The sequence below is a fragment of the Pseudomonas sp. M20 genome, from assembly GCF_045037865.1.
GTDB lineage: Bacteria > Pseudomonadota > Gammaproteobacteria > Pseudomonadales > Pseudomonadaceae > Aquipseudomonas.
This window is the reverse complement of record NZ_CP173611.1, coordinates 115,344-1,038,089: the sequence shown is the minus strand read 5'-3', so window position 1 is coordinate 1,038,089 and position 922,746 is coordinate 115,344. Positions and strand designations below refer to the sequence as shown.

The 922,746-nt window shown below is 58.7% G+C and carries 806 protein-coding genes, 15 tRNA genes, 3 rRNA genes, 1 other RNA gene, 9 pseudogenes and 1 riboswitch (2 of these 835 running past the window's edge); of the genes and pseudogenes, 359 read left to right on the top strand and 475 right to left on the bottom strand.

Annotation, left to right across the window (positions count from 1 at the left end; all coding sequences use genetic code 11):
• Positions 1-55, top strand: the final stretch of a protein-coding gene (locus ACI514_RS04700; RefSeq protein WP_095120409.1) for a hypothetical protein. The gene continues 227 nt to the left of window position 1, outside the view; 55 of the gene's 282 nt are visible here — the last part of the coding sequence; its start codon lies off the left edge, out of view; its stop codon occupies positions 53-55.
• 1 nt (position 56) lies between these two features.
• On the opposite strand, the gene ACI514_RS04695 is transcribed toward ACI514_RS04700, so the two are convergent.
• The gene (locus ACI514_RS04695; RefSeq protein ID WP_160058840.1) at positions 57-620 is read right to left on the bottom strand and encodes a TetR/AcrR family transcriptional regulator; all 564 of its coding nucleotides are present in this window, start codon (positions 618-620) and stop codon (positions 57-59) included.
• Positions 621-711: 91 nt separating this feature from the next.
• On the opposite strand from ACI514_RS04695, the gene ACI514_RS04690 reads away from it, so the two are divergent.
• On the top strand, positions 712-1,440 hold the full coding sequence (locus ACI514_RS04690; RefSeq protein ID WP_160058841.1) for an SDR family oxidoreductase: 729 nt from the start codon (positions 712-714) through the stop codon (positions 1,438-1,440).
• Positions 1,441-1,475: 35 nt separating this feature from the next.
• Positions 1,476-2,072: a 2-hydroxychromene-2-carboxylate isomerase gene (locus tag ACI514_RS04685; RefSeq protein ID WP_160058842.1), complete on the top strand. Its 597-nt coding sequence runs from the start codon at positions 1,476-1,478 to the stop codon at positions 2,070-2,072.
• Between the two features lie 43 nt (positions 2,073-2,115).
• Here the strand turns inward: ACI514_RS04685 and ACI514_RS04680 are convergent, their stop codons facing one another.
• From ACI514_RS04680 to ACI514_RS04665, 4 genes are all read right to left on the bottom strand, one after another.
• A complete protein-coding gene (locus ACI514_RS04680; protein WP_160058843.1) occupies positions 2,116-3,924 on the bottom strand; it encodes an aminopeptidase P family protein in 1,809 nt (602 codons plus the stop codon).
• 56 nt (positions 3,925-3,980) lie between these two features.
• The gene (locus ACI514_RS04675; RefSeq protein WP_405123163.1) at positions 3,981-5,147 is read right to left on the bottom strand and encodes an aminotransferase class V-fold PLP-dependent enzyme; all 1,167 of its coding nucleotides are present in this window, start codon (positions 5,145-5,147) and stop codon (positions 3,981-3,983) included.
• A 204-nt stretch (positions 5,148-5,351) separates the two neighbouring features.
• Positions 5,352-5,966, bottom strand: coding sequence for a LysE family translocator (locus ACI514_RS04670; RefSeq protein WP_160058845.1), 615 nt, complete (start codon positions 5,964-5,966; stop codon positions 5,352-5,354).
• A gap of 101 nt (positions 5,967-6,067) precedes the next feature.
• Positions 6,068-6,325 carry a hypothetical protein gene (locus ACI514_RS04665; protein WP_405123162.1) on the bottom strand — a complete coding sequence of 86 codons (258 nt, stop codon included), beginning with the start codon at positions 6,323-6,325 and terminating at the stop codon, positions 6,068-6,070.
• Positions 6,326-6,714: 389 nt separating this feature from the next.
• Here ACI514_RS04665 and msuE point away from each other — a divergent pair, with 389 nt between their 5' ends.
• From msuE to ACI514_RS04645, 4 genes are read left to right on the top strand one after another with little or no spacing between them, the layout of a single operon-like run.
• Positions 6,715-7,278, top strand: coding sequence for an FMN reductase (msuE, locus tag ACI514_RS04660; protein ID WP_405123161.1), 564 nt, complete (start codon positions 6,715-6,717; stop codon positions 7,276-7,278).
• A gap of 10 nt (positions 7,279-7,288) precedes the next feature.
• On the top strand, positions 7,289-8,434 hold the full coding sequence (gene ssuD / locus ACI514_RS04655; RefSeq protein WP_160058847.1) for an FMNH2-dependent alkanesulfonate monooxygenase: 1,146 nt from the start codon (positions 7,289-7,291) through the stop codon (positions 8,432-8,434).
• Between the two features lie 36 nt (positions 8,435-8,470).
• Positions 8,471-9,658, top strand: coding sequence for an acyl-CoA dehydrogenase family protein (locus ACI514_RS04650; RefSeq protein ID WP_405123160.1), 1,188 nt, complete (start codon positions 8,471-8,473; stop codon positions 9,656-9,658).
• A gap of 36 nt (positions 9,659-9,694) precedes the next feature.
• Positions 9,695-10,798 (top strand): sigma-54-dependent Fis family transcriptional regulator, encoded by a 1,104-nt coding sequence (locus tag ACI514_RS04645; RefSeq protein ID WP_034155172.1) that lies wholly within the window; start codon positions 9,695-9,697, stop codon positions 10,796-10,798.
• Here the strand turns inward: ACI514_RS04645 and ACI514_RS04640 are convergent.
• On the bottom strand, positions 10,795-11,148 hold the full coding sequence (locus ACI514_RS04640) for an antibiotic biosynthesis monooxygenase (protein WP_034155173.1): 354 nt from the start codon (positions 11,146-11,148) through the stop codon (positions 10,795-10,797). The two genes, ACI514_RS04645 and ACI514_RS04640, sit on opposite strands and share 4 nt — an antisense overlap.
• A 93-nt stretch (positions 11,149-11,241) precedes the next feature.
• Here ACI514_RS04640 and soxR point away from each other — a divergent pair, with 93 nt between their 5' ends.
• From soxR to ACI514_RS04620, 4 genes are all read left to right on the top strand, one after another.
• A complete protein-coding gene (soxR, locus tag ACI514_RS04635; protein ID WP_160058850.1) occupies positions 11,242-11,694 on the top strand; it encodes a redox-sensitive transcriptional activator SoxR in 453 nt (150 codons plus the stop codon).
• Between the two features lie 103 nt (positions 11,695-11,797).
• Positions 11,798-12,256, top strand: coding sequence for a VOC family protein (locus tag ACI514_RS04630; RefSeq protein ID WP_405123159.1), 459 nt, complete (start codon positions 11,798-11,800; stop codon positions 12,254-12,256).
• A 248-nt stretch (positions 12,257-12,504) separates the two neighbouring features.
• The gene (locus tag ACI514_RS04625) at positions 12,505-13,380 is read left to right on the top strand and encodes an alpha/beta fold hydrolase (protein ID WP_160058852.1); all 876 of its coding nucleotides are present in this window, start codon (positions 12,505-12,507) and stop codon (positions 13,378-13,380) included.
• 63 nt (positions 13,381-13,443) lie between these two features.
• Positions 13,444-14,358: a LysR substrate-binding domain-containing protein gene (locus tag ACI514_RS04620; RefSeq protein WP_202982142.1), complete on the top strand. Its 915-nt coding sequence runs from the start codon at positions 13,444-13,446 to the stop codon at positions 14,356-14,358.
• A gap of 125 nt (positions 14,359-14,483) precedes the next feature.
• On the opposite strand, the gene leuD is transcribed toward ACI514_RS04620, so the two are convergent.
• Both leuD and leuC read right to left on the bottom strand, forming a co-directional pair.
• Complete coding sequence (leuD, locus tag ACI514_RS04615) at positions 14,484-15,098, bottom strand: 3-isopropylmalate dehydratase small subunit (protein ID WP_160058854.1); 615 nt, start codon at positions 15,096-15,098, stop codon at positions 14,484-14,486.
• A complete protein-coding gene (gene leuC, locus ACI514_RS04610) occupies positions 15,095-16,513 on the bottom strand; it encodes a 3-isopropylmalate dehydratase large subunit (RefSeq protein WP_405123158.1) in 1,419 nt (472 codons plus the stop codon). The genes leuD and leuC overlap by 4 nt, the downstream gene beginning before the upstream one ends.
• A gap of 407 nt (positions 16,514-16,920) precedes the next feature.
• Here leuC and ACI514_RS04605 point away from each other — a divergent pair, with 407 nt between their 5' ends.
• From ACI514_RS04605 to ACI514_RS04570, 8 genes are read left to right on the top strand one after another with little or no spacing between them, the layout of a single operon-like run.
• Positions 16,921-18,120, top strand: coding sequence for a PepSY domain-containing protein (locus ACI514_RS04605; protein ID WP_160058856.1), 1,200 nt, complete (start codon positions 16,921-16,923; stop codon positions 18,118-18,120).
• Positions 18,117-18,659 (top strand): thiamine pyrophosphate-binding protein, encoded by a 543-nt coding sequence (locus ACI514_RS04600; protein ID WP_405123157.1) that lies wholly within the window; start codon positions 18,117-18,119, stop codon positions 18,657-18,659. The genes ACI514_RS04605 and ACI514_RS04600 overlap by 4 nt, the downstream gene beginning before the upstream one ends.
• On the top strand, positions 18,656-18,997 hold the full coding sequence (locus tag ACI514_RS04595; protein ID WP_405123156.1) for a hypothetical protein: 342 nt from the start codon (positions 18,656-18,658) through the stop codon (positions 18,995-18,997). The genes ACI514_RS04600 and ACI514_RS04595 overlap by 4 nt, the downstream gene beginning before the upstream one ends.
• Positions 18,994-19,569 (top strand): DUF6162 family protein, encoded by a 576-nt coding sequence (locus ACI514_RS04590; RefSeq protein WP_405123155.1) that lies wholly within the window; start codon positions 18,994-18,996, stop codon positions 19,567-19,569. The genes ACI514_RS04595 and ACI514_RS04590 overlap by 4 nt, the downstream gene beginning before the upstream one ends.
• 35 nt (positions 19,570-19,604) lie before the next feature.
• Positions 19,605-20,534: a metal ABC transporter substrate-binding protein gene (locus tag ACI514_RS04585; protein ID WP_242205574.1), complete on the top strand. Its 930-nt coding sequence runs from the start codon at positions 19,605-19,607 to the stop codon at positions 20,532-20,534.
• Entirely contained in the window at positions 20,531-21,376 is an 846-nt protein-coding gene (locus ACI514_RS04580; protein WP_405123154.1) for a metal ABC transporter ATP-binding protein, read from the top strand. Before ACI514_RS04585 ends, ACI514_RS04580 begins: the two co-directional genes overlap by 4 nt.
• Positions 21,376-22,275 (top strand): metal ABC transporter permease, encoded by a 900-nt coding sequence (locus tag ACI514_RS04575; protein WP_007917717.1) that lies wholly within the window; start codon positions 21,376-21,378, stop codon positions 22,273-22,275. Before ACI514_RS04580 ends, ACI514_RS04575 begins: the two co-directional genes overlap by 1 nt.
• Positions 22,276-23,181: a metal ABC transporter substrate-binding protein gene (locus ACI514_RS04570; RefSeq protein WP_405123153.1), complete on the top strand. Its 906-nt coding sequence runs from the start codon at positions 22,276-22,278 to the stop codon at positions 23,179-23,181.
• Between the two features lie 200 nt (positions 23,182-23,381).
• Here the strand turns inward: ACI514_RS04570 and ACI514_RS04565 are convergent, their stop codons facing one another.
• The 5 genes from ACI514_RS04565 to ACI514_RS04545 all read right to left on the bottom strand — a co-directional run bounded on the left by ACI514_RS04565 (position 23,382) and on the right by ACI514_RS04545 (position 27,936).
• Positions 23,382-23,606, bottom strand: a complete 225-nt coding sequence (locus tag ACI514_RS04565) for an MbtH family protein (protein ID WP_160058863.1) — start codon at positions 23,604-23,606, stop codon at positions 23,382-23,384.
• Positions 23,607-23,688: 82 nt separating this feature from the next.
• Positions 23,689-25,101 (bottom strand): aspartate aminotransferase family protein, encoded by a 1,413-nt coding sequence (locus tag ACI514_RS04560; RefSeq protein WP_405123152.1) that lies wholly within the window; start codon positions 25,099-25,101, stop codon positions 23,689-23,691.
• Between the two features lie 142 nt (positions 25,102-25,243).
• Complete coding sequence (locus tag ACI514_RS04555; protein ID WP_160058865.1) at positions 25,244-25,729, bottom strand: GNAT family N-acetyltransferase; 486 nt, start codon at positions 25,727-25,729, stop codon at positions 25,244-25,246.
• 204 nt (positions 25,730-25,933) lie between these two features.
• On the bottom strand, positions 25,934-27,256 hold the full coding sequence (locus ACI514_RS04550; protein WP_160058866.1) for an ATP-binding protein: 1,323 nt from the start codon (positions 27,254-27,256) through the stop codon (positions 25,934-25,936).
• Positions 27,256-27,936 (bottom strand): response regulator, encoded by a 681-nt coding sequence (locus ACI514_RS04545; RefSeq protein ID WP_007908710.1) that lies wholly within the window; start codon positions 27,934-27,936, stop codon positions 27,256-27,258. Before ACI514_RS04545 ends, ACI514_RS04550 begins: the two co-directional genes overlap by 1 nt.
• A 245-nt stretch (positions 27,937-28,181) precedes the next feature.
• Here ACI514_RS04545 and ACI514_RS04540 point away from each other — a divergent pair, with 245 nt between their 5' ends.
• The 4 genes from ACI514_RS04540 (at position 28,182) to dsbG (ending at position 32,333) form a co-directional block, all read left to right on the top strand.
• Entirely contained in the window at positions 28,182-28,874 is a 693-nt protein-coding gene (locus tag ACI514_RS04540) for a hypothetical protein (RefSeq protein ID WP_405123151.1), read from the top strand.
• Positions 28,875-28,972: 98 nt separating this feature from the next.
• On the top strand, positions 28,973-30,706 hold the full coding sequence (gene dsbD, locus ACI514_RS04535; RefSeq protein WP_405123150.1) for a protein-disulfide reductase DsbD: 1,734 nt from the start codon (positions 28,973-28,975) through the stop codon (positions 30,704-30,706).
• On the top strand, positions 30,706-31,587 hold the full coding sequence (locus ACI514_RS04530) for a prolipoprotein diacylglyceryl transferase family protein (protein WP_405123149.1): 882 nt from the start codon (positions 30,706-30,708) through the stop codon (positions 31,585-31,587). The genes dsbD and ACI514_RS04530 overlap by 1 nt, the downstream gene beginning before the upstream one ends.
• The gene (gene dsbG, locus ACI514_RS04525; RefSeq protein WP_405123148.1) at positions 31,563-32,333 is read left to right on the top strand and encodes a thiol:disulfide interchange protein DsbG; all 771 of its coding nucleotides are present in this window, start codon (positions 31,563-31,565) and stop codon (positions 32,331-32,333) included. The genes ACI514_RS04530 and dsbG overlap by 25 nt, the downstream gene beginning before the upstream one ends.
• A gap of 81 nt (positions 32,334-32,414) precedes the next feature.
• Here dsbG and ACI514_RS04520 read toward each other — a convergent pair whose 3' ends face one another.
• On the bottom strand, positions 32,415-33,227 hold the full coding sequence (locus ACI514_RS04520) for an alpha/beta fold hydrolase (RefSeq protein ID WP_160058871.1): 813 nt from the start codon (positions 33,225-33,227) through the stop codon (positions 32,415-32,417).
• 182 nt (positions 33,228-33,409) lie between these two features.
• Positions 33,410-46,408: a non-ribosomal peptide synthetase gene (locus tag ACI514_RS04515; RefSeq protein ID WP_405123147.1), complete on the bottom strand. Its 12,999-nt coding sequence runs from the start codon at positions 46,406-46,408 to the stop codon at positions 33,410-33,412.
• Between the two features lie 370 nt (positions 46,409-46,778).
• Here ACI514_RS04515 and ACI514_RS04510 point away from each other — a divergent pair, with 370 nt between their 5' ends.
• A complete protein-coding gene (locus tag ACI514_RS04510) occupies positions 46,779-47,333 on the top strand; it encodes an RNA polymerase factor sigma-70 (RefSeq protein ID WP_160058873.1) in 555 nt (184 codons plus the stop codon).
• A gap of 108 nt (positions 47,334-47,441) precedes the next feature.
• Here ACI514_RS04510 and ACI514_RS04505 read toward each other — a convergent pair whose 3' ends face one another.
• From ACI514_RS04505 to ACI514_RS04495, 3 genes are all read right to left on the bottom strand, one after another.
• Positions 47,442-48,455 (bottom strand): GNAT family N-acetyltransferase, encoded by a 1,014-nt coding sequence (locus ACI514_RS04505; protein WP_160058874.1) that lies wholly within the window; start codon positions 48,453-48,455, stop codon positions 47,442-47,444.
• Positions 48,456-48,542: 87 nt separating this feature from the next.
• Positions 48,543-49,340 carry a substrate-binding periplasmic protein gene (locus tag ACI514_RS04500; protein WP_405123146.1) on the bottom strand — a complete coding sequence of 266 codons (798 nt, stop codon included), beginning with the start codon at positions 49,338-49,340 and terminating at the stop codon, positions 48,543-48,545.
• 92 nt (positions 49,341-49,432) lie between these two features.
• The gene (locus ACI514_RS04495) at positions 49,433-50,056 is read right to left on the bottom strand and encodes a TetR/AcrR family transcriptional regulator (RefSeq protein ID WP_160058875.1); all 624 of its coding nucleotides are present in this window, start codon (positions 50,054-50,056) and stop codon (positions 49,433-49,435) included.
• A 184-nt stretch (positions 50,057-50,240) separates the two neighbouring features.
• Between ACI514_RS04495 and ACI514_RS04490 the strand changes: the two genes are divergently transcribed.
• From ACI514_RS04490 to ACI514_RS04455, 8 genes are all read left to right on the top strand, one after another.
• The gene (locus ACI514_RS04490) at positions 50,241-52,025 is read left to right on the top strand and encodes an acyclic terpene utilization AtuA family protein (protein WP_160058876.1); all 1,785 of its coding nucleotides are present in this window, start codon (positions 50,241-50,243) and stop codon (positions 52,023-52,025) included.
• Positions 52,026-52,037: 12 nt separating this feature from the next.
• Positions 52,038-52,907: an SDR family oxidoreductase gene (locus ACI514_RS04485; protein ID WP_405123145.1), complete on the top strand. Its 870-nt coding sequence runs from the start codon at positions 52,038-52,040 to the stop codon at positions 52,905-52,907.
• 3 nt (positions 52,908-52,910) lie between these two features.
• Positions 52,911-54,527: a geranyl-CoA carboxylase subunit beta gene (gene atuC, locus ACI514_RS04480; protein WP_405123144.1), complete on the top strand. Its 1,617-nt coding sequence runs from the start codon at positions 52,911-52,913 to the stop codon at positions 54,525-54,527.
• Positions 54,528-54,558: 31 nt separating this feature from the next.
• Positions 54,559-55,716 carry a citronellyl-CoA dehydrogenase gene (gene atuD, locus ACI514_RS04475; protein WP_405123143.1) on the top strand — a complete coding sequence of 386 codons (1,158 nt, stop codon included), beginning with the start codon at positions 54,559-54,561 and terminating at the stop codon, positions 55,714-55,716.
• Positions 55,713-56,510: an enoyl-CoA hydratase/isomerase family protein gene (locus ACI514_RS04470; RefSeq protein WP_405123142.1), complete on the top strand. Its 798-nt coding sequence runs from the start codon at positions 55,713-55,715 to the stop codon at positions 56,508-56,510. Before atuD ends, ACI514_RS04470 begins: the two co-directional genes overlap by 4 nt.
• 118 nt (positions 56,511-56,628) lie before the next feature.
• Entirely contained in the window at positions 56,629-58,590 is a 1,962-nt protein-coding gene (locus ACI514_RS04465) for an acetyl/propionyl/methylcrotonyl-CoA carboxylase subunit alpha (RefSeq protein WP_405123141.1), read from the top strand.
• A gap of 70 nt (positions 58,591-58,660) precedes the next feature.
• Complete coding sequence (locus ACI514_RS04460) at positions 58,661-59,203, top strand: exonuclease domain-containing protein (RefSeq protein WP_405123140.1); 543 nt, start codon at positions 58,661-58,663, stop codon at positions 59,201-59,203.
• A gap of 105 nt (positions 59,204-59,308) precedes the next feature.
• Positions 59,309-59,593, top strand: coding sequence for a pyrimidine/purine nucleoside phosphorylase (locus ACI514_RS04455; RefSeq protein WP_003226701.1), 285 nt, complete (start codon positions 59,309-59,311; stop codon positions 59,591-59,593).
• A 69-nt stretch (positions 59,594-59,662) separates the two neighbouring features.
• Here the strand turns inward: ACI514_RS04455 and ACI514_RS04450 are convergent, their stop codons facing one another.
• Both ACI514_RS04450 and ACI514_RS04445 read right to left on the bottom strand, forming a co-directional pair.
• The gene (locus tag ACI514_RS04450) at positions 59,663-60,469 is read right to left on the bottom strand and encodes an MOSC domain-containing protein (RefSeq protein ID WP_405123139.1); all 807 of its coding nucleotides are present in this window, start codon (positions 60,467-60,469) and stop codon (positions 59,663-59,665) included.
• A 167-nt stretch (positions 60,470-60,636) separates the two neighbouring features.
• The gene (locus ACI514_RS04445; RefSeq protein ID WP_034155209.1) at positions 60,637-61,572 is read right to left on the bottom strand and encodes a chemotaxis protein CheV; all 936 of its coding nucleotides are present in this window, start codon (positions 61,570-61,572) and stop codon (positions 60,637-60,639) included.
• 454 nt (positions 61,573-62,026) lie between these two features.
• Between ACI514_RS04445 and ACI514_RS04440 the strand changes: the two genes are divergently transcribed.
• The 3 genes from ACI514_RS04440 (at position 62,027) to ACI514_RS04430 (ending at position 64,530) form a co-directional block, all read left to right on the top strand.
• Positions 62,027-62,494, top strand: coding sequence for a hypothetical protein (locus ACI514_RS04440; protein WP_405123138.1), 468 nt, complete (start codon positions 62,027-62,029; stop codon positions 62,492-62,494).
• Positions 62,495-62,980: 486 nt separating this feature from the next.
• Positions 62,981-63,874 (top strand): sensor histidine kinase, encoded by an 894-nt coding sequence (locus ACI514_RS04435; protein WP_160060119.1) that lies wholly within the window; start codon positions 62,981-62,983, stop codon positions 63,872-63,874.
• Positions 63,871-64,530: a response regulator transcription factor gene (locus tag ACI514_RS04430; protein ID WP_160058885.1), complete on the top strand. Its 660-nt coding sequence runs from the start codon at positions 63,871-63,873 to the stop codon at positions 64,528-64,530. Before ACI514_RS04435 ends, ACI514_RS04430 begins: the two co-directional genes overlap by 4 nt.
• On the opposite strand, the gene yegS is transcribed toward ACI514_RS04430, so the two are convergent.
• Positions 64,514-65,431: a lipid kinase YegS gene (gene yegS, locus ACI514_RS04425; protein ID WP_160058886.1), complete on the bottom strand. Its 918-nt coding sequence runs from the start codon at positions 65,429-65,431 to the stop codon at positions 64,514-64,516. The genes ACI514_RS04430 and yegS overlap by 17 nt on opposite strands.
• 313 nt (positions 65,432-65,744) lie before the next feature.
• On the opposite strand from yegS, the gene ACI514_RS04420 reads away from it, so the two are divergent.
• Positions 65,745-66,053, top strand: coding sequence for a hypothetical protein (locus ACI514_RS04420; protein WP_174244470.1), 309 nt, complete (start codon positions 65,745-65,747; stop codon positions 66,051-66,053).
• 55 nt (positions 66,054-66,108) lie between these two features.
• Here the strand turns inward: ACI514_RS04420 and glp are convergent, their stop codons facing one another.
• Positions 66,109-67,335: a gephyrin-like molybdotransferase Glp gene (gene glp / locus ACI514_RS04415; protein WP_160058887.1), complete on the bottom strand. Its 1,227-nt coding sequence runs from the start codon at positions 67,333-67,335 to the stop codon at positions 66,109-66,111.
• A complete protein-coding gene (gene moaB / locus ACI514_RS04410; RefSeq protein ID WP_007908664.1) occupies positions 67,319-67,858 on the bottom strand; it encodes a molybdenum cofactor biosynthesis protein B in 540 nt (179 codons plus the stop codon). Before moaB ends, glp begins: the two co-directional genes overlap by 17 nt.
• 81 nt (positions 67,859-67,939) lie before the next feature.
• On the opposite strand from moaB, the gene mobA reads away from it, so the two are divergent.
• Complete coding sequence (gene mobA, locus ACI514_RS04405; RefSeq protein ID WP_160058888.1) at positions 67,940-68,542, top strand: molybdenum cofactor guanylyltransferase MobA; 603 nt, start codon at positions 67,940-67,942, stop codon at positions 68,540-68,542.
• Between the two features lie 78 nt (positions 68,543-68,620).
• A complete protein-coding gene (locus ACI514_RS04400) occupies positions 68,621-68,842 on the top strand; it encodes a YgdI/YgdR family lipoprotein (RefSeq protein WP_007908660.1) in 222 nt (73 codons plus the stop codon).
• Positions 68,843-68,921: 79 nt separating this feature from the next.
• Here ACI514_RS04400 and ACI514_RS04395 read toward each other — a convergent pair whose 3' ends face one another.
• The 3 genes from ACI514_RS04395 to ACI514_RS04385 all read right to left on the bottom strand — a co-directional run bounded on the left by ACI514_RS04395 (position 68,922) and on the right by ACI514_RS04385 (position 70,549).
• Positions 68,922-69,812: a pseudouridine synthase gene (locus ACI514_RS04395; protein ID WP_160058889.1), complete on the bottom strand. Its 891-nt coding sequence runs from the start codon at positions 69,810-69,812 to the stop codon at positions 68,922-68,924.
• A gap of 70 nt (positions 69,813-69,882) precedes the next feature.
• Positions 69,883-70,200, bottom strand: coding sequence for a transcriptional regulator (locus tag ACI514_RS04390; RefSeq protein WP_123466484.1), 318 nt, complete (start codon positions 70,198-70,200; stop codon positions 69,883-69,885).
• 112 nt (positions 70,201-70,312) lie between these two features.
• Complete coding sequence (locus tag ACI514_RS04385) at positions 70,313-70,549, bottom strand: glutaredoxin family protein (RefSeq protein ID WP_160058890.1); 237 nt, start codon at positions 70,547-70,549, stop codon at positions 70,313-70,315.
• A gap of 208 nt (positions 70,550-70,757) precedes the next feature.
• Here ACI514_RS04385 and ACI514_RS04380 point away from each other — a divergent pair, with 208 nt between their 5' ends.
• On the top strand, positions 70,758-72,470 hold the full coding sequence (locus ACI514_RS04380) for a monovalent cation:proton antiporter-2 (CPA2) family protein (protein WP_160058891.1): 1,713 nt from the start codon (positions 70,758-70,760) through the stop codon (positions 72,468-72,470).
• Here ACI514_RS04380 and ACI514_RS04375 read toward each other — a convergent pair.
• Positions 72,467-73,675: an ammonium transporter gene (locus ACI514_RS04375; protein ID WP_160058892.1), complete on the bottom strand. Its 1,209-nt coding sequence runs from the start codon at positions 73,673-73,675 to the stop codon at positions 72,467-72,469. The two genes, ACI514_RS04380 and ACI514_RS04375, sit on opposite strands and share 4 nt — an antisense overlap.
• A gap of 303 nt (positions 73,676-73,978) precedes the next feature.
• Here ACI514_RS04375 and ACI514_RS04370 point away from each other — a divergent pair, with 303 nt between their 5' ends.
• The 8 genes from ACI514_RS04370 (at position 73,979) to ACI514_RS04335 (ending at position 85,343) form a co-directional block, all read left to right on the top strand.
• Positions 73,979-74,293 (top strand): YqjD family protein, encoded by a 315-nt coding sequence (locus tag ACI514_RS04370; RefSeq protein ID WP_025113166.1) that lies wholly within the window; start codon positions 73,979-73,981, stop codon positions 74,291-74,293.
• A 2-nt stretch (positions 74,294-74,295) separates the two neighbouring features.
• Positions 74,296-74,682, top strand: coding sequence for a phage holin family protein (locus ACI514_RS04365; RefSeq protein WP_016985474.1), 387 nt, complete (start codon positions 74,296-74,298; stop codon positions 74,680-74,682).
• Positions 74,679-75,017: a hypothetical protein gene (locus ACI514_RS04360; RefSeq protein ID WP_160058893.1), complete on the top strand. Its 339-nt coding sequence runs from the start codon at positions 74,679-74,681 to the stop codon at positions 75,015-75,017. Before ACI514_RS04365 ends, ACI514_RS04360 begins: the two co-directional genes overlap by 4 nt.
• A 123-nt stretch (positions 75,018-75,140) precedes the next feature.
• A complete protein-coding gene (locus tag ACI514_RS04355) occupies positions 75,141-76,304 on the top strand; it encodes an EAL domain-containing protein (protein ID WP_160058894.1) in 1,164 nt (387 codons plus the stop codon).
• Between the two features lie 76 nt (positions 76,305-76,380).
• The gene (locus ACI514_RS04350; protein ID WP_160058895.1) at positions 76,381-77,709 is read left to right on the top strand and encodes a deoxyguanosinetriphosphate triphosphohydrolase; all 1,329 of its coding nucleotides are present in this window, start codon (positions 76,381-76,383) and stop codon (positions 77,707-77,709) included.
• 361 nt (positions 77,710-78,070) lie between these two features.
• Positions 78,071-78,697, top strand: a complete 627-nt coding sequence (locus ACI514_RS04345; RefSeq protein ID WP_007908640.1) for a response regulator transcription factor — start codon at positions 78,071-78,073, stop codon at positions 78,695-78,697.
• An 8-nt stretch (positions 78,698-78,705) separates the two neighbouring features.
• Positions 78,706-82,350, top strand: coding sequence for a transporter substrate-binding domain-containing protein (locus tag ACI514_RS04340; protein WP_405123137.1), 3,645 nt, complete (start codon positions 78,706-78,708; stop codon positions 82,348-82,350).
• Positions 82,351-82,397: 47 nt separating this feature from the next.
• On the top strand, positions 82,398-85,343 hold the full coding sequence (locus tag ACI514_RS04335; protein WP_405123136.1) for an HD domain-containing phosphohydrolase: 2,946 nt from the start codon (positions 82,398-82,400) through the stop codon (positions 85,341-85,343).
• Here ACI514_RS04335 and ACI514_RS04330 read toward each other — a convergent pair whose 3' ends face one another.
• On the bottom strand, positions 85,344-85,826 hold the full coding sequence (locus ACI514_RS04330; protein WP_160058898.1) for a GAF domain-containing protein: 483 nt from the start codon (positions 85,824-85,826) through the stop codon (positions 85,344-85,346).
• Positions 85,823-86,713, bottom strand: coding sequence for an ATP-binding protein (locus ACI514_RS04325; RefSeq protein ID WP_405123135.1), 891 nt, complete (start codon positions 86,711-86,713; stop codon positions 85,823-85,825). The genes ACI514_RS04330 and ACI514_RS04325 overlap by 4 nt, the downstream gene beginning before the upstream one ends.
• A gap of 167 nt (positions 86,714-86,880) precedes the next feature.
• On the opposite strand from ACI514_RS04325, the gene ACI514_RS04320 reads away from it, so the two are divergent.
• The gene (locus tag ACI514_RS04320; protein WP_160058900.1) at positions 86,881-89,202 is read left to right on the top strand and encodes a response regulator; all 2,322 of its coding nucleotides are present in this window, start codon (positions 86,881-86,883) and stop codon (positions 89,200-89,202) included.
• Here ACI514_RS04320 and ACI514_RS04315 read toward each other — a convergent pair.
• The 3 genes from ACI514_RS04315 to msrB form a co-directional block, all read right to left on the bottom strand.
• Positions 89,186-89,647 (bottom strand): MarR family winged helix-turn-helix transcriptional regulator, encoded by a 462-nt coding sequence (locus ACI514_RS04315; RefSeq protein WP_405123134.1) that lies wholly within the window; start codon positions 89,645-89,647, stop codon positions 89,186-89,188. The two genes, ACI514_RS04320 and ACI514_RS04315, sit on opposite strands and share 17 nt — an antisense overlap.
• Complete coding sequence (locus ACI514_RS04310) at positions 89,644-90,129, bottom strand: glutathione peroxidase (RefSeq protein WP_093099714.1); 486 nt, start codon at positions 90,127-90,129, stop codon at positions 89,644-89,646. The genes ACI514_RS04315 and ACI514_RS04310 overlap by 4 nt, the downstream gene beginning before the upstream one ends.
• Positions 90,130-90,238: 109 nt before the next feature.
• Positions 90,239-90,634, bottom strand: a complete 396-nt coding sequence (msrB, locus tag ACI514_RS04305) for a peptide-methionine (R)-S-oxide reductase MsrB (RefSeq protein ID WP_160058902.1) — start codon at positions 90,632-90,634, stop codon at positions 90,239-90,241.
• Positions 90,635-90,858: 224 nt separating this feature from the next.
• Here msrB and ACI514_RS04300 point away from each other — a divergent pair, with 224 nt between their 5' ends.
• Together ACI514_RS04300 and htpX are read left to right on the top strand one after the other, a co-directional pair.
• Entirely contained in the window at positions 90,859-92,070 is a 1,212-nt protein-coding gene (locus ACI514_RS04300) for a pyridoxal phosphate-dependent aminotransferase (RefSeq protein ID WP_007908620.1), read from the top strand.
• Between the two features lie 303 nt (positions 92,071-92,373).
• A complete protein-coding gene (gene htpX, locus ACI514_RS04295; RefSeq protein ID WP_160058903.1) occupies positions 92,374-93,261 on the top strand; it encodes a protease HtpX in 888 nt (295 codons plus the stop codon).
• Positions 93,262-93,438: 177 nt separating this feature from the next.
• On the opposite strand, the gene ACI514_RS04290 is transcribed toward htpX, so the two are convergent.
• Complete coding sequence (locus ACI514_RS04290) at positions 93,439-94,086, bottom strand: thiopurine S-methyltransferase (RefSeq protein ID WP_160058904.1); 648 nt, start codon at positions 94,084-94,086, stop codon at positions 93,439-93,441.
• Positions 94,087-94,189: 103 nt separating this feature from the next.
• Between ACI514_RS04290 and ACI514_RS04285 the strand changes: the two genes are divergently transcribed.
• Positions 94,190-94,957 carry a class III extradiol ring-cleavage dioxygenase gene (locus ACI514_RS04285; protein ID WP_160058905.1) on the top strand — a complete coding sequence of 256 codons (768 nt, stop codon included), beginning with the start codon at positions 94,190-94,192 and terminating at the stop codon, positions 94,955-94,957.
• A gap of 105 nt (positions 94,958-95,062) precedes the next feature.
• On the opposite strand, the gene ACI514_RS04280 is transcribed toward ACI514_RS04285, so the two are convergent.
• Complete coding sequence (locus ACI514_RS04280; protein ID WP_008088238.1) at positions 95,063-96,736, bottom strand: DEAD/DEAH box helicase; 1,674 nt, start codon at positions 96,734-96,736, stop codon at positions 95,063-95,065.
• A 423-nt stretch (positions 96,737-97,159) separates the two neighbouring features.
• On the opposite strand from ACI514_RS04280, the gene ACI514_RS04275 reads away from it, so the two are divergent.
• The gene (locus ACI514_RS04275) at positions 97,160-97,951 is read left to right on the top strand and encodes a crotonase/enoyl-CoA hydratase family protein (RefSeq protein ID WP_160058906.1); all 792 of its coding nucleotides are present in this window, start codon (positions 97,160-97,162) and stop codon (positions 97,949-97,951) included.
• Between the two features lie 107 nt (positions 97,952-98,058).
• Here the strand turns inward: ACI514_RS04275 and ACI514_RS04270 are convergent, their stop codons facing one another.
• On the bottom strand, positions 98,059-98,814 hold the full coding sequence (locus tag ACI514_RS04270; RefSeq protein WP_160058907.1) for a spermidine synthase: 756 nt from the start codon (positions 98,812-98,814) through the stop codon (positions 98,059-98,061).
• Positions 98,815-98,964: 150 nt separating this feature from the next.
• Here ACI514_RS04270 and ACI514_RS04265 point away from each other — a divergent pair, with 150 nt between their 5' ends.
• On the top strand, positions 98,965-100,311 hold the full coding sequence (locus ACI514_RS04265) for a class II 3-deoxy-7-phosphoheptulonate synthase (RefSeq protein WP_405123133.1): 1,347 nt from the start codon (positions 98,965-98,967) through the stop codon (positions 100,309-100,311).
• A 98-nt stretch (positions 100,312-100,409) separates the two neighbouring features.
• Here the strand turns inward: ACI514_RS04265 and ACI514_RS04260 are convergent, their stop codons facing one another.
• Together ACI514_RS04260 and ACI514_RS04255 are read right to left on the bottom strand one after the other, a co-directional pair.
• Positions 100,410-101,636 (bottom strand): winged helix-turn-helix domain-containing protein, encoded by a 1,227-nt coding sequence (locus ACI514_RS04260; protein ID WP_405123132.1) that lies wholly within the window; start codon positions 101,634-101,636, stop codon positions 100,410-100,412.
• A gap of 80 nt (positions 101,637-101,716) precedes the next feature.
• Positions 101,717-101,938 carry a DUF1127 domain-containing protein gene (locus tag ACI514_RS04255; protein ID WP_007908607.1) on the bottom strand — a complete coding sequence of 74 codons (222 nt, stop codon included), beginning with the start codon at positions 101,936-101,938 and terminating at the stop codon, positions 101,717-101,719.
• Positions 101,939-102,035: 97 nt separating this feature from the next.
• Between ACI514_RS04255 and ACI514_RS04250 the strand changes: the two genes are divergently transcribed.
• Complete coding sequence (locus ACI514_RS04250) at positions 102,036-102,890, top strand: LysR substrate-binding domain-containing protein (RefSeq protein ID WP_007908606.1); 855 nt, start codon at positions 102,036-102,038, stop codon at positions 102,888-102,890.
• Here the strand turns inward: ACI514_RS04250 and ACI514_RS04245 are convergent.
• Positions 102,880-103,629, bottom strand: coding sequence for a sulfite exporter TauE/SafE family protein (locus ACI514_RS04245; RefSeq protein ID WP_160058910.1), 750 nt, complete (start codon positions 103,627-103,629; stop codon positions 102,880-102,882). The genes ACI514_RS04250 and ACI514_RS04245 overlap by 11 nt on opposite strands.
• A gap of 110 nt (positions 103,630-103,739) precedes the next feature.
• Here ACI514_RS04245 and ACI514_RS04240 point away from each other — a divergent pair, with 110 nt between their 5' ends.
• The 4 genes from ACI514_RS04240 (at position 103,740) to ACI514_RS04225 (ending at position 107,015) form a co-directional block, all read left to right on the top strand.
• Positions 103,740-104,696 (top strand): LysR family transcriptional regulator, encoded by a 957-nt coding sequence (locus tag ACI514_RS04240; RefSeq protein ID WP_405123131.1) that lies wholly within the window; start codon positions 103,740-103,742, stop codon positions 104,694-104,696.
• A 45-nt stretch (positions 104,697-104,741) separates the two neighbouring features.
• Positions 104,742-105,224: a MarR family winged helix-turn-helix transcriptional regulator gene (locus ACI514_RS04235; protein WP_160058912.1), complete on the top strand. Its 483-nt coding sequence runs from the start codon at positions 104,742-104,744 to the stop codon at positions 105,222-105,224.
• A gap of 326 nt (positions 105,225-105,550) precedes the next feature.
• On the top strand, positions 105,551-105,970 hold the full coding sequence (locus tag ACI514_RS04230; protein WP_007908600.1) for an organic hydroperoxide resistance protein: 420 nt from the start codon (positions 105,551-105,553) through the stop codon (positions 105,968-105,970).
• Between the two features lie 34 nt (positions 105,971-106,004).
• A complete protein-coding gene (locus ACI514_RS04225; RefSeq protein ID WP_405123130.1) occupies positions 106,005-107,015 on the top strand; it encodes an alpha/beta hydrolase in 1,011 nt (336 codons plus the stop codon).
• A 185-nt stretch (positions 107,016-107,200) separates the two neighbouring features.
• Here ACI514_RS04225 and ACI514_RS04220 read toward each other — a convergent pair whose 3' ends face one another.
• Positions 107,201-107,770: an elongation factor P gene (locus ACI514_RS04220; protein WP_007908599.1), complete on the bottom strand. Its 570-nt coding sequence runs from the start codon at positions 107,768-107,770 to the stop codon at positions 107,201-107,203.
• Positions 107,771-107,818: 48 nt separating this feature from the next.
• On the bottom strand, positions 107,819-108,961 hold the full coding sequence (earP, locus tag ACI514_RS04215) for an elongation factor P maturation arginine rhamnosyltransferase EarP (protein WP_160058914.1): 1,143 nt from the start codon (positions 108,959-108,961) through the stop codon (positions 107,819-107,821).
• 124 nt (positions 108,962-109,085) lie between these two features.
• Between earP and ACI514_RS04210 the strand changes: the two genes are divergently transcribed.
• Both ACI514_RS04210 and ACI514_RS04205 read left to right on the top strand, forming a co-directional pair.
• Positions 109,086-109,496, top strand: coding sequence for a hypothetical protein (locus ACI514_RS04210; RefSeq protein WP_160058915.1), 411 nt, complete (start codon positions 109,086-109,088; stop codon positions 109,494-109,496).
• 2 nt (positions 109,497-109,498) lie between these two features.
• The gene (locus ACI514_RS04205) at positions 109,499-109,981 is read left to right on the top strand and encodes a GreA/GreB family elongation factor (protein WP_160058916.1); all 483 of its coding nucleotides are present in this window, start codon (positions 109,499-109,501) and stop codon (positions 109,979-109,981) included.
• 9 nt (positions 109,982-109,990) lie between these two features.
• On the opposite strand, the gene cysB is transcribed toward ACI514_RS04205, so the two are convergent.
• The 5 genes from cysB to ACI514_RS04180 all read right to left on the bottom strand — a co-directional run bounded on the left by cysB (position 109,991) and on the right by ACI514_RS04180 (position 113,962).
• Complete coding sequence (gene cysB / locus ACI514_RS04200) at positions 109,991-110,965, bottom strand: HTH-type transcriptional regulator CysB (RefSeq protein ID WP_007908591.1); 975 nt, start codon at positions 110,963-110,965, stop codon at positions 109,991-109,993.
• Between the two features lie 113 nt (positions 110,966-111,078).
• The gene (locus ACI514_RS04195; protein WP_160058917.1) at positions 111,079-111,582 is read right to left on the bottom strand and encodes a universal stress protein; all 504 of its coding nucleotides are present in this window, start codon (positions 111,580-111,582) and stop codon (positions 111,079-111,081) included.
• Positions 111,583-111,679: 97 nt separating this feature from the next.
• On the bottom strand, positions 111,680-112,585 hold the full coding sequence (locus ACI514_RS04190; protein WP_122844743.1) for a 5'-nucleotidase: 906 nt from the start codon (positions 112,583-112,585) through the stop codon (positions 111,680-111,682).
• 22 nt (positions 112,586-112,607) lie between these two features.
• Entirely contained in the window at positions 112,608-113,579 is a 972-nt protein-coding gene (locus tag ACI514_RS04185; RefSeq protein WP_160058918.1) for a putative 2-dehydropantoate 2-reductase, read from the bottom strand.
• Complete coding sequence (locus tag ACI514_RS04180) at positions 113,576-113,962, bottom strand: co-chaperone YbbN (RefSeq protein ID WP_160058919.1); 387 nt, start codon at positions 113,960-113,962, stop codon at positions 113,576-113,578. The genes ACI514_RS04185 and ACI514_RS04180 overlap by 4 nt, the downstream gene beginning before the upstream one ends.
• Here ACI514_RS04180 and ACI514_RS04175 point away from each other — a divergent pair.
• Both ACI514_RS04175 and ACI514_RS04170 read left to right on the top strand, forming a co-directional pair.
• Positions 113,961-114,404, top strand: a complete 444-nt coding sequence (locus ACI514_RS04175) for a PilZ domain-containing protein (protein ID WP_016985504.1) — start codon at positions 113,961-113,963, stop codon at positions 114,402-114,404. The two genes, ACI514_RS04180 and ACI514_RS04175, sit on opposite strands and share 2 nt — an antisense overlap.
• 130 nt (positions 114,405-114,534) lie before the next feature.
• Positions 114,535-115,611, top strand: a complete 1,077-nt coding sequence (locus tag ACI514_RS04170; protein WP_160058920.1) for a 3-deoxy-7-phosphoheptulonate synthase — start codon at positions 114,535-114,537, stop codon at positions 115,609-115,611.
• 60 nt (positions 115,612-115,671) lie between these two features.
• On the opposite strand, the gene ACI514_RS04165 is transcribed toward ACI514_RS04170, so the two are convergent.
• Positions 115,672-115,953, bottom strand: a complete 282-nt coding sequence (locus ACI514_RS04165) for a GNAT family N-acetyltransferase (RefSeq protein ID WP_003226804.1) — start codon at positions 115,951-115,953, stop codon at positions 115,672-115,674.
• Between the two features lie 639 nt (positions 115,954-116,592).
• Here ACI514_RS04165 and oprI point away from each other — a divergent pair.
• Positions 116,593-116,844: an outer membrane lipoprotei OprI gene (oprI, locus tag ACI514_RS04160; protein WP_003199355.1), complete on the top strand. Its 252-nt coding sequence runs from the start codon at positions 116,593-116,595 to the stop codon at positions 116,842-116,844.
• A 126-nt stretch (positions 116,845-116,970) separates the two neighbouring features.
• Here oprI and ACI514_RS04155 read toward each other — a convergent pair whose 3' ends face one another.
• From ACI514_RS04155 to ACI514_RS04145, 3 genes are all read right to left on the bottom strand, one after another.
• On the bottom strand, positions 116,971-117,942 hold the full coding sequence (locus ACI514_RS04155; RefSeq protein ID WP_127929247.1) for a L,D-transpeptidase family protein: 972 nt from the start codon (positions 117,940-117,942) through the stop codon (positions 116,971-116,973).
• A 180-nt stretch (positions 117,943-118,122) separates the two neighbouring features.
• Positions 118,123-118,416: a hypothetical protein gene (locus ACI514_RS04150; protein ID WP_007908575.1), complete on the bottom strand. Its 294-nt coding sequence runs from the start codon at positions 118,414-118,416 to the stop codon at positions 118,123-118,125.
• 57 nt (positions 118,417-118,473) lie between these two features.
• On the bottom strand, positions 118,474-119,079 hold the full coding sequence (locus ACI514_RS04145) for an arylesterase (RefSeq protein ID WP_160058921.1): 606 nt from the start codon (positions 119,077-119,079) through the stop codon (positions 118,474-118,476).
• 10 nt (positions 119,080-119,089) lie between these two features.
• Between ACI514_RS04145 and ACI514_RS04140 the strand changes: the two genes are divergently transcribed.
• Genes ACI514_RS04140 through greB form a run of 3 tightly spaced genes read left to right on the top strand, consistent with a single transcriptional unit; the run spans position 119,090 to position 122,809 of the window.
• A complete protein-coding gene (locus ACI514_RS04140; protein WP_007908572.1) occupies positions 119,090-119,773 on the top strand; it encodes an ABC transporter ATP-binding protein in 684 nt (227 codons plus the stop codon).
• Positions 119,773-122,277, top strand: coding sequence for an ABC transporter permease (locus ACI514_RS04135; RefSeq protein WP_405123129.1), 2,505 nt, complete (start codon positions 119,773-119,775; stop codon positions 122,275-122,277). Before ACI514_RS04140 ends, ACI514_RS04135 begins: the two co-directional genes overlap by 1 nt.
• 34 nt (positions 122,278-122,311) lie before the next feature.
• Positions 122,312-122,809 carry a transcription elongation factor GreB gene (gene greB / locus ACI514_RS04130; RefSeq protein ID WP_016985509.1) on the top strand — a complete coding sequence of 166 codons (498 nt, stop codon included), beginning with the start codon at positions 122,312-122,314 and terminating at the stop codon, positions 122,807-122,809.
• Between the two features lie 6 nt (positions 122,810-122,815).
• Here the strand turns inward: greB and ACI514_RS04125 are convergent, their stop codons facing one another.
• From ACI514_RS04125 to ACI514_RS04115, 3 genes are all read right to left on the bottom strand, one after another.
• Positions 122,816-123,124 carry a hypothetical protein gene (locus tag ACI514_RS04125; RefSeq protein ID WP_077573983.1) on the bottom strand — a complete coding sequence of 103 codons (309 nt, stop codon included), beginning with the start codon at positions 123,122-123,124 and terminating at the stop codon, positions 122,816-122,818.
• 249 nt (positions 123,125-123,373) lie between these two features.
• Complete coding sequence (locus ACI514_RS04120; protein WP_007908568.1) at positions 123,374-123,808, bottom strand: DoxX family protein; 435 nt, start codon at positions 123,806-123,808, stop codon at positions 123,374-123,376.
• A gap of 112 nt (positions 123,809-123,920) precedes the next feature.
• Positions 123,921-125,342, bottom strand: coding sequence for a transglycosylase SLT domain-containing protein (locus ACI514_RS04115; RefSeq protein WP_160058924.1), 1,422 nt, complete (start codon positions 125,340-125,342; stop codon positions 123,921-123,923).
• Positions 125,343-125,577: 235 nt separating this feature from the next.
• On the opposite strand from ACI514_RS04115, the gene ACI514_RS04110 reads away from it, so the two are divergent.
• The 3 genes from ACI514_RS04110 (at position 125,578) to ACI514_RS04100 (ending at position 128,522) form a co-directional block, all read left to right on the top strand.
• Positions 125,578-126,384: a TatD family hydrolase gene (locus ACI514_RS04110; RefSeq protein ID WP_160058925.1), complete on the top strand. Its 807-nt coding sequence runs from the start codon at positions 125,578-125,580 to the stop codon at positions 126,382-126,384.
• A 175-nt stretch (positions 126,385-126,559) separates the two neighbouring features.
• Positions 126,560-128,041 carry a methyl-accepting chemotaxis protein gene (locus ACI514_RS04105; RefSeq protein WP_160058926.1) on the top strand — a complete coding sequence of 494 codons (1,482 nt, stop codon included), beginning with the start codon at positions 126,560-126,562 and terminating at the stop codon, positions 128,039-128,041.
• Between the two features lie 115 nt (positions 128,042-128,156).
• On the top strand, positions 128,157-128,522 hold the full coding sequence (locus ACI514_RS04100; RefSeq protein ID WP_160058927.1) for an Mpo1-like protein: 366 nt from the start codon (positions 128,157-128,159) through the stop codon (positions 128,520-128,522).
• Position 128,523: 1 nt separating this feature from the next.
• Here the strand turns inward: ACI514_RS04100 and ACI514_RS04095 are convergent, their stop codons facing one another.
• From ACI514_RS04095 to ACI514_RS04085, 3 genes are all read right to left on the bottom strand, one after another.
• Positions 128,524-129,318, bottom strand: coding sequence for an acyl-CoA thioesterase II (locus ACI514_RS04095; RefSeq protein ID WP_160058928.1), 795 nt, complete (start codon positions 129,316-129,318; stop codon positions 128,524-128,526).
• 241 nt (positions 129,319-129,559) lie between these two features.
• Positions 129,560-130,324 (bottom strand): CHAD domain-containing protein, encoded by a 765-nt coding sequence (locus tag ACI514_RS04090; RefSeq protein ID WP_405123128.1) that lies wholly within the window; start codon positions 130,322-130,324, stop codon positions 129,560-129,562.
• A gap of 79 nt (positions 130,325-130,403) precedes the next feature.
• Entirely contained in the window at positions 130,404-130,682 is a 279-nt protein-coding gene (locus tag ACI514_RS04085; RefSeq protein ID WP_007908543.1) for a hypothetical protein, read from the bottom strand.
• A gap of 216 nt (positions 130,683-130,898) precedes the next feature.
• Here ACI514_RS04085 and ACI514_RS04080 point away from each other — a divergent pair, with 216 nt between their 5' ends.
• Positions 130,899-131,939 (top strand): patatin-like phospholipase family protein, encoded by a 1,041-nt coding sequence (locus ACI514_RS04080; RefSeq protein WP_122597144.1) that lies wholly within the window; start codon positions 130,899-130,901, stop codon positions 131,937-131,939.
• Between the two features lie 83 nt (positions 131,940-132,022).
• Here the strand turns inward: ACI514_RS04080 and ACI514_RS04075 are convergent, their stop codons facing one another.
• The 6 genes from ACI514_RS04075 to kdpF form a co-directional block, all read right to left on the bottom strand.
• Positions 132,023-132,718: a response regulator gene (locus ACI514_RS04075; protein ID WP_122597145.1), complete on the bottom strand. Its 696-nt coding sequence runs from the start codon at positions 132,716-132,718 to the stop codon at positions 132,023-132,025.
• 48 nt (positions 132,719-132,766) lie between these two features.
• Positions 132,767-135,418 (bottom strand): DUF4118 domain-containing protein, encoded by a 2,652-nt coding sequence (locus ACI514_RS04070; protein ID WP_405123127.1) that lies wholly within the window; start codon positions 135,416-135,418, stop codon positions 132,767-132,769.
• A 130-nt stretch (positions 135,419-135,548) separates the two neighbouring features.
• Positions 135,549-136,094 carry a potassium-transporting ATPase subunit KdpC gene (kdpC, locus tag ACI514_RS04065; protein WP_405123126.1) on the bottom strand — a complete coding sequence of 182 codons (546 nt, stop codon included), beginning with the start codon at positions 136,092-136,094 and terminating at the stop codon, positions 135,549-135,551.
• A gap of 227 nt (positions 136,095-136,321) precedes the next feature.
• Positions 136,322-138,385: a potassium-transporting ATPase subunit KdpB gene (gene kdpB / locus ACI514_RS04060; RefSeq protein WP_405123125.1), complete on the bottom strand. Its 2,064-nt coding sequence runs from the start codon at positions 138,383-138,385 to the stop codon at positions 136,322-136,324.
• A gap of 10 nt (positions 138,386-138,395) precedes the next feature.
• A complete protein-coding gene (kdpA, locus tag ACI514_RS04055) occupies positions 138,396-140,090 on the bottom strand; it encodes a potassium-transporting ATPase subunit KdpA (protein ID WP_160058932.1) in 1,695 nt (564 codons plus the stop codon).
• An 8-nt stretch (positions 140,091-140,098) separates the two neighbouring features.
• Complete coding sequence (kdpF, locus tag ACI514_RS04050; protein WP_007963673.1) at positions 140,099-140,188, bottom strand: K(+)-transporting ATPase subunit F; 90 nt, start codon at positions 140,186-140,188, stop codon at positions 140,099-140,101.
• Between the two features lie 399 nt (positions 140,189-140,587).
• On the opposite strand from kdpF, the gene eat reads away from it, so the two are divergent.
• From eat to ACI514_RS04035, 3 genes are all read left to right on the top strand, one after another.
• Positions 140,588-141,952 (top strand): ethanolamine permease, encoded by a 1,365-nt coding sequence (gene eat / locus ACI514_RS04045; RefSeq protein WP_160058933.1) that lies wholly within the window; start codon positions 140,588-140,590, stop codon positions 141,950-141,952.
• 129 nt (positions 141,953-142,081) lie between these two features.
• On the top strand, positions 142,082-142,249 hold the full coding sequence (locus ACI514_RS04040) for a DUF2897 family protein (RefSeq protein ID WP_007908505.1): 168 nt from the start codon (positions 142,082-142,084) through the stop codon (positions 142,247-142,249).
• Between the two features lie 137 nt (positions 142,250-142,386).
• Positions 142,387-142,941 carry a TetR/AcrR family transcriptional regulator gene (locus tag ACI514_RS04035; RefSeq protein ID WP_405123124.1) on the top strand — a complete coding sequence of 185 codons (555 nt, stop codon included), beginning with the start codon at positions 142,387-142,389 and terminating at the stop codon, positions 142,939-142,941.
• Here the strand turns inward: ACI514_RS04035 and fabF (ACI514_RS04030) are convergent.
• From fabF (ACI514_RS04030) to ACI514_RS04015, 4 genes are all read right to left on the bottom strand, one after another.
• A complete protein-coding gene (gene fabF, locus ACI514_RS04030; RefSeq protein WP_160058935.1) occupies positions 142,938-144,212 on the bottom strand; it encodes a beta-ketoacyl-ACP synthase II in 1,275 nt (424 codons plus the stop codon). The two genes, ACI514_RS04035 and fabF (ACI514_RS04030), sit on opposite strands and share 4 nt — an antisense overlap.
• Positions 144,213-144,234: 22 nt before the next feature.
• Positions 144,235-145,038, bottom strand: coding sequence for an SDR family NAD(P)-dependent oxidoreductase (locus tag ACI514_RS04025; RefSeq protein ID WP_405123123.1), 804 nt, complete (start codon positions 145,036-145,038; stop codon positions 144,235-144,237).
• Between the two features lie 216 nt (positions 145,039-145,254).
• The gene (locus ACI514_RS04020; protein ID WP_405123122.1) at positions 145,255-145,590 is read right to left on the bottom strand and encodes a ComEA family DNA-binding protein; all 336 of its coding nucleotides are present in this window, start codon (positions 145,588-145,590) and stop codon (positions 145,255-145,257) included.
• Between the two features lie 110 nt (positions 145,591-145,700).
• Positions 145,701-147,695 carry a polysaccharide biosynthesis protein gene (locus tag ACI514_RS04015; protein ID WP_405124196.1) on the bottom strand — a complete coding sequence of 665 codons (1,995 nt, stop codon included), beginning with the start codon at positions 147,693-147,695 and terminating at the stop codon, positions 145,701-145,703.
• A gap of 476 nt (positions 147,696-148,171) precedes the next feature.
• On the opposite strand from ACI514_RS04015, the gene ACI514_RS04010 reads away from it, so the two are divergent.
• The 10 genes from ACI514_RS04010 (at position 148,172) to ACI514_RS03965 (ending at position 161,607) form a co-directional block, all read left to right on the top strand.
• Positions 148,172-149,083, top strand: coding sequence for a glycosyltransferase family 2 protein (locus ACI514_RS04010; protein ID WP_405123121.1), 912 nt, complete (start codon positions 148,172-148,174; stop codon positions 149,081-149,083).
• A gap of 673 nt (positions 149,084-149,756) precedes the next feature.
• Positions 149,757-150,578, top strand: a complete 822-nt coding sequence (locus ACI514_RS04005; RefSeq protein ID WP_160058938.1) for an ABC transporter permease — start codon at positions 149,757-149,759, stop codon at positions 150,576-150,578.
• Positions 150,568-151,911, top strand: a complete 1,344-nt coding sequence (locus ACI514_RS04000) for an ABC transporter ATP-binding protein (RefSeq protein WP_160058939.1) — start codon at positions 150,568-150,570, stop codon at positions 151,909-151,911. The genes ACI514_RS04005 and ACI514_RS04000 overlap by 11 nt, the downstream gene beginning before the upstream one ends.
• Positions 151,908-152,684 carry a bifunctional 2-polyprenyl-6-hydroxyphenol methylase/3-demethylubiquinol 3-O-methyltransferase UbiG gene (locus ACI514_RS03995; protein WP_160058940.1) on the top strand — a complete coding sequence of 259 codons (777 nt, stop codon included), beginning with the start codon at positions 151,908-151,910 and terminating at the stop codon, positions 152,682-152,684. The genes ACI514_RS04000 and ACI514_RS03995 overlap by 4 nt, the downstream gene beginning before the upstream one ends.
• The gene (locus ACI514_RS03990) at positions 152,681-153,769 is read left to right on the top strand and encodes a DegT/DnrJ/EryC1/StrS family aminotransferase (RefSeq protein WP_405123120.1); all 1,089 of its coding nucleotides are present in this window, start codon (positions 152,681-152,683) and stop codon (positions 153,767-153,769) included. Before ACI514_RS03995 ends, ACI514_RS03990 begins: the two co-directional genes overlap by 4 nt.
• A 10-nt stretch (positions 153,770-153,779) precedes the next feature.
• A complete protein-coding gene (locus ACI514_RS03985) occupies positions 153,780-154,466 on the top strand; it encodes a WbqC family protein (protein WP_405123119.1) in 687 nt (228 codons plus the stop codon).
• The gene (locus tag ACI514_RS03980; protein WP_202982143.1) at positions 154,459-155,394 is read left to right on the top strand and encodes a sulfotransferase; all 936 of its coding nucleotides are present in this window, start codon (positions 154,459-154,461) and stop codon (positions 155,392-155,394) included. Before ACI514_RS03985 ends, ACI514_RS03980 begins: the two co-directional genes overlap by 8 nt.
• Before the next feature lie 95 nt (positions 155,395-155,489).
• Entirely contained in the window at positions 155,490-158,405 is a 2,916-nt protein-coding gene (locus ACI514_RS03975; protein ID WP_405123118.1) for a glycosyltransferase, read from the top strand.
• Between the two features lie 165 nt (positions 158,406-158,570).
• Complete coding sequence (locus ACI514_RS03970; RefSeq protein ID WP_160058943.1) at positions 158,571-160,070, top strand: MBOAT family protein; 1,500 nt, start codon at positions 158,571-158,573, stop codon at positions 160,068-160,070.
• A 10-nt stretch (positions 160,071-160,080) separates the two neighbouring features.
• Positions 160,081-161,607 carry a hypothetical protein gene (locus ACI514_RS03965; RefSeq protein ID WP_405123117.1) on the top strand — a complete coding sequence of 509 codons (1,527 nt, stop codon included), beginning with the start codon at positions 160,081-160,083 and terminating at the stop codon, positions 161,605-161,607.
• Positions 161,608-161,850: 243 nt separating this feature from the next.
• Here the strand turns inward: ACI514_RS03965 and ACI514_RS03960 are convergent, their stop codons facing one another.
• From ACI514_RS03960 to mtnA, 19 genes are all read right to left on the bottom strand, one after another.
• Positions 161,851-163,233, bottom strand: coding sequence for an FAD/NAD(P)-binding protein (locus tag ACI514_RS03960; RefSeq protein WP_160058945.1), 1,383 nt, complete (start codon positions 163,231-163,233; stop codon positions 161,851-161,853).
• Positions 163,230-163,823: an adenylyl-sulfate kinase gene (gene cysC / locus ACI514_RS03955; protein WP_160058946.1), complete on the bottom strand. Its 594-nt coding sequence runs from the start codon at positions 163,821-163,823 to the stop codon at positions 163,230-163,232. Before cysC ends, ACI514_RS03960 begins: the two co-directional genes overlap by 4 nt.
• Before the next feature lie 120 nt (positions 163,824-163,943).
• Entirely contained in the window at positions 163,944-164,948 is a 1,005-nt protein-coding gene (locus tag ACI514_RS03950; RefSeq protein ID WP_405123116.1) for an MraY family glycosyltransferase, read from the bottom strand.
• Positions 164,945-165,904, bottom strand: coding sequence for an SDR family oxidoreductase (locus ACI514_RS03945; RefSeq protein WP_160058948.1), 960 nt, complete (start codon positions 165,902-165,904; stop codon positions 164,945-164,947). The genes ACI514_RS03950 and ACI514_RS03945 overlap by 4 nt, the downstream gene beginning before the upstream one ends.
• A complete protein-coding gene (locus ACI514_RS03940) occupies positions 165,901-166,824 on the bottom strand; it encodes a glycosyltransferase (RefSeq protein ID WP_160058949.1) in 924 nt (307 codons plus the stop codon). The genes ACI514_RS03945 and ACI514_RS03940 overlap by 4 nt, the downstream gene beginning before the upstream one ends.
• A gap of 55 nt (positions 166,825-166,879) precedes the next feature.
• Positions 166,880-167,770, bottom strand: a complete 891-nt coding sequence (gene rfbA / locus ACI514_RS03935; protein WP_160058950.1) for a glucose-1-phosphate thymidylyltransferase RfbA — start codon at positions 167,768-167,770, stop codon at positions 166,880-166,882.
• Complete coding sequence (gene rfbD / locus ACI514_RS03930; protein ID WP_160058951.1) at positions 167,767-168,660, bottom strand: dTDP-4-dehydrorhamnose reductase; 894 nt, start codon at positions 168,658-168,660, stop codon at positions 167,767-167,769. Before rfbD ends, rfbA begins: the two co-directional genes overlap by 4 nt.
• Entirely contained in the window at positions 168,657-169,733 is a 1,077-nt protein-coding gene (rfbB, locus tag ACI514_RS03925) for a dTDP-glucose 4,6-dehydratase (protein ID WP_160058952.1), read from the bottom strand. The genes rfbD and rfbB overlap by 4 nt, the downstream gene beginning before the upstream one ends.
• Before the next feature lie 221 nt (positions 169,734-169,954).
• A complete protein-coding gene (locus ACI514_RS03920; protein ID WP_160058953.1) occupies positions 169,955-170,194 on the bottom strand; it encodes a lipopolysaccharide assembly protein LapA domain-containing protein in 240 nt (79 codons plus the stop codon).
• 27 nt (positions 170,195-170,221) lie between these two features.
• A complete protein-coding gene (gene ihfB, locus ACI514_RS03915; RefSeq protein ID WP_003189779.1) occupies positions 170,222-170,518 on the bottom strand; it encodes an integration host factor subunit beta in 297 nt (98 codons plus the stop codon).
• A gap of 152 nt (positions 170,519-170,670) precedes the next feature.
• Complete coding sequence (locus ACI514_RS03910) at positions 170,671-170,949, bottom strand: hypothetical protein (RefSeq protein ID WP_160058954.1); 279 nt, start codon at positions 170,947-170,949, stop codon at positions 170,671-170,673.
• A 214-nt stretch (positions 170,950-171,163) separates the two neighbouring features.
• On the bottom strand, positions 171,164-172,846 hold the full coding sequence (gene rpsA, locus ACI514_RS03905) for a 30S ribosomal protein S1 (RefSeq protein ID WP_007908431.1): 1,683 nt from the start codon (positions 172,844-172,846) through the stop codon (positions 171,164-171,166).
• Positions 172,847-172,965: 119 nt separating this feature from the next.
• Positions 172,966-173,655, bottom strand: coding sequence for a (d)CMP kinase (gene cmk / locus ACI514_RS03900; RefSeq protein ID WP_015093983.1), 690 nt, complete (start codon positions 173,653-173,655; stop codon positions 172,966-172,968).
• The gene (locus ACI514_RS03895) at positions 173,652-175,859 is read right to left on the bottom strand and encodes a bifunctional prephenate dehydrogenase/3-phosphoshikimate 1-carboxyvinyltransferase (protein WP_405124195.1); all 2,208 of its coding nucleotides are present in this window, start codon (positions 175,857-175,859) and stop codon (positions 173,652-173,654) included. Before ACI514_RS03895 ends, cmk begins: the two co-directional genes overlap by 4 nt.
• A 28-nt stretch (positions 175,860-175,887) precedes the next feature.
• Positions 175,888-177,000, bottom strand: a complete 1,113-nt coding sequence (hisC, locus tag ACI514_RS03890; RefSeq protein WP_401047956.1) for a histidinol-phosphate transaminase — start codon at positions 176,998-177,000, stop codon at positions 175,888-175,890.
• Between the two features lie 13 nt (positions 177,001-177,013).
• Positions 177,014-178,108, bottom strand: coding sequence for a prephenate dehydratase (gene pheA / locus ACI514_RS03885; RefSeq protein WP_007908404.1), 1,095 nt, complete (start codon positions 178,106-178,108; stop codon positions 177,014-177,016).
• Positions 178,108-179,193, bottom strand: a complete 1,086-nt coding sequence (gene serC, locus ACI514_RS03880) for a 3-phosphoserine/phosphohydroxythreonine transaminase (RefSeq protein ID WP_160058957.1) — start codon at positions 179,191-179,193, stop codon at positions 178,108-178,110. The genes pheA and serC overlap by 1 nt, the downstream gene beginning before the upstream one ends.
• A 231-nt stretch (positions 179,194-179,424) precedes the next feature.
• On the bottom strand, positions 179,425-182,199 hold the full coding sequence (gyrA, locus tag ACI514_RS03875; protein ID WP_405123115.1) for a DNA gyrase subunit A: 2,775 nt from the start codon (positions 182,197-182,199) through the stop codon (positions 179,425-179,427).
• A gap of 436 nt (positions 182,200-182,635) precedes the next feature.
• Positions 182,636-183,712, bottom strand: coding sequence for an S-methyl-5-thioribose-1-phosphate isomerase (mtnA, locus tag ACI514_RS03870; RefSeq protein ID WP_405123114.1), 1,077 nt, complete (start codon positions 183,710-183,712; stop codon positions 182,636-182,638).
• 108 nt (positions 183,713-183,820) lie between these two features.
• Here mtnA and ACI514_RS03865 point away from each other — a divergent pair, with 108 nt between their 5' ends.
• The 5 genes from ACI514_RS03865 to ACI514_RS03845 all read left to right on the top strand — a co-directional run bounded on the left by ACI514_RS03865 (position 183,821) and on the right by ACI514_RS03845 (position 188,724).
• Positions 183,821-185,155, top strand: coding sequence for a TRZ/ATZ family hydrolase (locus ACI514_RS03865; protein WP_405123113.1), 1,335 nt, complete (start codon positions 183,821-183,823; stop codon positions 185,153-185,155).
• A 57-nt stretch (positions 185,156-185,212) separates the two neighbouring features.
• Positions 185,213-185,911, top strand: coding sequence for a bifunctional 2-polyprenyl-6-hydroxyphenol methylase/3-demethylubiquinol 3-O-methyltransferase UbiG (ubiG, locus tag ACI514_RS03860; protein ID WP_007908399.1), 699 nt, complete (start codon positions 185,213-185,215; stop codon positions 185,909-185,911).
• Positions 185,912-185,915: 4 nt separating this feature from the next.
• Entirely contained in the window at positions 185,916-186,587 is a 672-nt protein-coding gene (gene mupP, locus ACI514_RS03855) for an N-acetylmuramic acid 6-phosphate phosphatase MupP (RefSeq protein WP_160058960.1), read from the top strand.
• Between the two features lie 108 nt (positions 186,588-186,695).
• Entirely contained in the window at positions 186,696-187,436 is a 741-nt protein-coding gene (locus ACI514_RS03850; RefSeq protein ID WP_160058961.1) for a YciK family oxidoreductase, read from the top strand.
• A gap of 361 nt (positions 187,437-187,797) precedes the next feature.
• Positions 187,798-188,724 carry a GGDEF domain-containing protein gene (locus tag ACI514_RS03845; protein ID WP_077574025.1) on the top strand — a complete coding sequence of 309 codons (927 nt, stop codon included), beginning with the start codon at positions 187,798-187,800 and terminating at the stop codon, positions 188,722-188,724.
• A gap of 135 nt (positions 188,725-188,859) precedes the next feature.
• Here ACI514_RS03845 and ACI514_RS03840 read toward each other — a convergent pair whose 3' ends face one another.
• The 7 genes from ACI514_RS03840 to ACI514_RS03810 form a co-directional block, all read right to left on the bottom strand.
• Positions 188,860-189,621, bottom strand: coding sequence for a TenA family transcriptional regulator (locus ACI514_RS03840; RefSeq protein WP_405123112.1), 762 nt, complete (start codon positions 189,619-189,621; stop codon positions 188,860-188,862).
• A 79-nt stretch (positions 189,622-189,700) separates the two neighbouring features.
• Positions 189,701-192,160, bottom strand: coding sequence for an EAL domain-containing protein (locus ACI514_RS03835; RefSeq protein WP_160058963.1), 2,460 nt, complete (start codon positions 192,158-192,160; stop codon positions 189,701-189,703).
• A gap of 201 nt (positions 192,161-192,361) precedes the next feature.
• The gene (locus tag ACI514_RS03830; protein ID WP_405123111.1) at positions 192,362-194,188 is read right to left on the bottom strand and encodes an ABC transporter ATP-binding protein; all 1,827 of its coding nucleotides are present in this window, start codon (positions 194,186-194,188) and stop codon (positions 192,362-192,364) included.
• Complete coding sequence (locus ACI514_RS03825; protein ID WP_405124194.1) at positions 194,181-194,783, bottom strand: DsbA family protein; 603 nt, start codon at positions 194,781-194,783, stop codon at positions 194,181-194,183. Before ACI514_RS03825 ends, ACI514_RS03830 begins: the two co-directional genes overlap by 8 nt.
• Before the next feature lie 35 nt (positions 194,784-194,818).
• On the bottom strand, positions 194,819-195,760 hold the full coding sequence (locus tag ACI514_RS03820) for a rhodanese-related sulfurtransferase (RefSeq protein WP_016986971.1): 942 nt from the start codon (positions 195,758-195,760) through the stop codon (positions 194,819-194,821).
• A gap of 163 nt (positions 195,761-195,923) precedes the next feature.
• The gene (locus ACI514_RS03815; protein ID WP_160058967.1) at positions 195,924-196,229 is read right to left on the bottom strand and encodes a BolA family transcriptional regulator; all 306 of its coding nucleotides are present in this window, start codon (positions 196,227-196,229) and stop codon (positions 195,924-195,926) included.
• A gap of 12 nt (positions 196,230-196,241) precedes the next feature.
• Complete coding sequence (locus tag ACI514_RS03810; protein ID WP_016986973.1) at positions 196,242-196,763, bottom strand: DUF2059 domain-containing protein; 522 nt, start codon at positions 196,761-196,763, stop codon at positions 196,242-196,244.
• Between the two features lie 193 nt (positions 196,764-196,956).
• Here ACI514_RS03810 and ACI514_RS03805 point away from each other — a divergent pair, with 193 nt between their 5' ends.
• Positions 196,957-198,351 carry a class II fumarate hydratase gene (locus tag ACI514_RS03805; protein WP_007908383.1) on the top strand — a complete coding sequence of 465 codons (1,395 nt, stop codon included), beginning with the start codon at positions 196,957-196,959 and terminating at the stop codon, positions 198,349-198,351.
• A 104-nt stretch (positions 198,352-198,455) separates the two neighbouring features.
• Here the strand turns inward: ACI514_RS03805 and ACI514_RS03800 are convergent, their stop codons facing one another.
• Positions 198,456-199,415 carry a DMT family transporter gene (locus ACI514_RS03800; RefSeq protein ID WP_405123110.1) on the bottom strand — a complete coding sequence of 320 codons (960 nt, stop codon included), beginning with the start codon at positions 199,413-199,415 and terminating at the stop codon, positions 198,456-198,458.
• Positions 199,416-199,625: 210 nt separating this feature from the next.
• Between ACI514_RS03800 and ACI514_RS03795 the strand changes: the two genes are divergently transcribed.
• The gene (locus ACI514_RS03795) at positions 199,626-199,820 is read left to right on the top strand and encodes a DUF6316 family protein (RefSeq protein ID WP_405123109.1); all 195 of its coding nucleotides are present in this window, start codon (positions 199,626-199,628) and stop codon (positions 199,818-199,820) included.
• A 135-nt stretch (positions 199,821-199,955) separates the two neighbouring features.
• On the opposite strand, the gene ACI514_RS03790 is transcribed toward ACI514_RS03795, so the two are convergent.
• Positions 199,956-201,140, bottom strand: a complete 1,185-nt coding sequence (locus ACI514_RS03790; RefSeq protein WP_405123108.1) for a thiolase family protein — start codon at positions 201,138-201,140, stop codon at positions 199,956-199,958.
• A gap of 102 nt (positions 201,141-201,242) precedes the next feature.
• Positions 201,243-202,757 (bottom strand): polyphosphate:AMP phosphotransferase, encoded by a 1,515-nt coding sequence (gene pap / locus ACI514_RS03785; RefSeq protein WP_160058972.1) that lies wholly within the window; start codon positions 202,755-202,757, stop codon positions 201,243-201,245.
• A gap of 172 nt (positions 202,758-202,929) precedes the next feature.
• Between pap and mnmC the strand changes: the two genes are divergently transcribed.
• On the top strand, positions 202,930-204,909 hold the full coding sequence (mnmC, locus tag ACI514_RS03780; protein ID WP_405123107.1) for a bifunctional tRNA (5-methylaminomethyl-2-thiouridine)(34)-methyltransferase MnmD/FAD-dependent 5-carboxymethylaminomethyl-2-thiouridine(34) oxidoreductase MnmC: 1,980 nt from the start codon (positions 202,930-202,932) through the stop codon (positions 204,907-204,909).
• A gap of 4 nt (positions 204,910-204,913) precedes the next feature.
• Here mnmC and ACI514_RS03775 read toward each other — a convergent pair whose 3' ends face one another.
• Positions 204,914-209,737, bottom strand: a complete 4,824-nt coding sequence (locus ACI514_RS03775) for an NEL-type E3 ubiquitin ligase domain-containing protein (protein ID WP_405123106.1) — start codon at positions 209,735-209,737, stop codon at positions 204,914-204,916.
• Positions 209,738-210,011: 274 nt separating this feature from the next.
• On the opposite strand from ACI514_RS03775, the gene ACI514_RS03770 reads away from it, so the two are divergent.
• From ACI514_RS03770 to ACI514_RS03745, 6 genes are all read left to right on the top strand, one after another.
• Positions 210,012-210,998, top strand: coding sequence for a dermonecrotic toxin domain-containing protein (locus ACI514_RS03770; RefSeq protein WP_405123105.1), 987 nt, complete (start codon positions 210,012-210,014; stop codon positions 210,996-210,998).
• A gap of 18 nt (positions 210,999-211,016) precedes the next feature.
• Positions 211,017-211,745 carry a hypothetical protein gene (locus tag ACI514_RS03765; RefSeq protein ID WP_405123104.1) on the top strand — a complete coding sequence of 243 codons (729 nt, stop codon included), beginning with the start codon at positions 211,017-211,019 and terminating at the stop codon, positions 211,743-211,745.
• Between the two features lie 166 nt (positions 211,746-211,911).
• A complete protein-coding gene (locus ACI514_RS03760; RefSeq protein ID WP_405123103.1) occupies positions 211,912-213,684 on the top strand; it encodes an N-acetylglutaminylglutamine amidotransferase in 1,773 nt (590 codons plus the stop codon).
• A gap of 3 nt (positions 213,685-213,687) precedes the next feature.
• Positions 213,688-215,436 carry an N-acetylglutaminylglutamine synthetase gene (ngg, locus tag ACI514_RS03755; protein ID WP_405123102.1) on the top strand — a complete coding sequence of 583 codons (1,749 nt, stop codon included), beginning with the start codon at positions 213,688-213,690 and terminating at the stop codon, positions 215,434-215,436.
• Positions 215,437-215,611: 175 nt separating this feature from the next.
• Positions 215,612-216,802: an osmoprotectant NAGGN system M42 family peptidase gene (locus ACI514_RS03750; protein WP_077574040.1), complete on the top strand. Its 1,191-nt coding sequence runs from the start codon at positions 215,612-215,614 to the stop codon at positions 216,800-216,802.
• Between the two features lie 170 nt (positions 216,803-216,972).
• The gene (locus tag ACI514_RS03745) at positions 216,973-217,200 is read left to right on the top strand and encodes a YheU family protein (protein WP_003199186.1); all 228 of its coding nucleotides are present in this window, start codon (positions 216,973-216,975) and stop codon (positions 217,198-217,200) included.
• 5 nt (positions 217,201-217,205) lie between these two features.
• Here ACI514_RS03745 and csrA (ACI514_RS03740) read toward each other — a convergent pair whose 3' ends face one another.
• The 3 genes from csrA (ACI514_RS03740) to ACI514_RS03730 all read right to left on the bottom strand — a co-directional run bounded on the left by csrA (ACI514_RS03740) (position 217,206) and on the right by ACI514_RS03730 (position 218,738).
• Entirely contained in the window at positions 217,206-217,391 is a 186-nt protein-coding gene (csrA, locus tag ACI514_RS03740; protein WP_077574041.1) for a carbon storage regulator CsrA, read from the bottom strand.
• Positions 217,392-217,526: 135 nt separating this feature from the next.
• Positions 217,527-217,859 carry a YnfA family protein gene (locus tag ACI514_RS03735; protein ID WP_405123101.1) on the bottom strand — a complete coding sequence of 111 codons (333 nt, stop codon included), beginning with the start codon at positions 217,857-217,859 and terminating at the stop codon, positions 217,527-217,529.
• Between the two features lie 63 nt (positions 217,860-217,922).
• Complete coding sequence (locus ACI514_RS03730) at positions 217,923-218,738, bottom strand: SDR family oxidoreductase (RefSeq protein ID WP_160058978.1); 816 nt, start codon at positions 218,736-218,738, stop codon at positions 217,923-217,925.
• 323 nt (positions 218,739-219,061) lie between these two features.
• On the opposite strand from ACI514_RS03730, the gene ACI514_RS03725 reads away from it, so the two are divergent.
• Positions 219,062-219,220 (top strand): DUF3309 family protein, encoded by a 159-nt coding sequence (locus tag ACI514_RS03725; protein ID WP_169432680.1) that lies wholly within the window; start codon positions 219,062-219,064, stop codon positions 219,218-219,220.
• Positions 219,221-219,298: 78 nt separating this feature from the next.
• Here ACI514_RS03725 and ACI514_RS03720 read toward each other — a convergent pair whose 3' ends face one another.
• From ACI514_RS03720 to ACI514_RS03675, 10 genes are all read right to left on the bottom strand, one after another.
• Positions 219,299-221,392: an LTA synthase family protein gene (locus ACI514_RS03720; RefSeq protein ID WP_160058979.1), complete on the bottom strand. Its 2,094-nt coding sequence runs from the start codon at positions 221,390-221,392 to the stop codon at positions 219,299-219,301.
• A 300-nt stretch (positions 221,393-221,692) separates the two neighbouring features.
• On the bottom strand, positions 221,693-222,298 hold the full coding sequence (locus ACI514_RS03715) for an START domain-containing protein (RefSeq protein ID WP_405123100.1): 606 nt from the start codon (positions 222,296-222,298) through the stop codon (positions 221,693-221,695).
• Positions 222,299-222,339: 41 nt separating this feature from the next.
• Positions 222,340-222,594, bottom strand: a complete 255-nt coding sequence (locus ACI514_RS03710; RefSeq protein WP_007908349.1) for a YkgJ family cysteine cluster protein — start codon at positions 222,592-222,594, stop codon at positions 222,340-222,342.
• A gap of 166 nt (positions 222,595-222,760) precedes the next feature.
• A complete protein-coding gene (locus tag ACI514_RS03705) occupies positions 222,761-223,231 on the bottom strand; it encodes a translation initiation factor 2 (protein WP_160058982.1) in 471 nt (156 codons plus the stop codon).
• Between the two features lie 78 nt (positions 223,232-223,309).
• A complete protein-coding gene (locus tag ACI514_RS03700; RefSeq protein WP_007908347.1) occupies positions 223,310-224,749 on the bottom strand; it encodes a PLP-dependent aminotransferase family protein in 1,440 nt (479 codons plus the stop codon).
• A gap of 202 nt (positions 224,750-224,951) precedes the next feature.
• On the bottom strand, positions 224,952-225,764 hold the full coding sequence (locus ACI514_RS03695) for an OmpA family protein (RefSeq protein ID WP_405123099.1): 813 nt from the start codon (positions 225,762-225,764) through the stop codon (positions 224,952-224,954).
• Positions 225,761-226,117: a DUF4398 domain-containing protein gene (locus ACI514_RS03690; RefSeq protein WP_174244473.1), complete on the bottom strand. Its 357-nt coding sequence runs from the start codon at positions 226,115-226,117 to the stop codon at positions 225,761-225,763. The genes ACI514_RS03695 and ACI514_RS03690 overlap by 4 nt, the downstream gene beginning before the upstream one ends.
• Positions 226,118-226,126: 9 nt before the next feature.
• The gene (locus tag ACI514_RS03685) at positions 226,127-226,948 is read right to left on the bottom strand and encodes a substrate-binding periplasmic protein (RefSeq protein ID WP_405123098.1); all 822 of its coding nucleotides are present in this window, start codon (positions 226,946-226,948) and stop codon (positions 226,127-226,129) included.
• A gap of 80 nt (positions 226,949-227,028) precedes the next feature.
• On the bottom strand, positions 227,029-227,958 hold the full coding sequence (locus ACI514_RS03680) for an electron transfer flavoprotein subunit alpha/FixB family protein (RefSeq protein WP_127929312.1): 930 nt from the start codon (positions 227,956-227,958) through the stop codon (positions 227,029-227,031).
• Between the two features lie 2 nt (positions 227,959-227,960).
• Positions 227,961-228,710: an electron transfer flavoprotein subunit beta/FixA family protein gene (locus tag ACI514_RS03675; RefSeq protein WP_007908338.1), complete on the bottom strand. Its 750-nt coding sequence runs from the start codon at positions 228,708-228,710 to the stop codon at positions 227,961-227,963.
• A 551-nt stretch (positions 228,711-229,261) separates the two neighbouring features.
• Here ACI514_RS03675 and ACI514_RS03670 point away from each other — a divergent pair.
• Positions 229,262-230,926 carry an electron transfer flavoprotein-ubiquinone oxidoreductase gene (locus tag ACI514_RS03670; RefSeq protein ID WP_016985998.1) on the top strand — a complete coding sequence of 555 codons (1,665 nt, stop codon included), beginning with the start codon at positions 229,262-229,264 and terminating at the stop codon, positions 230,924-230,926.
• Positions 230,927-231,023: 97 nt separating this feature from the next.
• Here ACI514_RS03670 and ACI514_RS03665 read toward each other — a convergent pair whose 3' ends face one another.
• A complete protein-coding gene (locus tag ACI514_RS03665) occupies positions 231,024-231,914 on the bottom strand; it encodes an AraC family transcriptional regulator (RefSeq protein WP_160058985.1) in 891 nt (296 codons plus the stop codon).
• Positions 231,915-232,106: 192 nt separating this feature from the next.
• Between ACI514_RS03665 and ACI514_RS03660 the strand changes: the two genes are divergently transcribed.
• Positions 232,107-233,159, top strand: coding sequence for an NAD(P)-dependent alcohol dehydrogenase (locus tag ACI514_RS03660; RefSeq protein ID WP_160058986.1), 1,053 nt, complete (start codon positions 232,107-232,109; stop codon positions 233,157-233,159).
• On the opposite strand, the gene ACI514_RS03655 is transcribed toward ACI514_RS03660, so the two are convergent.
• The 10 genes from ACI514_RS03655 to ACI514_RS03610 all read right to left on the bottom strand — a co-directional run bounded on the left by ACI514_RS03655 (position 233,156) and on the right by ACI514_RS03610 (position 241,517).
• Positions 233,156-233,959, bottom strand: coding sequence for an IclR family transcriptional regulator (locus tag ACI514_RS03655; RefSeq protein WP_158960093.1), 804 nt, complete (start codon positions 233,957-233,959; stop codon positions 233,156-233,158). The two genes, ACI514_RS03660 and ACI514_RS03655, sit on opposite strands and share 4 nt — an antisense overlap.
• A 61-nt stretch (positions 233,960-234,020) precedes the next feature.
• Complete coding sequence (locus tag ACI514_RS03650) at positions 234,021-235,331, bottom strand: MFS transporter (RefSeq protein ID WP_116030469.1); 1,311 nt, start codon at positions 235,329-235,331, stop codon at positions 234,021-234,023.
• A gap of 196 nt (positions 235,332-235,527) precedes the next feature.
• On the bottom strand, positions 235,528-236,676 hold the full coding sequence (gene dgoD, locus ACI514_RS03645; RefSeq protein ID WP_007908327.1) for a galactonate dehydratase: 1,149 nt from the start codon (positions 236,674-236,676) through the stop codon (positions 235,528-235,530).
• A 46-nt stretch (positions 236,677-236,722) separates the two neighbouring features.
• Entirely contained in the window at positions 236,723-237,343 is a 621-nt protein-coding gene (locus tag ACI514_RS03640) for a 2-dehydro-3-deoxy-6-phosphogalactonate aldolase (RefSeq protein WP_405123097.1), read from the bottom strand.
• 19 nt (positions 237,344-237,362) lie between these two features.
• Positions 237,363-238,352, bottom strand: a complete 990-nt coding sequence (locus ACI514_RS03635) for a 2-dehydro-3-deoxygalactonokinase (RefSeq protein ID WP_405123096.1) — start codon at positions 238,350-238,352, stop codon at positions 237,363-237,365.
• A 105-nt stretch (positions 238,353-238,457) separates the two neighbouring features.
• Positions 238,458-238,988, bottom strand: coding sequence for a hypothetical protein (locus ACI514_RS03630; RefSeq protein WP_405123095.1), 531 nt, complete (start codon positions 238,986-238,988; stop codon positions 238,458-238,460).
• A complete protein-coding gene (locus ACI514_RS03625; protein WP_405123094.1) occupies positions 238,985-239,719 on the bottom strand; it encodes an alpha/beta hydrolase in 735 nt (244 codons plus the stop codon). Before ACI514_RS03625 ends, ACI514_RS03630 begins: the two co-directional genes overlap by 4 nt.
• A 5-nt stretch (positions 239,720-239,724) precedes the next feature.
• Complete coding sequence (locus ACI514_RS03620) at positions 239,725-240,219, bottom strand: PAAR domain-containing protein (RefSeq protein WP_016986005.1); 495 nt, start codon at positions 240,217-240,219, stop codon at positions 239,725-239,727.
• Positions 240,216-240,878 (bottom strand): hypothetical protein, encoded by a 663-nt coding sequence (locus ACI514_RS03615; RefSeq protein ID WP_405123093.1) that lies wholly within the window; start codon positions 240,876-240,878, stop codon positions 240,216-240,218. The genes ACI514_RS03620 and ACI514_RS03615 overlap by 4 nt, the downstream gene beginning before the upstream one ends.
• Positions 240,879-241,037: 159 nt before the next feature.
• On the bottom strand, positions 241,038-241,517 hold the full coding sequence (locus ACI514_RS03610; RefSeq protein ID WP_038364457.1) for a GNAT family N-acetyltransferase: 480 nt from the start codon (positions 241,515-241,517) through the stop codon (positions 241,038-241,040).
• A gap of 225 nt (positions 241,518-241,742) precedes the next feature.
• Between ACI514_RS03610 and ACI514_RS03605 the strand changes: the two genes are divergently transcribed.
• The 5 genes from ACI514_RS03605 to ACI514_RS03585 all read left to right on the top strand — a co-directional run bounded on the left by ACI514_RS03605 (position 241,743) and on the right by ACI514_RS03585 (position 244,872).
• Entirely contained in the window at positions 241,743-242,396 is a 654-nt protein-coding gene (locus tag ACI514_RS03605; RefSeq protein ID WP_405123092.1) for an HD domain-containing protein, read from the top strand.
• Between the two features lie 109 nt (positions 242,397-242,505).
• Positions 242,506-243,702 carry an MFS transporter gene (locus ACI514_RS03600; protein ID WP_160058995.1) on the top strand — a complete coding sequence of 399 codons (1,197 nt, stop codon included), beginning with the start codon at positions 242,506-242,508 and terminating at the stop codon, positions 243,700-243,702.
• 82 nt (positions 243,703-243,784) lie between these two features.
• A complete protein-coding gene (locus ACI514_RS03595; protein WP_405123091.1) occupies positions 243,785-244,126 on the top strand; it encodes a hypothetical protein in 342 nt (113 codons plus the stop codon).
• Positions 244,127-244,170: 44 nt separating this feature from the next.
• The gene (locus ACI514_RS03590; RefSeq protein WP_016986009.1) at positions 244,171-244,428 is read left to right on the top strand and encodes a hypothetical protein; all 258 of its coding nucleotides are present in this window, start codon (positions 244,171-244,173) and stop codon (positions 244,426-244,428) included.
• Between the two features lie 63 nt (positions 244,429-244,491).
• Positions 244,492-244,872 carry a Rho termination factor N-terminal domain-containing protein gene (locus ACI514_RS03585; protein WP_160058996.1) on the top strand — a complete coding sequence of 127 codons (381 nt, stop codon included), beginning with the start codon at positions 244,492-244,494 and terminating at the stop codon, positions 244,870-244,872.
• Positions 244,873-244,979: 107 nt separating this feature from the next.
• Here the strand turns inward: ACI514_RS03585 and ACI514_RS03580 are convergent, their stop codons facing one another.
• From ACI514_RS03580 to ACI514_RS03450, 27 genes are all read right to left on the bottom strand, one after another.
• Positions 244,980-245,909: a PfkB family carbohydrate kinase gene (locus ACI514_RS03580; RefSeq protein WP_405123090.1), complete on the bottom strand. Its 930-nt coding sequence runs from the start codon at positions 245,907-245,909 to the stop codon at positions 244,980-244,982.
• Entirely contained in the window at positions 245,902-247,368 is a 1,467-nt protein-coding gene (locus tag ACI514_RS03575; protein WP_405123089.1) for a purine-cytosine permease family protein, read from the bottom strand. Before ACI514_RS03575 ends, ACI514_RS03580 begins: the two co-directional genes overlap by 8 nt.
• 203 nt (positions 247,369-247,571) lie before the next feature.
• Positions 247,572-248,570: an ADP-ribosylglycohydrolase family protein gene (locus tag ACI514_RS03570; protein WP_160058998.1), complete on the bottom strand. Its 999-nt coding sequence runs from the start codon at positions 248,568-248,570 to the stop codon at positions 247,572-247,574.
• Positions 248,567-249,280 carry a GntR family transcriptional regulator gene (locus ACI514_RS03565; RefSeq protein WP_160058999.1) on the bottom strand — a complete coding sequence of 238 codons (714 nt, stop codon included), beginning with the start codon at positions 249,278-249,280 and terminating at the stop codon, positions 248,567-248,569. The genes ACI514_RS03570 and ACI514_RS03565 overlap by 4 nt, the downstream gene beginning before the upstream one ends.
• Positions 249,281-249,526: 246 nt before the next feature.
• A complete protein-coding gene (gene araH, locus ACI514_RS03560; RefSeq protein WP_026000669.1) occupies positions 249,527-250,495 on the bottom strand; it encodes an L-arabinose ABC transporter permease AraH in 969 nt (322 codons plus the stop codon).
• Positions 250,496-250,507: 12 nt separating this feature from the next.
• The gene (gene araG, locus ACI514_RS03555; protein ID WP_160059000.1) at positions 250,508-252,052 is read right to left on the bottom strand and encodes an L-arabinose ABC transporter ATP-binding protein AraG; all 1,545 of its coding nucleotides are present in this window, start codon (positions 252,050-252,052) and stop codon (positions 250,508-250,510) included.
• A gap of 53 nt (positions 252,053-252,105) precedes the next feature.
• Positions 252,106-253,110 carry a substrate-binding domain-containing protein gene (locus ACI514_RS03550; protein ID WP_077574064.1) on the bottom strand — a complete coding sequence of 335 codons (1,005 nt, stop codon included), beginning with the start codon at positions 253,108-253,110 and terminating at the stop codon, positions 252,106-252,108.
• 136 nt (positions 253,111-253,246) lie between these two features.
• Positions 253,247-254,065, bottom strand: coding sequence for an SDR family oxidoreductase (locus tag ACI514_RS03545; protein WP_160059001.1), 819 nt, complete (start codon positions 254,063-254,065; stop codon positions 253,247-253,249).
• Between the two features lie 271 nt (positions 254,066-254,336).
• Positions 254,337-255,212, bottom strand: a complete 876-nt coding sequence (locus ACI514_RS03540; protein ID WP_160059002.1) for an SMP-30/gluconolactonase/LRE family protein — start codon at positions 255,210-255,212, stop codon at positions 254,337-254,339.
• 134 nt (positions 255,213-255,346) lie between these two features.
• Complete coding sequence (locus tag ACI514_RS03535; RefSeq protein WP_127929329.1) at positions 255,347-256,063, bottom strand: FadR/GntR family transcriptional regulator; 717 nt, start codon at positions 256,061-256,063, stop codon at positions 255,347-255,349.
• A 136-nt stretch (positions 256,064-256,199) separates the two neighbouring features.
• A complete protein-coding gene (locus ACI514_RS03530; protein ID WP_160059003.1) occupies positions 256,200-256,760 on the bottom strand; it encodes a DUF1285 domain-containing protein in 561 nt (186 codons plus the stop codon).
• A 15-nt stretch (positions 256,761-256,775) separates the two neighbouring features.
• A complete protein-coding gene (locus ACI514_RS03525; protein ID WP_007908280.1) occupies positions 256,776-257,381 on the bottom strand; it encodes a DUF4823 domain-containing protein in 606 nt (201 codons plus the stop codon).
• A gap of 169 nt (positions 257,382-257,550) precedes the next feature.
• Positions 257,551-258,519 carry a GTP 3',8-cyclase MoaA gene (locus ACI514_RS03520; RefSeq protein WP_160059004.1) on the bottom strand — a complete coding sequence of 323 codons (969 nt, stop codon included), beginning with the start codon at positions 258,517-258,519 and terminating at the stop codon, positions 257,551-257,553.
• Between the two features lie 137 nt (positions 258,520-258,656).
• On the bottom strand, positions 258,657-259,295 hold the full coding sequence (locus ACI514_RS03515) for a TetR/AcrR family transcriptional regulator (protein ID WP_160059005.1): 639 nt from the start codon (positions 259,293-259,295) through the stop codon (positions 258,657-258,659).
• A 351-nt stretch (positions 259,296-259,646) separates the two neighbouring features.
• Positions 259,647-260,438 carry a TatD family hydrolase gene (locus ACI514_RS03510; protein WP_160059006.1) on the bottom strand — a complete coding sequence of 264 codons (792 nt, stop codon included), beginning with the start codon at positions 260,436-260,438 and terminating at the stop codon, positions 259,647-259,649.
• Between the two features lie 14 nt (positions 260,439-260,452).
• Positions 260,453-260,809, bottom strand: coding sequence for a PilZ domain-containing protein (locus ACI514_RS03505; protein WP_007950801.1), 357 nt, complete (start codon positions 260,807-260,809; stop codon positions 260,453-260,455).
• A gap of 42 nt (positions 260,810-260,851) precedes the next feature.
• Positions 260,852-261,835, bottom strand: a complete 984-nt coding sequence (locus ACI514_RS03500) for a DNA polymerase III subunit delta' (protein ID WP_160059007.1) — start codon at positions 261,833-261,835, stop codon at positions 260,852-260,854.
• Complete coding sequence (gene tmk, locus ACI514_RS03495) at positions 261,828-262,460, bottom strand: dTMP kinase (protein WP_007908268.1); 633 nt, start codon at positions 262,458-262,460, stop codon at positions 261,828-261,830. Before tmk ends, ACI514_RS03500 begins: the two co-directional genes overlap by 8 nt.
• 19 nt (positions 262,461-262,479) lie before the next feature.
• Positions 262,480-263,652 carry an endolytic transglycosylase MltG gene (gene mltG, locus ACI514_RS03490; RefSeq protein WP_160059008.1) on the bottom strand — a complete coding sequence of 391 codons (1,173 nt, stop codon included), beginning with the start codon at positions 263,650-263,652 and terminating at the stop codon, positions 262,480-262,482.
• Between the two features lie 3 nt (positions 263,653-263,655).
• Complete coding sequence (gene pabC / locus ACI514_RS03485) at positions 263,656-264,471, bottom strand: aminodeoxychorismate lyase (RefSeq protein ID WP_160059009.1); 816 nt, start codon at positions 264,469-264,471, stop codon at positions 263,656-263,658.
• A complete protein-coding gene (gene fabF / locus ACI514_RS03480; RefSeq protein WP_093435430.1) occupies positions 264,471-265,715 on the bottom strand; it encodes a beta-ketoacyl-ACP synthase II in 1,245 nt (414 codons plus the stop codon). The genes pabC and fabF (ACI514_RS03480) overlap by 1 nt, the downstream gene beginning before the upstream one ends.
• A 111-nt stretch (positions 265,716-265,826) precedes the next feature.
• Positions 265,827-266,063, bottom strand: a complete 237-nt coding sequence (gene acpP, locus ACI514_RS03475; RefSeq protein ID WP_003442511.1) for an acyl carrier protein — start codon at positions 266,061-266,063, stop codon at positions 265,827-265,829.
• Positions 266,064-266,259: 196 nt separating this feature from the next.
• Positions 266,260-267,003, bottom strand: coding sequence for a 3-oxoacyl-ACP reductase FabG (gene fabG, locus ACI514_RS03470; protein WP_008086267.1), 744 nt, complete (start codon positions 267,001-267,003; stop codon positions 266,260-266,262).
• Positions 267,004-267,019: 16 nt separating this feature from the next.
• Positions 267,020-267,958: an ACP S-malonyltransferase gene (fabD, locus tag ACI514_RS03465; RefSeq protein ID WP_160059010.1), complete on the bottom strand. Its 939-nt coding sequence runs from the start codon at positions 267,956-267,958 to the stop codon at positions 267,020-267,022.
• Positions 267,959-268,081: 123 nt separating this feature from the next.
• A complete protein-coding gene (gene plsX / locus ACI514_RS03460; protein ID WP_160059011.1) occupies positions 268,082-269,092 on the bottom strand; it encodes a phosphate acyltransferase PlsX in 1,011 nt (336 codons plus the stop codon).
• Between the two features lie 4 nt (positions 269,093-269,096).
• Entirely contained in the window at positions 269,097-269,279 is a 183-nt protein-coding gene (rpmF, locus tag ACI514_RS03455) for a 50S ribosomal protein L32 (protein ID WP_003179396.1), read from the bottom strand.
• A gap of 13 nt (positions 269,280-269,292) precedes the next feature.
• Entirely contained in the window at positions 269,293-269,820 is a 528-nt protein-coding gene (locus ACI514_RS03450; RefSeq protein ID WP_160059012.1) for a YceD family protein, read from the bottom strand.
• A 105-nt stretch (positions 269,821-269,925) separates the two neighbouring features.
• Between ACI514_RS03450 and ACI514_RS03445 the strand changes: the two genes are divergently transcribed.
• On the top strand, positions 269,926-270,504 hold the full coding sequence (locus ACI514_RS03445) for a nucleoside triphosphate pyrophosphatase (RefSeq protein ID WP_160059013.1): 579 nt from the start codon (positions 269,926-269,928) through the stop codon (positions 270,502-270,504).
• Positions 270,505-270,589: 85 nt separating this feature from the next.
• Here ACI514_RS03445 and sppA read toward each other — a convergent pair whose 3' ends face one another.
• Genes sppA through rluC form a run of 3 tightly spaced genes read right to left on the bottom strand, consistent with a single transcriptional unit; the run spans position 270,590 to position 273,212 of the window.
• Entirely contained in the window at positions 270,590-271,579 is a 990-nt protein-coding gene (gene sppA, locus ACI514_RS03440) for a signal peptide peptidase SppA (RefSeq protein ID WP_160059014.1), read from the bottom strand.
• A 24-nt stretch (positions 271,580-271,603) separates the two neighbouring features.
• The gene (locus ACI514_RS03435) at positions 271,604-272,266 is read right to left on the bottom strand and encodes an HAD-IA family hydrolase (protein ID WP_160059015.1); all 663 of its coding nucleotides are present in this window, start codon (positions 272,264-272,266) and stop codon (positions 271,604-271,606) included.
• Entirely contained in the window at positions 272,253-273,212 is a 960-nt protein-coding gene (gene rluC, locus ACI514_RS03430) for a 23S rRNA pseudouridine(955/2504/2580) synthase RluC (protein ID WP_405123088.1), read from the bottom strand. The genes ACI514_RS03435 and rluC overlap by 14 nt, the downstream gene beginning before the upstream one ends.
• A 699-nt stretch (positions 273,213-273,911) precedes the next feature.
• On the opposite strand from rluC, the gene rne reads away from it, so the two are divergent.
• Positions 273,912-277,157, top strand: a complete 3,246-nt coding sequence (gene rne / locus ACI514_RS03425; protein WP_160059016.1) for a ribonuclease E — start codon at positions 273,912-273,914, stop codon at positions 277,155-277,157.
• Positions 277,158-277,426: 269 nt separating this feature from the next.
• Here the strand turns inward: rne and ACI514_RS03420 are convergent, their stop codons facing one another.
• The 12 genes from ACI514_RS03420 to ACI514_RS03365 all read right to left on the bottom strand — a co-directional run bounded on the left by ACI514_RS03420 (position 277,427) and on the right by ACI514_RS03365 (position 288,955).
• Complete coding sequence (locus ACI514_RS03420; protein ID WP_405123087.1) at positions 277,427-278,023, bottom strand: NTP transferase domain-containing protein; 597 nt, start codon at positions 278,021-278,023, stop codon at positions 277,427-277,429.
• Positions 278,020-279,000 carry an XdhC family protein gene (locus tag ACI514_RS03415; protein WP_160059018.1) on the bottom strand — a complete coding sequence of 327 codons (981 nt, stop codon included), beginning with the start codon at positions 278,998-279,000 and terminating at the stop codon, positions 278,020-278,022. Before ACI514_RS03415 ends, ACI514_RS03420 begins: the two co-directional genes overlap by 4 nt.
• Entirely contained in the window at positions 279,000-281,321 is a 2,322-nt protein-coding gene (locus ACI514_RS03410) for a molybdopterin cofactor-binding domain-containing protein (protein WP_405123086.1), read from the bottom strand. The genes ACI514_RS03415 and ACI514_RS03410 overlap by 1 nt, the downstream gene beginning before the upstream one ends.
• Entirely contained in the window at positions 281,318-281,788 is a 471-nt protein-coding gene (locus ACI514_RS03405; RefSeq protein ID WP_034155364.1) for a (2Fe-2S)-binding protein, read from the bottom strand. Before ACI514_RS03405 ends, ACI514_RS03410 begins: the two co-directional genes overlap by 4 nt.
• 312 nt (positions 281,789-282,100) lie before the next feature.
• Entirely contained in the window at positions 282,101-283,120 is a 1,020-nt protein-coding gene (gene murB / locus ACI514_RS03400) for a UDP-N-acetylmuramate dehydrogenase (protein WP_160059020.1), read from the bottom strand.
• Positions 283,117-283,581 carry a low molecular weight protein-tyrosine-phosphatase gene (locus ACI514_RS03395; protein WP_160059021.1) on the bottom strand — a complete coding sequence of 155 codons (465 nt, stop codon included), beginning with the start codon at positions 283,579-283,581 and terminating at the stop codon, positions 283,117-283,119. The genes murB and ACI514_RS03395 overlap by 4 nt, the downstream gene beginning before the upstream one ends.
• The gene (gene kdsB / locus ACI514_RS03390) at positions 283,581-284,345 is read right to left on the bottom strand and encodes a 3-deoxy-manno-octulosonate cytidylyltransferase (RefSeq protein WP_160059022.1); all 765 of its coding nucleotides are present in this window, start codon (positions 284,343-284,345) and stop codon (positions 283,581-283,583) included. The genes ACI514_RS03395 and kdsB overlap by 1 nt, the downstream gene beginning before the upstream one ends.
• On the bottom strand, positions 284,342-284,527 hold the full coding sequence (locus ACI514_RS03385; RefSeq protein ID WP_003174668.1) for a Trm112 family protein: 186 nt from the start codon (positions 284,525-284,527) through the stop codon (positions 284,342-284,344). The genes kdsB and ACI514_RS03385 overlap by 4 nt, the downstream gene beginning before the upstream one ends.
• A 21-nt stretch (positions 284,528-284,548) precedes the next feature.
• Positions 284,549-285,559, bottom strand: coding sequence for a tetraacyldisaccharide 4'-kinase (gene lpxK, locus ACI514_RS03380; RefSeq protein WP_160059023.1), 1,011 nt, complete (start codon positions 285,557-285,559; stop codon positions 284,549-284,551).
• Positions 285,559-285,987 carry a biopolymer transporter ExbD gene (locus ACI514_RS03375; protein WP_007908223.1) on the bottom strand — a complete coding sequence of 143 codons (429 nt, stop codon included), beginning with the start codon at positions 285,985-285,987 and terminating at the stop codon, positions 285,559-285,561. Before ACI514_RS03375 ends, lpxK begins: the two co-directional genes overlap by 1 nt.
• Positions 285,984-286,619 carry a MotA/TolQ/ExbB proton channel family protein gene (locus tag ACI514_RS03370; protein ID WP_007908216.1) on the bottom strand — a complete coding sequence of 212 codons (636 nt, stop codon included), beginning with the start codon at positions 286,617-286,619 and terminating at the stop codon, positions 285,984-285,986. The genes ACI514_RS03375 and ACI514_RS03370 overlap by 4 nt, the downstream gene beginning before the upstream one ends.
• Positions 286,620-286,720: 101 nt before the next feature.
• Entirely contained in the window at positions 286,721-288,955 is a 2,235-nt protein-coding gene (locus ACI514_RS03365) for a DNA internalization-related competence protein ComEC/Rec2 (protein ID WP_405123085.1), read from the bottom strand.
• A 136-nt stretch (positions 288,956-289,091) separates the two neighbouring features.
• Between ACI514_RS03365 and ACI514_RS03360 the strand changes: the two genes are divergently transcribed.
• Positions 289,092-289,610 (top strand): DUF2062 domain-containing protein, encoded by a 519-nt coding sequence (locus ACI514_RS03360; RefSeq protein ID WP_007908202.1) that lies wholly within the window; start codon positions 289,092-289,094, stop codon positions 289,608-289,610.
• Between the two features lie 143 nt (positions 289,611-289,753).
• Here the strand turns inward: ACI514_RS03360 and ACI514_RS03355 are convergent, their stop codons facing one another.
• The 4 genes from ACI514_RS03355 to ACI514_RS03340 form a co-directional block, all read right to left on the bottom strand.
• Positions 289,754-290,533: an ABC transporter permease gene (locus ACI514_RS03355; RefSeq protein ID WP_008087860.1), complete on the bottom strand. Its 780-nt coding sequence runs from the start codon at positions 290,531-290,533 to the stop codon at positions 289,754-289,756.
• Entirely contained in the window at positions 290,530-291,462 is a 933-nt protein-coding gene (locus ACI514_RS03350) for an ABC transporter ATP-binding protein (RefSeq protein ID WP_405123084.1), read from the bottom strand. The genes ACI514_RS03355 and ACI514_RS03350 overlap by 4 nt, the downstream gene beginning before the upstream one ends.
• A 123-nt stretch (positions 291,463-291,585) precedes the next feature.
• Entirely contained in the window at positions 291,586-292,209 is a 624-nt protein-coding gene (locus ACI514_RS03345; protein ID WP_405123083.1) for a glutathione S-transferase family protein, read from the bottom strand.
• 43 nt (positions 292,210-292,252) lie between these two features.
• Entirely contained in the window at positions 292,253-292,912 is a 660-nt protein-coding gene (locus ACI514_RS03340) for a transglutaminase family protein (RefSeq protein WP_405123082.1), read from the bottom strand.
• A gap of 248 nt (positions 292,913-293,160) precedes the next feature.
• Between ACI514_RS03340 and ACI514_RS03335 the strand changes: the two genes are divergently transcribed.
• Entirely contained in the window at positions 293,161-295,608 is a 2,448-nt protein-coding gene (locus ACI514_RS03335) for an acyl-CoA dehydrogenase (protein WP_405123081.1), read from the top strand.
• Positions 295,609-295,682: 74 nt separating this feature from the next.
• Positions 295,683-296,090, top strand: a complete 408-nt coding sequence (locus ACI514_RS03330) for a PA2817 family protein (RefSeq protein ID WP_039760212.1) — start codon at positions 295,683-295,685, stop codon at positions 296,088-296,090.
• A 110-nt stretch (positions 296,091-296,200) separates the two neighbouring features.
• Here the strand turns inward: ACI514_RS03330 and ACI514_RS03325 are convergent, their stop codons facing one another.
• A complete protein-coding gene (locus tag ACI514_RS03325) occupies positions 296,201-297,199 on the bottom strand; it encodes a LysR family transcriptional regulator (protein ID WP_160059029.1) in 999 nt (332 codons plus the stop codon).
• Positions 297,200-297,289: 90 nt separating this feature from the next.
• Here ACI514_RS03325 and ACI514_RS03320 point away from each other — a divergent pair, with 90 nt between their 5' ends.
• From ACI514_RS03320 to ACI514_RS03310, 3 genes are all read left to right on the top strand, one after another.
• On the top strand, positions 297,290-297,916 hold the full coding sequence (locus ACI514_RS03320; RefSeq protein WP_160059030.1) for an alanyl-tRNA editing protein: 627 nt from the start codon (positions 297,290-297,292) through the stop codon (positions 297,914-297,916).
• Between the two features lie 88 nt (positions 297,917-298,004).
• Complete coding sequence (locus tag ACI514_RS03315) at positions 298,005-298,775, top strand: 2OG-Fe(II) oxygenase (protein WP_160059031.1); 771 nt, start codon at positions 298,005-298,007, stop codon at positions 298,773-298,775.
• 1 nt (position 298,776) lies between these two features.
• A complete protein-coding gene (locus tag ACI514_RS03310) occupies positions 298,777-299,415 on the top strand; it encodes a LysE family translocator (protein ID WP_160059032.1) in 639 nt (212 codons plus the stop codon).
• Positions 299,416-299,543: 128 nt separating this feature from the next.
• On the opposite strand, the gene ACI514_RS03305 is transcribed toward ACI514_RS03310, so the two are convergent.
• The 6 genes from ACI514_RS03305 to ACI514_RS03280 all read right to left on the bottom strand — a co-directional run bounded on the left by ACI514_RS03305 (position 299,544) and on the right by ACI514_RS03280 (position 300,167).
• A tRNA-Gly gene (locus ACI514_RS03305) sits at positions 299,544-299,619 on the bottom strand.
• A gap of 2 nt (positions 299,620-299,621) precedes the next feature.
• Positions 299,622-299,697 (bottom strand) — tRNA-Glu (locus ACI514_RS03300).
• Between the two features lie 57 nt (positions 299,698-299,754).
• A tRNA-Gly gene (locus ACI514_RS03295) sits at positions 299,755-299,830 on the bottom strand.
• Positions 299,831-299,833: 3 nt separating this feature from the next.
• Positions 299,834-299,909: transfer RNA gene (locus ACI514_RS03290), tRNA-Glu, on the bottom strand.
• A gap of 104 nt (positions 299,910-300,013) precedes the next feature.
• Positions 300,014-300,089, bottom strand: a tRNA-Gly gene (locus tag ACI514_RS03285).
• Positions 300,090-300,091: 2 nt separating this feature from the next.
• A tRNA-Glu gene (locus tag ACI514_RS03280) sits at positions 300,092-300,167 on the bottom strand.
• 384 nt (positions 300,168-300,551) lie between these two features.
• Between ACI514_RS03280 and ACI514_RS03275 the strand changes: the two genes are divergently transcribed.
• Positions 300,552-301,310, top strand: coding sequence for a hypothetical protein (locus ACI514_RS03275; RefSeq protein WP_174244474.1), 759 nt, complete (start codon positions 300,552-300,554; stop codon positions 301,308-301,310).
• 955 nt (positions 301,311-302,265) lie between these two features.
• On the opposite strand, the gene ACI514_RS03270 is transcribed toward ACI514_RS03275, so the two are convergent.
• The 4 genes and pseudogenes from ACI514_RS03270 to ACI514_RS03255 all read right to left on the bottom strand — a co-directional run bounded on the left by ACI514_RS03270 (position 302,266) and on the right by ACI514_RS03255 (position 306,696).
• Positions 302,266-303,129, bottom strand: a complete 864-nt coding sequence (locus ACI514_RS03270) for a methyl-accepting chemotaxis protein (protein WP_405124193.1) — start codon at positions 303,127-303,129, stop codon at positions 302,266-302,268.
• Positions 303,127-303,351, bottom strand: a pseudogene (locus ACI514_RS03265) (HAMP domain-containing protein); the annotation flags it as partial. The pseudogene ACI514_RS03265 and the gene ACI514_RS03270, both read right to left, overlap by 3 nt.
• Before the next feature lie 992 nt (positions 303,352-304,343).
• The gene (locus ACI514_RS03260) at positions 304,344-305,744 is read right to left on the bottom strand and encodes a PLP-dependent aminotransferase family protein (RefSeq protein WP_160059035.1); all 1,401 of its coding nucleotides are present in this window, start codon (positions 305,742-305,744) and stop codon (positions 304,344-304,346) included.
• 190 nt (positions 305,745-305,934) lie between these two features.
• The gene (locus ACI514_RS03255; RefSeq protein ID WP_160059036.1) at positions 305,935-306,696 is read right to left on the bottom strand and encodes an SDR family oxidoreductase; all 762 of its coding nucleotides are present in this window, start codon (positions 306,694-306,696) and stop codon (positions 305,935-305,937) included.
• Positions 306,697-306,781: 85 nt separating this feature from the next.
• Here ACI514_RS03255 and ACI514_RS03250 point away from each other — a divergent pair, with 85 nt between their 5' ends.
• The gene (locus tag ACI514_RS03250) at positions 306,782-306,937 is read left to right on the top strand and encodes a hypothetical protein (RefSeq protein WP_160059037.1); all 156 of its coding nucleotides are present in this window, start codon (positions 306,782-306,784) and stop codon (positions 306,935-306,937) included.
• Positions 306,934-307,938 (top strand): NADP-dependent oxidoreductase, encoded by a 1,005-nt coding sequence (locus ACI514_RS03245; protein ID WP_122604964.1) that lies wholly within the window; start codon positions 306,934-306,936, stop codon positions 307,936-307,938. The genes ACI514_RS03250 and ACI514_RS03245 overlap by 4 nt, the downstream gene beginning before the upstream one ends.
• A 125-nt stretch (positions 307,939-308,063) precedes the next feature.
• Here ACI514_RS03245 and pyrF read toward each other — a convergent pair whose 3' ends face one another.
• Entirely contained in the window at positions 308,064-308,762 is a 699-nt protein-coding gene (pyrF, locus tag ACI514_RS03240) for an orotidine-5'-phosphate decarboxylase (RefSeq protein ID WP_185036818.1), read from the bottom strand.
• Between the two features lie 284 nt (positions 308,763-309,046).
• On the opposite strand from pyrF, the gene ACI514_RS03235 reads away from it, so the two are divergent.
• The 3 genes from ACI514_RS03235 (at position 309,047) to ACI514_RS03225 (ending at position 311,532) form a co-directional block, all read left to right on the top strand.
• The gene (locus ACI514_RS03235) at positions 309,047-309,808 is read left to right on the top strand and encodes a response regulator (protein WP_160059040.1); all 762 of its coding nucleotides are present in this window, start codon (positions 309,047-309,049) and stop codon (positions 309,806-309,808) included.
• Positions 309,808-310,857, top strand: coding sequence for a HAMP domain-containing sensor histidine kinase (locus ACI514_RS03230; protein WP_160059041.1), 1,050 nt, complete (start codon positions 309,808-309,810; stop codon positions 310,855-310,857). The genes ACI514_RS03235 and ACI514_RS03230 overlap by 1 nt, the downstream gene beginning before the upstream one ends.
• A gap of 147 nt (positions 310,858-311,004) precedes the next feature.
• On the top strand, positions 311,005-311,532 hold the full coding sequence (locus ACI514_RS03225) for a calcium-binding protein (RefSeq protein WP_405123080.1): 528 nt from the start codon (positions 311,005-311,007) through the stop codon (positions 311,530-311,532).
• A 582-nt stretch (positions 311,533-312,114) separates the two neighbouring features.
• On the opposite strand, the gene ACI514_RS03220 is transcribed toward ACI514_RS03225, so the two are convergent.
• From ACI514_RS03220 to ACI514_RS03180, 9 genes are all read right to left on the bottom strand, one after another.
• Positions 312,115-313,167, bottom strand: a complete 1,053-nt coding sequence (locus ACI514_RS03220) for an AI-2E family transporter (protein ID WP_405123079.1) — start codon at positions 313,165-313,167, stop codon at positions 312,115-312,117.
• Positions 313,168-313,236: 69 nt separating this feature from the next.
• Entirely contained in the window at positions 313,237-314,043 is an 807-nt protein-coding gene (locus ACI514_RS03215; RefSeq protein ID WP_034155824.1) for a DUF4892 domain-containing protein, read from the bottom strand.
• Between the two features lie 115 nt (positions 314,044-314,158).
• A complete protein-coding gene (locus ACI514_RS03210) occupies positions 314,159-315,013 on the bottom strand; it encodes an alpha/beta hydrolase (RefSeq protein WP_160059045.1) in 855 nt (284 codons plus the stop codon).
• The gene (locus ACI514_RS03205; RefSeq protein ID WP_405123078.1) at positions 315,010-315,816 is read right to left on the bottom strand and encodes an alpha/beta fold hydrolase; all 807 of its coding nucleotides are present in this window, start codon (positions 315,814-315,816) and stop codon (positions 315,010-315,012) included. Before ACI514_RS03205 ends, ACI514_RS03210 begins: the two co-directional genes overlap by 4 nt.
• A 275-nt stretch (positions 315,817-316,091) precedes the next feature.
• Complete coding sequence (locus ACI514_RS03200) at positions 316,092-316,535, bottom strand: hotdog fold thioesterase (RefSeq protein WP_160059047.1); 444 nt, start codon at positions 316,533-316,535, stop codon at positions 316,092-316,094.
• A gap of 31 nt (positions 316,536-316,566) precedes the next feature.
• Positions 316,567-318,222: an AMP-binding protein gene (locus ACI514_RS03195; RefSeq protein ID WP_405123077.1), complete on the bottom strand. Its 1,656-nt coding sequence runs from the start codon at positions 318,220-318,222 to the stop codon at positions 316,567-316,569.
• Between the two features lie 210 nt (positions 318,223-318,432).
• Positions 318,433-318,885 carry a phosphohistidine phosphatase SixA gene (sixA, locus tag ACI514_RS03190; RefSeq protein WP_160059049.1) on the bottom strand — a complete coding sequence of 151 codons (453 nt, stop codon included), beginning with the start codon at positions 318,883-318,885 and terminating at the stop codon, positions 318,433-318,435.
• Positions 318,882-319,229, bottom strand: a complete 348-nt coding sequence (locus ACI514_RS03185) for a DUF4389 domain-containing protein (protein WP_405123076.1) — start codon at positions 319,227-319,229, stop codon at positions 318,882-318,884. The genes sixA and ACI514_RS03185 overlap by 4 nt, the downstream gene beginning before the upstream one ends.
• Before the next feature lie 34 nt (positions 319,230-319,263).
• The gene (locus tag ACI514_RS03180; RefSeq protein WP_077574109.1) at positions 319,264-320,289 is read right to left on the bottom strand and encodes an NAD(P)H-dependent glycerol-3-phosphate dehydrogenase; all 1,026 of its coding nucleotides are present in this window, start codon (positions 320,287-320,289) and stop codon (positions 319,264-319,266) included.
• Between the two features lie 196 nt (positions 320,290-320,485).
• On the opposite strand from ACI514_RS03180, the gene ACI514_RS03175 reads away from it, so the two are divergent.
• From ACI514_RS03175 to ACI514_RS03150, 6 genes are all read left to right on the top strand, one after another.
• Positions 320,486-322,609, top strand: a complete 2,124-nt coding sequence (locus ACI514_RS03175) for a TonB-dependent receptor plug domain-containing protein (RefSeq protein WP_405123075.1) — start codon at positions 320,486-320,488, stop codon at positions 322,607-322,609.
• 1 nt (position 322,610) lies between these two features.
• A complete protein-coding gene (locus tag ACI514_RS03170) occupies positions 322,611-323,543 on the top strand; it encodes an ABC transporter substrate-binding protein (protein WP_405123074.1) in 933 nt (310 codons plus the stop codon).
• Positions 323,540-325,444, top strand: a complete 1,905-nt coding sequence (locus tag ACI514_RS03165; protein ID WP_160059054.1) for an ATP-binding protein — start codon at positions 323,540-323,542, stop codon at positions 325,442-325,444. Before ACI514_RS03170 ends, ACI514_RS03165 begins: the two co-directional genes overlap by 4 nt.
• Before the next feature lie 247 nt (positions 325,445-325,691).
• Positions 325,692-326,207 carry a 3-hydroxyacyl-[acyl-carrier-protein] dehydratase FabA gene (fabA, locus tag ACI514_RS03160; RefSeq protein WP_003227150.1) on the top strand — a complete coding sequence of 172 codons (516 nt, stop codon included), beginning with the start codon at positions 325,692-325,694 and terminating at the stop codon, positions 326,205-326,207.
• An 11-nt stretch (positions 326,208-326,218) separates the two neighbouring features.
• Positions 326,219-327,439, top strand: a complete 1,221-nt coding sequence (gene fabB / locus ACI514_RS03155) for a beta-ketoacyl-ACP synthase I (RefSeq protein WP_008087472.1) — start codon at positions 326,219-326,221, stop codon at positions 327,437-327,439.
• Positions 327,440-327,828: 389 nt separating this feature from the next.
• Positions 327,829-328,017, top strand: a complete 189-nt coding sequence (locus tag ACI514_RS03150) for a hypothetical protein (protein ID WP_405123073.1) — start codon at positions 327,829-327,831, stop codon at positions 328,015-328,017.
• 70 nt (positions 328,018-328,087) lie between these two features.
• On the opposite strand, the gene ACI514_RS03145 is transcribed toward ACI514_RS03150, so the two are convergent.
• The 7 genes from ACI514_RS03145 to ACI514_RS03115 all read right to left on the bottom strand — a co-directional run bounded on the left by ACI514_RS03145 (position 328,088) and on the right by ACI514_RS03115 (position 336,623).
• The gene (locus ACI514_RS03145; protein WP_016987455.1) at positions 328,088-328,630 is read right to left on the bottom strand and encodes a DUF2058 domain-containing protein; all 543 of its coding nucleotides are present in this window, start codon (positions 328,628-328,630) and stop codon (positions 328,088-328,090) included.
• A gap of 25 nt (positions 328,631-328,655) precedes the next feature.
• A complete protein-coding gene (mazG, locus tag ACI514_RS03140; protein ID WP_405124192.1) occupies positions 328,656-329,489 on the bottom strand; it encodes a nucleoside triphosphate pyrophosphohydrolase in 834 nt (277 codons plus the stop codon).
• A 127-nt stretch (positions 329,490-329,616) separates the two neighbouring features.
• Positions 329,617-331,860, bottom strand: coding sequence for a GTP diphosphokinase (gene relA / locus ACI514_RS03135; protein WP_007917476.1), 2,244 nt, complete (start codon positions 331,858-331,860; stop codon positions 329,617-329,619).
• Between the two features lie 101 nt (positions 331,861-331,961).
• The gene (gene rlmD / locus ACI514_RS03130; protein ID WP_405123072.1) at positions 331,962-333,338 is read right to left on the bottom strand and encodes a 23S rRNA (uracil(1939)-C(5))-methyltransferase RlmD; all 1,377 of its coding nucleotides are present in this window, start codon (positions 333,336-333,338) and stop codon (positions 331,962-331,964) included.
• Complete coding sequence (cysM, locus tag ACI514_RS03125) at positions 333,338-334,240, bottom strand: cysteine synthase CysM (protein WP_026000780.1); 903 nt, start codon at positions 334,238-334,240, stop codon at positions 333,338-333,340. Before cysM ends, rlmD begins: the two co-directional genes overlap by 1 nt.
• Before the next feature lie 252 nt (positions 334,241-334,492).
• The gene (locus ACI514_RS03120) at positions 334,493-335,917 is read right to left on the bottom strand and encodes a histidine kinase sensor domain-containing protein (RefSeq protein WP_405123071.1); all 1,425 of its coding nucleotides are present in this window, start codon (positions 335,915-335,917) and stop codon (positions 334,493-334,495) included.
• Positions 335,904-336,623, bottom strand: coding sequence for a response regulator transcription factor (locus ACI514_RS03115; protein ID WP_405123070.1), 720 nt, complete (start codon positions 336,621-336,623; stop codon positions 335,904-335,906). Before ACI514_RS03115 ends, ACI514_RS03120 begins: the two co-directional genes overlap by 14 nt.
• Before the next feature lie 220 nt (positions 336,624-336,843).
• Here ACI514_RS03115 and ACI514_RS03110 point away from each other — a divergent pair, with 220 nt between their 5' ends.
• A complete protein-coding gene (locus ACI514_RS03110; RefSeq protein ID WP_160060126.1) occupies positions 336,844-339,597 on the top strand; it encodes a response regulator in 2,754 nt (917 codons plus the stop codon).
• An 82-nt stretch (positions 339,598-339,679) separates the two neighbouring features.
• The gene (locus ACI514_RS03105; RefSeq protein ID WP_405123069.1) at positions 339,680-340,669 is read left to right on the top strand and encodes a 2-hydroxyacid dehydrogenase; all 990 of its coding nucleotides are present in this window, start codon (positions 339,680-339,682) and stop codon (positions 340,667-340,669) included.
• Between the two features lie 12 nt (positions 340,670-340,681).
• Here ACI514_RS03105 and ACI514_RS03100 read toward each other — a convergent pair whose 3' ends face one another.
• Positions 340,682-341,134, bottom strand: coding sequence for a hypothetical protein (locus ACI514_RS03100; protein WP_160059059.1), 453 nt, complete (start codon positions 341,132-341,134; stop codon positions 340,682-340,684).
• Between the two features lie 133 nt (positions 341,135-341,267).
• On the opposite strand from ACI514_RS03100, the gene ACI514_RS03095 reads away from it, so the two are divergent.
• The gene (locus tag ACI514_RS03095; protein WP_405123068.1) at positions 341,268-341,702 is read left to right on the top strand and encodes a hypothetical protein; all 435 of its coding nucleotides are present in this window, start codon (positions 341,268-341,270) and stop codon (positions 341,700-341,702) included.
• Positions 341,702-342,106, top strand: coding sequence for an META domain-containing protein (locus ACI514_RS03090; protein WP_160060127.1), 405 nt, complete (start codon positions 341,702-341,704; stop codon positions 342,104-342,106). Before ACI514_RS03095 ends, ACI514_RS03090 begins: the two co-directional genes overlap by 1 nt.
• Positions 342,107-342,341: 235 nt before the next feature.
• On the opposite strand, the gene ACI514_RS03085 is transcribed toward ACI514_RS03090, so the two are convergent.
• Entirely contained in the window at positions 342,342-342,809 is a 468-nt protein-coding gene (locus tag ACI514_RS03085) for a TlpA disulfide reductase family protein (RefSeq protein WP_160059061.1), read from the bottom strand.
• A gap of 113 nt (positions 342,810-342,922) precedes the next feature.
• Between ACI514_RS03085 and arsC the strand changes: the two genes are divergently transcribed.
• The 3 genes from arsC to ACI514_RS03070 are packed head-to-tail and all read left to right on the top strand — an operon-like array spanning position 342,923 to position 344,297.
• Positions 342,923-343,276 carry an arsenate reductase (glutaredoxin) gene (gene arsC, locus ACI514_RS03080; protein ID WP_160059062.1) on the top strand — a complete coding sequence of 118 codons (354 nt, stop codon included), beginning with the start codon at positions 342,923-342,925 and terminating at the stop codon, positions 343,274-343,276.
• Positions 343,273-343,869 (top strand): NAD(P)H:quinone oxidoreductase, encoded by a 597-nt coding sequence (wrbA, locus tag ACI514_RS03075; protein WP_405123067.1) that lies wholly within the window; start codon positions 343,273-343,275, stop codon positions 343,867-343,869. The genes arsC and wrbA overlap by 4 nt, the downstream gene beginning before the upstream one ends.
• A gap of 2 nt (positions 343,870-343,871) precedes the next feature.
• Positions 343,872-344,297, top strand: coding sequence for a DUF2069 domain-containing protein (locus tag ACI514_RS03070; RefSeq protein ID WP_405123066.1), 426 nt, complete (start codon positions 343,872-343,874; stop codon positions 344,295-344,297).
• An 86-nt stretch (positions 344,298-344,383) separates the two neighbouring features.
• On the opposite strand, the gene ACI514_RS03065 is transcribed toward ACI514_RS03070, so the two are convergent.
• Positions 344,384-345,058 (bottom strand): DNA-3-methyladenine glycosylase I, encoded by a 675-nt coding sequence (locus tag ACI514_RS03065; RefSeq protein ID WP_160059065.1) that lies wholly within the window; start codon positions 345,056-345,058, stop codon positions 344,384-344,386.
• A gap of 134 nt (positions 345,059-345,192) precedes the next feature.
• Positions 345,193-346,017, bottom strand: a complete 825-nt coding sequence (ttcA, locus tag ACI514_RS03060; RefSeq protein ID WP_007917513.1) for a tRNA 2-thiocytidine(32) synthetase TtcA — start codon at positions 346,015-346,017, stop codon at positions 345,193-345,195.
• A gap of 289 nt (positions 346,018-346,306) precedes the next feature.
• Between ttcA and ACI514_RS03055 the strand changes: the two genes are divergently transcribed.
• Together ACI514_RS03055 and ACI514_RS03050 are read left to right on the top strand one after the other, a co-directional pair.
• Positions 346,307-346,909, top strand: a complete 603-nt coding sequence (locus tag ACI514_RS03055; RefSeq protein ID WP_102901694.1) for a Yip1 family protein — start codon at positions 346,307-346,309, stop codon at positions 346,907-346,909.
• A gap of 127 nt (positions 346,910-347,036) precedes the next feature.
• On the top strand, positions 347,037-347,531 hold the full coding sequence (locus ACI514_RS03050; RefSeq protein ID WP_405123065.1) for a SprT family zinc-dependent metalloprotease: 495 nt from the start codon (positions 347,037-347,039) through the stop codon (positions 347,529-347,531).
• 109 nt (positions 347,532-347,640) lie between these two features.
• On the opposite strand, the gene ACI514_RS03045 is transcribed toward ACI514_RS03050, so the two are convergent.
• Together ACI514_RS03045 and ACI514_RS03040 are read right to left on the bottom strand one after the other, a co-directional pair.
• Positions 347,641-348,822 (bottom strand): CaiB/BaiF CoA transferase family protein, encoded by a 1,182-nt coding sequence (locus ACI514_RS03045; RefSeq protein WP_405123064.1) that lies wholly within the window; start codon positions 348,820-348,822, stop codon positions 347,641-347,643.
• A 145-nt stretch (positions 348,823-348,967) separates the two neighbouring features.
• Positions 348,968-350,302 carry a dicarboxylate/amino acid:cation symporter gene (locus ACI514_RS03040; RefSeq protein WP_007917521.1) on the bottom strand — a complete coding sequence of 445 codons (1,335 nt, stop codon included), beginning with the start codon at positions 350,300-350,302 and terminating at the stop codon, positions 348,968-348,970.
• 350 nt (positions 350,303-350,652) lie between these two features.
• Here ACI514_RS03040 and ACI514_RS03035 point away from each other — a divergent pair, with 350 nt between their 5' ends.
• Positions 350,653-351,651, top strand: coding sequence for an AraC family transcriptional regulator (locus ACI514_RS03035; protein WP_405123063.1), 999 nt, complete (start codon positions 350,653-350,655; stop codon positions 351,649-351,651).
• A 217-nt stretch (positions 351,652-351,868) separates the two neighbouring features.
• Here ACI514_RS03035 and ACI514_RS03030 read toward each other — a convergent pair whose 3' ends face one another.
• The 3 genes from ACI514_RS03030 to ACI514_RS03020 all read right to left on the bottom strand — a co-directional run bounded on the left by ACI514_RS03030 (position 351,869) and on the right by ACI514_RS03020 (position 354,646).
• Positions 351,869-353,215 (bottom strand): ATP-binding protein, encoded by a 1,347-nt coding sequence (locus ACI514_RS03030; protein ID WP_150795128.1) that lies wholly within the window; start codon positions 353,213-353,215, stop codon positions 351,869-351,871.
• Positions 353,212-353,889 (bottom strand): response regulator transcription factor, encoded by a 678-nt coding sequence (locus ACI514_RS03025; protein WP_016987432.1) that lies wholly within the window; start codon positions 353,887-353,889, stop codon positions 353,212-353,214. The genes ACI514_RS03030 and ACI514_RS03025 overlap by 4 nt, the downstream gene beginning before the upstream one ends.
• Before the next feature lie 151 nt (positions 353,890-354,040).
• Entirely contained in the window at positions 354,041-354,646 is a 606-nt protein-coding gene (locus ACI514_RS03020; protein WP_160059070.1) for a hypothetical protein, read from the bottom strand.
• Between the two features lie 144 nt (positions 354,647-354,790).
• Between ACI514_RS03020 and ACI514_RS03015 the strand changes: the two genes are divergently transcribed.
• Positions 354,791-355,582 (top strand): dienelactone hydrolase family protein, encoded by a 792-nt coding sequence (locus ACI514_RS03015; RefSeq protein ID WP_160059071.1) that lies wholly within the window; start codon positions 354,791-354,793, stop codon positions 355,580-355,582.
• A 150-nt stretch (positions 355,583-355,732) separates the two neighbouring features.
• The gene (locus ACI514_RS03010; RefSeq protein WP_160059072.1) at positions 355,733-356,458 is read left to right on the top strand and encodes a 4'-phosphopantetheinyl transferase; all 726 of its coding nucleotides are present in this window, start codon (positions 355,733-355,735) and stop codon (positions 356,456-356,458) included.
• 117 nt (positions 356,459-356,575) lie between these two features.
• Here the strand turns inward: ACI514_RS03010 and ACI514_RS03005 are convergent, their stop codons facing one another.
• A complete protein-coding gene (locus ACI514_RS03005; protein ID WP_077574134.1) occupies positions 356,576-358,186 on the bottom strand; it encodes an ATP-binding protein in 1,611 nt (536 codons plus the stop codon).
• The gene (locus ACI514_RS03000) at positions 358,183-358,905 is read right to left on the bottom strand and encodes a response regulator (RefSeq protein WP_160059074.1); all 723 of its coding nucleotides are present in this window, start codon (positions 358,903-358,905) and stop codon (positions 358,183-358,185) included. Before ACI514_RS03000 ends, ACI514_RS03005 begins: the two co-directional genes overlap by 4 nt.
• Before the next feature lie 874 nt (positions 358,906-359,779).
• Between ACI514_RS03000 and ACI514_RS02995 the strand changes: the two genes are divergently transcribed.
• Positions 359,780-362,674, top strand: a complete 2,895-nt coding sequence (locus tag ACI514_RS02995; protein WP_405123062.1) for a ribonucleoside-diphosphate reductase subunit alpha — start codon at positions 359,780-359,782, stop codon at positions 362,672-362,674.
• Positions 362,675-363,086: 412 nt separating this feature from the next.
• Here the strand turns inward: ACI514_RS02995 and flgE are convergent, their stop codons facing one another.
• From flgE to ACI514_RS02965, 6 genes are all read right to left on the bottom strand, one after another.
• Entirely contained in the window at positions 363,087-364,430 is a 1,344-nt protein-coding gene (gene flgE / locus ACI514_RS02990; protein WP_160059076.1) for a flagellar hook protein FlgE, read from the bottom strand.
• A gap of 30 nt (positions 364,431-364,460) precedes the next feature.
• On the bottom strand, positions 364,461-365,186 hold the full coding sequence (flgD, locus tag ACI514_RS02985) for a flagellar hook assembly protein FlgD (RefSeq protein WP_405123061.1): 726 nt from the start codon (positions 365,184-365,186) through the stop codon (positions 364,461-364,463).
• 15 nt (positions 365,187-365,201) lie between these two features.
• Positions 365,202-365,645 (bottom strand): flagellar basal body rod protein FlgC, encoded by a 444-nt coding sequence (flgC, locus tag ACI514_RS02980; protein WP_003227217.1) that lies wholly within the window; start codon positions 365,643-365,645, stop codon positions 365,202-365,204.
• A 3-nt stretch (positions 365,646-365,648) separates the two neighbouring features.
• Positions 365,649-366,056, bottom strand: a complete 408-nt coding sequence (flgB, locus tag ACI514_RS02975; RefSeq protein ID WP_007917581.1) for a flagellar basal body rod protein FlgB — start codon at positions 366,054-366,056, stop codon at positions 365,649-365,651.
• Between the two features lie 371 nt (positions 366,057-366,427).
• Complete coding sequence (gene cheR, locus ACI514_RS02970) at positions 366,428-367,255, bottom strand: protein-glutamate O-methyltransferase CheR (RefSeq protein WP_160059078.1); 828 nt, start codon at positions 367,253-367,255, stop codon at positions 366,428-366,430.
• A 46-nt stretch (positions 367,256-367,301) separates the two neighbouring features.
• The gene (locus tag ACI514_RS02965) at positions 367,302-368,234 is read right to left on the bottom strand and encodes a chemotaxis protein CheV (RefSeq protein WP_007917585.1); all 933 of its coding nucleotides are present in this window, start codon (positions 368,232-368,234) and stop codon (positions 367,302-367,304) included.
• Positions 368,235-368,316: 82 nt separating this feature from the next.
• Here ACI514_RS02965 and flgA point away from each other — a divergent pair, with 82 nt between their 5' ends.
• From flgA to ACI514_RS02945, 4 genes are all read left to right on the top strand, one after another.
• Positions 368,317-369,078 carry a flagellar basal body P-ring formation chaperone FlgA gene (gene flgA, locus ACI514_RS02960; protein ID WP_160060128.1) on the top strand — a complete coding sequence of 254 codons (762 nt, stop codon included), beginning with the start codon at positions 368,317-368,319 and terminating at the stop codon, positions 369,076-369,078.
• Between the two features lie 148 nt (positions 369,079-369,226).
• The gene (gene flgM / locus ACI514_RS02955; RefSeq protein WP_077574151.1) at positions 369,227-369,553 is read left to right on the top strand and encodes a flagellar biosynthesis anti-sigma factor FlgM; all 327 of its coding nucleotides are present in this window, start codon (positions 369,227-369,229) and stop codon (positions 369,551-369,553) included.
• A 48-nt stretch (positions 369,554-369,601) separates the two neighbouring features.
• Complete coding sequence (locus tag ACI514_RS02950; RefSeq protein ID WP_160059079.1) at positions 369,602-370,069, top strand: flagella synthesis protein FlgN; 468 nt, start codon at positions 369,602-369,604, stop codon at positions 370,067-370,069.
• A gap of 88 nt (positions 370,070-370,157) precedes the next feature.
• Positions 370,158-370,904: a flagellar brake protein gene (locus ACI514_RS02945; protein WP_405123060.1), complete on the top strand. Its 747-nt coding sequence runs from the start codon at positions 370,158-370,160 to the stop codon at positions 370,902-370,904.
• A gap of 72 nt (positions 370,905-370,976) precedes the next feature.
• Here ACI514_RS02945 and ACI514_RS02940 read toward each other — a convergent pair whose 3' ends face one another.
• From ACI514_RS02940 to ACI514_RS02920, 5 genes are all read right to left on the bottom strand, one after another.
• The gene (locus tag ACI514_RS02940; protein WP_405123059.1) at positions 370,977-372,368 is read right to left on the bottom strand and encodes an MFS transporter; all 1,392 of its coding nucleotides are present in this window, start codon (positions 372,366-372,368) and stop codon (positions 370,977-370,979) included.
• Between the two features lie 69 nt (positions 372,369-372,437).
• Positions 372,438-373,679, bottom strand: a complete 1,242-nt coding sequence (locus tag ACI514_RS02935) for a glutamine synthetase family protein (protein ID WP_405124191.1) — start codon at positions 373,677-373,679, stop codon at positions 372,438-372,440.
• Positions 373,680-373,895: 216 nt separating this feature from the next.
• Positions 373,896-374,588: a sensor histidine kinase KdpD gene (locus ACI514_RS02930; protein ID WP_160059082.1), complete on the bottom strand. Its 693-nt coding sequence runs from the start codon at positions 374,586-374,588 to the stop codon at positions 373,896-373,898.
• Complete coding sequence (locus ACI514_RS02925) at positions 374,585-376,189, bottom strand: tetratricopeptide repeat-containing response regulator (protein ID WP_077574157.1); 1,605 nt, start codon at positions 376,187-376,189, stop codon at positions 374,585-374,587. The genes ACI514_RS02930 and ACI514_RS02925 overlap by 4 nt, the downstream gene beginning before the upstream one ends.
• A 381-nt stretch (positions 376,190-376,570) precedes the next feature.
• Positions 376,571-377,035 (bottom strand): hypothetical protein, encoded by a 465-nt coding sequence (locus ACI514_RS02920; protein ID WP_405123058.1) that lies wholly within the window; start codon positions 377,033-377,035, stop codon positions 376,571-376,573.
• Positions 377,036-377,185: 150 nt separating this feature from the next.
• On the opposite strand from ACI514_RS02920, the gene ACI514_RS02915 reads away from it, so the two are divergent.
• Entirely contained in the window at positions 377,186-377,749 is a 564-nt protein-coding gene (locus ACI514_RS02915) for a hypothetical protein (protein ID WP_405123057.1), read from the top strand.
• A 218-nt stretch (positions 377,750-377,967) separates the two neighbouring features.
• Here the strand turns inward: ACI514_RS02915 and rrf are convergent.
• From rrf to ACI514_RS02885, 6 genes are all read right to left on the bottom strand, one after another.
• Positions 377,968-378,083: ribosomal RNA gene (gene rrf, locus ACI514_RS02910) — 5S ribosomal RNA — on the bottom strand.
• Positions 378,084-378,239: 156 nt separating this feature from the next.
• A 23S ribosomal RNA gene (locus tag ACI514_RS02905) occupies positions 378,240-381,133 on the bottom strand.
• A 234-nt stretch (positions 381,134-381,367) separates the two neighbouring features.
• Positions 381,368-381,443, bottom strand: a tRNA-Ala gene (locus ACI514_RS02900).
• Positions 381,444-381,453: 10 nt separating this feature from the next.
• Positions 381,454-381,530, bottom strand: a tRNA-Ile gene (locus ACI514_RS02895).
• Between the two features lie 123 nt (positions 381,531-381,653).
• Positions 381,654-383,190, bottom strand: a 16S ribosomal RNA gene (locus ACI514_RS02890).
• Together the 16S, 23S and 5S rRNA genes with 2 tRNA genes alongside form the textbook arrangement of a ribosomal RNA operon.
• Before the next feature lie 675 nt (positions 383,191-383,865).
• Positions 383,866-383,942, bottom strand: a tRNA-Arg gene (locus tag ACI514_RS02885).
• A 296-nt stretch (positions 383,943-384,238) separates the two neighbouring features.
• Between ACI514_RS02885 and ACI514_RS02880 the strand changes: the two genes are divergently transcribed.
• Both ACI514_RS02880 and ACI514_RS02875 read left to right on the top strand, forming a co-directional pair.
• A complete protein-coding gene (locus ACI514_RS02880) occupies positions 384,239-384,475 on the top strand; it encodes a hypothetical protein (RefSeq protein WP_160059084.1) in 237 nt (78 codons plus the stop codon).
• 20 nt (positions 384,476-384,495) lie between these two features.
• Positions 384,496-384,675 carry a PA3371 family protein gene (locus ACI514_RS02875; RefSeq protein ID WP_160059085.1) on the top strand — a complete coding sequence of 60 codons (180 nt, stop codon included), beginning with the start codon at positions 384,496-384,498 and terminating at the stop codon, positions 384,673-384,675.
• Here ACI514_RS02875 and phnN read toward each other — a convergent pair.
• Complete coding sequence (gene phnN / locus ACI514_RS02870; protein ID WP_160059086.1) at positions 384,650-385,219, bottom strand: phosphonate metabolism protein/1,5-bisphosphokinase (PRPP-forming) PhnN; 570 nt, start codon at positions 385,217-385,219, stop codon at positions 384,650-384,652. The two genes, ACI514_RS02875 and phnN, sit on opposite strands and share 26 nt — an antisense overlap.
• Positions 385,220-385,609: 390 nt before the next feature.
• Between phnN and ACI514_RS02865 the strand changes: the two genes are divergently transcribed.
• Complete coding sequence (locus ACI514_RS02865) at positions 385,610-385,936, top strand: Arc family DNA-binding protein (protein WP_003178899.1); 327 nt, start codon at positions 385,610-385,612, stop codon at positions 385,934-385,936.
• A 114-nt stretch (positions 385,937-386,050) separates the two neighbouring features.
• Here the strand turns inward: ACI514_RS02865 and mgtE are convergent, their stop codons facing one another.
• Positions 386,051-387,493 (bottom strand): magnesium transporter, encoded by a 1,443-nt coding sequence (gene mgtE, locus ACI514_RS02860; RefSeq protein ID WP_160059087.1) that lies wholly within the window; start codon positions 387,491-387,493, stop codon positions 386,051-386,053.
• Between the two features lie 321 nt (positions 387,494-387,814).
• Between mgtE and ACI514_RS02855 the strand changes: the two genes are divergently transcribed.
• Positions 387,815-388,333, top strand: a complete 519-nt coding sequence (locus ACI514_RS02855) for a cell envelope protein SmpA (RefSeq protein ID WP_405123056.1) — start codon at positions 387,815-387,817, stop codon at positions 388,331-388,333.
• Positions 388,334-388,352: 19 nt separating this feature from the next.
• On the opposite strand, the gene ACI514_RS02850 is transcribed toward ACI514_RS02855, so the two are convergent.
• The 8 genes from ACI514_RS02850 to ltaE form a co-directional block, all read right to left on the bottom strand.
• A tRNA-Arg gene (locus ACI514_RS02850) sits at positions 388,353-388,429 on the bottom strand.
• A 72-nt stretch (positions 388,430-388,501) separates the two neighbouring features.
• Positions 388,502-388,578, bottom strand: a tRNA-Arg gene (locus ACI514_RS02845).
• Positions 388,579-388,649: 71 nt separating this feature from the next.
• A tRNA-Arg gene (locus ACI514_RS02840) sits at positions 388,650-388,726 on the bottom strand.
• A 107-nt stretch (positions 388,727-388,833) separates the two neighbouring features.
• Positions 388,834-388,924, bottom strand: a tRNA-Ser gene (locus tag ACI514_RS02835).
• A gap of 62 nt (positions 388,925-388,986) precedes the next feature.
• Entirely contained in the window at positions 388,987-389,175 is a 189-nt protein-coding gene (gene csrA / locus ACI514_RS02830) for a carbon storage regulator CsrA (RefSeq protein ID WP_002554426.1), read from the bottom strand.
• Positions 389,176-389,362: 187 nt separating this feature from the next.
• A complete protein-coding gene (locus tag ACI514_RS02825; RefSeq protein ID WP_007919332.1) occupies positions 389,363-390,604 on the bottom strand; it encodes an aspartate kinase in 1,242 nt (413 codons plus the stop codon).
• Positions 390,605-390,694: 90 nt separating this feature from the next.
• Positions 390,695-393,313 (bottom strand): alanine--tRNA ligase, encoded by a 2,619-nt coding sequence (gene alaS / locus ACI514_RS02820; protein ID WP_160059089.1) that lies wholly within the window; start codon positions 393,311-393,313, stop codon positions 390,695-390,697.
• A gap of 146 nt (positions 393,314-393,459) precedes the next feature.
• Entirely contained in the window at positions 393,460-394,464 is a 1,005-nt protein-coding gene (ltaE, locus tag ACI514_RS02815) for a low-specificity L-threonine aldolase (RefSeq protein ID WP_405123055.1), read from the bottom strand.
• 275 nt (positions 394,465-394,739) lie between these two features.
• A riboswitch (FMN riboswitch) is annotated at positions 394,740-394,910 on the top strand.
• 101 nt (positions 394,911-395,011) lie between these two features.
• Here ltaE and ACI514_RS02810 point away from each other — a divergent pair.
• On the top strand, positions 395,012-395,521 hold the full coding sequence (locus ACI514_RS02810; RefSeq protein ID WP_405123054.1) for a 6,7-dimethyl-8-ribityllumazine synthase: 510 nt from the start codon (positions 395,012-395,014) through the stop codon (positions 395,519-395,521).
• Between the two features lie 156 nt (positions 395,522-395,677).
• Here the strand turns inward: ACI514_RS02810 and astE are convergent, their stop codons facing one another.
• From astE to ACI514_RS02775, 7 genes are all read right to left on the bottom strand, one after another.
• Positions 395,678-396,688, bottom strand: coding sequence for a succinylglutamate desuccinylase (astE, locus tag ACI514_RS02805; RefSeq protein ID WP_405123053.1), 1,011 nt, complete (start codon positions 396,686-396,688; stop codon positions 395,678-395,680).
• A gap of 12 nt (positions 396,689-396,700) precedes the next feature.
• On the bottom strand, positions 396,701-396,991 hold the full coding sequence (locus ACI514_RS02800) for a topoisomerase II (protein WP_160059092.1): 291 nt from the start codon (positions 396,989-396,991) through the stop codon (positions 396,701-396,703).
• Positions 396,992-397,048: 57 nt separating this feature from the next.
• Positions 397,049-398,395, bottom strand: a complete 1,347-nt coding sequence (gene astB, locus ACI514_RS02795; protein WP_405123052.1) for an N-succinylarginine dihydrolase — start codon at positions 398,393-398,395, stop codon at positions 397,049-397,051.
• A 138-nt stretch (positions 398,396-398,533) separates the two neighbouring features.
• Complete coding sequence (astD, locus tag ACI514_RS02790) at positions 398,534-400,003, bottom strand: succinylglutamate-semialdehyde dehydrogenase (protein ID WP_405124190.1); 1,470 nt, start codon at positions 400,001-400,003, stop codon at positions 398,534-398,536.
• The gene (astA, locus tag ACI514_RS02785; protein ID WP_008077921.1) at positions 400,000-401,025 is read right to left on the bottom strand and encodes an arginine N-succinyltransferase; all 1,026 of its coding nucleotides are present in this window, start codon (positions 401,023-401,025) and stop codon (positions 400,000-400,002) included. The genes astD and astA overlap by 4 nt, the downstream gene beginning before the upstream one ends.
• Positions 401,026-401,076: 51 nt before the next feature.
• Positions 401,077-402,096 (bottom strand): arginine/ornithine succinyltransferase subunit alpha, encoded by a 1,020-nt coding sequence (gene aruF / locus ACI514_RS02780; protein ID WP_007919353.1) that lies wholly within the window; start codon positions 402,094-402,096, stop codon positions 401,077-401,079.
• Positions 402,097-402,310: 214 nt separating this feature from the next.
• Positions 402,311-403,531, bottom strand: a complete 1,221-nt coding sequence (locus tag ACI514_RS02775) for an aspartate aminotransferase family protein (protein WP_160059095.1) — start codon at positions 403,529-403,531, stop codon at positions 402,311-402,313.
• Positions 403,532-403,836: 305 nt separating this feature from the next.
• Here ACI514_RS02775 and ACI514_RS02770 point away from each other — a divergent pair, with 305 nt between their 5' ends.
• Positions 403,837-411,642 (top strand): dermonecrotic toxin domain-containing protein, encoded by a 7,806-nt coding sequence (locus tag ACI514_RS02770; protein ID WP_405123051.1) that lies wholly within the window; start codon positions 403,837-403,839, stop codon positions 411,640-411,642.
• A gap of 19 nt (positions 411,643-411,661) precedes the next feature.
• On the opposite strand, the gene argR is transcribed toward ACI514_RS02770, so the two are convergent.
• From argR to acs, 7 genes are all read right to left on the bottom strand, one after another.
• The gene (gene argR, locus ACI514_RS02765; RefSeq protein WP_174244476.1) at positions 411,662-412,654 is read right to left on the bottom strand and encodes a transcriptional regulator ArgR; all 993 of its coding nucleotides are present in this window, start codon (positions 412,652-412,654) and stop codon (positions 411,662-411,664) included.
• Positions 412,655-412,898: 244 nt separating this feature from the next.
• Positions 412,899-413,663 carry an ABC transporter ATP-binding protein gene (locus ACI514_RS02760; RefSeq protein ID WP_003227281.1) on the bottom strand — a complete coding sequence of 255 codons (765 nt, stop codon included), beginning with the start codon at positions 413,661-413,663 and terminating at the stop codon, positions 412,899-412,901.
• 27 nt (positions 413,664-413,690) lie between these two features.
• Positions 413,691-414,803 carry a M14 family metallopeptidase gene (locus ACI514_RS02755; protein ID WP_160059098.1) on the bottom strand — a complete coding sequence of 371 codons (1,113 nt, stop codon included), beginning with the start codon at positions 414,801-414,803 and terminating at the stop codon, positions 413,691-413,693.
• 1 nt (position 414,804) lies between these two features.
• Complete coding sequence (locus tag ACI514_RS02750) at positions 414,805-415,503, bottom strand: ABC transporter permease (RefSeq protein WP_405123050.1); 699 nt, start codon at positions 415,501-415,503, stop codon at positions 414,805-414,807.
• Complete coding sequence (locus ACI514_RS02745; RefSeq protein ID WP_007912702.1) at positions 415,500-416,189, bottom strand: ABC transporter permease; 690 nt, start codon at positions 416,187-416,189, stop codon at positions 415,500-415,502. Before ACI514_RS02745 ends, ACI514_RS02750 begins: the two co-directional genes overlap by 4 nt.
• A 91-nt stretch (positions 416,190-416,280) precedes the next feature.
• Positions 416,281-417,054: an ABC transporter substrate-binding protein gene (locus ACI514_RS02740; RefSeq protein ID WP_311882613.1), complete on the bottom strand. Its 774-nt coding sequence runs from the start codon at positions 417,052-417,054 to the stop codon at positions 416,281-416,283.
• A gap of 717 nt (positions 417,055-417,771) precedes the next feature.
• The gene (gene acs, locus ACI514_RS02735) at positions 417,772-419,727 is read right to left on the bottom strand and encodes an acetate--CoA ligase (RefSeq protein WP_007912698.1); all 1,956 of its coding nucleotides are present in this window, start codon (positions 419,725-419,727) and stop codon (positions 417,772-417,774) included.
• Positions 419,728-420,192: 465 nt separating this feature from the next.
• Between acs and ACI514_RS02730 the strand changes: the two genes are divergently transcribed.
• The 5 genes from ACI514_RS02730 (at position 420,193) to ACI514_RS02710 (ending at position 425,125) form a co-directional block, all read left to right on the top strand.
• Entirely contained in the window at positions 420,193-420,453 is a 261-nt protein-coding gene (locus ACI514_RS02730) for a DUF2790 domain-containing protein (protein WP_027612631.1), read from the top strand.
• Positions 420,454-420,996: 543 nt separating this feature from the next.
• Positions 420,997-422,247 carry a ribonucleotide-diphosphate reductase subunit beta gene (locus ACI514_RS02725; protein WP_405123049.1) on the top strand — a complete coding sequence of 417 codons (1,251 nt, stop codon included), beginning with the start codon at positions 420,997-420,999 and terminating at the stop codon, positions 422,245-422,247.
• Positions 422,248-422,595: 348 nt separating this feature from the next.
• Positions 422,596-423,129, top strand: a complete 534-nt coding sequence (locus ACI514_RS02720) for a Bro-N domain-containing protein (protein ID WP_405123048.1) — start codon at positions 422,596-422,598, stop codon at positions 423,127-423,129.
• Positions 423,130-423,242: 113 nt separating this feature from the next.
• Positions 423,243-423,977: an HNH endonuclease gene (locus ACI514_RS02715; RefSeq protein WP_405123047.1), complete on the top strand. Its 735-nt coding sequence runs from the start codon at positions 423,243-423,245 to the stop codon at positions 423,975-423,977.
• Between the two features lie 161 nt (positions 423,978-424,138).
• Positions 424,139-425,125: a hypothetical protein gene (locus tag ACI514_RS02710; protein ID WP_405123046.1), complete on the top strand. Its 987-nt coding sequence runs from the start codon at positions 424,139-424,141 to the stop codon at positions 425,123-425,125.
• 3 nt (positions 425,126-425,128) lie between these two features.
• Here ACI514_RS02710 and ACI514_RS02705 read toward each other — a convergent pair whose 3' ends face one another.
• The 3 genes from ACI514_RS02705 to ACI514_RS02695 form a co-directional block, all read right to left on the bottom strand.
• Positions 425,129-426,325 carry a hypothetical protein gene (locus ACI514_RS02705; RefSeq protein WP_405123045.1) on the bottom strand — a complete coding sequence of 399 codons (1,197 nt, stop codon included), beginning with the start codon at positions 426,323-426,325 and terminating at the stop codon, positions 425,129-425,131.
• Between the two features lie 125 nt (positions 426,326-426,450).
• Entirely contained in the window at positions 426,451-427,599 is a 1,149-nt protein-coding gene (locus ACI514_RS02700) for a hypothetical protein (protein ID WP_405123044.1), read from the bottom strand.
• Between the two features lie 90 nt (positions 427,600-427,689).
• Positions 427,690-428,505: a sulfite exporter TauE/SafE family protein gene (locus ACI514_RS02695; RefSeq protein ID WP_160059105.1), complete on the bottom strand. Its 816-nt coding sequence runs from the start codon at positions 428,503-428,505 to the stop codon at positions 427,690-427,692.
• Between the two features lie 112 nt (positions 428,506-428,617).
• Here ACI514_RS02695 and ACI514_RS02690 point away from each other — a divergent pair, with 112 nt between their 5' ends.
• From ACI514_RS02690 to ACI514_RS02680, 3 genes are all read left to right on the top strand, one after another.
• Positions 428,618-429,385, top strand: a complete 768-nt coding sequence (locus ACI514_RS02690; RefSeq protein WP_160059106.1) for a helix-turn-helix domain-containing protein — start codon at positions 428,618-428,620, stop codon at positions 429,383-429,385.
• 93 nt (positions 429,386-429,478) lie between these two features.
• Positions 429,479-429,796, top strand: a complete 318-nt coding sequence (locus tag ACI514_RS02685; protein ID WP_242208248.1) for an XRE family transcriptional regulator — start codon at positions 429,479-429,481, stop codon at positions 429,794-429,796.
• Between the two features lie 10 nt (positions 429,797-429,806).
• A complete protein-coding gene (locus ACI514_RS02680; RefSeq protein ID WP_405123043.1) occupies positions 429,807-430,088 on the top strand; it encodes a helix-turn-helix domain-containing protein in 282 nt (93 codons plus the stop codon).
• Between the two features lie 21 nt (positions 430,089-430,109).
• Here the strand turns inward: ACI514_RS02680 and ACI514_RS02675 are convergent, their stop codons facing one another.
• A complete protein-coding gene (locus ACI514_RS02675; RefSeq protein ID WP_405123042.1) occupies positions 430,110-431,165 on the bottom strand; it encodes an MBL fold metallo-hydrolase in 1,056 nt (351 codons plus the stop codon).
• Between the two features lie 217 nt (positions 431,166-431,382).
• On the opposite strand from ACI514_RS02675, the gene ACI514_RS02670 reads away from it, so the two are divergent.
• The 5 genes and pseudogenes from ACI514_RS02670 to ACI514_RS02650 all read left to right on the top strand — a co-directional run bounded on the left by ACI514_RS02670 (position 431,383) and on the right by ACI514_RS02650 (position 434,478).
• On the top strand, positions 431,383-431,991 hold the full coding sequence (locus tag ACI514_RS02670; protein WP_405123041.1) for a TetR/AcrR family transcriptional regulator: 609 nt from the start codon (positions 431,383-431,385) through the stop codon (positions 431,989-431,991).
• A gap of 114 nt (positions 431,992-432,105) precedes the next feature.
• Positions 432,106-432,273 (top strand): diguanylate cyclase domain-containing protein, encoded by a 168-nt coding sequence (locus ACI514_RS02665; protein ID WP_405123040.1) that lies wholly within the window; start codon positions 432,106-432,108, stop codon positions 432,271-432,273.
• A 191-nt stretch (positions 432,274-432,464) separates the two neighbouring features.
• Positions 432,465-433,238 (top strand): annotated as a pseudogene (locus ACI514_RS02660) (PAS domain-containing protein); the annotation flags it as partial.
• Positions 433,224-433,784, top strand: coding sequence for a methyl-accepting chemotaxis protein (locus ACI514_RS02655; protein ID WP_405124189.1), 561 nt, complete (start codon positions 433,224-433,226; stop codon positions 433,782-433,784). The pseudogene ACI514_RS02660 and the gene ACI514_RS02655, both read left to right, overlap by 15 nt.
• 160 nt (positions 433,785-433,944) lie before the next feature.
• Entirely contained in the window at positions 433,945-434,478 is a 534-nt protein-coding gene (locus ACI514_RS02650; protein ID WP_405123039.1) for a DUF1003 domain-containing protein, read from the top strand.
• On the opposite strand, the gene ACI514_RS02645 is transcribed toward ACI514_RS02650, so the two are convergent.
• A complete protein-coding gene (locus ACI514_RS02645) occupies positions 434,479-435,420 on the bottom strand; it encodes a LysR family transcriptional regulator (RefSeq protein WP_160059113.1) in 942 nt (313 codons plus the stop codon).
• Between the two features lie 15 nt (positions 435,421-435,435).
• Between ACI514_RS02645 and ACI514_RS02640 the strand changes: the two genes are divergently transcribed.
• The gene (locus ACI514_RS02640; RefSeq protein WP_405123038.1) at positions 435,436-436,140 is read left to right on the top strand and encodes a CTP synthase; all 705 of its coding nucleotides are present in this window, start codon (positions 435,436-435,438) and stop codon (positions 436,138-436,140) included.
• On the top strand, positions 436,140-436,445 hold the full coding sequence (locus ACI514_RS02635) for an antibiotic biosynthesis monooxygenase (RefSeq protein ID WP_160059115.1): 306 nt from the start codon (positions 436,140-436,142) through the stop codon (positions 436,443-436,445). The genes ACI514_RS02640 and ACI514_RS02635 overlap by 1 nt, the downstream gene beginning before the upstream one ends.
• A gap of 125 nt (positions 436,446-436,570) precedes the next feature.
• Here the strand turns inward: ACI514_RS02635 and ACI514_RS02630 are convergent, their stop codons facing one another.
• The gene (locus ACI514_RS02630) at positions 436,571-436,897 is read right to left on the bottom strand and encodes a DUF2025 family protein (protein WP_405123037.1); all 327 of its coding nucleotides are present in this window, start codon (positions 436,895-436,897) and stop codon (positions 436,571-436,573) included.
• 221 nt (positions 436,898-437,118) lie between these two features.
• On the opposite strand from ACI514_RS02630, the gene ACI514_RS02625 reads away from it, so the two are divergent.
• Entirely contained in the window at positions 437,119-438,246 is a 1,128-nt protein-coding gene (locus ACI514_RS02625) for a glycerophosphodiester phosphodiesterase (RefSeq protein ID WP_405123036.1), read from the top strand.
• Positions 438,247-438,408: 162 nt separating this feature from the next.
• Positions 438,409-438,714, top strand: a complete 306-nt coding sequence (locus ACI514_RS02620; RefSeq protein ID WP_007917758.1) for a PepSY domain-containing protein — start codon at positions 438,409-438,411, stop codon at positions 438,712-438,714.
• Between the two features lie 307 nt (positions 438,715-439,021).
• On the opposite strand, the gene ACI514_RS02615 is transcribed toward ACI514_RS02620, so the two are convergent.
• Both ACI514_RS02615 and ACI514_RS02610 read right to left on the bottom strand, forming a co-directional pair.
• Positions 439,022-439,468 carry a hypothetical protein gene (locus tag ACI514_RS02615; protein WP_405123035.1) on the bottom strand — a complete coding sequence of 149 codons (447 nt, stop codon included), beginning with the start codon at positions 439,466-439,468 and terminating at the stop codon, positions 439,022-439,024.
• Positions 439,469-439,578: 110 nt separating this feature from the next.
• Positions 439,579-441,201: a methyl-accepting chemotaxis protein gene (locus ACI514_RS02610; RefSeq protein WP_405123034.1), complete on the bottom strand. Its 1,623-nt coding sequence runs from the start codon at positions 441,199-441,201 to the stop codon at positions 439,579-439,581.
• A 277-nt stretch (positions 441,202-441,478) separates the two neighbouring features.
• Here ACI514_RS02610 and ACI514_RS02605 point away from each other — a divergent pair, with 277 nt between their 5' ends.
• Together ACI514_RS02605 and ACI514_RS02600 are read left to right on the top strand one after the other, a co-directional pair.
• The gene (locus ACI514_RS02605; protein WP_102900881.1) at positions 441,479-442,501 is read left to right on the top strand and encodes a transporter; all 1,023 of its coding nucleotides are present in this window, start codon (positions 441,479-441,481) and stop codon (positions 442,499-442,501) included.
• 150 nt (positions 442,502-442,651) lie between these two features.
• Positions 442,652-444,265, top strand: coding sequence for an inorganic phosphate transporter (locus ACI514_RS02600; RefSeq protein WP_077574219.1), 1,614 nt, complete (start codon positions 442,652-442,654; stop codon positions 444,263-444,265).
• 124 nt (positions 444,266-444,389) lie between these two features.
• On the opposite strand, the gene ACI514_RS02595 is transcribed toward ACI514_RS02600, so the two are convergent.
• The gene (locus ACI514_RS02595) at positions 444,390-445,286 is read right to left on the bottom strand and encodes a LysR family transcriptional regulator (RefSeq protein ID WP_273917172.1); all 897 of its coding nucleotides are present in this window, start codon (positions 445,284-445,286) and stop codon (positions 444,390-444,392) included.
• 120 nt (positions 445,287-445,406) lie between these two features.
• Here ACI514_RS02595 and ACI514_RS02590 point away from each other — a divergent pair, with 120 nt between their 5' ends.
• The gene (locus ACI514_RS02590) at positions 445,407-446,165 is read left to right on the top strand and encodes an SDR family NAD(P)-dependent oxidoreductase (protein ID WP_405123033.1); all 759 of its coding nucleotides are present in this window, start codon (positions 445,407-445,409) and stop codon (positions 446,163-446,165) included.
• A 119-nt stretch (positions 446,166-446,284) separates the two neighbouring features.
• Here ACI514_RS02590 and ACI514_RS02585 read toward each other — a convergent pair whose 3' ends face one another.
• A complete protein-coding gene (locus ACI514_RS02585; protein WP_405123032.1) occupies positions 446,285-446,722 on the bottom strand; it encodes a multidrug/biocide efflux PACE transporter in 438 nt (145 codons plus the stop codon).
• Positions 446,723-446,811: 89 nt separating this feature from the next.
• On the opposite strand from ACI514_RS02585, the gene ACI514_RS02580 reads away from it, so the two are divergent.
• Positions 446,812-447,666, top strand: coding sequence for a LysR family transcriptional regulator (locus ACI514_RS02580; protein WP_405123031.1), 855 nt, complete (start codon positions 446,812-446,814; stop codon positions 447,664-447,666).
• Positions 447,667-447,912: 246 nt separating this feature from the next.
• Here the strand turns inward: ACI514_RS02580 and ACI514_RS02575 are convergent, their stop codons facing one another.
• The 3 genes from ACI514_RS02575 to ACI514_RS02565 are packed head-to-tail and all read right to left on the bottom strand — an operon-like array spanning position 447,913 to position 449,957.
• Positions 447,913-449,154: an RNA polymerase sigma factor gene (locus ACI514_RS02575; protein WP_405123030.1), complete on the bottom strand. Its 1,242-nt coding sequence runs from the start codon at positions 449,152-449,154 to the stop codon at positions 447,913-447,915.
• Entirely contained in the window at positions 449,147-449,491 is a 345-nt protein-coding gene (locus tag ACI514_RS02570) for a YciI family protein (protein WP_405123029.1), read from the bottom strand. The genes ACI514_RS02575 and ACI514_RS02570 overlap by 8 nt, the downstream gene beginning before the upstream one ends.
• A 40-nt stretch (positions 449,492-449,531) precedes the next feature.
• Positions 449,532-449,957, bottom strand: a complete 426-nt coding sequence (locus ACI514_RS02565) for a YybH family protein (protein WP_405123028.1) — start codon at positions 449,955-449,957, stop codon at positions 449,532-449,534.
• A gap of 141 nt (positions 449,958-450,098) precedes the next feature.
• Between ACI514_RS02565 and ACI514_RS02560 the strand changes: the two genes are divergently transcribed.
• Positions 450,099-450,584 (top strand): GNAT family N-acetyltransferase, encoded by a 486-nt coding sequence (locus tag ACI514_RS02560; RefSeq protein WP_405123027.1) that lies wholly within the window; start codon positions 450,099-450,101, stop codon positions 450,582-450,584.
• 18 nt (positions 450,585-450,602) lie between these two features.
• Positions 450,603-451,208: a pyridoxamine 5'-phosphate oxidase family protein gene (locus ACI514_RS02555; RefSeq protein ID WP_405123026.1), complete on the top strand. Its 606-nt coding sequence runs from the start codon at positions 450,603-450,605 to the stop codon at positions 451,206-451,208.
• A gap of 123 nt (positions 451,209-451,331) precedes the next feature.
• Here the strand turns inward: ACI514_RS02555 and ACI514_RS02550 are convergent, their stop codons facing one another.
• The 3 genes from ACI514_RS02550 to ACI514_RS02540 all read right to left on the bottom strand — a co-directional run bounded on the left by ACI514_RS02550 (position 451,332) and on the right by ACI514_RS02540 (position 453,369).
• A complete protein-coding gene (locus tag ACI514_RS02550) occupies positions 451,332-451,820 on the bottom strand; it encodes a GNAT family N-acetyltransferase (RefSeq protein ID WP_160059130.1) in 489 nt (162 codons plus the stop codon).
• A gap of 324 nt (positions 451,821-452,144) precedes the next feature.
• On the bottom strand, positions 452,145-452,639 hold the full coding sequence (locus ACI514_RS02545; RefSeq protein ID WP_405123025.1) for a GyrI-like domain-containing protein: 495 nt from the start codon (positions 452,637-452,639) through the stop codon (positions 452,145-452,147).
• A 67-nt stretch (positions 452,640-452,706) separates the two neighbouring features.
• The gene (locus ACI514_RS02540) at positions 452,707-453,369 is read right to left on the bottom strand and encodes a LysE family translocator (protein WP_405123024.1); all 663 of its coding nucleotides are present in this window, start codon (positions 453,367-453,369) and stop codon (positions 452,707-452,709) included.
• 139 nt (positions 453,370-453,508) lie between these two features.
• On the opposite strand from ACI514_RS02540, the gene alaC reads away from it, so the two are divergent.
• The gene (alaC, locus tag ACI514_RS02535) at positions 453,509-454,726 is read left to right on the top strand and encodes an alanine transaminase (RefSeq protein ID WP_077574233.1); all 1,218 of its coding nucleotides are present in this window, start codon (positions 453,509-453,511) and stop codon (positions 454,724-454,726) included.
• Between the two features lie 176 nt (positions 454,727-454,902).
• On the opposite strand, the gene ACI514_RS02530 is transcribed toward alaC, so the two are convergent.
• Positions 454,903-456,258 (bottom strand): GntP family permease, encoded by a 1,356-nt coding sequence (locus ACI514_RS02530; RefSeq protein ID WP_008082018.1) that lies wholly within the window; start codon positions 456,256-456,258, stop codon positions 454,903-454,905.
• A gap of 82 nt (positions 456,259-456,340) precedes the next feature.
• The gene (locus ACI514_RS02525) at positions 456,341-456,874 is read right to left on the bottom strand and encodes a gluconokinase (RefSeq protein ID WP_160059133.1); all 534 of its coding nucleotides are present in this window, start codon (positions 456,872-456,874) and stop codon (positions 456,341-456,343) included.
• A 215-nt stretch (positions 456,875-457,089) separates the two neighbouring features.
• On the opposite strand from ACI514_RS02525, the gene ACI514_RS02520 reads away from it, so the two are divergent.
• Positions 457,090-458,121, top strand: coding sequence for a LacI family DNA-binding transcriptional regulator (locus ACI514_RS02520; RefSeq protein WP_405123023.1), 1,032 nt, complete (start codon positions 457,090-457,092; stop codon positions 458,119-458,121).
• A gap of 248 nt (positions 458,122-458,369) precedes the next feature.
• Here ACI514_RS02520 and ACI514_RS02515 read toward each other — a convergent pair whose 3' ends face one another.
• Positions 458,370-459,242, bottom strand: coding sequence for a LysR family transcriptional regulator (locus ACI514_RS02515; RefSeq protein ID WP_160059135.1), 873 nt, complete (start codon positions 459,240-459,242; stop codon positions 458,370-458,372).
• 123 nt (positions 459,243-459,365) lie between these two features.
• Here ACI514_RS02515 and ACI514_RS02510 point away from each other — a divergent pair, with 123 nt between their 5' ends.
• The 3 genes from ACI514_RS02510 to ACI514_RS02500 all read left to right on the top strand — a co-directional run bounded on the left by ACI514_RS02510 (position 459,366) and on the right by ACI514_RS02500 (position 462,064).
• Positions 459,366-459,806 (top strand): PACE efflux transporter, encoded by a 441-nt coding sequence (locus tag ACI514_RS02510; protein ID WP_034153370.1) that lies wholly within the window; start codon positions 459,366-459,368, stop codon positions 459,804-459,806.
• Positions 459,807-459,933: 127 nt separating this feature from the next.
• Positions 459,934-461,364 (top strand): MFS transporter, encoded by a 1,431-nt coding sequence (locus ACI514_RS02505; RefSeq protein WP_405123022.1) that lies wholly within the window; start codon positions 459,934-459,936, stop codon positions 461,362-461,364.
• Between the two features lie 154 nt (positions 461,365-461,518).
• On the top strand, positions 461,519-462,064 hold the full coding sequence (locus ACI514_RS02500; RefSeq protein WP_160060129.1) for a hypothetical protein: 546 nt from the start codon (positions 461,519-461,521) through the stop codon (positions 462,062-462,064).
• Between the two features lie 132 nt (positions 462,065-462,196).
• On the opposite strand, the pseudogene ACI514_RS02495 reads toward ACI514_RS02500, so the two are convergent.
• From ACI514_RS02495 to ACI514_RS02470, 6 genes and pseudogenes are all read right to left on the bottom strand, one after another.
• Positions 462,197-462,619, bottom strand: a pseudogene (locus ACI514_RS02495) (methyl-accepting chemotaxis protein); the annotation flags it as partial.
• 120 nt (positions 462,620-462,739) lie between these two features.
• Positions 462,740-463,516, bottom strand: a pseudogene (locus tag ACI514_RS02490) (PAS domain-containing protein); the annotation flags it as partial.
• A 567-nt stretch (positions 463,517-464,083) separates the two neighbouring features.
• Entirely contained in the window at positions 464,084-465,097 is a 1,014-nt protein-coding gene (locus tag ACI514_RS02485; protein WP_405123021.1) for an ABC transporter substrate-binding protein, read from the bottom strand.
• Positions 465,094-465,621: a sigma-70 family RNA polymerase sigma factor gene (locus tag ACI514_RS02480; RefSeq protein ID WP_160059140.1), complete on the bottom strand. Its 528-nt coding sequence runs from the start codon at positions 465,619-465,621 to the stop codon at positions 465,094-465,096. Before ACI514_RS02480 ends, ACI514_RS02485 begins: the two co-directional genes overlap by 4 nt.
• Before the next feature lie 189 nt (positions 465,622-465,810).
• Positions 465,811-466,602: a phosphate/phosphite/phosphonate ABC transporter substrate-binding protein gene (locus ACI514_RS02475; RefSeq protein WP_405123020.1), complete on the bottom strand. Its 792-nt coding sequence runs from the start codon at positions 466,600-466,602 to the stop codon at positions 465,811-465,813.
• Between the two features lie 137 nt (positions 466,603-466,739).
• Positions 466,740-467,681 carry a fatty acid desaturase gene (locus tag ACI514_RS02470; RefSeq protein ID WP_160059142.1) on the bottom strand — a complete coding sequence of 314 codons (942 nt, stop codon included), beginning with the start codon at positions 467,679-467,681 and terminating at the stop codon, positions 466,740-466,742.
• 325 nt (positions 467,682-468,006) lie between these two features.
• Between ACI514_RS02470 and ACI514_RS02465 the strand changes: the two genes are divergently transcribed.
• Positions 468,007-468,423 carry a GNAT family N-acetyltransferase gene (locus tag ACI514_RS02465; protein WP_160059143.1) on the top strand — a complete coding sequence of 139 codons (417 nt, stop codon included), beginning with the start codon at positions 468,007-468,009 and terminating at the stop codon, positions 468,421-468,423.
• A gap of 123 nt (positions 468,424-468,546) precedes the next feature.
• On the opposite strand, the gene def is transcribed toward ACI514_RS02465, so the two are convergent.
• From def to ACI514_RS02450, 3 genes are all read right to left on the bottom strand, one after another.
• Positions 468,547-469,086, bottom strand: a complete 540-nt coding sequence (gene def, locus ACI514_RS02460) for a peptide deformylase (RefSeq protein WP_405123019.1) — start codon at positions 469,084-469,086, stop codon at positions 468,547-468,549.
• A 2-nt stretch (positions 469,087-469,088) separates the two neighbouring features.
• On the bottom strand, positions 469,089-470,039 hold the full coding sequence (locus ACI514_RS02455) for a YihY/virulence factor BrkB family protein (RefSeq protein WP_077574243.1): 951 nt from the start codon (positions 470,037-470,039) through the stop codon (positions 469,089-469,091).
• Between the two features lie 164 nt (positions 470,040-470,203).
• The gene (locus tag ACI514_RS02450) at positions 470,204-470,395 is read right to left on the bottom strand and encodes a CsbD family protein (protein WP_160059145.1); all 192 of its coding nucleotides are present in this window, start codon (positions 470,393-470,395) and stop codon (positions 470,204-470,206) included.
• 197 nt (positions 470,396-470,592) lie between these two features.
• Between ACI514_RS02450 and ACI514_RS02445 the strand changes: the two genes are divergently transcribed.
• The gene (locus ACI514_RS02445; protein ID WP_007917843.1) at positions 470,593-470,970 is read left to right on the top strand and encodes a hypothetical protein; all 378 of its coding nucleotides are present in this window, start codon (positions 470,593-470,595) and stop codon (positions 470,968-470,970) included.
• Between the two features lie 255 nt (positions 470,971-471,225).
• On the opposite strand, the gene fadD1 is transcribed toward ACI514_RS02445, so the two are convergent.
• Both fadD1 and fadD2 read right to left on the bottom strand, forming a co-directional pair.
• On the bottom strand, positions 471,226-472,923 hold the full coding sequence (gene fadD1, locus ACI514_RS02440) for a long-chain-fatty-acid--CoA ligase FadD1 (RefSeq protein ID WP_405123018.1): 1,698 nt from the start codon (positions 472,921-472,923) through the stop codon (positions 471,226-471,228).
• A 347-nt stretch (positions 472,924-473,270) separates the two neighbouring features.
• Entirely contained in the window at positions 473,271-474,959 is a 1,689-nt protein-coding gene (gene fadD2 / locus ACI514_RS02435; protein ID WP_405123017.1) for a long-chain-fatty-acid--CoA ligase FadD2, read from the bottom strand.
• 199 nt (positions 474,960-475,158) lie between these two features.
• Between fadD2 and ACI514_RS02430 the strand changes: the two genes are divergently transcribed.
• Both ACI514_RS02430 and ACI514_RS02425 read left to right on the top strand, forming a co-directional pair.
• Positions 475,159-476,103: an alpha/beta hydrolase gene (locus tag ACI514_RS02430; RefSeq protein ID WP_160059148.1), complete on the top strand. Its 945-nt coding sequence runs from the start codon at positions 475,159-475,161 to the stop codon at positions 476,101-476,103.
• A gap of 42 nt (positions 476,104-476,145) precedes the next feature.
• Positions 476,146-476,616, top strand: a complete 471-nt coding sequence (locus ACI514_RS02425) for a MaoC family dehydratase (protein ID WP_160059149.1) — start codon at positions 476,146-476,148, stop codon at positions 476,614-476,616.
• A gap of 264 nt (positions 476,617-476,880) precedes the next feature.
• Here the strand turns inward: ACI514_RS02425 and ACI514_RS02420 are convergent, their stop codons facing one another.
• The gene (locus ACI514_RS02420) at positions 476,881-477,348 is read right to left on the bottom strand and encodes a PA2169 family four-helix-bundle protein (protein ID WP_405123016.1); all 468 of its coding nucleotides are present in this window, start codon (positions 477,346-477,348) and stop codon (positions 476,881-476,883) included.
• Between the two features lie 205 nt (positions 477,349-477,553).
• Here ACI514_RS02420 and ACI514_RS02415 point away from each other — a divergent pair, with 205 nt between their 5' ends.
• A complete protein-coding gene (locus ACI514_RS02415) occupies positions 477,554-477,790 on the top strand; it encodes a DUF3820 family protein (RefSeq protein WP_003227425.1) in 237 nt (78 codons plus the stop codon).
• Positions 477,791-477,820: 30 nt separating this feature from the next.
• On the top strand, positions 477,821-479,002 hold the full coding sequence (locus ACI514_RS02410) for an aminotransferase class V-fold PLP-dependent enzyme (protein ID WP_405123015.1): 1,182 nt from the start codon (positions 477,821-477,823) through the stop codon (positions 479,000-479,002).
• Here ACI514_RS02410 and ACI514_RS02405 read toward each other — a convergent pair.
• The 4 genes from ACI514_RS02405 to zwf all read right to left on the bottom strand — a co-directional run bounded on the left by ACI514_RS02405 (position 478,999) and on the right by zwf (position 482,707).
• The gene (locus tag ACI514_RS02405) at positions 478,999-479,577 is read right to left on the bottom strand and encodes a hypothetical protein (protein ID WP_405123014.1); all 579 of its coding nucleotides are present in this window, start codon (positions 479,575-479,577) and stop codon (positions 478,999-479,001) included. The two genes, ACI514_RS02410 and ACI514_RS02405, sit on opposite strands and share 4 nt — an antisense overlap.
• A gap of 280 nt (positions 479,578-479,857) precedes the next feature.
• Positions 479,858-480,523, bottom strand: a complete 666-nt coding sequence (locus tag ACI514_RS02400) for a bifunctional 4-hydroxy-2-oxoglutarate aldolase/2-dehydro-3-deoxy-phosphogluconate aldolase (RefSeq protein WP_008082815.1) — start codon at positions 480,521-480,523, stop codon at positions 479,858-479,860.
• A 17-nt stretch (positions 480,524-480,540) separates the two neighbouring features.
• Positions 480,541-481,254, bottom strand: a complete 714-nt coding sequence (pgl, locus tag ACI514_RS02395) for a 6-phosphogluconolactonase (protein ID WP_405123013.1) — start codon at positions 481,252-481,254, stop codon at positions 480,541-480,543.
• A complete protein-coding gene (gene zwf / locus ACI514_RS02390; RefSeq protein WP_007917863.1) occupies positions 481,241-482,707 on the bottom strand; it encodes a glucose-6-phosphate dehydrogenase in 1,467 nt (488 codons plus the stop codon). Before zwf ends, pgl begins: the two co-directional genes overlap by 14 nt.
• Before the next feature lie 226 nt (positions 482,708-482,933).
• Between zwf and ACI514_RS02385 the strand changes: the two genes are divergently transcribed.
• The gene (locus ACI514_RS02385) at positions 482,934-483,794 is read left to right on the top strand and encodes a MurR/RpiR family transcriptional regulator (protein ID WP_171057240.1); all 861 of its coding nucleotides are present in this window, start codon (positions 482,934-482,936) and stop codon (positions 483,792-483,794) included.
• A gap of 207 nt (positions 483,795-484,001) precedes the next feature.
• Here the strand turns inward: ACI514_RS02385 and ACI514_RS02380 are convergent, their stop codons facing one another.
• From ACI514_RS02380 to edd, 11 genes are all read right to left on the bottom strand, one after another.
• On the bottom strand, positions 484,002-484,856 hold the full coding sequence (locus ACI514_RS02380; protein ID WP_007917868.1) for a D-hexose-6-phosphate mutarotase: 855 nt from the start codon (positions 484,854-484,856) through the stop codon (positions 484,002-484,004).
• 113 nt (positions 484,857-484,969) lie between these two features.
• A complete protein-coding gene (locus ACI514_RS02375; RefSeq protein WP_007917870.1) occupies positions 484,970-486,319 on the bottom strand; it encodes a carbohydrate porin in 1,350 nt (449 codons plus the stop codon).
• Positions 486,320-486,511: 192 nt separating this feature from the next.
• A complete protein-coding gene (locus ACI514_RS02370) occupies positions 486,512-487,672 on the bottom strand; it encodes an ABC transporter ATP-binding protein (RefSeq protein ID WP_212621224.1) in 1,161 nt (386 codons plus the stop codon).
• A 2-nt stretch (positions 487,673-487,674) separates the two neighbouring features.
• A complete protein-coding gene (locus tag ACI514_RS02365; protein WP_007917872.1) occupies positions 487,675-488,520 on the bottom strand; it encodes a carbohydrate ABC transporter permease in 846 nt (281 codons plus the stop codon).
• Positions 488,513-489,421 (bottom strand): carbohydrate ABC transporter permease, encoded by a 909-nt coding sequence (locus tag ACI514_RS02360; protein WP_095048188.1) that lies wholly within the window; start codon positions 489,419-489,421, stop codon positions 488,513-488,515. The genes ACI514_RS02365 and ACI514_RS02360 overlap by 8 nt, the downstream gene beginning before the upstream one ends.
• A gap of 110 nt (positions 489,422-489,531) precedes the next feature.
• Positions 489,532-490,833 (bottom strand): ABC transporter substrate-binding protein, encoded by a 1,302-nt coding sequence (locus ACI514_RS02355; protein WP_160059154.1) that lies wholly within the window; start codon positions 490,831-490,833, stop codon positions 489,532-489,534.
• Between the two features lie 118 nt (positions 490,834-490,951).
• Positions 490,952-492,211 (bottom strand): AGE family epimerase/isomerase, encoded by a 1,260-nt coding sequence (locus ACI514_RS02350; RefSeq protein WP_160059155.1) that lies wholly within the window; start codon positions 492,209-492,211, stop codon positions 490,952-490,954.
• A 294-nt stretch (positions 492,212-492,505) separates the two neighbouring features.
• A complete protein-coding gene (locus ACI514_RS02345; protein ID WP_160059156.1) occupies positions 492,506-493,975 on the bottom strand; it encodes an ATP-binding protein in 1,470 nt (489 codons plus the stop codon).
• Complete coding sequence (locus tag ACI514_RS02340; protein WP_003227460.1) at positions 493,965-494,696, bottom strand: response regulator; 732 nt, start codon at positions 494,694-494,696, stop codon at positions 493,965-493,967. The genes ACI514_RS02345 and ACI514_RS02340 overlap by 11 nt, the downstream gene beginning before the upstream one ends.
• A 179-nt stretch (positions 494,697-494,875) precedes the next feature.
• Positions 494,876-495,835: a glucokinase gene (locus ACI514_RS02335; RefSeq protein WP_405123012.1), complete on the bottom strand. Its 960-nt coding sequence runs from the start codon at positions 495,833-495,835 to the stop codon at positions 494,876-494,878.
• Positions 495,832-497,658, bottom strand: a complete 1,827-nt coding sequence (edd, locus tag ACI514_RS02330) for a phosphogluconate dehydratase (RefSeq protein WP_095112266.1) — start codon at positions 497,656-497,658, stop codon at positions 495,832-495,834. The genes ACI514_RS02335 and edd overlap by 4 nt, the downstream gene beginning before the upstream one ends.
• Positions 497,659-497,878: 220 nt before the next feature.
• Between edd and gap the strand changes: the two genes are divergently transcribed.
• From gap to ACI514_RS02285, 9 genes and pseudogenes are all read left to right on the top strand, one after another.
• Entirely contained in the window at positions 497,879-498,880 is a 1,002-nt protein-coding gene (gap, locus tag ACI514_RS02325) for a type I glyceraldehyde-3-phosphate dehydrogenase (protein WP_077574258.1), read from the top strand.
• A 190-nt stretch (positions 498,881-499,070) separates the two neighbouring features.
• Positions 499,071-499,589, top strand: a complete 519-nt coding sequence (locus ACI514_RS02320) for an RNA polymerase sigma factor (RefSeq protein ID WP_405123011.1) — start codon at positions 499,071-499,073, stop codon at positions 499,587-499,589.
• Positions 499,590-499,714: 125 nt separating this feature from the next.
• Positions 499,715-500,680, top strand: a complete 966-nt coding sequence (locus ACI514_RS02315; protein WP_160059158.1) for a FecR domain-containing protein — start codon at positions 499,715-499,717, stop codon at positions 500,678-500,680.
• A 122-nt stretch (positions 500,681-500,802) separates the two neighbouring features.
• Positions 500,803-503,388 carry a TonB-dependent receptor gene (locus ACI514_RS02310; RefSeq protein ID WP_405123010.1) on the top strand — a complete coding sequence of 862 codons (2,586 nt, stop codon included), beginning with the start codon at positions 500,803-500,805 and terminating at the stop codon, positions 503,386-503,388.
• Between the two features lie 111 nt (positions 503,389-503,499).
• Positions 503,500-504,096, top strand: coding sequence for a biliverdin-producing heme oxygenase (locus ACI514_RS02305; protein ID WP_405123009.1), 597 nt, complete (start codon positions 503,500-503,502; stop codon positions 504,094-504,096).
• A gap of 164 nt (positions 504,097-504,260) precedes the next feature.
• The gene (locus ACI514_RS02300) at positions 504,261-504,656 is read left to right on the top strand and encodes a YbaN family protein (RefSeq protein ID WP_405123008.1); all 396 of its coding nucleotides are present in this window, start codon (positions 504,261-504,263) and stop codon (positions 504,654-504,656) included.
• Between the two features lie 243 nt (positions 504,657-504,899).
• A pseudogene (locus tag ACI514_RS02295) lies at positions 504,900-506,132 on the top strand (chemotaxis protein); the annotation flags it as partial.
• 150 nt (positions 506,133-506,282) lie between these two features.
• Entirely contained in the window at positions 506,283-507,038 is a 756-nt protein-coding gene (locus ACI514_RS02290) for a methyl-accepting chemotaxis protein (protein WP_405124188.1), read from the top strand.
• 172 nt (positions 507,039-507,210) lie between these two features.
• Entirely contained in the window at positions 507,211-508,560 is a 1,350-nt protein-coding gene (locus ACI514_RS02285) for a CoA transferase (protein ID WP_405123007.1), read from the top strand.
• 210 nt (positions 508,561-508,770) lie between these two features.
• Here the strand turns inward: ACI514_RS02285 and ACI514_RS02280 are convergent, their stop codons facing one another.
• From ACI514_RS02280 to arcD (ACI514_RS02270), 3 genes and pseudogenes are all read right to left on the bottom strand, one after another.
• A complete protein-coding gene (locus tag ACI514_RS02280) occupies positions 508,771-509,364 on the bottom strand; it encodes a DNA-3-methyladenine glycosylase family protein (RefSeq protein ID WP_405124187.1) in 594 nt (197 codons plus the stop codon).
• Positions 509,341-509,588: pseudogene (locus ACI514_RS02275) on the bottom strand (AlkA N-terminal domain-containing protein); the annotation flags it as partial. The pseudogene ACI514_RS02275 and the gene ACI514_RS02280, both read right to left, overlap by 24 nt.
• A gap of 41 nt (positions 509,589-509,629) precedes the next feature.
• Entirely contained in the window at positions 509,630-511,057 is a 1,428-nt protein-coding gene (arcD, locus tag ACI514_RS02270) for an arginine-ornithine antiporter (protein WP_405123006.1), read from the bottom strand.
• 438 nt (positions 511,058-511,495) lie between these two features.
• Here arcD (ACI514_RS02270) and arcD (ACI514_RS02265) point away from each other — a divergent pair, with 438 nt between their 5' ends.
• The 12 genes from arcD (ACI514_RS02265) (at position 511,496) to ACI514_RS02210 (ending at position 526,365) form a co-directional block, all read left to right on the top strand.
• Complete coding sequence (arcD, locus tag ACI514_RS02265; protein WP_008086807.1) at positions 511,496-512,923, top strand: arginine-ornithine antiporter; 1,428 nt, start codon at positions 511,496-511,498, stop codon at positions 512,921-512,923.
• 33 nt (positions 512,924-512,956) lie between these two features.
• Complete coding sequence (arcA, locus tag ACI514_RS02260) at positions 512,957-514,213, top strand: arginine deiminase (protein WP_160059166.1); 1,257 nt, start codon at positions 512,957-512,959, stop codon at positions 514,211-514,213.
• Between the two features lie 69 nt (positions 514,214-514,282).
• Positions 514,283-515,293 (top strand): ornithine carbamoyltransferase, encoded by a 1,011-nt coding sequence (locus ACI514_RS02255; protein ID WP_008086805.1) that lies wholly within the window; start codon positions 514,283-514,285, stop codon positions 515,291-515,293.
• A gap of 191 nt (positions 515,294-515,484) precedes the next feature.
• Entirely contained in the window at positions 515,485-516,414 is a 930-nt protein-coding gene (gene arcC, locus ACI514_RS02250; RefSeq protein ID WP_273916796.1) for a carbamate kinase, read from the top strand.
• Positions 516,415-516,476: 62 nt separating this feature from the next.
• Positions 516,477-516,839, top strand: coding sequence for a DUF5064 family protein (locus tag ACI514_RS02245; protein ID WP_007908047.1), 363 nt, complete (start codon positions 516,477-516,479; stop codon positions 516,837-516,839).
• Between the two features lie 262 nt (positions 516,840-517,101).
• Positions 517,102-518,610: a sigma-54-dependent transcriptional regulator gene (locus ACI514_RS02240; protein WP_405123005.1), complete on the top strand. Its 1,509-nt coding sequence runs from the start codon at positions 517,102-517,104 to the stop codon at positions 518,608-518,610.
• Between the two features lie 433 nt (positions 518,611-519,043).
• Positions 519,044-519,427 (top strand): glycine cleavage system protein GcvH, encoded by a 384-nt coding sequence (gene gcvH / locus ACI514_RS02235; RefSeq protein ID WP_160059168.1) that lies wholly within the window; start codon positions 519,044-519,046, stop codon positions 519,425-519,427.
• 11 nt (positions 519,428-519,438) lie between these two features.
• On the top strand, positions 519,439-522,291 hold the full coding sequence (gene gcvP / locus ACI514_RS02230) for an aminomethyl-transferring glycine dehydrogenase (RefSeq protein WP_405123004.1): 2,853 nt from the start codon (positions 519,439-519,441) through the stop codon (positions 522,289-522,291).
• Between the two features lie 203 nt (positions 522,292-522,494).
• A complete protein-coding gene (locus tag ACI514_RS02225) occupies positions 522,495-523,871 on the top strand; it encodes an L-serine ammonia-lyase (protein WP_095112277.1) in 1,377 nt (458 codons plus the stop codon).
• Positions 523,872-524,038: 167 nt separating this feature from the next.
• The gene (gene gcvT, locus ACI514_RS02220) at positions 524,039-525,163 is read left to right on the top strand and encodes a glycine cleavage system aminomethyltransferase GcvT (RefSeq protein WP_405123003.1); all 1,125 of its coding nucleotides are present in this window, start codon (positions 524,039-524,041) and stop codon (positions 525,161-525,163) included.
• A 403-nt stretch (positions 525,164-525,566) separates the two neighbouring features.
• On the top strand, positions 525,567-525,779 hold the full coding sequence (locus ACI514_RS02215) for a cold-shock protein (protein WP_003227496.1): 213 nt from the start codon (positions 525,567-525,569) through the stop codon (positions 525,777-525,779).
• 97 nt (positions 525,780-525,876) lie between these two features.
• The gene (locus tag ACI514_RS02210; protein ID WP_129395221.1) at positions 525,877-526,365 is read left to right on the top strand and encodes an RDD family protein; all 489 of its coding nucleotides are present in this window, start codon (positions 525,877-525,879) and stop codon (positions 526,363-526,365) included.
• Between the two features lie 83 nt (positions 526,366-526,448).
• On the opposite strand, the gene nadA is transcribed toward ACI514_RS02210, so the two are convergent.
• The 19 genes from nadA to ACI514_RS02115 all read right to left on the bottom strand — a co-directional run bounded on the left by nadA (position 526,449) and on the right by ACI514_RS02115 (position 541,521).
• A complete protein-coding gene (gene nadA / locus ACI514_RS02205) occupies positions 526,449-527,507 on the bottom strand; it encodes a quinolinate synthase NadA (protein ID WP_016773509.1) in 1,059 nt (352 codons plus the stop codon).
• A gap of 271 nt (positions 527,508-527,778) precedes the next feature.
• Positions 527,779-527,854, bottom strand: a tRNA-Lys gene (locus tag ACI514_RS02200).
• A gap of 62 nt (positions 527,855-527,916) precedes the next feature.
• Complete coding sequence (gene queC / locus ACI514_RS02195; RefSeq protein WP_405123002.1) at positions 527,917-528,609, bottom strand: 7-cyano-7-deazaguanine synthase QueC; 693 nt, start codon at positions 528,607-528,609, stop codon at positions 527,917-527,919.
• A 1-nt stretch (position 528,610) separates the two neighbouring features.
• Positions 528,611-529,258: a 7-carboxy-7-deazaguanine synthase QueE gene (gene queE / locus ACI514_RS02190; RefSeq protein ID WP_007912722.1), complete on the bottom strand. Its 648-nt coding sequence runs from the start codon at positions 529,256-529,258 to the stop codon at positions 528,611-528,613.
• 166 nt (positions 529,259-529,424) lie between these two features.
• Positions 529,425-530,258, bottom strand: a complete 834-nt coding sequence (ybgF, locus tag ACI514_RS02185; protein WP_077574278.1) for a tol-pal system protein YbgF — start codon at positions 530,256-530,258, stop codon at positions 529,425-529,427.
• Positions 530,259-530,264: 6 nt separating this feature from the next.
• Positions 530,265-530,762: a peptidoglycan-associated lipoprotein Pal gene (gene pal, locus ACI514_RS02180; RefSeq protein WP_003178634.1), complete on the bottom strand. Its 498-nt coding sequence runs from the start codon at positions 530,760-530,762 to the stop codon at positions 530,265-530,267.
• A 52-nt stretch (positions 530,763-530,814) separates the two neighbouring features.
• Positions 530,815-532,095, bottom strand: a complete 1,281-nt coding sequence (gene tolB / locus ACI514_RS02175) for a Tol-Pal system beta propeller repeat protein TolB (RefSeq protein WP_174244523.1) — start codon at positions 532,093-532,095, stop codon at positions 530,815-530,817.
• 17 nt (positions 532,096-532,112) lie between these two features.
• Positions 532,113-533,195 (bottom strand): cell envelope integrity protein TolA, encoded by a 1,083-nt coding sequence (gene tolA / locus ACI514_RS02170; RefSeq protein WP_016983827.1) that lies wholly within the window; start codon positions 533,193-533,195, stop codon positions 532,113-532,115.
• The gene (gene tolR, locus ACI514_RS02165; RefSeq protein ID WP_161806672.1) at positions 533,195-533,647 is read right to left on the bottom strand and encodes a protein TolR; all 453 of its coding nucleotides are present in this window, start codon (positions 533,645-533,647) and stop codon (positions 533,195-533,197) included. The genes tolA and tolR overlap by 1 nt, the downstream gene beginning before the upstream one ends.
• Positions 533,648-533,670: 23 nt before the next feature.
• A complete protein-coding gene (tolQ, locus tag ACI514_RS02160) occupies positions 533,671-534,366 on the bottom strand; it encodes a protein TolQ (RefSeq protein ID WP_008080223.1) in 696 nt (231 codons plus the stop codon).
• A complete protein-coding gene (gene ybgC, locus ACI514_RS02155) occupies positions 534,356-534,823 on the bottom strand; it encodes a tol-pal system-associated acyl-CoA thioesterase (RefSeq protein ID WP_095048214.1) in 468 nt (155 codons plus the stop codon). Before ybgC ends, tolQ begins: the two co-directional genes overlap by 11 nt.
• A gap of 127 nt (positions 534,824-534,950) precedes the next feature.
• Positions 534,951-536,012 (bottom strand): Holliday junction branch migration DNA helicase RuvB, encoded by a 1,062-nt coding sequence (gene ruvB, locus ACI514_RS02150; protein ID WP_405123001.1) that lies wholly within the window; start codon positions 536,010-536,012, stop codon positions 534,951-534,953.
• Entirely contained in the window at positions 536,013-536,621 is a 609-nt protein-coding gene (ruvA, locus tag ACI514_RS02145) for a Holliday junction branch migration protein RuvA (RefSeq protein ID WP_008080221.1), read from the bottom strand.
• 115 nt (positions 536,622-536,736) lie between these two features.
• Positions 536,737-537,264 (bottom strand): crossover junction endodeoxyribonuclease RuvC, encoded by a 528-nt coding sequence (gene ruvC / locus ACI514_RS02140; protein WP_007951206.1) that lies wholly within the window; start codon positions 537,262-537,264, stop codon positions 536,737-536,739.
• Between the two features lie 156 nt (positions 537,265-537,420).
• Positions 537,421-538,167, bottom strand: coding sequence for a YebC/PmpR family DNA-binding transcriptional regulator (locus ACI514_RS02135; protein ID WP_007912738.1), 747 nt, complete (start codon positions 538,165-538,167; stop codon positions 537,421-537,423).
• Between the two features lie 128 nt (positions 538,168-538,295).
• On the bottom strand, positions 538,296-540,071 hold the full coding sequence (aspS, locus tag ACI514_RS02130; protein ID WP_016983822.1) for an aspartate--tRNA ligase: 1,776 nt from the start codon (positions 540,069-540,071) through the stop codon (positions 538,296-538,298).
• A gap of 102 nt (positions 540,072-540,173) precedes the next feature.
• Positions 540,174-540,395 carry an FmdB family zinc ribbon protein gene (locus ACI514_RS02125; protein WP_007912741.1) on the bottom strand — a complete coding sequence of 74 codons (222 nt, stop codon included), beginning with the start codon at positions 540,393-540,395 and terminating at the stop codon, positions 540,174-540,176.
• 131 nt (positions 540,396-540,526) lie between these two features.
• On the bottom strand, positions 540,527-540,865 hold the full coding sequence (locus ACI514_RS02120; protein ID WP_160059175.1) for a ribbon-helix-helix domain-containing protein: 339 nt from the start codon (positions 540,863-540,865) through the stop codon (positions 540,527-540,529).
• A gap of 185 nt (positions 540,866-541,050) precedes the next feature.
• Entirely contained in the window at positions 541,051-541,521 is a 471-nt protein-coding gene (locus ACI514_RS02115) for a Dps family protein (protein WP_007912745.1), read from the bottom strand.
• A 312-nt stretch (positions 541,522-541,833) separates the two neighbouring features.
• Here ACI514_RS02115 and ACI514_RS02110 point away from each other — a divergent pair, with 312 nt between their 5' ends.
• The gene (locus ACI514_RS02110; RefSeq protein ID WP_007912746.1) at positions 541,834-542,436 is read left to right on the top strand and encodes a cold-shock protein; all 603 of its coding nucleotides are present in this window, start codon (positions 541,834-541,836) and stop codon (positions 542,434-542,436) included.
• Positions 542,437-542,507: 71 nt separating this feature from the next.
• Here the strand turns inward: ACI514_RS02110 and ACI514_RS02105 are convergent, their stop codons facing one another.
• Together ACI514_RS02105 and ACI514_RS02100 are read right to left on the bottom strand one after the other, a co-directional pair.
• Complete coding sequence (locus ACI514_RS02105; protein ID WP_034153424.1) at positions 542,508-542,714, bottom strand: SlyX family protein; 207 nt, start codon at positions 542,712-542,714, stop codon at positions 542,508-542,510.
• Positions 542,715-542,717: 3 nt separating this feature from the next.
• Positions 542,718-543,143 carry an HIT domain-containing protein gene (locus tag ACI514_RS02100; RefSeq protein ID WP_160060130.1) on the bottom strand — a complete coding sequence of 142 codons (426 nt, stop codon included), beginning with the start codon at positions 543,141-543,143 and terminating at the stop codon, positions 542,718-542,720.
• An 894-nt stretch (positions 543,144-544,037) separates the two neighbouring features.
• On the opposite strand from ACI514_RS02100, the gene ACI514_RS02095 reads away from it, so the two are divergent.
• Positions 544,038-545,402 carry an OprD family porin gene (locus ACI514_RS02095; protein ID WP_160059176.1) on the top strand — a complete coding sequence of 455 codons (1,365 nt, stop codon included), beginning with the start codon at positions 544,038-544,040 and terminating at the stop codon, positions 545,400-545,402.
• Positions 545,403-545,520: 118 nt separating this feature from the next.
• Here ACI514_RS02095 and ACI514_RS02090 read toward each other — a convergent pair whose 3' ends face one another.
• Positions 545,521-546,363 (bottom strand): mechanosensitive ion channel family protein, encoded by an 843-nt coding sequence (locus ACI514_RS02090; protein ID WP_034153426.1) that lies wholly within the window; start codon positions 546,361-546,363, stop codon positions 545,521-545,523.
• A gap of 181 nt (positions 546,364-546,544) precedes the next feature.
• Positions 546,545-547,030, bottom strand: coding sequence for a YajQ family cyclic di-GMP-binding protein (locus ACI514_RS02085; RefSeq protein WP_007912755.1), 486 nt, complete (start codon positions 547,028-547,030; stop codon positions 546,545-546,547).
• A 140-nt stretch (positions 547,031-547,170) separates the two neighbouring features.
• Here ACI514_RS02085 and ACI514_RS02080 point away from each other — a divergent pair, with 140 nt between their 5' ends.
• The 3 genes from ACI514_RS02080 to ACI514_RS02070 are packed head-to-tail and all read left to right on the top strand — an operon-like array spanning position 547,171 to position 550,758.
• Positions 547,171-548,088 (top strand): putative 2-dehydropantoate 2-reductase, encoded by a 918-nt coding sequence (locus ACI514_RS02080; RefSeq protein WP_160059177.1) that lies wholly within the window; start codon positions 547,171-547,173, stop codon positions 548,086-548,088.
• A 45-nt stretch (positions 548,089-548,133) separates the two neighbouring features.
• Positions 548,134-550,170, top strand: coding sequence for an ATP-binding protein (locus tag ACI514_RS02075; protein WP_405123000.1), 2,037 nt, complete (start codon positions 548,134-548,136; stop codon positions 550,168-550,170).
• 3 nt (positions 550,171-550,173) lie between these two features.
• On the top strand, positions 550,174-550,758 hold the full coding sequence (locus tag ACI514_RS02070) for a cob(I)yrinic acid a,c-diamide adenosyltransferase (RefSeq protein WP_405122999.1): 585 nt from the start codon (positions 550,174-550,176) through the stop codon (positions 550,756-550,758).
• Positions 550,759-550,871: 113 nt separating this feature from the next.
• On the opposite strand, the gene ACI514_RS02065 is transcribed toward ACI514_RS02070, so the two are convergent.
• The 4 genes from ACI514_RS02065 to secA form a co-directional block, all read right to left on the bottom strand.
• Positions 550,872-551,819: a Nudix family hydrolase gene (locus ACI514_RS02065; protein ID WP_160059180.1), complete on the bottom strand. Its 948-nt coding sequence runs from the start codon at positions 551,817-551,819 to the stop codon at positions 550,872-550,874.
• The gene (locus ACI514_RS02060) at positions 551,816-552,448 is read right to left on the bottom strand and encodes a glutathione S-transferase family protein (RefSeq protein WP_405122998.1); all 633 of its coding nucleotides are present in this window, start codon (positions 552,446-552,448) and stop codon (positions 551,816-551,818) included. Before ACI514_RS02060 ends, ACI514_RS02065 begins: the two co-directional genes overlap by 4 nt.
• A gap of 160 nt (positions 552,449-552,608) precedes the next feature.
• Entirely contained in the window at positions 552,609-553,826 is a 1,218-nt protein-coding gene (argJ, locus tag ACI514_RS02055; protein ID WP_405122997.1) for a bifunctional glutamate N-acetyltransferase/amino-acid acetyltransferase ArgJ, read from the bottom strand.
• A 122-nt stretch (positions 553,827-553,948) separates the two neighbouring features.
• The gene (secA, locus tag ACI514_RS02050; protein WP_160059183.1) at positions 553,949-556,684 is read right to left on the bottom strand and encodes a preprotein translocase subunit SecA; all 2,736 of its coding nucleotides are present in this window, start codon (positions 556,682-556,684) and stop codon (positions 553,949-553,951) included.
• A 308-nt stretch (positions 556,685-556,992) separates the two neighbouring features.
• Between secA and ACI514_RS02045 the strand changes: the two genes are divergently transcribed.
• Positions 556,993-557,448, top strand: coding sequence for a DUF721 domain-containing protein (locus ACI514_RS02045; RefSeq protein WP_160059184.1), 456 nt, complete (start codon positions 556,993-556,995; stop codon positions 557,446-557,448).
• Between the two features lie 90 nt (positions 557,449-557,538).
• Here the strand turns inward: ACI514_RS02045 and ACI514_RS02040 are convergent, their stop codons facing one another.
• Positions 557,539-559,026 carry a helicase HerA-like domain-containing protein gene (locus tag ACI514_RS02040; RefSeq protein WP_160059185.1) on the bottom strand — a complete coding sequence of 496 codons (1,488 nt, stop codon included), beginning with the start codon at positions 559,024-559,026 and terminating at the stop codon, positions 557,539-557,541.
• Positions 559,027-559,215: 189 nt separating this feature from the next.
• Between ACI514_RS02040 and ACI514_RS02035 the strand changes: the two are divergent.
• The 5 genes and pseudogenes from ACI514_RS02035 to ACI514_RS02015 form a co-directional block, all read left to right on the top strand.
• A pseudogene (locus tag ACI514_RS02035) lies at positions 559,216-560,247 on the top strand (cache domain-containing protein); the annotation flags it as partial.
• Positions 560,248-560,340: 93 nt separating this feature from the next.
• Positions 560,341-561,105, top strand: coding sequence for a methyl-accepting chemotaxis protein (locus tag ACI514_RS02030; protein WP_371043227.1), 765 nt, complete (start codon positions 560,341-560,343; stop codon positions 561,103-561,105).
• A 247-nt stretch (positions 561,106-561,352) separates the two neighbouring features.
• Complete coding sequence (locus tag ACI514_RS02025; RefSeq protein WP_405122996.1) at positions 561,353-562,465, top strand: glycosyltransferase family 4 protein; 1,113 nt, start codon at positions 561,353-561,355, stop codon at positions 562,463-562,465.
• Positions 562,458-563,234, top strand: coding sequence for a DUF2334 domain-containing protein (locus ACI514_RS02020; protein WP_405122995.1), 777 nt, complete (start codon positions 562,458-562,460; stop codon positions 563,232-563,234). Before ACI514_RS02025 ends, ACI514_RS02020 begins: the two co-directional genes overlap by 8 nt.
• Entirely contained in the window at positions 563,231-564,229 is a 999-nt protein-coding gene (locus ACI514_RS02015; protein ID WP_160059189.1) for a lysylphosphatidylglycerol synthase transmembrane domain-containing protein, read from the top strand. The genes ACI514_RS02020 and ACI514_RS02015 overlap by 4 nt, the downstream gene beginning before the upstream one ends.
• Here ACI514_RS02015 and ACI514_RS02010 read toward each other — a convergent pair.
• Complete coding sequence (locus ACI514_RS02010) at positions 564,213-564,392, bottom strand: hypothetical protein (RefSeq protein ID WP_405122994.1); 180 nt, start codon at positions 564,390-564,392, stop codon at positions 564,213-564,215. The two genes, ACI514_RS02015 and ACI514_RS02010, sit on opposite strands and share 17 nt — an antisense overlap.
• 84 nt (positions 564,393-564,476) lie before the next feature.
• Entirely contained in the window at positions 564,477-565,325 is an 849-nt protein-coding gene (gene purU, locus ACI514_RS02005) for a formyltetrahydrofolate deformylase (RefSeq protein ID WP_011335666.1), read from the bottom strand.
• Positions 565,326-565,660: 335 nt separating this feature from the next.
• Between purU and mvaT the strand changes: the two genes are divergently transcribed.
• On the top strand, positions 565,661-566,038 hold the full coding sequence (gene mvaT, locus ACI514_RS02000) for a histone-like nucleoid-structuring protein MvaT (protein ID WP_008058684.1): 378 nt from the start codon (positions 565,661-565,663) through the stop codon (positions 566,036-566,038).
• A 97-nt stretch (positions 566,039-566,135) separates the two neighbouring features.
• On the opposite strand, the gene sbcB is transcribed toward mvaT, so the two are convergent.
• Positions 566,136-567,566 (bottom strand): exodeoxyribonuclease I, encoded by a 1,431-nt coding sequence (gene sbcB, locus ACI514_RS01995; protein ID WP_160059190.1) that lies wholly within the window; start codon positions 567,564-567,566, stop codon positions 566,136-566,138.
• Positions 567,567-567,747: 181 nt separating this feature from the next.
• On the opposite strand from sbcB, the gene ACI514_RS01990 reads away from it, so the two are divergent.
• From ACI514_RS01990 to ACI514_RS01965, 6 genes are read left to right on the top strand one after another with little or no spacing between them, the layout of a single operon-like run.
• Positions 567,748-568,473: an RDD family protein gene (locus tag ACI514_RS01990; protein ID WP_405122993.1), complete on the top strand. Its 726-nt coding sequence runs from the start codon at positions 567,748-567,750 to the stop codon at positions 568,471-568,473.
• A complete protein-coding gene (locus ACI514_RS01985; protein ID WP_405122992.1) occupies positions 568,470-569,447 on the top strand; it encodes a stage II sporulation protein M in 978 nt (325 codons plus the stop codon). The genes ACI514_RS01990 and ACI514_RS01985 overlap by 4 nt, the downstream gene beginning before the upstream one ends.
• Complete coding sequence (locus tag ACI514_RS01980; protein WP_405122991.1) at positions 569,434-570,981, top strand: DUF4129 domain-containing protein; 1,548 nt, start codon at positions 569,434-569,436, stop codon at positions 570,979-570,981. The genes ACI514_RS01985 and ACI514_RS01980 overlap by 14 nt, the downstream gene beginning before the upstream one ends.
• Positions 570,982-570,992: 11 nt before the next feature.
• The gene (locus ACI514_RS01975; RefSeq protein WP_174244525.1) at positions 570,993-572,141 is read left to right on the top strand and encodes a DUF4350 domain-containing protein; all 1,149 of its coding nucleotides are present in this window, start codon (positions 570,993-570,995) and stop codon (positions 572,139-572,141) included.
• Positions 572,138-573,139, top strand: a complete 1,002-nt coding sequence (locus tag ACI514_RS01970; protein ID WP_160059195.1) for a MoxR family ATPase — start codon at positions 572,138-572,140, stop codon at positions 573,137-573,139. The genes ACI514_RS01975 and ACI514_RS01970 overlap by 4 nt, the downstream gene beginning before the upstream one ends.
• Positions 573,140-573,197: 58 nt before the next feature.
• Positions 573,198-574,529, top strand: a complete 1,332-nt coding sequence (locus tag ACI514_RS01965; RefSeq protein WP_405122990.1) for a DUF58 domain-containing protein — start codon at positions 573,198-573,200, stop codon at positions 574,527-574,529.
• Between the two features lie 52 nt (positions 574,530-574,581).
• On the opposite strand, the gene ACI514_RS01960 is transcribed toward ACI514_RS01965, so the two are convergent.
• From ACI514_RS01960 to ACI514_RS01935, 6 genes are all read right to left on the bottom strand, one after another.
• Positions 574,582-579,270 carry an Ig-like domain-containing protein gene (locus ACI514_RS01960; RefSeq protein ID WP_405122989.1) on the bottom strand — a complete coding sequence of 1,563 codons (4,689 nt, stop codon included), beginning with the start codon at positions 579,268-579,270 and terminating at the stop codon, positions 574,582-574,584.
• Entirely contained in the window at positions 579,263-583,360 is a 4,098-nt protein-coding gene (locus tag ACI514_RS01955) for a neuraminidase-like domain-containing protein (RefSeq protein ID WP_160059198.1), read from the bottom strand. The genes ACI514_RS01960 and ACI514_RS01955 overlap by 8 nt, the downstream gene beginning before the upstream one ends.
• A 30-nt stretch (positions 583,361-583,390) precedes the next feature.
• The gene (locus ACI514_RS01950; RefSeq protein ID WP_160059199.1) at positions 583,391-587,026 is read right to left on the bottom strand and encodes a Tc toxin subunit A; all 3,636 of its coding nucleotides are present in this window, start codon (positions 587,024-587,026) and stop codon (positions 583,391-583,393) included.
• A gap of 148 nt (positions 587,027-587,174) precedes the next feature.
• Positions 587,175-590,309, bottom strand: a complete 3,135-nt coding sequence (locus ACI514_RS01945; protein WP_405122988.1) for a hypothetical protein — start codon at positions 590,307-590,309, stop codon at positions 587,175-587,177.
• 583 nt (positions 590,310-590,892) lie between these two features.
• Positions 590,893-591,252, bottom strand: coding sequence for a PilZ domain-containing protein (locus ACI514_RS01940; RefSeq protein ID WP_160060131.1), 360 nt, complete (start codon positions 591,250-591,252; stop codon positions 590,893-590,895).
• Positions 591,253-591,483: 231 nt separating this feature from the next.
• Complete coding sequence (locus ACI514_RS01935) at positions 591,484-591,870, bottom strand: tol-pal system YbgF family protein (protein ID WP_160059201.1); 387 nt, start codon at positions 591,868-591,870, stop codon at positions 591,484-591,486.
• Positions 591,871-592,042: 172 nt separating this feature from the next.
• On the opposite strand from ACI514_RS01935, the gene pyk reads away from it, so the two are divergent.
• Positions 592,043-593,494, top strand: a complete 1,452-nt coding sequence (pyk, locus tag ACI514_RS01930) for a pyruvate kinase (protein ID WP_122589649.1) — start codon at positions 592,043-592,045, stop codon at positions 593,492-593,494.
• A 165-nt stretch (positions 593,495-593,659) separates the two neighbouring features.
• Here pyk and ACI514_RS01925 read toward each other — a convergent pair whose 3' ends face one another.
• From ACI514_RS01925 to ACI514_RS01915, 3 genes are read right to left on the bottom strand one after another with little or no spacing between them, the layout of a single operon-like run.
• Positions 593,660-594,409 carry an enoyl-CoA hydratase-related protein gene (locus tag ACI514_RS01925; protein ID WP_405122987.1) on the bottom strand — a complete coding sequence of 250 codons (750 nt, stop codon included), beginning with the start codon at positions 594,407-594,409 and terminating at the stop codon, positions 593,660-593,662.
• A gap of 28 nt (positions 594,410-594,437) precedes the next feature.
• Positions 594,438-595,373 carry an iron-sulfur-binding ferredoxin reductase gene (locus ACI514_RS01920; protein WP_160059203.1) on the bottom strand — a complete coding sequence of 312 codons (936 nt, stop codon included), beginning with the start codon at positions 595,371-595,373 and terminating at the stop codon, positions 594,438-594,440.
• Entirely contained in the window at positions 595,366-596,472 is a 1,107-nt protein-coding gene (locus tag ACI514_RS01915; protein WP_405122986.1) for a diguanylate cyclase domain-containing protein, read from the bottom strand. The genes ACI514_RS01920 and ACI514_RS01915 overlap by 8 nt, the downstream gene beginning before the upstream one ends.
• 634 nt (positions 596,473-597,106) lie before the next feature.
• Between ACI514_RS01915 and ACI514_RS01910 the strand changes: the two genes are divergently transcribed.
• From ACI514_RS01910 to ACI514_RS01870, 9 genes are all read left to right on the top strand, one after another.
• Positions 597,107-598,630 (top strand): fumarate hydratase, encoded by a 1,524-nt coding sequence (locus ACI514_RS01910; RefSeq protein WP_007916251.1) that lies wholly within the window; start codon positions 597,107-597,109, stop codon positions 598,628-598,630.
• A 204-nt stretch (positions 598,631-598,834) separates the two neighbouring features.
• Positions 598,835-603,355 (top strand): SpvB/TcaC N-terminal domain-containing protein, encoded by a 4,521-nt coding sequence (locus ACI514_RS01905; protein WP_405122985.1) that lies wholly within the window; start codon positions 598,835-598,837, stop codon positions 603,353-603,355.
• Positions 603,352-606,084: an RHS repeat domain-containing protein gene (locus ACI514_RS01900; protein ID WP_405122984.1), complete on the top strand. Its 2,733-nt coding sequence runs from the start codon at positions 603,352-603,354 to the stop codon at positions 606,082-606,084. Before ACI514_RS01905 ends, ACI514_RS01900 begins: the two co-directional genes overlap by 4 nt.
• Positions 606,085-606,135: 51 nt before the next feature.
• Positions 606,136-608,838, top strand: a complete 2,703-nt coding sequence (locus ACI514_RS01895; protein WP_405122983.1) for an RHS repeat domain-containing protein — start codon at positions 606,136-606,138, stop codon at positions 608,836-608,838.
• Between the two features lie 109 nt (positions 608,839-608,947).
• On the top strand, positions 608,948-610,708 hold the full coding sequence (locus ACI514_RS01890; RefSeq protein ID WP_405124186.1) for an ATP-binding protein: 1,761 nt from the start codon (positions 608,948-608,950) through the stop codon (positions 610,706-610,708).
• A complete protein-coding gene (locus ACI514_RS01885; protein ID WP_160059207.1) occupies positions 610,708-612,036 on the top strand; it encodes a sigma-54 dependent transcriptional regulator in 1,329 nt (442 codons plus the stop codon). Before ACI514_RS01890 ends, ACI514_RS01885 begins: the two co-directional genes overlap by 1 nt.
• 386 nt (positions 612,037-612,422) lie before the next feature.
• The gene (locus ACI514_RS01880; RefSeq protein WP_093430526.1) at positions 612,423-613,742 is read left to right on the top strand and encodes an MFS transporter; all 1,320 of its coding nucleotides are present in this window, start codon (positions 612,423-612,425) and stop codon (positions 613,740-613,742) included.
• Positions 613,743-614,123: 381 nt separating this feature from the next.
• Complete coding sequence (locus ACI514_RS01875) at positions 614,124-614,399, top strand: hypothetical protein (RefSeq protein ID WP_405122982.1); 276 nt, start codon at positions 614,124-614,126, stop codon at positions 614,397-614,399.
• A gap of 259 nt (positions 614,400-614,658) precedes the next feature.
• Complete coding sequence (locus ACI514_RS01870) at positions 614,659-615,288, top strand: flavin reductase family protein (RefSeq protein ID WP_397482360.1); 630 nt, start codon at positions 614,659-614,661, stop codon at positions 615,286-615,288.
• Positions 615,289-615,292: 4 nt separating this feature from the next.
• Here ACI514_RS01870 and ACI514_RS01865 read toward each other — a convergent pair whose 3' ends face one another.
• Both ACI514_RS01865 and ACI514_RS01860 read right to left on the bottom strand, forming a co-directional pair.
• The gene (locus tag ACI514_RS01865; protein ID WP_095048247.1) at positions 615,293-615,535 is read right to left on the bottom strand and encodes a hypothetical protein; all 243 of its coding nucleotides are present in this window, start codon (positions 615,533-615,535) and stop codon (positions 615,293-615,295) included.
• Between the two features lie 44 nt (positions 615,536-615,579).
• Positions 615,580-615,933, bottom strand: coding sequence for a putative quinol monooxygenase (locus ACI514_RS01860; protein ID WP_093430529.1), 354 nt, complete (start codon positions 615,931-615,933; stop codon positions 615,580-615,582).
• 397 nt (positions 615,934-616,330) lie between these two features.
• Between ACI514_RS01860 and ACI514_RS01855 the strand changes: the two genes are divergently transcribed.
• The gene (locus ACI514_RS01855; protein WP_102901084.1) at positions 616,331-617,260 is read left to right on the top strand and encodes an AraC family transcriptional regulator; all 930 of its coding nucleotides are present in this window, start codon (positions 616,331-616,333) and stop codon (positions 617,258-617,260) included.
• A gap of 309 nt (positions 617,261-617,569) precedes the next feature.
• Here ACI514_RS01855 and ACI514_RS01850 read toward each other — a convergent pair whose 3' ends face one another.
• Both ACI514_RS01850 and ACI514_RS01845 read right to left on the bottom strand, forming a co-directional pair.
• Positions 617,570-619,021: an aldehyde dehydrogenase family protein gene (locus ACI514_RS01850; RefSeq protein WP_405122981.1), complete on the bottom strand. Its 1,452-nt coding sequence runs from the start codon at positions 619,019-619,021 to the stop codon at positions 617,570-617,572.
• The gene (locus ACI514_RS01845) at positions 619,018-620,652 is read right to left on the bottom strand and encodes a 5-guanidino-2-oxopentanoate decarboxylase (protein WP_405122980.1); all 1,635 of its coding nucleotides are present in this window, start codon (positions 620,650-620,652) and stop codon (positions 619,018-619,020) included. The genes ACI514_RS01850 and ACI514_RS01845 overlap by 4 nt, the downstream gene beginning before the upstream one ends.
• A 229-nt stretch (positions 620,653-620,881) precedes the next feature.
• On the opposite strand from ACI514_RS01845, the gene ACI514_RS01840 reads away from it, so the two are divergent.
• Complete coding sequence (locus tag ACI514_RS01840; protein ID WP_160059210.1) at positions 620,882-621,763, top strand: LysR substrate-binding domain-containing protein; 882 nt, start codon at positions 620,882-620,884, stop codon at positions 621,761-621,763.
• A 196-nt stretch (positions 621,764-621,959) separates the two neighbouring features.
• On the opposite strand, the gene ACI514_RS01835 is transcribed toward ACI514_RS01840, so the two are convergent.
• Positions 621,960-622,574 (bottom strand): NAD(P)-dependent oxidoreductase, encoded by a 615-nt coding sequence (locus tag ACI514_RS01835; protein ID WP_160059211.1) that lies wholly within the window; start codon positions 622,572-622,574, stop codon positions 621,960-621,962.
• A 46-nt stretch (positions 622,575-622,620) separates the two neighbouring features.
• Complete coding sequence (locus ACI514_RS01830; RefSeq protein ID WP_405122979.1) at positions 622,621-623,499, bottom strand: MBL fold metallo-hydrolase; 879 nt, start codon at positions 623,497-623,499, stop codon at positions 622,621-622,623.
• A gap of 114 nt (positions 623,500-623,613) precedes the next feature.
• On the opposite strand from ACI514_RS01830, the gene ACI514_RS01825 reads away from it, so the two are divergent.
• On the top strand, positions 623,614-624,546 hold the full coding sequence (locus ACI514_RS01825) for a LysR family transcriptional regulator (RefSeq protein WP_160059213.1): 933 nt from the start codon (positions 623,614-623,616) through the stop codon (positions 624,544-624,546).
• Positions 624,547-624,653: 107 nt separating this feature from the next.
• Positions 624,654-624,830: a hypothetical protein gene (locus ACI514_RS01820; protein ID WP_008085463.1), complete on the top strand. Its 177-nt coding sequence runs from the start codon at positions 624,654-624,656 to the stop codon at positions 624,828-624,830.
• A 76-nt stretch (positions 624,831-624,906) separates the two neighbouring features.
• Here the strand turns inward: ACI514_RS01820 and ACI514_RS01815 are convergent, their stop codons facing one another.
• Complete coding sequence (locus ACI514_RS01815; RefSeq protein ID WP_160059214.1) at positions 624,907-625,791, bottom strand: helix-turn-helix domain-containing protein; 885 nt, start codon at positions 625,789-625,791, stop codon at positions 624,907-624,909.
• Positions 625,792-625,977: 186 nt separating this feature from the next.
• Here ACI514_RS01815 and pobA point away from each other — a divergent pair, with 186 nt between their 5' ends.
• Entirely contained in the window at positions 625,978-627,162 is a 1,185-nt protein-coding gene (pobA, locus tag ACI514_RS01810) for a 4-hydroxybenzoate 3-monooxygenase (protein WP_405124185.1), read from the top strand.
• Between the two features lie 79 nt (positions 627,163-627,241).
• On the top strand, positions 627,242-628,759 hold the full coding sequence (locus tag ACI514_RS01805; protein ID WP_405122978.1) for an MDR family MFS transporter: 1,518 nt from the start codon (positions 627,242-627,244) through the stop codon (positions 628,757-628,759).
• 85 nt (positions 628,760-628,844) lie between these two features.
• On the opposite strand, the gene ACI514_RS01800 is transcribed toward ACI514_RS01805, so the two are convergent.
• From ACI514_RS01800 to ACI514_RS01785, 4 genes are all read right to left on the bottom strand, one after another.
• Positions 628,845-629,693, bottom strand: coding sequence for a cache domain-containing protein (locus ACI514_RS01800; RefSeq protein ID WP_405122977.1), 849 nt, complete (start codon positions 629,691-629,693; stop codon positions 628,845-628,847).
• A gap of 113 nt (positions 629,694-629,806) precedes the next feature.
• Positions 629,807-630,661 carry an ATPase gene (locus tag ACI514_RS01795; RefSeq protein ID WP_093430545.1) on the bottom strand — a complete coding sequence of 285 codons (855 nt, stop codon included), beginning with the start codon at positions 630,659-630,661 and terminating at the stop codon, positions 629,807-629,809.
• A gap of 116 nt (positions 630,662-630,777) precedes the next feature.
• Complete coding sequence (locus tag ACI514_RS01790; RefSeq protein WP_160059219.1) at positions 630,778-631,770, bottom strand: NAD(P)-dependent oxidoreductase; 993 nt, start codon at positions 631,768-631,770, stop codon at positions 630,778-630,780.
• 97 nt (positions 631,771-631,867) lie between these two features.
• Complete coding sequence (locus ACI514_RS01785) at positions 631,868-632,767, bottom strand: LysR family transcriptional regulator ArgP (protein ID WP_160059220.1); 900 nt, start codon at positions 632,765-632,767, stop codon at positions 631,868-631,870.
• A 96-nt stretch (positions 632,768-632,863) separates the two neighbouring features.
• Between ACI514_RS01785 and ACI514_RS01780 the strand changes: the two genes are divergently transcribed.
• From ACI514_RS01780 to ACI514_RS01735, 10 genes are all read left to right on the top strand, one after another.
• Positions 632,864-633,265 (top strand): ACT domain-containing protein, encoded by a 402-nt coding sequence (locus ACI514_RS01780; protein WP_160059221.1) that lies wholly within the window; start codon positions 632,864-632,866, stop codon positions 633,263-633,265.
• 5 nt (positions 633,266-633,270) lie between these two features.
• Positions 633,271-633,873: a LysE/ArgO family amino acid transporter gene (locus tag ACI514_RS01775; RefSeq protein WP_077574344.1), complete on the top strand. Its 603-nt coding sequence runs from the start codon at positions 633,271-633,273 to the stop codon at positions 633,871-633,873.
• Positions 633,874-634,218: 345 nt separating this feature from the next.
• Positions 634,219-634,815 carry a superoxide dismutase gene (locus tag ACI514_RS01770; RefSeq protein WP_007918933.1) on the top strand — a complete coding sequence of 199 codons (597 nt, stop codon included), beginning with the start codon at positions 634,219-634,221 and terminating at the stop codon, positions 634,813-634,815.
• A gap of 331 nt (positions 634,816-635,146) precedes the next feature.
• Entirely contained in the window at positions 635,147-637,198 is a 2,052-nt protein-coding gene (locus tag ACI514_RS01765) for a bifunctional diguanylate cyclase/phosphodiesterase (protein ID WP_077574345.1), read from the top strand.
• A gap of 229 nt (positions 637,199-637,427) precedes the next feature.
• Positions 637,428-638,774 (top strand): imelysin family protein, encoded by a 1,347-nt coding sequence (locus tag ACI514_RS01760; protein ID WP_405122976.1) that lies wholly within the window; start codon positions 637,428-637,430, stop codon positions 638,772-638,774.
• Between the two features lie 278 nt (positions 638,775-639,052).
• The gene (locus ACI514_RS01755) at positions 639,053-640,480 is read left to right on the top strand and encodes a di-heme oxidoredictase family protein (RefSeq protein ID WP_405122975.1); all 1,428 of its coding nucleotides are present in this window, start codon (positions 639,053-639,055) and stop codon (positions 640,478-640,480) included.
• A gap of 27 nt (positions 640,481-640,507) precedes the next feature.
• Positions 640,508-641,572: an imelysin family protein gene (locus tag ACI514_RS01750; protein ID WP_405122974.1), complete on the top strand. Its 1,065-nt coding sequence runs from the start codon at positions 640,508-640,510 to the stop codon at positions 641,570-641,572.
• Positions 641,573-641,586: 14 nt separating this feature from the next.
• Positions 641,587-642,687: a DUF1513 domain-containing protein gene (locus tag ACI514_RS01745; RefSeq protein ID WP_405122973.1), complete on the top strand. Its 1,101-nt coding sequence runs from the start codon at positions 641,587-641,589 to the stop codon at positions 642,685-642,687.
• 180 nt (positions 642,688-642,867) lie between these two features.
• Positions 642,868-644,016, top strand: coding sequence for an efflux RND transporter periplasmic adaptor subunit (locus tag ACI514_RS01740; protein WP_405122972.1), 1,149 nt, complete (start codon positions 642,868-642,870; stop codon positions 644,014-644,016).
• Between the two features lie 13 nt (positions 644,017-644,029).
• Positions 644,030-647,065: a multidrug efflux RND transporter permease subunit gene (locus tag ACI514_RS01735; RefSeq protein WP_405122971.1), complete on the top strand. Its 3,036-nt coding sequence runs from the start codon at positions 644,030-644,032 to the stop codon at positions 647,063-647,065.
• A gap of 166 nt (positions 647,066-647,231) precedes the next feature.
• Here the strand turns inward: ACI514_RS01735 and ACI514_RS01730 are convergent, their stop codons facing one another.
• The 5 genes from ACI514_RS01730 to colR all read right to left on the bottom strand — a co-directional run bounded on the left by ACI514_RS01730 (position 647,232) and on the right by colR (position 650,958).
• Positions 647,232-647,459, bottom strand: coding sequence for a hypothetical protein (locus tag ACI514_RS01730; protein ID WP_016986677.1), 228 nt, complete (start codon positions 647,457-647,459; stop codon positions 647,232-647,234).
• Between the two features lie 2 nt (positions 647,460-647,461).
• Entirely contained in the window at positions 647,462-648,178 is a 717-nt protein-coding gene (locus ACI514_RS01725; RefSeq protein WP_160059227.1) for a lipopolysaccharide kinase InaA family protein, read from the bottom strand.
• Between the two features lie 4 nt (positions 648,179-648,182).
• Positions 648,183-648,851: a class I SAM-dependent methyltransferase gene (locus ACI514_RS01720; RefSeq protein WP_160059228.1), complete on the bottom strand. Its 669-nt coding sequence runs from the start codon at positions 648,849-648,851 to the stop codon at positions 648,183-648,185.
• A gap of 161 nt (positions 648,852-649,012) precedes the next feature.
• Positions 649,013-650,287: a HAMP domain-containing sensor histidine kinase gene (locus tag ACI514_RS01715; protein WP_160059229.1), complete on the bottom strand. Its 1,275-nt coding sequence runs from the start codon at positions 650,285-650,287 to the stop codon at positions 649,013-649,015.
• On the bottom strand, positions 650,287-650,958 hold the full coding sequence (gene colR, locus ACI514_RS01710) for a two-component system response regulator ColR (protein WP_160059230.1): 672 nt from the start codon (positions 650,956-650,958) through the stop codon (positions 650,287-650,289). Before colR ends, ACI514_RS01715 begins: the two co-directional genes overlap by 1 nt.
• Before the next feature lie 221 nt (positions 650,959-651,179).
• On the opposite strand from colR, the gene ACI514_RS01705 reads away from it, so the two are divergent.
• Positions 651,180-651,923: a phosphatase PAP2 family protein gene (locus tag ACI514_RS01705; RefSeq protein ID WP_405122970.1), complete on the top strand. Its 744-nt coding sequence runs from the start codon at positions 651,180-651,182 to the stop codon at positions 651,921-651,923.
• A gap of 190 nt (positions 651,924-652,113) precedes the next feature.
• Here ACI514_RS01705 and groL read toward each other — a convergent pair whose 3' ends face one another.
• From groL to ACI514_RS01685, 4 genes are all read right to left on the bottom strand, one after another.
• A complete protein-coding gene (groL, locus tag ACI514_RS01700) occupies positions 652,114-653,760 on the bottom strand; it encodes a chaperonin GroEL (RefSeq protein WP_016986670.1) in 1,647 nt (548 codons plus the stop codon).
• A gap of 50 nt (positions 653,761-653,810) precedes the next feature.
• On the bottom strand, positions 653,811-654,101 hold the full coding sequence (locus ACI514_RS01695) for a co-chaperone GroES (RefSeq protein ID WP_039758325.1): 291 nt from the start codon (positions 654,099-654,101) through the stop codon (positions 653,811-653,813).
• 248 nt (positions 654,102-654,349) lie between these two features.
• Complete coding sequence (locus ACI514_RS01690; protein WP_405122969.1) at positions 654,350-654,826, bottom strand: FxsA family protein; 477 nt, start codon at positions 654,824-654,826, stop codon at positions 654,350-654,352.
• A 65-nt stretch (positions 654,827-654,891) separates the two neighbouring features.
• Positions 654,892-655,623, bottom strand: a complete 732-nt coding sequence (locus tag ACI514_RS01685) for a HugZ family protein (protein ID WP_405122968.1) — start codon at positions 655,621-655,623, stop codon at positions 654,892-654,894.
• 163 nt (positions 655,624-655,786) lie between these two features.
• Between ACI514_RS01685 and ACI514_RS01680 the strand changes: the two genes are divergently transcribed.
• Complete coding sequence (locus tag ACI514_RS01680) at positions 655,787-656,545, top strand: SDR family oxidoreductase (protein WP_160059234.1); 759 nt, start codon at positions 655,787-655,789, stop codon at positions 656,543-656,545.
• Positions 656,546-656,677: 132 nt separating this feature from the next.
• Here ACI514_RS01680 and apbC read toward each other — a convergent pair whose 3' ends face one another.
• Positions 656,678-657,772, bottom strand: coding sequence for an iron-sulfur cluster carrier protein ApbC (gene apbC / locus ACI514_RS01675; protein WP_160059235.1), 1,095 nt, complete (start codon positions 657,770-657,772; stop codon positions 656,678-656,680).
• A gap of 155 nt (positions 657,773-657,927) precedes the next feature.
• Between apbC and metG the strand changes: the two genes are divergently transcribed.
• The 8 genes from metG to ACI514_RS01635 all read left to right on the top strand — a co-directional run bounded on the left by metG (position 657,928) and on the right by ACI514_RS01635 (position 664,936).
• A complete protein-coding gene (gene metG, locus ACI514_RS01670) occupies positions 657,928-659,979 on the top strand; it encodes a methionine--tRNA ligase (protein WP_160059236.1) in 2,052 nt (683 codons plus the stop codon).
• Between the two features lie 114 nt (positions 659,980-660,093).
• Positions 660,094-660,663: an electron transport complex protein RnfA gene (locus tag ACI514_RS01665; protein WP_160059237.1), complete on the top strand. Its 570-nt coding sequence runs from the start codon at positions 660,094-660,096 to the stop codon at positions 660,661-660,663.
• Positions 660,660-661,868, top strand: a complete 1,209-nt coding sequence (gene rsxB, locus ACI514_RS01660; RefSeq protein ID WP_160059238.1) for an electron transport complex subunit RsxB — start codon at positions 660,660-660,662, stop codon at positions 661,866-661,868. Before ACI514_RS01665 ends, rsxB begins: the two co-directional genes overlap by 4 nt.
• Positions 661,855-662,838 (top strand): RnfABCDGE type electron transport complex subunit D, encoded by a 984-nt coding sequence (locus tag ACI514_RS01655; RefSeq protein WP_160059239.1) that lies wholly within the window; start codon positions 661,855-661,857, stop codon positions 662,836-662,838. The genes rsxB and ACI514_RS01655 overlap by 14 nt, the downstream gene beginning before the upstream one ends.
• On the top strand, positions 662,835-663,440 hold the full coding sequence (locus ACI514_RS01650) for an RnfABCDGE type electron transport complex subunit G (RefSeq protein WP_160059240.1): 606 nt from the start codon (positions 662,835-662,837) through the stop codon (positions 663,438-663,440). Before ACI514_RS01655 ends, ACI514_RS01650 begins: the two co-directional genes overlap by 4 nt.
• Positions 663,437-664,018: an Rnf-Nqr domain containing protein gene (locus ACI514_RS01645; protein ID WP_160059241.1), complete on the top strand. Its 582-nt coding sequence runs from the start codon at positions 663,437-663,439 to the stop codon at positions 664,016-664,018. Before ACI514_RS01650 ends, ACI514_RS01645 begins: the two co-directional genes overlap by 4 nt.
• The gene (gene nth / locus ACI514_RS01640) at positions 664,015-664,653 is read left to right on the top strand and encodes an endonuclease III (RefSeq protein WP_160059242.1); all 639 of its coding nucleotides are present in this window, start codon (positions 664,015-664,017) and stop codon (positions 664,651-664,653) included. The genes ACI514_RS01645 and nth overlap by 4 nt, the downstream gene beginning before the upstream one ends.
• A 106-nt stretch (positions 664,654-664,759) precedes the next feature.
• On the top strand, positions 664,760-664,936 hold the full coding sequence (locus ACI514_RS01635) for a PA3496 family putative envelope integrity protein (RefSeq protein ID WP_174244477.1): 177 nt from the start codon (positions 664,760-664,762) through the stop codon (positions 664,934-664,936).
• A gap of 89 nt (positions 664,937-665,025) precedes the next feature.
• Here ACI514_RS01635 and ACI514_RS01630 read toward each other — a convergent pair whose 3' ends face one another.
• Positions 665,026-665,652 (bottom strand): response regulator transcription factor, encoded by a 627-nt coding sequence (locus ACI514_RS01630; RefSeq protein WP_007916656.1) that lies wholly within the window; start codon positions 665,650-665,652, stop codon positions 665,026-665,028.
• A 514-nt stretch (positions 665,653-666,166) separates the two neighbouring features.
• Between ACI514_RS01630 and ACI514_RS01625 the strand changes: the two genes are divergently transcribed.
• Complete coding sequence (locus tag ACI514_RS01625) at positions 666,167-666,883, top strand: hypothetical protein (protein ID WP_160059243.1); 717 nt, start codon at positions 666,167-666,169, stop codon at positions 666,881-666,883.
• Between the two features lie 133 nt (positions 666,884-667,016).
• Here ACI514_RS01625 and ACI514_RS01620 read toward each other — a convergent pair whose 3' ends face one another.
• Entirely contained in the window at positions 667,017-668,234 is a 1,218-nt protein-coding gene (locus ACI514_RS01620; RefSeq protein ID WP_405122967.1) for an argininosuccinate synthase, read from the bottom strand.
• 129 nt (positions 668,235-668,363) lie between these two features.
• Entirely contained in the window at positions 668,364-669,272 is a 909-nt protein-coding gene (locus tag ACI514_RS01615) for an OmpA family protein (protein WP_095123258.1), read from the bottom strand.
• A gap of 160 nt (positions 669,273-669,432) precedes the next feature.
• Between ACI514_RS01615 and pyrC the strand changes: the two genes are divergently transcribed.
• Positions 669,433-670,479, top strand: coding sequence for a dihydroorotase (gene pyrC, locus ACI514_RS01610; protein WP_007916661.1), 1,047 nt, complete (start codon positions 669,433-669,435; stop codon positions 670,477-670,479).
• Entirely contained in the window at positions 670,476-671,153 is a 678-nt protein-coding gene (gene rnt / locus ACI514_RS01605) for a ribonuclease T (protein WP_007916667.1), read from the top strand. The genes pyrC and rnt overlap by 4 nt, the downstream gene beginning before the upstream one ends.
• A 78-nt stretch (positions 671,154-671,231) precedes the next feature.
• Here rnt and ACI514_RS01600 read toward each other — a convergent pair whose 3' ends face one another.
• Positions 671,232-671,834, bottom strand: a complete 603-nt coding sequence (locus ACI514_RS01600) for a peroxiredoxin (protein ID WP_003227723.1) — start codon at positions 671,832-671,834, stop codon at positions 671,232-671,234.
• Positions 671,835-672,148: 314 nt separating this feature from the next.
• Between ACI514_RS01600 and ACI514_RS01595 the strand changes: the two genes are divergently transcribed.
• Positions 672,149-672,367 carry a bacterioferritin-associated ferredoxin gene (locus ACI514_RS01595; RefSeq protein ID WP_160059245.1) on the top strand — a complete coding sequence of 73 codons (219 nt, stop codon included), beginning with the start codon at positions 672,149-672,151 and terminating at the stop codon, positions 672,365-672,367.
• A gap of 200 nt (positions 672,368-672,567) precedes the next feature.
• Positions 672,568-673,041 carry a bacterioferritin gene (bfr, locus tag ACI514_RS01590; protein ID WP_007916671.1) on the top strand — a complete coding sequence of 158 codons (474 nt, stop codon included), beginning with the start codon at positions 672,568-672,570 and terminating at the stop codon, positions 673,039-673,041.
• A 188-nt stretch (positions 673,042-673,229) separates the two neighbouring features.
• On the opposite strand, the gene grxD is transcribed toward bfr, so the two are convergent.
• From grxD to ACI514_RS01575, 3 genes are all read right to left on the bottom strand, one after another.
• Positions 673,230-673,571, bottom strand: coding sequence for a Grx4 family monothiol glutaredoxin (gene grxD, locus ACI514_RS01585; RefSeq protein ID WP_007916674.1), 342 nt, complete (start codon positions 673,569-673,571; stop codon positions 673,230-673,232).
• Positions 673,572-673,668: 97 nt separating this feature from the next.
• Positions 673,669-675,774 (bottom strand): molybdopterin oxidoreductase family protein, encoded by a 2,106-nt coding sequence (locus ACI514_RS01580; protein WP_160059246.1) that lies wholly within the window; start codon positions 675,772-675,774, stop codon positions 673,669-673,671.
• 134 nt (positions 675,775-675,908) lie between these two features.
• On the bottom strand, positions 675,909-676,199 hold the full coding sequence (locus tag ACI514_RS01575; RefSeq protein ID WP_405122966.1) for a hypothetical protein: 291 nt from the start codon (positions 676,197-676,199) through the stop codon (positions 675,909-675,911).
• 404 nt (positions 676,200-676,603) lie between these two features.
• On the opposite strand from ACI514_RS01575, the gene argF reads away from it, so the two are divergent.
• Positions 676,604-677,524 (top strand): ornithine carbamoyltransferase, encoded by a 921-nt coding sequence (argF, locus tag ACI514_RS01570; RefSeq protein WP_042704963.1) that lies wholly within the window; start codon positions 676,604-676,606, stop codon positions 677,522-677,524.
• Complete coding sequence (locus tag ACI514_RS01565) at positions 677,521-678,630, top strand: ABC transporter ATP-binding protein (protein ID WP_160059247.1); 1,110 nt, start codon at positions 677,521-677,523, stop codon at positions 678,628-678,630. Before argF ends, ACI514_RS01565 begins: the two co-directional genes overlap by 4 nt.
• A 118-nt stretch (positions 678,631-678,748) precedes the next feature.
• Here ACI514_RS01565 and ACI514_RS01560 read toward each other — a convergent pair whose 3' ends face one another.
• On the bottom strand, positions 678,749-679,531 hold the full coding sequence (locus tag ACI514_RS01560) for a PhzF family phenazine biosynthesis protein (RefSeq protein WP_405122965.1): 783 nt from the start codon (positions 679,529-679,531) through the stop codon (positions 678,749-678,751).
• 95 nt (positions 679,532-679,626) lie between these two features.
• Entirely contained in the window at positions 679,627-680,097 is a 471-nt protein-coding gene (ybaK, locus tag ACI514_RS01555; RefSeq protein WP_405122964.1) for a Cys-tRNA(Pro) deacylase, read from the bottom strand.
• Positions 680,098-680,459: 362 nt separating this feature from the next.
• On the opposite strand from ybaK, the gene ACI514_RS01550 reads away from it, so the two are divergent.
• The 4 genes from ACI514_RS01550 (at position 680,460) to glpD (ending at position 685,555) form a co-directional block, all read left to right on the top strand.
• Positions 680,460-681,311, top strand: a complete 852-nt coding sequence (locus ACI514_RS01550; RefSeq protein ID WP_141128446.1) for an MIP/aquaporin family protein — start codon at positions 680,460-680,462, stop codon at positions 681,309-681,311.
• 77 nt (positions 681,312-681,388) lie between these two features.
• The gene (gene glpK, locus ACI514_RS01545; RefSeq protein WP_007916698.1) at positions 681,389-682,891 is read left to right on the top strand and encodes a glycerol kinase GlpK; all 1,503 of its coding nucleotides are present in this window, start codon (positions 681,389-681,391) and stop codon (positions 682,889-682,891) included.
• A 95-nt stretch (positions 682,892-682,986) separates the two neighbouring features.
• Entirely contained in the window at positions 682,987-683,742 is a 756-nt protein-coding gene (locus tag ACI514_RS01540; protein WP_007916700.1) for a DeoR/GlpR family transcriptional regulator, read from the top strand.
• 274 nt (positions 683,743-684,016) lie between these two features.
• Complete coding sequence (gene glpD, locus ACI514_RS01535) at positions 684,017-685,555, top strand: glycerol-3-phosphate dehydrogenase (protein ID WP_160059250.1); 1,539 nt, start codon at positions 684,017-684,019, stop codon at positions 685,553-685,555.
• 295 nt (positions 685,556-685,850) lie between these two features.
• Here glpD and ACI514_RS01530 read toward each other — a convergent pair whose 3' ends face one another.
• On the bottom strand, positions 685,851-686,738 hold the full coding sequence (locus ACI514_RS01530; protein WP_160059251.1) for a LysR family transcriptional regulator: 888 nt from the start codon (positions 686,736-686,738) through the stop codon (positions 685,851-685,853).
• 105 nt (positions 686,739-686,843) lie between these two features.
• Between ACI514_RS01530 and ACI514_RS01525 the strand changes: the two genes are divergently transcribed.
• From ACI514_RS01525 to ACI514_RS01455, 15 genes are all read left to right on the top strand, one after another.
• The gene (locus tag ACI514_RS01525; protein WP_405122963.1) at positions 686,844-688,211 is read left to right on the top strand and encodes an MFS transporter; all 1,368 of its coding nucleotides are present in this window, start codon (positions 686,844-686,846) and stop codon (positions 688,209-688,211) included.
• Positions 688,192-688,608 (top strand): DUF4440 domain-containing protein, encoded by a 417-nt coding sequence (locus ACI514_RS01520; protein WP_160059253.1) that lies wholly within the window; start codon positions 688,192-688,194, stop codon positions 688,606-688,608. The genes ACI514_RS01525 and ACI514_RS01520 overlap by 20 nt, the downstream gene beginning before the upstream one ends.
• Complete coding sequence (locus tag ACI514_RS01515) at positions 688,605-689,537, top strand: flavin reductase family protein (RefSeq protein WP_160059254.1); 933 nt, start codon at positions 688,605-688,607, stop codon at positions 689,535-689,537. Before ACI514_RS01520 ends, ACI514_RS01515 begins: the two co-directional genes overlap by 4 nt.
• A gap of 14 nt (positions 689,538-689,551) precedes the next feature.
• Positions 689,552-690,850 (top strand): Rieske 2Fe-2S domain-containing protein, encoded by a 1,299-nt coding sequence (locus ACI514_RS01510; protein WP_160059255.1) that lies wholly within the window; start codon positions 689,552-689,554, stop codon positions 690,848-690,850.
• Positions 690,831-691,316, top strand: coding sequence for an aromatic-ring-hydroxylating dioxygenase subunit beta (locus ACI514_RS01505; RefSeq protein WP_160059256.1), 486 nt, complete (start codon positions 690,831-690,833; stop codon positions 691,314-691,316). The genes ACI514_RS01510 and ACI514_RS01505 overlap by 20 nt, the downstream gene beginning before the upstream one ends.
• Positions 691,317-691,334: 18 nt before the next feature.
• Positions 691,335-693,044: an FAD-dependent oxidoreductase gene (locus tag ACI514_RS01500; RefSeq protein ID WP_405122962.1), complete on the top strand. Its 1,710-nt coding sequence runs from the start codon at positions 691,335-691,337 to the stop codon at positions 693,042-693,044.
• 30 nt (positions 693,045-693,074) lie between these two features.
• Complete coding sequence (locus ACI514_RS01495) at positions 693,075-694,403, top strand: amidase family protein (RefSeq protein ID WP_405122961.1); 1,329 nt, start codon at positions 693,075-693,077, stop codon at positions 694,401-694,403.
• A gap of 136 nt (positions 694,404-694,539) precedes the next feature.
• Positions 694,540-695,799: a tryptophan permease gene (gene mtr / locus ACI514_RS01490; RefSeq protein WP_160059259.1), complete on the top strand. Its 1,260-nt coding sequence runs from the start codon at positions 694,540-694,542 to the stop codon at positions 695,797-695,799.
• 261 nt (positions 695,800-696,060) lie between these two features.
• On the top strand, positions 696,061-696,975 hold the full coding sequence (locus tag ACI514_RS01485) for a glutamate/aspartate ABC transporter substrate-binding protein (protein WP_095112346.1): 915 nt from the start codon (positions 696,061-696,063) through the stop codon (positions 696,973-696,975).
• A 194-nt stretch (positions 696,976-697,169) separates the two neighbouring features.
• Positions 697,170-697,916 (top strand): amino acid ABC transporter permease, encoded by a 747-nt coding sequence (locus tag ACI514_RS01480; RefSeq protein WP_160059260.1) that lies wholly within the window; start codon positions 697,170-697,172, stop codon positions 697,914-697,916.
• A complete protein-coding gene (locus ACI514_RS01475; RefSeq protein WP_095190467.1) occupies positions 697,916-698,587 on the top strand; it encodes an amino acid ABC transporter permease in 672 nt (223 codons plus the stop codon). Before ACI514_RS01480 ends, ACI514_RS01475 begins: the two co-directional genes overlap by 1 nt.
• Positions 698,584-699,318 (top strand): amino acid ABC transporter ATP-binding protein, encoded by a 735-nt coding sequence (locus tag ACI514_RS01470; RefSeq protein WP_007916729.1) that lies wholly within the window; start codon positions 698,584-698,586, stop codon positions 699,316-699,318. The genes ACI514_RS01475 and ACI514_RS01470 overlap by 4 nt, the downstream gene beginning before the upstream one ends.
• Positions 699,319-699,462: 144 nt before the next feature.
• Positions 699,463-701,364, top strand: coding sequence for an ATP-binding protein (locus ACI514_RS01465; RefSeq protein ID WP_405122960.1), 1,902 nt, complete (start codon positions 699,463-699,465; stop codon positions 701,362-701,364).
• Positions 701,361-702,689 carry a sigma-54 dependent transcriptional regulator gene (locus tag ACI514_RS01460; RefSeq protein ID WP_160059262.1) on the top strand — a complete coding sequence of 443 codons (1,329 nt, stop codon included), beginning with the start codon at positions 701,361-701,363 and terminating at the stop codon, positions 702,687-702,689. The genes ACI514_RS01465 and ACI514_RS01460 overlap by 4 nt, the downstream gene beginning before the upstream one ends.
• An 11-nt stretch (positions 702,690-702,700) precedes the next feature.
• Entirely contained in the window at positions 702,701-703,039 is a 339-nt protein-coding gene (locus tag ACI514_RS01455) for a GlpM family protein (RefSeq protein WP_405122959.1), read from the top strand.
• Between the two features lie 213 nt (positions 703,040-703,252).
• Here ACI514_RS01455 and ACI514_RS01450 read toward each other — a convergent pair whose 3' ends face one another.
• A complete protein-coding gene (locus ACI514_RS01450) occupies positions 703,253-703,918 on the bottom strand; it encodes a DsbA family oxidoreductase (protein WP_160059264.1) in 666 nt (221 codons plus the stop codon).
• Between the two features lie 178 nt (positions 703,919-704,096).
• A complete protein-coding gene (locus tag ACI514_RS01445; protein WP_160059265.1) occupies positions 704,097-705,131 on the bottom strand; it encodes an alpha/beta fold hydrolase in 1,035 nt (344 codons plus the stop codon).
• Between the two features lie 214 nt (positions 705,132-705,345).
• On the opposite strand from ACI514_RS01445, the gene ACI514_RS01440 reads away from it, so the two are divergent.
• The 4 genes from ACI514_RS01440 to metR all read left to right on the top strand — a co-directional run bounded on the left by ACI514_RS01440 (position 705,346) and on the right by metR (position 715,766).
• A complete protein-coding gene (locus ACI514_RS01440) occupies positions 705,346-710,907 on the top strand; it encodes a dermonecrotic toxin domain-containing protein (RefSeq protein ID WP_405122958.1) in 5,562 nt (1,853 codons plus the stop codon).
• Positions 710,894-711,547 (top strand): hypothetical protein, encoded by a 654-nt coding sequence (locus ACI514_RS01435; RefSeq protein ID WP_160059267.1) that lies wholly within the window; start codon positions 710,894-710,896, stop codon positions 711,545-711,547. The genes ACI514_RS01440 and ACI514_RS01435 overlap by 14 nt, the downstream gene beginning before the upstream one ends.
• Positions 711,548-711,753: 206 nt before the next feature.
• The gene (locus ACI514_RS01430) at positions 711,754-714,645 is read left to right on the top strand and encodes a hypothetical protein (protein ID WP_405122957.1); all 2,892 of its coding nucleotides are present in this window, start codon (positions 711,754-711,756) and stop codon (positions 714,643-714,645) included.
• Positions 714,646-714,848: 203 nt separating this feature from the next.
• Positions 714,849-715,766, top strand: coding sequence for a transcriptional regulator MetR (gene metR, locus ACI514_RS01425; RefSeq protein ID WP_007916739.1), 918 nt, complete (start codon positions 714,849-714,851; stop codon positions 715,764-715,766).
• A gap of 94 nt (positions 715,767-715,860) precedes the next feature.
• Here metR and ACI514_RS01420 read toward each other — a convergent pair whose 3' ends face one another.
• From ACI514_RS01420 to ACI514_RS01400, 5 genes are all read right to left on the bottom strand, one after another.
• Positions 715,861-716,361, bottom strand: coding sequence for a GNAT family N-acetyltransferase (locus ACI514_RS01420; RefSeq protein WP_160059269.1), 501 nt, complete (start codon positions 716,359-716,361; stop codon positions 715,861-715,863).
• Between the two features lie 2 nt (positions 716,362-716,363).
• Positions 716,364-717,002: a LysE family translocator gene (locus ACI514_RS01415; RefSeq protein WP_405122956.1), complete on the bottom strand. Its 639-nt coding sequence runs from the start codon at positions 717,000-717,002 to the stop codon at positions 716,364-716,366.
• Between the two features lie 23 nt (positions 717,003-717,025).
• Positions 717,026-717,445, bottom strand: coding sequence for an NUDIX domain-containing protein (locus tag ACI514_RS01410; RefSeq protein ID WP_160059271.1), 420 nt, complete (start codon positions 717,443-717,445; stop codon positions 717,026-717,028).
• A gap of 68 nt (positions 717,446-717,513) precedes the next feature.
• Complete coding sequence (locus ACI514_RS01405) at positions 717,514-718,839, bottom strand: APC family permease (protein ID WP_160059272.1); 1,326 nt, start codon at positions 718,837-718,839, stop codon at positions 717,514-717,516.
• A 316-nt stretch (positions 718,840-719,155) separates the two neighbouring features.
• A complete protein-coding gene (locus ACI514_RS01400) occupies positions 719,156-719,977 on the bottom strand; it encodes a carbon-nitrogen hydrolase family protein (protein ID WP_160059273.1) in 822 nt (273 codons plus the stop codon).
• A 125-nt stretch (positions 719,978-720,102) separates the two neighbouring features.
• Between ACI514_RS01400 and ACI514_RS01395 the strand changes: the two genes are divergently transcribed.
• Together ACI514_RS01395 and ACI514_RS01390 are read left to right on the top strand one after the other, a co-directional pair.
• A complete protein-coding gene (locus tag ACI514_RS01395) occupies positions 720,103-720,903 on the top strand; it encodes a response regulator transcription factor (protein WP_405122955.1) in 801 nt (266 codons plus the stop codon).
• Positions 720,904-721,074: 171 nt separating this feature from the next.
• On the top strand, positions 721,075-722,694 hold the full coding sequence (locus tag ACI514_RS01390; protein ID WP_405122954.1) for an FMN-binding glutamate synthase family protein: 1,620 nt from the start codon (positions 721,075-721,077) through the stop codon (positions 722,692-722,694).
• Positions 722,695-722,730: 36 nt separating this feature from the next.
• Here ACI514_RS01390 and ACI514_RS01385 read toward each other — a convergent pair whose 3' ends face one another.
• The 4 genes from ACI514_RS01385 to ACI514_RS01370 form a co-directional block, all read right to left on the bottom strand.
• Complete coding sequence (locus tag ACI514_RS01385; RefSeq protein WP_160060134.1) at positions 722,731-723,093, bottom strand: polysaccharide synthesis protein GtrA; 363 nt, start codon at positions 723,091-723,093, stop codon at positions 722,731-722,733.
• Positions 723,094-723,333: 240 nt separating this feature from the next.
• Positions 723,334-726,582, bottom strand: a complete 3,249-nt coding sequence (locus ACI514_RS01380; protein WP_405122953.1) for a hypothetical protein — start codon at positions 726,580-726,582, stop codon at positions 723,334-723,336.
• Between the two features lie 411 nt (positions 726,583-726,993).
• On the bottom strand, positions 726,994-728,415 hold the full coding sequence (locus ACI514_RS01375) for an amino acid permease (protein ID WP_160059276.1): 1,422 nt from the start codon (positions 728,413-728,415) through the stop codon (positions 726,994-726,996).
• Between the two features lie 339 nt (positions 728,416-728,754).
• On the bottom strand, positions 728,755-731,880 hold the full coding sequence (locus tag ACI514_RS01370) for a dermonecrotic toxin domain-containing protein (protein ID WP_405122952.1): 3,126 nt from the start codon (positions 731,878-731,880) through the stop codon (positions 728,755-728,757).
• A gap of 291 nt (positions 731,881-732,171) precedes the next feature.
• Here ACI514_RS01370 and ACI514_RS01365 point away from each other — a divergent pair, with 291 nt between their 5' ends.
• Entirely contained in the window at positions 732,172-735,315 is a 3,144-nt protein-coding gene (locus ACI514_RS01365; protein WP_405122951.1) for a transglycosylase domain-containing protein, read from the top strand.
• Between the two features lie 192 nt (positions 735,316-735,507).
• Positions 735,508-740,628 carry a dermonecrotic toxin domain-containing protein gene (locus ACI514_RS01360; RefSeq protein WP_405122950.1) on the top strand — a complete coding sequence of 1,707 codons (5,121 nt, stop codon included), beginning with the start codon at positions 735,508-735,510 and terminating at the stop codon, positions 740,626-740,628.
• A gap of 54 nt (positions 740,629-740,682) precedes the next feature.
• Here ACI514_RS01360 and ACI514_RS01355 read toward each other — a convergent pair whose 3' ends face one another.
• From ACI514_RS01355 to ACI514_RS01330, 6 genes are all read right to left on the bottom strand, one after another.
• Complete coding sequence (locus ACI514_RS01355; RefSeq protein WP_160059280.1) at positions 740,683-741,906, bottom strand: hypothetical protein; 1,224 nt, start codon at positions 741,904-741,906, stop codon at positions 740,683-740,685.
• 39 nt (positions 741,907-741,945) lie between these two features.
• Positions 741,946-742,449: a CS1 type fimbrial major subunit gene (locus tag ACI514_RS01350; protein ID WP_405122949.1), complete on the bottom strand. Its 504-nt coding sequence runs from the start codon at positions 742,447-742,449 to the stop codon at positions 741,946-741,948.
• Between the two features lie 33 nt (positions 742,450-742,482).
• Complete coding sequence (locus ACI514_RS01345) at positions 742,483-743,226, bottom strand: molecular chaperone (RefSeq protein WP_160059282.1); 744 nt, start codon at positions 743,224-743,226, stop codon at positions 742,483-742,485.
• A gap of 43 nt (positions 743,227-743,269) precedes the next feature.
• Positions 743,270-744,481, bottom strand: a complete 1,212-nt coding sequence (locus tag ACI514_RS01340; protein ID WP_160059283.1) for a hypothetical protein — start codon at positions 744,479-744,481, stop codon at positions 743,270-743,272.
• A gap of 4 nt (positions 744,482-744,485) precedes the next feature.
• Positions 744,486-747,008, bottom strand: coding sequence for a CS1-pili formation C-terminal domain-containing protein (locus ACI514_RS01335; protein WP_160059284.1), 2,523 nt, complete (start codon positions 747,006-747,008; stop codon positions 744,486-744,488).
• 110 nt (positions 747,009-747,118) lie between these two features.
• On the bottom strand, positions 747,119-747,604 hold the full coding sequence (locus tag ACI514_RS01330; protein WP_160059285.1) for a CS1 type fimbrial major subunit: 486 nt from the start codon (positions 747,602-747,604) through the stop codon (positions 747,119-747,121).
• A 508-nt stretch (positions 747,605-748,112) separates the two neighbouring features.
• Between ACI514_RS01330 and ACI514_RS01325 the strand changes: the two genes are divergently transcribed.
• Positions 748,113-748,688: a PadR family transcriptional regulator gene (locus tag ACI514_RS01325; RefSeq protein ID WP_160059286.1), complete on the top strand. Its 576-nt coding sequence runs from the start codon at positions 748,113-748,115 to the stop codon at positions 748,686-748,688.
• A complete protein-coding gene (locus ACI514_RS01320) occupies positions 748,685-749,470 on the top strand; it encodes a siderophore-interacting protein (protein ID WP_160059287.1) in 786 nt (261 codons plus the stop codon). The genes ACI514_RS01325 and ACI514_RS01320 overlap by 4 nt, the downstream gene beginning before the upstream one ends.
• Positions 749,471-749,572: 102 nt before the next feature.
• Here the strand turns inward: ACI514_RS01320 and ACI514_RS01315 are convergent, their stop codons facing one another.
• The gene (locus ACI514_RS01315; protein WP_405122948.1) at positions 749,573-750,214 is read right to left on the bottom strand and encodes a Pr6Pr family membrane protein; all 642 of its coding nucleotides are present in this window, start codon (positions 750,212-750,214) and stop codon (positions 749,573-749,575) included.
• Between the two features lies 1 nt (position 750,215).
• Positions 750,216-750,446: a VF530 family DNA-binding protein gene (locus ACI514_RS01310; protein WP_007916799.1), complete on the bottom strand. Its 231-nt coding sequence runs from the start codon at positions 750,444-750,446 to the stop codon at positions 750,216-750,218.
• 300 nt (positions 750,447-750,746) lie between these two features.
• On the opposite strand from ACI514_RS01310, the gene ACI514_RS01305 reads away from it, so the two are divergent.
• The 10 genes from ACI514_RS01305 (at position 750,747) to cmoB (ending at position 768,796) form a co-directional block, all read left to right on the top strand.
• Positions 750,747-752,108 (top strand): carbohydrate porin, encoded by a 1,362-nt coding sequence (locus ACI514_RS01305; protein WP_405122947.1) that lies wholly within the window; start codon positions 750,747-750,749, stop codon positions 752,106-752,108.
• Between the two features lie 218 nt (positions 752,109-752,326).
• Positions 752,327-754,738 carry a glucose/quinate/shikimate family membrane-bound PQQ-dependent dehydrogenase gene (locus ACI514_RS01300; protein WP_077574400.1) on the top strand — a complete coding sequence of 804 codons (2,412 nt, stop codon included), beginning with the start codon at positions 752,327-752,329 and terminating at the stop codon, positions 754,736-754,738.
• A 544-nt stretch (positions 754,739-755,282) separates the two neighbouring features.
• Positions 755,283-755,657 (top strand): DUF6124 family protein, encoded by a 375-nt coding sequence (locus ACI514_RS01295; RefSeq protein WP_405122946.1) that lies wholly within the window; start codon positions 755,283-755,285, stop codon positions 755,655-755,657.
• A 201-nt stretch (positions 755,658-755,858) separates the two neighbouring features.
• Complete coding sequence (locus tag ACI514_RS01290; protein ID WP_405122945.1) at positions 755,859-761,591, top strand: toxin; 5,733 nt, start codon at positions 755,859-755,861, stop codon at positions 761,589-761,591.
• Positions 761,592-762,004: 413 nt separating this feature from the next.
• Positions 762,005-762,262 carry a hypothetical protein gene (locus tag ACI514_RS01285; RefSeq protein WP_405122944.1) on the top strand — a complete coding sequence of 86 codons (258 nt, stop codon included), beginning with the start codon at positions 762,005-762,007 and terminating at the stop codon, positions 762,260-762,262.
• Between the two features lie 947 nt (positions 762,263-763,209).
• Positions 763,210-765,627, top strand: a complete 2,418-nt coding sequence (gene lon, locus ACI514_RS01280) for an endopeptidase La (protein ID WP_160059294.1) — start codon at positions 763,210-763,212, stop codon at positions 765,625-765,627.
• Positions 765,628-765,898: 271 nt separating this feature from the next.
• Positions 765,899-766,291, top strand: a complete 393-nt coding sequence (locus ACI514_RS01275) for a protease inhibitor I42 family protein (RefSeq protein WP_110718906.1) — start codon at positions 765,899-765,901, stop codon at positions 766,289-766,291.
• Between the two features lie 2 nt (positions 766,292-766,293).
• Positions 766,294-766,938 (top strand): lysoplasmalogenase, encoded by a 645-nt coding sequence (locus ACI514_RS01270; protein WP_174244478.1) that lies wholly within the window; start codon positions 766,294-766,296, stop codon positions 766,936-766,938.
• A 161-nt stretch (positions 766,939-767,099) separates the two neighbouring features.
• Positions 767,100-767,843, top strand: coding sequence for a carboxy-S-adenosyl-L-methionine synthase CmoA (gene cmoA, locus ACI514_RS01265; protein WP_007916813.1), 744 nt, complete (start codon positions 767,100-767,102; stop codon positions 767,841-767,843).
• Positions 767,840-768,796: a tRNA 5-methoxyuridine(34)/uridine 5-oxyacetic acid(34) synthase CmoB gene (gene cmoB, locus ACI514_RS01260; RefSeq protein ID WP_405122943.1), complete on the top strand. Its 957-nt coding sequence runs from the start codon at positions 767,840-767,842 to the stop codon at positions 768,794-768,796. The genes cmoA and cmoB overlap by 4 nt, the downstream gene beginning before the upstream one ends.
• Before the next feature lie 177 nt (positions 768,797-768,973).
• Here the strand turns inward: cmoB and tadA are convergent, their stop codons facing one another.
• From tadA to treP, 7 genes are all read right to left on the bottom strand, one after another.
• Positions 768,974-769,474 carry a tRNA adenosine(34) deaminase TadA gene (gene tadA, locus ACI514_RS01255; RefSeq protein WP_034156281.1) on the bottom strand — a complete coding sequence of 167 codons (501 nt, stop codon included), beginning with the start codon at positions 769,472-769,474 and terminating at the stop codon, positions 768,974-768,976.
• Complete coding sequence (locus ACI514_RS01250) at positions 769,474-770,850, bottom strand: multicopper oxidase family protein (protein ID WP_405122942.1); 1,377 nt, start codon at positions 770,848-770,850, stop codon at positions 769,474-769,476. Before ACI514_RS01250 ends, tadA begins: the two co-directional genes overlap by 1 nt.
• A 116-nt stretch (positions 770,851-770,966) precedes the next feature.
• Positions 770,967-771,257: a PTS transporter subunit EIIB gene (locus ACI514_RS01245; protein WP_405122941.1), complete on the bottom strand. Its 291-nt coding sequence runs from the start codon at positions 771,255-771,257 to the stop codon at positions 770,967-770,969.
• A gap of 2 nt (positions 771,258-771,259) precedes the next feature.
• Entirely contained in the window at positions 771,260-773,788 is a 2,529-nt protein-coding gene (gene ptsP, locus ACI514_RS01240) for a phosphoenolpyruvate--protein phosphotransferase (RefSeq protein WP_405122940.1), read from the bottom strand.
• Positions 773,789-773,850: 62 nt separating this feature from the next.
• A complete protein-coding gene (locus ACI514_RS01235; RefSeq protein WP_160059299.1) occupies positions 773,851-775,074 on the bottom strand; it encodes a carbohydrate porin in 1,224 nt (407 codons plus the stop codon).
• Between the two features lie 105 nt (positions 775,075-775,179).
• On the bottom strand, positions 775,180-776,829 hold the full coding sequence (gene treC / locus ACI514_RS01230; RefSeq protein ID WP_405122939.1) for an alpha,alpha-phosphotrehalase: 1,650 nt from the start codon (positions 776,827-776,829) through the stop codon (positions 775,180-775,182).
• Between the two features lie 43 nt (positions 776,830-776,872).
• Positions 776,873-778,315 (bottom strand): PTS system trehalose-specific EIIBC component, encoded by a 1,443-nt coding sequence (treP, locus tag ACI514_RS01225; RefSeq protein ID WP_160059301.1) that lies wholly within the window; start codon positions 778,313-778,315, stop codon positions 776,873-776,875.
• Positions 778,316-778,549: 234 nt separating this feature from the next.
• Here treP and treR point away from each other — a divergent pair, with 234 nt between their 5' ends.
• Complete coding sequence (gene treR / locus ACI514_RS01220; RefSeq protein WP_160059302.1) at positions 778,550-779,254, top strand: trehalose operon repressor; 705 nt, start codon at positions 778,550-778,552, stop codon at positions 779,252-779,254.
• 102 nt (positions 779,255-779,356) lie between these two features.
• Positions 779,357-782,443, top strand: a complete 3,087-nt coding sequence (locus ACI514_RS01215) for a membrane-targeted effector domain-containing toxin (protein WP_405122938.1) — start codon at positions 779,357-779,359, stop codon at positions 782,441-782,443.
• A gap of 77 nt (positions 782,444-782,520) precedes the next feature.
• Here ACI514_RS01215 and ACI514_RS01210 read toward each other — a convergent pair whose 3' ends face one another.
• The gene (locus ACI514_RS01210; RefSeq protein WP_405122937.1) at positions 782,521-782,661 is read right to left on the bottom strand and encodes a hypothetical protein; all 141 of its coding nucleotides are present in this window, start codon (positions 782,659-782,661) and stop codon (positions 782,521-782,523) included.
• A 33-nt stretch (positions 782,662-782,694) separates the two neighbouring features.
• On the opposite strand from ACI514_RS01210, the gene ACI514_RS01205 reads away from it, so the two are divergent.
• The gene (locus ACI514_RS01205) at positions 782,695-785,832 is read left to right on the top strand and encodes a membrane-targeted effector domain-containing toxin (RefSeq protein ID WP_405122936.1); all 3,138 of its coding nucleotides are present in this window, start codon (positions 782,695-782,697) and stop codon (positions 785,830-785,832) included.
• A gap of 76 nt (positions 785,833-785,908) precedes the next feature.
• On the opposite strand, the gene guaA is transcribed toward ACI514_RS01205, so the two are convergent.
• The 4 genes from guaA to ACI514_RS01185 form a co-directional block, all read right to left on the bottom strand.
• A complete protein-coding gene (gene guaA / locus ACI514_RS01200) occupies positions 785,909-787,486 on the bottom strand; it encodes a glutamine-hydrolyzing GMP synthase (RefSeq protein ID WP_108226546.1) in 1,578 nt (525 codons plus the stop codon).
• Positions 787,487-787,585: 99 nt separating this feature from the next.
• The gene (guaB, locus tag ACI514_RS01195) at positions 787,586-789,055 is read right to left on the bottom strand and encodes an IMP dehydrogenase (protein WP_007916845.1); all 1,470 of its coding nucleotides are present in this window, start codon (positions 789,053-789,055) and stop codon (positions 787,586-787,588) included.
• Between the two features lie 116 nt (positions 789,056-789,171).
• On the bottom strand, positions 789,172-789,720 hold the full coding sequence (locus tag ACI514_RS01190; RefSeq protein WP_077574417.1) for a sugar ABC transporter ATPase: 549 nt from the start codon (positions 789,718-789,720) through the stop codon (positions 789,172-789,174).
• A 136-nt stretch (positions 789,721-789,856) separates the two neighbouring features.
• The gene (locus ACI514_RS01185; protein WP_160059306.1) at positions 789,857-790,624 is read right to left on the bottom strand and encodes a sulfite exporter TauE/SafE family protein; all 768 of its coding nucleotides are present in this window, start codon (positions 790,622-790,624) and stop codon (positions 789,857-789,859) included.
• A gap of 99 nt (positions 790,625-790,723) precedes the next feature.
• Between ACI514_RS01185 and ACI514_RS01180 the strand changes: the two genes are divergently transcribed.
• The 4 genes from ACI514_RS01180 to leuA all read left to right on the top strand — a co-directional run bounded on the left by ACI514_RS01180 (position 790,724) and on the right by leuA (position 796,090).
• Positions 790,724-791,611, top strand: a complete 888-nt coding sequence (locus ACI514_RS01180) for a LysR family transcriptional regulator (protein ID WP_405122935.1) — start codon at positions 790,724-790,726, stop codon at positions 791,609-791,611.
• Positions 791,612-791,742: 131 nt separating this feature from the next.
• The gene (xseA, locus tag ACI514_RS01175; RefSeq protein WP_016984362.1) at positions 791,743-793,122 is read left to right on the top strand and encodes an exodeoxyribonuclease VII large subunit; all 1,380 of its coding nucleotides are present in this window, start codon (positions 791,743-791,745) and stop codon (positions 793,120-793,122) included.
• Positions 793,123-793,125: 3 nt separating this feature from the next.
• Positions 793,126-793,947 carry a M23 family metallopeptidase gene (locus ACI514_RS01170; RefSeq protein WP_160059309.1) on the top strand — a complete coding sequence of 274 codons (822 nt, stop codon included), beginning with the start codon at positions 793,126-793,128 and terminating at the stop codon, positions 793,945-793,947.
• Positions 793,948-794,410: 463 nt separating this feature from the next.
• Entirely contained in the window at positions 794,411-796,090 is a 1,680-nt protein-coding gene (gene leuA, locus ACI514_RS01165) for a 2-isopropylmalate synthase (RefSeq protein ID WP_016984364.1), read from the top strand.
• A gap of 143 nt (positions 796,091-796,233) precedes the next feature.
• Here the strand turns inward: leuA and ACI514_RS01160 are convergent, their stop codons facing one another.
• The 21 genes from ACI514_RS01160 to trmJ form a co-directional block, all read right to left on the bottom strand.
• Positions 796,234-797,025 carry an amidohydrolase gene (locus ACI514_RS01160; RefSeq protein ID WP_405122934.1) on the bottom strand — a complete coding sequence of 264 codons (792 nt, stop codon included), beginning with the start codon at positions 797,023-797,025 and terminating at the stop codon, positions 796,234-796,236.
• Positions 797,013-798,161 carry a pyridoxal phosphate-dependent aminotransferase gene (locus tag ACI514_RS01155; protein ID WP_405122933.1) on the bottom strand — a complete coding sequence of 383 codons (1,149 nt, stop codon included), beginning with the start codon at positions 798,159-798,161 and terminating at the stop codon, positions 797,013-797,015. The genes ACI514_RS01160 and ACI514_RS01155 overlap by 13 nt, the downstream gene beginning before the upstream one ends.
• A 235-nt stretch (positions 798,162-798,396) precedes the next feature.
• Entirely contained in the window at positions 798,397-799,866 is a 1,470-nt protein-coding gene (gene der / locus ACI514_RS01150; RefSeq protein WP_064118932.1) for a ribosome biogenesis GTPase Der, read from the bottom strand.
• A 136-nt stretch (positions 799,867-800,002) separates the two neighbouring features.
• A complete protein-coding gene (bamB, locus tag ACI514_RS01145; RefSeq protein ID WP_016984368.1) occupies positions 800,003-801,154 on the bottom strand; it encodes an outer membrane protein assembly factor BamB in 1,152 nt (383 codons plus the stop codon).
• Positions 801,147-801,788: a tetratricopeptide repeat protein gene (locus tag ACI514_RS01140; RefSeq protein ID WP_007916865.1), complete on the bottom strand. Its 642-nt coding sequence runs from the start codon at positions 801,786-801,788 to the stop codon at positions 801,147-801,149. Before ACI514_RS01140 ends, bamB begins: the two co-directional genes overlap by 8 nt.
• A gap of 41 nt (positions 801,789-801,829) precedes the next feature.
• Entirely contained in the window at positions 801,830-803,119 is a 1,290-nt protein-coding gene (gene hisS, locus ACI514_RS01135) for a histidine--tRNA ligase (protein WP_027612134.1), read from the bottom strand.
• Positions 803,120-803,156: 37 nt separating this feature from the next.
• On the bottom strand, positions 803,157-804,266 hold the full coding sequence (gene ispG, locus ACI514_RS01130; RefSeq protein ID WP_405122932.1) for a flavodoxin-dependent (E)-4-hydroxy-3-methylbut-2-enyl-diphosphate synthase: 1,110 nt from the start codon (positions 804,264-804,266) through the stop codon (positions 803,157-803,159).
• A 3-nt stretch (positions 804,267-804,269) separates the two neighbouring features.
• Positions 804,270-805,313, bottom strand: a complete 1,044-nt coding sequence (locus tag ACI514_RS01125; RefSeq protein ID WP_160059312.1) for a RodZ family helix-turn-helix domain-containing protein — start codon at positions 805,311-805,313, stop codon at positions 804,270-804,272.
• Positions 805,313-806,071 carry a type IV pilus biogenesis/stability protein PilW gene (gene pilW / locus ACI514_RS01120; protein WP_160059313.1) on the bottom strand — a complete coding sequence of 253 codons (759 nt, stop codon included), beginning with the start codon at positions 806,069-806,071 and terminating at the stop codon, positions 805,313-805,315. Before pilW ends, ACI514_RS01125 begins: the two co-directional genes overlap by 1 nt.
• Before the next feature lie 12 nt (positions 806,072-806,083).
• Positions 806,084-807,232, bottom strand: a complete 1,149-nt coding sequence (gene rlmN / locus ACI514_RS01115; protein ID WP_077574427.1) for a 23S rRNA (adenine(2503)-C(2))-methyltransferase RlmN — start codon at positions 807,230-807,232, stop codon at positions 806,084-806,086.
• 28 nt (positions 807,233-807,260) lie between these two features.
• Positions 807,261-807,686, bottom strand: coding sequence for a nucleoside-diphosphate kinase (gene ndk, locus ACI514_RS01110; RefSeq protein WP_007916882.1), 426 nt, complete (start codon positions 807,684-807,686; stop codon positions 807,261-807,263).
• Positions 807,687-807,774: 88 nt separating this feature from the next.
• On the bottom strand, positions 807,775-807,975 hold the full coding sequence (gene iscX / locus ACI514_RS01105) for a Fe-S cluster assembly protein IscX (RefSeq protein WP_160059314.1): 201 nt from the start codon (positions 807,973-807,975) through the stop codon (positions 807,775-807,777).
• A 14-nt stretch (positions 807,976-807,989) separates the two neighbouring features.
• Positions 807,990-808,331 (bottom strand): ISC system 2Fe-2S type ferredoxin, encoded by a 342-nt coding sequence (gene fdx / locus ACI514_RS01100; protein ID WP_007916885.1) that lies wholly within the window; start codon positions 808,329-808,331, stop codon positions 807,990-807,992.
• Entirely contained in the window at positions 808,331-810,196 is a 1,866-nt protein-coding gene (gene hscA, locus ACI514_RS01095; RefSeq protein WP_405122931.1) for a Fe-S protein assembly chaperone HscA, read from the bottom strand. Before hscA ends, fdx begins: the two co-directional genes overlap by 1 nt.
• A 51-nt stretch (positions 810,197-810,247) precedes the next feature.
• A complete protein-coding gene (gene hscB, locus ACI514_RS01090) occupies positions 810,248-810,769 on the bottom strand; it encodes a co-chaperone HscB (RefSeq protein ID WP_405122930.1) in 522 nt (173 codons plus the stop codon).
• Positions 810,770-810,777: 8 nt separating this feature from the next.
• Entirely contained in the window at positions 810,778-811,101 is a 324-nt protein-coding gene (gene iscA / locus ACI514_RS01085; RefSeq protein WP_003227904.1) for an iron-sulfur cluster assembly protein IscA, read from the bottom strand.
• A gap of 34 nt (positions 811,102-811,135) precedes the next feature.
• Positions 811,136-811,522, bottom strand: a complete 387-nt coding sequence (gene iscU, locus ACI514_RS01080) for a Fe-S cluster assembly scaffold IscU (RefSeq protein ID WP_007916892.1) — start codon at positions 811,520-811,522, stop codon at positions 811,136-811,138.
• Positions 811,523-811,623: 101 nt separating this feature from the next.
• Positions 811,624-812,838 (bottom strand): IscS subfamily cysteine desulfurase, encoded by a 1,215-nt coding sequence (locus ACI514_RS01075; protein ID WP_034156255.1) that lies wholly within the window; start codon positions 812,836-812,838, stop codon positions 811,624-811,626.
• A gap of 47 nt (positions 812,839-812,885) precedes the next feature.
• Positions 812,886-813,377, bottom strand: a complete 492-nt coding sequence (gene iscR / locus ACI514_RS01070; RefSeq protein WP_003227911.1) for a Fe-S cluster assembly transcriptional regulator IscR — start codon at positions 813,375-813,377, stop codon at positions 812,886-812,888.
• A 245-nt stretch (positions 813,378-813,622) separates the two neighbouring features.
• The gene (gene cysE, locus ACI514_RS01065; RefSeq protein ID WP_007964422.1) at positions 813,623-814,399 is read right to left on the bottom strand and encodes a serine O-acetyltransferase; all 777 of its coding nucleotides are present in this window, start codon (positions 814,397-814,399) and stop codon (positions 813,623-813,625) included.
• 3 nt (positions 814,400-814,402) lie between these two features.
• Positions 814,403-815,173 carry a tRNA (cytosine(32)/uridine(32)-2'-O)-methyltransferase TrmJ gene (trmJ, locus tag ACI514_RS01060; RefSeq protein ID WP_008084663.1) on the bottom strand — a complete coding sequence of 257 codons (771 nt, stop codon included), beginning with the start codon at positions 815,171-815,173 and terminating at the stop codon, positions 814,403-814,405.
• A 145-nt stretch (positions 815,174-815,318) separates the two neighbouring features.
• On the opposite strand from trmJ, the gene suhB reads away from it, so the two are divergent.
• Positions 815,319-816,137 carry an inositol-phosphate phosphatase gene (gene suhB, locus ACI514_RS01055; protein ID WP_016984379.1) on the top strand — a complete coding sequence of 273 codons (819 nt, stop codon included), beginning with the start codon at positions 815,319-815,321 and terminating at the stop codon, positions 816,135-816,137.
• A gap of 250 nt (positions 816,138-816,387) precedes the next feature.
• Here suhB and ACI514_RS01050 read toward each other — a convergent pair whose 3' ends face one another.
• From ACI514_RS01050 to queA, 6 genes are all read right to left on the bottom strand, one after another.
• On the bottom strand, positions 816,388-816,936 hold the full coding sequence (locus ACI514_RS01050; RefSeq protein ID WP_007916907.1) for a glycine zipper 2TM domain-containing protein: 549 nt from the start codon (positions 816,934-816,936) through the stop codon (positions 816,388-816,390).
• A 121-nt stretch (positions 816,937-817,057) separates the two neighbouring features.
• On the bottom strand, positions 817,058-817,972 hold the full coding sequence (gene secF / locus ACI514_RS01045) for a protein translocase subunit SecF (protein WP_007916909.1): 915 nt from the start codon (positions 817,970-817,972) through the stop codon (positions 817,058-817,060).
• 9 nt (positions 817,973-817,981) lie between these two features.
• Positions 817,982-819,850: a protein translocase subunit SecD gene (gene secD, locus ACI514_RS01040; protein ID WP_160059316.1), complete on the bottom strand. Its 1,869-nt coding sequence runs from the start codon at positions 819,848-819,850 to the stop codon at positions 817,982-817,984.
• Positions 819,851-819,914: 64 nt separating this feature from the next.
• Positions 819,915-820,253 (bottom strand): preprotein translocase subunit YajC, encoded by a 339-nt coding sequence (gene yajC, locus ACI514_RS01035; RefSeq protein ID WP_007916913.1) that lies wholly within the window; start codon positions 820,251-820,253, stop codon positions 819,915-819,917.
• Between the two features lie 43 nt (positions 820,254-820,296).
• The gene (gene tgt / locus ACI514_RS01030; protein WP_405124184.1) at positions 820,297-821,412 is read right to left on the bottom strand and encodes a tRNA guanosine(34) transglycosylase Tgt; all 1,116 of its coding nucleotides are present in this window, start codon (positions 821,410-821,412) and stop codon (positions 820,297-820,299) included.
• 14 nt (positions 821,413-821,426) lie between these two features.
• Positions 821,427-822,491 (bottom strand): tRNA preQ1(34) S-adenosylmethionine ribosyltransferase-isomerase QueA, encoded by a 1,065-nt coding sequence (gene queA, locus ACI514_RS01025; protein ID WP_405122929.1) that lies wholly within the window; start codon positions 822,489-822,491, stop codon positions 821,427-821,429.
• A gap of 107 nt (positions 822,492-822,598) precedes the next feature.
• Between queA and ACI514_RS01020 the strand changes: the two genes are divergently transcribed.
• The 13 genes from ACI514_RS01020 (at position 822,599) to ACI514_RS00960 (ending at position 832,142) form a co-directional block, all read left to right on the top strand.
• Positions 822,599-822,683: transfer RNA gene (locus tag ACI514_RS01020), tRNA-Leu, on the top strand.
• A gap of 164 nt (positions 822,684-822,847) precedes the next feature.
• Entirely contained in the window at positions 822,848-824,089 is a 1,242-nt protein-coding gene (locus ACI514_RS01015; RefSeq protein ID WP_282354422.1) for an integrase arm-type DNA-binding domain-containing protein, read from the top strand.
• 280 nt (positions 824,090-824,369) lie between these two features.
• Positions 824,370-825,209 carry a hypothetical protein gene (locus ACI514_RS01010; protein WP_405122928.1) on the top strand — a complete coding sequence of 280 codons (840 nt, stop codon included), beginning with the start codon at positions 824,370-824,372 and terminating at the stop codon, positions 825,207-825,209.
• Between the two features lie 92 nt (positions 825,210-825,301).
• Complete coding sequence (locus tag ACI514_RS01005; RefSeq protein ID WP_405122927.1) at positions 825,302-825,622, top strand: helix-turn-helix transcriptional regulator; 321 nt, start codon at positions 825,302-825,304, stop codon at positions 825,620-825,622.
• Complete coding sequence (locus tag ACI514_RS01000) at positions 825,619-826,227, top strand: hypothetical protein (RefSeq protein ID WP_405122926.1); 609 nt, start codon at positions 825,619-825,621, stop codon at positions 826,225-826,227. Before ACI514_RS01005 ends, ACI514_RS01000 begins: the two co-directional genes overlap by 4 nt.
• Positions 826,224-826,529: a hypothetical protein gene (locus ACI514_RS00995; protein WP_405122925.1), complete on the top strand. Its 306-nt coding sequence runs from the start codon at positions 826,224-826,226 to the stop codon at positions 826,527-826,529. Before ACI514_RS01000 ends, ACI514_RS00995 begins: the two co-directional genes overlap by 4 nt.
• A 373-nt stretch (positions 826,530-826,902) precedes the next feature.
• Positions 826,903-827,061 carry a hypothetical protein gene (locus tag ACI514_RS00990; RefSeq protein ID WP_405122924.1) on the top strand — a complete coding sequence of 53 codons (159 nt, stop codon included), beginning with the start codon at positions 826,903-826,905 and terminating at the stop codon, positions 827,059-827,061.
• Positions 827,058-827,342, top strand: a complete 285-nt coding sequence (locus ACI514_RS00985; protein WP_405122923.1) for a hypothetical protein — start codon at positions 827,058-827,060, stop codon at positions 827,340-827,342. The genes ACI514_RS00990 and ACI514_RS00985 overlap by 4 nt, the downstream gene beginning before the upstream one ends.
• Positions 827,339-827,611: a DUF3077 domain-containing protein gene (locus tag ACI514_RS00980; protein WP_210701343.1), complete on the top strand. Its 273-nt coding sequence runs from the start codon at positions 827,339-827,341 to the stop codon at positions 827,609-827,611. Before ACI514_RS00985 ends, ACI514_RS00980 begins: the two co-directional genes overlap by 4 nt.
• Positions 827,608-830,514 carry a DUF927 domain-containing protein gene (locus ACI514_RS00975; protein WP_405122922.1) on the top strand — a complete coding sequence of 969 codons (2,907 nt, stop codon included), beginning with the start codon at positions 827,608-827,610 and terminating at the stop codon, positions 830,512-830,514. The genes ACI514_RS00980 and ACI514_RS00975 overlap by 4 nt, the downstream gene beginning before the upstream one ends.
• A 93-nt stretch (positions 830,515-830,607) precedes the next feature.
• Positions 830,608-831,558 (top strand): chromosome segregation protein SMC, encoded by a 951-nt coding sequence (locus ACI514_RS00970; RefSeq protein WP_405122921.1) that lies wholly within the window; start codon positions 830,608-830,610, stop codon positions 831,556-831,558.
• Positions 831,521-831,709, top strand: a complete 189-nt coding sequence (locus ACI514_RS00965) for a hypothetical protein (RefSeq protein WP_405122920.1) — start codon at positions 831,521-831,523, stop codon at positions 831,707-831,709. The genes ACI514_RS00970 and ACI514_RS00965 overlap by 38 nt, the downstream gene beginning before the upstream one ends.
• A gap of 67 nt (positions 831,710-831,776) precedes the next feature.
• A complete protein-coding gene (locus ACI514_RS00960) occupies positions 831,777-832,142 on the top strand; it encodes a histone-like nucleoid-structuring protein, MvaT/MvaU family (RefSeq protein ID WP_405122919.1) in 366 nt (121 codons plus the stop codon).
• 248 nt (positions 832,143-832,390) lie between these two features.
• On the opposite strand, the gene dsr1 is transcribed toward ACI514_RS00960, so the two are convergent.
• Positions 832,391-836,224, bottom strand: coding sequence for an anti-phage defense-associated sirtuin Dsr1 (gene dsr1 / locus ACI514_RS00955; RefSeq protein ID WP_405122918.1), 3,834 nt, complete (start codon positions 836,222-836,224; stop codon positions 832,391-832,393).
• Between the two features lie 274 nt (positions 836,225-836,498).
• Between dsr1 and ACI514_RS00950 the strand changes: the two genes are divergently transcribed.
• From ACI514_RS00950 to ACI514_RS00935, 4 genes are all read left to right on the top strand, one after another.
• Positions 836,499-837,098 carry a hypothetical protein gene (locus tag ACI514_RS00950; RefSeq protein WP_405122917.1) on the top strand — a complete coding sequence of 200 codons (600 nt, stop codon included), beginning with the start codon at positions 836,499-836,501 and terminating at the stop codon, positions 837,096-837,098.
• A 936-nt stretch (positions 837,099-838,034) separates the two neighbouring features.
• Entirely contained in the window at positions 838,035-838,739 is a 705-nt protein-coding gene (locus tag ACI514_RS00945) for a hypothetical protein (protein ID WP_405122916.1), read from the top strand.
• Between the two features lie 295 nt (positions 838,740-839,034).
• Positions 839,035-839,364 (top strand): hypothetical protein, encoded by a 330-nt coding sequence (locus tag ACI514_RS00940; protein WP_405122915.1) that lies wholly within the window; start codon positions 839,035-839,037, stop codon positions 839,362-839,364.
• 221 nt (positions 839,365-839,585) lie between these two features.
• The gene (locus ACI514_RS00935) at positions 839,586-841,340 is read left to right on the top strand and encodes an SMEK domain-containing protein (protein WP_405122914.1); all 1,755 of its coding nucleotides are present in this window, start codon (positions 839,586-839,588) and stop codon (positions 841,338-841,340) included.
• A 296-nt stretch (positions 841,341-841,636) separates the two neighbouring features.
• On the opposite strand, the gene ACI514_RS00930 is transcribed toward ACI514_RS00935, so the two are convergent.
• Complete coding sequence (locus ACI514_RS00930) at positions 841,637-841,753, bottom strand: SEC-C metal-binding domain-containing protein (protein WP_405122913.1); 117 nt, start codon at positions 841,751-841,753, stop codon at positions 841,637-841,639.
• Between ACI514_RS00930 and ACI514_RS00925 the strand changes: the two genes are divergently transcribed.
• Positions 841,741-842,891, top strand: a protein-coding gene (locus tag ACI514_RS00925) for an IS3 family transposase (protein ID WP_405122912.1) whose coding sequence is annotated in 2 segments (ribosomal slippage) — positions 841,741-841,984 and positions 841,984-842,891 — 1,152 coding nt in all. Because the reading frame shifts where the segments join, the coding sequence is not laid out codon by codon here. The two genes, ACI514_RS00930 and ACI514_RS00925, sit on opposite strands and share 13 nt — an antisense overlap.
• 76 nt (positions 842,892-842,967) lie before the next feature.
• On the opposite strand, the gene ACI514_RS00920 is transcribed toward ACI514_RS00925, so the two are convergent.
• The 3 genes from ACI514_RS00920 to ACI514_RS00910 form a co-directional block, all read right to left on the bottom strand.
• The gene (locus tag ACI514_RS00920) at positions 842,968-843,120 is read right to left on the bottom strand and encodes a hypothetical protein (RefSeq protein WP_405122911.1); all 153 of its coding nucleotides are present in this window, start codon (positions 843,118-843,120) and stop codon (positions 842,968-842,970) included.
• Between the two features lie 79 nt (positions 843,121-843,199).
• Positions 843,200-846,529, bottom strand: a complete 3,330-nt coding sequence (locus ACI514_RS00915) for a UvrD-helicase domain-containing protein (protein ID WP_405122910.1) — start codon at positions 846,527-846,529, stop codon at positions 843,200-843,202.
• Position 846,530: 1 nt separating this feature from the next.
• Positions 846,531-847,847 (bottom strand): hypothetical protein, encoded by a 1,317-nt coding sequence (locus ACI514_RS00910; protein ID WP_405122909.1) that lies wholly within the window; start codon positions 847,845-847,847, stop codon positions 846,531-846,533.
• Between the two features lie 90 nt (positions 847,848-847,937).
• Between ACI514_RS00910 and ACI514_RS00905 the strand changes: the two genes are divergently transcribed.
• Positions 847,938-848,978 carry a TauD/TfdA family dioxygenase gene (locus tag ACI514_RS00905; RefSeq protein ID WP_405122908.1) on the top strand — a complete coding sequence of 347 codons (1,041 nt, stop codon included), beginning with the start codon at positions 847,938-847,940 and terminating at the stop codon, positions 848,976-848,978.
• Positions 848,979-849,058: 80 nt separating this feature from the next.
• On the opposite strand, the gene ACI514_RS00900 is transcribed toward ACI514_RS00905, so the two are convergent.
• The 3 genes and pseudogenes from ACI514_RS00900 to ACI514_RS00890 form a co-directional block, all read right to left on the bottom strand.
• On the bottom strand, positions 849,059-850,507 hold the full coding sequence (locus tag ACI514_RS00900) for a hypothetical protein (RefSeq protein ID WP_405122907.1): 1,449 nt from the start codon (positions 850,505-850,507) through the stop codon (positions 849,059-849,061).
• A gap of 170 nt (positions 850,508-850,677) precedes the next feature.
• A pseudogene (locus tag ACI514_RS00895) lies at positions 850,678-851,004 on the bottom strand (PH domain-containing protein); the annotation flags it as partial.
• Between the two features lie 45 nt (positions 851,005-851,049).
• On the bottom strand, positions 851,050-851,796 hold the full coding sequence (locus ACI514_RS00890) for a hypothetical protein (protein WP_405122906.1): 747 nt from the start codon (positions 851,794-851,796) through the stop codon (positions 851,050-851,052).
• 125 nt (positions 851,797-851,921) lie between these two features.
• On the opposite strand from ACI514_RS00890, the gene ACI514_RS00885 reads away from it, so the two are divergent.
• The 3 genes from ACI514_RS00885 to ACI514_RS00875 all read left to right on the top strand — a co-directional run bounded on the left by ACI514_RS00885 (position 851,922) and on the right by ACI514_RS00875 (position 855,127).
• Positions 851,922-852,281 (top strand): hypothetical protein, encoded by a 360-nt coding sequence (locus ACI514_RS00885; RefSeq protein WP_405122905.1) that lies wholly within the window; start codon positions 851,922-851,924, stop codon positions 852,279-852,281.
• Between the two features lie 116 nt (positions 852,282-852,397).
• Positions 852,398-853,135: a hypothetical protein gene (locus tag ACI514_RS00880; protein WP_405122904.1), complete on the top strand. Its 738-nt coding sequence runs from the start codon at positions 852,398-852,400 to the stop codon at positions 853,133-853,135.
• 72 nt (positions 853,136-853,207) lie between these two features.
• Positions 853,208-855,127: an alkaline phosphatase D family protein gene (locus ACI514_RS00875; RefSeq protein WP_405122903.1), complete on the top strand. Its 1,920-nt coding sequence runs from the start codon at positions 853,208-853,210 to the stop codon at positions 855,125-855,127.
• Between the two features lie 122 nt (positions 855,128-855,249).
• Here the strand turns inward: ACI514_RS00875 and ACI514_RS00870 are convergent, their stop codons facing one another.
• Positions 855,250-856,422 carry an aspartate aminotransferase family protein gene (locus ACI514_RS00870; RefSeq protein WP_405122902.1) on the bottom strand — a complete coding sequence of 391 codons (1,173 nt, stop codon included), beginning with the start codon at positions 856,420-856,422 and terminating at the stop codon, positions 855,250-855,252.
• Positions 856,423-856,524: 102 nt separating this feature from the next.
• On the opposite strand from ACI514_RS00870, the gene ACI514_RS00865 reads away from it, so the two are divergent.
• The 5 genes and pseudogenes from ACI514_RS00865 (at position 856,525) to ACI514_RS00845 (ending at position 859,490) form a co-directional block, all read left to right on the top strand.
• Positions 856,525-857,430, top strand: a complete 906-nt coding sequence (locus tag ACI514_RS00865; RefSeq protein ID WP_160059331.1) for a LysR family transcriptional regulator — start codon at positions 856,525-856,527, stop codon at positions 857,428-857,430.
• A gap of 56 nt (positions 857,431-857,486) precedes the next feature.
• Entirely contained in the window at positions 857,487-857,891 is a 405-nt protein-coding gene (locus ACI514_RS00860) for a GNAT family N-acetyltransferase (protein WP_077574458.1), read from the top strand.
• Positions 857,892-857,951: 60 nt separating this feature from the next.
• A complete protein-coding gene (locus ACI514_RS00855; protein ID WP_160059333.1) occupies positions 857,952-858,467 on the top strand; it encodes a DUF6622 family protein in 516 nt (171 codons plus the stop codon).
• 39 nt (positions 858,468-858,506) lie between these two features.
• A pseudogene (locus tag ACI514_RS00850) lies at positions 858,507-858,671 on the top strand (two-component sensor histidine kinase); the annotation flags it as partial.
• A gap of 117 nt (positions 858,672-858,788) precedes the next feature.
• Positions 858,789-859,490, top strand: a complete 702-nt coding sequence (locus ACI514_RS00845) for a hypothetical protein (RefSeq protein WP_095048382.1) — start codon at positions 858,789-858,791, stop codon at positions 859,488-859,490.
• A gap of 288 nt (positions 859,491-859,778) precedes the next feature.
• Here the strand turns inward: ACI514_RS00845 and ACI514_RS00840 are convergent, their stop codons facing one another.
• The 8 genes from ACI514_RS00840 to hmpA form a co-directional block, all read right to left on the bottom strand.
• The gene (locus tag ACI514_RS00840) at positions 859,779-860,270 is read right to left on the bottom strand and encodes a RidA family protein (RefSeq protein WP_034156086.1); all 492 of its coding nucleotides are present in this window, start codon (positions 860,268-860,270) and stop codon (positions 859,779-859,781) included.
• A 388-nt stretch (positions 860,271-860,658) separates the two neighbouring features.
• Positions 860,659-861,546 (bottom strand): heme o synthase, encoded by an 888-nt coding sequence (gene cyoE, locus ACI514_RS00835; RefSeq protein ID WP_007916939.1) that lies wholly within the window; start codon positions 861,544-861,546, stop codon positions 860,659-860,661.
• Between the two features lie 11 nt (positions 861,547-861,557).
• Positions 861,558-861,893 (bottom strand): cytochrome o ubiquinol oxidase subunit IV, encoded by a 336-nt coding sequence (gene cyoD, locus ACI514_RS00830; RefSeq protein WP_007916940.1) that lies wholly within the window; start codon positions 861,891-861,893, stop codon positions 861,558-861,560.
• On the bottom strand, positions 861,893-862,516 hold the full coding sequence (gene cyoC, locus ACI514_RS00825) for a cytochrome o ubiquinol oxidase subunit III (RefSeq protein WP_016985612.1): 624 nt from the start codon (positions 862,514-862,516) through the stop codon (positions 861,893-861,895). Before cyoC ends, cyoD begins: the two co-directional genes overlap by 1 nt.
• Positions 862,517-862,519: 3 nt before the next feature.
• Complete coding sequence (cyoB, locus tag ACI514_RS00820; RefSeq protein WP_007916945.1) at positions 862,520-864,550, bottom strand: cytochrome o ubiquinol oxidase subunit I; 2,031 nt, start codon at positions 864,548-864,550, stop codon at positions 862,520-862,522.
• A 3-nt stretch (positions 864,551-864,553) separates the two neighbouring features.
• On the bottom strand, positions 864,554-865,495 hold the full coding sequence (gene cyoA, locus ACI514_RS00815) for a ubiquinol oxidase subunit II (RefSeq protein ID WP_007916947.1): 942 nt from the start codon (positions 865,493-865,495) through the stop codon (positions 864,554-864,556).
• 840 nt (positions 865,496-866,335) lie between these two features.
• Positions 866,336-866,845, bottom strand: coding sequence for a disulfide bond formation protein B (locus ACI514_RS00810; RefSeq protein WP_160059334.1), 510 nt, complete (start codon positions 866,843-866,845; stop codon positions 866,336-866,338).
• Between the two features lie 255 nt (positions 866,846-867,100).
• Complete coding sequence (hmpA, locus tag ACI514_RS00805) at positions 867,101-868,282, bottom strand: NO-inducible flavohemoprotein (protein WP_405122901.1); 1,182 nt, start codon at positions 868,280-868,282, stop codon at positions 867,101-867,103.
• A 164-nt stretch (positions 868,283-868,446) separates the two neighbouring features.
• On the opposite strand from hmpA, the gene norR reads away from it, so the two are divergent.
• The 5 genes from norR to ACI514_RS00780 all read left to right on the top strand — a co-directional run bounded on the left by norR (position 868,447) and on the right by ACI514_RS00780 (position 873,028).
• On the top strand, positions 868,447-870,006 hold the full coding sequence (norR, locus tag ACI514_RS00800) for a nitric oxide reductase transcriptional regulator NorR (RefSeq protein ID WP_160059336.1): 1,560 nt from the start codon (positions 868,447-868,449) through the stop codon (positions 870,004-870,006).
• A 326-nt stretch (positions 870,007-870,332) separates the two neighbouring features.
• Positions 870,333-871,235, top strand: coding sequence for a chemotaxis protein CheV (locus tag ACI514_RS00795; RefSeq protein WP_007916955.1), 903 nt, complete (start codon positions 870,333-870,335; stop codon positions 871,233-871,235).
• A 27-nt stretch (positions 871,236-871,262) separates the two neighbouring features.
• Complete coding sequence (locus ACI514_RS00790; protein WP_405122900.1) at positions 871,263-871,721, top strand: GNAT family N-acetyltransferase; 459 nt, start codon at positions 871,263-871,265, stop codon at positions 871,719-871,721.
• Positions 871,722-871,868: 147 nt separating this feature from the next.
• The gene (locus tag ACI514_RS00785; RefSeq protein WP_405122899.1) at positions 871,869-872,195 is read left to right on the top strand and encodes a hypothetical protein; all 327 of its coding nucleotides are present in this window, start codon (positions 871,869-871,871) and stop codon (positions 872,193-872,195) included.
• A gap of 83 nt (positions 872,196-872,278) precedes the next feature.
• A complete protein-coding gene (locus ACI514_RS00780; RefSeq protein WP_405122898.1) occupies positions 872,279-873,028 on the top strand; it encodes a YkgJ family cysteine cluster protein in 750 nt (249 codons plus the stop codon).
• Between the two features lie 104 nt (positions 873,029-873,132).
• On the opposite strand, the gene ACI514_RS00775 is transcribed toward ACI514_RS00780, so the two are convergent.
• The 4 genes from ACI514_RS00775 to ACI514_RS00760 form a co-directional block, all read right to left on the bottom strand.
• Positions 873,133-873,372, bottom strand: coding sequence for a hypothetical protein (locus ACI514_RS00775; RefSeq protein WP_405122897.1), 240 nt, complete (start codon positions 873,370-873,372; stop codon positions 873,133-873,135).
• Between the two features lie 111 nt (positions 873,373-873,483).
• Positions 873,484-873,606: a hypothetical protein gene (locus ACI514_RS00770; protein ID WP_275113757.1), complete on the bottom strand. Its 123-nt coding sequence runs from the start codon at positions 873,604-873,606 to the stop codon at positions 873,484-873,486.
• A complete protein-coding gene (locus ACI514_RS00765; RefSeq protein WP_405122896.1) occupies positions 873,603-873,788 on the bottom strand; it encodes a hypothetical protein in 186 nt (61 codons plus the stop codon). The genes ACI514_RS00770 and ACI514_RS00765 overlap by 4 nt, the downstream gene beginning before the upstream one ends.
• 229 nt (positions 873,789-874,017) lie before the next feature.
• Positions 874,018-874,380 carry a DUF6124 family protein gene (locus ACI514_RS00760; protein WP_093430677.1) on the bottom strand — a complete coding sequence of 121 codons (363 nt, stop codon included), beginning with the start codon at positions 874,378-874,380 and terminating at the stop codon, positions 874,018-874,020.
• 1,197 nt (positions 874,381-875,577) lie between these two features.
• Here ACI514_RS00760 and ACI514_RS00755 point away from each other — a divergent pair.
• The 7 genes from ACI514_RS00755 to ACI514_RS00725 all read left to right on the top strand — a co-directional run bounded on the left by ACI514_RS00755 (position 875,578) and on the right by ACI514_RS00725 (position 885,636).
• Positions 875,578-876,738, top strand: a complete 1,161-nt coding sequence (locus ACI514_RS00755) for an efflux RND transporter periplasmic adaptor subunit (RefSeq protein ID WP_405122895.1) — start codon at positions 875,578-875,580, stop codon at positions 876,736-876,738.
• Positions 876,735-879,848, top strand: a complete 3,114-nt coding sequence (locus tag ACI514_RS00750; RefSeq protein WP_160059341.1) for a multidrug efflux RND transporter permease subunit — start codon at positions 876,735-876,737, stop codon at positions 879,846-879,848. Before ACI514_RS00755 ends, ACI514_RS00750 begins: the two co-directional genes overlap by 4 nt.
• A gap of 9 nt (positions 879,849-879,857) precedes the next feature.
• A complete protein-coding gene (locus ACI514_RS00745; protein WP_007916978.1) occupies positions 879,858-880,535 on the top strand; it encodes a heavy metal response regulator transcription factor in 678 nt (225 codons plus the stop codon).
• A complete protein-coding gene (locus ACI514_RS00740) occupies positions 880,525-881,889 on the top strand; it encodes a heavy metal sensor histidine kinase (protein WP_405122894.1) in 1,365 nt (454 codons plus the stop codon). The genes ACI514_RS00745 and ACI514_RS00740 overlap by 11 nt, the downstream gene beginning before the upstream one ends.
• Before the next feature lie 296 nt (positions 881,890-882,185).
• Positions 882,186-882,407 (top strand): hypothetical protein, encoded by a 222-nt coding sequence (locus ACI514_RS00735; protein WP_053123621.1) that lies wholly within the window; start codon positions 882,186-882,188, stop codon positions 882,405-882,407.
• Positions 882,408-882,601: 194 nt separating this feature from the next.
• Positions 882,602-883,918: an OprD family porin gene (locus ACI514_RS00730; RefSeq protein ID WP_405122893.1), complete on the top strand. Its 1,317-nt coding sequence runs from the start codon at positions 882,602-882,604 to the stop codon at positions 883,916-883,918.
• Positions 883,919-884,127: 209 nt separating this feature from the next.
• On the top strand, positions 884,128-885,636 hold the full coding sequence (locus ACI514_RS00725; RefSeq protein WP_160059344.1) for a sensor domain-containing diguanylate cyclase: 1,509 nt from the start codon (positions 884,128-884,130) through the stop codon (positions 885,634-885,636).
• A gap of 178 nt (positions 885,637-885,814) precedes the next feature.
• On the opposite strand, the gene lpxC is transcribed toward ACI514_RS00725, so the two are convergent.
• The 18 genes from lpxC to rsmI all read right to left on the bottom strand — a co-directional run bounded on the left by lpxC (position 885,815) and on the right by rsmI (position 905,389).
• Positions 885,815-886,726, bottom strand: a complete 912-nt coding sequence (gene lpxC / locus ACI514_RS00720) for a UDP-3-O-acyl-N-acetylglucosamine deacetylase (protein WP_007916984.1) — start codon at positions 886,724-886,726, stop codon at positions 885,815-885,817.
• A 112-nt stretch (positions 886,727-886,838) separates the two neighbouring features.
• Positions 886,839-888,035: a cell division protein FtsZ gene (gene ftsZ, locus ACI514_RS00715; protein WP_016986475.1), complete on the bottom strand. Its 1,197-nt coding sequence runs from the start codon at positions 888,033-888,035 to the stop codon at positions 886,839-886,841.
• A 104-nt stretch (positions 888,036-888,139) separates the two neighbouring features.
• Positions 888,140-889,399 (bottom strand): cell division protein FtsA, encoded by a 1,260-nt coding sequence (ftsA, locus tag ACI514_RS00710; RefSeq protein WP_007916987.1) that lies wholly within the window; start codon positions 889,397-889,399, stop codon positions 888,140-888,142.
• Between the two features lie 15 nt (positions 889,400-889,414).
• Positions 889,415-890,281: a cell division protein FtsQ/DivIB gene (locus ACI514_RS00705; RefSeq protein ID WP_160059345.1), complete on the bottom strand. Its 867-nt coding sequence runs from the start codon at positions 890,279-890,281 to the stop codon at positions 889,415-889,417.
• A 4-nt stretch (positions 890,282-890,285) separates the two neighbouring features.
• Entirely contained in the window at positions 890,286-891,245 is a 960-nt protein-coding gene (locus tag ACI514_RS00700) for a D-alanine--D-alanine ligase (RefSeq protein ID WP_160059346.1), read from the bottom strand.
• Positions 891,242-892,702, bottom strand: a complete 1,461-nt coding sequence (gene murC, locus ACI514_RS00695; RefSeq protein ID WP_077574475.1) for a UDP-N-acetylmuramate--L-alanine ligase — start codon at positions 892,700-892,702, stop codon at positions 891,242-891,244. Before murC ends, ACI514_RS00700 begins: the two co-directional genes overlap by 4 nt.
• Positions 892,695-893,765: an undecaprenyldiphospho-muramoylpentapeptide beta-N-acetylglucosaminyltransferase gene (gene murG, locus ACI514_RS00690; protein ID WP_064392864.1), complete on the bottom strand. Its 1,071-nt coding sequence runs from the start codon at positions 893,763-893,765 to the stop codon at positions 892,695-892,697. The genes murC and murG overlap by 8 nt, the downstream gene beginning before the upstream one ends.
• Positions 893,755-894,972, bottom strand: coding sequence for a putative lipid II flippase FtsW (gene ftsW, locus ACI514_RS00685; protein WP_016987575.1), 1,218 nt, complete (start codon positions 894,970-894,972; stop codon positions 893,755-893,757). Before ftsW ends, murG begins: the two co-directional genes overlap by 11 nt.
• Positions 894,969-896,315: a UDP-N-acetylmuramoyl-L-alanine--D-glutamate ligase gene (murD, locus tag ACI514_RS00680; RefSeq protein ID WP_160059348.1), complete on the bottom strand. Its 1,347-nt coding sequence runs from the start codon at positions 896,313-896,315 to the stop codon at positions 894,969-894,971. Before murD ends, ftsW begins: the two co-directional genes overlap by 4 nt.
• 5 nt (positions 896,316-896,320) lie before the next feature.
• Positions 896,321-897,403 carry a phospho-N-acetylmuramoyl-pentapeptide-transferase gene (gene mraY, locus ACI514_RS00675; RefSeq protein WP_008082775.1) on the bottom strand — a complete coding sequence of 361 codons (1,083 nt, stop codon included), beginning with the start codon at positions 897,401-897,403 and terminating at the stop codon, positions 896,321-896,323.
• Complete coding sequence (murF, locus tag ACI514_RS00670) at positions 897,403-898,770, bottom strand: UDP-N-acetylmuramoyl-tripeptide--D-alanyl-D-alanine ligase (RefSeq protein WP_160059349.1); 1,368 nt, start codon at positions 898,768-898,770, stop codon at positions 897,403-897,405. The genes mraY and murF overlap by 1 nt, the downstream gene beginning before the upstream one ends.
• The gene (locus tag ACI514_RS00665; protein ID WP_160059350.1) at positions 898,763-900,226 is read right to left on the bottom strand and encodes a UDP-N-acetylmuramoyl-L-alanyl-D-glutamate--2,6-diaminopimelate ligase; all 1,464 of its coding nucleotides are present in this window, start codon (positions 900,224-900,226) and stop codon (positions 898,763-898,765) included. Before ACI514_RS00665 ends, murF begins: the two co-directional genes overlap by 8 nt.
• The gene (locus ACI514_RS00660; protein WP_174244529.1) at positions 900,226-901,965 is read right to left on the bottom strand and encodes a penicillin-binding protein 2; all 1,740 of its coding nucleotides are present in this window, start codon (positions 901,963-901,965) and stop codon (positions 900,226-900,228) included. The genes ACI514_RS00665 and ACI514_RS00660 overlap by 1 nt, the downstream gene beginning before the upstream one ends.
• Positions 901,965-902,258, bottom strand: a complete 294-nt coding sequence (gene ftsL / locus ACI514_RS00655) for a cell division protein FtsL (protein WP_007917008.1) — start codon at positions 902,256-902,258, stop codon at positions 901,965-901,967. The genes ACI514_RS00660 and ftsL overlap by 1 nt, the downstream gene beginning before the upstream one ends.
• Entirely contained in the window at positions 902,255-903,202 is a 948-nt protein-coding gene (rsmH, locus tag ACI514_RS00650) for a 16S rRNA (cytosine(1402)-N(4))-methyltransferase RsmH (protein WP_007917010.1), read from the bottom strand. The genes ftsL and rsmH overlap by 4 nt, the downstream gene beginning before the upstream one ends.
• Complete coding sequence (gene mraZ, locus ACI514_RS00645; RefSeq protein ID WP_090286131.1) at positions 903,199-903,654, bottom strand: division/cell wall cluster transcriptional repressor MraZ; 456 nt, start codon at positions 903,652-903,654, stop codon at positions 903,199-903,201. The genes rsmH and mraZ overlap by 4 nt, the downstream gene beginning before the upstream one ends.
• Before the next feature lie 402 nt (positions 903,655-904,056).
• An RNA gene (gene rnpB, locus ACI514_RS00640) (RNase P RNA component class A) lies at positions 904,057-904,410 on the bottom strand.
• Positions 904,411-904,483: 73 nt separating this feature from the next.
• Complete coding sequence (rsmI, locus tag ACI514_RS00635) at positions 904,484-905,389, bottom strand: 16S rRNA (cytidine(1402)-2'-O)-methyltransferase (RefSeq protein WP_160059351.1); 906 nt, start codon at positions 905,387-905,389, stop codon at positions 904,484-904,486.
• A gap of 177 nt (positions 905,390-905,566) precedes the next feature.
• Between rsmI and ACI514_RS00630 the strand changes: the two genes are divergently transcribed.
• The 4 genes from ACI514_RS00630 (at position 905,567) to ACI514_RS00615 (ending at position 909,013) form a co-directional block, all read left to right on the top strand.
• Positions 905,567-907,378, top strand: a complete 1,812-nt coding sequence (locus tag ACI514_RS00630) for a penicillin-binding protein activator (protein ID WP_016985144.1) — start codon at positions 905,567-905,569, stop codon at positions 907,376-907,378.
• Entirely contained in the window at positions 907,378-907,740 is a 363-nt protein-coding gene (locus ACI514_RS00625) for a YraN family protein (protein WP_160059352.1), read from the top strand. The genes ACI514_RS00630 and ACI514_RS00625 overlap by 1 nt, the downstream gene beginning before the upstream one ends.
• Before the next feature lie 104 nt (positions 907,741-907,844).
• Positions 907,845-908,438: a phosphoheptose isomerase gene (locus ACI514_RS00620; protein ID WP_007917022.1), complete on the top strand. Its 594-nt coding sequence runs from the start codon at positions 907,845-907,847 to the stop codon at positions 908,436-908,438.
• Complete coding sequence (locus ACI514_RS00615) at positions 908,435-909,013, top strand: BON domain-containing protein (protein WP_007917023.1); 579 nt, start codon at positions 908,435-908,437, stop codon at positions 909,011-909,013. Before ACI514_RS00620 ends, ACI514_RS00615 begins: the two co-directional genes overlap by 4 nt.
• 134 nt (positions 909,014-909,147) lie before the next feature.
• On the opposite strand, the gene ACI514_RS00610 is transcribed toward ACI514_RS00615, so the two are convergent.
• The 7 genes from ACI514_RS00610 to rplM all read right to left on the bottom strand — a co-directional run bounded on the left by ACI514_RS00610 (position 909,148) and on the right by rplM (position 914,033).
• On the bottom strand, positions 909,148-909,561 hold the full coding sequence (locus ACI514_RS00610; protein ID WP_007917024.1) for a ClpXP protease specificity-enhancing factor: 414 nt from the start codon (positions 909,559-909,561) through the stop codon (positions 909,148-909,150).
• Positions 909,562-909,577: 16 nt separating this feature from the next.
• Entirely contained in the window at positions 909,578-910,195 is a 618-nt protein-coding gene (locus tag ACI514_RS00605; RefSeq protein WP_007917025.1) for a glutathione S-transferase N-terminal domain-containing protein, read from the bottom strand.
• A gap of 145 nt (positions 910,196-910,340) precedes the next feature.
• On the bottom strand, positions 910,341-911,123 hold the full coding sequence (locus tag ACI514_RS00600; protein WP_405122892.1) for a cytochrome c1: 783 nt from the start codon (positions 911,121-911,123) through the stop codon (positions 910,341-910,343).
• Positions 911,123-912,334 (bottom strand): cytochrome bc complex cytochrome b subunit, encoded by a 1,212-nt coding sequence (locus ACI514_RS00595; RefSeq protein WP_034156481.1) that lies wholly within the window; start codon positions 912,332-912,334, stop codon positions 911,123-911,125. Before ACI514_RS00595 ends, ACI514_RS00600 begins: the two co-directional genes overlap by 1 nt.
• Positions 912,334-912,927 carry a ubiquinol-cytochrome c reductase iron-sulfur subunit gene (gene petA, locus ACI514_RS00590; protein ID WP_160059354.1) on the bottom strand — a complete coding sequence of 198 codons (594 nt, stop codon included), beginning with the start codon at positions 912,925-912,927 and terminating at the stop codon, positions 912,334-912,336. The genes ACI514_RS00595 and petA overlap by 1 nt, the downstream gene beginning before the upstream one ends.
• Positions 912,928-913,197: 270 nt before the next feature.
• Entirely contained in the window at positions 913,198-913,590 is a 393-nt protein-coding gene (rpsI, locus tag ACI514_RS00585) for a 30S ribosomal protein S9 (protein WP_008080273.1), read from the bottom strand.
• Positions 913,591-913,604: 14 nt separating this feature from the next.
• On the bottom strand, positions 913,605-914,033 hold the full coding sequence (gene rplM / locus ACI514_RS00580) for a 50S ribosomal protein L13 (RefSeq protein ID WP_007917032.1): 429 nt from the start codon (positions 914,031-914,033) through the stop codon (positions 913,605-913,607).
• A 245-nt stretch (positions 914,034-914,278) separates the two neighbouring features.
• On the opposite strand from rplM, the gene ACI514_RS00575 reads away from it, so the two are divergent.
• Positions 914,279-915,319: an NADP(H)-dependent aldo-keto reductase gene (locus tag ACI514_RS00575; RefSeq protein WP_160059355.1), complete on the top strand. Its 1,041-nt coding sequence runs from the start codon at positions 914,279-914,281 to the stop codon at positions 915,317-915,319.
• A 101-nt stretch (positions 915,320-915,420) separates the two neighbouring features.
• Here the strand turns inward: ACI514_RS00575 and ACI514_RS00570 are convergent, their stop codons facing one another.
• Positions 915,421-916,557 (bottom strand): acyl-CoA dehydrogenase family protein, encoded by a 1,137-nt coding sequence (locus ACI514_RS00570; RefSeq protein ID WP_007917034.1) that lies wholly within the window; start codon positions 916,555-916,557, stop codon positions 915,421-915,423.
• A 249-nt stretch (positions 916,558-916,806) separates the two neighbouring features.
• Between ACI514_RS00570 and ACI514_RS00565 the strand changes: the two genes are divergently transcribed.
• The gene (locus ACI514_RS00565; RefSeq protein ID WP_174823981.1) at positions 916,807-917,703 is read left to right on the top strand and encodes a GlxA family transcriptional regulator; all 897 of its coding nucleotides are present in this window, start codon (positions 916,807-916,809) and stop codon (positions 917,701-917,703) included.
• Between the two features lie 186 nt (positions 917,704-917,889).
• On the opposite strand, the gene zapE is transcribed toward ACI514_RS00565, so the two are convergent.
• The 3 genes from zapE to ACI514_RS00550 form a co-directional block, all read right to left on the bottom strand.
• Complete coding sequence (zapE, locus tag ACI514_RS00560; protein ID WP_160059358.1) at positions 917,890-918,984, bottom strand: cell division protein ZapE; 1,095 nt, start codon at positions 918,982-918,984, stop codon at positions 917,890-917,892.
• Between the two features lie 90 nt (positions 918,985-919,074).
• Positions 919,075-920,430, bottom strand: a complete 1,356-nt coding sequence (locus ACI514_RS00555) for a tryptophan--tRNA ligase (RefSeq protein WP_160059359.1) — start codon at positions 920,428-920,430, stop codon at positions 919,075-919,077.
• Between the two features lie 24 nt (positions 920,431-920,454).
• The gene (locus tag ACI514_RS00550; RefSeq protein ID WP_034156488.1) at positions 920,455-921,084 is read right to left on the bottom strand and encodes an alpha/beta hydrolase; all 630 of its coding nucleotides are present in this window, start codon (positions 921,082-921,084) and stop codon (positions 920,455-920,457) included.
• A gap of 144 nt (positions 921,085-921,228) precedes the next feature.
• Here ACI514_RS00550 and ACI514_RS00545 point away from each other — a divergent pair, with 144 nt between their 5' ends.
• Positions 921,229-921,663: a YhcB family protein gene (locus ACI514_RS00545; protein ID WP_160059360.1), complete on the top strand. Its 435-nt coding sequence runs from the start codon at positions 921,229-921,231 to the stop codon at positions 921,661-921,663.
• A gap of 226 nt (positions 921,664-921,889) precedes the next feature.
• Here ACI514_RS00545 and ACI514_RS00540 read toward each other — a convergent pair whose 3' ends face one another.
• Positions 921,890-922,627: an OmpA family protein gene (locus ACI514_RS00540; RefSeq protein ID WP_405122891.1), complete on the bottom strand. Its 738-nt coding sequence runs from the start codon at positions 922,625-922,627 to the stop codon at positions 921,890-921,892.
• A gap of 117 nt (positions 922,628-922,744) precedes the next feature.
• Positions 922,745-922,746 carry a 2-nt sliver of an MBL fold metallo-hydrolase gene (locus ACI514_RS00535; protein WP_405122890.1) on the bottom strand. It continues 643 nt past the right edge of the window, so only 2 of the gene's 645 nt are visible here; its start codon lies off the right edge, out of view; the stop codon is cut by the window's right edge — 2 of its three bases fall inside, at positions 922,745-922,746.

Genomic DNA, 922,746 nt, shown 5'->3' with positions numbered 1-922,746 from the left:
CGGTCTCAATCCTGCGGGCTACACCAGCCGCAGCATGATTGTCATCTGTAAATAGATCAGCGCTGCCCGGCAATCTGCCGGCCGATCTCTTCCTGACTGGACTTCAGCACCGCTTGCTGAACGTCCGGCGTAGCCAACATGCGCGCCACCACCAATGCGCCGACGCATTGTGACAATACCGACCACGCCAGGGCCTCGCTTTCCAGTATCTGCGCCCAACGCGCCTGAAGGCGACAAATCCACAGCTCGGCCTGTTCGCGCACCTGCACATCCGATCGGGCAATTTCTGCCCCCAGCGCCGGCAACGCGCAACCGGCCTCAGGTTGTTCTACGTGAGCCATGCTCAGATAGTGTTTGAGACAGCGCTCCAGTCGCTCACGATCCTGCGTGCCCTCGCCGCCCAATCGCTCAAGGCTTTGACCCAACTCGCGCTCGACAATGGCGGTGAACAACGCATCTTTGGACGAGAAGTGGCTGTAGAACGCCGCACCACTCAATCCGATAGCCTTCATCAAACCATCCACGCCCACCGTGGAAAACCCGGAGCGCTTTGCTGACAGCGCGCTGCTTTGCAGTAGCTTTTCCCGGGTTTCCAGCTTGTGACTGGCGGAGTAACGCATGTGTTTGCCCTCGAATCGACTGCCTTGACGTTGCCTGGATCCTAGCATAACGTTCGTTCACTTAACGATCGTTTAATAAAGGGACTCACCCATGAATAACAAGAAGGTCGTGTTGGTAGTTGGCGCTGGCGATGCCACGGGCGGAGCGATTGCCAAGCGTTTTGCCAGAGAAGGTTTCATCGCCTGCGTCACCCGGCGCAGCGCCGATAAATTGCAACCGCTGGTGGACGCGATCAAGGCTGAAGGCGGCGAAGCTCATGGCTTTGCCTGCGATGCGCGCAAGGAAGAAGATGTCATCGCGCTGATTGAAGACATTGAAACCCGCGTCGGTCCGATCGAAGCCTTTGTGTTCAATATCGGCGCCAATGTGCCGTGCAGCATCCTTGAGGAAACCGCTCGCAAATATTTCAAGATCTGGGAGATGGCCTGTTTCTCCGGTTTCCTCAATGCCCGAGAAGTGGCTAAACGCATGGTCACGCGCAATCGCGGCACGATTCTCTTCACCGGTGCCACCGCCGGACTTCGCGGCGCATCCGGATTCGCCGCTTTCGCCGGTGCCAAACACGGCATCCGCGCACTGGCGCAAAGCATGGCGCGGGAACTGGGGCCGATGAACATCCACGTCGCCCACGTAGTAGTCGACGGTGCAATCGACACCGATTTCATTCGCAACAGTTTCCCCGAGAAGTACGCCACCAAAGATCAGGATGGCATCCTCAATCCCGAGCACATCGCCGAGAACTACTGGTATCTGCACAGTCAGCCACGGGATGCCTGGACGTTCGAGCTGGATCTGCGCCCTTGGAACGAACGCTGGTAAGCCCACGCCATAACAATAAATAGAGAGAAACGATAATGACGAAAACCGTGGAGTTCTATTTCGACCTCGGCAGCCCTGCCACCTACTTGGCCTACACCCAATTACCAAAGATCTGCGCCGCGACGAACAGTGAGTTGATCTACGTTCCAATGTTGCTCGGTGGTGTATTCAAGGCAACCGGCAACGCGTCACCGGCGATGATTCCGGCGAAGGGTCGGTATATGTTTGAGGATCTGGACCGCTACGCGAAACGCTACGGGGTGCCGCTGAAATTCAATCCGCATTTCCCGATCAACACCCTGATGTTGATGCGTGCGGTTACCGGCATCCAGTTGCGTCAGCCAGAACGCTTTCAGGCGTTTATCGATTGCCTGTTCACAGCGCTATGGATTGACGGACGCAGCCTCGACGAACCCGCTACCGTCGCCACCGTGCTGAGCCAACACGGCTTCGATCCGCAGGAAGTGTTAGCGCTGACCAATGACGAATCCGTCAAAACAAAGCTCAAGGACAACACCGAAACCGCAGTTAAACGCGGCGTGTTCGGGGCACCCAGTATGTTCATCGGCAATCAACTGTTCTTCGGCCAGGATCGGCTCGACTTCGTTGAGGAGTCCTTGCGCCAAGGCTAAGCGATCATTCAGGCGCTGATAACAGCGCCTGAATTGCAACGGATCAGATGGCCGCAGTGCGGGTGTTCAGCCATTCCAGCGCAGCACCCTCAAGCAAAGGACTCAAGCGCTCACGCACTTGCGCGTGGTAGTCGTTAAACCACTGTTTATCTTCTTCCGACAGCAGGGCCGGCAGCAGGCAACGCGTGTCGATCGGGCACAGTGTCAAGGTTTCAAACTTGAGGAATTCACCGAATTCGCTGCTGCCCGCCTCGCGGTTCATCGCCAGGTTCTCGATGCGCACGCCCCAACGACCCGGACGGTAAGTGCCCGGCTCGATCGAAGTGATCATCCCCGGCTGCATGGCCGTTTGCGGTGCAGGCGCGGCCTGATACGCAATCACTTGCGGGCCTTCATGAACGTTGAGGAAATAGCCAACGCCATGACCCGTACCGTGACCGTAATCCACACTGTCGGCCCAGATCGGCGCGCGGGCAATGGCGTCGAGCAGCGGCGAGAGAATGCCTTTCGGGAACTGCGCACGCGACAGCGCAATCACGCCTTTCAACACGCGCGTGCAATCGCGCTTCTGCTCTTCGGTCGGCGTACCGACCGGCACCATCCGCGTGATGTCCGTGGTGCCGCCCAGGTATTGACCGCCCGAGTCGATCAGCAGCAAGCCATCACCCTCAATGACCGCGTGTTCTTCTTCAGTCGCGTGGTAATGCGGCATCGCGCCATTGGCGTTAAACGCAGCAATGGTGTTGAAACTCAGCGAGACATAATCCGGACGACGTTCGCGGGCAGCGGTGAGCTTTTCGTCGATGGTCAGTTCGGTAATGCGTTCGCGGCCCCAGGCCGATTCCAGCCAGGCGAAGAATTCGCACAGCGCCGCACCGTCCTGCTCCATCGCTTGGCGGATGTGCTGAGCATCGGCTTCACTTTTCTGCGACTTGGCCAACGTGGTCGGGTTCAAGCCTTCGACCAGCTTCACACCGCTGTCGAGGTTATCCAGCAAACCGCTGGTCACTCGCGCCGGGTCAACCAGCAGGCTCGCGCCACTCGGCACGGCACGCAGGGCATCTGCGACTTCGCGGTAATCGCGCAGCGTCACGCCGTCCTGCTCCAGCAAGGCGCGCAATTGAGCATCAACCTTGCTCAGCGCCACGAACAACGTGGCCTGCTGCTGATCGATCAAGGCAAACGATACAAACACCGGGTTGAACGACACATCGCCGCCGCGCAGGTTGAACAGCCAGGCAATGTCGTCGAGGGTGGCGATGAAATGCCAGTCCGCCCCGCGCTCCTGCAAGGTTTCGCGCAGTTTGGCGAGTTTCTCGCCACGGCTGACGGTCGCTTGCGGTGGCAGATGCTGATAGATCGGGGCATTCGGCAGGCTCGGGCGATCGCTCCAGACTTCCTGCAACAGATCGATGTCGGTACGCAGACGTGCACCGCGTGCTTCAAGCTTGCTGCTCAGGGTACGCGCCGAGGCCACGGCCATCACCGCACCGTCGACCGCAACTACACCACCTTCCGGTGTCTGCTCGGCGAGCCAGTCAAGCGGGCTCGGCTGACCCGGTTGCAGTTTCACCAGTTCGATGCCGCTGCCCTTGAGTTCCTTGCTCGCTTGCTCCCAATAACGGCTGTCGGCCCAGACGCCGGCGAAATCAGTGGTGACGATCAACGTCCCGACCGAACCATGGAAACCCGACAACCACTGCCGGCCCTGCCAGTAACCCGGCAGATATTCCGACAAATGCGGGTCGGCGGATGGCACCAGCAGTGCGTGAATGCCTTCGCGGCGCATCAGTTCGCGGGTGTGCGCCAGGCGCTGGGGCACCGATCCTTCGGTCGAGGTCTGGGTACTCATCATGTCTCCTGCTAATCACTTCATCGTTATTGTTCGTAGCCGTGAGGTCGGCTTGTTTAAATTCCTGTCGCCCAGAATGCCGGAGCACTGGCGCAGGCGGTCTTGATCAGTTGAACGGCTTTGTCGATATCTTCGGCGGTGGTGAAACGGCCGAGGCTCAGCCGAATGGTGCGACCGGCCAGATGCGCGTCATGCCCCAGCGCCAACAGCACGTGAGATGGCGTATTACTGGCCGAGTTGCAGGCCGAGGTCGCGGAAAAGGCGATCAAATGACTCAACGCCGCGCTGTTGAATTCGCCTTCGCTGAAGGTCAGGCTCAAGGTGTGCGGAATGCGCTGAGTGGCACAACCATTCAGGCGCACGCCCGGCAGGCTCAGCAGTTGTTCGAGCAGGCGTTCACGCAGTGCGACGATGGTTTTTTTCTCGGCATCGAATGCCTCGGCGGCCAAGGCAAATGCTGCGCCCATCCCGGCAATCTGGTGCGTCGCCAAGGTTCCGGAGCGCAAGCCACCTTCATGTCCGCCGCCGTGAATCTGCGCCTGCAAACGCTGCTGCGCCCGTGGGCCGACATACAGCGCGCCGATGCCTTTGGGGCCGTAAAGTTTGTGCGCCGAAAACGACATCAAATCCACCGGCCACTGCGCCAGATCGATGATCACTTTGCCGGCGCCCTGTGCCGCATCAACATGGAACAACGCCTCACGACTGCGCACCACTTCGCCAATCGCTTGAACATCATTGACGGTGCCCAGTTCGTTGTTGACCAACATCAGTGACACCAGAAAGGTGTCGTCGCGCATGGCTTCACTGACCGCTTGCGGCGTGATCAGGCCATCGGCGTCCGGCACCAGATAAGTCACGGCGATGCCGGCGTCCTGCAATTGGCGGGCGGTATCGAGGATGGCTTTGTGTTCGATCTGACTGGTAATGATGTGGCCGCCGGACACCCTGCGCGCCTGCGCCACGCCTTTGAGGGCGAGGTTATTGGACTCGGTGGCACCGGAGGTCCAGACAATCTGTTCGGCATTGGCGCCGACCAGATCGGCAACCTGGCGGCGGGCCTGCTCGACCGTGTGCCGGGCCTGCTGGCCGAACGCGTGGGAGCTGGAAGCCGGGTTACCAAAGTTACCGTGAAACCCCAGACACTCGATCATCACCTGGATGACCCGCTCGTCGACCGGGGTGGTGGCGGCGTAGTCGAAATACAACGGACGTGTGTTCATAAAAGACTCGCAGAGCGTGTTCCGGGATCAGGAGGCTCGTGTCTGCAAACGGTACGGCGCAGCCTTGTGAGCTGCGCGTCGGTTCGAGAGCGTCATCAATACCTGATCGGATGCCGTTAAAGAAGAACAACTTCATTCAAAGTGCGTAGGAACGCTCCTGAAGCCGAGCTTAACAGGCATCCGGCCTGCGGTTGAAGCGATGCGTCAGCTAAAGCTTTCGAGAAATAACGGGTACAGCGAAATCACCAACAGCGCCGCCATGCCCCAGTTGAACACGCGCAACCAGCGCGGATCCTTCAGCACATTGCGCAACAACGTACCGCAGGCCGCCCAGACGCCGACACTCGGCAGGTTGATGATGGCAAACACCGCAGCAATCACCACGACATTGGTGAAATAGCCCTGCATCGGTGTGTAGGTGCTAATGGCGCCGATGGCCATGATCCACGCCTTGGGATTGACCCACTGAAACGCAGCCGCGCCGAGGTAGCTGATCGGCTTCGCCTCGCCTTCGGCACTGTCACCGACAGGTCCCGAGTGAGCGATTTTCCACGCCAGATACAGCAGATATGCCGCGCCGACATAGCGCAGAACCGTGTAAAGAATCGGATAGGTCTGGAACACCGCGCCAAGGCCAAAGCCCACGGCCACGACCAGAACGAAGAAACCGCAAGTAATCCCGAGCATATGCGGGATGGTGCGGTTAAAGCCGAAATTCACCCCCGATGCCAGCAACATGGTGTTGTTCGGTCCAGGTGTAATCGAGGTGACAAGGGCAAACAGGGCAAAGCCCAACAGCAGGTCAAGCGAGAGGGTCATGGCAGGCAATCCATCAGGGTCATTCAGGTGTTGACCCTACCCCACGCCGCTCGGCAAGCCCACGGACAGTTGGGTAAAACTTCCAGCAGTACAGTTTGTTTTCAGCTAGGACGACCGTGCAGCTGTACGGCACGTTCGGCACTCATTTCAGCTTTCTTGTCGAACTGCGACTGACCGAGCAGTTGGGCTTTTTTCGCGTGGTATTCATCGAAAGACAAGCCGCTGCGATTCAGTGCTTCCATCGCCAATTCGCGAGATTCTTCATCGGTGTAAGGGCGCAGTTCCGGCGATACGTGTCCGGCACAACCGGCGAGTACGGTGACAGCGAGCAACAGGGAAACAGTCAGTAAACGATTCATGGGAGCGTCCTGGCGAGCAATGGGGAGTCGAGGGACAAAGGCTACGCCCGGGCACGCTCACGCAGAAATCAACGCTTTCAATAGTGGCTATCAGGAATTCGACACAAACCGCCGCATATCTCCTAAAGATCTATAAATATCAATTAACGTTCTTTTACGGAATAACAAACTGCCTTTATAACTCCATCCATGCGCTGAGCACTGTTGCTCCAGCAACTGTTGCTCAGCCAACACCGATTCAACAAAGCGCCCTGCTATTCACAGGGACGACCGCCACGCTAACGCTCCACGCCTTGTAAACCGGGGCTTGCAGGAATTGGTACAGCGCTTGCTCAGACCCGGTGACTCATTCACTGCTCGCTGAGCAACTGTTGAAAAAGGAACTGATCATGTCGCGTCCCCTGAAAGTCGTCGCCCTCTCCGGCGGCACCTGGCGTCCGTCCCGTACCTTGGTGCTGACCCAAGCCTTGCTCGCCGAACTGGCCGGGCACTTGAACATCGAAAGCCATTTGATCGAACTCGGTGATATCGCTCGCCCGCTCGGCGGCGCACTGTCGCGTCAGGAACTCAGTGCCGAGGTTGAAGCCGAGTTGCAGGCCATTGAGCAGGCCGATCTGCTGATCGTTGCCGCGCCGGTTTATCGCGGTTCCTACCCGGGTCTGCTCAAGCATCTGTTCGACCTGATCGACCTCAACGCCCTGATCGACACGCCGGTGCTACTCGCCGCTACCGGCGGCAGCGAACGCCATGCGCTGGTCCTTGATCATCAACTGCGGCCGCTGTTCAGCTTCTTCCAGGCCATGACCTTGCCGATCGGTGTGTACGCCACCGAAGCCGACTTCGCCGATTACCAGATCACCAGCGAACTGTTGAAGGCGCGCATCCGTCTGGCCGCCGAACGCGCCGCGCCGCTGTTCGCCACACAAATCAAACCGTTGCTGAAAATCGCCTGAGGAGTCGTTCATGGATGTTTTCTGGTTCCTGCCGACCCACGGTGATGGCCACTATCTGGGCACCACCCAAGGTGCGCGCCCGGTCACTCTCAATTATCTGAAACAGGTGGCGCAGGCCGCTGACAGTCTCGGCTACCACGGCGTGCTGATTCCCACCGGGCGCTCCTGCGAAGACTCGTGGGTGATCGCCTCGGCACTGGTGCCGTTGACCGAGCGCCTGCGTTATCTGGTGGCGATCCGTCCGGGGATCATCTCGCCGACAGTCTCGGCGCGCATGGCTGCGACGCTTGATCGGCTGTCCAACGGCCGCTTGTTGATCAACGTGGTGACCGGCGGCGATCCGGATGAAAACCGTGGCGACGGCAGTTTCCTCAGCCACGCCGAGCGCTATGAAGTCACCGATGAATTCCTGAAGATCTGGCGTCGCGTGTTGCAAGGCGAGGCGGTGGATTTCGACGGCAAACATTTGAAGGTGCAGAACGCCAAAGCGCTGTATCCGCCGGTGCAAAAACCTTATCCGCCGTTGTACTTCGGCGGCTCCTCCGATGCCGCGCATGATCTGGCCGCCGAACAGGTCGATGTCTATCTGACCTGGGGCGAACCACCCGCCGCGGTCGCGGAAAAACTCGCCGATGTGCGCGAACGAGCGGCGCGGCATGGCCGCCAGGTGAAGTTCGGTATTCGCTTGCATGTGATCGTGCGCGAGACCGCCGAAGAAGCCTGGAAAGCCGCGGACAAACTGATCGAACACATCAGCGACGAGACCATTGAGGCGGCGCAGAAATCCTTCTCGCGCTTCGACTCCGAAGGCCAGCGGCGCATGGCAGCGTTGCACGATGGCCGTCGCGACAACCTCGAAATCGCCCCCAACCTGTGGGCCGGTGTCGGTCTGGTGCGCGGCGGTGCCGGGACGGCGCTGGTCGGCGATCCGCAGCAAGTGGCGGCGCGGATCAAGGAATACGCGGATCTGGGCATCGAGAGTTTCATCTTTTCCGGTTACCCGCATCTGGAAGAGGCTTACCGCTTTGCCGAGTTGGTGTTCCCGCTGCTGCCCGAGCCTTACGCCAGTCTGGCCGGGCGTGGTGTGACCAATCTGACCGGGCCGTTTGGCGAAATGATTGCCAATGATGTGTTGCCCACAAAAGCCTCGGCGTAAACCGAACCCCGGCTGATTGAATTCAGGAGTGTTGGTGTGACCGCCAAACCGCAAAGTACTTTGTTATCCCCGCTGCAGACCGCCCGCCAACTGGCCGCCGAGTTTGCCCTGACCGCCGTCGAGCGTGATGAACGTGGTGGCACGCCGAAAGTCGAGCGCGATGCCCTGCGCGACAGCGGCCTGCTGGCCTTGAGTATTCCGACCCGCTACGGCGGCCTCGGCGCGAGCTGGAGCGAAACCCTGCAAGTCGTTCGCGAGTTCGCCAAGGTCGACAGTTCGCTCGCCCACGTGTTCGGCTTTCATCACTTGATGCTCGCCACCGTGCGCCTGTTCTCGCGGCCGGAACAATGGCAGCCGTGGTTCGAACAGACCGCGCGGCAGAACTGGTTCTGGGGCAATGCGCTCAACCCGCTCGACACCCGCACCGTGGTCAAGGATCTCGGCGGCTGGCGCGAATTTTCCGGGAAGAAAAGTTTCTGTTCCGGCGCCAGCGATTCACAAATGCTGATCGCTTCGGCGGTCGATGAAAGTGCTGGCGGCAAGTTGCTGATCGCGGCGATTCCTAGCGGACGTAGCGGCATCACCCTGCACAACGACTGGAACAACATCGGCCAGCGTCAGACCGACAGCGGCAGCGCCACGTTTGAACGGGTGCGCGTCGAAGAGTCGGAACTGCTCCTCGATCCCGGTCCGCTGAGCACGCCGTTCGCCTGCTTGCGTCCATTGATCGCGCAACTGACGTTCACGCATATGTTTCTCGGGATTGCCGAAGGCGCTTTCGCAGAGGCGCGGCAGTACACCCTCAGTGAAACCCGGCTCTGGCATAAATCCACGGCCCGCGATGTGCGCGAAGATCCCTACGTGCTCGCGCATTACGGCGAGTTCTGGGTAGCGCTGGAAGGCATTCGCCTGTTGGTCGAACGCGCGGCGGCATTGCTCGATGAGGCCTGGGCCAAAGGCGCAAATCTCAGTGCCGAAGAGCGCGGCCATGTCGCCACCGCGATTGCCACGGCAAAAGTCGCCGCCAGCCGCCAGGGTCTCGATATTTGCAGTCGTCTGTTCGAAGTGACCGGCGCGCGCTCAACCCACGCGTCCCTGCGCCTCGACCGTCACTGGCGCAATCTTCGCACGCAAACCCTGCACGACCCGCTGGATTACAAACTCCATGAGTTGGGCGACTGGGCGCTGAATCAGTCGCTGCCGGTGCCGACCTTTTATTCCTGACCTGCCTGCATTTGAACTAAAAAGAAGGACGAGCCCATGCAACTGCTGACCCTACCGCCCTCTCCCGCGCTCGCCACGTCGATCCGCGCCACCGCGCAGGTATTCGAAGACCCGAAGTCCCAGGCCCTGCTCGCGCATTTGCAACAAGTCGCGCCGAGTGAAGCGAGTGTGCTGATCATCGGCGAAACCGGGACTGGCAAAGAGCTGGTGGCGCGGCATATTCATAACCTCAGCAATCGCCGTCATCGGCCGTTTATTGCGGTCAATTGCGGGGCGTTTTCCGAATCGCTGGTAGAGGCGGAATTGTTCGGTCATGAAAAAGGTGCGTTCACCGGCGCACTGAGCGCCAAGGCCGGCTGGTTCGAGGAGGCGGACGGCGGCACGTTATTTCTCGATGAGATCGGCGATCTGCCGATGGCGATTCAGGTGAAGTTATTGCGGGTTTTGCAGGAGCGCGAAGTGGTGCGACTGGGCTCGCGCAAAAGCATTCCTATTGATGTACGAGTTCTGGCGGCGACCAACGTGCAGCTGGAAAAAGCCATCAACGCCGGCCATTTCCGCGAGGATCTGTATTACCGCCTCAACGTGGTCAATCTGGAGCTGAGCCCACTGCGCGAGCGTCCCGGCGATATCCTCCCGCTCACGCGCCATTTCATCGAAGCCTACAGTCAGCGCCTCGGTTATGGACGCGTGAGTATCAGCCCCGGCGCCGAGCACAAGCTGCGCGCTTACAGTTGGCCGGGCAATATTCGCGAACTGGAAAACGTCATCCATCACACCCTGCTGATCTGCCGCAACGGCGTGATCGAACGCGATGATTTGCGCCTGTCAAACCTGCGCATCGATCGCCCGGACGATCATCACAACAGCGCCGATGATTCACCGGAAGCGTTGCTGGAACAGGCCTTTCAAAAACTCTTCGCGCAACAGGCCGGCGCTTTGCACGAGAAAGTCGAAGACGCCCTGCTGCGCGCAGCGTATCGCTTTTGCCATTACAACCAGGTGCACACCGCAGCACTGCTCGGTCTGAGCCGCAACGTCACCCGCACGCGTTTGATCAAAATCGGCGAACTGGCGGTAAACAAGCGGCGACTCACGGAAAACCTGCAAGGCGAACGCTTGATCCAGCTGTCGATCTAGCCCACCAGGTGGCAGTGCAGCGCATCGTCGTGGCTGCGGGCGATGCTGCTCAGCACCTGGAACGAATTGAAGGTGATGGTTTTCGCCTGATGGGTATGAATCAGTTGCCAGAAATCCTGCTCGCCGCTCTCAAAGCTGCGAAATGCCGCCTCTCCCGCCTCGCGGGACTGCCATTGGAGAAAACTCAGCACGCGCCGGCCGTCATCGCTGGCCTGCACACTGGCGCTGACAAAACCCTCGTAGCGCTGAGCCAGACGCTCGGTTTGCCTCGATAGTGCGGTCACCAGCGCAGGTTGTTGGCGTGGTTCGATTTCAAATTCGATCAATTGGGTGAAACTGCGGTTGTTCATGGAATGCCCCCACTCAGCGTAAGACGAGCCTTGCGACTCGAAGACCTGCAGGGTAAAACCTCTAGTTAAGTCAAGGTCAAGAGCTGTCTTCAGATGATCAGCAAAGAAAATGTGCACAAACAGTTAACGGTTGGCGAAGTCGCAGCGCGCAGTGGCGTCGCCGTCACCGCTCTGCACTTTTATGAATCCAAAGGCCTGATCAAGAGCCAGCGCAATGCAGGCAATCAGCGACGCTATCCACGTGAAGTGCTGCGCCGGGTGGCCTTGATCAAGGTTGCGCAGCGGCTGGGGATTCCACTAGCGGAAATTGGCGAGGCGCTGAAAATCCTCCCGAATGATCGGGCGCCCAGCGCGACCGACTGGAATATCCTCTCGCAGCAATGGCGCCGCGAACTGGATGAGCGGATCGAGCAATTGACCCTACTGCGCGATCGGCTCAATGGCTGCATCGGTTGCGGCTGTTTGTCGATGGAGGCCTGCCCGCTGCGTAATCAGGGCGATGTTCTGGGTGAACAGGGACCGGGGCCGCACTTTCCCGAAGACTGACGCTCGTCGGGCAAAAATTTGCACGGCGAAGACGGTTCTATAGTGAATCTTCCACAAATCCGGTGGAGCCACATCTCATAGAACAAAAATCAGGGAGAACGTCATGAGCGTCAAACCCATTCCCGAGGGGTATCACAGCATTACCCCGTATCTCGGCATCCACAAAGCCGCCGAGGCCATCGATTTCTATAAAAAAGCCTTCGGCGCCACCGAAGTCATGCGCCTGGCCATGCCAGACGGCGGTATCGGCCACGCCGAACTGCGCATTGGTGACAGCGCGATCATGCTCGGTTCGCCATGTGATCAGGGGCCGTTGAGCAGTCCGGATCAAGCCGTGTCGGTTGGTTTGCATCTGTATGTGACCGATGTCGACAAGTCGTTTCAACGGGCGCTGGACGCGGGAGCGACGACTTTGTCCGAGGTCAAGGATCAGTTTTACGGTGATCGCAGCGGGACGTTGAAGGATCCGTACGGGCATCTGTGGTTTCTCGCCTCGCGCAAGGAGGATCTGACTGAAGAGCAGATCAAGCAGCGGGCGATGGAGATGTTTCAGCAGGGTTGAGCATTTCAGTGTCTGGACTGGCCTCTTCGCGAGCAGGCTCGCTCCCACAGGGTTTCGTTGGGTGGCATAGAGAGTGGTCACACCGAAGACTCCTGTGGGAGCGAGCCTGCTCGCGAAGGGGCCGGCACTGGCAACCCGAGTCTCATCAACACACTTCATGAACCGGCCGACCACGCTTTGCCCCTTGCCGCAAACGCCGGACGATTTCAGGATGCAGCCAACCAGAACCCTGAAAAAGGATCAGCCCGATGTTTGCCGGATTCCGCAAAGACCAGCACCACGTCAACGGCGTCGACATTGCCTACCGCCTCGGCGGCAGCGGCCCGGGCCTGTTGCTGTTGCACGGGCACCCGCAGACCCACGTGATCTGGCACAAGATTGCCGAACAACTGGCCGAACACTTCACTGTGGTCGCCGCCGACCTGCGCGGTTACGGTGACAGCAGTCGCCCGGTGGCCGATGAGTTGCACATAAATTATTCGAAACGCGAAATGGCCCGCGACAATGTCGAGCTGATGCAGTCGCTGGGCTTCGCGCAGTTTTCTATCCTCGCTCACGACCGTGGCGCACGAGTCGCCCATCGGCTGGCGCTCGACCACCCCGCCGCCGTGCAGCGCATGATGCTGCTGGACATCGCGCCGACCCTGTCGATGTACGCACAAACCAACGAAGCCTTCGCCCGCGCCTACTGGCACTGGTTCTTCCTGATCCGTCCGGCGCCACTGCCGGAAACCTTGCTCGAAGCCGATCCCGAGAGTTATCTGCGCAGCGTGATGGGCAGTCGCAGCGCCGGGCTCAAGCCGTTTACCGATGCAGCCTTCGGCGAATACCTGCGCTGCCTGCAACAACCGGGCAGCGCCCGTGGCATCTGCGAAGACTATCGCGCCAGCGCCGGCATCGATCTTGTGCACGACCGCGCCGACATCGCTGCCGGGCATCATCTGAATCTGCCACTGCGCGTGTTGTGGGGCGCCGAAGGCACGGTCGGACGCTGCTTCGATCCGCTCAAGGAGTGGCAGCAAGTGGCGACCAACGTCAGCGGCCTGGCCGTGCCCGCTGGCCATTACATTGCCGAAGAAGTCCCCGAACTGCTGCTTGGCGAAGCACTGGCCTTTTTGCGCTGAGCCGAGCCGCAAGATCTCAGTGCTATGCTGGCGGCGTCTGCCGCCGCCAGTGTTCGTTTTGACATGTCCCAGAAGAAAGACACCGTGCCCCTGCCCGAAGACCTGCGTGTGCTGCTCACCGTAATCCGCAAGAACGGCTTTGCGGCTGCAGCGGATGAACTTGGCCTGTCACCGGCCTACGTCAGCAAACGCATTCAGATTCTTGAAACCACCCTCGGCACTCGCCTGCTGCACCGCACCAGCCGGCGCGTCTCGCTCACCGAGGATGGTGAACGCGTGCAGCGCTGGGCATTGCGCATTCTCGATGATTTCCAGCAACTGCACGACGAACTGTCCGACGCCCACGACAGCCCGCGTGGGCGTTTGCACATTTGCAGCAGTTTCGGTTTCGGTCGCAATCACGTGGCCCCGGCGGTGTCGTTGCTGGCCGAACGTTATCCAGAACTGGAGATTCGCCTCGACCTGTTTGACCGGGTGGTGGACATCATCAATGAAGGCTTCGATCTGGAGATCCGTGTCGGCGACGACATTCCCGGCCAGCATATTGGTCGGCGTCTGGTCAGCAATCGGCGCGTGCTGTGCGCCGCCCCCGGTTATCTGCAACGTCGCGGCACGCCGCAAACATTGGACGACCTGCAGCAACACGATTGCCTGGTGATCAAGGAGCGCGACAACGCCTTCGGCATCTGGAATCTGGATCGCGATGGCGGGCAAGAGGGCGTGCGGGTCAGCGGCCCCTTGTCGTCAAACAACGGCGAGATTGTTTTGCAGTGGGCGCTGGACGGGCGTGGGCTTTTGTTGCGCTCGTTGTGGGATGTGAAGCCGCTGCTGGACCAAGGACGCTTGGTGCAGGTGCTGGACGATTACAGCCAGAGCGCCAATGTCTGGGCGGTGTACCCGACGCGGCTGGCGCATTCGGGGAAGTTGCGCGCGTGTGTGGAGTTTTTGCAGGCGCATTTCAAAAGCCTGTCGCTGTAACCCGAAACAACACAAAACCCTGTAGGAGTGAGCCTGCTCGCGATAGCGGTGTGTCAGACACAACAATTCTGACTGATCCGCCGCTATCGCGAGCAGGCTCACTCCTACAGGGGATCAGCGGTGGGTCAGGAGAGCCACGGGTTGTTGGCCAGGTGTTGGCGTTCGAAGGTTTTGATCTGCTCGCGCCGTTGCAGGGTGCTGCCGATGGCATCCAGTCCCAGCAGCAACGCGGTTTTACGCAGGGTATCAATCTGGAATTCGATCACCGTGCCATCCGCCAGGCCAATGTGTTGGGCCTCCAGATCAATACTGATCCGCGCCGTTTCAGCCTGACCGACAAGCTGTCCGATACGTTGCACCTGCGCTTCTTCCAGGGTGATCAACAACACCCCGTTACGCTGGCAGTTGTCGTAGAAGATCCCGGCAAAACTGCTGCCGATCAACGCGCGAATGCCCATCTGTTGCAAGCCCCAGACCGCATGTTCGCGGCTGGAACCGCAGCCAAAATTCGGCCCGACCAGCAGAAAACTTGCGCCCTGCCACGCTGGTTGGTTCAAAACGAAATCGGGGTTGGGGCTGCCATCGCGCAGAAACCTCAAATCGAAAAACAAGCCGCGATCGAGTCCATGGCGATCAATGCCTTTGAGGAACTGCTTGGGCATGATCACGTCAGTGTCGACATTGGCCGCCAATAACGGCGCGGCCTGACCGCTGACCTGGGTGAAAGGTTGCAGGCTCATGAGCGTTCTCCAAAGTGGCGGATATCAGTGAGTCGACCGCTTATCGCAGCGGCGGCGACCATCGCCGGGCTCATCAAGTGAGTGCGGGCGCCAGCGCCCTGACGGCCTTCAAAGTTGCGGTTGGTGCTCGACGCGCAACGGTCGCCGGGGGCGAGGACGTCGTCGTTCATCGCCAGGCACATCGAACAGCCGGACTGCCGCCATTCGAACCCGGCGTCGATAAAGATCTGCGCCAGCCCTTCGGCCTCGGCCTGCGCGCGAACTTCGCTGGAGCCGGGAACGATCATCGCCCGCACATGCTCTGCCACTTGCTGCCCGCGCACGACGCTGGCGGCATCACGCAGGTCTTCGATTCGCGCATTGGTGCACGAACCGATAAAGGCATGGCTGATGACGATATCGCTGAGCGCCATGCCCGCTTCCAGGCCCATATAGTTGAGGGCGCGGCGCATGTCCTGACGCAGGATCGGATCGCTGATCGCTTGCGGATCCGGGACTCGCGCACCGATCGCGGCAGCCTGATCGGGGCTGGTGCCCCAGGTGACCATCGGTTCCAGCACACTGGCATCGAGGCGAATCTCGCGGTCAAACACCGCGCCCGGATCACTGCGTAATTCGCGCCACTTCTCCACGCCCCGCTCCCACAACTCGCCTTGCGGCGCTCGCGGCTTGCCCTTGAGATAGGCGAAGACCTTTTCATCCGGCGCCATGAATGCGCCGCGCGCGCCGGCCTCGACGGCCATGTTGCAGATGGTCATGCGCGCTTCAACGCTCAAGGCATCGATGGTCGAGCCGCAGAATTCAATGGCGTACCCGCTGGCCCCGGAAGCGCCGATGCGGCCGATCAGGGCCATGATCACGTCTTTGGAGGTCAGGCCCGGCGCCAGATCGCCCTCCACGGTCACGCGCATGCTTTTCAGACGTTTGTAGACCAAGGTCTGCGAGGCCAGCAGATGCTCGATCTCGGACGTGCCGATGCCGAAACCGAAAGCGCCGAGTGCGCCATAGGTAGTGGTGTGGCTGTCGCCAGCGGCGATGACCATTCCCGGCAAAATGAACCCTTGCTCCGGGGCGATCACATGTTCGATGCCCTGACGTTTGTCGAGGATGTCCAGCAACTCGATGCCAAAGTCCCGGCAGTTCTCCGCCAGATACGACACTTGCCGCGCGCCGCCCGCATCAGGCATTGCCGCGATGCGCACAGGCGTGGTCGGGTTGACGTGATCGACCACCGCCAGCGCCGTGCCCGGCCGCCAGACCTCGCGCCCGGCCGCGCGCAAACCGCTGAAGGCCTGCGGGCTGGTGTATTCGTTGATCACCTGACGATCGATATACAGCAGGACATGGCCCTGATCGTCGAGGCAGCACACCGTGTGCGAATCGATGTGTTTGTCGTAGAGGGTTCTGGCGGTCATCAAGGCGCTCACTCAGAGAAATCAGGTGATTCCCATGATAGGCAGCGCGGGTCGGCCATCAATTGGCAGAGAGTGATGGCGTGGATCATGAATCGTGTTTGATCGGCCGGACCGCAAAATCCTGTAGGAGCTGTCGAGTGCAACGAGGCTGCGATCTTTTGATCTTGTTTTTAAAGATCAAGATCAAAAGATCGCAGCGTGCCGCAGCTCCTACAGTGGGATCTCGTCACACCCTGCGAATTGGGAAACATTTGCTTTCATATCATCTTTCGGGATTTTCCGCGCTCATCCGTCCTATATAGATGCAGGCCGTTCGCGTAGGCAAAAGCCACGTCCGGTCTTTCAGGGTCCCCGTGCTGCGAAGCCCGTAGCCACGCGCCCTTTCACCGCTATCAAGACGCGCAATCATGTCGAAGAAATCCCGCTCCAAACTGTGGTTCCTCGTTCATAGCTGGCTGGCGCTACCGATCTGGTTCTTTGTCCTGATCGTCTGCGTCACCGGCACTCTGGCGGTGGTCAGCCAGGAAATCGTCTGGCTGGCCAACCCGCAGATGCGCGCCAGCCAGCCTGCCGACGATGCGCCGCTGCTCAGCTATGACCAGGTTCTCGCCGCGATCAAGAAGGCCGAACCGCAAACGGTCGTGCAGAGCATCAGCCGCCCCGACGAATCGCATTTCGCCCTGGACGTCGAGGTCAGCTACCCCGATGGACGCGCGCAGACCGTTTATGTCAATCCGTACACCGGCGTAATTCAGGGCGGTGCACCGGACTTCAACTTCAAGGCCTTCACCCGTGCCCTGCATGGCTGGTGGCTGGTGCCGTTCACCAATGGTTACAGCTGGGGCTGGTACCTGGTGTCGTTCCTCGGTCTGCCGTTGCTGGCCTCGCTGATCACCGGACTGGTGGTCTATAAACGCTTCTGGAAGGGTTTCTTTAGCCCGACCCTGCGCTTTCGCCACGGTGCGCGGATTTTCTGGGGCGACTTCCACCGCCTGAGCGGTATCTGGTCGATCTGGTTTATTGCGGTGATCTCGGTCACCGGCACCTGGTTCCTGATCGAAGCGATGCTGTTCGATAACCACATCTCCATCTCCAGCGAGCCGATCATTCCGGCGATGGCCCGTGAAGCCGTGCCGATTTCGGCTGACGGAACACCACCGCCACGCATCAGTCTGGATCGTGCCATCGAAGTCGCCCAACAGAAAATTCCCGGCCTGGAAGTCAGCTTCGTCAGCTTGCCGGGGAACGCCTATAGCCATATGAGCCTCGGCGGCCGTGGCTGGTATCCGCTGATGTTCCAGACCGCGACGCTCAACCCGTTCAACGGGGACGTGGCGGCTTCGCGTCTGTTGTCCGATCGCACTTCGCTGGAGTTCGTCACCGAATCCATGCGTCCCCTGCATACCGGTGATTTTGGCGGGCTGTGGATCAAGCTGATCTGGTTTTTCTTCGGCCTGTTACTGAGCATGATGGTGCTCAGCGGCTTGTTGATCTGGACCAAACGCACCGCGCTGGCCACGGCCAATGCGCTCAAGCGTGAGTCGAAGAAATCCCGCGTTCAGGCGCAACCGGCCATGAACCGTGAAGCGTCGGAGGTCAACCTGTGAGCAAGTCCACTGCTGCGCCGCAACCGTCGCGCCTGAGCCTGTTCTGGTACAAATGGCGCTTTCACATCAACGTGCTGTTGCTCCTGATCCCGCTGGGCTTCATGCCCAAGTACTTCGCCGACGCCGCACTGTTTCGTGGCGACATCGGCCTCGGGGAACGGGACGTCGGCGAAGTCACCGTCGGTCCCTGGAGCCTGCGCCTGGCCGAGTTGCGCAACGAAGCGCCGCGCCTCGAAGGCCCGGCCGGCCATATGAAAGGTTTCAACGCCGCCCTCTGCGATGCCTGCATCGACCAGGTCAAGGCCACCTACCTGCGTATCGGCAAACCCCGCAGCCTGCGCGCCGCCGGGGTGATTTTCTTCGGTACGCCCTACCGTATGGGCGCGCAATTGCCAGTGCCGGAAAAAACCAAAGCCGACGCCGAACTGTGGATCACCATGGAAGGCTGGGACGGCAGCATGCATCAGGCCTCGATTCCCCTGAGTCAGGCCTCCCCCGCCACCATCGCCTGGCTGAGCAAACAAGGAGCCAAACCATGACCCGCTCTCACCGCCCTTTTCGCCTGCACCTGAGTGCTGCGCTGCTGGTGCTGAGCGCCGGCTTCAGCGCCGGCGCCCTCGCCCACAACCCGATGTGCGAATGCAAAGCCATCGATGCCGAGCAGATCAAATGCACCGGTGGCTTTTCCGACGGCAGCGGTGCGCCGGGGGTGACCCTCGATGTGATCGGCTACGACGAAACCATTCTGGTGCCGGGCAAGCTTGGCAGCGACTCGACCCTGACGTTCAAGAAACCTGGCGCCGAGTTCTATGTGCTGTTCGACGCAGGCCCAGGCCACGTGGTCGAAATCGACCAAGCGGATATCGAATCCCCATGAGTACGCCAACCACACAAATCGTGCGCCCGGCCGGTGCCGGCCATGAAACCCTCAATGTCCTGCTGTTGTGCCTGTTGATCCTCGCGGTTGCTGGTTCTGTCGTCGCGTGGCGCGGGGTTTCCCATGAACCGGAGCCCGTCGCCAGTCACCAGTTCGACGCGCGCCGCGACCTCAGCGCTGCCGAGCAAGGCATCTACGCCGACCTGCGGGTGACCTTCGACGAAATCCGCTTGCTGCGCGAAGAACAGCAAGCCCTGCCGACACCGCAAAATCTGGCCGACGAAGGCTTCGCGCCGTTTGCCCAGGACGCGAGTTCGGTCAGTCGTGGTGGTCATGCCTGGCAGCTACTGGCGAACACGGCCTATTTCGGCCATAGCCAAAGCCCGGCCATCGCCGGCTCGTTCGTCATGCTGTTGAGCAGCGATGACAAGGCCGCTGCGGACATCTGGCTCAACCGCGATGCCAGCCTGCAAGTGCCCACCGACTTGACCGAAGCCACCCTGTCCGCCGCCGGCTGGAAACAGATCGTCGCGCAATACGATGCCGGGGTTACCCGCGAACATCGCCATTGATTCCTCGCCCCCATCCGAGAGAAGACCGTTTGCCCATGTCTATTTCATCACCGCGCCGTCCATTGTTACGCTGGTTTCTGCTCGGCCTCTGTGCCTGCCTGCTGAGTCCGCTGGCCAGCGCCGATCAGGCCAAGCGCCTGCGCATCGGCATTACCTTGCACCCCTATTACAGCTATGTGGCGAACATCGTCGGCGACAAAGCCGAGGTGGTGCCGCTGATCCCGGCCGGTTTCAACCCGCATGCCTACGAGCCACGCGCCGAAGACATCAAACGCATCAGCGGCCTCGATGTGATCGTGCTCAATGGTGTCGGCCATGACGACTTCGCCGACCGCATGATCGCCGCCAGTGAAACGCCGAACATCAAAACCATCGAAGCCAACGAAAACGTGCCATTGCTGGCCGCCACCGGGGTCGCCGCACGCGGCGCCGGCAAAGTGGTCAATCCGCACACATTCCTGTCGATCAGCGCCTCCATCGCCCAGGTCAACAACATTGCCCGCGAACTGGGCAAGCTCGATCCGGACAACGCCAAGACCTATACACAGAACGCCCGCGCCTACGGCAAACGCCTGCGGCAGATGCGCGCCGATGCTCTGGCCAAGCTGACGCAGGCGCCGAACGCCGAACTGCGCGTGGCCACGGTGCACGCGGCTTACGACTATCTGCTGCGGGAGTTCGGCCTGGAAGTGACCGCTGTGGTCGAACCGGCGCACGGCATTGAGCCGAGCCCGAGTCAGTTGAAAAAGACCATCGACCAGTTGCGTGAACTGGACGTGAAAGTGATCTTTTCGGAGATGGATTTTCCCTCCACCTACGTCGAAACGATTCAGCGTGAGTCCGGCGTGAAGCTGTACCCGCTGTCGCACATTTCCTATGGCGAATACACCGCCGACAAGTACGAAAAGGAAATGACCGGCAACCTCAACACCGTAGTGCGGGCGATTCAGGAGTCTGGCGCATGACCTCCAGAGAAACGATCTCGAACGAACTCCAGTCTCCTGTGGGAGCGAGCCTGCTCGCGAAGGCGCCGGGCCAGCCAACATCTTTATCGAATGACACACCGCATTCGCGAGCAGGCTCGCTCCCACAAGGATTGGGACCGACTCTAGATTTTGCGGAAGTCTCTCTGACGCTCGGTCGCACGACAATCCTCGACAACGTCACCTTCCAGGTGCAGCCCGGCAGCGTGCATGCCCTGGTCGGCCCTAACGGTGGTGGCAAGAGTTCACTGATCAAGACCTTGCTCGGACAGATGCCACATCAGGGCCAGCTCAGTCTGCAATGGCCCGGCGAGCCCGGCACCATCGGTTATGTACCGCAGGCGCTGGAGTTCGATCGCGGCCTGCCAATGACCGTCGACGATTTCATGGCCGCCATGTGTCAACGACGCCCGGCATTCCTCGGTTTGAGCAAGCGTTACGCGGGCGCTATCGGCGAAGCGCTGGAGCGCGTCGGCATGCAGGACAAACGCAAGCGGCGCATGGGCGCGTTGTCCGGCGGTGAGCGGCAGCGCGTTCTGCTCGCACAAGGCTTGATTCCGGCGCCGCAACTGCTGGTGCTGGATGAACCGATGTCGGCCCTTGATGAAGCCGGGATTCAAGTCTTTGAACGCCTGCTCGGCGACTGGCGCGCGGCGGGCATCACGGTGCTGTGGATCGAGCACGATCTGGAAGCAGTCGGGCGTCTGGCCAGTCGCGTTACCGGCCTCAACCGCCGCGTGCTGTTCGACGCCACCCCACAACAGGCACTGACCCCGGAACGCCTGCTGACGCTGTTTTCGACCCATCCACGGAGCGCTGCCTGATGAGTTACGAAGCCTTTCGTTTGATGGTGCAGGGCTGGGCCTCGTCCGGCTATCTGCCGGAAGCGCTGGCCTACGGTTTTGTGGTCAATGCGTTGCTTGCCGGCTTGCTGATCGGCCCGGTGCTCGGCGGCCTCGGCACGCTGGTGGTGGTCAAGCGCTTCGCGTTTTTCTCCGAAGCGGTGGGCCACGCTGCGCTGACCGGTGTAGCCATCGGCATCCTGCTCGGCGAACCCTACACCGGCCCCTATGGCAGCCTGTTCGGTTACTGCCTGCTGTTCGGCATTCTGCTCAATTACCTGCGCAACCGCACCGGTCTGGCGCCGGACACCTTGATTGGCGTGTTTCTGTCGGTGTCGCTGGCACTCGGCGCGAGTCTGCTGTTGATTCTGGCGGGCAAGATCAACGTGCACATTCTCGAGAACGTGCTGTTCGGTTCAGTGCTGACGGTCAACGGTAACGATCTGGCGGTGCTGGCCATCGTCGGTTCCCTGGTCATGGCTCTGGCCCTGCCGCTATACAACCGCATCATGCTCGCCAGCTTCAATCCGCAACTGGCTGCAGTACGCGGGGTGGCGGTGAAAACCCTGGATTATCTGTTCGTGATTCTGGTGACGCTAATCACCGTGGCCGCGGTGAAAGTCATCGGTGCGATTCTGGTCGGCGCGCTGCTGGTGATTCCAGCGGCGGCGGCGCGTTTGCTCAGTCAGTCGCTCAAGGGCTTCTTCTGGTGTTCGGTGCTGATCGCCACGGTCAGCACGTTGTGCGGGATTCTTGCGCCCATCGTGTTCGATCTGCCGATTCCATCCGGCGCCGCGATCATTCTGGTCGCCGGCATTGCCTTCGCCCTCGCCGCCATTGCGCGCGGGGTTGTCCCGAGTCTGAAAGGGAATCTTGGATAAATGACTTTTTCACTGCGACAACTGACCTTGGCCATGACCCTGTGCGGTGTGGTCTGCTCGCCGTTGATGGCCGCCGAAAAAGCTAAGCCGCTGCAGGTACTGGCTTCGCTGCCGATCACCTTTGGCTTGGCGGAAGCGCTGCTCAAGGGCACTGATGTCAATCTCGAACGCGCGGCGCCAGCGAACCTGCCGGGCAGTCGTCAGAGTGCCTACTTCACAGGGCGTGGCGCTCCGGCCCTGAGCAAACTGGCAACCGGTGCCGATGCTGTCATTGGTGTGCGCTCGCTGTGGCCAGATGATCAGTTGTACCCGATCGCCCGCCGCAGCAATATCCGCATCGTTGAAGTTGATGCGGCGCGCCCGATCGACGGCGCCCTGCCGGGCATTGCCGTACAACCGGATCTGAAGGTCGACGGCTTGAACAGCCAGCCTTGGCTGGCCAGCAACAACATGGGACGCATGGCGGATGTGATGGCGGCGGATCTGGTGCGCCTGGCACCGAGCGCCAAGCCGAAAATCGAGGCCAACCTGGCGACGTTGAAGCAGCGTTTGTTGAAGCTCAGCGCGGATAGCGAAGCGCGTCTGGCCAGTGCGGACAATTTAAGCGTCATGAGCCTGAGCGATCACTTCGGTTATTTGATCGGCAGCCTCAATCTGGAGCTGATCGGCGAGGATCCGCGACCTGATACCGAGTGGACGCCAGAGGATCTGAAAAAGCTCACGGCAACGCTCAAGGACAATGATGTCGCGGTGGTGCTGCATCATCGGCAGCCATCGGACGCGGTGAAAGCGGCAATTACCGAGTCGGGCAGTCATCTGGTGGTGTTGAGCACCGATGCAGCGGATCCGGTGGCGGAGCTGGAAGGCAATGTGGATTTGCTGCTAAAGGGTTTGAGCGGGGCGTGATTCGAGTTGCACCGCGTTATCGTTCATCGCTGGCAAGCCAGCTCCCACAGGGTTCTCGGTGAACTCAGATTTTATAATCACCAAAATACCTGTGGGAGCTGGCTTGCCAGCGATGAGGCCCTAAAAGACAACACAAACTCCAGCCATAAAGAAACCCGCTGACTGTCACCAGTCCAGCGGGTTTGTTTTTGCCCGGCCGTTTATTGCACGGCGGCCTGCCCTTCCATCTTCTGGCGCAGGCTCAGCGGACGCATGTCAGTCCAGACTTCTTCGATGTAGGCCAGGCATTCCTTTTTCAGGCCGCTCTTGCCCACGGTGCGCCAGCCTTGCGGCACGGCTTTGTAGTCCGGCCAGATCGAGTATTGCTCTTCGTGGTTGACCACGACCTGAAAGAGGATGTCCTCGCGGTCGAATACTGACGTCATGCTGGTTCTCCATCGTTGTAAGGTGGGCTGCACGAGGGGTGCAGCCGGGTATGTAGAAAGAACGTTCGGCGCGGCGAAAAATTTACAGCGACGCGGTGGCGGCGGCCAAAGCGCGACCGAAGATTTCCGCAACATGGTCGATTTCAGCAGCGGTAATCACCAGCGGCGGCAGGAAACGCACCACCGCGCCATGCCGGCCGCCCAGTTCCAGAATCAACCCACGCTTGAGGCATTCGCGCTGCACCAGCGGCGCCAGTCGCGCAAACGCCGGTGGATGACCGAGCGCATCCAGTGGGCCGTTCGGCTCGACCAGCTCTACCCCGAGCATCAGCCCACGACCCCGAATATCACCCATTTGCGGGAAGTCGCGCTGCAGGATGCGCAGGTGCTCACTGAGGCGCTCGCCCATGGCAGCAGCGTGTTCGCAGACCTTGTGCTCAACCAGATAACGCATTACCGCAGAGCCTGCCGCCATCGCCATCTGATTGCCACGGAACGTGCCGGCGTGCGCGCCCGGCTGCCAGGTGTCGAGCCAGTCGCGATAGACCACCACGGCCAACGGCAGGCTGCCGCCGATGGCTTTGGACAACACCACCACATCCGGAGTGATACCGGCATGTTCGAAGGCAAACATCTTGCCGGTGCGGGCAAAACCGCTCTGAATCTCGTCGACGATCAGCGCCACACCGGCCTTCTCGGTGATCCGACGCAAGCCGCGCAACCACTCGATGTCTGCCGGAATCACCCCGCCCTCGCCCTGCACCGCTTCGACGATCACCGCCGCTGGCAATTGCACGCCAGCCTCGGGATCGTTGAGCAGGTTTTCCAAGTAACTCAGGTTAGCCTTCACGCCAGCTGCGCCACCGAGGCCGAACGGGCAACGGTAGTCATACGGGAACGGCATGAACTGCACGCCGTTGCTGAGCAAGGCGCCCAGCGGCTTTTTCGGCCCCAGGCTGCCCATCAGGCTCAATGCGCCCTGGCTCATGCCGTGATAACCCCCGGAGAACGACAGCACGGTGCTGCGTCCGGTCGCCGTGCGTACCAGTTTCAATGCCGCCTCTACGGCATCGGTGCCGGTCGGCCCGCAGAACTGGATTTTCGCTTCAGCCGCGAGGGCCGATGGCAGCAGACCGAACAGATCCTGGACGAACTGATCCTTGACCGGCGTAGTCAGGTCGAGGGTGTGCAGTGGTAATTCATCGGCCAGCACCTGCTGGATCGCTTCGATCACCACCGCGTGGTTATGCCCCAGCGCCAGCGTGCCGGCCCCGGCGAGGCAGTCGATGAAAGTACGCCCTTCAACGTCTTCGACATACAGACCTTTGGCGCGCTTCAGTGCCAATGGAATGCGTCGCGGATAGCTGCGCGCGTTGGATTCCTGCCGGGCCTGACGGGCGAGCAATGGCGATTCGTTGAACTGGTACAGCGTTTCGGCCGGCGCCGAGGTAACCCGGGCCGACGACTCTTCGATAAGGCTGGTGGCGACTGACATCTCTCGACCCCTCAATTGGCTATGGATAGTGACCAAAACAGCACACCGGACAGGTGCGCATTCCGATCGCGGGGCGCACTTGCAGGTTTTCCTGTTCTGGAAACGCTTAAGGGGCCCGAGGATTTAGCCCGTGATCGAGTTGTCAGCCCGATGCTACCAGCGACTTGTGCATGGGCAGGGTCTGCAAGCCGTTGCATTCGAGGGGCGGCGCTGACTTGTGATAGCCCAGACGCCGATAAAATGCCTGGCCGGTGTGCGTGCTGTTGAGATCAGCGTGAGAAACACCGCGAACCCGTAACCAGCCTTCCAGATCCAACATCAGCGCTCGCCCGACGCCCCGGCGAAATGACTCTGGCTGGACATAACACAGCAAAATGTCGCCGCTGGCCCGAGCCATGCCGACACCGACCGGTTTGTCCGGCAACAACGCAATGCAGAGGTAGAAGTGCGGATCGGCCAGTCGAGCACTGATGAAGTCGGCGGTTTGCAGGCCGATCCATTGGCTGACGAGTGATAGATCATTACGGTGATCGGGCGCACAACCGATGCGGATCGAACGCTCGATGATGCGGCTGATGATGCTGGCGTCGGCCAGTGTGGCCGGACGAATACAGATGGGTGCTTCCATGGCGCAGTTCCCTCAATCCATTGAGTCAAAGCTGCGATGACCTTACCCCCACGCGGGCCGGATGGCGAACGCCGAGAAGTTACATTTGATGTGTCTGGCGCGATTTCCTGTAGGAGCTGCCGAAGGCTGCGATCTTTTGATCTTGATCTTGAAAAACAGAATCAAAAGATCGCAGCCTTCGGCAGCTCCTACACTGTGCTGGGGTTAGACGGGTTGCAACGGCATGGTCAGTTCGACGCGCAGGCCATCCGGACGGCTGTCGAAATGCAGGGCACAGTCGCAACGCTGAACGATCGCCTGAACAATCGCCAGGCCGAGGCCGCAACCGGTGCTTTGGCCGTTGCGCCAGAAGCGCTGAGTCAGGTGTTGCAGATCATCCGGCGCAATCCCCGGGCCATGGTCGCGCACGACAAAACGTACGCGGTTGCCAATGGTTTCCAGACTCAGCTCGACCGCACAGTCCTCGGGGGTATGACGCAGGGCGTTGTCGAGCAGATTGCGCAGCGCCGCAATCGACAGCACGGCCGGCATCTGCAGCGCTGCAGTGGAAAGCTCGCCTGGCAGTTGCAGTTTGATGCGCAAGCGCTCGCCACCCGTGGCGTCCTGAATCGCCAGGCGTGCCACTTGCTCGGCGCTGCATTGCGAACCGTCATCGAACGACAGACTGCCCTCGACCCGCGCCAGCAACAGCAGTTGTTCGAGGGTGCGATGCAAGCGATCGGCGCCTTCCTCGGCCCGCGCCAGCGACTGATCGCGGGCGCTGCCATCGGTCATGCGCGCGACTTGCAGGTGAGTCTTGATCGCCGTCAGCGGGCTGCGCAGTTCATGCGCCGCGTCACCGGTCAGGCGCCGCTCGCGCTCGATGGTTTTGCCGATGCGTTGAAACAACTGATTTTGCGTTTCAAGCAGCGGCTTCAATTCGCTGGGGAAGGTCTGGATCTGCAGCGGCTCAAGGGAATCGGCATTGCGCCGCATCAACGCTTCACGCAGACGGTTGAGCGGCGCCAGCCCCTGGCCGATGCCCAGCCATAACAGGCACAGGCAGCCGAGCAACGCCACACCCACCGGCACCGACGCCGCCAGCAGGATCGACATGTTCAGCGCCTCGCGTTCGATCTGCCGATCAGCGGTGGTAATGCGCACATCGCCTCGGGCGAGGGTAAAGCTGCGCCACGGCGCACCGTCGATCATCTGGTCATGGAAGCCCATCTTCTCGGCTTCCAGCGCTTGTTCGGGATTGTTGTGGCTGCGCGCAAGAATTTCCCCGCGCAAGGAGCTGACCTGACAGGCCATACCACCGGGGATATTCAGTTGTTCGGCGCTGAAATGGGTGCCTTCGCCTTTGCTCGGCAGTGTCGGCAACTGTTCCAGCAGCCCGGCAACCATCCGCGCCGACGCCACCAGACGCTGGTCGAGGGAGAACATCATCTGATTGCGCAGGTCACTGAGCATCCAGGCCGCCGCCAGCGCCCAGATGAGCGCAAACGCGGCGCCGAGGGTCAGGCTCAGGCGCAGTCGCAGGCTCATCACTTGCCTTGATCTCCACCGTCAGCCGGGCCGAGGCGATAGCCCAGACCGCGCACCGTTTCGACGATGCCCTTGCCCAATTTGCTGCGCAGGTGATGGATGTGCACGTTCAACGCGTTGCTTTCCAACTCATCGTTGAAGCCGTAGACACTGTCTTTCAACTGCTCGGTGGACAGCACCCGGCCACGATTGTGCAGCAGCGCCTGCAACAGCGATTGCTCACGGCGCGACAAGTCCACCGGTTGCCCGGCCAGGGTGGTTTCGCGGCTGCTCGGATCGTAGGTCAGCGCGCCGTGCTCGATCAGGTTGACGCTGCGTCCGGCGACTCGGCGCAGCAGGGTTTGCAGACGGGCGAACAGTTCACGCAGATCGAACGGCTTGAGCAGGTAATCGTCGGCCCCGGCCTGCAAGCCATCGACACGGTCGGTCACCGAGTCGCGCGCGGTCAGGATCAGCACCGGAATTTCCAGGCCGCTCTGACGCAGTTGTTGCAACAATTTGAGGCCATCTTCGTCGGGCAGGCCGAGATCGAGCACCATCACGTCGAATTCGGCCACTTTGAGCATCGCCCGCGCCTTCGACGCAGTGTTGACGTGCTCAACGGTCAAACCCTGAGCCGTGAGACCGGCGACGATACCGCTGGCGATCAGCTCATCGTCTTCGCAAACCAGTACGTGCATGGGAACTCCGCAGGAAAAACGTCAGTGAAGCAGCCAAGGATTAAGCCGCAATTATGGCCATCATCGGTGCTTACGGGAAGCCGGCCGCAAACGCCTCGGCCGTCCCCGCGGTGCGCAAACCCAAAGCCACCCGGCGTTGAAACTTCCTCCACTAATAAAGAAACAATTCCTCCCTTGTAAGAATCCTCCGATCATTTAGTTTCTGTCCGCCAACTACATACTTTTTTTAAAGGGATTTAATAAACATGCCTCAACTAAAAAACTTCGTCGCTATCGATTGGCGCTCCGGCCCTGACCGTATTTATTTCTTTTTCAAGGACAGCGACACCTATTCCCGATTCGATCTCGGTGACAACGAAGTATCCGCCAACTATCCCGCATCGGTCGGCGCTAGCTGGGACAGCTTTGGCCCCCATGCCAAAGACTTGCGTTTCGGGCTGACAACCACTTCATTCGGCTGGAACACCTCGTCCGATGAGGATATTGCCTGGTTGTTCTTCTACCAGGGAACCACACCCATGGTGTGTAAATATAATCAGGACAAAGACAAGGTCGATGCCTTCTATAAAGTTTCCGATTCAATCTGGAAGCCAATACTGCCCTACTTCGACAAAATCATCGCCGGTACCTGGTTCCAACTAACCGGGCACCCGTTCCTGTTCAGATTCATCCTCAACGACGGGCACTATCTATCGTTTAACTACAAGGCAAAGACCCTGACTTACAAACCCTTCGGGGATTATCAACTTGGCGCGCTGAAACCGTACAAGGACCGCATCATCACGGCAGCGCAAAATGACCGGACTTTCGCCGACAGCTACTGGTACATCTTCCTGACCGATAACCAATACCTGACTTACAACATTCAGTCCGACCGTCTGGTCGCCGGACCGAAAACCATCAATGACCAGAACTGGCCCGGACTGCTGCGAGGCTGATTGGCCGAAGCCCGGAGGGCCTTGTAGGATACGGTTAATTATCGGTTAATCGCCGCTGCCCATTCTGCATCCCATCTGCACAGGGACAAGGCTCCTCCATGCGTCATTTTTTTCTTTTGTTTGCCCTACTGATTTCCAGCCTGGCACAGGCTGGAAACAATCCGTTTGAGACAAAACCGGAATTTCTGCCGGTCGACCAGGCATTCGTACTCACCTCCGAACGCCTGGAGTCCGGTGAAACCCAGCTGTTCTGGCAAATCACCGACGGCTATTACCTGTATCAGAAACGCCTGAAACTCGACGGACTGAGCGCAGCACAGCAGCCTGCGCTGCCTGAAGGCGAATCCCACAGCGACGAGTTTTTCGGTGAGCAACCGGTCTATCGCCAAGGGCTGGAAGTGAAAATCCCGGCAACCGCCACAGGCCAGATCAAAGTCAGCTATCAGGGCTGTGCCGATGCCGGCCTGTGCTACCCGCCGCAAACCCGGGTCATCGATCTGGGCGGCAAAGCCGCAGTGGCTGCAAGCGCAGAAGCACCGGATCAGGCGTTGGCCAGTAGTCTGCAACAACGGGCGCTGGGCTGGAGTCTGCTGGTGTTTTTCGGCCTCGGTCTGTTGCTGGCGTTCACCCCGTGCACCTTACCCATGCTGCCGATTCTGGCCGGCATGGTAGTCGGCAGTGGTGCCACCCCGCGTCGCGGTTTCGCGCTGGCCGGCAGTTACGTGATTTGCATGGCGCTGGTGTATGCGGCGATGGGCGTGATCGCTGCGCTGCTCGGCGCGAATCTGCAGGCGTGGTTGCAGAACCCTTGGCTGCTCGGCACGTTCGCCACAATCTTTGTGGTGCTGGCCTTGCCGATGTTCGGTTTCTTTGAACTGCAATTGCCGGTGGCCCTGCGTGATCGTCTTGAACATGCCTCGCGCAGTCGCAGCGGTGGCAGCCTGATTGGCGCCGGGGTGCTCGGTGCGTTGTCCGGTCTGCTGGTCGGGCCTTGCATGACCGCGCCGCTGGCGGGAGCGTTGCTGTATATCGCGCAGAGCGGCAACGCGCTGCACGGCGGTTTGATTCTGTTTTCGCTGGGCATCGGCATTGGTGTGCCATTGTTGTTGCTGGTGACCGTGGGCAATCGCTTCCTGCCCAAGCCCGGCGCCTGGATGAATCTGCTCAAAGGCGTGTTCGGTTTCCTCTTTCTCGCCACGGCGCTGTTGATGTTGCGTCCGGTGCTGGATGCTTCGTTGTGGCTGGGCCTGTGCGGCGCACTGCTGTTGATCGCCGCGTTCTGTGCCTGGAAACAATCCGAAGGTTTTGGCCGCGTCGCGCAGTTGTTCGGCGCCAGCTCGCTGTTGCTCGGGCTGTGGGGCAGTTTGCTGGTGATTGGTGCGGCAGGCGGCAGCGATGATCCGTATCAGCCTTTGCAGGTCTACAGCGCCGGCCGCGCCAGCGCAGCGCAGCCATCGGCTCATGACGCGTTCACCACGATCAAGGAGCCGGCGGCGCTGCAACGCGAACTCGAGGCCGCCAAAGCTCAGGGCCAGTGGGTACTGCTCGACTACTACGCCGACTGGTGTGTCTCGTGCAAAGTCATGGAGAAGCAGGTGTTCGGCAAAGACAAGGTCATGCAGGCGTTGAGTGATGTACGCCTGCTGCGCCTTGATGTCACTGCCGACAATGCCGCCAGCCGTGAATTGCTCAGCCGCTACAAAGTGCCAGGGCCACCGAGCTTTGTCTGGATCGGCACTGATGGCGAAGAACGCCGCAGCCAGCGCATCACCGGCGAAGTCGATGCCGAGACCTTCCTGCAACGCTGGGCCACCACCCGGGACGCCAATTAATGTTGACTCTCACCCTCGGCACTTTTGCCATCGCGCTTAATCACCTGCTGCTGATCAGTGCCCTGGCGCTGGCGACCTTTGTCGGTTGGCGGGTGGCCAAGCGTGGCGGCGATAACCCCGAGTCGGCATTGTTCAGTCTGTTTCTGCTGGGCATGCTCGCGGCGCGAATTGCCTTTGTGCTGCTGTACTGGTCGCACTATCGCAATGACCCGTGGCAGATCATTGATTTGCGTGACGGTGGTTTCCTCGCCTGGCCGGGTGTGATTGTGTTGCTGCTGGCGGCGCTGTATCGCGGCTGGCGTCGTCCAGGGCTGCGTCGTCCACTGGGTTTTGGCGTGGCCAGCGGCGTGGCGTTCTGGCTATTGGCGACGTTGTCGTTAAACATCTATGAACAAGGCACCCGACTTCCGGACATCTCTCTGCGCAACGCGGCCGGGGAAACCATCCAGCTCAGCCACTATCAGGGCGGCCCGCTAGTGATCAATCTGTGGGCGACCTGGTGCCCGCCGTGCCGGCGCGAGATGCCAGTCCTGGAGAATGCCCAGCAACAACGTCCGGACCTGACCTTCCTGTTCGTCAATCAGGCCGAAAGCATGCAAAGCGTGGCGACATTTCTTGAGACCCAGGGCCTGAGCCTGAACAACGTGCTGTTCGATCGCAGCGGTCGGCTAGGTCAGGCCGTGGGTTCCATGGCATTGCCGACTACGCTGTTCTACAGCCCTGACGGCAGGCTGCTGAGCAGTCACCTGGGCGAGTTATCCAACGCCAGCCTGGCGCGCGCCTTGGAAAACTTCGACACCCCAACCCCGAATTCGAACCCGGCCACTGCACCGGCCACCTCTGCAAGGAAACTGCCATGCCCCGCCTCCGCCACCTGCTGACGCTGACTCTGGGCAGCGCCTTGCTGCACTTGCCGTCGGTGCAGGCCGCTGAAGAATTGCCTGCGGCGATCAAGCAGATCGAAGCCAAAGGCGCGAAAATCGTCGGTCAGTTCGATGCCCCCGATGGTTTGCGTGGTTATGCGGCGCAGTATCAGAATCGCGGCATGGCGCTGTACCTGACCCCGGATGGCAAGCATGTCATTCTCGGCAATATGTACGACGCCGACGGCAAAGACCTGAGCAGCGAGCCGCTGCAAAAAATGGTGTATGCGCCGATGGCCAAGGAAGTCTGGGCCAAGTTCGAAGCGAGCAACTGGATTCAGGACGGCAACAAGGATGCACCGCGCACCGTGTACCTGTTCAGCGATCCGAACTGCCCTTACTGCAACATGTTCTGGGAACAGGCGCGGCCGTGGGTGAAATCCGGCAAGGTGCAATTGCGGCACATCATGGTCGGGATCATCCGCGAGGACAGCCCGGGTAAATCGGCAGCGCTGCTGGCAGCGAAAGATCCGGCCAAGGCCCTGGAAGATCACGAAAAGGCTGGCAAGGGCAGTTCGCTAAAAGCGCTGAAAAATATTCCAGCGGCTGTGCAGACCAAATTGGCGGCGAACATGCAGTTGATGGAAGACCTGGAATTGCAGGCGACGCCGGCAATCTTCTATATGGATGACAAAGGCGAGTTGCAACAGCAGCAAGGCGCGCCTTCGCCGGACAAGTTGGCGAAGATTCTCGGGCCTAAATAAGCAAAATCAAAAGATCGCAGCCTGCGGCAGCTCCTACATGGAGCGCGTTTTCTGTAGGAGCTGCCGCAGGCTGCGATCTTTTCAACGGCGGTCAGCCAGAAAGGTAAACAGCTCCTCGGTGACAAACTGCGGATTCTCCAGATTGGAGATATGCCCCGCTTCCGGCACCAGTACCCACGGGCAACCGATCAACTCCGCCATTTCCTTTGCTTCCGACGGTGGTCGCGGCTTGTCCTGGTCGCCGCACATGACCAGCGTGGTCGCCGCATTCAACTTGCCCAGACGTGGCAACAAATCATCGCGACCAAAGGTGATACGCCCCATCGGCACGATGCTTTCGCGCAGTCGATCAGACGAATACGCCGCCAGTTTCGCGCGGAAATCCTGATACAGCGCCGACTGCGGATCGATCCCCGGACGGAAGAAAATCGGCACGACGATATCCAGTAATTGCTCGGAGATTTCGCCGGTTTCTTCAATCTGTCTGAACAGCGAGAAGTAGTACTGACGAGTCGGTTCCGGCTCAACGCCGACGTAGGTGTCCATCAGCACCAGACCGTTGATCCGTTGCGGTGCCGACAAAGCCAGACGCACGCCCCACATGCCGCCAACCGACAGCCCGACGAGAGTGACCTGATCGATGTCCAGATGATCGAGCAGGGCCTGCGCCTGACGGGCGATGTCGTCCAGTGAAGTCGTGCCTTCGGGTAACCGCCCCGACTCGCCATGGCCCCACAGATCCAGTGCAATCACCCGATAGTGCGGCGACAACGCGGCAATCTGCGGCGCCCACATGGCCTGGTCCCATAGATAGCTTCCGGCCAGCAACACCGCCGGGCCTGAGCCTTGATCAATGTAATGCAGCGCTTGTCCGTCAACCGTGAAAAAAGGCATCGACCACCCCCGCGACAAAAAAAGAGAACCGGCAGACTGAGGTGCCGGTTCTTTATCGTCAACCTTGGAAATGTACATGAATGTACCGGCCTCATCGCGAGCAGGCTCACTCCTACAGGGAACGCATTCCAAAATGTAGGCCTTCGCCTGCTCGCGATGAGGCCAATGCAGGCGCTAAAGAACTAGAAGCCCTCCAGCTCCGCCATCAGATCATTCAAGCGGTCGACCTTCTCCTCGGTGATGTCACTCGCCGCCAGCCCATCGATGTACTCGGCCAATTCCTCCACCGTGCTGCACTCGAACATCGCCCGCAGCGGCACGTCACGTTGCAGGGTTTTCTGCACCCGCGAGGCGATCTGCGTGGCCAGCAACGAGTGCCCGCCCAGCTCGAAGAAGTTGTCGCGTACACCGACCGTTTCGACCTTTAGCACCTCGGCCCAAATATCAGCCAGCCTCTGTTCAAGATCATTGCGCGGGGCCAGATAATCCTGGCTCTGCAACTGGCCGATCTCCAGCGCAGGCAGGGCTTTGCGGTCGAGTTTGCCGTTGGCGTTCAGCGGCAGCTGATCGAGCCACAACCAGTGCAGCGGCACCATGTATTCCGGCAGTTCGGCGCGCAGGCGCTGTTTGATCCGCTCCAGGCGTTCACTCGGATTAAGCGCGGTGTCAGCAGCAACCAGATAACCGACCAAGTGTTTGCCGTTGACGCCTTCCTGCACACCGACCGCACCATCGCGCACTTCCGGTTGCTCATGCAGACGCGCCTCGATCTCACCCAGCTCGATGCGGTAACCGCGAATCTTCACTTGATGGTCAACCCGGCCAACGTATTCCAGCACACCGTCGCTGCGGCGCCGCGCCAGGTCACCGGTGCGATACAGACGCTCGCCCGGCGCACCGAACGGGTTCGGCACAAACACTGGCGCGGTGCGCAGCGGATCGCTGACATAACCGCGTCCGACGCCCGTACCCGCCACGCACAACTCACCCACCGCGCCCAGCGGCACCAGTTCCAGCGCGCCATCGACCAGGTACAGCAAGTTGTTGTCGGTCGGCGTACCGATCGGCAAGTAACTGCCGCGCGTCGACGCCATGTCGACGCGGAAGAACGCCACGTCATCGGAACATTCCGCCGGACCATAAGCGTTGACCAGACCGATGTCCGGGTAACGCAGCAGCCATTGGTGCGCCAGTTCCGGCGGCATCGCTTCACCGGTCGGCAGCATCCAGCGCAGGCCATCCAGACTCAGACGATCCGCGGCGAGCATGCCCTGAATCAGCGATGGCACGCTCTCCAGCACGGTGATGCCCTGCGCCTGCACATGCACCAACAAACCTTGCGGATCGTGGGCAATCGTATTCGGCACGATGTCCACGCGCGCACCGAACAACGGTGCGGCAAGGAACTGCCAGACCGAAATATCGAAGCTTTGCGAAGCGGTCTGGGCGATCACGTCGGCGTCGCTCAAATTCAAGTACGGCACCTTGCTCAACTGGTTGTTGAGCATGCCGCGCTGCTCGACCATCACGCCCTTCGGCAGGCCGGTCGAACCCGAGGTGTAGATCACGTAAGCGAGGTTGTCCGGGCCGCTGTAAATACCCAAATCCTGCGCCGACATCGCCGCCGCTTGTACCTCTTCCCACACCAGCAAGCGTGGGCGATTGGCGCAGCTGAATTCATCCAGTAGCGTCTGCGCCTGTTCAAAACATGCTTTGGAGCAGACCAGCACCGGCGTGCGGCTCAGCTCGATGATGCGTTGCAGACGCGGGCTCGGCAGGCCCGGATCCAGCGGCAGATAACCCGCGCCAGCCTTGAAGCTGCCAATGATCATGCCGAGCAGATCGAGATTACGCTCGGCGAGCAGCGCCACCGGTTGATCCATCTGCACACCGGCCGCGACCAGGGCATGACCGAGACGGTTGGCGTTGTGGTTCAGCTCGGCGTAGCTCTGTTGCTGATCAAGGCACGTCGCGGCGATACGCTGCGGATGCGCAGCGACCTGCTTTTCAAACAGCGCGACGTAGCTTTGGTCCAGCGGATAGTCGTGGGCACTCTGGTTGCAACCGTGCAGCAGGAAGTCCTGTTCTTCTGCACCCAGCAGCGGCAGATCGGCCATGTCGCCATGGAAGCCATCGACCAACGCCAGCAGCAGACGTTTGAACTCGCCGAGCATGCGCTCGATGGTCGATTCGTCGAAGTAGCGCTGGTCGTACGACAGATGCAGACCAAGGTCATCGCCCGGGTAGCACACCGCCGTCAGTGGGAAGTTGGTGTGGGTTCGGCCCGAATCCGAGGTCGCGTTCAGGCTCTGCGCGCGATCCAGCACCGAGACTTCCACCGGCGCGTTTTCAAAGACGAACAGGCTGTCGAACAGCGGCTGGCCTTTCGGCAGTTCGCTCTGTTCCTGAATGTTCACCAGCGGCAGGTATTCGTACTCGCGCAGCTGCATGTTGCTGTCGAGCAAGCCACTGAGCCACTCACGCACGCTGCTGCGCTGATCGTCCTCAGGCATTTTCACCCGCAGGGCGATGCTGTTGATGAACAGGCCGACCGTGCGCTGCATCTCCGGCATTTCCACCGGCCGCCCGGCCACGGTCACGCCGAACAGCACATCACGATCGCCGCTCATGCGGCGCAGCACCAAGGCCCACGCTGCTTGAGCAAACGTGTTGATGGTCAGTTGATGCGCCTGCGCCAGTTCCCGCAGACGCGCACCGTCCTCGACATTGAGGCGGGTGTAGCGGTCGCCGACGATCATCCCGCCGCTTTCACCGGCATGTTCGCGCAGGAACGGCCGGTCACTCGGGATCGGCGTGGTGCGCTCGAACCCTTGCAGGTTCTGCTGCCACCACTGCCGCGCTTCGGCCAGGCTCTGGCGTTGCAGCCAGCCGATGTAATCGCGATAACGCGGGGGCATGCTCAATTGTGCTTCGCGACCTTCGCCCAGAGCAGTGTAGATCTCAAAGAAGTCATTCATCAGCAACGAACGGCACCAGGCATCGATGAGGATGTGATGGTTGCTCATCATGAACCAGTAACGCGCTGCGCCAACCTTGATCAGGCGCAGGTGAAACGGCGCCTGATTGAGCAGATCGAAACCGGCCTCGCGCTCGTCTTTCAACAGCGCTTGCAGCTTCGGTTCCTGCTCGGCTTCGGCAATGGCGCTCCAGTCCAGATATTCGATTGGCGTACGACCCGGCGTATGAATCACTTGCAGCATGTCTTCGCCGACGTTCCAGCAGAACGACGCACGCAGCGCTTCGTGGCGGGCGATCACCGCTTGCCAGGCCTGGGCGAAACGCTCGGCGTCGAGTTCGCTGTTGATGCGGTAACGATCCTGCATGTAGTACAGACCGGTGCCCGGTTCGAGCAACGTGTGCAGCAACATGCCTTCCTGCATCGGCGTCAGCGGATAAACGTCTTCGATGTGTGCGGCCGGCACCGGCAAGGCATCCAGTTGCGCCTGAGTCAGTCTGGCCAGCGGGAAGTCCGACGGCGTCAGCCCACCGGCCTCGTCTTGCAGGCAATGGGCGATCAGGCTTTGCAGCTCGCCGAGGTAGGCATCGGCGAGATCGTTGATGGTTCGCGCCTCGTAACGCTCGGCGCTGAAGGTCCAGCGCAGGAGCAATTCACCGCCGTAAACCTGGCTGTCGATGCTCAACTCGTTCGGCAATGGCGCCTGCGGATCGTGGGCGGCACCGACCGCTTCATCCAGCGGACGGAACAGCGCATCGCTGCCGAAACTCTGGTCGAACTGGCCGAGGTAGTTGAAGGTGACCGGCGCGTTCGGCAGCGCGGCCATGCTGCGCTGGCTCAGGTCATCGGCGAGATAACGCAGCACGCCATAGCCGAGGCCTTTGTGCGGCACCGCGCGCAGTTGCTCCTTGATCGCCTTGATCGAAGCGCCCTGCCCCGCAGCCTCTTCGATATTGTGCGGAGTCAGGCGCAGTGGGTAAGCGCTGGTGAACCAGCCGACGGTGCGGGTCAGGTCGATCTCGTCGAACAGGGTTTCGCGGCCGTGGCCTTCCAGTTGAACCAGCGTCGACGGTTGACCGCTCCAGCGGCACAGCACGCGCGCCAGTGCGGTCAGCAGCAAGTCGTTGACCTGCGTGCGGTAAGCCGCCGGAGCCTGTTGCAGCAACTGTCTGGTGTGCTCGGCATCGAGACGCACACTAACGGTTTGTGCGTGACGATTCTGCTGGCCTCCCTGCGGATTTTCACAAGGCAGGTCGGCGTTCGGGCCGGCCAGTTGGGTCTGCCACCAGTCGAGTTCTTCGCGCAGGGATTCGCTGCCGGCATAAGCCTGCAGGCGTGCCGTCCAGTCCTTGAAAGCGCTGGTTTTCGCCGGCAGTTTCACCGCTTGTTCGGCGTCGAGTTGGCGGTACACGGTTTGCACATCGTCGAGCAAGACGCGCCACGACACACCGTCGACGACCAAGTGATGGATCGCGATAAACAGGCGTTGCTGACCTTGCGGGCCATCGACCAGCACAGCGCGGACCAACGGACCTTGTTCCAGGTCGAGGCTGCGCTGGGCATCGGCGAACAGTGCTTCACACTGGTCCATCGAGGTCACGCGCACTTGCCACAGCACGGCTGCATCGGACACCGGTTGGTGCGTGGCTTGCCACTCGCCGTTGGCCTCGGTAAAGCGCAGACGCAGGGCATCATGCTGCTCGATCACGGCCAACAGCGCCTGCTCCAGACGATGCGCTTCCAGCAGCACGGTCGGTTCCAGCAACAACGCCTGGTTCCAGTGCTGACGCGCAGGAATTTCGGTGTCGAAGAACCAATGCTGAATCGGCGTCAGCGCCGATTCGCCAACCACCAGACCTTGCTCGGCCGTCACCTGCTCGGTGCGGCTGGCCACGGCGGCGAGGGTCTGCACGGTCTGATGCTGGAACAGATCACGCGGGCTGAAATGAATGCCCTGCTGCCGTGCACGGCTGACCACTTGAATCGACAGGATCGAATCGCCGCCGAGTTCGAAGAAGTTGTCGTTGAGGCCGACCTGTTCGACGTTGAGCACTTCGCACCAGATCTGCGCCAAGGTCTGTTCCAGCTCATTACTTGGGGCAACGTAGTCCTGACGATTCAACTCAGGATCCGGCGCCGGCAAGGCGCGGCGGTCGAGTTTGCCGTTAGCGGTCAGCGGCATGCTCGCCAGCAGAATCAGGTGCGTAGGCACCATGTAATCCGGCAGTTGCGCCTTGAGGTGCGACTTGAGGGCGTCGCGCAGTTCAGCCTGATTGGCTTCGCTTTGCTCGGCGATTTCGGTGACGAGGTAACCGACCAATTGCTTGCCGCTCGGCGCGTCGAGGGCGAGCACCACGGCTTCGCGGATCGAGTCGTGATCGAGCAGGCGCGTTTCGATTTCGCCCAGCTCGATACGGAAACCACGGATCTTCACCTGATGGTCGATCCGGCCCAGGTATTCCACCAAACCATCGGCACGCTGGCGCACCAGGTCGCCGGTGCGGTACATGCGCCCGCCATCGGTGGCGAACGGGTCAGCGACAAAACGTTCGGCGGTGATGCCCGGACGATCGTGATAGGCCTGTGCCAGACCGGCGCCGCCGACGAACAACTCACCGGTCGCACCTTGCGGCACCAACGCCAGATCGGCGTCGAGAATGTACGCCACGCGCGCACCGATCACGCTGCCGATCGGCACACTGCCGGCGCCCTCTTCCAGCACCTCCGGCGCCAGACTGGCCAAGGGCATGACCACGGTTTCGGTCGGGCCGTAGGCGTTGAAGAACATCGCCGGTTTGAACGCCGCACGAACGCGCTGCAGGTGTTCACCGGTCAACGCTTCGCCGCCAGTGATGATCATCCGCACCGGGAGGATTTCGTTTTGCGTCGAGAGGAACTGCGCCAACTGGCTACCGTAGCTCGGGGTAAAACCGAGCACGTTGATTTTATGCGTGCGGATCAAACCGCAGATCTCTTCCGCGTCCCACTGACCTTGCGCACGCAACACCACCTGCGCGCCGCTGAGCAGCGGCACCAGCAGACGCTCGGTGGCGGCGTCGAAGTTGATCGAATAGAAGTGCAGTTCGCAATCGTCCGGGCGCATGCCGAAACGCTCGATCACGGCTTGGCAGTGCATGGCGATTTCGCCGTGGGAGACCACCACACCTTTCGGCTTGCCAGTCGAACCCGAGGTGTAAATCAGGTACGCCTGATGCTGCGGCAGGCTGATAAATGGCAGCTCAGTGGCCGGGTAAGCGGCGAGTGCTGCGCTGTCATCTTCCAGGCACCAACGCGTCACGCTTGGCGGCAGATCGCCGAGGGCCTGGAACATCGCGCGATCGCTGAGCAGCAAACCGATGCGGCTGTCGTCGATCATGTAATGCAGACGGTCGAGCGGGTATTCCGGGTCCAGCGGCACATACGCACCGCCAGCCTTGAGAATCGCCAGCAAGCCGATGACCATTTCCAGCGAACGCTCCAGCGCCAGACCGACGCGCACTTGCGGGCCGACGCCACGCTCACGCAAGGCCCAGGCCAAGCGATTGGCGCGGGCGTCGAGTTCGGCGTAGCTCAGGGTCTGCCCGGCGAAGGTCAGGGCCGGCGCGTCTTTGCGTGCCAGCGCCTGTTCGGCGAACAGGTGATGAATGCACTGGTCGAGACGATGCTCGCCCGGCTCGATACCGAGGCTGTCGAGCAGTTGCTGTTGCTCGGGTTGATCGAGCAGCGGCAATTCGCTGAGGCGTTGTTGTGGATCGGCGATCAACGCTTCGAGCAGGTTGCGCCAATGCTTGGCCATGCGCGCGATGGTCGGCTCGTCGAACAGATCGGTGCTGTAAGTCAGGCAGCAACCGAGGCGATGGTCGAGGTCGGTGACTTCCAGGTTGAGGTCGAACTTGGTCGCCCGCGCATCGTTGGCCAGATATTCGACGGTCATACCGGCGAGCATGCGGCTCTGCTGGAATTCCCAGCGCTGCACGTTGCACATCACCTGGAACAGCGGGTTGTACGCGGCGCTGCGTGGCGGCTGCAAGGCTTCAACCAGATAATCGAACGGCAGATCCTGATGCGACTGGCCTTCGATCACGGTGTGACGCACCTGCTCGAACAATTCGCCGACCGACATCATGCCGTCGAGCTGGCAACGCAGCACTTGGGTGTTGAGGAACGCACCGATCAGCCCTTCGCTTTCCGGGCGGATGCGGTTGGCCACCGGTGCGCCGATGCGCAGATCGGTCTGGCCGCTGTAGCGGTAAAGCAGGGTGGCGAGTGCGGCGGTCATGGTCATGAACAGGGTCAGACCGTTTTGCGCATTGAACGCACGAACCCGCGCGGCAAGATCGTCGCTCAGATCGAAACGGAACAGCTCACCCTGATGGCTTTGCACCGGCGGACGCGGGCGGTCGCCCGGCAACTCCAGCAATGGATGCTCACGACCGAGTTGCGCGGTCCAGTAGTCGAGTTGGCGCTGACGCTCGCCGGATTCCAGCCAGTTGCGCTGCCAGACGCTGTAGTCGAGGTACTGCACCGGCAGCGGCTCAAGCGGCGAATCACGGTCATCGACAAACGCTTCGTAAAGCGCACTGAGTTCGCGGGCGAAAATATCCATCGCCCAGCCTTCGGTGACGATGTGGTGCAGAGTCAGGACAAAGTAATGCTCCTGCTCGGCGGTCTTCACCAGACAGGCGCGTAGCAGCGGGCCGGTTTCCAGATCGAACGGCAGATGCGCCTCTTCGTCGGCGAATTGCTGAACCTTTTGCTCGCGCACATCGGCGGCGGACTTGGAGAAGTCCTTCCAGCCCATGCGCACACCAGTCTCGGCATGCACCTGCTGACGGGCGACGCCGTCGACGCTCGGGAATGTGGTGCGCAGGGTTTCGTGACGCAGGATCAGCGCTTGCAACGCCGACTCAAAACGCTCGACATGCAACACGCCACGCAGACGCGCCATGCCGCCGACGTTATACGCCGGGCTGTCCGGCTCCATCTGCCAGAGGAACCACATGCGCTGTTGCGAGTAGGACAACGGCACCGGTTTGCTGCGGTCAACCTTGTCGATCGGCGGCTGTTTGTTGGTGCGGCCACTGGCCTGGATCAGGCGGATCTGTTCGGCGAAATCACCGAGTTCGCTGTGCTCGAACAAGGCCCGCAACGGCAGTTCGACGTCACAGGCCTGACGGGTGCGCGAGATGATTTGCGTGGCCAGCAGCGAGTGACCACCGAGGGCGAAGAAGTCGTCGCGCAGACCGACTCGTGCCAGACCGAGCACTTCGCGCCAGATCGCGGCGATCTGTTGTTCCAGTTCACTTACCGGCTCGACGTGTTCACGCACTTGCCATTGCGGTTCGGGCAAGGCGCGGCGGTCGAGTTTGCCGCTCGGGCTCAGGGGCATTGCGTCCAGACGCATCAGTTGCGCCGGAACCATGTATTCCGGCAGCTCGGCGGCCAGCGCGGTTTTCAGGCGAGCAATTTGCTCATCCTGATCTTCGCTGGCCTCAAGGGCGGTGAAGTAGCCAATCAACTGCGCACCGGCAGCGGTTTCGCGCACCAGCACCACGGCTTGAGCGACGCCGTCCTGGGCGAGCAGACGAGCTTCGATCTCTTCCGGTTCAACGCGGAAGCCACGCAGTTTGACTTGCTGATCGAGGCGACCGAGGTATTCGATCACGCCATCAGAGGTCCAGCGCGCACGGTCACCGGTACGGTACAACCGCGCGCCCTGCTCGCCCATTGGATCGACGACAAAACGTTCTGCGGTCAACGATGGACGGCCGAGGTAGCCGCGAGCCAGACCGATACCGCTGATGCACAGTTCACCCGGCACACCGGCCGGCACTGGATTGAGATCGGCGTCAAGCACGCGGCAAATCACATTGCCCAACGGACGACCGATCGGCGAACGTTCGCCATCGGCAGAGGTGCAGTGCCAGTGGGTGACGTTGATCGCGGTTTCGGTCGGGCCGTAACGGTTGTGCAATTGCACTGCTGGTAGTTGCGCGATTACGCGATTGCGCAATTCGGCAGGCAGCGCTTCACCGCCGGAGAATACCCGGCGCAGGCTGGTGCATTCGGCGCTCAGCGGTTCGTCGATAAACAGCGAGAGCAGCGGCGGCACAAAGTGCAGGGTAGTCACGCCATAGGCTTGAACCAGTTGCGCGATGCGATGCGGATCGCGGTGTTCGCCGGGACCGGCGATCAACAGACGCGCACCGGTGATCAGCGGCCAGAAGCATTCCCACACCGACACATCGAAACTGATCGGTGCCTTTTGCATCAGCACATCGGTTTCGTTGAGCGCGTAAGCGTTCTGCATCCATTGCAGACGTTCGGCCAGCGCGGCGTGAGTGTTGCCGACGCCTTTAGGTTGGCCGGTGGAGCCCGAGGTGTAAATCACGTAGGCGAGGTTGTCGCCGTGCAGGTGCAAACCCGGCGCCTGGCTCGGCCAGTTTTCCAGGTGCAAGGCGTCCATGGCGATGACGCTGACGCCGTCGCTGGCCGGCAAACGGTCGAGCAATTCGGTCTGGGTCAGCAGCAGTTCGACACCGCTGTCGCTGAGCATGTAAGCCAGTCGATCGGCCGGGTATTCCGGGTCCAGCGGCACATAAGCGCCGCCGGCCTTGATGATCGCCAGCAGGCCAATCAACAGTTGTGGCGAACGCTCGGCGGCGATAGCCACGCAGACATCCGGGCCGACGCCTTTGTCGCGCAGATAGTGCGCGAGACGGTTGGATTGCGCGTGCAGTTCGGCGAAGTCGAGGTTGCCGCCGTCCCATACCAGCGCGGTGCGTTCCGGGGTCAGCCGCGCTTGCTCGTTGAGCAGTTCCGGCAGCCATTGTTGCGCCGGGGTGCAGGGTGCAACGCCCCAGCCTTGTTGCTGATCGTACTCGCTGGTGGTCAGCAGTTGCAGATCACCGATGGCTTGTTGCGGGTGTTCGCAGACTTCGCGCAGCAGGTTGCTGAAGTGCTCGGCAAGACGTTCGATGGTCGCGGCGTCAAACAATTCGCTGGCATAGTCGAACGACAAGGTCAGCCGGCCACTACGGTCTTCTTCGCTGTGCAGTTGCAGGTCTAACTTGGCTTCGCGGCTGTGCCACGGCAGTTCTTCGGCGAGCAGACCCGGCAGGCGCTTGAGCGCACTCAGATCGCGCTGTTGGTGGTTGAACATGACCTGGAACAGGCCTTGTTCGCGGGCTTGCGGGAAGGCCTCGAGCAGTTGTTCGAAGGGCAGATCCTGATTCGCTTGCGCACCGAGTGCAGCTTGACGGGTCTGGGCCAGCAGCTCGACAAACGACTGGCGCGAATGAATTTCTGCACGCAGCACTTGGGTGTTGATAAAGAAGCCGATCAGACCTTGGGTTTCCAGGCGTGGACGGTTGGCATTGGGCACGCCGATGCGGATATTGCGCTGACCGCTGTAACGGTGCAGCAGGCTCTGGAATGCCGAGAGCAGCAGCATGAACGGTGTCGACTCGTGAGCCTGAGCCGTGTTGCGGATCGCATCGCTGAGGCTGACACCCAGACGCACAGTGTGGCGTGCTGCGCTGCGATTTTTTTGCGCCGAACGTGGATGATCAGTGGCCAGTTCCAGCGTTGGATGTTCCTCACCCAGCTGCGCTTTCCAGTATGTCAGTTGTCGCTCGCCCTCACCCTGTGCCAACCATTGGCGCTGCCAGTTGCCGTAGTCGGCGTATTGAGTTGGCAGTGGCGCGAGGTTGGCGGTCGTCCCTTGCGAGGCTGCGGCGTAAAGGCGCGAGAATTCGTCGATCAATACGTTCAGCGACCAGCCGTCGGCGATGATGTGGTGCAGGGTCACGAGCAGTTGGTGATCTTCGTCGTCGAGACGCACCAGCGTCACCCACAGCAGCGGGCCTTTTTCCAGGTCGAACTGGGTGCGCGCTGCGTCTTCGCGGATTTGTTGAGCGCGGGCTTCGCGCTCATGCACCGGCAGGTCGCTGATGTCGATCAGTTGCAGGTTGAATTCGGCGGCGGCATCGACTTTTTGCAGAGCGACGCCGTCGCGCTCGAAGAAGCGGGTGCGCAGCGATTCGTGGCGTTCGATCAGTTGCTGGAAGCTGGCGCGCAAGGCGTCTTCATCGAGTTCGCCGCGCAAGCGCAGGCCGCCGGGAATGTTGTAGGCGCTGCTTTGCGGGTCGAGTTGCCAGGTGATCCACAAGCGGTTTTGCGCCAGCGATTGTGGCATCGGCTCGCTGCGCGATAGCGTGGTGATTGCGCCTTGGGCACTGCCGCCGTCCTGTTGCTGTTGCGCCACGGCTGCGGCGAACTCGGCCAGCGTCGGCGCTTCGAACAGCAGACGCAGGTTCAGCTCCAGACCAAGCTCTTCACGGACCCGGGCAATCACTTGGGTGGCAGCAATCGAGTTGCCGCCGAGCAGGAAGAAGTGGTCGTCGGCGTTGACCTGTTTGACGTTGAGTTGCTCGGCCCAGATCTTGCCGATCAAGGCTTCGAGTTCCGAGCCGATGGTGGTCGACTCTTGAGTTTCGGATGCAGTCGACGGGAACACCGCGTAGCTGTCGAGGCTGCCATCGGCCAGACGATTGCGGCACGCGGAGCGTTGCAATTTGCCGCTGGAGGTTTTCGGCAGCGCGCCCGGATTGAGCAGTACCACCACGCTCGGCGCTTCCTGATAAGCCTCGGCCACGGCTTGGCGAATGGCTTTGATCAGGGCTTCCGGCGGCAGGATTTTTTGCACGCTGCGGCTGATTTCCGCGGCGATGCCGATGCCCTCTTCACCCTTCTGATTGACCGCGAACGCAGCGACGCGACCCTTGCGCACCACCTCCACTTCGTTTTCGACGGTCTTCTCGATGTCCTGCGGATAGAGGTTATGCCCACGCACGATCAGCATGTCTTTCAGGCGCCCGGTGATGAACAGCTCACCGTCGCGCATGAAGCCCAGGTCACCGGTGCGCAGCCAGGTGCGGCCAGCGTGCTGAACGAAAGTCTTGGCGCTGGCTTCGGGGTTGCGCCAGTAACCGTAGGCGATGCTCGGGCCGGCAGCCCAGACTTCACCGACAGCGTTGTCGGCCAGTTCTTCGAGACTGCTCGGCTCGACGATCAGCACGGCGTGTTCCGGCTGGCTGATGCCGCAACTCATGATCGGACTGCCCTCGCCCGGCTCGGCGCGGTTTTGCGCCAGCGCCTGATCGTCCACGCGCAGTGCCGGGATGCCAGTGCCGCGCGGGGTGCCGGCGACGAATAGCGTCGCTTCGGCCAGACCGTACGAGGCCATGAAACTGGTTTCGCTGAAACCGCTCGCCGCGAACTTCTCGGCGAAGCGTTCGAGGGTGTCGAGACGGATTGGCTCGGAGCCGGAATAGGCTACACGCCAGCGGCTCAGATCCAGACGCTCAAGGGCCGATTCACTGACCCGTTCGCTGCACAAACGATAGGCAAAGTCCGGCCCGCCGCTGATGGTGCCGCCGTACTCGCTGATCGCTTCCAGCCAGCGCAACGGCCGGCCGAGGAAGTAGGCCGGCGACATGAGAATGCACGGCACGCCGCTGAAAATCGGCTGCAGCAGACCGCCGATCAGGCCCATGTCGTGATACAGCGGCAACCAGCTGACGATCACATCATCCGGATTTACATCGATGCCGAAACCGTGACGGATCAACAGTTCGTTGGCGACCAGATTGCCGTGGCTGACCTGCACGCCCTTGGGCAGTGCGGTGGAGCCGGAGGTGTATTGCAGGAACGCGATGTGATCTTGCGGCAGGCTTGGTTCAACCCAGTTTTCGGCCAGCGTTCGGTCGAGGGTGTCGACACACAGCAACGGCGGCGCGCCTTCGATCTGCTGCAAGGCGTCGCGCAGGTCGGCGCTGGTCAACAGCAGACGCGGTTCGGCGTCGGCAATGATCGACAGCAAACGCTCCTGGTGGTGGCGACGCGCGGACTCCGGCGGATAGGCCGGCACCGCGATCACGCCGGCGTACAGGCAACCAAAAAACGCCGCGACGTAATCCGGGCCACTGGGAAACAGCAGCACCGCGCGATCACCGAATTCAGTATCAGCCTGCAACGCGGCGGCGATCATGCGTGCACGTTGATCCAGCTCGCGATAACTGAGCACCACAGCCTGCTCCGGGTTTTCAGCGAGAAAACGCAAGGCCAGCCGATCCGGCGTCAGGGTCGCGCGGCGCTGGAGGGCTTGGACCAGGGTGCTGGGGAGTTCGAACGCGTCGGTCATGAGGTTTCCTGCCTGAATTCGGCTTGCTAATGGAATCGGGTTGCTGCGTCACGCCCCTCGAAGGGCATGCAGGGCGCGGTCTGTGCCGACCGCGCAAGGCATCGGAATGCTGTCTGGCCGGGACTGTGCGCCCGGAACCATTCACCAATGAGAACGGATGACGTCTTGAAATAATTAGTCGGCAGGCTCCATCGCCAATGGGGCCGGGGTGTGGCGGCGTGTCGCAGTTCTCAGAACGCACCTTTGTGGCGCATTACTTCTCTTTCTCAATTGACAATCATTATCATTCAACATAATTTGTCGCTCGATGTGTAGGACGGCCACGTCCCCCAGGCGTCCCACTAACCTATTTGGCAGCAAGGTGATTTCCATGACGGAACAAGTATCCACAAGCAAGTGCGATTCACCGCTACTTCAGGCATTCGTCGACAATCGACTGATTCTGGTCAAAATTGCAGCTCGTATTACCGGCTGTCGGTCGCGCGCCGAAGATGTGGTGCAGGATGCGTTTTTCCGACTGCAATCGGCGCCACCGATCACGTCGTCGATCAAAGCCCAACTGAGCTATCTGTTCCAGATCGTGCGCAACCTCGCCATCGATCACTACCGCAAACAGGCGCTTGAGCAGAAGTACTCCGGCCCTGAAGAGGAAGGGCTGAACGTGGTCATTCAAGGTGCTTCGCCGGAAACCTCGCACATCAACTTCTCGACCCTGGAAAACATCGCCGACGCGCTGACCGAACTGCCTAGCCGCACGCGCTATGCGTTCGAGATGTACCGCCTGCACGGCGTGCCGCAAAAGGACATCGCCAAGGAACTCGGCGTATCGCCGACCCTGGTCAACTTCATGATTCGTGATGCGCTGGTGCACTGCCGCAAGGTCTCGGGCAGTCGTCGGGATACGGTGATTGCGGGTCGTCGTTAAGACCGCGTCGCCAGATAAAAAAGATCGCAGCCTTCGGCAGCTCCTACATGGAAATGCATTCCTCTGCAGGAGCTGCCGAAGGCTGCGATCTTTTGCTTTTGAATCACCTCAGGCCAGTTTGCACCGATCAAAAAACCGCTCACGCCCCAGAATCATCAGCGCCGCGCGCTTGTGCGGGAAATCGAATTCCTTCTCGCAGTGGAAACACTGATTCTGCATATGGCCGATCATCTTCGCGTTGTCCGCCCGAGGCTCAGCGACCACACGCTGAGTGCGCGGATCATCCAGAAACAGGTAATGCACCAGCGCCGATAACCAGCTCGCCACTTTGTGCGGGCCGCGATGATTTTCCTCGCCCACCAGCATGTGAATGCCACGATCGTAATTGTCGGCATCGTAGAACGGCGCGATGCGATCTTCCTTGGCCCAATAGGCTTCGAAATAGGCAAACGGCTGATCATCGAAGCAGCCGATCAAGGTCAGCGTGTGCGGGTCGGCATCGAGCTTGCTCAAGTATTCGCGGTGCTTCTCGATGCTGCCCTCTTCCTGCCAGAAACTGGCGACGCGCGGGCTGTTCTGCCAGCGGTTGAAACGCGGCAAATCTTCTTCGATTTCGACCGTACGCAAGGAAATCCACGCACCCAGACGCGCATCGAAACGCCGATACACTTCACCGCGCGGTTTGACTGGCCGCAAGGGATGACGCTTGCCTTGGCTGATGACCATTTGCTGCGGATAACTGCCGGTCAGCGATGTGCCGAGCCAAGGTTGCGGCAGTTGCCAGAACAGCGTGCGCTCGCAGCGATACTCGCCGGCCACTTCGGTGCTCAACAACAATCCGCTGAGCAAGGCTTCGGTCGGTGGCTGATCCAATTGCCAAGTCAATTGTTGGCACGCCGGATCCCGCGCGAACAGCCAGTAACAGGCTGCCCACAGCGCCTGCCCGGGCGGCAGCGCAAAGCGCTCATCGAGCTGGATTGCCCCCTTGGCCTCTCGATCGAGGCGCAGGCGAATCAGCGGTTGTCCGTCCAGGCTCAGGCTTAGACGGCTTTCGGTGGCATCAGCGATCAGTTGACTGCCCGAAGGCAAGGCCAGGGCATTCAGGTCATTCAGATTGGACATGGGTCGGGCTCACGATAATCGTCGACAGTTCAACGATGTGACGTGAGCCGGGAAGGAAAATTTAGGCTTTACCGGGAAATCGGTGCCTCAGTGATGAGGCACCGGCACCACCGCAATCTTGTAAGGATCAAAAATCTTCAGCATTTCACCGTTGTCGCGCAAGCCCTGCAGCAGCTTCCCAAAAGCGACACCGGTAATGGGCGCTGCCGGGCGCAGGATCGCGTAGTGGTGATAGATCTGATCGATACGCTGCGACACCAGCAACTCGTCGCGCACCTTCTCGTTGCGCAGCAGGTAATCGAACAGATAGGAACGCGTCACCAGGGCAATATCGGCGCGGCCGCGCAGCACCATCAGCAGGTTGCTGTCATGGGAATAGGTCAGCGTGGCCTTGTAGTTCTGTGCGAGATATTTGGGGTCGGCGTTGAAACTGGCGAATTCGTAGTGATAACCGCTGAACAACGCCAGGCGCTTGCCAGAGAGGTCGACAAAATAGTTCTGCTGACGACCGTCTTCGCGTTGTGCGACGAAAATCTCGGCGTCCTCCAGGCCCATGTCGACATCCGTGTGCGGAATATCTTTCCAGCCCCAATCGGGATTCTCGAAAATCGCCATGTCGATCCGGCCCTGCTTGAAATCACCGAAACGCCGGGGAATCGAGGTCGGCACAAGGACGAACTGATAGTCGCTTTGCAGACGATTGAGGGCCTCGACCAACTGCGGCAGGAGGCCTGTGTCGGCGCCGTTTTCCGGGCGAATGGTGTAAGGCGGAAAATGCGCCGCGCCGACCCGAACCAGTTGCGCTGCCTGAGCGGGCAAAACCCAAAATGCAGCCAGCGCTGCGAGCAACAACCCCGCGGCCGTCCGAATTGGCGAAGACTTCAAAACACCCCACTCCCCGAAAAAATACCGATCAATGCATTCAAGCTAGGCGGTTTCGCCCAGTTAGCCAGTTTCCCGGCCGGATAGAAAGTGCTTCAACGCGCTTCGAGGACCAGAATCAGCGCCTCGTCGGCCAACTGATCGAGGCTCAAACTGCCGCCGGCACGGAACCATGTGGTCGTCCACGACAGTGCACCGGTGAGGAAACGTCGGGTAATAAATACATCGCCACGGATAAATCCGGCGTCCTTGGCTTCACCCAGCACTTGCAGCCAGATGTCCTCGTAGACATCGCGCAGCGCCAGCACTTTGGCCTGACCGTCTTCGGACAGCGAGCGCCACTCGTAGACCAGCACCGCCATGGCTTCACCGCTACCGCCCATGATCGACTGCAATTCGCAGCGGATCAGCGCCAGCACGCGCTCGCGCACATCCGCCGCGTCGGCCAGCGCCGCTCGCATCAACGCAGTGTTGTAGCGGATGGTTTCTTCCATCACTGCGCGGAGGATTTCATCCTTGCTTTTGAAGTGATGAAAAATGCTGCCCGACTGGATGCCGACGGCGCCGGCCAGGTCACGCACCGTGGTGCGTTCATAGCCTTTGTTACGGAACAGGTGAGCGGCCACTTGCAGCAATTTGCCGCGGGCGCTGTCGGGGTCGGTCAATTGGCCTTTATCAACCAAATCGCGCATGACCCTCAGGGCTTTTTGCTCGTCCACCCGTTCTCTCCTACAGTCGATCAGTCTGTTGCCCCCTGAAACCGCAGGGTTGCGCGCAATTTAAGCCGCCAGCGGCAACCAAGCAAGCGCTTGGGCAGAAGATAGTTTCAACCGTTTACAAACCAAGCGCTTGCTTGGTAGCCTCAAGACACTTCTGTCGCAGGTTGCTGAGTCGGAGATAAAAATGCCCACCACCGTTCGCATCGGATGCGCCAGTGCTTTCTGGGGAGATACGTCCACCGCCGCCGCGCAGCTGGTGGAAGGCGGCGAACTGGACTATCTGGTGTTCGACTACCTCGCCGAGATCACCATGTCGATCATGGCCGGCGCACGCATGAAGGACCCGCAGGCGGGGTTCGCCAGCGACTTCATCGAAATCCTCACCCCCCTGCTGCCACAGTTGGCCGAGCAGAACATCCGCGTGATCAGCAATGCCGGCGGCGTCAATCCGCAGGCCTGCGCCAACGCCTTGCAAGCGGCCTGTGACAAGGCCGGCATCGACCTGAAAATCGCCGTACTGCTCGGCGATGACCTGCAACCACAATTCAAACAACTTAACGGCGTCACCGAGATGTTCAGCGGCGCCCCGCTGCCAGCGATGTGCGTGTCGACCAACGCCTACCTCGGCGCGCCGGGCATTGTCGAAGCGTTGCGACTGGGTGCCGACATTGTCATCACCGGGCGCGTGGTCGACAGCGCCGTGGTCAGCGCCGCACTGGTGCACGAATTCGGCTGGTCGTGGCACGACTACGACAAACTCGCCCAGGCCGCGCTGGCCGGACACATCATCGAATGTGGCGCGCAGTGCACCGGTGGCAACTTCACCGATTGGCGCGACGTGCCGGATTACGAACACATCGGCTTTCCGATCGTTGAGGTCAGCGCCGACAGCCAATTCATCGTCAGCAAACCCGAAGGTTCAGGTGGACTGGTCACACCGCTGACCGTCGGCGAGCAGATGTTGTATGAAGTCGGCGATCCACAGGCCTATCTGTTGCCCGACGTGGTCTGTGATTTCACTCAGGTCAAACTTCAGCAACAAGGCAAAAACGCCGTGCACGTGCACGGCGCCAAAGGCCTGCCACCCAGCGACAAGTACAAGGTCAGCGCCACGTACCCGGACGGTTTTCGCTGCACCGCCAGTTGCCTGATCGCCGGTATCGATGCGGTGGACAAGGCGCGGCGGGTCAGTCAGGCAATCATCGCCAAAACGGCGGAAATGTTCAGCCAGCGCGGTTGGCCGCCCTACAGCGAAACCGACATCGAATTGCTCGGCAGCGAAGCCACCTACGGCCCCCATGGCCAGCGCCACGACAGCCGTGAAGTGGTGATCAAACTCGCCGTGCGTCACCCGAATAAACAGGCACTGGTGCTGTTCTCCCGGGAAATCGCCCAGGCCGCCACCGGCATGGCACCGGGGCTGACCGGCATCGTTGGTGGGCGACCCACGGTGTATCCGCTGATTCGTCTGTTCTCTTTTCTGATCGACAAAAGCGCTTGCTCGCTGCGCATCGACATGGCCGGTGAACGTTATCCGTGTGCCCTGCCCTCACTCAGCAGCCTCGACAGCAATGATTTACCTCTGCCCCATCAGCCGCCCAAACCACAGGGCCGCGCCGATGCCAGCGTGGCCTTGGTGAAACTGGCCGTGGCGCGCTCCGGTGACAAAGGCAACCACAGCAACATCGGCGTGCTGCCGCGCAAACCCGAATACCTGCCGTGGATCGCCGAAGCGCTGACCCCGTCCGTCATTGTCGACTGGATGAGCCATGTGCTCGATCCGATCCACGGCCGGGTCGAACGCTGGTATCTGCCCGGCACCCACAGTCTGAATTTTCTCTTGGAAAACGCTCTCGGCGGTGGTGGCGTGGCCAGTCTGCGCATTGATCCGCAAGGCAAGGCCTTCGCCCAACAACTGTTGGAAATCCAGATCCCGGTGCCGCAGAGCATCGCCGAACAGCTCGACTAGAGGATGGTTTGCATGGCTTACGCGTCGATTTTCAACGCCGATCTGTTCAGCGGCCAGACCATCATCGTCACCGGCGGCGGCAGCGGCATCGGGCGCTGCACCGCGCATGAACTGGCAGCGCTCGGCGCCAACGTGGTGCTGGTCGGGCGCAAGCCGGAAAAGCTGGAAAAGGTCGCCGCGGAAATTGCCGAGGACGGTGGCCGCGCACACTGGAAGGCCTGCGATATCCGTGATGAAGAAGCGGTGAAACAACTGGTCGTGGAGCTGATCGTCGAGCACGGGCCGATTCACGGTCTGGTCAACAATGCCGGCGGCCAGTACCCATCGCCATTGGCCTCGATCAATCAGAAAGGTTTCGAAACCGTATTGCGCACCAATCTGGTCGGCGGATTTCTGATGGCGCGGGAAGTGTTCAACCAGTCGATGAGCAAACACGGCGGCAACATCGTCAACATGCTCGCCGACATGTGGGGCGGCATGCCCGGCATGGGCCACTCCGGCGCGGCGCGTTCGGGCATGGACAATTTCACCAAGACTGCCGCGTTTGAATGGGGTTATGCCGGGGTGCGGGTCAACGCGGTGGCGCCGGGCTGGATCGCCTCCAGTGGTATGGACACCTATGAAGCTGCGTTCAAAGCGGTGATTCCAACCCTGCGCGAACATGTGCCGCTCAAGCGCATCGGCACCGAATCGGAAGTCAGCGCGGCGATCGTGTTTCTGCTCAGCCCGGCGGCGGCATTCATCAGTGGCAGCACGCTGAAAATCGATGGCGCGGCCAGCCTCGGCAGCCGTGCATGGCCACTGCACAAGGCCACTCACAGCGAGTCGTTCAACGGCTTTCACCGGGCCTACCTTCCCGATGTCCTCAAGGACAAGGAGTAAGCCATGCCGCAGATTCAGTCCCAGCTCGACCCGCACAGCGAAGCCTTCGCGCGCAACCGTGCGGCGATGCTCACGGCCATCGAGCAAGTCCAGCAACTCGAACAGAACCTGCTGAACAAAGCGGCCGACGCCAAGGCGAAATTCGATAAACGCGGGCAGTTGCTACCGCGCGAACGCCTGAACCTGTTGCTCGATCCCGGTGCACCGTTTCTCGAACTGGCCAGCCTCGCCGGCTACAAGTTGCACGACGACAAGGATGGAAGCTCGGCCGGCGGCGGACTTATTGCCGGTATCGGATACGTCTGCGGCATTCGCGCGATGGTCGTGGCGAACAACAGCGCGATCAAGGGCGGCACCATTTCGCCGAGCGGCCTGAAAAAATCCCTGCGCCTGCAACAGATCGCTCAGGAAAACAAACTGCCGGTGATCACCCTCGCCGAAAGCGGTGGCGCCAATCTCAACTACGCCGCCGAGATTTTCGTCGAAGGCGCACGCAGTTTTGCCAATCAGGCGCGGATGTCGGCAATGGGCTTGCCGCAGATCACCGTGGTGCACGGCTCGGCCACGGCGGGCGGCGCTTATCAGCCAGGGCTGTCGGATTACGTGGTGGTGGTGCGCGGCAAGGCCAAGCTGTTTCTCGCCGGTCCCCCACTGCTGAAAGCGGCCACCGGCGAAGTCGCCACCGATGAAGAACTGGGCGGTGCAGAGATGCATGCGCAGGTTGCCGGGACGGCTGAATACCTCGCGGAAAACGATGCCGACGGCGTGCGCCAGGTACGTGAAATCCTGCGCATGCTGCCTTGGAACGAGCAACTGCCGTGGCTGCCGGAGCCGCAATACAAAGAACCGCTTTACCCGATCGAAGAATTGCTCGGGCTGATCCCGGATGATCCGAAAAAACCTTATGACGTGCGCGAAATCATCGCGCGCATTGCCGATGAATCCTGCTTCGTCGAATTCAAGGGCGAGTTCGATCAACAGACCGTTTGTGGCCAGTTGAAGATTCAGGGCCGCGCCTGCGGTTTCATCGGCAACAACGGCCCGATCACCCCGAACGGTGCGAGCAAGGCCGCGCAGTTCATTCAGTTGTGCGATCAGAGCCAAACGCCGCTGCTGTTTTTCCACAACACTACCGGCTTCATGGTCGGCACCGAATCCGAGCAGCAAGGCGTGATCAAACACGGCTCGAAATTGATTCAAGCGGTAGCCAATGCACGGGGGCCTAAACTGACCATGGTCGTCGGCGGCTCCTACGGTGCCGGCAACTATGCGATGTGCGGACGCGGACTCGATCCACGCTTCATCTTCGCCTGGCCGAACAGCCGCACGGCGGTGATGGGCGGTGCGCAGGCCGGCAAAGTCTTGCGCATCGTTACCGAAGCCAAACAGTTGAAGGACGGCCTGACGCCAGACCCGAAAATGCTCGACATGCTCGAACAGGTCACCGCGCAGAAACTCGACAGCCAGTCCACCGCGCTCTACGGCAGCGCCAACCTGTGGGACGACGGGCTGATCGATCCGCGCGACACGCGCACCCTGCTCGGCTACTTGCTGGATATCTGCCACGAGGCCGACATTCGCACGCTGCAACCCAACAGCTTCGGCGTCAGCCGGTTCTGACCGCCACGGATCCTACGGAGAATAATAAAAAATGATCTTCACCCCGGAACACGAAGCCCTGCGCCGTACCGTCCGCCAATTCGTCGAGCACGAGATCAATCCGCACGTCGATGAATGGGAAAAGGCCGGACGCTTCCCGATCCACGAGATTTTCCGCCAGGCTGGCGACCTCGGTTTGCTGGGCATTTCCAAACCGGAAAAATTCGGCGGCATGGGCCTCGATTACAGCTATTCGATTGTTGCTGCCGAAGAATTCGGCACCATTCATTGCGGCGGCATTCCGATGTCGATCGGAGTGCAAACCGACATGTGCACGCCCGCCCTCGCCCGCTTCGGCTCCGATGAACTGCGCGAAGAATTCCTGCGCCCGGCAATCACCGGCGAGCAGGTCGGCTGCATCGGCGTTTCCGAAGTCGGCGCCGGATCTGATGTCGCCGGGCTGAAAACCACCGCGCGCAAGGACGGCGACGACTACGTGATCAACGGCAGCAAGATGTGGATCACCAACTCACCGAGTGCCGATTTCATTTGCTTGCTGGCCAATACCTCGGACGACAAACCGCACATCAACAAGTCGCTGATCATGGTGCCGATGAACACGCCGGGGATCAGCCTCAGCTCGCATCTGGACAAGCTCGGCATGCGCAGTTCGGAAACCGCCCAGGTGTTTTTCGACAACGTGCGCGTGCCACAGCGTAACCGCGTCGGCCACGAAGGCGCCGGGTTCATGATGCAGATGCTGCAGTTTCAGGAGGAACGCCTGTTCGGCGCGGCGAACATGATCAAAGGCCTGGAATACTGCGTCGACAGCACCATCGAGTACTGCAAGGAGCGCAAAACCTTCGGCAATGCGCTGATCGACAATCAGGTGATTCACTTTCGCCTCGCCGAATTGCAGACCGAAATCGAATGCCTGCGCGCGCTGGTCTATCAGGCCACCGAGCAATACGTGAAAGGTCAGGATGTGACACGGCTGGCGTCGATGGCCAAGCTCAAGGCCGGACGTCTGGGCCGCGAAGTCAGCGACAGCTGCCTGCAATATTGGGGCGGCATGGGCTTTATGTGGGACAACCCGGTGGCCCGCGCCTACCGCGATGTGCGGCTGGTATCGATTGGCGGTGGCGCCGACGAAATCATGCTGGGGATTATCTGCAAACTGATGGGCATCCTGCCTGGGAAAAAGAAGTGAGCGGCCTGCCGGATTGCCAGACGCTCCTGCTGGAGCTGCATGGCGGCGTGCTGCACATCACCCTCAATCGCCCCGATAGCCGCAATGCAATGAGCCTGCAAATGGTCAGCGAGTTGCGCGCGGTGCTGACGACCGTGCGCGATGACCGCACAGTGCGGGCTCTGGTGCTCAGCGGTGCCAACGGGCATTTCTGTGCTGGCGGCGATATCAAGGATATGGCCAGCGCTCGCGCTCAGGGCTCCGAGGCTTACCGCGATCTGAATCGCGCTTTCGGGGCTCTGCTGGAAGAAGCGCAGCACGCGCAGCAAGTATTGATCACGGTGCTGCAAGGCGCGGTGCTTGGCGGCGGTTTCGGACTGGCGTGTGTCAGTGATATCGCGATTGCCGACCATCAGGCGCAATTCGGTCTGCCGGAAACCAGCCTTGGTTTGTTGCCGGCGCAAATTGCGCCGTTTGTGGTGCAGCGCATCGGTCTGACCGAAACCCGAAGATTGGCGCTGACGGCTGCACGATTTGATGGGCATCAGGCACGACGTTTGGGGCTGGTGCATTTCGTCGAGCAGGATGCACAAGCGCTGGCCGAGCGGCTCGATGAGGTGTTGCAGCATGTGCTGTGCTGCGCGCCGGAGGCGAATGCGATGACCAAGAAATTGCTGTTGGCCAGTGCCGGGCAGCCTTCGAGTGATTTGCTCGATGAGGCTGCGCATTGGTTCAGCGAAGCAGTGACTGGCGACGAAGGTGTGGAGGGAACCATGGCTTTCATGCAGAAACGTAAACCTCGATGGGCCTCTTAAAAGCTTCGCGAGCAAGCTCGCTCCCACAGGTTTTGTGACCGACGCAAACCCCTTGTGGGAGCGAGCCTGCTCGCGAAGAGGCCAGCCAATCCACCGCCAAATACTCAGGAAGATCACCATGCCTGCCATCCAAAAAATCCTGATCGCCAACCGCGGTGAAATCGCTTGCCGCATCCAGCGCACCGCCCAGGCCCTCGGCTACCGAACCGTCGCCGTCTACAGCGACGCCGACGCCGATGCCCTGCACGTAAAAATGGCCGATCAAGCGGTGCGTATTGGCCCGCCGCCGGTGCAGCAGTCCTACCTGAATATCCCGGCCATTCTCGACGCCGCCCGCCGCAGTGGTGCCGACGCCATCCACCCCGGCTACGGTTTTCTCTCGGAAAACGCCGAGTTCGCCCGCGCCTGCGAGCAAGCCGGGCTGATCTTCATCGGCCCCAGCGTCGAAGCCATCGAATTGATGGGCAGCAAACGCCGCTCGAAAATCGCCATGCTCGAAGCCGGCGTACCCTGCATCGCCGGTTATCAAGGTGCCGAACAGGACGACGCCACCCTCCTGCGTGAAGCCGAGCGCATCGGCTATCCGCTGATGATCAAGGCCAGTGCCGGCGGGGGTGGGCGCGGCATGCGTCTGCTGCACAGCGCCGCTGACTTGCCGGCGCAACTGCGCACCGCTCGCTCCGAAGCACTGAACGGTTTCGGCAGCGACGAATTGATCCTCGAACAGGCCTTGATCGAACCACGGCACGTCGAAGTGCAGTTGTTTGGCGATCAGCACGGCAACCTGATCTATCTCGGCGAACGCGACTGTTCGATCCAGCGCCGCCACCAGAAAGTCATCGAAGAGGCGCCCTGCCCGGTGATGACCGCCGAACTGCGCCAAGCCATGGGTGAAGCGGCATTGAAGGCCGGGCGCACAGTGAACTATGTCGGCGCCGGCACCGTGGAGTTTCTGCTCGACGCGCGTGGGCAGTTCTACTTTCTGGAGATGAACACACGCCTGCAAGTCGAGCATCCGGTGACGGAGCTGATCACTGGACTGGATCTGGTCGCGTGGCAATTGCTGGTCGCCGAGGGACAGCCGTTGCCACTGACTCAGGACCAGGTCCAGCTCAACGGGCATGCCATGGAAGTGCGACTCTATGCCGAAGATCCAGCACAGGATTTTCTGCCGCAAACCGGCTGCATAGAAGCCTGGGAGCCAGCGCTTCAACACGGCGCACGAATCGATCATGGCTTGCTGGAAGGACAATCGATCAGCCCGTTCTACGACCCGATGCTGGGCAAACTCATCGCCTTTGGCGCCACTCGCGAAGAGGCCCGGCGCAAACTGTTGCGCGCGGTACAGGACACGGTGTTATTGGGCGTGCAAAGCAATCAACGCTTGCTGGCCAGCCTGTTGCAACATCCGCAGTTCATCAGCGGCGAATTCAGTACCGCGTTCATTGCCCGGCACTTCAGCGAACACCCTTGTTTGCACCGCTACATTCCGGATGCCGAGGAACTGGCGATCGCAACAGTGCTTTTCTATCAATCCAGCGCCCTGGCCCATCGCGCGCAGCTCACTGGCTGGCGCAACAATGCCAGTGTGCCGCTGCATTATCGGCTCGGACTTGATGATCAGAACTGGACAGCGCAACTGCTCGCGCAAGCGCAAGGCGCCTTCACCGTGCAGGTTGCCGAGCGCACGCTCGAGTTAACACTCATCGATCAGGACGCGCAGTCGCTGACACTGGAAATCGACGGTTTGCGCCAGCGTCACGCGTATCGACTGGTTAACGGGCACCTTTGGCTGTTCACCCACCCCGGCAGTCTGCGCCTGGAGGATCGAACTCACGCGGTAATCGACAGTCAGACCAGCGTCAGCTCTGGCACCCTGAAAGCGCCGATGGACGGTGCCATCGTCGACGTTCTCGTCAGCGAAGGCAGCCCGGTCAGCAAAGGTCAGTTGCTGGTGGTACTGGAGGCAATGAAAATGGAGCACCCGCTCAAGGCCGGCATCGACGGCGTGCTCACGCGGGTGCAGGTCAAGGTCGGCGATCAGGTAAAAAATCGTCAGGTTCTGTTGCAGGTCGAGTAGTCACCCACACACGCTTGCGGGTTTTGACTACGCTCTGAGTTATCAGAACGCGGAAATCAGGAACCCTGCGATGCCCCACTGGCTGGTCATAGATCTGGAAGCCACCACCGATGAGGGTGGCTGGCCGGTCACCGAAATGGAAATTATCGAGATCGGCGCCACCTTGGTCGATCGCGCCGGACGCGAGCAGGATCACTTCCAGCGCTTCGTCAAACCGACGCGGCGGCCGTTGCTGACGCCATTTTGTCGTGAACTGACGCACATCACCCAGGCCAATATCGACATGGCGCAGCCGTTGACCGAAGTCTGGCCGGCGTTCGAACGCTGGCTCGCGCAACATCAGACGCGCCTCGAAGGCTGGGCCAGTTGGGGCGATTACGACCGCAAGCAGTTGTTGCAGGAGTGGCAGCGTCTGCAAATCGACAGTGGCTTGAGCAAGGTGCCGCACATGAACCTCAAACAACGCTTCGCCAAGGCCCGACGCCTGGAGCGGCCGTTGGGCCTCAACGGTGCGCTGCAACTGGCTGGCATGCAGTTCAGTGGTCAGCAACATCGAGCGCTGGAAGATGCGCGCAACACCGCGCGGTTGTTGCCACTGGTCTTGCCACTCTAGAGTCAATTCGAGAACTCACCAGACAGAAGCCGGGCAGGTGACGGCGTTGAACGCCTTGTGCATACTGGCCCCCTCCATTTTTCAGCCCCTTTTGAGGAATCGCCCATGTTTAAAGTCAACGAGTACTTCGACGGCACCGTCAAGTCGATCGCCTTTGGCACCGCTGAAGGTCCGGCGACCATCGGCGTCATGGCCCCGGGCGAATACGAATTCGGCACCGCTCAGCGTGAAATCATGCACGTTGTATCTGGCGCACTGACCGTCAAACTGCCAGACAGCAGCGACTGGGAAACCTTCGCCGCCGGCAGCCAGTTCAACGTTCCGGCCAACAGCAAGTTCCAGCTGAAGGTGGCGGTCGACACTGCTTACCTGTGCGAATACCGCGGCTAACGCCACAGTTTCACCGCGATAAAAAATGCCCGTGTCCAAGGACACGGGCATTTTCGTTTCAGGCGTGGGTTACTCGAGGATTTCCACCGGCATGCCGACTTCGAGTCGACCATTACTGTCATTCACCAGATTCTGCCCGAACATCGCACCATCGGACTCGGCGCGATACTTCTGCAAGGTGGCCAGCGGCTCGCGATCGGCACTGCGCTCCCCGGTTTGCGGGTCGATCGTGGTGAGAATGCAACGCGAACACGGCTTGACCACGCGGAACTCGACATCGCCAATGCGAATGCGCTTCCAACTGTCTTCGGCATAGGCCTCACTGCCTACGATCACCAGGTTCGGCCGAAAACGCAACATTTCCAACGGTCGTCCAACCTTTTGCGACAGATCCTGCAGGGATGCCTCGCCGATCAACAACAAAGGAAACCCGTCGGCGAACGCGACCTGATCATCATCGTTACCATAGCCAGCCTGTGTGGTGCGGGCACGATTCAGCGGCACCTGCACCAGACGGGTCGGTTTACCGATGAAATCGCTGACCCAGCGCGCGGCCTCATCACCGGCGTCCGGTACTCGCAGGGTGTCACGCCAGATCGTCACACCGCGCAGTTCGGCGTCATTTTCCGGCAAGGCGATGTCGATGGAGGACTGTTGCGGCGCACTCAGGGTCAGACCGCCCTGCGCATTCCACAGGGCCGACAACTGACTCATCTTCGCTTCGGCGCGTTGGGTCAGGAACCGACCGCTCGCTTCGTCCACGAGCATCCAGCGTCGGTCGCCATCAAGGCCCAGCTTGTCGAGGTCGACGCGTTGCAGAACATCGACTTTGCCGGATTTCAACGGGTAACGATAAAGCGCGCTCAGACGCAGCATGGCCAGCTCCCTGGAGAATAAAAACGCCACCCTATACGAGCTTGATCAGGAATCAAAGAGCAATAACTGTAGGAGTGAGCCTGCTCGCGATAGCGGTGTGTCAGGTAATGATTCGGGGCTGACACACCGCTATCGCGAGCAGGCTCACTCCTACAATGGGTGTGTGGTCAGGCCGGAACTTCGTCAAGCATCAGACGCTGGCGCACCACGTCGACCAGTTTGTCCGGCTGGAATTTCGAGAGGAAGTTGTCGCAGCCGACCTTCTTCACCATCGAGTCGTTGAAACTGCCGGACAGCGAGGTATGCAGCACCACGTACAAGCCACGCAGACGCGGGTCATTGCGAATTTCGGTGGTCAGGCGATAGCCGTCCATTTCCGGCATTTCCGCATCGGTGAAGATCATCAGCAGCTTGTCGGTCATGTTCACGCCCGTATCGGCCCAGGCCTTGAGCATGTTCAGTGCCTTCAGACCATCGCTGGCAATGTGCATTTTCACGCCGAGCTGGCCGAGGGTGTCGCGCAATTGCGAGAGTGCCACGTTGGAGTCGTCCACCAGCAGTACTTCACGGCCACGGGCGCGTTCCAGCACGGGATCATCGAGTTTGTCGCGCGAGACCTTGGCGTTGTAAGGGACGATTTCAGCGAGCACTTTTTCGACGTCGATGATTTCCACCAGTTGATCGTCGACCTTGCTGATCGCGGTCAGATAGTGCTGACGCCCGGCGCTGGTCGGCGGCGGCAGAATGGCTTCCCAGTTCATGTTGACGATGCGGTCCACACCGCCTACGAGGAAAGCCTGTACCGAGCGATTGTATTCGGTGACGATGATCGTGCTGTTCGGCCCAGGCACCAATGGACGCATGCCGATCGCTTGCGACAGATCGATCACCGGCAAGGTCTGACCGCGCAGATTGACCACACCGCACACAAACGGATGACGCTGCGGCATCAAAGTCAGTTTCGGCAGCTGCAGGACTTCCTGGACTTTAAACACGTTAATCGCGAACAACTGGCGCCCGGCCAGTCGAAACATGAGAATTTCCAGGCGATTCTCACCCACCAGTTGCGTGCGTTGGTCTACCGTGTCGAGAATGCCGGCCATCAATGACTCCTGGGCTTGTACTGATGAATTCACTATGTGAGGTTATCGGCGGCAAATGGCGGTTCTTGATTGCCAAACCAGACCCCGTCAAAAATGCCATGATCGGGCATTGATGTCACATTAACATCATGCTTTACTGGCGCAGTGATTTTCATCTGCTACATTCTCTGCGGCGCGACCTCGGTTTGCACGGTAGGTTCCCGCGCCTAAGGGATTCCCCTAGTAACAATCAGGCCCAACCTGATATTCGCAATATCCAATAGCCATTAATGTGACGCCATTCTCATTGCATGAACGGAGTCAGGCTATTGTGTGCGATCGCAGTTCAGTGGAAACAACCCCTCTGGAACCCCTCAGCCTGTGCACCTGCACGTCTGGGCGCGATCTCCCGACGATTCATGATCGTCGTCACACACGGCATTCCCTCATCAGACATGACGTGGTGGAGATAAGCATGCCAATGGACCGCAAAGAGTGGGTACAACGCTTCCCCGAATTCCTTGTCGAGGCCGAACAACTCCTGGCCAAGTCCGAAGAATGCCTCAGCCATCTGCAACTGATCAGCAATGACAAGGACGCCATCGAGTGCATGCTCGGCACCCTCCTGAAACTCGCACGCAGGGCTGAAGCCCTGGCGCTGGAGGCGATCTCCGAGTTCTCTCTGCATATTTACAGTCTGCTCAACCTGCCCCAGGATCGTATCGATCTTCACGAGCAGGCTCTGCAAGCACTGCAGGATTGCTTCACGTTGATGGCCTGGCAGCTTGAACTGGTCGATCAGCAGACCGGGCAACTGAGTCTGGATGAAAGTGAACAGACCTCGCTGATCGAAGCCTTCGCCGTCCAGGTCGGCCAAAGCCAGCTTCAACCGCCACGGACGGGCAAAAGTTTGCCCCAATTGCCCTACTCGGGACAAGCCTGATCAGCACGCTGTATCCGCCCTGACGTTTAAAATGAATACGTTGAATGTCGTAATTGAATAGCTCATACCTGCAAGCGACAAATCCAAATAAATAATCAGCGACGACAGACACTCATGTTTTCTGCCGGCCTCAGGGTTTGCCTGTGTGTTAAGAAGCACAACTTCAGGCAACACCTACATCTATCGAACTCAATAAATCGACTTTTCCATTATGGAACTTGCGTCCAATACCACGTAATTCCTGACTCATTGGACATATATAGCGAGCGCGACCAACGGTATCTTAAGTGGTATTATGCCGCCCATTAGTTGCTTTCAAATTAATGGCACAGTGACTTCAGCGACAGCTATCCACTGATAGTTGGCAGTCAACACATTCACTGAACCGCGTTGAAATCAATAACATATTTGACAGCATTTTCAGACAGAGACCCGCCAGCCTCAGGCCGGTCTGCCCGCAGCGAACATCCATTGGCTCCATCCGTTATGTACGCCAGCCTCAAGTCAATCACTACATGGCCACCCTCCCGGGAAAATGCCCGCCGGTTCACACTCATACTGTGTGTCACCGCGACGCTCGGCAGCCTGCTGACCTACGGTCTTTCGACACCACTTAGCCTCGGACTGCTACTGCTCGACATCGCCGCTACCGCGTGTGTCTGGGTGCAATATCGACTGTCACGCAAATCGATCAAATTTCAGCCGCAAGAGCTCGCCGACCGATTGCTGGAGGTCCAGGAAAACGAGCGCCATCGCCTCAGCCGCGAATTGCACGATGATATCGGCCAGTTGCTGACGGCCGCCAAACTGCAGAGCGAGTGGCTCAAGCGACGCCTGCCGGATGACTTGCAGGAGCAATGCACAGTGTTGTGCGCCACCCTGGAAGAAACCCTCGACAAAGTGCGCGACGTTTCGGCCATTCTCAATCCACGGCAGTTGACCAGCCTTGGACTTGAAGCCAGCCTGCGTGCACATCTGCTCAAGACGTTGACCAACACCAGCGTGCACTGGAGCCTCGATTGCCAGCAGCGCCTTAACGGTATTCCGGAAGAAATGGCGGTCGCCGCCTTCCGCATCACCCAGGAGGCTGTTACCAATATCCTGCGTCACGCCCAGGCAAAAAACCTGGTGATACGCGTGCAACGTCTGCCCAAAGGGCTGACGCTGCTGATCAGCGATGACGGTCTGGGATTCGCCCCGGCGGCCAATCCGGGTCGAGAAGGACAACGAGGCATGGCCGGGATGGCCGAACGAATCGAGCAACTGGGTGGCACCCTGAACGTCATCAGCGAACCGGGCAAAGGCACTCAAATCGAAGCACTCTTCCCCTGGGCGCCTCGCGCACTCGAGCGGGCCAGTACGAATAAGGTTATGCGTTGACTTGCAACTTACTTCTGGTGGATGACCACTCGCTGATCAGGGCCGGCGTGCGCGCTCTGGTGCTGGATATTCCCGGTTACGCGGTGATTGGCGAAGCCAATGACGGTTCGCAATTGCTCGAAATGGTCGAGCAGTTGAGTCCGGATATCGTGTTGCTGGATATCTCGATGAAAGAAACCGGTGGCCTGGAAGCCCTGCAACGACTCAAGCGAGTGCGTCCGCAGAGCAAGGTACTGATCCTGTCGATGCACACCGATCCGGCGCTTATCATGCAGGCACTCGAGTCCGGCGCCCACGGCTACCTGCTCAAGGATACGACGGCTACCGAGCTTGAACATGCACTGGAAGCCTTGCGCAACAACGAGCGCTACCTGAGCCCCGCCATCGCACACACCGTGATCAATCAGGCCCTGACCCGCAATCAGAAGCAGCAGCCGGAGACCGCCGACTCGCATAATCTGACCGCCCGCCAACTGGAAATCCTGCGTTTGATCGTGCGGGGCAAATCCACCCGGGAAATCGCCAATGGCCTCGGGCTGAGCATCAAGACTGTCGAGACCCACCGCTCACAAATCATGAAGCGCCTGCAAATCTACGACGTGGCGGGCCTGGTGCTTTTCGCCGTGCGCGAACAGATCATCAGCCTGGACGACTGACCGAGCGGGCGCCGCCCAACAATGGAGAATGCTCCGGCAAGTGCACGCGCAACGCCGCCGGACGCACTTCAAATCGCATGTTGTCACCTTCCAGCGGTTCGCCATCAAGATTGATGCAGAGCCCCTCGGCCACCTTGATTTCGACCCATGGCAAACGGGTTCGAACAAACATGTTATCGATCCCGAAACCATCACTGAGCAGCGTCTTCAGCGTGCCCACCAGTTCCTGTGGCGCCGGCAGGATACTGATATCCAGCAAACCGTCATCGGCCAGTGCCTGCGGGCACAGTTCGTGGCCGCCGCCGGCCTGACGACCATTGCCGATACCCAGCGCCAACAATTCGCCACGCCAATGAAAATCCGGCCCCTGAAGTTCACCATAAGCGGCATGCAGTTCGCTGAATCGTGACAGGCCGGTGAACAGATAGGCCGCACCGCCGAGTACTTTTTTCAAATCCTCGGATGTATTGGCCGTGACTTGACTGCCGAAACCACCGGTGGCCATATTGAGGAAAATCTGTCCGCCCACTTCGCCCAGATCGATGTCGCGCGGCGGCACATCGAGCAGCTCAAGGGCTTCGGCAGGCTCCAGCGGCACGCCGGCTGCGCGGCAAAAATCATTGGCGGTGCCCAAAGGCAAAAGGACGAGACTGGCTTTGCCCGGATGCGCCGCGAGCGCTTCGGCGATGTCGCGCAACGTGCCATCTCCACCGCCGGCGATAATCTTTGTGTAACCGTCCGCTACAGCTTGCTCCACCCAACGCTGAGCGTCCCCTGCCTCCCATGTCAAGCGCACGGCCAGCTCCCAGCCTTGTTTGCGCTTGTCCTCGACGGCGGTGCGTACCGCCTCGTTGAGTGCCTGCTTGCCATGCAGAATCAACAGCGCCCGGCGTTCACTCATCACATCACTCCCTAATCGAATCGGTTCGAGACATCTTGACCACCGCCGCCCGCAAAAAAGCCGTCAGCCCCGTAATTAATTCGGCCTTCTGGCCTTGACGTCCTACACAGCGGTACTTTTTCTTACAAGACATGCGGAATCGGCTTAATTGACCCGGTTCCGACATTGGGTCACCGTGTGCTTGCAGCATCAATCTTCAATCCAACACACAGGGACGTGCATGTAATGAGTGGATACAACCCCAGGGCTCTTGCCAGTTCGAGAGCCGAAAAAGTTTGCAAGCGAACAGTTCAAACAACCGGTGGATGCTTCCATGCCCAGTCATGAAGCCAGAATGCCATTGAGCCCGGTTGCCCCTCTCGTCGAAAGTCGCGCGAATCAAAAGTCCGAATTCAAGAACAGCGCCAAAACCACTGGAGAAGTTGATATGGAACCTCGTGTTACCGAGCTGGAGACCCATCTCAAGTACCTTCGGCGGGACATGGACGAAGTCCGCAGTGATGTCAGAACAATCAAACACCGGCTTGCTTACTCAGCGGGTGCGACAGCGGTAGTGCTGGGTCTGCTGGGTTGGGTGGCCAATAGCCGATTCGACCAGCTTGTGGCACTGATCAGCAATTAATTGAATGAGTCATTGCAGGCGCCGCCAGCCGACGCCTGTATTTGCGAGACAGCGGTCAGTCCAGCAGATCACTCAGCGGAATGAAGACCACTTCGTCGCCGGCGCTCAGCGTGCGACCTTCCAACACTTCGACCAATCCATCTGCCCACGCGGCGCTACGCAGAACGCCTGAGCTCTGGTTGCGGTAAACAGTGGCCCGCCCTTGCTCCAGACGGCCGCGCAGGTACTCACGCCGATTGCCTGCCACCGGCCAGGCAAAACCCGCTGGTACGCTGAACTTAAGCGGCTCGACGTCCAGAACGCCCTGACGGCGTAATAGATATGGCCGAGTGAGTAGCGCAAAGGTCACCAGCGTCGATGCCGGATTTCCTGGCAAGCCAATGACCGGCACATTGCGGAAATGGCCAAACGTCAGCGGTTTTCCAGGTTTGATCGCCAGTTTCCAAAGGGCAAGCTCGCCCTCTTCTCGCAAGGCGACACCCAGAAAATCCGCCTCACCTACCGACACGCCACCCGTGGAAAGGATCAGATCAACATCCTGCAACTCCCCCAGACGGGCACGGGTAGTGGCCAGATTATCCGGAAGAATGCCGGCATCGATCACCTCGCAGCCCAGACGTTGCAGCCAACTGCACAGCAACACCCGATTGCTGTTGTATATCTGACCCGGCCCCAGTGCCTGGCCGGGCTCGACCAATTCATCTCCCGTGGAGATCACCGCGACGCGAACCTTGCGCACGACGTTCAACCCGGCACACCCCAACGATGCAGCCAGTCCCTGCTCTATGGGGCCCAACCGAGTCCCGGCGGGCAGGATCAGTTCACCGACAGTGGTTTCCTGACCTTGCGGGCGGATGTTCTGCCCAACCTTCAGCGGCTCGAGGAAGCGCACCGTTTCATCGGCTTGAACCTCTGCGTTTTCCTGCATTTCCACGCAATCGGCACCCGCCGGCACCGGAGCCCCTGTGAAAATCCGTGCACAGGTGCCCGGCGCCAGTGGTTCGGGGGATTGCCCGGCAAATACCTTCTGACTGACCGGCATCGGCTGGCCATCCCAATCCGTCAGGTTCAGCGCGTAACCATCCATGGCACTGTTCGGCCACGGGGGCAGATCCAGCGTCGAAATCAGATCTTCGCTCAGCACCCGCCCCTGAACCTGAGCCAGCGGCAAATATTCACGCTCGACAATGGGTGAGGCCTCGGCCATTTCGAGCAGACGCGCCAGCGCCACCTCGACCGGCATCAGTGCCCCGCTCTTGCCCGGCTTACCCACGGGATTCACAAGGTGCCGCCTGCTTCAAATGAGTGACGAAATTGCACGGGCGGTGACGAGCGTCCAACTGCTCACCCAGGATGCCATCCCAACCGGTGCGTACGGCATTGGTCGAACCCGGCAGGCAGCAAACCAGCGTGCCATTGGCCAGACCGGCCAGCGCACGGGACTGAACCGTGGAGGTGCCGATATCGGCTACCGATATCTGCCGGAACAGCTCACCAAACCCGTCGACCTGCTTGTCGAGCAAGCAGGCAACGGCCTCAGGTGTGCTGTCGCGGCCGGTGAAACCGGTACCGCCGGTGATCAAGACAACCTGCACGACATCGTCTGCAATCCAGGTGGCGACTTGCGCGCGAATTTTGTAGAGGTCATCTTTGAGCAAAACCCGCTGCGCCAAAAAATGGCCCGCAGCGGTCAAACGGTCGACGAAGACCTGACCTGAGGTGTCGGTTTCCAGTGTTCGGGTGTCACTGACAGTCAGCACCGCAATATTGAGCGGCACGAAAGGTACATCAGCCTTGGCTTTCATAGGCTCGTCCAGTTGTAGGAGAAACAGCCCGGTGTTATATCACAGCGCCTCATTTTTTCGCCGCCCCTCTGGAGAGCTGCCATGATTCTCGACACGCAACCGCCCCCTTGCTCCATTCTGCTCCTGGCAGGCGGACGCGGCCAACGCATGGGCGGCCAGGACAAAGGCTTGGTCGAGTGGCAGGGCGAGCCGTTGATTACACATTTGCAGCGCAAGGTTCGTGGGCTGACCGATGACCTGATCATCTCCTGCAACCGCAATCGCGAGCGTTACGCGCCATTCGCCGATCAATTGGTTGTCGATGACGAGGGCGATTTTCCGGGGCCATTGGCCGGCATTCGTGCGGGCCTGAAAGCTGCGCGCCATCCGCATCTGCTGGTCTTGCCCTGTGATGTTCCGCGCATTGACGCAGCGTTACTGCAAAGCATGCGTGAGACGGCCAATCAGAATCCTGAAAAACCTTTAATGTTGCGCCATGACGAGCACTGGGAACCGTTGTTATGTGTGATTCCGGTAGCCCTTCGACCCGCCTTCGAAGAGGCCTGGAACGCCGGTGAGCGCAGCCCCGGCCGGGTCATGCGCAACCTTGGCGCCACTGCCCTGCAATGCCCGGACAACGACCCGCGACTGGCCAACCTCAATACCCCCGAACTGTTAAATTCCCACAACACTGTGTCAGACTGACAGCACTCAAGGAACTCTCACGCCTTGTATACGTCTCAAGCTCAGTAACCAAAAGAATTCCCATTCGGAGACACACCCATGACTCAACGGACCCTCGCCACTTTCATGCTCGCACTGGGCCTGGCTACCCTCGCCGGTTGCTCGTCGCCTACAGTGATCACCTTGAATGACGGTCGCGAAATCCAGGCCGTCGACACCCCGAAATACGATGACGATTCGGGCTTCTACGAGTTCAAACAGCTGGACGGCAAAGAAACCCGCATCAACAAGGATCAGGTTCGTACCGTTAAAGAGCTGTAAGCTCGGGTTCGATACCGGATACAGAAAAGCCCGCATTAATGCGGGCTTTTTCATGGGCGCTCGAAAGGTGGCTTTGGCCTCACCATTGCAGCGTAATCCGACTCTCGAATTCTCGCTCCTCACCGGTCACAGGGTCGATAAACCGTAGACCTTGCGCCAGCAGCTTCAGCGGATTGGCATAGTCATCCTCGACGTCTTTCAACACCTGCGGATAAAACGGGTCGTTGCAGATACTCGCCCCCAACGCAGTCATGTGGACGCGCAACTGATGTTTCTTGCCGGTTACCGGAAACAAACCATAGCGCCACAGATCGCCATTCTTTTCCCGAACCTCCACCGCCGTTTCGGTGTTGCTGGCCCCCGCGCCTTCCTGCATGCGGAAAAACGGTTCGCCATCCACCAGACGGCTCTTGTGCACCAGCGGAAAGTTCAGACCCGGCAGCGCCGGGGCGATGGCTTCATAGCGCTTGTCGATCTGCCGCGTGGGGAACAGTGACTGATAGGCCGAACGGGTTTGCGGATTGGCCGAAAAAATAACCAGTCCCGCCGTATGCCGGTCGATGCGGTGCAGTGGCACCAGGTGAGGATTGTCCATACGTCGGATCAAACGCCGCAGTAACGTTTGTTCGACGTACTCACCTGCTGGTGTCACTGGCAGAAAATGTGGTTTGTCAGCCACTACCAGATGCTCGTCCGCATACAGAATCGACTCGACCACCGGGATCGGCTTTTCGTCCGGCACTTCGCGAAAATAGTGAATCCGCAAACCTTCCTTGTAAGCCAAATCCACCGGGATCGGCCGACCATGGCCATCCAGCACTCGCCCCCGGGCGATCCGGTCCAGCCATTGCTCGCGATCAATGGCGCTGAAATGCTCGCACAGGCAATCGAGTACGGTCAGCCATTTACCGGGCGGCAGATAAAGTGTGCTCGCCTGATTCTGCGCAGCAGAGAATGTAGATGTGGACATACGGAAATCGAACCCTCAATGCAGTGCGGCATTATCCAGCACAGAGGAAAACGAGCCTAGCGTTGAATGCTCAGGCCGGGATCGTTTTGAGCGCTGCAGCCTCAGTGAACTCCTTGAGCCAGCGCAGCACATCGACGGCCTCCCAGCGGCCCGGGTCATACAAGGCGTAAAGCAAACCCTGATAACCGACCACATCCAGTTGCTTGTGATAACCGGCACGCTGAAACAAGGCCTCGATCTCGGCAAAGCAGGTGTTGAAATGCAGCTTGTTGAAGGGCGTCTTGCCTTCCGTGACCAACCCGTCCAGGCGCAATTCGAGAACGGCCTCGCGCACCACGTCAACCGACATCCGGTTCACGCTGTTCTTCAACTGTTCGACATTGACCACGGTTCATCCCTCTGAAGCATTTACTGTATGAACATACAGTAACCGAACAATCCGCAAAATGCCAAGGAATGGATGGCAGCGGCGACCGGCGGGATTAGCCAGGAAACTTGGATTAACGCAAAAACGCCACGACTTGATCAGCGCTGAATGGCCAATCCAGTTCAGCCCCGGTGTCGATGCGACGCAATACCGGAATTCGCAGGCTATAAGCCTCGAACCACGATTCGTCATCCGCGATATCGACCAGTTCGACCAGCAAGCCATGCTCGACAAAAGGCATCAGCTCAGCCTCGGCGACTTCACACAAATGGCATCCAAGGGTGCCGAAAAGCTGACATTCAGGAGGCATGATTGCTCAACCAGAAAATGAGTGGACCTATTCTAGGCCGCAGCTGAAAACCCGTCGAGCCACCGCCGCCCAAAGGCTCAAGCGTCCCGACAAAGGTTCACAGGCAAAACCCTGACGCAAATCAGTCCGCAGAAAAACCATTTACGCGATCCTCCCGGTCTTTTTGCCTCTACGCTTGAAAAGCCTGAATCTGACATCGGAGTGTCCAGTGTTTGCCAATCTGTTGATCATCCTCGCCTCGTCTCTCGTGGTGATTGCCCTGTTCCGTCGCCTGCGCTTGCCGCCGGTTCTGGGTTATCTGTGCGTGGGACTGCTGGTCGGACCGAGTGCGTTCGACTGGGTCAACGAGAGCGAACACTTGCCCGACGTCGCGGAGTTGGGGGTGGTGTTTCTGTTGTTTTCACTGGGTCTGGAGTTCTCCCTGTCGAAGATGATCGCGCTGCGCCAAGTAGTGTTCCGTCTCGGCAGTCAGCAGGTGCTGGTCAGCACCGCGCTGCTCGGGCTGCTATTGATGCTGTTGGGCATGCCGATCACACCCGCGCTGTTGCTCGGCGCCGGGCTTTCGCTGTCATCAACGGCGATTGTGACCAAAGAGTTGGGCAGCCTTGGCGAGGTGTTCAGCAGCCACGGCCAGAATGCGGTTGGTGTTTTACTGTTTCAGGACGTGGTCGCGGTATTGCTGCTGACGTTGGTGCCCGTGTTCGCCGGCAGCAGCGAGCAAGCCTGGTACTGGGCGCTGCCACTGACGCTGGCAAAAACCGTGGTGCTGTTTGTCGGTCTGCTGCTGGCCAGTCGCTGGTTACTGCCGAGGCTGTTTCATGAAGTGGCCGCGTCACGCTCGGCAGAATTGTTCGTGCTGCTGGCGCTGGTGATTGTGCTGTTGACCGCGTGGTTGACTCACCTGCTGGGCCTGTCCCCTGCCCTCGGTGCATTTCTGGCTGGCATGTTGCTCGGTGAAAGCCACTATCGGCATCAGATCGAGGCCGACATCCGGCCATTCCGCGACATCCTGCTCGGCGTGTTTTTCGTCAGCATCGGCATGCTCATTGACCTGCAACTGTTCGTCAGTCACAGCCTGCTGATCCTCGGGCTCACCGTCGGTTTGATGGTGATCAAGGGCATCGTCGTCGCCTTGTTGGTGAAGTGGCGCGGCAGCGACAGCGAAACGGCGTGGCGCAGCGGTCTGGCATTGGCTCAAGGTGGCGAGTTCTGCTTCGCACTGATGGCGCAGATGCAGCAACACAGCATGATGCCCGAAGCATTGAGCGATCTTCTGCTCGCCGCAACGTTCTGCTCGATGCTGCTGACGCCACTGTTGCTGCGCGCAGCTCCCCGCATCGCGGCCGCCCTGCACCGCAAGCCCAATCAGGAAGCACAGATCGAGGAGATCAGCGCACTCAACGCCGACCTCAATCAGCACGTGGTGATATGTGGCTACGGCCGCGTCGGCCAATCCATCGGGCGTTTCCTGCGCAATGCCAAACAGCCTTATATCGCCTTGGACAGTGATCCGGTTCGCGTACAGGAAGCCGCCAGTGGAGAAAGTGACGTGCATTACGGCGACTCGTCACGCGCCGATCTGCTGATCGCCGTTGGCCTGCTGCGCGCCAGACTGCTGGTGGTTGCGGTGGATCAGAGTGACATTGCCCTGCGTATCCTCAAGGAAGCGCGCCGGCTCAACGCCCACGTGCCGATCCTGGTGCGCACCCGCGACGACAGCCAATGGGCCGAATTGAAAGCCGCCGGCGCCACCGAAGTGGTGCCGGAGCTGTTGGAGTCGAGCCTGATGCTCGCCGCCCACGCTTTGATCATGCTTGGCTTGCCGGCGCATCAGGTGCAGGAAAAAGTCGATCAGGTGCGCATCGACCGCTATCGCCTGCTCCACGGCTTTTATCCCGGTAGCGACGATGCCGAGACTTAGTCCTGGCTCACCGCGCCGATCTTGTGCAATGACAGGTCGGCGCCGTAAAACTCTTGTTCCTGACTCAGGCGCAGCCCGTGCAGAGCCTTGATCACGCCGTAAACGACGAAGCCACCGATCAGCGCCACCGCGACGCCGAGTGCGGTGCCGATCAACTGGCTGATCAGGCTGACGCCACCGATCCCGCCAAGCGCAGTCTGGCCGAAGATCCCGCAGGCAATCCCGCCCCAGACGCCGCACAAGCCATGCAACGGCCACACGCCCAACACATCATCGATGCGCCATTTCACCTGCGCTGCAGTAAAGCACCAGACGAACAGCGCACCGGCAATCGCGCCAGTCACCAAGGCGCCGACCGGATGCATCAGATCGGAGCCGGCACAGATTGCGACCAGACCGGCCAATGGACCGTTGTGGAGAAAGCCCGGGTCATTGCGCCCGACGAGCAGCGCTGCCATCGTGCCACCGACCATCGCCATCAGCGAATTGACCGCCACCAGACCGCTGACGCCTTGCAGTGTTTGCGCACTCATCACGTTGAAACCGAACCAGCCGACGATCAAAATCCACGAACCCAGCGCCAGAAAGGGAATGCTCGACGGTGCGAACGCCACCAGACGACCGTCGCGATATCGGCCATTACGCGGCCCCAGCAGCAATACCGCCGCCAGCGCCAGCCAACCGCCCATGGCATGCACTACAACGGAACCGGCGAAATCATGGAAAGCGGCACCAAACTGCGCCGTCAGCCACGCTTGCAGGCCGTAGTTGCCGTTCCAGATCATGCCTTCGAAAAACGGATAGATGAACGCGACAATCAGCGCCGTGGCACACAACTGCGGCACGAAACGCGCGCGTTCGGCGATGCCACCGGAAATGATCGCCGGGATCGCAGCGGCAAAGGTCAGCAGGAAGAAAAACTTCACCAGTCCATAACCGTGATCGGCGCTCAGCACCGCCGCCGGCTGCATGAACGTCACGCCATAAGAGATCCAATAGCCTATAAAGAAATAGGCCAGCGTCGAGACGGCGAAATCGCTGAGAATCTTCGACAGCGCATTGACCTGGTTTTTCTGGCGGACCGTACCGACCTCCAGAAAGGCGAAACCGGCGTGCATCGCCAGCACCATCACCGCACCGATCAGAATGAACAAGGTATTGGAGCTGTGAACCAGGGTGTCCACAGCGCTTTGCAGATTTTCCATAAGCAGGCAGACCTAAAGGCGAAAAAGGCACCAAAGCGGTTCATGCGCACATTTCATGCACCAAGTTGCGACCGCGCAGTCACGAATCCGGATGTCCGGCGAACTGCTTTGGCGCACGAGGTTGATGTCCTGACACGAACCGGGCTTGTTTGGGATAAGGTTTTTCAAGGCGCACGCCCGGCAACAGCGCACAACGCCGAGCGACGCACCACGACACAGCAAAAGTTGTACCAGTCATTTGTACTGAACCTTCGCGCAAGGCTCATACTCGAACGCTTCAGACGTCACTTACGGAGATCCACCATGGCCAGCATCAAGGCAAAGACTGCTCAAGAAATCCTCATGAACGACTTCCAGACTTTGGTCGCCGACACCGAACGCTTGCTCGAGCACACCGCCACTCTGGCCGGCGATCAGGCCGATGAGCTGCGCGAGCAGATCCACGACAGCCTGCTGCGCGCCCGCGAAACCCTGAAACTGACCGAAGACACCCTGCGTGATCGCGGTCAGGCCGCCGTGACTGCCACTGAAGATTATGTGTCGGCCAACCCTTGGCAGTCCGTCGGTATCGCTGCCGGTGTCGGCTTCCTGATCGGCCTGCTGGCTACTCGGCGCTGATTATGTCGATCGGTGAATCCGGCCCGACTGCGGGCACCGCCTCCTCCACGCGACGCCTGGGCGCCGCCGTTCTCGGTCTGCTGCACAGCCATGTCGAATTGTTCGGCATCGAATTGCAGGAGCAGAAATCACGCACCGTCAGCCTGTTGCTGTTCGCCGGCTTGGCCTTGGTCTTTGCCCTGTTATTGCTGGTGGGGTTATCGACCTTGGTGATGATCGTGTTCTGGGACACTTACCGCTTGGCCGCGATCATTGGCCTGTGCGTTTTCTATACCCTGGCCTCGATCTTCTGTGGGCTGCGCCTCAAGGCAGCAATCTTCGATGAGTCCTCGCCTTTCCACGGCACGCTCGAAGAGCTGGCCAACGACCGGGAGCGCCTGCTGCCATGAGCCTGCCTGAACTGCCACACAACAGCTCGCGTCGGGAAATGCGCAAGGCGTTGATCCGTCTGCGCATGGAAATGCATCGTCAGGAAATCCGTCATGAAGCCGGGCAAGTCCTGCAACCCCTGCACCGCATGCGCGGCATGACGCAAAACCTGCAAGGTGGCTTCGGCATCAAACACGCGCCATTGTGGGGCGTGGCCGCCGTTACGCTACTGGGTTTTATCACCGGCAAAGGCGCGAAAAGCGGCGGCGCTGGCGGATTGACTCGCTTGATCCGACTCGGCACCAGTCTCGGTCCGCTGATCAAACTGGTCATGCAGAGCTCGGCGAAACGCTAAGCAGATACATCTGGCTACATTCTTGCAATAGCGGCGGGATGAACCTCTTTATCCGGAGGTTCAATCCCGTGCGCCTACCCGGTCGGCGGGGTTCATCAGAACAAGAACCACTAAGGAGGCCCCGTGATCGACGGGCAACCGCTCGCCTGCTTTCAACCTTTTATCGATACCGCCACGGGACGCATTGCCGGCGTTGAAGCGCTGGGTCGCCTGCGCCAGGCTGACGGTCAATTGAATTCGGTCGGGCCTTTGTTCGCCGACCCGCGCACACCCGCCATAGCCCTGCGGCGCCTCGACCGGCAGATCCGCGACAACGCCTTGAGCCGCTTGCACGAAGCGCCGGCAGACTGGTTTCTCAGCCTGAACATGTCACCGCGCTGGATCAGTCGCCTGCGCGCCGATCAAGCCTTGCCCAGCCTCAAGCAATTGGCACGCTACAACATCGATCCGCAACGTATTGTTTTCGAAATCACCGAACTGGCTGGCAATGGTCAACGCCTGGCCGAAGTCGTCGCGCGCTATCGCGAGGCGGGCGCGAGAATCGCCATCGACGACTTTGGCGCCGGCTACTCGCAACTGGATCGTGTACTGGCCCTGCAACCGGACATTCTCAAACTCGATATGCGTCTGTTCCAGGCCGCGGCACTGGGTGGGCCGAGCAGTGATGTGGTCAAGGCTCTCGCACAGATGGCTGAGAAGACCGGTTGCTGGATCATTGCCGAAGGCGTCGAGACCGAAGCACAGCTGAATTTCGCCCTGGAATGCGGATCGCGCTATGTACAGGGTTTCCTGTTCGCGCGGGCACAGGAGGCGTTTTTCCCCACTGACGCGTTCGTGCAACGCTTCGCCGAACTGCGCCAGCGCTATGTCCGGCAGAAGCTCGCCGAGCGCGGGCGGCTGATGCAAATGCGCCAGCAACTCGCTGAACTGATGTCGATCCTGCAAGCCTGGGCTCAGGCACGTGCACCGTTAAGCGCATTGCCACAACTGGAGGCCTTCCCCTGGCTGCTGCGTTTCTATCAATGCGATCGCCACGGCACACAACTGACGCCCAACCTCGAATGGCGGCAGCACGGCTGGGTCGCCGACAATCGTTATCTGGGGCACAACTGGTCATGGCGTCCGTACTTCTATCATTTGCTTGCCGAAGGCTGGGAGGAGCGGCGTTTGACACTCTCCAATACCTACCGCGATGCCACCAGTAATCAATACTGCCTGACGGCCGGACAGTTTTTTGACAACGGTGAGCGTTTGCTGTTGATCGACATCGACGCGGCAGGGTTGTAGTTACGCTTGCAGGGGCGTGCGCGAACCGGGAAGCTAGGGGCCAACGCCCCCAGCCACCTGACGGAGAGAATCAGCCTTGGATTGGCAAACCCTGCTCAACCGCGAACGCCTCGGCAAGCCGCTGCACAGCCCGCAAGAACTTGGCCGCAGCCCTTTCCACAAAGACCATGACCGCATTATTTTCTCCGGTGCCTTCCGCCGCCTCGGACGCAAGACCCAGGTGCACCCGGTCACCAGCAACGACCACATTCACACACGCCTGACCCATTCGCTGGAAGTCAGTTGCGTCGGCCGTTCGCTGGGTATGCGGGTGGGCGAAACCCTGCGCAGTGCCTTGCCCGAATGGTGCGACCCGGCCGACCTCGGCATGGTCGTGCAGTCGGCGTGTCTGGCTCACGACATCGGTAATCCGCCGTTCGGCCATTCCGGTGAAGATGCCATTCGCCACTGGTTCCAGCAGGCCGCCGGGCGTGGCTGGCTGGACGGCATGAGTGAAGCCGAACGCGCTGACTTCCTCAACTTCGAAGGCAATGCCCAGGGCTTTCGCGTACTGACTCAGCTGGAGTATCACCAGTTCGACGGCGGTACACGGCTGACCTACGCCACCCTCGGCACCTACCTGAAATACCCGTGGACCGCGCGTCACGCCGACTCCCTGGGTTACAAGAAACACAAATTCGGCTGCTATCAGAGCGAACTCCCGCTGCTTGAGCAGATCGCCCACAAACTGGGCCTGCCGCAAATCGAAGACCAGCGTTGGGCGCGTCATCCGTTGGTGTATCTGATGGAGGCCGCCGACGACATCTGCTACGCGCTGATCGACCTCGAAGACGGCCTCGAAATGGAGCTACTGGAATACGCCGAAGTCGAATCCCTGCTGCTCGGGCTAGTGGGTGATGATCTGCCGGAAACCTATCGTCAGCTCGGCCCACAGGATTCGCGTCGACGCAAACTGGCGATCCTGCGCGGCAAGGCCATCGAGCATTTGACCAACGCTGCGGCGCGGGCTTTTGTCGAGCAACAAGATGCACTGCTCGCCGGCACGCTGCACGGCGATCTGGTGGAGCACATGCACGGCCCGGCCAAGCGTTGCGTGCTGAATGCCAAGGACATCGCCCGCAAGAAAATCTTTCAGGACAAACGCAAAACCCTGCATGAAATCGGCGCCTATACGACGCTGGAGATCTTGCTCAATTCGTTCTGCGGTGCCGCGCTGGAACAACACAACGGGCGTACGCCGTCGTTCAAGAGCCGGCGTATTCTCGATCTGCTGGGCAGTAACGCGCCGGATCCTCGGGGTTCGTTACACACGTCGTTTCTGCGCATGATCGATTTCATTGCCGGCATGACCGACAGCTACGCCAGCGACATGGCGCTGGAAATGACCGGCCGCTCCAGCCACTGACCCCATCGCATGCGGGCGGCGATAGTTTTGGCCACCCGCATGCAGCCCCCCATCGTCGACCCACGGATTTTTACGAGCGACTGACAGGTCTGAAAACCCACAATGACCAAGCGGCAATGAAGCAAGTTTAAACATCTACAAAAAGCCCTTTACAGCCAGTACTTGCAAATCAATCAAGTCAAACTATAAGCCTCTTCAAATTCTGCTCCTCCTTACGTCAAACCTAGTTTGAACGTAGTCCGCTTCCTTATTGGTTGTAGGATTAATCCGATAACGTGACTAGAGCCATGTCACTTCATGCGAGTGCTCATTCAACTGAGCTAAGGTGCGCGCTTTATTCGTGCTTGCATGGGATTTGATTATGAACTCCGTTTTTATTGTCGACGATCACCCGGTCATCCGTCTCGCCGTTCGAATGCTGCTGGAGCATGAAGGTTACAAGGTCGTCGGTGAAACCGATAACGGAGTCGATGCCATGCAAATGGTGCGCGAGTGCATGCCCGATCTGGTCATTCTCGATGTGAGTATTCCCAAGCTGGATGGCCTGGAAGTATTGGCCCGCTTCAACGCCATGGGCTCGCCGTTGAAAATCCTGATTCTGACGGCGCAGTGTCCGACACTGTTCGGCATTCGCTGCATGCAATCCGGCGCATCGGGTTATGTCTGCAAACAGGAGGACCTGAGTGAACTGGTCAGTGCAATCAAGGCAGTACTTTCCGGTTACAACTATTTCCCCAGCCAGGCATTGAATCCGGTTCGCAGTGACGATATCCGTTTTGCCGAACTGGAACTGTTCAAATCCGTCAATGATCGCGAGCTGATGGTTCTGCAATTGTTCGCCCAAGGCCGCACTAACAAAGAGATCGCCAAGGGCATGTTTCTAAGTAATAAAACCGTCAGCACTTATAAAAAACGACTGATGCAGAAACTCAAGGCCAAATCCCTTGTAGAACTTATCGAGATGGCCAAACGAAACGCACTCGTGTGAGAGCCCGCATGCCCAGCCGTTTGAAGGACTATCTAATTGCGTTGAGTGCAGGTCTTTACCTGAGCGCCAATGTGTTCGCCATGCCCGGCACTTCACCGGACTATGCCTTGCTCAGCAGGTCGGCAAACGAGCCGGTATCGATCACGTTCGATGAGTCCCAGCGGCACTGGATGCGTGCACGTAGCGAACTGGTTCTGGGCACCTCGGCGCCTGACTACCCGCCGTTTGACATGACGGTCAGTGGCAAGGATTACGAAGGGCTGACAGCCGACTACGCCGGACTCCTTGGCCAGGCCACCGGTCTACCTGTCCGGGTGCAGCGCTTTCCTTCCCGGGATGCGGCGATTCGGGCACTGGTCGATGGCCAGGTCGACCTGCTGGGTACCGCTAACGGGTTCGAAGCGAGCAATGCCAATCTGGCGCTGTCGACCCCCTATGCCATCGACCTGCCGGTGTTGGTCACCCGCGAAGACGAAACCCGCTCACTCACCGAAGGCCTGGCCGGGCTGCGGCTGAGCATGGTCTATCACTATTTGCCGTTACCCGAAGTCAAGGCGCTGTATCCCAAGGCGCTCATTACTTGCTACCCCTCCTACCAGAACGCGATCAACGCCGTCGCGTTTGATCAGGCCGATGTGTTTCTCGGCGATACCCTGTCGACTCATTACATGATCAACAAGGGTTACCTGAACAATGTGCGCATGGCCAATTTCGGCAAGCAGGAAGCCCAGGGGTTCAGCTTCGCCGTGCGCCGCAACAACCCACAGTTGCTCGACATCGTCGACACCGTACTCAAGGCAGTGCCTGCCAGCGAACGCGACAATATTGCCAAGCGCTGGAGCGCCGGCAGCGATCTGTTGCTCACTGACCGAAAAATGCAACTGACCCAGCGCGAAGAGGTGTGGCTCAAACAGCATCCGGTGGTCAGCGTGGTCGTGAATGAAGCGTTCGCGCCCCTGACATTCTTTGACAACGACGGCAATTTTCGCGGCATCAGTGCCGACCTGCTCGAACTGATCCGCCTACGCACCGGCCTGCGTTTCGAGATCCGGCGCAGCCGCAATGACGCGGAAATGATCCAGCAGATAGACCGCCATCAAGCCGATCTGATCGCAGCATTGTTGCCAACAGCGGAGCGCGAAAAAACCCTCAACTTCAGTCGTCCCTATCTGGAAAATTCCTACGTTCTGCTGACCCGCAAGAGTGCCGACGGCCCGACCAACCTGGGCCAGCTCAAAGACAAGCAACTGGCGATTGCCCAAGGCAATCCGATGGTCGAATACCTGCGCCGAGAGTACCCGCGCATCCAGTTGATCGAAACCGCGGACACCTTCAGCGCGGTGTCGCTGCTCGCAGAAGGGCATGTCGACGGCGCGGTGAACTCACTGGTGATTGCCAACTACTTCATTTCTTCGCGGATCTTTAATCAAGCGCTGCAGATCACCACCACCATCGGCACCGGCCAGGCGGCATTTTCGCTGGCAACCGCTCGAGACAACACCGAGCTGACGTCGATCATCAACAAAGCATTGTTGAGCATCGCCCCCGATGAGCTGGGCGTGATCAATGGCCGCTGGCGCGGTTATTCCGCGGCGTCTCAAAACATCTGGCACAACTACCAGCGCCTGTTTTATCAAGTGATCGTCGGCGCTTGCCTGCTACTGCTGCTGCTTTTGGCCTGGAACGCCTATATGCGTCACCAGATCAAACAACGCCAGGCCGCCGAGCGCGCGCTGAACGACCAGTTCGAATTCATGCGTTCACTGGTCGACGGCACGCCGCATCCGATTTATGTGCGCGACCGCCAAGGTCTGCTGCAAAGCTGCAATGAAAGCTACCTCGAAGCGTTCAATGCCAAACGCGAAGACGTCATCGGCAAAAGCGTCATCGAGGGCACCTTGAGCAACGCCTTCGAGGCTCAGGCTTTTCAGGCCGACTATCAACGCGTCGTCGCCGAAGGCACACCGATGGTCGTCGACCGGCCTTTGCACATCGGTAACCGACGTCTGACGATCTATCACTGGATACTGCCGTACCGTGACTCCAGCGGTGATGTGCAAGGCATCATCGGCGGCTGGATCGACATCAGCGACCGCCGTCAGTTGTTCGAGGAACTGCGCACGGCCAAAGAACAGGCAGATGATGCCAACCGGGCGAAAAGCACGTTTCTGGCGACCATGAGTCACGAAATCCGTACGCCAATGAATGCCGTGATCGGCATGCTCGAACTGACGCTCAAACGCATGGATCAACAACATCCGGATCGCTCATCAATCGACACGGCCTATCATTCGGCCAAGGATCTGCTGGGGTTGATCGGTGACATTCTCGATATCGCGCGGATCGAATCCGGACGCCTGAGTCTTTGCCCGGAACGGGTCAATCTGGTCGACACCGTGACGTCAGTGGCGAGGATCTTCGACGGTCTCGCGCGGCAGAAGAATCTCTCCCTGCAAGTCATCTTCAATCCGCCGGATCTGGCCGTCGATGTGTATCTGGACCCTTTGCGTTTCAAACAGGTGCTGTCGAATCTGGTCAGCAATGCGATCAAATTCACCGAACAAGGCCATGTGCGCATTACCCTCGATCTCATGAACACCGATGCGCCCGCCCGCGCCTTGCTGCAACTGACCGTGCAGGACAGCGGTGTCGGCATCAGTGCGGAGGATCAGCAACGCTTGTTCGAACCGTTTGCCCAGACCGAAAACAGCAGTCAACAAGGCAGAAGCGGTGCCGGCCTGGGGCTGGTGATCAGTCGCAACCTGTGCGAAATGATGGGTGGACAACTGCAATTAAGCAGTCAGCCGGGCATCGGTACCCAGGTCTGCCTCTCACTGGCCCTGGAAACACTGCCGATACAGGTGAATACGATCAAAAGTGAACCTGCGATCAAGACATCCTGCTCTCCCCTGCGTGTGCTGGTGGTGGATGACCACCCGGCCAATCGCTTGCTGATGTGTCAGCAACTGGAGTTTCTCGGCCATCAATTCAGCATTGCCGAGAACGGCTGCAGTGGCCTCGAACTGTGGAAGGCCGGCCATTTCGACCTGGTGATCGTCGACTGCAACATGCCGTTGATGAATGGCTACGAATTGACTCGCGCCATTCGCCAGCATGAACTTCAGACACGCTGCCCACCCTGCACCGTACTGGGCTTCACAGCCAATGCACAGCCGGAGGAAATCCAGCGCTGCAAACAGGCCGGCATGAACGATTGCCTGTTCAAGCCCTTGAGCCTGAGCCTGCTCAGCCAGTGGGTCGATGGCATCACGCCGACGTTTGCACCACCAGCCTTCAACCTGCAGAACATGAACATGCTGACCGGAGGCAACCCTGCTCAAGCTCGCCGCCTGCTGGCCGAGCTGCTCAAAAGCAGCCGCCTCGATCGTCAGGAACTGCTCGCGCTGTCGCCTGAACATGATCGCGGGGCGCTGGCGGTGGTCGCTCACAAGATCAAGGGAGCCGCGCGTATCGCTCAGGCATCACGCGTGATCGAGTGTTGCGATGCCCTTGAGCAGGCCTGCGCCGAGGTCATGTCGACAGACGAGATCGCCCGCTGTTGCGAAGCGAGCAACCGGGCGATGCTCGATCTTGAGCAAGCCTTGCAGCAACAATTGGCGGTGTCGGATCAAAGCACAATGAGCTTGCCTTAACTATGCTTGGCGCTGAGCAGTGAGTTAACCATCATGGAGAGCCAGAAATGCCCAGCCCACTGCGCCCGGAGCAACGCCGGTTTCCGCTGCACGTGCACATCAGCGTCATGTTCACCTTCCTCTTGCTGCTTACCGGGGTCGTGCTGGGACTGTTCAATTACCGCCAGACCACCCAGATCATCCTGTCGAGCAGCGAGAAGCTGTTCGAGCGGATCGAACAGGACATTCGGCTGGACATGTCCGCCACCTATCAGCCGATCCGCCACCTGCTGAGTTTGCTGGCCGAAAACCCCGCCACTCAGGCCGCTCGCCTCGAACAACGCTTGCCCTTGCTCCGACCGTTCAGCCAGTCGCTCGTCGACAACCCGAATCTGGCCTCGCTGTACCTGGGTTATGCCAATGGCGATTTTTTCATGGTGCGGCCGTTGCGCAGCGCCGCTTTGAAGACGCTGCTCAAGGCCCCGGATGCGGCGGCGTACCAGGTCTGGAGTATCGAGCACGACCCGCAGGGCGCGGCGCACTCGCAGTCACTGTTCTTCGATCAGGCACTGACGCCGATCAGCCGTCAGGACAACTCCGATGACCGCTACGATCCGCGTAGCCGCGCGTGGTTCAACGATGCTCGCCAGCAAAACGAACAAATCACCACCGAACCCTACGTGTTTTTTTCCACGCACAACGTCGGCACGACCTTGGCCCGGCGCAGCGGCGAGAACGCCGTGATCGGCGCGGACCTGACGCTGGTCGCCCTGTCGGCTGCGCTGAGCAAACATGTCGTCACAGCCTCCACCGAGATTGCCCTGTTCGATGCCGACGGCAACGCCGTGGCCTATCCCGACAGCGAGCGCCTGATCATCGACGGCAGCACGGCCTCACTGGCCAAAGCGGCGGATCTGAGTCCGGGCTTGCATGCGCTGTTGTCCGGTGCAGCCACGGGTAATCGCCTGGAAGCCGATGGTCGCCAGTGGATCGTCGCCCGCAGCAGTATTCAGGAGGGCGGCCCGAAAGGTTTGCAGTTGGCGCTGCTGGTGCCGGAAGATGAATTATTGATTGATGCCTACCGTTTACGCTGGCAAGGCGCGCTGATCACCCTCGCGACCCTGCTGTTGTGCCTGCCGCTGGGCTGGGTGATTTCGCGGATACTGGTCAAGCCGCTGCATGCGCTGGTCAAGGAAGCGGACGCGATCCGCAGTTTCGATTTCAATTTTCCGCTGGCACGTCGCTCGCCAGTGCTTGAAGTCGACCAGTTGAGCGTGTCGATGGCGCGGATGAAGGACACCCTGGCGAGCTTCTTCCGGATCACCGACACCCTCGGCGCCGAAACCCGCTTCGCCCCGCTGCTGCAACGGGTGCTGTTCGAAACGGTGCAGATCGCCCAGGCGCAGGCAGGGCTGATCTATCTGCGGGAAAGTGACAGCAGCCGCATGGAGCCTTACGGACTGGTGATCGATGGTACGTCTCAGGCCTTGGAAGCGTTCGACATTCAGGGCCACGACCTGCAACAGAACAAAGGGCCGGCATGGTTTGAACAATTGGTCGGCGCCAACAACGTGGTCAGCAACTTCGGCGTCGATCAAGCCGGGGATCTGCAGAAGGTTCTGTTGGCGATGCAATCGCCACGCATCCATCTCATCGGCATCCGCCTGCACAATCGCCACGACGAAACCATCGGTCTGCTGATTCTGCTGGTGAACGACAGTGGCACGGCAGCCGATCTGGAGAAACTGCGCCCTGATCGCATCGCGTTCCTCCAGGCTGTCTCCGGCGCGGCGGCGGTGAGCATCGAGAGCCAGCGTCTGCAAGCTCGTCAGAAGCAACTGCTCGACGCCTTTATTCAATTACTCGCCGGCGCCATCGACGCCAAGAGTCCGTATACCGGCGGGCATTGTCAGCGGGTGCCGGAGCTGACACTGATGCTTGCCCAGGCCGCGGCGGCCAGCCAGGCCCCGGCGTTCAGTGCCTACCAACCGAGCGAGGATGAATGGGAAGCCCTGCACATTGCCGCGTGGCTGCACGACTGCGGCAAGGTCACGACGCCGGAATACGTGGTCGACAAGGCCACTAAACTGGAAACCATCAATGACCGTATTCATGAAATCCGCACCCGTTTCGAAGTGCTCAAACGTGACGCCTGGATCAGCTACTGGCAGGCACGGGCCTTGGGCGGCGACGAGGGCGCACTGGCCGAGCTGCGCGACGCCACGCTGACGGCGCTGGACGATGATTTTGCGTTTGTCGCCCGCTGCAATCTGGGCAGTGAAGCGATGGCCGAAGCAGATCTGCAGCGCCTTGATCATCTGGCCAGGCGCACCTGGATGCGCACCCTGGATGACCGGCTGGGTGTGTCATGGGAGGAGAATCGGCGTCAGTCGCGCACGCCGGCACCGAGCTTGCCGGTCAGTGAAACGCTTTTGGCGGACAAGCCCGAGCACCTGCTCGAGCGCGACCCGAACGAGTTGATTCCCGAAGACAACCCGTGGGGCTTCAAGCTGGATGTGCCGCGCTACAAATACAATCGCGGCGAGCTGTACAACCTGAGTATCAGCCGCGGCACCCTGACCCGTGAAGAGCGCTATGTGATCAATCATCACATGGTGCAGACGATCATGATGCTCAGCCATCTGCCCTTCCCCGGCCACCTCGACAGCATTGCCGAGATCGCCGGCGGTCATCATGAAAAAATGGACGGCACCGGTTACCCGAAACGCCTGAAGCGTGAAGACATGAGCCTGCCGGCGCGGATGATGGCGATTGCCGATATCTTCGAAGCGCTGACCGCGGCCGACCGCCCGTACAAGAAAGCCAAAACCTTGGGTGAGGCGTTGGCGATCATGGCGACCATGTGCCGCGAGGAGCACATTGATGCACAGCTGTTTGGTTTGTTCATCAACGAAGGCGTGTACATGCAGTACGCCGTACGCTTTCTCGATCCCGGGCAGATCGACAGCGTCGATCCGGCCAGCCTGTTGCACAAGGCTGGCCTCACCGCATGATCAGCAGTCGGTCAGGCGCAGGAAAATCGCTGCCAGTTGCTCGATACCGGCTTGATCCTGCGCGGTAAAACGCGCCAGTTTCGGGCTGTCGAGGTCGAGAACACCGATCAGGCGACCCTCCTTGACCAACGGCACGACCAGCTCACTGTTCGAAGCGCTGTCGCAGGCGATATGCCCCGGGAAGGCGTGCACATCTTCAACGCGCTGGGTTTGCCGGGTAGCCGCCGCCGCGCCACACACGCCACGGCCGAACGGAATGCGCACGCAGGCGATCTGCCCCTGGAACGGGCCAAGCACCAGTTCCTCATTGCGATTGAGGTAAAAACCCGCCCAGTTCAGGTCATCGAGCTGGTTGAACAGAAACGCCGAAAACTGCGCGGCGTTAGCGATGAAGTCGCGCTCGTCCGCCAACAGCGATTCCAATTGTGCGGTCAACATGCCATAGCCTTCGAGGCCCTGGCCGCTTTGTTGCAAATCAATCATGCCTTGTGCTCCAACAATTTCAGTCCCACCCAGTAACGGGCGAATTGGTACGCGCAACGTCCGTTGCGATTACCGCGGCCGGTGGCCCAACGCACGGCAAGGATGTCCAGCTCTTCGTCGCGCTGCCAGTTCAGCCCGGCCTTGGCGGCCAATTGGCCAATCCAGTGTTCAACGACATTGAGGAAGTGTTCTTGGGTAAACGGATAGAACGACAGCCACAGACCGAAACGGTCCGACAGCGCGATCTTGTCTTCAACGGCTTCGCTGGGGTGCAGTTCGCCGTCGACGCGTTTCCAGTTTTCGTTGTCGCTTTCCTTCTCCGGCACCAGGTGACGACGATTGGAAGTGGCGTACAGCAAAACGTTGTCCGGGGCCTGCTCAAGCGAGCCGTCGAGCACGCTTTTGAGCACGCGATAATCGCCTTCACCGGATTCGAACGACAAGTCATCGCAAAACAGCACGAAACGCTGCGGCAGTTTGCCGATCTGCTCGACCACCCGCGGCAGATCCGCCAGATGGTCACGCTCGATCTCGATCAGGCGCAGGCCTGCGCCGGCGTGTTCCGCCAGCAACGCGCGCACCAGCGACGACTTGCCGGTACCACGCGAGCCCCAGAGCAATGCATGGTTGGCCGGCATGCCATCGAGAAATTGCTGGGTGTTGCGCCCCAGTTGTTCGAGCTGACGGTCAACACCGATCAGGTCGGACAGGCGCATGTCGAGGCTGACTTCCAGCGGCAACAAGTAACCGCTGCGCCCGTCGCGCTGCCAGCGTGCAGCCAGACAAGTGTTCCAGTCGATCACCGGCCGTGGTGCCGGCAACAGCGGTTCGATCCGCGCCAGAACCGACTCGGCACGTTCAAGAAAAGCATTCAATCGGGAATCCACGTCTTCTCCTCGGGCACGTTCACAGTGATGATGGCGATTGCTGCGACGACACACAGATAAAATTCAGCCTACCAAGCCTTGTTACAAGGCGATTCGGGAACCTCGGTATCCATACATGATCGACTATGCTTGAGCAGCGAAGGGAAACGGAAGTGGTTCAACACCCCATGGATATCAAATTCACCCACCGGCTGTCTTACAAGCAAGCCAGGCTTACTGTGCTGGTCGGGTTCATTCTGGGCACGCTGCTCAGCCTGCTGCAAATCGGCATCGATTATGCCAGCGAAGACGCCTCCATTAACCGTGAAATCCTGTCTTTGCTGGAAATCAGCCATAACCCGGCCTCACGGATTGCCTACAACATCGACGCCGAACTGGCGCAGGAACTGACCCTGGGCCTGTTGCGCTCACCGGCGATCATTTCGGCGCAACTGATCGACAACAACAATACGGTGCTGGCCAGCGTCAAACGCCCGGAACTGCAAAGCGGCTATCGCGTGATCAGCGACTTCCTGTTTGGCGCCAAGCGGCAGTTCGAGGATCGTCTGTATCTGGATCATCTGCCCAATGAATCGCTGGGAGTGTTGAGCCTTGAAGTCGACACCTATGCCTTTGGCAGCCGTTTCCTGCGCCGGGCCGAGGTCACCCTGCTCAATGGGTTCGCCCGCAGCCTGATTCTCACCGGCCTCCTGTTGGCGCTCTTCTACGTGATGCTGACCAAACCGTTGGTGCGGGTGATCCGCGAACTCAGCGGGCGCGACCCGCGCAGCGCCGAGCCGACCACACTGGAGTGCCCTTCCGGCCATGGTAACGATGAAATCGGCGTGCTGGTCAAAGTCGCCAATCAGCAATTCGAGAACATTGCCACCGAGATCCAGCAGCGGCGCAACGCCGAAAACCGCCTGACCGACTACCTCGGGCAACTGGAAAACATCGTCTCGGCGCGCACCGCCGAACTCAAGGCAATCAACGCGCGGCTCAGCCAGTCCAATCAGGAACTCGAAGTCGCCCGCAGCACCGCTCTGGAAATGGCCGAGGCGCGCTCGGCGTTCCTCGCCAACATGAGCCATGAGATCCGCACGCCGCTCAACGGCCTGCTGGGGATGATCGCGCTGTCGCTCGACGGTCCGTTGAATGCCGAACAGCAGCAACAACTGTCGATCGCTCACGATTCGGGCAAGGTGCTGGTCGAGTTGCTCAACGATATTCTCGACCTGTCGAAATTCGATGCCGGGCAACTGGAGCTCGAGCACATCCCGTTCGACCTCGGTTCATTGATCGAAGACACCGCCAACCTGCTGTCGCAGAATGCCGCGCCGAGCGTCGAGCTGACCTGCCTGATCGACCCGCACTTCCCGGCACTGGTACTGGGCGATCCGACCCGCGTCCGGCAGATCGTCAGCAATCTGCTGTCCAACGCACTGAAATTCACCCGCTTCGGCCGGGTAGATGTGCGCTTGTCGACCTACCAGGATGGCGTGCGCATCGAAGTCTGCGATACGGGCATCGGTATCGCCCAGGACGCGCAGTTGAAAATCTTCCAGCCGTTCACTCAAGCGGGCGCCGGCATCACTCGACAGTACGGCGGCACCGGACTGGGACTGGCGCTGACCTACAACCTCTGCGAAGCGATGCAGGGACGCCTGACCATCAGTTCCGAGACCGGGTTTGGCAGTCAGTTCTGCGCCGAGCTACCTTTGCCCTGCCATACCCGCGCGCTGGCACCTGCGCCGCTGCACGGGAAAATCCTCGCCATCACCGCCGCCAGCAGTGGCTTGGCGGAACTGCTGCAAAGCCTGCTGCCGGTGTGGGGACTGACATACGAGCAGCGCACCATCGATGACTCACTGCTGGGCCTGACGCCAGACGTGGTGATCACCGATTGTCCGGAGTGTCTGTTCGGCTTGCGCCCAACGCTCGTTGCGCCAATTTTGCTGGTGACCGCCTACGGAAGCTTTCTGCCCAGCGAAGAAGCGGCCGCGCTCGCCCCTCTGCAACAACAGGCACGGCCGTTGGCGCGCAACGCGCTCTATCAGAACCTGCGACGGACACTGCAACCGGAAATCGTCGCCATCAATGATGCGCAACTTGAAACATCCCCGACCCTAAGGCGCGGGCGGGTGCTGCTGGTCGAGGACAATCCGGTCAATCAACTGGTAGCCAAAGGCATGCTCGGCAAACTGGGCTGTGAGGTCATCGTCGCCGCCCATGGTGCCGAAGCGCTGGATCAGTTGGAGTATCACGAATTCGATCTGGTACTGATGGACTGCAACATGCCGGTGATGGACGGCTACGAAGCCAGCCGGCAGATTCGTCAGAGTGGGCGCTGGCCGAGCCTGCCCATCGTCGCTCTGACCGCCAACGCCATGTCCGAGGAACGCGAACGCTGCCGTGCGGCCGGCATGAGCGACTATCTGGCCAAGCCGTTCCGCCGTGAAGAACTCGCGGCATTGCTTGATCAGTGGATCCCGACTACGACAGCGCTTTGATCTGCCCCAACAAGTGATCGAGTCCGCTGCGCAGGTCATTGAGGCGATCCAGATCTACCCCGCTGTCGCACAGCAGTCGGGCCTTGAGCGGTCCGACCTGCTCGCGCAAGGCTTGGCCAGCCGGTGTCAGGCTCAGGTGCACTTCCCGTTCGTCACGCGTCGAACGCTGGCGCTGCACCCACTGCAATTGCTCCAGACGCTTGAGCAACGGCGTCAGCGTGCCCGAGTCCAGCGCCAGCCGTTCGCCCAAGGCCTTGACGGTCGGTTGCTCCGGCGCGGCGTCCTGCCATTCCCACAGCACCAGCATCGCCAGGTACTGCGGGTAGGTCAGACCGAGCTGATCCAGCATCGGCTTGTAGGCACGAATCACCGCCCGGGAGGCGGCGTACAGCTTGAAGCACAACTGGTTGTCGAGCTTCAACGAATCGACCGGCAGGCTGTTCATTTGAGCAGAGCTTCGATCTCGCGGCTCAGGTCCTGCGGCTTGGTCGCCGGGGCGAAGCGCTTGACCAATTGGCCGTCCTTGCCGATGAGGAATTTGGTGAAGTTCCACTTGATACCTTGAGAACCGAGTACACCCGGTGCACGTTTCTTCAACTGTACGAACAGTGGGTGAGCGCCGGCGCCGTTGACTTCGACTTTCTTGAACAGCGGGAAGCTGACACCGAAATTCAGCTCGCAGAATTCGCTGATCGCCCCTTCGTTGCCCGGCTCCTGTTTGCCAAACTGATTGCACGGAAAGCCCAAGACCACCAAGCCCTGATCCTTGTAGGTCTGCCACAGTTCCTCAAGGCCTTTGTATTGCGGGGTGAAACCGCACTTGCTCGCGGTGTTGACCACCAGAACCGCTTTGCCAGCGAAATCGGCCAGGGTCTTTTGCTCGCCTTTGATCGTGGTGCAGGGGATGTTCAGCAGGTTGTCGCTCATGGGACGGGCTCCGCAGAAAAGTCGGGAAAGGCCAAACATAGCGAGCAATTAAATTGCGTGCAATTTAATTATCGAATAACAAGGCGACCCTAAGGTCGCCCTTGATCGCTTATGCCCGCGGTTCGAGGTTCAGGCAAACCGAATTGATGCAATAACGCAGGCCTGTCGGCGGCGGGCCGTCGGGGAAGACGTGGCCCAGATGCGCATCGCAGCGGGCGCACTTCACTTCCGTGCGGATCATGCCGTGAGTGGTATCACGGATTTCGGTCATCGCGCTTTCGCCAATAGGCGCGTAGAAGCTCGGCCAGCCGCAGCCGGAATCGAATTTGGTATTGGAATCGAACAGCGGCTCATTGCAGCAGACACAGTGATAAACGCCGTCGGTTTTGGTCGCGTTGTATTTGCCGGAGAACGGTCGCTCGGTGGCACTGAGGCGGCAAACCTCGTACTGCTGCGGATCGAGCATGGCTTTCCATTCTTCCAGGGTTTTTTCCAACTTTTCCATCATCACACCTCAGCGGCTGAAAAAGCCCGATCTGTACCTTTTCCACGGATCGGGCGGCACGTATGATTGCGCCTCGTCACGCACCAGTCTGGCAGCCAGACCGGGCGCATTCAAACGGATTATGGGAGCCACGGCTCAAGACGTCCGCCTGTGTGAAAACACAGGAATCCCAGCACGGTTGTCCATTCGCCGCCTGGATCGTTCATTTTCGGGATCACATCGCCATGCAGTTCAGCAAATCGAACAAGCTCGCCAACGTCTGCTACGACATTCGCGGCCCGGTGCTCAAGCACGCCAAACGACTGGAAGAGGAAGGCCAGCGCATCCTCAAGCTGAACATCGGCAACCCGGCGCCGTTTGGTTTCGAAGCGCCGGACGAAATTCTTCAGGATGTGATCCGCAACCTGCCGACCGCGCAAGGCTACAGCGACTCCAAAGGCCTGTTCAGCGCGCGCAAAGCGGTGATGCAGTACTACCAGCAAAAGAATGTCGAAGGTGTCGGCATCGAAGACATCTACCTGGGCAACGGCGTTTCCGAGCTGATCGTGATGTCGCTGCAGGCGCTGCTCAACAACGGCGACGAAGTACTGGTGCCCGCCCCGGACTATCCGCTGTGGACCGCCGCCGTCAGCCTCGCTGGAGGTAACGCCGTGCATTACCTGTGCGACGAAGGCGCCGACTGGTTCCCGGATCTGGCCGACATCAAGGCCAAGATCACCCCGAACACCAAAGCCATGGTGATCATCAACCCGAACAACCCGACCGGCGCGGTGTATTCGAAGGAAGTGTTGCTGGGCATGCTCGAAATCGCCCGTGCGCACAACCTGGTGGTGTTCTCCGACGAGATCTACGACAAGATTCTGTACGACGATGCCGTGCACATCTGCACCGCATCGCTTGCTCCGGACTTGCTCTGCCTGACCTTTAACGGCCTGTCGAAGTCCTACCGTGTGGCGGGTTTCCGCTCCGGCTGGATCGCCATCTCCGGGCCGAAGCACAACGCGCAGAGCTACATCGAAGGCATCGACATGCTGGCCAACATGCGCCTGTGCGCCAACGTGCCGAGCCAGCACGCGATCCAGACCGCATTGGGTGGCTATCAGAGCATCAACGACCTGGTGCTGCCGCAGGGTCGCCTGCTGGAACAGCGCAACCGCACCTGGGAATTGCTCAACGACATTCCGGGCGTAAGCTGCGTCAAGCCGATGGGCGCACTGTATGCGTTCCCGAAAATCGACCCAAAGGTCTGCCCAATCCACAACGACGAGAAATTCGTTCTCGACCTGCTGCTCTCCGAGAAGCTGCTGGTGGTGCAAGGCACGGCGTTCAACTGGCCATGGCCTGACCACTTCCGCGTGGTCACCCTGCCCCGCGTCGACGATCTGGAAATGGCCATCGGCCGTATCGGCAACTTCCTCAAGTCCTACCGCCAGTAAGTGGCCAGCAGTGCGCAACGGTCATACGTTGCGCACTGTCTGATTCAGCAACACTTCTGCATTCCGCGTCCGCGCACGCCTTCTACACTTGCGATTCATACCGCTTACCTGCGTCCGGCGTAATGACGACGGGTCGCGGCAGGCTGTCATCCCGATCGTTTTCTGTCGTGGGAAATGTGCCGAGCACCGAAGAATCCGCTGTAGGACACAGTTTGAAATAGTCACTCAGTTGAATAGCCCGGTGCGGCACCTTATATACCCCGCAGTACGCTACATCTTTAGCTTGAGGAGATTTCTACAACCATGATGCGCATCCTGCTGTTTTTGGCCACTAACCTGGCGGTCGTGCTGATAGCCAGCATCACCCTGAGCCTGTTCGGCTTCAACGGGTTCATGGCGGCCAACGGGGTTGATCTCGACCTTAGTCAGCTGCTGGTTTTCTGTGCAGTCTTTGGTTTCGCCGGCTCGCTGTTCTCGCTGTTCATCTCCAAGTGGATGGCGAAAATGAGCACCGGCACCCAGATCATCAGCCAGCCACGCACCCGGCATGAGCAATGGCTGCTGCAAACCGTCGAGCAACTGTCCCGCGAAGCCGGGATCAAGATGCCCGAAGTCGGTATTTTCCCGGCCTACGAAGCAAACGCCTTCGCCACCGGCTGGAACAAGAACGACGCGCTGGTCGCGGTCAGCCAGGGCTTGCTCGAGCGCTTCTCGCCCGATGAAGTGAAAGCCGTACTGGCCCACGAAATCGGTCACGTGGCCAACGGCGACATGGTCACCCTGGCGCTGATTCAAGGCGTGGTGAACACCTTCGTGATGTTCTTTGCGCGGATCATTGGCAACTTCGTCGACAAGGTGATTTTCAAGAACGAAGAAGGCCAGGGCATCGCTTACTACGTGGCGACCATCTTCGCCGAACTGGTACTGGGCATTCTCGCCAGTGCAATCGTCATGTGGTTCTCGCGCAAGCGCGAATTCCGTGCCGACGAAGCCGGCGCCCGTCTGGCCGGCACCACCGCAATGATCGGCGCACTGCAACGCCTGCGCGCCGAACAGGGCCTGCCGGTGCACATGCCGGACACCCTGAACGCCTTTGGCATCAACGGTGGCATCAAACAGGGCTTCGCCCGCATGTTCATGAGCCACCCGCCGCTGGAAGAGCGTATCGACGCGTTGCGTCGTCGCGGTTGATCAGATTGGCGTAAAAACAAGAGGCCCGCAGTGATGCGGGCCTTTTTTGTTCCTGCCAATAATGGATTGTTGCTGATGGCCTCTTCGCGAGCAGGCTCGCTCCCACACGAGCCCTGCGAACACCCATCCAATGTGGGAGCGAGCCTGCTCGCGAAGAGGCCGGTGAAGGCGACAAAACTATCGGGAAGAAACGCGGTAAACCCGCTCCTCCAGCCGCGTCACTCCAGCCTGAAGGAACTTACCGCTCTCCCCCAGCACATCCTGCTCTTCCAACACCTGCACCTGCCAAGCACCACTCAGCAACCGTTTGACCTCATCATCCCCCACCGCAAACGGCGGCCCCGGCATCTGCGCCTGATCGTAGTCCAGCGTAATCAACAGCCCTTGCACACCCAACGGCAGAATCCGCTGAAGATGCGCCGCATAACGCTCACGCATCGGCGCTGGCAAGGCAATCAGCGCGGCGCGGTCGTACAACGCCGTGCAATCGGCCACATCGCCCGCCGTCAGCGCAAAAAAATCCCCGCACCACAACTCGATGGCATCGCTGCGATAGACCTTGAACGCGCCCTTCTCACTGATCTGTGGCTGTATCTGATGCTCACTGAAAAAGTCTTCAATAGCCTTTTCCGACAGCTCAATCCCGAGCACCTGATGACCGTGCCCTGCCAGCCACGCCAGATCCAGACTTTTCCCACACAAAGGCACGAGCACTCGCGCCGGTGCCGGGGCCGCCCAGTGCCGCTGCAGATACGGGTTCACCTCGGGCAGATGGAACCCGATCTGCCCCGAAGCCCACTTCTTGTGCCAAAACTCAGGTTGCATGCATCACTCCAAATAATTCGATCAAAAAGCGTTAAAACTTATATTAGATTTAGATCAATGATCTGAATGAAGATGAGGCCATCTTAACGCTCAGGAACCCATCATGTTTCCCAGCCTGTTTATTTCCCACGGTTCACCCATGCTGGCGCTGGAGCCCGGCGCCAGTGGCCCGGCGCTGGCGCGTCTGGCCGCCGAATTACCGAAGCCCAAAGCCATCGTCATCGTCTCCGCCCATTGGGAAAGCCACGAACTGCTGGTCAGCAGTAATGCGCAACCGGAAACCTGGCACGACTTCGGCGGCTTTCCCCGCGCGCTGTTTGAAGTGCAGTACCCGGCGCCGGGCAATCCGCAGTTGGCCGCTGAGGTGGCCGATCTGTTGAATGCCAACAACCTGCCCGCTCGCCTCGACCCGCAACGCCCGTTCGATCATGGCGTCTGGGTACCGCTGTCGTTGATGTACCCGCAAGCGGATATCCCGGTGGTGCAAATTTCTCTGCCGAGTCGTGGCGGCCCGGCGTTGCAAACCCGGGTCGGCCGAGCGCTGGCGAGTCTGCGTGACCAGGGAATTTTGCTGATCGGTTCCGGAAGCATCACCCACAACCTGCGTGAACTCGACTGGCACGCCGGCCCGGAAAGTGTCGAGCCATGGGCGCGGGATTTTCGTGACTGGGTGATTGAGAAGTTGGCGGCCGACGATGAGGCGGCGTTGCATGATTATCGCCAGCAGGCGCCGCATGCGGTGCGCAGTCATCCGAGTGATGAGCATTTGTTGCCGCTGTATTTCGCGCGGGGTGCGGGCGGTGCGTTTAGCGTTGCGCACAAAGGATTCACGATGGGTGCGTTGGGCATGGATATTTATCGTTTCGGTTGACGCCTTCGCGAGCAGGCTCGCTCCCACAAAGGCAAAAAGCAGGCAAAAAAAATCCCCGAACCAGTCGGGGATTTTTTATGTTCGATCAATCAGCCCAAGGACGGATCAATCTTCGCGGTAGCGACGCAGTTTCAGCTGCTTACCGGCAACGCGAGTGTCCTTCAGTTTGGTCAGGAGCTTGTCCAGACCATCTTCCGGCAGCTCGACGAGGCTGAAGCTGTCACGCACCTGGATGCGACCGATCGCTTCACGGGCCAGACCGCCTTCGTTGAGGATGGCGCCCAGCAGGTTTTTCGCAGCGATACCATCACGCGCGCCCAGCGCGGTACGGCAACGAGCACGGCCTTCGCCCAAAGGCATTGGTGCGCGACGCTCGCGGTCACCACGATCAGGACGATCACCGGTGCGCTCAGGACGATCGCCACGCGGTGCGTTGTTCGGCACCAGTGGACGCTCCTTCTCGATCGCAGCCAGGTTCAGCGCTTGACCGTTGGTGGCTTTGCGCAGCAGCGCAGCAGCCAGGGCACGCGGGGTGCAGCCGATGTCTGCAGTCAGACGATCGAGCAGCTCACCGTGAGTCGACTCGGCATCAGCAACCAGCGGCGACAGGCTGTTGGTCAGTTTCTTGATGCGTGCATCGAGAACAGCTTGAGCGTCCGGCAGGCGTACTTCGGCAACTTTTTGACCGGTTACACGCTCGATCACTTGCAGCATGCGGCGCTCACGTGGAGTCACCAGCAGCAGTGCACGACCTTCGCGACCAGCACGGCCAGTACGGCCGATACGGTGAACGTAGGACTCTGGGTCGTACGGCATGTCAACGTTGAACACGTGAGTGATGCGCGGAACGTCCAGACCACGGGCAGCAACGTCGGTCGCAACAACGATGTCCAGACGGCCATCTTTCAGCGAGTCGATGACGCGCTCACGCTGGTTCTGGGCGATGTCACCGTTCAGCGCTGCGGCTTTGTAGCCTTTGGCGTCGAGGGCGCTGGCCAGATCCAGGGTCGCTTGCTTGGTGCGCACGAACATGATCAGAGCGTCGAAATCTTCCACTTCCAGCAAGCTGAGAACGGCCGAAGTCTTCTGATCAGCGTGAACCAACAGGTGAGCCTGTTCGATCGCGGTAACGGTCTGGGTCTTGGTCTGGATCTTCACGTGTTGCGGATCGCGCAGGTGGCGTTCGGCAATGGCGCGGATCGACTGCGGCAGGGTAGCCGAGAACAAAACGGTCTGACGGGTCGCTGGCAGAGCCTTGAAGATGACTTCCAGGTCATCCATGAAGCCCAGTTTCAACATTTCGTCAGCTTCGTCGAGAACCAGGTGGTTCACGGTCGACAGAACTTTTTCGTCACGACGCAGGTGGTCGCACAGACGGCCCGGAGTGGCGACAACGATCTGTGCGCCATTACGGATTGCTTTCAGTTGCGGGCCCATAGGCGCGCCGCCGTAAACAGCCACAACGGTAACGCCCGGCATTTGCTTGGCGTAGGTTTCGAAAGCGGTTGCTACTTGCAGCGCCAACTCACGAGTTGGCGCCAGGATCAGGGCTTGCGGTTCGCGCTTGGCAGGATCGATGCGGTGCAGGATAGGCAGTGCGAACGCGGCTGTTTTACCGGTACCGGTTTGCGCCTGGCCAATCATGTCCTGGCCGGCCATGATGATCGGGATCGATTGCTGCTGAATCGCCGAAGGCTCTTCGTAGCCAGTCGCTGCGACGGCTGCAAGAATATTCGGGTTAAGATTAAAAGCGGCGAATCCGCCGGTTTCCTGGGTCATGGGTCTGCCTCTAAGTGCATCCGCAAAGACCCATGCTCCAAAGCTGCGCATGCCGTGTTGAGACTCAAGAGTCGCCCTGGCAGCTTTGTCGGCGGGGATTTGCGAAAACGAATGAATGAAAAAAAGAATCGTCCGGGAAGAGCCCGCAATGCGGACGTGCAGCCGAAGCTGACTTCGGGAAATTGCGCTACCTAAACGCGGCCCGGTTAAAGGCCGGCGCGCACTATACCGGATTTTGCCCAAAAAGGGAGCTTTTTTTATCGTCAAAATACCTGTGTCACCGCTGTGTAACGGGGTTTTGCGGATAATCGCGCCAAGGTCTATTTTTCAAAGGCCCGGCCCTGCGGGCGATGACGCTTAAACGATTCATCGACATGCGGCATTCCGTCGCTGCACCCGCCCTTCCTGCCCGAGGATCCAGCCATGAATCAGCTCTGCCCCGGCCGCGTCAGCCGTGAACGTCGTGGTCACGTCAACCTGATCGGCCTTGATCGAGCGGCCAAGCGCAATGCTTTCGACCTCGACCTGCTGAATGACCTGAGTTTGGCTTACGGTGAGTTCGAGGCCGACAGCGAAGCGCGGGTGGCGGTGGTGTTTGGTCACGGCGAGCACTTTACCGCTGGTCTGGATCTGGTCAGCGCCAGCGGCGCACTCGCTGAAGGCTGGCAGGTTCCGACCGGCGGTTGCGACCCATGGGGTGTTTTCGTCGGGCCACGGGTGAGCAAACCGGTGATTGTCGCCGCGCAGGGCTACTGCCTGACCATTGGCATCGAGCTGATGCTGGCGGCAGATATCAATCTCTGTGCGAGCAATACCCGCTTCGCGCAAATGGAAGTACAGCGTGGGATTTTTCCTTTTGGTGGCGCGACTTTACGTTTTCAACAGATTGCCGGTTGGGGCAATGCCATGCGCTGGTTGCTGACCGGCGATGAGTTTGATGCGCACGAGGCGTTGCATCTGGGATTGGTGCAGGAAGTCATGGCCAGTGAGGACCTGTTGCCGAGAGCGATTGAGTTGGCTGAACGGATTGCCCGGCAGGCACCGTTGGGGGTGCAGGCGACGTTGATGTCGGCGCGGCAGGCGCGGTATGAGGGTGAGACGGCGGCGACGCAAGGGCTGCCGGCGCTGGTGAAGAAGTTGCTGGCAAGTGAGGATGCCAGGGAGGGGGTGAGGTCGTTGGTGGAGCGGCGACCTGGCATTTTCAAAGGGATCTGAAATTTTCGCAGACTATCAGGCCCTCTTCGCGAGCAGGCTCGCTCCCACAGGGAAATGCATTCCAGTGTGGGAGCGAGCCTGCTCGCGAAGGGTCCATCACTGACAACTCAGGTCGCCGGGCGAATACTGTTGATCAACGACTGCAACGAATACCCCAGCCGCGGCGCCAGCGCTTCGGCCCGGGCAGTCAGTGCCTGCATGTCCAGCACCTGATCGAGATCCGCCGGGACAATCAGAATCACATTGCCCTCCTTCACCGGCAACTCCCAGTAATGCCGGTGATAGAGCCCGCGCAACAACGCTGCGCCCAACGGTTTGCCATCATCGGTAGCCCACTGATTGATCACCAGCCAGCCACCGGGATTCAGCCGCTTCTGACAGTCGCCGAGAAAACTCCACGCCAGATGCCCGACACCCGGCCCGACATCGGTATACAGGTCGACGAAAATCAGGTCCGCCGGCTCAGCGCTCGGCAGCAACTCCAGCGCATCGCCGACGCGAATGTACAGGCGTGGATCATCGTCCAGCCCAAGGTATTCGATCGCCAGACGTGGCACATCCGGACGCAGTTCAATGGCTTCGACATCTTCCAGCGACAGGAACTTGAGACAGGCCTGCGTCAGCGTACCGGCACCCAGCCCGAGAAACAGCGCACTCTCCGGCTGCTCATGGCACAACGCACCGATCAGCATCGCCCGGGTGTAATCGTATTCCAGCCAGCTCGGATCCGCGGTGAACACGCAGCTCTGCTCGATCGCATCGCCGAACTCGAGAAAGCGGTAATCAGCCACTTCCAGCACGCGAATCACGCCGAACTCATCCTGTACTTCGGCGAGCAGATGCTCGACGCGCTCCTCAGTCATTTCGTCTCCTGATGGTCACCGGGCGCGGTGACGCGATGGCACCGCTGTGGCGCCGTGGCAAAGCGGCGATTGTCGGCGATGGGGCAGGAGCAGGTCACGCACTAATTGCTGCTAACATGGCCTTCCGTGCGTAGACCCTTAGAGACCGTGATGAGCCAACCGTGGAGCCCTGACAGCTGGCGCGCCCTGCCGATCCAGCAACAACCGCAATATCCCGACGCCGCGCACCTGCGCCAGGTCGAGCAAACCCTGGCCAGTTATCCGCCGCTGGTGTTTGCCGGTGAAGCGCGCGAACTGCGTCGACAGTTTGCCGAAGTCACCCAGGGCCGCGCGTTTCTGTTGCAGGGCGGCGATTGTGCGGAAAGCTTCGCCGAGTTCTCTGCGGCAAAAATTCGCGACACGTTTAAAGTGTTGCTGCAAATGGCGATCGTCATGACCTTCGCCGCCGGTTGCCCGGTGGTCAAGGTCGGGCGCATGGCCGGTCAATTCGCCAAACCGCGTTCGGCCAATGACGAGACCATCAACGGCGTGACCCTCCCGGCTTATCGCGGCGACATCGTCAACGGCATCGGCTTCGACGAGAAAAGTCGCGTACCGGATCCGGAGCGTCTGCTGCAGTCCTATCACCAGTCCACTGCCACGCTGAACCTGCTGCGCGCCTTCGCTCAGGGCGGTTTTGCCGACCTGCATCAGGTGCACAAGTGGAACCTCGACTTCATCGCCAACTCGGCGCTGGCCGAGAAGTACAGCCACCTCGCCGACCGCATTGATGAAACCCTGGCGTTCATGCGCGCCTGCGGCATGGACAGCTCGCCACAACTGCGCGAAACCAGCTTCTTCACCGCCCACGAAGCGTTGCTGCTGAACTACGAAGAAGCCTTCGTGCGCCGCGACAGCCTGACCAACGATTACTACGATTGCTCGGCACACATGCTGTGGATCGGCGACCGTACCCGTCAGCTCGACGGCGCGCATGTTGAGTTCCTGCGTGGGGTGAACAACCCGATCGGCGTCAAGGTCGGCCCGAGCATGAACCCGGAGGATCTGATCCGCCTGATCGACATGCTCAACCCGGACAACGATCCGGGGCGCCTCAACCTGATTGCGCGGATGGGCGCAAACAAGGTCGGCGATCATTTGCCAGCGCTGATCCGCGCGGTGCAGAGTGAAGGCAAGCAAGTGCTGTGGAGCTCCGACCCGATGCACGGCAACACCATCAAGGCCAGCAGCGGCTACAAGACCCGCGACTTCGCGCAGATCCTTGGCGAGGTGAAGCAGTTCTTCCAGGTGCACGAAGCCGAAGGCAGTTATGCCGGCGGGATTCATATTGAAATGACCGGGCAGAATGTCACCGAGTGCATTGGTGGCGCGCGGCCGATTACTGAAGACGGATTGTCGGATCGCTATCACACGCATTGTGATCCACGGATGAATGCCGATCAGTCGCTGGAGTTGGCGTTCTTGATTGCTGAAACCCTCAAGCAGGTTCGCCGCTAGACCGAGTCGCCTCTTTCGCGAGCAGGCTCGCTCCCACACTGGATTTGTGTCGTATACGAAACCCATGTGGGAGCGAGCCTGCTCGCGAAGAGGCCGGCTCAGACACCGCCAACCTCTGCCAATGCCACCCGCAACCGCGCCGCACTCTCGCGCTGACAATTCAACTGCACCCGCGCAAGCCCCAACCAACCCGCCATCTGTCGCAAGTTCAGCGCCAGCGCCAACATCCCCTCCTCATCAAGTCCCTTCTCCTCTTCGTGCACCGCATGCACCGCCAACTGCCCGGCCGCTCGCTCCGCGCGCAAATCAACCCGCGCGGCAATCCGCTCGTTGTGCAAAAACGGCAACACGTAATAGCCATAAACCCGTTTGTCCTGCGGCGTGTAGATCTCCAGCCGATAGCGGAAATCGAACAACCGCTCGGTGCGGCTGCGTTCCCAGATCAACGAATCGAAGGGCGACAACAGCGCACTGGCGACAACCTTGCGCGGGACTTTCGGTTCCGGCAGGCAATAGGCGATCTGTCGCCAACCAGCGACTTCGCACCTCTGCAATTGCCCGGCTTCGACCAGTTCCGCCAGACGTGGACGCGCATCCGCCGGATTCAGACGGAAGTAATCGCGCAGGTCTTTTTCTGTGCCGACGCCCAACGCTTGCGCCGCATGCAACAACAAGCCACGTTGCGCCTCGGCTTCATCAGGCAAAGCTTGCTGCAAAATGGAAGACGGGATGACCCGCTCCGGCAAATCATACAAACGCTCGAAACCACGCCGGCCCGCCACCGTCACTTCACCCGCCGCGAATAACCATTCCAGCGCATGTTTTTCCGCACTCCAGTCCCACCACGGCCCGGCCTTGTCTTCACGGGTCGACAGACTGCCGGCCCCCAGCGCGCCCTGCTCTTCCACCGAATTCAAGACCCGACGAACCACGTCCTGCTGCTCGCGACCGAATTTGGCCAGTTGCTGATAAATATCCTCGCCTCGCCTGGCCCGCTGCATCCGCCAGCCCAGCAACGGATACATCGACAGCGGCAGCAGCGACGCTTCATGGCCCCAGTATTCGAACAACGTGCGACGTCGCCCCGAACTCCAGGCAGCCTGGTCGAGCAAGTCGGAGGAATAGGAACCGAGACGGGAAAACAGCGGCAGGTAGTGCGAACGCACCACGGCGTTGACGGAGTCGATTTGCAACAAGCCCAGCCGTTCGATCAGCCGGTTGACGTGGGCGGCCTTGACAGTCGGCGGCTGGCGCCCGTTGAAGCCTTGGGCCGCCAGCGCCAGTCGTCGCGCCTGTTTGAGGGAAAAGGATACTGTTGCGGGCATGAGCATCTCCTTGTCTGCTCGCAACCTACCTCACTGGAAGTTGGTTTGTGTAGGGCTCTGCTGATCATTTATGCAGCGGGTCATTTATGCATCGGGTCATCCCAGAACGGCCGCACGGCTTCGTGTTCAACGTCGGCACGACTGACGCCGATGTCTTTCAACGCTTCATCACTCAGACTGGCGAGCAACTCACGTTCACGGTGCAGTTCGTACCAGCGGCTAAACTTGTGCAGCAGGTCGGAAACGATATGGCCATGGCCGGAAAATTTTGATTCGTCTACATACTCTCTTTGACCTTTCATCGTGTTGCCTCCTTTTGTGGATGGCTCAAGTCTCGCGCCAGCGCTAAGATCAATCCAACGAATGTTTCTGATGGCATGCATCACGGAGATTCATCAATTGTCGGCCTACCCCAGTATCGATACCGATGTCCTGCGCACCTTCGTCGCCATCGCTGATCAGGGCGGTTTCACCCGCGCCGGTGAAATGGTCAACCGCACGCAGTCGGCGGTGAGCATGCAGATGAAGCGCCTGGAAGAAGACGTCTTGCAGCGGCAGTTGTTCGAGCGCGACGGCCGCCAGGTGCGCCTGACCGCCGAGGGCCAGGTGCTGCTCGGTTACGCGCGGCGCATCCTCAAGTTGCACAGCGAAGTGTTCAACACGCTGCGCGAGCCGCACATGGTCGGCACCGTGCGCATCGGCACGCCCGATGATTACGTGATGAGGTTTCTGCCGGGGATTCTGTCGCGGTTTGCGCAGTTCTATCCACTGATCCAGATCGAAGTGCATTGCGAGTCGACCAAACAGCTGTTGCAGCGCACTGACCTGGATTTGTCGATCGTTACCCGCGAGCCGGGTAACGAGATCGGCCAGTTACTGCGCAAAGAACGGTTTGTCTGGGCCGAGGCGCAGAATTTCAGCGCCCACGAACAGACGCCGTTGCCGCTGGCGATGTTCAACAGTGATTGTTTCTGCCGTTTGTGGGCGTGTAACGCGCTGGACGCGATGGGCCGTGAATACCGCATCGCTTACAACAGCACCAGCCTCTCGGCGCTGATGGCGGTGGTGAGCGCGGGTCTGGCGATCACCGCGCAACTGGAAAGCCTGATCACCCCGGACATGCGCATCCTTGGCGCCGCCGAAGATCTGCCGCTGTTGCCCGAGGCCAGCATCATGCTGATCCGCAACCTGAACAATCCGTCGCCGATCACTGAATGCCTGGCTGAGCACATCGTCGAAGGTTTTAAACTTTAAACGCGAGCATCACCGCGCACAGCACCAGGAAACCGCAGAACAGCCCGCGCAGGAGTTTTTCCGGCATGGCGTGGGCGACTTTCACTCCCCAACTGATGCTCGCCAGACCGCCGATCGCCAGTGGCAGACCGATCATCCAGTCGACTTCGTGGTGTACCGCGTAAGTCACCAGAGTCACGCCGGTGCTTGGCAAGGCCAAGGCCAGCGACAAGCCTTGAGCAACCACTTGCGTGGTGCCGAACAGGCTGGTCAGCACCGGCGTTGCCACCACCGCGCCGCCGACACCGAACAAACCGCCCATGGTTCCGGACGCCGCGCCAAGCACGCCGAGCCAAGGCCAGGAATAGCGCATTTCAGACGTCGCAGCGGGTGGCTTGCCGAACATCTTCAGCAGGTTGTACGCCGAGAGCACCACCAGGAACGCGACAAAGCCGATGCGCATGGTTTGCGCATCTATGCCCACTGCCCAGATCGAACCGATCCAGGCAAAGCAGAAACCCATGATCGCCAGGGGCAACGCGTGCCGCAGTTCGATGCGATTGCGCTGGTGGTAACGCCACAGCGCCAGCATCACGTTCGGTACGACCATGACCAGCGCCGTGCCTTGGGCGATCTGCTGATCGAGACCAAACCACACGCCGAGCAAAGGAATGGCGATCAAGCCGCCGCCAATACCGAATATTCCGCCGAGCGTGCCGAGGGCGGCACCGAACAGCAGGTACAACAAAAACTCAATCACAACCGAATTCCTCTTACGTCAGGCGATTCATCCTACGCAGCCATGGCTGGCGGGGAAACGCACAGCAACGCACAATGGCTATGCCGAATTCGCACAAGCGCTGAGCAGATATGAATCCCAATCAATTGACCGATCAACTCGGGCTGTTTCTCGACGTGCTGGAGAGTGGCAGTTTTTCCGCCGCCTCGCGCCGTCATCCGCTGACACCTTCCGCCGTCGCGCGACGGATCGACAGCTTGGAAAGCGCCGTCGGCAGCCAGTTATTTGTACGCAGCACCCATGCCGTACGCGCGACGCCCGCCGGTCTGGCGTTCGCCGAACGTGCCCGACGCATAGTCGCCGAGTTGCAACTGGCGCGGGCCGAAGCTGTGTCGCTGAGCAGCGCGCCGGAAGGCTTGATTCGCATCGACGCCCCCGCTGCGTTCGGACGCCGGCATCTGGCGCCGGTGATTGCCGACTTTCTCGTGCTCTACCCGGGATTGGATGTGCAGTTGCACTTGATCGACAGTTTCGTCGACATGGGCGGCTCAAACCTGGGCAAGGTTGATCTGGTGCTGCGTGCCGGGCAAATGGCTGACACGCGATTGGTAGCCACGCCCTTGGCGAACATGGTGCGCATTGCCTGCGCCAGTCCTGACTATCTCAAACGCCGGGGCGTGCCCGGCAGTCCGGCACAACTTGGTGAGCATGATGGTCTGGATTGGGAAGGCCTCGCCCCGCCCTTCGCTTGGCGCTTCGAGCACGACGGCCAGATGCACTTACACCGCCCGGCACGCATCCGCATGAGTGCCAACAATGCCGAGGCCTTGGTCTGCGGCGCCTTGGCTGGCTTGGGCATCGCGCATTTGCCGACCTGGCTGGCGAGCGAATACCTGCTACGCGGGGAACTGGTACCGCTGTTCTGCGAAAACGGCCTGCCAAGCCCGGAATCCACCGGCATTTACGCGCTGCGCATGGAGCAACAAACCAACTCGCGCAGCCGCCTGCTTCTGGAATATCTCAAGACCCGTTTCAGCCCGGTGCCTCCGTGGGATCTGGCCCTACAGAGGGACCTGGACCGACACTAGCACTGGAGAATTATCTGGCGCATTAAAGATTCGAGCGCTAGATTCATGGCCATTACCGAACAAGGCTTTGACATGACTTCCGAACGCGACAACTGCGACGACCTGCTCCTCGACAATCAGGCGTGCTTCGCCCTGCACTCCACTTCGCTGATGATGACCAAGGTCTACAAGCCACTGCTGCAAGCCTTGAACCTGACCTATCCGCAATACCTGGCAATGATGGTGCTGTGGGAAAAGGATGGCTTGACCGTCGGAGAAATCAGCACGCGACTGCTGACCGATCCCGGCTCGCTGACTCCGCTGCTCAAGCGCCTGGAAGGCGAAGGCTTACTGAGTCGCACGCGCAGCCGTGAGGATGAGCGCGTGGTGATTGTCGAGTTGACCGAGCAAGGCCGCGCGCTGAAAGAAAAAGCCCAGACGGTCCCGCAATGCATCCTCGGCGCCAGCGGCTTCTCTCTGGAACGCCTGCAGAAGCTGCAAGCAGAGTTGCAGGCACTGCGTAGTCATCTACAAGAAAGCCTTATCTAAGGCCCACCAATCCCTGTAGGAGTGAGCCTGCTCGCGATAGCGGAGTGCCAGTCAACTCAGAAGTCGACTGAACCACCGCTATCGCGAGCAGGCTCACTCCTACATTTGATCTCGTCGTCTGAAGAATATTTTTCAACGCCCGATCTCCCCGCTATCCCCTCTAAATCGCACTTTTCAGGCTGACCAGCGATTCGCCGTTTTTGCCGAAACGCAAATTCTTCAGAAATTTATCTTGCGCACAATATATTAGCGCGATACATTCACTTCGCACTTACTTAGCGCGCAAATAATTAGCGCGTACAACCACACCCAATGAGGCTCACACCATGCAAACTCTCTACACCGCAATCGCAACCTCCACTGGCGGCCGTGATGGTCGTGCGATCTCCAGCGACAACATTCTCGACGTCAAACTGGCTACCCCGAAAGAACTCGGCGGTGCCGGCGGCGCGGCGACCAACCCAGAGCAACTGTTCGCTGCTGGCTACTCGGCCTGCTTCATCGGCGCTCTGAAATTCGTCGCCAGCCAGACCAAACGCAAAATCCCTGACGACGCCTCGATCACCGCCCACGTCGGTATCGGCCAGATCCCCGGCGGCTTCGGTCTCGACATCGATCTGCACATCAGCCTGCCAGGTCTGGAACAAGCCGATGCGCAAGCGCTGGTCGACGCAGCGCACCAGGTCTGCCCGTACTCCAACGCCACCCGTGGCAACGTCGATGTGCGTCTGCACGTTACCGTCTGATCACTGACGCCCCAGGCCCGAACAGGAAATGAACATGCACACTTTCAGCAAAGTCTTGACCGGTACCCTTCTCGCCCTGTCTATCCACAGCGCTTTCGCCGGTGATGTCGAACACAACACTCAGGCATTTCTCGATGTGCTGAATGCCGGCACCGGCAAACCGATGGAACAGCTGACGCCCAAAGATGCCCGCGCCGTGCTGGTCGGTGCGCAGTCCGGGGTCAAGTTGACGCTGCCCAAAGCGGACGTCAGCGAGAAGACCATCCAGGTCGATGGCCAACCGTTGAGCCTGATCATCGTCCGGCCGGCCGGGGTCAAGGGCGAGCTGCCAGTGTTCATGTTCTTCCACGGCGGTGGCTGGGTGCTGGGCGATTTCCCGACGCACGAGCGGCTGGTGCGGGATCTGGTGGTTGGTTCGGGAGCGGCGGCGGTATTCGTCAATTACACGCCTTCCCCGGAAGTGCATTACCCGGTAGCAATCAATCAGGCCTACGCAGCGACGAAGTGGGTCGCTGAGCACGGTAAAGAGATCAATGTCGACGGCAAGCGTCTGGCTGTGGCGGGCAACAGCGTCGGCGGCAACATGGCGGCCGTGGTTGCACTGATGGCCAAAGAAAAAGGCACTCCGGCGATCAAATTCCAGGTGCTGCTGTGGCCAGTGACGGACGCCAATTTCGATACTGGCTCCTACAATCAGTACGCCGAAGGGCACTTCCTCACGCGCAACATGATGAAATGGTTCTGGGACAACTACACCACTGACGCCAAGCAGCGAAACGAGATCTACGCCTCGCCGCTGCGGGCCACCACTGCACAACTGAAGGGCCTGCCGCCCGCTCTGGTGCAGACCGCCGGCGCCGATGTGCTGCGTGATGAGGGTGAAGCTTACGCTCGCAAACTCGACGAGGCTGGTGTAGCGGTGACGTCGGTGCGTTACAACGGCATGATTCACGATTACGGCTTGCTTAACGTGGTCAGTCAGGTGCCGGCAGTGCGTTCGGCAATGCTGCAGGCATCTGAAGAACTCAAGCAACACTTGAAGTAACTACGAGCCCATTGTGGGAGCGAGCCTGCTCGCGAAAGCGGTGTGTCATCCGGTGATGTGCTGGCGGACAGAACGCATTCGCGAGCAGGCTCGCTCCCACGGGGGATAGGTGTGCAGTTCAAAACTGCAGGCACAAAAAAGCCCGACTCAATGGTCGGGCTTTTTCTTTCCGCAAAAACCGATGCTTATTTGGCACGGCCTTTGTAGGAACCGCCTTCGCGGGTGTCGATTTCGATCTTGTCACCGATTTCGATGAAGTCAGCAACTTGCAGCTCAGTACCGTTAGCCAGCTTGGCTGGCTTCATGACTTTGCCGGAAGTGTCGCCGCGAGCCGAACCTTCGGTGTAGTCAACTACGCGCACGATGGTGGTCGGCAGCTCTACGGAAACCAGACGCTCTTCGAAGAAGATCGCTTCGCAAACATCGGTCATGCCTTCTTCAACGAAAGGCAGAACAGCTTCGATGTCTTCAGCGTTCAGCTCGTACATGGTGTAGTCAGTGGTGTCCATGAACGTGTAGGTGTCGCCGCTGATGAAGGACAGGGTCGCTTCTTTGCGGTCGAGGATTACGTCGTCCAGTTTGTCATCAGCGCTGTAAACGATCTCGGTCTTGTAACCGGTCAGCAGGTTTTTCAGCTTGGTCTTCATGATCGCGCTGTTACGGCCCGATTTGGTGAATTCAGCTTTCTGAACCAGCCAAGGATCGTTCTCGAGACGGATCACGGTACCGGGTTTCAGTTCTTTACCAGTTTTCATTGCGAATATCCGAATTTGGATGGGATTTACAAAAATCTAGGCCGCGTATCATATCCAATTTAGGTAAAACTGTACCAGCGCTGCGGCAAGATCGGCCTGCAAGCCTTGTTCCAGACACCACGCTTCGGCATTTTTCTGCAGTTCTGGCCAATGATTACGGGCGGCGAGCCAGTGTTCGCCGATGGGTTGACCGGCGCTCCACGCTCGCCAGAGACCGTTCACCGCCTCGGCAGCGGCCGGTGACAGGCCTTTTGTGTAGAGCGCGAGGAAGGCGTCGAGCTTGTCCAGATGGATGTCTTCGTCCTGCTGATAGATGTGCCAGAGCATCGGCCGCCCCGCCCATTGCGCGCGGACAAACGAATCTTCACCGCGCACCGCATTGAAATCGCAGCACCAGAGCAAGTGATCATATTGATCCTGTCGGACGAACGGCAGCACTTGCACGATCAGGGATTGACGCACATGGATCGCACCAACGGTCAGCGTTTCCACACCCAGCCAGCGCGCCACATCGCCAAGAACCCGCCCTTCCGGCACTAGCAGATGGGTCGGCGCGGCGTCCGCTGCCAACACGTCCAACCAACTGGCCAGCCCGGCATTCTCGTAGGCAAATAACGAAATCAGCTGCGCCTCAGGCGCGCGATCGATGCCCAGGCCTTGCAGGAATTGTCGCTGCGCCTCGGGATCCTGTTGAAACTGGCGACGCTGCCCAAGCAATCCACGCTCACGCAGCAAACCGCCAGTACCGGGCTGGAAACCGGGGAAAAAGAAGATTTTTTGCACCGATTTGTATTTCACCGACGGCAGACCGTGGCAACCGACAACCCAGTCCTCGGCGCTGAGGTAGTCGAGGTTCATCCACAACGGCGGCTTTTCACGCTCGGCCATAGCATCCATGTAGTCACTGGGCAACTGGCAGGCAAACGCGGCGATCACCACATCCGCCGCATCTGTGTGCACCCACTCAGCCGGCCAGTGCCGCACTTCGACGCCTTGTTGCGATTGCTGTGCGGCGTTGATATCAATCACCGGGCAAATGCGTTCGAATGCGCGCAGATCATCGACCCACAATCGCACTGCCAAACCATGCTCAGCCACCAATTGCCGGGCCAGACGCCAAGTCACGCCGATGTCGCCAAAGTTGTCGACCACCGTGCAGAAAATATCCCAGCGGGGTTTCAATTCCGGCATTCAAGACTCCCGTTGGCAAAAGCAGCGATTGTCCGCATAAATGACCTCGCGCAGAAGTCCCGACGGCGATTAATCTTCGTGCGACAATCGCCACTTGCCCGCAATCACCCGCCAGGAGGCAGCCATGCCCTACCGTCCCAACCCGCGCCGTCCTTTGCCTGTTCAGCTTAGTGCGCTGCATCTGATCGGCAGCATTGCCTTGGGCATGTGGCTGGGCTTCGTCGCCATTGCGCTGACCTGCTGGCTACTGTCGCATTTCGTGTTCAAAGAACAACTGGCACCGGTTGCTCAAGCTGTGCAGCAACTGGCCAATCCGCCGGCGGCTGTTCAAGTCCAGCCGGATATTCCACCGCAGAGCCCGTTGTTCCAGCAGTACGAAGAAAACCTGCGCAAGAACGAGCAGCAGGCACGGCTGGATCAGGCGCGTGGCAGCACGCGTAATCTGTCGAATCCAAAGTGTCAGTTCTGGCTGCAACAGGATCAGACGGCTCCGAGCGAGAAAAGCCGCGCCAACGTTTTGCAATTCTGCGATTGATCATGAACAAACACACGGTTCACCAACTGATTCTCGACAAACTGCGCATCGACCTCGACATCGCCGAACGCGCTGCGCAAACCGCTTACGAAACCGCGACCCACGAAGAAAACATCGCCGAAAACAAGTACGACACGCTGGGCCTTGAGGCGTCGTATCTGGCGGCCGGACAGGCGAAACGTGTCGAGGAAATTCGTCAGTCACTGGCGTTGTGTCAGAACCTGACGCTGCGTGCCTACGATGAAAATCGTGGAATCGAGGTCGGCGCCCTGCTCGGTCTGGAGGACGAAAAGGGTCGCGAACAATGGCTGTTTCTGGCACCGGATGCGGCAGGGCTGAAAGTCGATGTGGTCGGACAGCCGATTACCGTGATCACCCCGCGCTCGCCGCTGGGCAAAGGTCTGCTGGGCAGGTGCGAAGGCGATGAGGTGGAGATTCTGGTGGCGGGCACCCGGCAACAATTTGCTGTCACCGAGGTGCTTTAAGGTAGTTGATCAGTGAACCGGCAGTTCGACGCCGTCGAACAGTTCTTCCAGTTCCTGCTTGTTGTGGCACTGAATGGCTTTGGCCATGACTTCGCGGGTCAGGTGCGGAGCGAACTTCTCGATGAAGTCGCACATGAAACCACGCAGGAAGGTGCCGCGACGGAAACCGATCTTGGTGATGCTCGATTCGAACAGCTCGCTGGCATCCAGCACCACCAGGTCGTTGTCGAGTTTGGTGTCGACCGCCATTTTAGCGACGATGCCCACACCCAGCCCCAGGCGTACGTAGGTTTTAATCACGTCGGCGTCGGCAGCGGTGAACACCACTTTCGGTGTCAGACCGCGATGACTGAAGGCTTCGTCGAGTTTCGAGCGACCGGTAAAACCAAATACGTAAGTCACGATCGGGTATTCGGCCAGTGCTTCCAGGGTCAGCTTCGGCAGCTTGGTCAGCGGGTGGCCCTGCGGCACGACTACGCAACGGTTCCAGCGATAGCACGGCATCATCACCAGGTCGCCGAACAGCTCCAGCGCTTCGGTGGCAATGGCAAAATCAACAGTGCCGTCAGCGGCCATTTCGGCGATCTGCATCGGCGAACCCTGATGCATGTGCAGCGCCACGTCCGGGTATTGCTTGATGAAATTGCTGATCACCGGTGGCAGCGCATAACGTGCCTGGGTATGGGTGGTAGCGATCGACAGGGTGCCTTTCTTCTCGTTGGAAAATTCCTGAGCGATCTGTTTGATGCTTTCGACCTTGCGCAGAATCTCACCGGCGGTGGTGATGATGCGCTCGCCGGCCGGGGTCACTCGGGTCAGGTGCTTGCCGCTGCGGGCAAACACTTCGACGCCAAGTTCGTCTTCCAGCAGGCGGATTTGTTTACTGATGCCCGGTTGCGAGGTGTAAAGGCTTTGGGCTGTAGCGGAAACGTTGAGGTCGTGGTGCGCCACTTCCCAGATGTAGCGCAGTTGTTGAAGCTTCATATGAATCCCTCAAAGCAGGTAGACGCCACGGGCATCAGCGACGGTATATAACTATATTAATGGTTTGAAGAATAAATCTAGAACTTTTTTATCAAAGCGCCATTATTCCTGCGTCAGCGATCCTCCCGCCGCCGACGCTCCACCAACGGCACCAGATAAACCGGCACCTTGGCCAATTGCAGGACCCGCGCCGCCGTGCGCCCCAACGGCGTTTCCGCGCCCACGCCGTGGCTGTGACTGCCGACGATCAGCAGATCGACAGAGAGTTTCTGCACCTGGTCGAGAATCACCTGCGACGGATCGCCCTGCAGCACGCGCACCGCGCGAATGCGCTGCAGATCCTGCGCGCCTTCATCTCCCAGTTCTTCGCGAAAACTGTCGAGCACCCGCTGCTCGATATTGGCGATGACAGTTTTCAGACCCTGGCTGTGAAATTCGTTCAATGCCTGCTCGTCGAGATAGCTCTGCAACACCGATTCGGCAAACAGCCCCATCGGCTCCACCGCGTGCACCACGTACAGATCGGCATTGAACGTTCGCGCCAACGCCAGGGCATGCTGCATCACTAACGGTGCGTACAGACCGAGGTCAGTGGCATACAGCATCGAACGAATCATATGACCTCCTCGCGTGCCAACATGGCGGAGATTTGATTCAGCTTAGCAGTGCCTTGGCGACTACGACGGGCGACGCAACGTCTTGAACCAAAGGGCTTTAGACCGACGGTTCGTTGCTGATGCCGTGCGGCACGTGGCCGGTGGCAACGACTTCGCGGGCGAGTTCGCAGTGGCCCGCCTGGTCGTCGAAAAACACGTCGGCAGCAAACGCTTCGAGAAACGCCGATTTGGTCAGGCCACCGAGGAACAGTGACTCGTCGAGACGAATGTCCCACTCGCGCAAGGTGCGGATCACCCGTTCATGGGCCGGTGCCGAACGCGCGGTGACCAGCGCCGTACGGATCGGGCAATCATCGTCGGGGAATTCCCGCTGGAGCAAATTGAGCGCCGCGAGAAAACCTTTGAACGGACCACCACGCAACGGTTCGCGCGCCGACTCGCGCTCCTTGGCCTGGAACGCCTCGAGCCCGCCGGACTGATAAACGCGCTCCGACTCATCGGAAAAAATCACCGCGTCACCGTCAAAGGCGATGCGCAATTCGTCACTGGCCGCGCGACTGGCACCACCGGACAGAATCGTCGCCGCTGCAAATCCGGCATCCAGCGCCGCGCGCACGTCTTCGGCATGGGTCGAAAGAAACAGGTCGCAGCCAAAGGCTTTCAGATACGGATACGGACTGCGCCCGCCGACAAACGCCGCGCGGGAAATCGCCAGACCGTAATGGTGAATCGAGTTGAACACGCGCAGGCCGGTGTCGGCGCTGTTGCGCGAGACCAGAATCACCTCGACCCGTGCACGGCCAAGGCGACTGTTCAGGCTCAGGAGTTTCTCCACCAGCGGGAAGGCATCACCGGGCGCAAGAATTTCGTCTTCGTGCTCGATCTGGTATTGCCGATAGGCTTCGACGCCGCTCGACAAGTAGACCTTGTGGCTCTCACTCAGGTCGAACAAGGCGCGTGACGAAATCGCCAGCACCAGTTTGTCATCGATGTTCTTCGCCATGCCTTCCCCCAAAGCGACCGGCCTAAACGTTGCGCCGGTCGATAAAACGTAAATTGCGATACAGCGCTTCGATGCGCGGCAGTTCACAGCCCGCCGCTTTCGCCACTGCCAGTGGACGAGCGTAGATCGCCTCCAGCTCCAGCGGTCGCTTATGTAAAAAGTCGTGGTGCATGCTCGGCCAGTAGTCGGGCATTTTCTCGGTCATCATAAACAGATAGTCGGCGTATCCCGGCGGCACGTCGTGGCCGCAGGCTTTGGCGCCCTGCACCACTTCGGCCATCAACGCCTGGATCAACGCACGGCTGTCGGCATCCGCCATCAGCGGCGTGGTGCTGGCGCCGAGCAACACCGAGAGTCCGTTGTAGGGAACATTCCAGATCAGTTTCTGCCAGCGCGCCTGCTGCAGATTGGGCATCGCCTGGGAATCGAGACCTGCGCTGCGGAACAGGCCGGCGCCCTCTTCGACAATGGCCATACGTGCAACGTCATCGATGGCCGGACCGCTGTGATAGCCAACATTGACTGCGCCCAAGGCTTGATGAGTGACTTGCCCTGGTCTCTCGCGGTGCACGCAGTTCAGGCACAAACCACCCAGCAGATGCAAAGAGTCGGGGAGCAGCTCACGCAGGCTGTCTTCGACGTCGAGGCCGTTTTGCAGCACCAGCACTTTCGCATCCGGTTTGGCCGCTTGAATGATAGAAGGCGCGAGGCCGGTGTTGCTGGTGGTTTTCGCCCCGACCAACAGCCAGTCGCATTTGGGCATATCCTCGGCGGCCGAATAGGCTTGCACCGGATTCAGTGTCAGCGGGCCATGCACCGCGCTGTTGATTTGCAAACCGCGTTCAGCCACCGCCGAAAACTCGCTGCGCAACAGAAAGTGCACATCGAAACCGGCACGCGCCAGCATTACGCCGTAGAAACCACCAATTGCGCCGGTGCCGATAATCCCTACGACCGGTTTATCAGAGCCCGGTTTATTCTCTGCCCCCATCATGGCAACTCCTCTGCAACTCGACCCAGTGCCTGCGCCAGCGCCGCGTTCAACGCATCGACCGTCAGGCGCGTGTGCAATGCCCCAAAGAACTCGCCGTCGCGCACCACAAACAGCGCCGGCAAATGAAAGACCTGATAGCGCTCCACCAGCCCGCCGTTGTCGCCGGCATCGATCCAGCACAGGCGATCGATGTCCAACGTCAGATCCGGCAACACTTCGCGGGCATAGCGGCAACTGGCGCAGCCGACGCTGGTGAAAATCACCAGCGAAACGCCGCTCATCGCCAATAGCCGTTGGTCGGCGTCGAAATCGGTCAGTTCGGATTCGACCACTATACTGGGGGAAACAATGTCAAATGGCCGACACAGGGAGTCTGTGCTCATGGGACGTTTCATTCCTCATCCGGACGAGGTGCCGGTTGAATTAACCTTGCTCAAGCCTGAGTGTATTTCCAGGCAACAGCTGCACACTATCAGCCTCGGCGGCATCGCTTGCAATTACCACCGAGCCTGGCGCCATGGCACGGCCCTGCAAGTGCGCATGCCGTCACTCAATGCCGACATCTGCTATCCGGGCTATGTGGCGTGGTGTCTGCGACGCAAAAAAGGCTATCTGGTGGGCATCGCGTTTACCGATGAGCAGACGCTGTTCAGTGCGCGAATGGGTGAGCAGGTGTGTCAGATAGAGCGCTATTGCCGCATGCACGACACCCACGATGACCTGCAAGAAATTCAGGCAGTGGCCCTGCAATGGGTCGAGCAACACGCCGACGAGTTCTCCCACGACAGCGTGCGCAAGGCTTTTGCGCAGCCAGCGCTGGACTAAAGCACCTTTTGCCCATTGTCGAACAGGCGCTTTACGCGCTAAGGTTCCGCTCCCCGACGCGCTTAAATCTGCTGTGCTCCGCCGCGCGGGGATCGCTGGCGGCCGGCACCCGTGACCTGACGAGTAAACGATGGCTGATTTACCGATCAACGACCTAAACGTCGCCTCTAACGAGACCCTGATCACTCCCGATCAGCTCAAGCGTGATATCCCTCTGAGCGACGCTGCCCTGCGCACCGTCACCAAGGGCCGCGAAGTCATTCGCAACATTCTTGATGGCACTGACCACCGTCTGTTCGTAGTGATCGGCCCATGCTCGATCCACGATATCAAGGCTGCCCACGAATACGCCGATCGCCTCAAGGTGCTGGCGGAGGAAGTCTCCGACACCCTGTATCTGGTCATGCGCGTGTATTTCGAGAAGCCACGCACCACCGTCGGCTGGAAAGGCCTGATCAACGATCCGTATCTGGACGACTCGTTCAAGATTCAGGACGGTCTGCACATCGGTCGTCAGTTGCTGCTGGATCTGGCCGAAAAAGGCCTGCCGACCGCGACCGAAGCCCTCGACCCGATCTCCCCGCAATATCTGCAGGACCTGATCAGCTGGTCGGCCATCGGCGCGCGTACTACCGAATCGCAGACTCACCGCGAAATGGCTTCCGGCCTGTCATCGGCCGTCGGCTTCAAGAACGGCACTGACGGTGGTCTGACTGTGGCAATCAACGCCTTGCAGTCGGTGTCCAGCCCGCACCGTTTCCTCGGTATCAACCAGGAAGGTGGCGTGTCGATCGTCACCACCAAAGGCAACGCCTACGGTCACGTGGTGCTGCGCGGTGGTAACGGCAAGCCGAACTACGATTCGGTCAGCGTTGCCCTGTGCGAACAGGCACTGGACAAGGCCAGGATCAAGCCGAACATCATGGTCGACTGCAGTCACGCCAACTCCAACAAGGATCCAGCGCTGCAACCGCTGGTGATGGAGAACGTCGCCAACCAGATCCTCGAAGGCAACCAGTCGATCATCGGCCTGATGGTCGAGAGTCATCTGAACTGGGGTTGCCAGGCCATTCCGAAAGACCTCGCCGACCTGCAATACGGCGTGTCGATCACCGATGCCTGCATCGACTGGTCTGCCACCGAGAACACCCTGCGCAGCATGCACGCCAAGCTCAAGGACGTTTTGCCGAAACGCCAGCGCGGCTGATCAGCGTCTTACAGGCATAAAAAAACGCCGGGCAATGCCCGGCGTTTTTGTGTGTGCGATTCAGATCTTGGCGGCGCGGCGCTGATGACGTTCCATGTAGCGCTCGACGTAGGAGCAGGACGGGATCACCGTGTAGCCCATTTCTTCGGCGTACTGCAACGCGCTTTCGGTCAGCGCTGCAGCAATGCCACGGCCACGCAGGGCATTGGGCACAAACGTGCGATAGATATCCAGGGTCTGTTTCCCCAGATCCATATACGTCAGGTAGGCACGATGACCGTCCACATTGGTCTCGAACTGATGACCAGCCTGGTCATGGTGGATGGACAACGCCTCGCTCATCACTACTCCTCGCGGGTCTCGAATTCTGACCCCTACCTTACCGATGTTTTTCCGGCGAAGGAACATCTACGCCACCCCGTGCCTGATGGACACCGAGAAGAGCCACACCGATCTCGCGCAACCTGGCACCTGATAAATAGTAGGCACCATTGGCAAAAATGCTCAAGGTGCGCTCGTCATCAAGCGGGTTGACGGGGTTTGCTCCAAGGGACGCAGAGGTGATTGGGGAGAAGATCTTCCCGGGCCACTCACCTGAACATTGCCGGATGTTGAGACTTAAGACGTGCAGCCTTTTTTAAAGTCACCTCAACATGGACAAAGATAAGCGAAGCAGCACGCAAAATCGGAACAAAAGTGTGGACGAATTCATATAGACAGACTTTAGCCAAGACTGCAAAAACAGCACGTGGCTACGGGAACTTTTTCTCATTAACTCGCTCAGCTCGGGGCTTGCGGCTGGGTATTTTTTAAACAGCGCAGTTAAAAGTTGCTCGAAAAAGAATCAACGCCTACAATTTTTTTTGCTTCTTGCCTTACGTCAGTTTACTTACTACAAGTAATGGGTAGTATGTACGCCGGCTATTTCCTCAATCGTGAGGAGACAGTCACTTAATTTGAAAGTCCTTGAAGGGGAACACGATGAACAACGTTCTGAAATTCTCTGCTCTGGCTCTGGCCGCAGTTCTGGCTACCGGTTGCAGCAGCGCATCGAAAGAAACCGAAGCACGTCTGACCGCTACTGAAGACGCAGCTGCTCGCTCCCAGGCTCGTGCAGACGAAGCTTACCGTAAAGCTGATGAAGCTCTGGCTGCTGCTCAAAAAGCACAACAGACTGCTGACGAAGCTAACGAGCGTGCTCTGCGCATGCTGGACAAAGCTAGCCGCAAGTAATAATCCCTCGGGATTGTTATCGAGCCGACCCGATTTATCGGGTCGGCTTTTTTATTGCCCATCGTTTTGTTCAGGCAATAAAAAACCCGCCGACGCTTCACGCATCGACGGGTTCCGGAGTACGACTTACTGCTGCAGGTCGATCGGTGTATTGGCAACAATCGGTGCCGAAGTATTCGGTGTACCGATTTCCGTTGGCAGGCCATCTTCGGCTGCGACCACATCCCGCACCACATCCCAGTTCACGCGCAGGTTACTGGTGACATCTTCACGCTTGAGCATCGCGTTGATCACTGCGGTGTGCTTGTCGACCACCGAAGGGTTGCCCTTGTCGTCGATCGGCGTGTGCGCTTCCAGATAGACCTTGCCGCCACTGCTGCCGAACTTGTAGGCATCATTGAGGATGCGCACCGACGTGCCGACCGGGACCATGCCGGCCATTTCCAGCACGTTGTTGTTGAACATGCGGAAGCAGCCGTGGCTGGTGCGCATGCCGATACCGAATTTCTTGTTCGAACCGTGGATCAGATAACCCGGCGTGCCCAGAGTGAACTTGAACGGGCCCAGCGGATTGTCCGGACCGGCCGGCACTACGTTCGGTAGCGGGTCGCCATCAGCGGCGTGTTCCGCCTTGATCGATGCGGGAGGCGTCCAGGTCGGGTTTGGCGTTTTGGCGGTGATCGAAGTGTGCGCGATCGGCGAACCCCAACCCTCACGACCAATACCCAGCGGGAACGTGTACACCACGTTGCGGCCTTTCGGGAAATAGTAGAGGCGGTACTCGGCAAGGTTGATGACGATGCCTTCACGCGGGCCCGGCGGCAGAATGAAACGGGTCGGCAAGACGATTTCGGTGCCGGCGCCCGGCAACCAGGCATCGACGCCCGGGTTGGCCGCGACCATCTCCGAGTAACCCAGATCGTACTTCGTGCCGAGATCGGCGAAGGTGTCTTCGTACTTGGCTTTGATCACCTGCACCTGACCGATGATGTCTTCACCGGGTGGTGGCAGGGGAAACTCCAATGCAGCAACGGGACCGGCCACACACAGGGCGGCAAGTGACAGGCAGCGGGTGACGGCAGGAAAGCGCGGCAACATCCGGAAAATCCTTCGCATGATCAACAAGGGTATAAGAGCGCGATTGTACACCGCACTTTGAATATTCGGGGAGCCACGCCGATGGACCGTGCTGAATGCGAAAAGATCGCAGCCTTCGGCAGCTCCTACAGGATTACGCGAACCCATGTAGGAGCTGCCGTAGGCTGCGATCTTTTGCTCTTAAAGCTCGAAACGCAGCTCCGGCCAGATCGGCGAGGTGCCGCGTTTTTGCGACTCCAGAATAGCCCGGCACAGCGAACACAGGCGCTGATCCTGAAAAACCCGACGATCCACACTCGACCAGCGCGGCTGCGCCGGCAGCAGACTGCCGCACAGGGTGCGATCGGCCGAGCCACCGAGTTCGAGTTGCCGCGTCACCAGATGCACCCGCACTTCCTGGCAGGCGAACAGATCCAGCTGCTCGTCAGGCTCGATCAGTTGGTAGGCAAACAGGGACCAGGCAGAACGCGACATCGGGGGCTCCAAATAAGGGGGCGCCACATTAGCCGAAAGCCTGCCCTTAGAAAAGCCTCATAACAGCGGTTTTAGCGTCGGCCAGACATTTTCCAGCAACTTGCTCTGAGCCCCGACTGCCGGGTGCAGACCATCGGCCTGCATCAAGTCCGGATGACCGCCGACGCCGTCGAGGAAAAACGGTACCAGCGGGATCTTTTTGTCGTCGGCGAGTTTGCCGTAGACCTCGGCAAAAGCATCGGTGTAACGCTTGCCATAATTGGGCGGCAGTTGCATGCCGAGCAACAGCACCTTGGCCCCGCTCTGACGCGAACTGTCGATCATCGAGGCAAGATTTTGTTGCAATTGAGTTGGCGGCATTCCGCGCAAGCCATCGTTGCCGCCCAGTTCGAGGATCACCAGTTCCGGCTTATGCTCTGCAAGCAGCGCGGGCAGCCGCGCCTGGCCTCCGGCACTGGTGTCGCCGCTGATCGAGGCATTGACCACTTTATCGTCGAAACCCTCCTGTTTGAGCCGTTGCTCAAGCAACGAGACCCACCCCAAGCGGGTATCCAGTCCGAAACCAGCGCTGATACTATCGCCAACGATCAGGACAGTACCCGCCGCTGCGTTCTGGGCCATGCACATCAAGGCCAGGCCAGCACTCAAAAACCACACACGCATCGGATTCTCCATGGGCGCAAGCATTCTCACCGCGAAGAACCTCAGCAAAGTGGTTCCCAGCGCGGAAGGTGAACTGACTATCCTGCACGAACTCAGCCTGGAACTGAACAAGGGCGACAGCCTCGCCATCGTCGGCGCGTCCGGTTCGGGCAAATCCACCCTCCTCGGCCTGCTCGCCGGTCTCGACCTGCCGAGCAGTGGCGAAGTCATTCTCGCCGGCCAAGGCCTGAGCAATCTCGACGAAGACCAGCGCGCACGCATTCGTGCCGAACATGTCGGTTTCGTCTTCCAGTCCTTCCAACTGCTCGACAGTCTCAATGCGCTGGAAAACGTCATGCTGCCGCTGGAGCTCGACGGCCGCAAAGATGCGCGTGAGCGTGCGACCGAACTGCTCCAGCGCGTCGGCCTCGGCCAGCGCCTGACCCATTCGCCGCGCCAGCTCTCGGGTGGCGAACAGCAGCGCGTGGCGATTGCCCGAGCGTTTGCTGCCGAGCCTGACGTGCTGTTTGCCGATGAACCCACCGGCAACCTCGACAGCCATACCGGTGAGCGCATCAGCGATTTGCTCTTCGAATTGAACAAGGAGCGCGGCACCACCCTGGTGCTGGTCACCCACGACGAACGTCTGGCCCATCGTTGCCGGCGCCTGATCCGTCTTGAAGCCGGGCTGCTGGTCGCCCCTCTGGAGCCTTGATGGCACGTTTGCCGCTGTTGCGTCTGTTCAGTCTCGCTATACGCCAGCTCCTGCGCGATGCCCGCGCCGGCGAATTGCGCGTGTTGTTCTTCGCGTTGGTCGTTGCAGTAGCGGCGAGTACCGCCATCGGCTATTTCGGCGCCCGCCTGAACGGCGCGATGATGCTGCGCGCGACTGAATTTCTCGGCGCCGATCTGGTTCTCGAAGGCAGTTCCCCGGCCCGTGAAGAACAGATCAGGAGTGGTACCGAGCTGCGCCTGAATCACGCACAAGTGGTGGAGTTCTCCAGTGTCATCGCCACCGACAACGGCATTCAGCTGTCGAGCATCAAAGCCGTCGACCGCGCCTATCCGTTGCGCGGCGAACTGAAGAGTGCGCCAGCGCCTTTCGCCACCGAAGAAACCGGCGGCGAACCGCAACCGGGCGAAGCCTGGGTCGAGGCACGCCTGCTGACCGCACTGGATCTGAAGATCGGCGACAGCATTGATGTCGGCATGAAGACATTGAAAATGACCCGTGTGCTGACCTACGAACCGGATCGCGCCGGCAACTTCTACAGCCTGACGCCCCGGGTGCTGATCAACCTCGATGACCTCGCCGCCACCGGTGTCGTGCAACCCGGCAGCCGCGTGAGTTACCGCGAACTGTGGCGCGGTGAACCGCAGGCGCTGGAAACCTATCGGCAACTGATCAAACCCGGGCTCGCCGCCAACCAGCGGATACAGGATGCCCGCGATGGCAACCGGCAGATTGGCGGTGCGCTGGGCAAGGCCGAACGTTACCTGAACATGGCCAGTCTGGTAGCGGTGTTGTTGGCCGGCGTGGCGGTGGCCTTGTCGGCCAACCGTTTCGCCAGTCGCCGCTTCGATGCCAGCGCCTTGCTACGCTGCCTCGGCCTATCGCGCCGGGAAACCATGGTGCTGTTCAGTTTGCAATTGACCGTGCTCGGCCTGCTCGCCGCACTGAGTGGTGCATTGCTCGGCTGGCTGGCGCAACTGGGCTTGTTCGCGCTGCTGCATGATTTGCTGCCAAGTGATGTGCCACCGGGCGGTCTGTTTCCAGCCATCGCCGGGATCGGCACCGGGCTGGTCGCATTGGCCGGTTTCGCCTTGCCGCCGCTGGCCGCATTGGGTCGCGTGCCGCCGCTGCGTGTGCTGCGCCGGGACATGCTGCCGATTCCGTCGAGTACGTGGATGGTTTACGGCGCCGCACTGGGTGCGCTCGGCCTGATCATGTGGCGCCTGAGCCTTGATCTGCTGCTGACATTCGCCCTGCTCGGCGGTGGCGTAGTCGCCGCACTGGTACTGGGCGGCTTGCTGTTGTTGCTGTTGCAAAGCCTGCGGCGGATGCTCGCCCGCGCTTCGCTGCCATGGCGCCTGGGCCTGGGCCAGTTGCTGCGCCATCCGCTGGCAGCGGCCGGCCAGTCGTTGGCGTTCGGTCTGATTCTGCTGTCGATGGCCCTGATCGCGTTGCTGCGCGGTGAACTGCTCGACACCTGGCAAAACCAGCTACCGAAAAACGCGCCTAACTACTTCGCGTTGAACATTTTGCCGGCAGACAAACAAGCCTTCACCGATCACCTGATCAAGGTCTCCGCACAAGCTGCGCCACTGTATCCGGTGGTGCCGGGGCGATTGATCAGCATCAACGGAGAAGCGGTGCAGCAAATCGTCAGCAAGGATTCGGCCGGCGACCGTGCGGTTCAAAGAGATTTGAGTCTGACCTGGGCTGCTGACTTACCGGCGGGCAACAAGCTCACGGCGGGTGAATGGTGGAAAGATCAGCCAACCGACGGTGTTCCCGGTGTCTCGGTGGAAGGCAAAGTCGCCGAAAGCCTAAAACTCAAACTCGGCGATCAGATGGTGTTCAACGTCGGCGGGGTCAATCGCGAGGCGAAGGTCACCAGCCTGCGCGAAATCAACTGGGACAACTTCCAGCCGAACTTCTTCATGATCTTCCAGCCCGGTACGTTGAAGGATCTGCCGGCGACTTACCTGACCAGCTTCTATCTGGCGCCAGGTCATGACCAGCAGATCGTCGAACTGTCACGCACGTTCCCGGCAGTGACCATTCTTCAGGTCGAAGCGCTGCTCGAACAACTGCGCAGCATCCTCGCCCAAGTCACCCTGGCGGTCGAATATGTGTTGTTGTTTGTGTTGGCGGCGGGCATGGCCGTACTGTTCTCCGGTTTGCAGTCGACGCTCGATGAACGTATCCGCCAAGGCGCGCTGTTGCGTGCCTTGGGTGCAGAGCGGCAGTTACTGATCAAGGCACGGCGCATCGAGTTCGGTTTGCTCGGTGCGGTCAGCGGCCTGCTTGCAGCGATCGGTTCGGAAGTGGTGAGTCTGGTGTTGTATCGCTACGCGTTCGATCTACCGTGGCACCCTCATCCGTGGTTGCTGGTGCTGCCGTTGATTGGCGCGGCGCTGATTGGTGGTGCCGGCGTGTTCGGTACGCGTCGGGCGCTCAACGCAAGTCCACTGACAGTGTTGCGTGAGGGTTGATAGACTCAAGCGGACTTAATCACAAGAAGTTGCCATGAGCCGTTATCGCCCTCCACGCCCCGCCGGCACCGCGCTGATCACCCCTGAAGGTGAAGCGCGGATGCGTGCCGAATTTCATGAGCTGTGGCATGTGCGCCGCCCGCAGGTGACGCAATCGGTCAGCGAGGCAGCGGCTCAGGGTGATCGCTCGGAAAACGCCGAATACACCTACGGCAAGAAAATGCTGCGCGAGATCGACAGTCGCGTGCGCTTTCTGACCAAACGTCTGGAAGCGTTGAAAGTCGTCAGTGAAAAACCCAGTGATCCGAACAAGGTCTACTTCGGCGCGTGGGTGACCATCGAAGACGAAGACGGCAAGCAATCGCGCTACCGCATCGTCGGTCCGGATGAACTGGATCTGAAACTTGGCCTGATCAGCATCGACTCACCACTGGCCCGCGCCTTGATCGGCAAGGCGCTGGATGCGGAAGTCAGGGTGCAGACGCCAACCGGTGAGCAGTTCGTTTACATCGTCGCTATCGACTATCCGTAAAGCGTATTAGCGGCGAGTGATCAGGCCCTGCCGCGCAACGCGGACCAGTTGCTTGATCATCTCTGGCGCATCTTCGGCAGTCGGGGCCTGAATCACCGCAAGATCAAAACTGTCAGTGGCAAAACGTGCCAGCGACTCGCCGTCTTCGACAAACTGGATGAGGAACGCGGCAGGACCGCCGCTGCGACGTGGCCAGCCATCGAGATAACGCAACAGCGTCGGCTGATGTTTGCCGCCAAGGAGAATTTTCGGGTTGCGCTGGGTGATATGTGCCGTGATCGGCGCGGGACGTGCTGGAGGGCGTAGTGCATTCATCGTGTCGTGTCTCTGCCTCAAAAGTCTGCATGGCAGGTGAGAGGCAACACCGAACCAGCGCTTTAGCGGTATTTCGAAGCCCTGTTTCGGCTTCTGACGGCAACTGTTGAAGTCACCTGGCGCCCCGCAAGTAGCTGTTTAAATCGGCGCATGGGCAACATCCTAGAGAACGTGACCGATCAGTGTCAAGAATCAGCCGCAACAAAAAAGGCCCGCACGATGCGGGCCTATTTCCTTGAGCCAGAGCGCTCAACCGGCGATGGCGCGATCCACCGAGAGCTTGCCGGCGCCTTCGATCAGCACGGCGAGACTGCCACCGAGCAGGGCCAGAGCGAACTCGTAACCGTTGTTAGCCATAAACAGACCGTTGCTGATGTGTACGGTGAAGATCGCCACCAGCGACAGGAAGGTCAGACCCAATGCTGCCGGACGTACCAGCAGGCCGATGATCAAAGCCAGGCCAGCGAAGAACTCAGTACCGCCCGCCAGGGTCGCCATCAGGTAGCCCGGGTGCAGGCCAATGCTGTCCATGTACTGAGCCGTGCCCGCCAGACCATACCCACCGAACAGACCGAAGAGTTTTTGCGAGCCGTGAGCGGCGAAGATCACGCCGACCGCAATGCGCAGAATGGTCAGACCGTAGCCGGCGCGAGTGAACAGTACTTTGTTGATCAGAGAGCTCATGGGGCATTCCTTGTTTTTGCGAGAAGTTGTGTGTGTTGGTTGGCCGCTATATTAATCAATAAATTTCATGTTAAAAGCGCAAATATTCCGCCATAACAATCAACTTATTAGATCATTTCCGTGAGACGACTTTTTGCGCCCCGGGCTCCAACGACTCCCGTTCCCGGTCGAACGCCAAGTAATACTTGTTCACGCTATTAACATAGCTGACCGGCCCCATTCCTACCTGCTCCATGGCGATGCGCTCGACCTGAAAGAACCACTGATTAGGGTTCAGCCCGCGCCGCCGGGCCTCGGCGCGCATGCCCTGCACGCGCTCGGGGCCAATGTTGTAGGCCGCCAGCGTGAAGGCCATGCGCTCGCGCTCATTGAGTTTGGGGCTGTTGAAAAACTTGCGGCGAATCATCGCCAGGTACTTGGCTCCGGCCTGCACATTCGCATCGAGATTCTGAATATTGTTCACGCCGACGCGCTGTGCAGCGGACGGAGTGATCTGCATCAGCCCGGTCGGGCCACTGCCGCTGCGGGCGTTGGGTTGCAGGCGTGATTCCTTGAACGCCAGCGCGGCCAGATTCAGCCAGTCCATGTTCTGCGCGGCAGCGTGCTTTTGCAGAGTCGGGCGCAGTTTTTCGAGACGCTGGCGATCGGCCTTAGCCAACGGATTGTGGACTTGGTACAGCCGTCGATAGATGCGCAAAAACGCAGCATCTTCGTTCGAGGGTTTCTTGTAACCGCCGAGGAAGCGGTCAATGCTTGCACGCAACATTGCGGCGTCGCGGCGCACGAACCAGTACTCCTCGCCCGGCTCGCTGATGATCAGTTGCCGGTCAAAACGCAGCTTCGGCAGGATCTTGCCCCAACGCTCGGCTATGGGTTGCTCGACGATGGTCAGGTGAAAAATCCCGCCCTGAACCATTTCCAGCACATCTTCGACCGCCAGGGTCGGATCGACCCATTCGATCTTGATCGGCGCCAGTTTGTGCAACGCCAGTTTCTGATTGAGCTGACTGACCGCCTCCCCCGCCGCACTGCCGGTGGGCAGCGCCAGTGTTTTGCCGGAGAGCTGCTCGACCTTGGTGTAGCGCCGCTCGCCCTTGATACCGACCAACACCAGCGGCACGTTGCTGGCGACCGGTTCGCTACTGGCCACGGCATAGCCAGATTGCAAATCAAGCAATTCACCCGGTGCGACCAGATCACCTTCGCCGCGCTGCAAGGCGCCGAGCAATTGATCCTTGGCTTTGGGAATGATCTTGAGGGTGATTTCCTGGCCATCGCGAGCATGGCCATTGAGGTATTGCTCGAAGGCGCGCAGGCGATGGTATTCGACGCCGATGGCTTGGCCCTGGACTTCGCCGGAGCTGTTGCGGCTCTGGTTGACCAGCACGCGCAACACACGACTGCTGCGAATCTCCGACAAGTCCCGCACCTTGGCGGCTGGTACAGCTTGCAGTGGCCCGGGCAGGCGCGCAACCGCCGTCATCGGCAGCAGCAGCGATCCACACAACAAGAGCAAAACCGAGGGACGAACCATCCACTCTCCGGAAAGAATACGGGGCGACTTCATCGTTAAAGATCGAAATCACCGTCGAAAACAGAGCGCCATGAGCGCTGGCAACGTGCGAGAGACTGGCACAGTAATGGCACTTCTACCAAACCGGTCTGCGTCGCGGCATCAACAGACAGCCATAACTCGTTGTAGTTCTTGGCTTTTCTTATGAATCTACAGCTCTGGTATGCTTTCCGGCCTTCGGCCCGAGGTAGCAACCATGCAACTCATCGATATCGGCGTCAACCTGACCAACCCCAGTTTCGCCGACAAACATCAGGCCGTGCTTGATCGCGCCTATGCCGCCGGGGTCTGCCAATTGGTGCTGACCGGCACCAGCGTCGAGGGCAGCGAACAGGCTCTGGAGCTGTGCCAGCAACTGGATGAGAGCGGTCAACGGCTGTTCGCCACCGCCGGTATTCACCCGCATTCGGCCAGTGACTGGAACGCTGACAGCGCCCGTCGTTTGCGTAGCCTATTTCAAGAAAAAAATGTAGTCGCCGTGGGTGAATGCGGACTGGATTTCAACCGTGATTTCTCGCCGCGCCCACAGCAGGAAAAAGTCCTCGAAGAACACCTGGCCATGGCCGTCGAGCTGCAACTGCCGGTGTTCCTGCACGAGCGCGATGCCAGCCAGCGCCTGCTGGAAATCCTCAAAGGCTTCCGCGATCAACTGCCCGCCGCTGTGGTGCATTGCTTCACCGGCGAGCAAAAGGCGTTGTTCAGTTACCTCGATCTGGACTTGCACATCGGCATCACCGGCTGGATCTGTGATGAGCGCCGAGGCACGCATTTGCATCCACTGGTCAAAGAGATCAAACGCGGGCGCCTGATGCTGGAAAGCGATGCACCTTATTTGCTGCCGCGCACGCTACGTCCGAAACCGAAGAACGGCCGCAATGAGCCGGCGTATCTGACTGAAGTGCTGCGCGAAGTGGCGCTGCATCGCGGTGAAACCGAGGAAGATCTGGCGGCGCACACCACCGCGTGTGCCCGCGCGTTCTACAACCTTCCCGCATTGGCGTAAGCCGCAAAAGATCGCAGCCTTCGGCAGCTCCTACAGGGCATACGCCATCCCAATGTAGGAGCTGCCGAAGGCTGCGATCTTTTGATCTCTTGACCCACATCAATTCGAGTCCTCTGCATAGCAGCACAATGCTGGCACCTTGCCAAAACTGTTTCCGCTATCAGAGAAGACCTCCATGGGTGCCTGGCTTAGCAATATCTCGCTGAAATACAAATTCTGGGCGGTCAATGCGGTCGCCTTCGTCACCACCCTGTTGCTGGTGCTGTACGCCGTGCAGCTCGAACAACAGGCGCGCAGTCACGCGTCTCAGGCCTCGGCGCAAGCCCAGGCGCAATTGCTTAAGGCCTGGCCGGCCGGGCAGCCATTGCCCAAAGCCGATCAGGTGCTGACCTTCAAACGCGGCGAAGCGCCGCGCCTGAATGATCAACCCTTGCTGGAAATCACTGAAAGCAACGGCTGGAACGAGATCAATCAGCTGCCGCTGTTCGGCGACAATCCGTTGATGGGCGCCGAAGTGTTCAGCCGCGCCGACGGTCAACAGGTCGCGGTGATTGCCTATGGCCCGAGCCTGAGTCAGGTGTTCAGCGAGCGTTTCGCCAATTACGCGGTGGCGGTGTTCATCCTGATGTTCGCCATGCTCTGTGCCTCGCAACTGTTGATCCGCTTCCTGCTCAGCCAGCTCAACACGTTGAAAGACGTAATGCTTCACGTTGAGAAAAGCGGCGATCTCTCGGCCCGTGTGCCGCTGGCCGGGAAAGACGAAGTCGGGCAGATGGCCAACGCGTTCAACGCGATGCAGGCAGGTTACCAGCGCGTTGTGACGACCGTCGCCAACACCGCGCGGCAACTGGATGTCGGCGCGGCGCGACTGGCATCGAGCATGAACGAAGTGCGCCACGGCATGCTCGGCCAGCAGAGCGAAACCGATCAGGCGGCCACGGCGATCAATGAAATGACCGCCACCGTTTATCACATCGCCCAACACGCCGGCGCCACCCGCGACCTGTCGCAGACCGCCGATGGCCTCGCCGGCAGCGGTCAGCAAGTGGTCGCGCGGGTGCAGCACTCGATTGCCGGGCTGTCCAGCGGCGTGCAGCAGACTGCCGAGATGATTCAACGACTGGCCGAGGACAGCCAGAAGATCAACGGCGTGGTCAGCGTGATTCACAGCATTGCCGAGCAGACCAATCTGCTCGCCCTGAACGCCGCCATCGAGGCCGCTCGCGCCGGTGAAATGGGCCGAGGGTTTGCCGTGGTCGCCGATGAGGTGCGCAATCTGGCGAAGCGGGTGCAGACCTCGACCGACGAGATAACTACGATGGTCTCGGCGTTGCAGGCTGGCACCCGCGACGCGGTGGACTTCATGCAGGAGAGTTCGTACAAGGCCGACGATTGCGTGCAGCAGGCGCAAGAGGCCGGGGCGGCGCTGGCGGAAATCACCGGTGCGGTGGCGCAGATGCGTGAGAGCAACACGCAGATTGCCGTGGCGGCGGAGCAGCAAAGCCAGGTCGCCGAAGAGATGAACCGGGCGGTGGTGAGTATTCGCGATGTGACCGAGAATACCGTGCAGCAAACGGTGGATTCGGCGACGACCAGTAATGAATTGGCGACGTTGGCCGGGGAACTGAGCAAGGCCATAGGTCAGTTGAAACTCTGAAGATCTTTTTTGTCCATCATCCCTATGATGCCAATAGCCAACCTTGATTCGCCGCCCTCCACGCCCGGGCCTATTCTTCAACCATGAGTTCAACATGGATCGAGGAGTAGAAAACATGGGCAAACGTCACCCCAACCTTCCCGCGTGGCAATGGCGCGCGTACCCGGGCAATCATCAGCACCCGACCAATCTGGTGTTACACCTGATTGCCGTGCCGTTGTTCATCGTCGCGTTTCTGCTGATTGTCTCCGGGGTGTTCAGCCTGAGCCTGGCCAGCGTCGCCATCGGCGTGATCGGAATCGTCGCGGCGCTGGGTTTGCAGCGTCACGGCCACAGCCTGGAGACGCAAGCCTCCGAGCCGTTCAGTGATCGTAAAGATGCGATGTCGCGGTTACTGGTCGAGCAGTTTCTGACTTTTCCGCGCTTCTTTCTCAGTGGCGGCTGGTGGCGCGCCTGGCGTGAGCGCCATCGCCGGCACTGAGTCAGGCGAAGATCGTTACCGTCTGACGACTCATCGCAATCAGCTCACCTTCCGCGCTCCACAGCTTGGCGGCGACATGGCCGTAGCCGTCGGCGGCGTACTCGATGTCGGCCAAGTATTGGCACCAGTCCAGCGTGCTCAAGTCGTGTAACGGCTGAACGAATTCGATGGTCCAGGTCAAGGTGCTGCCCGGTGCCGGCTTCTTCAGATACGGCAGCAGTGCGGGCGGCCATGCATCCACCAGGGCCAGCAGATGCGCCTCTTTGACCGGCTCTTCTTTGACATCGCCGCGTAACCGCACCCAGCCTCCCATCAAACGCGATTGATTACCGGTGAACGGCATGCCGCCGACGCTCCAGCGCATCGCCAGATGACGCATGAATTCCGGGGTCACGCCTTTGATGTAAGGCAGCTCCTGGCATTCGTCCCAGTGTTTCATTGCCGGCGCCGGATACGCTTCCACGGCGACTTCCGAGGGCCGTGAAGCACCGAAGCTGCCTTGAACGATTGTTACCACCTGACCATTCTGCATCGCCCGGCCCATGACCTGGCTGACGGCTTTGCCTTCGCGCAGCACCTCCACTTCGAAGCTCACCGGGACTTCAGGCTCGACCGGTCCGACAAAGGTGATCGCCAGCGAACGCACCGGGCGATCCGCCGGGACTTTCGCGCGCATGGCTTCGTATTGCAGCGCGGCAACCAGACCACCGAAACTGGCACGGCCCTGACCCCATTCGGCAGGAATCGTCAGTTCCGGTTGGCGGCGGACCGCATCGAGCAAATCGCTAAAGCGCATGGGGCAACCTCAGAAAACGAGAAAGGAATGCAGGGATCTTAACCAGACCTGCCGAGCGCCGCAGCGTCTATTCCGGTCAAATGGGCTGACAGAAAGGCCTTACACCCATATCAGCCACATTGAAGATCCCTTGTAGGAGTGAGCCTGCTCGCGATAGCGGTCTGACAGCCAACACAGTTGTTGAATGTCAGACCGCTATCGCGAGCAGGCTCACTCCTACAGGGGGTTGTGGTGATTCAGGTTATTTGAAGCAGGCTGAACTGAGTTTTTCCAGCACGCGATCAGCCTTGCTTTCGGCTTTGATCATGGTCGCCTGCCAAGTGGCGACGCACGGTTGAAGGTCCGCCTCCAGCTCGGCTTTCGCCAGCCACTGCCAGCAATCGTGCCAGTCACCCAGCGCGCCCTGGGCGGACTTCAATCGCGCCAGCGCCGCTTCGGGCAAGCGATCCAGTTCGGGATAGGCTTCGATGCCGTAGCGCACGCGCTTGATCAGCAAGCGCAGGCGGTGGCGGTCGTGAGCCGGATCGTGCAGCGCCTCGTCGAGTTTCTGCCATTGCTTGACGAGGCGTTTTTCGATGCGCTTGTCCAAGCCCTTGAGCAATCCCTGACGCTGGGAAGCACGCAGGAAACGCGGGAACGCGTCGAGAATCATCAGCAGCGAGGCCACTTCAGCACTCGCCGCCAGCGCCGGATAAGCCTCGGCCATCTGCGCCATGCGCCGTTGCGCAGCTTCGGGCTGATCATGCGCGAGCAGGTAAGCCGCCAGTACCTCGCGATCACGCCATGGCGTGGTCAATTGGCCGACTGCCGAAGCGGCGTCTTCCAGTTGTTCGACACCGGGCAAACCGCGCAATGGCCGCAACAGGCTGCGCAAGCGCCGCACCGTGGTGCGCAGATCATGCAGCGCCTCGGGGTCGGTACGTGCCGTCAATCGCGCCTGACAGGCCAGCAGCCGCACCTCCAGACTCAGGACATGAGCCACCAACCGATCAACCAACGCAGACATCACTTGCTCCTGATTCAAATGGCTCTGACGATCATTCTGCTGCCTAGCGAATGCAGCGTCCTTGCTTCACGTCAGCAGCTTAGCGGCCGGCGCGGGATTCGCGAATGTAGAAACGCGCCTTCTCGGCCTTCTTGCTGCAACCTTCAAAGCCCTCGAATTGTTGCTGGGTCTTGGCGGCGGTCAGCAGCGACAACGCTTTGGAATAACTGACGGTGCCGGCAAAACCTTCGGCCTTGGCCAGATCCAGTTCATGCCAGGCCGCGTCGAGCTGGCTGCCGCAGCTGTCGCGGTAAGCGGTTTTACCGGCGCAACCGGCCAATGCCAAAGCCATCAACGGCACACAGATCCAGGCTTTCATCACTCACACCTCAAAATAGGTCAACAGTCGTGCAGGTAAGACGGCTTGGCTGCGAAAAAGTGCCTCGCCGGCGGGTGAAACCGCGCAACTGAGAAGGATATAGCCGAAGGGTCATCCAGTATCGAAAAAACGACGTCACTGGCGCACTGAACGACTTCGGCGATTGAGCCGACCCGGCGATGGGTGCATTGTGCAACCTTGTCGGGAGGAAGTTTGATGAAAAAGCGTGTCGCACTGGTGCTGGGCTCCGGTGGCGCCCGGGGTTATGCCCATATCGGAGTCATTGAAGAGATCGAACGACGCGGTTACGACATCGCCTGCATTGCCGGGTGTTCGATGGGCGCGGTAGTCGGCGGGATCTACGCCGCCGGAAAACTCGACGTTTACAAAAACTGGATCGAAAGTCTCGACTATCTGGATGTGCTGCGGCTGGTGGACGTGAGTTTCCGCCTCGGCGCGATTCGCGGCGAGAAGGTCTTCGGGCAGATCCGCAAGATCGTCGGCGAAATCAACATCGAAGACTTGCGCATCCCCTACACCGCCGTTGCCGCCGACCTCACCAATCAGCAAGAGATCTGGTTTCAGGAAGGCTGCCTGCATCAGGCGATGCGCGCCTCGGCGGCGATTCCCAGCCTGTTCACGCCAGTGATGCAAGGCAATCGCATGCTGGTCGACGGCGGCATTCTCAACCCGTTGCCGATCGTGCCGGTGGTGTCGAGCCACTGTGATCTGATCATTGCGGTCAATCTCAACTCGACCAACCAGCGTCACTACAAACTGCCGGTGATCCAGCGCCCCGCCGCGTTCCGCTCACGCTTCGACAACCTGATCAGATCGCTGGGGTCGAAGATGCCGTTCCGCCGAACACAGGCCGAGCAATTGTTACGGCTCGAACAGGAAGCGCTGCGCGCCGAAGCGGCAGACATCAATCCTTGGCTTGAAGGCGCCGAGCCGGAAAGCCAGCAACCCGCAGCCGCGCCCGAGCGTGAAGGCGCGCCAAAATCGGCGACCGGTTCGTTCATCATCGATAACGTCGGGCCGGCGTCGTTGCTGGATTTGATCAACCAGAGTTTCGAGGTGATGCAGACCTCGCTGGCGCAGTACAAGATTGCCGGTTATCCGCCGGATATCCTGATCAACGTGCCGAAGCGGGTGTGCCGGTTTTTCGAGTTTTACAAGGCGCCAGAGCTGATCGCGTTGGGGCGGGAGATTGCGCGGGATACGCTGGATCGGTATGAGAGTGAGCAGCAGCAATAAAGATCAAAAGATCGCAGCCTTCGGCAGCTCCTACAGGGGAACGCATTCCTATGTAGGAGCTGCCGAAGGCTGCGATCTTTTAGCTATCCCGCAGATTCCAACAGCCGATACCCTACCCCTGCCTCTGTCACGATAAACCGCGGCCGCGTCGGATCATCCGCCAGCTTCTGGCGCAAATGCCCCACCACAATCCGCAGATAATGGCTGTCCTCGGTGTGGGTCGGCCCCCAGATATCCTTGAGCAATTGCTGCTGGGTAATCACTCGCCCCGGATGCCGCGCCAGTTGCGCCAGCACTGCGTATTCCTTACGAGTCAGCGCCACTTCGACGCCATCGAGCAACACGCGCCGATAGGCCAGATCGACCGTCAACGGGCCAAAGCTCAGCGCAGCTTGCTGGGCCTCCCCCGCCGGTGCCTGACGCAACAACGCACGCACCCGGGCGAGAAACTCCTGAATGCCGAACGGCTTGGTCACGTAGTCATTGGCGCCGCCGTCCAGCGCCTGGACTTTCTGCCCTTCGCTGGCGCGTACCGACAGCACCAGCACCGGCGTCGTTGCCCACTCGCGAAACTCGCGCAGCACTTGCTGGCCGTCCATGTCCGGCAAGCCGAGGTCGAGCACCAGCAAGTCCGGCTTGTTCAAGGCTGCCTGCGCCAGCCCCTCGGCCCCCGTGCCAGCCTCGAGCACTTTGTAGCCTTGGGAAGCGAGGCTGATGCGCAGGAACTTGCGAATCTGCGGTTCGTCGTCGATGACCAAAATGGTCGCGGTCTGGCTCATGAATTCACATCAACACAAAAGAGTGGCAAGAGAGTAGCGCAGTCGCAATCAGGCTTCATCGTCCATCCCCGGTTGCGTCTGCAACGGCAAGTGCAAGGTAATGCAGGTGCCGCGCCCGTCGATGCCGTCGGCGACACTGATCCGCCCACCGTGCGCACCGACCATGCCCTGACAGATCGCCAGCCCGAGGCCGGTGCCTTGCCCCCCGCGATCACCCCGGGCAGCGGTGTAGAACATGTCGAAAATCTTCGCCCGTTCATCCTCGGGAATCCCCGGCCCCTCGTCGCTGACCGAGAAGAAAATCTCTTGGTCATTCGCTCCCGCGCTGAGTTGCAAACGACCGTGAACGGGTGAGAACCGCGCTGCGTTTTCCATCACATTGACCAATGCCTGTTCGATCAACGCGGCATGCACGAACAACAGCGGCAACTCGCTCGGCACATCGGTGCTGACCTGCAACGGCGCGAGTACCGCGCGCAGGCGGTTGAGCGAACTGCCGATGATATCAGCCGGCGACACCCAGTCCCGCGCCAGCTTAAGCGCACCGTGGCCGAGGCGGGTCATGTCGAGCAGATTCTGGATGTAGCGATCAAGGCGCTCGGCTTCATCGCGAGTGCCTTCGAGCAGTTCATGTCGATCCTCCAGCGGGATCGCTTCGCCGAGGGCCAACAGGCTGTCGATGCTGCCGCGCATGGCGGTCAGCGGCGTGCGCAAATCGTGGGACACGGAGGCCAGCAAGGCACTGCGCAGTTGTTCGGTTTCACCATGCAGGCGCGCGGCTTCCAGGTCATCAGCCAACTGCGCGCGCGCCAGCGCCTGGGCGAGCGGCTGGCTCAACGCGGTGAGCAAGCGCCGACGCTGGCCGCTCAGAGTCTGGCCTTCCTTGGCACACACGCCGAGCAACGCCAGCGGCCCGTCCTCGACCGACAGCGGCCACCACCACCAACGCCCGAGCGGCAGCGTGCCGGTGCCCATGCCCGCCGGTTGATCGTGTTGCCAGGCCCAATCGGCAGCGGCGCGTTCGGCCTCGGTGAATTGCAGCGGGCCGCCGGTTTCGACTTTCCAGCTGCCCTGACCGTCGCGATTAAGCAGGCACAGTTGCAGATCGCTCCAGCCATTGAGGTGTTGCGCGGCGGCGCTGACGACGGCCTGGCGGTCGGTCGCGGCAGTGAGTTTGCGCGACAGGTCGAGCAGTTCGGTGGTCTCTTCCTGGGTGTCGCGCAAGGCCTGCAACTGCCGACGCTGACGCGCCGCAAGATTGCCCGTCAGTGCCGCCATCAACAGGAAAAACAGCAACGTCAGCACGTCTTCTTCGCGCTGAATGCTGAAGGAAAAATTCGGCGGAATGAACAGAAAATCGTAGGTCAGAAACGACAGCGCCGCACAGGCCAGCGCCGGGCCGAGGCTGCTGCGCACCGCCACCAGCAACACCGCCGCGAGAAACACCAGTGAGATGTTCGGCAGCGGCAATACGCTCGACACCGCCCACGCCAGCGCACTGGCCAACACCGTGGCGACCAGCGCCAGCGCATAGTCGAACCACACCAGTGTCAGCGCGTTGCGCGTGCGCGGTTGATGCTGTTCATGGTCGCTGTCGAGGACGTTGATTTCCAGCCCGTGAGCTTGACGCAACAAACGCGCCGCGAGTCCGCCGCCGAACAAACGACGGCGCAGACGTGGCCGGGACTGCCCGACCAGCACCAGACTCGCGCGGCGTTCGGTGGCATGCTGGATCAGGGTTTTTGCCACTTCACCGGCACGTAGTAGAACCACCTCGCCGCCCAGGCGCTCGGCCAGTTGCTGAGCGCTTTGCAGGCGCAGACGCGATTGCTCGTCGCGTACGGTGCCGTTGTCGACGTGCACCAGACTCCACGGCAAATGCCGGCGCTGAGCGACGCGACTGGCGTGGCGCACGAGGCGTTCGGCCTGCGCATCACCATCGACGCCGACCAGTAATCGGCCCCGTACCGCCGGGGCTGCCTGACCGAGTTGGCGATAGCCTTGGGCGAGATCATTATCGACCTGCGCGGCGGCGGTTTGCATCGCCAATTCACGCAACGCGGTGAGGTTGGTCTGGGTGAAAAACGCATCGATCGCCGCGCGCGCCTGCTCGGGTACGTAGACCTTGCCTTCGCGCAGCCGCTCAAGCAATTCGCGCGGCGGCAGGTCGATCAGCAGCAGTTCATAGGCTTCTTGCAGCACCCAGTCCGGCAGGGTTTCGCGCACTTGCACACCGGTGATGCCGCGCACTTGGTCATTCAGACTTTCGAGGTGCTGGACGTTGACTGTGGTGTAGACGTCGATGCCGGCGGCGAGCAGTTCCTGAATGTCTTGCCAGCGCTTGGCGTGACGGCTGCCGGGCGCGTTGCTGTGGGCCAGTTCATCGACCAGCACAAGCTTCGGTTTGGCTGCGAGCAAGCCGTCGAGGTCCATTTCTTCGAGCATTACGCCACGGTATTCGGAGCGCACCAGCGGTTGCTGCGGCAAGCCGCCGAGCAGTGCTTCGGTCTCAGCGCGACCGTGGGTTTCAACCACCCCGGCGAGGACTTTCACGCCTTGACGCAGTTGCGTGTGGGCGGCCTGGAGCATGGCGTAGGTTTTGCCGACACCGGGGGAGGCGCCGAGGAAAACCTTCAGGCGGCCACGGCCGTCACGGGGCAAGTCTGCTAACAGTGCGTCGGCGCGGCCGGAGTCGCTCATGCTTGATGCTCTCTCTTCATGATAGTTATGCAGTGTTCTTTCGGCCCTCTTCGCGAGCAGGCTCGCTCCCACATTTGGAACGCGTATCCCTGTGGGAGCGAGCCTGCTCGCGAATGGCCGCGCCGCCGATCTACAATTTTTCCAATGCCATGTTCAGCTCAAGCACATTCACCACCGGCGGCCCCACCAGCGGCTGTTCGATGTGCGCATCGAGCAGTTGCTGCACAGTCGATACCGGCAGATTTCGCGCCGCTGCGACACGCGCCAGTTGATAGGCAATCGCCGCCGGTGGCAAGTGTGGATCGAGGCCGCTGCCGGAGGTGGTCAGCAAGGCCAGTGGCACCGGGCCTTGCCCCGGAACCTGCAATTTGTTGGCATCGTCGATCACCCGCGTGGCGAGTGCCGGATTGCTCGGTGCCAGGTTGCTCGCGCTGCTGGAAACCGTCGCAAACGCGCCAGCGGAGGGACGTGGATGGAACCACGCATCGCCGACGAAATCCTGGGCGATCAACGACGAGCCACGGACTTTGCCGTCGGCGTCGTGCATCAGGCTGCCGTTGGCTTGAGCGGGGAATGCGACTTGCGCGACACCGGTCACCACCAGTGGATAGGCGACGCCGGTGACCAGGGTCATCAGCACCAGCAGGCTCAGGGCCGGACGTATCATTGTGGACATTTCAAAATCCTCGAATTCGTTGGGCAAACTTTGGTGGAGTGTCAGGGAGATCTTTTCCCCCTCACCCCAGCCCTCTCCCCCAAGGGGGCGAGGGGGAAAGGGAGCCGATATTTGTGCAGTTCAAACCTGAGTTCGACTCGGGATTTCAGGTCGGTACAGCTTCCGTAAACACCTCGCTCAGTCCCCTCTCCCTCTGGGAGAGTTAGGGTGAGGGGCTTTTTTCAGCCTCACACCAGATGCAGCGCCGTGAGCAGCATGTCGATCGCCTTGATCCCCACAAACGGCACCAGGATCCCGCCCAATCCATAGATCAACAGGTTGCGACGCAACAACGCCGCCGCACTCGCCGCCTGCACGCGAACCCCGCGCAGTGCCAGCGGAATCAGCACGACGATAATCAAGGCGTTGAAGACGATGGCCGAGAGAATCGCACTCTGCGGACTGGTCAACTGCATGATGTTGAGCACGCCCAGTTGCGGATAAATCGAGGCGAACAGCGCCGGCAGAATCGCGAAGTATTTGGCCACGTCGTTGGCGATGGAAAAGGTCGTCAGCGCGCCACGGGTCACCAGCAATTCCTTGCCGATCTGCACCACGTCGAGCAGCTTGGTCGGGTCGCTGTCGAGGTCGACCATGTTCGCCGCTTCGCGTGCTGCTTGCGTGCCGTCGTTCATCGCCATGCCGACGTCAGCCTGAGCCAGCGCCGGCGCGTCGTTGGCGCCATCGCCGCACATCGCGACCAGGCGACCGTCGTTTTGTTCGTGACGAATGCGTGCGAGTTTTTTCTCCGGTGTGGCTTCGGCAAGAACATCATCGACGCCCGCTTCAGCGGCGATGGCAGCGGCGGTCAGTGGGTTATCACCGGTGACCATCACGGTACGAATCCCCAGTTTGCGCAGTTCGGCGAAACGCTCGCGGATGCCTGGTTTGACCACGTCCTTGAGGTGGATCGCGCCGAGCAATTTGCCGTCGGCGCAGACCAGCAATGGCGTGCCGCCGCTCTGCGCGATCTTGTCGATTTCCCGCGACAGCGCCGGGGCCAGGTCCGAACGTTTTTGGCCGAGGAAACTCAGCAGCGAGTCCACCGCGCCTTTGCGGTAGACGCGACCCTGATAGTCGACACCGGACAAACGGGTTTCAGCGCTGAACGGCACAGCGGTCAGGGTTTCCAGCGCCGGCTCAGGTTGCGGATGCAGACCGCGCAGGTATTCAACGATGGACTTGCCTTCAGCGGTTTCATCGGCCAGCGAGGCAAACAACGCACCTTCAGCCAGCTCACGACCATTCACACCAGGCGCGGCATACACCGCGCTGCAACGACGGTTACCGAAGGTGATGGTGCCGGTCTTGTCCAGCAGCAACACATGCACGTCGCCCGCTGCTTCCACCGCACGACCGGACTTGGCGATCACGTTCAGACGCACCAGACGATCCATCCCGGCGATACCGATCGCCGACAGCAAACCGCCAATGGTGGTCGGGATCAGCGTAACCAGCAGCGCCACGAGGAACACCAGCGGCAGGCTGCCGTTGGCGAAATGGGCGAACGGCTGCAGGGTCACGACCACGAGCAAGAAGATCAGGGTCAGGCCGATCAGCAGGATATCCAGCGCCACTTCGTTCGGGGTCTTCTGGCGTTTGGCGCCTTCGACCAGCGCGATCATGCGATCGAGAGTGGACTCACCGGGGTTGGCGGTGATCTGCACCAGCAACCAGTCAGACACCAGTCGTGTGTTGCCGGTAACGGCCGAACGATCGCCGCCGGACTCACGAATCACCGGCGCCGATTCACCGGTGATCGCCGCTTCGTTGACCGCCGCGATGCCTTCGATGACTTCGCCGTCACCGGGGATCATCTCCCCGGCTTCGACGCGCACCACATCGCCTTTGCGCAGGCTCGCCGCCGGCACCACTTGAAAGCTGCCGTTGGCCAGTTTGCGCCGGGCGCTGAGGCCTTCGCTGCCAGCCTTGAGGCTGTCGGCGCGGGCCTTGCCACGACCTTCGGCCAAGGCTTCGGCGAAGTTGGCGAACAGCACGGTGAACCACAGCCACAGGGCGATTTGCGCAGCGACGAAGGTCGGCACGTCGGCGTCGGGAATGAAGCACAGCACGGTGGTGAAAATCGCCGTCAGCTCAACCACCAGCATCACTGGCGAACGTTTCAGTTGCCGAGGGTCGAGCTTGACGAAAGCTTGCAGCAGCGCCGGCCGCCACAGGGCCGAGATCGCGGTTTTCGGTGCGTCTGCCGACTTGATCGGCTCTGCAGGTTTTGCAGGAACGTGCATATTCATGATGGATTCCTTAGAAGCCCATACTTAAATGTTCGGCAATCGGGCCAAGCGCCAGAGTCGGCAGAAAGGTCAGGCCACCCACCAGCAAAATGGTCACGGTCAACAGGGTCACGAACAGCGGGCCGTGGGTCGGGAAGCTGTTCTGGCCGATCGGTGCGGTTTTCTTCATCGCCAGGCTGCCGGCCAGCGCCAGTACCGGGAGGATGTAACCAAAGCGGCCGATCAACATGCCCAGACCGAGCATCAGGTTGTGGAACGGCGTGTTCGCGCTCAGGCCACCGAACGCCGAGCCGTTGTTGGCACTGGCCGAGGTGTAGGCGTAAAGCAACTGGCTGAAACCGTGCGGGCCAGGGTTGCTGATGGTCGCCGCAGCACTGGGAACCGCGGCGGCAATCGCACCGAGCACCAACACACCAACCGGCATGACCAGCAAAGTCACCACCAGCAATTGCACCTCACGCGCCTGCAGTTTCTTGCCGAGGTATTCCGGCGTACGCCCGATCATCAGACCGGCGAGGAACACCGCGATCAGCACGTTGAGCAACATGCCGTAGAGCCCCGCGCCGACGCCGCCGAAGATCACTTCGCCAACCATCATGTTGACCAGCGCGACCATGCCGCTAAGCGGGTTGAGGCTGTCGTGCATGCCATTGACCGAGCCGTTCGAGGCGGCCGTGGTGGTCACCGACCAGAGCACGGTGGCGGTGGTGCCGAAGCGTGCTTCCTTACCTTCCAGCGGCGCGGTCTGTTCAACCGCAGCGTTGTTCAGCGTCGGGTTTGGCTGATACTCAGCCCACAGCGAAGTCGTCCCGCCGATCAGGAACAGCGCCAGCATGCAGGCGATGATCGCGCGGCTCTGACGCAGGTCCTTGACGTAGTGGCCGAAAGTGAACACCAGCGCCACCGGAATCAGAATGATCGAAGCGACTTCGAACAGGTTGCTCCACGCCGTCGGGTTCTCGAACGGATGCGCCGAGTTGACGCCGAAGAAGCCGCCACCATTGGTGCCCAATTGCTTGATCGCAATCTGACTGGCGGCCGGGCCGAGCGGGATCACTTGATCGACGCCTTGCATCGTCACCGCATTCACATATTGCGCGAAGGTTTGCGGCACGCCCTGCCAGACCAGATACAGCGCCAGCAACAGGCACAGTGGCAGCAAGCCGTAGAGGGTGGCGCGGGTCATGTCGACCCAGAAGTTGCCGAGGGTTTTCGTCGATTTGCGGCCGATGCCACGGCACAGCGCAACCAGCACGGCGAGGCCGGTGGCGGCGCTGACGAAATTCTGCACGGTGAGGCCGACCATCTGGCTCAGGTAGCTGAGGGTCGCTTCACCGCTGTAGGACTGCCAGTTGGTGTTGGTCATGAAACTGACCGCGGTGTTGAACGCTTGCGTCCATTCCTGGCCCGGCAGGTTCTGCGGGTTCAGCGGCAAGTGATCCTGAAACAACAGGATCGCGAACAGCAGCAGAAAACCGGCGAGGTTGAACGCGAGCAGCGCCAGCGTGTATTTCTGCCAGCTCTGTTCAGCTTGCGGATCGACCCCGGCGATGCGATAGCAACCGCGCTCGACCGGGCCGAGAACCGGCGTCAGCCAAGTGCGCTGACCTTCCATCACCTTGTAGTAAAAGCGCCCGAGCAGCGGCGCCGGCAGCAAGACCAGCGCAAAAAAAGCGAGGATCAGCCAATAGTCATAACTGTGCATAGCCGCTCCTAGTTCCGATCCGCGCGCAACAGCGCAACCAACAGATAAATGAACAGCCCCGCTGCCAATAGCAGTGACACCCCGTCCAGAACGCTCATGGAAGATCTCCGAGTTACGGCGTATTGCCGTGTGTGCAGGCATTGTCGGAAAGGAGGCTGTAAAGGAACGAGAGCGAGGGGTGCTGCGGGGCATAAAGAAAGCGTAAAGAGTGGGTTTATGCTGGCGTTACAGGTGGGTTTTGCGCTGTATGGGCGGGCCTCTTCGCGAGCAGGCTCGCTCCCACAATTTGAAATGCATTCCCTTGTGGGAGCGAGCCTGCTCGCGAAGACAGCATCACCGACAACATCGCACCCAACTGGCGCACAAAAAGCAGCTATCCCACTGCGAACATCCCCGATACGACAGCTTTCAACTCATTACGACTTGTTTCAGCGTACTGGCACGCCCACTGCAAACGCCCTGCCCCGAGCTTTCCAAACCGTTCAGGGAGCAAACGCATGAACACACAACTCAAACCCACACTGGGCACCTTGCACCTGTGGGGCATCGCCGTAGGGCTGGTGATTTCCGGGGAGTATTTCGGCTGGAGTTACGGCTGGGGCGTGGCCGGGACGCTGGGTTTTCTGGTGACCTCGTTCATGGTCGCGACCATGTACACCTGCTTTATCTTCAGTTTCACCGAACTCACCACCGCGATTCCCCATGCCGGCGGGCCGTTTGCCTACAGCCGTCGCGCCTTCGGTGAAAAAGGTGGATTGATTGCAGGCCTGGCGACGCTGATCGAATTCGTCTTCGCCCCACCGGCCATTGCCCTGGCAATTGGCGCCTACCTTAATGTGCAGTTTCCGGCACTCGATCCGAAACACGCGGCGGTCGGCGCCTACATCGTGTTCATGGGCCTGAACATTCTTGGCGTGAAACTGGCGGCCACGTTCGAGCTGATTGTTTGCGTGCTGGCCGTCGCCGAGTTGCTGGTGTTCATGGGGGTGGTCGCGCCCGCCTTCAGTTTCAGCAACTTCGCCCTCAATGGCTGGGCGGGGTCGGATGTGTTTGGTGCACCAGCGATTGCCGGGATGTTCGCGGCCATTCCGTTTGCCATCTGGTTCTTCCTCGCCATCGAGGGCGCGGCGATGGCTGCCGAAGAGGCCAAGGATCCGAAACGCACGATTCCCAAGGCCTACATCAGCGGTATTCTGACCCTGGTGTTGCTGGCGATGGGTGTGATGTTCTTTGCCGGCGGTGTCGGCGACTGGCGCACCCTGGCCAACATCAACGACCCGTTGCCGCAAGCGATGAAAACCGTGGTCGGCGACAACTCGGGCTGGCTGCACATGCTGGTGTGGATCGGCCTGTTCGGTCTGGTCGCCAGTTTCCACGGGATCATCCTCGGCTACTCGCGTCAGTTCTTCGCTCTGGCCCGCGCCGGTTATCTGCCTGCTTCGCTGGCGAAACTCTCGCGTTTCCAGACACCGCATCGCGCAATCATTGTCGGCGGCATCATCGGCATCGCGGCGATTTACAGCGATGGCCTGATCAACCTCGGTGGCATGACCCTCACCGCCGCGATGATCACCATGGCCGTATTCGGCGCCATCGTGATGTACATCATGAGCATGCTCAGTCTGTTCAAACTGCGTAAATCGGAACCGAATCTGGAACGCACTTTCCGCGCGCCGTGCTATCCATTGATTCCAATGATTGCATTGGTGCTGGCGGTGGTGTGTCTGGTGGCGATGGCGTGGTTCAACGCGCTGATCGGGTTGATCTTCCTCGGTTTCATGGCAGTCGGTTTCGGCTACTTCCTGCTCACCGGGCAACTGCGGGCCAACGCACCGGCCGATGCGATGCTGACGGGCAATTGAGGGATTTCGGGTGAACCGGGTGCAAGCGGCCTAGAATGGAACCACTGCGAAGTCACTTCGCTCAAATGTGGTATGCAGCGTCGCACGGCGAAATCCTCGCCCGTCGACCTGCCCTTAAGGAGAGCCGTTATGCCCTGGTATGCCTGGTTGATTCTGGTGGTTGCAATCGGCTCGATCGTCGGCGGATTAATGATGTTGCGCGACACCGCCAACAAGGTCGATCTGACCGATGAAGAACGCCGACGCGTTGCTCAGCGCAATGCTGAAGCCGACGCCAAGGACGCACAAGATCGCTGAACACAACCCCGCCTGATCGGCGGGGTTTGTGCTTTCTATAGCTTTTGGACCTATCTGCACGCTTTTAAGAAGTAGAAGTACAGTCACCATTTAATTTTCCTTGGTTAAGATGGGGACATTGTTGCGGAGAGTTCCAGATGCGTTACTCGCAGGACCATAAAGCCCAAACCCATCAGCGCATTATCAAGGAGGCTTCGGCACGCTTTCGCAAGGACGGAATCGGCGCTACGGGTCTGCAACCCCTGATGAAAGCGCTGGGTCTGACCCATGGCGGTTTCTACTCACATTTCAAGTCCAAGGACGAGTTGGTCGAGAAAGCCTTGCAAGAGGCCGGCAACCAGGTTGACGGGTTATGTGCTGAAATCTTTTCGCAGGACAATCCACTCGATGTCTTTATCGAGACATATCTGTCCGAATGGCATCAAACCTCGCCGCATGAAGGCTGCCCTTTACCGACTATTTCTTCGGAATTGGGCTTGCGCGGACAGCCGAGCAGCACCAGTGATACGGTACTCAAGGCACGCCTGGAGCAGATCGAGAACAACCTCGAAGGCGAGAACAGCGCCGATCGCGCCATTGTCATCATGTCGACACTGGTCGGCGCGCTGCTACTGTCACGCAGTGTCGCGGATGCCGGGTTTGCGCAACGCATCCTCGATGTCACCCGCGACCACCTCAAGAATCGCGACTAAACCTGCCAGCGCTTGAACAAAACGCTGGCATTGACCCCGCCAAACCCGAAACCGTTGGACAGCGCATATTCGATCGACATTGGTCGCGCTTGGCCATGGACGATGTCCACCCCTGCGCTCGCTGGATCGGGGTTGTCGAAATTCAGCGTCGGCGGCACCACCTGATCACGAATTGCCAGCAGGGTGAAGATCGCTTCAAGCCCACCGGCAGCGCCGAGCAAATGCCCCGTGGCGGACTTGGTCGAGGTCACGGCGATTTTATTTTGCGTGCCGAACAACGCTTTGATCGCCGCCAGTTCACCGAGGTCGCCCACCGGGGTCGACGTCGCGTGGGCATTGAGGTGCTGCACCTGATCCGGCTCGATACCTGCCTGCGCCAGTGCCAGCGTCATCGCCCGCCGCGCTCCACTACCATCTTCAGGCCCGGCGGTCAGGTGATAGGCGTCGGCACTCGTGCCATATCCGACCAGTTCCGCCAGCGGTGTCGCGCCACGAGCCAAGGCATGCTCGAGGGATTCAATCACCAACAGGCCCGCGCCCTCGCCCATCACGAAGCCGTCGCGCCCGCTGTCGAACGGCCGCGAGGCGCGCTGCGGGGTGTCGTTGTAACCGCTCGACAGTGCCCGCGCTGCCGCGAAACCGGCCAGACTGACGCGGTCGATGCAAGCTTCCGCACCGCCACAGACGGCAATATCCGCTTCGCCGGCGCGGATCAATCGCGCCGCATCGCCGATCGCCTGAACGCCCGCAGCGCACGCCGTCACGGGTGCGCCCAAAGGTCCCTTGAGGCTGTGTTGAATGGACACGTGCCCTGCCGCGAGATTGACCAGAAAGGAGGGAATGGTGAACGGTGACAAACGTCGAGGACCGCGACTGTCGGTGGTGCGCACGGCGTCGGCAATCGCACCGAAACCGCCGACACCGGAGCCGATGATCGTTGCGGTACGCTCCTGGCTTTTGCTCTCTGAGGGATGCCAGCCAGCCTGCTCCAGGGCCTGCCGCGCAGCCTCCATGGCGAACAGAATGAAACGGTCCATTTTCTTCTGTTCTTTGGGTGGCGTGGCGCGATCCGGATCGAAACCGGCTTCGGCGTCCTCTTCCAGCGTCGGCACCGCGCCGCCGACTCGCGTGGGCAAATCAGCAACCACTGCTTCAGGCAAGTTACGCAAACCAGAACGCCCGGCCAGCAAACGCTGCCATACGACTTCGAGATCGCTGCCCAAGGGTGAAACCAGGCCCATGCCCGTGACGACTATTCGACGCGAATCCATACTGTGCTGACCTCTGATCAATTCAATTGCCGGACTTGTAGCGTTGGGCTGCCGAGCTGCGGGAAAGGTTCGGCGCCATGACATGGCGAGCAGCAACAAAGGCGTGCCATTCGCTTGCGTCTGGCAGCGAAGGAATGGTGATCAACTCGCCCTGATCCAGGCCGGCCAGCGCCGCGTCGACCATCTCGCCCGCCTCCATGACCATTTCTGCCGGAATGCCACTGGCATCGATACCGGAACGCTCCCAGATTTCGGTGCGGGTCACACCCGGCAGCACGGCCTGGATCTGCACGCCGGTGCCTTCGAGCTCAGTGTTCAACGACTGGGTCAGGCTCAGTACATAAGCTTTGCTGGCGCTATAGGTAGCGTTGAAGCGTTCCGGAAACAGCGCCACCACCGAGGCGATATTGATGATCGTGCCACGACCGGCCTTGGCGAAACTGGCAGCAGCCGCCGATGCCAGGCGGGTGACGGCGGTGATGTTCAACTGGATCAACCGCTCCAACTGGTCCATATCGGCGTTGGCCAGTAATCCGTCCGCCGCTACACCGGCGTTATTGACCAGCAGGCTAATGCTCGAATCGCTGCGCAGACGTTGTTCGAGTTTGAGCACGTCATCCTTCTGCGTCAGATCTGCCTTGAGAACTTCAACCTGAACGCCATGGGCATCACGCAACTGGGTCGCAGCACTTTCCAGACGGTCCTTGTCACGGGCAACCAGTAGCAGATCAAAGCCACGCGCCGCGAGGCGCTGAGCGTAAATCGCACCAATACCGGACGATGCGCCAGTAACCAGAGCAGTACCTTGGGATTGTGCGGAATTCATGAGAGTGCTCCTGGAATGCTTGATGAAAGTAGTTGCCGATGAGACGTGTTGGCTCGACGGATCGGCAAATTATTATAGCCATAATTCAAACGCAATATGATAGACGTAATTTTATATTGTCCGACGAGCGCCCTCTCCACTGCTATCCGCTTGCCATGCACTGGACAAAACAAAAAGGCCGGTCAATGACCGGCCTCTTGGCATAGAACACTCAGCTTAGTTGACTTCCAGCTTGTCGCGGTTGCGATCCAGGATCGCCTTGCCAATCCCCTTCACTTCCAGCAATTCATCCACCGATGCAAAAGGCCCGTTTGTTTCACGATACGTAACAATTGCTTTAGCCTTAGCCTCACCGACTCCAGCCAGTTCCTTTTGCAGCGTCGCCGCGTCGGCATCATTGAGATCGACTTTTGCACTTTGGGACGGTGCCGCAGTATCCATCACCAAAGGCGCCTTTGGCGCCTCCGCTGGCGCAACAGGCGCGGCAATAGCGGCGATCGAGGCGCTGGTGAGGAAAGCAAAGATCAGAGAATAGAAGTAACCGGTACGCATTAGTGACGCTCCATCATCGTTTGAGAAAGCAGCTTTTCCGAAGCTGCTCTCCAAACTTAGGTCATGCTGGAGCGATGTCAAAAATGCGTGCGTTACAGGATGTGAAACAATCAGGGTTCGAGACGACGCTGCTGGTAGATCCAGTCGACGATCTCGCCGTCAGGTGTGTAGCCCGAGACGGTTTCGCGCAGGAGCTGACGTACTCGGGAATAGTCATCTTTTTCTACCGCGTGCAGCAGTTCGCTCAACTTGCCCTTCAATACATCCCAAGGCAAGTGATCTTCATTGGCCGTCATGATCATGGGGTGTGGCGTGGCGGCCACGTTATCGCCAATCAGCAGTTCCTCGTACAGCTTTTCACCGGGGCGCAGACCGGTGAACTCAATGGAAATGTCACCCTGAGGATTACGATCTGATCGAATGCTCAGGCCAGACAGATGAATCATTTTTTCTGCGAGTTCAACGATTTTGACCGGCTCGCCCATGTCCAATACGAACACATCGCCACCCTGCCCCATTGATCCAGCCTGGATGACCAATTGTGCGGCCTCCGGGATAGTCATGAAATAGCGCGTAATTTTCGGGTGGGTGACCGTCAATGGGCCGCCGGATTTGATCTGACTGTGGAATAGCGGGATAACCGAGCCAGACGAGCCCAAAACGTTGCCAAAGCGCACCATAGTGAAGCGAGTCTTGTTGACCCGAGAAACATTGGCTTTGTCGCCAAACAACACCGGGGCAACTTCACGACTCAGCGCCTGGAGAGTCATCTCTGCCAGACGCTTGGTGCTACCCATCACGTTGGTCGGACGAACCGCCTTGTCAGTTGAAATCAGAACAAAGTTCGATACACCAGACTGCAAGGCAGCTTGAGCCGTATTGAGCGTTCCAATCGCGTTATTCAGAACACCTTCGGCGATATTATGCTCGACCATCGGTACATGCTTATAAGCGGCTGCATGGTAAACGGTGTCCACCTTCCAGGTGTTCATTACATCCAGCAACTTTTCCTGATGCCGGATTGAACCGAGAATCGGCAGAAGACGAACCGGAGCCGACTCCCGTGCCCCTCTCTGTTCCAGCTCCGAGAGAATGCTGTATAGATTGAATTCGCTGTGTTCGAAGAGTAACAGCGCAGTCGGCCCCAGCGAAAAAATCTGCCGGCACAACTCTGATCCAATAGAACCCCCAGCGCCAGTAACCATGACTGTCTTGCCCTTGATACAGCGCTCCAGCAGGTCCGGCTGAGCCGGGACAGCATCGCGTCCCAGCAAATCAGCGATATCAACTTCTTGAATGTCTTCGACCTTTACCCTGCCGCTCGCCAGATCAGCGAAATTGGGAACACTGCGTATATGAAGCGGATACCCTTCAAGAAAATTCAGGATTTCCCTGCGTCGCGCTCGAGTCGATGAGGGCAGTGCCAGGAGTATCTCCTGCGCGCCCGTGACATCAATCATCTGTTGAATATGCTTGGGTTTATACACCTGAAGACCAGAAATGGATCGATCAGCGATACTGGCATCGTCATCGATAAACGCCACCGGCCGCATAACCCGACCCATCCGCAGCGCAGCGACCAATTGGTTACCCGCGACGCCTGCGCCGTAGATGGCAACTCTGGTCATTCCATCATCGCGGTTGGTAAACGGTACATGCTGGGCTGCAGTGAACCAGTCCCCCATAAAATATTGCCGCATGCAAAGACGCAGGCCACCAATTATGACCAGGCTAAGCCACCAGTAATTGAAGATAATGGACCGCGGTACTACTGCTTCATGATTGCTATACCAATAAACAACCAGAGCGAGAATCAGTGAAGACAGACTAACGGCTTTAATAATTGCAATGAGCGCGTCATTGCCAAAATAACGCATTACAGCGCGGTACATGCCAAAGCGGATGAACAGGGGAATTGCGATGAGTGGCGCGCAAGCAAAAAGCCAGAAATGGATCTTCAACGGGTTGTACATGTCGTCTATGCCCAGACGAACGATGAATGCAAGCCACAACGCGACCCATACCAGAAAGATGTCCGTGGCGACCTGAATCAAGCGCTTTCGCCGCCGAGGCAACCCCACCAGATAGGTTCTGATTCTATCCATAAATACTTCACTCACCTCAAGCTCTCCCTTAAACCCCAAATCACCGTGGTGAACTGCAAAGCATAACGCATTGACCTGAAAAAACTGAATGATCCAATCCTGCTTTTCCATTCGCCGGTAGAACGTACTCCAGCCCACATCGCCGATTCACTGGAAAATGAGTGGAATAGGAAGCGAGTGCCAAGCGAGATCATTCCTGCGCACGTAATTAACGACCTTCCGTTAGTAGAAAAAATCCCAGCAGGGGGAGATACAGCGACAATCACACCGTCGGCCTCCGGTCACAGTGATCAACACCCAGGCCAGCTACGGTGTACTGCGCCGTGTAAAACACTGATAAACCCGTTAAACTGACTCGCTTAGCCGTGATCTCATAGCCGAATTCGCCACCATGGAAAGAGCGTAAAAAACCTGTGCCCAATCCTCTCCCCTCCCACTCCGTGCCCATGAGCGAATCAGCGGCTGACTCCAAGTGCGTGGCAATTTTGCTTTGCACTTACAATGGCGGGAGCTTTCTCAAACAGCAACTGGACTCGATAGCCGCTCAGAGCCACCAGCAATGGGTTGTCTGCGCATCGGACGATGGCTCAACGGATGAAACGCTTGAAATCCTGCGACACTATCGTGAAGTTTGGGGTCACGATCGACTGCTGATCAGCCAAGGGCCGCAGCGCGGTTTTACGAACAATTTCCTGTCTGTTTTGGGCCAAGCGTCTGGGCATTTCGGATATTACGCCTTCTGTGATCAAGACGACTACTGGCATCCGACAAAGCTGCAACGAGCATTGGACTGGCTGGATCACCAGCCTGCCGCCGTGCCTGCGCTGTATTGCACACGCACTCGAATTGTTGATGAAAACGGGGATTGCGTTGGCCTTTCACCCTTGTTCAGCAAACGTCCAAGCTTCGAAAACGCATTGATGCAGAGTCTGGCCGGTGGTAACACCATGGTCATTAACCAGAGCGCCTGTTCCTTAATTGACGTGACTCCAGCCAATACACCGTTGGTATGTCATGACTGGTGGGCGTATCTGCTGATTACCGGTTGCGGCGGACATGTTTATTACGATCCAACCCCCAGCCTGGATTACCGTCAACACGCACACAATGTGATAGGCGCCAACACTTCAATGAAAAACCGCCTGTACCGTCTGAAGCGTATGTTTCAGGGGTCTTTGAAGGAATGGAACGCGAAAAACATAGCGGCACTTACACTTCTCGCCGCGCATTTGACCCCGCGCAACCTGAAAAAACTGGAGCGCTTCGAAAGTGCTCGTAGAGTCTCGCTTGGCAAGAGAGTCGGATTGATGATCTCCGGGCGTTTTTATCGACAGACTTTAATGGGTAATTTGGGCCTGGCATTGGCTGTGCTTCTTAGACGAATCTGAGTAAGCCGCTGATGCGAGCAATTAAGGACGACGGTATCCAGTCATTCCGTTTCTAATCATTACCGATTGTGCAGCCGCCAGATTTACGGCCCCGTCATGTCGTTGAGTGCTGCGCATTACGTCCATCAAGGGGACGCCACTGATAGCACTGAAGCTGCCCATCCGCCTGACAACGAGGTCTTCGCAATCCCGAAATTGAGGTGGGCCGAGGGCTACCCCGCGCGACGGCGGCAGACCCGAAAAAAGCAACATTTGAGCGCCGACTCAGCCATCACCAGCAACAAGCGTTTTTACATCCGGAATCAGTGAAAACTCACTTGCAGATTGATTGATTGATAGCTCTAAATCACCATGTCCTGTTACCCTTATTAAGCTATACCCTAGGGATTTTTCCCAATAAAATCAGATTCAACCAAGATCAGTAGGTGGCGGCCGGTTCTTACTCGTCAGGGTAGCGCTCCCAAGCATTAGGTATATTGATGAACCCATTCAAAAATCGCATTTCTGTCACCCACCGAGCGGCCACATTCGCTGCCAGCCTTGACTCCAGATCTGATCCCGCGTCCCTGCTTCTTTCGTCAACGCGCAACCCCGGTCTGAAAAAGAAACTTTGCATCCACTCTGGCACCGACGCTTCGGGCAGAGCATATCCTGATGTCGAGGTCTTCGCTTAATGCGTACTTTTCCCGCAACGCCACTTGAGATGGTTGCAAGTCTGTGGCGCCATCGCGCACTTATTCACGCGTCAGCAAAACGTGAGGTATTGGGTCGCTATCGCGGCTCCATGCTCGGCTTGCTGTGGTCATTCTTCAACCCACTGTTCATGCTTGTGGTTTATACCTTCGTCTTTAGCGTGGTATTCAAAGCTCGCTGGGGCAGCGGAGGTGGCGACTCCAAAATAGAATTCGCTCTAGTGTTATTTGCCGGTTTGATTGTATTCAACTTGTTTGCCGAGTGCGTCAATCGGGCTCCAGGACTGATCCTGTCCAATGCAAACTATGTTAAAAAAGTAATATTCCCACTGGAAATATTACCTTTCGTAGGTCTGCTTGCTGCTTTCTACCATGCGGCTATCAGCCTGGTAGTGTGGCTGGTTGCCTACACCCTGCTCATCGGCACACCTCAACTGACAACTCTTTACGTACCCTTGATTCTGATACCGTTTGCGTTATTTATCATGGGACTCTGCTGGACACTCGCTTCGTTGGGTGTATTCCTGCGCGATGTCTCTCAGTTGATCTCCGTACTGACATCGGTACTGATGTTTCTGAGTCCGATTTTTTATCCGGCCAGTGCTCTACCCGAGGAATATCAGCATGTGCTGTACTTCAATCCTCTGGTACCGATTATCGAAATGATTCGAGATGTACTCTATTGGGGCAAGACTCCCGATCTTGCGAGTCTGGCAACTTACTGGATAGCGGCCGCCACGATAGCCTGGTTAGGATTTGCTTGGTTTCAGAAGACTAGAAAGGGGTTCGCAGATGTCCTCTGATATTGCAATCAAAATAGAGAATCTAAGCAAGTGTTACCAAATTTATAACACTCCGCGAGATCGCCTCAAGCAATTTATCCTGCCCAGCTTGCAGCGAGCCACAGGATTGCAGCCCCAACAGTACTACCGAGAGTTTTGGGCATTGAGAGATATATCTTTCGAAGTCAAAAAAGGGGAAACGGTAGGTGTAATCGGTCGGAACGGGGGCGGCAAGTCAACACTGCTGCAACTTATCTGTGGGACGCTCAACCCCACCAGTGGAACAATTCAGACCAATGGGCGTATCGCCGCGCTACTTGAACTTGGCTCAGGCTTCAATCCCGAGTTCACTGGTCGTGAGAACGTATATCTGAGCTGTGCCCTGCTAGGACTTACTAAAGAAGAAACCGACGCCCGGTTTGACGATGTTGCAAGTTTTGCAGATATCGGCAGTTTTATCGAGCAACCCGTCAAGACGTACTCCAGCGGCATGTTCGTGCGACTCGCTTTCGCCGTGAATATTGTCTCCCAACCAGACATCATGATCGTAGATGAAGCACTGGCCGTTGGTGATATGAGTTTCCAGGCAAAGTGCATGACTGCATTGCGCCGTATTCAGGACAACGGGGCGACAGTCCTTTTTGTCAGTCATGACATTGGCAGCATCAGGAGCCTTTGCTCTCAGGCCGCGTATCTTGAAAAAGGCATCCTGAAGGGATTTGGTAAAGCCAGCACACTTACAGAAGATTACATCCGGGTTACACGCGAGGAGCTTAATAGCGAGGTACTCAAGTACCTCCCGGAGATCAAGCCTCCCGCGCTCAATGCGCCAGAAAACTCATCTTCTTCACCAGCAGCACTGGGTTTTAAGGAGTCGCTTGAATTCGATCGCCGCGCCGCTGAATTCCGTTATGGTGTCGGAGGTGTAAAAATCGCATACGCCGAACTGGTAGATTCATCGGATCAGCCGGTAGTGACAGCAGAGTTCAATCAAAAAGTTACAATAAAAATTTATATTGAAGCTCAGGAGCAGACGGACTGCTCGGTTAATTACTACATACAAGATGACAAAAAAATATTGATTCTGGGTGCTGCATTCAGAACAATCGGCAAACCCCTGCTTCACTGCAAACCAGGTGAAAGATACGCGATTTCGTATAGCACTCTACTGCCGTTGCAGGAAGGCAATTATAGTATCCAGATACAGATCTCAAAACCTTTGGTACTGGATCAGAGCGCAGAATTCCTGGATGTGATCGATGACGCTATCGTTTTCAATGTCCAAAGACGGTCCACGGGGCGCATATGGACGAAGGCCTACGTAGAAAACACTATCGAGGTGCAACAATTATGAGCTTTTCTGCGACTAGGTTTCTGGAGACTCTAAAGCTCTTCAATACCAAAACATACTGCCCGGTGTGTGACTCCAAAGACGCCGGCTTCAATCCTCTTTCCGATTTCTACCGCACCCATGCAGAGCAGTATGGCTACGTGCATTTCGGCAAGGGAGAAATGACTGCGCTGGATACCTATTCGTGCACCCAATGTGGCGCCTCCGACCGAGAGCGCCTATATGCATTCTGGGTAGCGAAGTACTATTCGAAGCAACGCAAAAATCTAGCGAGCAAGGCCATTCACTTCGCTCCCGAAGCCGTGCTTTCAGCCAGACTGAAGGAATCCAGAGTCTTCTCAGACTACCAAACTGCAGACTTGATGATGGAACATGTCGACCACAAGGTTGACCTACTGCACCTGCCGTTTGCAGAAGAAACGTATGATTTCTTTATTTGTAGCCATGTCCTGGAACATGTCTACGATGATCGTGCTGCAATGCGCGAACTTCTCAGAGTCTTAACGAAAACTGGCTGCGGCATATTGATGGCTCCCATCATCGTCGGGCTACCCGCAACAGTTGAAGATCCGTCCATTACCGATGAAGGTGAGCGCTGGCGTTTATTTGGACAAGATGACCATGTACGCCTCTATTCGCACAATGACTTTGTCTCACGAATAAAAGAAAGCGGCTTCAAATTGCAGCAGTATGATCAATCTTACTTTGGAGCCTCGCTCTTTAAAAAGCTTGGCCTCAAACCTTCCAGCATACTTTATGTTGTATCAAAATCATGATCCCGGTTACCCGAACTTTTCTTCCAGATCTGGATGTCTATACCGGATACCTTCAAGGCATTTGGGAGTCCGCACAACTAACGAATAACGGCCCGTTGGTTAGGCAGTTGCGCGACGAGCTGTCCAATACGCTGGGCGCTGCCAATCTGCAACTCGTCACCAACGGCACACTAGCGCTGCAGTTGGCTATCAAGGCTCTTGCGTTACAAGGCGAAATCATCACCACGCCTTACAGCTATGTTGCCACGACGAGTGCGATTCTCTGGGAAGGTTGCACACCTGTATTCGTTGACGTTGACGCCGAGTCGTTCTGCATTGATCCCGATTTGATCGAAAGCGCGATAACGGAAGACACAACGGCGATATTGGCAACCCACGTTTATGGTTACCCTTGCGATGTCGTACGCATTCAACAAATTGCCGACCGTCATAACCTGAAGGTTATCTATGACGCTGCGCACGCCTATGGCGTACGCCTGAACAACGACTCACTATTGAACCACGGTGACTGCAGTACTCTGAGCTTTCACGCCACCAAGCTTTTCCATACCGGGGAAGGTGGAGCTGTGGTTTTTCGCGACACAGACGTGGCGCATCGCGCGTTTCTTATGAGCAAGTTTGGTCATTTAGGCGAAGATGACTATATCGGTCTGGGCATCAATACGAAAATGTCCGAGCTGCACGCGGCTATGGGCCTGAGCATGCTAGGGCACGTCGATGCCATTATCGAGGCTCGCCGGCAATGCTCGGCCTGGTACGACGAGCGCCTTGCAGGCGTCAGACATCAACGACCCAAGGTAGTCGATGGGCTTGAATACAATTACGCCTACTATCCGGTAGTTTTCGATACCCATGAAGAGGCAATGGCAGTGCGAGATGCCCTGCAGAAGCAGGAAATTTTTCCACGCCGCTACTTCCATCCCTCTCTCAACACGCTACCTTTCCTGCAAGAGTCCATGCAGCGGCCTTGTCCTGTATCCGAATCACTTGCACAACGCGTATTGTCGTTGCCCTTGTATACAACGTTGACCGAGCAGGAAATAGACACTATCTGCGCCTGTATCAAGCATACGCTCGAGCCTTGAGGTGGACCGTTTGAAACTTGCGATCATGCAGCCTTATCTATTCCCATACCTGGGCTATTTCCAGCTCATGCACGCGGTAGATTCGTTCGTAGTTTACGACGACGTCAACTTCATCAAGGGTGGCTGGATCAACCGGAACAACATCCTTTGCAATGGCAACAGGCAACTGATTACCTTGCCATTGCTCGCGGCCAGCCCGAACAAGCTGATCAATCAAATTGAGATCAGCAGCCAGCACAAGATTTTGCAGAGCATCCAGCAAAACTACCGTAAGGCGCCACATTTCGAGAGCATTTACCCCTTGCTTGAGAGCATCCTCAGGTACGAATCGCGCAATCTCGCTGACTTCCTGGATTTCCAGCTACGCAGCATTTGTGCGCAACTGGATCTACGCCCGAAGTGGCACACCTCTTCGGCACTTGGGAAAAACTGTGAGCTACGAGGGCAAGACAAGGTTCTTGCCATTTGCGAAGAGCTTGGAGCTACAGAATATATCAACCTGCCGGGAGGCAAGGTACTCTATGGCCCCCAAGCTTTTGCCTCACACGGCTTGAAGCTTTCCTTCATCGAGCCGCGAGCGGTCAGTTACCAGCAGTTCGGCAACGGCTTTTTGCCAAATTTGTCCATCATTGACGTGATGATGTTCAATGACAAAGAGCAATGCGCAAAATTGCTCCAGGAGTATGACCTTGGTTGACAATAGAACGAGCAAGTTTCGCCGTAACGAGTTACTGGAAAACCTGCTCAGCGAATTGAACACAGACCTGCAGCCATCCGAGAAGGTACTGGTAAGGCAGCAAACGCCTGATCGCAATCCTTACCCTTTGATACTGGTAATGGGGCCTCTGCGTAGCGGCACCACTCTCTTCACTCAATGGCTCGCCAATACCGGTCTGGTTGCCTATCCAACCAATATCCTGTCGCGCTTCTATCAAGCGCCTATTATTGGTGCCAAAGTTCAGCTATTGCTGACTGACCCGCGTTTCGACTTCCGCGGTGAGCTCTCCGAGTTCGCTCAGCAAGCTGAATACCGTTCCGAGAACGGCAAGACCAAGGGCGCCCTCGCCCCCAATGAATTCTGGTATTTCTGGCGACGCTTCCTTGCAGATCCGGGTCGTGACATTTGGAGTGATGAAGAATTGCGGCAGAGCATGGACGTGCAGACCATGCTAAGCGAATTGTCGGGAATGACGGAAGTTTTCCAGAAACCCTTTGCAGCAAAGGGAATGCTTTTCAACTACAACATCCCTTTCCTCGATTCAGTACTGAAGAACGTACTGTTTGTGCATATCGTCAGAAATGAAGTTTCCAATGCGGAATCGGTGCTGGAAGCGCGCAAGCGGCAACTGGGAGATGAGCGCCAATGGTACTCGTTTGATATTCCGGAAAAAGAACAACTGATGCAACTGAGCCCTTTCGAGCAAGCGGTGGGCCAAGTTCGCGCAATCAATCAAGCCGTTGAGGCTGGGCTGTCAAATGTTGCAGACGCAAGAAAAATGGTTGTCCAGTACGAAGACTTCTGCAACGCACCTGAAAAGTATTTTGAAGAATTGACTTCGAAACTGAATATAACAGGCGCACAGTACACCGGCGACAAGAAATTTGAAGTAACAAGAAAGCGGTGAGTGAGAGATTCACAATAAAAATTCTGTTGTGTTTTTAAGGACTGGCGAATAGCGCCCAGACCCGCTCAAACGCACTGACAACGATGGTAAAAATTATGCTACAAGCGCCGAAAGTCTCAGTCATATTAACCTCCTTCAATCACTCAAAGTATTTGCGTGAAGCGATTGATAGCGTCCTGAATCAAACATTCAAAGACTTCGAGCTTATCATTTGGGATGATGCCTCGCAGGATGACTCGTGGGAGATCATCAACAGCTACACCGACGAGCGCATCCGGGCATTTCAGAACAGTGAGTCCAAACGAGGTGTCTACGGCATCAACAAGGCAATTTCGGAAGTTGCCAAGGGTGAGTATATTGCGATCCATCACTCCGATGATCTATGGACGTCGGACAAGCTGCAAAAGCAGGTGGACTTCCTAGATGCCCACCAAAGCATCGGCGCGGTGTTCACCAATGCACAGGCGGTTGATGAAATCGGCACCCCTCACTCTGACACCTCGCATTACTACTACTCTATATTTGATCAAGAAAATCGCTCTCGTCATCAATGGTTACGCTTGTTTTTTGAGATTGGCAATGTACTTTGCCATCCGAGCGTGCTCATTCGCCGCCAGTGCTACAGCGACTGCGGACTGTACCGGTTTGGTTTGGCGCAAATTGCCGATTTCGACATGTGGATCAGATTGTGCCTGAAACATGAAATTCACGTTTTGCGGGAAAAGCTCGTAAAATTCCGTGTTAGAGACAATGAAGCCAACTCCAGCGGAAGTCGCCCGGAAACACGTGCCCGTGTTCTATTTGAATTCAGCATGCTCCTGCCTAACTACCTTGAGATCAACGATAAAGACGATCTCATCAAAGTATTTCCTGAGGCTGAGATATTTTTTAATGAGCACGATGATTCAGTGCGTTATGCATTGGCGCGGGCAATGCTCGAGACCAGGAAGTTCGATTTTGTAGTGCCCTTCGCGCTGAACCTGATATTCGAACTGCTGAACGATCCGATCAAGAAAAACCACATATCGTTCGATGCCAGTCAATTCGTAAAGCTGACCAGCGAACTGGACCCATTGAAAGTTGTTTATTTTGACAAGCTCAATCAAGCAGCAGTTGAAACTAACACGCAACTGGCCAAACGCGATGCACAACTGTCTGAGCGTGATGCACAACTGTCGGAACGTGATGCACAACTGTCGGAACGTGATGCACAAATCCACGATCACTCTGTTGAGATAACAACGCTTAACGCACAGGCAAACGAACTTAACGCTCAGATGGCTGAGCGCGACAGGCAGATCGTTGAGCGGGACGAGAAAGTCGCAGAGCTAAATACACAGCTAATAGAACGTGATACGCAGATCACCGAACGTGACACACAAATAGCCGATCGCGAATCCACCATAAACTATCAAAACGTGCAGATAGCAGCTATCTATGCCTCTACAAGCTGGTCCGTTACCAAGCCGTTACGCGGGCTCAGCACTCTTTTGATAAGACGAAAAAAGCATGAAAGCGGGAATATTGAAATGAATCAAAATGCCAAACTTAGTCTGCTATATAGACTAATCAAACTAAGCATTACAAATCCGGCATTTGTAATCAAAAATCTTAGTTGGGCAAATGTCCGTCGACTCATGGCGGCGGTACCACGACATAACGTGGATACCGTTATCAACGTAGCGAAAGAAAAGATTGAGCAAGACAAAGTGCTGTCTCGCGTCCAGCATGCAGATGAAACATCTCATCCTGGCCTGCTCAAAGCGCAAGCACTGGAAAAATGCTACCCGGGAATCACGGCACCTGTTGGCCTGGGGAACATCCCGTTGCTGGAAGAGAAGATTTCCGCGCCCCCTTATCAAATCGATCCGTTGGCCCCCGCACGAGTGAACGTGTTGCTGCCTCAACTGGATCCGTTGATCATGTTCGGCGGCTACATTGCCTGCTTACAGTTCATCTGCAAAATCCAGGCTGAAGGTTTCAAGGTCAGAATTCTGCTTACGGAATCCGATCGCTTCGACCGTGAGGGGGTAAACGCAAAGCTCGCCTCAAACCCGGCATTGCAGCGGGCCGTTGCTGACGCAGAGGTTGAAGACATCACTCAGGGGATACACCCGACAGTAATCTCGCCCAATGACGCATTCGTGGGCTATTCGTTCTGGACCTGTATCAAAGCGCATCATCTGGCAAAAGCCATCGACAAGGAATTCATTTTCTTTCTGCAGGAGTTTGAACCGATTTTCCACTCGCACGACTCTCTTTATGCGATTGGCAGCTATGTGTACCGCTTGCCGCACAAGGTCATCTTCAACACTGATCTGCTGGCCGACTACTTCCGAAGCAAACAACTAGGGGTGTTCTCTCGCCACCAAGGTGAAGAACTGGAAAATCGTTATGTCGCTTTCCAGCACGCGCTGACACCGACCACGCCACCATCGATCGAGCAATTGGCCAAACGCGAAACCAAGCGCCTGTTGTTCTACGGACGCCCAGAAGGGCACGCTCGTCGCAACATCTTCGAGATTGGCATCCTCGGTCTCAAGGCTGCCATTGCTAATGGCGCGTTTGATAGCGATTGGGAGTTTCACGGTGTTGGTACGCTGGGTCCGGACTACGAAGTTGATCTGGGTCACGGCCGCGTGATGAAGCTGAGCGGCACGCTGCCACAAAGCGATTATGGTAAAGCGCTGGGTGAGTTTGATATTGGCTTGAGTCTGATGCTGGCACCGCATCCGAGTATTCTGCCGTTCGAAATGGCCTCTGCTGGCCAGGTGGTTGTGACCAACACCTATGAATCTCGTACAGCTGAAGTGTTGCGAGCGATATCCTCCAACATAGAACCGTGTGAAGCGGATCCATTCTCCGTTGCTGAGGCATTGGAAACCGCAGTGGCACGTGTTGGTGATAGCGAAGCTCGTATCAAAGGGACATCGTTCGACTGGGTTCGGGACTGGGAAGACTCTTTTAATCCGCAAGTCATCGAGAAGATCTCCAAGATCTTGCGGGCTTGAGCACCACGGTACCTGGTTCAGACTTTCATCTGACGTCAGTGGAGGCATTATTCACTACGATGAAAGAGATGATCCGGGTACCGCGATTGGCTTGTTTTTAAAGGTCCGGGGGTCCACAAAACCTTTTCCGGACCTTTCCTATCATTCCATTAGGCATACACCGACATGATTTTCAGCTCGTGGCAGTTCATTCTGCTTTTTCTGCCCATTTCATTTTTCGTCTATTTCTGGTTAAACGACCGACGTTTAATCGTGGCAGGAAAGGTCTGGCTGGTTGCCGTCAGCCTGTTTTTCTATGCTTACTGGGATGTTCATTACCTCCCACTCATATTGGGTTCGATTTTCCTCAACTTCGCGATAGGTACCGGCCTCGCCCAGGCACATAAAGCCTCCCTTGACGACATCAAGAAATCCCATCACGCGATTAACCGAAAGGTTGTTCTTACAACAGGGATCGTGGCTAACCTCGTGCTTTTGGGGTACTTCAAATACACCGATTTCCTTATCGACAACGTCAATGCCGTTTTCGGCACTCACTACGCTATTCAGCACATTCTGCTGCCGTTGGCGATCAGCTTCTTTACCTTTACCCAGATCGTTTACCTGGTGGACAGCTATCGGGGTGAAACCGCAGAGTACGACCTGCTCAATTACTCGCTATTCGTTACATTCTTTCCACACCTGATTGCCGGCCCGATCGTACATCACCGCCAGATCATGCCGCAGTTTGCTTCACGCTGGACCTTGGTGCGCAGGTACCCAAACATCCTCAAGGGTTTGTTTATATTTGCGATCGGGCTATTCAAAAAGGTCGTTATCGCAGACAGTTTTGCCGTCTGGGCCACTGCTGGATTCGATGGCGACCATAGCCTGGGATTCTTCGAAGCATGGGCAACCAGCCTGGCCTACACGTTCCAACTATATTTTGACTTCAGCGGCTATTGCGACATGGCCATTGGGGCATCGCTACTCTTCAACATCTGGTTGCCAATCAACTTCAACTCGCCTTACAAGGCCCTGAGCATTCAGGACTTCTGGCGGCGCTGGCACATTACGCTCAGTCACTTTCTGCGTGATTATCTTTATATCCCCTTCGGAGGTAATCGCTCTGGCGAGTTTCGTACCTACATCAATCTCTTTGCCACATTCCTGCTCGGCGGTCTCTGGCACGGTGCGACATGGATGTTTGTAATCTGGGGAGCGCTGCATGGCGCTGCTTTGGTCATTCATCGTCTATGGTCACAATTACGCCGCCCCATGTCGCCGATACTTGGCTGGTTTCTGACCTTTATGTTCGTAAACGTCACGTGGGTATTTTTCCGCGCCAAGACGATGGATGACGCCATGCGCGTACTGAGTGGAATGGTAGATGTGGGTTCGGCATTTGGAAATACCGCAGCTACGGTGCCGGTATCCGATTTGGCTTGGGGAGGCCGGCTGTCCGATGTTGCACTAAGCATCATGCCCGCAACGCTTGTTGGTCAACTGCCGATTTTCCTCGCAATTATTGTTGCATTTATAATCGTTGCGCAAAAAAACTCGCTGGAAATGGCAAACGGAATCATCGGTAAATGGAGACTGGCTTATGGTGCAGTCCTATTTTCGGTCGCCATGTGCTTCATGCTTGCAGCCACCAGCTCCGTCTTCCTTTACTTTAATTTTTGATGGCGCCAACATGAAACGTAGTGTAATCGTCTTCTTGCTGTCAATATTGCTCGTACTATTCTGTATCCCAGCAATAAACATCATTTCCGCACCCGACAAAAGTGCAATAAAACTCACGCAAAAGTCCTTCCTTTACAATATGGACTTTGTGGCCAGCTGGACTTCAAAGTTACTTTACCCATTGGGCATCAGCATAGATTCAAAGCAGGTTATTATTGGCAAAAATGATTGGCTTTTCCTTGGTGACCAATATCGCAAAACCATTTCGAATGGCAGACGCCCTGCAACAGATGCGGACGTTGCTATTGGCAAGCAAATCGCAACTTCCACAAAGAACTGGAACACCTTCCTTGAAGATAAAGGCGTAAAGTTATTCCGCATCATGATCGGGCCGGATAAGGGGAGCATTTACCCAGAACAATTACCTTCCTGGGCCAAGCCAGTACCGTTCAACCCGACAGACGCCCTTCTCGCTGAAGTCGAGCCGCAGCGTTTCATTGACCTAAGACCAGCCTTGCTGGCTGGAAAGAAAAATCACGCTGAAGACCTTTACTTTAAAACAGATACACACTGGAACGCATTCGGTGCTGGAATAGCATTTAAGGCTTTTGCCCACGAGGTTGGCAAAGCGGCCCCCGAATTGAAATGGCCATCGGAAGAAGCCTACGGAATCGCTCGAATCAAACAAATAAATGGTGGAGATCTGGCGAAGTTTCTAAGACTCTCTACTAGCCTTCCCGATAAAGAGCCGCTCCTCAATGCAGGCAACCTTCCAATAAAAACAACAAGGATTGATTACACGACTCATCAAATTCTGTTCGAGGGCGGAAACCCGGAAGTTAACGCGCCTAAAAAGCCGATTATTGTAAAATCCGAAGGAGCACTTAATAACAAAAGGGTTTTATGGCTCCGCGACTCATTCGGAACCAGTTTGGCGCCGTTGATGGCAGCCACATTTAGTGACGTTCTTCAACTTCACTGGAGTGTCGCTACAGAGCCCGGTGGAGATTTCGCCCAACTGGTCGAGGAATGGAAACCGGATTATGTTTTTTTCACGGTAGTGGAGCGTGAAGCGCAAACGCTTTGGGAAAGCGACCTGCCTGTCATTAGCGTTATCCCCAAAAACGAAAACTTCCAGATTGGCAGCATTGGTAAGCCCAGCAAGATAAATCAGCTGACAACCGGCCCTTCAGCCAATGAATTTGAAATGAAAGGAGACGACGCCTACGTCGACTTCTCATTTTCAAGTAAGGATGCACGTATTAGCGCCCAGTACCTCAACATCGATCTGACGTGTACTGACGGCTCTCCGACCGTTCCGGTGCAGTTGTTCTGGATGGAAAATGGGCAAGCCTACTACGATGAGGCGCATAGCACTCGTATTCTGCTACGAACCGGACAGTCGTTGATTAATCTGAAAACCATTCCAAAATGGCCGCAAGGAGATGACATCAAGCGTGTTCGTGTGGATGTTGAGGCGCTTAAAAATTGCACTCGCTTCACGCTCGGCAATCCAAGTTTCGGTGTGCAGGAATGACCCTCTGAGAACAGAGGAGGTGCATGGCAGCACGGTGAAGCGGTTGCCGGCCCTCCCCTGCTTGAATCATTGAGTTGAAGGCGCACGCTCATAGCTGCCTCCGCCAATGTTGAAAAAAGCCAATGGCCTACAATGCTGTTGGCTTTTTTTTAACCTGGGAAACTCGAAAACGGAGCCTACACAATGTAAAAGCCCCCAACAGTGCAAGGGTTGGGGGCTTTAGACGTGTAAAGAGGGAATTTATTAAGAAGCCTCGGTTCCATTGGTCAAAAAGCTTTTGGCGATTTTACTTGCCAGAGCCCGGGCATGCTGACGAAGCTCTGGAACTGCCGTGGCTTCCCACAAACGAGCCTTTAGCATGGGACCGACATAACTTAACCACTCCAGACTTTCCCCGGACCGATCAATCACCGCGTAGTTGCTAGCGACCTTAATGCCGAGGTGCAAATCGTCAGCGCAGATCACGGACTCATTCAACAAGTAAGAAATGAAAGGATCGGTAATTTTACCGATGTCCGTGCACGGCCCTGTGCAGTTAATGACCTGATCGAACCGACGCTCGACAATCTGATTAGTGCCTCTTAGCTTGATATGTACCGAGACGCTCTCTCCTTCGAGGTCAATCGCGACAATTCGTCCGGCGATCAAGCTTGCAGTGGACGCCGCAAGCGCTTCCTGAAAGATGCCGAAAGTCTGCGGGGCGACTCGGTGGCGGTAGACATCCCAATGCGGTTGCAAGTGGCGTAAAAAGCGTTTTCGCTCGTTAGTCGGCAGGCGTTCCCACAAAGTGGAAGTGATCGGCCTCAGCGCGGCGACAACTTCGCGCCAGTGTTCGGGGGAGCGGGCAACTTCCCGCCGAATCAGCCGAGTGTATTCGGAAACAGCGGGAGCAGCGCCAAGCAAATCATCACAAATCGTTGTCGCGAATCCTTGCGCAGGTAACCGCTCTCTATGTGCGGTCGGCAGTAACCCACGACGCGAAACCATGGTGATTTTGGCTGCCGGATGCGTCCTGCGTAGAGAGATCAACGTATCGACTGCGGTCAAACCACTTCCGATCAGCAGAACCCGGGGCGCCTCGTGGTTCACATCAGCAGCGACTGCAGACCAGGGATCTCCGACATAGGCTGCGCAGCCGTCAAGTTTTTGCAAACCCTGAGGCTTGGCGGGTGAAAAATTCCCAAAGGCCAAGACGACATGATCCGCAGCAATCCGCTCCCCCGTCTGAAGTTCTAAAACGGCTCCGGTGCCCGAGGGTTCTATCGATAGCACCTCACCTGTCAAACGCGAACACTGGACGTCAGACTCTTTTTCGGCTTGAGCGAGTAAATCACTCAGATATGCCCCGTACATTTTTCGCGAAACAAAACTTCCGGAATGCGCCTCTGGATCAAACTTTCGAAAAAACTCGAGGAACGAATCGGGATCATCAACCAGTGCAGACATATTGCCTGCGGGAACATTCAGCAAGTGATCAGGGCTGCTGGTTCCATAGGCCAACCCACGCGCCATTTTGCCTGAACGATTGATAATGGTGAGTTGGGATCCCTTGGGCGCATGCTTGAGAAACTCAATAGCCGTTACTGCGCCGCTGAAACCCGCACCGATGATGACTAATCGCTTCACTTGGCATTCCATTGTTTCAAGTAAGCCATGATGGTATCCACCCCCTCATCTATTGAATGAGTCAGGGTATCGATTTTAACCTGTGGGGAATCCGGCACTTCGTAGGGCGAGTCGATGCCAGTGAAGTTCTTGATCAGCCCCTGTCGGGCTTTACTGTAGAGGCCCTTGGGATCTCGTCGCTCGCATTCGCTCAGCGGCGTATCAAGATAGACTTCGATGAAAGACTCGTCACCAATCACACTGCGGGCAAGTGCACGATCACGATGGAATGGAGAGATGAAGGACGTGATGACAATGAGCCCGGCATCCAGGAACAGGTTGGCTACTTCCGCCACTCGCCTGATATTTTCCGTTCGATCCTGATCACCGAATCCAAGGTCTTTGCACAGACCCATTCGTACGTTATCGCCATCAAGCAAATAAGTATGGAAGCCATTCGCTATGAGTTTTTGTTCAAGCGCATCGGCCAGCGAAGACTTACCCGAACCACTAAGACCGGTCAGCCAGATCACCACGGGGCGCTGATTTTTTTGCTCGCCACGCACCCGACTGGTCGTCGAAATAGGCTGGCAAGTGAGATTATTTTGCATAATTTCTCGTCATATTGAAGTCTGACCATTTTCGAGTGCAGCACCTGACCCGCTAAGGGATGCCCGGGTCGCCTGCTTCGAGATTGTAAAACGCTCCGCTTGATGCAGATACCTTGCGATTCAGGTCTTGCCTGCACCCAAGCGGTAGGCAATATAGATCAGCGGAGCAAATGCAATAAGCAGAGCGCTTATTACGCTCAACATGCCCAACGCGACGAGCATCGATACAGGTAGCAGGAACAGCACGTTTATCATCACAATTGTGAGCGTAACTTTCATGTGACCTAACCGTCGAGCAGCATGCTGATATGCGTGCGAACTGTGTGCCTGATAAACCTTGTCACCTTTAAGCAGGCGCCGCACCAGTGTCCATGTCGCGTCCACAATAAAAACACCCAACAGGATAATCCAGCTGAACAGTAGCTCAGGCTTGCTCCACGCTGCTTGAAGAGACAATACAGCGAGGACGATACCGAGAAAGCCACTCCCCGCATCGCCCATGAAAATTTTCGCCGGGGGGAAATTCCACCATAAAAAACCTGCAACCGCTGCCGCCAGCATCAGTGGCGCCCAGATCAGTTCAACGCTCCCAAGGACGTAATAAACCAGACACATCCCCAAGCAAGCGCTGATCGCTTCGGCACTTGCCAGACCATCTATGCCGTCCATGAAGTTATAGAGGTTGAGCATCCAGACCATGTAAATCAGCGCGAGAAAGCACCCGACCCATCCGGGTTCAATGCTTATGCCCCAGAGTGGGATCGCAGGCAGTCCATTCAGCCAGTACAAAGCCCAGGCCGCGGCGACGAAATGGCCAATCAACCGCCATCTGGCAGCCACGTGCCCGTGGTCATCAACGAATCCGAGAATGGCGATCAGCAAGCCTGAACCCGATAACCCCCAGAGTGCGTCTGGACTGAGCAAATTCAAGTGGGCAAGGATTGGTACAGCAAGTAGAAAGGCGGCAACAATGGCAACGCCCCCGCCTCTTGGTGTTGGCGCAGAGTGGGAGCTGCGTTCATTGGGTATATCCATCAAGCTTTTCGCCAAAGCATATCGGCGCAGCACCAATGTCAAAATCCAAGACAATACGAATACGGCAATTAACAGCCACCAAACATTCATCTCTTTACGTTTTCCCGATAATGGTCAGCAGTCTGACGCATAGCGTCGTCAACACTGACGGGCGGCGTCCAACCCAGCAATTCTCGATTTTTACCAATGTCAATTTGCAGCGATCCGCAAAGTCGTTGGGCGAAAGCTTGCTTACCTAATGTCATCGCCGCCAGCTTCAACAGCCACGCCGGCACGGGCACAAGTCGTGCGGATCTACCCATTGCGCGGGAAAGGCGTCGGAGCAATTGCGTTGTCGACAAGTCTTCGCCATCACTGACTAAAAATGTCTGATTGGCCGCGAGGGGGTGATCAATGCATACGATGATCAAATTCACGAGATTGCCAATTGCTACAAAACTTCGCCGATTTCGGATCAATCCAAGTGGCAGAGGAATGCCCTTATCAAGCCACATCATCATGTTCTGAAAGTTGGCCTTCACGCCAGGGCCATAAACCAGGGGAGGCCGAATAATGACAACTTCCATCCCGGTTTCGGAGTGCAGTTTCTGCAACGCTTTTTCAGCTTCGTACTTGGAGATACCGTAAGGATCCACGGGATGCGGCTGGTTGTCTGCTTCATAGACGCTGGGAGCAAATGAGCCTTCACCGTTGACTTTGATTGAACTGACAAAAATAAAGCGTTTGACTCCCGATTCCGCAGCCCGCCGCGCGAGCCTCAAGGTTCCTTCAACGTTAACCTTACGGAATTCCGTCAAAGCATCTTCTGCGGTTTCATTCATGACATGCACTCGAGCTGCAGCATGAATGACCACGTGAACATCATCCAGTGCAGGCAAAAAATCCGCATTCATATCGAAGGGCTGGACGGAGCACAATCCATTTAACCGTGTGGCTCCACGCGATGCTGCGATCGGACAAAATTTCTTGTCCACCAGCAGCCTGAAAACCACAGCTTCTCCGACAAAACCGCTGGCCCCTGTCACCAATACCTTCAGGGCACTCATCGCACCTTATTCCCAATCAACGCAGTAACCCAACAAATACAAAAGAAAAAAAACTTGTCCCTAACCCGACGCCGACACCGCCAGGCACTGAATGAAAGTTTAATTAACTGCCTGCGCCGCAGTTTGAGCCACGTCATTACAAACGGGTTTTTATCCTGCTCAATCAGTTGCACAATTAATTGCACCTGATTGAACCACCAGCCGTCATGAATAGTTTTGTAACGGGCAATCAATGGTGCCAGCCCCTTATTCGCGCCTACCTGATTACGTTCATGCTGGCGATAGTCCATCGTAGGCTCAGGGTCTATGTACCAGAGAAAACCATGGCTACGGGCGAAGGAATAGCAATACCAATCGTGCAGACTGACATCTTGTAATAGACGCCAATTACGTATCATTGACACCTTCAATGAATCCGCGAGCTTTTTGCTCATTACGTAAGTACAACCAGGCCCCGCCGCCTCAAACAGAAAGTCCCACTCAACCTGAAGCTGCGCTTTATTCAGCAAATGGGTTCTTCCATCTGGCCAAAAAGCCGTGACATTACTGGAATAGGCGTCGACTTGACGACTATGGATGGCATGAGTCGCACGCTGAAGCTTGTCTACGTGCCAAATATCATCCTGATCGGCAAAGGCTACGAAATCGAATGTTTCAAACTCGACATCGCGGATGAGTCGGAAAAAATTACGAGATGCTCCACCAAAACTACCCGCTGGCGGCAAGATCCGAACCTGAGGGTGCCTGGAAGCGTAAACCGCACACCACGCTTCTGTACCGTCGGTGGAGGGGTCGATACTTATATAAACGGTTACATCAACAGCTGACTGGCGAAGAATCGAGGCCAACTGCTCCTCGATCCACTGCATGCCATTATAAGCAGCCAGCAAAACTGCAACCTTGGGATGTTTTACTGGCATGCCATTCCTGCTCGCACTGAAAAACGCTGATGTTCGACGGGATCTGGCGTTCGAATCAGTGAGAAGGTGAGTCCAGCAGTTTCTGAAGATACTGACCGTAGCCAGTCTTCTTCAGCGCATCGGCTTGCTCACCCAACTGCTCGGCAGAAATCCAACCGTTGTGGAAAGCGATCTCTTCCAGGCAAGCTACTTTCAGACCTTGACGCTGTTCGATGGTGTGCACAAAGTGACTGGCCTCGAGCAAAGAATCGTGAGTGCCCGTGTCGAGCCAAGCGAAACCACGGCCAAGCATCTCGACACTGAGAGACTTGCGCTCAAGATAAACACGATTCACGTCAGTAATTTCCAGCTCACCACGCTCGGAAGGCTTGATGTTCTTGGCTATTTCCACAACGTCGTTGTCATAGAAATAAAGACCCGTTACTGCGTAGTTGGATTTGGGTTTCAGCGGCTTCTCTTCAATGCTGAGCGCTCGGCCTGAAGCGTCGAACTCGACTACACCAAAACGCTCGGGATCAGAAACGTGATAACCAAACACGGTCGCGCCGCTCTTCTGTTCTGTAGCCGAACGCAAATTGTCCGAGAAATGTTGGCCATAGAAAATATTGTCGCCGAGGATCAGGCAGCAAGGATCCTGACCAATGAACTCTTCTCCAATAATAAAAGCCTGAGCCAGTCCATCCGGAGTAGGTTGTTCTGCATAGGTCAACTGGATGCCATACAGACTGCCATCGCCCAATAACTTGCGAAACAGCGGCAAGTCCTCAGGTGTGGAAATGATCAGAATTTCGCGCATCCCCGCCAGCATCAATACCGACAGTGGATAAAAGATCATCGGTTTGTCATAGATCGGCAGCATTTGCTTGGAAACACCAAGCGTAAGCGGGTGAAGACGAGTGCCCGAACCGCCAGCGAGAATGATGCCTTTACGATTTGTCGTGGTCATTTGTTCAGAACTTCCCTAAGCATTCGGGTTACACCACTTTGCCAATCCGGCAAGTGTAGAGAAAAATTGTCACGCAGCTTCTGAGTATTCAATCGAGAATTCAGAGGGCGGCGCGCAGGTGTCGGATAAGCGGTTGTTTCGATGGCGTTAACCGTCGCCACAGCCAACTCCTCGCCTTGGAGTTTTGCGAAGTCAATTACGTGAGTGGCATATCCATGCCAAGACACTTCACCAGCTGAGGCCAAATGATAGAGGCCAGCCAGTTCTGGACGCTTGATGATTTGCTGAATAGCCAACGCCGTAACGTCAGCGATCAGATCCGCACCTGTAGGAGCACCGATCTGATCCGCAATCACGCTCAACGTTTCGCGGTCCTTCGCCAGCCGTAGCATTGTCTTTGCGAAGTTGTTGCCGCGCGTACCGTAAACCCAGCTAGTGCGGAAGATCAGATACTTGCAACCCGACGCGATAATTGCCTGTTCGCCGGCTAACTTGCTGGAGCCATAATGATTCACCGGCGCAACAGCATCCGTCTCCTGCCATGGCGTCACGCCCTGGCCACTGAAGACGTAATCCGTTGAGTAGTGAACCAGCCAGGCACCCAATGCTGCGGCTTCTTTGGCCATAACACTACTCGCGAGGCCGTTTACGCGATCTGCCAATTCAGTATCCGACTCAGCTTTGTCAACCGCCGTATAGGCGGCAGCATTAACGATCACGTCGGGCTTTACCTGACGAATCGTTGCGCCCAAGGATTCAAGATTAGATAGATCACCGCTCAGACCATCAACGGAATGCCGATCAAGAGCGACCAGTTCTCCAAGCGGCGCCAGTGAGCGTTGCAGCTCCCAGCCCACCTGACCGTTCTTTCCTAAAAGGAGGATCTTCATGCTTTGCTCGAACGATCCGCGTAGTTCTGATCAATCCACTGCTGGTAGCTACCGCTCTTCACGTGCTCAACCCATTCAGTGTTATTCAGATACCACTCAACAGTCTTGCGAATACCAGTCTCGAAAGTCTCTTCCGGAGTCCAGCCCAGTTCTCGCTGAATCTTGCTAGCGTCGATTGCATAGCGAACGTCGTGACCAGGACGATCCTGTACATAAGTAATCAGGCTGGCATGCGGGCGGTGAGCTGAATCAGGACGCAACTCATCGAGCAACGCACAGAGGGTGTGCACCACTTCGATGTTTTGTTTTTCGTTATGACCGCCGATGTTGTAAGTCTCACCGATCACGCCTTCGGTGACGACTTTGTACAACGCGCGCGCGTGATCTTCGACATACAGCCAGTCACGTACCTGGTTGCCTTTGCCATAAACCGGCAGAGGCTTGCCTTCCAGCGCATTGAGAATGATCAGCGGGATCAGTTTCTCAGGGAAATGGCATGGGCCGTAGTTGTTCGAGCAGTTAGTCACCAAGGTAGGCAGGCCGTAAGTGCGGGCCCAGGCACGAACCAGGTGATCGGAGCTGGCCTTGCTGGCCGAGTAAGGCGAACTTGGCTGGTAAGGCGTGGTTTCGGTGAAGAGGTCTTCCGGACCTTCGAGGTCTCCGTAAACTTCGTCAGTCGAAATATGGTGAAAGCGGAAACTGGCTTTACGCGCATCATCCAGAGCGGCCCAGTAGTGGCGGGCAGCTTCAAGCAGCGTGTACGTACCGATGATATTGGTCTGGATGAACTCGGAAGGACCGGAGATCGAGCGATCAACGTGGGATTCTGCGGCCAGATGCATGATTGCATCAGGCTGGTGCTCACGCAGGACACGGTCGATCTGATCACGATCACAGATATCGACTCGTTCAAATACGTAGCGCGAATTCTGGCTGACTTCTGCCAGGGACTCCAGATTGCCGGCGTAAGTCAGCTTATCGACGTTAACGACAGCATCGGACGTGTTGGAGATGATGTGACGGATGACTGCCGAACCAATAAAGCCGGCGCCGCCGGTAACTAGAATTTTCACGCGAAACGATACCCTTGAGCTGCGGACAGCGCTGCCATGAGCGCTGTCTAATCCATGAATGCAGAAGCCACTCGCAGTTGGCATCCGTCAGAGTCAGTCTGAATTGACATGCAATAAGGCACGATCAAACAAGGGACGCATTTTACAGCTTAATGATGGTTTTACTAATGGATAAAGACAGGCAGAGGCGCAATTTCGACAGACGCCCTGCCCCTGCTGCTTCAGACCAGTCGCTTGCGAGCGGCTCTGGACGAGCGTCCCAGGAACCAGCCCAACACTGGACCAATTAACATGCCAATGAGCAACGCCAATACAACGACCAGCGAAACCGGCAACTGCGGCCCAGACAAACCTAAAAACAATAACGACACCGATTGCTGGTTCTCTAGCACAAACGCCAGAATCGCCAACACCAGGAGAAAAATAAATACACCAAGAAATATGCGCTTAAGGTTACGCATGAGTAACCCCTTGAGAAATAGCAGCTGTCAAACCCCTTCCTCCTCTTCCTCATTCACCCGATCACGCAGCTCTTTGCCCGGCTTGAAATGCGGAACGAATTTACCGTCAAGACTGACGGATTGACCGGTCTTCGGGTTACGACCAACGCGCGGCGCGCGGTAATGCAGGGAGAAGCTGCCAAACCCACGGATCTCAATGCGATCACCGGTGGCAAGGCATTGGGACATTTGCTCAAGCATGGTCTTGATGGCCAGCTCCACATCCTTGGATGAGAGCAGCCCTTGATGGGTGACAATTCGTTCGATCAACTCCGACTTCGTCATATTTTTCCCTTCTTTTTCAAGCAGCTAGATCAGCGCTTGAAAGGTTTTAGCACGCCCGGAAGATTTTGAACAGCCCAGGGATTGACATATCTTCCGCCGCATCGAAACGCCCATTTTCAGGGCATAAAACCAACAGACAGATCATCGCGTGCTCAACGACATATCACCAACATGGTTCGCGTCACATAGCCTGCCGGGTTGAAGCCAAAAGGAAACTCATCTTCATCCTTGGCATCATCTGATCGCGTGATCACTTTGTACCCTGCCCCCTTGCACTCTTTAGCTGCGCGCTTTTGACACTTCTCCCAACCAGAGCCCAACCCAGAGCAGTCGACCTCTATACCACTGACGCCGCGCACGGCATGAGTCTTGGCACTGGTGGTACAACCCGCCAAAAGCAATACAGCGATGAGGACAATAAACTTGTTCATCCACTTCCTTATGCCAGGCAGCTGCCCGACGACTACACGCTTAAGACCAAGCTTAGTCGTGAATAGGCGATTGATCCGATTAAAGAAACAGACCACCCCGGAAATGGTTTGGTTTCACGCAGCAACCGATTCACAGAAGCGAACCCGCATTTCTATAAATCACAGGCACAAAAAAGGGCGACCGAAGTCGCCCTTTTTAATGATCAAGCAGAACTTAGTTCTGTTTGGCCATTGCCTGGCGCAGCAGTGCCGCCATGGTGGTGTCGCCAGCAGGAGCTTCTTCAGCCTTCAGGCTTTGGATAGCTTCTTTCTCTTCAGCATCGTCTTTCGACTTGATGGAGAGCTGGATTACGCGGCTCTTGCGATCAACGCTGATGATCTTGGCTTCTACTTCCTGGCCTTCTTTCAGAACGTTGCGCGCGTCTTCAACGCGGTCACGGCTGATTTCGGAGGCTTTCAAAGTCGCTTCGATATCGTCGGCCAGAACGATGATGGCGCCTTTGGCGTCAACTTCTTTCACAGTACCTTTAACGATTGCGCCTTTGTCGTTCTCTTGAACGTACTCGGAGAACGGATCGCTTTCCAGTTGCTTGATACCCAGGGAGATACGCTCACGCTCTGGGTCAACCGACAGGATAACGGTGTCCAGCTCGTCGCCCTTCTTGAAACGACGTACGGCTTCTTCGCCCACTTCGTTCCAGGAGATGTCGGACAGGTGAACCAGACCGTCGATGCCGCCGTCCAGACCAATGAAGATACCGAAATCGGTGATCGACTTGATGGTGCCGGAGATTTTATCGCCCTTGTTGAACTGGCCAGAGAAATCTTCCCATGGGTTAGATTTGCACTGTTTGATGCCCAGGGAGATACGACGACGCTCTTCGTCGATGTCCAGAACCATAACTTCCACTTCGTCGCCGACTTGTACGACTTTCGAAGGGTGGATGTTCTTGTTGGTCCAGTCCATTTCCGAAACGTGTACCAGACCTTCAACGCCTTCTTCCAGCTCAGCGAAGCAGCCGTAGTCGGTCAGGTTGGTTACACGAGCGGTAACGCGAGTGCTTTCTGGGTAACGAGCTTTGATAGCAACCCATGGATCTTCGCCCAGTTGCTTCAGGCCCAGGGAAACACGGTTGCGTTCGCGATCGTATTTCAGAACCTTAACGTCGATTTCGTCACCAACGTTGACGATCTCGGAAGGATGCTTGATGCGCTTCCAAGCCATGTCGGTGATGTGCAGCAGGCCGTCCACGCCACCCAGATCGACGAATGCGCCGTAATCGGTGAGGTTTTTGACGATACCTTTGACTTGCTGGCCTTCCTGCAGGGATTCCAGCAGAGCTTCACGCTCGGCGGAGTTCTCGGCTTCCAGGACGCTGCGACGGGAAACGACAACGTTGTTGCGCTTCTGGTCCAGCTTGATGACCTTGAATTCCAGCTCTTTGCCTTCCAGGTGCGTGGTGTCGCGCACTGGACGGACGTCAACCAGGGAACCTGGCAGGAACGCACGGATGCCGTTAACGTCGACAGTGAAGCCGCCTTTAACCTTACCGTTGATAACGCCCTTGACCACTTCCTCAGCTGCGAAGGCTGCTTCCAGAACGATCCAGCACTCAGCGCGCTTGGCTTTTTCACGGGACAGCTTGGTTTCACCGAAGCCGTCTTCAACCGAATCCAGAGCAACGTGAACTTCGTCACCGACATTGATAGTCAGATCGCCAGCGTCGTTGTAGAACTGCTCAAGCGGGATGAGTGCTTCAGACTTCAGGCCAGCGTGAACGGTTACCCAGCGAGCTTGGTAATCGATATCAACGATAACACCGGTGATGATGGAGCCTGCCTGAAGGTTCAGGGTTTTTAGGCTTTCTTCAAAGAGTTCCGCAAAGCTTTCGCTCATTTTAATTCCTGTAAATGAGGGCGAAGGATACGCCCATCTCCACACCCCAGACGGTGTGGGTTAGTTTCATATAGAAGAAGCGTCGCAGGACTATGACTGGTCCCCTGCGGCCTTCTTGGTCACCCGGCGATATCGCGAATGGCGATCTCGCTCATGATGCGTTCAAGCACCTGATCGATGGACAACTCCGTGGAATCCAGTTGTATGGCGTCAGCCGCCGGCTTAAGCGGGGCTACCGCTCGCTGGGTATCACGCTCGTCGCGTGCACGGATCTCATCTAGCAGACTCGACAGACTAACACCCTCGACTTTGCCCTTCAACTGCAAATATCGACGGCGCGCTCTCTCCTCGGCACTGGCGGTCAGGAAAATTTTCAGCGGTGCATCAGGAAAAACCACCGTACCCATGTCGCGACCGTCGGCAACCAGGCCCGGCGCTTCCTGAAAAGCGCGCTGGCGCTGCAGCAGCGCCTCGCGTACGGCCGGCAGTGCGGCCACTTGCGAAGCGCCGGAACCGACGCTTTCAGTGCGGATGACGTCGCTGACTTCGTCGCCTTCCAGAATGATCCGCTGCAACTGACCGTCGGTCGCCGCAATGAATTGCACATCCAGATGAGCGGCGAGTTTTTTCAGCAGCTCTTCATTGGTCAGGTCGACACCATGATTGTGCGCCGCAAACGCCAGCAGACGATAAAGCGCACCGGAGTCCAGCAGATTCCAGCCCAGACGCTTGGCCAGAATCCCGGCTACGGTGCCTTTGCCCGAGCCGCTTGGCCCATCAATGGTGATGACCGGTGCAATGTTTTTCACGACTGAGCCTCTTGTGCCACACGAATACCGACCTGCCCGCACAGTGCGAGGAAGTTGGGGAACGACGTCGCGACGTTGGCGCAATCATGGATGCGGATCGGTGCAGTAGCGCGCAGCGACGCCACACTGAATGCCATCGCGATACGGTGATCGCCATGACCATGCACTTCGCCGCCGCCAATCTGGCCGCCGTCGATGATGATGCCGTCCGGGGTCGGCTGGCATTTGACGCCCAGCGCCAATAAACCGTCTGCCATGACCTGAATGCGATCCGATTCCTTGACCCGCAGCTCTTCGGCGCCAGTCAGCACGGTGCGCCCTTCGGCACAGGCAGCGGCGACGAACAACACCGGGAATTCGTCGATCGCCAACGGGACCAGCTCTTCCGGAATCTCGATACCTTTGAGTTTAGCTGCCCGCACGCGCAGATCAGCCACAGGCTCGCCGCCGACTTCACGCTGATTTTCCAGAGTGATATCCGCGCCCATCAGGCGCAGGATGTCGATCACGCCGGTACGGGTCGGGTTGATGCCGACGTGCTCAAGCACCAGCTCCGAGCCTTCAGCGATCGAGGCCGCGACCAGGAAGAACGCCGACGACGAGATGTCACCCGGGACTTCGATGTGAGTGGCAGTCAGTTTTCCGCCGGATTCAACCGAAGCCGTAGCGCCGTCAACGCTCACCGGGTAGCCGAAGCCGCGCAGCATGCGCTCGGTGTGATCGCGAGTCGGGGCCGGCTCGGTCACAGTGGTCTTGCCTTCAGCGTAAAGACCGGCGAGCAGCAGGCAGGATTTCACCTGAGCACTGGCCATCGGCATGGTGTAGGTCAGGCCTTTGAGTTTGTGCCCGCCACGAATGGTCATCGGTGGACGACCTTCAGCAGCGGTTTCAATCACGGCGCCCATTTCACGCAGTGGATTGGCCACGCGATTCATCGGACGCTTGGACAGCGAGGCATCGCCGGTCAAAGTGCTGTCGAAGTTCTGCGCAGCCAACAGGCCGGACAGCAGACGCATCGAGGTACCGGAGTTACCCAGATAGATCGGGCCCGGCGCCGGTTTCAGACCGTGCAGGCCGACACCGTGAATGGTTACGCGGCCGTGGTGCGGCCCTTCGATGACGACGCCCATGTCGCGGAACGCTTGCAAGGTCGCCAGAGCGTCTTCGCCCTCAAGGAAGCCTTCGACTTCGGTGACGCCTTCGGCCAGCGAACCGAGCATGATCGAACGGTGGGAAATGGATTTGTCGCCTGGTACGCGAATCCGACCGGACAGGCGGCCACCAGGTTGAGCCAGGAAGATCAGATCGTTGGAATTCATAGCGTCCACATAGGCCCTGCGGGCCAGGATTTTACTGAAATGCTCGCGGGCAACCCGGGCGCGCGTAAAGACGCCCAACAATTGGTGCCCATCCCCTGCATCGACCGCGTCGCGCAAGGCGTCGAGGTCGCTGCGAAATGTATCGAGTGTGCGCAGAACAGCCTCGCGGTTAGCGAGGAAGATGTCGTGCCACATCACCGGGTCGCTTCCGGCGATTCTTGTGAAATCGCGGAAACCGCCCGCAGCGTAACGGAAGATCTCAAGATTTTCATTGCGCTTGGCCAACGAATCAACCAGGCCGAAGGCCAGCAAATGCGGCAAATGGCTGGTCGCAGCCAGCACTTCATCGTGTCGCTCGACCTGCATGTGCTCGACGTCGGCACCCAATTCGCGCCACAGACGATCAACCACCGCCAACGCAGCCGGATCGGTTTGCTCAAGTGGCGTGAGGATAACCTTGTGGCGACGGAACAGTTCGGCGTTGGAGGCTTCCACCCCACTCTGTTCGGAACCGGCAATCGGATGACCCGGCACGAAACGCGGCGGCATCGCGCCAAACGCTTCGGTGGCTGCGCGCACCACATTGCCTTTGGCGCTGCCGACATCAGTCAGAATCGCCTGCCCCAGATCCATGCCCGCCAACCGTGCGAGCACTTTTTCCATGGCCAGGATCGGCACCGCCAGTTGAATCACGTCAGCGCCCTGGCATGCAGCCGCCAAGTCATCTTCACAACGATCGACCACACCCAACTCGACCGCGAGCTTGCGCGATTGCGGATCGAGATCGACCCCGACCACTTCGCGGCAGATGCCGCTTTCACGCAAGCCTTTGGCAAACGAACCACCGATCAACCCCAGACCGACCACCACAAGGCGCCCGATCATAGGTGCAGCAGATTGCAGTGCAGTGACATCACCCACGAGCCAGAACCTTGCGCAGCGCTTCGAGGAAGCGGCTGTTTTCCGCCGGCAGACCGATGGTCACCCGCAGGTGGTTCGGCATGCCGTAGTTAGCCACCGGACGCACAATCACGCCTTCGCGCAGCAAGCCCTGGAAAATCGGGGCCGCGACCTGAGCGAGATCGACGCAGATAAAGTTGCCTTTGGATTCGATCCAGCTCAGGCCCAACTCACGGAAACCGGCCTGCAACTGCTGCATGCCCGCCTCGTTGAGTTGACGGCTTTGCGCCAGATATTCCTCATCCTTCAGCGCCGCACAGGCTGCCGCGAGGGCGAGACTGTTGACGTTGAACGGCTGGCGAACTCGGTTCAGCACATCAGCAACAACCGGAGTCGACAGACCGTAGCCAACACGCAATGCCGCCAGACCATAGGCCTTGGAGAACGTGCGCGATACCAGCAGATTCGGGTAAGCGGCAAGGAAATCCAGACCGTCCGGCAGATCGCTGCCTTCGGCGTATTCGATGTAAGCCTCGTCCAGCACTACCAGAACGTGCTCCGGAACATCCTGAAGGAATTCGTCCAGCGCTTCAGCGCCGAACCAGGTGCCGGTCGGGTTGTTCGGGTTGGCGATGAATACCACGCGGGTGTTGGCATCGATGGCCGCGAGCATCGCCGGCAGGTCATGCCCCCAATCCTTCGCCGGGACCACTTTGGCCTGGGCGCCGACCGCTTGAGTGGCGATCGGATACACCGCGAACGCGTGCTCACTGAACACCGCATTCAGGCCCGGCGCCAGATAGGCACGCGCGACCAACTCAAGAATGTCGTTGGAGCCGTTGCCCAAGGTAACCTGGTTCAGTTCGACACGGCATTGCTCGGCCAGCAGCGATTTCAATGCGAAACCGTTGCCGTCCGGATAACGAGTCAGCTCGGCCAGCTCTTCGCGGATCGCCGCCAAGGCTTTCGGGCTGGCACCCAACGGGTTTTCGTTGCTCGCCAGCTTGACGATTTTTGCCGGATCCAGATCCAGCTCGCGCGCCAGTTCGTCCACAGGCTTGCCCGGAACGTACGGCGAAAGTTGTTGCACGCCCGGCTGTGCCAGAGCGAGGAAGTTGCCACTCATTTGCTACCACCCCTTAGAGAACTGCTTTCGGGTAGGAACCCAGCACTTTGAGTGCTACTGCTTCCTGACTGATCTTTTCCAGCACACCCTTGATCAACGGATCACGGTGGTGGCCGACGAAGTCGATGAAGAACACGTAGGTCCATTTGCCGCTGCGCGAAGGACGCGTTTCGATACGGGTCAGGTCGATCCCGTTGTCGTGGAACGGCACCAGCAGCTCGTGGAGCGCGCCGGGCTTGTTGCTCATCGACACGATGATCGAAGTCTTGTCGTCGCCGGTCGGCGGCACTTCCTGGTTACCGATCATCAGGAAGCGCGTCGAGTTGTCGGGACGGTCTTCGATCTTCTCGGCCAGACGGGTCAGGCCATACAGCCCTGCGGCCATATCGCCGGCAATCGCCGCCGAGTTCCATTCGCCTTTGACCCGCTTGGCCGCTTCGGCGTTGCTGGAAACCGCCACGCGCTCGACATTCGGGTAATGCGCGTCCAGCCACTTGCGGCACTGAGCCAGCGACTGTGCGTGGGAATAGATGCGGCTGATGCTGTCGGTCTTGGTATTTTCACCGACCAACAAGTGATGGTGAATACGCAGCTCGACTTCGCCACAGATGACCATGTCGTGTTCGAGGAAGCTGTCCAGCGTGTGGTTGACCGCGCCCTCGGTGGAGTTTTCCACCGGCACCACGCCAAAATTCACCGCACCGGCCGCCACTTCACGGAACACTTCGTCGATCGCCGCCATTGGCTTGCTGATCACCGCGTGGCCGAAGTGCTTCATGGCCGCCGCTTGAGTGAAGGTGCCTTCAGGGCCGAGGTAAGCCACTTTCAGCGGCTGCTCCAGCGCCAGGCACGACGACATGATTTCGCGGAACAAACGCGCCATCTCTTCGTTGCCCAGCGGCCCCTGATTGCGCTCCATCACGCGTTTGAGCACCTGAGCTTCGCGCTCAGGACGATAGAACACCGGCACTTCGCCTTCGGCCAGCGAGGCCATCTTTACTCGCGCGACTTCCTGGGCGCAACGCGCACGCTCACTGATCAGCTCCATGACTTTAGTGTCCAGAGCGTCAATGCGAACGCGCAGTGCCTTGAGTTCTTGCTCGGACATCAGCCGTGTTCCTTCTCGAATTCAGCCATGTACGCCACCAGCGCGTTAACCGCAGTGATGTCGACGGCGTTATAGATGGAGGCGCGCATACCGCCCACGGAGCGGTGGCCCTTCAGATTGAGCAGGCCACGCTCTTCGGCACCGACGAGGAACGGCTTGTCCAGACGATCGTCAGCCAGACGGAACGGCACGTTCATCCACGAGCGGTCCGACTTGTTGATCGGGTTGCTGTAGAGGCCGCTGGCGTCGATGAAGTCGTACAGCGTGCGCTGCTTGACGTCATTCAGCTTGGCGATCGCTTCAACGCCGCCCTGCTCTTTCAGCCACTGGAACACCAGGCCGGACAGGTACCAGGCCAGGGTCGGCGGGGTGTTGTACATCGAGCCGTTATCGGCCGCGACTTTGTAATCGAGCATGGTCGGGCACAGCGAACGCGCCTTGCCCAGCAAGTCTTCGCGGATGATGTTGACGACGATGCCGCTCGGGCCGATGTTCTTCTGCGCGCCGGCGTAGATCATGCCGAAACGCGAGATGTCGACCGGGCGCGACAGAATGTCCGAAGACATGTCAGCTACCAGCGGCACGTCGCCGGTTTCCGGGATCCACTGGAACTCCAGACCGCCGATGGTTTCGTTCGGCGCGTAGTGAACGTAAGCAGCGTCTTTCGACAGGTTCCACTCGTTCTGGCCCGGGATAGCGAAATAGTCGTAAGGCTTGGCGGTGGCGGCAACGTTGACGTGACCGTAGCGCGAGGCTTCTTCAATGGCTTTCTGCGACCAGATACCCGTATCGATGTAGTCGGCCGAGCCGCCTTCAGGCAACAGGTTCAGTGGAATCTGCGCGAATTGCTGGCTGGCACCACCTTGCAGAAACAGCACTTTGTAGTTCGACGGGATATTCAGCAGGTCACGCAGATCCTGCTCGGCCTGGGTGGCAATGGACACGAACTCATCGCTGCGATGGCTCATTTCCATGACCGACAGACCCTTGCCGTGCCAATCAAGGAGTTCACCCTGGGCACGTTGCAGGACAGCTTCAGGAAGCGCCGCAGGACCGGCGCAGAAGTTAAAGGCTCGCTTGCTCACATCCAATCTCGCTCTGATTTGGTGGTATCACGCAATAAATCACACTACCGATCAACACGGCCCTGTGGGAGCGAGCCTGCTCGCGAATGCATCACCGCGGTGTGTCAGAGGTACCGCAGCGCCTGCATTCGCGAGCAGGCTCGCTCCCACAGGGGATCTCCATGATGTCGAAATTTCATACCGGACAAATAACAAGGGGGCGAATTCTCATCCGCCCCCTCGTTTGTCCGCTTATTCTTGCGGTTCTTCGTCTGCTGCGGCGTCGAGTTGCTGGTCTTCACCGGCATCGTCGTTGACGACAGTGCCTTCGAATTCCTCGCCCTCTTCACCTTCAAGCTCTTCACCTTCGACTTCCGAAGGCTCCTGAACCCGCTCCAGCCCGACCAGGGTTTCATCCTTGGCCAGCTTGATCAGCGTCACACCCTGAGTGTTACGACCCAGGCTCGACACTTCGTCGACACGGGTACGCACCAGAGTGCCCTGATCGGAGATCAGCATGATTTCTTCGCCATCCTGCACCTGAACCGCGCCGACCAGACGGCCATTACGTTCGTTGCTGACCATGGCGATTACGCCCTGACCGCCACGTTTGTATTCAGGGAACTCGGTGATCGCCGTGCGCTTGCCGTAGCCGCGCTCGGAAGCGGTGAGGATTTCGCTGCCTTCTTCCGGAATCAGCATGGAGATCAGCTTCTGCCCTTCCGGCAGACGCATACCACGTACACCGCGGGCAGTACGGCCCATGGCGCGAACTTCGGATTCCTTGAAGCGTGTCACTTTGCCGCCGTCGGAGAACAGCATGATTTCCTGCTCGCCATCGGTAATGGCAGCGGAGATCAGGATGTCACCTTCGTCCAGCTCCAGCGCGATCAGACCGACGCTACGCTGACGGCTGAAGGCCACCAACGGAGTTTTCTTCACGGTACCGTTGGCGGTCGACATGAAGATGAACGGGGCTTTCTTGCGGTCAGCAGCCTTGATACGCGCACGACGCTCTTCGTCGGTCTCGTTGCTGTTTTCGATGTCTTCTACATCAGCCTCAACGCCTTCGGCTTCTTCTTCATCAGCCTGACGCTTCATGGCTTCGAGATCGACCGGCAGCATGGTGGTGATGTATTCGCCTTCGCTCAACGGCAACAGATTGACCAGCGGACGACCACGGGCGGCGCGGGACGCTTCCGGAATCTCGTAGGTCTTGAGCCAATACACCTTGCCCTTGCTGGAGAACAGCAGCAGCGTGGTGTGGCTGTTGGCAACCAGCAGGTGAGCGATGTAGTCCTCATCCTTGACGCCGGTGGCCGACTTGCCTTTACCGCCACGACGCTGAGCCTGGTACGCAGCCAATGGCTGGGTCTTGGCGTAGCCACCGTGGGAGATGGTCACGACGCGCTCTTCTTCCGGGATCATGTCACCCAGGGTCAGGTCGAGACGGGCATCGAGAATTTCGGTGCGACGCACGTCGCCGTATTCGGCACGAATCACTTCCAGCTCTTCGCGGATCACTTCCATCAGGCGCACAGCGCTGTTGAGGATGCGGATCAGCTCGCCGATCTGATTGAGGATTTCTTGATACTCAGCCAGCAGTTTTTCGTGTTCCAGACCGGTCAGACGGTGCAGGCGCAGTTCCAGAATGGCTTGCGCCTGCTCTGGCGACAGGAAGTACTTGCCTTCGCGCAGACCGTATTGCGGGTCGAGGTTTTCCGGACGGCACGAATCGGCACCGGCACGTTCAACCATCGCGACCACTGCCGAGGATTCCCACGGCGTGCTGATCAGCGCTTCTTTCGCTTCCGAAGGGGTCGGCGAGGCTTTGATCAGGGCAATAACCGGGTCGATGTTCGACAGGGCAACGGCCTGGCCTTCGAGAATGTGGCCACGCTCACGCGCCTTGCGCAGTTCGAACACAGTACGGCGGGTAACGACTTCGCGACGGTGACGGACGAAGGCTTCCAGCAGATCCTTGAGGTTCAGGATGCGTGGGCGGCCATCGATCAGCGCAACGATGTTGATGCCGAATACCGACTGCAGCTGGGTCTGGGCGTAGAGGTTGTTGAGGATCACCTCAGGCACCTCGCCGCGACGCAGTTCGATCACGACGCGCATACCGTCCTTGTCGGACTCGTCGCGCAGTTCGGTGATGCCTTCGAGCTTCTTCTCTTTGACCAGCTCGGCGATCTTCTCGATCAGACGTGCCTTGTTCAGCTGGTACGGCAGTTCGGTGATGACGATCTGCTGACGGCCACCGACCTTGTCGATGTCTTCAATGATCGAGCGGGCACGCATGTAAATACGCCCGCGGCCGGTGCGGTAGGCTTCGATGATGCCAGCGCGACCGTTGATGATCGCGGCGGTCGGGAAGTCCGGACCGGGGATGTATTGCATCAGCTCATCGACGGTCAGCTCAGGGTTGTCGATGAGCGCCAGGCAACCGTCGATGACTTCACCGAGGTTGTGCGGCGGAATGTTGGTCGCCATGCCCACGGCGATACCGCTGGAGCCGTTGACCAGCAGGTTGGGAATACGGGTCGGCATGACCGCCGGGATCATTTCGGTGCCGTCGTAGTTCGGCACCCAGTCCACGGTTTCCTTGTGCAGGTCAGCCAGCAGCTCGTGCGCCAGCTTGGTCATGCGTACTTCGGTGTATCGCATGGCCGCAGCGTTGTCGCCGTCGACCGAACCGAAGTTGCCCTGACCGTCTACCAGCAGGTAGCGCAGGGAGAAAGGCTGAGCCATACGAACGATGGTGTCGTACACGGCAGTGTCACCGTGCGGGTGATACTTACCGATCACGTCGCCGACAACACGGGCAGATTTCTTGTACGGCTTGTTGAAGTCGTTGCCCAGCTCGCTCATCGCGAACAGTACGCGACGGTGCACGGGCTTGAGGCCATCGCGCGCATCCGGCAGTGCACGGCCGACGATCACGCTCATCGCGTAGTCGAGGTAGGACTGTTTCAGCTCGTCTTCGATATTGACCGGGAGGATTTCTTTGGCCAGTTCGCCCATGAGAAGCCTGATTCCTTTTTCTGGTGAAACTTCGTCATATCCATGTGGGAGCAACGAAGCTCGTCGGGGCAGGCCGAGTGCCATGCGCCGACTTACGACAAATCAACAATCTGAAGAGTGGATTTGCGCAGTAAAGACAGCTCCGTGGAGCTGCCTCGGAAAACGCCGGATGTTATCACAAAGGCCGCCACGCACCTATCCCCCTGATGCGCATGGAGCATAGTTAGTTGACCGGTGACAGGCTTAACGGGGACGAGAGAGGCTCAGAGCTTCTTTGAATGCAGAAATGGGGCTCGGTTTAGCGATGTTTATTGACATTTAGGGGCACAAACACCTGTAGGAGCTGCCGAAGGCTGCGATCTTTTGATCCTGACCTGTAAAAAGCAAGATCAAAAGATCGCAGCCTTCGGCAGCTCCTACATTGAGCAGGCCAGCATCAATGCAGGCGTTTGCGGCACATCAACTGGGCCATTTTCGCGGTGTCCGGGCGCTCGACAATGCCTTTTTCGGTAACGATCGCGTCAATGAGATCCGCCGGCGTCACGTCAAACACCGGGTTGAACGCTTCAACGTCCGCACCGACCCGCTTGCCGCCGACTTCCAGCAACTCGGCACCATCACGTTCTTCGATCGGGATGTCGTCACCGCTGGCCAGATTCATGTCGATGGTCGAACTCGGCGCCACCACCATGAAACGCACGCCGTGGTGCATGGCGTTGACTGCCAGTTGATAGGTGCCGATCTTGTTTGCCACGTCACCGTTGGCGGTGATGCGATCCGCACCGACGATCACCCAGGTCACACCCTTGGTTTTCATGATGTGCGCAGCGGCGGAGTCGGCATTCAGCGTCACCGGGATACCTTCGTTGGCGAGCTCCCACGCAGTCAGGCGCGAGCCCTGCAGCCATGGACGGGTTTCGTCGGCGTAAACACGTTCGACCATGCCTTCCAGATAAGCCGCACGAATCACCCCCAGCGCCGTGCCGAAACCGCCAGTGGCCAGCGCGCCTGTATTGCAGTGGGTCAGAATCGCCTGAGCATTGCCCTGGTGCTTTCGAATCAGGTCGACGCCGAGTTGCGCCATGGTCAGGTTGGCTTCGCGGTCGCTTTCGTGAATGGCGACGGCTTCGGCCTCCAGCGCCGCCAGCGGATCGGCGTTTTCCTTCAGGCGGTCGAGGCGATCGTGCATGCGACCCAAGGCCCAGAACAGATTGACCGCTGTCGGACGAGAATCCGCCAGCAAGGCGAAATCCTCTTCCAACGCCGCGTACCAGTCACCACCTTCAGCAATCCGCGTGCGCGCCGCGAGCACGATGCCATAGGCCGCACTGATGCCGATGGCCGGTGCGCCACGCACCACCATCGAGCGAATCGCCTCAGCCACGCCGGCGGCGCTGGTGTAGGCAATCCACGTTTCTTCGAACGGCAAAATACGCTGATCCAGCAGGTGCAGCGCGCCGTCTCGCCAATCGATGGCCTTCACTTTCTCCGCAGCCAACAGTCGATCGCGCATCCCACACCCCGCACTCATGAACAAAAGCCGCCGATTATAGCGATCCCCCCGCGAAGACGCTCGGGTATACTTCGCCATCCTTTACAAAAGCACTGGAACCGACCCTCGATGCCGAAACCTGCCATTGCGCTCGACTTATTATTGCTGCCGACCTGGCTGGTACCCGTCGAACCCGCTGGCATTGTGCTCAAGGAGCATGGCCTGGGCATCCGCGACGGTCGCATCGTGTTTATCGGCCCGCGCGCCGAAGCATTGAAGTGTAACGCCACGGAAATCCGCGAACTGCCGGATGTGCTGCTCGCCCCCGGCCTGATCAACGCTCATGGTCACGCGGCGATGACACTGTTCCGTGGCCTGGCCGATGATCTGCCGCTGATGACCTGGCTGGAAAACCACATCTGGCCGGCCGAGGCCAAATGGGTCGATGAAGCTTTCGTCCGTGACGGCACCGATCTGGCCATTGCCGAGCAGATCAAGGGCGGCATCACTTGCTTCTCGGACATGTATTTCTTTCCGAAAGTCGCCAGCGAACGCGTGCATAACAGCGGCATTCGCGCGCAAATCGCGATTCCGATCCTTGATTTCCCGATTCCGGGCGCCAGCAGTGCAGATGAAGCCATTCGTCAGGGCGTCGAGTTGTTCGGCGACTTGAAGCATCACGAACGGATCAAGATCACCTTTGGCCCTCATGCACCGTACACCGTCGGCGACGAGAACCTGGAGAAAATCCGCGTGATTGCCGAGGAACTGGACGCCTCGATCCACATGCACGTTCACGAAACCGCGTTCGAAGTTCAGCAGTCACTGGAGCAGCGCGGCGAACGTCCGCTGGCGCGCCTCGGCCGCCTCGGTCTGCTCGGCCCGCGCTTCCAGGCCGTGCACATGACTCAGATCAGCGAGGATGACCTGGCGTTGCTGGTAGAAAGCAACACCAACGTGATTCATTGCCCGGAATCCAACCTGAAACTCGCCAGCGGCTTCTGCCCGGTCGAGCGTTTGTGGCAGGCTGGGGTGAATGTCGCGGTCGGCACCGATGGCGCCGCCAGCAATAACGATCTGGATCTACTCGGCGAAACCCGCACCGCCGCCCTGCTGGCCAAAGCCGTCGCCGGCTCCGCCACCGCGCTGGACGCTCATCGGGCACTGCGCATGGCCACCCTGAATGGCGCGCGCGCACTGGGGATCGAGACGCAAGTCGGTTCACTGGAAATAGGCAAAGCCGCCGACATCGTCGCTTTCGACCTGTCCGGCCTGGCGCAGCAACCGGTGTACGACCCGGTTTCGCAGCTTATCTATGCCACCGGTCGCGATTGCGTGAAACACCTGTGGGTCGCCGGCAAACAACTGCTCGACGACCGCCGCCTGACACGACTGGACGAAGAGCAACTGGGCGCCACTGCCCGGGCCTGGGGCCAGCGCATCAGCGGCCACACCGAATCGTAAACGCCCGGGCGCAAACGCCTGGGCTACAGCCTTTTTTCAAGTTTCAGAGGATTTAACATGAGCAACGTCGACCACGCCGAAATCGCCAAATTCGAAGCCCTGGCCCATCGCTGGTGGGACCGCGAAAGCGAATTCAAACCACTGCACGACATCAACCCGCTGCGGGTCAACTGGATTGACGAGCGGGTCAATCTGGCCGGCAAGAAAGTCCTCGACGTCGGTTGCGGCGGCGGCATCCTCAGCGAAGCCATGGCCCAGCGTGGCGCCACCGTAATGGGCATCGACATGGGCGAAGCGCCACTGGCAGTCGCGCAACTGCATCAGCTGGAATCCGGCGTCAGCGTCGAATACCGCCAGATCACCGCCGAAGCCCTGGCCGAAGAAATGCCCGAGCAGTTCGACGTGGTGACCTGTCTGGAAATGCTTGAGCACGTACCTGATCCATCGTCGGTGATCCGCGCCTGCTTCCGCATGGTCAAGCCCGGCGGCCAGGTGTTCTTCTCGACCATCAACCGCAACCCGAAGGCGTACCTGTTCGCCATCATCGGCGCCGAATACATCATGAAGCTGCTGCCGCGCGGCACCCATGACTTCAAGAAATTCATTCGCCCGTCCGAGCTGGGCGCCTGGAGCCGCATGGCCGGCCTGACCGTCAAGGACATCATCGGCCTGACCTACAACCCGCTGACCAAGCACTACAAACTGGCCAACGACGTTGACGTCAACTACATGATCCAGACCCTGCGCGAGGAATAAGCCGATGGCCATCAGAGCAGTTCTTTTCGACATGGACGGCACCCTGCTCGACACGGCGCCGGACTTCATCGCCATCTGTCAGGCGATGCGCGCGGATCGCGGCTTGCCGCCGATCAACGACAAGCACATCCGCGACGAGATTTCCGGCGGCGCCAAGGCCATGGTCGCGGTGACGTTCTCGATGGACCCGGAGTCGCCGGGCTTCGAAGAACTGCGTCTGGAGTTCCTCGAGCGCTATCTGGTCGGTTGCGCCGTACACAGCAAGCTGTTCGACGGCATGGGCGAACTGCTCGCCGACATCGAGAAGGCCAACCTGATCTGGGGCGTGGTGACCAACAAGCCGTTGCGCTTTGCCGAGCCGATCATGCAACAGTTGGGACTGTCCGAGCGTTCGGCGCTGCTGATCTGCCCGGATCACGTGAAAAACAGCAAGCCGGATCCGGAGCCGTTGATCCTTGCATGCAAAATGCTTGATCTGGATCCGGCGACGGTTCTGTTTGTCGGCGATGATCTGCGCGATATCGAATCGGGGCGCGATGCCGGTACGAAAACGGCGGCGGTGACATTTGGCTACATTCACCCGGACGACAACCCGCGGCATTGGGGCGCGGACGTGGTGGTGGACCATCCGTCGGAGTTGCGCAAGGTGCTCGATAGCGCGCTTTGCAGCTGCTGATCAACGTCAAAAGATCGCAGCCTGCGGCAGCTCCTCCAGAACAGTGATCATTTGTAGGAGCTGCCGCAGGCTGCGATCTTTTAGCTATTAATGGATTGTGAGGTTTTTATGTTTGATTATTCCGCTCGTCCCGAATTGCTCAAGGATCGGGTCATTCTGGTCACCGGTGCCGGTCGTGGCATTGGCGCGGCTGCGGCGAAAACCTACGCCGCCCATGGCGCTACGGTATTGCTGCTGGGCAAGACCGAGGCCAATCTGGCGCAGGTGTATGACGAGATCGAAGCTGCCGGGCATCCGCAACCGGCGGTTATTCCGTTCAACCTGGAAACCGCCCTGCCCCATCAGTACGATGAACTGGCCGCGATGATCGAGACCGAGTTCGGCCACCTCGACGGTTTGCTGCACAACGCTTCGATCATCGGCCCACGCACGCCGATCGAGCAGTTGTCCGGCGAAAACTTCATGCGCGTCATGCAGGTCAACGTCAACGCCATGTTCATGCTGACCAGCACCCTGCTGCCGCTGCTCAAGCTGTCACAAGACGCCTCGGTGGTGTTCACCTCCAGCAGCGTCGGCCGCAAGGGTCGGGCGTACTGGGGCGCCTATGGCGTGTCGAAGTTCGCCACCGAAGGCCTGATGCAAACCCTGGCCGATGAAGTTGACGGTGTGGCGCCAGTTCGCTCCAACAGCATCAACCCGGGCGGCACCCGCACCAGCATGCGCGCACAAGCCTATCCGGGCGAAAACCCGCTGAACAATCCGACACCGGAAGAAATCATGCCGGTCTACCTGTACCTGATGGGCCCGGACAGCACCGGCATCAACGGTCAGGCGTTCAACGCGCAATAACTGCCATACGTCGCATTTGTTGCCGCGGCAGATTCCTGTCGCGGCATGCATTTGCCGCCCGAGAGCGTCACAATCCAGTCAATTTTCCAGCACCCACCTCCCACCTTCAAAGCCAACCCATTGATTGCAAACGGTTTAAATAAAACCGAACCGAATGGCACGACTTTCGCTCTAATTTCCCTCAAAGCAAGCCGCGTGAAGGCAATGGGGCGAAGCCGATTTCGATAGCTGACTAATCGTCATCCGGCAGACTAGACTTACGCCAAACGTCCTACGGGACTGATGGATCAGTATGACGCGCAGCCCATAGCCGCTCTCACCCAGCCTGTAAGACGGACTTACCGCTAAGGGTTCACGCCATATGAAATCACCCTCCCAGACCAATGCAATTGACTTTGACAGTGCCAAATTGCAACGCCTGGGCTTTGGTCAACTGCCTCCCCTTCTGGAGCGACCGGCCAGCCTGGCGCAATTGCGCCAGCAAATGAGCCTGCAACTGCAGACCAGCCTTGAGCCGCAACGCATCCTCGGTCTGTTTTTCCGCGAAGTTCAGCGCCTTGTGCCGCTGGACGCGCTCAGTTACGTGCACCAGGGCAGCGATTTGCGCCTGGAGTTCGGCACCCGCGGCCACCATTCGATCAGCTATAGCCTCAGTCACGAAGGCGAGCACATGGGTGAACTGATATTCCGCCGCAATCAGCGCTTCAACGAACAGGACCAGGGCAACCTTGAATCGCTGTTGTCGTCGCTGCTGTACCCGATGCGCAATGCTTTGCTCTACCGCGCCGCCACACAGAGCGCCCTGCGTGATCCGTTGACCGGCGCCGGCAACCGTATCGCCATGGAGCAGACCTTGCAGCGCGAGATCGACATGTCGCGTCGGCATGTGCAGCCGCTCTCGGTGCTGATGCTCGACATCGATCACTTCAAACGGGTCAACGACAGCCATGGTCACAGCGCCGGCGATGACGTACTAAAAGCCATCGCCGCGACCATCAAGGCGCAACTGCGCAACGTCGACATGGTGTTTCGTTACGGTGGTGAAGAGTTTTTGGTGCTGCTGTCCAATACCAGCCGGGATGCGGCGGCAATGGTCGGCGAACGTCTGCGTTATGCGACGCAGGCAGCTGAATATTATGCGGACGGGCAGTTGATCGAATTGACTGTGAGCCTGGGATGTTCGACGTTGTTGCCGGGCGAATCGGCCGACAGCTTGCTGCGCCGCGCTGACAGTGCGTTGTATGTGGCCAAGCGTGAAGGTCGCAACCGGTTGGCGATGGCGGGCTAAGGCTTTCCAACCAACACAAAACAGTGTGGGAGCGAGCCTGCTCGCGAATGCAATCTGACATTCAACCATGAGTTGACTGACGGACCGCTTTCGCGAGCAGGCTCGCTCCCACATTGGTTTTGCGTTAAGCCGAAATCAGCTCTCGACTACGGCCCTGCGCTCTCGGTTGACCAACAAGCGTTCCGACGTCTCAAGCTGCATACAACGCTCCAGAAACAGATACATGTAGTCGTAGCTCTTGCACACAGCCTGACGCAGTTCGGTTTGCAATGCCTTGCTCGGGTTCATCCCGGCCAGGGTGCAGATGATTTCCAGCGCTTCCCAAGGGTGAGCATCGTCGTACTGGGCATGCATCTTCAACCACTTCATCGCGCGCTTGCGATCCTCTTCGGGAAACGCTGCGGCGTACACGCCGGTGGAGCAGACCAGCGCCGACCACTCCCCGGTCGCGCCTTCGATGGCATAGTTGGTAGCGGCGATGGCCACAATCAGTGAGTCGGCTGAACTGGTGTGCCAGCACCAATGACTCAAGGCATGCAGTTCCGGCGGCACTTGCTGGGCCTGAAGGTCTTCCAGACTGACGCCATGGGCACGACTCCAATGCACCCAGTAATCGGCGTGATTGAGTTCAACGCGGATATTGCGCATCAGCCAGCGCCGCGCCATGTCTTCGCCCGGGTGACGGGCAAATCTGGTTTTGGTGAGGTTCTGCGCCATGTACAACGCAAACTGCTCAACCACCGGCCAGCCCCCGATCAGGTACTGACGCATGGTTCTGGCGCTGAGTTTGTTATCACGCATGCGCAGGTAAAGTTCATGTTCGACAACCCGGCGCTTGCTCTCGCTGCAATCCTCAATGAGCTGTTGTGCCCATTCTGGATAACTTGCAGCTTCCATGAGTGGTCCGGTTCGGTTGAATGTGTCGATCACTGTTCGGCTCCTTTTGATTTGTGATTGTAAGGATCGGCGAGAGACTTCAACGGAACGTGCCAGGCGCTTTGAATAACAGCGGTTGCGGTCTGGCGGGCCGACTTTGCAAACTGTCACAGGTAAACAACTGTGGGCGTTCTATAACATAACCCTGAGCGTAATCCACACCAATCTCAAGCAACGCCTGCTCGATCTGGGTTGTTTCAACAAACTCGGCAATTGTCTGCTTACCCATGACATGCCCGATGTGATTGATCACTTCGACCATTGCGCGGTTAATCGGGTCGTCCAGCATATCCTTTACGAAACTCCCGTCGATCTTCAGGAAGTCTACAGGCAAATGTTTCAGATAAGCGAACGAAGACATTCCGGCACAAAAGTCATCTAACGAAAAGTAGCAACCTAACCCTTTGAGTTCATTAATAAATCTTATTGCGCTGCCCAGATTTGCAATTGCACTGGTTTCTGTAATTTCAAAACAAATCATTTCAGGCGGTATTGCATAGTTAACAAACTGCTCGCGCAGAAAGTGCAAAAACGCGTCATCTCCTATAGTAATGCCTGACAGATTAATCGCACACATTGCTAATGGCTCTTGATGTTCTTGCGCAATACATTGAGCAATAACCTTGAATACGTTCTGAACTACCCAACGATCCAGTTGACTCATCAAACCATAGCGCTCGGCAGCGGGAATGAAACTGTCCGGCAGGATCATCCGTCCGGCTTCATCATGCAGACGCAGCAGAATCTCGATGTGCCCACCCTTGTTGTCGCCCGGTTTGAGCGGGGCGATTTCCTGGGCGTACAGACAAAAACGGTTTTCCTCCAGCGCCATGTGCAGACGCTGTACCCAGGCCATTTCGCCAAAGCGCAGCGACAGCTCGGAATCGTCGGCGTGATAGACCTGCACACGGTTGCGGCCTTTCTCCTTGGCCATGTAACAGGCCATATCGGCCGCACGCAGTGAGGCTTCGAGGGTCGTCGGGGTTTGTGCGATATGCACCAGACCAATGCTCACAGTGGTCAGGAACGGCCGCCCCTTCCAGACAAAATGCAGATTCTGCACAGTCTGGCGCAGCGCCTCGGCAATCTTCTCCGCCGCGTCCGGTGCGCAGTTCTCCAGCAAAATTCCGAACTCATCACCCCCGAGTCGTGCCAGCGTGTCCCCCTCGCGCAACCCTGATTGCAGCAGCGTGCAAATGTGCCGCAACAACTCATCACCGGCGGCGTGACCACAGGTGTCGTTGACCAGTTTGAATTGATCGAGATCGAGGAACATCAGCGCATGCCGACCGGAATGGCGCGTGAGGTTGTGCAGTGCCTGCTCCAGGCGATATTCGAACTCGCGGCGGTTGGCCAGTCCGGTCAGCGCATCATGGGTGGCCTGCCACGACAGATTGGCGATGTATTGCCGCTCCTGAGTCATGTCGTGCAGCACCAGCACCGTACCGCTGACCTTGCCGGCATTGCGGATCGGTGCGCCGACCAGCGTCACCGACAACGTCGTGCCATCCAGGCGCTGGATCAGTTTCGAATGCTCGCTGCCGCCACTGAGCTGGCCACTGAGAATGTGCTCGATCAGCGTCAGGCCTTCGGCCTGGGCATTGTCGTCGAGCAAATTGAATAGCGCTGCCAGCGGCAGCCCGGCCGCCTGCTCGGCTTTCCAGTGGGTCATGGCTTCGGCAGCTGGGTTCATGTAATCGATGGCGCCGCTGACATCGGTGGTGATGACGCCATCACCGATCGAATGCAGCGTGACGTGCGCCCGATCTTTCTCCAGTTGCAGCGCCTCGGCAAAGGCGTGACGCTGCTTGAGCAGTTTGTGTGTGCGCCACAAGGCCAGAACGATCAACCCCAGCGCCGTGGCCAGGTTGGTGAACAGCAGCAGACGCATGATCATTCGCGAGCCTTCGCCCAAGGCATCGCTGAAAGCCTTCGCTGCTGGGGTGACGCCGTCATTGATGGCGAAAATCCGTGCCTTCCAGCGCTGGATATCAGCGCTGCTGGCGGTGTTATCTGAAATGCTGCGGTGCATCTCCTGCGCCACGTCATCCAGCTCGACCAGATAGGCGTCACCGACGGTCCAGCGATCGATGGCGGTTTCCAGATAACTGAAATGGCGGAAGTTGAGGTATAGCCAGATCAGGCTGGAGACGTCGTCCGGGTGGTTGCCGCCCTTGAGAATACCTTCGCGCGCAGCGGCCAGATCCGGCGGTTGATGATCCAGCGCCAGACGCAACTGATGCCCGCCTTGCGGCACGGCAATCGCGTTGCGGTATTTGAGCAAAATGGCCTCGTCGCGGCTATCGGCATACAGATTGAGGTAGTAGATCGCGTCTTTCTGACCCTTGGACCAGAGGCTTTCACCGGCGACGTAACCGCGAACGGCCGAGAGCACGTAAAGACTCACGCCGCCCAATAACGCTTGAAATAACACGACGGCAATAAATGGCCACACGATGCCCAACAACCGTGGCGTTCCGAGAGTCCGCTTTTGCTTCATGAGATCCCTTGCGCAAGCACTGCCAGATGAACACCGGAAAATCCTGCTCCTGACAGCTCAGCCTAGGCTAATTTTCGACAAGTCAAAGGGACAGCTATGCCGTCCTCTAGGTCGATTGTGCACATGGCTGGTCTGCTTGAGCGTTCCGGTTGAATTTACTCAATGCAATTCAAGCACTAAGCACAGAAACCGGAACGAAACTCAAGGGCGCTGGATCTGCTGCAGGTGACCATAGAGCTTGGCATACAGACCGCCATCGGCGATCAGCTGCTGGTGATCGCCGTCCTCAGCGACCTGACCGCCATCGAACACCAGCACGCGATCAGCCTGTTTCACCGCCGACAGTCGATGAGCAATGATCAGTGTGGTGCGGCCATTGAGGAAGCGCGCCATGGCCTGATGCAGGTTGTACTCGGTGGCGGCGTCGAGGGCCGAAGTGGCTTCGTCGAGGATGACGACTTTCGGCTCGGCGAGGATCATCCGGGCGATGGCCAGGCGTTGGCGTTGCCCGCCCGACAAGCGCACGCCGGAACGGCCGACAATACTGTCCAGGCCATTGGGCAAAGCACGGATGGTCGCTTCGAGCTGAGCGATTTCCAGTGCCTGCCAGCACGCTTCATCACTGCGAGTGCGGCCCATGGTCAGGTTGGCGCGCACGCTATCGTTGAACAGCGCCGGGTGTTGCAGCACCACCGCGACGTTTTCGCGAACCGTGTCGAGGCCGATCTCCTGCTGGGTCGAACCGCCGAAACGGATGGTGCCGGCCAGCGGCGTGTACAGCCCGAGGAGCAATTGCACCAAGGTACTTTTGCCACCGCCACTGGCGCCAACAATCGCGACTTTTTCACCGGGAGCAATCGACAGATTCAGTTGATCCAGCACCAGTTCATCACCGTAGCCGAAGCTCAGGCCTTGCACCTGAATGCCGACGGTGTCACGCCCCTTGAACGGATCGACACCGCCGGAATATTGCGGCTCATCGGCACGTGCCAGCAGTTCGTTGATCCGCGCCAGCGCCCCGCCCGCCGCGTAATAGGCGTATTGCAGATTGAGCAGTTGTTCGACCGGGCCGATCATGAACCACAGGTAGCTGAACACCGCGAGCATCTGGCCGATCGACAGATCGGAGAACAACACCGTGAGCATCGCCGCCGCACGGAAAATGTCGATACCGAACTGAAACAGCAGACCACTGGCGCGGTTGGAGGCGTCGGTTTTCCACTGCGAGTTGACCGCGTAATTACGCACCTCCTGCGCACGCAGGCCGAGTCGCCCGAGGAAGAAACCCTGACGGTTGCCAGCACGGATTTCCTGAATCGCATCGAGGGTTTCGCTCAACGCCTGAGTGAAGCGCGAGGTACTGTCGTTCTCGAGTTTCTTCAGGTGTTTGACGCGTTTGCCCAACTGCACCGTGGCGTAGATCACCAGCGGGTTGAACAGCAGAATCAGCAGCGCCAGCTTCCAGTGCATCCACATCAGGATGCTGGCGGTGCCGACCAGTGTGAGCATCGCCACCAGAAAACGGCTGAGGGTTTCGCCGACAAATTTGTCGAGGGTATCGAGGTCCGTGACCAGGTGCGTGGTCACCGTACCGCTACCCAGGCTTTCGTATTCGCCGAGGGAAATACGCTTGAGGCGTTCGATCAGACGCACGCGAATGCGATAGACGATGTCTTTGGCCAGCCGTGCGAACAGCCGTGACTGCAAAACGCCGAAGCTCAGTGAGCCACATCGCAACGTCAGGGTGACCAACAGCATCAGACCGATGTAACCCGCCGCCTGCTGCCACATCGTCGGCAGCACATGGTTCATCACTTTCAGTGCCGCGTCGCCGTGGCCGAGCAGGACTTCGTCCACCAGCAATGGCAACAGCAATGGGATCGGCACGCTGCACAACGTCGCCAGCACAGCCACACCGTTGGCGATCCACAGGGATTTTTTGTGAGTGAGTGCCAGTCGCCGGACTTCTGCCCAGCTCAGCCGGTCGACACGCTTTACGGCTGGCGTGTCATCGGCCGAATCAGACACAGGCCGCACGCTCCAGCCATCGACCCAGTAACGGCGACAGTTCACTGAGCGGTTGATAGCCGTTGGTCAGCAGCGCCAGTTGACCGTTGCGCTCGGCCAGCAGGGTCGGGAAACCGGCGATACCGAGATCCTGTACCCAACTGAAATCGGCCTGAGTCGCTTTGTGTTGATCGGCATGATCAAACAACGCAGCGAATTCGATACGCGGCACGCCGGCCTGCTCCGCCAACTCGACCAGCACGCTGGCCTGGGTGACATCGCGACCCTCAGCGTAAAATGCCTTTTGAATCAGTCCGACCAGTGTCCACGCGCAATCCGGCGCCAGACTGCGCGCGGTGACGATTGCGCGGCAGGCCGGCTCGGTGTCGTAGACAAACCCGTCAGGCAACGCGCCGTCAAACTTGAACGGCTGGCCGGTGGCCTCGGTGACCGCTTGCCAATGCTCAAGAATATAACGACGCGTGGTCGGCTCCAGCGCCGAACCGCTGCCGGTGCGCAAACCGCCGACCACCAAATGCAACTCGACCCCGGCTGCTTGCGCCTGCTCGACCAATGCCTTGGCCACCGGAGCAAATCCCCAGCACCACGAACACATCGGATCCATCACATAGAGCAGGCGCGCAGACATGGTTAAGCCTCGGTGGATGCTTGCTTGTAGTTGTAGCCGATCGGGTGCGGCATGTTGCGTGCCTTGGCCAGTTCGATCTGCTTCTGCCGATCGATGGCGCTGCGGCGAGTTTTCTCGCTGAGCTTGTCCCAGCAATGCGGGCAACTGATGCCGGCGACGTAATGCTCGGAGGCGCGATCTTCAACACTGACCGGTGTGCGGCAGGCATGACATTGATCGTAGTCGCCTTCGCTGAGGTCGTGACGCACGGTCACGCGGTTGTCGAACACGAAGCAGTCGCCCTGCCACTTGGTTTCTTCCTGCGGCACCTCTTCAAGGTACTTCAGGATGCCACCCTTGAGGTGGTAAACCTCTTCATAGCCTTCGCCGAGCATGTAGCTCGAGGCTTTCTCGCAGCGAATGCCACCGGTGCAGAACATCGCGACCTTCTTGTGCACGGCCGGGTCGAAATGTTCTTTGATGTAGTCAGGAAATTCACGAAAACTGGTGGTTTTCGGATCGATGGCGCCTTCGAAGGTGCCGATCGACACTTCGTAATCGTTGCGCGTGTCGATCAACAGCACTTCGGGGTCGCTGATCAGCGCGTTCCAGTCTTGCGGATCAACATAAGTACCGACCTTCTTGTTCGGGTCGACGCCTTCGACACCGAGGGTGACGATCTCTTTCTTCAGTTTGACTTTGGTGCGGTAGAACGGCTGCTCGTCGCAGTACGACTCTTTGTGATCGATGTCGATCATGCGTGGGTCGTTCTTCAGCCAGGCGAGCAGGCCGTCGATGCCTTCGCGCGTGCCCGACACCGTGCCGTTGATGCCTTCTTCGGCGATCAGCAGGGTGCCTTTGATCTGGTTGTCGACCATCGCTTGCAGCAGCGGCTCGCGCAGGTTGACGTAATCTTCGAGGGTGACGAACTTATACAGTGCCGCCACGACAATCGGTTGTGTCATGGGTATTTCTCCAGGTGGCTACCCTCGCAAAGGGTGAACCGGATTCAAAAAAAAACGCGCCGGGTGAGCGGCGCGTTGCGGATTCTAGCAAAAAAGCAGCTTCAAGCGGCGAGCTTCAAGCGACAAGCCAAGAACACTCGCCTTTAACTTGCAGCTTGCCGCTTCAAGCTTGCGGCTGCCGTCCTCCGGCACAGGTTGGCGACGCCGGGGCGGCGCCAGTCTCTGCCCATTCCTGCGGGGTGTAGGTGTGCAGCGCCAACGCATGGAATTCGCCCATCAACTCGCCGAGCGTGCCGTAGACTTTCTGGTGACGCTTGACCCGGTTCAGGCCGTCGAACTGCGCGCTGACCACCACTGCCTTGAAGTGCGTCTGTAACCCGCGACTGTGCATGTGGCTTTCATCCAGCACTTGCAGGTGCTCAGGCTGAAGCAGGCCCAGCGTCGATTCGATGCGTTGTTGCATGGTCATCACGAACTCCGCTTACTTCTTCTTGGCCGGCGCAGCAGCGCCTTTCGGGTCCAGCTCTTTGGTCATGTCGTCGAGCAACTTGTTGACGACTGGCACGGCGCTTTCCAGTTTGGCTTGGGTCATCTGGGCCGATTGCTGGGTCAGCTGCGGCATTTTTTCCAGGACTTTCTTGCCCAGTGGCGACTGGTAGAACGCGACCAGGTCTTTCAGCTCGGATTCGCTGAAGTTAGTGGTATAGAGCTTGACCATGTCAGGCTTGAGCTTGTTCCAGCCAATGGCCTGGTCCAGAGCGGCGTTGGCCTTGGCCTGGTAGGTTTCCAGCACGGCTTTCTTGGCTTCCGGGGCTTTGGTCTGTTCGAAACGCTGAGCGAACATTTGCTGCACTTGCATGTACACCGGAGTGCCCAGCTTGTCAGCGTGCGCCAGGGTCAGGAAAGCTTCAGCACTGGCGTTGTGGCTGGCGGTATCGGCAAGCACCTGGCCGCTGGCGCAAACCAGTGCAACCGCGGTGCAGATGGCACGAAGACGAGTCATCGAGTTTCCTTTTCAGCTAGGCGAGGTAAAACCCCAAGGGCGACCATTCTGCGCCTAAAAAACCTCGTCGCTCAACCCCCGAGCCTTGCCGCGCTTGATTGGCCGGGTTTTACCGGTCAACAATCGGATCGAGGGAACCACCTGGGTCCGACCGGGCCTAAACTGCGCAAACGAACCAACAGGAGTGTGCACGATGAGCCGTATCGAAACCGACAGTCTGGGCCAGATCGAAGTCCCGGACGACGCTTACTGGGGTGCTCAGACGCAACGCTCGCTGATCAACTTCGCCATTGGTCAGGAACGCATGCCGCTGCCGGTACTGCACGCCCTGGCCCTGATCAAGAAAGCCGCCGCCCGGGTCAACGACCGCAACGGCGACCTGCCCGCCGACATCGCCCGCCTGATTGAGCAGGCCGCCGACGAAGTCCTCGACGGCCAGCACGACGACCAGTTTCCACTGGTGGTGTGGCAGACCGGCAGCGGCACCCAGAGCAACATGAACGTCAACGAGGTGATTGCCGGTCGCGCCAACGAACTGGCCGGCAACCCGCGCGGCGGCAAGACGCCGGTGCACCCGAACGATCACGTCAACCGCTCGCAAAGCTCCAACGACTGTTTCCCTACCGCGATGAGCATCGCCACTGCGCAAGCGGTGCAGGAACAACTGCTGCCGGCAATTGCCGAGCTGTCCGGCGGCCTCGCCGAACTGGCGGCGCGGCACATGAAACTGGTGAAGACCGGGCGCACGCACATGATGGACGCGACGCCGATCACCTTCGGTCAGGAGCTGTCGGGTTTCATCGCGCAGCTGGATTACGCCGAGCGCGCAATCCGCGCCGCGCTGCCGGCGGTGTGTGAACTGGCTCAGGGCGGCACCGCGGTCGGTACCGGGCTGAATTCGCCACACGGTTTTGGCGAGGCGATTGCCGCAGAACTGGCGGCGCTGTCCGGCCTGCCCTTCGTCACCGCGCCGAACAAGTTCGCCGCCCTCGCCGGCCACGAACCGCTGACCAGCCTGTCGGGCGCGCTGAAAACCCTCGCCGTGGCGCTGATGAAAATCGCCAACGACCTGCGTCTGCTCGGCTCCGGGCCACGCGCAGGTTTTGCCGAAGTACGCCTGCCGGCGAATGAGCCGGGCAGTTCGATCATGCCGGGCAAGGTCAACCCGACCCAGTGCGAAGCGCTGTCGATGCTCGCCTGTCAGGTACTGGGCAATGACGTGACCATCGGCATTGCCGCCAGTCAGGGTCACTTGCAGTTGAACGTGTTCAAACCGGTGATCATCCACAACCTGCTGCAATCAATCCGCCTGCTCGCCGATGGCTGTAGCAACTTCCAGCAGCACTGCATCGCCGGGCTGGAGCCGGATGCCGAGGTCATGGCCAGACATCTGGAACGTGGGCTGATGCTCGTGACCGCGTTGAACCCGCACATCGGCTATGACAAGTCTGCGGAGATTGCCAAGAAGGCCTATAGCGAAGGACTGACCTTGCGTGAGGCGGCGTTGGCGCTGGGGTATCTGACCGATGAAGAGTTTGATGCCTGGGTGCGGCCGGAGAATATGATCGAGGCTGGCGCCAAGGGCTGAGTTTTGTAGCGTTTCTTAATAAGTCATCGCGAGCAGGCTCACTCCTACAGGGGGAATGCGTTCCAAATGTAGGAGTGAGCCTGCTCGCGATGGCCCTGACGCGGTTAGCCTGCTGCCATCTTCATCCGCCGCGCCTTCAACCCGGCAATCAACGAAGGCCCCAACGCCACCAGTGCCGACCCCAGTACCACCAGCACCGCCCCGCCATAGCCCAGCGCATTGATCTGCTCGGCACGCACATATTCGGGCCAGATCCCGGCCGCAATCGCCACGGCACCAAACGTTACCAACGGCGTAATCGCCAACGTCGCACTGACCCGCGACGCCTCCCAGTGCGCCAGCGCCTCAGCGAACGCGCCGTAGGCAATCAGCGTGTTCATGCAGCATGCCAACAGCAGCCAACCCTGCAGCGGACTCAGATTCAACGCTTCGAGCGGATGCACCCACGGCGTCAGCAACAGTGCACAGAACAGATAGATCACCATCATCACCTGCAGCGAATTCCACACCGTCAGCAATTGCTTCTGGCCCAGCGCATAGAAGGTCCACACCGTCGACGCCAGCAGCACCAGCAAAACCCCTGCGGTGTAATCCGACAGCGAGGTCAGCAGCTCGGCCAAGCGCTGATTGAAGAACAACACAAAACCGATCAATAGCGCCGCCAGACCAATGCCCTGACCGATACTGAAGCGTTCCTTGAACACAAACAGACTGGCGATCAGCAACATGATCGGGCCCATCTGCACCACCAGTTGTGCGGTGCCGGGGCTGAGCAAATTGAGACCCATCAGGTACAACACATAGTTGCCGACCAGCCCGAGCACCGCCATCAGCACCAGCCAGCCACCCTTGGGCCCGAGCACTTTACGGCTGGGCAGGCGCTTCACTGCCGCCAGATAGATGAACAGACAACCACCGGAAACCAACAGACGAAACCAGGTCACCGTCACCGGGTCCATCACCAGCAAGACTTGTTTGAGTTTGATCGGCAGGATGCCCCACAGAAACGCGGTCAGCAGCGCCAGGAACAGACCGTAGACCCAGCGACCGGATGAAATGTGCATGCGAACCTCAAAGCCTGCTGACAAGTGCGCCCATTCTAGGCGCGCGATCAGACGGGTCACAGGGACAGTTAAGGCCAGGACGCGAATAAAACTGTGCAGGTCGCAGCATTAAATTGGCGTGCCGCCGTTGATCGGCTGGACGGGCGCGTCAAGTGCTTCAGGCATAAGCTCATTGGATCCCTTCCAGCACATCAGCCAAGGAGACCGATCATGTTAGGAATGCGCGCCCGCGACGGCGCCCCCGAAATGCACTTTCGCAGCGACCGGGTGTGCCGGATCAATGGCGAACTGTTTTTCAGCACTCGGGAAAATACCCTTGAAGGGCCGTTTGAGAATGCCGAGAAGGCTGAGCAGGAAATAAAGGCTTATATCGCGCGGATGCAGCTACAGGATAACAACCGGTAAACCCGGTCGATCCCTTCGCGAGCAGGCTCGCTCCCACAGGATTGGGGTGAACATGAAAACTATGTACACCCTTAACCCATGTGGGAGCGAGCCTGCTCGCGAAAGCGGTAGATCAGACACCAAACAGGTCAGTGCTTAGCGAACCGCCTCAAACAACCCGGTAGCGCCCATCCCCCCGCCCACGCACATCGTGACAATCCCATAACGCAGATTACGCCGCTGCAACTCGCGCACCAGATGCCCGACCTGCCGCGATCCGGTCATGCCAAACGGGTGGCCAATGGAAATCGAGCCGCCGTTGACGTTGTACTTGTCGTTGTCGATCTCCAGCCGATCCCTGCTGTACAGGCACTGCGAAGCAAACGCCTCGTTCAACTCCCACAAGTCGATATCCGCCACTTGCAAACCCTTGGCCTTGAGCAGTTTCGGCACCGAGAACACTGGACCAATGCCCATCTCGTCCGGTTCACAACCGGCCACGGTGAAACCACGGAAAAACGCTTTCGGCTTGAGGCCCAGTTGCAAGGCTTTTTCCAAGCTCATCACCAGTGTCATCGAGGCACCGTCGGACAGCTGAGACGAGTTGCCCGCCGTCACCGAACCGTCCTCGGCGAATACCGGTTTTAGTCCAGCGAGGCTTTCGTAAGTGGTGTCCGGGCGGTTGCAATCGTCGCGATCCACCACGCCATCAAGAATCTGCACTTCACCGGTGTTCTTGTCCTCGACACGATACTTGACCACCATCGGCACGATTTCATCGTTGAACAGCCCGGCGGCCTGCGCCGCCGCAGTGCGAATCTGACTTTGCAGGGAGTAACGATCCTGCGCTTCACGGCTCACGCCATAACGTCGCGCGACCACTTCGGCAGTCTGGCCCATCGTGTAATAAATACCCGGCGACTGCTGCTTGAGCACAGGGTTGATCAGGTGATCGGTGTTGACGCTTTTCATCGTCAGGCTGATCGACTCGACGCCGCCGGCGACAATGATGTCGCTGCAACCCGAGGCAATCTGGTTGGCGGCAATCGCGATCGCCTGCAAGCCTGAGGAACAAAAACGGTTGAGGGTCATGCCGGCGGTGCCGGTGCCCAGACGCGAGAGCACCGCGACGTTGCGGCCGATGTTGTAACCCTGCGCGCCTTCGTTGGAGCCGGCGCCGACGATGCAATCCTCGACGCTGGCCGGGTCGATGTCGTTGCGCTCAAGCAGCGCGTTGACGCAATGAGCCGCCATGTCATCGGGACGGGTCTGGTTGAACTTACCGCGAAAGGATTTGGCCAGGCCAGTCCGCACACTGTCGACGATCACCACTTCACGCATGGCATACCTCATTGTTCTGGTCAGTTGAGAGTGGACCGAGCATAAGTCCACCGCATCAACCACCGCGACAATCATTCACCCCGCGTATGCGCGTCTATCGGCTCAGTCCTTGTGCTTCTTCGCGTGCTTGTCGGATTTCTCGAAAGCCTCTTCCAGGGCACGGTTGATCGTACGCAGCACTTTGACCCGTGCCCAGCGCTTGTCATTGGCTTCAACCAAGGTCCACGGCGCGATCTCGGAGCTGGTGCGATCGACCATATCGCCGACGGCGGCACGGTATTCATCCCACTTGTCGCGGTTGCGCCAGTCGTCCTCGGTGATCTTGAAGCGCTTGAACGGGATCTCTTCGCGTTCCTGGAAACGCTCCATCTGCGTGTCCTTGTCGATGGCCAGCCAGAACTTGACCACGATGACTCCTGCGTCGGCCAGTTGCTCTTCAAAATCGTTGATCTCGCCATAGGCGCGCAACCAGTCGGCCGGCGTGCAGAAGCCTTCGACGCGTTCGACCAGCACGCGCCCGTACCAGGAGCGGTCGAACACGGTGAACTTGCCGCGCGCCGGAATGTGCCGCCAGAAACGCCACAAGTATGGCTGCGCACGCTCCTCTTCAGTCGGCGCGGCAATCGGCACGATGTTGTATTGACGTGGATCGAGCGCCGCCGCCACCCGGCGGATCGCCCCGCCCTTGCCCGCCGCGTCGTTGCCTTCGAACACCGCCACCAACGCGTGGCGGCGCATGCGTTTGTCGCGCATCAGCCCGGACAGGCGCGCCTGCTCGGTGATCAGTTGTTCTTCGTAGTCTTTCTTCTCAAGGCGCTGGGTCAGGTCGAGACTGTCGAGCAGGTTCAACTGATCGACCGGTGTACCCAACGGCGCGGCGCTGACATCGTGCGGATGCACGTCCGCACGCTTCAGCGCATTTTGCAAACCTTCGAGGAGAATCTTGCCGACCGCCAGGCTACGGTAGTTGGCGTCAGCGCCTTCGATCACGTGCCACGGCGCGTAATCACGGCTGGTACGGCGCAGCACGCGCTCGCCGTATTTGACGAACTTGTCGTAGGTTTCTGATTGCTGCCAGTCCAGCGGGCTGATGCGCCAGCTGTGCAGCGGATCATCGGCCAGTGCTTTGAGCCGGGCCTTCATCTGTTTCTTGGACAGGTGAAACCAGAACTTGAAGATCAGCGCGCCTTCATCACAGAGCATCTTTTCCAGACGCTCGGCGCCGGCGATTGCCTGATCCAGACGCGGATCCTTGAACAAGCCATGCACCCGCCCCTGCAGCATCTGGCTATACCAATTGCCGAAGAAAATACCCATGCGCCCCTTGGCCGGGAGCATCCGCCAGTAGCGCCACGCCGGAGGCCGCGACAACTCTTCATCAGTCTGCTGATCGAAGGTGCGCACTTCGATCAGGCGCGGGTCCATCCACTCGTTGAGCAACTTGACCGTCTCGCCCTTGCCCGCACCTTCAATACCGTTGATCAAGATGATCACCGGGAAACGCTTCTGCTGCTGCAACTCGAACTGCGCTTCGAGCAAGGCTTCACGCAATGCCGGGACGGCCGCATCAAAGGTGTCTTTGTCGATGGCGTGACCGATTTCAGCGGATTCAAACATGGGACGGCTCCTTCCAGGATTCAGCAAGACTAGCGGATTGGGCATAGCAACGGCGCAGAAATTCCCGCGAGCGACGGATTGTCCGCGAGTCAGTGACCGCAAGCCTTGCCATGGATCAAGCAGCCCCTGCGCGATCGGCTAGAATGGCCGCCTTGTCGTTGCCGAGCCTGCCATGAAACCTGTATTGCCCCACGCCCAACTCGACTGGGATGACCAGGGACGCCCGCGTTCGCGGGTGTTCGATGACGTGTATTTTTCCGACCAATCAGGTCTGGATGAAACCCGTTATGTGTTCCTCGAACAAAACCGTCTGGCCGAGCGCTTTGCGGCGTTGCCGGCAAGCGGTCGGTTGGTTATTGGTGAAACCGGCTTCGGCACCGGGCTGAATTTTCTCTGTGCCTGGCAGCTGTTCGAGCAGCATGCAGTGGCCGGTGCGCGGCTGCATTTTGTCAGCGTCGAAAAATACCCGCTGAGCCCGGCCGATCTGCAACGGGCCTTGGCCTTGTGGCCGGAACTCAAGCCGTTGGCCGATCAGTTGCTGACGCACTACGTGGCAATCCATCAGGGTTTTCAGCGCATCACGTTGGCCAACGGCCGCGTGACGCTGACGCTGTTGATCGGCGATGCACTGGAGCAGCTGCCGCAGCTCGACGCGCAGATCGACGCATGGTTTCTCGACGGTTTCGCCCCGGCGAAAAACCCTGACATGTGGACCGCCGAACTGTTTGTCGAACTGGCACGGCTGGCCGCGCCCGGCTCGACTATCAGCACCTTCACCAGCACCGGTTGGGTACGGCGTTTGCTGAATGCCGCCGGGTTCAAAATGAAGCGCACGCCGGGCATCGGCCACAAGTGGGAAATCCTCCGGGGCGAATTTCTCGGCTGGCCAGCGCAGGTGTCGCCGCCTGCTGCGCAAAAGCCGTGGTTCGCGCGCCCTGCCCCGATTGTCGGTGAGCGTCGTGCGCTGGTGATCGGCGCCGGTCTGGCGGGATGTGCCACGGCGTCCAGTCTGGCCGCACGCGGCTGGCAGGTCTCGTTGCTGGAACGCCATGAAGCCGTGGCGCAAGAAGCTTCCGGCAATCCACAAGGTGTGCTGTACCTGAAGTTGTCTGCCCACGGCACGGCGCTGTCGCAACTGATCGTCAGCGGTTTCGGTTACACCCGCCGTCTGCTGGAAACCCTGCAACGCGGCACCGATTGGGACGATTGTGGTGTGCTGCAACTGGCGTTCAATGCCAAGGAAGCCGAGCGCCACGCGCAACTGGCTGAGGCCTTTCCCGAAGATCTTTTGCAATGGCTGGATCAGCCCGAGGCGCAAGCCCGCGCCGGGGTCGGCGTTAGCCATGGCGGTTTGTACTATCCCGAAGGTGGCTGGGTGCATCCGCCGGCGCTGTGTCAGGCACAAGTGGCGCAACCGAACATCGAATTGCTCAGCCACCGTGAAGTACTGGAACTGCACAAGGTTGACGATCAATGGCAAGCCTTCGACGGCGACCGTTTGATTGCCAGCGCAGCGGTCGTGGTGCTGGCCGGTGCGGCCGAAATCAAACGCTTCGCGCAAAGTGCCGAGTTGCCACTCAAGCGCATTCGCGGGCAAATCACTCGTCTCGCCGAAACCGCCGGCAGTCAGACGCTGGCCACCGTGGTCTGTGCCGAAGGCTATGTCGCCCCGGCCCGATTGGGCGAGCACACCCTCGGTGCCAGTTTCGATTTCAACAGCGATGACCTGACGCCGACCACCGCCGAACACCAAGGCAATCTGCTGATGCTCGAAGAGATCTCCAGCGACCTCGTCGAGCGCCTGAACATCCGCGAACAGGCAGTCGAAAACCTTCAGGGCCGCGCGGCTTTCCGCTGCACCAGCCCGGACTATTTGCCGATTGTCGGCCCCCTCACCGATCGCGATGCCTTCCTCGAGGCCTATGCCGTCCTGAGCAAGGATGCCCGGCAAGTGCCGGACATCGTCTGCCCGTGGCTCGACGGTCTGTACGTCAACAGTGGCCACGGTTCGCGGGGCCTGATCACCGCGCCACTGTCCGGTGAGCTGCTCGCCGCGTGGCTGGACAACGAACCGTTGCCGCTGCCCAGAAGCGTGGCCGAAGCCTGCCACCCCAACCGTTTCGCACTACGTCGGTTGATTCGCGGCAAGTAGATCTTCAGTCCAGGGACATCGCACAGATGCCCAGATTCTCCAGGCGGATGGCATCGTCGGTCAGACGCGTCAGCAGAGCGTTTTCGGCCGTCTCCCGTTCAAGTCTCACCGCTTCCATTGTGCTCAGGTAGTCCGCAGAACTGAGCGCATCGGCCTGTTCGAACACGGCATCGAGTTTTGGCGAGAACGTGCCATCAATGCCCGCAAACTGTCGGCCAAACGTGCGCTTGAGGTAATCACTCCAGAACGGCTGGCGCCGCAAGAACTTCAACCACTCGGAAGACAATTCAGCCGTTTTCACCTTGTTCGTCGCCAATTCCAGATCCTCAGCGGTCACTCCCGCCAGCATGGCAAAGCGCATGTTCCGTGGCTGGCCCGGCAAATCCAGCGTGTCGGCCAGTCCCACGCGATAGGCCAGGTTCACCTCCAGCGGGTCGGCAGTCGGCACCCTGGCGGCGTGTTCCTGAGCAATCCGGTCCAGTTGATCCAGCCGGAACAGGCCACGTCCCAGTTTCAGCAGCGGTTTGGCCGTAGTGATCCGGCCACCGGCCAGGCTGGTCACCCGATCGACTTCCACGGCGACTTCCAGATAACTGAAGTTCATTGCCGCGCTGTCCGTGCAGTTGATCGGGTTGGCGGCCAGGCTCAGTACCTGATCACACAACGGCGCATCCGCTTCGGCCGCCTCCAGCACAGCCCAGACCCGCCGTTGCATCTCACTGCGCACGCGTTGCGAATCGGCCGTACTGCCCAGTTCCGAGAGCAAGTGAAACAAGCCCTCGGCTCGCGAGTCCTCTTTGAAAGCCGTCCAGACCCTGTTACGCCGAGGCCAGTCATGGCCGACACCATCGTTGAACCAAAGCAGGCGTGCCTGTTGCTCGTCGAGCCGGGCAATGTCGTTTTCCAGATAGCCCATGCCGACACCGACGTTGCCTCGGTAAGTTTCCAGAAAGGCCTTACTGGTTTCGGACAGAGGATTGGCGCGCAGGTTGAGCGCCTGACTAAAGCGTCTCGGCGTCTTGAACAGCCAGCCCGGCAGGTCTTTAATCTGATTACTGCGCAAATCCACCCAATCCAGCGACGGTAGACGCTCCAGGCCCTTGGGCATTTCGGTAAGACCGGTTTCACGCAGCAACAAACGCCGCAAATCAAACATACGGCTCACATCCGGCGTTGCGCCCAGCAAGTTATCGTTCAAATTCAGATGCTGCAGCGTGCGCAATTGGCTGAGCTTCGCCAGCGTCTGTTCGGTCAGCCGGATCTGATTGTTTGCCAGATTCAACCGTGTGAGTCCGGGCATGTGCGACAACATCTCCGGGAGCCGTGTCAGTTTGTTTTCGTCGAGTTCAAGTGATTCGATCTGCTTGAACGCCTTGAGGAAATACGCGACATCGTCATCCTGCGCCATGTTCTTGAGCGACAACTGCTGAATGTGATCGAAGCTCAGCCCCGGTGGCAACGTCGGCAACCTGGCCACGCGCATGCCGTCCAGATTCAGCACACAGACGGACTGGCCGCTTTCGTCCTTCGCCCAAAACAGCCGGCGAAAGCTGTCCTCGATCATCTCGGCCACCGCCTTGCGACTGTGCCGCAGTTCTCGCAGATCGCCCCCGTCTGCTGTCATGGCGGCGTTGTCCTCACTCCAGGTTTTCAACGTGGCTCGCAGTTTTTTCAGGTCCTGCCTTAGCGCTTTCACTCGAACCGCTCGACTCAGCGGATCATCGCCGAAGGTGTCGATCAATTGAATCGCCTGGGTTTCGGTCAAACTCGGGTAAAGCCTTCTGACCTTGCGCAACAAGGCGCGCGGATGATTCGTCGCGGATGAAGGATCGGCTTGAAGACAAGCGTGTTCATAGTCGAGCGGCTCAGCCTTGCCGCTGATCAGGATCCGTTTGCCTGGCTCACGCCCATCCAGTCCACTGTTGAGCAGCACACGACGTAATCGCGCACTGTCCGCCGCTACAGGATCGGGGAAACCCATGGCCATTCGCTGACGCGGCGGCAGCGCTTTGAGCAGTGCGCCATACAAAGCATCCGGCCCGGCGGCAATCTTGCCGAGGGATTTGCCGTCGCCGCCCAATGCTTCATACCCAGCCGCCGATTTGACCAGCGTGCAGGTTTTCAAAGACGTCGCAGCTTCTGGACCGATGCTTTCGAGAATCGGTCCTTTGAGGGTGCGGTCTCGCAGCACCAGACGCAGTTCCGCGTCCCAGCCACTCAAGTGTGGCAACAGTTGAATCGCCAGTTTTTCGGTATCGGCATTGGCGATCTCCGGTAAATCAAAGCCTGTCAGCGCGCGATCAAGGCGTACCTCGCTATTGGCCGCCCGCACCCGCTGCGCCAGCCCCAGGTGCATCCGTCCGGCGCTGTGCAGATGCACACGCTCGACACTGGACGCCCGGTCGATCAGTGCTTGCGCCTCACGGCTGGGAACCTCGGAAAACTCACTGCGCAATGGCCTGAGGTGGTCGGCGTCGCTCTGGTCATAATCTTCGTACAGGCGCTCGAACACAGCGCGACGATCAGCCTTCAGCGCCGCCCCCAGGGTCTTTGCCAACTGTTGCGCTTCAGCGCTGCTGGCGACCTTTTCCCCCAGCAAGGCTTCGACTTCGGAGCGATACAAGCCATCGATGACCGTTTGCAGCAATCGACCGCTGGCCAATTGATCGTCCGTCACCAACACACAAGCCGAATCGTCGTGCACTGGGGTCAGTGGATAGGTCGCCTTGATTTCGCCCTCGGCATCGGTGACTTCAAGATAGCGGTCGTTCGGCCAGCCGGGTAACTTCGGCAAGCCCTGCAACTGCGCCTCCACTGGCTGGCCGGAATGGATTTCGCCGTGCTCCAGCTCGCGGATCAGTTGCCGCAACTGGCGCTCGATGCGCACACGCTCCACGGCATCGCGCAACCGCCCCGGCAGCGGCAGATTGTCATTGAAGATCCGCAGCAACTGCTCGTGCGAGGTGCCACTGAGCCGGCGGATCATATCCAGATCGGTGTCGCTGAACTCACTCAGATTCGGATCGATGCGTTTGAGGGTGTAGGCGGCACTGTTCCACTGCTCGGCATGGTCGGTCGCCAGTCGCCAGCCACCCTCGACATGCCGCTCCAACGGCGGCGCATAAGCCTGCGGGCGCTGCGGATGTTCGAGGCGCCAGCCCTCAGATGCTGAATCGTAGGTAACGGCGAAGATCCGATGGTCGACGCGACCGAGGGTCTTGGCGCCAACCTGATAGAACTCCTCCGAGTTATCGGCCATGGTCACCCCCCAAGGAAGCTGATGCTCATAACTGACCATGTCGGGTTTCCACAGCCGTGGCTTGCCGGACCGATTGAGAATGGTGGTGAATTGCCCGAAAAAATCGGGGTGTGACTTCACCAGTTTGCGGCCGAGCGTGCCGAGCACTTTTTGCCCGCCGGCAAACGCAGCCATCAGCGCGATGTTCTCCACCACACTGAGCAAGTGTGAAAGCGCTTGCTGGTGATCGCCACGGCGCCAGTCCTCGACACCTTCGTAGACCTCGCCCAGTAACTGCCCGACGGCAACGCCCATCATCAATTGCCCGAGCACCGGCACGACCAGACCGGCTACCGAAACCACACTCACCCCCAACTGGAGCATATCCAGCAAGCGTTTCTGGCGCACATCCTCATCGATATCCTCGGTCGGTACCGCCAGCTTGCGCGCATCCAGTTGCAGCTTGCCGACATGGCTTTGCACCATGAATTCAAAGAGCGGCACGCTGATCGGCAGTTGTTTGATGTGCCCCAACTCGGCGGTCTCGGCGAACGTCTTGAAGAAATCCGCCTTGTCATCCTCGTCGATGCTGTTGGCGAAATAATCCTTGTAGCGTTTCTCTTTCAACTGCCGGGTGAGGTATTGCTTGAATGCATTGAAACTGGAGTATTCGTACAGCGGACGTTCTGGCTCTGCGGCCATGTACACCAGGCACCATTCATCCGGATACAGCTCCACGGAACGGGCGGAAAACACCACGACGCCCCAGACACAGCTATCGAGGATCTCGATGCCTTGCATGATCAGCGGGCGCTTGTTGTAGTACAGCGTTTTCGCTGACACCACGCCGTCAGCATCAATCAGTGTCTGCAGCATTTGCAGGCCTGCCGGTGTGAGGTGGTTTTTCAGTACCGCCAGGTGCATGTCCAGTTGCAGCAACAACCTTTTCATTTTCGCGATATCGCGAGTCATCGAACGCGTGGCGATCACCTTGTCGTCGCTGCTGCGCAGACCAAAGACCTGCTGAAAATGCGCCTGATAGCGCTTGCCCAGATCCAGCTCCCGGCAAAACCTGGCGAAGGCAACTGGAGTCAGCCCCTCCACACCCGCCGGCGCACTGCTTATCCGCACCAGACTGCCCTCGGGAAACGAGTCTGTCGCCTCATCTTCGCTGAAGTTCTGCATGGCCGCTTGCAGCAGCGTCTGCGTCGCGTGCGGGATCGTCTGGATACCATCCTTGTCGGTCGATGTGGCCGGGCACCCGCAGTCGACGCCGGGCAGGCTCAACAGATCTTTTTCAACATCAAAGGTCAGCGACCATTTGCTTTTCAAGGCACTGCTCAGTTCGTCAATGCAGAACGCCTGCAAGGGTTTCAGCGCATCCAGATCCTTCTGCACGACAAGCTGAACCGAGTGCAGATCACGGACGGTCTGATCAAGGGCAGATAACGTCGCCGGGGTCGCTTTCAGCCAATGCGCCGGCAGGATTTTCTGCAAGGCTTCGGCGCTGTCCAGATCCCCTGTGGCGTCCAGCAACGCGCTCAAAATCGTGTTTTGCAATAGCTGTTCTTTTTTTGCTTCGGCTGACATTGGCAATAGTCCTTTATTGCGGGTTAGAACATCAACCTTAGCGCTTTCAAGCAATAACCAACAGCTCGAAGTTCTGACAAAAACCCAGCAAACCAACAACGTCTCTCATCATCAGTATAACTATGTACCACCCGCGCGCGCAGGGTGGTACATAGTTATATGCTTCAATCAAAAAATGGTTGTTTGAATAAGCCAATCAATCAACTAATGGCGTTATTCAACACTCCGGCGACGCCATAACATGAGAACTCCGATCGACGACGAGATTTGCCGCATGACTTCATTACTGGACAAACAGCCAAACACATTACCCAACGACGAAACGGTCAAGGCGCTACTCGACAAAATCAATGACTGGGACAAAGCCAAGATCCTCGAGCGTTTCATCTCCCATGGCTTACCCAACGCTGATGCCGCGAAACTGGCGGGGCTGCGCTCAACCCTGGTCAAGGCGATCCCTTATCAGAACTATTTCGAGAAAATGCTTCGCGAACTGGCAACGCCGGAAAAATTCTGCGGCCGAATGCTCAGAATTGAGTTGCAGAAGCAATACGCCAACGCATTCCGAAATCATGACACCATCACGCTCAAACCGGCGGCCACCAAGCACACAGCGGCGCTCAGCCTGAGCCTGCTGCATGCGGCGATGCTCAACTTCACCGATACCGAAACGGGTAAATATCACTTTTCCCTCGACAGTAAAACGCAACCCGACCCTCAGGATGCGCCGTTCGAACCGGCCGATCAGGCCAGCATCACTGCCCACGATTTTGCGGCGTTGAGCCGTACCCTCGACCTCGGCGGCGCCTATCAGAAACATCTCAACCTCACTTTTGAAGTGTCGAGTGTTCGACTGAGTGCGGTTAGTCTGGGCAAACTCAATATGAGACTTGCAGCCTACGAGAAATCCCTGACCAAACGCATATCCGATGAATTACTGTCTACCTTGGTGGACTTTACCAACGACAATAACGATATCGACAACGGTGCAACTTTCAATCAGGAAAAAATCCGTCTGATGTCGGTAAAACTTTTTCGCAAGTATACGATTCACGCAACACTGATCGTCTGTCGCCTAAACCCGACAGCGACACAAGACAGCTACATCCTTTATATCCCCAATGATCCAGGCCAAGGCTTTTATGAGGAAAAAGACGAAGACAACATCAGAACAAGACTGGCAACGCACATCATAGCAATGCCTTCTTTGCGCAGTTCGATTGCCTCGCACCTGAACAACATCGACCAAGATGACTTTTAAAATCGCGACCACACCAACATGTCGTTAAAAGACGATATTGCTTTCACCCCGCTGGACAAGTGCATGTTTCACTCTCTTTTCATGCATCGCCTGGACAAGCTGTTATCCGACGTCAAAGAAGTGGCCGTACCGGTGGCCAATGTCAATGAAAGTGTGCATGCCCAGCGCCGGGAAAATCATCTGCGACACAGGCGCCCGCCCCTTTCCGCCACTTTGATTTATGAGTTCAGCCGGCACTGGCGCACCACCGCAGCCGATGCCTTGCTGGGCACAGTGTTCACCGGCCTCGAAAACTGGACGAGCAGAGAAAAGCACACCGCGTTGGGGCAACTGCTGGACCTGCAAAAGTCATTGGCAGCCACCGATACACAAAGCCTCGGTGCGGATGCCAGCGGCGAATCGGCAGGGGAATACTTCAAGACATTCGAAGTGCAAGAGCATCCGCACCTGCAGCAAGGGTATCGGCTGTGGAAACGCGCATTGACCGGCTATGAAGTCCCTTCTCACGTTGCAAACCGGGTGACGGATGACGCGTACTCCGACGACGATGATCGCCGGGTGCTGAACTTCAACGGGCGTCACTACATCCAGATCGACGCAACAGTGTACGAAGTGGAACCCAACCCCTTGGCCTGGCGTATTCGCCATCCTTTGAGTCGCTCTAGCTATCAGCCAGCCGTGGTGTATTCGCCCAGTGCTGGCTGGCGTTTGCACAGTCAACAGGCTGTCCCCGCGCCCCAGCCCTGACTCGCCGTCACTCGGCAATGATTGCAAGCACGCTTTGTCGTGCTATCCGCCTTATAACTTATCGTTCTAAAACTCCACTTACCGCGGCGGGTCAGTTTCTGAGTACCCGCCCTTTTGGCGAGGTACGGCTTGACCCCTCCCCAACGGAAAAACCGGTAAGGACTTTATGTGCGGATTAGCTGGCGAGTTACGTTTTGATCAACAACCTGCAGACCTTGCAGCGATCGAGAGAATCACCCATCACCTGGCCCCTCGCGGCCCCGACGCGTGGGGCTTCCATGCCCAAGGGCCGATTGCCCTGGGCCATCGACGCCTGAAAATTATGGACCTGTCGGACGGCTCGGCGCAGCCGATGATCGATAGTGAACTGGGCCTGTCCCTGGCCTTCAATGGCGCGATCTACAACTTCCCGGAACTGCGCGCCGAACTCGAAGCGCTGGGTTACGCCTTCTATTCCGGTGGCGATACCGAAGTGCTGCTCAAGGGCTATCACGCCTGGGGCGAAGCGCTGCTGCCGAAGCTCAACGGCATGTTCGCGTTTGCCATTTGGGAACGCGACGCCCAACGCCTGTTCATCGCCCGCGACCGTCTCGGCGTGAAGCCGTTGTACCTGTCGCGCACTGGTCAGCGTTTGCGTTTTGCTTCGGCCTTGCCGGCGCTGCTCAAGGGCGGCGACATCAACCCGATCCTCGATCCGGTGGCGCTCAATCACTACCTGAACTTCCATGCCGTGGTCCCGGCGCCACGCACCCTGCTGGCCGGCATTGAAAAGCTGCCACCGGCGACCTGGATGCGCGTTGAAGTCGACGGCCGCACCGAGCAGAAAACCTGGTGGACCCTGCCTTACGGCCCGCACGAAGACGAGAAAAACCTGAAGCTGGAAGACTGGGTCGACCGCGTCCTCGACAGCACTCGCGAGGCGGTGGCGATTCGTCAACGTGCGGCGGTGGATGTTGGTGTGCTGCTGTCCGGCGGCGTCGATTCGAGCATGCTCGTTGGCCTGTTGCGTGAAGTCGGCGTGGAGAACCTGTCGACCTTCTCCATCGGTTTCCAGGATGCCGGCGGCGAACGCGGTGACGAGTTTCAGTATTCCGATCTGATCGCCAAACACTACGGCACTCAGCATCACCAATTGCGCATCGACGAAAAAGAGATCATCGAGCAGCTGCCCGCCGCGTTCCGTGCGATGAGCGAGCCGATGGTCAGCCATGACTGCATCGCTTTCTATCTGCTGTCGCGCGAAGTCGCCAAGCACTGCAAGGTGGTACAGAGCGGCCAAGGTGCCGACGAACTGTTTGCCGGTTATCACTGGTACCCGCAAGTCGATGGCGCAGCCGATCCGTATGCGGCGTATCGCAATGCGTTTTTCGATCGCAGCTATGACGACTACGCCGCCACCGTGCAACCGCAATGGTTGACTGCGCATGACGCGGCCGGTGATTTTGTGAAAGAACATTTCGCCCAGCCCGGCGCCGACGCAGCCGTCGACAAAGCCCTGCGTCTGGACAGCACGGTGATGCTGGTCGACGACCCGGTCAAACGCGTCGACAACATGACCATGGCCTGGGGTCTGGAGGCGCGTACGCCGTTTCTCGACTATCGACTGGTTGAACTGTCGGCCCGTGTCCCGGGCCAATTCAAGCTGCCGGATGGCGGTAAACAAGTGCTGAAAGAAGCTGCACGCCGAGTCATTCCGAGTGAAGTGATCGACCGCAAAAAAGGCTACTTCCCGGTGCCCGGCCTCAAGCACTTGCAGGGCGACACGTTGAACTGGGTACGCGAACTGCTGCTTGATCCGAGTCAGGATCGCGGCCTGTTCAACCCGGCCATGCTCGATAAATTGCTGACCGATCCGCAAGGCCAACTGACGCCGTTGCGCGGTTCGAAACTGTGGCAACTGGCGGCCCTGAACCTGTGGCTCAGTGAACAAGGAATCTGATCGATGAAACCCCACGCCACGGCCATCAACCAGCGGCTGCTTCGCGGTCAGGCACCGTCCTACGAACGCTTGCAGGCACGTCTGGCCGAAGACGGCAGCACGTTGGCCGCCGAGCCGATTGCGCTGCATTGCGGCTGGGGCCGGTTACTGATCGGCCACACCTTTCCTGACCCGGCATCGCTGGCGCAGGAACTGCTCAAAGAGCAGCCCGGCGAGCGCGATATCGCGCTGTACGTCGCTGCACCGCAGCAGATTCTCGGCCTGGAGCCGACGCAATTGTTTCTCGACCCGTCCGACACTTTGCGCCTGTGGTTCAGCGATTATCGTCAGGCCACCCGAGTGTTTCGCGGCTTTCGTATCCGCCGTGCACAGAGTGAGGCGGACTGGCAGGCGATCAATCTGTTGTATCAGGCACGCGGCATGTTGCCGATCGATGCCACACGGCTGACTCCGCATCACCAGGGCGGCCCGGTGTATTGGCTGGCCGAGGACGAAGACAGCGGCGCGGTGATCGGCAGTGTCATGGGCCTGAACCATCAAAAAGCCTTCAACGATCCGGAAAACGGCAGCAGCCTGTGGTGCCTGGCGGTTGATCCGCAGTGCTCGCGCCCGGGAGTCGGTGAAGTGCTGGTGCGACACTTGATCGAACACTTCATGAGTCGCGGCCTGAGCTATCTGGATCTGTCGGTGTTGCACGACAACCGCCAGGCGAAAAGTCTTTATGCCAAGCTCGGTTTTCGCAACCTGTCGACCTTCGCCATCAAGCGCAAGAACGGCATCAACCAACCGTTGTTTCTGGGCCCGGGGCCGGAGGCGCAGTTCAATCCGTATGCGCGGATCATCGTTGAAGAAGCTCATCGACGCGGCATCGACGTGCAGGTGGATGACGCCGATGCCGGGCTGTTCACCCTCAGCCACGGCGGGCGTCGCGTGCGTTGCCGCGAATCGCTGAGCGACCTGACCAGCGCGATCAGCATGAGTTTGTGTCAGGACAAAAGCCTCACGCACAAAGTGCTGAAGGGCGCCGGTCTGAACCTGCCTTCGCAGCAACTGGCCGGAAATGCCGACGATAACCTGGCCTTCCTCGACGAGCATCAGCGAGTGGTGGTCAAGCCGCTCGACGGCGAACAGGGCCAGGGCGTGGCGGTGGATCTGCAGAGCATCGAAGAGGTGCAGCAGGCCATCGAAACGGCGAAGCAATTTGATAGCCGCGTGCTGCTGGAAAGCTTCCACGAAGGGCTTGATCTGCGGATTCTGGTGATTGGCTTTGAAGTGGTCGCTGCAGCGATTCGCAAACCGGCGGAAGTGGTTGGCGATGGTCAGCATTCGGTGGGCGCGTTGATCGAAGCGCAGAGCCGCCGTCGGCAAGCGGCCACCAGCGGCGAAAGCAAGATCCCGCTGGACCACGAAACCCAGCGCACCCTGCATGCGGCCGGGTATGACTACAGCAGCATTCTGCCGGCCGGTGAACATTTGTTTGTGCGGCGCACGGCAAATTTGCACACCGGCGGCACTCTGGAAGACGTCACGGCGATTCTGCACCCGACCCTGGTCGATGCCGCCGTGCGCGCGGCGCGAGCGCTGGATATTCCGATGGTTGGCCTCGACTTGATGGTGCCAGCGGCGGATCAACCGGAGTACGTGTTTATCGAGGCCAACGAACGCGCCGGGTTGGCCAACCATGAGCCGCAACCGACGGCGGAGCGGTTTGTCGATTTGTTGTTTCCGCACAGTCAGCCGGTTGTTTCTTGAATCCGCTTTGTCTGGGCTGACGCCTTCGCGAGCAAGCTCGCTCCCACATTTGGAATGCATTCCCCTGTGGGAGCGACGGTGCGACGATTCGACCTGCTCGCGAAGAGGCCCTTAAATCCACCACCCATATTTCCTCATCGAAACCATCGGTGTGCTCAACCCATCAGGAGTTTCCATGACCACGCAAATCCCCGAACCGGATCTCAACTACCTGCAAAAAGTCCTTCTGGAAATGCTCGCCATTCCCAGTCCCACCGGGTTCACCGACACCATCGTGCGTTACGTAGCCGAGCGTCTGGAGGAACTCGGCATCCCGTTCGAAATGACCCGGCGCGGCACCATTCGCGCCACGCTCAAGGGCAAGAAAAACAGCCCCGACCGCGCCGTCTCGGCGCACCTCGATACTATCGGCGCCGCCGTCCGTGCGATCAAAGACAACGGCCGTCTGACCCTCGCCCCGGTCGGCTGCTGGTCAAGCCGTTTCGCCGAGGGCAGCCGCGTCAGCCTGTTTACCGACAACGGTGTGATTCGCGGCAGTGTCTTGCCGCTGATGGCCTCCGGGCATGCCTTCAACACTGCAGTGGACGAGATGCCCATCAGTTGGGATCACGTCGAACTGCGTCTGGACGCCTACTGTGCGACCAAGGCCGATTGCGATTCGCTGGGTATCAGCATCGGCGACGTGGTGGCGTTCGATCCGCTGCCGGAGTTTACCGAAAGCGGCCACATCAGCGCCCGCCACCTCGATGACAAGGCCGGGGTTGCGGCACTGCTGGCGGCACTCAAAGCCATCGTCGACAGCGGTCAGGAACTGATGATCGACTGCCATCCGCTGTTTACCATCACCGAAGAAACAGGCAGCGGCGCGGCGGCAGCATTGCCGTGGGACGTCAGCGAATTCGTCGGCATCGACATCGCGCCGGTCGCTCCCGGCCAGCACTCCAGCGAACACGCAGTGAGTGTGGCGATGCAGGATTCCGGCGGCCCGTACGACTATCACCTGTCGCGACATTTGCTGCGTCTGGCCGGTGAAAACGAACTGCCGGTGCGCCGCGACCTGTTCCGTTATTACTTCAGCGATGCGCATTCGGCGGTGACGGCCGGCCACGATATCCGCACCGCCCTGCTCGCCTTTGGCTGTGATGCGACCCATGGTTATGAGCGCACGCACATCGACAGCCTGGCGGCTCTGAGCCGACTGCTCGGGGCTTACATTCTGAGTCCGCCGGTGTTTGCCAGCGATGCGGCACCGGCGAATGCTTCGCTGGATCGCTTCAGTCATCAGATTGAACATGACACGCAGATGGAGAGCGATACGCGGGTGCCGTCGGTGGACAGTCTGGTGGGGCAGCGTTCCGATAGTTAAATCATCGTTGTTTGGAATACCGCTATCGCGAGCAGGCGAAGGCCTACCTTGGGAATGCGTTCCCTTGTAGGAGTGAGCCTGCTCGCGATGGCGTCAGTACAGGCAACACAAAACTGGCAGCCAACCCGCAATCGCCGTAGCATCCCGACATTGATTTGACCGAGGTGCCCATGCTCATTCCCCACGACCAACTTGAAGTCGACACCCTCACCCGCCTCATCGAAGATTTCGTCACTCGCGACGGCACCGACAATGGCGATGACACGCCACTGGAAACCCGCGTGCTGCGCGTGCGTCAGGCCTTGACCAAAGGCCAGGCGCTGATCGTCTTCGACCCGGAAAGCGAGCAGTGCCAGTTGATGCTCAAGCACGATGTGCCCAAGCATCTGTTCGATTGAAATCCTCAGCGAACTTTCTGCGTGGCCTGCTTGCGCTGAATCCGCTCATAGACCTCCGCGCGGTGCACGTTGACCTTTTGTGGCGCCTCGACGCCAAAACGCACGCTGGAGCCGTTCACTGACAGAACGCGCAAGGTGATGTCATCACCGATTGAAATCAACTCACCAACGACACGGCTGAGTACAAGCATGAGATTCGTCCTTCAGGGTTAGCGAACCCTGAAGATGCGCGGCTTGCCGCGGCTCTACAATGCATGGAGGGCAAATCAGTTTTGCCTTACAGCCATGCTCGCATCAAGCCGTCAGACGTTTCCGACAACCAACCCTCACGCCGCAGAAAATCGCGGCCCGAACAGAATCACGCTGGCGCCGATCACGCACAGTGCCACGCCGATCCAGTCCGAACCCAATGGACGCACCCGCTCGACCAGCATCAGCCAGCCAATCGACGCGACGATGTAGATCCCGCCGTACGCGGCGTAGGCGCGTCCGGCATAATTGGCTTCGACGCGAGTCAACAACAACGCGAACAAGGTCAGACTGAGCAGCGCAGGAATCACCCACAGAGCACTTTTGCCCTGGCGCAGCCACATGAAGAAGGCGAAACAACCGGCGATTTCAAACAACGCCGCGAGGAAGAACCACAAGTAATTGAGCATTGACGCGTCTCGACAGGGTGACCATTGCGGCCACCCTAACGATGCCGTCTGCAACGGGCAAGGTCAGCCGTTATTCTGTTTGGCTTTGGCGCGCATTTTTTCGGCCATGGAAGTCATCTCGTTGTAGAGCAGTTGCGGATTCTTCTGCTTGATAGCCCACGCCATGCGCCCTTGTTCGTGGGGCAGGATCATGAACTCGCCGGCCGCCACTTGCTGATAAATGTAGTCGGCGATGTCCGCCGCCGTGATCGGCGAACTTTCCAGCAACTTGCCGACCTGCGCCTTCATCGCCGGCGTCGGGCCACGGAACGAGTCGAGCAAGTTGGTCTGGAAGAATGACGGGCAAACGACATGCACGGCGACTTCCTGTTGCGCCAGTTCAATCAACAGGCTTTCCGAGAGTGCAACCACGCCGGCCTTGGCCACGTTGTAGTTGCTCATCGCCGGGCCTTGCATCAATGCGGCCATGGAGGCGATGTTGATGATCTTGCCTTTGCTTTGCTCGAGCAGCGGCAGAAACGCTTTGCAGCCCTTGACCACGCCCATCAGGTTGATCGCGATCTGCCAGTCCCAGTCTTCCAGCGACAGTTCGCTGAAGAAACCGCCGGAGGCGACACCGGCGTTGTTGACGATGATGTCGATGCCGCCGAGTTTCTCTTCGCAGGCCTGAGCGAACGCAGTGAGCTGGCTGTAATCACGCACATCGCAGCGCTGAACAAAACCGTCACCACCCGCCTCACGGACCATTTTCAAGGTTTCCTGCAGGCCGGGCTCGCTGACGTCGGACAAGGCCAGTTGCCAGCCTTGACGCGCCCAGCGCAGCGCGATTTCGCGACCCAGGCCCGAGCCCGCACCAGTGATCATCATGCGATTTTGCATAGCACACAGCCTTGTTGTTCCGGGGAAGATGCGCGGAGTGTAGCGAAGGATCGGCGCGCGCCCACGCTCCATCAAGTTGCTGAATGCAAGATCAAAAGATCGCAGCCTTCGGCAGCTCCTACTTGGAGTCGTGCAGGAGCTGTCGAGTGAAACGAGGCTGCGATCTTTTCGCTGCAAAGGAAATAATCGAGCAATCCAAATACATTAAAAAAACATTGAATTTTCTTTCACGCGCACCGGTCGGAATTTGTAAGCCGTCTGGAATTACTTAGTCTCCAGTCGCCCTTGAATACCAAGACTTCTCGAACACTATCAACAAGGAAATCGACATGGGCACAATTCTAATCATTATCCTGATCCTGTTGCTGATCGGTGGTCTGCCGGTCTTCCCGCACTCCAGAAGTTGGGGTTATGGTCCTTCGGGCATTATCGGCGTGGTGTTGGTGGTGCTGTTGGTCCTGCTGTTACTCGGTCGGATATAACGCTTCAAGCAAGCGTAAAAAAAGAGGCCCTGTTCAGGGCCTCTTTTTTATTGCGCGGATTTTACTGTAGGCGAGCGATCAATCCGGCTTGCCGTGGATGACACCGGCGGTGTTATCCATCAGGCTCTTGGTTGCCGTTTGCAGGAACGCTTCGAGTTTGAGTTTCAACTCGGCGGTACGCGGTGCATTCGGTACCACTTCGGCGTGCGGATTGGCACCCAGTTGGTACTGCCACATCTTCGGCCCCATGTCCTTGTCTCTCGGCAACACCAGAATCTGGTCAGCGGTGACGATGGCAGTGGTCTGCTCGCTGCCCGACGGCTTGATCACACCGAAACCGGTGTCGCCTTCAGGCAGGTTGAGCAAGTCACGGCCCCAGCACTGGTGACGCACTTCGCCACCGAGACGGCCCATGATGGTCGGCACGATGTCGATCTGCGTACCCACGGTGTGGTCACGGGTACCGAACTTCTCCTGAATGCCCGGCGCAATCATCAGCATCGGCACGTTGAAGCGACCCAGGTCCATTTCGGTGATCTGGCGTTCGTTGCCGAAACCGTGGTCGCCGACGATGACGAACAGCGTTTCCTTGAAGTACGGCTCTTTGCGCGCCTTCTCGAAGAACTGACCCAGCGCCCAGTCGGAGTAGCGCATGGCGGTCAAGTGTTCGTTGAGGCTGCCACGATCGGTCACGCGCTCGACCGGCAATGGCGTCGGCAAGGCGTATGGCGTGTGGTTGGACAGGGTTTGCAACAGCGCATAGAACGGCTTGCCGTTTTCGCGTGCTTTAAGCTCTTGCAGGCCACGGTCGAACATGTCCTGGTCGGACACGCCCCAAGTCGGATCGGAGAACACCGGGTTGACGAAGTCATTACGGCCAACGAAGTTGGTCATGCCCTGGTTGCTGAAGAACCCAGACTGGTTGTCCCAGGCGAAGTCGCCGTTGTAGACGTACACGTCGTCGTAATCACGGGCGCTGAGCACCTGCGGCAGGCCGGACAACTTGTGGCTGCCTTCCGGGGTCTGCATCAGGTATTCGAAACCTGGCAGGTTGGGGAAGCAGGCCATGGTCGCGAACATGCCCTGGTGAGTGTGCGTACCGTTGGAGAAGAAGCGGTCGAACAACAGGCCTTCCTTCGACAGTTTGTCCAGGTATGGCGTGATGTTGCCTGGCGCGCCCAATGCACCGACCGAGTGACCGGCCATGCTTTCCATCAGGATCACCACAACGTTCTTGATCGGCAGGGTCTTGTCGGTCGGCGGCGTGTAATCACGGCGCACGGCGGCAATATCGGCATCGACCAGTTTGTCATCCGGCAGCAGCAGCATGTCGCGCACGACTTTCTGCGCTTGCTCCTGCGGTAACGTGGCTTTCCAGATATTGTCGCGATCCTCGCCCATGCGGGACTTGGCGGCCTCGATCAGTGACAGCGTGGCATTAAGGCCGAGCTGGTTGGCGAAGTTCGAATCGGTGGTGTACACGTCACCCCAACGCATTGGCGGGCCTTGACGCAGAGTGCCACGGGCGGCAACCACGCAGATCAGCAGGCAGACCACAAATACCGCAAGACGGGTGTACCACGGCGCCACCTGACGGGTGCTGACGCTACCGCCGCTGAAAGGACCGCGCGGACGCGTGGCACGGTCGGCGCCTTTGAACGCCAGTGTCAGGATGACGGTGCCGATGACCCAAGCCAGCAGATAACGAACTACCGGGAAGCCGTACCAGAGCATGCTCATCACGGTTTTCGGGTCTTCTTTCACATACTGGAACACCAGACCGTTGAGGCGCTGGTGGAACTCGCGGTAGAAATCCATCTCCATCAGGCCGAGAAACAGCGCAATGCTCGAGGCGATCGTCAGCCACAGACGGAAGAAGCCGCGTGCGGCCATGGCGCGGGCACTGAACAGCGCCAGCACCAGCGGAATGCACACGTAAACCACCAGACGCAGGTCGAAACGCAGGCCGTTGGCGAAGGCTTCAAGGAAAGTCGAAGCCGGGGTGTCGAGGATCATCTCGCGGTTGTAGACCAGCAGCGCGAGGCGCAGCACGGAAAACATCACCATCATGACCAGCGCGCAAAGCAGCGTGTAGGCCAGATGCGATTTGACGGTCGGTTGCAGCAGGCGAGCAGAAGATCGCTGCTGATTCAGGGCGTCCGGGTTTGCCATGTCGTTTTAGGACCCATTGGAAGTTGAAGTTGCAAAAATACAGCGGCGCCATGCCCTCTATTGGTCATTCCAGACCCCGGGGCTTGCGCGGTGCGCAAATGTTGCACGATCACCCGCACCATTGCCATTGATTACTGCCCCACCGCCAGACACTTTCATTTATGGCAGCGGGCAAACAGCGCGGGCGAATTGTCAGGAACACTTTGTGAAAATTTCGTGCAACGCATATCTGGAAACACAATATAGATACAAAACAAAACGCCCCGACTTGTTCGGGGCGTTTCGCTGAACGCGGGCCGATTACTTCTCGGCGCGTTCTTTCAAAGCTTTGAGGGTGTTGAACGGAGCATCGACGACAAATTTGTTGGCAACCATTGCTGGCACGCTGCCACCTGGTTCGGTGTGCACTTGATAAGTGACTTCAACCTGGTCGCCCTTCGGTACGAACTTCCAGAAGCCTCTGACCTGCTGCACGCGGACAAAGCCTTTTTCTTCAGGAGCGTACGTCGGCAGACCTTTGAGGTTGCGGGTCAAGCTGCCGTCGGCGCCTTCGACGGTGGTGACTTCGATCACCGAGTCACGCGGGGTGACTGGCCAAGGGGTGTTGAACTGGGTGTAGGTCCAGCTCTTGTCGCCTTCGTGCTTGAGCAGTTTCTGGGTTTTGCACTCGTGAATCCAGGCGCAGGCGCCGGAGACGTCTTCCTGCAGTGCGCGCAGTTTGGCAACGGTGGTTTTCATCAGCGCAACGCCTTGGTAGGACTTGTAGTCCGAGCCCGGCACTTCACTCAGGGAAACCTTGATGCCGTCCTCGTTCTTGGCGACTTTCCAGTCTTCAGCCTGGGCGACGGACGTGGCCAGCACAGCGGTCAAACCACACAACACAGCGATACGATGCAGCGAACCCATAGTCTTATTCCTTATTGTTGAAGTTCCGTTCGTTTGACACATCACGCCGCCGTCATCTGCTCCCACCAGCCGATCAATCTGATCGCTTCTTCCGAGCTGCTGCCACAGACTTCGACATCCGCTGCGAAGCCGGAACAGACTGCCGGGCGCTCAGGGCGGCCGAAAATGCTGCACAGGTTTTCGACCGAGAGCTGCACGCAACGTTCGCCGGCAGGTTTGCCATCAGGCATGCCGGGAATCGGCGAACTGATCGATGGGGCAATGCAGCAAGCGCCACAGCCTTCACGGCATTTCATGACGAACAATTCCTCGCGACGGGCGATGTGTAAAAGGGACGCGGAACAGAGTAACCGCTAAAACGGCTGTTTCAAATTCCCGGAACCGGGGTTTTCACCGATAACTGAATGTGACTGACCAGTCTCCGACAAAGCGTCTGGTCTGCGGGTCACAGATGGTCTGGATTTACTGTTTGAATTCGAAATCCAGTGCTGCGCCTTCGACTTCGCGGCGCTCTTCGTTACGCAGCTGCAACTGCATTTCATTGCTGAGCAAGCGGCCGTTGAGCTGGAATCCGTTGTTTTTCTCGCCAAACATCTGCGGCAGGATCGGCTCGCGCTTGGGCAACTCAACCGTGCCTTTGGGCTTCAACTCCTGAACCATGTCCTTGGGCAGGCTCAGATCGAGTCTGGCCGGCGGCAATTTGGTTTTCACCACTTCGCTGGCGGGTTTTGATTTCGAGGCGACCGGCTTACGCTTCTTGATGACTTTTTGCTGGGTTTTCTTCGCCGTAGCGGCTTTCTGCACAGGTGGATTTTTTTTCGCGGGGCTCGTCGCAGCCGGTTTTTCCTGAACCGCAGCGGCCACGGCGCCAGGCGCATGACCGATCATCAGCAAACCCAACAAAACCCAAGCAGCAGGAAAAATCGCTTTCATGGACCCAACGACACTAACGGCAGAGGGCCATATGCTCGCTTGTTGGGCGCCACAAGACAAGCATCAGCCAGCGCTCGTTCAGAATCCGCCAGCAGTTTCCTGACACAGTTGCGTCGCCAGCATCCCCAGGGTCATCAGCGCCCGCTCCGCCTCGCGGTTCCACGGAATCCCGCAGTTGAGGCGGATACAGTGGTTGAACTGCTCGGTATTACTGAAGATCAGTCCCGGCGCAATGCTGATGCCCTGCTGCAACGCACGCACATGCAATTCTTGCGTATTGACCCTCCCCGGCAAGCTCACCCAAAGGATGAAACCGCCCGTGGGCCGGGTCATTTGCGTGCCTTCGGGGAAGTACTGCTGCACCGCCAACTGGAAGGCGCTGAGGTTTTTCCGGTATTCCTGGCGGATGTACCGTAAATGCCGGTCATAACCGCCGTTTTCCAGATAGGCGGCAATCGCCATTTGCGTCACGCTGCACGCCGAGTGGGTGCTGAAGGTCTGCAAGCGCTGGATTTCCTGCTGGTACTTGCCGGCGATCATCCAGCCGATGCGCACACCGGGTGACAGGGTCTTGGAGAAGCTTGAACAGTAGATCACCCGGTCCAGTCGGTCATAAGCCTTGAGCGCTTTGGTTTTGCCTTGCTCGAACATCAGTTCGCCGTAGATATCATCTTCGACAATCTGGATGTCGAAATCCGAAGCCAACCGCAGCAACTGCTTCTGCCGCTCTTCGGGCATGGTGCCGCCCAGCGGATTGCTCAGGCGCGTGGTCAGCACCAGCGCTTTGATCGACCATTGGTTGGCAGCCAGTTGCAGAGCCTCGAGGCTCATGCCGGTGGCGGGATCGCTCGGAATCTCGATAACTTTCAGGCCGAGCAGATCGGCCAGTTGCAGCAAACCGTAATAGGTTGGCGATTCGGCGGCGATCAGATCACCAGGCCGGGTCAGTACGCGCAACGACATCTGCAAGGCGTCGACACAACCGTGGGTGATCACCACTTCCGACGGATCGACCACCACACCGGCGTCGCGCATGCGGATCGCCACTTGCCGGCGCAGCGGCTCAAAACCGGGGCTGAACATGTAGCTGAAAGCACGCGGACTATGGAAGCGGGTGACCTTGGCCAGTTGCTGATGCAGTGCGCGCACCGGCAGGTAATCGACACTCGGCACGGCCGCACCCAGCGGGAACACGCCTTCGCGGCGTGATTCGACCAGAACCTGTTGAATGATGCTGCTGCGGGTGACCAGCCCTGGCCGTTCGACCCGGGCAATGTCCGGCGTCGGCGCAGTCAGCGCGGGGGTCTGATGCACGTAATAACCGGACTGCGGGCGCGCCCGAATCAAGCCCTGATCTTCGAGATTGGCGTAAGCCTGCAACACCGTCGCATGGCTGACGTTGAGCTGCGAACTCATCTTGCGCACCGAAGGCACGCGCTCCCCCGGTTGATAGACACCACGGCGGATGTCTTCGGCCAGTTGCTGAGCAATACGTTGGTAGAGCAAGAGATTGGTCATGACGCAGCACTCGATTTCACGGGCATTTTATTCTTGTGTGAAACAATACCGGAACAGTTTGGAAGTGTACTGGGACAGTTGCTACATTACTCGACCATACAGTGCGGTGTCTGCCCCTGACTGTACTGATTTGTGGGCCATTCGACAGACGTAAAAAAGCCCGGCACTGCATGACAGCCCGGGCTTTCCAGAGACGCTACCCTTAACGGGCGGCGCCGAGCTGGCCTTTTTCATCGGAGAAGACAATCTCAACCCGACGATTCTGTGCCCGTCCGCGCTCGGAAGCGTTGGCGTCCACCGGGTATTCGTCCCCGTAACCTTCGACCTGAATGCGTTTGTCGTCGATGCCCAGATCCATCAACACGTCGGCGACCGATTGCGCGCGGTCACGAGACAGCTTGAGGTTTTCCTGTTTGCCGCCGGTGCTGTCGGTGTAGCCCTCGATGCGCACCACGCGTTTCGGGTTCAGTTGCAGGAACTGCACGATTTTCAGGACGACACGGTTGGCCGAGTTTTTCAGCTCCGCTTCACCGGTATCGAACAGCACGTCGCCGAGCGTCATAACCAGACCCCGGTCAGTCTGCGTGGTGGCCAGTGCTACGATCTGTTCTTCCAGCCATTTGCCCTGTTGCTGCACGCTGAGCAACTTCGATTCACGCAAGGCCAGTTGCAAGCGCTGGCGATCCAGTTCCAGTTTCGCCGCGCGCTCTTCGTTGAGCACCTGATTGGTGTGCTCGCGGGCGATTTCGCTGTAGCGCTGGCTCAGGTAGGCGTAATGCACCACGTCCGAACCGCTGCCCCAATAGGTCGACAGGCGATCGGCACGGGCCAGCGACTCACCGGCGCGGATCACGTCTTTCGGCGCGATGCGCAGCACATTGGAGTCTTCCTTGACCTTCTGGAAATCGGCACTGGCTTCTTGCAGCGCGGATTCGCTGTGCTGGCCGGCGCAGCCGTACAGGCTGACACACCCGGCGAGGATCAGGCCGCCGAGAAGTTTCGACTTGAGGCTCATTGGGCATCTCCCAGTTGCTTGCGCAGTCGGACGATACGGGTGTTCAGCACATTCAGCTGTTCTTGACTTTTTTGCGTCAGCACTTTGGCTTCGGCCAGACGTGCATCCAGTTCAGCCTGTTCCGAACGCATGCGTGCGTTGCGGTAGGACTCGTCAGCCATGTTGCCTTTGGCGCGGTTGTATTTGGTTTCGGCCAGTTTCATTTCCGGCACTTCGTCGGCGGTGGCGCCAACAGCTTTGGCCTGGGTGATGGCTTGCTCGGTCAGGCGCATTTGTTCATTGGGTGCCGGATCGGTTGCGCAACCGGCCAGAGCCAGAACGGCCACAGCCGCGAAAAGAGGTCGAATACTCACTAAGAATCCCTACTGTTTTGGGGCACTGACAGGTGGTTGCGGCTGTTGCTGCTGCGCCTTCCAGCGCTCGATATTGCGTTGCAGCGCGGCTTCCGTCAGTCCGGACGCGGGCAATTCTGTCATCTTTTTGGCTAGCTGTCCGCGCAACCACGGATCGTTGCACGCCGAGTTATGCGAAACCGCGAGGAACAGGCCCGGGCGGTCGATGGGTTGCTCGAACGCCAGCAGATCATTGGCCATACCCAACGCCTGCGCGCCGGCCATGCCCGAGTAGCGCCCGGCGAGTACATATTCGACTTCACCGAGAAGCAATTTCTGCAGGGCCTGGGTGAGGTTGGCTGTCTTGGTCAGGGTCAGATTCTGCTCGGCGAAAGTGCCGAATGCCTGGGTGATTCGAGACTTTTCCGACAACGCGCCCGCGTGGCCGTGCAGGTCTTTGGCTTCGCTGTAGACCAGTGTCGAGCCTTTGCGTGTCCACACCAGATAGTCGTTTTGCAGCAATGGCGGATAGACGTAATCGAGGTTTTCCAGCTCAGTGAATGTCAGCGGCGCGTCGGCGAGCATGTCCATGCGCCCACTACGTACTTCGTCGAGGGCTTGCGAGCGTTTGCCGGCGTAAAGCAACTCGACCTTGATGCCGAGATCTTTGGCGACTTGTTGCAACAGGTCGGCGCTGGCGCCGATCAACTGCTTGGGATTCTGCGGGTCCTGCCACAGATACGGCGGTGCATCCGGGCTGCCGGTGACGACGAGGCGTTCGCATTTGCCGGCGGCCATCGCCAGCCCCGGCAACAGGGCCAATCCCAACAACCATCCGCAACGCAGATCCATGGCAAAACGCTCCCACTCAAATCCAAGACAAAAAAAAGCCCGACCAAAAGGTCGGGCTCTTTATAAGTGAAGCCGCTGGATTAGACCAGCTTCTCCAGCTCAGGTACTGCTTCGAACAGATCCGCCACGAGACCGTAATCGGCCACCTGGAAGATCGGCGCTTCTTCGTCCTTGTTGATCGCAACGATCACTTTGGAGTCTTTCATGCCGGCCAAGTGCTGGATCGCGCCGGAGATACCGACGGCGATGTACAGCTGTGGCGCAACGATCTTGCCGGTCTGACCGACCTGCATGTCGTTCGGTACGAAACCTGCGTCGACCGCGGCGCGCGAAGCACCGACGGCAGCGCCCAGCTTGTCGGCCAGGGCGTACAGGTGTTTGAAGTTGTCGCCGTTCTGCATGCCGCGGCCGCCGGAAACGACGATCTTGGCAGCGGTCAGTTCCGGACGGTCGGACTTGGCCAGCTCCTCGCCAACGAAGCTCGAAGTGCCCGCGTTGTGCGCAGCAGCGACGGCTTCAACAGCAGCCGAACCACCTTCAGCAGCAACCGGGTCGAAACCGGTGGCACGCACGGTGATCACTTTGATTGGCGCGGTCGACTGTACGGTAGCGATGGCGTTACCGGCGTAGATCGGACGCTTGAAAGTGTCAGCGCTTTCGACCGAGATGATCTCGGAGATCTGGTCAACGTCCAGCTGCGCAGCAACGCGCGGCAGGATGTTTTTGCCGTTGGAGGTAGCGGCAGCCAGGATGTGGCTGTAGCCAGCGCCCAGCTCTGCAACCAGAGGAGCAACGTTTTCCGGCAACTGATGCGCGTAAGCGGCATTGTCAGCGTTGAGGACTTTGCTCACGCCAGCGATTTTCGCAGCGGCTTCCGCCACGGCGCCAGCGCCCTGACCTGCAACCAGAACGTGGATGTCGCCGCCGATTTTGGCAGCAGCAGCCACGGTGTTCAGTGTGGCCGGGGCCAACACTTTATTGTCGTGTTCAGCGATTACCAAGATAGTCATGGTCAGATTACCTTCGCTTCGTTTTTCAGTTTCTCGACCAGTTCAGCCACCGACTTGACCTTGATGCCTGCGCTGCGTGCCGCCGGCGCTTCGACTTTCAGGGTCTTGTTGGTGGAGGCGGTGGAAACGCCCAAAGCGTCCGGAGTCAGCACTTCAAGAGGCTTCTTCTTGGCTTTCATGATGTTTGGCAGAGACGCATAGCGCGGCTCGTTCAAACGCAGGTCAGTGGTGACGATTGCCGGCAGTTTCAGCGAAACAGTCTGCGCGCCGCCGTCGATTTCGCGAGTCACGGCAACGCTGTCGCCAGAGACTTCGACTTTCGAGGCGAACGTGCCCTGACCGTAGCCGCTCAGTGCCGCGAGCATCTGGCCGGTCTGGTTGTTGTCGCTGTCGATGGCCTGTTTGCCGAGGATCACCAGCTGCGGCTGTTCCTTGTCGACCACAGCCTTGAGCAGCTTGGCCACGGCGAGCGAGGTCAGATCTTCAGCGGATTCGACGAGGATCGCACGGTCAGCACCCAGAGCCAGTGCGGTACGCAGCTGCTCCTGAGCGGTGGTCGGGCCGATGGAGACGACGACGATTTCAGTCGCAACACCTTTCTCTTTCAGGCGTACGGCTTCTTCCACTGCGATTTCGCAGAACGGGTTCATCGACATCTTGACGTTGGCGAGATCGACGCCGGAATTGTCCGCCTTGACGCGAACCTTGACGTTGTAATCCACAACGCGTTTGACAGCTACAAGAACCTTCATGGATTCCTCGTTACTCTCCGGTGAAAAGAAAGTCGCCTAGGCGAACCTGGCGGTTGATGCTCATCAGGCTAAAAGGGCACCTCTAAAAACGCCGACCGGGGTGCGAGGTGATTGCACGGCGTTGAGGGGTGCGACCGTTCGTCAGTGGTGACCGACAAGTCATTGATCCTCACGCGGTGTAAACTGCGCGCCAGACTGCGCTGCGCATCACCTTCTATTTGCCTGTGCCCTGTCTTTAGACGTGCTCTTGAAACCACCAGTCTGCCTACGACGAGCGCAAAACCGCCCGTATCTTGACCGGAACGCCTATTCCGGTCAATACAGCAAAATGACCATTCATAAGCCGCGCTTCTTTGATTTCTCTGGGCTGGAGCCAATTCAAACAAACGTTTGTATTGGACGCTAGGAGTGGTGTAGATATAATGCGCCGCCTAGAGAGAAAGGTCTGTTCTCCAATATTCCCCTTGACGTTAACGTAAAGGAATAGCGGATGCGACATCAAACCTCCAAATTAGAAAAAAAACTGTTGAGCCTTGAGTAGGAGATAGCCTGTGGAACGCGAATACATGGAATTCGACGTGGTCATCGTCGGTGCCGGCCCCGCTGGCCTGTCCGCCGCCTGCCGTCTGAAGCAGAAGGCCGCCGAAGCCGGTAAGGAAATCAGCGTCTGCGTGGTCGAAAAAGGCTCCGAAGTCGGCGCACATATCCTGTCCGGTGCCGTGTTCGAACCACGCGCTCTGAACGAACTGTTCCCGGACTGGAAGGAACTCGGCGCGCCGCTGAACACGCCAGTCACCCGCGACGATATTTTCGTGCTGAAAAACGCCGAAAACGCGCAGAAGATTCCAGACTTCTTTGTGCCCAAGACCATGCACAACGAAGGTAACTACATCATCTCCCTCGGCAACCTGTGCCGCTGGCTGGCTCAGCAGGCCGAGAACCTTGGCGTAGAAATCTACCCGGGGTTCGCTGCTCAGGAAGCGCTGATCGACGAGCAAGGCGTGGTGCGCGGGATCATCACCGGTGATCTGGGCGTCGACCGCGAAGGCAACCCGAAAGAAGGCCTGTACACCCCGGGCATGGAACTGCGTGGCAAATACACGCTGTTCGCCGAAGGCTGCCGTGGCCACATCGGCAAGCAACTGATCAAGCGCTACAACCTCGACAGCGATGCCGACGCCCAGCACTACGGCATCGGTCTGAAAGAAATCTGGGAAATCGATCCGGCCAAACATCAGCCAGGTCTGGTGGTGCACACCGCCGGCTGGCCGCTGGACATCATGGGCACCGAAAACACCGGCGGCTCGTTCCTTTATCACCTGGAAAACAATCAGGTGGTGGTCGGTCTGATCGTTGACCTGTCCTACAGCAACACCTACCTGTCGCCGTTCGACGAGTTCCAGCGCCTCAAGCATCACCCGGTGCTGGCTCAGTATCTGGAAGGCGGCAAGCGCATCAGCTACGGCGCCCGTGCGATCTGCAAAGGTGGCCTGAACTCGCTGCCGAAAATGGTCTTCAAGGGCGGCGCGCTGATCGGTTGCGACCTCGGCACCCTGAACTTCGCCAAGATCAAAGGCAGCCACACCGCGATGAAGTCGGGCATGCTCGCCGCTGAATCGGTGGCTGATGCACTGTTCGCGGAAAAGGACGGCACTGAAGAACTGACCACTTATGTGGACGCGTTCAAGAAGAGCTGGCTCTACGACGAACTGTTCGCCAGCCGTAACTTCGGCCCGGCGATCCACAAGTTCGGCGCCATCGTCGGCGGCGGTTTCAACTGGCTGGACCAGAACATCTTCGGCGGCAAACTGCCGTTCACCCTGCACGACACCAAGCCGGACTACGCTTGCCTCAAGCTCGCGGCCGACTGCAAGAAGATCGACTATCCGAAGCCGGACGGCAAACTCAGCTTCGACAAACTCAGCTCGGTGTTCATCTCCGGTACCAACCACGAAGAAGAACAGCCGTGCCACCTGAAGCTGACCGACCCGAGCATCCCGATCAGCAAGAACCTGCCGCTGTACGACGAACCGGCACAGCGCTACTGCCCGGCCGGCGTGTACGAAGTGATCACCAAGGAAGACGGCGAGAAGCGCTTCCAGATCAACGCCCAGAACTGCGTGCACTGCAAGACCTGTGACATCAAGGACCCTTCGCAGAACATCACTTGGGTCACGCCGGAAGGCGCTGGCGGCCCGACTTATCCGAACATGTAAGTCGAACCGCTGAACATCAAGGCTCCCGAATCGGGGGCCTTTTTGTTGCCCAAAATTCCTCTGACACCACAAAACTACTGTGGGAGTTATCATCGAATCAGGCGGCGCGCTCGTCACCCGGGCTGCGTTCGAAGTAGCGCTTATACTCGCGGCTGAACTGCGACGTACTCTGATACCCCACCCGATGCGCCACCTGCGCCACACCCAGCCCTTCCGCCACCAGCAACGTCTGCGCCTTCAATAACCGCAAACGCTTCAGATACTGCACCGGCGACAACAACGTGCTGCGTTTGAAGTGTTCATGGAATGTCGACACGCTCATATTCGCGCAACCGGCCAGCGTCTCCACGTTCAACGGCTCGGTGTAATGCGCATGCAGATGACTGATCGATGCCGCCACCCGGGCGAACTGCCCCTGCTGCTCAACCAGCGCGCGCAACACATCCGCTTGTGGCCCACGCAACGCGACGAATAACAACTCGCGCACCCGCGCCGGCCCGAGAATCTGGCATTCCAGCGGATCGTGCAGGCAACTGAGCAAACGTTCGACACAGCCACGCATATCATCGTCGAGCACCACCGAGGTCATCGACTCCGGTGTCTGTGCCGGAATATGCCGCCCCGGCGCCAGCCCCATGGCCAGCACCAGCTCACCGAGCAACACCCGATCAATCGCCACCGACACGCCGAGCAACGGCGCATCCGGCAAGGCGAAGGTCTCACATTCGAACGGCACCGGCAGCGCCTGAATCAGGTAATGCCCGGCACCGTATTCCATGGTGCGCGGCCCGAGAAACGCCAGTTTGCTGCCCTGGGCGATGATCATCAGGCTCGGCTCATAAATGTGCGGGCCACGGGCGACGTCGCAACTGGCGCGCAACACTTGCACACCGGGCAGCCCGGTCCGACTGTAACCATCGCGTAGCGCCAGCGGTTCGATCAGCGAAACCAGCCGGGCATTGGCATCAAGATGACGGGTCAATTGCATCGAATTGCTCTTCACAAAAAATCACGAAAACAAGGGATGAAAGCATCATCGCAGATCCTTTTGCCAATGCGACCGATCACCCCCGTATGCCGGAGGATTAGGCATGAGACCCGGAGGAATCGTCATGGTCGGACCGACAGTCGGCGCCCAGAATGCGCCGCCTCACTTGTTCCTGCTTTTGCGAGGTTTCACATGTACACAGCCATCGGTTATGCCGCCCAATCGGCCACCACCCCCCTCGCCCCGATGAAGTTCGAACGTCGCAGCCCGCGCGCCGACGACGTCGCCATCGAAATTCTTTACTGCGGCGTTTGCCACTCCGACATCCACCAGGCGCGCAACGAATGGGGCATCGCCGTTTACCCGCTGATGCCCGGCCATGAGATCGTCGGAAAAGTCACCGCGGTCGGTGCGAATGTCACCCAGCACAAAGTCGGCGATCTGGTCGGCGTCGGCTGCATGGTCGACTCCTGCCGCACCTGCGAAGCCTGCCAGTCGAACCTTGAGCAATATTGCCTCGAAGGCCCGACCATGACCTACGCCACCCCGGATCGTGTCGATGGTAGCAACACCATGGGCGGTTATTCGGACAGCATCGTCGTCAGCGAGCATTTCGTCGTACGCATTCCGGAAAAACTGGCGTTAGCCAGCGCCGCGCCAATCCTCTGCGCCGGTATCACCACCTACTCGCCGCTCAAGCACTACGGTGTGAAAGCGGGCGACAAAGTCGGGATTCTCGGCATGGGCGGCCTCGGCCACATGGGCATCAAATTCGCCAAGGCCATGGGCGCCGAAGTCACGCTATTCACCCGCTCGGCGAGCAAGGCTGAAGAAGGTCGCCGTCAGGGTGCCGATCACGTGATCGTTTCCACCGACGGCGAGCAGATGAAAGCCGCTGCCGGTTACTTCGACTTCCTGCTCGACACCATTCCGGTGCAGCACGATCTCAACCCGTACCTCGACACCCTGCGCTTCGACGGCGTGCACATTCTGGTCGGTCTGATCGAACCGATCGATCCACCGGTCCACGCTGGCAAACTGGTGATGAGCCGCCGCGTATTGGCCGGCTCGTTGATTGGTGGCGTTGCTGAAACCCAGGAAGTGCTGGATTTCTGCGCAGAACACAACATCACCTGCGACATCGAAATGCTCGACATCCGCCAGATCAATGAGGCTTATGCGCGCATGATCGCTGGCGACGTGAAGTACCGTTTCGTCATCGACATGGCGACCCTCAAGGTTTAAATCTTTAGACCGAGTTCCGCCGATAGCCGGGCTGTGACCCCTTTGATCAGGGGAATCAGCTCGGCCATTTTTTCCAGCGGCATGTACGGCACGGTGCTGGCGATACTGATTGCCGCCACAATGCCCTTGCTCGCATCGCGAATCGGCGCCGCCACGCAGCGGATCGACGGTTCGTTGTCCTCCAGATCGAACGCGTAGCCACCGGCGACGTATTCGGTCATGCGCTGCTCAAGCTGTTCCCACGACTGTTGGGGATGCTGCGGCCAGAACTGACTTTTCCCACCTGCCGGCAGGCTGATGTCGTACAGACGTTGCCAATCTTTCGGCGAGTCATCGAGCATCAACGCCTTACCGATACCGGTGCGTGCCAGCGGCATGCGATGGCCGACCCGCGAGCGCATTTCCGGGCCGTTGCGCCCCGGATTTTTCAGCAGATACAGCACCTCATCGCCTTCACGAATGCCTAAGTGCACAGTGTCGCCGGTCAATGCCGACAACTCGTCCAGGTAGGGTGCGGCCAAGGTCACCAGCGGCAATTCTTCGCGCGCCTGGAAACCCAGTTCGATCAGCTTCGGCCCGAGCAGATAACCGACTTGCGGCACCACGCGCAGGTAGCGCTCGTCGACCAGGCAACTGGCCAGACGATGGGTGGTGCTGCGCGTGGTGCCGATCAGCCGGGCAATCTCCTTGAGATCGCGGGCGCCGCTGGCCACCGCTTGCACCACACCCAAGCCACGTAACAGCGTCTGGGTGCCGGTGGGCGCGGCGTCCTTGGTTTTTTCCGGAGCGTCTTCCTGCATATCCAGCCTTTTACCGTTGAGCGAAGGAACGGGCGGCATTATGGTCGCCCGACGCAGACCACTACAACTCGATACGCTCGACCTTGCCGACCAGCAGCACGTAGGACAAAGCGCCGATCAGTGCGAGAACCGCGATATAGGTGATCGCCGGCGCGAAGGAATCGCCGCTGGCAAGAAAGCCGATAACGATCGGCGTGGCAATCGCCGACAGGTTGCCGATGAAGTTGAACACCCCGCCCGTCAGCCCGAGCAAACGCGCCGGCGCCAACGTCGACACCAGCGACCAGGTGATCGAGGCCAGACCGTTGCCGAAGAACGCCAGCGCCAGAAAGGCAATCACCAGGGGCGTCGACTCAACGAAGTTGGCACCGATGATCGAGGTGGAAATCAGCAGCCCGCCAATGATCGGCAACTTGCGCGCAAAGCCAACGGTGTAGCCGCGACGGATCAAGAAGTCGGAAAAGAACCCCGAACACAACACGCCAACGAACGCTGCGAGAAACGGCAGCGACGCCAACAGGCCGGACTTGATGAAGTCCATGCCGCGATACTTCACCAGATAAGTCGGGAACCACGTCAGGAAAAACCACAGCGTCGAGTTCAGGCAGAACTGGCCAAGGTAGATGCCCCACAACTTGCGTTTGGTCAGCACGATGCCCAAGTCGGTCCAGCTGAACTTGGCTTTGACCTTGGCCGACTCTTGTTGAATATCGACCAGACCACCGCCCTCGCGGATCAAGTCGATTTCCGCTTCGTTGGCGCCTTTGAAATCCCGTGGCTCGCGATACACCGCGTACCAGATCGCTGCCCAAATGATGCCCACCGCGCCGGTCGCGACAAAGACCATGTGCCAGCCGAATTCGTGTTGCAGCCAGGCCAGCACCGGGGTCAAAAATGCCAGGCCGACGAACTGACCCGAGGTGTAGAAACCGATGGCCGTGGCGCGTTCACGCTCGGGGAACCAAGTAGTGACCACGCGACTGTTGATTGGATACGCCGGGGCTTCCAGTGCACCGACCGCCATGCGCAAGACAAACAACGCGATGAAACTGGCGGCGAAACCAAGCATCACTGTGGCCAGCGACCACAGCAGCAACGCGACGCTGTAAAGAATGCGCGGCGGCACACGATCGACCAGCCAGCCGCCGGGGATCTGCATGGCGGCGTAGGTCCAGCCGAACGCAGAGAAGATCAGGCCGACGTGAATCGGATCGATGCCCAACTCACTGGTCAGCGCCGGCGCGGCAATCGACAGGTTGCTGCGGTCGAGGTAGTTGATGACCACGGTGATAAACAGCAACACCATGATGAAAAACCGCTTGCGGCTAGGCGTGACTAAAGACGCCTGCCCGGTGAGGGTTTGCGGTTGCATGAGAGATGCCTCTTCTTATGTTTATTGAGGTCATGACGCAAATCTCCCATCCATGTGGAGATTAAAACCTGTGGGAGCGACGGTGCGACGATTCGACCTGCTCGCGAAGGCGTCGGATCAGTCACATCGATGTCGGATGTGACATAGCATTCGCGAGCAGGCTCGCTCCCACAGGGGGCACAGGTGATTCAGCGACTCACCACTCGGCAAAGCTGCCATCGGCATGGCGCCAGATCGGGTTACGCCAGCGATGCCCGACTGCTGCGCGCTCGATCACGTATTCCTCGTTGATCTCGATGCCCAGACCCGGCCCGTTCGGAATCTTCACAAAACCTTTGTCGTAATCGAACACCCGTGGATCTTTCACATAGTCGAGCAAGTCGTTGCTCTCGTTGTAATGGATGCCCAGGCTCTGCTCCTGGATAAACGCGTTGTAACAAGCAGCGTCCAGTTGCAAACACGCCGCCAGCGCAATCGGCCCCAGCGGGCAGTGCAGCGCCAGTGCCACATCGTAGGCCTCGGCCATGTTGGCGATCTTGCGGGTTTCGGTGATGCCGCCCGCGTGGGAGGCATCCGGCTGGATGATGTCGACGTAACCTTCGCTCAACACGCGTTTAAAGTCCCAACGCGAGAACAGCCGCTCACCGAGGGCAATCGGCGTGCTGGTCAGCGGTGCCAGTTCTTTCAAGGCCTCGTAGTTTTCGCTGAGCACCGGCTCTTCGATAAACATCAGTTTGTACGGATCGAGCTCCTTCATCAGCACCTTGGCCATCGGCTTGTGCACGCGGCCATGGAAGTCGACACCGATGCCGACGTTCGGCCCGACCGCATCACGCACAGCGGCAACGTTGGCCAGCGCCAGATCGACTTTTTCGAAAGTATCGAGGAACTGCAACTCTTCGGTGCCGTTCATCTTTACCGCAGTGAAACCACGGCTCACCGCCTCTTTCGCCGCACGTGCGGTGTCGGCCGGACGGTCACCGCCAATCCACGAATACACGCGAATCTTGTCACGCACCTGACCGCCGAGCAGATCGCTGACCGACACCCCGAGCGCCTTGCCCTTGATGTCCCACAGCGCCTGATCGATACCGGCCAGCGCACTCATGTGAATCGCGCCGCCCCGGTAGAAGCCACCGCGATAGAGCACGGTCCAGATGTCTTCGATGTTGCGTGGGTCTTTGCCGATCAGGTAGTCGGACAATTCTTCGACGGCGGCCGCGACGGTGTGCGCGCGGCCTTCGACCACGGGTTCACCCCAACCGGTCACGCCTTCATCGGTTTCGACTTTGAGGAAACACCAGCGCGGCGGCACGATGAAGGTGGTGAGTTTGGTGATTTTCATCTTTTTGTCTCTCTTGTAGATGCAGCGCACACAGCGCCAAAAAGTCTTAGCGAAGGGCCTTCCAAGCAGCCACGTAGGCCTTGGCGTTCACCGCCACTTGCTCTGGTGTCATGCCCGGTTTGAACAAGCCGGAACCGAGGCCGAAACCTTTTACACCGGCATCGATAAACGCCTGCATGTTGTCCGGAGTGATACCGCCGACCGGCGCCAGCACCGTCCCCGCCGGCAACACCGCAAGCCAGGCTTTGACGACCGCCGGGCCCATCTGCTCGGCCGGGAACAACTTGAGAATGTCCGCGCCCTCCTCCAGCGCCGCGAAGGCTTCAGTGGGCGTGGCGACACCCGGCGATAAGTACAGCCCCGCCGCTTTTGCCGCGCGCAAGACCTTGGCGTCGCTGTGCGGCATGACGATCACTTGGCCGCCGGCTTCTTTCACCAACGCGACCTGTTCCGGGGTCAACACCGTGCCGGCACCGATCAGGCAATCGGCGGGCAGGGCCTTGCGCAGGATGCGGATACTTTCGTAAGGCGAAGGGGAATTGAGCGGTACTTCGATGACGCGAAATCCGGCCGCATACAGGACTTCTCCGACAGCGGCGGCTTCCTGCGGATGCAGGCCACGCAGAATCGCGATCAGACCGTTTTGCGCCAATGCTTGCTTGAGCATGTCAGGCCTCCAGTCAGGGTTAACGGGATGAGGAATCAATCAGTCCGGCAGCCAGCGCCAGTTGCCACAAGCCACGCTCGGTGGCCTGCTCGGCCAGCGTCACGTTGGCGAAACCACAGGCGTCGAGGGCACGGCGGTAGCGCGCACACAGTTGCGCGTTGCCGATGAGGATGATCGAAGGGAGATTCGGGTTGTCGCGGCGACGGCGTTGAGCGCTGGCCAGTGCTGCCAATTCATGGCCGATCATCAGACCGGACAAATAATCCGCCTGCGCTGTCGGGCTCAGTTCACCGGTCAGGCCCAGGGTGCGGGCACTGAACAACGTCGACAGCACGCCCAGCTCGCCGTCCGCCGACTGCGCAACCTGCACGCCCCGGTCAAACGCCAGAGCATCGAACGTCGCGCCTTGCTTCAGGGTCCGGCCGAGAATGCTGTGCTCACTGAGCACGGCGAACACTTCGCCGGTCATGAAGGTATCGAAATGAGTGATGCAGCCATCGACCACGTCGACCCATTTCGAATGACTGCCCGGTAGGCCGATCAACAGATCAGCGCCCGCCTCAACCGGCAGATTCTGCAGGACGCCAAGGACCTGGGTTTCTTCGCCGCGCATCACGTTCGGCAGACGAGAACGCTGAATCACGCCTGGCACGATATGCACCACGGTGCCGCGCAGACTGATCACTGTTTGTAGGGATTTTCCGAGATTGGCGACGTTCGCCGGCGTCTCGCAGTAGGCCGCTTCACGCCAGCCCTGCGCACTGCCGACCATGCCGCAAGCGATCACCGGCAGATCCGGCTGCGCCTCGAGCCAGTCGCCGCACGCCTCGTCGAACGCCAGTTCAAAACCATCGGCGCATTCGCGACCGTTGATGTTTCGCGGGGTCTTGGGCAACTGCATGATCCCGGACGACAGCGCGCGCTGCTCCAGCACCACACCGTCCGCCGCGAGTTTGTAAGCACGTAATGAGGTCGTCCCCCAGTCGAGCGCGATCAATTGCGCCAGCATCGCTTCACCTGTTTTGTTTTTGGCAGTGAGTGCGACGGACTATAGACCTCTCAGACGTGAAATCTCAATATGTAATTTTGCATCCCACATTATGGGATAAAGCAATCATTGCACGCGCTGCTGTTCAATGACGTGTACGAGGTCAGTTGCTGGAATCAGCATTGACTCCGAATAGTATCCCCCGAATGAGTAAGCTGAGGTAAACACTCTGCAAGAGACGGCGTTACGTTCATTTAATAATGCCAGCAGTTCTTCCGCGCTCATGAAAACATTTGAAACGCCCTCATCCTCCTTTCTCACTGCGGACAATCTAGACGTATAAATATGGTCTAAACCAGACTTATCGGCGTCAACCTCAACAAGATTACCAACAAAATAATTAGTCAATTTATCGGAGCTTTCAAATTCAAGCTCTTTATCCAGAGAGCAAAACAATGTTTCACCCAACTGCGTTTCTCCCGTCGCATCCTTAAAAAAATTCAACACATCGGTCTTCGAACTAAAGCGAACACTCCAAGACAAACTATCGCCCCCTGTAGCGACAGAAATGAATTCAATCTCGGTATCAGGAAGAATCGGCCGCTTGGCACAAGAACTACATAGAAGCATCGTCAGCACAATAAATAGTCGTATCATTTTTTCGATTCCAAATATTGAGTCACTCGCTCATAAACTATATCGCACGCAGACTTTCCACTTTGAAGTTTGGAGGCGAACAGCATACCTGCTTGCCGGTGATTCGCACTGACCGCCTCATTCATATTCGGTCCAGATGTCATGATCCAGCGCTCTCCCAAACTGGCAACAGTATCTGAATCGTCTTTTTCCTTGGGGGATGCCAATATATTTATCCAGTAATCTGCCACGGGCTTTGGCGTCGTAAAATAGATATCAGAGAACATCCATACACCTGTACCACCGCCAACAGGATCGAGTGTTACCAACATCTTGACTGTATAACCTCGTTCTTTCAAAATCGAGGTCAAATGTGCACCATTCCAACCCCCAAGGCTATGACCAACAATCACAAGATAAACCGTCTTATCACCTTTTAACGGGCGTATTACATACTTCTCGATATCCTTCTCACCGCGAACATCCTTATAGCTTATATAAGGTAAATTAACGTCGAGCTTTTGTTCCGGAGACAGTCTGTTCGACAACTGATTCCACGCATTTTGCACATTATGATGAGGAGGTTCATTCTGATAATACTCCTCTTTATCCCCAGCACCGCCAATAAAGAAAACGGCTACCTTTTTCACTTTGACAGTAACTTGCTTGACGCTCTGGTCAGTCTTGCAGGTCAACTCATGGCCAGCCACTTCAGTTTTGCAGTCTCTGAGTGCAGGATTTTCGACTTCCATTTCGATCACTCTACAAACAATTTAATAGTTTCAGCCAAGTGAGAACTCACCATATGGGTAAAGCCCTGCTCATTGGTGATGCCATGTTCTATGCGCCCATCACCTCGCTGGATCGCATACGGATGATCGGGGATAGGCTCGCCAGTCGCCTCGTTAACCACTTGCAACCTGTCCGTAAAATGCACCGGCATCGGCAACAGCCCACTAAACGCTGCCCCACCGCCGCTCTGGCCAATAATCACCGTCCCCGACCCACCGACCACGACATTGCCGTGGCCTCCGGTGCTATCGAGCGTGGCCGCGTTCAGGCCGTTGATGAATACGGTGCCGGAAACCGCTCCGGTAATCGGGCTGCCACACGCCGACTTATCGGTCATGCGCGCGGCGGCGAGGCCGTCGAAGAAGACGTTCGGCGAGCCGGAGGCAATCGGGTTGGTGCCATGGCCTGGCAATGGGCAGGCGGTCGGGTCGGTGACGCGTGCAGCGGGTTTACCACTCAATTCAAAGCTCCTTGCTTCAGGGGTTCCGGGTGCGGCTGATGAATATCGATGTCGGTCGCGGCGAAGCGCCAGCGGTTATCGACGGGGTCGAACAGGGCGTGGCAATGCTCACGGCTGTCGGGTGATGCGGCGGTTTGCAGGTGTTGCCAGGCTTCGTCGGTTTGCCAGGCCAGTTCAGCCGGCGAGGCGTCGTCGAGTTCGTTGAGCCAGGCGTTGTAGTGGCGCAGATGATTACGCTCATAAGTCGATTGCAGCAGTTCGGCCATTTGTGCGCCGAGATCGAGATAATGCTGGGCCGTCCACTGGCCGATCTCGGAATAGACGTGCCAGCCCATCGGCATCAACCCGCCGCCCCTGAGCAGCGAATGCCCGGCAGGGGCGACGAAACCACAGCAAATGTGCAGCGTCAGCCAGCCTTGATGGGCGTCGATAAACGCCGTCGGATCGAAGGTGCGCAGCGGTATCACGCGGTACTCGGCGAGCCCGGCGCTGCGGGTCATCAACTCGGCATCAAGGCGTGACACGAACGCACGAATGGCGCTGCCGCCCGTACGATTTGTCATGCACAGAATGTCGACCGGTTGGCGCTGGGGGTTGTCGCTCAAGCCTGAGTTTTTCACCAGGCCATACAGACGCATTGACGCCCGTAGTCCGCTCATCGCCGGTCACCCGTTGACGCAGCGAAGGCTCCACGGGCGTGGAGAAGTTGTGCCAGAGGCATTGCAGGTGTCGTCCGTGAGCGCGCAAAAATGGCGCGTAGAATGCCGGACTAGAGCGCTGGCGACAATCGAATTACTGCCGGATTGCCATCATCGTGTTCAACCCTCGGCAAACTCACGCAGAACCTGGCCATCCATGCGGTAGCGCACCCACTCTTCCTGAGGTTGCGCGCCGAGGGATTTATAGAATTCGATCGCCGGCGTGTTCCAGTCGAGCACGCTCCATTCGAAGCGGCCGCAGTCGTTGTCGCAGGCGATTTTCGCCAAGTGACGCAACAAGGTTTTGCCGGCACCGCCGCCGCGTTGTTCGGGGGTGATGTAGAGGTCTTCGAGGTACAGGCAGTTGCTGCCGAGCCAGGTCGAATAGCTGAAGAAGAACACCGCGAAACCGATTGGCAGACCGTCGCGCAGGCAGATCAGACCGTGAGCGGTGGCGCCTTCGCCGAACAGGCTGCGCTCGATGTCAGCGACGCTGGCGATGACCTCGTGGCGGGCCTTTTCGAAATCAGCGAGTTCAGTGATGAAGGCGAGGATTTGCGGGGCATCGCTGGGGGTCGCCGGGCGGATGTCGATCGTCATGGACGGGCCTTGTCGGAAAAGGAAAACGCCATACTAAGGCCGTGGGCGGCGCTCGTCACATGGCAAAACACACACTACCCTGCGCAATGTTGCAAACGCTGCAGTTCCCTGTTGGAGCGAGCCTGCTCGCGAAAGCGGACTGTCAGTGACATTGCGGTGACTGATACCGCCTCTTCGCGAGCAAGCTCGCTCCCACAGGGACTTCGCCAATCTGAAAGGATGCTTATGAACCTTGAGTTTTTTACACCCGTGGCGGCACTGGCAGCAGAGTTACTGCCGCACGCCCTGGAGCCGTCCGACGACGGCGCTCACGACCTCGCCCACCTGCAACGGGTCTGGCACAACGTACGCACGCTACGGAAAGAAGAAGGCGGCGATCTTGAGGTGTTGCTCGCCGCCGTGCTGCTGCACGATTGCGTGGCTGTCGAGAAGAATTCGCCACTGCGCGCGCAGGCTTCGCGGCTGGCGGCAGATAAAGCTTCGTCAGTGCTGGCCGTTCTGAACTGGCCGGAAGAAAAAATCAAGGCCGTCGCCCACGCCATCGAAGCCCATAGTTTTTCCGCCAACATCACCCCGCTCACCCTCGAAGCGAAAATCGTCCAGGACGCCGACCGCCTCGACTCACTGGGCATGCTCGGCGTCGCCCGTACGTTCTATATCGCCGGGCGTATGGGCTCGGCGTTGTACGACCCGCAGGATCCCGAAGCGAAACAGCGCGACTACGACGACAAGCGGTTTTGCCTCGATCACTTCCAGACCAAACTGCTGCACCTCGCCGACGGTTTCCAGACTGCCACCGGCCAGCGTCTGGCGCTGGTCCGTCATCATCGTCTGAAGGGTTTCATGGAGCAGTTCAAGGAAGAGATCGGTATCGCTTGAGCATTACTCCGGCGTGCAGTGATCCTGACTTCGCCAAGCTCAGACCTAAGTCGCCTGCCTGACGTGTTAAACAGACGACGCTGAATTTTTCCGCTCAAGGATTCGCGTCATGTCGCAAGCAATACCCAAGGTTTCAGGCAAGCTGTTCGGCCTGTTCTGCCTCGCCAGTTATCTGCTGTCGCTGTCTTACGGCTCGACGTTTTTATTGTCGCTGTTGATCAGTTCTCGCGGCGGCAATGAACACGATGCCGGCAGTGTGATTTCGGCGGCGATGCTCAGTACGTTTGTCGCAGTGCTGGTGTCCGGGCATCTGTCGGACTGGCTCGGCGCGGCGCGTTCGATTGCCCTGTTCGGTCTGTTGCTGGTGGCGGCAAGTCTGGGCTTTGCGCTGACGCCAGGATTTGGTCATCTGCTGTTGTTTTTCGGTTTGTTGTTGGGCTTGGGTTGGGGCGTTTTCTACACCCTGGGGCCGATCATCGTCGCGAGTCTGGTGACCCCGGCGCAGCGCGCCAAGTACTTCGCGCTGCTGTCGGGCAGCATGATGACCGGGATCGGCAGCGGCCCGTTGCTCGGACGGGCAGCCACTGCGCTGGGCTTGCCAGTGACCTCGGCGTTTTATCTGGCGGCGCTCGCAAGCCTGATCGGGGTGCTGCTGTTCTGGCGGCTCGGTTCTCGATTGAAAAGTGCGCAGGCCCCGACAGCGGCAAAAATCAGCTGGCAAGCGACCACTCAAGTGCTTGGCTCGCGCGCCCTGTTTCCGATCATCATGGTCGGCCTCGGCGGTTGCGTGTTCGGTGGCCTGTCGAGTTTCCAGACCAGTTACGCCGCTGCGCGATCGCTGGATTATTCGCTGTTCTTTCTGGGCTTCATGAGTGCGGCAATCAGCAGCCGCATGCTGATCGCTGGCTATGTGGTCAAGCGTGATCCGCTGCGCGCTTCTTGCCTGTTGTCGGGGCTGATGCTCGGCTCGATCGTGCTATTCGCGTTCGGCGTGCACAGTGGATTCACCTATCTGCTGGCGGCGTTGGTGCTCGGCGTCGGTTATGGCCTGACCTATTCGGTGATCAACGGTTTGGCGGCCAACGAAGCACCGGCCGGCACCACGTCACAGGCCTTGTTGCTGTTCAGTCTGGCGTACTTTATCGGTGTGTTTGGTTTCCCGTTGCTGGCCGGAAAAATCATCGTTGAACACGGCATGAGCACGCTGCTTTTGACGGTTTTGATCGTCGCGTTGGCCAACTGGTTGATTACCTTTGGCCGCTTGCTTTGGCGCCGACTGGTCATCAAAACCGCAGCGGTGATCTAGACCGTTCGTCGTTCATCAGGCACCAATCCGATCAGAGGGCAGACCAACGACAGGTAAGGATTCCAATCACTGGAGAAGCCCTATGATCCCGTCAAGGTTGACCGCTTTCGTATTCAGCGCCCTGCTCTGCCCTGCGGTGTTCGCCGCATCCGCCACCGCTGCGGGCACCGGCCCTACCGATCCGACCCCGCCACGCGCCCCCGCCATCAACAGTGCCCCCGGCATGAATACCGATGGCTCCGGCGTGCCTTTGATCAATCAGCCTCCCGCCACCGGCACCGATCCGCGCACGCAGGGCAGTGACCCGGGCAGGCAGGGCGGCATGAATTCCCCCGACGCCCCCGCCACGCCAGACAACGCGGGCCCCGGCGTCGGCTCGAAAACCACCACCGGTGGCTCCGGTTCCGAAGGCTCCGGTCAGTAGTTCGCCGACGCGAGCGTCCTGTTCAACCCAATGAAGAGGTAACCATGAACGTCGATAAAAACCTGGAAAAAGAAGTCCTCACCCGCCTGCTGCACGCTCATCCGAGTGGACTGGGCAAGGAGGTGCTGGACAATTACCGGGGCGAGAAGGTCGTGGCCAGCGCCCTCGCCGCTTTGCAGGATCGTGGACTGATTCACCACGGGCATGTGACCTGCAACGAGGCTGGCGAACATTCGTTGAACCTGCCGATCAAGCTCAGTGCCGCTGGCGTTGAGGCCGCGCGCAAGCTGGATCTGCAGTAATCCAGGGGCCGCTCGCTGCCGATGCGGCGGGCGGCCGGATCTGCACACAAGAGGAGAAACCCCATGCCTCGTGGAAGCAAAGACAAATACACCACCGAGCAAAAGCGCAAAGCCGAGCACATCGAAGACAGCTACGAAAAGAAAGGCCTGTCGAAAGATGACGCCGAGGCGCGGGCCTGGGCGACGGTGAACAAGCAATCGGGCGGTGGCGAAAAATCCGGCGGTTCCGGGCGCATAAAACCGGCGAGTGCCAAGGCTGAGGATCGTAAAGAGTCATCGCGGCGGGCGGTGGCCAGTCGCGAGGGGCATTCGCGTAATAGCAAAGCGTCGAAGGATACGCAGACAGTCGATAGCTTGATGAAGGAGGCCCGGGCGAAGCAGATTCCGGGGCGGTCTTCGATGCGCAAGCAGGAATTGATCGAGGCATTGCGCAAGGCCGGCTAAGTTTGTATGAGGCTAAAGGCCCCTTCGCGAGCAGGCTCGCTCCCACATTAAATTTATGTCGATCACAAATCACCTGTGGGAGCGAGCCTGCTCGCGAAAGCGGTAGATCAAGCGCCGCCGGACTCGCGGATAAACGCATCCACCTCTGCCGCCCCCGGCGAAGTAGCCGGCCCCCAGCGCGTCACTGCGATAGCCGCTGCCGCATTCGCCCGGCGAGCCGCTTCATGGGCAGACAAACCCTGCGCCAGTCCGGCAACAAACACGCCAGCATGGGCATCACCAGCGCCATTGCTGTCTACCGCTTTCACCGCAAACCCGGGCACATGCCGACGCTCATCGCGCTGATGAATCCAGCAGCCCTGCGGCCCGTCACGCACCACCATCAGCACCTCTTTGGGCAGATATTCAGCGAGTCGATCCAGCGCCACGCCAATATCTTCAGCACCGGTAAACCGCAACGCTTCAACACTGTTGCTGGTCCACACATCGATGCGCGGCAGCAACGCCTGCATCATCGGCGAGTCCGGCGACTCGACCAACGGGCCCGGATCGAACACAACATTGATCGAGCTCGGTAGTGCCAATGTCCAATCGAGCAATGCCTGCGCTTTGCCTTCGTGGAGCAGGCTGTAGCCGCTGAGATAAACGTAATCACCCGCCTCGGCCGCGACGCTGTTCAGATCTTCTTCGGTCACCTCACCTTCAGCGCCGATATAGGAAATGAAACTGCGCTCCGCCGACGCATCGGTCAGCGCCACACATAAACCGGTGTCTTTCAGTGCGGGGTCGGTGATGCCGATGTGTATCCCCTCGGTCTTCATCGCCTCACGCGCCAGATCACCGAAACGCCCAGTGCCATGGCGACCGAGATAAACCACCGGCAGGCCATTGCGCACCGCCGCCGTCATCACGTTGAAACCGCCGCCCGCTTCAAAACCGGCCGACTGCGCCAGCACGTCACCGCCAATCTGCGGCAGTTTATCCACGGCCATGACCAAGTCGATGATGACCTGGCCGGTGTGCAACATCTTAGGCATGAGCATTCTCGGTTTGCGCGGCGCGGCGATCTCTCGCTCCGCCCAGTACAAAGTAAATCCCACCAGCGACGACGAAGGTCACGATCCAGCCGAGGCCGTTGTGGCCCAGCCACGAGTCGGACAGGAAGCCCTTGAACCAGACGTTCTCGGCAGTGGTGCCGATGGTGGTGAAACTGAAGCCGAGGACGATGGCAATCGCCCACGCGCCGAATGCGCGCCACTCGATGCCGCCGCGATACCAGTAGGCACTGCTCGGGCTGACGTCGAGCAAGTCTTTTGGACTGTAGTAATGACGGTGAATCAGGTCGACGACGAAGATCCCGACCCACGCAGTGATCGGCACTGCCAGCAGGGAAATGAAGGTAATGAACGGGCCGTAGAAGCTGTCGGCGATCAGCATGAAGTAGATCGAACCGGCGAAGATCGCGACGATATCGACCACCACCGCGTAGACGCGTTTGACCTTCAGGCCGAGGGTCAGCGTGGTCAGCCCGGCGGAGTACACCGACAGGTTGTTCGACAGCAGCAAGCCACCGAACGCGGTGATCAGATACGGCACCGCCATCCAGGTTGGTAGCATGTCGCGAATTGCCACGATCGGGTCAGTCGCCGACGCCAGATCGTTGTTGCCCACCGACAGCAGCCCGCCAAGAGTGATCAGCAGCACCAGCGGAATACCCGCACCGAACGCCGCCGAAGCAACCAGACGCACAGCCTTGACGCTGCGATGCTGATAGCGCGACATGTCTGCGCCAGCGTTGGCCCAACCGATGCCGGTGCCGGCGGCCATGGTGCCAATGCCGATGATCATTGCGCTCATCGGCGCGGGCGTGGCGTTGAATACCGCGCTCCAGTCGATGGTCGCGCAGAGGAAGCCACCGACCAGAATGTTCAGCGCGCCGAACACGTAGGTCGCCCACTTCTGGATCACCAGCAAGGTCGCATGGCCGAGGCCGGATACCGACAGGGTCAGCAGAACGAAAATGGCGATGAAGATCAGCGTCAGTATCGGCGCACTTTTCGCTTCGACCGGTGAGCCGAACAGAATCGAGCACAGCGACAACAGCACGAATGCGGCAGTGGTGGTGTTGACGGTTTCCCAACCCAGGCGCGACATCAGCGAGACCAGTGTCGGGCCGATGTTACCGCGCACGCCGAAGATCGCCCGCGACAAGGTTAGGCTCGGCGCGCGGCCACGGCGACCGGCAATCGAGATGATCCCGACCACCGCAAACGAGCCGGCAGCGCCAATGATCGCGACGATGATCGCCTGCCAGATCGCCAGCCCGCGAAACGCCACCAGTGTGGCGCCCAGCGGTAGGCCGAGGATGGAAATGTTGGCGGCGAACCAGACCCAGAACAGTTGCAGCGGGTGGCCGTTGCACTCGGCTTCCGGCACCGGTTCGATGCCGCGGGTTTCCAGTTGCCCGGCGCTCTGCCCGGCGTTTGATGAACTCATGAAGATGCTCCTGTTTGCCTTTTTTGTGGTTGTGGCAATGATGCAAAACGACAAGACTTCCCGGCCGTCCTCGGCCTGTCTGCGCGATCCATTGCGGGTTGAAAATTCGAAATTTGCGGTGCGGCCTTCGCGAGCAGGCTCGCTCCCACAGGTACCGTGTAATCCCTGTGGGAGCGAGCCTGCTCGCGAAGACGTCAGCCCAATCAGCGCAAAGCCAACAGCCCCTGCACTAACGGCTCAAGCTCCAGATGATTAACGGCCTTAACCGTCTCGACCATCTCGGCAGGCCAGCTCTCAAGACCCAGGCAGGCCCCAAGCATTGCGCCAAGAATCGCCGCGATGGTGTCAGTGTCACCGCCAAGACCGGCGGCCATGCACAACGCATCAAACGCGCTCATCTCACCCACCGCGACTTGCTGCGCCAGCGCGAACGACACCACCACCGACTCCTGCGAGGCCACCGAAGTGCCGATCACGTCGTAGAGCAGATCCGCCAGCAATGCCTTGTCGCTATCGACACTGATGGTGCGCGCCCAACTGATGCGCGAGGCAATGCGCCCACCGGCCACCCAGTGCCCATGCGTTTCCGCTTGTTGAGCGATTTGCTGACCAAGGTTCAGTGCCTCGCCCAGGTCCATGCCATTGATGCCGGCAGACACCACCGCCGCCACCGCTGCCGCACTGGAAATCCCCAGCGTGGTGTTGTGCGTGACCTGGCAAGCCTGCACCACCGCCGCAATAAAGCGTTGAGGATCGGCAACATCTGCCGCGATTCCCACCGGCGTAATGCGCATCGCCGCACCGTTGGTGGTGCCATAGCGTCCGGCCTCTTCCGGCGAATGCCCGGCAAGGATCATTTCGATCGCGCGTTTGGTCGACGGCCCGAGCAAGTCCTGCGAGCCTTTGGCCTGCATCTCGGCTTCCCACTCGATCAGGCGTTGCGCGAGGATTGCCGGTTCGATGCGGCCCTTTCCTTCTACCAACAACTCGCCGACCAGAATCGCCTGTTCGGTGTCGTCGGTAATCGAGCCTTTGGGCATGTTCGCGGCGATTGGTTGCAGCGGCCCGGCGTCCTGCAAATCGGTGATCGTGCCGAAACGGGTCTTGATCGTTTCGCGGTTCAGCGATTGCGTCGGCATGCCCAGCGCATCACCGAGGGCCAGGCCATAGAAAGCGCCGAGGGCACGGTTGAACGCGGTCATTTCGATTCTCCAAATTGCAGGTGCAGACGGAAATGCACCGGGTCGAGCAAACTTTCCACCTGTTCCATGAAGCGGTTCTGCCGGTCGTAGGTGGTGCGCAGCGCTTTGAGGAATACCGTGCCTTCAGGCCGGCCAAGCAATGCGGCGTCTTCGGCATTCAGCGGTTCGGCGCCGATCCATTGATCGCCGCGCTCGCCGATGTAGCCGTAGGCGGCCAGGGTGATGGTCAGGGAATTGTCGATCAGGCCGACGCGCGGCAGGCTTTCCAGGCCGCCGGTCGCCGGCATCAAAGAGCGTTCGAGGGACACCAGCGTGCCTTCGCTGGAACGGCGGCGACGGTCGAGGGTGATGAATTGATCGGTACCAAAACGCGCCAGCAGATCGGGCCGGGTCACGGCTTCCAGACGCAACACTTCGGTATTGATCATCGCCCCGCTGTCGGCCAAGGCCTGCGCCCAGCCGCTGCGCTGGTCGAGGGCGACACCGTCGAAGGTGACGATGGAGCCGACGCCGCTTTGCGTGGCGATGTAATTGCGCCGTTTCAATTCGGCCAGCGCTTCGCGCAGCGTTCCTCGGCTGACGTTGAATTCTTGAGCCAACTGATGCTCGCCGGGCAACAGAAAGCCGTCCTCCATGAGGCCGCTTTCGATGCGCCGGACGAGCTCGTCGACCACCCGTTGTTTCTTGTCAAATCGTACCTGTCTAATCATGTACAAATTGATACCCGAAACGGGTGTGGGCGGGCAAGGAATATTTAGGGAGAGTGACGAAAGGCGGGAGAATCAAAAGCCCCTCACCCTAGCCCTCTCCCGGAGGGAGAGGGGACTGATCGAGGTGTTTATTCGAATTACATCGACCTGAAATATCAAGTCGAACTCAGGTTTGAAAAGCTAGGAGATCTGCTCCCTTTCCCCCTCTCCCTCTGGGAGAGGGCTTGGGGTGAGGGGCTCTTGATTCTAGCGTTGCTTCAGACGGTCAATCACGACGGCCAACAGAAGGATCGAACCACGGATAACGTATTGGTAGAACGTGTCGATATTCTTCAAGTTCATCGCATTCTCAATAATCGCCAGAATCAACACCCCGGCAATCACATGCCGAATCATGCCGATCCCGCCGCTCAACGACACCCCGCCCAACACACAAGCAGAGATCACCGTCAGCTCAAACCCCTGACCAATCATCGGCTGCCCCGAGGTCATCCGCGAAGCCAGAATCACCCCGGCCAGCGCACCAATCACACCATGCACGGCAAAGATAATGATCTTGGTCCGATCAACGTTCACACCTGCCAGCAATGCTGCTTCCTGGTTGCCACCGATGGCCATGGTGTTGCGCCCGTAGGTGGTGTAATTCAGCAGCCAGCCAAAAAACAGAAAGCAGACGATGGTGATCAGAATCGGCACCGGCACGCCGAACAACTGGCCGTTACCAAACACGAAGAACGATTCCTGCGACACACCCACCGCTTTGCCATTGGCAAAAATGTACGCCAGACCACGAACGATCTGCATGGTCGCCAACGTCGTGATCAAGGCATTGACGCGCAACTTGGCGATCACAATGCCGTTGATCAGCCCGACAATCAGACCCATCACCAACGCTGCACTGACACCGAGAAACACGCTGTTGGTGTCGCGCATCACCACCGCCGCAACCACTCCGGCGCAGGCAATCACCGAGCCGACCGACAGGTCGAAATGACCCGACGCCAGGCAATACAACATCGTGCACGCCGCGATGCCGGTGGTGGAAATCGCCAAGCCCAGGCCACGCATGTTCAGCGGCGAAAGGAAGTTGTCGATCAGCAGCGTACAGGCAACGAAGATGCCCACAGCCGCCAGCAACATGACCCAGTCATCAAGGAAGCGACGCATGTCCAACGGTTTGCGCTCTTTGGGCAGGGTTTCGTTTTGGGTTGTCATCATAGTCACCTCTCAGTTCGCCACGCCGTCAGCGCGGTGGCGCGGCAAAGCCAGTTGCAGCAGGTTGGATTCATTGGCCTGATCGCGGCCGATTTCGCCGCGCAGGGCGCCTTCGCAGAGCACCAGAATGCGGTCGGAAATGCCCATCACTTCCATCAGGTCGCTGGACACCACGATCACCGAAATACCCTCGGCGGCGAGGTTATGGATGATCTGGTAGATCTCAGCCTTGGCGCCGATGTCGATGCCGCGAGTCGGTTCGTCGAGCAGCAGGACTTTCATCGGCATCGACAGCCAGCGACCGAGAATGGCCTTCTGCTGATTGCCGCCGGAAAGGAACTTGATCTGCTGGCCGGCGTGTGGGGTTTTCACTTTCAGCGCTTTGATCTGTTTGTCGGCATTACCCTTTTCCCACAGACCGCGAATCAGGCAACCGAGGCCGGAGTTGGCCCCGCGCGCACTGATGTTGATGTTCTCGGCAACGCTGGCCAGCGGGATGATGCCTTCCTTCTTGCGATCCTCGGGACAGAGCAGAATCCCGGCAGCAATCGCATCGCGCGGTGAGCGCAATTTAAGTTCGTGACCACGCAGTTCCAGGCGGCCGGCGGTGTTGCGCTCAAGACCACTGAGCAGGCGAAACAGCTCGGTGCGCCCTGCCCCGACCAGTCCGAACAAACCGAGGATTTCACCTTTGTGCGCTTCGAAACTGATCGGCTCGCGCAGGCCCGGGCCGAGCAGGCCGGTGACCTTCAGCGCGACGGCGCCGCGTGGACGATGGCGATAATCGTAGATGTCCTGAATGTCGCGGCCGACCATGCAGGTCACCAGTTGATCGTGGGTCAACTGGCTCATGTCATCGAAGGTGCGCACATAGCGACCGTCCTTGAACACCGTCACCGCGTCGCAGATGCGGAACACTTCTTCCATGCGATGGGAAACATAGAGGACGACTTTGCCCTCGTCGCGCAGGCGACCGATGATCGCCATCAAGCGGTCGATCTCGCGGGCCGAGAGGCTGCTGGTCGGTTCGTCGAAAGCGATGACGTGAGCACCACGGGACAGCGCTTTGGCGATTTCCACCAGTTGCCGCTGACCGAGGGACAGGCGTCCTACCTTGGTTTGCGGGTCGATTTCGTCGGCCAGGCCTTTCAGGCAATTCAATGCTTGCTGGCGTAGCGCACCGCGATTGATCAAACCGAAACTGGCCGGCAGATGGCCGAGGAACAGGTTTTCAGCGACGGTCATTTCCGGCACCAGATGCAGCTCCTGGTGAATCACCGCGACTCCGCTACCGATGCTGTCGGCGGTCGACTTGAACGCCATGGTCTGCTCGCCGATCTGCAACTCGCCGCTGCTCGGAATGTAAGCGCCGCCGAGGATTTTCAACAGAGTAGATTTGCCGGCGCCGTTCTCGCCCATCAAGGCATGAACCTGGCCCGGATGCGCGACGAAGCTGATCGCGTCCAGCGCTTTCACACCGGGAAAGGTTTTACCAATCCCGCTGAAGCGCAGGCTGCCGCTGGCGCTGTGTTGTTGTGTCTGTACTTGCGCGTGCATAAAGCCACCTCTTCACACCAAAAAACGGCCCGGCAACCCGGGCCGTCGCGGCATCAGTTCCACAAGCCGATTTTTTCCAGCTCTTGCTTGAAGTTCTCGCGGGTGATCAGGGTGACGTCGTCCATCGCGGTATACTTCGGCGGTTCTTTGCCGGTGGTCACCCACTCGTACATCATCTCGGCAGTCTTGTAGCCTTCGATGTGCGGGCTTGGCAGCATCGAGCCGAAGAAGCCGCTGTTCGGCTTTTTCAGTTCGCCGATGGCGTCGGTGCCGTTGATGCCGATGCCGATCACGTTGGTTGCGGCAAAACCGGCCGCTTCGGTGGCGCGTACGCCGCCGAGCACAGTGTTGTCGTTCATGCCGCCGATGATCAGGTTTTTTGCCGCGCTCGGCAGTTTCACCAGCGCCGAGTTGGTCGCGTCCATGCTGCCCGGTACGTCGAGGGTTTTCAGCGCGGCGAACAGAATGTGATCCTTCGGCATGCCGGCGTCTTCGAGGGATTTCACCGAGCCGTCGGTGCGTTTCTTGCCGGTGTCGAGTTCGTTGTAGGTGTTGACCACCGCGTAGGTGTCTTTCCAGTCCCAGTTGCGTTTCTTCGCTTCGGCGACCATGGCGTTGCCCTGCTTCTGGCCGACTTCGAACGCGGCCATGCCGAGGTACGGCACGTCTTCCATGAACTTGCCGTTGGCGTCGACGAAACGGTCGTCGACGGCAATCACTTTCAGGTCATTGAGCTTGGCTTTGGCCATGATCGCCGGACCGAGCGAGACATCCGGCGGGCAGATCACGAAACCCTTGGCGCCGTTGGCGGCAAGGCTGTCGATCGCCGAGAGGGTTTTCTCGCCGTCCGGCACGGCGATCTTGATCAGTTCGAAGCCCTTGTCCTTGGCGGCTTTCTCGGCGAAGGCCCACTCGGTCTGGAACCACGGTTCTTCAGCCTGCTTGACCAGAAAGCCGATTTTCACGGTGTCGGCAGCGAGCAGCGCACTGCTCAGGCTGAACGCGGTAACCGCCAGGGCGGTACTGCACAGGGTACGAATCCCGAAACGACGTTTCATAAGCTGACTCCTTGTTATTTTTTTTGAGCAATGTTTGAAAAGCGTTAAAGCGTGTTCCTGCAAAATCTTCTGACAATAGTCATATCGTATGATGATTGGATTGCAAACGGATTTATCCGCGTGAAAGCCACTGCGCTCAGTCGTGGTACATCACCGAGCGCCCACCATCGATGGTGATGCATGAAGCATTGATGAAAGGCGCTTCATCACTTGCCAGAAATACGGCGGTCATCGCCACTTCAAGCGGCTGACCGATGCGCTTCGGCGGGTGCAGATCGAAGGCGCGCTGACGTTCGGCATGCGGATCGGCGAAACCGTTCCAGTAATCGACGTTCAATTGGGTTTCGATGTAGCCCGGGGCGATGGCGTTGACGCGGATGCCCTTCGCGGCGTACTCGATGCCGAGTGCGCGAGTAAGGCCGAGCAAACCGTGCTTGGCCACCGGGTACGGGAAGCAGCCAGGGATGATGTGACTGGAATGGGTCGATGCGATGTTGATGATGCTGCCAACGCCCTGCTCGATCATCTGCGGCAGCACCGCTTTGCAGCCGAACCAGGCGCCGTCCAGATCGATGGCGAAACAACGACGCCAGTCTTCTTCGGTCATCTCCAGCGGATCGCGGAACACGTTGACCCCGGCGCAGTTGACCAGCACGTCGATGCGTCCGTGCAGTTCAACAGCGCGTTTGGCCATGGCATGCAGATCAGACTGATGCGAGACATCGGCCTTCAGCGCCTGCACGTCATAGCCTTGCCCACGCCAGTGCGCGGCAACCTGCTCGACTTTCTCAGCCTGGATATCGCTGATCACCAGTTTCGCTTGCTGCGAGGCGAAGGCAGCGACGATGGCTTCGCCGATGCCTTGCGCAGCACCGGTCAGCAGCACGACCTTGTTTTTCAGACGCTCGCCCTCCGGCGGCGCGGGCACCGGCGGCAGGGAAAGGGGTTCAGCCATGGATCAGGACTCCTGTTTCGCAGGCACAAAAAAACCGGGCATCTGCCGATGTCCGGTCTGGAAGGCGGTTTGAACGAAACAGGCAGGCGCCGCCGACGGCATCGAGCCGTTGCGAGACGCGGACTCCACGCGGGAGTGCGATAGACATTCGCTGCATCACTTCACCTGTTTTGTTCTTTTTAAGTGTGAGTGCGTGTTACTGCTGGAGTCGACTATAAACCCGACCGCCAAATAATCTCAATATATAATTTTGCATCCCATATTATGGGATTTAATCCGCAAAGCGCGTACAGAGTTTTCCTGCGACATCCACGCGCATCGACAGTACCGCGCCATCCAATGGATGGTTGTGCGGACTCTGGGCGCTGGTGATGAACAAGGTTTTCAGGTCTTCACCGCCGAATACACAACTGGTCGGGCGGCTGACCGGCAGATCGATTCTGCGATCAACTTTGCCATCGGGCGTCAGCCGCAGCAGGCAACTGCCATCCCAGCGGGCATTCCAGATGTAGCCTTCGGCATCCATTGCTGAACCGTCCGGGCCACCCTGCTGATCGGGGCCGTACCAGACTTGTGCAGCATCGAGATTGCCGTCGGTGTGGATGAAAAAACGGTGCAGCGTGCTGTCGAGACTGTCACCGAACAGCAACGTGGTGCCGTCATCACTCCACAACAGCGTGTTGGGAATACCCAGGCCGCGCAACAACGGCGTCACACGTTTATCCGGATCGATCCGGAACAGACCACCGGAACGACGGGTGATCGGCAGATCTTCGCCCTGTTCGCCGATGTTGTTTTGCATGGTGCCGAGCCACAGACGACCTTGGCCATCGCAACGCGCTTCGTTGGGACGATTGCCGGGCTGCGGGTCGGCAACGCAGAACAGCGTCAGGCGTGGTTCGAGGCCCGGGGAGTCGAGATCGAGACGGTAGACGCCGCTGCTCAGGGTCACCAAGGCATCGCCGCTGGCGCAGGGGATGAACGCGGAGATGTGCTCGGGCATTTGCCAGATCTGTACGTTCTGGCCGATCAGGCGCAGGGCCTGTTTGCCGGCTATATCGACCCAGTACAGCGTCTGGGTTGGCGCGTCCCAGAACGGGCCTTCACCGAGTTGGGCGCGGTGTTGGGTCAGGGCGGTCCACGGCATATAACGGTCTCCATTGTTCTTGTTTTTACTGTAGGAGTGAGCCTGCTCGCGATGGCGTAGTGTCAGTTGACGTCAATGCGACTGATCTACCGCTATCGCGAGCAGGCTCACTCCTACAGGGGATTTCGGTGTATTCAGCTGGCTTTTTTGTCGGCCATGACTTTCGGGTAAAAGCGCTTTATTGCCAGATCCGCGTTGTCGATCAGGGTCATGCATGCCCACACCCCGCGCGCAGAATCGCGGGCAGCAATGGCGTCGGCCATATCTTTGTGGATTGGTAACGTGCGGCGCAGTTCATCCGGGTCGGCTGCAGAAACTTCAAATGACACTGCGAGCAATGCGCCGAGCGCAGGGACCATTTGTTCAATGAATTGATTGTGGCTGGCGGCGAGGATGCATTCGTGGAAGACCTGATCGGCGCGGTTGTAATCGATGCCGCTGTCGACCGCGCGCTCAAGGGCGTTATAGGCCAGTTGCACCGCTTCGATCTGTTCCAGGGTCGCGCGCTCGCAAGCCCAGCGCACGGCCATGGGTTCGATGGTGCGGCGCAGGTCGAGCAAGTCATCGACGAAGTTTTCCGGCAAGCCATTGCGCGACAGCCAACCGACCACTTGCGGATCGAACAGGTTCCAGCGCCGCACCGGCAATACGCGGGTGCCGACTTTCGGCCCGACTTCGAGCATGCCTTTGGCGACGAGGGTTTTGATCGCTTCGCGGATGACCGTACGGCTGACCCCGAGCTGTTCGCCCAGATCGGCCTCGACCTTGATGGTCTGCCCGGGTTTGACCTGGCCAGCGGCGATCCAGCTGCCCAGCCAGTCAACGGTCGACGCATGAAAGCTGCTGGACATGGACACCTCAAAGCGGATCGCGATGGGTGATCAAGCTAATCATCATACGATTGGGTGTCAATGACAAAAAAGATCGCAGCGTCCGGCAGCTCCTACAGGTGTACGCCATGTAGGAGCTGCCGAAGGCTGCGATCTTTCAAGGTTCTAGGCCGATGCGGAAGAACTCGCCGCCGCTCCACACACCAAGCCAGCGCTGGCCGTCGATTTCGCGGCTGACCGCCAGCTCCACCAGTTGATAGAACACATTGCGGTGGATCAGCGCTTCAAGGTTGGTACGCACATGCACGTAGGGCGCCGGCTCTTGGGTCGCCGGATCAATTTCGACGCGGATCGGATGCTCTAGCCCGGCCTCGGCGGTTTCTTCGACATTGGTGGTGAAGCGCAACAGCTGCGCCTCCCCTTCGCCTTCAACCTCGACCGCAATTGCCACAAACGGCGCATCGTCGACTTTGATCCCGACCTTCTCGACCGGGGTGATCAGAAAATAGTCATCGCCATCGCGGCGCATGATCGTCGAGAACAGCTTGACCATCGGTTTGCGCCCGATCGGCGTACCCAGGTAATACCAGGTGCCATCGCGGGCGATGCGCATGTCGATGTCGCCGCAGAAGTCCGGGTTCCACAAGTGCACCGGCGGCAAGCCTTTGGTTTTCGGGATCTGTCCCAACAGGTCATTGGCTTTTTGCGGGCCACTCATGGCGTTCTCCTTGAATTATTGGTCGCCGACTCCCAACAGACTGCGCGCGTACTGCGCCAGCGGCGGGCCGATCAGGTCTTCGGGCTTGCTGTCGTGGAACGTCAGTAAACCGCCACGACTCTTGATCCGTGCAGTATCAATCAAATACTGGGTGCTGGTCTCGATCAACATGATCTGAATCACGCCGCCGTCGATGCCGAGGCGATCGACCGCTTCTTCATCCAGCCACTCATCGGAATTGCCGATGCGGTCGTCAGCCTTGGCGAAACGCGTGTACAGCAGGTAGTGCGCACCGGCATCGCGAGCTTCGCCCATCGCCTGATCAAGGCCTTCTGGCGCACGCGCGCGGCGGACCATCGGGAAGTATTCGACGAAGCCCTTGAAGGCCTCTTCAGCCACTACGTTCGGGCGCGGGTAGGAACCACCCGGCGGCGCGAAGGCACCCTGGGCGATGTAGATAAATGAGTCCGGCTGAATGCGGAAGTTATTCACGCGGCGGCTGTCGCTGTGATCCAGCAAGCCCGCGTCGCTCATCTGATAGCGAGTGCCTTCGGCCATATCGCTGACAGTCATACAGCCGCCAAGCGCCAAAACGGCCAGCAGCAAAACCAGGCTACGCATCCTATTCCTCCAGAGGCCGGTGACGGAAAACCGGCGAATGGCCGTTGGATGCAGCTTTTGCGCCAGCTCAAGAAATTTGTTGATGGTTAAATCGTATTCGCGAGCAGGCTCGCTCCCACAGGGGAATACATCCCAAGGTGGGAGCGAGCCTGCTCGCGAAAGCGGTTGTTCAGCCGCCGATGATTTTCATGACGGTAGCGCCGCCAGAGAACGCCACTTCCTGCTTGTCCCCCAACGCCTTGACCAGCAAACGCTGGAGCGCCGGCAACGCCTGATGGCGCGGCTTGTCGAGCAGATCACCGACATAGTGGCGGTTACTCGACGACAGGCAGCCATGCAGCCAACCGGTCGACGACAAGCGCAAGCGCGAGCAGGTCCGGCAGAACGGCACGCTTTCGTTGGCGATCACACCAAAGTTGCCTAAACCGGGAATTGCGTAACGCACGGCCGTAGCGTCCACTGGTGCGTCGGTTTGCGCGTACTCATAACGCTCGCCAATCAGCGCCAGCAGCTGTTGCAGGCTGACGAACTGTTGCAGGAACGCATTATTGTCCTTGGCCAGATGGCCCATGCGCATCAACTCGATGAAGCGCAATTCGTATCCGCGTTCCAGGCAGTAATCCAGCAGCGGCATGACTTGATCAAGGTTCTGCCCGCGCAACGGCACCATGTTGACCTTGATCTTCATCCCCGCCGCTTTCGCCTGATCCATGCCGTCGAGCACAGTGGCCAGATCGCCGCCACGGGCGATGCTGCGAAAGGCGCTGGCGTCGAGGGTATCGAGGGACACGTTGATCCGGCGCAGACCCGCATCCACCAGCAGTGGGAGTTTTTTCGCCAGGAGTTGACCGTTGGTGGTCAGGCTGATGTCGTCCAGGCCCATCTTGCCGACGGCGCTCATGAACGATTCGAGTTTGGGGCTGACCAGCGGCTCGCCGCCGGTGATGCGCAGCCGTTCGATGCCGGCGGCTTCGATCAGATACGCCACGCCGCGGGCCATGGCTTCGGCCGACAGTTCATCCTGCGCAGCCACCAACCGCTTGCCGTTGGGCACGCAGTAGGTACACGCGTAATTGCAGGCTGAGGTCAGACTGATCCGCAAATTGCGAAAACGCCTGCCTTGTCGGTCAACGATCATGATCACTCCGGCGAAAGAATTTCGAGCCGCTAAAACTTGACTCACAAATCAAGTTTTAGCAAGCCCTATGCCTGAGTATATTCCTGCGGTACTGCGACATGTAGCGAAATCATGGCGCAATAAGGCAACTGAATGGTTCAGCTGCTTGGGATTTCCGGATCGCGCTTGCGCTTGTTGCCCATGCGCACGCCGATGTCCATCAGGAACTGGAAGAAACCTTCCTGATCTTCCAGCACATTGCTCCAGAACGGCGAGTGATACAGCGCCACAGCGCCGTGCACCAGCGCCCAGGCTGCGCAGTAGTGGAAGTACGGCGGCACGTCTTCGAGTTTGCCTTCGCTGATGCGGCCCTTGATCAACAAGGTCAGGCGTTCGAAGTTCGAGGCACGGATCTTGTGCAGCTCCTCGACCATCTCCGGCACCTGATTGCCCTTGACCACCTTCTCTTCGAGGCGGTCGAACAGGCGATAGCGCTGCGGGTCGCGCATGCGGAATTCGAAGTAGGCGCGGGACAGCGCTTCCTTGTCCTTGTCGACATCGGCCGAATGCAGCAGCTCGTTCAAATCGCGCTCGTAATCAAGCATCAGGCGCAGATAGATCTCGGCCTTGGATTTGAAGTGCTTGTAGATCGTGCCTTTGCCGATACCCACGGCATCAGCAATCATCTCGACGGTGACACTGTCTTCACCCTGGTCGAGGAACAGCTTGAGCGCGGTATCGAGAATTTCTTGCTCGCGGCGACGAAACTCACGGACCTTACGAGGTTCTTTGTGCATAAGAAAAGGTCTGAAGGGTCAAAATTCGAAGCCGCGTATTATGCCTAACTTGCGCAAAAATGCACGGATCATCCGACCATATCTGTGTTTCTTGTTCATTTTGAGAACGTTTTGGGCGCAATGAGAACTCAACTGAAGCGAACGTATTCCAAATTTGTTTAAAAACCCCGACCGGCTCACTGGACTGCACGCCAGACTGATCAATACTTGAACTGTCGGGCGATATCTCCCCCAAGTGTCGCGCCGATAAAGGTACCAAGGGACCGCGTGCCTTTGTTTTACTCCTAATGGTCTTAACCCGGATTCACCCCCCAGAACCCGGGTTTTTTTTGCCTGCGATTTGGCCATCGGCTACAGGGCAGATTTAACACTCGCCAGCGGGAACAGACGCTTGAAGTTCTCGGTGGTCTGCTCGGCAAAACGCTCGTAGTTTTCACCGCGCAACATCGCCAGGAATTCCGCCACCTCGCGCACGTATTGCGGCAGGTTGGGCTTGCCGCGATAGGGAATCGGCGCCAGATACGGTGAATCGGTTTCCACCAGCAGACGATCCGCCGGGACCTTGCTCGCGACATCGCGCAACGCATCGGCATTACGGAAGGTGACGATGCCCGACAGGGAAATGTAATAACCCATGTCCAGTGCAGCTTTGGCCATGTCCCAGTCTTCGGTAAAACAATGCAGCACACCGGCCTGCGGCAAGGCTGCTTCACGCAGCAGCTCAAGAGTGTCGGCGCGGGCGCCACGGGTGTGGATGATCACCGGTTTGCCAGTCTGCTGCGCCGCTTGCAGGTGCAGACGAAACGACGCCTGCTGCAGCTCAGCGGCTTCCGGTTCGTAGTGATAGTCGAGGCCGGTCTCACCGATCGCCACCACTTTCGGGTGATTGAGTTCGTGCAGCAGCCAGTCCAGCGCAGGCGCCGCGCCGGGTTGCACATCCAGCGGATGAACGCCGACCGAACAATCGACATCGTCATAACGCTCAGCCAGAGCTTTGACGTCGGCGGCGTTGTCAGCACTCACGCCGATGCACAGGAAGTGCCCTACTCCGCGCTCACGGGCCGCATCGAGTGCAGCACTCAGCGAGCCGTCGTGGGCGGCGAGGTCGAGGCGATCAAGGTGACAATGGGAATCTACGAGCATAAAAAGACGGCTACTTACATCGTATGAGTGGGACGGTCGGATTTAAGCGCTCCGGCCAGATGGGTTTCAATGCGACTGCGCGCGGTGTTGTCGCCGTCGTTGAACTGCACGCCGACACCGGCCGCGCGATTGCCTTGCGCCCCTTTCGGGGTGATCCACGCGACCTTGCCGGCCACCGGGATCTTCTCGGCCTCATCCATCAGGTTGAGCAGCATGAACACCTCGTCGCCCAACTTGTAACTTTTGTTGGTCGGGATGAACAGGCCACCGTTCTTGATGAATGGCATGTAGGCGGCGTAGAGCACCGACTTGTCCTTGATGGTCAGGGACAAAATGCCGTTGCGCGGCCCCGGGCTGACAGGTTCATTCATGTTGACCTCCACTACTGATGTTCAGAGTCTAGGTACACATTCTTATCTTTGACCAGGCAATCCCGCCCATTGCACCAACAACGCTTCCAGCAGCAAGGCCGGATTGAGGTTGGCCTTGCTCAGGACTTTCTGTCGCTGGGCGAGAATCCAGTCCTGAATCTCCAGGACTTTGCCTTGCGCACTTTTCTGCGCCAGGTACTGCACGACTTTGCGCATGTCGGTCAGACCGAGGCCGGCTTCATCCTGAGTCAATTGATAACGCAGGATCAGGCTCGACCAATCGCAGAACCAGTCGAACAGACGCAGCATCGGAATGCTTTTCCATTCCTCCGCCAGTTGCGTCGGCGATTGCTGCTGCTTGAGCAGCTTCTTCACGCCTTCGACCACTTGCGCGCGTTGTTCACGCACGCCCTGCGATTGCAGACTGACCGCCATCAGCGGCGAACCGGCGGCCAGCGTCAGCAGTTCGACACGTTCCTCTTCGGAGCAATCCGGCAACGCCTGAGCCAGCCATTGCAGACTCATCGCCTCGCCCGGCAACGGGCAGGCCTGCTGCACACAACGACTCTTGATCGTCGGCAGCAAACGGCTGGTCTGATGGCTGACCAACAGCAAAACCGTATCGCCGGACGGCTCTTCAAGGCTTTTCAGCAAGGCGTTGGCGGCGTTGATGTTCATCGACTCGACCGGCTCGATCAGCACCACTTTGCGCCCGCCCATCTGCGCAGTCTGCACCACGAAGCTGACCAGATCGCGCACCTGATCGACCTTGATTGCCTTATCGGCTTCTTCCGGTTCGAGGATGTAATTATCAGGGTGGCTGCCAGCCTTGAGCAGCAGGCAGGATTTGCACTCGCCGCAGGCTTCCGGCGTCGGCCGCTGGCACAACAGGCTGGCCATCAGGCGTTCGGCCAACGCACGTTTACCGATACCGGCCGGACCATGCAACAGATAGGCGTGCGCGTGCTGCTTACGCCCGGCCAATTGTTGCCAGAGGCTGTCCTGCCACGGGTAGGCCTCAGCCACGGGCCAGCTCCAGCAGATTAGGAATCAGGGTATCCAGCGATTGTTGAACCTTGGCCAATGGCTGACCGGCATCGATGCGCACATAGCGCGCAGGATCGGCTTCGGCACGTTTGAGGAAAGCGCTACGCACGGCCTCGAAAAACGCCCGACCTTCCAATTCAAAACGATCCAGACGACCACGGGCACTGGCGCGGGCCAGACCGATTTCCACCGGCAGATCAAAAATCAGCGTCAGGTCCGGGCGCAGATCACCTTGCACAAAGGTCTCCAGCGCGGCGATGCGCTCCAGCGACAAGCCGCGACCGCCGCCCTGATAGGCGTAAGTGGAATCGGTAAAGCGATCGCACAGGACCACCGCGCCTCGGGCCATGGCCGGGCGAATCACTTCGGCCAGATGCTGGGCACGTGCGGCGAATACCAGCAACAGCTCGGCGTCCGGATTCATGACTTCGTCGGCCGGCGCCAGCAGCACTTCGCGGATCCGCTCGGCCAGCGGCGTGCCACCAGGCTCTCGGGTCAGCACCACTTCGATACCGGCGGCGCGCAGGCGCTCGGCAAGGTATTCGCGGTTGGTGCTTTTGCCGGCGCCTTCAGGGCCTTCAAGGGTAATAAACAAGCCAGTCACAGGCAGTCCTTAATCAACGTCATTGCGTGTTTTGTGGTTCGGCTTCTGGAGTCGGCGCTGGCGCCTGTGGTGCAACTTGTGGCAACGACTCCGGCGCTGTATCCGGAGATGTTGCAGGAATCGCATCCTCGACAGCGGGAGCTGCTTCAGGCGTTGTCGCCGGCGCAGGGCTGGAGCGGTAATCCGTACGACGCTTGAGCTGATACTCACGCACCGCATTGTTATGGGCATCGAGATCGTCAGAGAACACATGACTGCCGTCACCACGCGCAACAAAGTACAGGCTGGTGCCGTCCACCGGGTTCAGTGCCGCGTGAATCGCTTCGCGGCCAACCATCGCGATCGGCGTCGGCGGCAAGCCGGGGATCACGTAAGTGTTATACGCCGTCGGCTCTTTCAGATGTGCACGGGTCAACTTGCCGGTGTAGCGATCGCCCAGACCATAGATGACGGTCGGATCGGTCTGCAACTGCATGCCCAGGGCCATGCGACGCACGAAGACACCGGCAATCTGCCCACGCTCCTGCGGCACGCCGGTTTCCTTCTCGACCAGCGACGCCATGATCAGCGCTTGATAGGGTTCGGTGTACGGCACATCGGCAGAACGACTTTCCCACTCTTTCGCCAGCACTTCATCGAGGCGATCAAAGGCTTTCTTCAGCAACTCGGCATCAGACATGCCACGCACGAAGCGGTAGGTATCGGGGAAGAACCGGCCTTCCGGAAACAGACCTTTATGGCCGATTTTGGCCATGACATCGCTGTCACTCAAACCGTTGAGGGTCTGCTCGACCTTGTCATCCTTGGCCAACGCGGCGCGCACTTGATGGAAATTCCAGCCCTCGACCAGCGTCAGGCTGTACTGCACCACTTCGCCACGCTTCCACAAGTCGATCAGACCGTTGACGGTCATACCCGGCTGCATGCGGTATTCGCCGCTGTGGATCGGTGTACCGGCGAGGTTGAAGCGCCAATAGACACGTAGCCAGAACGCGTCCTTGATGACGCCATCGGTTTCGAGGGAAAGGAACGTACGGGTCGGAGTGGAGCCTTTCGGCACATCCAGCAGTTCTTCCTGCGTGATGTTCAGAGGCTGTTCCAGTGCAGAGTGAATCTTCCAGGCGCTGGCGCCCATCAACAGCCCTGCCAGAACCAGTCCGGTTTCCAGCAGCAGCAAAAGTTTACGTCTCACAAATCAGGCATCCAGTAGGGCGCGGGCAATGGTTTGCAGTTTACGGGTGAGCGGGCCAACCGGCCAGCTCAGTGCAGCACAGGCGCGTACCGGCCAGACGCCATACACGCTGTTGCAGACAAACACTTCATCGGCCCATTGCAGCTGTTCGAGGCTGATGTCGGCGATCTGCGTGGGAATGGCCAGTGACTCGGCCTGAAACAATATTTCGGCGCGCATCACACCGGCGACGCCACAGCGCTTCAGGTCCGGTGTGATCAGCACACCGTCACGCACCAGAAACAGATTACTGAACACACCCTCGATCACTCGACCGACCTGATCAAGCATCAAGCCCTCGGCGTGCTCGCTGTCCTGCCATTCGGCACGGGCGAGAACCTGTTCAAGGCGATTGAGGTGTTTGAGTCCGGCGAGTAACGGCTGCTTGGCCAGGCGGGTGCTGCACGGGAACAGGCGAACGCCTTGTTCAGCATGCACAGCAGGATAAGCCGCTGGAGGATTGCCTTGCAGAATGCGGCGGCCCGGCGCCGTCGGGTCGGGCGCATAACCGCGCAAACCGTCGCCACGGGTGAGGATGAGCTTGAGCACGCCCTCGCCCATCGCTGCCGCATAGCTCAGCAGCTCGTGACGGATCAGCTCGATATCCGCCGCAATGGCCAGACGCGAGCAGCCATCGGCCAGGCGCGTCAGGTGTCGATCCAGCAGGATCGGCTGGCCCCTACGCACGGCGATGGTCTCGAACAGACCGTCGCCGTAAGCCAGGCCGCGATCTTTCAGCGACAGAGTGTCAGCCGGTTGACCGTCGACCCAGCTGTCCATCAGCCTGCGAACCGGCGGAACGCCAAGGTGCCGTTGGTGCCGCCAAAACCGAAGGAGTTGGACAGCACGACATCGATGTCCATGTTGCGCGCAGTGTGCGGCACGAAATCGAGATCGCAGCCTTCATCCGGCTCATCGAGGTTGATGGTCGGCGGTGCCACTTGGCTGTTGATCGCAAGAACGCTGAAGATCGCTTCAACCGCGCCCGCCGCACCTAACAGGTGACCGGTCATCGATTTGGTCGAGCTCACTGCCAGTTTGTAGGCGTGATCACCGAACACGGTCTTGATCGCATTGGCTTCGGCGAGGTCGCCGGCCGAAGTCGAAGTACCGTGAGCGTTGATGTATTGCACTTGATCGGCGTTGATCTTCGCATCGCGCAGCGCGTTGGTGATGCAGCGTGCTGCACCGGCGCCGTCGGCAGGTGGCGAGGTCATGTGGAACGCGTCGCCACTGGTGCCAAAGCCGATGAGTTCAGCATAGATGGTCGCGCCGCGCGCCTTGGCGTGTTCCAGCTCTTCGAGAACCAGTGCACCGGCACCGTCGGACAGGACGAAACCATCACGGCCCTTATCCCATGGACGGCTGGCGCGGGTCGGTTCGTCATTGCGGGTCGACAGCGCACGGGACGCGCCGAAGCCACCCATGCCCAGACCGCATGCGGCCATTTCGGCACCGCCGGCAATCATCACGTCGGCTTCGTCGTACATGATGTTGCGTGCCGCCATGCCGATGCAGTGCGTACCGGTGGTACATGCAGTGGCGATGGCGTAGTTAGGTCCCTGTGCCCCCAGGTGGATGGACAGGAAACCGGAAATCATATTGATGATCGAGCCTGGCACGAAGAATGGCGAGATTCGACGCGGGCCCGTCTCATGCAGAGTACGGCTGGTTTCTTCGATATTGGTCAGACCGCCGATCCCCGAACCCATGGCCACGCCAATGCGTTCACGGTTGGCGTCAGTGACTTCCAGACCGGCGTTGCGCACGGCTTGAAAGCCTGCGGCGAGGCCGTACTGAATGAACAGGTCGAGCTTGCGCGCTTCCTTGACCGACAGGTATTCCTCGACATTGAAGCCCTTTACCGAGCCGCCAAAGCGGGTGGAATAGGCAGAAAGGTCGGTGTGTTCGATCAGACCAATGCCACTGCGGCCAGCCAGAATGCCCTGCCAACTGCTCGGCACATCCGTGCCCAGTGGCGACAACATACCCATACCGGTGACTACGACGCGTCTACGCGACACAGCACTCTCCTTTTTCAAATGACGACGACTTTGCATCAGGCCTAAAGAAAAAACCGCACGCCATGATGGCAGTGCGGTTTTTCCATGACAGCAAACAACGATTACAAGCTATTACGCCTGATGGTTGGTAACGTAATCGATTGCAGCTTGTACAGTAGTGATCTTCTCAGCTTCTTCGTCAGGGATTTCGGTCTCGAATTCCTCTTCCAGAGCCATCACCAGCTCAACGGTGTCAAGGGAGTCGGCACCCAGGTCTTCTACGAAGGAAGCGGTGTTAACCACTTCTTCTTCTTTAACACCCAGTTGCTCGGCAACGATTTTCTTGACGCGCTCTTCGATGGTGCTCATACCTTGTTTTCACTCCTAATGGACAAATTCAGGCAGCTGGCCAGTGGGTAAGTGTATAGAAAGACTTTTCAGTTTTTCAACTGAAAGCTTCACTCCTCAAACCCTGCAGCCCTCTGCCTATAAATAGATTGCAGCTTTATAACGGATTTTAGACAGCTCGTATGACATTTTTTTGAAGCAATCCGTCACATTTTACTTACATGTACATCCCACCGTTCACCGGGATTGTAGCCCCAGTGACGTATGCCGCACCGTCGGATGCAAGAAAAGCGACCACAGACGCGATCTCTTGAGCTTGTCCCAGACGACCCAGCGGAATCTGCGTCTGCAAGGCTTCACGCTGTGCTTCAGGCAGCTCGCGCGTCATATCGGTGTCGATAAACCCTGGAGTTACCGAGTTGACCGTAATCGAACGCGAACCGACTTCACGCGCCATTGCACGGCTGAAACCTTCCAGACCGGCCTTGGCGGCTGCATAGTTTACTTGGCCTGCGTTGCCCATGGCACCCACCACCGAGCCAATACTGATAATTCGCCCCCAACGCGCCTTGGTCATGCCGCGCAGAACGCCCTTGGACAGGCGGAATAGACTGTTCAGATTGGTATCGATCACGTCGTACCACTCATCGTCTTTCATGCGCATCATCAGGTTATCGCGGGTGATGCCGGCATTATTGACCAGGATCGCCACTGGCGCACCGAACTGCTCCTGAATGCTCGCCAGTACTGCGCTGACCGATTCATCGCTGGTAACGTTCAGCTCAAGGCCAGTGCCCTGAATACCGTTTTCCTTCAGGGTTGCCGCAATGCGCTCAGCGCCCGAAGCGGAAGTCGCGGTGCCAACAACGATGGCGCCCTGACGACCCAGTTCCAGTGCGATAGCCTGGCCGATACCGCGGCTTGCACCGGTGACCAGTGCAACTTTACCTTGCAGACTCATGCAAGTTTCTCCTGATTCAGGCTTGCGCTGCACGAGCGGCAGCGAAAGCGTCTGGGGTATTGAGGTTGGATGTCGCGACGCCTTCGGCGCAACGCTTGTTCAGACCGGCCAGGACTTTGCCCGGGCCGCATTCGACCAGATTGGTCGCGCCCTTGGCGGCCAGAGTCTGTACCGACTCGACCCAGCGCACTGGCTTGTACAGTTGTTCGAGCAGGTCACGCTTGAGGGTTTCCAGATCGGCCGGCACTTGCGCGCTGACGTTCTGTACGACCGGGATCTGCGGCGCCTGCCAGTCGATGGCGGCAATGGATTCGGCGAAGCGTTCGGCTGCCGGGCGCATCAGCTCGCAGTGCGATGGCACGCTCACTGGCAACGGCATGGCGCGTTTGGCACCACGGGCCTTGCAGCCTTCAATGGCCCGCTCAACGGCTGCCTTGGCACCGGCAATCACCACCTGACCTGGCGAGTTGAAGTTGACGGCACTGACCACGTCACCTTGCGCAGCTTCAGCGCAGGCCGCCAGCACGTCAGCGTCTTCCAGACCGAGGATGGCAGCCATACCACCCTGCCCGGCCGGAACCGCTTCCTGCATCAGTTGACCACGGCGCTCAACGAGCTTCACCGCGTCAGCCAGTGTCAGGCTGCCAGCAGCGACCAACGCGCTGTATTCACCCAGGCTGTGACCGGCAACGAAAGCCGGACGCGCACCACCTTCAGACAGCCACAGACGCCACAGGGCGATCGAAGCGGTCAGAATGGCAGGTTGGGTTTTATCGGTTTGATTGAGCAGCTCTTCCGGGCCCTGCTGGGTCAGCGCCCACAGGTCATAGCCCAGAGCCTCAGAAGCTTCTTTGAACGTTTCGAGGATCGACGGATATTCCGCGCCCAGCTCGGCCAACATGCCGAGGGACTGCGAACCCTGTCCTGGAAAGACGAATGCGAGGGAAGCAGACATGTAACAAGCCCCTAATGATCTTGTCGTCGGAAAATGACGCCCCGCTGGGGGACGCAAGAAACTGACAGTTGGATGGCCCTTTGAACCGGGCGGTCACATTTAAGCATTGTCCGACGAAAACGCCTAAGACAACAAATCCTCCAGACGACCGTGGAGGCGCTCAGGCAGATTCTCCTGAATCTCGATCAGCGCCCGCTGAATCGCACTCTGAAAGCCCTGCACCCCGGCCGAACCGTGACTTTTCACGACGATGCCCTGCAAACCGAGAAAGCTCGCGCCGTTATGTCGCGCTGGCGCCAGATCCGCCTGCAAGCGCTTCATCAATGGCAGCGCCAAGGCACCGACCACACGGGAAGCGACGTTCTTTTTGAACAACGCCTCGATACGCACCGCGATCATCGTCGCCAGACCTTCGCTGGACTTGAGCAGGATGTTGCCAACGAAACCGTCACACACCACGACATCGGCCTCGCCACGATACAAACCGTCGCCTTCGATGAAGCCGATATAGTTGATACCGCGAGCAGCCTGCAACAGCGTCGCAGCGAGTTTGACCTGCTGATTGCCCTTGATGTCTTCGGTTCCGATGTTCAACAGCGCGACGCGTGGGCGATGAATACCCAGCGTCTGCGCCGCCACCGAGCCCATTACCGCAAACTGCAGCAGATGCTCGGCACTGCAATCGACGTTGGCGCCCAGATCGAGCAACTGGCAATAACCCTTCTGCGTCGGAATCGCGGCAACCATCGCCGGACGATCAATACCGGGTAACGTCTTCAGCACAAAACGCGACAGCGCCATCAGCGCACCGGTATTACCGGCACTGACACACGCCTGAGCCTTGCCGTCACGCACCAGTTCGAGAGCGACACGCATCGACGAATCCGGCTTGCCACGCAACGCCTGGGTCGGTTTTTCGTCCATGGTGATGACTTCGCTGGCCGCAACAATCGTCAGGCGCGCGCGATCGGCAGCCGATTGGCCGTTGAGCAATTCTTCAAGAAGGGAGGGTTGACCGACGAGGGTCAGGTGCAGCGAGGGCGTAGCAGACAGGCAAGCAAGGCTGGCCTGAACAATGCTGCGGGGACCGAAGTCCCCGCCCATTGCGTCAATCGCGATGACCTGAGCGGACAAGTGATTACTCGTCAGCGCCCTTGTCGATCACTTTACGGCCACGGTATACGCCTTCTGGCGATACGTGGTGACGCAGGTGAACTTCACCAGTGGTTTTTTCTACAGACAGGGTGCTAGCCTCGAGAGCGTCGTGCGAACGGCGCATGTCACGGGCAGAGCGGGATTTTTTGTTCTGCTGAACAGCCATAATTGATTAACTCCTAAACGTTTGGGTCACGCTTTAACTGCGCCAATACACTGAACGGGTTGGACCGCGTTGACTCGTCCTCGCTCGGTTCGGGCTCATCGAGACCCGCCGGCTGCTGGCATTCTTCCGGATGATGAGCAGGCACAATGGGCAAGGCGAGCAGAAGCTCCTCCTCGACCAGTGACTGCAGATCCAATGGATCTTCGCCCAGTTCCAGCACGTCATAACCTTTCGGCAACGACTGGGTATTCGCACCCTCTTTCACCACAGCATAACTGCATTCGCTGTGGATCGGCAGGGTGACCAGCTCAAGACAACGCTGGCAAACCATTTTGACCTCGGTGTCGATAAAGCTGTGAATTACCACAGATTTACGTTCATCTCGTTCAAAAACGAATTTCGCCTGCACCGTACCGACATTGTCGGAAAGCGGGTCGCAGAGTCTCTCCAAATCGGCCAGCAGCATTTCACCTTGAAGGGTGGTGCCACGATCAGCCAATTTGCGCGGGTCAACGTGAGGTGGAATCGGGTCATTCAACATAGGCGCAGCATTATAGGGATGCACCCACCCATGTCAAAGGAAATTGTGCCCTGTCCGTCACTTGCGTGCCTCCGCTAGAATTCGCATCTGCCTCAGGAGACGCGAATGCTGCCTTTATTACTCGCTTCAAGCTCGACATATCGTCGCGAATTGCTCGCCCGCCTGCACCTGCCGTTCGTCTGCAGCTCGCCGGATATCGATGAAAGCCACCGCCCAGATGAATCAGCGATCGAACTGGTCAAACGCCTCGCCGAACAAAAAGCCCGGGCATTGGCCGACAGCCACCCCGCTCATCTGATTATCGGTTCGGACCAGGTCGCCGTGCTCGGCGAGCAGATTATCGGCAAGCCGCATACTTTCGAAAAGGCTCGCGAACAATTGATGGCCGCCAGTGGCGCCAGCGTGACCTTCCTGACCGGCCTGGCCCTGCTTAACAGCAAAACCGGGCAATGCCAGGTCGACTGCGTGCCGTTCACCGTACACATGCGCACACTGGATCAGGCGCGCATAGAACGTTACTTGCGCATTGAACAACCTTACGACTGCGCAGGCAGCTTCAAGGCGGAAGGCCTTGGCGTGAGCCTGTTTCAGTCCACCCAAGGCCCTGACGCCACCAGCCTGATCGGCCTGCCACTGATTCGCCTGATCGACATGCTGCTGATCGAAGGCGTGCAGATCCCGTAAAGCAAAAGATCGCAGCCTGCGGCACCCCCTACACCGATCTGTGTAGGAGCTGCCGCAGGCTGCGATCTTTGATCTTTACAACGAATCAGCGCAACGAAGGCCCGTGGAACCCCATCCACATCGCCAACTGCTCAGCGACACTGGCACCGAGCTTCTTCGAGAAGCGATCGAACGGCGATTCCTGAACGGTGAAGTCCACCAGCTCCTTCTCGCCAATCACATCCCGCGCCACCGAACTGGCATTGCCCAGACCATCAATCAATCCCAGCGGCAGCGCCTGCTCGCCCGACCAGACCAACCCAGAGAACAGCTCTGGATGATCCTTGTCTTTCAGACGATCACCACGCCCCTGCTTGACGCTGTTGATGAACTGCTTGTGCGTCGTATCGAGCACGCTCTGCCAGAACGCTGTCTCTTCAGGCTTTTGCGGCTGGAACGGATCAAGGAACGACTTATGCTCGCCCGAGGTGTACGTACGACGCTCGACGCCAAGTTTCTCCATGGTGCCGACAAAACCGTAACCGGCCGCCGTCACACCAATCGAACCGACCAGACTCGCCTTGTCGGCGTAAATCTGATCCGCCGCACTGGCGATGTAATAAGCACCGGACGCACCCAGATCGGAAATCACCGCATACACCTTGATCTCCGGGTGCAGGCCGCGCAGACGCTTGATCTCGTCATACACATAACCCGACTGCACCGGACTGCCGCCCGGGCTGTTGATCCGCAGGATCACGCCCTTGACCTTCTTGTCCTCGAACGCCGCGCGCAGGCTGCCGACGATGTTGTCGGCGCTGGCCGGCTCTTTGTCGGCGATCATGCCGGTGACGTCGATCAGCGCGGTGTAGTTCGGTCCGCGCGCGGCGCTTTTTTCCATGTCCATCAGCGGCGTGAACAAAATCAGCGCAACAAACAGATAAACAAATGTCAGCAGCTTGAAGAAGATCCCCCAACGCCGCGAACGACGCTGCTCTTGCACACCGGCGAGCAGGGTCTTTTCCAACAGCTTCCAGCTTTTCTCGTCACCGCCGTCGGCACTTGCCTTGGCCGGTGCTTTCCATTCGTCGGTCATGCCATCCACCCCAGCAAAAACGTATTAAGCCTGCTGCCCCAGCCAGGCATGCAATTCAGAAAAACGGTCGATCGACAGACGTGGCTCGAACTGCTGCAGCGATTCGATCGATTGCGCGCCATAACTGACCGCGACCGAATCCATCCCCGCGTTACGCGCCATCAGCAGATCGAAGGACGAATCACCAACCATCAGCGCCTGCTGCGGACGCACACCACAATGCGCAAGGATCTGCTCCAGCATCAGAGGGTGCGGTTTGCTGGCAGTTTCATCGGCAGCGCGGGTGATATCGAAATAATCTTCCCAGCCATTGGCCTTGAGCACCCGATCCAGGCCGCGACGATTTTTGCCGGTGGCGACAGCGAGGTGATAGCCCTGCTCACGAAACGACGCCATCGACTCGACTACCCCTTCGAACAACGGCGAAGGCACGGCCTCTGCAGCGATGTAGTGATCGGCGTAATACTCGCGAAACAAGGTCATTTCGGCATCGCTGATCTCGGGGTACAACGTGCGAATCGCCTCGGGCAAGCCCAGACCGATAATGCCTTTGACGGCAAAATCATCACGCAACTCGAAACCGGAGCGCCCGGATGCAGAGTGCATCGCCTCGACGATCCGATGGATGGAATCGGCCAGCGTGCCGTCCCAATCGAAAATCAGCAGCTTGTAATCAGATGGGCGCACTCAATCGCTCCACGGTCTTGGCCCACATTTCATCGACCGGTGCCTGCAAGGTCAGCTTGCCACCATCGGGCAGCGGCACGGTCAGCATGTAAGCGTGCAGGAACAGGCGCTTACCGCCCAGATCACGGATTTCCTTGGTGAAATCCTCATCGCCGTACTTGCTGTCGCCAGCGATGCAATGGCCAGCATGCAAGGTGTGCACGCGAATCTGGTGGGTACGACCGGTAACCGGTCTAGCCTCGACCATGGTGGCAAAATCACCGAAACGGCGCAGCACCTTGAACATGGTCAGGGCTTCTTTGCCTTCTTCGTTGACTTCAACCATGCGCTCGCCGGAACGCAGATTGCTCTTGAGCAACGGCGCACTGACTTTCTTGATCGAGGTCGCCCAGTTGCCACGCACCAGCGCCATGTAGCGCTTGTCGACGCCATCGCCGCGCAATTGCTCGTGCAAGTGGCGCAACATGCTGCGCTTTTTCGCGATCATCAGCAGGCCGGAGGTATCACGATCGAGACGGTGTACCAATTCCAGCTCTTTGGCATCGGGACGCAACTGACGAAAGGCTTCGATCACCCCGAAGTTCAAGCCACTACCGCCGTGAACCGCAATGCCGGCGGGCTTATTGATCACGATCAGGGCTTTGTCTTCGAAGACAATCGAAGCTTCCAGGCGCTGCAACAGACCCTGTGCCAGCGGCACCGGCTCATCGCGCTCAGGCACGCGAACCGGCGGCACGCGCACGATATCGCCAGCCTGCAGCTTGTATTCGGGCTTGATCCGACCTTTGTTCACACGCACTTCGCCTTTGCGCAAAATGCGGTAAATCAAGGTCTTGGGCACGCCTTTGAGCCGAGCGAGGAGGAAATTGTCGATTCGTTGGCCGGCATACTCCGGCGAGACTTCAAGCAATTGAACGCCTGGAGTCGAAGGGGCAGTAGTTGTCATGCCGCGGATGATAACAATTTTTATGGAATTGAAGCACTTAATCATTACTGCTATAGTCGCGAACGCCGCCAAAAGCGGCCTGGACAGAGGAACCACGGTCAAAAACCGGCCCTGACCAACGCAATTCACCAGGACGCGAGGCCGTCCTACGGGGCTTTCGCTACGTAACGGTGGAGTTTGCAGTTGTAACAAGCGCAGGTGACATGAGGCCTGAATTACACCGCCGAGCGGAGTTTTTACTCGCCTGGCAGGCACACATTCAAGGCCAGTTCACAAAGTGCAGTCAGCTGCAGATGACCCCGAGCGAATGCTTCGGAAACAACGCCTGAATTAGCCATGATGCGTGACCTCCCCTTTCGGAGCTCACGGTAAATGCCAACCCGCTGCGGATTCTGCGCGCGGCAGCACCCGAATTATCAGGGATACGTGTAGGGTGGAGATGCACAACCGCTGGACTGTGTAGCAATAGGCTTTATCAAGACGCTTCATCTCGTCCACAGCCGCTGGTTGATTCCTCCTCCTGACTGAGTGCTTAAGTAGCCACAGCAAGCAGGACGCGTACGTCGCTATATCGGCCCAATTGGCCGCATATCGCTGGACACGGGAATGGCCAACCACTCCCGACGCACCTGACACCGACCGTGAGAAGTCGTGTGTGCCGAACGCCGTTTCCGGCAGCCCGGAAACCGACGGTACTACATGAAAAGAATGCTGATTAACGCAACTCAACCCGAAGAGTTGCGTGTTGCACTGGTAGATGGCCAACGCCTCTACGACCTGGACATCGAATCCGGTGCACGCGAGCAGAAGAAGGCCAACATCTATAAAGGCCGCATCACTCGCATCGAACCAAGCCTTGAGGCTGCCTTTGTCGATTTCGGCTCCGAGCGCCACGGCTTCCTGCCCCTCAAAGAAATCTCCCGCGAATACTTCAAGAAAGCTCCTGAAGGCCGCGTCAACATCAAGGACGTCCTGAGCGAAGGCCAGGAAGTCATCGTTCAGGTCGAAAAAGAAGAACGTGGCAACAAGGGCGCAGCCCTGACCACCTTCATCAGCCTGGCCGGTCGTTACCTCGTGCTGATGCCGAACAACCCGCGTGCCGGCGGCATCTCCCGTCGCATCGAAGGCGAAGAGCGCAACGAACTGCGTGAAGCGCTGAACGGCCTGGTTGCACCGGCCGACATGGGTCTGATCGTGCGCACTGCCGGCCTGGGCCGCAGCAGCGAAGAAATGCAGTGGGACCTCGACTACCTGCTGCAACTGTGGACCGCCATCAAAGAAGCCTCGCTGGATCGCTCCGCGCCTTTCCTGATCTACCAGGAAAGCAACGTGATCATCCGCGCGATCCGCGATTACCTGCGCCAGGACATCGGCGAAGTGCTGATCGACAGCGTTGAAGCCCAGGACGAAGCCCTGACCTTCATCCGCCAGGTGATGCCGCAGTACGCCAGCAAGATCAAGCTGTACGAAGACAGCGTGCCGCTGTTCAACCGTTTCCAGATCGAAAGCCAGATCGAGACCGCTTTCCAGCGCGTCGTTGAACTGCCTTCCGGCGGCTCCATCGTCATCGATCCGACCGAAGCCCTGGTGTCCATCGACATCAACTCGGCGCGCGCCACCAAAGGCAGCGACATCGAAGAAACCGCTCTGCAGACCAACCTTGAAGCCGCCGAAGAAATCGCCCGTCAGTTGCGCCTGCGCGACATCGGCGGCCTGATCGTCATCGACTTCATCGACATGACCCCTGCCAAGAACCAGCGCGCCGTGGAAGAGAAAGTCCGCGAATGCCTGGAAGCCGACCGTGCTCGCGTGCAGATCGGCCGCATCTCGCGCTTCGGCCTGCTGGAAATGTCCCGTCAGCGCCTGCGTCCGTCGCTGGGCGAAAGCAGCGGCATCGTCTGCCCGCGTTGCAACGGCACCGGCATCATCCGCGACGTTGAATCGCTGTCGCTGGCGATCCTGCGCCTGATCGAAGAAGAAGCTCTGAAAGACCGCACTGCCGAAGTGCGCGCTCAGGTGCCAATCCCGGTCGCCGCGTTCCTGCTCAACGAAAAACGCAACTCGATCACCAAGATCGAACTGCGCACCCGTGCCCGCATCATCATTCTGCCGAACGACCACCTCGAAACCCCGCATTTCGAAGTTCAGCGTCTGCGTGACGACAGCCCGGAAGCCGCGACCAACCAGTCCAGCTACGAAATCGCTGCTGCCGCTGCTGAAGTCGAAGAAGTTCAGCCAGCCGCTGCGACCCGCACCCTGGTTCGCCAGGAAGCAGCCGTTAAAACTGCACCGGCCCGTGCCAACGCTCCGGTTCCGACCGAAGCCGCCGCGCCTGCCGCTCCAGCACCGGCCCCGGTTACCGCGCCAGAGCCAAGCCTGTTCAAAGGCCTGGTGAAATCGCTGGTCAGCCTGTTCGCCACCAAAGAAGAGCCAGCCGCTCCGGTTGTGGTTGAAAAACCAGCCGCCGAACGTCCGGCCCGCAACGAAGAGCGTCGCAACGGTCGTCAGCAGAGCCGCAACCGTAACGGTCGCCGCGATGAAGAACGCAAGCCGCGCGAAGAACGTGCCCCACGTGAAGAACGTGCCCCACGTGAAGAACGTGCGCCACGCGAAGAGCGCGCGCCACGTGAAGCCCGTGAAGTCCGCGAGCCTCGTGAAGCCCGTACCGAAGCGCCAGTTGCCCGTGAAGAACGCGCTCCTCGTGCTCCGCGTGAAGAACGTGCTCCACGTGCACCGCGTGAAGACCGCAAGCCACGTGGCGAGCGTGAAGAACGTGTACGTGAACTGCGCGAGCCTCTGGACGCCACTCCAGTGGCTGAAGCTACCGCAGCCGTTGTCGCTGAAGAGCGTCCGGCCCGTCAGCCACGTGAAGAACGCGCACCGCGTCCGCCGCGTGAAGAGCGTCAGCCACGCGCCGAACAGGCCGCTGCTGCCGTCGCTGAAGAAGAAGTGAACAGCAACGAAGAGCAACTGCCGGAAGACGGTTCGGAGAACGCCGAAGGCGATCGTCCACGTCGTCGTTCGCGCGGTCAGCGTCGTCGCAGCAACCGTCGTGAGCGTCAGCGTGATGCCAACGGTAACGTGATAGAAGGTTCGGAAGAATCCGAAGCCGGCGAAAACGCTGAAGAGCCAAGCACCGCCGATCTGGCCGCAGGCCTGGCTGTTACCGCAGCCGTTGCCAGCACCGTGATCAGTGCTCCGGCGGAAGCCCAAGCCCACGAGCAAGCTGAACTCGCCACCGCCACTGTGCAGGAAACTGCTCCAGTGGAAGCGCCAGTTGTTGAAGCGACTACGCCAGTGGAAGTGATTGCTGCTCCGGAAGTCGAAGTGGCACCGGTTCAGGAAACCCTGCCTCAGGTAGAGCCAGCTCCAGCCGTGGTTGCCGAGCCGGTGGTTGAAACCGTCGCTGAAACCGTGACCGAAACCGTGCGTGAAGTTCGCGAAGAGCAGACCGCTTTCAACTGGGTCGCCGAGCCGGCTGTTGCTGAAACACCAGCGCCAGTGGTTGAGGCACCGGTTGTTGAAGCGCCAGTGTTCGAAACCCCGGTGGTTGAAGCTCCTGTGGTTGAAGAGAGCAAAGTTGCCGAGCCAGTGGTCGTTGCTGAACCAGCACCGGTTGTCGAAGCACCTGTCGTTGCCGAAGCGCCAGCTCCAGTGGTTGAAGCACCGGCTCCGGTCAGCGCCCTGACACCAAGCGGCCGCGCGCCGAACGACCCACGTGAAGTGCGTCGTCGCAAGCGTGAAGAAGAGCGTCTGCAGAAGGAAGCCGAACTGGCTGCCGCTGCTGCTCCGGTTGCTGAAGTGGTCGAGGCAGCGCCTGCCCCGGTCGCTGAAGAAGCGGTTGTCGAAGCGGTGATCGCTGAAGCACCACGCTCCGTTCAGGACGCGGTCGAGCAGCACCAGGAAGCCGAGGAAAAAGAACACGAGCCTAAACCACTCGTGTAATTTCCAAAGCCAATAAAGAGCCCCGCCCGGTGAAAACCTGGCGGGGCTTTTTTATGCCTCGATTTTTTGTGGTGGACTCTAGATCCAACCCCCTCACCCCAGCCCTCTCCCCACGGGGCGAGGGGGAAAGGGAGCCGATCTCCGTGTGCTTCAAGGCCGGAGTTCGACTCGAAGTTTCAGGTCGGTGTACCTTGAAAGAACACCTCGGTCAGTCCCCTCTCCCTCTGGGAGAGGGTTAGGGTGAGGGCTTCTAAGGATTCACACAGATCTCAAGACGAGGCAAAAACCAAAGCCTCAGGCACATCGATATCCCACAGCACACCTGGGTCATCGACGGCAATCTCCACCACCCTACCCTGCTTGAACAAAGGCCGAGCCCCACGATCGCCGCTCAACCCCTGCAACCCCAAACCAAACGACCGCCCAAACCCCACCGGATGGCCAAACTCGCCATCCTGCACCGGCACGCTCACCGCATCATCTGCAATGGCCGCGACCACCCGCTCAATCGTCGACGACAGGATAAACGGCATGTCTCCAAGCACAATCAACCAGCCATCGGCGTCCGTACAAGCGGCGACACCAGCGGCAATGCTGTCACCCATCCCGGTCGACTCGATCGAGACCACGTCACAGCCATAAGCCTGCGCCATGCGCATCGCCTGTGGCCGCGCCTCAGTCGTCACCATGACGCGCTTATCAAGACCGGCCGGCAGATTCACCAACACCTGCTCGATCACCGAACGCACCGCACCATCACGCCCGGTGCAGTCCGCCAGCAACTTGTCCTTGTCCGCACCCGCCACCTGGCGAAAGCGACTGCCCTCGCCCGCTGCCAGCACAATCACTGCAATGGATCGACTCATGCGCCCTCCAGTGTTTTCTTCTGCTTCAACTCGACACCGTTCTTGATCGCGACGATTTCTGCCAACAAGGACAAGGCAATTTCCGCCGGTGAATGACTGCCGATGTGCAGACCGATCGGCCCGTGCAGTCGATCGATCGCCTGTACCGACAAGCCTAGCTGAGCGAGATTCTCCCGACGCTTCTGACTGTTGACCCGAGAGCCGAGCGCGCCAACATAGAAGGCTGGCGAATCCAGCGCCGTGAGCAACGCCATATCATCCAGACGCGGATCATGAGTCAGCGCGACAATCGCCGTGCGCTCATCGGTCTGGATGCTCAGCACCGCGTCATCCGGCATGCCCGGGACGAAACGCCCGTGGTGCTCTTCCCAACCGTAGACAAACTCGGTACGCGGATCGCAAATCAGCACCTCGAAATCCAGCAGCCGCGCCATGTCCGCGACGTAGCGCGACAACTGTCCGGCGCCGATCAACAACAATCGCCAACGCGGGCCGTAGATGGCTCGCAGGTTTTTGCCGTCGAACGCCAGCGAATCAGACTTGCTCGCCGCCGACAGCAACACTTCACCGGTTTCAATGTTCAGCTCACGGGCGACGATCTCGTGCGCTTCACAACGCGCGAGCAATTCGGCAACCCACGCAGGATCGCCAACCCGCTCTCCGGTCAGGCGCAACGTACCGCCACAAGGCAATCCGAAGCGCGCCGCCTCCTCTCGCGTGACGCCATAAGTGATCAACTGCACCGGCGGCCCATCGCTGGCGATGCGGCCGTCGTGCAAACGGGCAATCAAGTCATCCTCGACGCACCCGCCCGACACCGAACCGATCACCACGCCATCCTCGCGCAACGCCAACATCGCGCCGGGAGCGCGAGGCGCCGTGCCCCAGGTCTGCACCACGCTGAACAGCACCACCCGCTGTCCCGCGCGGCGCCACTCAAGGACGCTGCGCAGGACGTTGAGGTCGACGCTGTCCATTACGCCTCTGCCTTCTGCCAGCCCTGCAACTGATAGCGCACCGGCAGGTTGCGAATACGCTTGCCGGTGGCGGCGAAAATCGCGTTGCACAGCGCCGGGGCAATCGGCGGTACGCCCGGTTCGCCGACACCGCCCAACGGGACGTCGCCCGGTGGCGTTACCAGATGCACGGCAACTTCCTTCGGCGCCAGCGACATGCGCGCCACTTCGTACATATGGAAGTTGTCCTGCTGGACCTTGCCGTCCTTGAAGCTGATTTCGCCCAGTACTGCGTTGCCCAAGCCCATCACGCAAGCGCCTTCGAACTGCGAGCGAATACGTTCTGGGTTGATCTGCGGCCCGCAATCCACGGCAATATCAGCCTTATGCACGATCAGCGTGCCATCGTCCTTGACCTCGACTTCGATCACCGCCGCCACATAGGTGACGAAGCTGTAATGCACCGCCAGACCGAGACCACGCCCCTTCGGCAGTTTGCGCCCCCAACCGGCAGCTTTCGCGGCGGTTTCCAGCACGGCGCGCATGCGTCCGGTATCGATCGGATAACGCTCGGGAGACTCACCGTAGTTCCACTCTTCGCTCAAGGTACGCGGGTCGATCTGCCGATCCGCACCGAGCAGTTTGATCTGGTACTTGAGCGGATCTTCGCCGGCCTTGTGCGCCAACTCATCGACGAAGCTCTGAATTGCGAAACCATGGGGAATGTTCGACACCGAGCGATACCAGCCGACTCGCGTGTGCACGGTGGCTTCGGGGTTTTCCAGGCGCACGTTAGGAATGGCGTAGGCCATGTTGGTGAAACCCATGCCCAGTTCGAACGCGGCTTCATGGTTCATCCCCGGCGCGAACAGCGCGGTGATGCTCGGTGCCACGGTGCGATGCAGCCAACCGGACGGCATGCCGTCCTTGCCCACGCCCGCCTTTAGATACTCGGCGGACACGGTGTGGAAATAGGAGTTGTGGATGTCATCTTCACGCGTCCACTGCACCCGCACTGCTTTACCGGGAAACTCCTTGGCGAGGATCGCCGCCTCAACAACGAAGTCCGGCTTGGATTTGCGCCCGAAACCGCCGCCGAGCAGTGTGACATTAAAGGTGACATTGTCGAACGGCAGACCAAGGCGCTCGCCGATTCGTTCGCGGGTAACTTGCGGCGCCTGACTTGGCGCCCATGCCTCGCAAACCCCGTCCTGGTAACGGGCGATGGCGACCATCGGTTCCATCGGCGCCTGCGCCAGATGCGGCAGATAGTAAGAAGCTTCAAGGGTGCTGGCCGCGCCACTCAACGCCTTGTCGATATCGCCAGTGTTGCGCACCACTTTGCCGGGTTTCAGCGAGGCGGCTTCGAGTTCCTTGCGATAGGCAATCGAGTCGTAACTGGCATTCGGGCCATCGTCCCACTCGATTTTCAAAGCTTCGCGGCCCTTGATCGCTGCCCAGGTATTGCTGGCCACGACAGCCACGCCGCCTAACGGCTGAAATTCCGAAGGCAGCGGACGCCCTTCAATCTGCATCACTTTGAGCACGCCGGGGACTTTCAGCGCCGCGCTGTCGTCCAGCGATTTGACCTTGCCGCCGTAAACTGCCGGGCGCGCGATGGTCGCGTACAACATGTCGTCGAAATGCACGTCAGCACCGTACACCGCACGACCATTGACGATGTCGTCACCGTCGATGGCCTTGGTGCCTTCTTTGCCAATGTAGCGAAATTCCGATGGCTGCTTGAGGCGCAGGCTGTCACGCGCCGGTACTGCCAATGCGCTGGCCGCGGCGGCGAGTTCGCCATAGCCCAGCTCACGGCCGGACGGTTTGTGAATGATTTTATGCAACTGCGCGTGACATTCGCCGACCGGCACTTTCCACTGCGCAGCGGCAGCTTGCTCGAGCATGGTCCGCGCCGCCGCGCCACAACGCCGCATCGGTTCGTACCAGTGACGCATGCTGCGCGAACCGTCGGTGTCCTGGTTGCCGAAGCGCACCTCATCACCCGGCGCCTGCTGCACTTTGACGTGCGCCCAATCGGCTTCCAGCTCATCAGCGACGACCATAGTCAGACTGGTACGCACGCCCTGGCCCATTTCCGAACGGTTGCACACCACGGTGACCGTGCCGTCAGCGGCGATGCTGACGTAGACCTTCGGATCATCGATCCAGCCATTGGGCATGCCATCGGCGCCGAACTGTTTCGGCTTGTCCTCGGCCAACGCATCCTGCCAGCCCCAGCTGGCGGCCAGCACCAGTGCACCGGTAGCGCCGACGCCTTTGAGGAAACCACGACGGCTGAGATTGCTCAGGGCGAAATCATTCGGAAGGCGACTCATGCCTTGGCCTCCTTCAAGTGAGTGGAAGCCTGACGAATAGCGGTTTTGATCCGGTTATAGGTGCCGCAACGGCAAATGTTGCCGACCATGGCTTCTTCGATCTGCTCGTCGCTCGGATTCGGGTTGGTCTTGAGCAACGCCGTGGCCGACATGATCTGCCCGCCCTGACAGAAACCGCATTGAGCCACAGCACTGTCGAGCCAGGCTTGCTGGACCACCTGCCCGACCGGGTCAGCATGAAGATTATCGATGGTAGTAACGTTCTGCCCGACCACCGAGCCAATCGGCGTGATGCAACTGCGCGCCGGCAAGCCATCGATGTGAATGGTGCAGGCGCCACACAGGCCCATGCCGCAGCCGAATTTGGTGCCGTTGTAACCAGCAACATCGCGAATAGCCCAGAGCAGCGGCATGTCTTCCGTGACATCAAGTGAATGGTCTTGGCCATTGAGTTTCAGGGTAATCATGGGCACGCCCGCATATTTTTAGTGGTTATCGGGTCGAGCAATCTGCCGCCGTTGAATCGGCGGTGGTTCACGCAGATCGACTCAGGCTAATCAGGCTCTCTTGTGCCGACGCGAACGTCTGCACCGGGCCTTTTGTGAAGCAAATGACGGTTATCGTTAGCTCGCTAAGTTAACCCAACATTAACGAAAAAGCCCTGCTGAGACAGGGCTTTTCAGTTACGAGCTTTTAGCTACAAGCTGCAAGTAAAAGCAGTAGCTGGCTCACCATCAAGATTGTAGCTTGCCGCTAAAAACTTGAAGCTCGCAGCTGCACTAATAGCGATTGGGCTCCATTTCCAGCTCGACATTGAAACGTTCGGCAATGTCTTTCTGGATGCGTTGCGCCAGATCGAGCAGTTGCAGCCCGGTTGCCGCGCCGTAGTTGACCAGCACCAACGCCTGCAATTTATGCACGCCGGCATCTGCCTCACGGAAACCTTTCCAGCCAGCGCGCTCGATCAACCAGCCCGCGGCCAGTTTCATCTGCCCGTCCGGTTGCGAGTAGGCGACCACATCCGGATGCTGCGCTTTGATCTGCGCGACGATGGCCGCCGACACCAGCGGATTCTTGAAGAAACTGCCGGCATTGCCGAGCACTGCCGGGTCCGGCAGTTTTTCACTGCGGATGCTGCAAATCGCGCGGCTGACATCGGTCGGCGTCGGCTGCTCGATACCTTGCTCGGTCAGGCGCTGGCGCACCGGGCCGTATTCCAGATGCAGATGTGCAACGCGATTGAGCGCGAAGCGCACCCGCAAAATCAGCCAACGTCCCGGCTGCTGCTTAAACAGACTGTCGCGGTAGGCAAAGTTGCATTCTTCTAGAGTGAAGTCGCGCAACTCGCCGGTCTGACGATCCAGCGCGGTGAGGCCGGCGAACACATCCTTGATCTCGACACCGTAAGCGCCAATGTTCTGCATCGGCGCAGCGCCGACAGTGCCGGGAATCAGACTGAGGTTTTCCAGTCCGGAAAAGCCCAGCGCCAGTGTGTGTTGGACAAACGGATGCCACGGCTCGCCCGCTTCAGCCTCAATCACCACGCGGTTGCCGTCATCACTGATGACGCGGATCCCGCGCGTTGCCATGCGCAGCACCAGCGCCGGAATATCAGCGGTCAGCAGCAAGTTACTGCCACCGCCAATCACCAGCAACGGCACGTCGTGCGCCGTGGCATACGCCAGCGCTTCACGGACATCGGCATCGCTGCGGGCTTCGGCGAACAGTTGCGCACGAACATCCACGCCAAAACTGTTGAACGACTTCAGGGAAACCTGCGGTTGCACCTGCAAACTCATAACCGGCCCTTCACTTCGATCAACAACTGGTCACACGCGGCTTCGATCAGATCCAGCACCTGCTCGAAACCCTGATCGCCGTCGTAATACGGATCCGGCACTTCATCGACCACACCGGCATAACGACGCAGAAACAGATCCAGCTCTGCTTTACCGGTAGACGGTTGCAATGCCTTGAGGTTGCGCAGGTTGCTGTTGTCCATCGCCAGAATCAGATCGTAACTGGCGAAATCGGCACGACTGACCTGTTGCGCGCGTTGCGCCGACAGGTCATAGCCGCGCACTTTGGCCGCAGCCTGGCTGCGTTTGTCCGGCGGGTTGCCGACGTGCCAGTCACCGGTGCCGGCGGAGGCCACTTCGACCTGATCCGCCAGCCCTTCTTCACGCAGTTTGTACCGCAACACGCCTTCAGCCGTGGGCGAACGGCAAATGTTGCCCAGGCACACAAACAGAACGCGCATCAGGCCCCCAGCAGGCGACGAACGCGCTCGAGGTCTTCAACCGTGTCGACGCCGGTTGGCGGCGCGATCAGCGCATCGGCGACATGAATCCGCACGCCGTGCCACAGGGCACGCAGTTGCTCGAGGGATTCAGTGTTTTCCAGCCAGCACGGGCCCCAGCTCACGAAGTCATGAAGGAAACCGGCGCGGTAGGCGTAAATGCCGATGTGACGACGGTATGGCACGCCTTCAGGCAATTGCTCGCGGCTCTTGGCGAACGCGTCGCGTGCCCACGGCAGCGTCGCGCGGCTGAAGGTCAGCGCCAGACCGTTGAGGTCGCTGACGACCTTGACCACGTTCGGATTGAACAAGGTTTCCACGTCCTCAATCGGCTCGGCCAGCGTGGCCATGCGCGCTTCAGTGTGGGCGGCCAGATTGGCGGCAACCTGATCGATCACGCTCGGCGGGATCAGCGGCTCGTCACCCTGCACATTGACCACTATCGCGTCGGGTTCAAGGCCCAGTTTCGCCGCGACTTCGGCCAGACGATCGGTGCCGGAATTGTGATCTTCACGGGTCAGCACGACTTCGGCGCCAAAGGCCTTGCAGGCCTCGACGATGCGCGCATCGTCAGTCGCAACCACCACGCGGGAGGCGCTGCTTTTGCTCGCCTGTTCCCAGACGTGCTGGATCATCGGCTTGCCGGCGATGTCCAGCAGCGGCTTGCCCGGCAAGCGGGTCGAGGCGAAACGCGACGGGATGACAACGGTGAAGGCGGTGGTCATTTATCCAGACGCTCGTCAGTGGTCAGGGTACGGGCTTCGCTTTCGAGCATCACCGGGATGCCGTCGCGGATCGGGTAGGCCAGGCCGGCGCCCTTGCTGATCAACTCGGTCTTGTCGGCGCTGAGCTTGAGCGGGCCTTTGCAGATCGGGCACGCGAGGATGTCGAGCAATTTGGTGTCCATGAACATTCCCTGATAAATGAGTTAAGGCAAAAGCCGATCGGGCAACAGGCGCATCAGCTGAGTGTCGAACCAGGCCATGAAGGCCGGCGACGGCACAGCATCGACCGCCAGATACCACCAATCGGCAGCAGCGAAGGCACGGCACTTCACCGCGTCCTTTTCGGTCATCACCAACGGCAATGACGGTGTGAAATTCAACGCCTGCACGCTGTATTCGGCGTGGTCGGCAAACGCATGGGGGATTGCTCGCCAGTCTAGCGCTTCGAGGGTATTGAAGAAACGTTGCGGATTGCCGATCCCGGCGACGGCGTGCACGGCCTGGCCAGCGGGAAAGTGGTCAAGGGGTTTACGCTCCCCGCTGCGCAGGTTGACCAGTGCAGTCGGTTGCAGACGGAAAGCGAAACCGTCGTCACGGTCTTCAGTCGCACCATTGAACAGCACACCATCAACACTTTGCAGACGTTCGATCGGTTCGCGCAACGGCCCGGCAGGCAGGCAACGCTTGTTGCCGAGGCCACGAGCGGCGTCGATCAGCACCAGCTCCAGATCACGCGCCAGGCGGTAATGCTGCATGCCGTCGTCGGAGAGGATCAGATCCAGCGGCTCATTGGCGAGCAAGGCTTTGACGGCGGCGCTGCGATCGGGGTCGATCATCAGCGGCACACCTGTGCGCTGGACGATCAACAACGGTTCATCACCGGCAATGTCCGCGGTTTGCTCGGCCTCAACGCGCCATGGCAGTTGCGGCGGTTTGGCACCGTAGCCACGGCTGACCACGCCGACGCGCAAACCGCTACGCCGGCAATGTTCGATCAACCACAGAATCATCGGCGTCTTGCCGGTGCCACCCACGGTGATGTTGCCGACCACGATCAACGGCACGGGCGATTGATAGATCTCACCCTCACCGCTGAGAAAGCGCTGACGCTTGTTGATCACCACACGGCGATACAACATTTCCAGCGGCCGCAGCAGCGCCAGGGCCGGGTGCCCCTGATACCACGCGGCGAGAAAGCGATCGGACAGGCTCATCAGGATTTGGGCGCCGCCTCGACCGTGGTCATGCGCAGATGGCTGAAACCGAGCTTGCCGGCCGCGTCCATGGCGGTGATCACGGATTGATGCTGAGTCTTGCCGTCAGCACTGATCGACAACGGCATGTTGGTGTCGCCGTTGGACTCTTTCTGCATGGCTTCCATCAGGGTCGCCAGATCATTTTTCGGCAGAATCTTGTTGTTCACCGAAAAAACGCCTTCGGCGCTGATAGCCACGTCGATCTGCTTGAGCTGCTGATCTTCGGCCGGTGACCCGCTGACCGCTTCCGGCAGGTCGACGCGCAACTGGGTTTCACGGGTAAACGTGGTGGTCACGACGAAAAACAGCAGCAGAATGAACACCACGTCGATCAGCGACGCGAGGTTGATATCGATGGTTTCCCGAGGCTTGCGACGGAATTTCACGCGCGGCCCTCGGCCAGGTCGACGTCACGATCGCCCTGCACCACTTCAACCAGTTTGATCGCTTCCTGTTCCATGCCCACCACCAGCTCATCGATACGGCGTTGCAGGAACCGGTGGAAGAACACCGCCGGAATACCGACCATCAGGCCTGCCGCAGTGGTGATCAATGCTTTGGAAATACCACCGGCCAATACCGAGGCGTTGGTGGTCATGCCTGAGCCAGTGAAGGCACTGAAAATGTCGATCATGCCTAACACGGTGCCCAGCAGACCGAGCAACGGCGACATGGCGGCAATCGTGCCCAGCGCATTAACGTAGCGCTCGAGTTCGTGAATGACCCGGGCGGCGGCCTCTTCAATGCACTCTTTCATGATCTCGCGACCATGCTTGGAGTTGGCCAGACCGGCAGCGAGGATTTCCCCCAGCGGCGAATTGGCGCGCAATTCCTTGAGTTTTTCTTTATTGAGCTGCTTGTCCTTGATCCAGACCCAGACCTGGCCCAGCAGATGCTCGGGGGTGACGCGACTGGCGCGCAGGGTCCACAGGCGTTCGGCGACGATCGCCATGGCCGCGATGGAGCTCAGAATGATCGGCAACATCATCCAGCCGCCGGATTTGACCAATTCCCACACAGTGACAGTCCCCTCGAAAAAGTGCGCCACTTTACCATACCGATTCACGATTAAGACCCGCCGCCCCGACGACCGTGATGTGCCATCCATGCTGGCACCGATCAACGGGCGAGCGCAGGCGTATCACGCCAGAAACGCCGCTGATGACGCATCGTCCACGGCGGTTTGAAGCGGCCCAGTTGCAGATGAATGGCGCCCTGTTCGGCGCTGTCGTAAATGCGCAGGCCTTGTTTGCGATAACGCGCCAGTACGGTCGGATGTGGATGGCCGAAAGAGTTGCCCTGTCCGCGAGAAATCAACACGGCTTCAGGTTGCAGCACCTTGAGCAGCGCCATTGACGATGAACTGCGGCTGCCATGGTGAGGCGATTGCAGCCATTGCGTCGGGACCGCCAGTGGACTGTCGAGTAATACGCGTTCGGCGTGGGTGTCGATATCGCCGGTCAGCAACAGGCGCTCGCCATTGGCCTCGATCTGCAACACGCAGGAACGCTGATTGCTGTCGCCGGCGTCCGCCCACTGCCAGAGTTGAAAACGCACGCCGTCCCACTGCCATTGCCGGCCGCTTTCGCAGGCCTCGGCGCTCAACTGCGCGGGCAGCCCCGCCGGGTCGCCGCTGATCACTTGATCGACGGTCAAACCACGAGTGATCGCCAAAGCACCGCCAGCGTGATCGGCGTCCGCATGGCTAAGCAGCATCAGATCAAGGTTTCTCACGCTGAGTTTGCGCAATGCAGGCAGCACCACCCGCTCACCGAGATCGAAATCGCCAAAGCGTGGCCCCGCGTCATACAGCAGCGCGTGATGACGCGTGCGGATCAGGATGGCCAGGCCTTGGCCGACATCGAGTTGCCAGATCTCGGCCAGCCCTTCATCCAGACGCTCGCGGGGTGGCACGACCAGCAGCAATAGCAATGGCCAGCCCAGTGCACGCATCGGCACGCCGCGCGGCAACAGCAACAACACGGCGCCGAGGCCGCCAATGGCCCAGACCCAAGTGGGTACCGAGGGTGCGATCCACGCCGGCCAATGCCCGGCAATCATTGCCAGCGCGCGAAACAGTACGTCGATCAAACCGCCGGCCAGCCACAGCAGGCCGGCGCCAACATAAGGGACAGGCAACAACACCGTCCCCAGTAGCGCTGGCGGTAACACCACCAGACTGACCCAGGGCACTGCGAGCAGATTGGCCAGCGGCCCGCTGAGACTGACCGGCAGGTTCAGTGCCAGCAAAACCGGGCACAAACCAATCGCAATCAACCATTGCGCCCGCGTCCAGGTCTGCCACCAGCGCCACGGACCCAAACGACCGCCAAAGGTGAAAATCAACACCGCCACCGCCGCAAACGACAGCCACAAACCCGGACGCAAACTGGCGAGCGGATCCAGCAACAGCACACCATTGAACGCCAGCAGCAACGGCCACCATGCCCCCAGATGGCGAAAGCGCAGGCGCCACAACAGCACCAGCCCGACCATCACGCAGGCCCGCTGCACCGGCACATCGAACCCGGCAAGCAGCCCATAACCAAACGCTGCCGCGAACGCCAGCCCACAGGCCCATGGCAGCCACGGCCAACGCAATGGCCACAGGCCAAATCGCGCCAACCCTGCGACCAGCCAATACATCACCGCCGCCAGCAAGCCGATGTGCTGACCGGAAATCACCAACAAGTGCACGGTGCCGGTGTCCTGCAAAATCTGCCAATCCTCACGACTGAGCCCGGACCCATCGCCCAACACCAACGCGGCCAGAGCACCGGTCCGACCGTGCGCATCCACTGCAAGCAGGCGCTGACGAATGCTGTCGCGCCAGGCCCAACGCGCTTCGCTCAGGCGTTGACCGTCCTTGATCGTGCCCGTCGCACCGACGCGTTGCGCCAGCAGCCAAGCCTCGTAATCGAACGCATCCGGATTGAGCAAACCAGCGGGGCGCTTGAGTTTGACTGCCAATCGCCAGCGCTCGCCACTGTTGACCGGCGGCCCGGCGTACCAGGCGAGGCGCATCAGCGATGGCAGCTTTTCATGACGCGAGCGCGCATCCGCCAACTCGAAACGCACCACACCCTCGGCGCTCTGCGGCAAGCCGGTGACCCGTCCTTCGAGCCAGCGGGTTTCGCCATCCACTTCAGTCGGCAAACGATCATTCAACGCCCACTGCGCGCTGACACAGGACCACGTAAAACCCAACAGCAAAAACGCCAACGGATAGCTGCGAAACGGCAGCAGCATCAAAGCAGCCACCGGCAGCAACAGCATCAACCAGACCGGCGGTAATGCCGGCATAAAAACCGGGGCCAGCAGACCAACTGCCAGCGCCATCATCCCTGTGCGCATAAGCCCGTCCTTGAGAGTCCCGCACTTAGGCATAGCGGGTGTCGGGCACAGGCGTCGTCAACAATTGTCACAAAGTCTGAATGGGCGCTTCGTAGAATCCAGACATACTTGCCGCCTTAACCGACCGAGAAGCCTTATGCCCCGGCGCTTATTCAAACGTTACATGCCCGACCCGACGAGCATCAGGGAACACAAATCCTTACGCTTTCTCGGCAAGTTGCTGCATGACCCGAATCTCTGGCACCTCAATCGCCACTCGGTCGCCCGGGCGATGGCGGTCGGCCTGTTTGCTGCGTTCCTGCCGATTCCGGCGCAGATGCTGGTGGCCGCCGCCCTCGCCGTCATGGTGCGGGGGAACATGCCGATTGCGGTCAGCCTGGTGTGGCTGACCAATCCGATCACCATGCCGGCGGTGTTCTTCTGTACGTATCAGGCTGGGGCGTTTTTGATGGACGTGCCTGCCCGGCATCTTCCGGATGAGCTGACCTGGGAATGGATCAGCGGCGAGTTGTCGACGTTGTGGCAGCCGTTCTTGCTCGGTTCGGTAGTGGTAGGGCTGGTGCTTGGCGCCCTCGCCTATTGCCTGGTGATGATGTATTGGCGTTGGTGGGTCGCGCGGCAATGGGCGCGGCGCAAGAAAAGCCGCATGCGCTGAATGCAAAACGGCCTCCGCAGTGGGAGGCCGTTTTGATTTGTGGCGTCTGGATTGGCCCTATCGCGAGCAGGCTCACTCCTACATTGGAATGCGTTCCCCTGTAGGAGTGAGCCTGCTCGCGATGGCCACGACTCGGTCTGGAGTCAGGTACGCATCCCGCGCCCACTCACCAGCAACCGTGCACAACCGAGATACAGCACCACCGTCGCCACCAGCATAAAGGTGATCGCAATGCCGATCTTGATATCTGACACACCGAGAATGCCGTAACGGAAGGCGTTGACCATGTGCAACACCGGGTTGGCCAGCGACACGGTTTGCCAGAATGGCGGCAGCAGCGTGATCGAATAGAACACCCCACCCAGATAGGTCAGCGGCGTCAGCACAAAGGTCGGGATGATTGAAATATCATCGAAGTTGCGCGCAAACACCGCGTTGATGAAGCCCAGCAGCGAGAAGATCGTCGCCGTCAGCACCACCACGAGAATAGTCACACCGAGGTGATGCACCTGCAGATGGGTGAAGAACAGCGACAGAATCGTCACGATCACGCCGACCATCAGGCCACGCAACACACCGCCAATGGTGAAGCCGATCAGAATCGTGTGCGGCGACACCGGCGAGACCATCAGCTCTTCGATGGAGCGCTGGAACTTGCTGCCGAAGAAACTCGAGACGACATTGCCGTAGGAGTTGGTAATCACCGACATCATGATCAGCCCCGGCACGATGTACTCCATGTAGGTGAAGCCACCCATGTCGCCGATCTGCCGGCCGATCAGGTTACCGAAGATCACAAAGTACAGAACCATAGTGATCGCTGGCGGCAGCAGGGTCTGCGGCCAGATCCGCGTGAAACGTTTGACCTCGCGGTAAACAATGGTCTGCAGCGCGACGAGGTTGGGACGGAATTCGGAACTCATACCGCCACCTTCGACAGATTTTTCTCCACCAGGGACACGAACAGCTCCTCGAGGCGATTGGTTTTGTTACGCAGGCTCAATACTTCGATGTTCTGCTGCGCCAACTGAGTGAACAACGCCGTGATGCCCATGGATTTGTCGACCTGGACTTCCAGGGTATGGCTGTCGATCAACCGCGCCGGATAGCCGAGCAATTGCGGCGTGACGCTCAAGTCGTTTTTCAGATCGAGCAAAAAGGTTTCCACGTGCAACTGGCCGAGCAATTGTTTCATGCTGGTGTTTTCGACGATGGTGCCGTGGTCGATGATGCCGATGTTGCGGCACAGCTGCTCAGCCTCTTCCAGATAGTGCGTGGTGAGGATAATGGTGATGCCTTTCTGGTTCAGCTCGGTGAGGAACGTCCACATCGAACGGCGCAGCTCGATATCGACGCCTGCGGTCGGTTCATCGAGGATCAGCAGACGTGGTTCATGGACCAGCGCACGGGCGATCATCAAACGGCGCTTCATGCCGCCGGACAACGACCGCGACGGCACGTCGCGCTTGTCCCACAGGCCCAATTGAGTGAGGTACTGCTCGGCGCGTTCCTTGGCGATTTTCGCCGGAATGCCGTAGTAACCGGCCTGGGTCACGACGATGTCGAAAGTCTTTTCGAACTGATTGAAGTTGAATTCCTGGGGCACCACGCCGATCGAGCGCTTGAGCTGCGCAGGATTCTTGTCCAGGTCATGACCGAAGATATTCACCGTACCGCTGGTCTTGTTGACCAGGGTCGAGAGAATGCCGATGGTCGTGGATTTGCCGGCACCGTTGGGGCCGAGCAAGGCGAAAAAGTCACCTTCGGCGACGTCCAGATCGATACCACTCAAGGCCTGGAACCCGTTGCCGTAGGTTTTGGTTAGCTGCCGGATGGACAGAGCGGAACTCATATCTGATTTACGCACCATTGAAGGAAAAAAGGAGACGGCGGCGAAAGATCGAACCGCAGCGCAAGTGCGCAATGGTGCTTGCCACCGCCGTACAAGTACAGTCAAGTGTGTCGATAGTAGGTATTAAGTCAACGCGGTCATGACTGCTTTCTGGTAGGCCGGACGCTGCTTCAGGCGCTCGTACCAAGCCTGCACATGCGCTTGCGGGGCGCGTTCGATGGGCATCTCGAACCAGGCATAAATGAAACTGCCGAGCGGGATATCGCCCATGCCGATGTCTTGGCCGGAAAGATACGGTTGGCTGGCCAACGCCTCTTCGGCCATGCTCAGCAACTCGCTGCATTCCTTGATCGCGGCGTTGATCGCTGGCCAGTCCTGCTTGTCCGCCGGGGTGCGCAAGACGCCCCAGAACACCGTGCGGAATGGCCCGGCAAAACTCGACGTGGTCCAGTCCATCCACTTGTCGGCGATGGCGCGGGCTTGCGGATCGGCCGGATACCAAGCGCTATCAGGCGCATGCTTGGCCAGCAGATAACGCACGATGGCGTTGGATTCCCACAGCAAGAAACCGTCGTCTTCGATCACTGGCACCCGACCGTTCGGGTTCATCGCCCGGTACTCAGGTGTGTCGACTACGCCGAATGCGCCACCGGCATCGATCGCCTCGTAAGCCAGACCGAGCTCCTCGGCGGCCCACAATGGCTTCCTGACATTCGATGAGTTTTTCCGTCCCCAGATCTTCAGCATGACCGCCTCTTTGCAAATGCGTGGGCAGGCAGCATACGCCGGATCAGACGCGGCTCAAATCACTCTGCATATCGCCCAGCAGTTGCGGCTGCTCATCAGTGAACAGATGCGGATAGCACTTTTGCAGATGTTCGAAGAAGAACGTCTCCGGTACATCGGCGAATTGTCCGTGATCGACCAGATACTCCATCAACTGTGCACCGTCGCGGTTGAACGGGTGGAAAACGCTGTCGTTGATGCCGTCGAACTCCAGTGGCGCGACGTTGAACAGCTCGCAGAGCTTCTGGTTGAACGCCGGGGTGGCTTTGACCCAGCGATCATTGAGAAAAAACTCGGTGTAGCCGTGCATGGCGAACATGTCGCTTTTCAATAACTGGAGCAGACGCGGGGTCGACAGGTGATTTTTCACATCGGCCAGGCCGATCCGCGCCGCGATTCCGCAATGCCGCGCGCAGCCCGCCAGCAGCGTGGCTTTCGGTACGCAATAACTCTCCGCCGTCGCCAATGCATAACTGCCACACAAAGTCTGCGGATCACGGCTGAAGGTGTAAGGGTTGTAGCGCACCGCCTCACGTACTGCGTAATAAAGATTGATCGCCTGCTCAAGCGGATCGCGGCTGGCGCCCCGATGCTGTTCGGCGAACTCCACCACCGCCGGGTGGTCACTATCGATGAAGCGGCCGGGGCTCAGATACTCGTGCATGACGACAATCTCCTGGGTGAGTCCCGAGTCTAGCGACAGCTTCAGCACAGAGATAACGACGTTTCGGCCAAACTTGGACGCAAAGACGCGGGATCGGCGAACGATTTCCCACACGTGTTGCCCACCGAACCTACGAAAACCATCCGGGGTTTCCCACGATTTCAATCACCTTGGTCTGACCGCCCGATTTTACAGATGCCGTCTAAGCTCTGGAGGGTCGATTTGCCTTGGTTCACGGAGGACTGAATATGCTGTTGTTGTGGATACTGGTTTTGATCGTTGGCGTGGCATATCTCGCCCACCGGCGTATTTCGCCTCTGCCCGCGTTGGGCATCGTTGCCGCCTACTTGCTGGCGATGGGTATTTTCAGTCATGCGCCGGGATGGCTGTTGCTGGTGTTCTGGGTCCTGCTGGCGGTGGTCGCTGCACCGTTGCTGCTGCCTGACCTGCGCCGCAAGCATTTCACGGCGCCGCTGTTCAACTGGTTTCAGAAAACCCTGCCGCCCATGTCGCAGACCGAACGCGACGCAATCGATGCCGGCACTGTCTGGTGGGATGGCGAGCTGTTCAGCGGCCGTCCGGACTGGGACAAACTGCTGGCCTACCCCAAGGTGCAACTGAGCGAAGAAGAACAGGCCTTCATTGATGGCCCGACTGAAGAACTCTGCGCGATGGTCACTGACTGGCAGATCGGCCAGTCGATGGACTTGCCGCCGGAAGCCTGGGCGCACATCAAGGAACACGGCTTTTTTGCCCTGATCATTCCGAAAGAATTCGGTGGTAAAGGGTTCTCTGCTTACGCTCACTCGCAAGTGGCAATGAAACTGGCCACACGCAGCGGTGACCTCGCCTCCACCGTGATGGTGCCGAACTCACTCGGCCCGGCCGAACTGCTGTTGCATTACGGCACCGACGAACAACGCAATCACTACTTGCCACGCCTGGCCCGTGGCGATGACATCCCGTGCTTCGCCCTCACCGGCCCGCTTGCGGGTTCTGATGCCGGCGCGATGCCCGACACCGGCATCATCTGCAAAGGTCAGTGGAAAGGTCAGGAAGTCATCGGACTGCGCCTGAACTGGGAAAAGCGTTACATCACTCTTGGCCCCGTGGCCACCCTGCTCGGTCTGGCGTTCAAGGCGTATGACCCGGAGCACCTGCTCGGTGACAAGGAAGACCTCGGCATCAGTCTCGCACTGATCCCGACCGATACCGCTGGCGTCGAAATCGGTCGCCGTCACCTACCGTTGGGCGCGGCTTTTATGAACGGCCCGAACTCGGGCAAGGACGTGTTCATCCCGCTGGACTTCCTCATCGGCGGTCAGGAAATGCTCGGCAAGGGCTGGATGATGCTGATGAACTGTCTGTCGGTGGGCCGTTCGATCTCGTTGCCGGCAGTCGGTACCGGGGCAGCCAAATTCACCAGTCTGGTAACTGGTCAGTACGCGCAGATTCGTGAACAGTTCAATGTACCGCTGTCGGCCTTCGAAGGTATTCAGGAAGCCATGGCGCGCATCGGCGGCAACGCGTGGATGATGGACGCGGCACGGATGCTCACCGCCAACGCAGTGGATCTCGGTGAGAAACCCTCGGTGCTTTCGGCGATCCTCAAGTACCACCTCACCGAGCGCGGCCGCGAGTGCATCAGCCACGCCATGGATGTACACGGTGGCAAGGCGATCATCATGGGCCCGAACAACTATCTCGGCCGCAGCTGGAACGGTGCGCCGATCTTCATCACCGTGGAAGGCGCGAACATCCTCTCGCGCAACCTGATGATCTTCGGTCAGGGCGCGATTCGTTGCCATCCATTTGTGCTTAAGGAAATGGCGCTGGCGGGGCGTGAGGACAAGGATCAGGCGCTGAAAGAGTTCGATGGCCTGCTGCTCAAACACATTGGTTTCGCTGTGAGCAACGCTGCCAGCACGCTGGTACTGAACTTGGGTTTCGGCCACTTCGAGCATGCGCCGGGCGACAAGATCAGTCAGGGTTACTTCCGCGCACTCAACCGTCAGGCAGCGGCGTTTGCCATGCTCGCCGACTTCAGCATGATGCTGCTCGGCGGCGAACTGAAGCGTCGCGAACGTCTGTCGGCCCGTTTGGGAGATGTGCTGAGCAACCTGTATCTGGCCTCTGCCGCGCTCAAGCGCTATCACGATCTGGATTCGCCGGCGTACATGGAGCCGCTGTTCCGATGGGCAATGGAAGAAAGTCTCGGCCAGGCGGAACGAGCAATGGATGAGTTGCTGCGCAACTTCCCCAACAAGGTGTTCGGCTGCCTGCTGCGCGTCATCGTCTTCCCGTTTGGCCGTCGTCACAAAGGCCCGTCGGACAAACTCGGAGCGGAAGTGGCTGGCGTCATTGGTCGCGCCAAGGGCGATCCGGCGCTGGAAGAACTGCTTGCCGGTTGCTATCGCCCACAGTCGGCAGACGATGCGGTCGGCGCGCTGCAACACGCCAGCGATCTGCTGAATGCTGCGCAGCCATTACACAAAAAACTGCACACTTCGCTGAAAAGCGGTCAGGTCAAACCGGTGGCGGGCGAACACGCCATCGATGCAGCACTGGAGGCCGGAGTGTTGCAACCGGTGGAAGCGCAGAGCCTGCGCGATGCCGAAGCAGCGCGACGCAAGGTGATCGACGTCGATGATTTCGACAAAGAGGAGCTGGCGCTCGCAGAGGGCAAAGTCCGCTGATCCTGACAACCATGTCCAAGAGGGCGCAGGAGCTTTATACTCCCGCGCCCGTTTTGCTCTTGAGGACTTATCTCGTGTCCAACGTCGTTGCCGATCATCTTGTTTTACTCGACCACCTGCGCAGCATCCTGGTCGCCGTAGGTGAGGCCGAACAGGTTCCCGAAGAAAGCCATGCCCTGTTCCTGGAGCGCTTCGACGAACTGCTCGCATCGCTGCCGATCGATCCGATCGAAAGCCAGTACCTGGGCCAGGACATCCTGACTCAAGTGATTAGCCGTTACCCGCAGATCGCCCACCTGATCCCGCGCGATCTGCTGTGGTTCTTCGCCGGTGACTGCCTGCACTACCTGTCCGATGAAGAGATCGACCTGTATCAGGCGCTGGAAGAGCGCCGTTACGAAGCTGAACAGAACGACGAACCGTTCGACTGGAATCAGGAAAAACAGCTGCTGGCGATGTCTGCTCAGGACAGCAAGCACTGATTTAACTGTTTGGTTGAAAATCAAAAGATCGCAGCCTTCGGCAGCTCCTACAGTGGAATCACGCAATCCCCTGTAGGAGCTGCCGAAGGCTGCGATCTTTTGCTTCTGCGTTACAGCAATCCCTCGCTTTCCGGTAATTCATACGCCATGGCTGCGTTACTCGCACTACCAGACTTGCCCGGCTTGCTCAAAGTCGGCTCTTTCTGCAGACACTCCACCAGATAGTCGATAAACACCCGCAACTTGGGAGGCAGATAGCGCGTCGGCGAATGCAGCAACCACAGTCCGCCATGGTAGGACGCCAGGAAAGTCCAGTCCGGCAGCACCTGCACAATCAACTTCTGCTCAAGTGCGTAACGGGCGGTGAAATACGGCAGGCTGCCGATGCCAATGTGCTGCAACACCGCGCCCAAGCGCACGCCCGTATGATTGGCGGCATAGCGACCACGCACCCCTACCGTCACCGCTTTGTTGCCTTTCTTGAATTTCCAGCGCGCATCGCTCGGAGTTTCCCCCAGATAAACACAGCTGTGATTGAGCAAATCATGGGGATGGGTCGGCGTGCCGTGTTCGGCCAGGTATTGCGGCGTGGCACAGAGCAGGTGGTCGATGGTCAGTAACTGCCGCCCAACCAGCCCGGCCGGGGGGCGATCGGTGATGCGAATCGCCAGATCGACATGGTCGTCGATCAAATCGACCTGACGATCTTCCAGCAGCAACTCGACATCGACCTTGGGGTAGCGCCGCAAAAATTCAGGCATATGCGGATGGATCACGAAGCGACCCACTGCTTTCGGCACGCTGACGCGCACCAGACCTTCCGCTTCATGGGTAAACTGACCACTGATTTCCATCACCGATTTGGCCGCGCTGACCATTTCCTGGCAGCGCTTGAACACCTCTTCGCCACCGTCACTCAAACGCAGCTTGCGCGTGGTGCGCTGCAACAACCGCGTGGCCAAGGCTTTTTCCAGCCGCGAAATACTGCGGCTCACCGCTGAGGGCGATGAGCCCAGTTGCCGAGCGGCTTCAGAGAAGCTGCCGGTCTCCACGACCTTGACGAAAATCGCCATTTCACCGAGCAGCGGTAGCGGCAGATTGATGCTCACAGCGCACAAGTCCTTTGATGTTTGAACGGATTATCACGTTATTGCACGATTCATATAATAAAAAAAGAAACTTTAATAAGGGCATGGAATATGACGCTTCGCCTCTTTTTCCATAGTGATGACCTCAAGGCCAATGTGGAAGTCCTCGACTGCACGCCCCAAGAGCACGAATTCGCCGTGGTATTGCGCGCCACACTGTTTCATCCGCAAGGCGGTGGCCAGCCGTGTGATACCGGCTGGATCGGCGAAAGCCAGGTAATGCGTGTGGTGCAGGAGCCAGAGCGGATCATTCATTTTGTTGACCGGCCGGTGGCGCTCGGCATGACCTGTATCCGCATCGACGAACAGCGCCGCCACTTCAACACGCGCATGCATTCAGCCGGTCACCTGATCGGGCATTTCGTTCAAGCACTGGGCTGGACGCCGATCAAGGCGCACCACTGGCCGGATGAAGGCCGAGTGCAATTCAAACCCGGCGATGCCGCGCAGGAAGTCGACGCAGAGACCGTTCAATACGGCATTGGCCAGTGGATCGAGCACGATCTGCCGCGCCTGACCTCACTGCGCGAAGGCGCGCGGGAAATCAGTTTTGGTGACCTGCCCGCCTATGGCTGCGGCGGCACCCATGTACGCAGCCTGAAGGATCTGGGCACAGTCACGATCGCGTCCCTTTCGCAGAAGAAGGGCACGCTGTCCGTCCACTACCACGTGGATTGAGCATTTCGGACGCTGCCTCACGCAACGTCCGACGCCGGGGAACCGCATTCGCAGGTTCCGTTGACTATCGATAGATGGACCTAAAAAAATGATGCTAGACGTCGAGCGTCTCGATGAGACGTGCATAAAAAAACTGGCCAACGAAGAAGTCCTCGCCATCCGCGTCAAAGGCTTTTTGCCTGAGCCACTGGCCATTCAGATTGGCGACAAGATTCTCGCTCCAGGCTTTGAGGGCTACATCAACGCACCGAGCATCGGCCGCATCGGCATGGCGTTTTACGAGGCAGAAAACCAGCCGCTGCTGATCGAGGACTACTTCGATCGCGCCACCAGCAACATCGCGGAACTGCGCAATCGCTGCGCGCCCTACCCCTCACCGATCGATACCTTGCGCTGCATGCTCGACGAATCCTGGCCGGCTGGCGCACACCTGGAAAACCTCTACGGCCGCAAAATGTATGTCGGCCTTTCGCGAGTGGTGAAACCAGGCGTGTGCTTCCTCGCCCACCACGACATCTTCGCCAAAGACGCCCCGGACAGTTTCCAGGCCCGCAGCCTGGAGGCGCAGTTCGCCTGCAACGTCTATCTGAACATGCCGACCGAGGGCGGCGCGCTGCAGATGTGGGACGACGACATCAGCCCGGATCAATTCGACGAAATGCGTGGTGACAGCTATGGCATCGAACCGGCGCTGCTCGGCCCTCCCGCCCTCGAAGTCCGGCCACAACCCGGCGATTTCATCATGTTCAATTCGCGGCGCATGCACTCGGTGACCCCGGGCGTGGCCGATCCGCGCTTGAGCCTTTCCTTTTTTGTCGGCTATCGCGGCAATGCTTCACCCCTGACGTACTGGAGCTGAGATGTATTCGAATTATCTGGGCGAGTTTCTGGCGCTGGCTACTATTCACTTTCTGGCCGTGGTTGCTCCCGGCCCGGACTTCGCGGTCACCATTCGCCAAAGCGTACGCTTCGGCCGACTGGTGGGAATCTGCACGGCGCTGGGGATCGGCGCAGGGATTTCCGTGCACGTGCTCTACACGCTGTTGGGTGTAGGGGCATTGATGCACACCACCCCGTGGTTGCTGACCGTGGCCAAAGTGGTTGGCGGTGCTTACATTCTGTATCTGGGTGTCAGCCTGCTGCGCAGCAAGCCAAAGTCAGCCATTGAAGGTGAGAAAACCAGCGAGGAACCGCTGGTTGAGCAAACCCTGTTCAAAGCGTTCAGCACCGGTTTTCTGACCAATGCGACCAACCCCAAGGCCACGCTGTTTTTCCTGGCCATTTTCACAACGATCATCAGCGCCGAAACACCTCTGCAAATCCAGGCGTTCTATGGTTTGTGGATGTGTTTTGTGAATGCGCTGTGGTTTGTCGTGGTCGCGCTGTTTTTCTCGAGCAGTCGGGTTCGAGTGCTGTTCATGCGCATGGGGCATTGGTTCGAACGCACCATGGGCGTGGTGCTGATTCTGTTTGCCGGGCGCTTGATGCTGTCTTGGTAAACAGACGGAAAACGCAAAAAGGCCCGTCGAATCGCTTCGACGGGCCTTTTTCTTCATGACCTGATGGCACAAACACAAATCACGCGCATACAAAAACGCCGCTCTGTTGAGCGGCGTTTTTGTGAATATGGAGCGGGAAACGAGACTCGAACTCGCGACCCCGACCTTGGCAAGGTCGTGCTCTACCAACTGAGCTATTCCCGCAATGGCGTCCCCTAGGGGACTCGAACCCCTGTTACCGCCGTGAAAGGGCGGTGTCCTAGGCCACTAGACGAAGGGGACACAGGCTACAACTTTCACTAATAAAAACGCCGCTCACTGAGCGGCGTCTTTAGAATTTGGAGCGGGAAACGAGACTCGAACTCGCGACCCCGACCTTGGCAAGGTCGTGCTCTACCAACTGAGCTATTCCCGCAAATGGCGTCCCCTAGGGGACTCGAACCCCTGTTACCGCCGTGAAAGGGCGGTGTCCTAGGCCACTAGACGAAGGGGACACGCTACCCGGAACACATGGTGTGTGTTTCGGTGTCCAGATCCGCATCCGAAGACTGGGTTCTGGTTTCACTCAGCACCGCCCGAAAGCAGAGCTGTTTAAAATTGGAGCGGGAAACGAGACTCGAACTCGCGACCCCGACCTTGGCAAGGTCGTGCTCTACCAACTGAGCTATTCCCGCATTGGCGTCCCCTAGGGGACTCGAACCCCTGTTACCGCCGTGAAAGGGCGGTGTCCTAGGCCACTAGACGAAGGGGACACACTACAACATTCACTCCCTGCCGCGCTTCGCTGTGTGCTTTACGCTGCAAGTGGCGCGCATTCTATGGATGGATTGAGAGGTCGTCAACCCCTTGATATAAATTTATTTAAATCAATGACTTCGACCTGCTTTACGGCGGCAATCAGGCTTTTCCGTCGCCCGACGATTGACGCCTATATTCTGCCACTCGCCAAGACGTTATAGTCCACCGCACAGTGATGGCAATCTGCACCCGCAGCGCCAGCATTCATATAAGCAGCGTGCGGCCGATACAGATTGAACCTGCCGATCCAACTCGTCGAGCGGCGCTAGGCGGCTAAATGCCCAGCCACTACACTCGCATGCGAACCCTATAAAGAGGTCTTACCGGTGACACCACTCATGATCACCCTGCTAGTCATAGCCGGGATCGCAATTCTGATCGCCATTGGCTATATGAACCATGTGGTGGAAAACAACAAACTGGAGAAGGCCCGCACCAAGGTCGAGCTTAACGACCGCCTGCGCCGCTGCGGCGAACTGACCGAGACCTTCCCGGGCCAGTTCATGACCCCGGCCCTCAAGCTGCTGCTGACCCGCCTGGAATTGAACGTCTGCCAGCGCCTGCTGAACCTGGAAAAAACCAGCGCCACCATAAAAGCGCGCATCACCGAACTAAGCGCCTTGGTCGCCCAAGGCGAATCGATCCCGGTCAACAACCCGCCGGCACCGATCCTGACCGAAGCCAAAGCCAAAGACGTGCGCTTCCTGCTTGAAGCCCTCCACGGCCAGATCACCCGCGCCGCCCACGACGGCTTCCTGCCGCCGAACGAAGCCAAGCACTGGATCCGCGAAGTCCGCCACATTCTGGTGTTGCTGCACATCGAATTCTTCAACAACCTCGGTCAACAGTCCCTGCAACAAAACCAGCCCGGCCAGGCCCGCCTCGCCTTCGAACGCGGCGTGCAATACCTGCGCAAACAGCAGGATCCGCAGATGTACGCAGAACAACTGCAATACCTGGAAAAACTGCTGGCCCGCGCCAACGCCCAGGTCATGGACAAGATTGCACCGGTTGAAGGTGAAGAGAACCAACTGACTGCCGGCCTAAAAGATGTAGAGGCCGATGCAGACTGGAAGAAGAAAGTGATCTACGACTGATCGCAGATGTAGAGAGAGAAGCCACCGAGAGGTGGCTTTTTTGTGGGTTCGCGGGAGTGAACACGATAGACACCCGATGGATGCGAGGCCGCTTTCGCGAGCAGGCTCGCTCCCACATGGTTTGAGTACATCCGGCAGAAATGGGGTCGGCTGTCAGGCAGCCTTCGCGAGCAGGCTCACTCCTACAATGGAGTTGAGTACATCTGACAGAGATTGGTCGGCTGTCAGGCCGCTTTCGCGAGCAAGCTCGCTCCCACATGGTTTGAGTATATCCGGCAGAGATGGGGTCGGCTGTCAGGCAGCCTTCGCGAGCAGGCTCGCTCCCACATGGTTTGAGTACATCCGGTAGAGATGGGGTCGGCTGTCAGGCAGCCTTCGCGAGCAGGCTCGCTCCCACATGGTTTGAGTACATCCGGTAGAGATGGGGTTGGCTGTCAGACCGCGATCGCGAGCAGGCTCACTCCTACAATGGAGTTGAGTACATCTGACAGGGATTGGTCGGCTGTCAGGCCGCCTTCGCGAGCAGGCTCGCTCCCACAGAAAAGCAAAAGCAAAACAGCGCCCACCTCGCACCGCGTCGCTTCTCACCACTCAACAGGATAAGCGTTAGCTCGGCTGCAGCTTTTGATCTGTAAGGCGACGTCGGAAGGCTGAGTGGAGGGATTGATCCGGGCGTGGGAGCGCAGCGACCGTTTGGCGCAGCCAAACACAGCGAGAGGAGGTGCAGCGAAGCAAACCGGAGGCGCTGCGCCCGGATCGATCCCGCAGCGAAGGAACCCCGAGCCCCAGCGAGCGGGCCGTACGTAGGAGCAAGCGTTTTTGGTTACTTTTGAGGCGTTTGTCAAAAGTGACCCGCCGTAAGGGCGGAACCGCCAGCCGCCCCCCCCCCAGCAACGGATATACCCCCAAAAACCCCAAGAGCCTGGCCGGCCCAAAGGCCGCCAACCCCAAAGCGTCAAAGCCGAAAATGCCCAACCATCCCGCGCAACTCACTCCCCAACTGCGCCAGCTCAACACTCGAAGCCGCATTCCCACGCATCGCGATCGACGACTGATCCGCACTCGCACGAATACTCGTCACACTGCGATTGATCTCCTCCGCGACCGAACTCTGCTCCTCGGCCGCCGCCGCAATCTGCTGATTCATCTGCTGAATCAACGACACCGCTACCGCAATACTCCCCAGCGCACTCTCGGTCTGCAAAGCATCACTCACCGCCAGCTTCACCAACTCGCCGCTGCTCTGAATCTGCTGCACCGACGCGTGCGCCGCCGAGCGCAACGCACTCACCAGCCGCTCAATTTCCTCAGTCGATTGCTGCGTACGCCGAGCCAGTGCACGCACCTCATCGGCCACCACCGCAAAGCCCCTGCCCTGCTCACCGGCCCGTGCTGCCTCGATCGCAGCATTCAGCGCCAATAGATTGGTCTGTTCAGCGACACTCTTGATCACCCCCAGCACCGTGCCGATATTCTGGATTTCAGCACTGAGGCTTTCGATGCTGGAACTGGCCGACGTCGCCGAATCAGCCAACTGCTCGATGCGCGCCATGCTCTGGCGCACCACTTGCTGACCACTCTCGACCTTGTCATCTGCCGTCTGCGCGGCCAACGCAGCCTCTTCGGCATTGCGCGCGACGTCATGCACGGTGGCGGTCATCTGGTTCATCGCCGTGGCGACCTGCTCGGTTTCCTCCTTCTGGCTACTGACCTCAAGGTTGGTCTGCTCGGTGACCGCCGACAACGATTGCGCCGAACTGGCCAATTGTTCGATCCCAGCCTGCAAGCCGCTGACAATCGTACTCAGCCCCGCCCCCATCTGTTGCATCGCCAGCATCAACTGACCGATCTCGTCACGACGGGTCACTTCCACGGTCGCACTCAAGTCGCCGGCGGCAATCTGTTGCGCGACTTGAATCACGCTGCGCAATGGCGCCACGATCAATCGGGTAATCAACCACGCCGCGAGCAAGCCGACCAACAGCGCCAGCGCCGATGAACCAATGATCAGCAGCGAGTTTTCCTTCAGTTCCGCCTGCATCGCGCCGTCTTCAGCGACATAAGCCTGATTCACCCGCTCGACCACTTGGTCGGCACGCTGGTGCAATTGCTCGTAGACGGTTTTTTCCTGCGCGAGCAATCCGGTGTATTCGGCCAGCTTGTCGTTGAAACCTGCAATATGCCCGGACACTTCATTGAGCACGGTGAGGTAACCCTCGTCCTTGACCGTGGTCTTCAGCTCTTCGGCCTGAGCCTGGGCCTGTGCGGCCTGTTCGATATTGCCCTTGCCGGCACTGTCGGCATCGCCCTTGCGGCTTTGATCCAAACGAATCCGTGCTTCGTTCATCGCTTGCAGCATCAAGCGCGAAACCTGGCTGACCTGACTGGCCTGCTCGATGAATTGCACCCCGTCCTTGCCCTCGGTGTCCTTCAAGGTATATGCACCGTCGTCGGCAAGCCCGGCTTGCAATACGTCGAGATTGTTGGCCACACTGGACACCGACCAACTGGCCATTTCCAGTGCCAGATCCTTGGCTTGAGTCAACGACACAAATTCATCGAACGCCTTGCGATAGGCTCCCAGCGACTGCTGCACATCATTCATGACCGGCCCATTCGCCGCCGACTGCGCCTTGAGCTGATCAGCCAGCGCAACCAGTTCGTCGACGCCCTTACGTAACGCATCGGCCGTCTTCGGATCGCCTCGCAAGGCATATTCCTGCTCGAGCAGACGCACCTTGAGCAGGCCACTGTTGAGCGAGGACATCTGTTTCAGCCCGTCGAAACGCTGACTGATGGTTTGCAGGGACCAGACGCCAATGGCCGCCACCAGCGCAGTCAAGAGCAAAACCAGCACAAACCCGATACCCAGTTTTTTCGCCATACCGAGGTTGGCAAAACGTCCTTGCATGGCCGAAATCATTGCGCGTAGTCCCCCTGCCATTGTCAGTAGAGCGAAGAGTCGCAACGGCCACTCACCCGCACAAGTCTCTGGCGTCGGAATAATGGCAAAAAGCTACGCCCGCGTCGTTTTCAGAACACTTGAGGTCGATCCGAACCGGTGTGGCGGAAAAACTGCCGAGCGCGTGGATCGCATGCATAGGCAACGTTGATGCGCAGCCAGTCGCCCGACTCACCACTGGGACTGAACGCGTCAGGCGCTGACAGCAACACGCCGCAGCGTTGAGCGTGTCGACGCACTCGAACCTGATCGGTCATGCGCGAGCGCGCCCAAATGAAAAGCCCACCCGCAGGTTTGCCGAACACCTCCCAATCCGCGTCCTCGAGCGCCTGCAGCGCGGCGGCGCGATCGGCATTCAAACGTTGGCGCTGACGCTGCACCAGTTTGCGGTAAGCGCCACTGCCCATCAGACTGGCCAGCACCGCTTCGGAAAACCTCGACACCCCCAAACCACTGATCATCTTGACCTGCGCCAGACGCCTGACGACTTCGCTGTCGGCGCAGACGAACCCGACCCGCAACGAGCTGCTCAGCGTCTTGGAAAAGCTGCCCACGTAAATGACGCGCCCCTCATGGTCCTGCGCCGCCAGTCGTGTGCCGTTGTCCGTATGCAAGTCCGCATAGACGTCGTCTTCAATCACGCGCAAATCGTAAGTCTTGCTCAGTTGCAGGATGCGTTGCGCAACGCTCGGCGACAGGCAAGTGCCGGTAGGATTGTGATGATGGCTGTTGATGAACAATGCGCCGGGGCGAAACTGTTGCAGCACAGCCTCCAGCGCTTCGATATCCGGCCCGTTCGGGGTACGACGCACCTCGAGCATGTGCACGCCATGCAGACGCAGTAGATCAAACAGCGGCGCGTAACCGGGCGTTTCGACCACCACGCAGTCTCCAGACTTGAACAATGTACGCACGATCAGATCCAGCGCATGGCTGGCACCGCAGGTACTCAGCAACTGCGCTTTGCGTGCCTCGATATTGAGCAGCTTCAGGCGCTTGACGATCTGCTCGCGCAACGCTGGAAGCCCAAAGGGTGTGCTGTAGTTGAACAGACTGGCCATATCGGTGCGCGCCACCTCGCGCAGCGCATAGCTGAGGTCGTCAGGCTCGCGCCAGCTTTGCGGCAGACCACCTGCACCCAGCTTCAAACCACCAGCCGTCTCGCACACTGCATCGCACCAGGCATACCGCCCTCCGAATAGCGCCAGTTCATCCTCTGCGCCCAGTGTCGACGGCGAGGCGGCGACAATGAACCCAGTGCCTTGGCATGTGCTTAGAACGCCCTGCGATACCAGCCGCTCACAGGCCTCGACCACACACGACTGGCTGAGCAGATTACCCCGGGCGATTTGCCTCACGGAGGGCAAACGAGTGGCCGGCGGTACGTCATTTTGCAGGATCCACTCCGTCAGTCCGTCAACAATCTGCTGCACGACCGGCACCATTGCCTGTCGATCAATTCTCAATTCCATGAGCAAGCAAACTCCTGTCCGTTTTGCTGGCGGCAGTAAATCACAGCCGCGCCGGACAGGCTGTGCGACAACGCCGCCAAAAGCGACCGTTCTAACCGTTTGATACACATTGTTTAAGGGGCTTCACGGAACTGACCGTGATCCACAAAAAAGCCCGCAACGAATGCGGGCTGTTCTGATTGCGCTTTGCTCAGAATGCGGTGACGCCGCCATCCACTGCCAGAGAGTGGCCTGTGGTGAAGGCGGCACCGTCGCTGCACAGGTACAACACGGCACTGGCAATTTCCTCGACCTTGCCGATGCGACCCACCGGGTGCATCGCGTTGGCGAATTCGCCTTTCTTCGGGTCAGCCTCATAAGCGCGGCGGAACATGTCGGTATCGATCACCGCCGGACACACAGCGTTGACGCGGATTTTCTTCTTCGCGTACTCAATGGCTGCCGATTTGGTCAAGCCAATCACCGCATGCTTCGACGCCGCGTAAATGCTCATCTTCGGCGCCGCGCCCAGCCCCGCCACCGAGGCAGTATTGACGATTGCCCCGCCCCCCTGCGCCAGCAACAAGGGCAGTTGATACTTCATGCACAGCCAGACGCCTTTGACGTTGACCCCCATGATCGCGTCGAACTCATCCATCGAGCCTTCAGCCAGTTTGCCTTTTTCGATTTCGATACCGGCATTATTGAAGGCGTAGTCCAGACGGCCGTAGGCATTGATCACCTCGTCCATCAGATTCTTCACTTCGCTTTCGACGGTCACGTTGCAACGCACGAAGGTCGCTTCGCCGCCAGCGGTACGAATCAGCGCGACGGTGCCCTCGCCCCCTGCTGCGTCCAGGTCGGCGACCACCACTTTCAGGCCTTCGGCGGCGAACGCCTGCGCGGTTGCACGGCCGATGCCGTTGGCCGCGCCAGTGACTACGGCAACCTGACCGGAAAACGTCATGCTCATTGTTATGTCCTCGAAGGGATAGCTGCAGGGAATTTGTAGCTTCGCAGCATAGTCATTGAGATCTGCCGCGCGTCAGCACTATCCAATGGCTGTTTATGCGCCCATGCATGGCAGTGATAAAACCGCGCTGGTGACTATCACTGCACTGGATCGGCGTGCATTCGCCGCGTCAGCCAACCTTGCGCCAATGCCGCCTAGGGTCTATCAACAAGGCTTCATTCCGTTCGAGTGCCTGCCATGACCAACCAGACCAATCGTCAGTTCCTGCTCGCCAAACGCCCGGTGGGTGCGGCCAACCGCGAGACCTTCACTTATCAGGAAGTACCGGTCGGAGAACCGGCGGCGGGCCAGATTCTGGTCAAGAACGAATACCTGTCCCTCGACCCGGCCATGCGTGGCTGGATGAACGAAGGCAAGTCCTACATCCCGCCGGTCGGTATCGGCGAAGTCATGCGTGCGCTGGGCGTGGGTAAAGTCATCGCGTCGAACAATCCGGGCTTCGCGGTCGGGGACTACGTCAACGGAGCCATTGGCGTGCAGGATTATTTCCTCGGTGAGCCAAGAGGTTTCTACAAGGTCGATCCGAAACTGGCACCGCTGCCGGTGTATTTGTCGGCACTGGGCATGACAGGCATGACCGCCTACTTCGCCCTGCTGGATGTCGGTGCACCGAAGGCCGGTGACACCGTGGTGTTGTCCGGCGCAGCCGGAGCGGTGGGCAGCATTGCCGGGCAGATCGCCAAGATCAAAGGTTGCCGTGTGGTCGGCATTGCCGGCGGCGCCGACAAGTGCAAATTCCTCATCGACGAATTGGGCTTTGACGGGGCCATCGACTACAAGTCCGAAGATGTCGTGGCAGGGCTTAAACGCGAATGTCCGAAAGGCGTGGACGTGTATTTCGACAACGTCGGCGGCGATATCCTCGATGCGGTGTTGAGCCGTTTGAACATGAAGGCGCGGGTGGTGATCTGCGGTGCGATCAGCCAGTACAACAACAAGGAAGCGGTCAAAGGCCCGGCCAACTACCTTTCGCTACTGGTCAATCGTGCGCGGATGGAAGGTTTTGTGGTGATGGATTACGCCGCGCAATACGCCAGCGCGGCGCAGGAAATGGCTGGCTGGATGGCCAAGGGGCAGCTCAAGAGCAAGGAAGATATCGTCGAAGGCCTGGAGACGTTCCCGGAGACGCTGATGAAATTGTTCAGCGGTGAGAACTTCGGCAAGTTGGTGTTGAAAGTTTAAGGCCACCACAAAACAAATGTAGGAGTGAGCCTGCTCGCGATAGCGGTGTGTCAGTCAACATTAACGTTGTTTGACACACCGCTATCGCGAGCAGGCTCACTCCTACAGGGTTTTGCAGTGTTTGCTTAGGCGATCTCGGCGACAACCGAAGCCAGCGCCTTGGCCGGATCCGCCGCCTGGCTGATCGGACGGCCGATCACCAGATAATCGGAACCGGCATCCAGCGCCTGACGCGGGGTCAGAATGCGGCGCTGATCGTCCTGCGCGCTGCCGGCCGGACGAATGCCCGGAGTCACCAGTTGCAGCGACGGATGTGCGGTTTTCAGTGCCGTGGCTTCCAGCGCCGAGCACACCAGACCGTCCATGCCAGCCTTCTCGGCCAGTGCCGCCAGACGCAGAACCTGCTCTTGCGGTTCGATATCCAGACCGATACCGGCGAGGTCTTCACGCTCCATGCTGGTCAGCACGGTCACGCCGATCAGCAGCGGTTGCGGGCCGCTGCGCTTGTCCAGCTCTTCCCGGCAAGCAGCCATCATGCGCAGGCCACCAGAGCAATGCACGTTGACCATCCACACGCCCATCTCGGCAGCAGCTTTCACGGCCATCGCTGTGGTGTTGGGAATGTCATGGAATTTCAGGTCGAGGAATACTTCAAAACCCTTGTCACGCAGGGTGCCAACGATTTCTGCGGCGCAACTGGTGAACAGTTCCTTGCCCACTTTGACCCGGCACAGTTTCGGGTCCAACTGGTCGGCCAGCTTCAGTGCGGCGTCACGGGTGGGAAAATCCAGGGCGACGATGATAGGAGTCTGGCAGGCGGACATGAATGGGCTCTCAGGCAGGTCGAAATCGGCGCGCATTGTAGCGGAACCGGCGGCGGCGCGGCACCCGATGATCGGTAAATCGTCGCGCCGACCGTGATCAGCATAGCGCTCGCCGCTATTGTGTCGACTCCGATACACAACCGACATGCCAGCAACAAGCACCCGCGCTAGCCTCGCCAGCCGCAACACGTCCTTACATCAGCACTTCCCGCTTCACGGCCGGACGCCTATGCTGAAACCACAACCTCGCAGCCCATCTTTTGTGGTTGGCGGCCTACTGGCAGATGAACAGCCTCATGCACAACACCCAAATGACCGCGACGGATGAGCCTAAAGACGACAAGCGCTGGAGCATTCGTGCGCTGATCGTCGACGATGATGTGCCGATCCGCGAGCTGATGATCGATTACCTCGCCCGTTTCAATATCCACGCCAGCGGCGTGACCGACGGTGCGGCAATGCGTCTGGCGATGCAGGCCGAACATTTCGACGTTGTCGTGCTGGACCTGATGCTGCCCGGCGAGGACGGCTTGTCGTTGTGCCGTTGGCTGCGCGCCGAATCGGACATCCCGATCCTGATGCTCACCGCCCGCTGTGAGCCGACCGACCGTATCATCGGCCTGGAACTGGGCGCCGATGACTACATGGCCAAGCCGTTTGAACCGCGCGAACTGGTCGCGCGCATACAGACCATTCTGCGTCGGGTGCGTGACGACCGTACCGAACAACGGGCGAACATCCGTTTCGACAACTGGCGCCTGAACAGCGTCCTGCGCCAGTTGATCGCCGACGATGGCTTGGTGGTGCCGCTGTCCAACGCCGAATTCCGCTTGCTGTGGGTGTTTATCGAACGTCCGCGCCGGGTGCTCAGCCGCGAACAATTGCTCGACGCGGCCCGGGGTCGCTCGATCGAAGCCTTCGACCGCAGCATCGATCTGCTGGTGTCGCGCCTGCGGCAGAAACTTGGTGACGATCCGAAAGCGCCACAGCTGATCAAAACCGTGCGCGGTGAGGGTTACCTGTTCGACGCACGAGACATCGGCTGATGCGGGCGCGCTTCGACACGCTGTTCGGGCGCCTGTTTGGTGTGCTGTTCGTGGCGATCGTCCTCGCGCACCTGCTGGCTTTCACCTGGTTCCGCCTCTACGGCCCGCCCCCGCCTCCGCCACCTCCGGAGTTCTCCCAGGGCGCCGACGGCCAACCGATGGCGCAGGACCCGCGCTACCCGCCACGGCCCCCGCGCCCATGGTTCGGTGGGCCGGTGGTGCCGCTGACCTTTCAGTTCATCACGCTGATGATCGCGGCGTGGTACGGCGCCAAACTGCTCAGTCGCCCGATCCAGCGCCTGAGCGATGCCGCCGAACGCCTCAGCGAAGACCTCGACAGCCCGCCGCTCGACGAGTCCGGCCCACGGGAAGCACGGCAAGCGGCGCACACCTTCAACCTGATGCAACGGCGCATTCGCGAACAGGTTCAACAGCGCGCGCGGATGCTCGGTGCCGTGTCCCACGACCTGCGCACACCGTTGTCACGCCTGAAACTGCGCCTGGAAAACATCAGCGATGAAAAGCTGCAAGGGCAGATGCGTCAGGATCTGGACGACATGATCGGCATGCTCGACGCCACCCTCACCTACCTGCACGAACAGCGCACCAGTGAAGCATTGCAGTTGATGGATGTGCAGGCGCTGGTCGAGTCACTGTGCGAAAACGCTCAGGACCAAGGCGCCGACGTGCAAGTCAGCGGCCATTGCGCACCGCTGCCGGTGCAGCCGATGGCGCTGCGTTCGTGCATCAACAACCTCATGGACAATGCCCTGCGTTATGCCGGTCAGGCACGCATCGAGTTGCAGGATCAGCGCGAGCAACTGCTGATCCGCGTGATCGACCACGGCCCGGGGATTGCCGAGGACAAGCGGGAAGCAGTGTTTGAGCCGTTTTATCGCCTGGAAGGTTCGCGCAATCGCAACTCCGGCGGCGTGGGTCTAGGCATGACCATTGCCCGAGAGGCGGCGCAGCGTCTGGGCGGACAGCTTAACCTCGAAGAAACCCCCGGCGGCGGCCTCACTGCCGTCATTCGCCTGCCCCGCCTCTGAGAACACCACCGCTCCCACAGGGTTCAGCGGTGTTCATTGCATCGTGTGTACCCACCGGTACAAACCCCACATACCCCCGACAACTTGCGCCCTGACGCTGCATAAGCCGGTACACCCACCGGTTTTCCAATCCAGGGAGTGAGTCCGATGATCGGTAGCGTCAGCAACTACACGAGCTATACCAGCACCAGCAGCACCTCCACGCAAAACGCGCGCAGCCAGCAACTGCAAAAAGAACTGTTTGCCAAACTCGACAGCAACGGCGACGGCGCAGTGGATCAGGACGAACTCGCCGCCAGCCTGACCCCACCCCCTCCGCCGCCACACATCAGCAGCGACGAACTGTTCAGCCAGCTCGATGCGGATGGCGATGGCAGCGTGTTCGCGACAGAACTCAGCAGCGCACTGCAAACCAGCGACAGCGCGACTTCAACCACCAGCACTGACACCAGTGCCGCGCTGCTCAAGGTTCTCGATAGCGACAGCAGCGGCGGTGTCAGCAGCGACGAGCTGAAAGCGGCTTTACAGGCAGGGCGAGAACGGCCGGATGAAGAACAGACCGCTTCGACCCAGAGCACCACTGAAGCGCTGAACCGCATGATTGCCAATTTGAGCAAGCAGTACTCGCTGGAGAAGACGGCGTCGGTGGGCAAGTATTTAAATGTGGCGACTTGAGTCGACACCATTATTTGCCGCGGAAAATCAACAGCCCCTCACCCTAGCCCTCTCCCTCTGGGAGAGGGCTAGGGTGAGGGGTTTGGGCGAGATACGCCGACGTGAAATACCGAGTTGAACGAAAATCTTGAAAAGACCACAAATCGGCTCCCTCTCCCTCGGGAGAGGGCTGGGGTGAGGGGCAGCAACAACGCAAATCAAAAGCCGCCCCCCCCCCCCCCCCCCCCGCTCTTCACCACTCAATAGGCCGAGTGTCAGCTCGCCTGCTCTTGATCTTGATCTTGATCCACGGGCGACGTCGGAAGGCTGAGTGGAGGGATTGATCCGGGCGTGGGAGCGCAGCGACCGTTTGGCGCAGCCAAACACAGCGAGAGGAGGTGCAGCGAAGCAAACCGTAGGCGCTGCGCCCGGATCGATCCCGAAGCGAAGGAACCCCGAGCCCCAGCGAGCGAGCCGCACGCAGGAGCAAGCCCTTTTGGTTACTTTTGGGGCGTTTGCCAAAAGTGACCCGCCGTAAGGGCGGAACCCTAAGCCGCCGTTACCGCAGCAACGGATATTCACCCAACCCCAAACCCAAACCTGCTACCGCCGTTCCTCAACCCGCCCCTGACTCTTGCTCCAATCCGTCAGCAAACTATAAGCCACCGCCAACAGCGTAGGCCCGATAAACAACCCGATAAACCCAAACGCAATCAACCCGCCAAACACCCCAAGCAACACAATCACCAACGGCAAATTCCCGCCGCGACTGATCAGATACGGCTTGAGCACGTTATCCACGCCACTGATGACAAATGTCCCCCAGATCCCGAGAAACACCGCCATCCCGTACTCACCCTTCCACGCCAGCCAGGCCGTCGCCGGCACCCACACCAACGGCGGCCCCATCGGAATCAGACTCAACAGAAAGGTCACGATCCCGAGCACCAACGCCCCCGGCACCCCGGCAATCAAAAACCCGATCAACGCCAGAACCGCCTGCGCCGCCGCCGTCCCGATCACCCCGTTGACCACCCGCTGCACCGTCCCCGCCACCAACTCGATGTAATACCCGGCACGATCACCAATCAAGCGCTCCAGCAGACTGTGCACAAATGCCGCCAGTCGCGGACCGTCACGATAGAAAAAGAACACAAAGACAATGCTCAGAGTCAGCTCGAGAATCCCGCCGCCAATCTGCGCACTGCGCGCCAGCAGCCAGTTACCGACCTGCCCCAGATAAGGTTTGATCGACACCATCAGTGCGGCGCCCTGCTGATCGATGCTGTTCCACAGCCCGACCAGTCGCTCGCCCACGAACGGCACAGTCACCAGCCACACCGGTGCCTCCGGCAGACCGTCGACCTGCACATCCTTGATGAACGCTGTGGCATCACGCACATGATCCCCCACGTTGAACCCCAACCAGACCAGCGGCGCGGCCACCAGCAACATCCAGCCCAGCGTCAGAATCGCCGCAGCCAGCGATTCACGACCATTTAGCCAGCGGGTCAACAGGCGCATCAGCGGCCAGCTGGCAAACGCCAGCACCGCGCCCCAGAACAGCGCCGACCAGAACGGCGCCATCACCCACAGACTGGCGCCAAATAACACCAGCAACAGGATCTGCACCAGCAGGCGATCGTTATTGAGCATTTAAGGTCTCGAAAAAGTCAGTCAGGCAAAGAGTAGGCGAACACGCCGCGCGTGCTCGCCCGAAACAGCTTAACGCAACAGATCGATGCGCAGGCCAGAGCCTTCGACACTGCCGGTTTCCATGCGTGCCGCCCGCACGCCCTGATTGATCAGCGCCTGACGCCAGGCTTCGGCCTTGGGCCCTGACACCGTCACGCGCAACGTCGTGTCGAGGTTAAGTCCACGGGAAATCAGCCGAAGCCAGGTGTCATCCGGCTCATTCACGCGATCCGGAAAATCCAGCTCACCGGTGCTTTTCAGTTGACGCAACAGGGTCGCCGAGGTCGGCAGCAGCTCACCCAGCGGTGCTACCGCCTCGAACTGTTCGACATGCAGATAGGCTTTGCGATTGCCGCGGGTGATGCTGTAAAGCGCCACCAGCGTGTTGTCACGCGGTGCCGCCAGCCTCAACAGCAGATAGGCCTGTTGCTCGTCGGCGCCATACAGTTTGGCGTTACCGAACACCTCATTGGCCCACAGACTGCTTTCGCCGCAATCACGCGCCTGACACCAGAACAGCAATTCGGCGTCCTGCTTTTGCAAGGCTTCGCGGGCGGCGGTGAAGGCTTCGGTGGCGGAATGTTCGGGCGGTAGCTCGTAAGTGACAGAGGTCGTCTGGCCACGTGCGGTGACCTGACCGTCGAAACGCAGCTGGCCACTGATCTTGCGGATCGAGCCCAGCGGATAGATCCGCTCCAGTTCAACCGGAGGGCGATAGTCGACGATCTGTGCATCGGCCAGACGCGGCACGATCTGCAGATCCTGACTGCCCGGCACATCGGCGGCGAACGAAACGGTACTGAAACAGCACAGTGCCAACAGACTGAGTGACCGCATAGTCAGGCTCATCGGATCGGCATGACTGGGTAATTCGAGGTCGCAGCGGTGTAGAAATCCATCGTGGTTGTCTCCCATTTCAACCCGACCAGCCTCGACAGTTGCCCGCAGCAAGTCAAGGAATGGCGAAGAACCGATTGAAACAGTCTGCGACAAGGTTCGCTCCGGCCTCGTCATTCAGGTGCAAATGGTGCCCGCCCGCCAACTGTTCCCGGCTAAAGGGTAGACGCTCCAGCAACTCGGGATGTTTGGCCAGCATGCCGTCCGCCGCGACCACTAAATGCGCCGGGCAACTGACCCGCAGCGCGAAAGCCATCGCCTGTTCCTGGGTCAGGCGCAGCGGCGATGGCAGGGTCAAGCGATTGTCGGTGCGCCAGGTGTAACCGCCCGGCACCGGCATCAATCCGCGCTGAGCCAGCAGTTCAGCCGCCTCACGACTGACTGCGACCAGACCTTTCATGCGCGCTTCAATGGCGCGGTCGAGGGTGTTGTAGACCGGTTTGCGTTTCTCGCGCAGATCCAGTTGCGCTTGCAGAGCCATGCCCATACGTTCAGCGGCGTTTTCGCCTTTGTCTGTAGGAGGAATCACGCCGTCGATCAGCGCCAGATGGCTGATGCGTTCCGGTAACGAACCCGCCAACACCATCGAGACAATGGCGCCCATCGAATGCCCGAGCAGGCCGAACCGCTTCCAGCCCAATTGCTCGGCGACTTGCAGCACGTCATGGGCGTAGTCCCACAGTGCATACCCGGCGCCGTTTGGTCGATGCCCTGAATGCCCGTGCCCGGCCATGTCCAAAGCAATGATGCGCAAGCCTTTGAGCTTTGGCGCCAAACGGGCAAAGCTGTTGGCGTTATCCAGCCAGCCGTGCAGGGCGATTACCGGCACACCGTCCTCGGGCCCGAACAAATGCGCGGCCAGTTCGATATGCGGCAGGCTCAGGCGCACTTCTTCGAAAGTCGGGCTCATGCGCAATCCTTGTCCTGACGGTTTTGCCAACGGATAAACAGATTCTTCAACAACCGTGCGGTGTCCTGCGGGCGCTCAAGCGGGAACATGTGCCCGCCGGGCATGCTCAATGCCTCACCCTGGGCCAGACGCGAAACGAAACGGGTGTGATGACGCATGACCACACGACTCGTATGCCCGCGCACCACCGCCAGCGGCACTTGCAATTGACCGGTGCGGCCAGGGCTGGTGTGCGGCACGCCGCGATAGATACTGATCTCGGTGGCCGGATCGAAACGCAGCCGCAGTTTGTCGCCGACCCGATGCAAACCGTGTTGCAGGTAGGCGTCGAAGCATTCCGGATCGAAACCGCGAAACAGTGTTTTGCCAGCAAAGTAGCTGCGCGCACTGTCGAGATCGGCGAATTCTTCACGCCGGCCGAGGGTGCGGCCGGCCGGGGTCAGCTTGTCGATAAAACCAAAACGCTTGGCGGCACGGATCACCCACTGATCGGTGCGGGTCAGCACGGGCGAATCAAGCATCACCACGCCGCGATACAGCTCCGGGCAACGCAAAGCTGCATGCAGGTGCAGCACGCCGCCGAAAGAATGGCCGACGCCCCACACCGGTTGATCCTGCTGCTGCAAATGGTGGATCAGCTCATCAACCAGGTTGTACCAGTTGTCGTCCGCCGGAAAACGCGGGTCATGGGCATGCTGCTCCAGATGCGCAACCCGGTACTCGGGCGCCAGCGCCGCGAACAACTTGCCATAGGTACCCGAAGGGAAGCCGTTGGCGTGGGCGAAAAAGATCGGTTGCGACATGCTGGCAAATCCATGAGCGGGAAACGTGGCGTTGATTGTCCGTAAGACCGCGCCTTACAGCAATGACCGTAACTGCCAGGAATGATGACAGTCTGGTCAGCGTGATGGTGTGTCAGGGAGATCGCGTCCCCCTCACCCCAGCTCTCTCCTCCAAGGGGGCGAGGGGGAAGGGAGCAGATTTGCATGAGTTTCAAAACCTGAGTTCGGCTCGATAACTCAGGTCGGCGCAACTCGAACATCCAGCCCGGTCAGTCCCCTCTCCCTCGGAGAGAGGGTTAGGGTGAGGGCGGCTGCTCACCCAGCGGCACGACCGCCATGGTCAACCGCGACACACAACTGGCCTTGCCTTCATCGCTGGTCAAACGGATATCCCACACATGGGTGGTGCGGCCGATGTGAATCGGCTTGGCCACTGCCGTCACCCGGCCACTGCGCAAGCCGCGCAAATGATTGGCGTTGATCTCAAGCCCCACGCAATAAAACTTGCTGGCATCGATGCACAGATAACTGGCCATCGAACCGACGCTTTCCGCCAGCACCACCGAGGCGCCACCGTGCAGCAAACCATAGGGCTGATGGGTGCGATGGTCGATGACCATGCTCGCCGTCAGCGAGTCTTCGCCGAACGCTTCGAAGCGGATGTCCAGCACTTCGCCGATGGTGTTCTTCTGGATTGCATTCAACTGCTCGATGTCGGGAGTGGTACGCCACAGGCTCATCGCAGACTTCCTTTGTTGTTTTAGTGGTCGCTCAATCCTGCCACAGCACCGCCTCGCTATGCTCGCTCCATTCTTCAAAACGCGCGCCATAGGTGTCTTCGATGACGTTGCGCTTGATCTTCAACGTCGGCGTGAGAAAGCCGTTTTCCACCGCCCAACTGTCCTTGACCACCACCAGTCGACGCAAGCGTTCGTGCTTGTCGAGCACGGCGTTGACCTCCTCCAGGAGTTTTTCCAGGCTCGAATGCAGACTCGCCCGGCCCTCCTCCTGATTGACGCTCGACAGCACGCACAACCCCAGCGGTGCGCTCAAGCCGTCACCGACCACGCAGACCTGCTCGATGCGTGAATGCACCGCCAGGCGATTTTCGATCGGTGCCGGAGCAACGTATTTGCCCTTGCTGGTCTTGAAGATCTCCTTGAGTCGACCGGTCAGGCGCAGGCGCCCTTCGGCATCCTGTTCGCCCTTGTCGCCGGTGCGCAGAAAGCCGTCCTCAGTCAGGGTCTCGGCGGTCTTCTGCGGCTCCTTGAAATAGCCGAGCATGTTTGCCTGACTGCGCACCTGCACTTCGCCCAACTCATCGATACGCACCTCCACATCCGGGCACGGCTTGCCGATCCAGCCCTGCTTGTATTGCCCCGGCAGGCAGATGTGCGAATAACCGCAGCCCTCGGTCATGCCGTAGACCTCCAGCACATCGAGGCCGAGTCTCTGATACCAGGCGAGCAATGTCTGCGGCACCGGCGCGGCGCCGGACAGCGCGACACGCAAGGCATCCAGACCCAGCCCCGCCAGCACTTTGTGCCCGACACGTTTGCCAATGAACGGCAGACCGAGGAGAAAATCCAGACGCTGCGCCGGGATCTTGCTGTACACGCCCATCTGGAATTTGGTCCAGATGCGCGGCACGCCGAACATTGCGGTTGGCCGTGCACGCTGCAGATCGGTAATGAACGTGTCGAGGCTCTCGGCGAAGAACACTGTCTGCCCGGTGTAGATCGACGCCAGTTCCACGAACATCCGCTCGGCGACGTGGCACAGCGGCAAGTACGACAGCAGCCGGTCGTTCTCGTTAAGCCCGAACAGTTGGGTGCCGCGCGTGGTAGCGAAACCGAGATTGGCAAAACTGTGCATCACGCCTTTGGGCAGGCCAGTGGTGCCGGAGGTGTAGATGATCGTTGCCAGTTGCTCGGCCGCTGGACGCGGGTCGTCCTGAATCGGTGAGCTGCGCTGCAAGTCCGCCCAGCTGAAATCGAAATCCCCAGACGGGTGCAGCGGCAGGCTGATGGTCGGCAGATCCGCCGGCACGCCTTTGGACATGCCCGGCCAATCGTCGAGTTTGCCAATGAAGGCCAGGACGCTTTCCGAGTGATTGAGCACTTGCGCGACGGAGTCGGCGGTGAGGTTGGGATACAACGGAACGGAGACGTGCCCGGCCATCCAGATCGCCAGGTCGGCAATGATCCAGTGTGCGCAGTTCTTCGAGATCAGGGCGATGTGGCTGCCTTGCGGCAACTCACGGGCGCGCAGCCAATGCGCGGCGCAGCGAGCCTGATGGCCAACGTCGGCCCAGCTCAGCGTCTCGATCTGACCGCCGCCGCTGGGCTGCACGAGGAAGCGCTGACGTGGGTGCCGGGCTTCACGTTCGTAAAACACGTCCAGCGGCAAACGGAAGGCGGCAGACATGCGACTCGCTCCTGTTTTTTGGGTCTGGAGCAAGCGTAGCCAACCAAGCAAGTGCTTGGTTGGAAAATTCACACAAATAATTTCATGGTGTACGCGGTACCTGTAGGAGTGAGCCTGCTCGCGATAGCGGTGTATCAGTCAGCATTGATGTCGACTGAAATGGCCTCATCGCGAGCAGGCTCACTCCTACAGGGGTCGGTGTTTACAACTTCAGGGATGTTTGAGGCTGTTGAGGGTCATCGAGCCGATCAACAACTCTGGGCTTTCCAGTTCAGCCAACCCGGCGGTGCTGACCTTCTCCGGCGGATAACCGGCGCCATGCTGCAGATAGCTGAGCAGATTGCCCACCAGCGGGTTGTGGCTGACCAGCAGCACATTACTCACCGACACCAGTTGATCGGTGACCTTGTCCGGATCAACCTCCGGCGTCAACCACTCGACCGTGCGGATCTCCGGTTCGAACCCCAGTGCCTCACGGACAATCTGCGCGGTCTGCTGCGCGCGCAGATAAGGGCTGGCGTAAATCGCCGTCAGCGGCTGGCCGATCAAATGCGCGGCGCTGCTCAAGGCCTCTTTTCGACCGTGCTCGGTCAGTTCCCGTTCGGAGTCGGGGCACGAGCCATAAGGCACGGCTTCACCGTGACGCAATACCCAGAGTTTCATAGCTTGGGTTCCTCATCTCGAACCGGATGCGGTGCCGGCGCGATGGCGTGTGGCGCCTCACCTTCCGGGGTACGCGGCGTTGGCCAGTCGGCGAACGGCCACGGTTTCTGGTCGCTGTGGAAACTGCCGAAGCGGCCGATCTGCGCCAGGAACTGGCTCAGGCTGTCGCCGAAGTTCATCAGGCTGCCGCTCGGGGCGCCATAGATCAAACGATAGATCAGTTGCACCAGCACCACCGCGCCGAGGATGAACTGCGCCACTTGCCAGACCAGCACGTAGACGATCATCCACAACACGCGCAGGAGGATGGATTCGTACTTGGCTTCGGTTTTCGGATCGTTCATGGCTTGCTCCCCTGTCCGTAGATAAAAGCAGGATTCAGTTGAAACCGCTGGTGGAAATAAAATCGACGTCGGTTTTCGGTTCGGCTCGCATCAGTAGACCGATCACCTGCTCCAGCGTGCGTCCCTCGAACAGGATCGCGTGCAGCCCGGCGACCAGCGGCATATACACGCCGACTTCCTGCGACTTGGCCTTAAGCACTTTCAGCGTGTTGACGCCTTCGGCAACTTCGCCAAGACGCGACACCGCTTCGTCTAGGCTCAGGCCCTGACCCAGTGCGAAACCGACTTGATAGTTGCGACTCTTCGGCGACGAACAGGTCACGATCAGATCGCCGACACCAGCCAGACCGAGGAAGGTCATGGGATTAGCGCCCTGATTCACCGCAAAGCGGGTCATCTCGGCGAGGGCGCGAGTGATCAGCATGCTCTTGGTGTTCTCGCCCATCTCCAGCGCCACCGCCATGCCAGCGATGATCGCGTAGACGTTCTTCAACGCACCGCCCAGTTCGACACCAAAACGATCGGCGCTGGCGTAAACGCGGAAAGTGCGACCGTGCAGCGCGGCTTGCACGGCTTTGCACAGTTCTTCGTCTTCGCTGGCGACCACAGTGGCCGTCAGTGCGTGCTCGGCAATTTCCCGCGCCAGGTTCGGCCCGGACAACACGCCAATGCGCGCATTCGGAGCGATCTCTTCGAGAATCTGGCTCATCAGCTTGAAAGTCTGTGCTTCGATGCCCTTGGTCAGGCTGACCAGCATCTTGCCGCTCAGGCGCTCGGCGTGGGCGGCGAGCACCGTGCGCAATGCGCTGGACGGCAGTGCGACGAAGCACAAATCACAGGCGTCGAGGGTTTCCTGCAGGTCGGTGACGGCGGTCACCCCCGGCAGAATCTTGATGCCTTTGAGATAGCGCGGATTTTCGCGATTGACCCGGATGGCCTCGGCCTGCTCGGGGTCACGCATCCACTGCCGGACTTGATGGCCGTTCTCGGCCAAAAGATTGGCCACGGCGGTACCAAAACTTCCGCCTCCCAGGACCGCAATCGGGCGCTGTTCAGTCATATGCAATCCGTTAATCCATACCAGTGGCGATGGCGGCATTATACGGGGCGGCCCGGTCGCGGCCAGCCCCAGCAACAATTACCGACACTTGTAGGAAGAAGACCAATAAAACCTAGGAAAATGCTACTAACGTGAATGGAAAAGTCACGGTGCTCGGTTAACATGCGCGCCAAATCTTTGCGATCAAGGCTGCGTCGTGTTTTTCGCTCCTCCCCCTCCCCGTTCGTCCCTTTTGCTGGCGCTGTTGTTCAGCCCGCTTGTGCTGGCGGACGACCTGTTCACGGACAACGAAGCACTGCCGCAAGTGCTGACGGCCACGCGCCTGAAGCAAACCCCGGCGGAAGTGCCAGGGAGCATGACCGTACTCGACAGCGAATTGATCAACGCCAGCGGTGCCCGCGACATCAGCGAACTGCTGCGCCTGGTGCCAGGGATGATGGTCGGCAACATCAGCGGCAATCAGGCGGCGGTCAATTATCACGGCACCAACGCCAGCGAAGCGCGGCGCATGCAGGTGCTGATCGACGGCCGTTCGGTGTATCGCGCCGGTTTGTCGACGGTGGACTGGAGCGATATTCCGGTGGCCATGGAAGACATCGAACGCATCGAGGTTTTTCGCGGGCCGAACACCGTCAGCTACGGCGCCAACGCGCTGATGGCGGTGGTCAACATCATCACTCGGAACCCGGCGGACAGCCACGGCACGCGGTTGAAGTACACCCGTGGCCAGCGCGGCATCAATGACTTTTATGCCAGCCAGGGCATCGGCTGGAATGGCGGTGATTTGCGCCTGTCGTTGTCCGGCCAGGAAGACGATGGTTTCGACAGCGATCGCAGCGGCGCCGATTACCGCGACAGCCGCCGTTTGAATCGCTTCGGTCTTGCGGTCAGCCAAACCCTCAGCGATAACCAGAGTCTCGACTGGCAGGTCAACGCGAAGGACGGGACAAACCAGCGGCCGTACACCTACCGCCCGGTGTTCTCCGGGATTACCGCCGCCGGGAACAATTCCGACGTGGTCGCCAAGGACTATGCCGGCTCGGTGCGCTGGAACCTCGACATCAACCCCGAACACAGCCTTTATATACAAGGCTCGGCGCAACACTGGGATCGTCAGCAGACCTGGCGCGCCTGCGATGCCGAGGTGTCGTTCAGCCCCGAGTTGACGCAACTGTGGCAACTCAACCCGAATTACACCGAACGCCTGGCGCGCAACATCACCCGTTTCACCGGCCCCGGCGCTGAGCCCGGTACCCCGCAGGAAATGGCCCTGGCCAATCAGGTGCTTGATCAATGGCGCAACGGCGCCAGCCGAACCCTGTGCGGCGACATCGACCAGAGTGCCCGGGAATCGCGCTACGACCTCGAATTGCAGGACACTCTCAGCCTGTCCGATAGCCTGCGCCTGGTCAGCGGCATGAACTATCGTTACGACCGCGCCGACTCCGAGACCTACTTCAACGGCACACTGGACGACACCACCTGGCGCGCCTTCGGCCAACTGGAATGGCGCGCCACCGAACACTGGCTGCTACAGGGCGGTGCGATGTTCGAAAACACGCGACTGATCGGCAGTTCGCTGACCCCGCGTTTCGCCGTCAATTACCTGATCAACCCGCGCCACGGCCTGCGTGCGGTGTATTCGGAGGCGATCCGTTCGCCGGACATGTTCGAGAACAATGTGAACTGGAGCTATCAGGTCAGCAACCTGCGCCCCTCCGCCTACGGCCAGTCTTCGGCGCGCTACTTCGTCAAGACGCGGGGGCCAGGCGATCTCGATCAGGAACACATGCGCTCACGCGAGCTGGGCTACAACGGCTATTTCGCCGAATTGGGTCTGGCTTTGGATGTGAAGCTGTTCTATGACGAGATCACCGGGATGATCAGCGAGCCGCTGCGTAACAACCAGTACATCGCCAGCAACGCCAACAGCTCACGGTTTCGCGGCACGGAAACCCAGCTCGATTGGCGCGTGAGCCTGGCCGACCGCTTGCGTTTCACCTATGCCTTCGTCGATGCCGAGGCGAGTAATCCGCTCGATCAGCAGTTCACTTCACGCAACAGCGGTTCGGCCGGCTGGCTGCGCGACTGGGGCCATGGCTGGAACAGCGCCCTCTTCTATTACGGCGACAACGCACTCAACGGCTACCGTTTCGAACGGGTCGACACGCGCATCGCCAAACGCATCCCGCTGGGCAAAGCGCAGCTGCAATTGGCCGGCGTGCTGCAGCAACGCCTCGACCATGAGCCGAGCACTTTCGTCGACAACAATTACGACGAACGCCGGGTGATGTATTTCAGCGCCGAGCTGGAGTTCTAGTATGCGCTGCCGGCAGTCACGGAAGATGCCAACCCTGGGCCACTGGCTGGCCGGGGTCTGTCTGTTTGTGACCGCGTGGCTGCACGGGGTGGCGGTGCAGGCCGCCGATATTCTGTTGACCGGAGCCGAGGAAAGTCCTGGCGTGCAAGCGTTCGTGCAGGCACTCAGCGAATTGCGCCCGACCGACAACGTACGTTTCCAGCCACTGGCCAGTCTACCGGCACCGGGCAAACTGCCCGCCAGTCTGCGCCTGATTCTGCTCGACCTACCCAGCCTCGACTGGCGTCTGCAAGAACCCCAGGGCCCGGCAACGCTGGTACTGCGCATCAGTCGTCTGCAGGCTCGCCAGCGTCTTGGCGATACGCAACCGGCGCACCTGAGTCTGCTCTGGAGTGACCCGCCGCTGAGCCGCCAGTTGCAGTTGATCCGGCGCATTCTGCCCCAAGCCCGAAGGATCGGCGTGCTGTTCGATGAGCACAGCGAATTCCTCCTCAAGGAGCTGAATCTCGCCGCCGCGCCGCTGAATCTGCAAATCGTCAGCGAGCGCTGGGACAACACCCACGACAGCCGCCCTTTGCAAACGGTGCTGAAAAACAGCGACGTACTGCTGGGGCTCGACGATCCCGATCTGTACAACCCGAAAACCGCGAAGAACCTGCTGCTCAGCAGCTACTCACGGCAAGTCGCACTGGTCGGCCCCAACGTTGCGTTTGTCCGCGCCGGTAGCCTGGCCAGCACGTACAGCGATCAGAACGACTGGCTGGCGATGCTTGATCAATTGCTCGACCACCCCTCGGCCAGTTGGCCGCGGACGCTCTACCCCACACGTTTTAAAGTCTCAAGTAATGCGCAAGTCGCTCGTTCACTCGGTATTGAACCGCTGAATGAAGCGTCTGTCGCCAGCGCACTGGCTGAAGGAGAACACCGCCCATGAGTTTCCGTCGCCGTTGGGACATCAATACACGCACCCAGCTGATCAGCCTGGGTCCGGCGCTGTTGCTGACCCTTCTGTTGATCAGCTTCTTCACCTTCGTGCGCATTCAGGATTTGCGCCAGGAGCTGAACCACACCGGCCAATTGATCGCCAACCAACTCGCGCCTGCCACCGAATACGGAGTGATTTCCGGCAACAACGAAGTGCTGGAAAGTCTGCTCAAAGCCACGCTGGCCACGCCCAATGTGCGTTTTCTTGAAGTGCAGGACAGCGCCAACCGGATTCTGGTGTACGTCGAGCAACCCGCCGCAGCGCACAGCCGACCGCATCAGGTCGAAGTGTTCCAGGCACCGGTGCGCTTGCAGCGCATCGCCCTGCACAACGATTTCTTCCAGGACGGCAAGGTCAACAATGGCGGGGCCAGCGAAGATTATCTGGGTCGGGTGATCGTCGGCCTGTCCAACGATGCCTTCAGCCAGCGCCAGCAGGAAATCCTGTTCAAGGCCGCAATCCTCGCATTGTTTGCACTGCTGTTTACCTTCGTCCTGGCGCGGCGTCTGGCCGGCAGTCTTTCTCAGCCGATCCGCGACATCGGCGATGCAGTCAAGGCGATTCAGGAAGGCGACTACAAAACGCCACTGCCCATTGTCGATGACACGGAACTGGGCGCCCTGTCACAACACATCAATAACCTCGCCGAGGCGCTGGAGCAGGCCAGCCGCGAGCAGCATCAAGCCATGGCGCAACTGATCCAGACCCGCGAAGAAGCGGAAAAGGCCAACAACGCCAAGTCCGACTTTCTGGCGATGATGAGCCATGAGCTGCGCACGCCCATGAACGGCGTGCTGGGCATGCTGCAATTGCTGGAAACCACCGAGATGACCGAGGAGCAGGTCGAGTACGCCGCCCTCGCCTCGGAGTCCACCGAACACCTGCTGAAAGTGATCAACGATATTCTCGACTTCTCGCGCATCGAACGTTCCGAGCTGGAACTGGAACACATCCCGTTCAACCTTGCCGAACTGATCGGCGCCTGCGCGCAGTCGTTCCAGCACAGCGCGGTGCAACGCGGCCTGGCTTTGAATTTGCGCATCCCGGACGACATGCGCGGTTTGCAGGTGCAGGGCGATCCGACGCGGATCCGGCAGATTCTGGTCAACCTCGTCGGCAACGCACTGAAATTCACCGAGCAAGGTCGCGTCAGCATCGAGGCGCAGTGGCAGTCGCTGGATCACGAACTGCTGTGGTTCACCTGCTCGGTGCGCGACAGCGGCATCGGTATTTCGTCCGAAAGCCTGGAGCTGATGTTCAACGCGTTCCAGCAGGCCGACAGTTCGATTTCTCGGCGCTACGGCGGCACCGGCCTCGGTCTGCCGATCGCCCGTACGCTGGCCGAACGCATGGGCGGCACCTTGCGCGCACAGAGCGAGGAAGGTCGCGGCTCGGTATTCACTCTGGAAATTCCGCTGGCACTCTATAAGCAGGCGCTGCCGCCACTGGCCGCGCCGCGTGCACTGAACGGCAAGGGCCAGGGCGAAGGGCGCAATGTCTTGCTGGTCGAAGACAATCCGGTGAACCAGACAGTTATTGAAGCGATGCTGCGCAGCTTGGGCTTTACTGTCAGTGTTGCCGCCGATGGAGCACAAGCGGTGCGCAGTGCCGAGGGCAGCGACTTTGAGGTGATTCTGATGGATTGCCGTTTGCCGATCATCGATGGCTACGAGGCTACCCGGCAGATCCGGCGGCTGCCCGGACGAAGTGAAGTGCCGATCATCGCGCTGACCGCCAACGCGTTGCAGGGCGACCGTGAAACCTGTCTGTCGGCGGGCATGAACGATTATCTGGCGAAGCCGTTCAAACGTAATGATCTGCAGCAGATTCTGCAGCGCTGGGTGTCGTAGTGTGGGCCTTTCGACCATCTGCGACTGGCGTGAAAAGCGAAAGTGCGGCAGTCTTAGGCACCCGAACGAGCCTCAAAAGGGGCTTGATTAAAAATTTCAGTGCACAAGTGTACATTCATGTCCTTGGTGCTGTGACTTTCACCACAACGCAATAGTCTATGAGTAGGCTGCCGGTTCGAGGCATGAACGCTTCGAACGGTCGGGAAGATTTGCCCCACCTGCCGCATGGGATTATTGAGGAGCTCGCATGACCAAACAAAACGCCTTTACTCGGGAAGATCTGCTGCGCTGCAGTCGCGGTGAGCTGTTCGGCCCAGGTAACGCGCAACTGCCCGCCCCGAACATGCTGATGGTTGATCGCATCACTTTGATCAGCGAAGAAGGCGGCAAGTACGGCAAAGGTGAATTGGTCGCCGAGCTGGATATCAACCCTGATCTGTGGTTCTTCGCGTGCCACTTCGAAGGCGATCCGGTAATGCCGGGCTGCCTCGGTCTGGACGCCATGTGGCAACTGGTCGGTTTCTTCCTGGGCTGGCAAGGCCTGCCGGGCCGTGGCCGTGCGCTGGGTTCGGGCGAAGTGAAGTTCTTCGGTCAGGTCCTGCCGACCGCCAAGAAAGTCACCTACAACATTCATATCAAACGCGTCCTCAAGGGCAAGCTGAACCTGGCCATTGCCGATGGTTCGGTGACTGTCGACGGTCGCGAAATCTACACCGCCGAAGGCCTTCGCGTCGGCGTGTTCACCTCCACTGACAACTTCTAAGGGTTATTCGCATGCGCCGCGTCGTTATCACTGGTCTGGGCATTGTTTCGTGCCTGGGCAATGACAAAGAGACCGTCTCCGCTAACCTGCGTGCAAGCCGCCCTGGCATCCGGTTCAACCCGGAATATGCCGAAATGGGTCTGCGTAGCCAGGTTTCCGGCTCCATCGACCTCAACCTTGAAGAGCTGATCGATCGCAAGATCTATCGCTTCGTCGGCCACGCAGCGGCTTACGCCTACCTGGCCATGAAAGACGCCATTGCTGACTCCGGCCTGACCGAAGAGCAAGTGTCCAATCCGCGTACCGGCCTGGTGGCTGGCTCGGGCGGTGCTTCCACGCTGAACCAGATGGAAGCGCTGGACATCCTGCGCGAGAAAGGCGTTAAACGCGTTGGCCCATACCGTGTAACGCGGACCATGAGCAGTACCGTTTCCGCTTGCCTGGCCACGCCATTCAAGATCAAGGGCCTGAACTACTCCATCGCTTCTGCCTGCGCCACCAGTGCTCACTGCATCGGTACCGCCATGGAACAGATCCAGATGGGCAAGCAGGACATCGTCTTCGCCGGTGGTGGTGAAGAAGAGCACTGGAGCCAGTCGTTCCTGTTCGACGCGATGGGCGCTCTGTCCAGCAAGCGTAACGACACCCCGGAACAGGCTTCCCGTGCCTACGACAAGGACCGTGACGGTTTCGTCATCGCTGGCGGTGGCGGCATGGTCGTGGTTGAAGAGCTGGAACACGCTCTGGCCCGTGGCGCGAAAATCTACGCCGAAATCGTTGGCTACGGCGCAACCTCCGACGGCTACGACATGGTTGCCCCAAGTGGCGAAGGCGCGATCCGCTGCATGCAGATGGCGATGTCCACCGTTGATACGCCAATCGACTACCTGAACACCCACGGTACTTCGACTCCGGTCGGCGACGTCGCGGAAATGAAAGGTGTGCGTGAAGTGTTCGGCGACAAGGCACCTGCAATCAGCTCGACCAAGAGCCTGTCCGGTCACTCCCTGGGCGCTGCCGGCGTTCACGAAGCGATCTACTGCATGCTGATGATGGAAGGCAACTTCATTGCCGGCTCCGCCAACATCGACGAGCTGGACCCGGAAGTGGCCGATCTGCCGGTGCTGACCAAGACCCGCGAAAACGCCACCATCAACACCGTGATGAGCAACAGCTTCGGCTTCGGCGGCACCAACGCCACGCTGGTACTGAAGCGCTGGGAAGGCAAGTAATTTCCCCCGCTTGAGCCCACACATAAAAACGCCCCGACTGGTTCGGGGCGTTTTTTTTCGCCTGCGCAAAACTCATGGCCGACACGAACTCCCTGTGTAGGAGCTGCTGCAGGCTGCGATCTTTTGATCTTGTCTTTAAAAATCACAGTCAAAAGATCGCAGCCTTCGGCAGCTCCTACAGGGGGCTACGGTGTTCTGGAGATGAAACTTCTGTCATGAAACTTACCGCCCTGCGACCGAATGTCGCGGATTACGCGGGCTGCAGCACTGTTGCAAAAAACGCAACAACACCTTGCACAAATCAGCCGTTTACTTAGCAGGCTAACAAATTCTATAACAGAGTCCTGCACACGCCTTGCTGCAGATAACTTGAGATTTGGAGCTAGCAGATGACTGTAAAAGTAACTGAACGCGACGATTCACACATGTCCCACGAAGGCGTAGCCGCCGGTATCCGCATCTGGGATGTGCATCAACAAGACTTGCTGGTCGGCATGTTCCACAACGAGATCGATGCCCACAACTACAAGGCTGAACTCGAAGTGCAAGAGCAACAACGCGAAGTCCGTTCCTCCTGATTCAACCACAGCATTGAAAACGACAAACCCCGCCATGAGCGGGGTTTGTCGTTGTTACAGCTTTATCGATTTACCACATCAGATCATCAGGGATCTGATACGCCGCGTACGGATCGTCCTCAGTGCTGACCTCTTCGGTCTGCACGTTGAGCTGGACGATGCGCTGCGGGTCGCGCTCCTGGATCTTCAGGGCCGCTTCACGCGGGATCACTTCGTAGCCGCCGGCATGGTGGACGATCGCCAGCGAACCGCTGCTGAGCTTGTTGCGCATCAGCGTGTTGACCGAGATGCGCTTGACCTTCTTGTCGTCGACGAAGTTGTAGTAGTCCTCGGTGGTCAGCTTAGGCAGACGCGAGACTTCGATCAGTTGCTTGACCTGCGCCGCACGCGCCTTGGCTTCGGCTTTCTCTTTCTGCTGACGGTTCAGCTCCTGGTCGCGCTTGACCTTCTCGGCCATGGCTTCCTGGGCAGCACGCTGCTGCGAGTCATCCAGTTCGATCTGGCCTTTGTGCGCCAGACGTTGCTGCTTCTGCTTGTCCTTGCTGACCTGCTTGGCCTGCTTTTGGTTGACCAGGCCTGCTTTGAGCAACTGGTCGCGAAGGGAAATACTCATGGGACTTACTCACTTGGGCAGTTGCTCAGCCGCAGCCGGGCACATTCTTTTCCTGACGTTTGGCTTCACCCCACAGGGCGTCCAACTCTTCGAGGGTGCAATCTTCTATGGGACGGTGGGTGTCGCGCAATGCCTGTTCGATAAATCGGAAACGTCTTTCGAACTTGCCGTTGGCGCCACGCAGGGCGGTTTCCGGATCGACCTTCAGATGCCGGGCCAGATTGACCACGGAAAACAGCAGGTCACCGATCTCGTCCGCCACGGCATCGGGGTCATTTTCCGACATGGCTTCGAGCACTTCATCGAGCTCTTCGCGCACTTTGTCGAGCACTGGCAAGGCGTCCGGCCAGTCGAAACCGACCTGACCTGCGCGCTTCTGCAACTTGGCCGAACGCGACAAGGCCGGCAGCGTTGCCGGCACGTCATCGAGCAGCGACAGTTGCTCGGGCGCTGTAGATTTCTCCGCACGTTCTTCGGCTTTGATCTCTTCCCAGCGTTGCTTGACCTGTTTTTCGCTCAAGCGCGGCACATCCAGCGGTGCGTACAGATCACCCGTTGGAAAAACGTGGGGATGGCGGCGGATCAGCTTGCGGGTAATGCTGTCGATAACGCCGGCGAATTCAAAGCGCCCTTCTTCCTTGGCCAGTTGGCTGTAATACACCACCTGGAACAGCAGATCGCCGAGCTCGCCCTGCAAATGATCGAAGTCGCCACGCTCGATGGCGTCGGCCACTTCGTAGGCTTCCTCGAGGGTGTGCGGAACGATGGTTGCGTAGGTTTGCTTGATGTCCCAAGGGCAACCGTACTGCGGATCGCGCAGACGGCTCATCAGATGGAGCAGGTCTTCAAGGCTGTAAATCATTTAGCTGTCTCACCACAAAACCACTGTGGGAGCGAGCCTGCTCGCGAAAGCGGTATGTCTGCAACAACGTTGTCGACTGACACGCCCTCTTCGCGAGCAGGCTCGCTCCCACAGAGAAACCACTTCACGGGGTACGGTTACGCCGCGTTTCAATGATGTTCGGCAACTGCGAAATCCGCCCGAGCAACCGCCCCAGCGCATCCAGACCCGGGATCTCGATCGTCAGGGACATCAGCGCGGTGTTGTCTTCCTTGTTCGAGCGGGTGTTGACCGCCAGCACGTTGATCCGCTCGTTGAGCAGCACCTGCGACACGTCACGCAGCAGACCGGAACGGTCGTAGGCGCGGATGACGATGTCGACCGGATAGGTGAGCACCGGCACCGGGCCCCAGCTGACCTGAATGATCCGCTCCGGCTCGCGCCCGCCCAGCTGCAGCACCGAGGCGCAGTCCTGACGGTGAATACTCACGCCACGGCCCTGAGTGATGTAGCCGACAATCGCATCGCCCGGCAACGGCTGGCAGCAGCCGGCCATCTGCGTCATCAGGTTGCCGACGCCCTGGATCTGAATATCGCCGCGCTTGCCCGGTTTGTAGCCGGTGGCTTTGCGCGGAATCAGCTCCAGTTGCTCGTTGCCACGTTCCGGCTCGACCAGTTGCTGCGCGAGGTTGACCAGTTGCGCCAGACGCAGGTCGCCGGCACCGAGGGCGGCGAACATGTCTTCGGCGGTTTTCATGTTGGCCTTGTCGGCCAGCTTGTCGAAATCCACCGCGGGCAGGCCGAGGCGCGTCAGTTCGCGCTCGATCAGGGTTTTACCGGCGGCAACGTTCTGGTCGCGCGCCTGCAATTTGAACCAGTGGACGATCTTCGCCCGCGCTCGCGAGGTGGTGACGTAACCGAGGTTGGAGTTCAGCCAGTCGCGGCTCGGTGTACCGTGCTTGCTGGTAATGATCTCGACCTGCTCACCGGTCTGCAGGCTGTAGTTGAGCGGCACGATGCGCCCGTTGATCTTCGCGCCACGGCAGTTGTGACCGATTTCGGTGTGCACGCGGTAAGCGAAGTCCAGCGGCGTCGCGCCTTTCGGCAAGTCGATGGCGTGACCGTCGGGAGTGAAGATGTAGACCCGATCCGGCTCGATATCGACGCGCAGCTGTTCCGCCAGACCACCGATGTCGCCCAGTTCTTCATGCCACTCGAGGACCTGACGCAGCCAGGAAATTTTCTCTTCGTAGTGGTTCGAACCGGATTTGACGTCAGTGCCCTTGTAGCGCCAGTGCGCGCAGACGCCGAGTTCGGCTTCTTCGTGCATCGAGTGCGTACGGATCTGCACCTCAAGCACTTTACCCTCAGGGCCGATCACCGCCGTGTGCAGCGAGCGGTAGCCGTTCTCTTTCGGGTTGGCGATGTAGTCGTCGAATTCTTTCGGGATGTGCCGCCACAAGGTGTGCACGATGCCCAGCGCGGTGTAGCAGTCGCGCATTTCCGGCACCAGCACGCGTACGGCGCGCACGTCGTAGATCTGGCTGAATTCCAGACCCTTGCGCTGCATTTTGCGCCAGATCGAATAGATGTGTTTGGCCCGGCCGCTGATGTCGGCGTCGACGCCGGTGGCCTGCAATTCGTCCTTGAGCTGGGTCATCACGTCGGCGATGAAACGCTCGCGATCAAGCCGTCGCTCGTGGAGCAACTTGGCAATCTGCTTGTATTGATCTGGCTCGAGATAACGGAAGGACAAATCCTCCAGTTCCCATTTGATATGACCGATGCCGAGGCGGTGCGCGAGCGGCGCATAGATGTCGAAGACTTCCCGGGCGACTCGATTACGCTTCTCGTCGTCGGCGGTTTTCACCGCACGGATGGCGCAGGTACGTTCGGCGAGCTTGATCAGCGCGACGCGCACATCGTCGACCATCGCCACGAGCATCTTGCGCAGGTTCTCCACCTGCCCTTGCGTGCCCATGACCATCGACTGGCGCGGACTGAGGCTGGCACTGATGGCCGCCATGCGCTGCACGCCGTCGATCAGTTTGGCCACCACCGGGCCGAAGCGCTGACCGACGGCCGCGAGTTCGATCTGGCCCTCGCGTACGCCGCGATACAGGACCGCTGCGACCAGCGAATCCTGATCGAGCTTGAGGTCGGCGAGAATCTCGGCGATTTCCAAACCAGTACTGAAACTGCCAGAGCCTTCGGCCCACAGATTCTTCTTGGCATTGGACTGTTGTTCAGCCTCGCGAGCGAACTCGCAGGCTTCTTTCAAGGCTTCGCGATCCAGTGCCAGATCGACACTGACCGCGTGATCGAGCCAAGCCTCGAGATTGATACTGCCGTCAGTGTTGATCGGCTGGTGTGCTCTCACCTGTACCATGTTGCTTTACCTTCCCTACGACGCAGATTCAATGCGTCAAATCGCTGACCTACAGTGTCCATTCGCGCTCGCGGGGCTAAAGCGAGCGCTGCGCGGACAGGTCAGGCGGATTCAGACGAGCCATCCTGGCTCGCTTCAAATAACGCCATGGCCTCGACATGTGCCGTCTGAGGAAACATATCGAGAATCCCGGCACGTTTTAACCGGTAGCCCTGCTTGATCAATTCGACCGTGTCGCGCGCCAGAGTTGCAGGGTTGCACGACACATACACCAACCGTCTGGCACCCAGGGTCGCCAGCTTGCGAACCACCTCGAAAGCACCGTCACGCGGTGGGTCCAAGAGTACCGCAGAAAAGCCGTTTCCGATCCACTGGGCATCGGTCAAAGGCTGGGATAAATCGGCTTGAAAAAACTTTGTGTTATGCAAATTGTTACCAGCGGCGTTGGCTTCGGCACGATCGACCATGGTCTGCACGCCTTCGACTGCCACCACTTCGCGCACGGACTTGGCCAACGGCAAAGCGAAGTTGCCCAAGCCGCAGAACAGGTCCAGCACGCGCTCGTCACTGCCCGGTTTCAACCAGTCCAGCGCCTGCGCCACCATCGCTTCGTTGACGCCGGCGTTGACCTGGATAAAGTCGCCCGGCCGGTACGCCAGATCCAGATCCCACTGTTCCAGGCGATAGCCCAGCGACTGGCTGGCATCCACCGGTTGCGGCTCGCCTTCGCCATGCAGCCACAATTGCGCCTGATGGAACTGGCAGAAGTCCTTGAGGATGGTCAGATCCGCTTCGGACAACGGCGCCATATGCCGCAGCAATACCGCCAGTGACGAGCCGCTGAACAACTCGACATGCCCCAACGCCTGCGGCTTGCTCAGCCGACGGAGCATCTCCGGCAAACGGGTCATGATCGGTTGCAAGGGCTGTACCAGCACCGGGCATTCGTTGATGGCGACGATGTCCTGACTGCCGGCGGCACGGAAACCCACTTCGAGTTTCTTCGCCTTCATGTCCCAGCGCACTGCAATCCGGGCGCGACGGCGATAGCCGAATTCCGGGCCGGTCAGCGGTGCTGCCCACTCTTCAGGTTCGACACCGGCCACACGCGACAATTGCTCGGCGAGCATGCGCTGTTTCAGGGCAAGCTGTTCGTCGTGGGGCAAATGCTGGACGCTGCAACCGCCGCAACGGCCGGCGTGCTGACACGGTGCCGGGCGGCGCAGTTCGCTGGCCTTGAACACGCGCTCGGTACGCGCCTCGACCACTTTGCCGTGGGCGCCGAGCACACGCGCTTCGACCTCTTCACCGGCAAGGGCGCCGAGGACGAACCAGGTTTTGCCTTCGAAAAACGCGATACCGCGCCCGTCATTGGCCAGGCGCTCGATGCTCAAGCGCTGCTTTTTGCCGGTCGGGATTTGCACGGCCTTGCTGCCGCCAGTGGGCTGGAAGCGCAGGCCTCTCTCGTGCTTGGCCATCAGTTGGGCGCGTCGAAAATGCCGGTCGACAGGTAACGGTCGCCACGGTCGCAGATGATCGCAACGATCACCGCGTTTTCAACTTCTTTGGACAGGCGCAGCATCGCTGCCACCGCACCACCCGAGGACACGCCGCAGAAAATGCCTTCTTCACGGGCCAGACGCCGGGTGACGTCTTCGGCCTCGCTTTGCGCCATGTCGACGATGCGATCAACACGATCAGCCTGATAAATCTTCGGCAGGTATTCCTGCGGCCAGCGGCGGATACCCGGAATGGCCGAGCCTTCCATCGGTTGCAGACCAACGATCTGCACGCTGTCGCTCTGCTCTTTCAAGTAGCGCGACACGCCCATGATGGTGCCGGTGGTGCCCATCGAACTGACGAAATGGGTGATGGTGCCCTGGGTCTGACGCCAGATTTCCGGACCGGTGGTGGTGTAGTGCGCCTCAGGATTGTCGCCATTGGCGAACTGATCGAGCACCTTGCCACGGCCTTCGGCTTCCATCCGCTGGGCGAGGTCGCGCGCGCCTTCCATGCCTTCTTCCTGGCTGACCAGAATCAGCTCGGCACCGTACGCGGTCATTGCCGCTTTGCGCTCGGCGCTGGAGTTGTCCGGCATGATCAGGATCATTTTATAACCCTTGATCGCGGCGGCCATGGCCAGCGCGATCCCGGTGTTGCCCGAGGTCGCTTCGATCAGCGTATCGCCGGCGTGGATCTGCCCGCGCAACTCGGCGCGAGTGATCATCGACAACGCCGGACGGTCCTTGACCGAACCCGCCGGGTTGTTCCCTTCGAGCTTGAGCAATAGGGTGTTGCTGGTAGCACCGGGCAGGCGCTGCAAACGCACCAGCGGAGTGTTGCCGACGCAATCGGCGATGGTTGGGTACTGCAGGGTCATGGCGTATTCGCAATCCAGACGTGCGGGGGCGCCTATCATACCGGCAAACCCGCGCAGGCCATATCACGCAAAGTGCGGTGCTTATGGCTTATGGGAATAAGGAACAATAGTCTCACCACTGGTGAGACTATTGTGTTGAGCCATTTTCATTGGTGGTGATGCGCAGAGACTCTTCGCGAGCAGGCTCGCTCCCACAGGGAGTAGTGTCATTCGCAGAATAGTGTCAGCAGTGATGACACTATTAACTGTTGATCACACAATCTGCGGCGAACCGAGTTCCAATGTGGGAGCGAGCCTGCTCGCGAAAGCGTCAGACGGCGCAACACAATCATCCGCCAGCAACCGTAAATTCAGCCGCAATCCCGCCCCGCCATTCTTCGCCCAAATACTTCCGCCCTGACGCTGCACGGCATTGCGCGCAATGCTCAGCCCCAAACCAAAACCACCGTCCCCGGGCCGCGAGCCATCCAGCCGGGTGAACGGCGAGAAGATCCGTTCCAGATCAGCTTCCGCTACGCCGCCACCCTGATCTTCCAGCCACAGGTGCCAGAAATCGCCATCGCGCCGTCCGTCAAGACGCACAATCCCACCCGCAGGCGAATGCCGAATGGCGTTGCGCAAAATGTTCTCCAGCGCCTGCGCCAGCGTATTCAGGTTGCCACGCACCCAACACGACGCCTCGACCGAACACTGCAATTGCAGACTCGGCCAGCCGCTTTCATAACAGGCGTTATCCGTGAGCATTTCCCACAGGGCCTGAATCTGGATCGCTTCCTCGGGCAGCGGCGTGCGGTCGGTATCGAGCCAGGCCAGTTGCAAGGTGTCTTCGACCAGTCTTTGCATACCGTCGACTTCGCGACCGATGCGCTCGCGCAGTTGCACCAGACCCTGTTCGCTTTCACTGGCGACACGCAAGCGGCTCAGCGGCGTGCGCAATTCGTGGGACAGATCACGCAGCAGTTGCTGTTGCAGAGCCACGGTCGATTGCAGGCGCTCGGACATCGAGTCGAACGCTCGCGCCAGCTCTCCAAGTTCATCCGGACGCTGGGTGATGCCGCTCGACAACCGCACATTCAACTGGTCGGCGCGCCAGGCGTTGGCCTGTTCGCGCAAGTTGTTCAGCGGCACTACCAGAAGACGATAGAGACCGACGCACAGCAGCAAAGTAAACAACCCCGGGATCACGCCGTTGGTGATGACGCGCCAGAACAACCGATATTTACCCGGCAGAAATCGCTCGGGCAATTCGATCACCAGGCTGCCGGCGGACGGCTCTTTAGGGAAAGGTATGCGCAGCCACGGCCGGTTCTTTTTGTGAATCGGCCAGTCGAGGCCGCGCAAGAACGTCAGGTGCTGGATTTCCTGCTCATTCAGCGGATCACTGCTCAGCGACTGCAAATTGCCACCGATGACGCCGACCCAACTGGCTTCGCGCAACTCCATGCTCTGCAACCAGTCATCGACACCGCTGCGTCCGCCGTGCTGCCACGCCTGTTCCGCTTGCGCGGCATAACGGCTGAGGGTGCCGCGCGCTTCGTCGGAGAGGAACTGGTTGCGCTCCTCCATATAACGGCCCCACGACCAGCTCAGCCAGATCATCAACAAACAGAAAGCCACCAGCAAAAACGCCAGTTTCCAGAACAGCGAATGCCGCCCCGGCAGTTCAGACCGCTTCATCAGCAGCGCTCAAGACGTAACCCTTGCCCCACACGGTGCGCACTTCACGTTCGGTGTAACCGATGGCTTTCAGTTTGCGGCGGATCTGGCTGATGTGCATGTCGAGACTGCGGTCGTGGGCCGCGTAGCCGCGCTGCAGAACGTGCTGATAAAGGAAGGCTTTGCTCAGCACTTCCTCATCATTGCGGTTGAGGGTTTCCAGCAAGCGGAATTCGCTGCGGGTCAGCCCGGCGGGTTGCTCGCGGAAAAACACATCGCACTGTTCGTCATCGAACCTCAGCGTACCGGCGGCTACGGGCATCGCAGGCTCGGCCGGGCGCCGATCCAGCGCAACCCGACGCAGGATCGCTTCGATGCGCACATGCAACTCGGCCATGCTGAAGGGTTTGGGCAAATAGTCATCGGCGCCCAGACGGAAACCGCTGATGCGATCCGCCTCGGCACCGAGGGCCGACATCAACAGCACTGGCGTCGAATGACTCTGGCGCAACTGCGTCAGCACATTCAAACCATCCATGCCCGGCAACAGAATATCCATCAGCACCACGTCGAACGGCTGGCGTTTGGCGATGCTCAGGCCTTCCTGGCCATTCTGGCACCAGGTCACCTGAAAGCCGCTGCGGCCCAGATGTTCGTGAACATAGGCGCCGAGCACCGGATCGTCTTCGATGGAAAGAATGCGTGGCTGGCCGGAAACAGGAGTCATGAGTATCTGCAAGTAATTCTCAGTTGAGAGTGATTATTCAAGATTGCCGGGGATCGGGCAACTCAAGGTTGGCCCAGCCGACAAACGAACAGCGGCGGCCCTGCCCCGACGCGAGCGCATTTTTCCGAAGATTGCCCGCGAGCAAATCGCTACACTGCGCCCATGTCGCGTGCCGGATGCACGCATGAGTCAACAGATCAGCGGGATGCAGGAGATAGGCGTGCTCAAGAAACTGGGAATCAAAGGTCGCGTGTTGTTGCTGACCTTGTTGCCGACCAGCCTGATGGCGCTGGTGCTGGGTGGTTATTTCACCTGGACGCAGCAGTCCGACTTGCAGAGCCAATTGATGCAGCGCGGCGAGATGATCGCCGAGCAACTGGCGCCGCTGGTGGCCCCCGCCATGGGTCACGGCAACAGCGATCTGCTGGAGCGCATTGCCACGCAGTCCCTTGAACAACCGGACGTGCGCGCGGTGACCTTCCTCGCCCCGGATCGCTCGCCACTGGCTCACGCCGGGCCAACCATGCTCAATCAGGCGCCCAGCGGCGACAGCGCGCATTTGCAACGGCGCAGCGGCAATGACGCGACGCGTTACCTGATGCCGGTATTCGGCAAGCATCGCAATCTCGCTGGCGAATTGATCCCGCAAGAGTCTGACCGCTTGCTCGGCTGGGTCGAGCTGGAGCTATCGCACAACGGCATGCTGCTGCGCGGTTATCGCAGCCTGTTTGCCAGCCTGCTGCTGATTGCCGCCGGTCTGGCCGGCGCGGCACTGCTGGCGTTGCGCATGGGCCGCACCATCAATCGCCCGCTGAGCCAGATCAAACAAGCCGTCGCGCAACTCAAAGACGGCCATCTGGAAACACGTTTGCCGCCGCTCGGCAGTCAGGAGCTGGATGAGCTGGCCTCGGGCATCAACCGCATGGCCGGCACCCTGCAAAACGCCCGCGAAGAACTGCAACACAGTGTCGATCAGGCCACCGAGGACGTCCGGCAGAATCTGGAAACCATCGAAATCCAGAACATCGAACTGGATCTGGCGCGCAAAGAGGCGCTGGAAGCCAGCCGGATCAAATCCGAATTCCTCGCCAACATGAGTCACGAGATCCGCACGCCACTCAACGGCATTCTCGGTTTCACCCATCTGTTGCAGAAAAGCGAACTGACCCCGCGCCAGCTCGATTACCTGGGCACCATCGAAAAATCCGCCGACAGCTTGCTGGGGATCATCAACGAAATCCTCGATTTCTCGAAAATCGAAGCCGGCAAGCTGGTGCTCGACCATATTCCGTTCAATCTGCGCGACCTGCTGCAGGACACCCTGACCATCCTCGCCCCGGCCGCGCACGCCAAGCAGTTGGAGCTGGTCAGTCTGGTCTATCGCGACACGCCGCTGTCGCTGGTCGGTGACCCGCTGCGTCTGAAGCAGATCCTCACCAACCTGGTGAGCAACGCGATCAAGTTCACCCGCGAAGGCACTATCGTCGCCAGAGCGATGCTGGAAGAAGAACACGAAGACAGTGTGCAGTTGCGAATCAGTATTCAGGACACTGGCATTGGCTTGTCCACTCAGGACGTGCGTGCACTGTTCCAGGCATTCAGTCAGGCGGACAACTCGCTGTCGCGGCAACCGGGGGGCACCGGTCTGGGGCTGGTGATTTCCAAACGCCTGATCGAACAGATGGGCGGTGAAATCGGCGTCGACAGCACGCCGGGCGAAGGCTCGGAGTTCTGGATCAGTCTGAGCCTGCCCAAGACCCGTGATGATGCCGAAGACTTGCCCTCGGCGCCGCTGCTCGGGCGCCGTGTGGCGGTACTGGAGAATCACGAACTGGCGCGCCAGGCCTTGCAGCATCAACTGGAGGACTGTGGCCTCGATGTCACGCCATTCAACACCCTCGAAACCTTGACCAACGGCGTCACCGGCGCGCACCAGACCGATCAGGCGATTGATCTGGCGGTCATCGGCATCACCAGCAACGACATGCTGCCCGAGCGTTTGAACCAGCACATCTGGGACCTCGAACACCTAGGCTGCAAAGTACTGGTGCTGTGCCCGACCACCGAACAGACACTGTTTCATCTATCGGTGCCGAACCCGCACAGCCAACTGCAAGCGAAACCGGCCTGCACGCGCAAATTGCGTCGCGCGCTGGCCGATCTGGTCAACCCGCGTCAGCCGCGCAATGAGCCGGGCGAACCGCTGTCGAGCCGTGCGCCGAAAGTGCTTTGTGTCGACGACAACCCGGCCAACCTGCTGCTGGTGCAGACCCTGCTCGAAGATATGGGCGCCAAGGTGCTCGCCGTGGAAAGCGGCTACGCGGCGGTCAAAGCCGTGCAAAGCGAATCCTTCGATCTGGTGCTGATGGACGTGCAGATGCCGGGCATGGACGGCCGCCAAAGCACCGAAACCATTCGCCAATGGGAAAGCGAACGGCATTGCACGCCGCTGCCGATCGTCGCCCTCACCGCCCACGCCATGGCCAACGAAAAACGCGCGCTGCTGCAAAGCGGTATGGACGACTACCTGACCAAACCGATCAGCGAGCGGCAACTGGCCCAGGTGGTACTGAAATGGACCGGGCTGGCATTGCGCAATCAAGCGCCGGAGCGGATCAGCGACAGTGCGGCGGGCAATAATGAACTACCGGTGCTTGATCATGAGGAAGGCTTGCGCCTGGCCGCCGGCAAGGCTGACTTGGCGGCGGACATGCTGGCCATGTTGCTCGCCTCGCTTGAAGCCGACCGCGAAGCCATTCGCACGGCGTGCGAAAACCGCGACCAGAATGCCTTGATCGAACGCGTCCATCGTCTGCACGGTGCCACCCGTTATTGCGGCGTACCGCAATTGCGCGCGGCCTGTCAGCGCAGCGAAACCCTGCTCAAGCAGGACGACCCGAAAGCCGTGGCAGCGCTGGAAGAACTGGAGCTCGCGATCAACCGCCTCGCGGCGCAAGCGAAGATCAGCGCCTGATCCACGGCAATGCCGGCCAACACCGGCAGCGCTAAAGTGAGTTCGGGTGATTCAATCCGTGTCGATGCTCCAGGAGGATTTCATGCGCACGCTCGTTTTCAGTAGCCAGACCTACGACCGCGACAGCTTCCTCGCCGCCGATTGCCCGGCGGGTGTCGAACTGCACTTTCAACCGACCCGACTCAGCCTCGATACGGCGGCGCTGGCCGACGCACATGAAGTGGTCTGCGCCTTCATCAATGACGACCTCAGCGCTCCAGTGCTCGAGCGTCTGGCCGCTGGCGGCACACGCCTGATCGCCCTGCGCTCGGCGGGTTACAACCATGTCGATCTGCCCGCCGCGAAACGCCTGGGAATGGCCGTGGTGCGCGTACCTGCCTACTCGCCGCACGCGGTGGCCGAACACGCGGTGGCGCTGATCCTCGCCCTCAACCGCCGTCTGCACCGGGCCTATAACCGCACCCGTGAGGGCGATTTCAGCCTGCATGGCCTGACCGGTTTCGACCTGGTCGGTAAAACCGTGGGGATCGTCGGCACCGGTCAGATCGGCGCGACCTTCGCGAAAATCATGCACGGTTTCGGCTGTGAACTGCTGGCCTACGATCCCTTTCCGAACCCGGATGTTCTGGCGTTGGGTGCGCGCTATCTGAGCCTGCCGGAACTGCTCGCGCAGTCGCGGATCATCAGCCTGCACTGCCCGCTCAACGAGCAGAGCAAACACTTGATCAACCGCAATTCACTGGCGCACATGCAAACCGGCGCCATGCTGATCAATACCGGTCGCGGTGGTCTGATCGACACCCCGGCCCTGATTGACGCATTGAAGGACGGCCAACTCGGTTATCTGGGTCTGGATGTCTATGAAGAAGAGGCGCAACTGTTTTTCGAGGATCGTTCCGACCTGCCCTTGCAGGACGATGTGCTGGCGCGATTGCTGACCTTTCCCAACGTGATCATTACAGCGCATCAAGCCTTTCTGACGCATGAAGCGCTGGGTGCGATTGCCGCAACCACCTTGCACAACATCGCGACCTGGGCGGCGGGAACGCCACAGAACCAGGTCGTAGACTGAGCGCTTTTCAGCTTATTTCGGGGAAAGCGAGGACGCCAGAATCAGCAATGCCAGCCAGCCGAAGCCAAAAAAGCGCTGTTTCATCGAGTGGCCGTAGCGCAGCAGGAACCAGACGAAAAACATCGGCAGCAGGAAGATCATGATCTTCAGCCAGCCTTCCACCGGACGACTGCCGTCGGCATTGGCCTGCTCAGTGGCCGGTTGCTCGGTGGGCTGCTGGCGCCGACGCCGCGCGGCGGCGGGCATGACTTTCGGCAAAGGTTGCGGCTCAGGCGCTGGAGCACTGACTTCGGGCACAGCCTTGTTACGCGGCAGACTGCCGAACGAGATTGTCGCAGCCTGAACAGGCGCGACTACGGTCTGCGCGTGTACTGCTTGCTCCGCCATTGGAGCCCCACAATGAATGCACGCATCGGCTTCGGAGCTGATGCTCTTTTTGCATTCATAACATTCGATCAGCGCCATGTTCCGTTCCTTCAGATTCGAGGCCGGCAGTTTGCCATGAGTGTCGCGGCATTTGAACCGGATCGAAGGTCGCACGCGCGCATCATTCTGCAATCAAGCCCGTGCTAGCATGTCGCGCATATTTGGAGGACCCATGGTCGAACACGATTTCCGCTACACCCTGATGAACCCGCAACACACCCTCACCGAATGCCGCGCCCTCGTTCCGGGCCGCTATCAGGTCACCGGCAATGGTGGCTCGATTCGCATCGGTGACGCCTTGTTGGTCACCCTCAAAGGCAGCAAGGACTTGTCCATGCGCCTGACCGTTGAAACCGTCCGCCACCTGATCAATCCGCCGGGCCAATGGACCGCGATGACCACAGGTCCGGTATTTGGTGAACTGGCGATCCACACCTGGCAGGTCAACTGCGACAGCTGCGCCAAAGATCTGAGCTTCGAATTCGCCGTGGATGCCAAACTCGGTAAAACCGCAGAGAAACCGGCAGCCACCGCGCGCATCGCCGAACTGGGCTGGAAAGCCGTTGGCGACAAGCACGTGTGCCCGAAATGCCAGGTGTCGGCATGATCAAACGCCTTGCCCTGACCGCGCTCGTCGGTGCCGGCCTGGTGGGTTGCGCCGCAGAGCCTGTGCAACTGCAACAGAACCGCAGCTACATTCTGGAGTGGATCGGTGAGCGGCCGCTGATGGATTACAGCCATCTGACCGTGACCCTGGGCGATGATGGCCGTGCTTACGGCAACGGTGGCTGCAACCATTGGTTCGCGCCATATACGCTGGACGGCGACAAGCTGACCTTCGGCAAGATCGGCAAGACCCGCAAACTGTGTGCGCCGGCGCTGATGGAGCAGGAGCAGCGCTTCCTGCAGGCGCTGGAGCATGTCCAGCGCTGGGACATCTCGCCGATCGAGCAGATGCGTTTCTGGCCGGCTGAAGGCAAGCCTCTGCGTTGGTGGCTGGAAGAGGGTTAAGCCTCAGGCCGCCAAAGCCCTCACCCTAGCCCTCTCCCAGAGGGAGAGGGGACTGATTGGGGGATATTGGAGAGCTACCCGACCTGAACGGCCTATGCCGAATCCATAATCGACCGAGTTCCGCTGTGGCGAATTCATAATCGACTGGATTTTTCAGGTCGATGGAGGATGCCAGACACCTCGGTCAGCCCCCTCTCCCCCCCCGGGAGAGGGCTGGGGTGAGGGGCTTTTGACGTTACTTGGTCGCCTGCAACGCCTCCAGCTTGGCCATCACCCCCGCCGCCGTCTGCTCGCCCATCAACTGCTCACGCACCTTGCCCTTGTTGTCGATGATGTACGTCACCGGCAATGCCTCACTGCGCGGCAACTCGAACAGTTCCGCCGGATCCTGCGCCAGCACGGTGAACTTGATGCCCAGCTTTTCGCTGGCATCTTTCAGCTCCACACCCTGCACATTGTCGAAGTTGACCCCGAACACGCCGACGTTCTTGCTCTTCAGCTCATCAGCCAAATGGTTGAGCTCCGGGATCTCGGTCCGGCACGGGCCGCACCATTCGGCCCAGTAGTTCAGCACCACCCATTGTTTGTCCAGACGCTCCGACGCGACCTTCTGACCGTTCTGGTCAATGCCGTAGTCGTTGCCGCAGCCCCCCAGCATCAACGCCCCGATTACCGTCAATGCCGCTGCCAATCGCCGTGTCATGTCGTGTTCCTTGTGAAAATTTGAAGGCGCCTGCGACCCATTGCCTCCGAAGGTTCTGGATTGCGCGCTGCACAGTTAGAATAGCCACCACTTTACGCCAGAAGCGACCCGCCATGACCGATCTGACGCTTTATCACAATCCGCGCTGCTCGAAATCCCGCGGCGCGCTGGAACTTCTTGAAGCCCGCGGCCTGACCCCGAACGTCGTGCGTTACCTCGAAACCCCGCTGAATGCGGCGCAAATCAAGGCCCTGCTCGGCAAGCTCGGGATCAGCGCCCGTCAGTTGCTGCGCACCGGGGAAGATGAATACAAAATGCTTCAACTGGCTGACGAAAGCCTCAGCGAAGCGCAATTGATCGACGCCATCGCCCAGCATCCAAAACTGATGGAGCGACCGATTCTCGAAGTCGGCAACAAAGCCGTCATCGGTCGTCCGCCGGAAAATATCCTGGAGTTGTTGCCGTGAGCGCGCCGTACATTCTGGTGCTGTATTACAGCCGCAACGGCTCGACCAACGAGATGGCCCGGCAGATTGCGCGCGGTGTCGAACAGGCCGGCCTTGAAGCCCGTTTGCGTACGGTGCCTGCGATTTCCACCGAATGTGAAGCCGTGGCTTCGGATATCCCGGACGAAGGCGCGCTGTACGCGAGCCTGGATGATCTGAAGAACTGCGCCGGGCTGGCCCTCGGCAGCCCGACGCGTTTCGGCAACATGGCCGCGCCGCTGAAGTACTTTCTCGATGGCACCAGCAATCTGTGGCTGACCGGCGCTCTCGTCGGTAAACCGGCCGGTGTGTTCACGTCTACCGCCAGTCTGCACGGAGGTCAGGAAACCACCTTGCTGTCGATGATGTTGCCGCTGTTGCACCACGGCATGCTGATCACCGGTCTGCCGTACAGCGAGTCGGCGCTTCTGGAAACTCAGGGTGGCGGTACGCCTTACGGTGCCAGTCATCACGCTGGGGCTGACGGCAAAAAAGGCCTCGATCAGCATGAAGTGGCGCTGTGCCGTGCGCTGGGTCTGCGCTTGGCCAGGACTGCGCAGAAACTGGAGGGCTGACAGTGGCGAAGAAGCCGAAAGTCCTGCCCTCGGTCGAATGGCTTGAGCCGCGAGTGAAGGCGATGCGGGCGCTCAGCCTGCTGAGCTTTTTTGCCCTCGCCGGTCTGCTCGCGGCCTACTACCTGCTGTTCGCCGACCTGCACGGCGCGCGACCGTGGGTGATTCTACTGGTCGAACTGATCCCGTGGGTCGTCCTTGCCCCGGCGATGATCATGGGCAGCGCCCGCGGGCATTCGTGGATGTGTTTTGTGGTGAATCTGTATTTCATCAAGGGCGCACTGGCGGCGTATGACCCGAGCCGCCAGTGGTTTGGTGTGCTGGAGATGATCGCGAGCCTGGCGGTGTTCTGCTCGGCGCTGTTGTATGTGCGGTGGCGGTATCAGTTGAATCGTAAATTGGCTGGCGAAGGCGAAATCTCCGTCGCCTGATTGAAAAGATCGCAGCCTTCGGCAGCTCCTACATTTGAAATGCGTTTCCCTGTAGGAGCTGCCGACGGCTGCGATCTTTTAGCTATTCAATGATTGACGGTGTAAGCCAGCATCATCGAAATCTGACTCATCGGCCGCCCGCCGCTCTGCTCATGCCACTGATTGAACACATCCTGCACAATGGCCAGATCGCGCAAACTGGTCGGCGCCTTGTCGACGATCTTCTGTGCATTCAGCGCCGCGACCACGTCGTAGCTCGGCACGAAGGTGTCCTTGCCGACCATGCGCAAAAAGCGTGGCGCTGATAGTCCACCCAATTGATGACCGTGCTTTTTCAGATAGGTCCACAGGCCGACGATATCGGTCACCGGCCAGTCGGCGATCAGCGCGCCAAAACTGCCCTTCTCTTTCTCGACATCGAGAATGAACTGCGCATTGCGCGGCACGCTTTTCAGTTTGCCTAGATGGCGAATGATCCGCGCGTCCTGCATCAGCCGCTCAAGGTGTTCGGCACTCATCAGCACGACTTTTTCCGGGTCGAACTTGAAGAACACTTCTTCGAAGGCCGGCCACTTGGCGTCGACCAGACTGTGCTTGAGGCCGGCGCGGAACACACGCAGGGCCATGGTCGAGAGGTAGCGGTCGTCGCTGATCTTGCGCAGTTGCGCCGGGGTCTTGGGAACGGGCAGATGGGCTTCCAGTTCAGCCGCCGAACCGAAGCGGTTCAGACAGTATTCGTGCAGCCACTTGTAATCGCGCATGCCCTCTCCTATTGAATGAAGCGAAGAAACCAATGTGGGAGCGAGCCTGCTCGCGAAGTGGGAGTCTCAGTCAACAAATCAGTTGAATGAAACACCGCTTTCGCGAGCAGGCTCGCTCCCACATTTGAAGGTGTTTACAAATTGACGACGTTAACGAAGCGCGAAGCCGCGGTCTCGTCGATTTTCAGGCTGGTGAAGTCGAACAGGTTGCGGTCGGCCAGTTGCGACGGGATCACGTTCTGCAGACTGCGGAAGATGCTTTCGGTGCGGCCCGGGGTTTTGCGTTCCCAGTCCTGCAGCATTTCCTTGACCACCTGACGCTGCAGGTTTTCCTGCGAACCGCAGAGGTTGCACGGGATGATCGGGAATTCTTTCAAATCCGAGTACGCCTGAATGTCTTTCTCGTTGCAGTACGCCAGCGGGCGGATCACCACGTTGCGGCCGTCATCGGCGCGCAGCTTCGGCGGCATGGCTTTGAGCGAACCGTTGAAGAACATGTTGAGGAAGAACGTCTCGACGATGTCGTCGCGGTGATGACCGAGGGCCATTTTGGTCGCACCGATTTCATCGGCAAAGGTGTACAGCGTGCCGCGACGCAGGCGCGAGCACAGCGAGCAAGTGGTCTTGCCTTCCGGGATCAGCTCCTTGACCACCGAGTAGGTGTCTTTTTCGACGATGTGGTACTCGACGCCCAGCTCTTTCAGGTAGGCCGGCAGCACGTGTTCGGGGAAGCCCGGTTGCTTCTGGTCCATGTTCACCGCGACGATCTCGAACTTGATCGGGGCAACCTTCTGCAGGTGCAGCAGCACGTCGAGCATGGTGTAGCTGTCCTTGCCCCCGGACAGGCAGACCATGACCTTGTCGCCATCTTCAATCATGTTGAAATCGGCGACCGCTTCGCCGGCCAGGCGGCGCAGGCGCTTTTGCAGTTTGTTCTGGTTGACCGTAAGAGTGCCCATGACGCGAAATCCGTGAGGTGTGACGAAAGGCCGGCATTTTACGCAAAAACCCCGGCGTTGTGGGCACAGGTTGTCGCGGTCAGCCGACAACGGGTTAACAGACCCCGAGGCGATTACCCGCCCTGTTTACAGCGCGATTTGCTCTAAGCCCCCAATACCTGTGCGGGTAAGACCTTTCTATACTGCGACATAAGGTCGCACACAATCTGAAGACCTGTATTTGCTCGGCCACCTTGGCCCGTAGGCGCTCCGTTGGGGGGCGATGGCAATAACAAGAGGAGTGACTGGCATGATCCATCACGTAGTGGGACTTTTTACCCACCCCGATCAGGAATGGAAGGAAATCCGTGGCGACCAAGAGGAAAGCATCAGCCACATGTACCTCACCCACACGCTGATCCTGGCGGCGATCCCCGCCATCTCGGCGTTTATCGGCACCACTCAGGTTGGCTGGGTGATCGGCAACCGCGCACCGGTGATGCTGACCTTTGAAAGCGCACTGTGGATGACGATCATGTCGTACCTGGCCATGCTCGGCGGGGTCGCGGTCATGGGTGCCTTCGTGCACTGGATGGCGCGTACCTACGACGCCAACCCGAGTCTGGCCCGTTGTGTCGCATTTGCCACTTATACTGCGACACCGCTGTTCGTCGGCGGTCTAGCGGCGCTGTATCCGCATATGTGGCTGGGGATGATCGTCGGTACGGCGGCCATCTGCTACACGGTTTATCTGTTGTATGTGGGGCTGCCGACATTCATGAATATTCCGTCGGACGAAGGTTTTCTATTCTCAAGCTCGGTGCTGGCGGTGGGTCTGGTAGTGCTGGTCGCCATCATGGCATTCACCGTGATTGTCTGGGGGCTGGGCGTCGGGCCTGTGTATACGAACTGACTCGACAGGCTGATCACAGGCCGCCGCAAGGCGGCCTTGTCGTTTCAAGGATGACCATTCGGCAGCTCGGCGATTCGCAAGTCCACAGGGTTGCGGCATACTCGACGCCTCTGGAGATCCATCAAGCATGCCCGAGCAACTCAATACCCGCGTCGAAGACTGTTACCAACTCGCTGAATCCTTTTTCAAACGTTCTTTCCCGCGCCCTGTCGTCAGCCTCAAGCTGCGCGGGCAAAAAGCCGGTGTCGCGCATCTGCACGAGAACCTGCTGCGCTTCAATCCGCAGTTGTACCGGGAAAACGCTGAACACTTCCTCAAGCAGACCGTGGCCCACGAAGTCGCGCACCTGATCGCCCATCAGCTGTTCGGCGACCGTATCCAGCCCCATGGCGAGGAATGGCAACTGATCATGCGCGGCGTTTACGAACTGCCGCCGGATCGCTGCCACACCTATGCAATCAAGCGCCGCAGCGTGACTCGCTATATCTACAAATGTCCGTGCGCGGACAGCGATTTTCCATTTTCGGCGCAGCGCCATGGTCTGGTGCGGCAGGGGCGGCGGTATTTGTGTCGCCGCTGCCGGAGTACCTTGGTGTTCAGTGGTGAGATGCGGGTGGAATAGTCAGTGTTGTGTTGCCCTGACTGGCGCCATCGCGAGCAGGCTCACTCCTACATTTGGAATGCGTTCCCCTGTAGGAGTGAGCCTGCTCGCGATGGGGCCTGTACAAGCACTAGAGAATTACCTTGGCCCGCCGCAATTCAGCAATCCGCTCAGCACTAATCCCCAACTCGGCCAACACCTGATCCGTATGCTGCCCCAACACCGCGCCAACATGCCGCGGTGCCGGCAACGCTTCGGAAAACTTCAACGGACACGCCATCTGCGTCTGCGTCGTGCCATCCCCACGCGGCACCTGCGTCACCAGTTCCCGAGCCTGCAATTGCGGATGACGCACCGCCTCCCCCAGACTCAATACCGGTTCGACACACGCATCGATCCCGGCAAACATCTCACACAGTTCGGCAAAGTCATGCTTTTCGAACTCGACCGTCAGTGCGTACTTCAACGCCCGCTGCTGTTCAGGCTTGGGCGACAAGCCCTGCGCCGCCAACTCCGGCCGCCCCAACGCCGTACACAGTTGCTGCATGAACCCGGGTTCCAGACTGCCCACCGACATCCAGCGCCCATCGCGAGAGCGGTAGTAGTCGTAAAAACTACCACCATTGAGCATCTGGTCTTCCCATTCAGGCTCTTCACCGCACGCCAGATAACCGGCACCGGCCATCGCATTCAGACTGAACGCGCAATCGGTCATGCTCACATCCAGATGCGTGCCCTGCCCGCTCTGCTGCCGCGCAATCACCGCCGCCAGCAGGCCGATCACCCCGTGCAACGAACCACCGGCGACATCCGCCACTTGCATGCCCAGCGGCAACGGCCCGCTGTCGGCGCGGCCGGTGTAACTGGAAAGCCCAGCCAGCGCCAGATAGTTAATGTCATGCCCGGCGCGATCCTTGTACGGCCCGGTCTGGCCGTAACCGGTGATCGACACGTAGATCAGCTTCGGGTTGATCGCCTTCAGCGCTTCATAGCCCAGGCCCAGACGTTCCATCACTCCAGGGCGAAACTGCTCGAGGAGAATGTCGTGATCGACCAGCAGTTGCTTGACCACTTCAAGCGCTGCGGGCTGTTTCAGGTCCAGCGCCAGGCTGCGCTTGTTGCGATTGAGGTAGGCGTGGCTGGCCGATACTCCGCCATCATGCGGCGGCAATACCCGTAGTAGATCCATGCGTGTCGGCGACTCGATGCGCAACACTTCGGCGCCCATGTCCGCCAGCAACAGCGAGGCGAACGGCCCCGGCAGCAAGGTCGAGAAATCGAGGATTTTCAGTGAGGCCAGCGGTGCAGACATGGGCGAACTCCTTAAGCGATGCACTCAGCCTAGGCAGCGATGCCACGTACAGCAATCACCGGAAATGTCAGCAGGTGTGACCGTTACGCTCAAATCGCAGGCAAGAAAAAACCCGCCGAAGCGGGTTTTTCCAGGCCAGCAGTGCTTACTTCACATTGCTTGGGGTTGGGCCTTCAGCCACACCCAGGTCATCTTCTTCACGCTCGTCGGAGATACCGCGACCGCCCGAGGCCAGCTCGGTTTGCAGCTGATCGGTATCCAGCTCCTTGACCCACTTGGCAACCACGATGGTGGCTACTGCGTTACCGACCAGGTTGGTCAGTGCGCGGGCTTCGGACATGAAGCGGTCGATACCGAGGATCAGCGCCAGACCGGCCACCGGCAGGTGACCGACCGCCGACAGGGTCGCGGCCAGCACGATGAAGCCCGAACCGGTCACACCGGCGGCGCCTTTGGAGGACAGCAGCAATACCAGCAGCAGGGTGATCTGGTGGGTGATGTCCATGTGGGTGTCAGTCGCTTGAGCGATGAACACGGCCGCCATGGTCAGGTAGATCGAAGTACCGTCGAGGTTGAACGAGTAACCGGTCGGGATCACCAGACCCACCACGGACTTCTTCGCGCCCAGACGCTCCATCTTGATCAGCATGCGTGGCAGTGCCGATTCCGACGAGGACGTGCCCAGTACGATCAACAACTCTTCACGGATGTAACGCACCAGTTTAAACACGCTGAAACCATGAGCACGGCAGATCGCACCCAGCACCACCACCACGAACAGGATGCAGGTGATGTAGAAGCAGATCATCAACTGGCCCAGTTGCACCAGCGAGCCGACGCCGTAAGCACCGATGGTGAAGGCCATCGCGCCGAAAGCACCCAGCGGCGCCAGTTTCATGATCATGTTGATGATGTTGAACATTACGTGGGCGAAGCGATCGATCATGTCCAGCAGCGGACGACCGTACGAACCCAGGCGATGCAGGGCGTAGCCGAAGATCACCGAGAACATCAGCACTTGCAGGATGTCACCGGTGGCGAACGCGCCGACGATGGTGTTCGGGATTACATTGAGGAGGAAACCGACAATGCTCTGGTCTTTACTGGCCGTCACATAGGTGGCGATTTTCGAGGCGTCGAGGGTGGTGACGTCGATGTGCATGCCGGCGCCCGGTTGCACAACGTTGACCACGATCAGACCGATCAGCAGGGCAATGGTGGAAACGATTTCGAAGTACAGCAGCGCGTAGCCGCCGGTCTTGCCTACGGATTTCATGTTCTGCATGCCGGCGATGCCGCTGACAACGGTACAGAAGATGATCGGGGCGATGACCATTTTGATCAGTTTGATGAACCCGTCACCCAGCGGCTTGAGGGCTACACCGGTCTGAGGGTAGAAGTGACCAAGCAGGATGCCGATGGCGATGGCAACGATCACCTGGAAATACAGGGATTTGTACAGTGGCTGACGAGTCGTCATTGCAGATTTCCTCAAGAGCCTCGCGTGGCAACATCCATCTGTTGACCGCGAAACCTGAATTGCGAACCCTCCTGCACTGGAGGGATTTGTTGTTGGAGCAGCGTTTTCCATGAGGAGCAACGCACGCTTCTGTGGCTTGTATCGCAAACCTCGTGCCACTTTGGTGCGATTGCCTGCAAGCCTTTTGATATCAGGGATTACAGGTTCATGGGTGTCACCATCCGGTGACTCAAGTGTGGCGGATTTCCGCCAACTCACCGCTTCTCGTCCTACAATTTGGCGGAAATCCGCCTTGTAGATGCGTCCAGCCCGCCGCTACCATCCGACGCCTGAGGAAGGATCTGCCACTTATGCGCGAACGCACCATTGCCAGTCATTTCGCCCGTGCGGCCCTCGGTGGCGCGCGCCGCCAAGGGTTCGATTACTCGGGCCTGCTGTTGCAACTGGGCATCAGCCCGGAACTGCTCGATGAGCCACGCGCGCGCATTGCCCCGGAACAATTCACCCGGTTGATTCAGGGCCTGTGGCTGGCGCTGGACGACGAATACCTGGGTTTCGGCAACGCCCCGAGCAAGCCCGGCAGTTTCGCGATGATGTGCCATGCGTCGATTCACTGCCGCAATCTGGAGAAGGCACTGCAACGCGGTTTATTGTTTTATAGCCTATTCCCCGAAGCCCCGCGCCTGAGCCTCAGTCGCGAAGACGAATGGGTGCGTTTGAGCCTCGATGATTCGCAGATGCGGGACCCGGATCACTTTCTCACCGAGAGCCTGCTGGTGATCTGGCATCGCCTCGGCAGTTGGCTGATTGGCCAGCGAATTCGCCTCGAACAGGCAACCTTCAGCTATCCGCGTCCCGATCACGGCGCCGAATACGACCTGCTGTTCCCCTGCCCGCTGACCTTCGGCACCGATCAAAGCAGCCTGTTGTTCCACAGCAGATATCTACACATGCCGCTGTTGCAGGACGAACGCACCCTCAAACATTTCCTCGAACGCTCCCCCGCCGACCTGCTCTCTCGCCCGGACGACGGCGACAGCCTGAGCAGCCGCCTGCGCCGTTTGCTCAGCCGCGACACGGCGCGCTGGCCGGATCTGGAAGCGGTCGCGGCGCATCTGCACATCAGCCCGCAGACCCTGCGTCGGCATTTGCGTGAGGAAGGCACCAGTTTTCAGGAGTTGAAGGATCAGTTGCGGCGGGATATCGCCATTTATCATTTGGGCCGGGCGGATCTGTCGCTGCAGCAGATTGCCGAGCAGTTGGGGTTTTCCGAACCGTCGGCGTTTCATCGGGCGTTCAAGAAGTGGACGGGGCTGACGCCGGGGGCTTATCGGGCGCAGGAGCAATGAGGCTATAAATCAAAAGCCCCTCACCCTGACCCTCTCCCGGAGGGAGAGGGGACTGATTGGGGGATGCTCAAGATGTACGCCGACCTGAACGTTCTCTACTGAATCCAAAATCGACTGGCTATTTCAGGTCGATGTAAAACGCCAGACACCTCGGTCGGCCCCCTCTCCCTCTGGGCGGTCCGACGTTTCGGGAGGGCTGGGGTGACGGCAATCCCGATCACACCGCAGGAAAATGAATCCTGAACGCCGCCCCGCCCATCGGCGAGTCGCCCAGCGCCAGTTTGGCGTTGTAGCTTTCAATAATGTCCTTGACCACCGCCAACCCGATCCCCTGCCCCGGATGCTGAGCATCCAGTCGTTCACCACGCTCCAGAATCCGCGCACGCTGATCCGGCGGCACGCCCGGGCCGTCATCTTCGACGCACAGTTCGATTCCGGCGAGGGTCTCGCGCACGCTGATGCGCACTTCGCCCAGACACAGTCGATAGGCGTTCTCCAGCAAGTTGCCCATCATTTCCAGCAGCGCGCCCTGCTCGATCGGCACATAACAATGCTCGGGCAAATCAAATGCCACGCGCACATGCTTGTCGCGATACACCTTGTCCAGCGTGTCGCAAAGGCTTTTGAGCACCGGTTGCAAGCGCACCTGGTGTCGCACCAGTCCGCTTTTACGCAAGCTGGCCCGTTGCAGTTGATAGCTGATCTGCTGGCTCATGCGTTCGATCTGGCTTTGCAGCACCCACGCCTGATCGCGTTCTTCCGGACGCTGGGCCATGTCTTCACTGACGCCCTGCAACACTGCCAATGGCGTTTTCAGGCTGTGCGCCAAATCATCGAGGGAATCGCGATAACGACTACGTTGCTGCCGTTCGCTGTGCAGCAAGCGGTTGAGCGAGCCGGTCAGGCGCAGCAACTCGCGCGGATGCTGCTCGGTGAGGCTTTCACGGGTGCCGCCTTCGATTTCGTCGAGTTCCTGACTGAGCCGGCGTAAGGCTTTGAGACCCCAGGTCAGGCCGATCCATAGCAGTGCCAGCAGCACCAGCAACGCTGCACCGAAGCCCAGATAGAGATTCTCGCGCAGGCCTTCGAGGGTGGTTTCGTACTCGCGCACCGGTTGCAGGGCAACAATGCTGAACGCCGCGCTTTTGCCGCCGAGCAGTTTGACTTCAACGTCATAGACGAAGAATTCCTGACCATTGCTTTCGCGGATCCGCGCGAACTCGTTACCGAGTCCGTCATAACGCGGTTTGTAGTTGATCTGCTCTTCCTGGGTGGCTTTCGAGCGCCACACCAGGTGCCCTTCGCGATCGTAGATGTAGCCGAGCAAACGGAAGTCGGTGAGGTTGAAGCGCTCGTCCGGCAACTGATTGGGCATCACCAGCCGCCCGTTTTCGATGCGCGCGGCAGAGATCAGCGTGGTGACATCGGAGGCCAGGCGCTGCTCGATCGAGTCCTGCAACGCGAGGCTGAACGCGCCTTGCATGGCCGGGAGCAAGGCGAGCATGAACAACACCGCCAACGTGGTGGCGGCGAGCATCAAGCGAACGCGAAGGGAACGAATCAAGTGCAGCGCTCATTGAACAAGTAACCGAGGCCACGCACGGTGTCGATCGGCTTGAACCCGGCCGGGCCTTCGAGTTTGCGGCGCAGACGGCCGACCAGCACTTCGATGACATTCGGATCGCGCTCGTCGTCATCCGGGTAGAGCTGCTCCATCAAGCGATCCTTGGGCACTACTTGTTGATGGTGGCGCATGAGGTATTCGAGGATGCGGTACTCGTAGGCGGTCAGCGCCAGCGGTTGCTCGTCGAGGGTCGCCTGTTTGCGATTGAGGTCGAGCAGCAGCGGCCCGGCGACGATGGTCGACTGAGTGAAACCGCTGGAGCGGCGCAGCAAGGCATTCAGACGCGCGTCGAGTTCTTCGAACTGGAACGGCTTGACCACGTAATCGTCGGCGCCGGCGGCGAGACCTTCGACCTTGTCCTGCCAGTTGCCGCGCGCGGTGAGGATCAGGATCGGGAAGGTTTTGCCGCCCGCGCGCAACTGGCGAATCAGGTCGAGACCGCCCATGCCCGGCAGGCCGAGATCGATCACCGCCAAGTCAAAGTTGAACTGTCCGGTCTGGTACAACGCCTCTTCGGCATTGGCCACGGATTCGACCACGTGACCACTTTCCGTCAGGCGGGTTTGCAGGTGATGGCGCAACAGCGCTTCATCTTCGACGACCAACAGTTTCATAACGCTCTCCCGGGTAAATCCAGAATCTCCAAAAACACACCTGTGGGAGCGAGCCTGCTCGCGAAGGCTGTGTGTCAGTCGATAAATTGATCGACTGATTCACCGCTTTCGCGAGCAGGCTCGCTCCCACATTGAACCTGCTGGCAACTCCTTAGAAATTGTAGTTAGCCGACAGGTAAGTCTGCGCGCTGCTGTTCAAATCCAGCGAACCTTGCTTGCTGCCACCGCTCTCTTTCATCTCGGTGCTGGCGTTGCTCATCAGGTAACGGTAACCGAGTTCGACCGAGGTGTTTTGCGAGACTTGCTGCAACACACCGAACTGGCCGCCGACGGCGTAACCGATGTCACTGTCGCGGCTGTAGCCTGGCGAATCCTGAGTCAGCTTGGTCAAACCAGCCGTGGCACCGCCAAACAGCTTGGTGCTGCCGCCCACCGGATAGAACAGATCGTAGCTGCCCAGCAGATTTTCCTGACGCAGTTTAATGCCATTGTGCGAGCCCGACACGTTGTCGTAGGTGGCGTAGTAGCGACCCTGGCTGTTTTGCTGACCGAGGCGAACGCCGTAGGTGTTGTTGCCGTCGATCGCGCCGGTGGCGTTCGGGTGGTCGAGGTTGTTGTTCAGTGCGTGGGACTTGTCGATCTTGTTGCTGGTCTGACCGAACGTCAGGCCGGCAAAGTTGCTGGTGTCGTCGGCCTGGGCCGCGATGCTGGAGCCTAACAGGGTAAATGCCAGCAGCAGTTTGTTAAAACGAGTCATGGGTATTTCCTCTTTCACAGTTGCTGTTTGGGTATGGCGCAAGGTTACTGACCTCCCCCTGTACCGCCCCTGAACCGTCTCTGAACCTGACCTGAACCAAATGAACTAGGCTGTTTTGACCTTTTACTGTCAGGAGACCCGACCATGCGCCTGTTCCTCGCCCTTACCTTGCTGGCTGTCAGCAGCCTTGCTCAGGCTGCGATCAAGACTGAAGAAATCCCCTATCAGAGCGCCGACGGCACGAAACTGATCGGCTACTACGCCTACGACGACGCCATCAAAGGCAAGCGTCCGGGCGTCGTCGTTGTGCACGAATGGTGGGGGCTGAACGATTACGCCAAGCGCCGCGCGCGCGATCTCGCCGGGCTCGGCTACAGCGCCCTGGCCATTGATATGTACGGCGAAGGCAAGAACACCGAGCACCCGAAAGATGCGATGGCGTTCATGCAGGCGGCGACCCAGGATGCGGCGGCTTCCAGCAAGCGCTTCGAGGCCGGGCTGAACTTGCTGAAGAAACAGCCGCAGACCGACGCCAACAAAATCGCCGCCATCGGTTACTGCTTCGGCGGTGGCGTGGTGCTCAACGCCGCGCGGCAAGGTGAGCCATTGGCGGGCGTGGTGAGTTTCCACGGTGCGCTGGCGACCAAGACCCCGGCAACGCTTGGCAGTGTGAAAGCGAAGATTCTGGTCGAGCACGGCGCGCTGGACAGCATGGTTACGGCGGATAACGTCACGGCGTTCAAGGCAGAAATGGACAAGGCCGGGGCTGACTATAAATTTGTCAGTCTGGATGGCGCCAAGCATGGCTTCACCAATCCGGATGCCGATCGCCTGAGCCATGGCGAGCACGGTGGCCCGGACATCGGGTACAACAAGGCCGCGGATGAAAAATCCTGGGCGGACATGAAAGCGTTCTTGCAGAAAATCTTTAGCTGATCAGCGACACCGCGGCGCGGCCTTCGCGAGCAGGCTCGCTCCCACACTGGATCTATGCCGCCCAGTAGATCCCCTGTGGGAGCGAGCCTGCTCGCGAAAGCTTCACCGCCGATCTCGACCTTGTCTCGACTAACCGGCAAAATGCCCGCCATGAATCTCCCCCCTACCCTTCCCGCCTGCTGCACCGCGCTCGACAGCCATTGGCCGTTGCCGACGGTATTGGCCGACACCGTGCTGCTTAGCACCCATTTCGACCCGGCCCGACTGCTTGGCGATGACTTTCAACGCAGTGCCGTCGTCGCGCCGCCGAGCATTCAACGTTCGGTAGCCAAGCGTCAGGCTGAGTTTCTAGCCGGGCGAATTTGCGCCCGGGCGGCGTTGGAGCAACTGGAAGGCAGCAGTGTTGTGCCAGCGATTGGTGAAGACCGCGCGCCGATATGGCCCGCGCATATCTGCGGCTCGATCACCCACAGCACCGGTCGTGCGGCAGCGATTGTCGCCAACAAAAGGCATTGGCGCGGTTTGGGCATGGATCTGGAAAACCTGCTCAACACCGAACGTGCCGAGCGCCTGGCCGGGGAGATTCTGACGCCACCTGAAATGCAACGCATGACGTCCGCCTCGCGCGATCAGTTGGCCTTGTGGGTGACGCTGACCTTTTCGGTGAAAGAGAGTTTGTTCAAGGCGCTGTACCCGATTGTGCAGCAGCGCTTTTATTTCGAGCACGCTGAAGTGCTGGAGTGGACTGAAGCCGGTGAAGTCCGGTTGCGCTTGTTGACGGACTTGTCCGCTGAATGGCGCAACGGTACTGAACTGGAGGCGCAGTTCGGGGTGCGGGATGGGCAGTTGTTGAGTCTGGTCAGCATTCAGGCCTGAAATCTTTCAGCGCCTGTTCAGGCCTCTTCGCGAGCAGGCTCGCTCCCACATTTTGAAATGCATTCCCCTGTGGGAGCGAGCTTGCTCGCGAAGGCGGCATCGCGGCCACCACAAGAATTACCGGCGTTCCTGATTCCTCGGCCAACTCAGGCTAAAACAAGCCCCGCCCAGACTCTTGCTCTTGCCAATGATCGCCCGGCCGTCATGCCAGTGAATGATCCGCCGCACAATCGACAGCCCCAAACCATGCCCGCCCGACGCCCGCGTACGGCTGTCATCGAGACGTAGAAACGGCGTGAAAATCCGCTCCCACGCGACCTCCGGTACACCCGGGCCGTCATCCTCGACGTCGACGCGACAGCGCAATTGCCCGACCTGATAACTCACCGTCACGTTCGAACGTGCATGGCGCATCGCGTTGCTTACCAGATTCTGCAGCGCTCGATGCAGATAACGTGGCTCAGCTTCCACCCAGGCATCATCGTTATCAGCAGCAGACAGGCACAATCCCCGCTGCACGGTGACCTCGGCGCGTAACGGCGCCAGCTCTTCAATCACCTGATTGACCAGCGCATCCAGATCGATGCGCTGGAAGGTCAGCGCCGGCGAGCCCTGCTCCAGCCGAGCATAGGTGAGCATCTCATCGACCAGCTTATCGAGGTCTTCGATGTCGTGATCCATGCCTTCGCGGTACTTCTCCAGTGCTTGCGGCGTGGTCGCCGAGCCGATCATTTCCAGACCGAAACGCAGGCGCGCCACCGGCGTGCGCAATTCATGGGACACCGCGCGCACCAGTTCGCGCTGAATCGCCAGCAACTGTTGCAAGTGCTCGGCCATGCCGTTGAACGCCGACGCCAGACGCCCCACCGAGTCGGCACCGCGCGCCGGCACACGGGTTTCCAGGCTGCCCTTGGCAATCCGCGTGGCCGCCGCTTCAAGGCCGCGCAAACGGCGTTCGAGCTGACGCACCAACAGATAAACGATGAGACCGATCAGGCTCAGACCAAGTGCCGCAATCAGCACCAGCCATTCCGGCGGGTACGGGTTCATCTGATACAGCGGGCCGATCTCCAGCACCCACGGCGTGCCGACCATGCCGGCAAACACGCGAATCGAATCGCCGCCCTTGCCCAGCGCCATCACCGTGTCGCCTTCGGCCACGCGGCGGCTCTGGTCTTCGTCCATGTCGGCGTCATTCACCGTGACCAGGCGCAGATCGAAACCGAAACCCTTCTCTTCCTTTATCTGCGCGAGACGTTTGGGCTGCTCGCCAACCGGCACGCGCACCAGTTCATCGGCGAGCAGGTAAATGGTCGCGCGGGCCAGTTGCTCGCTGATTTGCTGCACTTCCCCCACCAGCACCAACTGTTCTTTGTCGCTGACCATTCGATAGACCTTCGCCGCGTGCGGTCCGGTCTGCTCGACCAGCGCCTGACCACGCTGCACGCGGGTGCGCTGGGTCAGATCAAGGTCGGTTTCGGCAAATTTCTTCAGCGCCAGCGGAATCCCCAGTAAACGCTCCCACACCAGCAGCGCACGATGGCGCTCGGTTTCGTTCATCGGCTGCAGGTTGCCGGCCATCAGCGAGAACGTGCCGTGGGCCAGACGTTCGCGGTATTGCTCGCTGCGCACCTGATTGAGCAGGTTCAGCGCCAGCACGCCGAGCACCGCCACCAGAATGATCGCTGCGCACATGCCGCCGTAGATGCGCAGGAAGATCGAGTTCACAGCGGCAGATCTACGCAGGCTTCAGGGACGAACAGGTAGCCTTTGCTACGAATGGTCTTGATCAGGCGTGGATGGTCGGGGTCATCACCGATTTTCGGGCGAATGCGCGAAATGCGCACATCAATCGAGCGGTCCTGACCGTCGTAGCCGATGCCGCGCAGGGCGGTGAAGATTTCTTCGCGGGACAGAATGCGCCCGGCGTTTGACACCAGTAGCCATAACAGATCGAACTCGGCGCTGGTCAGTTCGATGCCATTGTCACTCAGCCACGCCTCGCGCAAGGCGTCGTCGACCACCAACGGACCAAATTGCAGACGACGGGATTTTTCGGCGACCGGTTCAGGTGTGTCGCTACGTCGCAGCAACGCTTGAATGCGCGCCAGCAACAGACGCGGGCGCACCGGTTTGCACACGTAATCGTCGGCACCGAGGTCGAGCCCCTGGATCTGATCGGCATCGTCGGTGCGCGCGGTGAGCATCAGAATCGGCCCATCGAAATGATTGCGCACCTTACGGCAAATGCTCAGGCCATCTTCGCCGGGCAGCATCAGGTCAAGGATCACCAGATCCGGCTGCTCCTTGATGATCCGTGCCGCCGCCAGCGCACCGTTGCCTTCGATGTCCACGCGCAGTCCATTGGCTTGCAGGTAATCGCGCGTCAGTTCGGCCAGTCGCTGGTCATCCTCGACGATCAATACCTGCCAGGCTTGTTGCTCCACCGGTGACCTCTGCTTTCTATTGTTATTGATAAAAGGAAGGCGATTGCCCAGACACACAATCCCCTGTAGGAGCTGTCGAGTGAAACGAGGCTGCGATCTTTTGATCTTGCTTTTCAAGATCAGGATCAAAAGATCGCAGCCTTCGGCAGCTCCTACAGGGGTACGCGATATTTAGCGTGATTCTCCCGTCCTTTTGTCATGTTTCAGGAGGATAAGAATGTCTGTGCATGGGCCGATTGTATAAACGGCGTACAGCCAGAACACAAGTCGGTAAATGCGTTCGGAGACGGCAGTTTTTTGTGATAGGGTTCGCGCCCTTAAAAATCCGCTGAAGCGTTTTTCCCGAGGATAAAACGGTGACAAACGGTCTAGCTCAGCAGGTCCGCGGCCTACACGGGAATTCCTTGTTTCTTACACAATTTACGCACAGGTTTATCCACAGGTAGTACGTTGCAACACCCCTCAAAACGCATTATCTTGTAGCACGGCGCGGAGAGAGACCCTACATATGGGGTTTTCCGCTCAAACGCCCAACCACATTTAGGGCCTGAAACTCAAGTGCTTTATTGCCAGTTTCCGGTTGAACCAAGCAAGTTTTTCAAAGCCCAAACCGCACTTGCGGATGGCACCGTTTTTTAGGTCCGAAATGACCGGAACGGTACGGGTGTTGCAGTCATTACTGTCACCCTGGAAGGTGTTTGGCTCGAGCCTTGGCTCGGCGCCGAAAACTTCGGCAAGGATGCGGCGCTACAAGCCTTTTTCCTACTGTCCCGAAGTTGTTACGCCGACGCTTGTCGGTTGCAGTGCTTCGGTACAGAACGGTGAGCACCATGACGGTGCCAAACAAACATAGAGAATGTGGAGACCACCCCCCATGCAAACCGACACAACTCGCGAGAACCCGCAGGGCACCTTGCCGCAGGCCGCTGATTCGAATTCGGATCTGGCAGCCACCGCGCCTGGTCAACTGCGCGTGATCAAGCGCAATGGCACTGTCGTTCCTTACACCGATGACAAGATCACCGTCGCTATCACCAAAGCGTTCCTCGCAGTTGAAGGCGGCACCGCTGCCGCTTCGTCGCGAATCCACGACACTGTTGCGCGCCTGACCGAACAGGTCACCGCGACCTTCAAGCGTCGCATGCCGTCGGGTGGCACCATCCACATCGAAGAAATCCAGGACCAGGTCGAACTGGCCCTGATGCGTGCCGGTGAGCAGAAAGTCGCGCGCGACTACGTGATCTACCGTGACGGTCGTTCGAAAGAGCGCGCTGCCCACGCCCCGGCCGAAGAAGCGGTCAACGCTCACCCGTCGATCCGTATCACCCGTGCTGACGGCAGCCTGGCGCCGCTGGACATGGGTCGCCTGAACACCATCGTCACCGAAGCCTGCGAAGGCCTGGAAGAAGTCGACGGCGACCTGATCCAGCGCGAAACCCTGAAAAACCTCTACGACGGCGTGGCCCTGACCGACGTCAACACTGCCCTGGTGATGACCGCTCGTACGCTGGTTGAGCGTGAGCCGAACTACTCGTTCGTGACCGCCCGCCTGCTGATGGACACCCTGCGTGCCGAAGGCCTGGGTTTCCTCGGTGTGGCCGAAAGCGCTACTCACCACGAAATGGTCGACCTGTACGCCAAGGCATTGCCGGCCTACATCGCCAAAGGTATCGAGTTCGAACTGCTGAACCCTGTGCTGGCCACCTTCGACCTGGAAAAACTGGGCAAGGCGATAAACCACGAGCGCGATCAGCAATTCACCTACCTGGGCCTGCAAACCCTGTACGACCGTTACTTCATCCACAAGGATGGTATTCGTTTCGAACTGCCGCAGATCTTCTTCATGCGCGTGGCCATGGGCCTGGCGATCGAAGAGAAGCAGAAAGAAGACCGTGCGATCGAGTTCTACAACCTGCTGTCGTCCTTCGACTACATGTCGTCGACCCCGACCCTGTTCAACGCCGGTACCCTGCGTCCACAGCTGTCGAGCTGCTACCTGACCACCGTGCCGGATGACCTGTCGGGCATCTACCACGCGATCCACGACAACGCCATGTTGTCGAAATTCGCTGGCGGTCTGGGCAACGACTGGACGCCGGTGCGTGCACTGGGTTCGTACATCAAAGGCACCAACGGCAAGTCGCAAGGCGTGGTTCCGTTCCTCAAAGTGGTGAACGACACCGCGGTAGCCGTTAACCAGGGTGGCAAGCGCAAAGGCGCTGTCTGTGCCTACCTGGAAACCTGGCACATGGACATCGAAGAGTTCATCGAACTGCGCAAGAACACCGGTGATGATCGTCGTCGTACCCACGACATGAACACAGCCAACTGGATCCCTGACCTGTTCATGAAGCGTGTCTTCGACGACGGCAAGTGGACCCTGTTCTCGCCATCCGAAGTGCCGGATCTGCACGACCTGACCGGTAAAGCCTTCGAAGAGCGCTACGAGTACTACGAAGCCCTGACCGAATACCCAGGCAAGGTCAAACTGTTCAAGACCATCCAGGCCAAAGACCTGTGGCGCAAAATGCTCTCCATGCTGTTTGAAACCGGCCACCCTTGGCTGACCTTCAAAGACCCGTGCAACCTGCGCAGCCCGCAGCAGCACGTCGGCGTGGTTCACAGCTCGAACCTGTGCACCGAGATCACCTTGAACACCAACAAGGACGAGATCGCCGTTTGCAACCTGGGCTCGATCAACCTGCCGAACCACATCGTCAACGGCAAGCTGGACACCGCCAAGCTGGAACGCACCGTGAACACCGCCGTGCGCATGCTCGATAACGTTATCGACATCAACTACTACTCGGTGCCACAAGCGAAGAACTCCAACTTCAAGCACCGTCCGGTCGGTCTGGGCATCATGGGCTTCCAGGACGCTTTGTACCTGCAGCACATTCCTTACGGTTCCGACGCTGCCGTCGAGTTCGCCGACAAGTCGATGGAAGCCGTCAGCTACTACGCGATCCAGGCGTCCTGCGACCTGGCTGACGAGCGCGGCGCGTACGAGACGTTCCAGGGTTCGCTGTGGTCCAAAGGCATCCTGCCGCTGGATTCGCAACAGATCCTGATCGAGCAACGTGGCCAGAAGTACATCGATGTCGACCTGAACGAAACCCTTGACTGGGCACCGGTTCGCGCCCGTGTTCAGAAAGGTATTCGTAACTCCAACATCATGGCCATCGCACCGACCGCGACCATCGCCAACATCACCGGCGTATCGCAGTCGATCGAACCGACCTACCAGAACCTGTATGTGAAATCGAACCTGTCGGGCGAATTCACCGTGATCAACCCGTACCTGGTTCGCGACCTCAAGGCTCGCGGTCTGTGGGACTCGGTCATGATCAACGACCTGAAGTACTACGACGGTTCGGTTCAGCAGATCGAGCGCATCCCGCAAGAACTCAAAGAGCTCTACGCGACCGCGTTCGAAGTGGACACCAAGTGGATCGTTGACGCCGCCAGCCGTCGTCAGAAGTGGATCGACCAGGCCCAGTCGCTGAACCTGTACATCGCCGGCGCATCGGGCAAGAAGCTCGACGTGACCTACCGCATGGCCTGGTACCGTGGTCTGAAAACCACTTACTACCTCCGCGCCCTGGCCGCGACCAGCACCGAGAAGTCGACCATCAACACCGGCAAGCTGAACGCTGTTTCCAGCGGTGGCAACCACGGCGACGATTCGGTTCTGGCGGCTCCTGCCGGTCCTGCTCCAGTGCCAAAGGCTTGCGCCATCGACGAGCCGGATTGCGAAGCTTGCCAATAAGCTGAGCTGAATCAGGCGTTGCGAGACGCCTGATACTCTCCTGGCAAAAGAACCCCCCGACAGACTTCTGGTTTGTCGGGGGTTTTCTTTTGGGGCAACATCAAAAGCCCCTCACCCTGGCCCTCTCCCGGAGGGAGAGGGAACTGACTGCGTGGATGTGAGAGATACGGCGACGCTGAATACCGAGTCGTATGCGATTTCAAAGCCAACACAAATCGGCCCCCTCTCCCTCGGGAGAGGGCTGGGCGGGCGGCGTTCCGATGAGGGGTAGCTACACCACAAATCCCAAGGTGCAGCGAAGCAAACCGTAGACGCTGCGCCCGGATCAGTCCCGGAGCGAACCCACAGGCCGCCAAGGCCAAAAAAAAAGCCCCTCAAAACGAGGGGCCCAAAAAACTACCACAAACCGCAATCAGGTCATCTGAATAATGGTCTGCATAATCGTGCTCTGAGTGGAGATGGTCTTGGCGTTCGCCTGATAGTTGCTCTGGCCCTTGATCAGGTCTACCAGTTCGTTAGTCAGGTTAACGTTGGACTCTTCCAGAGAGTTCGAAGCAATCGAACCCAAAGTACCGGTTTCCGGTGCGTCGTAGCCCGGGATACCCGAAGCAAAAGTCTCTTTCCAGCTGGTGCCACCGATAGCCTGCAGGCCTTGTTCGTTGGTGAAGCTGGCGAGCGCAACCTGGCCGATGGCCTTGCTCTGGTTGTTGCTGAAGTTGGCGAACAGCGTACCGGTGCCGTCGATGGTCAGGTTGGTGATCTGGCCAGTGGCGTAACCGTCCTGAGTCGGAATCGAACGCGCGGTGTCAGCGTTGTACTGAGTGGTCTTGGCCATCGAAATGGTAATACCGGCCGGGTTGGCAGCCGCACCGTTAGGCGTAAAGGTACCGTTGGTCACAGTGCCCGGCTTCCAGGTCGTCAGCTTCAAGTCGCTGCTGATGATCGGGTTCGGCGCCGGAGCTGGTAATGTGCTAGGCGTGCTGACCTGCAACAGGTTGCCAGAACTGTCGAAGGTGAGTGTCGAAGCAACCGGAGGCGTAAGCGGATCGTTTGGATTGCTACCGGTCGCATCCGGGTTTCGGCCATCAACCAGAGTGTAGACCTTCCAGGTGTTTTCGCCGGTCTTCACCATATACTGATCCATGACGTGAGAGTTGCCCTGCGTGTCATAGATCGGCGTGCTGAACGACTTGGTGTAAGTCTCGAGTTTGGTCGGATCAAACTTGCCGGCCGCCACTGTGTCGTTGATCACCGGCGCAGTCGAGTTCAAGTTGATGCTCGACGTCACCAACGAAGTCGATTTCGGCGCCAGGTTCGAAGTGTCGATTTTCAGATCGGTCAACACGCCGTTGATGATCTTGCCGTTGGCGTCCACACCGTAACCCTGCAGGCGCGAGGTGTAGTCGGTGTTGGTGATGTAACCGGCGTTGTCGACCTTGAACGTACCGGCACGGGTGTAGGACACCGAGCCGTTGTTGCTCATGGTGAAGAAGCCCGAACCGTTGATGCCCATGTCCAGCACGTTACCGGTGTTGTTGATGTCACCCTGGGTGAACTGCTGGGAAACGTTGGCCAGGCGCACGCCGTTGCCGATCACTTTGCTGCCGCTGCCCAGGCGAGTGGCCGAGTAGACGTCTTCGAATTCTGCACGGGACGATTTGAAACCGGCGGTCGCGACGTTGGCGATGTTGTTGCCGGTCACGTCCAGTTGTTTGTTGGCTGCATAGAGACCGCTAAGGCCGATATTGAAAGACATATTCCACTCCTTTGTGCCGGTTAGTCGGCTCTATATACCAATGGTTTGTACTTTGGACAGGGCAACGGTGCCCTTGCCGGACAGGTTGAGCATCAGCTCGCCGCCGGTCTGGCTGATCGTCACGCTGGTGACGGTAGCCGGCAGGTAGGTCGCCATATCGGTCGAGGTGCCATTGATCGATGCGTTGGCTTTGACGGTATAGGTGCCAGTAGCCACCAGATTGCCGTCCTTGTCCTTGCCGTCCCAAGTAAAGCTTGCGTTGCCTGCAGCGCGGCTGCCCAGATCGATGGTGCGAACCACCGCGCCGCTGCTGTCGGTGATGCTCACGGTGCCGCCGGCAATCGACGACGGAACGGTGACCGAACCGGTCATGCCTTTGCTTGGATCGTCGAGCTGAACCGAGTTGGTCTGCACGATCACATTGCGGCCCACCAGCGACGACGCCTGCAAGGCTTGCGAGGAGTTGTAGTTGCCGGCCAGCGAACTGACTGTGCTGTTCAGCGTGGTGATGCCTTCCAGGCTACTGAACTGTGCCAACTGGGCAACGAATGCGCTGTTGTCCTGCGGATCGAGCGGGTTCTGGTTTTTCAGCTGGGTGACCAGCAATTGCAGGAACGCGTCCTTGCCCAGGGCCTGGCCGCCGGTGGCGCTGTTAGTGGCCGAAGCAATGCCACCGGCGGTCGAACTGGTCTTTTTCGACGAGTTCGACAGGATGTCATTCATGCTCAAGCTGCTGGTGGTATCGGAAACACTCATGGCAGTCGCCCCTTATTACTGACCGAGGGTCAGTACCTTCTGCATCATGGTTTTGGCGGTGTTCATCATTTCGGCGTTGGTCTGGAAGGACCGGCTCGCGGAAATCATGTCAGCCATTTCTTCCACCACGTTGACGTTCGGGTAGTAGACGTAGCCTTTGGCATCGGCCGCCGGATGGTTCGGCTCGTAGCGCGCTTCGAGGTTGCTCTGGTCTTCGACCACGCCGAGCACCTGCACGCCTTGACCGGCGGCGTCCTGGCTCTGGAACAGCGAATTGCTGCCGCTGTTCTGGCCGCCCTGGAACATGGTGGCGAATACCGGGTGACGGGCGCGATAGGTCTGGTCGATGCTCGAGGAGACGGTTTCGGCGTTGGCGATGTTCGACGCCACGGTGTTCAGACGCGTGGTCTGTGCGCTCATGCCGCTGCCGGCAATGTTGAAAACGCTGGACAGGGACATGAATTACTCTCCGCGCAGGGCTGACACCAGCCCTTTGAATTTGCTGTTGAGCAGGGTGAAGCTGGCCTGGAAGCCGACGGCGTTTTCCGCGTAGTTCGACTGTTCCAGCTGGGCGTCCACGGTGTTCTGGTCGATCGAAGGTTGCATCGGCGTGCGATACATCAGCGATTCGTCGCCGTTGCCCAGACCTTCAGCTTCGATGTGACGGCTGTTGGTCATGTTCAGGGCGATGGTGCCGTTCGCGTTTTTCTGGGTCTGTGCTTCAAGCACTTTGGAGAAATCCAGATCCCGAGCCTTGTAGTTCGGGGTATCGGCGTTGGCGATGTTGTTGGCCAGCACTTCGGCACGCTGGGCGCGGAAGCCCAATGCCTTTTCGTGAATGCCGAGCGCTTTATCGAAGCTGATGCTCATGTCGGGAACCTTCAGGTGACCGGTTTTTCGTAACTGAGCTTTAGCAAGCGCCGTGCCAAACTATAAAACCCCCATAAACCGCGGCTTTGCGGGGAGTCGGCAACGCGGCAATGCCAGAAAAGCGGCAACCGGTTTCCGCCGGATGCCGCTTTTCTGCCGCTTGCCGTCCATCTCATACGCACCACGGCCCCCTGTAGGAGTGAGCCTGCTCGCGATAGCGGTGTGTCACGCACCGATGATGTTGAATGGGCTACCGCTATCGCGAGCAGGCTCACTCCTACAGGGGTTTTGTGGTGTCAGGGAGAAATTCCGCAGGCACAAAAAAACGGCAGGCCTTTGCGGTCCTGCCGTTTTTTGTGTTGCCGATGTAATCATTTCGCCTGGTAAATGATCCCCGGGCTGCACTGCACCATCTGGTAATGGTCCGGCAAACCGTTCAGCGCTTCGGAAGCGCCAAGGAACAGATAACCGCCCGGCTTCAACGTGCTGTGAATGCGCAACAGGATGTCCTTCTTCACTTCGGCAGAGAAGTAGATCAACACGTTGCGGCAGAACACGATGTCGAACTTGCCCAGCGCGGCGTAGCTGTCGAGCAGGTTGAACGAGCGAAACTCCACGCGGTTCTTGATCGGCGCCTTGATCACCCAGCGCCCCGGCCCTTTCGGGTCGAAGTAACGCTGCAGACGCTCCGGCGACAAACCGCGACCGATCGCCAAGCTGTCGTATTCGCCCGTCTTGCAGTTGTTCAGCATAAGGCCGGAAAGATCAGTGGCAACGATCTGCACACCCATCTTCAACTGGCCCAGGTTGCTGCGCTCGAACTCGTCGATCGACATCGACAGCGAGTACGGCTCCTGGCCCGACGAGCAGGCGGCCGACCAGATCCGTAGACGCTGGTTGGGGCTGGCCTTGATCGCTTCAGGCAGCACCTTGTTCTTCAAGACTTCAAACGGATAGGTGTCACGAAACCACAGGGTTTCGTTGGTCGTCATGGCATCGACCACCTGCTCGCGCAAACCGCTGCGCGGCTGGGTCTGGATGCGCTGAACCAGCTCACCCAGGGACTTGATGCCTTGCTGCTCCATCAGTTTGTTGAGACGGCTCGAGACCAGGTACTGCTTGTTTTCACCGAGCAAAATGCCACAGGCTTTTTCCAGGAAGACCCGGAACTGTTCGAAATCCAAATTACCCGTAGACAATGATGCCGCCTCTTAAATCGTGTTGACCGCCAGGAGCAAAGCGCTCCTAGCTGATATCTGCTGCTTTGATCCGGTCGACTACCCGGGATGCCAGGTCATCAGGACGGAATTTGGCCAAGAAGTCATCAGCACCGACTTTCTTGACCATCGCCTGATTGAATACCCCCGACAACGAAGTATGCAGGATGATATGAAGCTTTTGCATGCGTGCGTCGCCGCGGATTTCCGCCGTCAGGGTGTACCCGTCCATCTCCGGCATCTCGATGTCGGAAATCATCATCAGGAACTCTTCTTCCGGCTTCTTGCCCTCATCGACCAGCTTGCGCAGGTAATCCAGTGCTTGCTTGCCGTCGTTCAGCGCCACCACTTCGACACCGATCGTTTGCAGACAACGCGTGACCTGCTTGCGCGCCACCGATGAGTCATCGACCGTCAAGACACGCAACGACAGTGCCTTGGTCTGGGTCTCGACATCGACCACGCCCACCGAAATCGCTTCCGGTGTCGGCGCAACTTCCGCCAGCACTTTCTCGACGTCGATGATTTCGACTAACTGATTGTCCACCCGAGTCACAGCGGTCAGGTAATGATCGCGGCCCGTGCCCTTGGGTGGTGGATGAATCTCTTCCCAGTTCATGTTGACGATGCGCTCCACCGAGCGGACCAGGAAACCCTGGGTCTTGGTGTTGTACTCCGTGATGATCACGAACGGGTTGTTCTTGTCTTTCAACGCTCCGGAACCGGTGGCCATTGCCAGATCAAGGATCGGAATGGTCGCCCCCCGGATATTTGCCACCCCGCACACGACAGGACTGGACTTGGGCATCAACGTCAGCGACGGGCACTGCAACACTTCCCGCACCTTGAACACGTTGATTCCATAAAGCTGCTGACCGTCAAGACGGAACAACAACAGCTCCAGGCGATTCTGCCCTACCAGTTGCGTGCGCTGGTTCACCGAATCCATTACACCAGCCATGCCCAGACTCCTACACCAACGCCAAGTGTTGTTGCGACGCACATTCATTGCTAAACGGCACGGCGCTTGCTTTTTAACTCGTATGAACGCTCAAACGACATTTTTCCGACACCTGACCTCCCGCGCTCGCAAAAGCCTTTGCGCGATGTCAGCCGTCTGCTGCTTTTTCGCTGGCAACCCTGCCATTGCTGATGCGGTTACCTTGCCTGACATGCTTATCGGCGTCACTCAGGGCTTTCTTGAGTTCACCGTAGAAGACTATCTGGCTACCAGTCAAACGGAAGGCCGCTACGAAATCGAAGTTAACCAGCTCGACCCCCGTATGCGCATGCCTATGTGCGACAAGGAATTGACAGCGACTTTGGAGAGCCCGGCACGTCCGTTGGGCCGGGTTACCGTGAAGGTGCGCTGTGAAGGCGCCTCGCCCTGGACCGTGTTCGTGCCCGCTCAAGTCCGCCTGTTTCGCGAGATTGTGACCACCACCCGACCGCTGAAACGTGCAGGGATTATCGAACCGCAGGACGTGACCCTGCGTGAGCGCGACGTGAGTACGATCAACCAAGGCTTTCTGACCTCGGTAGACGAAGCGATCGGGCAGAAATTAACCCGACCAACGGTAGCCGATCAGGTCATTACCCTGGTTCATCTGGAACAGGCCGAAGTCATTCGCAAGGGCGATCAAGTGGTCATCACTGCGCGCAGCGGCACGCTCGCCGTGCGCATGCCAGGTGAAGCGCTGGCCAATGGCGGTTTGAAAGAACAGATACGCGTGAAAAACCTCAACTCGCAACGGGTCATCAAGGCGCAAGTCACCGCGCCCGGCCAAGTGGAAGTCGCGATGTAGAAAACTGGCGCTGCCCCCGGCTGTTCCCTAAACTGTGCCGCAGCAGGACACGCGCCGGCGCATGCAAGGCTCATTGTAAATGTGCCTAAAGTTTTCCAGGGGATGGCCGAAAACATGGCAAGCGTCCAAATTCCCAGAGGTTTTTATCATGGTCATCGATTTCAGCCGTTTGAACAGCTCCTCGTCACTTACGGGCAGTACACGTACCAGCAACGCCAAGGAAACCGCCGAAACCGGCACCTCCGCGCCGCTGAATACCCAGGCCGAACCGGCCAGTACCGCAAAAAGCGGGGAATCGGTACACCTCAGCAATGAGGCTCAACAGTTGCAGAAGGTCACTGACAAGCTGCGCGATCAGCCTGCTGTCGACAAAGCCCGTGTGGCCGAGTTGAAAGCCGCGATTGCCGATGGCAGCTATAAAGTCGACAGCAACCGTGTAGCCAGCAAACTGCTCAACTTCGAAGCCCAGCGCTAGGCCTTTGCCGGCGCGAGGCTTTTGGACGCTTAACACCCAAGGCCAGCCATGCACGACACTAATTTATTGCAACTGATCAACGACGACTTTGCTCCAGCTCAACAATTGCTGGAGTTGCTGCAAACCGAATCTCTCGCGTTGCACGGTCGCGACATGCCCCTGCTGGAAGAAATTCTGGCGCATAAACAGGCATTGATCATTTTGCTTGAACAGCATGGCCGCAAACGCAGCGAAATCCTCGCCAGCCTCAACTTGTCGACAGACCGCAGCGGTCTGGAGCAGCTGGCTGGCAAGTCGAGCATTGGCGACCAGTTGTTGACGCAAGGCGATGCATTGACCGATCTGATCGCTCAATGCCAGGCCGCCAACGTCAAGAACGGCCAGTCGATCCAGATCCAGCAGGCCGCCACGGCCAATCAACTGAAGATCCTTACCGGTGGTGAAGCGCCAGCGCTTTATAACGCCAGCGGTACATTTGCCAAACCCGCCGTACCGCGTCCGCTCAGCCAGGCATGAGCCGTTGATGCGCCAGCTCTATCAACCCGCGGAACATGCTGGCAAAATGCTGGCTAGTCGTCATATTTTGTCTGGAGATTGATAAACCGTGTCCAACGCCCTCAGCGCGGATGATGCTCCGCAGCCCCCTAAGGTGCTCACCACGCCACTGGAAATCTCCAGCAACCTGCGCCAGCTGCAAGAAAGCCACGATCCGCTGATCATCACTTTTCACGAGCGCAGCCAGCGCTTCCAGAGCTACCTGATCAAAGTCGACCGCGACAGCGCCTCGATCGCGCTGGATGAGATGATCCCGCGTGATGGCGAACGCTTCCTGCTGGCCGGCGAGCCGTTCAAGGTCGAAGGTTTTCATGACGGTGTGCGCATTGCCTGGGAATGCACCGGCACGCTGAACATCGAAGAATCCGAAGGTGATCGTTTCTACACCGGCGAACTGCCGACTGAAGTGGTTTACCACCAGCGCCGCAATGCCTTCCGCGCCGCGCTGAAACTGACTGATCTGGTCAGCGTTGAACTGGGCGGCGAAAAACTCAAGGCGCCGATCAACGGCAAACTGCTGGATATCTCCGCGACCGGTTGCAAGCTGCGCTTCGAAGGCGATATCACTGATCGTCTGCAATTGGGCCAGGTTTATGACCGCTTGATCGCCCCGCCGCTGTTCGGCAACCAGCCGATCTCCGTCGAACTGCGCTATCTGCACTTCGAAGAAAAACTCAACATCACCTTCGCCGGCCTGCGCTTCCACAACATCAGTGGTCAGGCAGCGCGCAACGTTGAGCGCTTCGTGTATCAGTTGCAGCGTGAAGCACGCCGTTTCGATAAAGACGATATGTGATTCGTCCGGCTAATAAAAAGGGCAGTCCTTGAGGGGACTGCCCTTTTTTATGCGCGGTGGTTTTTGTTCAGTTCAGGGTCTGCCGCCACTGAGATCGGGCGCGGGCTTGTCGGTGTCGGTGTCGGTATCCGGTTCGACCGCTGCCGCAGGCGCTGGCTGACTATCAGGTTCAGGCTCGGGATTTGCCGGGGCCTGCCCAGGATCCTGGACCATCTGCTCCTGGACCACCTGCTCGTCTACCCGAGGGTCGAGGGCGGCCACGAGCGGCGAGCTGGACATGCTGTCGGGCATGGCCACGTGATGCAGCGGCGCATCGTCGACCTGATGTAGATTGGTCACGGCTTTCGGCCGGATCCGCCACACCAGCACCAGCGCGAAGAAGCTGAAGAACGCATACAGACTCTGACTGCCAAACAGCTTCATCAGCACACCCGCGAGCAGCGGCCCAATGCTCGCGCCGACCCCGTAAGTCACCAACAGCATGGCGGTCAGCGACACACGGCGATCACCTTCCACATGGTCATTGGAGAATGCCACCGCCAGCGGGTACAGACAGAACTGCACCAGTGAACACAGGAAACCAACCCCGAACAACACTTCCAGCGGAACCTGCGGCAGCACCGCCAATGGTAACGCCGCCACCGCCAGGAACCCGGCAAAACAGCGAATCAGCAGCGCCCGGTCGTAACGATCGGACAACCAGCCCAGCGGCCACTGCACCAGCAAACCGGCGAAGATGCAGCTCCCCATGAACAGACCGACCTGCTCGGTCGACAGCCCTTGTTGCGAGGCATACAACGGCGCCAGACCATAGAACGAACCGATGATCAGACCGGCACCGAGCACCGTACTCAGCGACTGCGGCACCCGTTTGATGAAGAAGCGCGGCTCCATCGGCGCCGGATGCAGTGGCGCCGGGTGAATGCGCCGGGTCAACGTCACGGGCACCAGGCACAGGGCAAAACACAGGGCAACCAGCATCAGCAGTTCCAGACCCAGCCCGGGGTGCATGACCAGAATCAATTGACCCAGCACCAGGCCAAGGTATGACGCGATCATGTAACCGCTGAATACCAGACCTCGCTGATTGGCGTCCGCCTGTTCGTTGAGCCAGCTCTCGATCACCATGTATTGGCACATCATGCCCAGACCGACGATGGTCCGCAGCACCAGCCATGCCGGCAGCCAATCGACCAGACCATGGCCAAGCACTGCCGCCCCGACAATCCCGGCACAGGCAGAATAAGCACGAATATGCCCGACCCGGGCAATCAGTCGGTGACCGATCTTGCCGCCCAACACCAAGCCGAAATAGTTGGCGGCCATCAGCGCACCGACCCAGAGGCCGTCGACGTTGTCAGCGGCCAGACGCAAGGCCAGATAAGTGGATAGAAGGCCCGAGCCGATCAACATCATCAGCGAGGCGAAATACAGCGCTCGAAAGGATTTCCAGATTTGGCGCATCGGCGTTCCGAGCGGCTCCTTGCAGTAAATATCGGGCTACCAAAACGATAGCCCGGTGGCGACAGTTCGTCAGGCCTGGGCTGCTAGAACACGCCGTTCCCAGGGAGTGATTTCATCAAAGAAGCTGGTCAACTCCATGGTCTTCGAAGCGATGTAGCCTTCGATGAACTCCTGCCCGAACAGTTCCCTCGCCAACTGGCTACGCTTCAGACGTTCGAGCGCGGCGTGCAAGGTACACGGCAGCGAGAGGTTGTCCGGCACCTCGAACTCGCCCTGAATCGCCTCGCTCGGCTCCAGCTCATGCTCGATACCATGCAAACCGGCAGCCAGACTGGCAGCGATCGCCAGATACGGATTGGCATCGGCGCCCGGCAAACGATTTTCCACCCGACGAGCCACCGGCGAACTGGCCGGAATTCGCAGCCCGGCGGCACGGTTGTCGTGGGACCAGCACGCATTGTTCGGCGATGCATAGGGATGGCACAGGCGCTGATAGGAATTCACATTGGGTGCAAACAGTGCGGTGAAATCAGCCATGCCCGCCTGCTGACCACCGATGAAATGGCGGAACATCGCCGTCGGCTGACCGCTTTCGTCGCTGAAGACATTCTTGCCACTGCCGATGTCGACGATGCTCTGGTGAATGTGCATCGAACTGCCCGGCGTGTGTGCCAGCGGTTTAGCCATGCACACCACGGTCAGGCCATGCTTGAGCGCGACTTCCTTGAGCAGGTGTTTGAACAGGAACGTCTGGTCGGCGAGCAACAGCGGATCGCCGTGCAGCAGATTGATCTCGAACTGGCTGACACCCATCTCGTGCATGAAGGTATCGCGCGGCAGACCGAGGGCCGCCATGCATTTATAGACTTCGTTGAAGAAAGGTCGCAGACCGTTATTGGAGCTGATGCTGAACGCCGACTGGCCATCTTCGCGACGACCGTCGAGACCGACGGGAGGTCGGAACGGTTGGGTCGGATCGGTGTTCGGCGCGAAGACAAAGAATTCCAGTTCGGTCGCCACCACCGGCGCCAAGCCGCGCGCGGCATAACGGGCAATGACTTTTTTCAACTGGCCACGGGTCGACAGATTGGAGCTTTCGCCGGTCAGTTCATCGGCGTCGCAAATGGCCAGGGCACGCGCGTCGTTGCTCCACGGCAGGCGATGGATCTGGGTCGGTTCGGCGACCAGCGCCAGGTCTCCGTCATCGCCGCCATAAAACCGCGCGGCCGGGTAACCGCCCATGATGCATTGCAGCAGCACACCCCGCGCCAACTGCAAACGCCGTCCTTCGAGGAAACCCTCGGACGTCATCACTTTGCCCCGCGGTACGCCGTTCAAATCCGGCGTGACACATTCAATCTCATCAATGCCCGTCAATCGCTGCGCGAGTGAACGCTGGCCATCGGTTGTCATGACGCAATCCTTGTTATTGTGCGAGCCGCGAACGGCGACCCGTACAAAATAGGCTTCGGCTGTTCGGAATATCAAGCAGCGTCAAACAAAAAACCAGACAACGGGGATGTGCGTTCAGGGTAGGTAGAGGTTGAAGACGCCGCCGCCCAATGGCCCGCCATTGCGGATTTCGGTGCGACCTTCAACACCGTTACGCTGATGCAGCGCCGCGATGCGATTGGCGAAATACAAACCGAGCCCGGTGCTGCCACTGCTGTGGTTGATGCCCTGCACGTAATCGGCCTGGCGCTCGAGCATCTCGGCCGGGTAACCGTCGCCGTCGTCGTTGATGCTCAGCACCAATTGCCCGGCTTCGTCACTGACGGTGATCAGCAATGATTCGCGGGCATAACGAATCGCATTGTTGATGCAGTTACCGAGCACTGAGGCAATCAATTCACGGTCGAAGAAACCCAACGGACTCAGCGGATCGACCTCGTAGGTGGCGATGATCCCGCGACTGGCAAACACCTCTTGATGCGCCGCCAGTTGCGCCTCGATAAAGTCATCAAGTTCGTGATACGCCGGTTGCAGCGGCATCTGGTTGACGCCGAGCTTGTACAGCCCGAGCAACTGCACCAGCATGCCATTGAGGTGGGCGAACTCGAAGTCGATGACGCCCCGCTCCGAACCTTCGCGCTGCGCTTGCGGCAAGCGCGCCAGCCATTGGCTATGGGCCTGCATGAGCATGGCCAGCGAGTTCTTCATGTCGTGGACGGTGGAGGCGATCACCGTAGAAAAATCCAGCGCCTGCTTGTCGTTGCTCATTCGCCAAACGCCTTGCTTTTCAGCTTCTGATAACGCGCATGACGCGCGTCGGTGTCGGGCATCAGGCCAACCATTTTCAGGCAGGCCCGACATTCTTCCAGCTCCGCCGACGGCACACTGGTGTCAGTGCCGTGGAGCAGCGACTGGGCCATGTTCAGCGCGATACTGATGTTCTTCGGTTGCATCTTCAGCGCCTTGCGGAAGACCTCGCGGGCCTCCACCAGGTTGCCGGTCTTGTACACGCGCACGCCCTGACGGTTGAGATCGGCAGCGGCGTTGCTGGAGCTGAGGATAGTCGGGTCGTCGGTGAGCTTGGCGATGTCTTTCATCACCGCCGGATCATCACCGTAGATTTCCGCGCAGCTCTTGAGCATCGAGGTGCCCGCCTCGGCCTGCCCGAGCATCTGCAACTGCTTGGCGACCAACAGCGCCGCTTCCGGACTCATGAACTGTTCCATGCCGTCGAGGCGCATCAGCGCTTGTTCGGTGAGCTTGTCGGCAGTTTCGGCATCATTGAGCAGAAGACTGGTGGCTTTCATCAGACGTGCACGAATCTGCAGGCCGGGGTCGGTCGGGTTTTCTTTGGCCACCGCGCTGAGGGTGGTGTTGATTTCCAGCCGCGTGCGCGTGTCGAGACCGCGTTCGCTGCCCTTGCTGATCAGCGCGTGGGCCAGCCCGAGGTTGCTTTCCGGGTCCTTGAAGCGCGACTGTGCACCTTGCGACACCGCTTGGCGGTAAGCACGCGAGGCGGTGTCGAAATCTTCGTTGGCCATCGCCAGTTTGCCAAGCAAGGCCTGTCGGCGCACCGCCAGCGGCGAAAGACGAATGGCCTCTTCGAGCACCTGTTGCGCGCCTTTGGTATCGCCCTCCGATACCAGCACATCGGCCATACCGTCGTACAGCGACGGCATCATCGGGAACACCTTCAGCGCTTTCTCATAGACGCCTTTGGCCTGTGCAACCTGACCACGCTTGAAGAGCAACTTGCCCAATCCGGCAAATGCCCATGGCAACGGCCGGTCGGCAATGATGCTGTCGTAGAGGCGTTCCAGCGCTTCGTTCTGATTCATGTCGCGCAGCGCATCAGCGCGGTAGCGCAGGCACAGCGGCGAATAGCGAATGTCCTGCTTGCACAGGGCGATGCAAGCGTTGAGCACCTCGACCGGTTTGCCACGGTCGAGGGCCTGCAGAATCGGTTTGAGCAACGTCTTGCGCTGCTCCAGACGTTCCAGGCGCTGGGCCAGACCGGAACGGTTGAACGGCTTGGTCAGGTACGCATCCGGCTCATGCTCTAGGGCACTGAGCACCATCGCCTGACTGGTCTCGGCGGTGACCATGACAAACACTGCTTCATGGCTGATGAGCTTTTCCAGCATCAGGTCTTCGAGAACCTGCTGGCCGTTCTTCTTGCCGTCACCGAGGTGAAAATCCTGCAGGATGAAATCGTAGGACTTCTGTGCGCACATCTTCAGCGCCTGCTCACCGGTGTCGGCCGTATCGACATCCTTGACCCCAAGCTCACGCAGCATCGAACGCACGGAACTGCGGAAATCCGAGAAATCATCGACGATCAGAAAACTCTTTTGGTGATACGACAGCATCGAAGACTTCCAGGCAATTGAAGTGAGGGCAATTTCAGGCGCGCAAATGATAGCTGGCGGCCAAATGCCATCAAGCGATTTCGCGCGACTTTTAAGTCACCGAATGGGTTATCGGCCAGAAGTGCTGTTCCCTGAAGCCGGCGCTTCAAGATTCCTTGCCTAGCGATTACCCTGCGCGCCGGCATAACTTCCCACTACAAGGTTTACATCGTGCACATCAAAGGACGCTGCATCACGTCTGTCTGCGCGTTGCTGTTTATACAGCAGGCAACGGCGGCTGGAATGGATTGTACAAAAGCGGCGAATGCCGTCGAAAACACTGTTTGCGCGAACAAGTCGCTGTATGAACTGGATGCGCAGATGGGCGTGGTTTATCGGGATTTATTCAAAGCCTCTGCTTGCGCACAAGCTGAACTCAAGCGCACTCAACGGCTGTGGCTGTAAACCCGCAATGAATGCGCCGAAGATATTTCGTGCCTGAGTCAGCAGTATCGCGAGCGCCTGCAAGCGCTGCACGCGCAGTGGCAGGCGGCGGTTGCCTATCAACCGGATGACCTCGATAAACAGGCGCTGGACGATCTGCAAAAGCGCATTCAAGCCGCCAGTAAAGATGATCCAGAGTTCGCGCTGGATCGAGCGCTCGCCGCGCTCGCCGTCAAAACAACTGCCGGCGGTTTTGACGGTGAAGCAAGTGAAGAGGATTCGTCGATAACGCACTTTCCGACAGCGCAGCCCAAAGGCGTTAGCGCCAATGAATGGCGAGCGCTCACCGCTTCCCTGATCTCTGACGCTGCCGAAACCGGCCTGAGTTCTTACACCTTGCGGGATCTGGATGGCGACGGGCAACGCGATCTGATTGTAAATACTTACGCCGGGGGTACCGGCCTGTTCACCTACGTGGAAACCTGGCGTCGCGACGGAGAACGGTTCGTTAAACGTTCTGTTGAGCCTGAAAGTTCGCTGTTCTACACCAACGATCGCGGAGCCAATCAGTCAGTGGATTGGATAAACCTGCATGGCAAAACTTATGCGGCTTATCGAAACAGCGAGTACGGCGTTGATCGTGTCTACTTGCTGAACCCGCTGAAAATCAACGTTCAGGTGCCTACGGTGACGATCCGTTATCGCTATGACCTCGACGTGCCCATTCTTCAACACAAAGATGACGGCAACAGCACGTTTGAACTCGAACCCGATCTGCACCGAGCGCTCAATCTGGCAGTGGCGAAGGTAAATGAAACCGCCGTTATCCCTTCAAAAGAACCGCTCTGCCCTATTCCGGCTACCGGTGCCGTGGAAAACGATTACTACAGCTTTGGTCCGGCGCATTACAGCATTGAAAAAGTCGCCGACCTGCCGGTCTTCATTGGCAATGATTGTTACATCGGCGCCTTGATCGACTGGTTCGGCAGTTACCGCGAAAAGTATGGTTTGTTCGCGCAACTGGCATTGCGTAAACCGGACAGCGATGACGGCAGCCGTATATACGAAGTCTACGGTCGCCGACACATAACCGACGTCAGCACTTCAATGGGTGAAGTTGAGCTGAACGAAGGTTAGCCGCGCATCCTGTCTGATGTTGAAAATCAATGGTGCAGTCGCGGCTCGCCGTGGCAATTCGTCGGCTGACGTGAATGCAAAAAGCCCCGTCGCAATTTCCATTGCGACGGGGCTTTGAATTTGAACTGGATAGTCTTCCCATGCTTTATCCCGGAATTACTTTTCTGCGGGCAAAACAAAACCCCAACTGCTTTCGCAATTGGGGTTTTGGAATTTAATCTTGACGATGACCTACTCTCACATGGGGAAACCCCACACTACCATCGGCGATGCATCGTTTCACTGCTGAGTTCGGGATGGGATCAGGTGGTTCCAACGCTCTATGGTCGTCAAGAAATTCGGGTACTGAGTCGTGACCAGAGGGCCTCGCTTCAGCAAATTGGGTATGTGACAGCTTTCGGTGTTTTGTGAACATCGAACTTTCGGTTCGTTTCGTCTTCACACACCGCGATCTGGTCTCTCTCGAGTTCGCAAATTGCTTGGGTGTTATATGGTCAAGCCTCACGGGCAATTAGTATTGGTTAGCTCAACGCCTCACAGCGCTTACACACCCAACCTATCAACGTCGTAGTCTTCGACGGCCCTTCAGGGAACTCAAGGTTCCAGTGAGATCTCATCTTGAGGCAAGTTTCCCGCTTAGATGCTTTCAGCGGTTATCTTTCCCGAACATAGCTACCCGGCAATGCCACTGGCGTGACAACCGGAACACCAGAGGTTCGTCCACTCCGGTCCTCTCGTACTAGGAGCAGCCCCTCTCAAATCTCAAACGTCCACGGCAGATAGGGACCGAACTGTCTCACGACGTTCTAAACCCAGCTCGCGTACCACTTTAAATGGCGAACAGCCATACCCTTGGGACCGGCTTCAGCCCCAGGATGTGATGAGCCGACATCGAGGTGCCAAACACCGCCGTCGATATGAACTCTTGGGCGGTATCAGCCTGTTATCCCCGGAGTACCTTTTATCCGTTGAGCGATGGCCCTTCCATACAGAACCACCGGATCACTAAGACCTACTTTCGTACCTGCTCGACGTGTCTGTCTCGCAGTCAAGCGCGCTTTTGCCTTTATACTCTACGACCGATTTCCGACCGGTCTGAGCGCACCTTCGTACTCCTCCGTTACTCTTTAGGAGGAGACCGCCCCAGTCAAACTACCCACCATACACTGTCCTCGATCCGGATAACGGACCTGAGTTAGAACCTCAAAGTTGCCAGGGTGGTATTTCAAGGATGGCTCCACGCGAACTGGCGTCCACGCTTCAAAGCCTCCCACCTATCCTACACAAGCAAATTCAAAGTCCAGTGCAAAGCTATAGTAAAGGTTCACGGGGTCTTTCCGTCTAGCCGCGGATACACTGCATCTTCACAGCGATTTCAATTTCACTGAGTCTCGGGTGGAGACAGCGCCGCCATCGTTACGCCATTCGTGCAGGTCGGAACTTACCCGACAAGGAATTTCGCTACCTTAGGACCGTTATAGTTACGGCCGCCGTTTACCGGGGCTTCGATCAAGAGCTTCGCGTTAGCTAACCCCATCAATTAACCTTCCGGCACCGGGCAGGCGTCACACCCTATACGTCCACTTTCGTGTTTGCAGAGTGCTGTGTTTTTAATAAACAGTCGCAGCGGCCTGGTATCTTCGACCGGCATGAGCTTACGGAGCAAGTCCTTCACCCTCACCGGCGCACCTTCTCCCGAAGTTACGGTGCCATTTTGCCTAGTTCCTTCACCCGAGTTCTCTCAAGCGCCTTGGTATTCTCTACCCAACCACCTGTGTCGGTTTGGGGTACGGTTCCTGGTTACCTGAAGCTTAGAAGCTTTTCTTGGAAGCATGGCATCAACCACTTCGTGTTCTAAAAGAACACTCGTCATCAGCTCTCGGCCTTAAGATCCCGGATTTACCTAAGATCTCAGCCTACCACCTTAAACTTGGACAACCAACGCCAAGCTGGCCTAGCCTTCTCCGTCCCTCCATCGCAATAACCAGAAGTACAGGAATATTAACCTGTTTTCCATCGACTACGCTTTTCAGCCTCGCCTTAGGGACCGACTAACCCTGCGTCGATTAACGTTGCGCAGGAAACCTTGGTCTTTCGGCGTGGGTGTTTTTCACACCCATTGTCGTTACTCATGTCAGCATTCGCACTTCTGATACCTCCAGCAAGCTTCTCAACTCACCTTCACAGGCTTACAGAACGCTCCTCTACCGCATCATCCGAAGATGATACCCGTAGCTTCGGTGTATGGTTTGAGCCCCGTTACATCTTCCGCGCAGGCCGACTCGACTAGTGAGCTATTACGCTTTCTTTAAAGGGTGGCTGCTTCTAAGCCAACCTCCTAGCTGTCTAAGCCTTCCCACATCGTTTCCCACTTAACCATAACTTTGGGACCTTAGCTGACGGTCTGGGTTGTTTCCCTTTTCACGACGGACGTTAGCACCCGCCGTGTGTCTCCCATGCTCGGCACTTGTAGGTATTCGGAGTTTGCATCGGTTTGGTAAGTCGGGATGACCCCCTAGCCGAAACAGTGCTCTACCCCCTACAGTGATACATGAGGCGCTACCTAAATAGCTTTCGAGGAGAACCAGCTATCTCCGAGCTTGATTAGCCTTTCACTCCGATCCACAGGTCATCCGCTAACTTTTCAACGGTAGTCGGTTCGGTCCTCCAGTTAGTGTTACCCAACCTTCAACCTGCCCATGGATAGATCGCCCGGTTTCGGGTCTATTCCCAGCGACTAGACGCCCTATTAAGACTCGCTTTCGCTACGCCTCCCCTATTCGGTTAAGCTCGCCACTGAAAATAAGTCGCTGACCCATTATACAAAAGGTACGCAGTCACCCAACAAAGTGGGCTCCCACTGCTTGTACGCATACGGTTTCAGGATCTATTTCACTCCCCTCTCCGGGGTTCTTTTCGCCTTTCCCTCACGGTACTAGTTCACTATCGGTCAGTCAGTAGTATTTAGCCTTGGAGGATGGTCCCCCCATATTCAGACAAAGTTTCTCGTGCTCCGTCCTACTCGATTTCATGACTAAGAGATTTTCGCGTACAGGGCTATCACCCACTATGGCCGCACTTTCCAGAGCGTTCCGCTAATCTCAAAGCCACTTAAGGGCTAGTCCCCGTTCGCTCGCCACTACTAAGGGAATCTCGGTTGATTTCTTTTCCTCAGGGTACTTAGATGTTTCAGTTCCCCTGGTTCGCTTCTTGCACCTATGTATTCAGTACAAGATAACCATCTTATGATGGCTGGGTTCCCCCATTCAGACATCTCCGGATCAAAGTCTGTTTGCCGACTCCCCGAAGCTTTTCGCAGGCTACCACGTCTTTCATCGCCTCTGACTGCCAAGGCATCCACCGTATGCGCTTCTTCACTTGACCATATAACCCCAAGCAATCTGGTTATACTGTGAAGACGACATTCGCCGAAAATTCGAATTTCTCAACTAAGAGAACTCACAAATTTTACCTTAGCCTGATCCGTTACCAGTGAAAGTAACGTTCAGTCTATCTTTCTATCACATACCCAAATTTTTAAAGAACGATCTAATCAAAAGACTAGAAATCAATATTCTCAATGGAATACTCATTTCTAAGCTTTCAGAAGCAGTTATATGGTGGAGCCAAGCGGGATCGAACCGCTGACCTCCTGCGTGCAAGGCAGGCGCTCTCCCAGCTGAGCTATGGCCCCATAACAAAATTGGTGGGTCTGGGCAGATTCGAACTGCCGACCTCACCCTTATCAGGGGTGCGCTCTAACCAACTGAGCTACAGACCCAATTTCGAGCGCGCAACTGTTAGCTTGGAGCTATCAGCTTGGAGCTTAAAGCTGCTTCTATCGTCTTCTTCAATGAATCAAGCAATTCGTGTGGGAACTTATGGAGCAGCTGATGTCGTCGATTAAGGAGGTGATCCAGCCGCAGGTTCCCCTACGGCTACCTTGTTACGACTTCACCCCAGTCATGAATCACACCGTGGTAACCGTCCTCCCGAAGGTTAGACTAGCTACTTCTGGTGCAACCCACTCCCATGGTGTGACGGGCGGTGTGTACAAGGCCCGGGAACGTATTCACCGTGACATTCTGATTCACGATTACTAGCGATTCCGACTTCACGCAGTCGAGTTGCAGACTGCGATCCGGACTACGATCGGTTTTATGGGATTAGCTCCACCTCGCGGCTTGGCAACCCTTTGTACCGACCATTGTAGCACGTGTGTAGCCCAGGCCGTAAGGGCCATGATGACTTGACGTCATCCCCACCTTCCTCCGGTTTGTCACCGGCAGTCTCCTTAGAGTGCCCACCATAACGTGCTGGTAACTAAGGACAAGGGTTGCGCTCGTTACGGGACTTAACCCAACATCTCACGACACGAGCTGACGACAGCCATGCAGCACCTGTCTCAATGCTCCCGAAGGCACCAATCCATCTCTGGAAAGTTCATTGGATGTCAAGGCCTGGTAAGGTTCTTCGCGTTGCTTCGAATTAAACCACATGCTCCACCGCTTGTGCGGGCCCCCGTCAATTCATTTGAGTTTTAACCTTGCGGCCGTACTCCCCAGGCGGTCAACTTAATGCGTTAGCTGCGCCACTAAGACCTCAAGGCTCCCAACGGCTAGTTGACATCGTTTACGGCGTGGACTACCAGGGTATCTAATCCTGTTTGCTCCCCACGCTTTCGCACCTCAGTGTCAGTATCAGTCCAGGTGGTCGCCTTCGCCACTGGTGTTCCTTCCTATATCTACGCATTTCACCGCTACACAGGAAATTCCACCACCCTCTACCATACTCTAGCTCGACAGTTTTGAATGCAGTTCCCAGGTTGAGCCCGGGGATTTCACATCCAACTTAACGAACCACCTACGCGCGCTTTACGCCCAGTAATTCCGATTAACGCTTGCACCCTCTGTATTACCGCGGCTGCTGGCACAGAGTTAGCCGGTGCTTATTCTGTCGGTAACGTCAAAATTGCAGAGTATTAATCTACAACCCTTCCTCCCAACTTAAAGTGCTTTACAATCCGAAGACCTTCTTCACACACGCGGCATGGCTGGATCAGGCTTTCGCCCATTGTCCAATATTCCCCACTGCTGCCTCCCGTAGGAGTCTGGACCGTGTCTCAGTTCCAGTGTGACTGATCATCCTCTCAGACCAGTTACGGATCGTCGCCTTGGTGAGCCATTACCTCACCAACTAGCTAATCCGACCTAGGCTCATCTGATAGCGCAAGGCCCGAAGGTCCCCTGCTTTCTCCCGTAGGACGTATGCGGTATTAGCGTTCCTTTCGAAACGTTGTCCCCCACTACCAGGCAGATTCCTAGGCATTACTCACCCGTCCGCCGCTGAATCCAGGAGCAAGCTCCTCTCATCCGCTCGACTTGCATGTGTTAGGCCTGCCGCCAGCGTTCAATCTGAGCCATGATCAAACTCTTCAGTTCAAACATCTTTGGGTTTTTAAGAAACCCTAAACTTGGCTCAGCAATCGTTGGTTACATCTTTGATTTCTCGCGGAGTAACTTGTGATGCTGATAATCTTGTTGACTATCAGTCTGACTCCACAAGCACCCACACGAATTGCTTGATTCAGTTGTTAAAGAGCGGTTGGTTAAGATCTTTCGTCTCAACCGAGGCGCGCATTCTACAGCAGCCTCATTTGCTGTCAAGTGATTATTTTCAGAAGTTTTCGAAGATTTCTTCAACAACTTCAACCACTTGCGCCTCCGATCTCTCGTCAGCGGGAGGCGAATTCTACAGCGTTACACGCTGCTGTCAACACCTCTTTTTCAACTTCCTTTTGACTTCGATTAACTGAAGCAACCTGCCGCCGAAACCTACATAACTCATTGATTCTCAAGGAGTTTTCCGTTTCGACTGCGCCGGAAGTGGGGCGAATTATAGACATCTGAAATCTGCCGTCAACTGTTAATTGCGCTTTTCTATCGATCCGTTGAAAAAGCCTTCTATATAGAGGCGCTTACGCATGCCTGATTCAAAATCAAGGAGACAGCCCCTCTACCAGCAAGCGTAGGCAAGGACCGTTGGCGCATATAACAAAGCCAGGGCATTGGGCATTGGATTAGCGAACAGCAAGGGAGAGGAGGTTCAACAATAGATGGTGTCCCAGGGCAGGTTCGAACTGCCAACCTTCCCCTTAGGAGGGGGATGCTCTATCCAATTGAGCTACTGAGACACACGTTTTGTCGCAGCAGACGCTGCATGACGGACGGCGTGCATGTTAACCACCGAACCTCGATTTGTCATGTCGTCCGTAGGGCTTTTTAAGTGTAGGCAGGCGACCTGCAATGTTGCGGGAAAAATTACCGTGCATTTTGCACGCTGCCTAAAAAGCCATCAGTGCAGATTGCAACCTGCACAATTCGAAAAAACCGCTCAAATGATTGTTTTTAAAGGACTTAACAGAGGTTAGACTGTTGGCACGACGTCTGCTTTGTCTGTTCTTATAGAAGAACATTCGGAGCTACGCCCATGAACAGCACTCTTTTGCTTGCAAACGCAATTGCTCTGGCAGTCTTGGCGAGCTTCCACTTTATACCCGCAAGCGAGTCGCCGGAGCCATTAGCCCAGCGCATGCCGCATTACTTGCAGGTACAAAGAGCCCCACAACTGGCGGTACTGAGCGATCAGGGCACCTCCACCCCTCAGGCCGTCAGTATCTCTGAGCAGGTGCGACCAGCACTGAGCTCCGAACATCTGGTTTTTTGAAATATCTTCAGGAGTACAACATGTCCAAGTCAGCTGCGGGGTTTCTGATCCTCGCCCTTTTGAGTGGCGCTGTGCATTTATCGCTGTTCGAGGGCGCTGAAATCACCCTGCCCCTGATTGGCTGCGCCGTTTTTGCCGTGCTATTTGTGCTGGCACTGGCAGCAGGACGAAAGATCAAATTTGATCCGGTTTTACGTTGAGCTTGATCAGACGCAAGAGATCATTGACAGCGTCCGCCAACTCCCCGGAATTGTCGATAAGATGTACAGGCCCATCACTTGACCTCCTATCCTTGAACAACGCATTGCGAGCCAGTCTTGCGTCAATTTGCTCAAGCATTTCCCTACCACGCTTGAGCAGACGCTCTCGCAGCACTTCATCCCTGACCGTCAGCAACACCGGTAACAGCGCTGGATAGCATTCCATTGCTTGACGCAGATTGGCCCGAGAGCCATTGACCAGCACATGCTGTCCAGCACTGAGCCGTTGATCCATTTCGACTGGAATCCCGTAGGCAAGGCCATTGGCACGCCAAGCCAACGAGAAGTCACCAGCGCGCTCGCGTCGCTCGAACTCCTCCGGTGTCACTCCAATGGCGTCCTCCCCTACCGATTCAGCGGATCGCGTTATCACCCGGCGCATCACCTCGCAGTTCAACGCACGTAATGGCACCCGCGCAGCCTCAATCAAACTGTCCTTTCCCGAACCGGACGGCCCCATCAAATAAATTAGCTTGCCACCCATCCTGAAAACGTCCTCCGGCAGGTGTCTGCCACTAGTAAATCGGCAATTTGCCACTATCCTGTACAGGTAAGGAACCAGGATTTAGAACCCGCATAGGATGCACGTTCTGATGGCTTCGGACATCAATAGATGTGTATCAGGAGGCGGACCAGGTTGCGGACAGAGGTGAAGATTTCAAACCAGTCCGCATTTCTGATAATTGGTGCTGGCATTACGCCTTTACCCAGCTCAATATTTGTCACAGAATTGACGCCAATGATCTGGCAATTTTGAGGCATGATGCGGGCCTCTTAACAATTCAGGTTGAACCATTTGGCGCGGATGCTTGTCCTACCACACATCCTGCGGCCAATCCCGAGAACCGCTCCCCTGAACTAACCGGTTAAATATATGCGCCCATTGAAACAGGCAATTTATTCCAGCCGTACGGCTGACAAGTTCGTCGTACGTCTGCCAGACGGAATGCGGGAACGCATTGCCGAGGTGGCTCGCAATCATCATCGCAGCATGAACTCCGAAATCATTGCGCGCCTTGAGCAGAGTCTTATTCAGGAAGGTGCGCTGGGCGAAGAGCTGAGCATGCGCCTGGATAGCCCGGAGCTGTCGTTGCATGAGCGTGAGCTGTTGCAGCGTTTCCGCCAGCTGTCTCACCGTCAGCAGAATGCCTTGGTGTCCTTGATTGCCCACGACGCAGAAATGGCAGCAGACGCGTCCTGAGCCATACCGAACATCTCAAGCCAGCTTAATTGCTGGCTTTTTTTTGCGCGAAATTTGAGTTTTTGCAGACACAAAAAAGCCCGCCAATTTGGCGGGCTGTTTCGAAGCAGCAATTTAGAGCAGGAAGATTGTCGCCAACCCCAGGAAAATGAAGAAGCCACCGCTGTCGGTCATCGCGGTAATCATCACACTCGCGCCCATCGCCGGGTCGCGCCCCATTTTCGCCAGGGTCATCGGGATCAATACCCCCATCAGGGCGGCCAGCAGCAGGTTGAGCGTCATTGCCGCGGTCATTACCACGCCCAACGACCAACTGCCATAGAGCAGGTAGGCAACCACTCCGATCACACCACCCCAAACCAAACCATTGATCAAGCCTACCGCCAGCTCCTTGCGCATCAGTCGCGAAGTGTTGCCGGTGCTCACCTGGTCCAGCGCCATCGCGCGAACGATCATGGTGATCGTCTGATTGCCGGAGTTACCCCCAATACCCGCCACAATCGGCATCAGCGCCGCGAGCGCTACCAGCTTCTCGATCGAACCTTCGAACAAGCCGATCACACGGGATGCGATGAACGCGGTAATCAGGTTGATCGCCAGCCAGGCCCAACGGTTGCGCAGTGACTTCCAGACGGAAGCAAAAATGTCTTCCTCTTCACGCAGACCGGCCATGTTGAGAACTTCGCTTTCGCTCTCCTCACGAATCAGGTCGACCATTTCGTCAATGGTCAGACGGCCGATCAGCTTGCCGTTCTTGTCGACCACCGGGGCCGAGATCAAGTCATAACGCTCGAACGCCTGCGCAGCGTCGTAAGCGTCTTCGTCCGGGTGAAAACTCACCGGATCGCTGGCCATTACTTCGGCAACCTGCTTGTCCGGGTCATTGACCAGCAGACGCTTGATCGGCAGCACACCCTTGAGCACACCATCGTAATCAACCACAAACAGTTTGTCGGTGTGACCAGGAAGCTCTTTGAGACGACGCAAATAGCGCAGAACCACTTCGAGACTGACATCCTCGCGAATAGTCACCATCTCGAAGTCCATCAGCGCACCAACCTGCTCCTCGTCGTATGACAGGGCCGAACGCACACGCTCGCGCTGTTGGTTATCCAGACTCTCCATCAGCTCATGGACGACGTCTCGCGGCAGCTCGGAAGCCAGGTCAGCAAGTTCGTCGGCGTCCATGTCCTTGGCCGCAGCCAGGAGCTCGTGATCGTCCATGTCGGCGATCAGCGTTTCACGAACGGAGTCGGATACTTCGAGAAGAATGTCGCCGTCGCGATCGGCCTTCACCAATTGCCAGAGCGTCAGACGATCGTCCAGCGGCAAGGCTTCAAGGATGTAGGCGACGTCGGCAGAGTGCAGATCATCGAGCTTGCGTTGCAGTTCGACGAGATTTTGTCGATGAACCAGGTTTTCGACGCGATCGTGATGCGCGCCTTCCTGGCGATGAGTCAGGTCTTCGATGACGCGCTGACGCTGCAGCAACTCGACAACCTGAGCCAGGCGATCCTGCAGGCTTTCTTGTGTTTTCTTTACTTCGATTTCAGACATAGGCGAACTCCACTCCCAGCAGCGGGGCACGCCGGAAGGATCAATCAGTCAATTCATGATTGGTAAAGCGGTTTACTGAGTAACTACTGGGTAAGTCCATGGAGGTTTTCCATAAGCCCCGGCGGGGCTGACGGGCGCAATGATACACCGCCTGACGGTTTTAAACGTTAAAAAATCACGGTCGAAACAAGCGCTTGCGAAACAAACCTGAGCACTGTCCTGATCCCTGCACATGCGACGACTTATCCTGAAAAGAAAACACACCAGCGCTGAAAAATGTAGCGACTACCCTTTAGCGTAGATCGTCATGGAGGACGTCGAATGCCACTGAAAACATCTCACCTTGTACTTGCCAGCCTACTCTGCCTGCCACCCAACGGGGCTGCCCTCACCCTCCATCGCTGCGAAGCCGCTGACGGCAGCATCACGTTCACCTCGATGAGCTGTGCGCAAGGTGAACGGCGCTTCGCACAGGAAGTCCACCCCTACTCGCCCGGATCTGTTGTGGCCGTAATGCCAGAGCACAAACATGAAGAAACACCTGGCATGACAACGCGAAATAGAGAACCAGGCATTGTTGGTCACATTGAAGACCGATGCGGAAACCTGATCGACGCGAGACAACGTCGCGCAGCGATCATCAATCGACGCGTGATTGCGGGCATGAGCCAGCAAGACGTCGAAAGCGCACTAGGCAAACCGGACAAGGTGAATATTCGAACATCGACGACGAGCTATCGATACGACCTCAAGCGAGGCCGTAGTGCTCACATAGATTTTGACGAGAGGGGATGCGTGAAGGCAAAAGCCAAATCCCGGACAGCAAAAAGCCCGCGATAAACGCGGGCTTTTCGGTATATGGTGCACTCGACAGGATTCGAACCTGTGACCGCTCGGTTCGTAGCCGAGTACTCTATCCAGCTGAGCTACGAGTGCAATTTGTGTTTTTAGTCCAGACCACAACTGGATGAAGCCAAGTTATCTGCATTGCTGCAACTAACTCTTAAATGGTGCACTCGACAGGATTCGAACCTGTGACCGCTCGGTTCGTAGCCGAGTACTCTATCCAGCTGAGCTACGAGTGCATTTGTGTTTTTAGACCAGATCACATCTGGTTGAAGCCGAGCTATTTACATTGCTGTAACTAACTCTTAAATGGTGCACTCGACAGGATTCGAACCTGTGACCGCTCGGTTCGTAGCCGAGTACTCTATCCAGCTGAGCTACGAGTGCATTTGTTGCGCCGCATTATAGCCCGTCTAATCTCTATTCCAACCACTTTTTCTATTAATTTCAACAACTTAAAGAAAAAGCCAGATTACGACGTACTAAGCAAATAATGGCGGAGAACGGGGGATTCGAACCCCCGACACCCTTTTGAGGTGTACTCCCTTAGCAGGGGAGCGCCTTCGGCCACTCGGCCAGCTCTCCGCAACACGGGGCGTATCTTAACCAACCTTTTCCCCGTTTGCAAACATAAAAATCGATAAAAATTAATGGCTTGGTTCTTCGTCCTTCTCTTTCTTTATACGCAGGTAAATTTCCTCACGGTGCACAGCAACCTCTTTCGGGGCGTTGACGCCGATACGCACTTGATTTCCTTTAACGCCGAGCACGGTCACGGTGATTTCGCCATCACCGATAATCAGGCTTTCTGCGCACCGACGAGTCAGAATCAGCATACCTTTCTCCTTACGCAATTCAGTTCAGGGACAACAGTCTGCAAAAAAAAGGCACCCGACCTACAACCGGAGCGATCGTAGCCCTACATGCCTGAGTATTGACCAGCGCGGGCAAAAGAACAGTTCAGGGCCCGCGCCATTCAAAAAATAAAGGGCGCGGTCAGACCGCGCCCTTCAAGAAACGGAATTACTCGCCTTGACGGGCCGGCGCATCCAGTTCGAAAGCCGTGTGCAGGGCGCGCACGGCGAGTTCCAGGTACTTCTCTTCAATCACTACGGAAACCTTGATTTCCGAAGTAGAGATCATCTGGATGTTGATGCTTTCTTTTGCCAGCGATTCGAACATGCGGCTGGCCACACCGGCGTGGGAACGCATGCCGACGCCAACGATCGAGACCTTGGCAATCTTGGTATCGCCAACCACTTCACGGGCACCGATCTCACGAGCGGTGTTTTCCAGCACGGTCTGTGCGGCCTGGTAGTCGTTGCGGTGAACGGTGAAGGTGAAGTCGGTGGTGTTATCGTGCGCAACGTTCTGCACGATCATGTCGACTTCGATGTTCGCGGCACTGATCGGGCCGAGAATCTTGAACGCCACGCCCGGGGTGTCTGGCACGCCACGGATGGTCAGCTTGGCTTCATCGCGGTTGAAAGCGATGCCGGAAATGATCGGCTGTTCCATGGTTTCCTCTTCATCAATAGTAATGAGGGTGCCCGGACCCTCCTTGAAGCTGTGCAGTACGCGCAGCGGAACGTTGTACTTGCCGGCGAATTCCACCGCACGGATCTGCAACACCTTGGAACCGAGGCTGGCCATTTCCAGCATCTCTTCAAAGGTAATCTTGTCCAGGCGCTGAGCGACCGGCACCACACGCGGATCGGTGGTGTAGACACCATCGACGTCGGTGTAGATCTGGCACTCGTCAGCCTTCAACGCAGCAGCCAGTGCCACACCGGTAGTGTCGGAACCGCCACGACCGAGGGTGGTGATATTGCCGTGCTCGTCGACGCCCTGGAAACCGGCGACAACCACCACGCGCCCCGCTTTCAGATCACCACGAATCTTCTGGTCATCAATCTGCAAGATACGCGCTTTATTGTGCGCACTGTCGGTCAGGATCCGCACCTGATTACCGGTGTACGACACCGCCGGCACACCGCGCTTGATCAGCGCCATGGCCAACAGGGCGATCGTCACCTGCTCACCGGTGGAAACGATCACGTCCAGTTCACGCGGAACCGGTTGAGTGTCGCCACTGATTTGCTTGGCCAGATCGATCAGACGGTTGGTTTCGCCGCTCATTGCAGACAGCACAACCACCAGGTCATCGCCGGCATCGCGGAATTTCTTAACCTTGTCGGCGACCTGCTCGATTCTCTCGACAGTACCGACCGAGGTGCCTCCAAATTTCTGTACGATCAAAGCCATTTCAAAGCCGCCTCTGCCCATGAAGGGCGCCCAATAATTACTCGAACAGCCGCGCGGCCCGCCACTAGACTGCGGGCCGCACGGACTGTCTTATAAACCCTGCTCGACGAATGGAACGGTCAGCGCCAATGCGCCATCCAGTGCGCCGGCGTCAATACCGCCGCCCTGCGCCATGTCCGGACGACCACCGCCCTTCCCGCCCACTGCCGCAGCAGCCTGCTTCATCAAATCACCGGCTTTGAGTTGGCCAGTCAGGTCCTTGGTTACGCCTGCAACCAGTACGACCTTTTCCTCATGGACACTGCCGAGCAGGATCACTGCGCGGCCGAGTTTGTTTTTCAGTTGATCAACCAGCGCCAGCAGCGCCTTGGCGTCCTGACCATCCAGACGTGCGGCCAAGACCTTCACGCCTTTGACGTCCAGCGCAGAGGACGACAGATCGTCACCCGCAGCACTGGCAGCCTTGGCTTGCAACTGCTCGAGTTGCTTCTCCAGTTGGCGGTTGCGCTCCAGCACAGCCGACAGCTTGTCGATCAGGTTGTCGCGGCTGCCCTTGACCAGGCTGGCCGCTTCCTTGAGTTGTTCTTCTGCCGCGTTCAAGTAGGCCAGTGCCGCAGCACCAGTGACTGCCTCGATACGACGCACGCCCGAAGCCACACCGCCTTCACTGATGATTTTCAGCAGGCCGATGTCGCCGGTACGGTTGGCGTGGATACCGCCGCACAGCTCGACGGAGAAATCACCACCCATGCTCAGCACGCGCACATTGTCGCCGTACTTCTCGCCGAACAGCGCCATCGCGCCTTTGTTCTTCGCGGTTTCGATGTCGGTTTCTTCGGTTTCAACCGCGGAGTTCTTGCGAATCTCAGCGTTAACGATGTCTTCCAGCGCCTTGATCTGCTCAGGCTTGATCGCTTCAAAGTGGCTGAAGTCGAAGCGCAGACGCTGGCTATCCACCAACGAACCTTTCTGCTGAACGTGCTCACCCAGTACCTGGCGCAGTGCCGCGTGCAGCAAGTGCGTGGCCGAGTGGTTCAGCGAAGTCGCGTGACGCACCTCGGCATCGACGTGGGTTTCCACTGGCGCGCCGATGGTCAGGCTGCCCGAATCCAGCACACCGTGATGCAGGAAGGCGCCGCCGGTTTTGGTGGTATCGCGCACGTCGAAACGGCTGCTGCCGGCCTGCAGATAACCGCAGTCGCCGATCTGGCCGCCGGATTCAGCGTAGAACGGCGTCTGGTTCAGAACGATCACCGCCTCTTCGCCTTCATTCAAGACGTCGACCGACTGGCCATCTTTATAGATAGCGACGATTTTTGCCGAACCGCTGGTGTCTTTGTAGCCGGTGAATTCGGTGGCCACATCAACCTTGACCAAGGTGTTGTAGTCCAGACCGAAGGAGCTGGCCGAACGTGCACGAACACGTTGGGCTTCCATCTCACGTTCGAAACCGGCTTCGTCGACCGTCAGGCTGCGCTCGCGGGCGATGTCGGCGGTCAGGTCCATCGGGAAACCGTAGGTGTCGTAGAGTTTGAACACCACGTCGCCCGGCACCACGGTGCCTTTGAGTTCCAGCAGATCCTGCTCAAGAATCTTCAGGCCGTGCTCCAGGGTTTTGGAGAATTGCTCTTCTTCAGCCTTGAGCACGCGTTCGATGTTGCTCTGCTGCTTCTTCAGTTCCGGGAAGGCTTCGCCCATCTCGGCAACCAGTGCAGCAACGATCTTGTAGAAGAAGCTGCCGGTAGCGCCCAGCTTGTTACCGTGACGGCAGGCGCGACGGATGATCCGGCGCAGCACATAACCGCGACCTTCGTTGGACGGCAGCACGCCGTCGGCGATCAGGAAACCGCACGAACGGATGTGGTCAGACACGACTTTCAGCGAAGACTGGTCGCCGTTTTCGCAACCGATGGCTTCAGCCGAGGCTTTCAGCAGGTTCTTGAACAGGTCGATGTCGTAGTTGGAATTGACGTGCTGCATCACCGCGCTGATCCGCTCCAGGCCCATGCCGGTGTCGACCGACGGCGCTGGCAACGGATGCAACACGCCATCGGCGGTGCGGTTGAACTGCATGAACACGTTGTTCCATATCTCGATGTAACGGTCGCCATCTTCTTCCGGCGAGCCCGGTGGGCCGCCCCAGATGTGGTCGCCGTGATCGTAGAAAATCTCGGTGCAAGGACCGCACGGGCCGGTATCGCCCATGGTCCAGAAGTTGTCGGAGGCGTATGGCGCACCTTTGTTGTCGCCGATGCGGATCATGCGCTCGACCGGTACACCGATTTCTTTGGTCCAGATGTCATACGCTTCGTCATCCGAGGCGTAGACGGTGACCCAGAGTTTTTCCTTCGGCAGTTGCAGAACGCCGGTCAGGAAGGTCCACGCATAAGTAATCGCGTCCTTCTTGAAATAGTCACCGAAGCTGAAGTTACCGAGCATTTCGAAGAACGTGTGGTGACGAGCGGTATAACCGACGTTTTCCAGGTCGCTGTTCTTGCCACCGGCACGCACGCATTTCTGGCTGCTGGTTGCACGGGTGTACGCACGTTTTTCCTGGCCCAGGAAGCAGTCCTTGAACTGGTTCATCCCCGCGTTAGTGAACAGCAGGGTTGGGTCGTTGCCCGGAATCAAAGAGCTGGAGGCTACACGGGTGTGGCCTTGCTCTTCGAAGAAGCGAAGGAAGGCTTCACGGATTTCTGCGCTTTTCATTAGGTTCTTCCACGGAGGCTGCGGCCAAAGGCCTGTTCGAAACGTCAACAGACGAAGCGACGGCAAAGGGCCGCATTATATCGGCCCTGCGCGCGGGGTACAGCGTGTTTATACGATAGAAACGGTCAATTGGACGGCTAACGCTGTCACTTGCGCGAAAACTCGACGAATGTCGCGATCACTTGCTCGATTTGCGAGCGATTGACGTTCATGTGCGTGACCATGCGCAGACGCGCGGCGGCGCTCAATTTGATCCCGCGTTCGGCGGCAAACGCCTTGATCGCTTCGGCTTTGTCGCCCATTTGCACATAAACCATGTTGGTTTGCACGGGTTCGACGATGAAACCTGCTTCACGCAGACCTTCGGCGAGCAATAGCGCATTGGCGTGATCGTCTGCCAGACGCTCAACGTTGTGATCCAGCGCATAAAGCCCCGCCGCCGCCAACAGCCCGGCCTGACGCATGCCACCACCGACCATTTTGCGCAGACGGCGAGCCTTGCCGATCAGTTGCTCAGAACCACACAACACCGAGCCAACCGGCGCGCCAAGACCTTTGGACAGGCACACCGATACCGAATCAAAGTACTGAGTGATTTCCCGCGCATCGACACCCAACTTGACCGCCGCGTTGTACAGGCGCGCGCCGTCGAGGTGCAGTTGCAAGCCATTGTCTTGAGTGAAGCGGCGCGCCCGGGCCAGATATTCCAGCGGCAGGACTTTGCCCTGCATGGTGTTTTCCAGCGCCAGCAGACGGGTTCGGGCGAAGTGAAAGTCATCAGGCTTGATCGCTGCGGCGACCTGATCCAGATCCAGCGAGCCGTCAGCCTGAACTTCCAGCGGCTGCGGCTGGATCGAACCGAGCACTGCCGCGCCACCGCCCTCGTACTTGTAGGTATGCGCCTGCTGACCCACGACGTATTCGTCGCCGCGCTCGCAGTGCGCCATCAACCCCAGCAGGTTGCTCATGGTGCCGGTCGGCACGAACAAAGCGGCGGCAAAACCCAGGCGCTCGGCCAGTTCGGCCTCCAGGCGATTGACCGTTGGATCTTCGCCGTACACGTCATCGCCAGTGTCCGCCGCAGTCATTGCGTCGAGCATGGCGGGAGTCGGTTGGGTGACGGTGTCGCTGCGAAGATCGATAACGCTCATGAACCTGGCCTCAAGTTAGCAGGGGAAATCCCTTTACGAAGTGGAATTACTGCGGGCATCGCGTGGATTAATCAACCCTTGAGCGCGAAAAGGTCAGGTTACTTCTTGAGAACACACCATCCATGTGGGAGCGAGCCTGCTCGCGAAAGCAGTCTGTCAGTGACACATCTGCTGACTGACACACTGCTTTCGCGAGCAGGCTCGCTCCCACAGGTTCTGTGCAGGGCCGGAAAATATGTGTTAAAAACGCTGCGCCGCCCGAGAAAGGGCGGCAAAAACGTTCTCAGGGCGGGGTGCAATTCCCCACCGGCGGTAATTGCGCGCAATGCGTATAGCCCGCGAGCGCTTGGTGCTGACACGGCTTTGGTTGTGCGCGGCGGCAAGGTCAGCAGACCCGGTGTGATTCCGGGGCCGACGGTCATAGTCCGGATGAAGAGAGAACGGGATTAACGCCAAAGGGCCGTCCGCGCGATGTTGTGCGTGTGCGCACCCTTGAATCCCTTTCGATTCATAACGCCCTGTTTTTCACACAAACAGGAGTCAGAACATGCAACCCACCGCTATCGACAGCAAAAGCAAACACCCTCATGGCGAGCGCGTCGCGTTCATCCAGGCCTGCTGGCACAAGGAAATCGTCGACCAGAGCCGTAAAGGCTTCGTCGCCGAAATGATCGCACTGGGTTATCAGGAATCGGACATCGATATCTTCGAAGTCGGCGGCGCCTTTGAAATGCCCCTGCACGCCAAGTTGCTGGCCAAGACCGGTCGTTACGCCGGCATCGTCGCCGCAGCCCTGGTCGTGGACGGCGGCATCTACCGTCACGAGTTCGTCGCTCAGTCGGTGGTCAGCGGCCTGATGCAGGTCCAACTGGAAACCGAAGTGCCGGTGTTCTCGGTATCCCTGACGCCGCATCACTTCCATGCTGGCGACGAGCATCAGAAGTTCTTCTTTGAGCACTTTGTGCACAAGGGTCAGGAAGCGGCGCGGACTTGCGCGGATACGCTGCAGAAAGTTCGGACGTTGCGTCGTACAGAGCCGCGTGCTGTAGCGGTCTGATAGCCCATGGGTGAGGCCTTGGGCCTCACTCTTTCCACTGTGGGAGCGAGCTTGCTCGCGAAAGCGGACTGACAGCCAACTCAAATGTTGAATGTCAGATTGCATTCGCGAGCAAGCTCGCTCCCGCAGGGTTATATGTCGAAACCGAAACTGGGGTCAGGCGAGATTTTCGTCGGTGGTCGGGACGATCAGGATGCCCGCGCGCAGGCCGTTCTTGACCTTCGGATTGGGGAAAATGATCCTCGCGCCCTCTTCCTCGATGATCCACCGGGTATTGGCCAGATCCTCGGCCAGCACGTAACCCACCTCCAACTCTGAAAAGTTTTCGATGTCCTGCGGCAGGTTCAGGCGGAACGCATCACTGTGCTTGATGATTTCCCGGGCGACGCTGAACAGTTGCAAACCATCCAGCTGCGCTTCAGCCATCTCTGGCTCAGTACCTTCGATGATCTGCTTCAGACGGGTTTCCAGCAGCGAAACGTTAACCCCGTCGTTCTGCCCGAATGGCCGCGCCTTGCCCAGTTCCAGCGTGAAAGCCTCGGCACCGAGCTTGTCGTAGGTGTACGAGCTGAACACGATCGACGGTTTGTTCTGCAACAGCACCGCTTCCATGCCGGCAGCGCGCAGACGTGCCAGTTCAAGACGCGAATGCTGGCGACCTTCCTTCCACGGATACAGCGCGAATTGCTCGATCTTCGAGCCGCGAATCGCCGTGTGCAGGTCGTAGTGCAGACGCTGGCGATCCGGCAGGCTGAAGAAGCTCGCCGCCAAACGTTCCAGCTCACAGGCACGCAGCGCTTCTGAGCCACTGCTTTGTTCATGACGGCCGTTGAACAGCCGATTGACGTCCTGCTCGACGAAACGCTCGCCTTTGCGAATCGCTTCCGGGTTGCCGAACAAGAACAGAATACGTGCGCGCGGTTTCAAATCGCCGCGAGCGATGTCGTGCAGCAACCGATCGAGCAACTCGATCGGCGCTGTTTCGTTGCCGTGGATGCCTGCCGACAGCAGCAGGTCCAGGCCATTGTCGCGCGCTTCCGGTGGCCGGACTTCCAGCGCACCTTCGCTCAACCAGCGCATGCGCACGCCTTCGACAGTCAGTTGAGTCTTCTCCGCCGGTTCGCGGCCGGCGAGGGTCAGTTCAAGCAGTTTGCCGAGGGCGAGCATAGAGCGGTTTCCTTAGTGATCGTGATTGCAATCCGGGCCGTGCACGTGGTCTTCGTCGTCGCCGATGTCAGCCGGTTCCATTTCCAGTTGCAGACTTACCAGATTAGTCGCCAATGGGCGCAGCAGCAGGTTGGCGTACTCGGCATCACCTTCTTCAACGTCCACGCCGATCAGCAGTTGGCCGCGGCCGTCCTGCTGGATCCACAGCTCTTTGCCTTGCCACATGACCGCGACGCGGGTGCAGGAAGTCTCCAGTTGCGTGCCGTCGGTGTCTTCAAGGATCAGCTGCAGGGAATCGCTCATGTTTTTACTCTCTTGGGGAGACAAGCCGCGCGCCGCGTTCAAGCAACACGCCGGCCATCAATTGATCTGGAATGGATAAACCGCGCCCAGTTTAAGGATTTGCGTCAGTTCATCCAGTGCCGTCCGGCATTCAAGCAGCAATTGCGGATCCGCCAGATCGGTTTCGCTCAAGCGGTCGCGGTAGTGCTTTTCAACCCATGCGGTCAACGAACCGTACAACGGTGGCGTCATGATAACCCCTGGGTTGACGGCTGCCAGTTCAGTTTCGTTAAGCGCGACGCGCAGTCGCAGGCACGCCGGGCCGCCGCCGTTCTGCATGCTTTGCTTGAGATCGAAAACTTTCACTTCGCGGATCAGGCCGCCCGAGCTGGTCAGGCTTTGCAGGTAAGCCCAAACGCGTTCGTTGGCCTGACACTCTTGCGGCACGATCAGCAACATCGAGCCATCAGGACGCGACAGCAACTGGCTGTTGAACAGGTAGGAACGTACCGCGTCATCCACGGTGACTGCCGAACGCGGCACACACACGGACTGGAAGTTGCCGCCGACTTTGGCCAGCTTGCTTTGCAACTCGGCCAGCATCTGATCGGTCTCGAGGAAGGCGTCCTCGTGATAGAACAAGACCTCGCCATTGCCCACGGCGATTACGTCGTTGTGGAACACGCCCTGATCGATCACGTTCGGGTTTTGCTGGGCGTAAACCACGCCCTCCTCACGCAAACCGTGCAGACGCACTACCGCTTGCGACGCTTCGAGGGTCTGGCGCGCCGGGTACTTTTGCGGCGCAGGGAAACGGTTGTCGAAGGCACTGCGACCGAACACGAAGAACTCGACGCCCGCCTCGCCATATTCACGGCAGAAACGTGTGTGGTTGGCCGCGCCTTCGTCACCGAATTGCGCTACCGCTGGCAATGCCGCGTGATGGGCGAAGTGCTGCTGATTGGCGAACATCGCGCCGAGCACACGGCTGGTGGTCGGGTGCTCGATGCTGCGGTGGTATTTGCAGTTGAGGTTGGCGGCGGTCAAATGCACGCGGCCATCAGCGGTATCGGCACTCGGGCTGACCGTGGCGGCGTTGGCCACCCACATGCTCGATGCCGAGCAACTGGCGACCAGCAGCGGCATGGCTTCTTTGGCGGCGCGCTCGATCACTTGCGCATCGGTACCGCTGAAACCCAGACGGCGCAGAGCGGCCACGTCCGGACGTTCCTGTGGCGCCAGCACGCCCTGCTGAAAGCCCATTTCCATCAGCGCTTTCATTTTCGCCAGACCTTGCAGCGCCGCTTCCTTCGGGTTCGAGGATTGCTGGCTGTTGCTCTGGGAGGCAACGTTGCCGTAGGACAGACCACCGTAGTTATGGGTCGGCCCCACTAGACCGTCAAAATTGACTTCATAGGATTTCATCAGCGAGGCTCCACGAGAATCTGTTGTTATAGGCTTCAGTAACTATTCTTTTAGACCGAGGCGCGGCCTTCGCGAGCAAGCTCGCTCCCACAGGGAAATGCAGTCCAATGTGGGAGCGAGCCTGCTCGCGAATGGCCGTTACGCCATTTTCACGCCAGGCGTAAGGGCTGCAGGCAAAGTCAGGCTCGGTGTTTCCAGCGACGCCACCGGATACGCGCAGTAATCCGCTGCGTAATAGGCGCTGGCGCGATGGTTGCCCGATGCACCGACACCACCGAATGGCGCGCTGCTCGCAGCACCGGTCAGTTGCTTGTTCCAGTTGACGATGCCGGCACGGCTTTGCAGCCAGAACTGCTGATAACGCGCTTCGGAATCCGACAACAAACCAGCGGCCAAGCCATAAGCCGTGTTGTTCGCCTCAGTGATCGCCGCTTCAAAATCAACATAGCGGATCACCTGCAGCAACGGGCCGAACAGCTCTTCGTCCGGACGCTCGGCAACCGCCGTCACATCAACGATGCCCGGCGTCAGCAACGCGGCTTGTGCTTGCGGCTGAGTCATTTTCAGCAGCGAAACCGCGCCGTTGGCCAGCAGATGTTCTTGAGCGTCCATCAGCGCTTTCGCTGCGCCAAGGGAAATCACCGAGCCCATGAACGGCGCCGGTTGTTGATCGAATGCGCCGACTTCTATGGTCGCGCTGACTTCAACCAGACGCTTCAACAGGCTGTCGCCCCACGCGCCTTGCGGCACCAGCAGACGCCGTGCACAGGTGCAACGCTGACCGGCAGAGATGAAGGCTGACTGAATGATCGTGTAAACCGCTGCATCCAGATCTGCGACCTGATCAACCACCAGCGGATTGTTGCCGCCCATTTCCAGCGCCAGAATCTTGTCCGGACGACCGGCGAACTGCTGGTGCAGATGATTGCCCGTACGGCTCGAACCGGTGAAGAACAGACCGTCGATGCCAGGGTTAGCCGCCAGCGCGATGCCGGTTTCGCGAGCACCTTGCAGCAGGTTCAAAACACCCGCTGGCAGACCGGCTTCGATCCAGCACTTGACCGTCAGCTCGGCGACTTTCGGGGTCAGTTCGCTCGGCTTGAACAGCACGCTGTTACCCGCCAGCAACGCCGGAACAATGTGGCCGTTCGGCAAATGGCCAGGGAAATTGTAAGGGCCGAACACCGCAACCACACCGTGTGGCTTGTGGCGCAGCACGGCGGTGGCGTCGCCCAACGGGCCGCTCTTCTCGCCGGTACGCTCGCGATAGCTCTGCACCGAGATCGCGATCTTGTTGACCATGCTGGTGACTTCAGTCGCGGATTCCCACAGCGGCTTGCCGGTCTCTTCACCAATGGTGCGGGCCAGTTCGTCAGCGTGGTTTTTCAGCGCGGCGGCGAACGCTTCCAGAACCGTGATGCGCTCATCCAGCGAGCGACGAGCCCACTCCGGGAATGCCTGACGCGCAGCCTGCACAGCCGACTCAACCTGAGCCGCCGTGGCGCCCTCCCCCGACCACAGCACTTGCTGGGTCACCGGGTTCAGCGATTGAAAAGCTTCGCCCTGACCGGCCAGCCACTCACCTGCGATGTATAGCGAATTCATTATTTCGACTCCCGTGCAGCGGACAACGCCACAGCGCGCACTTGATCGCCAGCGTTGAGTTGAAGACGTTTGGCGGTCTGCGGATCGACCACCAGCGTGCCGGCAGCCAGACGCGCCGGCGCAGCGGTGATGCGGCAGTCTTCGCGCTTGCGGTTATGGATGATGAACGGCGTCGCGTCGTCGCCCGGTGTGCCAACGGCCAGCACCAGCGCTTCACTGTCACGCACGGCGCGGATCTTGCCGGTTTCGCATTCGATGGCCGGACCTGCGTCGAAGATGTCGACGTAACCCTGATAGCTGAACCCTTCGCCCTTGAGCATCGCCAGGGCTGGCTCGGTGTCCGGGTGAACCTGACCGATGACACTGCGCGCGCCTTCGGAGAGGAAGCAGGTGTACAGCGGGAATTTCGGCATCAGCTCAGCGATGAACGCCTTGTTGCCGACACCGGTGAGGTAATCGGCCTGGCTGAATTCCATTTTGAAGAAGTGCCGACCGAGGCTTTCCCAGAACGGCGAACGACCGGCGTCATCCGACACACCGCGCATTTCGGCAATGATCTTGTTGCCGAACAGTTCAGGGAATTCGGCGATGAACAGCATCCGCGCCTTCGACAGCATGCGACCGTTCAGACCGCTGCGGTAATCGGCGTGCAGGAACAGCGAGCACAGCTCGGAATTACCGGTCAGGTCGTTGGCCAGGAACAGCGTCGGAATCTCGCGATAGATGTTCAGCTCTTGCGAAGCGCTGACGGTCAGGCCGACACGGAAGTTGTACCAGGGCTCACGCATACCGACCGCGCCAGCAATGGCGGAAATCCCCACCACGCGGCCGTCGTCGTCTTCGAGCACGAACAGGTAGTCCGCATCACCACGGCCAGCTTCACCGCGAAAAGTCTTCTCGGCCCAGCCGACCCGATGGGCCAGACGTTCTTCGTTAGCCGGCAATGTGGTCAGGCCGGTGCCAGTGCTGCGGGCCAGGTCGATCAGCGCGGCTAAATCGCTGCTGCGTACGGGACGAACAATCATGCTATCTCCTCAAACGGGCCGCTTTCGCCACCCGTGAAACTCGCTAAGGCGTTAAACCGCCACCAGGCGCACGCTGGCACCTTCACCGACGCCCAAGGCTTCGGCCGCTTCCAGATCCAGAGTCACCGGTTTACCCGGCGCGTAATCCAGTTCCAGCAGCACCGCGCGGTAATCCTGCAACTGCGCGTTGGCCACCAGATACTGACGCCCGGCACCTTTGACCGGCTCGCCGATCTTCACTGGCACCACGCGGCTCTGGGCGATCGAACGGATCCCCGAAACGCGCGCATGCAGGGTCGGGCCACCGTCGAAAATGTCGATGTAGTGATCGGTCTCGAAGCCTTCGCGCATCAGGATGTCGAAGGTAATCTGCGCACGCGGGTGCACCTGGCCCATCGCCTCTTGGGCGGAATCCGGCAGCAGCGGTACGTAGATCGGGTAATGCGGCATCAGCTCGGCGAGGAACGTACGGCTTTTCAGCCCGCACAGACGTTCGGCTTCGGCGTAGTTGAGGTCGAAGAAGTTGCGACCGATCGCATCCCAGAATGGCGAGTCGCCGTTCTCGTCGCTGTAACCGACGATCTCGGTGACCACCGAATCGGCGAAACGCTCCGGGTGGCTGGCAACGAACAGCAAACGGCCACGGGAGTTGAGTTCCGACCACGGCGAACCGACCAGCTCGCGCTGCACGTAGAAACTGGTCAGCAAGCTATTGCCGGTCAGGTCGTGGCACTGCGAAAGCACGTGGATCTTGTTGTGAATCTTCAGCTCGCGCGAAGCGTGGACGAAGGTCTCGTTGCGGAAGCTGTAGAACGGCTCCGAGTAACCGGCCGAAGCGACGATGGCCGAGCAGCCGACCAGTTTTCCGGTGGTGGAATCTTCGAGGACGAAGAAGTAGCTCTCTTCACCGTTGAAACTCACTTCGGCAGCGAACGAGGCTTCGCTCGCGGCAATCTTGTCGCTCAGACGTTCCACGTCATCCGGCAAGGAAGTGACACCAATCGGGCTGTCCGCAGCCAGACGCTGTACCTCGCCCAGATCAGCCATTTGCGCGGGGCGCATCACCAGCATGGTGTCACTCCTTTTCTCTTATCAATTCACAGAAAAATAGCCGGGCCTACATGGAGATCAATGTAGGAGTGAGCCTGCTCGCGATTGCGGTCTGTCAGAAACCAATGAGTCGACTGACACACCGCAATCGCGAGCAGGCTCACTCCTACAGTTGATCTGGTCCGGCATAAAATTTTGATCGACGCCTGAAAAACTCCAGGCGTCGAAGGGTCTATCAGACTTGCGTCAATGCTGCAGCCGCGCGCTCGAAACGATCCAGACCGGCATCAATATCGGCGTCTTCCACCACCAGGCTCGGGGCGAAACGGATCACGTCCGGGCCCGCCTGCAGAATCATCAGGCCTTCTTTTTCAGCAGCGTTGAAGATGTCTTTGGCTTTGCCTTTCCAGGCATCGTTCAGTACGCAACCGATCAGCAGACCGAGGCCACGCACCTGAGTGAACAAGCCGTATTTCTCGCCGATCTGCTCAAGGCGCGCCTTGAACTTGTCGTGCTTGGCATTCACGCCGCTCAGCACTTCAGGGGTGTTGATTACGTCGATCACCGCTTCAGCGACCGCGCACGCCAGCGGGTTGCCGCCGTACGTGGTGCCGTGAGTGCCGACGACCAAGTGTTTGGCCAGTGCTTCGGTGGTCAGCATCGCCGCGATCGGGAAACCACCGCCCAGGCTCTTGGCGCTGGTGAGGATGTCCGGGGTCACGCCGTAATGCTGATAGGCGAACAGCTTGCCGCTGCGGCCCATGCCCGTCTGCACTTCGTCGAACACCAGCAGAGCGTTGTTCGCGTCGCACAGTTCGCGGGCACCTTGCAGGTAAGCCAGCTCGGCTGGCAGTACGCCGCCCTCGCCCTGGATCGGTTCCAGCACGACCGCACAGGTCTTGTCGGAAACGGCGGCTTTCAGCGCTGCCAGATCGTTATAAGGCACGTGGGTGATGCCGGTGATTTTCGGGCCGAAACCGTCGGAGTACTTCGATTGGCCACCAACGTTGACGGTGAACAGGGTACGGCCGTGGAAGCTGTTCAGCGCGGCAATGATTTCGTATTTCTCAGTGCCGAAACGGTCAAACGCCACACGACGGGCCAGCTTGAACGCGGCCTCGTTGGCTTCAGCGCCGGAGTTGCAGAAGAACACGCGCTCGGCGAACGTGGCGTCGATCAGCTTGTGCGCCAGGCGCAGGGCCGGCTCGTTGGTGAACACGTTGGACACGTGCCACAGCTTGTTCGCTTGCTCGGTCAGTGCACCGACCAGCGCCGGGTGCGCATGGCCCAATACGTTAACGGCAATCCCGCCGGCGAAGTCGATCAGCTCGCGGCCGGCCTGATCCCAGACACGGGAACCGGCGCCACGCACCGGAATGAAAGCGGCAGGCGCGTAGTTGGGAACCATTACCTGGTCGAAATCAGCGCGTTGTACCGCAGCGTGCTCAACGGACATCGGAGTCTCCTGATGAGGGCCACCCGCCTGAAACTGGCGAGCGATGGGGGGGATTGTAAGGACAGTTTTCTGCCCGGCCTTGTCGCCAAGCGACAACTTCTTATAGCGCAAACCCCGGATTTTCCCGGGTTTACGGCAATGCGACATATAGCGTCGCAAAGGCGCAGTTTACCGGGCGCCGCCGATTTGCGGCAGGTTGCTGAGAATACCAATTCAACCCCGCGACAAAGATATAAATATGTACCGCACAAGGGGGGCCATTTCCTGATTTGCTGCGCGTTCTTCTCAACGCCAAGGAATGGCCCATGCATCCGTCTCAACGACACCCACCGGCAGCCTCGACCGCGACGAGTGACGCGCAGCATCACGATGATCATTATCTGCCGCTGAAAAAAGCCCTGCCCGACTGGCTCGGTAACATTTCCACAGGCCGGCGCGAGGCACTCGGAAACACCCGGCCGCAGGCGTCCGCCTCGATTCAGGCTGCTCCGACCGAAAGCCATCAACAGATGAAGACCCTCAACGCCGCGCACTGGGTCGCGCAAAGCAAAGTCGACCAGAGCCTGGAACACCTGCAGGACGCCAGCGCCTTTGCCGAACCGTTGCTCAAACAACAACTGAAAGACTGTTTCGGCCTGGACCTGGATGTGCGCAACACCTTTGTGCGCCTCTACATTCCCGCGACCACACCGTGGTTCCCGATCACCACGGGCGCCCGCGTCTGGACGGTGTCACTGCTGGATGCCGCGCTGCATAACTTCGAAGAAAAGGAAACCTCCGAAAACGCCTTCGAAGCCGAATCGACCTATACGAACCGTCCCTCGGCAACCGGTCAGTTCGAGACCTTGCCGGCGCTCAAATCCACACTGAGCATTCCAGCCTTCACCCGGTTGTGTCGCAGTCTGGATCTCGGCGCCCGCTATAAAACCCATCTGGAAGACAACCTTGGTTATTCCGATCCGATGGTGGCCTCCGTACTGCGCGGAAAAATAGACGACAGTCAGAAAGCCGCGATGAAAGCCGCACTGCAATGGGCGCGGATGAATCACGATGTCTCGGAAAGTTATTTTCGCTTGATCGACGCCGTGCTCGACGGCATGACCGGGCTATATATCAGCGGCGCGCAGGTAAAGAGCCATGACATGGGAATGCTGTGCGCGCCGCTCACCGGTATCGTCGTCTTTGCCCCCGACCTGTATGTGTCGCGAGACCCGGCACGGGTGGTTGCCTATGTCCCGGACGACCCCGAACACCCCTTCAAGGAATACGCCTCGACCTACGAACTGTTTGTCGAACTGACGCGCCAGTTGCGCTCGAAAGACTATCAACAGTTTTTCAGCCGCTTTGTGAACCACGAACATCGCGGGTTTTTCTTCAGCACCCTCAACAGCCGCTTGACGCAGATGACGTGGCATCCGCCGGAGCCCGGCAGTTCGCTGCCCGCGTGGCGCGAAACCCCGGTCGAGCGGCCGGACCTGCAAACCACCCTGACGCCGTTCCCTGACAATCTCTGGCAACACCTTTATCAAGCGAAACTGAACAAGATCTTCAATGACGCCCGGGTGATCGCCGTGCCCACCTCCGTAGTGGACCAAAAGGCGCGCTGGGCGTTCTGGGATTCAGTAAGCAACATCCTCTCGAGCATTGTTCAGACCGCCGCGCTGATCGTCGCGCCGTTTGTGCCGGTACTCGGTGAAGCGATGATGGCGTACATGGCCTATCAAATGCTCGACGAAGCCTTCGAGGGCATCATCGAGTGGGGCCAGGGCCGCACGACAGAAGCCTTCGAGCACTTGATGGACACCGTCGAATCGCTGATCCAACTCGGCATCTTCGGCGTGGGCGGTGCGATTGGTGCCGGCGAATTTCGCAAGGTCCTGCCCCAGGAGGTGGTCGCATTCATCGATCGTTTCAAGCCTGTGCAATTGAGCAACGGCGCAACCCGCTACTGGGATCCCGATCTGACCCGCTACCAACACACAGCGGTGCCCGATGCCGGCTCAATGCCCAACGAACTGGGTTTGCACACGCATCAAGGCAAACAACTGCTGCCACTGGAAGACGCCCATTTTGCCGTGAGCGAAAGTGCGATTCCCGGCCAATACATCATCGAACACCCGACTCGACCCGACGCCTACCAACCGACGGTGCGGCACAACGGCGCCGGTGCCTGGCACACCGAAATGGAACAACCACTGGCGTGGGACACCGACACGGCGCTGCGACGAGTCTCCCCTGCCATCGATACGTTCTCGCCGACCGAGCGCGAGACCATTCTTCGTGTCAGTGGCGTCAATGACGATGCCGTGCGCAAGATGCATGTCGATCAACAAACACCGCCGCCGCTGCTGGCCGACAGCATCCAGCGCTTCAAGATCGATCAACAGCTGCAACGCTTCATCGATCAACTCGACAGCAACGTGGCCGAACAATACCGGCGCGCCGATCCGGTGACGCAGCTGCAACTGCTGACGGAACACGGTCGCTGGCCGAGCAGCCAGCGCCTGCGTCTGGCTAATCAACAGGGCGAACTGCTCTGGCAATCTTCGGCGGACGAATCCTTGCCACTGATCGAGCTTCGCCAGGCCAGCCTGATCGATGGCGACCTGCTCAAAACCCTGCTTGCGTCCCTCGACGAGCAACAAACCAAAGCCCTGCTCGCAGAATCCTTCGGCGGGCCAATGCCTTCACTCGATGTCCGTAGTCAGACCTTGCGCCAACAACTGGCCCATCTCGCCCGCCGCCATCGCAGCTCGATGTTCGAATCGCGCTATCAGGCCCTGCAGCACATTGACGACCCGCTGGCCCAAGCGCTTGTCAGCCACGATCCATCACTGCCGGCGAGCATCACTCGCGAACTGCTCGACACTGCCACTGGCAGCGAGCTGATGCAGATCAACGAAGGTGAACTGCCACCGCGCCAGCAGGCACTCCTGCAACGGGCGCAACAGGAGGTGCGCGTTACCCGCGCTTACGAGGGGCTGGCGCTGAAGTCCGTGAGCAATGCCGATTCCGACTCTCTGGCGCTGCACAGCCTCAAGTTACTGCCGGGCTGGAGCGGCGATGTGCGCATCGAAATCCGCGACGGTCGCTATGAAGGCCGCGTACTCGACAGCATCGGACGCGAAGATGCGCCCGCACAGAAAGTGCTGGTGCGCCAATCGGACGGTCGCTATCAGCCCTTTGACGACCGCGACCAGGAACTGCACTCGGCCACGGATTTTTACTCCAGCGTTTTGTACGCGCTACCCGATGGCGAGCGCCGAAGTCTGAATATGCAGATCGGTCAGAGCGACCTGCTGCAGTCGGCGATCCGCGAGCGAACACTGGCACGCAATGAACTGCGCACCGTAATGTTCGAGACGCCAATCCTTCAGCCTGCGGTGGACACGCTACGCCTTGAGGGCTTCGGCGATCAGCGACTGAGTACCCCCAGGCGCCTTGAAGATGCCGACTTTTTTGAAGCGGGCGAACTCGGTGCGGTCGGCATCGAACATCAGGACAACCTGATGACCACCGGCCAGCGCATCGTCAGCCCCGAGGAGCGTGTGCAGGAAGTTTTTCGAGGCTTCTCCGCTGAGGAAGCACGAAATTACGTGGCTGCTTTTCAGAATGATCCGGCCGCACTCAACGTTGAACTGGCCAGGCGTCGCAATGAACACATGAAGCTCAGCGATGATCTGCGTCGCTGGGAAATTGATGTCCCGGCCAACGATCCGGTCAGTGGCCTGCCGTTGACCTACATCGAGCGCCGGGCAGCCCTGCAGAATCGCGCCCGACTCAGGGACGCACTGTTGCGTTGCTGGCGCAGACAGACCCGTGGCCCCGCCGGCTACATGTTGCAGATCGCCGAACCGATCCTCGGTGACTTGCCCGTACTGGAGGCGGATTTTGGTCACGTCTCGATGCTCTCCATAAACGGCAGCGCCAGCACCAGGGCTGTGGATGCGTTTTTGCAACGCTTCCCGAGCATGCTGTATCTGGATGCGCAAAATCTCAACCTGCCGAATCTGCCCCAATCCGTGAGTGCCATGCCCAATCTGCGTCAGTTGATCCTGCGCAACTGTGGCATCCGCCATTCGGCGGCCAACCAGACGTTGCTGGCGGCATTGCCCCATCTCTCGCTGCTGGATCTGCGCGGTAATGCCTTGGGTACGCCCCCGGACATCAGCGCACTGCCATCGCTGCGTCACCTCAATCTGTCGAGAACGGGCATTTCCACAGTGCCTGCCAACATGCTCGATCATCCGCGCCTGATCACCGCGAGTTTCGAGGGCAACAACATCACGGAAATACCGCCGCCCTTTTTCAATCTGGCCAGCTCTCTCAGTGACGGTTTCGGGTTTGCCGACAACCCTCTGACGACAGCCACTCGGGAGAAGGTCAAAGCGTTCTATAACCACACCGGAAAACACTTCGGGGTACGACCGGAGTCTGCAGACATCGAGCGCGCCGTGGCATTGTTTCCGGCACTCAACGCTGATCAGGCCAGTGATCTGCTGTATCGGTTGCCCGGCACCCTGTTCGAAGGCCGATTTCAACTCGCCCGCTGGGAGGTCGAACTCAGCCATCTGAGAACCGAACTGGGTACCTGGGCCGAGCGGATTCCGGCGCTCGAACCCATTTTCAGGCGGCCGTTGACCGTCGATGAACAAGCCTCCGAGCGCAATGCCAGGAACGCATTCCGGGAAACACTGGAACAGTTCTGGCGCAGCAGGTCGGCCTCTGTCCGGCAAAGCGAGCTGGTAGCGAATCTGGACTTTATGGGCGACATGCCCATCCTCAGCGCCAACTTCGACCATGTCTCCCGCTTGCGGCTCACCGGTAACAAAAATATTTCGGCCTTGCTCCCGTTCATGCAGCGCTTCAAGCACCTGAACACATTGGAGTTGCATGCCTTCGACCTCGAACCGATTGCGCTGTCATCGATCAAAATGCCGCGGCTCAATGTGCTGGAGCTCAACGATTGCGGTGTGGTGCTGACCCCGGAAAATCAGGCGACACTGGTCTCGCTCAACAACCTGCATACGCTGGACTTGAGCAACAATCCGCTGGGGACTTTCCCCGACCTTAATCAGTTGCCTGAACTCACCTACCTCGACCTGTCCAATACCGGCATCAACGTAGTACCCGAAGGGCTGACCAGCCACCCGAGTTTGCGTACCGCTATCCTCAGCGGCAACCGTATCAGCGAAATACCCGATGCCGTGTTTGATATGCCGGCCAATCAGAGCGATGGCCTGGACTTCTCCGACAACCCGCTGACCCGTGAAACGCACAACAAGATAAAGACCTATTACCGACGCACCGGACTCGACTTCGACGTGCGCGCTGATGAGGGCGATATCGCCCTTATGCGTCAGCTGTTTCCGTCGCTGGACGAGCAGGAGGCCAGCGATGTGTTCTATGACTTGCCGGGCACCTTGGCGGATGGCCGGACTCAGCTCATGCAATGGCGTGCCGAACTTAACCAGATGACCACCGACCTGACCTTGTGGGCGCCCCAAGTGCCGAGCACCCACCCTGTCACCGGCGAAATCCTCACAGCCATCGAGTTGTTCGATCAGTACGCTGCCCGGTCCGAGTTCGGCCAACAACTGGAACGGTTCTGGCGTCACCGCTATGGTGAGTCGGGTATGCGCGCCGACTTCTTCGAGGCTGACCTGCGCTTTTTTGGTGAATTCCCCCGACTGACAGCAGATTTCAGCCATGTGTCGGGCGTAAAGCTCAAAGGCAACAACGCCATCGGTGCACCCGAGGCATTCATCGATTTGTTCGTCAACACACGGGAACTGGAACTGCAGCAATTCCCGCTGAATGAAATCCCCCAGGCAGTGGCCCGACTGTCAACGCTCAAGGAACTCTCCCTGCCCCGCTGCGGCATTACCTTCAACGCAGTCGACCAAAGCACCCTCTCGACGCTGCGCAGTCTTGAACTGCTGGACCTGAGCCACAACCCACTGACAATGGCACCCGACCTCCGGCTCTTCCCCGCCATGCGTGACATTTTGCTGACCAATACCGGCATTCCCGCCCTGCCCGATGGCATCGCCGGTCACCCGAACCTGAAAAACGCGCTGCTGAACGGCAACCGCATCACCGACCTCCCCGAGCAGTTTTTCAGCCTCGACCTGGACCTCGCCGATGGACTCAATCTGGGTAACAACCCGCTGTCCCTCGCCGCTCGCGAACGCATCAAAACCTATTACCTCGAGCAAGGACGTCACTTTGACGTGATGCCGGACGTCAGCGACCTGGCCAGCGCACAGCGCCTGTATCCGTGGATGGATGTCGACGATGCCAGTCACTTGATCTATCACCTGCCCGGCACATTGCAGGCCGGTACGGCGCAACTGATGCGCTGGGAGGCGGAAATCAGCCAGATGATCAGCGACCTGAGTGCCTGGTCCGACCGCGTGCCGGTACGCAACCCCGCCACAGGCGAGCACTGGGGAGCCATCCATCGAGCGATTGAACAGAGCCACCGCAAACAGTTCAGTCAGAAACTGGAAGAGTTCTGGCGCGGCAGAAACCCGGACAAACCCGAACTAAGGCTAAACTCGCTGGAATTCGATGCGTCCTTCGCCGGGGAGTTGCCGCCACTGACGGCCGACTTCAGTCACGTCATCCGCTTATCCATACGGGGCAACGAAGCCCTGAACGCACCCACAGGTTTTCTGTCGTGTTTCAGCGGACTGCAAGTCCTGGAACTGCGCAGTTTCGCCCTGGGTCGGGTGCCGCGAGCGCTGTCGCTGATGCCGGCCATGGAAACACTGACAATGAGCAGCTGCGGTATTGTCCTCGACACAATGGGGCAGACCACACTGTCCAGAATGAACCGCCTGAAGGCGCTGGACCTGTACAACAACCCACTGGGCACTGCACCGGATATCAGCTCATTGCGGGCACTGAAGACACTTGACCTGACCCGTACCGGTATCAGCCAGATACCCGCCGGCTTGGGGCAATTGACGAAACTGCGCTACGCGTTGCTGAGTGAAAACGCCATTGTCGACTTGCCGCAGGACATGACCGGATTTGCCTCAAACGGCGTTGATCTGCGAGCCAACCCGCTGTCCGTTGCCGCCAGAGACCGGATCAAAGCCGAATACCGGATCACTCGCAAGCACTTGGGCGTTACGGCCGACGAAGCGGACATCGCCCTGACGCAAGCTCTGTACCCAGGCATCAACGAAGCCGATGCAAACCACCTGATCTACAGTCTGCCGGGCACTATGGCCGAAGGGCGGCTCGAATTATTGCGCCGACAGCGGGATCTGACGACATTGCTTGGCGAGCTCGGGACATGGGCGAAGGAAGCTGCGCGCGATCCGTTCACGGGGGCCACGCTGGAAGGCGAAGCGCTGCAACAGGAAAACGCCAGAAGAACCTGGTTCAAGGATGGCCTGGAGCGACGTTTGCGCGAGGCTCCGGTAGGCTTTGCACCGACTGGGCTGGCCTGTGACCTGTCGTTCATCGGTGAGTTACCGACACTGAGCGGGCGTTTCGAGCAGATCACCGAACTGACACTGACCAGCACCGCCCGCGTACACCCCCGGGTTGACCGCCTGCTCGAACTGTTTCCGAATCTTGAGAACCTGGATATCCGGGCCTATCAGCTCAACGAGATTCCGCCAGCGGTGTTCCGCATGAGCAAGCTGACCGACCTGGAACTGCCCTACTGCCGGATCGTCCTGAACGCGCAAACCGCGAGCGCACTGGCGCGTATGGAGAACCTGCAAAAACTGGACTTGAGCCACAATCCGTTAGGGCTGACGCCGGACCTGAGAAACCTGCACATGTGCTACTCGTTGCATCTGGAAAATACCGGGCTGAGCGAACTGCCACCCGGGCTTTTCGAACTGCCCCGTTTGAATTATGCGGACCTGTCCGGCAACGCCATTACCGAACTCCCCGACCCGCTGCCCTCGCCGACCTCCGGCGCAAAAACCACCTACGAGTTCACGGGCAATCCCTTGAACGCACAGAGCCAGCAACGACTGACGACGTATAGCGAGGCGGTAAAAGCCCACTTGCTCGAGGAGTACGAAAGGCGCAGGAACCAGGCCGATCCGCTGGACAATTTCAGGGCTATCTCGTTTTCCGATTGACCCCGGCGCTCGACGCGGTCTAACCGCGCTCGGGCGGCACTGAAGACAATTCGAACGGGCTGCTGCTGCGCCGCTGGTTGCGATCTTCCCGCGGCGTGGCACCGAAGAAATTGCGATAGGCGCTGGAGAAATGCGGCCCTGAAGAAAAGCCACACGAGAGGCCGATCTGAATGATCGACTTGCTGGTCTGCATCAACATCTGCCGGGCCTTGTTCAGGCGCAATTCCAGGTAGTACTGGCTCGGCACACGGTTGAGGTATTGCTTGAAGATCCGCTCCAACTGTCGACGGGACACGCACACGTGTTGGGCGATTTCGTCGGTGGTCAGCGGTTCTTCGATGTTGGCTTCCATCAGCAACACCGCTTGGGTGAGCTTCGGATGACTGGAACCGAGACGGTTCTGCAACGGAATGCGCTGACGCTCGCCACCTTCGCGGATGCGTTCAACCACCAGTTCTTCCGAGACTGCACCGGCCAGTTCTGCACCGTGATCGCGAGCCAGCACCGCCAGCAACAGATCGAGCACGGACATGCCGCCGCATGCGGTCAAGCGATCGCGATCCCAGTCGAACAGGTGACTGGTGGCGATGACTTTCGGAAAGCGCTCGGCGAAATCGTCCTGCCAGCGCCAGTGCACCGCCGCGCGATAACCGTCGAGCAAACCGAGTTGCGCCAATGGATAAACGCCAGCGGACAAACCGCCGATGACCGTGCCCGCACGCACCAGTTGCTTGAGCGCACTGCTGAGCGCCGGGGCCAATGTGGTCGGCGGCTCGTCAGCGAGCAGGAAAAGTTTCTGGAAGTTTTCGAGCTTGCCGGTCCAGGCCTCACCGGGCAGTTGCCAGGCGCCTTCGGCCCCGGCTCCTGTAACGGCTTCGGCCTGCAGGAACGACAGTTCGTAAACCACGTCCGGGTGCACACGCTGAGCAACACGCAAGGCTTCCTCCGCCAGCGCCAGCGTCAACGCTTTAGTGCTGGGCCAAATCAGGAAACCAATTCGATGGGCAGTCATGGGCGGGCAATCCGAAACGAAGAACAGTGATGAAGGCAAGGGCCAATGCTAGCCCGAAAATGAACACAAATCTTGAAACTGCGCAGATCAAATGTAGGAGTGAGCCTGCTCGCGATGGCGGTGTAACAGTCAACATTACTGCTGTCTGAACCACCGCTTTCGCGAGCAGGCTCACTCCTACAAGGGATTTTGGTCAGTCTCTAGGTCGAGAAGCATGACCTAATCTGGTGCATAACGGCAGCGATTACTTGAGGCTGCCCGAGAGGAATTGTTGCAAACGTTCAGACTGCGGATTCACCAGCACTTCACGCGGGTTGCCGCTTTCTTCAACAACGCCTTTGTGCAGGAACACCAACTGGTTCGACACTTCACGGGCAAAGCCCATCTCGTGGGTCACCACAACCATGGTGCGACCTTCCTGAGCCAGCGCTTGCATGACTTTCAGCACGTCGCCCACCAGCTCCGGGTCGAGCGCCGAAGTCGGTTCGTCGAACAGCATGACTTCCGGTTCCATCGCCAGCGCACGAGCAATCGCCACGCGCTGCTGCTCGCCACCGGACATGTGCCCCGGGAACGCGTCTTTACGATGGGCCACGCCAACCTTGTTCAGGTAGTGCTCGGCTTTCTCGCGGGCTTCGGCCTTGGACACGCCGAGTACATGAACCGGCGCTTCCATGATGTTTTCCAGCGCAGTCATGTGTGACCACAGGTTGAAATGCTGGAACACCATCGACAGGCGCGAACGCATGCGTTGCAGCTGCTTCGGATCAGCGGCTTTCAGCGCGCCGTCCTTGTTCGCCACCAGTTTCAGCTCTTCGTTGTTGAGCAGAATCTTGCCCGCGTGCGGCTGCTCAAGCAGGTTGATGCAGCGCAGGAAAGTACTTTTGCCGGAGCCACTGGAGCCGATGATGCTGATCACATCGCCGGCTGCCGCTTTCAGGGACACGCCCTTGAGCACTTCGTGACTGCCATAGCGTTTATGCAGGTCTTGGACTTCAAGTTTGTACATGCGGTCGGTTCTCACAAAAACAGTCAGTCAGTCGTTGAGCAAGCGCCCGTGACGCAGCGCTTCGCGCCCCGCCACCTTGGCCAGCCAGAAACCGGGTTGGGCATAACGCAGCCGTTCAATGGCAAACAGCACCCCGGAGGTACCAGCACATACCGTGCTGACCCGATCGGACAGAGGATCAATCACTTCAAAAATCTCATCACCCGCCTCGACCCACTCGCCGGGCTTGCGCAGAAAACTCACGACGCCCGGATGCGGCGCGAACAGCAACTCAGTGCCCTCGAACGGCATGCCTTCACAGGCTTCGTGCGCCGGGTTCGGCCACTCGCCGGTGATCAAGCCTTGCTCGGCGAGGAACGCAAGAATGCCTTCAGCATACGCACAGGCTTCGGCGCGACCGGTGTCGGCCTGACCGCCAAGCTCAATCGTGGTCGCCAGACATGCCAACGGAACCTGCGCATCGGGGAACTGACGCGACAGACGCAACCATGGCAGCGAGCAAGCTTCATCGAACGAGCTGCCGCCGGAATCTTCCGCGAGCAATCCGACCTTCACATTCAGGTGCGCGGCCAGCGAACGCCACTGCGGCCAGTGCTGCGGCAACGCATACATGTGCAGCGCGGCTTCGGCATCGCAATGCAGATCGAGCACCACATCAGCGGTGCAAGCGTGGCTGAGCAACACACGCTGCATACCTTGCAACTGGCTACTCGCCTCCGGCAATGCCGCCAAGTGATCAGCCATGGCCTGACGGATCAGACGCACATTGGCATGCGGATCATCACCGAGACGCTCGGCCAATGCTGCCGCAACCGGCGCGCTCAGCTCGACGAAATCACGGTTGAAATTCTTGCCGCTGCCGGCCTCGAAACGGCCCTGGTGATTGCCTTGCAGCAATTGCCCAAGACCCAACGGGTTGGCGACCGGCACCAGTTCGATGACGCCGTTGAGCAAGCCTTTGGCTTCGAGTTCGCCAAGGCGCTTTTTCAGCTCCCAAGCGGTGCGCATGCCCGGCAATTCGTCAGCGTGCAGGCTGGCCTGAATGTAGGCCTTGCGCTCGCCGCGTCCGAAACGGAACACGGAAATCTTGCGCTCGCTGCCCAGGTGGCTCCACGGCAATACGTGGTCGATGCGTTCCATATCAGTGCTTCCGCGGGGCCAGGTAGCTCAACCAGCGACGCTCGGCCAGTTTGAACAGCTTGACCAGAATGAACGTCAGGCACAGGTAGAACACGCCAGCGGTGATGTACGCCTCGAACGGCAGATAGAACTGCGCGTTGACCGTGCGCGCCGCGCCAGTGATGTCGATCAAGGTGACGATGGAGGCCAGACTGGTGGTCTGCAGCATCATGATCACTTCGTTGCTGTACTGCGGCAGCGCACGGCGCAGGGCCGATGGCAGCAGGATGCGTTTGTACAGTTTGAAGCGCGACATGCCCATGGCCTTGGCCGCTTCGATCTCACCGTTCGGCGTGGCCTTGAGGCTGCCGGCGATGATTTCCGCGGTGTAGGCGCTGGTGTTGACCGCAAACGCCAGGCAGGCACAGAACGTTGCACTGGACAGCCACGGCCACAGGAAGCTTTCGCGTACGGCTTCGAACTGCGCCAGACCGTAATAGATCAGGAACAGCTGCACCAGCATCGGCGTGCCACGGATCACGTAGGTGTACAGCCACGCGGCGCCGTTGACGACCGGGTTCTTCGAGACGCGCATCAGCCCCAGCGGCAGGGCCGCGAGCAGACCGAAAAACAGCGACAGCGCGAGCAGTTTGAGGGTGGTCAGCAGGCCGCCGACGTACAGCGGCATGGCCTCCCAAATGACGTTGTAGTCGAAGATCATAGATCAGCCGCCCTTACGCCTACCGAGTAGCGCTTCTCAAGTTGACGCAGGATCAGCAACGAAACACTGGTGATCACCAGGTACATCGCCGCCACTGCGAGGAAGAAGGTGAAAGGCTCGCGGGTGGCATCTGCCGCCTGCTTGGCCTTGAACATCATGTCTTGCAGACCGACCACGGAAATCAGCGCGGTCGCCTTGGTGAGTACCAGCCAGTTGTTGGTGAAGCCCGGAATCGCCAGGCGAATCATCTGCGGCACCATCACCCGGAAGAACACCTGAAAACTGCTCATGCCATACGCCATGCCCGCTTCGGCCTGACCTTTGGGAATGGCCATGAACGCGCCACGGAAGGTTTCCGACAGGTACGCACCGAAGATGAAACCGAGGGTGCCTATACCGGCGGCCAGCGGATTCAGATCGATGTAGTCGTCATAGCCGAGCATCGGTGCGACGCGGTTGAGCAAGTCCTGGCCGCCGTAGAAGATCAGCAGGATCAGCACCAGATCGGGAATCCCGCGGATCACCGTGGAATACAGATCGCCCAGCCAGGCCAGCCAGCGCACCGGCGACAGGCGCAACGCGACACCGATCAGCCCGAGAACGATGGCCAGAGCCATGGACGACAAGGCGAGCTGAAGCGTCAGCCATGCGCCATCGAGGATGACAGCCCCGTAGCCTTTCAACATGATTCAGGTCCTCGAAAGTTGGGATGAAAAAATGGCGCAAACCGCAGAGATCCTGTTGCTTGCGCCATTTCGGACTTGTCGCAGAGACGTCTTACTTGCCGTAGATATCGAAGGCGAAGTACTTGTCCTGGATTGCTTTGTATTTGCCGTTTTCGCGGATGGCCGCGATGGCAGCGTTGATCTTGTCTTTCAGGGCGTCGCCCTTACGCACGGCAATGCCTACGCCGTCGCCGAAGTATTTGACGTCGGTGAACGCAGGACCTGCAAACGCGAAGCCTTTGCCGGCGTCGGTGTTGAGGAAGCCATCTTGCAGCAGGGTAGCGTCAGCCACAGTGCCGTCGAGGCGACCAGCGGCCACGTCGAGGTAGATTTCGTTCTGCGAGCCGTACGGCTTGATCTCGGCGCCCAGTGGGGCCAGGACTTCGCGAGCGAAGCGCTCGTGGATCGAACCACGTTGTACGCCGATGTTCTTGCCTTTGAGCTCAGACAGGTTGTCGCTGACAACGGAGCCTTGCTTCATGACCAGACGTGCCGGGGTGTTGTAGTACTTGTTGGTGAAGTCGACAGACTTCTTGCGGTCTTCAGTGATCGACATCGACGACAGGATCGCGTCGATCTTGCGCACTTTCAGTGCCGGGATCAGACCGTCGAACTCTTGCTCGACCCACACGCACTTGACCTGCATCTGCTCGCACAGAGCGTTGCCGATGTCGTAGTCGAAACCGACGATGCTGCCATCCGGCGCTTTCGAGGCGAACGGAGGGTAAGCCGCTTCGATACCGATCTTCAGAGGTTTTTCGTCAGCGAAGGCGTTCATCGACAGCACGGACAGTGCCAGGGCGCCAAGCAGCACAAGTTTCTTCATCTTGGGACTCCATCGGTAAAGGGCAAAAACGGCAGAGTGAGCGACAGCCCAATATGCGAATGGGTGAATCGGGAAATCGGTTGCTGCATCGGTGGGAAATTTCCCGTCAAAACCGTCGGAGGTTTCAACGTCAGCCACGATGAGCGAGTGATCGGCATTCTAACGACAGGCCGGAAGCCGATATTTCTTCAATGCGACAACTAATTACAGATGCACAGAGAAAGCGACTTTGGCACATTGACAGCCCTACAATTTCATGCAAGAGCGAAAGACAGTGAACCGATCCATGTTGCAAATTGCGGGCCTATTATTCGCAAACCCTTCTAATCCGGCAAGCGCAGCGTTGTGTCTTATTTTTCACTGGGGGTTTAGAAGCTCTAAAACGGGGCAATGCGTTTCCCTTTGCCCCGTCGCGGGGCGGGCGGTTACACATTCGGTTACGTGAAAGGTGTTGGGTAACAGCGGGAAATGTCTTACGGGGGAGATCGATAATTATTGGTTGAGTGAGTCCGCGTTCCGACAGCGGACTACACCAGCGCCTGACAAATTGCCTTCGCGAGCAGGCTAGCTCCTACAGGGATCGCATTCCATCTGAAGGAACCCGGTCAATTGTAGGAGTGAGCCTACTCGCGATGAGGCCCGCCCAACCACCCCAAAACCCAGACACAAAAAAGCCCCGCCCGGCAAAACCGGACAGGGCTCCTATGCTTCTAACGCTTAAGCAACATTCATGGTCTTGTGCGTATCAATCAAATGCTGCACCACACCCGGATCCGCCAGCGTCGAGATATCCCCCAACCCGTCGTATTCCGCCGTGGCAATCTTGCGCAGAATCCGGCGCATGATCTTGCCCGAACGCGTCTTCGGCAGCCCCGGTGCCCACTGGATCACGTCCGGCGAAGCAATCGGCCCGATCTCCTTGCGCACCCAGTTCTTCAGCTCCAGACGCAGTTGCTCAGTCGGCTCTTCGCCATTCTTCAACGTGACATAGACATAGATGCCCTGCCCCTTGATGTCATGCGGCACACCCACAACAGCCGCCTCGGCAACTTTCGGATGCGCAACCATCGCGCTCTCGATCTCGGCCGTGCCCATACGGTGGCCCGACACGTTGAGCACGTCATCGACACGCCCGGTGATCCAGTAATAACCATCGGCATCACGGCGCGCGCCGTCACCGGTGAAGTACATGCCACGGAAAGTCTTGAAGTAGGTATCGACGAAACGATCATGGTCGCCATACAGCGTGCGCGCCTGACCGGGCCACGAATCGAGAATCACCAGATTGCCTTCAGCCTCGCCCTCGATGATGTTACCGAGGTTGTCGACCAGCGCCGGCACCACACCAAAGAACGGACGCGCCGCCGAACCCGGCTTCAGCGCGTGCGCACCCGGCAGCGGGCTCATCATGTTGCCGCCGGTTTCGGTCTGCCACCAGGTATCAACGATCGGGCAACGCGACTTGCCGACATTCTTGTAGTACCAATCCCAGGCTTCCGGGTTGATCGGCTCGCCGACCGAACCGAGCAGACGCAGGCTGCTGCCATCCGCGCCTTCAACAGCGGCTTGACCCGAGGCCATCATCGCGCGAATCGCGGTCGGTGCGGTGTAGAGGATGTTGACCTTGTGCTTGTCGACGATCTTCGCCACCCGGGTGATGTCCGGATAGTTCGGCACGCCTTCGAACAACAGCGTGGTCGCGCCATTGGCCAGCGGGCCGTAGACGATGTAGCTGTGGCCGGTGACCCAGCCGACGTCGGCGGTGCACCAGTAGACTTCGCCTGGACGGTAGTCGAAAACGCGCTCGTGGGTCATCGCCGCGTACAGCAGATAACCGCCGGTGGTGTGTTGCACGCCCTTCGGCTTGCCGGTCGAACCGGAGGTATAAAGGATGAACAGCGCTTCTTCGGCGCCCATCTCTTTCGGCGCGCAGACAGTGCCCGCCACTTTCATCAGGTCTTCGTACCAGATGTCGCGATGCTGGTTCCACTTGATGTCGCCACCAGTGCGCTTGCAGACGATGACTTTCTGGATGCTGCTGGTTTCCGGGTTGGTCAGCGCGTCGTCAACGTTGGCCTTGAGGGAAATCTTCTTGCCGGCGCGGATGCCCTCGTCAGCGGTGATCACCACTTTCGATTTGCAGTCGATGATGCGACCGGCCAGGGCTTCCGGCGAGAAACCGCCGAACACCACCGAGTGAATCGCGCCGATCCGGGTGCAGGCCAGCATGGCGACCACGGCTTCGGGAATCATCGGCATATAAATGGTCACCACGTCGCCGCGGTGCACGTCCTGACCACGCAGGGCGTTGGCCAGTTTGCACACTTGTTCGTGCAGTTCGCGGTAGGTGATGTTGCGGCTTTCGGAAGGATCGTCGCCTTCCCAAATGATTGCGACTTGATCGCCGCGCTCGGCCAGGTGACGGTCGAGGCAGTTGTAGGAAACGTTGAGGGTGCCGTCGGCAAACCACTTGATGTCGACATGGTGATCGTCGAACGACGTCTGTTTCACCGTGGTGAAAGGTTTGATCCAGTCGAGACGCTTGGCTTGCTCGCGCCAGAAGCCGTCAGGGTTGACGACCGACTGCTGGTACATGGCTTTGTAGGTCGCCTCGTCAGTCAGCGTGTTAGCCAGAACCTCGGGACGAACGGGATACAGAGAAGCCGCACTCATCTTTCCTACCTCGGTGTAATAGTTGTTTTTGTATGACCCTGTTGTAACGGGGCGGGGGCCATAGAACCATTCGACGATGGTAGTAACAAGCCCCTACAAAACATCCAGATACCCCGCACCGAAGCCCTACGCCGATCCCCCAAACACCACAGAACCCCTGTGGGAGCTTGCCTGCAAGCGAATCAGACAACTCGGTCCCACAGACAAAACACCCGGTTATCAATCCCCATCTCAAGGGATTGTTACCAAATCTGCCAAAGGTGTTTATCAAAACCTGCTCTGTTTACCCCCGCCCCATCTCCCTAAAATTCACCTCGCCAACAAGGCAAACGCGATTAACAACGATACAGCCCCCACGAAGGCCGTTAATCCAGCTCTCAAGTAATAACTGCAAACGATGAAGTTACACACGCAACCCCATAAAGGTTGCGTGACCCCACTCGACCTCAAAAAGGTAAATTTGAAATGAAAGCTTTATTGGTTCTGGCCCTCAGCAGTCTGTGCGCAACCGCCATGGCAGATGAGGTCCCGACTGATGTCGCACAGCAACAACCGGTGATCGAGGAATACACTTACTCCACGCACCTGGACATCGCCAAAGTTGTTTCCATGAGCGAAGTTCCGAATGTCTGCGAAGTGGTTCCGGCCAAAATGGAGTACGACGACTCCAAAGGCCAGCGCCACATCCTGCGTTACAGCGTCATGGGCAACGGCTGCACCAATTGATGATTCGAGACTGCACCGAATTGGATCTCTCAGCGCTTCATTGAGGGTCGATTCCAGCCCGACTTCGGTCGGGCTCAGTTGTGTTTGAAACCGTCAGAAATGCTTGCAAAACACTAGATGTAGTGAAAAACCGATTTTTTTGTTCGTTTTTTGAGCAAATTCACAATGGCGAGATTTTTACGAAAAAAAATCTATCCCCGGCAAAGCCCTGTAAACCCTCACTCTCGTCGAAAAACCACCCTCCTCGACCGCTCCATGCGCGGATTCGCCTCAGCACAGCCGTGTTTTTTTCCCTATAATGCCGCCCCATACGGGTCAGCAATATTCCCTTACAGGGAGCAAAAGCCATTCTGAAGCCCCGCAGCAGCGTTCAACGCTGATTGCGCCCATCAGAGGCTCTCGGAACCCGTCAAAATTTCTGTTTATTTGCCTGCGTGCATCGCTGCAAAAAACGACATCCAACGCGGTCTGTACGACCGTGTGAAAAACCAACCAATCAGGTTTCACACGGGCGACAGGCCCTCACGCAGGAGACGACACGTCATGCTGAGCTGGGACGAATTCGACAAAGAAGACAGTGAAGTAGCAACCGTGAAAGGCGCCAACGCCGGCCACGCTACTGAAGCCAACATGGACCGCCTCGACAACGCTGGCGGTGCCGCCGCGATCGAAGCCCGCGCCGTGACCGCCGACGACTCGGCCGCTGTCGCCCGCGCCAAGGCTGCACTGAACTCCCTCGACGTCGCCGAAGGCCTCGCCGAACTCGAAGGCGCCTCCGCCCGTGTCGCCGTTGACGAAAAGCGCATGATCAACTGCCGCGCCGACCTCAACCAACTCGTGCCATTCAAGTACGACTGGGCCTGGCAGAAATATCTGGACGGTTGCGCAAACCACTGGATGCCGCAAGAAGTCAACATGACCGCCGACATCGCCCTCTGGAAAGACCCGGAAGGCCTGACCGACGACGAGCGCCGCATCGTCATGCGCAACCTCGGCTTCTTCTCCACCGCCGACTCCCTGGTTGCCAACAACCTGGTACTGGCCGTATACCGCCTGATCACCAACCCGGAATGCCGCCAGTACATCCTGCGCCAGGCTTTCGAAGAGGCGATCCACACCCACGCCTACCAGTACTGCATCGAATCGCTGGCCATGGATGAAGGCGAAATCTTCAACATGTACCACGAGATCCCATCGGTCGCGAAAAAAGCAGCCTGGGGCCTGAAGTACACCCGTTCGATCTCCGATCCGAAGTTCGAAACCGGCACCCCGGACACCGACAAAGAGCTGCTGCGCAACCTGATCGCCTACTACTGCGTTCTGGAAGGCATCTTCTTCTACTGCGGCTTCACCCAGATCCTCTCCATGGGCCGTCGCAACAAAATGACCGGCGTCGCCGAGCAGTTCCAGTACATCCTGCGCGACGAATCCATGCACCTGAACTTCGGCATCGACGTGATCAACCAGATCAAAATCGAAAACCCACACCTGTGGGATGTCGAAATGAAGGAAGAAGCGACCCAGATGATTCTGCAGGGTACGCAGCTGGAGATCGAATACGCCCGTGACACCATGCCTCGCGGCGTACTGGGCATGAACGCGGCGATGATGGAGGACTACCTGAAGTTCATCGCTAACCGTCGTTTGTCGCAGATCGGCCTTAAAGAGGAATATCCAGGGACGACTAACCCGTTCCCTTGGATGAGCGAGATTATGGACTTGAAGAAAGAGAAGAATTTCTTTGAGACGAGAGTGATCGAATACCAAACTGGTGGTGCGTTGAGCTGGGACTAATAGTCTCGCTTGGCACGATTTGACGATTGCGGTTTGAGTCGGCGAGTCTAGAAAGCAAAGAGCCCCGATCTGATCGGGGCTTTTTTATGGGCGATAGATAAACCTTTTTTCGCCTACGCCACAGCGTTCAATCTCCTACAGCACTTACAGTCGCTTCCCATTGAAGCGTGCTGCGAGCACTACTAAGCTCTATCGCAGGTGCCTAAGAAACGCCCAACGTAGAAAGCTTGGTCAGTGACACAGACGTGTAATTCGTCGGTGGCAACGGCTCTGCTCGTTGGGATTTCTTAAGTCCGCTCTACGTTGGGGTCAGGCCCTCCCAAAATCCAAAACGTAGAGGTCATAGATATGTCTGATGCATGCTCGGTAACCGTCTTCTCTCGCCACAACCTTTCTCTGCATGCCCTTCTACTCGAAAACCAGCCATGGTTTTCCGCCCGCGATGTTGGCCGTTTGATGGGTTTCCATCTGAATGATCGAGTGGTCAACAAGCTAGATATCGATCAACGCCGCGTCATGTGGATTGAGTACTTTCGAGAACCTGAACAGCAACTGATGCTCAGTGAATCTGGGGTGTATGCGCTGTTGGTCTATCACTACGTTCCGGGTAACCGGTTATTGCGTGAGTGGTTGACCAATGAGGTAGTGCCAACCTTGCGCGATGCGGAGGATTCAGGAGATTCGAATCGGCCAATGTTGAGCTTGTTGGATTGGCCGGAGATGTCTTTGAGTTTGCTGCATTGGCAGGATGAGGGCTGGATTCGGCTTCGGGATATGCCTTACCTGTTGAACGGTCAGAAGTCACGACGAGCTTCTCTAGAGAACCCCTGGTGGCGAAGGGTTAGGCAGGCGTTTCAGTCTTCGAAGCACTCGATGGGCTAGGGATGGGTTTGTAGGACTGCGCGAGATTCGTCGCTTTTTTATGTAGGAATTTTCGTAGACAGCAGTAATGGCCACTCAGTATCGTCCGAGGGTTTTCAACCCTCGGCGATTTTATGAGCGACAAGAAAAAAGACACTGACTGGACTGTTGCTGAGATTGAGGCAGCGGTTGATGCCTACCTGAAAATGTTTGAGCTTGAGCGAATCGGCCAAAAATTCAACAAGGCACATGAGAATCGCGTACTGCGTGCATCTGCCCTGCACAACCGCACTGAAGGCTCAGTTGAATTCCGCATGCAGAACATCTCTGCCGTTTTATTGAGAATGCATAGGGAACACATCAAAGGATACAAGCCAGCCAGAAACGTTGGGGCCAACGTTGAGCCAGCCATCCGAGCGGTGTTGATTGCCAAAGGGGTAACGCTTGGGGATCCAACGGTTGCGACTGCGGATGAAGAAGCACTAGAGCAGAGAGCTCTGGCGCTAGAGAAACTGCCTCTTGAAGATGAACCTGCGGGGATTGTGAAGCCGAAGCGCTCTCCCGCCCAGAGCACTGCATTTATACGTGACCCGAAGGTTAGAGCCTGGGTTCGTCAGAAAGCCAAAGGGATATGTGAAGGGTGCGGTGAACCGGCGCCATTCACTAAAAATGACTCGCCTTACCTTGAAGTTCATCACGTGAAGCATTTGGCGAATAAGGGTTCTGATCGAATCAGCAATGCTGTCGCGCTTTGTCCGAACTGTCATCGGCGCTGCCATCACTCGAATGACAGCAAAGAGTTCACCGAGTCGCTTTATGCCAGGGTCGAACGGTTGAAGCGTGAGTACCCGAACCGCAAAACTATGTGACGAGGGTGCTTGCGCTCGCTCGGTCGTGAAATCTGGATGATGCCACCAATCGCCAGCACGCCGGCTCCCACAAACCCGCATCATCCTGAAAACAATCAGTGCAACCCGCGCCGCCTCCCGCTATTAATACCCCTCCCCCACTCAAGGATCCGAGCCCCACCATGAAATTCGATCTCGCCTACTGCCTCAGCCTCGACGACAAGTTGTCGATCTATGATGTTCGCGATCTCAATTTCGATGAGACGGTGGCGTTTGACTCCGCGAAGGAACACTTCCAGTGCCCCAACGATGCTTGTCGTTCGGCGTTCGAGGCTTCCAACGAGTTGGGAACGTTCAACGCGAAGAACGTGAATTACGTGCGCACGCCGCACTTCAAGAATCTGCCCACTACGCAGCATGTGGCGGGTTGTCCGTATGTGAGTTTGAAGGCTTCAGCGTCTGGCGTTGAGACGGCGGATGGCGAGGTGGATGACGGGCGTGAGGAGCACTTCCCTTCGGAGTTGTTGCTGACCCGGCGTGAGTATGTGCGCAAGCCTGTCGCGCCAGCGGGGGCGGCGGATGTGTTGCGCGATGATCCGGTGCGGGCGGCGGCGGACGGTGGTAAAGAGTCGGCGAGTCGTGAGTCGGCGCCGGACAAGACCAGCGTGTTTGCGCATCCGGTGGAGTGTTTTGTTTCCAACTTCGCGGACAAGGAGTTGCTCAAGCGGATGCCGTTGAAGGTCGGTGAGCATTCGGCGCCGTACAGTTCGTTCTTCAAGAAGATCGAGTATCTGACGGACAACAAGGGGCTGATTTACTGGGGGCGGATCAAGAAGATCGAGGACTTCCACAGTGCCAGTTTTCGTATCGATTTCGAGGACAAGGTCTGGTTCAAGAAGCCCGAGGACAGTAAGAAGAAGCCGTACTCGGTCAGCGTTTATCTGAACAAGAAGTTGATCGACAACTACCGCAAGCGCAAGGCGTTTCTGGAGGAGATCAAGCACGCGGTGGATAGCGACAAGGCGTTGTTCTGTTTCTTCTATGGGGTGACGCCGGAGTTGAAGCAGGTGCCCGGCAAGAAGAACCCCGAAAAGCCTTTCGAGGTCTTCAATGCCAATATCGAGAATCTGGATCACTTCATTATTCGTGAAGCGCCGGGTCTGGAGTGACGGTTAACTCTTGGGCAGTTGCAGGTTGACGGCGCCGGGGTGTTGTTTGATCAACGAGTACGGCAAGATCGACCAGTCGGGTGAATCGCAGGCTCGTTCTATGCGGGCGAAGTACGCTCCGATGTACAAACCTTTTTCGGTGAAGTGCCAGTTGGAATAGCTCCAGTTATCTTCATTGGTGAAGTCGCAACTGTCTTCATCTCCGCCTGCCGGTTTCTTCATTTCATCCGGGTACAGCGCGGTGAGTTGTTTGATCAGCCACGGCTTGAAGACTTCGCTTTGGTACTTTGAGCGCGCGGCGTCTTCGGCCTCGGTCAATGGCTGGTCACCACCTCGGTAACGATCAGCGTGAAGGATTGGCTGCCCCTCGCCCACCCAGAGCACGTCTTCGAGAGACAACGGATGGCCGGTTTTCACATCGATGTTGAGTGGTGAATCGCCGAAGTCCGGGTGCGCACCGCCGCAGTCGTAGCTGGTGGATATGTTCAGGCTGATGACGCTGGGCGAGATAAATGTCGGGGTGACGTCCTGTAGGAATTCGGCGTAACCGCGACCTCGCAACTGGCAACCGTAGTAACTGATGGCCTCGTCCCACAAGCGCCCGAGCAACTGCTGGTTAACCCGTTGCAGATCTTCTTTTGGCATCCCGGATTCGATGCTGAACATGGACATCTTGGTATCAGGCTCTTCCCACCATTGCAGGGAGTAGCCCATGAAGTCCTGCTTTTTACCAGGTTTGAGTTTCAATCCCTGAAGCCGTAGATATTCGTAGGGCTCGCTCTTGGGCAACTTGGCGATGTAGGGCAATGCATTCGCCGGCACTTCGGGAAGTGGCGTATCAGTGACGAGTACGGGCAACTTTTTGCCCTTGGGGTTTTGCCATTCGCCCTTCCAGCCGCCATCAATCTGTTGCAGTTTCAGCGTGGGTAACGGCTTGCTCGGCTCCATACGATCACTGCCCTCTGTGAGCAGCAATATGTCATTTTGATAGGTGCCGTTAAGCTCTAGATCGCGGTGAAACTTCTCATAGAAGTAGCGACCGGTGACTTGCCCCGGGTCACTAATATCGACTTCGAAGACGATCGGCATTTTGCCCAACGTGCCGGTGAACACCATCCGGTTGTCTTCAGCGTGTGCGGTGGATTGCAGCGAGAACAGCACAGCGGCGCAGGTTGCCAGGCGCATCAGTCCCTTGAGCATTGATCGTTCCTTGAAAGAGGCGGAGGCCGCGCCGGCATTGGAGGGCCGGCGCGGATAAATTCGCGGCGATTATGGCGGGGTTACGCCTGGTAATCGAGAGTCTGCGCTTGAAAGATAACGCCACCTCAAGGCAGTTGCAGTGCAACCCCGCCCGGATGTTGTTTGACGATTGTGTACGGCAGAACGCTCCAGTCCACGAATCCGCAGACCGCCGCGACGTGGGCAAATGATGGCTCGAGCTTGATGCCCTGTTCCGTGAAGTACCAACCCGGATAATGCCAGGGATAATCCTCGTCGTAGCCGCAATCGTTTTCACCCTCGGGGATGACGGTCATTTCGTTTGGGTAGAGTTTCAGCAACTGTGCGACCAACCAAGGTGCCAGTTCAGTGTTGCGGTAGTTCGACCACGCTGTCGAAGAGCCGGGTGAGCCCGCGGCGAAATCTTCATATTCCTCGTAGTGCAACGGCTTGCCCTGCCCCACCCACAAAACATCATCAAGGGTCAGAAGCTTGCCTGTCTTGGTATCGATGTTGAGCGCGTCGTGGCTTTGATCCGGATAGGCACCGCCACAGTAATAGTCCGATGAAATCCGCACACTCATCACTGTGGGCGACATCCACAGTGGCTGGCTCCACTGCGCATAACTTCCAGAACAGCCATAAGACGACAACACTTCGCCCCACAAACGCGCCATCAATTGTTGGTTGATACGTCGACGCTCTTCGAGGGAGTAACCGGTCACCACTTCGAACAGAGAAGTGTCTGTCTTCGGCTCGGTCCACCACTGCAGCGTGTAGCCCATGAAGGTGTCGGTCTTGCCTTTTTTGAGGGTGACGCCCTGCAGTCGCAGATATTCGTAAGGGTACTTGTCGTGAAGAGTGGTGAAAAAGGGCAAGGCATCGTCGGGTACATTGGGGATGACGGCTGGTTCTAACTCGACCTTCAGGATTTTCCCAGCGGTACTCGTCCACTCGCCATACCAACCATGAGTTGTCGGCTGCAGACGAAGGGTCGGGCGCGAATCTTCCATCCGCGAACCTTCTTCCAGCATCAGTGTTTCCCCGTCCAGGGCACCGTCGAGTGGCAGATCCTTGCGATACTTCTTATAGAAGTAACGACCGTCTCCAGTGCGAGTGTTTATTTCGAGGACGATGGCCGCTTTACCCAAGGTGCCGGTGTACACCTGCGCGCCGTTGTCGGCCGACGTTGCAGTCGAGACAAACAAGCCCGTCAGAAAAAGAACAGCGAAAAGGCGTAACAATCCTCGGAACATCACTTCATCCTTGAATAAACGAGCAACTGCCCGCCAAAAGAAGCTGCGGATTATGTCGAGGTTGCGCGGGGGAATCGAGCGCTGTCGCCTTCAACTCAAGCACATGCTGATCATCACCATCAGCAACAGCCCGATGTACACACGCGCATGCACCCGATCCGGGATTCGTCCAATCCATGGCGCGGCCAATCGAATCCCGATGAGCGAGCCAACCGTCAGCACCGCAAACGCCAGCAAATCCACATACCCGACAAACCAAGCGCCCAGGTCAACCTGACTGAACCCGGCCAATGCCATGTAAGTCAGCGTCCCCGCCACTGCCACCGGCACACTCAGCGGATTGGCCATGGACGTCGCTTGCGACATGCTCAAGCCACAGCGGCGCAACAGCGGCACGGTCATGACGCTGCCTCCTACACCAAGAAACGTCGCGATGGCGCCGATGCCTACACCACCTGCGGAAGTTTCCGTAGCGCCAAGTCGGCGTGGGATGACATCTGGGTTCTGAGTGAGAAAGCCGCGTCGCAGCAGGCAGTCGACGATGGTCACGCCGAGGTAGCCGATGAATGCGTAGCGAATCACGTCGCCGCTGACCCACACCGCCGCCATTGCCCCCACGATTGCACCCAACCCGATGAACCCTCCCAACGGCCACAGGTAATGACGAATGAGATTGCCGGCGCGGCGGTGTTTGTCGGTGGCGATCAGGGCGTTGACGATCATCACGCAGGTCGAAGTGGCGACGGCGATGTGCATTGCTGACTGGCCGATCGGGTCGTCGGCGCCGTGGCTCGCGGTGAGGAGGCGATACAGCAGCGGCACCACGACGAAGCCGCCGCCGAAGCCGAACAGGACCGCGGTGATGCCGGTCAGGCAGCCGAAGAGGGTCAGCAGTAAATAGAACATGTCGAGGCGTCCGTGGTGGGAGAGCGGTCGACGATAGAGCGGCATCGCTTGGCCTGCTTCAGCAAGTCAGCCAATAATGTTTGCGTTTACGCCAATCACCGGAAAACGCCTGATGCGCAATGTTTCGATCAATCTGCTGGATGACACGCCGCGCGCGGTGGTGGCGATCGGTACGGATTATTCCCACGGTCACTTGCTGCCTTTTCACACGCATCGGCGGGCGCAGTTGTTGTACGGCGCGACCGGGGTGATGCAAGTCAGCACCCATGACGGCAACTGGGTGGTGCCGCCGCAGCGAGCGGTGTGGATTCCGCCGGGGGTGGCGCACGAGGTGTTGATGCTTGGGGTCAGCACGCGCAGCTTGTACATCGAACCGGGTGCAGTGGATTTGGGGGAGCGCTGTCAGGTGATCAGCGTGTCGCCGTTGATGCGGCATTTGCTGATGGAGGCGGTGGAAGTACCGCTTACCTATGACCTCAGCGGGCGCGATGGTGTGTTGATTGATCTGTTGCTGCATGAGTTGACGCGCAGTGCGCCGCTGCCGTTGCACATTCCGCTACCGACTGACGGAAAGCTCCTGTCTCTGTGTCAGACTTTTCTGCATCAGCCGTACGCCCACCAATCACCACAGCAGTGGGCTGACCAATTACACATAAGCTTGCGTACCTTCAACAGACTGTTTCGCCAACAAACCGGGCTGAGCTTCAGGCAATGGCGGCAGCAGGCGTGCGTGGTCCTGGCGCTGGCGCGGCTAGCCTCGGGTGAAGCGGTGACGCGCATCGCGCTGGACTTCGGTTATGAGAGCCCGGCGGCGTTCTCGACGATGTTCCGGCGGATCCTCGGGCAGGCACCGTCCGTCTGGTTGGAGGCGGCGAATTAGCGCAAATCAAAAAATGCGTTTGATCCCGGCCGAAAACAACTGTACAAAAACACAGTACATTTTCAATCAGCACTCTTGAGCCCGGAGCACACCATGGCCTCTCTTGCGATGAACCACATCCTCGAACGCATTGCCCTTTTCCAGTTCACCCCGACGCACAGCGTCCAGGCCCGAGCGATGCTGGGCTGGAGCGTGGAACAGCTATCGCGGGAGGCTGAAGTTTCGGTTGAAGACATTCAACGCTTTGAAGCGCAGCAAGATGTCGCGGATGCGGCGCGGCTGGCGTTGGCTTACCGGTTCGAGGCGCAGGGATTGGTGTTTTTCCCCGGGTTTGCGCCGGGGCGTAGTGCCAGTGTTCAGGGCGTGTCGTCGGAAGCGATGGGGCGTGGGGATTTTGCGATGGCTGAGTAAGGATAAAAACATGAGCGAGATCGAAGAAAGCACAGGCAATGTTTATCAAGATTTAGGGCTTGAGGATGCAGGCGAGATGCTGCTCAAGTCCGAGTACGCGACCAAATTGATCTCGCTCATCGAGTCCAGCGACGTGAGCGAATCTGAGGCTGCACAAAGACTGGGGATACCTCTGGAGAACCTGCAGCAATTACTTCGTGGAAAATTTCGAGAAGTGTCGGTTACTACTATGGCTGATTACAGCCGTAAGATTTCAGGGCTTGTTTCTGGAGCAACCGGTTCGCCCCCTTAGGCGCGAACCGTAGCCACCTGATCAGGCGCTCTGCACCACCGCCTCACTCTCCCCTTCAACCGCCAACCACCACGCCTCCCCGCGTTGCGGTTGAGCGATGTTAAACGCCTCGCCCATCTGCGGCGTGGTAATGGAAATACTGCGTTCCCACGCCAGTGCCAGAATCCGGTCAAATGGTTCGTGCCAGGCGTGCATTGCCAGGTCGAAGGTGCCGTTGTGGATCGGGAAGAGCCAACGGCCCTTGAGGTCGATGTGCGCTTGTAAGGTTTCTTCTGGCTGCATGTGCACATGCGGCCATTCGACGTTGTAGGCGCCGGTTTCCATCAGGGTCAGGTCGAACGGGCCGTACTGTTCGCCGATGCGTTTGAAGCCGTCGAAGTAGCCGCTGTCGCCGCTGAAGAAGATCCGCGTGTCGCCGTCGATCATTACCCATGACGCCCACAGTGAACTGTTGCCATCGAACAGGCCACGGCCAGAAAAGTGCTGCGACGGTGTGGCGACGAAGCGGATGCCGGCAATCTCGGCGCCCTGCCACCAATCGTACTGGCGGACTTTGCTGGCATCGATACCCCATTTGATCAGGGTGTCGCCGACGCCCAGTGGCGTGAGGAACAGGTTGGTCTTGGCCGCCAGCCTGAGCACGGCCTGATAATCGAGGTGGTCGTAATGGTTGTGCGACAGGATCACCGCTTCAATCGGCGGCAACTGATCGATGCTGATCGGTGGCTGGTGGAAACGTTTTGGCCCAGCCCACTGCACCGGCGAGGCGCGCTCGGCGAAGACCGGGTCGGTGATAAAGAATTTGTCGCGCAGCTTCAGCAACAGAGTCGAGTGACCAAGGCGATAGACGCTGTGATTGGGCGCTGCCAGCAGCTCTTCTCGAGTCAACGCCTGCACCGGGATCGGCGCGGCAGGCCGGGTGTTGCGCGGTTTGTGGAAAATCATGTTCCACATGATCCGCAGCATTTTGCGCAGGCCTTCGCGTTGCACGGGTGCATGATTGCGAAACAGCCCCTGATGCTGCCGCGAGGCTTCAGGCGTGGATGTGTTATCCGGGATCGAAACTGGATTGGCCATGACTGAATGACTCCAGAAAAACCGCGCAATTCGCGGTTTTTCCACGGTGGGACGATAAATGGCCAAAGCTGCACGCAATAGGCCGAACTGTCTGGTTTTTAGGCTGCGAGGATTAACGCAACATTACACTGCTCGGTGTAGTTTCTAGGTTGCATCAAAGCGGATGACAAGTAAACTGCCAAGTGTAATTTCATCTTTTCTCTGCCGAAGCGTACTTATGACAGCTCCACTGCGACTCACCGACCGTAAACGCGAAGCCATCATTCAGGCGGCGATTGCCGAATTCCGGGCCAACGGTTTTGAAGTCACCAGCATGGACAAGATCGCGGCCACGGCCGCTGTGTCGAAGCGCACGGTGTACAACCATTTCCCCAGCAAAGAAGAACTTTTCGCGGAAATTCTCAACCAGTTGTGGGCACGAATCAGCGCCGAGCAATCGGTGACCTACAACCGCGATCAACCGTTGCGCGAGCAATTACGGCAGATGCTCCAGGCCAAGGTGCAACTGATGGCTGACGAAAATTTTCTGACCCTGGCACGGGTGGCAATTGCTGCGACCATTCATTCGCCGGAGCGCGCGCAGAACATGATCGAGCGCATGGGCGAGCGCGAAGAAGCTCTGACCGTATGGATTCGCGCCGCGCAGGCCGACGGTCGACTGAAAGCGGTCGATCCGGAGTTCGCCGCGCATCAGGTCCAAGGGTTGCTCAAAACCTTTGGCTTCTGGCCACAGATGTCGATGGGCCGTGCCGCTCTTGATGTCGAGATGCAGAACACCGTCGCCGAATCGGCGCTGGAGATGTTTTTGGCCTGCTATCAGCTCTAAATCGCCCTCCACCTGTAACCCGCTCCCTGCCAGTTGCCGCTGTACGAGGCAAGGAGGCTTGATGGAGCGATGGGTGAAGCATTGAATTCATGTTGTCATCCACAGGTGCCAGACTTGCGAGTGGGTCTGAGTATCGGTCTGGCGCGTTATCAGCCCTTGTACAAGGATGCCCTCGACTGGCTGGACGATGCCGACAAAGCGCTGTACACCGCCAAACATAAGGGCCGCAACACCATCAGCACTGCCCTGAGCCATGCTGTGGCGGACAACGTTAGCGCCTAAAAAGTTATACAAAATTACAAATAATTACTTTCTTGTACAACTTTATGAAGTTTTGTATAAGTAGCCATCTGCCAGTTAAGGAATGCTGGCATTGAGCAGTCACCACCGAATGCCGTCCGCGCATTCGGTCTGCCAGCGCGGAAATAGGGACTGAATCCTCGATCCTCCCCCTCTTCCAGAGTACTGCGAGCATGTTCTTCAATCGCCACAAATCCGTCATCGACGATCTTCAGCGCACCCTCACCGAACAAGCCGGCCTGCTCGATGCGATCAATCGCTCGATGGCGGTGATCGAGTTCGACCTCGATGGCGTGGTGCTGCGCGCCAATGAAAACTTTCTCAAGACCATGGGTTACACCGCCGAACAAGCGATCGGCCAACCGCATCGGCGCTTTTGCACACCAGAGTTCGGCCGTAGTACTCAATACACTGATTTGTGGTCACGCCTGAAAAACGGCCAGTTTCAGTCCGGTACGTTTGAACGGGTCGACGGCAAGGGTCAGCCGATCTGGCTTGAGGCCAGTTACAACCCGATCAAGGATGCCTCGGGGCGTGTGGTGAAAGTGGTCAAGTACGCCATGGACGTGACCGCCAAGGTGCAGCAGGAAAGTGAGGCCAATGCCAAGTTGCAAGCGATTGACCGGGCCATGGCGGTCATCGAATTCAACCTCGACGGCAGCATTCTTACGGCCAATCAGAATTTTCTGGCGCGCATGGGTTACACCCTCGCCGAGCTGAAAGGCAAACATCACCGTTTGTTCTGCACGCCGGCACTGGTCAACAGCAGCGCCTATGAGGATTTCTGGCGGCGCTTGAACCTGGGAGAGCTTTTTCAGGGTCAGTTCGAACGCGTGGATAAACGCGGGCAAACGGTGTGGCTCGAAGCCAACTACAACCCGGTTTACGACGCTGCCGGGCGCTTGTGCAAAGTGGTGAAGTTCGCTTCCGATGTGACCACGCGAGTCGAGCAACACGAGCAGGACGCACGCAGTGCCAGCGCGGCTTATCACATCTCGGTGGCGACGCGAAAAGTCGCCGAGCAAGGCACTCAGGTGATCCAGCAAGCCGCCAGCGAAATGCGCGAAATCGCCGAGGACATTGCACAATCGTCGACGTTGATTGCGCAACTGGGGGAACGCTCCGAACAGATCACCGCCATCGTCAACACTATCCGCTCGATTGCCGACCAGACCAATCTGCTGGCTCTCAACGCCGCCATTGAGGCCGCGCGCGCCGGCGAACAAGGGCGCGGATTTGCCGTGGTTGCCGACGAGGTACGCCTGCTGGCGGGGCGTACCAGCGGCTCGACGGCGGAGATATCCACCATGATCGGCTTGATCCAGAGCGAAACCCGCCAGGCCATCAAGAGCATGGAAGGCACCCGGGGTCGTGCGGCTGAGGGGGTCGAGTTGGCGAATCAGGCGGGGACAGTGATCTTGCAGATTCGCGATGGCGCCAGTGAGGCGGTGGATGCCGTGAGCATGTTTGCCAATGAGCGGGTGCCAGGGTAATTGATGCAGAGTCGTTAGACCGAGGCGCGGCCTTCGCGAGCAGGCTCGCTCCCACAGGGAAAATGCATTCCAATGTGGGAGCGAGCCTGCTCGCGAAAGGGCCTTGAGCTGCAATGCAGGACTATAGTGACCTTCAGTCCCAAGTCCTGCCGAGAGCATCATGACCACAGATAAACCCGACGCCGCCAACACCGCTCCCGTCGATCACCTGCGCTTCCACCGCCCCCACGCCCACCTCAGCACCACCTTCGGTAACGACAAATTCGCCCTGCGCGCCGAGGCATTTGCACGGTTCTTCGGCACGCCGATGTTTCTCGGCGCGCAAACCCTGATTGTGTTGTTGTGGGTGTGTCTGAACGTGTTTGGCGTGACCACCTTCGACGTTTACCCGTTCATCCTGTTGAACCTCGCTTTCAGCCTGCAATCGGCTTATGCCGCGCCGCTGATTTTGCTGGCCCAAACCCGTCAGGCCGCGCGCGACAAGGCACAAGCCGATGCCGATGCGCTACACCGTGAAGCGCTGGCACAGGCCAATACCGAGCGTCAGGCCCAAGCCGCGAAAAACACCGCACAGCTGCTTGAGCTGCTGGAGCAGAACACCCGCCTCACCGAGATGACCAAAAACCTCACCGAACGCATCGCCAGCCTGACCAGCGAGCTGCACGATCACATGCGCCAGAATCCGCAGCGCTGATCACGGCAAACGCAACGCCCGCCCCAACTCATCAAACAACGTCACCACCGAGCGCAACGCCCGGCAATCCGGGCGAGTCAGCAGCCATAGCGCGGTGTCATAGCCGTGCAGCGGTTCGCCCAACGCCTGCAACTCATCGCCAATCAGAAAGTCCGGCAACGCCGCCACGCCGAGGCCCGCGCGAACCAGCTCCGTGACTGACAACATGCTGTTGCAGCGATAACCCGGGGTGACGCCGGGTAGATGCTGACGACGCCAGGCGATGGTCGGGTGATCGGGTAAAAAGTCATCCGGAGCGATCCACGTCAGTGCCGTCAGATCCGACGCATCGACGTTTTGCAGATAGCGCGCACTGGCGCAGACCCGGTAGGAAATCTTCGCCAGTTGCCGTCCGACCAGATGCTCCGGCGGTGTACGCGTCAGGCGCAGGGCAATGTCGGCGTCGCGGCGGCTGAGATTGGCGAAATCGTTGGAGGTGCTGAGTTCGATGGTCAGCGCCGGGTAATTGGGCATGAACTGCGCCAGCGCCGGCAGCAGCAAGCTGTGCAACACCGAATCGGTGCAGGTCAGTCGCACCGTGCCGCTGACCACTTCGCCGCCCTGCTCCACGCCGATACGCGCAGCTTCCAGTGCCTGTTCGGCGCGTTCGGCTTGCTCGGCCAGCGTCTGCGCGAGGGTTGTCGGCAGGTAACCGGCGCGGCTTTTTTCGAACAATTGCTGGCCGAGTGCAGCTTCGAGACGGCGCACGGCACGAAACACCGTCGACACGTCGACCTTCAACAGCTGCGAAGCGCGGGCCAGAGAGCCGCCACGCACCAAGGCCAGAATCAGGGCCAGATCGGGGTAGTCGAGCTGATAGTGCGTCGCTGCATTAATCACTTGGGTAAACGCCAATATCGAGTGCGTGAACGCCAATCTATAGTGAGTGCCATCAATCAACAAGCGCAGGGAATCCCCATGGAAAACAGCGCCATCCGTATCGCCCTGATTGGCGATTACGACCCGCAGGTCACCGCCCATCAAGCCATTCCCGTCGCCCTCGGGCTGGTCGCCGAACACCTCAGCCGCAACGTGCAGTTCGAATGGTTGCCCACCGAGCAGATCCACGCCGATACGCCGCTTGAGCGGTTCGACGGTTTCTGGTGTGTACCGGCCAGTCCTTACAACAGTGAAGCTGGCGCACTGTGGGCGATCCGCTTTGCCCGTGAACAGCAGCGCCCTTTCCTCGGCACCTGCGGCGGTTTTCAGCATGCCGTGCTGGAATTTTCCCGCAACGTGCTGGGCTGGGTCGATGCGGAACACGGTGAAACATCGCCCGACTCTGAACGCGCGGTACTCACACCGTTGACCTGTTCGCTGGTCGAAGCGGTCGACAGTATTCACTTGGTTCCCGGGTCGTTGATCGCCAAGGCGTACGAAACGTCGCAGATTCGTGAAGGCTATCGCTGCCGCTTCGGTGTGAATCCGCTGTTCGAGCGGCAACTGTTAAATGATCGGCTACGAGCGGTCGGTCATGATTCGTCAGGGGATTTACGCGCTATAGAACTCAAGGACCACCGCTTCTTTGTCGCGACGTTGTTTCAACCAGAACGCGCCGCGCTCAAAGGGCAGATGCCGCCGCTGGTGCGCGCATTTGTTGAAGCTTGTGGGGAGTCACGTTGATGACTTCCTGCTTTGCGGTGATTTTTACCTCGACTCGAACCGAGGGTGACAATGGGTATACCGAGGCGGCTGAGCGCATGGCCGCGTTGGTAAGTGAGCAGCCGGGGTTTCTGGGTGTCGAGTCGGTTCGTGGGGCGGATGGCGTAGGGATTACGGTGTCGTATTGGGAGAGCGAGGCAGCGATTCTGGCGTGGCGGCAGCATCCTGAGCATCGGGTGATTCAAGCGCGTGGGCGCTCGGAATGGTATTCGGCGTTTCATACGCGGGTGTGCCGGGTGGAGCGTGAGTATCGGTTCGGGCCATAAAATAGCGGCGCATTGGCGGCCGCCTTCGCGAGCAGGCTCGCTCCCACAGGGGATTTGTGATCGACGCAGATCCAATGTGGGAGCGAGCCTGCTCGCGAAGAGGCCCTCACCCTCACAGCAAAACTTCAGCAGCGCACCAGACTGCGCACCGCCTCAATCTCCGGCACTTCAACCTTGCTCATATAAACGCGCAACGGCTCGGTGATGTTGATCCGCTCATCGATATTCTGATCCAGCAGCAACTGAATCAACTCGCGTTTAAGGGTCATGGTCTGCGCTGTCACCGGCGCCCAGACGAATTCATTCACAGGAATAATGCCGTCATCGGCCACGTCCATACCGAACGAATCTTCGCTGAAGCGCACGATGTATTGACCGGTCTTGCGGTTGAGGCCGACAAAGCCCTTGAGGTCGTCGGCAGCCTGGCAGATGAGTTGGGAGGTGATGCGCATGGTAAACCTCACGAAAGATGATCGATGGTTTACACGCAGGGCAACTGAGCGGCGCGCCCTCTGCCGGGACGTCTGCCGAGAGCAAGCGTACTGCAAACCGCGCCACAAAAGTGCAGGAAAAATCGCTTTTAATACGTTTATGTCGGTCTGGCGATAGCACGCAATCGATTCAGTTGTTAAAAGATACGTCTTTGAAAATGCCCTGCGAAAGGAACTCGAACATGCCCGCCACTTTCACCAAAAGCGCTCTGGTCCTGAGCCTGCTGCTCGGCCTCGGTCAGGCGCACGCCGCCAGCCAGACTGATCCGAAAGCGATCGCTGCCACCAACGGCATCCCGCACCCGGCCGTGATTGCTCACCGTGGCGCGTCTTTCGATGCACCGGAATCCACGGCGGCGTCCTACAAACTGGCTCGCGACCTGGGCGCCGATTACCTGGAAATGGACCTGCAGCGCAGCAAGGACGGCGTGCTGTTCGCCCTGCACGACGACAATCTGCAACGTACTACTGACGTCGCCACCAAGTTCCCGGAGCGCAAGGACGCCTCGGCTACCGCGTTCACCATGGCCGAACTGAAAACCCTCGACGCCGGTAGCTGGTTCAACACCAAGTACCCGGATCGCGCGCGCCCGACTTACGCCGGACTGAAAATTCTGACACTCGATGAAATCATCGACATCGCCCAGGCTAATCCGCAACACAAGCCGGGCCTGTACATCGAGACCAAAGAGCCGCAACTGTTTCCCGGGATCGAGAAAGACCTGAAAGAGAAACTGCAGGATCGCGGCTGGCTGAGCCCGGCCGGTTCGAAACTGGCTAAAAGTGCATTGGGTGTTGGTCAGGGTAAAGGCAAGGTGATCCTGCAGACGTTCGAGAAGAACAGCCTCGCCCTGCTGGAAAAAGAAATGCCGCAGGTGCCGAAGATCCTCCTGCTGTGGGTTGGCGAAGGCAGCATCGAGCCAAAATCGAAAGTGACGTTTGCCGAATCCGGCGAGAAAGACAAAAACGTTTTCTACGGCAAGCAAGAGCCGAAGTCTGAAGCCGAGTTCAAGCAGTGGGTGGATTACGCCAAGGCCCAAGGTGCCATCGGCACCGGCCCTTCGGCGAAGCTGACCAAGGGCGGCGATCAGAGTTATTCGGATCTGGTGCAACCGTGGATGAATCAGTACACCCACGATCAAGGCCTGCTGGTGCATGTCTATACCGTCGACGAGCCGGTGGACTTCGAGAAAGTCATGGCGGCCGGTGTCGACGGTATCTTCACCAACCGCGCCAGCGAGCTGTTGAAGTTCTACAAACGCCCGGCGGCCGGCACCGTTGATCAGGTGTTGAAGAACAACGGTTTCTGATCTGAAATCGAGGCGCCTTCATCGCGGGCAAGCCACGCTCCCACAGGTTCTGTGCAGGTGCATGGCTTGCCCGTTTTGTTTGGGTGCGGGGTTTTAAGGGTGAGTTAAGTTGCGCTGGTTAACCTGAGGCCACTTAAACGAATCACCCCAAGGAACGAACCGATGAAAACTTTGACTGCCCTGTTTACTGCTGCCGCCCTGACTCTTACCGCTGGCCTGGCCCAGGCTGATGTTCGCGTTGACCAGATTCCTGAACTGGTTAAGTCGGGCAAGATCAAGTCGCTGGAGTCGATGAACGCCGAAGCGCTGAAACTGCATCCGGGTGCGACTATTACTGACACGGATCTGGATAACCACTTCAATGGTTATGAGTATGAAGTTGAGCTGAAGACGGCTGATGGTAAAGAGTTTGATGTGGACTTTGATGCGACCACTGGCAAGGTGTTGAGCAACAAGCAAGACACTTGATTGAACGCACTATCAAAAGCCGCACGATTGAGAGATCGTGCGGCTTTTTTTGTGTTCGGCTTTTTTAATTGGTTGTCAGTGAGATTTTCTCCCCCTCACCCCAGCCCTCTCCCCCAAGGGGGGCGAGGGGGAAAGGGAGCCGATCGGGGGTTATTCAAGACCTGAGTTCGACTCGCAATCTTGCAGCCGACAAGGAAACACCAAGGATCTGAGTACGACTCGATATTTCAGATCGGCTTACCTCTAATAGTCACCACGGTCAGTCCCCTCTCCCCCTGGGAGAGGGCTAGGGTGAGGGAAAAGGGCATCACGCCGAGGTGCTGACCAGCGAACCGGAAGTGCTGCTGTCGGAATCCTGTAACGCCTGCAACAGCGAGGCAGTCGCGGTGGACAGCGAAGCCGAGGTGGCAGTGACCTGCGCTTGTGCGGCGGCTACTTCCGCAGCCTTGGCATCCGAACTTTCCTGCGTCGCCTGGGCCGCTTGCAACGCCTGCTGTTCTTCCTGCAATTGCTTCTGCAACTCGGCAATCTGCTTGCGCAGTTCTTTCACCGAATCCGATTCTTCGCTGCTGCTGGAGCTGCTCTCACCCGCCGGAGCGGCCCCTCCACCGGCGGCGACTTTACCGGTATCGGCAGTCGCACCCGTGCTGGCGGTTGCTGAGGTAGACGTGTCGTCACCAACGTCACTGATCGACGTTTTGCTGGTCGGTGCGCTGACGGTCTGATTGATAGAAACAGAAGTGATGCTGACCATGGAAAGGCTCCAATGCCGGTTATAGATAACCGGTCATCGACCACGGCCGCCTCAATTTGAGATCGACTGTGTACCGACTCGGTATCCGAATCGGTACACGCTCAATAACCTCAGGCGCTCAGGCGAGCGGTGACTTCATTGAGTTGCCCCGACAGACCATGCAGGTTCTGGCTGGCGCTTTCAGTGCGCTGGACGTTGTCGAGGTTGGTGCTGGCGATCGAGGTGATTTCGGTGAGGTTGCGCGAGATGTCCTCGGCCACCGAGGTCTGCTCTTCGGCAGCAGTAGCGATCTGACGGTTCATGTCGCGGATCGCTTCCACGGCGTGAGTGATGCGCTCCAGCATCGCGCCAGCCTGGGTCACTTGCTCAACGCTTTCATCACTGCGCGTCTGGCCGCTGTCGATGGCTTGCGCCGCATCCACCGCACCGGTCTGCACGCTCTGAATGATCTGGTTGATCTCGATGATCGACTCAGCCGTACGCTGCGCGAGGTTACGCACTTCATCGGCGACCACCGCAAAACCACGCCCGGCCTCGCCGGCCCGCGCTGCTTCGATCGCAGCGTTAAGCGCCAGCAGGTTGGTCTGTTCGGCGATGCCACGAATCACTTCCAGCACTTTGCCAATGCGGCCGCTGTCGGCTTCCAGACGACGAATCACCGTAGCGGTATTGGCGATTTCACCGCGCATCTGGGTGATCGAGTGAATGGTGCTCTGCATGACCTTTTCACCCTGCTGGGCAGACTGGTCGGCATCGTCGGCCGCACGCGCGGCATCGGCGGCGTGACGCGCCACTTCCTGCGCAGTGGCGGACATTTCGTTCATCGCCGTGGCCACCTGATCGGTGCGGTTGAACTGCTCGTTGGTGCCGCCGGCCATGGTCGTGGCGATCGCATTCAACTCACCGCTGGCGCTGTCCAGATCACTGGCGCTGCGCTGCAAACGGGTGAAGGTGTCGGCGAGGAAATCACGCAGGGTGTTGGCCGCTGCGGCGAGATTGCCCAGTTCATCCTGACGGTTGCTGACCACACGTTCGGCGAGTTTGCCGCGACTCAACTGCGTGACGTAATCGATGAGTTTGCGGATCGGCTCGACCAGGTTGCGGTTGACCAGCCACAGGCTCAACAAACCGATCAGCAGACCCGACGCGAGCATCACCAACAGCCCCAGCCATACGGTGCGATCGGCCTCGGCACTGATCAGCGCCGACTGTGCGGTGCCTTGCTTGCGCAACTCAGCGACCAGTTCGCTCATCTGATCGCTGGCGGCGCGGTCAACGCCTTTGACCGCCGCGTCACCCGCCGTCGGATCACCACCGGCAGCCACGTAGGCATCGCGTCCCCTCTGATACGCAGAACCGAGCTGACGATGCTCATCGCGCAGGCGCTCGATACGATTTTTCAGGCTTGGCTCCAGGCCTTTCTGCCCGGCCAGTTCACCAAGGATGTTCTGCACATCGCGCTGACGATCTTCGAACTGGCTCCAGTACTTGGCCAGATCCGCCGGTTGCTTGCCGCGCAGCAGGACGTTCTTCCACTCCTGCACCTGCACCTTGAATTGCAGGTTGGCTTCGTCAATCAGTTGCGAGGTGTGCAAGGGACCGGCGATCAACTGGCTGTAGCTTTGCACGCCGTTGGAAAGGAAATGAAAACACGCCAGCGCAATCAACAGCACCGCCAGCAGGCTGCCGCTCAGCAGGGCGAGAATTTGCGCTCTCAGGGATTTTTGCAGCATCGAAAGATACTCAGGACAAGGATGAGGTACGCCCGGTAAGGCGTGAAATTGTGCCGGACATCCATGTCGGCGAGCCTTGGTTCATGGCCAATGGCGCGCAACCTAACGCACCTGTGATCGGCGCGCCAGAGCGCTTCTTGAAGAAAACCAGACCACCGGTAAGTCGCTGATTTGACGTCACTTTGCTGTCATCTAAATGTCATGTGACATTGCGATGATGCGGCTCAGTGAACCTGCCATTTGCGCGACCGACGCACCCTCCTCGCAGCGAGCCTTCATGAACCACAGCCTCGACATCAGTCATCGCGATCCTGATCTGTTTGGCCTGCTCTACGGCTTTCGTTTCCTGCCCGGCGAACGGGGCCGCGAAGTCGATTCGGCGACGGCACTGCGCTGCTTGCAGGACGATAGCGACAGTGGCGAATTCCTTTGGCTGCACCTCAATCTGGCGCATGCGGCGTGCGAACGCTGGATGAAAAGTCATCTGCAATTGCCTGAAGAGTTTTTCGAGGCGCTGCACGAAGGTTCGCGCTCGACGCGTATCGAGCATGTCGACTCGGCGTTGCTGGCAGTGGTCAACGATGTGGTGTTCAACCTCAGCAGCATGGTCTCCTCGGACGTGTCGACGCTGTGGGTCTGTGTGCGCAGCAAACTGATCGTCAGCGCGCGTCTGCAACCGCTGCACTCGGTGGACAAATTGCGCTCGTCGGTGAAGGCCGGCGAACGCTTTCGTTCGCCCTCGGAACTGCTCGTGCATCTGCTGCGCGATCAGGGCGAAGTGCTCACGCAGATCGTGCGCAAGACCAGCATGAGCGTCGATCAGGTCGAAGACGAATTGCTCTCCTCGCGGCTGTCGACCAACCGCGCCGAACTCGGTGCCAATCGTCGGGTGCTGGTGCGTCTGCAACGATTGTTGGCACTGGAGCCGGGGTCGTTGCTGCGTCTGCTCAACCGGCCGCCGCCGTGGTTGCAGAAGGAGGACGTCAAGGAACTGCGCAAATCCACCGAGGAGTTTGCGCTGATCATCAACGACCTCACCGCCCTCGGTGAGCGGATCAAATTGCTCCAGGAAGAGATCGCCGCCAACCTCAACGAACAGAGCAACCGTACGCTGTTTACTCTGACCGTGGTGACGGTGCTGGCGCTGCCGATCAACATCATTGCCGGTTTTTTCGGGATGAATGTGGGTGGCGTGCCGTTGTCGCAGGATCCGGAGGGGTTCTGGATATTGGTTGCGCTGGTGGCGACGTTTACCGTGATTGCCGGGCGATGGGCATTTCGCAAGCGCGGGGATTATTGACCACGGAATGCACCGCTCCCACAGGGGACCTCAACGGCTTAAGACCGACGGTTGGATTAATCAGCCAAACACTGACATGGCGCAGTCTCTCTGTAACATTCTGCAACGATCATGGGCGACATTCCTTTCCTCGCTCAGGATTGTCCGCTCATGGCTACTCCCTCCCTGACCGCCAGCCCCGCGTCCGCCGCCAGCGGCAGGCCTGCCCTCGACAAGAAAACCGGCCCATTCACCTATGTGATCTTTTTCGCCGTGCTGGCGATGGGAATGCTCTTCACCGCCTACAGCCTGATGCACGACATGCACGAACTCGGCACGGTGGTGACCACCTGGACGCCGTTTCTGCTGCTCGGCGTCGCGCTGCTGATTGCACTGGGCTTCGAGTTCGTCAACGGTTTCCACGACACCGCCAACGCCGTGGCGACGGTGATCTACACCCATTCGCTGCCACCCAATGTCGCCGTGGTCTGGTCGGGGTTCTTCAACTTTCTCGGCGTGCTGCTTTCGAGTGGCGCGGTGGCGTTCGGCATCATCGCGTTGCTGCCGGTGGAGTTGATTCTGCAGGTCGGTTCGTCCGCTGGCTTCTCGATGATTTTCGCCCTGCTGATCGCGGCGATCCTGTGGAACCTCGGCACCTGGTGGCTGGGTTTGCCAGCCTCGTCGTCGCACACCTTGATCGGTTCGATCATCGGCGTCGGTGTGGCCAATGCCCTGATGCACGGCCGTGACGGCACCAGCGGTGTCGATTGGGCGCAGGCGACCAAGATCGGTTACGCACTGCTGCTGTCGCCACTGGTGGGTTTCGGCTGTGCGGCGCTGTTGCTGCTGGCGCTGCGTGCGTTCGTGAAGAATCGCTCGCTGTATAAGGCGCCGGAAGGCAACACGCCGCCGCCATGGTGGATTCGCGGTTTGCTGATTCTGACCTGCACCGGTGTGTCCTTCGCCCACGGCTCCAACGACGGGCAGAAAGGCATGGGCCTGATCATGTTGATTCTGGTCGGCACACTGCCAATGGCCTATGCCTTGAACCGCACGATGCCGGAAGAACAATCGCTGCAGTTTGCCGCTGTGGCGCAAGTCACTCAGCAAGCGCTGGTGAAAAGCGCACCGCTGCCGACGCCCGCCGATCCGCGTGCGGTGCTCTCCGATTACGTGCGCAGCAAGGACGCCACGCCGCAACTGATCCCCGCCCTCGCCGCCCTCACCGGGCACATTGGCGAAGAAGTCAAAGGCTACGGTTCGCTGGCGAAAGTCCCGGCCGAAGCCATGGGTAACGTGCGCAATGACATGTACCTAGCCAGCGAGAGCATTCGCCTGATGGACAAGAACAAGGTCGGCAATTTCGACGCCGACACCAGCGGCAAACTGCAGTTGTTCAAACAGCAGATCGACAACGCCACGCGGTTTATTCCGCTGTGGGTGAAGATCGCCGTGGCCATCGCGCTGGGACTGGGCACCATGGTTGGCTGGAAGCGGATTGTGGTGACGGTCGGCGAGAAGATCGGCAAGACCCATCTGACCTATGCGCAAGGTGCCTCGGCGGAAACCGTGGCCATGCTCACCATCGGTGCGGCGGACATGTTTGGTTTGCCGGTGTCGACGACGCACGTGTTGTCCTCGGGCGTGGCCGGGACCATGGTTGCCAACGGTGGCGGATTGCAGATGAAGACCATCCGCAATCTGTTGATGGCGTGGGTGCTGACCCTGCCGGCTGCGATTCTGCTGTCGGGCAGCCTGTACTGGCTGTTCACCCAGATCTTCTGACGGACGAAGATCCCCTGTAGGAGTGAGCCTGCTCGCGATAGCGGTGTATCAGTCAACATTGATTCAACTGACACACCGCTATCGCGAGCAGGCTCACTCCTACAGTTTTGACCGGTGTTCAGGGTTAGAGCGCAGAGCGAATCAGATCGCCCAGCCAATCCATAAACACCCGCACCCGCAACGGCAAATGCCGCTGTCGCGCATACAGCAATGAAATCCCCATCGCCGGCGCGGTGAATTGCGGCAACACGGTGACCAATTCGCCGTTTTCCAGATGCGGCTGCATGCCGGTTCGCGGTACCTGCGTCAGACCGAAACCGCCGAGGCACGCCGACTCGTAAGCGTCAGTGCTGTTGACCGTAATGCTGCCAGCCATCGGCAGGCGTTTAACCTGACCGCCCTCCTCGTACACAAAACCTTCCGAACGCGAACCGAGCACGCCAACGTAATGCACCAGCCGATGCTGCGCCAGGTCTTCCAGCGTTTGCGGCACGCCGTAGCGCTCGAGGTACGCAGGGCTGGCGCAGTTGACCATGGGAAAGTCACCGAGGTGTCGCGCGACCACCGATTGATCCGGCTGCGCGCCGATGCGCACCACGCAATCGAAGCCCTCGCTGAGCAGATCGACGCGGCGATCGGTGCTGCTGATTTCCAGCTCAAGATTCGGGTGACGATCCATGAACTGCGGCAAGCGCGGCATGATCAGGCGCCGCGCGAGAATGTTCGGCAGGTCGACACGAATGCGCCCGGTCAGCGAGGCCTCGTCCTGGCGGAACAAGCCTTCGATCTCGTCCATGTGCGAGAGCAGATCCTTGCTGCGTTCGTACAGCACCAGTCCGTCCTGCGTCGCCTGCACCTTGCGTGTGGTGCGTTGCAGCAAGCGAGTGCCGAGTAACGCTTCCAGCGCCTGCACATGTTCCGACACGGTTGATCGCGGCAGTCCGAGACTTTCCCCGGCGAGGGTAAAACTCGACAGTTCGCTGACTCGGACGAAGGTGCGCAGCAGTTCCAGTTTGTTCATTAGGCACCTATCGATTGTTCGACTGAGCCGATCAGTGATTCCGGTTTCACTCTGTTTATCACCTCACGGCGGATAAATAAACTGAGCCCATCACCACTCACCGCAATCGAGGAAGCCTCCATGAATCGTAAAATCGCATTGATCACCGGCGCCAGCCGTGGCCTGGGCAAAAACGCAGCTCTGCACCTCGCCGCTCAGGGCATCGACATCATCGGCACTTACCACAGCCGTGCTGATGAAGCTCAGGCGCTGGTGAGCGAAGTGCAAGCACTCGGCGGCAAAGCCGTGATGCTGCAACTCGATGTTGGCCGCAGCGAAACCTTTGCCGATTTCGGTACACGTGTTGTGCAGGCGTTGCAGCAGACTTTCGACCGTCAGCGTTTTGATTTCCTGATCAACAATGCCGGGGTCGGCCTGCATGTCAGCTTCGCCGAGACCAGCGTTGAGCAATTCGACATGTTGGTGAACGTGCATTTCAAAGGGCCGTTCTTTCTGACTCAGCAACTGCTGCCGTTGATTAACGACGGCGGTCGGATCATCAACATCTCCAGCGGCCTCGCGCGTTTCACCCTCCCCGGCGCCAGTGCTTATGCGGCGATGAAAGGCGCGATTGAAGTACTGACCCGCTATCAGGCGAAAGAGTTGGGCGCGCGGCAGATTGCCGTGAACACCTTGGCGCCTGGCGCCATTGAAACCGACTTTGGTGGCGGTACCGTGCGCGACAATGCCGCGGTGAACGCGATGGTCGCCGACAACACCGCACTGGGTCGCGCCGGGCAGCCGGATGACATTGGCGGGGCATTGGCATTGTTGCTGTCACCGGGGGCGCAGTGGATCAATGGCCAACGGGTCGAGGCTTCCGGCGGCATGTTTCTCTAACTAACGCTGAGACACCTTCACATGTAGGAGCTGCCGAAGGCTGCGATCTTTTGATCTTGATTTTTAAGGGCAAGATCAAAAGATCGCAGCCTTCGGCAGCTCCTACACGGGGAACGAGGTTAGTTCTGACAGGCGTTGCGGGTCATAAAGCGCTCGCGCAACACGTCATAGCCCCAGTGATACACATAGGTGTACGGCAGGAAAAACAGCAGCACGCCGACGTCGAGCAAAAACGCCTGCCACAGGCTGACCGACAGCCACCAGGCAATCAACGGCACGCCCATCACGATCAAGCCCCCTTCGAACAGCAGCGCATGCACCACCCGCACCCAGGCGCTGTGCGCAACATTCATGCGTTCCAGCAGACGGTCGAAGAAACGGTTGAACACCACGTTCCAACCCAGCGCCAACAGGGCGATCAACACCGTCACGGCGCCCATTTCAAGCATCGGCTTTTTCATGATCCACGCCAGCAACGGGGTGCAGATCAGGATGGCCAACAGCTCAAAACCAACCGCCTGGTAAATACGTTCTGTGATGGATTTGTGGGCAGTCATGGCCTGACTCCTTGAGTGAAGATGGTTGCCATGATCCATCCCTAAACCGATACTTCATAATCAATAACCATCGATCAAGGCGATAGTTGATGATCTCGCAGGAAGTGCTGCTGGCATTTGTCCAGGCTGCAACCCAAGGTTCGTTTTCCGCAGCGGCGCGCAAGCTGGGGCGGAGTCAGTCGACCGTCAGCGCGGCGGTGGCCAGCCTTGAGATTGATCTGGACCTGGTGCTGTTTGATCGCAGCAGCCGCAAACCGACCCTGACCCCGGCCGGGCATGTGCTGCTGCAACGTGCTGAGGCAATTCTGGCGGCCAGCAGTCGCCTGGAAATGACCGCACGGCAGTTGTCCCAGGGCGTCGAAGCGAAGCTTACGGTGGCGATTTCCGATACCTATCAGTCGGACCGTTTTGAAGCGGCGTTGGTGGGGTTTGAGCAGCGTTATCCGGATCTGGAGCTGGAATGTTTGATCGCTGAGTGCGATGACCTGATCGAGCTGGTACAGCGCGGTCGCGCGCATCTGGCGTTCGCGGAAATGCAAGAGAGCTATCCGCCGGATCTGGTCACCTCGACCGTGGCCGAGCGCACGGAAATCGCCTTGTTCGTCAATCGCGACCATGCGCTGGCCAAGCTTGACCACATTGATCAGCAGATCCTCGAGCAGCATCGCGAATTGCGTCTGGCGACCATCGTCAATCCGTATGACAGTCGTGGCAAAGGTCGCGTGTGGTCGGCGCCGAGTTATCTGATGTTGCTGGAGATGGCCGAGAAAGGTTTTGGCTGGGCGCCGTTGCCGCGCTGGCTGGCGCAGCGCTTTGGCAATGATTTGCTGGTGGAGTTGAAGGTGCGCGGCTGGCCGAAACCGGTGTTTGTCGATGCGTTGTGGTCGCGGCTGTATCCGCCGGGGCCGGCGGGGAGCTGGTTGTTGAGCAAGATGCTGCAATAGCGGCGCTGCTGATCGCTGGCAAGCCTGAAGTCAAAAGCCCCTCACCCCAGCCCTCTCCCAGAGGGAGAGGGGGCCGACCGAGGTGTCTTGCGTCATACATCGACCTGAGAGACTGAGTCGATTATGGATTCATTGCGACCTTAAACCTCGACCAGATTGAGTCGATTCTGGATTCAATACCGATCGTTCAAGTCGGTGAAACTCTCCAATATCCCCCAATCGGTCCCCTCTCCCCCTGGGAGAGGGCTAGGGTGAGGGCAATTCCAGCGCCATGAGCCGCCCTTGAATAAACCGCCGCTCCGGCTCTTGCCGCGTAAGCTCCAACGCCCGCAAATACGCCGCCCTCGCCTCTTCCACCCTACCCAACTGCCGACAAAACTCCGCCCGCGCCGAATGCGCCAAGTGGTAATCCTGCAACTCCCCTCGCGCCAAAATCCCCTCAATCAAATTCAACCCCGCCAACGCCCCATCACGCTTGGCCACCGCCACCGCCCGGTTCAACTCGATCACCGGAGAAGGCACCGCCCGCAACAGCACGTCATACAAGCCAACGATCTGCTCCCAATCAGTTTCTGCCGCCGTCGGCGCCTCGGCATGCACCGCAGCAATCGCCGCCTGCAAACAATACGGCCCGAACCGCCGCGTCGTCAGCGCACGCTCGACCAGAGCACAACCTTCAGCGATCAACTCGCTGTCCCACAATGTACGATCCTGATCGTCGAGCAAGACCAATTCGCCGTCCGGCGAAGTGCGCGCCGAGCGTCGCGATTCGTGCAACAGCATCATCGCCAACAGCCCCATCACTTCCGGCTCCGGCAACAACTCCATCAACAACCGTCCCAATCTGATCGCCTCGCGAGTCAAATCCTCACGGGTCACCTCCGCCCCGCCCGACGCCGAATACCCTTCGTTGAACACCAGATAAATCACCCGCAACACACTGTCGAGGCGTTCGGGCAATTCGCTCAGGCTCGGTACTTGATAGGGGATTTTTGCGTCACGGATCTTGGCTTTAGCGCGCACGATGCGTTGGGCAATCGCCGCCGGTGCCGAGAGAAACGCGCGGGCGATTTCCTCGGTGGTCAGGTCGCAGACTTCGCGCAAGGTCAGCGGCACTTGCGCATCGGCCGCCAGTGCCGGGTGGCAGCAGGTGAAGATCAGCCGCAGGCGATCGTCTTCCACGTCTTCGCCACTCCAGTCCGCCTGTTCCAGTTCTTCCAGCTGCGCCAACAACAAGGGCTGTGAAGCTTTGAAGCGTGCACGTCGACGCAACACGTCAATCGCCTTGAACCGCCCGGTGGACACCAGCCAGGTGCGCGGATTGTCCGGCACGCCGTCGCGTTGCCAACGCTCGACCGCGACGAAGAACGCCTCATGCAAGGCCTCTTCGGCGAGGTCGAAATCACCCAGCAAGCGAATCAGCGTCGCCAGAATCCGCCGCGAGTCTTCGCGATAGACCTGCTCGACCCGCGCCCGAACCTCAGACATTCAACTGCCGCACCGGGCGCACTTCAACGCTGCCAACCCGCGCCGCCGGAATGTTGCCGGCGACCTGAATCGCTTCGTTGAGATCCTTGGCGTCGATCAGGTAGAAGCCGGCCAGTTGCTCCTTGGTTTCGGCGAACGGGCCGTCGGTGATCGACAGTTTGCCGTTGCGCATACGCACCGTGGTGGCGGTCTGCACCGACTCCAGCGCCTCGGCGGCAACCATTCGCCCGCTGCCTTGAATCGACTCGGCATAAGCCCAGCACTCGGCGTCTTCCGGGCTGTCGGGCGATAAATGCAGCAGGCGCTCATCGCTGTAGACCAGGCATAAATACTTCATGGCGTTCTCCTGAATCGGACGGATCAACTATGGCTGAAGATCAGGGCGTCACATCGAACAGCGTCGCGCCGCTCATCGGATCGAACGGTGCCGACCAGTGTTCGTGGACGATTTTCCACGTGCCGCCGACCTGCCGATAGCAGGCGGTGACGCGCATCCAGCAGCTCTGGGTTTCGCCCTTGTCATTGGTGCCGCCGCAATTGGCGACCCAGTGGGCGAAAGCGATGTTGTCGGCGCTCTCGATAACGATTTCGTGGAACTCGAAAATGTGCGGGCCGGGGCACATTCCCATGCATTCGACCCAGTGCGCGCGGTAGGCGGGTTTGCCCTTGAATTGCAGGGCTTTGATCGCATCGAAGGAGACGATGTCGTCGGCGTACAACGCCATGACTTTCTCCACGTCCTTGGTCATGACGGCTTCGCGGTAGGTGTTGATCAGGGTCTGGATTTCAGCTTGTTCGCTCATGGTGTTCTCCGTGGTTTTTGTTGTGAAGACACCTTTAGTCGTTCGGCAAACAAGCAGATCGACAGTCGAAACAAAAAATTTCCACTGAGGCCAAAATCGCTAGAATCCGAGACTTATCTTTGTAGGAAAAAGGAAATTCCCGTGTCAGCCCAACTCGTGCCGTACGACAACCTGAACGCCTTGCAGCGTCAGCAAGTCGAGGCGATTGAAATCCATGCCGAGCAGATCAAGTTTTCCGGCGACATTCATGGTGCCTTGCACACGCTGCTGTCGAAACCCGGCCCCGGGGTGAAAGGTTTTGCGCTGTTGGCAGATGACGTGCCGGTGGCGTTTCTGCTGCTCAAACGCCCGCCAGTGTTGCCGGACTGGGCCAATGAACACAGCGCCACGTTGCATGCGTTGCAGGTCGATCGCCGCGCGCAGGGCAAGGGTTACGGCAAGGCCTGTCTGCAAGCGCTGCCCGAGGTTGCGCGTCAGGCGTGGCCGGAGATCAAAGGGCTGGAATTGTCGGTGGACGCTGACAATGATGCGGCGATCGCGCTGTACGCCAAGCACGGCTACGTCGACAGCGGTGAAGCGTACAAGGGCCGGATCGGTTACGAACGGCGCATGGGCCTGGTTTTCTAAGTCATCGAGGGATGCACGATGATCGATTCAATCGAAGCGCTGGAAGCGATTTACGGACTGCCCCACGAGCGGGCGGTGCGCAAGCAGATCGGTTTTCTCAACGAGGATTATCAGGCGATGGTGCGGGTTTCGCCGCTGGTGATTGTCAGCTCGGTGGGCGCCGATGGCCTCGACAATTCACCGCGTGGCGACAAGGCCGGGTTTGTGCGGATTATTGATGAGCGCACCTTGGCCCTGCCGGATCGCCCGGGCAACAACCGCATCGATACCTTGCGCAATGTGCTGCAGGATTCGCGGGTGTCGCTGCTGTTCATCATTCCGGGAATTGGCGAGACGTTGCGGGTCAATGGCACGGCGACGATCAGCGCAGATCCGCAACTGCTGGAAAGCTTTGCGGTGAATGGCAAACCGGCGAAAACGGTGTTGCTGGTGACGGTGGAGGCGGCGTTTTTTCATTGCTCAAAAGCCTTCGTCCGCTCGGATGCATGGAATCCTGAAACGCATCTGCCACGCTCGGCCCTGCCCTCTGCCGGCGCCTTCCACAAGCGCCTGAACGATGGCGAGTTCGATGCCGACACCTATGACCGTGAAGCCCCAAAACGGGTCACCGACACTCTCTACTGACACAACGCGGTCCATTGTAGGAGTGAGCCTGCTCGCGATAGCGGTGTGACAGTTAAATTAATGTTGACTGACACTCCGCTATCGCGAGCAGGCTCACTCCTACAGGTTTTGATCAGTGTTGGGTTATAGGGTCAGGATCATCTCGTGCCACGCCATGCCGCCGTGATCGGACTCCGACGGCTTGATATAGGCAAAGCCAAACCCGGCATACAGCGGGATGTGTATTTCTTTGCACATCAAATGAATCGTCGCTTTATCCATCCCGCGCATACGCTCGATGAACTCGCCCATCAAACGCTTGGCCAAGCCCTGCCCCTGATAATCCGGGTGCACCACCACCGACATGATCACCACGTTCGGCCCTTTCGGGTCATGGCCGATCAGTTCCTTGAACGCCTCGTCCGACATCTGCACGTCGAACGCCGCACCGGAATTGACGAAACCAGCGACCACGCCATCCACCTCCGCGACGATAAAACCTTCCGGCCAAGTAGCAATGCGCGTAGCGATCTTCTCGCGAGTGGCCGCTTCGTCACCTTCATAGGCGACGGTTTCGATGGCGTAGCAGCGGTCCAGATCGGCGGCGGTGACGTTGCGGATGACGGTGTTCATGGCGGCTCGGAAATCAGCAGAAGAAAGTGCCGAAAGCATAAAGGAATAAGGTCTGCATATCGATGCGCACGGGCAGCGTAAAGCCTGCGTATAAGCGCTTTTCTTCGTGCAGGCGGCGGGCTATTTCTGAGGTGTGTCTTTGACTACCTTCGGGGGAAACCGCTTATGAACAGCGTTGAAATCGGCCTGTCGCTGGTGTTGGGCATCAGTACGTTCGGCTTTATCACCTTGGGCATCGACCTGTTGCGGGCGCGACGGTTCGGCAAAGGCAAGCGGGGTTGAAAACCATGAGGCGGATCACTGATCCGCCGCAGGTTTGTCGGCTCAGGCCTTGGTATCGACCGGCACGCAGATTTCCAGCTTGCCGGTGTGCAGCTTCGGATTGAAATCGGCGCTGTAGCGCTCCAGCTCCGGGGCGTTGAGCTCCACGTAATGAGAGGTCGGCAACCAGGTCTTGTAGATGTATTGCAGGGTTTGCGGCAATTGTTCGAGCGGTCCCTTGTGCTCGAACACTGCGTACTGGCGAGGCAGTACTTCGACCCATTGGAAGACCTTCTGGTCGAGGTCATCGAGCTTGCTGATTTCCACTCCGGCGATGTAATCGAAGCCGCCCTTGCCGTCGAAATTGCTGCAGACGCCGTAAGTCACTTCGTTCTTTTGCCCCTGAATCTTTCCCAGGTGCGGCAAGAACTTTTCCCACAGTGCCGGGATGTCTTTTGCTGTGTCTTGGGTAAATCGACCGCGAAAGCCTGCAATCAGCAGGAAGTGTCCATGTTCGAAGCGAGGTTCAGCCACTTCGACGCGTGTTTGCTCATCCATGACTCGACTCCTGGAACAAAAAAGGGGTTCGGCTGGGAGTATAGAAAGCCAAACCCAATTCGCACGCTTACAGCGTGTGCAACTGCTCGACGGCGCCCGAACCGACAAACTCGTTATAGCCGGATACGATCACGTAAACTGCGAAATAGCAGAAGATCGCTGCAGATGCCATGTAGGAATAGCGCAATAGCTTGTCGCCCAGCAGCTTGCCACCGTGGCTCGCGGCAAAGCATAAACCCGCCGACCACAGCAGCCCGGCGCAAAGGAAACCGCCAAGGAACAGCGCCGAACTCAGCGGCCCACCGCCACCGGAACGCGCGATCAACGTTCCGCCAACAGCGGCAAACCAGAGAATCGCGCTTGGCGATGACATCGCGAGAAAAATCCCCCGGAAGAACTCCTTGCGATGGGAGTTCTGCCCTACCTCGGCGGTCGCGGCCAGTTGCGCTTCGTGATGAATCGCCGAGTAGATCATCTTCGCCGCAAAGTAGATCAGCAGCGCCGAACCACCGATCCACAGCACCCAGCGCACGCTTTCGTACTGCAGCAAAACCGTCATCCCGGCCAGCGCCAGCACCGCGTAGATCAGGTCGCCGACGCAAGTGCCGAGGCCCAGCGCAAAGCCCTGAAAGTAACCGCGCTGCATCGCCAGCGTGATCATTGCGATGTTGGCCACGCCGATATCCAGGCACAGCGAAAGGCTCAGCAAGAAGCCGCTGGTGAATTCCATCTACCGATTTCCTTGGGACAAAATTGTTTACAAACGGGCTGGACAGTATGCCATCACTGACCTTATCTTCCGCCACAGGTCACCGCAGTGACCAGCGTCGCTCGGACGGTTCCGGGCGCTTACGTTATCCGAGGCAACAATGGCTGAACAAGGTTCGCCGCGCCGCTTTGCGCGCATAGATCGACTCCCCCCTTACGTTTTCAACATCACCGCCGAGCTGAAGATGGCCGCGCGTCGTCGTGGTGAAGACATCATCGACTTGAGCATGGGCAACCCCGACGGGGCTACGCCGCCGCACATTGTCGAAAAACTCGTACAAGTTGCCCAACGCGAAGACACCCACGGCTACTCCACATCCAAGGGCATTCCGCGCCTGCGCCGGGCGATTTCCAACTGGTACAAGCAGCGCTACGAGGTCGATATCGACCCGGAAAGCGAAGCCATTGTCACCATCGGTTCCAAGGAGGGCCTGGCGCACTTGATGCTGGCGACCCTCGATCAGGGCGACACCGTGCTGGTGCCAAACCCGAGCTACCCGATTCACATCTACGGTGCGGTGATTGCCGGCGCCCAGGTGCGTTCGGTGCCGCTGGTGCCGGGCGTGGACTTCTTCGACGAACTGGAACGGGCCATTCGCGGTTCGATTCCGAAGCCGAAAATGATGATCCTCGGTTTCCCGTCGAACCCGACTGCACAGTGTGTGGAACTGGATTTCTTCGAACGGGTGATCGCCCTCGCCAAGCAGTACGACGTGCTGGTGATTCACGATCTGGCATACGCCGACATCGTCTACGACGGCTGGAAAGCGCCATCGATCATGCAGGTGCCGGGCGCCAAGGACATCGCGGTGGAGTTTTTCACCCTGTCGAAGAGCTACAACATGGCCGGCTGGCGCATCGGTTTCATGGTCGGTAATCCGGAACTGGTCAACGCCCTCGCACGGATCAAGAGCTACCACGACTACGGCACCTTCACCCCGCTGCAAGTGGCGGCGATTGCCGCCCTGGAAGGTGATCAGCAGTGTGTGCGCGACATCGCCGAGCAGTATCGTCAGCGTCGTAATGTGCTGGTCAAAGGTCTGCATGAACTGGGCTGGATGGTCGAAAATCCGAAGGCGTCGATGTATGTCTGGGCGAAGATTCCCGAGCAGTACGCGCATTTGGGTTCGCTGGAATTCGCCAAGAAGCTGCTCGCCGAGGCCAAGGTGTGCGTCTCGCCGGGAGTGGGGTTTGGTGAGTACGGCGACGATCACGTGCGCTTCGCGCTGATCGAAAACCAGGACCGGATTCGTCAGGCGGTGCGCGGGATTCGCGGGATGTTCCGGGCCGATGGATTAGTCGCAAAAACTGGCGGCTAACGCAAAACCTGTAGGAGTGAGCCTGCTCGCGATAGCGGTGTGTCAGTCACCGTAAATGGCACTGACACACCGCTATCGCGAGCAGGCTCACTCCTACAAGGGAATGTGTCCGGCCTCGAAATTTCACCCACAAAAAAACCGCATCGCTGCGGTTTTTTTGTGTCTGCAAGAAGCGCTTACACGAACAGCGACAACAGCAGGATAAAGCCCAACGCAACCACCGAGAGGATGGTTTCCATCGCCGTCCAGGTCTTGAACGTCTCGGCCACGGTCATGTTGAAGTACTGCTTCACCAGCCAGAAACCGGCGTCATTCACGTGCGACAGAATCAACGAACCGGCACCGGTAGCCAGTACCAGCAGCTCACGGTTAACGCCCGGAATCATCCCCACCACCGGCACCACAATGCCCGCGCCAGTGATGGTCGCCACAGTCGCCGAACCGGTCGCGATACGGATCACCGCTGCCACCAGCCACGCCAGCAGGATCGGCGAGATCTGTGCGCTGACCGCCATGTGGCCGATCACATCGCCCACACCGCTGGTCACCAGCATCTGCTTGAAGCCACCACCAGCACCGATGATCAGAATGATCGCGGCGGTTGGCGCCAGGCTCGCGTCGAGCCACTTGAGCATCTGCTGGGAACCGATGCCCTGCTTGTGGCCGAAGGTGTACAGCGACAGCAGCAATGCCAGCAGCAGCGCCGAGATCGGGTGACCGATCATGTCCATCCAGGTGCGGAAGAAGTGACCGTCCGGCAGCGCGACGTCAGCGAAGGTTTTCAGCAGCATCAGGAACACTGGCAGCAGCACGGTGATCAGGGTGATGCTGAAGCTCGGCAGCGTGGTCGAGTCGTCATTTTCGCGGGCTAGTTGATCGACCAGTTCCTGATTCGGGTGACCCGGAATGTGCTTGGCGATGAACGTACCGAAGATCGGGCCGGCAATGATGGCGGTCGGCAGCGCAACGATCAGACCATAAAGAATGGTCTTGCCGATGTCAGCGCCGAACACACCGATGGCCAGCAGCGGACCCGGGTGCGGTGGCACCAGACCGTGCACAGCGGACAGGCCGGCGAGCAGCGGGATACCGATCTTGATGATCGACACACCGGTGCGACGCGCAACGATGAACACCAGCGGAATCAGCAATACGAAGCCGATTTCGAAGAACAGCGGAATGCCCACCAGGAACGCGGCGAACATCATTGCCCACTGGACTTTGTCTTTACCGAACGCACGGATCAGGGTCTGGGCGATCTGATCCGCCCCGCCCGACTCGGCCATCATTTTGCCGAGCATGGTGCCCAGCGCGAGGATGATGCCGACGAAACCGAGCACGCCACCGAAGCCGTCCTGGAACGCTTTGATGATGGTGCCGATCGGCATGCCCGACGTCAGGCCGAGGAACGCGGCGGCGATGGTCAGGGAAATGAACGGGTGAATCTTGAATTTGGTGATCAGGATAATCAGGCCGATTACCGTGACCACTGCATCGAGCAGCAGGAACGTCTCATGGGACATGCCAAACATTGGGGGTGTCTCCTGGATTGTTGTTGTTATTAAAGCGGGTTAAACAGAAGTCGGGAGGACAGCGCTATCTCTTTCAACACACTCATACCGCCTGCTTCAGACCGTGGGCCTGCCACCAGACATGAGCCTGGGACGCCAGTTCTTCAACGCTGTGGATCGAAGCGTTCAGGGCCAGGGTCAACGGCTCGCCCTTCGGCGATTCGAGGGTGGCGAACTGGCTTTCGATCAACGTGGCCGGCATGAAGTGGCCCGGACGATGGGACACACGCTCAGCGGCAACTTCAGGGGTCAATTCAAGAAACACGAAGCCCAGGCCCGGCAAGGCACTGCGCAACACTTCGCGATAACTGTGTTTAAGGGCCGAGCAGGTCAGCACCGGGCGTTTGCCCGACGCATCGACGCGACGCAGTTCATCGCACAGGCTGTCGAGCCAGCCGGCGCGGTCGTCGTCGTTCAGGGGGATCCCCGCGCTCATCTTGTCGATGTTCGCGGCCGGATGGAAAGTATCGCCTTCAATGGCAGTGGCGCCGCTCAATTGGCACAGGGCCTCGCTGACGCACGTCTTGCCGCAACCGGCAACGCCCATGATGACCAGGGCGGTGATGGGATGACTCATATAACACCTCAGCGCGCAGACAGCGCTACCTTTGCTAGCTATGACTCTAGTGCACAGGCAGAAGTTGCCGACGCCTTCTTGTCGTTTTTTTGGGTTGCAGCAGGTTTGTTCCCGACACCAAAAAGCGAAGATCAGGCAGGACCTCGCTTACGCATTTACAGCTGCATCAGGACAGCGCTACCTTAGTGCCTTGATTTTTGTTTGGCAAGCCGTCGATGACCACCCCTAAAAACGATAAAAATACCCGCACCACCGGCCGTCCCACCCTGAATGAAGTTGCCCGCCTGGCCGGTGTCAGCCCGATTACCGCCTCCCGCGCCTTGCGTGGGGTCAGCACGGTCGCCACCGAACTGGTGGAAAAAGTCCAGAAAGCTGCGCTTGAACTCAACTATGTAGTCAATCCTGCTGCCCGGGCGTTGGCCTCGGCGCAGAGCCATTCGGTCGTCGTGTTAGTGCCTTCGCTGTCCAATCTGTTGTTCATCGACACCCTGGAAGCCATTCATCGGGTACTCACACCCAAGGGTTTTGAAGTGCTGATCGGCAACTTCCACTACTCGCGCGATGAAGAAGAAAACCTGCTGCGCAACTACATGGCTTATCAGCCGCGCGGTTTCTTGTTGACCGGGTTTGATCGCACGGAAAGTTCGCGGCGGATGATCGAGGCGAGCAATATCCCGTGCGTGTACATGATGGAACTGGACAGCGCCGCCGGGGTAAATTGCGTCGGCTTCTCGCAGCTCAGTGCCGGTGAAACGGCGGCCGAGCATTTGCTCTCTCGTGGGCGCAAGCGTCTGGCTTACATTGGCGCGCAGCTTGATCAGCGCACGTTGTTGCGCGGTGAAGGTTTCCGCAAAGCACTGCAGAAGGCCGGCCGTTATGACCCGGATCTGGAAGTGCTGACGCCTCGCTCTTCATCGGTGGGCTTGGGCGGCGAGTTGTTTTTGCAGTTGCTGGCGGCGCATCCGGATGTTGATGCGATCTTCTTTGGTAACGACGACCTGGCGCAGGGAGCGTTGCTGGAAGCATTGCGCAGCGGCATCAAGATTCCCGAACAAGTGGCGATTCTCGGTTTCAACGACTTGCCGATGTCCGAGCACATGGTGCCGCGCCTGAGCAGCATCAACACCCCGCGAGAAGCGATTGGTCGGCGAGCGGCAGAGCAGATGCTGACGTTGATGGCCGGTAACAGCGTGGCGCGCCCGGTTGAAGACATGGGCTTCGAACTGAAGATTCGCGAAAGTACCTGAAACTGTCGCAATCCCCTGTAGGAGCTGTCGAAGGCTGCGATCTTTTGATTTTGCTCTTGAAAACAAGATCAAAAGATCGCTGCCTTCGGCAGCTCACAGTTTTATGTGGTGCTCACAAATGCTGAGTTGAAACACAACCCTTGTAGGAGTGAGCCTGCTCGCGATAGCGGTGTGTCAGGCGATGCATGTGTTGAATGACACTCCGCTATCGCGAGCAGGCTCACTCCTACAGGGGATCTGCGCAATGTTCAGTGGCTGAGCAGGTCGACGAGGGCCAGTGCGCCTTTCTGTAGTGGCTGGCTTTTGAGCCACACCGCATGCACCGGCATCACCAGACCGTTTTCGATGTTGCGGAAATTCAGCCGTTTCAGCCGTCCGTTGTCCAACCGTGCCTGCACCACCGACAACGGAAAATTACCCCAACCCAATCCCGCCTCAACCATCTCCATCGCCGTCTCAAGACTGTCGGTGCGCCAATACGACTCCGCCACCAACGGCCGCGTTTCACTGATCGGCAAGTCGCGACTGGCAACGATGATCTGCCGCACATGCACCAGGTCTTCGAGAAACACATCCTGCCCCTGCAACAGCGGACTGTCCGCCGCCAGCGTCGCGATCATCCGTTCGCTGCCGACAAACTGAAAGCGCTCCAGCACATTCATGCTCAACCCGGCGAACGCCAGACACACGCTGACGCGGCCGCTGTGCAGCATTGCCAGCACGTCATCCTGCGGCGCGGTCAGCACTTCGATATCGAGCAATGGATGGCGCTCGGCGATCACTTTGATCGCCGCCAGCAAACGACCTCGGTCGATGTCCGCAACCACGCCAATCGACAATTTGCTCTCCAGCCCAAGCGACAGCTCCACGGCATGCACTTGCAACTGTTTAAGCTGCTCGGCAATCAGCCGCGCGTGCGGCACCAGTGACAGCGCCATCGCCGTGGGCTGCGGTTCGCGATGGCTGCGGTCGAACAGCAGATAACCGAGTTCGGCCTCGAGGTTGCCAATACCCATACTGACGGCGGAGGGCACCCGACCTAATGCACGCGCCGCCGCCGAAAACGAGCCACGCTCGATCACGGCAAGAAACAGCTCGATGCTGTCGCTGTTGAAATTCACATCAAACACCTATCAATAGAACTGAAAGTAGCTGACTTTTTCTGTCAGCCCTATTGAAGCTATCTTTCGCCGCCTTCGCCAGTCCCACTGGCCAACAAACGGCAAGAAAGAGGCAAATCCCCCATGCAAGGCGTTAAACGCAAACTGGTCTATGTGTCGCTCTACGAAGTGATCGGCATGACCTTCTCCGCCCTCGGTCTGGCGTTGTTGTCCGGCACGTCGCCGGGCAGCACCGGGCCGCTGGCGGTGATCATCACCACCATCGCCGTCACCTGGAACTTCATTTACACCTCGCTGTTCGAGCACTGGGAAAGTCGCCAGCAATCGCGCACCCGCACAGTCAAACGACGCATTGCGCACGCCGTCGGTTTTCAACTGACGTTGATCGTGTTCCTGATTCCGTTGATTGCCTGGTGGATGAACATCAGCCTGGTGCAGGCGTTTCTGCTGGATCTGGCGTTGATCATTTTCATTCCGTGCTACACGTTTGCCTTCAACTGGCTATTCGACAGGATCTTCGGGCTGCCAGCCTCGGCGCTACCGGATTCGGCGGCTGCGGCATAAATCGTTAATTTGTAAGCAGGTATTGCTAGAAATCAGCGGATTAGCTGATTAAATCAACGATATTCACAATACGTTAACTCCGATAGCAGGCTAAGCTTTTCCATTAATAAAAAAAAAGGATCAGCCTATGACTGCTCACGCCCCTGCTCCCGCCGCCGCGCAACGCGACGGCATCGACCCGATCCGCGCCGCTCAGGTGTCCGCCCGCATCGATCGCCTTCCGGCGGTCGCGACGATTTGGCGCTTGGTGGCGCTGCTGTCGATCGGTGGTTTTTTCGAACTCTACGACCTGTTCCAGACCGCCTACATCAGCCCCGGGCTGATTCGCGATGGCATCTTTGCCACCGGTAATCAGGGTGTGTTCGGTTTCTCCGATCAAGCGGCGTTTGCCTCGGCAACATTCCTCGGCCTGTTCCTCGGCGCCAGCCTGCTGAGCCCGTTGGCGGACCGCTTCGGTCGTCGCGCGATCTTCACCTTCGCCCTGGTCTGGTACACGGTGGCGACGGTGTTAATGGGGATTCAGAGTTCGGCACCGGGCATCATCTGCATGCGCTTTCTGGTCGGCATCGGCCTGGGCATCGAGCTAGTGACCATCGACGCCTACCTCTCGGAGCTGGTACCCAAACGCATGCGCAGTTCGGCGTTTGCCTTCGCGTTTTTCGTGCAGTTCCTCTCGGTGCCGGCGGTGGCACTGATGTCGTGGTGGCTAGTGCCGCAAGCGCCGTTCGGGGTATCCGGCTGGCGTTGGGTGGTGTTGGCCAGCGCGGTGTTTGCGCTGTTTATCTGGTGGCTGCGCAAACGTCTGCCGGAATCGCCGCGCTGGCTCGCGCAGCAAGGCCGCTTTGAGGAAGCCAACCGGATTCTCGATGGCATTGAAGCACGATGCGAGAAGGATCACGGCAAGCCACTGGACGTGCCCGAAACGGTCCCGGTCGATGTCGAAGGCAAGGGTCGCTTCGCGGATATCTGGCAGCCACCGTATCGCCGTCGCGCGTTGATGCTGATCGTATTCCACATCTTTCAGGCGATCGGCTTCTTCGGTTTCGGCAATTGGTTGCCGGCGCTGCTGTCCGGCCAAGGTGTCAGCGTCACCCATAGTTTGATGTATGCGTTCATCATCACACTCGCCTACCCGCTTGGGCCGCTGCTGTTCGTGAAGTTCGCCAACCGTTTCGAGAACAAATGGCAGATCGTCGGCTCGGCCCTCGGCGCAATGACCTTCGGCACCTTGTTCGCTCTGCAGACCAGTGCCTTCGGGCTGATCTTCTGCGGGGTGATGATCACGTTCTGCAACGCCTGGCTGAGCTTCAGCTATCACTCGTACCAGAGCGAACTGTTTCCGACCAACATTCGCGCCCGCGCCGTCGGCTTCTGTTATTCCTTCAGTCGTTTGTCGACGGTGTTCAGCAGTTTGCTGATCGGGATGTTCCTGGATAATTTCGGCACGCCGGGAGTGTTGGCATTCATCGTCAGCAGCATGCTGATCGTGATGCTGACCATCGGCTGGTTCGGCCCGCGCACACGCAATCTGGCACTGGAGAATATTGCGCATCGCTGACGGCGCAGCGGTCATCCTCTGCCGCTTATCGGCAAGGGATGACCGCTACGAAGACCTGATCAATGATCAATCCGTTGAAATAAAAGGATTTATTCAGAAGGCACAGTAATTGCTCTGCTAAGCCAGTCAGCAATTACCTACAGGTCTGCACATCATGTTGATCAGTGCCAAACAACAGCAAATCATTCACCTGCCCAAAGCGCTGAATGAAGATGCCACCACCACGGCAGCCGCCGGTCTGCAAGGTGGCCTGCACGGCGCCATGCTGCAAACCCTGCAAAACCAGACCCAGGCGCAAACCGCTGAAGCCACTGCCAAGGTGCAGGACTCGGCCACGCAGATCGCCACCCAGCAAGTCAGCGAAGCCTCGCGCATCAGCGACAACGTCGACGAAGCTTTCGCCAAAACGCGCGTGGGCCTGCAATCGACCGATGCCACCAGCGCCTCGGCAAAATCCGCCACCGACGAATTCAAGGACTACATGAGCAAGACGCCGGAACAGCGTCTGCGCGACAGTATCCTGCAGTCGATGGGGCTGACCGAAGATGACATCAAAGCCATGCCGCCGGAGAAACAACTGGCCGTCGGCAAGGAGATCGCCGAGCGTTTGCAGGACAAGATGAAGTTGGCGCAGGCTGAGAAAGACAACGATGTGAAGGACAGCGACAAGCAGGCGGACAAGTTTCTTGCTGCGCTCTGATTTCCAGGTCGCCTGAAATCAAATGTGGGAGCGAGCCCGCTCGCGAAGGCGGTGAACCAATCAACGTGGATGTTGAATGTTCCATCGCCTTCGCGAGCAGGCTCGCTCCCACAATGTTTTGGTTGATCGGCGTCAGTTCAGTTGCAGGGTTTCATTGAACTGGCTGATCGCATCCACCACATGCCGCGATCCTTGCTGGATCTCCAGAATCACCTCCCCCGCCTCATTCGCCAACTCAACCCCGATCCCGGTACGGCTCAAACTCGACTGCATGCTCGACACCGCACTCAACGACAGGTCATGGTTCTTGCGCACCACCTCGACAATTTCCAGCGTCGCCTGACTGGTCCGCGCCGCGAGGCTACGCACCTCATCCGCGACCACCGCAAAGCCACGCCCATGTTCACCGGCCCGCGCCGCTTCAATTGCAGCGTTAAGTGCCAACAAGTTGGTCTGATCGGCAATCCCGCGAATGGTCTGCACGATGGTGCCGATGATGTCCGATTGTTTGCTGACCGCATCAATACTGGACGCAGCTTCGTTGAGGTCGCGGGAAATGTCCTGAATGATCTGCACCGTTTGCTGCACGACCTGTGAGCCTTTTTGCGCGCAGGCGTCATTTTGTACCGAAGTGCTGTGGGCCGATTCGGCAGCGTTCTGCAACGTAGTCATCTGATGGGTGATGTCGCTGGCGAATTTCACCACTTTGTACAGGCGGCCCTTAGCGTCGAACAGTGGGTTGTACGACGCTTCCAGATAGACCATGTGCCCGGACTTGTTCTTGCGCTCGAAACGATGCGAGTGATATTCGCCGCGATTGAGCGAGGCCCAGAATGCCTTGTATTGCGAGGACTCGGCTTCGGCGCGATGGCAGAACAGGCTGTGATGATGGCCGACGATTTCGTTGAGCGAGTACTGCATGGTCTTGAGGAAGTTGTCGTTGGCGGTAATGACATTGCCTTCCGGGGTGAACTCGATCACCGCCATCGAGCGACCAATCGCGGCCAGCATGCTTTCTTCTTCGTGTTCCTTGTTGATCCGCGCGGTGATGTCCGCCGCCACTTTGATCACACTTCTGACTTGCTTGTCCGGGCCATATACCGGCATGTAACTGGCTTCGAGCCAGACTTCCCTGCCGGCCTTGTTCAAACGCAGGAAAGTCCCGCTGATCGGTTCACCACGGGCCAGGTCACGCCACAGCTTTGCGTATTCCTCACTGCGGTAGAACACCTCTTCACAAAACACCCGATGATGTTTACCACGCACTTCATCGGCGCTGTAGCCCATGGTCTTGCAGAAGTTTTCGTTGGCATCCAGAACAATGCCGTCAGGGGTGAACTCGATCATTGCCATCGAACGGCTGATCGCTTCCAGCTTGGCGTTGGCCTCGGTCAAGGCGCAGCTGAATCGCTCGATCTGCTGCAGGTCAGCCTTGTGATGTAGGTTGAACATGGTTGTATCACCTTCCGCGCGGACTTTTGATTTGATGAAAGTTCAGTTCTTTCAAGATCCACCACTACGTTCCACAGAACAGGCACACGCATTCCTCCACGGGAGGAAGTTGTCAGGTGATAAATGATGATCAATCGGAGAGTCCATGCAGCGACGCTCTAATCAAGACATCCTTCTCTTGATAGCCCGCACGCGGGCCAGCCCTAACGCGTTGAAGAACTTCCATGTAAGCGACGCTCCTTGTTGGTTCAGTGTCGGTGCCTTGGGTTGCGCACTCTGGCAGCATGAATTCACGGACCAACGATGTGTTTCAGCCATGTTTTGACATGACGGTCGACATAGTTAGTTACGAGAAGCATAGCCAGTGCAAAGACCTGCGCAAGGCCATTAGTCGGCCAGTATCTGGCACTTTTTGCACAAGAAACGGTTCAGCGCGGGGAGAATCGTCGGCGAGGCGGACGCTTTCGCGAGCAGGCTCGCTCCCACCTTTGGAACGCATTCCCCCTGTGGGAGCGAGCCTGCTCGCGAAGGCAAAAGTTATAGCGCTACAAAAACGACAGAAACGACTTACAAACTTCCAGTCACCTTGGTCGCCACCTCCGCAGGCACCCAAGGCTTCCAGACCTGCGGCTGATCACGCAAAAACGCTTCCGCCACCAACCTCGGCTGCAAACGTTTTTCACTCATCCCCGCCAAAGTCTGGTTCAACAGATCAATCGGCAAATCGACTTTCTCGAAGAACGCCACCAACTCCGGATACTGCGCCTTGAACGGCGCCGATACGCCAATCGCCAGGCTCGCCGGCATCGAGCGGGTGCCTTTGGGGTTTGGGTTATTGGCATCGGCCAACGTCTTCCAGGCCTCGGCATCGAACGGCGGTTCTTCCAGTTTCACCAGTTTGAATCGCCCCAGCAGCGGCGTCGGTGACCAGTAGTAGAACAACACCGGTTTACCGCGTTTGATCGACGATGCCACCTCGGCATCCAGTGCCGCGCCGGAACCGGTGCGGAAATTCACGAAGCTGTCGTTCAGCGCATAGGCCTTGAGCTTCTGGCTGTTGACGATCTCCGAGGTCCAACCGGTCGGGCTGTTAAGGAAGCGTCCGCGAGTTGGATCTTCCAGGTCGCGGAATACGTCTTTGTAGCGCGGCAGGTCCGCCACCGATTTCAACTCCGGCGCCAACGCTTTGATGCCCCGCTCGGGGTCGCCCTTGATCACATACTCCGGCACCCACCAGCCTTCGGTTGCGCCTTTGACCGTGTCGCCCAAACCGAACACCTTGCCTTCGGCGGCCGCTTTGACCCACGCTGGACTGCGCCCGGCCCATTCTTCTCCGATCACCTGAATATCGTTTTTCGCCAGCGCGGCCTCAAGGCTGACCGTGCTGCCGGGCAAAGTGTCGGTCGAGTAGCCGTAGCCTTTTTCTACGATCAGACGCAGCACTTCGGTGATGAAACTGCCGCTTTCCCAAGTGATATCGCCGAAGTGGATCGGCGCGTTTTTTTCCGTCGCCGAAACAGCGCCGACACTCAGGCTCAACGCCAGCAACGAAGTGCCGAGCAGGGTTTTGATCGATCTCATGCGGACCTCTTGTCTTGCAGGGATTGGTTGGCGCTGTGGCGATCGCACAGCGCTTGGGAACGGTTCATGTACTCGCTGACCGACCGCTGGGAGATGCCCAGTTCGGCGGCGATTTGCGGGTAGGTCAGGCCGTCGATGCGCGCGAGTAGAAACGTCGTGCGGACTTTGTCGGGCAGGCGCTGCAAGCTGTGATCGAGGCAGTTGAGGGTTTGCGATAGCGTGACCAGGTCTTCAGGCGAGACGGCGTAATCGACATCGAGTTGCTGGCGATGACGACGCTCCAGATCACCGCGCCGCCAGCGTTGATAGAGCAGACGCTGGGCGATAGTCGTCAGCAAGGCGCGAGGTTCGCGGATGGCCCTCAGTGCCGGGGCTTCAAGCAATTGGGCGAAGGTTTCGGCGGCGATGTCTTCGCTGCCGGCCGCGTCGTGCAGATGACCGCGCAGATAAGCACAGAGCCAGCGATAGTGGGCGCGAAACAGACTGTCCACGGTGTGACGATGGGAAAGCTCGGCGCCGGACATAGGGGCTCCTTGATGAGGGGTCGCTGAATGTCCGGTGTTCCGGTGGCGCGATCGTAGCAAGGCGCCTTATTCTTTAAAAATACTTATATTTCATTTTTATATTCTATTCTGAAATATAAAAACAAAAGATCGCAGCCTTCGGCAGCTCCTACACTGATCCCCTGTAGGAGCTGCCGGAGGCTGCGATCTTTAGCGCAAGCGGCCATAGCCAAGTTCTTCAGCCTCGCGCTGATAATCGAGCAGGATTTGATAATCGCGCTCACTGGCCGCAATCACCTCAGGCAATCCCAAGGTCTGTGCGACATCAGGGAGTTCGCGCAAGGTTTCATTCATTACCTGTCGGAGCTGCTCGACCTGCTCATCCGTAGCGCTACCTACCGTAATGAACGGCAAGGTCGGACTCCACGCACTGCGCGCTATCACCCGCAAGGCACTGACTTCTTCCGGCGCATGTTGCGCCAGATAGGCGCAGGTGACGCTGTCGATGGCAGCAAGATCGGCGCGGTTTTCGCGCAACCAGCGCAGGCTCTCGCGATGGCCACCGCTGATGCCGACCGAGGCAAAGAATTGTCCGTCCTGATTCAGTGGCGCCAAGCGCTGACGCAGCAGGTTCATGCCACTGTTGGAGTCCTCACTGTTGATCACCCCGCGCCTGTCGCGGAACTCCGCCAAGGTTTTGCGTGGGTCATGAACCCGGTTAAGGATCAGGCTGCAATGATTGCCAGCGCTGGCGTCGGGCAGTTCGTAGCGTGGGCGGCCGACGATGCGCACTTGTCCGCGCAATGCAGTCATCAGCGGGTAACCGCAGGTCTGCGTGAGCAGCAGATCGGGGGATAACCAGAGTTCTCGCAGTGACAGGCCTTCAGCACTCAGGCGAGTGTGGCCAAGTTGCTCGAGAATGCGCGCAATCCAGCGCTCATTCGCCGCGCGGATTGGCTCGGGGGCGATGTACATCAGGAGTTCGGCGTGGTGTTGGGTCATACATTTTTCCCGGTAAACACAAATCCAATGTAGGAGTGAGCCTGCTCGCGATAGCGGTGCATCAGTGACATCTTCAGTGCCTGACACACCGCTATCGCGAGCAGGCTCACTCCTACAGGGGTTGCGGTGTTCTTGGGTCAGTGGTAAGGATGCTCTGGACTGTCGATCGGCTTGAAGCCATTGCGTCGCCAGAACTCGCCATACCCTTGGACCAGAAACCCGCCACTGCGCGCAATCCATTGCTCGCGATGCATCCGGTAAACCGTGGGCAAGTCGTACCACGCAAGCTTGGGCAAGTCGTGATGCACCAGATGAAAATTCAGATTCAGGAACAACCAGCGCCACGGCCAACCCGCTTCGTTCAACACCGTGCGCTGCTCAGGCTGCGCGTGTGGGCGATGTTCATAATAGGAGCGGATCATCGCGATCGACAGCGCCGGCACGCTGATCAGCAGCAGGTAATGCCAGACCGGCAGCGCGCTGAAACGGGCGATGAACCACAGCATCAGTAACGTGAACAGGCCGTGGGTCAGCCACATCAACCAGGCTTGGCGTTCGCCATTCTTCAGCCGGAGCAACTCTTCTTTGGCCAGCGCCATCAGCGCCAGCGGTGCGCCGATCACGAAGCGTCCGAGCACGGTTTTGTTCAACCAGTGCAGGCAGCGTTCGAACAGCGAACTGCCCTGCCAGCCGGCGCGGGTGAGGTAACGGCTTTCCGGATCGACGCCGGGCACGGTCAGATCCTCATCGCGGTGATGCAGCAAATGGCTGTCGCGATACAGCGTGTACGGATACCACACGGCAAAAGGCGCATAGCCAAGGATCTTGTTGAAGCGCACCCAGCGTGTCGGATGGCCGTGCAGCAACTCGTGCTGCACCGACAGCCACAACACCACCAGCGGGATCAGCAACAGCGTGCTCAAGGCACGGCCCAGCCAGTGACTGTTGAGCACAATGGCGAACCAGCCAGCATAGACGCCGATCAGCAACAGCCAGGTCGGCCACTCGGTACGGGCGGTGACGCGTTGGCGCAGGGTTTCGATCTGCTTACGATGGGCGGCGTCGAAGTAATGGGACATGGCATTGCTCGGAACGGGATTCATCCCCTTCTGTGCAACGACGCGGTGCAATCTTGCAGATTATTTTTGGATGCAGGCGGGAGCCCGAGAACCGGGCTCCGGAAAGGCGTTATCAGTGACCGAAGATGTCGACCTTTTTGGCTTTCTTCTCTGCGCGTTTTTCAATCGCGGTCTTGGCCGGTTTCTTCTTCGCGGCTTTCTTTGAATCCATACCTTTGGACATGATGCCTACTCCACTCACAGGGGATGTGAGGTCAGGTATACACCTATCCAGAGCCGTGCGTTCTTTTATAATCGGCGCTTTGCCCACCGACAGTCCGATCCCATGCCCGACACCCGATACAGCCTGCTCGACGAGTCGCTTTGGCCGTTGATGAACAAGTTTTACCGCAGCCACCAGTCCTCTATGAAAGCCGTTCGCGATGCGCAATTGTGGGTCGCGCGGCGCGGAGAGATTGTGGGCGCGTTGTGCTTGCGGCCGGTGTCCGGCGGGCAATGGTTGACCGGGCTGTTTGTGGATCCGGGGTGTCGTGAACAGGGCGTTGCCGCACAGCTGATCGCAGCGGCAGTGCAGGATGTGAGCGAGCCGGTGTGGCTGTTCTGTCATCCGGATTTGCGTGAGTTTTACGAGAGACGCGGGTTCACGTTCGACCCGGCGCTGCCCCAGGCGATGGCGGAGCGCTTGAGCCGGTATGCGCGGAGCAAGCCGATGATTGCGATGGAACTGAGACCGTCAATCTGATGCAAAACCCTGTAGGAGTGAGCCTGCTCGCGATAGCGGTATGTCAGTGACATTTTCGGTGACTGACATACCGCTATCGCGAGCAGGCTCACTCCTACAAGGGGATTGTGGTGTTCTCGGGGATTAGTCGTCTGCTGCGGGATCGAGGTCGGGGAACATCACTTCGGTAAAACCGAACTTGCTGAAATCGGTGATGCGCGACGGGTACAGCCGGCCGATCAGGTGATCACATTCGTGCTGCACAACGCGTGCGTGAAAACCTGAAGCGATGCGCACAACCGGTTCACCTTTCGGATCAAACCCTTCGTAGCGAATCTGCTGATAACGATCCACGGCACCGCGCAAACCCGGGACCGACAGACAGCCTTCAAAGCCCTCTTCCGTCAGCGGACTCAGCGGGGTGATCAACGGATTGATCAGGATCGTCTGCGGCACCGCTTCAGCGTCCGGATAACGCTCGCTGTGCTCGAAACCAAAGATCACCAATTGCAGATCGACACCGATCTGCGGCGCAGCCAGGCCAACGCCACCGACGCTTTCCATGGTCTGGAACATATCGTCGATCAGTTGCCACAGCTCAGGGCTGTCGAACATTTCCGCCGGCACGGGCGGAGCAATGCGCAGCAGGCGCTCGTCGCCCATTTTCAGAATTTCACGAATCATGATCAGACTTCGTCAGTGTCCGGCTTGAGCGAATGATCGCGGCCCAGGCCCGAGACGTGTTGTTTGGGATGTTCATCGAGTTCGCCGGGGACTTTCTCACCCGCATCCTTGCCCTCGCTGGACATGTGCTCGATCACCGCGTTCATTTCCGCTCCCAGCAGCAACACCGCGGCGGAGATGTAGAAATACAGCAAGAGCACGATGATTGCGCCGATGCTGCCATACATCGCGTTGTAGTTGGCGAAGGTTTTCACGTAGAAGGCGAAACCCAACGAAGCGATGATCCACACCACCACCGCCAATACCGAACCTGGGGTGATAAAGCGGAATTCCTGTTTGACGTCGGGCATCACGTAGTAAATCAGTGCCACGGCGACCATCATCAGAATCACGATCACCGGCCAGCGTGCGATGGTCCAAACGGTGACGATGAAGTCTTCCAGTCCCACTTGCGCGGCGATCCAGCCCATCACCTGCGGCCCGAGCACCATCAGCGCGGCGGCCACCAGCAGCATGCCGGCGATGCCGACGGTGTAGACAATCGACAATGGGAAGCGCTTCCAGACCGGTCGGCCTTCGACCACGTCGTACGCCGCGTTCATCGCACTCATCATCAAGCGCACGCCTGCGGAGGCGGTGTACAGGGCGATAACGATACCGACGGAAAGCAGGCCGCCCTTGGACTGCTGCAACTGGTCAATCACCGGATTGACCTGCTCCAGCGCCTGCGGTGGCAGGACCAGTTCCGATTGCAGACGCAGCCACGAAAAGAAGTCCGGCAAGTGCAGGAAACCGATCAGGGCGATCAGAAACAGAATGAACGGGAACAGCGAGAACAGCATCTGGTAGGCCAGTGCCGAAGCGTAGGTCGACATCTCGTCGTCGACGAATTCAGTGACTGTGCGCACCATCACCCGGTGCAGGGGCAGACCTTTCATGTCCGGAAAAATCATTCGCGTCTCCTTTCGCCGCAATACAGGTTGAAGTCGTGGCGACTCAGGGGCCGTTTTTTACATCACGTTAGCCTGTTTGGCGAACCTCGTCGGGTCGCAACAGGCTTTTGACACAAAAACGGCCATCCTTGGATGGCCGCTCGTGTATTTCGTTCAAGGCTGAGTTACGCCTTGTCGACACCTTTTTTGACGGCGTCCTTGGCTGTGCCGACCGCTTGCTGGGCCTCACCTTTTTTCTCTTGAATCTTGCCTTCGGCCTGCAACTTGGTGTTGTCGGTGGCTTTACCGACGCCTTGCTTGACGTTGCCGACGGCTTCGTTGGCCATGCCTTTTACTTTATCGCCTGTGCTACTCATGGTGTTTCTCCTTGGTGCATTTAGGGGGAAAAGTCAGTACGTAATGATTGACTGGCCGGGTTTGCGCCAAGTTTCATTTATTTTCGGGGGTTCATTTCGTCGCGGCGTGCAGGTTGGGCTTTATGTTTGCTGCCCAACCCACGAGAATGCCCACCATATGGGCGCCACGCGCCAGGAACCGATCCCGCAGGAATGTTATGAAACTCGATAAAACGCAGGCCATCGCCCGACGCAACAAGGAACTGGGCGGCGCCGTGCTCGGCACCAACAACTGCCACTTCGCCGAACTGAACCGTAACCGCAACATCTGGTGGTTCGACCTGCCGGTGTCGCGTCTGGCCATCGGTCAGTACGAGTGGATTCACCTGCTGATGCACACCCCGGCCACCGATGAACTGCTGCACCTGAAAGTGCCGACGGTGTTTCTGCGTGAAAAGCTTGAAGGGCTGGTGATTCGCAATGAAGGCAAGCGTAAAGCGGCATTGAGCCTGGAATTGAGTGCGGACAAGGATTCGTATCTGCAGGACATGCGTCCGGCGGGGACTAACGTGAATTTTGCGCCGTTTCGTCAGTAGGATTTGTGCTGTCCCCTTTTCCCCTCACCCTAGCCCTCTCCCAAAGGGAGAGGGGACCGACTGAGTTGTTTGGGCGAGCTACGCCGACCTGAGATTCCGAGTTGAACTCAGATTCTAAACAGCCCCCCGATCGGCTCCCTTCCCCCTCGCCCCCCTGGGGGAGAGGGCTGGGGTGAGGGGGTAGGATTTACCGGACACTGCAAACTCCCTCGCATACACCAACAAAAAGCCCCGCATCTGCGGGGCTTGGTGTTTTTAAGCGGCGGACTTGGCCTTGATCTTCTTCAGCTCTTCATCACGCAACTCACGACGCAAAATCTTGCCGACGTTAGTGGTCGGCAGCGCATCGCGGAACTCCACCGTGCGCGGCACCTTGTAGCCAGTGACGTTGGCACGCATGTGATCCATCACTTGCTCTTTGGTCAGGGTGACGCCCGGCTTGGCGACAATGAAAATCTTGATCGCCTCGCCCGACTTCTCGTCCGGCACGCCGATGGCCGCGCACTGCAACACGCCCGGCAGAGTTGCCAGTACGTCTTCCAGTTCGTTCGGATAAACGTTGAAACCGGAGACCAGGATCATGTCTTTCTTGCGATCGACAATGCGCATGTAGCCGTCCGGCTGGATCAGCGCGATGTCACCGGTTTTCAACCAGCCTTCGCTGTCGAGCATTTCATCAGTAGCTTCCTGACGCTGCCAGTAGCCCTTCATCACTTGCGGGCCCTTGACGCACAGCTCGCCGATTTCACCCAGCGGCTGCTCGACACCGGCATCGTCGATGACTTTGCACAAGGTCGATGGCACCGGAATACCGATGGTGCCGATCTGGATGTGCTGGATCGGGTTGACCGTGGCCACCGGGCTGGTTTCGGTCATGCCGTAACCTTCGCAGATGGCGCAACCGGTAACCGCTTTCCAGCGCTCGGCAGCGGCCAGTTGCAGGGCCATGCCGCCGGACAAGGTGACTTTCAGCGCCGAGAAATCCAGCTTGCGGAACCCTTCGTTGTTGCACAGCGCCACGAACAGCGTGTTGAGGCCAACGAAACCGCTGAACTTCCACTTCGACAGTTCCTTGACCATCGCCGGCAGGTCGCGCGGGTTGCTGATCAGGATGTTGTGGTTGCCGATCAGCATCATCGCCATGCAATGAAAGGTGAACGCATAGATGTGGTACAGCGGTAGCGGCGTGATCAGGATCTCGCAACCTTCGTTGAGGTTGGAACCCATCAGCGCTTTGCACTGGAGCATGTTGGCGACGAGGTTGCGATGAGTCAGCATCGCGCCCTTGGCCACACCAGTGGTGCCGCCGGTGTATTGCAGCACCGCCACATCGCCGCTGTCGGGATTGGCTTCGGCCACCGGTTGGCCCTGGCCCTTGCTCAGCACGTCGTTGAACTTGACGGCTTTCGGCAGGTGATAGGCCGGGACCATTTTCTTCACGTACTTGATGACGCTATTGATCAGCAGGCGCTTGATCGGCGGTAGCAGGTCGGCAACTTCAGTGACGATGACGTGTTTGACGCCGGTTTTCGGCACCACGGCTTCGGCCAGGTGCGCCATGTTTGCCAGGCACACCAGCGCCTTGGCACCGGAGTCGTTGAATTGATGTTCCATTTCCCGCGCGGTGTACAGCGGGTTGGTGTTGACCACGATCAGCCCGGCGCGAATCGCACCGAAGACGGCCACCGGGTACTGCAGAACGTTGGGCAGTTGCACGGCGATTCGATCGCCGGGCTGCAAATCGGTATGCTGTTGCAGATACGCGGCAAACGCACCGGACAATTCATACAATTCACCGTAAGTGATTGTCTTGCCCAGGTTGCTGAAAGCCGGTTTGTTGGCGAAGCGTTGGCAGGATTGCTTCAACACTGCCTGAATGTTCGGATACTCGTCCGGATTGATGTCGGCAGCAATTCCAGCCGGGTATTTATCCTTCCAAAAGTCTTCGATCATGGAAGCCCACTCCTCAGCAACGCGAATTCTTCACCGCATTTGATGCGATTATTATTGGTGTGTGTTTGGTATTGGTGAATCTGGCTTTTATATAGGCCGAGAAGTCACAAAGCGCGCCGAGAGTAGCAGCTTTGCCAAGGGTCGACTAGAGCCAAAAGCAGCCCCTACAGTCACTATGATGACTCAAGACCATCTAGCAGTCATTTTAGAGCAAAAATCCTAGAACACCTTGAAAGCCCCGGTTTTCGGGGACTCAAAGCAAAAGATCGCAGCCTTCGGCAGCGCCTACAGGAAATGCATTCCAAGGTAGGAGCTGCCGATGGCTGCGATCTTTTTGCTTTTAACCGTCAGGCGATATCGCGCAACTCACGCCGCAGAATTTTCCCGACAGGCGTCATCGGCAATGACTCACGCAACACGATGTGTTTCGGCACCTTATACGCAGTGAAATTCTCTTTGCAGTAGGCCTTGAGCTCTTCGAGACTGACCCCGGTTTCCCGCGCCACCACAAACAGCTTCACCGCCTCGCCCGAACGCTCGTCCGGCACCCCGATCACCGCGCAGTTGGCGACTTTCGGGTGCGCCATCACCACATCTTCGATCTCGTTCGGGTACACGTTGAAACCGGAGACGATGATCATGTCTTTCTTGCGATCGACGATGCGCACGAAACCGTCCGGATCGATCACCGCAATATCGCCGGATTTGAACCAGCCCTCGGCATCCAACACTTCAGCCGTGGCCTCAGGCTTGTGCCAATAGCCCTTCATGATCTGCGGGCCCTTGATGCACAACTCGCCGCGCTCGCCCATCGGCTGCTCGACGCCGTCATCGTTGATGACTTTGAGCAGCGTGCCCGGTACCGGCAAACCGACGGTGCCTAGACGCGACTGATCGCCGTACGGGTTGGTGCAGGCCACCGGCGAGGTTTCTGTGAGGCCGTAACCTTCAGTGATGCGGCACCCGGTCATCTGCTCCCAACGCTCGGCGGTGGCCTTGACCAGCGCGGTGCCGCCAGAGTTGGTGAGCTTCAGGCTGGAGAAATCGAGGGTCTTGAAATCCGCGTGTTCCATCAGCGCCACGAACAAAGTGTTCAGCCCCAGCAGCGCCGAGAACCGCCAGTTCTTCAGCTCTTTGATGAAGCCGGCAATGTCGCGCGGGTTGGTGATCAGCACGTTGTGGTTGCCGGAAACCATCATGCACATGCAGTTCGCCGTGAACGCATAGATGTGATACAGCGGCAGCGGCGCGATCATCACTTCCTGGCCTTCGCGCAGCAGCGGCTGGCCGTCCGGGCCGAGTTGGGCGAGACAGGCGCGCACTTGCTGCATGTTCGCCACCAGATTGCCATGAGTGAGCATCGCGCCTTTCGCCAGCCCGGTTGTGCCGCCGGTGTATTGCAGCACGGCGATGTCGTCGAGGCTGACCTTCAGCGGCTTGATGCCCAGACCTCGGCCCATGCGCAGCGCGCTCTTGAAGGAAATCGCCTGCGGCAGCGAATACGCCGGGACCATTTTCTTCACTTTGCTGACCACGGTGTTGACCAGCCAGCCCTTGGCGGCGGGCATCAGGTCGCCCATCTTCGCTTCGATCAGGTATTGAATGTCGGTGTCGGGCAGCACTTCCTGGACTTTCTGGCCGAACATGTTCAGGTACACCAGTGCCCGTGCGCCGGAGTCCTTGAACTGATGGCGCATCTCGCGCGCGGTGTACAGCGGGTTGGTGTTGACCACGATCAGCCCGGCGCGCAATGCACCGAACACGGCAATCGGGTAATGCAGGATGTTGGGCATCTGCACGGCGATGCGATCCCCCGGGACCAGATCGGTATGCGCCTGCAGGTAACCGGCGAAGGCAGCGCTCTGACGCTCAAGTTCGGCGTAGGTCAGGGTGATGCCCATATTGCTGAACGCCGGGCGATCAGCGAACTTCTTGCAGGAACGCTCGAACACCTCGATCACCGACCTGAACTCACCCATGTCGATGTCCAGCGGTACGCCGGCCGGGCGCTTGTCGTTCCAGAAATCAGGTTGCATTGTTCTTGTCCTCTTTACCTGAGCCGATGCGGGCCGCTTTCTGTCATTTCTGAAAAAGCGGAGCTTCACGGACACTAGCAGTTATGGCCATTGAGGCAAATATGGGCAAAGCCGTCATTGATCGTGTGAATCTTCCTGCCGTGGCGTGGGCTGATCAGACGCGCTATACAATGTTCCGACTCTGAGCAAAGGAATCGCCATGATCCACGACACCCTATGGCTGGACGCGAGTGACCGCAGCCGCCTGTTCGTCAATCAATGGCTGCCTACGGCGCCGTTGAAAGCGGTGATCCTGCTAGCCCACGGCATGGCTGAACACAGTGGTCGCTACGCGCGACTGGCCGACACGTTTTGCGACAAAGGATATGGCGTGTACGCCGCGGATTTACGCGGACATGGCAAAACCGCCAATCACGGAACCCTCGGCCACTTCGCCGATGACGACGGCTGGTGCAAAGTGCTCGGCGATCTGGCCAGTCTCAATCAGCACCTCGGCCAGCAGCACCCCGGCGTGCCGATCATCCTGCTGGGGCACAGCATGGGCAGCTATCTTGCCCAAGGCTATTTACTGCACCACAGCGCCAGTCTGCACGGGGCGATTCTCAGTGGTTCCAACTTTCAGCCTGTTGCGCTGTATCGCGCTGCGCGGCAAATCGCCCGTCTGGAAAAACTGCGTCAGGGTGGCAAGGGCCGCAGTGCGCTGATCGAATGGCTGTCGTTCGGCTCGTTCAATAACAAATTCAAACCGGCGCGCACACGCTTCGACTGGCTGAGTCGTGATCCCGCCGAAGTCGACCTGTACGCCAACGACCCGCTGTGTGGCTTTCGCTGCACCAATCAACTGTGGATCGACCTGCTCGGCGGCTTGCAGCAAATCAGCAAAGCGTCCAATCTCGCGCAGATCGATCCGGGCCTGCCGCTGCTGGTAATCGGCGGCGAATGTGATCCGGTGAGTGAAGGCAAGCGTCTGACAGATCTGGCCAATGCGTTGCGCACGGCCGGCAGCCAGCACCTGCAACTGAAGATCTACCCGCAGGCGCGGCACGAATTGTTCAACGAAACCAACCGCGACGAAGTGATCGCTGATGTGCTGGCCTGGATCGATCAGGCCCTGAGCCATCCACGCCCTCATCGCAGCGAATAATTTTTTGTGGATTCACTGAATCCGTCACAGGAATCGAGACCGATGACCCAGGTTACCAACATCCCTTACGAAGCCCTCGAAGTCGGCCAGACCGCCAGCTACAGCAAGACCGTCGAAGAGCGCGACATTCAACTGTTTGCCGCGATGTCGGGCGACCACAATCCGGTGCACCTGGACGCCGAGTTTGCCGCCGCGAGCATGTTCAAGGAGCGTATCGCTCACGGCATGTTCAGCGGTGCGCTGATCAGTGCTGCAGTAGCGTGCGAGTTGCCTGGGCCGGGCACTATTTATATCGGCCAGCAGATGAGTTTTCAGAAGCCGGTGAAGATCGGTGACACGCTGACAGTGCGTCTGGAAATTCTCGAGAAGTTGCCGAAATTTCGTGTGCGCATTGCCACTCGGGTGTTCAACCAGAAGGATGAGCTGGTGGTGGATGGCGAGGCTGAGATTCTGGCGCCGCGCAAGCAGCAGACGGTGACGTTGCCGACTTTGCCGGCGATCAGCATTGGGTGATTGATTGGCGGGGTGTCAGGTAAAGCTTTTCCCCCTCACCCCAGCCCTCTCCCCCATGGGGGCGAGGGGGAAAGTGAGCCGATCTCCGTGGTTTTCAGATCTTGAGTTCGACTGGATATTTCAGGTCGGCGTACCTCGACAGAACACCTGGATCAGTCCCCTCTCCCTCCGGGAGAGGGCTAGGGTGAGGGGCTCTTGCTTTGGCTTTCCCCCAGACATAAAAAAACGCCAGACTAGCTGGCGTTTTTTGTAACCGGCAAACGCTTACGAACGAGCACGAGCCTGGTTACGCAGGGCTTTCACCTGATCGTGGTTACGTTGCACACCGTGGTACTGGCGTTCAACCAGGTCACGAATACCTACCAGGTTATGCTTGTTGATCTTCTCGATGGCTTCACGATAGGCCTTCAGCGCATGGTCTTCACCACGCTCGGCTTCGTTCAGCACAGCCTCTTCGTCTTTGCCGGTGAACATGGCTTTGACGTCGACCCAACGACGGTGCAGGTCACCGCTGACGCTGGTAGAGGTTTCCGGATCGCCGCCCAGCTTGCGAACCTCCGCTTGCAGTTCTGCTGCAGCGGTGGCGCAATCGTTAGAGCGCGTCACAAACAGGGTTTTCAGTTCTGGATGCTTGATGTCTTCGGCGCAAGTCTTGAACCCTTCCTGACCGTCCTTGCTGGTTTCAATCAGGTCATTGAGTACAGAGATGGCTTCTTTATTCATGTCGGTCATTTTTCAATTCCTTGCGATTGGTTGAAGATGCAAGGGATATTGCAGCGTGCGTGCCAGCTTTTTTATTTCTAATAAAATGTTTTAAATCAATAACTTAAAGATAAGTGAACTATCTGTATCACGGTTATTTGCATGATCTGTCATTTGGCCTGCATGCAGAATGCCTGTATTTTCCTGATTGTTTTGAAGCCAGACGAAAACCCTGATGAATCCCGAAAAACTCGAACTGCTGATCACCCGCGAAATGCCCTTCGGCAAGTACAAGGGCCGGATCATTGCCGACCTGCCAGGGCCGTACCTGAACTGGTTTGCCCGAGAAGGTTTCCCGCACGGCGAACTCGGTGGCTTGCTCGCGCTGATGCAGGAGATCGACCATAACGGCCTCTCGGACTTGCTCGAACCGCTGCGCGCCAAACATGGCAAACCTGCCCCGCGCCACTGAAGCGCCCTCCTCTCTCAGAGTCAGCCGACCATGCCCGATAACACCCGACGCGCCCGTGACGAAGCCTTTTGGCAAACGTTCGCCGATCGTTACGACGTTCAACCCGGCCCCGTGAATCTGGAAAACGGTTACTTCGGGCGCATGTCGCGCACGGTGATCGAGGAGTACCAGCGCAATATCGAGCTGATCAATACGAGCAATTCGGTGTACGTGCGCCAGCGTTTCGAGCAGCACGACAACCTCGATATCCGCGCGCAACTGGCCGAGCTGATCGGCGTACATGCACAAAGCGTCGCGTTCACCCGCAACGCCACCGAAGGCTTGCAATCGCTGATCCGCAATTACAACCGCTTGCAGCCGGGCGATCAGGTGCTGATCAGTGATCTGGAATACGACACGGTCAAAGGCGCCATGCGCTGGCTGGCCAGACATCGCGGTGCAGAAGTGATCGAGATTGCCCACGCGCACCCGGCGAGCTACGACAGCCTGCTGGAGACTTACCGCGAAGCCTTCGTCGGTCATCCGCAAATCAAGCTGATGGCCCTGACTCACGTCACTCACCGCACCGGTCTGGTCATGCCGGTGCAAGCCATCGCCGCGCTGGCCAAAGAGCATGGCGTCGATGTCATCCTCGATGGCGCCCATGCACTCGGTCAGATCGAGTTCGATCTTGATGCCCTCGGCATCGCTTTCGCCGGATTCAACTTGCACAAATGGATCGGCGCGCCACTCACCCTCGGCTTCCTCTATATCGCGCCGCAACGCTTGGCCGATATCGATCCGGATATGGGCGAAATGCATTACCCGGTGAATGACATCCGTGCGCGCACCTCGTACAGCACGCCCAACATTCCGGCGCTGATGACCTTGCCGCTGGTATTCGAGGAGCATCGTTCCCTCGGCGGTGCGCCGGCCAAAGGCGCTCGCGTCGATTATCTGCGCAATCTTTGGGTCAGCGCGGTGCGGCACTTGCCGGGCATCGAGGTAATGACGCCAGATGATCCACGGCTGTATTGCGGCATCACCTCGCTGCGTTTCACCCGCCACGATGATCAACAGGCGATGGCCGAGCGTCTGCTCAACGACTACAACCTGTTCACCGTGGTGCGCAACGGCGCAGCCAGCGGGCCGAGCATCCGCATTACACCGGGACTGACCACCACCGCTGCCGACATGCAGTTATTGGTGCGGGCGCTGAACGAACTGCGCTAAAACACCGCGCCTGTGGACTTCTCGTAGCCAGCAAGGCCGATCTGCGACGACACCGCAAAGGTGTCGACGCCGATCGTCAGGCTGCCGAAGTAGCCGTCCTCAAGACCTTCCCCACCAATCGGTCGCAACACCAGTCGCGAAGCATCATCCCCCGCCGTTTCACAGCTACAGACATCCGGAAGATGCAGCCGTCCTGCCCAGGCCTCCTGATGTGACTGCGGGTGTTGATCATCACTAGCGATGCACACGGTCATGGCGATGCACGAGGCCCCGCCAGAGTGCTGATCCGGGTAAATACTGGTAAACCGCACGATGCCTTGGCTGTCGGTCGACTGGGCGCCGCACAGACTGTCGGCGCCAATGTTCTGTTCGATCCGGACCTGGGCGCCAACCACTGGCTCACCGGTCATGGCGTCGACCAGGGCCAGACGCAAAACCAGGGGCAGGCCTTCGACGCCGCGGCTGATGTTGCGCACCTTTTCTTCGGTTTCGCGCCAATCGATGCTACCAACGATTGGCGGTTGCCGTTGATGCAAAGGTGGGTGTTTGAAGGCTACAGATTGATGGTCGTCCATGAGGCGTTCTCTCTTCCGTAAGATGAACGCAGATTAGCGCCACGCAAACGCAGTTGTGCGGTAACTATGTATCGCGTCGTAACGGTGTCGATGTAGGAGCTGCCGAAGGCTGCGATCTTTTGATGTTGGCGCTCAAGAGCAAGGTCAAAAGATCGCAGCCTCGTTTCACTCGACAGCTCCTACATGGCTTCTACACAGCAATTTTCAGGCAAAAAAAAACGGTGCACCGACCAAGCGCACCGTAAAGCCGTAGAACACACAACGAAGTGTCTGGTAACAATCAGTCCAGCAGCGCCAACGCCTCGGCGGTGCATTCCTGAATACGGGCCCAGTCGCCGTTCTTGATCCACTCCGGATCAAGCATCCAGCTACCGCCCACGCACATGACGTTTTTCAGCGCCATGTAGCTTTTGATGTTGGCCGGGCCGACGCCGCCAGTCGGGCAGAATTTCACTTCGCCGAACGGGCCGCCAAGGGCCTTGATTGCCGCCACGCCACCGCTGACTTCAGCCGGGAACAGCTTGAAGCGGCGATAACCCAGACCGTAGCCTTCCATGATGCCGGAAGCGTTGCTGATGCCCGGCAACAGCGGAATCGGGCTGTCGACGCTGGCTTCCAGCAGGTCACGGGTGATGCCCGGGGTGACGATGAATTGCGAGCCAGCGGCTTCGGCCGCCGCGAGCATGTTGCGATCGAGCACGGTGCCGGCACCGGTCATCAGTTCCGGGCGCTGGTCGCGCAGGATCTGAATAGCCTTGAGGCCGAACTGCGAACGCAGGGTCACTTCCAGCGCGGTCAGGCCACCGGCAGCCAGAGCGTCAGCCAATGGCAGCACGTCCTGTTCGCGAGCGATGGTGATCACCGGCAGGATCCGCGCCTTGGCGCAGAGGCTGTCGATCAGGGCAACTTTGTCCGCCATGGAAACGGTCGGGGATGGGGTTGTCATAGCGGCTGTTCCTTGGCTCATGGGCACCAGTAAATCTCTAACGTAGGTTGCAGAAACGCGCGCACCGGCATGGCGGCGACGTCGTCGGATGCCAGTGCGGCATTCAGGGTGGTCAGTTTCGACTGACCGGAAATCGACAGAATCTTGTGACGGGCCGAGGCCAGCAGCGCACGGCTCATGGTCAGACGCTGACGCGGCACGCTTGGCGCCAGCATCGGCCAGCAACGGCGTGTGCCATCAGCTTGCAGAGCTTCGGCAAGGTTCGGGCTGTCGGGGAACAGCGACGCGGTGTGGCCGTCATCGCCCATGCCCAGCACCAGCACGTCAATCGGCGGCAATTCGGCGAGCAAGCGGTCAGCCTGCTCGGCTGCCTGCTCGACGTTCGCTGCAGCGCTATAAAGACTGAGGAACTGGGCTTTCGCAGCCGGGCCTTTGAGCAGGTGTTGCTTGAGCAGGCCGGCATTGCTGTCAGCGTGTTCAACCGGTACCCAGCGCTCGTCGGCGAGGGTCACAACGACCTTCGACCAGTCCAGATCCTGCTTGGCCAGGTGCTGGAAAAACGCCACCGGGCTACGACCGCCAGACACCACCAGCACCGCGTTGCCGCGCGCCGCAATGGCCTCGCTCAATTGCTTCGCGACGTTCAGCGCCTGACCTTCGGCCAACAGCACCGGGCTCTTGAATTCGTGAGCGTTCACGCCCGCAGGCAGTTGCACATCAGATATCGCCATACCACGACCTCCCGTCCCGCGTGATCAATGCAATGGAGCTCATCGGCCCCCACGACCCGGCCGCATACGGCTTGGGCGCGTCACCGGATTTTTTCCACCCGGCGATCAGCTGGTCACACCACTTCCACGCGGCTTCGATTTCATCTTTACGGACAAACAGGTTCTGATTGCCGTTCATCACTTCCAGCAACAACCGCTCGTAGGCATCGGGGATCCGCGCGCTACGCCAGGTGTCGGAGAAATTCAGTTGCAGCGGGCCGCTGCGCAGTTGCATGCCTTTGTCCAGGCCTTGCTCTTTGGTCATCACGCGCAAGGAAATACCTTCGTCCGGTTGCAGGCGGATGATCAGTTTGTTGCTGATCTGCAGGCGCTGCTCAGGGGCGAAGATGTAGTGCGACGGTTCCTTGAAATGGATGACGATTTGCGACAGTTTTTGCGGCATACGCTTGCCGGTACGCAGGTAGAACGGCACGCCGGCCCAGCGCCAGTTACGGATATCGGCACGCAAAGCGACGAAGGTTTCGGTATCGCTCTGGGTGTTGGAATTCGGTTCTTCGAGGTAGCCCGGTACGGATTTGCCTTCGCTGTGGCCGGCGATGTACTGGCCGCGCACCACCTGAGTGGTGAGGCCTTCCGGGCTGATCGGTGCCAGCGCCTTGAGCACTTTTACTTTCTCGTCACGGATGCTGTCGGCGGACAAATCGGCCGGCGGGTCCATGGCGATAAGGCAGAGCAACTGCAACAGGTGATTCTGGATCATGTCGCGCAGCTGGCCGGCCTTGTCGAAGTAGCCCCAGCGGCCTTCGATGCCAACCTTCTCGGCCACGGTGATTTCCACGTGGGAGATGTAATTCTGGTTCCACTGGGTTTCGAACAGGCTGTTGGCGAAACGCAGGGCGATCAGGTTCTGAACGGTTTCTTTGCCCAGATAGTGGTCGATGCGGTAGGTGCGGTTCTCCGGGAAGAACTGCGCGACGGCGTCGTTGACCTTGCGCGAGGATTCGAGGTCGGAGCCGATCGGCTTTTCCAGCACCACGCGGGTATTTTCTGCCAGACCGACTTTCGCCAGGTTCTCGCAGATCGCGCCGTACACCGCGGCCGGCGTGGCGAAGTAGGCAATCATGCGTTGCGTGCTGCCGGCCAGTTCGGCCAGCGCCACATAATCTTCAGATCTGAGGAAGTCGACATGCAGGTAGGTCAGGCGTGCGAGAAAACGCTCGGCGACGGCCTCGTCCAGCTCTTTGCCCACATAACGACGCAGTTCGGCGGCGATGAACGCCATGTGCTGCTGCTCGGAACCTTCTTCACGGGCCAACGCGATGATGCGCGTGTCCTCGTGCAGCAAGTCGGCGCCATCGAGGTGATAAAGGGCAGGAAACAGCTTGCGCAGGGCCAGATCGCCAAGCGCGCCGAACAAGGCAAAGGTGCACGGTTCAACCGTAATCGAAGGCATGATGTTTGTTCTTTTATCAAGTTAAGCTACAAATACCTTTTTTCAAGGCATCACTCAAGGGAAAATGTAGTAATAACCACAACATTTTCGCAAAATACAGATTCCGAGTGGTGGTCGGTCGGAGCCATCAGTAGGATAGGCCACCGTTACGGGCCATATCAAAGGCCCAATTTGCATAGCCCGGCGCACCTTTGCGCAGGTGAATTAGGAATTCCATATGGACCGCGTGCGAAATTTACTGGAACAGATCCAGAGTCGCCTTGAAGACCTGAACAAGGCCGAACGCAAAGTCGCCGAGGTGATCCTGCTCAACCCGCAGCAGGCCACCCGCTTCAGCATCGCCGCCCTCGCCCAGGCCGCCTCGGTGAGCGAACCGACGGTCAACCGTTTCTGCCGTTCGTTCGGCGTCAGCGGCTATCCCGAGCTGAAACTGCAACTGGCGCAGAGCCTGGCTAGCGGCGCGGCGTATGTCAGTCGCGCGGTCGAGGCAGACGATAATCCTGAGGCTTATACGCAGAAGATTTTCGGCAGCGCCATCGCCTCGCTGGACAGCGCTTGTCAGGCGCTGGACCCGAATCTGATCAGCCGTGCCGTCGACCTGTTGATTCAGGCGCGGCAGATCCACTTCTTCGGCCTCGGGGCTTCGGCACCGGTGGCGCTGGATGCGCAGCACAAGTTCTTCCGTTTCAACCTGGCGGTCACTGCGCATGCCGATGTGCTGATGCAGCGGATGATTGCCTCGGTGGCGCACACCGGTGAGTTGTTCGTGATCATTTCCTATACTGGGCGCACCCGTGAACTGGTCGAAGTGGCGCGCATTGCTCGCGAGAACGGCGCTTCGGTGCTGGGTTTGACGGCAGAGAATTCGCCGCTGGCCAAGGCGAGTACCTTGAGCCTGAATATTCCGTTGCCGGAAGACACCGACATTTATATGCCGATGACGTCGCGGATCATTCAGTTGACGGTGCTGGATGTGTTGGCGACGGGGATGACCTTGCGTCGCGGGGTGGATTTCCAGCCGCATTTGCGCAAGATCAAAGAGAGTTTGAATGCCAGCCGGTATCCGGTGGGGGATGAATTCAACTGAAGATCAAAAGCCCCTCACCCCAGCCCTCTCCCGGAGGGAGAGGGGGCCGACCGAGGAGTCTTGCGCTGCACATCGACCTAAAAAATAGAGTCGATTATGGATTCAGCACTGCACTTTCACGTCGGCGTAACTCTTGAGCATCCCGCAATCAGTCCCCTCTCCCTCCGGGAGAGGGCTAGGGTGAGGGTAGCGGTGTACTTGACACACTCAAGCCGCCGCCCACGCCTGCAAGCTCAAATGCGCCTTCTCCCCCGGCGCCAGATGCAGACTGTCCGTCCCGCCCGCCGCCGCTTCAACACAGACAAACTCGGAAATCTCATCCCACGTCACGCCCAACAATGGCCGCGCACCCGGATGCCACACAACCGTGTCGGCACTGTCCCCGGTATCAATGCACAACTCACGCTGCCAGGCATGATCCTTGAGCTGCAATTCACCATCATGCTGGAACACTCGCTGACAGCCGCCATCCACCCGCAACTCGCCTTCCTGCTGGCAAACCTGGCGATTCAACTGGTCATAACCCTGCGCCCCTTCGAGCCCAGACAGCGCTATCTCGCCGACATCGCCAATACGCCAGTACGCGTGCAAAGCCTGGCTCAACTGGCACGGCATGTCGTCCTGATGCTCGGTGCTCAGGCGCAGTTCCATGCGTTCACCCAGATGTGCGTGCAGGTCAACCTGCCAGTCGCACAGCTGCAATTGCCAGTGCAGGCGTACGCCATCTTCGGCGCTGCTGCTGTCGAGCAACTTCCAGTCGAGCAAGCGCGCCCAACCATGCGATGGCCAGGCGTTTTCACTCGGATGACGACCATACCAAGGCCAGCACACCGGCACGCCACCGCGAATGGCACCCACGTGCGGCCACTTCGCCGCACACCACAACCACGGCTTTTGCCCACGCGGCTGAAAGTGCAGCAACTGCGCGCCCTGACGACTGAACACCGCCTGACACAGTGGATGATCGATCACCAACACGTCGCGCATCTGATAGCGCTCCCAGGCGAACACCGGTTGTTCACGCAGGGATTTGAAGAAGCGTTGTAGCGGATGCTCATGCATTTGCCACGGTTCCGAATTCATCTGTTACGGGGATTACTGCCCCTCAAAAAAAAGCGGACAGCCTGGGCTGTCCGCAAATATGCGCACATAGAGAGGAGCTTATCGCAGACGCGTTAGAACGTAGACTGAATTTTCAGGCCAGCGACCAATGCGTTGTCCACTTCATCCACACCACCCGGGTGAGTGATGTACTGCAGGTTCGGACGTACGGTCAGCCAGTTGGTGACGTGGAAGCCGTAGTTGATCTCGTAGTTGTATTCGGTTTCACGAATCGGCGAAAACACCGGATTGTCGTAGTCCGAAACACCGTTGGAAGCGTTCAGCAGCTCGGCGTTTTTCTTCACGTCATCGTTGACGTGGATACGCGCCGCGCCGATACCGACGTCATCCTTCGGACGCGCGTCGAACGGGCCTTTGTAGACAAACATCACCGACTGATAGTTGTCGATGAAGTTGGTGTCCTTGTCGTGGAACGTGGCGTTGGCCGCGATGTTCAGACCGCGAGAAGCATCACCGTTGTGGCTGGTGAGTTGCTGTTGCGCCACGAACCAGTAGCCGCTTTTGCTGCTGTGGGTTTTGTAGGCGTCGCCAGTGGTGGCGGCGTCGAAACCGTTGACGTCTTCACGAACGTCGTCGGCATCGGCCGTGCTCTTGTAGTAACCGACGCGGTATTCGCCCGGCAGGCTGTTGACCTTCGGCGACCAGACCAACTCAACCGGCAACACAGTACCTTTGGTGCCGCTGCCGCTGAGCTTGAAGCCGTTGCCGTGTTCCAGCTGCGACGGGTTCTGGTTGTACGCACCGATTTGCGCGTAGAGCTCGTCGTTGATGTTGTACTTCACACGGATCGCGGCCTGGCTGACGGGCCAGTTGTACCAGATGTTGGTCGCCCAGTTACCCACTTGGGAGCCGCAGAACGCGAGGTTCTGGAAGTCGCACGGGAAGGTGTTGAAGTCTTCGCCTTCACCGAAGTAACCGGCCTTGACGTCGAGTTTGTTGTCGAAGAACTGGTGCTGAATCCACAACTGGGTCAGACGCACCATGTGGCCACGACCGTAAACTTCTTGCGAGGAACTGAGGGTGCCGGCACGCGGATCGCCAACGCGGTCGTTGGAGATGTTGTAGCCGTTACGGTTGGTCAGCTGGATCTTCGCCTGGGTGTTATCCCAGCCCCACAACTTTTGCAGATCGAGTGCCACGCCCAGACCGAACTGGTCAGCGTAACGCGCGGTCTTGTCGTCGTTGTAGCCACCGTTCAGGTTGCCACCGACTTCCCCAACGTAGTCGGCCTTGATGTCGATACCCTGCTCGATCAGCTTGGTACGCTCGCCACCCCAGTCGCCGGTCATCCATTTCGAATCGGAACTGAAGGCATCCGCCGCCATGGCGTTACCGGCCAGCACCAAGGCCGCCGCAGCCGACACTTGGCAGATCAACCGGGCATTGACGTGTTTCTTTTTCATCCCTACATCCTCGTCTTTATTGTTATTAACTGTTTTTATCTAACGCGGTTTACATAAATTGCGATGCTCGACAGGCCGGGCACCGCGTGCTCCTTTGTAGGCCTTCGCCTGCTCGCGATAGCGGTGTGTCAGGTAACAACTACATCAACTGACAGGACGCAATCGCGAGCAGGCTCACTCCTACATTGATCTTCAGCGGCCTTTGAATTGCGCCACGTTCGCAGACCGCGCATCGGTCTGTGGTTGCCCGGCAGTGCCGAGGCGTTCGCCAGTCTTGGCATCAAACAACAACACTTTCGACGGATCGAATTGCAGCGTCAGGTTCTCGCCCACCTGCGGTGCCACGTCCGGCGCCAGACGGCAGCAGACTTTGGTTTCATTGAGATTGACGAATACAAGGGTGTCCGGACCGGTTGGCTCGGTGACCTGCACTTCGGCACGAATGCTCGGCAGACCATTGCCCTCGCCGTTCGCCAGAACGATCTGTTCAGGGCGCAGACCAAGGATCACTTCGCGATCTTCCAGACCGGCGTCCTGCATGCTCATCGGCAGCTCGCAACGCGCCTGGCCGCTGTCGAGCAGCGCCAGCAGACGGCCGTCCTTGCGTTGCAGACGCAGCGGGATGAAGTTCATCGGCGGCGAACCGATGAAGCTCGCCACAAAGAGGTTGGCCGGGTCGTTATAGATCTCTTTTGGCGTGCCGAACTGCTGAATGATGCCGTCCTTCATCACCGCAACCTTGTCGCCCAGGGTCATCGCTTCGATCTGGTCGTGGGTCACGTAGACCGTGGTGGTTTTCAGGCGCTGATGCATCAGTTTCATTTCGGTGCGCATCTCGACGCGCAGTTTGGCGTCGAGGTTGGACAGCGGTTCGTCGAACAGATAGATCTTCGGCCGACGCGCCAGTGCACGGCCCATCGCCACACGCTGTTGCTGACCACCGGAAAGCTGACCCGGTTTGCGATTGAGCAAATGTTCGATCTGCAGCAGCTTGGCGACGCGCGCGACTTCTTCATCGATCGCAGCTTGAGGCATCTTGCGAATTTTCAGGCCGAATTCGATGTTCTCGCGCACGCTCATGGTCGGGTACAGCGCGTAGGACTGGAACACCATGGCGATGTCGCGATCTTTCGGGCTCATGCCGCTGACGTCTTGATCACCGATCATGATCGCGCCGCCGGTGATGGTTTCCAGACCGGCGATGCAGTTCATCAACGTCGATTTGCCGCAGCCCGACGGGCCAACGAGGATCAGGAATTCGCCTTCCTTGATCGACAGTTCGATGTTCTTCAGGGTGTCCGGCAGGCCGGCACCGTAGGTCTTGTTTACGTTGCGAAGTTCGAGCGTTGCCATGATTACCCCTTGACTGCGCCGGCCGTCAGCCCGCGCACGAAATACTTGCCTGCGACCACATAGACCAGCAGGGTCGGCAGGCCGGCGATCATCGCCGCTGCCATATCAACGTTGTATTCCTTGGCGCCAGTGCTGGTGTTGACCAGGTTGTTCAGCGCCACCGTGATCGGTTGCGAATCACCGCTGGAGAACACCACACCGAACAGGAAGTCGTTCCAGATCTGGGTGAACTGCCAGATCAGGCAGACCATGATGATCGGCGTCGACATCGGCAGAATGATCCGCCGGAAAATCGTGAAGAAACCCGCGCCATCCAGACGTGCAGCTTTCACCAGCGCATCCGGAATGCTCACGTAGTAGTTCCGGAAAAACAGCGTGGTGAACGCGAGACCGTAAACCACATGGATAAACACCAGACCGGTGGTGGTGCTCGCCAGGCCCATCTTGCCGAGGGTGAACGAGGCAGGCAGCAGTACGGTCTGGAACGGCAGGAAGCAGCCGAACAACAGCAGGCCGAAGAACAACTGCGAACCGCGGAAGCGCCAGAACGACAGCACGTAACCGTTCAACGCACCGATGGCGGTGGAGATGATCACGGCCGGAACGGTGATCTTGATCGAGTTCCAGAAGTAACCGTCAACCGTGGCCCAGGCTTTGACCCAGCCGATGCCGCTGACCACGGTCGGCCAGCTCAGCAGGTTGCCGGTGCTGATGTCTTCCGGGGTCTTGAAGCTGGTCAGCAACATCACCACCAGCGGCACCAGATAAAGCAGTACGGCGAGGATCAGCACTGCGTAGATCGCGATGCGACTCAGGCTGATAGCAGGTTTGGCAGCGAGACTAGTCATTGCGCTTGGTCCTCAGCTCGGAATACAGGTAAGGCACGATGATCGCGAGGATCGCACCGAGCATCAGAATCGCACTGGCCGAGCCCATGCCCATCTGGCCGCGACTGAAGGTGAAGGAATACATGAACATCGCCGGCAGATCGGAGGAATAACCCGGACCACCGGCAGTCATCGCCGCGACCAGGTCGAAGCTCTTGATCGCGATGTGCGCCAGAATCATCACGGCACTGAAAAACACCGGACGCAGGCTTGGCAGCACCACTTTCCAGTAGATCGTCGGCATGCTCGCGCCATCGATCTGGGCGGCACGGATGATCGATTGATCAACGCCACGCAGGCCGGCGAGGAACATCGCCATGATAAAGCCCGAGGCTTGCCAGACAGCGGCGATCACCAGGCAGTAGACCACGCGATCAGGGTCGATCAGCCAGTCGAGACGGAAGCCTTCCCAGCCCCAGTCCCGCAACAGTTTGTCCAGGCCCATGCCCGGGTTGAGCAGCCACTTCCACGCAGTACCGGTGACGATCATCGAGAGCGCCATCGGGTACAGGTAAATGGTGCGGATAAAGCCTTCGCGACGGATGCGCTGGTCAAGGAACACCGCCAGCAACACGCCGATCACCAGAGTGATACCGATGAACATGCCGCCGAACACCGCGAGGTTTTTGCTCGCGACCCACCAGCGATCGTTGTCGAACAACCGCGCGTATTGCGCCAGACCGGCCCACTTGTAGTTGGGCAGGAACGTCGAGGTGGTGAACGACAGAATGAACGTCCACAGGATGTAGCCATAGAAGCCCACCAGCACGATGAACATGCTCGGCGCCAGCACCAGTTTGGGCAGCCAGCGTTGCAATGCATCGAACGGCGAGGCCTTGCTGAACACAGCAACAGAACTCATGGGGAAATCCATCATAAAAAGAGAAGAGCAGCTACAAGCTGCAAGCTGCAAGACCGCTAGAGCTCAAGCTTGTAGCTTGCGGCTCGCAGCTCGCAGCTTGCCGTTACGGCTTATTTGGACGACTTGATCGCAGCACCAAGTTTCTTGGCGGTGTCGGCCGGGTCGGCTTTCGGGTCGTTGATGTAGTTGGTCACGACATCAAAGAACGCGCCTTGCACGGCCAGCGTGGTCGCCATGTTGTGCGCCATGCTCGGTTGCAGGCCGCCGGACTTGGCGTCTGCCAGGAAGTCCTTGGCAGCGGTTTGTGCGCAAGAGTCGAAGCCGAGCTTGTCCATGTTGTTCAACATGTCGTTGCGCACCGGGATCGAACCTTTGTTGATGCTGAAGACTTTCTGGAAGTTTTCACCCAGCACGACTTTGGCGATGTCCTGCTGACCGGCCGCAGTGCCTGCGTCCTTCTGCTTGAATACGGCCAGCGAGTCGATGTTGTAGGTGAACGCCTTGTCGGTGCCCGGGAAGGCTACGCACTCGTAGTCCTTGCCAGCGACTTTCTTGGCCGCGGTCCATTCGGACTTGGCCCAATCACCCATGATCTGCATGCCGGCCTTGCCGTTGATGACCTTGGCCGCTTCGAGGTTCCAGTCCTGACCTTTGCCGTCGGCGTCCATGTAGGTCGCGACTTTCTTCAGCTCGGTCAACGCCTTGACCATTTCCGGGCCGGTCAGCGCGGCGTTGTCCAGGTCAACCAGGGCTTTCTTGTAACCATCGACACCCATGACCGAAAGCACCACGGCTTCGAACACGGTGCTGTCCTGCCAAGGCTGACCGCCGTGAGCCAGCGGAATGAAGCCCGCAGCCTTGAGCTTGTCGCCAGCGGCGTAGAATTCTTCGAGGGTGGTCGGGTTCTTGGTGATACCGGCTTTCTTGAACACTTGCGGGTTGATCCACAGCCAGTTCACGCGGTGAATGTTCACCGGCACGGCCACGTAATCACCGTCGTATTTCACGGTATCGGAGACTTTCTTGTCGAGCAGGCTGTCCCACTTTTCCGACTTGGCGACGTCTTTCAAAACGTCAGTGTCGAGCAGACCGGTCGACGCCCATTCCTGGATGTCCGGGCCTTTGATCTGAGCGACGCCAGGCGGGTTGCCGGCGACTGCACGGCTTTTCAGCACGGTCATGGCAGTCGCACCGCCACCACCGGCGACAGCGCCGTCTTTCCAGGTGAAACCGTCTTTTTCAACTTGGGCCTTGAGCACATCAACAGCGGCTTTTTCGCCACCGGACGTCCACCAGTGCACGACTTCGACCGAACCTTTGGATTCGGCAGCGGAAACACTGAGAGGCAGAATTGCGAGCGGGAACAGGGAGGCGACAGAAATGACAGTAGCGAGGCGAGAAATCGCATTCATCTGAGATGTACCTTTCTTGTTGTTATGCATGCAAGTCTGGTGCTTGCGCTGCACAGGAGTTTAAACAGGACGTTTCCCTTCGCAGGTAACGAAGGGACGCGCGAATGTCACCACATGGTTACACAGGACTGCTCTGGGATAACTGTGCCAGCGCAGTCGCCATACTGGGTGACAAGGGTAGACGAGGGATCAGCACGGCCTGCCAGGCGTGATACAGATCGGGTTTGCCCGGCCAGATATCGGCACTTGGCAGGTTTTGCGGATTGAGTTCGTGGTGCCAGCTGCCGTCGCAGCGGTCGATGAAATTCATCTCGCAGAATTCCCAGAACAGCCGGTACCAGGTTTCGTATTGCGCATCGCCGGTGCGCTTTAGCAACGCGCTCGCAGCAGCGCTGGCTTCAGCGTGCGTCCAGTGCAGGCGATGGCGGACGACGGCCTTGTTGCTCCAGTCGAGGGTGTAGACGATGCCCGGCAGACCATCGACGTCCCAACCGTTGCGGCAGTTGTTCTCGAACAGTTTTTGCGCATCGGTGGCGAGCCAACCGGGCGTGAGCATGCCGGCCTGAACCCGCGCCGCTTCGAGGTGCAGCAACAGCCGCGCCCACTCGAAACCATGGCCCGGTGTGGTGCCGTAGGGGCGGAAACCGTCGGCAGGATTGTCGTGGTTGTATTCACGCAGCGGCTGCCAGTCGCGGTCGAAATGTTCGATGACCATGTAACCGTTGCCGGCAGCATGACCGTGGATCACCCGCTCGACGATGCGTTGCGCACGCACCAGCCAGCGCGGATCTTCAGTGACATCGGCCAGCGCGAGGAACGCCTCGGTCGCGTGCATGTTGCTGTTGGCGCCGCGATAGGCTTCTTCTTCGCTCCAATCGCGGTTGAAGAATTCGCGCATGGCGCCCTCTTCTTCGCTCCAGAAATACGTGTCGATGATGTCGATGGCGTCATCCAGCAACGCTTGGGCGCCGGGACGCTGTGCAACCACGGCGGAGCTGGCTGCCAGTGCGACAAAGGCATGCAGATAGGCGTTCTTGCCGGTGTTGTCATCGCGGTGTTCGGCAACGGCGAACCAGCCGCCGTGCAGTGCATCACGCAACGGCCCGCGCAGGGCGGCGATGCCGTGATCGACCAGATCGGCAAAACCCGGCAGGCCCTGAATATGGGCCATGGCGAAGCTGTGGGTCATGCGCGCGGTGTTCATGGTTTCGGCTTGCGCGTTCGCTGGCAGACGGCCGCGTTCATCGAGGTTGCCGAAGCCTTGTGGGAGTTTTGCTGCCTTGGCGAAATCCAGCAGACGCAGGCCTTCGGCGGCGAGCCATTGCTGGTGGGCAGGGGCGTTCAGCCAACTGCTGAAGCCGGGTTGGAAGAGATCCATGGGTGGCCTTTTTTGTTGTTATGACTGCGGGCAGTCTAAACAACGGGTCGGGGTGGGCTTGTAACGAAGGGGGCGGGGTTTGTCACCAGATCGTGACAAAGAGCGGCCCTCACCCCAGCCCTCTCCCGGAGGGAGAGGGGGCCGACCGAGTGGTGCTGAGTTATCCGCCGACCTGACACATCGAGTCGATTATGGATTCGCTACCGGACTTCCAGGTCGGCGTATCTCTGCAGCATCCCCCGGTCAGTCCCCTCTCCCTCTGGAAGAGGGCTAGGGTGAGGGAAAGCTTTTGACTCAATCCGCCGAACGCGGCAATTGCAGGGTCACCCGCAACCCACCCTCACGCAAATTCTGCAACGTCACCTCACCACCATGGCTGTGGGCAATATTGCGCGCGATGCCTAACCCAAGCCCATACCCCTGCTGCTGCCCCGCCAATCTGAAGTGCGGCTCAAACACCTGCTCCAGGCGCTGCTCCGGCACACCCGGCCCTTCATCATCAACGTGCAAGACAAACGCGCTGTCATCGTCATCGATATGCAAGTGCGCGTTCTGCCCATACTTCAAGGCGTTGTCGATCAGGTTGCCAATACAGCGCTTCAACGCCAAAGGCTTGCCCGGATACGCCGCCAGCGCGCGACCATGCTGCGTCACGCGACCGTTGCCGTTCGGCGCCAGGTACGGCTCGACCAGACAATCGAGCACATGATTGAGATCCACCGGTTCGATGTTCTCGTGGATGTCAGTGTCTTTCACGCATTGCAGCGCGCCTTTGACCAGCAGTTCCAGCTCATCCAGATCGCGACCGAATTTGGCCTGCAGCTTCTCGTCTTCGAGCAATTCGACGCGCAAACGCAAACGCGTGATTGGCGTACGCAGGTCATGGGAGATCGCGCTGAACAACTGGCTGCGCTCGGTCAGGTAGCGGCTGATGCGCTCGCGCATAGTGTTGAAGGCGCGCCCCACTTCGACCACCTCACTGCCGCCGCCCTCGGCCACTGGCTCGACGTCAGCGCCCAGCGACAAATCCCGAGCAGAACGCGCCAGACGCTTGAGCGGGCGGCTCTGCCAGTGCACCAGCACGCCGATGAACAGCAGCAGGAATCCGCTAGTGAGAACGATGAACCACACCTGTTGCGAGGGCAGGCCTTGCTCTTCAAGACTGGTGTACGGCTCCGGCAACAGCGAGGCGATGTACAGCCATTCGCCCGGGGCCATTTGAATCTGCGTGACCAGCACGGGCGGATTCACCGGTTCCAGAGTCAGCGCGTAATGCGCCCACGAGCGCGGCAGCTCATCGAGTTTAAGCCCGGCATTGAAAATCCGCAGATCTTCAGGACTGACGAAGGTCACCGAGATATCGGTGTCATGACCCAAGGTCTGGCGCAGCACTTCGTCGACCGCTTTCATCACCGCTGCTTTACGCGGCGTGACCGGCAGCACGTCCATACCCAATGGTTTGTCGTTGAGGGTCACGACGAAGCGGGTACCGCCCATGCTGCGCAATTGATCGAGCACCAACGGTCGATAAGCCACCGGCAATGAGCGGAAGTAACTGACGCTGGCGGTCATCGAATGCGCAAGGCTGCGGGCGCTGGTGACCAGACCTTCGAGCTGGGTGGCACGCAATTGCGAGACCCAGATCACGCTCGATAATGTCTGCGCAAACAACACCGCCAGCAAAGTCAGCAGCAGCATCCGCCCGAGCAACGAACGCGGCACCGGCACCCGGGCGGCGAGCTTGCGCAGCGACTCAGTGACCATTGCCGGCAACCACATTGGCTGCCAATTGGTAACCGCTGCCGCGCACGGTGCGAATCAGCCGTGGCGGTTTCTCGGTGTCGCGCAGACGCTGGCGCAAACGGCTGACGGCCATGTCGACGATCCGATCGAGCGGCATCAGGTCGCGGCCCCGGGTGGCGTTGCCGATGGTGTCGCGGTCGAGGATTTCCTGCGGGTGATCGAGGAAGAGTTTCAGCAGGGCAAAGTCGGCGCCAGAAAGAATCACTTCCTCGCCATCGGTGTGAAACAGTCGATGACTGACCATGTCCAGCCGCCACTCGTCGAAGGCCAGTACGTCACTGCCGCTGCGCTCCTGACCGAATTGCGCACGACGCAGCAATGCCTTGATGCGTGCTTGCAGCTCGCGGGGGCTGAAGGGTTTACCGAGGTAATCGTCGGCGCCGAGTTCCAGACCGATCACGCGGTCGGCTTCGTCGGAACTGGCGGTAAGCATGATGATCGGCACCTGCGCCTGACGCGGATGCTGACGCACCCAACGGCAAAGGCTGAAGCCGTCTTCGTCGGGCAGCATGACATCGAGGATCACCAGATCGCTCGGCGCCTCGTTGAGGGCCTGACGGAAACTGGCACCGTCGGCGGTGGCCCGTACCTGAAACCCGGCGCGGGTCAGGTAGGTTTCCAGCAACTCGCGTATTTCCTGGTCGTCATCGACCAACAATATCGACTTGTTGACTGAGCTCACTTCGAAGGCATCCTTGTTGTTGGAATTGGGGCGGATTATGCCTTAAGCACTGATTTTACAAACACCACAAAACAACTGTAGGAGTGAGCCTGCTCGCGATAGCGGTCTTACATTCAACACATTCGTTGACTGACATACCGCTATCGCGAGCAGGCTCACTCCTACAGTTTGATTGCATTTCAGGTTGGGGTTGATTGGTCCAGGGCCACACCGGCACCGACAAGGCCGGAATACGGCGCTGTCACCAGCCACACCGGAATGCCTTTGAAGTAATCGCTCATGCACCCTTTGTCAGCAAAGCTGCGGGCAAAACCGCTTTCGAGGAAGAAATCGGCAAAGCGTGGAATTACACCACCAACGATATACACCCCGCCACGTCCGCCCGTGGTCAGCACGTTGTTGCCGGCGACACGGCCGAGCCAGCAGCAGAACTGCTCGAGCACTTCCAGTGCAATTGGATCACCCGCCAGACCAGCTGCGGTGATCGCTTCCGGCGTATCGAGTGTCGGCTCATGCCCATCGACCGCGCAGATCGCCCGGTAAACCCGTGGCAAGCCACCACCGCTCAACGCGGTTTCCGCGCTGACATGGCCGATCTCGTTGTGGATGTGCTGCCACAACTGGGTTTCACGCGGACTGCTCAGCGGCAGATCGACGTGACCGCCCTCGCCCGGCAATGCCGCAAAACGACCTTCACCGAGATCAAGCAAAGTACCGACGCCAAGACCTGTGCCCGGGCCGATCACCACCGCCGGACGCAATGGCTCCGGCGCACCCTCGCAGACCACGCGGAATTCGCCCGGCTGCAAACGGGTCATGCCCAGCGCCATCGCCGAGAAGTCGTTGACCAGCAACAACTGCTCGACCTGCAAGGTTTTGCAGAACGCGGTGCGGCTCAGGCGCCAGTGGTTGTTGGTGAATTTGAATTCATCACCACTGACCGGGCCGGCCACCGACAGGCACACCGAACCGATCGAACCCGGCGCCAGACCGAGCCCGCTCAGGTAGAGGCTGATCGCCTCTTCCGGGCTGGCGTGGTCGGCCGTGGCCAGCACCTGAACCGATTGCAGTTGCTGGTTTTTCCACAACGCAAACCGCGCGTTGGTGCCTCCGATGTCACCGACCAAAGCCAGTTTCAATTAAGCGTCTCCAGGGCAGAAGTGAAGGCGCTGGCGCCCTGCTCCGCCGAGCTGAAGGCCATGCGCATAAAGCCGAACAGTTCGCGACCGCTGCCGATGTTGTTGCCCAACAGGCCTTTGGCGGGTTCGCGCGCTGCAAATTCTGCGGCGTCGACCTTGAGTTCCAAAGTGCCTTTGACGCCATCGACGCGGATGATATCGCCCTCTTGCACGCGCGCCAAAGCACCACCGACATAAGCTTCGGGGCTGACGTGAATCGCTGCGGGGATTTTCCCCGAAGCGCCGGACATCCGCCCGTCAGTCACCAGGGCGACTTTGAAGCCGCGATCCTGCAGCACGCCGAGGAACGGCGTCATCTTGTGCAGCTCCGGCATGCCGTTGGAACGCGGGCCCTGGAAGCGCATCACGGCAACGAAATCTTTTTCCAGCAGACCGGCCTTGAACGCGTCGGCCAGGTCTTGTTGATCCTGGAACACCATTGCTGGCGCTTCAACGATCTGATTTTCCAACGCGACAGCGGAGACCTTCATCACACCGCGACCGAGGTTACCTTCCATCACGCGCAAACCACCCTCTGCCGAGAATGCACGGGCGACCGGGCGCAGGATGTTTTCGTCGAGGCTGTCGACCGGGCCTTCGCGCCAGACCAGTTCGCCGTTATCAAGGAACGGTTCTTTGGTGTATTTGCTCAAGCCGTGGCCGAGCACAGTGTTGACGTCTTCGTGCAGCAGGCCGGCGCCGAGCAGTTCGCGGATCAGGAACGACATACCGCCGGCGGCCTGGAAGTGGTTGATGTCGGCTTTGCCGTTCGGGTAGACGTGGCTCAGGGTTGGCACGACTTCGGAGAGGTCGGCCATGTCCTGCCAGGTCAATTGAATGCCCGCGGCCATGGCGATGGCCGGCATGTGCAGAGTGTGGTTGGTCGAACCGCCGGTGGCGTGCAGCGCCACAATCGAGTTGACCAGCGATTTCTCGTCGACGATTTCACCGATCGGCATGAAGTTGCCATTCTGTTTGGTCAGGCGCGTCACTTGATGCGCGGCTTCGCGGGTCAGCGCGTCACGCAGCGGCGTGTTCGGGTTAACGAAAGAGGCGCCCGGCAAGTGCAGGCCCATGACTTCCATCAGCAACTGGTTGGTGTTGGCGGTGCCGTAGAAGGTGCAGGTGCCCGGGCTGTGGTAGGACTTCATCTCCGATTCCAGCAGCTCTTCACGGGTGGCTTTGCCTTCGGCGTACTTCTGGCGCACGTCGGCTTTTTCCTTGTTGGAAATCCCCGAGACCATCGGCCCGCCCGGGACGAAAATCGTCGGCAGGTGACCGAAGCGCAGCGAGCCCATCATCAGGCCTGGGACGATCTTGTCGCAGATGCCGAGCATCAGCGCGCCGTCGAACATGTTGTGCGACAGCGCCACAGCGGTCGACATGGCGATCACTTCGCGGCTCGGCAGGCTCAGTTCCATGCCCGGCTCGCCTTGGGTCACGCCGTCGCACATCGCCGGCGTGCCGCCAGCAAACTGGCCGACCGAGCCGATTTCGCGCAGGGCGTTCTTGATCTGTTCCGGGAACACTTCATACGGCTGATGCGCCGAGAGCATGTCGTTATACGAAGAAACAATGGCGATGTTCGCCGAGTTCATCATCCGCAGGCTGTGCTTGTCTTCGCTGCCGCAACCGGCCACGCCGTGGGCGAAGTTGGCGCATTGCAGCTTGCCGCGCATCGGCCCGTCAGTGGCGGCGCCGCGAATCAGTGCAAGGTAAGCCTGACGCGTGGCGCGGCTGCGGGCGATAAGCCGTTCGGTGACCTCAAGGACGCGGGGATGCATGTGTAGAACTCCAGGCTAACGGATGTGGCGACCTGATTGTCTATGCTGATCAAACGCCGTTGTTATTGGAATGACAGACGGCTTTTTTGACCATTCGGACCAGTTGATTCAGGTCACTCGTTGTAGATAAAACAAAATATTGCCACTAAAAAGGCTTGTTTTCTATTTTTATGCGAATAATCTTGTAATTCCAACAACAAAACGACGGCGGCGCTGTTCCATGACTCTTCGAATCGCAATCAATGGTTTTGGCCGCATCGGCCGTAATGTCCTGCGCGCACTGTATACCCAAGGCTATCGACAGGATTTGCAGATCGTCGCCATCAACGATCTCGGCGACAGCTCGATCAATGCTCATCTGCTCAAATACGACACCGTTCACGGCACGTTCGACGCTCAGGTCGAGCATGACAATGAAAGTCTGACCGTCAACGGCGACCGCATTGCGGTCAGCGCCATTCGCAACCCGGCCGAGCTGCCATGGGCGGCGGAAAAGATTGATGTGGTGTTCGAATGCACCGGTCTCTTTACCGACCGCGCCAAAGCGGCCGCGCATATTACTGCCGGCGCACGCAAAGTGATCATCTCGGCCCCGGCAAAAGGCGCCGACGCCACCGTGGTTTATGGTGTGAACCACGACATTCTGCGCCAGTCGCACCAGATCATCTCCAACGCTTCGTGCACCACCAACTGCCTAGCACCGGTGGCACAAGTGCTGCACCGTGAGCTGGGGATCGAAAGTGGTCTGATGACTACAATTCATGCCTACACCAACGATCAGAACCTGACTGACGTCTATCACACCGACCCGTACCGCGCGCGTTCGGCCACGCAGAACATGATCCCAAGCAAGACCGGCGCCGCTGAAGCGGTAGGCCTGGTGCTCCCGGAACTGGCCGGCAAACTGACCGGCATGGCCGTGCGGGTGCCGGTGATCAATGTGTCGCTGGTGGACCTGACCGTGCAACTGAAAAAAGAAGCCAGCGCCGAGGAAGTCAACGCGCTGCTCAAGGCTGCGAGCCAGCATTCGAAGATATTGGGTTACAACACGTTGCCGCTGGTTTCCAGCGACTTCAACCACAATCCGTTGTCGTCGATCTTCGACGCCAACCACACCAAATCCAGCGGCAAACTGCTGAAGGTGCTGGCCTGGTATGACAACGAGTGGGGCTTCTCGAACCGCATGCTGGATAACTGCCTGGCGTTGTGTAACGCCGAATAACTCCCTGCTTTTTGTAGGAGTGAGCCTGCTCGCGATTGCTATCTGTCAGTCACAGATGTTGTGGCTGATCGACCGCTATCGCGAGCAGGCTCACTCCTACAGGGGTTTTGTGCTGTATTTGAAATCAGGGCTTGACCATACAGGCAGATGATAAGCATTATCATTCGCTTGAAATCGTTCAGGTCCTCCCGTGAGTCAATCGCGCTTCAACCACGTCTTCCTCACCCAGCGCACGTCCTTGCTGCGCACGCTGGAACGGATGGTCAACAATCACAGCACCGCAGAAGACCTGTTGCAGGAGACCTACCTGCGCGTGACGCGGGCGTTGAGCGAGCGGGCCATCGATCACCTCGAACCTTTTGTCTTCCAGACCGCGCGCAATCTGGCGCTGGATCATCTGCGCGCGCGCAAGATCCACTCGCGAACCATGGTCGATGATGTGCCGCAAGATATCGTGCACAGCGTCGCCGCCCCCGCCAGCAGCGCCGAAGATGCCGCACACGCCGAACAGATGCTGGAGCGCCTGAATGTGAGCCTCAGTCAACTCAGCCCCCGCCAGCAGCAGATTTTCATCCTCAGCCGTTTGCACGGGAACAGTTATCAGGAAATCGCTGATGAGCTGAATGTTTCTCTCAGCACCGTGCAAAAAGAACTGAAGCTGATCATGACCATCTGCATCGGCGTCGCCGAACGTCTGAATGGCGACTGAGGCTGTAGGGCTTTTCTGTAAGTGCTCGGATCGCCTGCACGGATCATCGGGCTTTGTTACCCTTGCCCGACTTTTACGCTTCACTTGAAAAAACAGCCGTGCGCAGACACTGCCGAGGAAACACCGTGACGGACACCCACCGCTCGCCTTCGCCGGATTCGGTGCAGGACGCTGCAAACGCAATGGACCAGGCACTGGACTGGCTCATCGTGCTCGGCAGCCCGGACGAGGAACAGACCCGGCAATTTCACGCCTGGCTGGCGGCCGATCCGTTGAATGCCGAAGCGTTCGCCAAGGCCCAGGCGATCTGGGACGGCCCGCAAGTCGCCCAGTGCGCGCAAAGCCTGGCGGCCAAACCTGCGAAAGTCACCTTCCTCAAGCGTCTGCGCCCACACTGGAAACCGCTGGCGACTGCTGCGGTGCTGATCCTCGGATTGTTCAGTTTCAGTAATCTGCCGATGCGCATTCAGGCCGATCATCTGACCGTGGTGGGCGAGCGCCAGCGTCTGCAATTGGAGGACGGCTCGAAAGTCCTGCTCAATACCAACTCGGCATTCTCCAGCACCATCAACGATCAGCAGCGCGTTGCCCGGTTGTTTCAGGGCGAGGCGTTTTTCGAGATCGCCAGCGGCCGCAGTCAACCGCTGGAAATCGATGCCGGCCCGGTCACCGCCAGCGTGCGCGATACCGCTTTCGCCGTGCGTTATCTCGATGGCGTCGCGCAGGTCAATGTGCAACGTGGCGATGTCGATCTGCGCGCCACGCATAACGATGCTCGTGTGCGCCTGACTGCCGGTGAGAGCATCCGTATCGGTCCCAACGGCTTCGACCGCCCGGCCAAACTCGACGCCAACACGGATCTGGCGTGGGTGCAGGGCCGACTGGTGTTCGAGAACTGCCCGCTGAATCAGGTGCTGGCCGAATTGCGCCGCTACTACCCGGGCTGGATCATCAACAATAACGAACAGTTGGCGGACGTCGCCGTGACCGGCAATTACCGTCTCGACCAGCCGCTCGACGTGGTTCGCTCCCTCGCACACATCACCTCGGCGCGCCTGCAGGAATTCCCCGCGCTGGTGATCTTGAACTAAATGAGAATTATTTTTACTCGATAGCCAACGTCAGTACGTCTCGTTATAGCCAATGCAATTGATTCGCAACACGCGAAGCCAATCAGCCCCTATAAAGATTCGTGCGACACGGAGCGCTATCGATGTCCTCACGCCTTACCCGCCAGACTTCCTCCCCTTCTCGCGTATTGTCGCTGCTGACCGCTGCCATCCTGATGGCCGGTGCTGCACCGCTGATGGCTGCCACCGAGCAACCTTCGCGCAACATGGGCGATTACTCGTTCGCCATCGGTCAGCAGCCGCTGGTGTCGGCACTCAATGCCTTCACCGCCGTGACCGGTTGGCAGGTCGGTTTGCCGGCAGAACTGGGTCAGGGCGTGGCTTCGCCGGGCGTGCGTGGCTCGCTACCCCCGGAAAAAGCCCTGGAGCGCCTGTTGGTGGGGACCAACCTGAGCTTCCGCAAAATCAGCAACAACAACGTTGTGCTGGAAAAGCGCAACGCCAGCGGCACGCTCAATCTCGATCAGGTGACCATCAGCGCCACCCGTCAGGAGCAGTCGGTCAACAGCGTGCCGGCCACCGTCACCGTGCAGACCCGCCAGGACCTGGACCGCAACAACGTCAACACCATCAAGGATCTGGTGCGTTATGAGCCGGGCGTATCCGTCGGCGGCGCCGGCACCCGTGGCGGCATCAGCGGCTACAACATCCGCGGTATCGACGGCGACCGCATCCTGACGCAAGTCGACGGTGTGGAAGTCCCGGACGGTTTCTTCAACGGCCCGTACGCCAAGACTCAGCGCAATTACGTCGATCCGGAAATCGTCAAACGCGTGGAAATCCTCCGTGGTCCGGCCTCGGTGCTGTACGGCAGCAACGCCATTGGCGGCGCGGTCAGCTACTACACCCTCGATGCCGACGACATCATCAAGCCGGGCAAAGACGTCGGTGCGCGTCTGAAAACCGGTTACAGCTCGGCCGATGACAGCTGGTTGAAGTCCGCCACCGTGGCCGGCCGCGCCGACCAGTTCGACGGTTTGCTGCATTACAGCCAGCGTGACGGTCACGAAACCGATTCCTATGGCAGCAACAATGGCACTGGCCTTGAGCGCACCGCCGCCAACCCGGAAGACGTCAGCGCCTACAACGTGCTGGCCAAGATCGGCTGGAACTACAACGAAGATTCGCGCCTGGGCCTGACCTACGAAAAGTACAAGGATGATCGCGACACCGATCAGAAAAGTGCTTACGGCGGCCCGTACTTCAACGGCGCCCCGACCATTCCGAACAGCGTGCTGCCCGGCGGCATGTACCAGTGGCGCACCGGTAACGATACGATCACCCGTGAGCGTTTCGGCATCGAGCACTCGTTCGCCCTCGACAGCCTGCTGGTCGACAACGTGAAGTGGAGCCTCAACCACCAGATCGCCAAGACCGACCAGAGCACCACCGAGTTCTACTATCCGATCACCCGTAAAGTGCTGCGCACCCGTGACACCATTTACGAAGAAAAGCAGTGGGTCTTCGATGCGCAACTGGACAAAGCCTTCGCCATCGGCGACACCGATCACGTGCTGACTTACGGCACCACCCTCAAGCAACAGAAAGTCACCGGCTCGCGCAGCGGCGACGGCACCTGCCTGGCCGTCGGTCGAGGCTGCACCGCCATCGGCGCAACCAGTACCGCTGACGTATTGGCCAAAGCCACCGACTTCCCGGACCCGACCATCAACACCTACAGCGTGTTCGCTCAGGATCAGATCAGCTGGAACAACTGGACCTTCCTGCCGGGCCTGCGCTACGACTACACCCAGCTCAAGCCGCACATCACTCAGGAATTCCTCAACACCGTGGCCGCCGACGGCCAAGGCACGGTCAGCGACAAGAACAAGACCTGGCACAAAATTTCGCCCAAGTTCGGCCTGACCTACGCCCTGACCGAGAATTACACCTGGTACGGTCAGTACGCCGAAGGTTTCCGCACCCCGACCGCGAAAGCCCTGTACGGCCGCTTCGAAAACACCACCACCGGTTACAGCGTGGCGCCGAACCCGGACCTCGAACCGGAGAAAAGCAAAAGCTATGAAACCGGTCTGCGCGGCAATTTCGAACAAGGTTCGTTCGACGTCGCGGTGTTCTACAACAAGTACCGCGATTTCATTAACGAAGATGCTGTGACCCCGGGCCGCAACGAGCTGACCTTCCAGTCGGCCAACATCAAGCACGCCACCATCAAGGGTGCGGAAGTCAAAGGTCGCCTGAACCTGGATGCGTTTGGCGCGCCGCAAGGCCTCTATACCCAGGGCTCGATCGCCTACGCCTACGGTCGCAACAACGACAACGGCGAACCGATCAACAGCGTCAACCCGCTGACCGGCGTGTTCGGACTGGGTTACGACCAGGACAACTACGGCGGCCTGCTGAGCTGGACCGTGGTGAAGAAAAAGGATCGCGTCGACGACAGCAACTTCAAGTCGCCGGATGGCGTCAGCAGTCAGTTCAAGACGCCGGGCTTCGGCATTCTGGATCTGGCCGGTTATTACAAAGTCACCGACGACGTCACCGTCAGCGGCGGCATCTACAACCTGACCGACAAGAAATACTGGCTGTGGGATGACGTGCGCGGTTACGACAGCGTCGGCGAAGCTTCGGTGACGCAACCGGCCAACCTCGATCGCCTGACCCAACCGGGCCGCAACTTTGCGATCAATCTGATCTGGGACATTTGATCCAACCAACCTCACGGCGCTTGTTCACACACCGCGCCGTGAGGTTTTTTTACGCTTGCACGTCTTCTTGTTCGTCTCGTTATCAAGCGCCTCTTTTATCAAGGACATGTCATGACCACTTCGGAAAAAGCCCTGCGTTCACAACGCCTGAACCAGATCACCCACGAGCCGCACAGCAAGCTCGACGCCCTGGTCAAAGCCCACGCGCCGTTCGAGACCCGCGCCAATTTCGCCCGTTTTGTCGTCGCGCAGTACCTGTTCCAGTCGGAACTGGTCGATCTGTATAACGACGCCGAACTGACCGCCATGGTCCCGGATCTGCCGGCCCGTTGCCGCGCCGAAGCGGCCAAGGCTGACCTGGCGGATCTCGACACGGAAGTACCGGCTCCGGTCGCAGGCGCGGTGAAGAACCCGAGCAAGGCTCGCGCGCTGGGCTGGATCTTTGTCTCCGAAGGTTCGAAGCTCGGTGCTGCGTTCCTGATCAAACGCGCGGTGGCGCTGGAGCTGAGCGAAACCTTTGGTGCCCGTCACCTCGGTGAGCCAGAAGGTGGCCGTGCCGAAGGCTGGAAAAGCTTCGTGCGCACCCTTGATTTGCTGCAGTTCAGTGCTGAAGAAGAGGCTGAAGTGGAGCAAGGCGCGATCGACGCGTTCAACCGCTTCACCGTGCTGCTGGAACAGGCTTACGCCACCGAAGCCGAACCGGCCTGACACAACACACATCCCCTGTAGGAGTGAGCCTGCTCGCGATGGCGTCCTGTCATTCAATATGAATGTCGACTGATACACCGCTATCGCGAGCAGGCTCACTCCTACAGGGGAACTGCGTAAGCCTGTAAGATCTCCACTCCGCTTCAGAAGCCACCGCTGAGCCCATGCCGCAACCCGCCTCCTCGAAACTCGCCCGTGTGCTGTTCGGCCTGCTGGCCTACGTTAGCCTTGGCGTCGGCCTGATCGCCATTGTCGTGCCCGGCCTGCCGACTACCGAGTTCATCCTTCTTGCCGCCTGGGCCGCGACCCGCAGCTCGCCGCGCCTGAGTGCCTGGCTGGAAAACCATCGGCTGTTCGGGCCGATCCTCAGTAACTGGCGCAACGGCAAGATCATCGCGCGCAAGGCCAAGGTCAGCGCCACGGTAAGCATGTTGCTGTGCGCCACGTTGATGCTGGTGATGCTCGATCACGGCTGGCCGGTTTATCTGGCGATTGCCGGGATGAGCGTGGGCAATCTGTGGATCTGGTCGCGCCCGGAATCTCTGGCTAAAACTGTCTGATCACGCTCGCGAAAAGTCTCTCCCGCCCGTGACAAGCGCCGTCACCGTCCTGAAACATCCCTGTAATTAATCGCTTTTTCAGCACTTTCCCCTGCGCAAACGTTTAGCGCTGACCGTCCGTCGGCACACGCCTCATGACCTCTGCTTCCACGCCGATGAGCATTGAATGGCGCTGAATGGATTTGGCGAACCGGATAGTTCATATCCGCCTGCCACCCGTATATTCATTCGCGAGATCGCCCCATGTTCGACGCTCTGTCCATTCGCCTGAAAATCGTTCTGCTCTCCGGTCTGTGCCTGCTCGGTGTGGTTGCGCTGATCGTCGGCATGAACATCTACCAGACCAACCAGAACGACGAACTGGTCAGTAACTCCAGCAACCAGTTGCTCACCGCCAGCGTGCAGAACCTGTTGCAAGCCAAAGCCGCCGAGCAAGCCGTGCGGGTGCAGAAAACCTTCGGCGAAAGCCTGACGGTGATCACTGCCGTAGCGGATCAGATCAAGGACATGCGGGTAATGGCCGCCAAGCGTTCGCTGGACGCCGGCGCCTTGCGCGAAGAGTTGAACCTGAGCCTGAAAAGCGCTTTTGAACGCAACGATAAGGTGCTCGGCATCTGGCTCGCCTTCGAACCGAACGCTCTCGACGGTAAGGACAGCGAGTTCGCCAACGACGCCGCGCGTCAGTCCAACGAAGCCGGGCGTTTTGCCACGTACTGGAGCCGCGCCGCCGGTGCCTCGCTGAACACCATCATGGTCGAAGAAGACCTGACCAAAACCACCCTCAGCGTCAGCGGCACGCCCTACAACAGCTGGTACACCTGCCCTCGCGACAACAAACGCACCTGCCTGCTCGACCCGTATGCCGACACTGTCGGGGGCAAGGAAATGCTCATGACGACCATTTCTGTGCCGTTGATCGTCGACGGTAAAGCCATCGGCGTGGTCGGTGTCGACATTGCTCTCGACGCCCTGCAAGCGGCGGCCGTGGATTCCCAGCGCAGCCTGTTCAACAACGCCGGGCATATGCTGATTGTCTCCGGCAGCGGCGTGCTCGCGGCCGACAGTTCCGACGCGAGCAAGGTCGGCAAAAAGATCAGCGACACCCTCGGCGCCGATGGCAAAGATGTGCTGCAACTGCTGAGCTCCGGCACACCGAAGATTCTCGAACAAGGTGATTTGATTCGCGCCGTTTACCCGGTCGACCCAATCGGCAACTCGCGCGCTTGGGGCGTGGTCATCGACCTGCCGAAACAAGTGCTGCTAGCCGATTCGGTAAAACTGCAAGCGGTACTCGACGATGCTCAGGAAACCGGCGTAATCACTGCACTGCTGGTCGCCGTGGTTGCCGGTCTGGTTGGCCTGTTGCTGATCTGGCTGACCGCGTCCGGCGTCACCCGACCGATCAACAGCGTCGCCGAAATGCTGAAGAACATCGCCAGCGGCGAAGGCGATCTGACCCAACGTCTGAACTACAGCAAGCAGGATGAACTGGGCGAACTGGTGAACTGGTTCAATCGCTTCCTCGACAAGCTGCAACCGACCATCGCGCAGATCAAACAGAGCATCACCGAAGCACGCGGCACCGCCGACCAGTCCTCGGAAATCGCCCGCCAGACCAGCGAAGGCATGCAGGTGCAGTTCCGCGAGATCGATCAGGTCGCCACCGCCTCCAACGAAATGAGCGCCACCGCCCACGACGTCGCCAACAGCGCATCCAACGCAGCCAATGCCGCCAAAGGTGCCGATCAGTCGGCGAGGGACGGCATGTCGATCATCGAGCGCAGCACCCGCGACATCAACCAACTGGCCGATGAAGTCAGCAAAGCGGTGACCGAGGTTGAAGCGCTGGCGGTCAACAGCGAGCAGATCGGCTCGGTACTGGAGGTGATCCGCAGCATCGCCGAACAGACCAACCTGCTCGCCCTCAACGCGGCGATTGAAGCGGCCCGCGCCGGTGAGAGCGGCCGTGGTTTTGCGGTGGTTGCCGACGAAGTGCGCAACCTCGCCAAGCGCACGCAGGATTCGGTGGAGGAAATCCGCATTGTGATCGAGCGGATTCAGACCGGTACGCGGGGTGTGGTCGCGACCATGCATTCGAGCCAGACTCAGGCGCATAACAACGCCGGACAGATTCGTCAGGCCGTGGATGCGCTGGGCAAGATCAGCGATGCGGTGACGGTGATCAGCGATATGAACCTGCAGATTGCCAGTGCGGCTGAGCAGCAGAGTGCGGTGGCGGAAGAAGTGAGCCGCAACGTCTCGGCGATTCGTACCGTCACCGAAACGCTGACTGAGCAAGCCACCGAATCGGCGGCGATCAGCAGCCAGCTCAATGCCCTGGCCAGCCAGCAGATGAAATTGATGGATCAGTTCCGCGTCTAAGCCACACTGCATTTCCCTTGTAGGAGTGAGCCTGCTCGCGATCGCGGTGGATCAGTGGAGCATGTGTCGACTGACACACCGCGATCGCGAGCAGGCTCACTCCTACAGGAGCTTTCATCTAATCCGATGATGTTTTGCACTATCATCGCCCTCTCGCTCCGGAGGGCCTTCGATGACTGATTTACTCACGTCCATTCAAGCCGCGCTCGGCTTGCTACACACGCCGGTTCCGTTCACCGAGCGCGGCGCCCTGCCCTCGGCGTTCGCCGTCACTGACCTTGCCTGCGCCAGCATGGCCGCGGCCGGTCAGGCTGTCAGCCAATTGATCGAGCAACAGACCGGTCATTTGCCCGCTGTAGAAGTCGACCGACGCCTGGCCTCGTTCTGGTTCTCGACCTCGATCCGCCCCCTCGGCTGGCAAGTGCCACCACTGTGGGACCCGATCGCAGGCGACTACGCCACACAGGATGGCTGGATCCGCCTGCACACCAACGCCCCGCATCACCGCGCCGCCGCTGAACGCGTGCTGGGTGCCTGCGCCGATCGTGCCGCGATGGCGGCGAAAGTCGCGCAATGGACGAGCACGGATCTGGAGCAAGCGGTGGTAGACGCCAAGGGCTGCGCCGCCGAAATGCGCAGCTGGGCACAGTGGCAGACGCATCCGCAGGGGCTGGCGGTGAATGCCGAGCCGTTGGTGCATTTCATCGATTCGCAAGATGAAAGCAGCCAAACCTGGCGAGGCTCGGTGGCGCAACCGTTGGCCGGGATCAAGGTACTGGACCTGACCCGCGTGCTCGCAGGCCCCACCGCCAGCCGTTTTCTCGCGGGCCTTGGCGCCGGCGTATTGCGCATCGATTCACCGACCTGGAACGAGCCCGGTGTCGTCCCGGAAATGACCCTCGGTAAACGCTGCGCGCGGCTGAACTTGCAGGATCCAGTGGATCGCGCGGTGTTTGAAGGTTTGCTGAAAGACGCCGACATTCTGCTGCATGGCTACCGTGCCGACGCACTGGAAAATCTCGGGTTCGGCGTTGAGCGTCGCCGCCAGCTCGCGCCGGACCTGATCGATGTCGGCCTCAATGCCTACGGCTGGAGTGGCCCGTGGCAGAACCGCCGGGGCTTCGACAGTCTGGTGCAGATGAGCAGCGGCATCGCCGATGCCGGGCAGCAATGGATGCAGGCCGACAAACCTACGCCGTTGCCGGTACAGGCGCTGGATCATGCGACCGGGTATTTGATGGCGGCAAGTGTGCTCCGACTGTTGGCCGAGCGTTTTAAGACGGGTCGCGGTGGCTCGGCGCGATTGTCACTGGCGCGGACGGCGAAGTTATTGGTCGAGCATGGGCCGGGGACGAATGAGGCAATGCGGGCGGAAGATGAGCAGGATCAGGGTTCATTTCTGGAACAGACCCCATGGGGCCCGGCGCATCGCTTGCAGGTGCCGGTGAAGATCAGCGGCACATCTATTCAATGGGCTTTGCCGGCTACGGAATTGGGTTCTCACCAACCACGGTGGGCTTAAAAAAGCCCCTCACCCTAACCCTCTCCCAGAGGGAGAGGGGACTGATTGGGGGATATTCGAGAGATTCACCGACTTGTACGATTGGCGCTGAATCCATAATCGACTCGGGCTTTCAGGTCGGTGGATCGCGCAAGACACCTCGGTCGGCCCCCTCTCCCTCCGGGAGAGGGCTGGGGTGAGGGCTGCAATTTCAGGCCGAGCGATGATGTTTCAATCTGCCCGGCTCAAAGATGTCCACAAAAGCTGCGCCGCATACCCTCGATAAGGCCGCCAGGTCTCAGCGCGCAAAGCCAATTCCCGCGCTGTCGGCCGCTCGCCTTCCAGCACCTCCAGCGCTCGCAACAACCCGACATCTCCGGTCGGAAACCCATCCATATCCCGCAACTGGCGCAGCGCAATGTACTGCGCCGTCCACTCGCCAATCCCGTGCAACGCCAACAACCGCGCCACGCCACATTCACGATTCGGCTTGAACAATGAAGGCTCATCCAGCAACGCCTGCGCCACCCCAGATAACGTCCGCCCGCGACTTTTCGGCATGCCCAACGCCGCCAGATCTGCCGCTACCAGCACCTGCGCCTCGGGAAACACATGGGTCAATCCAGGCACACTCGAATCCAGCGGCGCGCCATATTGCGCAACCAGTTTCCCCGCCAGACGAATCGCCGCGACCACTGTAATCTGCTGCCCAAGCACCGCGCGAAACGCCAATTCCAAGCCATCCCACGCACCGGGAATCCGCAGCCCCGGACGCTCGGCAATCAACTGCGCCAGCAACGGATCACTCGCCAAATGCCCTTGCATCAGCGCCAGATCCGCATCCAGATCAAACATCCGCCGCAACCTGATAACGATCTCGGGCACCATCAACGGATCAGGAAAATCCAGCTCAACCGCCAAGGCATTCCCTGCCTCAGGCCAAATTGAAACCGTGCCATGAAGCCCGTTCACCCGATGCTGCGCGAGTACACATCCTCGACCATAACCTCCATCCCGACCACCGCCCGCGCCGCGAGAAACCCCAGCATTGCGTCCCAGTCATACGGCGGCTGATACTCAAGCGACAACCTCACAACGACAGCACCCCGCTGTACAAACCATAAGCCGCCAGCCCCGCACCGATGACCACGCAGGTAAAAATGCCCTTCTCGACATGGGTGAACAGTGGCTCGCCCGCCTCATGTTTGGCCTGGGCAAACAAAATCACCCCCGGCGCATACAACAGCGCCGACAACAGCAAATACTTCACTCCGCCGGCATACAACAACCACACCGCGTAACCGAGGGCAATGCCGCCGATCAGCAGATCCTTGGTGCGCTCAGCCGAGGCATGTTCGTAGGTTTCGCCGCGCCCGCTGAGCAACACCGCGTACGCCGCCGACCACAGGTACGGCACCAGAATCATCGACGAAGCCAGATAAATCAGACTGGTGTAAGTCCCGGCCGAAAACAGCGTGATCAACAGGAAAATCTGGATCATCGCGTTGGTCAGCCACAACGCATTGACCGGCACGTGGTTCTTGTTTTCCTTTTTCAGGAACGCCGGCATGGTCTTGTCCTTGGCCGTGGCGAAGAGAATCTCCGCGCAGAGCAATGCCCACGACAACAACGCACCGAGCAGGGAAATCGCCAGACCGATGCTGATCAACAGCGCGCCCCACGGCCCGACAATGTGTTCGAGTACCGCCGCCAGCGACGGATTCTGCAGATTCGCCAGCTCCGGCTGGCTCATGATCCCCAGCGACAGCACGTTGACCAGCACCAGCAACGCCAGCACGCCGACAAAACCGATGACCGTGGCGCGGCCGACGTCGCTGCGTTTTTCCGCCCGCGCCGAGTACACGCTGGCGCCTTCGATGCCGATGAACACGAACACCGTGACCAGCATCATGTTGCGCACCTGATCCATCACCCCGCCGAAATTCGGGTTGCTGGTGCCCCAGATATCACGAGTGAAAATGTCAGCCTTGAATGCCACCGCCGCGATGACGATGAACATGATCAGCGGCACGACTTTGGCCACCGTGGTCAGCTGGTTGATCAGCGCCGCCTCCTTGATCCCGCGCATCACCAGAAAATGCACGGCCCACAGCAGCACCGAGGCGCAGCCGATGGCGATCGGCGTATTGCCCTGGCCAAACACCGGAAAAAAGTAGCCGAGGGTGCTGAACAGCAGTACGAAATAACCGACGTTGCCCAGCCACGCACTGATCCAGTAACCCCACGCCGACGAGAACCCCATGTAGTCGCCAAATCCGGCCTTGGCGTAGGCATACACGCCGGAATCCAGTTCGGGTTTGCGATTGGCCAGGGTCTGAAAGACGAACGCCAGAGTCAGCATGCCGATCGCGGTAATCCCCCAACCGATCAGGATCGCCCCGGCATCGGCGCGTGCCGCCATGTTCTGCGGCAGCGAGAAAATCCCCCCGCCAATCATCGAACCCACCACCAGGGCGATCAACGCGCCTAATCGCAGCTTTTGCGTCGGTTGCGACATTTCAGTTTCCCTTTGAAGTGTGGTGAGCGTGCATTTGTAACAACTATTAACTAAACGGATAAAGGTAGATGACGTTTATCAGGTAACGCCAGTTAACGCCTGTTTATATATAGCGGATGACGCTAACGCCTAGCACGTTAAGACAGTTTTGTGCGCTGATCCTGATAAATCAATTCTGTACTGAAAACAGAGGCTGAAAATTTGCCAAAAGCTGAAAAAGAACTAGCGTCATAATTCGAAAGTAATAATAGCCATTCCCAACAATGTAGCCACAACGCCTCTAGGACGGGCCTTGCGGGCAGGATATTTATGCCTTCAGTCGAAGCCTAAGTCATTCATTAACAATGGAATGTGACCATGCACTGATCTAAGTCAGCTGTTTGAACAGACAACAGAACTACGCTGTGATCTCTTCTCTCCTGCAATGGAGTCATGCAAATGTCTGAAGCTCCCGGAAAACTACGACTAGGTGCACTGGTTGCATTGGTAGTCGGCTCAATGATCGGTGGCGGGATATTCTCCTTGCCGCAAAACATGGCCGCCAGCGCCGACGTCGGTGCGGTACTTATCGGTTGGGCCATCACCGCTGTCGGCATGCTCACCCTCGCTTTTGTCTTCCAAACCCTCGCCAATCGCAAGCCTGACCTGGACGGCGGCGTCTACGCCTACGCCAAGGCCGGATTTGGCGATTACATGGGTTTCTCGTCCGCGTGGGGTTACTGGATCAGTGCCTGGCTGGGTAACGTCGGTTACTTCGTTCTGCTGTTCAGCACTCTCGGCTATTTCTTTCCGGTTTTCGGTGAGGGCAACACCGTTGCTGCGGTGATTGGCGCCTCGGTGCTGTTGTGGGCGGTGCACTTTCTGGTGCTGCGCGGGATCAAGGAAGCGGCGTTCATCAACCTGGTGACCACGGTCGCCAAAGTCGTACCGCTGCTGCTGTTCGTGTTGATCGCGGTGTTCGCTTTCAAACTGGACATCTTCACCGCCGACATCTGGGGCATCAAAAATCCGGATCTGGGCAGTGTGATGAACCAGGTGCGCAACATGATGCTGGTCACCGTCTGGGTGTTCATCGGTATCGAGGGCGCGAGCATCTTCTCGGCCCGCGCCGAAAAACGCTCGGACGTTGGTAAAGCCACCGTGATCGGTTTCATCACCGTGCTGTTGTTCCTGGTGCTGGTGAACGTGCTGTCGCTGGGCATCATGACCCAACCGGAACTGGCGAAACTGCAGAACCCGTCGATGGCGGCCGTGCTGGAACATGTGGTCGGTCACTGGGGCGCGGTGCTGATCAGCGTCGGTCTGATCATCTCCTTGCTGGGGGCGTTGCTGTCGTGGGTGCTGCTGTGTGCGGAGATCATGTTCGCCGCCGCCAAAGACCACACCATGCCGGAGTTCCTGCGCAAGGAAAACGCCAACCACGTACCGGTCAACGCGCTGTGGCTGACCAACGCGATGGTGCAGATTTTCCTGATCATCACGCTGTTCTCGGCGAGTACTTACCTGTCGCTGATCTACCTCGCCACTTCGATGATTCTGGTGCCGTACCTGTGGTCAGCGGCCTATGCCCTGCTGCTGGCGGTGCGCGGTGAAAGTTACGAAGGCTTCGCGGCCGAACGGCGCAAGGATCTGATTATCGGCGGCATCGCGCTGATCTATGCGGTGTGGCTGCTGTATGCCGGCGGGGTCAAGTATCTGCTGCTCTCGGCCCTGCTCTACGCACCCGGCGCGATCCTGTTCGCCAAGGCCAAGCTGGAACTCAAACAACCGATTTTCACTAACGTCGAGAAGCTGATTTTCGCCGCAGTGGTCGTGGGTGCCCTGGTGGCTGCCTACGGTCTCTACGACGGCTTCCTGACTCTGTAATCCCTGATTGTTTTGTTATCTGGAGGATCTGAAATGACCACGGAAAAAGTTAAGTACGGCGTCCATTCCGAAGCCGGCAAACTGCGCAAAGTCATGGTGTGCTCCCCAGGTCTGGCCCATCAGCGGCTGACCCCGAACAACTGCGATGAACTGCTGTTCGACGACGTGCTCTGGGTGGCTCAGGCCAAGCGCGACCACTTCGACTTCGTCACCAAAATGCGTGAGCGCGGCATCGACGTGCTGGAAATGCACAACCTGCTGACCGACATCGTCGCTAACCCTGAGGCACTGGACTGGATTCTCGAGCGCAAGGTCACCGCCGACTCGGTGGGCCTGGGCCTGATCAACGAAGTCAAATCCTGGCTGAAAAGCCTCGAGCCACGGCACATCGCCGAATTCCTGATTGGTGGCGTGTCTGCCGATGATCTGCCGGACAGCTTTGGTGGCAAGACCATCCAGATGTTCCGCGACTTCCTCGGCCATTCGAGCTTCATTCTGCCGCCGCTGCCGAACACCCAGTTCACCCGCGACACCACCTGCTGGATCTACGGTGGCGTGACACTGAACCCGATGTACTGGCCAGCGCGCCGTCAGGAAACCCTGCTGGCCGCCGCTATCTACAAATTCCACCCACAGTTCACCAACGCCGAATTCGAGATCTGGTACGGCGACCCGGACAAGGAACACGGCAGCTCCACCCTCGAGGGCGGCGACGTCATGCCAATCGGCAACGGCGTGGTGCTGATCGGTATGGGCGAACGCTCATCGCGTCAGGCCATCGGCCAACTGGCGCTGAACCTGTTCAAGAACAAAGCCGTGGAAAAAGTCATCGTCGCCGGTCTGCCGAAGTCCCGCGCGGCGATGCACCTCGACACCGTGTTCAGCTTCTGCGATCGCGACCTGGTGACGATTTTCCCGGAAGTGGTGAACCAGATTGTCGCGTTCACCCTGCGCCCTGACGAAAGCAAACAGGGCGGCATCGACATTCGCCGCGAAGAAACCAACTTCCTCGACACCGTCGCCGCAGCCCTCAACCTGCCGAAACTGCGCGTGGTGGAAACCGGCGGCAACAGCTTCGCCGCCGAGCGCGAGCAATGGGACGACGGCAACAACGTGGTGGCCGTGGAGCCGGGCGTGGTCATCGGCTACGACCGCAACACCTACACCAACACCCTGCTGCGCAAGGCCGGCGTGGAAGTCATCACCATCAGCGCCGGTGAACTGGGCCGCGGCCGTGGCGGTGGCCACTGCATGACCTGCCCGATCATCCGCGATCCGATCGATTACTAAACCTCTGAGCCCTGGCCGCAGCTTACCCAGCGCGGCCGGGGGGATAACCGACACCGAAGGAGATCCATCATGGCTTTTAACATTCACAACCGTAACCTGCTCAGCCTGGAACACCACACCCCACGTGAGCTGCGTTACCTGCTCGACCTGTCCCGCGACCTCAAACGCGCGAAATACACCGGCACCGAGCAACAACACCTGAAGGGCAACAACATCGCCCTGATCTTCGAAAAAACCTCGACCCGTACCCGTTGCGCTTTTGAAGTCGCGGCCTACGACCAAGGCGCCAACGTCACCTACATCGACCCGAACTCGTCGCAGATCGGTCACAAAGAAAGTATGAAGGACACCGCCCGCGTGCTGGGGCGCATGTACGACGCTATCGAGTACCGTGGCTTCAAACAGGAAATCGTCGAAGAGCTGGCCAAGTTCGCCGGTGTGCCGGTGTTCAACGGCCTGACCGACGAATATCACCCGACGCAAATGATCGCCGACGTACTGACCATGCGTGAACACGCCGACAAGCCGATCCATGAAATCAGCTACGCCTACCTCGGCGATGCGCGCAACAACATGGGCAACTCGCTGCTGCTGGTCGGCGCCAAGCTCGGCATGGACGTGCGTATCTGTGCACCGAAAGCCCTGTGGCCACTGGATGATCTGGTCGAGCGTTGCCACAAATATGCAGAAGAAAGTGGCGCACGTATCACCCTGACTGAAGACCCGAAAGCGGCGGTCAAAGGCGTCGACTTCATCCACACCGACGTTTGGGTGTCGATGGGCGAGCCGGTGGAAGCCTGGGCCGAGCGCATCCAGCAACTGCTGCCGTATCAGGTCAACGCTGAATTGATGAAAGCCAGCGGCAACCCGCGCACCAAGTTCATGCACTGCCTGCCGGCGTTCCACAACAGTGATACCAAGGTCGGCAAACAGATTGCCGAGCAGTATCCGCACCTGAAAAACGGCATCGAAGTGACCGACGACGTGTTCGAGTCGCCTGCCTGTATCGCCTTCGAGCAAGCGGAAAACCGCATGCACACGATCAAGGCGATTCTGGTCTCGACCCTCGCTGATCTGTAACTGAAATAGCTCCCACTGAAGGAACCGGTTCCAAAGGTGGGAGCGAGCCTGCTCGCGAAAGCGGTGGGTCATTCAACAGAGATGTCGACTGATCTGACGCCTTCGCGAGCAGGCTCGCTCCCACAGGGGATCCCGGTTCCGGCAGGAAGATCGAGTCGTTCGCCTCTCCTCTGATTAGAAGGACATGCACCATGCGTATCGTCGTAGCGTTGGGCGGTAACGCCCTGCTCCGCCGTGGTGAACCGATGACCGCTGACAATCAGCGCGCCAACATCCGCATCGCCACCGAGCAAATCGCCAAGATCCATCCCGGCAACCAACTGGTCATCGCCCACGGCAATGGCCCGCAAGTCGGCCTGCTGTCGCTGCAAGCGGCGGCCTACACCTCCGTCACCCCTTACCCGCTGGACGTGCTCGGTGCCGAAACCGAAGGCATGATCGGCTACATCATCGAACAGGAACTGGGCAACCTGCTCGACTTCGAAGTGCCGTTCGCCACCCTGCTGACCCAGGTTGAAGTCGACGCCAAGGATCCGGCCTTCCAGAACCCGACCAAACCGATCGGCCCGGTTTATGACAAGGCTGAAGCAGAAAAGCTCGCTGCTGAAAAAGGCTGGGCGATTGCTCCGGATGGCGACAAATTCCGCCGCGTGGTCGCCAGCCCACGGCCAAAACGCATCTTCGAAATCCGCCCGATCAAGTGGCTGCTGGACAAGGGCAGCATCGTGATTTGCGCCGGCGGCGGCGGGATTCCGACCATGTATGACGAGAACCGCAATCTCAAAGGTATCGAAGCGGTGATCGACAAGGACCTGTGCTCGTCGCTGCTCGCCGAGCAACTGGAAGCCGATCTGCTGGTGATTGCCACGGACGTCAACGCGGCGTTCATCGACTACGGTAAAGCGACGCAGAAAGCCATTGCCGAAGCGCACCCGGACGAACTCGAACGCCTCGGCTTCGCTGCCGGTTCCATGGGGCCGAAGGTGCAGGCAGCCTGCGAATTCGCACGCCATACTGGCAAGGTCGCGGTGATCGGTTCGCTGGCGGATATCGAAGCGATTGTCCAGGGTACTGCCGGTACTCGCGTGACCACGGCGAAGCCGGGCATCACTTACCGATAATTAGAAACTCCGGGGGCAGGCCCGAGGTCTGCCCTTCTCCCATGCCTTGAAAGGAGAAACCCATGGCCCAGTTTGAACCCGGTCATTTGCACATTGAGCGGCATGCGTTGACGCCGGATGACGTCAGTTACAACGTGCACCTCGACTATGAAGTGTTCACCGATCCGCAGAAAGGCAAAGGCATCCAGTTCACGATGCATGGCAACCTTCAGGGCAAGGACATGAAAGAGACCTTCTTCCTGCCCAAAGAGGAGGCCTACAACTTTGCCAACAATGTGACGAAAATCGCCGAGAAGTACGGCATTCCCAAGACGCACAGCCAGATCGGCTCGGTTCACAAGCATTACGACATGATGTTTGAAGACATCCGCAAGCAACTCGATATGAAATCCGGGGATCCGGTCAATCTTGAGCACTTCGAATAAACTTCAAAAGCCCCTCACCCTAGCCCTCTCCCAAAGGGAGAGGGGACTGACCGAAGTGTCTGATGGCAGACATCGACCTGAAAGACCGAGTCGATTATGGATTCACAGCCGTATTTTCAGGTCGGCGTACCTCGTGAGCATTCCACTATCGGCCCCCTCTCCCCCTGGGAGAGGGCTGGGGTGAGGGTGCTTTTGCTTTCACCTCTCTCCAAGCCCAAGGCATACTTGCCACCCTCCGCTCTGCAGATCACTGAACCGCCCCATGCGTATCCACGTCAGTTTCATCGACCGCGTCGGCATCACCCAGGAAGTCCTGGCTATCCTCGGTGGGCGCAATCTCAATCTGGATGCGGTGGAGATGATCCCGCCAAACGTCTACATCGACGCGCCAACGTTGAGCCCGCAAGTGCTCGAAGAGCTGAAAGATGCTTTGTTTCGCGTGCTCGGCGTCGAGGCGGTAACCGTGGTCGACATCCTCCCTGGCCAGCGTCGGCACTTGCAGCTCGACGCATTGCTGGCGGCGATGACCGACCCGGTACTCGCGCTCGACAGCGCCGGCAAGGTGCTGCTGGCCAACCCGGCGTTGATCGCGTTGTACGGTCGTGAGCCGGCGGGTGAAAGCGTCTCTGAACTGTTCAACGATCCGGCCCTGCTCGACACCTTGCTCGAACACGGCTTCCGCCTGCCGCTGCGCGAAATCACCGTCAACGGTCAGACCTTGCTGCTCGATGCCACGCCGATCACCGACGCCGGCGCGCTGCTGACGCTCTACCAACCAAACCGCATCGGCGAACAACTCTCGGCACTGCACCACGACCATGCCGAAGGTTTTGACGCGCTGCTCGGCGAATCCCCAGCGATCCGCACCCTCAAGGCCCGCGCACAACGAGTGGCCGCCCTCGATGCGCCGCTGTTGATTCAAGGCGAAACCGGCACCGGTAAAGAACTGGTCGCCCGTGCCTGCCACGCGATCAGCACGCGACACAGTGCGCCGTTTCTGGCGTTGAACTGCGCAGCGTTGCCAGAGAACCTCGCCGAAAGCGAACTGTTCGGCTACGCCCCCGGCGCCTTCACCGGCGCAGCGCGTGGCGGCAAACCGGGGCTGATGGAACTGGCCAACCAGGGCACGGTGTTTCTCGATGAGATCGGCGAGATGTCGCCGTACTTGCAGGCCAAATTGCTGCGTTTCTTGAACGACGGCAGTTTCCGTCGCGTCGGTGGCGATCGCGAAGTGAAGGTCAACGTGCGCATCCTTAGCGCCACTCACCGTGATCTGGAGAAAATGGTCAGCGAAGGGCTGTTTCGCGAAGACCTGTTCTATCGGCTCAACGTACTCAACGTTGAAGTGCCGCCGCTGCGTGAGCGCGGCCAGGACATTCTGCTGTTGGCGCGTTATTTCATGCAGCAGGCCTGCGCGCAGATCCAGCGCCCGGTCTGCCGTCTGGCACCAGGCACTTACCCGGCGCTGCTCGGCAATCGCTGGCCGGGTAACGTGCGGCAATTGCAGAACGTGATCTTCCGCGCGGCAGCGATCTGCGAGAGCAGCCTGGTGGATATTGGCGATCTCGATATTGCGGGCACCTCGGTCGCGCGTCAGGCTGACAGCGAAGTCGACAGCCTCGAGCAAGCGGTCGAGTCGTTCGAGCGAGCGCTGCTGGAAAAACTCTACGTCAGCTATCCCTCGACCCGCCAATTGGCCAGCCGCCTGCAAACTTCGCACACCGCCATCGCCCATCGCCTGCGCAAATACGGCATCCCCAACAAGCCCTGAACCCACCACGAATCCCCTGTAGGAGTGAGCCTGCTCGCGATAGCGGTCTGATATTCAACATTTGCGACGTCTGACACACCGCTATCGCGAGCAGGCTCACTCCTACAATGATTGTGGCGGATTCAAAATCTGCTCGAAAACGACCTCGACCTGTACTGAAAGCGCTACAGCGGAACGATATCGATACATCCTCCTTCAATCACGGCTGTGCAAGGCTTTGATCCCGTTCAGCTTTTTTCCTCGCGCCCGCCTGTAGCGATTTCGCTACACGCATCTAATCAAGTGAGCTTACAAAAACACACAACCACTTGATTTATAACAAAAAATTAAATTTGGCCGCATTCTTGCTAATCAACCCCTCATAAATAAGGGCCTTCGCGCCCGACTATTCCACCGCGTCCACCAGACGAGTCTGGCCCCCTGAGGAGTTTCCATGAGCGAGTTGCGTTTTACTGAAGATCACGAATGGCTGCGCACCGAAGCTGACGGCAGCGTTACTGTCGGCATCACCGCTTTCGCGCAGAACGCCCTCGGCGACGTGGTGTTCGTGCAACTGCCTGAGCTGCAGGCTTACGAAAAAGGCGCCGAAGCCGCCACCGTGGAATCGGTGAAAGCCGCCAGCGGCGTGTACATGCCTCTCGACGGTGAAGTACTGGCGACCAACCCGGCACTGGAAGACAGCCCGGAACTGGTCAACGAAGATCCGCTGGGGCAAGGCTGGTTCTTCCGCTTCAAGCCAAGCGATGCATCGGCCGTGGCCGAACTGCTCGACCAGGACGCGTACGACCGTCTGATCAAAGCCCAAGCCGAAGCCTGAGGAATACCGACATGAGCCAAATCAACCTCGGCACTGCCAACGAATTCATCGCCCGTCACATCGGCCCGCGCGCCGGTGACGAGCAAGCCATGCTCAACAGCCTCGGCTTCGACTCGCTCGAAGCCCTGAGCGCCAGCGTCATCCCGGAAAGCATCAAGGGCACCAGCGTGCTCGGCATGGACGACGGCCTCAGCGAAGCCGATGCCCTGGCGATGATCAAATCCATCGCCGACAAAAACCAGCTGTTCAAGACCTACATCGGCCAGGGCTACTACAACTGCCACACGCCGTCGCCAATCCTGCGCAACCTCCTGGAAAATCCGGCCTGGTATACCGCTTACACCCCGTACCAACCAGAAATTTCCCAGGGCCGTCTCGAAGCGCTGCTGAACTTCCAGACCATGATCAGCGACCTCACCGGCCTGCCGATCGCCAACGCCTCCCTGCTCGACGAAGCCACCGCCGCTGCCGAAGCCATGACCTTCTGCAAACGCCTGAGCAAGAACAAGGGCAGCCACCAATTCTTCGCCTCGATCCACAGCCACCCGCAAACCCTCGACGTGCTGCGCACCCGTGCCGAGCCACTGGGCATTGAAGTTGTGGTCGGCGATGAGCGTGAACTGACCGACGTGACGCCGTTCTTCGGCGCACTGCTGCAATACCCGGCGAGCAACGGTGATGTCTTCGACTACCGCGAACTGACCGAACGCTTCCACGCCGCCAACGCGCTGGTAGCCGTGGCCGCTGACCTGCTGGCCCTGACCTTGCTGACCGCCCCGGGCGAGTTCGGCGCTGACGTTGCCATCGGTTCCGCGCAACGCTTCGGCGTGCCGCTGGGCTTCGGTGGCCCGCACGCCGCTTACTTCTCCACCAAAGATGCGTTCAAACGCGACATGCCGGGCCGTCTGGTCGGTGTCTCCGTTGACCGTTTCGGCAAGCCGGCGCTGCGCCTGGCGATGCAGACCCGCGAGCAACACATCCGCCGCGAGAAGGCCACGTCGAACATCTGCACCGCACAAGTGCTGCTGGCCAACATCGCCAGCATGTACGCCGTCTACCACGGCCCGAAAGGCCTGACGCAGATCGCCAATCGCGTGCATCACCTGACCGCGATTCTGGCCAAGGGCTTGACCGTGCTGGGCGCAAACGTCGAACAAGCCAGCTTCTTCGACACCCTGACCGTGGCCACCGGTGCGCAAACCGCCGCACTGCACGACAAGGCGCACACGGCGCAGATCAACCTGCGCGTGATCGACGCTCAGCGTCTGGGCCTGTCGGTCGACGAAACCACCACGCAGGCTGACATCGAAACCCTGTGGGGCCTGTTCGCCGACGGCAAGACTCTGCCGGACTTCGCTGCGCTGGCCGCTTCGGTACAGAGCACCATCCCTGCATCGCTGGTACGCCAGTCGCCAATCCTCAGCCACCCGGTGTTCAACCGTTATCACTCGGAAACCGAGCTGATGCGCTACCTGCGCAAACTGGCGGACAAGGATCTGGCGCTGGATCGCACCATGATCCCGCTGGGCTCGTGCACTATGAAACTCAACGCCGCCAGCGAAATGATCCCGGTGACCTGGGCTGAATTCGGTGCGCTGCACCCGTTCGCCCCGGCCGCACAAAGTGCCGGTTACCAGCAACTGACCGATGAGCTGGAAGCGATGCTTTGCGCCGCCACCGGTTACGACGCGATCTCGCTGCAACCGAACGCCGGTTCGCAAGGTGAATACGCTGGCCTGCTGGCGATCCGCGCCTATCACCAGAGCCGCGGCGATGAGCGCCGCGACATCTGCCTGATCCCCTCGTCCGCCCACGGCACCAACCCGGCCACCGCCAACATGGCTGGCATGCGCGTGGTCGTGACCGCGTGCGATACCCGTGGCAACGTCGACATCGAAGACCTGCGCGCCAAAGCCATCGAGCACCGCGAACACCTCGCCGCGCTGATGATCACGTACCCGTCGACCCACGGCGTGTTCGAAGAAGGCATCCGCGAAATCTGCGGGATCATTCATGACAACGGCGGCCAGGTGTACATCGACGGCGCCAACATGAACGCGATGGTCGGCCTCTGCGCACCGGGCAAGTTCGGCGGCGACGTCTCGCACCTGAACCTGCACAAAACTTTCTGCATCCCCCACGGCGGTGGCGGCCCGGGCGTCGGCCCGATTGGCGTCAAATCGCACTTGACCCCGTTCCTGCCCGGCCACGGCCAGATGGAACGCAAGGAAGGCGCGGTCTGCGCGGCACCGTTCGGCAGCGCAAGCATTCTGCCGATCACTTGGATGTACATTCGCATGATGGGCGGCGCAGGCCTGAAACGCGCTTCGCAACTGGCGATCCTCAACGCCAACTACATTTCCCGTCGCCTCGAAGAGCACTATCCAGTGCTGTACACCGGCAGCAACGGTCTGGTGGCGCACGAATGCATCCTCGATCTGCGTCCGTTGAAAGACAGCAGCGGCATCAGCGTCGATGACGTCGCCAAGCGCCTGATCGACTTCGGCTTCCACGCCCCGACCATGTCATTCCCGGTTGCTGGCACGCTGATGATCGAGCCGACCGAAAGCGAATCCAAGGAAGAACTGGACCGCTTCTGCGACGCCATGATCCGCATCCGCGAAGAAATCCGCGCGGTGGAAAACGGTACGCTGGACAAGGACGACAACCCGCTGAAAAACGCCCCGCACACAGCGGCTGAGCTGGTTGGCGAGTGGACTCACCCGTACAGCCGCGAGCAGGCCGTTTATCCGGTAGCATCGCTGATTGAAGGCAAATACTGGCCACCGGTCGGTCGCGTCGACAACGTCTTCGGTGATCGCAACCTGGTGTGCGCCTGCCCGTCGATCGAAAGCTACGCTTAATGGAATGAGGGGCAGGAATACCTGCCTCTTTCTCCAGAACACCACAAATCCCTGTGGGAGCTGGCTTGCCAGCGATGAGGGTGGATCAGCCTACATCTTTGTTGCCTGACCCACCGCCATCGCTGGCAAGCCAGCTCCCACAAGGAACGCATCAAGCCTGATATTTCCGCCAATTCCTATAACAAGAAACCGGAGAACCACTCATGTCGTTAAGCGTGTTCGACCTGTTCAAGATTGGCATCGGCCCCTCCAGTTCCCACACCGTCGGCCCGATGCGTGCTGCTGCGCGTTTCGCCGAAGGCCTGCGACGTGAAAATCTGCTGACCACCACCGCCAGCGTTCGCATCGAGCTCTACGGTTCCCTCGGCGCCACCGGCAAAGGTCACGGCAGCGACAAAGCCGTGTTGCTCGGCCTCGAAGGCGAACACCCCGACACCGTCGATACCGAAACCGTCGCCGCACGCCTGCAAGAGATTCGCGGCAACGGCCGACTGAATCTGCTCGGTGAGCACAGCATTGCGTTCAACGAGAAAGAACACCTGGCAATGATCCGCAAGCCGTTGGCCTATCACCCCAACGGCATGATCTTCCGCGCCTTCGATGCGGCGGGCCTGCAGATTCGCAGCCGCGAGTACTACTCGGTGGGTGGTGGTTTCGTCGTCGACGAGGATGCCGCCGGTGCCGACCGCATCGTCGAAGACGCCACACCGCTGACCTTCCCGTTCAAAAGTGCCAAAGACTTGCTCGGTCATTGCGCCACCTACGGTCTGTCGATCAGCCAGGTGATGCTGACCAACGAAAGCGCTTGGCGCCCGGAAGCGGAAACCCGCGCTGGACTGCTGAACATCTGGCAGGTGATGCAGGACTGCGTGGCTGCAGGTTGCCGTAACGAAGGTATTTTGCCGGGCGGCTTGAAGGTCAAACGTCGTGCGGCAGCGCTGCATCGGCAACTGTGCAAAAACCCGGAATCAGCGTTGCGCGATCCGTTGTCGGTGCTCGACTGGGTCAACCTCTACGCCTTGGCAGTCAACGAAGAAAACGCTAACGGCGGGCGTGTGGTTACCGCACCGACCAACGGTGCGGCGGGGATTATTCCGGCGGTATTGCATTACTACATGCGTTTTATCCCCGGCGCGAATGACGACGGCGTCGTACGGTTTCTGCTGACGGCGGCGGCCATCGGCATTCTCTACAAGGAAAACGCCTCGATCTCCGGCGCCGAAGTCGGTTGCCAGGGTGAAGTCGGCGTGGCCTGTTCGATGGCGGCCGGGGCATTGTGCGAAGTGCTCGGCGGCAGCGTGCAGCAAGTCGAGAACGCCGCGGAAATCGGCATGGAACACAACCTCGGACTGACCTGCGACCCGATTGGCGGACTGGTGCAGGTGCCGTGCATCGAGCGCAATGCCATGGGTTCGGTGAAAGCCATCAACGCGGTACGCATGGCCATGAGAGGCGACGGTCAGCATTTCGTCTCCCTCGACAAAGTCATCCGCACCATGCGCCAGACCGGCGCCGACATGAAAAGCAAATACAAAGAGACCGCCCGCGGCGGTCTGGCGGTCAACATTATCGAATGCTGAGCCTTATTCAACTCGGCCTCCCTCAGGGAGACGATCGTACTTAGCCCCCTCTCCCCCCGGGAGAGAAACGTAACTAGCTCCCTCTCCCTCCGGGAGAGGGCTGGGGTGAGGGGCCTTTGATCTTGATCTAGCCCCGACCCTCGAACCACATTTTCAAGGAGCCACGCATGTCCACCGAACAACTGTCGAAAACCCCGCTGCACGCTCTGCACCTCGAACTCGGCGCCCGCATGGTGCCGTTCGCCGGCTACGACATGCCGGTGCAATACCCGCTCGGCGTGATGAAAGAACACCAGCACACCCGTGAGCAGGCCGGGCTGTTCGATGTCTCGCACATGGGCCAGATTCGCCTGACCGGCGCCAACGCCGCCAAAGCCCTGGAAACCCTGGTGCCGGTGGACATCATCGACCTGCCGGTGGGTATGCAGCGTTACGCGATGTTCACCAACGAGACCGGTGGCATTCTCGACGACCTGATGGTCGCCAATCTCGGCAACGACGAACTGTTCCTGGTGGTTAACGCCGCGTGCAAGGATCAGGATCTTGCACATTTGCAAAAACACATCGGGGATCAGTGCACCATTACGGAGCTGTTCGAAGAGCGTGCACTGCTGGCATTGCAAGGTCCGGCGGCGGTCACCGTGCTGGCGCGACTGGCACCTTCGGTTGAAAAAATGACTTTTATGCAGTTCACCCGTGTGAGTCTGCTGGGTGTCGACTGCTTCGTCAGCCGTTCGGGCTACACCGGTGAAGACGGTTTCGAAATCTCCGTTCCGGCCGCCGACGCGGAAAAACTCGCCCGCGCCCTGCTCGCTGAACCGGAAGTCCAGGCCATCGGCCTCGGTGCCCGCGATTCGCTGCGCCTGGAAGCCGGCCTGTGCCTGTATGGCCACGACATGAACACCGAGACCACGCCGATCGAAGCCAGCCTGTTATGGGCGATCTCCAAGCCACGCCGCGCTGATGGCGCGCGGGCAGGCGGTTTCCCGGGTGCGGAAAATATTTTCGCCCAGCAACAGAATGGTGTCGCACGCAAACGTGTCGGCCTGCTGCCACAAGAACGTACACCCGTGCGTGAAGGCGCAGAAATCGTCAACGAAGCCGGCGAGATCATCGGCAGCGTGTGCAGCGGCGGTTTCGGTCCGACACTGGGCGGGCCGTTGGCAATGGGTTACCTCGACAGTGCTTATGTCACGCTCGATACAGCGGTCTGGGCCATCGTGCGTGGGAAAAAGGTGCAAATGCTTGTAAGCAAAATGCCATTTGTTCCACAACGCTACTATCGCGGTTGATTGACTGTTTCTATAAGTAACGCGATTGCGTAATGCATGCACTAATGTGTAACGCAATCGCCACAAAAAAGTGCATTTTCTAACATCCGATTCGAATATGAACTTTGCTTATAACGTTCGAAAACACTTGAACAAGCGAATCGTCTAAGCCGCACTAGTGGAATGACTAACTGCCAGCAAGCACAGCAAATCCGGGGCCTTCACGGGGCTTGTTTTTTCTCCCGTAGTTGGCGTAGAGTTTCTCCACTGTGTTTGCATGGGTCAGCTTGGAATCGTGACCTGGGCAGTAGCCTATAAGTTAGCTACATCCCGTTCGACGTCTTCTTACTCTCCTGCAACCAGCCCCAGTACTCTTTCATGTGAAGGAGACTGTCATTAATTTTTGCGTCAAAGGAAATAAGAAATGTCCACACGTCAGAGCGGTACCGTCAAGTGGTTTAACGACGAGAAAGGTTTTGGTTTTATCACTCCAGAAAGCGGTCCGGATCTGTTCGTGCATTTCCGCGCCATTCAGGGCAACGGCTTCAAAAGCCTGAAAGAAGGCCAGAAAGTGACCTTCGTTGCTGTGCAGGGCCAGAAAGGCATGCAGGCTGACGAAGTACAAGCAGAAGCCTGATTTTCTGTTACGAAAAAGCCCCTGTTATTGATATCAGGGGCTTTTTTGTGCGCGCGAATCCGTAAAATGGCGCTTCATTTTGCGTCCAGAGGCTGCCATGTCGAAAAACCTGCTCACGCCCCAAGGGGACTTTCCTCCCGTTGGCCTTGGTCGTCGTCTGGCAGCGATGTTCTATGACTTCCTGTTGTGCACTGCCCTGTTGATCGTGACCGGTGGCATCTACAAGATGATCCAGGCGGCAATCATCGGCGAAGAGCGACTGCGGATCATGACCGACGCCGGCAAGCTCGATGGCGATCCTCTGTATTCGACAGTGCTGCTGCTGGTGCTGTTTGGATTTTTCGCCAAGTTCTGGACCCATGGCGGGCAGACATTGGGCATGCAGGTGTGGGGGATCCGCGTGCAGAACGCCAACGGCACGGCAATCAGCCTGTGGCAGGCGCTGCTGCGCTTCATGGTGTCGATTGCGTCGTGGTTGTGCGTGGGGCTGGGGTTCTTCTGGTCGCTGTATGACAAGCAGAAGCGCACGTGGCATGACATCTATTCCGATACTCGCGTGGTGCGAGTCCCGAAGAAACAAAAGTAAGCGCCCATAAAAAAAGATCGTAGCCTGCGGCAGCTCCTACACCGAACTATGTAGGAGCTGCCGCAGGCTGCGATCTTTTGCTTTCAGGCGTTACCGGCCAGCTTCATCCGCGCTGCCTGGGTAAAGTCGAGCATGCGCTTCAACGGCCGAATCGCCTGCGGAATCAACGCCGGATCAACAAAGATCTCGTTCGTGCCTTCCTTCAAGCTCTTGAGCGTGCGCTCAAGGGTGTTCATGGCCATCCACGGGCAATGCGCGCAACTGCGGCAGGCTGCGCCGTTACCGGCAGTTGGCGCCTCGATAAAGACCTTGTCCGGGCACAACTGCTGCATCTTGTAGAAGATGCCACGGTCGGTCGCGACGATCAGCGTCTTGTTCGGCAGGCTCTGCGCGGCAGCGATCAACTGACTCGTAGAACCGACGGCGTCCGCCAACTCGATCACCGACGTTGGCGATTCCGGGTGCACGAGGATCGCAGCATCCGGGTACAACGCTTTCATGTCTTCGAGCTGCTTGGACTTGAACTCCTCGTGAACGATGCAGGCACCGTCCCACAGCAGCATGTCGGCGCCGGTCTTGCGCTGAATATAGGTGCCGAGGTGCTTGTCCGGCCCCCAGATGATGGTCTCGCCGTTGTCCATCAGACTTTCGACGATTTCCAGCGCGCAACTCGACGTCACTACCCAGTCAGCCCGGGCTTTGACCGCCGCAGAGGTGTTGGCATAGACCACCACCGTGCGCTCCGGGTGCTGATCACAGAACGCCGAGAACTCGTCGACCGGGCAACCCAGATCCAGCGAGCAAGTCGCCTCCAGGGTTGGCATCAGCACGCGTTTTTCCGGGTTGAGAATCTTCGCGGTCTCGCCCATGAACTTCACGCCGGCGACCACCACGGTCTTCGCCGGGTGAGCGTTACCGAAGCGAGCCATTTCCAGGGAGTCAGAGACACAGCCACCGGTTTCTTCGGCCAAAGCCTGAATCACCGGGTCGCAATAAAAGTGGGCCACCAGCACCGCGTCCTGAGCCTTGAGCTCGGCGGCGATGGCAGAACGGTAATAAGCCTCTTCCTCGGCCGTCAGCGGTTTGGGCTGTTTGGCATCGAGATGGGCTTGAACCAGAAGGCGTTCGGAAATCTGCGTCATGTTCGCAAGACCTGCAGGCGCGTTCGCGCGAAAGTCGAGTATACACCCGGCTCCGGACCGCTTGAGGGTACCGCCGGGAGAGTGAGTATTATCAGGCACGGACAGCGTTGAAGCTGCGCAAGGCTACAGAATATCCCGTTGATACAAAAGATGATTCTGACCTGCGTCAGCGCTGCGGGTATTGAAATAGCGCATAGCGAAATTGCAGGCAAAAAAAAACCCGGAAATCCTCACTTTCGTGGGCCTTCCGGATTTTCTAAACCGCCAAATATGGTGGGTCGTGTGGGATTCGAACCTACGACCAATTGGTTAAAAGCCAACTGCTCTACCAACTGAGCTAACGACCCGCTGTGTGGTGGCGCGTATAATACTGATTTTTAAGGACTATTCAACACCTTTTTGAAAAAAATCAAAAATAAGTTGTCGGGTCGTCCACACCAGCCGCCGCGAAGCCTTCTGCGCGCAGGCGGCAGCTGTCGCATTTGCCGCACGCGCGGCCTTCATCGTCAGCCTGATAGCAGGAAACGGTGAGGCCATAATCAACGCCAAGCTTCACGCCCGCCTGGACGATCTGCGCCTTGCTCAGGTTCTGCAGGGGCGCCTGGATGCGGAAGCCATTGCCTTCAACGCCAGCCTTGGTCGCCAGATTGGCCATGCGCTCGAACGACTCAATGAACTCGGGACGGCAATCCGGGTAACCGGAATAGTCCACCGCGTTGACACCAATGAAGATCTCGCGGGCACCGAGTACTTCCGCCCAACCCAATGCCAGCGACAGGAACACCGTGTTACGCGCCGGCACGTACGTCACTGGAATGCCTTCACCCAGCTCTTCGGGGATGTCGATGCTGCTGTCGGTCAGGGCTGAGCCGCCCATGCCATTGAGGTTCAGGCCAATCACCTTGTGCTCGACCACACCCAAGTCGCGGGCGACGCGTGCGGCGGCGTGCAATTCGGCATGGGAACGCTGGCCGTAATCGAAGCTCATGGTGTAGCAGCTGTAGCCTTGCGCGCGAGCCATGGCTACAACAGTCGCCGAATCCAGGCCACCGGACAGCAGGATGACCGCACGTTTTTCAGTGGTGTTCAGTTGTTCGGTCATATCAGCGCCCCGGCTCGTCATTCCATAGATATTTATGCAACTGCAATTGCAACCGCACCGGCAGGTTGTCCGCCACCACCCAGTCCGCCAGATCCCTAGCATTGAGGTCATGGTGGCTTGGGGAAAACAGCACTTCACCGGCACGCCGATCGAGACCGTACTGAATCAGTTTGGAGACGGCCCAGTCATAGTCGTCCCGCGAGCAGATGACAAACTTCACCTGATCGTTGGGCGTCAGCAGTTCGATGTTCTCGTAACGGTTGCGATGGGCTTCTTTCGAATCCGGCGTCTTCAGGTCGACAACGCGACTGACGCGCGGATCGACCGCCGAGACGTCGAGGGCGCCGCTGGTTTCCAGCGAAACCTCATAACCGGCATCACACAACTGTTTGAGCAAAGGAATGGCGTTCGGCTGTGCCAGCGGCTCACCGCCGGTGACGCAAACGTAGCGCGGGCGAAATCCGGCCACCTGCTCAAGGATGTCGTCGAGGGTGCGCACGGTACCGCCACTGAAGGCATAGGCGCTGTCGCAGTATTGGCAACGCAAAGGGCAACCGGTCAGGCGCACAAAAACCGTGGGCAGCCCGGCAGTCCGCGTTTCCCCCTGCAACGAGTAGAAAACTTCGGTGATTCTCAATGTGTCTTGCATAGTCGCCACGGGCGTAACAGCTAAACAGGCTGTCCGCCTCCGTCAGGCACTTCAGGCAATCCCGCCAACGCGTAGACCGCAAGAAGCGTGTTTCAGAAAAAGGGCGTGAATTCTAACGAAAAAACCCGCGACAAGCGCGGGTTTCTTCCAAACGGGTCAAGCCTGCTTACATGCGTTGCAGATCGCGCTGGGCCAACTGCGCAGCCGAGGTACCCGGATATTGGGCGACCACCTGCTGCAGAATGCCTTTGACCTTGTCGGTATGACCGAGGCGACGCTCTACATCAGCCAGCTTGTACAGCGAATCCGGCACTTTGGCGTGCTTGGGATAGAGCTGCGAAACCTTGGCGAAAGCCTGACCTGCACCTTGCAGATCGCCTTTGGCCAGATTCACTTCACCCAACCAGTACTGGGCGTTGCCCGCGTATTGGCTGTTCGGGTATTTGCGCAGGAAAGCGGCAAAAGCCTGGCTGGCCTTGTCGAAATCCTTGGCTTTGATCAGGTCGAAAGCGGCATCGTAATACAGCTTTTCCTTGGCCGGATCACCCGGTTCACTGCTTGCAGCAGGTGCCTGGGCAGCAGCCCCGGCGCCAGCGGCAGCACCGGCAGCAGCACTTGCATCGCCACCGGCAGAAGAATTCTCAGGAGTCGCGGCAGGTGCAGCACCGGATCCTATGCGCCGATCAAGATCCTGGTATCGCTCCAGGGATTCCTGCTTCATGCGCGCAACCTGATTCTGCAGTTCTTCAATCACACCTTGCTGGCGCGATATCTGATCCTGCATCTGTTGCAATTGGTTGAACAGCATGCCTTGTGCCGAGGTAGGGGCCGAAGCCGCTCCCCCGGCATAGGCGCCGTTCGTACCGTAACCTGCAGGCGGATAACTGCTCCCGCTATTGTTATAACCGGAGTTGTCATCGACCACAGGAACCGCAGCCCACGCCGCAAGCGGCGCGAGGCTGAGAGCCAGAACAGTTACAGCACGACGGCACGTTCGCATATCGAATTACTTACGCAGTTCGACGCGACGGTTTTGAGCCCAGGACTGCTCGTCGTTGCCGGTAGCAACTGGACGCTCTTCGCCGTAGGAAACCAGTTCCAGCTGAGCTGGGGAAACACCTTGCAGTACCAGGTAGCGTTGAACGGCTTTCGCACGACGCTCGCCCAGTGCCATGTTGTACTCACGAGTACCACGTTCGTCGGTGTTGCCTTCCAGAACAACGCGAGCGCCGTTTGCTTTCAGGTCTTTGGCGTGAACGTCCAGAGCGCGCATGGCTTCTGGCTTCAGGTCCGAGCTGTCGTATTCGAAGTAGAAGGTGGTGATTGCGCGCAGAGCAGCTTCTTCACTCAGGGAACCGTCAACGGCACCAGTGTTTGCGCCGTAACCAGCGTTTGGATCAACAGCGCCTTCACCGGCGTTGTCGCCGCCTTTGGACGAGCAACCTACAGCTACAGCCATGGCCAGAGCCAGCGCAGCAAATTTACCAAACTTCAGCATTTCCATCGTGAAACTCCTAATGAACCCCAGTGTGTTAAGTAAAACGTGTAGCGCCCGCTCACTTCAGGTAAGGGGACCAGGACGGTTCTCTGACTTCGCCTTGAGCGGTAGGAAGCGGGAGCCTAACGCGTCCATTAATGGACACGAGCATCAAGACTCCCCGGCCCTGTTGGCGGGTGGCGTAGATTACCATGGTGCCGTTGGGCGCAACAGTAGGTGACTCGTCCAGAGTGCTATCAGTGAGGATCTTTACACTACCTCGCTGCAGATCCTGAGCTGCCACCTTGAAATTGGTGAAGCCATCCTGACGATGAATCATCACCAAAGTCTTTTCATCTGCCGACAGTTTCGGGTTGGCGTTGTAGTTGCCAATGAACGTAACACGCTCGGCACCACCGCCACCGACGCTGGTTTTATAGATCTGCGGCTTGCCGCCACGGTCGGAGGTGAAGTAGATAGTCGAGCCATCCTTGCCCCAGAACGGTTCGGTATTGATGCCCTGGCCATTCGTTACGCGACTGATCTGGCGCGAAGCCAGATTCATCACGTAGATATCCGGGTTACCGTCCTTCGACAGCACGAACGCCAGGCGATCACCGTTCGGCGACCAGGCTGGCGCGCCGTTCAGACCTTCGAAGTTGGTGATCTGCTCACGGCGACCGGTGTCGATGTTCTGCATGAAGATGCGTGGGCGCTTCTGCTCGAACGACACATAGGCGATGCGCTTGCCATCCGGTGCAAAACGCGGCGACAGGATTGGCTCACGCGATTGCAGCAAGGTCACGGCGCGAGCACCGTCGTAGTCCGAACGCTGCAGGGTGTAACGGGTGTTCTTCTCGGAGAAGCGCTCAGCCGTCACGTACAGCAGGCGAGTCGAAAACGCACCTTCAATACCGGTCAGCTTCTGGAACGACTGGTCGGAGATGAAGTGCGCCATGTCGCGCAGTTGCTCGGTGGTGCCGGAAACACTGCCGTCAGCCACTTTCTGTTCGGTGGCCACGTTGAACAGTGCCCACTGCACCTGCAGGCGACCGCCGGCTGGAGCAATGCTGCCGACCATCATGTATTGAGCACCTACCGCCTTCCAGTCACGGAAGATGATTTCGCTCGGCTGGCTTGGCTGGCTGATCATGTTTTGCTTTGGAATCGGCGAGTAGTAGCCCGAGTTGCGCAAATCGTTACCAATGATTTCAGCCATATCATCAGGCAGCACGGCACCGCCTTGCATACCGAACGGTACAACGGCGATCGGGGTTGCCCGATCGCTGCCGCTGGTGACCAGAATGTTCTTTTCATCCGCCATCGCGATCCCTGCCATGCAGCAGATCACGACCAGCATTCCTCGAAGAAGGTTTCTCACAAGGCTAGATCCTCAGGTGTGAATGTCATCTTGAATGAACGATACGGAGCGAAATCGCTCGGCTTCATTCCCTGCATTTCTGTCAAACGTCCAATATTTTTGACCGCTGCCACTGCCGAAGCATCGAACGGACCATCGCCACTGGACTTGGCCACGCTGACCGAAGTCACCGTACCGTCCGGCAACATGCCGATCTGCAACACCACCGTCATGCCTTTGCGTGCCGAAGGTGGACGAGCCCAGCCTTCCGCAGCTCGCGCACGAATCAGGTCATCGAAACTGCCCGCGACTTCGTCGCCCTGCTCATCGGCCAAGGCCTGCTGGCGCTGCGGCGTGTCGGAAAGCAAATCGGCCAAGGCCTGAGCCTTTTTGTCTTCGGTCGATTTACGTGCCGCATCCTGCGCTTTCTTCTTCGCAGCATCGGCAGCAGCTTTCTTCTTCGCTTCGTCGGCGATTTTCTTCTTCGCCTCTTCAGCTTCAGCTTTCTTCTTGGCGTCTTCGGCGGCTTTCTTCTTCGCGTCTTCGACAATCTTCTTCTTGGCTTCTTCAGCAGCGGCTTTCTTGGCCTCTTCTTCAGCAGCCTTTTTCGCTTCTTCTTCAGATTTCTTCTTGGCTATATCAGCCAATTGTTTCTCTTCAGCCTTCTTGGCTTCGGCGGTCTTCTTGGCTTCGTCGGCTTTTTTGGCTTCGTCAGCCTTTTTCGCCTCGTCTGCTTTCTTCGACTCGTCGGCCTTCTTGGCTTCCTCGGCTTTTTGAGCCGCTTCTTCTTTCTTTTGTTCCGCAGCGGCCTTGATCTCTTCCTGCTCGACCTTCTTCTGCTCCATCTGCTCGACTTCGGTCTGGCGCGCGGCGGATTTCTTCGCCTCACCCGCAATCTTCTGATTGGTCTGGGTGGTTGCCTGACTTTTCGATTTCAGTTGGTACAGGGTCGCCTGGACGATCGGTTTGGCCGGCGGCAGTTCCGGTGTAAAGGCAAAACTGACGAACAGCATGCCGAACACCAGCACGTGCAGGACAATCGCCAGAACACTAGGCCAGAAGTAGCTTTCCGAGGCGGACGGCTCTCGCTGTTGCTGCATCAGGGGGCCTCGGTAATCAAACCAACATTACCGACCCCGGCTTTCTGCAACCCGCCCATGGCGCCCATGACGGAACCATAATCGACGGTCTTGTCACCGCGGATGAAGACTTGGGTACGCTTGCCGCCTTCAGTGCCGGCACGAATGATCTTGGTCACTGCGTCGGTCATTTGCGGCAGGGTCATGGCCCTGTCCTGTTGCTTTTCGGTATCGACTTCGCTGCCAAGGTTCCAGTAGTAGGTCTTGTCAGCCTTGATCGAAATGGTCAGGACCTGAGTGTTGTTGTCCTGCGGCAAGGCTTCGCTGGAAACCTTGGGCAGATCAACTTTCACGCCCTGATTGAGCATCGGCGCGGTCACCATGAAGATGACCAGCAGTACCAACATCACGTCGATGTAAGGCACCACGTTCATCTCGGCAACCGGCTTGCGCTTTTTGCGAGCTCGAGCGATTAAAGCCATTGGAAATTACCTGCTTATTCTTCGCTGGTGTGCACTTTGCGGTGCAGGATCGCCTGGAATTCATCGGCGAAGGTGTAGTAGCGGCCCAACAAGGTTTCGCTGCGAGCGGCGAAACGGTTGTAAGCGATAACCGCAGGGATCGCCGCGAACAGACCGATCGCGGTGGCGATCAGGGCTTCGGCGATACCCGGGGCCACAGTGGCCAGGGTTGCTTGCTGGGCGCTGGCCAGACCGCGGAAGGAGTTCATGATGCCCCACACGGTACCGAAGAGACCGATGTACGGGCTGACCGAACCGACGGTGGCGAGGAACGGCAGGCTCTGCTCCAGTTTCTCTTCTTCACGGGAGATGGCGACGCGCATGGCACGGGCCACGCCTTCCATCACTGCTTCAGGATCGACACCTGGCTGCTGACGCAGACGGGAGAATTCCTTGAAACCGGCGCGGAAGATCTGCTCCACACCCGAATCAGGGTCAGGGTTGCTGCCCGCCTGACGGTACAGCTTGGACAGGTCGATACCCGACCAGAAGCGCTCTTCGAAGCTCTCCAGGGCACGTCGACCGGCGCGCAGCAGATTGCTGCGCTGAAAGATCATGATCCATGAGGTCACCGATGCGGCCACCAGGGTCAACATTACCAACTGCACCACGATGCTGGCATTGCTGACCAGGCTCCACATGGAGGAATGGTCGACGACGTTAGCTTCCACGCTTTATCTCCTGCTTTGAGTGTGTACCCGGGCCGACCGCGTCGGCAAAGGCCGCACGCAAGTCTTCGGGAAGGGCCCGGGGTTTCAAACTGTTAGTGCGCACACAGGCCACCAAAAACTGCCCCTCACAGAGCAGCACATTATCCGTTGCCCGCCTGACCTGCTGTTTGAAGCGCAGGCTGACCCGGTTCAATTCGATTACATCAGCGCTTACCAGCAGTTCGTCATCCAGTCGCGCCGGCGCGTGGTAGCGCGCTTCGCTGGAGTGCACGACAAACAACAGGTCCTCCCCTGCCAGCTGCGATTGGGCAAAGCCCAGCTCGCGAAGCCGCTCGGTTCGAGCCCGTTCCATAAACTTGAGGTAATTAACGTAATACACGATGCCGCCCGCATCGGTGTCCTCGTAATAAACGCGACAACGATGTGCGAACGACTCAAGCCCGTTTTGCGCGCGCATACTCTAGTGCTTACTCCTCAGGTTGCCAATCCGGCCAGGCAACTGTTTTTCATGGTTTCAGGGCTTTACCGCAAAAGTACCGTCCTATGACCGTACAAACCCTGAATAAATCGACAAAAAATGTGTATCAATCGTCCACGGCATCGAGAAACTCGTCTGCCACGGGCATTTCACCCATTCGTGACGGAATGTTTAAACCAAAGTGCAGGTACGCATGGCGCGTCACCACCCTGCCCCGTGGAGTGCGCATGATGTAACCCTGCTGGATCAGATACGGCTCCAGCACATCTTCAATCGTGTGGCGCTCTTCGCTGATCGCAGCGGCGAGACTGTCGATGCCGACCGGGCCACCATCGAACTTCTCGATCATGGTCAGCAGCAGACGCCGATCCTGATGATCGAAACCATGTTCGTCGACATCCAGCAGGTTCAACGCCAGGTCTGCCACCGCTTTGGTGATATGACCTTTAGCACGGACTTCGGCGAAATCGCGCACCCGGCGCAGCAAACGGTTGGCAATTCGCGGCGTACCACGGGCCCGACGCGCGATTTCGAACGAGCCATCCGGATCCAGCGGCAGACCGAGGATGGCTGCGGAACGGCTGACAATCGTCGCCAGATCAGCCGTGCTGTAGAACTCCAGACGCTGGACGATACCGAAGCGGTCACGCAACGGGTTGGTCAGCATGCCGGCGCGAGTGGTTGCGCCAACCAGGGTAAACGGCGGCAGATCGAGTTTGATCGAACGCGCTGCAGGCCCTTCGCCAATCATGATGTCGAGCTGGAAATCTTCCATCGCCGGGTACAGCACTTCTTCAACGATCGGCGACAGACGATGGATTTCGTCGATAAACAGTACGTCGTGCGGCTCAAGATTGGTCAGCAACGCCGCCAGATCGCCCGGACGCTCCAGTACCGGACCGGAAGTGCTCTTGATCGACACGCCCATTTCCTGGGCGATGATATTGGCCAGCGTGGTCTTGCCCAGACCCGGCGGGCCGAAGATCAGCGTGTGATCGAGGGATTCGCTACGGCCACGGGCGGCCTGGATGAACAGCTCCATCTGCTCGCGCACGGTCGGCTGGCCGATGTAGTCGGCCAGGCTGACCGGGCGAATCGCGCGGTCCTGGACTTCTTCGCGCTCGCGCGGGCTGTGCGCGGCGGTGATCAGACGATCAGCTTCAATCACTTAAATCATTCCCTTCAGGGCGCGGCGGATCAGGTCTTCACTGCTCAAATTCTTGTCCTTGATGGCGGTAATCGCCTTGCTCGCTTCCTGCGGCTTGTAGCCCAGGGAAATCAGCGCGCTGACCGCATCGTTCTCGGCGGTGTTGACCGGCGCCGGGCCGTCCGGTTGATTCGGTACCAGCGCGAACATGGCCGGCGACGTTTCCCAGGCCTTGAAGCGGTCTTTCAGTTCGACCAGGAGACGTTCTGCGGTTTTCTTGCCGACGCCCGGCACCTTGGTCAGCGCCGAGGTGTCCTGCGACTGCACACAGCGAACCAGCTCGTCGACTTCCAGACTCGACATCAAGGCCAGGGCCAATTTTGGCCCGACACCATTGAGACGGATCAACTCGCGAAAAAAGTCTCGCTCACGCTTGCCGGCAAAACCATAGAGTAATTGCGCGTCTTCGCGTACGACCAAATGCGTGTGCAAGGTCAGCGGTTCACCGACCGACGGCAGGCGATAAAGCGTGGTCATGGGCACTTCCAGCTCATACCCGAGGCCGTTTACATCCAGAATCAGGTGCGGCGGCTGTTTCTCAGCCAGGGTGCCGCGCAAGCGTCCAATCACGTTTCAGATCCTTGAGCGTTGGCCAGCCGTGGGCTGGCGACTGTCGAAAGACGAATTCCGGGCCGACGACCCAGGCGCAAGAAATCCGCTTTCAGGAAAATTGATGCTGATGCTATCAGAGACGCAGGCGCCCGCCACGACTGCGTGCCGTTCCCAAGCCGTGCGGCAGCAGACTGGAACGGGTGTGCGCATGGCAAATGGCAATGGCCAGAGCGTCCGAGGCGTCGATTTGCGGTTTGCTGGTGAGCTTGAGCATGTGCATGACCATCATCTGCACCTGTTCTTTATTGGCGGCGCCAGTGCCGACTACAGCCTGCTTGACCTGAGTGGCCGTGTACTCGGCGATCTCCAGGCTCTCTTCAGCGCCAGCCACGATTGCAGCGCCGCGAGCCTGACCGAGTTTCAGCGCCGAATCGGCGTTTTTCGCCATGAAGACTTTTTCGATACCCATGGTGACCGGGCCGTACGTCTGGATGATTTCGCGCACGCCGCGATAGACGATTTGCAGGCGCTCGTGCAGTTCGCCGGCGCCGGTGCGGATACAGCCCGAGGCCACATAGATGCAGCCACCACGCCCGGTATCTCGAACAATGCCGTAACCGGTAATGCGCGAACCGGGGTCGATACCAAGAATTAAAGTCATAACGCCTGCAGAAATTGATGCGAAAGCTGAGGGTACATGTAGGAGCTGCCGAAGGCTGCGATCTTTTGATCTTTCAAAAACAGAAAGATCGCAGCCTTCGGCAGCTCCTACAGGTGAAGTGTAGAGCCAGCAAAAACTGCGACCTTTCTATTTGCATCAACCGAGCTGAGCGGCCACGTCTTCCGGAATGTCCGCGTTGGAGTAGACGTTCTGCACATCATCCAGATCCTCAAGCATGTCAATCAGCTTGAGCACCTTTTCCGCGCCTTCCAGATCCAGTTCGGCGCTGGTGGTCGGCTGCATGACGATTTCCGCGTCATCACCCTTGAAACCGGCGGCTTCCAGCGCGTTACGCACGGCATAGAAACTGGTGAACGAGGTGAACACATCGATCGAGCCGTCTTCGTGGCTGACCACGTCATCGGCATCGGCTTCCAGCGCCGCTTCGGTCAGTGCGTCCTCATCAACGCCCGGCGCGAAGCTGATCTGGCCTTTGCGCTCGAACAAGTAAGCTACCGAACCGTCGGTGCCGAGGTTGCCACCGCACTTGCTGAACGCATGACGAACGGCTGCCGCAGTACGGTTGCGGTTGTCGGTCATGCACTCGACCATCACCGCCACGCCGCCGGGGCCATAACCTTCGTAAGTCAGCTCTTCAACGTTGTCCGCTTCGGTGGCACCGGCGCCGCGCGCGACGGCACGGTCAATGATGTCGCGGCTCATGTTGGCGCTCAGCGCCTTGTCCAGCGCCAGACGCAGACGCGGGTTGGAGCCGGGATCACCGCCGCCCTGACGGGCCGCAACGGTCAGTTCGCGGATCCACTTGGTGAAAATCTTGCCTCTCTTGGCATCCTGACGTTCTTTGCGGTGCTTGATGTTCGCCCACTTGGAATGACCTGCCATAACTCGCTCCGAATTCTCTTTGAAACGTTGCCCGCCCTGCTCATGCAGCGGCAAGCACACAAAAAATCTCGACCTGCTCTCTATAGATAGAAAAAAGGCGCATCCGAAGATGCGCCTTCAGGCCCGTCTTACTCAGCCTTTGGCGTTTCGCGCAAACGAATGTGCAATTCGCGCAGTGCCTTGGCATCCACCACACCCGGCGCTTGCGTCATCACGTCGGCAGCACTCTGGGTTTTCGGGAAAGCGATCACTTCACGGATCGACTGGGCGCCGGTCATCAGCATCACCAGACGGTCGAGACCGAAAGCCAGACCACCGTGTGGCGGTGCACCGTACTTCAGGGCGTCGAGCAGGAAGCCGAACTTCTCTTCCTGTTCCGCTTCATTGATACCCAGCAGGCGGAATACCGACTGTTGCATCTCTTTACGGTGGATACGGATCGAACCGCCACCCAGTTCGGTACCGTTCAGCACCATGTCGTACGCGCGGGACAGAGCGCCAGCCGGGTTGGCTTCGAGTTCTTGCGGCGTGCACTTCGGTGCGGTGAACGGGTGGTGCAGCGCGGAGAAGCTGCCGTCGTCGTTTTCTTCGAACATCGGGAAGTCGACGACCCACATTGGCGCCCACTCGCAGGTCAGCAGCTTGAGGTCGTGACCGAGCTTGATACGCAGCGCGCCCAGGGCTTCGCTGACGATCTTGGCCTTGTCGGCGCCGAAGAACACGATGTCGCCGTCAACTGCGCCAACGCGATCGAGGATGGCGTTGAGGTTTTCCAGCGGGATGTTTTTCACGATCGGCGATTGCAGACCGTCAACACCGGCAGCGCGCTCGTTGACCTTGATGTACGCCAGGCCCTTGGCACCGTAGATGCCGACGAACTTGGTGTAATCGTCGATCTGCTTGCGTGGCATGCTCGCCCCGCCTGGAACGCGCAGTGCGGCGATACGGCACTTCGGATCATTGGCCGGGCCGCTGAACACTTTGAAGTCGACTTCTTTGAGCTGGTCGGCAACGTCGACCAGTTCCAGCGGGTTACGCAGGTCTGGCTTGTCGGAACCGTAGCGGCGCATGGCTTCTTCGAAAGTCATGTGCGGGAAGTCGCCGAATTCCAGACCCAGCACTTCCTTGAACAGGTTGCGGATCATTTCTTCGGTCAGGCCCATGATCTCTTTTTCATCGAGGAAGCTGGTCTCGATGTCGATCTGGGTGAATTCTGGCTGACGGTCAGCGCGCAGGTCTTCGTCGCGGAAGCACTTGGCGATCTGGTAGTAACGGTCGAAACCGGCAACCATCAGCAGTTGCTTGAACAGCTGCGGCGATTGCGGCAACGCGAAGAACGAACCGGCGTGAGTGCGGCTTGGCACCAGATAGTCACGCGCACCTTCAGGGGTGGCACGGGTCAGGATCGGCGTTTCAACGTCGAGGAAGCCGTTCTCGTCGAGGAAGCGACGGATGCTGGTGGTCATGCGCGAACGCAGACGCAGCTTCTCGGCCATTTCCGGACGACGCAGGTCGAGGAAGCGATAACGCAGACGGGTTTCTTCGCCAACGTCGGAGAACTCGTTCAGCGGGAACGGCGGGGTTTCCGACTCGTTCAGCACTTCCAGTTCGTAACCCAGCACTTCGATCATGCCCGACGCCATGTTGGCGTTGGTGGCACCGGCCGGACGCAGACGCACCTTACCGGTGATCTTCACGACGTATTCGCTGCGCACGCGATCGGCAGCGGCGAAGCTCTCGGCGCGATCCGGATCGAATACCACTTGGGCCAGACCATCACGATCACGGATATCGAGGAAAATCACCCCGCCGTGGTCGCGACGACGGTGAACCCATCCGCAAAGGGTAATTTCCTGGCCTTCCAGGCTTTCGTTCAGTTGGCCGCAATAGTGGCTGCGCATCATGGTCGTGGTTCGCTTCTCGTAATTCGAAAAATTCGGTGGAGCTCCCGTTGCTTTTCAAGCAATGCGGAAACTCACGCGTGTCGTTCAACCTGGGGTTGAACCCTAGTCAGATTTGTCGCCACCGGCCAGGTTCTTCTTGGCTCCGGTCTTGAAATCGGTTTCGTACCAACCGCCGCCACTGAGGCGAAAGCCTGGCATCGACAGTTGCTTCTTGAGCTCTGGCGCCTGACAGGCAGGGCAGTCGACCAGCGGGGCCTCGCTGATCTTTTGAATGGCTTCCAACTGATGACCACAGGAAGCACATTGATAATCGTACATCGGCATGGGGGTGTCTCGGCGATCAGATTGCCACCGCGCGCAGGGCTTTGCGGCGAAAGAGCGGGATTATATCGATTAAATGCGGCCTGTGCAGCCGTAAGACTGCACAGGCCGCGACCTCGTTTGCAACCGCCGCTTCAGCGCGATTCGGCAGGTGTAGCTTGCTTGACGCCGTTCATGACACACACCACCCGCACCAGCGCGCTGAAATTTCTCACCCCGCCGTGACGCAAATGCACTTCACGGTCGACATGGGACAACAGCGAGCTGATCGAACAGCAGTTGTCTGCGGCCATATCGCCGAGGATGTCCCAGTAGACCCGCTCCAGCCGCAGGCAGGTCGCATAACCGTTCAGACGCACGGATCGTGACGATGGCTGAACCAGTGCCATGTCGAATTCGTTGACGAACGGATCGACTTTCAATTCATGTGGCAAGCCGACAATCCTGTCGCCTCGCCTGTCTCCCTCTACCATATCGGTGACACTCCTTTGCCATCTCTGCTTGTTTGAAAAGTCACATCCTGTGGCTTTCATAAAAGCGCAGACACAAAGTTATAGCCAGACGACTTATTGACCATCTCCGTAGGATAAGCCAACGATACAGGTAAGATTCCGGACAGCGCGCAGTCCTTCGAATGCTGGCCTGCGCGTCCGCAGGATTATGCTTCCAGCAACGCGCGCAGCATCCACGCAGTTTTCTCGTGAACCTGCATGCGCTGGGTCAACAGGTCTGCTGTCGGCTCATCGCTGACCTTGTCGAGCAACGGGAAGATGCCACGCGCCGTGCGGGTCACGGCTTCCTGGCCATCGACCAGTTGCTTGATCATGTCTTCGGCACTCGGCACGCCCACCTCTTCCTTGATAGAAGAAAGGCGTGCGTAGGTGGCGTAGGCGCCTGGCGCCGGAAAGCCCAAGGCGCGAATACGCTCGGCAATCAAATCAACAGCCAGCGCGAGTTCGTTGTATTGCTCTTCGAACATCAAGTGCAGCGTCCGAAACATCGGACCGGTGACGTTCCAGTGGAAGTTGTGGGTTTTCAGATACAGCACGTAGGTGTCCGACAGCAGACGCGATAAGCCTTCGACGATGGACTTGCGGTCTTCTTCACTGATACCGATATCGATTGCCATGTTTACCCCCTAACGGCGATTGAATTCATCCAACAGGTGCAGACCCACTCTAGCAAGGCTGTCGATACCCCGCAGCCCCGATCAGGTGCACACACTGCGACAAATCGACCGAGGCGATGCCGCTGGCCGGGCTGATTTGAGTAGCCGCAGGCTTTGCTGTTAAATAGGCAGTGTGTCGCCATGCCCCATTTTTCGGGGCGTTGCGCATAGGCTGATGCCGTGAACGTGTCCACCGCCTCTTATTTTGTTCCGAAGCGAACCGTGCGCCTTCAGCTCTTCCTTGTGAGCCGTCATAAACGTGAGCCAATCAAAATGTTGAAAATCGTCCACCTGCTAATGGGCGCAGCGGCATTGCTGCTGTCGTTCATACCCAGCTTGAAATCCGAAGCCGTTCCCTACCTGCAACAACCCGATGCACTTTACCTGGCCTTTTTCGGCCTGCTGAACCTGGTGATTGCCCCAGTGATTCCTTTTTGGAACAAAGGCCCTCGTCAGCATCTGCAAAACCTGGTCAGCGCTCTTCTGGTACTGACCGTTGTCCTGCAAACCCTGACCCTGATCGCCCCGATGCCCGTCATCGCCGGTCAGCCAGCCGTGCTGTTCACCTTGGTGATTGCACTGGTTGCGGTGGTCCTGCACCTGGCCGTCAGCTTCTATCGTTCTTCACCGGCTGCCGCTCCGACCAGCTATGACATGACCAATCGTGATACCGGTACCGTCAAGTGGTTCAACACCTCCAAAGGCTTCGGTTTTATCTCCCGGGATTCCGGAGATGATATTTTCGTGCATTTTCGCGCGATCCGTGGCGAAGGTCACCGCGTCCTGGTCGAAGGCCAGCGTGTGGAGTTCTCGGTAATGAACCGGGACAAGGGCCTGCAAGCCGAGGACGTGATCGCCGCTCTGCCGCGACGCTGATCCAAGGCATTAAAAAACCGCGAGCAGCGTGCTGTTCGCGGTTTTTTTACGCCTGATGAAAAGTATCTGAATCAGTAGTGCGGTGGTGGCGCCTCATCCTCGAAGGACTCGAACTGGCCGACCATCTCTTCCTGGCGCTTGAGCAGGGCCGCCATCTGCAATTGCAGGCGCTCGACCACGCGCTGCTGAGCCACCAGCACGTCGTTCAACGCCTGAATGGTGTCATCCTGAAACGCCAGTCGGCTTTCCAGATCGGTAACGCGATCTTCCAGGCTCATGACTCAGCCCTCCACAAAGGTGAAATGCTCGGTCAGGACCAGACGCAACCGTTCGCGAATGGCGGCGACCTGCTCGGCACTGTATGGCTTGGCCGGGTGTTTGCCCCAGACCGGCGCGGGCCAGGCTGCATCATCGCGTTTGCGCACAATCACATGCATGTGCAATTGAGCGACAACGTTGCCCAGCGTTGCAACGTTCAGCTTGTCGGCGTCAAACAAATCCTTGAGCAGCTCAGCCAGCGCGGTGGTTTCCTGCCACAACTGCTGTTGATCGGCGACATCCAACTGAAACAACTCACTGATATCGTCGCGACGAGGCACCAGGATGAACCAAGGGTAATTGGCGTCATTGGACAGCAGCAGTCGGCAGAGAGGGAAATCACCGATGGTCAGCGTGTCCTGTTGAAGTCGTGAATCTAAAGCAAACACTGCGCGCACTCCCGGCTGATCTTCATTATTCAGCTTAGCGGCGATCCATACGGACAGCGCACCAAGCGACAGGACGGCAGCATACCTGCGAATGCGCCAGCCTTCACGACGACGGTGTACTGCGCCGCTCTGCCAACGCCCCGACATGTGACATTTGCGAGCACAACGCACCAGCATGAAACCAGCATCGACGCTCAACCCGAAAAAATGACCGAAAACCGCAGAGACGCTCAGTGTCATCGCCCGCGCACGCTGTATGAATTCAGAACAGCTGTAAATTTTTTTGCACCAAAACCGCACAGTGCGTCTACGCTCACTGCGTCGGGCATCCGCCAAATACTCACTGAGGGGTGAACCGGTAACGTTTTTGGTTGTCACGCGCGCTTTTCGGCGTGGCAACACCAAAGGAGAAATGGCGTCAAGCATTGAAAAAATCAGGCTTGAAGCCCCGTTTTCACAAGGTTTTCACAAGCACAGGCGGGTGTTCAGAAAAATAACCGCAACCAAATTGCGGTTTGTGCACGCTTGTTGCATTCGTACTCATATGGACTATAAGCGCACCACTGGAAGTGGATGCCTTAAGCCCCATAAGAACAGTGGCAGGGTTGCCCGATGGAGATTCAAGTGTTTTGCCAGGGACTCTTTTTTACCGATGCAAAAAGGCCCATAAACAGCGAGAAAGTTGTCAGTCCGGCTGCGTCGGTACTGTGAATTTGCGACATCCACCACGCCATTTGCGACAACGTCGTAAAGATGCTGAAAGGTTGGATCAGCAAGTATCGCCAACATTGTCGGCGTGATATAAGTTTGCGCCGACACAAAAAGAAAGAGCCGCCCAGATAATAAAACAGGTGGGACGGCAGTACTCTTCTAAAACCAAAGGAGCAAATCACGATGCGCGTGATGAAGTGGAGCATGATCGCACTGGCAGTTGCTGCAGCCGCCAGTACTCAAGTGGCTACGGCCGCCCCGTTTGTAAGTGACCAGGCTGAAGCCAAAGGTTTTGTTGAAGACGCGAAACTCACCGAGACGTTGAAGAACTACTACTTCAACCGCGACAACAAGAACGGCGGCCGCGACCAGAAAGACTGGACCCAGGGTTTCCTTGGTAACTTCACCTCCGGTTATACCCAAGGTACCGTTGGTGTAGGTATTGATGCTTACGGCTATCTGGCCTTGAAACTGGATGGTGGTGACGGTACTTCCGGTACTGGCAACATGAGCCGTAGCGATACCCTCAAGGCCAACGGCTATGCACACGACGTCAACGACAGTCAAGGCAAGGCTGGCGCTTCCATCAAGTTCCGCGTTTCCAAAACCGAGCTGAAATTCGGTGACATGCAGCCAAGCACTTCTCCAGTGTTCGCTGTTGGCGGTTCCCGCATCCTTCCGCAAACTGCCACTGGTTTCCAGTTGCAGAGCAGCGAAATCAAAGACCTTGACCTTGAAGCCGGTCACTTCTACTCGTCTTCCAGTCAGGACAAGAACGCCCGTGACGGCGGTCTGTACTCCAACTATTCGGGTGTAGAAGCCAACAAGATCGACTACTTCGGCGGCAAGTACGGCATCACCGACAACCTGAGCGCTTCGCTCTACGGTGCCAAGCTGGAAGATATCTGGAACCAGTACTACGCGAACGTGAACCTGACCACCCCGTTCGGCGGTGACACTTCGCTGAACACTGACTTCAACATCTACCGCACTACCGACACCGGTGACAAACAGGCAGGTGACATCAGCAACACGACCTTCTCCCTGGCAACTGCACTGTCGTTCCTGAAGGCTCATACCTTCACTCTGGCCTTCCAGAAGGTCAACGGCGATACCCCGTTCGACTACATCGGCGTGGGTAAAAACAACCGTGGTGGCGACTCGATCTTCCTCGCCAACTCCATCCAGTACTCTGACTTCAACGGTCCAGGCGAGAAATCCGTGCAAGCCCGTTACGACCTGAAAATGGCCGAGTACGGCGTTCCAGGCCTGAGCTTTATGGTTCGTTACGTTAAAGGTTGGGATATCGACGGTACCGGTCTGTCTGCAAACAGCCAATACCGCACCAGCACTGGCGCTCCGCTGTACGGTGAAGACGGCGAACACCACGAAACCAACTTCGAAGCCAAGTATGTTGTTCAGTCTGGCCCGGCTAAAGACCTGTCCTTCCGCATTCGTCAAGCCTGGCACGTTGCCAACGCTGACCAAGGCGAAGGCGATGTCAAAGAGTTCCGTCTGATCACCGAATACCCACTGAACATCTTGTAATCGTCAGTGGTTAGTTTGGAAGCATAAAAAAAGGCCCATCTTGCGATGGGCCTTTTTTATTGCCTGCCACTTGCAATAGTTGCCTGACCGATAAGTCAGGCAATTAATTAGCAACCTATCATTGTGTTGCCGATTCCTGCACCACGCGAATCACGCGCTGCGGAAAAGGAATATCAATGCCGGCAGTCTTTAAACGATCACGCGACTGTTCGTTAAACATGAACATCACGTCCCAGTAGTCTGCAGTTTTGACCCACACACGCAGGGAAACAGTGATCGAACTGTCGCCCAAGGTCGAAATCACTGCCTGCGGGGCAGGATCCTGCAACACGCGCTCATCCTTGGCCAGATCCAGCAGCACTTGACGGGCCTTTTGCAGATCGGCTTCGTAATCCACGCCGACATCAAACACAACTTTGCGAGTCGGCTGACGGTTGGTGTTGGTGATGATGCCGTTCGACAGGTTGCCGTTTGGCACGATGATGGTTTTGTTGTCACCGGTACGCAACACCGTGTGGAAAATCTGGATGCTGTCGACTGTACCGGATACGCCTTGCGCTTCGATCCAGTCACCGATACGGAACGGACGGAACAACAGAATCAGCACGCCACCAGCGAAGTTCGCCAGGCTGCCCTGCAAGGCCAGACCGATCGCCAGACCGGCAGCACCGATCGCAGCAACGAACGAGGTGGTTTCCACACCGATCATCGAAGCGACGCTGACAATCAGCAAGACCTTGAGAATGATGTTCGCCAGGCTGCTGATAAAACCTTGCAGCGCCAGATCGGCATTGCGCAGGGCCAGAAGGCCACCGAGTTTCTGCGTGACCTTGTTGATCAGCCACCAGCCGATCGCCAGGGTAATGACCGCCAGCAGCACACGACTGCCGTATTCCATGATCATCGGGATCCACGCCTGGGATGCCTTGACCAGGTTGTCCACCTCAGCATTCAAATCCATGTTCTATCTCCTGATTTCCGGCCATTCGGCACGCGAAAAATAAGCGGCAGAAAACCGCCGGGTGTACACAAAACAATGTGGGAGCGAGCCTGCTCGCGAAGACGGTGTGTCAGTCAACTCACTATTGAATGACATACAGCCTTCGCGAGCAGGCTCGCTCCCACAGATCATCTGACCGAGCTTAGTCGCGGAAGTTGTTGAACTGCAGTGGCATGCCGAACTCTTTGGCCCGCAGTGCAGCGATGGCCTCTTGCAGGTCATCACGCTTCTTGCCGGTCACACGCACTTGCTCGCCCTGAATGGCGGCCTGCACTTTAAGCTTGGCGTCCTTGATGTGGCCGACGATCTTCTTCGCCAGCTCCTTGTCGATGCCTTCCTTGAGCACGGCGTCCTGCTTCATCAGCTTGCCCGAAGCGTACGCGTCTTTGACTTCAAGGCACTGTACGTCGATCTTGCGCTTGACCAGTGCCAGCTTGAGGATTTCGATCATCGCTTCCAGCTGGAACCCGGCTTCAGCGGTGAGGCTGACGGTCAGGTCTTTTTCCTTGAACTCGAAGCTGCCTTTGCCTTTCAGGTCATAACGACGATCGAGTTCCTTCACGGCGTTCTCGACCGCGTTGGTGAGTTCGTGTTTGTCCAGTTCGGATACCACGTCGAACGACGGCATGTAATCTCTCCAATAAAAAGGCGCGCTCGATGTGGATGGAGCGCGCTTGGCTTGCGGTTAAAATCGGGCTCATTATAACGGGTCTTTTCCCACCGACACGGCGAGCCGCACATGCCTGTACGCAATCGAGCAAAAAACTGATGTCCACCCCCTGGCATGTATTGGGCGCCGGCAGCCTCGGCACGCTTTGGGCCACACGTCTGGCCCGGGCCGGTTTGCCGGTCAGACTGATCGTGCGTGACACCGAACGCTTGCAAAGCTATCAGGCTGCGGGCGGCTTGACGCTGGTGGAGCGCGGTGTGGCGAGCACCTATACGGTTCCCGGCGAAACACCCGACAGCCCTGAGCCGATCAGCCGTTTGCTTGTCGCCTGCAAAGCCTACGACGCAGAAAACGCCGTCGCCCGCCTCGCCCCACGACTGACAGCGGACGCCGAACTGATCCTTCTGCAAAACGGCCTCGGCAGCCAGGACGCTGTCGCCAACCGTGTGCCACTGGCCCGCTGCATCAGCGCTTCAAGCACCGAAGGTGCTTTTCGCGATGGCGCCTGGCGTGTCGTGTTTGCCGGCCACGGCTTCACCTGGCTGGGCGACGCTGGCCATCCGGTCGCGCCAATCTGGCTGGACGATCTGGAGGCGGCGAAAATTCCCCATGAATGGAGCACCGATATCCTCACGCGGTTGTGGCGCAAACTGGCGCTCAACTGCGCGATCAATCCGTTGACCGTGCTGCACCATTGCCGTAACGGCGGATTGCAGGAACATCACTGCGAAGTCGCCACGCTGTGCGGCGAACTGGCCGAGCTGCTGGAGCGTTGCGGCCAGCCGGCTGCCGCCGACAACCTGCAACAGGAAGTCGAGCGAGTCATCCACGCCACGGCGGCCAATTACTCGTCGATGTATCAGGACGTCGCCAACCAGCGCCGCACCGAAATCAGCTATCTGTTGGGCCATGCCTGCAAAGTCGCCGCGCGCCACCAGTTGAACCTGCCGCACCTCAATCAATTGCAGCAGCGCCTGGTCGCTCATCTGCTCAGCCTTGGATTGCCCAGCGACTGAGCAGCGGCTACGCTGGCCACTTGTTCCTTTGCTGCGAAAAACCTGATGCCATTGCGCCAGCGCCTCGAAAACCTGCCGGTCGGCCAGAAACTGCTGGCCGCCCTGCTGGTACTGTTGACCACGGTCCTGCTGGTCGCCAACCTGACCTTTATCAGCGCCGCCTATTACATCTCTCAGGAAAGCATGGCACCGCAGGCCTTGCAGACCATCGGCCGGCTGATTGCCAACCCGAGTCTGGTCAGTGAAGCCCTGCAATCCCCGCAAAGCGCCGAGCGCCTGCTCAAAGAACTCGACAGCTATTCGCCGCTGCGCGCCGCTGCCCTGTATGACGGCAAGGGCGAACGGCTGGCGCAAGTCCAGCGCGGCGACAAACTCAGCCTGCCGGAACGCTATCGACACATCGAAGCGTGGCAACTGACCGAGTTTCGCAGTAACCAGTTGATCACCCTGCCCCGCCCCGGCACTGCGCCGGGCCATCTGTTGCTGGTGGCCAGCAGCGAACTGCCGATGGCCTTCTACACCGGCACCCTGACCGCCAGCCTTGGCATTCTGATTTTCAGCGTGTTGTTGTGGCTGGTGATTGCCCGGCAGATCAAACGCCTGATCACCCGACCGATTCACCAGCTCGAAGAGTTGTCGCGTCAGGTCACCCGCGAAGAGAACTATGCCCTGCGCGCTTCACGCGGCAATCATGACGAAATCGGCAGCCTCGCCGAAGCGTTCAACACCATGCTGTCGCGCATCGAAGCCCGCGAGCAGCAACTCAAGCGTGCCCGCGATGACTCGCAAGCCGCCTACGATCAGGCCCAGGGGCTGGCCGAGGAAACCCGCCACACCAACCGCAAGCTGGAGCTGGAAGTCCAGGTACGCAGCAAGATCGAAAAGAAGCTCACCGGTTTCCAGAATTACCTCAACAGCATCATCGACTCGATGCCCTCGGCACTGATCGCCCTCGACGAGCAGCTCTACGTCACCCAGTGGAACCAGGAAGCCAGTGCCCTCTCCGGCACACGACTGGACGAGGCACTGAACCAGCCAATTTTCCTTGCCTTCGAACCGCTCAAGCCGTTTCTGCCGCAGCTCAAACAGACGGTCGAGCAGCACACCGTGGCGAAAATCGAGCGGGTAACCTGGTTCAAGGACGACGAGCCCAAGCATTACGCGTTGACGTTCTATCCATTGATGGGCGGTGCCGGGCGTGGCGTGGTGATCCGCATCGATGACATCACCCAGCGTCTGTCGCTGGAAGAAATGATGGTGCAGTCGGAAAAAATGCTCTCCGTCGGTGGTCTCGCCGCCGGCATGGCCCACGAGATCAACAACCCTCTGGGCGCAATCCTGCACAACGTGCAGAACATCCGGCGGCGCCTGTCCGCCGATCTGCCAAAAAACCTCGAAACCGCCGAGCAACTGGGCATCGAGCTGGACACCGTGAACCGCTACCTGCAGGGCCGCGAAGTGCCGCAATTGCTCGATGGCATTCAACAGGCCGGCGCTCGCGCGGCGAAAATCGTCACGCACATGCTCAGCTTCAGCCGTCGCAGTACCCGGCAGATGGCGCCATGCGATCTGCCGGCGCTGATCGATCAAGCCGTGGAAATTGCCGGCAACGACTTCGATCTGGCCATCGGTTTCGACTTCAAGGGCCAGGCGATCATCCGCCAGTTCGACCCGGCGCTCGGCCCGGTGCCGGGCACTGCCAACGAACTGGAACAGGTGCTGCTCAATCTGCTGAAAAACGCCGCGCAGGCGATTCACCAGCGCGAAGACGACAGTGAGCCGGGGCGGATCATCCTGCGCACCAAACTCAATCCGCCGTGGGCCGAGATTCAGGTTGAAGACAATGGCATCGGCATGAGCGAGAACGTGCGCAAACGCACCTTCGAGCCGTTCTTCACCACCAAGGAAATCGGTCAAGGCACAGGGCTTGGCTTATCGGTGTCGTACTTCATTATTACCAACAATCACAAAGGGCAGATGGAGGTGCAGTCAGCACCGGGCCAGGGCACCTGTTTCACCTTGCGCCTGCCGCTGACGCAACCGCTGCCCATCGCTGCCGAAACCAATCAATTATCGAGGTAACCCATGGGCTTTCGCCTGTCGAAAATCTACACCCGCACCGGCGACAACGGTGAAACCGGCCTGGGTGACGGCCGCCGCGTGCCCAAGGATCACCCGCGCATCGAGGCGATTGGTGAGGTCGATACGCTGAACAGTCAGGTCGGCGTGTTGCTGGCCGGGTTGGTTGCCGAGCGCGAGGCTTGTCCAAGGCTGGATGAACTGATTGAAGTGTTAGCGCCTTGTCAGCATCGCTTGTTTGATCTGGGTGGCGAGTTGGCGATGCCGGCGTATCAGGCGTTGAACGCGGCGGAAATCGAGCGCCTGGAAGCGGCGATCGATGTGTGGAATGAGGAGTTGGGCCCGCTGGAGAATTTCATTCTGCCGGGTGGCTCGATGTTGATTGCCCAAGCCCATGTCTGCCGGAGTCTGGCAAGGAGTGCCGAGCGCCGCTGTCAGCATTTGAATGCGCTGGAGCCGTTGGCCGGGGTCGGGCTGGCGTATATCAATCGGTTGTCGGATTTGCTGTTTGTGGCGGCGCGGTTGATTGCGCGGAGGCAGGGGATTGCGGAGATTCTCTGGCAGCCAGCGGCAAAACCTGCAGAAATCTAGCGCCTGACAGATCGCCTTCGCGAGCAAGCTCGCTCCCACAATTGACCGCGCTACTTCAGGTAGAACGCGGTCAACTGTAGGAGTGAGCCTGCTCGCGATGAGGTCAGTAGCCGTTAAACAGAATCAGGCCAGAACGCGCGAATCCCTGCCACGCCTTGCGCACCAACGCCCCAGGCTTTCTCCCGCTCCGCCGGACCAACCCCGCCCAACAGAAACACCGGTTTGCTGAAGCTTTCAATCAACGCCCCAGCCTGCTGCCAGCCCAGCGGCTGCGCATCCGGGTGAGTCAGCGTCGGCTGCACCGGCGACAGGGTCACAAAATCCACGCCTATCTGTTCCGCCAACGCCAATTCCTCAGCGTTGTGGCACGACGCCGCCAACCAGCGCTCCGCCGGCAATGGACGCCCCGCCGCGGCGTATTTGCGCAGCTGCGCAGAAGTGATGTGCCAACCGGCAGACGGGAAATCGCCAAGCCACTCGAACGGCCCTTTGATCATCAACTGCGCTTTACCGGCACACAGACCGGCGGCATCGACCGCCAGATCGCGGTACTTGGGGTCATAGCCGTTCGGCGCGCGCAGCTGGATCAATTTGATCCCACCAGCAATTGCCTTCTGGATACCGCGCAGGAGTGCCGGGGTTTCCAGGTCTTCAGGGGTAATCAGGTACTCCGCCGGCAAACGCGCGGCAGCAACGATCGGCTGGTTGGCCGCCGGGAACTCGTAGTTCGCCAGCTCCTTCGCGGTCACCCAGGCCAAAGGCTGCCCCTCTGCGCCGTGCGGCTCGCCGGTGAAGGCCGAGACTTCCCAGACATCCAGCAATACCTGTTTGTCGGGGTAATCGTGACGCACTTTGATCAGCGGTCGGGCGGCGCCAACGACGATGCCCAACTCTTCGTGCAGCTCACGGGCCAGTGCACTTTCGACCGACTCGTCGGCCTCGACCTTGCCGCCGGGAAACTCCCACAGACCACCCTGATGCTGGGTGTCGGCGCGGCGGGCGATGAGGATTTTGCCGCTGTCGTCACGAATGACCGCAGCGGCGACGTGTACACGTTTCACGGATTCAACTCCTCCAGTCCAGCCTTTTGCCACGCTTTGAAAGCGGGCCATTGGTAGACGGTTTCAACATAGGCTTCGTCGGCGGCCGGCAGCTGCACTTGATAAGTGCGCAGACGCACGGCAATCGGTGCGAAGAACGCATCGGCCAGACTGACGCGACCAAACAGATACGGCCCGCTCTCGGTGGCGGCGGCACGGCACTCGGCCCACAGCGCGAGCATGCGTTCGATGTCGACCTTCACTTCTGGCGGTACCGGGTTCAGCGGTGCGTCATGGTTGAGGTTGAACGGCATGTGATTGCGCATGGCGAAGAAGCCGCTGTGCATTTGTGCGCAGGCGGATCGCGCCTGAGCACGAGCAAAAATGTCGGTGGGCCATAGTTGCTCGGACGGGAACTGCTCGGCGAGGTATTCGGCGATTGCCAGCGAGTCGGCAATGGTGCCGCGCGCTGTTTGCAGCAGCGGGACTTTAGCGGTCGGCGAATGCTTGAGCAGCAGCGCGCGGGTGTCGGGCTTGCCGAGTTTGATCAGTTCTTCGCTGTAGGGTGCGCCGGTCAGTTCGAGCGCCAGGGCGGCGCGCAGGGACCAGGAGGACAGCAGTTTGTCGCCGATGATCAGGTGCAGGGACATGGGTGTGGCGCCTTTTCGTCAGGAGAATCAGGCCAGAATTTTTGGTGGCTGATGGGTCGCCATCGCGAGCAGGCTCACTCCTACAGGTGATCTGTGGCGTTCACAAACCACTGTAGGAGTGAGCCTGCTCGCGATGGCATCGACTCGGTCTCAGGTTAGATCAAGTGCGGTATTCAGCGTTGATCTTCACGTATTCATGCGACAGGTCAGTGGTCCAGATGGTTTCGCTGCAATCGCCGCGACCCAGTTCGATACGGATGGTGATCTCTTCCTGCTGCATCACTGCCGAACCCTGCGCTTCAGTGTAGGTCGCCGCACGGGCGCCACGGCTGGCGATGCACACGTCACCGAGGAACACGTCGATCTTGCTCACGTCCAGATCCGGCACACCGGCACGGCCAACGGCAGCGAGGATACGGCCCCAGTTCGGGTCGGAGGCGAACAGCGCGGTCTTGATCAGCGGCGAGTGCGCCACGGTATAGCCGACGTCGAGGCATTCCTGATGATTGCCACCACCATTCACTTCAACCGTCACGAACTTGGTCGCGCCTTCGCCGTCGCGCACGATGGCTTGGGCCACGTCCATGCACACTTCGAACACCGCTTGCTTCAGTTTGGCGAACAGCTCGCCTTCGGCACGGTTGATTTCCGGCAGTGCAGCTTTGCCGGTGGCAATCAGCATGCAGCAATCGTTGGTCGAGGTATCGCCGTCGATGGTGATGCGGTTGAACGACTTGTTCGCGCCATCGAGCATCAAGTTGTGCAGGACATCGCGGGAGACTTTGGCGTCGGTAGCGATGTAACCGAGCATGGTCGCCATGTTCGGGCGGATCATGCCCGCGCCTTTGCTGATGCCGGTAACGGTGATCGTCACGCCGTCATGCGCGAACTGGCGGCTGGCGCCCTTCGGCAGAGTATCGGTGGTCATGATGCCGGTGGCGGCCGCTTCCCAGTTGTTTTCCGACAGATCATCCAGCGCGGCTTGCAGGGCGCCTTCGATCTTCTCGACCGGCAGTGGCTCGCCGATCACGCCGGTGGAGTACGGCAGAATCTGGCTGGCATCGACACCGGTCAGCTCAGCCAGTTTCGCGGTGGTGCGCTCGGCAGCGGCCAGACCCGGCTCGCCGGTACCGGCGTTGGCATTGCCAGTGTTGGTCAGCAAATAACGCACGGCGTTCTGGACGCGCTTCTTCGCCAGGATCACCGGCGCGGCGCAAAAGGCGTTCAAGGTGAACACGCCCGCCACGGTCGAGCCTTCGGCGCAGCGCATCACAACGACATCTTTGCGCCCCGGGCGCTTGATGCCGGCCGAGGCGATACCGAGTTCAAAACCGGCAACCGGGTGCAACGTTGGCAAAGGACCAAGACCAACAGCCATGAATGCGCTCCTTACTCAATGATGTCAGCACCGCCACGCGCAGTGACGGTGGTTTAAATGGCAAAACGCCGCGACGGCAGGAGCCGGTCGCGGCGCGGGTATTTCAGCGATTGAAACGGGTTTTACTGGATCTGCCCGTGGCAATGCTTGAATTTCTTGCCCGAACCGCAGTAGCACAGTTCGTTGCGGCCCAGCTTCTGCTCGTTGCGCACCGGCGCGGTAGCGAGGGCCACATCGACCTCCTCACCCAATACTTCCGGTTGCTCCAGACCTGGCGCTTCGGCGTGTTCGAACTGCATGCGGGCGGCCAGTGCTTCGGCTTCCTGACGCAGACGTTGCTCTTCGGCTTCCGGATCTTCGCGGCGCACCTGAACGTGCGACAGCACACGGATCGAGTCGCGCTTGATCGAATCGAGCAGCTCGGAGAACAGCGTGAACGACTCGCGCTTGTATTCCTGCTTCGGGTTCTTCTGAGCGTAGCCACGCAGGTGGATACCGTGACGCAGGTGATCCATGGTCGACAGGTGGTCTTTCCACAGGTCATCCAGAACACGCAGTACGATTTGTTTCTCGAACGAGCGCAGTGCGTCGGCACCGGCCTGGTCTTCTTTCTCGTTGTACGCCGCCATCAGCTCGGTCATGAGCTTCTCGCGCAGGGTTTCTTCGTACAGGTGATCGTCTTCGTCGAGCCACTGCTGGATCGGCAGTGTCACGCCGAAGTCGCTGGCAATCGAAGCTTCCAGACCGGCCACGTCCCACTGCTCTGGCAACGATTGCGGCGGAATGTGCGCACTGACGGTCGCGTTGAGCACGTCCTGACGGAAATCGGCGATGGTTTCACCGATGTTGTCAGCGGCCAGCAACGTGTTACGCATGTGATAGATCACTTTACGCTGTTCGTTGTTGACGTCGTCAAACTCAAGCAGTTGCTTGCGAATATCGAAGTTACGGCCTTCAACCTTGCGCTGTGCCTTCTCGATCGCGTTGGTCACCATGCGGTGCTCGATCGCTTCGCCCGGCTGCATGCCCAGGGCTTTCATGAAGTTCTTCACTCGATCAGAAGCGAAGATGCGCATCAGGCTGTCTTCCAGCGACAGGTAGAAGCGGCTGGAACCGGCATCGCCCTGACGACCGGCACGGCCACGCAGCTGGTTGTCGATACGGCGCGATTCGTGACGCTCGGAAGCGATCACCTGCAAACCGCCCGATTCGAGCACTTGCTGGTGACGCTTCTGCCAGTCGGCCTTGATCTGGGCAATCTGCTCAGGGGTCGGATTTTCCAGCGACGCGACTTCAACCTCCCAATTACCGCCCAACAGGATGTCGGTACCACGACCGGCCATGTTGGTGGCGATGGTCAGGGCGCCCGGACGACCGGCCTGTGCGATGATCTCGGCTTCTTTTTCGTGGAACTTGGCGTTGAGAACCTTGTGTTCGATGCCTTCCTTCACGAGCAATGCGGACATGTGCTCGGAGGTTTCGATAGTCGCAGTACCCACCAGCACCGGACGACCGGCCGCCATGCTTTCCTTGATGTCCGCAACGATCGCCGCGTATTTCTCTTCAGCGGTGAGGAACACCAGATCGTTGAAGTCTTTACGCGCCAACGGTTTGTTCGGCGGAATGACCATGACTTCCAGACCATAGATCTGGTGGAATTCGAACGCTTCGGTGTCAGCGGTACCGGTCATGCCGGACAGCTTGGTGTACAGACGGAAGTAGTTCTGGAACGTGGTCGATGCCAGGGTCTGGCTCTCAGCCTGAATATTCAGGCCTTCCTTGGCTTCGATGGCCTGGTGCAGGCCTTCGGACAGACGGCGGCCCGGCATGGTACGGCCGGTGTGTTCGTCGACCAGTACGACCTGACCGTCTTGCACGATGTATTCGATGTTGCGATTGAACAGCTTGTGCGCACGCAGACCGGCATATACGTGGGTCAGCAGGCCCAGGTTATGCGCCGAGTACAGGCTCTCGCCTTCAGCCAGCAGGCCGACGCGGGTGAGCATGTCTTCGATGAACTGGTGACCGGCTTCGTTGAGTTCGACCTGACGGGTCTTCTCGTCAACGGTGTAATGGCCAGCCTTGGTGACTTCGCCTTCGACTTCTTCGACGTGCAGTTCCAGCTGCGGGATCAGTTTATTGATCTCCATGTACAGCTTGGAGCTGTCCTCGGCCTGACCGGAAATGATCAGCGGGGTACGCGCTTCGTCGATGAGAATGGAGTCAACTTCGTCGATCACGGCAAAGTTGAGTTCGCGCTGGAATTTTTCTTCCATGCTGAACGCCATGTTGTCGCGCAGGTAGTCGAAACCGAATTCGTTGTTGGTGCCGTAGGTGATGTCGGCGGCGTAGGCCAGACGTTTCTCTTCCGGCGGCTGGAACGGCGTCACGACGCCGACGGTCAGGCCGAGGAATTCATACAGCGGGCGCATCCAGTTGGCGTCACGACGCGCCAGGTAGTCGTTCACCGTCACAACGTGCACGCCCTTGCCGGACAGCGCGTTGAGGTAAACACCCAGGGTCGCTACGAGGGTTTTACCCTCACCGGTGCGCATTTCGGCGATCTTGCCTTCGTGCAAGGTCATGCCACCGACGAGCTGCACGTCGAAGTGGCGCATACCCATGATGCGCTTGCCGGCTTCGCGGGCGACCGCAAAGGCTTCTGGCAGCAGCTTGTCGAGGGTTTCCCCTTTGGCGATGCGGGCCTTGAACTCTTCGGTCTTGGCGCGCAACTGATCGTCCGAAAGGGCCACCATTTGCTCTTCGAAGGCATTGACGAGCTGCACCGTCTTGAGCATGCGTTTGACTTCACGCTCGTTCTTGCTTCCAAAAAGTTTCTTTAACAAAGGCGCAAACATATCGGCAGGATCTTCCACACTAAAGGGATGGAGGGCGGCCCCGTGAGCGTCGCCCGTGCAGCCCTCATGGCCGCATGCGAACGAGCATTCTACCCGGAAACGGAAGTGAGGAAAGTGGCGATGTTCCACGATGCTGGCACTGCGCTTTGACGGGGCTCACTTAAAATAGGGGCGTTTTGCTCAACTTCAAGTCATACGAGGCAGAAGTTAGTCGTTGATTTAATGGGTAAAGGGGGGGCAAAAGCAATGGGCGAGTGAGTTTGGCCTTTCTGCTACCATGGCGACTCTGTTACTTCAGGTGTTCGATCATGGCATTTCGCCCTCTTACGGCCAAAGCACCCGCCGTTCTCTTGCGCGAAGCCAAGCCGCTCAAAGCCATCCTCGGCCATGCCCAGCGCCTGGGCCATTTACAACGCCTGCTCGAAAGCCAGTTGCAGCCCGCCGCCCGCGAACATTGCCATGTGGCGTCGTGGCGCGAGGGCAGTTTGTTGCTGATCGTCACCGACGGCCACTGGGCCACGCGACTGCGCTACCAGCAAAAACGCCTGCAGCGGCAATTGCAGATGTTTGATGAGTTCGCCAGTCTGACGCGGATTCTGTTCAAGGTGCAGCCGCCGACGGTTCAACGCGGGGCAGCCGGGCACACCATGGATTTGTCCACGGATGCGGCGGCGACGATTCAGGCGACGGCGGACGGGATCAGTGATCCGGGTTTGCGCGCGGCGCTGGAGCGCCTGGCGGCGCACGCCAAGGCCAAAACCTGAAGAAAAATCAAAGGATCGCAGCCTGCCGCAGCTCCTACAGATGAAACGCAATTTTCCTGTAGGAGCTGCCGCAGGCTGCGATCTTTGCTTTTAGCGGCGTTTGCTGCCACCGAGTAAAGAGCCCATCAAACCGCGCACCAGTTGTTTGCCAAGGTTATTGGCAGCCTGGCGCATCGCCGATTTCAGCGCTTGGCCGGCGGCGGTGCCGAGGAACTCTCCTGCTCTGTCGGCCAGGCTAGGCTCTTCAGGCGCAGGCTTGCCGGCGGGTGCCTCGGCTTCAGGCGCCAGGCCTTTGCGCCCCATCAGAATTTCATACGCCGACTCCCGATCAATCGGTTTGTCATAGCGCCCCTTGAATGGCGAACCCGCGATCAACACCGTGCGCTCGGTTTCGGTCAACGGCCCTATTCGCGATTGCGGTGGCGCCACCAGCACGCGCTGCACCATTTCCGGCGTGCCTTTCTCGGTCAGCGTGCCGACCAACGCCTCGCCAATCCCCAACTCGGTCAGCACCGACAAACTGTCGAACGCCGGATTCGGCCGGAAGCCGTCCGCCACTGCGCGCAAGGATTTCTGCTCTTTGGCAGTGAAGGCGCGCAAGCCATGCTGGATGCGCAGGCCGAGTTGCGCCAGCACGTCATCCGGCAAGTCCGTCGGCGACTGCGTGACGAAATACACGCCAACCCCTTTGGAACGGATCAAGCGCACCACTTGTTCCAGCCGCTCCTGCAATGCCTTGGGTGTGTCGCCAAAGAGCAAATGCGCCTCATCGAAAAACAGCGCCAGCAGCGGTTTGTCGGCATCGCCGCGCTCCGGCAACTGCTCGAACAGCTCAGCCAGCAACCATAACAGGAAGGTCGCGTAGACCTTCGGCGCCTCGTGTACCAGACGGCTGGCATCGAGCAAATGAATGCGCCCGCGACCATCGGCGGTCGGTTGCAGAATGTCTTCGAGTTGCAGTGCCGGTTCGCCGAACAAGGCTTCGGCGCCCTGCTGCTCGAGGATCGCCAGGCGACGCAGCAGCGCCTGACTGGAGCCGGTGGTCATCAGCGCCGCGTCTTCGCCCAGCAGTTGCGGATTGTCCTTGAGGTGATTGAGCAGTGCTTTCAGATCTTTTAGATCCAGCAGCAACAGGCCTTCACGGTCGGCGACCTTAAAGGCTGCGTAGAGCGCCGACTGTTGACTGTCGGTCAGCTCCAGCAGGCTGCCAATCAGCAACGGGCCCATTTCGCTCAGCGTGGTGCGCAGCGGATGACCGGACTCACCGTGGATATCCCAAAGCGTCACCGGATAAGCCTGCGCCTTGTAATTGAGCCACGGCATCCCGGCGATACGCTCGGCAACCTTGCCCTGCGGGTTGCCGGCGGCACCCAGGCCGCACAGATCGCCCTTGATGTCAGCGGCAAATACTGCGACGCCGGCGTCACTGAACGCCTCGGCCAAACGCTGCAAAGTGACGGTTTTACCGGTACCGGTGGCGCCGGCGACCAGTCCGTGGCGGTTCGCCAGGCGCATGGCCTGAGCAATCTGCTGGCCTGCGAGATCGGCGCCGATTACGAGTTGCGAGGAGTCAGGCATTTTGTCACCCAATGGTTAATCTTTGATTACGCATGGCCGATACAGAAGAGTGAGAGACCCGACCACAAGTCAGGCCGGACATTTCCCTAAGGAGAGACGGAAATATCAGCTTGCTTTCACCCTTGCCCATTTTGCGCGCTTCTATAAAAGCACGCCCTGGACATTAAGACCTTAGCGGAACCCCAAGCCATGAACAAAAATCTGCGCTTCAGCCATAAAATCTTGCTTGCCGCCGCCCTCATCGTCATCGCCGCCTTCGCCTCGTTTACGGCGTACAACGACTGGTTGCAGCGTAATGCGATCCGCGATGACCTGAACAACTATCTCAACGAGATGGGCGAGGTCACCGCCGGCAATATTCAGACCTGGCTCGGCGGTCGCATTCTGCTGGTCGAAAACGCCGCCCAGAACATTGCCATCAACCCCGAACCTGCCAACGTCGCCAGCCTGCTGGAACAGAAAACCCTGACCTCGACGTTCATGGCTTCCTATCTGGGCGATGCCACCGGGCACTTCACCATCCGCCCGGACACGAAGATGCCGGACGGTTTCGATCCGCGCGTGCGCCCTTGGTATAAAGGTGCCGAGAGCAGCAGCACCTCGACCCTGACCGAACCCTACATCGACGCTGCTACCGGCCAACTGATCATCTCCATCGCCACAGCCTCGAAAAAGGCCGGCCAGAGCGTCGGTGTGGTTGGCGGTGACCTGAGCCTGCAATCGCTGGTCGACACCCTCGCAGCGCGGGATTTCGACGGCATGGGTTATGTGTTCCTGGTCAGCGCCGACGGCAAGATCCTCGTCCACCCGGACAAGGCTCTGGTGATGAAGTCTCTGAAAGAAGCCTATCCGCAGGACACCCCGCGCATCAGCAGCGACTTCAGCGAAGTCACCGTCGATGGCAAGACGCGCATTGTCACCTTCGCCCCGATCAAAGGTCTGCCGTCGGTGAACTGGTACATCGGCCTGTCGGTGGACAAGGATCAGGCCTTCGCCATGCTCAGCGAATTCCGCACCTCCGCAGTGATCGCGACCGTGATTGCCGTGGCGATCATCATTGCCCTGCTTGGCATGCTGATCCGCCTGCTGATCCAGCCGCTGCACGTGATGACCCGCGCCATGGAAGACATCGCTGACGGCGAAGGCGACCTGACCAAACGCCTGACCATCGTCAATAACGATGAATTCGGTGTGCTCGGTACCGCATTCAACCGTTTCGTCGAGCGCATTCACGGTTCGATCCGCGAAGTGTCGTCGGCGACCGGGCAAGTCAACGAAGTCGCCCTGCGCGTGGTCGCCGCGTCGAACTCGTCGATGTACAACTCCGATCAGCAAGCTTCGCGCACCAGCAGCGTTGCCGCCGCGATCAACCAACTCGGCGCCGCCGCGCAGGAAATCGCCCGCAATGCTGCACAGGCCTCGAACCAGGCCAGCGACGCGCGCGGTCTGGCTGAAGACGGCCAGCAAGTGGTAGATCGCAGCATCAAGGCGATGAACCAGCTGTCGAGCATGCTCAGCGCGTCGAGCAGCAACATCGAGTCGCTGAACAGCAAAACCGTGAACATCGGCCAGATTCTCGAAGTGATCACCAGCATTTCCCAGCAGACCAACCTGCTAGCGCTCAACGCCGCGATTGAAGCGGCGCGTGCTGGGGAGGCCGGTCGTGGTTTTGCCGTGGTGGCCGATGAAGTGCGCAATCTGGCGCATCGCACCCAGGAATCGGCGCAGCAAGTGCAGACCATGATCGAGGAGCTGCAGGTCGGCGCCCGTGAATCGGTGAGCACCATGAGCGACAGCCAGCGCCACAGTCAGGACAGCGTCGAGATTGCCAACCTTGCCGGGGAGCGCCTGAACAGCGTGACGCAGCGTATCGGTGAGATCGACGGGATGAACCAGTCGGTGGCCACGGCGACCGAGGAACAGACTGCTGTTGTCGAGTCGATCAACGTCGATATCACCGAGATCAATACGCTGAACCAGGAAGGCGTGGAGAACTTGCAGGCAACGTTGCGGGCTTGCTCGGATCTGGAGCAGCAGGCTTCGCGTCTGAAACAGCTTGTGGGTAGTTTCCGGATTTAAGATCAAAAGCCTACCCCAGCCCTCTCCCCCAGGGGGGCGAGGGGGAAAGGGAGCCGATCTTTAAGCCTTTCAAAACCTGAGTTCGGCTCAAGTCTCTCAAGTCGGCGTACCTCCAACATCCACCACGGTCAGTCCCCTCTCCCTCTGGGAGAGGGTGCTCTTCAGCTCTACCGCGCAATCCCGACCGAACATCTATTCTTGATAAAGGTCAACCAAGGGAGAACTACGTAGCGGAGGGTTGATCACCGTGCATATCGCCGACATCACCATGTTCTACGCCCCGGCCAGCGGGGGCGTGCGCACTTATCTGGATGCCAAACACCGCCGGCTGGGCGTCAAACCCGGCATTCGCCACAGCCTGTTGATTCCAGGTGCGCATTTCGGCGAGCACGACGGTATTTACACGGTTCCAGCCCCCGCCCTGCCCTTCGGCAAGGGTTATCGTTTCCCTCTACGCCTCGCGCCTTGGCGAAATGTCCTGCAGGATTTGCAGCCGGATTTGATCGAAGTCGGTGACCCTTACCTGACTGCGTGGGCAGCTCTGGATGCCCGACGGCAACTGGATGTGCCAGTGATCGGTTTTTATCATTCGGACCTGCCGCTGCTGATCAGCAATCGCATGGGCCATTGGGTCACGCCGAATATCGAGGCGTATGTCACCCGGCTTTATGGCAATTTCGACCGGGTCCTGGCGCCCAGTCAGGTCATGGCTGACAAGCTCAGCGGCCTCGGCGTACGCAATGTCTTCGTGCAACCGTTGGGCGTCGATCTGCAGACCTTTCACCCCAGTGCCCGCGACCCGCAACTGCGCGCAGAACTGGGCATCGCCGAAGACACCCGGTTGCTGATTTTTGCCGGGCGCGGCTCGAAAGAGAAAAACCTGCCAGTGCTGCTCAAATGCCTGCAACGCCTCGGCCCGCGTTATCACTTGTTGCTGGTCGGTTCTTCGATGCCGGCGGCAGTGCCGGACAACGTCAGTGTGATCGACGAATTCTGCCCCGCACCACGCGTCGCGCAGTTGATGGCCAGTGCCGATGCGCTAATTCATGCCGGCGATCAGGAAACCTTTGGCCTGGTGATCCTTGAAGCCATGGCTTGCGGCATTCCCGTGGTGGCGGTGGCTGCCGGCGCGTTCGAAGAGATTGTCACGGAGTCCTGCGGCCTGCTGTGCGCGCCAAACAACCCGCAGGCGATGGCCAATGCCGTGCGCGAACTGTTCAGTCGCGGCTGCGGCAAACTTGGCGCCCAGGCCCGCCAGCATGTCGAAACCCACTACGCTTGGGACACGGTGGTCGACAGTTTGCTGGGCCACTATCACGCGGTTCTCGGCCATACGCTGCCACGGGTGGCCAATGGTTGAATCGATGAACGATCCCGCCGTGTTGCTGGTACTGCACGACGTGGCACCGTCGACGTGGGCGGATTACCAACCGTTTGTCGAGGCGGTCGACGCCTTGGGCAACGTGCCAATGACGTGGCTGATCGTACCGAACTTCCACCGGCACGCCACCCTCGACGCTCACCCGGCATTCTGTCGAATGCTCGACAGGCGCGTCGCCCGCGGCGATGAGTTGGCGCTGCACGGTTATTTTCACGATGACCAGGAGCCCCGCCCGACAACACCGCGCGACTGGTTCATGCGCCGGGTCTACACCCATGAAGGCGAGTTCTATCGTTTGTCCCGCGAAACCGCCCTCGCCCGCCTGCGCGATGGCATCGATGTTTTCCAGCGCCATGGCTGGCCGCTGCACGGTTTCGTCGCCCCGGCGTGGTTGATGAGCGATGGGACGCGCCAGGCCCTGCGTGAATTGCCGTTTAGCTACACCAGCGATCCGCAGCATCTTTATCGGTTGCCGGATTTCAGCGCTATCGACGCCCCCGGTCTGGTCTGGAGCGCCCGCAGTGCCTGGCGCCGGGGCCTGTCAAAGTTGGTCTGCGAGCAGCGGGAACAGCGCTGGTGCCAGGCGCCGGTGATTCGGCTAGGCTTGCACCCGGTGGACATGCGCCACCGTTTCTCCCGTGATTACTGGTTGAAAACCCTTGAACGACTGCTGGCGGAAGGACGCGTACCGATGACTAAAATCGACTGGCTGGCGCAACAGCGAAGTCAATTGGAGCGCGCCGCATGAGTCGCGGCGTTCTGTTGCTCATCGGCCTGCTCGCCGCGGTGCTGATTCCGGTTGTGCTGGGCGGCGGCGAAACCTGGGCGCGTCTGCAAAGTTTCCCTTTGCACTGGCTGCTGATCATGTTCGGCATGATCCTGCTCTGCTGGGGCATCAATACCCTGCGTTTGCGTTTGTTGCTCGGTGATCAACGCGACCGCGTCAGCCCACTGAAGAGCCTTGGCGTGGTGATGGCCGCCGAGTTCGCCTACTGCGCAACGCCCGGTGGCAGCGGCGGACCGCTGACGATCATGGCCCTGCTGGCCCGATCGGGTGTGCGGCCGGCGCGGGGTAGCGCGGTGTTTGCCATGGATCAACTGAGTGATTTGCTGTTCTTTCTCTGCGCCCTCAGCGGGATTCTGATTTATGCACTGTTTCAGCACCTCAGTGATCGACTGGAGTGGTTGCTGAGCGTCAGTGCGGTGTCATTGTTCGGCGGTTTGCTCAGTTGCGTGCTGGTTGCGCGTTATCACCGCGCCTTGATTCGCCTGAGCGGTCGTTTGCTGGCAAGGATGAACGTCAAGGCCAGCACCCGCCGTCGCTGGGCGCGCAAGTTGTTGCACTTTCTCGCCGCATTTTCCGACACGCTGAAGTTGCCCTGGCAGACACTGATCAAGGTCTTCGCGCTGACGTGCGTGCATTGGTTGCTGCGTTACAGCGTGCTGTATCTGGCGCTGCGCGGGTTGGGCGCCGACTTGCAGTGGGCGTGGAGTTTTCTGGTGCAGATGCTTTCGCTCGGAGCCGGGCAATTCAGTCTGCTGCCGGGCGGTGCCGGGGCGGCGGAATTGACGTCGGCAGCGCTGCTGGCGCCGATGGTAGGGAAATCCACCGCAGCGGCGGCGATTCTGATTTGGCGGGTGGTGACGTATTACTTCTATCTGGTGGTGGGGGGCCCGGTGTTTCTGTTGATGTTGGGGCGGCCGCTGTTGAAGAAGCTGATGAACGTCAGACAGGCTTCTTGACGTCGTCCTGCTCCTGCTCTTTGAGTTGTTCCCACAACTCGGCAGCGCCGGGAAACTCGGTACCATCCTCCGGGCTCATGTCCTCGGGATCATATCGACTCAAACAACCCTCACCCAAAGTCGCCGGTGCTTTGGAGGTGACTTTGTCCAGTGGATCACTCATGAAGGTTCCTCGGGGCATAAATGAACAAGGGTCTGGGCGATTGAACGCCCAGACCCTTGGTTTTTCAAGCCTGCATGGGTTCGATCAGAACACCACAGTCTTGTTGCCGTGCACCAGCACGCGGTCTTCGAGGTGATAGCGCAGGCCACGAGCCAACACCATTTTCTCGACGTCACGGCCGAAACGCACCATGTCTTCGATGCTGTCACTGTGGCTGACGCGCACCACGTCCTGCTCGATGATCGGACCGGCGTCGAGCTCTTCGGTCACATAGTGGCAAGTCGCGCCGATCAGCTTCACGCCACGCATCGACGCCTGGTGATACGGTTTGGCGCCGACGAACGACGGCAGGAAGCTGTGGTGAATATTGATGACCTTGTGTGCGTATTCGCGGCACATGTCCGGCGGCAGAATTTGCATGTAGCGCGCCAGCACCACCACTTCAGCGTCGTGCTGTTTGACCAGACGCGACACTTCGTCGAAGGCCGGTTGCTTGTCCTGCGGATTGACCGGGACATGGTAGTAAGGAATGCCATGCCATTCGACCATGCTGCGCAGGTCGTCGTGGTTGGAAATCACGCAGGAAATTTCGCAGTCCAGTTCATCGCTGTGCCAGCGGTGCAGCAAGTCCGCGAGACAGTGGGATTCGCGGCTGGCCATCAGCACAACGCGCTTTTTCTGCTCGGTGTCGGTGATGCGCCAGTCCATCGAGAACTCTTCGGCGATCGGCGCAAACTTCTCGCGCAGCACTTCAATACCGAAAGGCAGCGAATCGGCACGAATTTCGTGACGCATGAAGAACCAGCCCACCTGATTGTCCGAGTGGTGGCTCGCTTCGGTGATCCAGCCGTTGTGGGCTGCCAGAAAATTACTGACTTTGGCAACAATGCCAACGCGGTCCGGGCAAGATATCACCAGCCGAAAAGTGCGCATGAGGGGGAAACTCCAGAACTTCGCAAAGGCCGCCATTCTAGCGGCTACGCGGGAAAACTGCAGTATCGATCAGCACGGCCCGCGTCAGGCCCGGCGCTACGGCTTTCGATGGAGTAACCGTCAACGTGATGGTGATCCTGCGGCAGCGCTTGATCAGACAACTGTGAATATCTGTGATGACTGGATCACACTATTTAACTGAATATTCAATAGAGGGCAGTTTCTCGAAACTAATTTAAATAAAAACCCCGGTTAAATGTTTACTTGATGAAACAGCCTGACTATTATTGCGGCACTGTCCCCCTGCCATCCCGCACTTTACTAAGGTAGTAATCATGTCCTTGATCAACGAATACCGCGCCACCGAAGAAGCTATCAAAGAGCTGCAAGCCCGTTTGAAGAACCTGTCCCAAGACGACAAACTGCAAACCGAGCTGGAATTCGAAGGCAAACTGCGCACCCTGATGGGCGAATACTCCAAGTCGCTGCGTGACATCATCGCGCTGCTGGACCCGGAAGCAAAAACCAAAGCTCCACGTGGCGGCGCTGTAAAAACTACCGGCACCAAGCGTGCTCGCAAAGTTAAACAATACAAAAACCCGCACAACGGCGAAGTCATCGAAACCAAAGGTGGCAACCACAAAACTCTGAAAGAGTGGAAAGCCAAGTGGGGCGGTGACGTGGTTGAAGGCTGGGCTACCCTGCTGGGCTAAGCCGCAACGCCTTCGCAGAGCGATCCGCGAAAAAACAAACGCCAGCGAATGCTGGCGTTTTTTTATGCCCGGCATTTAAGCCCGGTCATGTTCGATTTCAAAGATTCAAACGTTTGCGCAATGCCTGGACATAATTCTTCCATTCATTGAGCACTTCACTCTGCATCGGCGTGGCATTAAGCGACCATTGCTCGGCCGCCTCGCTAAAAGATTTCAAGGTATTCGGTGCGCCGTATTCAGGGGCGGACAAGCGCTGCTGACAAAATATTCTCCAGCGCTCTTGCTCTTCGAAATTCAACGTCTCGGGAAAGTTACGTGCGCGATATCGAAAGAGTAATTCTGGCAAACGTTCGTCATCGAAAGGCCATTGCTCTTGCGCTAGTTGTGCCGGGTCAGCGCTCCTCACTTGCTCACATAGACGCCGGTCGCGGTCACCGATAAATCCGTCGTACAACTGTTGTTCCGGATCCTCGCTCGGAATGAAATCTTCGCTGACATAAATCTCTGCAACTTTATCTTTCCAAACTTGCTGTGCGTCAGTTAGCCGCAGTGCGCGCTGTTGATACAGCGACATGTCCAGCCCCAGCCGTTGCTGATCTTGCGTGCGCAAAACCGCAAGCGGCGCCACCACCGGGCAACGGTTGATGTGAATCAGCTTGAGCGGCACCGGCAACTCGCCTTCCAGTAAATCATCACGACGCGTGTACAACCGCTGGCGCAGGGTCTGCGCGTCCAGATCCAGCAACCCCTGCGGGTCGAGGTGCAGATCGCAGACGATCAAGGCGTTACGGTTTTTTGGATGCCAGGCTAATGGCAGCACCACACCGACATAACTGCGCGCGGCCGAGAAACGTCCGGAAATATGCACCAGTGGCTGCAGCAGACGAATCTGATCCATGACCTTTTGCTTGCTGCGCAACTGGAACAGCCAGTCATACAGTTTGGGCTGTTTTTCGCGGATCAGCCGAGCCAGGGCGATGGTCGCGCGCACATCCGACAGCGCTTCGTGGGCATGCCCGTGATCGATATTGTTCGCCGCCGTCAGGCGTTCGAGCTTGAGCGTCACGCGGCCTTCGTCATCGGTCGGCCAGATCAGGCCGTCAGGACGCAACGCATAGGCGGCGCGTACCACATCGATCAGATCCCAGCGACTGTTGCCACCCTGCCACTCCCGGGCGTAGGGGTCGAAGAAGTTGCGATACAGGCTGTAACGGGTCATCTCGTCGTCGAAACGCAGGGTGTTGTAACCGGCGCCGCAGGTGCCGGGGGCGGCCAACTGAGCGTGAACCCGGGTCATGAAATCCGCCTCGCTCAAACCCTTTTCGGCGAGCTGGCTTGGAGTAATGCCGGTGATCGCGCAGGCCGCCGGGTGCGGCAGGATGTCTTCGCTGGGCTGGCAGTAGAGATTGACCGGCTCGTCGATTTCGTTGAGCGCATGGTCGGTGCGAATTCCGGCCACCTGCAACGGGCGGTCGTTGCGCGGATTGATCCCAGTGGTTTCGTAGTCGTACCAGAAGATTGAAGTCACGGGCGGTTCCTGAACTGAAGATCGGCGAAGTCTAGGCGCTCGACCGCCGTCGCGGCCAGCCTGGAAACATTCAAACACCTTGCGGCAATCGCTGTGCAATACATAGTTATGTCGTTTTCCCCCGAGAGGCTGCTAGCATCGGTCTCACTTGCACCCCGAACAGGCGAACATCAGGTAGCCCATGCTCGAGCCCACAGCACCGCCAAGGAAAGCACCGCTGGCCCCGCCGCTGGATACGCGGCATCAGGTCGAAACGCCGGAAGGCATTGACCTGCCCTTGCGACCGGCCGGGCTGATGGTCAGGGCCGTTGCGTTTGCGATTGATCTGGGCATTCGCGGCGTGATCATGGGCGTACTGTTCATCGCGCTGGCGTTTCTCGGCAAGCTTGGCATGGGCCTTGGTTCGCTGCTGCTGTTTGTCATCAGTTGGTGGTACATGGTGCTGTTCGAAGTGCTGCGTCAGGGCCGCTCGCCGGGCAAACAATGGATGGGGCTGCGGGTGGTGCACGACGACGGCACACCTATCGGCTGGTCGGCCTCGCTGTTGCGCAACTTGCTGCGCTTTGTCGATCTGCTGCCGTTCGGCTACTTTCTCGGTACCCTCAGTTGTCTGCAACACCCGACATTCAAACGCCTCGGTGACATCGCTGCCGGTACGCTGGTGGTCTACAGCGAACGCCCACTCAGCCGTCCACAGTTACCTGACGCCGAACCGCGGCGCTCACCCGTGCCCCTCACCCTCAACGAACAACGCGCCGTCCTTGGCTTTGCCGAGCGCCAAGGGGAATTATCGCCTGCTCGGGTCAATGAGCTGGCAGCCCTGCTCGCCCAACCACTGCGTATTTCCGCGCCCAAAGCAGTCGTTGAACTCAACGGCATCGCTCGCGGCTTGTTGGGCCCGCCATGAAGCAAAGCCTTTTCGAAAGTCGCCACAAGGCCGAATGGGAGCGTTTTGCGCTGGCCCTCGAACGGCTTGAACGCGGCAAGGACACCTCGCAGGTCGCCGGTTTCCCAAAGGCCTATCGACGTCTTTGTCAACATCTGGCACTGGCCCAGGAGCGCGGCTACAGCAGTTTCCTCATTGATTCGTTGCAACAACACGTGCTGCGCGGGCATCAGCAGTTGTATCGCCATCGCAGCCGCCTCGGCGCCAACCTGTTGAGTTTCATCCTTGCCGACTTTCCGCGTCTGGTACGCGCAGAGTGGCCGTTTGTGCTGGTGGCAAGTTTGCTGTTCTTCGGCAGCCTGATCAGCGTCGCCGTGTTGGTGTTTGTGTTTCCCGAACTGGTCTACAACCTGATCCCCGCCGATCAGGTGCGTGAGATGCAAGGCATGTACGACCCGGTCACCGGCCACCTCGGGCGCCCCGCCGAACGTGCGGCCAGCGAAGACTGGGTGATGTTCGGTTACTACGTGATGCACAACATCGGCATCGCCTTTCAGACCTTTGCCAGCGGTTTGCTGATGGGCGTGGGCAGTGCGTTCTTTCTGTTCTACAACGGCATGGTCATCGGCGCGGTCGCCGGGCACCTGAGCGAGATCGGTTTCGGCCAGACCTTCTGGTCATTCGTTATCGCCCATGGCGCCTTTGAACTCACCGCCATCGCCCTCGCCGGGGCGGCCGGCCTGGAGCTCGGCTGGGCCCTGGTTGCCCCCGGACGGCTGACCCGCAGCGAAGCACTACAAAGGGCGGCGCGCAAAAGCGTGTTGCTGGTGTGCGGCGTGATGTTGTTCCTGCTGATTGCCGCGTTCATCGAAGCCTATTGGTCATCGAAAACCAGCGTCACGCCGCTGACCAAATACCTGGTCGGCGCCGGGCTATGGGCATTGGTCGCGCTCTATCTGTTGTTCGCCGGAAGGACCCGCCATGCGCCTGAGTGACGCCACCGTGGTGATCCGTCCGCGCACGACCTGGGAAGCCATGGACCTCGGCGTGCTGATGAGCCAGCAACATCGGCGCCTGCTGATGACCAGTTGGGCGATCGTCACGCTGCCGCTGTTCGCTTTGCTCAGCCTGTTGTTCTGGGATTCACCGTCACTGGCGGTGTTTATCTTCTGGTGGCTGAAACCGGCGTACGAACGCCTGCCGTTGTACATCCTGTCGAAAGCGCTGTTCGGCGAAACGCCGCCCCTTGAACAAGCCTTGCGCCAATGGCCGCGCCTGCTCAAACCGCAACTGCTGGCCAGCCTGACCTGGCGCCGCCTGAGTTTGAGCCGCAGCTTTCTATTGCCGGTGGTGCAACTCGAAGGTCTCGACGGCAATGCCCGGCAACAACGCCTGCAAGTGCTGCTGCAGCGCAACGCCGGCTCTGCGCAATGGCTGACCCTCATCGGCGTGCATCTGGAGACCGCGTTGTGGATCGGTCTGATGGTGCTGTTCTATATGTTGCTGCCACAACAGATCGAGACGGACTGGGACTGGCAGTCGCTGATTTTCGCGGCGGATCACGATTGGCGCTGGCTCGAACACCTGACCAATGTTTTCTATGCGCTGGTGCTGGTGGTGTGGGAGCCGATCTATGTCGCCTGCGGTTTCAGCCTTTATCTGAACCGCCGCACACAACTGGAAGCGTGGGACATCGAGTTGGTGTTCCGCCGCTTGCGACAGCGCCTGAACAACGGTGTATTGGGATTGCTGCTGGCGGTCTGTCTGCTGCTGCCGCATGTACCTTCGGCGTGGGCAGCCGAGCCTGATGACAGTCCACAGGCACCGCGATTGTTGAATCAGCCGCTCACCAGTCAGGCATCTCGAGACAGCATCAAGGCGTTACTCGAACAGCCGCCGTTCAAGAACAAGGAATCCGTCACCCGCTATCGCTTTGGTGAAGACCCCGCAGCAGCCGCCAAAGCGCAGCAGCCCGGCGAAGCTCCGCAGTGGCTGAAAACCCTTTTGGGCTGGCTCGACGGACAACACTTGAACGTACTGGCGAAGATCATTGAAGTCCTGTTGTGGGGCGCGCTTGTCGCTACGCTCGGCTGGGTGATCTGGCGCTATCGCGAGTTTCTGCAAACCTTCGTCAGCCGCCGTCCGAAACTCCCTGCCAAGGCGAAAGGCGCGTTGCCGCAGCAGGCCTTCGGTCTGGATTTGAACCGCGACACCTTGCCTGAAGACATCGCCAGCAGCGCCGAACAACTCTGGCAAAGCCAGCCCCGTGCAGCGCTGGGCTTGCTGTATCGAGGATTGCTCAGCCATCTGCTCCACGATTTCGATCTACCCCTGAAACCCGCCGACACCGAACTTCAGGTGCTGGCGCACATCGAGAAATTACAGCGTCCCGAACTGCTCGCCTTCAGCCGCAGTCTGACCGCACACTGGCAAAACATGGCCTACGGGCATCACGTACCGGCGGCGGTTGTGCAACAAGAGTTGTGCGATGGCTGGCGCGGCTTGTTCGGCCAGGGAGCTGCCCGTTGAGTCGCCGCACAATGTGCTGGGTCGCGGCGTTGATCGCCCTGTTGCTAGGCACGTTGAGCGTTTTCCTCTACGTCAAAGCCAAGCCTTATCAGGAGGAAATCGATCACGGCCCCTCGCCCGCCGCGCAAGCCAATCCTTATCTGGCGGCCGAGCTGTTTTTACGTGAGCGCGGTCTCAACGTCAGCCATGCCGAAAGCCTCGCGGTGCTCCCCGATATCGACCCGCGCCGCCACACACTTCTGCTGTTCAACGACCGCTCACGCATGACCCCGCGTCAGGTCGATCAGGTGTTGAACTGGGCACGCGCCGGCGGGCGACTGGTGTTCGTCGCCGAATCGCTGTGGGATGAGCAGACGAAACAGAGCAATGACCTTTTGCTCGACCGGGTGCAACTGCATCAATCCCTGAGCAAGGATCTGAAAGACTTACCCGCAGACGCTGAACCAGAGCGCTTCCCGAAACTGACCAAACTTTATCTGGAAGACGAAGACGCACCGGCCTACGCCGGCTTCGACACCGACTTCCACCTCGAAGACCCGAAAAATCTGGCGCAAGCCTGGGCCAACAGTGCCAAGGCCACGCACATGATGCAGCTGCCCTACAGCCCGGGCACGATCACCGTGGTCACCGACGCCGAGTTGTGGAAAAACAAGACCATCAGCCAATACGACAACGCCTGGCTGCTCTGGTACCTGAGCGCCGACACCGACGTCACGTTGATCTACAACACCGAGCACGACGGCCTGCTGACCTTGCTCTGGCGCTACTTCCCGCAAGCCATCGTCGCCCTGCTCGCATTGATCGGCCTGTGGCTGTGGCATATCAGTCTGCGTCACGGTCCGCTTCAGACGCCGGCCCCGAGCGGGCGGCGACAGTTGCAGGAACACCTGCGCGCCAGCGCCGATTTCCTGTTGCGCCACAACGGCCAGCAAGCCCTGCTGCAAGCCCTGCAACAAGATGTGCTGCGCCGCGCCCGTCGCCGGCACCCTGGCTTTGATCGATTGAACGTTGCCGAACAATGGCTGGCATTGTCGCGCCTGACCCGGCAACCCACCCGCTCAATCAGCCAGGCCCTGAGCCCGGTGCCGAACCGGCAGCTATCCAGCGCCGAATTCTGCCGCCAGGTCGCCCACCTGCAAACCCTGAGGAACACGCTATGACTGAACAGATCGAGCCCGGCAGCGCCAGCCACGCCGCCCAGCAACGCCAGCGTGCCAGCCAGTTGGCGCAAGCGGTGCGCGGAGAATTGCAGAAGGCCCTGATCGGCCAGAATCAGGTGATTGATGATGTGCTGACAGCGCTCATCGCCGGTGGCCACGTGCTGCTCGAAGGCGTGCCAGGGCTGGGCAAAACCCTGCTGGTGCGGGCACTGGCCCGTTGCTTCGGTGGCGAATTCGCGCGGATTCAATTCACCCCGGACCTGATGCCCAGCGACGTCACCGGTCACGCGGTTTACGACCTGCAAACCGAGCAGTTCAAGCTGCGCAAAGGCCCGCTGTTCACCAACCTGTTGCTGGCCGACGAGATCAACCGCGCCCCGGCGAAAACCCAGGCCGCCCTGCTCGAAGCGATGCAGGAGCGTCAGGTCACGCTCGAAGGTCGCGCCCTGCCGATCGCGCAACCGTTCATGGTTTTGGCCACACAGAACCCGATCGAACAGGAAGGCACCTATCCCCTGCCGGAAGCCGAGCTCGATCGCTTCATGCTCAAGGTGCGCATGGACTATCCCGATGCCGAACAAGAGCTGCACATGGTGCGTCAGGTGTGTCGCTCGACCCGTGCCGACATGCTCGATGTGCAACCGCTGCGCACCGTATTGCAAGCCAAGGATGTGCAAGCCTTGCAACGCATCGCCAGTGATTTGCCACTGGACGACCAGGTGCTCGATTACGCCGTGCGCCTGGCGCGCAGCACGCGCACCTGGCCAGGCCTGATCCTTGGCGCCGGGCCACGCGCCTCGATTGCGTTGGTACGCTGTGCCCGTGCACGCGCCTTGCTGCGTGGCGGTGAGTTCGTGATTCCCGACGACATCAAGGGTTGCGCACTGGCGGTGCTGCGTCATCGGGTGCGCATTGCCCCGGAGCTGGATATCGAAGGCCTGCAGGTCGATCAAGTGCTCCAGCAACTGCTTGAGCAGATTCCGGCGCCGCGTCTGTGAAATTCGGGATGAGCCAAAAAGATCGCAGCCTTCGGCAGCTCCTACACGGAGTGAAGGCATGAAGCCGTCGAAACTGCTGTTGATCTGGCTGGCCTTGTTGCTGGCCATCGGCATTGTGCTGGGCACGTTGCGCGCACTGGAGATCGAGATCCCGGCGAGCCTGATCTCGATCAACTGGGGTTTGCTGCTGGCACTGTTGGCCCTGGCGATACTGGATGCGCTGCGCCTCAAACGTCTGCCGACGCCACGCGTCACTCGACAGATGCCCGGCAGTCTGGCACTCGGCCGTTGGGGTGAAGTGCGTCTGGAAGTCGAACATGACTTGAGCGAGCCGATGCACATTGAACTGTTCGACCACCCGCCAGAAGGGTTGAGCTTCGAAAACCTGCCGCTGTCGACTGAATTGCAACCGGGCCAGCGCAGCCTGCTCGGTTATCGGCTGCGCCCGCTCAAGCGCGGTCATTTCAGCTTCGAATATTGCGAAGTCAGCCTGCCTAGCCCTTTGGGATTATGGTCTGGCAGACGCCGGCTCAATGTCAGCGACCAGACCCGCGTTTATCCCGACTTCGCCCGTCTCTACGGCGGTGAACTCTTGGCAGTGGACAACTGGCTCAGTCAACTCGGCGTACGCCAACGGCAACGTCGCGGTCAGGGTCTGGAATTCCATCAACTGCGCGAATTCCGTGAAGGCGACAGCCTGCGCCAGATCGACTGGAAAGCCACCGCGCGCCAGCGCACACCGATTGCCCGCGAGTATCAGGACGAGCGCGATCAGCAGATCATTTTCATGCTCGACTGCGGCCGCCGCATGCGCAGCCAGGATGATGAACTGTCGCACTTCGACCACGCACTCAATGCCTGTCTGCTGCTCAGTTACGTGGCTCTGCGCCAAGGTGATGCGGTGGGTTTGAGTACATTTGCAGGTGATCAGCCGCGTTATCTGGCGCCGGTCAAAGGAAGCGGGCAACTGAACGTATTGCTCAACGCCGTTTATGACCTGGGCAGTACCCAGCGCCCCGCCGATTACCAGGCGGCCGTCAATCAACTGCTGGCCAGACAAAAGCGCCGGGCGCTGGTGGTGCTGGTGACCAATCTACGTGATGAAGACGACGATGAGCTGCTGAATGCGGTCAAACGCCTGAGCGCGCAACACCGGGTGCTGGTGGCGAGCCTGCGCGAAGAGGCGCTGGATTCGATACGCCAAAGAGCGGTGCAAAACTTGCCCGAAGCGCTAGCTTATTGCGGGACGGTGAATTACCTGAACGAACGGGCAGAACTCCATGAGCGCTTGAGTGTTCATGGGGTTCCGGTGGTGGATGTTCGGCCGGCGGAGTTGGGGGCCGAACTGGTGACGCAATATTTGAGCTGGAAGAAGGCTGGCTGCTATTGATGGAAAAACGCCCTTTTTTTAAAAAGGGCGTAAATGCCTGTAAGAGAAGGTGCTATGGAACAACGCTCCCATCATAAGGATTCTGGATTGTCAGACCGAGCGACGCGCCGGAGTTAAAAATAACGAACTCCCCCGCTTCATTCGTTTTAACAGGGTAAGGCGTTACCCCCACTCCGCTCACCATAACCACAACGTTTGGAGCGGGGTTACTCGAGAACGGAGAGGTCGCGCGAATTCCCCACTCAAACCTTGTCTCACTGTGCCTCGTCATCCACCGCTCAGCAGTTACCAGGTTATGTCCCAGTGACATAGCGAATGGCAAAGATTCCCAATCGCCGCCGCGTGTGGTTTTAAGCTTCAATGAAATTGTTCCGCTCTCCGTGATACCACGACAGATCAGCGTCCAAGACAACCATTCGAGATCAACTTGTTGCTCCTCATCAAGCGCGGGCATTACTTGAACACCAAGACTTTCTCCTTCCCACTCCAACTTGACAAAGCCACCCAACAAAGAACTGTCAGGTTTGGCCCGCAGTTTGAAGACGTGTAACGCTCCAAGGCAGGGGTACGAAGTGCCGTGACCAAAAAATTTCGGGAAGCTGTCGAACTGTACGTCGAATTCATCAAACAACTTAGCGGGCAACAATCGATCAGGTATATCGGGGCTGCACAATTTCAACGTAAATTCGCCATTCGGCCCGCTAGTGGCAGCAGATACGGACCAATGAACAGGTTTGCCATCCACCGGATATAGGGTTTCCAGTTCAGGATCAAACTTCAACCCCAGCGCCTCTGCTCCGGTGAAGTCTTCCAGAGCCACACTCGCCCAACCAATCAACCAGCTATGCTTCCTGACCCTTAATTCCAGGTCATAGGCCAAGGCGCGTGACAGAACCAACTTTCCATCAACAAGATCCACCTCTTCGTCATTAAGCCAAAGCGTGAACTCCTGCTGCCAGGTATCCGAGTTTGGAATCGCGGTAAACATTATCGATTTGACCTCCCATCCGGCATAACCACCTTTGACAGTGGCGAGCAACCACCCCTCCCTGACCGGAGGAAGCCTGAACTTGACTTCGGCTTTGCCGGTAGCGTCCGTTTTCGTCGAGGCAATCTTGATGCCCGGATACTCATATTCCACCTCGACACCAAGCAACGCTTCACCCGTCTGCGTGGAAACCACAACCACATATGCTGAAACTTCCTGTCCCGGATGCCCACTGGGTTCCGCACTTTGCAGTGACTGTATTTCCCGTGGTTGATGCAGGAAATAAGGCAACGCAATTGACTCTGAATACAGGCTGTCGCCCACTGTGGCCGTCAACTGCACTGCACCAGGTGTCGTCGGTACAAACCGCACGCGCGCCCTACCGTAGCGATTGGTGGTGGTTGTCACTTCGCCAAGATCCAGGCTGCGCCACGTCACGGGCACCCCGGCCATCGGCCTGCCGCTGATCACCGATACCACTTCGACTTGCTCCGACACCTCATCCCCCCAGAGCAATGTCTGGTTGACGCGCTGGCGCTCAGCGATTTTCAGCACGCGTTCACCCGGCCCCAGCGACATTGCAATGATGGGGGACAGGCGGGCCAGCCGAGTGGACGCAAAGCGCAAGCCAAAACTTCCGTCCGTGGAGCCGTTCGCCTTGAACGCATAGGTCTGTCCAAGCTCTGAAAAAAGTCGGGGATCACCCAGCCTTGGTTCCTCAAACTGCAAGCCCAGTGCTGCCGGCCCGGGGCCCGTCATTGCCAACGTCAGATACTTGTCCACCAAGGCACTGTTGCTCGGCGCGGTGACGTTCAATACATGCTGGAGATTGTGCCGGGGGAAGAACGTTTGCGTACCCACTGGCTGTTCGTCCTGAAGGTCGAAACTCACCATCAGCCCATCCCAGGGATCGCTTGCCAGCGCGTTGACCGTCATCGGACGACGCTCTTCAAAGCCGTCAAAGCGACTGAGTACGGTCGCGATCACCAACTGTTCGCCGGCTTTTTGCGGCTTGAATTCGAAACCGCTCCAGCCATCCACCGTGGTGTGGATTTCTCGCGGTTCGGCATCGATTGTCCAGCTTACGGGCGCTTGATCAACGGGCTTTTCAGTGTGATGCGAGTAGACCTGCACCCACATCCACGCCGCATCCTGGTTCATGACCGGATCCACCGCCGATTCACGCCACGCCTCAATCCTGAGTTTGTTGTGGTCCAGCACCATCGGCTTGGCGACCGCTTCGAATTGGAGCTGCGGCAAGACCAGCGCGAGGGCAAATTCGTCCGGCCTCTCGCTCCCTTCAAAGTCCAGCTTCCAGGTCGCACCGCCGTCGCTCAATGTCTGTGGATAATCCCAGCGCGGATCAACCTTCGCATTCAATGAGTCAGCGGATGCGCCCGTCCAGATCAACGATGCCTTGAGCCCGACCAAAGGACTCAGCGCATGGGGTAAAACCCTGAAGCGGTGAACAGCCTTGAGACAGGGATACAGACTGCGCTCGTCCAACGAGGACTGCACCTGATCGAGCATCAGCGCTATTTCCTCCTTCAGGTCCTCGGCGAGCAGGCGTCCTGACAACTCGCGTACGCTCGACAGATTTTCAAGTCGCAGTTCAAGCTCAAACAAACTGCTGTGACTATCGGTTTTGTCTGAAACAAGCTCCCACTGCACTCCGCTCTCTATCAACGGTTTGGGCACTGTCAGCTCTGCGGGTTTCAATCCGATACCGGGATCCTTGTCACCCCGCCAGTGCAGGCTTATTTTTTGGTCAAGCCACTCACTGCCGGCAATGGGCACGACCTTCAGCGTGTGGGTCTTTCCACGCAGACAAAGCACACCAAGTGGATTGCCTTGAACATCGGTGTCGTCGATCCAGATGCTGACCTGGCTTTTCCAAGGGCTCGTGGCGATGGCCGAGACGCTGAAGTAGTGCTCAATCGATGCCGCATCATCATCATGGGCCCTGAGAACAGCTTTGACAGTCAGTTCGCCAGCGGTCTTTGGCGTATACAGCAAACTCGCCCAACCACCGGATCCGGTTACATCGCGTACCGGTTCACCATCCGGAATGCTCCATTCGACCAAGGCGTTGCTGACCGGATCACCGTCACCACTGACCGTCTCATGCACGGCCTGCAGCCGTAGCAACACACTTTCGGCTTCGTCCACGACCGGGAACTTGTTGGCTTCGCGCACCTCGCCCACCCTGACCCGATTACGCGCCAGCGACATCGGTTTGGCGGGTGACGGCAACAACAGTTTCGAACAGACCAGAAACAGCTTGAAGGAACCGTCGCGCTTATCTTCACTGCTCAGGGTCCAGACCATATCAGCGCCAGTGCGTTCTACCGGAACCTCAAGCGCAGGCGTGACATCGACACCCAGTTGCTCAGGGCTTTCGCCAATCCAGCGCAAAGAAAACCCGCTTTCCGACAATGGACTGTCAGACGGTAGCGGCAGGCGCACCCGCAGCTCATGAGAGCTTCCACGATTCGGATAACCTTGCGCATCCCAGGCCGTCTCTTTACCTTCGACCACGGCGCGCAGATCTTTCCATGGGTCGTGGGCCAATACCGGCACATTGAAATTTTCAGTCCATACTCCACTGGCGTAATAAAGGCTTTCGACCGACGCTTCGATAACCGCCTCCCCCGCCTCCTTCGGCTCGAAGTCGTAGTAAGCCCAGCCCTGTTCATCGGTATTGGACGCAGCTGTCACTCTGCCCCCCGCCAGCGACCAGTTCACCGTGCAGCCCTCGATGGACTGGGAGGTGTAGTAAGAAATAACCTGCACGCCCAGTCGCACACGTTGTTCAAATTCCAGCACCGGGTAATACGCCGCTTCGAGTTTCTCCCTGAAGACCAAACGGTGATGCCCCAGTGATAGGCAGATCGGAAAGGCTTCTGCGCGGTACTGGTTCTGCAAGCTCAGCGAAAACTCGTAGGGCAGTGGAACATTGATCATCGGAACATCAATCGACCACGCTGATGTCAAAAGTTGATCGACGCCCCAATCGGGCTTCACGACGACCGCCTCCTGCGGATTGCCTGTGCTGATCAAGGCAGCCTTGGTACCTAGCCATGCATTGCCTGGCTCGGGCTCAAACGACAACTGGTGAGGCATGAGCATCGGCAATTGGTTTTGATCCATTGCCGACGATGCCCCCACACACAGATACACCTTTTGCTCTGACGTCAGGCGTTCTTGATCCAGTTGCACCGCTTGCAGCTTCAAATCATCCAGTTGCAGTTGGATGTCCAGTTGGGTGATGCAGATTTTTGAGTAACGATCATTCGCGTCATTTAGCGGGCTGTGAATCTCGATACGCAGCGTGTCATCACGAGCGAACGCCCCCCCCAGAGGCAAATTGTATGGTTTCAGGTCCAGCGCCAATGGTTGCCCGGCTTCGCAATGGGTCTGACCTTGTGCGTGACCAAGCGGGCTGTGTGGTTTGAGTTCGACCCGGTGCAATTCCTCCTCACCCTTGCAGATGCGCACCCAGCCCGATTTTTCGTGTCTCGTTTCGCACATGAAACTCAACGTATAACGCGCGTCTTCACCGGGATTCTGCGGTATCCGCAATTGCTGACTTGCCCGGCCACCATTCTTGATCGACAAAAAGGGGGTCAGGAACCCTTGCCACAACTCTGCCTCTTTGGCAGCTGCCCCCGACGTATTCCAATGAGTCAGTCCTTGAAGAAACTCACCGTTTCGAATCAGACTTTCGTTGGCGTAAATCCCTGGTTTACTCATGGCGGCTCGCTCCTTGACGTTGACGCTTTGCACGCGCTTTTTTAGCCGTGGTGACCAAGTCTTCCACGTGCCGCCCGAAGGCCGGGTCACCCGCCTTGGCCGTGTAGTAGACGCGCACCACGACGTCCGACAGAGAGCGCAGCATTGCCGCCTGGGAATCTTGCGCGGCCCAAGGGAAACTCAATCTCCAGTTGGAAACCGCACCAGTATTTTCGAACGGATTGAGCAAGCCCTCATCAGGCTTCATCGCCGTCAGACCATTGTCGGCAATGCCCTTGGAAAGGACGATCTGTTGACCGCTGCGCAGGTTGAATTGCACCTCGACAGGAGCCCCACCCCCCTCAACGTTATGCAAGTACTTGACCGACTGCGACGTTGCCTTGGTGGCCGTCATGCTACCGAGCTGAACCACAGAGGCGTGCACATCCTCGTGAGGCCCGGTAAGAACCGGCAGATCAATCTCCACCGCGCTGATCTGTCGGCAGTAATGTCCAGGGTGATCGCGGTCGAACAGCAACTGTGTGAGTTTGAATTCCAGCGAGCCATTGGTTTGCAGATCCGTCAACGCATCCGTCCAGCTACCAATACCCGGCTGAGGGTCAATTTCATCATCGAACAATTGGCGCAACGAAACGGTCTTGACAAGTTCCAACCGTCGCTCATTGCGTTGCAGGTACTCTCTTTCCATACGCAGGAGGTACGCACGCAAATGCTCGCCAGCCGTCAACCCATGACGCTGATCCAGCCAGAACTGCTGCAACGGCAACTGTGTTTCGTAATCGCCGGTTTCGGCACTCAAAGACGCCTGGGCACTGAAGCACAAACTGAGCACCGCATCGTAGGCCTGGTAATGCAACGCCTTGAGCTGACCGATCATCCAGCCGTACAGCTCAGCATTGGTCGCACGTTTTTGCAGAAAGTTGTACACCTCCAATGCCTGGCCGTTGGCCCGCAGCGTTTGCGCCAGGTTGGCGAGGGCAGCCGCCACCGCATGCCGTTGCGCCTCGATTTGTGCGTTGATCGCACTGACCTCCGCCAGCGCCTGATCGCGTTGCAACCTCCATTCATCTCGGCGACGGCGATAGCCTTCAGTGGTTGACTGTTTATCGGCATCGATTTGCAACAGCGACGAGGCGATTTCCAGCCCGAAACACACGGCATCGGTGATTTTTTCAACACGATGGCCGCCGTTGGCCAGGCCAAAAACGTTTGGAAACGACGCCAGAACTGCCCCTACAGGCTTGATGACCTTTGCGGTCAACGCCAATACCTTCGACTGATTCAGGCTGGCCATGACCTCATATTCAACTGGCGACACGTGTTCGACAAAGCGCTGTGCATACACATCAGCACGCTCCTGTGCCACCGTACGACTCTGCTCGAGAGCCGTTACGCTCGCCTCCAACTGGGCGATGGATTGCTCTTGTACTGTCTGTGCGTAGCTGCCCAGTTCCACCAGATGGTTTTGCTGCAGTTCTTCCTGCTCGGCGCGGTCGCGACGCTCAAGCAGATTGAGTACCTGACTACCGTAATCCTGCAGTGCTTGCACGGCTCGCAATGCAACCTCGAATGTCACGCGCCAACGGAATGCGTTGACCACCAACCGCCCTCCCAAAGGCCTCGGGCCGGCGGCACCGGCCGCCGCGAGATCGCGCAGCAATTGATTCGGATCAGTCGCAGGGCTGAACAAGGGAATGTCCAGAGGCTTGCCGTCCAGCGAGAGGTTGTTACGCATGTTGAAAATGCGCTGCTGCGGCGCGGCAAACAGGTCGAGCAACGATTGATTGATGGGAATTTTGAATGGCTTGCAGGCCAATAGCCCAAGCATCGGCGCAGTATCTGAGCCGGACGGAACATCGGCCAGACTGAAGTTGAATGTCTGTTCGAATGTTTCCAGAGCCGGACGCGTGCCACACTGCAACAGCAGGTTGCCGACCGTATCGGTTTGCCAATGACTCACCGCCCGAGCATTGGGCGCCTTGCCCATCAGAAAGCCAGCCTGCACGTAACACAGTTTGGCCGCCACCAGGCTGTCTCGTGTCAGTTGGCGGTAATACCAATCCCCCCACGCCATCAGATTTTTAACGTACTCGGTAAACATCAGTATTCTGAAGTGCACTGGCTTCGAATAGCCGATGGCATCCGGGTCGGCCGGAGCCAGCGCTTCGCAGCCGGCATTGCCTTCATCCATCCCCAAGGGTCGGCTGCGCCAATAGCGCGGTTTAGCCGGCAGCGAGGCGTCCTCTTTGATCGCCTGCGGGTCAAAAATGTAATGCAGCCACTGTTGCGCCTCAAGATAACGTTCCTCATCACGCAGGCGTGTCGCCACAAGGTGCGGCAAATGAACAAACAATTCCCAGAAAAACAGCCCGTTGGCACCATCAAAAGCACCGTTTGGCTCGATGAAATCACTGCCTGTCGGCGGCGGTTCATGCATGAACTGGGTGTCCCAGTGCAACACCGCCTCCACCGAGATATTGGCGCGCCAGACCAGTTCCGGACCAATCTGCGAATTCAAGCGGGTGTATTGCAGCTTTAGCGACGATTGGTTGAATGAGAGAAACTGGGCGGCATCGACGGTGTTCTTCACCAGAGTGGGCGGGATGAAATCCAGCAGATTGGCAACATTCAGTGTGAATTTCTTGATGCCGTACGCTCCGGCGTCAAGAGCGAACGTGGTTTCCTTCGACCAGGTTCCTTTCGCTCGAGTGAACTCCTTCGAGGCGTCCACGCACCAGTTACCAGCAATAGCAAGAGACGCCTCGACGTCCAGCGGATCATCATCTGTTCTATTCAACAACTGCAATTTAACGGTCGTCTTAGCGTCACCCGATTGGCCCGTGGGCATACAAAATCCCCGCACCACCAGTACATCTTGACCCGCCGCACCTTCACCTTCACGTCGTGCCGTGACGTGCAACCCCAGAAACGCGGCCATCGTACCGCCTGCTTCTACCCGGCTGACAATTTCTACTTGGCTGGGCAGTCGATGCTGAACGGTCTCGGGAGTCTTGAAGCGCGTCTCCCTCGCCTTGTCCAGCCACGCGCCATCGTCATATGTCACGGGGCGCATCAGTACGTCGTGAACCGTACGCGCCGACACTTCATGAGGGCCATATACCCCTTCGAACAGGATGCCCAGCGTCCCTTTGGGTTCCACAGAATCGGTGCGCACCGTCGCCACCATGGCAGTAAAGGAAAACCTGTCCCCTTCATCAGTACTCCTTGAATACGCGGAACTGTGCACAATCAAGGGTGCCGACCATTGCCCGTTCTGCGTCATGAAAGCCAGATTGATATCCAGCTTGCCGTCTATGGACTCTTCCTTGTCTTTACCGGCGACCGGCTCGCGCCACTCCGCCCAGACCAGACACAATCGGCCATTCCAGAACACCGGGCGTATATCCACAACCCGATTGGCTGGCTGAACCTCAATGGCTTGCCATTCGCTCCACGCCGCCGGGTTGACCGCCGTACAGGTCGGCGTCAGCTCAATCTGTGCCCTGCGCCAGAAGTACTGGCACGGTTGCACACGCTGGCGCCCGATGAAGTAATAATCGGCACGTTCAGGCGTATCTCCGTCCATGTAGCAACTGAGAACATCCAGATCGCAGGTTTGCTCGAACGTTTGCAAATATCCGCGCATCGCTGCCTGAACCGAATCCACACTCAAGCGCGTTTGATTGAGGTCGTTTTCAAGGTTTTTGAACAGGCTGGTCTTGCGCTGGCGGACAAACGGAGTGATGTAGTTTTCCGGGTAGAGGCTGATCAGTTGTACTGCTGCCCAGTCCGGATAGTTGCTGTAGAGGTCCCACTGCGCCAGATGCTCTGCGGGCACTTGGTAATTGGTGAAGCCCGGTTCCAGTTTGCGATGCACCGCATTTATGTACTGCTGCACGCAACTGATCGCTTCAGCGACCCATGAGCTTTGCCTGGCATAAGTGTCCAGTGGATCCATGCGCAGCAATTCAAACAGATCTTCCGGCGTTTTCAGGAACGGGTACTTTTGCCTGTTGACCTTTCCAATGCAGTAATCGAGCAACGCCGAACGACGTTTTTCCAGCAAATCACCAGTGCTGTTCAAATCCATGATCCGTGCTCCCTGAGACAAAATCCTGGGTCAAATGGCCGTGAGGCCACGCTGCTCATTGCTCGGCTTCATGCCGGCAAAGGTGATGGGCTCGAAATAGGCTTCTATTTCGCCACCATCGGTACGCACGCTGAATACGAATGTCCCGCCGGTGGGGCTGGAGACGACCACGCGCGTCACCCCTTCCTGATTGGTGAATCCATCAGCCGGTCGGATGATCGCTTCATTGATTTTCGATGGCGGCACGCTTTCCACGAACCATTTCACAAGCACGTCTTTCCCGAGGTTGCCGTATCTGTCTTCCGCCGTTGCGTAAAGCTCGATTTCCTGCCCTCGGGGAACTATCCCCAGCGGTATCGGGGATTTGAACTCACTGGGAAACCCCATGGTGCTGCCATCAAAGTTGATATAGACGGGGGCGACAGGCTCGGGCGCGAACAAGTCCAGCCAGTAAAGGATCTGGTCTACTCCCATGACCTCGCCAGGCCTGTATTCAACCTCGACCTCACCGTTTATATCGGTTGCTATGTTTCGCATGGTCCCTAATGTGGTTTGCCAGTTAACGTTGACACCCGAAAGGGGGGTGTCTGCAGCATCTGTGACAGTCACTTTATAGGTAGCTTTTTCATCAGCTTTTTTTGCAATCAAATAGTTGCTGTCAATGATTTCAGACCTGGTTTTGACCAATGCCTTGAGGTCTCCCGGTGCATGCACCAGTGGTACCTGGCGTCGGGACTCGTTCAGCAAGGCAAGCTCAGCGGCCTTGGCGTAGGCCACCTTGTCCACCGTCTCAGGCAGATTGCCGATCTGGAAAATCGTCGATGCGTCCATGCCGGTTTTGCTTGACAGCACGCGTACACGCATCAACAGATCGAGTTCGATGAGACCTCCGAGCACCAGATTTCCAGACTGGTCGATGTGTTTCAGACAGTCGCGCGCTTCCTGCGCGCTCCAGCCGAAAAACTCAGCCAGTCTGATTGCCGAGGCCTGTTGCGCCAGCCACAATGCATTCCCTGAGATCTCAGGCAGGGCATTGACCTCGCGCAGGTAATCCAGCAGCTTTTGTGGCGGTTGCTGGCCAAGATCGAAGGCGCGCGTCAGCGTGCTCAAGTAGTACAGAGTGCGCACCGAGAGTTCAGGCTCAGCGTTCGGGTTCTTGCCAAACCAGACCTTGTGGCCGTAATCCACGTAGTCCTGCAATAATTCAGCACTGAGGTTCAGTGTCATGGCCACTTCACTGCGCCGCCGCACTTCGGCCAATAAATCGAACAATGGACCGCCAGCGTCACGACGTCCCTGCTCAATATGCGCAACCACCTGATCCAGAAAAGAGTGAGCGGTTGAATTCGCCCAACTCAATATCGGTATGGCGTGCCCGGCCGGGATCCCGGCATAGACGGCCAACGTCTCCTTCAACAGTGATAATTGAGCATCCCGGGCCTGCAAAAGCACTGTGAGCATTGTGTTGACGAGGGTGTCATGCACAAACTTGTCGAACCCACCAAAAGCATTTTCCACAACCCACAGGAGTTTCGTGCGCACGACAGCCTCGTATGCCTCTGGCGTTCCAGCGAAGGGCAACACCAGTCCGTAATGATCGACGAGAGCTCCCCCCCCCCTACTGGTCGACAGGAAGTCCATCCAGTCGACCACGCCAACAGAAGTAACGCCTGCCGTCAAAAAGGCATTATTGGACAGCCGCGCAGCTGGCAGGAGGTTGGTGATTTGATCGAAGAATTGCAGGTCCGACTCGCTCGCCATGCTGACCCGCTGCGGTACGGCAATGTGTCGCAACATCCAGAGCACCGACAGATTACTTTGCTCGCACCATTGCACACAGGTGTCCATGGCTTCGACCAGACTCAGCACATCCGGTTTGGTGCTCGCCGAGGCGTTGATCACCGGCACGCCTGCCAGGCCATCGACCCATTGCTGCCCGCCCAACAACGTCAGCATCAATACACCTTCGACCGGTGTCATGTTAAACAGCCGCGGCAGTATGACCAGGCGACAAAAACTGGAAACGATCGCGGGGGTGAGACGCAAGGTTTCTTCACACTTGTGTGCGCCGGCGACCGCCAGAGCCAGATAATGATAGGTCTGCAGATCGATACCCAAGCCATTGCACAGCTGGCTGATCGTCAGATCGGCTACACCGGGTACCGGCGTCACCGGGAACAATCCATCACCGAGTTTCAAGGGTTCGCGATATGCCCCCTGACCATTGAAGATCTGATCGAATTGCGAAAGGGTTTCGCCACGACCATAGATCGATAATTGGTCAACAATGACAGCGAAATCCGCCGCCGTGCAGCGATAGCGTTCGCGCAAATGCTGGAACAACCCCAACGCATGCACGACGCTGTCCGATATCACCCATGTCGGCTCACTTGTAGTGCTACGAGCTTCAGCTCTGATTGCCGCCGTCAACAGGGCATCCACCTGGTCGCTCGGCAAATCAAGCCAGATGTCCAGGCGCAGTTTGCGGTTCATCCGGTCGATTGCAGTCAGACCTGCCAAGGTCTCGGGTTTAACCGTCAGCGTGTTGAATTCTGCGTAGTCGATATGGATACCGGGGTGCACATTGGCATTGATATAAACGGAGCCAGAACGCGCACTTTCCGCAAATGAGTCCGTATTGTCGACATAGTCGATGTTCCTCGAGCGCACCGGTGCAAAATCACCCACCGATAACAATCGTTCGATCTCCACCGCTCCGAGTTTGGTTGCTTCACCGAAATACTTGACCTGGTTGAAGGTCTTCCAATCAGACTTGTCAGTATCGAAGTTGTCTCGGTAAAACGTCTCGGCATGCGATAAATCGTACATAGGTTCAGTCAGCAGATTTCGCTGATATGGGCCCAGCCGCGAGGCATGCGCCAACGCCCGAGTGTTACGGGCAGCACCGACAACCGACGTTAGAAAATAGGGATAGGACAGATCAATGGTGCGGTCGAAATCGCCCACCGAAAGCCCTTTGGAGCGCGCCACACCGTCAATCGTGACCCAATGCTGATAGTAAGGCAGGCCGTTGGGATAGCGCGCGGTGATCAAGGCATCTTCGATTGACCCTGGTTGCTCTGCCGTGATGAATTTCTCCAGCACCGCGATGATAATGTCGACCGACGACACCGCCTGATGCACCGCTGGCCCGTCGACAGACAGCAACTTCAAGTCGGTACGGCGGTCATGCAGCAGGAGCTTTTCTTTCGCGTCACCATTAGGTTCGATACGCAGTAGAACCCAGCGCAACAGATCGATCAGGTATGCCACGGGCGAGATGCATGATTCCAACGCCTCGGGGGGGCACATGCTATCGAATCGGGTAGGGAAGATAATCTCGTATTTCGGGCCATCAACCATCGACAGCAGCCCGCTCGACGGACCGGTCTGTATGGTTTTATCGCCCTTTAAAGTGTGTTCGATAAACTCACGCCGGATATACGTGACGTAACTGTTGGCCCGCCGGATGAGCTGGCGGGCGTCGCCCACACTGAGTTGGTGCTCACTGACCAAGGCCTGAGCGCCTTTTTCCACCAGCGGAAAAATCGAACCGCCCTGCTCGAGATAAGACCTCAGCTTCTCCAGCCCGGCGTTTTCTGTGATTTGTGCTTCACCAAATATTTGCTCGAACATCTGCACAACGGGGCGGGACGCAACAGTCATGATCAATATCCTTGAGACGATAGCGGGTGCCGGCAACCTGGCTTCACCATCAGATTGCCGGTGGGTGCATAAGGATTTAGCGCTTTTGAGTGGCATTCGCCTACTGTCAGATCTGACAGTATTTATGACCACTCATCGGAAAATTGACTTATGAAAATTTCGAAGAACCCGGTTCGACCTCAAAGCGCTCGCTATCAATCCAGTCAGAGCCTTTTTCAGCATCGGTGAGGCTCTGCCTGAATCGAAACCATTGCCCTCCCGCCATCAGCAACGGTCCGGACTGCGCTTGCCAGCCGTTCAAGGGATCGACGGGAATGTTCGCGGTCAATACCAGATCCGGGTTGAACCAGCTCACGACTGCTCCGACGCCTTGGCGACCGTTGCCTGCCAGGGACACCGGGTTAGCCACCCAACTACCTGGTGCCGGCACCTCAATGGTGGGCTCGTAAGTGTTCAAGACAATCGGCCGCGTTGCCGGCGCCGATTCGAATTCACCGAGCGCCGAGACCACCTCCAGCAAAGAATCGCCACCAGGCTGGTCGAGTTCCAGCCTCACCCACCAAGTGCGATCGGCCCTCACAGGGGCACTTTGATGTGCACTGCCCACCTTGACCGTGACTGTGTCGCCCGACACGCCGAAACCGGACACAACCAATACCCGCCCGGCATGATCATCTGTCGTCGGGGATTCGATATCAGGTGCTTTCGGGACGACCTGATAGGTCACCCGATCACTATCCCTCGAAGTTTGCGGGTCACCGTCATTGTCGTAAATTTGCAGGGCCCAGATGGTTTTATGACCCACCGGCAAGGTCACCACAACACTCCATTCGCCTTCGCTATTTACCTCCGCTTCGGTGAGTGGCGCAGAAGTATCGCCGAGCATCCACACTTCGACCTGTGCGTACGGCATCCCCTTCCCGGAGAGCGTCGAGGTGCGTGACAACTTTTCTCCGCCGTTCGGACAAGTAATCTCCGGAGGGAGTACAACTGCCTTGAATTTGCATTGCTCACTTCGCTTGAAAGGTCGCTCGTAGATCGTTTGCTCCGCCTGAATGACATGCTCGTCAAAAGCCAGACCGGTGAGGTCGATTGACCATTTATCATTGTTGGTGAGCCTCTGCGGCAAAGTCAGATACTTCCCGAATCGGGCATCCCACAATCGCATCGTGGCGCCCTCCATGCCGCCCGAGCCGGTGACGGATATGTCACGGGGTACTTCACTGCCTTGCAGCGGATAAGTGATGACCGGTTGGGCTATCACAGGATAAACCGTGAAAGTCCTGTCCACTTTCGGTGAATCAAGCCCTTGGGCAACCTGATGCACTTCGATCTTGTGAGGGGTATTCACGCTAAAGGGGGTGGGTCGCTGGAACGTCCAGACCTTTGCAACGACGTTCACTTTATACGTCTGTGGATCATCGCTGAAGTTGATGTACACCTCCGCTCCCGACCAACCGCTGCCGCTGAATACCGGGGAAAGGCCCTCTTCGGAAGGTACGTTGAGTTCGGGCGCCAATGGCGGAATAGTGACGTTGAGGACGCACCAGGTGGGTGACCATTGACCATTCAAAACTTGTTTGATGTGGACTTCCCGATTGTTTGTGGGTCCCCACTCTGCCGAAGCTGTGGTTGACCATTCATTACCGACAACATCTTTCGCTGGCGCGGCCAGGTTGGCACTGTTGGGATGACGAACGTGCACCGTGGCGCCATTGAAACCTTTGCCACTGAAGGTTGGCCGGTATTCCACGGTGTGCTTCAAATCGCTGACATCAGGCAGCGCTTTGTTCAGAGTGAATTCCAGGGGCAGCGATTCGATCCAGCCGCCAGCACCGTCGGTAAGTTTCTGAACAATTGTCAGCTTGTATGTACCAACCGGCCAGTTCGTTGCGATGGTTTCCCATTTGCCATTCGCCACGACAACAGGGGGCGGAGGTGTTGCACTCGGGTCACTGTCGATAGTGAACTGCACTGTGGCGCGGTCATGGCCCGCTCCAGAGAATTTCACTGTGGTGTCAGTGGGATAGGTGACGACAGGGTCGGCCAACTTTGGAGGGCGGATTTTGAAGGCGCGGGCAGCGCTGGGCGTCGATGGAACGCCATCCACTTCCTGCACTGCTACAAGGGACAGCACTCCTGGGGCGAGGCCTGAAAGTGATGCGGTCCAATCTCCGGCCGTCGCACCGGGAATACTGATCAACGGCGGATTGCCGGACAGATCCTTGAAAACCTTGATGGTCGCATTTGCCACCGCGCCTTTCCCAGTGAGGGTGAACGATGTGTTTTGTATGCTTGCTGCAGGAGGACCGGCGATCAGAAGCACGGGAGGCCGGATTTGCAGTGACAACGTTTGGCTACGGCCTGAGCGGACGTTATTCGAAATCTGTTCGACGACGAGATTGAGCTTACCCGACGGTACTCCAGTGAGCGGAATACTCCAGGCACCATCGCCCGCTGGCACGGTGCCCGAGCCATAAAGCGGAGTGTCACCCACAGGGGGCAGCACCTCCAGCCGGGCGCCGGGCGTACCGTTGTTACCTTCCAACAGGAAAGACTGATCGTTCAAGGAAGACGGTAGTGGTTTGAGGACCACAGGTGGGGCCAGCACCGTGAAGAGCACAGGTAATGTATATATGCTGGTCGTACCGACATGAGAAACCAAAGCACTGACCGACACGGGACCATTGAGCGTATTCGCTGTAAGAGGCGCTTGCCAGTTTCCTTGGCCATCAATGGTAGTTTCAGCGCTCAGAACTTCACCATGATGGGGAGGAGACTTGACGATGAGCACCTTCGAGTTCGGAGCACCGATGCCACGGAAAATCAGGCCGTTAGCGAGTTCAGGAGTGTTGGGTCTCGGAAAAGTCAAGATTGCTCGATAGATCTCCATTGGCGCTGTACGTTCAGAATACTGTCCGTCGAGTCTCTGAAGTACTTCGATTCTGCTTTTGTTTACGTTAACGGGGAAAGTGATCGCCCCACTCCATTTTCCGGATGTAACAGGCGCCCCCCCAATTACTCCAGTCGGCGTACCCGCGACATAAATAAAGACATACGCTCCGGAAATACCTGTGCCTGCGCCGGGATAAGGTGAACCGGAAATGTTTTTGATCAGATTGATGGTCGGGGGGGGAGGAGGTATGGAATCAAGAGAGACGTCAGAACTCTCGACAGGGAAGTCAACCTGTTCGGATCCACTTTCAACTTCGCCACCCCCTTGTGGGACTTCCAGGGACTCGCCAGGCGTGTCCTCATTTGTACCGTCATTAGATATGGACATAACTGTCTCCTGGACTGTTCAAGAATGGCGATGCTGAGTGCAAAAAATCCTAGGGCGAACTCGTGCACTTGCGCACCTGATACTTCTGACAGTCCCGACCAACGGCAACACTTCCCACAACCTACTCTGACTGCGTCCTGCAAGGGGAGTGACAGCGGGCTACATCGATCACTACTCAAAAAAGCCGCTACTGCGCCGTCGCGCAATTACGTGAATCGTGGCATGCAGATACTCATGGTCGCGCCTGACGTTAACCCCGAAGCGATGGCCATTCAAACCTACTAAACCTTTTCTTCGGTCAGCATTCTGCTGCTCGACCCCGTGACAGCCCCGAAGACAAGCCAAGGCATCTGACGATGGCGATCTATCAATTGAGAGAGATGGGAGTTATTACAGGTGGAGAAGGCGCTGGATCAGGAGCGAGTGATCGCTGTGGTCTGGTTTTGGATCAGGGGAACCTGTGAAGACTCCATCGTTCGCAAGCCCGCTCCGACAGGGTCTGCGTCGACAGCAGCTCTCATGCACAGTGCCAAACTTACAGGCGGCGGCTTACCAGCAATGGCAACAGCAAGCGCCGCCGAAATCAAGCCGAAGCCGGCAACGGCTGAAAACTGAAATACTGCCGCAACGCCTGCACCAACTGGCCAAACTCCACCGGCGGCTGCAGGAGAATGAACCCGGCGTCGTAATGCAGTGGTGTGGCGTCTTCATGGCACCAGACGCAACACGCGGTGAAGTCCATGACCTGTTGGCAGCCATCGCTGGCGGGGATTTTCAGGCGTAGCTGGAAGTCCACGCCCACCATCATCGGCAACTGGCTGATCAGCATCAGCCCGTCTGCGGAGACATTGCCGAGAAAACCGATCTGTTTGTCGGTAACGGTATTGAACACTCTGAGGAAATACGGCAATTGATGCCGTTCGATCCGGCGGTCGGTAAACATGCGCAGTTCGCCATGCAAGGCTCCGTCACAGAGCCGCACCTTTGCTTCGGAACGTTCCTGCATTGCAGGCCCGCTCTCCCCGCTTCCGGTGTGACGGTCGCTACGTCGCCGTCACTTGACCACTTGCCAGTCGCAGGTGTTGCTCCGGGTTTACAGATTCGGCTCTAAACCCGGGTTATTCGACTATAGCTCAGCTTGTACACACGGCCAGATTTTGTATGACAACTGTCATCAGAAGCGGGTCGGGCGCACCACGGCAGCGGCACTGCGCGTCGGGTAATGGCCCAGGCTCTGCAAGGTTTCCAGACGCGCGCGGGCGCGGAAGGCGTATTCGCTGTTCGGGTAAGACGCAATGATGAACTGGTAGGTCTGCGCCGCGTCGACAAACATCTTCTGCCGTTCCAGACACTGGCCGCGCATCATCGACACTTCCGGCCACACGTACGGGCGGGCACGGCTGGCGCGTTCGACCTTGGACAGTTCGAGCATGACCTGCTCGCAATTGCCGCGGTCATAGGCGCTGTAAGCGTTGTTCAAATGATGGTTCATCGACCAACGGGTGCAGCCCGTCACGGCGAGGACGCTGAGGGCAAGGGCGGCAATGGGCAACAATCGCATGGGGGTTCTCCTGTCTTGTGCTCTGTATCGACCCACGGTCGGAAATCTTCAGGCGCGTTTGTCCCAAAGTTGCCTTGTTCAATAAAGAAACCATTAAGTAGTGCAAACGAACAATGACTACACCCTTCGAGCATAGTAGCCTTCGCTAGCGCTTGAACTCAGGAGTCTTTGCATGTCCGTCCGTCGTACCAAAATCGTCGCTACCCTTGGCCCGGCCAGTAACTCGCCGGAAGTTCTCGAACAGCTGATTCTGGCTGGTCTGGACGTTGCCCGTCTGAACTTCTCCCACGGCACCCCCGACGAGCACAAGGCTCGCGCGAAGCTGGTGCGTGACCTCGCTGCCAAGCACGGCCGCTTCGTCGCCCTGCTCGGTGACCTGCAAGGCCCGAAAATCCGTATCGCCAAATTCGCCAACAAGAAGATCGAGCTGAAGATCGGTGACAAGTTCACCTTCTCCACCAGCCATCCGTTGACCGAAGGCAACCAGCAAGTGGTCGGCATCGACTACCCGGATCTGGTCAAGGACTGCGGCGTGGGCGACGAGCTGCTGCTCGACGACGGCCGTGTGGTGATGCGCGTTGATACCCAAACTGACGACGCATTGCATTGCACCGTGACCATCGGCGGCCCGCTGTCCGACCACAAAGGCATCAACCGTCGCGGTGGCGGCCTGACCGCGCCGGCCCTGACTGAAAAAGACAAGGCCGACATCAAGCTCGCCGCTGAAATGGAAGTCGACTACCTCGCAGTGTCCTTCCCGCGTGACGCTGCCGACATGGAATACGCCCGTCAACTGCGCGACGAAGCCGGCGGCACTGCCTGGCTGGTGGCGAAGATCGAACGTGCTGAAGCCGTGGCCGATGACGAAACCCTCGACGGCCTGATCAAGGCGTCCGACGCAGTGATGGTTGCCCGTGGTGACCTCGGTGTGGAAATCGGCGACGCCGAACTGGTGGGCATTCAGAAGAAAATCATTCTGCACGCACGCCGCCACAACAAGGCTGTGATCGTCGCGACCCAGATGATGGAGTCGATGATCCAGAACCCGATGCCGACCCGCGCCGAAGTGTCCGACGTGGCCAACGCCGTGCTCGACTACACCGACGCCGTGATGCTGTCTGCTGAATCCGCTGCCGGTCTGTACCCACTGGAAGCTGTGCAAGCGATGGCGCGCATCTGCGTTGGCGCTGAAAAGCACCCGACCGGTAAAACGTCCAGCCACCGCATCGGCAAGGAATTCACCCGCTGCGACGAAAGCATCGCACTGGCGACCATGTACACCGCCAACCACTTCCCGGGCGTCAAAGCGATCATCGCCCTGACCGAAAGTGGCTACACCCCGCTGATCATGTCGCGTATCCGTTCTTCGGTGCCGATCTATGCGTTCTCGCCGCACCGCGAGACTCAGGCGCGCGCAGCCATGTTCCGTGGCGTGTACACCGTACCGTTCGATCCGGCCTCGCTGGAACCGCACGAAGTCAGCCAGAAGGCGATCGACGAACTGGTCAAGCGCGGCGTTGTGGAAAAAGGCGACTGGGTCATCCTGACCAAGGGCGACAGCTACCACACCACCGGCGGCACCAACGGCATGAAGATCCTGCACGTGGGCGACCCGCAGGTCTGAGTGATGCGCTGAAAAACCAAAGCCCCGCCATGTGAATGGCGGGGCTTTTTGTTGTCTGCGTTGAATCCGACCGGTTCTTTCAAGTCGATGTATAACGCATTACACCTCGGTCGGCTCCCTCTGGGAGAGGGCTGGGCGGGCGGCGTTCCAATGAGGGTTGGCTTTTCAATGCCGTTTGATAAACCCGGTCAACGCCGCCATTGCTTCCGGCGAACGAAGGCGCTGGGTGAACAACACGCCCTCCTCCTCGATCACCTTGCGAATCAACTCGCGATCCGGGGCTTTCATCAATTGTTTGCTGATGCGCACCGCTTCCGCCGGCAATTCTTCAAAACGCAATGCCACTTCCCGTGCCTTGCGCAACGCCGCTTCACCACTGCCCAACGCCTCAGTGGCAATCCCCCACTGCGCAGCCTGTTCACCGCTAAATCCTTCGCCGAGCAACAACAACTCCGCCGCTTTGGCCTGCCCAAGCAAACGCGGCAGGATCAGGCTCGAGCCGAATTCCGGGCACAACCCAAGATTGACGAACGGCATGCGCAACCGCGCATCGCCGCTGACGTAAACCAGATCGCAATGCAACAACAGCGTGGTGCCGATGCCCACCGCCGCGCCGGCTACAGCGGCAATCACCGGCTTGCGGCATTCGAGCAGATTGAGCATGAAATGAAACACCGGGCTGTCGAGGTCGCTCGGCGGTTGCTGGATAAAGTCGGCGATGTCGTTGCCGGCGGTGAAGCACGCGGCGCTGCCGGTGATCAGCACGGCGTTGATCTCAGGATCGCCATCGGCCTGCTTCAGCGCTTCGGCGAGACGGCTGTACATGGCGCGGGTCAGGGCGTTTTTCTTGTCCGGGCGATTGAGCCGCAGGGTCAGCAAACCGCGTTCGCGCTCCAGCAGGATGGCATCAGTCATGGCGTGTCTCGCGTCTGAAATTCAGCGCTCAACCACGGCTCAAAAATACGTCGGCCAGCAGTTGGTTGCGCGGCAATCCGGCCAGGTACAGACGCCTTGCGAAAGCGTCGACACTGGTCGTCGAGCCGCAGACTAAGGCCAGGGTTTGCCGGGAAACAAGGCGCAGTTGCGCCAAAGCGGCGGCTGAGTCGGCCGCCGCCCACAGTTCGACAGTGAGGTTTTCGCGCTGTGCGGCCAGTGCGGCAAGGGGTTTGGCCAGATAGTGTTCATCAGCGTCATGAGCCACATGAATGACGCGGATCGCGCCTTGGTGATCCTGACGCAAGGCTTCGCGCAGCACGCCGAACAACGGGCCAAGACCGGTGCCGGCGGCGAGCAGCCATAGCGGCCGGCTGTGCCAGTCGGGGTCGTAATGCAAGGCGCCGCCGCGCAATTCGCCAAGGCGAATCGCGTCGCCGATCTGCAAACGTCGCGCCGCATCACTGAATTCGCCTGGCTGACGGCAATCAAGGTGGAATTCGAGAAAACGGTCTTCTTCCGGCAGGCTCGCCAGCGAATATGGCCGAGCGATGTGATCGATCCACAACACCAGATGTTGCCCGGCGCTGTAGCGCAACGGCCGTTGCGGGGTCAGACGCAAGCGCAGGACGCTGTCGCTGAGCCAGTCCAGCGCCTCGACCACCGCCGGGCGACCGTCGGTGACCGGGTCGAAGGTGTGCACCTGCAAGTCTTCGACGACCTGACACTGGCACGCCAGACGCCAGCCTTGCTGACGCTGTTCGGCGCTCAAGGCGTCCGGGCGATTGTCGGTGGGCAGGCCTTGCACGCATTGCACCAGACAGGCATGACAACTGCCGGCGCGGCAGCTGTAAGGCACAGCGACGCCGTTCTGATTGAGGGCATCGAGCAGATTGCTGCCCGCCGCCACTGACCATTGTCGTTCACCGACGCGAAGTTCAGGCATCGACGCTCTCCCACGCGGCCGCACAACGATTGCGCCCGTCACGCTTGGCCCGATACAACGCCTGATCGGCACGCTGCAAGGCGTCGTCCAGATCATCGCCCAACGCCAGCAGGGTCATGCCGGCCGACAGGCTGAGGTTGCGCACATTCAGTCCGACCAATTCGACGTCGGTGAAGGCGATGCGCAGACGCTCGCAACACGCGGTCAGCCGTTCGGCATCGCAATCGGGCAGCAACAGGACGAATTCCTCACCACCATAGCGCGCCAGCACATCGCCGTCGCGCAGACAGGCTTGGGCAACGCAGGCGAAGGCCTGCAACACCTGATCGCCGGCGGCATGGCCGTGCAGGTCATTGATGCGTTTGAAGTGGTCGAGGTCGATCAGTGCCAGACCGTGCACGACATCATCGTCCATTGCATTGAGTTCACGTGTGGCCAGACGCAGAAAGTGCCGACGATTGAACAGGCCGGTCAATTCGTCGGTGGCAACCAGATCTTCGAGCTGACGCATCATCCCGCGCAGGGTGTCCTGATGCGCCTGCAAGGCAAACCGGCGCTGGCGCTGGCGTTGCCGCGAAACCTGGACGAACCGTGCGTAAAGCACCAGCCACGCCAGCACCATCGCCAGAATGCACACCTGCAGGGCAGCAAGCGCCGGTTCGCGCAAGCGGAAGTGGTAGCCGTCCCACAGGGTGATCGCGCAGAAACTGAAGAACACCAGCAGTGCGCAGCGGATGAACGCCCGTCGACTGAGATGGAACAGGCCGAACAGCAGGATCAGCACGTAGAACACCAGAAAGGCGCCACGGGCTTCATCCAGATGGGCGATCAGCCAGGTCTGCCAGCCGAGACCGACCAACACCTGCGCTTCGGTCAGGCTGGGATCGGCAAAGCGCAGGTTGCGCCCGCTCCAGAACAGCGCGAACAGCACCGACTGGCTGATCACCACCAGCGCACTGCCAATGGTCACGGAGCTCAGGGACTGGGCGTAATGTCCGGTAAAAAACGCCAGCCACAGCAGCAGCAAAGCCAATCCATAGGTGGCTGCAGCGAGGGCAAAGCGTTTGAGCAAAAGACGTTGAATGGCGTTATGGGTCAATCGTTGACTCACCGTGCGAAAAGAGGCTGACCGAGTGTCCTACTCTACAGACCGGCTGCCACTTTAGAGGCGTAGTCGATAAATGACCACCGATTTTCGGGCTCGAAATTTGACGTCAAAAGTGTGGCCTGCGTCTACCGTCAAAAGCCCCTCACCCTAGCCCTCTCCCAGAGGGAGAGGGGACTGACCGAGTTGTTTTTCCGAGTTACACCGACCTGAAATACCAAGCCGAACTCAGGCTTGAACAACATGAAGATCAGCTTCCTTTCCCGAGTCGAACTCAGGTCTGAACTACATGAAGATCGGCTCCCTTTCCCCCTCGCCCCCTTGGGGGAGAGGGCTGGGGTGAGGGGGTAGATGCTGAAGTGCAAACCCGATGTCCGATATTCGCCCACCCATGCGACCAACGAATGACTGCCGGCGCGTGTATGCCCCACCGAGGCGCGGTATACTGCCGCGCCTTTTTAGCGTCGCGCCAGCAGCCCCGGCGTGCCCGGCCCCAAGGGCCAGCTTCAAGTTGCAAGCTTCAAGCCGCTAGCTCAAGCAGTCCGCGTACTGCTCCAACTTGCCGCTGAAAGCTTGAAGCTTGTAGCTGCCCCATAGAATGTTCCCGTCTTTTAGAGGAGCGCGACTCATGACCGTGATCAAGCAAGACGACCTGATTCAGAGCGTTGCCGACGCCCTGCAGTTCATTTCCTATTACCACCCCGTGGATTTCATCCAGGCGATGCACGAAGCCTACCTGCGCGAAGAATCGCCAGCGGCCCGTGACTCGATGGCGCAGATCCTGATCAACTCGCGCATGTGCGCCACCGGCCATCGCCCGATTTGCCAGGACACCGGTATCGTTACCGTGTTCGTGCGCGTCGGCATGGACGTGCGTTGGGATGGCGCCACCATGGGCCTGGACGACATGATCAACGAAGGCGTGCGTCGCGCCTATAACCTGCCGGAAAACGTCCTGCGCGCCTCGATCCTCGCCGACCCGGCGGGCGCTCGCAAAAACACCAAGGACAACACCCCTGCCGTGATTCACTACTCCATCGTCCCGGGCAACACCGTGGAAGTGGACGTGGCGGCCAAAGGCGGCGGTTCCGAGAACAAGTCGAAAATGGCCATGCTCAACCCGTCCGACTCGATCGTTGACTGGGTGCTGAAGACCGTTCCGACCATGGGCGCCGGCTGGTGCCCACCGGGCATGCTCGGCATCGGCATCGGCGGCACCGCCGAGAAAGCCGCAGTCATGGCCAAAGAAGTGTTGATGGAATCCATCGACATTCACGAGCTGAAGGCCCGTGGCCCACAGAACCGCATCGAAGAAATGCGTCTGGAGCTGTTCGAGAAGGTCAACCAGTTGGGCATCGGCGCCCAGGGCCTCGGTGGCCTGACCACCGTGCTCGACGTGAAAATCATGGACTACCCGACCCACGCCGCCTCGCTGCCGGTGTGCATGATCCCGAACTGCGCCGCCACCCGTCACGCGCACTTTGTGCTCGACGGTTCCGGCCCGGCCTCGCTGGAAGCGCCTCCGCTGGACGCCTACCCGGAAATCGTCTGGGAAGCCGGCCCGTCGGCCCGTCGTGTCAACCTCGACACCTTGACTCCGGAAGACGTGCAGAGCTGGAAGCCGGGCGAAACCGTCCTGCTCAACGGCAAAATGCTCACCGGTCGCGACGCCGCGCACAAGCGCATGGTCGAGATGCTCAACAAGGGTGAAACCCTGCCGGTCGACCTCAAAGGTCGCTTCATCTACTACGTCGGTCCGGTTGATCCGGTCGGTGACGAAGTGGTTGGCCCGGCGGGCCCGACCACCGCAACGCGGATGGACAAGTTCACCCGGCAGATCCTTGAGCAAACCGGCTTGCTGGGCATGATCGGCAAATCCGAGCGCGGCCCTACCGCGATCGAAGCGATCAAGGACAACAAAGCCGTGTACCTGATGGCCGTTGGCGGCGCGGCTTATCTGGTTGCTCAGGCGATCAAGAAGTCGAAGGTGCTGGCATTCGCCGAACTGGGCATGGAAGCGATCTACGAGTTCGAGGTCAAGGACATGCCGGTCACCGTCGCGGTGGACAGCAAAGGTGAATCGGTACACATCACCGGCCCGGCGATCTGGCAACAGAAGATCAGCGAAAGCCTGGCGGTAGAAGTGCAGTAAGCCCTTCGCTCCAATAAAAAACGGCCGGTTCATCCGCAGGGATGAGCCGGCCGTTTTTTGTATGTGTAACACTCTCGCGATAAAAAACCTGCCGAAGCACACAAAATGATCTTGCGCACCTGTCAGATCTGACAGGTTCATTTCAGCGCCATTCTTGTTAGCGTCAACCCATTCACGCCCAACCTGTGCGCAATGGATTCGACCATGGCCGAGCAACAAGAGCTGAGCATCACCACGCCTTCCATCGCCAAAAGCGCATCGATCGCCACCATCGGCAAAAGCTGGGGCGCCGTGGGGCCGACCGGCGCGGCGTCGTTCGATCTGCCGATTCCCGTTTCAGCCGGGCGCGGCTGGGATCCGCAATTTGCACTGGTCTACAGCAGCCAGAGCGGCAACGGTCCTTTCGGCCTCTCGTGGAACCTCAGCGGCGTAGGACAGATCAGCCGCCGCACCAACAAAGGTGTACCGCGTTACACCGACCACGACGAGATCATCGGCACCGATGGCGAAGTGTGGATGCCGGAGCTTGAGGCCGATGGCTCGATCAAATCGCGCGTGGAATCGCACTACAACGGTGTCGAGACCGGCCCGCACGACGTGGTGCGTTACTCGCCGAAGATCGAAAGCGATTTTGCCCTGCGCGAGCGCTGGCAGCCGCAAACGGAAAAAGCAGACGCCGGCGTGTTCTGGCTGATCCACGGTGCCGACGGCTCGCTGCACCTCTACGGAAAAACGGCCGCGTCGCGCATTGCCGATCCCGATGCACCGCAGCGAGTCGCCACCTGGTTGCTCTGCGAAAGTCTGAACGCTCGCGGCGAACATATCTGCTATGAGTACAAGGCCGATGACGAGGATCCCGCCCCCCTGCATGACTATCGAGCTCAGCGCTATCTGCGCCGCGTGTGCTACGGCAACTTCACCGCCAGCAGCGACCTTTACAGCTGGACAATAGACAATCCCGCCGACCTGGACTGGCACTTTCATCTGCTGTTCGATTACGGCGAGCGCAGCCCGTCACTGACCGAAATCCCGGCGTATGACGGGGCCCCATTGAAACCCTGGAATGTCAGGCCGGACCGTTTCTTGACCCACGGCCAGGGTTTTGAACTGGGCACACGCAGGCTTTGCCGGCAAACGTTGATGTTCCATCACTTTCCAAAGTCCCCAACTGACCGACCGAAACTGGTGCGCCGGCTGCTGCTGGAATACCACACGCCGCAGAACGTTACGCAGTGGGCTTACAGCCAGATCAGCGCGGCGCATTATCAGGCCTTCGATGCCAGCGGTGTTGTCGAAAACACACCACCGATCGAGTTTGAGTGCGCCCCTTTCGACCTCCGGAAAACGCCGTCTCGTTTGTTGGAAGCGAGTGTGCAACCCGGAATCGAAGACGCTGACTCTTTCCTTTGCGTCGATCTTTTCGGCGAAAGTCTGCCGGGGTTTCTCTGCCGCCATGACCAATGCTGGTACTACCGCGAACCGCTGCGAGGCAAGCCCGCAACGGATGAAATCACCTACGGGCCATGGACCGCACTGGACAAGATTCCGGTGGCCGATCGCATCCGCGCCGTGCTCCAACTGCTCACCGACATGACCGGCGACGGCCGCCTCGACTGGATCAGTGCGCAACCGGGCAGCAGCGGTTTCCGCACGCTGACCGCACAGCACGTATTCGCCGATTTCGTTCCCTTTGAAAAATTCCCGCTGGAGTTTTTCAACGCACGCTCGGTGCGGGGTGATTTCAGCGGCGACGGCCTGCTCTCCATTGGCTTGATCAGCCCTCACTCGGTCAAGGTCTACGCCAACCGACGCGAACACGGTTTCGCTGCCGCCGAAGAGGTCGCGCACCAGCCAATCGACGATCGCTTGCCAGTGTTCAGCGACTCCCCCACCGAACTGGTGCTGCTGGGCAATCTGCTGGGCAGCGACATGCCTGAGCTATGCCGCATTCGTCACGATGAAATCCGCTGCTGGCCGAACCTCGGTCATGGACGTTTTGGCAAAGGTCGCAAGATCTGCGAGTTGCCGTTCACCTACGAGCAATTCGATGCGTCTCGCGTACGTCTGGCTGACCTTGACGGCTCCGGCACGGCGGCATTGATTTATCTGAAAGCCGACTTTTTCGAGATCTACCTGAATCGCGGCGGCAACGGTGTGGAGCAGATTCCTGTTCTGGTGCCGTGGCCCGAGGGCGTGCGCTACGACCGCCTCAGCCAGGTCAGTTTTGCCGACCTGCAGGGCTTGGGGTGTGCCAGCCTGATTCTGACCGTGCCGTACTTGAAACCGCAGCATTGGCGCTACGATTTCGTCGACGCGAAGCCCTACCTGCTGACCGGCAGCAATAACAACATGGGTTGCAGCGCCGAGGTGGTCTACCGCAGTTCAGCGCAGGAATGGCTGGATGAAAAACAGCGCTTGCTCAGTCTCAAGCGCCTGCCGGTTTCACACTTGCCGTTCCCCGTGGCGGTGGTCAAAAAACAGCAACAGCTGGATGAAATCACCGGCAATTGCCTGACCCAGACCTTCACTTGGCGCGAAGGCGTCTACGACAGTCGTGAGCGCGAATTCCGCGGTTTCGGCCTGCTGCAACAAACCGACAGCGAGAGTGCCAGCGGTGACGACGACGTCGGCTTCAGCGAACCGGTGCGGGTGTGCACCTGGTTTCATACCGGACAGTCGATGGACCGGTCGCGCGATGGCTATTTCAATCACGACCCCGAGGCTGTGCCGCTGGGCAACACGCTGTTCAGTCGTTATCACGCCGAGGATGACTGCGAAGAACTGATAGCTGCGCCGGACGAGGACACCCGCTATCAGATCGCCCGGGCGCTGGTCGGCTCAGTCATTCGCACTGAAACCTGGGCCGATACCGAGGTGGATGCCCCCGGAATCGCCACACCCTACGCGGTCCAAGAGTCACGTTATCTGGTGCGCGAAGTGACCGCCCAAGGCCGCTATGCCGGCTTGATCGTGTTACCGCTGCTGCTGGAGAAAATCAGCTATCAGTACGACCGGTTCGTCGACGACCCGCAATGCCGCCAAGAGGTAAATCTGCGCTGGAATATCCATGGTCAGTCAACGCATTCACTGGTCATCAGCTTCGCCCGGCGCCTCACCGAAATGGACCAACCGCCGTTTGTCGATCTCGATGAGCGGCAATGGTGGTACGACGCTCACGACGAAGCCCAGCAATCGTTTTACCTGAGTGAGATCCGATCAGCGTTCATTGATCTGCTCACTGACTTGCAGCATTGGCGACTGAACTTGCCCTATCTGCAGCGCAGCAATGCGCTGGTCTTGCCCAAGGGCACCCTGCCCGGCGGGCTTACACCAGCGCAAGTTTGCTATGAAAGCCTGATGGCGCATGAAGATTCGCCGAGCTGGAATACCGAGCGGGTATTGACCACGCAGTCGGTGCAACGCTATCTGGATACCGACGGAACGCTGCTGGACGACGGCGTGGCCGGATTCGAAGCTCTGGTCGGCCCGCTGGAGCTGGCGCAACTGGACAAAACTGCACTGGACGCTTACAGCGTACTGCCCCCGCCATTCAACGTGCGGGACGAACTGCAAAAGATCGGTTATCTGCCGATGCCTTTCCTGTTCTGGGTGAGTCCATTGGGCGGTACGGAGCACGACCTGTGGTCGGCCAGTTTCGGCTATGCCGAATACGCTGGCCTCGACGGTTTCTACAAAGTACAGCGTTATCGCGAAACCCTCAGCCATGGCTACACCCGCGCCGAATACGACGCGCACGCACTGGCCGTGACGCGGGTGGTGCTGCCGGACGGCTGCACCACCCGCATTGAGTACGATTACCACGCGCTGCAACCGCTGAAGATCTTCGATGCCAATGACAACGTTCAGGAAGCGATCTACGAGCCATCCGGCCAGCCGATCGCCAGCAGCTTTTTCGGCACAGAAAACGGCCAGCCTGCCGGCTTCTGCCCGCTGGACAAGTACAGCATTCCAGAAGACCGGCGCCCGGAGACGGCCATTGCCGACCCGGCCGCTGCCGTACAGAAAGCAGCGAGCACTCTGCGCAAGGACCTGTTCAGCTGGATGGGCCAGATTGCGAATGACACCAGCGCTGCCAACGAATGGATTGCCAGCGGTTATTTGCTGCCCAGCGGCCACATCAGGGCCAGCGCGCGCCGTCGACTGGCCCAGCGTCACGGCAACCTGACGGCTGCCGAGCAGGCACTGTACGAGGCGATCGTTGCCGCCTGGCGCGAACCGGTGCACAGCGTCATGCTCACTGCCGACCGTTATCCCTACGATCCAGTGTCAGCGCTGATCCAGATCATCAAAGCCTGTGTCGACGGATTTGGCCGAGAACTGCAGACCCAACAATTGGTCGATCCGGGGATCGCCTATGCCGTGGACGCCAAAGGCTGGTTGATCGTAGAAAACGGCCAGTTGGTAACGGTTCAGGCAGACCCGCGCTGGCGCATCAGCGCGCGGGTCGAATACAACAACAAGGGCTTGCCGGTGCGGCAGTTCCGAGCGTTTTTCGCCGACACCCACCGTTACGTCAACGATGGATCCCTGCGCGAATCGGGCTTTTTCGATCAGTTGTTCTATGACGCTCTGGGGCGCCAGATCAAAGTGGTCAACGCCAAAGGCGACTTCTCCCGCGAGATGTACCATCCCTGGTATCACGCCAGCGAAGACTTCAATGACACCGCAGAGTCGCCTGCGTCCGCCAGGACTTCACGGCCATGACCGCCAACGTGCATCGACGTACCCCGGCACTGGCCGTGAGCGACGCTCGGGGCCTGCCGGTGCGCCAAATTGCCTACCTGCGCAGCGCCGTCGGTGACGTGGCCGAAACCCTGCTAACCCGTCAGACACACGACCACGCTGGACATCCGGTCGCGCAATATGACCCACGCCTGCCGGCCCCGTGTCTGGTCACGGTCTACAGCCTGAACAGTGCCGTGTTGAAATCCGCCAGTGTCGACGCCGGCTGGCGCCTGAACTTGCCGGGCCTGGCCGGTGAACCTTTACAGCGCTGGGATGAACGTGGCAGCCATTGGCGCACGCGCTTCGATGAGCAATTGCGCGTCGTGGCCGTCGAGGAAAACGCCGAGGCCGATGTCGATGTGTTCACCTACGCCGATGCCTCGGCCGATGCCGCGCACAACCAGCGCGGCCAGTTGCTGGAACAGCAGGACCGCTCGGGTTCGCTGCGCGCCGACAGCTTCGCCCTCACCGGCCAGCCGCGGCAAGAGACGCGCACCTTCCACGATGACGCAGCGTTCACCCGTCATCAGGTTTTCAGCCCATTGGGCGCGCTGCTGGAGCAGACCGATGCCGGCGGCCATCGGCAACAGTCGCGCTATGGTCTCGCCGGGCAACTCAAACACACGCAGTTGCTGATCAACGGCAAGACCGATTGGCAACCGGTGATACTGGACGCGCAGTACAACGCGGCCGAGCAGATCACCGAGCAACTGGCCGGCAACAAGGTCCTCAGCCAATGGAGCTATGACCCGGCGGACGGTCGCCTGCACACCCAGTCCAGCCGCAAGAGCGGCGGCGATGTCCTGCAAGACTTCGAATACTTTTACGACCGCGTCGGCAATATCACCCGCATCGAAGACCACGTCTTCCAGCCACGATATTTCGCCAACCAGTTCATCGACGGCCATCGCGATTTCATTTACGACTCGCTTTCCCGCGTGACCAGTGCCACGGGTTACGACGACGCCCCGCCCTCCGACATACCCGGCCTGCCGCAACCGGGCGACCCGAACAATCGCCTCAACTACACCCGGACGTATAAGTACGATCGTGGCGGCAACCTGATCGAACTTCGCCACGTGCGCGCCGGCAACAATTCTACTCGGCAGATGCGCATCGACCCGAACAGCAATCGCGGAGTGCGCTGGAAACCGGGTGATGCAGAACCGGTGTTCGATGTCCTGTTTGATCGACACGGCAATCAGCAAACGGTGCAACCGGGACAACCGATCACCTGGAACGCCCGCAACGAAGTGCAAAAGGTGACCCTGATAGTGCGCGCAAACGAGCGCAGTGATGCCGAGCACTACGACTACAGTCAAGGCACGCGTGTCCTCAAACACTACGAAACCTTCACCGCCAGCACCGAACATTTCCAGCAGGTGCGCTACCTGCCAGGTCTGGAAATCCGTACGCGGGATAACGGCGAAGAACTGCACGTTATCAATCTCGGTAACGCGCGCTGCCTGCATTGGGTGGCGAAAAAACCCGAAGGCATCGACAACGAGCAACTGCGTTACAGCCTCGAAGACCACCTTGGCTCCTGTGTCATGGAACTCGATCAACAGGCACAAGTGATCAGCCAGGAAGGCTATTACCCCTTCGGCGAAACGGCGTGGATGGCTTGTCGCAACGAAGTAGAGGTGAGTTACAGATTCATCCGTTATTCGGGCAAGGAAATGGATGTCAGTGGGTTGTATTACTACGGTGCGCGCTATTACGCACCGTGGTTGCAGCGCTGGATCAGTGCGGATCCGGCGGGGGATGTGGACGGGTTGAATCTGTACGCGATGGTGTCGAACAACCCGATCCTGTTCATCGATAACGGCGGCACCAAAAAAGACCTCCCCTCGGATGACAAGAGGGACATCGTTGACTACACAAAAGTCCTGGAAAACCTGGGCAGTGAACTCCAAATGGTCAATCGTCAGTTGAATGGAATGTTCAACTCTGCCGACATTGGCAAACGCTTTGCCATAAATACAGGCTTCAACATCGTAAAAGGTGCGGTCACCTCTGCAGCAGGGGCAGCGGGTGCAGCACTCGGAACTGTAGTACCTGTAGTCGGGACGATGGTCGGGGGGATACTCGCATCCAAAGCTGCCGGCGCGGCAATAGACAAGCTGGGCGAATATACAACCACTTCGACACCGATCTTGCCCAGCACCGAAAAACTGGATCCGAAGAGCATTCACAGTAACGCGACTGTCGGCTTTTTCACGCCCCTGAAATATGCAAACAAATGGGTGAAGTCATTTAATCCGAAAACCTCCGCGGGACAACAAAAACTGGCAGAAACAATCACTGAGAAAGTCCTTACCAAAGTCGCGGAGATACCTGCTGCGAGTGAGATGATGGCTATTGCCCACTCAAGCATAGACTCAACGAAAGCGCTGGTTGGTCTCAGGGATATCGAAATCAATGATCTCAGAACAGCGCTGGTTTTAATTACCGAGATGCTGGAACAGGATCGAAGCGATGTTAATGCTGCTTTCAGCAATCTAGGGGTCAACGAGTTTTATGACGAGGGAGTCATGGGCTCAGTCGGTTTTATCGTCGACCTTGCGACGGGTAACGTCGGAACCCAGGACGCTATGTCAATCAGTCGCGACCGGATCATGAATGGCATTTCGGTGCGGCTGGCAGAAGCAAGGCGGGGTATCGAACTGATTGGCAAATATAGCCAATACAACCAAAAAGCGGCCTAGTGAGTTTTTTCTGTTCGACACTTTTTAATTTGTGGTTTCGCGGCTGGATGAATGGCGAGCGCCCTCTCCATGAATAGATCAACGCATTTCCGTACACCTACCGTGCAGGCTAAGGATCCTCGGTTAGTCGCGGTCAGACATATCGCATATCTACGTGCAACGTGGGATGGAGAAGTTGAGCCACTAATCACCCGCCACCGCCACAACCCTGCCGGACACTTGGTAGAACAATGCGATCCACGGCTGTTCGATATTACGTCCTGCCCCAATCTGAGCAGGATCTACAACTTCGCCGGCGAGGCACTGAAAATCGACAGCGTCGACGCTGGCTGGCGCCTCACTCTGCCAGGCCTGGCCGGTGAACCTTTACAGCGCTGGGATGAACGTGGCAGCCATTGGCGTACGCGCTTCGATGAGCAATTGCACATCGTGGCCGTCGAGGAAAACGCCGAGGCCGATGTCGATGTGTTCACCTACGCCGATGCCTCGGCCGATGCCGGGCACAACCAGCGCGGCCAGTTGCTGGAACAGCAGGACCGCTCGGGTTCGCTGCGCGCCGACAGCTTCGCCCTCACCGGCCAGCCGCGGCAAGAGACGCGCACCTTCCACGATGACGCAGCGTTCACCCGTCATCAGGTTTTCAGCCCATTGGGCGCGCTGCTGGAGCAGACCGATGCCGGCGGCCATCGGCAACAGTCGCGCTATGGTCTCGCCGGGCAACTCAAACACACGCAGTTGCTGATCAACGGCAAGACCGATTGGCAACCGGTGATACTGGACGCGCAGTACAACGCGGCCGAGCAGATCACCGAGCAACTGGCCGGCAACAAGGTCCTCAGCCAATGGAGCTATGACCCGGCGGACGGTCGCCTGCACACCCAGTCCAGCCGCAAGAGCGGCGGCGATGTCCTGCAAGACTTCGAATACTTTTACGACCGCGTCGGCAATATCACCCGCATCGAAGACCACGTCTTCCAGCCACGATATTTCGCCAATCAGTTCATCGACGGCCATCGCGATTTCATTTACGACTCACTTTCCCGCGTGACCAGTGCCACGGGTTACGACGACGCCCCGCCCTCCGACATACCCGGCCTGCCGCAACCGGGCGACCCGAACAATCGCCTCAACTACACCCGGACGTATAAGTACGATCGTGGCGGCAACCTGATCGAACTTCGCCACGTGCGCGCCGGCAACAATTCTACTCGGCAGATGCGCATCGACCCGAACAGCAATCGCGGAGTGCGCTGGAAACCGGGTGATGCAGAACCGGTGTTCGATGTCCTGTTTGATCGACACGGCAATCAGCAAACGGTGCAACCGGGACAACCGATCACCTGGAACGCCCGCAACGAAGTGCAAAAGGTGACCCTGATAGTGCGCGCAAACGAGCGCAGTGATGCCGAGCACTACGACTACAGTCAAGGCACACGTGTCCTCAAACACTACGAAACCTTCACCGCCAGCACCGAACATTTCCAGCAGGTGCGCTACCTGCCAGGTCTGGAAATCCGTACGCGGGATAACGGCGAAGAACTGCACGTCATCAATCTCGGTAACGCGCGCTGCCTGCATTGGGTGGCGAAAAAACCCGAAGGCATCGACAACGAGCAACTGCGTTACAGCCTCGAAGACCACCTTGGCTCCTGTGTCATGGAACTCGATCAACAGGCACAAGTGATCAGCCAGGAAGGCTATTACCCCTTCGGCGAAACGGCGTGGATGGCTTGTCGCAACGAAGTAGAGGTGAGTTACAGATTCATCCGTTATTCGGGCAAGGAGATGGATATCAGTGGGCTGTATTACTACGGCGCCAGATATTACGCACCGTGGCTACAGCGCTGGATCAGTGCGGATCCGGCGGGAGATGTGGACGGGTTGAATCTCTATGGTTTTGTCGGCAACAACCCAGTGCTCCATGTCGACCAGACGGGGACTTCAAAAGTTGTTTTCGACTTGATCAAACAAGCCGTCGGTATATTCAATAGCGCAAAAACAGCGACAGAACAGTTGCACAATTTAACCACCGAATTCGATGGTTTGGTCCCGGAGGGCGCGAACATCGAAGAACTTCGCGAACGTATGACGTTTGGCGAATTCATCAAATCCAGGCACGGCATCAAATCAGTCTTTTATGGCGCCGGGAAAGGTATGGTCATTGGCGGCTTTATTGGCACCGCAGTACCGGGCATTGGCAACGTCATAGGTTCAGTCGCAGGAACGATTGCGGGTGCAATCGTTTTCCCGGTACTTCGCTACCACTTTTTCAAGAAGGGTTTGAAGCTGGCGGAGACGCTGCACACGCAGGAACTCAAAGATGGCTTGAATACACTAGGCCAGACGGTTTCAAACCTGGCGGAAGGCGCAGAGGATTTTATCAAAGGTGGCAAAGCCCTGATCGACAGCATCAAAAACTTCGCCGACACCCTCGAAGCCTATCCGGACCGTATTCAGACAACATTCTATAGTCAGTTTGATTCACTCTCCCCCGAGCTACAACGCCGTGTATTGAAACTGATGAGAGAAGGGATGGATCCGTTTGAGTCAATCACTGAGGTAAGGAAAGTAGCGGAAGATACGGGGGGCAATCCGGTCGCCAGCGCGGGATCCCCAGTGGTGCTTGTTCTCGATTCGGAGGGTACCTTCGTGCCTCCTGGTGCCACAGGAGCGACAAGTGCGCGCAGATCCAGCTCATATCGGCGCAGCAGGAGCGAGTCGTTTACACAAGCCAAAAATGAGACGTACGCGTAACGTCAGCTCGAGCGCCCGTCGCCGGTTTTTTCAGGGTGGCACGCATTCATGGGAGACAATCCCGGCCCATGCTATCGTGCCCGCCCGTCCTGCCGACCCTTCGCCCAGCATGCTGCCGACTTCCCGTACCCTGCGTCTGTCGTTGTATACCCTGCTGATCATCGCCGGCGCGGCGCTTGCCGCCACGCTTGCTATCCGCCACGCCGAACGTCAGGCGCTGGAAGAAGACGCCGCACGCGCCAACCAGCAACTGGCGTTGTACGCCAACTCCCTGCACACCCTGATCGACCGCTACCGCGCCCTGCCCGCCGTACTGGCGCTGGACCCGCAATTGCGTTCGGCGCTGGCTGGGCCGGTCGATGCCGACGAACAGGCGGCGCTGAATCTCAAGCTGGAAAAGATCAACGGCGCGGCGCAGTCCTCGACTCTTGAACTGCTCGATCACACCGGTCTGGCCGTGGCGGCGAGCAACTGGCGTCTGCCGAGCAGTTACGTCGGCCACAATTACGGTTTCCGCCCCTACTTCAGTCAGACCCGTACCCAAGGCACCGGGCGTTTTTACGCGGTGGGCGTGACCAGCGGAATTCCCGGCTACTTCCTCTCCAGCGCGGTACTTGGCGATAACGACGAGTTCCTCGGCGCGATGGTGGTCAAGCTGGAATTCCCCGAGCTGGAACGCGAGTGGAGCCAGGGCAATGACACGCTGCTGGTCAGCGATGCGCGCGGGATCATCTTCATCGCCAATCAGCCCGGCTGGCGTTATCGCGCGTTACGGCCGTTGAGCGCCCGCGACATGGATGAGATCAAAGCCACCCGGCAGTACGACAAGCAATCGCTGCAGCCCTTGACTCATTTATCGCTGCGTCGCTTCGATGACAACAGTGATCTGCGCCGTGTCGAAGGCCCCGAGGGCACAGCGGATTATCTATGGGAATCACTGCCCCTGAGCGCCGAAGGCTGGACCCTGCATCTGCTGCGTCATCCGCAAGTAGCGTTCGAAGATCTGCGCAACGCCGGACTGGCCGCCGCCGGGGTGTGGCTGGCGCTGGTGTTTCTGTTGCTGTTTCTCAACCAGCGCTGGCGCCTGTCGAAGATTCGCCAGCGTAACCGCGAAGAGCTTGAACAATTGGTGGAAGAACGCACCCGCGACTTGCGTACCGCGCAGGACGGTCTGGTGCAATCGGCCAAACTCGCCGCGCTCGGCCAAATGTCCGCCGCGCTGGCCCATGAAATCAATCAGCCGCTGACCGCTCAGCGCATGCAACTGGCGACCTTGCGCCTGCTGCTCGACCATGGCCGGGTCGACGATGCCTATAAGGCGCTGAAACCGGTGGACGAGATGCTCACGCGCATGGCCGCCCTCACCGGCCACCTGAAAACCTTCGCACGCAAAAGTCCCAGCGGCTTGCGCGAACGGCTGGATCTGGCGACGGTGGTCGATCAATCATTGCAGTTGCTCGATGCGCGGCTGCGCGACGAACAGGTCAGTCTGGTGTTGCACCTGACGCGTCCGGCGTGGGTGCGCGGTGATGCGATTCGTCTCGAACAGGTGCTGATCAACCTGCTGCGCAACGCCCTCGATGCGATGCAGGGCAAACCCTGCAAGCGTCTGCAGATCCGTCTGGAAGCCGATGAACAACTGTGGCGCCTGAGCGTCAGCGACAATGGCGGTGGCATTGCCGAAGACCATTTGGGCCAGGTCTTCGATCCGTTTTTCACCACCAAACCGGTGGGTGACGGCCTGGGCCTCGGTTTGGCGGTATCCTTCGCCATCGTGCATGAATCCGGCGGTCGTCTGAGCGCCGAGAATGGCGACAGTGGCGCGGTGTTCAGCCTGACTTTGCCGATCGATCTGGAGGCGCGTATCTGATGCTCAATTCGGTAATGGTGGTCGATGACGAAAGCAGCATTCGCAGCGCCGTCGAGCAGTGGCTGAGCCTGTCGGGGTTCGAGGTGCAGTTGTTCAGCCGCGCCGAAGACTGCCTCGCCGCCCTGCCCGCACATTTTGCCGGGGTGATCCTCAGCGACGTCCGTATGCCCGGCATGGGCGGGCTGGCGTTATTGGCCGAGGTGCAAAAACGCGACGCTGATCTGCCGGTGATTCTGCTCACCGGTCATGGCGATGTACCGATGGCCGTCGAGGCGATGCGCGACGGTGCCTATGACTTTCTGGAAAAACCGTTCAGTCCGGAAACCCTGCTTGGCAGCTTGCGCCGGGCGCTGGACAAACGTCGTCTGATTCTGGAAAACCGTGCGCTGCACGAACAGGCCGACAACCGCGCGAAACTTGATTCGACATTGCTCGGCGTGTCGCGTGGTTTGCAGACCCTGCGTCGGCAAGTGCTGGACCTGGCGGCGTTGCCGGTCAACGTATTGATCCGTGGTGAAACCGGCAGCGGCAAGGAACTGGTTGCACGTTGCCTGCATGATTTCGGCCCGCGCGCGGCCAAGCCGTTCGTGGCGCTGAACTGCGCGGCGATTCCTGAGCAACTGTTCGAGGCCGAGTTGTTCGGTCATGAAAGCGGCGCGTTTACCGGAGCTTCGGGCAAGCGCATCGGCAAACTCGAATACGCCGATGGCGGCACCTTGTTTCTCGATGAGATCGAAAGCATGCCGCTGGCGCAACAGGTCAAACTGCTGCGCGTATTGCAGGAGCAGAAGCTTGAACGGCTGGGATCGAACCAGAGCATTCGTGTCGATCTGCGGATTGTCGCGGCGACCAAACCGGATCTGCTCGACGAGGCTCGGGCCGGGCGTTTTCGCGAGGATCTGGCCTATCGCCTGAACGTCGCCGAACTGCGCTTGCCGCCGTTGCGCGATCGCCGCGAAGACATCCCGTTGCTGTTCGAAACCTTCGCCCACAATGCCGCTGAACGCTTGGGGCGGACCTTTCCACCCTTGAGTGGCGCGCAGTTGAGTCATCTGCTCAGCCACGACTGGCCGGGCAACGTGCGCGAACTGGCCAACGTTGCCGAACGCCAGGTGTTGGGGCTGGATGAGCCTGCGCCGGGAATTGATCCGGGGCAATCGCTGGCGGCGCAACAGGAGGCGTTTGAGGCGCAGTGTTTGCGTGCAGCGCTGACCCGGCACAAGGGCGATGTGAAAGCGGTGCTTGAAGAGTTGCAACTGCCGCGCCGCACGTTCAATGAAAAACTGCAGCGGCATGGGTTGAGTCGGGAGATGTTTCTGAGCGAGTGAGTCGGGCTTGGGACTTTCTGTGTGGCTGGAATCCATCCCCCTCACCCCAGCCCTCTCCCTCAAGGGGGAGAGGGGGGAAAGGGAGCCGATCTTCATGCTTTTCAAACCTGAGTTCGACTCGATATTCCAGGTCGGCGTAACCCTCAAGAACACCGCGGTCAGTCCCCTCTCCCCCCGGGAGAGGGCTAGGGTGAGGGGCTTTTGATCTCAGCTCCAATAAGCGGAAATCCGCTCACACAATCAGATCCATCGGCACAAATCCGCTCACCCAATCCCGCCCCCCCCCTCTAAACCGGCCCTCCCCCCGTTGGCACACCTCCTGCTATAGCCCTCGCAGGCTGCGTTCCAACGCGCTCCACAAAAACAATTAAACGAAGGATCCTTCAATGGATAACTCCAACGCCCTGCCACTTGGGTCGGCTGCCGCGCCCGCCAAAGAAAGAACCACCGCCAGCCGGATCAAATCGATCTTCAGCGGTTCCGTCGGCAACATGGTCGAGTGGTACGACTGGTACGTGTATGCCGCCTTCTCCCTGTACTTCGCGAAAACCTTCTTCCCTGCCGGTTCCACCACCGCCCAACTGATGAACACCGCCGCGATTTTCGCCGTCGGCTTTCTGATGCGTCCGATCGGTGGCTGGCTGATGGGCATGTACGCCGACAAGGTCGGCCGTAAAAAAGCCTTGATGGCCTCGGTCTACCTGATGTGCTTCGGCTCGCTGCTGATCGCCCTCAGCCCGAACTACGAAACCATCGGCATCGGCGCGCCGATCCTGCTGGTGTTCGCGCGTTTGCTGCAAGGCCTGTCAGTCGGTGGTGAATATGGCACCTCGGCGACCTATCTCTCGGAGATGGCGACCAAGGAACGTCGCGGCTTCTTCTCCAGCTTCCAGTACGTAACACTGATCTCCGGCCAGCTCATCGCGCTGGGCGTACTGATCGTGCTGCAGAACGTGCTGACCACTGAACAGCTGTACGCGTGGGGCTGGCGTATTCCGTTCGCCATCGGCGCGCTGTGTGCAGTCGTGGCGCTTTACCTGCGTCGCGGCATGGAAGAAACCGAGTCGTTCACCAAGAAAGAAAAGTCCAAGGAAAGCGCCATGCGCACCTTGATGCGCCACCCCAAAGAGCTGCTGACCGTGGTCGGCCTGACCATGGGCGGCACCCTGGCGTTCTACACCTACACCACTTACATGCAGAAATACCTGGTGAACACGGTCGGCATGAGCATCTCCGACTCGACCACCATTTCTGCCGCCACGCTGTTCCTGTTCATGTGCCTGCAGCCGATCATCGGCGGCCTGTCGGACAAGATCGGTCGTCGTCCGATCCTGATTGCCTTCGGCGTGCTGGGGACGATCTTCACCGTGCCAATCCTGATGACCCTGCACACCATTCAGACCTGGTGGGGCGCGTTCTTCCTGATCATGGCGGCGCTGATCATCGTCAGCGGCTACACCTCGATCAACGCGGTGGTCAAAGCTGAATTGTTCCCGACTGAAATCCGCGCCCTGGGCGTCGGCCTGCCGTACGCACTGACCGTATCGATCTTCGGCGGCACCGCCGAATACATCGCGCTGTGGTTCAAGAGCATCGGCATGGAAACCGGTTACTACTGGTACGTGACGGCGTGCATCGCCGTATCGTTGCTGGTGTATATCACCATGAAGGACACCCAGAAGCATTCGCGCATCGTTACTGACTGATCGGGTTTTCACAGCCACTGCAATGGTGGCTGTGATGGACTCTTCGCGAGCAGGCTCGCTCCCACATCTGGAAGGCATTTCCCTGTGGGAGCGAGCCTGCTCGCGATTGGGTCAACGCGTTATCCAAACCTGCATGAAAAATCCCTTACACACGCCGCAGAGCGATTAATCGCTAATTAATGCTGCCCGTTCATTGTGCAATCACCTGATCGATGACCTGCGCGACGCTCGCTCCGACGACGAAAGCGAATATTTTGCGCCGCCCTTAACATCAATTTAATCGATTGTTTTTAGCATCAATTTGCGCTTTTTAATCAATTTAGTTGGCGTAGCATTAGACCCATGCAAGACACACCCGCCAACGAATCTGGAGTAACCGACATGAAAACCCAACTGATCCTCGCCCTGACCCTTTCCGTACTGGCCGCTAATACCTTTGCTGCCGACGGCTCGGATCGCACCAAATCCGCCGATTTCATCAACGGCGCCAGCGCCGCCATCGAAACCAGCCACACCGGTACTTATGCCGCTGACGGTTTTGATAAAACCAATATTGGCAAAGCTGTTGCTGCCGATGGTTTCGACAAAACCAACCTGGGTAAAACGGTCGCGGCTGACGGCTTCGATAAAACCGGCACTGCTGCTGCCATCAGCTAACACAGCGCAGTTCCTCCACAGCCCGGCCTTGGCCGGGCTTAGTCATTTCTGGGGGATGAAGATTTCTGAATTCCACACAAACCCTTGTAGGAGTGAGCCTGCTCGCGATAGCGGCGGGTCAGTCAAACATCTATCAACTGACACACCGCTATCGCGAGCAGGCTCACTCCTACACGGGGTTTTGCGTCTGGCTGGAAATATGCGGGGCGTCCTTGCACTATGGCTGCATCCGAAACGCAGCCTCAGGAATTCACCCACCATGCCCGATGACATCCACTTCTACGAACCCGCCAACGGCCACGGTCTGCCCCACGATCCGTTCAACGCTATCGTCGGTCCGCGCCCGATCGGCTGGATTTCCTCGCAGGATGCCAATGGTCAGCTCAACCTGGCGCCGTACAGCTTCTTCAACGCCTTCAACTACATTCCGCCGATCATTGGTTTCTCCAGCGTCGGGCGCAAAGACAGCCTGAACAACATCGAGCAGACCGGCGAATTTGCCTGGAACCTCGCCACCCGGCCGCTGGCCGAGCAGATGAACCAGAGCTGCGCGATGGTCGCGCCTGAGGTCAATGAATTCGAATTGGCAGGATTGACGACGGTCGCGTCAAAGGTGATCTCGGTGCCGCGCGTAGCCGAAAGTCCGGTGTCCTTCGAGTGCAAGGTCACCCAGATCATTCAGTTGCAGCGTGCCGATGGCGAGACGGTGCCGAGCTGGCTGGTCCTCGGCGAAGTGGTCGCCGTGCACATTGCCAAGTGGCTGTTGAAGGACGGCATCTACGACACCGCCGCGGCAGAACCGATTCTGCGCGGCGGCGGGCCGGCCGATTATTTCCAACTGGGGCCTGAGGCCCTGTTCAAGATGTGGCGGCCGGGCGCCAACAAGTAACGCGTTACCAGATCAACTCGGCGTCTTCAGTGACGCCCTTGAGGTTATCCAGCTCATTGATCGCCGCTTCATCGGCGGCAATGGCGCCGGGGAAGATCTGATCATTCAGCAGTTTGTGAAAGCGTGGTGCGCCGCCATCGACCAGGGCCTTGACCGCGATTGCCGCGTGATAGCCCTTGTTGCCGCCCAACTCGACGGGGACGACTGCGGAAACTGCTTCGAAGTGTTCGAACTCTTTACGTGCCATGTCACACATCCCGGCTCAGACAAATTAAGCCGGACATTAAACCCTCAACCGACGAGTTTGTGTACCGGCGCCGGGCACTGACCGAGGGCTTGTGCCGCCGACACGTCCTTGAAGGTGTGGAAGTCGAGGCTGTTGACCACCAGTTCCTGCACCAACTCGGCGAAGATTTCCATCGACGGGCTGTTGAAATAGTTGGTCATCATTTGCTGACTGCTCCAGAAGCCGGAGACCAGCCACAACTCGGGATCACACTGCGAATGCTGCAAGGCAAAGCTCAGGCAACCGGGGGCGGCGCGGGACGGCTCGATCAACGCACTGAGGCGTACACCGAGTTCCGCCGAACGCCCGGCGCGCGCTCGAACGAAGGCCATATGACTGACGGGAATCTGCTTGGACATGTTCAACCCTCCCAGGGAGTCGCGTGGCAGCCGGGGGACGGGCTGCGACAGGATCAAAGGTTAAGGGCCGCACGCCCGCCGCCGTTAGTCGATTCCTGCCGCCGCGTTGCACAATCCTGCGAGACTGCATGCAGAACCTGTAACAACCTGTAAACCTGTGCAACACGTCTGTCATACGCGTTTTGTGTAGGAGTTGCCGAAGGCTGCGATCTTTTGATTTTGCTTTAAAGATCAACAGATCGCAGCCTTCGGCAGCTCCTACAGGGTTGGATCGCGACAGGCGCGGAGACACCCCGGGGCAGAATCAGGCAAGCATTTCGCAGGATGTGTCTACCGCTCGCGCTTGCACAAACATATGCTCTGCTCCATTCCACCTCTCCTGCCGAGGATGCCGTGCATGACGTCATTCGATCGTTTTCAAGCCGAACCCAGCGCTGACATGGAAAAACAGCGTGCGGAACTGGCGGCGATCATCCGCCGCAACACCACTGACGATGGCAGCTACGAGACCGCCATTGGCTCGCTGTTCATGTCGCGCCACACAAAATCCCACGACTTTGCCCCGGTGCTCGCGCAACCGGCGCTGTGCATCATGGCGCAGGGACGCAAAGAGGTGCGGCTGGCCGACGAGTACTTCAATTACGACCCGCTGAATTATCTGGTGGTGTCGGTTTCAATGCCGCTGAGTGGGCGCGTGGTCAACGTATCGCCGGAGGATCCGATCCTCGCCGTGCGCCTGGATATCGACCCGACAGAAATCACCGCACTGATCGCCGACGCAGGTCCCATGGGTGTACCAACCCGGCCAACCGGGCGTGGTTTGTATGTCGAGCAAATCGACAGCTCCATGCTCGATGCGGTGTTGCGTCTGGCCCGTCTGCTCGATGCGCCGAAAGACATCGCCATGCTCGCGCCGCTGATTCGCCGGGAGATTCTTTATCGCCTGCTGCGCAGTCCGCAGGGGCATCGCTTGTATGAAATCGCGATTGCCAACAGCCAGAGTCATCGCATCAGCCAGGCGATCAAATGGCTCAACGGCAACTTTGAACAGCCATTGCGTATTGATGATCTGGCGAAAGAAGTGAATCTGAGTGTGTCGACCTTGCATCACCGCTTCAAAGCGATGACGGCGATGAGTCCGCTGCAGTATCAGAAGCAGTTGCGCTTGCAGGAAGCGCGGCGGTTGATGTTGGCGGAGGGGCTGGAAGCGTCGGCGGCGGGGTATCGGGTGGGGTATGAGAGTCCGTCGCAATTCAGCCGCGAATACAGCCGGCTGTTTGGTGCGCCGCCGTTAAGGGATCTGGCGCGGTTGCGACTTTCGGTGTGACCGTTAGAAGCCCCTCACCCTAACCCTCTCCCGGAGGGAGAGGGAACTGATTGGGGGATATTCAGGAAATACACCGACCTGAAAATGCTTCACCGAATCCATAATCGACTCGATCTCTCAGGTCGATGGACAGCGCCAGACACTTCGGTCGGCCCCCTCTCCCTCTGGGAGAGGGCTGGGGTGAGGGTCGGCTTTCCAAGTGCTTTGACGAATCCATAATCGACCGGATTTTTCAGGTCGATGGACAGCGCCAGACACCTCGGTCGGCCCCCTCTCCCTCCGGGAGAGGGCTGGGGTGAGGGTCGGCTTTTACACCGCCCGGATTACGTGTTTGATTTCCTGAAACGCGGCCAGGCCCCAAGGCCCCAGCTCACGACCAATACTGCTCTGCTTGTACCCGCCCCACGCCGCCTGCGGGAAAATCACTTGCGGCGCATTGATCCAAACCATCCCCGCCTGCAAGGCATTGGCCACGCGATCCGCCGCAGCGGCATCGCTCGTCACAACACTGGCTACCAAGCCAAACGGCGTGTCATTGGCCAAGGCAATCGCCTGCGCTTCAGTGGCGAAACCGCGCACACACAACACCGGCCCGAAAATTTCTTCACACCACAGCGCGCTGTCCAGCGGCACATCGGTAAACACTGTCGGCTGCAAGAAATAGCCGCGCGGCAGATCCGCCGGGCGATTGCCGCCACAGATCAATCGCGCACCCGCGCTCAAGCCACGATCGATGTGCCCAAGCACTCGCTGATACTGCGCCTGATTAACCAGCGCGCCCATTTCCACGTTCGGGTCAAACGGATCGGCAACCCGAATCGCTTGTGCACGCTTGTGCAAACGGCGGAGGAATTCCTCTTCCAGCTCATCAGCCACCAGCACACGACTGGTGGCCGAACACATCTGCCCGGCGTTGAAAAATGCGCCGCCACAGGCCAGCTCAACCGCCAGATCGAGATCTGCATCCACCAACACCAGCAGCGAAGATTTACCGCCCAACTCCAGGCTGACACCCTTAACCGTTTCCGCTGCGCGCTGCATCACTTGCACGCCGACTGCGTTGCTGCCGGTAAAGGAAATCTTGGCAATACGCGGATCTGCCGACAACGGCGCACCGACCGCCAAACCGGTACCGCAGACCAGATTGAACACGCCGTTCGGCAGACCCGATTCCGCGATGATCGCCGCCAGCTCCAGCTCCGGTAGCGGCGTGACTTCCGACGGTTTCAGCACCACGCAGCAACCGGCGGCGAGGGCCGGCGCGAGTTTCCACGCCGTGGTGACCATCGGGAAATTCCACGGCACGATCAGCCCGACCACTCCGCACGGTTCGCGGCGCAGGCGTGCGCTGAAATCATCGCTGGGCAGCGGCACGTTGCTGTCCTGTTGGGCGTCGAGGCCTTCAGCGAGTTCGGCGTAGTACTCGAATGTGGCGATCACGTCATCGACATCGATAGCCGCTTCGAACTGCGGTTTGCCATTGTTGCTCGACTGCAATTTCATCAAGTGCTCGCGACCGTTGCGCACGCCATTGGCGATGTTGCGCAGGATTGCGCCGCGCTCGGCACCGCTGGTTTTCGACCAGCTCTTGAAGGCTTCGCTGGCGGCCGCAACGGCTTGGTCGACGGCGTGCTCGTCACCGCCATTGACCGTGGTCAGCAGTGCTTCGGTGGCCGGGTTGATCACCCGCAGATGTTCGCGGCCGGCCGACCATTGGCCGTTGATGTAGAGGCCGTCGAGTGTGGTTGGGAAACTGCTCATTGCGCCACCGCCTTCATCCATTGGCTCTGGTCGATTTCAATCAGGGTCGGGCCCTGACGATCGCTTGCACTGCGCAACGCGGTGCGCAGTTGTTCGATGCTGCTGATCGCTTCAGCCGCGCAGCCGAGGCCCTTCGCCACAGCGACGAAATCCGGGGTGTAGATGTCCACGCCGACCGGCTTGATGGCGCGGTTGAGCATGTATTTCTTGATCTCTTCGTAGCCCTGGTTATTCCACAACAGGACGATCACCGGCACCCGCGCTTCGACGGCGCTGGCCAGTTCCGGCAGGGTGAATTGCAGGCCGCCGTCGCCGATCAGGCACACCACCGGAGGGCGTGCGCCTTGGTCGGTTTGGCCGCCGAGCCAGGCACCAATCGCTGCCGGCAAGGCGTAACCAAGCGTGCCGTAACCGGTCGAGGCATTGAACCAGCGACGCGGATGATCCGGGTTGAACGTCAGATTGCCGGTGTACACCGGTTGCGTCGAGTCGCCGACGAATACGGTGGGCAACTCATCGAGTACGGTGTCGAGGAAACGGGTTTGCGCGAGGGTCGGTGCATCCCAGCTTGCGGCCAGTTCGGCGCGCAGTTTGCCGGCGCGGGCCTGCCCCCAATCGCTGCTGCGCTCGCCGAGCTTTTGCTGCGACAGCATGTTCAACAAAGCTTGCGCGGCGTTGCGCGCATCGGCCACCAGCGCCAGATGCGGCGGGTAGTTGCGCACGGTTTGATCGGCGTCGATATCGATGCGCAGCAGTTTGCCGGGAATCTCGAAACCGCCAGCGAAAGTGACGTCGTAATCGGTCTCAGCCAGTTCAGTGCCGATGGCCAACACCACATCGGCATCAGCCACCAGCGCGCGGGTGGCAACCAGCGTCTGAGTCGAACCGATCAGCAGCGGATGGCTGCCCGGCAGCATGCCTTTGGCATTGATCGTCAGCGCCACCGGAGAGTCGAGCAACTCGGCAAGTCTGGTCAGCTCGGGCGCTGCGTCGATGGCACCGCCACCGGCCAGAATCAGCGGACGTTTGGCTTCAGCCAACAGCTCGCTCATGCGTTTGACGGCCGCTGGCGCAGCGCCGGCGCGGTCGATATTGACCGGCACACTGGCGAGCAATTCATCGGTGTTTTCGACCAGCACGTCCAACGGTATTTCGATGTGCACCGGACGTGGACGACCGGCCTGAAACAAAGCAAACGCACGCGCCAGCACCACTGGTAATTCGGCGGCGGACATCAAGGTATGCGAGAACGCCGCAACACCTGCGACCAGTGCGCTCTGATTCGGCAATTCATGCAGCTTGCCGCGCCCACCGCCCAACTGACTGCGCGATTGCACACTGGAGATCACCAGCATCGGGATCGAATCGGCGTAGGCCTGGCCCATGGCGGTGGTGATGTTGGTCATGCCCGGGCCGGTGATGATGAAGCACACGCCCGGTTTGCCAGCGGTGCGCGCGTAGCCGTCGGCCATGAACCCGGCGCCCTGCTCATGCCGCGGGGTGACGTGACGAATGCTCGAACGCGCCAGCCCGCGATACAGCTCCACGGTGTGCACCCCGGGAATGCCGAACACCAGCTCGACCCCGTAACCTTCGAGTAACTTGACCAGTACTTCGCCACACGTCGCCATGTCGATTGCCCTTCTTGTTCGCTGAAGACACAGAGCCTTTCTGTAGGAGTGAGCCTGCTCGCGATGGCGTCTGTACATTCAACATTGCGGTGACTGACTCACCGCTATCGCGAGCAGGCTCACTCCTACAAAGAGCCCTTCATGGCTTCATTGGAACGGTCGGCAGGTAGCGGCAACAATCGATTAAAAGTCATACTAGCCATGTCCTCACGTCATACCTTGGATCCCCATGAAACGCCTGCCTCCCCTGCCCGCCCTGCACACGTTTCTGATTACCGCGCAGTGCTGCAACTTCACCCGCGCCGCCGAGCAGTTGCACATCACCCAGGGCGCAGTGAGCAGACAGATCGCCGGGCTGGAAGCGCATCTCGGTTATCCGCTGTTCATCCGCCTGGCCCGTGGCCTGGCGCTGACCGCCGAAGGACGTGAATGGCTACCGCGTGTGGAAAAAGTCTTCGGCCTGATCAGCGAAGCCACCGAGCAAATCGGCCTGCAGCGCGAAACCCTGCAACTCAAAGCGCCGAGCTGCGTGATGCGCTGGCTGCTGCCGCGCTTGCTGCAATGGCAGAAAGAACGTCCGGACGTGCCGGTAAAACTCACCGCCTCGCTGCAACACGGCGTGGACTTTCAGCGCGAGCAATTTGATGCAGCGGTGATCTACGGCCCGCCACCGGATAACTCCCCGGGCGCCTTGCACCTGTTTGATGAGCAACTGACGCCGGTCTGTTCACCGGCTTTGCTCAAAGGTTCGCCTGCGTTGAATTCACCAGCGGATCTGCAACAGCATCTGCTGCTGCACCCCACTCACGATATTCAGGATTGGTCGGTGTGGCTGAACGCGGCTGAGCTGCGGCTGAACAACATCGGCAGCGGCCAGCATTTCGAAACGCTGGATCAGGCGATGTCGATGGCGTCGCACGGGACGGGGGTGGCGATCGGCGATTGGTCGTTGATTGGTGATGACTTGCGCGCGGGGCGGCTGGTGATGCCGTTTGATTTGAAGGTGAAGACGGGGCTGGCGTATTACATGGTGGTGCCTACGGGAACCGAGCCTTCGCCGCAGCTGGAAGAATTGATGATCTGGTTGGTTGAGCAGGCGCATTGGCGGTGAGGCTTTTTTCCCTCACCCTAACCCTCTCCCAGAGGGAGAGGGGACTGATTGTGGGTTGCTGAAGAAATACACCGACCTGAAAATGCTGTACCGAATCCATAATCGACTCGATCACTCAGGTCGATGTACAACGCCAGACAACTCGGTCGGCTCCCTCTCCTTCGGGAGAGGGCTGGGGTGAGGGGCGAGGTTTCACTCAATACCCGACAGTAAACCGCTGACGCGAATGCTTCGGAGTTTCCACTTCGTCGATCAGCGCAATCGCGTAGTCAGCAAAGGTAATCCAGCTACGCCCCTCGGCACTCACCAGCAAATGATCCTGGCCGACACGGAAACTACCCGTGCGCTCACCTTCAACAAACTCTGCCGACGGGGACAGGAAGGTCCAGTCCAGATCCTGCTCCTGACGCAACGCCTCAAGAAACGCCGCACCGGCACTGGCTTCAGCTTTGTACTCTGCCGGGAAACCCGCGCTGTCGATCACTCGCGTATCGTCCGGCAGCAACAACGAACCGGCACCGCCGACCACCAGCAAACGCTTCACACCCGCCTGCTTCACTGGCCCGACAATCGCCGCCGCTGGCACTGTGGCGAAATGCGCGGCGGTGATCACCACATCGTGACCGGCCACTGCGTCTTGCAGCGCAGCCGAATCCAGCACATCGACATTCTTGCTGAGCACACCAGCACGGGCGCCGATCTTCGAGGTGTCGCGGGCGATAGCGGTAACGCTATGGCCGCGACGCAGGGCTTCTTCCAGCAGTTGGCTACCGGCACGGCCGGTGGCACCAATGATTGCGATCTTGCTCATGACATTCTCCAGTTGGCTTGAGAGTGCTGCGGTTTCGTAAATCGGCTTACCACTGCATTTCGCCCTTGGCGACTTTCGCGCTCAGCTCCAGCGAGCTTTCTTCGCCGAGCTTCGGGTAGCGCTTTTTCATCGCGGCGATCAGTGCGGTGGAGTCTTTGGCCCTGGCGGTTTCCGCGTCGAAAGCCTTAATGTAGTCGGCGGTGAATTTCACGCTGGCCAGCGAACGGCTGCTGTCGCCCAAGTAGTGACCTGGCACCACGGTGTTCGGCTTGAGGGTTTCGATCGAGTGCAGGGTTTCCAGCCAGTCGGCATGAGATTGTGCGGTCTGGGTGTCAGCCATCCACACATGGATGTTCTCGGCGACAACCACACCACCGACCACGGCCTTGAGCGACGGAATCCACACAAAACTGCGATCCGGTTGTTTGCCGTCCAGGCCGACAACCTGCAATTTCTGCCCTTCGAGCATCAGGTTGTCGCCCTTGAGCACACCCGGCACGATGGTTTTCGCCGGAACGTCAGCGCCCATTTTCGGGCCCCAGAAGGCCAGTTTGCCGGCGAAGGTTTTGTTGATGTGATCGACGGTCGGTTGCGAAGCCAGCACCTTGGCGTCGGGGAACGCCTGAGTCAGGGTGTCGAGGCCGAAGTAGTAATCCGGGTCACCGTGGCTGATGTAAATGGTGGTCAGGTGCTTGCCGCTGGCGCGGATCTTTTCCACGACTTGTTCAGCCTGGGATTTGCCGAATTGCGCATCAACGAGGATCGCGTCTTTCTCGCCGCTGATCAGCACCGAGGTCACCGGGAAAATCGCCTTTGTCCCTGGGTTATAGACGTCGAGGGTGAGGTTGGCCGCCGCTGCATGCGCGGCGAAACCCAGGGAAGCGGTGGCGAGCAGAAAGCGTTTGAGTGTGGTGAAGCCGATCATCTGTTGCTCCGGTGTCCGAATGCCGTGTTTGGCGATGGGACAGAGCTTAGTTGCCTGACTCAGTACAAAAAATGCGATGCTTGAACATAGTTTGTTTCTGAAAGCGGGCAAATAATGGATCGTCTCCAAGCAATGCGGGTGTTTGTCACGGTGGTGGATCTGGGCAGTCAGTCGGCTGCGGCTGATCATCTGGACCTTTCGCGACCGGTGGTTTCACGTTATCTGGCGGAGCTGGAGGATTGGGTCGGCGCCCGCCTGATGCACCGCACCACGCGCAAATTGAGCCTGACCGCCGCCGGCAGCGAAATCCTGCCGCGCTGTCGGCAGATGCTCGAACTGTCGACGGACATGCAGGCGGCGGTCAGCGAACCCCACGATGCACCGCGCGGCTTGCTGCGAATCAGCGTCAGCACCTCGTTCGGGCAGGCGCAACTGGCCGACGCGATGGCCGCTTACGTCAAACGCTATCCCGGTGTGAGCATCGATCTGCAAATGCTCGATCGCACGGTGAATCTGGTGGATGAGCGCATCGACTTGGCAATTCGCACCAGTAACGATCTCGACCCGAATCTGATCGCCCGACGCCTGACAGTTTGTCGTTCGGTAGTCTGCGCCGCACCGGCTTATCTGCAGGAGCAAGCGGCGCCGTTGCGGGTCGAGGAACTGAGCCGACACAACTGCCTTACGCACTCGTATTTCGGCAAGAGCCTGTGGCATTTCGAGGAGGATGGCGAACCGGTTTCAGTACCGGTGCAGGGCAATATCAGCGCCAACGAGGCCAGCACATTATTGCGCGCGACGCTGGCCGGCGCCGGGGTGGCGATGCTGCCGACCTATCAGGCCGGTGTGCATATTCACAGCGGTGAACTGGTCCGCCTGCTGCCGCATGCCGAACCACGACAAATGAACATCTACGCGGTGTACGCCTCGCGCAAACACATGCCGGCAGCGCTGCGCAGCATGCTGGATTTCCTGGTGCTCAGATTTCCCGAAAATCCCGAATGGGATGAAGCAGCGTCAAGCGTCAAGCCACAAGCTGCGAGCTAGCTGCACCGTAATTCATCTTGACGCTTGCCGCTCCAAGCTTGCAGCTGCCCTTACCTGACCTATGCTGAAAGTAATACCGCAGGGTATGTCGTTCAGAGGTCTACGCCATGAACATCAAAACAAGAAGGTACTTCGCGATTTTCATTACCTGCGCCGCCACGCTGGCGCTGTACGGCACCGCTGCCTGGCGGGTCGAACAGCTGCGACAGCTGCCGCGCGAGTATGCGAGCTGCAACTTCGAGCGGTGCATTCCGCACAATGCCACGCTGAACGCATTGCGCTGAATCATCTGGGCTGGAATGCGATTCTGTGTGGGAGCGAGCCTGCTCGCTCCCACAGTAGACCGCAGCGCTTAGAGGGTTATTGCTCGGCCTTCAGGCTGTCGCGGAAAGCCTTTGGCGATATCCCCACCCGGCGCCGAAACAGGCGCGTGAAGTTGGTCGGATCGGAAAACCCCAACAACTCCGACATCTCGTAAATCGTCATGCTGGTGTAGGTCAGCAAGCGCTTGGCCTCCAGCAACTGCCGTTCATGCATGATCTGCAACGCTGGTTGCCCGGCCAGCTCACGGCAGGTGCCATTGAGGTGCGACACCGAAATGCCCAATCGATGGGCCAGGTCTTCGACCTTCACGTGCTGGCGATAAGTCTCCTCGACCAACTGAATAAAGCCATTGAGGTATTCGCGCTGACGTTGCGGCCGCTGACTGGCTTTGTGCCGCACGATCGCCTGCCGACTGACCCAGACCATGATCACGCTGACCAGCGAATGCATGAGCATTTCCCGCGCCGGTTGATGACCGTTATATTCAGCCTGCAACGCCGAAAAAAGGCTGTTGAGGTAATCGCCGTCGTTGCCTGCCGGGTAGTTTTCCGCGCTGGCCAGCGCATGTACCGAATCGCCCAGTTGCGCCTGCAAGTGGTTGATCAGTGGTGTGGCGAGGGTAACGATGAACCCTTCGACGTCTTCGGAAAAACGAAAGCCGTGCACCGACAACGGTGGCAGCACCTGAATCGCCGGGGTCTGGAGTTGCGTGCGTTGCCCTTCGATCTCAAGCTCTGCCTGACCTTTGAAGACGAAGAGTAATTGGCACAAATCAGCATGGCGGTGGGGTTTGATTTCCCACTCATGTTCGCGACTGCGGGAGGAAATGGTTTCACAGTGCAGCAAGTCAGGGGTCGGCCAGTCCAGGCTTTCACCGTAGAGCTTGAACACTGGAATCGAAGGCAGCTCAGGCTTGTTCATCACTTCAATCCAGGCCTCGGGGTTGTGGGCGATAATCGCACCGATTGGCAGAATGTACAGGTATCGGCTCAGTTTTCACCTTCAATTGACAGACCCGCAAGGGAAAAATGCAAGCACTCGATCCATAAAAATCATTCACCGGTCTTGGCCGCGTGAAGCTTGCGAGTCATAAAAACAATGAAAACGCTGAAAACCCAAGTCGCCATTATTGGCGCCGGTCCGTCCGGATTGCTCCTCGGCCAGTTGTTGCACAACGCCGGCATCGATACCCTCATCCTCGAACGCCAGACTCCCGATTATGTACTCGGCCGTATCCGCGCCGGTGTGCTTGAACAAGGCATGGTAGAGCTGTTGCGTCAGGCTGGCGTGAGTCGGCGCATGGACGCCGAAGGGCTGGTGCATGGCGGTTTCGATCTGGCCCTGGACGGGCGTCAGGTGCACATCGATCTGCACGCGCTGACTGGCGGCAAGACGGTGATGATCTACGGTCAGACTGAAGTGACTCGTGACCTGATGGCCGCTCGTCGGGAGACTGGCGCGCTGACGATTTACCAGGCACGCGATGTCGTTCCTCATGGCATGAAAAGCGACGAAGCTTTTGTCACCTTCGAAAAGGACGGCGAAACCTTTCGCGTCGATTGCGATTACATCGCCGGTTGCGACGGTTTCCACGGCGTCGCTCGCCAATCGATTCCGGCCGATAGCCTGAAAGTGTTCGAGCGGGTTTATCCGTTTGGCTGGCTGGGAATTCTCGCCGACACGCCGCCGGTGCATGAGGAGCTGGTCTACGCCCGTCATGAACGCGGCTTTGCCTTGTGCAGCATGCGCTCGGCCACCCGCACACGTTATTACCTGCAAGTGCCGGCGGATGAAAACGTCGATGCCTGGAGCGATCAGCGCTTTTGGGATGAATTGAAAAAACGCCTGCCAGTGGAGCTTGCCGAAAAACTGGTCACCGGCCCGTCGATTGAAAAAAGCATCGCGCCGCTGCGCAGTTTTGTCGTTGAGCCGATGCAGTACGGGCGGATGTTTCTGATCGGCGACGCGGCACATATCGTCCCGCCCACTGGCGCCAAGGGTTTGAACCTGGCGGCAAGTGACGTCAGCACGCTGTTCAATATTCTGCTGAAGGTTTACCGCGACGATCGCACCGATCTGCTGGAGAAATACTCGGAAATCTGCCTGCGCCGAGTATGGAAGGCCGAGCGCTTTTCCTGGTGGATGACTTCCATGCTGCACCGCTTCGATGATCACGATGACTTCAGCCAGCGCATCAGCGCTTCGGAACTGGACTACTTTGTCAGTTCAGAAGCAGGGCGAAAAACCATTGCAGAAAATTACGTCGGACTTCCGTACGAGGCTATCGAATAGCCTGCTACCGACTTACACTGGCGAGCATCCCCGCTCGCCTGACGATCTGCGGGACTCTCACTGCCCGCAGGTTTTGCCCGTGACCAATCTCAATCAGCCTGAAACGCCCAAACCGGCCATTCGCAGCGTGCTGGTCGCGCTGATGATGGCGATCTTTCTCGGCGCGCTCGACCAGACCATCGTCGCCGTGTCGATGCCGGCCATTTCTGCGCAGTTCAAGGACGTAAGCCTGCTGGCCTGGGTAATTTCCGGGTACATGGTCGCGATGACCGTGGCGGTGCCGATCTACGGCAAGCTCGGCGACTTGTACGGGCGGCGCAAATTGATGCTGTTCGGCATGGGCGTGTTCACCCTCGCCTCCCTGTTTTGCGGCATGGCACAAAGCATGGAGCAACTGGTGCTGGCGCGGATCCTTCAGGGCATCGGCGCCGGCGGGATGATTTCGGTAAGTCAGGCGATCATCGGCGACATCGTGCCGCCGCGTGAACGCGGGCGTTATCAGGGTTACTTCAGCAGCATGTACGCGGTGGCCAGCGTTGCCGGTCCGGTGCTTGGCGGGTACATGACCGAATATCTGTCTTGGCGCTGGGTATTTCTGATCAACCTGCCGCTGGGACTTGGCGCGTATTGGGTGGCGCGACGCAATCTGCGCGGCTTGCCGATTCCGCAACGCAAACCGGTCATCGACTACCTCGGCACAATGTTGATGATCATCGGCCTGACCGCGCTGCTATTGGGCATTACTCAGGTCGGCCAGGGTCATTCGTGGCGCAGCGCTGAAGTCCTCGGTTTGTTCGCTTGTGCGGTGGTGGTGCTGGCGCTGTTTGTCTGGCACGAGCGGCGTGCCCGTGAGCCATTGCTGCCGATGCACCTGTTCGCCAACCGCAACGCCCTGCTGTGCTGGTGCACGATTTTCTTCACCAGTTTCCAGGCGATTTCGCTGATTGTGCTGATGCCGCTGCGCTTTCAGACCGTCACCGGTGCCGGTGCTGACAGCGCCGCCCTGCACTTGCTGCCGTTGGCGATGGGACTGCCGATTGGTGCATTTTTCGCTGGCCGACGTACGTCGATCACCGGGCGTTACAAACCACAGATTCTGACCGGCGCTCTGCTGATGCCGATCGCGATTCTCGGTATGGCGTCCAGCCCGCCCGAGGCGACGCTGGTCAGTGGTCTGTTCATGCTGCTCTGCGGTATTTCCAGCGGCATGCAGTTTCCAACCTCGTTGGTCGGCACCCAGAATTCGGTGGAACAACGCGACATCGGTGTAGCGACCAGCACTACCAACCTGTTTCGCTCTCTGGGCGGCGCAGTGGGTGTGGCGTTGATGTCGGCGCTGTTACTGGCGTTGCTGCAGGATTCAAGTTTCGCCCATCTGGCCAGCAGTTCGCTGATGAGCGAAGGTCATTCGGGTAACGTCTTGCTGGATGGTCTGAACGCCGCGCCGGGTGATGCGCAGAACGCCTTGCGTGCGGAGTTGCTGGTGACGTTCCGGCATCTGTTGTGGGTGAGTGCGGCGGTATCGTTGCTCGGGTTGGCAGCGGCGATTGCGATGCCTAACAACCTGCTGCGCGGGCGCGAGCACGGCGCCAAATAACCGCAAAAGATCGCAGCCTTCGGCAACTCCTACATGCGCATGCATAACCCTGTAGGAGCTGCCGAAGGCTGCGATCTTTTGATCTTCATGGGCTGTAGTAACCCACCGCAACGAGGAAATGCCCGGCCTTCTTCAGGTAAGCATGCTTGTCCTCGACCTTGCCGGTCACCGGGTTTTTCCAGCGATATTCATATTCGCCCTCATCCTGCTTGCCGATCAGCGCCAGAATCGGCTCGCCCACCGGTTTGCCTTCCGGATCCTTGACCTTACCGAAGTCGGTGTTGATCAAGCGCAGATTGGTGCCGTGGGCAACGTAACGCTGGGTGTTCAGGTCGACCACAAACACGTACAAGTCATCCTGTAAGTAACCGCCCTTGAGCGAATTGATCGCCGTCAACGTGCCCTTCTCGTCTTTGCCCAGATCAGTCGCCGCTTTGTCGAGCAATGCCTTGGCCTGTTCGGCCGAGGCTCGCGGCAAGTAATAACCGACCGCCAGAATTCGCTGGCCGATGCGTTGATAAAACACATGCTTGCGCTCGACCTTGCCATCGGACCAGTTCTGCCAACGGTATTCAGCCTGCTGGATGCCATTGCCTTCCGGCACTTTCAAAGCGTCCTTGAAGGTTTTCTGCAAATCAGGGCCGAGCACCTCACTGACATCACGGCCGATCAAAGCCGAGGAAGGCCCGCCGCTGGCGAGCATCACGCCTTTGGTATCGACCACGAACACATAGCGATCCTTGTCGACGAACTCGCCCTGGCGGCTGAACGCGGCGAACGCCTTGTCACCGTTGTCGTGGTAATAGGCCAAGGCTTTTTCCAGCAAGGCGATGGCGGCCTGGCTGTCATCCTTGGCGGTCGTGGCGGCGCTGGCCTGGCCGAAACCGGCCAGTAACATCACGCCGAGCCAGGCCACTTTATGCAAAAACCCCATAGCGCATCCCTCGTTCTTGTTGGTGTTTCAAGAGCGTAGACGGCTTGGGGTGATGTACGAGTATTCAGAATGATGCAGGGGATTACAGAATCCCCTGCACTGATCAACAAAGCTTATGGGCGGGAATTGATCTGCTGCTGCAAATTCTGAATCTGCGCCTGAAGGGTGTTGATGTTGCGGGTCATCTGCCCACGGAAGGCATCGAACTCAGCGGTATTGCCGCCACCCTGAGGAGCCGCCGGGCGGTTGTCCTGCTCGCTTTTGAGTACAACGATTTCCTGTTCGAGACGATCGATCGCCGCGCTCGGATTGCCCTGCTTTTTCAGTGCAGCAATATCAGCGCCGAGGCTTTTGAACTGCGCATCGAATGCTTTCAACTGCGCGTCGACCTTGCTGGTGTCGGCCGGCGTGCTTTTCACCGTCGCCAATTCCGCAGTCAAGGCTTTGACCTGCGCCTGCAACTGGGTATTGGCGTTCTGCTGTTCGGTGGTCTGCGCAGTCATCTGCGCCAGTCGCTTGTCCAGATCACTGGCCTGCCCTGCTACGCCTTGCTGCTGTTTGCTCTGATCGAGCAGCTTGCCTTCGAGCTGTTTGATTTGCAGCTTCAGGGCCTCGCTGTCACTGGTGACGTTGGACTGACTGGCGACGACCTTGCCGGAAATGTCCTGCAGGCGTCCGGCCGCTTCTTCGCTGATTCGCGCGAAGCTTTCCTGAGTCGCGACCAGTTGCTGCTCCATCAACGAGATCTGCTGGAAACTCCACCAGGCCAGACCGACGAAGGCGAAGAACAGCGCACCGACCAAGGCCCACAATGGCCCGGTGCTCGCGGCTTTGACCTTGACCACCGGCGGCGTGCGCGAGTGTACGGAGGTGCGGGCGGTGGTCGGAATGTCATCGTCGTCGAAGGTGTCGGCACGCAAGCTCGGGACATCATCGAAATCGTCGTGGGCATCATTACGCATGGACATTGAGGCAACCTTTGTGAAACGCGGTGATGGCTAAATGCTGCGAAGTATAACCGCCGCAGCCGCAGGGATTGACCCCCAAGCGGCTACACGGTTCATTGCCGCCCGGCCGAATCGTTTCAACGGATGTCCTGAGCTTTCCACCACGCGCAGAACTCATCCAGCGCCGACCACAGGCTGACTTTCGGATCGTAGTCCAGATAATGCCGGGCGCGGCTGATGTCGAGGGTGAAATTTTTTTTCATTACCTGCATGCCCAGGCGCGACAGGGTTGGCTCCGGACGCCCGGGCCAGAGCTTGCACGCCCCTTCGTTGAGCGCCGCAACGCTATAGGCCAGACCATACGAACGGTACTTGGTGACCTGCGGCACTTCCATCTTGCGCATCACGTAATTGACCACATCCCACAACGGTACCGGTGTGCCATTGCTGATGTTGTAGGCCTTGCCCAGCGCGGAACCGGCGGCCAGCAAGCTGCTGAGCATTGCTTCGTTGAGGTTCTGCACACTGGTGAAATCGACCTTGTTCAGGCCATTGCCGATGATCGCCAGCCGGCCCTTGCGCTGCATGTTAAGCAGGCGCGGGAAGATGCTCATGTCGCCGGCGCCGGTGACGAAACGCGGGCGCAGGGCGATGGTTTCGAGGCCGAATTCCTGCGCGCCGAAGACCTTTTGCTCGGCCAGGTACTTGGTCGCGGCGTAGTGATGTTTGAAGCGCTTGGGCACTTGCTCTTCGGTCAGATTGAGGTGATCACGGCCATCGAAGTAGATCGACGGCGACGACAGATGCACCAATCGCCGGACGCGCTGCTTCAGGCAGGCTTCGACGACGTTTTCGGTGACCTGTACGTTGCCTTGGTGAAAGTCCTGATATCGGCCCCACAGCCCGACAGCCCCAGCGCAGTGCACCACGGCTTCGACGTCGGAACACAGTTCGCGTACCAGGTCGGGATCGGTCAGATCGCCGGGGACAAACTCGGCACCACGGCGCACCAGATGTTCGACGCTCTCGGCCCGGCGACCGTTGACCCGCACGTCCAGGCCCTGCTCCAGGGCGAAACGCGCAAAGCGCCCGCCAATGAAGCCGCTTGCGCCGGTGACCAGAATTTTCATGCAAAACTCCAACAAAAAAGCAGCTGCGAGCATCAAGCCTCTAGCTGCAAGTTTAAAACGGTGCGCAGCGCTTGACTTGCCGCTTGCAGCTTGACGCTCATGGCTGTTTTAAAGGCACCAGCCATTGCGCCGATGAACGCACCAATTGCTCGGTCAGCAAGCCCAGCAACTGACCGCCATTGCGCCAATGATGCCAGTACAACGGCACGTCGATCGGTTTATCTGGCAACAGTTCCCGCAATAACCCGCGTTGCAGTTGATCGCGCACTTGCAGTTCCGGCACCAGGCCCCAGCCGAGTCCGGCTTCGGTGAGGCGGATAAAACCCTCCGAGGACGGGCATAAGTGGTGTTCGAATCCACCATCGACACCCAGCGAGGCGAGATAGCGATGCTGGAGGAAATCATCCGGGCCGAACACTAGCGCCGGGGTGCGCGGCAATTGCTCTGCGCGTACGCCGTCGGGGAAATGCCGATCAATGAACGCCGGGCTGGCCAGCGCGCGATAACGCATCGCCCCGAGCAACACACTGCGCGCGCCGGCCACCGGTCGTTCGCTGGCGCAAAGGCACGCGGCCACTTCGCCGGCGCGCATGCGTTTGAGGCCGACCGTCTGATCTTCGACAATCAGATCGAGCAGCAAATGTTGTTCAGCACAGAAATCGCCTACAGCTTCAGCCCACCAGGTGGCGAGGCTGTCGGCATTCAAGGCGATGCGCAGACGTTCCGGCAGGCCCTCTTCGTCCAGCGCGGGCACCAGCGTCTGCAAGTCGCGCTCAAGCAAACGCACCTGCTGCACATGGTTGAGCAGTCGCCGGCCAATCTCGGTCGGCGATGGCGGCGTACCGCGCACCAGCACCGGTTGCCCGACCCGCGCCTCCAGCAGTTTGATCCGCTGCGAAATCGCCGACTGTGACAACCCAAGCACCTGCGCGGCCCGTTCGAATCCGGCCTGCTCGACCACGGCGGCCAAAGCAGAAAGCAATTTATAGTCGAACATCAGTTTTCCTAATGAGCGATCAGCACTATTGGTTTTTCTTATACAGGTTTCGCCCGGAGAATAGCCAGCAAGCACTCTTTATCAAGGAACACACTTATGGCTGGCGAAACTTCACTCTCGACTCTATTGCGCAGCATGAGTCCGCAACTCAACGCTGGTGAATACGTGTTCTGTACCCTGCGCGACGGTGTGTTGCCGAGCGGTCTGGAGGTTGTCGGTAGCTTCCGCGAGCAGGAAGGCCTGACCGTGATTGTCGAACGTACCGACGCCGAACAGGCCGGTTTCAGCTTCGACTATGTCGCGGCGTGGATAACTCTGAATGTGCATTCGGCGCTGGAAGCGGTGGGCCTCACCGCCGCGTTTGCCACGGCATTGGGTAAAGCCGGGATCAGTTGCAACGTGATTGCCGGCTATTACCACGACCATTTGTTCGTCGGTCAGGCCGACGCCGAACACGCCATGCAAGTGCTGCGCGATCTCGCAGCCAACGGGGAGTGAATCTTATGTGGCAAAGCTATGTGAACGGCCTGCTGGTGGCGTTCGGACTGATCATGGCGATCGGCACGCAGAACGCGTTTGTATTGGCGCAGAGCCTGCGTCGTGAACATCACCTGCCGGTGGCGGCGCTGTGCGTGGTGTGCGATGCCCTGCTGGTGGCGGCCGGGGTATTCGGGCTGGCGACGATTCTGGCGCAGAACCCGACGCTGCTGGCGATTGCCCGTTGGGGCGGCGCGACGTTTCTGATCTGGTACGGCAGCCAGGCGCTGCGCCGGGCCTGTTCGAAACAGAGCCTGGGTCAGGGCGAGAACCAGACTGTGCGCTCACTGCGGGCGGTGATGCTCAGCGCTTTGGCCGTGACGCTGCTCAATCCGCACGTTTATCTGGATACGGTGTTGCTGATCGGCTCTCTCGGCGCGCAGCAATCGGTGCCGGGCGCTTATGTAGTGGGCGCGGCGAGCGCTTCGTTGCTGTGGTTTTTCACGTTGGCATTGGGCGCTGCGTGGTTGGCGCCATGGCTGGCGCGTCCGAGCACTTGGCGGATTCTCGATCTGGTGGTGGCGTTGATGATGTTTACCGTGGCCGGGCAATTGATTTTCGCCAGCTGATTTATTCCAAACAGCTAAGGGGATGCCCTCACTAAATGACGGGGCGGCGGCCCTTCGGGTTGGAGCTGTGATCGTGCCAAGCGGCGTTGCGGGACTCCAAGAGGCAAAAAGCATCCTCTTCGTCCCGCGCCTTGCTTGGCACGATCACAGCTCCAACGCGATCCGTCATTTAGTGAGGGCATCCCCTTGAACCTCTATCCCACACAGTTGTTGCGTGGTTATGCCGCAACCCCGGTGCTATGATCGAAACCCTGCGCCGCAAAGAGTAAAAACTCGCCGGTGCATTTCTGGCCGCCCGTGATCGGCCTTGCGCTCACCGCAACAGACCTGATTAGGAGAATCATCATGGCTTTCGAATTGCCGCCGCTGCCTTACGCACACGATGCCCTGCAGCCGCACATTTCCAAGGAAACCCTGGAATACCACCACGACAAGCACCACAACACCTATGTCGTGAACCTGAACAACCTGGTGCCAGGCACCGAGTTCGAAGGCAAGACCCTGGAAGAAATCGTCAAGACTTCCTCGGGCGGTATCTTCAACAACGCCGCTCAGGTCTGGAACCACACTTTCTACTGGAACTGCCTGGCGCCAAACGCCGGCGGTCAACCAACCGGCGCGCTGGCTGAAGCCATCAACGCAGCCTTCGGTTCGTTCGACAAGTTCAAGGAAGAGTTCAGCAAAACCTCGATCGGCACCTTCGGTTCCGGCTGGGGCTGGCTGGTGAAAAAGGCTGACGGTTCCCTGGCCCTGGCCAGCACCATCGGCGCCGGCAACCCGCTGACCAGCGGCGACACCCCGCTGCTGACCTGCGACGTCTGGGAACACGCTTACTACATCGACTACCGCAACGTTCGTCCTAAGTATGTCGAAGCGTTCTGGAACCTGGTCAACTGGAAGTTCGTTGCTGAGCAGTTCGAAGGCAAAACCTTCACCGCTTAAGCTGCGCGCCAGTCAAAAAACCCGGCTTTTGCCGGGTTTTTTATGCCTGCGTTTAAATAGCGTTTTTCTCACCCTGAAAGCCGTCTACCGCTGCTTGCTGCCGTGCCACAGCGGGCTACCATCAAAAAGACGAAAAAATGCTGCGAACCGCTCAAGTTGAAGGCCGAAACTACCGACACAGTACAAATAGGGCTAATACTCCAATCAGCAGCATTTCGGCCAAGGCCACGGGCAAATCATCCCCGGTCTGATTGTCCCTTTGACTGCCAACACGGGATTGCCAATACTCATGGCAACTTGACGCTACCCGCACGGAACAAGGAATAAACCTTTGAAGCTGGAACTCAAGAACAGCTTGTCGGTGAAGTTGCTCCGGGTCGTGCTCCTGTCGGCATTGATCGTAGGCGTAGTCTTGAGCTGCGCGCAGATCGTTTTCGATGCCTACAAAACCCGCCAGGCTGTTGCCGGCGACGCCGAACGAATCCTCGACATGTTCCGCGATCCCTCGACCCAGGCTGTCTACAGCCTCGACAGGGAGATGGGCATGCAGGTGATCGAAGGCCTGTTCCAGGACGATGCCGTGCGCCAGGCCTCAATCGGCCATCCCAACGAAGCCATGCTCGCGCAGAAATCCCGCGACCTGCAGCAGTCCAACAGCCGCTGGCTGACTGACCTGATCCTCGGCCAGGAACGCACCTTCACCACGCAATTGGTGGGACGTGGGCCGTACAGCGAGTATTACGGCGATCTGAGCATCACCCTCGATACCGCCACTTATGGCGAGGGCTTTATCGTCAGTTCGGTGATCATCTTCATTTCCGGGGTTTTGCGCGCACTGGCCATGGGTCTGGTGCTGTATCTGGTTTATCACTGGCTGCTGACCAAACCGTTGTCGCGGATCATCGAACACCTCACCGAGATCAACCCGGATCGCCCCAGCGAGCACAAGATTCCGCAGCTCAAGGGCCACGAAAAAAACGAACTGGGAATCTGGATCAACACCGCCAATCAGTTACTTGAGTCGATCGAGCGCAACACCCATCTGCGCCACGAAGCCGAAAACAGCTTGTTGCGAATGGCCCAGTACGACTTCCTCACCGGCCTGCCGAACCGCCAGCAATTACAGCAGCAACTGGACAAGATTCTGGTCGACGCCGGCAAGCTGCAACGTCGGGTCGCGGTGTTGTGCGTGGGACTGGATGATTTCAAAGGCATCAACGAGCAATTCAGCTACCAGACCGGCGACCAATTGTTGCTGGCTCTGGCCGATCGCTTGCGTGCCCACAGCGGCCGCCTCGGCGCCCTCGCCCGCTTGGGCGGCGACCAGTTTGCGCTGGTGCAAGCCGACATCGAACAACCTTACGAAGCGGCGGAACTGGCACAAAGCATCCTTGATGATCTGGAGGCGGCGTTCGCCCTCGACCATCAGGAAATCCGCCTGCGCGCGACCATCGGCATCACCCTGTTCCCGGAGGACGGCGACAGCACCGAAAAGCTGTTGCAAAAAGCCGAGCAGACCATGACCCTGGCCAAGACCCGCTCGCGCAACCGTTATCAGTTCTACATCGCCAGTGTCGACAGCGAGATGCGCCGTCGTCGTGAACTGGAAAAAGACCTGCGTGATGCGCTGTTGCGCGATCAGTTCTATCTCGTCTATCAACCGCAGATCAGCTATCGCGATCACCGCGTGGTCGGCGTCGAAGCGCTGATTCGCTGGCAGCATCCGGAACACGGTCTGGTGCCGCCGGACCTGTTCATTCCGCTGGCCGAGCAGAACGGCACGATCATCGCCATTGGCGAATGGGTGCTCGATCAGGCCTGCAAGCAATTGCGCGAATGGCACGATATGGGTTTCGCCGACCTGCGTATGGCGGTCAACCTGTCAACGGTGCAGTTGCACCACGCCGAATTGCCGCGCGTGGTCAATAACCTGCTGCAGATGTACCGCCTGCCGCCGCGCAGCCTGGAACTGGAAGTCACCGAAACCGGCCTGATGGAGGACATCAGCACCGCCGCGCAGCACTTGCTCAGCCTGCGCCGCTCCGGCGCGCTGATCGCCATCGATGACTTCGGCACCGGGTATTCGTCACTGAGCTATCTGAAAAGCCTGCCGCTGGACAAGATCAAGATCGACAAGAGCTTCGTCCAGGATCTGCTCGATGACGACGACGATGCGACCATCGTTCGCGCGATCATTCAACTGGGCAAGAGCCTCGGCATGCAGGTGATCGCCGAGGGCGTGGAAACCGCCGAGCAGGAAAGCTACATCATTTCCGAAGGCTGCCACGAAGGTCAGGGCTACCACTACAGCAAGCCGCTGCCGGCCCGGGAACTGGGCGCCTATCTCAAACAGGCACAACGCACTAACGCGGCCATTCTCTAAAAGTCAAAAGATCGCAGCCTGCGGCAGCTCCTACATGAATCGCATTCCCCTGTAGGACCTGTCGAGTGCAACGTGGCTGCGATCTTTTGATCTGTGCCATCACACCGACGTAAATAAGAAATATTTCCAGCCACAACCCTTTACACATAATGCGAAAGATTTGCATTATGTCGCAGTTTTGCGCACCCCCAGCGCGAGTCCACTCAACTATCGAAGCAGGATGTTCGCCATGATTCGTATGCCTCTGGCTACCGCCAGTCTGCTGGCCATCGCTATTTCCCTCGCCGGTTGCGGCGAAGGCAAAGACAAGGCCGCCGCTCCGGCCGCACCGACGCCAGCCGCCAGCACCGCCGCACCTGCGGCTGCTCCTGCCGCTGCCGGTAAAGTCGACGAAGCCGCCGCCAAGGCTGTGGTCGCGCACTACGCCGACATGGTCTTCGCCGTTTACAGCGATGCCGAATCCACCGCGAAAACCCTGCAGACCGCCGTCGACGCTTTCCTCGCCAAGCCGAACGCCGACACCCTGAAAGCCGCCAAGGCCGCCTGGGTCGCCGCGCGCGTTCCGTACCTGCAGAGTGAAGTGTTCCGCTTCGGCAACACCATCATCGACGATTGGGAAGGTCAGGTTAACGCCTGGCCACTGGACGAGGGTCTGATCGACTACGTCGACAAATCCTACGAGCACGCACTGGGTAACCCGGGCGCCACCGCCAACATCATCGCCAACAGCGAAGTCCAGGTCGGCGAAGACAAGGTCGACGTCAAAGACATCACCGCGGAAAAACTCGCCAGCCTCAACGAGCTGGGCGGTTCCGAAGCCAACGTCGCCACCGGCTACCACGCGATCGAATTCCTGCTCTGGGGCCAGGATCTGAACGGCACCGGCCCTGGCGCTGGCAACCGTCCGGCCTCCGACTACCTGGAAGGCGCCGGCGCCACTGGCGGTCACAACGATCGTCGTCGTGCCTACCTGAAATCCGTGACCCAACTGCTGGTCAGCGACCTCGAAGAAATGGTCGGCAACTGGAAGCCGAACGTGGCTGACAACTACCGCGCCACTCTGGAAGCCGAGCCGGGCGAAACCGGTCTGCGCAAAATGCTCTTCGGCATGGGCAGCCTGTCGCTGGGCGAACTGGCGGGCGAGCGCATGAAGGTTTCCCTGGAAGCCAACTCCCCTGAAGACGAGCAGGACTGCTTCAGCGACAACACGCACAACTCGCACTTCTACGATGCCAAAGGCATTCGAAACGTTTACCTGGGCGAGTACACCCGTGTTGACGGCAGCAAAATGACCGGCGCCAGCCTGTCGTCGCTGGTGGCCAAGGCTGACCCGGCTGCCGACACCGCACTGAAAGCCGATCTGGCTGCAACTGAAGCCAAGATCCAGGTCATGGTTGATCACGCCAACAAGGGTGAGCACTACGACCAGTTGATCGCGGCGGGCAACACCGCTGGCAACCAGATCGTTCGCGACGCCATCGCCTCGCTGGTCAAGCAGACCGGTTCGATCGAAGCCGCTGCCGGCAAACTGGGCATCAGTGATCTGAACCCGGACAACGCTGATCACGAGTTCTGATCAACCGCGTCTGCGTCAAAAAAGGCGACCTTCGGGTCGCCTTTTTCATACCTGCCGTACACAAACCTTTGTAGGAGTGAGCCTGCTCGCGATAGCGGAGTGTCAGCCAGAAGTTAGTCGACTGACACTCCGCTATCGCGAGCAGGCTCACTCCTACAGGGGTTTTGCATTGCTCTTCAGATTTGCGCTGTATCAAGCAAACGATAATTCCTCTTATTCAATCATCCCGGCCCTGTTAGACTTTGCGCCTTTATTTTTGCCCGTCCGCAGGATGTCTGATGCCCTCGCTGCCTCTTCGCTTGTCCGCACTGTTGCTGGCCCTGGGCCTGAGTGCCTGCGATGACGCCCCGCGTTTCACCAAGGCCGAGCCCGGTGAAGCCCGTTCGGGCGGTGCAGCGACCGTGCGCAAGACTGATCAGAATGCGTTCTCGTTGCCTTCGGCGAATCTGCCACCGTCGCGGCGGGTGGATTTCAGTGTCGGCAACAGTTTCTTCCGCAGCCCATGGGTGATCGCACCGTCGACCACCACTGCGCGCGATGGTCTCGGCCCGCTGTTCAACACCAACGCCTGCCAGAACTGCCACATCAAGGACGGTCGCGGCCATCCGCCAACGCCGGATGCCGCCAACGCGGTATCGATGCTGGTGCGCCTGTCGATCCCTGATGCGCCGAAATTCGCCAAGCTCATTGAGCAAGTCGGCGTAGTGCCGGAGCCGGTCTATGGCGGCCAGTTCCAGGACATGGCGGTGCCCGGTGTCGTGCCGGAAGGCAAAGTCCGCGTTGACTACACGCCAGTGCCGATTCGTTTCAAGGACGGCACCGAAATCGAACTACGCAAACCGGTCTTGCAGATCACCCAGCTCGGCTACGGCCCGATGCACCCGGACACGCGTTTTTCCGCCCGCGTCGCGCCGCCGATGATTGGCCTGGGCCTGCTCGAAGCGATCCCCGAAGAAGCCATCCTTGCCAATGCCGCCGCACAGGCCAAAGCGAAAAACGGCATCAATGGCCGCCCCAATCAGGTCTGGGATGACGCCTTGCAGAAAACCGTCATGGGCCGATTTGGCTGGAAAGCCGGGCAACCGAACCTCAATCAACAAAATGTTCACGCGTTTTCGGGTGATATGGGTCTTACGACGAGCTTGAGACCCTTTGATGACTGCACCGACGCGCAAACCGCCTGCAAACAGGCGCCAAACGGCAATGGCCCGGACGGCGAACCGGAAGTCAGCGACAACATCCTGCGTCTGGTGTTGTTCTATAGCCGCAACCTCGCCGTGCCGGCACGCCGTGGCGTTAACGATGCAGACGTCATCGCTGGCAAAAACCTGTTTTTCCAGGCTGGCTGCGATTCCTGCCACACGCCGAAATACACCACCGCCGCCAACGCCGCCGAACCTGAACTGGCCAATCAGGTTATTCGCCCGTACAGCGATCTGCTGCTGCATGACATGGGCGACGGTCTGGCCGACCACCGCACGGAATTCCAGGCCTCCGGCCGCGACTGGCGCACGCCGCCGTTGTGGGGGATTGGCCTGACGCAAGCGGTCAGTGGCCACACACAGTTTTTGCATGACGGTCGCGCGCGCAATCTGCTTGAAGCGGTGCTCTGGCACGGCGGCGAAGCGCAAGCCGCGCAGCAACAGGTTTTGTCTTTCAATGCCGAGCAGCGCGCTGCGTTGCTGGCGTTTTTGAACTCACTTTAAACACTGATAAAGAATCGGGAGCCCGACATGTTCCGTCCCAAGCTACTGTTCACCAGCCTTGCCGCACTCGCCCTCGGCGCCTGCTCGCCACAGGATCCGCAAGCGGTCACCTCGGCAGCCATCGCCAAATCGGTGATCCTGCCGACCTACACCCGTTGGGTCGAGGCCGACAAGCAACTGGCCGTCAGCGCCCTCGCCTACTGTCAGGGCAAAGAAACCCTGGAAACCGCCCGCGCCGACTTCCTCCACGCACAGAAAGCCTGGGCCGAGCTGCAACCGCTGCTGATCGGTCCGCTGGCCGAGGGCAACCGTTCGTGGCAGGTGCAGTTCTGGCCGGACAAGAAAAACCTCGTCGGCCGTCAGGTCGAGCAGTTGGTCGTCGCGCAGCCGCAGATTGATGCCGCCGCACTGGCCAAATCGAGCGTCGTCGTTCAAGGCCTGTCGGCTTACGAATACATCCTGTTCGACGCCAAGCCTGACGTGGCCAACGCCGAGCAGAAAGCCAAGTACTGCCCGCTGCTGATCGCCATCGGCGAGCGTCAGAAGCAACTGGCCGAAGAGATTCTGCAGAACTGGAACAACACCGACGGCATGCTCGCGCAGATGACCAAGTTCCCCAACCAGCGCTACGCCGACTCCCACGAAGCGATCGCCGATCTGCTGCGCGTGCAGGTCACCGCGCTGGACACCCTGAAGAAAAAACTCGGCACGCCAATGGGCCGCCAGAGCAAGGGCGTGCCACAGCCGTTCCAGGCCGATGCATGGCGTAGCCAGTCGTCCCTGACCGCGCTGGAAGCCAGCCTCGCCGCCGCCAAAGCCGTGTGGGAAGGCGTCGACAACAAAGGCCTGCGCGGTCTGTTGCCGGCTGAGCAGAAGCCACTGGCGGACAAGATCGACGCTGCCTACGCCGCTTCGCTGAAACTGTTCGACAGCACTCAGCGTTCGCTCGGCGAAATGCTCGAAGACGACGCCGGTCGTCAGCAACTCAACGACATCTACGACAGCCTCAACGTCGTCCATCGCCTGCACGAAGGTGAACTGGCCAAGGCGCTGGGCATCCAACTGGGCTTCAACGCCAACGACGGTGACTGATGAGGGCAACGGCCATGCTGCGACGTCAGGTTCTGACTTTAGGTAGTGCACTGCTGGGAGCAGTGACGCTGGGCGGCTGGACGCTGTTCAAACGCAAGGATCAGAGCCCGCTGTTGCTGTCGGCGCGCGACGACACCGACGGCAAGCATTACGCCGTCGGCTATCGTCTGGATGGCACGCGGGTGTTCGCCACCGAAGTCGGCCAGCGTTGCCACGACATCATCAACCACCCGACGCAGCCGATCGCGCTGTTCGTCGCACGTCGCCCGGGCACCGAAAGTTACCTGATCGATCTGCGCGACGGCACGTTGCTGCAGACGGTGACGTCGCAGCCGAACCGGCACTTCTACGGCCACGCCGTGGTGCACAAGGACGGCGAATACCTGTACGCCACCGAGAACGACACGACCGATCCTGGCCGTGGTTTGCTCGGTGTGTACAAGTTCGAAGGCGAACGGCTGGTGCATAGCGGCGAGATTTCCACCCACGGCCTCGGCCCGCATCAGGTGTCATGGATGCCCGATGGGGAGACGCTGGTGGTGGCCAACGGCGGGATTCGTACTGAGGCGGAAAGCCGCGTCGACATGAACCTCAACGCCATGGAGCCGAGCCTGGTCTTGATGCAACGTGACGGCACTCTGCTGAGCAAGGAAACCCTCGCCCAGCAGATGAACAGCGTGCGCCATCTGGGCATCGCCAGCGATGGCACCATCGTTGCCGGTCAGCAGTTCATGGGCGCCTCGCATGAGCGTTCGGAGCTGCTGGCGATCAAGCGTCCGGGGCAGCCGTTCGTGGCGTTCCCGGTGCCGGAGCATCAGTTGCAGTCGATGGGGCATTACACCGCCAGTGTTGCGGTGCACAGCGATTTGCGTCTGGTCGCACTGACAGCTCCGCGTGGCAATCGCTTCTTTATCTGGGATCTGGACAGCGGCGAAGTGCGCCTCGATGCGCCGTTGCCCGATTGCGCCGGTGTCGGTGCGGTGAAGGACGGTTTTGTCGTGACCTCCGGGCAAGGACGTTGCCGGTACTACGATTGCCGTCAGGATGAGCTGTTGGCCAAGCCGCTGGAATTGCCGGCGGGGCTCTGGGACAACCATCTTCATCTGATGGCATAAAACAGCCTTAAAAGATCGCAGCCTGCGGCAGCTCCTACATTGGAATGCACTCCCCTGTAGGAGCTGCCGCAGGCTGCGATCTTTTTGCGCCACCCTGTAAGAACTGCCAGTTGGAATCCCCCCTGTACTCGGAGTAATGTGCCCGCCTGTCTCACCTGATTTATCCAAGGAACTGGAAATATGCTGCGTCGCCGCATGCTGATCATGTTGGGTGTTGTTTTGTTGATCGTCCTGGTGCTGGGCGGGTACAAGGCCTTTTCGATCTACACCATGATCCAGGGCTTTTCCAAGCCGAAACCGCCGATCAGCGTCGCCGTGGCCAACGCCTCCGAACGCCCGTGGCAGATGCGCCTGCCCACCGTCGGCAGCCTCAAGGCGCTGCAAGGCGTCGACCTGAGTCTTGAGGTCGCCGGCACTGTCACCGAACTCAAATTCGAATCAGGACAAAAGGTCAAGGCCGGGCAACCGCTGCTGCAACTCGACAGCGCCGTCGAAGCAGCACTGCTGGAGACCGCCAAGGCCGACCTGGGCCTGGCGCAACTGGACTTCGGTCGTGGCAGCCAACTGATCGACAGTCGCGCCATTTCCAAAGGTGAATACGACCGGCTCTCGGCTGTTCTGCAAAAGGAGCGAGCCACGGTCAATCAGCTCAACGCAGCGCTGGCGAAAAAGCGCATTCTCGCGCCGTTCAGCGGCACCATCGGCATCCGCCAGGTCGACATTGGCGACTACCTCGCCAGCGGCACCAAAATCGCTACCCTGCAGGATTTGAGCAGCCTCTACGCCGACTTCTACGTGCCCGAGCAATCGATCCCGAAGCTGGCCATCGGCCAACCGGTGAATATCTCGGCTGCCGCCTACCCCGGCCAGACCTACCCGGGCAAGATCAGCGCGATCAACCCGATCGTCGAAAGCAGCACACGCAATATTCTGGTGCGCGCCACCCTGGCCAACCCCGATGGCAAACTGCTGCCGGGCATGTTTGCCAGCCTTGAAGTGCTGCTGCCCGATCCGCAAAAACACATCGTCGTGCCGGAAAGCGCGATCACCTACACCCTCTACGGCAACTCGATCTACGTGGTCGGGCAGAAGAAAGCCGAGGACGGCAGCGTCGAAAAGGATGACAAGGGCCAACCGGTGCTGATCGCCGAACGCCGCTTCATCGAAACCGGTGAACGCCGTGATGGCCTGGTAATGATCAACAAGGGCGTGCAGAGCGGCGAACAAGTGGTGACGGCCGGCCAGATCAAACTGGACAACGGCGCACAAATTGCCATCAGCGACGACAAGACCCTCGGCGAGCAGAACAGTCCGCCTCGCGCCGACTGATCAAGGAATCCCCATGGCTTTTACTGATCCGTTCATCCGCCGCCCGGTGCTCGCCACCGTGGTCAGTCTATTGATTGTGTTGCTCGGCTTTCAGGCCTGGAGCAAGTTGCCGCTGCGCCAATACCCGCAAATGGAAAACGCCCTGATCACGGTGACCACCGCTTACCCCGGGGCCAACGCCGAAACCATTCAGGGCTACATCACCCAGCCAATGCAGCAAAGTCTGGCGAGCGCCGAGGGCATCGACTACATGACCTCGGTCAGCCGGCAGAACTTCTCGGTGATCTCGATCTACGCACGCATCGGCTCCAATACCGACCGCTTGTTCACCGAACTGCTGGCCAAGGCCAACGAGGTGAAAAACAAGCTGCCGCAGGACGCCGAAGACCCGGTGCTGAGCAAGGAATCGGCCGACGCTTCGGCGCTGATGTACATCAGCTTCTTCAGCAAGGATTTGAGCAACCCGCAGATCACCGATTACCTGTCACGGGTGATCCAGCCAAAACTGGCCACCCTGCCGGGCATGGCCGAGGCGGAGATTCTCGGCAATCAGGTGTTCGCCATGCGCCTGTGGCTCGACCCGGTGAAGCTCGCCGGTTTTGGCCTCAGCGCCGCCGACGTGACCAACGCCGTGCGCCAGTACAACTTCCTCTCCGCCGCCGGCGAAGTGAAAGGCCAGTACGTGGTCACCAGCATCAATGCCAACACCGAGCTTAAATCCGCCGAAGCTTTTGCGGCGATTCCGCTCAAGGTCAGTGGTGACAGCCGCGTGCTGCTCAGCGATGTCGCGCGGGTGGAAATGGGCGCGGAAAACTACGATTCGATCAGCTCGTTCGGTGGCACGCCGTCGGTGTATATCGGCATCAAGGCCACCCCGGGCGCCAACCCGCTGGACGTGATAAAGGAAGTGCGCAAGCTGATGCCCGAGCTGGAAGCGCAACTGCCGCCGAACCTCAAGAGCGAGATCGCTTACGACGCCACATTGTTTATTCAGGCCTCGATCGACGAAGTGGTGAAAACCCTGTTCGAAGCGGTGCTGATAGTGATTGTTGTGGTGTTCCTGTTCCTCGGCGCACTGCGCTCGGTAGTAATCCCCGTGGTGACCATTCCGCTGTCGATGATCGGCGTGATGTTCTTCATGCAGATGATGGGCTACTCGATGAACCTGCTGACGCTGCTGGCGATGGTGCTGGCCATCGGTCTGGTGGTCGACGATGCGATTGTCGTGGTGGAGAACATCCACCGGCACATCGAGGAAGGCAAGACACCGTTCGATGCAGCGCTGGAAGGCGCACGGGAAATCGCCATGCCGGTGGTCTCGATGACCATCACCCTGGCGGCGGTGTATGCGCCGATCGGTTTCCTCACCGGGTTGACCGGGGCGCTGTTCAAGGAGTTTGCCCTGACCCTGGCCGGCGCGGTGGTAATTTCCGGCATCGTCGCCCTGACCCTGTCGCCAATGATGTGCGCGTTTTTGCTGCGTCACGAGGAAAACCCCAGTGGCTTGGCACACCGCCTCGACCGTATCTTCGAAGGCCTCAAGCGCCGCTATCAAAGCATGCTGCATGGAACGCTGAACACACGGCCGGTGGTGCTGGTATTCGCCGTGATCGTGTTGTGCCTGATCCCGGTGTTCCTCAAGTTCACCAAATCGGAGCTGGCCCCGGACGAAGATCAGGGCATCATTTTCATGATGGCCACTGCGCCGCAGCCGACCAACCTTGATTATCTGAGCACCTACACCGACGAGTTCATCAAGATCTTCAAGGAATTCCCGGAGTACTACTCCTCGTTCCAGATCAACGGCTACAACGGCGTGCAGGCGGGCATCGGCGGCTTCCTGCTCAAGCCGTGGAACGAACGCAGCCGCACACAGATGCAAATCCTCCCCGAGGTGCAAGGCAAACTCGAACGTATCCCGGGTTTGCAGATCTTCGGTTTCAACCTGCCCTCCTTGCCCGGCACCGGTGAAGGCTTGCCGTTCGAGTTTGTGGTCAATACCGCCAACGATTACGAGCTGTTGTTGCAAGTCGCCGACCGGATCAAGAAACGCGCGATGGAATCGGGCAAGTTCGCCTTCGTCGACCTCGATCTGGCGTTCGACAAACCCGAGGTTGTGGTCGATATCGACCGCGCCAAAGCGGCGCAGATGGGCGTGTCGATGCTGGACCTCGGTGGCACGCTGGCGACGCTGTTGGGCGAGGCGGAAATCAACCGTTTCACCATCGAAGGCCGCAGCTACAAGGTGATTGCTCAGGTCGAACGGCCGTATCGTGATAACCCGGACTGGCTGAACAATTACTACGTGAAGAACACCCAGGGTGAGCTGCTGCCACTGTCGACGCTGATCAAGGTCAGCGACCGCGCGCGACCGCGTCAGCTCAATCAGTTTCAGCAGCTCAACGCGGCGAAGATTTCCGGTTTCCCGTTGGTCAGCATGGGCGAAGCCATCGACACGGTGTTGCAGATTGCCCGCGAAGAAGCACCGGCCGGGTTTGCCTTCGACTATGGCGGCGCCTCACGCCAGTTCGTTCAGGAAGGCAGCGCGTTGTGGGTGACGTTTGCCTTGGCCCTGGCGATTATCTTTCTGGTGCTGGCGGCGCAGTTCGAGAGCTTCCGCGATCCGCTGGTGATTCTGGTGACGGTGCCGTTGTCGATCTGCGGGGCGCTGATTCCGTTGTTTCTCGGCTGGTCGAGCATGAACATCTACACCCAGGTCGGGTTGGTTACGCTGATCGGCCTGATCAGTAAACACGGAATCCTGATCGTCGAGTTCGCCAACCAGTTGCGCAAGGACAAAGGCCTGACGGCGCGTGAAGCCGTTGAGGAAGCGGCGGCGATTCGCTTGCGGCCGGTGCTGATGACCACGGCGGCGATGGTGTTTGGCATGGTGCCGTTAATTCTGGCCACGGGTGCCGGTGCGGTCAGCCGCTTCGATATCGGCATGGTGATTGCCACGGGGATGTCGATTGGCACATTGTTTACGCTGTTCGTCCTGCCGTGTGTTTACACCCTGCTGGCGAAACCCGAGCCTAAACCAACCGCGTAACCCCTGTAGGAGTGAGCCTGCTCGCGATAGCGGTATGTCAGTTAATAATGATTTGAATGACACACCGCTATCGCGAGCAGGCTCACTCCTACAAGGGATGTGTGTTGCTCCAGGCATAAAAAAAGGCCTCGCATCTGCGAGGCCTTTTATGTGGGCTTCAATCGTTTCAACTCTGCGGCCTCATCCCTTGAGAAAGTCCGAACATGAACAGCAATAAATCATGATCGGGTTTGGTCGCCACGGCGGCTTTCGCCACCCGTGGGACGGCGCAGTGGGCGTCGTCTACGGACGCGCCAACCACCTGCATGCGAGGCTGCTCCCAGGCAGCCACCGCCAATGACGCAACTGCCAAGGCTCCAACCAAAAACAAACCTCGTGCAATTTCTAGTTTCATCGCTATAAACCTTTGATAGCGCTGCCAAACGCCGTCTCATAAAAGTAGACGAGTTTTTTCCAGTCCGCGTCGCGGAACGACGAATGGCGGCGCAATTGCTTCATATCGTGGGAGGCTGCACGATAGGCGGTCAGACGCTGGCGGCACTTCTCCAGATCGATCAAAGCGACTTCGACATTGGCCGACTCACCTTCGCCCGTCACGCGCACAAACACGTGTTTGATGTAGATGCAGCTGTGCTGCCAACGACCCTTGTGCATGCGCGCCAGGTTCTCGGCGAGGTCCTTGAGCACGCGCTCATAAACCACATCGCCACATTGATCGCGACCGCCGGCAGCCGCCAGCCAGTGTTCCAGTTCCTGGAAACCGTCCAGGGACTTGGTCACCAGCAGCGCGCGCCATTTGTGTTGAGGATCAGGCTGGGCGCCGCAGAAAACGATTTCTGGCACGCGCACACCGAGCTTGCTGACGCCGGTCAGCGCATCCAGCTCGCGCAAAACCGTAGGCCGGCCGAAAGGGTGCAACCAGCTGCGATAGATATGACCCGTCTGGCGCTTGGCGTACAGCAGTTGACCATCGCGCCCCACGACCCTTTGCACACCACTTTCGCCACCGCGTCGAACATTGGGTTCTTCCACCCACTCACCGCGCTGGTTCCAGTAATAGTCAAAGCGATCTTGCGAAGCGACTTCCGTTTCTGCTGCCAATTGCACTGCCATCCTCTTACCTCTTGCGTAATACGTAAACCCGCCACATGGCGTAGAGCGGAATAAAGTCCAGTTGTTCCTGAATCCGAAAACCTGCTTCCTCGAATTCCTTTTCCACCGTAGCGGCCGGTAACACAAAGCGATTCTGATACTCGCGTTTGTCACGGTTGCGCTCGGCTCGCTGGCGTTTCCAGGCTTTGAAATTGCCATCAACCCACAGCGAAACGATCACACTGTCACGGGTGACACGCTCGAATTCGCGCAGAATCGCCCGGCGATGCTCGGCTTCACCGATATGGTGGAGCAGACGCATGCAGAAAATGCTGTCGACGGCGTTGTCAGGCAAGGCAATGTCGAAGGCAGATGTGTGCAAGGGTTGTACCCGTTTCACCACATCGGCCGGTTGCGACTGCATGGCCGTCTTGATCATCGACTCGGAATTGTCCGCGCCGATAATCACCCGATTGGCCTTTTCGCCCAACAGGGGCCAGAAACGCCCGGCACCGCAAGGCAGATCCAGCACCAGTCCCGGCTCACCCACCGACGTCAGCGCCTTGCGGGCCATCTGTTCGTCACGCCAGTGGGAGAGACGACGTCCAAGGCTTTCTTTGTGCTTGCGCAGGTATTTCTGCGCATGTTGATCGTCGTACTTTTCGGAAAAATCGAGTTTGATCGGACCGGCCATCACCTGGACTCCTGAATTGCTGATGTCACCACCTTAAGGAGCGGCGTGTCAGCGTCAGGTCATCCATTTGTGAAAAAAATGTCCGGTAAATAGACAAATTATTACAGCGTTATACAGGATTCAGACAGGTAAGAGGGAGTAGCCTTGCGCCACCCCCTGCGTCAGATTTTGCCCAGATCCACCTCGAAGCGGCAGCCATTGGGTTCCATCGTGCTCAAACTGACGGTCCAGCCCTGGTTCTCACAGATCCGCTGCACCAGCGATAACCCCAGCCCCAGGCCCTCGCCGCGCTTTTCGCTGCCACGTACGAAGGGCTCGAACATGGCTTCGCGCTTTTCTTCCGGAATGCCGACGCCGGAGTCTTCCACCGCGAAGCCATTGGTAGTGAGTGTCAGACGAATGAAGCCGCTTTCGGTGTAATGCAGCGCGTTGCGCAACAGGTTGCCCATCACGGCATTCAACAGGGTCGCGTTGTAGCGAATGTCTGATGGACTGCCAGGTTCGAAGATCAGTTTCAGGCCCTTGCTCTCGATCGGCCCGCGCCACAGACACAACAGACTCTCGGCAACTTGCGAAAGGTCCTGCTGCAGCGCCATGCCGGCATCTTCGTGCTGGGCACGCGCCAGCATCAGGAAGGTCTGCACCAACTCACGCATTTCTTCACTGGCGCGGGCAATACGCTCGACCTGCGAACGACCGCGCTGGTCGATCCCAGGGTTTTCCATCAGCAGTTCGCAGGAGCTGGCCAGCACCATCAATGGCGTTCGCAACTCGTGACTGACATCGCTGGTAAATAATCTTTCACGCGTCAGCGCCTGACGCAGGCGCCCCAACGTGGCGTCGAATGCCACCGCCAGCTCACCCACTTCGTCAGCCGCATAATCCGGTGCCAGCGGTGGTGCCAGGCCGAGTAACTGATCGCGGTGACGCACCTGCCTTGCCAGTCTCACAACCGGTGCCATCACTTTGCGCGCGAGCACCCAGCCGAGGAACACCGCCAGTGCCAGGCTGAGCACGAACCCCACCAGCACCACGGCAAACAGCACGCGCTCGCGCTCTTCAAAATCGCTTTGATCCTGCAGCAATACGTAACGTCGACCGTCAACGATTTCGACCATCGCGTGATACGACAGCTGCTCGCGAAACACTTCATGGAAACCTGAATCGAGGTGGCGCAGGTCTTTGGGCAACTCGAAATCGCCCGGCCCACCGCTGAAATAGAACAACTGATCCGGTTCCGGACGATGGCTCCAATCAGAAACGTTGTCCATCAGCAGCAGGCGCTGTAAATCGCCACCCAGCCCCGCTGAAATCAGTTTTTCTTCTACCAAGTGCACGGTCGCGACAATACCCATCGCAAAGGCTCCGGCCACCAATGCGCTCATCAAGGCAAAGGCAATAATGATCCGCTGGGATAGGCTTTGCTTAAACTCCATTACACATCGGCCAGCCGGTAACCCACGCCGTGCACGGTGTGCAGCAATGGTTTGGTGAACGGTTTGTCGATTACCTGACGCAATTGGTGGACGTGGCTGCGCAGGCTGTCGCTGTCCGGGCAATCATCGCCCCACAACGCCTCTTCGAGAATTTCCCGACGCAGCACGTGCGGGCTCTTCTGCATCAACACTGCCAGCAACTTGAGGCCGACCGGGTTGAGCTTGAGCAATTTGCCTTCTCGGGTCACTTCCAGCGTGTCGAGGTCGTAGCTCAGATCGGCGACCTGCAGCGCCCGACGGCCACCGCCTTGGGCGCGGCGCATTACCGCTTCGACCCGCGCGGCAAGTTCGGACAAGGCAAATGGCTTAATCAGATAATCATCAGCCCCGGACTTGAACCCCTGCAGACGATCATCGAGCTGATCACGAGCGGTGAGCATGATCACCGGCGTGTCGCGGCGGGCATCTTCACGCAGGCGTTTGCACAGGGTGTAGCCGTCGATCCCGGGCAGCATGATATCGAGGACGATCAGGTCGTAATGTTCGGTGGCGGCCAGATGCAGGCCTGACAGACCGTCTTGGGCGCAATCGACGGTATAGCCTTTGAGGCCCAGATAATCGGCCAGATTGGCCAGGATGTCGCGGTTGTCTTCGACCAGCAGAATTCGCATGGGCACCTCCTCCGTACGGGGTAACGGCCGTCTTGGCCCGCGCAGCTTACGGCCAAGTGTGGCTCAGGGCTAGGCGTGTGTCGGGTTGTTTAGCGATAAAAACGCTCATTGCGCATGCCAACGATTTTTTCACTTTCGGTTAACAAATCGGCGACGCCAGCACGCGCAGACTCCGCGCGGTTGCGCTCCTCAGAACATACTTACCGACCAAGGAATTGCCCATGGCGTCGACTTCTGCCCGCCCCGTTTCCAGGCCACTGAATTTTTGGTTATGCCTGGGAATCCCCACCTTCGCGGCGATCATTCTGGTAGTGCTGGAACTGACCGACCTGGACATGGATCTGGCCCGCCTGTTCTACGACCCAGTTGCCGGCGATTTTATCGGGCGGCACAGTTACTTCCTCGAGGACATCCTGCATGACCGCGCCAAACAGGTGGTCATTGTTTTCTCGGTGTTTGCCATCCTCGGTTTCATCGGATCGTTCTTCGTCGGCAGACTGAAACCGTTCAAGCGCGAACTGGGCTGTCTGGTACTGTCGCTGGGCCTTGCCACTTCGTTCGTTACCCCGGTGAAAGCGGTAACTGCGGTGCAATGCCCGTGGAGTCTGGAACAATTCGGTGGTCATGAAACCTATAGCAAGTTGATGGAGCATCGCCCGCAGACCGATAAGCCAGGCCGTTGCTGGCCGGGTGGTCATGCGGCAACGGGGTTCACTCTTTTTGCGCTGTTTTTTGTCTTGCGCGATCGCCGTCCGCGTCTGGCCCGTCAAGCATTCATCTTTGCCTTTGCATTGGGTTCGGTGTTTTCGATCAGCCGGATGATGCAGGGCGCGCACTTCTTTTCGCACAACGTGTGGACGGCGATTTTCTGCTGGCTGATTTGTCTGGGGTCGTATTACTGGGTGCTGTATCGCCCGGCGGTGAAGGCTGAAGTCGTCGCCAAAGCACACCCCGTCAGCGCCTGAAACACAAATCCAATGTAGGAGTGAGCCTGCTCGCGATAGCGGTGTGTCAGTCGCAATCATGTTGAATGAAATACCGCTATCGCGAGCAGGCTCACTCCTACAGGGGTTATGTGTGAAGCTGAAATTTGGGCAATAAAAAACCCCGCTGACTTTCGCCAGCGGGGTTTTGCGTTACAGGGACAAGGCTGGCTTACATCATGCCGCCCATGCCACCCATGCCGCCCATGTCTGGCATGCCGCCGCCAGCACCGCCGTCTTTCTTCGGCGCATCAGCTACTGCCGCTTCGGTGGTCAGGATCAGACCGCCGATCGACGATGCCGCTTGCAGAGCGGAACGAGTCACCTTGGTTGGATCCAGGATGCCCATTTCGATCATGTCGCCGTATTCGCCAGTCGCAGCGTTGTAACCGAAGTTACCTTTGCCGTTCTTGACTTCGTTGACCACAACGCTTGGCTCGTCGCCGCTGTTGGCAGCGATCTGACGCAGCGGAGCTTCAACAGCGCGGCGCAGAACAGCGATACCAACGTCCTGGTCAGCGTTGTCGCCTTTCAGGTCGTTCAGGGTTTGCAGAGCGCGGATCAGCGCAACGCCACCGCCAGGTACCACGCCTTCTTCAACGGCTGCACGAGTTGCGTGCAGGGCGTCTTCAACGCGGGCTTTCTTCTCTTTCATTTCAACTTCGGAACCAGCGCCAACCTTGATCACTGCAACGCCGCCGGACAGCTTGGCCAGACGCTCTTGCAGTTTTTCACGGTCGTAGTCCGAGGAAGTTTCAGCTGCCTGGGCACGGATCTGAGTGATTCGCGCCTGGATATCAGCTTCTACGCCAGCACCGTCAACGATGATGGTGTTTTCCTTGGAGATGGTCACACGCTTGGCGCTACCAAGGTTTTCCAGGGTAGCGGCTTCCAGGCTCAGGCCGATCTCTTCGGAGATAACGGTACCGCCGGTCAGAACAGCGATGTCCTGCAGCATGGCCTTGCGACGGTCGCCGAAGCCTGGCGCCTTGACGGCTGCGACTTTAACGATGCCACGCATGTTGTTCACAACCAGGGTCGCCAGGGCTTCGCCTTCAACGTCTTCGGAAACGATCAGCAGTGGACGGCCGGCTTTGGCAACGGCTTCCAGCACTGGCAGCATTTCGCGGATGTTCGAGATCTTTTTGTCGACCAGCAGGATCAGCGGGCTGTCCAGCTCGGCAACCATGGTCTCTGGCTTGTTGACGAAGTACGGGGACAGGTAGCCACGGTCGAACTGCATGCCTTCGACAACCGACAGTTCGTTTTCCAGGCCAGTGCCTTCTTCAACGGTGATCACGCCTTCTTTGCCGACTTTTTCCATGGCTTCGGCAATGATGTCGCCGATGGAGCTGTCGGAGTTGGCGGAGATGGTGCCTACCTGAGCGATTGCCTTGGTGTCAGCGCATGGCTTGGACAGGTTTTTCAGCTCTTTGACGATGGCGATGGTCGCCTTGTCGATGCCGCGCTTCAGGTCCATCGGGTTCATGCCGGCAGCGACGGCTTTCAGGCCTTCGTTGACGATCGACTGAGCCAGAACGGTAGCGGTGGTAGTACCGTCACCAGCGTCATCATTGGCACGGGAGGCAACGTCTTTGACCAGCTGCGCGCCCATGTTTTCGAAGCGATCTTCGAGTTCGATTTCTTTGGCGACGGAAACGCCGTCCTTGGTGATGGTCGGAGCGCCGAAGCTCTTCTCGATGATCACGTTACGGCCTTTCGGGCCCAGGGTCGCTTTTACTGCGTCAGCCAGGACGTTGACGCCCTTGAGCATTTTTTTACGGGCGGAATCGCCAAACAGAACTTCTTTAGCAGCCATGATCGATATTCCTTAAATACTTTGTAGTAGCGGGAAAATGAACGGGGGTATCAGCCTTCGATAACAGCGAGGATTTCGTTCTCGCTCATTACCAGCAGGTCTTCGCCGTCGACTTTCACAGTGTTGCTGCCGGAGTAAGGACCGAATACAACCTTGTCGCCCACTTTCACGGACAATGCATGAACTTCACCGCGCTCGCGTTTGCCTGGGCCTACAGCGAGGATTTCACCGTGGTTGGCTTTTTCAGCAGCCGAACCTGGCAGGACGATACCGCCAGCGGTTTTCTTTTCTTCTTCGCTGCGACGGATTACGACGCGGTCATGCAGAGGACGAAGCTTCATTGTCGATCTCTCCTAATTGTGGTTTTCATCGGCCGGTGTAGTCCCGGCGGGTTTAACAAATCCGGCCTGCGCCGGTTGCGGTTCGTCAAGCGAGCCGCGGAAGACTGACTGGCTCAAATGCCAGAAACCTTTCGGTGACCGATACATAAGGGCGCATAAGCTTATTACAAGGGCGAGCTGAGAAAATTTTTCACTCTGGAGGCCCGTAAATGAACACGGCACCCGAAGGTGCCGTGTGGCTAACGCAGTTACTTGCTGTCGCGGTGTTCGAACTCGCCTTCGATCACATCACCCTCGCGGCCCAGTGGCTGACGCGGTGCAGGACCGCCACGGGGTTGCAGATCGTCGGCGAACGCACGCTGACGCATGGCCTGTTCTTCGGCGCGCTGACGCATTTTGTTCGCCAGCAACCGGCGGCTGAATGGCAGCAACATCACCAGACCGACCACGTCGCTGATGAAGCCCGGCAGGATCAGCAGGCCACCGGCCAAAGCCAGCCTCAGCCCTTCGAGCATGGTTTGCGCGGGCAGTTCGCCGCGGTTCAGGCTTTCACGGGCACGCAGTGCAGTGGCCAGACCGGCGACGCGCAGCACAAAAACACCGAACATCGAGCCGACAATGATCAGCAGCAGGGCCGGGAAAAACCCGATAGCCCCTGCCACTTTGACGAATACGAACAGCTCCAGCACTGGAAACAGCAGAAAGAGCAACAGAAAAGGGCGCATCAAAGTTTCCTCAACGCAAGAAATGCCTTGCAGTAAGCCTTAGATGACGTCGCCCTTTCGTGAATTCAAGCGTCGACCACTGCATTTTTTGGCCAGACCTGTGCGTGAGCCAATGAAACCAAGGCTTCGCGCACTTGTGTCGGCGTATGACAAGGGGCTTGAAACGGCAACCAGTACAGCGCCTGACCGATGCGCAGGTGCATGCCTTCGATGTCGATTCCGGCCAGTTGCGCCGGCACGGTTTTCGGCAGACCGGCAAGGTCGACGTAGTGCGCGATGGCTTTGGCGTGGTCGCTGTTCATGTGTTCGACCATGCTGATTTCAGCCTTGCCGGCGAACGGATTGGCCAGGGTCAGTTGATCGACCCAGTGGATCGCGCCGAAACCGCCGATGTAGCGATGACGCACCGGAGTCAGCACCCAGAAATCGAAATCGTGGGCCTTGTGGTAGTTCTGCGAATCCGGGAAAAAACGGTAGTACCGCTCGGCGGCGGCATCGATGGCAGCGGCATCTTCGAGCTTCTGCGCTTCGGCCAGATAAGTCAGGCGACCAACGGCTTGCACGTCATCGGCTTCGCGCTCCCCCACCAACATCGAGCATTTAGGGTCTTTTTGCAGGTTGTGGGTGTGCTGGGCGATGCGACTGATCAGGATCAGCGGCCGACCCTGCTCATCCAGGCAGTAAGGCACCACGGAGCCAAAGGGAAAACCGGGCATCGATTTGGAGTGGGTCGACAGCACTCCCCGGTATTCCTTGAGAAGCAATTCTCGGGCATTCTTCGCCACTTCAACGCTCAATTTATGACTCCTTAAATAGTATCCGTCGAAAAAACGGACGGGCGCCCGGGATCAAGTCCCCGTCACGCCAGCGGGCAATTCTCATGTGCACCCTGCCAAGGCCGGTGCAGATCGGGAGTCGCTGAAAACAAAAACTACTCAGACCTGCTATCGGGGCATGCGAATGCAACTCAACGACAAAGTAATCATTATCACTGGCGGATGCCAGGGTTTGGGCCGTTCGATGGCCGAGTATTTCGCCGGCAAAGGCGCGAAGCTGGCGTTGATCGACCTCAATCAGGAAAAGCTCGACGATGCGGTCGCGGCTTGCAAGGCCAAAGGCGTCGAGGCGCGCAGCTATCTGTGCAACGTGGCCAATGAAGAGCAGGTCGAGCACATGGTCGCTCAGGTCGCCGCCGATTTCGGCGCGATTCACGGCCTGATCAACAACGCAGGGATCCTCCGTGATGGCCTGCTGCTCAAGGTCAAGGACGGCGAAATGACCAAGATGAGCCTGGCACAGTGGCAGGCGGTGATCGACGTCAACCTGACCGGCGTGTTCCTCTGCACCCGTGAAGTGGCGGCGAAAATGGTCGAGCTGAAGACCAGCGGCGCGATCATCAACATCTCGTCGATCTCGCGGGCGGGCAACGTTGGCCAGACCAACTACTCGGCGGCCAAGGCCGGTGTTGCTGCAGCGACAGTGACCTGGGCCAAAGAGCTGGCGCGTTACGGCATTCGTGTCGCGGGGATTGCACCGGGCTTCATCGAAACCGAGATGACCCTGGGCATGAAACCGGAAGCGCTGGAGAAGATGACTTCGGGGATTCCGCTCAAGCGCATGGGCAAGCCGGAAGAGATCGCCCATTCGGCGGCGTACATTTTCGAAAACGACTATTACACCGGGCGGATTCTGGAGATGGATGGCGGGTTGCGGATCTAACCCCCACCACAAAACCCGTGTAGGAGTGAGCCTGCTCGCGATTGCAGTCATTCATTCAACAAATCTGTTGAATGGTATTCCGCTATCGCGAGCAGGCTCACTCCTACAGGTTTATTCAGTGTTGCGGATGCATCAATCGTCGCTGATGGTGATATTCGGCATCGCCGGCGTTGCCGCTTCCTGCAACACGATCCGTGCGCCGACGTGGCGGGCCAGTTCCTGATAGACCATGGCGATCTGGCTGTCCGGCTCGGCGATCACCGTTGGCTTGCCGCCATCGGCCTGCTCACGGATCAGCATCGACAGAGGCAGCGAAGCCAACAGCTCCACACCGTACTGGGTCGCCAGTTTCTCACCACCGCCCTCACCGAACAGATGCTCGGCATGCCCGCAGTTCGAGCAGATGTGCACGGCCATGTTTTCCACCACGCCCAGCACCGGAATGTTGACCTTGCGGAACATTTCCACGCCTTTGCGCGCGTCGAGCAAGGCCAGATCCTGTGGCGTGGTGACGATCACCGCACCGGCCACCGGGACTTTCTGTGCCAGGGTCAACTGGATGTCGCCGGTGCCTGGCGGCATGTCGATGACCAGATAATCCAGATCGCCCCACGCGGTTTGCGTGACCAGTTGCAGCAGCGCGCCGGACACCATCGGCCCGCGCCAGACCATCGGCGTGTTGTCGTCGGTCAGAAAGGCCATCGACATGACTTCAACGCCATGGGCCTTGAGCGGCACGAACCACTTCTGATCCTTGACCTCAGGGCGGGTGCGCTCGGGGATGCCGAACATGATGCCTTGGCTCGGGCCGTAGATGTCGGCGTCGAGAATCCCCACTTTGGCGCCTTCACGGGCCAGGGCCAGCGCGAGGTTGGCGGCGGTGGTCGACTTGCCCACACCGCCCTTGCCCGACGCCACGGCGACCACGTTCTTGACGTTGGCCAGCCCCGGGATCTGCGCTTGCGCCTTGTGCGCGGCAATCACTGTGTTGACCTCGACCTTGGCGACAACCACGCCGTCGAGGTTTTCGATGGCCAGTTGCAACAATTGCGCCCAGCCGCTCTTGAACAGACCGGCGGCGTAACCGATTTCCAGCTGCACGTTGACGCGGTCACCGACGATCTCGATGTGCTTCACGCAACCGGCGCTGACCGGATCCTGGTTCAGGTAAGGGTCGGTGTATTGGCTGAGGACGGCTTCCACCGCTGCGCGAGTGACGGCGCTCATGGGCAACTCCGATAACAAGACTGGGAAAAGATGGCGGGTATCCTACCCCTTCTGTCCTCCGGACGGCACGCCCGGCAACGATTTGCAGGGGTGAAATATCTTTCCCGGCGCTTTATAGTGGCCGACCTCCGTTTCATCAAGTAGCGAAGCCCCACATGTCCGAACCACGCAAGATCCTCGTCACCAGCGCCCTGCCCTACGCCAACGGTTCGATTCACCTTGGCCATATGCTGGAATACATCCAGACCGATATGTGGGTGCGCTTCCAGAAGCATCGCGGCAATCAATGCATTTACGTCTGCGCCGACGACGCCCACGGTTCGGCGATCATGCTGCGCGCGGAAAAGGAAGGCATCACCCCGGAACAACTGATCGCCAATGTGCAGGCTGAACACAGCGCCGACTTTGCCGAGTTCCTGGTTGATTTCGACAACTTCCACTCCACTCACGCCGAAGAAAACCGTGAGCTGTCGAGCCAGATCTACATCAAGCTGCGTGACGCCGGGCACATCGCCCAACGCTCGATCACCCAGTATTTCGACCCGGAAAAGAAAATGTTCCTGGCCGACCGCTTCATCAAGGGCACCTGCCCGAAATGCGGCACCGAAGACCAGTACGGCGACAACTGCGAAAAATGCGGCGCGACCTATGCACCAACTGATTTGAAGGATCCGAAATCTGCGATCTCTGGCGCCACTCCGGTGCTCAAGGATTCCCAGCACTTCTTCTTCAAGCTGCCGGACTTCCAGCAAATGCTGCAGACCTGGACCCGCAGCGGCACCCTGCAGGACGCCGTCGCCAACAAGATCGCCGAATGGCTGGACGCAGGCCTGCAACAGTGGGACATCTCCCGCGATGCGCCGTACTTCGGTTTCGAGATCCCGGGCGAGCCGGGCAAGTATTTCTATGTGTGGCTCGACGCGCCAATCGGCTACATGGCCAGCTTCAAGAACCTTTGCGACCGCACGCCGGATCTGGATTTCGACGCGTTCTGGGCCAAGGATTCCACCGCCGAGCTGTACCACTTCATCGGCAAGGACATCGTCAATTTCCACGCACTGTTCTGGCCGGCGATGCTTGAAGGCGCCGGTTACCGCAAGCCGACCGGCATCAACGTACACGGCTACCTGACCGTCAACGGCCAGAAAATGTCCAAGTCGCGCGGCACCTTCATCAAGGCCCGTACGTATCTGGATCACCTGTCGCCGGAATACCTGCGCTACTACTACGCAGCCAAACTGGGCCGTGGCGTCGATGACCTTGACCTGAACCTCGAAGATTTCGTGCAGAAGGTCAACTCCGACCTGGTCGGCAAAGTGGTCAACATCGCCAGCCGTTGCGCCGGTTTCATCCAGAAAGGTAACGGCGGCCTGCTGGTCGACACCAATGCTGCGCCGGAGCTGACTGAGGCTTTCCTCGCCGCAGCGCCAAGCATTGCGGATGCCTATGAAGCTCGCGACTTCGCCCGCGCCATGCGTGAAACCATGGCCCTCGCCGACCGCGCCAACGCCTGGATCGCCGACAAGGCACCGTGGTCGTTGAACAAGCAGGAAGGCAAACAGGATGAAGTCCAGGCGATCTGCGCCACCGCCATCAATCTGTTCCGCCAACTGGTGATCTTCCTCAAGCCGGTGCTGCCGCTGCTGGCCGCCGATGCCGAGGCGTTCCTCAATGTCGCCCCGCTGACCTGGAACGACCACACCACGCTGCTGGCCAACCACCAGCTCAACGAATTCAAACCGTTGATGACCCGCATCGACCCGGTAAAAGTACAAGCCATGAGCGACGCCTCGAAAGAAGACCTCACCGCCAGCCAGACCGACACCGGCGCCGCCGCCCCGGCCGGCAATGGCGAACTGGCCAAGGACCCGCTGTCGCCGGAAATCGACTTCGATGCCTTTGCCGCGATCGACCTGCGCGTCGCACTGATCGTCAAGGCCGAACACGTGGAAGGTGCTGACAAGCTGCTGCGTTTGACCCTCGACATCGGTGACGAGCAACGCAACGTGTTCTCGGGCATCAAGAGCGCATACCCGGACCCGTCCAAGCTCGATGGTCGCCTGACCATGATGATCGCCAACCTCAAGCCACGGAAAATGAAGTTCGGTATCTCCGAAGGCATGGTGATGGCAGCAGGCCCTGGCGGTGAAGAGATCTACCTGCTGAGCCCGGACAGCGGCGCCAAGCCGGGTCAGCGCATCAAGTAACACTCGGCGGCAGACCGATCCCACAGGCGTGCACCGCATGCCTGTGGGATTTTTCATATCTGGCCGGATAATGCCTAACCTTAAGAGACATCCGCCCGTTTCGCTGGCAGAACCATGACCGAACTCGTGCTTACGCTTATCAGTGCTGCGCTGCTCAACAACTTCGTGTTGCACTGGCCGCTGGGCGTCGATCCGCTGCTCGCGGCCAGTCGTCGACAGGTGCATGCGCTGGGGCTGGCGACGTTGTGTCTGATGCTGATCGTTGGCGTTACCAGTTACGCGGTCTGGCATTGGCTGCTGAGGCCGCTGCAACTTGAAGCCCTGCGCCTGTTCGTGTTTCTGCCGTTGAGTGTGTTGCTGATTGCGCCACTGTTGAAGCTGCTGGCGCGCAGGCTGCCGAATCTGCCTTTCGAAGGTTTGTGGCCATTGTTGCTGGGCAATGCCGGCGTGCTCGGGCTGGCACTGATCAATGCGCAAAACGATCGAGGTCTGCTGCAGGCGACCACTTTGAGCCTCGGTGCCGGGCTGGGTTTCTGGCTGGTACTGAGCCTGTTCCAGGATTTGCGTGAACGTACGGCCGACAACGATATTCCCCTGCCCTTTCGTGGCTTGCCGATCGATTTGATCAGCGCCGGATTGATCGCAGTGATTTTTCTCGGATTCAGTGGACTGATCAAAACATGAGTCTGATTCAACGCATCGATGCCCTTCTGCCGCAGACCCAGTGCGGCAAGTGCGGCCATCCCGGATGCAAGCCGTATGCGCAAGGCATCGTCGCAGGCGAGCCGATCAACAAGTGTCCGCCGGGTGGTGACGAAACCATCGCCGCGCTGGCTGAACTGTTGAAAGTACCGGTGCTGGAACTGGACATCAGTCGCGGCGCAGCGCCGGCGCAGGTGGCGTTCATCCGTGAAGCCGAATGCATTGGCTGCACCAAATGCATTCAGGCCTGCCCGATCGACGCGATCGTCGGCGCGGCGAAACTGATGCACACGGTGATCATTGACGAATGCACCGGTTGCGACCTGTGTGTTGCGCCGTGCCCGGTGGATTGCATCGAAATGCATCCATTGCCACCGAGCACGTTGCCGGTGGTTGGCGGTCTGGCATTCAGTCTTGAAGAACAGCGCGCACGGGCGGCCAAACGCGATCACGCGCGTCAACGTTTCGAGCGTCGAAACGAGCGCTTGCAACGCGAAGAACAACAAAAGCAGGCAGAGCGTGAAGCGCGGGCAAAACGGGCGGCGCAACCTGAAGTGACTGCAACCGATCCGGTACAGGCAGCACTGGAACGGGTGCGTGCGCAGAAAGCGGCGACCGCTGATGCGGCGCTGAAGAAAGCCAAGATTGATGTGGCAATGAGCCGTGCGCAACTGCACAAATCGCTGAAGGCCTTCGGCCACCCGCCGACGTTCGAGCAGCAGGCGCAACTGATCGTATTGCAGCAGCAGTTCGAAGCCGCCGAACAAGCTCTGGCGGCCGTTGAAAGCAGCGCTACGCCAGCGCCCGTAGTGCCTGCCCCAGCCAAAGACGCTGATCTGAAACGGGCGAAGATTCAGTTGGCCATGCGCCGCGCTGAACTGAAAAAGGCACAAACCGCCGAAGCGGCGCCCGAGCAGATCGCCGCGCGGGAACAAGCATTGCGCGACGCCGAACAGGCCCTGCACGCCGCCGAAGCCACAAGCGATCAGCCGTTGCCTGACCTGGTGCGCGTCGAAAAACGCCCGATCGACAGCCAGCTTCGCCAGTTGAAAACCGAATTGGCCTACGCCCGCGCGGACCTCAACAAACTCGAACGTCGCGCCGACACGCCCATCGAAACCCTCGACAAGGCCCGCGCCCGCCTGCAAGACGCCGAGCGCCAGGTGCAAGATCATGTCGCCCCTTGAGGCACCGGACGATCGCCTGCCACAGGCGATGAAACTGGTGCTGCTCGCCGCCTTGCCGGGGCTGCTGACGCTGTTCTGGTTGTATGGCTGGGGCGTGTTAATCAATCTGCTGTTGGCGATCGTCACCGCGCTGGTAGTCGAGGCAACTGTCCTCCGACTGCGTCGACAGCCATTGCAGCCGACACTAAGTGACGGCAGTGCGCTGGTCAGCGCGACATTGCTGGCCGCCGCCCTGCCGCCTTATTGCCCGTGGTGGCTGACGGTGACGGCGATTGCCTCGGGTCTGTTGTTTGGCAAGCACTTGTACGGCGGCGTCGGTAGAAATCCATTCAATCCGGCGATGCTCGGGTTTGCCTTGGCCATGGTGATGTTCCCGCAGCCGATGACCCATTGGCCGGCCCATGGCCTGGATCTGACGGCAACGTTTCAACAGGTATTCGGCGCAGGCCAGGCGCCGGACGCCTGGGCGCAAGCTACCGTGCTGGACAGCCTGCGCATCAACAAAAGCCTGACCATGGACGAATTGTTCGCCAGCAATCCGGCGTTCGGTCGCTTTGGCGGCCACGGTGTGGAATGGGTGAATCTGGCGTTTCTCGCCGGCGGGCTGGTTTTGCTGCAGCGCCGGATCTTCGGTTGGCACGCACCAGCAGGCATGCTCGGCAGCCTGTTTGTTGTCAGCCTGCTGTTCTGGAATGGCTCCGGGTCGGACTCTCAGGGTTCGCCGCTGTTCCACCTGCTCAGTGGCGCGACCATGCTGGGCGCGTTCTTCATCATCACTGAACCGGTCTCCGGCGCCAGAACGGCGCTTGCCCGATTGCTGTTTGGCATCGGTGTCGGCTTACTGACTTACCTGATTCGCAGTTGGGGCGGTTACCCGGATGGCGTCGCGTTTGCAGTGCTACTGATGAACCTTTGCGTGCCGGCGCTGGAACGATTTTCCGCGAGTCGTCAGCCACAGGTGAGTTCATGAACCGCACGGCCAGCGCACTGACGTTATTCTTGTGGGCGGTGGTCGGCATTGGTGCGACGTACCTGCTGCAACGCAGCAGCGCACCGCAGATCGCTGCTGAGCAGCGCCTGGTCGACAGTCGCAAACTGCTCGACATGCTTCCCCCTGACAGCTACGACAACCAACCGCTGGAACGGCCAATTACACTGACCGATACCGGTCTGAGCCATAGCACGCTCGCGGCTGGTTACCGTGTAACCAAGAATGGTCAAACCGTTGCAGTGTTGCTGCGTAACCAGACCGAGGGCTACGCCGGTGCCATTGAATTGCTGATTGCTATCGATGCCAACGGCAAGTTGCTCGGCGTGAAAACCCTCAAGCAAAACGAAACCCCGGCACTCGGTGGGCCCATTGGCGACTGGCCGAACCGCTGGCTTCAGGTTTTCAACGGCAAATCACGCGGTGAACCGAATGACGCTGGCTGGGCATTGAAAAAAGATCAGGGGCAGTTCGATCAAATCGCCGGTGCGACCATCACCTCTCGCGCGGCGATCAGCGCTATCCATGATGCCCTGCGCTACTTCGATGAACATCGGGCGGCACTGCTGGGGAGCGGAACATGAACCGCTCGGCAGCCCTTTCGAATGCTTTGATGCTGACACTGCTGCTTGGCACCAGTGACTCCTTGGCAGGCGCACTGGGGGCATTATTGATGTTCGCCAGTGTCGTGGGTCTGTATGGCCCGTGCATGCCTGTTTTACGGTCTCGCCTCACTGGCACAAGCGCATTGCTGGCCAGCCTGCTGCTCGCCGCGACTTTCACCAGTTGTGCAGACCTGTTGGCGCAACGCTGGTTTCTGCCCTGGCAGCAAACATTCGGCCTCTATGCCGGCCTGATAGCCTTGCAATGCGTGGCACTGGAGCACAATGGCTTCTGGCGCTCATCGCTGGTCGAGCGCTTGAAACTCTGCGGCATGTTCGGCGGATTGATGTTGCTGCTCGCCGGGCTGCGTGAACTCATCGGTCACGGTAGTCTCGGCCGGGGGCTGTCCGAAGACTGGCCAGGTCTAGTTGTGTTTAGCGAAGGCCTGCACCTGATCACCTTGATCCCCGGTGCTTTTATTTTGTTGGCGCTGCTGTTGGCGGCGCGCCAGGCGTTGATTCGCCCGAACTCGATATCCAAGGAAACGCATCGCCCATGAATGCCGCAAAACGTCTGGAGATTTTCCGCCGCCTGCACGAAGACAATCCGGAGCCGAAGACCGAACTGGCCTACTCCTCACCGTTCGAGCTGTTGATCGCCGTGATTCTTTCGGCGCAGTCGACTGACGTCGGTGTCAACAAAGCCACGGCGAAGCTGTTTCCGGTCGCCAATACGCCGGCGGCGATCCACGCTTTAGGGGTCGAAGGTCTATCGGAATACATCAAGACGATCGGTCTCTACAACAGCAAGGCCAGGAACGTCATCGAAACCTGCCGCCTGCTGGTCGAACGCCATGGCAGTGTAGTTCCGCAAACCCGTGAAGAGCTCGAATCCTTGCCGGGAGTGGGCCGCAAGACCGCCAACGTCGTACTCAACACGGCATTCCGCCAACTGACCATGGCCGTCGACACCCACATCTTTCGCGTCAGCAACCGCACCGGCATCGCACCGGGCAAAAATGTGGTCGAAGTGGAAAACAAGCTGATGAAATTTGTACCCAAGGAATTCCTGCTCGACTCTCATCACTGGCTGATTCTTCACGGTCGCTACGTGTGTCTGGCCCGCAAGCCACGGTGTGGGAGTTGTCGGATCGAAGACTTGTGCGAGTACAAAGACAAAACTTCTGACGATTGACCGGCTATTGGAATAATTGATAAGTCGATTGAAAAAATCTTTTTTACCCGCTGCAGGAATGTCGATATAAGGAGCGCCAGAGGCATTCTTAGCCGGGAGTTAGCTGATGAGTAGCGACAAAGAGACACTGGATGTAGATGACGATCTCACTGCGGAAACTGATGATGCCGAACCTGTGGTCGAAGTCGCCAAGACCAATCTCAGCAAGCGCCGTACGATCGATAACCTGCTTGAGGAGCGCCGACTGCAAAGGCAATTGGCCGATTACGATTTTGATCTCTGATACTTGAAAGCCTCCCGAACCGGAGGCTTTTCTCTTTGTACGGCTAGCTGAGCTTGATCGGCCCATGACCCCGTCAGCCATCGATAGATTCAGACCAGACCATTGCGCTGCGCCAATTCGATCAGATCAACCAGAGAACGCGCATTGAGCTTCAACAACAAGCGCGTCTTGTAAGTGCTCACGGTTTTGTTGCTCAAAAACATGCCATCTGCAATTTCCTTGTTGGTTTTGCCCCGCGCCAACTGCTGCAGCACCATCATTTCCCGACCGGACAGACGATCCACCATATCGGCTTCACTCGCATTGCCCAGACTTGTACGCACGGTATGCAAAGCCTGATTGGGAAAATAACTGTAGCCGGACAATACGGCCTTGATTGCGCTGAGCAACTCGGTCAAGTCCTGCTGTTTGCACACATAGCCGGCCGCCCCCGACTGCATGCAGCGCATGGAAAAGTGCCCGGGAGCCTGGGAAGTCAGAACCAGTACCTTAATCGGCATGGCCGTTGAAGTCAGGCGTGCGATAACTTCCAGACCATCAAGTTTTGGTATTCCAATGTCCAGAATGACAATATCCGGCATTTGTTCTCGAGCAAGTTGTAATGCATCCACACCGTTATCAGTTTCTGCGATGACTTCGTAGCCATGACGTTCCATCAGCATACGTACCGCAAGACGAATGACAGGGTGATCATCCACGATCAGCACTTTATTCATGGGCAAGTCCAGTTTCGCTGTTCGAATTTTTAGAACACGCACAATAGCCCAGTCACTTGCTCTATGGCATGCCAGTGTTAACACGCACTTGCATCGAGAGACATGCCCTACATCCATCGCGGATTAATCCTACAAAAAACCTCCGTCCATCTAAACATCCGACACCGCAGACTCTTTCGCCGGAGGCAAAAATTCTCTTTTCAACCTGTTACAGACTACGATCACCGGTGCAAAACCCACACCTCGCCGCTGCAGCTCATTGCGCCCGAACGGCGCTGGCGCCCGGGCCTATGTGCGCGCCTGAAAAATATCGGAATATCGGAATATCGGAAACACAAAGCAACAGCGGTGGCACCGGCACTATAACGCTGGGAAAAACATAAACACTTGAAACAAGATATTTATACCAAGCACTATACTTTTGCTATAAAAACAAACACTGAATCCAAACTATCTATGCCCAACCAATACGAACTTATTAACCATGAGAAAGACCAGGCAAAAGAGTACAAACATGCTAAAAATAAAAAAAAAGATCAGCAACCCAATGACCGTCATTGCCATATTTGCGGCCATCTCTGAAACATCAGCCGCTGTATCTCTGCCTTTCCTTGACAACAAGGACAGGGAAATCTATGTGTGGTTCCTGATCAGCTTTCCATTTTACTTGCTATTTCTTTTCTTTATTACCTTGAATTTCAACTACCGCTCCCTCTATTCACCTTCCGATTTCGGTAAAGACAAGAACTTCCTGAAGGTAATCGATACCAATGATCGCGAGAACAAACGACACACCTCGACGCAAGAACCTGGCACACCAGGTACATTCGGGTTCTCCAGTTGTATAGTGCCGAGCGAAACTGGCACTGTCGAATGCAAAGACTCGTGCAAAGTACACAACGCACCTGACCCGCCTGCGGACAGCAACGTAAAACCGAGCCTGATTGTTCAGCACAACATTCAGTTGCCCGCATCGATCAGTAATTTGCATCTCATAGATGCCAGAGATGTCGATGCATCGAGAGAGTTAGCCACAATGGTGGAAAATATCCGCAACCTGGACAGGAAAACGGCCCGTGTGGTCGTCTTTCTTTCCAATCATGTGTCGGATGTTTTACTGACGCAAAATGCACTACTGCAAATAAGGCACATAAAGAAAGGCTCTGGCAACACACTGTGCATTGTTTATAACCTGTGCTCACAAGCGGTGACACTACTGGGGCGGGCCTGAAGGAGGAGTCATTGCCCCACGCGCGAAACCCTGAACATGACTCGAACAGAAACAACCAAAGAATTTACGTAAAAAGGGCGGCGTTGTCTCGATGACAAGGCCGCCCTTTTCATTGCGCGTCAGTCTGTAACACTCAGAACAGCTTGCGGCCCTTGTTGGCAGCAATGCGCATGCGCAGCGCGTTGAGCTTGATGAAGCCCGCCGCGTCGGCCTGGTTGTAAGCACCGCCATCTTCTTCGAAGGTCGCGATGTTGGCGTCGAACAGCGAATCGTCGGACTTGCGGCCAGTGACGATCACGTTGCCTTTGTACAGCTTCAGGCGAACGACACCGTTCACGTTAACCTGGGAAGCATCGATCATCTGTTGCAGCATTAGACGCTCAGGGCTCCACCAGTAACCGGTGTAGATCAGGCTGGCATATTTCGGCATCAGCTCGTCTTTGAGGTGAGCGACTTCGCGGTCCAGGGTGATCGATTCGATGGCGCGGTGAGCGCGCAGCATGATGGTGCCGCCCGGGGTTTCATAGCAGCCACGGGACTTCATGCCGACGTAACGGTTTTCGACGATGTCGAGACGGCCGATACCATGAGCACCACCGATCTTGTTCAGCGTTGCCAGCACGGTGGCCGGAGTCATTTCGACGCCGTCCAGTGCAACGATGTCGCCGTTGCGGTAGGTCAGTTCCAGGTATTGCGCTTTATCAGGAGCGTTCTCCGGGGAGACGGTCCATTTCCACATGTCTTCTTCGTGCTCGGTCCAGGTATCTTCCAGCACGCCGCCTTCATAGGAGATGTGCAGCAGGTTGGCGTCCATCGAGTACGGGGACTTCTTCTTGCCGTGACGCTCGATCGGGATCGCGTGCTTCTCGGCGTAGTCCATCAGCTTCTCGCGGGACAGCAGGTCCCACTCACGCCATGGCGCAATGACTTTTACGCCAGGCTTGAGTGCGTAGGCACCCAGTTCGAAGCGCACCTGGTCGTTGCCCTTGCCGGTAGCGCCATGGGAAATGGCGTCAGCGCCGGTTTCGTTGGCGATTTCGATCAGACGTTTGGCGATCAGCGGACGTGCGATGGAAGTACCCAGCAGGTACTCGCCTTCGTAAACGGTGTTGGCGCGGAACATCGGGAACACGAAATCACGCACGAACTCTTCGCGCAGATCGTCGATGTAGATTTCTTTGACGCCCATGGCCTGAGCCTTGGCGCGGGCCGGCTCGACCTCTTCGCCTTGACCGAGATCAGCGGTGAAGGTCACCACTTCACAGTTATAAGTATCCTGCAGCCACTTGAGGATCACCGAAGTGTCCAGGCCGCCGGAATACGCCAGAACGACCTTGTTTACGTCCGCCATGCCATCACTCCACGGGGTTCTACGGAAAGCCGAGGAGTCTACCGCTCAAACGCGATAATTTACAGAGGCGCGACAGCTTAAGACGACAAAGCGACAGAATCTGTCGACAGCGCGACGATGACCGGCGGGTCAGGAAGTCGCTGCAGTGCTGGCTGGGGTGCTCGCCTGAGGCGCTGGAGCGGTGGTTGGCGCCACGCGTGCAAGCTTCACCGCAACCCGACGGTTCTTCGCCCGGTTGGCCGCATTGGTGTTCGGAACCAATGGGTATTGTTCACCGTGGAAACGTACTGTGATCTGCGATTCGGCGATGCCATTGGCCTTGAAGAAGTCGACCACTGCCAGCGCTCGGCGGCGCGACAGTTCACGGTTGGTCAGACGATTACCGCTGTTGTCGGAATGGCCATCGAGCTCGATGTGATTGACCGTCGGATCGGCCTTCATGAATTCGAGCATCACTTGCAGCTTGGCCTTGGCGGCGGCATCGAGGTCAACGCCCTCGCCGGGGAAGCCGATCTGCGATTGCTTGATCTGGTCGAAATTCTGCGGCAGCAATTTCGCTACACAGGTCTGATAGTCGTTAAACGCCTTGCTGAATTTCACCGGCAATAAACGCACTTCCGAGACACGGCCATCGCCAGACGCTCGACGTACAACCGGGCTGCGCCCGTCCAGCAGACCGCTGATCAGGCCACCGGCCTGGGATTGCGAACTGCTGAACAGCACGTTGCCACTGCCGAGCCGGACGTTGCCCAGATTGATGTCACCACGACCCGGCTGCCACGGTGCCGCCGCCGCCAGCAACGTCGCCGAACCACCGCCAAGCATGGCGTTGTAGGCATTCAGACGGAAGATCGCCTGTTCGCCGGCCTTGCGCACGAACTCACCAGAGCCGAAATCAGTGATCGGTTGGGTCAGACGACATTCGAACTTGTCGCCGGCAACCGTCCACTCAATGTTCTCCAGACGGGTCTGGTACGTGAGCGCCATCGCGGGAAGGCTGGCAAACACACTGAGCAAGGCTAAATAACGCTGGCGCACGGGAGGCTCCATTGGCTTCTGAAACACAAAGACCGATTCACACTATGTTTACGGCATACCTACGGGATATCGGAAGGTTCCCGCAAAACTTGATAGCGAGTGCCTGCAAGAGTCTTTTCCGGTAGCATTCGCCTCAGTTTGACCCGCCTGGAATCCCCTCATGTCCGACCGCCTGACCCTGCTGCGTCCCGACGACTGGCACATTCATCTTCGCGATGGTGCCGTGTTGACCAATACTGTTGCCGATGTTGCGCGCACTTTTGGCCGCGCGATCATCATGCCCAACCTGGTACCTCCGGTGCGCAACGCCGCTGAAGCCGACGGCTATCGCCAGCGGATTCTCGCTGCCCGCCCGGCCGGCAGTCGCTTTGAGCCGCTGATGGTGCTGTACCTCACCGACCGCACCCAGCCCGAAGAAATTCGTGAAGCCAAGGCCAGTGGTTTTGTCTACGCCGCCAAGCTGTACCCGGCCGGCGCGACCACCAACTCCGACTCCGGCGTGACCAGCATCGACAAGATTCTGCCGGCGATCGAAGCCATGGCCGAAGTCGGCATGCCGCTGCTGATCCACGGTGAAGTCACCCGTGGCGACGTCGATGTGTTCGACCGCGAAAAGATTTTCATCGATGAGCACATGCGTCGAGTCGTCGAGCGCTTCCCGACGCTGAAAGTGGTGTTCGAACACATCACCACCGGCGACGCCGTGCAGTTCGTCAACGAGGCTTCGGCCAACGTCGGCGCGACCATCACTGCGCATCACCTGCTGTACAACCGCAACCACATGTTGGTTGGCGGGATTCGGCCGCATTTCTACTGCCTGCCGATTCTCAAGCGCAATACACATCAGGAAGCCCTGCTCGACGCCGCCACCAGTGGCAGCGCCAAGTTCTTCCTCGGCACCGATTCGGCGCCACATGCGCAGCACGCCAAAGAAGCCGCTTGCGGTTGCGCCGGCTGCTACACCGCGTACGCCGCCATCGAGATGTATGCCGAAGCCTTCGAACAGCGGAACGCGCTGGACAAGCTCGAAGCCTTCGCCAGCCTCAACGGCCCGCGTTTCTACGGCCTGCCGGCGAACACCGACCGCATCACCCTGGTTCGTGAAGAATGGACCGCCCCGACCAGCCTGCCTTTCGGCGAGCTGACCGTTATCCCGCTGCGCGCCGGTGAAAAACTGCGCTGGCGCCTGCTGGAGGAACACGCGTGAGTGAAGACCATTTCGACGACGAACTGGACGGTCAAAGTGGTGGTGGCGGTTCCCGTCACCCGATGGCAGCACGCTTTCGCGGCTACCTGCCGGTTGTCGTCGACGTAGAAACCGGCGGCTTCAACTCGGCCACCGATGCGTTGCTGGAGATTGCCGCGACCACCATCGCCATGGATGAAAAGGGTTTCGTTTACCCGGATCACACCTACTTCTTCCGCGTTGAGCCATTCGAAGGCGCCAACATCGAAGCAGCGGCGCTGGAGTTCACCGGGATCAAGCTCGATCACCCGCTGCGCATGGCCGTCAGCGAAGAAACCGCACTGACCGACATCTTCCGTGGCATCCGCAAGGCGCTGAAGGCCAACGGCTGCAAGCGCGCGATTCTGGTCGGCCACAACAGCAGCTTCGACCTCGGCTTCCTGAACGCGGCGGTCGCACGTCTGGACATGAAGCGCAACCCGTTCCACCCGTTCTCCAGCTTTGACACCGCTACGCTGGCCGGTCTTGCCTACGGTCAAACCGTACTGGCAAAAGCCTGCCAAGCCGCCGACATCGATTTCGACGGCCGTGAAGCGCACTCGGCGCGTTACGACACCGAAAAAACCGCTGAGCTGTTCTGCGGCATCGTCAATCGCTGGAAACAGATGGGTGGCTGGGAAGATTTCGACGACTGATTGATGGTCGTCGGATAAATCCCGCGCATAAAAAAACCGGCTCAATGAGCCGGTTTTTTTGTACCTCGACGTTGCGCCTTACAGGGCAGCAGCGTTCTCGGTCAGGTAAGCCGCAACGCCTTCTGGCGAAGCGTTCATGCCTTTGTCGCCTTTTTTCCAGTTGGCAGGGCAGACTTCGCCGTGCTCTTCGTGGAATTGCAGAGCGTCGACCAGACGGATCAGCTCTTCCATGTTACGGCCCAGTGGCAGGTCGTTGATGATCTGCGAGCGAACAACGCCTTTGTCGTCGATCAGGAACGCGCCACGGAAAGCCACGCCGCCTTCGGATTCAACGTCGTAGGCTTTGGCGATGTCGTGCTTCATGTCGGCAGCCATGGTGTATTTCACCTGGCCGATGCCGCCATTGTTCACTGGGGTGTTGCGCCATGCGTTGTGAGTGAAGTGCGAGTCGATCGACACAGCGATCACTTCAACGTTGCGTGCCTTGAAGTCGGCCATGCGGTTGTCCAGAGCGATCAGCTCGGACGGGCAGACGAAGGTGAAGTCCAGTGGGTAGAAGAACACCAGGCCGTATTTGCCTTTGATGGCCGAGGACAGGGTGAAGCTGTCAACGATCTCGCCATTGCCGAGTACGGCCGGGACGGTGAAGTCAGGGGCTTGTTTGCCTACGAGTACGCTCATTGATATCTCCTGGTGTAAAAACTTGAAGTTCAGGGTCCGCGCCAGCCTGCCACCCTCAGGCGACAGCCCTGTGACACGAACCCCCTTCGCAAGGGCCGACCATCATACACTGCGAATTTGGCCTGTCCTTAACGGTTTTTCAAAGCAGACGCATAACGGTGCTGCATTTACGGGGCCAGGCAAATCGCCAGCAAATACCGTTCGTCAGTGATGGCTGTGAATCAGCAGAAGCGTTCCGAAAGCACTTTGACAATCATTCTCGTTAACATTAAGATCCATCGCAATTGAGTCACAACCAGCGACGGTTCTCACTTATGTATGTTTGTCTCTGCACTGGCGTCACCGACGGACAGATCCGCGAAGCGATCTATGAAGGTTGCTGCAGCTATAAAGAAGTCCGCCAGGCCACCGGCGTCGCCAGCCAATGCGGCAAATGTGCCTGCCTTGCCAAGGAAGTGGTCCGCGAAACCCTGACCAAGCTGCAAACGTCCCAGGCTGCGATCCCCTATCCCGTAGAATTTACTGCCGCGTAATACCCCCTATTTCAAAGAACCGGACTTATTTCCGGTTTTTTTATGCCTGAAAATCAATTGCTTAGCGTCCAGACGCGGAACACAAACATTCTTATTCCGATTAATTTTCATATATTATTCAATAACTTAGGTTTGACACTTATAAGTACGAAGCTCAAACTCTGCCGTATATACAGCGAATACAGGGCAGGACTCCGATCATGAAAGGCGACATTACAGTCATCCAGCATCTCAACAAGATCCTTGCCAATGAGCTGGTCGCGATCAATCAGTACTTCCTGCATGCGCGCATGTATGAAGATTGGGGTCTGAACAAGCTCGGCAAGCACGAATACAAAGAATCCATCGACGAGATGAAACACGCGGACAAGCTGATCAAGCGCATCCTGTTCCTCGAAGGCCTGCCGAACGTGCAGGATCTGGGCAAGCTGCACATCGGCGAGCACACCAAGGAAATGCTTGAGTGCGACCTGCGTATCGAGAAGACCGGCCACGCTGACCTGAAGACCGCGATCGCGCATTGCGAAACCGTCGGTGACTTCGGTAGCCGTGAACTGCTTGAAGACATTCTCGAATCCGAAGAAGAACATATCGACTGGCTGGAAACCCAACTGGGCCTGATCGATAAAGTAGGTCTTGAGAACTATCTGCAATCGCAGATGGGCGAAGAGTAAGCGCTGCCGCCGGCTGCGATCGCTTCAGATTGCACCGGCAACTTGCAGTAACTTTTCGAACGCACTAAAAAGCCCCGCCCTCTTTCGAGTGGCGGGGCTTTTTATTGGCTGAAGATCAGAAGATCGCAGCCTCGTTTCACTCGACAGCTCCTACACAAGCAGGAAGTGTCGGGTGAGACCCAGCCTTATCAGGCTTCGGACTTGTTCGCCGCTGCCGCTTCAACAGCCGACTTGATGGTGGTTTGCAACGAACCATCTGCAGCCATCTCGGTCATGATGTCGCTACCGCCGACCAGCTCACCGCCAACCCACAGTTGCGGGAAAGTCGGCCAGTTGGCGTACTTAGGCAGGTTGGCGCGGATTTCCGGGTTCTGCAGGATGTCCACGTACGCAAACTTTTCGCCACACGCCATCACAGCCTGTGCAGCTTTCGCGGAAAAGCCACACTGTGGGGCATTCGGCGAGCCTTTCATGTAAAGCAGAATGGTGTTGTTGGCAATCTGCTCTTTAATCGTTTCGATGATATCCATGGAGCACCTCGGCTGAACTTTCCGACTCATGGGTCGGCACGGTGACGCATTGTAACGGAATCCCGAGCGCCATGCTCGGTCTCCCCGACAGTCACGTTCAGGCCGCTGCCACCGTGACTGGCACGCCATTAAGCGCCGCGTTACCCGACAACTCATCAAGCTGGCATTCATCGGTCAGGTCATTGGCACTCGATCCGGGCTGGCCACTGGCAATCGCCATTTTCACACCTGGGCGCGCATGGCCCCAGCCGTGCGGCAAACTGACCACGCCTTTCATCATGTCCAGACTGCCGAGCACTTCCACCTCGATCTGGCCGACCCGCGAACTGACACGCACAAGCTGACCATCGTTGAGCCCACGACTGGCGAGATCATCCGGGTGCATCAGCAACTGATGACGCGGCTTGCCCTTCACCAGACGGTGATAGTTGTGCATCCACGAATTGTTGCTGCGTACGTGGCGACGGCCAATCATCAACAGTTCATCGACGGCCGGCGCCTGCAAGGCAGCGAAACGTGCAAGGTCAGCGAGAATCTCTGGCGGAGCGGCCTGCACGCGCTGATTCGGCGTTTTCAAGCGCGACGCCAGATTCGCTTTCAGCGCACCCAGATCAATCCCGTGCGGATGATCGAACAACGTCGCCAGTGACAGCTTTTGCTCAGACGCGTCGCCGTACATCCCCATACGCAGGCCCATGTCGATCATCTTCGCCGGTGGCATGGTCGGCTTCAGCTCTTTACCGGTTTTCTCGGCGAATGCCTTGGCCAGGCCGACGAAGATCTCCCAGTCATGTAAAGCGCCCTCTGGCTTGGCGAGGATCGCGCGGTTGAAGCGGGTGACGTTACGCACCGCGAACAGATTGAACGTCGTGTCGTAGTGATCGTTTTCCAGCGCCGAGGTCGACGGCAGAATCAGGTCGGCATAGCGCGTGGTTTCGTTGATGTAGAGATCGATGCTGACCATGAACTCCAGACCGTCCAGCGCCTGCTCCAGTTGCCGCCCGTTCGGCGTCGACAACACCGGGTTGCCAGCGACGGTGATCAGCGCACGAATCTGGCCCTCGCCTTCGGTAAGCATCTCTTCGGCCAGCGCCGAGACCGGTAACTCGCCGCCATACTCGGGACGCCCGGAAACGCGACTCTGCCATTTGTTGAAATGCCCGCCAGAAGTCGACGCCACCAGATCCACCGCAGGTTCGGTGCACAGTGCGCCGCCGACGCGATCAAGATTACCGGTGACCAGGTTGATCAATTGCACCACCCAGTGGCACAGGGTGCCGAAGGCTTGGGTCGAGACGCCCATCCGTCCGTAACACACCGCACTCGGCGCTGCGGCGAAGTCGCGGGCCAGTTGGCGGATCTGCTCAGCAGGCACGGCGCACAGCGGGCTCATGGCTTCAGCAGTGAAACCTGCGACGGCTGCACGCACTTCGTCCATACCATCAACCGGCAGATGACTGTCGCGGGTCAGGCCTTCACTGAACAGCGTGTTGAGCACGCCAAACAACAACGCCGCATCGCCGCCCGGGCGCACAAACAAGTGCTGATCAGCCATGGCCGCCGTCTCGCTGCGCCGTGGATCGACCACAACGACTTTACCGCCGCGCGCCTGGATTGCCTTTAAACGTTTCTCAACATCCGGCACGGTCATAATGCTGCCGTTGGACGCCAGCGGATTGCCGCCGAGGATCAGCATGAAATCGGTGTGATCGATGTCCGGAATCGGCAGCAACAAGCCGTGGCCGTACATCAAATAGCTGCTCAGGTGATGCGGCAACTGATCGACCGACGTCGCGGAGAAGCGATTACGCGTCTTCAACAACCCAAGGAAATAGTTGCTGTGGGTCATCAACCCGTAATTGTGCACGCTCGGGTTGCCCTGATAGACCGCCACTGCATTCTGCCCATGACGCTCCTGAATTGCAGCCAGTTTCTCGGCCACCAGCGTAAACGCCTCGTCCCACTCGATCGGCAGCCACTCACTGCCCACCCGGCGCATCGGCTGACGCAGACGATCCGGATCGTTCTGGATATCTTGCAGCGCCACGGCTTTGGGGCAGATATGGCCACGGCTGAAGGTGTCGAGCGAATCGCCTTTGATCGAGGTGATCGCGACGTTGCCGTCGGTTTCGGTGGTCTCTATGGTCAGACCACAAATGGCTTCACACAGGTGGCAGGCACGGTGATGGAGAGTCTTGGTCATGGCCAGTCTCTGTCTTGTTCTGGGCGGGTAATCACGCCCGCGGGAACAAAACTATGGCCCCGGGGCCGTTCAGGCGCCAGCGACGTTCGTCTTGTGAATCGACGCCTATCAGGTGAGCCGATAAACCGCCATGATCAGTTCGACGGCAACTGCGGCGGCGCGGTCAGCTGAATTTCCTGGATGGTTTCGATCTGCTCGTGGGCGACGTGCACGCCGGTGAGTTCGCCGATCAATCGCCAGTGTTCGTCGAGGCCGGCGCTGATGGTCGCCATGCGATCGATCATATGGCGACCGGCGCTCTTCACCACTTCGTCTTCGCTGCGCAGCAGTTCGAAAGACATTGAGGTGACCGACGCGGTGAGATGAGTCAGTGAGCGAGCCGTGTGGCCCAGCAATTCCATTAACAGTTTTTCTTTCGATTCCATGCGGAGGCTTCCTGCGTCGCTCGAAACTTATTTATAACCCAGCACTTTGCTTTAGCAAATGTTTCAGCCAGAGCATCCGACCAAATGATGGCATGGCGCCACGGTCGTAAACCGACCCAAGCGATACAATCCCCGCCACGCCGCATTGCCAAGCCCTGCGAGGCCAGTGTACAAAGAGTCTCGCGGCGCCTCTGAACCAGGCTGAAAATACGCGACTGCAACATCCAGTGCACCCTTCGATTCCCGCAAAAACCGTAGCCTATTGGAAAAACGCGACATTTAGTGTCAATATCGCGCCTCCCCCTATTTCGTCGCCCCGTGCGGCTTACGCCGCAGGTCTCGCCCGTTGTTCAGTTAAACAAGGCTTTGAGCATCTGCGGTTTGTAGCAAAAAGGTAGTCAATGATGAGCGCAAGGCACTTTCTCTCCCTGATGGATTGCACGCCCGAAGAGCTGGTCAGCGTGATCCGTCGAGGCGTTGAGCTCAAGGACCTGCGTAACCGCGGCGTACTGTTCGAGCCTCTGAAAAACCGCGTGCTGGGCATGATCTTCGAGAAATCCTCGACCCGCACCCGGATCTCGTTCGAGGCCGGCATGATCCAGCTCGGCGGCCAGGCGATCTTCCTGTCGCCGCGCGACACTCAACTGGGCCGTGGCGAGCCGATCGGCGACTGCGCCATCGTCATGTCGAGCATGCTCGATGCGGTGATGATCCGTACCTTTGCCCACAGCACCTTGACCGAATTCGCCGCCAACTCGCGCGTACCAGTGATCAACGGCCTGTCCGATGACCTGCATCCGTGTCAGTTGCTGGCCGACATGCAGACGTTCCTTGAGCATCGTGGCTCGATCCAGGGCAAAACCGTGGCCTGGATCGGCGACGGCAACAACATGTGCAACAGCTATATAGAAGCGGCGATCCAGTTCGACTTCCAGTTGCGCGTCGCCTGCCCGGAAGGCTACGAACCAAATCCTGAGTTCGTCGCCAAGGCCGGCGATCGCGTGACCATCGTTCGCGATCCGGCCGACGCCGTGCGCGGCGCGCACCTGGTGAGCACCGATGTCTGGACTTCGATGGGTCAGGAAGAGGAAACTGCCAAGCGCCTCAAGCTGTTCGCGCCGTTCCAGGTCAACCGTGCCCTGCTCGACCTCGCTGCCGAGGACGTGCTGTTCATGCATTGCCTGCCAGCGCACCGTGGCGAAGAAATCAGTCTCGACCTGCTTGATGACCCGCGCTCCGTCGCCTGGGATCAGGCAGAAAACCGTCTCCACGCACAGAAGGCCCTGCTCGAGTTCCTCGTCGAACCGGCATATCACCACGCATGAGCCATGAATTACTGCTGAACCTGCGCAACCTCGCTTGCGGTTATCAAGATCAACGTGTGGTGCAGAACCTCAATCTGCACCTCAACGCCGGCGACATCGGCTGCCTGCTCGGCTCGTCCGGCTGCGGAAAGACCACCACCCTGCGCGCCATCGCCGGTTTCGAACCGGTGCACGAAGGTGAGATCACCCTCGGTGGCGAAACCATTTCCAGCGCCGGTTTCACCCTGGCGCCGGAGAAACGCCGGATCGGCATGGTGTTCCAGGATTACGCGCTGTTCCCGCACCTGAGCGTCGCCGACAACATCGCCTTCGGTATTCGCAAGCATCCGAACAAGGAGCGCGTCACCGAAGAGCTGCTCGAACTGGTCAACCTGAAGAACCTTGGAAAGCGCTTCCCGCACGAGTTGTCCGGCGGCCAGCAACAGCGCGTCGCCCTCGCCCGAGCCTTGGCGCCGGAACCGCAACTGCTGCTGCTCGATGAGCCGTTCTCCAACCTCGATGGCGAACTGCGGCGCAAGCTCAGCCATGAAGTGCGCGACATCCTCAAGGCTCGTGGCACCAGTGCGATTCTGGTGACTCACGACCAGGAAGAAGCCTTTGCCGTCAGCGACCACGTTGGCGTGTTCAAGGAAGGTCGACTGGAACAGTGGGATACGCCGTACAACCTCTATCACGAGCCGGCAACGCCTTACGTGGCCAGCTTCATCGGTCAGGGTTACTTTATTCGCGGCCAGCTCGGCAGCCCGGAATCGGTGCAGACCGAACTGGGTGAGTTGCGCGGCAATCGCGCTTATACATGGCCGATTGGCGGCGCGGTGGATGTGCTGTTGCGTCCGGATGACATTGTGTATGCGCCGGACAGTGCGCTGAAAGCGCGGATTGTCGGCAAGACGTTCCTTGGCGCGTCGACGCTGTATCGTCTGCAATTGCCGACGGGCGCGCAGCTGGAATCGATCTTCCCAAGCCATGCGGATCATCAGGTTGGCGCGGAAGTGGGAATTCGTGTTGCCGCCGAACACCTGGTGTTGTTCCAGGCATCGGGCAGCACCGCCGCACAAATCCCGGCTGCGGAAAACGGCGTCCGCCGCTACAGCACCGCCCTCTGATCTGCTCTGGATCAAAACTGTGGGAGCGAGCCTGCTCGCGAATGCAATGTATCAGTCACAGATGATTTGACTGACCGACCGTATTCGCGAGCAGGCTCGCTCCCACAGTGTTTTTGGGCTAGTCCAACAACAATGTACCGCTCGCAACCAGCGTCGCATTGCCGCCAATCTTCACCCGTTCGCCCTCTAGCCGACAGAACAGCTCCCCACCCCGCGCCGAACGCTGACAGGCGGTCAGGCTCGACTTACCCAGTCGCTTCGACCAATACGGAATCAGGCTGCAATGCGTCGACCCGGTCACCGGATCCTCATTGATGCCGATCGCCGGTGCGAAATAGCGCGAGACGAAGTCGTGCTGATTACCCCGCGCCGTGACGATCGCGCCCAGCCACGGCAGCTTGGCGAGTGCAACCATGTCCGGTTTGCAATCAAGCACCGCCTGCTCCGATTCCAACACCACAAACAATTCGTTGGAGCCGAGCACATCAACGGCTTCAACGCCCAATGCGCGTTCGACATCCAGCGTCACACCAATCTCTGACGGCACAATCGAAGGGAAATCCAGCCACAAGCGGCCATCTTCACGGCTGACGCTCAATGGCCCGGACTTGCTGGTGAAGTCGATACGCTCGGCGGTTTCTTTGTAGATCTCGAACAGCACATAAGCACTGGCCAGCGTAGCATGCCCGCACAACGGCACTTCAGTGGTCGGGGTGAACCAACGAATGTGCCACGCCTGACCTTCGCGGACCAGAAACGCGGTTTCCGCCAGATTGTGTTCCGCTGCGATGTTTTGCATCAGCTCATCCGCAAGCCATGCATCCAACCGGTAAATCATCGCGGGATTGCCACTGAACGGCCGATCACTGAACGCGTCGACGTGATGAAACTCGAGCTGCATAACCTTCTCCCTAAGTCAGTCGCCAGAGCATGCAACCACGATGCGCTCGGCGCCAGTGACAGAACCGGGCAATTTTCTGCATACAGCGATAACGGTTACGCGCGGCCAATGTCGGCAAATTTTGCCTGGGTGTGTTCGGCGAGCACGGCCGGCGCCAATTCGACCTCCAGACCACGCCGACCGGCGCTGACATAAACAGTCGCAAAACCCTGAGCCGAGCTATCGATGAAGGTGCGCAGGCGCTTTTTCTGCCCCAACGGACTGATGCCTCCCAACAGATAACCGGTGGAGCGCTGGGCCGCCGCAGGGTCAGCCATCTCGACTTTTTTCACCCCCGCCGCATGCGCCAGACCTTTGAGATCGAGGCTTCCGACGACCGGCACCACCGCCACCAGCAACTCGCCTTTTTCGCTGGCCGCCAGCAAGGTTTTAAACACCTGCGCCGGTTCCAGTGCCAGTTTCTCTGCGGCCTCCAGCCCATAGGACGCGGCTTTGGGGTCATGTTCGTAACTGTGCACGCGATGTTCGGCACGAACTTTTTTCAACAAGTCCAACGCAGGGGTCATGGCAGCTCCAGGCTCGGCAGTGACAGAAAAATGCTGCGTCGGATTCTAGGCGATCAGCCCCCAAAAGGCTCTATCCCAAGCCACGATTCCCGTGGCTTGCAGACATTCTGCAAACACCATCGCGCGTGGACGACACAGGATCATTCACGCAACGAATAGTTTTATTGTGACCGACGGTTCACTTTCGACCTTTGACAGGTTTGTTTCTTGTCTATATTTTTTCGAATCTGAATAATGTAAGAATTATCGTCACCGCAGCACCCAGCAGTAAACCGGGAACGGAATGGGGATTCCTACCTGGTGAAAATCGCGCCCTGCCCTATCGGCAAGACGCCAGACAACAACAAAAACCGAGGTTTTCAATGACAACTGCTTTACAGCAACCAACGCTCTCGAGCCAATGCATGGCCGAGTTTCTGGGTACTGCACTACTGATCTTTTTCGGCACCGGCTGTGTTGCCGCGCTCAAAGTCGCGGGCGCCAGCTTCGGCTTGTGGGAAATCAGCATCATCTGGGGCGTCGGCGTGAGCATGGCGATCTACCTCACTGCCGGCGTTTCCGGCGCGCACCTGAACCCGGCCGTGAGCATCGCACTCGCCATTTTCGCCGACTTCGAAAAGCGCAAACTGCCGTTCTACATTCTTGCCCAGATCGCCGGCGCCTTCTGCGGAGCGCTGCTGGTTTACACGCTGTACAGCAATCTTTTCTTCGATTACGAACAAACTCACCAAATGGTTCGCGGCTCGGCCGCCAGCCTCGAGTTGGCCTCGGTGTTCTCAACCTTCCCGAATCCGGTACTGTCGACCGCGCAGGCATTCCTCGTCGAGATGATCATCACCGCAATCCTGATGGGCGTGATCATGGCCCTGACCGATGACAATAATGGCCTGCCAAGAGGCCCGATGGCGCCGCTGCTGATCGGCTTGCTGATCGCGGTGATCGGCAGTTCGATGGGCCCGCTGACCGGTTTTGCGATGAACCCGGCACGTGACTTCGGTCCGAAACTGATGACTTTCTTTACTGGCTGGGGTGAAATTTCCTTCACTGGCGGCCGCGATATTCCGTACTTCCTGATTCCGATTTTTGCACCGATTGTCGGTGCCTGCCTCGGCGCTGCCGGGTATCGCGGGCTCATCGCCCGTCACCTGACCGGCGCCACACCTGCTACAAAGGATGCAGAACCGGCCATTGACGGCAAACCAAGAACTTCTTGAAACAGTCGGCGCAGGCTCCTGCCCAATAGAGCCTGTGCCACGGCCCACTCTCCCTTATTTCGTCCAAGGCAATCGACATGACCGACATTCAGAATAAGAACTACATCATTGCCCTCGATCAGGGTACGACCAGCTCTCGCGCGATCATTTTCGACCGCGATGCGAACGTGGTCTGCACCGCGCAGCGCGAGTTCGCTCAGCATTACCCTCAGGCCGGCTGGGTCGAACACGATCCGATGGAAATATTCGCAACACAAAGCGCGGTGATGGTTGAAGCGCTGGCCCAGGCCGGTCTGCACCACGACCAGGTCGCCGCCATCGGCATCACCAACCAGCGCGAAACCACCGTGGTCTGGGACAAGACCACCGGCCGCCCGGTGTACAACGCCATTGTCTGGCAGTGCCGCCGCAGCACCGAGATCTGCCAGCAGCTCAAGCGCGACGGTCACGAAGAGTACATCCGCGACAACACCGGCCTGGTCACCGACCCGTACTTTTCCGGCACCAAACTGAAGTGGATCCTCGACAACGTCGAAGGCAGCCGCGAGCGTGCGCGCAACGGCGAACTGCTGTTCGGCACCGTCGATAGCTGGCTGATCTGGAAATTCACCGGCGGCAAGGTACACGTCACCGACTACACCAACGCCTCGCGCACCATGCTCTTCAACATTCACTCGCTGGAGTGGGATTCGAAGATGCTGGAAATCCTCGACATTCCGCGTGAAATGCTCCCTGAAGTGAAGGCTTCTTCGGAAATCTACGGTCGCACCAAGAGCGGCATCGCCATCGGTGGTATCGCTGGCGACCAGCAGGCTGCTCTGTTCGGTCAGATGTGCGTCGAGCCGGGCCAGGCGAAAAACACCTACGGCACTGGCTGCTTCCTGCTGATGAACACCGGCGACAAAGCGGTGAAATCCCAGCACGGCATGCTCACCACCATCGCCTGCGGTCCGCGTGGCGAAGTCGCTTACGCGCTTGAAGGCGCGGTGTTCAACGGCGGTTCGACCGTACAGTGGCTGCGCGATGAACTGAAGATCATCAACGACGCCCACGACACCGAATACTTCGCCAATAAAGTGAAGGACAGCAACGGCGTGTACCTGGTGCCGGCGTTCACAGGTTTAGGCGCTCCATACTGGGACCCGTATGCCCGTGGCGCGCTGTTCGGCCTGACGCGCGGTGTTCGCGTCGATCACATCATCCGCGCCGCGCTGGAATCGATCGCCTATCAGACCCGCGACGTGCTCGACGCCATGCAACAGGACTCCGGCGAACGCCTCAAGGCCCTGCGTGTGGACGGCGGTGCGGTAGCGAACAACTTCCTCATGCAGTTCCAGGCCGACATCCTCGGCACGCAGGTTGAGCGCCCGCAAATGCGCGAAACCACGGCACTCGGTGCGGCATATCTGGCCGGTCTGGCGTGCGGTTTCTGGGGCAGCCTGGAAGAACTGCGCGGCAAAGCGGTAATCGAGCGCGAGTTCGAACCGAGCCTGGACGAAGTCGAAAAAGAGAAGTTGTACAAAGGCTGGAAAAAAGCCGTCAGCCGTACCCGTGACTGGGCGCGTGAAGACGCTGAATAAGCCAACCTGAGTACTCGTATCTGTATGTAACTGGTAGGGAGCGGATTCCTGCGGCATCATGGGCAAATTTTGCACGGCAGCCCAAAGGAAGCCCCATGAATCTGCCTCCCCGTCAGCAGCAAATCCTCGAGCTGGTCCGCGAACGCGGCTATGTGAGCATCGAGGAAATGGCCACGCTGTTCGTTGTAACCCCGCAAACCATCCGCCGCGATATCAATCAGCTCGCGGAAGCCAATCTGCTGCGTCGCTACCATGGCGGTGCTGCCTACGATTCCAGCGTCGAAAACACTGCCTATGCGATGCGCGCCGATCAGATGCGCGATGAAAAACAACGCATCGGTGAAGCCATCGCCGCACAGATACCCGATCACGCCTCGCTGTTCATCAACATCGGCACGACCACCGAATCGATTGCCCGCGCCCTGCTCAATCACAATCACCTGAAGATCATCACCAACAACCTGCACGTAGCGTCAATGCTCAGTGCCAAGGATGATTTCGATGTACTGCTGACCGGCGGTAATGTTCGTCGTGATGGCGGCGTGGTCGGCCAGGCCAGTGTGGATTTCATCAATCAGTTCAAGGTTGATTTCGCCCTGGTCGGGATCAGCGGTATTGATGAAGATGGCAGCTTGCTGGATTTCGATTATCAGGAAGTGCGGGTTTCGCAGGCGATCATTGCCAATGCACGACAGGTGATTCTGGCGGCGGATTCGAGCAAGTTCGGGCGTAATGCGATGATCCGGTTGGGGCCAATCAGTCTGATTGATTGCTTGGTCACGGATCAGCAGCCGGTACCGGCGCTGGCGCAGTTGTTGAGTCAGCACAAGATTCGCCTGGAAGTCGTCTAGTTACTCGTTCCCACGCTCCGCGTGGGAACGCAGCCCGGGACGCTCTGCGTCCCACCTCAAAAGCCGACGCAGAGCGTCGATGGATGCATTCCTTTGCTGCGCATGGGAACGATCTGCCCGTAAATGTTCGAAAATTTTCTTTTAACCGCCCTTCGATGAGTTTTTTCAATCGAACGTGACTGGCTGCGCGCGTGTTTATGGGCTACCATTTTCGCAAATGAACATTCATGTTCGATTTCCAATATAGAAAATCAAAAGAACCCGAGGCCAGCCGATGTCCACCTCTACCTTGCGTACGCCCCCAATCTCCGAGATCTACGATATCGCCGTTATCGGCGGCGGGATCAATGGCGTGGGGATCGCAGCGGATGCCGCCGGTCGCGGGCTTTCGGTGTTCCTTTGTGAGAAAGACGATCTGGCCAGCCACACCTCGTCGGCCAGCAGCAAGCTGATCCACGGTGGCCTGCGCTACCTCGAACATTATGAATTCCGTCTGGTGCGTGAAGCGCTGGCCGAACGCGAAGTGCTGCTGGCCAAGGCGCCGCACATCGTCAAACCGATGCGCTTCGTGCTGCCGCACCGTCCGCACCTGCGCCCGGCGTGGATGATCCGTGCCGGCCTGTTCCTCTACGACAACCTTGGCAAGCGCGAAAAACTGCCAGGTTCGAAAAGCCTGAAGTTCGGCGCCGACAGCGCGCTGAAAAGCGAAATCAAGAAAGGCTTCGAATACTCCGACTGCTGGGTCGATGATGCTCGTTTGGTCGTTCTGAACGCCATGGCCGCCCGCGAAAAAGGCGCCCACGTGCACACTCAGACCCGTTGCGTCAGCGCCCGCCGTGCCAAGGGCCTGTGGCACCTGAACCTGGAACGTGTCGATGGCAGCCTGTTTTCGATCACCGCCAAAGCGCTGGTGAACGCCGCCGGCCCGTGGGTCGCCAAGTTCATTCGTGATGACCTGAAGATGGAGTCGCCGTACGGCATCCGCCTGATTCAGGGCAGCCACATCATCGTGCCGAAGCTGTATGAAGGCGATCACGCGCACATTCTGCAAAACGAAGATCAGCGCATCGTTTTCACCATTCCGTACCTGAACAACCACTTCACCCTGATCGGCACCACCGATCGTGAATACACCGGTGATCCGGCGAAAGTGGCAATCACCGACGCCGAAACCGACTACCTGTTGAAAGTGGTCAACGCGCACTTCAAAAAGCAGATCAGCCGTGACGACATCCAGCACAGTTACTCGGGTGTACGCCCACTGTGCAACGACGAATCCGACAACCCGTCGGCTGTCACCCGCGATTACACCCTGGCCTTGTCGGCTGGCGGCGAAGAAGCGCCACTACTGTCGGTATTCGGCGGCAAGCTGACCACCTACCGCAAACTCGCTGAGTCGGCGATGGCGCAGTTGCTGCCGTTCTTCACCCAGATGCGCCCGAGCTGGACAGCCACCGCTACCCTGCCCGGCGGCGAAGACATGACCACGCCACAGGCTTTGTGCGCGCAGATTCGCGACAAGTTCGACTTCGTGCCGACCGAGATCGCTCGTCGCTGGTCCACCACCTACGGCAGCCGCACCTGGCGCATGCTTGAAGGTGTGGAAACCCTGGCGGACATGGGCGAGCACCTGGGCGGCGGGCTCTACACCCGTGAAGTCGATTACCTGTGCAGCGAAGAGTGGGCAACCACGGCGCACGACATTCTGTGGCGGCGCAGCAAACTCGGTTTGTTCACCACACCGGCAGAGCAGGAAAAACTGGCGGCGTATCTGGGCAAGGTTGAACAGAACCGCAAGATCGAAGCGGCCTGATTTTAGGTCGTCGCTTAAACGAAAGCCCCTGAATTGAGAGATTCAGGGGCTTTTTGTTGTGCCAATGAGATCCAGCCCCCCTCACCCCAGCCCTCTCCCCCCAAGGGGGGCGAGGGGGAAAGGGAGCAGATTGGGGGGCGTTCAAATACCGCGCAGGGAAAGGGAAGAGCCGATCGGGGCTTTTCAAACTCTGAGGTCGGCTCGATATTTCAGGTCGGCGTAAGTCGCAAGGACGACGCGGTCAGTCCCCTCTCCCTCTGGGAGAGGGCTAGGGTGAGGGGCTTTTAAGCCTGCATCACTGCGCCAAATGCAACAACAGAAAATCAATGAACGCCCGCGACTTGTGCGGCAGATGCGGGGTGTTGGGAAATACCACATTGATCGACTGCGAAGGCAGCGAATACTCCGGCAACAAGCGCACCAGACGTCCGGCGGCAATGTCATCTGCCACCACCCAAGCCGGCAGAACCGACACGCCCAGCGACGACAACGTCATCGAGCGAATCGCCGTCGACGAGTTCGATTCGAAGTGGCTGGTACCGCCAACCTCGACGCCCTGCCCTGACCCATGACGTAATGTCCACTGGGTCGGCGCCTGCAAATTGCTGTTGGCGATCCACGGCACGCTGTTCAGATCCTGCGGTTCCCGCACCGGATACCGGGCGAGAAATGCCTCGGTGGCCACCAGCACGATTTCATAATCGGCCAACTTGCGACTCTTGAATGCAGAATCCGCCAAGTTGCCCAGACGAATCACCAGATCAAGCTTTTCCGCCACCAGATCATTCAACGAAGAGTTGAAGTTGTAGCACAGGCGAATTTCCGGATAACGCTCGGAGAACAGTGGGATCAACGGCAAAATATACTTTTCACCGTATTCACTGGTTGAACTAATCCGCAACTTTCCGGAGACCCGATTATTACCTTTCAGAACATTATCGAAGGCATTGTCGATGTCCGCGACAATCCCCTTGAACTCCTCATAAAACTCCTGACCTATTTCGGTCAGCGATATATTGCGGGTATTGCGGATCAACAGCGTTGCCGACAAAACTTCTTCCAGCGCCTTGACATGCAGGCTGGCCATGGCTTTGCTGATACTCAGATAATTTGCGGCTTTGGTATAAGAACCAAAATCCACCACCGCGAGAAACGTCTGGACCCGATTAAGATGAGAATGCATGGCGCTATGGCTCACTGTTAAATCCTGTCAAACATTGTTTTAAGCATAGTCGTATCGACACTTCAAGTCCATCGCCCCTATGCTGCGCGGCAAAGGGGATACAACATGAACTATCGCTACAAGATTGCGCTGATCTTTTTGATCGGCTTTTTTATTGACTGTATAAACATATTTATGTCGGCTGTGGCATTGCCGAGTATATCGGCAACTTTACAGGTCAGTACTTCATCGGTGGCATGGGTCGCCAATGCTTATATTCTGGGCCTGACCCTGATTATTCCGGTCAGCACTTGGCTGGCCGGGCGTTTTGGCAGCCGCGAGATGCTCACCGCTTCGATGCTGGTGTTCACCGGTTCTGTGTGGATGTGCGGCATGGCCGACAGTTTCCATGAAATGGTGATCTGGCGGTTCGTTCAGGGCGTCGGTGGTGGCTTGCTGATTCCGGTCGGTCAGGCACTGACCTTCAATCTGTTTCAGGGCGAGCAGCGGGCCAAGATCTCCACACTGGTGATGGCCGTCGCGCTGATTGCCCCGGCCATTTCGCCGACAGTCGGCGGCATCATCGTCGACAGCAGTTCCTGGCGTTGGGTGTTCTACAGCAACATTCCGTTCTCGCTGATCGCCGCCGGGCTGTCGTGGTTGTGGATCAAGGAAAGCAAACCAGCGGACCTGCCTCGTCCGGACATCAAAGGCCTGCTATTGGTCAGCGCAGCACTCGCCAGCCTGCTGATGGGCATGTCGCTGTACGGCGGCGACTACCCGGCGCTGGCCGCGTTGAGCTGTGTCGCGGCGGGTTTGCTGTTCATCGCGCTGTACCTGCGGCACTACCGCCGCTGCAGCAACGCGATCATCGAATTGAGCCTGCTCAAAAGCAAAAAACTCAGCACCTCGATCTTCATCTATTACGCGATTCCCGGCGTGTTCACCGGGGTCAACCTGATGAGCATTTTCTTCCTGCAGAACACCCTGCACTTCAGCGCCCGACTGACCGGGATGTTCATGATCCTTTATGCCATCGGCGCGTTCATTGCGATGACGATTTGCGGCCGGGTCTACAACCGCGTCGGCGCGAAACGCCTGTTCACCCTCGGCATGCTGCTGCACAGCGCCGGCATCGCCACGCTGATGCTGGTCAACGCGCCGACGGACCTGTGGGTGATCGTCATCGCTTACAGCCTGATGGGCATCGGTGGCGGTATCGGCGCCAACACCGCGCAAACCACCTCGCTGATGGATTTCGCCGGTGGCGATACGCACAAGGCCAGCGTGATCTGGAACATCAATCGGCAGATGTCGTTCAGCCTCGGTGCCGCGTTGTTTCTGATGATCTTCAATGTGCTGCTCAAGCAGTTCGACACCACACAGGCCTATCACGCGACGTTCGCGATTGCGGCACTGGTCGGGCTGTTCCCGCTGTTTCAGATGAGTCAATTGAACCCTCCAAAGGAATGCCATGAACAACAACCTGGTTGAACGAGCGCAACACAGTATTCATCACGTGCACGAACTGATTCACCGCGTCTTTACCGACGCCGACGGGGCCGGCGCAGACGCCATCGCCCCGCTGATGGCGGTGTTCGCCGAGCACTTCAGCATGGTCACCACGTCGGCCGCCGTGGTCGGTCGGGCGCAAGTCGAGCAACTGTTCAGCGGCGCTGTCGGGGCCCGCAAAGGTCTGGAGATTCTGATCAGCGACCTGCACACGGTCTGGCACGAAGGCTCGACCGTAGCCCTGCGTTACAAGGAAACCCATCGTCTGAATCAAAGCGAAACCTCGCGTATTTCGCTGGCGATCCTTCGCGTCCAGCACCACGACGTCCAGTGGTTGTACCTGCACGAAACACCGATCAGCCAGGAAAAGCCTGCATGAAATACACCGTCACCCACTGCCGGATGCTCTCGGCGTCGATCAAGGAAGTCACCGTCAGCGGTCCAGCCTCCTTGTCAGACATGACTCATGCCGGTGCGCACTTCAGATGGCTGATCCCGGGGCTGGACGACTGTCGGCATTACTCGACTGTGCATGTGGACGAGGTTGCGGATGGTCAGTTCACCTTCGCCATCCGCCTCTCGCCGGACTCCGCCAGCAGCCAGTACATCCGCACCTTGGCGGTCAATGACAGCGTGGAACTTGAAGGTCCGCTGAACACCTTCAACTACCCGCTCAATGCTGACAGCGGGCGCGATATCGCGATTGCCGGCGGCATCGGCATCACGCCGCTGACCGGCATCCTGCGCCACCTGGACGCGTTGAACCGCCCTGCGCACCTGCACTACTTCGCCAAGAGCGCCGACGACGCGGTCTACGCCCGGCACCTGCAAGAACAGCTACAAGAACGCCTGCAACTGCACCTCTCCGGCAGTCGCCCGGCAATCAGCGAGGTGCTTGCCGACTTGAGCGCCGATGACCGTCTGTATGTCTGCGGCCCGGCGGCGATGCTCAGCGCAGTGCTCAGCCATGCCGAAAGCGTTGGCCTGGCGCGTGAGCAGATCCATCTGGAAGTGTTCAACGTTGCCCGCGATGACGCCGCGCAAGGCTTTGTCATCGAGGCGGCCGACTCCGGCATCAGCGTCAATGTCGGCCCGCAACAGTCGTTGCTCGAAGCCTTGGAGGCGGCCGGACTCGATCCGCTGTACGACTGCCGTCGTGGTGAATGCGGCGTCTGTGCGCTGGATGTACTGGAGGGCGATGTCGATCACCGCGACTTCATCATGAGCGAACAGGAAGCGGCGTGCAGTGCGCGAATCTACCCCTGCGTCTCCCGCGCCAAAAGCCCGCGCCTGAAACTGGCGATCTGAGAGAGGACACCCCGTTGGACAACTATTTCAATGGCAGAGAAGTGCATAAATCTCTGTTCCTTGATCAGGCGCTTTTCGAACAGGAACAACAGCGCGTGTTTGCCGCGAGCTGGTGCTACCTGGGTCACGACAGCCTGATCCCCGAGACCGGCGATTACTTCACCACCACCCTCGCGCAACAGCCGCTGGCGATGGTTCGGCAGAAGAACGGCGGCATCGTCGTGCTGCACAACCGCTGCCCGCACAAAGGCGTGAAAGTGCTGGCCGAAGCCCGCGGTAATGTCGGCCGCTTCATGCGTTGCCCGTACCACGCGTGGACGTTCAAGACTGACGGCGAGCTGCTGAGCATTCCAGTGAAAAAGGAATACGACGACTGCGACCTCAGCAGTTGTTCTGCGCACAAAGGCATGCGCCCGGTGAACGCGGTGCACAACTATCGCGGCTTCGTCTTTGTCCGTTTGACGGAAGAAGGCCTCGGCTTCGAGGAGTTTTTTGGTGAGTCGCTGTCGACGCTCGACAACATGGTCATGCGCTCGCCGCAAGGCGAGTTGAAAGTGATCGGCCAGCCACTGCTGCACCGCCATCGCTGCAACTGGAAAATGGTCGTCGACAACCAGACCGACACCTGCCACCCGATGATCGCCCACGAATCTTCGGCCGGCGAAGCCATCCGCCTGTGGCAGGAAACCGGTGATCAGGGCAAGCCACCGATGGCGGTCGAACTGTTCTCGCCGTTCATGGCCTCCTACGAGTTTTTCGCCGGCATGGGCATTCGGGTCTGGCCCAACGGCCACGGGCACACCGGGGTCAGCAATTCGATCCACAAGGCGTACACCGACATCCCCGGTTACTGGGACTTGATGGTCGAAAGCTACGGTGAAGAGCAGGCCCGGGCGATCCTCGACGACACCCGCCACAACACCGTGTATTTCCCCAACCTGATGGTCAAGGGACCGATCCAGACCTTGCGCGTGATCAAACCGGTCAGCGCCCGCGAAACCATCGTCGAGTCGTGGATCTTCGAACTGCAAGGCGCCCCCGTGCAGTTGCTGGAAAGAACCGTGCAGTACAACAACCTGATCAACTCGCCGTGCTCGATGGTCGCCCACGACGACGTGGAAATGTACGAACGGGCCATGGAAGGCCTGGGCAGCGACGCCAACGAATGGGTCAACGTCGCCCGCCTGTTCAGCCCGAACGAATCCTATGCGCAGACCCAAGTGGTGTCCGGCACCAGCGAAATGGCCATGCGTAATTTCTATAACAGTTGGCAGCACTTGATGCGGGACGACCATGCAACACGATCAATCTAATCACCACGCCATCGAGCAACTGATCGAAACCGAACTGCTCTTGCTCGACCAGCAGGATTTCGCCGCCTGGCAGCAACTGCTCAGCGATGACTACCACTACTGGATTCCCATGACCCGTGAGCAGGTCAGCCCGTTGCACGAATCATCGCTGGTGTACGAAGACCGTTTTCTGACCACGCTGCGGATCAACCGGCTGGCCAATGCGCGCAACTTTTCCCAGCAACCGAAGAGTCGCAGCCTGCACATCGCCCAGCGCCCGCGCATCACCCTCGACGCAGCCACGTTCAGCGCCTTCGCCAGTTCCAACATGCTCTATTGCGAAGCCCGCGGCGACAACGAATGGCACTACCCGGTAACCGTCGAACATCAACTGATCAACATCGATGGCACGTGGAAGATTCACGGCAAGAAGATCCTGTTGCTCAACCCCGCACGCGCCCTTGAAAGCCTGCAGTTAATTATCTGATTGATCGAGAAGTCCCCTGTGAAGCCTATTCCCCATGATTGCAGTCAGGCGTCCGCGTGCCTGTCTTTTCCCTACGTCGATCTGCTGTATGACTATGGCCAGTTCCTGCGCAGTGCCGATGAGGCGATTGGTTATCTGCCAGCGGAAACTGCCGAAAAACACATCGGCATCGTCGGCGCCGGCCTCAGCGGGCTGGTCGCCGCTTACGAATTGCTGCGCGCCGGTGCGCGTCGCGTGACGTTGTTTGAAGCGGAACCTGAGCATGTCGGCGGGCGTCTGCTGACGCAGTGTTTTGATGAGGAAAAGCCGCAATTCATCGCGGAAATGGGCGCCATGCGCTTTCCGCCGAGTGAAGTCGGTCTGTTTCATTACCTTAATCGTTTCGGCATCCAGACCACCGAAGCGTTTCCTGACCCGGGCGTTGTCGACACTGAAATTCACTACCGCGGCGAAGCTCATCACTGGGCGGCCATGCAGCCGCCGCCGGCGCTGTTCAGCACTGTGCACCAAGGCTGGATCGCGTTTCTCAGCGAAGGCGTCATCCTCGATGACGGCACGTGCCTGGCACCGCCACTGCTGATCACCGAATTGCTCAAGCAGCACAATTACTGCGAAGTGCAGCCCGAGTGGCAACGCTATCTGGACTGTTTCGGCGACAGCTCGTTTTACTCGGCGATGGTGCGCATCTTCACCAGCAAAAAACCGCCGGGCGGCAAGCCGTGGCGCAAGCCTGAAGACTTCCATCTGTTCGGCTCGCTGGGCATTGGCTCCGGCGGTTTCCAGTCGGTGTACCGCGCCTCGTTCACCGAAATCCTGCGGCTGGTCGTGAATGCGCTGGAGGTCAATCAGCGTCTGGTGCCCAACGGTATTTCCTCGCTGGCCGAGCGGATTGCCGACACCGAATTCAACGGAATTCAGGTGCGCGACATGATTTGCCGCACGCGCATCGAGTCGATCAACAAGGGAGCACACGGCGAGATTCTGCTGGCCGGCAGCAATGGCGAAACCTACGCCTGCGACCGGGTGATCACCACCACCACGACCCGCGCCCTGCAAGTGAACCTCAAGCTCACGCAGAACCAGGCCTTCGTCAATCGCGACGTCGCGCGGGCGATCAACGAAACGCACATGGTCGGTTCATCCAAGTTGTTCATCCTGACCAAGGACAAGTTCTGGCTCAAACATGGCCTGGCGCACAACATCCAGACCGACACCCTGGTCAAGGGCGTGTATTGCCTCGACTACGCGCCGCACGATCCGGATTCCTGGGGCGTGGTGCTGATCAGCTACACCTGGGAAGACGACTCGCACAAGATGGTTTCGATGACCGACAAAGTGCAGCGCTGCCTGCGTCTGGTCGATGAATTGGCGATGAGTGCACCGGAATTTGCCAGCCATCTGCTCCCGCTGGACGGTGACTACCAGCGCTACGTTCTGGAGTACGACTGGCTGACCGACAAACACGCGCTGGGCGCTTTCAAGCTGAATTTCCCCGGTGACGATATTTACTCCGAGCGCCTGTTCTATCAGTTCCGCACCGCACTCGACCCGAAACAGGACACCGGTTTGTACCTGGCCGGTTGCGGCGCCTCGTTCACTGGCGGCTGGGCCGAAGGCGCCATCCAGACCGCGCTGAATGGCGCGTGCGCGGTGATCAGCAGCCTGGGCGGCGACCTGATTGCCGGCAACCCGCTCGACGACTTGCACTCGCAGTACCGCTACTGCTGACCCAGTCCCTTTCCACGCCGAGAATCATCCATGTACAGCCAGCTTTCAATTGAACAGCTCGTCAACGGCTTTCGCAGTGGTCAACACTGCCCGGACACCTGGCAGCACGCCCTGCGCGAGCGCCACGTGCAGATGCAACACCTGAACAGTTTCATCACCTTCGACCCGTCAGCATTCAAGGCAAATGCTGCCGCGCGCGACAGCGCACTGTATGGCCTGCCGGTGTCGTTCAAGGACAACATCAATGTCAGCGGCCTGCCGACCACCGCCGGCACGCCCGGGCTGGCCGACTATGTGCCGCAGGCCGATGCCGGCATCGTCGAGCGCTTTCGGCAATTGGGTGCGCAGATCGTCGGCAAGAACAACATGCACGAATTGTCGTTCGGCGTGACCTCGGCCAACCATTCCCATGGTGCTGTGATCAATCCCGCCAACGAACGCCACAGTGCCGGTGGCAGCAGCGGCGGTTGCGCGGCGGCAGTCGCCGCCGGGCTGGTCCCGTGCGCGGTCGGCACCGACACCGGTGGCTCGGTGCGGATACCGGCGGCGTTCTGCGGCATCGTCGGGTTTCGTCCGACTACGGGCGTGTACCCCGCCGATGGCATCGTCCCGGTGTCACAAACCAAAGACACCCCGGGCCTGCTGACCCGCACCGTGGAAGACTGCCAGTTCGTTCACGCACAACTGACCGGCAGCCTGCAACAGGCAGAAACCCGGCCGTTGCGCATTGGCATTCCCGAGTGTTTTCTCTGGACCGACCTCGCTGACAATGTGCAACGCGCTTGCCGCGCGGCCATCGATAACCTGGCCGCGCGTGGCGTGATCATCGTGCCGGTCGACGATTCCGTGATTGGCGAGATCAACGAGAGCATCCAGTTTCCCCTGCCGATCTATGAGTTCTTCATCGACTTTCCACGCTTCCTGATGAAAGCAGGCCGCGGCGAACAGTTCCTCGACATCCTCGCGCAGATTCGCGACCCGGCGATCAAGAAAATCCTCACTGCCCAATTGGGAAGCCCGGCGATTTCCTACACCGACTACGTGCAGGCATTGATGAGCAAACTGCGTCTGGAAAAGGAATACCGCGCCCTCTTCAGCCGCCATCAACTGGATCTGCTGGCTTACCCGACCGTCACTTGCAGCGCGCCACTGCTCAGCGCTTGCGCGGATGAGAGCAACTTCGAAACCTTCGTGCGCAACACCGACCCGGCGAGCAACCTGGCGGCGCCGAGTATCAGCGTTCCGGTGGCTGCGGCGGGTGAGTTGCCGGTGGGCCTGTCGTTTGATGCGTTGCCGGGGCAGGACGGCTTTTTGTTGGCGAATGTGCAGCATCTGACGCACCTGCTCGACATCGGTTAACCCACGATCCCTGCTCGCGAAGGCGTCGTGTCAGTCGACATCAACTTCGTCTGCCAGACCGCATTCGCGAGCAGGCTCGCCCCTACAGGGGCTCTGCGTCGATGCACCTATAACAATTCAAATTGCGGGCCTTGCCATGCGCGTCACCTCAATATCTTCCGTTCCCGCTGTCGAACGTTCGCCGTCGATCCTCGGCGGTGCCATGATCATCGGCGGCACCATCGTCGGTGCCGGCATGTTTTCGCTGCCGGTGATCATGTCCGGGCTGTGGTTCTACGGCTCGGTTGCCGTGCTGCTGTTTGCCTGGTTCTGCACGTTGCACTCGGGCCTGATGATTCTTGAAGCCAATCTCAACTACCGTGAAGGGGCGAGTTTCTCCACGATCACCCGCGATCTGCTCGGCAGTAGCTGGAGCCGTTTGAACGGCTTGAGCATTGTCTTTGTCCTGTACACCCTGACGTACGCCTACATTTCCGCCAGCGGCTCAGTGATTCACCACACCGCGCAAACCTTCGGGCTTGAGTTGTCATCGCGCGCCGGCGGTTTGGGGTTCACGCTGCTGGTGGCGTTCATTGTCTGGCTCAGCACCACAGCGGTCAGTCGCATAACCACGCTGGTGTTCGGGGCAAAAATCCTCGCGTTCTTTCTGACCTTCGGCGGTTTGCTGGGCCATGTGCAAAGCACCACGCTGCTTGATCTGAACAGCGGCGACAGCCACTACTGGCCCTATTTGCTGGTGACCCTGCCCTTTTGCCTGACTTCATTCGGTTTTCACGGCAATGTGCCGAGCCTGATGAAGCACTACGGCAAGGATCCACAGCGGATTCGCGCCTGTCTGGTTGGCGGCACCTTGATCGCACTCGCGCTGTATCTGGTGTGGATGCTCTGCAGCATGGGCAACATTCCCCGCGACACGTTCAAGGACATCGCCCAGCGCGGCGGCAACATCGATGTGCTGATCAGCGCCCTGGGTGCACGGCTCAACAGCGCCAATGTCGATTTGCTGCTGACGTTTTTTTCCAACTTCGCCGTAGCCTGTTCGTTTCTCGGGGTAACCCTGGGTCTGTTCGATTACCTGGCCGATGTGCTGAAGTTCGACGACAGCCCCCTCGGTCGCCTGCAGACCGCAGCCGTGACGTTCGGGCCGCCGATGCTCGGTGGTTTTCTCTGGCCGGAAGGTTTTCTGCATGCCATCGGCTTCGCCGGGTTGGCGGCAACGTTGTGGGCGGTGATCACCCCGGCGCTGCTGGCGCGGGCTTCGCGAAAACGCTTTGGCAGCCCGCGTTATCGCGTGTGGGGCGGCACGCCGATGATCGCGCTGGTGCTGTTTTTCGGGGTAATTTGCGCGACCTCCCATGTGCTGTTCGTGCTGGATTGTCTGCCAGTGTGGCGCTGAGGCACTGCGTTCGGTTTTCCGAACGCGACTTCACGGTCGATTCGGCTAACCGGATCAGCCAAGGTAAAAAATACCGCCACAAAACTTTAATAACGTTATAAATCATCAGCTTAGCTATCGGCGACTGGTCTGGCACGAGTCATGCTCTACACTCTCTCGACGAATGCCTGTTGCGCCAACACTTCAGGAGCCGTCAGGCATTCGAAGCACAAAAGGGCCGACGAACTGGCTCCATAAAAAAAACAATTCGAGGAAAATTTGATGCGCATCGTTCCCCATATCCTGGGCGCAGCCATTGCGGCCGCTCTGATCAGCACGCCAGTTTTCGCCGCCGAACTCACCGGCACCCTGAAGAAGATCAAAGAGTCCGGTGTGATCACACTGGGCCACCGCGACGCCTCCATCCCGTTTTCCTACATCGCTGACGCTTCCGGCAAGCCGGTTGGCTACTCCCACGATATCCAGCTGGCCATCGTCGAAGCGATCAAGAAAGACCTCGACCTGCCAAACCTGCAAGTCAAATACAATCTGGTGACCTCGCAGACCCGTATCCCGCTGGTGCAGAACGGCACCGTGGACGTCGAGTGTGGCTCCACCACCAACAACGTCGAGCGTCAGCAGCAAGTTGATTTCTCCGTCGGCATCTTCGAAATCGGTACTCGTCTGCTGTCCAAGGCTGACTCCAAGTACAAGGATTTCGACGACCTCAAAGGCAAGAACGTCGTGACCACCGCGGGCACCACATCCGAGCGCATCCTGAAAGCGATGAACGCCGACAAACAGATGGGCATGAACGTTATCTCCGCCAAAGACCACGGTGAATCCTTCCAGATGCTGGAATCGGGTCGTGCCGTTGCGTTCATGATGGACGACGCGCTGCTGGCCGGTGAAGCCGCCAAGGCCAAGAAAGCCACCGACTGGGCCGTGACCGGCACTCCACAGTCGTACGAAATCTACGGCTGCATGATGCGCAAAGGCGACGAGCCGTTCAAAAAGGCTGTGGATGACGCCATCAAGGCCACTTACGCTTCGGGCGCGATCAACAAGATCTACGAGAAGTGGTTCATGCAGCCGATTCCGCCAAAAGGCCTGAATCTGAACTTCCCGATGAGCGACGAGCTCAAGGCCCTGATCGCCAATCCGACCGACAAAGCGGCTGACGACAAGAAATCCTGATTTCTGACTAACCTTATCCCCTGAGGAGGCTTCTGCTTTTTCAGGGGATGGTCACTCCCTGCTGGCATTTTCTGGAAACACTCGAACCGGTGGCTGTCGAGCCGATCGCGTGTGCCTGACCGTCAAGGTCAGGGAGGGAACGGAGTTTCCCCAAGCGGGCACTTGTACATCGATCGAATCGAGGGGAGACCCTAATGAATTACAACTGGGACTGGGGCGTGTTCTTCAAGTCCACCGGCGTGGGCAGCGAGACCTATCTCGACTGGTTCATCTCCGGTCTGGGCTGGACCATCGCCATCGCCATCGTGGCCTGGATCATCGCCCTGCTGCTGGGCTCGATACTGGGCGTCATGCGCACCGTGCCGAACCGTATCGTGTCGGGTATCGCGACGTGCTACGTCGAGCTGTTCCGTAACGTGCCGCTGCTGGTTCAGCTGTTCATCTGGTACTTTCTGGTGCCCGACCTGCTGCCGCCGGATCTGCAGGAGTGGTACAAGCAAGACCTCAACCCGACCACTTCGGCTTACCTCAGCGTAGTCGTTTGCCTGGGTCTGTTCACCGCCGCCCGTGTCTGCGAACAAGTGCGCACCGGTATCCAGGCGCTGCCGCGTGGCCAGGAATCCGCCGCCCGCGCCATGGGCTTCAAGCTGCCACAGATCTACTGGAATGTGCTGCTGCCCCAGGCTTACCGGATCATCATTCCGCCGCTTACCTCGGAATTCCTCAACGTCTTCAAGAACTCCTCCGTGGCCTCGCTGATCGGCCTGATGGAGCTGCTCGCGCAAACCAAACAGACTGCCGAGTTCTCGGCCAACCTGTTTGAAGCGTTCACCCTGGCGACCCTGATCTACTTCACCCTGAACATGAGCCTGATGCTACTGATGCGCATGGTCGAGAAGAAAGTCTCAGTGCCCGGCCTGATTTCCGTGGGGGGTAAATAATGGAATTCGATTTCAGTGGCATCGTCCCGGCCATTCCCGGTTTGTGGAACGGCATGGTGATGACCCTCAAGCTGATGGCCATGGGTGTGGTCGGCGGGATCATTCTCGGCACGATCCTCGCGCTCTGCCGTCTGTCGCACAACAAGCTGCTGTCGAATGTTGCCGGCGCGTACGTCAACTATTTCCGCTCGATCCCGCTGCTGCTGGTGATCACCTGGTTCTATCTGGCGGTGCCGTTCGTGCTGCGCTGGATCACTGGCGAAGATACACCGATCGGCGCATTCACCTCGTGCATCGTGGCGTTCATGATGTTCGAAGCGGCGTATTTTTGCGAAATCGTCCGGGCAGGCGTGCAATCGATCCCCAAAGGCCAGATGGGCGCAGCGCAAGCGCTGGGCATGAGCTACGGCCAGATGATGCGTCTGATCATCCTGCCGCAGGCCTTCCGCAAAATGACCCCGCTGTTACTGCAACAGAGCATCATTCTGTTCCAGGACACTTCGCTGGTTTACACCGTGGGTCTGGTTGACTTCCTTAACGCGTCCCGCGCCAGTGGCGACATCATCGGTCGTTCCAACGAGTTCCTGATCTTCGCCGGTGTCGTCTACTTCATCATCAGCTTTGCCGCCTCGCTGCTGGTCAAGCGTCTGCAAAAAAGGTTCGCCGTATGATCTCTATCAAAAACATCAACAAGTGGTATGGCGACTTCCAGGTGCTGACTGATTGCAGCACCGAGGTCAAAAAAGGCGAAGTGATCGTGGTCTGCGGCCCGTCGGGTTCCGGCAAATCGACCCTGATCAAATGCGTCAACGCGCTCGAGCCGTTCCAGAAAGGCGACATCGTCGTCGACGGCACGTCGATTGCGGACCCGAAGACCAACCTGCCGAAACTGCGCTCGCGCGTGGGCATGGTGTTCCAGCATTTCGAACTGTTCCCGCACCTGACCATCACCGAGAACCTGACCATCGCGCAGATCAAGGTATTGGGCCGCAGCAAGGAAGAGGCGACCAAGAAAGGTCTGCAACTGCTCGAACGCGTAGGCCTGTCGGCGCACGCCCACAAGCATCCGGGGCAACTGTCCGGTGGCCAGCAACAGCGTGTGGCGATCGCCCGTGCGCTGGCAATGGACCCGATCGTCATGCTGTTCGACGAACCGACCTCAGCGCTCGACCCGGAGATGGTCAACGAAGTGCTCGACGTGATGGTGCAACTGGCCCACGAAGGCATGACCATGATGTGCGTGACCCACGAAATGGGCTTCGCCCGTAAAGTGGCTGATCGGGTGATCTTCATGGACGCCGGCAAGATCATCGAGGACTGCCCGAAAGAGGAATTCTTCGGCGATATCAGTGCCCGCTCGGAACGCGCGCAGCACTTCCTCGAGAAAATCCTGCAGCACTAAAAGCAACACCGCCTCCCCCTGTAGGAGCTGCCGCAGGCTGCGATCTTTTGACTTTGTTTTTAAAGATCAAAAGATCGCAGCCTGCGGCAGCTCCTACAGGGGATAGGTGAAGTTTGTTGTGGTGGTTGACCCAAGGCAACTGTGATGAAATGCGACCCCAATCTCTATCGCGCCGCGCCGCCATCACTTGCCGTGAAGCCCCGTCTGATTCGTCATTTGTTCCTGCCGCCACTGATCATCGCCCTGATGATCGGGTTGGGTTTTATCGGCTTCTGGACCAGTGAGCATTTCGGCATTCGCAGCCTCGGCGAAAATGGCCAGCGCCAGCTCGAACTGCACGCCCGCGCGGTCGAAAGCGAGATCAGTAAATACACCTACCTGCCCAGCCTGCTGGAACTCGAAACCAGTGTGTCGCAGCTGCTAGCCGACCCGAGCCCGGAGCACCGGCAAAAGGTCAACGATTACCTTGAAGGCCTGAACCGGCGCAGCCGCAGTCGGGCCATCTACGTCATGGACACTACCGGCCGCGTCATGGCCACCAGCAACTGGCGCGATGTCGACAGTTACCTCGGTGAAGATCTGTCCTTTCGTGCCTACTTCCAGAGAGCCATCCGTGGCGAACCCGGGCGGTTCTACGGCATCGGCAGCACCAACGGCGAACCGGGTTACTACCTCGCCCACGGCCTCGAAGAGCACGGCAAGATCATCGGTGTCGCGGTGGTCAAAGTGCGCATGGAAGCCATGGAGGAACGCTGGCAACGCGCGCGTCTCGAAGCGTTCGTCAGCGATGAAAACGGCATCATCATTCTTTCCAGTGACCCGGCGCGACGCCTCAAGTCAGTGATTCCGCTCACCGACGAAATCAAGGAAAAACTCGCGCGCAGCCTGCAGTACTACTGGTTCCCGCTCAATGAACTGCAACCGCTGGCTCGGGAAACATTGTCGGAAGGCGTGGAAAAACTCACCTTCCCGGCCAACAGCGAAGTGCAGTCCGATGCAGACAACATCAGCTATCTCGCGCAAACCCGGCAATTGAGCGACACACCGTGGAATTTCACCCTGCTCACGCCGTTGCAGGACCTGCGCCGTGAAGCGATCAATCAAGGGATTCTGGTCGCGGTCGCCTTCGCGTTGGTGGCCTTTCTGCTGATCGCCTGGAACGAGCGGCGCAAGGTCATCGCCACCCGCCTAGCGGCCCGTGAAGCCTTGCAGGAAGCCAACAATCAGCTGGAGCGTCGGATTACCGAACGCACCACCGACCTGCGCGCCAGCAACGAACGTTTGAAGAGCCAGATCCGCGAACGTCGTCAGGCCGAAGAGACTTTGCGCCGCGCTCAGGATGAATTGGTCCAGGCCGGCAAACTCGCCGCCATCGGCCAGATGTCGACCAGCATTGCCCACGAACTGAACCAGCCGCTGGCAGCGATGCGCACGCTGTCGGGCAACACCGTACGCTTTCTCGAGCGCGGTCAGCTGGATGTGGCCAGCACCAACCTCAAGACCATCAATGACCTGATCGACCGCATGGGCCGGATCACCGCCAGCCTGCGTTCGTTCGCCCGGCGCGGCGACAACCAGGGCCAGGCCAGCCTCGGCAAAGCCGTAGAGGCAGCGCTGCAATTGCTCGGTGCACGCCTGGAGAGTTCGGCGGTGAACATTCACCGCCAGTTCATCGACGTGCAAGTGCAGATCGACCAGACCCGCCTCGAACAGATTCTGGTCAACCTGATCGGCAACGCCCTCGACGCCATGCAGGCGCAACCACAGCCCGAACTGTGGCTGGAGGGCGAAGAGTTCAACGCCAAGTATCGCCTGCGCGTGCGCGACAACGGCCACGGCATCGACGCCGAAGCACGCAAGCATCTGTTCGAGCCTTTCTTCACCACCAAGCCCGGCGAACAAGGCCTGGGCCTGGGCCTGACCCTTTCCGCCAGCCTCGCGGCCGCCACCGGCGGACACCTGGGTGTTGAACACCCGGCCAGCGGTGGCACCACCTTCGTCCTCAGTTTACCGTTGGTAAGCCCTACTCCTGCCGAGCCAATATGAACCACGACCTTAGTGTGCTGATCGTCGAAGACGACCCCCATGTGCTGCTCGGCTGCCAGCAGGCGCTGACCCTGGAAGACATTCCCTGCGTCGGCGTCGGCAGTGCCGAGGAAGCGCTGGAACGTGTCGGCGACAACTTTGCCGGTATCGTCATCAGCGATATCCGCCTGCCGGGCATCGATGGCCTGGAACTGCTGACCCGCCTCAAGCAGCGCGATCGCAGCCTGCCGGTGGTGTTGATCACCGGCCACGGCGACATTTCCATGGCCGTCGGCGCGATGCAGAAAGGCGCCTACGACTTCATGGAAAAACCGTTCTCGCCGGAGCGTCTGGTCGACGTTGCGCGACGGGCGCTGGAGCAACGCAGTCTGGCTCGGGAAGTGTCTTCGCTGCGTCGGCAATTGGCCGAGCGTGACTCCCTGGAAGGACGGATCATCGGCCGCTCGCCAGCCATGCAGAACCTGCGCGAACTGATCGCCAACGTCGCCGACACCTCGGCCAACGTGTTGATCGAGGGCGAGACCGGCACCGGTAAAGAACTGGTCGCGCGTTGCCTGCACGATTTCAGTCGTCGCCACGGCAAACAATTCGTCGCGCTGAACTGCGGCGGTCTGCCGGAAAACCTCTTCGAAAGCGAGATTTTCGGCCACGAGGCCAACGCGTTTACCGGCGCCGGCAAACGCCGGATCGGCAAGATCGAACACGCCGACGGCGGCACGCTGTTCCTCGACGAAGTGGAAAGCATGCCGCTGCCGTTGCAGATCAAACTACTGCGCGTGTTGCAGGAACGTACCCTCGAGCGCCTCGGCTCGAACCAGAGCGTGGCGGTCGATTGCCGGGTGATCGCGGCGACCAAATCCGACCTCGACGCATCAAGCAAGGCCGGCGAGTTCCGCAGCGACTTGTACTACCGCCTCAACGTGGTAACGCTGGAATTGCCGCCCCTGCGCGAACGCCGCGAAGACATCCTGCAACTGTTCGAACACTTCACCCAGCAGTCGGCGCTGCGCTTTGATCGCGCGCTGCCGGAGCTGGATAACCAGACCCTGTCGAACCTGATGAGCCACGACTGGCCGGGCAACGTGCGCGAACTGCGCAACGTCGCCGAACGCTTCGCCCTCGGTCTGCCGGCGTTCAAGAAGTCGGGGGCCAACAGTGGCGGACAAGGGCTGGCGTTCGCCGAAGCAGTGGAAGCGTTCGAACGCAACCTGCTCAGCGATGCCCTGCAACGCAGTGGCGGTAACCTGACTCAGGCCAGCCTGGAACTGGGTATGGCCAAGACCACGCTGTTCGACAAAGTGAAAAAATACGGTCTGAGCCATTAAGCGAGAACGACGTGGACCTGTTTTTCAAAGCCCTGTTGGGCGCTGCGGTGGTGCTGATCATCGCGGCGCTGTCGAAGACCAAAAACTATTACATCGCAGGCTTGGTGCCGTTGTTTCCGACGTTTGCGCTGATTGCGCATTACATCGTCGGCAAGGGACGTTCGATCGAGGATTTGAAGACCACGATCGTGTTCGGGATGTGGTCGATCATTCCGTACTTCGTCTATCTGGCGACGTTGTATGTGATGGTTGATCGATTGCGGCTGGAGGCGTCGCTGGCCGTCGCGGCAGTGGCCTGGTTGATAGCCGCCACCGTGTTGGTGACGGTTTGGGTACGGTTGCACAGCTGACCCTCACCCCAGCCCTCCCGAAACGTCGGACCGCCCAGAGGGAGAGGGGGCCGACCGCTGAATATTGAAAATCTCCGTCGACGTGAAAGTGCTGTACCGAATCCATAATCGACTCATTGCATCAGGTCGGCGGATAGCCAAATACAACTCGATCAGTCCCCTCTCCCTCTGGGAGAGGGCTAGGGTGAGGGGCTTTTTTGGCTCCTGCCGATATCAGTTGACAGTGCCGCCCTTGGACTCAGCCATAATCTGCCGAATCGCTCCGACAAACGTTTCCACCGGCTGCCCGCCCGTCACCGCGTATTGCCCGTTGAACACCACGGTCGGCACCGAACTCACCCCGCGCTGCAACCACAACTGCTCTTCTTCACGCACCTCATCGGCAAACTCGTCCGACGCAAGAACGGCCTCAGCCCGCTGGCGATCCAGCCCGACACTTTCCGCAATCTGTACCAGTTGCCGAGGATCCGACGGATTGCCGCCATCACTGAAATACGCCTTGAACAGCGCCTCCTTCAACGGCAACTGCAAACCCTCAAGCCCCGCCCAATGCAGCAAACGGTGCGCATCAAAGGTGTTGTAAATACGGCTATTGCCATCAGTACGAAAAGCAAACCCCAGTTCAGCACCACGAGCCCGGATCGCTTCGCGATTCTTCTGCGACTGCTCCGGGGTTGAACCGTACTTCTCTTGAATATGCTCGGCAATGTTCTGCCCATCAGCGCCCATTTTCGGGTTCAGTTCGAAGGGCTGGAAGCGGATCTCGGCCTGCACTTCGTTGCGCAGGATCTCCAGCGCCTGTAACAGACCACGCAAACCGACGACGCACCACGGGCAGGAGACGTCGCTGACAAAATCGATTTTCAAAGCGGAACTCATCACACACCTCGCGGGGGGGAAATCGTGCGGGAAAGTTTGCACGATACACCTGCTTCAGATTTTTGGTGACCATAGCGGCCCCTTCGCGAGCAGGCTCGCTCCCACCCTTGGAGTGCGTTCCCCAGTGGGAGCGAGCCTGCTCGCGAAGAGGCCCGCTCAGACAACACAAATACCTCGGCTACAGCAGATTCGCGCCCACCACCGGCTCGATCTGCGCCCAATGCGAGGTGTCTTCACGATGCGCCTGCAAATACGGCAGCACCGCCGCCAGTAACGGTTCCTTGAATGCCTCCTGAAAACGATGGGCCAACCCCGGAATCAGCTTCAACTGGCTGCCGCGAATATGCGCCGCCAGATGCACGCCGTGCATCACCGGCAGCAACGGATCCGCCGTGCCATGCACCACCAGCGTCGGCACACGCAACTGGTTGAGTAATGCCACCCGACTCGGCTCGGCGAGGATCGCCATGATCTGCCGTTTCACGCCCTCGGGGTTGAACGCACGGTCGTACGACAGCGCCGCCTGATGCAACAAGACCTGCCGATCATCGGTGACCGCCGGGCTGCCCAGTGCCGCGAGCAAATCCGCCTGTTGCTCCAGTGCCACCTGACGATTCGGTGCGCCGCGTCGCGATAGAAGTTGCACCAGCGCTGCACTCGGTGCTGGCAAACCTTCGGCACCGGAACTGGTCATGATCAACGTCAGGCTTTCGACCCTTTGCGGCGCCATCGCCGCCATGTGCTGGGCGATCATCCCGCCCATGCTCGCGCCCAGAACGTGAAACTGCTCGACGTGCAACGCGTCCATCAAACCCAGCGCGTCGTCAGCCATGTCGGTCAGGCTGTACGGCGCTGCCACTGGCAGACCGAGCTTGTAACGCAGCACTTCAAAGGTCAGATTGGCTTCAGCCGGCGCCCGACGCCAGGTCGACAGGCCGACATCGCGGTTGTCATAGCGAATCACCCGAAAGCCCTGCTGACACAGCGCGACCACCACTTCATCCGGCCAGTGGATCAACTGTCCACCCAGGCCCATGACCAGCAACAACGCCGGGTCCGACGCGCGGCCAATACTCTGGTAAGCAAGGCTCACCTGCTGCAGATCGACATGCTCGGTCGGCACATTCACATCGCAGCGCGCCGCCGCAAACGACGACGGAGCGAAAAAAATCGCGGCCAACAAAGCCGCGACAGAAAATAAACCCTTAGCCATGAAAAACACCGAAACGCAGAACCCCAGTAGAGCGCGAGTCTGATGAAGTTTGTACAAGCGCGCTGCCACAGTTCGATGACAGTTTGATGAAGACTGCCGAGCGGTCATGCAGGCACGTTGCAAACAATATCTATGTACCGCCATCGCCTTGCGCGATTTCTCTTGAATGACGCGTTCACGGAGCGGATTTCCCGCTCCACTGCGAGTCCGCCACATGCCCGATCGAATTATTCTGGATGACCCCTCCGCCCCCTCCCCGCTGCCGACGGTAGCCGAGCATTTGCCGGCAGTGACCGATGTCAGCCTGTTATTGCAGGCCAGCCAGCGCTGGCGCGCCAGCAGCGAAGGGTTGCGCGAGTTGTTTAGCACCAGTCCTGCCTTGCGCGACACGGTCAATGAGCTACTGCGACAACACCTGCAACTGGACGGTGAGAAAACCACGCTGCACTTTACTGCCACCGATGGGCAAGCGGAATGCATCGTCAGGCTCACCGATGCCTGTGCCTTTGTCGTTCAGCACCCGACGCTGGAATCAGATCTGGATCAGCGTTGTCACGTTACCGGCATCAGCAAAAATCACCCGTTGTACGCGTTGAAACCGCTGCAACTCCTTGAACAGCTCAAATCGCTCGACCCCAAACAGAGCCACGCCACGCGCTGGCGATCATTCTGGGAAGCACGCGCACCACACACGCCGATATCACGCAGCACCCGCGCCACGCAGCTATACCGTGCGCATTTCGAAGCCACTGCGCACACCGCCCTCGCCCACAAAGCCATTACCGCTGCGCAATTCAAACTTCTGCAACAGATCATCGATTCAGGTGCCGGTGCACTGACCATCGACGGTCAATCCATCCACACGGAAAAACCGGCACTGGTGCTGAGCAACGGCAGCAAAGTCAAACTACCGGGAGCGTGGGTCATCAGCGCGGGCGATCCGGCCACGGCGGGACCGTTGCTGTATCTGCCGGGCAGGCCGGTAGCGATCCAGGCCTTCAAGAACCGCGCAGACCTGCAAACCTGGCTGACTGGCCAGGTGCAGATCCCCACCGGTCTGCCCAAGGACATCCAGCGCTTTGATTACAGCGCTGCGCAAGACCCGATGGTCACAGGGGCGAGCGATCTGTTCGCCGACCGACAACACGCCCAACTGGATGCCTTGCGCAACACCAACAAAGGCAAACCCGGGATAAGCCAGCACGGTGCGCAATCGCTGGCCCATGTCGACCTGATCGATCATCAGCGCAGCAGCGCTGTCATTGTGGCTGCGCCGCCCAAGCCGGTGCTGGCCGCCAGCGATATCGAGGTGGACGAACCCCCCCTGTTCGGCAGTCTGTCGGCCAGTATTCCGCTGGCCGTACGGCAGGCAGCGCTCAAGCGCGAGCGCGAGGCGTTCGAACGCTTGCTCGCCAATGACAGCGACGGCTCCCGCTACCGGCAGTGCAACGACCTGCTCAAAGCGCTGGAGGCTGCCGAACTGGCCGGCGAGACTGCGGCCACATCCGTGCTTTACCACGAAAGCACCTCGGACATGACCGCGTTCAATACGGCATTGAAAACCCTCCAGCAGGCGCATGAGGACGGCTTGCACGCTGAAGCTCAATTGCAAACGGCGCTCGGGCAACTCGACAGCGCCGAGCACGACCTGCTCAAAGCCGTGCTGGAAACACCCGTCGCCGCCGAACGTGACGCTGATTTTTGCGCTGCCAGCCTGACCTTGTCGCTGACCGCAACAAAGGACGAGGTCACCACCACGCAAAGTGAAACGCTGAGAGGCGCGCTGGTGATCACACGCCAGGCGGCCCTCGCGGACCACGCATCGAGCGCCAGCCTGTTGCTCTACTGGCCCGGCACCGGCGGTGGCCTGCAACGCTTTGCAGACCGCCGCGCACTGGAGCGCGAGCTGTTCAAGATTCACCACCCGGACAGCGAACTGACCTTGCAGCTGAATCTGCTGACCACGGATCCGCTGCACCACTGCCTCAATGAGCTGATTGCCGGCTTCGAAACCAAAGCCAAAGACCTGCGCGCCAAACCTGAACAGGCTGATGCATTGGAAACGCTGCGCCAAGGTTGTCTGGCCAATCTTCAGGTGCCGGTTCACGCGGCCAGAAGCCTGTCTTTTGCCCACTTGCATGAACAGGAACGCAGCGCCACCCTTGCCCGCCAGTTGCCGGACTGGCTGATCAAACTCAAGAACGTCGAACGTAGCGGGCTCAAACAGAACATCAAGGCGTACATCGCGGCGATGCATCACAGCCACACCCTGATGACCCTCGCGCTGGAACCCCGGGATGACTTCACCCGCCGACATCTGCACGCGCGACTGCGCAAGGACTTTGCGCTTGAGGGGCATTTTTCCGTACAGATCGAACTGCCCGACTCGACCAAAACCGAACAGGTCCGCCAGTCCGGACCGGGGGGTGTCAGTTCGGAAACAGTGATTGTACCCAGCAAAACCAGCAGCAAAATGTCCCTGGAGGATCTGGCACAGCTCAATATCGATAATGTGCAATCGGTACTCAATGACGCGCTGTCGCAACGTCTGGTATTCCTGCGCCCGAAAGTGAGCGCGACGCTGAAAAACGATCGCACGCGCCTGCTCAATGGCATCAACCTGACCTATCTGCGCAAAGTCCTGCCGGAACTGGACCTGCCCAAGGCCTACGAACAGAAGATCCGCGACGCGTTCCACGGCGCGGCCCGTGAGTCCGCGTTCGTCAAACAGCATCGCCGCGAAAGCCTGATCGAGCCATGGCGTCTGATGCTCAGGATTCAGAGTGAAAATGCGCGGCTGCAAAAACACCTCAGCCGCGATGAAGCTGCGCTGCTCAACATTGCCATCGACGCCAGCACCCCAGAAGCGTGGCAAGCCGACGGCAAGCGCATTGTCCTGCTGCCGGTGTCGCTGAAAGTCGGTGGCAAGGACACCCCCGGCGAAGGCCCGGTGACCCTGTCCGGCGTCAGCTTCATCGAAGAACAGATCAGCGGCGTCACCTTGCTGTACTTGCCCGACAGCCATGACGAACAGTTTTTCCGTCGCTACGACAACCTCGAAGCGGCGCGCACAGGGCTGTTCAGGTTGTGCAGCGGCGACAAGTGGATCGCCTACTTCGCCGGCAAAGCCTTGCAGGGCAACGTCAGAGCACATGTCAGCCGAATCGGCCAGGCCGTAGAGAAAAACTTCGATGCCATTATCGAAGTCGGCGCGCGCTGGCCGGCGAGTACTTCGCTGGCCGCGCACCTGCTGGATGCGCACATGGGACGCCTGGTCGAAGCCCATCGCGGCACTTCGCGCTCCAACGATGAACTGTTCTTCGAGCGTTACGCCTTGAAAGGCCCGCGTGCCTTCAATTACATAAAAATGGCGCTGGGCATGGTGCCCTTTGTCGGCAGTGTGCTGGCTCTGTTTCAGGCCTGGACCGCCGCCAATCAGGCGGTCACAGCATTCTTGCGCGGCGAAGTGGCTGACGGTCTGGCGGAAATCGAGTCCATGCTGCTGTCGCTGGTTGACGCACTGATGGACCTGCTCCCGGGCGAAGCGGTGGCCTCGACCCTGTCCCGAACCACGCGCGCATTGACCCGCGCTCGTCAACTTCACACGCTAACCGGCAACGTGGCGGCGCTGCATGGCAGGACGCAGCGTCAGGCCCGGCATGTGCTGGCACGCTTCAAGGATTACGAATATGAAAAACCGATTTCCCTCGCTGGCACAGAGCCGTCCAGTCATGGTGTCTACCGTGGTGTCTACCGGCATGCCGACGGCGACTTCATCGAGCGTCAGGGCCGCCTTTACCAGGTTGAGCTGAGCAAGGACTCGCGCCAGTGGCGCCTGTTCGGCAACTCGCGAAAAACCTACAAGCAACCGATCGTGCTGGATGAAACCGGGCATTGGGATACGTGGTTCGGCGTCTACGGCACAACCTTTGACGGCGGTCTGGCCGGTGGCGGCAACGTCGTCGGGCGCGTGGCCGATACGCTGGATCCCTACTGGCCGCCGGTGATTCGCCAACGCCTGCCGCGCTGGCTGGCGGATCGCAACTTCCGCCGCCAGCATCAATTGACCGCCGCCGCGGATGATCTGGCCGATCAGATGCAGGTCGCCGGAACCAACAGCGATCGGGTGCTCAACGCCTACCGCGTCACCGCAATAGAAGACCGCCCGGCCCTGTGGCCGGAACTCGAAGCCGTTTGCGTTAACGATATCCGCCTGGCCGAGCGGCGCTATCAAACGTTGACCGAACTGACCGAGCTGACCCACGGCAGAAAACTCAAGGAAGTCGTCGGCATGCAAGGCAAGAGCGCATGGCTTTTAACCGATCGCTATCGGCGCCGCGCTCTTCACGCCTCGCACAATGTTCATGCGATGACCCTGAAAATCAAGGAGCTGAAGGAGACCCGCAAGGCCTTGCCTCTCGGTACCCTGGCGCAACGTTTGAGCATCATGGAAGAAATACGCGGACTGCGTATCGAGATCGTGAAAAAGCTCGACGAGATGGAGGCGTTCAAGGCGCAGGTCAATCACTGGTATGAGCGCATGCTGGCCAAAGACCGACCGAAGATCTCGGCGTACATCGAGGACATCAACACCCGTCACAGCGATGCCGTCCTGCTCTACCTGAAGACCTCGCAACGCCTGGAAATCGTCAAGAAGGCCGGCGATCCCGACGATGCGTCGTGGCTGTATTTTCTCGGGCTTGCCGATCCGCTTCGACTGGACATCGATCGCGTCCTGTACCGCCAGTACGATCTGCCGAATATCGCTGCCACCACCGCCCAACGCAACCAGATGCTTCAGGAATGTGTGGACCTGAGCGAGCGCTTTCGTCGCGAGATGGGCGTGTGGACTGCCAGTTACCCGCAATTCTTCCATCAGGAAGTGGTCGCGCCCTTGCTCGACGGCATTGACCGTTTGGCCGATCGTGCGCGCGCCGGGATCAACAAGCCGCCGGCGCCGGTACCAAGGGTCGCGGAGCAACCTCTGCAGCGCGTATTCATGACCGCAGACAATCAACTGCGCCATGGCTTCGAACAGTGGGATAACGTGACCCAGACCCGCCGCTACAAATGCACAGGGCCTGGTGGCCATGAGGAAATCTGGGAACACCGGGGTGACGGCACCATCATTCTGCTCAACCCGCAGATCATAGCCGCCCGTTCGCCCGCCACATTGAGCCTGGCAAGCTTGGTGGACGAAGCCCGGCAGCGTCTGGATAACGTCCCGAGCTACCGCTCAACGGTTTTGAGAAACGCCGACACGGGCATGCTCCCCGTCGACCTGCAACACATGCTGGACAGTCAGGCCGCCGAACTCAGCACCCGTGCCGAGCGCATCGCCGCCAAGTCTGCGCAGCACCCGATCATCCAGACGTTGCGCGATCAGGCCGCTGAACTGAAAGTGGCCGGGCGCACCCTGCGTACCGAACGCTCACTGACCAGCCAGCAGCCTACCGACGGCATGCTCTACGACCTCATCGGCCAGCATGCCGTGGAGATACGCCGCACCCAAGCGATCAAACACTTGGGCAGGCACCAAGGCCATCCGGACTACATGCAGGAATACGAGATATGGAATCTCTTCGCGCAGCCTGCCGCTCCGTTGTGGTACGCGCATTTTCATTACCGCAGTGCAACAGCTCCGTTTCGCCGGTTCGAAACCGCGCACCTGAAACTGCGCGAGCACCGCTTCCTGACCCACGCCGACGATGCCACCCTGCCGTATTCGAAGATTGGCAAGCAATCGGCGGTTTTGAGTTTTTTTGAAGACGTTTGAACGAAAATCCATCGACCGTCCGTCGCTACTGTCAGATCTGACAGTAGCGCAGTCGGGTGTTTGCGTAGCCAATGGTTCGGCGACGGAAATCATGGTGAACCGTCGATACGAGCACGGGATGACCGACATGAGTAAAAACTTTCTTCAAAACGGCAACTTCAGCACTGGCAAGTTTGCGCCTTGGGAGGTCCACGTATTCCAAGGCAAGGCGAGTGTCGTTCAGCATAATCTCAGTGCTCAAGCGAAGGTGCTGCCCGGTGTGGACACCGGCGTCGTACTGTTGAACAAATTCACCGCCCCGCCCGGTGCTTTTACGATCAAGGTCGATGCCTCCGCGCCCGGGGCCGAATATCATCAGGATCCGCCGAACATCGATACCCACCCGATTCTGTTTTTTTTCATCTCAGGCTATAACGCAGACGGCAAACTTGTTCAATTCGACGTGGGGAACTGGTGGTTGAAACCCAAGCAGAAGTCCTTCATCTATTCGGGCGTCATGCTGACCGGTGTCGTAGAAGTCGAGTTGCAAGTGTCCTTTCCCTCTGACCCTCTTCAGGTCAAGGGCTCGCTCTACATCGATAACGTCAGCTATTCGCTCGATTCGCCAGGGTCGATTCATACAACACGCTGGAGTCAGTGATACGCAAACCTACCACGACGACGCGGATTACCTAGCGCACAACAATACTCAAAATGACAGCCACCTAGCGAATGACCGCTCATCGGGCAATGTGTCCAACCTGTCAGGTATGACAGTAGGCAAGACAATTTCCGCAGTGCTCAATATCAGGGTTCAGAGCCGTAGCTGAATATTGAGCGCTTCAATCCCACAGGGAGTCACCGGAAATGAACGACTTGTCAACCAATAGCAATAACCTGACGCAAGTGCTGATTTTCTCCACCGACCCGGATCCGGTAAGAATTCTGACGGATTACCCTCCATTCATTCCAGGTTACAAGTCGCTGTCCGGGGATATCGCTGGCGTTAACCGAAACATGGTCAACAGCGACCGCCGAGGTTTGCTCGGCTATATTTTTCCGTACCTGAACATGGACAGCACCGACCAGTTGCGTGTGTACCTTGGGACCCGTCCAACGCTGGTTGCCGGACCTTTTCCCGTTGGCGCGTATATAAACCAACTGGTACCGTTTTATATTCCAGTCGCGTTTCTCGAACAGATGTATGCGACGCCTGTGCCGATTCCCGAAACGCTTGAGCTCTTCTGCAGCATTCAGCGGGTTAGCGAGAACGAGCGAAACTTCCCTCCCCTGCCGCTCCTGTACAAACCTTTTGATCCCGGCGAACTCGATACCCGACACGACCTGCCGAACAACCAGGGACTGGCTCTGCCAGTGCCCTCGGAAACCGTCATCGACAAAACCGTTATTGAAAACGGCATGTTCGTCACGATTCCGCAGTATTTGTACCAAGCCATCGGCGATTTGATCTACCTGGCGATAGGCCCGCGCGAACTGAGCCTGGAAGTGACTGCATTGGGTGATGTGCTGTTTGAACTGACACCGGGATTTCTAAAAACATTGCCCGACACCGACAAGGTGGCGATCACTTACGAGATTGTCGATATCGTGGAAAACGGCAGCGGCTGGTCATCGGCCGTTTCGCTTGCCTTGAAGCCGAACACGGTGTTGCTCGCAGCACCATTGGTTGATGAATCGGATGCCGAAGACAATCTCGATCACGACGCACTGGACGGCGGGTCGGCAACCGTAGTGATCACGGGTCAGTTCAAGTCCGGTGACATTATCAACCTTACCGTTGTCCTGTTTACCTCGGTGGGTGATCGGCTGGAGCGCATTATCAAAGAGGACGTGAAAGGCACATCACGTTCGCTGCGAATTCCTCTTGAGAATTCGTTCATTCAGAACGGCATCCGTGCGTCGATGGTACTCAGTTACACCAAGTTGAGCGGTGGCATCACGCAGCATTCAAAATGCACCACAGTCACCATCAGCGGCACGTCCCTCCCCGCCGCGGCTCCCACCATTGAGGAACAGCAAGGTAACGAACTGCCCGCTGACACCTCGCCGGCCCATGTGCACATCCCCACCTACTGGCCGCTGCTCGAGGGAGCGACCGTAAGCCTGTATTGGCAAGTCACCTTGTCCAATGGTGTCGAGAACCTGTACATCTTTAGCCAGATCATCAATGACATCACGCAACCTGTGATCTTTACCGTAACCGGCGAATACATCGACCGGTTCGAGAGCTGCCCGCTGACCGTGCTTTACAAGATCGAAAATCCCGGCAAAACCGTGGTGCAGTCCGGATCGCTGAAAATCACTATCGGCGCCGCAGCCGAATTACCGGCTCCACTCCTGGTACAAGCACTGCCCGGAAATCGGGTTCAGCCACTGGACACTCGCAACACCGCGACCGTGCGGGTCAGCGACCCGGCCATGAATCCGAGAAAAACCTACACCCTGACGATCAGAGGGCGTGCAGGTTTCGGCAGCCCGGTCATTACGTCAAAACCGGGTAACAACAGTGGTGAACTGCTATTCGACCTGCCGCCGACGGCTATCCCCGCCAATATTGGCAGTTACATCAAAATCAGTTGTGTGAAAACCGAGAGTGGCAAACCCGACCAGCCTTCCGGTGTCAGCCGCTATGAGGTACTCCCCGTCGCCAACCCGCAAATCAACTTCCCGCAAATGAGCATCGAGGAAGCCAAGGGAGGCGTACTCGACCTCAATAACTTCAGCGGCGACGCACACTGGATATTGCCGCCGTACCTGTTTCAAGCCATCGGTACCCGTATGCGCGTTGCCATGAGCGATGACGAGCACGTCATCATGCTTTTCGATGCCGTGATCAACGCCACCCATGAGCGAGAAGGCTTGAAGGGAACGATCAGTCGGGAAGAACTGAAAAAATATAAAGACGGCACACAGGTCTTCGGCCTGTCAGTCGCCAACTACAGTGATCGGGGCGGCGTCGATACCTTTTTCCCTGTGCGTGAATTGACGATCAAAACGCAAATACTGGCGAGACCGGCGATCACACAATTAATAGACAATCAGGGCGCCATTACCGGGCCCGTTGCGAACGGTGGTGCCTGCGATGCCACGTCACCACAATTGGTCGGCACGGCAACGCCCGCAAGCAAAGTTCATTTGTTCAACGGCGACAACCTGTTAGGTATTTTTGATGTGGAGTCTTCAGGACTTTGGCGTACGAACGTCAATATCGGATTGGGTCGCCATGTATTAACGGCGAAAACTCCCGATGGGCAACTGATATCCGCTCCCTGGGTTGTCACCATTCGCCCGGATCTTTATGACGACACCAGCTTCGTCGGCGGCTTCAACGGCTGGAGTATTGGGCCAGGTGGCGCAACTGGATACCTCGCGGCCCATACCTATACACAGGCGTTCTGGAACATCACACCTGCGGGCCGTAACTATGCCGGAGCCATTCTGTACAAATATTTGCAGCTTGTTGTCGGAGCAAGCTATCGCTTCGTAGCGCAAGTAGGCGATTTTACGGGGTCGGGAGGGCGGCATTTGCCCGTAATAAATTTGCGCGCGGGCAATATGCTAAATACACCGTTGTTCACGCTTGGCAGACAACAGAATTACACCTTGCAGGGCGACTTCACCGCCAATTCCGCCACAGCATTGTTTGAGATAGTCAGCCATCAAGGCACTCCAGACGGAAACGATTTCCTGATCTTCAATTTGCTGGTGCAACAGCTGACTAACCCACCGTCGGCGTGAAACCAGCGAAAACGGGAACTCGCAATGCACAGTAAAAACGCGCTGAGACGTTGCCTCAGCGCGTTTTTTTTGCGGTAAGCCTCAGCATTCGCAGCCCCTCATGGCGCTTCAGGTTCTATAAACCCTTTTGTCGACAGCCAGGCAATCATGAGACAAACTCAACCTTTTAGTGCTTACCACAAGTTTTACTCATGGAGCCATCGGTGCTTGAAATCCGCCACCTGAAAACCCTGCATGCCCTGCGCGAAGCCGACAGCCTGGTCGATGCCGCCGACCGGCTGCACCTGACGCAATCGGCTTTGTCCCATCAGTTCAAGGAATTGGAGGAACGTCTGGGCATGGCGTTGTTCGTGCGCAAGACCAAACCGGTGCGTTTCACCAGCGCCGGTTTGCGCCTGCTGCAACTGGCCGACGCAACCCTGCCGCTGCTGCGAGCCGCCGAACGGGATATCGGTCGTCTGGCCGGTGGCACCGCCGGGCGCTTGCACATGGCCATCGAATGCCACAGCTGCTTCCAGTGGCTGATGCCGACCATCGACCAGTTCCGCGATGCCTGGCCGGAAGTCGAACTCGACCTCGCCTCGGGCTTCGCCTTCGCGCCGCTGCCGGCCTTGGCCCGTGGCGATCTGGATCTGGTAGTGACGTCTGATCCACTGGAAATCGCTGGCATCACCTATGTGCCGCTGTTCACTTATGAAGCCATGCTGGCCGTGGCCAATCAGCATGCACTGGCGAGCAAACCGTACATCGTCCCCGAAGATTTGCTCACGGAAACGCTGATCACCTACCCGGTGGAACGCGACCGCCTCGACATCTTCACGCGCTTCCTGGAACCGGCCGACATTGAGCCGGCCCAAGTACGCACCTCGGAACTGACGGTGATGATGATGCAACTGGTCGCCAGCGGCCGTGGCGTCTGCGGCATGCCGCACTGGGCGCTGCACGAGTACAGCTCGCGCGGATATGTGAAGGGTAAACGGCTGGGGGAAAAGGGTTTGTTTGCAACGTTGTATGCGGCGATTCGTACCGACATGCTCGATGCACCGTACATGCGTGATTTTCTGCTGACGGCGAAGGACACGTCGTTCTCGACCCTTGATGGTGTCAGCGCCGTGCGCTGACGCTAAAAATCAAAAGATCGCAGCCTTCGGCAGCTCCTACAGAGATCAGTGTAGGAGCTGCCGAAGGCTGCGATCTTTTGATCTAGCCCCCCTCTCAAGGTAATTCACGCCACATATGGATCTTGTCGAAGTAGTCTTCACCCACCCGCACCGCCAATGGTTCGAGGCCGAACTGGATGAAGCCGCAGCGCTGGTAGAGGTTGAACGCGGCGTCATTGCCGGCGGTGACGGTGAGCTGGAGCAGTTTCAGCGCCGGATGGTTTTGCGCTTCGGCAATGGCCGCCTGCACCAGTTCATGGCCCAGGCCATGCTGGCGAAAATCCGCCGACACGTACATGCCGAACAACGTGGCCTTGTGACGAGCCTTTTCCCGAGGCTCCAACGCCAGGCCGACTATGCCGGCCAACGTACCGGCTTCAAACGCGCCAAGCACCACATCGAGTTTGCTGGTCAGGCGCCCTTCCCACCAGCTCAATGGCATCACCGCGCGTTCGCGCACGCTTGAGGTGAAGGCCTGCGGATGACGGTCATAGGCTTCGAGCATCAGTTCCCGGTATGCCAGGGCATGGCTGGCGTCCAGCCGTTCGATCCACATGCTCACGCCGTCCTGCGTTGCTCAAACATCAGGCGCACGGCCAGACCAGCCAACACGAAGCCCATGAAATAACGCTGCAGTACCAGCCATGTCGGGTTGCGCACAAACCACGAAGCAATGCCCGCCGCGAACAGTGCGATCAGCAAATTCACGCAGAAACTGACGCTGATCTGGGTGAGGCCGAGAATGATGCTTTGGGTGAACACCGAGCCGTGTTCTGGCGTGATGAATTGCGGGAATACCGAAAGGTAGAACACGGCGATTTTCGGGTTCAGCGCACTGGTGAGAAAGCCCATGGTGATCAGCTTGCGCGACGAGTCCGCCGGCAACTGCTGCGCTTCGAACGGCGAGCGCGCCCCCGGTTTCAGCGCTTGCCAGGCCAGCCACAGCAGGTACAGCGCGCCGGCCCACTTGAGCACTTCGTAGGCCATCGGCACCGCGAGGAACACCGCCGTCAAACCAGCCGCCGCCGCAAACAGATGCACAAAGAACCCCGCCACCACGCCGAGCAACGACGTGACCCCGGCCTTGCGTCCCTGACAGATCGAACGCGAGATCAGGTAGATCATGTTCGGCCCCGGCGTCAGCACCATCAGCAGTGCAGCAGCGGCGAAAATCAGCAGGTCTTGCAACGGGATCATGGCAAAGTCCTTTGCGTGGATGATCAGGCGATTGCGCTTAGCGAGTTGCGATAAAACGGCAGGATCAGGTCGCGTGTCAATGGTGCCAGATCGACTTCAGGATCAGTGGCCGGATCGACCCAGATCACCTCTTCGATTTCCGCCGCCGGCATGACGTCAGTGTCGATCGTCAGTTGAAAGATTTGCGCTTGCACAACGCACCCCGGCTCATTGGCGGCGGGAGCGGAAAACTGCCCGAGAAATGCCGCCTGCGCAGGATCGATCTGCAAACCCAGCTCCTCTTCCAGCTCACGCGCCAGTGCGTGCACCGGCAACTCGTGCGCTTCGATCTTGCCGCCCGGTTGCATGAACGCCGTGGTCCCGCGTTTGCGCACCAGCAGGGTCTGCCCTTGAGTGTTGAGCAACAATGCGGCGGCAATACGAATCGTGGAAGCAGTCGACATACGAAAAATCCTTGGCGCAAAAGCGCCAAGGATCACATGTCGGTCAACGGTATGCCAAGCCGCAAGGTTCAGCTCGCTTCCTGGAAATCCATCTCCGGCGGCTGCCGGCGGAAACCACCAGTGAGCACCGCCAGATACACCACGCCGATCACCAGCCAGCTCAGGCCTAGATACACCGCCAGATGATCGAGGCTGACCATCAGCCACAGATCCGCGACCAGACCAATGAACGGGAAGAGCAAAAACAGCACCAGCTCACGCAGGCCTTTTTTCTCGCCGCCGATCCAGTAATGGAAAATCACCGACAGGTTGACCAGGCTGAAAGCCAGGAACGCGCCGAAGTTGATGAAGGAGGTCGAAGTGGTCACGTCAAGTTTCAGCGCCAGCAACGCCACCACGGCGCAGAGCAGGATGCTGTTGACCGGCGTGCCGAAGCGCGTGTGCAAGGTGCCGAAGAACGACTTCGGCAGAACGCCGTCACGGCCCATGGCGAACAACAGTCGCGAACCGCTGGCCTGTGCCGACAGCCCTGAAGCGAACTGGCCGACAATCAGACCAATCAGGAAGATCGACACAAACAGGTCGCCACCGATGTTGCGGGCAATTTCATAGGCCGCCGAATCGACGCTGTCGAACTGGAACGACGGGTGCGCTATCTGCACAAAGTACGAAACGCCGACGAAGATCAGCCCGCCGATCAAGGTGATCAACATGATCGCCCGCGGGATGGTGCGGCGTGGGTCGCGGGTTTCTTCGGTCAAGGTACTGACCGCATCGAAACCGAGGAACGAATAGCAGGCAATCGCCGCGCCGCTCATGATCAGCGGCATGTGCATGTCGCCGCTGAAGAACGGTTTGATCGACCACAATGGCGTGCTCGCATCGCCCCCGATGTAGTGCACGCACAGCGCGACGAAAGCGATCAGCACGAGGAATTGCACCAGCATCAACAAGGCATTGATGCCGTTGGCCAGTTTCAGGCCAATGATGTTGATTGCGCTGGTGATGCCGATGAACGCCAGCACCCAGATCCATTGCGGGATCGACGGGAATGCCGAGGCCAGATACGCCGCGCCGATCAGCCAGATCGCCATCGGCAGAAACAGGTAATCGAGCAAGACTGCCCAACCGGCGATAAAGCCGAGTTTCGGGCTGATCGCCTTGCGTACGTAGCTGTAAGCGGAACCGGCGACCGGGAATGCGGCAGCCATGCGGCCGTAGCTCATGGCGGTGAAGAACATCGCGATCAGTGCCGCCAGATACGCGGCGGGCACCATGCCGGCGGTCGATTGGGCGAGGATGCCGAAGGTGCCGAGGACAATGATCGGCGTCATGTAGGCGATGCCGAACAGCACCACCGACCCTAATGAAAGGGTGCGTTGCAAACGAGCCATGGGCGACTTACTCCGAATTTTATTGGATTTATGGCAGAGCCGGGTTCGGCGAATGTTTTCGGGTGTGGCTTTGTTGTTCTGGTGTTGTTTGAGTTTTTTGTTCGGCTTGAAATCTTTTCCCCCTCACCCCAGCCCTCTCCCCCAGGGGGTAGTGGGGGAAGGGAGCCGATATCCATGGGTTTCAACTCCTGAGTAGAACTTGAACTCGCAGTTTCAAACCCTGAGTGCGACTGGATCCGTCAGGTCGGCGTACCTCGAACAATCAACTCGGTCAGTCCCCTCTCCCCCCGGGAGAGGGCTAGGGTGAGGGCATCGGTCAACGGCGTGGAATCAGCAACTCGCGAACACCATCGCCGTGCTCCACCACTTCCCCCGGCAACTTCAAGCGCTGATCATCCAGATAGCGGTAATCCCTGCGCGCAATCTCTAACCGCGCGAAATCCAGCTCAACGCAGAACGTCCCTTCTTCCCGTCCGGCCTCGAACAACAGCGCGCCCAGCGGATCGACCAGCGCACTGCCGCCGGCAAACATCAAACCGTCATCCCCCGCCTCCACGCGATTGACCATCAACGCAAAGGCCTGATTCTCCTGGGCACGGGCCATGATCGCGGTGCGGTGAGTCGGCGCGTACGGGTCCATGTTGCCGTTGGTCACGATCAGCAACTCGGCACCGAGTTGCGCGAGGGCACGGGCCGACTCCGGAAACTCGATGTCGTAGCAGATCAGCAGGCCAACGCGCACACCGTTCCACTCGCAGGTGACGTAGCGGTCGCCGGCCTCGAACACGCCGCGATCCGACGCCCACAAATGCGTCTTGCGGTATTTCAGGGCGATGCCTTCAGGAGTAATCAGCAGCGTGGTGTTGTAGAAGCGACCGTGGTCGTTCTCGGCCATGCCGATCACCACAGCGATATTGCGTTTGCGCGCTGCGGCCAACACGGCGCTGACAGTCGGGCCGTCGACGGATTCGGCGGTTTGCGCCACGGTCTCGGCCGTCGGGAAGCCCATCAGGTGGGTTTCCGGGAACACGATCAATTGCGTGTCGGCAGCGCACGCGGCGATCGCTGCCAGTGCGCGTTCGAGGTTATATGCCGTGGCATTGTCACGGCCCGCCAGTTGGGCGAGTTCGACTTTCATGGGAGTTCCTTGTTATGAGCGTCGGGCGCTGAAAGATTGCCCGGTGGCTGTCTGTGGGCCAGTATGCGCAGCAAGCGAGCGGCCAGGGAATTACGCGGCCGGGGTAACCCGATAGGGGTAGATCGATGACACTTTCGTTTGACGACATCACCTGGCACCGCGCCGTCGGGCAATTGATCGACGCGCTGGACAAGCCGAACTTCTGGGCGCAACTGGTGCGACTGCTCGATCAGTACGTGCCGTTCGATAGCTGGGTGGTGCTGCTGTTCAGCGCCGATCAACACCCGCAGGTCTTCGCCGAATGCCCGGGCGCAGACGGCAGCCCTGACCCGTTGTTTCAGGATTATCTGCGCGGCCTGTACCTGCTCGACCCGTTCTACATCGCCTGTCGCGAGCAAACGCGCACCGGTCTGTATCGCTTGTCCGAGGTGGCGCCGGAGCATTTCGAACTGACCGAGTATTACCAGCGATACTTTCGTCTGAATGTCGTGGCCGACGAAATCCAGTTCAATTGTCAGCTCGAAGGTGATCGCACGCTGTGTCTGTCGCTAGGCAGTGAAAAACGTTTCACTGGCGAACACATCGCCTTGCTGTCATTGATCCAGCCTTGGGTGCTGGGCCTGCTGCGCCAACGACTACCCTATGAGATCAACGAAACCGTGGCCCTCGCCGCCGCCCCTGTCCGGGCAGACTGGCGGGTGCAACTGGAGGCGTCGGTGCGACAACTCAAAGGTGCGCAACTGACCGCCCGCGAGCTGGATGTAGGGCGTTTGATGCTCAGCGGTTGCTCCAGTAAAGAAATCGCCCGTAAGCTGGAAATCTCCGTAGAAACCGTGAAAGTCCATAAGAAACACATGTACAGCAAGCTGGGGATCAAATCCCAGTCCGAGCTGTTTTCGATTTTTCTTCAGGCGCAAAACGCCTGATCGTTTGGTGAAGTTGCCTCATGTAGGAGTGAGCCTGCTCGCGATGGCGTCGGGTCAGTCAAATCATTTGTAGCTGATATACCGCTATCGCGAGCAGGCTCACTCCTACAGGGGAATGTGTTTATCCCTGAATCTTCGCTGATTATTCCGAGTCCGAACCAAGGAAACCGTATGAGCCTGTCACTCCTGAGCCGCTACGCCTTCTTTGCCGTCTGCGTGATATTTACCCTCGCCAGCCTGCCTTTCCTCGAACATGACTGGCTGTGGCCAATCACTGCGGTCACCGGCGTGCTGAGCCTGATCGGTCTGTTCGACCTGCTGCAAAGCCCGCACGCCGTGCGCCGCAATTACCCGATCCTCGGCAACATTCGTTATTTGGTCGAAGGCATTCGCCCGGAAATTCGCCAGTATTTGCTGGAGTCCGACAGCGATGCCCTGCCCTTCTCCCGCGCGCAACGTTCGCTGGTGTATTCACGAGCGAAAAACGAAACCGCTGACAAGCCGTTCGGCACGCTGATCGATGTCTATCAATCCGGTTTCGAATTCATCGGCCACTCGATGCGCCCAGCGCCGCTGAGCGACCCGAGCAGTTTCCGCGTCACCGTCGGCGGCCCGCAGTGCAGCCAGCCGTACTCGGCCTCGGTGTTCAACATCTCGGCGATGAGCTTCGGCTCGCTCAGTGCCAACGCTATTCGCGCACTCAACCAAGGCGCAAAACTCGGCAACTTTGCCCACGACACCGGTGAAGGCAGCATCAGCCCGTATCACCGCGAACATGGCGGTGACCTGACCTGGGAACTGGGTAGCGGCTACTTCGGTTGCCGCACCAGCGACGGCCGTTTCGACCCGGAACGCTTCGCTACCCAGGCGCAGAATCCGCAGGTGCGGATGATTGAAATCAAGATGAGCCAGGGCGCCAAACCCGGCCACGGCGGCATCCTGCCCAAGCACAAAGTCACCAAGGAAATCGCCGAAACCCGTGGGATCCTGATGGGCGAAGACTGCGTCTCGCCGTCGCGCCATAGCGCGTTTTCCACACCGCTGGAAATGATGCAGTTCATTCAGCAATTGCGTGAGCTGTCCGGCGGCAAACCGGTGGGTTTCAAGTTCTGCCTTGGCCATCCGTGGGAATTCATGGGCATCGCCAAAGCCATGCTGGAAACCGGCATCCTCCCGGACTTCATCGTTGTCGACGGCAAGGAAGGTGGCACCGGCGCCGCCCCGGTCGAATTCACCGACCACATCGGCGTGCCGATGCGCGAAGGCCTGCTGTTTGTCCACAACACCCTGGTCGGCCTGAACCTGCGCGACAAGATCAAACTCGGCGCCAGCGGCAAGATCGTCAGCGCCTTCGACATCGCCAGCGTGCTGGCCATCGGCGCCGACTGGGCCAACTCCGCACGCGGCTTCATGTTTGCCATCGGCTGCATCCAGTCGCAAAGCTGCCACACCAACAAATGCCCGACCGGCGTGGCCACTCAGGACGCTTTGCGCCAACGTGCGCTGGTGGTGCCGGACAAAGCGCAGCGCGTGTTCAACTTCCACCGCAATACCTTGAAGGCTCTGGCGGAAATGCTCGCAGCGGCCGGGCTTGAACATCCATCACAACTGTCGGCCAAGCATCTGGTACGGCGCATGTCGGCGACCGAGATCAAACTGTTTTCGCAGTTGCACGTGTTCCTGAAACCGGGGGAATTGCTCACCGGGGAAGTCAACGGCGAGTTCTATTCGCGGATGTGGCAGATGGCGCGGGCGGACAGTTTTGAGCCGCAGGAAGTCGCGGCCGCGTAACGGCCAATGCGCCGGTCTGCGCAACGGACCGGCGCGTTACTGCTGATTTTGGCGCAACAAGACAAACCGGAAAAAAAGGTAGCCCGACGACAGATTGAACAGTGTGAAAGACACCACTGTGGCCAATCCATGCCAATGCTGCGCATCGGCAATAGCGCCGATGGCAAAACTCACTCCGCCCATGCCGCCGATAAACAACAGGTAGCGGAGCAGCGACGTATTGCGCTCGAAGGTATACAGCACATTCACGTAAAACGAGAACGCCGCGGCCACGCAAAACGCGGTGAAATTACTGGCAGCCTGCGTCAGCCCCGCGGCGGTGAACAGGACAAAAAATATCTGCCAGTGAATCAGTCCATCGGCGAGGCCGATCACAGTCAATGCAGAGAATCCTTTCATCTCGGTTCCTTGCCAAAGCCGTTTTTGGCGAACAGCCAACCTAGGTCATTACACGCTGGTGGTCTACTGTCAGAAATTACAGGTACAGGGCTGATTGCGACCAACGGTCAGCACTTCACCAAGCCCACAAAGACGTTGAAGCGCTGCCCGAGGCTGCGATCTTTTTTGCTATCGGGTTTTCCGACCTGCAACGCCAAACGCTCGCACTTTGCATTGCATTGCCCGGTTGCAACTAATGTTTCAGGCGACGACGTTAACCGCAATCAGTACGTCAGGATCAGGCAACTCGAAGGATGAGAGATCTTCAACATGGTTGCGACTGATGAAACCATTGTCGATGTCGGCGGGATGAAACTCGCTGACATTGAAATCACGACCAGCACGCTTGCTCCCATAGGTATTGAACGTAACGCTCAACGCTCCGCTTTCCAATGCTTTATGCAAACCCTCCTTCATGGCTTCTGGAGTGGCAAACTTCACTAATCCGGAATTGGGTTCGTAAAAAAGCCACTCGGGTTTACCGTTCCTGACTCTTATTGCTGCAAGCATTGCATGGTCTTTACTGGTCAGTCGTAGAATTTTCGAATTCGGAGAAGTTTCCAGTGCTTCGATAATATCGTCAGCATCCATTTTTGTGCGGGGTGCGCCCATATGAAAGGTGTATTTGTTATTCACCGTATTGTGGAACTGCTCCAGGTTGGAGATAAATTTTGTGGCGTCAGGACTGTAGGGCATCTTGGCCGCCTTGGACAGGTTCTCCATCAGCTTGTCTTCATTGCCTTTGAGAATGGCCAGTGCCATCGCGTTTGAAAGCCCTGCGCACTGACCTTTGGAAACCATATTGACGTGCGCCAGATAATGCCCTTGCGAATAGGCAGTGACTTTGACATTTACGCCCTTCACATCCTGAACAAGCAGCGCGGAAGAATACTTGGCGTCCTGAATCATTCTTGTTTTCAGTTCTTTTGTCAGAGCGCCTATCTCTGTTGGCGTGAGCCCGGGTTCCGATGCCAGATCAATCAGATCATCAAACTTCATTCTCGGTCGATAGCCACTGATATCCAATAACCGACCTTCGAGGTAGCCATGATTGAAATCAGCAATATTTCTCGGGTTTTTCGCAAATTCAATGTTGTGATAAAAGCCAACGTAGACACGGGAGTTGGCCTCACTGCCCAGCGTCCCTCCCCAACTGACCCCACGCGCCGTGAACTCTCTCGGAGGGCCATAAAGTTGACTGGTATCAATGTTGTACTGATACCAATTGTCATTTTTCAGCACGCCCACACTGTCGATAGTTTGTTCACCTACCTTGAAGGTACCTATCAGGGTAGGCCCATGCTGTTGGCCCACTGCGTGGAGAAACTTGAAGCCATCCGGCGCATTGCGCAATTTGTCGAGTTGTCGTACGGCGAAGGCACCTACCAAGCCGAGCCCTTTTCCTAACAGCTTACTTCCTGCCACCGCCAGAGCGGGCAAACCACTGAACGGATTGAGTTCGCCAATGACGAATGCTCCGATTATCCTCGCGGCCCGGAGTCCCCGGCTGATTGCCGAAGCGGTCCTGCCCACGACCTGAGTCAGTTTGGCTGCGGTCGACGCTCCGGCGGTAATGAATCCCAAGGCATCGAAGAACAGATCCACCGCACCGTCGAAATAGTTTCCTTTTATAAAGTTGGTAATGGCTGACTTGAAGGGAACCAAGTCAACCACGAAATCGATTACCTTCTGCGTGACCGCGTCTTCCCGCTCTTGAGTCGTCTGGCCTTTGGCTGCCTGCAGAATGTCCTCGTTATCCAGGTCCAGATGTTGAACGAAGGCCTGGGCGATCAGTTCGGTTCTCTCGCTGGAATAACTGTTGAGCGGTAACGAATCATTGACGGGTTGTGGAGACAGCTTCCCGGCTTTCGATTTGTCAGTCAGATCCATGGGTTCGATCGTGTATATGAGGCTCGGGACCAAGGGATTGACGCGCTTTACGGGCTCCGCCGGGTCATAAGGTTTGCTCTCGATAACGCTGCGCTTCAAATCAATTTCATAGAGTTTTGTGTCACCGTCCCACTCGACTTTCATTGTCAGGGCGCTACGTGTGGATTCCAGTTTTTTGCCAAAGAAATCCAGATTGAGCCTATAAGTCTTATGCTGATAGAACGAGACATTGCCATATTCGAGACTTTTTCTGTCCTTCAGCGGTAACTCGGCTACCAGATGTTTTACGCTCAGGCGAGCGCCTTCCTTGATGTTGCGGAGTGCACTGTCGAACTGCGTTTGAAAGATATCTTTTACGCCCAGTTCGAGGGGCGTGTTGATTTCGTCAAGAAGCGGACGCAAGCGTGGATCACGAGTAGTCCATCGGTAGTAAGGAGGTCCTCCCATCATCACGATGTCCAGCAGGGAATATCTGCCATTGAGCGTCGGGTACAAACCGCTCGGATCTGCCGCTGGCTGCTCCAGAAGCCGCTCTTCAAAAGGGACGTCACCCTTGAACGTCGCCTTGAGCCTGGTCAGCGCGATTGCTTTGCGGTTTGGGAGTTCGCTGTTCAACAGGATCGAAATATTGAGGCGGTCGGTCAGTTGCTGATTGAACTGCGTTTTGACTTTGTCCAGTTCGTCGAGAGTGTAATGCTCCTCGTGGTTTTTTTTGATCACACCCTTGATCACACCCCAGTCCGCCAAAGCGGCGGCATGGACCGGCGGAGCGACTTGTGGGTCGATCATTGCAGCGCTGTCCGCGCTGGCCATGACTTGGGCAAATGTCATTTGCGGGACTTTGCCGGGCGTGTGAACTTCAATCGTCCGCGCTGCAACAGTCAGGTTGACCCATGCCGCGCTGCCGTATTTCAAACTGTCGGGCAGCTTCTCGATAAGGCATTCGGGCGCCTTGCGCGCGAGTAACAAGTTGGCGGCCAATCCGGCCAACCTGGAGCTGCTCAAGCCTGCGTTGGTCAAGTAATCAACAAGACGATCGAATACCGCCGAAGCAGGTTTGCCCCAGAGCTTTTCATCCAGCAGATCAAAACCCGCAGTGGTGGTGCGCGTCGGACGATCAATCTCACCCTGATGCAGGCTCAAATGAATGCCGGCCATGGTGTATTCACTGATGCTGACATCCGTAGCTATTGCGTTCAGACGGGTTTGTATCGCTTGCCCCAGCGCTTGCCCACGGGAACCGGTAATCAGTGTTGCCAATGCCGAGGACGGATCCCGGAGTGCCGTATCTGAAAGAGGATTTTCACTGTTCAAATAATCCAGCACTCCTGCCCCGGGTGTCGAAATGTGATCGAGGCTGTCCAGATACAGGCTGGTGACTTGCAAGACTTCTTTTTGTTCAGCAGTCGTCAATGGAATTGGCCAAGACATTGCTCCACCAAAATCGCCAAACTTGTGCGGCAAGATTTTTCCAACTTCCAGGTAGGTTGTAATTACTTCAGACTGATTATCGACAGCGGACGAAGCTGTATCAATAACGGACTCATTATATTCGTACATTCGATCTTCCTTGACGGATTAAATTGAATGAAAAGTAAATAATGAAAAACGCCAAAACACCAAGCCAGAAACCATTACAAACTACAGAAGTAACAAGCTGCATATACGACAATTAAATACACAACACACCAACTTGTTACCGATTACATATTAGTAGCCGCGCACAGCATGCCATAGCCGACTCTAACAAACCTTGACCAGTCCACTATTCATTACACTCAGAGCAATAGTCATCGAGCTTTATTACACTATACATCCGAACATATGCATTGAAAAAATACGGGAGAGAAAACACGCAACACTGTTAAAACAGAAAAAGATCACATCCCGCAACAAGACCTACACAATTAAAACCATGTAGATACTGTTACTGGAAGCGATCTTTTACTTTGACCCGTCGCGTTTCGGCAATTACGAGACCGAACGCACTGCCACGGACGATGCACTTCTCGGCTGCAACTTGAACACGTAGAACAAAACGGTCAGCAGCACCAGGAACGCAGGTCCCACATACAGCGCCACGCGGGTGTCGGGGAAGTACGCCATCAGGCCGACCACCAGCACCAGAAACGCCAAGGCAAAGTACGAACTGACCGGGTACAGCCACATCTTGTACTTGAGGCCGGCACGTTCGCTGGCGCTCAGGCCTTTGCGGAATTTCAGCTGGGCCAGCAGGATCATCACCCAGGTCCAGATCGCGCCGAAGGTGGCAATCGAGGTCACCCAGACAAAGACTTTTTCCGGCACCAGATAGTTGAGCATTACGCCCAAGAGCAACACCCCGATCGACAGCAACAGCGCACGACGTGGCACACCATTATTCGAGGTCTTGGCAAAACCGGCCGGCGCCTGGCCGTTCTGCGCCAGGCTGTAGAGCATGCGCCCGGTGCTGAAGATGCCGCCGTTGCACGACGACAATGCTGCGGTAATCACCACGAAGTTGATGATGCCGGCGGCGGTCTTGATGCCCAGACGCTCAAAGGTCATCACGAACGGACTGCCCTGCGTGCCAATTTCGTTCCACGGGTAGATCGACAGAATCACGAACAGTGCGCCGACGTAGAACAGCAGAATCCGCCAGAACACCGATCCGATTGCATCGGGAATGGTCTTCTGCGGGTTCTTCGCCTCACCGGCGGTCAGGCCGATCATCTCGACGCCCAAGTAGGCGAACATGACCATTTGCAGCGACATCAGCACGCCGGTCACGCCGTTGGGCATGAAGCCGCCGTGCGCCCAGAGGTTGGAAATCCCCAGTGCCACACCGTCATTGCCGAAACCGAAGGCGATAATGCCGACGCCGCCGATGACCATGGCGATGATCGTGACGATCTTGATCAGCGCGAACCAGAACTCGAATTCACCGAAGGCCTTCACCGCGATCAGGTTGATCGACCCCATGCTGATCAGCGCGGCCAACGCCCAGATCCAGCGCGGTACATCGGGAAACCAGATGCCCATGTACACCGCCACTGCGGTGATTTCCGCGACGCAGGTCACCAGCCACAGAAACCAGTAGTTCCAGCCAGTGAGGAAGCCTGCCAACGGGCCGAGGTAGTCTTGTGCGTAGCGGCTGAACGAGCCAGCGACCGGGTTGTGCACGGCCATTTCGCCGAGGGCACGCATGATCACCAGGATTGCCAGCCCACCGAGAATATAAGACAGCATGATCGCCGGGCCGGCCATCTCGATGGCCTTGGCCGAACCTAAAAACAGACCGACGCCGATACAGGCTCCGAGCGCCATCAGGCGAATATGCCGTTCGCCGAGTTCACGTTTGAGCGGTCCGCCCTGAGCGGTGTCGCCGTGAGGCAGTTGATTGCCGACTGGCATAGGGTGCAACCTCGTCTTGTTATTGGATATGACCACCGAGTATCGAAGCGTCGGCCGATAAGCCTTGGCTGGAAATGAAACCGCGCCTGCTTTGTGGGCAGACGCGTCTTGCAGGGCAACCTGAAAGATCAGCGGGGCGTGCAGTATAAAAACCTTGGTGCAGGTCTTTTCACTCTATAAATCACAAGATTCAGCGGGAGTTGCCGCCAATGCACGAGCTGGTCGAGTAGATCAACTGGCAGAGGTAGGAAAACTCGCCACTAAAAACGGCGGCGAGTATTGCACAACCTTGGTGCGTCGTCTTTTCAACGTGCGGTTTTTATCCTCAGGAATCCGCCCTCAAGCCGCGTTACTTTGCTGTGTCGGGGTGACCACGGTTTTCACGACTCTGGAACCGGTTCTGATGATCTTGTCCTGAGCAAAAGCTTTGGCCACACGGGTTGGCGGTTCAAAATAACCAGGATCTTTTACGGAGTATTTGGCAATGGTCGGCGCACCATACTGGGCTTGGTAGTGAAGCATCCATTCCTTCGTCAAACGCTCATATTTCATGTAAGCAAACCCCGTCAGAATCATGTACGCGTTGCCGTTTTCATCATTACGCAACCCGTAATCCGGAAACTCCATGGCGGTACTCAACCCCCAACCATGTTCGTGCGCAGGCAGATCGTTGTATTGCGCAGCTTCCTTGCCAGCCTCCACGTGCCTCACGCGCAGGACATCTTTCCCCATCTGATCCACGGTAAAAGAACAGCCGCTGAACCCAGGCGTAAACACATGATCGGGTTCGCCCAGTCCAGGGTGAACGGGAATGTCCACATAGCCTCCCTGAGGAGCCCAATATCCCAATACCGCGTTGGTCTGGTGTGGCAGTTTGTCAAGATCGCTCCACACGCTGATAGCGTTGAATTCGCCTTCGATCACGCCGGAAGTTGTCATCCTTTGCATGGAAAAAATCATCTGCCCTCCGCCTTCGGTATTGGCCATTTGCGGATCTACCTTGCGGATATCCGACCAAAACTGGGGCTTGAAAAGATCAGTGCAGATAGAAAGATTATCGAATTGCGGAGCCGCCAGGGCCTCACGAATATTCGTGGGCCTGGCGGTGAAAGGGACATATTCAAAGGGTCCCCAATCGTAGGAAAGATGGCGAACATCGTTGAGCGTGACCACTTCGATCCGCGGTTCCCACAGACCGTTGGGCAAACGCTCGCGGTGGAAAGACGGGCGCCCCCATACCGGCCTGCCAGAGGTACCTGGCTGCGGCCCGCTGACGGCGTCCGAGTCATGCAGTTCATCGGTGATATTGCCGCCGAACAGCGACTGCGGTTGCCATTGATCCGGCGCCACTTGCCGATACCTGCGAGCCGCCAGTTCGTTGAAACCGGAATCAACAAGGATGACGTCGACTACTTCCGCGTTAAGGGTGAAATCATTCTTGACGCGATACACCGCGACCTTGCCCCGCTCATCCATATTGCGAATATAGCGGCGCTGCCCGTCAGCACTTTGCAAGATCCCTTTGCCTGCCGGGCTGAGGCGGGCCACTTCGGATGGCCTGACGGCATAGCGACGAAACTGCCTGTTATTGAACCCGGCAGGTGTCGGTTCAACTTTTGTCGAAGGAGGTGGCAACGCAGGTTGCCATTCGCCAGCCCCGTCTTGCTCAACGAGCGGCTGGTAAGCCTGCGGATTGTTCGGATGAAGAATTCTTGATTGCCCGGTGGCCGGTTCAATGACTGTCTCGAAGACACCGTCCTCGACCTTTACATAGTGTCTGGCGCCGACCACAAATTGATTCTGTGGATCAGGCTTCACGTCTGCCAACGAAACGTCGCTTCGATAAGGTGCAAGGTCAGGCTTCCACAAACGCTTCTGTCCTGCGGGCATTTCAATCGGCTTGAACTCTGAATGAATACCGGCCAGCAACGGCAGAGTCGCCACGCCAATGCCGATATTTTCCAGCACGTCGGTGATGTGTTCCCAGCCGGCTTCCTTGTCGCCCTTGCTGAGTTCATCAAGCCCCTCCAGCACTTCGTCCATCAGTTGTACGGCCGACACCCCGAGCATGACCAACCCCAATGGAGGCACTGCAAAAGACAGCACATTCAATGCGGCCAGGCCGACTTCGAGAAATATCGCGAGCAAGGATTGCTCATCCCGCACATCGGCATCGGCATTGGACACAGCAGCATCGCGGGCATCGCTGAAAATCCGCTGGTTGAACTCCCGCTGCAATGTTGTCCAGATGTCGTAGTGCTGAACCCAGGGATCGCCCGAGGGATCCAGCACCCTGAGTTGCAGAAGAAAATCGGGCTCATGCTTCTGCCGACGGGTTTCGTGATCCCACAACCGCGGTTTGCCTGACGCCGTAGGAACCTCTTCGGTAAAGCTGTAGTAGAACGTCGAACGATCCTTGTAACGCATGAACCGGCTGAAGAATTGTTGATAGGCCGTTGGCGCCTTGGGCGAGTCGCTTTCAGAGCGACGCACGAACTGTTCAATCAATCGGGCCTTGAGTTCCGTCACTGTCGCGTAGTGTTTAACGGGATGATCGGGATCGTCGGGAATGTAGGCGATGAAAGCGTTATTGGCATAACCGTCAACGGTCGGCAGCAGGTCGTCCAGAATGCTTTCATCGTCCGGGTCGGCGATCTCGAAAATGATACAGCTGTGCACGGGCAACTCATTGAAACTCAAGCTGCGATACCACAGTGTCTTACCGTCGACGTGAACAGGCTCCTTCCCTTCTATACTCGACATCAATGCTTCAAAATGTTCGCGACGAATATCACCTTTACATAATGCAATATAACTCGCAGCTTTCAGTGCTGCTTTCTGGTAGTTGACGAACAGCTTATTCAGCTTGTCCCGAGCACCGCCGTCATCCCAGTGAAGTTCAGTATGCAAGTAGGCCTGATAGTGTTTCCCGATATCGAGTAGCCGGCATAACGCGATAAATTCATGAACATCCAGTCCAACTTCGACTTCCGCTCTTCCTGAAGCGGTCATATAGCAATGCGGCTTGAAAAAGAACATCGCCTTTTTTTCAGCCGGGTGGTTATGCAGGGCGGCGTCCACCAGCGAAGCGGGTGGAATCTGCGAGGTGTGAAAATCACTTTTACCGGACAAATCCACTTGCACCCGATTGACGTCCAGATCCAGCCCGGTCCTTTCCTTGATGGCCTTCGCCAGCAATGGTGCGGCGAATTCATGAGGACTTTTCACCGATGCCATGGCGTTATTCAGCAACGTGTGCGCCGCTATACTTTCTTCTATCAGCCTTCGAGCTTCGTCGCGTTGTTTGGGCGACGCAGTCTTTAGCCATTGTGGTGCATCGGCATCAAAACTTTTCAACATCTCCAGATTTTCTTTTGACATATTCAACAATGGCGACGGCGTTGCGGCCGTAACAACATCAACATGTTCGGCAATACTGAAAACCTGACCACGAGATTCAAACATAACTTCATCCCAGACAAATAAAATTGAAGCCCGAGTTAACATCAAAACATTCAACAGGCGAAGCCGACGAGTGCTACCAGACTTTGGCAACTTACATTCATACAAATAACCGCTACTGAAAAGTTACAACTGTGTTTTTTTGATTCGCAGTCGCTCAACCCGCCATATCACACCGCATTTTCCGTGCCGTACCTCCACGCCTGCCCCGACTGCACATTTTTTTCACCAGCCCCAACCACCGTCTAAGCTTCAGACAAGTCCGATCAATCTGCGTGAATGGATCAATCGACTATGGGCGCTTTGTGGCAAACCGATTCGAGTAAAGCCGTGGTTCCGACTGACCGTGTGGATGAAGCGCCTGTCCCTGAAAAACCCCGCCGCAATCGGCACGGGTGGAAGGCTTTCTGGTTGTTGCTGGTGATTATCGCGATCGTGGTAGGGCTGGCCGCATCCAAAGAAATGCGCACCTCGCGCTTTCAGTCGCGCGAACTCAGCCAATACGCCGCTTCGCTGACTTACCATCTCGAACCCGGACCCAGCGAAGCGATTCGTTATCCGGGCAACGGGCCGTTCGATCTGCGCCTGGGTTACAGCTCCCTCGATGAATTCCTGCCGCGCCTGCTCAAACGCAACTATGTCGTTACCGAGCAGACGCGTTTTTCTCCGGCATTGCTCAGCTACACCGATAAAGGCCTGTTCGTGCCTTACTCGGAAAAGATCCAGGCCGGGCTGTCGATCACCGACTGCCGGGCTGCGCCACTGTACAAGTACAACTATCCACAACAGCTGTACGCCGACTTCGCAGCCATTCCGCCGGTGGTGGTCAGCAGCCTGTTGTTCATCGAAAACCGTTTTCTGCTCGACCCGAAACAACCGCTGGCCAACCCGGCGGTGGACTGGCCGCGCTTCGGCATGGCGGCGTGGTCGCAAGTCGCCAAATTGCTGCGTCTGCCGGGACAATCGGCGGGCGGCAGTACGTTGGCGACGCAATTGGAAAAGTACCGGCATTCACCGGAAGGTCTGACGGTGTCCGGTGCCGAGAAACTGCGCCAGATGATGTCGGCCAGCGTGCGCGCCTATCAGCCTGGGCCGCAAACCTTGGGGGCACGGCAGAACATCGTGCGCGATTACCTCAACAGCGTGCCGCTGTCGGCGGTGCCGGGGCATGGCGAAGTGCATGGCATGGCGGAAGGTTTGCGCGTCTGGTACGGCAGTGACTTCAACCAGGCCAACGCACAGTTGAACAGCCCGGCCACGGATCCGAAAACCATGGCTGCCAAAGGCCTGGCTCTGCGCGAGATGCTCTCGTTGATGATCGCCCAGCGCCGCCCTTCGTATTATCTGACCAAGGGCCGCGAGGAACTCGCCGACCTTACCGACAGCCACTTGCGTCTGCTCAAACAGAACGCGGTGATCGATGGCGCATTGGCCGATGCCGCCCTCGCCAGCAAGGTCAGCTACCGCGACTGGCAGACCCAGCCGACCATGCAACCGATCGAAACCAACAAGGGCATCAGCGCCGCCCGCAGTCGTCTGGCAAGCATGCTCAACCGGCCGCTGTACGATCTCGACCGCCTCGACCTTTCGGCCACCAGCACCCTGCAGGGCGAGCTGCAAACCCAAGCCACCGCGTACCTGAAAAAACTTGCCGACCCGGCCTACGCCGCTGAAATCGGCCTGCTCGGCGAACGCTTGTTGACGCCGACCAGCACTACGCAAGTGCGCTACAGCTTCACCCTCTTTGAACTGACCCCGGACGGTTCCCGCGTGCGGGTGCAGACCGACAGTACCGACCAGCCGTTCGACATCAACGAAGGCAGCAAGCTCGAACTCGGTTCAACCGCGAAAATGCGTGTGCTGACCACGTACCTGCAAATCATCGCCGAACTGCACGATAAGTACGGCGCGATGAGCGTGCCGGAACTGAAAAAAGTCGAAGTCCCCGATCAGGACCGCTTGAGCCAGTGGGTCATCGATTACCTGATCCAGAACAAGGATCACGACCTGTCGAAGCTGCTCGGCGCAGCCCTCGATCGCAAATATTCAGCCAGCCCCGGCGAGGCGTTTTTCACTGGCGGCGGCTTGCACACGTTCCACAACTTCCGCAAGGAAGACAACGGCCGCCTGCCGACCCTGCGCGATGCCCTGCGCGAATCGATCAACCTGCCGTTCATTCGGCTGATGCGCGATGTGGTGCGTTATGTCACTTATTCGGGGCCCAACAGCAGTGCCGAATTACTCAAGGATGATCGTGACCCGCGTCGCCAGGAATACCTGGCCAGTTTCGCCGACCGCGAAGGCACCTCGTTCCAGCTCAAGTTCTGGAAAAAGTACAAAAACAAAGACACTCAGGCGCGTCTCGACACATTCCTCGACAGCATGCGCCCGACGCCGATCCGCATGGCCGCCGTGCATCGCTACCTGCTGCCCGATGCCAGTCAGGCAGACTTCAACACGTTCGTCCGTTCCCACCTGAAAGGCGCCAGGCTCAACGAAAAACTCACCGATGATCGCCTGATCCGCCTCTACGACTCCTACGGTCCCGGCAGTTACGATTTGCCCGATCAAGGCTTCATCGCCAAGGTGCATCCGCTGGACCTGTGGATGATGGGTTATCTGCTGAACCACCCGGACGCGACCTTCAGCGAGATCGTCAAGGCCAGCCATTTCGAACGTCAGGAAGTCTACAGCTGGCTGTTCAAAAGCAAGCACAAGGGCGCCCGCGACAGCCGTATTCGCACCATGCTCGAGATCGAGGCGTTTCTCGATATTCACCAGCGCTGGCAGAAAGTCGGTTATCCGTTCGACCATCTGGTGCCGTCGCTGGCCACCGCGATTGGCAGCTCCGGCGATCGCCCCGCCGCACTCGCCGAATTGATCGGGACCATCCTCAATGATGGCGTGCGCATGCCGACCCTGCGCATCGACAGCCTGCATTTCGCCGCCGGTACACCCTACGAAACGCAACTGGTCAACGACCCGCACGTCGGCAAACGAGTGATGCCATCCGAGGTCGCCACAGCCATGCGCGAAGCGTTGTCGCAAGTGGTCGACGCCGGTACGGCAAAACGTGTTTCCGGCAGTTTCAAACTGGCTGATGGCAGCCCACTGGCCATGGGTGGCAAGACCGGCACCGGTGACAACCGCATCGAGGCCATCGGTTCGGGCGGACGCATCCTCAGTTCGAAGTCGATCAACCGCACGGCGACCTTCGTGTTCTACATCGGCGATCACCATTTCGGCACCCTCACCGCGTTCGTTCCAGGGCGCTCGGCAGAGAACTTCAAGTTCACCTCGGCCCTGCCCGTGCAGGTGCTCAAGGGCATGGCACCGATTCTCACGCCGTATCTGCAACCGGGCAGCGACTCGCAATGCAAGCCGACGCAAACCGCCAGCGTGGCGATGCTTGAACCGCAACTCCCTACAGCGAGGTAACAATTCGTGTCAGGTATTTCTGCATCAGGGTGACGTTTTTTCGCTGTAGCGGGTGGTACTTATGTATTTTTCAGATTCGAATTTTCGTCGGGTTCGCCAGCAGTAGCGCTGTTTGCCTCCCGATCTTTGAACTTTTGTTTTGCCCTGCCGTGAGTAGGCTGATCATTCCTCAACAATCAAGGATGATTGGCCATGACCCTCCCTCCCCTGCCCATCGCAATCACGGAAAAAGGGCAGCATTACGACTTCATCAAGGCAACCGTCAACGACGCGTTCAAGGGCGCCACCCTCAATCGAGGTATCGCACTGGCCGCCACGCCATTGACGATTCAGCCTTGGTACAGCACGGCCCCCCCGGCTTATCTGGCCAAGCTCTCTGCCGCCAATCTGAAGGCATGGAACTCGCAGAATCAGGTGGATCATCTGCTCGCCAGAACCGATCTTTATGCCTTCGCCGAGCCTTTGCTCAAGGCGAAGATCAAGGAACGTCATGGCATCGAACCCGACGTCAAAACCACCTATTTGCGCCTGTACATTCCCGCCGAAAAACCCTGGTACAACATCAACGTTTCCCAGGGTGTCGTTACACGCACGGTGTCGCTGCTGGACGCCGCATTGCATAACTTCGCCAGCAGTGAAACGGACGGTCATGGTTCGGATTACATCAGCAAACCCGATGAGCGTGGTTTGTTCGATGTACTGGCCATCAAACAGCACATGCCCATCAGCCAGTTCCAGGCGCTGTGCCGTGATCTGGACATTGGCGAGCAATACAAAAAACACCTGGAAAGCTACCTGTTGCCCGGCGAACCCGTCGCCGAAAGCGTCCTGCAATACAAGGTCAACAGCAGTCAGAAAGACGCCCTTGCCGTGGCCGCGCATCTGGCTCTGATCAAGGAAGAGATCCCATACGACGCCTACAAAATGGTGCTCAACCTCGCCGAGGACAAATCGCCGTTGCTGCTCAACGGCCACTCGATCCGCTGCAGCGATCTGAAACTGCTCGGTACCCGCCTGACCGGCGTGCTGCTGTTATTGCACGGCACACGGGACAGCCGTGGCGTGCGGCGCCTGATCGTCTACATCCCGCATGATCCCGATCATCCGCTCAAGGAATACGCTTCGCTCAAGGCGTTCAAGGATGAACTGACGCGCCAGTTGCGCGAGGACAAACTTTGCGCCTCGACCGGCCAGACCTATCGGCAGTTCTTCAGCCAGTTTGTCGATCAGCAGCAGCGCGGGCATTTTTTTGCCGAACTCAAGCAACGTTTGTTCATCGTCCGGTACAACCCGCGCCAGGATCCGACCGATCAACGCCCAACGTGGCGCGAGGTTCCTGTGGAGAACCCCAACCTGGAGTTCAAGAACCAACCCTTGCAAGGCGATTACTGGCGCCATGCCTACCAGCAGAAACTCAACAAGATCCTCAATGATGCCCGGGAAATCGCCGTCTCCACCGCCGACACCGACAGCAAGGCACGCTGGGCCTGGTGGGACAATTTCAAGAAGATCGTCTCGGACATTTTCAATGCGGCGCTGCTGATCGCCACACCGTTCGTGCCGGGGCTGGGCGAAGTGATGATGGCGTACACCGCTTATCAACTGACCACGGATGTCATCGAAGGCGTGGTCGATCTGGCCGAAGGTCTGTGGCAGGAAGCCGCCGGCCACGTGATCAGCGTGGTCACTGACGTCATTCAACTGGCCGCGTTCGCGGCGGGCGCGCAGATTGGCGAGGTGTTCAAGGTCAAGCTGTCGAAGCTGGTCGACAACATGAAAGCGGTCAGGCTACCCGATGGCCAACCCAGTCTGTGGCACCCGGATCTGGCCCCTTATGCGCGACAGGAACTGACCCTCTCCGCCGACTCGAAACCCGATCCCCAGGGCCTGCATGACTATGGCAAGGAGAAGCTGGTGTCGCTGGAGGGCCAGTTGTACAGCGTCGAAAAAGCCTACTCCGACGCGTACTCCAAAACCCACCACATCAAACACCCGAAACGCAGCAACGCTTACCGCCCGAAGATCGAACACAACGGCCACGGCGCCTGGCTGCATGAAGCGGAGACTCCGCAAGACTGGACCGATGCCACATTGATGCGCCGACTGGGCCACCGTGCCGAACGGTTCTCACCTTCGGAGCTGGAGCAGATCCGCATCAGCAGCGGCACCGATCACGACATGCTGCGCCAGATGCATGTGCAAAACAGCCCGCCACCACCGCTGCTGGCCGACACCCTCAAACGCGCCAGCGCTTACGACGATGTGCGTGCGGCCACCAGCGATATCCGTGCAGGCCGGCCGATCGACCCGCAAGCGGTGTGGCTGGAACCGATGCTGACTGGCTTGCCGGGTTGGCCGACCGGCAAAGCGCTGGAGGTTTACGCGGATGCCAGCCTGACCGGCTATTCGCACAAGTATGGCAACCCGCAGGCACCAGTCGCCGAGACCTTGAGCATCAGCCTAGGTGACCTCAACGCGGGCCGGCTGCCGGAGCGCGTGGTGGATTTTCTCGCCGAGGACGATCTCAAGCAGTTGCTCGGCAGCGAGGTCGCCCGTAACGAACGCGTCAGCGCACTGCGCAGTCGCCTCGCCGACGCTGTCGATGAGCGCCGCAGTGCCGTGGCCGACCGCATGTACCAGGCCACCGAACAATCCGGCAAAGTCGATTTGCGCGTGGTCAGGCGGACCTTCCCGGAACTGCCACTGCCGCTGGCGGAAAAACTCGTAGCGCAGGCCTCACCCGCTGAGCTGCAGCGTATCGCCGACGAAAACCGTCTGCCGCTGCGCCTCAAGACTCAGGCCCGCGAACTGAATTTCGAAGCCTCTGCCGTGCGCGCCTACGACGGATTCTACCGCGACGAATGGCTGACCGCCGACACCGAGCGGCTCGCGCTGAACACCTTGCGCGTGCAGACCGACACCTTTGCCGATCTGCGTATCGAAGTCCGCGATGGCAGCTATGACGGGCCATTGCGTTGCAGCGTCGGCCCCGAAGAGGCGACCACCGTCAGGCGGCTGATCCGCGACGAACATGGCCGCTACGAAGTGCTCAATGCCGACAACCGTTCGCTGCACGCCGCCGACGATTTTTACCAATCGATTCTGCAGGCCGTGCCGGCCGAAACGTTGTCGAGTGTGGGCTATCAACGCGGTCAGGGCCGCCCGCTCAAACTCTGGCTCATGGAACAATCAGCCGCGCCTGCCGAGCGTCGAGCGGTGCTGGCCGAGCCGCCGATTCGCGCGGTGGCGAGTATCGAAACCGAAACGCTGGTGCGCGGCTGGCCGCGTTGGCTACGCGGCTCGACTCCAGCGGAGCGCGTCAGTGACCTCTACCCGCGAATGCGCGCAAATGAAGTGCAGCGATTCATCGAAAAGCTGCGCATTGATGGCGATCCCGCCGAAGGCATCGAGCGTCTGGAGAAAGAACGCCAGCACTTTCAGGAAACGCTACAGAATTGGCGCCACACTTACCCTGATGAGTTGCAACCTTCCGGAGAATTTGCGCCGGGCGTCAATATGGATTTCACGCTGAACGGCGGACAGCGCGTCAGAGACCAATTGATCGCGTGCTTCGAACGCCGTAGCGAAATGCCTGGCGAACGCGGCCCGTTCCCCGGACAGGGCTACACCCTGGATCTGTCTTCGGAGTTTGTGAACGGCGATCTACTGCGCTGGTGGCGCGATTTGCGCAAGCAACCCGGCATGCAGCAACACCTCGATCAAATCACCGCGCTACGACTGGACAACCGGCATCTGCCTACCAACGCCGATGAACTGCTCGGCAGCTTTCCCAAATTACGCCAGTTGAGCGCTCGCCAATGCGGATTGACCGATATTCCTGCCAGCCTCGGGCAAATGCGTCATCTGGAGGAACTGGACCTGACGGACAACCGCATCCGCATGACGGCAGAAGCGAGCGAACGTCTGGGTGGCCTGATCCGCCTCCAGTCGCTCAACCTCAATGGCAATCCATTGCACGAACCGCCCAATGTCGCTGGCATGTACCGCTTGCGCTCGCTGAGCCTCGCCAAGACCGGCATAGAGACATGGCCCGAAGGCTTGTTCAAAGTCGGCAATGTCGATAAACACAGGCCGCGCGGTTTTATGCTCGATATGCGTTCGACGCCAATCAGAACGTTGCCCGAGGTCAAACCGGGTTCCGATCAAGCCTTCGTGCTCAGCCGCACGCGTTTCGATACAGCGAGGCTTTCGAATGAAGACCGCGTGCGGTTTGGCAACTACCGCGAGTCCACCGGTTTTGCCTTTCTGCAAGACTATTCGCGGGACGTCGCCGACGAGCTTCGTCATTGGCAGGAATTCGATAACGACGCGCAGATTTACAGCCCGTCGCAGGCACTCAGGCAGTATCGCGAAGAGTCCTGGCACGACCTGATGGATGAGCCTGATTCCGAGGGCTTTTTCAGCGTGATTCGCAAACAGCGCGAGAGCCGGGACTACCTCACCGGCGATGGACGCCGACAACTGACCCAGCGCGTCTGGGACATGATCGAAGCCGCGTCACTGGATGCGCAACTGCGTGAAAAACTGTTCAAGCAAGTCGTCTCGCCGGAAGATTGCGGGGACCTCGGCGCGCAACTGTTCAACTCGCTGGGCATCAAGGTTCTGGTGTCAAAAGCCTACGCTGCGCCAACCTCCAGCAAAGTACTGGACGAGACACTCGTGGGTTTGGCACGCAGCGCCGCCCGGTTGAAAAATGTCGGTGAAGAAGCCAAGGCCGAATTCAGCAGGCAAGAGCAACAACACCTGATCGACCCCGGCAATCCGGCCCCCGATGAAGTGGAAATCTATCTTGCGTTCGAGACCGGGCTGGCAGAAAAGCTGGAACTGCCCTGGCAATCTCAGGGCATGCTTTATGACCTGCGCTCTGGCGTGAAGGCCAAACAAATCGACCGCGCCCACGACATGATCATGAACCGGGAGAAAGGCGACGGCCTGGTCAGTGCCATGATCGATCTGGCCCCCGATAACTTCTGGGAGGAACACCTGCGCAAGACCCATCCGACGCAATACGAAACCAATGACCGTCTGTTCGAGGAAAAGCCCGGGCTGCTTGATGAGTTGCGCGAGGCCCAGGCGCAATGGGCCAATGCCACGCCCCAAACGCCGCTCAATCAGCTCGCACGGAAAATGGAGGGTCTGGCGAAACAACTGGGCATTCCCCAGGCCGATGTCTTCAGTGGCGAGGTCATGAGCGAGGCGCGCTACAACAAACTGCTCGATGACATCGGCTACGAACGCAAAGAACTGTCACGACGCCTGACCCTAGAAGCGATGATCAGCGCAGGGCTCTGAAGGCAACGGGGCGTCACTCGGCCAACCCGCAAGGCTGACCGAGCGGCACCGCGTCTAACCGACTTCGGAATCCCAGATCACCGTGATATTGCCGCGATAGGGTTTGTCCGTGGCATGTTTGATCAGCCAGTCGGTGTCCTGCTCGCCGATCTCGAAGTGCAGGGTGCCCGGCTTGCGCTCGATGTAATGCTCGGGCTGGAAGGTGCCGGAAGTTTCACGCCCCAACAGTTTGCGCCGTACCGGTTGGCCGGCGCTGTCGGTCAGGCCATTGGGCAGACTGACGCTGACGGCGACCGGGCCGGCGAAACCCGATTGACGGTCCATGATGGCGCAGCCCGAGCCTGAGCCCAAAGAGTGCTCGCACTCAAGCTTCATGGTGAATTTCGACGACGCCGAGATATGGAAGATCTGATCACGAAAAAGCCGCACAGGCTTGCGTCCACTGTCGAGCCAGCGCTGCCAGCCGCCTTGGGGCTCCAGTGCGATGTGATTGCCGCCGGGTGGGATATCCACCTTCAGGGTGTGCTGCACATCCAGGACGAAATCCAGGGTCAGGCTGCTGTCGTCCGGCTGGAACAGTTTGCCCATGTCGAAATCACGTCCTGGTCCCAGACTGTAAGTCAATGAACCGGTGTAGCGGCCCGTAGACATCGTCAGTGGGTTGGGGGTGCGCAGCTCGTAGGTGATGTCCAGCTTGTCGAAGTACATCGACGGAATATGGTAGGCCGGCACTTTGAAACAGTGGGCTTCCTGTGTGGTTTTCCAGAAGAACCGCCAGCTGTCTGCCTCGTAGGCACCAACGCCGCTGTGCCAGCAAGGGGCCGGTATGCCTTGTACCCAATTCCCCGTGACCCATAATCTGGAATGGCCTTCAAGTGCATTGTTGCCACCAGCCAGCCGCACCGCCGGATGACTCAGTACATATTTGGAGCCCATGCCAGTGATGCGTATTTCCAGGGATTGCGTTTCCTGCGTCTGGCTGTTTGTCACGGTCAGACGCCGCAAATTGGCGGGCGCTTTTACCGCCGCCCAGTCAAAGAGATCCAGATAGCGAGTTGAGCGGAACCGTACGGGCAATTCGATGCTGAACATTCCGTGACTTTCACACTGACCTGGATAGGTCGCGCAATAACCGCTGTTCGGCGTTTTGTTGACGAACGTATTCTTGTCCGGCCTGGAAGAATCCGGTTGAAACAAGGCGCGGATTTCCTGATTGATCGCCTGCGCCTGCGGGCTGCTCAACACGGCCAGCACCCCCAGCCAAATGTACCTTTTCATTATTCGTCCTGCCTCTGATGAGCCTGATCTGTGTTGCTTTCATTGCGCATCCGGCGCCCGCGCGTTGAACAGCAACACCACGTTGCCGTTGTAATCCCCGGAGCGATAACCGCCGACGGGTTCGATCGGTTCGATTTTCAACGCCACGCGTTTGCCGGTGGCGGCTTCCTCCTGCGAGAGCACTTGGCGAGGGATGATGTGCGAGCTCAATTCGACGCCATTGAAGGTGACCTGCAGCTCGATGATTTCGCCGGGGCGGCCGTTTTCCAGGAACGGCTCGGCCCCCAGGCGTGCCTCGATCGCGCTGCTGTCATGGCGCACATCGAAATTTTTCTCAAGGCCGCCGAGCCTGGCGCGCGGGTAATCCCAAGCCAGACGTTGCGGGCGATGAATCCAGTCCGGCTCGACCGGAATGATGTAGAACGGGCGACTGGGAATGGTCAGGGACACTTCGAAGGTATGTTCTTCGCGCGCGGCCCACGCCCCCGCGCCAGTCAGCGCGGTGGCGGCCAACAGCGCGCCGGCGATGGTTTGCTTGATCATGTGGGTTACCCGATGCGTCATTGGAAAAACTGCCTAGCGACTGGCGATCTTCATGGTTTTTTTCTCGCTGCCTTCGATCAGGAAGAAGCGGTATTCGCGACCTTTCTCTTTATCGAAGGCAAAGGTTTTGCCGGCCAGCACATGGTGTTTGGTGGTGGCGCCGCAGTCGGCTTCCTTGGTCAGCGAACAGCTTTTGAACTCGTCGACGATGATCACGGTGTTGCCGTCGTTGCGCAGTTCGTAACGGCTGTCGGTGTCGTTGACGACCGTGGCGAAGCGGGCATCCTTGGGCCGCACAAAGAAGATCGTGCCGAAACCGGTCATGACGTTGACGCCCGCCGTGAGGGACTTCTTGTAGTCGTCGCGCTCTTCGCTGCTGACGACAAAATCGTCTTCCTGTTCCGGCACCACCGGAACGAAACGCACACGGAAATAGCGCTCGCGATCACGCGCGCCCATGTACAACAGCCGCGTGCCCTGCATGCCTTGGGCCGGCACGATCAATCGCGCCGGACTGGCCATCAGGCCATTGCGCGAGGCACCGTCGGCGGCATTTTCGACGGCAATTTCCTGTGGGGTGCCATCGGCGCCGTAAACGATTTCCAGCACATTGATCTTGACGAACGCGGTGGCGTCACCGCTGTTGAATACCCGTTTGAGGTAGGTACTTTTGTCGGCATCGAGATAGTCGTACACAGTGCCGACATTGATCTGCGGTCCAGCCTGCGCTGTCAGGCAAAACACGCTGAGCAGGCTCAGCAGAAAACCACGGTTCATCGTCTTCAACTCCTGAATAGTGAAAATGGCCCGGCGGGAGCAGTCACGCTTCCGAGTCCCAGATAATGGTGATGTTGCCGCGCAGCCGGTCGTTCTTGCCGGGTTGAAGCAGGAAATTGATCGCGAACGGGGTCATGTCGAAATGCAACGTGCCCGGCTTGCGATCGATATACAGCCCAGGCTGGAAAGGCCCGATCCAATTGTTGAACCTCAAGGGCAGTCGGGTGGCGGTGTTGCCGCCGGAATGGGTGATGCCTGCTGGCAGAGTCATGAAAACTTCAACCTCGGCGGTATCGCCTTTCGGGCTGCCAAGGCTGCAAGCGTTGCCTCCCTGCGAGTTGCACAGCAGCATCACTTTGAACCGTGATGAAGCCGAAATGAAAAACGGTTGATCGCGGAAGATTCTTTTCGGCTTGCGCCCGCTGTCGATCCAGCCGGCCCACCCGCCTTCGGGTTCCAGTGACACCTGATTGCCACCCGGTGGCAGATCGATCTTGAGGGTGTGCTGCACGTCGAGCACGAAGTCCAGGGTCAGGCTGTCGTCGTCCGGTTGAAAATCGGCGCCCATACTGAAATCGCCACCGCTGCCAAGGCTGTAGGTCATTGAGCCGGTATACAGCCCCGACGACATGCTCAGCGGATTGGGCGTGCGCAGTTCATAAGCAAAGTCGAGGGTGTCGAAGTACATCGGCCCGATGACCGCCGTAGACTTCTTGACGCAGTGCGCCTCCTCAGGGGTTTTCCAGAAAAACCGGTAGCTGGCAGGATAGGGCACACCGACGCCGCTGTACCGGCAGGGCGCAGCGGCGTAGACCCAACTGCTGCTTTCCCAGAGTCGCTGGTGGCCCAGCAGTTCGTCATCCACGCCGACCAGTTCGTGTGCCGGGCGAGTCAGCACATATTTAGAACCGATACCGCTAATACGCACTTCAACGGTTTCCGTCTCCTGCGTTTCCGTGTTTGTCACCGTCAGTCGCCGCCAATTGGCAGGGGCTTTGATCCCGACGCCCCAATTGGCGCCAATATGATTGGCACTGAAACGAACCGGCAATTGAATGCTGAACATGCCGTTTTCTACACACTGATTCGGAAAAGTGGCGCAGTACCCGCTGTTCGGGGTCTTGTTGACGAACACGTTCTTGTTCGGCTGCGAAGGATCCGGCTGGAACATCGCGCGAATTTCATGACTGGCCGCCTGCGCCGTGGCAACAGCCAGCGTCAGCGCCAATCCCAAGCTTCCTGCTAATAATTTCATCCCTTCAACCCGCCTTCTGTTCTGTGGTCGTCACGTCGGCCAGCGTGTCCGGCGTGCATCGCAGGTCGCCGATCATCAACACATTGTTTTCGCTGCGGTGGCTGTCGGCATCGAGGCGGAACTGACAGAGCAACTGATTGCCCTGACGCACTTCCAGAGTCGGTGAGCCGGCATTCATTTCCATCGAGAAGAAGCCGTCGACTTCGGTCACGCCTCGGCTGGCGTGGTTGATCACGTGATGGCCCTTGAGCGGTCGTCCTTGCTCGTCAATCAGCCGGCCGAGCACGGTCAGGGTTTTCATCACGCGCACCTTGCGATACTCCACGCCGCCCTTGTTCAGGTGATAACGGCTGCGCGCCGGCTCGATGGTGGCCGCCGGTACGTTGTTGCCTTCGAAGTCGAAGCTCACCGAGCTGTTCTGATACGCCGTGATCGGGATGAAATTGCGCCCCGGTTTCAAGGCCGCCCCGCCGCCGCTGTAATCGTCGGCCCGCAGGACGATGTCCTCGATGTCCGACTCAACGTCGACGATCAACCCGGCGCCGCGCACCTCGCTCTGGCTGGTCATGAGCATTTGCTGGCCGCCGACCACCAGCGTGCTGTCGACGTTGAGGCCGCCGGTGAAATTGCCGTTGTAGGACGAACGCTGGACAAACGCATCGCCATTGACCGCATCGGTGCGGAAATTGGTCAGGCTGGACATGCCCAGGCCATAGGTGTCGGTGAGTGCGGTGACTGACACGCTTTGCAGCACGTGATCCTTGAAATCCTTGCGCCAGCCGAGCGAGGCATTGTTGTCACGCGCGCCGTCGCGGGCCGTACGTGAGCCGATGCTGCCGGTGATCTGCTGACCCGGGGCGCCGAGTGCGAGGTTGACGCTCAGGTCGACCCCGCGATTGCGCGCATCGCCACTGCTGTAGCTGCCCGGCCGATCGAACAGCGACAGGCGCCAACTGGCATCGCTGCCAAACAGCTCGGTGCGCTGGGTCCAGCCCAGGTCCACGCCCATGCCTTCGACGTTGCCTTCGCTGTGGGCAATCCGCGCATTGACCGAACTTTTGCTGGTGAGCCGATGGTTGAGCGCCAGCGAGGAGTTGCTGGTCTGGCCGACAAATACATTGCGCGGGCGAACGCGGGTGCCGTCGGGCAAGGTGTCGTAGGTGTACGTGGTGTCGAGCCAACTGCGGGTGTGGCTGACCACCACGCTGCCCGAGCCGTAGTTATAGAGGCTTTGCAGGTCGAGACCGGTGCCGTAGTCCTCGGTTTTATAGACGTTGGCATAGAGGCTGATGTGATTGGCCAGGGTCCAGTCGACCGAGGTGCCGTACTGCAGCTTTTCACGAATCTGCCGCGCCGACAGACCGAGAATCACCCGAGGATGCAGCAGATAGTTCACCGAGGCGCCGGCCGTGGGGCTTCCGCTGGACTGGGTGTCCCAGTTGCTCAGCAACTTCTTTTCTTCGCCGGCGAACAGGTTGTAGCGCCAGCGCTCGTCGAGGTTGCGCCAGTTGTTGGGCTTGTACACCAACTCCTGGGTGGTGGAAGTGATCTGGCCGTCTTCGATCAGGCGCACTTCCACTTCGTAGATGCCACCGGGCAATGGCCGGGTATCGAGGGTCTGCAAACCGGCGGGCACTGATTGCGTGTTGATCAGCAGCCCATCGCGCCAGATTTCCACCGAACCCTGGCGGTTGGCGGTGACATAGATCGGATAAACGCTGGGCATCGGACTGTTGATGGCCAGACTGTCGGAGCTGCCATACATGACGCCGACGGCGGTGTCGGGGCTGGTGCCGAACGTGCGCGGCTGGCGGGTCAGCCCTTCGGAATTAGGGGTGAAATAGCCCAGACGGAAAAAACTGCCTTGCAGTTCGCGCTGGGTGTGTAACTCGTGGATTGCGTGATAAAGCTTGTCGTCCGGGCCACCGAGACGGGCCATTTGCAGGTTGAGCGTCTGGCTCCAGTTGCCCAGGCTTGAGCTGGCTTCAAGACCGAAGCGCCCACCAAGATCCTGATCCTGACCGCCATTGAGATTGAGCTGGTTACGCACCATCAAACCACTGCTGCCGCCTTCGGGCTGCTCGTAGTAGCGCTTGGCGGCCACATCGCGCTCAGCGTTTTCGGTGGCGATCGATACCAGCGAGTTTTCCAGGTTGTAGTGCACCGCCAGAAACTGATCCGGGCACGAACCGCTGCACGCCCCCAAGGGCACGCCGGGTTTGAGAAAGCTCGCCCACTTTTCCCGTTCGGCAGGGCCGAAACGGTTTTCGCTGGTGTCGGTGAATTCGAGCAGGGTGATGCGATCATCGCGGGACAACACCACCATGGCCTCGCCCAGCGGTTGTTGGTCGACTTCGACCCGCACCGCCAGAGGCACATCAAAGAAATGCTCCTCGAAATCCGCCGGCAAACCTTTGGCCTGCGCCAACAGACTGCGAGGTGTCGTACCGGCGTTGCTGGAAGCCACGGCTGCGCTGGCACAAAACAACAGCGCAAGCGCAGCCGCGATGGGTGTCATCGGGAACATGAACTCGTACTCTGATTACAAACAATGGAAGTCCGACGGGGCAAACACTTGTGCCTGCCCCGTCGGTTAACGCCGCTGTAGGGTCGGGCGCTTAATGCGTGTTCACGCGATCAGTTGACCGGTGGCACTGCATCAAAAATCATCGCCACGGAACCGGTGTAATCACCCGGCTGGAAGTTGCTGCCACGGGCGCTGATTTTCAGCGGGGCGCGATAGTTGACGTCCGACTCGGATTCACCCACGACCATTTGCGGGGTCAGGGTCAGTTCCTTGTTGTTGAGCAGGACTTGCAGGTCGATGGAAGTGTTGCCGGCCACCAGTTTCGGCTGACTCTCAAGGCTGGCGTGTACCGAACCGTTGTTGTTGCGCACATCGAAGAAGCCGTTGACGTCGCGCATCTTGCCAGTGGTCGGCTGATAGCTCATGTCCTGATCCTTGTTGACCAGATCCGGATCGGTCGGCACGACATAGAAACCGTTGGTCGGCACATGCGCGACAAGGCTGATCGAGTGCGACGCTTCACCAGCGGCGAATGCGCCAGTGGAACCCAGTGCCAGAAGAGCCAGTGGAGCGGCGATTGCGAGTTTCTTGAACATCGTTATGTACCTGTTTTCTTGATAGGGGGATGAGCATTAAAAGTTCAAGAAGTTGAGTGCCCGAATCTCTGCCCGAGTTGCGTCAGATCAACTTGAACTTTCAATGCCGGGGCATCATCGGCTGTTGTCTCTGGAATGTAAGCAGGCAACTTCCGACAACCTCGTAGTTAATCAACCCTATGACCCGCAAGAAAAAAGAACAAAAAACAGCCATTCGAAACAGTGACTGTAAGTTCCACCCTACAGACAGTTTCAGCTAAAAAACCATACAGCAACTTTGCCCTTCCAGTACGGCAACTTATTGCTATTTAGAACATATACTCTACAGCGAATAGAGCGATGACTTTAACTTTCAAGTTATCGTTTCCGACAACCGGGCGAAATTCGCTGCTTGCGCCTGAAGCGCTTTTGCCGCTCGTCAGCCGAGGCCCTTTCTCGGGAAAAAACGTCTTGCAAGCTCATTAAGATATATCTTAAGTTGTATCTAAACACGACGAGAGAAGACAAAATGAGAGACCATCATTCCCCCCACCGCGAACACGGCGACGGCCGTGACGGCTTCGAAAAACGCCCTGGACGCGAGCGCGGCGGCCGTGGCCCACGGGTGTTTGCCCCCGGTGACCTGAAATTGCTGCTGCTGGCGCTGGTCGCCGAGCAGCCGTGCCACGGCTACGACCTGATCCGCCAGATCGAGGGCATGTTCGACGGCGCCTACAGCCCAAGCCCGGGCGTGATCTACCCGACCCTGACCTTTCTCGAAGAAAGCGAGCTGATCACCGGCGACGCCGAGGGCGGCAAGAAACGTTACAGCGTCACCGACGCCGGTCGTTTGTCTTTAAGCGAACAAGCCGTGGCGCTGGATGGCGTGCGCATGCGTATCGATGTGAGCAAACGCTCACTGCGCGGCCATGATCGTCCGCCGGAAATCCATGAGGCTGTGCATAACCTGCGCCACGCCTTGCAGATGCATCACGGCCGTTGGAGCGAGGCAGAAATCCTGCGCGTGCGTGACCTGCTCAACGACACCGCCAAAGCCATCGTCGACGGCCCTGCCGTGCAACCTGTTTCGGAGAAAAGCCAATGACTGCAGTCGATAGCCAAACCATTCATCGCGTGATGCACGAAATCAAACGCCGCAAACTGGAAGTCCTGCGCGTGGTCGACCTTACCCCGCGCATGCGCCGCATCACCCTCGGCGGGCCGGAGTTGGCCGGGTTCATCAGCCTCGGCACCGACGACCACGTCAAACTGTTGTTCCCGCAGAATGCCGAACAGGCTGCAGCCCTCGAAACCATGGTGCTCGGCGCCGGCAAGGACGATGGGCCGAAACCGGAAATGCGCGACTACACCCCGCGTCGTTACGACCTTGATGCCCTGGAACTGGACATCGATTTCGTCCTGCACGGTGACGGTCCTGCGTCGACCTGGGCTGAGCAAGCCAAGCCAGGACAATTCCTGCACATCGGCGGCCCGCGCGGCTCGATGATCGTCCCGGACATTTTCGACAGCTACCTGCTGATCGGCGACGAAACCGCCCTGCCCGCCATCGCCCGCCGCCTCGAAGGCCTCGCGGCCAATCGCAAGGCGCTGGTGGTGATAGAAGTGGAGAACGGCGCCGAACAGCAAGTGCTGGAGAGCGCGGCGCAGGTCAATGTGATCTGGGTGTTGCGCGAAGGGAGCAAGGACAACCTGCTGGCGACGGTGAAGCAATTGCAGGTGCCCACGGGCAATCTGTATGCGTGGGTCGCGACCGAAACGAAAGTTTCACGGCAGATTCGCCGGGTGCTGATCGATGAGCATGGGCTGGATGAGCAACTCATCAAAGCCGTCGGCTACTGGCGCGCCGAGGGATCCGAAGAAGAGTGATATCCCTTGTAGGAGTGAGCCTGCTCGCGATAGCGGAGTGTCAGTCAATAAATTTGCAACTGTTCCACCGCCATCGCGAGCAGGCTCACTCCTACAGGTGCTTTAACTTCGTACGGCTTGCCAGCGGTCGAGGCCGATGACCACCAAGCCAATCCCCACAAACCCCAGCAATATCCCCCCGGCATTGACCAGCACCTGTGGATAACCCAACACCGCCACATCAATGAACGGATACGCATACGCGCCAAGCAAATGCCCGCGCAGCAAGGCGTAAATGAAATACACCAGCGGATAAATCAGCCACACCGGCAGATGCCACCAGCGCAAGGTGCCCTTGGGCACGCACAACCACCAATAACCCAGAAACAGCAACGGCATCACGTCGTGCAGCAGTTCATCGGCAATAAATTGCCAACCTTCCGGGTGCCACAAATGCCGCAGCAAAATGCTGTAGGCCAGCCCGACCACAGCAATGCTCACGGTAATCCCGCTGCTGACCCACGGCTGTAAAAACCAGCGGCGTGGAGCTGATTCGCGAGCGGTCACGGCACAGGTCAGCACCGTCGCCACCAGCGTGTTGGTCAGAATCGTGAAGTAGCTGAAAAAGCTCACCAGCCCGCCCAACAGGCTGGCGCCGACGCTTAAACGCGCAAAGAAAATCAGATAAAGCTGAATGCCCAACCCCGCCCAGCCCAATATGGCTGCGCAGGTGATCAGGCGGCGGCGCCAACAACCGGTATGCATTTCAGAGCGGTCGCTTGGTGCGCATCAATTTCACGTACAGACGCTCGACCTTCTCGCGCGCCCACGGGGTTTTGCGCAGAAACGTCAGGCTCGACTTGATGCTCGGATCGCTCTTGAAGCAGCGAATATCGATGCGCTCGGCCAGCCCCGACCATTCGTAATGGCTCACCAAGGCATTGAGGATCTGTTCAAGGGTGACGCCGTGCAGCGGATCGGGGGTTTGTTCGTTCATGCCAGGCCTTTGGGCGAAGTGAAAATGCAGAAGCCGCGCACCTTAGCCGAGGGGGTGTTCGGGTGGAAGGCCTACCTTCAAATGTAGGCCAACCTGAAAAGATCGCAGGCATCGAAGCGGCCGACAATGCGCCCGTTTGCCGCACTGTTACCGAATCCGAAACGCTGCATGTTCACAAAAGGCCTTTGTCTTTTTGTAACAGATCATTATCCTGCCGCCCTTCCGCTGAATCGCTTCACTGCCTGCGACTTATTGAAGCACTCAGCCCGCACCCCGAAAACACCAAAAAAAGACTTAGCCATGCCCGATTTTTCCTTCTCCCGAGACAGCGCTATCTCAACCCTGCGCCTGATTGGCGGCTGCACCGCTCTCGGCCTCGCCACCAGCGTCCAAGCGGCGCCCGCGTTCGACAGTGAATCACCGTACATGCTCGGTGACTGGAACGGCACGCGCACCGAACTCTCGGAAAAAGGCTACGACTTCAAGCTCGATTACACCGGCGAAATGGGCAGCAACCTGCACGGTGGCTACGATCACGACCGCACCGCGCGTTACAGCGATCAGTTCGGCTTGGGCACGCACCTCGACCTGCAAAAGATCCTCGGCTGGGAAGACGCCGAGTTTCAACTGACCATCACCAAACGCAGCGGCAACAACATCAGCAACGACCGCATCAACGATCCGCGCGTTGGCGGCTTCACCTCGGCCCAGGAAGTCTGGGGCCGTGGCCAGACCACGCGCCTGACGCAGATGTGGTACCAGCAGAAATTCTTCGATCAGAAACTCGACATCAAGGTCGGACGCTTCGGCGAAGGCGAAGACTTCAACAGCTTCCCGTGCGACTTCCAGAACCTCGCGTTCTGCGGTTCGCAGGTCGGCAACTGGGTCGGCGGCATCTGGTACAACTGGCCGGTCAGCCAATGGGCGCTGCGCGTCAAATATCACCTGACCCCGGAGCTGTATGCACAGGTCGGCGCCTACGAGCAGAACCCGTCGAACCTCGATCGCGGCAATGGCTTCAAACTCAGCGGTAGCGGCACGCAGGGCGCGATCTTGCCGATCGAACTGGTGTGGACGCCGAAGCTCAACGGCCTGGCGGGCGAATACCGCGCTGGTTATTACTACAGCAATGCGAAGGCCAGCGACGTCTATAAAGACAGCCACGGCCAACCGGCGGCTCTCAGTGGCGAAGCCTATCGCAGCGCGTCGAGCAAACACGGCGTGTGGCTGGGTATTCAGCAGCAGATCACCAGCATCGCCAGCGATAACTCGCGCGGCCTCAGCGTGTTCGCCAACGGCACCATGCACGACAAGAAAACCAACGCGATCGACAACTACGTGCAGGCCGGTATCACCTACAAAGGCCCGTTCGACGCGCGCGCCAAGGATGACATCGGTTTCGCCCTCGCCCGCGTGCACGTCAACCCGGCCTTCCGCAAAAACGCCGAAGCCAGTAACCGCGCCAACGCCGTTTACGACTATGACGATCCGTCGTTCCTGCCGCCGCAAGACACCGAATACAGCGCCGAGCTGTATTACGGCGTGCACGTGACCAACTGGCTGACCGTACGCCCGAACCTGCAATACATCCGCCACCCCGGTGGCGTGAACAACGTCGACGACGCCCTGATCGGCGGGATCAAGATCCAGTCCTCGTTCTAAAGCACACCACGGATCAAATGTAGGAGTGAGCCTGCTCGCGATAGCGGTAAGTCAGCCACCACAGATATTGCCTGACACACCGCCATCGCGAGCAGGCTCACTCCTACAGATAAATTTCGTTAGCTAGACAAGTTTTTATCTGAACCATGCCTGTGCCAAATCGTCATCTAAAGTGACTACAGCGCGGGACTACATAAAACGTCACGGAGAATCACACTATGAGCACCGAAAGTGCTTCGAGTCGGGGCCGTTTGCTACCGAGCCTGCTCGGCATTCTGCTTCTACTGATGGGCCTGGCCATGTTGGCCGGAGGGGTCAAGCTGAGCATGCTCGGCGGCTCGCTGTACTACCTGCTGGCCGGTATCGGCATTGCACTGAGCGGCATTCTGCTGCTGATGCGCCGTCGCGCGGCGCTGGGCCTGTACGCCATCGTCCTGTTTGCCAGCACCGTTTGGGCGCTGTGGGAAGTCGGTCTGGACTGGTGGCAACTGGTGCCACGTCTGGCCCTGTGGTTTGTCCTCGGCTTCGTGATGTTGCTGCCGTGGTTCCGTCGTCCGCTGCTGCTTAACGGCCCGGCGCCGATGGGCACTGGCGGTCTGACCGTCGCTGTGGTGCTGGCCGGCGTCACCGCTTTGGCCAGCCTGTTCACCCACCCGGGTGAAACCTTCGGTGAACTGGGCCGCGACACCGCGGACACCACCAGCACCGCGCCAGCCATGCCCGATGGCGACTGGCAGGCCTATGGCCGCACCGAGTTCGGTGACCGTTACTCGCCGCTGAAGCAGATCACCCCGGCCAACGTCGGCAAGCTGCAAGAAGCCTGGCGCATCCAGACCGGCGACCTGCCGACCGCTGATGACCCGGTTGAGCTGACCAACGAAAACACCCCGCTGAAAGCCAACGGCATGATCTACGCCTGCACCGCGCACAGCAAAGTGTTGGCACTGGATCCGGACACCGGCAAAGAACTGTGGCGCTTCGACCCGCAGATCAAGAGCCCGGTCGGCTTCAAAGGCTTCGCGCACATGACTTGCCGTGGCGTGTCGTACTACGACGAAGCCGCTTACGCGAAAACTGAAAACGCTGCCTCGGCGGTGATTTCCGAAGCCGGCAAAGCCGTTGCTCAGGCCTGCCCGCGTCGTCTGTACCTGCCAACCGCTGATGCTCGCCTGATCGCCCTGAACGCCGACACCGGCAAGATCTGCGAAGGCTTCGGCAACAAAGGCGTGGTTGACCTGACCCAAGGCATCGGCCCGTTCACCGCTGGTGGCTACTACTCCACCTCGCCAGCGGCGATTACCCGTGATCTGGTGATCATGGGCGGTCACGTCACCGACAACGAATCGACCAACGAGCCATCGGGCGTGATCCGCGCTTTCGACGTGCGCGACGGCCACCTCGTATGGAACTGGGACAGCGACAAGCCAGACGCCACCGAGCCTTTGGCACCGGGCGAAACCTACAGCCGCAACTCGGCGAACATGTGGTCGCTGGCCAGCGTCGACGAAAAACTCGGCATGGTGTACCTGCCATTGGGCAACCAGACGCCAGACCAGTGGGGCGCCGACCGCACCCCGGGCGCCGAGAAATTCAGCGCCGGTGTAGTTGCTCTGGACCTGGCCACCGGTAAAGTGCGCTGGAACTACCAGTTCACTCACCACGACCTGTGGGACATGGACGTTGGCAGCCAGCCAACCCTGCTCGACATGAAAACCGCCGATGGCGTGAAACCTGCGCTGATCGCCCCGACCAAGCAGGGCAGCCTGTACGTCCTCGACCGTCGTGACGGCACGCCGATCATTCCGATCAAGGAAATCCCGGTACCGCAAGGCGCCGTGAAAGGCGACCACACCGCACCGACCCAGGCCCGTTCGGACCTCAACCTGCTGGCCCCGGAACTGACCGAAAAAGCCATGTGGGGCGCGAGCCCGTTCGACCAGATGCTGTGCCGCATCCAGTTCAAAGAACTGCGTTACGAAGGCCAGTACACCCCACCGTCGGAACAGGGCAGCCTGATCTATCCGGGTAACGTTGGTGTGTTCAACTGGGGCGGCGTCTCGGTCGACCCGGTTCGCCAAATGCTGTTCACCAGCCCGAACTACATGGCTTTCGTTTCGAAAATGGTGCCACGCGAGCAAGTCGCCGCCGGCAGCAAACGCGAAAGCGAAACCGCTGGCGTGCAACCGAACACCGGCGCGCCATACGCGGTGATCATGCACCCGTTCATGTCGCCATTCGGCGTACCGTGCCAGGCCCCGGCCTGGGGTTACGTTGCCGGTATCGACCTGACCACCAGCAAAGTCGTGTGGAAACGCAAAAACGGCACCAGCCGCGACAGCTCGCCAATCCCGATCGGCTTCACTTTGGGCGTGCCTAGCATGGGCGGCTCGATGGTCACGGCTGGCGGCGTCGGCTTCCTCAGCGGCACCCTCGACCAGTACCTGCGCGCGTACGACGTGAACAGCGGTAAAGAGCTGTGGAAATCGCGTCTGCCGGCAGGTGGCCAAGCGACTCCGATGACCTACACCGGCAAGGACGGCAAGCAATACGTGCTGCTGGTTGTCGGCGGTCACGGCTCGCTGGGCACCAAAATGGGTGACTACGTGATTGCGTACAAACTGCCGGAATAAGTTTTAGCGGCGGTAAAAATGAAGGCGATGTCTCGTGAGGGACATCGCCTTTTTTGTGCACGCCATTTCTGCATACACCTGAGGACCCTGTGGGAGCGAGCCTGCTCGCGAAGGCGTCAGCACATTCAACATCTACGGTGCCTGACACACCGCTTTCGCGAGCAGGCTCGCTCCCACAGGTTGAAAAGTGTTTATCTGTGGGAAAGGTACTCGTCCTACAGACGTTGAAAGTGGCGCGGAGTTTTCCGACAAGTCGCGTCGGTTGTGCCTCGGAAATCGGCTGGATAGGCTCTGGGGGTCGCTGCAAATTCAGCGAACGGGCGTCGCGGCCCGAGCAGTTCATTCGATTTGATGCATAATCGCCAGCCCAAACTGAAGCGCTCAGGTGCTTGTTGTTTGGTTTGATGGTGGCTGTGCGCGGGATACCTTCGGGTATGCCGAGATTGCCGAATGGCTCGGTCCGCGAACCCGCGTACAGCTGCCACCCTCCGTCGCGTCGCGGTGATTGAGAGTGATAGCCCCACTTATCATTCGGAGTTTCACTATGAAAAAGCCAACACCCAATCCCCCCGAAACCAACGACACCTCGCCCTACGAATCCCCCGATTCCAAGAAATTCCACGAAGCCGCCGAACGCGCCCTCGACCACTACCTCAAACCCAACGCCTTGACCCTGCGTTTCCACAAACCCAGCACCATGTTCCAGGTCGCCCCCGAACAGGACAGCGAAAGCCTGCTGGTCCACGCCTGCGAATCCCTGGCCCAGGCCAGCCTGATGACAAGCGACATCGCCGCCTACATCGACCTGCCGCAACGGCGGACGATTCTGGCGATTCAGCAGATCATCATGCTCGCCGAACTGGCGGTGAACCGCGTGCTGGATAACCACGAAATCCCGCAACCCCCAACACACAGCTAACCCCCTGTGGGAGCGAGCCTGCTCGCGAAGGCGTCAGCCCATTCAGCCGTTTGAGTGACTGACACAGTGCTTTCGCGAGCAGGTCTGGGGGGTGACGAAATCGAACACATCGAAAAATCACTCCCCCCATACATAGATACCACCCGTCCCCCACTGCCGCTCGCCATGCTGCCCGCTCACCCTCAGCATGAAAAAGCGCCCATGAACCCCGCCACAGCTCCCACGTCCGAAGAGATCAAAAACGATCTCAACGCGATCGGCCATCACCTGTTTGATACACCAACCCCATTGCTTCCCGAGCAGCCACCGACCACCGAACAGGCCTTTCTGAAACGCCTCGACCAGCAATTGAACACCTACCGCACAAGCTACCTGCAACGCAGCCGCGCGCTGTATCAGGCGTTGGATAACAGCGATCTGCAAAGCGATGCAGGCAAACAGCTGATCGCCACGCTGAAAGTCAGACTGGCCACCCAACTGATCAACATGGATCAGAGCGACCGGATCGACGACAAGCCAGCTAAAACCTTTCTTAAACATGACGCCGGCTTCACCGCCATCGGCCACGAAGCCAGGCAGGCTGTCACCGACCGCCTGTTGCACCCGCAAGCCGGTGAACTGCTGCAAAAGCTCGATTTGGCCCCGATGCTGCGTCCGGCCATGTACGCGCTGCAGTTCAACTATCAAGACACCACCGTTGAGCTGGCCGGCGCCTTTGTTGTCACGGAAAAGAACACTCGCCGAGTCAAGGACTTGCAGACCGACCAGAGCATGGGGTTCGCCCTGCTGTTCACCCCCGCAAGAGGCATCGAGTTCTTCAACTCCCTGGCTGATCTCGACAGTCACCTGCGTACATCGCTGAACCGGGCCAGCGGTCGCGAGGCGTTCATGTCCATGCTGCCGACACGCTTTCACGCCGTGGGCGCAGCAGGGATCTGGCCGCTGCTGCTCGCGCCGATCGACAGCACACCCTTGTTCGAACACACCTACGACGCGCTGATCGAAAAACGCACGCAGGATATCGAGCGCGCCTTGAGCTTCGCCGATAACCCGCAGCAAGACCCCAAGCCATTGCTTACAGCGCTGGAGCGCGCAATTGCTGCCGCCCTGCCGGATATCACTCCGCGTCTGGCATTACGCGCGCAAACCTTGTTCGAACGCCACCTGCGCTATAGCGCGCCGGACTGGTTTCGAAGCGCCAGCACCGCGCAAAAAGACGCGCTGGCGCAGCATCTAGGCAATTACCAGCAGGCGCGGCAACACCTGCTCGACCTGATGGAGCCGGTCTTCAGCCTGACGGCACTGGCCCGCCAGCAATGGCTGGAACGCTTGAGCGAAGACCTGGAAATCGACGATCTAGAGCCGGAAAAGTTAAACCTTTCGACCGAACGTCGAGTGCCGGGCTACGGCGTTTATGAACATCAATCCAGTCTGCTCGAGCTGTCCTTGCGCGGCCCGCACACCGGCGATGAGTTACCGGGTTCGGCGTTTTTGAAGCAAACCACCCTCACCTACGATGACGCGCCTTTGCCGCCAGCCTACGTTGACGTGACGCCGGCATGGCTGATCAAGCAAGCCGTGGAGCTACAGCCTCGAATTGACTTCAATCATTTGCAAAAAGCGCTACAGACCAAGCCCGCGATCAAACCCGCCATCAGGCAGATGCTCGATCAACGTATCGTCGCCCTCGCTCACACGGCGGTGCTGCAAGGACACTTGCTCGACAGTGACCTGCAACTGATCCAGCGCCTGCGTGACGGCAGCGATCCGCGCCTGCGCGCCGCCACCCTGTCGCTGCACGGCGCCCAGTTGCAGGACTTGTGGGTACTGCGCCAGAACGATGACGGCGGTGCGCTCAAACGGCTGTTGCTGTGCACGCCACAGGCGCCGCGAGCGCAACAATTCCAGGCCTTCGACAGTGAGCGCGAATGCCAGACCCACCTGCTCGGCTGGGCCAGGCACAGTGATGTCGCCGAGAGCATGGCCGGCTACCTGATCAGCCGCGCGCCCATGCGCTTTCGCGCGAAGCTGCGCCACGTGTTGGCTGGGCTGAGCTTCAAGCCTGAGGCGCTGGAGCATCAAAAGGTCACGTTCGATTACACCGACAGTCATGCCGATTGCCTGCGTACGATGGCTGAACTTTTGCTGGCCAAACGGATAGACGACTACGATTTCTGTACACCGCTGTGGTATCGCGCCACCACTGCCGCCAACCGCAGGAAGCTGACGACCCTGAGCGAAGACGCCGAAGGCGCCTTGCGTGCGTTCAACAGCCACGCCTTGTCGGGCAGTCGCTTTGCGGTCTTTGATGACTATGTGCACGAACAAGCAAAAATCAGCTTGAACCGCTTGCTCAGGCGCACCACCAACGACGTCGATCCGGATACCGTGTGGGCTTACTCGCCGACCTCCCTCGTGCGCTCGTGGACGCCAAAACCTTTGACCTACACAGCGCTTTATCGCGACGGCTACGCCGACGGCATCGGTTTTCTCGATGAGAAATTTTCCCGCTCGGCGCGCTTCAGAGGGCCGCAGGGCATCGATATCAGCAACCTGACCGCACAGAATGTCGCGCGCTCGGTCACCGGTGTGTGGATCGGCCAGCGCTACATCGCCAAGGTCAAGGCTGAACTGCAAAGTTCGACGAGCGAAGGTTACGACTTCAGGCGCAACGCGACCCTGGCCATTACCCAGCGCCAGATGAAAAGCGCCGCGCTGGAATGCCAGCTGCAGGGCCATATCGCCAGTCATGATCTGCAATGGTTGGAGCAGAGTATCGACAGCATGGCTGAGACGTCCGGGTCGATGCGCACGAAATATCCGCTCCAGCGGTTGATGATCGACGGCGAATGGGTGCTCGATGCGTGGCTGTTCAGCCATGGCGACAACCCGGCCCTGCTTTACACACCCGAAGCGCCCGACGGCGTCGCTTTTCGCGAAGCGCGGTTGTTCAATTACCTGCTTCAACAGCAGTCGGGCATGCTCGAATATCTGATGTTGCGCGTCGGCGTCAGCGCCCGGACCCGGGTTCGCACGCACCTTGAAAACATCAGGAAAGGGCTGCCCAAAGACCTCAATAAAACCACACCCAGCCCTGCACGTTACGACTCGACCCGCGCAGTCGCGGCGGTCAGTGATCTGCGCACGGCCCTTTACGACATGAAACTGCAACGGCGCATCGACGACGTTAACGCCACCACCACCAACCGTGCCGAGATGATTGCCAGTCTGGTCTGGACCAGTGTCGAATGGATCAGCGCCATTGCCACTGCGCCGTTCCCGCTGCTGAGCTTGAGCACCGGTCTGCTCCTGGCGTTCAAGGACGCCATGCTCGCCCTGCACGCGTACCGCCAGGGTGACCACGGCGAAGCTTTCCAGCATTTGCTCGGTTATTTGTTCAACAGTGCCGGCGCGGTGCTGACCGACCTGCGTCCGGCGCTGCGTTCGCTCAAGCCGGCGCGCCGGCCTTTGCGTCAGAGCATCGCCAGTGCCAGTGCCAGCAGCGAACAACAGAGTGTCATGACCGTGATCGATCAAGTGGCGCCCAAACCGGAATGGGATGACATGCGCGTGGTGGTTTTCAGAAATCAGCTGTTCTTTACCGCGAACAGTCCTGACGCACTCGGGCGTTATTTGCTCTATCGGAGCAAGCCGGATTCCCCCGACCTTGTTTCTACCGGCATCCTGACCGTGCGCAACGCCGACGGGATGATGGTGCGCAGCGGCGTGGTCGGCGGCGCGCCCAAGTACCAGGCCGTGCCGGAGACACCCGGCCCCTACAAGATCTATGGCGTGGAGCGCAAATACCGGCAACGCATCGAAACGGTGATGAATCCGCAAACCCGCGAGGACATCCTCATGCGCGGGCAGGACGATATAGCCAACAGTCCCTACCTGATAATTGCCGGCGTAGTCGATGAACTCGCCTCGACACGCACCGCCTACCTGAAGCAGGTCGAAAAGCTCAGCACAGACGCCACCGCGCATTTCGCCGAACTTGCCCCGCTACCAGCCCGCGCCGAAGTCCCGACAGTCAGCGACGACCTGTCATTTGCCCGGCTGATCGCCAGCGACGCCGTCAAAGGGAAAAATCTGGTGATCGGCGCCCTGCCCGCTTCGATCGCTAGCAAACAACTGCTGATCGATCATCTGGATGACCTCGTCAAAAACGGCTTCAAGCGACTTTACGTGGAATATCTGGCAGGAGATGTCTTCAATATCAAGCTGGAAAAAATGAACAAGGGCGGAACCTGGAGACACATCAAAACCCATCTTGAAGCCGTCGACCGTGCGCTGGGCCATGAGAAAAACGCGCCATTCTCTTATCTGGCACTGGTGCGTACAGCGCGCGAAAAGGGTCTGAAAATCCATGCGCTGGATGCTTCGACCAGCTACCAACTGGAAGGAGCGATGGTACTCAACGACGTCTCGCCATTAACCCCACGCAGTAACCGCATCAGGAATTTCTATTCACACAAGACGCTGGCTGCCGATAGCGCCAATGCGCCCGAGGAACGCTGGGTGGTCCTCACCGAACAATCACGCATGAGCACTTTCGACAAGACTCCCGGCCTGGCCGACCTGCACGCGGCCGTTGCCGTGCGCGTGGAAGATGTCGCACTCGATCAACCGGCACGCATCGCCCTCGATTCGGCCGGTGCCATTGCCGGGGATACGGCCGCCAGGGGCGATTATCGGGTGCAATGGCCGACGGCGTACAGGGCGCCTCAGCCCGTCTCCCGGCCCGCACCGATTGCCCCTGCTGTCGAGCATTTCAGCGAATACGATATTGCGCCCTCCATGCGCGATGATATTGCGCAAATGCTGCATCAGCCCTACGCCATGGATTCAAGCTACACCCCGACCGTACCGCGTGAAAAACGGGCGTTCGAGGCGTTCATCGCCAACCGCGGGCGCCTGGAGAAAAAGGCCAGTGATGCTTTTGCTCACTACACGCCCCCCGAAGCGGCCACGCTCCCGACGCTCACCTCCGACACAACGTTCGAGGAGTTTTTGCGGCTGATGGCCGACGGACGCTTGAACCTGCTGATCGGCGAGGCCCATTCCCACATAGCGAGCAAAGCGCTGCTGAAAAAGCACATGAAAGCGCTTAAGCAAGCCGGCTATGACACGCTATACGTGGAACATCTGTTCACCGATTTGCACCAGGCCGATCTGGATATTTTCTATCGGACACAGCGCATGCCGGACCGACTGAAGGCTTATCTAAGCGTCCAGGACCGTGGCCACATGCCCACCTACGACGGTAACGATACGTACACAGAGGTCTGTCAGGCGGCGGCCAAATACAACATCCGTATCAGGGCACTCGATTGCACCGCGTCTTACCACCTCAAGGGTGTGTACGACGAAGATATCTCGCGAAACGAGATGTTCAGCTATTTTGCCACCCAAGTGATCGAAGCCGACCAACTGGCACACGGACCGCATAAATGGGTAGCCCTTATCGGCAACGCCCACACCAACTACAACCTGGGTGTGCCGGGTCTGGCGGATACCCTCTCGGCGGTCAGTCTCCAGGTACGCGACACTGCTCCGGAACTGGCCAGAGATATCCACCGCGGGGCGTGGGAAGTGGTGGACAGCAAACGCGGCACCAATAGCCGGGCCTTGCGCAGCGATTTCCTGATGGAAGTGGCCGTCGCCGGAACGAAGCAGCCGGACCCGACGCCGTCTGTCAGCCGCACCCAATTAACCCATTCCGGGATGTTCATGATCGAACGTACGGGCACGGACGGGCCCCGACTGGTGCATAAATCCAAGACCGGCGACATCGTTGTGACACCGATCCAGGTCAATGACCACGGCTTGTTTTTCATTGATCGCTGGGGGAAGAAAGATGAGGGTTTCAAATACCTGCAGAGCTTGATCGATATGCTGGTCGATGATGTGAAATTGACCGAGGTGAAATAAACATCAGCCGTCACCTGCGCATTGCCAACAACCACCGGGCTTCACGGCCCGGTGGTTGTTTATGGACGGATGCCAAAGTTTTACGCCATACCGAATAGTGCGGCCCATTGGGCTCGAACGTATAGCGGAAAAAAAGCCAACACTCACTCCACCCGAAATCGACGACACCACACCCTACGATCCTGTCGATCCAGTAAATCATCATGCTGGCTGAACTGGTGGCGAACCGCGTGCTGGATAACCACGAAATCTCTTAATCCCATCTCACAGCTCAACATAAAGCCATTTATATAGCCGATCTTGAGATGAGACATCGCGAACAAGTATAAAAAACTGTCAGTTATGTCAGTTCACCGTTTATGACTTCTCCCCTCAGACTTCCTTTTTCCAAAAACATTGAAAGGAAGCATCCCATGAAAACGCCAAAGGAGTACAAAGCAGTCTTCGCATTCGGTTCTCTTGAGATTGATGTGAAAGGCGTCATTGACGGTATTTATTTGGACCTGATCAGTTACAAGACATCATCCACTTCTATCTCTTTCAGCCCGCTCACGGGTTACATTTTTTATTTCCGCCACAACGACGAATTATCGAGCAGACGAGCCCTGTCTATCGGGCTAAGCGACCCGCTGAATCCAACCGGCCCTGGCTACTCTGAACATGTCGTTTGAGAACGTAGTGGTCTCCAGATTTATGAGTTTGCAATGAAGCCCACTTCAACTATCGCCTTCGCCAAACCCAGTCAAAATCTATACCGATATGAGTTCAAAGATTTCAAAACTTCCGGCAAGGCACGCCATAACGATGACAGGCGTGAACTCACCATTAATGGTTTCGCAGTGGTCCAGGAACTGCCGTGGCCTTTGTAACGACCTTTGGGGGGATATGCAGCGACGTGCAAAAGACGCGTCGAATTCACATTCTGAAAAGCCCCTCACCCTAGCCCTCTCCCGGAGGGAGAGGGGACTGACCGTGGTGTTTGGGAGAGTTACGCCGACGTGCGATACCGCGTGGAACTCAGGCTTTGAAAAGCAAAAAATCGGCCCCCTCTCTCTCGGGAGAGGGCTGGGCGGGCGGAGTTCCGATGAGGGGCAAGAGCACCGCAAAAACAAAAGCCGTGCGCGCCGCGCTCTTCACCACTCAATAGGCCGAGTGTCAGCTCGCCTGCTTTTGATCCTGATCCACGGGCGACGTCGGAAGGCTGAGTGGAGGGATTGATCCGGGCGTGGGAGCGCAGCGACCGTTTGGCGAAGCCAAACACAGCGAGAGGAGGTGCAGCGAAGCAAACCGTAGGCGCTGCGCCCGGATCGATCCCGCAGCGAAGGAACCCCGATCCCCAGCGAGCGGGCCGCACGTAGGAGCAAGCGTTTTTTTGCTTACTTTTTTGAGGCGTTTGTCAAAAAAGTGAGTCGCCGTCAGGGCGAAACCCTAAGCCGCCATTACCGAAAAAACGGATATACACACCCAACACACCCCCAACATGGTCGGCCCAGAGGCCGCCAAGTCCAAAGCGTGAACCCTGTCAAAACCCTGAACACACAAGCAGAAACATCCCCCCCATTGAAACCACCCAAACCCTGCCCCATCTAAGACCCATATCCCATTGCGCAGGTGCCCCATGAGCGACCAGCAAGAATTTCCGGAAAACCCCGACGACTACAGCCAAGCCGAAAACATCGAACACACCTCCTCCGGCAAAGGCCTCGCCCTGCCCGGCCAGAACCTGCCGGACAAGGTCTACATCATCCCGATCCACAACCGCCCGTTCTTCCCGGCCCAAGTCCTGCCGGTCATCGTCAACGAAGAACCCTGGGCCGAAACCCTCGAACTGGTCAGCAAATCCGAACACCACTCCCTGGCCCTGTTCTTCATGGACACGCCCCAGGAAGACCCGCGCCACTTCGACACCGGCGCCCTCCCCGAATACGGCACCCTGGTCAAAGTCCACCACGCCAGCCGCGAGAACGGCAAACTGCAATTCGTTGCTCAAGGCCTGAGCCGCGTACGCATCAAAACCTGGCTCAAACACCACCGCCCACCGTATCTGGTCGAAGTCGAATACCCGCACCAGCCCACCGAACCGACCGACGAGGTCAAGGCCTACGGCATGGCGCTGATCAACGCGATCAAGGAACTGCTGCCGCTCAACCCGCTGTACAGCGAAGAGCTGAAGAACTACCTCAACCGCTTCAGCCCCAACGATCCGTCGCCACTGACCGACTTCGCCGCCGCCCTGACCTCCGCCACCGGCCCCGAGCTGCAAGGCGTGCTCGACTGCGTGCCGATGCTCAAGCGCATGGAAAAAGTCTTGCCGATGCTGCGCAAGGAAGTCGAAGTCGCGCGTCTGCAAAAAGAGATCTCGGCGGAAGTTAACCGCAAGATCGGCGAGCATCAGCGCGAATTCTTCCTCAAAGAACAACTCAAGGTCATTCAGCAGGAACTCGGCCTGACCAAGGACGACCGCAGCGCCGACCTTGAACAGTTCGAACAACGCCTGGAAGGCAAAGTCCTGCCGGCGCAGGTGCAAAAGCGCCTCGAAGAGGAAATGAACAAACTGTCGATCCTCGAGACCGGCTCGCCGGAATACGCGGTGACCCGCAACTACCTCGACTGGGCGACCTCGGTGCCATGGGGCGTCTACGGCGACGACAAACTCGACCTCAAGCACGCGCGCAAAGTCCTCGACAAACACCATGCGGGCCTCGACGACATCAAGGATCGCATCCTCGAATTCCTCGCCGTCGGTGCTTATAAAGGTGAGATCAGCGGCTCCATCGTGCTGCTGGTCGGCCCGCCGGGCGTGGGTAAAACCAGTGTCGGCAAATCCATCGCCGAATCCCTCGGCCGGCCGTTCTACCGCTTCAGCCTCGGCGGCATGCGCGACGAAGCCGAGATCAAGGGCCACCGCCGCACCTACATCGGCGCGCAGCCGGGCAAACTGGTGCAGGCGTTGAAAGACGTCGAAGTGATGAACCCGGTGATCATGCTCGACGAGATCGACAAGATGGGCCAGAGCTACCAGGGCGACCCGGCCTCGGCGCTGCTGGAAACCCTCGACCCGGAACAGAACGTCGAATTCCTCGATCACTACCTCGACCTGCGCATGGACCTGTCGAAAGTCCTGTTCGTCTGCACCGCCAACACCCTCGACTCGATTCCGGGCCCGTTGCTCGACCGCATGGAAGTGATTCGCCTGTCGGGCTACATCACCGAAGAAAAAGTTGCCATCGCCAAGCGTCACCTGTGGCCAAAACTGCTGGAAAAGGCAGGCGTGTCCAAGGGCAGCCTGAGCATCAGCGACAGCGCGCTCAAAGCCTTGATCGACGGTTATGCCCGTGAAGCCGGCGTGCGCCAGCTGGAAAAGCAAATGGGCAAACTGGTGCGCAAAGCGGTGATGAAGCTGATCGACGAGCCGAAAGCGGTGATCAAACTCGGGCCGAAAGATCTCGAAGCGTCACTGGGTCATCCGGTGTTCCGCAACGAACAAGTGCTGTCTGGTACTGGCGTGATTACCGGTCTGGCCTGGACCAGCATGGGCGGCGCGACTTTGCCGATCGAAGCGACGCGGATCCACACGCTCAATCGCGGTTTCAAACTCACCGGGCAACTCGGTGACGTGATGAAGGAATCGGCGGAGATCGCCTACAGCTACGTCAGCTCGCACCTGAAACAATTCGGCGGCGACGCGAAGTTCTTCGACGAAGCCTTCGTCCACCTGCACGTACCGGAAGGCGCGACACCCAAGGACGGTCCGAGCGCCGGCGTGACCATGGCCAGCGCCCTGCTCTCGCTCGCGCGTAATCAGCCACCGAAAAAAGGCGTGGCGATGACCGGCGAACTGACCCTGACCGGGCATGTGCTGCCGATTGGTGGGGTGCGCGAGAAGGTGATTGCGGCAAGACGGCAGAAGATTTTTGAGCTGATTTTGCCGGAGCCGAACCGGGGTAACTTTGAGGAATTGCCGGATTATCTGAAGGAAGGGATTACCGTGCACTTCGCGAAGAAGTTTGCGGATGTGGCGAAGATCCTGTTCTGACAGACAGCCCCTCATCGGAACGCCGCCCGCCCAGCCCTCTCCCTGAGGGAGAGGGAGCCGACCGAGTTGTCTTGCGCTATACATCGACCTGAAACACCGAGTCGATTATGGATTCAATGATCTTATTTCAGGTCGGTGGACTTCTGGAATATCCCCCGCTCAGCCCTCTCCCCCTGGGAGAGGGCTAGGGTGAGGGCTTGGTGTTGTCACACTTTGTCTCATCTTCAGTTATGCTCGCCGTTCGTCGTGAACGCCCGGAGCCGCTGACCCTATGTCCCCCAATCGCCTGTTTCTCCCCCTCGCCCTCTCGCTGCTGGCCGCTTGCGCCACGCAACCGAAACACAACGTGACCGTGGAAAAACAAAGCGAATGCCCGGTACGGCTGACCAACGGGCAAAACCTCATCATCATGCTGCCAAGCAACCCGACCACCGGTTACCGCTGGGCCATTCAGGACTCCGCTGGCGGGGTATTGCGCGCGCTCAGCCCCGAGGTCTACAGCAATCCGGAAGATGCCGGTGTGGTCGGTGCTGCGGGTTTGTCGACCTGGCGTTTCCAGGCATTCGCCCCCGGCACCGGACGTCTGCGTCTGACCTCGCAACAGCCATGGGCACCGGAAGTGTTGCCGGTGGAAACCTTTGACTGCGCCATTTCGGTGAACTGATCGTGGGTTGGCTGATTCTGGCGCTGATGGGCGCGGTGACGTTTCTCTACGGCGTCAGCACCCATGCGGCGCTGCTGTGCTTGCTGGTGAAGCCGCTGCCGGTGCTGGCGCTGCTCGGCTGGCTACATGATGCGCCGCCCAGCGACTATCGGCGCTGGATCAGTCTTGGTCTGATTTTCTCGCTGCTGGGAGATGTGTTGCTCGCTTGGCCGGGGGATTTGTTTGTATTCGGACTTGGCGCGTTTCTGGTCGCGCATCTGGCGTATCTGAAGGCATATCTGAGTGACTGCAAGCGTCTGGCAATTCTGCCGCTGGTGCTTGCACTCGGTGTCGGCGCGGTGTTGCTGGGGATGCTCATTTCCAGCGGGCTTGGGCCGTTGCTGGCGCCGGTGATTGTCTACGGCACTGCGATCAGCGCAATGCTCTGGCGCGCCCTCGCTCGCCTCGGCACCGATGTGCCGAAACGTTCGGCGCTACTGGCGGCGGGTGGTGCGCTAGCGTTTGTGTTCTCAGACAGCGTGATTGGTATCGACCGTTTCGTCGCCCCTTTCCACGCCGCACCTTACGTCATCATCCTCAGCTACTGGCTTGGCCAATGGGGCATCGCCGCCTCGGCGTTCTCTCAAAGTAAACGCGCCAGCCTTTAAAAGATCGTAGCCTGCGGCAGCTCCTACAGAAAACCGCATTCCCCTGTAGGAGCTGCCGCAGGCTGCGATCTTTTGATTTGCCGCTTTATCAGACAACCCAAGCATCCCGACGCCACTTTGGCTAAAATGCCGGCCTTTCCACCGACACCGCCGGAACCGCCGTGAGCAAAGAACCCGATCGCATTTTCGCCAAGCCTTTGGCCCAGGTACCTGACTTCGCCTTCAACGAAGACGTCGTGCGGGTGTTCCCGGACATGATCAAGCGCTCGGTGCCGGGTTACCCGACCATCGTCGAAAACCTCGGCGTGCTCGCCGCGCAGTTCGCCCAGCCGAACAGCGTGCTCTACGACCTCGGCTCATCGCTGGGCGCTGTCACTCAAGCCCTGCGCCGCCACGTGCGTACCGACGGTTGCCGGGTGATCGCTGTGGATAACTCTGCAGCGATGGTCGAGCGCTGTCGCGAATACCTCAACGGTCAGGATTCGATGTTCCAAGAGTTGCTGCCGGTGGAAGTCATCGAAGGCGACATCCTCGCCCTCGACTTTCAACCTGCTTCGGTGGTGGCGCTGAACTTCACCCTGCAATTCATCGCCCCCGATCAGCGCACCGCGTTGCTCTCGCGCATTCGCCAATCGTTGCTGCCCGGCGGCGCGCTGATTCTGTCGGAGAAGCTGCGCTTCAACGATGCCGAAGAACACGCATTGCTGACTGATCTGCACGTCGCCTTCAAACGCGCCAACGGCTACAGCGAACTGGAAATCGCCCAGAAGCGCAGCGCCATCGAAAACGTCATGAAGCCCGACAGCCTCGAAGAACACCGCGAACGCCTGCTGGCCGCCGGGTTCTCGAAAGTCGTGCCGTGGTTCCAGTGTCTTAACTTTGCCTCGTTGATTGCCTTGCCATGATTGATCTGTCCCCCCTCGCCCGCCGTCTGGCCGGCACACCGCTGGCCGAATGGGCTAACACCCTGCAAGCGCAACTCGACAAGAAAATGGAGAAAGGTCACGGCGATCTGGAGCGCTGGCAAAGTGCGCTGGATGCCTTGCCGAAGATTCAGCCGAGCGAAATCGATCTGCTCCACGGTCTGAAACTCGACACCGATTGCGACGACGAAACCCGCGCGCAGATGCACACCGCGTTGATGGGCCTGTCGCCGTGGCGCAAAGGGCCGTTCGACTTGTTTGGTGTGCACGTCGACACCGAATGGCGTTCGGACTGGAAGTGGTCGCGTGTCTCTCCGCACCTCGACTTGAAGGGTAAACGCATCCTCGATGTCGGTTGCGGCAACGGGTATTACATGTGGCGCATGCTCGGTGCCGGCGCGAACAGTGTGATCGGTGTTGACCCGAACTGGCTGTTCTTCTGCCAGTTCCAGGCGGTGCAGCGTTATCTGTCAGAACCGAATGCCTGGCACCTGCCCTTTCCGTTCGAAGACCTGCCGCCGAATCTGGAAGGTTTCGACACGGTGTTTTCCATGGGTGTGTTCTATCACCGCCGCTCACCGATCGAACATTTGCTGGCGCTGAAGGATTGCCTGGTCAAGGGCGGCGAACTGGTTCTGGAAACGCTGGTGGTGGAAGGCGACAAACATCAGGTACTGGTGCCGGAAGACCGTTATGCGCAAATGCGTAACGTGTGGTTCCTGCCGTCGGTGCCGGCGCTGGAGTTGTGGTTGCGTCGTGCCGGGTTCACTGATGTGAAGTGTGTGGATGTGAGCACGACAACGGTCGAAGAACAGCGTGGTACCGAGTGGATGAAGTATCAGTCGCTGAGTGATTTCCTTGATCCGGAAGATCACAGCAAAACGATTGAAGGATTGCCGGCACCGATGCGCGCGGTGATTGTCGCGAAGAAGTAATCCGACCAATCACCGAGGTGAGCCCCCCCCTCACCCCAGCCCTCTCCCCAAGGAGAGGGGGCCGATCTTTGGGCTTTTCTAAACTTGAGTTCGACTCGGTATCTCAGGTCGGCGGACCTCGCCCATCCAATTCGGTCAGTCCCCTCTCCCTACGGGCGGTCCGACGTTTCGGGAGGGTTAGGGTGAGGGGCTTTTTGCTCTTCGGGCGCGAAAGAATTCGGTCAACACCGCGCCACATTCCTCCGCCAACACCCCGCCTTCATACAACACCCGGTGATTCAAAAATCCCTGGGTGAAAAACTGTCCCTGACTCTGCACAATCCCCGCCTTCGGCTCTAGCGCGCCATACACCACCCGCGCCACCCGCGAATGCACGATCAAACCGGCGCACATGCTGCACGGTTCCAGCGTCACATACAGCGTGCTGCCCGGCAGCCGATAGTTATCCACTGCCTGCGCGGCCGCACGAATGGCGACCATTTCCGCATGGGCACTCGGGTCGCTGGTGCTGATTGGGCAGTTGAAACCGCGCCCGATGATCTCGCCGTCCTGCACCAGCACCGCGCCCACCGGCACTTCACCCAGCGCGGCGCCTTGTGCGGCGAGGGTCAGGGCTTCACGCATGAAGTCACGGTCTCGGCTGCGGTCGATGATCGCGGCAGGGCGAATCTGGCGCATCACTTCACCTCGATGGCGGCCATCAGGCCGGTTTCCATGTGATCGATCACGTGGCAGTGGAACATCCACACCCCCGGATTATCGGCCACCAGCGCCACTTGCGCGCGCTCGTTCTTGCCCAGCAGATAGGTGTCGGTGAAATACGGAATGATCTTGTGCCGGTTCGACGCGATCACCTTGAAACTCATGCCGTGCAGGTGGATCGGGTGCTGATATTGGGTCATGTTCTTCAATTCGAAGATATAACTCTGCCCCAGTTTCAGGCTGGCGATCGGCCGGTCGGCGCAAGTCTTGTCGGTGATGTCCCAGGCCTTGCCGTTGATCTGCCACAGGCTCGGCGGCCGGCCATTGTCGACGTTGACCGACACCGAGCCGACCCATTCGAAATTGAAGTTGAGTTTCTCGGCGTTGGCCAGGTCCGGCTCAGCCACCGGGTTGGCCGGTAGCGCTTTCGGCCAGTCGGTCGGCGCCTCGTTATTGGCCACCGAACGCAGGGTGCCGAGACGTACCGGGCCATTGCGCAGCGACAACTCTTCGCCGGCCGCCGGAGCCTTGATCGCCAGACAGATACGCATGCCCGGGCCGAGCCAGTATTCCTTGCCCAACGGGCGCGGCGCGACCGGATTGCCGTCCAGCGCATAGATCTGCGCTTCAACACCGGGAATGTTGATGCGGTAAGTCAGGGTGTTGTCGAGGTTGAGCAAGCGCACCCGGGTGATCTGCCCGGCCGGCAGTTCGATCACCGGGTTCGGCACGCCGTTGATGGTCGACAACCGCCCCGCCGTACCGCCACGAGCCGCTTCACGGGGAATACTGAACTCGACGAAATTGCCTTCCTCATCGATGTGCCAGTTTTTCAGGCTCAAGGTTTTTTCGTACTTGAAACCGGTGGGCTCGCGCTCTTCGATGATCAGCGGCCCGACCAACCCGCGCCCGAGTTCTTCGCTGCTGCTGACGTGCGGGTGATACCAATAGCTGCCGGCATCCGGCACGCGGAATTTGTAATCGAAGTATTCACCCGGCAGCACCGGCAGTTGCGAGACGTACGGCACGCCGTCCATTTCCAGCGGCAGACGAATGCCGTGCCAGTGAATGGTCGTCGCCACCGGCAGATGGTTGATGAAGCGCACCCGCAGCCATTCACCCTGACGCACTCGCAACTCGGTGCCCGGCGCCGACGGGCCGAATGCCCAGGCTTCGGTCTTGTGCCCCGGCACCAGCTCGACGTCGAGCGGTGCGGCGATCAGTTCATAATCGTGGCCCGCCTCGGCGTCGGCCATTTTGCCGAGCCAATAACGCGACGCGCCCCCCGCACCGACACCAACGACAATAAGACCGGCCAGGCCACCGAGGATTTGGCGACGGGTAAAGGACATGAACTCAACTACCTCACGTATCAGCGACAGGCCCTGAAGCCTGCAAAAGGCGAATACGATACACCTGCGGTTGAGAAACAGTAAGGGCGACCTGAGGCCGCACATCACCTGCCGGCTTAAGGCCGCAGCCCGGTAATCAGGTGCACCACACCGTCCGCCAAGGGCATCACGCCCGCGACACCGGCGGCGCTCAATGCGTGTTGGTCGATATGCGACACATCACGCAACACCACCCGCACCCGCGTCAACGCCAGCGGTTGCTGCGACTTCAGGTTATCCACACCCCCCAGCGCCGCGACGATATCGGCGCTCAACCCATCGCTTGGCTCGGCCGCTGCTGTCGGTGTGTCCGCGACCAGATCCGGGGTCAGGGCTTTCCAGAATGCCTTCTGCAATTGATCGAACATGTTCAGTTCTCCAGAGCCCGTAAAGTATCGACGGTTGCCTCGTGAAACAGCTGCAACGCCTCGCGCACTTGCCCGGCACTTTCCAGACCGAGCACCTGTTGCGCGATGATCTGACAATCCGCCAGCGCCAGTTCGCGCACTGCTGCCTTGACCGGGGCGATCATCGGCACGCTCACCGACAACTCATCCACGCCCAACCCCAGCAACAGCGGCACCGCCAGACGTTCAGAGGCCATCGCCCCGCACACACCGACCCATTTGCCATGGGTGTGCGCAGCCTTCACAGTCATGGCGATCAGACGCAATACCGAGGGATGAAAACTGTCCGCCTGACTGGCCAGACGCGGATGATCGCGATCCATCGCCAAGGTGTATTGCGTCAGGTCGTTGGTACCGATCGAGAAGAAATCCACCAGCGGCGCAAACAGATCCGCCATCAGCGCCGCCGCCGGCACTTCGATCATGATTCCCAGCTTCGGTCGTTGCGTTAGCCCTAACGCAAGGATTTCCTCGTCGAGCATCTGCCGTGCCAGACGCAGCTCCGAGAGTTGCGTGACCATCGGCAACATGATGTGCAAACGCGTCAGCTCGCCGCAGCCGAGCATGGCGCGGAACTGTTCACGCAATAACTGCGGGCGCTCCAGACACAAACGAATGCCGCGCACGCCGAGGAACGGGTTGGTTTCGCTGTCCATCGGCACATAGGCCAGCGGTTTGTCGCCGCCGACATCAAGGGTGCGCACCACCAGATTGTGCGCAGGTCCCACGCAGCGGGCGATGGCGCTGTAAGTAGCGACCTGTTCGTCATGGCTCGGCGCGTGATTGCGCCCCAGATAGAGAAATTCCGAACGCAGCAGACCGACGCCCGCGCCTCCCAAAGCCATGGCCTGCTCGGTTTCAGCCAATGAGGCGACGTTGGCCGACACCTCGACGTGATGCCCGTCACGGGTTCGCGCGGCGAGGGTCGCGTTGGCCAGTTCATGCTCATGGCGTTGGCGCTGTTGCGCGTGTCGCGCCTGCCATTGTTTGATCGCCGACGGGTCCGGATGCACATGCAGTTCGCCCTTGTCGGCCTCAAGCAGTACTTGAGTGCCATTGCTCAGCGCGAGCATTTGCACCTGCACCCCGCAGATCGATGGCAGACCACAGGCGCGGGCAAGAATCGCCACGTGGCTGGTCGCGCCGCCCCCGACCGTAGCGAAACCCAGTACCTTGCTGGTATCGATGCCGGCGGTCTGCGAAGGCGTCAGTTGATCGGCAATCAGAATGCACCCTTGCGGCAGCTCCAGCACCTGATCACCAATCCCTAGAAGCAGCTTGAGCACGCGGCGCCCGACATCGGTCAGGTCCGCCGCCCGTTCGGCCAGCAGTGCACTGCCGAGTTGGCGAAACATGATCGCGGTTTCTTCAGTGGCGGCGCGCCAGGCGAAGGCCGCGCTTTTGCCCTCGTCGATCAACACTTGCGCCTGATCGAGCAGACCCGGATCTTCGAGCAGTTCCTGATGGGCCTTGAAGATCTCGGCTTCGGCTTCACCAGCAGCGGTATCACGCAGATGCTGCAAGGCCAGATCGGCTTCGATCAGGGCATTGGCGAGGGCTGCACACTCGACCTCTGCTCCGCCGCCGAACTCGCTGACGTCGAAGACCGGCTCGCTGATCTGCAGCACTTGGCCCAACGCCGAACCGGGTGACGCGCAGATGCCCCGCAGCAGCGTCAGCGTCTCGGTGGCGACGACATCGACAGGCGCCACCGACGTCACCGTTTCACCGCAGCCCTCGGTCAGTAACCGGGTCAGCGTATTGATTGCCGCGTCAGCGTCATCGCCCACCGCACTGAGCCGCACGCTATCGCCAAAAGCAGTTTGCAACGCCATGATCGCCACCAGCGATTTGGCGTTGGCTTGAGCCTGCTGCTTATGCAGGTAAATCTTTGCCGTGAAGCCCTTCGCCGCTTGCGCGAACACCGCCGCCGGGCGCGCGTGCAAACCATTGGGATTGGGCAGTTTCAATGGTTGCGAGAAAACAACCTGCCCCTCTGACGCCCCGGCTTCCTCGCTGAGTGCCTGCGTGCTGGCTATTTCAAGCAACGGCTGACCGCTTTCGACCTGTCCGCTCGACGCGACGAGCCAGGTAAACGGCTCACCGCTGACCACCAGCATCAACGTCATCAGGCTGCGCGCATGTCGGGCAATGTAATCGGCGTCGAACTCGATCAGGGCCTGCCCGGCAGCAACCCGTTGCCCCTCTTCGACCAGACGGGTGAAACCTTGCCCGGCGAGGTTCACCGTATCCAGGCCGATGTGCATCAATACCTGCACGCCGTTGTCATCAGTGATGCTCACGGCATGCCCGCTGGCCTGGACGTTGCTAATGACCCCGGCCAAGGGTGCACACAGCGTCGACGAGGTCGGGTCGATGCATAGACCATCGCCGATCACGCGTCCGGAAAATACCGGATCGGGCACTTGCTCAAGCGCCATCAGGACACCGGACAAGGGAGCCAGCAGTTGCAAGGGTTGGGGTGTGGCCATGACGTCACCTGCAGTTTTATTCTTTGAAGTGCCGATGGAGCGCGACGCGCCATCAGCATCGCTTATTTCCACCAGTATTCGACCTGCAATCCGACATTCGCGCCGTGGCGGGCATTACCGAAGGCGCCGGTATCGGACAACGCAGAACCTTTCGCCAGTTGGTTGGCCGCACGCTTGGCAGCCTCGTTCCAGGTGGCGTACGTGTAATACAAACGCACCTCGGGACGCGCCCAGAACTCCGGCCCTTTGGGCGACCAGGTCGGGGCAAACGTGAACTTGCTCAGCTTGCGCGTGCCGCCCGGCGCTTCGACTTGATCGTGACCCAGTTCGCTCACCAGTTTGAAGTGTTCGCTGAGCGCGTAGGCAGGCCGTACCCCCAACGAGATCCAGTTCTGATCGGCACCGTCCGGGCGAATGTCTTTCTGATACACCGCCGCGATTTGTCCGCCAAAACGCGGGGTCACCTGCCAGTCGAAAAACTCGACGATCCGGTAACTCTTGTTGCCGTCATCCAGTTTGACGTTGCCGGTATAACCCAGCCCGGTGCCCGGCCCTTCACCGTATTGCAGGGCCAGTTTGTTCTTGCCGCCGAGAAAATCCTTTTGCACATGTTGCGTGGTGATTGCCCAGCCTCGGTGGGCATCGCGGCTGTCGGGTTTGTCGATATAACTCAAGCCGAACTCCAGCTCACCGCCCGGGTTGGTCTTGAAACCGGCCACGTTGAAGTCGTGCCGATTGATGTAGTCCTTCTGGTACAGGTTGTCCTTGCGCGAGAAGGCATAGCTGTATTTCAGGTCGCCGATCAGCACGTCTTCAACCCCGCCTCCCGTGGCGCTCTGGTTCCAGTAATAGAAGTCGGAAATGTGAATGTCATTGCGCTTGTAGTAACGGCGCCCCGCCCACAGCGAACCGCCATTGAGCGCAGGCACCGCCGACCACTGTGCGTAGGCCTGCGGCAAGCGTATCGAACCATTGTCTTCTTTGAAGGTGGGGCTGCGGTCGTAGCGGTTATACAGTGAGGCCATGCCATCGACGCTCAGGACCGAACCGTCGTCGAGGGTGTACAGATCCTGACGCAACTCCAGCTCTCCGTACTGCTCGCATTCATTACCCAAACGATATTTCGTTTGCGCACCGGGTAACTGGAAGCACGACTGACCGCTGCTGTTGACCGACGTACCGACACCACTACGCAAGTAACCGCCGAACTCCAGCGCTTGTGAATTCGGCGGTAAGGCCAGGCAAAAACCTGCGACTGCAAGGCTGCGATTTATTGTTGTTTTCATAAGCCACCCCATTGTTTTTATTGTCTGGTTGCATGAATTCGGCGCGCAGAAATCCCCCGCGCAGTGCTCTGCGTGTTTTTTGAACGTTGTTTTTTTAGTTAAAGGTCAGGGATCGATCAGGTGCAGGACGAAGGACTCGTAAGGTCGCAACGTCACCTGGCGCTTGCGCAACGCGCCCTCTGGATAATTGCTGATCAACTGGCGCTGGCTCATCGATTCACTGATGACCGTCGCCGGTAATTCCACTTCACAGGTTGTCCCGTAGAAGTTGTTCACCACCAACAGGCGCTCGGCATCACCTTCACGCACATACGCCCAGACTTGCGGATGTTCCGCCAGCAATTGTCGGTACAGCCCTTCGGTGATCAACGGCTCGTGGCGACGTAACGCGATCAGACGGCGGTAGTGATGCAACACCGATTCCGGATCATCGATCTGGTGGGCAACGTTGATCTGCGCGGCATTCGCCGGCACGCCGATCCACGGTTCGACGCTACTGAAACCGGCGTTCGGGCCGGCGTCCCAGTGCATCGGTGTACGGCCGTTATCACGGGACTTCTGCATGATCGCCGCCATGTTGTCGGCATCGCTGCTGCCGGCTTCGCGCTTGAGGCGAAAGATGTTCAGCGTCTCGACATCGCGATAATGCTCGATCGATTCGAACCCCGGATTGGTCATGCCCAACTCTTCGCCCTGATACACGAAAGGCGTGCCTTGGAGAAAATGCAATGCAGTGCCGAGCATCTTCGCCGAGAGCTCGCGGTGTTCGCCGTCATCGCCAAAGCGCGAAACCACTCGCGGTTGATCGTGGTTACACCAGAACAGCGCGTTCCAGCCACCGCCGGCCTGCATGCCGGTCTGCCAGTCGGACAGAATCCCCTTGAGCTGAAGGAAATCGAAGTCGGCGCGTACCCACTTCTGCAGGTTCGGATAATCGACTTTCAAGTGGTGAAAGTTGAAGGTCATCGACAGTTCTTTAGACTGCGGATTGGAATAACGAATGCAGTGTTCGAGGCTGGTCGATGACATCTCGCCGACATTGATCAGCTCGTGCCCTGCGAAGACTTCGCGGTGCATCTGCTGCAAGTACTCGTGGACATTCGGCCCGTCGGTATAAAAGCGGCGGCCATCGCTGCTGTCTTCGGGAAAGTCCTCGGGCTTGGAGATCAGATTGATCACGTCCAGCCGAAAACCACCCACACCCTTGTCTCGCCAGAACTGCATCATCCGGAACACTTCGGCACGCACCTGAGGGTTGTCCCAATTCAGGTCGGCCTGGGTGTGGTCGAACAGGTGCAGGTAGTACTGACCGGTCTGGGCCTCGTACTCCCAGGCGGAACCGCCGAACTTGGATTCCCAGTTGTTCGGCTGATCACGCCAGATATAGAAGTCACGGTAAGGATTGTCGAGGCTGCTGCGCGCCTGCTGGAACCAGACGTGTTCGATCGAGGTGTGATTGACCACGATGTCGAGCATCAGCTTGATCCCGCGCTTGCCCGCTTCGGCGATCAACAGCTCGCAGTCGGCCATGCTTCCGTAGCTCGGATCGATGGCGTAGTAATCGCTGATGTCGTAGCCATTATCACGCTGCGGCGAACGCAGAAACGGCGTGATCCACAAGCAATCGACACCCAGCCAGTGCAGGTAGTCGAGCTTGGCGACGATACCGAGCAAATCACCTGTCGGGTTGCCGGCGTGGCTATGAAAACTCTTCGGGTAGATCTGGTAGATCACCGAACGCTGCCAGTCTTGCATGGCTCATTTCCCTCTTGAATTTTACGAGCTCCTACAGATCGATTCAGGCAACCCGATAACCGGGCCGGACAATCTTCATGCTCAATGCACAGGTCAGAACAAACGGCACGAGCATGGCAATCAGCATCCCCAGCACAAACATCGGGATGTACTGCGGAATGATCGAGATGAATCCCGGCAGGCCACCGACGCCGATGGCCGAGGCCTGAACCTTGTTCAGCGAAAGGAATACGCAGCCCAGCGCCGAGCCGGTGAGCGCGGCATAGAACGGAAATTTGTAACGCAGGTTGACCCCGAACATCGCCGGCTCGGTGATACCGAAGTAGGCGGAAATCGCCGAGGTCGACGCCATGCTCTTGTCCCGCGCATTACGGGTCATCCAGAACACCGCCAGGGCGGCACTGCCCTGAGCGAGATTGGACATGACGATCATCGGCCAGATGAAGGTGCCGCCCTGGGTCGAGATCAATTGCAGATCGACCGCGAGAAACATGTGGTGCATGCCGGTGATCACCAGCGGCGCATACAGCAGACCGAAAATCGCGCCACCCACCATCGGCGCCAGGTCAAACAGCATGACCAGCCCTTCGGTGATAAAGATTCCGATGTGGCGAGTCACCGGGCCGATTACCGCCAGCGCCAGCACGCCGGTGACAACGATGGTGGTGATCGGTACAACGAGTAACTGAATGGCGTTGGGCACGCGTGCGCGCAGCCATTTTTCGATGACGCTCATCACGTAGGCGGCCAGCAGAATCGGCAGGATCTGCCCCTGGTAACCGACCTTTTCCACCTGGAACAACCCGAGAATGTCGAAGTACGGCAGTTGCTGCCCGTCCAGCCCGGCCACGGCCTTGCCGTAGTTCCAGGCGTTGAGCAGATCGGGATGCACCAGCATCAGACCGAGCACGATGCCGAGGATCTCGCTGCCGCCAAAGCGTTTGGCCGCCGACCAGCCCACCAGCGCCGGCAAAAACACGAACGAGGTGTTGGCCATCAGGTTGATCAGGCTCCACAGCCCGTCGAGTTTCGGGTAGGCATCGAGCAGGGTTTGCCCTTCGATGAACATACCTTTGGCGCCGAGCAGATTGTTGATGCCCATCAACAGGCCGGCAATGATCAGCGCCGGCAGGATGGGCATGAACACGTCGGAAAACACTCGCACCAGACGCTGCATGGCGTTGATCTTTTCGGCGCTTTTCTGTTTGACGTCAGCGATGGTCGACGCCGCGAGACCGGTCTGCCGACGCAATTCGGCATAGACCTTTTCCACGTCACCCGGACCGATCACCACCTGATAGAGGCCACCGGTGAAGAACGAGCCTTTGACCAGATCGATCTGGTTGAGCGTGGCGCTGTCGACCAGGCTCGGGTCCTTCAGGGCAAGTCGCAACCGCGTGACGCAATGGGCGCCCTGTTCGAGGTTGTCGCTGCCACCGAGGCTCTGCAGCAATTGCGCGGCGATGTTCGGGTAGTCGTGGCTCATGCTTGTTCTTCCGCTGGGATTGTTGTTATTGGCAGCACGCCGAAGCGAAAAATACTCGTCTGTACGAGTTAATGCAACAACTCGTACAGACGAGTTTGTTTATGTATGTTCCCGCCAGACCGAAGACGAATTTTCCTACTCGTCCCTAAGGCGATTTCCATCGTCCACATGGACAAAGCCCTACCCTGGCCGTAAGGTTCGAAGCTTTGAGCACCGTCGGCACCGAGCCTCCCCATGAGCAAATACAACCAGATCTATAGCGATCTGCTGGCCAGCATCACGACTGAACGCCTGGAGCGCGGCGCCCGCTTGCCCTCTGAAACCGAACTGATGGACAGCTATCAGGCCAGCCGTGGCACGGTGCGCAAGGCTATCGAACTGCTTCAGGAGCGCGGCTTTGCGCAGAAGATCCACGGCAAGGGCACCTTCGTGCTTTCGACCAACCCGATCGAGTTTCAGCTCGGTGGCATCGTCAGCTTTCAAGAGACCTACCCACGCCTGGGCAACGACGTCAGCACCGAAGTGGTCGAAATGAGCCAGATCCCGCTCGAAGGCGCCCTGCTTGAGCACATCCATGCCGAACCGGGCAGCCTCATCACGCGGATCAAGCGTGTGCGGCGGATTGACGGCAAACGGGTCATCCTCGACATCAACCATTTTGTCAGCGAAGTGATTCCCGGCCTGTCTCTCGATATCGCCGAACAGTCGATCTACGCCCATATCGAACAGACTCTGCAGTTACAGATTGCCTACGCCCAACGCACCATCGAAGCCGTGCCGCGCAGCAAGGACGATCAACTGCACCTGGACCTCGACGGCCAGAGCCATGTGATCGTGGTCAGCAACCAGACCTTCCTTCAGGACGGTCGTCAGTTCGAGTACACCGAATCACGGCACACCCTCGACAAGTTCTACTTTTCCGACGTAGCCCGACGCTGACCCCCGCACGTTTCGAACAACAATGTGCGGTACATATGTAGTGCACTCCACTTGAGTGAACAGGCCATGCTTGGCCTTCATTTTCTCAAGGATGGAGAAAGCATGAACGCCCACCTACCACCGCCCCTGCCTAACGCCGCGGACAAAGCGGCTCTGAAGAAGATCGCCTTTACTGTCGTGCAAAACTGCCCCGGCCTGCAGGAAGCAGCACAGCAAGCTGCCCGTGATCTACTGGAAGCAAACGGCTTGTCGAGCCTCGATCCGGATCAGGTTTACTTCCATCGTTTCAAGACTGCCCAGAGCAGCGTCCACACGTTTACCGGTTGGGAGCACATCGATGAAAAGCCCTACGAATCGATGACCCTGACACAGCTGGTTATTCATCGTTTTCGCGCCACCGACCAGGACAACGCCGATCTTCTCGACCTGTACGGCGGTTTTTATACAAAAGGTCCGCAAACCGGGAATTTCGACGAAAAAAATCAGGTGCGACTGCATGGCAACGAGGTTTTGAAAGCGTTCTGGAGCCTCGATTTCAGTGGTCACTACACCGCCATCCTGACGGACTTCTGGAACACTCACGCCGACGATTTCCGCACCTTGGCCAAATGCAATTTTCTCAACAGGGCGGTGCAGGCTCTGGATCTTGGGCAGCTCACCAGTCATGACTTTCAATGGCTGGTAAATTCAGTGGTGGGGCCTGTCAGTTGGCCGGTCACCCTGAACATGCTGCAAGCGAGTCGAACTGCAACGGGGGATGTTTATGCCTTTGACGTCGACGGGCATGTCGCCACTCGGTTGCTGCGCATTGTTGACTCTGCGGGTCGGCAGATTATCTATCTGCCCGGTGAGGCCGAAGCATTCGTGATCAAGGACACGGCGGCGGATCTGCATTGGTGGGTGCTGGAGCAGATGAACGACGCGAAACGCCGCGCGTCCTTCCTAGATCACTTCGCCCTCGCCGACCGTCAACACATGAGCGAGAACGTGACCGATCTGATGAATCGCCTGGTGGGCACTTGGGGCCGGTCCGATCATCACCTGATCAACCGTACAAACCTGGTGCTGACCGATGATGCATTCAGTTGGCTGCGCGACTCGACTCGCCAGGCGATGTTTGCAGAAGCCCAACTGTCGCTGACATCCAATGGCGATCTGCGCAAAAAGCTGTGGATCGGATACCTGAGTGTGGGCCTCAAGGTGTTCGGGCCGATGGCCACTGTCGGTTGGCCACTGGCATTGCCAGTGATTGGCGCCACCCTCGCCAGCATGGGTCTGAATATCGATCAGGCACAAAACGGCAAGACAAGGGCCGAGCGCAAGGCCGGCTTGCTGGGCGCAGTCTTGAGTGGCATCAACCTGTTATTCAACCTCCCATTACTCATCGACACCGGGTCGATGCTGGAGGTTGGCGCAGAAGTCGAGGCGGCGGAGGCCGCAGAAATGGCCGAGTACAACGAAGCCTTGAGTCCTGCTGTCGAGAGCGACAACCCATCGCCAATCATGGTGCCGGACGATGTCGATATCACCCTGCCGAATCTTCACGAGACCGTGCTGATCCCGGCGCAAAAAACCGCACCGCCGCCGGTGCCCGAACGCTATCAATGCAACGAGTTGCTCGACGGCACAGCACTCGACGAAGAGTCCGGGAAATACCATGGTGTTTACCGTCTCGACTCCGATCCGCCCTACGCCATTCTGATGAATGACACTCCCTACTATGTGCGCTACTTCGCCAATTCTCGCGGCAGTGGTGATTGGGCAATCGTTGACCCGGAGCGACCCAATCAGTTTGTCCACGCCTTACCGGTGCGCCTCAATGGCGCAGGCGAGTGGGAGCGGATGCCTGCACTGGGACTCAAAGGAGGCGGTCAATGCATGGGCAAAAAATGCACCCCGGATATCGAACTCGATACCTTCGAACCCGTACCGCCCGAGATACCCGCAGAAGAGGCGGCAGAACCGCAGCCCTCGACATCGCGCCCTCCACGTCCGGTGAACAGCGCCTACGACATCGATCCGCTCGTGCGCCGTTCGATAAGAGGCTGGGCGTTGAACCTCAACGAAACCCATGCCCAGTTACAGCCCGACGGGGCCGGTGGCTTTGGCATGGACGACCCGTTCGAGCTGCATGCCGTTGGTAAACGCCTGCTACTGCAGAGTTCAGCCAGAAGCTTTTTCAAGAATCTGCCGTGGATGATCCAGCCCGCGCGGCCAACGCTCCCCGAGCTCAGCGGCTCGATGCCACTGGCCGAACTTGTCGATGGCATTTTTGAAAACGCATCAGGTCTGGTGGTAGGAGAAACCCTTGATCGCATCGCCAGCATGCGTTTTCTGATTGAAAGCATGCCGGCATTGGCCCGCCACGCGAAAACCCTCTACCTGCGCGGGCTGCTCAGTGACTTCGCTCAGGTTGAACTGAACCGCTACTTCACCAGTGGCATTATGTCCGCGGACCTGCGCAGTTATTTGATCAGTCTCGGCACCGATCCGGGCGGTCGTTTCAACCCACTGAAACTGGTTCAGATAGCAGGAGCGAACGGGGTTCGAGTCCAGGCGCTCGACTGCGCCGCGAGCTACAAAATGAAAACACCTCTGCCCTCCGTCGACGAGCAAATGATGAGCACCTACCTGACAAACAACATCATGACCGGCGACGTCTACCTCAACAGCCCGCAGAAATGGATTGTCGTGACGGATGCTCAAAATACCAACACCTTCAGAGGACTACTGGGTGTCAGTGAGTTGAAGGGAGCAATCGGCCTGAGAATCGCTGAAGTCGGCCCCGGTGAAGACCTGGGCGTTGATGTCGATCCGGGTATTGAAGTACCACGCGGCAGCTCGCCCGGCGGCGCTGTCAGGCAAGGTAATCCGGACCTTCTGCGCGCCGACTTGCGATTGAAAGTTCAGGCACCTGAGCAGGCCTGGAGCGAGGAGACGCTGGAGAATCTTTTGTACAGGCGTGGCATGTATCTGTTTGAAAAAGCGGGGGACAGCTACACGCTGATCCACCGCAGCAAACAAGGCATGCTCCAGCGCACGCCGATAACTCGATTGAGCGACGGCAAAGTCTCCCTTCACCGACCTGCGTGGCAGCGGGTGAATGACATCGCGTACGCCAACCTGAAGGACATGTCTCAGCGGCTGTCCGATACCGGACTGATATTGCGTAGCCGGATCCCTGATTGAGGCTCTCCGGTTAAACATGAGCAGGGGAAACCCGACAACAAAAAATGCCCGTCAGCAAAACTGACGGGCATTTTTCATCAAGCTTCCTCCGCACTTGTGAAGCCAGCTAGCGCCTGCAGGACGTCCTGCAATCTGCCCTCCTCCAGCACTCCCACCCTATTATCAACAAGGGCAATGCGGTAGCCCGGTAATGCACTGCCCTTGCGCGAATCAGTCATGCTCGATCTTTGTTTCTCAAGGATGAAGAACGCATGACCTCACCCGAACGACGTCTCCTGCCAAACGCAGCGGATAAAACTGCCCTCAAAGCCATTGCCGCGACTATCGTGCAGACCTGCCCGAGTTTGCTCGACGCAGCCCGGCAAGTCGCCAACGAAATCCTGGCGGAAAAAGGACTGTCCGGCCTCGATCCCGACCGGATTTACTTCCACCGTTTCAAAACGGCGCAGAGCAGTGCGTTGACCTTCACTGGTTGGGAACATGCGCTGGAAAAACCTTACGAAACGCTCACCCTCACGCAGTTGGTGATCCATCGCTTTCGCGCGACCGATCAAGACAACGCAGATCTGCTTGGCCTCTACTGCGGCTTCTACTCGGATGGCCCGGAGGCAGAGAACTTCAATCAGAGCAATGAAGTGCGATTGCTCGGCAGCGATGTGCTGAGGGCATTCTGGGATGTCGACTTCAGCGCGCGCTACACAGGTCAACTGACGAGATTCTGGCAAACCTCGGCGGATAACTTCCGCGCCCTGGCAAAGTGCAACTTTCTCAGTCTGGCTGTGCAGGCGCTGCAGCAGTGTGACCTAGATGGCGCTGATTTTCAGCGCATCGTCGGCTCGGTCATCGGGCCCGTCACTTGGCCCGTTACCTTGCAAATGCTGCAAGCGCTACACCCGGTCGGTGCTGAAGTGCGGGCGCTGGATCTCGATGACCACGTCGCCTTCAATGCTCTGCGTCTGGTGGAAAGCAGTGGCCGCCAGACCCTTTACTTGCCAGGCGAGGCCCGGTCATTCCTCTTTAAGGACAATGAAGCGGATCTGCATTGGTGGATACTTGAGCAGATGAATTCAGACGACAAGCGCACGGCATTTCTCCAGCATTTCCCGCTGGCTGACCGTAATCACATCAACGAAAACCTCACCGATCTGATGAACCGCCTGGTGAGCACCTGGGGTCACAGCGATCACCGCATGATCAATCGCAGCAACGTCGCGATCAGCGGTGACGCATTCACTTGGTTGAGCGAGTCGACACGTTCAGGCATGGTTGCCGAGGCGCACTTGGCGCTCACGTCCAACAACGACCTGCGCAAAAAACTCTGGATCGGTTATTTGAGTGCCGGGCTGAAAGTATTCGGCCCGATGGCAGCGGTGGGCTGGCCCTTGGCGTTGCCTTTGATTGGCGCCAGCATCGCGAACATGGGATTGAACATCGATCAGGCCATCAACGGCATTACGCCCACCGAACGCAAGGCCGGTGTTACTGGTGCAGTGCTCAATGCCATCGACATTGTGTTCAGCATTCCGTTTCTGATCAGCACGGGCGCGCAACTTGAAGTGGGCCCGCAGGTGGATTTTGCCGAAGCTGAAGAAATGCTCGGGTTGATCGAGTTCACTTCGCCAGACTCACCCTTCTTGCCGCCTCTGGATCAACCGCCAGTCCCGGTGGTTGATCCAGAGGTAGCCGTTGAGCTGACAAACGAAATCCCCACCGAGACTCCCATCGCATCCATCCGGCCGTTGGCCACGGCTGCTGCGCGCCAAGGTTCGCCCTTGCCAAAGATTCCTGCCCGATATCGATGCAACGAATTACTGGCCCACCGCTCTGTAGAGGCAGCGCCGGGCAAATATGAAGGTATTTACCGCCTGGACAAGGATCCGGGCCATGCCATCGAAATGGAGGGTAGCGCGTACTACGTGCGCTACTTCGCCGACTCCGAAGACGCCGGCAACTGGGCCATCGTCAATCCCGAGCGACCCAATCAGTTCGCTTACTCGTTGCCAGTACGCTTCGGCAGTAGCGGCAAGTGGCAACGCATACCCGCCTTGCGTCTCAGGGGAGGCGGCCAATGCGTGGGCAAGGCCTGTTTCCTGGACTCCGACCTTTCCTCGTCCTCGGCCCAGGCTTCATCAACGCCGTCAGCGGAGCTTCCCCTCGTCGAACCGGTTTCACCGGTCGCGCGACCACTGCGCCTGGTGACGCCCCTCAACGACATCGAAGGCGTGGACATGGCGAGAATGAAAAGATGGGCAATGAACTTGCCCGAGACGTTCGCCGAGCTCTCCAGTGCAAACCGCGGTAAACCATCAAGTGTCGATACGTATGCGGCCTATTTTCGCGACAGACGCTCGTCCTTGCTAAACGAAGCCAAAGAGTATTACTCCGAGCTGAACTGGACCAACTTGCCCGCACGGCCCGTCATCCCGCCAATCGATGCCGCGATGCAGACGGCTGAGTTGATTGATCGCATCTTTGCCAATACCGATGGACTGGTCGTCGGCGAAACCCTTGATCGCATCGCCAGCACACGCTTCATGATCGAAAACATGCCGGCGTTCGCACGGCATATCAACACGCTGTACGTACGGGGTTTGCTGAGTGATTTTGCTCAGGCAGATCTCAACGACTTTTTCCTGTCGGGAGAGATGTCAGAGGATCTTCGAGGCTACTTGTCCAGCCTGGGCACCGACCCTGATGACCGATTCAACATCCTTGAACTGGTCAAGACAGCCCAGGCCAATGGCATCCGGGCCCAAGGTCTTGAAGTCGCGCACAGTTACAAACTGAAGGTACCGCTGACCTCGATCGAAGAGCAGATGATCCACGCCCGGCTCGCCTCTCAAATCATGTGGGGGGACGAGCTCCTCAACAGACCAGGCAAATGGGTTGCCCTGGTCGAGGCAACGAGCACCAATACCTTCAGAAATCTGCCCGGCATCAGCGAACTCAGGGGTGGCATCGGGTTACGGATTGAAGAAGCGACATCCACCGAAGTGGCCGGCGTCAGGATAGACCCGGGACTGGAAGTCGCTCGGGGCCCGTTTGATAACGGGGCATCGACGCGCAACTCATCCGACTTTCTATTCGCTGATCTGCGCTTGCAGATCGAAACGCCTGTGCCGCGTTGGACTGAGGCAACAGTGAATACCCTGCTGAATCGCAACGGCATGTTCATGCTCGAAAAAACCCAGAATGCATACACGCTTGTGCGTCGCAACAGCGACGGCAATATTGTTCGAACAATGGTGAATCGCCGAGGGGATGGTCAGGTTTACATCTGGGCACAGTCGATGCCCCGAATCAGCGGCATCATGTTCCGTGACATCGGCGCGTTATCCCAGCGCCTGATAGAGATCGGCTTGACCCTGCAAAGTCGCTTACCCAGCTAACCCGTTTTCCGGGCATGAAACGAAAAAACCCTTGGCTTCAGGCCAAGGGTTTTTCGTTAATCAACGAGTAGTGAGATCATTCCCACTCAATCGTCGCCGGCGGCTTGCTCGACACGTCGTAAGTGACGCGGGAGATGCCTTCGATTTCATTGATGATGCGGCCGGAGACGGTTTCCAGCAATTCGTAAGGCAGGTGTGCCCAACGCGCGGTCATGAAGTCGATGGTCTCTACGGCACGCAGGGCGACAACCCAAGCGTAACGACGGCCATCGCCAACAACACCAACCGACTTCACTGGCTGAAACACGACGAAGGCCTGGCTGACCTTGTGGTACCAGTCGGCTTTGCGCAGTTCTTCGATGAAGATGTGGTCGGCACGACGCAGCAGGTCGGCGTATTCCTTTTTCACTTCACCGAGGATGCGCACGCCCAGGCCCGGGCCCGGGAACGGGTGACGGTAGACCATGTCGTACGGCAGACCCAGTTCCAGGCCCAGACGACGGACTTCGTCCTTGAACAGTTCGCGCAGTGGCTCGACCAGTTTCAGGTTCATTTCTTCCGGCAGGCCGCCCACGTTGTGGTGCGACTTGATTACGTGAGCCTTGCCGCTTTTCGCGCCAGCCGACTCGATCACGTCCGGGTAGATGGTGCCCTGCGCGAGGTACTTGATGTTTTCCAGTTTATTGGACTGGGCATCGAAGACGTCGATGAAGGTACGACCGATGATCTTGCGCTTCTTCTCCGGATCGGCTTCGCCGGCCAGGTTGTTGAGGAACTGATCTTCAGCGTTGGCGCGAATGACTTTGACGCCCATGTTCTCGGCGAACATGGCCATCACTTGCTCGCCTTCGTGCAGACGCAGCAGGCCATTGTCGACGAAGACGCAGGTCAGTTGGTCGCCGATGGCTTTGTGCAGCAGCGCGGCAACCACCGAGGAGTCAACACCACCGGACAGACCCAGCAGCACGTTGTCGGTGCCGACTTGTGCGCGGATGTTGGCAATGGCGTCTTCAGCGATCTTCGACGGGGTCCACAGGGCTTCACAGCCGCAGATGTCGAGGACAAAACGCGACAGGATGCGACCGCCCTGCTTGGTGTGGGTCACTTCCGGGTGGAACTGCACGCCGTAGTAACCACGGTCGTCGTTGAACATACCGGCGATCGGGCAGCTCGGGGTGCTGGCCAGAATGTGGAAGTCTTCCGGCATCCTGGTGACCTTGTCACCGTGGCTCATCCATACGTCGAGGCCGAACAGGCCGTCAGCGTCGATATGGTCTTCGATGCCGTCGAGCAGGCGGCTCTTGCCGACCACGTCAACGCGGGCGTAACCGAACTCACGCAGTTCGGAACCTTCAACCTTGCCGCCCAGTTGCTCGGCCATGGTCTGCATGCCGTAGCAGATACCGAAGACCGGTACGCCCAGATCGAACACTGCCTGTGGGCAACGCGGGCTGTCGGCGACGTGCACGGACTCGGGGCCGCCGGCGAGGATGACGCCTTTAGGAGCGAATTCGCGGATCGCATCTTCGTCCATGTCGAACGGGTGCAGTTCGCAGTACACACCGATCTCGCGCACACGGCGGGCGATCAGTTGGGTGTATTGCGAGCCGAAGTCGAGGATCAGGATGCGGTGAGCGTGAATATCGAGGGCCATGATTCAGTCTCGTCTAAGTCGTTCAGAAACAGTCGTGATTCAGAAACAACTCGGGGCTGAATCAAACAGCCCCGGTTGCTTTGCTTGTTGCTTGAAGGCTCAACCTACGCGGTAGTTTGGCGCTTCTTTGGTGATCTGCACGTCGTGAACGTGGGATTCGGCCATGCCAGCGCCGGTGATCCGCACGAACTCAGGCTTGGTGCGCATTTCTTCGATGTTGGCGCTACCGGTGTAGCCCATCGAGGAACGCAGACCGCCCATCAACTGGTGAATGATCGCGCTCAGGGTGCCTTTGTAAGGAACACGGCCTTCGATGCCTTCCGGAACGAGTTTCTCGGCGCCTGCCGAGGAGTCCTGGAAGTAACGGTCGGAAGAGCCTTGTGCCTGGGACATGGCGCCCAGCGAACCCATGCCGCGATACGCCTTGTACGAACGGCCCTGGAACAGTTCGATTTCGCCCGGCGCTTCTTCAGTACCGGCGAACATCGAGCCCATCATCACGCAGGAAGCACCGGCTACGATGGCCTTGGACAGGTCACCGGAGAAACGGATGCCGCCGTCGGCGATCAACGGAACGCCAGTGCCTTCAAGGGCAGCGGCGACATTGGCGATGGCACTGATTTGCGGGACGCCGACACCGGCGACGATACGGGTGGTGCAGATCGAGCCAGGGCCGATACCGACCTTGACTGCGTCAGCGCCTGCTTCGGCCAGAGCCTTGGCAGCGGCGCCGGTGGCGATGTTGCCGCCGATCACCTGCACTTCAGGGAAATTCTCTTTGACCCAACGAACGCGGTCGATCACGCCTTTGGAGTGACCGTGCGCGGTATCGACTACCACGACGTCCACGCCAGCATTGACCAGAGCGGCAACGCGGTCACCGGTGTCTTTACCGGTGCCGACAGCGGCGCCAACGCGCAGACGACCTTGATCGTCCTTGCTGGCCAGCGGGTAGGCTTTGGCTTTTTCGATATCGTTGACGGTCATCATGCCTTTGAGGGCGAATTTGTCGTCGACGATCAGCACGCGCTCGATGCGGTGCTTGTGCAGCAGTTCGCGTGCTTCGTCCTTGCTCGCGCCTTCCTTGATCGTGACCAAACGCTCTTTGGGCGTCATCACTTCACGGACGGTGGCTTCCAGACGGCTTTCGAAACGCACGTCACGGGAGGTGACGATGCCGACCAGGTCGCCATCGTGCAGCACCGGAACGCCGGAAATGTTGTGCATGCGGGTCAATTCAAACAGATCACGAACCGTGGCATCAGCCTCGATGGTGATCGGATCCTTGACGACGCCGGCTTCGAACTTCTTGACCTTACGCACTTCGGCAGCTTGCTGCTCGATGGTCATGTTCTTGTGGATAATGCCGATGCCACCTTCCTGAGCCATGGCGATTGCCAAACGGGCTTCAGTGACGGTGTCCATTGCAGCAGAAACCAGAGGAATGTTCAGCTCGATGCCACGGGTAAGGCGGGTCTTGAGACTGACTTCGTTAGGAAGCACCTCGGAATAACCAGGCACTAAGAGAATGTCGTCGAATGTCAGAGCTTCTTGGCTGATACGCAGCATCGCGGGGGCTCCCGAGCGGGAAAATGGAAGCGCGCCATTATAGTCATCCACCCCCTGCTGTTCAATGTAAAACTCAGCTTAATATCAATGTTGCTGATGTACGGAGATCCCCGGCCCTACAGCTCCACCTTGACCCAAGAGACAGGTTGATCGAGCCAATCGGCGAACTCATCGATAAAGCTCTGCTTGAAGCCCGCCTCCAGCCAGTTGTTGAAGATGAAACCGAGGTTGGAAAACGCACATTCCTGCAAAAACAGAAAACCGTTGATGTCATCTTCATGCCCGCATTCCGGGCAAGTGAAGTTGTCGGTGCGACCTGGAAACCAGTCTTCAAGGCTTTCGAACAGCGCTTCGCCGACCTCGCGACGGCACTCGGCGCAACCGGCTTCTTCGAGAAAACCTTTGGCCGGGGTGTAGATGCAGCGTTTGGTGACGATCTCCAAGCCGTTGATCGGCTCACCAAACGGCAACGCTTGCGGGTGCAGCACCACGGCGCGCGCGCCGTCAGCGATCGCGTAAGCCATGCGATTGCCGGTGCGGCCACAGGTGCTCAGCTCTTCTTTGATGATGTTCTTGCGTACCAGCCAGCGCACGATCGCCCGCGCCCGGGGCTCGTGGACCGGCAGGGTGGAGATTTTCGGGACGATGATGCTTTGCGAATTCATGGAAAGTCCTGCGGTATGGCTTCTGACGCCTTCGCGAGCAGGCTCGCTCCCACAATGGAATGCAGTTCCCTGTGGGAGCGAGCCTGCTCGCGAAGAGGCCCTAAAGGCCGGCAGCTTAATCCCTGACGAAATCCGGTCAAGTGCTGAGGTAGCGCCCGATCAACGCCAGCCCGCTCGCTAGCACCAGCCATGTCACCAGCCGCACAAACGCTTCGCGCGACAACTTCATGGTCAACCGCCGCCCGATCCACAATCCCAACGCCATGGCCGGTAACAAACACAGCGCCAACATCAACAAGGGTAGCTCGGCATACACGCCGGCGATGGCAAAAAGACTTAAACGCACCACCGTGCTGCAACTGATCAGCGCACTTTGCGTGGCCCGCGCTGAGTCTTTCGGCAGTCGGCTGTTGAGATAAATCGCATATAAAAAGCCGCCACTGCCAAACAGCGCCCCAAACAACCCGCCCACCGTGCCCATCGGCACCGCCCACCCCGCCGACAATTGCGTCGGCCGCGCTTTCACCCACAGGCTGTAAATCGCGTAAGCGCTGATAAACAATCCCATCAATAACAGCAACACATCGGATTTGAGGTTGAGCAGGAAAATAACCCCAAGCGTACAGCCCACCGCCATGCATGGCAGTAGCCGCAACAACTCCGGTTTCGCCACATCCCGCCGCGACGGCAGCAGGTTGCCGAACGCCGCGACAAAATCCAGCAGCACCAGCAACGGTACGATCTTCGACAACGGCATGAACAGAATCAGGATCGGCCCGGCCACTAACGCCGTGCCGAACCCGGCAATGCCGAAAACGATATAGGCCAGGGCGATCCCCAGCCCAATCACCGCCCAGCCGCCGGCGCCCCACGCCCAGTCACTCAACAATCCCGCCACGCTCATCGATTCGCGTCCTTAATAAGCCTGCAATGACTTTAGCCAGCGTCGAGCGTTGCGACTAATATCTTCAAAGCCACCGACCCATCTCAAAAAGGCATTGCTGTGCTTTCAACCCGTCAATTGCGTTACTTCGTGGAAATCGCCGAATGCGGCAGTTTCAGTGCGGCGGCCGAGCGCCTGTTTATCGCGCAATCGGCGCTGAGCCGGCAAATCAAGGACATGGAAACGCGTCTGCAAACACCGCTGTTCGAACGCACGGCACGCCAGCCCCGACTGACGGCGGCGGGCGAAGCGTTTTTGCCGCGGGCAAGAAATGTGCTCAATGAGCTGAGCAAGGCCAGCGCCATGGCCACTGAGGTCGGCAATGGTCAGCTCGGCACCTTGCGCCTCAGCCATTCCAGCACAGTGTCGATCAGCGGCCGTTTGCTCAGAGACATCGGCGCGTATCTGCAGCGACAACCCGGTGTATCGCTGGACATCGGCAAGTTGTCTTCCGAGGCGCAACTGGAAGAGTTGGCCGAGGGCCGACTCGATATTGGCTTGCTGCGCCTGCCGGTGTTGCGCCAGCGTGAAGGGCTTCAGATTGTGCCGCTGTTTACTGAGCGGTTGCTGCTGGCGGTGCCGATGGATCATCGATTGGCGGAGGCTGAGCGAGTCGATCTGGCGCAATTGAAGGACGAAGCGTTCATCTCCATTCCACACCCGCAACGCGGCGGACTGAGCTACCTGTGTGCCGACTTGTGCATGCGCCAGGGTTTCTTCCCGAAAGCGGCGCGGGTGATGTCGCGCAAGACCACGCAGCTACAGTTGATTCGGGCCGGCTTCGGCATTGCACTGCTGCCGGAATCGATGCAGGACATCGCCCCGAGCGGCGTGCGTTTTGTACCGCTGGCCGATCCCGATTGCCAAAGCACCGTCGCCCTCGCCTATCGCCAGAATCCCACTCCGCTGATTCACCACTTCATCGAAAACTTCACAACCCCCTTGTAGGAGTGAGCCTGCTCGCGATAGCGGTTGAACATTCAACCTATCCTGCGACTGACACACCGCTATCGCGAGCAGGCTCACTCCTACAGGGGACTTGTGGTGATTCAACGGCAAATGCCTTTAAACTGCGCCCCATGATTAAAGATCCCTTTGCAAGACTTGGCCTGGACCGTGAAGTCCTGACCGTCAGCCAGCTCAACGGCCGCGCGCGGGTGTTGCTTGAAGACGTGTTCAGCAACATTTGGGTCGAAGGCGAAATCTCCAACCTCGCCCGCCCGGCGTCCGGCCACATCTATTTCACCCTCAAAGACAGCGGCGCGCAGGTGCGTTGCGCGCTGTTCCGGCAGAACGCCGCGCGAGTGCGCCAGGCGTTGAAGGACGGCTTGGCGGTGAAGGTGCGCGGCAAGGTCTCGCTGTTCGAGGGCCGTGGCGACTATCAGCTGATCCTCGACACTGTGGAGCCTGCCGGTGACGGCGCGCTGCGTCTGGCTTTCGATGCACTCAAAGAAAAGCTCAGCGCCGAAGGCCTGTTCAGTGCCGAACGCAAAGTGCCGCTGCCCGCGCATCCGCAACGCATCGGCATCATCAGTTCGCCGACCGGCGCGGTGATTCGCGACATCATCAGCGTGTTCCGCCGCCGTGCGCCGCAAGTGCAACTGACGCTGATTCCGACCGCCGTGCAGGGCCGCGAAGCCACCGCACAAATCGTTCGTGCGCTGAAAATGGCCGATGCCCGTGGCTTCGATGCGTTGATCCTCGCCCGTGGCGGCGGTTCGCTGGAAGACCTTTGGTGCTTCAACGAAGAAGCCGTGGCCCGTGCCGTTGATGCGTGCGTGACGCCGATTGTCAGCGCCGTCGGCCATGAAACCGATGTGTCGATCAGCGACTTTGTTGCCGACGTGCGCGCACCGACGCCATCTGCAGCTGCCGAGTTGCTCGCTCCGGATTCCAGTCATCTGATCCGTCAGGTCGAAAGCCTGCATCGCCGCTTGGTGATGCGCATGCGCGACCGCTTGATGCGTGATCGCCTGCGCCTGGAAGGCATGGCCCGTCGCCTGCGCCATCCCGGTGAACGTCTGCGCCAGCAAGCGCAGCGTCTGGACGATCTGGACATGCGCATGCGCCGGGCGTTCGAGCGTCACCTCAATACTCGCCGCGAACGCTTGATCCGCCTGGAAACCCGTCTCGCCGGGCAACATCCGGGACGGCAATTGGCGATGCTGCGCCAGCGACTCGACAGCCTCGCCGAACGCTTGCCCCGCGCCATGCGCGAAGGCCTGAAAAATCGCCGTCTGCAACTGCACAGCCAGATGCAGACGCTGCATGTTGTCAGCCCGTTGGCAACGCTCGGTCGTGGCTACAGCATTCTGCTCGATGAGCGTGGCCACGCAATCCGCAACGCCGCCCAGACCCACACCGGCCAGCGCCTGAAAGCCAAACTCGGCGAAGGCGAACTGCAAGTGCGCGTCGAGGACAATCACCTGACGCCTGTCACCCTCTCTTTACTGGACTGATCCATGCCGCGTTTTCTCGCTCCATTGTTTTTGCTCTGCCTGACCTTCAATGCCCACGCAGACAGTTACATCACCCGGCTGCTGAACAAACCGGTGCCGGGTGGCGTGGCGGTGGTTGATCTGGGCGCGGCCGCGCAGGCACCGAAAGCCACGTATCAGGGCAAACCGGTGCTGGTGGTGAAAGAACAGAACAACTGGCTGGCGATTGTCGGCGTGCCGTTGACGGTGAAGCCGGGCGCGCAGCAGATCAGCAGCGGTGGGCGCAATCTGCCATTCACCGTGGGCAACAAGAAATACCCGGAACAGCGCATTACCCTGAAGAACAAACAGCAAGTCAACCCGGATCAGTCGAACCTCAAACGCATCGAGGGTGAACTGGCCGAGCAGATCAAGGCGTATCGCAGCTTCAGCCCGAACACACCGAGCAATTTGCTGCTGGACAAACCGGTCAATGGGCCGCTGTCGAGCAAATTTGGTGTGCGTCGCTTCTTTAACGATGAAGAGCGCAACCCGCATGCGGGCCTCGACTTCGCGGTGCCGGCGGGTACGCCGATCAAGACCCCGGCGGCGGGCAAGGTGATCCTCACCGGCAATTACTTCTTCAACGGCAACACCGTGTTTGTCGACCATGGGCAGGGCTTTATCAGCATGTTCTGCCACATGTCGAAGATTGATGTGAAAGTCGGCGATCAACTGGCGCGCGGCGCGGTGGTCGGCAAGGTTGGCATGACCGGCCGCGCGACCGGCCCGCACATGCACTGGAATGTCAGCCTGAATGATGCGCGGGTGGATCCGGCGATTTTCATTGGCGCATTTCAACCTTGAATATGTGTTGAGGCGACCGGCCTCTTCGCGAGCAGGCTCGTTCCCACAGGGGATCTTAATCACAACAAAGATCCCCTGTGGGAACGAGCCTGCTCGCGAAGGCGGCCTATCAAACACCGCCACACTCAATAAATCTTCAAAAACTCAATTGCGCCCCAATCTAACCTCGCGCAAATATCACAATAATCAGCGACCTCCAGCGCAATAAAATCCTGCAAAAACCCGCTTTCCGAGTATTCCTCTCAATTTTTTCCGACTGCTTGCCAACCTCTCCCCCCGCGGTTAGGGTTGAAGGCATGAAAACCTCTCACACCCTCATTCAGCTTCGCCAGCACCGCAGCCTGTGCCTCGTCAGTGCACGACTGCCAGGCTGAATCGCGGCACCTCGTCCCACGCTTTTCCCAGAACATTCGTAACACCGGCAGGCCGCCTCTTTTCGGCCCAGACAATAAGGAATTTCCCGATGAGCATGCTCAAAGATCCGTCTTCGAAATACCGCGCGTTTCCTGTCATCAACCTGCCGGATCGCACCTGGCCGTCGAAAACCATCGACACCGCGCCGATCTGGTGCAGTTCCGACCTGCGTGACGGCAACCAGTCGCTGATCGAACCGATGGACGCGGTGAAAAAGCTGCGCTTCTGGAAAACCCTGGTGCAGGTCGGTGTAAAGGAAATCGAAGCCTCGTTCCCGGCCGCTTCGCAAACCGACTTCGACTTCGTGCGTACCCTGATCGAAGAAGGCCACATCCCGGACGACACCACCATTCAGGTGCTGACCCAGGGCCGTGAAGATTTGATCGAGCGTACTTTCGAATCCCTGCGCGGTGCGAAAAAAGCCATCGTTCACTTGTACAACGCCACCTCGCCTTCTTTCCGTCGCATCGTCTTCAACCAGGACAAGGACGGTATCAAGGCCATCGCCGTGAACGCGGCCAAGCTGTTCGTCAAATACGCGGCGATGCAGCCGGACACCGAGTGGACCTTCGAATACTCGCCGGAAACCTTCAGCGCTACCGAGCTGGAATTCGCCAAGGAAGTCTGTGACGCGGTGATCGAGGTGTGGAACCCGACGCCTGAGCACAAGATGATCCTCAACCTGCCCGCCACCGTTGAGTGCGCGACACCGAACATCTACGCCGATCAGATCGAGTGGTTCGGCCGCAATATCAACCGTCGTGACAGCGTGATCATCAGCCTGCACACCCACAACGACCGTGGCACTGGCGTTGCGGCTACCGAACTGGGCCTGATGGCTGGCGCCGATCGCGTCGAAGGCTGCCTGTTCGGCAACGGCGAGCGTACCGGTAACGTCGACCTCGTCACCGTCGCGTTGAACATGTACACCCAGGGTCTCGACCCGCAGCTGGACTTCTCCGACATCGACGGCGTGCGCAAAGTCGTCGAAGAGTGCAACCAGATTCAGGTTCACCCGCGTCACCCGTACGTTGGCGACCTGGTGCACACCGCGTTCTCCGGCTCGCACCAGGATGCAATCCGCAAGGGCTTCTCCCAGCAGAAACCAGACGCGCTTTGGGAAGTGCCGTACTTGCCGATCGACCCGGCCGACATTGGCCGCAGCTACGAGGCAGTTATTCGCGTCAACAGCCAGTCGGGCAAGGGCGGCATCGCTTACTTGCTGGAGCAGGAATACGGCATCAGCCTGCCACGTCGCATGCAGATCGAATTCAGCCAGGTGGTGCAGCGTGAAACCGATCGTCTCGGCCTGGAGATGACCGCCAAGCAGATCCACTCGCTGTTGATCAGCGAATACCTGCAAGCCAACACCCCGTACGCGCTGGTCAGCCATCGCCTGCAGGAAGAAAACGGCAACAGCGCCGTCGAAGTGGAAGTGGCGAGCAAAGGTCAGGGCGAAACCAACCTGCACTGGCGCGGCAAAGGCAACGGTGCGCTGGAAGCACTGGTCGCCGGCCTGCCGGTTCCGGTGGAGATCATGGACTACAACGAACACGCGATCGGCGCGGGCACCAATGCCAAGGCAGCGGCGTACATCGAGCTGCGTGTGAATGGCGAACGTGCGGTGCACGGCGTGGGTATCGATGAAAACATCACCACGGCCAGCTTCAAGGCCCTGTTCAGCGCGCTGAACCGCTCGCTGAGCCAGCCTGAGGCGAAAGCGGCGTAATCGACCGCTGAAATGCAAAAGGCCCCGGCGTTTGAACTCCGGGGCCTTTTTGTTGAAGATCAAAAGATCGCAGCCTTCGGCAGCTCCTACATTGTGATGTCGTACGCCATGTGGAGCTGCCCAAGGCTGCGATCTTTTGCTTTTCAGGTGAACTCGAAGGTGTCGGCATCCAGATTCGCCGGGAAACGCTCGCGATACGCCGCGAGCGGAGCCGCTTCCAGCACAGCCTTGAACACACCATCCGCCTCCCCCGCCGCCAGCAAGGTTTCACCCTGGAAATCCAGCACCTGACTGTCTCCGGTATACGCGAAGCCCTTGCCGTCGGTGCCAACGCGATTCACCGCCGCCACATAACAAAGGTTTTCGATCGCTCGCGCTGGCAACAGGCGATTCCAGTGCAGACGCCGCGCGCCTGGCCAGTTGGCGGTGTACAGCAATAGATCGGTGTCCTGGGCATCGCGGCTCCACACCGGGAAACGCAGGTCATAACAAATCAATGGCCGAATCCGCCAGCCCTTGAGTTCGAACTGCACCTGACGTTCGCCGGGGGTGTAGTGGTTATGCTCGCCCGCCATGCGAAACAGATGGCGCTTGTCGTAATGCAACACTTCGCCGTCCGGTCGCGCCCACAACAGGCGATTACGATGGCTACCGTCAGACGCCTGAATAATCACGCTGCCGGTAATCACCGCATCGAGTTTCGCCGCCTGAACGCGCAGCCATTTGCTGGTCGGGCCGTTCTCGGCTTCGGCAAGGGTCTCGGACTCCATGGAGAATCCGGTGGTGAACATTTCCGGCAGGATGATCAGATCAGCGCCCTGCGCCTGCTCCAGCAACTGCTCGAAATGCTCGAAGTTGGCCTGACGGTCGTGCCAAGCCAGGCTGGTCTGGATGAGCGCCAGGTTGAGATCGGGTAACGCACTCAGATCACGCATAGTTTTGCCGCCGCTTCACGCAGCGTCTCCTCGCGTTTGGCAAAGCACAGGCGCACCAGGCGCTGACCTTGCGGTGGATTCTGGTAGAACACCGACACCGGAATACTCGCCACGCCGTGTTCGCGGGTCATCCACATGGCCATCTCGACGTCATTCAGGTCAGGACGGATCTGCGAGTAATCGACCAACTGAAAATAGGTGCCAGCGACACGGGTGAAGGTGAAGCGCGACGGCGCCAGCAGATCGCAGAACAGATCGCGCTTGGCCTGATAGAAGCCCGGCAGTTCTTCAACGTGTTCCGGGTGCTCGGCCATGTAATCGGCCAGCGCATATTGCAGCGGAGTGACACCGCAGAAGCTGACGTACTGATGAACTTTGCGCAATTCGGCCGTAAGCGCTGGTGGAGCAACGACGTAACCGGTTTTCCAGCCAGTGACGTGATAGGTCTTGCCGAACGAGCTGACCACGAAGGCGCGCTGATACAGCTCCTCATGGGCGAGCACGCTGACGTGCGGCACGCCGTCGAACACCAGATGTTCGTAGACTTCGTCGCTGATCAGATAGATGTCGCGATCGCGGATCAGCGCCGCCAGTTGATCGAGTTCGGCACGACTGATCAGTGCGCCGCTCGGGTTGTGCGGGGTGTTGATGACGATCATCTTCGTGCGCGGGCTCAGGGCCGCGGCGAGCTGATCGAAATCAATGGAGAAGTCGTCCGGGTTCAGTTGCACATGCACGCAACGACCGCCTGCCAGCTCAGTCGCCGGTTCGTAACTGTCGTAGCAAGGATCGAACACAATGACTTCATCGCCGCTGTGGATAACCGCCTGAATCGCACAGAAGATCGCCTGGGTCGCGCCCGGCGTGACCGTCACTTCGCTGTCGGCATTGACCTGCACGCCATAGCTGCGAGCGATTTTCGCCGCAATCTGCTCGCGTAGCGCCGGCAAACCGGTCATCGGTGAATACTGGTTATGGCCATTGGCGATGTGCCGACCAACCGCGTCACGCAGTGACTGCGGGCCGTCAAAATCAGGAAAACCCTGGGACAGGTTGATCGCGCCGGTTTGCGCGGCGAGCTGAGACATCTGCGTGAAAATAGTGATGCCGACATTCGGCAGCTTACTGGTGATCATCGGGGGTTCCCTGCTCAACACCCGGCTCTGACGACGGCGCGGGAGAGCCCGAGGATAGCCCATCCGGCGCCCATAAAAAAAGGGCGCCGGATGGCACCCTTCTCTCATGTTGATCGTTCCCACGCTCTGCGTGGGAATGCAGCCTTGGACGCTCTGCGTCCACCGCTTTTGTGACGCAGAGCGTCACCGTATACATTCCCACGCGGAGCATGGGAACGATCAACGACCCGCGACCTTATTTCTTGTCGCGGCGCTTCTTGTCGGCTTTCTTGTGGTGCGACATCAAGCGACGCTTCTTGTTGACCTGGCGGTCGGTCAGCGTGGTCTTGTTGCCTTCGTACGGGTTCTCGCCGCCCTTGAACTCGATGCGGATCGGCGTACCGACCAGCTTCAGCACACGGCGGTAAGTGTTCTCCAGGTAGCGCACGTACGACTTCGGCACTTTCTCGATCTGGTTACCGTGGATCACGATGATCGGCGGGTTAGCACCACCCAAGTGGGCATAACGCAGCTTGATCCGGCGGTTGTTGACCATCGGTGGCGCGTGCTCGCCAACCGCGTCTTCGAGAATCTGGGTCAGACGGTTGGTCGGCCAGCGGGTGACCGCCGACTTGAAGGAGTTCTGTACGGACGCGTAGAGGTTACCCACGCCCGTGCCGTGCAGGGCCGAGATGAAGTGAATGTCGGCGTAATCAACGAAGAACAGACGACGCTGCAGCTCGACCTTCACATAGTCGCGCTCGCTCGGCGTCATGCCGTCCCACTTGTTGATCGCGATGACCAGCGCACGACCGGACTCGATGGCGAAACCGAGCAGGTTGAGGTCGTGATCGACCACACCTTCGCGGGCGTCCATCACGAAGATCACTACGTTGGCGTCTTTGATCGCTTGCAGGGTTTTGACCACGGAGAATTTTTCGACTTCCTCGTGGATCTTGCCGCGCTTGCGCACACCGGCGGTGTCGATCAGCGTGTACTTCTCTTCATTGCGTTCGAACGGAATGTAGATACTGTCGCGCGTGGTGCCGGGCTGGTCATAGACGATTACCCGGTCTTCACCGAGCATGCGGTTGACCAGCGTCGATTTGCCGACGTTCGGCCGGCCGATGATGGCGATCTTGATCCCGTCTTTTTCGCTCGGGCCAGGAATGCGCTTGGCTTCCTCGCCTTCGGCAACGATCTCTTCTTCGCCGTCTTCCGGCTCTTCTTCGTCTTTGGGGAAATCACCCAGGGCGATTTCCAGCATCTGCGTGATGCCACGGCCGTGAGCACCGGCGATCGGGATCGCGTGGCCCATGCCCAACGGAGCGAACTCAGCGCGGGCCATTTCCGGGTCGATGTTGTCGACCTTGTTGGCGACCACGTAGGAACGCTTGTTACGTTTGCGCAGGTGTTCGGCGATCATCTGGTCGGCGGCGGTAAAACCGGCCTTGGCATCTACCAGGAACAGCACAACGTCTGCTTCTTCAATGGCTAGCAGCGACTGCTCGGCCATTTTTTCGTCCATACCGTGCTCGTCACCGGAGATACCACCGGTGTCGACCAGAATGTAGGAACGCCCTTGCCACTTGGCCTCACCGTACTGGCGATCACGGGTCAGACCGGACAAGTCGCCGACGATGGCGTCGCGAGTCCTGGTCAGGCGGTTGAACAAGGTGGACTTGCCGACGTTCGGTCGGCCCACCAGGGCGATTACGGGAACCATGCGGCTCTCCACTTCGTTATTTCAGAAAATACAAAAGCCGCTGCGAGGCAGCGGCTGGTGCTCGGGGCAACGCCTGTTAGCGCTGCAAGCCCCATGAATCCGGGGCCGCCTGGGGGTTTAACCCCAAGCATAGTTGTTACTTGATGGTCAGGGCTTCCAGTTTGCCGCTGTTGCCATAGACATAAATCGTGTCACCCACCACCAGCGGACGGGCACGCAGGCCGTCGCTGTCGATGCGCTCACGGCCGACGAAACGACCGTCAACCTGACTCAACAGGTGCAGATAACCTTCCAGGTCACCCACTGCAACATAGCTGGAGAACACTTCCGGAGCCGACAGTTGACGGCGAGCCAACGAATCGTTGCTCCACAATGCTGTGGTGGAACGCTCGTCGACGCCTTCAACGGTGCCCGAGGACAGGCTCACGTAAACGCTGCCGAAACCCTGAGCGATACCGGCATAGCTCGACGCATCGCGCTGCCAGAGTTGACGACCGCTTTCCAGATCCAGTGCCGCAACGCGCCCCTGGTAGCTGGCAACGTACAGCGTACCGCCGGACAACAGCAGACCGCCGTCGATATCGACCACGCGCTCCAGTTCCGAACGACCCTGTGGAATCGCGATCCGTTGTTCCCAGACCGGCACGCCGTTGGAAATGTCCAGAGCGACCACTTTACCGGTCGACAGGCCAGCCACCGCGAGGCGGTTGGTCACCAGCGGCGCACTGGTGCCACGCAGGGTCAGTACGGCCGGGGTGCTGTCATACACCCAACGCTGGGTACCGGTGGAAGCATCCAGACCGATCAGACGATCGTCCTGAGTCTGCACCACTACCACGTCACCGTTGTTGGCCGGTGGCGCCAAGACTTCGCTGTTGACGCGAGCGCGCCACTTCTCTTCACCGTTGCTGGTGTCGAGAGCAACGACTTCACCGCGCAGGGTGCCGATCAGCACCAGACCATAACCAACGCCGACAGCGCCGGAGACAGGCAGGTCAAGATCCTGCTTCCATTTCACGTCGCCGTTGCCGCGATCCATGGCCATCACCACGCCGGTTACATCAGCGGCGTAGATGGTGTCACCGTCGATCGCCGGCACCAGCATGTTGTAGGTTTCGCCCTGACCGTCACCGATCGAACGACTCCACTGCTTTTGCAGAACCACTTCTTCTTTGAAGTCGGTCAGTTCAGCCGGTGGCAATTCTTTCTTGCTGTTGCTGCTGCAACCCGCGGCCAGAAGGGCCAGAGCCAGCAATGCTGCATGCTTCCAACGGATCACGTCACGCATCCCCTTTGGCCAGGTCGTCGAGCTTGATTTGAAGGCCACCGACCGCCGCTTCATCCGACAGTGCCGCCTTGGCTTTTTGATACGCCTTGTTCGCGTCATCGGTACGGCCCAGCTGCACCAGCAGGTCGCCCTTGAGTTCTTCGCGAGTGGCCAGGAACGCTTTGTCGGCGTCGCCGTCGAGCAGTTTCAGGCCGTCTTCAGCCTTGTTCTGCGCGCCAAGCACCTGCGCCAGACGCTGACGGGCGATTTCGCCCAGCGCCGGGTTGGCCGGTTTGTCGACAATGGCTTTCAGTTCGGTCGCGGCGTCATCCAGCTTGCCGCTGTCGACCGCCACTTTGGCCACGAACAGGCTGCCGTACTGCGCGTAGGCAGAACCGCCGAATTCGCTGTTGAGCTTGCCGGCCAGGTCCGCAACGCGGGCCGCGTCAGGCTTGCCATCAGGCGTCAGCGTGGTTTCCAGCAATTGCTGATAGAGCACCGAGGCGCCTTGCGACTGGTTGCTCTGATACTTGTGATAAGCCTGCCAGCCGAACACGATGACCAGCGCCAACAGGCCGCCGGTGACCAGAGGTTTGCCGTTGCGTGTCCACCAGTCCTTCAAATCCGCCAACTGTTCGTCTTCGGTACTCGACACCCCAATACTCCTTAATCGCTAAATCGGCTGTTTGGACAGCTTCAACCCTGCACGACGCAGGTGGCCAGGTGAGCGGCGAGCGCATCCCAGGCAATGCTTTGTTGTTCGCCCTGGCCACGCAGGGGTTTGAAACCTACCACTTGCTGGGCCATTTCGTCGTCACCGAGGATCAGTGCGTACAGCGCACCGCTCTTGTCGGCCTTCTTGAACTGGCTTTTGAAGCTGCCGGCGCCGGCATTGACTTGCAGACGCAGGTTTGGAAGTTGATCGCGAACCCGTTCAGCCAGAGCCAGACCGGCCAGCTCGGCTTCTTCACCGAAGGCGCACAGATAGACATCAACCTGACGGGAGATTTCTTCCGGGATCTGTTCCAGGGTTTCCAGCATCAGTACCAGACGCTCGATGCCCATGGCGAAACCGACGCCGGTGGTTGGCTTGCCGCCCATCTGCTCGACCAGACCGTCGTAACGGCCACCCGCGCAAACAGTGCCCTGGGCGCCGAGCTTGTCGGTAACCCATTCGAATACGGTTTTGCTGTAGTAATCGAGGCCGCGCACCAGCTTCGGGTTGAGCACGTACGGAATGCCAACGGCATCCAGACGCGCTTTCAAACCTTCGAAGTGCGCACGGGATTCGTCGTCGAGGTAGTCGGCCATTTTCGGCGCATCGACCAGCACCGCTTGAGTGTCGGCATTTTTCGTGTCGAGCACGCGCAGCGGGTTGGTTTTCAGGCGACGCTGGCTGTCTTCGTCGAGCTTGTCGTGGTGCGCCGAGAGGTACTCGACCAGCGCTTCACGATAACGCCCACGGGACTCGCTGGTGCCCAGACTGTTGAGCTCGAGCTTGACCGCATCACGGATACCCAACTCGCCCCACAGGCGCCAGGTCATGATGATCAGCTCGGCGTCGATGTCCGGACCGTCGAGGTTGAACACTTCCAGACCGATCTGGTGGAACTGACGATAACGACCTTTCTGCGGACGCTCGTGGCGGAACATCGGGCCGATGTACCAGAGTTTCTGCACTTGGCCGCCACCGGTGATGCCGTGCTCAAGCACAGCACGCACGCACGCCGCGGTGCCTTCCGGACGCAGGGTCAGGGAGTCGCCGTTGCGATCTTCGAAGGTGTACATCTCTTTTTCGACGATGTCGGTCACTTCACCGATCGAGCGCTTGAACAGCTCGGTGAACTCGACGATCGGCATGCGGATCTGCTTGTAACCGTAGTTATCCAGCAAACGCGCTACGGTGCCCTCGAAATAACGCCACAGCGGGGTCTGTTCGGGCAGGATGTCGTTCATGCCACGAATGGCTTGCAATGACTTGCTCACTTTAAATCCTTAAATTCGTTCGGCTCTTCAGTCAGGCTCAGCCGCGCGCAATAACCGCAGCGTCAGCTTCGACCTTTTCGGCCGCTTTCTGGCGGATCAGCTTTTCCAGCTCGTCCACCAGATTGTCATTCGTCAGTTTCTGCGACGGCTTGCCGTCGATGTAAATCAGGTTTGGCGTACCGCCGGTCAAGCCGATATGGGCTTCCTTGGCTTCGCCGGGGCCGTTGACCACGCAACCGATCACCGCGACATCCAGCGGCACCAGCAGGTCTTCAAGGCGCCCTTCCAGCTCGTTCATGGTTTTCACCACATCGAAGTTCTGCCGCGAGCAGCTCGGGCAGGCGATGAAGTTGATGCCACGGGAACGCAGATGCAAAGACTTGAGAATGTCGTAACCGACCTTCACTTCCTCGACCGGGTCGGCCGCCAGCGAGATGCGGATAGTATCGCCAATCCCCTCGGCGAGCAGCATACCTAGGCCCACGGCGGATTTCACTGTGCCCGAACGCAATCCACCGGCTTCGGTGATGCCCAGGTGCAGCGGCTGGACGATTTCTTTCGCCAGCAAGCGGTACGCTTCGACGGCCATGAACACGTCGGAAGCCTTCACGCTGACCTTGAAGTCCTGGAAATTCAGGCGCTCGAGGTGTTCAACGTGGCGCAGAGCGGACTCAACCAGCGCGGCTGGAGTCGGCTCGCCGTATTTCTTTTGCAGGTCTTTTTCCAGCGAACCGGCGTTGACGCCGATGCGGATCGGAATCGCGCGATCACGTGCCGCATCGACCACCGCACGAACACGATCTTCGCGACCGATGTTGCCCGGGTTGATGCGCAGGCAGTCCACACCCAATTCGGCTACGCGCAGGGCGATCTTGTAGTCGAAGTGGATGTCGGCAACCAGCGGTACCTTGACCAGTTGCTTGATCTTGCCGAACGCCTCGGCGGCGTCCATGTCCGGCACCGAAACGCGAACGATGTCGACGCCGGCGGCTTCCAGACGATTGATTTGCGCAACAGTGGCGGCAACGTCATTGGTGTCGCTGTTGGTCATGCTCTGCACCGCGATCGGCGCATCGCCGCCCACCGGTACGTTGCCGACCCAGATCTTGCGCGAAACGCGACGTTTGATTGGAGATTCGCCGTGCATGACTTATTGACCCAACTTCAGGCGAGCAGTCTCGCCACTGGTGAACGGAGCGATATCGACCGGCTGGCCGTTGTAGCTGACCTGCGCGGCACGGGCAACACCCAGACGTACGTTAAGCGGCGGCTTGCCGGAAACGGTGACGCTATCGCCTTTATGCTTCAGACCACTGAAAATCACTTTGCCACGGCCATCGGTCACTTGTGCCCAGCAATCGGCGCTGAACTGCAACTGGACCTGACCGTCGCCTGCAACCGGCGCGGTTGCTTCTGCGATTGGCGCGGCGGTAGCAGGAGCAACCGGCGCAGTGGTGGTCGGTGCTGGAGTCGCGGGAGCGTTTGGTGCCGGGGTTGCCGGGGTAGCGACAACTGGCGCTGGCGTATGAGCCGGGGCGGTCGTCGTTGCCGCCGGCGCAACCGGTGCGGCCGGAGTGGTTGCCGGGGTGGTAGCTTCGGCACCGGTCGATTCAGCGGTGGTTTCAGACTGAGGCAGCGCCAGCGCTGTGGAAGTATCAGCCTGATTCTCCTCGACAGCCTGGTCTTCCGGCTCGTCAATCGGGTGAATCTGGGTCGTACCGTCAGCACCTTCGACTTCAACGTGCTCAGGCGCCAGCGACGTCAAGTCCTTGCTGCGCAGCGAGGTCTGATCCTGCCACCAGACGAAACCGCCGCCGATGACCGCGATCAGCAACAGCAGGCTGACAATACGCAGAATGGTGTGGGAAACCCGCACCGGCTCTTCGATACGGCCAAGGGCATGAACGTTGCTGCCCTGGGAATCGGTGCCAGTGGACTGGTCGAATTGCTGGACCAGAACGGTCTGGTCCATGCCGAGCAATTTGGCATAGGCGCGAATGTAACCGCGAGCGAAGGTATGCCCCGGCAGCTTGTCGAAAGCGCCGGCTTCAAGATTGCTCAGGGAAGTCACGGTGAGGTTGAGCTTGAGGGCCACTTCGGCCAGCGACCAGCCATTGCTTTCGCGGGCCTGGCGCAGGGTCTCACCGGGGTTAACGCGATTCGCTGCTACAACTTCGGGATGCGCCGCTTTCATCATTGCTCCGACAGGTATTGCTGATATTCCGGCGTACCGGGATAGAGTCGTTTTAATTGCAGGCCATAACTGGCGGCCTTGTCGCGATCTTCAAACACTTTTGCCAGCCGAACGCCGAGCAATAGACTACGTGCATTTTGTTCGGTCAGCAGGCTGAAACGGTCGTAATAGTCACGCGCGGGCACATAATGCCTGTCTTCGAAGGACAACTCAGCCATTTCCAGCAATGCACGCGGTTGTTGACGATTCAGACGCAGTGCCTTTTCCAGCTGTTGCTGCGCCAGATCACGCTGACCGAGCTTCGCGGCCGTCATGCCGAGGTTCTCGAACACACGCGAACGCTCAGGATACAGGGTATCGGCAGCGGCCTGTTCAAAACGCTCGTAGGCTTCTTTATAACGCTGTTCTTCGTAGAGAAAACTGCCGTAGTTGTTGAGGATGCGCGCATCGGCAGGACGGGAGGACAAAGCCTTGCGGAAGTGTTCGTCGGCCAGCTCAGGCTCCATTTCGGACTGGAACACCAAGCCGAGAGCAGCGTTGGCGTCAGGATCGGAACCATCGATTTCCAGCGCCTTCTTCAGCGGCACCTTGGCCCGCTCGGTCATGCCTTGCTGCAAGTATCCCAGCCCCAACTGCACGTAGGCAGCCCGCGCTTCATCGCGGCCCTTGCTGGTCTTCATCGGGTTGTAGTCACCCGACAGGACACAACCAGCACACAGGCTGGCCAACAGCAACAGCAGCGCAAAGCGCAGGGACATAGAGATCCTCTCTTAATTTGTGTTCGCGGCGTTCTGTGCCAGATCGCTGTCGGCGCTCAACTCGCGCACGGCGATGTAACGTTCGCTGCGACGGGTGCGATCCAGCACCTGCCCTACCAATTGACCACATGCAGCGTCGATGTCTTCACCACGGGTGGTGCGGACGGTGACGTTGAAACCGGCCTGATGCAACTGATCCTGGAAACGACGGATCGCGTTGTTGCTTGGCCGCTCGTACCCGGAATGCGGGAACGGGTTGAACGGAATCAGGTTGATCTTGCACGGAATATTCTTCAGTAGCTCGATCATCTCGACGGCGTGCTCGACCTTGTCGTTGATGTCCTTGAGCAAGGTGTACTCGATGGTCAGCACGCGTTTTTCGCCCAGGGACGACATGTAGCGCTGGCACGACTCGAGCAACATCTTAAGCGGATATTTCTTGTTGATCGGCACCAATTGGTTACGCAATGCGTCATTCGGTGCGTGCAGCGACAACGCCAGGGAGACGTCGATGTGCTTGGCCAGCTCATCGATCATCGGCACCACGCCCGAAGTGGACAGGGTTACGCGGCGCTTGGAAATCCCGTAGCCGAGGTCATCCATCATCAGATGCATGGCGGCGACGACGTTGTCGAAGTTCAGCAGCGGCTCACCCATGCCCATCATCACCACGTTGGTGATGGCACGGTCGACGGTTGCCGGGACGCTGCCGAAAGATTTGTTGGCAATCCACACCTGACCGATGACTTCGGCGGCGGTGAGGTTGCTATTGAAGCCTTGCTTGCCGGTGGAGCAGAAACTGCAATCCAGGGCACAGCCTGCCTGGGACGAAACGCACAATGTGCCGCGCTTGCCCTGGGGAATGTACACGGTCTCGACGCAGCTGCCGGACGCCACGCGCACCACCCACTTACGGGTGCCGTCGCTGGAGATGTCCTCGCTGACCACTTCCGGACCACGGACCTCAGCAATAGCCTTGAGCTTGTCGCGCAAGGCCTTGCTGACGTTCGTCATGGCGTCGAAATCATCGACGCCAAAGTGGTGAATCCATTTCATTACCTGACCGGCACGGAAACGCTTCTCCCCGATTGAGTCGAAGAATTTTTCCATTTCCTGTTGAGTCAGACCCAGCAGGTTGGTTTTTACAGTCGATGTAGTCATGGATTCACCTTCACTCTTAAGCCAATGCTTAGCGAGTGGTTACTTCAGTAGCTGCGAAGAAGTACGAGATTTCACGAGCAGCTGCGGCTTCGGAGTCCGAACCGTGAACAGCGTTGGCGTCGATGGAATCAGCGAAGTCAGCGCGGATGGTGCCGGCAGCAGCTTCTTTAGGGTTGGTAGCGCCCATCAGCTCACGGTTCAGAGCGATAGCGTTTTCGCCTTCCAGAACCTGAACAACAACAGGACCGGAGATCATGAAAGCAACCAGGTCGCCGAAGAAACCACGAGCGCTGTGCTCAGCGTAGAAGCCTTCAGCTTCAGCTTTGGACAGTTGCTTCAGTTTCGAAGCTACAACGCGCAGGCCGGCTTTTTCGAAACGGGTGGTGATTTCGCCGATGACGTTTTTTGCAACAGCGTCAGGCTTGATGATGGAGAAAGTGCGTTGAACAGCCATGGTGTAACTCCAGAAACGGTAATTTGCGAAAAATTAAACCCGCGAATTATACGCGGGTTCTTGGGTATTGCCTAACCTGCGAGGACGATCAGTCCAATTCTTCAGCCCAGAGCGTCTGAACCGCTTCCAACACCTTCTCGCCTACGCGACCAGAGGTGTTGTCAAAATCCGGCAGTTCTTTGATCCATTGCTGCAAGTCGACGAAATTGACAGAAAACGGATCTACACCCGGCTTGGCCGCGGCCAGTTCTTCTGCAATACGTTGAACATCGTTCCAACCGTAGCTCATGACAGTCTTACCAGTCAGTGCGGCGCTTCAGCCGCATGGTTAAGCGAATATTTCGGAATTTCGACGGTGATGTCTTCTTCACCGACGATCGCCTGGCAAGCCAGACGCGATTGCGCTTCCAGGCCCCAGGCGCGATCGAGGAAGTCTTCTTCCAGCTCGTCAGCCTCTTCCATCGAGTCGAAACCCTCGCGGATGATGCAGTGGCAAGTGGTGCAAGCACAGACGCCGCCGCAGGCGCTTTCCATCTCGATGTGGTGTTCGTGGGCCAGTTCGAGAATCGATGTGCCGGGCGCAGCCTCGACCACCATGCCTTCAGGGCAGAACTTCTCGTGGGGCAGAAAAATGACCTGCGGCATCAGATATCCTCGATTTCATTCAGATTGCGCCCCGACAGAGCGGCTTTCACCGTCAGATCCATGCGGCGGGCAGCAAAAGCATCGGTCACTTGCGACAGACGCTTGGTCTGCTGCTCGATGGCGTAACCATCAGTACCTTTCATCAGTTCGGCCAATTCCTGCAGCTGCAGGTCGATGACCATGCGCTCTTCGGCGTCGAGCAAACGCTCGCCATCGGCCTCCAGAGCACCCTGCACCGCTTCGATCAAGCGTTGGGCATCGACTTGCTGCTCGCGCAGAACGCGGGCGACCTTGTCGTCATTGGCGTGCTGGAACGAATCCTTGAGCATTTTGGCGATTTCGCCGTCGGTCAGACCGTAGGACGGCTTGACCTGAATGCTCGCCTCAACGCCCGAACCCAGCTCACGAGCGGAAACGCTGAGCAGACCGTCGGCATCGACCTGGAAGGTCACGCGAATCTTCGCTGCACCAGCCACCATCGCTGGAATGCCGCGCAATTCGAAGCGCGCCAGGGAGCGACAGTCGCTGATCAGCTCGCGCTCACCCTGCAGGACGTGGATCGCCATGGCCGACTGGCCGTCTTTATACGTAGTGAAATCTTGTGCGCGAGCGACAGGGATGGTGGTGTTGCGCGGAATCACCTTCTCCATCAGGCCGCCCATGGTTTCCAGCCCCAGGGACAGCGGAATCACGTCGAGCAGCAGCAGTTCGCCGCCATCGCGCTTGTTGCCCGCCAGGGTATCGGCCTGGATCGCGGCACCGATGGCCACCACTTGATCCGGGTCGATTTCAGTCAGAGGCTGACGACCAAAAGCTTCGGCAACGGCTTCGCGAACACGCGGAACCCGAGTCGAACCGCCGACCATGACCACGGCGTGCACATCTTCCAGCTCGATGCCGGAGTCGCGAACGGCACGGCGGCAGGCTTTCAGGCTGCGCGCGACCATTGGCTCGATCAGCGCATCGAAGGCTTCGCGGGTCAGCGGTGCTTTCCAGTCGCCATAGGCCACTTCAACGCTGGCCGAGTCGGTCAGGGCTTCTTTGGCCGCACAAGCGGTTTGCAGCAGATTGCGTTGTGCGCCCGGATCGAGATCGGCGGACAGGCCGGCGCTCTCGATGATCCAGCCGGCAATCGCGTGATCGAAGTCATCGCCGCCCAGCGCGCTGTCGCCGCCAGTGGCCAAAACTTCGAAAACACCGCCGGTCAGACGCAGAATGGAAATATCGAAAGTACCGCCGCCGAGGTCATAAATGGCGACCAGGCCTTCAGCGTGCTGATCCAGACCGTATGCCACAGCCGCTGCGGTCGGCTCATTGAGCAAACGCAGCACGTTCAGACCGGCGAGTTTCGCGGCATCTTTAGTGGCTTGACGCTGAGCATCGTCGAAATACGCCGGAACGGTAATCACCGCACCCACCAGTTCGCCACCCAAGGTCGCTTCAGCGCGCTGACGCAGGACCTTGAGGATATCGGCGGAGACTTCGACCGGGCTTTTCGGGCCCTGCACGGTGTCGATGAACGGCATGTGCGACTCGCCACCGACAAAGCGGTAGGGCAGTTGCTCGCCCAATTGCTTGACGTCGGACAGACCACGACCCATCAAGCGCTTGACCGACAGCACAGTGTTCAAAGGATCGGAAGCGGCAGCCAGCTTGGCCGACTCGCCGACTTCGACGTGATCAGCGTGGTAACGCACAGCGGACGGCAGGATGACCTGCCCGTTTGCGTCGGCCAACGGCTCGGAAAGACCACTGCGCAACGCAGCGACCAGCGAATTGGTAGTGCCCAAGTCGATCCCCACAGCCAGACGACGCTGGTGCGGTTGAGGACTTTGGCCGGGTTCGGCGATCTGCAGTAGGGCCATCGTGATCAGGACTTATCTGTATATCAGGCGTGCGACCGGAGCGGCACTGGGTTAATCGTCGAGGCGCTCTTCTAACTGGCGCACTTCGTAGGTGAGCTTGTCGAGGAACTGCATGCGCCGCATCAGGCGTTCGGCCTGTTCGCGTTGCGCCGCATCATCCCAACAGGCTGCGAAGCTTTCATTGAGTTCTTCCTGAGCCACTTTCAAGCGCCGCTTGAACACCGCGACACCGTCGAGGTCGGCACTGTCCTGGAGGTCTTCGAGCTCTTCGCGCCATTGCATCTGCTGCAGAAGAAACTCGGGATCATGGACGGTGACTTCCATCGGCACTTCATGCCCGCTGATGGTCAGCAGGTAGCGTGCGCGCTGGGCCGGACTCTTGAGCGTCTGATAGGCGTCGTTGAGCCGTGCAGATTGCTCGAGTGCCGACCGCTGCTCACGCTCGGAAGCGTCGGCAAAGCGGTCAGGATGAACGACGCGCGCCAACTCACGATAGCGCGTGGCCAACTGCTCGAGATCCAGACGGAAACCCGGTTGCAGCTCGAATAAAGCGAAATGACAAGGAATACCCACGACAAGCCTCAGATGTTGAAGCTTTCGCCGCAGCCACATTCACCGCGTACGTTGGGGTTGTTGAACTTGAAGCCTTCGTTCAACCCTTCCTTGACGAAATCGAGCTCGGTGCCGTCCAGGTAGGCGAGGCTTTTCGGGTCGATGATCACTTTTTCGCCGTGACTCTCGAACACCTGATCCTCTGCAACCACCTCGTCGACAAACTCCAGCACGTAGGCAAGGCCGGAACAGCCTGTGGTGCGAACACCCAGACGAATCCCTTCACCTTTGCCGCGCCCGTCGAGGGAGCGCCGCACGTGTCGAGCAGCCGCTTCTGTCATGCTGATAGCCATCGGTGACTCCTTACTCGTCGCCAAATCCAGAAAGTCAGATCAAGCCTTTCTTCTGCTTGTAATCGCGAACAGCCGCTTTGATAGCGTCTTCAGCCAGTACCGAGCAGTGAATTTTCACTGGCGGCAGGGCCAGTTCTTCGGCCAGCTGAGTGTTCTTGATGGTTTCTGCTTCGTCCAGGGTCTTGCCCTTCATCCACTCGGTGGCGAGGGAGCTGGAAGCGATAGCCGAACCGCAGCCGTAGGTCTTGAACTTGGCATCTTCGATGATGCCAGCGTCGTTGACCTTGATTTGCAGACGCATCACGTCGCCGCACGCCGGAGCGCCGACCATGCCGGTGCCGACATCAGGATCTTCCGCGTTCATCTTGCCGACGTTGCGCGGGTTTTCGTAGTGGTCGATGACCTTTTCGCTGTAAGCCATGATTCTCAATCCTCACTCATCAGGGCCGCTCTTGAGACCCTGCAACTGCGCTGCGTAAACCGCCACGTCGCTACAGGATCTGTATCTGGCGGCTTCTATATTTAGTGTGCCGCCCACTCGATTTTCGAGATATCGACGCCGTCTTTGTACATGTCCCACAGCGGCGACAAAGCGCGCAGCTTGGTAACGGCCTCGCAGACTTTCTGCGCGGCGTAGTCGATTTCTTCTTCGGTGGTGAAACGCCCGAAGGTGAAGCGGATCGAGCTGTGTGCCAGTTCGTCGTTGCGGCCCAGGGCGCGCAGTACGTACGAAGGCTCCAGCGACGCCGAGGTGCAAGCCGAACCGGACGATACCGCGAGATCCTTGAGCGCCATGATCAGCGACTCGCCTTCAACGTAGTTGAAGCTCAGGTTCAGGTTGTGCGGAACGCGGGCGGTCAGGCTGCCGTTGACGTACAGCTCTTCCAGATGCTCGACCTGCTTGTAAAAACGGTCGCTCAAGGCTTTGATACGGACGTTTTCGGCAGCCATGTCTTCTTTGGCTACACGGAACGCTTCACCCATGCCGACGATCTGATGGGTCGCCAGAGTGCCGGAACGCATGCCGCGCTCGTGACCGCCGCCGTGCATGGTCGCTTCGATGCGCACACGCGGCTTGCGGCTGACGTACAGCGCGCCGATGCCTTTAGGGCCGTAGGTTTTGTGAGCGGAGAACGACATCATGTCGACTTTCAGTTTCTGCAGGTCGATGTCGACCTTGCCAGTGGACTGAGCGGCGTCGACGTGGAACAGAACGCCCTTGGCGCGGAGCATTTCGCCAATAGCGGCGATGTCGTTGACGGTGCCGATTTCGTTGTTCACGTGCATCACGGAGACCAGGATGGTGTCTTCGCGCAGTGCAGCTTCAATCATGGCCGGGGTGATCAGACCGTCTTCGGTCGGCTCGAGGTAAGTGACCTCGAAACCTTCACGCTCAAGTTGGCGCATGGTGTCAAGGACAGCCTTGTGCTCAATCTTGGAGGTGATCAGGTGCTTGCCCTTGGAACCGTAGAAATGCGCCGCACCCTTGATTGCCAGGTTATCGGATTCGGTCGCGCCCGAGGTCCAGACGATTTCGCGCGGGTCGGCATTGACCAGATCGGCCACCTGACGACGGGCGTTTTCGACGGACTCTTCAGCCTTCCAGCCGAATACGTGGGAACGGGACGCCGGGTTACCGAAGTTTCCGTCGACCAGCAGGCATTCACTCATCTTTTGCGCAACACGCGGATCAACCGGGGTGGTCGCAGAGTAATCAAGGTAAATCGGCAATTTCATGGACTATCTCCTAAATCAGGGCTGGCGTGCCGCTAGCTCTTTGGCTGTCATTCGACGGCGGACGCTTCAATCTTGTCCAGGCGTGGCGCCTTGCTGTTGCAACGACGCTGGTCCTGACGCTGGGCTACTTCTTGCACCTCACGGCGAGTCACAAGATCAGCCAAGCTGATACCACTTAGAAATTCGTGAATCTGCAGGCTCAAATCGCACCACAGATGATGGGTCAGGCAGGTGTCGCCGGAATGGCAATCGCCTTGGCCTTGGCATTTGGTGGCATCGACCGATTCGTTTACCGCATCGATCACCTGAGCGACCTGAATGCCCTGCATGTCGCGGGACAACTGGTAGCCACCACCCGGGCCGCGAACGCTGGAAACCAGGTTACTGCGGCGCAGCTTGGCGAACAGCTGTTCGAGGTAGGACAGGGAGATGCCTTGGCGCTCGGAGATATCGGCCAGGGACACCGGCCCGTGCTGCGCGTGCAACGCCAGGTCAAGCATGGCGGTCACGGCGTATCGGCCTTTTGTAGTCAGTCGCATGGACAGTTACCACGGAGTTCAGAATGGGGCGAGTATGCAATTCCCGAGTATTTAAGTCAACTTTAAGACCTAGTACTTTAGTCAGGATTACCCGCAAAAGAGCGCGCGAATGATAGCAGGGTCTGCGGCCTAATGGCACACCGACTGGCGTAAGCCTGTGTAGGAGCTGCCGCAGGCTGCGATCTTTTGACTTTGCCTTCCACAAGATCAAAAGATCGCAGCCTTCGGCAGCTCCTACAGGGGCGCTAGCCGGCTTTGGATTCGTCTTTGCCTTTGACGCAGGCGAAGTCTTCTTCACGCAGCTCAGGCAGATCTTTCGCACAGTAATTGCTGCCCAGATCCTTCAGCGCGCCGCACATCCCCTCCAGCCGCCCGTCCACCGCCTGCAGGTGATCGAGCAACTGACCGATGGCGCGCGCCACCGGGTCGGGCATGTCTTCACTGACGCCGTAGGCATCGAAACCGATCTTCTCGGCCATGGCCTTGCGCTTGGCATCCTGCTCCTCATCGGATTTGACGATGATTCGCCCAGGAATACCGACAACCGTGGCGCCTGGCGGCACTTCTTTGGTCACCACGGCATTGGAACCGACCTTGGCACCGGCGCCGACCGTGAAAGGACCGAGCACCTTGGCGCCCGCGCCCACGACCACACCATCACCCAGCGTCGGGTGACGCTTGCCTTTGTTCCAGCTGGTACCACCGAGAGTCACGCCCTGATATATCGTCACGTCATCGCCAATCTCAGCGGTTTCACCGATGACGATGCCCATGCCGTGGTCGATAAAGAAACGACGACCGACCTTGGCGCCCGGATGAATTTCGATCCCGGTCAACCAGCGACCGAAGTTTGATACCAGCCGCGCCAGCCATTTCAGCTCGTTGCGCCAGAGCATGCCGGCCAATCGATGAATCCAGATTGCATGCATACCGGGGTAGCAAGTCAGGACTTCAAAAGCGTTACGCGCCGCCGGATCTCGATGGAATACGCTCTGGATATCTTCACGCAAACGCTCAAACATCATTTAGTCCTTCCGCTTAAGAAGCTCACCACGGGCCGCTTTCTGGGTTTCCGTGAGGATGCCACGCAAAATATTCATTTCCGCCCGACTGACCGAGCTGCGTCCGTACAACCGGCGCAGGCGCGCCATCAGGTGCCGTGGTTTTTCCGGATCGAGGAATTCGATGGCGACCAGCGTCTGTTCCAGATGCTCATAAAAGCGCTCCAGCTCATCCATGGTCGCCAGCTCGGCGCTTTTCACCGAGGCCACTTCTTCTTTCTCGATCTTGCTCGGCTGACCTTGTGCGGCCAGCCAGGCCATACGCACTTCGTAGCTCAACACCTGCACCGCCGCGCCAAGGTTCAGCGAACTGAACTCCGGGTCGGAGGGGATGTGCACGTGAAAGTGACATCGCTGCAACTCGTCATTGGTCAGGCCGGAATCCTCACGACCGAACACCAGCGCGATCTCGGCGCCCTGCCCGGCCTCCTCGACCACTTTGGTGCCGCACTCGCGCGGATCCAACAATGGCCACGGGATACGCCGGTCACGGGCGCTGGTGCCAAGCACCAGATTGCAGCCGACCAAGGCGTCTTCCAAGGTGGCGACGACTTGCGCGTTTTCAAGGATGTCACCGGCACCGGAGGCGCGAGCATCGGCCTCGTGATGCGGAAACAGGCGCGGTTCGACCAGCACCAGTCGCGACAGACCCATGTTTTTCATGGCGCGCGCGGCCCCGCCGATATTGCCGGGGTGGCTGGTATTGACCAGGACAACACGAATGTTCTGCAGCAAGGGAGGCGCTCTCGGACACAGGAAAGGGGTGCAAATCTTACAGAACAGCCTACCGTTAAGCTATGAAAGCGAACAGCGTCCTTCACCTGAAGAAAAGTTCTGATAGAATGCGCGGCTTTCTTTAACAACCTTAGGTGACACATCCATGCAGCCCATGCTGAATATCGCGCTGCGCGCCGCCCGCAGCGCCAGTGAACTGATCTTCCGCTCCATCGAGCGCCTGGATACCATCAAGGTCGACGAAAAAGACGCCAAGGATTATGTATCCGAGGTCGATCGCGCCGCTGAACAGAAAATCATCGACGCGCTGCGCAAGGCTTACCCGAACCACTCCATCCGCGGTGAAGAGACTGGCCTGCACGCCGGTACCGGCATCGAAGGCGAAGAGTACCTGTGGATCATCGATCCACTGGACGGCACCACCAACTTCCTGCGCGGCATTCCTCACTTCGCTGTCAGCATCGCCTGCAAATACCGCGGTCGCCTGGAACACGCAGTGGTTCTGGACCCGGTTCGCCAGGAAGAATTCACCGCCAGCCGTGGTCGCGGCGCCCAACTGAACGGTCGTCGCCTGCGCGTCAGCGGTCGCACCAGCCTCGACGGCGCCCTGCTGGGTACCGGCTTCCCGTTCCGTGACGACCAGATGGACAACCTCGACAACTACCTGGGCATGTTCCGCGCTCTGGTTGGCCAGACTGCCGGCATCCGCCGCGCCGGTTCCGCCAGCCTGGACCTGGCTTATGTAGCTGCCGGTCGTTTCGATGCGTTCTGGGAATCGGGCCTGTCCGAGTGGGACATGGCTGCAGGCGCCCTGCTGATTCAAGAAGCTGGCGGCCTGGTGAGCGACTTCACCGGCGGTCACGACTTCCTTGAAAAAGGCCACATCGTTGCCGGCAACACCAAATGCTTCAAGGCAGTTCTGACGGCGATCCAGCCGCACCTGCCGGCTTCGCTGAAGCGCTAAGCTTCACGCGAAAGGAAAAAAGCATCCTTTGGGGTGCTTTTTTTATGCCTGGAATTCGTCACCCGCCACACCACGAGACCAATGTAGGAGTGAGCCTGCTCGCGATAGCGGTGTACCAGTCACCATCTGTTTTGAATGATAAATAGCTATCGCGAGCAGGCTCACCCCTACAGGGGATTTGCTGTGCTGCTTAAATGGCGGGCACAAAAAAAGCACCCCGCAGGGTGCTTCTTGTTAAAACAGTCGGCCTTTACTGAGCCGGCTCATTCTGCGACAGAATCAGCTTGCCTTCCTTGTCGACCGGAATCTGGTTGCCCGGATCACGATCCATCCGCACCTTGCCTTCCTTGCCATCGAGCGAGTAACGCACGTCGTAACCGACGACCTTGTCACTGATGTCATTGACCGTGTTGCAGCGGGTTTGCGTGGTGGTGTAGGTGTCACGCTCCTGCATGCCTTCCTGCACCTTGTTGCCCGCATAACCGCCACCGACCGCACCGGCGACCGTGGCAATCTTCTTGCCGGTGCCGCCGCCAATCTGATTACCCAGCAAACCACCTGCCAGCGCACCGACGACGGTACCGGCAATCTGATGCTGATCCTTTACCGGTGCCTGACGAGTCACTGTCACGTCCTTGCACACTTCACGTGGAGTCTTGATCTGTGTTTTAACCGGTTCAACGGCCAATACTTGCGCATACTCAGGGCCGCTTTTAACCAGGCTGTAGGTGGCAACAGCACCCCCGGCAGTCACACCGACAGCACCCAATACCGCACCAACCAGCAACGACTTGTTCACATGAACCTCCTGACCATCACATGCGGGACGCGCCCGCGCTTCTCCCAGCCTTGGAGCATAAAAAAAGGCGCGAGTTCAACTCGCGCCTTTCTTGGGCTGACAGCCGGGAAAACGATGGCCGTTATGGACGGTCGTCGACTTCCTTCTCGGTGTTGGCCGGAGGAATCAGATCCTCGGTGGTCAGGTTCAGCCAGATCAGCACCACGTTAGCGATGTAGATCGACGAGTAAGTACCCGCCAGAACACCGATAAACAGCGCGATCGAGAAGCCGAACAGGTTGTCACCGCCAAAGAACAGCAGGGCGGCGATCGCCAGCAAGGTGGAGATCGACGTCGCCATGGTGCGCAGCAGGGTCTGCGTGGTCGAGATGTTGATGTTCTCGATCAGCGTTGCCTTGCGCAGCACACGGAAGTTCTCACGAACCCGGTCGAATACCACGATGGTGTCGTTTAGCGAGTAACCGATGATCGCCAGCACCGCCGCCAGTACGGTCAGATCGAAAGTGATCTGGAAGTACGACAGGATGCCGATGGTGACGATCACGTCGTGAATCAGCGAAACAATGGCGCCGACCGCGAACTTCCACTGAAAGCGGAAAGCCAAGTAGATCAGGATACCGCCGAGCGCCAGCAGCATGCCGAGGCCGCCCTGGTCGCGCAGCTCTTCACCGACCTGCGGGCCGACGAACTCGACACGCTTGACCGTTGCCGGGTTGTCGCCGCCGACCTTCAGCAGCGCTTCCGCGACCTGATGGCCCAGTTGCGGGTCTTCACCTGGCATCCGCACCAGCAGATCGGTAGTCGCGCCGAAGCTCTGCACGATTGCTTCGTGGTAACCCGACGTAGCCAGCTGCTCACGCACCTTGGTAACGTCGGCCGGACGCTCGTAGGTCAGCTCGATGAGCGTACCGCCGGTGAAGTCCAGCCCCCAGTTCATGCCCTTGGTAGCGACACTGAACATAGCCAGCAAGGTGAGGAATACTGTGACGCCGAACGCGAAGTTGCGAACGCCCATGAAGTTGATTGTACGTAACATGGCAGCCCCTTAAATCCACAACTTCTTGAAGTCACGTCCGCCAAAGATCAGGTTGACCATTGCGCGGGTCACCATGATGGCCGTGAACATCGAGGTAAAGATCCCGAGGGACATGGTCACTGCGAAACCTTTGACCGGGCCGGTGCCCATGGCAAAGAGAATCCCGCCGACCAACAACGTTGTCAGGTTGGCGTCGAGAATCGCGGTGAATGCCCGGCCGAAGCCTTCGTTGATTGCACGCTGCACGGTCATGCCGGCGGCGATCTCTTCACGAATCCGCGAGAAGATCAGCACGTTGGCGTCGACCGCCATACCCATGGTCAATACGATACCGGCGATACCCGGCAGGGTCAGTGTTGCACCCAGCAGCGACATCAAGGCCAGCAGCAACACCATGTTCACCGCCAGCGCGACGGTGGCGATGATGCCGAAGAAGCGGTAGATGGCGATGATGAACAGCGACACGAACAGCATGCCCCACAGCGACGCATCGATACCTTTGGTGATGTTGTCAGCACCCAGGCTCGGGCCGATGGTGCGCTCTTCAGCAAAGTACATCGGTGCAGCCAGACCACCGGCGCGCAGCAGCAGCGCCAGTTCGGACGATTCGCCCTGACCGTTCAGACCAGTGATGCGGAACTGAGCACCCAGCGGCGACTGGATGGTCGCCAGGCTGATGATCTTCTTCTCTTCTTTGAACGTTTGCACCGCAACGTCTTTCTCGACGCCATCGACCACTTGCTTGGTGTAAGTGGTGATCGGACGCTGTTCGATGAAGATCACCGCCATGCTGCGACCGACGTTCGAACGAGTAGCGCGACTCATCAGCTCGCCACCATGACCATCCAGACGGATGTTCACTTCTGGTGTGCCGTGCTCGCCAAAACCAGCCTTGGCATCGGTAACCTGGTCACCGGTGATGATCAGGCCACGCTCGATCTGCGCTGGCGGACGATTGCCTTCACGGAATTCAAAGGATTCGGAGGTGGCTTTCGAAGCACCCGGCTCAGCAGCCAGACGGAACTCAAGGTTGGCCGTCTTGCCGAGAATACGCTTGGCTTCGGCAGTGTCCTGCACGCCCGGCAGCTCAACCACAATGCGGTTGGCGCCCTGACGCTGAACGATCGGTTCGGCAACACCCAGCTCGTTGACGCGGTTACGTACCGTGGTCAAGTTCTGCTTGATGGAGTATTCACGGATTTCCGCCAGCTTCGCCGGGGTCATCGCCAGACGCAGCACCGGTTGACCGTTGAGGTCGGCCGGAACAATGTCGAAATCGTTGAAGTTCTTGCGGATCAGTGCACGGGCCTGTTCGCGGGAATCTTCATCGCTGAAGCCCAACTGAATGGCACCGCCCAGTTGCGGCAGACTGCGATAGCGCAGCTTCTCTTTACGCAGCAGGCTCTTGACGTCGCCTTCGTAGACTTTCAGGCGGGCATCGAGGGCTTTGTCCATGTCCACTTCCAGCAGGAAGTGCACACCACCGGACAAGTCCAGACCCAGCTTCATCGGGTGCGCGCCCAGATTGCGCAGCCATTGCGGGGTGGTCTGTGCCAGGTTCAGCGCGACGACGTAGTCATCACCCAACGCCTTGCGCACAACGTCTTTGGCCGGCAACTGGTCTTCAGCCTTGCTCAGACGGATCAGACCGCCCTTGCCGTTGGCGGCCAGCGTGGCTGCCTTGACGTTGATCCCGGACTCCTTGAGCGCAGTGCTCACACGATCCAGATCAGCCTGATTGACTTGCAGCGCAGTGCTTGCACCGCTGACCTGAATGGCCGGGTCATCGGGGTATAGATTCGGAGCGGAATAAATCAGACCGATCGCCAGCACCGCCAGGATCAGAATGTATTTCCACAGAGGATATTTGTTCAGCATCACGCCGCCCGTTATGAACGCGGGGCGCCTTGCGCGCCCCGTCGATTGAGTAGAAGTTGTTGCTTCAGATCGCTTTCAGCGTGCCTTTTGGCAGCGTGGCGGCGATGGCGCCTTTCTGGAACTTCATTTCCACGGTGTCGGAAACTTCCAGAACCACGAAGTCATCGGCCACTTTGGTGATCTTGCCGGCGATGCCGCCAGTGGTCACAACTTCGTCACCTTTTTGCAGGCTGCTCAGCAGGTTCTTCTGCTCTTTGGCGCGCTTGGCCTGTGGACGCCAGATCATCAGGTAGAAGATGACCAGGAAGCCGACCAGGAAAATCCACTCGAAACCGCCGCCCATTGGGCCGGCAGCAGCCGGTGCAGCCGCGTCAGCCATGGCGTTAGAGATAAAAAAGCTCATTTAGCACTCCAGTTGCAAATGTTGAATCTTGGGGTCAGAAAACTCAGTCCAAAGGCGGAACGGGGAGCCCGCGTTTGGCGTAGAAGGCATCGACAAAGGCGGCCAATGTACCCTGTTGAATAGCCTCGCGCAAACCAGCCATCAGCACCTGATAATGGCGCAAGTTATGGATGGTATTGAGCATGCTTCCCAGCATTTCGCCGCACTTGTCCAGGTGATGCAGATAAGCGCGGGAGAAGTTCTGGCAGGTATAGCAATCGCAGGTCGGATCCAGCGGCGATTCATCATGGCGATGAAACGCGTTACGGATCTTCAGCACGCCGGTATCAATGAACAGATGCCCATTGCGGGCATTACGGGTTGGCATCACGCAATCGAACATGTCCACACCGCGGCGCACACCCTCAACCAGATCTTCCGGTTTGCCAACGCCCATAAGGTAACGAGGTTTGTCAGCCGGCATCATGCCCGGCAGATAATCCAATACTTTGATCATTTCGTGCTTCGGCTCACCCACCGACAGACCGCCAATGGCCAAGCCATGGAAACCGATCTTGTCGAGGCCTTCGAGCGAGCGCATGCGCAGATCCTGGTGCATGCCACCCTGAACGATGCCGAACAGCGCCGCGGTGTTTTCACCGTGGGCATTTTTCGAGCGCTGCGCCCAGCGCAGCGACAGTTCCATCGATACGCGAGCGACGTCTTCGTCAGCCGGGTACGGCGTGCATTCGTCGAAGATCATCACGATGTCGGAGCCGAGATCGCGCTGCACCTGCATCGATTCTTCCGGGCCCATGAACACTTTGGCACCGTCGACCGGAGAGGCGAAGGTCACGCCCTCCTCCTTGATCTTGCGCATCGCGCCGAGGCTGAACACCTGGAAACCACCGGAGTCAGTGAGGATCGGGCCTTTCCACTGCATGAAATCGTGCAGGTCGCCGTGTTCCTTGATCACTTGAGTGCCAGGGCGCAGCCACAGGTGGAAGGTGTTGCCGAGAATGATTTCTGCGCCGGTGGCAACGATGTCACGCGGCAACATGCCCTTGACCGTGCCGTAAGTGCCCACCGGCATGAACGCCGGGGTCTCGACGGTGCCACGCGGGAAGGTCAGGCGACCACGCCGGGCCTTGCCATCGGTGGCCAGAAGTTCAAAGGACATGCGACATTCGCGACTCATTCTGTTTCCTCTGGGCCTGTTTGTTCAGGGGCAGTCGGTGCGGGATTACGAGTGATGAACATCGCATCACCGTAGCTGAAAAAGCGGTAACCGTTGTCGACGGCAGCCTTGTAGGCGGCCATGGTTTCCGGATAACCGGCAAATGCCGAAACCAGCATCAACAGCGTCGATTCCGGCAAATGGAAATTGGTCACCAGGGCGTCGACCACATGGAACGGCCGGCCCGGGAAGATAAAGATATCGGTGTCGCCACTGAACGGCTTGAGCACGCCATCACGCGCGGCACTTTCCAGCGAACGCACGCTGGTGGTGCCTACGGCAATTACTCGACCACCGCGCGCACGGCACGCTGCGACCGCATCGACCACGTCCTGGCCGACTTCCAGCCACTCGGTGTGCATGTGGTGATCTTCAAGCTTCTCGACGCGCACCGGCTGGAACGTCCCCGCGCCCACATGCAGCGTAACGAATGTGGTCTCGACGCCCTTGTCCGCAATCGCTTCCATCAGCGACTGATCAAAATGCAGCCCCGCCGTCGGCGCCGCCACCGCACCGAGTTTCTCGGCGTACACGGTCTGATAACGCTCGCGATCCGAGCCTTCGTCCGGGCGGTCTATATAAGGAGGCAATGGCATGTGCCCGACGCGGTCGAGCAGCGGCAGCACTTCTTCAGCGAAGCCCAGCTCGAACAACGCATCGTGACGCGCGAGCATTTCTGCCTCGCCACCACCGTCGATCAGGATCTTCGAACCCGGCTTCGGCGACTTGCTGGAACGCACATGGGCCAGCACGCGATGCGTATCGAGCACCCGCTCAACGAGGATTTCCAGCTTGCCGCCGGACGCTTTCTGCCCGAACAGCCGCGCCGGAATCACCCGGGTATTGTTGAACACCATCAAATCGCCCGGGTGCAAATGCTCGAGCAAATCAGTGAATTGACGGTGTGCGAGGGCGCCGCTCGGCCCGTCAAGGGTCAGCAGGCGACTACCGCGACGCTCGGCCAAAGGGTGGCGAGCGATCAGCGAATCAGGGAGCTCGAAAGTAAAGTCAGCAACGCGCATGATGGGGTTCGTCTAGCAGGGCCGGAAAGTCTAGCGGAAATATCGAAAATTCTCTATGTACCTGATTGACCGACGGTAATCTCATCTCTATACTTCGCCGCCATTGAGCCCTGATGGCGGAATTGGTAGACGCGGCGGATTCAAAATCCGTTTTCGAAAGGAGTGGGAGTTCGAGTCTCCCTCGGGGCACCATATAGCTGTATCTGAGAGTCTCTACCAGTCTCTCAGACCCAAAGAAACCGGCCACTTGGCCGGTTTTTTTGTGTCTGTCTGTCTATCCCTGTCCATCCTTATCCGTTGTATCCCTGTATCCCTGCTTGTATCCTGAGAAAAGTACCGAACTTTGGGATACAAGGATGAAGCGCGCAGATATCAAGCGTCGGCCTCTCGCAGATACCACACTCGCTGGATTGGAGCCGGAATCAAAGGAATATAGAGAGCTGGATGGAAATGGCCTCTACTTCAGGGTCAAGCCTGATGGAGGCAAATCCTGGCAGCTCCGCTATAAACGCCCGGCGGGTAATTGGGCGTGGATGGGGCTGGGGGGTTACCCAGAAGTAAGCGGCGCGCTAGCAAGAGACAAAGCTGCCGAGCTGCGCAAAGTAGTGAGTAGTGGCGCTGATCCCCTCGAACAAAAGCGATCAGCAAAAGCGGCAATCGATGCAGCTAAAACTCGAACCTTCCGAGCGGCTGCCGACGCTTGGCTAAAAGCGAAAGAAGAAAAGGGCCTGGCCCCGTCCACCCTAAATAAGATTCGCACATACCTCGACAAGGACATTCTCCCAGCGCTCGGGGACAAACCTCTCGACGAAATCACCCGGACAGATTGCGCAGATCTGCAGGCATCCATAGAAGCGAGAGACGCTCACAACGTTGCGGAAAAGTGTCGCACCTGGATTAATCAAATCTTCGGTCGAGCTATTGGATTAGGCTTGACCGAGAACGACCCGGGAAGCCGACTTCGCGATATCGCCGCTCAAGCACCGAAAACCCAACAGCATCCTCATTTGCTGGAACCTGAACTTGGCGACTTTCTGATCGCGCTAAAACATACACCCAGCAGACTAACAGCCCGAACCGCAGCATGGCTCTGCATATGGACGGCATCGAGACCGGGAATGGTCCGCTTGGCCGAATGGAAAGAGTTCGACCTTGATAAAGCCATCTGGACGACACCGGCCGCCAAAATGAAGATGCGCAGGGATTTCGTGTGCCCACTTCCTAAGCAGGCGCTATCCGCTCTAAAAGAACTCCAATGTCTAACAGGGCGCGGTCGGTGGTTGTTTCCCGGCGTCGGAGCCAAGAACCCGACAATCAGTGAAAACACCATTAACAAAGTCTTTGCGACGGTTGGCTATAAAGGTCGCTTGGTCGGCCATGGAACTCGCCACACCGCTAGTACTTTGCTGAGGGAACACGGGTGGCCAAAAGAGCACGTAGAAGCGCAGCTAGCTCACAAAGAAGAGGGAATCTCTGGGATCTACAACAAGGCTCAATATCTCGATCACAGAGTGAAGATGATGCAATGGTATGCGGATTACCTAGATCAGTTGGCTGCTCGGAATGTCACTCACGCCCCCCTTGATGAGGTGGTATGAGCGCGTACATCCGTACCCCCTCCAAAAGCGGTGTTACAGGTGTTACGCGTGTAACGACCTATACGAAACGCCTGAATTCATTGGCTTTCACGTCAGTTACACGAATGAGCGGTCGCCCCTGCACCCGGTGTAACGCAACCCAAACGTGTAACGCCAGAACAATCCCTCGTCCGCTGCGGGCCGACCTCCAGCGCTCGCCTGAAAAGGGGCTTTCGCTGGTTACGCTTGCAAAACATAGGGCGCGGGATCAAGCGTTGCACGTTCCTGGAGATGCTGGACAATGACTCATGATCAGATCATTGCTCACTCAGCATTAACGTCTGGCCTCAGGGGCTACCTGTCAGATCAATCGCTTTACGCACTGTGCCGCGAACAACTTACTGACGTGTGTTATTTGATCGATCAGTGCTGTCTGCGTATCCAGACTGGCGGCATCGATAGCGATCTCAGCAGCATGTGCATCAAGACTACCGTGCATGAAGAAACCATTTTCCAGTACGCCTCTACCGACCACAAAGCGCGCCTTGCACACTGGGTTCGCCAATACAGCAACTGTTACGCCGCTTCAGAGCGAGAGGCGCACGCGGCCTACATCATGGCCTGCGCTGTGAAGGCACTCGGAGTCTTGGCCGATTGGATGCGCGAAGCCGATCAGAAGATCTGGTCATATGTGTCGAAGCTTCCGACCGACTGGCCGTGGGATTTCTACTGCAATTTTGTGGAGACCCAGATTGATCCCGAAGAGCGCATTGAGGCGCTCGATCAATATGCACTTTATCTGCAACCGATTACGTCACTGCCCTGCCTAATCGATGATGAGCTGACTCCCGTCGCTGATCGGGCGATCAAGACCGTCATTCGCACGAAAGGCGGCATCGTCAGCGGGATAGAGCGCGCTCAAGAAATGAGTGCACGCGACGCGGCAATCACTAAACAGGGCCACCACTACTCGGCGAGCGGTATGTCAAAGAGGGACATCACCACGAAGGTGCTTTCATGGCTGAGAACGGAGGTCGCAAAACCACCCGCACAGCGCCCAGAGTGGATCGCCCTTGAAACTGAAAAGGCGTTGTCGCGCAAAAGCGTAGAGGCGATTCTCAAGCGCAACTTCGTGGTGTAAACCTGAAATTTCAAATGGAAGTGAACTGCTCACCGCCGCTCAATCGCTAGACCATTGCTCTCGTCAGTCCAAACCAATCGAGAGCAATACCAATGACAAAGAACATCGCCCAATTCACCGCTCCAACCTTCTCGAATCTTGCCAGTCCTTTCGACTCCGCTTGCGCCGTACCCGACTTAGCCACTCCGTTTGACCCCACCACCACCCTCATCAGAATGCCGCGTCTTGAGATCGCTACGGGACTCAAGCGCTCGACTCTCTACAAGTTGATGCAGTGCCCTGAAAGTGGTTTTCCACGACCGGTCAAACTGAGCAACAGCAACGCACGTGGCGCACCGGTTGCCTGGGTATTTTCTGAAGTGCAGAGCTGGGTCAAAAGCCGTATTGAAGCGCGTGATCAGGTGGCCGCATGAAGCGCAACTACAGCCCATTCAAAGGGCCATTTCTCGACTCCTACAGCATCGGATTCTGCCTCTACCAACCTGGTGCAATCAACTGGCGACACCGCACTATCGCGGGCGTGAGCTGGAACGGCGAAGAGCAAGAAGCGTTCTTTTTCAGCCCTGACGGCCTCGTTCTCCCACTCAAAGCCAATCCTTGGGAATTGCCCGAACTGATCCGCAAAAATGCGGTGCGCAGACAATTTTCGAGCGTCCATGGCACCGGTTATTTCGCGATGAGCCATAGCCGTCTCGCTTCACTGAAAACGCGAGGCATGAACGACTGGGTCACCTACTGGCTGGTGGATCAATCGGCCGGGTACGCGAACGATCCGGCGGTATGGCAGCGCATCACGGATGAGGATCTCGCCGTGGAAAAGACCGCTACCGAGAACCTTCACAAAAGCATGCGCTTGACCTCGGATCTAACCGAGTACGTGGATGAGTGCCTGGCACAACGTCGCGATGTGATGGCCGTCGAATACCGCCGACGTTGCGCCGAAGACAGCAAGATCTTGGCTTGGCTCAAAGGCGAAACACCGCCGCCGCTGTTTGCCTTCGCGCAGGAGGCAGCATGAACCGGAAGATCGCTGATAACGCTTTGATGCATCCGTTTTCGGTGCTGCGCCAGATTGGTTTTTCGCCCCGCCTCATGCAGCGCCTCGAGCGTTACCGCAGCCAACAGGACAAGCAAGGTCGCGTGGTCAGCGTATTGAGCTGGGCCGACGGCACCTGGTGCGCCCTCTCCCTGCACTGCGAAAAAATCGGAACCGTGATTGTCGATGAGGGCCAGCAAACGCAGGCCTACGAAGACGCTTGCTCGATGCTCAGCGGTGGCTTCCTCCCCCTCCTTTGCCTGCGCTGGGAAGCCCATGCCTGAAATGAAAACGCCTCCGGGGGCGATCCGGAGGCGTTGAGGTCAATCTACATGCACAAACAATTTATGCCGCACTTGAAAAAACCGCAAGTCATCAACGCAGTTGCACTTTCCAAAAACGGACGTTACTCTTCGGCCGTCGCTGCAAACTCAGCGACCGGGCTTGGTAACCCGTTGAACAATAGGCGCAACAGCGCCCATATCTCTTTTGCAGGCGCTTTTTTTACGCCCGCAATTTCGTTTTATGGCGGCTGTGCGTGGGAGACCTTCGGGTCTGCCGGGTTCCTATTGTCCCGGTTTACCAACCTGCGCACAGCTGCCACCCATTCGCTTGGTAACGAACGTGGCAGCTCCTCAACAATAGGAGCTTCGCCAGATGCACGCCCTCAATCCGTTCAAAAATCGCGCCGCTGCACACCGTGCAATGGCTCTCGCCGCTTTACACGCCAACTCCAGCCTCGCTACACGTCTCTCCCGTTACAACGCTCACATGGCCAAAGCCCGCGCACTCGAAACCGCAGGCGGTGCCCGATGAACAACACTCTGAGTTGTGCCCTGCCGGAAGACCTGCTTTGCGTTAATCCCGCAGCAAGCGCCGGAGTGCCGATTGACGCTATCACTTGCGCCATTGATCGTGCCGACTCGGTGCTGACGTTGCTTGAAGATCACTTCGACGGAGAGTCCTCGCGCCTCGCCAATCATGTGATCGCCGCTGTCCTCTGGGACGTGCGCGGCACCCTCGGCCTGATCAAGACCCTCACCTTGCACGGCGACAACACCTCCGTTCCGGCCGCGCAGAAAGGCGGTGCGCTATGACCACCTCCACCACGCTGGGGCACGCCACCTTTACTCGCGTGAACGCCACCGACTTGAAGTTGTTCCGGGTCAATGCCGGAGTACCGGTCGAGGATGCACTGGAGATGGTTTCCCTCCTGCAGCATCACGCTAACCAGCTCAACTTCGACGCCGCCATGAGCGACAGCGGTGAGCGCTTCAGCTGGCCTGCTCTGTACCTTGGCGAGATGGCCAAAGCCCTGATCGATGACATCAACGACGCACTGTTTCTGCCGAGGGCTGACACATGAGCCAGCGCCCGAACAGCAACACAAAACGTCCGAGCTTCGCCGACGTGAAAGCCGCCGCACTGAAAGACATTGATCGTGTCCTGTCGCACTGGCTGCCCAACGGCAAGCGCGTCGATGGCGGCAAGGAATACACCGCCCCGAATCCGACCCGCAGCGATAAGCGCGCAGGTTCGCTCAAGATCAATTTAAGCAAGGGCACATGGGCCGACTTCGCTACCGGTGATAAAGGCGGTGACCTGATCGATCTGGTGCGCTATCTGGACGGCGGCACTGACGTCGAAGCCTGCAATAAACTGGCAGACCTGCTGAACGTTTCACCCGGCGCCGCCAACGCGAAGCCAGCCCCTGCCAAGGCAAAAGCGCCTGAGTGGATTGCCATTTCGCCGATCCCAGCCGAGGCCATGAACAAGTGCCCGGCCAAGCATCGGCAGCACGGCGCGCCGTCCAAGGTGTGGATCTACCGTGATGCACACGGCCAGCCTCTTATGGCGCTCTACCGCTTCGACCTCGCCCCTGACGAGGACGGCAAACCGAAGAAGGTCTTTGCACCCCTGACATGGTGTCAGCGCGCCGATGGACAAACCACCCAGTGGCGCTGGCAGGGTCTGCCCGATCCACGACCACTGCTGCGCCTTGATGAGCTCGTTCAACGCGCTGACGCACCGGTGGTTCTGTGCGAAGGCGAGAAAGCTGCCGATGCCGCCGCAGAACTAATGCCGGACCACGTGGCCACCTGCTGGCCGAACGGCTCCAACTCCTGGCACAAAGCCGACCTGACACCGCTCAAAGGTCGCGACGTGTTGTTGTGGCCAGACAATGACGTCAGCGGCACAGCCTGCATGGAAACCGTTGCCGACAAGCTGCGCAAGATCGGCGCCGCGTCGGTGCGAGTCATCGCGCTGGAGGTGTTCAAGCGCAAGCCCACGCTGAAGAACGGCGCCGCTGACTTCGCCAAAGGTGGTCAATGGGACGACGGTGACGATGCCGCCGATGCCCTTGCCAAAGGCTGGACAGCGCCCCACTTCACCAAGCTGGAAATCAGCGGTGAACTGTTCGGTTTGGTTGTGGAAAAGTCGGAGCCTGAGCAGGCCAAGGCTAATCCGGAACCGAAGGCAAAAGCACCAGCTAAGCGTCCAGCGAAACCAAAGAATGACCTGATGCCCGGTGGTTTTCGCCTCACGTCCGAAGGGGTCTTTTATGCGGGTGACGACGGCGAAGCGCGGCCAGTGTGTTCGCCTCTGGAAATCCTTGCCCGCACTCGCGACGACAAAGGCCAGAACTGGGGCCTGCTGGTCGAGTTCGACGATCCCGACGGCGCCAAAAAACGCTGGAACATTCCGGCGCGCACCATGACAGGCGACTTCGGCAAGGACGTACTTGGACCATTGGTAGACATGGGGCTGCGTCTGGCCGGTAGTCGGTCCGGACGCAATGCACGCAACGACCTGCAAAGTTACCTCGGCGGCTTCGACAGCGCGCAACGGGCACGACTGGTCACGCGTTTGGGTTGGCACGAAAGCGCCTTTCTTCTGCCCGAGCAGCAGGTCGGCGCACACAGCGAACACCTGCACTTCTACGAAGCCGGCTCTCAGCTTCCGCCGATCAGCGAAGCGGGTACGCTCGAGCAATGGCAAGAGCAGATAGGCGCACTGTGCGTTGGCAATCATCGCTTGGCGTTCGTCGTCGGCGTGGCCTTTGCTGGCCCGCTGCTGCACATGCTGGGCCATGAATCCGGTGGCTTTCACTTGTACGGCGACAGCTCCGGCGGCAAGACCACGCACCTGCAAGTTGCCGCCTCGATCTACGGCGGCCCGCGTCTGGTGCGTTCGTGGCGCTCCACCGACAACGCGCTGGAATCCATCGCAGCCGCGCATTCCGACGGCCTTTTGGTGTTGGATGAAATCGGCATGTGCGATCCACGCATCATCGGCGAGACGGTTTACATGCTCGGTAACGGCACCGGCAAGGCACGCGCCAATGACCGAGGCCAAGCAGGCCGACAGGTACAAGAGTGGCGTTTGTTGTTTCTCTCCACTGGCGAGAAGACACTGGCCCAGCACATGGCAGAAGCCAACAAGGAGCTGAAAGCGGGTATGGAGGTGCGCATGCTCGCGGTCCCGGCCGATGCGAGCAAAGGCCTCGGCATGTTCGACACGCTCAACGGCTTTGAAGATGCGGCGGCACTCGCCGACGCGCTCAAGGCTCGGGTAGCGAAGTATTACGGCACACCGCTTACCGCCTTTCTCACGGCGCTGTGCGAACCGGGCAAGCGCCACGGTTGGTCCGCCATCCTGCGCCGCACGCTTGAAGGGTTTATCACCCAGTCGCTACCGGCCTCGGCCAGCGGACAGGCACACCGTGCAGCCGCTCGCTTCGGCCTCGCGGCCGCAGCGGGTGAGCTGGCCACCGCGATGGGGATCACCGGCTGGCCGGACGGGACAGCCACCACCGCCGCTCGCGTGTGCCTGAACGCATGGATGAATGAGCGTGGCGGTGCCGGTAACTTCGAGGGCGATGCGATCTTGGCGCGGCTGCGCCAGGTCATCGAGCGCTTCGGCGAAAGCAGGTTCACCCGCTGGGAATCGGCAGCGGCAAAGATCGACGAACACGGCCCGCGCACCATCGACCGTCTCGGTTTTCGCAAAACGCTGGAGCACGGCTTGGGCGACTCGTTGCACACCACCAACACCTATTACGTGTTGCCCGAAGCATGGCGCTCGGAGATCTTCCGGGGCATGAACATCAACGCCGTGAACAAGGAGCTGCTACAGCGCGGCGTTCTTGAGCCGGGAGGTGATGGCAAGGCATCCAGTTCGATCCGGTTGCCCGGTCTAGGCACGCAACGCTGCTACGTCGTGAAGACGATTCCGGGAATGGATGAGAGCGAGGCTCGGGCTGCCTGAGGGCATCTCTGCTGATTGAGGTAGCGCCGGCTTATTCCCGGCCTCGCCAGCCACTCAACCAACCCCCAATCGAATTGAACAGAGACTAAACAGATGAACGAGCTTCAAGACCTGAAAGACCAACGCGACCAATTGCGCAACGAGGCTGAAATGCTGCATGCCGAAATGCTGCCACTCGAAACGGTGCTGGAAAGCGACGACGCCATCGAACCGGATCGCAAGCGCGAACTGCGGGACAAGTACAACGAATTGAAAGGCAAATTCGACTCGCGCAATCTCAATGCCGATCTGTTGGACCGGCGAATCAATCGCCGAGAAAACCTCGCCAATTGCGATTCCCTGATGGCGGGTTACATCGAGGCTATGAATAACTGGAAGGCTGATGAGCTGGAGCTTCACGAAAAGCGCAACAGCCTGAGTACCCGCCTGGAACAGATCCAACAACAGGCGGTAGAGGATATGGCCAAAGCCCGTCAGGCCGAAACGGACGCTGCCACTGCGTACGCGCAGGCCGTTGCGTGGGGTGACACCGAAGGCGAGAAGACTGCCAACGCCGATGCACAAAAGGCCGCGAAGAACCTGACAACCGCCGCCGAACATAACCGTCGGCAACTCTTGATCATAGCCGCGTTGGAGCAGGAGTTGCTCACCGTAGATAAATACATCTCAGAAGCACAGGTAAAGCATAAAGACATTGAGCGCACCGCTCTGTTGCTTTCGCACACGGTACTCGAAGAGAAATGGAATGAGGCCGCTAAAGCGTTGTTCGAGGTGGGCGGAAAGCTATGGGCGAGTTACAACCTGCTTGGCCGAGACCAGATCGGGCTGATGAAGCTTGCCGTTCCTGAACAAGGTGAAAACTTTGGGAAGTGGACGTGGGAAGAGCTGTCAGGTCGCTCACGCCAATACCGCGCGCGGGACTTAATCCAGGTCGACAGCCTGCCGGTGCAGCAGCAGCAGCAGCCCGAAGATATGAGCAATCTGGAACAACGCAAGGATGAACGTAATGAACAAACCGATACAGAACAGTGCCAGTTGGTCTGACACGCTCAAAACTCGAAAGGCTCATCTCAATGCGCTGCTGAAGACCATCAACGCAGGGCCGGGCAAAACCAGTCCGATACAAACGCTGACTATCAACGCGATTAAATCGGAAATGGCGCATATTGAAAGCCAACTGAGTCGCCGTAAATAGTGCTGAACTTGAAACCATCGTTACTATCCAAATGAGCAAGCATCACCTCACTAACAAGGGAAACAACATGTCCAAACTCGCAGAATACCGTCAGCTCGAAAAACACCTCGCCGAGCAGCTCCAGGCACTGGAAGCACTGAAAGGTGATGACGGACTTAAGAAAGAAATCGAGTTCGAAACGAAGCTGCGTAAGCTGCTTGAACACTATGGTTTCAGCTTGAAGCACATCATTAACCTGCTTGATCCGCAAACGAATGCGCGGCGCCAATCTGCGGCTCCGGCCACCAGCACACGCAAACCACGCGAACTCAAGGTCTATAAAAACCCGAATACCGGTGAAGTGATCGAAACCAAAGGTGGGAACCACAAAGCTTTAAAAGAGTGGAAAGGAAAGCATGGCGCTGACGTCGTCGAGGGATGGCTGAAGAAGTAAAAACAGCTTCACCTGAAAAAGGGCCCAGTCGGGGCCCTTTTTGCTGCTGGCCTCCAGCCCACAAAATCATCGGACATCCCTGAGCAGGAGTGACGAAAGAGCTGAACAATCATGAGTTTTTCACAGCCAAATTTGAGAGCCGCTTTCGGCCATACGCGATATTCGCAAGTGACCGCTAACGGCCATTCGCGAATAATCAAAAAGTATCCCACCGAGTTCCGGATTCAGGCGTCGATGAGTATCAGAAATCATCCCCTTTGGCGGCGAAAGATTTCATGTAAGCGTCGATAACACTGGTCTGAGCGTAATGATTCATCGGAGTTTACAATTTGATCCAAGCAAGCGCCTAATTCCAATGGAGGCCAAGATTCACTATCGATCACTAACCCCAAAATGCTCAAGGCAGAGTCTGGGAATGTTGAGCAAAGCCCCGACTCCGAAAGCTTCTTTATCAAGTAGTGTGCGTGAGGCAAAGGACGTAACCAATCCCGTACGGCCGCCAATGCTGCCGGGAACTCCGTCCCCGCAGCCAAGCTCATTCGCGCAAGTGATCCAGCTATAGCTAAAGTTGCTAAGTCCCTTGATTTTGGCCAAATCCCCTGCCAAAAGGGCTGGATTCTGTTCTTCCAATAGTCCTCTCGCTGATTACCCGCTCCCTCTAGCGCTTGATACAATGCTTGGGCGGACTGTTCAAGTCCAGAAACAGGTAGTTCTGCTATAGCAGATCGAAATTCTGTTTTTGTGTATCCCTCTATCGGCCCGAGTGCGGCATAAGTTAAAAATATCGCAAATTGCTGAGCATGTGACTCTAGAGAGCTGTAGTGTTTCGCCGTGTCGAGAAAATATGGCTTGATTGCTATTAATAAATTTTGATGAAGACGTGGCGACCATAGAAACCCCTCCCATGTACCTTTTGCTTCATCTGGGTAACGTTCCCAATCTAGAAACGGGATAAGGTAGATTTCAGTCCAAGAACGATCGACTCGGAAAAGAGCGATTAGATTAGCCGCCAAGATAACCCTGGCATGGCGGCATTGATGACTTTTGGGATTGCAAAGTTCACTAAATATTGGCAAAAGGTCGAGCGGCAGATTGTCATTATCTCCAGGCTGACGCTTAAACCAAATGTTTATGATAATTTGCGCGACATTTCCCAGTGGATTATTAATGGCCTCGACGACCGATTCGTGGTTATGCCCTTCGGCTTGGTCTTTGTTTGCTTCCGAAGTATTAAATATCTCTATCAGGCGATTACACAGAACTATTAATACCCGGTCATCCCGGATGTTTGTTTTAGAAACGGCGTCTAGCCATCGACACAACGGTATCGCAACTTCTTTTAAGATATTGCCAGGCATACGAGAAACTAAAACGGCACCATGATGCCAAGACCTTGATACTTTCCGGCCTTCACTCCAGACTTGAAAAGCCTCTCGCCATCGTTGAACAGGCCAGAAATCTTCCGCAGCCAAATCTTCCAGCGAAAATAATGCATTAAGAAGATGTTTACTACATACCTCACGCCAAGTATCTTCGCCACGGGTACGGTCTGCGGCAGGTTTTTGTCTCAACCAAATTACTAGCTCTTTACGCTTAACCGGAGCTATGTCTACTTCCCTACTGAACTCATAGTCTGGATCTCCAGTTCCACTCATCCAATGAGAAAACTCGTCCCGCTCATGCGGTGCTATCCTCCATTCCACATTAGCGGAACAAAGATCATTTAGTCGTTTTTTTGCAACCTTGCTCAAAGCCAAACCTGATTCTTTAAGCTTAGAAAGATATAGCCAGACGCACTCATCAACTACCTCACCCCAGCTAACAGCGCTTAACTCACTTCTAAACATTAAGCGAGGCGGACCGGATAAAATAATATTTTCCAGAATTGTTCTCTCGGATCGATTAAGCTGTTTAGCTTGCAGCACCAAAAGCCTAAGAGACTCGCGCTTAGTCTGCTCGCTCCACAACCAGTACCCCTCATCTCTACTCAACCAGCTTATCCATACGCTTGGGGGAATTGCTGTACTGTTACTTGCGGCAAAGAGAGCTAAGCGTTTAAACGTGGGATATGGTAACTCAAACCATAGTAGAGCAAGCTTTGCAGCAGCCGACTTATCAGCATTACTTACCGCAATCCAGGAGTCCCGCAACAGTTCTATAACTACAGTCCATTCATGGTGATTTCGATTCTGCCAATGAGGAGTGATCGAAGGCATATCCCAATGTGATCGATCGTATTGCTCACTGGCCTCTCCCAACTCAGAATATAAATCCAACGTATCGCGAAGATTTTGTTGAAGGTCATAAAACAAAAGCGGCAAGCTTGTCATCCATTGCTCACTAGCCAGATCACCAAGCGTTGATTGAACATGATCGCTAACTAGAACCACTTCACAACTAACCAAATCTGTTAGGCGAACTTCCTCGGAATTCAACTCAAGATCCTCTTCCGAATCCCATCGCCATGATTTTCGTATTGCCAAGCGAGGAGCAAGCAATTTTCTGAGTTCGATCCGTGCTGTTGCAGTTAGCCCATCGCGCTTTAAGCGGTCAACCCATAAATATAGATCTAGCTGGTGTTGTGATCCCTTCACCCAGCCGCCTAGGATTAAACGCCACAAAACACGCATGACAGGACGAGGTATGGCTTTCGGCGCACCGCTACGGATCTCATCCAGCTCAACCATTTTCCTTTCACGTTCAAGGCGTGCAATCAGGCCTAGCTGATCTTCAACTAGACTAACCATTTGGGAGTGCAGCTGCCCACCTTGCTGAGCAATCCAAATCACTAAAACAGGATCATCTAAGTGCCTGACCAGCCATCTTCCTAGCTGAAACATGACAGGATCAAGCCGCAAACTTTCAGACCCACCAGTCGCGAAAGTCATTAATGGCGCAAGTGTATAAGGAGTCGGGCGAGCGACAATACTAAATTTTAGCTTTTCGTCAGGCTTATCATTAGGAGATACTCCAAATTGCTTAAGGTCTTTATATTTGAAATTCGCTGGAGAATATGCATCCAGAAGCCAATCAAGAGAAGGTACGGGATTGAATTCTGCGAACTGTCGAGCTGGCAATCCCGACATATCTGATAGCGCCCAAAGCATCCGACCTACAAAATTATCTTCACGAGTGCTTGCGGAAGGTCGTGCGAGAGCGTGACTAACTATTATTCGTTCCTTGCCTGTCACACCATCTCGGTAAGTATTACCCCAAGCATGTAACGTTTCGTGTAGTGCTGAATGATCGAATGAATCGGTGGGCACCTCGTAAAGTATTGGGGAAACACCCTTGGATTCCCATTCAATGGTCTTTTCATTTTCCCTACCGGGATTGTAGTCTGCGAACGCCCACGCGGTGGGAGTCGCTTCACCCAACATTCGATCCGCCGCAAGCGCATCCATCATGTATCGCAATACCGGGTCGTTAATACTGTAACCTACAAAACACACTACATAGTTTCGAAAAAGTTCACTAACAAAGCGTGCAGCCCATCGCTCGGTCAAATAGGCAAGTCCGAAATCACCGCTGGTGACCACTAGCCTATTTAAGGCAGCTGTATCGGCTCGTTTAGGTAGGACTCCATGTAGATAAACAAGTCCGTCCCAACGACTTGATTTTGGAATTGGCAACATTGGTGCCGAATGCTCAATGAATTTCTGGTTGCTTCTTTTGCCTGCTGCATCAAAAATCCTATCGAAGTTTGTAGTAACAAGCCGCAAAACACCTTGACGGTTTCTCGCCAGTCGCAGCAGAGCCTCATGAGTCCGGGTCGCTCCTCTAAGGCGAAGATTTGGCTTCAGAGACTGCGCCAAAGCCTCTCTTAAAGCCAATCGCTGTCCGGGGAGACGCCGCTCTAGTAAATCTAAAGTGGCATCAAACTGCTTTTTTTGGAAAGCAAGTTTTTCTATATCCGAAAATGATGTTCCTGTATTTTCGTATATTTTAGTTACCAGCCCATCAAAACCAGGCAGGTCTGCTGGATAAGAGATACCTGCACCGCAGAAAAAAACTACTCGCCCTTCTTCATGAGCTTGGAGTAATTCGCTTGGGATCTCTGGCCCATTGATGACAAATTGCATTCGATTCCCTCCGAGAGCTGTTTAATGGATTCTACATACCATAAACTCGGCCATAATTGCCAATTATGTTTTAAACACCTAAGCCTATAAAAAATTTACACCTTGATAGATATTTAATAGAGTCATTAAGAATGGATCGGATCAGTATCGTAATTTAGAGTAACAGAGAGATTCTGTTGAAGTGAGCTGGCGGTCGAAACACCTGAGTCCGTAAGAATTTTGCGCATCCGCAGCCCTAGCCACCCGCTAACTTAGACATCGTGAGGTCGACAACATGGAAGCTAAAAGCTCGATGATCGGATCAGCCGAAGAAGAGACTCACAAGATTATTCGCCAGCTGGAGGCGGCGGAAGGCACTCCTGAGTTGTCACGACTCCTATTGGGCATAGATAAAAAGGATTTCGCCCTAATCGGCGAGCTTATCCAAATGTACTGCATGGCAGACGTATTGTGCCGTGGGCTCATCGCCATGCTTCAAGACCGTCGGCTTGGTGCTTCAACCAATTCGGCATATTCGCTGAATGATGCTGACGTCTTGATCCACACAAAAATAGAAGCTCGTGGAACCACCCTGAATATTGACAAGACAGGCATCATCACCGCGGTGGAGGCGCTTGAGATTCACAGAGTGTTCCGAAACACATTCTCCCACTGGGTCGTTAAACGGCACTCAAATGGGAAGCATTTGGTTGCCCTCTCGAAAAGCGCGCCTGATGCAAAAAGACGCGATGGTATTACGCTGGAAGGGGGCAAGGCGAAGCTGATGGTTTTTCAGATCGACCTACTGATGGCTGAGTTGACTAAAATCAAGGATCACTGCCGGTTCTTGTCGCAACTGCACGCTTATCTGGAGGGTGCCTCTGCCACTTTATGACGAGGTCGGATTAGTAGAGCTGAGTATTCTCAGGTATTACGTTCAGAAGTAGGTATCAGCAACACATCTTGATAGTCCAAACCATATGGACGATCAATTCCGATTACTTTAAGCCGAATTGGTCGCCCCATCGTGGAGCGAGGTAACCAAGCAGGATCAATGTCTGCTATGGCTCTAATGGTCTTAGATGAACCGATCTGTCCGCCGGACAGTACGACCTGTTTGATTCAGCAGAACGACCGAAACGTTACACCTTTCGTAGGTGCTACACCTCATACCTTCGAAGATATCAGCCCGTGTAACGCGAAATTTATTCAATAAAATCAACAGGTTGGTTGATCATGCTACACCTGTAACACCAGCTACACGCTTTTTCCCATGCCTACCCCACCCCCCATCAGCAATAAGTTCCACCAGCGGAGAAATTCCAGCGGGAGCAGGGGGCCCCTGAGGATAAGAGACATATACGGGGTCGGAAACCCGCGGGACTTTGTTAGCGGACAGGTACCCAGCTTAGTGAACAGGTGAACCGGGTGAACACACAGTTCACCAGTGCAGTTGCACAGATGTTGGGAGGTCGCCGGGTACCCTGAGCGTTTCTGAATGACACGGGGCACAAAATCCGCGGGATCTTGGTAGTGGCTGTTTTTTTTACATTGGTTGACAGGTTGACTCGGTTGACGGCCCGAGGTGTCCAAAATCATCAACACAAAAGGCCATCGTTACCGGTGCGGTAACGATGGCCTTTTTTCAGCAGAATTCTTTCGATTTCAATGACTGAAATTTCAGTAACTTTGAAATCCTTCCACTAACGCAGTCCCGCGGGTTTCCGACCCCGTGTGCAACGTTATCCTCCAGGGGCCCCGGCAGATATTTGGGATCTGTCATCATCAACAGGCAATATGGATAACACATCACACCGCAAGGATTTGCCACATGCCTAAATGGGATCTGAATCAACTGAGGGCAGCGGTTGAAAGCCGTCATGGACGCGATCAACGCAAAGCGATATCGCCCTCAGTTGACTCAATTGAGCAGCGAAGAAACTTTGCCAGTTACCACTATCACGAAGCCCTTCGCGTAATGAGGGAAGCCACAAGCGCACATGATGGTGACCTGGCAATCATGCTCCTCATTATGGGGGCGGATGCAGATGCAAGCAGCGAGTTCAGGTGGGCGAGTTTTCAAGCTGCTGCTCACGTCACCGCCTGTGTTCAGAGCATGCACAGCGTTGCCGATATCCTTGCCCACACCCTGTACTACGCATACGGCATGAATCTAGATCAGGGAAAAGCTCTGGACGCACATCGTATTGGGATCCGGAGCGTCTCCCAACGGCTGCCAGAAGGGACGGTCAAGGAGCAACTAAAAAAGCTGGTTGAACACGAGTCTTTCGTCTACCTGTCGGCACTAACAAATCACTCGAAGCACCGCAGCATCGTCACTACCCCCTACTCACTGGATCTCACGGGCGAAGCCGCCTTATCACATGGTTTGAAGTTTTCTGCTTTTGAGTATGACGGTGAAAATTTTACCGAGCGGTGGGTTCGGCCTACGTTAGAGGCCGAATACACCCGACAAGCGCGTTTGATCATAAGTCTTGGACAGGCACTGAATGCCGCCTTGATTGCGGATACTTAACAAGCGTCGTCGCCTGCATATCCCCTAGCAATCCAGTGGAATGATGCTGGGTAGAGCTTGAAGAAAGGTTTGAATGGTGCTGTCGAGACGATTCATACTAGGGCAGCAAACGTGATCATGTATCCCTGCATGTATCCCGAAACAGCAAACCTCTCTGGAGGCCTTGAGTTTACTGGAACACTACAGTCTCCCTCGGGCACCAAAATTAAGAAAGGTCTTGCTTAGCAAGGCCTTTTTTTTCGTCTACTGGAAAGTGGCTGCTGGCCGCCCGGCGAGATCCCACAAAGGTCACTTCATGGAAACGTCACTGGAAACAGTCGCCCTTTTCTCCCTCAAGCTCGCTTACGAGGAAGAAGGTCTGAGCCCGATTCTGCGGGACGATATGGTCATGAGTGATTACCAGAAAGACATTTTCGAACTATTGGTGCGGCGCGGGGATGTCGAGACCATTCAGTTCAAGATGAATGAATGCCTTGGCTTGGCGATGGATGCCTTGGGCGGTGTCGAGAAACCGCTGGGGCGCGAGTTGTACAAATTGTCTGCCGAGTTCAGCGAAGCGCGTTCGCTGGAGCAGCTGGATCAGCCGCTCCTTGCGCTCAAGGGTTACTTGAAAGACATCTTGTAATGGTCTGAGCCGTTACAGCAGATGCTTCGAGATGTACCAGCGCAGCCTTAGCATGGGGCCCTAGGCATGGTGAACGCCGTGTACCCCAAAAACGAGCATCTGCACTGCTATGAATTGAGCAAGCGTATGACGCTGGAAAGAGGGTGGCGTTATGGCATCACTTGATTGTAGGATCTCTGTTCTTGGCATACCCAGTGAAACCACTACTCAAGGATAGAAAAATGCTGGAACGAAAAGCTTTGCTTGATGAGATCGCCACTCACTTTGCTGTACTAAAATTCTTTATTGAGACGAATACCGCCTCTGGGTTTGTTGACACCAATATAGTAAGTGAAGATTTTGTCGCTAGCATATTGAATGTCTCGCACAAGTGGAATCTAGCCAATACCAACCACACGACCACGAACGCCAAATCCATTGATTTACTGGACGAATCAAATCGAATAGGCGTTCAAGTAAGCTCACGAGTCGACTCGAAAAAAATCAACTCAACGATCAACGGCATGATCGAGAATGAGCATCGTACAAAAATAGATGAGCTGTTCTTTTTTTCACTAAAACAAAAGCAAACCAGATACAAAGTAGACGCCGAGTGTCCAGGCATAAAATTCACCACTAAAAACGTGCTGGACTTCAACCAAGTCATACGCAAGACAAAAGCTCTGTCAACCGGGATTGATGACCTTAGTCTGATGCGTGACATCGTGATAAAAAACTTCTCCGAAATCCCTAGACGCATAATTCAAACGGCGACCGCCATAAGCAACTGGCTATCACATTTCGACGACTCGATTGTTGACAAAAAGCTGGAAGAACTCCTAGGGCGATCTTTTCAAACAGGAGAAACACTTAAAGCGCAAGTCATTCTCCTAATCGAAAAGAACGAACTAAACCAAGCCAAGGAGTTGCTAGACAACTTGGCTAACACCAGTAGAACGATGGCGGCGCAGGACTTTATTGATATAGCCAACCTCTATACATTATTGGGCTCCGACCAAGCAGATATCTATTATTCTCACGCTGCAAGCCTGGATCCCGACAGTGTAAAAGAAGCCAACCTCTATGCGATAGGGCTTATGCTTAGAGGCAAACTACCGGAGGCTGAGAAGATCTTTAAAGCGTGTCTCGAAAAAGAAGATATCACTCCCAGAGAACGAGAGGCAGTCCTTGGTAATCTGGGGTTTCTTTATAAAAACAACGGGCGTTTCTCTGACTCCATAGACGCCTTTGAAAAAGCATTAGTAATATCCGACAGCATGGATCACAAGATAGGTAGAATAAAGCACCTCAACGGCCTGGGGAGTTGCTATCTAAACCTAGAAAACCTGGAGCTATCCGACCAGTACTTTAGTCAAGCCAAATCATTGCTTGACGACACGCTGAAAACCTCAAAGGACGATAGCGAAAAGAAAGAGCTGCGCTCAATCAAGTCAAATTTACTGACAAACATCGCCATTCGCTTGAAGCACATGGCTGAAATCTCAGGCGACGAAAGCTTGTTCCACCAGGCACTGGGGTTCTTGGATCAGGCCGTTGACTTGGCGGAGATGATGGACGATTCAAAAAGCCTGTTACGGCACTACGGGAATATCGCCAACATCTACCAGGGACTCAAGAATCTGGAGAAATCGCGCGAGTACAACGTTAAGGCCTACAAACTATCAATTCAAGAAGAAGACAAAAGATCGCAAATAGCATCGCTTTTAAACATCGGCCTAGTTGACAAGGACGAAGGAGACCTACTCTCCGCAAAATCCAACTTCGAACTCGCCCTAAAACTAGAGAACAACGTATACCCAAAAATTCGAGCCAATCTACTGGCCAGTTCCGCGCTTGTCCATAAGACGCTAGGAGAGCACTCAGATGCCCAAGAGCATTATGAGCAGGCCGAACAGCTCTACAAAGAGCTGGGCCTGCAAGACTCCCTATATAGCTTGAAAGTAAGATTTTCACAGGTGGATGCTGCAGAATCATAACTGCTGAATCTGATCCCTTGATAGGTTTTCCTCAACGAACGACTCGTCTACTGAAAACTTACGCTTAGCCTTAGACTCTGTACGAGATGCATCCGAGCTCGCCCACGCTGCATTGAAAACGGGCTCGGATGCTCCTTTACAACCTCTAAACTCCGCTTCCTAGGCTGCTTTTGCCTTGCCAGGCCTTCGTCTCAAGACTTTTAACCCAGCCCCTAGAGCCCATTTGAGGCTTTATGAAGCCGGCCTTCATCCAAGCATCACATACTGCTTGCAACCAAGCATCGATTCAGATGCCCTCACAGGCAGCATTTTTTGTACTTGAGTTTACTTCCGCAGGGTGAATCGCCCCGGGTTTCGTAGACACCTCTTTGCCTTAAACTGAGGCCAATCAGGAGGTGCCATGAGCAACCCACGTTATCCCGAAAAATTCAAAATCCAAGCAGTCAATCAAGTGACCGAAAAGAAGCTGCCTGTCGCTGAGGTAGCGGCCCGTCTTGGCGTGTCGACGCATAGCCTCTATGCCTGGATAAAGCGCTACAGCAAACCTCAAGAAGAACGGCAGCAGGATGATGATCAGCACACTGAACTGCGTCGTCTGCGAGCAGAACTCAATCGCGCCACTGAAGAGCGAGACATATTAAAAAAGGCCTCCGCGTACTTTGCCAAGGAGTGCGGCTGAAGTACGCCTTTATCAAGCAGCGCGCGGGTGACTATTCGATTCGACGGCTTTGCCTGACGCTGAAAGTCCATCCCAGCGGTTATTACGCCTGGCTGTCTGAGCCGCAATCTATACGCGCCAAAGACGACCAGCGATTGGTGGGTTTGATCAAGCATTCCTGGCTGGAGAGCGGCGGCGTTTATGGCTATCGCAAAATCCATGACGATCTGCGCGAGGTTGGTGAAGATTGTGGTCGCCATCGTGTAGCGAGGCTCATGCGTCTTGAAGGTCTGCGCTCTCAGACAGGGTATCGGCGTCGCCCTGGTAAGTACGACGGTAAGCCAGCGGTCGCCTCGCCCAATTTGCTGAAGTGCCAGTTCAATGTCGTGGAACCTAACAAGGTTTGGGTCACCGACATCACCTACACTCGTACGTATGAAGGCTGGTTGTATTTGGCGGTGGTGCTGGATCTGTTTTCTCGTCAGGTCGTTGGCTGGTTAATGAAGTCGCAGATGACCAGTGATCTGGCTATTGATGCGTTGTTGATGGCGGTTTGGAGGCGTAAACCGAAGCAAGAGGTGATGGTTCATTCCGACCAAGGTAGCCAGTACAGCAGCTCCGATTGGCGCAGCTTTTTGAAAGCAAACAATTTGATTGCCAGCATGAGTCGCCGAGGCTACTGTCATGACAATGCCGTGGCCGAGAGCTTTTTCCAGCTTCTGAAACGGGAACGGACCAGGCGGAAAATCTACACAACGTGGGAATATGCTCGTAGTGATGTGTTCGATTACATCGAGATGTTCTACAACGTAAAACGTCGGCATGGCTTCAACAATCAGCTGTCGCCGGTAGAGTTTGAAAAGCGTTACGCAATGAGTTTGCAAGGTGTCTAGAGAATCCGGGGCGATTCAATATGACATGGTACTCCTGCCCATCCATTGCTTCGCCTAATGAGCCTACTTCGAAGGCTTAGGAACGCGCGGATGCTTCTCGGGTCATGGACATCACCACGGTCTGCTCAACCCCGTCGACCTCCTCAATCATGAACATAAGAAAGCTCACGATGACGTATCGATCGCCAGCGGCGGTGACTGCAATTGAATAGCCGTGCTGTTCTTCCATCGCCGCCAAGTCCTCGGTGACGACCGTATCCCCGTTTTCAGCCTGGGTCAACTCCAATGATGGGGATGGATCAAGACGATCAATGCCTCTGAGCACAAATCGTCGAATAGGCGCATCGATTGCAGTGTTTGCCTCGGGTTGCTTTGCGCTCACCAGCACGCAATGCGCCGATCGCCTTAAACACATTGGTAGAACTCGCTCTGGCAGACGGAACTGCGTCTTCAGAAAGCCCCGTGACGAGCGAATGAATTGAAATTCGATTACAACGTCTGCCTCCCAAGTTCTCCAGGATGGGTCGAACATTTCGCGCTACTGCACTGACGCCAACTCCCGTGCGCAGCCAAATCACATCACCACTCGCCTCGCGAAGCATCCAGGGCATGGTAATGGCCTGGCCATTCACGCTGGCAGTCATTTCGGGAACGTAAGACGCGCTACCCGGCTGCCATGAAGCACCTCGATTGAAGGCGATCCAAGCGTGCTCCATCAGCATCTTGTCCTCCTCCCATGTCGGCAACGGCTTCTCGCCCCAGGCTTGCAGGAACGCTTCATCGGTCTTCATTCCATCCCGGTAGAAGTATTCAAGCCCTGCCAACACTGCTCGACGAGCCCGAATTGAGACATCCAACTCCTGCTCAATCGGGAGACTCAACTCGTGGGCGTAGTGATATTGCAGGGAGCAGGTCATGAAGCCATCCATGGCGGCGAAGGTCATCGTCACGGGCGGTGTCGTGGGTACGCGGGAGACAGTCGCCGCTACCGGAGCTGAGGCCCTCGCGACGCTAGCTGGAATGACTGAAGGATCACGCAAGGGATCGGGAATCGTCTCTGCATCTGTGCCGCCGTAGACCTTCAACCGATCTTTCGCCCTGGACAGGCCAACGTACAACAGATTGTTCCGCTCGATGGCTTCACCTTGGAGTCGCATGGCTTGCGTGCTGTGCAGCGCTTCAGCGGGCAGTAGCAACGCCTGGCGCTCATCAAAACGTGGCGGAGCCTCTGCTCCAAACTTGGTCTTCTCGACGTTGGCCATGTGCACGACGTCGAACTCAAGCCCTTTGCTGCCATGGACGGTCATGAGCCGCACAGCGTCGATCGCAGCCGCCTCGGGTGGAAGCGCGCGCTCTGCTGATCGCTGCCCGATATACCGCCGAAAATCTTCTCTGACCAAAAACTTCGATAACGTCGCTTGGCTACCAACGCCATCACTGTTGCGAACCCCGTAGAGGAATTGCCACAACGCCAGACGATTGATCTGCGCAGCTGCAGATTGGTCTGCCAGCGACTCCAACCCAAAGCCTTTCTCAAACAGCAGGTCACAGACAAACACCCAAGGGCGGGAGCTTCGCGTGGCCCCTTCCAACAAGTCACTCAACACATGGACAACCTGCTGACCTTGCGTCGACAGCCCTGGAGCGGGGCGGCTCAGCCAACGACCACGCTGGTGGTTGAAACCTAGCTTGGACTGGTTCGTCAGCGCCTCGATGTCTGCCGCCGGCATCCTCAAGTTTGCGCGTCTGAACAAGCCCAGCAGCGCCCCAGGCGAACGCTGCGTCAGCAGTTGCATCAGGCACATGAATTCTTTGACTTCAGCCCTCTGGTTCAACTCTCCCAGGTGCAATACAGGAATGCCAGCTGCCTCGATGTCTTGGGCAAGCTTGTCTACTTGGGCATTCGTAGAGCTGATGATGCCCTGACTGCCGTACGAGTGCCCTGCCGCTCGACACTGAGTAATCTCGGTGACGATGACACTACTCTGAGCATCCCTTTGGGTGTGGAGTAGAGCTGGCATAACACCGCTCACGGAGCGAGAGGGTGATACAGGATCCAGGGGCACGAATGATTGCAAAACATGGTCGGTTCCAGCACGTTCGACCAAGCGAAGAATCTCTGGAGAGCAGCGTCGATTGATGTCCAAGCTGTAACGCCTGATAGAGGCAGCCTGTCCTCTGGCAACGTACGCATCGTCAAACTTGAGCAGACTTTGGATCGACGCACCACGCCAGTGATGAATAGCCTGACGAATATCACCGACCACCCACAGGCAACGTTGCGGCGATCCGATCTTTTTGACGAACTCGATCATCACGTGGTTGACGTCTTGGTACTCATCCACCAAGACGTGATCGTACTGTTCTAGGAAAGCAGCCAGGGACGGGCGATCATCACGAGCCTGCACAGTGGGTCGAACCAGGAGGTCTGGATAGTCCACCCACCCTTCTCGCCGTAGTACGGCTTCGTAGGCACTGTAGAGGGTCACTATGTCGTTCCGCTCTCGCTCAACATCGGGCTCGACCGCCGGCAGTGCTCGAACGATCGCAGCGTATTCGTCCGGGGTGACCAATTCTTCTTTCAGACGGTGGATGATCCTCAACACATCCGGCAACCAGTCGTAGGGGTTGCTCAACCTGAAGAAATATTCGAGCTGCAGGGTGGGCAGCTCTTCGACCATCATCCTGACTTGCTGCAGCGTGTCAGCGATCTTGATTTGAGGTGTGAGACCGAAGAGAAGATGGTGCTTTCGCAGGAGCTCGAGTCCGAACGAATGGAAGGTGCCAGCCCATACCTGTGAAGCATTCGGAACATTGGCTGCCGCCAGCCGCTCGACAAGCTCCTGGGCGGCGCGGTTGGTAAAGGTCATCACCAAAATTCTATTGGCGGGAACCCCACTGGCGATCAAATGGGCCACTCGGTGTACCAACGTCGTGGTCTTACCGGTTCCTGGGCCCGCAACCACATTGACGAACTTCTCTGGGGCCTCAGCCGCAAGGCGCTGGGCATCGCTTGGTGGATGTGCAGGAGCCGGAGGAACTGGGGGGACATCTGGGAGTAGCAGCGCGTCAGCCAATTGCTGTCTTACTACTTCTAGCGGCAGCAGAAAATGCGACGCTATCAACCGAGAACGCCATCTAGCTGACCACAACGCCCTGGCCGTCGTCCTCGGTAGCAAAAGCTCTCGCGCAAAGACGTTTGCCTGGAGCTCGTTGCGCTCCCATGCGCCATACCCCTCCACCACCGCACTTCCAGGGCTGGTAGTGCTGGGGTTGCTAGCAGCAGTAGTGGTATCAGCTGCATCGTCGGGGTCGGCGATGAATGACACGGTAGAGGTACCAGGGGCAGGTTGGGGTGAGTCGAGATACCAATGACCCAGTTCGTGAGCCAACAGGTAAGCCTTCGACTCCTGTCGAACGTCATCACGAATCAGGATTGTGTGCATCGACCGCTGCAGGAGCGCATCTGCCCCGCCCAACGCATAGTCATCGGGTGACACCCACTCGATCGCAATGCCTAGAGTCGCTTCAGCAACATCAAGCAATTGCGTGCTGGTCGGATACTGTTCACCGCACGCAGCGATAAGTCTCGCCCGTGCATTGATGGCCTGGATTCGTGCACGGTCGAAAGGATTCATATCAGTCCCCTAATACCAACAGTTGAGCCTCTTCGTCATGAGGTAACTTGAGCGCTTTTACCGCCTCTTCCCAAGAAACAGGCTCTGTTAGCACCCTTGGTTGACCGTTGGGCGCTTTGAATGAAGGTGCCGCTAGCTGACGAAAATTCAGACTCACCGCTTCATTCATCGCTTCTGGCGAAACCTGGAAATACTCGGCGACATTTCTCATCAAGACGCCAGGTGCACGAACTATCCCGACAAGCACCTCGTTGACCAATCTGCGCTTGCCGGGAAGGCCCAGGTGATTTGCCAGCTCGTTGGCTTTAGGGCCTAAAAAACCTGCAATAGCGGCTTGAGCACGTGCCACTTCAGCTGGATCAGCGATTACTTGGGCAGCAGTGGCAGTAATCGCCCGGGCAGTCGCGGCAGAGATGGGTGAAGCAGCCGTCTGGGCTTCTGGGCAATGAGAAAGCTCCTCAGCCAATAGCCCACCCACGATTTGAGAAGCCGACCGCCCGTATTCCTTCGCGGTCAACTTGAGTTCCAGACTGAGCTTGCGATCAAGTCGGGCCATCCATTGTTCGGGCTGGCCGTCATAGCTCGCCACCTTCTGCTCATAGCCGTCGAGTACCTTTCTCCCGCTATGCTCTTCGATCGCATCTTCAAAACGCTCGTAGCCACTCTCGACCATCTCTCGAACGAGCACAGAAAATTTCTTGCTCTGCTCCTCCGCAACGGCCTTAAGCGCTTTATGCATAGCTACCGGCACATACACGCCTACCGTCTGCAACGTGCCCTTAGTGCTGGTCACGGGTGCAGATCGCGGCGCCTGCGATGCACGAGGCAAAGCGGGTTCGTAATGACTGCGCATAGACACCTCCTGTGGCGACGCTTGGGTTTGTAGACCTTCGGGAATCACGGGCTTGGGTTCGTCCTGCCCTGGCTCACCTTGCTGCAGTTGCTGTTGCTTCTGGTGCTGCTTCGGCTGCTTCGGCTGCTTCGGCTGCTTCGGCTGCTTCGGCTGCTTCGGCTGCTTCGGCTGCTTCGGCTGCTTCGGCTGCTTCGGTGCATCCTGAAGGGATGATAGTGCTGAGCCATCAATGATCGGTGGAACCACCATGTTGGCAGTCAGGTCGGCCATGACCTGCTTGGCGAGAAGATCTGGGGTCGCCGCCTGCACCTGTAGGATCTGTCCCTCCGGCATAGCAACCTTACACAGGCAAGCGCCCCCTACCATCTGAAAATCCGCCGTCGCAGACACCCATCCCAGGTAATCCGACCACGCCCTAAGCGGAGCGTTGAGGGCTTGAGACGGCAAATTGACATTACGTTTCATGGTAGACTCGGGGCACCTAGACGGAAGCAGTGGTGCGCCAAAAGGCGCTTGTATATCATCTTTATATCACTCTCAATGGTAGGGACACAATTGATCGATGATCATTTTTCCAAGGCTATCCGAGGTTCAGTGAGCCAATGGATGCACGATAACTCGCTCGAATCCTGCCTCGCAGCGCTCGACAATCCGGTGGAGCTTGGTGCGTATCTGTTACCCCAGGTCGTTGCTGCTCTCGCGGAGGTCAACGTCGATCTCTACGACCTCCAGCGCAGCGCTTGGGCGAATCCGTTGATTCATCTGCGCGGTGTATTTGACATTCTCGATCTGCCAGAAACGCCAACCGCTTTCATCCCCGTGCCTGACGTTGCCACTACAGTCGCCGCCAGGGCAAGCGCGGTGGTCTGCCTCGCCGTGCTCAATTCGGACACCATTTCCTATGGCTCCGAGAATGACGGCCACCTGTTCGTGAACCTGGTGGTGCTTCCGGGCGATGATGACTTTGCGGAAAAGTCCAAGGGCGATATGCGCGGCCATACCGACGGGGTTTCGTTCCCGGTTCGCGGTCTGCCGCATGAGTTTGACGAGCGCGTAGCCCCTTCCCCTGACTTTGTCTGTCTGAGTGGTCTTCGTAATCCTGACGGCACTACCACCACGGTCATGCCACTCTCTGGAGTCCTGCAGAAGCTGACCAGCGAGGAGATCAATGAGCTGACGAAGCCTCAGTACATCCTCCGCCCTCAAAAAACCTTCAAGCGTGGGCTGCGCAAAATCTTCGGCAAGGACAGTCCGCTGCTGGAGGTAATGGTCGGCATCCAACTGCTGTTCGAAACCGAGGATGGGTATTGGATTCGCTACAGCCACAGTGCGTCGGAAACCGATTTTGACTCTGAGCTTGCGAGCCAAGCGATAACGCGCTTCGAGCAGGCCTGTCAGGAATGCTCCGCGTCGGTGGTCATTGCACCCGGCGATATCCTGCTCGTGAACAATCGCGTGGGACTACATGGGCGCGGCGTAGTGGGCGGCGAGGCCGGTGGCGACTCACGGTGGCTGCTGCGTACCTATGGACTGGAAACCCGGGAGCTACGGGCTGACCAGCGCTATCCCGACAGTGCGTTCAAGCTCTACCCATGAATTGGGTGCGGGATGCTATGTGTGGCATCCCGCTCCATTTCCTGGCGCTGGCCAGTTGGCTTTTAAGGCATTCAGTAACATCAGGTCATGGCGACGGACTGACCGTACGAGTTTCGTTCATCGTTGTACGCGGTGCATAGCACGTGAATCACTTCAGCAGTGTCATCCACACTCCACTCTGGATTCGGCTGCCATTTGGAGTCATAGAGCCCCATCAAGGTATCCTCTTGCCATCCAAACTTAGAAAATACCACCGCACCAGTTGGAAAATTGACGTACTCATCCACAAACAACCCATGTTCTGACATATGGCCCTCAAGCCCCGAAACACCCTCAAAGTCTGGCATCCTGAAAATTGGCCAGCCCATCTTGGCAAAACAAGCGTTCCAGAGTGCACCAGACACTACGGCATTACCTCCTCGCTCGAAATACTGAGGGGCAACGCTATGGTTGCCACCAGGAATCATCAATCGATCACAGAGCATGAAAGCGAAAGTAGGCCCCTGGGCAAACTGAGACTCCTTGAAGGCAGACCTCGCCTTCTTCATCAGCGTATTAATCACTAGCAACAAAGAACGCGGGTCGTATGATCCATCATCAAACGGAGGCTTAAACGGAGCAATTTCCCTTTCCGCCATTGCGACTTTATTACCCTGCCGAAGTTGGTCTTCGATTGCGATATTCTGATTCAGAGCGTCTTCATGCATCTGATCTGATCGAAGCGGAGCCTGTACGAGATCCAAGGACTTCAATTCAACATAGAACTCCTTCCCGTTCGGCAGAGCGCAAACGAAGTCAGGCATCGAATCTTTTTTTGCCACGATCCGTTTAGTCTTGAAGTGCTTGCTGAGCTTTGAATATACAAGCGCCTCACCGTAGTACTCAAACACCTGCCTGAAGCCCTGGCTATCAGACACATCCTTCACACGTCCAAAGGACAACTTCAGTTCGTGGACAAGGGCCTTTAGCTCATCATCCGCATATGATTCTTCTTCCAGCCTTTTCAGATGATCCCAAGAAATAGATCTCAGGCTGTGATCTTCCGAAAGCCCATGGAACTGGTGGCACCAGTAGAGATACATCTCGTTTACGGGAAAGACCTTTTCATGGGTTCGATTATAAGTTTCTCTTAACTCAGTCGCTTGCTCAGGTGTGAGAGTTGTTTGGGACGCGACAGTTAGAAGATTGAGTAGCGCGCTTAGGTCTTGCTTGAAGGATGGCAAATGCTGTTCTGTCACTCGCGTAATGGCATCGAGTCTTTCGTAAGCAAACACGCCCAAGTGGGTGGTGCGTTCTTCTCGCGGAAGAGTGCGCTGGTACATGAGACCTTCGTGAAGAGCCAGTGACAGAGCTGACGCGCCTTCAGGCTGAGGGTGCGGAGCTTGGTGGGGCTTTGGAGTCTGGTGGGGATCCAGAGCCTGTTGAAGCTCTGGTGGGGTTGGGCTGAGCTCTGTGGAGGCTGGCATTGGCTCTAGGGGATTCAGGTTCTGCTTTGGCAACAGGGCCGGAGGGGTGCTGGATGATTCCATTCGGGGTAGCTCCTTGTAGGGATTTCTGGACTTAGTACTTAGTACTAAGTTTGTCCAGATCGGGTCAAGGCCCTAGGTGACATCCTCGGTCGCAAACCCGGGTTGATCAGAGGATTGGTGGTTTTTTGGGGGGGGCTGTGGGGAGGGTCTAGATAGTATGAAAAATTACCGGTTGTAATCCCGGTGAATTCGAACTTCACTTTCCCCAGTGACGAGAAGTAAATCTCCAGCTCTGAATCCAGATCGAAGGTGCCAGAGGTTTCCACTGAGTAGGCGACGATGTTCTTGTACGGCAAGGAGGTGAAATCCTTCTTGCTACCGGTAATCCCCTGAACGTTGACCGCGATGATGCGTTTGTTGGTAAACACCACGCCGTCACGCATGGCCTTGTAAGAGTCGATCACTTCTTCGCCGTCCAGCAACAGTGCGCTTACGCGTTCGGCGTACTCATCGTTCTGCTTGAGTTTGAAGAAGCCTTTGTTGTTGAAGTCGATCATCTGTCCATCCTCATCTTCAAGAAAACATCCCGGTATTTCTTTGTTTCAACGACGGGCTTTCAGCACGCGGATATCGGTTGGGAACCCGTCGGCGCCGACAAGTTTTTTCCAGCCCAGATACTGAAACTCGCCCTTCTCATCAATGTAATCGCCCTTCTCCACCGCTCGGCCGCCCATGATCGCCACGCGCTTTACCTCACCGCAACCGCCATCCGAAGGCCTGACGGTGTAGATCACATACGGCTTCACGTATTGCGTGGCGCGGAAGTATTGGCCGCAGATTTCGTCGACGGTGATCAGCATGGTTTTCAAGCGTGCTTCGCCGTCGGTGTCTTCGTGCAGTTTGAGGAAGGAGATGTCACCGACGTCGCTGTAGCCGAGGGCGCGGGCGCGTTGGTATTCGGGGGAGTTCTGGTGGGCGATGCGACCTTCCTCTGCAGCACCTTGCATTTTCGCGGCGAACTCGGCTTTGCCTTGGGCGATCATCGCGTCGGCCTGGCCCGCGAACTCTTCGCATTGCGCAAATTCCCGGGAGCCGAGGTGATCGGGCGTCAGGTTCGAGCGGTGTTCATTCATGGTTCGCAGGTTGCTTTCCAGGGCAAACATCACGTCGTAGGCGGTGGTGCGGCCGCTTTGCACGTCGGCCATTTTCTCCAGCACGCGCTGGCAGTTGCCGGCGTAATACTTCCAGCTGTTTTCCGGGTGTTCTTGCACAGCGGCGAATGCCGGGGTCATTGCAACGGCGAGTGTGATTGCGCAGAGCAGGCGCAAACAATGGGTACTGACTGGCATTGGGTAGTCCGTTACGGAGATGGGCAGTGGCGCGACGCTACTATTTTGCTATCTTGCCGTCCACTGCCAGTAACGAGGTCGCCAACGCCTCGATGGAGTCAATTTTCAGAGGGAGAAACACCTTGATGGCCGTGTTGTACTTTTTCGTTTGGGCAGCCGTTTGGGCTTGGGTCGTGCAGACCCGTGGTGCCTGGAACCTGATCCTCGCCAACCTGGCGGGTGCCGCCAGCGGTTTCATCGTCGCAATGATTTTTTCAGTGGTCTGTTCGGGCCTTTTCCCGGCGCACGTACCTCCCTCACCCGAGAAACTGGCGAGTAGCGTGCTGCAAGTGATGACAACGTTCGGCGTGCTGGCGTGTGTATGGATGTGGCTGGTCCGGCGCCCTCAGCCCGAGCATCCACTGGCTCGCCAACTGTTCGCCGGCATCTGTGGGTTGGCTGCTGGTGTGACGACGTTGGTGTTTTTCGCGCTCAACTTTCACTGAGCAGCGCTCTCGTCACTGGTATTACACGTGTGTTTTGTTATCTTGCCGCCCATCGTCAGCGTTCACTGTGGGCGTGCGTTGATTTCAGGGTTTTGAAGGTTTAAGGAAAGGATCAAATGGAGTTTCTGCGTTTTCTGGCGATTGTTGCGGTTTGGGGGTTCATGTGGCGCTGGGTGGTGCAGAACCGTGGCAGCTGGAATATTTTCTACGGCAATATCGTTGGCGCAACGGGTGGTTTCATTGTGGCGATGGTGGTGCTGTCGATCACGTTGTCGCTGTTTCCTTCGTCGCATGACTACGAACCGGCGCAGGCTGAAAACACGCAAGTCACCGAGCCGACCTCTCTATTGCCTGAAGCCGAGGCAGTCACACCCGCAGCCGATCTGAAGGATGCGCCGGCTTTTGCTGCCATCGAGCCGGACGACAAGCCCTCTCCCGCCGACTCCGCACTGTTGCCGAACTATGCCGGCCGGGCGCCGAAATCAATCGGACTACAGACCGTGCTGGATCAAAGCGACTATGACGGTCGCATGGCCCTGGCAGCGCTGAACAAGAAATTGCGTGGTGACGCCCAGGCCGACAAGTCGATGATTGCGTATGTCATGTGCAGCCCGTTTGTGACCAGCACGTTGCGCTTTCCCGCTTCAGCGCGTTTTGCTGACAGCAAAGCGCTGGTCAGCCACCGCTTCAAGGATCAGGTCTACACCTTCAACAACACCGTCACCGCGCGCAACATGAACGGCGACGATGTCACCTACCGTTTCGATTGCTCGGTACAAGAGCAGCCGCGAGTTGACGCGCTGCCTGCGCAATGGCGTTTGTTGGCGCTGAAAGTGCAAAAAGCCGACTCTTAAGGCTGATTTAAGGGTTCAAGGCGCCGGCTGCGCTATCATCGCCGGCCTGTGCGCCTTGAGCTTTGCCCTCCGATGTCCCGACACTTCGCTGATCCCTCTTTGTTGCCTGCCGTGCTGGCCGGCCCACTGCTGCGCAGGCTGGAGCCGAAGCGGTTGGTGCTGTGGTTGATCGGTACGCGCCAGCTGTCGCTGACATTGCGCCTGCAAGGTGTAGGAGACATTCCTCTCGACGCTGGGAAATGCACGGTCATTCCCGTAGGTCGTCAGGCGTTTGTTCATCTCATCGATGTTTCTCTCGACAGCGCCCTGCCCTGCGATACGCAGATCGACTATGACCTGCTGATCGACAACGCGACGGGCATCGCCGACTGGGCGGCGCATTTGCTGTACGGCGATGCAAGCAGTCCGAACTTCGTCCTGCGCTCGCGGATCGATCAACTGCTGCATGGCTCCTGCCGCAAGCCGCATCACCCGGCGACGGATGGTTTGCTGTGCGTCGACCAGTTACTGGCCACGGAAACCGATCCGAAACAACGCCCCGCCCTGTTGATGATGAGCGGCGATCAGGTCTACGCCGACGATGTGGCCGGGCCGATGTTGCGGGCGATTCATGCCCTGATCGCAAGACTCGGCCTGTTCGATGAACACCTCGAAGGCGCCGTGGTCAGCGACAGCGCCAGGCTCTACGAACATCCGGCCAGTTACTACCACCGTGCGGATTTGTTACCGGCACTGGAGAGCAACGAGACATTGCGCGAGCGATTTTTCGGCGGAGCACGTAAGCCGATTTTCACCAGCAGCAGCGCTGACAATCACTTGGTGACGTTCGCCGAAGTCATGGCGATGTACCTGCTGGTGTGGTCGCCGACGCCCTGGTTGCTGATCGATCCGCAAGCTCCCGAACTGACGCCAGAACGCTTCAAGCGCTACACCCTCGAACAGACTCGCATCGATGCCTTCAAGGCCGGATTGGACAAGGTCGCCCGTGCGCTGGCGCATCTGCCGAGCCTGATGATTTTCGATGATCACGACATCACCGATGACTGGAACCTGTCCGCGCAATGGGAGGAAACGGCCTACGGCCATCCGTTCTCCAAACGCATCATCGGCAATGCGTTGATCGCCTATATGTTGTGTCAGGGCTGGGGCAACAATCCCGATGCGTTCAAAGAGGTATTGGAGAAAACCCAGAGCCTTAGCGCCAGCGGTGATGATCAGTATCTCGACAGCCCGGTGCAGGACGATTTGATCGATGACCTGCTGCGCTTTCAGCATTGGCATTTTGTATTGCCGACCAGTCCTGCGCTGGTGGTCATCGACACGCGCACCCGACGCTGGCGCAGTGAGATGGCGCTCAAGCAACCCTCGGGCCTGCTCGATTGGGAGGCGTTGAGCGAACTGCAACAGGAGCTGCTCGATCACCCGTCAGCGATCATCGTGTCCCCGGCGCCGATCTTCGGCGTGAAGCTGATCGAAACGGTGCAAAAAGTCTTCAGTTGGTGCGGTTATCCGCTGCTGGTCGACGCGGAAAACTGGATGGCCCATCGCGGCGCCGCGCAAGTGATCCTGAATATTTTCCGCCACTCGCGCACACCGGGTAACTACGTGGTGCTGTCCGGCGATGTGCATTATTCCTTCGTCTACGAAGTACTTATCCGCCACCGCAAGGCCGGCCCGCGAATCTGGCAGATCACCAGCAGCGGGATCAAGAACGAGTTTCCGAAAACCCTGCTGGAATGGTTCGACCGTCTCAACCGCTGGCTCTATTCGCCACGGTCACCGCTGAACTGGTTTACCAAACGCCGACGCATGCGCATCGTGCCGTATACGCCGGAGCATGCTGAGGCGGGCGAACGGCTGTGGAATTCGGCGGGGATCGGTCAGGTGTTTTTCAATGAACAGGGACAGCCGCGCGAGATCATTCAGCACAATTCCAATGGCGCGGCGAAGACGCGGATGCTGGCGCCGGATCTGGCGGATTATCCGGACTAAGGTCTACACCGAACATGTGGGAGCGAGCCTGCTCGCGAAAGCGGTCGATCATCCAGCAGAGATGTCTACCGATAGTCCGCCTTCGCGAGCAGGCTCGCTCCCACAGTGCTACTTACAAGCCATCAATGCGCGATCAGTGCTCGCCCCACACCTCTGACAATCATCTCCACCTCACGCTCATCAATCGTCAACGGTGGCAGCAGACGTATCGTTTTGCCACGCGTGACGTTGATCAACAGTCCATGATCCCGCGCCGCGATCAGGGTCAGATCACGCACCGGTTGTTTCAGCTCGATACCGATCATCAAACCCTGACCACGAATCGCCAGCACGTTGGGATTGTCCGCCAGCTCTGCGCGCAGGCGAGTTAATAGCCGTTCCCCCTGAACCCGGGCGTTTTCCAGCAGGCCCTGTTCTTCGATGATATCCAGCACCGTACAACCGACCCGACACGCCAGTGGATTGCCGCCGAAGGTGCTGCCATGGCTGCCGGGGGTGAACAGATCCGCCGCCCTGCCCCGGGCCAGACACGCACCGATCGGCACGCCGTTGCCCAGTCCTTTGGCCAATGTCATGACATCCGGGACGATGCCTTCATGTTGAAACGCGAACCAACGCCCGGTGCGGCCGATGCCGGTCTGGATTTCATCGAGCATCAGTAACCACGCATGGCGATTGCACAGTTCCCGCAGGGCTTTCAAATAACCAGAGGGCGCGAGCTGTACGCCGCTTTCGCCCTGGATTGGCTCGACCAGAATCGCCACGATCCGCTCGCCGTGCTTTTGCTGCAGCTGCTCCAGCGCTGCGAGATCACCGAACGGCACTTTGAGGAAATCCCCCGGCAATTCGTTGAAACCCAGGCGCACCGCCGGGCCATCGCTGGCCGATAAAGTGCCGAGTGTGCGGCCATGGAACGCGTTGGCCATAACCACCACCAGCGGCTGTTCGATACCCTTGCGCCAGCCGTACAAACGCGCGAGTTTCAGCGCCGTTTCATTGGCCTCGGCGCCAGAGTTATTGAAGAACGCCCGCTCCATCCCCGACAGCTCGGTTAGCCGTTTGGCGAGTTGTTGCTGCCAGTCGATGCTGTACAGATTCGAGGTGTGCAGCAGTAATCCCGCCTGCTCGCTGATCGCCGAAACAATCCGCGGGTGCGAGTGGCCGACATTGGTCACCGCGACACCGGCCACCGCGTCGAGATACTCACGGCCGGTCTGATCCCACAGGCGGGTGCCGAGGCCTTTGGTAAAGCTCAAGGCCAGTGGTTGGTAGGTGTTCATCAGGGCGGCGGTCATGACTTCAAACTCCAGCGAAGGTCGGTGTGCTGCCAGTATGGTTAGCCAGCGAAACTGGATAAACTCGGTAAAACTTCATTCATTTAAAAGCTGAGCTTGATAATGGACTTGTTCCAGGCGATGAGCGTGTACGTCAAAGTAGTCGAAGCCGGGAGCATGACGGCGGCCGCGTTGCAGTGCGATATGTCAACGACCATGGTCGGCAATCATCTGCGCGCGCTGGAGCAGCGGCTCGGTGTCCAACTGTTGCAGCGCACGACTCGACGTCAACGCCTCACCGAATTCGGCAGCGTTTACTACCTGCGTTGTCTGGATGTCTTGGGACTGGTGGCCGACTCCGAACGGCTGGCGGAACAAGCACTGGATGAGCCGCGTGGCCTGCTGCGGATTACCGCTCCACTGACCTTCGGCGTAGAGCGCCTGGCACCGGCGCTCAGCGAATTTTCCCTGCAATATCCCCAGGTCAAAATGGACGTGGTGCTGACCAACAGCCGCCCCGACCTGCTGGAAAGTGGTCTGGACGTGGCGTTTCGGCTGGGGCATTTCGAGGAGTCGAATCTGATCGCCCGCCCCCTGATCGATTACACACTGACTGTGTGCGCGTCCCCGCAATACGTGGCCCGGCGCGGCATGCCGCACACCCCTGAAGATTTGCAACAACACGACTGCCTGTCGTTCGCCTACCCTGCCGGTGACGATTGGCAATCGGTGGAAAAACGCTGGCGTCTCAGCGGCCCAGAGGGAGAAATTCTCGTCGACGTCAGCGGGCCGATGCTGATGAACACTTCCGCCGGATTGCATCAGGCCGCACGCACCGGCATGGGCATAGTGATGCTGCCCGATGCGCTGGTGGAACAGGATCTGCGCGATGGCAAACTGGTGACCGTCGTTCCCGACTATCAACCTCCAAGCCGTCCCTTGCATTTGCTTTATGCTCCGGATCGCTATCGTTTACCGAAGCTGCGCCGCTTCGTCGAATTCGCGATGCAGACGTGGGGCAGATCCTGAAAACGAGCGACATGGACAATGTCTCGAAGAATTACTGACAAGGAGTCGAAGCGAAGATGAACAACAACCTGACCGTACGCGACCTGCTATCTGACGAAGTGGAGTCGGTACGGCTGTTCCTCGGCCAACATGGCTGGGGGCACCGTACCGGTTCCAGCGAACATTTCGCACAACTCATCGAACACTCGCAACGCACGGCGATTGCCCTGCTCGGCGCGCAGATCGTTGGCTTTGCCCGAGGCATAACCGATGGCTTGTCCAACGGTTACCTGTCGATGGTCGTAGTCGATGGCGAGTATCGACGCACAGGCATTGGCCGCAGACTGGTTGAGCATGTCATGGGCGATAACCCCGATATCACCTGGGTACTGCGCGCAGGAAGAGAAGGCGCCGAAGCCTTTTTTGCCCGCCTGGGTTTTGAGACGTCGGTGATCGCCATGGAGCGACCTCGATTGAAATAACAGGTATGCGCTCTGGCAACGGCTATGATCAGCTTCTCTTTCCAGCACGGATGCTGTGCGATGCTCGTCACTCTTCAAAATACTCCCTTGTGGGTTTATGTGGTTTTTCTGGTTCTGGTGTATTTCGGCCTCAAGGCCCGCAAACCCCAACATGAAAGCCGGTTTTCCCTGCTGTCGACCCCGCTGGTGTTGTTGGGCTGGTCGCTGTTGTCGTTGAACCTGACGGTTGATCCAGGCTTGAGCCTCAGCGGCTGGCTCATTGCTTTGTTACTGGGCGCTCTGTCGGCATGGCTGATTTTCCCCAACAAGGGGATAAATCTTGATGATCCGGAAACCGGGTTGATCGTGCCGGGCACTTGGAAAGCGCTGATTCTGCTCCTGCTTTTTTTTGCAGTGAACTACTACTTCGGTTATCAGGATGACGTGCACCCAGAGCGCGCTGCCGCCCCGGATATGTTGCTGTTCAAAGCCGCAGCATCAGGCTTTATCAGTGGTCTGATTAGCGCTCGCTCACTGAAATATTACCGTTTGCTGCGCACCCTTCAGGCTCAACGCCCGCCATTGGGCGCCCAATGATTCAGGAACCGCTTTTCACCAACACCGGTTTTTCCTGAGGGGCTGCGTATCGTGCACCGTATCCTGCAATTACATGGGCGCGATATACAGTCACTGGACATGAGCGGGCGTGGCGCGACGTTCCGCTTCTCGCTATCAACAGATCAGCAAAGCGCCGAACAATGGATGATGCGTTCAATGAATTTGCACAGCCCAGGCAAATAGTTGAGACCGCCGGCCCGTTGCTCCGTGACAACGCCGCCCCGCTCGCCTAAATTAGTCGACCTGAAAAAGCCCTTGGTTTTCTCATCTCCACTCAAGTTAAAAAGTAGTGAAATTTCAATGTCCGATTTCAACACCGCTGAATCCGTAGTCACCGAATCGTCCAAAGCGGAATACGAAAACTCCATCAATCTTTCACAACACCTGCCACAAGCCAAAATCATCAGCGAGATGGTCCTGGACGCGTTCCAGTCGACCCGCGAAAGCGACCAGATCCGCGAGCTGCGCGCGGCGATCCGTCAGGCTCACGACAGCTTCGATGATGACAAGGCCTACGAACTGATGGGCGAACTCAAGGCGCTGAAAGATGCCGAAGCCGCCGACCTCGCTGCGCTTGACGACCTCAGCAGCAAGTTCTCGATCGGCCGCATCCTGTCCAGCTTCAAGGACGATCCGGCGTTCCAGGAAATCGTTTACGGCCTCGCGCTGAAAGTGCTGAACCAGACCCATCAGGCGATCAGCAATCCGAGCGGCGGCAAGAGCAAGGCTGCGAAGAAGAAAGAAGTCGAAATCTTCACCATCAGCAAAGACGGCATCAGCGTGACCTTGCCTCTGCGCACGCCCCGCTCGCGCCTGAACGTTGACCGTGCAGCGCTGGAGTTCCTCGGTTTCACCTTCGTCGGAGAAGGCGAGGAAGCGGAACTGGAAAGCGAAGTCTTCGTCGACAACGCTGGTACCGAGCAGGCAGTGAACCGCAAGAACATCATCACCGCGCTGCAACAGCAGACTGCGTTTGATGGATATAGCATCGCCGCGCAGTAATAGCGCAGCCGCTAAATTAAAAAGCCCCGCACTGGGATTCAGGCGGGGCTTTTTGGTTTTCGGCTTGAGATGGGTGAGATGGCCTAAACCGAGGCCCCTCACCCCAGCCCTCTCCCGAGGGAGAGGGAGCCGATTTGGGGATATTGTAGAAGTACACCGAAATGAAAGTGCTGTGCCGAATCCACAATCGCCTCGCTCTGTCAGGTCGACGTATAGCGGAAGACACCTCGGTCAGTCCCCTCTCCTTCCGGGAGAGGGCTAGGGTGAGGGCAAGCCGCTAAACCACACTTAAGCCGAAGGGTGCAACGCTACAATCATGTCCACCTCAATCGCCGCATTCTTCGGCAACTGATACACCCCCACTGTGGTGCGCGTGTGCCGACCGGCATCGCCAAGCACATGACTGAACACGTCCGACGCACCGTTGGCCACTTCACTCAGGTCAACGAAGTCCGGCGTCGACTTCACATACACAGTCACCCGCAACAACGCCTTGATCTTGTCCAGCGAACCCACAGCATCGACGATCAGCGCCAGACAACGCATCGCACTGATGCTCGCAGCGGCTTGGGCATCCTTGAGGGTCAACTCCAACCCAACCCGACCGGGGTACTGAATCTTGCCGTGAGTGCGTGGCACCATACCGCTGATGTACAGCTCATCATGATGACGGATCAGCGGCGCGTAATTGCCGCCAGCAGTGTTCTCACCATAAATGTCGTAGTTCAGCTCTTGGGCCAGGGCAATAAAACGCTCGTCGCAGGTCATCCTCTCAGTCATTTCGCCCAGCCTTATGATCAGTGCATGAAGAAGCTCGAATCACGGCAGTAAAACACCGAAAAAATGGCTTGGTGCTATCACTGTCGGGGTTGGATCCAAATCTAGGGGTTTTGAACTCCACTCGCAACCCTCACCCTAGCCCTCTCCCATAGGGAGAGGGAACCGAACGCAGTATATTGACGACGTACACCGACCTGAACGCACTTTACCGAATCCATAATCGCCACGACTTTGCAGGTCGGCGGTGGACTCCAGACAACTCGGTCGGCCCCCTCTCCCTCTGGGAGAGGGCTGGGCGGGCGGCGTTCCGATGAGGGGCTTTACGCCAGGCAACAAAAAACCCCGCACATCTCTCAATGTGCGGGGTTTTTCTTCAAGCCTTTGAGCCTTACGGCGCGTACGTCAGCAGCAGCTCTGCGGGCACCTTGAAGTCCAGGGACATCATGACGCTCAACGCAGTGATGGTGAAGATCGAGAACACGAACAGCTTGCGTGCCCAGACCGTATCATCCACCGCTTTGTAGCCGGTCCAGGCCATGTACAACCAGTACATGCCCATGGCCGCGGCGACGGCGAGGTAGCTCATGCCGGCGTAACCGCTGAAGGTCAACATCAAGGTCGCTACAAGGAACGCCAGGATGTAGAGCAGGATGTGCTTCTTGGCCACTTGAATCCCGCGCTTCACTGGCAACACCGGAATCGATGCGGCCAGGTAATCGTTGAAGCGGAAGATCGCGATGGCGTAGGAATGCGGCATCTGCCACAGGCTGAACATCACCAGCAACGTCAGCGCGGCCATGTCGAAGCTGTTGGTTACGGCAACGTAACCGATCACTGGCGGCATGGCGCCCGACAGACTGCCCACCAGCGTGCCGTGAACCGACTTGCGCTTTAGGTACAGGCTGTAGAAGCCGACGTAGATGATGAAGCCGATCACCGCGAACAAAGCGGCCAATGGGTTGGCCACCTTGTACAACAATGCAACGCCGAGAACACCAAGGATGGTCGCGTAGACCAGGGCCAGTTTCAGGGAGATCAAGCCCTGCACCAGCACCCGGTTCTTGGTGCGTTCCATCTTCAGGTCGATGTCGCGGTCGATGCAGTTGTTGAACACGCAACCGGAGGCGACAACCAGGGATGTACCGATCATGGCAGCCAGAAACACCGCCAGATCCACATGCCCTTTCGAGGCCAGGAAAAACCCGCCTGCCACAGAAAGCACGTTACCGAAAATGATCCCCGGTTTGGTGATTTGGATAAAGTGCTTGAGCGACATCGGGTCTTACCTCACTTCGCCATCATGTAGGTGTGGATGCTGAACATGATCCACAACGACAGGCCAACCAGCAGCACGATCACGATCGCCGTAAAGACGAATGCAATCACGTTGTTACGCTGAGCAATGGAACGGTCCAGGTGCAGGAAGTAATACAGGTGAACAATCACCTGGATCACTGCGAACAGCAGAACGATTGCCAGCGTGGTGGCTTTCGGCAGGCTCGGATACATCACCAGACCGAATGGGATGACGGTCAGGATCACCGACAGGATGAAGCCAATGGCGTACGACTTTACGCTGCCGTGGCCAGCATCATGGCTGTCATGGGAGTGTGCATTAGCCATTACAGAGTCCCCATCAGGTAAACAACGGTGAATACGCAGATCCACACCACGTCCAGGAAGTGCCAGAACAGGCTCAGGCAGCTCAGACGGGTCTTGTTGGTCGCCGTCAGGCCGTGCTTGTTGACCTGGTACATCATGATGCCCATCCAGATCAGACCCGCCGAAACGTGCAGACCGTGGGTACCAACCAGGGTGAAGAACGCGGACAGGAAGCCCGAACGGCTAGGACCGAAGCCCTCGGAGATCAGCAGGTGGAACTCGTTGATCTCCATGGCGATAAAGCCTGCGCCGAGCAGGAAGGTCATGAACAACCAACCCAGAACCTGCTGCTTCTTGCCTTTGAACAACGCCAGCATGGCGAAGCCGTAGGTGATCGAACTGAACAACAGCAGAGCGGTTTCGCCCAGCACGTATGGCAGTTCGAAGATGTCGTGGCCCGCTGGGCCACCGGCAACGTTGTTTACCAGTACTGCGTACACCGCGAAGATCGACGCAAACAGAATGCAGTCGGTCATCAGGTAGAGCCAGAAACCGTATACGGTCATCTCGCCCGAGTCGTGGTGATGGTCATCGTGCCCATGGTCACCATGGGCGTGTCCAACATTGGTCACTAAGTTCGACATGGTTTAAGCCTGTTCCAACGAGGTTTCAACACGGGTGGCACCGGCCGGGATTTTCCCTGCCGCAACCAGACGCTTGTGCTGCTCGGCTTCGATACGCTCGATCGTTTCAACCGGAACCATATAGCCCTGGTCGTCACGTGCAGCGTGGATCACGAAGTAGATGACGGTGCCGGCCAGGCTGGCGATCGCCAACCACCAGATGTGCCAGATCATCGCGAAACCGAAGACGGTCAACAGTGCGCCCATCACCACGCCAGTGGCGGTGTTGTTCGGCATGTGGATCGGCTCGTACTTGGCCGGACGCTGGTACGCAGTACCGTTTTCCTTGGCTTCAGTGAACGGGTCGATGCAGTCAGCCTTAGGCAGCACGGCAAAGTTGTAGAACGGCGGTGGCGACGAGGTCGACCATTCCAGAGTGTGTGCATTCCACGGGTCACCGTGATCGCAAACGTTCTCTGGCTTGTTACGGTCACGCACGCTCACATAGAGCTGGATCAGCTGGCAGGCAATACCTACAGCGATCATCACCGCACCGAACATGGCAACGTACAGGTACGGTACCCACTCAGGGTTGGTGGTGGCGTTCAGACGACGGGTCATGCCCATGAAGCCCAGTGCATAGAGCGGCATGAACGCGACGAAGAAGCCCGAGATCCAGAACCAGAACGCTGCTTTACCCCAGCCTTCGTGCAGCTTGAAGCCGAACGCTTTCGGGAAGTAGAACGCGAAACCAGCGATGTAACCGAATACCGCACCGCCGATGATCACGTTGTGGAAGTGCGCGATCACGAACAGGCTGTTGTGCAGAACGAAGTCAGCACCCGGGATGGCCAGCAGTACGCCGGTCATGCCGCCGATGGCGAAGGTCACCATGAAGCCCAGGGTCCACAGAACCTGGCTGGTGAAGCGCAGACGGCCCTGGTAGATGGTGAACAGCCAGTTGAATAGCTTCACACCCGTCGGGATGGAAATCAGCATCGTCGCCAGACCGAAGAAGGCGTTGACGCTGGCACCCGAACCCATGGTGAAGAAGTGGTGCAGCCAAACCATGAAGCCCAGTACCGAGATCGCGCCCGAAGCGTAGATCATCGAGTGGTGGCCGAACAGTTTCTTGCCGGTGAACGCCGAGATCACTTCCGAGAAGATGCCGAATGCCGGCAGGATCAGGATGTAAACCTCAGGGTGGCCCCACGCCCAGAACAGGTTGACGTACATCATTGGATTGCCACCAAGTTCATTGGTGAAAATGTGGAAATCCATGTAACGGTCAAGGGTCAGCAGTGCCAGGGTAGCGGTCAGGATCGGGAACGAAGCCACGATCAGAACGTTTGCCCAGGTGCAGGTCCAGGTGAAGATCGGCATGTCCATCAGTTTCATGCCAGGGGTACGCATTTTCAGTACGGTCGCGAGGAAGTTAACCCCCGTCAGCGTCGTACCTAACCCGGATAGCTGTAGCGCCCAGATGTAGTAGTCCATGCCCACGCCAGGGCTGTATTGCAGACCCGACAATGGTGGATAGGCAACCCAACCGGTCTTGGCGAATTCGCCGACGCCCAGGGACAGGTTGATCAGCACTACGCCGGATACCAGCAGCCAGAAGCTCAGGGAGTTCAGGAACGGGAACGCAACGTCACGCGCGCCGATCTGCAGCGGCACTGCAAGGTTCATCAGGCCGGTGAAGAATGGCATCGCCATGAAGATGATCATGATCACACCGTGAGCGGTGAAGATCTGGTCATAGTGTTCAGGTGGCAGGTAGCCAGGCGAACCCTCGGTGGCCATGGCCAACTGGGTACGCATCATGATGGCGTCGGCAAAACCGCGCAGCAGCATGACCATGGCGACGATGATGTACATCACGCCGATTTTCTTGTGGTCGACCGAGGTCAACCACTCGGTCCACAAGTAGGTCCACTTCTTGAAGTAGGTGATTGCAGCGAACAGCGCCAGACCACCGAGGGCGATCATGGCGATGGTCACCATCACGATCGGCTCGTGGAATGGGACTGCTTCCCAACTTAATTTACCAAACATCGTTTACTCCTCTGCCCCGGCAGCTGAATGCGAACTCGAGTCAATTTCCGTGGCCGCCACTTCTTTCTCTTTCTTCTCGTGCTTCAGCGGCTTGCCCGGCTTCATACCTTCGTACTTGTCGACGATGATCTGGAACTGGTTCGGCGTGACCGAGGAGTAGAGCTCGACTGGGTTGTTCTGGCTCGGTTTGGCAAGGGCCGCGTATTCAGCTTGATCAAGCTGTTTAGGTGACTTCTTGACTTCACTTACCCAGGCGTCGAAATCTTCCTGAGTGGTGGAGATAGCCTTGAATTTCATACCGGTGAAACCCGCGCCGCTGTAGTTGGCGGAGATACCGTCCATCTCAGCGTTGCGGTCAGCGATCAGGTGCAGCTTGGTCTGCATGCCCGCCATCGCGTAGATCTGGCCGCCCAGACCCGGGATGAAGAACGAGTTCATCACAGCGTCAGAGGTGATCTTGAAGTTGATTGGCGTGTGTGCCGGGAACACGATCTTGTTGACCGTGGCAATGCCTTGTTCCGGGTAGATGAACAGCCACTTCCAGTCCAGCGCGACCACTTCGATGGTCACTGGCTTGACGTCGGACTGGATCGGACGATACGGGTCCAGTTCGTGGGTCGAAATGTAGGTGATGTAACCCAGGGCAATGATGATCAGGACCGGGATGGTCCAGACTGCCACTTCGATCTTGGTCGAGTGCGACCATTTCGGGGTGTAGACGGCATTCTTGTTCGACGCGCGGTACTTCCAGGCGAACAGGAAGGTCATGACGATAACCGGCACGACGACCAACAGCATCAGCAGGGTCGCGGTGATGATCAGGTTTCGCTGTTCCAGGCCAACCTGGCCCGTTGGATTGAGCAAGGTCATGTTGCAGCCTCCCAGCAACAACGTGCCGAGCAGCGGCACTAGGCCTAGTAATCTGGGGTACCTGTTTTTACTCATCTCACGACCTCTAAAGCAGCTTGCGCAATGCAGTTGGGTTTTGATCGCCAACACTTCACCCTGCCAAGGGTTGGCATTTTCTTTGGATTGAATAAGGGCCGCCCGTCGCGCGTCAGACGCTCGACAAAACCTGGGACAGCGGTCAGTTCTTATTCGAATTCGTGGTCAAAGGCCTTGTTACAGACCAATTCCATTTGGTGCGGAAAGTTGGAAGGCACCGACACCTGGGTGTCTTGAAAGCCTTGCGACTCACTCGACACCCGACTTTCTGCGCAGCGCCTTAAAAAAGCGTTCCTTAATAAAGGCTGAACAGTGCCGGGAATTCAGTGCGGGCGATTGTAGATAGGTAGCGCCCTATACACCATGTCTTATCCCGAAATAATTTTTATCCGTTCGAGCAACAATCCATCGCCATTTTTGCAAAAGTTCCGCATCTTATCGAAATCAATTCTCAACAAAAACGCCAAAAATTGTAGGTGTACCCGCGTCAGTTCAGACAGCTCTGAAGGCTTTTTCCGAAGGCTCGAACAGCGCAAGCCCCGATAACCCAAGGCTTTTGGCCACATGCCAGCGCTTGTTAAAACTGCCTGCTCTGGCACTCGCGTGCTAAAGCCGAAAAACCCCGAAACAGACCAATCCTTTTTTGTAACAGCGGCCGATTCCGCGTCCCCCAAGAGCCCTGCGACGCGGCGCGTGTGACAACATGTCGCACACTTGCCACACCCTCCCTTGCCGTCCGTCACGGTGTTTTCACAAACACTCTGAAATGCAAAACGCCCCGATATGCTGATACGCAAATCGAGGCGTTTTCTGTATCGGCCAGACAGCCGAATAGTTGACTCAGCGCAGTGCTTTTCGGTTACGCGAGGTCAGCAGCGGCACCAAAATCACCACCAGCACGAACGCCACCAGTGCCCATTGCGCCAGCGACAGACCGAGGATCGGCGGGTACGGCGTCGAGCAGAAACCGTCGACCTGGAAGCCCAGCGGGAAGATCTTCGCCAGCGGCAGATCATCGACAATCGGCTGCAGCACATCGATGCCGCAGCTAACGGCCGGATAGAACTGGGTGTACACGTGATGCCCAGCCACAGCCGCCCCGGCAAGCGCGCAAATCACCACCAGTACTTCAAACACGGTGATGCTGCGACGGCTGCGCATGGCCGCGCCGATAAACGCGAAAAGCGCGATCAGCAGCAACGCATAGCGCTGCAAAATGCACAGTGGGCACGGTGCTTCGCCGAGCACGATCTGCATGTACAGCGCACCGCCGATCAGTGCAAGGCAGATGATGCCCAACAGCACCAGAAAGCGCCGCTCACGGCCCAACCGAATCGTTTCCTCGCTCATCGCGTTTCCCTTTAATGTCCATGGTTCAACCGGCTCGCGGCTGAAGGTTGTCGCAAGTCTACACCGGGGGAATAAACGATAAAGCGGTTAAGAAACGATTAACCTTTAAACACTTTTCAAGAATCTGAATCCTGTAACGGCCATCGCGAGCAGGCTCACTCCTACAAGGGATCTGCGTCGTACACCATTCTCATGTACGCCACAGCCCCTGTAGGAGTGAGCCTGCTCGCGATGAAGGCGACTCAGTCTTAAGGATTATTCCAGAGCCGAAGCCGGCCCGAAGAACTCATAACGACTCTGCTTCTCCGGCACACCCAGCGCCTTCAGATGACGCTTGATCGCACCCATGAAACCCTTCGGTCCAAGGAAGTAAGCGTCGACATCACGCTGAGCCGGCAACCACTCGCCCAGCAGTGCCTGATCCAGCATCCCGACCTTGTCCGCCGCCGGGCTGACACCGTCATCTTCGGCGTAGCAGTAAAAACGCTTGAGTTGCGGATTACGCTCAGCCAGATCATCAATCCAGTCACGGAACGCATGCACGCTGCCGTTACGCGCGCAGTGGATAAAGTGCACCGGACGCTTGGTTTCCAGCGCGGCTTCAAGCATCGCCAGAGTTGGCGTGATGCCGACGCCGCCGCTGATCAACACCAACGGCTTATCGCTCGCGGTCAAGGTGAACTCGCCCGATGGTGGAAACAGCTGGATGCTCGCGCCGACCTGCAGTTGATCGTGCAAGTGATTGGACGCACGACCACCCGGTTCGCGTTTGACGCTGATGCGGTACTGACCGTTGTTCGCCAGGGCCGACAGCGAGTAGTTGCGGCGGATTTCTTCGCCGTCGAGGATCAGCTTCATGCCGATGTACTGACCCGGTTCGGCCGCGAGGATCGGGCCTTTGTCAGCAGGCTCGAAGTAGAAGGAGATGATTTCTGCACTCTCCTCGACCTTGGCCGCAACGATGAACTCACGCGCCCCGCGCCAGCCGCCGACGGCTTGTTCTTTCTGGTCGTAGATGGCGGTTTCGGCGCCGATCAGAATGTCCGCCAATTGGCCGTACGCCGCGCCCCAGGCGCTCATCACTTCTGGCGTGGCGATCTCTTCGCCGAGCACTTCGGAGATGGCGCGCAGCAAACAGGCGCCGACAATCGGGTAGTGTTCCGGGAGGATCTGCAGGGCCACGTGCTTGTTGATGATCTTCGCCACCAGATCGCCCAACTGGTCGAGCTGATCGATGTGCCGCGCATACATCAATACGCCGTTGGCCAAGGCGCGAGGCTGATCGCCGCTGGCCTGGTGCGCCTGGTTGAACAGCGGGCGGACCTCAGGGTATTCAGAGAGCATCATGCGGTAGAAGTGAGTGATCAACGCTTCGCCGCCGCTTTCCAGCAGAGGCACGGTTGATTTGACGATGGCACGATCCTGGACGCTAAGCATAAGAATGACTCCTGAGCTTTCTTGAAAAGTTACCTTGGGGTTATCAGGTTCCGTGCCAACTTATTTATCCATATAAATCAATAGCTTGAAAATATCGTAGTCATAAAGACTCAAAGCCCCTTATAGTCATCCGGACTACACCTTGTCTCTTTGACTACAAGACCATGACCGCCAAATCCCTGCTCACCGCCCTACTGCCACTCGTCTCCGACCTGTCCCGCGAATTGCCCGAGGGCGAGCGTTATCGACGCTTGCTTGAAGCCATGCGCGCGCTGCTGCCCTGCGATGCCGCTGCATTGTTGCGCCTCGACGGCGAAGCGCTGGTGCCGCTGGCGGTGGACGGTTTAAGCACCGACACCCTCGGCCGGCGCTTCAAGGTCAGCGAACACCCGCGCTTTGAAATACTCTTGAGCGGTGCCGGACCCACGCGATTCGCCGCCGACAGCGACTTGCCCGATCCTTATGACGGCTTGGTCGATGGCCTCGACGAACACCTCGAAGTCCACGATTGCCTCGGCTGTCCTTTATTCGTCGATGAAAAACTCTGGGGCCTGATTACCCTCGACGCTCTCGATCCCGAGCGGTTCGAGCCGATCGAGCTCGATGCCTTGCAAGCTTTCGCCAGCCTCGCCTCGGCCACGGTCAACGCCGCCGAACGCATCCAACGCTTGGCCAATCGCGCAGAAGACGAACACCAGCGCGCCGAGGTTTATCGTCAGGCCAGCGGCCAGCAGAACCGCGAGATGATCGGCCAGAGCAAAGCGCTGAAAAAACTGGTCGAAGAAATCAATCTGGTCGGCGGCAGCGATTTGACCGTGTTGATCACCGGCGAAACCGGCGTCGGCAAAGAGCTGGTCGCCCAAGCCATTCACGCCGCCTCTCCGCGCGCCGATAAACCGATCATCAGCCTCAACTGCGCCGCGCTGCCGGATACGCTGGTCGAAAGCGAACTGTTCGGCCACGTGCGCGGCGCCTTCACCGGCGCCACCAGCGACCGTCGCGGCAAGTTCGAACTGGCCAATGGCGGCACGCTGTTTCTCGATGAGGTTGGTGAGTTGTCGCTAACCGTGCAGGCGAAATTGCTGCGCGTCTTGCAGAGCGGCCAGTTGCAACGGTTGGGGTCGGACAAGGAGCATCAGGTCGATGTGCGCCTGATTGCCGCGACCAACCGCGACCTCGCCGAAGAAGTGCGCAGCGGTCGCTATCGTGCCGACTTCTACCATCGCCTCAGCGTCTACCCGTTGCGCGTGCCGGCGCTGCGTGATCGCGGCCGCGATGTGTTGCTGCTCAGTGGTTTCTTCCTCGAACAAAATCGCTCGCGCATGGGCCTCAACAGCCTGCGCCTGAACAGCGACGCCCAGGAAGCACTGCTCGCCTACACTTGGCCAGGCAACGTGCGTGAGCTGGAACACTTGATCGGCCGCAGTGCGCTGAAGGCGCTGGGCAACTGCAAGGTGCGGCCGAAGATTCTCAGTTTGAGCGCGGCGGATCTGGATTTGCCGCGCGAGGTTGTGGATAACTCGGTTGAGGCTGTTGCCGGTGTCGTGGCTGAGATGCCGCTGATCAGTGGGGATTTGCGCAGTGCGACCGAGCAGTATCAGCGACGTTTGATCAGTGCGGCGCTGGAGCGTAATCAGGATAACTGGGCGAGTGCGGCGCGGGAGTTGGGGCTGGATCGGGCGAATCTTGGGCGGATGGCCAAACGGCTCGGGATGAAGAGCTAAAAGCACACCCTCACCCTAGCCCTCTCCCTGAGGAAGAGGGGACTGACCGAGGTGTTTTGCGTAATACGCCGACCTGAAACATCGAGTCGATTATGGATTCAGCAGAGCAGGTTCAGATCGGTGAATTACTACAATATCCCCCAATCGGCCCCCTCTCCCTCCGGGAGAGGGCTGGGCGGGCGGCGTTCCGATGAGGGGCTTTGGCTTTTGATCTGCACGCCACCCGACAACTAACCTAAAGCCCACCCCTTTAACGCCGATAACCCGGCATCAATAGTTTCTGGCGATTTGCACCCTCGCCCACCACCTTTCCACAGAAGGTTCATATGTCCTCCACCAAAGCCCGCGCAGACTCACTTTCGCTTCTGCTGTTTACCTTGCGCAGCGGCAAGTTGATGGCGATCAACCTGCTGAAAGTCAGTGAAATCATCCCCTGCCCGCCGCTGACCAAGCTGCCGGAATCGCACCCGCACGTGAAAGGTATCGCCACGTTGCGCGGCGCCTCGCTGTCGGTCATCGACCTCAGCCGCGCTATCGGTGAACGTCCGCTGGAGGACCCGAACGGCGGCTGCCTGATCGTCACCGACGTCAGCCGCTCCAAGCAGGGTCTGCACGTGCAGGCGGTGAGCAAAATCGTTCATTGCCTGACCACCGACATCAAACCGCCGCCGTTCGGTTCCGGCGGTTCGCGCGCCTACATCACCGGCGTAACCTCGGTGGACGGCACACTGGTGCAGGTGCTCGACATCGAAAAAGTTATCCACAGCATCGCCCCGGCGCAGATCGAAATGGCCCCGACCGACCTGAGCATGGAAGACGCTGATGTGCTCGGCAACGCGCGGATTCTGGTGGTCGACGACAGCCAGGTGGCGCTGCAGCAATCGGTGCACACACTGCGCAACCTCGGCCTGCAATGCCACACCGCACGCAGTGCCAAGGAAGCCATCGACTGCCTGCTCGACCTGCAAGGCACGGCGCAACAAATCAACCTGATTGTCTCCGACATCGAAATGTCCGAGATGGACGGCTACGCCTTCACCCGCACTTTGCGCGAGACCCCGGACTTCGCCCATCTGTACGTGCTGCTGCACACCTCGCTCGACAGCGCGATGAACAGCGAGAAAGCGCGTCTGGCCGGGGCGAATGGCGTACTGACCAAGTTCTCCTCGCCGGAACTGACCCACTGCCTGATCGAAGCGGCCAAACACGTCGCGGCACACGGGCACTGAGTCTTGGCTGAGACGTACTGTTTTTTGATGCGGCGCGACCTCGGTAAGGACGCGCTGGATGCACCTTGGCCACAAGACATTGAACTTTGCACGTACTCCGTCGGAATGGCGGCGGACGTGCATCATTTGATGCAACTCGGTTATCACGAAGGCGGCGGCCGGGTACCAGCACTGGACGCTTGGCAGCAACAGTTCGAGACCGATCCTGAATATGATCCGACGCTGTGTTTAATTGCCCGTGATGGCGAAGGCGTGGTCGGTGTGGCGCAATGCTGGACCAGCGCCTATATCAAGAATCTGGTGGTGCATCCGCGCATGCAGGGCCGCGGATTGGGCCGGGCGTTGTTGCTCAATGCATTCAAGGTGTTTCAGCAACGCCGTGAAGGGTTTGTTGATCTGAAGGTGCTGGAAGACAACCAGCGGGCGCAGCGCTTGTATGAAAGTACCGGGATGTATGTGGTCCGGCGAGAGTTGGTGCCGGACTGAAAGTCCGTCATCGCGAGCAGGCTCACTCCTACAGGGGAATGCATTCCAAAATGTAGGAGTGAGCCTGCTCGCGATGGGGCCACCCCAGACAACTTTTCACCCCCGGCACACTCCAACCTTGGCCACCCACGACCAAGGACGCCCACCATGAAAACCCTCACCGCAAGCCTGCTCTGCCTCACCGCCCTAGCCTCTCAAGCCCACGCCTCCAGCCCCGACGCCTGGGCCGCCTACGACAAAACCGTGCTCGCCAGTTGCACCAAAGCCAGCGGCCTGAAAAACGCCAAACCCGTCGGCACGCCCGCACAATTCGATGACCGTGTCGGCTACACCGCCGTTCTGCTGCAAGGCCAATACCCGCAAAAACACATGAAAGGCCAGCAAGGCGCCGAGCTGTGCCTGTACAACAAAAAATCGAAAACTGCTTTCGTCACCGAGTGGGACTCGATCCGTCCGACCGGCAAAACCCAGTGAATGGCGCATAACTTGCTTCGATCCGCGCCTGTGCGGTGGTTTTCCGCCACCGTTTCACACCCTGATTGAAGACAGATCGCTCAATGAATACGACGTTTTCCTGCGTAGGCTGCGGCAAATGCTGCACCGATCACCATGTCCCGCTGACCCTGGCCGAAGCCCGCATGTGGGCGGCGGATGGCGGTCAGGTGATCGTGTTGGTCGAGGCCTTTCTTGGTAATGGCCTGGGTTTACCGGCGCAGCAGCGTGAACATGCCGAACGGCGCTCAGTGGTCGTTCGCAGCGGCGCAACGGACGCCCATGTGGCGATCACCTTCGCCGCTTACAACGTCGGCCCCTGCCGGAATCTTGACGAAGACAAACTGTGCCGGATCTACGAGCGGCGGCCGTTGGTGTGTCGCATCTATCCGGCGGAAATCAATCCGCATATACCGCTCAACCCGGCCGCCAAGGATTGTCCGCCGGAGTCCTGGCAACAGGGGCCGGTGTTGATTGCTGGCGGTGAGTTGGTGGATCAGGAACTGGTGGAGTTGATTCAGCGCTCGCGTCAGGCGGATCGAGATGATATCGGCATCAAGGACGCGATCTGCGCGATGCTGGGGATTCGTACCACAGCGCTGAAAGGAGACGGGTTTACTGCGTACTTGCCGAACATGGAGGCGTTTGCTGCGGTGATTGATCAGGTTACCGCGCAACCGCTGGCAACTGCTCCGAGTGAGTGGGTGTTTCATGTGTCCGGAGATGATGTGGCCGGGCAAGTGTTGGCGGCCGGAGCGCAGGTGGTGACTGAACCCGCGCAGACGTATGCGTTTATTTCGCTGCGGGCGGCTTGATCCAGTTTCTTCAGCGTCCGCCCGGGCCTCATCGCTGGCAAGCCAGCGAAAGGTCCGGCACAGGCAGTATCAATCGCCGCGTTGAGCGCAGGCAGGATTAAAACTCAGCGCTTACCCATCGAACGACGGGTGCCCGGCGGCGCCATGCCCGGGGTCTTGGTGTGGCCGTTCTTGGCGCCGTTCTTGTACCACGGCTGGTTCGAGCCTTTGGCAGAAGCCAGTTCGCCCGGTTTGAACGGAAATTTGAACGCCGGGATATCGGCTTTGGTATCGCTGGTGTCGGCCAGTTCAGCCGGGACATCGCTAGCAGCGTCGTCAACCGGCGGCAGGGTCGGGGAAGTCATAAAAGCTCCGGAAAGCAAAAAGTCGGGCCCGATCAGTGAGCCGCGAAGGCGCGCAGTATACCTGTGCGCCAAGGTTGGGCACCTGAAGATTTGCAGCGCACGCCGAACGGTTTACAGGTAGGTGATGGTGACGATGCCTTTGTCAGTCGAGGTCTTGAGTGCTTCGTAGCGCATGGAAATCGGCAGCGACTGATGACTGCAAGCGTTGCGATCGGTGTCGACATCGACTTTCACACCGGCTTGATTTCGATCTGGCGAGACTCACGAGACGCAAACGCCCCGATCGGTCCGACCTGACAGCTCGAGTCAACGATTTGCCCGGTGAAGCGGATCTCGCCGGATTGACTGGCAGGCGCTGCAAACGTAGTGAGTGGAAGCAAGAGGAGCACAGATGGCAGAGCGGTTTTCAGCTTCATTTCAAGACACTCCCGGGGTGAGCGGCCCAGAGAACCCGGGCTACACAATGTTTATCCGCGTGCAGGGACGGATCTTGAGAAGCGTAGTGGGTAAATAAGTCCCTGATTGGGACTGATCGGTCCCTTTTTGGGACCGTTATACCGCCATCGCGAGCAGGCTCACTCCTACAATTGGAATGCGTTTTAACTGTGGGAGCCAGCCTGCTGGCGATGAACGATGAAGCGGTGTTCAACCCTGAGGATCAACCCGATCCAGCGCCCGGTTCACCGCCAGCTCGGCAAGCATGACAATCTGCTGGATCGCCAGCGCCGTGCTGCGCTGCGGGCGACTGAGCTGATCAGCCAGATCACCGGCCATGACATTGGCTGAAGCCAGCGATTCGCAGGCGTGGGCCAGCAGGCTTTCGGTGTCGATGTTCGGATGGATGAGGAACATCGTACTGGGCTGACGCGGTTTGACCGGTTCGGGGCAGAGGTAGAAATCGAGCGCGCGTTTGATGGCTTCGCGGGTTTTGATCTGGTCGTCGGCGCGGATGGCGTCTTCGAGTGGGGTTGTGGGATCGATGGGTGGATCTGGAACTGGCTTAGTCATTGGAAACCCTATTTTGCAAATGGGAGCCATCCCTTGCCGTTTCTCACGCGGCGAAGTGGGTGGCAGCTATGTGCGGGGTGAGAAACCGGAAAAATAGGAAACCGGCCAGACCGAAGTCTGCCCGCACATAGCCGCCATGAAGCACTTGCAAGCAGCGGACAAGCCGCCAGCAATTATGCGGACTGATGGACTGAATCACTAATTTTTCAGGGTTCTCACACCCGATCGCCGAGTTTTCGGCGACAACCAAAGACTAGAGAGCGCACGTCCGACGGACAACCTGAAAACCTTGTGGGAAGGTTCTGGTTATTTGACACAAATTTAAACAGCCAAAAGCCAACCCTCACCCTAGCCCTCTCCCAGAGGGAGAGGGGACTGACCGAGTAGTTTGCGAGAAGTACGCCGACGTGAAATACCGAGTCGAGCTCAGATTCTGAAACAGATCAAAAGCCCCTCACCCTGGCCCTCCCGAAACGTCGGACCGCCCGTAGGGAGAGGGGACTGACCGAGGTGTTTGGGAGAGCTACGCCGACTTGAAATACCGAGTCGAACCCAGATTCTGAAACAGATCAAAAGCCCCTCACCCTAGCCCTCTCCCAGAGGGAGAGGGAACTGACCGTGGTGTTTGCGTGAGATACGCCGACGTGCAATACCGCGTTGAACTCAGGCTTTGAAAAGCACACAAATCGGCCCCCTCTCCCTCGGGAGAGGGCTGGGGTGAGGGGCAAGAGCACCACAAAAACCAAAGCCGTGCGCGCCATGCTCTTCACCACTCAATAGGCCGAGTGTCAGCTCGCCTGCTCTTGATCTTGATCCAGGGGCGACGTCGGAAGGCTGAGTGGAGGGATTGATCCGGGCGTGGGAGCGCAGCGACCGTTTGGCGCAGCCAAACACAGCGAGAGGAGGTGCAGCGAAGCAAACCGTAGGCGCTGCGCCCGGATTGATCCCGGAGCGAAGGAACCCCGAGCCCCAGCGAGCGGGCCGTACGTAGGAGCAAGCGTTTTTTGCTTACTTTTTTAGGCGCTTGTAAAAAAGTGAGTCGCCGTAAGGGCGAAACCCTAAGCCGCCGTTACCGCAGCAACGGATATGTACACAGCGAAACTGACAGCGCCGACAGCTAGCCGTCACCCTCCTGACCCCCAAACAAGTTTATAAAGACCCTAACCCTGCCCAAACTCCGTCCGGCGCCCACCCCGCATGCGAATCCAAAAGAACAAAGCCCTGCTCGCCACCCTATTGATCGTCCTCGCAGGCGCAGGTCTGTGGTACGCCCTGAAACCCGCCCCAACCAAACTCGCCACCCCCACCGCAATCCCCGTGCGAGTCATAGCGGTCAGCGCAAAAGACGTCCCCCGCTACACCAGCGGCATCGGCTCCGTACTCTCATTACACAGCGTCGTAGTGCGCCCACAAATAGACGGCATCCTCACCAAAATCCTCGTCAAAGAAGGCCAGCTCGTCAAAGCCGGCGACCTGCTGGCCACCATCGACGACCGCTCAATCCGCGCCAGCCTCGACCAGGCCCGCGCGCAACTGGGCGAAAGCCAGGCGCAACTGCAAGTCGCCCTGGTCAACCTCAAACGCTACAAACTGCTCACCGTCGACGACGGCATCTCGAAACAGACCTACGACCAGCAACAAGCCCTGGTCAACCAATTGAAGGCCACCGCCCAAGGCAACCAGGCCTCCATCGATTCCGCACAAGTACAACTTTCCTACACGCAGATCCGCTCCCCGGTCACCGGCCGCGTCGGTATTCGCACCGTCGACGAAGGCAACTTCCTGCGCATGACCGACACCGCCGGCCTGTTCACCGTCACCCAGATCGACCCGATTGCCGTCGAATTTTCCCTGCCCCAGCAAATGCTGCCGACCCTGCAAGGCCTGATCAACGATCCACAGCGCGCACAGGTCAAGGCGTACATCGGCGCCGACACCGACGGTGAAACCGGCAACCTGCTCGGCGAAGGTCACCTGACCCTGATCGACAACCAGATCAACGCCAACACCGGCACCATCCGTGCCAAAGCCGAATTCGCCAACGCCAGCCAGAAGCTCTGGCCCGGCCTGCTGGTCACGGTAAAAATTCAGACAGCCCTCGACAAAGATGCGCTGGTGGTTCCGCCCACCGTCGTACAACGTGGCCTCGACCAACACTTCGTTTACCGCGTGAACGGCGACAAGGTCGAAGCCGTGCAAGTGCAGATGGTTTACCAAGGCAGCGGCCAGGACATCATCAAAGGTGTGAAGGCCGGTGACGTGCTAGTCACCGATGGCCAGTCGCGGCTTAAACCCGGTTCGACCGTGCAAGTCATGAGCGAGCCGCCGCAAGTGGTGCAGGCGGAGCCGAAGCCATGAAGGCGCATAAAGGTGTTTCGACGTGGTGCATCGATCACCCGGTCGCGACGATTCTGCTGACCATCGCTTTGGTGCTGGTCGGCTTGATTGCCTTCCCGCGCTTGCCAATCGCGCCACTGCCGGAAGCGGAATTTCCGACGATTCAGGTGTCCGCGCAGTTGCCCGGCGCCAGCCCCGACACCATGGCCTCGTCCGTGGCCACGCCGCTGGAGGTGCAATTCAGTGCCATCCCCGGCATGACCCAGATGACCTCCAGCAGTGCCTTGGGCTCCAGCCTTTTGACCCTGCAATTCACCCTCGATAAAAGCATCGACACCGCCGCGCAGGAAGTCCAAGCGGCGATCAACACCGCCGCCGGCAAACTGCCCAAGGACATGCCGACGCTACCGACCTGGAAGAAGGTCAACCCGGCCGACAGCCCGGTGCTGATCCTCAGCGTCAGCTCGACGCAAATGCCCGGCACCGAACTCAGCGATCTGGTGGAAACCCTGCTCTCGCGTCAGATCAGTCAGATCGACGGCGTGGGACAAATCAACATCACCGGTCAGCAACGTCCGGCGATTCGCGTACAAGCCTCGGCCGACAAACTCGCGGCGATCGGCCTGACCCTCGCCGACATCCGACTGGCGATTCAGCAGACCAGCCTCAACCTCGCCAAAGGGGCGCTGTACGGCGAATCGAGCATTTCCACACTGTCGACCAACGACCAGTTGTTCCACCCCGAGGACTACAGCCAGCTCATCGTTTCCTACAAGGATGGCGCCCCGGTTCACCTGCGTGATGTCGCCAAAGTCGTCAACGGTTCGGAAGATGCCTACGTGCAAGCGTGGGCCGGTGATCAACCGGGGGTGAACCTGGTGATCTCGCGCCAGCCCGGCGCCAACATCGTTGAAACCGTCGACCGCATTCAAGCCGCCCTGCCCGGCCTCGAAGCGATGCTGCCGGCCTCGGTGCAGGTGAAAACCCTGATCGACCGCACCCAGACCATTCGTGCCTCGCTGCATGAGGTCGAGATCACCCTGTTGATCGCGATCCTGCTGGTGGTCGCGGTGATGGCGCTGTTCCTGCGTCAGTTGTCGGCGACCCTGATTGTTTCGGCGGTACTCGGCGTGTCGTTGATCGCCAGTTTCGCCTTGATGTACATCCTCGGTTTCAGCCTGAACAACCTGACGCTGGTGGCGATCGTCGTCGCGGTCGGCTTCGTCGTCGACGATGCAATTGTGGTGGTGGAAAACATCCACCGGCATCTGGAGGCCGGCGACGATATGCGCGAAGCGGCGATCAAGGGCGCCGGCGAGATCGGCTTCACGGTGGTTTCGATCAGTTTCTCGCTGGTGGCGGCGTTTATTCCGCTGCTGTTCATGGGCGGTGTGGTCGGGCGGCTGTTCAAGGAGTTCGCCCTGACCGCGACCTCGACCATCATGATTTCCGTGGTGGTGTCGCTGACCCTGGCGCCGACTCTCGCTGCATTGTTCATGCGTAAACCGGTGCACCACGCCCACGACAAACCGGGTTTCAGCGAACGCCTGCTCGGCTGGTACGAACGAGGACTGCGCCGCGCCCTCGCCCATCAGAAACTGATGATCGGCGTGTTCGGTTTATCGCTGGCCATGGCCATCGGCGGTTACATCTTTATCCCCAAGGGCTTCTTCCCGGTGCAGGACACCGGTTTCGTCCTCGGCACCACCGAAGCCGCTGCGGATATTTCCTACGGCGACATGGTGAAAAAACACTTGGCCATGGCCGAAATCGTCGCTGCCGATCCGGCCGTGCAGGCGTTCTCCCATTCGGTCGGTGTCTCCGGCAGCAACCAGACCATCGCCAACGGCCGCTTCTGGATCGCCCTGAAAAAACGCGGCGACCGTGATGTCAGCGCCAGCCAGTTCATCGACCGCATCCGTCCGCAACTGATGAAAGTCCCCGGCATCGTCCTCTATCTGCGCGCCGGCCAGGACATCAACCTCAGCTCCGGCCCGAGCCGCGCGCAGTATCAATACGTGCTCAAGAGTAACGACGGCGCAACCCTCGCGACATGGACGCAACGCCTCACCGAAAAACTGCGCAGCAACCCAGCGTTCCGCGACATTTCCAACGACCTGCAACTGGGCGGCAGCATCACCCACATCAGCATCGACCGCAGCGCCGCCGCGCGTTTTGGCCTGACCGCCAGCGATGTCGACGAGGCGCTGTACGACGCCTTCGGTCAACGGCAGATCAATGAATTCCAGACCCAGGTCAACCAGTACAACGTGATTCTGGAGCTGGACACCAAACAACGCGGCAAGGCCGAAAGCCTCAACTACTTTTACCTGCGCTCGCCGCTGAGTGGCGAGATGGTGCCGCTGTCGGCGCTGGCCAAGTTCGATGCGCCGACTATTGGCCCGTTGTCGATTGCCCACGATGGCATGTTCCCGGCCGCCAACCTGTCGTTCAATCTGGCGCCCGGCGTGGCGTTGGGTGATGCGGTAATTCTGCTCAATCAGGCCAAGGCCGAGATCGGCATGCCCACCGCGATCAGCGGCAATTTCCAGGGCGCGGCGCAGGCGTTCCAGAGTTCGCTGGCCAGTCAGCCGTGGCTGATTCTCGCGGCGCTGGTGGCGGTGTACATCATTCTCGGTGTGCTTTATGAAAGCTTCGTGCACCCGCTGACGATCATCTCGACGCTGCCGGCGGCGGGTTTGGGCGCGGTGATCATGCTGTGGATCTGCGGCCAGGACTTTTCGATCATGGCGCTGATCGGTCTGGTGTTGCTGATCGGTATCGTCAAGAAGAACGGCATCCTGATGATCGACTTCGCCCTCGAAGCCCAACGACACCGAGGCCTGTCGCCGCAGGATGCGATTTTCGAGGCGTGCATCACGCGATTCCGGCCGATCATCATGACCACCCTCGCCGCCCTGCTCGGCGCCCTGCCGCTGATGCTCGGTTACGGCACCGGCGCCGAGTTGCGCCAGCCGCTGGGGATCGCGGTGGTGGGCGGTTTGCTGGTCAGCCAGATGCTGACGTTGTTTACCACTCCAGTCATATACTTGTGGCTCGAGCGGCTGTTTCACCGGCACTCACACCCACCAGCCCCATCGCCCGCACCGGCATTGGCGACCACAGACTGAGGCAGGGTCATGCGCGTTCTGATTATCGAAGACGAGGAAAAAACCGCGGACTATCTACACCGCGGTCTGACGGAACAGGGTTACACCGTGGATCTGGCCCGCGACGGCGTCGAGGGTCTGCATCTGGCGCTGGAAAGCGACTACGCGGTGATCGTCCTCGACGTCATGTTGCCGGGCCTCGACGGCTTCGGCGTGCTGCGCGCATTGCGTGCACGCAAGCAGACCCCGGTGATCATGCTCACCGCCCGCGAGCGCGTCGAAGACCGCATCAAAGGCCTGCGCGACGGTGCCGACGATTACCTCGGCAAACCGTTTTCCTTCCTTGAACTGGTCGCGCGCCTGCAAGCGCTGACCCGGCGCAGTGGCGGGCATGAACCGGTGCAGGTGAGCATCGCCGACCTGTGGATAGATCTGATCAGCCGCAAGGCCACTCGCGCCGGCACCCGACTGGATCTGACGGCCAAAGAGTTTTCGCTGCTTAGCGTACTGGCCCGTCGGCAAGGTGAAATCCTTTCGAAAACCGCGATTGCCGAGATGGTCTGGGACATCAATTTCGACAGCGATGCGAACGTCGTCGAAGTGGCGATCAAACGCTTGCGCGCCAAACTCGACGGACCGTTCGACGAGAAGTTGCTGCACACCATTCGCGGCATGGGTTATGTGCTGGAGAGCCGTGGTGTCCAGTAATTCGATTGCCCTGCGCCTCAGTGGAATGTTCACGCTGGTGGCGCTGCTGGTGTTTCTATTGATCGGCGGCGCGTTGTATCAGCAGGTCGACAAAGGCCTGGGATTGCTCCCGGAAGCCGAGCTGGATGCGCGTTATAGCGTGCTCGAATCGGCGCTCAATCGCTTTGGCACGCCAGAGCATTGGCTGAAGATAAACGCCAAGTTGAAGCTGCTCGGCGAAGAGGACAAACGCATTCGGTTCTGGGCGGTGAGCGGCGATCCGGGTTACGAATACGGTCAGCCGGACGCCGCGATTCGGGCCTTCGCCCAAGGCCCGCTGGGCATGCATGACCTGCAGTTGCCCAACCATCCTTATCCGTTGAAAGTACTGCTGACCGAGCTGCCGGCCAAAGATCAGCGCCCGCCGCTGCGCTTCATGATCGGCATCGATACCGAGACCTTTCATGAGACTCAGCACAATCTGTTGATCGCCCTGATCGGGCTGGCGATTGTCGGTGTGCTGATGGCCTCGGCGCTAGGTTATTGGGCCGCCCGGATTGGTTTGAAGCCGTTGATCAAACTGTCCCACGAGGCTCAGCGATTGGCGCCACCACTACGCGCCGGGCGTTTGCGTTTGTCACCGCTGCCACCGGAGCTTGAGCAATTTGTCGACTCGTTCAACTCGACGCTGGAACGGGTTGAAGTCGCCTACTCGCGGCTGGAATCGTTCAACGCCGACGTCGCCCATGAGCTGCGTTCGCCGCTGACCAATCTGATTGGCCAGACGCAAGTGGCGCTGACCCGTGGACGCTCTGCAGAACACTACTTCGAAGTGCTGCAGTCCAATCTGGAAGAACTGGAACGGCTGCGCTCGATCATCAATGACATGCTGTTTCTGGCCAGTGCCGATCAGGGCAACAAGGCGACCAAACTCACCTCCACTTCGCTGGCGGATGAGGTGGCGACGACGCTGGAATATCTGGATTTCATTCTTGAAGACGCACAGGTTGAAGTGCAGGTCAGCGGTGATGCACTGGTGCAGATCGAGGTCGCGCATTTGCGTCGGGCGTTGATCAACTTACTGAGCAATGCGGTGCAGCATACCGGGCCGGGTCAGGTGATTGAGGTTCACATTGAGGTTGAAGAACATCAGGTGAGTATTGGAGTGGCCAACCCCGGATCGCCGATTGCCAGCGAGCATTTGCCACGGTTGTTCGAGCGCTTTTATCGGGTCGATGCGTCTCGTAGTAACAGCGGTAATAACCATGGCTTGGGGCTGGCGATCGTCAAGGCGATTGCGCTGATGCATGGCGGGGATGTGTTTGTGCGCAGTGATCGGGGGATGAATACCTTCGGGATTTATTTGCCGGTCTGAAAAGCCCCTCACCCTAGCCCTCCCGAAACGTCGGACCGCCCGGAGGGAGAGGGGACTGACCGAGTTGTTCTCTCGAGTTACACCGACCTGAAATATCCAGTCGAACTCAGGCTTTGAAAAGCACGAAGATCTGCTCCCTTTCCCCCTCGCCCTCCTGGGGGAGAGGGCTGGGGTGAGGGGGTGACTTTTGCTTCTGCTGTAACAGTCATTTATGAAAATCACGCTGTTTCCCAACGCCCGGCAACCTTATCTTTGCCCGCACCAAACAGCACTCACCAAGCGAGAAGGTTTTCAAGATGTCCAACAGTATGGGTATTGCCAGCGCTTTCGTTTTGTCCTCATTGATCCTGTCGCCGATGGCGATGGCTGAAGAATCCCACGCGTTCGTGGCGCAGAATTCTGCCCGCGCTCAAGCGTATGACCAGCATCAGGCAGAAATGATGGCCAAGGCCAAAGACGCCACGCAGGCCCCTCAGGCTGCAACTTCCCAGGCTCAATCGCTGGAAAAAGACAGCTGAGTCGCGCACCGCACCGTTTCCCTCGACGCGGTTGTTTGGCTCTTCCCGTTCAACCGTCGTCATTCCAGGCCGCTGCCTTTCAGCGGCCTTTTTTCGTTGTGGTCTGAAAGCCGTTTGGTTCGTCTGTAACAACAAGAAACATCGAGCGCCTCAAAATATAGAGGCGCCAGTTGACCCAAGGAGCTCCATTGCACGTGCGTTACCCAGTCCGCTTCACCCCGCTGTTCATTGCAATTGCCGCAACGATTGCCCCTGCCGCTCACGCCGACGAGCCTGCCAAAGAAGGTTTTGTCGAGGGTTCGAGCCTCAACCTCAACGCCCGCAACTACTACATGAATCGCAACCGCTTGCAGAAAGCGGACGACAACATCGAGTGGGGTCAGGGCTTTCTCGGGGTTTTCCAGTCGGGATACACCGAAGGCACGGTCGGTTTCGGCATTGACGCCCACGCCATGCTCGGGCTGAAACTGGATGGCGGTGGCGGCACCGACGGTTCGAGCATCCTGCCGGTCAGAGAGAATGGCGGCAAAGCACCGGGGGCATTTTCCACCGCAGGGGGCACGCTGAAAATGCGCGCGTTCGATACCGAGTTGAAGGCCGGTGACCTGTTCCTCACCAACCCGGTGATTGCCGGCGGTGACACGCGCATGCTGCCGCAGACCTTCCGTGGTGTGAGCCTGACCAACCACAGCTTCGATGGCTGGTTGATTGAAGGTGGCCAGGCCAGTTTCACCAAGCCTTACAACCAGAGCGGCCACACCCGCATCGGCACTTCCTACGGGACATTGGCCGAGGGCGACGAGAGTCAGCACCTGAACTGGGCCGGCGTGGCCTGGAGCGGTGTCGAAGGTCTGACCAGCAGCCTCTACGCGTCCGAGCTGAAGAACATCTGGAACCAGTACTACTACGACCTCGACTACACCTGGCAGTTGAACGACCTGGTCAGCCTCAACCCGGGCCTGCACTTCTATCACACGCAGGACACCGGCGATGCACTGCTGGGCAACATCGACAACAACACCTACAGCCTGCATTTCACCGTTGGCGTCGGTAATCACAGCGTTACCGCCGCGTATCAGCGGGTCAACGGTAATACGCCGTTCGATTACATCAGCCAGGGCGACAGCGTTTATCTGGATAACTCGCAGCAGTACTCCGACTTCAACGGCCCGAACGAACGCTCGTGGAAGCTTAAATACGCCTATGACTTTGCCGGTGTCGGCATGCCGGGGCTGACCTCGTCGGTCTCCTACTCGCGCGGCACGGTGGATCTGACCAAGGTCGACCCTGACAGCAAAGGCTATTCCAACTGGTACAGCGCCGATGGCCGCAACGCCAAACTCTGGGAACGCGATCTCGACTTGCAGTACGTGGTGCAGAGCGGTCAGGCCAAGGATCTGGCGCTGCATCTGCAATGGGCGACCAACCGAGGCGGCAACGGCTACGGCGTGATTGATTCGGATACAGATGAATACCGCGTCATCATCGACTACCCGATCAACGTCTTCTAAGATCGGCGCCATAACAGCGTCTTGAATTCAGCGATGCACCCTGTGGGAGCGAGCCTGCTCGCGAAAGCGGTCTACCATTCGACATCCAGGTTGAATGACATGGCGCTTTCGCGAGCAGGCTCGCTCCCACATTGGGCATGGTTTCTGGCTTCGGCTGTGGTGTTTGGCCTACTACGCTTATAAGACTCCCCCCAACCGACAGCCCAATCATGATCGCGAGCCGTACCCCACCCGTTGCGGGCAAGACCGGACGCCCCGAGTTGCTGCTGATCTGCGGCAGTTCGCTGACCGTGATCGCGATTCTGTGCATCGTCACGTTCCTGCTGATCCGCGAGCACGCCAACGCTCAGGAATCAGCCACCCGCAGCGCCACCACCATCGCGCAACTGATCGACGCCGATGTGCTGCGCACCGTCGAGTTGTACGACTTGACGCTGCAAGGCCTGATCGCCGCAGCCCAGCGTGATGACCTGCAGGATGTCTCACCGCAGATCCGTCATCTGGCGCTGTTCGACCGCTCCACCACCGCGCGCTTCAAGGGCGACATTCTGCTGCTCGACAAACACGGCAACGTCATTGCCGACTCTTCGCGGGTCGAGCCGAAACCGGGCAACTTTGCCGACCGCGATTATTTCCTCGCCCACGCATTCAACCGTGATGTCGGCATGTTTATCAGCCGCCCGTTCAAGACACGTTGCGACTGCGACGAAGCCAACCAGTGGCGAATCAGCTTCAGTCGACGGATCTCCTCGGAAAACGGTGAGTTCGCCGGTGTGGCCGTGGCGTCGATGAAACTCGATTACTTCGACCAGTTGTTCAACAGCCTCGACATTGGCAAAGACAGCACGTTGAACATCATCGACAACGACGGCGTCCTGCTGGCGCAAAAGCCTTATCTGCAAAGTGATTCCATCGGCAAAAGCTTCGGCAACCGGCCCAACGTCATACGGATTCTGCGCGACAAAAGTGGCAATGGCAGTTTCAACAGCGTTTCCAGCATCGACCATCAACAACGCCTCTATACCTATTCGCGGGTCGGCAATCTGCCGTTGATCGTGATGGTTGCGCTGTCCAGCGACGAGGTGTTCGGCACATGGCGTCGGACCGCCCTGTTGATCAGCGGCGCCACGGGGGTGTTGTGCGTGGGTTTGCTATGGCTGACCTGGCTGCTGGCCCGCGAGTTGCGCTTGCGCCAGCGGGCCGAGCGCGAGCTGGCGCAACTGGCCGCCACCGATGCACTGACGGGGGTGGCCAATCGGCGGATGCTCGATCAAGCGTTGCGTCATGAGTGGTTCCGCGCCCAACGCTCGGGCAAGCCGATGTCGGTGATGATGATCGATGCCGATCACTTCAAGGCCTTCAATGACCGGCATGGGCATCAGGCCGGGGATCAGGCGTTGAAAACGCTGGCTAGGGTCATTACTGAAAGTGTGCGGCGACCAGCGGATCTGGTAGCGCGTTATGGGGGTGAGGAGTTTTCGGTGATTCTCGCCGAGACCGATGGTCATGGCGCGCAGCAGATTGCCGAGCATATTCGTCAGGCTGTGGAGCAGTTGCCATTGGTCGACGGGGCCGAGCGGCCGATGACGGTGAGTATTGGCATCGCGAGCTGGACGGCGGCGAGTGAGATGACGCTGGAGCAGTTGTTGTTTGCGGCGGACAAGGCGCTTTATCAGGCCAAGGAAAGTGGGCGCAATCGGGTGGTGGTGGCTGCCTGAACGTTCTGAGGCGATCGCACCGACGCCTTCGCGAGCAGGCTCGCTCCCACATTTGAAATGCATTCCCCTGTGGGAGCGAGCCTGCTCGCGAAGAGGCCAGATCAGGCACTAGAGCAATTGCAGGCATAAAAAAAGGCCATCCAAGGATGGCCTTCAAAAAACTAGAGAGGTTTTTTACTTACACCGCCGCAACCGGGCGCATGTAAGAGATTGGTGCGGTGCTGGCGTCTTCGAACGTCACCACTTCCCAAGCATCTGTCTGCTCAATCAACTTGCGCAGCAGCTGGTTGTTCAGTGCGTGGCCGGACTTGAAGCCCTTGAACTCACCAATCAGGCTGTTACCCAGCAGGTACAGGTCGCCAATGGCATCGAGGATCTTGTGCTTCACGAATTCGTCTTCATAGCGAAGGCCGTCTTCGTTCAACACGCCATCGGCATCGACCACGATTGCGTTTTCAACGCTGCCGCCGAGTGCGAGGTTGTGCTTGCGCAGGTACTCGATATCACTCATGAAACCAAAGGTACGGGCGCGGCTGACTTCTTTTACGAACGAAGTGCTGGAAAAATCCACGCTTGCACTTTGGGTGCGGTCCCGGAATACCGGGTGATCGAAATCGATCTCGAAGCTCACCTTGAACCCTTCGAAAGGGACGAAAGTGGCGCGCTTGTCGCCGTCTTCCACTGTCACTTCACGCAGGATGCGGATGAATTTCTTGGCGGCGTCCTGTTCTTCCAGGCCTGCCGATTGAATCAGGAATACGAAGGGTCCAGCGCTGCCATCCATGATCGGGACTTCGGACGCGGAGAGCTCGACGTAGGCGTTATCGATGCCCAGGCCAGCCATGGCCGAGAGCAAGTGCTCTACCGTGTCCACTTTGACGTCGCCATTAATCAGCGTCGTCGACATAGTGGTTTCACCGACGTTTTCCGCGCGGGCAGGAATCTGCACCACAGGGTCGAGGTCAGCGCGACAAAACACAATGCCAGTGTCGACAGGCGCAGGCTTGAGGGTCAGATAGACCTTCTCACCGGAGTGCAGGCCTACACCTGTGGCACGGATAATATTTTTCAGTGTGCGTTGTTTAATCATGGCTTGGGCCGCTTCAGCGCAAATTGCGAACTGGTATCAACAAAGGCTGGCGATGATAGCAGACCATGCCTTTGCTGAACACCAATCACCTTCATAGCCCTGATACATTCCATCAATCGGCCTGACGACGCAGGAAAGCCGGGATGTCCAGGTAGTCCAGATCATCTTGCGGATTCATCTTCGCGGCAGCCGCAGCACCAGCCTGAGCCTGGTTGCGCATGACGGTCGGACGGTCCAGGTCACGGTAATTCACCGCTGGCGCTTCCTGACGGGCCGGAGCCGGTTGTTGCACCTGGGCGGAAGCCATGGAAGTGTGAACGGTGTTGTCGATGACCTTTACAGGCTTCTCGATTTTCGCGCCCAGACCGGTGGCAACCACGGTGACGTGCAGCTCGTCGCGCATGTCCGGATCGATAACGGTACCGACCTTGACCATCGCGTGCTCGGAAGCGAAGGCTTCGATGATGCTACCCACGTCGGAGTACTCACCCAGAGACAGGTCAGGACCGGCGGTGATGTTCACCAGGATGCCGCGTGCGCCTTGCAGGTTCACGTCTTCCAGCAGCGGGTTGCGGATGGCCGCTTCAGTGGCTTCACGTGCACGGTTCGGACCACTGGCGCAGCCAGTGCCCATCATCGCCATGCCCATTTCGCTCATCACGGTACGTACGTCGGCGAAGTCGACGTTGATCATGCCCGGACGCTTGATGATGTCGGAGATACCGCGAACGGCACCGGCCAGTACATCGTCTGCCTTGGCGAAAGCCGACAGCAGGCTGGCGTCTTTACCGAGGATGGTCAGCAGCTTCTCGTTGGGAATAGTGATCAACGAGTCGACGCTTTCCGAGAGCATACGGATGCCTTCATCGGCGATCTGCATACGCTTGCGGCCTTCGAACGGGAACGGACGCGTTACGACAGCAACGGTCAGAATGCCCATTTCCTTGGCCACTTCGGCGATGATCGGCGCAGCACCGGTACCGGTACCGCCGCCCATGCCAGTGGTGATGAACACCATGTTGGTGCCCTGCAGGACTTCGGCAATGCGCTCACGGTCTTCGAGAGCGGCCTGACGACCTACTTCAGGGTTGGCGCCGGCGCCCAGACCTTTGGTCACGCCGGTGCCCAGTTGCAGAATGGTACGCGCGCCGATGTTTTTCAGCGCCTGAGCATCAGTGTTGGCGCAGATGAATTCAACGCCTTCGATGTTGCTCTTGACCATATGATTGACAGCGTTGCCGCCGCCACCGCCAACACCGATAACTTTGATTACCGGGCTTGCGGGGATGTTGTCTACGAGTTCGAACATTTTCCCTCTCCTTACATTCTCTAGTTTTTTCGCCTACTGCATTTTTGTCGCGGTGCATCTACTGCTACTGCTTGCCGCCCGAAGCTTGACGCTTCCAGCTGCTTTTAAAAGTTGCCTTGGACCCACTTCTTCAATCGGTCCAGCAACGGCGCCTGTGGCTCTTCGTTGCTGTAGCTGTCGCGGCTGCCGATGCCGGAGAACGAAACTCCGTCGGACTGCTTTTGCAGGCCGTACATCAACAAGCCAACGCCAGTGGAGTAAATCGGGTTGCGCACCACGTCATCCAGGCCCTTCACGCCATGCGGCACGCCCAGGCGTACCGGCATATGGAAGATTTCCTCGGCCAGTTCAGTGGCGCCTTCCATCTTCGAAGTACCGCCGGTCAGGACGATGCCGGCCGGGATCAGGTCTTCGTAGCCGCTGCGACGCAGCTCGGCCTGAATCAGCGTGAACAGTTCGTCGTAACGCGGCTCGACCACTTCGGCCAGGGCCTGACGCGACAGTTCGCGCGGTGGACGGTCGCCGACGCTTGGCACCTTGATGGTTTCACCGGCACCGGCCAGTTTCGCCAGGGCGCAGGCGTAGCGGATCTTGATTTCTTCGGCGTACTGGGTCGGGGTGCGCAACGCCATGGCGATGTCGTTGGTCACCTGATCACCGGCAATCGGGATCACTGCGGTGTGACGGATCGCGCCTTCGGTGAAGATCGCGATGTCGGTGGTGCCGCCACCGATGTCGACCAGGCACACGCCCAGTTCTTTCTCGTCGTCGGTCAGTACCGAGTAGGCCGAGGCCAGTTGCTCGAGAATGATGTCGTCGATTTCCAGGCCACAGCGACGCACGCACTTTTCAATGTTCTGTGCGGCGTTGACGGCACAGGTGACCACGTGAACCTTGGCTTCCAGACGCACGCCGGACATGCCCAGCGGCTCACGAACGCCTTCCTGGTTATCGATCACATAATCCTGCGGCAAGGTGTGCAGCACGCGCTGGTCAGCCGGAATCGCCACGGCTTGAGCGGCGTCGAGGACGCGCTCAAGGTCGGCCGAGCTGACTTCGCGATCACGGATCGCGACGATGCCGTGGGAGTTCAGGCTGCGGATGTGATTGCCCGCCACGCCGACGAACGCCGAGTGAATGCGGCAGCCCGCCATCAGTTGGGCTTCTTCGATCGCGCGCTGGATCGACTGCACGGTGGACTCGATGTTGACCACCACGCCCTTCTTCAGGCCACGGGACGGGTGGGTACCGATCCCGACGATTTCCAGCGAGCCGTCGTCGGAGACCTCGCCGACCAGCGCCACCACCTTGGAGGTGCCGATATCGAGACCGACGATCATTTTGCCGCTTTGCACGTTTGCCATGGGTCCTGCCTCTTCTTAATTCTTTGCGACAGCGGGTTGGGCTGTCGTCGGCGCTACTGGTTCCCGCCAGCCAACAGCGAGGCCGTTGGCGTAGCGCAGATCGATGCGCGCAATGTTCGTAATCTGGTCTTTAAGTGTCTTGTCATAGATGGCGATGAAGCGGCGCATCTTTTCCACCAGGTTGCCGCGTCCCAGCAACAACTCGATGCCGGGGCCGGAACTGCCGGCACCGGTAGTCAGGAACCAACTCCCGCGTTCACGCAATTCCAGGCGCGCAATCGAGAAGCCCAATGGCCGCAGCATCTGGCTCAGCACCTGATACTGCTGCATCACTTGCTGCTGGGCCCGTTGTGGGCCGAACAGCTGTGGCAGGTGTTCGTAATTCGCCAACTCCTTTGGCGTAAACGCCTGGCCTTGGTTGTTCAATAACGACTCGTCGCCCCAACGTGCCACTGGCAGTTGCTCTTCGAGGCGGATCACCACTTGGTCCGGCCACACGCGACGGACTTCGGCGTGGGCGATCCACGGCATCTGCTCAAGCTCGGTACGCATACCGGCCAAATCGATGGTGAAGAAGCTCGACGCCACAAACGGGGCGATTCGCTGCTGCACCGCTTGCTGGCTGATGTAGCTGAGGTCGCCCTGCACGGCGATCTTGGTGATCGGCCGGTCGGCGTACGGCAGCAAACGCGTTGCGCCTTCGTAAGTACCAAAGCCCAGCACCACCAATAGCACCGGCCAGAACAGACTTTTCAGAAAGCTGAAATTGGCTTTCGGCAGGCGCGCGGACATCGGCTCTTTCGCCACCATTCGGCTGGCACCCCGTGGCACCGGCTTGCGGCCGGGTGCGGGAGGCTGATGTCGGAGCTGAGCGCCTTGCATCGTCTTAACCTCGAGCGTCTTCAACACTGGCGGCCAGAATGGCCAGAACCAGTTGCTGGAAATCCAGGCCAGCCGCACGGGCCGCCATTGGCACCAGACTGTGATCGGTCATGCCCGGTGCGGTGTTGACTTCCAGAAACCAGAACTGCCCATCGGCGTCCTGCATCACGTCCGCCCTGCCCCAACCGGCAATACCCAGCGCCTCACAGGCCTTGGCCGTGAGATCCATGAGTTGCTGTTCCTTGGCGGCATCCAGCCCGCACGGAATGCGGTACTGGGTATCGTTGGCGATGTACTTGGCGTCGTAGTCGTAGAACGTGTGCGGTGTACCCAGGGCGATAGGAGGCAACACCTGGTCACGCAGGGTGGCGATGGTGAACTCCGGACCTTGAATCCATTGCTCAACCAAGACTTGCGAATCGTAGGTACTGGCCGCTTTCCATGCGTCGATCAACTCGGACGCAGAACTCACTTTGGCCATCCCGATACTTGAACCTTCATGCGCCGGTTTGACGATCAAAGGGAAGCCCAGTTCCGTCGCCGCCGAAATACAATCGGCTTCGCTGCACAGCACGGCGTGACGCGGCGTCGGAATCCCGAGGCTGTGCCAGACCTGCTTGGTGCGCAGTTTGTCCATCGCCAGTGCCGAGGCCAGAATGCCACTGCCGGTGTACGGAATGCCCGCCACTTCGAGCAGGCCCTGCATGGAGCCGTCTTCACCGCCACGGCCGTGAAGAATGATGAACGCGCGGTCGATCTTTTCGCTGAGCAGACGTTGCAGAATGTCGTCGCCAACGTCGATGCCGAATGCGTCCACGCCAGCACTTTGCAGCGCTTCAAGTACGGCGTTACCGGATTTCAGCGAAACCTCACGCTCGGCACTCAGCCCGCCAAAGAGCACGGCGACACGACCGAAGTCTTTCGGCGCGATGGTGGAGAACAGGTTGGCGTAGGCAGCAGTCATTTCAACTTCCCCTCGACCGACGCCGCCACGGCGCCAGCGAACAATTCACTTTTCAACAGCTTCGGCGCGAGACCGCCGATATCACCGGCGCCCTGGCACAGCAGGATGTCGCCGGCACGCAGCAGCGGCTTGACCAGCGGCGCCAGATCGACGCCGCGCTCGATGTAGATCGGGTCGAGCTGGCCGCGCTGGCGGATGCTGTTGCACAGCTTGCGGCTATCGGCGCCCGGGATCGGCTCTTCGCCGGCCGGATAGACTTCCATCAGCAGCAGCACGTTGGCGTCGGCCAATACATTGACGAAGTCGTCGTACAGGTCGCGGGTGCGGCTGTAACGGTGCGGCTGATACACCATCACCAGACGGCGCTCCGGCCAGCCACCGCGCACGGCTTTGATCACCGCCGCGACTTCGGTCGGGTGGTGACCATAGTCATCGACCAGCATCACGTTGCCGCCGTCCACCGGCAGTTCGCCGTAGACCTGGAAGCGTCGACCGACACCCTGAAAGCCCGACAGGCCCTGGACGATGGCTTCATCGCTGACGCCTTCGTCGGTGGCAATACAGATGGTCGCCAGCGAGTTGAGTACGTTGTGGTTGCCGGGCATGTTCACCGACACGTCCAGCGGCTCGCGATCAGGGCGCAGCACGGTGAAGAAGGTCTGCATGCCTTGCTGGCGGATATTGATCGCGCGCACGTCAGCGTCTTCGCTGAAGCCGTAGGTCACGGTCGGACGTTTCACCAGCGGCAGGATTTCGCGCACCACCGGATCGTCCAGGCACATCACCGCCAAACCGTAGAACGGCAGGTTGTGCAGGAACTCGACGAAGGTTTTCTTCAGTTTGTTGAAGTCACCGTCGTAGGTCGCCATGTGATCGGCGTCGATGTTGGTGACCACGGCCACCAGCGGTTGCAGATGCAGGAAACTCGCATCGCTTTCGTCGGCTTCGGCGATCAGGTAACGGCTGGTGCCGAGCTGGGCATTGGTGCCCGCCGCATTCAGACGGCCACCAATCACGAACGTCGGGTCCAGACCACCGGCGGCAAACACCGAAGCGATCAGGCTGGTGGTGGTGGTTTTGCCGTGCGTACCGGCGACGGCGATGCCGTGGCGATAGCGCATCAGCTCAGCGAGCATTTCTGCGCGCGGCACCACCGGGATACGACGCTCAAGCGCAGTCGCCACTTCCGGGTTGGAGGTGTTCACAGCGCTCGACACCACCAGCACATCGGCGGTCGCAGCGTTCTCGGCACGGTGGCCGATGAAAATATGCGCGCCGAACGATTCCAGACGCTCGGTCACCGGCGAGGCTTTCAGGTCGGAACCGGACACTTCATAGCCCAGGTTCAACAACACTTCGGCAATACCGCACATGCCCACGCCGCCGATGCCGACGAAGTGGATGCGACGGATGCGGCGCATTTCCGGTTGCGGCATGGCTTTCTGATTCTCAACCATGGGCCACCTCCAGACAGGTATCGACCACGCTACGGGTGGCATCGGGTTTCGCCAGACGGCGGGCCGCTTGGGCCATATCTTCGAGTCGTTGCGGTTGCATCAAGACCTCTGTCAGGCGCGCGGCAAGGTCCGCGGCACCAGTCGTTCTTTGCGGCATCAGGAAGGCTGCGCCTTCACGGGCCAAATAATCGGCGTTGCGGGTCTGGTGATCGTCGATCGCGTGGGGCAAAGGCACCAGCATCGAGGGCAGACCGGCGGCAGCCAGCTCACTGATGGTCAACGCGCCTGCGCGGCACACCACCAGGTCAGCCCAGCCATAGGCCTGGGCCATGTCTTTGATGAACGGCTGCACCTGCGCATCGACGCCGGCGGCGCGGTAGCGCTCTGCAGTCACTTCATCGTGGTTTTTGCCGGCCTGATGAAACACTTCCGGGCGCAAATCGGCAGCGACTTGGGCCAGGGCTTCAGGCAGCAACTTGTTCAACGGTTCTGCACCAAGGCTTCCGCCGAGGATCAGCAAACGCGCTTTGCGACCGGCCAGAGCAGGTCGCGATGTGTCGAGGAACAGCTCGCTGCGCACCGGGTTTCCGGTGGTACGGCGGGTGTCCGACAGAGTAAAGGTGTCGGGGAACGCTTCACACACCCGGGCGGCGAACGGCACCAGCAACCGATTGGCGGTGCCGGCCACAGCGTTCTGCTCATGAACGATCACCGGCACGCCGGCCAGTTTCGCGGCAAGACCACCAGGACCAGTCACATAGCCACCGAAGCCGACCACACACACTGGCTTCAAGCGACGAATGATCGCACGCGCCTGCCATACCGATTTCAGCAGCATGAACGGCGCCTTGAGCAGCGACAGCTTGCCCTTGCCACGCAGGCCCGTAGCGTTGATGCGGTGCAGTTCAAGACCTGCGGCCGGCACCAGTTCGTTTTCAATTCCGCGTGGCGTGCCGAGCCAGTGCACGGTGTAGCCGCGCGCCTGAAACTCGCGGGCACAAGCCAGCGCCGGGAACACGTGGCCGCCGGTTCCGCCGGCCATGATCAATACGTTAGCGCCCATGATTCGGCTCCTCGGCGAAGTCGCTCTCATGGAATTCCATCTCTTCACTGCCCAAGTGGGTTCGACTCTCCCACTCGATCCTCAATAACAAGCCAAGACATGCACAGCAGATCACCAACGAACTGCCGCCGTAACTGAGGAACGGCAAGGTAAGACCTTTGGTGGGCAGCAGGCCGACGTTCACACCGATGTTGATCAGGAACTGACCAATCCACAGGAACGACAAACCGTAAGCCACATAAGCGGCGAAGAACTGTTTGGCTTTCTCCGCCCACAAGCCGATGTACATGCCGCGAATACACACGAACACGAACAACGCGACGGTGCACAGCGAACCCACCGCGCCGAGTTCTTCAGCCAATACCGAGAACACGAAGTCGGTGTGCGCTTCCGGCAGGTAGAACTGCTTCTGCACGCTGTTGCCCAGGCCCACACCCAGCCATTCGCCACGACCGAAAGCGATCAAGGCTTGCGACAACTGATAACCGGCGCCGAACTGGTCAGCCCAGGGGTCAGCGAAGTTGGTCAGACGCGCCATACGGTAAGGCTGCATTTGAATCAGCAAGACCACGGCCCCGACCGCCAACACCACCATCAGCGAGAAGCGGAACAACCCGACCCCGCCGAGGAATAGCATGGCCGCCGCAGCGCCCATCATCACCACGGTGGCACCGAAGTCCGGCTCCATCAGCAACAGGCCGGCCATCGGCAGCAGCACGATGAATGGTTTGAAGAAGCCCATCCAGCTCTCGCGCACTTCCTTCTGACGCCGCACCAGATAACCGGCGAGGTAGATCACCACGAACACTTTGGCGATTTCCGACGGCTGCACGTTGAAGAAGCTGAAACCGATCCAGCGCATCGAACCGTTCACTTCGCGGCCGATGCCGGGGATGATCACCATCACCAACAAGCCGAACGCACCGATCAGCATCAGCCAGCCGAGACGTTGCCAGGTGGCGATCGGAATCATCATGGTGACGATGCACGCGCCCAGTCCGAGTACCACATAAATAAGGTGGCGAATCATGTAATACAGCGGGCTGCCCGACTGCGCCGCCGCCACTTCGGTGGACGCCGAGGCAATCATGATCAGGCCAAGACCGAGCAGTGCCAGGCAACCGGCGAGCATCGGGAAATCGAGGTCGATGCCGCGCCCGGTGATGATCGGCGACGGGTACGGCTTGATGATATTGAACAGACTCATGCCAGTTCCTCCACAGCGCGGACGAACTGGTGACCACGGTCTTCATAATTCTTGAACATGTCGAAACTGGCGCAGGCCGGCGACAGCAGCACGACGTCACCCGGTTGGGCGGCAGAGCGGCATTGCGCAACGGCGTCAACCAGTGAGGTCGCGCGAATCAATGGCACGGCATCACCGATGGCATCGCCGATCTTGTCGGAGTCACGGCCCATCAGGATCACGGCGCGACAGTTGGCCGCCACCGGATCACGCAGATCGTTGAATTCGGCACCCTTGCCATCGCCACCGGCAATCAGGATGACCTTGCCGTCGATGTCCGCACCCAGGCCTTCGATGGCGGCCAGAGCGGCACCAACGTTGGTGGCTTTGGAATCGTTGTAATACGCCACACCGTCGAGATCACGTACCCACTGGCAGCGATGTTCGAGACCGGCGAAAGTGCGCAGGGCCGAGAGCATGGCGTCGAACGGCAGGCCCACGGCATGCCCAAGCGCCAATGCCGCGAGGGCGTTGGACTGGTTGTGTGCGCCACGAATCTTCAGTTCACGCACGGGCATCAGGTTCTGGAATTCGAAGGCCAGGTATTTCTCGCCGTCTTCTTCGCGGATACCGAAGGCTTTGAAATCCGGTTTGGTCAGACCGAAGGTCCAGCACGGCTGGCCCTCGCCCATCAACGGACGGGTCAGCGCATCCTGACGGTTGACCACGAACTGCTTCGCGCCACGGAAAATCCGATGCTTGGCCAGGTGGTACGCCGGCAGACCGCTGTAGCGATCCATGTGGTCTTCGCTGATGTTCAGCACGGTGGCCACTTCAGCGTTGAGCTGGTCGGTGGTTTCCAGTTGGAAACTCGACAGTTCCATCACGTACAGCTCGACGTCGTCGCTGAGTAGATCCAGCGCCGGGGTGCCGAGGTTACCGCCGACGGCGACGCGTTTGCCGGCCGCAGCCGCCATCTCGCCAACCAGGGTGGTGACGGTGCTCTTCGCGTTGGAACCGCTGATGGCCACGATCGGCGCCCGCGCGTTACGCGCGAACAGCTCGATGTCGCCGGACAGTTTCACGCCACGGGCCGCGGCGGCTTGCAGGGCCGGGGTCGCCAGCGCCAGGCCGGGGCTCACGTAGAGCTCGTCGGCACGGCAGAGGAATTCGACGTCCAGCTCGCCACAACGCACTTCCACGTGCGGATAGTCACGCTTGAGCGTGGCCAGTTCCGGTGGATTTTCCCGCGTGTCCGCCACGGCAAACGACGTGCCCCGGTTCGCCAGGAAGCGAACCAGGGACATGCCGCTCTTGCCGAGGCCGACAACGATGCGGAAGTGGTCAGAAGCGATCAGAGACACTCGTTCTACCTCAGCTTCAGGGTGGCAAGGCCGACCAACACGAGAATCACGGTGATGATCCAGAAACGGACGATCACGCGCGGCTCGGGCCAGCCCTTGAGTTCAAAGTGGTGGTGTATCGGTGCCATGCGGAACACACGGCGACCGGTCAGCTTAAAGGACGCAACCTGAATGACGACTGACAGGGTTTCCATCACGAACACGCCGCCCATGATGAACAGGACGATTTCCTGACGGACGATCACCGCGATGGTGCCCAGTGCCGCGCCGAGTGCCAGTGCACCGACGTCACCCATGAACACTTGCGCCGGATAGGTGTTGAACCAGAGGAAGCCGAGGCCGGCACCGATCAGCGCGCCGCAGAACACGATCAGTTCGCCCGCGCCCGGCACGTAAGGGATCAACAGGTATTCAGCGAATTTCACGTTACCCGACAGGTAGCAGAAGATGCCGAGGCCACCGCCGACCATCACGGTCGGCATGATTGCCAGGCCATCAAGGCCGTCAGTCAGGTTGACCGCGTTGCTCGAGCCGACGATCACAAAGTAAGTCAGCACGATGAAGCCCAAGCCCAGCGGAATGCTGTAGTCCTTGAGCATCGGCAGAATCAGCGTGGTTTCCACCGGCGTGGAAGCGGTCATATAAAGGAAGATCGCCGCGCCGAGGCCGAACACCGACTGCCAGAAATACTTCCAGCGGCTCGGCAAGCCACGGGAGTTCTTCTCGATGACTTTGCGGTAATCGTCGACCCAGCCGATGGCGCCGAACAGCAAGGTCACCAGCAAAACAGTCCAGACGTAGCGGTTGCTCAGGTCAGCCCAAAGCAAGGTGCTGACGCCGATCGACGACAGAATCAGTGCGCCGCCCATGGTCGGTGTACCCGACTTGGACAGGTGCGATTGCGGACCGTCGTTACGAACGGACTGGCCGATCTGACGGTTCTGCAAAGTGCGGATCATCCACGGGCCATAGCACAGCGACAAAACCAGCGCGGTCAGCACACCGAGAATCCCGCGCAGGGTCAGGTACTGAAAGACCGCGAAGCCTTTGTAGAACTGTTGCAGATACTCCGCTAGCAGCAGCAGCATTAATGTTTCTCCAGACTGGACCCGCACAGAGCCGCAACGATGTTTTCCATCGCTGCACTGCGCGAACCCTTGATCAAAATGGTGGTGTTTGTGTCCTGCTCGGCGTCGAGGGCCTGAATCAGTTCGGCTTGCGTGCCGAAGTGATACGCCTGTTCACCGAAAGCGTTTACGGCGTGAACCATGTTTGGCCCAACGGCATAAAGCGCGGAAACCTTGCCCCGGGCGTACTCGCCCACGTCGCGGTGCCCCTGCTCCGCCCAATCGCCCAACTCGCCGATATCTCCGAGCACCAGGACGGTGCGGCCGGAAAAGCCGGCGAGTATATCAACGGCCGCGCACATCGAGGTGGGGTTTGCGTTGTAAGTGTCATCGATCACGCGCATACCGTTCTTCGCCAGTTGCGCGACGGTGCGACCCTTGACCGATTGCACGGCGCCAAGCCCGGTGGCGATGCCGAACAGCGACACACCCAGGGCGTGAGCGGCAGCGGCGGCGGCCATGGAATTGGCGACGTTGTGGGTGCCGAGCAGGTTCAGTTGAACGCGCTCGACACCTTCAGGTGTGTGCAGATTGAAGGCCGGGCAACCGCGTGCATCGGTGCTCAGGTCGCTGGCGTAGAAGTCAGCCTGAACGTTGTTCAGGGCGAAAGTCAGCACCTTGCGAGCGCCCGCACGGGTCTTCCAGATACCTAAGGCTTTGTCATCGAGGTTGAGCACGGCGACACCATCAGCCGCCAGCCCGTCGATGATTTCGCCTTTGGCTTCGACGATTTTTTCCGGGCCGCCAAACTCACCGACGTGCGCGGTGCCGGCATTGTTGAGGATCGCCACGTGAGGCTTGGTCAGGCCAACGGTGTAAGCGATTTCGCCGAGACGCGAGGCGCCCAGTTCGATCACCGCCGAGGTGTGCTCCGGGGCCAGTTCGAGCAGGGTCAGCGGCGCGCCGAGGTCGTTGTTCAGATTGCCACGGGTCGCCAGTACCGGACCGCGGGTGCGCAGGATGCTCGCGAGCATCTCCTTGACCGTGGTCTTGCCGCTGGAACCGGTGATCGCGGCGACTGGTTGAGTGAAGGCAGCACGGTTCAGCGCACCCAATTGGCCGAGGGCCTGACGGGTGTCTTTGACCAGCAGTTGCGGCAAGGTGCTGTCGGCGACTTCGCGCTCGACCAGCGCAGCCACGGCGCCTTTTGCAGCGACGTCATTCAAATAGTCATGACCGTCGAAACGCGGACCGGTCAACGCAATAAACAGTTGGCCGGGCTGAATCGCGCGGCTGTCGATGCTGACGCCGTCGAAGCTGGCATCGGCGGCGATCAAACGTGCGTCGAGCGCGTTGGTCAGTTCGCTGAGTTTGAGGGCCTTAAGCATGGGCCACCTCCCACGCGGTCAGGGCGTGATCAGCCTCGACCAGATCGGAGAAGGCATGGCGCTCGCCGTTGATTTCCTGGTAGTCCTCATGACCTTTACCGGCCAGGACAATCACGTCATCAGCCGAGGCGCCGGCAATCAGTTGTGCAATCGCCTGACCACGGCCGGCGACGAAGGTGACTTTATCCACAGCCGTGAAACCGGCGCGGATGTCGTCGAAAATCACTGCAGGGTCTTCAGTACGCGGGTTGTCGTCGGTAACCAGCACTTGATCAGCCAGACGCTCGACCACTTCGGCCATCAACGGACGTTTGCCGCGATCACGATCACCGCCGCAGCCAAACAGGCACAGCAGTTGACCTTTGACGTGCGGGCGCAATGCGCTCAGGACTTTTTCCAGCGCATCCGGGGTGTGGGCGTAATCGACCACCACCAAAGGCTGATTGCCACCGCCAAGACGCTGCATGCGCCCGGCCGGGCCTTCGAGTTTCGGCAGTACTTTGAGAATTTCGTCGAGCGCGTAATCCAGACCGAGCAAGGCACCGACGGCTGCCAGTACGTTGCTCAGATTGAAGCGGCCGAGCAGCGTGCTGCGCAGATGATGCTCGCCCTGCGGCGTCACCAATGTGGCGCGCACACCGTGGTCGTCGAACTGCGCTTCACGGCAGAACAGGTAAGCGCTGCTGTCGAGCAGGCTGTAGGTGATCAAGCGCGATTCGCGTTTTTCAGCGGCCAGTTGCCGGCCAAAATCGTCGTCGAGGTTGACCACACGGCACTTCAGATCATTCCAGGCGAACAGCTTGGCCTTGGCCTCTGCGTACGCCTGCATGGTGCCGTGATAGTCAAGGTGGTCGCGGGACAGGTTGGTCATCACTGCGACGTCGAACGCCAGCGCAGTGACGCGGCCCTGATCCAGACCGTGGGACGATACTTCCATGGCCACGGCTTTGGCGCCGGCCTTTTTCAGGTCGCCCAAGGTCGCTTGCACAGCGATCGGATTCGGCGTGGTGTGCAGACCGCTTTGCAGTGCGCCATAGAAGCCGGAACCCAAGGTGCCGACGATGCCGCAATGCTGACCGAGTAGGTCCAGCGCCTGCGCAACCAATTGGGTCACGCTGGTCTTGCCGTTGGTGCCGGTCACACCGATCAGGTTCAGATGATGGCTTGGCTCACCGTAAAAACGCCCGGCGATGTCCGACAGCTGCGCTGCCAGGCCTTTGACCGGAATCAGCGGCACGTCAGTGATCGGCAGCACGGTGGCGCCTTCCACTTCATAAGCAACCGCAGCTGCGCCACGTTGCAGGGCATCGGCAATGTGTGCACGGCCATCGAATTTGCCGCCAGGCACGGCGAGGAACAAATCGCCCGCGCGCACGTTGCGGCTGTCCAGCGCCAATTCACGGATCAACAGATCGTGGCCGGCGTGGGGGAATATCTTGTTCAGACTTAATGACATCAGCCGCGCCCTCCATTGGCTTTCAGCGGAATGACCGGGGTAGCGTTGGCTTGTTGCGTCGTCGGCAAGTTGTCCGGCGTCACGTTCATCAGACGCAGGGTGCCGGACATCACACGGCTGAACACCGGCGCGGAAACCAGACCACCGAAGTAACCGGCCTTGCTTGGTTCATCGATCACCACAACGATCGCGTAACGCGGATCGCTCATCGGGCCGAAACCGGCGAACAACGAGCGGTAAGAATTTTCCGCGTAGCCCTTGGTGCCCACCGAAGTCTTGCGCGCAGTACCCGACTTGCCCGCCACGTGATACGCCGGCACCTGCGCACGGAACACGCCGCGTGGCGCTTCGATCACCTGGGTAAGCATGCCTTGCAAGGTTTTCGCGACGGCTTCCGGCAGCACTTGCGTGGTCTGCGGTGGCTTGTCGGTTTTGATCAGGGTCAGCGGCGCGAGACGACCGTTGTTGGCCAGCGCCGAGAACGCGTGGACGAGTTGAATCGCGGTTACGGAAATACCGTAGCCGTAAGAAAGCGTTGCGGTTTCAGCCTTGCGCCAATCGCGGTAGTTCGGCAGGTTGCCGACACGTTCGCCCGGGAAGCCAAGGCCGGTGTCCTGGCCAAGACCGACTTTCTGCGCGAGGCGGAAAATGGTTTCGCCGCCGATATCGAACGCGACCTTACTCATGCCAACGTTACTGGAATTGATCAGGATGCCGGTCAGGTCGAGCACCGGCCCTTCACTCTTGGAAACGTCCTTGATCGTGTACTTGCCGATCTGCAGGGAGCCCGGATACACCTCGACGGTGTCGCTCGGTTTCCAGCGGCCGGTTTCGATTGCAGCGGCCATCGAGATGGCTTTCATGGTCGAACCCGGCTCGAACACGTCGATCATCGCGCGGTTACGCATCATCGCCGGTTGCAGGTTGCGACGGTTGTTCGGGTTGTAGGTCGGCTGGTTGACCATGGCCAGAATCTCGCCGGTCTTGACATCCATGATCACCAGACTGCCGGCCTTGGCGCCGTTCTCGATGATCGCGTTACGCAGTTCGCGGTTGGCCAGATATTGCAGACGCAGGTCAATGGACAACGCCAAGGGCTTGCCGGCCTTGGCGTTTTTGGTGACCTGGACATCCTTGATCAGCCGTCCGCGCCGATCCTTGATGACCTGTCGTTTGCCCGGCACCCCGGCGAGCCATTCGTCATAAGCCAGTTCGACACCTTCGCGACCGTGGTCGTCGATGTCGGTAAACCCGACCATGTGTGCGGTGACTTCACCGGCCGGATAGAACCGGCGGAATTCTTCGATGCCATAAACGCCCGGCACTTTCAGATCGAGCACAGACTGGCCCTGCTCGGGGGTCAGCCCGCGCACCAGATAAATGAATTCTTTGTTGGCCTGGGCTTCGAGGCGTTCGGTCAGGGCTTTCGGGTCCTGCCCCAGCGCGGCAGCGAGTGCCGGCCACTTCTCTTTCGCCGTTTGCATTTCCTTGGCGTTGGCCCACAGCGTGGTCACCGGGGTACTCACGGCCAACGGTTCGCCGTTACGGTCGGTGATCAGACCACGGTGAGCCGGAATCGGAATGTGACGCAGGCTGCGCGCATCGCCCTGACCTTTGAGGAAGTCACGGTCAACCACTTGCAGGTCGATGATGCGCCAGCAGATCGCCGCGACCATCACGCCGAGCAGCGCCACCATCAGGCGGAAGCGCCATGGGAACAGTGCGCCTTCGAGTTTCATCATGGCGCCACCATCTTCACGTCAGCCGCGCCGGGAATGTGCATTTTCAGTTGTTCGGTGGCCAGCACTTCGATGCGGCTGTGTGCGGTCCAGGTGCTCTGCTCAAGAATCAGACGGCCCCACTCGGCCTGCGCCTTGTCGCGCACGCTGAGTTCGTTATAAAGGGTATTGAGCAACTGTCGGTTCCAGTGCGCGCTGTACGACACGGCGATGGCCGAGACGAGCACGCCGATGAACAGCAGCAGCATCAGAAAGCTGCCGCCGGGCAGTGGCTTGGCGAAAAGCTTGCTCACCGCAGCTTCTCCGCGACGCGCATGACGGCGCTACGGGAACGTGGGTTGGCTTTGAGTTCGGCGTCGGAGGCCGTCTGCGCTTTGCCATGGACTTTGATTTTCGGTTCGAACGCGACGTGGCGAACGGGCAGGTTGCGCGGCAGGTTGTCGGCTTCGCCTTTCACTAGCTTGCGCATGAACAGTTTGACGATACGGTCTTCCAGCGAGTGGAAGCTGATCACCACCAGACGGCCGCCAACTTCCAGAGCATCCAGTGCGGCTTCGAGGCCGGCTTCCAGATCACCCAGTTCGTTGTTGACGTGAATGCGCAAACCCTGGAAGGCACGGGTGGCCGGGTTCTTGCCCTTTTCCCATGCCGGGTTGGCGACTTTCAACACTTCAGCCAGATCGGCAGTGCGCTCGAACGGCTTGATATCGCGACGCTCGGCGACGGCACGGGCCATGCGACCGGAGAAACGCTCTTCGCCGTATTCCTTGAACACCCGGGCGATTTCTTCAGCCGGCGCAGTGTTGACGAACTCGGCAGCGCTGATGCCGCGGGACGGATCCATGCGCATGTCCAGCGGGCCGTCGTTAAGGAAACTGAAGCCGCGCTCAGCGTCATCGAGCTGCGGCGAAGACACGCCGAGGTCGAGCAGAATACCGCTGACCTTGCCGCTCAGACCTTGTTCAGCGACGACGGAACCGAGCTCGGCAAAGCTGCGCTGCACAACGACAAAGCGGCCGTCTTCGGCCGCTAGCGTTTGCCCGGTGGCAATCGCTTGTGGATCTTTGTCGAATCCGATGAGCCGACCGTCCGTGCCAAGCTGGCTGAGGATCAACCGGCTGTGTCCGCCGCGCCCGAACGTGCCGTCCAGATAGCAGCCATCAGGACGTACGGCGAGAGCCTCGACGGCTTCGTCAAGCAGTACGGTGATGTGGTTAAAGCCGCTATCAATAGTCACAGGATCAAATCACGCAGTTCATCAGGCATCGCGCCCGGTTGTTGAATGGCAGCAAGGTCAGCGGCAGATACCGCATTCCATGCATCCTCGTCCCACAATTGGAACTTGTTCAGTTGGCCTACCAGCATCGCGCGCTTATCGAGCCTGGCGTATTCGCGCAAACGCGGTGGAACCAGAAAACGGCCACTGCCATCGAGCTCGAGGTCGACGGCGTTGCCGATCAATAAACGCTGCAAGCGGCGGTTCTCTTCGCGAAGCGAAGGGAGTGCGCGCAACTTGGTTTCAATAATTTCCCACTCGTCGAGCGGATAGACACACAGACACGGATCAACGGCATCAATGGTCACGATCAATTGGCCGGAACTGCGCGAATCGAGCTCGTCACGGTACCGGCTCGGCATAGCGAGACGGCCCTTTGCGTCGAGACTGATAGCGTTAGCTCCGCGAAACACGTCTGCGTTTCTCCAATTTTTATCGTTTTGAGCTCAAAAAACCCACTTCATGCCACTTTCCGCCACTTGCGCACACTATAGGAATGCGCCCACCACACCGTCAAGGCGCGGATTAAAGGAAAACCCTTACAGAACGGAGATTTAGGAGCATAAAAGGAGGAGTAACGACAATTTGGCGGAGACTTTCGACCCATAACTTGATGCAGCACTGATAGCTGCGCTCGAAAGTTAAAGTAATTTGTTAAGAGTAAGATTTTTTCGGTATTACGAAAGCGCTTCTGCTGTTGATTGAAGCAAGGTGGGAAATGGCTATTACTGCGTGTGCCGCTGCCGAACTTTCAGAGCAGGCCTGCTGATATTACACAGCCCTGTTGCCAATGATTCAAGCAGGGAAAGAAAAAGGTGGAGAGTCGATCTGTAAGCCGGGTTCTGTCTTGAACAGTCATTCGTCTACGATGGCCATCACTGGACATCTTTAGCAACCTACCCGGTCCCAGCGCGGGCCACGCCTTGGGACCCTATTTGGTCTTGCTCCAAGTGGGGTTTACCTAGCCACGAACTGTTGCCAGACGTGCGGTGCGCTCTTACCGCACCTTTTCACCCTTACCGGCACCGAAGCGCTTAGGCGGTTATTTTCTGTGGCACTTTCCGTAGGCTCACGCCTCCCAGGCATTACCTGGCACTTCGCCCTATGGAGCCCGGACTTTCCTCCCCCCCCTAATTTTCATAGAGGGCAGCGACTGTCCGATCGACTCTCCGCCGCGAAGGTTAACGGCAGAGCGCCCGAAGAACAAGCGCTAAAAGCCTCAAGACCGCTATGGGCGACGGCTTACACGCCTTTCTGTTTATCCAGCGCAACCTGATACAGGACGTTTTTGCGTTCGCCAGTGATCTGCGCTGCCAGCGCGGCAGCACGCTTGAGCGGCATCTCTTCAAGCAACAGATCGAGGATGCGCATCGCTTCGCTGCTGACGGCGTCTTCGGACTCCGGCGCCGTCCAGCCAGCCACCAACACGACGCATTCGCCGCGCTGCTGATTGCTGTCCGACTCGACGAACGCGCGTAGCTCAGCCAGCGGCAGACCTTTTAGCGTCTCGAAGGTTTTGGTGATTTCCCGGGCGAGCAATGCCTGACGCTCACCGCCGAACACTGCTTCCATATCCTGCAGGCATTCAAGAATGCGGTGCGGTGCTTCATAGAAGATCAATGTACGCGGCTCTTCCCTGACGGCTTCCAGTCGCGCCTTGCGCCCGACCGATTTGGCCGGCAGAAAACCTTCGAAGATGAAGCGGTCGGACGGCAGACCGGCCGCCGACAGTGCGGCGATAAGGGCGCAGGCACCCGGCACCGGCACCACATTGATTCCAGCCGCACGAGCCTGCCGCACCAGGTGATAACCCGGATCGGAAATCAGCGGTGTCCCCGCATCGGAAATCAGCGCGACGTTATCGCCCGCCAGCAGACGGGTAATAAAGCGGCTACCCTCATCTCTTTCGTTATGTTCGTGACAGGCAGCCAGCGGCGTGCCAATCCCGAAGTGCTGCATCAGCCGCGCCGAGTGGCGGGTGTCTTCGGCGGCGATCAATGCCACTTCGCGGAGGATCTTCAGGGCCCGGGCGCTGATGTCGTCCAGGTTGCCGATGGGCGTCGCCACCACATAAAGCGAGCCAGCAGCGGAATTCAGGGAACCTGGAGCAGTCAAAGCGCACACCTCGTGATCGGTAAAAGCGGCCATTGTAGCGCGTCACGAGGCTTGCGATGCGCTCAAGCCGAACCCGGTTTTGCACGCCGTTGTGCGCCGCCGCAACATTTACTCCAGCTAAATTGTCCGTTTCACGCCACTAACATCGCGCCCCGGCCAGTGCTTGGGTACAATTCGACGCTAATTTGATCGAGTATCAGGAACACTTACATGATCGCTTGCCTGCGGCTGTTCACTGCCCTCTGCCTCGCTGCCCTGTTGGCGGCTTGCGCCAGCTCCCCTTCCTCCAGCCTTGGCGAACTTCCACGGACCCCGGATGCCAGCATCGAGCAACTGCTCGAACAGGCGACCCAGGCGAAAACCCCGGAAAAAGCCGCTCTGTTGCGCCTCAGCGCTGCAGATCTGGCTTACCGCCAGGGCAATGCCGGACAGTCCGCGCAAATCCTGCAACAAGTGCCGATGGAGCAACTGAAGCCAGGCCAGCAGATTTTCGCCAGCACCTTGAACGCTGAACTGGCGATGACTCGCAATCAGCCGAAAGCCGCGCTGACTGCCCTGAGCCATCCAAGCCTGCAACACCTGGGCGAAATGCCAGAAGAGCAGCAAGTGCGCACCGGCACCGTCCACGCCCGCGCCCTTGAGGCCGACGGCCAGACCCTGGCTGCTGCTCGCGAGCGCGTATTCATCGCACCGATGCTGCAAGGCGAAGCCGCGAGCAAGAACCACGAAGCCATCTGGACCCTGATCGGCTCGCTGCCAACTGATCAACTGCAACCCAACACCACCGACGACCTCGGCGGCTGGATGGGTCTGGCACTGGCTGTGAAATCTGCCGGCACACTGGAACAGCAGCAAGCCGCGATCGACACCTGGCGTGCACAGAATCCAAAGCACCCGGCCGCAATCAACCTGCCGCTGCCGCTGACCAAACTCAAGGAACTGGCCAGCCAGCCCCTGAGCAAAATCGCCCTGCTGCTGCCGCAAGATGGTCAGTTGGCAGCGGTCGGTAAAGCACTGCGCGAAGGCTTCATGGCTGCGCACTACCAGGCTCAGCAGGCCGGACAAAAGCCGCCAGCGATCGAGTTCTACGACAGCTCCAAGCTGACCTCGATGGACGAGTTCTACCGCAAGGCTCAGGCTGACGGCGTGCAACTGGTCGTTGGCCCGCTGGAAAAACCACTGGTCAAACAACTGAGCACTCGCCCGCAACTGCCGATCACCACCCTCGCGCTGAACTACAGCGAAGGTGATCAAGGCCCGGCGCAACTGTTCCAGTTCGGTCTGGCCGCTGAAGACGAAGCCCGCGAAGTCTCGCGCCGCGCCCGTGCCGATGGCCTGCATCGCGCCGCCATCATGGTACCGAAAGGCGAATGGGGCGACCGCGTCCTGCGTGCCTTCAGCCAGGACTGGCAGGCTAACGGTGGCAGCATCGTAGCGACCGAGCGTGTTGATCAGCCGGTGCAACTGGCCCAGCAAATCGCCGACATGTTCCAGCTGCGTCAAAGCGAAGCCCGCGCCAAGAGCCTGCAAAATGCCGCTGGCACCAACGTAGCCGCGCAGCCTTCGCGTCGTCAGGACATCGAGTTCATCTTCCTCGCTGCCACGCCGCAACAGGCACAGCAGATCAAGCCGACCCTGAACTTCCAGTACGCCGGTGACGTTCCCGTTTACGCGACTTCGCACGTTTACAGCGCCAGTGGCGACGTCAACCAGTACAACGACATGAACGGCATTCGCTTCTGCGAAACGCCGTGGCTGCTCGACAACAGCGATCCACTGCGTCAGCAAGTGGTTGCACAGTGGCCGCAAGCCGCCGGCAGCCTCGGCCGCCTGTACGCGATGGGTGTGGATGCCTATCGTCTGGCACCGCGCCTGGGTCAACTCAAAGCCCTGCCGGACAGCCGCATCGATGGTGAGTCGGGCAGCCTCGGCATGACCCAGACCCAGCGTGTTGTGCGTCAGTTGCCTTGGGCGCAGTTCGTCAGCGGCCAGGTACAGCGCCTGCCGGACACTCCGCGCTGATGCCCGACAGGTCACGCTCGCAAAGCGGCAAGGATGCCGAGCGCCTGGCGCTCGAGCATCTGCAACAACAAGGTCTGCGCCTGCTGGCGCAGAACTGGTTTTGTAAACGCGGCGAGCTTGATCTGGTCATGCTTGATGGCGATACAGTAGTATTCGTTGAAGTTCGCTACAGAAAAAACACTCAATGGGGTGGCGCGCTCGCTAGCATCGATGGGCGCAAGCAGCAGAAACTGATTTTCGCTGCACAGTATTTTCTTCAGCGCGAGTCGCGTTGGGCCAATTCCCCCTGCCGCTTCGACGTGGTGGCCATCGACAGCCATCCGGATCAGCTGAACTGGTTGCAGAATGCTTTCGACAGTTGATCGGCGGCGTTGCGACCCGGACAATCCCACCGACAAATTTTGCTCTTTGCTTTGCGGGCTGCACATTCATGTGCCGGACAGCCGCGCTACTTAAGGTCACACAGATGGACATGCAATCCCGAATTCGCCAGCTTTTCCAGGCCAGTATCGACACCAAGCAACAGGCGATGGACGTACTTGCACCGCACATCGAGCAAGCCAGCCAGATCATGGTCAACGCCCTGCTCAACGAAGGCAAAATGCTTTCGTGCGGCAATGGCGGCTCGGCCGGCGATGCCCAGCACTTCTCCTCCGAGCTGCTCAACCGCTTCGAGCGCGAGCGTCCGAGTCTGCCGGCGATCGCCCTGACCACCGACACCTCGACGATTACTTCGATCGCCAACGACTACAGCTACAACGAAGTATTCTCCAAACAGATCCGTGCGCTCGGTCAGCCAGGCGATGTCTTGCTGGCGATTTCGACCAGCGGCAACTCGGCGAACATTATTCAAGCGATCCAGGCCGCACATGATCGCGAAATGATTGTCGTAGCTATGACCGGACGCGATGGCGGCGGCATGGCGTCGCTGCTGTTGCCCGAGGACGTCGAGATTCGCGTACCGGCCAATGTCACTGCACGTATTCAAGAAGTCCACTTGCTGGCGATCCATTGCCTTTGCGATCTGATCGACAGCCAACTGTTCGGGAGTGAAGAATGACCCCTAATCGCCTTGGCCTTCTGGCCTTGACCCTGTGCCTCGGCATCAGCGGCTGCACCTCGGTGGTGAACGCCAGCCGTGAAGCACCGATCGACGACGATCGTGGCACCCGCACCTTCGGCAGCAAGATCGACGACTCGTTGATTGAAACCAAAGTGGGCGTGAACGTAGCCAAAGCCGACCCGGCCCTGGACAACGATTCGCACATCGTCGTCACCAGCTTCAACGGCGTCGTACTGCTGGCCGGCCAAACACCTCGAGCAGACCTGAAAGCCAAAGCCGAACAGGCAGCAGCCGCGGTCCAACGGGTAAAAACCGTTCATAACGAACTGCAAGTCATACCGCCATCCGGTTTCCTGGCTCGCCAGAACGACACCTGGCTGACCTCCAAGATCAAGACGCAAATGCTCACCGACGCCAGCATCCCTGGCTCGCGCATCAAGGTCGTGACCGAGAACGGTATCGTCTACCTGCTGGGTCTGCTGACCAAACAGGAAGCCACTCAGGCAACCAATCTGGTTCAGGGTGTTTCCGGCGTGCAGAAAATCGTCAAGCTGTTCGAATACATCGACTGATACACGATCTCTGTAGGAGCTGCCGAAGGCTGCGATCCTTTGATCTTGCTTTTAAAAGATCAGGATCAAAAGATCGCAGCCTTCGGCAGCTCCTACGTAATAAAAAAGGCGATCCATCCGGATCGCCTTTTTTATTACTTCACCACTTTCAAACTAGGCCGGCCGCTAGGACGCGGTGGCTCACTGTCCGGTGGTGGCAAGTCGTCGTCCGACTCGATCTCTTCTTCGTCATCCATCGGCGACTCGAGATCAAACACCATACCCTGACCGTTCTCCCGGGCGTAGATCCCCAGGATCGCGCTGATCGGCACGTACAAGCTGTGCGGGACACCACCGAAGCGACCTTCGAAGGTCACCACGTCGTTGTCCATGTGCAGATGACGCACAGCACTCGGCGAGATGTTCAGGACAATCTGCCCGTCACTGGCGAAACCTTGCGGTACCTGCACTGCCGGGTACTCGGAATTGACCAGCATGTGCGGGGTGCAATCGTTATCAACAATCCACTCGTAGAGCGCGCGGACCAGATAAGGTCGACTGGAGTTCATAGCGGCTCCTTAAGCCTTAGCGCATATCGCGTTCGACACCAGACAGACTCGCCTGGAAAGCCTCACGCGCAAACGAGCGCTCCATATAATCAAGCAGCGGCTTGGCTGGCCGCGGCAGTTCAATACCCAGAATCGGCAAACGCCAGAGTATTGGCAATAGGCAGCAATCCACCAGACTTTGTTCCTCACTGAGGAAAAACGGCTTGTCGGCAAACAATGGCGACACGCCCGTCAGGCTTTCACGCAATTCCTTGCGCGCCACGACTCGCGCGGCCTCCTTGGACTTGGGATCCAGAATCAGATCCACCAGACCACACCAGTCGCGCTGAATACGATGAATCAGCAGACGGCTGTTGGCACGCGCCACCGGGTAAACCGGCATCAACGGCGGGTGCGGGTAACGCTCATCCAGATATTCCATCACCACGGTCGACTCCCACAACGCCAGGTCACGATCCACCAGCGTTGGCAGACTGCCGTAAGGGTTTACCTCAATCAGTTTAGGCGGCTGGCGACCAGCTTCCACATAAATGATCTCGGCGCTGACACCCTTCTCTGCAAGCACAATGCGCACTCGGTGGGAATAGTGGTCGGCGGGGTCGGAGTAACAGGCCAACCGATTGGTCACGCCCATGGCGATCCTCCTCGCTTGTTGAAATTATCGGAACCGGAAAAACGCGCGCGCCCAGAGGGCGCCTCCCGCAACGTCTGGCTGACCAGAGTTGCGCTATCGGAGGCGCCCTTGGGCGCGCGCGATTAACAGCAATGCTTGAAGCGTATCAGTGCACGTCTTTCCAGTATTCACGCTTGAGCAGATAGGCGAACACAAAGAAGAACGCCAGGTACAGCAAGACATAAGTACCGATGCGCTGATGTTGCAGCTTAACCGGGTTAGCCGAGTAAGCCAGGAAGGTTACCAGATTCTTGACCTTCTCATCGAACTGCTCTTCGTTCAGAGCGCCAGTCTTCGGCACGATGACCAGTTGATCACACGCCTCATGCGTCAACGGCGTACCGGTCAGTGGGTCATATTGCTTCTTGCCGTCCTCGACGATCGGCACCTGCTTGCAGTCTATGATCTGACGACCTTGCAGACCGACCAGTACGTTAGGCATGCCGACGTTCGGGAAAACCTTGTTGTTTACGCCCCACGGACGTGCCGGATCTTCGTAGAACGACTTCAGGTAACCGTAAAGCCAGTCGGTGCCACGCACTCGCGCCACCAGGGTCAAATCCGGTGGTGCCGCGCCGAACCAGGTCTTGGCGTCAGCCGGCTGCATGCCAATGGTCATGTGATCGCCGATCTTGGCACCCGTGAACACCAGCTTCTCCAGCATCAGTTCGTGCGGCACACCGAGGTCATCGGCGACGCGCTCATAACGCTGGAACTTGGCGCTGTGGCAGCCCATGCAATAGTTGGCGAAGGTGCGCGCACCGTCCTGCAGGGCAGCTTTATCGGAGACATCAATGTCTACTTTTTCCAGCTCCGGACCACCGTGTTCAGCAGCGAACGACAGCACAGGCAACGCAGCAAAAATCAGAGCAAAAAATAACTTTTTCATCAGCCAGTCACCCTTTCCGGAACCGGTTTGGTCTTCTCGAGCCTGGTGTAGAACGGCATCAGAATGAAGTAGGCGAAGTACAGGAAGGTGCAGACCTGCGAGAGCAAGGTTCGCTCCGGTGTCGGAGCGAGAACACCGAGAACACCGAGAATCACGAACGAAATGCAGAACACCAGCAGCCAGATTTTGCTCAGCCAGCCTTTGTAGCGCATCGACTTGACCGGGCTGCGGTCAAGCCACGGCAGCACGAACAGCACCGCAATCGCCGCCCCCATGGCGATAACGCCCATGAGTTTGTCAGGGATCGCACGCAGGATTGCGTAGAACGGTGTGAAGTACCAAACCGGCGCAATATGCTCTGGTGTCTTGAACGGGTTAGCTTGCTCGAAGTTTGGTTTTTCGAGGAAGTAGCCGCCCATTTCCGGGAAGAAGAACACAATAAAGCAGAAGATAAACAGGAACACCACGACACCGACAATGTCTTTCACGGTGTAGTACGGATGGAAGGCAATGCCGTCCAGCGGGATGCCGTTTTCGTCCTTGTGCTTCTTGATGTCGACGCCGTCAGGGTTGTTCGAACCCACTTCGTGCAACGCCAGAATATGCAGCACCACCAAGCCGAGAATCACAATCGGCAGCGCGACAACGTGCAAGGCAAAGAAGCGGTTCAGGGTGATTCCGGAGATCAGATAGTCACCACGAATCCACTGGGTCAGGTCGTTGCCGATGACCGGAATCGCACCGAACAACGAAATGATCACCTGGGCGCCCCAATAGGACATCTGACCCCATGGCAGCAGGTAACCCATGAACGCTTCAGCCATCAGCGCCAGGTAGATCAGCATGCCGAACACCCAGACCAGCTCGCGCGGCTTCTGGTACGAGCCGTAAAGCAAGCCCCGGAACATGTGCAGATAAACCACGATGAAGAACGCTGAAGCGCCGGTCGAGTGCAGCAGACGCAGGATCGAGCCGTACTCGACGTCACGCATGATGTATTCAACGGAGGCGAAGGCTTCTTCTGCCGACGGCGTGTAACTCATCGTCAGCCAGACACCGGTGACGATCTGATTCACCAGCACCAGCAGCGCCAGAGAGCCAAAGAAATAGAAGAAGTTGAAGTTTTTCGGAGCGTAATACTTGCTGAGATGGTCTTCCCACATTTTGGTCGCAGGAAAGCGCGCATCAACCCAATCCATGAACTTGCTCATCACGCTTTCTCCGTATCGACGCCAATGACAATCAGGTCATCGGTCTCATAGGAATGCGGGGGAACTGGCAGGTTCAAAGGCGCAGGTTGCGACTTGTAGACGCGGCCAGCCAGATCGTAGTGGGAACCGTGGCAAGGGCAGAAATAGCCACCGACCCAGTCTTTACCGAGATCCGCAGGTGCCACTTCGGGACGGAAGGTTGGTGAGCAACCCAGGTGTGTGCAGATTCCGATCAGCAGCAGAATTTCCGGCTTGATCGAGCGCACTTCAGGGTCGACATAGGTGGGTTGCGTGGAGTTTTTGGAGGTTGGATCGGAGAGCTGGCCCTCGATCTTCTTGAGATTCCCCAGGATTTCCGCAGTACGGCGGACAATGAACACCGGCTGGCCGCGCCACTCAGCAATCATCTGCTGTCCTGGTTCGATTTTGCTGATATTCACTTTCACCGGTGCACCGGCGGCTTTCGCCTTGGCACTGGGAAACCATGACCCCACGAACGGGACCGCAGCCCCCACCGCTCCTGCAGCACCCACCACGGATGTGGCTGCTACCAAGAAGCGACGCCGGCCTGCATTCACGCCGTCATTGCTCATTCAGTCCTCTCCCATCAGCTTTTGTGGCCTGTTAAATCAGGCATCTACTAAATAAATCAAATGCTACTTATAAAAATTTTGCCGAATGGTAATGAAAAGCCCCAATTCTGACAAGGGAATTACCCGGAGCTCTTACCCTCAAGCCTTGCAGTATAGGGGGTCTACGGAAGTGGCAAGTTGTCGCAGCGCAATTCTTTGATAAATCGCAGGCATAAAAAAACGCCCGCTTCCGTGAGGAGGCGGGCGTTCTTTTTGAACGCGGAAGCGGAATTAACGCTTCGAGTACTGCGGACGCTTACGCGCTTTACGCAGACCAACTTTCTTACGTTCAACTTCACGGGCATCGCGAGTAACGAAGCCAGCTTTGCGCAGAGCGCCACGCAGGGTTTCGTCGTAGTCCATCAGAGCGCGAGTGATGCCGTGGCGGATTGCGCCAGCTTGACCACTTACACCACCACCGATCACGGTGACGTAGATGTCGAACTTCTCGACAGTCTCAGTCAGCTCCAGCGGCTGGCGAACTACCATGCGGGCAGTTTCACGGCCGAAGAAGTTTTCCAGCGAACGGTTGTTGATGGAGATGTTACCAGTACCCGGACGCAGGAAAACGCGTGCGGTTGCGGTCTTGCGACGGCCAGTGCCGTAATTTTGAGTCGCCGACATAATGTACTATTCCGTTAAAACTTCAGTTCTTGGGGCTGCTGAGCAGTATGTGGGTGTGCAGCGCCCGCATAGACTTTCAGCTTACGGTACATGTCGCGACCCAGTGGGTTTTTAGGCAGCATGCCTTTAACCGCGGTCTCGATCACGCGCTCAGGGGCTTTAGCGATCAGCTTTTCAAAGTTGATCGACTTGATGCCGCCCGGAAAACCGGAGTGGGAGTAGTACATTTTGTCAGTGGTTTTAGCACCGGTAACACGAATCTGCTCAGCATTGATTACGACGATGTAGTCGCCGGTATCAACGTGAGGAGTGTACTCAGGCTTGTGCTTGCCACGCAGACGGCTCGCGATTTCGGTGGCCAGACGACCCAGGGTCTGACCAGCAGCGTCGACGACAAACCAGTCGCGCTTTACTGTTTCCGGTTTAGCAGTAAAAGTTTTCATTCTTTATAGCCTCAGGGGCCGCCCTGTAAATTAGACGGCGGATCTTACTGAATAGTGCGTACTTTGACAAGTCAAAGGCAGCCGGATACAGACGCTTTCGGGGGCTCGGGTCGGCGCGTCCGTTCAACGGCAAGATTCTTCGGCGGCGGCGCATCACTTCCACTGCAGAAAGAGGTCGGCAATTATGCAGATTGCGAAAAATATTTCAACCTGCTTTTATGATTGTTTTGCCCAAGGAGCACCTGATGGACTATCGCCAGCTAGGCCGTACCGACCTGAACGTGAGTGCAATCTGCCTCGGCACCATGACCTGGGGCGAGCAAAACACTGAAGCTGAAGCCTTCGCGCAGATCGAACGGGCCAAGGAAGCCGGGATCAATTTTATCGACACCGCCGAGATGTACCCGGTGCCGCCGAAAGCCGAAACCTATGCCACCACCGAGCGCTATATCGGCAATTACTTCAAAAGTCGCGGCGATCGCGCCGACTGGATACTCGCCAGCAAGATTGCCGGTCCCGGCAACACCATCGACTACATCCGCGACAAAAACCTGCGCCATAACCGTCAACACATCACCGCAGCGGTGGATGCCAGCCTCGAGCGCCTGCAAACCGACTACATCGATCTGTATCAATTGCACTGGCCGGAGCGCAGCACCAACTTTTTCGGACAACTGGGCTACAAGCACAAGATCGAATCCAACCTGACGCCGCTCGAAGACACCCTCGAAGCACTCGACGAACAAGTAAAAGCCGGCAAAATCCGCCACATCGGCCTGTCTAACGAAACGCCGTGGGGCACCATGCGTTTTCTCGCACTGGCAGAAGCCCGTGGCTGGCCGCGCGCGGTGTCGATCCAGAACCCGTACAACCTGCTCAACCGCAGCTTTGAAGTGGGCCTGGCGGAGATCGCCATCCGCGAACAGTGCGGCCTACTGGCCTATTCGCCGCTGGCGTTTGGTTTCCTCTCAGGCAAGTACGAGGGTGGCGCGCGTCCGCCGAAAGGACGCCTGAGCCTCTACAGTCGCTTCAGCCGCTATTTCAATGCGCAGTCGGAAGCAGCATGCAGCCGCTATGTTGCACTGGCCCGTGAACATGGCCTGGATCCGGCGCAAATGGCGCTGGCGTTCGTGACGCAGCAACCGTTTGTCACCAGCAACATCATTGGGGCGACGACGCTTGAGCAACTGGACAGCAACATTGCCAGTTTTGATCTGAAGCTGTCGGATGAAGTACTGGAAGGGATTGAGGCGATTCACAAGGATCATCCGAATCCTGCGCCTTGATTCAACGCTAAAAGCTTCGCGAGCAGGCTCGCTCCCACAGGTACGGTGATCCACTGTGGGAGCGAGCCTACTCGCGAAGAGGCCTGCCAATGCAGCGAAGATCAAAGCGACCGCGCAATGATCTCCTTCATGATTTCATTGGTGCCGGCATAGATCCGTTGCACCCGCGCATCCGCCCACGCCCGGGCCACCGGGTATTCCCACATGAAGCCGTAGCCGCCATGCAACTGCACGCACTCGTCGAGCACCTTGCATTGCAGATCCGTACCCCAGTATTTGGCCATCGCCGCTGTCGGCACATCCAGCTTGCCTTGCAGGTGCAGCTCCAGACATTTATCGACGAACACCCGGCCGATCTGAATTTCCGTGGCCATCTCTGCGAGCTTGAAGCGAGTGTTCTGGAAGTCGGCAATCGCCTTGCCGAAGGCCTTGCGATCACGGGTGTAATCAAGCGTCCACTGCAACGCTGCTTCGGCCGAGGCCAGGCCACCGATCGCCACTGTCAGACGTTCCTGTGGCAACTCCTGCATCAGATAAGCGAAGCCTGCCCCAGCTTGTCCCAGAAGGTTCTCCTTGGGCACACGCACATCCTGAAAGAACAACTCGGAGGTGTCCTGGGCCTTCATGCCGACCTTCTCCAGACGCTTGCCCTTGTCGAAGCCCGGCGTATTCGCTTCCACCAGAAACAGGCTGGTGCCCTTGGCGCCGGCCTTCGGATCGGTCTTGGCGACGACGATCACCAGATCCGCGAGAAAGCCATTGGTGATAAAGGTTTTCGAACCGTTGATCACATATTCATCACCGTCCAGCACAGCGGTGGTCTTCACGCCTTGCAGGTCGGAACCGGCGCCCGGTTCGGTCATGGCAATGGCCGTGACCATCTCGCCGGAGACCAGTTTCGGCAGGTATTTGTGCTTCAGCGCTTCACTGCCGTAATGCAGGATGTACGGCGCGACAATGTCCGAGTGCAGCGAAAAGCCGATCCCGGTCAAACCCAATCTACCGACCTCCTCGATCACCACAGCGCTGTAAAGAAAGTCCGCCCCCAACCCGCCGTACTCTTCCGGCAGGTGCGAGCAGAGCATCCCCGCCTCGCCTGCCTTGTTCCACAGTTTGCGGTCGATATAGCCTTGTTTCTCCCATTGCGCATGGAACGGCACCGCCTCTTTCTCAAGGAAGGTTCGTACGCTGTCGCGAAACAATTCGTGCTCGGAGCTGAACAAGGTTCTGGGGATCATGCGGCACCTTTCTTTGTTGTTGGAGTAGATGACCTTCAGAGACTAAGCCTCCCCTCTGACACAGGACACTGGACACATCCGACAAAAAATAAGACGATCCAGCCGTCTGGTGACCACTTTCCCTTATAAAAACAAAACAAAAGTTGAATTATGTCCAAGCAAGTCTCCACGCCCTTGCGGCGCGTCAGCATCCTGGCAATCGACCGGGTTTTCGCCTCCACTCTCATGCAAGCCAAGGATTTCTTCCATCTGGCCAGCCTGCGGTATGGCAAACAACTGGGCCACGGCCTGACACCGGCATTCGAAACACGCCTGGTCAGCCCCGACGGCAAACCGGTGAACAGTTTCAGTGACGTTGTGATGCCGGTCGACGGCGGCCTGGAAAACGCCGACGTCATTATCCTCCCGGCGTTCTGGGACGATTTCGACACGCTGTGCAGCCGTTATCCACAGGTCCTGCCGTGGCTGCGTGAACAGCACGCCCGTGGCGCGGTGTTGTGCGGCGAAGCCACCGGGGTGTTCTGGCTGGCCGAGGCCGGTCTGCTCAACGGCAAGGAAGCGACCACCTACTGGCGTTTCTTCAACGCATTTGCCGAGCGTTTCCCCAGGGTCTACCTCAACCAGGACAAGCACCTGACCGACGCCGACAACCTGTACTGCGCCGGCGGCACCACGTCAGCCTGCGACCTGTACATCTACTTGATCGAGCGCTTCTGCGGGGCCAACGTCGCCCAAGCGGTGGCGCGCGACATTCTCTATGAAGTGCAGCGCAGCTATTCGCCGGGACGCATCGGTTTTGGTGGGCAGAAGCTGCACCAGGATGTGATCATCCTGCAGATCCAGCACTGGCTCGAAGAGCATTTCGCCGACAAGTTCCGCTTCGAAGACGTCGCTCGCGAGCACGGCATGAGCATCCGCAACTTCATGCGGCGCTTCCAGACCGCTACCGGCGACAAGCCACTGCATTACTTGCAACGGCTGCGTATCGAGACCGCGAAAGGCTTGCTGTCCGGCAGCCGCAAAAGCATCAAGACCATCAGTTATGAGGTCGGCTACGACGATGCGAGCTTCTTTGCGCGGTTGTTCCGCCAGCACACGGAGCTGTCGCCGAATCAGTATCGGCAGCAGTTTCAGCAGGCTGCGTAGCCCTCTGCCCATACACAAACCCATGTAGGAGTGAGCCTGCTCGCGATTGCGTCCGTCCATGCAGTACTTATGTGACTGATCCACCGCTATCGCGAGCAGGCTCACTCCTACAGGGTATTGCGGTGAATTCTGGATATAAAAAAAGGGCCTGCAATTGCAGGCCCTTTTTTTGTCTCGCAAAATTGTTTAAGGCTTGTGCGCCCGCGACAGGAATTCGTGGGACTGCATTTCCAACAGTCGGCTCAGCGTGCGCTGGAACTCGAAGTTCAAACGGCCGCCGGTGTACAGATCCTTCAGCTCGACTTCAGCGGAAATGATCAGTTTCACGTTACGGTCGTAGAACTCGTCGACCATGTTGATGAAGCGGCGGGCGATGTCGTCGGTGGTGACGCTCATCTGCTCGACACCGCTGAGCAGCACGGCGTGGAAGATCTTGCCCAGTTCGATGTAGTCGTTCTGGCTACGCGGGCCGTCGCACAGTTCGCGGAAGTCGAACCAGGCCACGTCATCGCAGGTGCGCAGGGCACGGATCTCGCGGTTTTCGATCATCAGCACGTCGTTCTCGACCGCTGCGGTGCACTCTGGCGTCAGTGCCTTGAAGCTCTTGCGCAGACTTTCGTGAGCGGCTTCGTCGAGCGGATAGTGGAACAGTTCCGCTTGTTCGAGGTGGCGCAGACGGTAGTCGACGCCACTGTCGACGTTGACGATCTCGGTGTTCTGTTTGATCAGCGCAATCGCCGGCAAGAAACGCGCGCGTTGCAGGCCGTCCTTGTACAGACCGTCCGGAACGATGTTCGAGGTCGCGACCAGGGTCACGCCGTTCTTGAACAGTTCTTCCATCAGCGTGCCGAGGATCATCGCGTCGGTGATGTCGGAGACGAAGAATTCATCGAAGCAGATCACCCGCGACTCGGTCGCGAAGCGCTTGGCGATGATGGTCAGCGGGTTTTTCTCGCCGCCGAGGGTTTTCATCTCTTCGTGCACGCGCTTCATGAAGCGGTGGAAGTGGGTGCGGGTCTTTTCCTTGAACGGCAGCGCTTCAAAGAAGGTGTCGACCAGGTAAGTTTTGCCGCGACCTACGCCGCCCCAGAAATACAGACCTTTGACCGGCGTCTGATCTTTTTTGCCGAACAGTTTGCTCAGCAGACCCGGCTTGCTCTGATCGGCGGCGATCAGATCGTCGTACAGGCGCTGCAAATGACGCACAGCGGTTTCCTGCGCGGCGTCATGGAAGAAATCCGGGCGTTTCAGATCAGCTTGGTATCGTTCTAGGGGCGTCATAATTCGTTAGCAAGGCAACAAAAACGGGCCGTCACTGTAGCGATGGCCCGTGGGAATGGCAATCGGCCCTTGGTCGGACCGTGCCGCCGATTAGTCCTGAACCGGGGTCAGCGCGACGCGCAGAGCCTCGATGGCCGCATCCCGCGCAGCATCGTCGGCGAATGCCGGGCTGTCGCCAACGCACTCGCCTTCCAGCCACACGCTGAAGCTCAGGTCTTCGCTGCGCACGTCCAGCGGCTGGCCGGATTGCAGTTGCTTGGTCACCTGCCCGGCGGTTTTGCCGTCGGCGAAGTTGCGCGACAACAGCAGCTGCTCGCCATCGGCCGCCAACAGACGGAAACGGAAGCTGCCATCGTCTTCGCGGAAGCTGACGAAACGCGCGGCTTTCGCGGCTTTCTTCTTGGTGGTCGCAGCAACCTGAACCTGATTGACGAAAGAGCGCAGGCCAACGGCTTCGCGCAGTTCGTTGAGGAACGGCGTTGCCACGGCGCGGGCCTTCCTGGCGCCGATCTGCAGGATGTCTTCCAGATCTGCCGGACGTTCGATCAACTGGTGATACTTGTCGCGCGCTTCGCCGAGATCGTTGTCGAGCAACTGGAACAGACGGTTCTTCGCCTCGCCCCAACCCAGACCGCCGAGCAATTCGCTACGGAATTCGTCAGCCTGCGCCGGTGTGGCGAAAGCCTGGAACAGCGTAAACAAGTGCGAGTTGTCCGGATCTTTCGCTTCGCCTGGCGCTTTGGAGTCAGTGACGATCCGCGAAATCGCGTCCTTCATCTCTTTGGCGCTGGAGAATAACGGGATGGTGTTGTCGTAGCTCTTCGACATCTTGCGACCGTCGAGGCCCGGCAACGTCGCCACGCTCTCTTCAATCAGCGCTTCGGGCATGGTGAAGAATTCTTTGCCCTGACCGAACAGGTGGTTGAAGCGCTGGCCGATATCGCGGGCCATTTCCACGTGCTGGATCTGGTCGCGACCGACCGGCACCTTGTGCGCGTTGAACATCAGGATGTCCGCGGCCATCAGCACCGGGTAGCTGTAGAGGCCCATGGTGATGCCGGCATCCGGGTCTTCACCGGTTTCGACGTTCTTGTCCACCGAGGCCTTGTAAGCGTGCGCACGGTTGAGCAGGCCCTTGGCGGCAACGCAGGTCAGCAGCCAGGTCAGCTCAGGGATTTCCGGGATGTCGGACTGGCGGTAAAAGGTCACACGGTCGACATCGAGGCCACCGGCCAGCCAGGTCGCAGCGATTTCCAGACGCGAGCGCTGGATGCGCAGCGGGTCATCGCATTTGATCAAGGCGTGGTAGTCGGCCAGGAAATAGAACGAATCGGCATTGCTGTCGCGGCTGGCGAGGATCGCCGGGCGGATGGCGCCGGCGTAGTTGCCCAGGTGCGGCGTGCCGGTGGTGGTGATGCCGGTGAGGATACGGGTACGGTTCGTCATGGGTAATCGCTTGTCAGACTGCAATCAATTCGAGAGACGCGGCAGGATCAGATCCTTGAGATCGGTCAGCTTGCCATGAAAAAAGTGTCCGCATTCTGCCACTTTCAGCAGCTCATGGGGGCGCTGGAGTTTTTCCGACCAGTCGTAAACCAGCTGCGGATCGATGACTTCGTCGGTTTCTGGCTGGATCACCGTGAGTTCGCCGTGCTGTGGCAGTTGATCCTGCTCGCCCAGGCGCATGACCGCCGGCGCGACCATGAACAGGTGCTTGAGCTGCACGCCTTGGGCTTCGAGACGACCGCCGAGACTTGCTGCAACAAATCCGCCGAAGGAGAAACCGAACAGGGTCAGCGGCAGATCCGGGTGTTTTTCCCGCAGCCATGCGGCGGCAGCCTGGGCATCGTCGACTTCACCGGTACCCATGTCGTGCGAACCTTCGCTGGCGCCAACGCCGCGATAGTTGAAACGCAGGGTGATCAGGCCTGCGTCGCGCGCGGTGCGCTGCAGGGTCGAGACGACCTTGTTGAGCATGGTGCCGCCCTGCACGGGGTTCGGATGGCAGATCAGCGCGATGCCGATTGGCTGCTCGTTATCCAGGTACAGAGACTCAAGTTGACCCACCGGGCCGTCAATCACTACAGGGGTTTCACGCATCAGCAAGGAAGGAACTCCGTGACCTCGAATCGGGTCGACTCGTCTAGCAAATTGTCTGTGCCAATCTATTGCGAGTGAATCGCGGTATACAGCGCAGGTTCGAGCCGTTAACGTAAAGCAAAGCCGTTTATAGAGGAAGGACTCGTGGAACACTCGCTCTTAGTTTGGTTGTTACCGACTCTTGCCCTGGTTGTGGGTGTCGCCATTGGATTCCTGATCGCGCGCGTTGCGCCGAACGCCGCGCCGAGCCGTACGCAGCGTCAACTGGATGATATCCAGGAGCGTTTCGACAGTTATCAAAACGAGGTGGTCACCCACTTCAACAGCACCGCGATGCTGGTCAAGAAACTGACCCAGAGCTATCAGGAAGTGCAGGATCATCTCGCCGAGGGCGCCAATCGTCTGGCCCTGGACGAGCAGACCCGCCAGCGCCTGATCGCTGCCCTGCACGCTGACGCTGCAGCGGCGCCACGCGAACGCCTGACGCCTCCGCGCGATCAGGAGCCACCGCGCGACTACGCACCGAAGACCCCGAACTCGCCGGGCATGCTCGATGAGCATTACGGGTTGAAGAAATAATCAGTCTTCGCTGACAAACAAAAAGCCCCCGGACAGTGATGTGTCCTGGGGCTTTTTTGTGTCTGTAATCTTCGGTGTTTGTAGCGGCCCCTTCGCGAGCAGGCTCGCTCCCACAGGGGAATGCATTTCAAATGTGGGAGCGAGCTTGCTCGCGAAGGGGCCGACACAGGCCAGACATAAAAATGCCCGATCACAGGACCGGGCATTTTTTCATTCAGGCATTCAGTTACGGATACTGCTGAACCGTACCCGGCTGCTGTTGCTGCTGACCACCATACTGCTGACCCGGAATCGCTTTCAGGTTGACTTCAACGCGACGGTTCTGCGCCCGGCCATTGACGTCACCGTTGCTGGCAATCGGGTTATCCGGACCGGCGCCACGGGCCGACAGATTGGCACCGCTGACACCTTGCGAAGTCAGGTAGGTTGCCACGCTCTGCGCACGACGCTGGGACAGGTCCATGTTGTGCTGGCGGGCGCCGGTGCTGTCGGTATAGCCAACGATTTCGATCTGGTTCTGGCTGAACTCTTTCAACGAGCCCGCGAGATTGTTCAACGGCTGATAGAAGCTGGAGGCGATGTTCGCCGAATCGGTAGCGAATGTGATGTTGCCCGGCATGATCAGCTTGATCTGATCGCCCTGGCGCTGCACTTCAACGCCAGTGTTGGCCATGCTCGCGCGCAGTTTCTTTTCCTGCTGGTCGGCGTAATAACCGTAACCGGCAGCGGAAGCACCGACCACAGCGGCGCCGATCAATGCGCCTTTGCCGCGGTTGTCGTGACCGATGGCGGCACCGGCCAGTGCGCCGGCGAGTGCACCGAGGCCACCATACTTGGCGGTTTTGCTCATGCCTTGCGAGCCACCCTCGGCCTGGCCTTGATTGTCATACGGGTTAGGCGAGGCGCAGCCGGACAGCAAGGCCACGGCAGTAGCGACAATAATCAAACGACGCTTGGTGAACATGGAGAGCTCCTGGTTTTTCGCATTCTGTGGTGCAGCGGCCACTGGGTTAATGGACCTGCGCGGGCGTTTGATCATGACAATGCACAAAAATTCCGCCGGGCACTCGTGACAAAATATTT

What these genes read in the sequence shown, in the direction of transcription:
- ACI514_RS02710 (WP_405123046.1), top strand. Translation starts at nt 424,139, where the DNA reads ATGAAATTCGATCTCGCCTACTGCCTCAGCCTCGACGACAAGTTGTCG.
- ACI514_RS04670 (WP_160058845.1), bottom strand. Translation starts at nt 5,966, where the DNA reads ATGACCCTCTCGCTTGACCTGCTGTTGGGCTTTGCCCTGTTTGCCCTT.
- ACI514_RS00975 (WP_405122922.1), top strand. Translation starts at nt 827,608, where the DNA reads ATGAGCCAGCGCCCGAACAGCAACACAAAACGTCCGAGCTTCGCCGAC.
- ACI514_RS03750 (WP_077574040.1), top strand. Translation starts at nt 215,612, where the DNA reads ATGACCACGCAAATCCCCGAACCGGATCTCAACTACCTGCAAAAAGTC.
- ACI514_RS01795 (WP_093430545.1), bottom strand. Translation starts at nt 630,661, where the DNA reads ATGTCCATGCGTAATGATGCCCACGACGATTTCGATGATGTCCCGAGC.
- ACI514_RS03580 (WP_405123090.1), bottom strand. Translation starts at nt 245,909, where the DNA reads ATGCCTAAGATGTTGCACACCGGCCAGGTCATCATCGACTTGGTCATG.
- tolB (WP_174244523.1), bottom strand. Translation starts at nt 532,095, where the DNA reads ATGCTGGTCGTGATCTGCTGCATGGCAGGGATCGCGATGGCGGATGAA.
- ACI514_RS01340 (WP_160059283.1), bottom strand. Translation starts at nt 744,481, where the DNA reads ATGAAATTATTAGCAGGAAGCTTGGGATTGGCGCTGACGCTGGCTGTT.
- ACI514_RS01355 (WP_160059280.1), bottom strand. Translation starts at nt 741,906, where the DNA reads ATGAAAAGGTACATTTGGCTGGGGGTGCTGGCCGTGTTGAGCAGCCCG.
- ACI514_RS02600 (WP_077574219.1), top strand. Translation starts at nt 442,652, where the DNA reads ATGGCTACTCCCTCCCTGACCGCCAGCCCCGCGTCCGCCGCCAGCGGC.
- nadA (WP_016773509.1), bottom strand. Translation starts at nt 527,507, where the DNA reads ATGACGCAGATTTCCGAACGCCTTCTGGTTCAAGCCCATCTCGATGCC.
- ACI514_RS03415 (WP_160059018.1), bottom strand. Translation starts at nt 279,000, where the DNA reads ATGGACAGCGTCGACCTCAACGTCCTGCGCAGCGTCCTTGAGTGGCGC.
- dsbG (WP_405123148.1), top strand. Translation starts at nt 31,563, where the DNA reads ATGCCCCGCCTCCGCCACCTGCTGACGCTGACTCTGGGCAGCGCCTTG.
- ACI514_RS04370 (WP_025113166.1), top strand. Translation starts at nt 73,979, where the DNA reads ATGGCCAGCATCAAGGCAAAGACTGCTCAAGAAATCCTCATGAACGAC.
- ACI514_RS04375 (WP_160058892.1), bottom strand. Translation starts at nt 73,675, where the DNA reads ATGGAAAATCTGCAAAGCGCTGTGGACACCCTGGTTCACAGCTCCAAT.
- ACI514_RS01560 (WP_405122965.1), bottom strand. Translation starts at nt 679,531, where the DNA reads ATGCAGCTCGAGTTTCATCACGTCGACGCGTTCAGTGATCGGCCGTTC.
- ACI514_RS02800 (WP_160059092.1), bottom strand. Translation starts at nt 396,991, where the DNA reads ATGAGCGATTCCCTGCAGCTGATCCTTGAAGACACCGACGGCACGCAA.
- ACI514_RS02810 (WP_405123054.1), top strand. Translation starts at nt 395,012, where the DNA reads ATGCAACCCACCGCTATCGACAGCAAAAGCAAACACCCTCATGGCGAG.
- ACI514_RS01595 (WP_160059245.1), top strand. Translation starts at nt 672,149, where the DNA reads ATGTATGTTTGTCTCTGCACTGGCGTCACCGACGGACAGATCCGCGAA.
- tolA (WP_016983827.1), bottom strand. Translation starts at nt 533,195, where the DNA reads ATGCAGCAACAGCGAGAGCCGTCCGCCTCGGAAAGCTACTTCTGGCCT.
- ACI514_RS04240 (WP_405123131.1), top strand. Translation starts at nt 103,740, where the DNA reads ATGAATCCCAATCAATTGACCGATCAACTCGGGCTGTTTCTCGACGTG.
- greB (WP_016985509.1), top strand. Translation starts at nt 122,312, where the DNA reads ATGAGCCGTTATCGCCCTCCACGCCCCGCCGGCACCGCGCTGATCACC.
- ACI514_RS03540 (WP_160059002.1), bottom strand. Translation starts at nt 255,212, where the DNA reads ATGCCGTGGACCGCCCTGACCCAACACCGCGCCCAACTCGGTGAAGGC.
- ACI514_RS03065 (WP_160059065.1), bottom strand. Translation starts at nt 345,058, where the DNA reads ATGCGCGATTACAAGTGGCTGCACGAATACTGTCTGAACCGCTTCGGT.
- ACI514_RS02350 (WP_160059155.1), bottom strand. Translation starts at nt 492,211, where the DNA reads ATGGATCTCTTCCAACCCGGCTTCAGCAGTTGGCTGAACGCCCCTGCC.
- ACI514_RS02550 (WP_160059130.1), bottom strand. Translation starts at nt 451,820, where the DNA reads ATGAACACCGTCATCCGCAACGTCACCGCCGCCGATCTGGACCGCTGC.
- ACI514_RS04285 (WP_160058905.1), top strand. Translation starts at nt 94,190, where the DNA reads ATGTTTCCCAGCCTGTTTATTTCCCACGGTTCACCCATGCTGGCGCTG.
- astA (WP_008077921.1), bottom strand. Translation starts at nt 401,025, where the DNA reads ATGATTGTTCGTCCCGTACGCAGCAGCGATTTAGCCGCGCTGATCGAC.
- ACI514_RS02695 (WP_160059105.1), bottom strand. Translation starts at nt 428,505, where the DNA reads ATGTTCTATTTACTGCTGACCCTCTTCGGCTGCCTGACCGGCATCACC.
- ACI514_RS04385 (WP_160058890.1), bottom strand. Translation starts at nt 70,549, where the DNA reads ATGCCTCCTGAATGTCAGCTTTTCGGCACCCTTGGATGCCATTTGTGT.
- fadD1 (WP_405123018.1), bottom strand. Translation starts at nt 472,923, where the DNA reads ATGATCGAAGACTTTTGGAAGGATAAATACCCGGCTGGAATTGCTGCC.
- ACI514_RS02370 (WP_212621224.1), bottom strand. Translation starts at nt 487,672, where the DNA reads ATGGCAACGCTCGAACTTCGCAACGTAAACAAGACCTACGGTGCCGGC.
- ACI514_RS03630 (WP_405123095.1), bottom strand. Translation starts at nt 238,988, where the DNA reads ATGATACGACTATTTATTGTGCTGACGATGCTTCTATGTAGTTCTTGT.
- treR (WP_160059302.1), top strand. Translation starts at nt 778,550, where the DNA reads ATGAGCAAATACAACCAGATCTATAGCGATCTGCTGGCCAGCATCACG.
- ACI514_RS03700 (WP_007908347.1), bottom strand. Translation starts at nt 224,749, where the DNA reads ATGACCAATCTCTTGCTCTACCAACGTATTGCTCAGCAACTGGCCGAA.
- ACI514_RS02650 (WP_405123039.1), top strand. Translation starts at nt 433,945, where the DNA reads ATGACCACAGATAAACCCGACGCCGCCAACACCGCTCCCGTCGATCAC.
- ACI514_RS02110 (WP_007912746.1), top strand. Translation starts at nt 541,834, where the DNA reads ATGTTGAAAATCGTCCACCTGCTAATGGGCGCAGCGGCATTGCTGCTG.
- argR (WP_174244476.1), bottom strand. Translation starts at nt 412,654, where the DNA reads ATGACTGCCCATCGAATTGGTTTCCTGATTTGGCCCAGCACTAAAGCG.
- ACI514_RS02105 (WP_034153424.1), bottom strand. Translation starts at nt 542,714, where the DNA reads ATGAGCCTGGAAGATCGCGTTACCGATCTGGAAAGCCGACTGGCGTTT.
- ACI514_RS02565 (WP_405123028.1), bottom strand. Translation starts at nt 449,957, where the DNA reads ATGAGCGAACAAGCTGAAATCCAGACCCTGATCAACACCTACCGCGAA.
- ACI514_RS04440 (WP_405123138.1), top strand. Translation starts at nt 62,027, where the DNA reads ATGCCAATGGACCGCAAAGAGTGGGTACAACGCTTCCCCGAATTCCTT.
- ACI514_RS04095 (WP_160058928.1), bottom strand. Translation starts at nt 129,318, where the DNA reads ATGCGCTTTAGCGATTTGCTCGATGCGGTCCGCCGCCAACCGGAACTG.
- ACI514_RS01345 (WP_160059282.1), bottom strand. Translation starts at nt 743,226, where the DNA reads ATGAACCGTGGTTTTCTGCTGAGCCTGCTCAGCGTGTTTTGCCTGACA.
- ACI514_RS01715 (WP_160059229.1), bottom strand. Translation starts at nt 650,287, where the DNA reads ATGGAGTTTAAGCAAAGCCTATCCCAGCGGATCATTATTGCCTTTGCC.
- ACI514_RS02930 (WP_160059082.1), bottom strand. Translation starts at nt 374,588, where the DNA reads ATGAGCAACGACAAGCAGGCGCTGGATTTTTCTACGGTGATCGCCTCC.
- ACI514_RS03895 (WP_405124195.1), bottom strand. Translation starts at nt 175,859, where the DNA reads ATGATCGGGCGCCTTGTGGTGGTCGGTCTGGGGTTGATCGGTGGTTCG.
- ACI514_RS01495 (WP_405122961.1), top strand. Translation starts at nt 693,075, where the DNA reads ATGTACAGCCAGCTTTCAATTGAACAGCTCGTCAACGGCTTTCGCAGT.
- ACI514_RS01720 (WP_160059228.1), bottom strand. Translation starts at nt 648,851, where the DNA reads ATGGCCGGTCCGATCAAACTCGATTTTTCCGAAAAGTACGACGATCAA.
- ACI514_RS03185 (WP_405123076.1), bottom strand. Translation starts at nt 319,229, where the DNA reads ATGAACGATCCGAAAACCGAAGCCAAGTACGAATCCATCCTCCTGCGC.
- ACI514_RS02620 (WP_007917758.1), top strand. Translation starts at nt 438,409, where the DNA reads ATGAAAACTTTGACTGCCCTGTTTACTGCTGCCGCCCTGACTCTTACC.
- ACI514_RS04270 (WP_160058907.1), bottom strand. Translation starts at nt 98,814, where the DNA reads ATGACTGAGGAGCGCGTCGAGCATCTGCTCGCCGAAGTACAGGATGAG.
- ACI514_RS01515 (WP_160059254.1), top strand. Translation starts at nt 688,605, where the DNA reads ATGAAATACACCGTCACCCACTGCCGGATGCTCTCGGCGTCGATCAAG.
- ACI514_RS03600 (WP_160058995.1), top strand. Translation starts at nt 242,506, where the DNA reads ATGTCGCAAGCAATACCCAAGGTTTCAGGCAAGCTGTTCGGCCTGTTC.
- kdpF (WP_007963673.1), bottom strand. Translation starts at nt 140,188, where the DNA reads ATGAGCGTTCTGGACGGGGTGTCACTGCTATTGGCAGCGGGGCTGTTC.
- cysE (WP_007964422.1), bottom strand. Translation starts at nt 814,399, where the DNA reads ATGTTTGAGCGTTTGCGTGAAGATATCCAGAGCGTATTCCATCGAGAT.
- phnN (WP_160059086.1), bottom strand. Translation starts at nt 385,219, where the DNA reads ATGGGTGGCAAGCTAATTTATTTGATGGGGCCGTCCGGTTCGGGAAAG.
- ACI514_RS02450 (WP_160059145.1), bottom strand. Translation starts at nt 470,395, where the DNA reads ATGAGTAGCACAGGCGATAAAGTAAAAGGCATGGCCAACGAAGCCGTC.
- secD (WP_160059316.1), bottom strand. Translation starts at nt 819,850, where the DNA reads ATGCTGAACAAATATCCTCTGTGGAAATACATTCTGATCCTGGCGGTG.
- ACI514_RS01415 (WP_405122956.1), bottom strand. Translation starts at nt 717,002, where the DNA reads ATGATCCCGTTGCAAGACCTGCTGATTTTCGCCGCTGCTGCACTGCTG.
- ACI514_RS04175 (WP_016985504.1), top strand. Translation starts at nt 113,961, where the DNA reads ATGGGACGTTTCATTCCTCATCCGGACGAGGTGCCGGTTGAATTAACC.
- csrA (WP_002554426.1), bottom strand. Translation starts at nt 389,175, where the DNA reads ATGCTGATTCTGACTCGTCGGTGCGCAGAAAGCCTGATTATCGGTGAT.
- kdpC (WP_405123126.1), bottom strand. Translation starts at nt 136,094, where the DNA reads ATGTCCACAATGATACGTCCGGCCCTGAGCCTGCTGGTGCTGATGACC.
- htpX (WP_160058903.1), top strand. Translation starts at nt 92,374, where the DNA reads ATGATGCGCATCCTGCTGTTTTTGGCCACTAACCTGGCGGTCGTGCTG.
- ACI514_RS01385 (WP_160060134.1), bottom strand. Translation starts at nt 723,093, where the DNA reads ATGAAAGGATTCTCTGCATTGACTGTGATCGGCCTCGCCGATGGACTG.
- ACI514_RS01890 (WP_405124186.1), top strand. Translation starts at nt 608,948, where the DNA reads ATGCTGCCGACTTCCCGTACCCTGCGTCTGTCGTTGTATACCCTGCTG.
- norR (WP_160059336.1), top strand. Translation starts at nt 868,447, where the DNA reads ATGACCGCCAAATCCCTGCTCACCGCCCTACTGCCACTCGTCTCCGAC.
- fadD2 (WP_405123017.1), bottom strand. Translation starts at nt 474,959, where the DNA reads ATGCAACCTGATTTCTGGAACGACAAGCGCCCGGCCGGCGTACCGCTG.
- ACI514_RS02925 (WP_077574157.1), bottom strand. Translation starts at nt 376,189, where the DNA reads ATGCTGTCGTATCACCAAAAGAGTTTTCTGATCGTCGATGATTTCTCG.
- ACI514_RS04490 (WP_160058876.1), top strand. Translation starts at nt 50,241, where the DNA reads ATGCCCACCACCGTTCGCATCGGATGCGCCAGTGCTTTCTGGGGAGAT.
- ACI514_RS04640 (WP_034155173.1), bottom strand. Translation starts at nt 11,148, where the DNA reads ATGAACAACCGCAGTTTCACCCAATTGATCGAATTTGAAATCGAACCA.
- ACI514_RS02345 (WP_160059156.1), bottom strand. Translation starts at nt 493,975, where the DNA reads ATGGTCACTGAGTCGCTGCGCAAGCTCGCCGCCCGGGTGCCGGTGCCG.
- cyoE (WP_007916939.1), bottom strand. Translation starts at nt 861,546, where the DNA reads ATGTCGCTCAAGCACTTTATCCAAATCACCAAACCGGGGATCATTTTC.
- ACI514_RS03450 (WP_160059012.1), bottom strand. Translation starts at nt 269,820, where the DNA reads ATGTTGAATGACCCGATTCCACCTCACGTTGACCCGCGCAAATTGGCT.
- ACI514_RS02940 (WP_405123059.1), bottom strand. Translation starts at nt 372,368, where the DNA reads ATGCGCCAAATCTGGAAATCCTTTCGAGCGCTGTATTTCGCCTCGCTG.
- ACI514_RS03965 (WP_405123117.1), top strand. Translation starts at nt 160,081, where the DNA reads ATGAAACGTAGTGTAATCGTCTTCTTGCTGTCAATATTGCTCGTACTA.
- ACI514_RS04310 (WP_093099714.1), bottom strand. Translation starts at nt 90,129, where the DNA reads ATGAGCGACAACCTGCTGAACATCCCCTGCACCACGATCAAAGGCGAG.
- ACI514_RS01690 (WP_405122969.1), bottom strand. Translation starts at nt 654,826, where the DNA reads ATGCGCCCTTTTCTGTTGCTCTTTCTGCTGTTTCCAGTGCTGGAGCTG.
- ACI514_RS02580 (WP_405123031.1), top strand. Translation starts at nt 446,812, where the DNA reads ATGATCTCGCAGGAAGTGCTGCTGGCATTTGTCCAGGCTGCAACCCAA.
- ACI514_RS03705 (WP_160058982.1), bottom strand. Translation starts at nt 223,231, where the DNA reads ATGAAAGCGATTTTTCCTGCTGCTTGGGTTTTGTTGGGTTTGCTGATG.
- ACI514_RS03655 (WP_158960093.1), bottom strand. Translation starts at nt 233,959, where the DNA reads ATGCAGGAAGACGCTCCGGAAAAAACCAAGGACGCCGCGCCCACCGGC.
- sppA (WP_160059014.1), bottom strand. Translation starts at nt 271,579, where the DNA reads ATGACCGACGAATGGAAAGCACCGGCCAAGGCAAGTGCCGACGGCGGT.
- ACI514_RS02355 (WP_160059154.1), bottom strand. Translation starts at nt 490,833, where the DNA reads ATGAATGCGATTTCTCGCCTCGCTACTGTCATTTCTGTCGCCTCCCTG.
- ACI514_RS04165 (WP_003226804.1), bottom strand. Translation starts at nt 115,953, where the DNA reads ATGAGCGAGGCGTTGTCCATCCACCATGACCAGGCTGGTCATCAGTTC.
- ACI514_RS03245 (WP_122604964.1), top strand. Translation starts at nt 306,934, where the DNA reads ATGACCAACCAGACCAATCGTCAGTTCCTGCTCGCCAAACGCCCGGTG.
- ACI514_RS02380 (WP_007917868.1), bottom strand. Translation starts at nt 484,856, where the DNA reads ATGCATGAGCATCCGCTACAACGCTTCTTCAAATCCCTGCGTGAACAA.
- ACI514_RS03825 (WP_405124194.1), bottom strand. Translation starts at nt 194,783, where the DNA reads ATGTGTTCGTGGTGCTGGGGATTTGCTCCGGTGGCCAAGGCATTGGTC.
- ACI514_RS00775 (WP_405122897.1), bottom strand. Translation starts at nt 873,372, where the DNA reads ATGACTTCCCCGACCCTGCCGCCGGTTGACGACGCTGCTAGCGATGTC.
- ACI514_RS04550 (WP_160058866.1), bottom strand. Translation starts at nt 27,256, where the DNA reads ATGAGCCTGCGACTGCGCCTGAGCCTGACCCTCGGCGCCGCGTTTGCG.
- ACI514_RS03990 (WP_405123120.1), top strand. Translation starts at nt 152,681, where the DNA reads ATGATCCCGGTTACCCGAACTTTTCTTCCAGATCTGGATGTCTATACC.
- ACI514_RS01970 (WP_160059195.1), top strand. Translation starts at nt 572,138, where the DNA reads ATGACTGAACAGATCGAGCCCGGCAGCGCCAGCCACGCCGCCCAGCAA.
- ACI514_RS00965 (WP_405122920.1), top strand. Translation starts at nt 831,521, where the DNA reads ATGAACAAACCGATACAGAACAGTGCCAGTTGGTCTGACACGCTCAAA.
- ACI514_RS01920 (WP_160059203.1), bottom strand. Translation starts at nt 595,373, where the DNA reads ATGCCTGAACTTCGCGTCGGTGAACGACAATGGTCAGTGGCGGCGGGC.
- araH (WP_026000669.1), bottom strand. Translation starts at nt 250,495, where the DNA reads ATGACAACCCAAAACGAAACCCTGCCCAAAGAGCGCAAACCGTTGGAC.
- ACI514_RS01980 (WP_405122991.1), top strand. Translation starts at nt 569,434, where the DNA reads ATGCGCCTGAGTGACGCCACCGTGGTGATCCGTCCGCGCACGACCTGG.
- bamB (WP_016984368.1), bottom strand. Translation starts at nt 801,154, where the DNA reads ATGCGTGACGTGATCCGTTGGAAGCATGCAGCATTGCTGGCTCTGGCC.
- cysB (WP_007908591.1), bottom strand. Translation starts at nt 110,965, where the DNA reads ATGAAGCTTCAACAACTGCGCTACATCTGGGAAGTGGCGCACCACGAC.
- ACI514_RS03760 (WP_405123103.1), top strand. Translation starts at nt 211,912, where the DNA reads ATGTGCGGATTAGCTGGCGAGTTACGTTTTGATCAACAACCTGCAGAC.
- ACI514_RS01505 (WP_160059256.1), top strand. Translation starts at nt 690,831, where the DNA reads ATGCAACACGATCAATCTAATCACCACGCCATCGAGCAACTGATCGAA.
- ACI514_RS04315 (WP_405123134.1), bottom strand. Translation starts at nt 89,647, where the DNA reads ATGAACAGCCTGCCGGTCGATTCGTTGAAGCTCGACAACCAGTTGTGC.
- rsmI (WP_160059351.1), bottom strand. Translation starts at nt 905,389, where the DNA reads ATGGCCGCTTTTACCGATCACGAGGTGTGCGCTTTGACTGCTCCAGGT.
- ACI514_RS02690 (WP_160059106.1), top strand. Translation starts at nt 428,618, where the DNA reads ATGCGCAATGTTTCGATCAATCTGCTGGATGACACGCCGCGCGCGGTG.
- ACI514_RS00840 (WP_034156086.1), bottom strand. Translation starts at nt 860,270, where the DNA reads ATGACTGAGAGGATGACCTGCGACGAGCGTTTTATTGCCCTGGCCCAA.
- ACI514_RS01000 (WP_405122926.1), top strand. Translation starts at nt 825,619, where the DNA reads ATGAAGCGCAACTACAGCCCATTCAAAGGGCCATTTCTCGACTCCTAC.
- ACI514_RS03235 (WP_160059040.1), top strand. Translation starts at nt 309,047, where the DNA reads ATGAACAGCCTCATGCACAACACCCAAATGACCGCGACGGATGAGCCT.
- ACI514_RS01855 (WP_102901084.1), top strand. Translation starts at nt 616,331, where the DNA reads ATGACGTCATTCGATCGTTTTCAAGCCGAACCCAGCGCTGACATGGAA.
- ACI514_RS02875 (WP_160059085.1), top strand. Translation starts at nt 384,496, where the DNA reads ATGTCCAAGTCAGCTGCGGGGTTTCTGATCCTCGCCCTTTTGAGTGGC.
- ACI514_RS01330 (WP_160059285.1), bottom strand. Translation starts at nt 747,604, where the DNA reads ATGTTCAAGAAACTCGCAATCGCCGCTCCACTGGCTCTTCTGGCACTG.
- pabC (WP_160059009.1), bottom strand. Translation starts at nt 264,471, where the DNA reads ATGGACAGCTGGGTCGACGGTCAACCGGCTGACACTCTGTCGCTGAAA.
- ACI514_RS04100 (WP_160058927.1), top strand. Translation starts at nt 128,157, where the DNA reads ATGGGCAAACGTCACCCCAACCTTCCCGCGTGGCAATGGCGCGCGTAC.
- ACI514_RS04300 (WP_007908620.1), top strand. Translation starts at nt 90,859, where the DNA reads ATGCAGTTCAGCAAATCGAACAAGCTCGCCAACGTCTGCTACGACATT.
- ACI514_RS04455 (WP_003226701.1), top strand. Translation starts at nt 59,309, where the DNA reads ATGTTTAAAGTCAACGAGTACTTCGACGGCACCGTCAAGTCGATCGCC.
- ACI514_RS01275 (WP_110718906.1), top strand. Translation starts at nt 765,899, where the DNA reads ATGTCCCCCAATCGCCTGTTTCTCCCCCTCGCCCTCTCGCTGCTGGCC.
- edd (WP_095112266.1), bottom strand. Translation starts at nt 497,658, where the DNA reads ATGCATCCCCGCGTCCTTGAGGTCACCGAACGGCTTATCGCCCGCAGC.
- ACI514_RS02120 (WP_160059175.1), bottom strand. Translation starts at nt 540,865, where the DNA reads ATGGTAGAGGGAGACAGGCGAGGCGACAGGATTGTCGGCTTGCCACAT.
- ACI514_RS00605 (WP_007917025.1), bottom strand. Translation starts at nt 910,195, where the DNA reads ATGGGCGTGACCAATCGGTTGGCCTGTTACTCCGACCCCGCCGACCAC.
- ACI514_RS04090 (WP_405123128.1), bottom strand. Translation starts at nt 130,324, where the DNA reads ATGTCTGCGTTGGTTGATCGGTTGGTGGCTCATGTCCTGAGTCTGGAG.
- astB (WP_405123052.1), bottom strand. Translation starts at nt 398,395, where the DNA reads ATGAAATCCTATGAAGTCAATTTTGACGGTCTAGTGGGGCCGACCCAT.
- ACI514_RS03520 (WP_160059004.1), bottom strand. Translation starts at nt 258,519, where the DNA reads ATGATCGTTGACCGACAAGGCAGGCGTTTTCGCAATTTGCGGATCAGT.
- rpsA (WP_007908431.1), bottom strand. Translation starts at nt 172,846, where the DNA reads ATGAGCGAAAGCTTTGCGGAACTCTTTGAAGAAAGCCTAAAAACCCTG.
- ACI514_RS04170 (WP_160058920.1), top strand. Translation starts at nt 114,535, where the DNA reads ATGGCTGATTTACCGATCAACGACCTAAACGTCGCCTCTAACGAGACC.
- ACI514_RS03270 (WP_405124193.1), bottom strand. Translation starts at nt 303,129, where the DNA reads ATGGGGGCGGGGCTGAGTACGATTGTCAGCGGCTTGCAGGCTGGGATC.
- ACI514_RS04210 (WP_160058915.1), top strand. Translation starts at nt 109,086, where the DNA reads ATGCCCTACCGTCCCAACCCGCGCCGTCCTTTGCCTGTTCAGCTTAGT.
- ACI514_RS03365 (WP_405123085.1), bottom strand. Translation starts at nt 288,955, where the DNA reads ATGCGCACAGGGATGATGGCGCTGGCAGTTGGTCTGCTGGCCCCGGTT.
- ACI514_RS01430 (WP_405122957.1), top strand. Translation starts at nt 711,754, where the DNA reads ATGAACGACTTGTCAACCAATAGCAATAACCTGACGCAAGTGCTGATT.
- ACI514_RS03615 (WP_405123093.1), bottom strand. Translation starts at nt 240,878, where the DNA reads ATGAGCGGACTACGGGCGTCAATGCGTCTGTATGGCCTGGTGAAAAAC.
- ACI514_RS00625 (WP_160059352.1), top strand. Translation starts at nt 907,378, where the DNA reads ATGCCCGACAGGTCACGCTCGCAAAGCGGCAAGGATGCCGAGCGCCTG.
- ACI514_RS00610 (WP_007917024.1), bottom strand. Translation starts at nt 909,561, where the DNA reads ATGAACTCCAGTCGACCTTATCTGGTCCGCGCGCTCTACGAGTGGATT.
- ACI514_RS02575 (WP_405123030.1), bottom strand. Translation starts at nt 449,154, where the DNA reads ATGTCTGAGGTTCGGGCGCGGGTCGAGCAGGTCTATCGCGAAGACTCG.
- ACI514_RS03345 (WP_405123083.1), bottom strand. Translation starts at nt 292,209, where the DNA reads ATGCTGAAGATCTGGGGACGGAAAAACTCATCGAATGTCAGGAAGCCA.
- ACI514_RS02115 (WP_007912745.1), bottom strand. Translation starts at nt 541,521, where the DNA reads ATGGCAATCGATATCGGTATCAGTGAAGAAGACCGCAAGTCCATCGTC.
- ACI514_RS00990 (WP_405122924.1), top strand. Translation starts at nt 826,903, where the DNA reads ATGCACGCCCTCAATCCGTTCAAAAATCGCGCCGCTGCACACCGTGCA.
- ACI514_RS02310 (WP_405123010.1), top strand. Translation starts at nt 500,803, where the DNA reads ATGTCCTCACGCCTTACCCGCCAGACTTCCTCCCCTTCTCGCGTATTG.
- ACI514_RS04230 (WP_007908600.1), top strand. Translation starts at nt 105,551, where the DNA reads ATGCAAACTCTCTACACCGCAATCGCAACCTCCACTGGCGGCCGTGAT.
- ACI514_RS03865 (WP_405123113.1), top strand. Translation starts at nt 183,821, where the DNA reads ATGCCGAAACCTGCCATTGCGCTCGACTTATTATTGCTGCCGACCTGG.
- ACI514_RS01895 (WP_405122983.1), top strand. Translation starts at nt 606,136, where the DNA reads ATGGCGAGCGCCCTCTCCATGAATAGATCAACGCATTTCCGTACACCT.
- ACI514_RS03020 (WP_160059070.1), bottom strand. Translation starts at nt 354,646, where the DNA reads ATGACTCGTTTTAACAAACTGCTGCTGGCATTTACCCTGTTAGGCTCC.
- ACI514_RS04275 (WP_160058906.1), top strand. Translation starts at nt 97,160, where the DNA reads ATGAATCAGCTCTGCCCCGGCCGCGTCAGCCGTGAACGTCGTGGTCAC.
- ACI514_RS04565 (WP_160058863.1), bottom strand. Translation starts at nt 23,606, where the DNA reads ATGACGTCAGTATTCGACCGCGAGGACATCCTCTTTCAGGTCGTGGTC.
- ACI514_RS04560 (WP_405123152.1), bottom strand. Translation starts at nt 25,101, where the DNA reads ATGTCAGTCGCCACCAGCCTTATCGAAGAGTCGTCGGCCCGGGTTACC.
- ACI514_RS03625 (WP_405123094.1), bottom strand. Translation starts at nt 239,719, where the DNA reads ATGGAAGTCGAAAATCCTGCACTCAGAGACTGCAAAACTGAAGTGGCT.
- atuD (WP_405123143.1), top strand. Translation starts at nt 54,559, where the DNA reads ATGATCTTCACCCCGGAACACGAAGCCCTGCGCCGTACCGTCCGCCAA.
- ACI514_RS02770 (WP_405123051.1), top strand. Translation starts at nt 403,837, where the DNA reads ATGCATCCGTCTCAACGACACCCACCGGCAGCCTCGACCGCGACGAGT.
- ACI514_RS02500 (WP_160060129.1), top strand. Translation starts at nt 461,519, where the DNA reads ATGTTGATCAGTGCCAAACAACAGCAAATCATTCACCTGCCCAAAGCG.
- arsC (WP_160059062.1), top strand. Translation starts at nt 342,923, where the DNA reads ATGACCGATCTGACGCTTTATCACAATCCGCGCTGCTCGAAATCCCGC.
- ACI514_RS04035 (WP_405123124.1), top strand. Translation starts at nt 142,387, where the DNA reads ATGCGTTACTCGCAGGACCATAAAGCCCAAACCCATCAGCGCATTATC.
- ACI514_RS03010 (WP_160059072.1), top strand. Translation starts at nt 355,733, where the DNA reads ATGAATCTCCCCCCTACCCTTCCCGCCTGCTGCACCGCGCTCGACAGC.
- acpP (WP_003442511.1), bottom strand. Translation starts at nt 266,063, where the DNA reads ATGAGCACCATCGAAGAGCGCGTCAAGAAAATCGTTGCCGAGCAACTG.
- ACI514_RS01235 (WP_160059299.1), bottom strand. Translation starts at nt 775,074, where the DNA reads ATGAAAACAACAATAAATCGCAGCCTTGCAGTCGCAGGTTTTTGCCTG.
- ACI514_RS03340 (WP_405123082.1), bottom strand. Translation starts at nt 292,912, where the DNA reads ATGCACGAGTATCTGAGCCCCGGCCGCTTCATCGATAGTGACCACCCG.
- zapE (WP_160059358.1), bottom strand. Translation starts at nt 918,984, where the DNA reads ATGACGCCCCTAGAACGATACCAAGCTGATCTGAAACGCCCGGATTTC.
- der (WP_064118932.1), bottom strand. Translation starts at nt 799,866, where the DNA reads ATGGTTCCCGTAATCGCCCTGGTGGGCCGACCGAACGTCGGCAAGTCC.
- ACI514_RS03845 (WP_077574025.1), top strand. Translation starts at nt 187,798, where the DNA reads ATGAAATCACCCTCCCAGACCAATGCAATTGACTTTGACAGTGCCAAA.
- ACI514_RS00970 (WP_405122921.1), top strand. Translation starts at nt 830,608, where the DNA reads ATGAACGAGCTTCAAGACCTGAAAGACCAACGCGACCAATTGCGCAAC.
- ACI514_RS03685 (WP_405123098.1), bottom strand. Translation starts at nt 226,948, where the DNA reads ATGGATCTGCGTTGCGGATGGTTGTTGGGATTGGCCCTGTTGCCGGGG.
- flgA (WP_160060128.1), top strand. Translation starts at nt 368,317, where the DNA reads ATGAACGCTCAAACGACATTTTTCCGACACCTGACCTCCCGCGCTCGC.
- ACI514_RS01875 (WP_405122982.1), top strand. Translation starts at nt 614,124, where the DNA reads ATGAAAACCCAACTGATCCTCGCCCTGACCCTTTCCGTACTGGCCGCT.
- leuD (WP_160058854.1), bottom strand. Translation starts at nt 15,098, where the DNA reads ATGAGCCTGCAACCTTTCACCCAGGTCAGCGGTCAGGCCGCGCCGTTA.
- ACI514_RS00760 (WP_093430677.1), bottom strand. Translation starts at nt 874,380, where the DNA reads ATGACTAAGCCAGTTCCAGATCCACCCATCGATCCCACAACCCCACTC.
- msuE (WP_405123161.1), top strand. Translation starts at nt 6,715, where the DNA reads ATGTCGCGTCCCCTGAAAGTCGTCGCCCTCTCCGGCGGCACCTGGCGT.
- ACI514_RS04190 (WP_122844743.1), bottom strand. Translation starts at nt 112,585, where the DNA reads ATGGCGAAGAACATCGATGACAAACTGGTGCTGGCGATTTCGTCACGC.
- ACI514_RS01440 (WP_405122958.1), top strand. Translation starts at nt 705,346, where the DNA reads ATGCCCGATCGAATTATTCTGGATGACCCCTCCGCCCCCTCCCCGCTG.
- ACI514_RS03205 (WP_405123078.1), bottom strand. Translation starts at nt 315,816, where the DNA reads ATGTCGCAACCGATCTTTTTCGCCCACGCCAACGGCTTCCCTTCGGGT.
- ACI514_RS02730 (WP_027612631.1), top strand. Translation starts at nt 420,193, where the DNA reads ATGAAAGCTTTATTGGTTCTGGCCCTCAGCAGTCTGTGCGCAACCGCC.
- ACI514_RS01125 (WP_160059312.1), bottom strand. Translation starts at nt 805,313, where the DNA reads ATGAAAGCGGCGCATCCCGAAGTTGTAGCAGCGAATCGCGTTAACCCC.
- ACI514_RS01800 (WP_405122977.1), bottom strand. Translation starts at nt 629,693, where the DNA reads ATGGGGTTTTTGCATAAAGTGGCCTGGCTCGGCGTGATGTTACTGGCC.
- ACI514_RS01940 (WP_160060131.1), bottom strand. Translation starts at nt 591,252, where the DNA reads ATGTTTACCGACCGCCGGATCGAACGGCATCAATTGCCGTATTTCCTC.
- ACI514_RS01965 (WP_405122990.1), top strand. Translation starts at nt 573,198, where the DNA reads ATGAAGCCGTCGAAACTGCTGTTGATCTGGCTGGCCTTGTTGCTGGCC.
- cyoA (WP_007916947.1), bottom strand. Translation starts at nt 865,495, where the DNA reads ATGAGTAAAAACAGGTACCCCAGATTACTAGGCCTAGTGCCGCTGCTC.
- ACI514_RS03575 (WP_405123089.1), bottom strand. Translation starts at nt 247,368, where the DNA reads ATGAGTTCATCAAACGCCGGGCAGAGCGCCGGGCAACTGGAAACCCGC.
- ACI514_RS02595 (WP_273917172.1), bottom strand. Translation starts at nt 445,286, where the DNA reads ATGAACAAACTGGAACTGCTGCGCACCTTCGTCCGAGTCAGCGAACTG.
- araG (WP_160059000.1), bottom strand. Translation starts at nt 252,052, where the DNA reads ATGCACGCGCAAGTACAGACACAACAACACAGCGCCAGCGGCAGCCTG.
- ACI514_RS01370 (WP_405122952.1), bottom strand. Translation starts at nt 731,880, where the DNA reads ATGTTTGAATCTCGTGGTCAGGTTTTCAGTATTGCCGAACATGTTGAT.
- ACI514_RS01580 (WP_160059246.1), bottom strand. Translation starts at nt 675,774, where the DNA reads ATGACCAAGACTCTCCATCACCGTGCCTGCCACCTGTGTGAAGCCATT.
- ACI514_RS03745 (WP_003199186.1), top strand. Translation starts at nt 216,973, where the DNA reads ATGCTCATTCCCCACGACCAACTTGAAGTCGACACCCTCACCCGCCTC.
- mupP (WP_160058960.1), top strand. Translation starts at nt 185,916, where the DNA reads ATGGCCATCAGAGCAGTTCTTTTCGACATGGACGGCACCCTGCTCGAC.
- gcvT (WP_405123003.1), top strand. Translation starts at nt 524,039, where the DNA reads ATGTCCACCGAACAACTGTCGAAAACCCCGCTGCACGCTCTGCACCTC.
- ACI514_RS04400 (WP_007908660.1), top strand. Translation starts at nt 68,621, where the DNA reads ATGACTCAACGGACCCTCGCCACTTTCATGCTCGCACTGGGCCTGGCT.
- ACI514_RS01645 (WP_160059241.1), top strand. Translation starts at nt 663,437, where the DNA reads ATGAACCGCTCGGCAGCCCTTTCGAATGCTTTGATGCTGACACTGCTG.
- ACI514_RS01525 (WP_405122963.1), top strand. Translation starts at nt 686,844, where the DNA reads ATGAACTATCGCTACAAGATTGCGCTGATCTTTTTGATCGGCTTTTTT.
- ACI514_RS03320 (WP_160059030.1), top strand. Translation starts at nt 297,290, where the DNA reads ATGACGCTTCGCCTCTTTTTCCATAGTGATGACCTCAAGGCCAATGTG.
- ACI514_RS03210 (WP_160059045.1), bottom strand. Translation starts at nt 315,013, where the DNA reads ATGAGCCCGACTTTCGAAGAAGTGCGCCTGAGCCTGCCGCATATCGAA.
- ACI514_RS01945 (WP_405122988.1), bottom strand. Translation starts at nt 590,309, where the DNA reads ATGTCCATATCTAATGACGGTACAAATGAGGACACGCCTGGCGAGTCC.
- aruF (WP_007919353.1), bottom strand. Translation starts at nt 402,096, where the DNA reads ATGCTGGTGATGCGCCCCGCGCAAATGGCTGATCTGGGCGAGGTACAG.
- ACI514_RS01625 (WP_160059243.1), top strand. Translation starts at nt 666,167, where the DNA reads ATGCTAAAAATAAAAAAAAAGATCAGCAACCCAATGACCGTCATTGCC.
- ACI514_RS03570 (WP_160058998.1), bottom strand. Translation starts at nt 248,570, where the DNA reads ATGACCGCGTTCAACCGTGCCCTCGGCGCTTTCTATGGCCTGGCCCTC.
- ACI514_RS04570 (WP_405123153.1), top strand. Translation starts at nt 22,276, where the DNA reads ATGACTTTTTCACTGCGACAACTGACCTTGGCCATGACCCTGTGCGGT.
- ACI514_RS04135 (WP_405123129.1), top strand. Translation starts at nt 119,773, where the DNA reads ATGGCACGTTTGCCGCTGTTGCGTCTGTTCAGTCTCGCTATACGCCAG.
- ACI514_RS03650 (WP_116030469.1), bottom strand. Translation starts at nt 235,331, where the DNA reads ATGCAACCGCAAACCCTCACCGGGCAGGCGTCTTTAGTCACGCCTAGC.
- ACI514_RS04085 (WP_007908543.1), bottom strand. Translation starts at nt 130,682, where the DNA reads ATGAAAGCCTGGATCTGTGTGCCGTTGATGGCTTTGGCATTGGCCGGT.
- ACI514_RS04530 (WP_405123149.1), top strand. Translation starts at nt 30,706, where the DNA reads ATGTTGACTCTCACCCTCGGCACTTTTGCCATCGCGCTTAATCACCTG.
- ACI514_RS02760 (WP_003227281.1), bottom strand. Translation starts at nt 413,663, where the DNA reads ATGTACAAACTTGAAGTCCAAGACCTGCATAAACGCTATGGCAGTCAC.
- ACI514_RS01450 (WP_160059264.1), bottom strand. Translation starts at nt 703,918, where the DNA reads ATGAGTTCCGCTTTGAAAATCGATTTTGTCAGCGACGTCTCCTGCCCG.
- ACI514_RS03530 (WP_160059003.1), bottom strand. Translation starts at nt 256,760, where the DNA reads ATGAGTGGCCCGCAAAAAGCCAATGACCTGTTGGGACAGATCCCGAAA.
- ACI514_RS03975 (WP_405123118.1), top strand. Translation starts at nt 155,490, where the DNA reads ATGCTACAAGCGCCGAAAGTCTCAGTCATATTAACCTCCTTCAATCAC.
- ACI514_RS00540 (WP_405122891.1), bottom strand. Translation starts at nt 922,627, where the DNA reads ATGTTCACCAAGCGTCGTTTGATTATTGTCGCTACTGCCGTGGCCTTG.
- ACI514_RS01880 (WP_093430526.1), top strand. Translation starts at nt 612,423, where the DNA reads ATGGATAACTCCAACGCCCTGCCACTTGGGTCGGCTGCCGCGCCCGCC.
- gap (WP_077574258.1), top strand. Translation starts at nt 497,879, where the DNA reads ATGACTCTTCGAATCGCAATCAATGGTTTTGGCCGCATCGGCCGTAAT.
- astE (WP_405123053.1), bottom strand. Translation starts at nt 396,688, where the DNA reads ATGCTCGCCCTCGGCAAACTGCTTGAACTGACCCTCGCCGGCCGCGAA.
- ACI514_RS00575 (WP_160059355.1), top strand. Translation starts at nt 914,279, where the DNA reads ATGGACTATCGCCAGCTAGGCCGTACCGACCTGAACGTGAGTGCAATC.
- ACI514_RS01755 (WP_405122975.1), top strand. Translation starts at nt 639,053, where the DNA reads ATGCCCTCGCTGCCTCTTCGCTTGTCCGCACTGTTGCTGGCCCTGGGC.
- ACI514_RS00900 (WP_405122907.1), bottom strand. Translation starts at nt 850,507, where the DNA reads ATGGAATCATCCAGCACCCCTCCGGCCCTGTTGCCAAAGCAGAACCTG.
- ACI514_RS01730 (WP_016986677.1), bottom strand. Translation starts at nt 647,459, where the DNA reads ATGAAACTAGAAATTGCACGAGGTTTGTTTTTGGTTGGAGCCTTGGCA.
- ACI514_RS02420 (WP_405123016.1), bottom strand. Translation starts at nt 477,348, where the DNA reads ATGACCGACATGAATAAAGAAGCCATCTCTGTACTCAATGACCTGATT.
- mnmC (WP_405123107.1), top strand. Translation starts at nt 202,930, where the DNA reads ATGAAACCTGTATTGCCCCACGCCCAACTCGACTGGGATGACCAGGGA.
- ACI514_RS03170 (WP_405123074.1), top strand. Translation starts at nt 322,611, where the DNA reads ATGCGCTGCCGGCAGTCACGGAAGATGCCAACCCTGGGCCACTGGCTG.
- ACI514_RS01705 (WP_405122970.1), top strand. Translation starts at nt 651,180, where the DNA reads ATGGCGTCGACTTCTGCCCGCCCCGTTTCCAGGCCACTGAATTTTTGG.
- ACI514_RS01250 (WP_405122942.1), bottom strand. Translation starts at nt 770,850, where the DNA reads ATGTCCTTTACCCGTCGCCAAATCCTCGGTGGCCTGGCCGGTCTTATT.
- ACI514_RS04420 (WP_174244470.1), top strand. Translation starts at nt 65,745, where the DNA reads ATGCCCAGTCATGAAGCCAGAATGCCATTGAGCCCGGTTGCCCCTCTC.
- ACI514_RS03510 (WP_160059006.1), bottom strand. Translation starts at nt 260,438, where the DNA reads ATGCTCGTAGATTCCCATTGTCACCTTGATCGCCTCGACCTCGCCGCC.
- ACI514_RS01005 (WP_405122927.1), top strand. Translation starts at nt 825,302, where the DNA reads ATGACAAAGAACATCGCCCAATTCACCGCTCCAACCTTCTCGAATCTT.
- dgoD (WP_007908327.1), bottom strand. Translation starts at nt 236,676, where the DNA reads ATGAAAATCACCAAACTCACCACCTTCATCGTGCCGCCGCGCTGGTGT.
- ACI514_RS04595 (WP_405123156.1), top strand. Translation starts at nt 18,656, where the DNA reads ATGACCCGCTCTCACCGCCCTTTTCGCCTGCACCTGAGTGCTGCGCTG.
- ACI514_RS01205 (WP_405122936.1), top strand. Translation starts at nt 782,695, where the DNA reads ATGACCTCACCCGAACGACGTCTCCTGCCAAACGCAGCGGATAAAACT.
- ACI514_RS00945 (WP_405122916.1), top strand. Translation starts at nt 838,035, where the DNA reads ATGCCTAAATGGGATCTGAATCAACTGAGGGCAGCGGTTGAAAGCCGT.
- atuC (WP_405123144.1), top strand. Translation starts at nt 52,911, where the DNA reads ATGCCGCAGATTCAGTCCCAGCTCGACCCGCACAGCGAAGCCTTCGCG.
- ACI514_RS01550 (WP_141128446.1), top strand. Translation starts at nt 680,460, where the DNA reads ATGACAACTGCTTTACAGCAACCAACGCTCTCGAGCCAATGCATGGCC.
- cyoD (WP_007916940.1), bottom strand. Translation starts at nt 861,893, where the DNA reads ATGGCTAATGCACACTCCCATGACAGCCATGATGCTGGCCACGGCAGC.
- ACI514_RS03920 (WP_160058953.1), bottom strand. Translation starts at nt 170,194, where the DNA reads ATGCGTAACCTTAAGCGCATATTTCTTGGTGTATTTATTTTTCTCCTG.
- ACI514_RS01975 (WP_174244525.1), top strand. Translation starts at nt 570,993, where the DNA reads ATGTGCTGGGTCGCGGCGTTGATCGCCCTGTTGCTAGGCACGTTGAGC.
- kdpA (WP_160058932.1), bottom strand. Translation starts at nt 140,090, where the DNA reads ATGCACAGTTATGACTATTGGCTGATCCTCGCTTTTTTTGCGCTGGTC.
- ACI514_RS01865 (WP_095048247.1), bottom strand. Translation starts at nt 615,535, where the DNA reads ATGGCACGTAAAGAGTTCGAACACTTCGAAGCAGTTTCCGCAGTCGTC.
- pal (WP_003178634.1), bottom strand. Translation starts at nt 530,762, where the DNA reads ATGGAAATGCTGAAGTTTGGTAAATTTGCTGCGCTGGCTCTGGCCATG.
- ACI514_RS03315 (WP_160059031.1), top strand. Translation starts at nt 298,005, where the DNA reads ATGATGCTAGACGTCGAGCGTCTCGATGAGACGTGCATAAAAAAACTG.
- ACI514_RS00845 (WP_095048382.1), top strand. Translation starts at nt 858,789, where the DNA reads ATGTCCGATTTCAACACCGCTGAATCCGTAGTCACCGAATCGTCCAAA.
- colR (WP_160059230.1), bottom strand. Translation starts at nt 650,958, where the DNA reads ATGCGAATTCTGCTGGTCGAAGACAACCGCGACATCCTGGCCAATCTG.
- ACI514_RS03420 (WP_405123087.1), bottom strand. Translation starts at nt 278,023, where the DNA reads ATGAGTCGATCCATTGCAGTGATTGTGCTGGCAGCGGGCGAGGGCAGT.
- ACI514_RS04265 (WP_405123133.1), top strand. Translation starts at nt 98,965, where the DNA reads ATGAGCCAACCGTGGAGCCCTGACAGCTGGCGCGCCCTGCCGATCCAG.
- secF (WP_007916909.1), bottom strand. Translation starts at nt 817,972, where the DNA reads ATGTTACGTACAATCAACTTCATGGGCGTTCGCAACTTCGCGTTCGGC.
- pap (WP_160058972.1), bottom strand. Translation starts at nt 202,757, where the DNA reads ATGTTTGAATCCGCTGAAATCGGTCACGCCATCGACAAAGACACCTTT.
- ACI514_RS03515 (WP_160059005.1), bottom strand. Translation starts at nt 259,295, where the DNA reads ATGCACAAAGAACCTCGTAAGGTCCGTGAGTTTCGTCGCCGCGAGCAA.
- ACI514_RS01905 (WP_405122985.1), top strand. Translation starts at nt 598,835, where the DNA reads ATGGCCGAGCAACAAGAGCTGAGCATCACCACGCCTTCCATCGCCAAA.
- ACI514_RS00935 (WP_405122914.1), top strand. Translation starts at nt 839,586, where the DNA reads ATGCTGGAACGAAAAGCTTTGCTTGATGAGATCGCCACTCACTTTGCT.
- ACI514_RS03640 (WP_405123097.1), bottom strand. Translation starts at nt 237,343, where the DNA reads ATGCTCAAGCAAGCATTGGCGCAAAACGGTCTGATCGCGATTCTGCGT.
- ACI514_RS00555 (WP_160059359.1), bottom strand. Translation starts at nt 920,430, where the DNA reads ATGACGAACCGTACCCGTATCCTCACCGGCATCACCACCACCGGCACG.
- ACI514_RS02425 (WP_160059149.1), top strand. Translation starts at nt 476,146, where the DNA reads ATGACCCAGGTTACCAACATCCCTTACGAAGCCCTCGAAGTCGGCCAG.
- ACI514_RS04690 (WP_160058841.1), top strand. Translation starts at nt 712, where the DNA reads ATGAATAACAAGAAGGTCGTGTTGGTAGTTGGCGCTGGCGATGCCACG.
- ACI514_RS03720 (WP_160058979.1), bottom strand. Translation starts at nt 221,392, where the DNA reads ATGGCAAACCCGGACGCCCTGAATCAGCAGCGATCTTCTGCTCGCCTG.
- ACI514_RS04680 (WP_160058843.1), bottom strand. Translation starts at nt 3,924, where the DNA reads ATGAGTACCCAGACCTCGACCGAAGGATCGGTGCCCCAGCGCCTGGCG.
- ACI514_RS01320 (WP_160059287.1), top strand. Translation starts at nt 748,685, where the DNA reads ATGACTGCAGTCGATAGCCAAACCATTCATCGCGTGATGCACGAAATC.
- ACI514_RS00600 (WP_405122892.1), bottom strand. Translation starts at nt 911,123, where the DNA reads ATGAAAAAGTTATTTTTTGCTCTGATTTTTGCTGCGTTGCCTGTGCTG.
- ACI514_RS02400 (WP_008082815.1), bottom strand. Translation starts at nt 480,523, where the DNA reads ATGACAACCCCATCCCCGACCGTTTCCATGGCGGACAAAGTTGCCCTG.
- ACI514_RS00735 (WP_053123621.1), top strand. Translation starts at nt 882,186, where the DNA reads ATGTCCAACAGTATGGGTATTGCCAGCGCTTTCGTTTTGTCCTCATTG.
- ACI514_RS01300 (WP_077574400.1), top strand. Translation starts at nt 752,327, where the DNA reads ATGAGCACCGAAAGTGCTTCGAGTCGGGGCCGTTTGCTACCGAGCCTG.
- ACI514_RS01775 (WP_077574344.1), top strand. Translation starts at nt 633,271, where the DNA reads ATGTGGCAAAGCTATGTGAACGGCCTGCTGGTGGCGTTCGGACTGATC.
- ltaE (WP_405123055.1), bottom strand. Translation starts at nt 394,464, where the DNA reads ATGAGCGTTATCGATCTTCGCAGCGACACCGTCACCCAACCGACTCCC.
- ACI514_RS03360 (WP_007908202.1), top strand. Translation starts at nt 289,092, where the DNA reads ATGCCCCGGCGCTTATTCAAACGTTACATGCCCGACCCGACGAGCATC.
- ACI514_RS03805 (WP_007908383.1), top strand. Translation starts at nt 196,957, where the DNA reads ATGAGCCGTATCGAAACCGACAGTCTGGGCCAGATCGAAGTCCCGGAC.
- rsxB (WP_160059238.1), top strand. Translation starts at nt 660,660, where the DNA reads ATGAGTCTGATTCAACGCATCGATGCCCTTCTGCCGCAGACCCAGTGC.
- ACI514_RS02725 (WP_405123049.1), top strand. Translation starts at nt 420,997, where the DNA reads ATGCTGAGCTGGGACGAATTCGACAAAGAAGACAGTGAAGTAGCAACC.
- ACI514_RS01540 (WP_007916700.1), top strand. Translation starts at nt 682,987, where the DNA reads ATGAATCTGCCTCCCCGTCAGCAGCAAATCCTCGAGCTGGTCCGCGAA.
- ACI514_RS04345 (WP_007908640.1), top strand. Translation starts at nt 78,071, where the DNA reads ATGAACTCCGTTTTTATTGTCGACGATCACCCGGTCATCCGTCTCGCC.
- ACI514_RS03215 (WP_034155824.1), bottom strand. Translation starts at nt 314,043, where the DNA reads ATGCGGTCACTCAGTCTGTTGGCACTGTGCTGTTTCAGTACCGTTTCG.
- ACI514_RS03150 (WP_405123073.1), top strand. Translation starts at nt 327,829, where the DNA reads ATGACTGTAAAAGTAACTGAACGCGACGATTCACACATGTCCCACGAA.
- ACI514_RS00915 (WP_405122910.1), bottom strand. Translation starts at nt 846,529, where the DNA reads ATGAATCCTTTCGACCGTGCACGAATCCAGGCCATCAATGCACGGGCG.
- ACI514_RS02470 (WP_160059142.1), bottom strand. Translation starts at nt 467,681, where the DNA reads ATGTCCCATTACTTCGACGCCGCCCATCGTAAGCAGATCGAAACCCTG.
- ACI514_RS00790 (WP_405122900.1), top strand. Translation starts at nt 871,263, where the DNA reads ATGCGGCGCGACCTCGGTAAGGACGCGCTGGATGCACCTTGGCCACAA.
- ACI514_RS01860 (WP_093430529.1), bottom strand. Translation starts at nt 615,933, where the DNA reads ATGTCCAAGCAGATTCCCGTCAGTCATATGGCCTTCGTTCGAGCGCGC.
- ACI514_RS01290 (WP_405122945.1), top strand. Translation starts at nt 755,859, where the DNA reads ATGAACCCCGCCACAGCTCCCACGTCCGAAGAGATCAAAAACGATCTC.
- ACI514_RS02625 (WP_405123036.1), top strand. Translation starts at nt 437,119, where the DNA reads ATGCCCGCCACTTTCACCAAAAGCGCTCTGGTCCTGAGCCTGCTGCTC.
- ptsP (WP_405122940.1), bottom strand. Translation starts at nt 773,788, where the DNA reads ATGGCCACACCCCAACCCTTGCAACTGCTGGCTCCCTTGTCCGGTGTC.
- ACI514_RS01900 (WP_405122984.1), top strand. Translation starts at nt 603,352, where the DNA reads ATGACCGCCAACGTGCATCGACGTACCCCGGCACTGGCCGTGAGCGAC.
- ACI514_RS01985 (WP_405122992.1), top strand. Translation starts at nt 568,470, where the DNA reads ATGAAGCAAAGCCTTTTCGAAAGTCGCCACAAGGCCGAATGGGAGCGT.
- ACI514_RS04320 (WP_160058900.1), top strand. Translation starts at nt 86,881, where the DNA reads ATGGATATCAAATTCACCCACCGGCTGTCTTACAAGCAAGCCAGGCTT.
- ACI514_RS03610 (WP_038364457.1), bottom strand. Translation starts at nt 241,517, where the DNA reads ATGACGATCGACATCCGCCCGGCGACCCCCAGCGATGCCCCGCAAATC.
- treP (WP_160059301.1), bottom strand. Translation starts at nt 778,315, where the DNA reads ATGAGCCACGACTACCCGAACATCGCCGCGCAATTGCTGCAGAGCCTC.
- ACI514_RS03525 (WP_007908280.1), bottom strand. Translation starts at nt 257,381, where the DNA reads ATGCGTAGCCTGGTTTTGCTGCTGGCCGTTTTGGCGCTTGGCGGCTGT.
- ACI514_RS01790 (WP_160059219.1), bottom strand. Translation starts at nt 631,770, where the DNA reads ATGAAAATTCTGGTCACCGGCGCAAGCGGCTTCATTGGCGGGCGCTTT.
- ACI514_RS04555 (WP_160058865.1), bottom strand. Translation starts at nt 25,729, where the DNA reads ATGGAAGCACCCATCTGTATTCGTCCGGCCACACTGGCCGACGCCAGC.
- ACI514_RS02010 (WP_405122994.1), bottom strand. Translation starts at nt 564,392, where the DNA reads ATGAGTGATCCACTGGACAAAGTCACCTCCAAAGCACCGGCGACTTTG.
- ACI514_RS02630 (WP_405123037.1), bottom strand. Translation starts at nt 436,897, where the DNA reads ATGCGCATCACCTCCCAACTCATCTGCCAGGCTGCCGACGACCTCAAG.
- fabG (WP_008086267.1), bottom strand. Translation starts at nt 267,003, where the DNA reads ATGAGTCTGCAAGGTAAAGTTGCACTGGTCACCGGTGCAAGCCGCGGT.
- ACI514_RS04625 (WP_160058852.1), top strand. Translation starts at nt 12,505, where the DNA reads ATGTTTGCCGGATTCCGCAAAGACCAGCACCACGTCAACGGCGTCGAC.
- ACI514_RS03775 (WP_405123106.1), bottom strand. Translation starts at nt 209,737, where the DNA reads ATGTCAGCCGAAGCAAAAAAAGAACAGCTATTGCAAAACACGATTTTG.
- ACI514_RS00765 (WP_405122896.1), bottom strand. Translation starts at nt 873,788, where the DNA reads ATGAAGCTGAAAACCGCTCTGCCATCTGTGCTCCTCTTGCTTCCACTC.
- grxD (WP_007916674.1), bottom strand. Translation starts at nt 673,571, where the DNA reads ATGGATATCATCGAAACGATTAAAGAGCAGATTGCCAACAACACCATT.
- ACI514_RS04195 (WP_160058917.1), bottom strand. Translation starts at nt 111,582, where the DNA reads ATGATTCGTTCGATGCTGTATGCCACTGACCTCGGTCTGTACGCACCG.
- ACI514_RS03940 (WP_160058949.1), bottom strand. Translation starts at nt 166,824, where the DNA reads ATGCCAGTAAAACATCCCAAGGTTGCAGTTTTGCTGGCTGCTTATAAT.
- ACI514_RS00940 (WP_405122915.1), top strand. Translation starts at nt 839,035, where the DNA reads ATGGAAACGTCACTGGAAACAGTCGCCCTTTTCTCCCTCAAGCTCGCT.
- ACI514_RS01845 (WP_405122980.1), bottom strand. Translation starts at nt 620,652, where the DNA reads ATGGCGACGTGTGGCGAAGTACTGGTCAAGTTACTCGAAGGTTACGGG.
- ACI514_RS03255 (WP_160059036.1), bottom strand. Translation starts at nt 306,696, where the DNA reads ATGAGCATGACGTTTTCCGGTCAGGTTGCCGTAGTCACTGGCGCGGCC.
- ACI514_RS03945 (WP_160058948.1), bottom strand. Translation starts at nt 165,904, where the DNA reads ATGAGTGCCCTGAAGGTATTGGTGACAGGGGCCAGCGGTTTTGTCGGA.
- cysM (WP_026000780.1), bottom strand. Translation starts at nt 334,240, where the DNA reads ATGACCCTGCAGTACCCAACCATCGCCGATTGCGTCGGCAACACTCCG.
- ACI514_RS00865 (WP_160059331.1), top strand. Translation starts at nt 856,525, where the DNA reads ATGGACTTGTTCCAGGCGATGAGCGTGTACGTCAAAGTAGTCGAAGCC.
- mgtE (WP_160059087.1), bottom strand. Translation starts at nt 387,493, where the DNA reads ATGTCTGAAATCGAAGTAAAGAAAACACAAGAAAGCCTGCAGGATCGC.
- ACI514_RS04435 (WP_160060119.1), top strand. Translation starts at nt 62,981, where the DNA reads ATGTACGCCAGCCTCAAGTCAATCACTACATGGCCACCCTCCCGGGAA.
- ACI514_RS03730 (WP_160058978.1), bottom strand. Translation starts at nt 218,738, where the DNA reads ATGCAAAATCGCATGATGATCACTGGTGCGGGCTCGGGCCTGGGTCGC.
- ACI514_RS04290 (WP_160058904.1), bottom strand. Translation starts at nt 94,086, where the DNA reads ATGCAACCTGAGTTTTGGCACAAGAAGTGGGCTTCGGGGCAGATCGGG.
- ACI514_RS04365 (WP_016985474.1), top strand. Translation starts at nt 74,296, where the DNA reads ATGTCGATCGGTGAATCCGGCCCGACTGCGGGCACCGCCTCCTCCACG.
- rfbD (WP_160058951.1), bottom strand. Translation starts at nt 168,660, where the DNA reads ATGAAGATCCTCCTTTTAGGAAAGAACGGTCAGGTGGGCTGGGAGCTG.
- eat (WP_160058933.1), top strand. Translation starts at nt 140,588, where the DNA reads ATGAACACACAACTCAAACCCACACTGGGCACCTTGCACCTGTGGGGC.
- ACI514_RS04515 (WP_405123147.1), bottom strand. Translation starts at nt 46,408, where the DNA reads ATGACCGACGCGTTCGAACTCCCCAGCACCCTGGTCCAAGCCCTCCAG.
- ACI514_RS03145 (WP_016987455.1), bottom strand. Translation starts at nt 328,630, where the DNA reads ATGAGTATTTCCCTTCGCGACCAGTTGCTCAAAGCAGGCCTGGTCAAC.
- metG (WP_160059236.1), top strand. Translation starts at nt 657,928, where the DNA reads ATGTCCGAACCACGCAAGATCCTCGTCACCAGCGCCCTGCCCTACGCC.
- msrB (WP_160058902.1), bottom strand. Translation starts at nt 90,634, where the DNA reads ATGGAAAAGTTGGAAAAAACCCTGGAAGAATGGAAAGCCATGCTCGAT.
- ACI514_RS02240 (WP_405123005.1), top strand. Translation starts at nt 517,102, where the DNA reads ATGCGTATCCACGTCAGTTTCATCGACCGCGTCGGCATCACCCAGGAA.
- ACI514_RS03680 (WP_127929312.1), bottom strand. Translation starts at nt 227,958, where the DNA reads ATGACTATCTTGGTAATCGCTGAACACGACAATAAAGTGTTGGCCCCG.
- rlmN (WP_077574427.1), bottom strand. Translation starts at nt 807,232, where the DNA reads ATGACTACATCGACTGTAAAAACCAACCTGCTGGGTCTGACTCAACAG.
- ACI514_RS04630 (WP_405123159.1), top strand. Translation starts at nt 11,798, where the DNA reads ATGAGCGTCAAACCCATTCCCGAGGGGTATCACAGCATTACCCCGTAT.
- pheA (WP_007908404.1), bottom strand. Translation starts at nt 178,108, where the DNA reads ATGTCCGAGCAAGAACTCAAGGCACTGCGCGTTCGCATTGACGCTCTG.
- ACI514_RS02215 (WP_003227496.1), top strand. Translation starts at nt 525,567, where the DNA reads ATGTCCACACGTCAGAGCGGTACCGTCAAGTGGTTTAACGACGAGAAA.
- ACI514_RS02775 (WP_160059095.1), bottom strand. Translation starts at nt 403,531, where the DNA reads ATGTCCGTTGAGCACGCTGCGGTACAACGCGCTGATTTCGACCAGGTA.
- ACI514_RS01390 (WP_405122954.1), top strand. Translation starts at nt 721,075, where the DNA reads ATGAGCCTGTCACTCCTGAGCCGCTACGCCTTCTTTGCCGTCTGCGTG.
- ACI514_RS04150 (WP_007908575.1), bottom strand. Translation starts at nt 118,416, where the DNA reads ATGTCGCGTTCTGCCTGGTCCCTGTTTGCCTACCAACTGATCGAGCCT.
- mraY (WP_008082775.1), bottom strand. Translation starts at nt 897,403, where the DNA reads ATGCTGCTGCTGCTAGCGGAGTATCTGCAACAGTTCTACAAAGGCTTC.
- lpxC (WP_007916984.1), bottom strand. Translation starts at nt 886,726, where the DNA reads ATGATTAAACAACGCACACTGAAAAATATTATCCGTGCCACAGGTGTA.
- ACI514_RS00615 (WP_007917023.1), top strand. Translation starts at nt 908,435, where the DNA reads ATGACCCCTAATCGCCTTGGCCTTCTGGCCTTGACCCTGTGCCTCGGC.
- ACI514_RS02095 (WP_160059176.1), top strand. Translation starts at nt 544,038, where the DNA reads ATGCGCGTGATGAAGTGGAGCATGATCGCACTGGCAGTTGCTGCAGCC.
- ACI514_RS03820 (WP_016986971.1), bottom strand. Translation starts at nt 195,760, where the DNA reads ATGACACAACCGATTGTCGTGGCGGCACTGTATAAGTTCGTCACCCTC.
- ACI514_RS01445 (WP_160059265.1), bottom strand. Translation starts at nt 705,131, where the DNA reads ATGGCTAAGGGTTTATTTTCTGTCGCGGCTTTGTTGGCCGCGATTTTT.
- ACI514_RS04005 (WP_160058938.1), top strand. Translation starts at nt 149,757, where the DNA reads ATGCGTACTTTTCCCGCAACGCCACTTGAGATGGTTGCAAGTCTGTGG.
- rpmF (WP_003179396.1), bottom strand. Translation starts at nt 269,279, where the DNA reads ATGGCTGTTCAGCAGAACAAAAAATCCCGCTCTGCCCGTGACATGCGC.
- ACI514_RS04605 (WP_160058856.1), top strand. Translation starts at nt 16,921, where the DNA reads ATGTCGAAGAAATCCCGCTCCAAACTGTGGTTCCTCGTTCATAGCTGG.
- ACI514_RS01745 (WP_405122973.1), top strand. Translation starts at nt 641,587, where the DNA reads ATGCTGCGACGTCAGGTTCTGACTTTAGGTAGTGCACTGCTGGGAGCA.
- ACI514_RS01820 (WP_008085463.1), top strand. Translation starts at nt 624,654, where the DNA reads ATGAACATCAAAACAAGAAGGTACTTCGCGATTTTCATTACCTGCGCC.
- rluC (WP_405123088.1), bottom strand. Translation starts at nt 273,212, where the DNA reads ATGACAACTACTGCCCCTTCGACTCCAGGCGTTCAATTGCTTGAAGTC.
- ACI514_RS02135 (WP_007912738.1), bottom strand. Translation starts at nt 538,167, where the DNA reads ATGGCAGGTCATTCCAAGTGGGCGAACATCAAGCACCGCAAAGAACGT.
- ACI514_RS04685 (WP_160058842.1), top strand. Translation starts at nt 1,476, where the DNA reads ATGACGAAAACCGTGGAGTTCTATTTCGACCTCGGCAGCCCTGCCACC.
- moaB (WP_007908664.1), bottom strand. Translation starts at nt 67,858, where the DNA reads ATGAAAGCCAAGGCTGATGTACCTTTCGTGCCGCTCAATATTGCGGTG.
- ACI514_RS02445 (WP_007917843.1), top strand. Translation starts at nt 470,593, where the DNA reads ATGAAACTCGATAAAACGCAGGCCATCGCCCGACGCAACAAGGAACTG.
- secA (WP_160059183.1), bottom strand. Translation starts at nt 556,684, where the DNA reads ATGTTTGCGCCTTTGTTAAAGAAACTTTTTGGAAGCAAGAACGAGCGT.
- ACI514_RS00855 (WP_160059333.1), top strand. Translation starts at nt 857,952, where the DNA reads ATGCTCGTCACTCTTCAAAATACTCCCTTGTGGGTTTATGTGGTTTTT.
- ACI514_RS02245 (WP_007908047.1), top strand. Translation starts at nt 516,477, where the DNA reads ATGGCCCAGTTTGAACCCGGTCATTTGCACATTGAGCGGCATGCGTTG.
- ACI514_RS03355 (WP_008087860.1), bottom strand. Translation starts at nt 290,533, where the DNA reads ATGAGTTCCGAATTCCGTCCCAACCTCGTCGCGCTGCAGACCATTGTT.
- ACI514_RS00750 (WP_160059341.1), top strand. Translation starts at nt 876,735, where the DNA reads ATGAAGGCGCATAAAGGTGTTTCGACGTGGTGCATCGATCACCCGGTC.
- csrA (WP_077574041.1), bottom strand. Translation starts at nt 217,391, where the DNA reads ATGCTTGTACTCAGCCGTGTCGTTGGTGAGTTGATTTCAATCGGTGAT.
- ACI514_RS02030 (WP_371043227.1), top strand. Translation starts at nt 560,341, where the DNA reads ATGTACAACTCCGATCAGCAAGCTTCGCGCACCAGCAGCGTTGCCGCC.
- ACI514_RS03275 (WP_174244474.1), top strand. Translation starts at nt 300,552, where the DNA reads ATGATCACCCTGCTAGTCATAGCCGGGATCGCAATTCTGATCGCCATT.
- ACI514_RS01630 (WP_007916656.1), bottom strand. Translation starts at nt 665,652, where the DNA reads ATGAATAAAGTGCTGATCGTGGATGATCACCCTGTCATTCGTCTTGCG.
- ACI514_RS02640 (WP_405123038.1), top strand. Translation starts at nt 435,436, where the DNA reads ATGGAAAACAGCGCCATCCGTATCGCCCTGATTGGCGATTACGACCCG.
- ACI514_RS02485 (WP_405123021.1), bottom strand. Translation starts at nt 465,097, where the DNA reads ATGAGATCGATCAAAACCCTGCTCGGCACTTCGTTGCTGGCGTTGAGC.
- flgD (WP_405123061.1), bottom strand. Translation starts at nt 365,186, where the DNA reads ATGAGTGTTTCCGATACCACCAGCAGCTTGAGCATGAATGACATCCTG.
- ACI514_RS04025 (WP_405123123.1), bottom strand. Translation starts at nt 145,038, where the DNA reads ATGAATTCCGCACAATCCCAAGGTACTGCTCTGGTTACTGGCGCATCG.
- ACI514_RS02755 (WP_160059098.1), bottom strand. Translation starts at nt 414,803, where the DNA reads ATGGAACGCATCGACCACGTATTGCCGTGGAGCCACCTGGGCAGCGAG.
- ACI514_RS01725 (WP_160059227.1), bottom strand. Translation starts at nt 648,178, where the DNA reads ATGGCAGTGCAATTGGCAGCAGAAACGGAAGTCGCTTCGCAAGATCGC.
- ACI514_RS04220 (WP_007908599.1), bottom strand. Translation starts at nt 107,770, where the DNA reads ATGAAAACTGGTAAAGAACTGAAACCCGGTACCGTGATCCGTCTCGAG.
- ACI514_RS00810 (WP_160059334.1), bottom strand. Translation starts at nt 866,845, where the DNA reads ATGAGCGAGGAAACGATTCGGTTGGGCCGTGAGCGGCGCTTTCTGGTG.
- ACI514_RS04485 (WP_405123145.1), top strand. Translation starts at nt 52,038, where the DNA reads ATGGCTTACGCGTCGATTTTCAACGCCGATCTGTTCAGCGGCCAGACC.
- ACI514_RS01410 (WP_160059271.1), bottom strand. Translation starts at nt 717,445, where the DNA reads ATGTCGACTGCTTCCACGATTCGTATTGCCGCCGCATTGTTGCTCAAC.
- ACI514_RS02125 (WP_007912741.1), bottom strand. Translation starts at nt 540,395, where the DNA reads ATGCCGATGTACGATTATCAATGTGCTTCCTGTGGTCATCAGTTGGAA.
- ACI514_RS01575 (WP_405122966.1), bottom strand. Translation starts at nt 676,199, where the DNA reads ATGGAATCGAAAGAAAAACTGTTAATGGAATTGCTGGGCCACACGGCT.
- ftsZ (WP_016986475.1), bottom strand. Translation starts at nt 888,035, where the DNA reads ATGTTCGAACTCGTAGACAACATCCCCGCAAGCCCGGTAATCAAAGTT.
- ACI514_RS03405 (WP_034155364.1), bottom strand. Translation starts at nt 281,788, where the DNA reads ATGATTACCCTGAAACTCAATGGCCAAGACCATTCACTTGATGTCACG.
- ACI514_RS01825 (WP_160059213.1), top strand. Translation starts at nt 623,614, where the DNA reads ATGGATCGTCTCCAAGCAATGCGGGTGTTTGTCACGGTGGTGGATCTG.
- ACI514_RS04645 (WP_034155172.1), top strand. Translation starts at nt 9,695, where the DNA reads ATGCAACTGCTGACCCTACCGCCCTCTCCCGCGCTCGCCACGTCGATC.
- ACI514_RS02585 (WP_405123032.1), bottom strand. Translation starts at nt 446,722, where the DNA reads ATGACTGCCCACAAATCCATCACAGAACGTATTTACCAGGCGGTTGGT.
- ACI514_RS02680 (WP_405123043.1), top strand. Translation starts at nt 429,807, where the DNA reads ATGAGCGAGATCGAAGAAAGCACAGGCAATGTTTATCAAGATTTAGGG.
- leuC (WP_405123158.1), bottom strand. Translation starts at nt 16,513, where the DNA reads ATGACCGCCAGAACCCTCTACGACAAACACATCGATTCGCACACGGTG.
- ACI514_RS03385 (WP_003174668.1), bottom strand. Translation starts at nt 284,527, where the DNA reads ATGGACACCAAATTGCTCGACATCCTCGCGTGCCCGATCTGCAAAGGC.
- ACI514_RS00950 (WP_405122917.1), top strand. Translation starts at nt 836,499, where the DNA reads ATGGAAGCTAAAAGCTCGATGATCGGATCAGCCGAAGAAGAGACTCAC.
- ACI514_RS01395 (WP_405122955.1), top strand. Translation starts at nt 720,103, where the DNA reads ATGACACTTTCGTTTGACGACATCACCTGGCACCGCGCCGTCGGGCAA.
- hmpA (WP_405122901.1), bottom strand. Translation starts at nt 868,282, where the DNA reads ATGCTTAGCGTCCAGGATCGTGCCATCGTCAAATCAACCGTGCCTCTG.
- ACI514_RS02045 (WP_160059184.1), top strand. Translation starts at nt 556,993, where the DNA reads ATGGCATTTCGCCCTCTTACGGCCAAAGCACCCGCCGTTCTCTTGCGC.
- ACI514_RS01380 (WP_405122953.1), bottom strand. Translation starts at nt 726,582, where the DNA reads ATGTACGAATATAATGAGTCCGTTATTGATACAGCTTCGTCCGCTGTC.
- cyoB (WP_007916945.1), bottom strand. Translation starts at nt 864,550, where the DNA reads ATGTTTGGTAAATTAAGTTGGGAAGCAGTCCCATTCCACGAGCCGATC.
- ACI514_RS01185 (WP_160059306.1), bottom strand. Translation starts at nt 790,624, where the DNA reads ATGAGCGTGGCGGGATTGTTGAGTGACTGGGCGTGGGGCGCCGGCGGC.
- ACI514_RS04225 (WP_405123130.1), top strand. Translation starts at nt 106,005, where the DNA reads ATGCACACTTTCAGCAAAGTCTTGACCGGTACCCTTCTCGCCCTGTCT.
- hisC (WP_401047956.1), bottom strand. Translation starts at nt 177,000, where the DNA reads ATGAGTGGCAACTTCCTCGCTCTGGCACAGCCGGGCGTGCAACAACTT.
- ACI514_RS04145 (WP_160058921.1), bottom strand. Translation starts at nt 119,079, where the DNA reads ATGCGTGTGTGGTTTTTGAGTGCTGGCCTGGCCTTGATGTGCATGGCC.
- ACI514_RS04465 (WP_405123141.1), top strand. Translation starts at nt 56,629, where the DNA reads ATGCCTGCCATCCAAAAAATCCTGATCGCCAACCGCGGTGAAATCGCT.
- ACI514_RS04110 (WP_160058925.1), top strand. Translation starts at nt 125,578, where the DNA reads ATGCAACTCATCGATATCGGCGTCAACCTGACCAACCCCAGTTTCGCC.
- ACI514_RS01465 (WP_405122960.1), top strand. Translation starts at nt 699,463, where the DNA reads ATGAAATGCGACCCCAATCTCTATCGCGCCGCGCCGCCATCACTTGCC.
- ACI514_RS03585 (WP_160058996.1), top strand. Translation starts at nt 244,492, where the DNA reads ATGCCTCGTGGAAGCAAAGACAAATACACCACCGAGCAAAAGCGCAAA.
- ACI514_RS03550 (WP_077574064.1), bottom strand. Translation starts at nt 253,110, where the DNA reads ATGAAACGTCGTTTCGGGATTCGTACCCTGTGCAGTACCGCCCTGGCG.
- apbC (WP_160059235.1), bottom strand. Translation starts at nt 657,772, where the DNA reads ATGAGCGCCGTCACTCGCGCAGCGGTGGAAGCCGTCCTCAGCCAATAC.
- ACI514_RS03040 (WP_007917521.1), bottom strand. Translation starts at nt 350,302, where the DNA reads ATGACGACTCGTCAGCCACTGTACAAATCCCTGTATTTCCAGGTGATC.
- ACI514_RS03200 (WP_160059047.1), bottom strand. Translation starts at nt 316,535, where the DNA reads ATGAGCCTGTGGCGTACCACTCCCGACATCGAGCAGTTGAATGCAATC.
- ACI514_RS00860 (WP_077574458.1), top strand. Translation starts at nt 857,487, where the DNA reads ATGAACAACAACCTGACCGTACGCGACCTGCTATCTGACGAAGTGGAG.
- arcD (WP_008086807.1), top strand. Translation starts at nt 511,496, where the DNA reads ATGTCTGAAGCTCCCGGAAAACTACGACTAGGTGCACTGGTTGCATTG.
- def (WP_405123019.1), bottom strand. Translation starts at nt 469,086, where the DNA reads ATGATTCGTGAAATTCTGAAAATGGGCGACGAGCGCCTGCTGCGCATT.
- kdpB (WP_405123125.1), bottom strand. Translation starts at nt 138,385, where the DNA reads ATGAATATGCACGTTCCTGCAAAACCTGCAGAGCCGATCAAGTCGGCA.
- ACI514_RS03230 (WP_160059041.1), top strand. Translation starts at nt 309,808, where the DNA reads ATGCGGGCGCGCTTCGACACGCTGTTCGGGCGCCTGTTTGGTGTGCTG.
- ACI514_RS01925 (WP_405122987.1), bottom strand. Translation starts at nt 594,409, where the DNA reads ATGACTGATGCCATCCTGCTGGAGCGCGAACGCGGTTTGCTGACCCTG.
- ACI514_RS01565 (WP_160059247.1), top strand. Translation starts at nt 677,521, where the DNA reads ATGAGCCATGAATTACTGCTGAACCTGCGCAACCTCGCTTGCGGTTAT.
- ACI514_RS01655 (WP_160059239.1), top strand. Translation starts at nt 661,855, where the DNA reads ATGTCGCCCCTTGAGGCACCGGACGATCGCCTGCCACAGGCGATGAAA.
- gcvP (WP_405123004.1), top strand. Translation starts at nt 519,439, where the DNA reads ATGAGCCAAATCAACCTCGGCACTGCCAACGAATTCATCGCCCGTCAC.
- ACI514_RS00755 (WP_405122895.1), top strand. Translation starts at nt 875,578, where the DNA reads ATGCGAATCCAAAAGAACAAAGCCCTGCTCGCCACCCTATTGATCGTC.
- ACI514_RS01015 (WP_282354422.1), top strand. Translation starts at nt 822,848, where the DNA reads ATGAAGCGCGCAGATATCAAGCGTCGGCCTCTCGCAGATACCACACTC.
- ACI514_RS02825 (WP_007919332.1), bottom strand. Translation starts at nt 390,604, where the DNA reads ATGGCTTTGATCGTACAGAAATTTGGAGGCACCTCGGTCGGTACTGTC.
- ACI514_RS04105 (WP_160058926.1), top strand. Translation starts at nt 126,560, where the DNA reads ATGGGTGCCTGGCTTAGCAATATCTCGCTGAAATACAAATTCTGGGCG.
- ACI514_RS02700 (WP_405123044.1), bottom strand. Translation starts at nt 427,599, where the DNA reads ATGTTCCGAGGATTGTTACGCCTTTTCGCTGTTCTTTTTCTGACGGGC.
- ACI514_RS00875 (WP_405122903.1), top strand. Translation starts at nt 853,208, where the DNA reads ATGTCCCGACACTTCGCTGATCCCTCTTTGTTGCCTGCCGTGCTGGCC.
- ACI514_RS01295 (WP_405122946.1), top strand. Translation starts at nt 755,283, where the DNA reads ATGAAAAAGCCAACACCCAATCCCCCCGAAACCAACGACACCTCGCCC.
- ACI514_RS03195 (WP_405123077.1), bottom strand. Translation starts at nt 318,222, where the DNA reads ATGTCTGCCGCCTTCCGTTTGCCGCTGGACGTGTTTTACGAACGTGAA.
- rpsI (WP_008080273.1), bottom strand. Translation starts at nt 913,590, where the DNA reads ATGTCGGCGACTCAAAATTACGGCACTGGCCGTCGCAAGACCGCAACC.
- ACI514_RS01160 (WP_405122934.1), bottom strand. Translation starts at nt 797,025, where the DNA reads ATGCGTGATCTGAGTGCGTTACCCGATCTCAACCTGGCGCTCATCCAG.
- ACI514_RS03595 (WP_405123091.1), top strand. Translation starts at nt 243,785, where the DNA reads ATGATCCCGTCAAGGTTGACCGCTTTCGTATTCAGCGCCCTGCTCTGC.
- ACI514_RS02880 (WP_160059084.1), top strand. Translation starts at nt 384,239, where the DNA reads ATGAACAGCACTCTTTTGCTTGCAAACGCAATTGCTCTGGCAGTCTTG.
- ACI514_RS04040 (WP_007908505.1), top strand. Translation starts at nt 142,082, where the DNA reads ATGCCCTGGTATGCCTGGTTGATTCTGGTGGTTGCAATCGGCTCGATC.
- yegS (WP_160058886.1), bottom strand. Translation starts at nt 65,431, where the DNA reads ATGAGTGAACGCCGGGCGCTGTTGATTCTGCATGGCAAGCAGGCACTC.
- ruvC (WP_007951206.1), bottom strand. Translation starts at nt 537,264, where the DNA reads ATGACTTTAATTCTTGGTATCGACCCCGGTTCGCGCATTACCGGTTAC.
- ACI514_RS02520 (WP_405123023.1), top strand. Translation starts at nt 457,090, where the DNA reads ATGACCACCCCTAAAAACGATAAAAATACCCGCACCACCGGCCGTCCC.
- ACI514_RS03350 (WP_405123084.1), bottom strand. Translation starts at nt 291,462, where the DNA reads ATGAGTTCCGCTCTGTCCATCCGGCAGCTAACCAAAACCTACGGCAAC.
- ACI514_RS03605 (WP_405123092.1), top strand. Translation starts at nt 241,743, where the DNA reads ATGAACCTTGAGTTTTTTACACCCGTGGCGGCACTGGCAGCAGAGTTA.
- relA (WP_007917476.1), bottom strand. Translation starts at nt 331,860, where the DNA reads ATGGTACAGGTGAGAGCACACCAGCCGATCAACACTGACGGCAGTATC.
- arcD (WP_405123006.1), bottom strand. Translation starts at nt 511,057, where the DNA reads ATGTCGCAACCGACGCAAAAGCTGCGATTAGGCGCGTTGATCGCCCTG.
- rlmD (WP_405123072.1), bottom strand. Translation starts at nt 333,338, where the DNA reads ATGGCCAAGCACGAGAGAGGCCTGCGCTTCCAGCCCACTGGCGGCAGC.
- ACI514_RS04330 (WP_160058898.1), bottom strand. Translation starts at nt 85,826, where the DNA reads ATGATTGATTTGCAACAAAGCGGCCAGGGCCTCGAAGGCTATGGCATG.
- ybaK (WP_405122964.1), bottom strand. Translation starts at nt 680,097, where the DNA reads ATGACCCCTGCGTTGGACTTGTTGAAAAAAGTTCGTGCCGAACATCGC.
- ACI514_RS04000 (WP_160058939.1), top strand. Translation starts at nt 150,568, where the DNA reads ATGTCCTCTGATATTGCAATCAAAATAGAGAATCTAAGCAAGTGTTAC.
- ACI514_RS00620 (WP_007917022.1), top strand. Translation starts at nt 907,845, where the DNA reads ATGGACATGCAATCCCGAATTCGCCAGCTTTTCCAGGCCAGTATCGAC.
- ACI514_RS02705 (WP_405123045.1), bottom strand. Translation starts at nt 426,325, where the DNA reads ATGCTCAAGGGACTGATGCGCCTGGCAACCTGCGCCGCTGTGCTGTTC.
- ACI514_RS04080 (WP_122597144.1), top strand. Translation starts at nt 130,899, where the DNA reads ATGAAAAAGCGTGTCGCACTGGTGCTGGGCTCCGGTGGCGCCCGGGGT.
- ACI514_RS02590 (WP_405123033.1), top strand. Translation starts at nt 445,407, where the DNA reads ATGAATCGTAAAATCGCATTGATCACCGGCGCCAGCCGTGGCCTGGGC.
- ACI514_RS03250 (WP_160059037.1), top strand. Translation starts at nt 306,782, where the DNA reads ATGGCTGTTTATGCGCCCATGCATGGCAGTGATAAAACCGCGCTGGTG.
- ACI514_RS04510 (WP_160058873.1), top strand. Translation starts at nt 46,779, where the DNA reads ATGACGGAACAAGTATCCACAAGCAAGTGCGATTCACCGCTACTTCAG.
- ACI514_RS02480 (WP_160059140.1), bottom strand. Translation starts at nt 465,621, where the DNA reads ATGTCCGGCGCCGAGCTTTCCCATCGTCACACCGTGGACAGTCTGTTT.
- ACI514_RS02290 (WP_405124188.1), top strand. Translation starts at nt 506,283, where the DNA reads ATGCAGGTGCAGTTCCGCGAGATCGATCAGGTCGCCACCGCCTCCAAC.
- ACI514_RS01870 (WP_397482360.1), top strand. Translation starts at nt 614,659, where the DNA reads ATGCCCGATGACATCCACTTCTACGAACCCGCCAACGGCCACGGTCTG.
- groL (WP_016986670.1), bottom strand. Translation starts at nt 653,760, where the DNA reads ATGGCTGCTAAAGAAGTTCTGTTTGGCGATTCCGCCCGTAAAAAAATG.
- ACI514_RS03180 (WP_077574109.1), bottom strand. Translation starts at nt 320,289, where the DNA reads ATGACTGAACAGCGCCCGATTGCGGTCCTGGGAGGCGGAAGTTTTGGT.
- ACI514_RS00995 (WP_405122925.1), top strand. Translation starts at nt 826,224, where the DNA reads ATGAACCGGAAGATCGCTGATAACGCTTTGATGCATCCGTTTTCGGTG.
- ndk (WP_007916882.1), bottom strand. Translation starts at nt 807,686, where the DNA reads ATGGCTGTTCAACGCACTTTCTCCATCATCAAGCCTGACGCTGTTGCA.
- ssuD (WP_160058847.1), top strand. Translation starts at nt 7,289, where the DNA reads ATGGATGTTTTCTGGTTCCTGCCGACCCACGGTGATGGCCACTATCTG.
- ACI514_RS03800 (WP_405123110.1), bottom strand. Translation starts at nt 199,415, where the DNA reads ATGCACATTTCATCCGGTCGCTGGGTCTACGGTCTGTTCCTGGCGCTG.
- ACI514_RS02935 (WP_405124191.1), bottom strand. Translation starts at nt 373,679, where the DNA reads ATGACGTCCGAGGGTTTCCTCGAAGGACGGCGTTTGCAGTTGGCGCGG.
- fabD (WP_160059010.1), bottom strand. Translation starts at nt 267,958, where the DNA reads ATGTCTGCTTCCCTCGCATTCGTCTTTCCAGGACAGGGTTCGCAGTCC.
- ACI514_RS03995 (WP_160058940.1), top strand. Translation starts at nt 151,908, where the DNA reads ATGAGCTTTTCTGCGACTAGGTTTCTGGAGACTCTAAAGCTCTTCAAT.
- ACI514_RS01405 (WP_160059272.1), bottom strand. Translation starts at nt 718,839, where the DNA reads ATGGCTCGTTTGCAACGCACCCTTTCATTAGGGTCGGTGGTGCTGTTC.
- ACI514_RS01815 (WP_160059214.1), bottom strand. Translation starts at nt 625,791, where the DNA reads ATGAACAAGCCTGAGCTGCCTTCGATTCCAGTGTTCAAGCTCTACGGT.
- dsbD (WP_405123150.1), top strand. Translation starts at nt 28,973, where the DNA reads ATGCGTCATTTTTTTCTTTTGTTTGCCCTACTGATTTCCAGCCTGGCA.
- tgt (WP_405124184.1), bottom strand. Translation starts at nt 821,412, where the DNA reads ATGTCCTTTGAACTTCTGGCCACCGATGGCAAGGCCCGGCGTGGTCGC.
- ACI514_RS03565 (WP_160058999.1), bottom strand. Translation starts at nt 249,280, where the DNA reads ATGATTAGACAGGTACGATTTGACAAGAAACAACGGGTGGTCGACGAG.
- ACI514_RS04460 (WP_405123140.1), top strand. Translation starts at nt 58,661, where the DNA reads ATGCCCCACTGGCTGGTCATAGATCTGGAAGCCACCACCGATGAGGGT.
- ACI514_RS03015 (WP_160059071.1), top strand. Translation starts at nt 354,791, where the DNA reads ATGCGCCTGTTCCTCGCCCTTACCTTGCTGGCTGTCAGCAGCCTTGCT.
- ACI514_RS03045 (WP_405123064.1), bottom strand. Translation starts at nt 348,822, where the DNA reads ATGTCTGCACCGCTGGCCTCACTGAAAATCCTCGATTTCTCGACCTTG.
- fdx (WP_007916885.1), bottom strand. Translation starts at nt 808,331, where the DNA reads ATGCCGCAGGTCATTTTTCTGCCCCACGAGAAGTTCTGCCCTGAAGGC.
- ACI514_RS02360 (WP_095048188.1), bottom strand. Translation starts at nt 489,421, where the DNA reads ATGAGTTCTGTTGCTGTGTTCAGCAAGGCCTCGCCGTTCGATGCATTG.
- arcA (WP_160059166.1), top strand. Translation starts at nt 512,957, where the DNA reads ATGACCACGGAAAAAGTTAAGTACGGCGTCCATTCCGAAGCCGGCAAA.
- ACI514_RS00980 (WP_210701343.1), top strand. Translation starts at nt 827,339, where the DNA reads ATGACCACCTCCACCACGCTGGGGCACGCCACCTTTACTCGCGTGAAC.
- ACI514_RS04340 (WP_405123137.1), top strand. Translation starts at nt 78,706, where the DNA reads ATGCCCAGCCGTTTGAAGGACTATCTAATTGCGTTGAGTGCAGGTCTT.
- ybgF (WP_077574278.1), bottom strand. Translation starts at nt 530,258, where the DNA reads ATGCGAACGTGCCGTCGTGCTGTAACTGTTCTGGCTCTCAGCCTCGCG.
- ACI514_RS04360 (WP_160058893.1), top strand. Translation starts at nt 74,679, where the DNA reads ATGAGCCTGCCTGAACTGCCACACAACAGCTCGCGTCGGGAAATGCGC.
- ACI514_RS04445 (WP_034155209.1), bottom strand. Translation starts at nt 61,572, where the DNA reads ATGGCCGGCATTCTCGACACGGTAGACCAACGCACGCAACTGGTGGGT.
- ACI514_RS00595 (WP_034156481.1), bottom strand. Translation starts at nt 912,334, where the DNA reads ATGAGCAAGTTCATGGATTGGGTTGATGCGCGCTTTCCTGCGACCAAA.
- ACI514_RS01635 (WP_174244477.1), top strand. Translation starts at nt 664,760, where the DNA reads ATGAGTAGCGACAAAGAGACACTGGATGTAGATGACGATCTCACTGCG.
- ACI514_RS01990 (WP_405122993.1), top strand. Translation starts at nt 567,748, where the DNA reads ATGCTCGAGCCCACAGCACCGCCAAGGAAAGCACCGCTGGCCCCGCCG.
- ACI514_RS01520 (WP_160059253.1), top strand. Translation starts at nt 688,192, where the DNA reads ATGAACAACAACCTGGTTGAACGAGCGCAACACAGTATTCATCACGTG.
- ACI514_RS04180 (WP_160058919.1), bottom strand. Translation starts at nt 113,962, where the DNA reads ATGAGCACAGACTCCCTGTGTCGGCCATTTGACATTGTTTCCCCCAGT.
- ACI514_RS02540 (WP_405123024.1), bottom strand. Translation starts at nt 453,369, where the DNA reads ATGGAATTCACCAGCGGCTTCTTGCTGAGCCTTTCGCTGTGCCTGGAT.
- ACI514_RS04695 (WP_160058840.1), bottom strand. Translation starts at nt 620, where the DNA reads ATGCGTTACTCCGCCAGTCACAAGCTGGAAACCCGGGAAAAGCTACTG.
- ACI514_RS03505 (WP_007950801.1), bottom strand. Translation starts at nt 260,809, where the DNA reads ATGAATGAACCTGTCAGCCCGGGGCCGCGCAACGGCATTTTGTCCCTG.
- ACI514_RS01215 (WP_405122938.1), top strand. Translation starts at nt 779,357, where the DNA reads ATGAACGCCCACCTACCACCGCCCCTGCCTAACGCCGCGGACAAAGCG.
- ACI514_RS01600 (WP_003227723.1), bottom strand. Translation starts at nt 671,834, where the DNA reads ATGAGCGTACTCGTAGGCAAACAAGCCCCTGACTTCACCGTCCCGGCC.
- suhB (WP_016984379.1), top strand. Translation starts at nt 815,319, where the DNA reads ATGCAGCCCATGCTGAATATCGCGCTGCGCGCCGCCCGCAGCGCCAGT.
- ACI514_RS01770 (WP_007918933.1), top strand. Translation starts at nt 634,219, where the DNA reads ATGGCTTTCGAATTGCCGCCGCTGCCTTACGCACACGATGCCCTGCAG.
- ACI514_RS02865 (WP_003178899.1), top strand. Translation starts at nt 385,610, where the DNA reads ATGCGCCCATTGAAACAGGCAATTTATTCCAGCCGTACGGCTGACAAG.
- ACI514_RS03660 (WP_160058986.1), top strand. Translation starts at nt 232,107, where the DNA reads ATGTACACAGCCATCGGTTATGCCGCCCAATCGGCCACCACCCCCCTC.
- ACI514_RS02715 (WP_405123047.1), top strand. Translation starts at nt 423,243, where the DNA reads ATGAGCGACAAGAAAAAAGACACTGACTGGACTGTTGCTGAGATTGAG.
- ACI514_RS03770 (WP_405123105.1), top strand. Translation starts at nt 210,012, where the DNA reads ATGACTTCATTACTGGACAAACAGCCAAACACATTACCCAACGACGAA.
- ACI514_RS03950 (WP_405123116.1), bottom strand. Translation starts at nt 164,948, where the DNA reads ATGAATGTTTGGTGGCTGTTAATTGCCGTATTCGTATTGTCTTGGATT.
- ACI514_RS02545 (WP_405123025.1), bottom strand. Translation starts at nt 452,639, where the DNA reads ATGGATGAGCAAACACGCGTCGAAGTGGCTGAACCTCGCTTCGAACAT.
- treC (WP_405122939.1), bottom strand. Translation starts at nt 776,829, where the DNA reads ATGCAAGACTGGCAGCGTTCGGTGATCTACCAGATCTACCCGAAGAGT.
- ACI514_RS02750 (WP_405123050.1), bottom strand. Translation starts at nt 415,503, where the DNA reads ATGATCTTCGACTACAACGTCATTTGGGAGGCCATGCCGCTGTACGTC.
- ACI514_RS04450 (WP_405123139.1), bottom strand. Translation starts at nt 60,469, where the DNA reads ATGCTGCGTCTGAGCGCGCTTTATCGTTACCCGTTGAAATCCGGCAAA.
- ACI514_RS04540 (WP_405123151.1), top strand. Translation starts at nt 28,182, where the DNA reads ATGCCTCAACTAAAAAACTTCGTCGCTATCGATTGGCGCTCCGGCCCT.
- ACI514_RS03050 (WP_405123065.1), top strand. Translation starts at nt 347,037, where the DNA reads ATGCCCGAGCAACTCAATACCCGCGTCGAAGACTGTTACCAACTCGCT.
- ACI514_RS02740 (WP_311882613.1), bottom strand. Translation starts at nt 417,054, where the DNA reads ATGAAGAAACTTGTGCTGCTTGGCGCCCTGGCACTGTCCGTGCTGTCG.
- ACI514_RS01335 (WP_160059284.1), bottom strand. Translation starts at nt 747,008, where the DNA reads ATGTTCCCGATGACACCCATCGCGGCTGCGCTTGCGCTGTTGTTTTGT.
- ACI514_RS01950 (WP_160059199.1), bottom strand. Translation starts at nt 587,026, where the DNA reads ATGACTGTTGCGTCCCGCCCCGTTGTGCAGATGTTCGAGCAAATATTT.
- xseA (WP_016984362.1), top strand. Translation starts at nt 791,743, where the DNA reads ATGATTAAAGATCCCTTTGCAAGACTTGGCCTGGACCGTGAAGTCCTG.
- ACI514_RS02455 (WP_077574243.1), bottom strand. Translation starts at nt 470,039, where the DNA reads ATGATTTTTCCGGACATGAAAGGTCTGCCCCTGCACCGGGTGATGGTG.
- ACI514_RS01620 (WP_405122967.1), bottom strand. Translation starts at nt 668,234, where the DNA reads ATGGCGGACGTAAACAAGGTCGTTCTGGCGTATTCCGGCGGCCTGGAC.
- ACI514_RS03850 (WP_160058961.1), top strand. Translation starts at nt 186,696, where the DNA reads ATGTTTGATTATTCCGCTCGTCCCGAATTGCTCAAGGATCGGGTCATT.
- pilW (WP_160059313.1), bottom strand. Translation starts at nt 806,071, where the DNA reads ATGTCCCTGCGCTTTGCGCTGCTGTTGCTGTTGGCCAGCCTGTGTGCT.
- tadA (WP_034156281.1), bottom strand. Translation starts at nt 769,474, where the DNA reads ATGCGCCAGATTCGCCCTGCCGCGATCATCGACCGCAGCCGAGACCGT.
- ACI514_RS03810 (WP_016986973.1), bottom strand. Translation starts at nt 196,763, where the DNA reads ATGACTCGTCTTCGTGCCATCTGCACCGCGGTTGCACTGGTTTGCGCC.
- ACI514_RS00745 (WP_007916978.1), top strand. Translation starts at nt 879,858, where the DNA reads ATGCGCGTTCTGATTATCGAAGACGAGGAAAAAACCGCGGACTATCTA.
- ACI514_RS00985 (WP_405122923.1), top strand. Translation starts at nt 827,058, where the DNA reads ATGAACAACACTCTGAGTTGTGCCCTGCCGGAAGACCTGCTTTGCGTT.
- ACI514_RS03545 (WP_160059001.1), bottom strand. Translation starts at nt 254,065, where the DNA reads ATGGCTGAACCCCTTTCCCTGCCGCCGGTGCCCGCGCCGCCGGAGGGC.
- ybgC (WP_095048214.1), bottom strand. Translation starts at nt 534,823, where the DNA reads ATGCGCGCGCAAAACGGGCTTGAGTCGTTCGCACATCGTTGTCGCGTT.
- ACI514_RS02060 (WP_405122998.1), bottom strand. Translation starts at nt 552,448, where the DNA reads ATGTCCCTGCACCTGATCATCGGCGACAAACTGCTGTCCTCCTGGTCC.
- argJ (WP_405122997.1), bottom strand. Translation starts at nt 553,826, where the DNA reads ATGGCTGTTGGTCTTGGTCCTTTGCCAACGTTGCACCCGGTTGCCGGT.
- ACI514_RS00960 (WP_405122919.1), top strand. Translation starts at nt 831,777, where the DNA reads ATGTCCAAACTCGCAGAATACCGTCAGCTCGAAAAACACCTCGCCGAG.
- ACI514_RS01360 (WP_405122950.1), top strand. Translation starts at nt 735,508, where the DNA reads ATGACCCTCCCTCCCCTGCCCATCGCAATCACGGAAAAAGGGCAGCAT.
- ACI514_RS03105 (WP_405123069.1), top strand. Translation starts at nt 339,680, where the DNA reads ATGCGCACGCTCGTTTTCAGTAGCCAGACCTACGACCGCGACAGCTTC.
- ACI514_RS01785 (WP_160059220.1), bottom strand. Translation starts at nt 632,767, where the DNA reads ATGTTCGACTATAAATTGCTTTCTGCTTTGGCCGCCGTGGTCGAGCAG.
- ACI514_RS03025 (WP_016987432.1), bottom strand. Translation starts at nt 353,889, where the DNA reads ATGAAACTGTTGGTCGTCGAAGATGAAGCGCTGTTGCGCCATCACCTG.
- ACI514_RS01680 (WP_160059234.1), top strand. Translation starts at nt 655,787, where the DNA reads ATGCAACTCAACGACAAAGTAATCATTATCACTGGCGGATGCCAGGGT.
- ACI514_RS04260 (WP_405123132.1), bottom strand. Translation starts at nt 101,636, where the DNA reads ATGCCCGCAACAGTATCCTTTTCCCTCAAACAGGCGCGACGACTGGCG.
- ACI514_RS01155 (WP_405122933.1), bottom strand. Translation starts at nt 798,161, where the DNA reads ATGATCACCAGTAAGCTGCCGAATGTCGGCATCACTATTTTCACGCAG.
- ACI514_RS04155 (WP_127929247.1), bottom strand. Translation starts at nt 117,942, where the DNA reads ATGTTGCCGCGCTTTCCTGCCGTCACCCGCTGCCTGTCACTTGCCGCC.
- ACI514_RS04580 (WP_405123154.1), top strand. Translation starts at nt 20,531, where the DNA reads ATGACCTCCAGAGAAACGATCTCGAACGAACTCCAGTCTCCTGTGGGA.
- ACI514_RS02855 (WP_405123056.1), top strand. Translation starts at nt 387,815, where the DNA reads ATGCCACTGAAAACATCTCACCTTGTACTTGCCAGCCTACTCTGCCTG.
- soxR (WP_160058850.1), top strand. Translation starts at nt 11,242, where the DNA reads ATGATCAGCAAAGAAAATGTGCACAAACAGTTAACGGTTGGCGAAGTC.
- ACI514_RS01470 (WP_007916729.1), top strand. Translation starts at nt 698,584, where the DNA reads ATGATCTCTATCAAAAACATCAACAAGTGGTATGGCGACTTCCAGGTG.
- dsr1 (WP_405122918.1), bottom strand. Translation starts at nt 836,224, where the DNA reads ATGCAATTTGTCATCAATGGGCCAGAGATCCCAAGCGAATTACTCCAA.
- zwf (WP_007917863.1), bottom strand. Translation starts at nt 482,707, where the DNA reads ATGCCTTCGATTACGGTTGAACCGTGCACCTTTGCCTTGTTCGGCGCG.
- ttcA (WP_007917513.1), bottom strand. Translation starts at nt 346,017, where the DNA reads ATGGGCACTCTTACGGTCAACCAGAACAAACTGCAAAAGCGCCTGCGC.
- iscA (WP_003227904.1), bottom strand. Translation starts at nt 811,101, where the DNA reads ATGGCTATCAGCATGACAGAAGCGGCTGCTCGACACGTGCGGCGCTCC.
- ACI514_RS04020 (WP_405123122.1), bottom strand. Translation starts at nt 145,590, where the DNA reads ATGCGTACCGGTTACTTCTATTCTCTGATCTTTGCTTTCCTCACCAGC.
- ACI514_RS02720 (WP_405123048.1), top strand. Translation starts at nt 422,596, where the DNA reads ATGTCTGATGCATGCTCGGTAACCGTCTTCTCTCGCCACAACCTTTCT.
- ACI514_RS01840 (WP_160059210.1), top strand. Translation starts at nt 620,882, where the DNA reads ATGAAACGCCTGCCTCCCCTGCCCGCCCTGCACACGTTTCTGATTACC.
- ACI514_RS04665 (WP_405123162.1), bottom strand. Translation starts at nt 6,325, where the DNA reads ATGAATCGTTTACTGACTGTTTCCCTGTTGCTCGCTGTCACCGTACTC.
- ACI514_RS02950 (WP_160059079.1), top strand. Translation starts at nt 369,602, where the DNA reads ATGCACGACACTAATTTATTGCAACTGATCAACGACGACTTTGCTCCA.
- ACI514_RS02965 (WP_007917585.1), bottom strand. Translation starts at nt 368,234, where the DNA reads ATGGCTGGTGTAATGGATTCGGTGAACCAGCGCACGCAACTGGTAGGG.
- purU (WP_011335666.1), bottom strand. Translation starts at nt 565,325, where the DNA reads ATGCGCACTTTTCGGCTGGTGATATCTTGCCCGGACCGCGTTGGCATT.
- ACI514_RS02995 (WP_405123062.1), top strand. Translation starts at nt 359,780, where the DNA reads ATGCAAACCGACACAACTCGCGAGAACCCGCAGGGCACCTTGCCGCAG.
- ACI514_RS03335 (WP_405123081.1), top strand. Translation starts at nt 293,161, where the DNA reads ATGCTGTTGTTGTGGATACTGGTTTTGATCGTTGGCGTGGCATATCTC.
- ACI514_RS03695 (WP_405123099.1), bottom strand. Translation starts at nt 225,764, where the DNA reads ATGAGCCTCAAGTCGAAACTTCTCGGCGGCCTGATCCTCGCCGGGTGT.
- queE (WP_007912722.1), bottom strand. Translation starts at nt 529,258, where the DNA reads ATGCAAGACACATTGAGAATCACCGAAGTTTTCTACTCGTTGCAGGGG.
- ACI514_RS04620 (WP_202982142.1), top strand. Translation starts at nt 13,444, where the DNA reads ATGTCCCAGAAGAAAGACACCGTGCCCCTGCCCGAAGACCTGCGTGTG.
- flgB (WP_007917581.1), bottom strand. Translation starts at nt 366,056, where the DNA reads ATGAGCATCAGCTTCGATAAAGCGCTCGGCATTCACGAAAAGGCATTG.
- ACI514_RS01485 (WP_095112346.1), top strand. Translation starts at nt 696,061, where the DNA reads ATGCGCATCGTTCCCCATATCCTGGGCGCAGCCATTGCGGCCGCTCTG.
- ACI514_RS03970 (WP_160058943.1), top strand. Translation starts at nt 158,571, where the DNA reads ATGATTTTCAGCTCGTGGCAGTTCATTCTGCTTTTTCTGCCCATTTCA.
- ACI514_RS01935 (WP_160059201.1), bottom strand. Translation starts at nt 591,870, where the DNA reads ATGCGATTGTTGCCCATTGCCGCCCTTGCCCTCAGCGTCCTCGCCGTG.
- pgl (WP_405123013.1), bottom strand. Translation starts at nt 481,254, where the DNA reads ATGGCGATATCTGATGTGCAACTGCCTGCGGGCGTGAACGCTCACGAA.
- ACI514_RS01190 (WP_077574417.1), bottom strand. Translation starts at nt 789,720, where the DNA reads ATGAATTCGCAAAGCATCATCGTCCCGAAAATCTCCACCCTGCCGGTC.
- ACI514_RS04120 (WP_007908568.1), bottom strand. Translation starts at nt 123,808, where the DNA reads ATGAGCTCTCTGATCAACAAAGTACTGTTCACTCGCGCCGGCTACGGT.
- ACI514_RS03735 (WP_405123101.1), bottom strand. Translation starts at nt 217,859, where the DNA reads ATGCTCAATTACTTGTGGTTCTTCCTCGCGGCGTTGTTTGAAATCGCC.
- ACI514_RS00700 (WP_160059346.1), bottom strand. Translation starts at nt 891,245, where the DNA reads ATGACTGCTGCCTACGCCAACCTGTTCTCCACCATCGCGCCGAAAGAC.
- ACI514_RS01245 (WP_405122941.1), bottom strand. Translation starts at nt 771,257, where the DNA reads ATGTTCGATCAATTGCAGAAGGCATTCTGGAAAGCCCTGACCCCGGAT.
- ACI514_RS02015 (WP_160059189.1), top strand. Translation starts at nt 563,231, where the DNA reads ATGAGTCGCGGCGTTCTGTTGCTCATCGGCCTGCTCGCCGCGGTGCTG.
- ACI514_RS03395 (WP_160059021.1), bottom strand. Translation starts at nt 283,581, where the DNA reads ATGCGCGTTCTGTTTGTGTGCCTGGGCAACATTTGCCGTTCGCCCACG.
- mtnA (WP_405123114.1), bottom strand. Translation starts at nt 183,712, where the DNA reads ATGCGCGATCGACTGTTGGCTGCGGAGAAAGTGAAGGCCATCGATTGG.
- ACI514_RS03635 (WP_405123096.1), bottom strand. Translation starts at nt 238,352, where the DNA reads ATGCTGGCGCAATTGATCGCGCTCGACTGGGGGACGACCTCATTACGT.
- petA (WP_160059354.1), bottom strand. Translation starts at nt 912,927, where the DNA reads ATGAGCAATGACGGCGTGAATGCAGGCCGGCGTCGCTTCTTGGTAGCA.
- ACI514_RS01375 (WP_160059276.1), bottom strand. Translation starts at nt 728,415, where the DNA reads ATGCCAGTCGGCAATCAACTGCCTCACGGCGACACCGCTCAGGGCGGA.
- ftsA (WP_007916987.1), bottom strand. Translation starts at nt 889,399, where the DNA reads ATGGCAAACGTGCAAAGCGGCAAAATGATCGTCGGTCTCGATATCGGC.
- ubiG (WP_007908399.1), top strand. Translation starts at nt 185,213, where the DNA reads ATGAGCAACGTCGACCACGCCGAAATCGCCAAATTCGAAGCCCTGGCC.
- ispG (WP_405122932.1), bottom strand. Translation starts at nt 804,266, where the DNA reads ATGCACGGCGAATCTCCAATCAAACGTCGCGTTTCGCGCAAGATCTGG.
- ACI514_RS03715 (WP_405123100.1), bottom strand. Translation starts at nt 222,298, where the DNA reads ATGGGTTCGCTGCATCGTATCGCTGTGTTGTGTGGTTTGACCGCTGTG.
- ACI514_RS02285 (WP_405123007.1), top strand. Translation starts at nt 507,211, where the DNA reads ATGACTGATTTACTCACGTCCATTCAAGCCGCGCTCGGCTTGCTACAC.
- guaB (WP_007916845.1), bottom strand. Translation starts at nt 789,055, where the DNA reads ATGCTGCGTATCAGCCAAGAAGCTCTGACATTCGACGACATTCTCTTA.
- ACI514_RS02040 (WP_160059185.1), bottom strand. Translation starts at nt 559,026, where the DNA reads ATGCCTGACTCCTCGCAACTCGTAATCGGCGCCGATCTCGCAGGCCAG.
- ACI514_RS01350 (WP_405122949.1), bottom strand. Translation starts at nt 742,449, where the DNA reads ATGATCAAGCAAACCATCGCCGGCGCGCTGTTGGCCGCCACCGCGCTG.
- ACI514_RS00880 (WP_405122904.1), top strand. Translation starts at nt 852,398, where the DNA reads ATGGAGTTTCTGCGTTTTCTGGCGATTGTTGCGGTTTGGGGGTTCATG.
- ACI514_RS00795 (WP_007916955.1), top strand. Translation starts at nt 870,333, where the DNA reads ATGTCCTCCACCAAAGCCCGCGCAGACTCACTTTCGCTTCTGCTGTTT.
- ACI514_RS00665 (WP_160059350.1), bottom strand. Translation starts at nt 900,226, where the DNA reads ATGTCATTAAGTCTGAACAAGATATTCCCCCACGCCGGCCACGATCTG.
- ACI514_RS02635 (WP_160059115.1), top strand. Translation starts at nt 436,140, where the DNA reads ATGACTTCCTGCTTTGCGGTGATTTTTACCTCGACTCGAACCGAGGGT.
- ACI514_RS04545 (WP_007908710.1), bottom strand. Translation starts at nt 27,936, where the DNA reads ATGCACGTACTGGTTTGCGAAGACGATGAGCTGATCGCCAGCGGTATC.
- rne (WP_160059016.1), top strand. Translation starts at nt 273,912, where the DNA reads ATGAAAAGAATGCTGATTAACGCAACTCAACCCGAAGAGTTGCGTGTT.
- murF (WP_160059349.1), bottom strand. Translation starts at nt 898,770, where the DNA reads ATGCTTAAGGCCCTCAAACTCAGCGAACTGACCAACGCGCTCGACGCA.
- ACI514_RS02555 (WP_405123026.1), top strand. Translation starts at nt 450,603, where the DNA reads ATGATCGATTCAATCGAAGCGCTGGAAGCGATTTACGGACTGCCCCAC.
- lpxK (WP_160059023.1), bottom strand. Translation starts at nt 285,559, where the DNA reads ATGAGCCTGTCCGATCGCTTTCTCGCCGCGTGGTATCAGGGGCACCCG.
- ACI514_RS04675 (WP_405123163.1), bottom strand. Translation starts at nt 5,147, where the DNA reads ATGAACACACGTCCGTTGTATTTCGACTACGCCGCCACCACCCCGGTC.
- ACI514_RS00550 (WP_034156488.1), bottom strand. Translation starts at nt 921,084, where the DNA reads ATGCGTGAAACCCCTGTAGTGATTGACGGCCCGGTGGGTCAACTTGAG.
- ACI514_RS01885 (WP_160059207.1), top strand. Translation starts at nt 610,708, where the DNA reads ATGCTCAATTCGGTAATGGTGGTCGATGACGAAAGCAGCATTCGCAGC.
- ACI514_RS04235 (WP_160058912.1), top strand. Translation starts at nt 104,742, where the DNA reads ATGGCCATTACCGAACAAGGCTTTGACATGACTTCCGAACGCGACAAC.
- fabF (WP_160058935.1), bottom strand. Translation starts at nt 144,212, where the DNA reads ATGGATTCGCGTCGAATAGTCGTCACGGGCATGGGCCTGGTTTCACCC.
- ACI514_RS02570 (WP_405123029.1), bottom strand. Translation starts at nt 449,491, where the DNA reads ATGAAGTATTTATGCCTGGTCTACAGCGATGAGCGCCTGCTGCATTTA.
- mobA (WP_160058888.1), top strand. Translation starts at nt 67,940, where the DNA reads ATGATTCTCGACACGCAACCGCCCCCTTGCTCCATTCTGCTCCTGGCA.
- ACI514_RS02280 (WP_405124187.1), bottom strand. Translation starts at nt 509,364, where the DNA reads ATGCAAGGGCATTTGGCGAGTGATCCGTTGCTGGCGCAGTTGATTGCC.
- earP (WP_160058914.1), bottom strand. Translation starts at nt 108,961, where the DNA reads ATGCCGGAATTGAAACCCCGCTGGGATATTTTCTGCACGGTGGTCGAC.
- ACI514_RS03035 (WP_405123063.1), top strand. Translation starts at nt 350,653, where the DNA reads ATGCGCGAACGCACCATTGCCAGTCATTTCGCCCGTGCGGCCCTCGGT.
- ACI514_RS02305 (WP_405123009.1), top strand. Translation starts at nt 503,500, where the DNA reads ATGACCACTTCGGAAAAAGCCCTGCGTTCACAACGCCTGAACCAGATC.
- cmoB (WP_405122943.1), top strand. Translation starts at nt 767,840, where the DNA reads ATGATTGATCTGTCCCCCCTCGCCCGCCGTCTGGCCGGCACACCGCTG.
- ACI514_RS01305 (WP_405122947.1), top strand. Translation starts at nt 750,747, where the DNA reads ATGCCCGATTTTTCCTTCTCCCGAGACAGCGCTATCTCAACCCTGCGC.
- glpK (WP_007916698.1), top strand. Translation starts at nt 681,389, where the DNA reads ATGACCGACATTCAGAATAAGAACTACATCATTGCCCTCGATCAGGGT.
- ACI514_RS01310 (WP_007916799.1), bottom strand. Translation starts at nt 750,446, where the DNA reads ATGAACGAACAAACCCCCGATCCGCTGCACGGCGTCACCCTTGAACAG.
- pyk (WP_122589649.1), top strand. Translation starts at nt 592,043, where the DNA reads ATGTCCGTCCGTCGTACCAAAATCGTCGCTACCCTTGGCCCGGCCAGT.
- ACI514_RS03055 (WP_102901694.1), top strand. Translation starts at nt 346,307, where the DNA reads ATGATCCATCACGTAGTGGGACTTTTTACCCACCCCGATCAGGAATGG.
- ACI514_RS01480 (WP_160059260.1), top strand. Translation starts at nt 697,170, where the DNA reads ATGAATTACAACTGGGACTGGGGCGTGTTCTTCAAGTCCACCGGCGTG.
- ACI514_RS02675 (WP_405123042.1), bottom strand. Translation starts at nt 431,165, where the DNA reads ATGGCCAATCCAGTTTCGATCCCGGATAACACATCCACGCCTGAAGCC.
- ACI514_RS02610 (WP_405123034.1), bottom strand. Translation starts at nt 441,201, where the DNA reads ATGCTGCAAAAATCCCTGAGAGCGCAAATTCTCGCCCTGCTGAGCGGC.
- ACI514_RS02405 (WP_405123014.1), bottom strand. Translation starts at nt 479,577, where the DNA reads ATGGACGACCATCAATCTGTAGCCTTCAAACACCCACCTTTGCATCAA.
- ACI514_RS02525 (WP_160059133.1), bottom strand. Translation starts at nt 456,874, where the DNA reads ATGAGTCATCCCATCACCGCCCTGGTCATCATGGGCGTTGCCGGTTGC.
- ACI514_RS01850 (WP_405122981.1), bottom strand. Translation starts at nt 619,021, where the DNA reads ATGAGCAGTTTCCCAACCACACTCGACGGCCTCTACATCAACGGCCAA.
- ACI514_RS03795 (WP_405123109.1), top strand. Translation starts at nt 199,626, where the DNA reads ATGTTAGGAATGCGCGCCCGCGACGGCGCCCCCGAAATGCACTTTCGC.
- ACI514_RS01075 (WP_034156255.1), bottom strand. Translation starts at nt 812,838, where the DNA reads ATGAAATTGCCGATTTACCTTGATTACTCTGCGACCACCCCGGTTGAT.
- ACI514_RS01830 (WP_405122979.1), bottom strand. Translation starts at nt 623,499, where the DNA reads ATGATCGGCTTCACCACACTCAAACGCTTTCTGCTCGCCACCGCTTCC.
- kdsB (WP_160059022.1), bottom strand. Translation starts at nt 284,345, where the DNA reads ATGACCACCGCCTTCACCGTTGTCATCCCGTCGCGTTTCGCCTCGACC.
- ACI514_RS03100 (WP_160059059.1), bottom strand. Translation starts at nt 341,134, where the DNA reads ATGGCGCTGATCGAATGTTATGAATGCAAAAAGAGCATCAGCTCCGAA.
- ACI514_RS03165 (WP_160059054.1), top strand. Translation starts at nt 323,540, where the DNA reads ATGAGTTTCCGTCGCCGTTGGGACATCAATACACGCACCCAGCTGATC.
- ACI514_RS04520 (WP_160058871.1), bottom strand. Translation starts at nt 33,227, where the DNA reads ATGCCTTTTTTCACGGTTGACGGACAAGCGCTGCATTACATTGATCAA.
- ACI514_RS02020 (WP_405122995.1), top strand. Translation starts at nt 562,458, where the DNA reads ATGGTTGAATCGATGAACGATCCCGCCGTGTTGCTGGTACTGCACGAC.
- iscU (WP_007916892.1), bottom strand. Translation starts at nt 811,522, where the DNA reads ATGGCTTACAGCGAAAAGGTCATCGACCACTACGAAAACCCGCGCAAC.
- ACI514_RS04115 (WP_160058924.1), bottom strand. Translation starts at nt 125,342, where the DNA reads ATGGTTCGTCCCTCGGTTTTGCTCTTGTTGTGTGGATCGCTGCTGCTG.
- ACI514_RS02210 (WP_129395221.1), top strand. Translation starts at nt 525,877, where the DNA reads ATGTCGAAAAACCTGCTCACGCCCCAAGGGGACTTTCCTCCCGTTGGC.
- alaC (WP_077574233.1), top strand. Translation starts at nt 453,509, where the DNA reads ATGGCTGAACAAGGTTCGCCGCGCCGCTTTGCGCGCATAGATCGACTC.
- ACI514_RS02475 (WP_405123020.1), bottom strand. Translation starts at nt 466,602, where the DNA reads ATGACCCAACACCACGCCGAACTCCTGATGTACATCGCCCCCGAGCCA.
- ACI514_RS04395 (WP_160058889.1), bottom strand. Translation starts at nt 69,812, where the DNA reads ATGTCCACATCTACATTCTCTGCTGCGCAGAATCAGGCGAGCACACTT.
- ACI514_RS02505 (WP_405123022.1), top strand. Translation starts at nt 459,934, where the DNA reads ATGACTGCTCACGCCCCTGCTCCCGCCGCCGCGCAACGCGACGGCATC.
- ACI514_RS03790 (WP_405123108.1), bottom strand. Translation starts at nt 201,140, where the DNA reads ATGCGTGAAGTGGTGATCGTCGACAGTGTGCGGACTGGCCTGGCCAAA.
- ACI514_RS03220 (WP_405123079.1), bottom strand. Translation starts at nt 313,167, where the DNA reads ATGCTCAATAACGATCGCCTGCTGGTGCAGATCCTGTTGCTGGTGTTA.
- ACI514_RS02085 (WP_007912755.1), bottom strand. Translation starts at nt 547,030, where the DNA reads ATGCCGTCGTTCGACGTGGTATCCGAACTGGACAAACACGAACTCACC.
- ACI514_RS03910 (WP_160058954.1), bottom strand. Translation starts at nt 170,949, where the DNA reads ATGAACAAGTTTATTGTCCTCATCGCTGTATTGCTTTTGGCGGGTTGT.
- ACI514_RS04185 (WP_160058918.1), bottom strand. Translation starts at nt 113,579, where the DNA reads ATGATGGGGGCAGAGAATAAACCGGGCTCTGATAAACCGGTCGTAGGG.
- ACI514_RS04335 (WP_405123136.1), top strand. Translation starts at nt 82,398, where the DNA reads ATGCCCAGCCCACTGCGCCCGGAGCAACGCCGGTTTCCGCTGCACGTG.
- ACI514_RS02530 (WP_008082018.1), bottom strand. Translation starts at nt 456,258, where the DNA reads ATGTTTGGCATGTCCCATGAGACGTTCCTGCTGCTCGATGCAGTGGTC.
- ACI514_RS01910 (WP_007916251.1), top strand. Translation starts at nt 597,107, where the DNA reads ATGACCGTGATCAAGCAAGACGACCTGATTCAGAGCGTTGCCGACGCC.
- ACI514_RS03535 (WP_127929329.1), bottom strand. Translation starts at nt 256,063, where the DNA reads ATGTCCAGCAGCTTTCATGCGTCGACCGTTGACTGGCTGGGCAGCTGG.
- ACI514_RS02075 (WP_405123000.1), top strand. Translation starts at nt 548,134, where the DNA reads ATGCCATTGCGCCAGCGCCTCGAAAACCTGCCGGTCGGCCAGAAACTG.
- queC (WP_405123002.1), bottom strand. Translation starts at nt 528,609, where the DNA reads ATGACCGAACAACTGAACACCACTGAAAAACGTGCGGTCATCCTGCTG.
- ACI514_RS00780 (WP_405122898.1), top strand. Translation starts at nt 872,279, where the DNA reads ATGAATACGACGTTTTCCTGCGTAGGCTGCGGCAAATGCTGCACCGAT.
- iscX (WP_160059314.1), bottom strand. Translation starts at nt 807,975, where the DNA reads ATGAGCTACGGTTGGAACGATGTTCAACGTATTGCAGAAGAACTGGCC.
- ACI514_RS01170 (WP_160059309.1), top strand. Translation starts at nt 793,126, where the DNA reads ATGCCGCGTTTTCTCGCTCCATTGTTTTTGCTCTGCCTGACCTTCAAT.
- flgC (WP_003227217.1), bottom strand. Translation starts at nt 365,645, where the DNA reads ATGTCCCTGTCCAGCGTTTTCAACATTGCCGGCAGCGGCATGAGCGCA.
- ACI514_RS02745 (WP_007912702.1), bottom strand. Translation starts at nt 416,189, where the DNA reads ATGTTGAAAGGCTACGGGGCTGTCATCCTCGATGGCGCATGGCTGACG.
- ACI514_RS01835 (WP_160059211.1), bottom strand. Translation starts at nt 622,574, where the DNA reads ATGAGCAAGATCGCAATCATTGGTGCCACCGGCCGTGCCGGTAGCCAA.
- sixA (WP_160059049.1), bottom strand. Translation starts at nt 318,885, where the DNA reads ATGAAACTCTGGGTATTGCGTCACGGTGAAGCCGTGCCTTATGGCTCG.
- ACI514_RS04070 (WP_405123127.1), bottom strand. Translation starts at nt 135,418, where the DNA reads ATGAGCGACTCCGGCCGCGCCGACGCACTGTTAGCAGACTTGCCCCGT.
- oprI (WP_003199355.1), top strand. Translation starts at nt 116,593, where the DNA reads ATGAACAACGTTCTGAAATTCTCTGCTCTGGCTCTGGCCGCAGTTCTG.
- alaS (WP_160059089.1), bottom strand. Translation starts at nt 393,313, where the DNA reads ATGAAAAGCGCAGAAATCCGTGAAGCCTTCCTTCGCTTCTTCGAAGAG.
- murC (WP_077574475.1), bottom strand. Translation starts at nt 892,702, where the DNA reads ATGGTTGAGAATCAGAAAGCCATGCCGCAACCGGAAATGCGCCGCATC.
- acs (WP_007912698.1), bottom strand. Translation starts at nt 419,727, where the DNA reads ATGAGTGCGGCTTCTCTGTATCCCGTTCGTCCCGAGGTTCTGGCTAAC.
- ACI514_RS04140 (WP_007908572.1), top strand. Translation starts at nt 119,090, where the DNA reads ATGGGCGCAAGCATTCTCACCGCGAAGAACCTCAGCAAAGTGGTTCCC.
- ACI514_RS04585 (WP_242205574.1), top strand. Translation starts at nt 19,605, where the DNA reads ATGTCTATTTCATCACCGCGCCGTCCATTGTTACGCTGGTTTCTGCTC.
- ACI514_RS02255 (WP_008086805.1), top strand. Translation starts at nt 514,283, where the DNA reads ATGGCTTTTAACATTCACAACCGTAACCTGCTCAGCCTGGAACACCAC.
- ACI514_RS01010 (WP_405122928.1), top strand. Translation starts at nt 824,370, where the DNA reads ATGACTCATGATCAGATCATTGCTCACTCAGCATTAACGTCTGGCCTC.
- ACI514_RS02415 (WP_003227425.1), top strand. Translation starts at nt 477,554, where the DNA reads ATGAATCCCGAAAAACTCGAACTGCTGATCACCCGCGAAATGCCCTTC.
- mvaT (WP_008058684.1), top strand. Translation starts at nt 565,661, where the DNA reads ATGTCCTTGATCAACGAATACCGCGCCACCGAAGAAGCTATCAAAGAG.
- ACI514_RS02300 (WP_405123008.1), top strand. Translation starts at nt 504,261, where the DNA reads ATGCCGCAACCCGCCTCCTCGAAACTCGCCCGTGTGCTGTTCGGCCTG.
- ihfB (WP_003189779.1), bottom strand. Translation starts at nt 170,518, where the DNA reads ATGACGAAGTCGGAGTTGATCGAACGAATTGTCACCCATCAAGGGCTG.
- iscR (WP_003227911.1), bottom strand. Translation starts at nt 813,377, where the DNA reads ATGCGACTGACTACAAAAGGCCGATACGCCGTGACCGCCATGCTTGAC.
- ACI514_RS01285 (WP_405122944.1), top strand. Translation starts at nt 762,005, where the DNA reads ATGAAAACGCCAAAGGAGTACAAAGCAGTCTTCGCATTCGGTTCTCTT.
- ACI514_RS03675 (WP_007908338.1), bottom strand. Translation starts at nt 228,710, where the DNA reads ATGAAGGTTCTTGTAGCTGTCAAACGCGTTGTGGATTACAACGTCAAG.
- ACI514_RS02685 (WP_242208248.1), top strand. Translation starts at nt 429,479, where the DNA reads ATGGCCTCTCTTGCGATGAACCACATCCTCGAACGCATTGCCCTTTTC.
- ACI514_RS01955 (WP_160059198.1), bottom strand. Translation starts at nt 583,360, where the DNA reads ATGGATTTGAACAGCACTGGTGATTTGCTGGAAAAACGTCGTTCGGCG.
- ngg (WP_405123102.1), top strand. Translation starts at nt 213,688, where the DNA reads ATGAAACCCCACGCCACGGCCATCAACCAGCGGCTGCTTCGCGGTCAG.
- ACI514_RS02225 (WP_095112277.1), top strand. Translation starts at nt 522,495, where the DNA reads ATGTCGTTAAGCGTGTTCGACCTGTTCAAGATTGGCATCGGCCCCTCC.
- ACI514_RS04255 (WP_007908607.1), bottom strand. Translation starts at nt 101,938, where the DNA reads ATGAAAGGTCAAAGAGAGTATGTAGACGAATCAAAATTTTCCGGCCAT.
- ACI514_RS02410 (WP_405123015.1), top strand. Translation starts at nt 477,821, where the DNA reads ATGCCCGATAACACCCGACGCGCCCGTGACGAAGCCTTTTGGCAAACG.
- murB (WP_160059020.1), bottom strand. Translation starts at nt 283,120, where the DNA reads ATGAGTTTGCAGGTGCAACCGCAGGTTTCCCTGAAGTCGTTCAACAGT.
- ACI514_RS01315 (WP_405122948.1), bottom strand. Translation starts at nt 750,214, where the DNA reads ATGCATACCGGTTGTTGGCGCCGCCGCCTGATCACCTGCGCAGCCATA.
- ACI514_RS04575 (WP_007917717.1), top strand. Translation starts at nt 21,376, where the DNA reads ATGAGTTACGAAGCCTTTCGTTTGATGGTGCAGGGCTGGGCCTCGTCC.
- ACI514_RS02070 (WP_405122999.1), top strand. Translation starts at nt 550,174, where the DNA reads ATGGGCTTTCGCCTGTCGAAAATCTACACCCGCACCGGCGACAACGGT.
- ACI514_RS03840 (WP_405123112.1), bottom strand. Translation starts at nt 189,621, where the DNA reads ATGGAAGCTGCAAGTTATCCAGAATGGGCACAACAGCTCATTGAGGAT.
- ACI514_RS02510 (WP_034153370.1), top strand. Translation starts at nt 459,366, where the DNA reads ATGCAAGGCGTTAAACGCAAACTGGTCTATGTGTCGCTCTACGAAGTG.
- ACI514_RS00630 (WP_016985144.1), top strand. Translation starts at nt 905,567, where the DNA reads ATGATCGCTTGCCTGCGGCTGTTCACTGCCCTCTGCCTCGCTGCCCTG.
- flgM (WP_077574151.1), top strand. Translation starts at nt 369,227, where the DNA reads ATGGTCATCGATTTCAGCCGTTTGAACAGCTCCTCGTCACTTACGGGC.
- ACI514_RS04075 (WP_122597145.1), bottom strand. Translation starts at nt 132,718, where the DNA reads ATGAGCCAGACCGCGACCATTTTGGTCATCGACGACGAACCGCAGATT.
- ACI514_RS00910 (WP_405122909.1), bottom strand. Translation starts at nt 847,847, where the DNA reads ATGAAACGTAATGTCAATTTGCCGTCTCAAGCCCTCAACGCTCCGCTT.
- ACI514_RS00660 (WP_174244529.1), bottom strand. Translation starts at nt 901,965, where the DNA reads ATGAAACTCGAAGGCGCACTGTTCCCATGGCGCTTCCGCCTGATGGTG.
- ACI514_RS01735 (WP_405122971.1), top strand. Translation starts at nt 644,030, where the DNA reads ATGGCTTTTACTGATCCGTTCATCCGCCGCCCGGTGCTCGCCACCGTG.
- ACI514_RS00870 (WP_405122902.1), bottom strand. Translation starts at nt 856,422, where the DNA reads ATGACCGCCGCCCTGATGAACACCTACCAACCACTGGCCTTGAGCTTT.
- ACI514_RS03445 (WP_160059013.1), top strand. Translation starts at nt 269,926, where the DNA reads ATGCTGCCTTTATTACTCGCTTCAAGCTCGACATATCGTCGCGAATTG.
- rplM (WP_007917032.1), bottom strand. Translation starts at nt 914,033, where the DNA reads ATGAAAACTTTTACTGCTAAACCGGAAACAGTAAAGCGCGACTGGTTT.
- mtr (WP_160059259.1), top strand. Translation starts at nt 694,540, where the DNA reads ATGCGCGTCACCTCAATATCTTCCGTTCCCGCTGTCGAACGTTCGCCG.
- queA (WP_405122929.1), bottom strand. Translation starts at nt 822,491, where the DNA reads ATGCGCGTTGCTGACTTTACTTTCGAGCTCCCTGATTCGCTGATCGCT.
- ACI514_RS03225 (WP_405123080.1), top strand. Translation starts at nt 311,005, where the DNA reads ATGATCGGTAGCGTCAGCAACTACACGAGCTATACCAGCACCAGCAGC.
- ACI514_RS03710 (WP_007908349.1), bottom strand. Translation starts at nt 222,594, where the DNA reads ATGAAATGCCGTGAAGGCTGTGGCGCTTGCTGCATTGCCCCATCGATC.
- rfbA (WP_160058950.1), bottom strand. Translation starts at nt 167,770, where the DNA reads ATGACCACGACAAATCGTAAAGGCATCATTCTCGCTGGCGGTTCGGGC.
- ACI514_RS00890 (WP_405122906.1), bottom strand. Translation starts at nt 851,796, where the DNA reads ATGCCAGTCAGTACCCATTGTTTGCGCCTGCTCTGCGCAATCACACTC.
- ACI514_RS03665 (WP_160058985.1), bottom strand. Translation starts at nt 231,914, where the DNA reads ATGCAATTGACCCGTCATCTTGATGCCAATGCCCGGCTGGTTTCGCTG.
- ACI514_RS03085 (WP_160059061.1), bottom strand. Translation starts at nt 342,809, where the DNA reads ATGACACGGCGATTGGCAGCGGCATTGACGGTAATCGGGGCGTTGATG.
- leuA (WP_016984364.1), top strand. Translation starts at nt 794,411, where the DNA reads ATGAGCATGCTCAAAGATCCGTCTTCGAAATACCGCGCGTTTCCTGTC.
- ACI514_RS01420 (WP_160059269.1), bottom strand. Translation starts at nt 716,361, where the DNA reads ATGTGGATCGAACGGCTGGACGCCAGCCATGCCCTGGCATACCGGGAA.
- ACI514_RS01460 (WP_160059262.1), top strand. Translation starts at nt 701,361, where the DNA reads ATGAACCACGACCTTAGTGTGCTGATCGTCGAAGACGACCCCCATGTG.
- fabB (WP_008087472.1), top strand. Translation starts at nt 326,219, where the DNA reads ATGCGCCGCGTCGTTATCACTGGTCTGGGCATTGTTTCGTGCCTGGGC.
- ACI514_RS03310 (WP_160059032.1), top strand. Translation starts at nt 298,777, where the DNA reads ATGTATTCGAATTATCTGGGCGAGTTTCTGGCGCTGGCTACTATTCAC.
- ACI514_RS00920 (WP_405122911.1), bottom strand. Translation starts at nt 843,120, where the DNA reads ATGGAAGAACAGCACGGCTATTCAATTGCAGTCACCGCCGCTGGCGAT.
- aspS (WP_016983822.1), bottom strand. Translation starts at nt 540,071, where the DNA reads ATGATGCGCAGCCACTATTGCGGCCAACTGAACGAAAGCCTGGAAGGC.
- yajC (WP_007916913.1), bottom strand. Translation starts at nt 820,253, where the DNA reads ATGAGCTTTTTTATCTCTAACGCCATGGCTGACGCGGCTGCACCGGCT.
- ACI514_RS00785 (WP_405122899.1), top strand. Translation starts at nt 871,869, where the DNA reads ATGAAAACCCTCACCGCAAGCCTGCTCTGCCTCACCGCCCTAGCCTCT.
- gcvH (WP_160059168.1), top strand. Translation starts at nt 519,044, where the DNA reads ATGAGCGAGTTGCGTTTTACTGAAGATCACGAATGGCTGCGCACCGAA.
- ACI514_RS01530 (WP_160059251.1), bottom strand. Translation starts at nt 686,738, where the DNA reads ATGCATTCTCATCTTAATCGGGTCCAGACGTTTCTCGCGGTGGTGGAT.
- ACI514_RS03815 (WP_160058967.1), bottom strand. Translation starts at nt 196,229, where the DNA reads ATGACCATGCAACAACGCATCGAATCGACGCTGGGCCTGCTTCAGCCT.
- ACI514_RS01325 (WP_160059286.1), top strand. Translation starts at nt 748,113, where the DNA reads ATGAGAGACCATCATTCCCCCCACCGCGAACACGGCGACGGCCGTGAC.
- lon (WP_160059294.1), top strand. Translation starts at nt 763,210, where the DNA reads ATGAGCGACCAGCAAGAATTTCCGGAAAACCCCGACGACTACAGCCAA.
- argF (WP_042704963.1), top strand. Translation starts at nt 676,604, where the DNA reads ATGAGCGCAAGGCACTTTCTCTCCCTGATGGATTGCACGCCCGAAGAG.
- ftsW (WP_016987575.1), bottom strand. Translation starts at nt 894,972, where the DNA reads ATGAGTCTGTTCAATATCATCAAGCCGTACCCGTCGCCGATCATCACC.
- ACI514_RS03260 (WP_160059035.1), bottom strand. Translation starts at nt 305,744, where the DNA reads ATGGAATTGAGAATTGATCGACAGGCAATGGTGCCGGTCGTGCAGCAG.
- ACI514_RS01740 (WP_405122972.1), top strand. Translation starts at nt 642,868, where the DNA reads ATGCTGCGTCGCCGCATGCTGATCATGTTGGGTGTTGTTTTGTTGATC.
- ACI514_RS01760 (WP_405122976.1), top strand. Translation starts at nt 637,428, where the DNA reads ATGATTCGTATGCCTCTGGCTACCGCCAGTCTGCTGGCCATCGCTATT.
- arcC (WP_273916796.1), top strand. Translation starts at nt 515,485, where the DNA reads ATGCGTATCGTCGTAGCGTTGGGCGGTAACGCCCTGCTCCGCCGTGGT.
- ACI514_RS03410 (WP_405123086.1), bottom strand. Translation starts at nt 281,321, where the DNA reads ATGAGTCGCCTTCCGAATGATTTCGCCCTGAGCAATCTCAGCCGTCGT.
- ACI514_RS01475 (WP_095190467.1), top strand. Translation starts at nt 697,916, where the DNA reads ATGGAATTCGATTTCAGTGGCATCGTCCCGGCCATTCCCGGTTTGTGG.
- ACI514_RS03835 (WP_160058963.1), bottom strand. Translation starts at nt 192,160, where the DNA reads ATGAAGCAAAAGCGGACTCTCGGAACGCCACGGTTGTTGGGCATCGTG.
- ACI514_RS01665 (WP_160059237.1), top strand. Translation starts at nt 660,094, where the DNA reads ATGACCGAACTCGTGCTTACGCTTATCAGTGCTGCGCTGCTCAACAAC.
- ACI514_RS02670 (WP_405123041.1), top strand. Translation starts at nt 431,383, where the DNA reads ATGACAGCTCCACTGCGACTCACCGACCGTAAACGCGAAGCCATCATT.
- bfr (WP_007916671.1), top strand. Translation starts at nt 672,568, where the DNA reads ATGAAAGGCGACATTACAGTCATCCAGCATCTCAACAAGATCCTTGCC.
- ACI514_RS02375 (WP_007917870.1), bottom strand. Translation starts at nt 486,319, where the DNA reads ATGAAAAAGAAACACGTCAATGCCCGGTTGATCTGCCAAGTGTCGGCT.
- ACI514_RS01695 (WP_039758325.1), bottom strand. Translation starts at nt 654,101, where the DNA reads ATGAAGCTTCGTCCTCTGCATGACCGCGTCGTAATCCGTCGCAGCGAA.
- pyrC (WP_007916661.1), top strand. Translation starts at nt 669,433, where the DNA reads ATGTCCGACCGCCTGACCCTGCTGCGTCCCGACGACTGGCACATTCAT.
- ACI514_RS04505 (WP_160058874.1), bottom strand. Translation starts at nt 48,455, where the DNA reads ATGTCCAATCTGAATGACCTGAATGCCCTGGCCTTGCCTTCGGGCAGT.
- ACI514_RS02605 (WP_102900881.1), top strand. Translation starts at nt 441,479, where the DNA reads ATGAACCACAGCCTCGACATCAGTCATCGCGATCCTGATCTGTTTGGC.
- cyoC (WP_016985612.1), bottom strand. Translation starts at nt 862,516, where the DNA reads ATGTCGAACTTAGTGACCAATGTTGGACACGCCCATGGTGACCATGGG.
- murG (WP_064392864.1), bottom strand. Translation starts at nt 893,765, where the DNA reads ATGGGCGCTAACGTATTGATCATGGCCGGCGGAACCGGCGGCCACGTG.
- ACI514_RS01780 (WP_160059221.1), top strand. Translation starts at nt 632,864, where the DNA reads ATGGCTGGCGAAACTTCACTCTCGACTCTATTGCGCAGCATGAGTCCG.
- ACI514_RS03115 (WP_405123070.1), bottom strand. Translation starts at nt 336,623, where the DNA reads ATGACTCCTGTTTCCGGCCAGCCACGCATTCTTTCCATCGAAGACGAT.
- guaA (WP_108226546.1), bottom strand. Translation starts at nt 787,486, where the DNA reads ATGGCCCTCGATATTCACGCTCACCGCATCCTGATCCTCGACTTCGGC.
- ACI514_RS02615 (WP_405123035.1), bottom strand. Translation starts at nt 439,468, where the DNA reads ATGGTCAGCATCACTTCTGTTTCTATCAATCAGACCGTCAGCGCACCG.
- ACI514_RS02430 (WP_160059148.1), top strand. Translation starts at nt 475,159, where the DNA reads ATGATCCACGACACCCTATGGCTGGACGCGAGTGACCGCAGCCGCCTG.
- ACI514_RS01210 (WP_405122937.1), bottom strand. Translation starts at nt 782,661, where the DNA reads ATGACTGATTCGCGCAAGGGCAGTGCATTACCGGGCTACCGCATTGCC.
- ACI514_RS00885 (WP_405122905.1), top strand. Translation starts at nt 851,922, where the DNA reads ATGGCCGTGTTGTACTTTTTCGTTTGGGCAGCCGTTTGGGCTTGGGTC.
- ACI514_RS01960 (WP_405122989.1), bottom strand. Translation starts at nt 579,270, where the DNA reads ATGAGTAAACCAGGGATTTACGCCAACGAAAGTCTGATTCGAAACGGT.
- ACI514_RS03765 (WP_405123104.1), top strand. Translation starts at nt 211,017, where the DNA reads ATGTCGTTAAAAGACGATATTGCTTTCACCCCGCTGGACAAGTGCATG.
- ACI514_RS02365 (WP_007917872.1), bottom strand. Translation starts at nt 488,520, where the DNA reads ATGACTAGTCTCGCTGCCAAACCTGCTATCAGCCTGAGTCGCATCGCG.
- pyrF (WP_185036818.1), bottom strand. Translation starts at nt 308,762, where the DNA reads ATGTCCGCCTGCCAGACTCCTATCATCGTCGCCCTGGATTTTCCCACC.
- ACI514_RS04280 (WP_008088238.1), bottom strand. Translation starts at nt 96,736, where the DNA reads ATGACCCAGGAAACCGGCGGATTCGCCGCTTTTAATCTTAACCCGAAT.
- ACI514_RS03095 (WP_405123068.1), top strand. Translation starts at nt 341,268, where the DNA reads ATGGTCGAACACGATTTCCGCTACACCCTGATGAACCCGCAACACACC.
- hscA (WP_405122931.1), bottom strand. Translation starts at nt 810,196, where the DNA reads ATGGCCCTACTGCAGATCGCCGAACCCGGCCAAAGTCCTCAACCGCAC.
- nth (WP_160059242.1), top strand. Translation starts at nt 664,015, where the DNA reads ATGAATGCCGCAAAACGTCTGGAGATTTTCCGCCGCCTGCACGAAGAC.
- ACI514_RS00725 (WP_160059344.1), top strand. Translation starts at nt 884,128, where the DNA reads ATGATCGCGAGCCGTACCCCACCCGTTGCGGGCAAGACCGGACGCCCC.
- ACI514_RS03590 (WP_016986009.1), top strand. Translation starts at nt 244,171, where the DNA reads ATGAACGTCGATAAAAACCTGGAAAAAGAAGTCCTCACCCGCCTGCTG.
- ACI514_RS04125 (WP_077573983.1), bottom strand. Translation starts at nt 123,124, where the DNA reads ATGAATGCACTACGCCCTCCAGCACGTCCCGCGCCGATCACGGCACAT.
- flgE (WP_160059076.1), bottom strand. Translation starts at nt 364,430, where the DNA reads ATGTCTTTCAATATCGGCCTTAGCGGTCTCTATGCAGCCAACAAACAA.
- ACI514_RS03120 (WP_405123071.1), bottom strand. Translation starts at nt 335,917, where the DNA reads ATGAAGCGGTCTGAACTGCCGGGGCGGCATTCGCTGTTCTGGAAACTG.
- ACI514_RS01750 (WP_405122974.1), top strand. Translation starts at nt 640,508, where the DNA reads ATGTTCCGTCCCAAGCTACTGTTCACCAGCCTTGCCGCACTCGCCCTC.
- cysC (WP_160058946.1), bottom strand. Translation starts at nt 163,823, where the DNA reads ATGCAAAATAATCTCACTTGCCAGCCTATTTCGACGACCAGTCGGGTG.
- fabA (WP_003227150.1), top strand. Translation starts at nt 325,692, where the DNA reads ATGACCAAACAAAACGCCTTTACTCGGGAAGATCTGCTGCGCTGCAGT.
- glpD (WP_160059250.1), top strand. Translation starts at nt 684,017, where the DNA reads ATGTCCACCTCTACCTTGCGTACGCCCCCAATCTCCGAGATCTACGAT.
- ACI514_RS00705 (WP_160059345.1), bottom strand. Translation starts at nt 890,281, where the DNA reads ATGCAAGGCGCTCAGCTCCGACATCAGCCTCCCGCACCCGGCCGCAAG.
- ACI514_RS04205 (WP_160058916.1), top strand. Translation starts at nt 109,499, where the DNA reads ATGAACAAACACACGGTTCACCAACTGATTCTCGACAAACTGCGCATC.
- ACI514_RS04590 (WP_405123155.1), top strand. Translation starts at nt 18,994, where the DNA reads ATGAGTACGCCAACCACACAAATCGTGCGCCCGGCCGGTGCCGGCCAT.
- ACI514_RS00570 (WP_007917034.1), bottom strand. Translation starts at nt 916,557, where the DNA reads ATGATCCCCAGAACCTTGTTCAGCTCCGAGCACGAATTGTTTCGCGAC.
- gyrA (WP_405123115.1), bottom strand. Translation starts at nt 182,199, where the DNA reads ATGGGCGAACTGGCCAAAGAAATCCTCCCGGTCAATATCGAAGACGAG.
- ACI514_RS04015 (WP_405124196.1), bottom strand. Translation starts at nt 147,695, where the DNA reads ATGGATAGAATCAGAACCTATCTGGTGGGGTTGCCTCGGCGGCGAAAG.
- ACI514_RS01365 (WP_405122951.1), top strand. Translation starts at nt 732,172, where the DNA reads ATGGGCGCTTTGTGGCAAACCGATTCGAGTAAAGCCGTGGTTCCGACT.
- ACI514_RS02090 (WP_034153426.1), bottom strand. Translation starts at nt 546,363, where the DNA reads ATGGATTTGAATGCTGAGGTGGACAACCTGGTCAAGGCATCCCAGGCG.
- ACI514_RS02080 (WP_160059177.1), top strand. Translation starts at nt 547,171, where the DNA reads ATGTCCACCCCCTGGCATGTATTGGGCGCCGGCAGCCTCGGCACGCTT.
- ACI514_RS01650 (WP_160059240.1), top strand. Translation starts at nt 662,835, where the DNA reads ATGAACCGCACGGCCAGCGCACTGACGTTATTCTTGTGGGCGGTGGTC.
- ACI514_RS01400 (WP_160059273.1), bottom strand. Translation starts at nt 719,977, where the DNA reads ATGAAAGTCGAACTCGCCCAACTGGCGGGCCGTGACAATGCCACGGCA.
- ACI514_RS02465 (WP_160059143.1), top strand. Translation starts at nt 468,007, where the DNA reads ATGCCCGACACCCGATACAGCCTGCTCGACGAGTCGCTTTGGCCGTTG.